Raw genomic sequence first — 922746 nt, 5'->3', positions numbered from 1 at the left:
GACCGGGGGCTGCCCTACGGCGAGACGCTGACCGGCTTCAAGTGGATCGTGCGGGCCGGGGACGACCTGGTGTACGGCTACGAGGAGGCCCTCGGCTACTGCGTCGCCCCCGGGATGGTGCGCGACAAGGACGGCATCACCGCCGCGCTGCTGGTCTGCGAGCTCGCCGCCGGGCTCAAGGCCGAGCTGCGCACGCTGGGCGACCGGCTCGACGAACTGGCGCTGCGCTACGGGGTGCACGCCACCGACCAGCTCTCGGTGCGCGTCGAGGACCTCAACGAGATCGCGGAGATGATGGCCACGATCCGCTCCCGCCCGCCGGCCGAGCTGCTCGACGAGGCGGTGACGGCGGTCGAGGACCGGCTGCCCGAGTCCGACGTGCTCATCCTGCGCGCCGGCACCACCCGCGTCGTGGTCCGGCCCTCGGGGACGGAGCCGAAGCTGAAGGCGTACCTCGAGGTCGTCGAGCCCGTCGCCGGCGGCGACATCGCCGGGGCCCGGGAGCGCGCGTCCGCCGCGCTCGCCGCCCTGCGCACCCAGACCGCGGAGGCGCTCGGCCTATAGCGTCAACGTAAGGCCGGCCCCGTTCACCCGTTCAAGGGCGAGGCCGCCGTAATCCCTCGTTACGGCGACCTTTCTTAAGCAAGGTTTTAAGTTCAGGCGTCGCCGAAGCGGGGCATGCCGCCGAACTGGCGGTCGCCCGCGTCGCCCAGGCCCGGGACGATGAACATGTGCTCGTTGAGCCGCTCGTCGATCGCCGCGGTGACCAGGCGCATCGGCAGGCCGCTGTTGGCCAGCCGCTCGATGCCGGCCGGGGCGGCCAGCACGCACAGCACCGTGATGTCGGTCGCACCTCGGTCGACCAGCAGGCGCACGCAGTGCTCCAGCGAGCCGCCGGTGGCCAGCATCGGGTCGAGGACCAGCACCGGGATGCCGGACAGGTCGCGCGGCAGCGACTCCATGTAGGCGCGCGGCTCGTAGGTGTGCTCGTCGCGCGCCAGGCCCACGAACCCCATGGACGACTCCGGCAGCAGCCCCAGAGCGGCGTCGGACATGCCCAGCCCGGCCCGCAGCACCGGCACGAGCAGCGGCGGACGGGCCAGCCGGGTGCCCTCGGCGGTCGCGACCGGCGTCTTCACCGGGAACTGCTCGGTGGCGAACGAGCGTGCCGCCTCGTACACGAGCATCGTCGTGAGCTCGTGCAACGCGGCGCGGAACGCCCCGTTGTCGGTGCGTTCGTCGCGCATCGCGGTCAGTCGCGACTTGGCCAGGGGGTGATCCACCACGAGTACGTCCACGATGCGAGAGCCTAGTATTTTCACCATGAGCCTCACCGCCGAGGTCACGCCGCGTTCACAAGGCGCGCTGCGGACCTTCTTGCACGGCCTGCCGGGAGTCGACCAGGTCGGCGCCGAACAGCGCGCCGCGATGCTGGGCACCCGGTCGATCAAGACCACGGCCAAGGCCCAGGCCATCGACCTGGCGATCCGCATGGTCGACCTGACCACGCTGGAGGGCTCGGACACGCCGGGCAAGGTGCGCGCCCTGTGCGCCAAGGCGGTGCGCCCCGACCCGGCCGACGCGAGCTGCCCGAGCGCGGCGGCCATCTGCGTGTACCCCGCGATGATCGCCGGGGCCGCGGCGGCCCTGCGCGGCTCGAAGGTCCACCTGGCCAGCGTGGCCACCGCCTTCCCCTCCGGCCAGGCCCCGCTCGCGGTGAAGCTGGCCGACACGCGCGCCGCGGTCGCCGACGGCGCCGACGAGATCGACATGGTGATCTCCCGCGGCGCGTTCCTGTCCGGCCGCTACGCCGAGGTGCACGACGAGATCGCGGCGGTCAAGGAGGCCTGCGGCCCGGCCCACCTCAAGGTCATCCTCGAGACCGGGGAGCTGGCCACCCTCGACAACGTGCGCCGCGCCTCCTGGCTGGCGATGCTGGCCGGCGCCGACTTCATCAAGACCTCCACCGGCAAGATCCAGCCCGCCGCCACCCTGCCGGTGACGCTGGTGATGCTGGAGGCGGTGCGCGACTTCCGGGCCGAGACCGGGCGGGTCATCGGCGTGAAGCCCGCCGGGGGCATCCGGACCGCCAAGGACGCCATCAAGTACCTCGTGCTGGTCAACGAGACCGCAGGGCCCGACTGGCTGGACCCCGACCGGTTCCGCTTCGGCGCGTCCACGCTGCTCAACGACCTGCTCATGCAGCGCACCAAGCTCGCCACCGGCCACTACAGCGGCCCCGACTACTTCACCCTGGACTAGCGATGGAATTCTCATACGCCCCCGCGCCCGAGTCGCGCGCCATCGTCGACATCGCCTCGTCCTACGGCCTGTTCATCGGCGGCGAGTTCGTCGACGGCAAGGGCGAGCCGTTCAAGTCGATCAACCCGGCCAGCGAGGAGACCCTCGCCGAGATCGCGTGCGCCGACGCGGCCGACGTCGACGCCGCCGTGAACGCCGCCCGGCACGCCTACGACAAGGTGTGGGGCCCGATGCCCGGGCGGGAGCGGGCGAAGTACCTCTTCCGCATCGCCCGGATCATCCAGGAGCGCGGCCGCGAGCTGGCGGTGCTGGAGTCGCTGGACAACGGCAAGCCGATCCGCGAGTCGCGCGACGTGGACATCCCGCTCGTCGCCGCGCACTTCTTCTACTACGCGGGGTGGGCCGACAAGCTGCCGTACGCGGGCTTCGGCCCCGACCCGCGCCCGCTGGGCGTCGCCGGCCAGGTCATCCCGTGGAACTTTCCGCTGCTCATGCTCGCGTGGAAGATCGCCCCGGCGCTGGCCGCGGGCAACACGGTCGTGCTCAAGCCGGCCGAGACCACGCCGCTGACCGCGCTGCTGTTCGCCGAGATCTGCCGCCAGGCCGAGCTGCCGCCGGGCGTGGTCAACATCATCACCGGGGCGGGCGACACCGGCCGGCTGCTGGTCGAGCACCCGGGCGTCGACAAGGTCGCCTTCACCGGCTCGACCGAGGTCGGGCGGGCGATCGCGCGGGCGGTGGCCGGCACTGAGAAGCGGCTCACGCTGGAGCTGGGCGGAAAGGCCGCGAACATCGTGTTCGACGACGCGGCGCTGGACCAGGCGGTCGAGGGTGTCGTCAACGGCATCTTCTTCAACCAGGGCCACGTGTGCTGCGCGGGCTCGCGGCTGCTGCTGCAGGAGTCGGTGGCCGAGGAGTTCCTCGCCTCCCTCAAGCGCCGCATGGCGCAGCTGCGCGTCGGCGACCCGCTGGACAAGAACACCGACGTCGGCGCGGTCAACTCGGCGGCCCAGCTGGCCCGCATCCGGGAGCTGTCGCAGGTCGGCGAGCAGGAGGGGGCCGAGCGCTGGTCGGCCCCGTGCGAGCTGCCCGACCGCGGCTTCTGGTTCGCCCCGACGATCTTCACCGGCGTCACCCAGGCGCACCGGATCGCCCGCGAGGAGATCTTCGGGCCGGTCCTGTCGGTGCTGACGTTCCGCACGCCGGACGAGGCGGTGGAGAAGGCCAACAACACGCCGTACGGGCTCTCGGCCGGCGTCTGGACCGAGAAGGGCTCGCGCATCCTGCAGATCGCGGACCGGCTCCGGGCCGGCGTCGTGTGGGCCAACACGTTCAACAAGTTCGACCCGACCTCACCCTTCGGCGGGTACAAGGAGTCGGGCTACGGCCGCGAGGGCGGCCGGCACGGGCTGGAGGCCTACCTTGAGCACTGAAGGCCGGCTGGCCGTCCGCAAGACGTACAAGCTGTACATCGGGGGCGCGTTCCCCCGCAGCGAGTCGGGGAGGTCCTACCAGGTGCAGTCGGCCTCGGGCGAGTTCCTCGCCAACGCCGCGCTCGGCTCCCGCAAGGACGTCCGCGACGCCGTGAAGGCGGCCCGGGCGGCCGTGGCGAAGTGGTCGGGGGCGACCGCGTACAACCGCGGGCAGATCCTCTACCGGGTCGCGGAGATGCTGGAGGGGCGCCGCTCGCAGTTCGTCGAGGAGGTCGCCGCGGCCGAGGGGGCCGGCGCCGGCGTCGTCGACGCGGCCATCGACCGCTGGGTCTGGTACGCCGGCTGGGCCGACAAGATCGCCCAGGTCCACGGCGGGGCCAACCCGGTCGCCGGTCCCTACTTCAACCTCTCCGCCCCGGAGCCGACCGGCGTCGTCGGGGTCGTCGCCCCCGCCGACTCCTCGCTGCTGGGGCTGGTCAGCGTGATCGCACCCGCGATCGTGACCGGCAACACGGTCGTCGTGCTCGCCGCGCCCGAGCGCCCGCTGCCGGCCGTCACCCTGGCCGAGGTACTCGCCACCTCCGACCTGCCCGGGGGCGTGGTCAACCTGCTCACCGGCTCGGTCGCCGAGATGGCGCCCTGGCTCGCCGCGCACATGGACGTCAACGCCATCGACCTGACCGGTGTGACAGACCCCACACTCGCGAAGGAGTTGGAAGCGGCCGCGGCGGAAAACCTGAAGCGGGTGATCCGACCGAGTACTCCGGACTGGGGCGCCGACCCCGGCGTTTCGCGCATGCTCTCGCTCCTGGAGATCAAGACGGTCTGGCACCCCAAGGGGGTCTGACCGCCGCAGACGGTGCACACTAGGGTGTTTTGTGCGCGAGGCCACACAGGCCCTGATGTGCCCGCACGCCGAGCCCGACTACGGAGGTCACAGTGGCCCGCCAGTCTCCCTCTTCCCGGCCCGCGGGGTCGCGCCCAGCGGCATCGCGCAACGCTCCGCGCAAGGCCGCGCCGGCCGCGGCGCCCGCCGCGCCCGCGGCCGAGCCGGTCGAGCCGGTCGAGGAGGAAGTGGACGCCGTCGAGGCGATCGACGACGAGGTCGACACCGTCGAGGACGTCGACGCCGCCGACGATGCCGAGAACGACGAGGACGCCGAGGACGCCGACGCCGACCTCGACGAGGACGACGTCGACGAGGAGGACGGCGCCGGCGAGCGCTCGGCCCTCGCCGACGCGATGTGGAACGACGTGCGCGTCGAGCCCGTCGAGATCGCGCTGCCCAAGGGGGTCGGCTACACGCTGCGGGCGTACCGGCTCAACACCGAGCTGACCCCGACCGAGGTCGACGAGGAGGAGGACGACTTCGCGATCCTCCACCGGCGCCCGGCGGAGGACGAGGACGACGACCGGGTCGTGATCCTCGAGAACGCGGAGCTGTTCGAGGACGAGCCGGAGCCGGCCGTCGTGGAAGCTTCATCGAAGACCGACAAGAAGAAGCCCGCGCGGAAGGACGCCGCGGACTCCGACGATTCGGACGACTCGGACCTCGACGAGGCCGCGGAGCTGGACGAGGACTCCGACAAGTCGGACGAGGACGACGCCGACGATGTCGACGACGAGGCCGACGCCGAGGACGAGGACGAAGAGGAAGAAGAGGAGGAGGAAGCCGAGCCCGAGGAGGTTCCGGCGTTCCTCTCCCACCGCGGCAAGCTGCTGCTCTTCCGCTCCGCCGAAGGCCTGGTCGAGTTCGTCCAGACCGACGCCGAGCACGACCTGACCCAGCTCGACACCTGGGAGAGCCTGAAGAAGCGGATCACCGTCGCGGCCGTCGTGCCCTCCGACGAGAACCGCTACGAGCTCGACCTCGTGGTCGAGAACCTCCGCGGCGGCCAGGACGCCTGGGACTCCGAGCTGCTGCTCGGCGCGGGCGAGGCGGCACGTGACCTTGCTTACGCTCTGCGCCTCGAAGCGGTCCGCACGGCGCTCTCCCCCGGCTCCCCCCTCGACGACCTCGACGAGGGCCTGCGAGCTGCGGCGTCGGGCGGCGTGGGCGGATTCTTCGCCAAGCGCCGGCTCAAGAAAATCGGGGCACAACAGGCAGCACTCGGCTGGCGGACGATTATCGGCAAAATTTCTGCCGCCGTGGACTGGCGTGATTGATTTGTGACCGACAGGATCTAAGCCGTGGGCATTTCGGCACGGCGACCCGGCCCCTAGCCGGACGGGTGTGGCGGTGGACGACGATCAGCCAACGGGGTATTCAGCCGTTTCGGCTGATCGCGTCACCGGCCGGCAACCTGTTCACTAGAGGTCGTTCAGTTTGACCTGCAGTAACACGACGGCGGGGCGCCGGGACAGTCTCCGTCGATGTGACGAAAGCTCAACTAATGTCCCGAGAGGAGGACGACGCGGTGGCGCTCGTTCGGGTGTACTGCGGTTTGGCGTCGGCTGACCCCGCCGAGCCGCAGTCGGGTTCCGACATCTGGTTGACCGTCGCGGTCGTCGACGACGCCGGCCGACTCATCGACATCTGCGAGGTGAGCGACGACGCCGGCGGCTACGCCGAGCTCAGCGCTCTGCTGGCGCAGCGCTCCGGCGGCACCTCCGCCGTGGCGGTCGCGGCCGAGAGCGACGACCACGTCGTCACCCAGCTGCTCACCGCGGCGGGCCGCAACCTCGCGTTCACCGACGACGACTCGGCCGACGACTACGCCGAGCGCTTCGCCGACGACGAGTCGCCGGAGGAGATCCAGTCCAACGCCGCCGAGCGCCGCGCCGTCGGCCTCGCCCGGGCCCTGCAGGCCGGCGTCCTCTCCGCGGTCGGCCAGAGCCCGCCGCGCGACATGCTGCCGCTCAAGCCGGTGCTCGCCGCGCACGCCGCGGTCGTCTCCGGCCGGCAGAGCGCCGCGGCCACGCTGCGCGAGGTGCTCCGCGAGCTCTACCCCGCGGCCCTGCGCGCCTACCCGGACCCGGCCGAGTCGATCCCGCTGGCCATCCTCGACGCGCTGCCCGAGCCGGGGATACTCGGCGGCGGCGCCACCGGCCGCAAGGGCGACCAGGCGGTCGTCGCCGAGCTCGCCAAGGCCGGGGTCGCCGACGCCGTCACGCTGGGCGAGGCGATCACCGCGCTGCGTGTCGCGATCGCCGAGACCCCCCGCCGCACCGGCGTCAACCGGGCCATGACCACCGCGGTCGCCGAGACCATCCGGCAGTCCGTCGCGGCCGTGCGGGCCGGCGACGCCGCGGCCAACGCGCTCGTCGCGGTGCTCGCCGACAAGATGAGCCCGGCCGGCCACCGCACGCTGCCCAACCGGCAGCGCCCGGCCACGCCGCTGAGCCCGGCCGCGCCGCTCAACCAGTCGGTCCCCGCGAGCGCGTCGCCGCTGACCCCGGCGACCCCGCTGCGCCCGGCCGCCGTCCAGGACAACGCGCCGTCCCGCTCGCGGGCCGCCGCCGTCGCCGCCAACGCCCGGCCGGCCGCCGTGGCGAGCGAGGCGACGCCCACCCGCTCCCGCGCCGCGACCCGGGCCGCCGAGGCCGCGAGCCGCGCCGCCGAGAGCGCCTCGCGCGCCGCCGAGGTGGCCCGCGCCGAGGAGTCGGCCACCGCCCGGTCCGTCGGCGGCCGCCGCCGCGCCCAGAACGCGCCGGTCATGCCGTCGCAGGCCCAGCCGCCCGTCGTGTCGGCGCCCCCGGCGACCATCGGGTCCGCCGCCGCCGTCGTCTCCGGACCGCCGGCCGGGCTCTCCACGCCGCCGGTCGTCTCCACGCCGCCCGGCTACGTGCCGTCGGCCCCGCCGGTGTACGGCTCGGTCCCGTCGGCGCCGCCGGTGTACGGCTCGGTCCCGTCGGGCCCGCCGGCCTACGGTTCGGTCCCGTCCGGGCCGCCGGCCTACGGTTCGATCTCGTCGGCCCCGCCGGCGTACGGGGTTCCCTCGGCGCCGCCGGTGACGTCGACCCCGCCCGGCTACGCGCCGGGCTCGCACGCCGCCCCGCCGCCGTACCAGCCGGCCGCCTACCAGGCACCGGCGCCGATGTACGCGCCCGCGCCGCCCGCGCCGCCGACCTACCAGGGCCAGACGCCGTCGTACCAGGGCCAGGCGCCGACCCCGGCCTCGATGCAGTCGATCCCGGTGCCGCTGCAGGCGGCCCCGCCGCAGCCCCGGCCCGTCGCGCCGCTGCCGGTGGCCCCGGCCCCGGTCGCGCCGCCGCCGGTCGCGCCGACCCCGGTGATCCCGCCGCAGCCGACGTCGTCGTCGAACGAGCCGCAGTTCACGTCGCTCATGCCGTCCCCGCCGCCGGGCATCGCCCCGCTGATCGGGGGGCACGAGCCGCCGCGCTTCGACTCCTTCGGCTACGACCCGCTCTCCGCCCCGTCGCCCGTCCCGCCGGCCGCGCCGGTGACCCCGGCCGCGCCCACCTCGGGCGGCGCGTTCGACAGCGGCGTGCGGCTGAGCGACCTCAGCGCGCTGGGCGAGCCCCCGACGCTTGACGCCGCGAGCGCCGCGAGCGCGCGCTGGCCGCTCGGCTCGGCGGACACGCCCACCACTGAGACCTCGGCCTACAAGTTCGGCGCGGACCCGCTCGCCTCCTCCTCGGAGCTGAGCAGCCTGCCGCGGCTGAGCGACATCCCGCAGCCGCCGGACTTCTCGGCGCTGGACGCGGCGCTCGAGTCCACCTCGGGCTCGCTGAGCGCGTCCGGCACCAGGTCCCGCGGCACGGACGCCGCCCCCATGCCGCGGCGCGGGTCGGAGACGGCCGACGCGCTGAGCGCGTTCGGCTCCGGCGAGTTCCCGCCGCTCAACGGCGAGCGCTCGACCCGGTCCCGGGCCGAGTCCACCGCCGACGGGCTGTCCCGGGCCGAGCGGCGCGCCGAGCGCGACCGGGCCGAGCAGGCGGCCGCCCAGACCCACGCCGGGTCGCGGCACGCCGAGCACGACCAGGACGCCGAGCCGGCCCGCAGCGAGCGGTCCCGCACGGAGATCCCGCGCTCGGAGCGCTCGCGCACCGAGATCCCGCGCTCCGAGCGGGCCCGGACCGAGATTCCCCGCTCCGAGCGGGCCCGCACCGAGATCCCGCGCAGCGAGCGGGCCCGGACGGCCGAGCGCCACGTCGAGCTGCCCCGCCAGCGCGAGGGCCGCGTGCCCCCGCCGTGGCAGACCGGCGAGCTGCCGGTCGAGGCCGGCGGCCTGCGCCTCGTCGAGCCGGCCCCCGTGGCCGACCCGGCGCTCACGAGCGGCTACCCGGTCGACGAGCTCAGCGGGGAGTACAGCGGCGAGTTCCGCTTCGAGCCCCCGGCCCTGCGCCTGGTCGACTCGGACCGCCCGGCGGAGCGCGCCACCGCGCGCAGCACCGGCACGGGCGCCGGCCGCAGCCGCCGCGCCCCGGCCGCCGAGCGCGACGCCGGCAAGCCCGCCGACGAGGGCGACGGCGACCTGCTGATCTTCGCGGCCGCCCGCTCGGCCTGGTTCACCGACTGGGACAGCGACGCCGAGTCCACCGGCGAGGCCGAGCGTCCGAACCCGAGCTGGGAGAACTCGAACGACACGGCGTGGCAGGCGGCCCAGCGGGCCAGCGCGCCGGAGATCGGCGACGAGACCCGCTCCGGCCTCCCGCGCCGCGTCCCGCAGCAGAACCTGGTGCCCGGGTCCCCGGTCAACGCCAACCCGGAGCGGCCGCTGCGCATCGTGCGCGACGCCGCCCAGATCGCCGCGCACACGACCGGCTACTTCCGCGGCTGGCGCCGCGGGCAGGAGGTCGGCGGCTTCTCGGTCGGCGGCCGCCCGGGCCGCGAGTCGGCGGGCGGCTGGGACTTCAGCCGCGAGGCGAGCCGGGACTACCAGGAGCGCGAGTACGAGTACCGCTCCGCCCGCCGCTAGCGAATCGAGCACGTCGAGGGCCGCCCCGGTCAGCCGGGGCGGCCCTCGCTGTCTGCCGGTACATTGACGGCCCTGTGCGGGCCGTGGGCGGCTCAGGCTCGCCCGGTGTGGTAGCGAGTACACCCAGGGGGTCTGAAGCGCTCAGCGGGGCCGGAAACGGAAACCGCCGCGTTCCGCACTCGGTGCGCAACGCAGCGTGATCCCCGCCAACGCAAACGCGCACCGGGCGTCCCTCACGGGGGCTCGGTGCGCGTCTGTGGCTGAGTGGGTGCGGCTGTTGTCGTGCCGGCGCTACGCCGGCGCGGTCGCACGGCTTCGGCGCATCGACAGCACGTACTCCACCAGGGAGATGAGCACGTTCTTGGTCGACTCCCGCGAGCGCGCGTCGCACGACACGACGGGCACGTCGCTCGAGACCGCGAGCGCCTCCCGCACGTCGTCGGCGTTGTGGTACTGCACGCCGTCGAAGCAGTTGATGGCCACCAGGTACGGCAGCCGCCGGTGCTCGAAGAAGTCGATCGCGGCGAAGCAGTCGGCCAGGCGCCGGGTGTCCACCATGACGACCGCCCCGATGGCGCCCCGCACGAGCTCGTCCCACATGAACCAGAAACGGGTCTGGCCCGGGGTGCCGAACAGGTACAGGATCAGGTCGCGGTCGATCGAGATACGACCGAAGTCCATCGCGACCGTGGTCGTCGTCTTGCCGGGCACGTTGCGGGTGTCATCGACACCGACACCGGCGGAGGTCATGATGGCCTCGGTGGTCAGCGGCGTGATCTCCGAGACCGAGCCGACCAGTGTGGTCTTGCCCACGCCGAAACCGCCGGCGATGACGATCTTCGCTGACGTGACCCGCCCTGGGCGGTGCGCCACGTCAGAGCCTCCGAAGTCCACTCAGCACCCTCTCAAGCAGTTCTGTGCCCACCGACTCGTTTTCGTCGAGCGAGGCCGGCTCGTACACCGCGACCAGTCCATCGGCAGCCATGTCCGCCACGATGACGCGGGCGACACCCAGCGGGAGCTGCATGCGCGCCGCGATCTCGGCCAGAGACTGCAGGCGACCGTCGCAAAGCGTTGAAATGTATTGCTGCTCCTGGCCGTGAGCACCACCCGGCCGGGTATTGGCCGCCCGGCCACGCACGGTGGTCTCGACCAGCGCCTCGATCGCGATTTCCAGCTTGGGCCGGGTGCGACCTCGGGTGACGGCGTACGGCCTTACCAACGCGCCCGTTGGCTCATCGCGTTCGGCCATGTTCGCCGTTCACCTCCTCACTCGTCGGGCCTCGTAAGCAGCCAATGAGTACGTCGTTGGTACAGCTAAGAGATATTGCTCTGTCACCTGGTTCAGCTTCAGCCGAGCATCGAGGCCGTCGGGCGAGGCGGCGGCGTGAGCGCGTCGCCGACCCGGTCGACCAGCAATGCCATTTCGTAGCCGACCTGACCGACGTCGCACGCGCGGGCCGCGAGGACCGCGAACGACGAACCGTCGGAGATCGACATGAGGAACAGGAAGCCGTTGTCCATTTCGACGACAGTCTGCAACACGGCCCCGCCCTCGAAGCAGCGGGACGCGCCCTGCGTCAAGCTCACCAGACCGGACGCGATCGCGGCCAGCTGATCACCGCGGTCGCGGGGCAGGTCGCGAGAAGCAGCCAGCAGCAGACCGTCCGCCGAGACGGCGACCGCGTGGGCGACCCCCGGCACTCGGTCCGCGAAGTTGGCGAGCAGCCAACCGAGATCCTGCGTAGATGTCATGCCTCGTGCTCCTTGCCAACCTGCGAGTTTTGAGGCCCGGCCGAAGTCGGCTCCGGGGTTTTCGAGTCGTCGGACCGCGTGCGGCCCCGCTGAACGCCTCGGTGATACGCCGACAACAGACCGCGCACGGACTCCGGCGTCCGCTTGTGCGCAACGGCGGTGTTCTTCTCAACGCCACCTGGAACCAGCTGCGACATCGGCACACGCTTGGGCAAACCCGTGTCGGTCGTCGTGAATTCCTGCGCCTCGGCGATTGCCGCTGCCGCTTGCCATCCTTCGTCTGCCGCAGTGTGCCAGTTTACTGTCGAACCGCTCGACGCCCGGTCGGCCGAACCTCGCGAAGGTTCACCCGGAGTGCGGGTTTCAAATCGCTGCGGCGGGACGTATGGGGACGGCGCCTCACTGTAGGTGACCTCGACCGGCCGGGGGCTGGCCGAGGGCGGCTGAGCTGCGGCCGGAGCCGGAGCCGGAGCGGCGGCCGGGGGCGTCAGGTCTTCCAGGGGCTGGCGCTTGGTCGTGAACCAGGCGGACTCCAGCTCCCGGAAGATCGGCAGCTCCATCGTCTCGTCGACGAAGCGCTGCCGGGAATCAGGGGCTTCGCTCTCGCTCGGCGCCGGGTCCCAGTCGAGCCGGACGCGCGGAATCTCCGCGGTCATGTCGACCGGCGCGTACGGCTCCGGCTGCGGCGCGGGCCGCTGCGGCGGCTGGGCGTCGGCCGGGGGCCACGGCGACGGCGGAGCGGCGGGCGCGGGCATGCCCGAGCCGGCCGGGGCGTCGTCGTAGGCGCCGGGGAAGCCGGGGCGCTGCCGCGGGATCGGGCCGCCCGCCTCTTCGGCGTCGCCCGTCTCGCCGTCGGCGGGCCAGGTGTCGTTGGACCGGCGCTGGGGCAGCGGGTTGAGCCCGCCCGGGCCGCCGGGCGCGTCGTCGCGGTCGCGCCGGTAGGCCTCTTCGCCGCCGGCGTCGCTGACGTCGCCGGCGCCGGTGAGGTCGGACCAGGCCGGCAGGTTGCGCCCGCCGCCACGCTCGGCCGGGCCGCGCTCCGCGCCGAGGCCGTTGCGGCCGCCGGCGTCGCGCTCGGGGTCACGGCCGAAGCCGCTCCCGTCGCGCCGGAAGCCGCCCGTGTCGCCGCGGCGGAAGCCACCGGTGTCCCCGGTGTCGCCCCGGCGGAAGCCGCCGGGGTCGCCCGTGTCGCCGCGCCGGAACCCGTCGGTGTCGCCGCGCCGGAAGCCACCGGTGTCCCCGGTGTCGCCGCGGCGGAACCCGTCGGTGTCCCCGCGCCGGAAGCCACCGGTGTCCTCGCCGCCGAAGCCGCCGCCACCGGGCGGGAGCGTCGGGCGGGCCGGTGGCGCGGGCGGGGCCGGGCGCGGCGGGGCGCCGTTGGCGAAGCCGTTGACGGTCGGGCGCTCGCCGGTGCCGCCGCCGTTGCTGCGGTCGGGGCGGTCGCCGCCGAAGAGGCCACTGCTGGTAAGGGTGCCGAAGCGCGGGCCGCCGCCGCTGCCGGGGCCGCCACCGGGGCCGGTGCCGGCGCCCGCGAAGCCGCCGCCCAGACCGCCGGGCGTCGGGCCGCTCTCCAGCGCCAGGGGCGAGGCGAGCGGGGAACGCGGCGCGGGGGTCGACGGGATCGGCCGGGCCTGCACGACGTCGTTGGGGCCGACGGCGGGCATGCCGGCGGTCGGCATCCCCGCGGCGGCGCGCCCGGAGAGCGCCCGCGGCACGAGCACGCCGGCCGGCAGCGTCATGTCGGCGATCGTGCCGCGCTCGCGCGCCGCCCGCAGCTCGACCTTGACGCCGTGGCGGGCCGCCAGCCGGGCGACCACGACCAGGCCCATCATCCGGGAGACGGCCACGTCGACCATCGGCGGGTTGGCGAGCCGGTCGTTGAGCTCGGCGAGCTGCTCGGGCGAGATGCCGATGCCGTGGTCCTCGACCAGCAGCACGGCGCGGTCGCCGACGCGGCGGGCCTCGACGATGACGGCCGAGTCCGGCGGTGAGAACGCCGTCGCGTTGTCCAGCAGCTCGGCGACCAGGTGGACCATGTCGTTGACCGAGTGCGCCGAGATCTCGATGTCCCGGTCGATCATGCCGAACTCGATGCGTGTGTAGTGCTCGACCTCGGACTGCGCCGCGCGCAGCACGTCCATCAGCGGAGCCGGCTCGCGCTGGATGCGCGTGGAGTCGGCGCCCGCGAGGACGAGGAGGTTCTCGTCGTTACGGCGCATCCGGGTGGCCAGGTGGTCGAGCTGGAAGAGCTCGGCCAGGTGGTCCGGGTCCTCCTCGCCGCGCTCCAGCCGGTCGAGGTGGCCGATGAGCCGGTCGACCAGGATCTGGGAGCGGCGGGCGAGGTTGACGAACATGGTCGCGACGCTGGCCCGCAGGGCGGCCTGCTCGGCGGCGGTGCGGACGGCCTCGAGGTGGACGGCGTTGAACGCCTCGGCCACCTGGCCGAACTCGTCGCGGCTGCGGATCGGCAGCGGCTCGGCGATCTGCAGCGCCAGTTGGTGCGGCGACATCTGGGTGGCCAGCGCCGGGTCACGCAGTCGCTGCACCGCCTGGGGCAGGCCGAACTGCGCGACCGTGAGCGCGCCGTGACGCAGCTCGCGCAGCGAGCGGGCCATCGACCGGGCCACGATCCAGGCGAAGAGGATCGCCAGCAGCAGCATGCCGAGCAGCGCGCCGGCGGTGACGAGCACCCGGCGCTGCAGGTCGTTGCGGGCCGTGGTGGCGCTGTCGATGTTGTGGTCGTCGAACTCGATCTCGATGCCCCGCAGCAGGTTCGCCTTGTTGATCATGGCGTTGTCCCACGCGGTGGCGGTGAAGATGTCGCCCGGCAGCTGCTCGATGGTCAGCGGGCCCAGCACACCCTCGAAGGTGGAGGCCTCTTTGAGGTCCGAGCCGGACCGCTTCTTGTCGAACAGGTCGCGGTGCCAGGGCTGGGAGTTGGTGCGGAACTGCTCCTCGGCCTGGTCCTGGCCGGTCAGCGCGGACTGGAACTCCTTGCGCAGCTGCGGCGTGAAGGCCTTCGTCGTGAGCGCCCGGATGCCGACGACCCGCTCCAGGGCCACCTGCTCCTTCATCTCCGAGATGGCGGCCGCGGCGCGCATGTCGGCGCCCAGCGACGGGTTGTTCGACAGCTCGGCCGCGCTGTCGCGGATGCTGAGCAGGTCGTCGATCAGCGACTTGTACCGGGCCACAACGGTGCTGGCCAGGATCTCCTTGCTGCCCTCGGTGATCTGCTTGCGCATGCCGGGCAGGTCCTGCAGCTGCGTGTCGATCGAGGCGAGCTGCTTGCGGAAGTCCTCGGGCGGGTCGGCCAGGCCGGACCGGGTGAGCCGGTAGTCCTTGCTGGCGTCGTCGCTCTTCTGGGTCTGCCGCTCGAAGATGCTGCGGGCCTCGACGGCCGCGTCGGTGTTGAGCTGGCCGAGCAGCATGGCCGCGTTGGCCCGCTCGTTCTGCAGCTCGTGCACGAGGGCGGAGGCCTGGGCGGAGAGCCCGGAGAGTGTGCGGGCCCGGTCGGCGTCGTTCGCCTCACCGATGTTGCCGACGAGACCGTTCGTGCCGACCACGATCGTCGCGATGATCGGGACGATCATGATGAGACCGAGCTTGGACCAGATCGGCAGGTCTCGGAGCCGGCCGATCGGGAAACGCAGACGCGACGAGACCGGCTCTTGCGTCGATGGCCGTTTGCTCACTTCACCGCCCTCCGAACCGGCGCCTTGTGAAACAGCAGGCACCCGCGACCGGCCGACCCTACTGGGCCAGACCTCCGAGATTCCACCATGTCCCGTGCCAAGAAGAAAGCCCAGGTCTGCCGCTGTGCTTTATGTGTAAGACTGAAGAGAATGTCCATTTTGAAGGCATTTATACCGAACCCTCACCAAGCTCCGGATCATGGCCGGTGACAAATCCGGACATCACGTGAGCTTGGCGTATGCCGGCTTGATGACGTCGTTGATCAGGGCGAGCCGCTCGTCGAACGGAATGAACGCGCTCTTCATCGCATTTACCGTGAACCACTGCAATTCCGCCCAGCCGTAGCCGAACGCCTCCACCAGCAGAGCCATCTCGCGCGACATGCTCGTGCCGCTCATGAGCCGGTTGTCGGTGTTGACGGTGACGCGGAAGCGCAGGTCACGCAGCAGGCCGATCGGGTGCTCACGGATCGAGGGGGCGGCGCCGGTCTGCACGTTGGAGGACGGGCACAGCTCCAGCGGGATGCGCTTGTCGCGAACATACGCGGCCAGGCGGCCCAGCGCGTTGCCGGTGCCCCCGGCGCCGATGTCGTCGACGATGCGCACGCCGTGCCCGAGCCGGTCCGCGCCGCACCACTGCAGCGCCTGCCAGATGGACGGCAGGCCGAACGCCTCACCGGCGTGGATGGTGAAATGTGAGTTCTCGCGCTGGAGGTACTCGAAGGCGTCCAGGTGGCGCGTGGGCGGGAACCCGGCCTCGGCCCCGGCGATGTCGAAGCCGACGACGCCGGCGTCGCGGTACCGGATGGAGAGCTCGGCGATCTCCATCGAGCGCGCCGCGTGGCGCATCGCCGTGAGCAGGGTCCCGACGCGGATCGGGGTGCCCTGCGCGGCCGCCTCGGCCGAGCCGGCCCGGAACCCGTCCAGCACCGCCTCGACGACCTCGGGCAGGGTCAGCCCCGCCTCCAGGTGCTGCTCGGGCGCGAAGCGGACCTCGGCGTACACCACCCCGTCCGCGGCCAGGTCGAGCGCGCACTCGCGGGCGACCCGGTGCAGCGCGTCCGCGGTCTGCATCACGGCGACGGTGTGGGCGAACGTGGTCAGGTACCGCTCCAGCGACCCCGAGTCCGCGGCCGCGACGAACCACTCGCCCAGGCCCTCGGGCGTGGCCGCCGGCAGCTCGTGGCCGATCCCGGCCGCGAGGTCGAGGATCGTGGCGGGGCGCAGACCCCCGTCGAGGTGGTCGTGGAGCAGGGCCTTGGGCGCGCGACGGATCTCGTCGAGGGTTGGGGCCGCCGAAGAAGGGATAGCCATGCAACGACACTAGTGGTGTGCAACCCACCGTCGTCACACATCTGCGCTGTCCCGTGTGCCGCGCCCCCCTCGCCCGCGCCGATACCGCGCTGCGGTGCCCGCAGGGGCACTCGTTCGACGTCGCCCGGCAGGGGTACGTCGACCTGACCGCCGGCCGGCCCGCCAAGGGCGACACCGCGGACATGGTCGCGGCCCGGGAGTCGCTGCTGGCCGCCGGGCACTTCGGCGCCCTGACCGCGGCCGTGGCCGAGCTTGTCGCGCACGAGCGGCCGGGCCTGGTCGTGGAGGTCGGCGCCGGTACCGCGCACTACCTGGCCGCCGCGATCCGAGCCGGCGGCGACGGGCTCGCGGTCGACACCTCCAAGCCGGCGCTGCGCCGGGCCGCCCGGGCCCACGAGCGCATCGGGGCCGTCCGCGCCGACATCTGGCAGGGCCTGCCCGTCGCCGACCACGCCGCCGCCGTCGTCCTCGACGTCTTCGCGCCCCGCTCCGGGGCCGAGTTCGCGCGCGTCCTGCGCCCGGGCGGCGCCCTGGTGGTGGCCACCCCGGCCGCCGGTCACCTGGCCGAGCTCGTCGACGCCCTCGGCCTGATCCGCGTCGACCCGGCCAAGCGCGAGCGGCTGCGGAAAAGCCTGGACCCGTGGTTCGTACCGGCCGGCGAGCACCGCGTCCGCGCCCCGCTCGCCCTCACGCGCGCCGACGCCCACGCCCTCGTCGGGATGGGCCCGAGCGCATGGCACACCGACCCGGACGCGATCCGGGCCGCGCTGGAGGGGATGCCGGAGCCGGTCGCCGCCACGCTCGACGTCGACCTCACCGTGTGGCGCGCTCGTACCTAGGTCGAGAGGTCCACCTGCCCCCAGCCCGGGGGCGCGCCGTGGTACGGCCCGGCGAACACCACCGCCCACTCCAGGGCCCACCGCCGCTGCCCCGCCGCGCTCGCGTCCAGCTGCCCCGGCAGCGGCAGCCCCCGCCGTTCGCACTCCCGCAGCGCCCAGTCCAGGCAGTAATACAGGTCCAGCTGCCGGGCCGCCTCGAGCGCCGAGCGCGGGGCGGCCAGGGTGCGCCGGCGCCAGGTGTCGAAGCTCTCGCCCTGGGCCAGGTCGGGCAGCCGCTCCATGAGCCCCTCGGCCGCGCCCCACAGCGGGTCGAGGTCCATCGCGATGCCCAGCAGCCAGGCCAGCGTGAAGAGGGCCTCGACGTGCCGGGCGAACGCGCGCTCGTCGCCGTCGGCCTCGGCGACGAACCGCCATTCCTCCGGCGTGAGCCACTCGACCAGGCGCGCCTCGGCCAGCCACTGCACGCCGAGCTCGGGCGGCAGGCCCCAGGCCCGGGCCAGCACGACGTTCAGGCAGGCGGCCCGGGCCTCGATCGAGGGGCCGGGGCGCAGGTCGACCTGGTCCCCCGGCTCCCAGATCAGCGGGAAGTCGGGCGGGGGGAGGGGGAGCCGCAGGCGGTGCAGCTCCTCGAGGCTCGCCTCCCGCACCCGCTGCGGGTCCGGCGCCGTCGTGCTCATCCGCGCACAATAACCAACCGTTCGGACAGTCTTTCCATCAGGAGATCCGGTCGAGGATCAGGGGCCGCTTGGGCGGGGGCGACGCGGCGAGCGTGACCGCCCCGCGGGCCACCTCCAGCGCCGCCGGCAGCTTCGCGGCATCCTCGGCCCGCAGCTCCATGAGCACGTCACCGGCGTGCACGGGGTCGCCCGGCCGGCGGTGCAGGATGATCCCGGCGGAGGCGCTGACCGGGTCCTCCTTGCGGGCGCGGCCGGCCCCGAGGCGCCAGGCGGCCACGCCGACCGCGTACGCGTCGAGGCCCGACACGAACCCGTCGGCCGCCGCGGTGATCGTCTCGACCTCGTTGGCCACCGGCAGCGGGGCGTCGGGGTCGCCGCCCTGCGCCCGCACCAGGGCCCGCCACGAGTCCATCGCGCGGCCGTCGGCGATCGCCTGCTGCGGGTCGGCGTCGCCCAGGCCGACCGCGTCGAGCATCTCCCGGGCCAGGGCCAGCGTGAGCGCGACGACGTCCTGCGGCCCGCCGCCGGCCAGCACCTCCAGCGACTCCTCGACCTCGACGGAGTGCCCGACGGCGCGGCCGAGCGGCGTGTGCATGTCGGTGAGCAGCGCGACCGTTGTCACGCCGTGTGCCTTGCCCAGCTCCACCATGGTCCGGGCCAGCTCCCGGGCGTCGGCGACCTCGCGCATGAACGCGCCCGAGCCGAACTTCACGTCGAGGATCAGCGCCGACGTGCCCTCGGCGATCTTCTTGCTCATGATCGAGCTCGCGATGAGCGGGATCGCCTCGACCGTGCCGGTGACGTCCCGCAGCGCGTAGAGCTTGCGGTCGGCCGGGGCCAGGCCCTCGCCGGCGGCGCAGATCGCCGCGCCGACCGTGCGCAGCTGCTCGGTGAACTCCTCGTTGGACAGCTTCGTGCCGAAGCCGCGGATCGACTCGAGCTTGTCCAGCGTGCCGCCGGTGTGGCCGAGCCCCCGGCCGGACAGCTGCGGTACCGCCGCGCCGCACGCGGCCACGAGCGGCGTCAGCGGCAGCGTGATCTTGTCGCCGACCCCGCCGGTGGAGTGCTTGTCGACGGTCGGGCGCCCGACCCCGGACAGGTCCAGCCGCTCCCCCGAGGCGATCATGGCCGCGGTCCAGCGGGCGATCTCCCCCGGCGTCATGCCGTTGAGCAGGATGGCCATCGCCAGCGCCGACATCTGCTCGTCGGCGACCTCACCGCGGGTGTAGGCGGCGACGACCCAGTCGATCTGCTCGTCGCTCAGCACGCCCTTGTCGCGCTTGGCGCGGATGACGTCCACGGCCGCGAAGCTCATCGGCTGCTCCAGTCCTGTTCGATGCCGGCCGGGCGCGGGGTGTCCCCGGCCCAGCTCGCGGTGCCCTGCGCGTCGACGACGATCACGCGGGGGGTTCGGATGCGGCCCCAGTCGACCGCCTCGGCCGCCGTGGCGAAGATCGGGCCCTCCTCCAGGATGCCCGCCGGCTCGTCCTCACCGGTGCCGGAAGAGCGTTCCCAGTACGACGTCCAGACCTGCCGCCCGTCGGCGATGTCCGGGTGCACGAAGACCGTGCCGCTGCCGACCTTGAGCGCGAGCGCGGCCGGGACCGTGGGGTTGAGGCCGACCTCGCGCTCCTGGGCCCGCACGAGACTCCCGATGCGCGAAAGATCGGTGTCGTCGAAGGCGTACGGCAGCAGCGCCGACATCGGCAGCGGCCCGCTCGCGTGGTCGATCAGCAGCGTGGCGCCGCCGTGCTCCCACAGCAGCTGCCGGCAGCGCCCGCACGGCATGAGCGGGCGGCCGTCGGCGTCCACGCAGGCCAGCGCGACCAGCCGGCCGCCGCCGCTCACCTGCAGGCTCGACACCAGACCGCACTCGGCGCACAGGCCGAGGCCGTAGGAGGCGTTCTCCACGTTGCACCCGACGACGACCCGGCCGTCGTCGACGAGCGCGGCGGCCCCGACCGGGAACTTCGAGTAGGGCGCGTACGCCCTTTCCATGGCCGAGACCGCCGCGCTGCGCAGCGCGTCCCAATCAACCGGTACAGAGTTCACAAGACCATCATCCGCCGCGGCGATAGGGCTTGCCGTCGGCCGCGGGCATCCGCAACCGCTGGGCGGCGAGGGCGAGCACCACGAGCACGGTGATGTACGGCGCGGCCTGCACGAGCGCCGTGGGGATCTTGTCGACGGTGAAGTACAGGACGTAGGACAGGATGCCGAGCACACCCGCGGCCACGCCGACCACGGTGTTGCGGCGCACGAACTCCCACACCGCCAGGGCCAGCAGCAGCGCGCCGACGAGGATCAGCAGCGCGTGCACCGACTCCGAGCCGCGGCGCAGCTGCAGCGCGTCGGTGTAGCCGAACAGCGAGGCGCCCAGCGCCAGCCCGCCCGGACGCCAGTTGCCGAAGATCATCGCGGCGAGGCCGATGTACCCGCGGCCGCCCGTCTGCCCCTCGCGGAAGATCACGGAGCTGACCGTCGACAGGTACACGCCGCCGAGGCCGGCCATCGCGCCCGAGATGACGACGCCGTAGTACTTGTACTTGTAGACGTTGATGCCGAGGCTCTCGGCCGCCCGCGGGTCCTCGCCGACCGAACGCACGCGCAGGCCGAACGGGCTGCGCCACAGCACCAGCCAGGTCCCGACGATCAGCAGCACCGCGAGCACCGTCACCAGCGACACGTCCACGAGCAGGCCGCGCAGCACGCCCGCGAGGTCGCTGACGAGGAACCAGTGGTGCTTCTCCAGGCCCGCCAGCCGGTCGACGAACGGCACCGAGACCCGCGGGACGGTCTGGTCGGGCTTGAGCGCGGGCGACTGGGTCGCGCCGGCGCTGCCCCACACGATGAAGGAGAGGTACCGCGTGATGCCCGGCGCCAGCAGCGTGATCGCCACACCGGAGATGATGTGGTCGACGCCGAAGGTCACCGTGGCCAGCGCGTGCAGCAGGCCGCCGAGCGCGCCGCCGGCGATGCCGATCAACAGCCCGACCCAGGGCCCGTAGTTCAGGCTCCCCCACGCGCCGAACCAGGTGCCGAGGATCATCTGCCCCTCAAGGCCGATGTTCACGACGCCGGCCCGCTCCGACCACAGCCCGCCGAGGCCGGCGAGCCCGATCGGCACCGCCGCCTGCAGCGCGGCCTGGATGGCGCCCTGCGAGGTGACGTCGTCGGCCCCGGTGAGCAGGTGGACCAGGGACAGGCCGATCAGCGTGCCCGCGACGATGAGCAGGATCCGGGCGGTACTCATGCGACGCCGCCTCGGTGCGGCCGGCTCCGCCGCGACGGCGGAGAGCATCGCGTCGGTGCTCACTTGGACTCCTCCGTTACGGGGGCCAGCGGGGCGGAGCCGGCCGGGGCCGCGGTGGCGGCGCCGACCCGCTGCTGCTGTGCGCGCCGGCCGATGCGGTTGGCCAGCTCGTAGGCGACGACCACGGACAGCACGGCGACGCCCTGCATGATCACCACGATCTCTTTCGGGATGCCGTCGAGGTCGAGGATGAGCTGGGAGCGGGCCAGGAAGCCCCACAGGATCGCGCCCAGGGCCATGCCGACCGGGTGGTTGCGGCCCAGCAGCGCGACCGCGATGCCGGTGAAGCCGATGCCGCCGAAGCCCTCGGTGTAGGTGTGCGTCTCGCCGAGCATGCGGGGCAGGTTGACCAGGCCGCCGATGGCGCCCGAGATGATCATCGCGGTGATGACCATCCGCTTGGCGCTCACGCCGCTGGCCGTGGCCGCGAACGGGTTGTAGCCGGTGGCCCGCAGGTCGAAGCCGAAGCGGGTGCGGTTGACGGTGAACCAGTACACGACACCCAGCGCCGCGGCGATGGCCAGGAAGCCCAGCACCTTCTGGTCGGTGCCGGAGACGATCGGCAGGCCGGGCATCCAGGAGTTCTCGGGGAGCACGCCGGTGGTCTTGATCTGCGCGCCGGGCTGCTGCACGCCCCAGTGCTCGTTGAGCAGCCAGGTCACCACCTGGCCGGCGATCGCGTTGAGCATCAGCGTGGAGATGACCTCGCTGACCCCGCGCTGGGTCTTGAGCAGCGCGGCGATCGAGGCCCAGATCGCGCCGACGATGGCGGCGACCACGATGATCAGCACGATCCGCAGCGTGCCGGGCAGCCAGCTCATGAAGGAGGCGCTGGCCAGGGCCCCGGCCATGAACGCGCCGATCTTCGACTGGCCCTCGACGCCGATGTTGAACAGGCCCATCTTGAAGCCGATGGCCACGGCCACCGCGGCGATGTAGTACTCGCTGGCCTTGTTCAGGATCTCCACGATCGAGTCCGGCTGCGTGCCGAAGTCGAGCATGTCGCTGAAGGCCTGGCCCGCGTCCTTGCCGGTCAGCTTCAGCGCGAGCCAGGAGATCGCCGCGGCCAGCAGCAGCGCCGCGACCGGCGCGATGAGCTGCGGCAGGAGCTTCGCCGGGTCGACGCGGCGCCAGAACGGCGGCGGGGAGGCGGCGGTGACGGTTCCCGCACTCACGCCGACACCTCCGCAAGCTCCGGTGTCGGCGCCGGATCACAGCACCCCCGGTGAGCGGCCACTCCACTTCGTTCCGTACCGCTCACGAGGCCTCCTCGGTCGTGGCGCCGGTCATGGCGACGCCCAGCTGTTCGGGGGTGACGGTCGCCGGGTCGGCGTCGGCCACCAGCCGCCCACCGTAGATGACCTTGAGCGAGTCGGACAGGCCGATGAGCTCGTCGAGGTCGGCCGAGATCAGCAGCACGCCCATGCCGGCGATGCGGGCGCTGCGGATGTGGTCCCAGATCGCGGCCTGGGCGCCGACGTCGACCCCGCGGGTCGGGTGGGCCGCGATGAGCACCTTCGGCTCGTGGCTCATCTCCCGGCCGACGATGAGCTTCTGCTGGTTGCCGCCGGAGAGGGCCAGGGCGGCCACGTCGATGCTGGGGGTGCGCACGTCGTACTGCTCGACGATCCGCTGCGTGTCGCGCCGGGCCCCGCCGACGTCGATCAGGAAGCCCCGCGCGTTGGGCCGCTCGGTCTGGTGGCCCAGGATGCGGTTCTCCCACAGCGGCGCGTCCAGCAGCAGGCCCTGGCGGTGCCGGTCCTCGGGCACGTAGCCGATGCCGGCCTCGCGGCGGCGCCGGGTGGACCAGGAGGAGACGTCGTCGCCGCCGAGGCGGATGGTGCCGGTCGCCGCGCGCATGCCGAGGATGGCCTCGGCGAGCTCGGCCTGGCCGTTGCCCTCGACGCCGGCGATGCCGACGACCTCGCCGCGGTGGATGGTGAAGGTCGCGTTGTTCACGACCGGGCGACCCTCGGCGCCGAGGACCGTGAGCCCCTCGACGACCAGGGCGGGCTCGTCGGTCACGGTGGACTCGCGCGCCTCCGGGCTGGGCAGCTCGCTGCCGACCATGAGGGTGGCCAGCTGGCGGGCGGACACGTCGGCCGGCTTGACCGAGGCGACGGTCGTGCCGCGGCGGATGACCGTGATGTCGTCGGCGACCGCACGCACCTCGTCGAGCTTGTGCGAGATGAACAGGACCGTGAGGCCCTCGCGGATGAGCTCGCGGAGGTTGCCGAAGAGCTCGTCGACCTCCTGCGGGACGAGTACCGCGGTCGGCTCGTCGAGGATCAGGATCCGGGCGCCGCGGTAGAGCACCTTGAGGATCTCCACGCGCTGCCGGTCGCCGACCCCGAGGTGCTCCACCAGCTCGTCCGGGCGTACGCCCAGGCCGTACCGCTGCGAAATCTCGTTGATCTTGGCTTTGGCCTTCGACCCGATGCCGTAGAGCTTCTCGGCCCCGAGCACCACGTTCTCGGTCACGGTGAAGTTGTCGGCGAGCATGAAGTGCTGGTGCACCATGCCGATGCCGGCCGCGATGGCGCCCTGCGGCGAGGAGAACCGGACCGGGCTCCCGTCGACGATGATCTCGCCCTCGTCGGGCGGCTGCATGCCGTACAGGATCTTCATCAGGGTCGACTTGCCGGCACCGTTCTCACCGACGATCGCGTGGATCGTGCCCTTGCGGACGGTGAGGTTGACGTCGGAGTTGGCCACAACGCCGGGGAACCGCTTCGTGATCCCCTTCAGCTCGACGGCGGATGGTTCCGCGGTCATCCAGGCTCCCTAAAGATGAGGCGGGGGACCGGATCACAGTCCCCCGCCGAGCACCCGATGTCTACTACGAGAACCTACTACTTGGTAGGAACGACGACCTTGCCGGACGCGATGTCGGCCTTGGCCGCCTCCAGCTTGTCCTTGATGTCGTCGATCTTGCCACCGGAGGTGGCGTAGCCCACGCCGTCGACCTTGAGGTCGAAGACGGTCGCGCCGGCCGTGAACTTGCCGTCGGCGTAGTCCTTGACGAAGTTGAACACCGCGTTGTCGACCCGCTTGAGCATCGAGGTCATGATGACCGGCTTGAGCGAGGCGTCACTGACGGTGTTGTACTGGTCCGAGTCGACGCCGATGGCCAGGGCCTTCTTGTCCTTGGCGGCCTCGAAGACGCCGGAGCCGGAGCCGCCGGCCGCCGCGTAGACGATGTCCGCGCCCTGGTCGTACATGCCGCTCGCGGCGGTCTTGCCGCCGGCCGGGTCGTTGAAGCCCTTGCAGGCGTCGGCCGGGGTCGACAGGTAGTTCGTCAGCACCTTGATGTCGGCCTTGGTGGCCTTGGCGCCGGCGGTGAAGCCCGCCTCGAACTTCTTGATCAGGTCGACCTGGCAGCCGCCGATGAAGCCGACGGTGCCCTTCGTGCTCTTCAGGGCCGCGGCGACGCCGACCAGGTAGGAGCCCTGCTCCTCGGCGAACGTCAGGTCGGCCACGTTGTCGGCCTTGGTCGCGCCGTCCACGATCGCGAACTTCGTGTTCGGGCAGTCCTTGGCCGCACGGGCGAGCGGGCCGTTCGCGGCGTCGGCACCGTCGTAGACGAAGCCCACGGCGATGACCGGGTTGTAGCCGCTGGTGCAGAGCAGCTTGAGCCGCGAGTACTTGTCGTTCTCGCTCTCGCCGGCGACCGCGGCCAGGTCCTTGACCTCGAGGTTGAGGTCGCTCTTGACCTTGTCCAGGCCCGCGGCGGCGGAGTCGTTGAACGACTTGTCGCCCCGGCCGCCGATGTCGAAGGCGAGGCCGACCTTGACGCTCTTCTTCGCGGGCGGTGCGCTGCTGCCATCTCCCGCGCTGTTCTTGTCATCACCGCAAGCGGTAATGGTGCCCAACGCGACAAACGCCACCGCGGCGGCCGCGAGAACCTTCATCCCACGCACTTGGCGCAAGACGGTCTCCCTTCCCAATGCACCGCCGGAACGCGGTGAACCCAACGGCGGGAGCGTACGCCCTCGCCGGTGCTGAACCACCGTTTGCTGCCGGGTTGGGAGGAGTGCGTTATAGGGCCGTGACGTGCCGACGGCGCTCCCGCCTCGTGGGATCGATCTTGTAACCTCCTAGTTACCGCCAAAACACGGCAACCGCGGCGTTAGCGATCGTTAACCCGACCAAAGCGAGGAAATGGCCGCGGTTGACCTCGTCGCGCTTGCGGGAGAAGAAGGCCATGACGAAGATCATGAGCCCGATCACGAGCTTCACCGCGAGCTTGGCCGTCGGCGGCTCGTGATCCCCGCCGCCGCGCAGCGGAGCGGCGAGCCCGAGGCCGGTCACCACCTGGACGATCGCGCCCCAGAGCATGGCCTGGTTGACGCGCAGCTTGCCCGTGAGGTACTGCGCGATCGATCCGCCCAGCAGCATCGCGAAGCCGATCAGGTGCAGAAACAGGAGGATGAGCCGCAAAGGTTCCACTCGCGCAAGGTAGCGGCCGGTTGACTCTCCCCCAACTGGAGGGTCGACGATTCCCTTTATGAAGTTGATCGGGTTCACCACTCGCCCAAGGCGTCGTCCGTGAACATTGGCGAGCTGTCGCGCCTGACGGGCCTGCCGGTCAAGACGATCCGGTACTACTCCGACGTCGGCCTGGTGCCGGAGGCCGAGCGGTCGCGGGCCGGGTACCGCCGCTACGACCACGGCTCGATCGTGCGCCTCGAGTTCGTCCGCACGCTGCGCGAGCTGGGCCTGGACCTGGCCACCATCCGCCAGGTGCTCGACCGCGGGGCGGACCTGCGCGAAGTGGCCGCGGCGCACGCCTCCGCCCTGGGCATCCAGATCCGGGTCCTGCGCCTGCGCCGGGCCGCCCTGCGCGCGGTGGCGGGCCGCGACTCCAGCCCGGCCGACCTGGAGCGCCTGGCCCGGATCGCGCAGGCGAGCGCGGACGAGCGCCGGCGGATCATCGACGAGTTCTTCGACAGCATCTTCGCGGGCGTGAACGAGACCGCGGAGTCGCAGGAGTTCGCCGCGGGCATGCGCAGCGTGTCGGCCGACCTGCCGGACGAGCCGACCGACGAGCAGGTGGACGCCTGGATCGAGCTGGCCGAGATGCTGCGCGCGCCGGACTTCCGCGCGCGCCTGCGGGAGATGGGGCGGCGCAGCTTCGCCCCCGGCGCCCGGCGGATCGTCCCGACCGGCCCGGCCGACCTCAAGTGGTTCATCGACCTGGTCGCCGAGGCGCAGGACCGGGGCTCGCCCGCGCCGGCGGCCGTGGTGGACGAGGTGATGCAGCGGTGGTCCGCGGCGGCCGGCGTGCCGGACGGCGCGGACCTGCGCCGCGAGGTGGCGGAGGCGATCGAGCTGTCGATCGAGCCGCGGGCGGAGCGGTACTGGCAGCTGATGGCCGTGATCAACGGCTGGCCCCCGATCCCGTCGACCATGCACCGCTGGGCGTGGTTCCTTTCGGCCCTGCGGGCCACGCCGCCCCGGTAGCGTTGATCAGGTGGAGTGGTGGCGGACCGCGGTCATCTATCAGATCTACCCGCGCAGCTTCGCCGACTCCGACGGCGACGGGGTCGGCGACCTGCCGGGCATCACGGCCCGCCTGCCACACCTGGCCGACCTGGGCGTGGACGCCCTGTGGCTGTCGCCCTTCTACCGCTCCCCCATGGTCGACGGCGGCTACGACGTGTCCGACTACCGCGACGTCGACCCGGTCTTCGGCACCCTGGCCGACTTCGACGCCCTGCTCGCCGAGGCCCACCGCCTGGGCCTGCGGGTGATCGTCGACATCGTCCCGAACCACACCTCCTCGGCCCATCCGTGGTTCACCGAGGGCCGGCGGGACCGCTATGTGTTCCGCTCCACCGAGGAGCGGCCCAACGCCTGGCGGTCCCTGTTCGGCGGCCCGGCGTGGACCCAGGTGGCCGACGGCTCCTGGTACCTGCATTGCTTCGACCCCGCCCAACCCGACCTGAACTGGGACAATCCGGAGGTCCGGGCCGAGTTCGACGACATCCTGCGGTTCTGGCTGGACCGCGGCGTCGACGGCTTCCGCGTGGACGTCGCCCACGGCCTGGTGAAACCGGACCTCGCGGCGGTGTCGATCTTCGACCAGGACCGGGTGCACGACATCTACCGCGGCTGGCGCAAGATCCTGGACTCGTACCCGGGCGAGCGCATGGCCGTCGCCGAGGTCTTCGACACCGAGCCGGCCCGGGTCGCGCGGTACGTCGCCGCGGACGAGCTGCACCAGGCGTTCAACTTCGACTTCCTCGACGCCCCCTGGGACCCCACCGAGCTGCGGCGGATCATCGAGGCCTCGCTGGCCGCGGCGGCCGAGGTGGGCGCGCCCCCGACGTGGGTGCTGTCCAACCACGACCGGCGCCGCCCCGTCACCCGCTTCGGTGGCGGCGTGGTCGGCCTGCGCCGGGCCCGCGCCGCCGCGCTGCTCATGCTCGGGCTGCCCGGCTCGGCGTACCTCTACCAGGGCGAGGAGCTCGGCCTGCCCGAGGTGCTCGACCTGCCCGACGAGGCCCGCGCCGACCCGCAGTGGATCCGCTCGGCCGGCGCCGAGATCGGCCGCGACGGCTGCCGCGTGCCGCTGCCGTGGGAGGGCGACGAGCCGCCGTTCGGCTTCGGGCCGGGCGGGCGCTCCTGGCTGCCGATGCCGGCGGACTGGGTCGCGCGCACGGTCGCCGTCCAGCGCGCCGACCCCGACTCCGTCCTCAGCCTCTACCGCGAGGCCCTGCGCCGGCGCCGCCCGGCCGCGACGCTGGCCTGGCGCCCGGCGCCCGACGGCGTGCTGTGCTTCGAGACCGAGGGCTTCCTGGTCGCGGCCAACCTCGGGGGGCCGGCGTTCGGCCTGCCGCGGGCGCCGGTGCTGGCCAGCTCGCCGGTGGGCGGCACGCTGCCGCCCGACACGACGGTCTGGATGGAACGGGACTGACGGTTCGTCAGCTGCTCAGCTTGGCCGCGATCCGGGAGAAGCCGGCGCGGATCTCGTCGACCGACGGCGGCTCGTGCGTGTGGTCGTCGCCGTGTTCGTGGTCGTGGTCGTGGTACTCCTCGCCGTAGCCGGCGAGCTCCGCGTCCAGCGCGGCCGTCTCCAGGTCCTCGTTCTCGGCCGCCATCCGGGAGGCGGCGATGTCGCCCTGGATCTGGTCCACCGTCACGTGCGGCTGGAGCGGCTCGACGACCGCCATCAGGTCCTCGTCGGCCACCACGGCCTCCGCGAGCGCCAGCGCGTGCGCGCGCTCGTAGGGGCCGCACACGACCGGCTCCCACTCCTCCTCGTCGTTCATCGGGCCGAAGGTGATGATCCACGGCAGGGTCAGCGCCGGCGCGTCGGCCGGCAGGTCCAAAGTCACGAGTGCACCCACGGCGCCCATCATGACGGTTCCTGACGCTCCGCACCCGCCGAACCGCCGGACACCATGCCGGTCGATCCGGGCGGCGGCACGACGTTCGCGGCCACCTGCGCCGCGTGCTCGGCCTGCTCGGCCGCCTGCTCCACCAGCTCCGCCGCGCGCCGCGCCGCCTGGACGTCGGCCCGGGGCGCCCCGCCGGCCAGGTCGTGCACCTGGCCGTGCGGGCTCGTGGCGGACAGCGCCGCGGCGAAGAGCAGGAGCTGGTGCAGCAGGTACATGTACAGCAGCAGCCCGATCGTGCCGGCCACGAGCTGGTAGGCGGGATTGTGCTCGGTGCGGGTGATGTACCACTTCCCGAGCGTCTTGAGCAGCCCGAGCCCGATCGCGAAGAGCAGCGCCGACGGCCACAGCCGCCGCAGCGACATCCGCAGCCGGGGCACCCCGACGAGCAGGGCCGCGCCCAGCGACACGTCGACCACCCCGGAGAGCACGGTCGAGAAGCCGCGCAGGGCGACGCGCACCGGGTCCTGGTCGAAGTCGCCGGCCAGCCAGTAGATCAGCTCCTGGACGCCGGCGAAGATGCCGATCGAGATCAGCAGGAGCAGGCCGAGGCCGACCAGCACGGCGAGGTCGAGCAGCCAGCGGACCACCGGGTTGCCGGGATGCTCCTGCAGCTGCCACAGCGCGCGCTGCGACGAGCGCAGGTTCTCCACCCAGCCGACGCCCGCGATGACCAGGCCGACGAGGGCGATGATGCCGATCTGCTGGCTGCCCGCGAAGATCTGGTCGCCCTGCAGCTGGGGCAGGTTGGCCTGCAGGTAGATCTGCACGCGCTCGACGACCAGCCGGTTGTTGTCCAGCACCTGGCCCAGGATGAAGAACAGCACGACCACCATCGCGAAGACGGCGAAGAAGCCGTAGTACGCGGTCGCGGCGGCCAGGCGGACGGCGTCCACGTCGAAGTACCGCTGCTGGGCCCGCCAGACGTGGTCGAACACCCGCGAACGACCGCGGGCCGCCGCGATCATGCGGTCGAACCCGGCCTCGAGCCGGTCCAGGACGCTCACGCCGCCACCTCCGCAAGCTCCGGCGTCGGCGCGAAAAAACTGTGCCTATGGTTCACGGCCCCTCCGCTCCGCTCCGGACCGCTCACGTCTAATGGTCCGCCGTGAGGCCGTACTCCGCACAGGGACGCCACCGCCCGCCGTGGTCGTGCTCGAACAGCGTGAACCCGCGGACCGCGAACGAGGCCTCGTAGCCGGCCAGATCCGCGAACGCCGCGTCGAGCTGCTCGGGCGCGACGTCGTGGGCGATGGTGACGTGCGGGTGGTAGGGGAAGCGGGCGGCCGGGGAGATCGCGCCGGTCCCGAGCACCGCGGTGTGCAGCTGCTCGCACTCGCCGATACCGGCCGCGACCGCCACGAACACCACCTGGGTGATCGGGCGGAACGTGCCGGTGCCGCGCAGCTGCACGGTGAACTCCCGGTGCGCCCGGGCCACCTCGCCGAGGTGCCGGTGGATCTCCGGCAGTCGTGCGGCGTCGATCTCGGTCGGGCCGAGGAGGGTGACGTGAGCCGGCACGTGCTCCGCGACCCGGTCACCGGCGGCCAGGCGGGCGGCGGTGAGCTCGCCGCCCCACGGCTCCGGAATGTCGATCGCGACGCCGATGGTGGTCCTGTCCACCTCAGTGCGCGGCAGCGCCGGGAGCGAGGAAGCCGATGCGGTCGTACACCGTCTTCAGCGTCGGCTCCGCAACCGCCCGCGCCTTCTCCGCGCCGATCGCGAGCAGCTTGTCGAGCTGCCCCGGGTCGTCGAGGTAGGCGTTCGTGCGCTGCTGGATCGGCCTGACGAACTCGGCCACGACCTCGGCGAGGTCCTTCTTCAGGTCGCCGTAGCCCTTGCCGTCGTACGCCGCGACGAGCTCCTCGACCGTTCGGCCCGACAGCGCCGAGTAGATCGTGAGCAGGTTGGACACGCCCGGCTTGTTCACCTGGTCGAAGAGGATCTCGCGGCCGGTGTCGGTGACCGCCGAACGGATCTTCTTGGCCGCGCGGGCCGGGTCCTCCAGCAGCTCGATGAGGCCGTTGGCGGTCGACGACGACTTGGACATCTTCGCCGTCGGCTCCTGCAGATCCGTGATCTTGGCGGTGTCCTTGATGATGAACGGCGCCGGCACCGTGAACGTCTGGCCGAACGTGGTGTTGAACCGCTGCGCCAGGTCGCGGGTCAGCTCCAGGTGCTGGCGCTGGTCCTCGCCGACCGGGACGGCGTCGGCGTGGTACAGCAGGATGTCGGCCGCCTGCAGGATCGGGTAGGTGAACAGCCCGACGCTGGTCCGGTCGGCGCCCTGCTTGGCCGACTTGTCCTTGTACTGGGTCATCCGGCCGGCCTCGCCCATGCCGGTCAGGCAGTTCATCACCCAGCCGAGCTGCGCGTGCTCGGGCACGTGGCTCTGCACGAACAGGGTGCACCGCTCCGGGTCGAGCCCGAGGGCCAGCAGCTGGGCGACGCCGACCCGGGTGCGCTTGCGCAGCAGCGCCGGGTCGTGACCCATGGTGATCGCGTGCAGATCGACCACGCAGTAGAAGGTGTCGTGGGTCTCCTGCATCGCCACCCAGTTGCGCAGGGCACCGAGATAGTTGCCCAGATGGAACGAGTCGGCGGTGGGCTGAATCCCGGAGAGCACCCGGGGCCGGGCGGGAGACGACATGCCCGCCATTCTGTCAGGCGCAACCAGATGCTTCACACAGGCGTCTGTCTGGATAGCGTGCTTGGCGAGGGAGGTGGCGCGTGGGCGACGAGCTGGAGGCCCGTGAGGCCGTACGCGACGCGTACCAGGCGCACTACCGCCGCCTGGTGGCCGCCCTGTACGCCCTGACGGGTGACCACGCCGAGGCGCAGGACCTCGTCCAGGAGGCGTACGCCCGCGCGCTGGCCCGGCCCCGGCAGTTCCTCGACGTCGCCGACCCGGAGGCCTGGCTGCGCACCGTCGCGATGAACCTGGCCCGCACCCGCTGGCGGCGGCGCCGCCTGTTCGACACACTGGTGCGCAGCGGCCGGGTCGCCCGGCCCGTGGAGAGCGTGCCGGGCGTCGACCCCAACCGGGTCGCCCTGGTCGCCGCCCTGCAGCAGCTGTCGCAGGCCACGCGGGAGACGATCGTGCTGCACCACCTGGCCGACATGTCGGTCCACGAGGTCGCCGACGCCCTGGGCGTGCCGGTGGGCACGGTCAAGGCGCGGCTTTCCCGTGGCCGCGCCATGCTGGCCACCCTGCTCAGCGACGTCGAGGCCGGCGAGGCGGCCCCGCGCCGGCGCCCCGCCCCGCCGCACGTGCCGGACCCGGACCAGCCCCAGGAGGTGCGAGATGCGCCCTGAGCTGGACTTCCGCACCCTGCGCGCGCAGATCGAGGCGGCCACCTGGGTGCCGGACTTCGCCACGCTGTACCGCCGCGCCGGCCGCGTCCGCCTGCGGGACCGCCTAGCCGTGCTCGGCGCGCTGGTCGGCACCCTCGGGGTGCTCGCCCCGGTCGCGCTGGCCGGGGTCTTCGGCCGCCCGGGCCCGGTGGCGCTCGGCCCCAACCCAGACCTCGGGGAGGCCTGGAGCCCCGTGGCGTCGGAGACGCCGCCGGCGGCCGGCAAGTACCCGTCCACGATCACTGTGATGGCCGCGGCCGGCGATCTGCCCAGCCTGGTGGCCGCGGTCGACGTGTGCGTGGAGGTGCCCCAGGCCCGCCGCTGCAGCCTGCAGGTCACCACGCTCGGCGGGCCCGAGCGGCGCAACCCGTACGTCGTGGACGCGCTGCGCACCAGCCCGCTGGAGCGGATCTCCAACGTCCAGCTGCTGCGGATCGCCGCGACCAGCTACATCCTCAGCGGCGAGGTCGGCGGCGGGTCGCGGGCCAGCGTGCGCTTCGAGCTCACCACCGACATCCAGACCCAGCTCAACCCCCAGGACACCTCCCCGGTCATGGGCCCCGCCGACCGCCTCGCGCTCGGGCCGGGCGACCGGGCCGTCCAGCTGGTGCAGTACGGCGACCTGTTCGGCGTCCGCGAGAGCGACGGCGCGCTGAGCATCATCGGCCAGCCGCCCATGGCCCGGCGCACGGTCGCGGCCGGACTGCCCGCCAAGGCCGGCTGGTGGGTGACCGGCGCCGACCTGCACACCGGCGCGCCGGCCGTGGGCGTCAGCCTCGACCAGGGCGGCGGCTGGCTCGCCCGCACCCTCGACGCGCCGGCCGGCAGCGACGTGCCGACGGTGGCCTCGGCGGACAGCCACAGCGCGTGGGCCTTCGTGCCGTACAGCCACGCGATCCGGCTTTTCCGCACCAGCGACGGCGGCCTGAACTGGCGCGAGGTCCGCGGCGCGGTCGAGCTGCCGGCGCAGCTCAAGACGCTGGACAACCGCACGCTGGGCGCCCTGGTGCGCGCGGACCGTTCGGTGCTGTTGTGGGTGCACTCCGACAGCGAGACGGTCTTCTTCGAGAGCAACGACGGCGAGCACTTCACGGTCGTCCCCGGGCCGGGCGGGGCGATCTCCGTCGTCGACAACGGCTACGCGGCGCTGGGCGACCCGGCGCGGGTCTCGCGCGACGCGAAGGCCTGGCAGGAGGCGGCCGTGACCGGCACCATGCAGCCGAGCTGAAAATCGCGGGAACCCGCGGGGCCCCCGGAGGATCGTGGTCAGCGTGGGCGACGTCGGCGAGGTGTACCACGCCTGCTACCGCAGGCTGGTGGTGCAGCTCTACGCGTTCACGACCGACCTCAACGAGGCCCACGACGCGGTACAGGAGGCGTTCGCGCGGGCCGTCGCCCGCCCGCGCGGCTTCGCCGGCATCGACAACCCCGAGGCCTGGCTGCGCACGGTGGCGCTCAATGTGGTGCGCCGCCGCTGGCGCCGCCGCCGGGTGCTCGACCTGCTGATGCTGCGGGAGCGGCCGCTGCAGGAGCACCCCGCGCAGCCCGACCTCGACACCCGCACCGACCTGACCGAGGCCCTCGACGCCATCCCCCGCGGCTACCGGGAGGTCATCGTGCTGCACTACTACGCCGACCTCAGCGTGGACGAGATCGCCGCCGCGCTGCACGTCCCGGCCGGCACCGTCAAGTCGCGCCTGTCCCGCGGCCGCGCCGCGCTGGCCGGGCGCCTGCGCGGATACGAGGTGGCCCGTGCCTGACCAGCTGGGGCCCCGGCTGCGGGCCGAACGCGACCGGCTCGACATCGAGCAGCCGCCGATGGAGGTCATCGCGGTCCGGGCCGCCGCCCTGCGCCGCCGCCGGCTCGCCGCCCGGACCGGCGCCGGCGCGCTCGCCGTCCTGGCCGCCGTGGCCGCGACGATCGCCGGGCTCGACCGCCGGGAGGGCCCGGCGCCGATCGTGGCCGCCTCGGACACGGCCGACCCGGCGGGCACCTGGAGCGCCGCCGGCATCGCCATCTCGGGCCTGCCGCACCTGCCCACCGACCTGCCGGGCACGGTCCGCGACGCCGAGTTCCTCGACGCCGACCGCGGCTTCCTGCTGACCTCCGACTGCTGCCAGGCGTGGGTCAGCAGCACCACGGACGGGGGCCGGTCGTGGCACACCGTCCGCTCGCCCGTCGCCGACCGGCCCCAGCTGGTACTGGTCCCGGGCGGAGTCGTCGTGCTCGGCGCCGGCCCCGGTCACCCGTGGGCGGCCAGCGCCGACGGCGAGCAGTGGAACACCGGCAACGGGCCGCCCGGCCCGGCGGCGCCGCTGACCGGCAACTCGCGGCTGCTCGCGCTGGCCGACGACGCGTGCGGCGCCCCGACGGGCGCGATCACCAAGACGGATCTGGCCCCGGTACCGCAGCAGCCGCCCCTGACCGTGTGCTGGCGCTCCCCCGTCCGCGCCGGCGACGGGTCGTGGTGGGTCGGCGGGCGCACCGGGGACGGGCGGCCGGCCGTGGCGGTCTCCCGCGACGGCGGCGCGAGCTGGGCGCTGACCGCGTTCCCGGGCTTCCCGGCGAAGTCCTCGGCCCGGGCGGCGCTGCTCGGCCGGGCCGTCTACGTCACGATCGTCGCGCCCCAGGAGGCCGCCGCGACCCCGGAGCGGCTGCTCGCCGTCGCCGTCTCGGTGGACGGCGGGGCGACGTTCGACGCGCCCCATCCGACCGCGGGCCAGGCCACCATCGGCGGCGACCTGGTCCCGTTGCTGGACGGCCGCCTGCTCATCGTCGACGGCTACGGCCACTGGCTGGTCTCGGAGGACGGGGGTGCGTCGTGGGTACGCCTGGAAGGCCTGCACCGCACCATGCGGCTGGCCCGCACCGAGGCCGGGTACGTCGCCTACCAGATGGCGGACATCTACACCGCGTTCTCGGTCGACGGCACCGCCTGGCAGAAGCTCGACGCGCAGTAGCTACCGGTTCATGAACGCCCAGGCGTCGGCCACCATCGTCGCCAGGTCGGCGTAGTGCGGCGTCCAGGCCAGGTCGTGCTTGGCCTTGTCCGATGACGCGACCAGCTGGGCCGGGTCGCCGGGGCGGCGCGGGGCCATCTCCACCGGGATCGGGTGCCCGGTCACGGCGCGCACGACCTCCACGACCTGCCGGTTGGAGAAGCCGGTGCCGTTGCCCAGGTTGAAGATCCGGTGCCCCGCCCCGTCCATGGTGCCCAGCGCGAGCAGGTGGGCCGCGCCCAGGTCGGCGACGTGGATGTAGTCGCGGATGTTTGTGCCGTCGGGGGTGTCGTAGTCGTCGCCGAAGATCTGCAGCTTCTCCCGCTTGCCCGCCGCGACCTGCAGCGCGATCGGGATCAGGTGGGTCTCCGGGTCGTGGCGCTCGCCGATCATGCTCCCGTCGGGGCGGCGCAGGGCGCCGGCGACGTTGAAGTACCGCAGGCTGACCGCGGAGAAGCCGTGCGCGACGGCGAACCCGGTCAGCGCATGGTCGGCGGCGAGCTTGGAGGTCGCGTACGGGTTCGGCGGGCGCACCGCCGCCGTCTCCGGGATCGGCACGGTGTCGGGGTCGCCGTAGACGTTCGCGGTGGAGGAGAACACCAGCCGCCGTACCCCCGCCGCCTTCATCGCGTCGAGCAGCCGCAGCGTGCCGACGGCGTTGTTCTCCCAGTACTTCTCCGGCTTCTGCACGCTCTCCCCGGCGGCGATGAAGGCCGCGAAGTGCAGGACCCCGTCGAAGTCGGGCGTCAGCAGGTCACCGACCGCGTCGTGCACCCGGCCGCGCACGAAGGTCGCGCCCGCCGGTACCGCCGCCTCGTGGCCGGTGGAGAGGTCGTCGAGCACCACCACCTCATGCCCGGCGTCGAGCAGCAGCGCGGTCACGATGCTGCCGATGTACCCGGCACCACCGGTGACGAGTAGCTTCACTACAACCTCCCAAAATTCGACAGATTAATCAAAGGATTCAAACAAAAGTACACGCCGCTACACTTTTGTCCATGCCGGAGCCTGGCCCCGGAACCCTGCGGCAGGCTGCGGCCGCCCTGCTGATCCGCTGGGCGCGGCGGCTTCACGCTACTCCCGACACCGCCCGCATCTCCGAGGCCCAGCTGCGGACCCTCATCACGGTGAACTCCGGCACCGGGCACGTGCGCGAGGTGATGGTGCCGCGCACCGAGGTGGTGTTCCTGGACGCGGCGCTGACCGTCGCCGACGCCGTGCTGGCCGTGCGCGGGGCCCGCCACTCCCGCTTCCCGGTGATCGACGGCGACCCGGACGACGTGCTCGGCTTCGTGCACCTGCGCGACCTGCTCCTGACGCCCGCGGTCGACCCGGCGGTGACGCTGCGCGGCCTGACCCGCGAGGTGAAGCGGCTGCCGGCGAGCAAGCGGGTGCTGGCCGCGCTGGCCGAGATGCGCGGCGAGGGCCACCACCTCGCCGTCGTCGTGGACGAGTACGGCGGCACGGCCGGGATCGTCACGCTCGAGGACCTGATCGAGGAGCTCGTCGGGGAGATCCACGACGAGTACGACGCCCCGCCGGCCCCGGCCCGGGTGGACGAGGTGGACGGGCGGCTCAACCTGGCCGACCTCGCCGAGCGGGTCGGGCTGCGGCTGCCCGCCGGGCCCTACGAGACCGTGGCCGGCTTCCTCATGGCCCGGCTGGGCCGGGTGCCCCGGGTCGGCGACCACGTGCGCCACGACGGCTGGCACCTCCAGGTGAGCACCGTGGAGGGCCGCCGCGTCGCCCGGATCTCGGTCAGCCGGCCTCGATGATCATGCCGGCGCCGACCGTCCGGTTGGTCGTCTCGTCGATGATGATGAACCCGCCGGTGGTGCGGTTGCGGCGGTACTCGTCGGCCAGCAGCGGCACCGTCGTGCGCAGCCGGACCCGGCCGATCTCGTTCAGCGCGAGCTGGGTGGCCGACTCGTCGCGGTGCAGCGTGTTGACGTCGAGGCGGTACTGCAGGCCCCGGACCACGGTGCGGGCCGAGCGGGTCGTGTGCTTGATCGCGTACTTCCCGCCGACCGTCAGCGGCCGGGTCTCGTCCATCCAGCAGACCATCGCCTCGATGTCCTGGGCGACCTGCGGGGCGTTGTTCGGCCGGCAGATGAGGTCGCCGCGGGCGATGTCGATCTCGTCGGCGAGGCGGATCGTGACCGACATCGGGGGGTACGCCTCGGCGAGCTCCCCGTCGGCGGTCTCGATGTGCGTGATCTTCGTGGTGAAGCCGGACGGCAGCACCATGACCTCGTCGCCGGGCTTCATCACGCCGGAGGCGATCTGGCCGGCGTACCCGCGGTAGTCCGACACGGTGGTGGACTGCGGGCGGATCACGTACTGCACCGGGAACCGCACGTCGACGAGGTTGCGGTCGGAGGCGATGTGCACGTGCTCGAGGTGGTGCAGCAGCGACGGGCCCTCGTACCACGGCATCTTGTCGCTGCGGGAGACCAGGTTGTCGCCGTGCAGGGCCGAGATCGGGATCACCGTCAGGTCGGGGGCCTCGAGCTTCGCCGCGAACGAGGTGAACTCGTCGGCGATGCGGTCGTAGACCTCCTGCGAGTAGTCCACCAGGTCCATCTTGTTCACGCACAGCACCAGGTGCGGCACCCGCAGCAGCGAGCACAGGAACGCGTGGCGGCGGGACTGCTCCACCAGGCCCTTGCGGGCGTCGACCAGGATCAGGGCCAGATCGGCGGTCGACGCGCCGGTGACCATGTTCCGGGTGTACTGGATGTGCCCGGGCGTGTCCGCGATGATGAACTTGCGCCGGGGAGTCGCGAAGTACCGGTACGCCACGTCGATCGTGATGCCCTGCTCCCGCTCGGCCCGCAGGCCGTCGGTGAGCAGCGCCAGGTTGGTGTACTCGTCCCCGCGCGAGCGCGAGGTCGCCTCGACCGCCTCCAGCTGGTCCTCGAAGATCGCCTTCGAGTCGTACAGCAGCCGCCCGATCAGCGTCGACTTGCCGTCGTCGACCGAACCCGCGGTCGCGAACCGCAGGAGGTCCATCTGGCGCTCCAGCACCGCGGTCATTTAGAAGTACCCTTCCCGCTTGCGATCTTCCATCGCGGCCTCGCTCACCTTGTCGTCCCCGCGGGTCGCCCCGCGCTCGGTGATCCGCGTCGCCGCCACCTCGTCGATGACCTTGTCGATCGTGTCCGCGTCGCTGCGGACGGCGGCGGTGCAGGAGGCGTCGCCGACCGTGCGGTAGCGGACCCGCTCCACGAACGGCGTCTCCCCGGCCTTCAGCGGCAGGAACTCGTTTATCGCGTACAGCATCCCGCCGCGGTCGACGACCTCGCGGTCGTGCGCGTAGTAGATGCTGGGCAGGTCGATGCCCTCGCGGGCGATGTAGTGCCAGACGTCCAGCTCGGTCCAGTTGGACAGCGGGAACACCCGGATCGACTCCCCCGGCGCGATCCGGGCGTTGTAGAGCGCCCACAGCTCCGGCCGCTGGTTGCGCGGGTCCCACTGCCCGAAGTCGTCGCGGAAGCTGAACACCCGTTCCTTCGCCCGCGCCTTCTCCTCGTCCCGGCGCGCCCCGCCGAAGAGGGAGTCGAAGCGGTACTTCTCCACCGCGTCGAGCAGCACCGGCGTCTGGATCCGGTTCCGCATCCCGTCGGCCGACTCTCGGACCATGCCCGCGTCGATCGCCTCCTGCACGCTGGCCACGATCAACTGCACGTTGAGTTCCGCGACCCGGCGGTCGCGGTACTTCAGCACCTCGGCGAAGTTGTGACCGGTGTCCACGTGCATGACGGGGAACGGGATGCGGGCGGGCGCGAACGCCTTCTCGGCGAGGCGCAGCATCACGATAGAGTCCTTGCCGCCGGAGAACAGCAGCACCGGCCGCTCGAACTCGGCGACCACCTCGCGCATGACGAACAGGCTCTCCGCCTCGAGAGCATCCAGGTGTGAGACCCGGTAGGGCGGCCGGCTCATGAGTTGCGGGAACCTCTCAGCTGTTGATTGCGGCCAGCAGTGACGGCGCCAGTGCCTTCCGACACACCACCAGGTCAGGCAGGCGGGGGTCGGGCTGGTTGTATTCCAACGTAGTCCCGTCGATACGGGAAGCGTGCAGGCCCGTGGCGAGAGCCACAGCGACCGGGGCGGCGGAGTCCCACTCGTACTGCCCACCGGCGTGGACGTAGGCGTCGACGGCCCCGTCGATGACCGCGGCGATCTTGGCGCCGGCCGAGCCCATCGGCACCAGCTCGATTGGAAGTTTCCCGGCGAGGGTCTCCAGCAGGGCCGGCGGGCGGGTGCGGCTCGCGGCCATCCGGATCGGCTCGCCCTGCACGCCGGGCATCGGCGGGAACGGCGGCGGGGCGTCGGTGCCGAGCACGCAGTGCTGGGCGGGCAGGGCCACGGCGCCGGCGGTCAGGCGGCCGCGGACCGCCCCGGTCCCGGACAACGAGGCCGGTGTCGCCCGGCAGTAGAGGGCCACGTGCACGGCCCAGTCGGCCCGCCCCTCCTCGCCGAACTCGCGGGTGCCGTCCAGCGGGTCGACGATCCAGACCCGCTCGGCCTGCAGCCGGGCCGCGCTGTCGGCGCCCTCCTCGGACAGGATCGCGTCCGCCGGGCGCCAGCGTGTGAGCTGCTCCACCAGCAGCTCGTGCGAGAGACGGTCGCCCGCCTTGCGCAGCGCGGCGGGGTCGGCGTACCCCATCTCCTCGCGCAGCTTCAGCAGCATGTCCCCGGCCCGCTGGGCCAGCCAGCGCGCGAAGCCCCCGTCGGTGGCGGGTGGTAGATCGGTCATCAGTAAGCTCCAGCCCCTCGGGTCACCGCACTCAGCGTCCGCAGCATGATGACCAGGTCGAGCGAGAGCGACCAGTTCTCCATGTACTGCAGGTCGAGGCGGACCGCTTCGTCCCACGATAGGTCCGACCGGCCGGACACCTGCCACAGGCCGGTCATCCCGGGCCGCACGGCCAGCCGGCGCCGGGCGTCGTCCGGATACACGGCGACCTCCTCCGGCAGCGGCGGGCGCGGCCCGACCAGCGACACGCTGCCGCCGATCACGTTGAGCAGCTGCGGCAGCTCGTCGAGCGAAAACTTTCGCAGAAGTCGCCCGACGCGGGTGACCCGCGGGTCGTTGCGCAGTTTGAACAGCGCGCCGTCGACTTCGTTGAGGTGCCGCAGCTCCGCCAGGCGGGCCTCGGCATCGATGTGCATCGTTCGGAGCTTGAAGATCACGAACTCGTGACCGTCCTTGCCCACTCTTACCTGACGGAACAGTACCGGTCCGGCGGAGTCCATGCGAACCGCCAGCGCCAGAATCGCCAGAAGGGGGCTGGCCAGCACCATCAGCAGCGCCGCGCCGGCCCGGTCGACGAACGCCTTGACCAGTCGGCGGGCCCCGTTCAGGGTCGGGTGTTCGACGTGCAGCATCGGCAGACCGTCCACCGGGCGGATGGTCGTCCGGCTGCCGGCCACGTCGATGAGCGTGCTGGCCACGATGAGGTCGATGTCGTCGCGCTCCAGGTGCCAGGCCAGCCGGCGCAGCGCGTGGCCGTCCAGCTCCGGGCAGGACAGGACAGCACGGTGTCGGCCCGGGCCGTGCGCACCGCGCCCGCGACCTCGTCGAAGCGGCCCAGGATCGGCACGTCGGCGACCTCGCCGGCCCCGGGCAGGCAGGCGCCGACCACCTTCAGGCCGTGGTACCGCTCGCGCCGCAGCTGCCGCGCCATGGCCTCGACCGCGAGCTCGTGGCCGACGACGACCCGGCGCATGCACGCCCCGCGCCGCTTGTGGGCCCGGTGCAGCAGCTGGCGCAGGAGGAACCGGGCGAGCAGGCAGCCGAAGGTGACCAGCGGCAGCGCGACGAAGAGCCACATGCGGGCGATGCGGGTCTCGGTGGCGTACGCGATGAAGACGGTCGCGGCGGTCAGGGCCAGGCCCGCCCGCAGGACGCGCTGGTACTCGTCGGTGCCGACGAACAGGTACCGCTTCTCGTAGCCGCGGTTGGCCGCGAGGCTGGCCGTGAACGCGATGGGCAGCAGCACCGACAGCAGGATGTAGCGGCTGTTGTACAGCGTCAGGCCGCCCGAGAACCGGGCCTCGAACGCCACCGCGCCGGCCAGGAGCCCGATCACGAAGTCGATCACGAGCAGGGTGCGCAGGTAGCGCCCCTCCCACGCCCAGCGGGCCCGGTGCCGCGAGGCGCGGCCGGCCCCCGCCGACATGTCCGGCGCGGCGATGCGCACCGGGGTGGTGCGGGTGAAGGGGGTGGTGCCGCGTACGGCCGCCTCGACCTCGGCGGCCAGGGCCGGGTCGACCTCGGCGGCCGGGGCGGCGCCGGGGGCCGGGGCGGGCGAGACGGGCACGTTCACGTCGGCCGGCTTCTTCGCCGAGACCTGGCGGATCTGGTTGCGCACGGGGCTCGGGCAGCGGCCGCGGGCCGGGGCGGCCGGGCGGCCGTACACCACGGGCGGGCGGTCGGCGGGGCGGATCTTCACGGCGGGCGCGCGGTCGGCCGGGCGGCTGTTCAGGGCGGGCGTGTGGTCGGCGAGGCGGGCCTTCGCGGCGGGCGGCGGGGCGGCGTCGGGCTCGCGGCGGACGTTTGGCGTGCGCTCCTCGCGGCGCAGGGCCCCGGGGTGGTCGTCGCGGCGCGCGGCCGCCGCGCTTTGCTCGCGGCGCGCGGCCCCCGGGCGGCCCTCGCGGCGCGGGGCACCGGGGCGATCCTCACGGCGGAGATGGGCCGGGCGGTGGAACCCGTCCCGCGTTCGTCCGCTGTCGATCGCCACGCTGCCTCCTTCAGAAGGACCGTTTCCATCAAACGGTGCAACTTCGGGTACAACGTGCAACTCGGACATTCGTCACGCCGACGGGTAATCGGGACGGTCGTTATTGCATAGATGAAAGTGTTGTCTACTCCGCGTGATATCGATTCTGGGCGGCCTCGAGCCCCTGGTCGATTATCATCTCCACCGCGTCCGCGGCGCGGTCCACGAAGTAGTCCAGCTCCTTGCGCTCGACCGCCGCGAAGTCGGACAGCACGAAGTCGGCGGGGTTCTGCCGGCCCGGCGGGCGGCCGATGCCGAAGCGGACCCGCAGGTAGTCCTTGCCGCCCAGCGAGCTCGACATCGAGCGCAGGCCGTTGTGGCCGCCCTCGCCGCCGCCCTGCTTGATCCGCAGCTGGGTCCACGGGATGTCCAGCTCGTCGTGCACGGCGATGATCTGCTCCCGCGGCACCTTGTAGAACTGCGCCAGGCCGGCCACGGGGCCGCCGGCGAGGTTCATGAAGGTCAGCGGCTTCACCAGCACCAGGCGCGGCCCGCCGACGCGCAGCCGGCCCTCGGCCACGTCGGCGACCGTCCGGCGGTGCTTGCCGAAGCGCAGCCCGGCCCGCCGGGCGAGGAGGTCGGCGACCATGAAGCCGACGTTGTGGCGGTGGCGCGCGTACTCCGGGCCGGGGTTGCCCAGCCCCACGACGAGCCAGGGTGCGGCGTCGGTCACCGGGGTCTCCTCCTCACACAGCAAAGTCGCGGCCGCCCGGGAGGCGGCCGCGACTCACTTCACGCGAGCGGTCCGAAGCGAAGCGGAGGGGCCGCTCGCCATAAGCACAGAGCTGACGCCGGCACCGGAGCTTGCGGAGGTGACGGTGCTGGGGCGATCAGGCCTCGGCGGCCGCGGGCTCCGGCTCGGCCGGCGCCTCCTCGGCGGTCTCGGACACGATCGACTGGTCCTGGGCGGCCGAGACGATCGCGATGACGAGGTCGGGGTCCGCCGCGAGCTCGACGCCCGCCGGGAGCTTGACGTCGGCCGCCTTGACCTGGCTGCCGGCCGGGAGGCCGTCGATCGAGGCCTCCAGGTGCTCGGGCAGCTTGGTCGCGTCGGCCAGCACCGCGAGCGTGTTGCTCTCGGTCATGACCAGCGTGTCGCGGGCCGCCTCGCCGATGAGCTGGACGGGGATCTCGACTGTCACCTTCTCGCCGCGGCGGACCACCAGCAGGTCCACGTGCTCGAAGGTGTCCTTGATCGGGTCGCGCTGGATCGCCTTGGGCAGGGCCAGGGCGGTGCTGCCGTCGGAGATCTCGATGTTGAAGATCTGGTTCTTGCCGCCGTGGCGAATGGCCGCGGCGAACTCACGGGCGGGGAGGGCGATGTGGCGGGGCGCTTCGCCGTGGCCGTACAGCACGGCTGGCACCTTGCCGGCCCGGCGCGTGCGGCGGGCACCACCCTTGCCGAACTCCGTGCGGGGCTCGGCGCTGATCTTTACCTCGGACACGACAGAACTCCTGATGCGGTTGTGCGGCGGGCACCGGCCTGCGCGACCGGTAACAGTTGTCTATGTGCGGCGCTCGGGCGAGAGGCGCTTGGGGCACGGGCCCTGAGCACCGCGTCGATCACGGAGCCCGCTTGGCCGTCGTGCCGGTCGCTGTGTGGCCGTCGGGGTTAGAACACCCGGCAGTCACACGGAGACCGCAACGCCTGGCCCGTAAGGAGCACCCTCGCCGTGGCAACCGGTCTAGCTTACCCGAGGCACGAACCGTCACTCACGGGGTGCCCCGTCTGATTGCGCAGATCACGCATGCGCGTGAGCCGAACGGCCGAAACTCAGGACAAACCACCGAAGAGGGTGGTGACGGAGCCGTCGTCGAACACCTCGCGGATCGCTCGGGCGAGCAGCGGGGCGATGGAGAGCTGGGTGATCTTTTCAACCTTACGGTCCGGAGGCAGGGGCAGGGTGTTTGTCACCACAACCTCGCTGATCTTGCTCGTGTCGAGCCGGGAACAGGCCGGGTCGGACAGCACCGGGTGGGTCGCGGCGACCACGACCTCGGCGGCGCCCTCGTCGAAGAGGATGTCCGCGGCGCTGACGATGGTGCCGCCGGTGTCGATCATGTCGTCGACGATCAGGCAGACCCGGCCCTCGACCTCGCCGACCACGCGGTTGGCCACGACCTGGTTGGGCTTGCTGGGGTCGCGGGTCTTGTGGATGAACGCGAGCGGGCACCCGCCGAGCCGGTCGGTCCACCGCTCGGCCACGCGCACCCGGCCGGAGTCGGGCGCGACGACCGTGATCGGGCGGCCGGCGTACTTGGCCTCGATGTGGTCGGCCAGCGTGTTCATCGCGAACAGATGATCGACCGGGCCGTCGAAGAAGCCCTGGATCTGCGCGGTGTGCAGGTCGACGGTGAGGATGCGGTTGGCGCCGGCGGTCTTGAGCAGGTCCGCGATCAGGCGGGCCGAGATCGGCTCGCGGCCGCGGTGCTTCTTGTCCTGCCGCGCGTACGGGTAGAACGGCAGCACGACCGTGGTGCGCTTGGCCGAGCCGCGCTTGAGCGCGTCGACCATGATCAGCGTCTCCATCAGCCAGTCGTTGATCGGCGAAACCATCGACTGCACCACGAACGCGTCGGAACCGCGGACGGATTCGCGGTACCGGATGAAAATCTCACCGCTGGCGAAGTCGTAGGCGTCCATCGGGGTCGGGTCGACCCCGAGCACGGCGCCGATCTCCTCGGCCAGCGCGGGGAAGCCCCGGCCGGAGAAGAGCATGAGGTTCTTGCGGTTCTCCGAACTGATGCTGGCCATTGGGGTCGCCCGCTCCCGATCTCGTGGTTGCGCTCATTGTTCGTCGGGAAGACCCGTTTCAGCCACCTGACCGGCCCCGGCGTGGTTTTCTTCACGTGCTCGGGCGGCGCTGGCCGCGTCGGCGGCCGCGGTGCCCGCCCGCTTGCGCTCGACCCAGCCCTCGATGTTGCGCTGCTGGGCCCGGGAGACCCCGAGTGCGCCCGGCGGGACGTCCTTGATGATCACGCTACCGGCGGCCGTGTAGGCGCCGTCGCCGACGGTCACGGGCGCGACGAACATGTTGTCGGCCCCGGTGCGGGCGTGGGCGCCGATGACCGAGCGCTGCTTGCGCACGCCGTCGTAGTTGACGAAGACCGAGGCGGCGCCGATGTTCGTGTGCTCGCCGATGGTGGCGTCGCCGACGTAGGTCAGGTGCGGCACCTTCGCGCCCTCCCCCAGCGTCGCGGCCTTGGTCTCCACGAACGTGCCGACCTTCGCCTTGCGCCCGAGCTCGGAGCCGGGGCGCAGGTAGGCGAACGGCCCGACGGAGGCCTGCGGCCCGATGTGCGAGGAGAGGGCGTGGGTGCGCACGACCGTGGCGCCGGGGCCGACGACCACGTCGATGAGCGACGAGTCCGGGCCGACGACCGCGCCCTCGCCGATGCTTGTCGCGCCGCGCAGGTGGGTGTTGGGCTCGACGACCGCGTCGCGCTCCAGCGTCACCGTGACGTCGATCCAGGTGGTGGCCGGGTCGACGATGGCCACCCCGGCCCGCATCCAGTCGCCGTTGATCCGGTCGCGCATCAGCGCGCGCAGGCCGGCCAGCTCCGCACGGTCGTTGGCGCCGAGGGTCTCGGTCGCGTCCGGGGCCCGGTGGGCGACGATCGGGGCGCCGTCGGCGGCTAGCAGGCCGATGACGTCGGTGAGGTACTCCTCACCCTGGTCGTTGTTCGTGGAGAGCTTGCCGAGCATCGCGCGCAGCGCGGCGGCGTCGAAGACGTAGGCCCCGGAGTTGATCTCCCGGATCGCACGCTGGGCCGGCGTCGCGTCGCGCTCCTCGACGATCGCCGCGAACTCCCCGCCCTTGTTGCGCACGATGCGCCCGAGCCCGGTGGGGTCGGGAACCTCGGCGGTGAGCACGGTGGCGGCGGCCTTGGTGCCCTCATGGGTGTGCACGAGGGCGGCGAGGGTGTCGGCGCGCAGCAGCGGGATGTCGCCGTTGAGCACGACCACGGTGCCGGTCAGGTCGGGGTCGGCGTCCAGGGCGATGCGGACGGCGTGCCCGGTGCCGCGGCGCTCCTCCTGGGTGACCGAGCGGGCCTGCGGCGCCACCTCGGCGAGGTGCTCGCGGACCTGGTCGCCCCCGTGGCCCACGACGACCGTCACGGTGCCGCTGTCCAGGAACGGCTCCGCCGCGGCCAGCACGTGCCCGAGCAGGGTGCGCCCGAGCAGGGGGTGCAGGACCTTGGGGATCGCCGACTTCATCCGCTTGCCCTCGCCGGCGGCCAGGATGATCACGTTTCTCACGGAGCGCTCCTCGACGGTGTCGGTGCGCCTCATCGTAGTCAGGTGGCTGGGGTGCCTGGATTCGAACCAGGACTGCAAGGCTCCAAAGGCCTGCGGGCTGCCGTTACCCCACACCCCATTCCGCCGCATAGGAAGCCTAACTTGCGCGTCGATCCCTTTTGCCCCGGGGCGCGCCGCGCCAAGTTCAGCCATTCGTGTCGGTACCGGGCCGGACGAAGATCACAATGGAGCCTCCGGTAATCGGCTTGACACGAGCTTCGTATGGCCAACCTACGCCCCCGTAAGTTACGGTGACGTAGGCGTAGCCCGCCCGCCCGCCGAGTCCCCTTGAGAGGTGCCATGTCCGTATCGGTGCTTGATTCCACGTCCACCGAAGGCCCCGATCGCGGGGCGAAGCCGCTGACCGAGGGCAAGCAGCCGACCAGCATCATCATCGCGCTGTGGGCCTTCGTGGTGCTGCCGTTCGTGGCGTTGGTCGCCGCCGTCCCGGTCGCCTGGGGCTGGGGCCTGAGCTGGCTCGACGTCGTGATCGGCGTCGTCTTCTACGTCATCGGGGGACTGGGCATCGGGACCGGTTTCCACCGGTACCTCACCCACGGATCATTCAAGGCCAACCGCGGGCTGCGCATCGCGCTGACGATCGCCGGCAGCACCGCGATCGAGGGCAACCCGACGCAGTGGGTGGCCGACCACCGCCGCCACCACGCGTTCTCCGACCGCGAGGGCGACCCGCACTCGCCCTGGCGCTTCGGCGAGAGCTTCGGCGGCCTGGTCAAGGGCCTGTTCTACGCCCACGTGGGCTGGCTGTTCTTCCGCGAGCTGGCCAATCGCGACCGCTTCGCCCCCGACCTGATGGCCGACAAGGACATCCAGCGCGTCGACAAGGCGTTCCCGCTGATCGTCACCCTCTCGGCGACCCTGCCCGCGATCATCGCCGGCCTGGTCACCTGGTCGTGGCAGGGCGCGCTGTCGGCGTTCTTCTGGGCCGGCCTGATCCGCATCGGCCTGCTGCACCACGTGACCTGGTCGATCAACTCGATCTGCCACGTCTACGGCGAGCGGCCGTTCGAGACCCGCGACGGCGACCGGGCCAGCAACTTCTGGCCGCTGGCGATCCTGTCCTTCGGCGAGAGCTGGCACAACCTGCACCACGCCGACCCGACCAGCGCCCGCCACGGCGTCGACCGGGGCCAGATCGACATCAACGCGCGGCTGATCTGGATCTTCGAGAAGCTCGGGTGGGCGACGAACGTCCGCTGGCCCAAGCCCGACCGGCTGGACGCCAAGCGCGTCGCGGCTGGCACGATGAACGGGTGACCGAGCGCCCGGATGACACCACGCAACCGCGGCCGCCGGTGCCGCCGCCCGTCGTATCGACCAAGTCACGGGTGCGGATGTCCTCCGCACAACGCCGTGAGCAGCTGATAGCGACCGGGCGGGCACTGTTCGCCGAGCGAGGCTTCGACGCCACCTCCATCGAGGAGGTGGCGTCGCGCGCAAAGGTCTCCAAGCCGGTGGTGTATGAGCACTTCGGCGGCAAGGAGGGCCTCTACGCGGTGGTCGTCGACCGCGAGGTGCGCTCGCTGCTGGACCGGATCACCAACGCGCTCACCGCCGGCCACCCGCACGAGCTGCTCGAGCAGGCGGCGCTGGCGCTGCTGGACTACATCGAGGCCGAGACCGACGGCTTCCGGGTGCTGGTGCGCGAGGCCCCGGTGATGTCCGGGAGCGGCAACTTCATGAGCGTGCTCAACGACGTGGCCCACCAGGCCGAGCACATCCTGGGCGCGGAGTTCAAGCGGCGCGGCTTCGACCCCAAGCTCGCTGAGCTGTACTCCCAGGCCCTGGTCGGCATGGTGGCGCTCACCGGCCGCTGGTGGCTGGAGGTGCGCAAGCCCAAGAAGGAAGTGGTGGCCGCGCACCTGGTCAACCTCGCCTGGAACGGGCTGTCCAACATGGAGGGCAGGCCGACCCTCGTCACCGGCGCGGGGAAGTGAAGAACGGGCTCAGGTAGGCCACGGCGAGCCCGGCCGAGCGGTAGCCCGGCAGCGGCTCGGCCCGCGGGTCCGCCGGGCGGCCCGGGTCGGTGATCCGCAGGACCACCCAGTCGCCCTCCTCGAGCGGCGTGCGCAGGCGCAGCGGGCCCGCCGAGACGCGGAAGTCGTGCTCCGAGACCACGGCCGGCACCGGCTCGCCCCGCTGCAGCACCTGCAGGCGCAGCGGGTGCCCGCGCCACTCGTCCGGCGCCGCGAAGTCCAGCTCGATCTCCCCGATCCGGCGGCGGTACCCCGAGAGCCCACCCATCGCCGTGCCGTCCAGCCGCGCGTCGACGCGCAGGCCGCGCTCCCGGGTGGCGAACATGCGCCGGCCCAGCATCGCCGCCCGCACCCCGTCGCGGCTGCGGCTCGGGGCCCACAGGCCGGTACGCCCGAGGCCCTCGTGGAAACCCCAGTCCTCGCGGTGCTCGTCGGTCACGCCGGCCAGCCCGACCCGCCAGCCCGCGTCCAGGCAGGCCACCAGCGGCGAGAGCTGCCCGCCGTCCACACCCTCGAAGAGGTAGTCCTCGTCCCGGTTGAACATCTCGAGCGCGACCAGGCGCCGGGCCAGGCGCGGGTCGTACCGGAACAGCCCGAAGCGACCGGGCTCGCGCCCCGGGTGGTTGAAGCCGATGAGCTCGTCCCCGGCCGCGAGCCACTCGTAGAAGGCCGGGATGGCGGCGGTGTCCGGCGGCACGGGCTGGACCCAGCGGTCGCCGCCCCAGACGTTCATGTGCCCCAGCGAGGTGCTCGACCACTCGAACCCGCGCACCGCCACGAACGCGCCGGGCTCGTCGGCGGCGTCGGCGAGCTTGCCGAGCCGGATCCAGCCTTCGTCATCGATGGTCTTGTCGGGCTCGCTGGGGCCGTACGCGTGGTCGGTGATCGCGGCGACGTCGAGGCCGGCGGCCCGCATGGAGGCGAACGCCTCCTCGGCCCGGCCGGCCCCGTCCGACAGTCGCGTGTGGTTGTGCAGGTCGGCGTGCAGCAGGAGCTCGCCCCCGGCGGGCGGCGCGTCACCCTCGGCGATCAGCAGCGCGTCCGTCATGCCTCCACCAGAGCACCGCGAGGGTACGGGGGCATGTGGGCGGTACGAACTCCGGGAAAACCCTGCTTCGAACGGGTCAGGCGGTGGCGCGGGCGTCGGCCCGGCGCTCCTCGTGGGCCGCGGCGACGGGGCCGACGCGGTCGTAGAGGCTCGCGGTGCCGGTGATGCCGGCCAGGATGAACGTGACGATCACGTTGACCATGGAGAAGGCGAACACGTTCGCCTCGGTCTGCAGGAGGGCCAGCGAGGCCATGCCGACCACGGTCAGGACCACGCCCGCCAGCTGGTTGACCTGGTGGGCGAGGTTGCGCCCGACGATGTTCCCGCCGAGCACGACCACGCCCGCGATGATCGAGAGCAGGGAGAAGGCCGCGTTGGTACGCAGGCCCAGCACCCACTCGGCCTCGTCACGCGTGAAGAAGTCCGAGCCGGACGTCTGGATGAAGCCGACCACGCCGAAGACCAGCATGTAGAGGCCCGCCACCGCGCACAGCAGCCGGTAGAGCGGCCGGAGGTGGTGGTTGACCGGGAAGTGTGAGGCCATGCGCCAATCCTAAGATGACCTCACCCGGCGATCTCGGCCAGGGCGAGCCATTGCTCCTCGAAATCGGCTTTCTCCTGCTGTACCGCACGCAGCTGGGCGTCCAGCTCGGTGATCTTCGAGTAGTCGGTGGCGTTCTCGGCGAGCTGGCTGTGCAGCTGCGCCTCCTTCTGGCTGAGGCGGTCGATGCTGCGCTCGATCTTGGAGAGCTCCTTCTTCGCCGCCCGCTGGTCCTTCTCGCTCGCCCGCAGGTCCGACGCCCGCTCGGTGCTCGGCGCGCGGGTGACCGGCCCGGACCCGAAGCCCTCGGAGTCGGTCACGTGGGTCAGGTACTCGTCCACCCCGCCCGGCAGGTGGCGCAGCCTTCCGTCGCCGTGCATGCCGAACACGACGTCGGCGACGCGCTCGACCAGGTACCGGTCGTGGCTGGCCACGATCAGCGTGCCGGGCCAGGTGTCGAGCAGGTCCTCGAGCGCGGCCAGGGTGTCGATGTCGAGGTCGTTGGTGGGCTCGTCGAGCAGGAGCACGTTGGGCTCGGTGGCCAGCAGCCGCAGCAGCTGCAGCCGGCGCCGCTCGCCGCCGGAGAGGTCGCCGACCGGGGTCCACACGCGGGCCCCGGTGAAGCCGAAGACCTCGGCCAGCTGCGACGCGGAGAGCTCGCGGTCGCCGAGCCTGACCCGCTTGGCGACCTCCTCGACCGCCTCCAGCAGCCGCAGTTCGTTGGGCAGCTCGCGCAGCTCCTGGGACAGGAACGCCGGGCGGACCGTGGTGCCGCGCACCACGCGGCCGCCGTCGGGCTCGCGGAGGCCCGCCAGCACGCGCAGCAGCGTGGTCTTGCCCGCGCCGTTGGCGCCGAGCACGGCGATCCGGTCGCCGGGGCCGACGATCCAGTCGGTGGGCCCGAGCAGGGTCCGCTCCCCCGCCTCGAGCCGCACGCCCTGCAGCTCGTACACCTGCTTGCCCAGCCGGGTCACGGCGAGGCGCTGCAGGGAGACGTTGTCGCGGGCCGGCGGGACGTCGGCGATGAGCGCGTTCGCGGCGTCGATGCGGAACTTGGGCTTGCTGGTGCGGGCCGGCGGGCCGCGGCGCAGCCAGGCGATCTCCTTGCGCAGCAGGTTCTGGCGGCGGGACTCGGTCTCGGCGGCGACCCGCACCCGCTCGGCCCGGGCCAGGGTCCAGGCCGCGTACCCGCCCTCGTAGACCCGCACGGTCGCGTCGGCGACCTCCCACGTGTTCGTGCACACCGCGTCGAGGAACCAGCGGTCGTGGGTGACGACCATGAGCGCGCCGCGGCGCTGGAGCAGGTGGCGGGCCAGCCAGGCGATGCCGGCCACGTCGAGGTGGTTGGTGGGCTCGTCGAGGATGAGCAGGTCGGCCGGGCGCACCAGCAGCGCGGCCAGCGCGACCCGGCGCCGCTCGCCGCCGGACATCGGCCCGACGGGCGCGTCGAGGCCCAGGTGCGGCATGCCCAGCCCGGCCAGCACCGTGCGCACGCCCGCGTCGCCGGCCCACTCGTGCTCGGCCGCGAACCCGGCCGGCAGCCAGGCCGTACCGAGGATGACGTCGCGCACGGTCGCCGCCGGCGGCAGGTCCAGGGCCTGCGGGAGCGCGGCCACGCGCAGGTCGCGGCGGTGGGTGACCCGGCCCTCGTCGGGCTCCTCGGCCTTGGTGAGCATCCGCAGCAGGGTCGTCTTGCCGGCGCCGTTGAGCCCGACGATGCCGATCCGGTCGCTGTCGTCGATGCCGAGGGAGACCTCGTCGAAGATGCGCCCGGCCGGGTACGTCTTGGAGACCTTGTCGAGACTGACGATGTTGGCCATCTTCACGCCCTCACAGAACTCGGGCGCCGGGAACGGGGCCGACGGCGGTCTTCACGGCCCGGCAGCACTTGCGCGACTCCAACTCGGCGGCGAGCATGGCCGCGTGCCGGGCGTCCTCGGCCAGGAACACGCAGGTCGGGCCGGATCCGGAGACCAGGCCGGCCAGGGCCCCCGCGTCCAGCCCGGCGTCGAGCACCGCGTGCAGCTCGGGGCGCAGGTGCAGGGCGGGGGCCTGCAGGTCGTTGGCGAGCCGGCCGGCGAGCACCTCGGGGTCGCGCTGGCGCAGGGCCGCGAGCAGGTCGTCGGGCGGCCCGGCGCTGGAGTGGCCGCCGAGCTCGTCGAAGGTGCGGTACACGACCGGCGTGGAGAGCCCCTCGTCGGCCACGGCGAGCACCCAGTGCCAGGCGTGGCCGCCGGTGAGCACGGGGCTGACGAGCTCGCCCCGCCCGGTGCCCAGCGCGGTGCCGCCCAGCACCAGGAACGGGATGTCGGAGCCGAGCGTGGCGGCGATCGCGGCCAGGTCGTCGCGGGCCATCCCGGTGCCCCACAGGTGGTCGCAGGCCACGAGCGCGGCGGCGGCGTCGGCGCTGCCGCCGGCGAGCCCGGCCGCGATCGGGATCTGCTTCTTCAGGTGCAGCCGCGCGTGCGCGTCGTGCCCGGTCTCGGCGGCCAGCGCCCGCACCGCGCGCAGGATCAGGTTGTCCTCGCCCAGCGACAGCTCGCCGGTCCCCTCGCCCTCCATGGTGAGCGTCAGGGTGTCGCCGCGGCGGGCGGTCAGCTCGTCGTAGAGGCCGATCGCGTGGTACACGGTGGTGAGCTCGTGGAAGCCGTCCGCACGCGCCGGCCCGACGCGCAGGTGGAGGTTGATCTTCGCGGGCACGCGGACCCGGACCGGTCCGTGCGCGGCCAGGCGCGGCCGGTCGAACTCCTCGTCCTCGGAGAAGAGCGGCTCGGTCACTGCTGCACCCTACCCGGGCGCGTCCGCGGTCCCGCGTTGGCTCGCGATCCGGGTGAAGTCCTCCACCGTGAGCTGCTCGCCCCGCAGGCGCGGGTCGACCCCGGCCGCGCGCAGGATGCGCTCGGCCTCGACCGGCCCGCCGGCCCAGCCCGCCAGCGCCGCCCGCAGCGTCTTGCGCCGCTGGGCGAACGCGGCGTCGATCACCGCGAACGTGCCGGCGCGGTCGGCCGCCCGGGGCTCCTCGTGCGCCGCGAAGCCCACCAGGCCCGACTCGACGTTCGGCACCGGCCAGAACACCGACGCGGGCACCTTGCCGGCCTGGCGCGCGGTCGCGTACCAGGCCAGCTTCACGCTCGGCACGCCGTAGGTCCGCGACCCCGGCCCGGCGGTGAGCCGGTCGGCGACCTCCTTCTGCACCATCACCAGCCCCCGCCGCAGCGACGGCACGGTCGCCAGCAGGTGCAGCACGACCGGAACGGCGACGTTGTACGGCAGGTTGGCCACCAGCGCCGTGGGCTTGACGGCGGACAGGTCGGTCCGCAGCGCGTCGCCGGCGATGACGGTGAGCCGCTCCGCCTGCTCCGGCAGGTGCCGCGCCACCGTCTCCGGCAGCGCCGCGGCCAGCGTCGGGTCGATCTCCACCGCGCAGACGGCGTTGCCGTGCTCCAGCAGCGCCAGGGTCAGCGAGCCCAGCCCCGGCCCGACCTCCAGCACCAGATCGTCCGGGGCGAGCTCGGCGGCGCGCACGATCCGGCGCACGGTGTTGGGGTCGTGCACGAAGTTCTGCCCGAGCTGCTTGGTGGGGCGGATGCCGAGCCGCTCCGCCAGCTGCCGCACGTCGGCCGGGCTCAGAAGGGTCACGCCGCCACCTCCGCAAGCTCAGGCTCCGGACCGCTCACGCCCAGCTCCCGAAGGCTCGCTCGCCGTTGGCGGAGATCGCGGCGCACAGGGTCTCGAGGTCGTGGCCCATGACCTCGGCCAGGGCGCGGACCGTCAGCGGGATGAGGTAGGAGGCGTTGGGGCGGCCGCGGAAGGGCGCCGGCGTCAGGAACGGCGCGTCGGTCTCGACCAGGATCGCGTCCAGCGGGGTGATCGCCGCGGCCCGGCGCAGGTGCTCGGCGTTGCCGAAGGTCACCGTGCCGGCGAAGCTCAGCAGGAAGCCGCGGTCGAGGCACTCCCGGGCGAACTCCTCGTCACCGGAGAAGCAGTGCATGACCACCTGGTCGGGCGCGCCCTCCTCGTCGATCACGGCGAGGATGTCGTCGTGCGCGTCGCGGTCGTGGATGACCAGCGCCTTGCCGTACCGCTTGGCGATGGCGATGTGCGCGCGGAAGCTCTCGTGCTGGGCCTTGCGCCCGGCCTCGCCGGTGCGGAAGTAGTCCAGCCCGGTCTCGCCGATCCCCCGCACCCGCGGGCGGCCGGCGAGGCCCTCGATCTCGCGCAGCGCGGCGTCGAGGTCGGCCTGCCGGGGCGCGTCGTTGGGGTGCAGCGCCACGGTGGCGAGCACCGCCGGGTGGCGCTCGGCCGCCTCGGCGCCCCAGCGCGACGACCCGACGTCGACGCCGACCTGCACGAGCCGGTCGACGCCGACCTCGGCAGAACGGGCGATCGCGTCCTCGACCGTTACCGGCCCGCCGGCGCCTTCACCCTCAAGGGTGATGTCGATGTGGGTATGACTGTCGAGCACCGCGACCGGCAACGGCTCGGGTACAGGCGGAAACGCGCCCTGGCGACTGTGTTTTCTGGCACTCATCGGGGTCAAGCATGCCATCCTCGATGCGTAGTTAACGTTCCGTTCACCTCGCCACAACCACCCCGCCCTAGCGTCGCGCAAGTGACGGTAATCGGACACGCGGAAGGGTCCGCGACCCACAGCGTGACGATCGACGGGGTCAGCTACCCGGCCGAGGAGATCGCTCAGGGCGCAGCCTACGAGGTCTACGCGACGCACGCGGCCCCTGGATTCCTGCCCAACCCGCGACCGGGCGCGAAGTGGCCGTACCGCCGCTTCATCCACGCCACGGAGGTGGCCTCCGCCCTGGACGGGCTGGAGGACGAGCCGCTGCTGATGCCCGTCACCCGGGCGCTGGACTGGACCGCGATCCACCGCCTGAGCCAGACCCCGGCCGCCGCGTCCGCGCTCGCCCCGATCCGCCGCACCGCCGCCGTCCGGCGCGGCACCCGGATGATCAAGTTCCTCTCCGGCCGCCAGCTTCAGGGCTACCTCAAGGGCTGGCCGATCAGCGGCTTCTGCTACCGCGCCTTCGACGTGGCCCACCTGCGCACGCCCGAGGACCTGGCCATCCTGTCCGGCGAGACCACCGGCGACGTGGTCTTCGCGGTGCGCTGGCGGGCCGTGGACGCCTACGACTACGACGTGCCGCTGGCGGGCAACTACGGCGGCCTGGTGACCATGCCCCCGCACGACCGCCTCGGCCCGCCCGTGATCGGCACCGGCTTCGCCCCCAGCGGCAAGCACATCGTGCCCGAGTTCGTCACCGCCGACCTGGCCGAGCTCCCCGTACCGGCGAACACCTCCCTGGTCGCCTACACCGGCGACGGCACCGAGGTCACGCTCTACACCTACCTGCCCGAGCAGCGCGCCTGGAGCCGCATGCACGGCCCGCAGTGGCGCCACCTGCTGCCCGGCGCCTCCGACCAGGAGTACTTCCCGGTCGACCCGCCGATGACCCGCTACCTGGGCACCTACCGCGACAACCTGTTCGAGGCGATCGTCGACCCGCCCGGCGAGTTCCGCGTGGCCGCGAAGACCCGGGCCGCGCGGTACCCGCTGGAGTCCCTGGCCCGCCGCGTACCCCGCGCCACGTGGCGCGACGCCCGCTGCACGGTGATCCGCCAGGAGGGCGACTGGCTGCGGCTGCGCCTGTCCCGCCCGGACGGCGACGAGGTCGCCCGCCTGGGCGCCCACTGCGTCGAGCGGGGCCTGTACGAGGCGTGGGCGCCGGCCAACGAGGTGGTCGACGCCCACGAGAGCGATCACTGGTACCAGCTCTGATTGCCTGTAACCTACCTAGATGATTTCTAGGTAGGTTACATTGACCCGGTGGAGAGTGGCGACGGCGTCGAGCTGCTGCTGGATGCCGGGCTGGACCGGCGGGTCACGGGCAGCGCCGAGGTCGAGATCGGCACCGGCGACGGCCGCTGGTCACGCCGGCAGGTGATGCTGCTGCGTCATTCGCCGAGCCCGCAGGAGATCGACCGCGCCGTCGCGGCGCTCCGGCCGCACGTGGACGGCCTGCTCTTCGTGGTCGCGCGAGCGGGGCGCGCCCTGCATCGCGCCGCCGAACGGGACCACCGCGTCGCCTATGCGGCGGTCGACGACGCCGTCGTCCACTTCCGGGGCGAGGCGCACCGGGCCGGCGAGCCGCGACCCGCCGCCACCGCCCACCCGGGCCGCACGAGCTGGACCCGGCCGGCGATGCTCCGGCTGTTCGCGCTGAGCCCGGTCGAGCCCCTGTCACAGTCGGAGATCGCGCGCCGGCTCGGGGTGTCGCACGTCGCGGTCGGCAAGCAGCTGCCGATGCCCGGCGAGCTGGTGGCGCGGACACCGGCCGGCTGGCAGGCCGTGGACCGGGCGGGGTGCTGGGACCGGTTCATGGCCGACTACCCGGGACCGCGCGGCCTGACCACGTACTGGGCCGCGACCGGCGACCTCCCGGACCAGCTCGAACGCATCGAACGGGTTGCCCACGACCGCGGCGAGGCCCGGCCGGCCGTGTCCGGCGACCTGGCCGCGGACCTGTACGCCCCGTGGCGACGCCCGAACCGCGCCGTGGCCTACGTCGTCGATCAGCCGCCCCTGGAGGAGCACGGCTTCGCGACCGTACGGCCCGCGGACGCCACGGTCGAGTTGTGCACCCCCCGGGATCCGACCATCCTGGCCATGTCCCGCGAACGGCCGGCCGCGAGGGACGGAGCGCCCCGCCGGTACACCGACCCGCTGATCGCGGCGTGGGACCTACGCCGTTCGCCCGGCGGTGACGTCGAACCAGCGCTGGAGCAACTCCGAGCGCACGCACTCCGGGAGCGACTGTGGACATAAGGCGCCGCGTCGAACTCGTCGCCACCGCGTACGCCGACGAGCTGTCGATCCGATCGCTCGCGGAGATCGGCACGATCACCGCCGACCAGAACGTGCGCATCATCGGCGGCCAGATGACCGCCCTGCTCCTGACCGCCTTTCCCGTCCCCGGGATCGCCGTGCGCCGCACCCGCGACATCGATGCCGGCATCACCGCCGAGCTCGCCGGCTCCGGCGTCATCCACCAGCGTCTCCTCGACCACGGGTACGCCGCCACGAGCGGCAACAGCTACACCCGGCCGCTACCCGACCTCGCCGTCGCCGGTGGGCCCGTTCCCGAGCTCGCGGTCGACCTGCTCATACCCTCCCTCGACGGGCGCTTTCGATCTCAGGAGCACGGCGGCCGCGCGTTCGACGCAGCGCCCGGGCTCGCCCCGGCCTTGGCCGCGGACCCCATCGTGATCGACGTCGGGGGGCGGATGCTCAACGGCGCCCGGCTGGAGTTCTCCGTGCCGGTGCCCACCGTCGAGCTCGCGCTCGTCATCAAGGCGCTCGCGTACGGCTCGCGCCTGCAGGCCCGGGATGCCGAGGACATCTACCGGCTCCTGGAGATCATCAACCTCTACCCGGCCGGCGAGATCGGTGGCCGGCGGCTTCACGAGACGCCCTTGCGGGCCTCGCGCCGCGATGCCGCCGTGCACCTGCACGAGCTGGCTCGACGCAGCCGGCGCCGCTCCGACCTCGATGTGCCGGCGGCCCGGCTCGCGACGCTCATCGCCGCCCTGGTCGGCCGGGTCGGCTGACCAGGGCGGCGCATCCGGCTACGACTGCAACCGGGCCAGCTCTTCCTCGACGATGGACTCGTCCAGCTTCTTGAACACCGGGGTCGGCGCGGCCAGCTTCGTGCCCGGCTCGATCGCCACGTGCTCCCACTTGGCGCCGACGGTGTAGTCGCCCGTCAGCACCGGGTAGGTGCGGCCGTTGTCCAGGTCCTCGACGTCGCGGATCTCGGGCATCGGGGCGTGTACGCCCGCGCCGCCGAGGAGCTCGTGGATGCGCTGGGCGGCGTGCGGCAGGAACGGCGTGAGCAGGGTGTTGCAGTCGCGCACGGCCTGAAGTGCCACGTGCAGGACCGTGCCCATGCGGGCCTTGTCCTCCTTGAGCTTCCACGGGGCCTGGTCGGAGAAGTACTTATTGACCTCGCCGACGATGCGCATGGCCTCGGTGATGGCGGCCTTCTGGCGGTGCTTGCCGATGAGCGCGCCGACCGAGTCGTAGCCGGCCCGGACGGCGGCCAGCAGTGCGCTGTCCTCCGCGGTGAGCTCGAGCGCCGGCGGGATCTCGCCGAAGTTCTTCGCGGCCATCGAGATCGAGCGGTTGACCAGGTTGCCCCAGCCGGCCACGAGCTCGTCGTTGTTGCGCCGGCGGAACTCCGACCAGGTGAAGTCGGTGTCGTTGGACTCGGGGCCGGCCACGGCGATGAAGTACCGCAGGGCGTCGGCGTCGTAGCGCTCCAGGAAGTCCCGCACGTAGATGACCACGCGGCGGGAGGACGAGAACTTCCTGCCCTCCATCGTGAGGTACTCCGAGGAGACCACCTCGGTCGGCAGGTTCAGCGCGCCCAGGGACTGCGGCTTCGGCCCGGAGTAGCCCAGCAGGATCGAGGGCCAGATCACCGAGTGGAAGACGATGTTGTCCTTGCCCATGAAGTAGTACGCCTGGGCCTCGGGGTCCTGCCACCACTGCCGCCACGCCTCGGGGTCGCCGGTGCGGCGGGCCCACTCGATCGAGGCCGACAGGTAGCCGATCACCGCGTCGAACCAGACGTAGATGCGCTTGTCGTCGCGGTTGCGCCACGCCTCCAGCGGGATCGGCACGCCCCACTCCAGGTCGCGGGTGATCGCCCGGGGCTGGAGGTCGCCGATCAGGTTGCGGGAGAACTTCAGCACGTTGGGCCGCCAGCCCTCGCGGGTGTCGAGCCAGGCGTTGAGCTGCTCGGCGAAGGCGGGCAGGTCGAGGAAGAAGTGCTCGGTCTCGACGAACTCCGGGGTCTCCCCGTTGATCTTCGAGCGCGGGTTGATCAGCTGGTCGGGGTCGAGCTGGTTGCCGCAGTTGTCACACTGGTCGCCGCGGGCGCTGTCGTACCCGCAGATGGGGCACGTCCCCTCGATGTACCGGTCGGGCAGGGTGCGCCCGGTCGACGGCGAGATCGCGCCGAGCGTGGTCTTGGCGACGATGTACCCGTTGTCGTACAGCCCGGCGAAGAGCTCCTGCACGACCTGGTAGTGGTTGCCGGTCGTCGTGCGCGTGAACAGGTCGTAGGAGAGCCCGAGCCCGTGCAGGTCCTCGACGATCACGCGGTTGTAGCGGTCGACCAGCTCGCGCGGGGTGACGCCCTCGGCGTCGGCCTGCACCTGGATCGGGGTGCCGTGCTCGTCGGTGCCCGAGACCATCAGCACGTCGTGGCCGGCCATCCGCATGTAGCGGCTGAAGACGTCGGAGGGCACCCCGAAGCCGGACACGTGACCGATGTGGCGCGGTCCGTTGGCGTAAGGCCAGGCAACCGCGGCGAGAACACGACTCATGACCTGCAAGCGTAGTGACCCGTCCCGGTGTTCCGCGAACAGGATAAGTTCGGCCGACACGCGCCCCACGTCCGAAACGTCGGCTATCGTCCGTTGTCCAATGAAAACGTGAGCGAAGACCAAGTTCGGCGGGGATGGCGGGGGCAGGCCGCGGGGATACCCCCGGCCCGGGTCCTGGTGCCGGCCGCCGCCCTGCCCAGCGCCCCGTCCCCGTCGCTGGCCGCGCCCGCGCCCGAGAACTTCCCGCTGTGGCCGACGACGACCACGGTGGCGCTGCACGAGGGCGCGCCGGCGGTCGAGCCGGACGTGGCCGATGAGGCCGCCGCGGCACACGAGGTCGGGCGCGCCGCGGTCGCCGACCACCTGGCCGGGCGGCCCGAGCAGTGGCCGACGACGACCACGGTGGCGCTGCACGAGGGCGCGCCGGCGGTCGAGCCGGACGTGGCCGATGAGGCCGCCGCGGCACACGAGGTCGGGCGCGCCGCGGTCGCCGACCACCTGGCCGGGCGGCCCGAGCAGTGGCCGCCGCCGGCCATGCGGGTCATGCGCCGGCCCCGCGACGACCGCCGCACCGCGCCCGAGCGCCGGCCCCGCCAGCGCCGCGTGCGCCCCGCCCGCGGCCCGGCCGCCGGGCTGAGCGCGATGCTCGTCATGGCGCTGCTGACCGGGTTCTTCGCCTGGACCAGCGCCGAGCCGTTCTGGCTGGACATGGGGCACCGGGTGCGGGGTACCGCGGAGATCACCTCCTGCAAGGGCTCGGGCGTGCTGCGCCGCTGCCTGGCCGAGTTCACCCGTCCGGGGGCCGAGAAGGTCGCCGGCACCCGGCTGATGGGGCTGGACGAGCCCGCCGGGTCCACGGTGGCCGCGGTGATGGTGCCGGGCGGGCGGATCGCGTACGCCGGCAACCCGTCCGGACTGCGGGTGCGCTGGGCCGCCGGGCTCGGGCTGATCGTGCTGTGCGGCATCGTGCTGGCCTGGCTGACGGGCGCCTGGCGCCTCGGCCGGCTGCGCGACCGGCTCGTCGTCTGGACCCTGACCGCCGCCGCCCCGCTGGTGCTCGGCGCCGCGATCGTCCTCGCGGCCTACTGAAAGGGTCCTATTTGTGAGCGATGACCGCCGCGTAGACCTCGCGCTTGGCCAGGGCGTGGCGCTTCGCCACCTCCAGGGTCGCCTGCTTGCGGTCGGTACCGCCGGCCACCAGCGCGGCCACCTCGGCCGCCAGGGCCTCGTCGGAGGGGCGCTCGGCCGTGGTCGCGGGCGCGCCCGCGACCACGAGCGTGATCTCGCCCCGGGCGGTCTCGGCGTCCGCGGCCAGGAAGGCCAGCGTCCCGCGGCGAATCTCCTCGTACGTCTTCGTGAGCTCCCGGCACAGCGCCGCCGGGCGGTCCTCGCCGAAGGCCAGCGCCATGTCGGCCAGGGTGTCGGCGATGCGGTGCGGGGACTCGAAGAACACCAGGGTGCGCGGCTCGGCGGCGAGCGTCGCGAAGAACGAGCGGCGCTCCCCGGACTTGCGCGGCGGGAATCCCTCGAAGCAGAAGCGGTCGCACGGCAGCCCGGAGACGGCCAGCGCGGTCACCACGGCGCTCGGGCCGGGCGCGGCGGTGACCGGCACCCCGAGCGCAACGGCGGCGCGCACGAGCCGGAAGCCGGGGTCGGAGACGCTGGGCATGCCGCCGTCGGTCACCACGGCGACCGTGCGCCCGGCCGCCAGGTCCTCGGCCAGGTCCGGGGTGCGCCGCTCCTCGTTGCCCTCGAAGTAGCTCACCAGCCGGCCGGTGATCTCGACCCCGAGGTGCTGCGCGAGCCGGCCCAGCCGGCGCGTGTCCTCGGCCGCGACGACATCGGCGGTCGCGAGTGTTTCACGCAGGCGGGGGGACGCATCCTCGGGATTTCCCAGCGGCGCTCCGAGCAGAATCAACGGCACATGTGCGATGGTGGCATCCCGACCCCTACGATCGCTCAATGACCTCGGGTGTGCTGACCCAAGCAAGCGAGCCGGAGAGCCCCGCCCCCGCCCCGGTGCCGTCCAGCGGGCCGCGCGCGGTTCCCGACATCGTCCGCCGCCGGCTGGCCCGCGCGCCGAAGGGCGGCCTCAACTTCTGGCTGGTCGCGGCGCTGATCACCGGCGTCGGGCTGGTACTGCGCCTGGTCAACCTCGCGCACCCGAAGGACGTCATCTTCGACGAGGTCTACTACGCCAACGAGGCGCAGGACCTGCTCCAGCGGGGCGTGGAGTGGAACCCCGAGGACAACACGCCGCAGTACGTCGTGCACCCGCCCCTGGGCAAGTGGATGATCGGGCTCGGCGAACAGCTCTTCGGGTACAACTCCTTCGGCTGGCGCATCTCGGCCGTGACCGTCGGCGCCATCTCGATCCTGCTGATCATCATCGCGGCCCACCGCCTGTTCCGCTCCACGATCCTCGCGGGCGCCGCCGGCCTGCTGATGTCGCTGGACGGCATGCACTTCGTGCTCTCCCGCGTGGCCCTGCTCGACATCTTCCTGATGTTCTGGATCGTTGTCGCGTTCTTCTTCCTGGTGCTCGACCGCGAACAGCGCCGGGCCCGCTGGCTGAAGGTGCTCGACGACGGGTTCGATCCGGACCGGCCGCGCGCGCGGGCCCGGCTGGGCTTCCCGTGGTACCGGCTGCTCTGCGCGATCTCGCTCGGCCTCGCCTGCGGCGTCAAGTGGAGCGGCATCTACTACGTGCTGATCTTCGCGGTGGCCATGGTGCTGTTCGACATGAGCGCCCGCCGCAGCGCCGGCTTCAAGCACTGGATCCGCGACACCGTCCTGGCCGAGGGCGTCATCTGGTTCGCGGCCACGATCGCCATCGCCGCGGTCGTCTACATCAACTGCTGGTGGGGCTGGTTCCTCTCCGACGGCGGGTACTTCCGCCACTGGTACGCCGAGACCAACGGCCTGCCGCACGACCGGTTCATCGACCCGCTGGTGAACCTGTGGCACTACCACAGCGAGGCGTACAAGTTCCACACCGGCCTGAGCACGAAACACCAGTACCAGTCGTGGCCGTGGCAGTGGCTGCTGCTGGGCCGCCCGGTGGCCTTCTACTGGGAGCAGTCCGGCCCCTGCGGCGCCCCCAGCTGCGCCTCGGAGATCCTGCTGCTCGGCACGCCGCTGCTGTGGTGGTCGTTCCTGCCGGCGCTGATCGCGCTGGGCTGGCTGGCCGTCGCCCGCCGCGACGGCCGCGCCTGGCTGATCATGGCGGGCGCCCTGACCGGCATCCTGCCCTGGTTCAACGAGATGCCCGAACACCGCACGATGTTCTACTTCTACTGCCTCCCGGCCGAGCCGTTCCTGGTGCTGGCCGTGGTCTACGTGCTCGGCGCGATCCTCGGCCCGGCCCGCCACCTGCGGCCGAACAGCGACCAGCGGCTCATCGGCGCGATCATCGTGGGCGCGTACATGCTCCTGGTCGCCGCGTGCTTTGCGTACTTTTATCCGATTTACGCGGGAATGAACATTTCATATACCGAATGGTTCTCACGTATGTGGCTCGGGTCGCGCTGGGTGTAGATCCCGGACGGGAGTGGGTACCAGTTAGCCGACAAGCCTGCCCTATATTGTTTGCCGCACGGCAAGCAAAGGCTGGCGAAAGGCTCGCATGTCCCGCGTTGGCTCCCTCGACAAGGCACTGCGCACGTCTCCACCGGATCGCCTGGTGGAGGCGCTCGACGCGTATCTGAGCGCGAACCACGGCACGAAGAGCAGCACGGTGTGGCTGGCCGACTATCGCACGACGGCACTCTCGCCGAGCGGCACCGAGCCCGACGAGTTCCTCGGCGAGCAGCTCGGCCCCGCGATGCGCGCGTTCGCGAGCCAGACCCCGGTGCTGGAGGCCCGCGACGGGCAGGCCATCGCCCGGCTGCACCTGCCGGTGACCGCCTGGGGCGAACGGGTCGGCGTGCTCAGCGTCGGGCTGGACGCCGACCGGGTGCCGGCCGAGCGGCCGGGGCTGGAGGAGCTCGCGGAGAGCTTCGCGGTGGCCCTGGCGGCCGCGTACCGGCGCACCGACCGCTACTACATGGACCGGCGGCGCAGCGGGCGGCTGACCATGGCCGCGGAGATGCAGTGGGACCTGCTGCCGGCGCGGGCGTACGAGCAGCCCGGCATGAAGTTCGCCGGCCAGCTCGAGCCGGCCTACGCCGTCGGCGGGGACCACTTCGACTGGTCGATAAACGGCGACTGGCTCACGGTGACCGCGCTCAACGGGATGGGCAGCGGCCTGGACGCGGCCCTGCTCACCACGCTCGCGGTCAACGCGATGCGCAACGCCCGCCGCTCGATCCCCTCGGGGCAGAGCCGCCCCGGCGACCTGACCGACCAGGCGGTGCTCGCGGCGGATGCGATCTTCTCGCAGTACGGCGGGGCCCGGCACGTGGCCACGCTCCTGCTCGCGCTCAACACCGTCACCGGCGAGCTGCACATGATCGACGCCGGCTCGCCGCGCATGATCATGGTCCGCAACGGGCAGGTGAGCGAGATGGTCCTCGACGCGCAGCTGCCGCTGGGCATGTTCGGCGACACCCGGTACGTGGAGGAGCACACCAGGTTGAACCCTGGCGATCGTCTCTTCGTAGTGAGTGATGGGGTGCATGCCGCCATGAGGCCGAACGAGGCGACGTTCGGTGAGCGGGAGTTGAGCCGTGCCATACGATCGACCCGGTTGCAACCACCGGCCGAGGCGATCAGCAGCGTCATGCGGAGCCTTCGTGACTATCACGCGGGCGCCGAGCTTGCCGACGACGCCCTGATCATCTGCCTGGACTGGTCGCCCCGAGCCGACCCGTGACCGCCGCGACACACGGAGGACAAAGTGCGGAGCCGACCCTCACCGCACCCGTCGAGCCACGATGAGCTGGCGCGCGCGGCGACCCTGGCGGACGCCGCGAGCCAGGCCCTCGTCCTCGCGACGAGCGCGGCCAACGACAACTCCGGCGTGTCCGCCGCCCAGCTGCGCGTGCTGGGCGTCGTCGACCAGGCCGGATCGGTCAACCTGACCCAGCTCGCCGTGGCCCTCCACACCGCGCCGTCCTCGGCCAGCCGGCTGTGCGACCGCCTGGAGGCCGCCGACCTCCTGCGCCGCACCGCCGACGAGCGTGACCGCCGCGAGGTGTGGCTGGTCCTCACCCCGACGGCGCGCCGGCTGCTCGACGGCCTGAGGCGCCAGCGGCAGGAGACGATCGCGACGGTGCTGCGGCGGATGGCGCCGGACGACCGCGCGGCGCTGTTGCAGGGGCTGTCGGCCTTCTCGCGGGCGTCGGGAGTCCCGGTCGCCGAGGACGACGCGGCCGCCCAGGCCAGCTGACGCGTTTGCCCAGTTCAGGCGCGAAGTGCAGGGTTCGCCGACCGAATTTTGCGGATTTATCCCCCGTCGGGGAATATACGGGATAGGCCGCTATCCGATCGACGTTCGTCACCGCCATACCCGACTGACCGAATTGGCCGGAATCGCCCGAAGTTCACGAGTGCAAATTGCAGATTGGCACCGGATTGAGCAATCGGATCTAAATCTCAGAGTAATTTCACTGATGACAAGCTTGTAATTATGAGAAAGATCGTCATTGCTCCGTCCTGCAGTTGAGTAAGATCTGAAATGAAACTCCGCGGTCGGGCGCGCGACACGCCGTCGCCCTCCGCAAGAGCCGGGCGCCGAGCCGCGTCAGGGGGTCGTTCACCCGTGGCGCCACCCCCGGCCAACACGCGGCTACCCAAGCGTAAACAGCGGTGGCTCACACTCCGTAATCGGTGCATGGCTTGTGCCAAGACACGCCGACAGCAAAATTGGGCAAAAGCCCCCATTCGCCCACGCAATTGCATACTCGCGGTTGGCTGTACCCCTGCAATAAATCGATGTGCGTCTATTGCAGTCGCGCTCAAAATGAGGAAACGGGGGACCCTCCACGCCTGTATGCATCGACGAAACTCAATGAGCCCCTCCACGAAACGGGCTCCGGGTTCTATGGTGTTCGACGTCGAACATGGCCAATCAGCACGGGAAAGGTGCCAATCCGGGCACGTCGTAGACCCGCGTCTTCGGGAGTGACGGTGCATAGCAGCCACCACGGCGAAACCACGCTTGACAGATTGGCGCACAACGACGCCGCCGAGCGGTTCCTGGGCTCGGCGGGGTGGGCCGGCACCGCGCGGTCCCTGGAGGTGCGGCCGGAACCCGCCGAAATCGTGCCCGATCGGGAAGTACCGGGCCTGCCCGCGGTACACCTGGAGCGCGAACGACTGCTCGACCAGCTCGACGCGGCGGTGCAGCAGCCGGTCACCCTGGTCTGCGCGCCGACGGGCTGGGGCAAGACCGTGCTCGCAGCGTCGTGGATCCGCGCCGGTCGGCCGCCCGGGCGCACCGCCTACGTGCGGTTCGAGCCGAACTGCGGGGCCGCGGCCTGGCGCCAGCTCACGTCCGCGCTGAACGCCGCGGGCATCGCGCTGGACCCCGCCACCTACGCGTGGAACAACGGCCGGCTGCCCGAGCGCCCGGTGGTGGTCCTCGACGACCTGCACAACGTCACCAACCGCACGGTGCTGCGCCGGGTCGAACGGCTGATGACCCGCCTGGGCGAGCGCATCGGCTTCCTGCTGCTGGCCCGCAGCGAGCCGCCGCTGTCGCTGTACCGCTGGCGGGTGCGCGGCCAGCTCACCGAGCTGCGCGCCGACCACCTCGCCTTCGCCCAGACCGAGGTCACCGGGCTCGCCCAGCGGCTCGGGGTGCGGCTGGCGCAGCACTTCCGGCACACGCTCTGGCACGTCACCGAGGGCTGGCCGGCCGCCGTGGCGGTGGCCCTCTCTGCGATGGTCGGCCGGCACGAGCCCGAGCGGGTGGTCACCGACCTGCTCGTGGGCGAGGCCGGGCTGAACGAGCAGGTGGGGCTGACCGAGTACGTGCAGCGGGAGATCCTGGCCCACCTCGACCCGGACGTGTACGAGGTCATGCTGCGCACCTCGATCGTGGAGACGGTCTGCCCGGGCCTGGTCGAGGCGCTGTCCGGCAGCCGCAACGGGGCCCGCCAGCTGGCCCAGGCGAGCCGCGCCAACGCCCTGGCCACGTTCTACGGCGGCTCCCACTCCTGGTACCGCTACCGCCGCCTGCTGCGCTCCGTGCTGCGCGCCGAGGTGCGCACGGTGCTCGCCGCCGAGGAGGGCGCCCTGCACCGCGCGGCGGCCGGCTGGTACGCCGCGAACGGGCTGCCCGGCGACGCCGTCGTGCACGCCGTGTTCGGCGCCGACTGGGTGAGCGCCGAACGATTATTTCTTCAGTACTGGCCGGAGCTCTGCGGGTCGGGGCCGCGCGCTATGGCGCCGCGGACCGGCCCGCAGCCTCCCCGGGACATCGCCGAGCGCCCGATGCTCGCCTTTGCGCTGGCCGTCTGCTGCCGCGACACCGGCGACACGGCCGGCATGTCCGCGTTCATCCGCCTCGGCGAGCGCGCGCTGGGCGAGGCGCCGACCCCGCTGGACGCCGAGATCCTGGCCGCGATGCGCCTGGCCGAGGCGATCACGGCCGAGGACCCGGGCCGCTCCGCGGACGCGGCCGCGCGCCTGCTGCAGCGCACCGACGAGGCGGCCGGCAAGCACCTCTACGCCGACGCGGCCGACGGCGCCCGCGCGGCCGCCCACCTCACGATCGCGGGGTCCTCGATCGCCGACGGCGCGATCGAGGACGCCGACGCCGCCCTGGAGCGCGGCGCCGCGCTGGCCCGCAAGTCCGGCTTCAACCTGCTCATCGTGCAGGCGAACCGGCAGCAGGCGCTGGTGCACCTGCATCGTGGACGGCTGTCGGCGGCCGTGGCGTGCGCGCGCCGCGTGCTCGACGGCAGCCGCGACGCGGGCATCGCGGAGTCGCGCAACATCAGCTACGCCCGGCTGGTGCTCGCCGCCGTGTGCCGGTTGCGCGGGCAGCTCGACGAGGCGCGGTACCACCTCGACGAGAGCATCACCGCCGAGATGCCGCCCGACCCGCACGGCTGGCTCAGCGGCATCCTCAGCCTGGCCCTGCTGCAGTTCGACTGCGGCGACCTGGCCGGCGCGGCGGAGGTCCTGGAGCCGCTGCTGGGCGGCCGGATCGGCGCCCTGCCGCCGACCGCCGAGATCGCCGCACGGGTCCTGCAGGCCGACCTGTACCTGGCCGAGGGGCAGCCGGACAAGGCCCTCGCGGTGCTCGAAGAGCTCGACCGGCACGTGCCCGGCTCCCCCGCCGTGGCGCTGGCCCGCGCCCGGACGGCGCTGGCCCGCGACCGCCCGGAGACGGCCGCCCGCGAGCTGGAGGAGCTGCTCGCCGCGCCGTCGCCGGCGCTGACGGTGGCGGTCGTGGCGGGGGTCCTGCTGGCCCAGGCGCTGCACCGCCTCGGCGACGCCGCGGGCGCGGCCGAGCAGATGGAGCTCGCGCTGCGGGTGGCCGCGCCCGAGGGCATCCGGGCCCCGTTCCTCGGCCAGAGCGCGTGGATCGCCGGGTTGCTGAAGGGGCCGGCGGAGACCGGGCGGGACGAGGAGCCCGAGCCCGAGCCGGCTGAGGACGTGTTCGACGTGGCCGCCGAGCACATGACGGACCCGCTGACCGAGCGCGAGACGCTGGTGCTGCAGTACCTGCGCAGCATGCTGTCCATCGCCGAGATCGCCACGGTGCTCAGTGTCTCGGCGAACACCGTCAAGACCCATGTCCGGCACGTGTACCGCAAGCTGGGTGTCAGCCGCCGACGTGACGCTGTGCGACGCGGCCGCGAGCTGAGCCTCATCTAGGCCCTCACCCGCCGCAGGCGAGTCGCCGGGGGCCGGGGCGGGGACACGATATGGCCCATGACTGGTTTACGGGAGCAGGTCAACGGTGTGCGGGTGGGCGTGCGGTACGCCGTCGCGGGGCACGCCGGCCCCGTCGGCGGGGACTGGTACCTCAGCACGCCCCTGCCCGGCGGGGATGTCATGCTCGCCGTCGGCGACGTGATGGGCCACGGCCGCCCCGCCGCCTCCACCATGCTGCACCTGCGGGCCGCGATGACCCGGCTGGCGCTGGCGGGGGACGAGCCGGGCGCGATCCTGGCCGCCCTCAACCGGATGCTCTGCCGGCGCCCGTCGACCGTGCTGGCCACCGCCGTGTGCGGCCGCTTCCGCCCGGCCGACCACTCGCTGACCTGGGCCCGGGCCGGGCACCTGCCGATCCTGCGGGCCACCGCGGCCGGGGTGAGCGCGCTGGCCCAGCCGTTCGGCATGGCGCTCGGTGTCGACCCGGCCGCGCGCTACGCCACCGCGTCCATCGTCGTCGACGCGGGTGACCTGCTGCTGATGTACACCGACGGCGTCGTCGAGCGCCGCGACCGCGCGATCGACCAGGGCGTGCAGGGCCTCGCCGACGAGGTGGGGGTGGCCGTGCGCGCCTCGGCGCCGGGCGAGCGGCTGCGCACGGCGCTGGACTGCGCCCACCGCGGCAACCCCGACGACGACGCCTGCCTGCTCGCCGCCGAGCCCGTGTAGCACCGGCCCTCCGGCGTGTGCCCGCGCGCCACCCGGCCGTTCACCCATCGAGGGTGATCCCCATTCACCCGGCTCGCTCGAATCATGTTCTCAGGCACGACACGTTGCCGACTTGGGCAGGCGCCGAAGTCCGGGAACGGGGAAGCCGGGAGACCCACCCACGTCCGCGGGAGGGGTCAGCCGGCGCCCCCGCGACCGGCGTGGAGGGGTCTGCGCCGGTGTCCGGTGCCGCGGGCGGCGGGACCGGACACCACGGGTCGGGCCTGTTCCGGGGGGAACAAAAGTGCGGGTCCGGTCCGAGAGGACCGGGTTCGCGTTTACGGGGGATATAAGGCCGTGCCGGTCCTTGGTTTCGACCGGGGACCGGCACGGCCTCACGTTTGTTTGCCGTCATTTTTAGAACGAGGAGAAGTCGGGCGGATGCGGGTCAAGGAATTTCGGACGTTCGGTACCACGATGCTCACGCTGGTGGGCACCCTGAACGTCTCGCAGGGACTGCTGGTGGCATTTGCCGGCAACAAGGTCGGATTCGACCGCAACGATGTGGCGTTCACCAGCGCCGGCACCTGGGCCGCGGCCACGGCGACGCTCGGTGCACTGCTGGCCGTGGCGGGCCTCGTGCTGCGCGCGGGCCGCCCGAACGCGAAGGCGGTGGCGGCGAGCGTCGTGGCGCTGCATGCGATCTCGCAGCTGGCCATGCTGCGCGCCTATCCGGCGTGGTCGCTGCTGATGGTCACGCTGGACGTGATCATCCTGTTCATCCTGACGGTGCCGCGCGGCAGCGTGGTGGCCGCCGAGGACGACGAGGCCATCCGGCCCGTCCGGCCCCTGCGCCCGGTCCCGGTGGCGAAGCTGACGCTGCGGCGCAACAGCCGCTCGGACGCGTACCACGGGCGCCACAAGGCCGGCCGCCCGCCCGTGCGCCACAGTGTCTCCCGCGACGACATCATCACCATCGACCTGCTGCCGCCGGACGTCATCGAGGACCCGACGACCCATGCGTTGTCGGAGCACCTGCGGACGGTCGGCGTCGGGTCGCAGGACGACACCGTGATCGTGACCGCGTCCGTCGGCGCGCCGGTGGCCTCGGCGCTCGTCGAGGAGACCATCGAGGCGGAGCTCGTCGGCGACACCCCGACGGTCTGGGTGCGCGCCGTGGGCCAGGCCACCGTGCCGCCGGCCGACGCGCACGTGCCGGTCCAGCGCGCCTCCCTCGACTCTCTCGACCCGCTGATCGACCCCCTGCCGCTGGTGCTGGCCGGCGAGGCGGCGATCGCGGCGGAGAGCGTGGACGGCGGCGAGCCCGAGGAGCTGGCCGCGATCGGCGCGCGGCCGTACGTCAACCGCTGACCCGTCTCACCCCGCCGGAAAAGCGGCGGCGGTCCTCCCCACCGGGAGGCCGCCGCCGCTTTTTCATGCCCGCACACCCCGCATGCCCGCACACCCCGCATGCCCGTACACCCCGCATGCCCGCACACCCCGCATGCCCGCACACCCCGCATGCCCGCACACCCCGCATGCCCGTACACCCCGCATGCCCGCACACCCCGCATGCCCGCACACCCCGACACCCCGCACGCCCGCGCCCGAGCACAAACACCAACCACCAAGCACAAAGGAGCGCGAACCCGGCTGTGGGTTCGCGCTCCTAAAGGCGGCTGGTGCTACAGGAGATTGAGTTCACGAGCGCGCTCGATCACCTCCCGCCGGCGGCCGACCCCCAGCTTGCGGTAGATGTTCTTCATGTGCGTCTTCACGGTGTTGACCGAGACGTACAGCATCGAGGCGATCTCCCCCGCCGACAGCGTCCCCTGCAGGTAACGCAGCACCGCCAGCTCCCGCTCGGTCAGCGGCTCGGCGAGCTCCCCCGCCGCGGCCGGCGGCCGGCCGAAGCCGTTGAGCTCCTGCGCGATGTCCTCGGCCAGGCCGCGGTAGCCGCTGCCGGCCGGCAGGTACGTCACGAGCAGCTCCCGCACCGGCTGGCCACCGGCGACGAAGGGCCAGCGGATCGACTCGTCGTCGGCGTGGCGCAGGGCCTGCTCCAGGGCCCGTCCGGCCTTGGAACGGTCGCCCAGGGCACGCAGGGCCCGGGCGCTGGTGAGGTTCGCGTCGACCGTCCACACGAGCGAGCCGACCGTGTGCTCCAGGTACGGCTGAACCGCCCCCAGCGCCGCGGCCGGCCGACGCTCGGCCAGGTGGGCCTTGGCGCGCACGACACCGAGCCAGGGCGCCAGCATCTCGACCGGCTCCAGGGTCAGCAGCCGCTTGGCCGCCTCGGTGTCGCCCGCCGCGAGCCGGAGCTCGGCCTCGGCCAGCGTGACGCAGTGCTGCATCCTCGGCGTGTACCGCCAGTCGGCCAGCTGCCGCCGGATCGCGGCCAGCTCCGTGCACGCCGCGCGCGCATCCCCGGCCGCGGCCCGGATGTGGGCGCGGGTCATGGTCGCCACCGCCACGAGCGCCGGGTCGGCCAGGCCGCCGCCGTCGAGGGCCCGGTCGAGGTAGTGCTCGGCCGCCCGGACGCGGGCCTGCAGGTAGCAGACCTCGGCCACGGTGAGCTGGGCCCACACCACGTCGTTGCCCTGGGTGCGGCCCTCGCGGTCGGCCAGCGCGAGCGTCTCCTTGCCGTAGCGCATCGCCGCGGTGAGCCGGCCCCGGGCCGCGTTGAGCTGCGCGAGCTGGCGCAGCGCGGCGAGCTGGGACTGCACGCCGCCGCAGCGGCGGGCCAGGATCAGCGACTCCTGCAGCGCCAGCTCGGCGGCGACGAGATCGCCCTGGATGAGCCGGGCGCCGCCGACCGCGACGAGGGCCAGCGCCCGCATCCGGGCCGTGTCCTGGTCGTCGAGGCCGGTGTCCTCGCGCAGCAGCAGCGGCGCGGTCGCCAGCACCTGTTCGGGCTTCTGGCTCTGGTGCGCCTCGGCCACGCGGAAGCTGTCGACGATCGGGCGCAGCTCGGCCCGCGCCGACTCCACAAGCGTGTGCTGCGAGCGGTCGACCAGGTGCAGGAACGTCTCCGTGCCCTGCGGGTCGCTCGCGTCGAGCCGCTCGGCCGCGAAGGCCAGGGCCAGCTTCGGATCGTTGCGCACCTCCTGCGGAGGCGGCGGCACCAGCTCCTTGATGGTGCGCACCCGGGCGCCCGGCACCAGCTCCTGCCAGCTCGCGGCGAGCAGGTCCGAGGCCTGGCTCCAGTTGCGCGCGGCCAGGGCATGGCGAAGAGCGTCCGCCGGCTGGTCGTGCGCGGAGAACCAGTCGGCGGCCCGCCGGTGCAGCTGGCGTACCTGCTCGGGCCGGCGGTGCCGCAGCTCGTCGTAGAGCATCAGGCCGAAGAGCGGGTGACAGCGGTACATCCCCGAATTGCCGCTGCCCTGCACCACGAAGAGGTTCGAGTGCTCGAGCTGGCCCAGGATGCGGGCCCCGTCCACGCGGCCGGTCAGCGCCTCCACGAGCTCGGCGCTGACCTGGTCGAGCACCGAGGTGCACAGCACGACCTCGCGGACGTCCTCCGGCAGCGTGTCGAACACCTCGCCCACGAGGTACTCCCCCAGCGCCCGGTCCTGCAGGGCGAACCGCGGTACCAGACTGTCCGGCTCCGGGTGACCCTGCACCGCGAGCGCGGCGAGGCGCAGGCCGGCGGCCCACCCCTTCATCACCGCGTGCAGCTCGACGAGGGCCGACTCGGCCAGCCGGACGCCGTGCGCGTTCAGCATCTGCGCGGTCTCGTCCAGGGTGAAGCCGAGCGGGCCGGTCCGCAGTTCGCTCAGGGCGCCGCGGATCCGGAAGCGGTACAGCGTGAGCGCCGGATCGGTCCGGCAGGAGATCACGAGACGCAGGCGGTCACCCGCCTGGGAAAGCAGCGTCTCGAGCTCACCCCACACCCGCGGGACCGACAGCTCCTGGAGGTCGTCCAGGACCAGCACCACCGGCGGTCCGGCCCGGCGCAGCAGGGTGACGAGCGCCTCCAGGGCCTCACCCGGCCCGTCCGCGCCGCTCTCGGCCGGCTCCTCGCCGGTCGTCTGGGTGACCGCGTCGAGCACGTGCTCCCAAAAGCGTGGGCCGTGGTGCGCCTCGACGGTCAGCCACGCCAGCGGCCAGGGTGCTCGCCCGGCCGCCACCCACTCGGCCAGCAGGGTGGTCTTGCCCCACCCCGCCGGAGCGGAAATCAATGTCAAAGGCCCCGCAACGGCGCGATCCAAAGCGTCCAGCAGACGCGGTCGCGGCACGTGATAGCGGGGCGGCTCAGGCACTGCGAAGTGCAGTGCGGGACGGGTGATGGTGTCAACGAGCGTTTTCTGCCCCAACGTATTTCGCCCCCTCCCACCCACCGCAGCACGGCGGATGACCACGGGATTGTGAGGCGACAAAAGGTGATGTCGCCTCACCCGTAGGGGGTGAACAAAATACAGTCCGTGGTCACCCGGCTATTGTCGCAGCTACGGGGGCCTGTCGCCGCACGCATCGGAAGCCGACATGGCAACTACCATTATCGATGGCTTCCGGCTGGCGCGCCGCGGGCCGGAAGCGGTGGTCGTACCCCGTCGAGCAGAGGTAGGAACCACCCTTCACCACTCGGCTGCTGAAGACGGTAGCCCCGGGTGGTGAGTCGACACGCGGGTTCTGCGGGATCTCACCCTCGACCTCGCCGAAGCGCGCGTTGCCCGAGCGATAGTAGTCCGAGGTCCATTCCCACACGTTGCCGACCACGTCGAACAGGCCGTAGGCGTTGGCCGCGAACGCGCCGACCGGGCTGGTGCCGTGCCCGTCGTCGGTGCGGTCCAGCCATGGGAAGATCCCCTGCCAGATGTTGGCGCGGCCCGGCTCCGGGTCGTCGCCCCACGGGTACGGCGCCCCGTCGAGCCCGCCGCGCGCCGCGAACTCCCACTCGGCCTCGGTCGGCAGGTCCTTGCCGGCCCAGCGTGCATAGGCGGCGGCGTCCTCGTAGGCGATGTGCACCACGGGGTGGGCCGAACGCTTGCGAATGTCGGTGCCCGGGCCGAAGGGCTGCCGCCAGGACGCACCCGGCCGCAGCTCCCACCACACGCGCCAGTCGCGCAGCGGCACGGGGCCGGGCGGCTGCACGAACACCATCGAGCCCGGCGGGCCTTGCTCGTCGATCCGTTCCGCAACCGTCTCGTACCCGGTTTCCTGCACGAACAGCGCATACTCCGCGTTCGTCACCGGGTGCGAGTCGATCCAGAAGCCATCGACGGCGACCTTGCGTACGGGCGCCTCTTCCGGATAGAAGCCCTCGGCACCCATGGCGAAGGTGCCACCGGGGATCCAGGCCATCTCCACGACCGCATTGTGCGGACGGCCGCGGGTGACTGGGCCTCACCCACTCCGGGTGAGGCCCGGCGGACGTCCCGGCGCCGGAGCCCTTCACACGCACCGGGTGATGCCCCCTCATCCGGGCAAGCCGAACGATCACAGGCAAAAGCACCGGTAACCGCATGTCCAAGGGAGGGAGGTCGCCACACGAGTTTCGCCGGATCCGGCCGCGGCGCCTCCTCTCTTGTCCGCCGCGGCCCATCCCGGGGCGACCTCATTCGAGAAGGAGAAGCAATGGCTGACACCAGTACCCGCCGAGCCGGCGTCTGGTCCGGCTGGATCACGTTCGCGGGCGTCCTGCTCGCGGTGCTCGGGGTCCTCAACATTCTCGAGGGGCTCGTAGCGCTGCTGGAGAACCAGGTCACGTTCATCGACGGCGACAGCCTGGTCGTGGTGGACCTCACCGGCGTGGGCGTGGTGATGATCGTCTTCGGCGCGCTCCTGACCCTGTGCGGCATCGGCCTGCTCCTGCGCAGCGTGGCGGCCCGCGTCGCCGCGATCGTGATCGTTTCCCTGCACGCGTTGTCGCAGATCGCCTGGCTGGGCGCGTACCCGGTCTGGTCGCTGCTCATGATCGCCCTGGACGTGATCGTGCTCTTCGCGCTGACGGTGCACTGGGCGCCCCGCGAGGAGCTCCCGCCGGCCGCGCCGGTGGGCGGCGTCCACCGTGCGGACCAGCAGCAGGCCCGCGACACGGGCTTCCCGATGAACCAGCCCCGGCCGGTCCCGGACGAGCAGCAGACCGGCGCGCCCCACCCGTACACGGGCGGCGCACCGCAGGCCGGCCCGGACCGCACGGCCCCGCCGCCGTACGCGGGCGAGACACCGCAAACGTCCGCGTCCCACCGCGCCGAGGACCCGTCGTCCACGGCGCCGACCTCGGGCCCGGGCATGCGCCCGCGCTGACACCATCGCTGCCCACCGAAAAGTCCGGCTTCCCGCGGGGTTGCCGGACTTTTCGCATGTCAGTGCCCACCGAAAAGTCCGGCTTTCCGCGGGGTTGCCGGACTTTTCGCATGTCAATGCCCACCGAAAAGTCCGGCTTCCCGCGGGGTTGCCGGACTTTTCGCATGTCAATGCCCACCGAAAAGTCCGGCTTCCCGCGGGGTTGCCGGACTTTTCGCATGTCAGTGTCTGTGTGAGTGTCCGTGCTCCGGCGCGCCCAGGTCCGGGTGGTCCGGGGCCGGCCCGGCCGACGGGTCCCGGTGGTGGTCCAGCGGGTCGTGGGCGTGGGCCGTCGCCGGGTCCGGGTGCACCGTCGCCGCGGTCAGGCGCGGGACCGCGTGCAGCAGCCGGTGCTCCGCGTCCACCGCGATCTCGTGGGCCCGCGTCAGGGACAGGTCCGAGCCGACCACCAGGTCCGTCTCCGCGTGCAGGCGGTGGCCGATCCAGCGCATGCGCAGCGCCGCCACGCGTACGACCCCCGGCGTCGCCGCCAGGGCCGCCTCCGCGTCCGCGATCAGGGCCGGGTCCACCGCGTCCATGAGGCGGCGGTACACCTCCCGCGCCGCGTCCTTGAGCACGAACAGGATCGCCAGCGTGATGAGCAGGCCGATCAGGGGGTCGGCCCAGGCCCGGCCGAGGGCGACGCCGCCGGCGCCGAGCAGGACGGCCAGGGACGTGTAGCCGTCGGTGCGGGCGTGCAGGCCGTCGGCGACCAGGGCGGCCGAGCCGATGCGGCGGCCGACGCGCATGCGGTACCGCGCGACGAGCTCGTTGCCCGCGAAGCCGACGAGGCCGGCGGCCGCGACGAAGGGCAGCCGGCTCACGGGCTGCGGGTGCAGGAGCCGCTCCCCCGCCGCGTAGGCGGCCAGCGCGGCCGACGCGGCGATGGTCAGCACGATGGCGATGCCGGCCAGGTCCTCGGCACGGCCGTAGCCGTAGGTGTACCGCCGGTTCGCCGGGCGGCGGCCGACGAGGAAGGCGATGCCCAGCGGCACCGCCGTCAGCGCGTCGGCCACGTTGTGCAGGGTGTCGCCGAGGAGGGCGACCGAGCCGGACCAGGCCGCGACCAGGCCCTGGAGCGCGGCGGTGGCCCCCAGGCCGACCAGCGAGACCCACAGCGCCCGGAGTCCCTCACGGGAGCCCTCCATCGCCGGGTCGACCTTGTCCGCCGCGTCATGGGAGTGCGGGGTGAGCATGTGCCGCAGCCGATGGATCAGCGAGGACGCCATGCCCTCACGATGGCAGAAAAAAGGACGGCGCGGGCCTGGGAGCGCGCCGCCCCGGTTCGTGGTGTGACTTGCGATGGGTGGGCGGCCTCCTCCGGATCAGCCGCCCACCCATCGGCTCCCGCCGCCCTCGCTGAAGGCCGGCCGGTGCTCAGGACGTGGGCCATCTTCACCACTGACTCCTGGGACCGTTGAGTACCCCCTGCTCAACGGTTTTCACCGAGCGACCCAGCTGGGTTCGTCGCGCCGGGGACCACCGACGACGCGACGCCCGCGGCTGGCGGGACCGGACAGACCACAGTGGACGATGCAGCAGTCATCGGCCCCGGTCCGTCCGTCGTTTGCCTTGTCACATAAGAGATCCTGCCCGGTACCGGAGTGATCCGTCCTCACCCGGGCGGGGTGAAGCACCTGCCCGATCGCCATCACGCGGACGAGAGGTTGGCCATCTCCTTCTCGGCGGTCTCCACATCGGCCAGCAGCTTGCTGTGCTCGGCGATGAGCGCGTCGAGCAGCCGCCGGGTCACCTGCACCGTGTCGTTGCCGACCGAGCGCGTGGTGGCCAGGAGGTTCTCGGCCGCCTCGCGCTGCCGCTGGCGGCGGGCGTCCCACTGGGCCCGCCGGTTCGCCTCGACGCGGGCCTCCTCGGCGCGGCGCTGGGAGAGGGCCGCCTGGAAGTCGCGCATGGCGTCCTCGGCGTGCTTGCGGGCGTCGGCGAGCAGCGCCTCGCCGGCCGCCCGGGCGCCATCGAGGTCCTCCCGGGCCTGGGTGCGCAGGGCGCCGGCCTCCTCCTCGGCCAGCTCGATGATCCGCTGGATGCGCCCGCCGACGGCCTTGGAGGACTCGTCGGCGCACCGGCACTCCTCCAGCTCGGCCCCGAGGCGCTCCACCCGGCCGCTGAGCTGCTGCTCGCGGTAGCGGGCCGCGGCCAGCTCCGTCTCGGCGGTGGTGAGCCGCATCTGCAAGGTGGCGATGTACCGGTCGACCTGCGGGCGGTGGTAGCCCCTCAGGCTCAGCTCGAATCCGTTTGCGGGGCTCAGCTCGATCTCGCCCACAACCGCGCTCATGCTCGCTGGTCCTCCTCCCCAAGCCCGTTGCGAATGACGGGCGGCAGCGGTCAACGCTGCCGACGACCGTGGTGAGCGCGCGTCATCCGAATCGGGTGAGCCTCCGGCACCCGGCGCGGCGGTGCAATGGTGTCAATGGAACCGTTGGCACGTAAGGGAAATCGCTGGGCTTGAGGCGGGTGGACCACCCGGGCCGGGTGAGGCGCCGCAGCGTGCGCCGATGCTTTGCTCGTGACGTTTGGCCCGGATGAAAGACGAGTGGAAAAACTGCGAGCCATCCGCGTCGAAACAGGGCCGGGAAAGCGATATCGGGGGGCACGGGTGTCACAAGCGTTGGTACAGCAGGATCGCCGAAATTTCGCGGCGTCGTCGTCGGTGGCGGTGCCGGATCTTCCGCCGGGGTACGTGCTGCGGGAGCGGGTGGTCGCGCAGTTGGACGCCGCGGTGCGCGCGCCGCTGACGCTGGTCACTGCGCCGGCCGGCTGGGGCAAGACGGCGGCGCTGGTCGCCTGGGCGCGCACGGTGCGCATCGGCGACGCCGGCGAGCTGCCGGTGGTGCGCTGGGTGACCTCGCACGTCGAGGGGGGCGCGGACGTGCCCGGGCAGCTGCTCGGCGCGCTGTCCGAGCCGACGGACACGCCCGGGGGCAAGAGCGACGGCGACAACCTGCTGCGGGTGGTCGACTCGCTGCAGCGGCCGCACGTGGTGGTCGTCGACGACGTGCGCGAGATCAGCGACCCGGACGCGCTGGCGGAGCTCGAGGCGCTGGTCCGCCACGGGATGGGCAAGCTGCGCCTGGTGCTGTCCTGCCGGCGGGACCCCTCCCTGCCGCTGTACCGCTGGCGGGTCGACGGCTCCCTGACCGAGATGCGCACGAGCGACCTGTCGCTCACCATCGCCGAGACCGCCCAGCTGCTCGCGGCCCACGACGTGGTGCTGCCGAGCGCGACGCTGTACTCGCTGCACTCGATCACCGAGGGCTGGCCGGCCGGCGTGCGCCTCGCCGCGATGGCGATGCGCGGGCACCCGGAGCCGGAGCGGGTGCTCGACGACGGCGGCGCGTTCAGTAGCGCGGTCGGCGACTTCCTCACCGGCGAGGTGATCGAACCGCTGCCGATCGAGACGCGGCGGCTGCTGCTGGAGACGGCGATCGCCCCGCGGCTCAACGCCGGGCTGGTCGAGGCGATCACCGGCCGCGACGACGGCGCGCGGGTGCTGGCCGAGCTCAAGGGCTCCAACGCGTTCCTGACCCGCAACGCCGGGCCGGGCGGCTGGTACCGCTTCCACCCCCTCTTCGCCCGCACCCTGCACGCCGAGCTGCTGCGCCGCAGCCCGGAACGGGTCGCCGACCTGCACCGGCGGGCGGCCGCCTGGCACGGCACCTACGGCATCCCGGCCGAGGCGCTGCGCCACGCGCTGCTGGCCGAGGACTGGACCGGGGCGGTCGAGACGCTCGAGCGCTCCTGGCCGGACATCGTGGGCGGGGTGCGGTACGACCGCCCGCACGAGGCCGCCCCGCACGCCCCGGCGGCCGAGGAGTCGACCGACCCCCGGCTCCCGCTGGCGTTCGCGGCCGAGCGGCTGCGCGTCGGCGACCTGGAGGGCACCCGCGACTTCCTGCGCCGCTGCGGCGAGGACCGCACCACGCCGATGTTCCGCGCGTTCGTCGCGGCCGAGGCGTGGCTGGGCGGCGACCCGCGCCGGATGCTCGCCGAGGTGTCCGAAATATCGGCAAATAACGATGAAACTCGGGCCTTGACGCTCCTCGATGAGGGCGAGGCCCGCCTGCGCCTCGGCGAGCTCGGCGCGGCCGGGGCCCCACTGCACGGCGCGCTCGTGCTGGCCCAGCGCGCCGGCCTGGCCCAGGCTCAGGTCTGCGCGGCCTCCCAGCTCGCGGTGCTCGAGTCGATGCGCGGCCGGCTGCGGGCCAGCGCCCGGCTGGGCCGGCAGGCACTGGTGACCGCTGACCGTTTCGGCATCACCGACGCCACCGACCTGGGCTGGGTGCGCATGGCCCTCGCCGGCGTCTACGGCGAGTGGGACCGCATCGCGGAGGCCGACCGCCTGCTGGACGAGGCGCTGGACCTGGCGGCCGGGGACCCCGACCTGCTGGTGTCGATCGCGACCGTACGCGCGAAGCTGCGCCACGGCTCCGGGCGGCTCGCCGCGGCGCTGGAGGTGCTGCACACGGCCCGCCGCGAGCTGGGCGGGGCGGCGCTGGCCCCGGCGGTCGAGCGCGGGCTCGCGCTGACCGAGGCGGAGCTGCGCATCGGCGGCGGCGACCTCGGCGCGGCCCGGCGGCTCGTGGCCACCGGCGGCGACCCGGAGGTGTTCCCCGGCTGGGCCGCGTGCGTGGACGCGTCCGCGGCGCTCATCGAGGGCAAGGCGGCGGCCGCGGCGACGACGGCCGCGCAGTACGCCACCCCGTCGGTCGACACCGCGCTGACCTGGACCGTGCAGGCGGCCATCCTGACCAGCCTGGCGGGGCGGACGCTGGGCGACCGCAACCGGGTGCTGCGCGGCCTGGAGGTGGCGCTGGACATCGCCGAGGAGGAGAGCTTCCGCCGCCCGTTCCTGGTCGGCGGGCACCCGGTGCGCGACCTGCTGGCCAACTTCGCGCCGCTGCTGCCGGTCTACCACCCGCTCGCGGCCGAGCTGGCGGCCGGCTCGTCGCCGCTGGCCGGGGGCTCGCGCAACGGCGGGGACGCCAACCTGGTCGAGCCGCTGACCGAGCGTGAGCTCACGGTGCTGCGCTACCTGCAGGGCACCATGTCGAACCTGGAGATCGCCTCCACGCTGTACGTCTCGGTCAACACCGTGAAGACGCACGTCAAGAACATCTACCGCAAGCTGCACGCCGGCCGCCGGCGGGAGGCCGTCGAGCGCGCGCGGGAACTCAGGCTTCTGTGAGCGGTCCGGAGCGGAGCGGAGGGGCCGTTCACCACAGGCACAGCTGTTTCGCGCCGCCGCCGGAGCTTGCGGAGGTGGCGGCGTGAGAGCGGGTCCGGTTGTCCGGGTCGTCGAGCCGATGCCGGAGCCGGTGCTGATACTGCGCTCGGGCTCGCGGCCGGCCCGGGTCGCCGGGACCGCCACCGCCGCCACCCATCGATGCCTGTGGGGCGCGCTGGCGGCGGCGGTGGCCTGGCCGGTCCTGTCCGCGTGCGGGGTCGGCCACCCGCAGGCCGCGGCGGTCGCCGTCGGCCTGCTGACCGTGCTGCCGTGGCTCGGTCCGCTGCTCGGGGTGCTGCTGACGGCCGTGCTCGCGGCCCTGGTCCCGCAGCCGTACGCCCCGCTGCTGGGCCTGGCCGCCGCCGCGCTCGTCACGCTCGCCGCCGCGCCCGCGCAGCACCTGCCCGGGCGGCTCGGCCCGCTGTCCATCCCGGCCGCGTCGGCCGCGGCCGTGCTCGGCGGGGTCGCCTGGGGGGTGCTCGGGGCCCTGATCGCGCTCGTGGTCGCCAGCCTGGCCGCCCGCACCCGGCAGCGGCGGGCCGCGCGGTGATCGACTACCTGCGCGGGTTCCGCGTCGGGGTGCTCCAGCGCGGCGGGAACGCGGTGGAGCGCAGCCTCGCCGCGATCGGGGACGAGACCGGGCCCCGGCCGGGCTCGACGGGTACACCCGCGGGCCCTTTCTGGCCGGTCGACAAGTGGGTCCACGCGCTCTATGCGACCGCGCTCACGGTGGCGGCCGCGGTGGCGCTGGCCATCCACTGGCTCGCCCCGCCCGCGGCCCTGCGCGGGGTGCTCGCGATCGTCGCGGCGACCGTGTTCCTGCTGGCCGGCTACGCGCTCGTGCGTGCGCCGACACGGCGCGGGGCGGCGTTGCGGCGGTACCTGACCGACCCGCGCGACCGCACCGAGTTCGAGGCGGCCGCGGCCAACGCCGACCGCATCCGGCTGACCTGGCCGGCCCTGGAGCGGCTGGCCGAGCCGGACGACCCGACCCGGACGCTGGAGCGGGCGCTGTGGGACCTCGCCCAGGCCCTCGCCGAGCGGGGCGAGCTGCGCGCGGCCGACCGCGACCTGCGCGCCTCGGTCGGCGAGCCGATCGGGGCCGGCAGCCTGTTCAGCACGGTAACCGACCGGCAGGCCGAGATCGGGCAGCGGCTCACCGACGTCGACGCCGAGGTGCGCCGCCGGGCCGGGCAGCTGCGCCGGCTGGCCGGGCTCTGCCAGGACTTTCTCGACCAGCGGGCCGCCCAGACCCGGGCGCGGCTGCGGGTGACGGCGGCCGAGGCGCTGCTGGGCTCGCTGCGCTCGCGGCCCGAGCCCGACCTGGTGTCGCGGACGGAGGTGGTGCTCGCCGCATACCGGGAGCTGGCCGACGAATACGAGTAATCGGATACCCTGCCCGGGTGCGTCAGAGGGTGTTGATCGGGGCCGGAAGCGTCGTCGTGGCCGTCGGGCTGGTCCTGGCGTACCTGCGGATGGCCCGCGCGTTCCCGATCAACGGCGACGGCGCCAGCAACGCGCTGCAGGCCTGGGACATGTTCCACGGCAACCCGCTGCTCAAGGGCTGGGCCCTCTCCGACGTGTCGTTCTACCCGACGGAGCTGGTGCAGTACGGCATCGTGCAGTGGTTCACCGGGGTCACGGCCGACCAGGTGCACGTGACGGCGGCCATCACCTACACGATGATCCTGTTCCTCGCCGCGGCGCTGGCCAAGGGCCGGGCCACGGGCCGCGAGGCGTGGCTGCGTGTGGGGGTCGCGGTCGCGGTCCTCCTCCTGCCCGTTCCCGGCACCGGGTACCAGACGCTGCTCTCCTCGCCCAACCACACGGGCTCGGGGGTGCCGCTGGTCCTGGCCTGGCTCGTGCTCGACCGGCTCCGGCACCGCGTGTGGACCCCGGTGCTGGTGGCGCTGGTGCTGGGCTGGGGCGCGATGGGCGACCCGCTCATCACGTTCGTGGGTGCGGTACCGCTGGCCGTCGTCTGCGCCTACCGAGCCCTGCGCGCGGGCTCCGGCGAACGCGTCTACGAGCTGTCCCTGGTCGCCGCGGCCGTGGTCTCGGTGGTCGTCTCCCGCGGCTTCCGCCACCTGCTCGACGCGCTCGGCGCCTTCCAGTCGCCGCACCCGCCGATCGAGCTGGCGCCGCTGGCGGACTGGCCGCACCGGGCCTGGATGACGGCCCGCATGGCCGGGGTGATCTTCGGCACCCACCGGCCCGGCTGGCACCCGGCCGCGTTCGAGATCCTTCTCTCGCTGCTGCACCTGATCGGCTTCGCGGTGGCGCTCGCCGCCTTCGCCGTCACCCTGGTGCGCGCGGTGCGCGGCACGGCCGACCGGGTGGACTCGGTGATGATCGCGGCGATCACCTGCAACCTGGGCGCCGAGATCGTCTCCACCATCTCCGTCGACCTGATGGCGGCCCGGGAGATCGCGCCGATCCTGCCGATGGCCGCGGCCCTGGCGGGGCGCTTCGCCGGTCCCTGGCTGGCGTCCTCCGCGCGCGGGGTCAGGCTCGGCCGCGGCGCCCTCGCCGCCGTGCTGGCGGTCTTCGCGCTCACCGTGGTCGTCTACTCGCCGCCCCGGGCCGAGCCGTCCGAGGCCCAGGAGGCCGCGGACTTCCTGCGGCAACGGGGCCTGTCCTACGGCCTGGGCGCCTACTGGGCCTCGAACAACATCACCGTGACCACCGAGAACCGGGTCGTCGTGGCGCCCGTCGTCGGCGGCGGGGACCGGCTCGTGCCCTTCTGCTGGCAGTCGAAGAACACGATGTACGACGCGGCCGCGCACGACGCCCGATTCGTCGTGTTCGAGAAGGACCGCCCGTTCTACGGGACCCCCGAGCAGGCCGAACACATGTGGGGCGCCCCGGCCGAGCGCCACGACGTCGGGAAGTACGCCATCCTGCTGTACAACGTCAATCTGTTGCAGGGTTTTCCGCCTCCCTGCGGGTAGCGCTTCGTCGTTACGATCGGCGCCGTGCGCAAGTTCGTCGTGTGGGGTGACAACGCGCTCGCCCGCCGGCTGGTCGGTGAGCTGATCAACACGTACTCGGCCCAGGTGACGGTCATCGTGCCCGACCTCGCGGCCGGCCAGGCCCGCGAGATCGCCGACATCCGGGCCGACGACGACCCGCTGAGCCGCCCGGTGCTCATCGCCGCCCGCAGGGTCACCCGGGCCGTGTTCGAGACGGCCGACCTGACCGACGCCGACGCCATCGCGTTCGTGGACACCGACGACGTGGCAAACGTCGACGCCGCGCTGATCGCCCGCGAGGTCGACCCGACCATCCGGGTCGTGCTGCGGATGTTCAACACCCGCCTCGGCGCCGGCGTCGTCGAGCGGCTGTCCAACTGCGCGGTGCTGTCGGCCTCGGAGATCGCCGCGCCGGCCTTCGTCGCCGCCGCGCTGGGCGACAGCAACCCCACGACCATCCGCCTCTCCGACGGCCAGCAGCTCATGGCCGTCGACCGGGCCCTGGCCAACCCCGGCGACATCCGCTGCGGCCTGGCGATCACCGCGCTCGGGGAGAGCCTGCCGGCCGACGAGGGGCTCGCCGACCTGGTGCTCACCAGCGTGTACGGCCGGCGCGACCTCGAACCGCGCCGCCGGCGCCACCGCCACCCGATGCGCCTGTCCCGGCTGCTCATCGGCGGCGGCCTGCGCCGGATCCTGGCGAGCATCGTCGCCGTGCTGGCCCTGGGCACGGTCGCGGTGGCCACCGTGCGTCACGTCGGGGTGTGGAAGGCGATGTACCTCGCGGTGCTCACCGCGCTCGGCGGCGCCAACCCCCAGGACGACGCCTCGGTCCCGTCGCAGGCGGTCGACCTGGTCCTGGTCGTCGTCGGCGTGGCCGTCATCCCCGCGATCACCGCCGCCGTCGTCGGCATCGTGATCAAGGCCCGCCTGGCGATCGCGGCCGGCGGCCTGACCGAGCCCGTCGCCGGTCACGTGGTCGTGGTCGGCCTCGGCAACGTCGGCACCCGGGTGCTCCAGGAGCTGCACGACCTCGGCATCGACGTGGTCGCCGTCGACCGCGACGAGCGCGCCCGCGGCGTGCAGGTCGGCCGCGACCTCGGCCTGCCGGTCATCATCGGCGACGTCACCAACCCCGACACGCTCACCTCCGCGTCCGTGGCCACCGCCCGCTGCCTGGTCGTGGTCACCACGGCGGACGTCACGAACCTCGAGGCCGCCCTGCTGGGCCGCGACCTGTGCCGCCGCGCCGACCCCGAGGCCAAGCTGCGGGTCGTGCTGCGGCTCTTCGAGGAGGAGTTCGCGCAGCGCATCAAGACCGCGTTCGACATCAATCTTTCACGCAGCGTGTCGTACCTGGCCGCGCCCGCCTTCGCCGCGTCGATGGTCGGCAGCGAGGTCATCGACACCATCCCGGTCGGCCGCCGCGTGCTGCTCGTGGCCGAGGTCCCCGTCGGGGCGGGCTCGCAGCTGGAGGGGCACTACTTCCGCGGGGTCAGCGAGCCGGGCCTGGTCCGCCTCGTGGCCGTGCAGACCGGCCGCGCGGGCCTGGGCGTGGGCGTCCAGACCTTCTGGGCGCCGGAGCAGAACACCTGGCGGACCCTGGACCGCACCCACACGATGGTCGTGGTCGCGACCCGGGCCGGCCTGGTCGCCCTCCTGGAGCGCGCCGCGGGCGTCGAGAACCCGCCGCCGTTCCATCCGCCGTCGGCGCCCCCGTTGCTCACCCCGCAGCCCCGCGGCTGACCGCCCGACTGCACAATGTGGACCGTCCCGCTCCTCTTCTTCACAAGCCGTACGCGCTGGCGGTGGCCCCGGACGGGCGGCGGCTGTTCGCCGCCGACGGCGGCGACCACGTCCTGGCCGCGGTAGACACCGCGACCCGCCAGGTCACCGCCCGGGTGACGCTCCCCGGCCCGGCGCGCGGCCTCGCCCTGAGCCCGGACGGCGCCCGGATCTACGCACCCATCGCCGACACCGACCAGCTCGCGGTCGTCGACGCGGGCGGCCTCGGGCTGCTCGGCCTCGTCGCGACCGGCGACGAGCCGGCCGCCGTCGCGGTGAGCCCGGACGGCCGCCGGGCCTACGTGCCGAACCGGCTCGACGCCACCCTCTCGGTCATCGACACCGCGACGAACACGGTCACCGCGACCGTGCCCGTCGGCGCGCGCCCGACCGGCGCGGCGGTCACGCCGGACGGCCGGACCGTCTACGTGACGAACAACGCGGCGAAGTCGGTGTCGGTCGTCGACACCGCGACCGCCGCGGTGACGCGCACGATCGCCGTCCCCGACAGCCCGGCGGAGATCTCGATCACGGCGGACGGCCGGCTCGCGCAGGTCGCCTCCGACCAGTCCCACCTCGCCTGGATCGACCTGCCGACCGGCACGGTCACCTCCCGGCCGGCGCCCTACCCGGTGACGGGCCTGGCCTACGCCACGGCCGCCCCCTACGCCCCGACCGCCGTCCTGGACGTCGGGGTCCAGGACATGACCGTCACGGCGGGCGGTGGCTGGTCGGCCCAGGGCTGGTTCTCGACGCGCTGTCCTACGTCTTCGACTTCGGCGACGGCACCGCCCCGGTGAGCGACCCCGACGGGTACCTCCAGCACATCTACGCCACCACCGGCACGTACACCGTCACGCTGACCGTCACCGACAAGTACGGCCTGAGCTCGACCGGCGTCCAGACCGCACCGTCAACCGGGTGCTGGACAGCGAGGTGCTGATGACGAACGGCAACAACAAGTTCGTCGTCCTGAACGGCCTCGACAACGTCCTGCAGGGCACCGGCACCACGAACGGCGACGTGGTCGACGTGGTGGAGGTCGACGGCACGACGATCGCGCTGCGCTACTACGGCCGGTACGTCGTCCCCGGCGCCGAGGCACGCTGCGGGCGAGCAGCATCCAGCTCACCCCGGCGGCGTACTTCCGCTCGTCGAACAACGCCGACGGCTCGTTCAGCCTGCTGTCGGTGGCCACCGGCAAGTACGTGTCGAGCAACTACGGCGTGCAGCCCATGGCCGCCGACCGGGCCACGATCGGCGCGTGGGAGAAGTTCCCCCTGACCGTAGGCCCGGGCGGCGGCGGCGTGACGCTGCGCGCCCTGGCCAACGCAACTACGTGACCGCGGAGAACGGCGGGAACGCGGCGCTCATCGCGAACCGCACGGCGGCCGGCATCTGGGAGACCTTCTACACCGCGCCCTACTGATCCGCGTGGCACGTTTCCGGGATTCGGTGTTCCGGCCCGGCTCCTAATGTTCTTGTCAACAGCGACTTTCCAGGGGGAAACGATATGAGCGACGTGGACTACGGGCATTTCGAGTCGGGCCAGGAGCACGATGGTCTGGACCAGTTGCACCAGGCGCATGGTTCGGAGCATGACGCGCACAGCCAGTTCGGGGTGTACGAGAACGATCACCACGCGGCCACGTCGACGGACTTCGCGCAGGGTCACCACGAGGAGTTCGACCAGCCGGGCGTCGTGCACGCGGAGTCCGACGACTACACGAACTACTCGCACGACGCGTCGGTGGACGACCACGTGTTCGCGGCCGAGGGTGCCCAGGACTCGCACCAGGCGGAGTTCGGTGAGCTCGACGCCCTGTCGCAGCGTTTCGACGCGTCCTTCGCGCAGGGCACGGAGTTCCACGGTGGCGAGGGCCAGTACGGCGTCGCCGCCAACTAACGTCGCGGCCGACTAGGCAGACAGCACGGCAACGGCCGGTCACCCCACCACGGGGCGACCGGCCGTTTCCAATCGGACGATGCCCGTTCGGAACGCATCAATGACCGGAATGGCGATCCAGTCCGTGTGACGACATGGGTACGGTCGGCCACCACATGACATCGAGGTCATCGTAGGGGGCGTGCGATGCAGGTCCGAGATCAGATTGTCGGCACCACCGCGAGTATCCGGGCCATCTTCAGCGGGCCGCGATTCGGGCTGGAGTCGTATCAGCGCGAGTACGCGTGGACCGAGAAGCAGGTCGAAGAACTGATCAATGACCTGACCGGACGGTTCGTCAAGGAATGGTCGCCGAAGCACGAGTTGAAGGATGTGGCGAACTACCGGCCGTACTTCCTCGGGCCGGTGATCACATCCAGCCGGGACGGTGTGTCCTACTTGATCGACGGCCAGCAGCGGTTGACCACGGTGATGCTGCTGCTCCTGTGGCTGCGCCGCATTCAGGACGGGCGCGACGACGCGCAGGACGGGCTCGATCAGCTCATCTACTCGAACCGGTTCGGCGAGAAGACCTTCGCAGTCGACGACGGTGACGAGGCTCGGCGCGGATGTCTGCTCGCGCTGCTGAACGGGACCGACTTCGATGTGGCGAACGAGTCGTCCGCCACCGTGCGCAACCTCTGGAACCGGTTCGCGGACATCGAACTGCTCTTCCCGGAGGATCTGCGCGACGAGGAGCTGCCGTACTTCATCTGCTGGCTGCTCGAGCGCGTCATGCTCGTCGAGATCTCGACCCAGGACGGCGGCCTGGCGCTGGAGATCTTCGAGACCATGAACGACCGCGGGCTGCGGCTGACCAGCATCGACATGCTCAAGAGCTTCCTGCTCTCGCAGGTCGCGGCCGAGGATCGCGAGGAGGTCAATCAGGTCTGGCGGCGCCGCCTCACCGACCTCGTGGACATCGATCCGAATGCTCATTCCGCGTTCGTGAAGACCTGGTTGCGCGCCAAGCACTCGACCGGCGCCGACGACGACGCCGGCATCGGCTCGGCGTTCGACAAATGGGTGCGAAAGGCCGCCGGTCAGATCGGGCTCGATCGGCCCGCCGGCGCTCGCGACTTCGTCCTCGCCGAAATGGACTTCCTGGCCAAGCGCTACCGCGAACTGCTCCTGGCCACGAAGACGCTGACCCCGGGCCTGGAGCCCGTGTACTACAACGCGTACAACTCGGTGACGCTGCAGATGCCACTGATCCTGGCGACGCTGTCGGCTGGCGACGACGACGAGACGTTCCGGCGCAAGGCGCTGCTCGTCGCCGGCTACCTGGACATCTTCGTCGCGCGCTGCATGGTCAACGCGCACGACTTCCGGTACACGGCGGTCGAGCACCGGCTGTTCGCGCTTGCGCGGGAGATCCGGGACATGGACGTAGCAAGCCTCGCGACGCGCCTCGGGGCCGAGGTCGCCGCGATCTCCGACAGCTTCGAGGCGGTGGGCAGCTTCGCGCTGCGTCCGCGCAACCGCACGTACGTGAAGTATCTGCTGTCCCGGATGGCGGCGTGGCTCGACGAGCGGTGCGGCACCGGTTACACGTTCGCCGACTACTCCCGGTCGGCCAAGGACCAGCAGCCCTTCGAGATCGAGCACATCTGGGCCGACAAGCATGCGTACCAGCCGGACGTGCCGCGGCGGAAGTTCGGCGAGTTGCGGAACCGCTTCGGTGCGCTGCTCCTGCTGCCCAAAGACTTCAACGCCAGCTTCGGCGACAAGCCATACGCGAAGAAGCTGCCGCTCTACATGGGCCAGCATCTGCTCGCCCGGTCGTTGCATCCCGACTGCTACGTCAACAATCCGAGCTTCCTGCGCATCATCGCGCAGCACGATCTGCCGTTCCGGGCGTTTCCCGACATCTTCGACCAGGTCGCGATCGAGCACCGGCAGGCGGCGTACCGGCGGCTGTGCGAACTCGTCTGGGAGCCGGCGCAGTACGGCCTGATCGTGCCCGCCTCGCCGCCGCCGACGGCGAAGGAGAACGGGCGGGCCCGGTTCAACCTCACGCTCCGGCAGCTGGTCGAGGGTGGCGTTCTGCCCGCGGGTTCCCAGCTGGTCGGGGCGCACCGGGGGGTCGACCACAAGGCCGAGGTGACGGCCGATGCACGCATCCGGCTCGAGTCCGGCGAGGAGTTCGAGGCGGTCTCCCCGGCCGCCATGGCGGTGCTGGACAAGCAGTCGTGGAACGGCTGGCGGTTCTGGCAGTACGCGAGTCCTGACGGGTCGCTCGTCGTGCTCGACGAGCTGCGCCGGACTGCTCTCAACCAGCAGGCGCCGCTCGACGCCTGATCCAACGGGGTGCGACCGGCCGTAGTACCCTTCCCGGCCGGTCGCGGCCCGTCAGCGGCTGTAGAACTCGACGATCAGCTGCTCGTCGCACAGGACCGGGATCTCCCGGCGCAAGGGCAGGCGGATCAGGCGCGTGGTCAGACCGGCCAGGTTCGTGTCCAGGTACGGGGCGGTGCGCTCGCCCGCGTGGGCGCCCGCCGCCGCCACCGCGAACGGGGTCTTCGTCCGGCTGCGCCCGGCCACCTCGATGACGTCGCCGGGGCGGAGGCGGTACGACGGGCGGTCCACCCGCCGGCCGTTGACGTTCACGTGCTGGTGCGCCACGACCTGCCGGGACTGGTAGATCGTGCGCGCGAAGCCCGCCCGCAGGACCAGGGCGTCCAGGCGCAGCTCCAGATCCACGAGCAGCTCCTCGCCGGTCTTGCCGGGGCGGCGCACCGCCCGGTCGAAGGCGGCCCGCAGCTGGCCCTCGCGGATGTTGTACTGCGCCTTCAGCCGCTGCTTCTCCAGCAGCCGCACCTTGTAGTCGCTGACCTTCGGCCGCGCCCGGCCGTGCTGGCCGGGCGGGAACGGCCGGCGCTCGAAGTATTTGACGTCCTTGGGGGTCAGCGCGATGCCCAGCGCGCGGGAGCGGCGGACCTTGGGGCGTGACTGGTTCACGGGGCTCCTTTCTAATAAGGTAAGCCTAACCTTAGGAGGTCGGAGATGTCCAAGCTCCCCACCCCGGCCGAGCGGCTGCGCTCGCTGCTGGCCGCCGCCGGCTCGCTCACGCTCCTCGTGCCCGGGCATCGCTGGGACCTGGTCGGCGCGCACCGGGTCGAGGGCGGGCGGATCCTGCTCGACGTACCCCCGCAACACATCGACACCGCGGCCGTCCTCGAGCTCACGGACGTCGCCCCCACGCCCGTGCGGTCCCGGGTGCGCGCGAAGGCCGTGCTCGGCGGCTGGCTCGCCGCGCACCCCGGGGGCGGCGTGGCGCTGGAGCTGGCCGAGGCCGCGCTGCAGGACCCGGCGTACGGCCGCGACGCCGAGGTCGCCGTCGACCCCGACGAGTTCGCCGCGGCCGCGACCGACCCGCTCGCCCACGTCGAGGCGGAGCTGCTGTGCCACCTGAGCGACGCCCACCCCGACGCCGTCGACCGCCTGGCCCGGCTCGTACCGCCGCATCACCTGCACGGCGTCGGGCGCATCGTGCCCGTGCGGCTCAACCGCTACGGCGTGGTCCTGCGCCTGGAGTTCGCGGGGCGGGCGCGCGACGTTCGGCTGCCGTTCCTGTCGCCCCTCGACCGCCCCGAGGAGGCCGGCGACCGCATGCAGGAGCCGTACGCCCGGGCGCGGTGCTGCCACGGCGGCCACTAGAGGCTGTATCGCCCCACCGGCGTCCACAGCTGCCCGGCCATGTCGTTCAGTGAGGACGCGGCGCGGCTGGAGGCGGTCGCGGCCTCCTGCACCGCCGGCGATGACCTGCGTGCCCGCCGCCGCCTCGGTCACCGGGCGGTTGATCTCCCCGGTGGTCGCGGTCTGCTCCTCGACCGCCGCGGCGATGGTGTTCCGGGTGCCCCGGCCGGGCAGGTGGGCAGAAACGGCGAAGGCCGCCGCCCGATGACCCTTCGGGCGGCGGCCTCGTTCCCGGTGGTGCCGGTCAGCAGGCTCCGTTGTCGGTCCACACGCCCTGGCCGTTGTTGCCGGGGATGTCGCCCTGGGTCCACCACTTCGCGGTCCACTTGTGACCGCCGTAGGAGACCGTCGCCCCGCCGTTGTAGGCGGTGCCGGAGTTCCAGGCGGGCGGGCAGGTCGGCGGCTGCGTGGTGCCGCCGGTGCCGCCGCAGGTGCCCTGGTCGACCCAGACGCTGCTGGTGCCGGGCGTCTCGCCCTGGGTCCACCATGCGGCCTTCCAGGTGTGGCCGTTGTACGACACCAGCGCGCCGCCCGTGTACGCGGTGCCCGAGTTCCAGGCCGCCGCGGTGCACGTGCCACCGCCCGGCGTGGTGGGCGGCGGGCCGCCCGTGGTCGGGTTTGTGGTGGGCGGGGTGGCCCCGGCGAAGCGGGCCGTGTACTTCGTGAACTCCCAGTCGGTCTGCGGCACGCTGCTGCAGGTGCCCGACGTGGTGGACTGGTTCGGGTCGGCGCACTGGCGGTCGCGGTTGACCGACCAGTACGTGTACCGCGCCAGGTGGTGCGAGGTCGCGTAGTCCAGCACCGTCTGGAAGTCGGCCTGCCGGAAGTACTCGCCGGCGTCGCTGCGGCCGTTCATCATCGACACGCCCTCATGGGCGTACGCGGTGGCGCTGTCCCAGCCGAACGTGCTCATCAGGATGCCGTGGAAGCCCTCCAGCGCGCTCGTCTGGGACGACCCGCCGTTGAACCCGCCGTCGAACGGCATGATCGAGTAGTTGTTCGGGGTGAACCCGAGGCTCTTCGCGTCCTTGAGCATCTCGGTGCCGAACCAGCCCGTGCCCGCCGCCGTGCCGGCCGTAGTGACCGAGACGTACAGGCCGGGGTTGTTCTGCTGCAGGATCTGCGCGGCGCCGAGCTCGTTGTGCACGGCCGCGGCGTTCTCGTACTCCGGCTCCTCGAGGTCGAAATCGATCGCCTTGAGGCCGTACTTGGTGACCACCTGCTGGTAGGCGGCGGCGGTCGCGGACGGGGAGCCGCAGGTCTGGCCGAGCTTGGTGCCGCCGTAGCCGCCGATGGAGACGCTGACGTCGCCGCCGTTGGCGCGGATGCGCGAGATGAGCGCGGCCGCCTCGGTGTCGGCGGAGACGGCGCGCGTGCCGTCCCAGGTCGGGGTACAGCCGCCACCGTTGGGGGCGAGGATGAAGGCCAGCTGGAAGGCCTTCTGGCCGCTCGCGTTCATGACCGCGACGGCGTCGGGCGGGCTGTTGTCGAACGGCATCAGGTACGGCGCGGAGGCGTACCAGTTGCTGGTCAACGCGGCACTGGCGGACTGCGCGTTGATCACGCCGAGGGTCGTCGCACCGATGGTGACGGCGGCGGTCAGCGCGAGGGGGATCAGGGTTCTGCGTTTCATGGACCCCTCCACGAGCATTACGGACGTGACGCTAACTGTTAACAAAGTTAAGCGTTGTGGAGGGAACGTACAACGTTGTCGATGCCTCCGCAAGTGCTCTTAAGGTCCTTAACAGTTTGGGCTGTCTCAATGGCCCCGGTGCTTGGCCCGGGCCTTCGCGCGCCGCCGGGCGTGGCGCTCGGCGGACTCGGCCGCCCGCCGCTGCCGGCGCGCGACCCGGGCCTCGGCCCGGCGGTGCTGCCGGTCCGCGCCGAGCGCCTCCGCGGCATCGTCGCCGGCGACTGGCGTGGCGGACTCGGCCCGCCGCAGCAGCTCGACGCCGTGGCGCAGCAGGAGGTGTTTTCGCGCCCGGCCGGCCTACGCACGGCCGCGTGCGAGCGCATCGACGCGGCGCAGTGCGTCCGGCATCCGGTACGGCCCGCTCATGCCGGTCACGTAGGCGGCCGCGGCGGCCAGGGGCAGGCCGGCGGCGGTGACGTACAGCGGCTTCGCCGCCCCGCCGCGCCGCACCGGCACCGCGTGGGTCGCGGTGTGGAAGGACGTCTTGGCCACGCCGATCACCGGGATGCCCAGCGCCGCGTGCACGTGGGCGCCCAGGCCCGGGCGGCCGCCGGGGTCGAGGTCCACGTACCCGTCGACGATGAGCAGCTCGACCGCCTCCACGCCGGCGAGGACGGCCCGGATCGCCGGGAGCTCGCGGCGGTAGAACTGCCCGGGAACGTACGGCTCGACCTCGTCCAGCCACGCCACCCGCTCGGACTCGACCGCGAACCCGGGCAGCGCGCCGACCACGAGGGCGGCCCGCCCACCGCCGGAGCCGGGGTAGTCCACGTCCACCGCGCCGCTGCGCACCATGGTGGTCAAACCAGCCCGAGCCGGCGCGCGGTCGCGGCGGCCTGGGTGCGCGAGGCCGCGGAGAGCTTGGCCAGGATCGCCGAGACGTGGTGCTGCACGGTCTTCTCCGACAGCGTCAGGGCCGCCGCGATCTCGGCGTTGGAGCACCCGTCGGCGAGCAGCCGCAGCACCTCGGCCTGCCGCCCGGTCAGCCCGGCGGCGTTCGCGGCGGTGGCCGGCCGGGGCCCCCGCGGCACCCCGCGCACCCCGCGCCGGCGCAGGTCCGCGCGCAGCCACCCGGCCGCCTGCCGGGCCCCGAGCGCGTCCAGCGCCGCGAGCGCCGCCCCGGCCGCGGCCGCGTCGCCGAGCGCCAGCGCGTGCACCCGCGCCAGGAGACGCCCGCCGCGCCCGAAGCCCTCGGCCGCCGCCCGCCAATCCACATCGGACGGTGCGCCGGTCGCCCGGGAAAGACGAAAGGCCAGTTCCCGGGTGTACCTTCTGTGCCCGACCGAGACCGCCAGCTCGAGCCCGCGCCGGGCCTCGGCCGCGGCGCGCCCGGGCTCGCCGAGGTACAGCCAGTGCTCGGCCCGCACGATCGCGACCGGCCCGATGCGCTGCAGCTCCTCGGTGGCCAGGGCCTCGCGCAGGGCCAGGTCCAGGGTCGCCTCGGCCTCCGGCTCGCCCCGCGCGGACTGGACCCGGCCCCGGGCCACGTACGCGGGCAGCGGCCCGACCCCGCCCCGGGCCGGGTACGCCAGCGACTCGTCGGCGTCGGCCAGCGCCCCGGCCCAGTCGCCCGCCTCGACCCGCACGGCCGCGCGGACGCCGAGCAGGTACTGCCGGTACCCGTCCAGGTCGTGCCGGTCGGCGTAGGCCAGCGCCGCGGCGATCGCGGCCAGGGTCGCGGCGAGGTCGTCGCCGATCCACAGCTCGGTGCAGGCCCGGTTGACCAGGGCCCGGGCCGCGTGGTCGACGAGCCCGGCGGCGGCCGCGCGCTCGTGCAGGCGCACCAGCTCGCCGGACGCGTCCGGGTCGCCGCGCACCAGCCGCGCGGTGGTCACGTTTATCGCGGCGTGCACGGCGGTCTCGCCGTCGCCGAGCCGCTCGGCGAGCTCGGCCGCGCGGGTGCCCCACTCGACCGCCGGCTCCACCTCGTGGGCGAGCATGTGCAGCTGGGCCCGGGTGCTCAGGGCCATCGCGAGCTCGCGCCCGGGCGGGCCCTGGCCCAGCGTCTCCACCGCGGCCGCGACCGCGCGCCGGGCCAGCGCGGTGTCGCCGCTCCACCAGGCCAGGCGCGAGAGCCAGCGCTCGTTCGCGCCCGCGCGCTCCCAGTCGCCGGCCGCCCGCCGCTGCTCGGCCGCGCGCCGGCGCGCGTCGACGGCCTCGGCGGACAGGCCCGCCAGGTACGCCTGGAACGCGTAGGCCTCCAGGACCTCGGCCCCGGCCCCGAGGTCCACCAGCGCCCGGTAGTGCGCGGCGGCCTCACGGTGGGCACCTTGGGCGGCGGCGGACTCGGCGGCGCTCAGGGAGTACCGCCGCAGCAGCTCTTCGTCCTGACTGAGGCGGGCGTGGTGGGCCAGCCGGGCCGGGTCGACCGCGGGGCGGGCCTCGAGCCGCCGGACCGCTCTCAGGTGCAGCGCGCGGCGGCGCCCGGGCGGCAGCGCGTCCTCGACGGCCCGGCGCAGCAGCTCGTGCCGGAACCCGGCCCCGTCCCCGGCCGCGACCAGCACGCCCGCGGCCACGCAGCGGTCCACGAGCGCCGGCTCCGGTCCGTCGCCGGCCACGTCGAGGCGCTGCATGACGGCCGCCAGCTCGGCGAGGTCGCGCGCGGGCGCTTGCAGCCGCTCGAGGCGGGTCAGGATCAGATGGTGTACCGCACCCGCCGGCTCCTCGTTCAGCGCCTCGGTGACCAGCAGCGGGTTGCCGCCGGTGAGGTCGTAGACGGCGGCCGGGTCGCGACCGGACCGCGCGGCCTGCTCGGCGACGCACTCGCGGGAGAGGGGCGGCAGGAGCACCCGGCGCACGGCGTCGCGCGGGAGGGCGGCCAGGGTCGCGTGCAACGGGTGGCCGGGGGCCTCGTCGTCGCGGTACGTGAGCACGAGCAGGGCCCGGAGCCGCTCGATGCGCCGGGCGAGCAGGATCAGCAGGTCGAGCGAGGCCGCGTCGGCCCAGTGCAGGTCCTCCAGGACGACGACGCGCGGCGGCCCCGGGCGCTCGAGGGCGTCCAGCAGCGCGTCCAGGGGCGGCTCGTGCGCGGCCAGGGCCTCGGCGAGCGCGCCGCCGGCCTGCCGCGCGATGTCGTGCCACGGGCCGAGGGGGCGCGGGGTGACCAGCGGGTCGCAGGCCCCCAGCCACAGGCCGCGCCGCGCGGCCGCGAAGGCGCGCACGAGGCTGGACTTGCCGATGCCGGCCTCGCCCGCGACGAGCGCGATCCGCCCGCCGTCCCGGGCCAGTCGCTCCAGCTCGGCCAGCGCCCCGGCGCGCTCCCACAGGGCCGTCGGCGGGCGCTACGCCACGCGGCTGGTCGCCGGGGGCGTCTCCTGCGCCAGGGCCTCACCCAGCGCGGTCAGGTCGAGCCCGAGCACGCGCGCGAGCGCGGCGACCGTGAAGAACGCGGGCGTCGCGATCGCCCCGCGCTCGATCTTGCGCAGCGTGTCGAGCGAGATCCCGGCCTCGAAGGCGACCGCCGCCGCGCTGCGCGCCCCGCGCGCCTGCTGCAGCATTCTCCCCAGCACCAGTCCCCGGTGCCGCTCGTCCTCGGTCAGCGGATTGCGCACCATGTGGACGATGATAATCCTGGTATTAGAATATCCGGCATGGTGGTGCTGAAGAGTGCGGCGGAGCTCGCGACGATGCGCGAGGCCGGCCGGGTGGTCGCCCAGATCCTGACGGCCGTGCGCGCCGCGGCGCAGCCCGGGGCGACCCTGCAGGAGCTGGACGACCTGGCCCGCGAGCTGCTGTCCGAGAAGGGCGCCAAGTCGTCGTTCCTGCACTACCATCCGTCGTTCGCGCCGATCCCGTACCCGGCGGTGCTGTGCCTGTCGGTGAACGACGCCATCGTGCACGGCATCCCGGACGCCCGCCGGCTCGACGACGGCGACCTGCTCTCCATCGACTTCGGCGCCCACATCGACGGCTACCACGGCGACTCGGCGATCACCGTCGGCATCGGCACCGTCGACGCGGCCGCCCAGCGCCTCTCCGACGTGGGCAAGCAGGCCCTGGACGCGGGCATCGCCGCCGCGGTGGCGGGCAACCGCCTGGGCGACATCTCGCACGCGGTGCAGACGGTCTGCCGCGCCGCCAAGTACGGCATGCCGACGGGCTACGGCGGCCACGGCGTGGGCACCGCCATGCACGAGGACCCGCACGTGCCGAACGAGGGCCGCCCGGGCCGCGGGCTGGCCCTGCGCCCGGGCCTGGTCCTGGCCATCGAGCCGATGGTGGTGGAGAGCGGCTCGGACCGCCACCGCCTGCTGCTGGACGGCTGGACGGTCTCGACGGTCGACGGCTCCCGGGCGGCCCACTGGGAGCACACGATCGCCGTCACCGAAGACGGCCCGGTCATTCTCACGGCCCTCTGACCTGCGGAACGCGAAACGGCCGGTCGTCCCCGTGTGCGGGGTGACCGGCCGTTTCGTCTGTCTGCCTAGTTGGCGGCGACGCCGTACTGGCCCTCGCCACCGTGGAACTCCGTGCCCTGCGCGAAGGACGCGTCGAAACGCTGCGACAGGGCGTCGAGCTCACCGAACTCCGCCTGGTGCGAGTCCTGGGCACCCTCGGCCGCGAACACGTGGTCGTCCACCGACGCGTCGTGCGAGTAGTTCGTGTAGTCGTCGGACTCCGCGTGCACGACGCCCGGCTGGTCGAACTCCTCGTGGTGACCCTGCGCGAAGTCCGTCGACGTGGCCGCGTGGTGATCGTTCTCGTACACCCCGAACTGGCTGTGCGCGTCATGCTCCGAACCATGCGCCTGGTGCAACTGGTCCAGACCATCGTGCTCCTGGCCCGACTCGAAATGCCCGTAGTCCACGTCGCTCATATCGTTTCCCCCTGGAAAGTCGCTGTTGACAAGAACATTAGGAGCCGGGCCGGAACACCGAATCCCGGAAACGTGCCACCACCAGAGGAGGGCCATCGTGGCCGTATCGGTGCTGTACATGTCGATGTCGCTCGACGGGTTCATCGCCGGGCCCGGGGACGGGCCGGACCATCCGGGCGGGGACGGCTTCATGCGGCTGCACGACTGGTTCGTCAGCCCGGACGGGGAGTTCGTGCGGCCCGCGGGGGCGGCCGGGGAGGTCGTCGACGAGATGAACGCGTGCGCGGCGATCCTCGTCGGGCGGCGCACGGTCGAGCAGGTCGACCACTGGGGCGGCGAGCACCACATCAAGGGGGTCCGCATCTTCGTGCCCAGTCACCGGCCGCCGGCCCCGGAGGTGGCGGGCTACCCGCTCGTCACGTACGTCCACGACGGGATCGCCGCCGCGATGGCGCAGGCGAAAGAGGCGGCCGGCGAGGGCCGTGTGCTCGTGCACGGCGCCTACACCGCGCGCACGGCGCTGGAGGCCGGCGTCCTCGACGAGCTGCAGATCCACCAGATCCCGGTGCTGTTCGGCGGCGGGCGACGGCTCTTCGAGGCGCTGGACCGGCGCCTCGAGCTGGAGGTCGTGCGGGTGGTCGACACGGCCGAGGCGACCCACATCCGGTACCGAGTCAAGTACTGAGTGTAGATACGGTTGCCGATATGTCTCGGTGACCGTAACGTCAGCGGGCATGGCTGCCATGCGGGAACCGACGTTCCTCATCCTGACCGCGCTGGCCGAGCGCTCCTTGCACGGCTACGGGCTGATTCACGAGGTCGGCGTGCTGTCCGGGGGCGAGGTCGTGCTCGGCGCCGGCACGCTCTACGGGGCGCTCGACCGGCTCGCCGAGCAGGACCTGATCGCGGTGGAGCGGGAGGAGGCGGTCGACGGCCGGCTGCGCCGCTACTACCGGCTCACCGACGGCGGGGCGGCCGCGCTGGCGACCGAGGCCGAGCGACTGCGACGGCGCGCGGCGGCCGCGGACGAGCGCCTGCGCCGCCGGGCGAACCCGGGCCCGGTGACCGCGTGAGCGCGGCGCTGCCCGGCCACCCCGAGGCCGGTGACGGTCTGGGCACGGCGCCGCCCGGCCGCCCCGAGGCCGGTGATGGTCTGGACGCGGCGTTGCCGGGCCGCCGCCCCGAGGCCGGCGACGGTCTGGACGCGGCGTTGCCGGGCCGCCGCCCCGAGGCCGGCGACGGTCTGGGCGCGACGCAGGCGGGCCGCCGCCCCGAGGCCGGCGAGAGCATGAACACGGCGCTGCCCCGACGGTACCGACGCCTGCTTCTGGCTTATCCGGCCGCCTATCGCCGCTCGCATGGCGTCGAGATCCTCACGACGCTCATGGACGGCGCCGGCCCCGGGCGGCAGCGGCCCACCGCGGGCGAGGCGCGCGACATCCTCGTGGGCGGGCTGCGGCAGCGGTTCCGGCTCCCGGCCGGCCGGGTCATGGTCCTCGCCGCCCTGGCGAGCGCGCTGATCGCGGGCGGGCTCGGGGCCGGGCTGGGCTCGCTCGCGGGCTGGGCGATCGCCGAGGACCCGGGCGACGCCGTCGTCGCCGAGCTGGTCACGCTGGCCGCCGGGGCCCCGGCGGAGCACGACGTCACCCGGCAGCCCGAGGCGTTCGGCCTGAACTCCCAGGCGATCACGTCCGCCCGGACCGCGGGGCCGCCCAGCCTCGCCGCGGCCCGCGCGCGGCTGGAGGCGGCGGGCTGGCGCGTGACGCCCACCGGCTACGACCAGACCGTGCTGGCGGCCCGCGGCGGCATCCAGGCGACGGTGTCGGTCGACGGCCACGGCTCCGTCTCGGTGATCGCGACGGGGGCCGCCCCGGCCGTGGCCGGCCCGCTCACGGCGGCCGGGGCGGTGCTCGGGCTGGTCGCGGGCTGGCTGCTCGCGGCCCGGGTCGGGCGCCGGCTGCGCCGGGCCGCGTTCTGGTGGCGCGTGGCCGTCGGCGAGCTCGCGCTGCTCGCGGCGCTGACGCTCGCCTGGCCCACGCTCGGCGCCTGGGCCTACGTGACCCTGCCGGAGTCCCGCGCGCACCTGTTCTACGCCTACGCGGCCTACGAGGTCGACCGGCCGCTGGGCCTGCTCACCGTCGCCGGGCTGGCCCTCGCGGCGCTCGCGGTCGCGCTGTCCGCCGTGATCCAAAAGCGAGCAAGGGTGGCTACGCTGCCCTGATGGCGCAGCAGTACGACGTGATCGTGGCCGGCCTCGGGGGCATGGGCAGCTCGGCCGCCTACCACCTGGCCGCCCGCGGGCAGCGGGTGCTCGGCCTGGAGCGGTTCGGCCCGGCCCACGACCAGGGCTCCAGCCACGGCGGCTCGCGGATCACGCGGCAGGCGTACTTCGAGGACCCCGCCTACGTCCCGCTCATCCTGCGCTCCTACGAGCTGTGGGAGCGCCTCGAGCGCGACTCCGGCCGCGACCTGCTCACGCTGACCGGCGGCCTTTTCATGGGCCCGCCGGACTCGCTCACCGTGGAGGGCAGCCGGCGTACCGCCGAGCAGTGGGGCCTGCCGCACGAGATGCTCGACGCGGCCGCGATCCGCCGCCGGTACCCGCAGTTCACCCCGCGCGACGGCGAGGTGGCGCTGTTCGAGCGCAACGCCGGCGTGCTGCGGCCCGAGGCCGCGGTCGAGGCCGGCCTGGCCCTCGCCACCGCCAGGGGCGCCGACCTGCGCTTCCACGAACCCGTCGAGACCTGGACGGAGGACGGCGGCGGGGTGACCGTCCGGACGGCCCGCGGCACCTACCGCGCGGACGCGCTCGTGCTCTGCCCGGGCGCGTGGGCGCCGGTGCTGCTGCCCGAGCTCGGGGTGCCGCTCGTGGTGGAGCGGCAGGTGCAGTTCTGGTTCGCCCCCGACGGCGACGTCGCACGGTTCGGCCCGGACCGGCATCCGATCTTCATCTGGGAGGACCCGCAGAAGCAGCAGCTGTACGGCTTTCCCGCGCTGGACGGCCCCGGCGGCGGGCTCAAGTTCGCGTTCTTCCGGCGGGGCGAGGCGACCACGCCGGAGACCATCGACCGCGCCATCCGCGACGAGGAGGTCGCGTTCGTCGCGCGGCACCTGGCCGAGCGGGTGCCGGCCGCGGCCGGGCGCTTCCTGCGCGGCAAGACCTGTATGTACACCAACACGCCCGACGAGCACTTCGTGATCGCGCGCCACCCGGACCGGCAGCGGGTCACCGTGGCCTGCGGTTTCTCCGGGCACGGGTTCAAGTTCACGCCCGTCGTCGGAGAGATCCTCGCCGATCTCACGCTGACCGGGGCGACCGCGCACCCGATCGCCCTGTTCGACCCACGGCGAGGGTGGTCACGCGGGGCCGAATAGCCCGCGGCGCCGGTAGCTTCCATCGAGACAGCGGAAAGTCTCGATGTGGAGGTACCGCATGATCCGATTCCGACAGGCGCTGCTCGCCGTGGCGCTGATGCTCGGGATGGTCGGCACCGTCGCCGTGGCCGCGCCCGCGTCGGCCGCGACGGCCACCGACATCAAGGACCGCCTGGCGGCCGTGCCCGGCCTGACCGTGGTCGCGGAGCAGCCGGTCGCCGCGCCGTACCGCTTCTTCATCCTGAGCATCACCCAGCCGGTCGACCACCTCAACCCGCGGGCCGGCACCTTCCAGCAGCGCTTCACGCTGCTGCACCGGGGCACCGACCGGCCGATGGTGCTGCAAACCACCGGCTACAACGTGCCCGAGTACGCGTTCCGCTCCGAGCCGACCCGGCTGGTCGACGGCAACCAGATCTCCGTCGAGCAGCGCTTCTTCACCCCGTCGCGCCCGGCGAACCCGAACTGGCCCCAGCAGATGACGATCTGGCAGGCGGCCACCGACCACCACCGCATCGTGACCGCGCTCAAGCCGGTCTACTCGCAGAAGTGGATCTCGACGGGGGCCAGCAAGGGCGGCATGACCTCGGTGTACCACCGGCGCTTCTACCCCGGCGACGTGGACGGCACCGTCGCGTACGTCGCGCCGCAGGACGTCGTCAACGACGAGGACTCGGCCTACGACAAGTTCTTCACCAAGGTCGGCACCGCGCAGTGCCGGGCCGCGCTGGACGGCGTGCAGATCGAGGCCTTCCACCGCCGGGCGGAGCTCGTCGCGCGGTACCAGGCCTGGGCGACGGGGAACCAGCGGACCTTCGACATCGTCGGGGGCGTCGACCGGGCCTTCGAGTTCATGGTCAACGGCACGACGTGGGCCTTCTGGCAGTACAGCCTGGAGAGCGACTGCGCCGACGTGCCCCCGGCCACGGCTTCCAGCGACGACATCTGGAACTGGATCGACCTGATCTACGGCCTGGACTCCAACACCGACCAGGGCATCACGCCCTACATCACGTACTACTTCCAGGCCTCGTACCAGCTGGGCTACCCGGACGTCTCCCAGCCGCACCTCAAGGGCCTGCAGCACTACCGCGGCCAGGACCGGGCCCAGTCCTACATCCCGCGGGAGCTGGTGCCGCGCTTCCAGCCCTTCACCATGCTCGACATCGACATCTGGGTGAAGTTCGCGGGCAGCCGCCTGCTGTTCGTGTACGGCGCCAACGACCCCTGGGGCGCGGAGCCGTTCCGCCTCGGGCCGTTCACCCGCGACTCGCAGTGGTACATGGCGACGGGCGCCAACCACGGCGCGAACATCGCGGCGCTCAAGCCCGACGAGACCGCCAAGGCCACGGCCGCCCTGCTGCGCTGGGCGAACGTGACCCCGCCGGCCGCGTCCTTCGGGGTGTCGGGGACCGCCGGGTACATCCCGGGCCTCGACGACCACAACCTCGCGCTCGACCGCCGGTTCAGCCTGTAGCGCGCCGATCCGGGACGGTGGCCGGGGCCCGCGGGCCCCGGCCACCGCCGTGTCACGGGATGGTGATGTTGACCGTCACCGTCTTGTTGTTCTTGACCGGGTAGGCCGTGGCCGAGGCGAAGTTCGCGCCCCCGACCCAGCCGTTGCGGCCGTCGTTGGTCGACCAGCGCAGCTTGACCGACTGCTGCGGCGCGAGCAGCGGGATCGAGTACGGCTGCCCGTTGTAGGCCGTCCCGCCGAGCGCGACGGCCTCGCCGGTCACCGCGTTGTACGGGGTCACGGCCCCGTCGACCGGGTGCCCGGCGGCGTCGCGGAGGGTGCCGGCGACGGTCCCGCCGCCGGTGCGCAGCTTGATGTTGGCCGCCACGCTCTTGCCAACGCGCACGGTCACCTTGGTGGCCTCGGGCCGGCTGGGGGCGTTGCCGGACCAGCGCCACTGGTACTCGGCCTTGGCGAACTCCACCGGCCACGCGTACGGGCCCAGCCCGGTGAGCACGTAGGTGCCGTCCGCGCCGGTCGAGTGCGGGCAGCCGTCCCCGCCGAACCCGGGCACGATCGGGGTGACCGAGACGCAGGCGTAGGGCACCGGGGCGCCGGTGGCCACGTCGGTCACGTTCCCCCGGATCGAGCCGGCCGCGTCGAGCCGGACCACCGGCACCGTGAGCTGGTCCCCGGCGGCCACCGTGAACCGGGAGGCGGCGTCGCGGTCGCCGGTGCCGCCGGCCGGGCCCACCCACTGCGCGCCGAGGGCGTCGCCGTTCGGGTCGGCGAACACCTGGTAGGCGCCGGGCTCCAGCGGCCCGAGCACGACCGTGCCGGGCACCGGCGGCTGCTGCCAGTCGGAGCAGGCGTAGGAGAGCCAGGTCGGGAACGAGTCGCCGACCTTGCCCAGCTGCACGCAGCCCTCGGCCGCGGCGCCGCCGGCGCTCGCGACCATCGGCACGGTGATGCTCGCGCCGAGGGCCATCGCCACGTCGAGGTCGGCGGTCTGGCCGCCGGTGACCGTCGCCGCGGCGTCGGTGACCTCGAAGTGCCGGCGGTCGCCGATGTTGACGTTGAAGTGCCACGTGCCCGCGAACACGTCGGTCAGCACCAGCTCGGCGCCGTCGGTGCAGCCGGAGATGTTGGTGTTGAGCAGTGCGTAGGCGCAGAAGCCGGACAGCGGCGCCCCGGAGCCGGCGTCGTGCGCGCGGATGCGCACGGAGCCGGTCGGCCGGAACCGCTCGTCCACCGTGGTCACCTGGCCCTCGGTCACCGCGAAGCGGTCGGCGGACTCGGGGGTGAGCTTGTCGTGCGCGTACTGCGGGACCCACCTCGGCCCGGAGAAGCTGACGAGCCAGTCGCCGCGGACCGGCACGTCGTCGATCCGGTAGCGGCCGTCCGCGCCCGTGGTCGCGTTGTGGGTGCCGCCGATGTACTCCAGGGTGCTCGCGCCGACCGAGACCCCGGCCGCCGGGGTGCCGTCGGCCGCGAGCAGCTGACCGGCGATCGAGCCGGTCGGGATCAACGTCTCCTGCAGCGGCGTCGTCTGCCCGGCCACGACCGCGATCGGGGCGGCCGAATCGTAGGTGAAGGAGGCGCCGTTCCACTGGTTGATCGACGGGTACCGGTAAAACTGGATCTTGTAGGTGCCCGGCAGCAGTTCGAGCGAGAACGTGCCGTCGGCCGCGGTGTCCGCGACGCCGGCCAGGACCTGCTCGTCACCGGCGTAGACGGTGAGGGACGCGGTGGCCGGGGAGCCGTCGCGCTGGTGCAGGGCCCCGGCGATCCGGCCGGACGGCAGCGCCTGGTCGTCGACGACGACCGTGGCCCCGGCGGCGACCGCGAAGTGCTCGGCGGCCTCCCACGCGCGCTGGCGGTGGGCGTACTGGCGGAACTGCGCGCCGGCCGGGACGAACGACACGGTGTAGTCGCCGGCGGCGAGGCCGGACGCCGTGTAGGCCCCGCTCGCGTCGGTGGTGGTGTCGACGGTCGTCGTGCCGCCGTCGGAGACCTGGACGGAGGCGTTGGCGAGGGGCTGGCCGGAGGAGTCGGTGAGGTGGCCGGTGACCGTGCTCGTCCCGGCCGCGAGGGCCGGGCCGGCGGGCACCGCGATGCCGGCGACGATGACGGCCGTGGCTGCGGCGGACAGCAGCGAACGGCGCAGGGCATGCTGACGCAAACTGCGCTCCCAGGGGTGGTTGGGGTGGCGCATCGATCATTCCCGAGGCGTGGCCGCCCGTGGGGCCGGGGGGAGGTTCTCGGACGGAGGCTCCAAAACCGGGCGGAGTTGGGCCGGCGGGGTCGCGCGCTTGCTCCACTCGCGCGGGTACCCGACCGAGACCTCCTCGTGCCGGATGCCGTCGTGCCAGATCGTCCGCGGGATGTGCAGGTGGCCGTAGACGACGACCTCGGCGCCGAAGCGGGTGGGCCAGTCGCGCGTGCGGGTCGTGCCGCACCAGAGGGCGAACTCGGGGTACCACAGCACGTCCGTCGGCTCGCGGACCACCGGGAAGTGGTTGACCAGCACCGTCGGCCCGCCGACGGCGGCCAGCCGGGCCTCGGTCAGCTCCAGCCGGGCCGCGCACCAGTCGGCGCGCCCCGCGTAGGGGTCGGGGTGCAGGAGGGCCTCGTCGGTGCCCACGATCCCGGCGGCGTGGGCCATCTCCAGGGCCTGCTCGGTCGAGGTCGCGCCCTTGGGCCAGAACGAGTAGTCGTACAGCACGAAGAGCGGGGCGATCGCGAGGCGGTCCTCCCACATTGCGTACGGGTCCTCGGGCGTCAGCACGCCGAGCTTCCGGCACGCGTCGACCAGCTTCTCGTACCGCGCCACCCCGCGCGCCTGCTCGGGATCGTTCTGCGGCGTCCACAGCTCGTGGTTGCCCGGCGCCCAGATGACCTTCGCGAACCGCTCGCTGAGCGTGCGCAGCGCCCACGTGACGTCGGCGAACCGCTCGGCCACGTCGCCGGCCACGATCAGCCAGTCGTCGGGGTGGGTGGGCCGCATCTGCTCGACGAGCGCGCGGTTCTCGGCGTATCCGACGTGGAGGTCGCTGATGGCCAGCAGTCGCCCGGTCACCGTGGCAGCCTACCGACCGGCTCGCGCTTTGCTCAGGGGGCCAGTTCGCGGCCGAGGCGTACGGCGACCGCGGCCGGGTCGACGCCGTGGCCGCGCAGCATCCGGGCGCCCGGGCCCTCGCCCTCCGAGGCGATCGCGAAGAGCAGGTGGGACGAGCCGACGTACCGGTGCCTGAGCTCGCCCGCCAGCCGCGACGCCTCGCCCGCGGCGTGGTAGAGGTCGGCGCCGAACGGCGGGTCGCCGCGCCCGGCCCGCCACGCCTTGTCCTCGCGCGGGATCGCGGCCGGGCCGGGCGAGAGGTCCATCGCGAAGTCCTTCACGGCCGGGTACGCCAGGCCGAGCTCGGCCAGCACCCGGGCGCCCTGGTTCGTGGCGGCGGCGTCGTCGGCGAGCCGGATGCTGGTGATCGCCATCAGGTACTCCAGCGCGCACATGGCCATCACCGCGTGCGCCTGCCCGACCAGCGCGCAGCCGCCCCGCACCGCCTGCTGCACCGCCTCGCCCCGCAGCACCGCCGGGGCGGCCAGCGCCGAGAGCACCGGGTCGCCCTTGCGGACGGGGCGCAGGAACGCGGTGGCCGAGCTGACCGGGGGCGTGCCGTCGAGCAGGAACTCCTCGTCGGGGCGCAGGTGGAAGCGGCGGATGAACTCGGACCACTCCCCCGGCGAGGCGCACTCCACCAGCAGCGCGCGCAGGAAGAGCCGGAAGCCGATGCAGCGGATCGCGGGCGCCTCGGCGGCCGCCGCGAAGGCCCGGCCGAGCCCGACCCGCACCCGCGGGTCCCACTCCGGCAGCGGGTCGTCGGCCGAGCGGCGCAGGTCGCGCCGGGCCCGCCACTGCGCGAGCCGCAGCGTCGCCTCGACCTCGTCCTCCTGCTCGGCCGGCACCTCCTCGCCGGAGGCACCCCAGCCGGGCAGCATCTGCCAGCGGACCTCGTCGGCGCCGAGCATGCGCAGCATCGCGTCGGCGGCGCGCTCCGCGCTGACACTCGCCTCGCGCGTCTCCCAGGCCCGGCGGACCGCCCAGGACAGCGCCACCTGTACCTCGAGCGACGCGACGGGTTGACCGAAGCTCACCGCGCCACGGTACGCCGTGCGAAACGAAGAACCCCCCGCCGGTCGGGTCGACCGGCGGGGGGAACCCTTGTGCGTTTACGGGGTCAGTTCGCCCACGTTGTAGAAGAAGAACAGCTCCCACGCGCCGACCGAGGTGCGGTTGGCGGTCAGCGGCAGGGCGCCGCCGTTCTCGGCGGTGACGTACCGGCTGTTCGCGTTGGCGAAGTAGCTGGTGATGCCGTCACCGTCGGCCACGACGGTGAACTTCTCCCACGCGCCGACGGCCGTCCGGCTGGCGATGAGCTTGCCGCCGTTGTTGAGGTCGGCGGTGACGAACTTGCCGTTCGCGTGCGAGACGAAGGCGGCGTACCCGCCCGCGTCGACGACGTCGAACTGCTCCCACTGCCCGATCGACGTACGGTTGGCGACCAGCGGCGAGTTGCCGCCGTTGTCCGCCGTGACGTACAGGCCGGCGACGAGGGAGTACAGGAAGACCGTCGTGGCCGGGCCGGCCCGGTCGAAGGACTCCCACAGTCCGATCGCGTCGCGGTTGGCGATGAGCTTGCCGCCGTTGTTGAGGTCGGCGGTGACGTACTTGCCGTTGACCGCGGCCTGGAAGCTGACGCTGCCGTCGGCGTTGCTGACGAGCGTGAACTTCTCCCACGCCCCGATGCTCGCCCGGTTGGCGATCAGCGGGGAGGCACCGCCGTTCTCGGCGGTGATGAACTGGTTGTTCGAGCTGGAGCGCAGCGCGACGTGCACGCCGTCGCCGGCGTCCACGACCGTGATGCCCTCCCAGGCGCCCTTGTTGTAGCGGTTGGCGATCATCGGCTGCGCGCCGGCGCCCTCGGCCGTGACGAACAGGCCGTTGGCGTGCGCCCGCAGACCGAACGAGGTCGGCGCGGCCGGCTCGCCGATGCGCAGCAGCTTGGTGGGCGATCCGGCGCCGGCCGCGTGGACCGTTCCGGCGACGCCCGCCTTGACGATCGCGTCCCGCACCTGGGCCGGGGTCCAGGTCGGGTGGGCCTGCAGCAGCAGGGCCGCGTCACCCGCGACGAGCGGCGTGGCCATCGAGGTGCCGTCGGCGAAGGTGGTCTGGCTTTCCTCGCTCGTGGGCGCGTAGTACGCCGACTCGATGCTCACGCCGGGCGCGAACAGGTCGACGCAGGAGCCGGTGTTCGAGAAGGACGCCCGGAAGTCGGTCTCGTCGGTGGCGCCGACGGTGATCGCCTCCGTGACCCGCGCCGGCGACCTGGTGCAGGCGTCGGTGCTCTCGTTGCCGGCGGCGACCGAGTAGGTGATGCCGCTGGCGATCGACGTCTTGATGACGTCGTCGAGCGCCTGGCTGCCCGGGATGCCGAGGCTCATGTTGACCACGGCCGGCCGGACGGCGTTCTGGGTGACGTAGTTGACGCCGTCGATGAGCTGGTCCGTGGTGGCGCTGCCGTCGCAGGCGACGACCTTCACGGACTCGATCGGCACGCCCTTCGCCACGCCGAAGGTCGCACCGGCGACCTCGGCGGCCACGAAGGTGCCGTGCCCGGCGTCGTCCGCCCCGGCCGCGGGCGTGCCACAGGCGTTGACCTGGGCTTGCGTCCAGGTGGTCGAGTAGGACTGCTTGAAGCCGGGGTTGCCGGCGAACTCACGGTGCGCCTGGTTGACGCCCGTGTCGATCACGTACACCGTGACGCCGCTGCCCGCGGCAGGGTAGTTGTACGTGTGGTCGAGCGGGTGGAACGCCTGGTCGATCCGGTCGAGGCCCCAGCGGTTCAGGTTGGCGTCCGCCGGATCGGTGTTCTGCGTGCCCTCCGTCACCGTGGCGAGCTTGTTCTGCTCGACGTAGGCGACGTCCGGGTCGGCGGCGAGCTTGCGGGCGTCCGCGTCCGACATGGTGGCACTGAAGCCGTGCACCGCCTTCGACCAGACCTTGCCGACCTTGCCGTTGTGGGCCTTGGTGAGCGCCCCGGCGCTGGCCGTGACCTGGTCCTGCGTCGCCTTGTTGTTCTTGAGCACGACGAGGTAGCTGTCGGTCAGCGCGCCGAGGCCGCCGGAACGGAACTTCTCCGTGGTGACCTGCGGCTTGGCCTGCGGGTCGGCGCCCTTCGTCTTGGTGAGGGGCTTGTGGGACGGTGGTTTGAGGTTGCTGGCGTCAGCGCCCGTGTTGCCTTGCTTCTCGGGCGCCGCGAACGCCGCCGGAATTCCGGCGGCGACGACGGCCGTGGCGACCGCACCGATGAGCGCGATGCGCGTCATCGAGGTGCGCCTGGGCAGGCGCGATTCAGTCACTTAGCGAACTCCCCGTTGAAGTGGACCCTGATCCGAATGGACAGGGAGCGGTCACAACGGGGCCATGATCCTCAGGGGTCAGGCACCCCGGCTCCATCGATCGGTCAGATTTTTCTGGCCGATCAGCGAGTCACCGGGTTGAATGCCGCGAATGCCGTCAGATGTTCGCCGGGGGTTTGCGGATGCGCTCCTTGGCGAGGATCCACAGCGCCTCGACCCCGTCCTTCCACGTGATCTTCTTGCCCTCCTCGCGGGAGCGGGCGGCGTAGCTGATCGGCACCTCGAACGGGCGCACCTTGCGGCGCAGCAGCTTGCCGGTGACCTCGGCCTCCATGCCGAAACCCTTCGACTTGACCGCCAGCGAGCGGTACAGCTCGAGCGGCATCAGCTTGAAGCAGGTCTCGAGGTCGGAGAGGTAGCAGTTGTACAGCATGTTCGCGGCGGTGGTGACGGCCTTGTTGCCCATCACGTACCAGAACGAGAAGGAGCTGTGCGAGCCGAAGGTCCGGTTGCCGTAGACGACCTCGGCGCGCCCGTCGAGCACCGGGTCGAGCAGCCGGGGGATGTCGTTCGGGTCGTACTCGAGGTCGGCGTCCAGGATCACCATGTAGTCGCCGCTCGCCTCGGCCACGGCGGTCTTGATCGCCGCGCCCTTGCCCTGGTTGCGCGGGTGGGTGATCGGGCGCAGCCGGCTGTCGTCCGCCGCGGCCAGGATCTGTGCGGTTCCGTCCTTGCTGCCGTCGTCGACGACCACGAGCTCGATCTCGCACGGGTAGTCAACGGCGAGGGCCTGCTTCAATGCGTCAGGCAGCCGCGCCTCTTCGTTGTACACCGGCATCAGGATGGAGAGCTTCACGGGGACTCCAGCGATCGGAAACGAGACTGGCTCACAGTACGCTGCCGGAGCCCCGCGGTCACCCGCCCTGGTCACCCGCCTCGCTCACCCCGGTAAGGGCCACCCGCCCGCGGGCCTGCGGGCGGGTGGCCATCGATGCCCGGTTACGGTACGACCACCGCCGACTCACACCCAGTGAACACATCGGGGTTCACCGGCTGCGACACCAGTGTCGACGTACAGTCATCGGTGCCCGCCCCGCCGTCGATGCTCCCGCCGCCCCGCGCCGTGAGGCTGTCGTTCCCGCCGAGCCCCTGGATCTGGTCGTGGCCGCCGTCGCCGTCGATCGAGTTGGCCCCGGCGTTGCCGATCAGCACGTCGTTCTGCAGCGTGCCGACGAGGTTCTCGACGTCCGCGGCGATCGTGTCGCGCGCCCCGGCCGGCCCGTCGTCCGCGCTGCCGTCGTCGCCGGTGGCACCGTCGAGGTCGGCCCGGACGGCGAGCCGGTTGGACTGGTCGGCGTAGGACGCGGTGTCGGAGCCGCCCCCGCCCTGCAGCACGTCGGCCCCGAAGCCCCCGGTGAGCCGGTCGTCCCCGGACCCGCCGGTGAGCCGGTCGTTGCCGTCGTTGCCGGACAGGTCGGCCGGGAACGCGGTGGCGTTGGTGATCACGTCGTCCCCGTCCAGCCCCCGGATGCGCATGCTCATCCAAGCCGTGGACGCGCACTGCACCTGGTGCGGGGTGACGAGGGTGCAGCCGGCCCCGGCCGTGAGGGTGGCGGTGGGGTCGGTGACGGTGATGACGCTGCTGTCGCCGGTGACGGTGATCCGGTCGTTGACGCCGATCGGCGCGTCGAAGCGCAGGTTGCCGGTGACGCGCACGATGCCGGGCTTGCAGTCGCCGTAGCACCCGGTGACGGACGCCGACGCCGGCGTGGCGACGGCGAGCGCCGCGACCAGCCCGATGCCGGCCGATCCGGCCCAGAGTCTCCTGCTCATGCCTGTTGCTCCTCCCCAGTACGTCCCGATGCCCGTCGGACATCTACCGGGAAGGCGTTCCACCGCGTTCCGCGACCGTTACATCACGGAGGGCAGGTCCTCCGGGTCGGCGCGGGGCAGCCACGTGAGCGCCTGGCCGAACAGCCGCCGCGTGTCCGCGTCCGGCCCGGCCTGGGCCCGCTCGACGAAGAGCGCCCGGATGGCCTCGTCGTCCCCGAACTGCCGCCCGAGCGCGTGCACGGCGACCCGGCGCACCGACCAGTCGTCGTCGTCGACCATCTCCACCAGCAGCTCGCGCAGCCAGAGGTCGTGCGGCGCGGCCTCGCCCAGCGCGGCCAGCGCGACCCGGCGGACCTGGAAGTCGGGGTCGGTGCGGGCGCGCTCGGCCAGCCGGGCCCGGGCCTCCTCGTCGTCGCCGAACCCGTCGCCCAGCACCTGGCACGCCTGGCGGCGGATGGCCGGGTCGGGGTCCGCGGCCCGGGCCAGCAGCGCGGTGCGCATCTCCCCCGCGCCGGCGAGCGGGCCGAGACTCTCGGCGGCGATGCGGAACACCTGCGGGTCGGGGTCCCGCCCGACCCGGTCGCGCAGCAGCTCCAGCAGCCGGGGCGGCGGGAAGCGGCCGATCAGCGTCTCCAGCGCGGCCAGCCGGACCCGCGCGTAGTCGTCGGTGCGGACCCGGTGCACCAGGTGGCGGAAGACCCGGTCGCGGTGACGGGACCACGAGGTGAGCGCCTCGGCGCCCTCCCGCACGATCTGCGGCTCGTCGTCGGCGCGGACACGCTCGAGCAGGCGGTCGTGGACCTCGGGCGAGGCGCCGAGCCGGATCAGGGCGCGCACGGCGGCCAGCCGCACGACGGCGTCGACCTCCTCGGCGGCCTGCCGGATGATCAGGTCGCGGCTGCGCGGGTCGCCGGCGAAGTGCTCGGCCAGCAGCCGGGTCGCGGCCAGGCGCGTCCCGGCCGAGCCGTCCTCGCGGGCGCGGCGCACGAGCAGGTCGGCGGTGTCGTCGTCGCGCCAGTGCTCGGCGATGCGGCCCAGCGCGAACGTGCGCACGCCGGCGTCGCCGTCCACGGCCGCGGCGCGCCCGAGCAGGGCGCGGTCGGGCTGGTACCGCTCGGTCAGCGTCCGCAGCGCGCTGAGCCGCAGCCCGGCGTCGGTGTCGTGCAGGGCGCTGTCCAGCAGCAGCTCCCGCAGCCCGGGCCCGGTCTTGTCCAGCCGGACCAGGCCGTCCAGGGCCACCGCGCGGCAGCCGGGGTCGGAGTCCTTGTGCCGCAGGGCGTCGGCCAGCAGCGCCCGCACGTCGTCGTCCGGGCACCACTCGGCCAGCAGCCGCAGCACGCACCGGCGCACCGGGTCGGTGGTCTCGGCCCCCACGCGCGCGAGCAGCAGGGCCCGCAGCTCCTCCACGCCGGCGCCGCCCTCGTCGAGCAGCGCGAGCGTGGCCGCCTCGACCACGCCGGCGTCGGGGTCGGCGCGGATGCGGTCCACGAGCAGCGGCGCGATGTCCGGCCGCCCGGCGACGTGCCCGCCGAGCGCCCGCACCGCGGCCCGGCGCACCGGCTCGTTCGGGTCCTCGGCGGCCCGGTCGGCCAGCAGCGCGCGGATCGCGTCGCCGAGCTCGGGCCGGGCGCCGAGGGTCTGCACCGCCATGAGGCGCAGGTCCGGGGACGGGTCGTCGGAGGCGTGCTCGACGAGCAGCTGGGTGGTCTGCGGGTCGTCGGCGAAGCCGGCGACGAGGGCCTGCACGGCCGCGAGGCGCACCTTGCCGTCCTGGTCGGACTGGGCCCGCGCGGTCAGCAGCGCCGCGCAACGGGCCCGGCGGCTGGCCCCGGCCGGCTGCTCGGCCAGCCCGGGCAGCGCCGCGACCTCGGCCAGGCCGGCGATCAGCGCATGCCGGGCGCGCCGGTCGCGGGTGCCCCCGAGCCGCTCGTCCAGCAGGTCCTCGATGCCCTCCTGCGGGGTGGCCAGCAGAGCCGCGATCCGCGTGGCGAACGCCGAGCCGGTGACCCAGCTGACCATGAGACCCCGGCGGCGGTACCAGAAGATGAACGCTTCGCGCCCCGGCCAGCGCTCACCCAGCACCCGGGCGGTGGGCAGGATCTCCGCCGCGACGAGTTCCGCGGTGGCCCGGTCCTCGATCGAGATGCCGTGCTCGATGAGCAGGATCAGCTGCCGCAGCACCGTACCCGCCGCGGTGGCCACGGTCCGCACGTCGGCCACCTCGGCCAGGCACTGCGCGGCAAGCGTCAGGTTCCACGGCGGCTGGGTGAACTCCCCCGCCGGCCACGGCCGGTTCACCTCGACCGCCAGCATCTCGATCAGCTCGCCCGCGGGCCGCTCCGGCAGCTGCCCGACGATCAGCCGGAGCACCTCGCGCCACGACGGGTCGGCCCAGTGCTCCGTGAACAGCTCCCGCAGCCGCTCCGGCGACCAGTCCGAATCGCCCTGCTCGAACCGCTCGACGATCGCCTGGGCGCAGAAGAACTCCAGGAACGTGCGGTGCACGAAGCCGTGCAGCCGCGCCCCGTAGCGGCCCAGGATGAAGTTGCGCTCCCGCAGCTGGTCGATCATCGTGTTGGCCATCGCGCTGGCCATGCCCCGGGTGTACGAGTACCGCTCGACCAGGTAGTCCTCGAAGACCCGCTGCAGCTCACGCTTGGCGATGTAGTTGCCCGACAGGCCGCCCTCGCGCGACTGCATCCGCAGTGCCAGCCGCTGCAGCAGCGCCTTGCAGGCGTTCTCGTCCAGCGGCTCGGCCCCGGCGTGGCGCTCGCGCAGCTGCCGGTTCACGTCCCAGTGCAGGATCAGCACGTCGGCCGCGTGGTCGTAGAGCTTCCAGCGCTCCTTGGGCAGCTCCTCGGTGCGGGCCATCACCGCCAGGATGGTCAGCAGCAGCGGGTTGCCGGCCAGCTCCCGGATCGCGGCCGAGCCGTCGATCGCGTCGTGGAGGCGCCCGCGCTGCAGCGCCGCGTCGGCCTGGGCCGCCCGGTCGTCCCGGGAGAGCGCGTGCCAGCTGGCCAGGTACCGCTCGATCTGCTCCTCGTCGAAGTCGTCGAGGGTGAAGTGGTCGAAGCCCGCCTCGGTGAGGGCGCGGCGGGCGTACCCCACGATCCGCGACGTCACCAGCACGCGCGCCTGCGGGAACTGCAGCGCGAACGCCGCGATCTGCCCGGCCGCGGTCTCCCGCCGGTGCGGGTCGAGGATCTCGTCGAGCCCGTCGAAGAGGAACAGTGCCCGGCCGCCGCCGCGCAGGTACTGGTTCAGCCCGTCGCGCGGCAGCCCGAGGCTGTCCATGCTCGCGCGATGGTCGAGGTAGTCCAGGAAGCCCTCGCAGCGCCCGTCGCCCATGTGCGCCAGGAACTCGCGGAGCTCGATCAGCACCGGCAGGTGGCCCCGCAGGCCGGCCAGGCGCGGGTCCGGCTCTCCGTCCGGGCGGGCCAGCGCATCGGCCAGGCTCAGCGCGAGGTACCTGGTCACGGCCGACTTGCCCGAGCCCGGGTCGCCGAGGATCACGATCAGCCGGTGGTCCGGGTCCGACACCACGCCGAAGAGCCGCTCGCGCGCCTTCATCTCGTAGGACTCGCGCAGCAGCACCGCCTGCTGCCGGTCGTCGGGCAGGGCCGGGTCGTCCTCGGCCCGCATCCCCTGCCACCACTCCCGGGGCACCTCGGGCGCGGCCTCCTCGCGCACCGACGGCTCGACGAAGACCGACTGCAGCCCGACACTGAGGTAGTCCACCGCCGGCTCCGGGCTGAGCACGTCGAGCTCGACGCCCTCGTAGGCCTGGCGCAGCCGCTCGAGATAGGCGTTGCGGGCCTCGTCGCTCAGCTCCAGGGCGGCCTCGGCGTCCGCGGCGGCCCGCTGCTCCTGGGCGCCCTTGTAGTTCGCCAGCGCCGCGGTCACCTGGGCGCCCAGGTCCTCGGCGGTGCCGAAGAAGCTGCAGATGTGGTTGGTGCGCAGCTCCTCACGCAGCGCGGTGATCGCGTCGGCGTCCTCGCCCCGGTCGACCAGGTTCGTCGGCCACAGTGCGTCCTCGGCGAGCAGGAAGATGTAGCACGCCTTCTTCAGCCGCAGCGCCTCGCGGTACTCCAGCTCCGTGATCGACTTGTCGTGGCCCGGCGGGCGGAACCCGTACCGCCAGGCGAACAGCCCCACGTAGATGTCGCACTGCGCCACATCGGCCAGGCACCGCTCCAGCGGCGCCCGCCGGTCGGCGACATACGCCTCCATCGCCACGTCGTCGATGTCGAGACGGCGCAGCGCGGCATGTACCACTTCCCGGCAATCCAGAAGGTCCTTCTGGGTGGCCGAGATATATGCCTTCGTCAACGGCTGCTCCGTGGAGGGTGGGTGGGGTTGGCCGCAGCCTCCACGGTAGCAACATCGATCGACGCGAGCGTCCGGGTCGATCGGCTATTCGAAACGTCCGGATCGCTGATAGATTCCGATCAGCAGGTCCCAGAGCACGTCGTTGTAGGTCGAACCCGCCCGGTCGGCGCTCGGCCGGTGCGCCGGGCAGCGCATCGCGGGCCCGTCCACCGCCTCATCAATACGGCCCACCTGATGCCGCACGAAACGAATTCGCAAACCGTCGGCGGTGCGGGCCGCGACGAATTTCTCGGCCGGAATACGCAACTCGCCGCCGATCACGTGCGAATAGTTGTACGCCGGATACTCGAGATATCCCGAGATGCCGGTGAGAAATGACAGTCGCTCGCGTTCCTGTTTGTCGTGCAGCACGGCGAGGCTGGCATACAGCTGGCGGCTGCCCTGCAGGGTGTCGCGCAGCGCGTCGCCGCGCAGCCCGAGATCGCGGCGCGCGAACTCGCACGCCGACTCGAGGCACAGCACCGCCTCCAGCACCCCGAGGCTGATGTTGCGCCGCAGCTTGGCCTCGAGCGACATCCGCAGCTGGGCCAGGGTGGGGTCGGGGCCCGGGGCCTCGTCACTGTGCCGCCAGTCGCCGTCCATCCAGAGGATGGCCTCGCGCCAGCCGTGCGCGGAGCGCACCATCTCCTCGGTGACGAGCTCGTCGACGAGGCTCCGGCAGAGCTCGTTGAACGCCTCGAGGGTTCGGCGCAGGCCATACTCGCCGGCGTTGGCCAGCAGTTCGTCCTTGACGGGGGAGGATTTGAGGGCGGCAAACCAACCCACGGTCACGGGGACGTATACCTTCTCGTACAGAAGGCTTTTCGGATGCGCAGCGAGTGCCACAGCGGTCAAGTGAACCACTCCCCGATTATTGATCAAAATTTGGGTCGCTCGGGTTGACTCAAGCATCACCACGCGGCAGATCTCATCCGCACAGTTGCCCCGAACGACTCCGTGCGATGAAATCAGGGGCAGAGCCTTCGGAGCGGAGTGGCGATGTTGATCGGCGAGGTGCACACCGGCCTGCTGCAGCACTCCACGTCGCTCAGGATCGCCGACGCTGTCCAGCTGCTGGGCCTGGTCGAGGGGGCCGAGGTCGTCTCGTCGCTGCGCCCGGCGTCCCACGCCGTGTCCCCCGAGGTCGCCGAGGGCGTCGACTGCATGCTGCCCAGCGCGAGCGGCCGGCGGACGCGGTGCGTGGGCGCGGCGCTGTCGCGGGCCCTCATCAGCGGCGGGCGGGTCGTGCAGGGCTCGGTCGCGGCCCGGCTGGAGCAGAGCGCCGCCGGCCGCCGGCTGTCGTGGTCGCACTACATCGCCCGGGCCGGCCGCCTGGAGGCGATCGGGCGGACGGACTGGGACGACGTCGTCACCGGCTTCCTGCGGCCGCGCCCGGGCGTCGAGCCCGCCGACACGCTGAGCCTCGGCGGCATCGCCGACCGGCTCCTCGATCGGGTGCAGCGCAACGACCTGCTCGACCGGCAGGCCCCGCTGCGCAGCCGCCGCACCCAGCTGCGCTGGACGGTCCGGGTCGACGAGCGCTTCGCCCAGTCCGGCCGCGCCACGTTCACGATGGGCGCCGAGGGCCTGCGCACCGTCGAGCTGGAGCTGGCCCCGCACGAGGCGCCCGCCGCCCAGGAGCTGTGCGAGGACCTGGCCCTGCACGACTGGCTGCTGACCACCGTCGCCCGGTTCATCGAGGACGTCACCAGCAGCCCCCGCCCGGTGCAGGACAAGGCCGGGCAGCTGCGCCCGGTGGTGGAGCAGCTGCTGCACCTGTGGATGCCGGGGGCGCGGGTGAACCCGGCGCTGCTGCCGGTGTGGGACGTCTTCGAGCGCCGCCCGGGCTTCACCCGGCAGTGGACGACGTCGGTGGAGTGGATCCGCGACCAGGTCGCGTCCGGAACCATCGCCCTGCTGCAGCGCGCGGCGGCGCGCTAGGGGCTGTATCGAAGTGGATGGCCGGGCTGCGGCGGGCTCAGACGCCGCCGGGAACCGTAGCGGTCACACCCCGATACAACCCCGGTATCGGGGCGCGCCCGGCGCGGCCCCAGCCGACGCCTGAGCCTCGCCTCGCTCCGACCCCCACTTCGACACAGCCCCTAGGCGTCAGGCGTCGTTGACGAACGCGTACGAGATCCGCTGCACCACCTGATCGGGCACGGCCACGCCCTCGTGCGTGCTGCGCTCGGTCAGCTCCTCGCGCACCGAGCCCTCCACCGAGACCTGGCTGAGGATCGTCCGCACGGCCAGCTCGACCGGCAGGAACTGGCTGCGCAGGACCGACATCGTGCGGTACGCGCTGAAGGGCGCGGCCTTGGGGTTGAGCTGCACCACGGTCGGCAGCCGGGACCAGTCCGGGGGCAGCGGGTCGTCGTCGTCGAGACGGTACGGCCGCACCGCCGCCTCGCCGTGGTGACGCAGCAGCCCCAGCCGGACAAGCTGCCACACCGAGGCGAGGTAGGCGCACGACCAGACCTGCTCACCCTTCTCGTGCGACCACAGCTCGACGTCGACGAAGATCGAGTGACCCTTCGGCCCGTTCTCGTGCGGCGGGCTCCACTGCGGCCCGGCGGCCATCGCCGGGGCGGTGCCCGGGGTGCGCTGGCCGTTGCAGAGCCAGCCCGACTCGGCGACCGGCGGGCGCCCGCCCGTGGTCTGCGGCGGCGGGTCGGAGACCAGGCGGTCGGCGACGAGCCGGGCCAGCGGAACGCCCTCGGCCTCGACGCAGCCGGACTCGCGGGCCACGTAGTCGATGGTCAGGTCGTACGCCTCGGCGGCCTTGCGCAGCTGCTCGATGACCTCGGCCGGGTTCGGGATCGTGTTGCGGTAGTCGTCGACGAGGAAGCACGTGCTGATCCGCGGCCGGACGTGTTTGGGCAGCTGGGCCGCGCACGCCGCGCGGGCCTGGTGCACCCACGGCGCGACGCGCTCGAAGTGCCGGTGGATGTTGACGTACCCCGGGCCGAAGTCCTCCGCGTAAAGGTGGCCGATCTCGATCGACAGGTGCGACAACGCTATCGACACCGTGCGCGGCTGCGCCGCGAGCTCCCGGAACTCGACCTCCGCCACCATTACACGACCTCCCAGGCGACGGGGTCGACGATGTCCTTGGCCAGCTTCTCGAACGCCTCCACGGTCTCCACGTTGGCGATCTTGCGCTCGTAGAGGTCGTTGTCGGAGATCAGCTGCTCCCGCCACTGCAGCAGCGGGTCGAGCGGGATCGAGGCGATGACCTGGGTGATGCCGACCTTGCGGCTGCTGGCCAAGTCGGTCAGCCGCGAGTTGCACTCGCGCAGGAAGGCGATCTGGGCCGGGCGCAGCGGGCTGAGCTCCTCCGCGTCGGGGTTGATGACGGCGGTGCGGACGAGGCGCAGCGCGTCGAGCAGCTCCTGGCGGTCGTGGCCGCGCTCCTCGCCGGTGGCCAGGATGCCGCCCTCGTCGTACACCAGGCCGGCCGCCGCGCCCACGTGCTGGTTCGTCCAGCGGTGGAAGATCAGCCAGCGGGTGAGGACCTTGCGCAGGCTCGGCATCGCGGTCGCGGCCAGCACCATGTCGGTCGCATACGACCGGCCGGCGCTGAGGTCCACGATGACGATGTCGAACTCCTCATCCAGGCGCAGGAAGAGGTCGGCGCAGCGCTTGTTCATCTCCGGGGTGTTCGGGAACTCGGAGCCGCCGTGGTCGCCGGGGAACAGCACCAGCTGGCCGGCGCCGGGCGGGCGCTGCCGCAGGCTCTGGCGGTCGGAGCTCGACCAGATGTCGATCCGCTCGGGCTGGCTGGTGCGGCCGTCGAGGTACGAGTGCAGTCCCCCGTTGCGGGTGCCGCTGGCGGCGCCCGCGACCTGGAAGATCGCTCCGGCCGTCGGCGAGCCGAAGTCGAAGTCCAGGTAGCACACCTCGCGGTTGTCCAGCGAGCTGCGGAAGGCAACGTTGCAGCTGGTGACGGAGCGGCCGGTGCCGCCCTTGTCCGAGGTCGCGAAGATCAGCAAGGTCAGTTCACCCCAGTCGACTTCTGCCGGCCGGCCGACAGATCGTTGAGCAGGCCGAGGACGGAGAGGGCGAGGTGGGCCGCGGTGCCGGGGCGGTCGCTGATGATCTCCCGGGCCCGGCGCAGGTTGGCGCGGATGCTCTTGATATCCGACTCCAGGGACTTGCCGGTGCCCCGCATGAGCTCGCGGTCGAAGAGCTGCTCGGCCTCGCTGAGCAGCGCGTCGGCGTGCTCGCCGAGCGCCGGGCTGGTCAGCGGGCGCCGATCGAGCACGGTGGCCGTGGCCACCAGCGCGGCCACCACGCGCTCGCTGATGAGCCACGAGGGCGCGTTCTGCGGCGGGACCCGCCCCTCCAGCTCGGTGAACGCCCCGCTCGGGTCGTCCCAGAGGTTGCGGCCCGGGCCGCGCTGGAGGCGCCGCTGCAACAGGTGCTCCCAGACCCGGTCGGCGGTCTCGAGCAGCGCGCCCCGGTCGGCGGCGTCGGAGAGCAGCCCGGCGATGTTGGCCGTGCGCTGCAGCAGCAGCGGGGCGAACTCGTTGACGATCCAGGTGATCTCGGAGTCGCCCGCCCGCTCGCTGCCGACCAGCGACAGCTGTACGCCGGGGTGGTGCAGGGTGAGCGCCGGGTCGTTGCGGTTGGGCCGCCGGGTCATCCGGGCCCGGTTGGCCAGCTCGGACAGGACGTTGCCGATCCGCACCAGCTCGTCGTTGGAGCTGCGGTCCTGCACGAGGCCCTTCACGGCCAGCGAGGTCACCTGCAGCGTGAAGTAGTCCGAGTCGAGACCGTCGGTGGTCCGCCAGGGGATGTCCTCCAGCGGCCAGCGCGTGCCCTCGCCGTAGGTGGCGACCGTGGCCCAGTAGGAGCGGGTGAGGTCGGAGCGCAGCTGCAGCGCCCGGGACAGCCGCTGCTGCTCCTCGTTGAGCAGGCCGAGCACGCGGGTGCGCTCGGAGAACAGGTCCTCGATCGCGTCCAGGGCGATGACGGTGAAGTACAGATACGGCGCCTGCTCGGCGATACCCTTGCGCTGCACGCCGATCGCCTCGGTCGGGGCGACCTCGATGTTCGGGGCGTCCTCGACGATCCCCCACGACCAGCCGCACTCGAAGAGCTGGTTCTGGCTGTCGAGGTCGGTCACCTGACCGGACCCGATGAGCACCTCGCGGAAGCTCGCCATCGTCTGGCGCAGCTCGAGGCGCAGGCCGTCGACCACCTCGCGCGACGGGAGGCCTTCCTGGTTGACCGTCCGCACCAGGTTCCGGCCGTACTCCGAGTCGGCGTCGAACACGTTGACGCTGAAGCTGCGCAGCAGCCCGACCATGGCGGCCGTCAGCCGCGCGCTCGCCCGCCGCTCCACGTCGTCGATCTGGTCCCGTATCGCCTGGCGGCGCGTCTTGCTGCGGAACACCCGCACGAAGCCGATGACGGCCAGCGAGAGGGTGATCGCCATGGCGTAGGAGTCGACGATGTCGAGCTGCCGCTGCTCCTCGGTCGGCTCGCTGCCGTCCAGGGCCTCGTTGAAGTAGCTGCCCCCGGCGAAGATCGGCGTGGCCGCCGTCTCCTCACCGGCCGTCGACTCGTCCGTGTAGCGCACGTAGTAGTCCTGCAGCACCGTGACGATCCGCCGCGGGATCTCCATCGTGCCGCCGAAGTCCTCGAGCGCATCCAGCGAGTCGATGCCGGTGCGGTCGGGATCGTCCAGGCCGAACACGTGGACCTTGGACGCGGGCAGCAGCAGGCACAGCAGCTGCTCGGCGTCCCCGATCGAGTTGGAGTCGAAGCGGCCACCCCAGACCCACTGGTCCTTCTGCCAGGACCATCGCACCAGGGCGCGCCAGATGTCGAGAATTTCCTGCCGGGGCTGCATTCTCATCGCAAACCACCATCGTACCTGGAGGGCGTTATTGATCGCGGTCGCAGCCCGTGGCCAATACCGCGACGCAGGCTACAACGAAAATCGTAACCATCGGAATCGACTATCCCTAGACCCCGGCACGGATCGTGATCCCCACCGGCGGTCGGGATCATTCGATCAAGTGACCCACCGTCTCGGCGCAGCCCCACGACAAACTCACCCCCACCGAGCCGTGCCCGTAGTTGTGGATCAATGGTGTGCCGTTGCGATCGGTGAGCTCCAGGCGCACTTCCTTGCGCGAGGGCCGCAGGCCGACCCGGTGCTCGATCACCGTGGCCCCGCTCAGCTTCGGGCGGATGCTCACGCAGCGCTCGAAGATGCGCCGGGCGGTGTCCTCGGCCGGCGCCCACGACTCGGCGTACTCGGTGGCGCATCCACCCAGCACTACGTGGCTGCCGTGCGGAAAGATGTAGGTCAGGTCCTCGCCGTACCCATTGTCCTGGAAGAACTCCTCCAGACCGGGGTTCTCGACCACCAGCAGCTGCCCGCGTACCGGGAACACGGAGTCGTCGGGCACGAGGTCCCGGGCCCCGACGCCGCTGCAGTTGATCAGGCATCCGGCCTCGCCGAGCAGGTCGTCGAAGGACGCGACGTGCCGGTCGAAGTCGGCCGTGCCGCCGGCGGCGCGGAAGCGCTGGGTCAGATAGTCCAGGTAGACGGGCATGTCGAGCAGCGGGATGGTGTACCGCCAGCCGGTCTGGTACCGCGGCCGGTAGGTGTCGAGCTCCTCCTCGGAGCACGGCTGGTAGTCACGGATCTTCTTCGCCCACTCGGGCGGCCCGCCGGCGTCGCCGGAGACCTCGAGCCCGGAGACGAGTCGCACCCCAGTGCGGGGGTCACCACAGAGGGATTCCAGCTCCTTGAGGGTGACGTCGGACCAATGGATCATTTCCGGATCGTTCACCAGATAGGGCCCCCAACTGGCCCCGGCGGCGGCCGACGTCGTCCGTGTCGGCAATCGGTCGGCCACGAGGTGCACGGAATGCTGCCGCTCGGCAAGATAGACGGCCGTCGTGAGTCCCGTTACGCCCGCACCCACCACCAAGAAGTCCGGGCGCCCCATGCACACAGGTTAACCCGATCGGCTGAACATCACGACGTGCATGAATATTTACGAGTTCACTGTCGGAGTACCGACAAAAGCCTTGCCGGTTCGCGACACGTCACTCGCGCCTTCCCCCGCGCGCGTGTCGTGGCTGTCGTAAGGTGGAGCCAGGGTGTAGAACCCGCCCACCCGCCCGGGGTGACACTGCCGGTTCGGTGGAGATTGCCGCGAAACGCCCTCCAGTAATGTCAGCGGTCGATCACCGGCGCCGCGCCGGGCGACCCCCAACTCCGCAATCGACGGCGATCCGAGGAGAGGCTCAATGGCGAGCTCCGCGACGGCCCTGAAGACCCGCCGGAGGGGCAGCGGCCCCACCGCCGACACCGTCGCGCCGCCACGCAACGACCAGGTCGACTGGAACCTCTTCAACCCCAGGATCTACCACGCGCACAACTACCGGACCCTGCGCGACGACGACCGCCAGCTCGTCACGCACGTCCGCGACTTCTTCGGCAGCGTGCGGATCGCCCCGACCGCGAAGGGCCTCGACATCGGCCCGGGCGCCAACCTGTACCCGTCACTGTCGATGCTGCCCTTCTGCGGCCAGGTCGAGCTGGTCGAGTACTCGGCCGCCAACATCGCCTGGCTGCGCCGCCAGCAGCTGTGGCTGCGCCGCTTCGATCGTTCCTGGGACAAGTTCTGGAGCCTGTACGGCGAGCACCCGGCCTACGCCCCCTTCGTGCGCGCGAACCGACCCCTGGACGCCTTCCGCGAGAAGGCCACGGTGAGCCCCGGCAGCATCTTCGAGCTCAAGCGAGCCCGCTGGGACGTAGGCACCATGTTCTTCGTAGCCTGCTCCCTGTCAGCCGACCGCGGCGAGTTCTTCCGGGGCGTGAGCCGCTTCCTGGAGGCCTTACGCCCAGGCGCCCCCTTCGCCGCCGCCTTCATGACCGGCTCCAGCGGCTACGAAATCAAAAACCAGACCTTCCCGGCCTTCCCAGTAAACGCCGACATCATCAAACACGCCCTGACCCGCCACGCCCCCGGCGCCGAGATCACCCCGATCAAGACCGACCTGCGCCCCGAGGTAGGCATGGTCCTGGCAACAGGCTTCCGCCGCCGCTAAAGCCCACCGGCGCAAGCAAACCAAGCGCGGAAACCATCTCAGCCCGAACCATCCCAGCCCGAACCCCGAACCATCTCAGCCCCGAACCCCCGCGGGGACCACTGGATGTACCCGAGGGCCCGACCTGCAATCGGGGGTGTGGGTGGCGAAGCCCCCACTGGGGAGCAAGCGAAGCGAGCGCGAGGAATCAACTCCACCACAAACGCGAACGGGCACAGCCCGTGAACAGGCTGTGCCCATTGGTGGAGTTGAGGGGACTCGAACCCCTGACCCCCTCGATGCGAACGAGGTGCGCTACCAGACTGCGCCACAACCCCAACCGGTCCCGGTGAAGCGGACCGGCGCTAAGACTAACAGGTCGGTTGCGGGGTTTGCGAACGGGTTCACTGACCCGACGCGCGCGTGTCGTAAGGGCGGCCACGCAGGGAGTTCATCCGCGCCGCCTCCCGCCGTGCGCGGTCGCGCTCGGCCAGCTGACGGGCCAGGGCCTCGCGCCGGGCGGCCGCGCGCCGCAGCTGCTCGCGGCGGACCTGGGCCTGCCGGCGGGCGATCCAGGCGGCGTACCGCGCCTCCTCGCGCCGGCGCCGGCGGTCGCGCAGCGCGCGCGTGCGCAGGTGGGCGAGGTAGTACACGAGCAGCGCGCCGGTCACCGCGAAGCTGACCCAGAAGCCGGGGCTGACCAGTGTGATCCCGCAGACCTCGGCGAGGTTGAGCAGGACGAGCGCGAGCAGCACGCGGCGGCGGCGGTACATCGCGCGCGGGGCGCGGTGCATGCGGCGGCGGGCGCGCTGGGCGGCCGGCGCCACCGGCGTCAGGGTGCGGCGGGGCGCGGGCAGCGGGCCGGAGGCCGAGGAGAGCCGCGGGACGAGCAGGCGCGGCGGGTTGACCGGGCGGCGGCCGGGCACGGTACGGCGGCGTCGATCGGCGCGGGTCAGCACCCGCGCGGTCGACAAAGCCCGCTCCGCCACCAGCCGCTCTGTTGCGTCGTAACGGCGCACCAGTGCGGGCGCCAGGGCGAGAAGCCCAGCAGCGGCGAGGACGGCGAGGAGCACCGAGGTCGGCACCCTCACCCCTCCTAATCGAGTCCCGTGCGCCGGTCCCCCCAGGCGCGCGAGTCATCCAAGTCTGTGGAAGTTACAGCACGGTAACTCCGACTTATGACCTTACGACGCGCCGGGGCTCGTACCACGTCAACACGCAGGAGGAAACGCCCGAAGGGGCAAATCCGACTTATCCGAAAAGTCGGAGAAGGGGGACTTAGGTGGACGCCAGGGTCTTGTGCCACCGTGCGAGCAGGCCGCCCTCGTCGGCGAGGTCCTCGGTGGTCATCGCGTAGCCGAGGTGGTCCCGCCAGTCGCCGTCGATGTGCAGGTACCGATGGTGGTAGGCCTCCTGCCGGAAGCCGAGCTTCTCCACGACCCGCCGGCTCGCCGCGTTGTCGGGGCGGATGTTGACCTCGATGCGGTGCAGCCCGCCCGCGGTGAACGCGTGGTCGACGACCAGGGCGAGCGCGGTGGGGATGATGCCCTTGCCGGCGTAGCGGGCATCGACCCAGTAGCCGGCGTACCCGGAGCAGAACGCCCGCCGCACGATGTTCCCGAGCGTCAGCTGCCCGACGAGCCGGTCATCGAAGCAGACCGCGAACGGCATCGCGGTGCCGTGGCGCGCGGCGCGGCGCAGGTCGGCGTGCACGGCCCGGAACGCGGGCACGGAGTTCAGGTCGTGCCAGGTGCCGTACGGCGTCGGCTCCCACCGGCCCAGCCACTGCTCGTTGGCCCGGCGAACCTCGGACCAGGGCCGCGCGTCGGAGCGCCGGTACGGGCGCAAGGTGACCGGACCGTCCCTGAGCACTACGGGCCAACCGGGCTGACTCATCGCCGCCTATCCAGAAGTATGACGTCCACCGTGGAGCCTGCGGCCGCGCTGATGACCTTCTCCCCCAGCACCATGAGGCCGTTGGCGTCGGCCAGACCGGAGAGGGTGTACGGGCCACCGGCGAGCGGAGCGACAGTGTACCCGCCGCCGCGGCGCTCGGTGATGTACGCCGGCCGGAACTCGCGCATCCCGGAGGGCGAGCTGACCGTCTCGAGCAGGTGGGCGCGCACGCTCGGGCGGAACACCGGATCGGCCCCGGCCAGCAGCTGGATGACCGGGCGGGCGAGCACCTCGAAGCCGATGAGGGCCGCGCCCGGGTCGCCGGGCAGGCAGACGATCGGCACGCCGTTCTGGCCGCCGACGGTGCCGTAGCCGAGCGAGCTGCACGGGTACACGGAAAGATCCGAGAAGACCACGGTGCGGGACAGGATCCGGCGCACCATGTCGCCGGGGCCGGTGCCCGTCCCGCCGGTGGTGATGATGAGGTCGGCGCGGAGCATCTGGTCGTCGAGCAGGCCGCGCAGGCCCTCGGGGTCGTCGTCGCAGATGCCGACGCGGTACGCGTGCGCGCCCGCCTCCGCCGCGGCCGCGGTGAGCGCGTGCGAGTTGGCGTCGACGACCTGACCCGGCTGGCTGGCCCGGCCCACGTCGACGAGCTCGTCGCCGGTCGCGATGACCACCACGCGCGGGCTGGGGCGCACCACCACGTGCCCGATCCCGCTCGCGGCCAGCACCGAGACCAGCGGCGGGGTCACGTAGGCGCCGGCCCGGGCCAGCGTCGCCCCGGCGGGCAGCTCGTCGCCGGCGCGGCGCACGCCGTGGCCGCGCTTCGTCGGGTGGTACACCTCGACGGCGGCCATCCCCTGGTCGGTCATCCCCGGCGGGATCACGACGTCGGCGGAGACCGGCATCAGCGCGCCGGACGCGACCGAGAAGCAGGTGCCGGGGGTGAGCCGGACCGGGCGCCAGCTCGAGGCGACCAGGTCACCGACGACGCTCAGCCGGACCGGGCGGCCCGGCTGGGCGTCGCTGACGTCGTCGAAGCGTGCGGCGTAGCCGTCGATGGCGGCGTGGTCGAACGCGGGCACGGGGCCCGGCCCGACCACGTCCTCGGCGAGCACGTTGCCGTGCGCCGCGGTGATCTCCAGGTCCAGCGGGGGCAACGGGCGCAGCCCACGGAGCACGCCGGCGAGGTAGTCGGCGAGGGGGACGCGCGCGTTCGACCCGACGCCGGCGTCGCGCGCCGCGTCGTGGTGGGATCCCTTCGCTGGAGCCGCTGTCACCCGCGCAGATCCTTCTCCACGAACTGGGTCAGCCACTGGCTGAACGCCGGACCGAGGTCGTCACGCTTCACCGCGAGCTGGACGACCGTCTGCAAGTACCCCAGCGGCATGCCGGTGTCGTACCGGATGCCCCGGTAGACGATCCCGTGCACCGGGGTGCCCTCCGCCAGCAGCAGCGCCATGGCGTCGGTGAGCTGGATCTCCCCGCCGGCCCCGGGGCCGATGCGGCGGATCGCGTCGAAGATCTCGGCGGGCAGCACGTAGCGCCCGACGATGGCGAGGTTGCTCGGGGCCTCTTCCGGCTTGGGCTTCTCGACGAGCGCCGTGACCTTCACCGTCTCCCCGGCGTCGACCTTGAGGTCGGAGGGCTCCACGGCCGCGATGCCGTAGCGGTTGGTCTCCTCCGGGTCGACCTCGATGAACGCGAGCACGATGCCGCCGGTCTGGGCCTGCAGGTCGAGCATGGCCGGCAGGAGGGGCTCCGTCTCGTCGCAGAACTCGTCGCCCAGCAGCACCGCGAAGGGCTCGGGGCCGACGTGGGACTCGCCGTACGACACCGCGTGCCCGAGCCCGAGGGGTTCGGCCTGGCGGCAGGTGTAGATCTCGGCGAGCTCGGCCGGGCGCTTGATCGCCTCCAGGCGCTTGGTGTCGCCCTTCTCGATGAGGCGGGCCTCCAGGTCGGGGCGGCGGTCGAAGTGGTCGACCATCGAGGTCTTGCCGCGGCCGGTCACCAGGAGGATGTCCCTGATACCGGCGGCGGCCGCCTCCTCGACGATGTACTGGAGCACGGGCCGGTCGACCACCGGCAGCAGCTCCTTGGGGACGGCCTTGGTTGCCGGGAGGAAGCGGGTCGCTAGCCCCGCCGCCGGGATCACGGCTTTGACAGCCCGCTGGCGCGTCGCGGACTGGTGAGGAGTCGTGTCAGGCATGTAAGCAGGCTAGCCGCCGCGGCTCTGTCGCGGTGGTTGCGCCGCCTTTGGCGCGCCGGGCGTCACCTCGGCGCTCGCCTTCGCGCCCGCCCGCCCCGACGCCAGCCGATACGTGTCGCGACCTCCGGCCTTGGCCGCGTAGAGGGCGTCGTCGGCCGCCTCCAGCACCGCCGCGCCGGTCGCGCCGTGGTGTGGAAAGACCGCGATGCCGATCGATACGGTGACGGGAATACGACGCGGTGCCGGGCTTCCGCCGGCCGAGACGACGAGCACGGGGCTGCGCCGCACGGCCGTGCCCAGCCGCTCGGCGAGCACCGACGCGCCGTCCGCGTCGGTCTCCGGCAGCAGCACCACGAACTCCTCGCCGCCCTGGCGGAAGGCGAAGTCGACCTCGCGGATCTCGGCGCGCAGCCGGCGGGCGAACTCGGCCAGCACCGCGTCACCCGCGGCGTGGCCGTAGCCGTCGTTCACCTCTTTGAAGTGGTCGAGGTCGAGAGCGAGCACGGCCAGGTCGCGGCCGAAGCGGCTGGCCCGCTCGACCTCGCGGCGCAGCGACTCGCGCAGGTACCGGTAGTTGGACAGGCCGGTCAGCGGGTCGGTGAGGGAGAGCCGCTGGGCCTCCTCGTGCACCCGGACGTTGTCGACGGCGACGGCCGCCTGGCCGGCGAACGTGCGCAAGGTCACCAGGTCGGCGTCGTCGAACTCGTCGAAGCCGTGGCGGTCGTAGAGGGCGAGCACGCCGCGGGCGGCCGGCGGGCGCTCGGTGTGCGGCTCCAGGCCGGTGGTCGGGCCGGCGGTGGGGGCGGCGACGGGCACCGCGACGTACGTGACGCAGCGCGGCTCGTTCGCCGAGAGCACGGGCCCGTCGCGGTCGACCCGCCCGCGCATCGGCTCGCCGGACGCGGCGACCGTGCCGAGCAGCCCCTCGCCCGGTGACAGCCGCAGCTCGGCCACGTCCAGCCCGGCGAGGCCCTCGCCGACCTGGCCGCGCAGCTGCGCGCCGGACTGGTCGAGCATGAGCACGACCCCGGCCTGCGCGCCGGTCGCGGCGGTCGCGGTCTGCAGGATCACCTGCAGGATGCGGTCGGGGTCGTGGGTGCCGGCGAGGGTGTCGCCGAGCACGCCGAGCTGGCCGCGCAGCTGGTCGCGGCTGGCGGTCAAGGCTTGGACGTACCCCTGCATCTCCCGCGTCATGCGGTTGAACGTCAACCCGAGCCGGCCCACCTCGTCCTGGCTGCGCACGGGCACCCGGGCCCCGAGGTCGCCGTCCGCGACCCGCTCGACGGCCTGGGCGAGCTCGGTGAGCGGCTGCGTGGTGGAGCGGGCCAGCCACCAGGCGACGCTGATCGCGACGAGCCCCGCGCAGACCACGACGGCGACGAGTACCGCGTAAAGGCCCTGCACGTCCGGGGCGGGCACGCTCACGGCCAGGGCGAGCGGCTGGCCGGACTGCGGGTCGAGCCGGCGCACGAGCCGGCCGCCGTCGGTCGTGCCGGTCGCGCCGGGCATCAGCCCCTTGGCCAGGGTCACGATGGCGGCGTCCTCGGCGGTGGGCGGCGGACCGTCGGCCAGCGAGCTGACCCGGACCCCGCTGGCCGAGGCGAGCCAGCCCAGCAGCGTCGAGTCGACCGGCTCGACCGCGTAGGCCCGGCCGGTCCGGCCCCCGGCCGCGTCGAGCACGTCGACGGAGGCGGAGATCGCGGCGAACCCGGACGGGGCCGGTTGGGACGCCGGCGCGCCGCAGTCGGCCCAGGGCCGGGGCGGGAGGTCGCCCGCGGTCGCGAGCACGGCGCCGCCGTCGGTCACCTCCACCGCGCGGGCCAGGCCGCGGCCGACGGCGGTCTGGGCCGCGTCCGGGCGGTCGCCGAGCAGGGCGGCGGTCTCGGCCGCCAGGCGCAGGCGCTGGCAGGTGACGGCGAGGGCGGCCCGCAGGTTGTCGGCGCCGGCGGCGAGCCGCTCCGAGGCACGCTGGTCGCTCACCGTGGCCACGGCGATGCCGACGAAGACGGCGCCGAGCAGCACGGGGCCCAGGACGACCGCGAGGAAGGCGGCGGTGAGCCGCGCCCGCAGGGTCACGTCGTCCTCCCATCGGTTTGATGCGATGCTGTCACAGATCAGGAGGAATCGAGTGGTACTGCCCGAGGTGTCCCCCAAATCCGAGCTCAGGGCGCACATCCGGTCCGTCCGCCGCGCCCTGCCCGCGACCGTGCGGGCCGGCGCCGACCGGGCCCTGGCCGTGGCGGCGGCGGATCTGGTACGCCGAGCCGGCGCCCGGAACGTGTCCGCCTACGTGCCGCTCGACCTGGAGCCGGGCGGCCCGGACCTCGTGCCCGCCCTCGCCGCCGTGGCCGAGCGCCTCCTGCTGCCCGTCCTGCTGGACGACAACGACCTGGACTGGGCGGTGTACGACGACACCTTCACCACCGGCCGCTTCGGCCTGCGGGAGCCGGCCGGCCCGCGGCTCGGCCCTGACGCGATCGGGTCGGCGGAGCTGGTGCTGCTGCCGGGGCTCGCGGTGGCCGAGGACGGCACCCGGCTCGGGCAGGGCGGCGGCTCGTACGACCGGGTCCTGCATCGGGTCCAGGCGCCCGCGATCGTCCTGCTCTACCCCGGGGAGCTGGTGCCGAAGATCCCGGCCGAACCGCATGACCAGCGCGTCTGCGGAGCGTTGCTGGGCTATGACACCGCGCACGTCCATTGGACGAAGGGGTGCCCGATACCGCATCATTGGCACTCGGAGTATCAGAGTGCCAATGATGGAGGCTGAGCGGTGCCTACCTACCAGTACGCCTGCACGGTGTGCGGCCACCAGCTCGAGGCTGTGCAGTCGTTCACCGACGAGCCGCTGACCGAGTGCCCGGAGTGCCAGGGCCGGCTGCGCAAGCAGTTCTCGGCGGTGGGCGTGGTGTTCAAGGGCTCGGGCTTCTACCGCACCGACTCCCGCTCCACCGGCAAGCCGGCGTCCTCGTCGTCCACCAAGACCGAGACGAAGAGCGAGTCGACGTCCACCAAGACGGAGACCAAGACCGACTCGAAGCCGGCCGCGAGCACCTCGACGTCTTCGTCGTCATCCTCGTCGTCGAGCGGCGGGTCGTCCGCCACTTCCTGACCTCGGCCCCACACGCCAACGCCCGGCCTGCGAAGACCGGGCGTTCTGGTGTACCGCCCCTAGTCCCAGTGCGGCGGGCGGTCGGAGAGCAGGCGGTCGTCGTTTGTCGACGCGCGCTCGCCCCAACCGGCGTCGGTGTCGTCGGTGGTGTGGTCCGGGAGCACGACCAGCTCCTCGGCGAAGTCCTCGAAGCTCACTTCTCGCTGCTCATCGGTGGGCGCCCACCCGCTGGTACCTGCCACGGCTGCGAGAGTACCCCCGGGAGTTTGCCGGAAAGTGGCCGAATGACGACAGTCGCCTGCGCGGTGCGCGGGTCACACTCGGCGGCATGACACAACCCACCCCCGAGCCCGCCGGCGACCCCTCCGCCGACGAGCAGGAGACGCTCCGTCTCGACCAGCAGGACCCCGACGCGACCCGGCCGATGTCCCTGGCCGAGCTGCGCGAACTCGAGAACGACTAGCCGATCCGGCGCCCACCGCCGGGTTTGCGCCCCGGCGGTGGGTAAGGTCGGTGACGTGAGCGACGACGCGTTCTGGCGACGGCCCGCGGAGGGCAGCGAGGCGGCTCCGCCGCCTCCCCCGGCCCCGCCGGCGAGCGTCCCGTACACCGGCGCGCCGCGCAGCAACCCGCCGCCGCACGGCTGGCGCCCGCCCGTGGTCGAGACCCCCGCCCCGCCGCGCACACTGCCGGCCCAGGACGGCGAGCGCATCGACCGCGAGGAGCAGGCGGCCACGATCCTGACGAAGGGCATGGGCATCTTCGCGGGCGCGGTAATGCTGGTCCTGCTCCTGATCCTCTGCGGCCGCGCCCTCTTCTGACCGCCCCGGCAGAGATCCACCCCCGCCTACACCGAAATGCGCCACCGCTTTGACGCTTGTTCATGTGCGGTGGCGTTTCGTCGCGCTACACTCTGTAGGCAAGCGGACCGCAACCAGGCTACTTGTCACATGACAAGATCAATTGCCTCGCTGGTCCCGAAGCGAGGTGTTCGCGATGACCCGGCGCGATCGACTGCAGCGACAGGTCCACTGGATCGACCTCACCGCGTCCGACGACGAGCGGGAGCGGGTGCCGGGCCCCCGGGCCGACGGCGAGGACATCACGGCCAGTTCCCACGTGCGCATCCTCGGCCTGTCGATCGAGATCTCGCTCCGGGGTCGCGGCGATCGCTCCGCCCGGGCCGTGATCCGGGCCGTGGTCATCGGCACGGCGATGGGTCCGCCGGTGGTCGGCGTCGTCGCCTGCCTCGCGGTCGGCGCCCACGCGCTCATCACGCTCTCGGTGTTTCTCGCCCTGAGCGCACTGACCCTGAGCGACGCCTGGCGCACACTGCACCGCCCGGCCCACGGGGGGCGCTCCGCCCCGGTTCGCGTCGACGGCGATCGCCGGCTTCACCCACCGGCCGGCGGGCGCCTCCTGCCGGCCAAGGCCCACCCGCCCCGCCCGCCGGCGCTGCGCCCGAGAAGGCGACGGCGCAATCGGCGCCGGCCGCGGCACTGAGGCGTCAGCGCGTCACGTACGCGACGAATCGCCGCCAGTCGCGCGGGTCGACCGCCAGCATCGGCCCGTCCGGGTTCTTCGAATCCCGGATCAGCACCGAATCGTCGCGCTCGGCGATTTCGACGCAGCCGTCCTGGCCGCTCGCCGAGCTGTGCCGCCAGACCGGCGCGCCCCGATCGTCGCCAACCACTGATCCTCCCCAACCCCGTCCGCCGTCGTCGGCACACGGAGCCCCGGGCGGTCGGGCTAGCCGAACATCCCAGAAGTATATTGGCGATCGGCAATCTCGACCAGCGGATGCGGCCCGTCGGCATCCGCTGGCATCACCAGTTCTGGGTATTTTTCGGCGGTCAGACGGCCTTTAGGCGCTGCGTCGCCGCATCGATGACCGAGCCGATGTCCTGCGGCCGGCTGGCGCGGTTTTCCATGTCCTGGAACCGGTCCACGTATCGGGCGATCACGTCGAAGTCGTCCCGGACGATCAGCTGGTCGTTGATGGATTCCATGTACAGCAGGCCGTTGTCCAGAGGGTCCTCGAATTCCAGGAGCACGAACGCCGACCGCAGCGCCGGATAGAAGCCGGCGCTGAACGGCATGACCTGGATCGTGATGTTCGGATACGCCGCCATCTCCCGCAGGTGCTCGGCCTGCTCGACCATGAGCGAGGGGTCGGCCCCGTTGCCCATCGGGCGGTGCAGGACCGCCTCGTCGATGATGAAGAACGCCTGCGGGCCGTCCTCGTCGATCAGCATCGCCTTGCGTTCGAGGCGGGCGTTGATGCGCTGCTCGCGAATCTCCTCGGGAAGCAGGTCCTCGGCCGTGAGGCGCATGATTTCGGTCGCGTATTCGCGCGTCTGCAGGGGGCCGGGGATCAGCGTCGGCTCGTGCTGGCGGATGACGCGGGCCGCCTCCTCGTTCTCGAGGAACTCGGCGAACCCCTTTGACAGAACGTTGCGGTAGCGGCCGCTGATGGTGTCGGCGCCACGGCTGGCGGCGCGAGCCAGATTGAGCATCGATTCCACCTCGGCTGGATCGGTGACGCCATAGCCGGTCAGTATGGCGCGCAAATCGGTGACATTAATGCTCACCTTGCCCATTTCGATACGCATCACCTTGGTGGATGACCATTCGAGCGCATCGGCTATCTCCTTCTGCGTCATGTCCCGATCCATGCGGATCTTGCGCAGCAACGATCGCAGGCGGCGGCGGCTGACGGCGGCGCCCTGGCTCCGCGGCATAAAGCTCTCCTCGAGGAAGATCGCGTCTGGTCGGCGGCAGCACCCCGCACCTCGGCGGCGCCCGCCCCCGAGGGACGCTCCGGCCGCGGACGGGGCGGCCGCTACGAGTGTCCGGCCGCGACGAGCGCCGGGGCCGTCCATGCGCAGACCGCTCCCAGCCGATGCGATCGCGTCATGAACCCCCCTCGGCCTGATCGCCTGACCTCCGGCCCTCGATCTTGTCAGGTGACAGATCGTGGCCCTCCGGAACGCCACCCTACCGTGAGCGATCCAGCGTCCGCAGGCGGGCCGCAGGAGTGTCGCATATGCATTTCATATGCATCCGCAGGTGCAGATGAGGGCGCAACCGGGGTACAGTCGAAGCCTCGCAAGCGCCATCGATGCAGCAGTTGTCCGCGAATCGTCATGATGACCACTGCATCGGGCCGACCTCGAGGAGGGTCCGTGGCAGCAGCGGAGCGCGTTATCGACGCAACTGGCGGAGTCACGCCGGGAACTCGGAAGCGCAGAGCCGGGACGGAGCCGGACACGCCCGCGGGCGACGGCGGCGGGCTCGTGCGCATCACCGTCAACCTCACGCCGAAGGCGTTCGGGGCGCTCACCCGCAGCTGCGAGGCGACCGGCGACTCCAAGACGGACACGATCAACCGCGCCCTGCTGGTCTACGACCTGGTGCGCGGGCTCGCCGACGAGGGCGGCGGCAGCATCACGATGGTCAACCCCCAGGGCGAGCGGGAACGCCTCCACCTGCTGTGAACCGCCAGGAGGCCGGCTGCAGCAGGTGGAGGCGCGCCGGCCCTAGGGGCTGTGTCGAAGTGGATGGCCGGGCTGCGGCGGACTCAGACGCCGCCGGGAACCACCCCGGTCACACCCCGATACAACCCCGGTATCGGGGCGCGCCCGGTGCGGCCCCAGCCGACGCCTGAGCCTCGCCTCGCTCCGGCCCCCACTTCGATACAGCCCCTAGAAGCCTTCCCACACCATGTGCGCGCCGCTGTCGCCGGTCTTGTACACGTAGAACGCCGCCGCGGCGGCCAGGATCACCGACAGGCCCGCGACGACGTAGTGCGCCACGGCCGGGGCCTTGATCCGCGCGGTACCTTCGCGGCTCGCGGGGATCATGAACGCCATCACCAGGGCCACCACCGCGAGGCCCAGGATCACCCAGAACAAATTGTCGGCGTAGCCCTCGTGCTCCGTGATCGCCGCCTTGAGCTGCGGCGACTGGAACGCCCGGTTGGCGCTGAACGACTCGCCGGACTCCTTGGCGAAGAACACGGAGATCGGCGCGGCGATCGCGAACGCCACGAGCGGCCAGCGGATGTGCCGACGGCTGGCCGGCCATACCCCGTAGAGGACGGCGACCAGCGCCAGCAGGGGCACCAGCACGACCGCCGCGTGGATGAACAGCGGATGGGCCGGGATACCAGTGACACGATCGAACACGAAGCCTCCTCGTTCCAGTTACGGATCCTCCCCCTCGGGGGGTACCCGTGCGGGAGATCCTAGGTTCAATGACGACGCCCTAGGCGACAACTGAGCACCGTTGGACCTTAGAAGCCCGGAAACATTTGAACGGTTCCAGGCTGCGTGGTCTCATGGAATGGTGTCGGGTGAAGATCTGCTGCGCGCCCGGGGTCTGCGAGTGACGCGACCCCGGCTGGCCGTGCTGGAGGTCCTCGAGCAGTCCCGCGGCCATCTCGACGTTGAGCAGATCGCGGTCCGAGTGCGCCAGCGCCTCGACACGGTCTCGACCCAGGCGGTGTACGACGTGCTCAGCGCGCTCTCCCGGGCCGGCCTGGCCCGCCGCATCGAGCCCGCCGGGAGCCCGGCGAGGTACGAGGCGCGGGTCGGCGACAACCACCACCACGTCGTGTGCCGCGGCTGCGGGGAGATCGCCGACGTGGACTGCGCGGTGGGCGAGGCGCCCTGCCTGACCCCGTCCCAGGCCCACGGCTTCGTCCTGGACGAGGCCGAGGTCACGTTCTGGGGCCTCTGCCCGGCGTGCCAACGTCGGCGGGCGGAAGAAACAGCCCAGTGAGCGATGATCAGGGCCTCTTCGGCCCGGACTCCGTCACGTGGCGCGTGCACCGCGAGCCGATGGTCACCGTCGGCGGGCTGCGCAGCCTCTACCTGCAGGCCCTGCACCCGCGCGCCGTCGCCGGGGTGGAGCAGAACAGCCGGTACCGCCAGGACCCCTGGGGCCGCCTCGCACGCACCTCGACCTACGTGACCACTGTGATCTATGGCACCACCGAGGAGGCCGAGCGCGCCGGCAAGCGGGTCCGCGCCCTGCACGCCCGGATGACCGCGGTCGACCGGCGCACCGGTGAGCGCTTCCGCGTCGACGAGCCCGAGCTGCTGCGGTGGGTACACGTCACCGAGGTCGAGTCGTTCCTGACCGCGGTCGTACGCGGCGGGCTGCGGCTCACCCCGCAGGAGGCCGACGAGTACTTCCGGGAGCAGACCCGCACCGCCGCGCTGGTCGGCCTCGACCCGGCGACGGTCCCCGACTCGGTGGCCGCCGTCGAGGCCTACTACGAGCGGATGCGCCCGAGCCTCGAGCTCACCGCGGACTCGGCCGCGACCGGGATCTTCCTGACCGTGCCGCCGCTGCCGTACGGGCTGGGCCTCACCCCCGTCCGGGGCGCTCAGTTCGGCGTCTCGGCGCTGGCGATCGGGCTGCTGCCGACCTGGGCCCGCCGGCTCTACGGGCTGCCCGGCCTGCCCGCCACCGACCTCGTGACCTCGATGAACGCCCGGGTCATGGGCCGCCTGCTGCGCTCGGTGCCGATCGAGTGGATCGAGTCGCCGGCCCGCAAACGCGCGATGCAGCGGCTGGGCCGCCGCAACTGAAGCCGCAGCCAAAGCCGCAACAGAAGCCGCAACGGAGGCCGCGACCAAAGGCGCAACAGAAGCCGCAGCTGAAGCCGCAACAGAAGCCGCAACGGAGGCCGCGACCAAAGGCGCAACAGAAGCCGCAACGGGGGCCGCGAGCAAAGGCGGAACGGAAGCCGCAACTGAGAGGCCCTCCACGGCGTTCAACCCGGAGTGACCCGCTGGCTCCCGGCGCTCACCGTAGCCGCCGCCCTGACCGCGGTACTGATAACCCTTAAAACCGACATTTCCGAAATCGCCGTGTATCACGGATATGTCGCTACAGCGATCACGCTCCCGGGCACGCTCATCTACCGCGCGCTGCGCAAGGCGCCCCACAGCCTGGTCGAGGATCTGGCGTTCGGCACCGCGATCGGCCTCATCGCCGAGACGGCCGCCCGCCCGGTCCTGTGGGCCTGGCCGATCCTGACGGTCATCCTGCTGCGCCGCCACCTGCGCACGCCCGAGTACCCGCACCGGCCCCCGCGAAGCTGGTCGTGGGCGGTGACCGCGGTGGCGCTGGGCTTCGTGGCCTACCTGACCTGGGCCTTCCTGCGCGTCGACCCGCCCGTGCCGACGACCCGCCCGGCCGAGTACATGATCGACCAGCTGAACCTGCTGGCCGTGACCGGCAACCTCGCCCACCACTTCCCGCTCGCCGTGCCCGAGCTCGGCGACCAGCCGCTGCCCTACCACTGGTTCGCCTATGCGCACCTGGCCGCGGCCGGCCGCCTGACCGGGATCGACCTGCCGGTGCTGTGGTTCCGGCTCGACCTGCCGGCGCTGGCCGTGCTCGCGGTCGTGCTGCTGGCCGTGGCGGCCTGGCGGGTCACCGGCCGGGCCTGGGCCGGGCCGGTCGCGGCGGCGCTGATGTACACCGTGGGCGAGGCGGTCCTGCCCGCCCGGGCGCCCGCGTTCTTCGGCACGATCACCGCGTACTACTCCTGGTCGAGCCGCTCCGTGCTGTTCGCCTCGGCCCTGTCGCACGTGCACCACTCCTGGGACGCGGTCCTCCCCGTCTACGTCTTCGCGGCGCTGGTGCTCGCCGTCGCGGCGGCCACCCGCAGCCGGGCCGCGGCGCTCACCGTCGTGCTGTTCGCGGGCGGCGCCGGGCTGCCCTACGACGCCGTGCACCACGCCAAACTCGGCACCGCCTACCACGTGCGCGTCACCCCCGACCAGGCCGCCGGCGCCCGCTGGCTGCGCGCGCACAGCTCCCCGGACGAGTACGTCGCCACCAACGTGCACCGCGTCGGCTCCGGTGAGCAGGCCCGGCAGAGCCTGGCCTACTGGATCTCGGCGTACTCCGAGCGCCGGGTGCTCCTCGGCAGCTGGGGCTACTCCCCCGAGTCGAACGCGATCCAGGCCGCCCGCCGCGGCGTGGGGCCGGCCCTGCAGTACTGGGACCCGGGCCGGCTCGCCGCCAACGACCTGGCGATCTACGAGCCGACCCCCGACCGGCTGCGCTGGCTGCGGGATCAGCGGGTGCGCTGGATCCTCGTCGACCGCGCGCAGGGCCGGGAGTCCCCGCGCCTGGCGGACCAGGCTACGTACGCCTGGTCCGCCGGCGACATCGTGATCTACCGGCTCAGCGTGCGGTGCACGTGAGCGTGGCCGGGGCCGCGTTCGTCCCCGAGTAGCTCGCCCCGAAGCCCGGCGCGACCGAGGCCGACGGGGCGAGGGTGCCGTTCCAGTCGGCGTTGGCCGCCGTCACCGCGGCGCCCGACTGGCTCCAGACCGCCGACCAGCCGTTGCTGATCTTCTGGTTGCCCGGGAACGTGAACGAGACGGTCCAGCCGGCCAGCGCCGTGGTGCCGGTGTTCGTCACCGTCACCTCGCCGTTGAAGCCGTCGCCCCACTGGTTGGTGACCTTGTACGTGGCCGAGCAGGTCTTGCCCGTCGAGCCGCCCGTCGTGGTCACCGACACCGGGTCGGAGGTCGTCGAGAGGTTCCCGGCCGCGTCCTTGGCCCGCACCGCGAACTGGTACGCGGTGTTCGCGGTGAGCCCGGTGACGCTCGCGGTGGTCCCCGTCGCCGTGGCCACCACCACCGGGCCGGCCGTGCCGCCGAGACGCAGCACGTCGTACCCGGTGACGCCGACCGCGTCCGTCGAGGCGGCCCAGGTGAGCGTCACCCCCGACGCGGTGATCCCGGAGGCCACCGGCGTGCCCGGCTTGCTCGGCGGGGTCACGTCTCCGGTCTGGGCCCCCGTCGTGACCGTCCCGGCCGGCGAGGCGGCCGAGGCGTTGCCGGCCGCGTCGAGCGCGACGACGGTGAACGAGTACGCGGTCGACGGGGTCAGCCCGGTGATCGCCAGCGACGTCGTCGCACTGGTCCCCACCAGAGTGCTGCCGTTGTACACGCGGTAGCTCGTCACCCCCACGTTGTCCGTGGACGCGGCCCAGGTCGCGGTGGCCCCGGTCGCGGTGACGCCCGTGAACGCCGGCTTGCCGGGCGCGCTCGGCGCCGTGGTGTCGGCCGGACCCGTGCCCGGCGCGTCGCCCCAGACCTTGGTGGCCCCGTCGAACAGCGTCATGTGGCTGTTCGCGGCCTGGGTGGCGCCCGCCGGCAGCGACCAGTCGTTGGACGGGTCCCAGGAGCCGGCCGAGGTGATGCGGAACTGCACCTCGCGCCGCCACGCGGACTGCCCGGCCGGGGCGATGTTCTGCCCGGCGCAGCTCACGGTCACGTAGTACGTGCTGCCGCTGACCAGCGTCGGGCCGGTCGGCGCGGAGCACTGGTTGTAGGCGCTCGAGAGCGAGATCTGGCTCGGCGTGGTCGCGCCGTCGAGGGTGAAGTAGTAGCGGAAGGAGCCCTGGGTCAGGGCCCGGGCCGGCCACGCCGACTTGTTGTAGACCAGGGCCTTGACCTCGGTGAAGGTCGTGCCGGGGGTGTTGATGGAGGACTCGATGTACATCTCGGGCCCGTCTGGGGTCTCCGCGACCGGGAAGTTCGTCAGCGCGGTGCCGCCGTACTCGCCGTACATGCGGGCCAGGGCGCTGGTGAACCCGGCGTTGTAGTCGGTGGCGACCTCGTTCATCGTGTAGTCGTTGCGGCTGTCGGTGTAGGCGTCGTTCGCCGACGTCGGGCCGCCGACCAGGGCGCCGTAGAGCGTGTGGCGCGACTGCGCGGGCTCGTTGATGTTGTCGGACCACGAGCCGTGCGCGGTGCGGTGGTGCGGGTTCTTCGGCGGGTTGGCCCCGAAACCGATCATGTAGCTCGAGTTCCGCGGGTTGTCGCCGAGGATGTAGTTGATCTGGCGGACGCCGAAGTCGTGGTACCGCGCCTTGCGGGTCGCGTCCGTGAGGTAGTCGCTGTAGACGAACGCGACGAAGGAGGTGTTCGCGGCATACCGCAGCGACCCCCAGCTGTCGAGGACCGCCTCCCCGCCGGGCGACGTCGGCACCTTCGCGCCGTTGACGCCCACGGTCCAGTAGTCCAGCCAGCGGTTGGCGTCGTCGACGTACTTCTGCTTGCCGGTCAGCTTGGCCAGCAGCACGTAGCAGCCGTACGACTTGTCGTCCCAGGCGATCGTCCAGCGGTACGACTTCGTGGTGGTCTGGTTCTCGTTGCTGAGGTTGTCGTAGCCGCTCTCGGCCTTGGCGAGGTAGCTGCTGTCGTTCGTGGCCCGGTACAGCCAGATCGCGCCCCACACGAGCTCGTCGTTGTAGCCGCTCCACGAGTTGTAGTAGCTCGCGGCGTCGGTGATGCAGTCCGAGTACTTCTTGCGGACCGTGTCGGCGAACGTGTACAGCTGCTTCGCGTGCGCGACCAGGGTGTCCGCGTAGGCGGGGTCGGTCGGGCGCAGCACGATCGAGGAGGCGGCCATCGCGGCGGCGGTCTCGCCGGCCAGGTCCGAGCCGCCGCAGGTGGCGTCGATCTTGTACGACGGGCGCGCCATCGGCATCACCTCGGCCGGGCCCCACCAGGCGTGGTCGGGGTTGCCGCTGCCGATCTGTCCATAGAGGACGTTGGCGCTCGGGTGCGCCTTGATGAAGTAGTCGTTGACGAACTTGAGGTTGTTGACCAGGTTGGTCAGCTGGCCGGAGCGGACGTAGGCGTCGCGGTACTCGACGGCGCCCCAGGCCAGCATCGTGGTCGAGAAGGCCATCGGGAAGCCGAACTTCACGTGGTCGCCGGCGTCGAACCAGCCGCCGGTGAGGTTGAGCCCGGCGTCGGAGCCGTCGTTCAGCGCGGAGTCGCCGCGCCAGTTCACGCGGTTCCACGCGGGTTTCGGCCCCGACTGCTGGGCCTCGTAGAACCAGATCGACTTCTGCAGCGCCTCGGCGTAGTTGTACGCGGACGCCGCGTGGGCCGACGGCTGTTGTATGGCGACCCCGAGCGCGGCGGCCGCGGCCATGCCCACGGCCGCCAGCGCGCTCATCAGTTTCCGGTTACGCATCGACTTCCCTCCCTGCGATGGCTGGTCGGATTGAACCCGCCCCCACCCGCCCTTCGGAAAGGAAGACTGCCAATTGCCGCTATCGGCGCAGGTCAGCACCTGAAAGTTGCACATCCGCGAGCTGCTCCGACAGGGTCCAGAGCCGGGCGGCGTCGGCCTCGTCGGTCGCCTTCGGATCGGGCGGCACGACAGAGGGCCACCCGCGGAGCTCCCGCAGCCCGTCGGGCCCGATGAACTGCCCGCTCCCGGCGCCGGGCTCGGTCGCGGCGTAGAGGATGTTCAGCGCGCCCTGTGCGGCCGGCATCGCGAGCATCGCGTTGCCCATGCGCATGAAGGTGCGCAGCGCCCCGGTCGGGCCGCTGAGCTGGAGGTTCGTCGCCGAGTAGCCCGGGTGCGCGAGCAGGCTGCGCCGCGGGTCCCCGGCCGCGCGCAGCCGCCGGTGCAGCTCGAGCCCGAAGAGCACGTTGGCGAACTTGGACTGGCTGTAAAAGGCCTGGCGGTTGTACTGCTTCGCGCCGTCGAGGTCCTCATAGTGGATGCGCCCGCCGCGGTGCAGGCCGGAGCTGACCGTCACCACGCGCTCGGTCACGAGGTCGAGCACGAGCAGCGTGAGCGCGAAGTGCCCGAGGTGGTTGGCCGCGAACTGCAGCTCGTGGCCCTGCGCGCTGAGCGCGCGCGGGGGCATCATCACGCCCGCGTTGTTGACGAGCACGTCGATCGTCCGGCCTTCGTCGTGCAGCGCCCTGGCGAGCGCCCGCACGCTGTCGAGGTCGGCGAGGTCGAGCTGCCGGATCTCGGTGCTGCCCTCGATCCGCGCCCGGGCCGCCTCCCCCTTGGCGAGGTTGCGCACCGCCATGATCACGTGGGCGCCCTTGCCCGCGAGCGCCCTGGTGGTCTCGAACCCGAGCCCGCTGTTGGCCCCGGTCACCAGAAACGTCTTACCGGTCAACGCCGGCACCTGCTCTTCAGTCCACCGCATGAGTCCCAGGATGCCGCGCCTGGCACTCAGTGTCAACTAGGGCCCCGCATGCCAAAATCGCCGTCCGGGACGTAAGATGACCGGGTGAGCCTCGTGGAACGCAAACGCCAGCTCGTCCGGGACGAGCTGGCCGAGGCCGCCTTGAAGCTCGTCGCCTTCCAGGGCTTCGACGAGACGACGATCGACCAGATGGCCGCGGCGGCGGGCGTGTCGCGGCGGACGTTCTTCCGGTACTTCCAGTCCAAGGAAGACGTCATCATCGAGTTCCTGAGCGACCTGGGCCGCCGGCTGAGCGCGGCCCTGCAGGCCCGCCCGCCGGCGGAGCCCCCGGCCGAGGCGGTCCGCCAGGCCCTGCGCGTCTTCACCGACAAGTTCTGGGAGCACCCGGAGAAGGCCGGCCGGCTGACCCGCGTGACCATGGAGACGCCGGCCCTGCTGGGGCGCTACCTGGAGCGCCAGACCGCCTGGAAGCAGACCCTGGCCGAGGAGCTGGCCCGGCGCATGCGCACCGACCCGGCGACCGACCTGGAGCCGGCGGTCCTGGTGGCGGTGGCGTTCGCGGCCTTCGACACGGCGCTGACGCGCTGGGCCGCCGACCCCCACGAGGACCTCAACGCCCTCGTCGAGGCGTGCTTCGCCCTCGCCTTCCCCCTGAGTCCTACAGCAGGGTGAGCTGCTCGGGCTCCGGCTTCTGCGCGGGCTTCGGATTCTGCGCGGGCTCCCGCTTCTGCGCGGGCTTCGGCTTCTGCGCGGGCTCCGGCTTCTGCTCGGCCGGGCCTTCCTCGGGCCCGCCCATCCGGGTCGTGCCCGTGCCGCCCGTGCGCATCCCGTGGCGGCGGGCCGCCAGCCGGACCCGGGCCGAGATCTCGCGCTGGTAGGACTGCGGCGCGTACGACCCGTTCCCGTACAGCTCCCGGTAGCGCGGCCCCAGCTCCGGGTGCTCGCGCAGCAGCCAGGCGCGGTACCACTCCCGGGCGCCCGGCCGCAGGTGCAGGGCCAGCGGCACGATGCTCGCCGCGCCCGCCGCCGACAGGGCCGCGACCGTCGCGTCGATCGACTCCGGGGTGTCGGTCAGCCCGGGCAGGATCGGGGCCATGAGCACGCCCACCTCGAAGCCGTTGTCGCTCAACCGGCGGATGGCGTCGAGGCGGCGGCGCGGGCTCGGGGTGCCCGGCTCGACCGCGCGCCAGTAGGTCTCGTCGATGAAGCCGACCGACATGGACAGGCTCACCGACGTGACCGAGGCGGCCTCCCGCAGCAGGTCGAGGTCGCGGGTGATCAGCGTGCCCTTGGTGAGGATCGAGAACGGGTTGGCGTGGTCGCGCAGGGCGGCGAGGATCTCCCGCATGAGGCGGTAGCGCCCCTCGGCCCGCTGGTAGCAGTCGACGTTGGTGCCCATGGCGAGGTGGCCGCCGGTCCAGGTGCGCGCGGACAGCTCGCGGCGCAGCACCTCGCCGGCGTTGACCTTCACCACGATCTGGGTGTCGAAGTCGTGGCCGGCGTCGAGGTCGAGGTATGTGTGGGTGTGCCGGGCGAAGCAGTTGTGGCTCACGACCCCGTTGGCGATGAAGTCGCCGGTGCCGGTCGTGATGTCGTACATCGGCAGGTCGACGCCCAGCGGCTCGACCGCCGCGACGCGCAGGGACTCGTCGCCGCGCACCTGCTCGCCGGCCGGGACGCCGGTGGCCCGGGCCGGGCCGAAGCGCAGGCCGAAGCGGACCCGCTCGCGGGGACCGCCGAGCACGCGGACGCCCTCGAACGGATCACCTGCGCAGACGGCGAATCCGCAGCGCTCCAGGCACTCGACCAGCCAGTCGGCCACGACCTTGTCGACCACGTCGAAGCGGGGCAGGCCCCCGGCGAGGGAGCCGGTCGCGTCGTAGAGCCCGGCCACGAAACCGAGCCGCCACGCGGGCCCGGGCGCCTCCGGCCAGTCGAGCACGGCACTCGCGTCGCGCACGCTGGCCCCGGCGAACTCGCGCGCGTCACGGGTGAGCGCGTGCAGGCCCCCGCAGGCCGCCGCGTAGTCGTCGGCGCGACGCCGCACCTCGGGCGGGACCGGGGAGGCGTGCCCGTCGCCGTTGACGAAGCCGCACAGGTAACCGCGCCGGTAGCCGGCGTCGTCGACCGGCGGGGCAGGCGGCAGCGCGCCGAACCCGGCGAGCCGGTTGGCGGTGGTGAGGTGGGGCCGCCGGCTGCGCCCGTGCCGGGCCCCGGTCACGTGCTTCCAGCCGCGGTCGGTGAGGAACCGGTGCTCGCCCGAGGCCACCAGCGCGGTGCCGTCGGCGAGGGTGACGCGGTGCGCGGGCTTGACGGTCTGCCAGTGCGCGAGCACGCGGGTCGTGGTGTAGCGCCGCAGCCGCCCGTCCCGCACGGTGCCGACGATCTCGTCGCCGACCTTCAGCCGCGCCAGGGGCCGGGTGGTGCCGTCGGCCATGAGGATCGCGGTGTCGCCGGTCAGGCAGTACACGCAGGCGTGCGAGCAGCCGCGATAGGGGTTGAGGGTCCACTGGAAGGGGACCCGCGATGCGCCCGGCACCTTGTTGATCAGCGACTTGGCCTGGACCTCGTAGAACGTGACGCCGCGGAACTCGGGCGTGTCGAAGGTCCGGACGACGGCCCCGGGCAGGGCGAGCGGTAGCGCTCGCGGCCGCCCGGGGTCACCGGTGCCAGGACCGCCGGTCGCCTTGAGGTTGTCCCATCGCACGGGTTCATTCGAACACGCGTTCTAAGGGGACGCAAGGAGGCGCGGCGGGGTACTACCGTGGGTCAGGCCTTGGTGACGGAGGGGTCCTCAACGGGCTCCTCGACGGCCTCGTCGACCGGCTCCTCGGCCGCCTTGGCCTCGGCGACCTTGGACTTGACCTCTTCCATGTCGAGCTCGCGGGCCTGCTGGATCAGCGACTCGAGGGCCTGCTGGGGCAGGGCGCCGGGCTCGGAGTAGAGCGCCACGCCGTCGCGCACGATCATCAGGGTCGGGATCGAGCGGATGTTGAACTCGGCGGCGAGCACCTGCTCGGCCTCGGTGTCGACCTTGCCGAAGGTGATGTCGGGGTTGAGCTCGGACACGCGCTCGTAGACCGGCGCGAACGTCCGGCACGGCCCGCACCAGGATGCCCAGAAGTCGACGAGGGTGATGCCCTCCCCACCGATCTTCTCGGCGAAGTTCTCCGCGGTCAGCTCTACGGTTGCCATGCTTGTCTGCTCCGATCCCTCAGGGCGTCCTCAAGGTATGCACCGTCATAACCAGCTACCCCTTACGGGCATTCCCAACCTGTCTGCGGGACGATGGTCACGTGGCGGCAATCGAACGTCCGGTCTTCGTCTTCGACGGTGACTGTGCCTTTTGTTCATCATGCGCCCGCTTCATCGAGCGGCGCATCAGGCCCGCCGCCGAGGTCGTCGCCTGGCAGTTCGCCGACCTCGGCGCGCTGGGGCTGACCGAGGACCAGGTGGGCTCGGCGGTCTGCTACGTGGCCCCCGGCCGGACGAGCGCCGGCCCGGCCGCCATCGCCGACCTGCTCAAGGGCGCGGGCCCGCTCTGGCGCGCGGCCGGTGCGGTCCTGGGCCTGCGCCCGGTCACCGCGCTGGCCTGGCCGGTGTACCGCTGGGTCGCCCGCAACCGCCACCGCATGCCCGGCGGCACCGCGGCCTGCGCCCTCCCGCCGGACCATCCCGCGCGGGCGCGGGCGTAGCGGTCACACCGCGCCCGCGGCGCAGCAGGTCACACCGCGCCCGCGGCGCAGCAGGTCACACCGCGCCCGCGGCGCAGCAGGTCACACCGCGCCCGCGGCGCAGCAGGTCACACCGCGCCCGCGGCGCAGCAGGTCACACCGCGCCCGCGGCGCAGCAGGTCACACCGCGCCCGCGGCGCAGCAGGTCACACCGCGCCCGCGGCGCAGCAGGTCACACCGCGCCCGCGGCGCAGCAGGTCACACCGCGCCCGCGCGGGCGCCGCGTAGCAGGTCACGCCGCGCCCACGCGGGCGCGGGCGCGGGCGCGGCGTAGCGGGTCACGCCGCGCCGACGGGCTCCGCCGGCTCGGAATCGGCGGCCCGGCCGCGCCACCTGCGGAACCATTCGATCGGGGTGACCTTCTCCAGCGGCAGGAAGCCCGCCATGGCGATCTGGTGCGGGATGAACGAGATCGTGATCAGGCTGAACGTCAGCAGGTGGAACAGGTAGAAGCCGGCCACGATCGCGTAGCGCCACCTGGGCCGGACGAAGAACACGACCGGGCTGAAGAGCTCGAAGCCGACGATGCCGAACTGCGAGACGGTCGTGAACCCGGGGATCTTCAGCAGCCACTGGGCCAGCACCGTGCCGCGGCGGATGAACGAGCGGGTCAGCGTCGCGCCCGTGAGCCACTCCAGCCCGCCGTAGCGCAGCTTCGCGACGGAGGCGAGGAAGTACGTCGCGATGACCGCGATCTGGGTGACCCGCAGCGCGAACCCGCCGGCCTCGGACGGGGTCCGGTCGCCGTGGCGGGCCTTGCCGGCGGTGGGCAGCGCGGCGAGGGCGACCAGGATCGCGTACCGGTCGTGGTCGATCTTGCCGTAGCTCATCGCGATGATCATCCACTCGAAGTACAGCGCGAACACCGCCCAGCCGAGCAGGCGGTGGGCGCGCCCGGTCGCCGCGAGCACCGACAGCGGGATGAGCGCCCAGTAGATCGCGTTGACGAGTAGGTGGGTCGGCGTCGGCAGGTGCAGCAGGTCGCCGACGACCAGCGGCTGGTACAGGTTGCCCGGCAGGTTGCCGTGGGACCGGATCCAGGCGCTGAAGAAGACCAGGTCGAGCGGGATGAACAGGTACACCAGGGTGCGGAAGGCGGCGACGCGCGCCTTGGGCACGGGTGCGAAGAGCCAGCGCGTCATGGGCGGTACCTCGCCAGAACCGCCTCGGTGGTCTCCCCCGTCGGCTGGGCGTTGTGCAGGTGGTGCTGCACCTCGACGATGTCCACCTCGACGAGCGGCGGCCGGCCCGGGTTGCGCGCGGCGAACGACTCCTGCACCGAGTGCAGCAGCGCCGGGTCGGCCTTGAAGCGATCGATCTGGGCCTCGATCTCGGCCCGCCGCACCCCGGCGTTGTCCTCGTTGAGCTCGAACTTCCGGCCGGTCGTGTCGATGCCGTCGGTCCGCAGCACGAGCACGGGCTCGTTGGGGTCGTCGGCGGTGGAGAACATCCGGAACGGCGCGAACGGGAACACCGTGTCGTCGCCCCAGAAGGTGCCGGCCAGGGTCAGGGCGCCGAAGACCAGCGCCGCCACGATCCGCAGCACGCGCCCGCGGGTGTTCAACCGTTCCATCGGCACCGGACTTTACCGCAAAGACAAACAGATAACTCTCCGTAGTGCGATCTCCGTCACCATGCGTAGCGAGCACGCTCTATATCGCGAGAATGTGACGCGCGTCTCTATACGGAGCGTTGCGAACGGGCCGGTTGCGGTACCAAGATATCCACCACGAAGCGTGGGCGGCGGGCGCCGATGAGCCCCGCCGCTTGCTGCGTTTTGTCACACTTGCCCGCGTCCCTCTTTCGAGTGCCCGATCCGGCCCGGCATGCTGCGCTGACACCTGAAAGAGGGGGCGACGATGCAGTTCGGCCGGTACTTCGAGGAGTTCGACGTCGGCGCGGTCTACCGGCACTGGCCGGGCAAGACGGTCACCGAGTCCGACGACCATCTGTTCTGCCTGCTGACCATGAACCACCACCCCCTGCACCTCGACGCCCACTACGCGCAGACGTCGACGCAGTTCCAGCGCAACGTGGTGGTCGGCAACTACATCTACTCGATCCTGCTGGGCATGTCGGTGGCCGACGTGTCCGGCAAGGCCATCGCCAACCTGGAGGTCGAGTCGCTGCGGCACACCGCGCCGACCTTCCACGGCGACACCATCTACGGCGAGACCGTCGTGCTGGACAAGCGCGAGTCGGCGTCCAAGGAAGACCGCGGCGTCGTGACGGTGGAGACCAAGGGGTACAAGCAGGACGGCACTCTCGTCTGCGTCTTCCGGCGCCGGGTGATGGTGCCGAAGAAGTCGCACGCGGGCCCGGAGGCACCGAGCTTCCCGGAGCCGAAGTCGTAGAACCAGGCAACGTCAAGGAGGACGGCGTGGGGTTGCTCCGCAAGCTGCTGGGGCGGGAACCGGCGTGGGAGGAGCGCTGGGCGGTCTACCCCGGCGAGGTGGGCGGCCGGCTCGCGATGTACAACATCGACCTCGGCGCGGTCGAGGCCGCTCCGGTCGCCCGGTTCCCGCAGCGCTTCGACGTCGAGTTCACCTATACCGGTGACGGCGCCAGCGGCATGCCGGCCGCCGAGGAGCTGGCGTCGATCCACGAGCTCGACGCGGCCGTGCGCCAGATCCTCCGCTCCGCCGGCGGCGCCCTCGTCGGCCGCGTGCTGTCGGACAACGCCGGGCGGATCACCGGGTACCTGCCCGCCGAGAGCACCCCGCCGCCGCTGCCCGCGATCGCCGGCATCGCCCCGAAGACCGGCGTCGCCTCCGACCCGGGCTGGACCCGGGTCCGCGACGAGCTGACGCCCGACGCCTGGCAGCGCAACATCATGGACGACAACCAGGTCGTGCAGGAGCTCGAGGCCCACGGCGACCGCCTGAGCGCGCCGCGGGCGGTGGAGTTCCTGGCGTACTTCCCCGACCCGGACCGCGCCGAGTCCTCGGCCGAGGCGCTGCGCGAGGACGGCTTCGCGGTCACTGTGGAGCGCGGCGACGAGGCCGACTTCGTCCTGCAGGCGATCCGTCGCGACGCGGTCGAGCCCCCGGCGCTGCACGAGATGACGTGGAAGGTCCGCGGCATCGTCGAGAACCACGACGGCATCTACGACGGCTGGGGCTGCATGGTGCAGACCTGAGCGACGACGAACTCCTGGTACCCGGCCGGCACCGGGACGCCCGCGCTCAGCATCCAGTGCACGCGGCTCGCGCCGGTCAGGGCCAGCGTCGTGGCGTAGCCGGTGCGGACCGCCGCCGGGGCGAACCGGCTCCCGGACAGGTAGTCCGGCACCGGGTCGCGCAGCGTGCTCAGCGCCAGCTGGGCCAGGTCGGCGCCGACCGGGCCGAGGCCCAGGGTCGCCCAGTCGAGCACCACCGTCGTGTCCCCGACGGCCCGGAGCTGGCCGAGGTGGAAGTCGCCGTGGCTGAGCACCCGCGGCACGGCCGCCCGGACGGCGAGCAGCTCCCCGCGGCGGGCCCAGAGCGCGGCCAGCCGCGGGTCCGCGCGGACCGCCCGCCAGTCGAGGTCGGTGACCGCCAGGCGCTGGACCAGCTGGTCGCCGGCCAGCCACGGCCGGTCCGGCACCGGCGCGGCCGACTGCCACCGCGCGAGCCGGCGGGCCGCGACCGCCGCGGACTCCGGGGCGGCCCCGGCGTCCTCGAGGTACACCACGTCGCCCGCGATGCCGTAGCAGCGCGGGGCCCGGAGCCCGGGGCCGGCCGGCAGCAGCCCGGACGCGTACGCGAGGGCCTCCCGCCGCCAGTACGCCCAGTGCCGCAGGTCCTGCGCCGCCGCCGCGTGGCGGCCGGTCGTCACCGGGCGGAACTCCTTGCGGATCAGGGCGACCGGACGCCCGCGGACCCGCCCGGTCAGGCGCGTCACCGCGCCGGTCGCCGCGCCCGCCCCACCCGCCAGCGGCTCCTCGGTCCAGATCTGCACGGCACGGTCCTCCCCTATCGGCGCGAGGGTCCAGTTTGGGCGCCGGACGGCGGCCGCGCGCAACCGTTTTGCCCGGGCAAAGCGGCGCTGCCGGCGGGTGTTTCGGCATACGCTCGGCGGTGGGAGGTTGCCATGCCGAGCAAGCCCGCATCCGGCCCGTCCGGCCGTCCGGCCGTGGGGGTCGACCTGCCGCTGCGGCGGCCGGAGTGGGACCTGCTCGTCCGGCTGCCCCGTGCCGTGCTCGTCGCGGCGTGCGCCGGGGACGAGCGCGTGGACGCCGTCGCCGGCGTCGAGGCCATCGCCGCGGGGCAGCGGTCCCGGGCGTTGCTCGTCCGCGGGGTGGTGGCCGCCATCTTCGCCGAGCAGCTCACCGACAACGACATCGACGACACCGCCGCCGAGCCGGTCGCGGTGCTCGCCGACTGCGGCTACGCCGTACGACTGCTGGCCGAGCGGATCGGGCCCGACGTCGCCCTCGCCTACGGGGAGTGGCTGATGGACATCGCCGCCAGCGTGGGGCGGACCGCCTGGCAGGGCGGGCGGATCCGGCTCGCCGGGGTGGAGATCCAGCTGGCGGAGCGCCGGTTCGTCAACGGCATCGCCCTTGAGCTGACGCGCGCTCTGCACCGCTGAGCGGCAGGACCACGGCGCGCGCCGCGAGCGCCGGTCGGGTGGGCTGGCCAACCCTTCTCACCCGACCGGCCTCCAATACAGTGCCCGGATGGAGATCGAGCCGACGCTCGAGGTAGGCGTGGGCCCGTGGGCGGGGCCCTGGCCGGACGCGGCCCACTACGACCCGCAGCTGCTGGCCGAGGGCGACCGCCGAAACGTCGTCGACCGGTACCGCTACTGGCGCCTCGAGGCCATCGTCGCCGACCTCGACACCCGCCGGCACCCGTTCCACGTCGCCGTCGAGAACTGGCAGCACGACCTGAACATCGGCACCGTCGTGCGCAACGCCAACGCGTTCCTGGCCGCCGCCGTGCACATCGTCGGGCGGCGGCGGTGGAACCGGCGCGGGGCCATGGTCACCGACCGCTACCAGCACGTCCGCCATCACCCGGACGTGGAGGAGTTCCTGGCCTGGACACAGGCCGAGGATCTGCCGCTGATCGGGATCGACAACCTGCCCGGCGCCCGGCCGCTGGAACGCGCGGAGCTGCCCGAGCGGTGCGTGCTGCTCTTCGGCCAGGAGGGTCCTGGCCTCTCGGAACCCGCCCGGAAGGCGTGCGGCGCGGTGTACTCCATCGCGCAGTACGGCTCCACGCGTTCCATCAACGCCGGGGTCGCCAGCGGCATCGCCATGCATACCTGGATCCGTCAGTACGGGGTCGGAAACCCCTGAACGGCCTTACGGTGGGTACATGGGCGTCGCAGTCAGCTGTCCCCGCTGTGGTGGTCCGGTGCGGCCGCCGGACCTGATGCACTCCGACTGGCGCTGCGACGCCGACGGTGCGGTACTGCCGTTGCATGTCGCGCACCACATCGGGCCCGAGATCGTCGACGCCGCCAAGGCTAAGCTGGTCGCCGCCGCGGCCCGTGTCGGGGACAAGCGGCCGACGCCGCTGTGGTGCCCGTGGCCGCTGCCGAGCGGCTGGACGGTCACCGGGGTCGGGTGGGTCGGCGACGAGCGCTCCGGGGTCCGGGCGACCGCCGTGGCGTGCAGCGGGCCGGGGCCGGTCGAGCACGGCCCGGCCGACTGCGTGATCATCGCCGAGGAGCCCGGCATCGGGCTCGGCACGCGGTTCGCCGGCATCCCGGGAACCGACCCCGGGCCCTTCTTCGACGGGGACCTCGCCAGCACCGTCGCGCACGCGCGGGTCCGGGCCGCCGGCTGGCCGACCCCGCTGTGGATGGCCAAGTCGCCCGAGGATCGATGCGCGTACGTCGGCGAGGCGGCCGGCATGTGGATCTACGTCGTCACCTGGCCCGCCGCGGCCGGATATCTCCTCGAGGAAGAGCTGGACCTGCACGATCTCTCGGATGACGTGCCGGCCCACCTCGTCTACGGCGCGCCGTCGCCATATCTTCACGGCAAGGCGTAGACAGCCGCGACTAGGATCGAGCTCCGAGCCGACGCTCGGCGCGGCGCAACTGCACCCTGTGCCGCGTAGCTGATACGCTGAGTTCGCCGGGGCGTTGATGCGCGACGCCGCGGGGAGGGGATTGACGGCGATGGTCAAGAAGGTCCTCACCTGGGGAAGCATTGCCTTCCTCATTTTCTTCGTGGCATATCGGCCACAGTCGGCCGCCGAGGTGTTCAAGTCCATCGGCGGCGGCATCATGGACATCGCCACGGGATTCGGCGACTTCTTCTCCAGCCTCGTCGCCTAAGGCCGGCCCATGTCGACCGGTGCCGAGCCCCCCGAGGACGACCCGAACGACCGGCGGAACCAGGACCGGGACACCGAGCCGATCCCCCGCGCGCGGCCGGGCTCACGCCCCGAGTCGCGGGCCGACTACACCTCGTCCGACGAGCCGCCGATCGAGTACTCGCCGACCTCCGACTACGAGGCCGCGCGCGACTACGAGGCGACGCACAGCGGCGGCGAGGCGGCCCACGCCGACTACACCACCGACGGCGACGAGTTCGTCTCCGACCCGTACGCGGACTCGATGACCGACGGCGCGCACGCCCGCGGCTCGGCCGCACCGCAGTACGGCGGCGCCCCGCCCTCCTTCTCCCAGGACGAGTTCGCCCGGCTCCAGGGCGGCGAGGCGGTGCCGTCGGTGCCGCCCGGCAGCCGGATGGCGCCCCTGGAGGACGAGGCCAGCCGGCATGCGGCCCGCTACCTGTTCCCCACCGAGAAGTTCCGGGGGGAGTGGAAACGGCACTGGATCCAGCTGGCCAAGGAGGGCCTGATCGCGATCTTCGCGACGATCGCGATGGGCTACATCGCGGGCTGGCTCACCAAGCACAACCAGGAACAACTGCGCACCGGAGTCGTGATCGTCTGGGCGCTGGTGGTGTTGTGGTGCGCGTGGAAGGTCACCGACTGGTGGTACGACCGATTCATCCTCACCAACAAGCGGGTGATGGTCGTATCGGGCATTTTCACGCGCAATGTGGCGATGATGCCGCTGCAGCGGGTCACGGACATGAAATACGTGCAGTCATTGACGGGCCGCATGTTCGGCTACGGCCATTTCGAGCTGGAGTCCGCCGGCCAGGATCAGGCGCTGCGCAATATCCGCAACCTGCCCAACCCGAATGAGCTCTACCTGCGCATTGTCGAGGAGATGTACGAGCCCGAGGCCGTCGAGGCCCGCCTGGGCCGCGCGGTCACCGGCGAGGACGACGGCACCTGAGGCTGAGAGTTACCTGAAAGTCTGTGCCGTGGTGCAACCTCGCGACCCCTCGGATGCGTCTTCGTACGTGGGCGCGGAGGGTGGAGGGGGCGGCCGGTGCCGGACGACGCAGGGTTCCGCGAGGAAGACTTTCGTGAGTTCGTCGGGCTTCGCTCCAAGGCGCTGTTGCGCACGGCCTATCTCCTGGCCGGCGACTGGGCCACGGCGGAGGACCTTCTCCAGATCGCGCTGACCAAGACCTTCCTCGCCTGGAAGCGGCTCGGGCACATCGAGGCCGTCGAGCCCTATGCGCGCCGCGTGCTCGTCAACACCGCGACCAGCTGGTGGCGGCGGCGCTGGCACGGCGAGCGCCCGACCGAGATCCTGCCCGAGAGCGCCGCGGCCGACCAGCTCGAGGCGAGCCTCGAGCGCGACGCCATGTGGCGGCACGTGCGCAACCTGCCCAACCGGCAGCGGGCCGTGCTCGTGCTGCGGTACTACGAGGACCAGTCCGAGGCCGAGACCGCCCGCCTGCTCGGCGTCTCCGTCGGCACCGTCAAGAGCCAGACCTCCCGCGCCCTGGCCACGCTGCGCGAGAAGCTCAGCGCGGAGGGTGTACGCCCCGCCACGAAAGCCCAGCCCGCACGCCCTCCCAGCGACCCCGTTGCGGCACCCGTCGTGCCGGAAGTTGACGAGGTCGAAGACCCGGAACAACCTTTTGCCGAGGCTGAGGCGCTTCTACCCACGGACACCGTGGTCGAGGCGCCGGTCGAAGAGCCGGTTGAAGTGTGACTGGGGACGTGACGAGCATGCTGGAAGACGAGCTCCGCGAGACGTTCGCGGCCAAGGCGGGCAGTCCCCCGCCCGGGTCGCTCACGTCGCTGGACGGATTCGCCGACGTCGCCATCCGCGGCGCCGCGCGCGTGCGCCGGCGACGGCGCGCCGCGGTGACCGGGCTGACCGGGTTCGTCGCGATCGCCGCCGCGTCCGTCGCGGTCCTGCACACGCTGACCGGCGGCGGGCCCGCCGGCGCGCCACAGCCGCCCGGCCCGGCCGCCCAGGAGAGCCCCGCGCAGCGCCCGTCGACGACCGACTCGCCCGCCGCCCCGACGTCCTCGTCGGACATGCGCGAGGTCACCGGCATCGGCCCCAGCGCCGAGGCGGCCACCCGGGTCCGGCTCCAGCTGCCGGCCAAGAGCACCGTCACCGCGGCCTACCAGGCCAAGGACGGCTACCTGGTGGTCAACACCCAGCCCGACGGCGACAAGCAGCTCGTCCTGCAGGACGACGACGATCAGCAGCAGGTGCTCGTCGACGACGCCACCAACATCACGGTGGCCAAGGACGGCAGCACCGTGGCCTGGGCGTCGAAGGGCAAGATGAACGTCGGCACCCGCAGCGACGAGAAGACCAAGAAGATCACCCAGGGCAACTCGGTCGACGTGCCGGTGAACACCCAGCCCATCGCCTTCGTCGGCACCAACCTCGTGATCAGCAACGACGACAAGGGCTTCGACGTCTGGCACACCGAGCGCGGGTACAGCCCCACCTGGGACAGCACCGTGCTGCGCGTGTTCGGCGGGACCCAGGACAACGGCGGCGTCTACGCCGAGCTCAAGGCGGTCGCGCCGGACACCTCGATGTGCCTGGCCCTGCTCCAGTTCGACCAGCCATTCAAGATCATCAAGAAGTTCTGCGGGCTGCCGGTCGCGGCCGAGGACGGCGCGCGGATCTCCCCCGACGGGCACTGGCTGGCCTACCCGGTCGTGGGGGCCAAGCAGGTCGCCATCCTGGACCTCACCACGGTGTTCACCGGCGGCAAGGTCAAGCTGTGGAACCTCGCCGTCACCGCCAAGACCGTCTGGCTCAACGCCAAGACGTTCGTGGTCGACAACGGCAAGAAGTTCCTGAAGCTCGACCCCACCGGCAAGGCCGACGACGTCGAGCCGCTGGACCAGGAGAGTCAGGACGCCGTGCTCATCGAACCGCTCGTGGAAAAGTAGCGGCTCCCTAGACTGGGGGCGTGCGGATCGATCTTCACGCCCACTCCACCGCCAGCGACGGCACCTCCACCCCGGCCGAGCTCGTCGGGGAGGCGGCCGCGGCCGGGCTCGACGTCCTGGCCGTCACCGACCACGACACCACCCGCGGCTGGGCCGAGGCCTTCGCGGCCCGCCCGGCCGGGCTGTCCATCGTGCCCGGGGCGGAGCTCTCGCTGCGCTGGCACGGCGGGGCCCGCCCCATCGGCCTGCACATGCTGGCCTACCTGTTCGACCCGGCCGAGCCGGAGCTGGCCGGGGCGCTCGCCCGGGTGCGGACGGCCCGCGAGACCCGCGCCGAGCGCATGGTCGACCTGCTCAGCGCCGACGGCATCGACATCACCTGGGACGAGGTGCTCGAGTACGCGGGCGGCGGCACCGTCGGCCGCCCGCACCTGGCCCAGGCCCTCATGCGGCGCGGCCTCGTCGACACCGTCACCGAGGCGTTCGCGCCCGAGTGGCTGGGCGCGAGGTACCGCATCCCGAAGGACGACATCGACGTCTTCGAGGGGCTGCGGCTCATCCTCGGCGCGGGTGGCGTGCCGATGTTCGCGCACCCGCGGGCCAGCGTCCGCGGCCCGATCGTGCCCGACTCGCTCATCGTCGAGCTGGCCGCGGCCGGGCTCTTCGGCCTGGAGGCCGACCACACCGACCACAGCCCCCAGGAGCAGGCGGAGATGCACGCGATGGCCGGGCGGCTGGGCCTGGTCACCACCGGCAGCAGCGACTACCACGGCACCAACAAGACGGTCCGGCTCGGCGCCCGTACCACCGCCCCCGAGGCGCTGGAGCGCATCGTCGCGGCCGGGCGCGGAAGCGGCGTGGTGGGGTGACGACCGAGTACAGCGGCTCCGGCGACCCCCGCCGCAGCATCGACCTGCTGTGGGGCCGCGGACCGGGGACGGAGGCCCGGCGGGGCCCGCGGCCCAAGTTCACCGTGCCGGGCATCGTCGCCGTCGCCGTCGCGCTGGCCGACGCCGAGGGGCTGGCCGCGGTGTCGATGCGCCGGGTGGCGCAGCGCCTCGGGGTGACCGCCATGTCGCTGTACACCTACGTGCCGAGCAAGGCCGAGCTGCTGGACGTGATGGTCGACGCGGTCGGCGCCGAGGCGGTCCCGGAGGCCCACGCGCCCGGCGGCTGGCGGGAGCGGCTCACCGCGGTGGCCCGCACCAACTGGGAGCTGTACCGCCGCCACCCCTGGCTGCTCCAGGTGGCCACGAGCCGGCCCGTGCTGGGGCCGAACAGCATCGCGAAGTACGACTTCGAACTGCGCGCCTTCGAGGGCACCGGCCTCGCCGACGTCGACACCGACCAGCTGCTGAGCCTGGTGCTCGACTACGTCACCGGCGCCGCCCGGGCCGCGGTGCTGGCCGAGCAGGCCGAACGGCGCACCGGGCGCAGCGACGCCGAGTGGTGGCAGGCCTGGGCCCCGCTGCTGGCCGAGGTCCTCGACCCGGCCCGGTTCCCCACCGCGGCCCGGGTCGGGCAGGCGGCCGGGGAGGAGTACGGCGCCGGGGACCCGGCCCGGGCGTTCGCCTTCGGCCTGCCGAGGGTGCTCGACGGCATCGCGAAGTTCATGCCGCCGAGCACCCCGTGATCAGCGCAGCGTGGTGTAGATCGCCTTGGTGAGCGTGCCGTTGGCGTCGTCACCGTCGAGCGACCAGATCATCGCGCCGCCGTAGCCGGCGATGCGGACGTACAGACCCTTCTGGGCCACGACGATCGGGTCGTCGAAGGTCCAGAACGTCGTGCCGTTGAACAGCCACGCGTGGCCGGACAACAGGTCGTGGTAGACCTTGTAGCCCTGCTGCGGCAGCGTCGCGAGGACCTTGTAGTCCTCGTTGCCGGCCGCCCACGTGCCCGGCGCCGGTCCGGTCGCCGTCTGGAACAGGCCGTTGTTGGCGTTGGTGACGCCGGTCCAGCCCTGGCCGTAGTACGGCACGCCGAGCACGAGCTGCTTCTTGGGCGCGCCGCGGTCGGTCCACGCCTTGAGCGACGTCGACCCGCTGAAGTCCGGCGTCGTGGGCGCATTGCGCGGCACGAACAGCGCGGACTGCTGGTTGGTGGTGGTCTCCCAGGTGCCGTGGTAGTCGTAGCCCTGGACGGAGCCGAAGTCGAGGTACTTGAAGATCTGGTTGGCCTCGAAGCCGGCGTCGATCTTGGCGGGGGCGGCCGGCAGGAACGCGGTAAGCGTCGCCTTCTTGCCCAGCTGCTTGCGGAACTCCGCGACGAGCTTGGTGAAGTTCTGCTTGTCCTCGGGTCGGATCACGTTGCCCGGGTTGCCGTCGGAGCCCGGCCACTCCCAGTCGAGGTCGAAGCCGTCGAACACGCCGGTCGACATGAACGTGTCGATGCAGGACTTCACCAGCGTCTTGCGCGACGCGTCGGTCAGCGCCGCGTCGGAGAAGTTCGCCGACAACGTCCAGCCGCCCAGCGACATGAGCACCTTCAGGCCGGGGTGCATGGCCTTGAGCTTGCGGAGCTGGTTGAAGTTGCCGGCCAGCGGCTGGCCCGCCTCGTCGGCGACGCCGTCGACGCTCTCGGTGGCGGGGACCGGGCGCTGGTAGTCGGCCCACGGGTCGACGGAGACGCACTGGCCGGTCTTGTCGACACCGCCGAAGGCGTAGTTGATGTGGGTCAGGCGCGCGGCCTGCCCGCTGGTCTCGAGGTTCTTGACGAAGTACTGGCGGCCGTAGATGCCCCACTGGACGAAGTACCCGACGCGCTTGAACTCGTCCTGATGCGTGCCGCCGTGCGCGCCGGCCGCCGTCGCGGGCGCGAGGGCCAGCGACGACACCGCCAGCGCGGCCGCGACCCCCGCCAGGAGCCTGCGGTTGCCCATAGACCCTCCATCTGTAAGGAAAGTTTGCTGTTCTCTGGCAACGTAGGGGCGGCGTTCGATGGCGTCAAGACCCAGGTATCCGCTCGATATGGGCCTGCTATGACAATCCGGTCGTGGATTTGAAGCTCTTCGGCGAGGTATTCGTGACACTGCTGGTGATCCTGGACCCCCCGGGCGCCGTGCCGATCTTCCTGGCCCTCACCGGGCAGATGGAGCGCCGGGCCCGCCATCGCGCGGCGCTGCAGGCGGTGCTGCTCGCGCTCGGCGTCATCGTCGCCTTCGCGCTGGTGGGCCGGCAGATCCTGGCCTACCTGAACATCGACCTGCCCGCGCTGCAGGGCGCCGGCGGCCTGCTCCTGCTGCTCGTCGCGCTGGAGCTGCTCACCGGCAAGACCGACGACCCCCGGCACGAGGTCACGTCGAACGTGGCCCTGGTGCCGCTGGGCACGCCGCTGCTGGCCGGGCCGGGCGCGATCGTCGCCACCATGCTGTTCGTGCGGCGGGCCGACACCTTCGCGGGCTACTCGGCGATCGCGGTGGGCATCGTCGCCGTCATGCTGGTGGTGTACCTCGTGCTGCGCTTCTCCGGCGTGCTCGTGCGCATCCTGCGGCCGAGCGGCATCGAGGTCGTCACCCGCATCGCCGGTCTGCTCGTGGCCGCGATCGCCGTGCAGCTGCTCGCCGACGCCATCGGCGCGTTCGTGACCACGTACCTGCACGCGCCGCACTGACATCGGGATTCGTCATTTTGTCGTACCCGGATGGCAGGATGCTGGGCGTGGAGCAGTTGGGACTATTCGCATCACCGCCGCGCCTCTTCACCTGCACGCCCAGCAAGCTCGGCAGCTACGAGGACTGTCCGCGCCGCTACCGGTTCTCCTACGTCGACCGTCCGGCCCCGCCCAAGGGGCCGCCGTGGGCGCACAACTCGCTCGGCGCCTCCGTGCACACGGCGCTCAAGAACTGGTATGCGCTGGAGCCCGCCCGCCGCGCGCCGGAGGCGCTGCCGGGCCTGCTGAAGGCGACGTGGGTGCGCGAGGGCTACCGCGACGACGCGCAGGAGCGGGAGGTCTACCGGCGGGCACTGGGCTGGCTCGAGTCCTATGTGGAGTCCCTCGACCCGGCCGAGGACCCCGTGGGGGTGGAGCGCACGGTCGCGGCGCGCACGGAGACGCTGGCGCTGTCGGGCCGGGTCGACCGCATCGACCAGCGCGGCGACGAGCTCGTGATCGTGGACTACAAGACCGGGCGGAGCGGGCTCTCGCCCGACGATGCCCGGGGGTCGCGGGCCCTGGCGCTCTACGCGATCGCGACGTCGAGGGTGTTCCGCAAGGCGTGCCGGCGGGTGGAGCTGCATCATCTGCCCACGGGCACCGTCGCGGCGTTCGAGCACACCGACGCGTCGCTGGAGCGGCATCTGCGCCGGGCCGAGGCGACCGCGGCCGACATCGTGGCCGACACGGAGTTCCGGCCGCTGGTCGGTCCGCATTGCTCCTGGTGCGACTACCGGAAGTCCTGCCCGGAAGGGTCCACCGCGCCGCCCAAAGACCCCTGGACCGCGGTCGAGGCCTGATGCGCATGCGCCACGGGATCTGCGTCTGCACCCTCGGCGACCTCGCCGAGCCATCCCTGGTCGTCGACATCGGCCGGGCCGCCGAGAAGGCCGGCTGGGAGTCGCTCTTCGTCTGGGATCATCTCGCCTTCGCCTGGGGCGTCCCCTCCGCCGACCCGTGGGTGACGCTGGCCGCCGTCGCCCAGGCGACCTCCGCACTGCGGCTCGGGACCGCCGTCACGCCGCTGCCCCGGCGGCGGCCCGCGGTCGTGGCCAGTGCCGTGGCCACGCTCGACCGGCTGAGCCGGGGCCGGGTCGTGCTCGGGGTCGGCCTCGGCGGGGTCGACGCCGAGTTCACCGCCTTCGGGGAGAGCGCCGAGCTCAAGTCCCGGGCCCGGCTGCTCGACGCCGGGCTCGAGACCGTGGGCGGGCTGCTCGGCGGGGCGAGCGTCGGCGGGGTCACGCTGGCGCCGCTGCCGGTGCAGCGGCCCCGGCCGCCGATCCTGGTCGGGGGCGCCAGCCGGGCGGCGCTGCGGCGGGCCGCCCGGTGGGACGGGTGGATCGCCGCCGGTGACGAGGAGAGCGGGCGGATGGCGGTCCGGCCCGAGTCCGTCGCGGCCGACATCGCCTACATCCGCGGGCATCGGGAGCCGGCGTTCGAGGTCGCGCTCACCGGGACCTCGCGCGGGCCGGACGATCCGATGCTCGCCGAATACGAGCAGGCCGGGGTTACGCTCTGGCTGGAGCACATCCATGGGCGGCGGGGGCCGCTGGAAGATCTCATGCGGCGGATCGACGACGGCCCGGCGGAAGTAGGCGGTCAGGCGAAGTAGATGACCGGCAGGCCGCAGACGATCAGCAGCACCACGTAGCCGGTGATCATCGCGGCCAGGGCCAGGCCCGCGCCCGGGCGCTGCTCGCGGCGGCACTGGCTCCACGCGATGTGGCCCATCAGGATGCCGAACGGAGGCACCAGGACCGCACAGATCAGGGCGGCTACCGCCAGGCCGTTGACTCGCACCTGAGAACCATTTCACAGGCTCCGGGCGGCGGGAAGCAGGATACCCACCGGTAACTTCTTGGGCAGGAGCCGACCAACGGAGGTCTCGCATGGCTCGTCTCGCTCGGACGCCCGGGCTCAGCGATGTGCAGCAGTCGATGCTCGAGACCGTGCGGGCGTTCGTCGACAAGGAGATCATCCCGCACGCGCAGCGGCTCGAGCACGACGACGTCTACCCGGCCGACATCGTGGCCGGGATGCAGGAGATGGGGCTGTTCGGGCTCACCATCGCCGAGGAGCACGGCGGGCTCGGCGAGTCGCTGCTCACCTACGCGCTGGTGGTGGAGGAGCTCTCGCGCGGGTGGATGTCCGTGTCGGGCATCGTGAACACGCACTTCATCGTGGCCTACCTGGTCTCCCAGCACGGCTCCGAGGAGCAGAAACGGCGGCTGCTGCCGCGCATGGCGACCGGCGAGGTGCGCGGGGCGTTCTCGATGTCCGAGCCCGGCACCGGCTCCGACGTCGCCGCGATCCGCTCCAAGGCCGTCGCCGACGGGGACGACTGGGTGCTCGACGGGCAGAAGATGTGGCTCACCAACGGGGCGTACTCCTCCGTCGTGGCCACGCTCGTCAAGACCGAGCTCGGGGCCGAGTCGGTGTACGGGAACATGACGACGTTCCTGCTGGAGAAGACGCCCGGGTTCGGGCTCAACGAGGCGCTGCCGGGGCTGAACATCCCCGGGAAGATCGAGAAGATGGGGTACAAGGGCGTCGAGACCACCGAGATGGTGCTCGACGGGGTGCGGGTGCCCGGCTCGGCGATCCTGGGCGGCGCCGATCGGGCCGGCCGCGGCTTCTACCAGATGATGGACGGCATCGAGGTCGGGCGGGTCAACGTGGCCGCGCGCGCCTGCGGCATCTCGATCCGGGCGTTCGAGCTCGCGATCGCCTACGCCCAGCAGCGCCACACGTTCGGCGTGCCGCTGGTCAAGCACCAGGCGATCGCGTTCAAGCTGGCCGAGATGGCCACGAAGATCGAGGCGGCGCACGCGCTCATGGTCGGGGCGGCGCGGCTGAAGGACGCCGGGCAGCGCAACGACGTCGAGGCGGGCATGGCGAAGCTGCTGGCCAGCGAGTACTGCGCGGAGGTCGTGCAGGAGGCGTTCCGGATCCACGGCGGCTACGGGTACTCCAAGGAGTACGAGATCGAACGCCTCATGCGCGAGGCGCCCTTCCTGCTCATCGGCGAGGGCACCTCGGAGATTCAGAAGACCATCATCAGCCGGGGTCTGCTGCGGGACTACGGGGTGCGCTGACCGCGTGCACCGCGCGGATCACGGCGATGCACGTGTCCTCGAGGTAGTCCACGCCCGCGGCCGCGGCCAGGGCGCGGCCCTCGGGGCTGTAGATGCCCTGCTGCAGCCAGATCGCGGGCGCGCCGATCGCGAGCGCGTCCCGGACCACCTGGGTCGCGTCGGCCGACGGGCGGAACACGTTCACCAGGTCGACCGGGAACGGAAGGTCGGCGAGCCGGCGGTAGGCACGCTCCCCGAAGATCTCGTCCGCGAACGGGTTGACGGGCACGATGCGCCAGCCGTGGCGCTGGATCTGCAGCGGTACCGCATGGGCCGTCTTCGATCGATCCCGGGAGGCGCCCACGACCGCGATCGTGCGGGCCTCGCGCAGGATCTGTTCAGCGCTGCGCATGCCCCCAACCTAGCTCGCCCGGCGGGCGATCAGGTGGTCTGGCGGGTGAGGGTGCCGCGCAGGCGCTCGAGCTCCTGCGGGGTGCCGATCGCCGCGCGATGGTGCGGTTGCTGCACATAGGCGTGGATGGCCCGGAACAGGAACCACAGCGACACGTCGAGCGGGACGTCCTGGCCCGGCTGGAAGCGCCTGATCCGCCGGCCCTCGATCAGCGAGGGGTGCGCGACGCTCCACAGCGCGTGCTCGTGCCCCGGCTCGAGCGCGGCCCACGGCACGAACGAGCGGCCCCCGTTGACCGCGATGCCGAGCTCGGTCAGCAGCAGCGGGCCGCTGCGCACCATGCGGAAGAGCAGCAGGAACAGCGTGCAGCCGTTGAGGATCATGATCACCGCGGCCATCGTCGGCACGATCCGGCCGGTGACCCGCAGGCCGTTGACCGCCATGAGCAGCAGCGCGGCGCTCAGCAGGCCGTTGAAGACGCACTGGCGGCGGAAGGCGGGCAGCGCGGCGAAGGCCGGCCGCCCGCGGTACACCGTCAGCTGGAACGTCGACGGCCCGCGGGTGCTGCGGGTGAGCTGGACGAGCCCCACCACGATGCCCAGGACGGTCAGCGGCTGCAGGACGAGCATCAGCGGCAGGAACACCTCGGGCTCACCGGAGAGCAGCACGGCGCCGCAGGCCGCCCCGACGACGGTCGGCGGCGCCAGCAGCACCGCGTAGTCCGCCGACCGTGCCCCCATGCGGCCAAAGATAGCCAGCGAACCTGGAGGTTCGCTGACCGTCGGACTCACCGGTACTGCGCCTCCCGGACGCTGTTGCCACCGTCGATGACCAGCATCTGGCCGGTGATGTAGGACGCGCCGGGCGAGCACAGGAACGCGATCGTGGCCGCGACCTCCTCCGGCGTGCCGGGCCGCCCCATCGGCGTGCCGAAGCCCTGCTTGAGCTCGACGAGCGTGGATGCCCCGGTGTGGATGATGCCGGGGGCGACCGCGTTGACGGTGATGCCGTCGGCGACGAGCTCCATGGCCAGGGCCCGGGTGAGGCCGACGACGCCGGCCTTGGCCGCGGCGTAGCCGGCCTCGGCGGGCAGCGCGTTGACCGGCCCGGCGGTCGCGGCCAGGTTCACGATGCGGCCCCAGCCGTGCTCGGCCATGCCGCCGACGAAGGCCCGGCTGACCAGGAACGCGGTGGTGAGGTTGCGGTCGATCTCGGCCCGCCACTCCTCGTAGGTCAGCTGGGCGACCGGGCGCAGCACCTCCGGGCTCGCCTTGCTGGCCAGCCCGGCGTTGTTGACCAGGATGTCGACCGCGCCGAGCTGGTCGAGGACGGCGTCGGCGAGCGCGCCGACCTCGGCCTCGACGGTCAGGTCGGCGACGAAGCCGATGACGCCCAGCTCGCTGGCGCGGTCGTGGATGCGCCGGGTCGTGGAGACGATCGCGACCGCGGCGCCCATCTGCTTGAGGCGGCGGGCGGTGGCGTAGCCGATGCCGTCCGGGCTGCCCGCGCCGGTGACCAGGGCGACCCGACCGTCGAGCCGGTCGGTCGCGGTCGGCGCCTCCTCCTCGACGGGCTCGTCGGCGAGATCGGGACCGCTGGACGGAACGGCCCGCAGGGTGCGCCGCGCGGACGAGGGCCGGCTCGCATCGCGCCGGCCGCTCTTGCCGGCGGGGCCGCTGGAACGTAGGTCGGGTGCCATAGGGCAAATCCTGCCTGTCGGATACACCACCGGGCAATGCGACGCGCGTTTTCTCAGTTCGGCGGGGTGAAGGCGGTGGTCCGTTTCATCCCTGCGGCACGCCCCTTGGCCGCGATGACCAGGGCCATCTTACGGGAGGCCTCGTCGATCATCTCGTCGCCGAGCATGACGGCGCCGAGCCGGCCGCCCTCCTCGGAGGTGTAGTAGTCGTACGCGTCGAGGATGAGCTCGGCGTGGTCGAAGTCGTCCTGGGCGGGCGAGTACACCTCGTTGGCCGCGTCGAGCTGGCCCGGGTGCAGCACCCACTTGCCGTCGAAGCCGAGCGCCGCGCTGCGCACGGCGACCTCGCGGAATGCGTCGACGTCGCGGATCTGCAGGAACGGCCCGTCGATGGCCTGCAGGTCGTGCATGCGGGCGGCCATCAGGATGCGCATCAGGATGTAGTGGTACGGGTCACCCGGGTAGCCCGGGATGAGCCCGCCGACGACCAGCGACCTCATGTTGATCGAGGCCATGAAGTCAGCCGGCCCGAAGATGATGGTCTCCACGCGCGGGCTGGCCGCGGCGATGGCGTCGACGTTCACCAGCCCGGCGGCGTTCTCGATCTGCGCCTCGATGCCGATGCCGCCGGGCTCCAGCCCGATGGTCTTCTCGATCTGGGTCAGCGTCAGGTCGAGCCACTGGATCTGGGCCGCGCTCTGCACCTTGGGCAGCATGATGCAGTCGAGGTTCTCGCCGGCGCCCTCGACGACCTCGATGACGTCGCGGTACGTCCACGGCGTGGTCAGGTCGTTGACGCGCACGACGCGCGTCTTGCCGGCCCAGTCGCCGTCGTTGAGGGCGGCCACGATGTTCTTGCGCGCCTCGGGCTTGGCCAGCGGCGCGACGGCGTCCTCGAGGTCGAGGAACACCTGGTCGGCCGGGAGCCCCTGGGCCTTGCCGAGCATCTTCACGCTCGAGCCGGGCACGGCGAGACACGAGCGGCGCGGTCGTCCGAGGGCGGCCATCGGCGGGCTCCTTTGGGGTTTCGGCGGCTTTGCCGGGATTCGGGAGGGGCCTTCCCGCGCAACTTAGCGAGGGTTCAGGCGGCTACCAAACGGTAACCTCGACGCGTGAGTACGCAGAATGCCCCTGTGGGAGATCTCACCGGTCGCACGGTGGTCATCACCGGAGCCAGCTCCGGCATCGGCCTGGCCGCCGCCGTCGACATGGCCCGCCGCGGCGCGAGCACGGTGCTCGTCGGCCGGAACCCCGCCCGCCTCGAGGCCGCGGCCGCGACCGTCTCGGCGGCGGCCGGGCGCACCGTCCCGGCGTACCGCAGCGACTTCGCCAAGCTCGACGACGTCCACGTGCTGGTCGACCACCTGCGCCAGCGCTACCAGCGCATCGACGTGCTGGCCAACAACGCGGGCGGCGTCGTGCGCGGCCACCGCATCACCCCCGACGGCTTCGAGGCGACCCTCCAGACCAACCACCTGGCGGCCTTCCTGTTGAGCAGTCTGCTCCGCGAACAGCTGCGCGGCGGCCGCATCATCAACACCGCCTCGGGCGCGCACGCGATGGGCGCGCTGGACCCGGCGGACCTGCGCGGCGCCCGGAAGCGGGGCCTGTGGCGGCAGTACGGCTCCGCGAAGCAGGCGAACATCCTCTTCGCCGCCGAGGCGTCCCGCCGCTGGCCGGACATCATGTCGGCGTCGTACCACCCGGGCTTCGTGCGCAGCCGCTTCGGCTCGTCGATCGGCGTGAACCTGGCCGCGCGGATCGCGCCGTTCGCACGCACCCCGGAGCGCGGCGCGGACACGCTGGTCTGGCTGGCCGCGACCCCGACGTCGCAGCTGACGTCGGGCGGCTACTACATGGACCGCAAGCTCGCGCGCCCGACCCGGGGCACGGACAGCCCGGCCCTGGCCGCACAGCTGTGGGACGAGAGCCTGCGCGCCGTTGGCCTGGGCTGACCGCCGGTCGGGTCAGCGCTTCCGGGTCGCGCCCCGGACCTTGTGGAGGCGGAACGGGCGGCGCGGGATGCGCGTGGCCGGCGTCGGCCGGGGCGGGGCGGCCTGGGCGTCGTCCGGCAGATCCGCGGAGGCGCCGGCCGGCGTGAGGCGGCTGACCACGCACCGCTCGGACCAGGCCCGGGCGAGGTCCTCGGCGCCGCCGCGGCCGTTGAGGCGCTTGCCGGCGAGCTGAGGTACCAGCTCGGCCCAGGCCTCGTCGGACGGGCTGAGGTTCGTGACGTCGGCGGGGAAGGTCACGATCCGGCCGCCGTGGTCGCCGCGCAGGCTCACCTCCGCGGACGCGGCCTCGGCCAGGCCGGGGATCGCCTGCTCGCCCTCGCCGGTCACGACCAGGAAGGAGCCGTCGAGCCAGGCGCACCAGGCCAGGGTCGGGGGGCGGCCGCCGACGGCGATCCAGGCGACCGCGGCCTTCTTCGCCGCCTCTTCGACCAGCGCATCCATGGTTGACATCCAACCACGGCGCGCCGGGGTCAGGCCGCGATCGGCAGGCGCGGGGCGGAGTCGCGGAACTCCGTCGAGGCGTAGCGGAAGGCCTCGATGTCCGAGGGCCAGCCCTCCGCCGGCCAGCCGCCCTTGCGCAGCAGCGCGGCCACGAACTCCTCCGGGTCGGGCAGCTTCGCCCACACGGTCGGCAGGAACGTCGACCGGTGGGCGTGGTCGTGGTCGTGCAGGATCAGGCCGTCGACGCCGGGGCGGAGCGCCGCGACCAGGGCCGCCCGCGACTCCGCCGGCAGCGGCTCCGGGCGCGTCAGGACCGACACCTTCACGTCCAGGGCCGGCCAGTCGGCGCTCGTCACCGGCGGGAGCCGCGGGTCGCGCATCGCCTGGACGGCGTTGCGCACCACGTCGCGGTGCAGGGGCTGAACCGGCTCCAGGGTCCCCACGCACCCGCGCAGCGCGCCCGACCGCTCCAGCGTGACGAAGGACGCGCCGTGCGCCTGCAGCGGGCTCCCGGGCGGGACCGAATCCTCCAGCGGCGCGCCCGTGAGCCGTGCGTGTACCGCGCCCGCCGCCAAGCGGGCGAGGTAGAGGCCATCCGTCAGCGACAGTGCCGCCGTCACGGTCACATCCTCAGGATAGGCGCTCAGGCCACGAGCACCGGCGCATCGATCAGGTCGGGAATCGCCGACAGGGTCGTCACCCAGGCCCCGGGCCAGTCCGGCTCGGCGTGGAAGGTCAGGTGGGCGCCGAGATCGGGCGCGCGCAGCTGGACCGCGGTCAGGCCGAAGCGCGCGGCGCCGGTGAGCTCGCGGCTGCCGCCGTCGCCGACGTACAGGCAGCGCGCCGGGTCCACGTCGAGCTGGGCGCAGGCGGTGGCGTACATCGCGGGGTGGGGCTTGGTGTGCCCGACCTGGCAGGAGTACACGGCGGCGTCGATCACGCCGGCCAGGGGCGTGCGCGGCAGCACCAGCGGCAGCTCGAACCAGCAGTCGCTCACGATCGCGATGCGCACCCCGGCCGAGCGCAGGGTGCGCAGGACGTCGATGGTCTCCGGCCGCAGCGGAGCGTCGGCCTGCACGGTGGCCAGCCGCAGCTCGGCGGCCTCGCGTAACTGGGCGGTGGTCGGCTCCACGCCGAGCTCCGTGCACAGGCGGCGCAGGCCGGCCAGGTGGGTCGGGTACGCGCCCCGGGCCCGCTCGTCGTAGGTTCGGTCCAGCAGCGCGAGCCACTCGCCCGGGTCGACGCCGAGCACCTCGGCGGTGCGGCGGTGCCCTCCACCCCGACAAACTGCGCGCGTACACGTGTTGAAATAGTCAAAACAGATGGCTTCAATCACCGTTCGGCCCCCCTCATATCCTCCGAACGGTCTACCTGGTCGCCGCGGCCTCCCGTGTCGGATCAACGACAATTCGCACCATGCGCAAGGTCGGTCTCCCCACCGTCGCCGCTCTCGTCGTCGCGATTCTGGCGGTGTCGGCCTCGGCGCCCATGATCGCATTCGCGGCCGCCCCGGCGCTCGCCATCGCGTTCTGGCGCAACGCCCTCGGCACCGCGGCGCTCGCCCCGGTGGCGCTCGTACGGCAGCGCACGCGGCCGCGCGAGCTCGGCGTGACGGTGCTGTCCGGGGTGTGCCTGGCCGTGCACTTCGGCACCTGGGTGCCCAGCGCCAAGCTGACCAGCGTGGCCATGTCGGTCGCGCTGGTCTCCACGACCCCGGTGTGGACCGCGCTGATCGCGGCCGCCCGGGGCGTGCGCGTGCCGGGCAGCACGTGGGCCGGGATCGGGGTCGCGGTCGCCGGGGTCGCGCTGGCCACCGGGGCCGACCCGGACCTGTCGGGCCGGGCGCTGCTCGGCGACGCCCTGGCGCTGGCCGGCGGCATCGCGGCCGCCGGGTACACGCTGCTCGGCGAGCGCGCCCGGGCCAGCCTCGCCACGACGACGTACGCCTCTGTGTGTTACGGGATCTGCGCGGCGCTGCTGCTCGTCGCGAGCCTGGCGAGCTCGGCGCGGCTCTGGGGGTACACCTGGGAAACCTGGATCGCCATCGTCGCCATGACGATCGGGCCCCAGCTGCTCGGCCACACGCTGATCAACTACGCGCTGCACCGGGTCAGCGCCACGACCGTCGCGGTGCTGCTCCTGCTGGAGGTGCCGGGCGCCCTGGTGATCGCCTGGATTCTGCTCGGCCAGCTTCCGGCGGCCCGCACGCTGCCGGGCATCGCCGTGCTGCTCGCCGGGGTCGCGGTGGTGGTGCTGGGGGCCCGGCGGCGTCAGCCCACGAACGGCGGCACGATCATCTCGCCGGAGGCGATCGGCACCACGTGACCCGAGACCGTGGCAGAGACGGCCGCACCGGCCTGGGCCGTCACCGTGCAGTGCAGGGCCGACGGGCGGTGCATCTCCAGACCCTGGGCGATCTCGTACCGCGTCAGCCCCTCCCCCGCCACCAGCCCGCTCGTCACCAGCCACACGCCGAGCCCCATCGCGGCCGAGCCGGTCGCCGGGTCCTCGGCGACGCCCACCTCCGGCACGAGCACCCGCACGTGCGCGAGGTGCCGCTCGGCGTCCCAGTGCACGACGCTGAGGTTGTCCACGGGCCGCTGCAGCCGCAGCCGGCCCACGGCCTCGTCGGTGACCGACAGGAACGTGAACTCGAGCCCGCACCCGGCCTTGCGGGGCGCCGGGCCGAGGTAGTCGGCCTCGGTCAGCCCGATCGAGTCGAGCAGCGGCAGCGGGTCGAGGGCCGGGCCGACGGTCGGCTTGCCGCCGGTGACGGTCGCGGCGCCGTGCACCTCGTCGACCTGGATCGGCAGGAGCCCGGCCCCGCACTCCTGGATCACGTCGGGGCCCTTGATCACCCCGTTGCGGACCAGGGTGACCGCGCAGCCCACCGTCGGGTGCCCAGCGAAGGGCAGCTCGGTGCCCGGAGTGAAGATCCGCGCACGGTACGTCGCGCCCGTGCCCTCGCTCGGAGGCAGCACGAAGATCGTCTCGGAGAGGTTGAACTCCCGCGCGATCGCCTGCATCTGCTCGGCGGCCAGGTCCTGGGCGTCGAAGACGATCGCCAGCGGGTTGCCGGTGAAGGGCCGGTCGGTGAAGACGTCGACGATCGAGTACCGCACCATGCTCATGAGGGCAGCCTAGGGGTCGCCGGACGCTGAGGTTCGGTCCACCGCCTGCTTCGTGGCCTGCTTCAGTAGGCTTGAGCCTCGTGAGTACTGCGCCGCGGGTCTACATAGCGCGCCTCGCTGGTCTGAGCGTCTTCGATCCGAACGGCGACCAGGTCGGGCGGGTGCGTGACGCCGTCGCGCGGCCGCGGACGGGCAACCAGCCGCCCCGCGTGGTCGGGCTGGTCGCCGAGATGCCGATGCGGCGACGCATCTTCCTGCCGATCGGCCGGATCACCGCCATCGAGCCCGACGCCGTGGTGCTCAACACCGGCACGCTCAACCTGCGCCGCTTCGAGAAGCGCCCGGGCGAGCTGCTGGTGCTGGAGGACTTCATGGACCGGCACGTGACAGTTGTCGCGACCGGGCGCGCCGGGGCCGTGGTCGACGTGGCCATGGACGCCGACCGCACCGGCGAGTGGTCGCTGTCGCGGGTGGCGGTGCGCGAGTTCACCGGCCGGCTCACCCGCCGCGGCCACCTCAACCAGCTGGAGTGGACCGAGGTGACCGGCCTGGCCGGGGAGCCGCAGACCCAGGGCACCGCCGGGCTGCTCGCGGTGCTGGACAACATGCGCGCCGCCGACCTCGCCAACGTGCTGCAGGACCTCTCCGAGGCCCGGCGCGTCGAGGTCGCCGCCGCGCTGGACGACGAGCGCCTCGCCGACGTGCTCGAGGAGCTGCCCGAGCACGACCAGCTGGAGATCATCACGGCGCTGGAGCCGCAGCGCGCCGCGGACGTGCTGGAGGAGATGGACCCCGACGACGCCGCCGACCTGCTCGCCGGGATGCCCAAGCCGGAGCAGGAGGTGCTGCTCGACCTCATGGAGCCGGACGAGGCCTCGCCGGTGCGGGCCCTGCTGGAGTACGAGCCCGGCACCGCCGGCGCGGTCATGACCTCGGAGCCGATCGTGATGGCCCCGGACAACACCGTCGCCGAGGCGCTGGCCCGCATCCGCGAGCCGCAGCTGTCGCCGGCGGTCGCGGCCGGCGTGTTCGTGACGCGCCCGCCGATGGCCACGCCGACCGGCCGGTACCTCGGCGTCGTGCACTTCCAGCGCCTCCTGCGCGAGCCTCCCTCGGCCCTGCTCGGCGGCGTCGTCGACAACGACATCGAACCGCTGTCCCCGCAGCTGACGCTGGCCGAGATCACCCGGCGGATGGCGACCTACAACCTGGTGGTGATGCCCGTGGTCGACGTCAACGACAAGCTGGTCGGCGCCGTCACCGTCGACGACGTCCTCGACCACCTGCTGCCCGAGGGCTGGCGCGACCGGGACCACGCCGAGCCCATCTCCCTCAACAGCGGTCCTCGTGGCTGAGCGCAAGCGGCTGGACCAGCCGCGCGACACGCGCATGAGCCTGCCGCGCTTCGACCCGGAGGCGTTCGGGCAGTGGTCGGAGGGCATCGCCCGGTTCATGGGCACGGCGAAGTTCCTCGTCTACATGACGATCGTGATCCTGGGCTGGATCGCGTGGAACACGCTCACCCCGAAGAGCTGGCAGTTCGACCCGTACACCTTCACGTTCCTGACGCTCATCCTGTCGCTGCAGGCCTCCTACGCCGCCCCGCTGATCCTGCTCGCGCAGAACCGGCAGACGGACCGGGACCGGGTCGCGGCGGACGAGGACCGGCGGCGCGCGGCCGCGCAGAAGGCGGACACGGAGTACCTGGCCCGGGAGATCGCGGCGCTGCGCATCGCCCTCGGCGAGGTGGCGACCCGCGACTTCCTGCGCTCGGAGCTGGCGCGGGTGGCCGAGGAGCTGGACGAGGCGGCCGACCGGCGGGCGAAGGCGGAGCGCAAGAAGGTGCGCAAGGCTCTCGGCTCGCTGGCCGATCCCCTGGTGGCCGACGAGCCGGACGACGTCGTGGACTCCGACGAGCCGCCGCGGCGCCGGTCCCGGTGAGCATTACGCCGCGCGCCTCAAGGGGCGAGGCGCGCGGCGTGTAAACGATGTTCCCACCGGATTCGGTACGCGGACAAGCCCCTTGTGGCCCGAGAAGGTGACATTGTTCGCCGATCGGGCGTGTGACGCGTTCCTCGTACCGGCTCGACGCGGCGGATCGGGCGGGCGGTCCGACGTACCATGGCACCCATGTCAGCCCCGGCCACCACCGTCGAAGACGCGATCACCGCCGCGCTCGCGACCGTCGACGACCCCGAAATCCGCCGGCCCATCACCGAGCTGGGCATGGTCCGCGACGTCACGCTCCGCCCGGACGGCGTCGCCGCCATCGGCATCCTGCTCACGGTGGCCGGCTGCCCGCTGAAGGACAAGCTGCGCTCCGACATCACCCGCGCGGTCGGCGCCGTCGGCGGCGTCACCGCGGTCGAGATCGAGTTCGGCGTGATGACGCCCGAGCAGCGCAAGGACCTGCAGACGAGCCTGCGCGGCGACGTGCAGGAGCCGGTGATCCCGTTCGCCCAGCCCGGCTCGCGGACCCGCGTCTACGCGGTCGCCAGCGGCAAGGGCGGCGTCGGCAAGTCCAGCGTGACGGTCAACCTCGCGGCCGCGCTGGCCGCCCGGGGCCTGTCCGTGGGCGTGGTCGACGCCGACATCTACGGCCACTCGGTGCCGCGCATGCTCGGCGCCGACGGGCGGCCGACCCAGGTCGAGTCCATGATCATGCCGCCGTCGGCGCACGGCGTGAAGGTCATCTCGATCGGCATGTTCACCCCGGGCAACGCCGCGGTCGTCTGGCGCGGCCCGATGCTGCACCGCGCGCTGCAGCAGTTCCTCGCCGACGTGTACTGGGGCGAGCTGGACGTCCTGCTCCTGGACCTGCCCCCGGGCACCGGCGACGTGGCGATCTCGCTCGCCCAGCTGCTGCCGTCGGCCGAGATCCTGGTCGTGACGACCCCGCAGGCCGCCGCGGCCGAGGTCGCCGAGCGGGCCGGGTCGATCGCGCTGCAGACGCACCAGCGCATCATCGGCGTCGTGGAGAACATGTCCTGGCTGGAGCTGCCGGACGGGCAGCGCATGGAGGTCTTCGGGGCCGGCGGCGGGCAGTCGGTCGCCGACTCGCTGTCGCGGGCGGTCGGGGCCCAGGTGCCGCTGCTGGGTCAGATCCCCCTCGACACGCGCCTGCGCGAGGCCGGCGACGTGGGCCTGCCCCTTGTGCTGGCGACCCCGGACGCGCCGGCGGCGCAGGCCCTGGCGGCCGTGGCCGACAAGCTGGCGCTGCGCCGGGAGAGCCTGGTGGGCAAGCCGCTGGGACTCAAGCCCGCCGGACGGTAGCTCAGGTCACGTCGTCCCAGGAGGCGCGCACCGCCGGCTGCGGGGTGGGCGCCGTCACCGGGGCGACCGCGTCCTTGCCCACGTTCTTGGCGGCCGCCGCGGCGTCCTGGGCGTCGCGCTTGACCTGGTCGGCGACCCCGCGCACGTCGTCGTAGATGCCCTGCAGCGGCTTGCGCAGCGCGGCCTCGTCCTCCTCGCTGAGGAGGTGCTTGCGCAGGAACGTCTTCGGGTGCAGGTCCTCGAGCTGGATGTCGGTGCCGAGCTCCTTGCTCAGGTCGCCGGTGGCGTTGCGCGCCATCTGGCGCACCTGGCGCAGCATCTTCACGCCGTCGCTGATCGCCTTGGGCAGGCGGTCCGGCCCGAAGATGAACACCCCGACCAGGATGATGACCAGAACTTCCCAGCCGCCGATGTCGAAGCCCATGTGCCGGCCCTCCCCTTGCTCTCGCCTGCCAGACTACGCACTCCCGGGCCGGTTCCGGGAGGGCCGCCGGTCAGATCACTTCGCGTCGGCGACCAGCGTGACCGAGGCCTTGGCCCGGGACGCGCCCCGCAGGTACTGGATCTCCACCGTGTCGCCCGGCGCGTACTTGCGGATCAGCGCGGTGAGGTCCCACGACTCGTCGATCGGCTTGCCGTTGACGGCCAGGACCACGTCGCCGGCCTTGAGCCCGCCGGAGCCGGCCGGCCCGGTGGGCTCGACCGTGGACAGGCGCGCCCCGCCGGCCGGGTTCGTGTAGGAGGTGTCGACCTGGACGCCCATCACCGTGCGGCGCGCCTTGCCGGTGTTGATGATGTCGGTGGCGATGCGCCGGGCGTGGTTGATCGGGATGGCGAAGGCCAGCCCGACGTTGCCGGCGCTGGCCTGGTCCTCGGAGAGGGTGCCGATGACGGAGTTGATGCCGATCACGCGCCCGGCCGCGTCGAACAGCGGGCCGCCCGAGTTGCCCTGGTTCACGGCGGCGTCGGTCTGGATCGCCGAGTAGTACCGCGCCGTGCCGCCCTCGCTGGTGCGGATGGGGCGGTCGAGGTAGCTGACCACGCCGTACGTCACCGTGCTGGTCAGCCCCAGCGGGGCGCCGACCGCGACGACCGGGTCGCCGACCTGCACCGAGTCGGAGTTGCCGAACTCGACCGGGGCCAGCTTGCCCTCGGGCAGGCCGTTGGTGTCGATCTTGAGCACGGCGATGTCGGACTCCGGGTCGGTGCCCACGACGGTCGCCCCGGCCACGGTCGAGTCGCTGAAGCGGACGGTCGCGGTGCCGGCGCTGCCCTCGACGACGTGGTTGTTGGTGATCACGTGGCCGTCGCCGCTGACGACGAAGCCCGAGCCCAGGGACGTGCCGTTGCCGACCCGGACGCTGATCGTGACGACGCTCGGGAGCACCTTCTTGACCAGCCCGGCGATCGACTCCGGGGCGCGGTTGTTCAGCGGGGCGTTGCCGAGCTGGCCGCCGCCGAGGGTGCTGCCACCCCCGCCGACCGCGAAGACGTAGCCGAGGGTGCCGCCGAGCGCACCGGCGAGCAGCGCGGTCACGATCGACACGACGAGGACCAGGCCGATGCCGACCCGCGGGCCGGCCGACGGCGGTGGCGGCTTCTCGAGCGCGGGCGCCTCGTCGGCGGGCGGCTTGACCACCACGACCGGGGCGTCCGGGTCGCGCCACGGGTCGGACAGGGCGTCGGACCACCAGGTGTTGGGCGCGGGCTGCGGCCCTGCGGCCTGGGGCGCGTTGGGCGTGGCCCACGCTGGGCGCGGCCCCCAGCCGGTGGGGCTGGCCGGTGCGCCGGGGCCCGGCTGACGCCAGGCCGAACCGTCTGTCACGATCGGCTCCTCCGTCCGTTTCGCATCCAGCATTACACGCCCCGGCCGCAAGCATGCGCGGGCGAGGTCTCCTAGGCTTGCGGTCAATCGACTTCTCTTAAGGGGTGCCCCATTACCACCTCCGCCCGGACGGCTGACTTCATCGACGGCTTCGTCGCCGAGGACCCGGTGCTCGCGGCCGCTCGCGAGCAGGCGTTCGAGCTCGGCATCAGCGCGGTGAGCCGGGGCTGCGGGGCGGCGCTGCGGGTGATCGCGGCGGTGAGCAACGCCAAGGCGGTCGTGGAGGTCGGCACCGGCACCGGGGTGAGCGGCGGCTGGCTGCTGCGCGGGATGCGCCGCGACGGGGTGCTCACCACGATCGACTTCGAGGCCGAGCACCAGCGCGTCGCCCGGCGGGTCTTCTCGGCCGCGGGCAACCCGCCGTCCCGGGCCCGGATCATCACCGGCCGCGCGCTCGACGTGCTGCCGCGGCTGGCCGACCGGGCCTATGACCTGGTCTTCGTCGACCACGACCCCAGCGAGTACGGTCCGGTGATCGCCGCGGCCGAGCGGCTCCTGCGCCCGGGCGGCACCCTGGCCCTGGCCGACGCCCTGGCCGGCGGCCGGGTCAGCGATCCCACGGTGCGGGACGCGGAGACGGTACTGCTGCGGGAGGCGGTCAAGTCGCTGCGCGAGAGCGAGGCGTGGATCCCCGCCCTCCTCCCCCTCGGTGACGGCCTGCTGATCGCCGCTCGCGCACAGTAGCGATCGGCGGGCGGCGGCCCGGAACTGTCGTACCTGTGTTCGAAGATGCCTCCATGACCGAACTCGGCATCATCACCCGCACGATCCTGTCCGCCACCGCCCCCTATGACCTCGACTGCTCCCTGCGCGCGCTCGCCGGCTTCCGGCCCGGGCGGCGCGACATCTCGCTCGACCCCGGCGGCACGGTGCGCCGCGCCTTCCCGCACCCGGCCGACCCGGACGCGGCGGTCGTGGTCGAGGTCGCCGAGCGCGACGACGGCGCGCCGGGCGCCGCCCTGACCGTGTTCAGCGCCGAGCCGCTCGACGGGCCCGCCCTCGACGCCGTGCGGGGCCGGGTCGGCGACTGGCTGGGGCTGGACGACGACCGCGCGGAGTTCCTGCGCCGCGCCGGGGCCGACGGGCCCGTCCGGCCCCTGTTCGAGGTCGCCCGGGGCCTGCACCAGGTGCGGTTCTCGAGTCTCGCCGAGGGAGTGGTGTACTTCACACTGCTGCAGAACTCCACCCAGTGGTACGCGACCCTGCGCAAGCGCCGCCTCACCCTCCACCTGGGCACGATGGTGCGGGCGGCCGGCGAGGAGTTCACCGCGCTGCCCGACCTCGCCCGGCTCGCGCGGCTCACCCCGGCCGAGGCGCTGCCCTACGCCGGGGCGCCGCACAAGGCCGAGCGGCTGGTGCAGGTGCTCGGCGGCGTCGCCGCGATCGACGAGGAGCTGCTGCGCACCGGCCCCTACGAGCGGGCCCGCGACGCGCTGCTGGCGGTGCGCGGCATCGGGGGCTACACGGCCCACGCGCTCCTGCTGCGGGCGCTCGGGCGGCCGGATGCGGTGCCGCTGGAGATGGATCAGTACGCGCACACGGCCCGCGCGGTCTACGGCGACGCCGTGCCCTCGCCGCAGGAGCTGCGGGAGCGCTACGGGCCCTACATCGGGTGGTGGGCGTACACCTGCCGGACCGCCCTGACATGGCTGGAGGAGGACCGCAAGGAGCGCGAGCGGGCCGAGCGGCGGCGGTCGCGCCCGCCCGCGGTGCGGCGGCCGCGCCCGGCGCCGGGGAGCACCCGGCCCCCGCTCACGGCGCGGGCGGCCCCGGCGGAGGCCGTCGTGGGCTGAGCCGAGCCGGCGACGGGCCGGGCCGATCACCGGCCCGCCCGTCGCGGGCGGGCACCCGCCGGGCCCGTCGCGGGTCAGAGGATGCCCTCGAGCCGGTCCTGGTAGCCCAGGATCTGCGCCGGGTCGGCGTCGAGCACGTCGTGCAGCAGGGTCGCGTAGACCTTGCGGAAGTCGGTCGTGAACTTCAGGTCGCCGTTGTCGAGGTCGGCGAGGCCGGGCTGCTCGCCGTAGAGGCCGCCGCGCACCGGGCTGCCGAGGATGAACATGTTCGAGGCGGTGCCGTGGTCGGTGCCGTCGGAGCCGTTGGCGGCCACGCGGCGGCCGAACTCGGAGTAGACGGCGATGACGACCTTGCGGCCGGCCTCGGTCTTGGCCATCCGGTCGGCGAACGTGGTGAGCGCGGAGTCCAGGAGCTTGAGCAGGATCTCCTGGGAGTTGCGCTCCTCCGCGTGCAGGTCGAAGCCGCCGAGGGAGACGGAGAAGACGCGGGTGGCCACGTTCGCCTCGACGCAGCGGGCCACGAGGTCGAGCTGGGTCTTGAGGTCGGAGCGGCCGCCGGTGGCGGTGCCGGAGGAGGTGGACGTGTCCTCGTCGCCGTCGTGGTCGTCGACGCTGTGGATCAGGGCGTCCACCTCGACCAGGTCGGCGAAGGCGCGGGCGGCCCGGGCCTGCAGCGGCGGCTCGCCGTCGGAGGACCGGCCGAACGCGGTGAGCACCTCGGGCTTGACGCCGTTGGGCAGCGTCAGGCCGGTGACCGGCACGGCGGCCCCGGCGGTCGTCGCGCCGGCCAGCAGCGGCGGGAGCACGGGCTCGAAGGAGACCGCGTGGCGCGGGTCGCCGCCGAACGCGTCCAGCCAGCGGCCCAGCCAGCCGGTGTTGCCGGGCCGGTCGGGCTGGGCGGTCTGCCAGATGTCCATGGACCGGAAGTGGCTGTGGTCGGGCTTGGGGTAGCCGACGCCGCGGACGATGGCGAGCTTCTTCGCGTCGAACATGCGCTTGAGTCCGGCGAGGCCGGGGTTGAGGCCCAGCGCGTCGTCGAGCTTCAGCACCTCCTCGGGCCGGTAGGCGAGCCCGTGGCGGGCGGGGGCGTAGGCCGGGTCGGCGTACGGGATGACGTTGGCCAGGCCGTCGTTGCCGCCGTAGAGGGTGACGAGCACGAGCGTCCGGGCGTCGCCGGGGCGGTCGTCCCAGGTGGCGGTGTCGAAGACGTCGCGCAGCGTCCAGGCGCCCCCGGCGGCCAGGGCCGCGCCGCCGGCCACGCCGCTGGCGATCAGGAACTTCCTACGGGTCAGGGCGTCCATGTCGCCTCCTCTCAGTTGATGGCGTACTCGGGGCTGGCCAGGCCCAGGGTCAGCAGGCGGCGGGCGTCGTTCGCGGCCGGGGTCAGCGCGGCCAGCGTGCGGTCGGTGAACTTGTCGACCACCAGGAGCCGGGCCAGGGCGGCCGGGCGCTGCGCCGCGGGCGCGGCGGTCAGGCGGTCCAGCACCGGCTGCGGGGCCCGCGCGGCCAGGCTCTGGGCCAGCTTGATGCGGGCCTGCGTCGCCGAGGTCGTGAGCCAGGCCGCGCCGGCGGGCCAGCCGCCCACGCTCGGCGGGCGCAGCGGGACCTGGCCCAGCTGGGTCAGGCCGCCGAGCAGCTGCTTGCGCTGGGCGTCGGTGAGCTCGCCGGGGCGCAGCTGGAGCTGCCGCAGCGCCCCGACCAGCCACTCCACCGGCTGCTTGACCAGCTCGGCGTGGCCGTCGGCGGCGAGCACCTCGCGCAGCATCGCGGCGGTCGTCGGCTGCGACCGGACGCGGGCGAGGACGTCGTCGGGAATGGCCGCGTCGCTGGCGTAGCGCAGCCAGAGCCGCCGCGCGATGAACTCGGGGCAGGCCGGCTCGGCCAGCAGGAGGTCCGCGAACCCGTCGGCGTCGTAGTTGCCGGTCCGGCCGAGGATCGTCTTGGACCCGCCGTCGTGGCGCTTGGCGTTGAGCGTCGCCGTGCCGGCCTTCTGGTCCACGACCCAGCCGGTCAGCGCCCGCGCGCCGGCCCGCACGTCCGGCTCGGTGTAGTGGCCCACGCCCAGCGTGAAGAGCTCCATGAGCTCGCGGGCGAGGTTCTCGTTCGGGGCCTTCTCGGTGTTCTTCTGCCCGTCCAGCCAGATGATGAGCGCGGGGTCGCGCAGCATCGCGTGCACCTGGGTGGCGAAGCCGCCCAGCGCCGTGCGGAACAGGGTCTGCTGCTGGCCGAGCATCAGCGGGCCGGACTTGACCTTGTCGGCGGACGTGGCCCAGTGCCCGTGCCAGAAGAAGGTCAGCTTCTCGTGCACCTGGTGCTCGGCCTGCACCATGCGGTCCAGCCACCAGGCGCCGACGGTGCGGATCTGCTCGGCGCGGTCGGACTTCTCGTTGATGACCGGGCCGAGCTTCGGCATCGGGGTCCGGGCCGCGCCCGCGTCGGGCTCGGCCGGGGCGAACAGGGCGTCCAGGGTCGCCGCCGGGCCCTTGGCCTCGGCGGCGTCGACCTCCTCCGCGGTCGGCCCGAACGTCGCCCGGCGCAGCAGATGTGCAACCTTTTCACGATCGGCCATGGACCCCAGGCTATGGCCTGTTTGTACGAGACACGTCAGGCGCGGTTCAGCCTTGCTTGAAGAAAGCCGCCTGAGGAAGGCCGCTTGATGAAGTTTCAGCGGCCCTCGTAGACCGGCTTCTGCTTGGCGACGAAGGCGGCCGTGGCGTTGCGGTGGTCCGCGGTGTGGCCGCAGGCGGTCTGGGCCTGCGCCTCCACGGCCAGGGCGTCGGCCAGCGAGCCCGCGCCGCCGGCGGCCAGTTCGCGCTTGATCTGGCCGTACGCGACGGTCGGGCCGGCGGCGAGGCGGTCGGCCAGTTCCACGGCCGTCGGCAGCACGTCCTCGTCGGACTCGGCCAGGCGGGTGAGCATCCCCAGGGCGGCGGCGGCCTCGGCCTTGACCGGCTCGGCCAGCAGCAGCAGCTCGGTCGCCTTCGCGTGGCCCACGATCCGCGGCAGGCTCCACGAGATGCCGGTGTCGCCGGCCAGGCCGACGTTCGCGAAGGCCATCAGGAACGCGGTCCGCGGGCCGCCCACCCGGAAGTCGGCGAGCAGGGCCAGCGACGCCCCGGCCCCGGCGGCCATCCCGTTGACCGCGGCCACGACCGGCTTCGGCATCCCGGCCAGCGTCGTGGCGATCGGGTTGTAGTGCTCGGTGACGGTCGACAGCGACGAGCCGGTGCCGGCGTCGAGGGAGCCGGCGTGCTCGCGCAGGTCCTGGCCGCCGCAGAAGGCGCGGCCGGCGCCGGTGAGGACCACGGCGCGCACCGACTCGTCCGCGGCCACGTCGGCGAGGGTGTCGCGCAGGGCCACCTTCAGCGCGTCGGTCAGCGAGTTGAGGGCGTCGGGGCGGTTGAGGGTCAGGATCGCCACACCGGTCTCGGTGCGTTCGACGAGCAGGTCCATTGCGGGCTCCAGGCGTCAGAGGGTCAGGCAGGCGTCCACGAACCGGTCCGCGGCGGGGCGCAGCCGGTGGGCGTGGTGGTCGAAGAAGGCCGCCGCCGCGGTGCCGGCCCAACGCGGGGGCAGCAGCTGCGGCGGCAGCTGGGGGTCGCGGAAGAGGAACGCGCGCCAGGCGTGGACCAGCGTGAACCGGACCGCGTACGCCTGCTCGTCGGGGGTGGCCGGCCCGACGGAGTGCACCAGCGGCGTGAGGCGCTCGACGAACTCGCCGTAGGCCGCGGCGATCGCGTCGAGGTCCCAGGCCCGGGCCACCAGGTTCACCGCCCCATCGGTACCGCCGGAATGCTCCGCCGTAAAGCGGTCGTAGCGCACACCGGCCTCCGTGAGCAACGCGTCGATGCCCTCGCCCGGGCGCGGCGCGATCCACGTGGCGCCGTCGATCGAGCCGTAGCCGAGGAATCCGAGGTTCGCCACCAGTCTCGCCCGCGCGCCGCGGTGCGCGGGCGCTTCCAGCGTGATGAGATCGAAGCGGCCGGACCATGCGCCCCCGGGGCCGCCGGGCCGCTGGGTGCGGTAGATGCGGGCGCCGGCGGCGTCGAGGCGGCGTGCCGCCTTGGGGGTGATGCCGTAGCCGGGGCCGGTCGGCAACCGTAGGGGGTGCAGCCAGCCCTGCCGGACCATCCGTGACACCGCGGTGCGCACGGCCGGCGCGGCGATGCCGAGGGGAGCGAGCAGGCGCACGAGAGCGGCGACGGCGGCCCGCCCACCGCGCGGGCGGAGATGGTCGCCATAGAGATCAAAGAGGGCGGACCGGGCCTGCATGGCCGCTTATTGTGACAGTTGACCGGCATTTTCCGCCAGGAGTTGTCACAAGGATCGCGCCCCGGTTTGGGTCTTGGGGCCATCATCAGGGAAAATCATCGGTTGGTGCGTGTCTCACGGAGTCCACGGGTCCGGTCGAGGCCCCGTGAGCAGGCGTGCCGGGCATGCGGGGACGGCTGTGCCACCTGATGTCTGGGTACATCAGGAAGCGAAGGGAGACAACATGGCGGCCATGAAGCCGCGGACAGGCGACGGTCCGCTGGAGGTCACCAAGGAGGGCCGCGGCATCGTCATGCGCGTCCCGCTCGAGGGTGGTGGGCGGCTCGTCGTCGAGATGACCAAGGATGAGGCCAACGAGCTCAGCGAGGCGCTGAAGACGGCCACCGGCTGAGTCTTCCTGCATACGGCTCCGCTTTCGGGTTGACTGGGTTGGGAGGAGCGGCCGGCGTGCGGTCGCTCCCGTCGTGGTGCGCAGGAACTGCGCCGAAAGATGGAGGGTCCCCTTGCTGGACATCAGGTTCGCCACGGGCCGCGGCTCCTCCGGCGCGGTCGCCGTCGTGGTGATGTCCGGCGACCCCGAATCCAGCCTCGACCTGTTGCAGTTCGGTGCGGCCGACCTGGCCGAGTGCGCGGCGTTCCTGCAGGACGTCGAGCACTCCGGGTCGGCCGGCACCGTGCACAAGCTGCCGCGGCCCGGGCGCAAGCCCTCGCCGCTGCTGTTCACCGGCGTCGGCGACGGCGACGAGGCCGGCTGGCGGGCCGCGGGCGCGGCGCTGGCCCGGTCGGCGCGCTCCGAGTCCGCGCTGCGGGTGCTGGTGCCGGCCGACACCGCACCCGCCGCGATCCGCGCCCTGGCCGAGGGGCTGTGGCTGGCGTCGTACCGCTTCCGCATCGCCGAGGCCGACCCCGACCCGCTGCGGCGCGTCACGGTGGCGCTCCCGGCGAGCGACGAGCGCACCGCCGCCCTGGAGCAGGCCCGGGCGGTCGTCACCGCCACGACCCTGGCCCGCGACCTGACCAACATGCCCAGCGACCGCAAGACGCCGGCCTGGTTCGCCAAGCAGGTGGTCAAGGCCGCCGCCGGCGTGCCGGGGCTGACGGTCGAGGTCCGCGAGCCCGGCTACCTGCGCGAGCACGGCTTCAACGCGATCCTCACGGTCGGGCAGGGCGCGGCCGCCGAGCGCGGCCCGCGCCTGGTCGAGCTGTCCTGGCGCCCGCGCAGCGCGCGGCGGCACGTGGTGCTGGTCGGCAAGGGCATCACGTTCGACACCGGCGGGGTGTGCATCAAGCCGCTGGCCGGGATGAAGCTCATGCGCAAGGACATGGGCGGCGCGGCCGCGGTCATCGGCGCGACCCTCGCCGCCGCCGCGATGCGCCTGCCGGTGCGGATCACCGCGCTGGCCCCGCTGGCCGAGAACGCGCTCGGCGCCGACAGCATGCGCCCCGGCGACGTCGTCACGCACTACGGCGGCATCACGTCGGAGATCCTCAACACCGACGCCGAGGGCCGGTTGGTGCTCGGCGACGCGATGGCCTACGCGGTGCGCCGGCTGCGCCCCGACGTGATGATCGACCTGGCCACGCTGACCGGCGCCCAGGGGGTCGCGCTGGGCAAGCGGACCGCCGCGATGTACAGCCACAGCGACACCCTCGCCGGCGACCTCGCGGCCGCGGCCGAGGCTAGCGGCGAGTCGGTGTGGCGGATGCCGCTGAACGAGGACTACGCCGAGGAGATCCGCGGCGACCTCACCGACATCATCAACTCGACCGACATCGGCGCGGGCTCGCTGCTGGCCGCGCTCTACCTGCGCGAGTTCACCGGCCCGCTGCGGGACCGCTGGGCGCACTTCGACATGTCCTCGCCCGCGTGGGCCGACTCCGGCGACGGCGAGCTCACCAAGGGCGCCACGGGCTGGGGCGTGCGCACGCTGACCCGCTGGCTGGAGACCACCGCCGCCTGAGTCGCCGGCGGCGATGGCTCCTTCGCGACAGGATCTTCGCTACAGGATCGTCCAGGTGTCGCCGCTGTTGAGGAGCGCGCCGAGCTCCTCGTCGGGCGTGCCCTTGGCCTTGGCCTGGGCCGTGACGAGCTGGTCGCGGACGACGTCGTCGTACGCGGGCCGATCCACGGAGCGGAACACGCCGATCGGGGTGTTGCGCAGGTCGAGGCCGGGCAGGCGGGACAGTGCGAACGCGTACGCCGGCTCGGCCACCGCCTGGTCGTGCACCACGATCTCGTCGGGCGCGACCTCGGCGGTCGGCACCACGGACAGGCCGAAGCCGCCGGGCGGGTGGGTCACCGCCCACTCGCCGTCCTTGCCGAACGTGATCGGCCGGCCGTGCTCGAGACGGATCAGCCAGTCGTCGCGGGTCGCCGGCTCCTTGAGGGCGTCGAACGCGCCGTCGTTGAAGATGTTGCAGTTCTGGTAGATCTCCACGAACGCCGATCCGCGGTGCTCGGCCGCGGCGCGCAGCACCGACTGCAGGTGCTTGCGGTCGGAGTCGATGGTCCGCGCGACGAAGCTCGCCTCGGCGCCCAGGGCCAGGGAGATCGGGTTGAACGGCGAGTCGGCCGAGCCGGCCGGGGTCGACTTGGTGACCTTGCCGACCTCGGAGGTGGGCGAGTACTGCCCCTTGGTCAGCCCGTAGATCTTGTTGTTGAACAGCAGGATCTTCAGGTTGACGTTGCGGCGCAGCGCGTGGATCAGGTGGTTGCCGCCAATGGACAGCGCGTCGCCGTCACCGGTGACGACCCAGACCGACAGGTCCGGGCGGGACACGGACAGGCCCGACGCGATCGCCGGCGCGCGGCCGTGGATCGAGTGCATGCCGTACGTGTTCATGTAGTACGGGAAGCGCGAGGAGCATCCGATGCCAGAGACGAACACGATCCGCTCGCGCGGGATGTTGAGCTCGGGCATGAACGACTGGACGGCCGCCAGGATCGCGTAGTCCCCGCAGCCGGGGCACCAGCGGACCTCCTGGTCGGACTTGAAGTCCTTGGTCGTCAGCTTCAAAGACGTAGACCTTGTCTGCGCCCCGGTGCCGTTGGACTCCATTGGCTCAGGCATTCTTGACCACTTCCTCGAGCACGCCCTCCAGCTCGGACGCGGTGAACGGCAGGCCGCGGACCTGGTTGTAGGCGATGGCGTCGACCAGGTAGCGCGAGCGGATGACCCCGGCGAGCTGGCCGAGGTTCATCTCCGGGATCACGACCTTGTCGTAGGACTTGAGCACCGCGCCGAGGTTCTTCGGCATGGGCGAGAGGTGGCGCAGGTGCGCCTGGGCCACGGCCAGGCCGCGCTGGCGCAGCGCACGGGCGGCGGCGCCGATCGGACCGTAGGTCGAGCCCCACCCCAGCACCAGCACGCGGGCGGTGCCGTCCGGGTCCTCGACCTCGACGTCGGGCACCTCGATGCCCTCGATGCGGGCCGCGCGGGTGCGCACCATGAAGTCGTGGTTGGCCGGGTCGTAGGAGATGTCGCCGGTCTTGTCGGCCTTCTCCAGACCGCCGATGCGGTGCTCGAGGCCGGGCGTGCCGGGGACGGCCCACGGGCGGGCGAGCGTCTTCGGGTCGCGCAGGTACGGCAGGAAGGTCTTGCCGTCCTCCCCGTTGGGCGCGGTCGCGAACTCGACCTGCAGGTCGGGCAGCTCGTCGACGTCCGGCAGGCGCCACGGCTCGGAGCCGTTGGCGATGTACCCGTCGGAGAGCAGGATCACCGGGGTGCGGTACGTCAGCGCGATGCGGGCCGCCTCGAGCGCGGTGTTGAAGCAATCCGCGGGCGAGCGGGGCGCGAGCACCGCGACCGGGGCCTCGCCGTGCCGCCCGTACAGGGCCATGTTGAGGTCGGCCTGCTCGGTCTTGGTCGGCAGGCCCGTCGACGGGCCGGCGCGCTGCACGTCGATGATCAGCAGCGGCAGCTCCAGCGCGACGGCCAGGGAGATCGTCTCGCCCTTGAGCGCGACGCCGGGACCGGAGGTGGTGGTCACGCCGAGCGCACCGCCGTAGGAGGCGCCCAGGGCCACGCCGATCGCCGCGATCTCGTCCTCGGCCTGCACGGTGGTCACGCCGAACTTCTTGTGCTTGCTCAGCTCGTGCAGGATGTCGGAGGCCGGCGTGATCGGGTAGGCGCCCAGGAACACGGGCAGCCGCGACCGTACCCCCGCCGCCACCACGCCCAGGGCGAGCGCCGCGTTGCCGGTGATGTTGCGGTAGTTGCCCGCCACCATGCGTGCGGGCTTGACCTCGTAGCGCACCGCGAAGTTCTCGGTGGTCTCGCCGAAGTTCCAGCCGGCCTTGAAGGCGGCGACGTTCGCGGCGACGAGCTCCGGGCGCGAGGCGAACTTGCGCTCCAGGAACGACAGCGTGGACTCGTGCGGGCGCGAGTACATCCACGACAGCAGGCCGAGCGCGAACATGTTCTTGGCCCGCTCGGCGTCCTTCTTGGAGATCGCGAACGACTCCAGGGCCTTCACCGTCATCGAGGTCAGGCCGACCGGGGCGACGTTCCAGCCCTCCAGCGAGCCGTCCTCGAGCGGGTTGGCCGCGTAGCCCACCTTGGCGAGGTTGCGGTTGGTGAACTCGTCGGTGTTGACGATGATCGACGCGCCCTTGGGCAGGTCGGCGATGTTCGCCTTCAGAGCCGCCGGGTTCATCGCCACGAGCACGTTCGGCGCGTCGCCGGGCGTGAGGATGTCGAAGTCGGCGAAGTGCACCTGGAAGCTCGACACGCCCGGCAGGGTCCCGGCGGGGGCCCGGATCTCGGCGGGGAAGTTGGGCAGCGTCGAGATGTCGTTGCCGAGCTGCGCGGTCTCGGACGTGAAGCGGTCACCGGTGAGCTGCATGCCGTCGCCGGAATCGCCAGCGAACCTGATGACCACTCGATCCAGTTGGCGGACCTGCTTGGTCACGTGAGCTGACCTCCTGTGGCGGCGGATGGGTTGTCTACACCCTGAGGGTACGTCGGCGGCAGCGCCATGCCTTCGTCGCATGTGCCCTCTCGGGCACCGATGCTGCGACTTTGGTCATTGCGCAGGTCGCCGAGGTGTGCGGGGTCCGCGAATACGCGCCAAACAGTCAGTTTCCGGTCAGCCGGGGGTCAGTCGTCGCCCTCGTCGGCGGGCTGCTCGCGGTCGCCGACTCAGTCTTCGTCCTCGCGGGCGGGCTGCCCGCCGTCACGCAAGTCGGGCTCAGCCCTCGTCCTCGTCGGCGGGCTGCTCGCGGTCCCGGAAGCCGGGCTCAGCCCTCGTCCTCGTCGGCGGGCTGCTCGCGGTCCCGGAAGCCGGGCTCAGCCCTCGTCCTCGTCGGCGGGCTGCTCGCGGTCCCGGAAGCCGGGCTCAGCCCTCGTCCTCGTCGGCGGGCTGCTCGCGGTCCCGGAAGCCGGGCTCAGCCCTCGTCCTCGTCGGCGGGCTGCTCGCGGTCCCGGAAGCCGGGCTCAGCCCTCGTCCTCGTCGGCGGGCTGCTCGCGGTCCCGGAAGCCGGGCTCAGCCCTCGTCCTCGTCGGCGGGCTGCTCGCGGTCCCGGAAGCCGGGCTCAGCCCTCGTCCTCGTCGGCGGGCTGCTCGCGGTCCCGGAAGCCGGGCTCAGCCCTCGTCCTCGTCGGCGGGCTGCTCGCGGTCCCGGAAGCCGGAGCCGGCGGTCGGGCCGTCGGGCAGGCGCGGCAGGGTCAGCGAGCGCGGGATCGGTGAGCGGGTCAGCGCCGCCGACGGGCCGGTCGGGCCGCCGCTCTGGGCCGGGACGAGCACCACGTCCTCGACCTCGTCGGCGCCGAGCTCGTCGCCGTCCTTGGCGTCGTCGCGCATGCGCCGTCGCACCGACAGCACGACCAGCCCGACGATGATCGCGACCAGCCCGACCAGGCCGCCGACGATCGGCAGGCTGGACAGCTGCCCGCCGTCGTCGTTCGACTGCCGGCTCAGGCTGAAGTCGGTCTCGAAGGTCCGCTGGGCGGCCGGGGACGGCGGCGCCGAGGTCGGCAGCGGGGCATCCGCGCCGGCCAGCGGGGGCGCGGTGATCTTGTAGTCGTACCGGGTCTCGAGGACGTTCAGCCCGGCCGGCGCGAGGTACCCGTGGACCGCCCCGGTCAGCGGCAGCTCAGCGCGCGCGGCGGCGCTGACCGCCATCCCGAAAGCGGCCGAGATCTCCTTGCCGGGCGCGATGTCGCCCAGCTCACAGCGGTCCCGGTCGGCGCCGATGCGCCGGTGTGAGCGGCAGGCGGAGGGGAACGTGACAAGGTCCACACCGGGCGGCGTGACGATCTCGACCGCACCCGGGGCCCGGGCCGCGCCGGTGTTGCGCAGGCGCACCGCGAGCTGGAACGACTCGTCCTGGGCCGTGGCGGCGGCCGGCAGCTCGGGGGCCGACGTGTTCAGCTCGATGCCCGGCGTGGGCGGCGTGGTGAACGCGAAGGAGATCGGGACGATCCGCTGGTACGGCCCGATCGCGGCGGTGACCTGGCCGAGCCCGATGGTCTTCCAGGCGCCCGCGTCGACGTCGACCTTCACCACGACCTGGCCCAGCCCCTGCTCGGGCAGCGAGCAGCTGAAGCTCAGCGCGGCGGGGGCCACGGCGCAGCCGCCGGTGCCGTACGCCCCGGTGGCCTGGGCCCCGCTCGGCAGCGCGTAGAAGCCGGTGACGGTGTCCTTGCCGACGTTCTCGCCGGTGTTCTTGATCGCAATGACGAGCTCGCCGGAGCCGTCGCCCTGCCAGTACGCGTCGCCGAGCGACACGGTGCTCACGGTCATCTTGAACCGGTGCACGGCCGTCGGTGGGGGCGGCGGGGCGGCGGTCGTCGGCGGGGGCGGCGGCGGGGCCTCGGTGGTGGCCGGGACCTCGGTGGGCGCATCGGTGGTCGGGTCCGGCGTCGGGGCGTCGGTGGTGGGCGTCTCGACGGGAGCGGTACTGGTCTCGCCCTCGCCCGGCTCCGCGTACGCCGGGGCGGCGAAGAGCAGCGAGCAGACGGTGGCCAGGAGCACGAAGGAGCCGGCCCGTAGCCGCCGTGTGGTTCGGCGGCCCGAGGGTGCTTCCATGAGGGGTGTCCTTCTGATCTCGTGTCTGGTGGGTCACCGGCCGGGCTCTTTTGCAGTCCGGCAAGAAACCTGAGGCACATTATCTAGACAGACTCGCGTTTTCGGCATGTCGGAGATCGTGATGATGCATGTACGGTGCGTGGCATGAGCGGATATCTGGGTGGATATGCGACGCTCGGCCTTCTGCTCCTGGTCGGAGCGTCGGTGTTCGTCGCCGCGTTTACGGCCAACCGGCTGCTGGGTCCGCGCCGTTCGGCCGACCGGGCGGCCGCGGCCGGCGCCAAGTACGACACGTACGAGTGCGGGCTGGACCCGGTCGGCGGCGACTGGGCGCAGGCCCAGATCCGCTACTACGTGTACGCCTACCTGTACGCACTGTTCGCCGTGGAGAGCGTGTTCCTCTTCCCGTGGGCGGTCGTGTACGACACGCCCGGCTACGGGGGCGCGGTCGTCGTCGAGATGGCGATCTTCGTGGCCGTGCTGTTCCTCGGCATCCTCTACGCGTGGCGGAAGAACATCCTGCGCTGGACGTAGCCGCCCGGTTGCCTCAGGCCAGGCCCCGCCGCGCCACCGCGGGCTGGCGGTCGCCCCGAATCGCCGCCACCGTGTCGAGCACCCGGCGGGTCTCGCGCACCTGGTGGGCGCGGAACACCCGGGCCCCCAGCCAGGCCGAGACCGCCGTCGCCGCGAGGGTGCCCTCCAGCCGCTCCCCCACGGGCACGTCGAGGGTCTCGCCGATGAAGTCCTTGTTCGACAGCGCCACGAGCACCGGCCAGCCCGTCGCGACCAGCTCGCCGAGCCGGTTGGTGATCGCCAGCGAGTGGCGGGTGCTCTTGCCGAAGTCGTGGGCCGGGTCGATGAGGATGCCGTCGCGGCGTACCCCGAGCGCGAGCGCCCGCTCCGCCAGAGCAGTCACCGTCAGTACCACATCAGCCACCGGATCCGCGAAGGCCGTGCGGTGCGGACGGGTCCGCGGGGTGAGGCCGCCGGCGTGGGAGCACACGAGGCCCGCCCCCGTCTCGGCGGCGACCTCGGCCAGGGCGGGGTCGGCACCGGCCCAGGTGTCGTTGATCAGGTCCGCGCCCGCCGCCACGACCTCCCGGGCCACCTCCGCCCGCCAGGTGTCGATCGAGATCACCACCTCGGGGAACATCGCGCGGATCTTCTCGACCGTGGGCAGCGTGCGGCGCAGCTCCTCGGCGGCGTCGACGGTCTCGCCCGGCCCGGCCTTCACCCCGCCGATGTCGACGATGTCCGCGCCCTCGCCGACCGCCACCTCCACGGCCCGCAGGGCGGCGTCCTCGGCGAAAGTTGCACCGCGGTCGAAGAAGGAGTCCGGAGTCCGGTTGATGATCGCCATCACCGCGTAGTCGCCGTCGGCAAAGCGCCGGGCGCCCAGACGAAACATCGCATGACCTCCGTCTTTCCTACAGATGGGTGTGCCGGGCTCGCCCAGGCGTACTCAGCGTGCCACGATTCCCCCTATGGCTGAGTTCCTCCTGGTGTTGATCGCCGCTGTGGTTGTCGGGGCCATCGGGTTCGGCGTGTCCTTGTTGATCACCGGTGACGACCCCGGAATCGAAGGACATGAACCCGACGGTCGCTCCGTACCGCTGCCGTCGTCACGCCCGCTGGTCGAGGGTGACGTCAACCAGCTCCGGTTCGACACGGTGGTCCGGGGATACCGGATGAACCAGGTCGACACCGCGCTGCGGCGCGCCGGGTACGACATCGGCTACAAGGAGGAGCTGATCCAGGTCCTCGAGGCCGAGATCAAGGCGCTCCGCGAGGGCCGCCCGGAGGACGCCGACGCGCTGCGCGACGCCCGCCAGGCCGCGGCCGCGGGGGCCGCCGCTGCGGGGGCGGCGCCGACCGTCGCCCCGGTCGAGGACGCCGACGTCATCGAGGGCGGCCCGGCCAAGCCGGCCGACGACGAGTCGTCCGCGTCCCTCAACGACGACTCGTGGGACCGCTCGTCGCCGGTGGTGCAATGATCTCGCCGGTGGTGCAGTGAGCGACGACTATGCCGAGGCCGCACGGCCCGGGCCCGGCGAGGTCACGGCCACGGTGATCGTGGCCGCCCCCGCCGATCGTGTCTTCGCCGCGCTCGCCGACTGGTCGCGGCAGGGCGAGTGGATCCCGTTCACGAGGGTCCGGGTGCTCTCCGGCGACGGCGGCGAGGGCAGCCAGGTCGAGGCCGTGACGCAGGTCGGACCCGCGACCGTGCGCGACCTCATGCGCGTCGTGAAGGTCGACCCGCCGTTCGAGATCCGGGTGGTACACCACGGCAAGGTGCTGCGCGGGCCCGGCGTGCTGCGCTGCACCCAGCTGGGCGCGAACCGCACCCAGGTGGTCTGGCACGAGTGGCTGCACCTGCCGGCCGGCAACGCCGGCAAGTTCGCGTGGCCGCTGCTGTGGCCCGGCTCGAAGGCGGGGCTGACCGGGGCGCTGCGCCGGTTCGCCCGGCTGGTGGAGTCCGGATTTTTTGTCACACCCCCGGAGTAGTTTGCTGGGCATGAGCGACGTGGTGGTGGGAGCGGACGGGCGGGCCCGGTGCGGCTGGGGCGCCTCGACCCCGGACTACCTGGACTATCACGACAACGAGTGGGGACGGGCGGTCCGCGACGACAACGGGCTCTTCGAGCGCATGTGCCTCGAGGCGTTCCAGTCCGGGCTGTCCTGGATCACCATCCTGCGCAAGCGCCCCTCGTTCCGCACGGCGTTCGCCGGGTTCGAGATCGAGAAGGTCGCCGCGTTCGGGGAGTCCGACGTCGACCGGCTCCTGGCCGACGCGGGGATCGTGCGCAACCGGGCGAAGATCGAGGCGTCGATCGCGAACGCCCGCGCGGCGGCCGAGTTACCCGGCGGGATCGCCGCGCTGCTGTGGTCGTTCGCGCCCGACCCGCGCCCGGCGCGCCCCTCGGACTTCTCTCAGGTGCCGGCCGTGACGGCGGAGTCGAAGGCGATGGCGAAGGAACTCAAGAAGCGCGGGTTCCGCTTCGTGGGGCCGACTACGGCGTATGCGCTGATGCAGGCGACCGGGATGGTGAACGATCACGTCGCCGGGTGTTTCGTGGAGGTGCCGTGATCGGTCCGGGGCGAAGCGGAGGCTGCGGCGTGGGCCTGTCCGAAGCGAGCGGAGGGCCGGCGGGCGGGCGTGATGGAATTGGGCCATGGCTAAGTGGGTCGTCGTGGTCTCCGGGGAGCAGTACGCGAACGAGCGGGTGTACGGCGCCGGTGGGCTGACCGCACCCGAGCTCGCTCCGGGCGACGAGGCGCTGCTGGTGGCCGGGGGCGATGAGCCCGTCGTGTTCGGGCTGGGACGGGTCGACCGGGACGGGCGGGTGCAGTACACGGTGCGGCTGCTCGACTCTCCGCTCCCCGCGGGCGCGTTCGGGGATCGCACGCGGCGGCTGGACGACGCCGAGTTCGTGGCCGTCGCCAGGCAGATCGAGCCCGCCCCGCCCGCGCCGCGGCGGACCTACCTCGTCAGCGTCGACCTGCCCATCGAGGCGGCCTCGCCGGGCGAGGCCGTGCGGGCGTTCTGGAGCTACGTGCGCGAGCTGGGGCCTGCCGAGCTGCCGGCGTTCGTGTGGCCGGCCGGGGACGAGCTTGCCATGCAGGCGTACGTGCTCGGGGCCGAGGCCAACCAGGACCCCGAAGAGGAGTGAGTGGTCCGCAGCGAAAGCGGAGGGCCGCTCACTCACCGGAGCTTGCGGAGGCGGTGGCCGCGAGTGCCCTACTCGACCGTTGAGAAGCGGATCGAGCCGGCCATGAGGTCCGGGTGCTCTATGGTCAGGGCCAGCGCCACCGACTCCTCCAGGCCCAGCGCACCGCCGGCCGCGTAGGCCCTGTCGAAGGCCGCGTCGCCCATCAACTGGCGCAGCTCCGCCTGCTGCTCGGTCCAGAACGCGCCGAACGCGCCGCTCGAGCAGCGCAGGCGGATCCGGGCCGACTGGGCCGCGCCGAAGAGCCGCGCCGAGGTCTCCAGGTCCTCGGCCAGGGCGCAACGGACCGCCATGGCGTTCAGCGTCTCGCAGACCCGCAGGTGGAAGCCGTGGGTCATGCGCGAGCGCAGGGCCACGATCAGGTGGTCGTGGGCGGCCACGAGGTCGCCGCGGGACAGGGCGACCATGCCCAGCACCATGTCGACCGTGCGGCGGCCGCGCTCCAGCGGGCGGCTGTTCTCCAGCGGGCGGGCGCTGGCCAGCAGGTCCGCGGCCTCGTCCAGGGCGCCGCGGCGCCAGAGGAGCTGGGCCAGGGCGTACACGGCGGACAGGGCCTCCCCGGCCACGCCCTGCTCGTCGGACCAGGTGATGACCTCGCGGGTCAGGCGCTCGGCCTCCTCGGTGCGCCCCATCTCCAGCAGCGGGGTACCGCGGGCCGAGAGGATGCGCGCGATCAGGCCCGGATCGCCGGCGCGGCGGGCCGCGGACTCGGCGCGCTGCGAGAAGCGCAGCTCCTCGACCGTCTCGCCGTCGGCGCCCGCGTGCAGGGAGTGCATGTGGTACGCCGCCGCCAGCTCGGCGTCGGGAACCGGCTCGCCGGTCGCGCTGATCCGCTCGTACAGCCGGAACAGCCACATCCGGCCCTCGCGCACCAGGCCGCGCTCGCGCCACCACTGGTCGAGGGCGCCCGCGACGGCCAGGCCCTGACGAGCGCTGCCGCGGGTCACCGTCCAGTGCAGGGCGGCCCGCAGCTCGTCGGCCAGGGGATCCAGGGTGTACAGCGAGAGCGTCACCGGACGCCCGTCGTGATCCAGGTACGCGTCGTGGGCCGCCTGCAGGCACCAGGCGACGTGCCGCTCGCGGGCCGACTCCTCCTCGCCCGCCTCGACCAGCAGCCGGGCGGCGTACGCGCGGATCGGGTCCAGCATCCGGTACGTCGCGCTGGTGGCGCCCGCCTCGGCCTGCAGCAGCGACTTGTCCACGAGCGTGGCCAGCGGGTCGAGCGGGTCGCCGTCGTGCAGCCACTCGATCGCGGGCAGGTCGACGGGGCTGGCGAAGACCGACAGCCAGCGCAGGAGCCGGGCCGAGCGCTGGTCGAGGGTGCGGTACGACCACTCCACCGCGGCCTGCATCGTGCGGTGCCGGTCCGAGGCCTCTCCGAGCGCGGCGGCCGAGCCGGCGTCCAGGGTGCCCAGGACGTCGCCGATGCGGTCGGCCAGCTGCGGTACCGACAGCAGCCGAAGCCGGGCCGCGGCGAGCTCCAGGGCCAGCGGCAGCCCCTCCAGGGACTTCGCGACCCGGGTGAGGTGCGCGATGTCGCCGGCCTCGACCGGGCGGCCGCCGCGGGCCGCGGAGGCGCGGTCGACGAGCAGGGCCACCGCGTCGCTGAAGCCGCCGCCGCTGGCCGCCTCGTCCGACAGCGGCGGGATGCGCCAGACGACCTCGCCGGCCAGGCCGAGCGGCTCGCGGGAGGTGGCCAGGACGTACACCTCGGGGCCCGCGGACAGCAGGCGGGCGACGAGCCGGCGGGCCGCGGGCAGCTGGGCGTCGGAGGTGTCGAGCAGCACGAGGAGCCGGCGGTCGCGGACGTGGTCGGCGATCGTCTGCACGACGGCGCGGCCGGGCTCGGGGCGCAGGCCGAGGGCGGCGGCGACGCTGACGTCGACGAGGTCGGCGGTGGCCACGGCGCTGACGTCGACGAACCAGACGCCGTCGCGGAAGCGCTCGACGATCTCGCCGGCCGCCTCGACCGCGACCCGGGTCTTGCCCGCGCCGCCGGCCCCGACGACGGTGACCAGGCGGTGGCGGTGGATGAGGTCGCGCACGGCGGCCCGCTCAGTGGCCCGGCCGATGAACCGGGTGGTCTGCACGGGCAGGTTGTGGGCGGGCGCGTCGATGGTGCGCGGGCGCGGGAACTGCCGGTCGAGACCGGGCGCGACGAGCTGGAAGATGCGCTCGAAGCCGTCGAAGCCGCGCAGGCGGTGCAGGCCGAGGTCGAGTAGCCACGCACGGTGGCCGAGCGGGCCGTTCTCGACGCAGGGGTCGGTCGGGTCGACCGGGGCGGCCGCGGACGACAGGCCGACGTGGGCGGCGGTCGCGGCCGAGCACAGGACCTGCCCGCCGTGGGCGGCGGCGGCGACGCGGGCGGCGCGGTGGACCTCCGGGGAGGTGTACTCCCCGCCGTAGGGCTCGGCGAAGCCGGTGTGCAGGCCCATCCGGACCTTCGGGCGGGCCTCGGGGCTCGGCCACTCGTGGGCGGCGAGCGCGCGCTGGGCCTCGGCGCAGGCGGCGAGGGCGGCGGCCGCGTCGGCGAAGGCGACGAAGAGCGAGTCACCCTCGGTGAAGAGCTCCACACCGTCCGCTTGGGACAATGCGCGGCGAATCACCTCCCGGTGCTCGTGGAGCACCGGACGGTATCCCGCACCGAGCATCTGGGCCAGACGAGTCGAGCCCTCGATGTCGGTGAAGAGGAAAGTCACCAGCCCGCTGGGCAGGTGCGTCCGCCCCGACACGTGAAACCTCCGCCTTCCTAATTCAGGCGTGCCCCATATTTCCCCAACCAAGTGGCCCGCGCATCGTAGAAACGGTCGATCCCGGATTGGTCATCCGGGGCGATCCGTGCTGGTCAGTAACGATGACAGGCAAAGCTTGAGTGGGTTTCGCGTGACGTAACGACAACACTCCGGCAGCGGATGTGGCACGACAGGACACAACATCAAAGCCGTTTTACCGGTGCAATCCGAAACCCATCCGTAACAATGTTTCAGCAACCACAGGCGCCGCCGCAGCAACCGCCGCCGGCCGGCGGGCCGGGCATCGCGCCGGACCCGCCGGAAGAGCCGCCCCCGACCGCGATCGTGGACAGCAGTTTCACGGTGTCGTCGTGGCCGGCCGGACAGCTGGCCTTCACATTCGCTTCACGCATCGGGCGTTGCACCTCGAAGGTGTCTCCGCAGGCCCGGCAGCGGTACTCGTAACGTGGCATTCCCACAGGCTATGCCACGGTGACACGCGCCCGGGAATTCGGAATACTCGAGAGCGTGGCAAGCGACGACGAGAAGCCGGAGGCCCAGCAACCGACCACAATGGACACTCCCGCGGCCCCCGTGATCCGTCCCCCGGCCCCCAGGGCCCCGGACGAGCACACGATGCCGGTGGAGATCCTTGCGCCGGACCTGAGCCAGGCCAGCGAGCCGAAGCCGCCCCACCAGCCCAAACACGCGGTGGGGGACGGGCCGCGGCGCAGCTGGCTGGAGTTGCGGCGCTCGCGGGACGAGCCCGGCGCTGCCGAGTCGCGGCGGGACGAGCCCGGGACGCCCGAGTCGCGGAGCCCGCGCGGCTTCGGCTTCGAGTTGCGGCGCTCGCGCGGCGACGCGGACGTGCTCGAGTCGCGGCCGGAGAAGTCGGCCCGGGCGGCGGCGCGGCGGGAGTGGCTGGAGCGGACGAAGGCCCGGCCCGGTTTCCGGTTCCTGCTGCCCGGCGTGCTCTTCGCGGTGCTGCTCGCCGCGGCCGGGGTCGCCGGCGCGGTCGTGGTGCCCGCGGCGTCCAAGCCGCGCGCGGAGGCTTCCGAGTCGGCGCCGGCTCCTGGGGGTACCAACGGCGTCCCCCCAATCACGGGAGCACCCGAGACGGGTGAGGCCCCGCGGCCGGAGGACCCGTCCGCCTCACCCACCTTCAGCCCGCCGCCGGGCACCCACCAGCGGCCGGCCGACGTCTACGGCGCGTGGGCGGGCACCCGCTCGGTGCGGCTGAGGATTCCGGTCGTGGCGCTGCAGGCGTACGGCTACGCGGAGGCCGCCGCCGCGCGCGCGACCCCGAAGTGTCACCTGACCTGGACCACCCTCGCAGGCATCGGCAAGATCGAGTCCGACCACGGCCAGACCGGCGGCTCCGTACTGCAGGACGACGGCCGCTCCGTCCCGCCGATCGTCGGCCCGCCCCTGGACGGGCAGAACGGCCGGCAGTCCATCGCCGACACCGACCAGGGCCAGCTGGACACCGACCGCAGCTGGGACCGCGCGGTCGGCCCGATGCAGTTCCTGCCGGCGACGTGGAAGCAGTACGGCGTCGACGCCGACGCCGACGGGGTGATCGACATCAACGACATCGACGACGCCGCCCTGACCGCCGCCGCGTTCCTGTGCGAGAACGGCCGCGACCTGTCCACATTGGAAGGCTGGAACGCGGCGATCCACGCTTACAACGTGCCGGAGGAGTACCGCGCCGCTGTCTTCAACGCAACCAACGACTACGGGCGCAAAGACCGGCAGGGATGACCGGGACCGGCCCGCAGGGTAGATCAATGCCACGCTCTGCGCTCTGGTACTTCCGCTCAGCCACAAACAAGGGCAGGCTTAGGGCGTGAAGGTGCGCGAGTGGGACCCAGGGACCGCACCCGCGGCCGAGCTCGACGCGATGCTGCGGGCACTGAACGACATCGTGGCACTCGATGTGCCCGAGGATCCGCCGTGGCGCGAGACCATGTTCCGGGAGTACCTCGGCGTCACCATGCCGGGTGAGCGGCGCACATCGTGGCTGGCCACGACCGACGGCGGCGAGCTTCTCGGCCACGCGAGCCTGCTCGCGCTCGAGGACATCGGCGTGCTGGAGCTCTCGGTGGTGCCGAGCGCCCGCCGCGGCCGCGTCGGCACCACGCTGCTGTCCGCCGTGGCTCGCCGCGCCGCCGAGGAGGGCTTCGAGTCGGTCGGCGTCGAGGTCATCGGCGGCACCCCGAGCATCAAGTTCTTCGAGGCCCACGGGTTCGAGTGCGCGTTCATCGAGATGCGCAACCTGCTCGACCTGTCCGGCGTGGACTGGCTGCGGCTGGGCGAGATGGCGGCGGGGATCGGCGCGGGGTACCGCATCGAGTACTACCCCGGCGGCCCGCCCCCGGAGCTCTACGCCGGCTACGCCACGGCGAAGGAGGTCGCACGCGCCTCTGTCGCGGACGACCTGGACCTACGCCCGAGCTCGTACGACTCCGAACGACTGGCCGCGAGCCTGCGCACGCTGCATGCGCGGGGGCTCAAGCCGTACATCGTGCTGGCCGTCCACGAGCAGTCGGAGACGATCGCGGGCCTGACCGAGGTGGTGGTACCGGCACAGCGCCCGACGCGCGCGGACCAGTACGACACCATCGAGGTCCCGACCCACCGCGGCTACGGAATCAGCCGCGCGATCAAGGCCCGAATGCTGTTCGAACTGCGCGCGGCCGAGCCCCACCTGCTGGACGTGCAGACGTGGAACGCCTTGGAGAACGAGCCGTTGCTGCAGGTCAACGCAGAGCTGGGCTTCAAACCGGACCGCGAGTGGCGCGAGTACGAGGCGGACGTCATCGATTTGCTGCGCCGCCTGAAATCCTGACGCGGCCCGTTCCATCAGGCCGCCGGCCCTTGACCGCCGGCGGCCCGCGCAAAGCTGAAGCCGGCAGACCCGCGGACCGGCCGCAAGCAGGCGAGCCGTTGAGCCGTCATGCCGACCGCAAGCCGTCAAGCCGGTAACCCGCGGCCGGAGTGGCGTGACCGCGCGGCCCGGGTGGCGTGACCGCGCGCCTGGGAGGAGCCCCGGCCGGACTGGCGTGACCGCGCCCCAGGCCGCGCCCCGGGTCGGACCCTGGCCGCCGGTGCGGCGCCAAGGGCCCGGGTCGGACCCCTGGCCGCCGGCGCGACGCCGACCTCAAGGGCTCCGCGACGTGCGTGGTTGGCCGGTTGGACGACCCGCTAGGAGTGAAATCCGGAAGGACGACGAACCGCGCCCCCTGGCGAACGAGCGCACATCCCAGCCGTCGGGCCCGCTGTCTTTTCAAAACTCATTTTAGCCGACGCCAAAAAATCGGCGGAGTCGATCATGACGCTCCGTAAAAAGTCGTCACGCGACGTTAGCTCGCGGCCCACGGGCCCGTTACGAAGGTGCCGTCCGTGGTAAAGGGGTACGCGTTCGGTTTGCAACCGTTCAAGGCTATTGTCTGAGTCTGCATCACCGGGGCCACCTGGCCCGAGCCCGGGCACTTCATGTGGTCGAAGCCCAGGAAATGGCCCATCTCGTGCAGGACCGTCATCGAGTGGAAGTCTATGCCCACCGGGAAGCCCTCGATGCCCTTGAGCCAGCGTCGCAGGTTGAGCAGGATCGTCTTGCCGTACCGGCACGAGTAGATGCCCTGCGTCGTCACGCCCACCGATTTGCACAGTTTGTCCACCGTGCCCGGGGTGGCCAGCTTCAGCGTCACGTCGTAGTCGGCGCCGCTCACGCGCTGGAACTTCCAGCTCGCGTTGCTCAGCTTGTTCGGAGCGTAGGTGACCGGGTGGTCGGCCGACTTGGTCCAGCCCTCCGGTGACGACACGGCCCGGTCCACCTCGGCGGCGACCGAGTCCGTCGTCCAGACTGGGTTATTGCCCCACTTTATCCCATTTTCCAGCTCGACGCGATACCTCACCAGCGTCGCCGCCCCCGCCGCGCCGATCACGTCGGTGCCGCCCGTCGAGACCGTGAACGTGCCGCTCGCGGTGTTGGGTACGCCGTCGTTGGTGTTGGCCTTGCCGCCGCCGGTGTCGCCGCCCGGGTTGACCTTCTTCACCGTGGCCGAGGGCTTGGGTGCCGCCTTCGAGGGGGTCGGGGCCGCGGCCAGCTCGCCCACGCCCTCGAGCTGGCCGACCGGGAACGGGTCGGAGCTCGACGGGGCGTCGGCGACGAGGTACGGCGGCGGGGACGACTCCGCATGCGTGCCACAGCCCGCCAGCACGGACAGTAGCGCCACTGCTAGCCCAATGTGTCTCGCCCGAGTCCCCAGCACTCGGCCGAGCCTAGGGGAAATCCGCAACCGATGGAGCCCCGCGATTGAATCCGTCACGGTAAGCAACGCAACGGCGGGAACTGTACGTCTACGTACAGTCCCCGCCGGAGAATGCGAAGAACGCGCGAAGAACGCGCGAAGAAACGTCAGGCCGGCAGCGTCCACTTCTGCGCGTTCGAGCCGTTGCACGTGTACAGCTGCACGACCGTGCTGTCCGTGGACACCCCGCCGGCCACGTCCAGGCACTTGCCCGACTGCGGGTTGCGCAGCGAGCCGTCGGCCTGGGCCGCCCAGTTCTGCGCGCCGGAGCCGTTGCACGTCCACAGCTGAACGCGCGTGCCGTCCGCGGAGCCGCCCCCGGAGATGTCGAGGCACTTGTTCAGGGCCCGCAGCGTCTGACCCGACACCGTCCAGCTCTGCGCGCCCGAGCCGTTGCAGGTGTACAGCTGGATCTGCGTCCCGTCCGCCGTGGCCGCCCCGCGCACGTCGAGGCACTTCCCCGCCAGCCCCTTCACGGGCCCGGTCGGCGACCCGCCGCGAACGAACGTGAAGTCGTCCAGGTCGAAGAGCCCGGTGCCGGTACCGGTGAACGTCAGGTACACGTTCGCGGAGCCCGCCGGTACGCCGGTCAACGGCGCGGTGACGTCGGCGTACGTGTCCCAGCTCCCGGTGTTCGGCACGTTCACGGTGCCCAGGATCGGGCCGGTGGTCGAGCCGGTGCGCACCTGGATCTGCCCGCCGGGGCCGCCGGAGACGACCCGGGCGCGCAACGACGTCGACCCGCCGATGTTGAGCCCGTTGTACGCCGCCCAGTCGCCCGGCTCGATGTACCCGAGCGTCTGGCCGTTGTGCGCGCCCGCCTTCGTGTACGGCTCGACCCCGGAGGCCGTTGTGAACAGTTCGGCCTGCTGGGCGGAGTCGCCGGAGGCGATCCGGACGTTCCGGAAGGACACCTGGTCGCCGGATCCGTGGTTCTGGATGCCGATGTACCCGTCGAGGTTGCGCGCCGGATCGGTGTTCGTGAAATCGTTGATGAGCGAGCCGTTGAGGTACACCCGGATCCGCTGCCCCTCGACCGCGATCTCGTAGGTGTTCCACGCGCCGGGCGGGTTGAGCGCGGCGTCGCGGGCGGCGATGTTCGCGGACTGGAAGTTGTAGATCGCGCCGGTCGTGTGATCGGGCGTGTCGGTGGCGTCGATCTGGATCTCGTACCCCTGGTTGATCGCGATGTTCGGGTCGTTGCCCGGGTTCGGGAACCCGACGTAGACGCCCGAGTTGCTGTCGCCGGTGATGCGGAAGTCGGCCTTGAGCGAGTACGACGTGCCGAACTGCTTGGCGGAGTACCAGTACAGCCCGAGGCCGCCGGTCGAGGACAGCGTGGCGTCGGCGTTGGTGAAGCTGCCCGGGCCGGCCTGGGACCAGCCGGTGGTGGAGCCGTTGTACAGCGGCGTGTACCCGTTCTCGGGCCGGCAGTCGGCCTGGGCCCGCTTGGCCGCGTACCGGATGCCGCCGAGCAGTTCGCCCCGGAAGTTGGCGTCGGCGTACGACTCCTGGGTGTGCCCGAACCCGGTGTAGAAGGAGCGCCCGGAGTCGATGGTCTTGCACCAGGTGATCGGGTGGTCGGCGCCCATGGTGCCGCCGGAGTACGACGACTCGTCCAGGGTGGCGAGCACCTTCGCGCTCGCCCGCGGGTTGGTCTGGTAGTTGTACAGCTCGTCGGTGCGCGTCCAGACCTGCGGCAGGTGCGATGTCGCCGGGTTCGCGCGGTCCTCGGTGCGCGAGTTGACCTGCTGGATCGCCGGGTGGCTGGCGAACCAGGCCCCGACCAGGGTTCCGTAGAAGGGCCAGCTGTACTCGGTGTCGGCGGCCGCGTGCACGCCGACGTACCCGCCGCCGCCGCGGATGTACGCCTCGAACGCCGTCTGTTGTGCGTCGTTGAGCACATCGCCGGTGGTGGACATGAACACGACGGCCTCGTACTGCGCGAGGTTGGCCGCGGTGAACACCGCGGCGTCCTCGGTGGCGGTCACGGTGAAGTTGTTCGCCGCGCCCAGGTCGCGCACGGCCTGGATGCCGGCCGGGATGGCGTCGTGGCGGAAGCCCGCGGTCTTGGAGAAGACCAGGACGTCGTAGGGCGCGTCGGCGGCCAGGCTGGGCGTCGCCGGAACACAGGCCGCCGCGGTCACGGCGACGATCAGGGCGAGAGCGCGGAGCTTCATGGCAGTGTCCACTTCTGTGCGGTCGTACCGTTACAGGTGTACAGCTGCACGACGGTGCTGTCGGCGGTGTTCGCGCCGGCCACGTCGAGGCACTTGCCCGACGCCGGGTTCTTCAGCGATCCGTCGGCCTGGGCCGCCCAGTTCTGGGCGCCGGTGCCGTTGCACGTCCACAGCTGCACCTTGGTGCCGTCGGCGGTCGCGCCGCCCGAGATGTCCAGGCACTTGCCGAGCACCTTGAGCTGCTGGCCGGCGACGACGACCACCTGGGCGCCGGTGCCGTTGCAGGTGTAGATCTGCATCTGGGTGCCGTCGGCGCTGCCGGCCCCGCGGGCGTCGAGGCACTTGCCCGCGAGCCCCTTCACCGGGCCGACGCCGTTGCCGGTCGCGGCGGTGGTGAACGTGAAGCTGTCGAGGTCGAAGAGCGCGGCGGTGGTACTGCCGGAGAAGGTCAGGTACAGCGACGTCGTCCCGGCGGGTGCGTTGGTGATCGGGCCCCCGACCGTCGTGAACGTCTCCCAGGAGCCGGTCACCGGCACCGTCGCCGAGCCGATCACCGTGCCGGTGGGCGAGCCGGTGCGCAGCTGCAGCGTGCCGCCCGCGCCGCCGGAGGAGACCCGTGCGGAGAACGCGGTGGCGTTGTTGAGCTTGTACGGGTCGAACCCGATCCAGTCGCCGTTGTTGATGTTGCCGACGGTCTTGCCGCCCTCGGCCGTCGGCTTGGTGATCTGGTCGACGCCGAGGAAGGACTTGAAGAACTCACCCTGGCGGTAGCGGGGCGCCATGATGCTCTGCGCGTGGACGGTGAGCCCGCCCTTGTCCGTGTACTGCGCGTCGAAGATCGGGAAGATGTTCGACGCCGAGTCGTGCTCCCCGTCGACCGGGATGGTGATCGTGCCCGCGCAGCCGGTCTGCGACGTGATCTGGTGCGCGTGCTGGTCATGGCCGAGCACGTAGGTCATCGTCACCTTGCTGCAGTCGATGGCCCCGTCCTCGGGGTCGGTGACCGTGACGCTCCACGGCACCGTGTCGCCGAAGGACACCAGCTGGCCGGGCTTCGGGCCGTTGATGCTGACCGTCGGCGCCGTGTTGCCGACGCTGATGAGGACGTTGGCGGTGCCGATCGCGCCCTGCGGGTCCTTGGCGGTCAGGGTCACCGAATAAGTGCCGTTGGTGGTGTACGTGTGCGACGGGTTCGCCGCCGTGGAGGTACCACCGTCGCCGAACGTCCACGAGTAGGTCAGCGCGCCGCCCTCGGGATCGGTGGAGCCCGCGGAGGAGAAGGTCACGGCGAGCGGGGCCGAGCCGGAGGTGACGTTCGAGCTCGCGACGGCGGTCGGGGCGCGGTTGCCGCCGGCGCCGACGTAGTCGTAGCGGTACAGGGCCGAGTTCTGGTCGCCGTTGAAGTACCCGGTGCCGTAGTCCAGGACGTACAGGGCGCCGTCGGGGCCGAACTGCATGTCCATGACCTGCTTGCCGTTCCACGGGAAGTTGTCGATCGCGCCGGGTGAGCCGTCGGCGTTGACCTTGATCGGCTTGATCCAGCCGCGGCCGAACTCTCCGGCGAAGAACAGCCCGTCGAGGGACTGCGGGAACTTCGTGGTCGAGGGGTTGGCGGCGTCGTAGTGGTACACCGGACCGCCCATCGGCGACTCCGAACCGCTGCCGAACTCGGGCGGGCTGCCCGCGTCACCGCCGTAGCGGATCCACGCCGATTTGGCGGCGGGCAGGGTGCCCAGGCCGGTGTTGCGGAAGGAGTTGTTTGTCGCGCCGGCCGCGCAGTTGAACTTGGGGCCGGTGGCGTTGGTGGCGAAGTTCCACTCGTTGTACGTCTCGGTGCTGGTGTTCGTGCCGGTGCAGTACGGCCAGCCGTAGTTGCCGGGCGCGGTGATCCGGTCGAACTCCACCTGCCCGGACGGGCCGCGGTTGGGGTCGGTGGCGCCGGCGTCGGGGCCGTAGTCGCCGACGTAGACGACGCCGGTGGCCTTGTCGACGGTCATGCGGTACGGGTTGCGGAAGCCCATCGCGTAGATCTCGGGCCGCGTGTTCGCGGTGCCGGCGGCGAAGAGGTTGCCGCTCGGGATCGAGTACGAACCGTTCGCGTTGACCTTGATGCGCAGGATCTTGCCGCGCAGGTCGTTGGTGTTGCCGGCCGAGCGCTGGGCGTCGTAGGCGGGGTTGCGGTCGGTGCGCTCATCCAGCGGGGCGTACCCGGCCGAGTCGAACGGGTTGGAGTCGTCGCCGGTGGACAGGTACAGGTTGCCCGCGGCGTCGAAGTCGATGTCGCCGCCGACGTGGCAGCAGATGCCCCGGTTGGCCGGAACGTCGAGGATGTTGACCTGGCTGGCCGTGTTGACGGTGTAGTCGGCGTTGAGCGTGAAGCGCGACAGCCGGTTGACGCCGGTCCAGGTCGCCCAGGTGGCGTCGGTACCGGTGGCGGGCGCGTCGCCGGTGGGCGTGGACAGCGGCGGGGCGTAGTACAGGTAGATGTAGCGGTTGCTCGCGAAGTTCGGGTCCGCGGCGACGCCCTGCAGCCCCTCCTCGTCGTGCGTGTACACCGGGATGTTCGCGATGACGGTGGTGTTGCCGCTCGCGTCGGTGCGCCGCAGCGTGCCGTTGCGCGCGGTGTGCAGTACGGACCGGTCGGGCAGCACGGAGATGGCCAGCGGCTCGCCGACCTCGGGCTCGCCCTTGGCGAGGGTCACCTGCTGGAAGTCGGCCGCGTTGATGGCCGCCTGCGCGGGCGTGGCGGGCCCGGCGGCGAGCGTGAAGGCGGTCGCGGTGAGGCTGGAAACGACGAGGATCAGCGCGGCTACTATCGGCCGCCATCGATGCCTGGAGGGTTGCTGGTTCACGGTGTCCCTTCCTGACGTGGTGATGTGCCAGGCAGGGCGCGCGCCGCCGCGCCGGATGCCGGAGTCGACCCCGCGGCGTTCGCCGCATCCGGTGCCGATCCGGATACATTGATGAAACGCGCTGGTGTCGTGGAGGACACACTAGGGTCTTTAGCTACGGCTGTCCATACTTTGCATCGTCGATGCGCTAACTTTTGCTGAACCGGTAAAAAGCTCCAGCCCATATGCTGTAGCCATGGGGGCTCAGGGGGCACTGCGCAGAGACGCCGAGCAGAACCGCCGGCAGCTGGTGGAGACCGCCAAGGTCGTGTTCGCCGAGCGCGGCCTGGAGGCGCCGCTCGACGAGATCGCCCGCCGGGCCAAGGTCGGCAACGCCACCCTCTACCGCCGCTTCCCCAGCCGCGGCCATCTCGTCGCCGCGGTGTTCGGCGACGCGCTGCAGGAGGTGGTCGACGCCACCGAGCGGGCGCTCGCGGTCGAGGACCCGTGGGCCGCGTTCGCCGAGCACCTGACGTTCCTGTGCGAGGTGCAGGCGGGCAGCCGCGCGTTCGCGGACCTGCTCATCGCGACCGTGTCGGGGGTGCCGGAGCTGGAGAGCCTGCGCGGGCGCGCCTTCCGCGGGCTGACCGCGCTGGTCGACCGGGCCCGGGCGGCGGGGGTGCTGCGGCCGGACTTCCAGCACGAGGACGTCGTGCCGATGCTCATGGCGAACGCGGGCCTGGTGGAGCGGACCGTGGAGAGCGCCCCGACCGCCTGGCGGCGCCAGCTGGGCTACACCCTGGCGGGCCTGCGCGCGACGGCGGAGGCGCTGGAGGTACCCCCGGACCGCCTCGGCATCCAGCGCGCGATGCACGTGCTCGCCGAGCGGAACGGCCTGGGCTGACCCACGGGCCGGCGGCAACGGACCAGTTGATGCTCCGTGAAGGCCTGGCGCCGAACGAAGCCGGCCCCTTCGCCCCCGGAAGGCGACCCACGTGTGGGAGGGGGCTTGGGTGGAGCGGAGCTCCCCCAATGGGGAGCGAAGCGCGAAACTCAGCAGGTTTCGCGCCAGGCGTCCAGGTCCAGCTTTTTCTTCATCGACGAGAAGTGCAGGGCCTTGGTCTTGCCGCAGAAGGAGCTCGTCGAGCCGTCGTACTCCACGTGGAACACGGGCTTGCCGGCGTCCGTGAAGACCTTCAGGGTGTCGCACTCGTTGTAGCGGGCGCACTCCTCGTTGACCGCGAAGTCGAACGCCGGCGCCAGTGCCGCGGCCTGTTCGACGTCGTTCTTGAGGCCCACCCCGAGCCCGGTGCGGTGGGCGAGGTCGGCCACGCGCCGGTTGAAGGTGAGCTGGTCCGCGGCGGTGAGCGGGAAGCCGCTGCTGTTGCTGAACCCGTCGACGTTGTCGGGCTCCACGGCGTCGAAGCCCTTGTCCCGGCACTGCTTGAACCGGGCCGTCAGCAGCGGCTAGAGCACGTCCCAGCGCCGGATGTCGAGCCACTTCTCCCCCGCCCAGCCGTCCAGGCCCTTGCCCTGCACCGCCTCCGGGAGGTTCTTGGCGTCGGCGCGGAAGTCCTCGCGCGCGCCCACGTTGACGTAGCAGATCACGTGCCGGCCGGCGGACTTGAGCGCGGCCACGTCGGCGGCCGCAGTGTTCGCGCCGTCGACGTCGTACACCTCCGCCGGCACCGACTTGTCGAGCGTCCCGGTCAGCTGCCACTGCCAGGTCAGGCCGGCGGCCGGCCTCCACCAGCCGCCGGCCGGCGGGGGCGGGACCGCCGGCCGGCGGGGGCGGGACCGCCGTGCCGGGCCCGGCGCACCAGCAGGGCGCTCGCCTCGCCCAGCCGGGCCGCCGGCACCCCGTAGACGAGGTGGGCGGCGTTGGGCCAGTCGCGCTCGGCCGACGGCAGCGCGGCGTACGTCTCCCACGACCCCTCGAACGTGCACACCACGTCCGCGAGGGCCGCGTAGCCGGGCAGGCAGCGGGTGCCGGGGTTGAGCACGACCGAGCCGCGGACCGCGCGCACGACCTGGGTCACGTACGCCAGGCCGGCCGCGTCGGCGGGCACCTGGTCGAAGAAGATGCCGCCGACCGGGTGCTGCGACCAGCCCACGATGTCGCACCAGACCTCGCCGTTGGCGCGCTCGCCGTAGCCGAGGTCGACGTAGCCGAGCATCTTCACGCCCGCCTCGTGCAGCCGCGCGGTCGCGCGCGCGTAGACCTCGTCGCGGGCCGAGCCTGGTCCATTGTGGACGTTCACGATGGTCCAGCAGGCGCCCTTGGGCAGGCAGTCCCACGCCTCGGGGTCGGCCAGCGGGTGGACGTACAACGGCAGCAGCATCATGCTCGGTAACTCTCCGGATCGCGCAGGACGAGCGCCGCGACCGCGAGCCCGGGCAGGCCGGCCCCGAGCAGGGTCGCGACGGTCAGGGTTTCGGCGAACGTGGGGGCCACGTGCACCAGGGCCGGCGCCCAGTGCCCGACGCCCGTGACGAGCAGCGCCGGCCACCACACGACGATCGCGGCGGTGCCGGCGCGGCCGTGCGAGGCGAGCACCAGGCACAGCGCGTAGACGGCCATGAGCAGCACGGCCGCGGCGAAGGACTGCCCGCGCGCGAGCAGCCCGGACCACACGGCCCCGGCGATCGCCGCGCCCGCCACGACAGGGACGGCGAGCACGGCGACGGTGCCGGCACTGATCCGGCCGAGCCGGCGGTCGAAGGCGAAGCGGTCGGCCAGGCCCGCCCGCGCGGACGCGATCCGCCGCTGGTGCCACACGAGGGTGAGTTCCATCAGCGGTACCCCGAGCAGCAACGGCACGGCCTCCAGCGGCACCCGGTGCGGGGCGATCCCGTCGAGCGCGACCGTGCGCAACAGCACGGCCTGGCCGGTGCCGACCATCCCGTACAGGGCCGCGTACCCGACATCGTGCCGCCACGAGCGCCACCGCCGCCGCGTCACCCGGCGCGGCTCGCGCTCGCGCAGCACCGGCCGGTACGCGACCGCGACGAGCAGCGCGACGCCGATCAGCAGCAGGTGCACGCTCAGGCCCCAGCGCAGCCCCGCGGACGCGATCCAGCAGGGCGCGACGGCCCCGATCACCGCCCGCTCGCGGTTGGTCACGAGGGCCACCGCGGCCACGGCGAACAGCGCGAGCTGGACGGCGGCCACGGCGTAGGCACGGACGCCCTCGCCGATGAGGGCCAGGGCCCACAGCGCGGCCAGGCCGAGGAAGCCGGCGCCGAGCAGCCGCGCGGCCGCGGCGCGCCCGCGCTCGGACAGCGCCCGGTAGCCCAGGTGCGACAGCGCCTGCCCGCCGCCCCAGCCGAGCACGAGGGTGCCGGTGGTGGCCAGCGTCACCACGAGCTCCTCGCGCCCGTCGTGCGCGTACACGCCCATCAGCGAGCCGGTGGCGCCGCCGCCGGGCTGGGCGCCGGTCACCAGCGGGGTGAACGTCGTGCCGGCCTGGGAGCCGTCAGCGGTAGCCGCCGCGGCGCCGAGGTAGCCGAAGGACTCCGACGTCGCCGGGTCGATGTCGTCGACCGGCACGGCGCCCTTGAGGTAGCCGAACCCGGCCCCCTTGCCGGCGTCGGTGACCTGCATGGTGGAGCCGTCGAGCACGCCGCTCCAGGTGTTGGTGAGCCCGACGCCCGCGCCGGCGAAGGTGTACGCGTCGATCTGGCGCACCTTGAAATCGCGCTCGAAGTCGGCCAGCGCGGTCGCCTCGGCCCCGGTCACCGAGTTCTCGTTCGGCACGATGACGCCCTGGTACTTGGCCCGGCGCACCCCGCTCACGGTGTCGGCGAGGTAGGCGGCGGTGATGACGGGGCGCCCGGCCGCGGCGAGACCGAGGGTGTCGTAGGGCACGCCCTCCCGGTCGAGCTGGGCGCGGAGGGTGTCGACGCCGGTGCTGTCGTCGTCGAGCACGAGCAGCGCAGGTCGATGCGCTGTCGGGTGGTGGCGGCCAGGGCGGGCTGGGCGAGGGCGATACCGGCCAGGCCCAGCAGGGCCAGGGCACCGGCGACGATCCGGGACTTCAAGGTGCTGTGCTCCTTCGGGGGGTTCGTCTCAGGCGGCTTTCACGACTTCGGCGATGGAGGAGGCGACGATGCTGTGCAGGTTGTGGCGGGCGCGCCAGCCGAGGCGGGCGCGGATTCGGGCGGGGCTGGCGACGACGGCGGGGTCGCCGAGGCGGCGGGGGCCTCGTCGTAGGGCAGCGGGCGGCCCAGGGCCCGGCCGACGGCGGCGATCATCTGCAGCACCGAGGCGCCCTCGCCGCGGCCGACGCTGAGCACCTCGTCGCGCAGCTCGTCCTCGTGCAGGGCGAGGGCGGCGCGCACATGGGCGTCGGCGATGTCGCGGTAGTACCGCAGCGGGTGGGCGGCCGACTCGGCGACGTCCTTGCGCGCGGCGAGGTGGATCACCCCGTCGGGCCGGTGCCCCAGGAAGATCTCGCGCACGGCCGCGGTGTCGCGCACGTCGGCGCGCAACAGCGGCACCCCGAACGGCACCCGCGCCGCCCGGCCGGTGGACAGATCATCGACGACAATGCATTCAATGTCGGCCCCTTGCAGGGCGCCGACGACATGCGCGCCGATGTAACCGGCGCCTCCGGTGACGAGCCATCTCACGTTGGGGGCAACGAGGGCCTGACCCACCCGATCGGGGACTGTCGTGTTCCTGACAGTTGGCCGGGGCCGGAAATCACCGACCCGGGGCCGTAACCATGCCCGCGACCTGCGCGAACAATTCTGCGGCCGGGCGAGCGGGGAAACCGCCGCGACACGCCCGATATGCCAGATTCCTCCGGGCTAGGGGGTGGGCGGCGCCGCCGAGGGCCGTGTCCCCGGATCGTTGCCGCCCGGTCCGGCGGCCGGCCTACCCGCGGCGAGCGGGGCCGCGACCGCCGCCCCGGCCGGCGCCGTCCCGGCCGCGGTGAGCACCCCGGCCGGCACCGCGGAACGCATCGAGCGGGCGGGCGGGGTCCGGCGCCGATCCATCAGGCCGCCGCGGCCACCCGGTCGCGGCCGTTGCGCTTGGCCGCGTACAGGTGCCGGTCGGCGAGGTCGTAGAGGTCGCGGCCGGTCATGCCGAGGGCCGGCTCGGCCGCGGTCAGCGCGTCGGAGTTGCGGCCCTGCACGGTCGGCTCGTGCACCTGCAGGGCCAGCTTGTGGAACGGCCCGTACACGCGGACGGGGGCGGGCAGCCCTGTCATCGCCATGTGGTGCCCCCGTCCGGTCCGGTCACGGCCGGAACGTCGGCAGGCGGCCGGACCGGATGAGGGATTCAGATGCGGCGCAGCAGGCGAGCCGCGTCACTCGCCCAATACGTCAGGATCAGCTGGGCACCCGCGCGGCGGATCGAGGTGAGCGTCTCGAGGATGACCCGCTCGCGGTCGAGCCAGCCGTTGGCGACCGCGGCCTCGACCATCGCGTACTCGCCGGAGACCTGGTAGGCCGCGACGGGCACGTCCACCATCTCGGCGACCCGGGTGAGCACGTCGAGGTACGGCAGCGCGGGCTTGACCATGACCATGTCCGCGCCCTCCTCGACGTCGAGGGCGACCTCGCGCAGGGCCTCGCGCAGGTTGGCGGGGTCCTGCTGGTAGCTCATGCGGTCGCCGACGAGGGCGGACTCGACCGCCTCGCGGAACGGGCCGAAGAAGGCGCTGGCGTACTTCACCGCGTAGGCCAGCAGCGACACGTCGATGTACCCGGCCCGGTCCAGGGCGCGGCGAACCACGCCGACCTGGCCGTCCATCATCCCGGACGGGCCCAGCACGTGCGCGCCGGCCTCGGCCTGGGCCAGGGCCATGAGCTCGTACTGCCGCAGCGTGGCGTCGTTGTCGACGGAGCCGTCGGCGGCCAGCACGCCGCAGTGCCCGTGCGAGGTGAACTCGTCCAGGCACAGGTCGGACATGACCACGGTGGCGTCGCCGACCTCGGAGATCACGTCGCGAATGGCGACGTTGAGGATCCCGTCGGGGTCGATGCCCCCGGAGCCGGTCTCGTCACGCGTCTGCGGTACCCCGAAGAGCATCAGGCCGCCGACGCCCTCGGCGACCGCCTTGGCCGCGGCCTTGCGCAGCGACTCGCGGGAGTGCTGCACCACGCCGGGCAGGGAGCTGATCGGCCGCGGCTCGGCCAGCCCCTCCTTGACGAACATCGGCAGGATCAGGTTGGACGGCTGCACGTGCGTCTCGGCGACGAGCCGGCGCATCGCTGGGGTGCGACGCAGCCGGCGCGGCCGGACCTCCGGGAAACCCACGGGACTGACCCCCTCTAGCGGAACCTCAGGGCGGTCGGGCCCTGGACCTTCGAGCCACGACGCTGCTTGGCGGGCATCGCGGCGAGCTTCTCCCGCAGTTCCACAGCGTAGCCCGCCAGCGCCTCGACGAGGTCGGGCACGGAGGCGTGCGGCGGCTGGACATCGACGCGCAGACCGAACTCGACGGCGGTATCCGCCGTCTTCGGGCCGATGACGGCCACCACGGTGCGGGCGTGCGGCTTGCCGGCGATGCCGACCAGATTGCGCACGGTGGAAGAAGAGGTGAAGAGCACCGCGTCGAAGCCACCGGACTTGATCGCGTCGCGGATGTCGGCCGGCGGCGGGGCGGCGCGGACCGTGCGGTACGCGGTGACGTCGTCGACCTCCCACCCGAGCTCGGTGAGCCCGGCGGCGAGCGTCTCGGTCGAGATGTCGGCCCGCGGCAGCAGTACCCGCCCGACCGGGTCGAGCACCTCGTCGTGCGGCGAGAACTCGGCCAGCAGGCCCTCGGAGGACTGCTCGCCGGTCGGCACCAGCTCGGGCACGATGCCGAAGCCGCGCACGGCCTCGGCGGTGGCCTCGCCGATGCAGGCGACCTTGACGCCGCCGAAGTGGCGGGCGTCCAGGCCGTGCTCGGCGAACTTCTCCCACACCGCGCGCACGGCGTTGACGGAGGTGAAGACGGTCCAGGCGTACCGGCCGTCGACCAGGCCCTTGATCGCCCGCTCCATCTGCGCCGGGGTGCGCGGCGGCTCGACGGCGATCGTCGGCACCTCGCACGGGATGGCGCCGTAGGCGCGCAGGCGCTCGCTCATCGCGCCCGCCTGCTCCTTGGTGCGCGGGACGAGGACCTTCCAGCCGTACAGCGGGCGGTTCTCCCACCAGCCGAGCTTCTCGCGCTGGGCGACCCCGGAGCCGAGGCACAGCACCACGCGGCCGGCGAAGCCGAGCGCGGCGGCGACCATGCTGTCGACGCTGGAGGCGGAGCTGTACTGCGTCTCGCCCGTGCCGTCGCCGGTGATCGAGACCGGCGTGGCCGGGTCGACCCCGGCGGCCAGCAGCCCGTCGCGCACGGCGGCGAGGTCGCCCGCGTCGACGGCGAGGGCGGAGGAGCCGCGGGCCACGGCGGTGGCGACGGACTCGAAGTCGACCGACTGCACGTCGTCGACGTCGGCGGTCACGCGTACCCCGGGCAACGGCACGCCCGCGTAGGTGGCGACGCCGGCGGCCTGGCCGATGCCGGGCACGACCTCGAACGGCACCGCGGTGCGGGCGACCGCCTGCACCTCCTTGAGCACGGTCTCGTGGGCCAGCGGGTCGCCGCCGACGAGGTGGATCGCACGCAGCCCGGAACGGGCCGCGGACAGCAGCACCTTGGCGACGTCGCCCGGGGCGCCCTCGGCCGGGCTGAACTGGCACTCCGGGTCGGCCTCGGCGCGAATCGCGGCGAGCAGCGGCTCCGGGACATTGCGGTCGTGGACGACGTGGTCGGCGGACACCAGCGCCTCATGGGCGCGGCGCGTCAGCAGGCCGGGATCGCCGGGGCCGGCCCCGACGAAGGCGATCCGGCCGGTGCTGCCCTTACGGGTGCGGGTCATGCTGCACTCCCAGTGCGTTGTCGGCGCCTTCCTCGCGCAGGTCGCGGGCCAAGGCTCGGCCCACCTCCGCGGCGTCGGCGAGCGTTCCGGTGCGAGAGAGCCGGAGGGCGAAGCCGCCGTCCGGGCTGAACACCGCACCGCGCAGATAAATCTCCGGCCCCTCGTCGCCCTCGGCGACCTCGGCCAGTGCCGCGATCGGGGCGGAGCAGCCCGCCTCGAGCTCGGCCAGCAGCGCCCGCTCGGCGGTGACCGCCGCGCGGGTGTACTCGTCGTCGAGCGCGGCGAGGACCTCGCGCAGCTCGGCATCGTCTTCACGGCACTCGACCGCCAGTGCGCCCTGCGCGGGGGCGGGCAGCATCAGCAGCGGGTCGAGCACCTCGGTGGCCTCACCGGCGCGACCGAGCCGGGCCAGCCCGGCGGTGGCCAGGACGATGGCGTCGAACTCGCCCTCGGCGAGCTTGCGCAGGCGCGTGTCGATGTTCCCCCGCAGCGGTACCGCATGCAGCCGCCGCCCCAGCACGTTGATCTGGGCGATCCGGCGCAGCGCCCCGGTGCCGATCTTGGCGTCGTCGGGCAGCTCGTTGAGCGTGAGCCCGCCGCGGGCGACCAGCGCGTCGCGCGGGTCCTGCCGCGCCGGGATCGCGGCCACGACCAGGCCCTCGGCCTTCGCGGTCGGCAGGTCCTTGTAGGAGTGGACGGCGAGGTCGATCTCCTTGTTCAGCAGCGCGTCACGCAGGGCGGAGACGAACACGCCCACGCCGAGCTGCTGGATGGGGGCGCTGGACCGGTCGCCGGGCGTGACGATCTCGACCAGTTCCACGTCACGGCCGGTGCGCTCGCGCACGGCGTCCGCCACGGTGTTCGACTGGGCCAGAGCCAGCGCGCTGCCCCGGGTGCCAAGCCTCAACGTCACGGGTGCACCTCGGAAGCCTCGGCCGGGTTGATCTCGGCGGTGGGAATCTGCAGATCGAACAGCTCGCGCAGCGCCTGAGCATAAGCCTCGCCGCCGGGCGCCGACGCCAGTTGCCGGACACGGACGGTCGGCTGGTGGAGCAGGCGCTGGACGATCCGGTGGATGCTGTGCGACACCTCGGCCCGCGCCGCGTCGCCGAGCTCGGGGCAGCGCTGGGCGAGCCGGCGCAGCTCGGCCTCGACGACCTCGTCGGCCCGGGCCCGCAGCGCGGCCACCGTCGGGGCCACGTCCGCGCCGCGCAGCCAGGTGAGGAACGCCTCGACCTCGGCCGCGACGATCTCCTCGCCGGCCCGCTCCTCCGCCTCGGAGGTGGTGGACAGCGACTCGGCGAGCAGCTCGATGTCGACGACGGTGATGCCGGGCAGGTCGTGCGCGGCCGGGGCGACGTCGCGCGGCAGCGCGAGGTCGAGCACCAGCAGCTCGTGGCCGGCTCCGGCGAGCAAGGGCGCGTCGAGGACCGGGCCTGGCGACGCGGTGGCGCTCACCACGACGTCGACCCGCTCGAGCAGCGACGGCAGCTCGGCGAAGGGAACCGCCTCGGCCCCGTGCAGCTCGGCGAGGCGCTCGGCGCGGGCGTGGCCGCGGTTGGTCACGTACAGCGGCGAGGCGCCGGCCCGGCGCAGGGTCGCCAGCGACAGCGCGCCCATGGACCCGGCCCCGATGACGAGCGCGGGGCGGCCCTCGACGGGCGCGGTGGCACCCTGGCCGTAGGCGAGCGCGGCGCTGACCACGCTCTGCCCGGCGCGGTCGATCTCGGTCTCGGCGTGCACCCGCTTGCCGACCCGCAGGGCCTGCTGGAGCAGTTCGTGCAGGAGGCGCCCGGCCGTGCCCTGCTCGCCGGCGGTGCCGTAGGCGTCGCGGAGCTGGCCGAGGATCTGGGCCTCGCCGACGACCATCGAGTCGAGGCCGGCGGCGATGCGGAACGCGTGCCGGACGGCGTCGGCCTCGTAGTGCACGTACAGCTGCGGCGCCAGCTCCCCCATGGGCAGGCCGGCGCGGGCGGCCAGGACCCCGCCGATGTCGGCGAGGCCGCCGTGGAACGCGGTGACGGCGGCGTAGATCTCGACCCGGTTGCACGTGGACAGGACGACGGCCTCGTCGACGTACGGCAGCCCGACCAGCTCGGCGAGCACGGCCGGCAGCTCGCCGGTGCCCAGCGTGAGCTTCTCCAGCAGCGGTACGCCCGCGGTGCGGTGCGACACCCCCACGACCAGCAGGTTCACGTTCCCGGTCACGACGCCACCTCCGCTTCGCTCCGGCGTCGTCGCGACAAGACCTGTCCTTCCTGGTGAGCGGCCTCTCCGCTCCGCTGCGAACCGCTCACGACGCCACCTCCGCTTCGCTCCGGCGTCGTCGCGACAAAAGCTGTGCTTCCTGGTGAGCGGCCTCTCCGCTCCGCTGCGAACCGCTCACGACGCCACCTCTGCCTCGCCCCGCCCGGCCTTCGGCACCGGCGCCGGCAGTGCGGTGAGGGCCGACTTGCGGTGCTCGTGGAAGGACAGGATCTGCAACTCGATTGCCAGATCGACCTTACGCACGTCGACGCCCTCGGGAACGTTCAAGACGCAGGGCGCGAAGTTCAGGACGCTCCTCACACCGGCCGCCACCAGGCGGTCGGCCACGTGCTGGGCGGCGTGGGCGGGCGTGGCGATGACCGCGATCGAGATCTGCTCCTGCAGCACGACCTCGGGCAGCTCGTCGATGTGGCGCACGACGAGGCCGTTGATCTGCTCGCCGACGCGGCCGTGGTCGGCGTCGAAGAGGGCGGCGATGCGGAATCCGCGGCTGCCGAAGCCCGCGTAGCCCGCGAGGGCGTGACCGAGATTACCCACGCCGACGAGCGCGACGCCGCGGCGATGGGTCAGCCCGAGCACCTGCTCGATCTGGTCGATGAGCAGGGTCACGTCGTAGCCGACCCCGCGCGTGCCGGTGCGGCCCAGATGGGACAGGTCCTTGCGGAGCTTGGCGGAGTTGACCCCCGCGGCCGCGGCCAGACCCTCCGAGGAAACCGTGTCGTGCCCTTCCTCCGAGAGGTGGTGCAGGGCGCGCAGGTACTCCGGAAGCCTGGCGACGGTCGCCTCCGGAAGGTCCGGAAAGTCCGGTCCGTCCGTGGGGCCGGTGCGCTGCTGGCTCATGAGTCTCCGAGACGACGACGACGGTGTACGAGGCCGCTCGCAAGGGCGGTTACCGCCTGTGCTAGCGGGATTCGTCGTTGCAACAGAGTAGGCGCTTGTGAAGCCGTGCACAAATCGCGATCTTGAAGAGGCGGCGCCCACCACGTAGAGGTCAGCGCCCGCCCGTGCGGATCGCGCACGCGAGAAAAGCCCCCGCGGCACGTGGTGCCCCCTTTCTCCGACGCGGTCGGCAGCGGGCGGGCGCTGTCGCAAGTATCCGCACAATTGGGACAGTTGCCGCACCCAACACGCCTTATGTAGCGAGACTACACGTTTTTTCAGTAGGGCTGCCCCTACCATCAAGTGGCTGGACGGCGGGATGGGAGGCGGCGGTCGCGATGCCTAGCGTCGATGACATGACGACGACCATCACCCCGCTCGGCCCGGGCCGCGTTTCCCGCATCTTCCGCCAGCTGGGCATCGACACGCAGTACGTGCTGCTCGGCTTCCCCCTGTCGATCATCACCATCGTGCTGTGCCTGACGGGGTTCTCCCTCGGGGTCGGGCTGATGGTCCTCACGGTCGGCTTCCCGATCCTGTTCGCCACCGCGTTCCAGGCGCGCGGCTTCGCCACCCTGGAGCGCGCCCGGATCGGCCCGGTGCTGCACACCCACCTGCCACACCCGTACTACAAGAAGGCCGCGCCGGGCGCCGGCTTCTGGCGGCGCACCTTCGTCCCGCTCACCGACGGCCAGTCGTGGCTCGACCTGCTGCACGGCGTCTTCCGCTTCATCCCCAGCACGTTCGCCTTCGTGTTCGTGGTGACCTGGTGGGCCGGCGCGCTGGGCGGCCTGACCACGGTGCTGTGGGACTGGTCGATCCCGCGCGGGCCGGACAACACCGACCTGCCGCAGCTGCTCGGCCTCGGCAGCGGCACCGGGCTGCGCGTGCTCTTCTACACCGGCCTCGGCCTGGTGTTCGCCCTCACCCTGGTGCCCGTCGTGCGCGGCGTGGCCCTGCTCGAGGCGCTGTTCGCCCGCGCCCTGCTCAGCGGCGTCAACGAGCTGCGCGAGCGGGTCTACCAGGCCGAGCTCGGCCGGGACCGGGCCCGCGCCCAGACCACCGCCGCGGTCTCGGCCGAGGCGACCGCCCTGCGCCGGCTCGAGCGCGACATCCACGACGGCCCCCAGCAGCGGCTGGTCCGCCTGGCCATGGACCTCGGCCGGGCCGACCTGCAGTTCGACAACGACCCGGCGGCCGCCCGCGCCACCGTGGCCGAGGCCCTCGCGCAGACCCGCGAGACCCTGGAGGAGCTGCGCGCGCTGTCCCGCGGGATCGCCCCGCCGATCCTGGTCGACCGCGGGCTGCACGCCGCGCTGACCGCCCTGGCCGCCCGGTCGATCATCCCGGTCGACCTGGAGCTGCCGGAGGTCGGGCGGCTGGCCACCCACGTGGAGACGACCGCCTACTTCGTCGTGGCCGAGGCCCTCACCAACGTGGCCAAGCACTCCCACGCCAACGAGGTGAAGGTCACGTTGCAGCGCTCGGCCTACGGGATGCTCGTCACGATCGAGGACGACGGCGTGGGCGGCGCGAGCCTGGCCAAGGGGCACGGGCTGAGCGGGCTGGCCGATCGCGTGCGGGCCGCGGGCGGGGAGCTGACCGTGACCAGCCAGCTGGACGCCGGCACGAAACTCGTGGCAATCCTCCCGGTGTAGCTGCCCCCGGCGCCGGCGCGCGCCCCGGCGCTCCCTTCGGGAGCGCACAGAGCGCCTAGGATCACCGCGTGCGAGTAGTCGTTGCGGATGATGCGGTACTGCTGCGCGAGGGCCTGGTGCGCCTGCTCACCGAGAGCGGCCACCAGGTCCTCGCCGCCGTCGGGGACGGCCCCAGCCTGGTCGAGGCGGTCGTCGAACACCGGCCCGACGTGGCGATCGTCGACGTGCGGATGCCGCCGTCACACACCGACGAGGGGCTGCGCGCCGCGGTCGAGGCCCGGGCCCGGGTACCGAAGACGCCGATCCTCGTCCTGTCGCAGTACGTCGAGGTCTCCTACGCCGACGACCTGCTCGCGGACCGGGCCGGCGCGGTCGGGTACCTGCTGAAGGACCGCGTCTCCGAGGTCGCCGAGTTCCTCGACGCCATGCGGCGCGTCGCGGCCGGCGCGACCGTCCTCGACCCCGAGGTCGTCGGCCAGCTGCTGGTCCGCCGCCGGCGCGACGACCCGCTGCGCAGCCTCACCCCGCGGGAGCGCGAGGTGCTGGGCCTGATGGCCGAGGGGCGCTCGAACACCGCGATCGCCCGCAAGCTCGTCGTCACCGACGGCGCGGTCGAGAAGCACGTCAAGAACATCTTCACCAAGCTGGACCTGCCCCCGGACGACGAGCAGCACCGCCGGGTGCTGGCCGTCCTGACCTACCTACAGGGCTAGGTCGACGGCCTCCAGCAGCGAGTACGCCACCGGCAGCCCGGTCGCTTCGAGCAGCGCGGCGTCGGTGAAGCCGCCCGCGTAGAGCACCGCCGAGGCGCCCACCGCGCGCGCCGCGTCGCCGTCGTCCACCGAGTCGCCGATCAGCACCACGTTCGCGGGGTCCAGCTCCAGCGCCTTGAGGTGCCGCTCCAGGAAGGTGGCCTTGCGGTGGCCGCCGACGGTCCCCGGCAGCCCGTCGACGCGCACCAGGCGCGCGCTCAGCCCGTGCCGCTCGACCTCGACCAGCAGCTCATCGTGGAAGAACATCGACAGCAGGGACTGGGTGCCGGGCCACTTGCCCATGGCCGCCAGCGCGTCGGGGGCGAGCTGCACCTCGTCGATCCGGTCCCGGTACGCGTCGTGGAACGCGTCGTCGAGCAGCTGGAACTCCACCTCGTCGACCGGGCGCGCGAGCACGTGCGCGTAGTAGTCCAGGATCGGCCGGCGGAAGTCGCGGCGGTGGTCCTCCGCGGTGATCACCGGGCCCCCGACGGTGGCCAGGCACACATTCGTGGCGTCGACGACGAGCTTGAGGTCGTCGAGGAGAGTTCCGTTCCAGTCCCAGACCAGGTGCTTCACCCGGGTGAGGATAGCGCCAGATCGCGGAGCAGCCGCTCCTCCTCGACCCGCCAGTAGCCGTGCTCCTTGCCGTCGAGGAGGAGGACGGGAATGCGGAAGCCGTACTCCTCCTCCAGCTCGTCCTCACCCTCGATGCTCACCTCGGTGAACCCCTCGCCGGTGGCGGCCTCGACCCGGGCCAGCGCCGCCTTGGCGTCCTCGCAGAGATGGCAGCCCGGCCGGGTGTACAGCGTCAGCCTGGTCATCGCAGCTCCCCCTTGCGCACCTTGCCGGTGGCCGAGTGCGGCAGCTCCGCGACGAACTCGACCGCGGTCGGGCACTTGAAGCGGGCCAGGTTGCGCTCGCAGTGGGCGATCAGCTCCTCGGCGGTGACCTGCGAGCCGGGGACGCGCACCACGAGGGCCTTGACGGTGCGGCCGGTGTACGGGTGCGGCACGCCCAGCACCGCGGCCTCAGCAACGGACTCGTGCGCGGCCAGGACGGACTCGACCTCGTGCGGGTACACGTTGAAGCCACTGACGAGGATCAGCTCCCCGAGCCGGTCCACGATGAACAGGTCGCCGTCCTCGTCCGCGTAGGCCACGTCGCCGGTCGCCCACCAGCCGTCCGCGCTGGGGCCGCCGGCGCCGTCGGGCCAGTACCCCCGGAACAGGTTGGACCCGCGCGCCACGATCTCGCCGGGGTCGCTGCTGCCGTCCTCGTCGTCGTCCAGCACGTCCTCGCCGGCCGCGTCGACCAGCCGCACCTCCACCCCCGGAATCGGCCGGCCGATGGCGCCCGGCTTGACCGAAGGGCTCGCGAGCGTGCTGGTGAGGACCGGCGCCGCCTCGGTGAGGCCATATCCCTGGTGTACCGGGCGCCCGGTCGCCTCCGCGAAGCGCCGCTCGGCCGCGGGGTCCAGCGGCGAGGCCCCGCACACCGCGAGCCGCACCCCGGACCAGGCCCGGGCGAGCCGCTCGCCCATGAGCGACCAGGCGATGAACATCGGCGGTACCCCGACCACCCCGGTCACGCCGTGGCGCTCGATCGCCTCCAGCGAGTCGGCCGGGTCGAAGCGCTCGACGAGCACGCCACAGGCGCCGTGGAAGGCGACCGCGCCGAGGCCGGAGTTGAGGCCGTACGCGTGGAACAGCGGCACGGCGAGCAGCAGCACGTCGTCGGGGGTCACCGGGGCCGGCTCCAGGCGCGCGAGCTGCTCGTGGTTGGCCAGCAGGGCGCGGTGCGGCAGCATGGCGCCCTTGGGCGCGCCGGCGGTGCCGGAGGTGTAGAGCAGCACGGCCAGGTCGTCGCCGCCGGCCGTGGGCGCCTGAGTGATCCCGGTGGGGGCACTGAGTAACCCGGCGAGGTTCTTGCCGAGCTGGTACCGCACCGCCGGCGCCGCCTCCCCGAGCGCCTCCAGCACCGGCCCGGTGGCGACCAGCACGGCCGCGCCGGAGTCGGACAGCACGTGGGTCAGCTCGCGCGCGGTGTAGGCGGGGTTGACGGGCACGGCGACCAGGCCGGCGCGCAGCACCCCGAAGAACACGGCGGCAAACTCGGGCACGTTGGGCAGCGCGATGGCGACGCGGGCGGGGCCGCGCTCGTCGGCCGGTATCCCCCGGGCCAGCAGGCCGGCGGCGACGGCGTCCACCTGGCGGTCGAGGTCGGCCCAGGTCAGCTCGGCATCGTGCGAGCGCAGGGCCGGGCGGTCGCCACCGGTCGCGGCGGCGCGCCGGACGACATCCGAGAAGTTGCCGACAGCTGAAATCGAAACTTCCTGCACGGTCGCCGAGTCTTGCACAGCGCCCCGCGCGGCATCGAGACCCACGGGTGATGACGGGGCATCTGGAAGATCACCCGTCACCAATCACCCTCTTCCATGCCATCGTGCCTGCGGCGCGACGAGCACTCGACGGCGTAACCGTGAGAGTCCCGACCCGCCGACTGAGTAAGAGACCACCCGAAAGTGTGCAACGGACGTGAGATGCCGGGGCGCACCGTGACCGTTTGCGTCCCGTTCCTCCGGTTTGGCGGCGTGCCGTACGGCGTGTCGCGACTAAGTGACGGACAGCATGTGCGCCGATCGCACACCGATCCGTGGAAAGAATGTGCCCTCACATGAAGAGCCGCCCACACGCGGGTGACGCCGGACCTATTGTCACCGAAGTCGACTCACCCCATTTGCTGCGAGTTGATACCCCTCACCCCGAGGAGGCCGAAGTGTTCGTGTTCGCGCCGAATAGCCCCAATGTCAGGGCTCGCGAAGCATGAGCGGTTACCTGCATGTGTTCGAGGCCGAGCACGAACTTACCGGTGGGCTGTCGATGCTGCGCGACTCGATGCGCGACATGTTCAGCACGGTGATCCGTGGTGAGGGAGGCAGCGTGCCGCGCACCCGTGGCCGCCCCCACACCAACGAGGCACCGGCGCGCTCTGGCCCGGCCCCGAACGCACGGCCCAACGCCGGGATGAACGGCAAGTCGTCCAACGCCGGCGCCGGAGTGCTGGGCGAGGAGACCGTGCCGATCCCGCAGGACGTGCTCGGCGGCGGCACGGACACGCTGACCGAGACCGGCCCGCGCGAGCTCGTACCGCCGCAGCCGAGGCGCCCCGAGCGCGGCGACCCGGCGTCGGAGGTCTGGGCGCTCATCGAGCGCGCCCAGGCCGGGGACGGTGCGGCATTCGGGCTCCTCTACGACCGGTACTTCGACACGGTCTTCCGGTTCGTGTACTTCCGCGTCGGCAACCGCCAGCTCGCCGAGGACCTGACCGCCGACACGTTCCTGCGTGCGCTCAAGCGCATCGGCAGCTTCACGTGGCAGGGTCGCGACCTCGGGGCCTGGCTGGTCACTATCGCGCGCAACCTCGTCGCCGACCACTTCAAGTCCGGCCGGTACCGGCTGGAGGTCACCACCGGTGACGTGCTCGACGCGGACCGGCCCGACCGGGGACCCGAGGGCAGCCCCGAGGCGGCCGTCATCGACCACATCACCAACGTGGACCTGCTCAAGGCGGTCAAGCAGCTCAACCCCGAGCAGCAGGAGTGCATCGTGCTGCGGTTCCTGCACGGGTTCTCCGTGGCCGAGACCGCACAGACCATGAACAAGAACGAGGGAGCCATCAAAGCGTTGCAGTACCGCGCGGTGCGTGCGCTCGCCCGGCTGCTCCCCGACGGATTCCAGCCGTGATCGCTGTCACCTCCGGTTGCAGTGCGCCCACAAGCGCCGTAACCAGCCTCCGCTCTGCACCGTTGGTCCTGATGCGACCGTCGGCATGGCGCACGGCGGACGCGGTGGCCCACCATCCCGCTGCCCTGCCGCGCCTGAGTGACGCGATCAGCGAAGGGGGGTGCCTCAGGTGATTGGCTCCGTCTTCCATCGTCGGCGGGCTGAGCGACTGGCTCAGCTTCTCGACGAGGCCAAAGGGGCCCGGCGACACCACACGAGGACCACGCTCGACGACTCCCTGACCGACCTTGTGTCGGTCGGACAGCGGCTCGGCGAGCTGCCGATCCGGGTGGAGGCGCAGCAGGAGTTCCGCGACGGTCTGCGGGCCATGCTCATGGCCACGATCGAGCGCGACGGCATCGGGGTGACCGCAAAGGTGACCGAGCCCGAGCCGACCCGCCGGACGGGCCTGCGCTCCCTGCGCCGGCCCGCAGGGAGCCGACCGGCCGTCAGCCGCCGGACGCGCACCCGGGGCGCCATCGTCGTCGGCCTGGCCGCCGGCACGCTGGCCCTGTCCGGCATGTCGGCCGCGAGCGGCGGCGCGATGCCCGGCGACGCGCTGTACTCCGTCAAGCGGTCGACCGAGAAGGCCCAGCTCGCGCTGGCCGGCTCGGACATCAGCCGCGGCCAGCTGTACCTCGAGTTCGCCCGTACGCGGCTCGACGAGGCCCAGGCGGTGAAGGACCCGACCGGGCTCTCCTCGGTGCTCGACGACATGGACAGCGAGACGCTCGAGGGCGTGCGACTGCTGACCGCGACCGCGGTCACCCGCAAGGACACCGCGGCGCTGGATGCGATCGACGGCTTCGTGACCAACCAGCGCGGCGCGGCCGAACGGCTCAAGACGGGCACGAGCGGCGACGCCCGCACCCGCGCAAGCAAGTCGGCCACCCTGCTCGACGAGATCGACCGCCGGTCCAAGGCCCTCCGGCCGCTGATCAAGTGCGGCTCGACGGCCGTGACGGCGCCGGACTCGCTCGGCCCGGTGCCGGTGAGCAGCGCGTGCCACCCGGCGAACAAGTCGGGCAACGTCACCAACGAGCAGCCCCCAAGCACCCCGGCGGCGAACAACTCCGGCAACGGTACCGGCGGGCCGTCCCCCGCCACCGTCCCGTCCGGCGCCGCCGTGGACACCACCGCGACCGAGTCGGCCCCGGCCGAACCACACGCGGACTCGGTGTCGGATCCGAGCCCGGCCCCGACGAAGTCGAAGAAGCGCGGCCGCGGCCCGCTCGACTGACTGCTGCACTGATTCAACGCGGCGACACTTGCACGACATGACAGGGTCCGGTGCACGTCATCGGGCCCTGTTGCTGTTCGGTGCTTGTACCGTTGGGTTCTTTCGAGGGGAGACACCGACGTGCCGATCCGTCCGTACGCGCTGCGCCGTCGCCGGCCGGCCGGCCGCATCGTGGTCTCCGCCGCCGGCTGGGCCGCGGCCGAGGTCGAGGCGGCCCTGGAGATCCCCGCCGACGCCGGCGCGGCCGCGTTCTTCGACGTGGACAACACCATGATGCAGGGCGCGTCGATCTACTACTTCGCCCGCGGCCTGGCCAAGCGCAAGTACTTCACGAGCCGCGACATCGCCCGGTTCGCCTACCACCAGGCCCGCTTCCGCCTCCTCGCCTCCGAGCACGCGGGCACCGTCTCCACCGCCAAGTCGACCGCGCTCGCCTTCATCGCCGGCTGGAAGGTCGAGGAGATGGAGCGCCTCTGCGAGGAGATCTTCGACGAGCTCATGGCCGACCGCATCTGGTCGGGCACCCTGGCCCTGGCCCAGCTCCACCTCGACGCCGGGCAGCGCGTGTGGCTCGTCACCGCCGCCCCCGTCGAGCTCGGCCGCATCATGGCCGCGCGGCTGGGCCTGACCGGCGCGATCGGCACCGTGGCGGAGGTCGAGGACGGCGTGTACACCGGCCGCCTGGTCGGCGACCTCATGCACGGCCCGGAGAAGGCCGCGGCGATCACGACCCTGGCCCGGGCCGAGCGCCTGGACCTGACCCGCTGCGCCGCCTACAGCGACTCGATCAACGACGCCCCGATGCTCTCGACCGTGGGCTACGCCGTGGCGGTGAACCCGGATTCGTCCCTGCGCCGCGAGGCACGCAAGCGCGGCTGGGAGATCCGCGACTTCCGCACCGGCCGCAAGGCCGCAAAGATCGCCATCCCCACGGCCTTGGCAACCGGCGTCGTAATCGGCGGCGTGGCGACCTTCACGGCGATGCGCAAGCGCCGGCGGCGGACTCCGGCTTCTTCGGACTGATCTGCGCTCGGGCTGGCCCCCGATAAGTCGGGCGCTCCGCCCGGCCCGGCCCCGATAAGTCGGGCGCTCCGCCCGGCCCGGCCCCGATAAGTCGGGCGCTCCGCCCGGCCCGGCCCCGATAAGTCGGGCGCTCCGCCCGGCCCGGCCCCGATAAGTCGGGCGCTCCGCCCGGCCCGGCCCCGATAAGTCGGGCGCTCCGCCCGGCCCGGCCCCGATAAGTCGGGCGCTCCGCCCGGCCCGGCCCCGATAAGTCGGGCGCTCCGCCCGGCCCGGCCCCGATAAGTCGGGCGCTCCGCGCCCGACTTATCGGATTTTTCGCCTGACGGGGTTTATGTCGGCTTACCTGGACTTTGGGGCTGCCAAACGACGCTCGGCCGATGGTGGCGGGAGCTTGCGCTCCCGCAACGTGTAAGCGTGGTCCCTGCTCGTTGTTGCGTACGGTTATTCCTCTTGGCCGTGGTTTGCCGGCGGGTTCGTGCGGGTCGTCATTCGGTGGTCCCGGATTTGTGCGCTATATGAAGTGGGGCAGCGGGTTTCTGCGTGGGTTGGGATAATTGTTTTGTGGTCGGGCAGATATCTTTGTTCAGTCGGGCGCAAGTGGCTGCTATGCGGGATCGGACTCGGGCGCGGAATTGGTCGCCTTCTCAGGATGCGTTTCGGCGGGAATGCAAGGAGCGTCGCTACTGGGGGCTGAAGCGGCGGTATGCGGAGAAGCTTCGGCGGGAATATGGCAGCGAGGCGGCTGGGTATGCGAGCTTCGCTCGGCGGGCGGCGGAGGCGAAGGCGAACTACGAGCAGCGGGCTGCGGCTGCCGTTGCGCCAGGCGGGTCGGTTCCGCCGGTTGAGCAGGCCGAATGCCCGGCTCCACCGGTTTCGTCAGTTGAGCAGGCCGTGGAGCAGCCAGTTGAGCAGGCCGTGGAGCAGCCCGTGGAGCGGCCAGTTGAGCAGGCCGTGGAGCAGCCAGTTGAGCAGGCCGTGGAGCAGCCCGTGGAGCGGCCAGTTGAGCAGGCCGTGGAGCAGCCCGTGGAGCGGCCAGTTGAGCAGGCCGTGGAGCAGCCAGTTGAGCAGGCCGTGGAGCAGCCCGTGGAGCGGCCAGTTGAGCAGGCCGTGGACCAGCCCGTGGAGCGGCCAGTTGAGGAGGCCGTGGACCAGCCCGTGGAGCGGCCAGTTGAGGAGGCCGTGGACCAGCCCGTGGAGCGGCCAGTTGAGCAGGCCGTGGACCAGCCCGTGGAGCAGCCAGTTCAGCAAGCCGTGGAGCAGGCCGACTCCGACACCGCGAGCGATCCCGCGCCGCAGCAGAGCGTGGACCGCGCCGAGCAGTCTGGCCCCAATCGGCCGCACCGTCGCGCACCGGCATCGCGATCGCGTCGGTCCGCCAATACCCGGAACAATCAACGACGGCCCGCACCGACCGATGAATTGTGCATTCCGTCAAGGCCACCCGCAAAATATGCGCGGGAGTCAGGCGGAAAAAGCGTCCGGGCGGCGGTCCAGGAGTTTGTACAGCGTCTGCTGAATCGTCTCGCGAACCTGGTCCGCGAGGTTGAAGACCACCATCGGGTCGTCGGCCGAGTCTACGTATTCCTCGGTCGGGATCGGCTCGCCGAACTCGATGAGCCATTTGCTCGGCAGCGGGACGAGGCCCAGCGGGCCCAGCCACGGGAAGGTCGGCGTGACCGGGAAGTACGGGGCGCCCAGGAGCCGGGCCAGCGGGCGGAGGTTCGCGATCATGGGGTAGATCTCCTCGGCCCCCACAATCGAGACTGGCACGATTGGGGTGCCTGTGCGCAGGGCCGCCGAGACGAAGCCGCCGCGGCCGAAGCGCTGTAATTTGTAGCGGTCCGCGAACGGCTTGCCGATGCCCTTGAAGCCCTCCGGGAAGACGCCCACGAGCTCGCCGTCGGCGAGTAGGCGCTCGGCGTCTGGGTTGCAGGCCAGCGTCGCGCCGGACTTGCGGGCCACCTCGGACAGGAACGGCATGCGGAAGACCAGGTCGGCGCCGAGCAGGCGTAGGTGACGGCGGGCCGCGGTCTCGTCGTGGACGGCTACCGAGAGCATCAGGGCGTCCAGCGCCACGGTGCCGGAGTGGTTCGCCACGACCAGCGCGGCGCCCTCCTTGGGCAGGTGTTCGGTGCCGGCGACCTCGGTGCGGAACCACTGGTTGTACAGCGGGCGCAGCAGCGGCAGGAAGACCCCGTCGGTGAGGTGGCGGTCGAAGCCGAAGCCGTCGATCTCGTACTCGCCGGTCAGCCGCTCACGCAGGAAGGCGAGCGCGCCGGCGACCCGATCGTCCCAGACGTCCGGGAGATTCGGGTCAGTCATTCGCCACGCTCCAATGCGGCCCGCGCCGCACGTGTCCTGCGGAAGCCGTCGAGCAGCGCCTGCTCGACGGAGCGAATCGTATCCGTGCGCAGCAGCTCGTTCGCGCGGCGGCTGCGTACGAACTCGTCGAACGCCTCCGCGGTCGTGCGCGGCGTGCAGCCGAACTCGCGGATCAGCTTCGTGGTGTCGACGACCCGGCCGTGTACGAACAGGTCGAGCTGGTCCAGGGACACCCCGGCGCGGCCGAGGCCGGCCAGGACGTTCAGGCCGGGCTCGAGCACCGGCATGGTGACGCGGCCCGCGCGGCGCACGGCCTGCGAGAGCGTCAGCGTTCCGGCGCCGGCCACGTTGTACGTGCCCGGATGGTCCTCGGTCACCGAGCGCACCAGCACGTCGAACGCGTCGTCGACGTGCAGGAACTGCAGGCGCGGGTCGCGGCCGAGCACCGTGGGCACGACCGGGCGGTCGAAGTACCGCGTCAGCCGCGTCTCCACCGCCGAGCCGATGAACGGCGCGAAGCGCAGCACCGTGGCCGCCACGTCGGGGCGGCGGCGACGGAAGCCGCGCACGTACCCCTCGATGTCGAGCACGTCCTTGGCGAACCCGCCGCGGGGCACCTCGCGCGGCTCGGTGTCCTCGGTGAAGATCGCCGGGTCACGGAACGAGGCCCCGTACGCCGCGGTCGACGAGCGCACGATCAGCTTCCGCAGCCGCGGCGCCTGCTGGCAGGCCGCGAGCAGCTGCATGGAGCCGATGACGTTGAGCTCCTTCATCGCCGCGCGGCCGCCGTGCTGGTCGGTCGCGGTGGCCACCGCGAGGTGGGCCACCGCCTCCACGCGGGCGTCGACCATCGCCCGCAGCACCCCGGGGGTGCGCAGGTCGAACTGCAGCACGTCGATCTTGGAACCGGCGCCGGACAGCACCTCGGCGAGGTCGCCGGTGGGTGCCGTGGTGTCGACGCCGACGACGCGTTCGATACGCGGGTCGGCGGCGAGCCGGGCGGCCAGATGCGCGCCGAGATGCCGGCTCACCCCGGTCACCAGTACGACGCTGGGTGACGCGGTCACGCGGCTCCGATCACAGCGAAGCGCACGCCCGTCACCCGGCTGGAGCCCGATCGGGCCGCCGGGTAACGAACGGAAGGGCTACTTGCCGAGACGACGACGCTGGACGCGGGTCTTGCGCAGCAGCTTGCGGTGCTTCTTCTTGGCCATACGCTTGCGGCGCTTCTTGACCACCGAGCCCATACGAGCATCTCCTCGATACAACGGAACGCGTGCCATCGCTGGCACGCCGAAGACATGGTTAGCCGTTCAAGGGTAGCCGCATCGCTGCTGGATCGGAAAACGGCCCCGGCAAGCGCCACTGCCGAAGGGTTATGCGGTCTCGCGGAATGCCTCGCGCAGGTACGCATCGACGGCGTGCTCGGGCACCCGGAACGACCGTCCGACGCGTACCGCGGTCAGGTCGCCGGCATGGACGAGCCGGTACACGGTCATCTTCGACACCCGCATCAAGGTGGCCACCTCGGCGACGGTCAGGAACCTGACCTCACCCAGCCGGCCTTCCGTGGTGTGTGGCGTGCTCGACATCGCGACCTCCGACCAGCGTGCTCGCCCAGCGCTCGGCCCGGCAGCCCCGGATCGAGCGTCACTCAATCAGCGTGTTACCAGTACGGTAACGGTACGCCTGTGACTTGCACCCCAGGTTCGTCGGAATCTTTCCCGGATACTTGATCACTCGGTGCGCAGGGCGACCACCGGGTCCAGGCGGCCCGCACGCTGGGCGGGAACCACACCGAAGATGATCCCGACCCCGGCCGAGACGCCGAAGGCGAGCGCCAGCGACCACCAGGTGATCGCGGCCGGCACCGGCGACAGCGCGGCCACGACGAGGGCCGCGCCGATGCCCAGCGCCATGCCGATCACGCCGCCGAGCGTGGTCAGCAGCACCGCCTCGAGCAGGAACTGCACCCCGATGTCGCGCGGCCGGGCCCCGACGGCCTTGCGCAGCCCGATCTCCTTGGTCCGCTCGCGCACCGACACCAGCATGATGTTGGAGACCCCGACCCCGCCGACCAGCAGCGAGATGCCGGCGATGGCGGCCAGCACGCCGGTGAGCACGCCCAGGATGTCGCCGAGTACACCCAGGATCTGCTCCTGCGTCACGGCGCTGAACTGCGTGCCGGGGTGGCGCCGGGTGAGCTCGGCGAGGATGCGCGCGGACAGGTCGCCGATCTCGTCGCGGTTGGGCGCCTTGACCGCGATCCCGTCGACCCGGTTGGTCGCGAGCAGTCGCTGTGCGGTCGTGACCGGCACGTGTACCTCGTTGTCGCGATCGATCCCGAGGCTCTGCCCGAGCTGCTCGAACACGCCGACCACCCGGAACCGCACGCCCGCGATGGTCAGCTGCTGGCCCACCGCGTCCCGGTCGCCGAAGAGCTTGTGGGCCACGGTCCAGCCGAGCACCGCGACGCGCCGCTGGGTGTCGACGTCGGAGCGGGTGAGGTACGTGCCGCGGGCGAGATGGCGCACGAACACGTTCGGCGTCGTCTCGATGACGCCGTTGATGCTGGCGAAGGTCTCCGTGTTGCCGGCCGCCACGGTCTCGCCGGAGGCGACGGTCACCGCCACCCGGCTGCGGTCGCCGACGATCTTCGAGACGGCGTCGACGTCGGCGAGGTCCATGCGCGAGACCGACGGCGCGGAGCCGATGTTGACCTCGCCGGGCACGACGATGAGCAGGTTGGAGCCCAGCCCCTCGACCTGCTGCTCGATCTCCTGCTTGGTGCCGGTGCCGATGGCGACCAGCACCACGACGGCGGCGACCCCGATGATCACCCCGAGCATGGTGAGCATGCTCCGGAGGCGGTTGGCCCGCAGCGCGTCGATCGCGACGCGCCAGGCCTCGGCCAGCCTCACGCCGTCACCTCCGCAAGCTCCGGTAACGGCACATAGCTGCGCTCATGGTGAACGGCCCCTCCGCTCCGCTCCGGACCGCTCACGACACGATCTCGCCGTCGCGCATGACGATCTGGCGGTCGGCGCGGGCCGCCACCTCGCGGTCGTGCGTGACGATCACGAGGGCCACCCCCTGCTCGCGGTTGAGCGTCTCCAGCAGCGCGAGGACCGCCTGGCCGTTCTTGGTGTCGAGGTTGCCCGTCGGCTCGTCGGCCAGCAGCACCTGCGGGTCGGTGACGAGGGCGCGGGCGATCGCGACCCGCTGCTGCTCGCCGCCGGAGAGCTGGTTCGGGCGATGGTCGAGGCGGTGGCCGAGCCCGACGCGCTCGAGCATGGCGACCGCCTGCCGGCGCCGGTCGGCGGCGCGCATCCCGCGGTACACCAGGGGCAGCGCCACATTGTCGACCGCGCTCGTGCGGGCCAGCAGGTGGAACGACTGGAAGACGAAGCCGATGGTCTCGTTGCGCAGCCGGGCCAGCTCGCGGGGGTCGAGGCCGCCGACGTCCCGGCCGCCGAGCAGCAGCCGCCCGGACGTTGGCCGGTCCAGCCCTCCGAGCAGGTGCATGAGGGTCGACTTGCCCGAGCCCGACGGCCCGATGATCGCCACGTAGTCGCCGGCGTCGACGGTGAAGCTCACGCCCCGCAGCGCCGGGACGGTCACCCCGTCCAGGGCGTACTCCCGCGTGACGTCCTCCGCGACCAGGGCCGCCGTCATTTCGGCAGGTCCATGCCCGGCTTGACCTTGTCGGTGCCGCGCACCACGATCTGGTCGCCGTCGGTGACGCCGCTGAGCACCTGGACGCGGTCCTGGCCGGAGACGCCGACGCTCACCGGCTGCTGGACCGCCTTGCCACCCCGGACCAGCCACACGACGTCCTTGCCGCCCACGTTGAAGACCGCCGCGGCCGGGACCGTCACCGCGTTCTGGATCGAGCGCACCTGCAGGTGAGCGACCGCGTTCATGCCCGGGCGGGGCGACGGGGCCGGGCGGCCGTCGTCGTACTTCCCGGGGCCCAGCCGCAGCCGCGAGCGGTACGCCACCCCGCCCCGCGCCGAGGTGCTCGGCAGCACGTCGGCCGAGGTCACCGCCGCCTCGTAGGTGGCCCCGGGGGCCGCGTCGAGCTCGACCCGCGCCGTGACGCCGGGCTGGACGAGCAGCACGTCGGTCTCGTCGACCTCCGCCATCAGGCCCAGCTCCGACACGTCGACCACGGTCAGGAGGGCGGTGCCGGCGGTCACCCGGCCTCCCACCGGTACCGCCGGATCCACTCCTGGTCCGTTCCCCGCACCGGCGGCCGGCGCCTGGCCACCGCCGGTGGCCGTGCCGATGAGGTCGGTGATCGACGGCGCGCTCGCCGCCGAGGTGCCGCCGAGCTGGACCACGCCGGCGACCGGCGCGCGCAGGGTCAGCTGGTCCACGGTGGACTGCGCGAGGTCGACCGCGGACTGGGCCTGGGCGCGCTGGGCCTGGGTGAGCGCCGCCATCGCCTGCGAGACGCTGGCCAGGCCGCGCTGCACGCTCTGGATCACGGCCCGCGCGGAGGCGGCCGCCTCCTGGTAGGTCCGCTCGGCGAGGTCGATCTGGGTGGTCAGCGAGGTCCGCACGGCCGCGTCGGCGATCTGCGCCGCGGCCGTGCGCGCGTCCGCGAACGCCTTGGCCGCCGCGTCGTCGGTCTTCTTCTGCTGCGCGGAGAGGTTCTTGACCCCGGCCCCGCCGCCGCCGGCGCCCTTGAGCGCGTCGAGGGCGCCGTTGGCCTCCTTGAGCCGCTGCTGGGCCGTGGGCGAGTCGACGACCGCGAGCACCTGGCCGGCGGTCACGGTGTCGCCCGGCTTGACGCTCAGCGAGATCAGGGTGCCGTCGGCGGCCGCGGTGAGCGTGGCGGCGGCGCGGGCGGTGACGGTGGCGGGCGCGTCGACGACCTCGACCACGTCGCTGCGCCCGGCGCTGCCCAGGCCGATGCCGGTGTCGTTACCGGTGCAGGAGGCGCCGGTGAGCGACACGAGGATCAGCAGCGCGACGGCGGTCGTTCGCGGGGGGACGCGATACACGCTCGCAAGTGTAGATACGCGAATGCGCTAGTTGCGGCCCCGCACGTACCGCACGCAGTCGGCCTGCACGTCCTCCCAGCTCATGCTGAAGGCCTGGCGCGCCGAGTCGTCGAGCGGGTGGCCCTGCCGGACCGTGGCGTCGAAGAAGTCGAGCAGCCGGTCCTCGCCGAAGCGGTCGGCCAGGTGCTGCAGCGACAGGTAGGCGACGCCGTAGCGGCCGCTCACGTCCGCGGTGCTCGCCCCCTCGGGCGGGTCGTCGAGCGCGATGTCGCCCTTCCAGTGCCCGCTGCGCAGGTAGGTGCGCACGTCGCCCATCTGGTCGAACGCCTTGCCGCTGCCCTTGACCCGCACGTACTCGGCGATGCCCTCGACCAGCCACCACGTGTGCTCGTAGGCCTTCTCGACCCCGGCCAGCGTCACCACGTGGGTGAACTCGTGGCGCAGCACGTCGAGGGTCTGCTTGGTGTCGACGCGCGCGGCGTTGAGCACGATCTCGGTCGCGCTCGCGGTCAGCGGCAGCGCGAAGCCGGCCACCCACGCCTCCTGGCGCATGCCGTACCACTTCGACCACTCGTCGGGCCCGGCCAGGTAGACGACGTACCGGGCCGGCGGCGGTCCCCAGCGCGCGAACGTGTCGGTGAGCGCGGCCGCCTGCTCGGCCGCGGCGAGCATCGAGGGCAGGCGGGACGCGTACTTCGCGGTCGTCGCCATCACCACCCGGTTGCCGACCTGGGCGCGCAGCTCGCTGACCTCCCACGGGCGCGGCCCGAGGTCCTTGGCGACGCTGAACTCCAGCAGCGTGACGCTCTGCCCCGCGACCTTCCACCGCGTGTCGGCCTCGAGGCTCATCGGGTCGCAGGTGGTCACCACGAAGCAGTACCGGACCAGCACCGTCGCGCTCGCGGTGCCGCCGGCCTCGGTCTTCGCCCGTGCCTCGACCGCCGGCTGCCAGATCTTGACCTGCAGCTGGCGCAGGGAGCCGAACCGCCGGGCGAGATCCTCGCGCAGCCCGCCCGCGGACGGGTCGACGGCGCGCAGGAAGCCGTCCTCGTCGCCGCCGAGCAGCGCGTCCGCCTGGTCGGCGAGGGCCCGGCGGATCCGGCCGTCGACACCGGTCGGCGGCGGGTTCGCGGTCGCGCCCGCGGTGCCCGGCCGCTCGGCCTGGGCGCCCGGCCGCCCGCCGGTGTCCCGGCCCCCGGCGCCGGCGAGGCCCTGGCCGGAGACGACCGTCGAGCGCTCCATCCGCACCGTGGCGAACGCGATCGCGCCGGCCGGGGCCAGCAGCAGTACGGCCAGGGTGACGACCAGGGCCGCCCGGAACACCGTGGAGCTCCCGGGTTTGGGGGGCTCTTCGGTGTACCGCCGCAGCCCGATCGGCGGCGTCGGCCCGTCCCAGTCCTGCGGGGCGCGCTGGTGGGGAAGGGCCGGGTAGCTCGCGGTGACGTCACCGCCCGCCCTCCGGCGTGCATCCCCAACCATCACTGCCGGACCGTACGCGAACGGGTCAACCCGCCGCGTCGCCCATACGGACGAGAGGCGACCTGATGTGGCGAAAGCCCGTTGTCAGCCTCGCGACCGCAGGGCCCTGGCCAGGAAACTCACGTTCGCCGGGCGCTCCGCGAGACGCCGCATCATGTACGCGTACCACTGCGTGCCGTACGGGAGGTAGACCCGCACGGTGTAGCCCAGCCGGGCGAGGCGCAGCTGCTCCTCGGGGCGCACGCCGTAGAGCATCTGGAACTCGAACTCGTCCGGGGTGCGCTCGTACCACTTCGCCCGGTCCTCGCCGATGCCGATCAGCCGCGGGTCGTGGGTGGCGAGCATGGGGTACCCGGCGCCGGCCATGAGCACGTTCAGGCAGCGCACGTAGGACTTGTCGACGTCGAGGCGGCTCTGGTACGCCACCGACTCCGGTTCCTTGTAGGCCCCCTTGCACAGCCGGACCCGCGAGCCCGCGACGGCGAGCTCCCGGCAGTCGGCCTCGGTGCGGCGCAGGTACGCCTGCAGGACCGCCCCGGCGGTCGGGAACTCCCCGCGCAGCCGGGCCAGCACCTCCAGCGTCGAGTCGGTCGTGGTGTGGTCCTCGGCGTCAAGCGTCACCGTGGTGCCGGTCTCGGTGGCCTTGGCGCAGATCGCGCGCGCGTGCTCGTAGGCGACCTTCTCGTCGAAGACCTGGCCGAGCGCGGAGAGCTTGAGGCTGACCTCGGCGGCCGGGGTCAGCTCGGCGGCGTGCAGGGCGTCGAGGAGCTTGAGGTACTCGTCCCGCGTCGCCTCGGCCTGGTGCGGGTTGGTGGTGTCCTCCCCGAGGTAGTCGATCGTGACGGAGAGGCCGTCCGCGACGAGCTCGCGGGTGCGCTGTAGCGCGTCGTCCGCGTGCTCCCCGGCGATGAATCGGCGCACGATACTGCGGCTGACCGGGGCGGTTTCGACGAGCCGCTCGACCCGGGTGGAGCGGGCGGCGGCGAGGATGACCGATCTGAGCATGTGCCGAGCGTAAACAGAACCGCGGGTGTCCGGTGACGCCTGGTCGCCAGTGTGGCATTTCTTGACTACCTTGGTCGGGTGGACTTCGACGCGTATGCGCGGACCGCCGTCGACATCGTCAACGCGCCGCTCGAGAGCATGCAAGATCTCGCGGCGCTCTTCGGCGAGGACAGCTGGCAGACCTCCGAGGCAACGGAGCGCGACCTCGTCGCCTTCCGCCGTGCCCGCAAGCGGCTGCGGGAGGTGTTCGAGCACGGGTCGTCCGGCCGGGACGTCGCCGCCGTGGCGGAGCTCAATGCCCTGCTCGAGGCGTACCCGATGCAGCCGCGCATCTCCGGGCACGACACCCACGACTGGCACATGCACGTGACCGGTCGCGGCTCGTCGGTGAGCTCGGAGCTCCTGGCCGGCGCGGCCTGGGGCCTGGCCGTGTGGCTGTGCGAGCACGGCAGCACCCGCTTCGGCGTGTGCGCCGACGAGCGCTGCGGCAACGTGTACCTGGACACCTCGTCCAACTGCTGCCGCCGCTTCTGCTCCGAGCGCTGCGCGACCCGCTCGCACGTCGCCGCCCATCGCGCGCGCAAGCGGGCCGCCGAGACGGGCGCGACCCCGGCCCCGCTGACGCCGGCGACGGCGCCCGAGGCCGAGCGGGCGGTCGTGACCGCCTAGGCGGTCCGCCCGAAGGCCGCCGCCCTGTGGCCGCGGCCGCAGCTCTTCGCGCCCTCCTGACGACGCTCCGTGGCGGCCAACTGTCGGAAACCGCCCCCAGGGTCGGTAACTTCGGCATATCTTGCGTCATGTGGTTCGCTTTGCCGCGGGTCCGACAAATTGGACACGTGGGCTTGAGCGATGCGGTGCCGGCGCTGACTTTGGGGCCGGCCCTACGAAGGAGAACGGCACCATGGCCCAGGGATCCGTGAAGTGGTTCAACGCCGAGAAGGGCTTCGGCTTCATCAGCGTCGACGGCGGCAGCGACGTCTTCGTCCACTTCTCAGCCATCGAGGCGGACGGCTATCGCAGCCTCGAGGAGAACCAGCGAGTCGAGTTCGAGATCAAGCAGGGTCCCAAGGGCCCCCAGGCCGAGTCCGTACGCAAGATCTGACACGCCGACTTCTCAACCGGCCCCGGCCCGCGCACCACTCCCGCGGCCGGGGCCGGTTCACCTTCCGCCCCGCGATATGTCGGGCGCTCCGCGCCGCGACATATCGGATTTATACCCCGACAGGCGATAAGTCGGTTCTGTCGGGATTAGCCGAAGCATAGAGCTACCGCGGCGTCCGTCGTTGGTCCGGACCGTTACTCCCGTGGCCTCACCGTCCGCCGTTGGTAACGGCGGACGCGCCAAAGGCGCAACGGCGCAGAGCGCCGGGGCACAGCGCGGCACAGCGCGGCGCAGAGCGCCGGGGCACAGCGCGGCGCAGAGCGCCGGGGCACAGCGCGGCGCAGAGCGCCGGGGCACAGCGCGGCGCAGAGCGCCGGGGCACAGCGCGGCGCAGAGCGCCGGGGCACAGCGCGGCGCAGAGCGCCGAGGCACAGCGCGGCGCAGAGCGCCGAGGCACAGCGCGGCGCGCAAAGCGCCTAAGGCGCAGCGCCGCGCAGGGCGGCCAAAGGCACGGAGCGGCGCAGAGCGCCAAAGGCGCAGCGCACCTTTGGGCCGCATCCGCGCCGGTCGACCACGCAGGAAACGCGCCGAGTCTGAGAGGCGCAATGCGTCGGCGGAACCAGCGCGGAAAGGCGCAGTGCGCCAACGGCACCAGGCCACCGGCGGCGCAACGCACCAAAGGCCCGGCGTGTCAGAGGCGCCAAACGCGCGTCAGGCGACCGGCGACGTGGTGGCCAGGTGCTGGCGGGCGAACCGCAGCGACTCCGCGAGATCCGCCTCCCGCTCCGCCCGGCTCCCCGCCTTCCGCGTGCCCACCTCCACCGCCACCGACCCGGTGAAGCCGCGCGAGTCCAGCGAGGCCAGCAACTGCGCGCACGGCATGCTGCCGCGCCCCGGCACCAGGTGCTCGTCGCGGCCCTTGCCCGTCCCGTCGCCCAGGTGGACGTGGGCGAGGTTGCCGGCCATGGTGTCGGCGAGCGTGATCACGTCGGTCCGCGAGGCGGCGCAGTGCGACAGGTCCAGGGTGTAGGCGTCGAAGCCGGTGAGCGTGGGGTCCCAGCCCGGCGCGTACGGCACGAACTCGCGGCCCACCCCGCGCAGCGGGAACATGTTCTCCACGGCGAAGCGGATGCCCGGGAACTGCCGGCCGAGGCGCAGCAGGCCCGAGGAGAACGTGCGCGCGTACTCGCGCTGCCACGCGAACGGCGGGTGCACCACGACGACGTCGGCGCCCAGCGTGTCGGCGAGCTCGGCGGCGCGGCGCAGGCGCTCCCACGGGTCGGGGCTCCACACACGCTGGGTGACCATCAGGCACGGCGCGTGCACGGAGCGCACCGGCACGTTGTAGTGCTTGGAGAGCCCCACCAGGGCGCGGGCGTCCTGGCTGACCGCGTCGGACCAGACCATGACCTCGACGCCGTCGTAACCGAGGGCGGCGGCCATCTCGAACCCGGCCGCGGTCGGCTCGGGGAACACCGAGGAGGTGGACAACAGGACCGGAACTTGGCGACTCACACCACCAGGCTAGCCCGACTCGGGTAGCGTCTCCTGTCGATCAACTCGACTCCAGTACTTCCAGGCGGCGAAGAATCACCCCTTCGCGCAGCGCCCAGGGGCAGATCTCGACCTCGTCGATGCCCAGCACCCGCATCGTGACCTCGGCCACCACCGCGCCGGCCAGGATCTGGTGGGCGCGGCCGGGGCTGACGCCGTCGATCTCGGCCAGGGCCGAGGACGACATGCGCCGTATGAACGAGAGCACCTGGTGCAGGCCGGTGCGGGAGAGGCGGCGCGGCACCCGCGGCCCGGCGCCGGACGGGGCGGCCCCGGCCAGGCGGGCCAGGGTGCGGAAGGTCTTCGAGGTCGCGACCGGCCGATCCCACCCGTTCGCGAGCAGCGTGGGAGCGACCTTGCCCACGACCGTTTCGGCGTACTCGCACAGCCCGTCGACCGACGCGGCCGACGGCGGGTCACCGTGCAGACGCTCCCGGGTCAGCCGCCCGGCGCCCAGCGGCACCGACAGCGCCACGTCCGGCTCCTCGTCGATGCCCGCGGCGAGCTCCAGCGACCCGCCGCCGATGTCCATCACCAGCAGCCGCCCGGCCGACCAGCCGAACCACCGGCGCACGGCCAGGAAGGTCATGATCGCCTCGGCCTCGCCGGAGAGCACCTGGAGGTCGACGCCGGTCTCCTCGCGTACGCGCTTGAGCACCCGGCTCGAGTTCTTCGCGTCCCGCACGGCCGAGGTCGCGAAGGCGAGCAGGTCGTCGCTCTCGAGCCGGGCGGCGGCGTCGCGGGCCTGCTCCACGGCGGCGATCAGGCTGTCGGCCCCGGCCTTGGTCAGCTCGCCGTTGCCCCCGATCCGCTCGGCCAGGCGCAGCTCGGCCTTCTGCGAGTGGGCCGGCCACGGATGCGCGCCATGGTGGGCATCGACAACGAGCAGGTGGACGGTGTTGGAGCCCACGTCGAGCACGCCGAGTCGCATGCTGAAACGGTATCGGTGCGCGGTAACGACCGCGCGCCGCGCCAGGAACAGCCGCGCGCGCAGAGCGCCCGCAAAAAGTGGCCGCGCAGCGGCCATGGGGGGTGCGGGGTGGGAACCCCCCGCCGCGTACCGGGCGAAGCCCGCGCCAAGCCAGAAACAGTTGCCGCCTGCGGCCATGGGGGGTGCGGGGTGGGAACCCCCCGCCGCGTACCGGCCGAAGCCCGCGCCAAGCCAGAAACAGTTGCCGCCTGCGGCCATGGGGGGTGCGGGGTGGGAACCCCCCGCCGCGTACCGGCCGAAGCCCGCGCCAAGCCAGAAACAGTTGCCATGAGGGGCGCGGGGTGGGCACCCCCCGCCGCGTACCGGGCGAAGCCCGCGCCAGGCCAGGAACAGCACGGCGTACGCTGTTTCGAATGGACAAGCAGGTCGAGGTCGACGTGGACGTCGAGTTTTACGAGGAGCCCCGCGACCTCGAGGTCGGTCTCGACTTCCCGCGCGAGTGGCTCGAGTTCTCCGACCCGGCCGACGCCGACCACCTCGTCCGCGCCGACCTGACCTGGCTGCTGTCCAACTGGACTTGTGTGTACGGCAACGGCTGCCACGGCATCATCGAGGGCCGCGCCGAGGAGGGCTGCTGCTCGCACGGCGCCTTCTTCACCGACGACGACGACCAGGAGCGGGTGCGCGCGGCGGCCAAGCGGCTCACGCCCGAGCACTGGCAGTACTTCCGCCGGGGTTTCAAGCGTTTCACCGAGAATGACACGATCGACGGCAAGAACAAGGCCCTGCGCACCGCGACGCGACCGGGCGGCGGCTGCGTCTTCCAGAACGACCCGGACTTCGCGGGCGGGGGCGGCTGTGCCCTGCACGGCCAGGCGCTGCGCGACGGCGTGCACCCGCTGGAGTACAAGCCGGACGTCTGCTGGCAGCTGCCGGTCCGCCGCGACCAGGACTGGCGCAAGCGCGCCGACGGGACCAAGGTGCTCGTCTCCACGCTCGGCGAGTTCGACCGCCGCGGCTGGGGCGAGGGCGGCCACGACCTGCACTGGTGGTGCACGTCGTCGCCGGAGGCGCACGTCGGGGCGAAGCGGCTCTACCAGGAGTACGAGCCGGAGCTGACCGCGCTCATCGGCAAGCCGGCCTACGTGCGGCTCGCGGAGCTGTGCGCGGCCCGCGCCGAGCAGGGGATGATCGCCGAGCACCCGGCGACCTCGAGCGCGCGCTCACTGAAGCTCATCCCGATCCGACCCGTCTGAGCCCCGGCCGGAGCGGGACCGGTTGCGCCGGGCCCGGGCCATCAGGGAGTAGCCCACCGCCATCAGCGACAGCCCGATCAGGATGCTCGGCAGCAGCCGCCAGTTCGCCCTGGCGAACGCGGTGTACGCGGAGCTGATCGCCAGCATGAGCCCGACGATCATCATGAGCATGCCGGCCGGGCCGGTGTTGAAGCTGCGCACCGGCGCAAACGCTACGGGAGCCCGCGGTGTCGTACGGCCGGACTCGTCAAGTCTCGCCCAGGTGAGCCGAAGGTGCGGGAGTGACCACCCTGCCCACGATCAACGCCCTGGTCGACGTGGTGCTGATGGACGGAGAGGCCTATCAGTCCCGTGTCGAGGACACGAGCGGCAAGCGCCTGACCGTGGCCGCGCCGTTCGGTGTGGCACCGGCGGATGTGCCGAAGGTGGGCGCGTCGATGGAGCTCGCCTGGGTCGCGGGTGACCGGCGCCAGGCCGTGGACGTGCGCCTCGTCGCGCTCGGCCGCGAGCAGCCGCCCCGCTGGTCGCTCGAGGCGGTGGGCTCGATCCGCCTGCAGGCCCGCCGCAACTACGTGCGCGGCGGCGGGGGCGAGTTCGTCGACGTGAGCCGGCGTGGCTCGACGTACCGCGGCCGGGTCATCGACCTGTCCGAGGGCGGCGTGCGGTGCCGGATGCTGGAGGACCGCTTCGAGCGCGACGACCGCGTCGACGTCACGGTCTCCCTCGAGACCGACTCGATCACCGTGACCGGGTCCGTCCTGTTCGTCCGGCGGGATCCCGAGAACGCCAGCTACGACGTGATCATCACGTACGAGACAAGCGAGCTCGTGGGCCGCGCGATCCGCGGTTACGTCCTGCTTCGCGAGATGGAGGAGCGCAGGCGCAACCGCGAATCGGTGGCAAATGCCGGTTAGGAACGGTTTACGGCTCGAACTTGTAGCCCAGCCCGCGGACGGTGACGATGTACCGCGGCGCCGAGGGCTCCGGCTCGATCTTGGAGCGCAGCCGCTTGACGTGCACGTCAAGCGTCTTGGTGTCGCCCACGTAGTCGGCGCCCCAGACGCGGTCGATCAGCTGGCCGCGGGTCAGCACCCGGCCGGCGTTGCGCAGCAGCAGCTCGAGCAGCTCGAACTCCTTGAGCGGCAGCTGTACCGCATCCCCGGCCACGGTCACGACGTGCCGGTCGACGTCCATGCGCACCGGACCGGCCGAGAGCGTCGGCGGGGCGAGCTCGCCGACCGTGTCGATCTGGCGGCGCAGCACCGCGCGGATGCGCGCGACCAGTTCGCGGGGCGAGTAGGGCTTGGTGACGTAGTCGTCGGCCCCGATCTCCAGGCCGACCACCTTGTCGATCTCGCTGTCCCGCGCCGTGATCATGATGATCGGGACGTTCGACTTCTGCCGCATCTGGCGGCAGACCTCGGTGCCGGACATCTCGGGCAGCATCAGGTCGAGCAGGACGATGTCCGCGCCGGTGCGGTCGAACTCGGTCATGGCCTCGGTACCGGTCGCCGCGATCGAGACCTCGAAGCCCTCGCGGCGGAGCATGTACGACAACGGGTCCGAGATCGACTCTTCGTCTTCGACCACGAGTACGCGCGCCAACGTGCTGTCCTTTCGTAGCTGCCGGGGAGCCACACTGCGCTGCGAACCGCGGGTGGAATGTTGCTGTTGCGTAACGATCATGGGGCCCCTCCGATCTCAACTGATGGCGGTAGCGTCAACGCGGCCTCCGTCGGACGCGAAGGCAGCCGCAACGTGAACGTCGAGCCAACTCCGACCGTACTGGTGACGGTCACTCGGCCGCCGTGGTTGGTAGAGATGTGCTTGACGATGGCTAGCCCCAGCCCGGTGCCGCCGGTGGCCCGGGAACGCGCCCGATCGGCGCGGTAGAACCGTTCGAAGATCCGGTCGATGTCGCGGGGCTCGATGCCGATGCCCTGGTCGGCGACGGCGATCTCGACGTACCCGTTGTCCTCGCTGGTGGTGATCGTGACCGCGGTGTGCTCGGGCGAGTACGCGATCGCGTTCTCGACCAGGTTGACCACGGCGGTGACGAGCTGGTTCTCGTTACCGTAGACGGTCAGCCCGCGCAGGCCCCGGAACTGCAGCTCGATCCCCTTGGCCGCGGCCGGGGTCTTGGCCCGGTCGAGCACCTCGACGGTGATCTTGTCGACGTCGACCGGCTCCGGCTCGGGCAGCGGCTCCGCGCCCTGCAGCCGGGAGAGCTCCAGCAGCTCCGAGACCAGCCGGCCCAGCCGCGACGACTCGTGCTTGATCCGCTCGGCGAAGCGGATGGCGGCCGCGGGGTCCTTGTCGGTCGCGTCCAGCAGCGCCTCGGCGAGCAGCTGCAGCGCGCCGACGGGGGTCTTGAGCTCGTGGCTGACGTTGGCGACGAAGTCCCGGCGCACACGGGCGACCCGGTGGGCCTCGGTGACGTCGGCCGCCTCGATCGCGACCCGGCCGCCCTCGAGCGCGACCGCCCGCACGTTGACGCCCAGCGGCTCGCCGTGGGTCAGGCGGGGCAGGTCGAGCTCCACGACACGCGTGATCCCGTTGCGGCGCACCTGCCCGGCCAGGGTGCGCACGATCGTGTGCGCCTCCTCGGTCGAGCCCGCGGAGCCGTTCTGCCGTTGCCGGACGAGCCCCATCTCCCGTGCCGCCGCATTCGCAAGCACGGGTCTGTCGTCCTCGTCCAGGACGAGCACCCCGACCTGCAGCGCGTCGAGGATGTCGGTCACCGCCGGTCCCTCGGACTTCGCCTGCCGGAACTTCCAATCCACGATCCGATGGTAGGAGACCGTCTAGCGCATCCAGCGCACACGGAGGCACGAATCGGGCTCATGTGGTCCAGTGTTCACCCTGCTGGCGGCCTTTGTTCATTGGAGGCTCCAGGTTCGGGCCCTAAGGTAGGTACACAACGATGGGAGCAATATGCGCGACGAATATCGTGCCGATCTTCTTCAGGTCAACAAGCTGCTGGTGTGGATGGCCGACGCGGTGCGCTCGGCCATGAGCCGGGCCACGAACGCCCTGCTCACCGCCGACCAGACCGACGCCGAGGAGGTCATCGCCCGCGACGCCGAGGTCAACGCGCTCTACCGGCTGGTCGAGGACAAGGTCTACGACCTCTGCGCCCGCCAGGCCCCGGTCGCCTCGGACCTGCGGCTGCTGCTGACCGCCCTGCACCTCGCGGCCGACCTCGAGCGGATGGGCGACCTCGCCGACCACGTCGCCAAGACCGCGCTGCGCCGCCACCCGGCCCGCGCCGTGCCGGAGCCGCTGGTGGCGACGTTCGAGCAGATGGGCCAGGTCGCCGACCGGATCGCCGGCAAGATCTCGAGCGCCATCTCCAAGCTCGACGTGGTCGCGGCCGGCCAGCTCGAGCGCGACGACGACGCGATGGACAAGCTGCACACCGACCTGTTCGCGATCATGTTCGCGCCGGACTGGTCCGAGGGCACCGAGGCCGCCGTGGACGGGGCGCTGCTCGGCCGCTTCTACGAGCGCTACGCCGACCACGCCGTCAACGCCGGCAACCACGTGGTGTTCCTCGTCACGGGTGAGACGCTCGACACTCGCGCCGAGTAAGAGACGCAAAAGCCGAGTAAGAGACGCAAAAGGGGGGTCGGGCGCGCGCCCGACCCCCCTTTTGCTGACGAACTAACGGCCCTGGTTGGCCACCGCGGCGGCCGCCTCCTTGGCCGCCTCCGGGTCCAGGTAGGTGCCGCCGGCCGTGACGGGCTTGAGCGCCGCGTCGAGGTCGTAGCGCAGCGGGATGCCCGTCGGGATGTTGAGCTTGGCGATCGCCTCGTCGGAGATCCCGTCGAGGTGCTTCACGAGCGCCCGCAGCGAGTTGCCGTGCGCCGCCACCAGCACCGTCTTGCCGTCCAGCAGCTGGGGCACGATCTGGTCGTACCAGTACGGCAGCATCCGGGCCACGACGTCCTTGAGGCACTCGGTCTTCGGCCGCAGCTCCGGCGGCAGCGCCGCGTACCGCGCGTCCTGCGCCTGCGACCACTCGTCGTCGTCGGCGATGGGCGGCGGGGGCGCGTCGTACGAGCGGCGCCAGAGCATGAACTGCTCCTCGCCGAACTCGTCCAGGGTCTGCTTCTTGTTCTTGCCCTGCAGGGCGCCGTAGTGGCGCTCGTTGAGCCGCCACGAGCGCTGGACGGGGATCCAGTGCCGGTCGGCGGTGTGCAGGGCGATCTCGCTGGTGCGGATGGCACGGCGCAGCACTGACGTGTGCACCACATCCGGCCGGAGACCGGAATCACGGATCAGCTCGCCGCCCCGCCGGGCCTCGGCCTCTCCCTGGGCGCTGAGGTCCACGTCGACCCAGCCGGTGAACAGGTTCTTGGCGTTCCACTCGCTCTCACCGTGCCGCAAGAGCACCAGTGTCCCGACTTCCGAGCTCATTCGTCCTCCGCTTCGCTCCGGCCGCCTGAGCTTTCAGGCTGCGCCGATGATGAGCGGCCCCTTCCGCTGCGCTGCGGACCGCTCATGCCGACCATCCTCCCGTACCGAATCACTTCGACATCACACGGTCCCGGGTGTAAGGATGCGAGACCGTGCCAGTCATTACGGGGAAACGACGGCTGCCGAGTCAGTTCTGGGTCCTGTGGACCGCCACGCTGGTCAACCGGGCCGGCGGCTTCGTCATCATCTTCCTGACCATCTACCTGACCACGCAGCGCCACTTCAGCGAGTCGGCGGCCGGCCTGGTGATCGGGCTCTACGGCGTCGGCGGCGCGGTCGGCGTGACCGCGGGCGGGCACCTCGCCGACCGCTGGGGCCGCCGCCCGGCCGCGCTGCTGTCGCTCTTCTCGACCTCGGTGCTGATGCTCCTGCTCGGCCTGGCCCGCAGCCCCGCCGAGATCATGGTGGCCGCCCTGCTGCTCGGCGCCGCCGCCGAGTCGGCCCGCCCGCCCCTGGGCGCGATGATCGCCGACATCGTTCCCACCGAGGACCGGATGCGCGCGTTCAGCACGTACTACTGGGCCATCAACCTCGGCTTCGCGGTCTCGGCCGTGGTCGCCGGGTTCGCCGCGTCGGCCGGGTACTTCACGCTGTTCGCCGGCGACGCGGCCACCACCGCGCTCGCCGCGGTGCTCGTCGCCTGGCGCATCCGGGAGACGAAGCCGGCCGTGGCCCCGCACGAGGAGCACGAGCGCGGCAGCCTCGCCACGGTCCTCCGCGACCGGGTCTTCCTCGGCTTCGTGGCCTGCAACCTGCTCATCGCGCTGGTGATGCTCCAGCACATGTCGATGCTGCCGCTGGCGATGATCGACGACGGCCTGTCCAGCCGGACCTTCGGCGTGGTGATCGCCCTCAACGGGGTCATGATCGTGGCCGGGCAGATGCTGGTGAGCCGGGTGCTGGCCAAGCGGCGGCCCGCGTTCGTGATGCCGGTGTCGGCCGTCATCATCGGCCTGGGGTTCGGGCTGACCGCGTTCGCGCACACGCCGCTGCTGTACGCCGGAACGGTCCTGGTCTGGACGGCCGGCGAGATGCTCAACGCCCCGTCCAACTCGGCCCTGCTGGCCGGGCTGTCCCCGGTCCACATGCGCGGCCGCTACCAGGGCGTGTTCGGCCTGTCCTGGCAGGGCGCGTCGTTCCTGGCGCCCACGCTCGGCGGCCTGGTGCGGGGCCACCTCGACAACACCACGCTCTGGCTGGGTTGCCTCGGCGCCACGCTCGTCGCCGCCGTCTGGAGCCTGGTCGCCGCACCGGCCCGGGAGCACCGGGTGAACGCATTGACGGCGCGCGAGGTGGATAAGATCGAAACTGTAAGGGGTCTTAACTAAAGGGGAAGCACGTGCGCAACTGGTACCGATCCACGATCGGCGGGCTCCCCGGGCTCTACTGGTACCTCTGGACCGGCATGCTCATCAACCGCGTCGGCGGCTTCGTGGCGCTGGTCCTGTCGCTGTACCTCACCTCCGCGCGCCACCTCGCGATCCCCGTCGCCGGCCTGGTGGTGGGCGTCTACGGCATCGGCGGGATCGCGGGCGTGCTGCTCGGCGGCGTGCTGGCCGACCGCTGGGGCCGCCGCCCGACCCTGCTGCTCGCCCACTTCGGGGCCGTCGCCGTGCTGTCCGGCCTGACCCTGGCCCGGCCCATCCCGGCGATCGCGGTGCTCGCGGCCTTGCTGGGCGTGATGCACTCGATGCCCGGCCCGGCGTTCGTGGCCGCCATCGTCGACGTGACCCCGGCCGACGACCGCAGCCGCGCGTTCAACCTGCAGTTCTGGGCGTTCAACCTGGGCATGGCGGTGGCGTCGGTACTCGCCGGGGCCCTCGCCGAGGTGAGCTTCACCCTGCTCTTCGCCGTCGACGCGAGCGGCACCCTGGTGACCGCGCTGCTCATCCTGTGGAAGGTCCGCGAGACCCGCCCGGCGCACCGGGTCGCGACGAAGGCCGCGGGCGGGCTGCACACGGCGCTCACCGACCGCGCGTACATGGGCTTCGTGGGGCTGTCGCTGCTGCTGGCGATCGTGAGCACGCAGACGTCGACGATCCTGCCGCTGGCGATCACCGGCGACGGGCTGCGGCCGTCGGCGTACGGCTCCGTGGTGGCGTACGCGGCCCTGCTCATCGTCGTCGGCCAGCTCTTCGTGCCGCGCCTGATCGGCCGCTGGCGCAAGGGCACCGCCCTGGCGGTCGCGAACGTCTTCCTGGGCCTGGGCTTCGCCGCCGTCGCGCTCGCCGACGGCCTGCCGGGGTACCTGGCCGCGGCGACCGTGTGGACCGTCGGCTCGATGATCGCCGCCCCGCCCAACGCCGCGGTCATCGCGGAGCTCTCCCCGGAGGCGCTGCGCGGGCGGTACCAGAGCGTGTTCTACCTGACCTTCCCGGCGGCGGGCTTCATCGCGCCCGCGGCCGGCGGGGTCAGCCTGCAGTACCTCGGCGACTGGCACTGGGTCGTGTGCGGCGCGCTGGGCGTGCTGGCGGCGGCCGGCCACCTGCTCATCCAGCCGGCGCGGGAACGCCGGGTGGCGAAGGAACTGGCGGCGGAGAAGGAGTTTGCGGTACCGGTCGCCGGGTAGTGGCGCTGATCACCTCAGATGGGAGACGGCCTTGGACGGCTTGTCCGCGACTCTCGAGCCCGCGCCGCCGGACACGGTCGTCATCCGGCTGGCGGGCGAGCTCGACCTGGCCACGCGGGAGCAGGTCACCGAGGCGGTCCGGGCGGTGCTGCCGACGTTCCGTCCCGACGCCCTCATCCTCGACCTCGACGCGGTGACGATCCTGGACTCGGCCGGGATCGGGGCGCTGGTCGGCTGCTGGAAGCTGGCCGCGGGCGCCGGGTGCGTGCTGCGGCTGCGCAACCCGCGCCCCCTGGCCTACGCACAGCTGGAGCTGACGGGCCTGCTCGACGTGTTCGCCCTGTCCTGAGAAGAGCCCTGTCCGAAAGAGCGCTGTCTTAGAGCGTTCCGTCGTACTTCGCGGCGCCGCTCACGGTGCCGTCGGAGCGCAGCCGGGAGCGGGCCGCCGCGTCGCCGTACAGGCCGTAGCGGAACAGGTCCAGCATGGAACGGCTCACCGCGTTCGCGGCCGGGGTCGTGCCGAACAGGGCCGCGCCGTGGTCGCCGCCGAGCAGCGTGAGCAGGCCCTTGGGCCACGTGCAGTTGTCGTAGAGCGACTTGCCGCTGCTGTACGGCACCGTGGCGTCGGCGTCGCCGTGGATGAACAGCACCGGCGTCGCGGTCCCGGAGAACTTGCCGCCCATCGAGCCGCCCGACACGATGACCGCGCCCTTGAGGCGGGCGTCGCGGGTGGAGCCGGAGAGCAGACCGGCGGTGGTGTACCCGCCGGCGGAGTGCCCGGCCGCGCCGACGTGGGCGGTGTCGATGCGCCCGGCGAGCGGGGAGCCGGCCTGGGCGTCGAGCTTGAGCACCTCGGTGATGACGGCGGAGGCGTCGGCGGGCTGGTTGGCCATGTCGTTCTGGTTGAACGGGTTCGCCTTGTCGTTGGTGCCGGGGTAGGCGGGCGCGGCGACGACGAAGCCGGCGGCCGCGATCTTCTGGGTCACGCCGCTGTACCCCTCCGGCGACCCGTGCAGCCCGTGACTCCACAGCACCAGCGGGTAGCGGCCGGCGGTCTTCGGATACCAGACGACCGTGCGCAGCGTCCGCCCCGCGCGCGTGAAGGTGAACTGACTGCTCGTGGTCGCGAACGTCTGCGTCGGCGCCTGGCCGGAGCTCGCGGCGGGCGCGGTGGTCGTCGCACCCTTGGCGGTCGCGCTGGCGCCGGCCCGGGCCGCGAGGGCACCGCTGCCGTCCTCGGTGAAACTTCCATCGGAGCCGGCCGGGGCCGCGCTCTCGACGCCGCCGGGGGCACCGTTGGCGGCCTGGGTGCCACAGCCGGCGAGCGAGGCCAGCAAAAGGGCGGCCATCAGCAGACGCCTGCGCATGTGAGGAAGTTACGGGCTTCAAAGCTCCGGCGTCTTTACGGCCGCCTTAAGTTTGCCAGCGGCAAGACACGGTCCGCGAGAGGCGAGGCGGTTTGGGTGGAGCGGAGCTCCCCCAATGGGGAGGGAGCGAAGCGACCGCGAAATCCAGCTCGTAACCGGCGGCAGCGGGTGCGGTGCACCCCCAGTCCACGGCACCCGCTATGTGCCGCCGGTTGCGACGACACGCCCCGCCCGGACATGTCATCGCGAGTGGGCCTTTCGGCCCGGAACACCCCCGCCGCTCCCCAACTTCAAGGAATCGCCGGATCCGTAAACGACGTTACGCGGCGTCGATTGGACCGCCAAGTAAACCCGATGTCGCCTCGCTCACACACCGGAAATAATTGAAATCAATCGAAATGCTGGAAGCGTGGCCACAGCTCAGCCCATGTTCCGGTCCGGTCGCGGCAGACGTACACGCGCGCTGTTTGCTCCTCGTTGTCCACGCCGTAACCATTGTCGAGGTGCGCCCGCTCCTCGCAGGAGCCGAACGCCTTCGAGCGGGCGGGGTCGCCCTGGGAGACGAGCACCACGACTGTCGCGGACTCCGGCGGCGGGCCGAGGTACCACAGCTCGTTCTGTCCACTGTAGACATCGGGCAGGCCGAGCGGCTTGCCGTAGCGGTCGAGCGAGCCCGCCTCGCCGTAGTTGCCGGTGAGCAGCACCGTGCGCGGCTTGTCCTCGGCCGGCAGCGCGTCGTACACCGCCTTGACCTGGGCGACGTAGCGGGGCCAGCCGATCTCGTCGGAGATGCCCTGGTTCATGGCGGGGACCGGCGTGTCGCCCACGACGCCGATCGGCAGCACGGGCAGCGACGAGACGATCGCCACGCCGCAGTTGACGACCACGGCCGCGCCGAGCAGCCAGCGCCGGGCGGTGCGGTCGCCGAGCCAGCGCACGGTCGGCACCGCGCCGATGGCGAAGAGCGCGGCCAGCAGGCCGAAGCTGTAGTACGGCTGGCCGGCGACGACGAACAGCAGGACCAGCATCAGCGGGTACGCCACGGCGAACGCGCGCACCGGCCGCAGCTCCGGGCGCCGCCACAGCGTCACGAGCCCGGCGACCCAGACGGGGACGAAGAACGGGCCGAGCCACAGCAGCTGCAGCGGGAGCAGCGTGATGCGAGCGTCGTCGCCCTTGTTCTCGGCGAGCGCGCCGGCCATGTGGATCTGGGGGAAGTCGTTGGCGATCTGGTACAGCAGGTTGGGCAGCCCGACGAGCACCGCGATCCCGGCCCCGGCCCAGAGCCACTTCGACACCAGCACACCGCGGGGCCCGACGGTCAGCAGCCCGGCCGCGAAGGTCAGCAGGAGCAGGATCACGAGGTGCTTGTTGTAGAGCGCGATCCCGGCGAACAGGCCGGCCCACAGGAAGTACCGTGGCGAATCCCGCAGCAGAGCGCGCATCAGGCTCAGGATGACCAGCAGCCACATCACCAGGTCGGGCGCGGCGGTGATGGTGATGTGCCCGGCCACGAGCGGAAACGTGGTGAGCACCCCGGCCGCGGCGAGGGTCTGGGCGAGCGCGCCGCCGCCGATCTCGCGCGCCACGAGCGCCAGCAGGAACGCCGCGCCCGCGATGAAGAACAGGCCCGGGATGCGGATGGCCCAGACGGTGTCGCCGAACAGCTCGATGCAGCCGCGCACCATGAGCGGCGTGAACGGCGGCTGGTCGACGTAGCCCCACTTCGGGTGCGCGCCGACCATGCGGAAGTAGAGCTCGTCGCGGTGGTAGTCGTAACGGCCGATGGTCAGTAGCAGCACGAGGACAGCAGCGCCGGCGACTGCGCCGACGGGCTTCCAGGCCAGAGGCGCCCGAGGGGTCACCTCCGAGATCGTAGCTAAGCCGGTCGATTCACGAAGTCCCTGAAGGCCCGGAGATTGTCCAGGGGCTCGCCGCGCTTGACCCGCCACTCCCACTCGCGGCGGATGGCCGAGCCGAAGCCGATCTCCAGCATCGGGTCGAAGCTCTCGTCGGCGTAGGTCAGCACGGCGCCCAGCAGGCGGTCGAGCTCGGCCTCGGTAACGGCGTGCAGCGGGAGCTTCCCCATGAGGTACACGTCGCCGACCGCGTCGATGCTGAAGGCCACGCCGTACATGCGGGAGTTGCGCTGCAGCAGCCACTCCCACAGCGCCTCGCGGTTCTCGTCCGGGTGGCGCATGACGAAGGCCTCGACCCGCAGCGCGTGCTCGCCGACGATGAGGTTGCAGTTCGTCTTCTGCTTGTGGGTGCCGGGCAGGGTCACGACGTACGCGTGCTCGCCGGTCTTCTCCCACGGGATCTCACGCTCGGCCGCGACCCGCTCGATCAGGGCACTCACGGAAGCCTTCATGCCGCCACAACCTCCCGATGGAACTCCAGGGCGTCCCGGTACGCGGCCAGCAGGCCGCTGGCCGTGTGCGCCCACGAGAACTCGCGCGCGTGCCGCACCGCGCCCAGCGACAGCGCCGCCCGCCGGGCCGGCTCGGCCAGCAGCGGCCCGAGCAGGGCGGCCCAGTCGGCCGGCTTGTGCGTGTCGACAAGTAAGCCGGAGACGCCGTCACGGACCGCGGTCACCAGGCCGCCCACCGCCGCCGCGACGACCGGCGTGCCGCAGGCCTGGGCCTCGATCGCGACAAGCCCGAACGACTCGTTGAAGCTGGGCACGGCGACGACGTCCACGGCGCGGAACAGCTCGGCGAGGGCGTCGCGCGGCTGGGGCGGCAGGAACCGCACGATGTCGGCGATGCCGAGGTCGCGGGCGAGGTCCATGAGTGCGGTGGGCCGGTCGAGGCCGGAGCCGCTGGGGCCGCCGCAGATGACCACGAGCAGCTTGGGGTCGGTGGCGCGCAGCTCGGCGGCGGCGCGCAGCAGGATGTCGGGGGCCTTGAGCGGCTGGATACGCCCGGCGAAGGCGACGATCCGGGCGTCGGCGGGCAGGCCGAAGCGCTCCCGCGCGGCGAGCTTGCGGTGCGGCCGCGGCGAGAACCGGTCGAGGTCCACGCCGGGCGGCACGACGCTGACCTTGCGCGGGTCGGCGTCGTAGAGGTCGATGAGGTCGGCGGCCTCGGCCGGGGTGTTGGCCACCAGGCCGTCGGCGGCGGCGACCACCTGCTCCTCGCCGATCACGCGGGCGATCGGCTCGGGCTTGTCGCCGTCGGCGAGCGCCTGGTTCTTGACCTTGGCCAGGGTGTGCGCGGTGTGCACCAGCGGGACGCCCCAGCGGTCCTTCGCGAGCCAGCCGACCTGGCCGGAGAGCCAGTAGTGGGAGTGGACGAGGTCGTACCAGCCCGACGGGCGGGACGCCTCCGCGCGCAGCACGCCGCCGGTGAACGCGCACAGCTGCGCCGGCAGGTCCTCCTTGGCCAGGCCCTCGAACGGCCCGGCGATGATGTGGCGCACGAGCACGCCGGGGGCCATCTCGACGGTCGGTGGCAGCTCGCTGTTGGTGGCCCGGGTGAAGATCTCCACCTCGACGCCGGCCCGCGCGAGGCGCTCAGCCACCTCCACGACGTACACGTTCATCCCGCCGGCGTCGCCGGTGCCCGGCTGGTCCAGCGGCGAGGTGTGCACCGACAGCGTCGCGACGCGCCTCGGGAGCGTACGGCGGGACTGCGGGGTATGGCCGTGCAGCGAATCGACCCGCGCCACGTCGTGCTCCTTCTGTTGCCGGGCTGTTACATCTTCCCAACCGTCCATGTTCCCTCGCCGAGGGCGGTCTACCCACCGTTGCGTTGGTCACTGCATCCCGGGCAACTTCGTGCAGGATGGCCACATGTCTACTCGAATCGCCGTCGTCACCGGCGCCTCCAGCGGCATCGGGGCCGCCACCGCCCGCCGTCTGGACGCCGAGGGCTTCCACGTCGTCGCCGTCGCCCGCCGCGCGGACCGCCTCGAAGAGCTGGTCGGATCGCTGCGCTCCGGCACCGCGATCGTGGCGGACGTCACGTCCGACGAGTCCGTGGCCGCCCTCGCGGCCGCGGTCGAGGCGCTCGGCGGCCCGGTCGAGCTGCTGGTCAACAACGCCGGCGGGGCGATCGGGGCCGAGTACGTCGAGCACGCCGACCTCGGCGACTGGCAGTGGATGTTCGACGTCAACGTGCTCGGCACCGTCCGGGTCACCAAGGCGCTCCTGCCGCTGCTGGAGCGCTCGGGCCGGGCCACCGTCGTGGTACTCAGCTCGACCGCCGGGCTGGTCGTCTACGAGGGCGGCGGCGGGTACACGGCCGCCAAGCACGCCCAGACCGCCGTCGCCGAGACCCTGCGCCTGGAGCTCAGCGGCCGCCCGATCCGGGTCGTGGAGATCGACCCCGGCATGGTGCGCACCGACGAGTTCGCCCTCAAGCGCTTCGAGGGCGACGCCGAGAAGGCGGCCGCGGTCTATGCGGGCGTCGCCGAGCCGCTCGTCGCCGACGACGTCGCCGACTGCATCGCCTGGACCGCGACCCGCCCGCACCACGTGAACATCGACCGGCTCGTGGTCCGCCCGCTCGCCCAGGCCGCCCAGCACAAGGTCCACCGGGTGCTGTGAAGCCCGTCGGGTCGATCACGCGGGGCACGACAAACCCCAACCGCCTGCGCCGCGTCGACAACTGGATCGCGGCGACGCTCGGCGGGGCGCTGCGCCGGGCGGCGGACCCGCTGGTGGTCGACCTCGGCTTCGGCGCCTCGCCGATCACCGCGATCGAGCTGCACGCCCGCCTCGGCGTGCCGGTCGTCGGCCTGGAGATCGCCCCGGACCGCGTGGCCGCCGCGCGCCCCTACGAGACCGCCGGCCTGCGCTTCCAGCTCGGCGGCTTCGAGCTGGCCGGCCTGCGCCCGACGCTGGTGCGGGCGTTCAACGTGCTGCGCCAGTACGACGAGGCCGACGTGCCCGGCGCCTGGGCCGCGATGACGGCGACGGGCGCGCTGCTCGTGGAGGGGACCTGCGACGAGCTCGGCCGGCTCGCGGCCTGGGCGCTGGTCTCCCCCACCGGCCCGCGCACGCTCACCCTGGCCGCCCGCCTGGCCGACCTCGACACGCCGGGCACCCTGGCCGAGCGGCTGCCGAAGGCCCTCATCCACCACAACGTGCCCGGCGCGCGCATCCACGCCCTGCTGGACGCCCTCGACACCGGCTGGCGGGCCGCGGCGCCGCTGTCGGTGTTCGGGCCCCGGCAGCGGTGGCGGGCCGCGGTGGAGGCGGCGCGGGGCGCGGGGTGGCCGGTGCTGGACCGCCCGGCGCGCTGGCGCCTGGGCGAGGTCACGGTGCCGTACGCCGCCGTCGCGCCCTAGGTCCTGTCCTGCCGATCATGCCGAGCCGAGACGAGGTCCAGATTTCGCCTGCGTGTGCCCCGCGGAGGCCTGGCTACCGGTGTTGTAACCCGGCCTTCGCGGGGTGCGCGCAGCGCCTTGGGCGGGCCGGCTTGGCGCAGCGCGCCGGGCCGGCCTGGGCGAGGGTCTGGGCCCGGCGCAGGCCGGCATGATCGGCAGGACAGGGCCTACAGCGAGCAGTTCACGAGGACCGGCTCCGGATGGAGCGTCACGCCGAAGCGGGCCTCGACGCCGGCCCGGATCTCGCGGGCCAGGTCCAGCAGGGCGCTCGTGCTACCGGTGCCGCGGTTGGTCAGGGCCAGGGTGTGCTTGCCGGACAGCGCCACCCCGCGCGCCCCGTCCCCGTGGCCCTTGGCGAAGCCCGCGCGCTCGATGAGCCAGGCCGCGCTCAGCTTCACCGAGTCGCCGGCCGGCCACGAGGGCGGGGGGCCGAGCTCGGCGGCGAGCTCGCGGACACGCTCGAAGTCGGCGGCCGGGACGACCGGGTTGGTGAAGAAGGAGCCCACGGAGTACGTGTCCGGGTCCTCCGGGTCGAGCACCATCCCCTTGCCGGCGCGCAGCTTCAGCACCGCCGCGCGGACCTCCTCCAGCGGGGCCGTCGCGCCCGGCTCGACCCCGAGGGTGCGGGCCAGCTCGGCGTAGGCGATCGGCGTCGACCGCCCCGACACCTTCAGGCGGAACACCACCGACAGCACCACAAAGCGGGCGTTGTGCTTGAAGATGCTCGTCCGGTACGCGAACCCGCACCCGGCCGCCGGGATGGTCACGACCTCGTCGCGCTCCCGGTCGTAGGCGCGCACCTCGGCGATGGTCTCGGCGACCTCCTGGCCGTACGCCCCGACGTTCTGGATCGGCGTCGCGCCGGCCGAGCCCGGGATGCCCGACAGCGACTCGATCCCGGACCACCCGCTGGACACGGCCGTGGCGACGACGTCGTCCCACGGGTGACCGGCGGCGACCGTGAGGGTGACCTCGCCGTCGCGGACGTCGCTGGTGAGGCCCCGCCGGCGCAGCAGCACAACGGTGCCCGGGAAGCCCTCGTCGGCCACCACGACGTTGCTGCCGCCGGCGAGGATCAGCTGGTCGCCGCCCGCGCGCAGGGCGGCGAGCGTCTCCGCCTCGGTGGTCGCCTCGATCAGGCGGCCGGCCGGGCCGCCGAGGCGCAGGGTCGTGAACGCGGCGAGCGTGCGTGGTTCGGGCACCGCACCAGAGTAAGCGGTGCCCTAATCTTGGTGGCTATGAGCAAGCCACAGCTCGCCAAGGACATCTGGCTGGCCGCCCTGCGCACCGAGGGCGACGCCTTCCGCACCGTTCTGAGCAGCGGCGTGCCGCTCGACGCGCCGGTGCCGAGCTGTCCGGACTGGAGCCTGGCCGATCTCGCGTGGCATGTGAGCCAGGTGTACGTGTACGTCACCGGGCACGTCGCCCGGGGCGTCCTCGACAAGCCGGCGCCGCGCTCGACCGACCCGCGGCCCGAGGGCGTCGACGCGGCGACGGCCTGGACCGACGCGTTCACCGAGCTCGTGGCGACCCTCGACGCCGTCGACCCGGAGCTGCCCGCCTGGAACTTCGCGCCCCAGGCGAAGAAGGCGTCGTTCTGGCACCGGCGCATGGCCCACGAGACGGTGATCCACCGCTGGGACGCGCAGATGGCCGGCGGCCTGGCCGAGCCGATCGAGGCGCGGCTGGCCAGCGACAATGTCACCGAGGTGCTCGACACCTGGATCCCGTCCGGGCGCCGCAGCGGGCCCACCGACCGGGCCGGCATGATCGCGCTGCACGCCACCGACTCCGACCAGGTCTGGTACGTCCGGCTGCGCGGCGCCGGCATCGCGCTGCTGGACACCGACACCCTGCTCGACTCCGACGAGCACCACGAGCGGGCGACGGCCAGCGGCAGCGCGAGCGACCTGGCGCTGGCCCTGTGGGGCCGGGTGCCGTTCGACACCCTGCTCGTCAGCGGGGACGCAACGCTGTTGCGGGGTCTGCTGGCCTGAGCGCCGGGCCGGGCCCGTCGTCGATGCGCAGGCCCAGGCTCCGCCGGGTCAGCAGCGTCGCCCCGCTCACCGCGGCCGGGATCACGATGATCGCCACGATCGGGACCAGCAGCACCAGGAACACCGGGATGCCGAAGCCGAGCGCCATCGCGCGGTTGGCCCGCAGGATCTTGCGGCGCTCGGCGAGGCGCAGCCCCCGGCGGTTGAACGGGATGCCGGTAAGCTCGACGGTGATCAGCCAGCCGCCGACGATCGCGTTCAGCACCGGCACCACGGTCTGCCCGACGACCGGGATGAACCCCATCAGGAACAGCGGGATGGCCAGGACCACGCCCAGCAGGATCAGGCGGAGGGAGTCGACGAGGTTCGGCCAGAGGGTGCGGTACCACGGAAGGTCCACCGCCCCGGGCGTGCCGCCGAGACCGTCCTCCACGCGCTCGGAGATGACCTCGTAGAACGGGTCGCCGATCAGCAGCGTCAGCGCGGTGAACGTGAGCGCCGAGAGCAGCGCGGCGGCGACGAGGACGGCGGCGCCCGCCCCGAACTCGATCAGCCCGCGCCAGAAGTCCGACCAGTCGTGGGCGAACCAGGTGGCGGCCGACGCGATGTCGTCGATGTAGATGATGAGGAATGTCCAGGCGACGCCGAACAGCGCGCACGTGATGACCGCCGGGATCGCCCCGAGCAGGAGCAGGCGCGGACTGCGCCCGTAGCGCGCGAACCCCTTGCCCAGCAGCCGCAGCCCCATCGCGAACTCGGACCCGGTCGTCTTCAGCTGACCCACGGCTTGGCAGCCTACTCGTCCGGACTGTTCCTAGCTTGGCGCCGGCTCCGCCGGATACGCGGCGGGAGGTTCCCACCCCGCACCCCCCCATGGCCGCTACGCGACCACTTTTGGCGGCGCTCCCGCGCGGCGCCGGGCGGGGCGGGCGCTCGAGGGCCGGTGCCCAGCGGGCGCGGCCTAGCCGCGCCGAGCTAGGAACAGTCCGGGTGCTCTGTAGGCGCGAGGCCGTTGCGGTACGCGTAGGACACCGCCTGCGCCCGGTCCCGGCAGCCGATCTTGGCCAGCAGGTGGTTGATGTGGCTCTTGACCGTCCCCTCGCTGATGAACAGCCGGGCCGCGATCTCGCCGTTGGTGAGCCCGGCCGCGATGAGCCGCAGTACCTCGACCTCCCGCGGCGTCAGGTCGTCCGCCTTCGGCGGCGGGGGCTGGGTCAGCGCGTTGAGCACGTGGTGCTGCACGGCCGGGTCGAGCGCGGCGCCGTCGGTGAGGACGCGCTGGAGGGCGGCCCGGATCTCCTCGCCGCCGGCCTCCTTGGTGAGGTACCCCTTGGCCCCGGCCCGCAGCGCCTCCAGCACCGAGCGGTCGTCGGAGTAGGTGGTGAGCACGACCACGCGCACCTCGGGCGCCCGCTCCCGCAGCCGCCGGGTCGCCTCGACGCCGTCGCAGCGGGGCATGCGCAGGTCCATCAGCACGATGTCCGGGCGCAGCCGCACCGCGAGGTCCACCGCCTCGGCCCCGTCGGCGGCCGCCCCGACCACCTCGATGTCCGGCAGCAGCCCGAGTACGAGCGCCAGCCCCTCCCGCACCACCCGCTGGTCGTCGGCGAGCAGCACGCGGATCGTCACGCCGGCACCTCGAGCCGGACGCGGAAGCCGGTCGCGGTGGGGGCGGCGGCGAGGGTACCGCCCAGCAGCTCGGCCCGTTCCCGCATGCCGGTCAGGCCGTAGCCGGCGCCGGCGCTCGGGGTCGCGGCGAGCGGGCCGACGTCGTCGACGGTCAGGCGGACGGCGCTCGGCAGGTACTCCAGGTGCACGGTCACCAGAGTGGGGGACGCGTGCCGGGCGGCGTTCGTCAGGGCCTCCTGCGCGACCCGGTACACCGCGATCCGCGCCGGCGACTCCAGCTCGCGCGCGGGCCCGTCGGTGGTGAAGTCGCACCGGATGCCGTGGTCGTGGGCGAAGGATCTGGTCAGCTCGGTCAGGGTCGGCAGCTCGTCGTCGCGCAGCAGCCCGATCGCGCGCCGGGCCTCGTCGAGCCCGGCCCGGCCGAGCTGCTGGGCCCGCTCGAGGGCGGCCGGCAGGCGCAGGTCGTCGGGCGTGCGCGTGGCCAGCAGGCGCGCCCCTTCCAGCTGCAGCATCAGCCCCGACAGCGAGTGGGCGAGCACGTCGTGCATCTCCCGGGCCAGGTGCTGGCGCTCCGACAGGCGCGCCGCCTCGGCCTGGGCCGCGCGGCCCCGCTCGAGCTCCTCGACCAGCTGCTCGGCCTGCTCGTTGGCCTCGCCGAGCCGGATGGCGAAGACCAGCATGCCGTAGAAGGCGCCGACCATCACCGCGTCGAGGAGCGCGTCGATGATCGAGCCGTGGTGCGCCGAGGCGACGCCGACCGCCAGCAGGATCAGCGCGACGGCGGTGATCGGGATCGAGATGTGCCCGCGCAGCAGCGGGGCCAGGAACGACACGCCGACGAAGATGCCGGCCACGGCCGCACCGTCGGGCTGCAGCCACGCCAGCGCGGCCGACGCGGCCAGCATGACCGCGGTGCACGCGATGTGCGTGCGCGGCGACCGGGCCAGCGTCAGCACCCCGCCCGCACCGGAGACGACGAACGCGGCCAGGGCCAGCAGCACCGCCAGCCCGGACCCGGACAGCGCCGGGCCCGGCCGCGCGGTGCAGGCGGACCACACGACCACGGCCATGATGAGCGGGGCCAGGGGCCGCAGCCAGCGGATGACGGCGGCGCGCTGGGCCCGGGCGCGGTCGAGCGTGGCGAGCGCGGAGGAGCTCATGACGCCCATTCAATCCGTTCCGGCGGTGATCCACATCCAACCGTGGTTATAGCCCGCGGCTCCAACCGTGCGCCGATGCGGTTGAGCGGGGCCGCCGGACAGGCTGTTGGCCATGACACGGACCCCACGGCTCCTCACGGCCCTGTACCTCATCCTCAGCCTGGCCACCCTCGGCGTCGCCTACCTGCTGCGCCACCACGCGAACCTGGTGACCGACGCGGTCTGGGTGCGCGGCACGATCGTCGTTGCCAGCGCGGCGGTGTGCAACATCCTGGCGGCGCGCGGCGACGTGCGCCGGCTGCGCATCATCGCCATCGTCATGACGGTGGCGATCACCGTGATCGTCGCGGTGCCCGGGCTGTTCCCGGTGTGGATGAAGCTCGAGCAGGTGGTGTGCGGCCTGCTGCTGATCGGCGTGATCCTCACCCTGCCGCGCAAGGCCAAACGGCCCGTCGGTTAGGAGCCGGCGAGTCGCTGCAGGGCGCCGCGGACGACTTCGGGCTTGGTGGTGTACCAGAACGGGGGCAGCGACTTGCGCAGGAACGGCCCGTAGCTCGGCGCGCGCTCCAGCCGGGAGTCCAGCACCGCCACCACGCCCTTGTCGGCGTTGGAGCGGATCAGCCGGCCCACACCCTGGGCCAGCCGGACGGCGGCGATCGGCACGCTCACCGCGGCGAAGCCGGAGCCGCCCGCCGACTGCACCGCGTCGGAGCGGGCGGCCGACAGCGGCTCGTCGGGGCGCGGGAACGGCAACCGGTCGATGATGACGAGCTGGCATGCGTCGCCCGGCACGTCGACGCCCTGCCACAGCGACATGACCCCGAGCAGGCAGCTGTTGCGGTCCTCGCGGAACTTGCGGACCAGGATCGGCAGCGACTCCTCGCCCTGCAGCAGGATCGTGATCCCGGGCGTGCGGGCGCGCAGCACCTCCGCGGCGCGCTCGGCCGCCTTGCGCGAGGAGAACAGGCCCAGGGCCCGGCCGCCGAGCGCCTGCACCAGCTCGACCATCTCGTTGGCGGCCGGCTCGGACAGCCCCGAGCTCTGCGGCTTGGGCAGGTGCGCCGCGACGTAGAGGATGCCCTGCTTCTGGTAGTCGAACGGCGATCCGACGTCGAGCGAGCTCCAGGCCAGCCCGGCCGTGTCCCGCGCCGCGTCGGCCCGCACGACGGCCTCGCGGGCCGCCTCGGCGGGGCCGGCCGCGGTGCTCGGGCGCTCGACGGCGATCGGCAGCCCGAGCGAGCGGGCGACGGTGTCGAACTGGCCGCCGAGGGCGAGCGTGGCCGAGGTGGCCACGACGGTCCGTTCGCTGAAGAGGTGGCTGCTCAGCGTGCCGGCGACCGACAGCGGCGCGATGACCACGGCCCGGCGCCCCCGCTCGTCGCGCTCGACCCAGGTGACGTCGTGCTCGACGTTGGCGATCATGCGCTGGGCGACCTTCACCAGGTCCCCGATCATGGTCTTGGCCTGCTGCTTGCGCACCGGGTCGGAGTCGTCGGCCCGCACCTCACCGATCGCGTCGAGCGCCTTGCGCCCGCCCGCGTCGAGCAGCGTGAGCGCCTCGCCGAGCACCGTCGGCAGCGCGCCCACGACCCGGCCCGCGGGCACCTCGGCGAGCGCGACCGTCAGCAGGTCGCCGGCCTCCATGAGCCGGTCGGCCACGTCGTCGTCGACATAGGCCCGGCACCGGCGAGCGGCCCGCTCCAGCGTCTCGGGCGTGAGCTCGGCCTGCGAGGCGGAGCTGACCCGGTCGGCGAGCTCGTGCGCCTCGTCGACGACCAGCAGCTCGTGCGGCGGGATGATCTGCCGCCCGGTGAGCATGTCCACGGCGAGCAGGCTGTGGTTGGTGACCACGATGTCGGCCTCGCGCGCCCGGCTGCGGCTGGCCTCGGCGAAGCACTCGGCGCCATACGGGCACCGCTGCGCCCCGACGCACTCGCGGGCCGGCATCGACACCATCTTCCAGGCCGAGTCCTCCACCCCGGGGTCGAGCTCGTCCCGGTCGCCGGTCTCGGTCTCCATCGCCCACCCGCGCAGCCGCTCGATGTGCTTGCCGATCCGGCCCGCCTCGCCGAGCCACTTCGTGGGCCGGGCCTCCCCGACGTCGAACAGCCCGTCGTCGGGCTCGTCGGCGGACGTGCCCTCCAGCCGCGCCAGGCAGAGGTAGTGGTGGCGCCCCTTGAGCACCGCATAGGTCGGGCGGCGCCCCAGCAGCGGCTGCACCGCGTCGGCGAGCCGGGGCAGGTCGTGGTCGACGAGCTGCGACTGCAGGGCGAGCGTGGCCGTCGAGATCACCACCGGCCCGTCGACCAGCAGCGACGGGACGAGGTAGGCCAGCGACTTGCCCGTGCCGGTGCCCGCCTGCACGAGCAGGTGCTCCTCCTTCTCCACCGCGGCCGAGATCGCCGTCGCCATGCTCTGCTGACCGGGCCGCTCGGCCCCGTCAGGCACCGCGCCGACGGCGGCGGCGAGCAGATCGATCACTTCCGGCTTGGGGCGGCGGAGCTGAGGGGTGGCTGTCACGGTGGGGACGCTACCCCTTGCGTACGACAGAATCGGCCGGGCGCACCCGGTCGGTACCGTGAGCGGCATGAAACGTATCCGGGTCGTGTACCGCAAGTACGACGGCTCGCTCCACTGGAACTACGAGACGGAGCTCCTGGGCGAGGACGAGTACGGCGTATGGGTCGGCGCCGGCCCGGCGACGCAGGTCTTCAAGGGCACCACCCTCAAGGGCGCGCCCGAGTCCCCGCACGTGCTGCTCTTCCCCCGCCAGGCCTGGTGGACGGCCTGCTTCAACGCCGAGCCCCACCGCACCGAGGTCTACTGCGACATCACGAGCGTGCCCCACTGGCCGAGCGCGACCGAGGTGACCGCGATCGACCTGGACCTGGACGTGCGCCGGCGGCGTACCGGCGACGTCGAGCTGCTGGACGAGGACGAGTTCGCGGTCCACCAGGTGCGCTACCAGTACCCCTCCGAGGTCGTGACCTCCGCCCTGACGAGCGCCGACTGGCTGATGGGCGCGGTGGGCGGGCACGTGGAGCCCTTCGGCACGGCCTACCGGCGGTGGCTCGACGAGGTTGTGTAGGGCCTGCTTCTGAAGAGCGCAAAGCGCGGCGTTTGGCGCCGTGCGAAATGTACGTTAAGTACCATTTTCCCATGGACAATGCCCTGGCGACCGTTGCCGTAGGACTTGCCGGGCTCGCCACCTGCGGAGCCGTCGGCGCGGTGGCCGCATCCAGCGTCCGGCGCGGCCGGCCGTACCTCGCGAACGGCCTCCTCGTCGCGCTCGACGGCCCGGTCGACCCGGCCGCCACCGCGGCCCGCGCCGGGTTCGCCGGCGTCGAGGTCGGCGTGCGTATCGACCCCGACACGACCCGGCCCACGCTGCGCCTGACCTGCGCGATGCCGCCCGGCGAGCCGGCCCCCACGTTCGACCAGGCGGTGCTGACCCCGCTGGCCACGCGCGCCGCCGGGAACCCGCTCGGGCGGGTGCACGCCCGGCGCGCCGAGCCGTTCCTGCTCATGGTGCGGGCGGAGCCCGAGCCCGACCCGGAGACCGGCGTGGTCCGGGCCACCGGGAGCGAGTACGACACCCTCGACCGGCTGCTGCGGCCGCACGCGCCGATCCTCACCCAGTTCCTCGGCGGCCGGGTCGTGCCGGGCGCGATCACCGTCGTGCTCACCGGGGCGCACTGGTCCCGGGCGGACCTGCTCGGGGCCTACGAGCGGTACGCCTTCCTGGAGGGCCGCTTCAGCGACCTCGCCGAGGGCGGCCTCCCGGTCGGCGTGGCGCCGTTCGTCTCGGAGTCCCTCGCGGCCCGGCTCGGGTTCGACGCGCACGAGGAGTGGCCCGGGTTCCCGGCCGAGGCCCGGCACATCCTGCGCTCGCTGGTCCGAGCCGCGTACACCGACGGGCGGCGGGTGCGCTTCGCCGACGTGCCCGAGGGCCCGCGGCGCGTGCGCAACGCGTTCTGGCGGGAGATGCGCGCGGCCGAGGTGGACGTGATCGCCAGCCGGCACCGGGGGGCGCTCGCGCGCTTCCTGCGCGAGCCGGTGCAGCGCACCTGCAAACACCGTGCGGCGTCGGTCCGGTACACCCCGGCACCAGAGGTAAACGGTAGGTGAACGCCAGGTGAACCAGCAGCGTGCGGTGCATCTCACTGCTACTGCGGTGGATCGTGAGCCTTAACATTCACGTTTCAGGTGTTTCGGCGCTTCTTCATCGAGGTATCGGGGTCGACTGTGCGGTTCAGGCTGCGTCCTAGCGACGATTCGTTCTACGAGTTCTTCAGCCGCGCGGCGCGCAACCTCGTCAAAGGCACCGACCTGCTCGCCGAGCTCGCCCTGCCCGACGCCGACGTGCAGTCCATCAGCGAGCGGCTCGTGGACGTCGAGCACGACAGCGACGCGATCACGCACGAGCTGTACAAGAAGATCAACTCCAGCTTCATCACCCCCTTCGACCGGGAGGACATCTACCGCCTCGGGTCGCTGCTGGACGACGTGATGGACCACCTGGAGGCGGTGGGCAGCCTGCTGTACCTCTACGGCCTCACCAAGCTCCCGTCGCTGCCCCGCGAGATCCACGAGATCGTGAAGGTGCTCGACCAGCAGTCCCGGCTCACCGCCGAGGCCATGCCCCGCCTGAAGTCCATGAAGGACCTCGAGTCGTACTGGGTGGAGTGCAACCGCCTGGAGAACGAGGGCGACAGCGCCTACCGCATGGCCCTGGTCCGCCTCTTCTCCGGCGAGTACGACGCGCTGACCGTGCTCAAGATGAAGGAGGTCGTCGACGAGCTCGAGGCCGCCTGCGACGCCTTCGAGCACGTGGCCAACACGGTCGAGACCATCGTGGTCAAGGAGTCGTAGCCATCAGCGCGCAGCTCGTCGCGGTCCTCGCCGTCATCACGGTGGCGCTGGTCTTCGACTACACCAACGGCTTCCACGACGCGGCCAACGCCATCGCCACGTCGGTGTCGACCCGCGCGCTGACCCCGCGCGCCGGCCTCATCATGGCCGCGCTCGGCAACTTCGTCGGCGCCCACCTGGGCGGCCACGTCGCGGCCACCGTCGGCGGCGGCATCATCGACCCGCCGACCGGCATGGGCGGGCTCGGCATCGTCTTCGCCGGCGTCGTCGGGGCCATCGCCTGGAATCTCTTCACGTGGTACTTCGGCCTGCCCTCCTCGTCCTCCCACGCGCTCTTCGGCGGGCTGGTGGGCGCGTCGCTCTGCGCCGTGTGGTTCGGCCTGGACGCGAAGGTGCTGTGGTCCGGCATCGTGGACAAGGTCCTGATCCCGATGGTCGCCTCGCCGGTGGTCGGCTTCGTCCTGGGCGGCCTGCTGATGATCGCCATCATGTGGACGTTCCGCCGGTCCAACCCGCGCGTGCTCGGCCGCCGGTTCCGCCGCGCGCAGACGGTCTCGGCCGCCGCCATGGCCGTGGGCCACGGCATGCAGGACGCCGCCAAGACGATGGGCATCATCGTGCTGGCCCTGTACACCGGCGGCTACCACGCCGACAAGACGGACATCCCGGAGTGGGTGTTCCTCGCCTGCTCGACGGTGCTGGCGCTGGGCACGTACTCCGGCGGCTGGCGCATCATCCGCACCCTGGGCCGCAAGATCATCGACCTCGACCCGCCGCAGGGCTTCGCGGCCGAGACGGTCGCCGCCGGCGTGCTGTTCACCACCTCGCAGCTGGGCCTGCCGATCTCGACCACGCACAGCATCACCTCGGCCATCATGGGCGTCGGCGCGACCAAGCGGCTCTCGGCGGTGCGCTGGCAGGTCGCCGGGAGCATCCTGATCGCCTGGGTCCTGACGTTCCCGGCCGCCGCAATCATCGCGATCGTGATGTACCTGCTCACGCACTGGCTCTTCTAGGACGACCCGTACCGCGGCCGGTCGGCCAGGCCCATCTCCCGGCGCAGCCCGTTCTCGGTGAGCGTCAGCGGGTGGCTCGGGTCGATGCGGTTGGGCGTGCCCGGGTCGCCGTCGTCGTCGATCGGCAGGCCCACCGCCTGGCGCTCGAAGTTCAGCACCGCCGGGCCGCCGCGGTACTGGTAGTCGGGCCCGCTCGCCTCGTTGTACGCGTGCCCGTCGTCGGTGCCGTGCTCGTAGTCGTAGACGTGCGCCATCTCGTGGAACAGCGTCGTCACCGGCGTCCGGGCGTCGTAGGCCGGGTTGTACTGGATCCGCGGCACCCCGTCGTCGTAGGTGGCGTGGCCGTTGGCCTCGTCGAGCGGCTCGATGTACAGCCGCTGCCCGGACGCCTGCAGGTCGGCGAGCATCGCGCGGCCCGCGGGCGAGGCGGCGAGCAGGTCGAGGTCGGCGTGCACCCGCGCCTTGTACTCGGCGTCGCCGCCGACCCGGATGAACCCGGTCATGTCGTCGTCCCCGGTCGCGGTCATCCGCTCGACCCCGGCGGCCGAGTCCTCGCCCTGCCCGTAGAGCGTGTCCGCGCCGGCGCCCCCGGTCACCGCATCGCGCCCGGCGCCGGAGTACACCACGTCGTCGCCGGCCCCGCCGTCGAGCGCATCGTCGCCGCGTCCGCCGGAGAGCACGTCCGCGCCGTCGTCCCCGGCGGCCCGGTCGGCGCCCTCCCCGCCGTCGAGGAAGTCGTCGCCCACGCCGCCGCGCAGCGTGTCGGCGCCGCCGGCGCCGTAGAGCGTGTCGTCGCCGCGGCCGCCTTCGAGCCGGTCGTCGCCGGCCCCGCCGTCGAGGTAGTCGCGGTGCTCGCCGCCGTCGAGAAGGTCGAAGCCGTCCCCGCCCAGCAGTTGGTCGCCGTCCGCGCCGCCGGCGAGGGTGTCGTCGCCGGCCCCGCCCCGCAACCGGTCGCCCCCTGAGCCGCCGAAGAGCAGGTCGGCGCCCGCGCCCCCGTCGGCGGTGTCGGCGCCCTGGCTGCCCCACAGCCGGTCGTCGCCGTCGCCGAGGTCGGCGCGCTCGGTGGCGTCCTTCGGCGGCGTCTGGGCCGCGGTCACCATGGCCCCGAGGCTGACCCGGTCGGCGCCGGCCCCGCCGGCCACCGTGTCCACGCCCAGGCCCGCGATGAGCACGTCGTCGCCGCGCCCGCCGGTCAGCCGGTCGTCGCCGTCGCCGCCGAGCACGGTGACGCCCGCGGCGCCGTCGACCCGGACGGTGTCGTCACCGGCGCCGGTGCGCAGCACGAGCCGGGCGCCGGGCGGGATGGTGAGGCGCTGCCCGTTCACCGTCACGTGGCCGTCGTCGACCACGACGACGTCCGAGGTGCCGCCGGTCTGTACCACGAAGAGGTCGCCGGCCAGGCGCGCGTCGACGCCGCCGGTCGCCGCCGGCGGGACCCAGGCCGGGAACGTCCGGCCGATGACCGGGGTCCAGACGGCGGCGAGCACTTCCCAGCGGGCCCCGGCCCCGGCCAGCGCCGCACGGTACCCGGCCAGCCCCTGCTCGAGGTCGGCGCGGATCCCGCCCGCCGTCGCGACCGCGGCGCGCACTGCCGCCTCCTGGGCGGCGTCGGCCGGCGTGAAGGTGACGCTCCCGCCGCCGCGCCGGTGCGGCACCCCGGCGGCGCCGGCGAAGGCGTCGGCGAGCTGGTCCTGCCCGCCGCGCAGCAGGGCGGCCGCGCCGTCCAGCGCCGTGGCGGTGTCCCCCACGACCGCGTCGAGGTCGTTCAGGCCGTCCGTGTACTGCCGGTAATGCCCCCGGAACCCGTCGGCGGCCTGGCCCTCCCAGTCGCCGCCGACGACCGGGGCCGCGGCGCGCGCGAGCGTGTCGTAGGCGGCGCGCACGTCGGCGCCGACCGCCCGCCAGGCCGCGGCGGCCCGCCCGAGCAGCTCCGGCCGCGCCTGCAGGTCCCAGATGTCGTCCACCGTGACGGTGGGCGCCTCAACCGTCTGCACCATGTGATCCCCCGTGTGTCGAGAGCGCTCAGAGCGGCGCTCGCCGTGCGTTGCCCACCGTCCGGGCGGCCTGCCGGTCGGCGGCCAGATACGCGAAGGCCGTCTGCAGCAGCGCGTCGGCGTCCTCCTCGAGGATTTCGACGTGCGCCGAGACGGCCTCCTGGGCGTCCGCGCCGATGTTGGCGGCCGCGCCGGCCAGCCCCGCCGACGCCCCGGTGTTGCCGAAGGCGTCGGCGGGCAGGGTCAGCTCGCCCAGCCCGGTGCGGTAGTGCTCGCCCAGCGTGTCGGCCGCGGCCAGGCAGGCGGCGGCCAGCGTGATCAATTCGTCCGGGTCGGCCCGGAGCTCCTGAGCCATACGCCGGACCGTAGTGGGGGCGGGACGCTACGTCCGCCCCGTTCAGCCCTCAGCTTGAATAGTCAAGTCCGATAATTCCGGAAATTTGCGACAGCAGGCGCAGGATGTCGAGCGTCTCGTCCAGCGGTACCAGGGGGCTCTCGGTCAGCCCCTCGCGCAGGCAGCGCTGCACCTCGGCCGCCTCGAACTGGTACCCGTGGCCCTCGTAGGGCAGCTCGAACTCCTCGGTCTCGCCGCCGCGCGACAGCGTGAAGCCGTGCGGGTGGAAGAAGTCCCGCCGCACGTCGATGCGCCCGAGCGTGCCCGTGACCGCGCCTGTGCGGGCGCTGTCCCCGAGCAGCGAGCAGCTCAGCGCGGCGAGGGCGCCGGATTCGTACCCCAGCAGCATCCCGGTGTTCTCGTCCACGCCCCCGGCGCTCATCCGGGCCCAGGCCTGCACCGAGGCCGGCGCGCCCAGGAACAGGTGGGCGAACGTGACCGGGTAGATGCCGACGTCGTACAGCGCCCCGCCGCCGAGCTTGCGGTCGCGCAGCCGCGAGGTCTCCGGGAACGGGCCCTGCATGCCGAAGTCGGCGTGGACCGAGACCGGGTCGCCGATCGCGCCGTCGCGCACGAGCTCGCCCATGCGCCGGATGGCCGGGATGCACCGCATCCACATGGCCTCCATGAGGAACACGCCGGACGCGCGGGCCGTGCGCACCATCTCCTCGGACTCGGCGACGGCGAGCGTGAACGGCTTCTCGCACAGCACCGCCTTGCCGGCCCGCAGCGCCAGCATCGAGGCCTCGTAGTGCGCGCTGTGCGGGGTCGCGACGTAGATCGCGTCGACCCCGGGGTCGTCGGCGAGGGCCTGCCACGAGCCGTGCGCCCGCGCGGCGCCGTGCCGGGCGGCGAAACGCTCCGCGGACTCCGGACTGCGGGACCCCACCGCGGCCAGCTCCGCGTCCGGCGTCAGCCGGAGGTCCTCGGCGAACGTGGCGGCGATGGAGCCGGTCGAAAGGATGCCCCAGCGGGTGCGATCACTCATGGCCGTAGCTTAGGTGGGTATGCAGGGGCTCATGAACGACGACCGGAACGCCGACGGCCCCGACGCCGCCCACACCCGCCCCGCCGGCCTCGACGACAAGACGGTGGAGGCGCTGGGCAAGCTCAGCGAGGCCCTGGAGACCGTCGAACGGGCCCGGGGCCGCCTCTTCGACCTGCACCAGCTGATCGGCCACGCCGACCTCATGCTCGACGACGCCGTGGCGCTGCTGCGCGCAGCCGGGCACGGCAAGACGGCCGACCGGGTGCGCGACGAGGTCCTCGGGCGCAACGTCATCGCCGGGCGGTGGACGTTCCAGATCGTGGAGGACTTCGAGGACGGGTACTACGCCACCTTCCGCAACGTCGAGCGCGAGGCCCGCGAGGAGCTCGCCGGGGGGCGCCGCCACCTGTACGAGGCGGAGATGAAGGAGCAACGCCGGACCCATGGACAAACAGGACACGAGGCTGTGCCGGACGAATTGGGCGCATAGCGTGGGCTGATGGTCGAGTACAAGCTCCCGCCGGAACTGGCCGAGATGGCCCGCCGCTTCGAGCGGGAGGGCGGGGTACCGGTGCCGGCGAGGCTGGCGAGCACGGTGGTGCTGCTGCGCGAGCCGTTCGAGGCCTACCTGCTGCGCCGGGTCGCGACGATGGCGTTCGCGGCCTCGATGTACGTCTTCCCGGGCGGTGGCGTCGACCCGCGCGACGCCGGCGTCCTGCCCGGCTGGGCCGGCCCGGCCCCGGCGGAGTGGGCGGCCCGCCTGCGGCTGGAGGAGTCCGTGGCCCGCTCGGTGGTCTGCGCGGCCGTGCGCGAGGTGTTCGAGGAGTCCGGCGTCCTGCTGGCCGGGCCCGACGCGGACAGCGTGGTCGGCGACGTGAGCGGGCCGGACTGGGAGGAGGCGCGGCTGGCGCTGATCGCCCGGGACCTCGGCTTCGCCGAGTTCCTCAGCCGCAACGGGCTCCTCCTGCGCAGCGACCTGCTGGTGCCGTGGTCACGCTGGATCACGCCGGAGTTCGAGCCGCGGCGCTTCGACACGTACTTCTTCCTCGCCCTGCTGCCCAAGGGCCAGCTGACCCGGGACGTGGGCGGCGAGGCCGACGCCACCGAGTGGTGCTCGCCGGCCGAGGCGGCCGACGGCCGTTACACGATGCTGCCGCCGACCCGCCACACGCTGCTGGAGCTGGCGGAGGCCGGCGGCATCGACGCCGCGCTGGCGGCGGCGCCGGACCGGGACCCGGCCGACGCCATCCGCCCTACTGCATAGCCGGCTCAGCCGAAGCGGCCGGTGATGTAGTCCTCGGTCTTCTTCACCGAGGGGTTGGTGAAGATCTTCGCCGTGTCGTCGTACTCGATGAGCCGGCCCGGCTCGCCGGTCTTGTCGATCGAGAAGAAGCCGGTGCGGTCCGACACGCGGGCCGCCTGCTGCATGTTGTGCGTGACGATGACGATCGTGAACTGGTTCTTCAGCTCGGTGATCAGGTCCTCGATCGCGAGCGTGGAGATCGGGTCGAGGGCCGAGCAGGGCTCGTCCATCAGCACGACCTGCGGCTCGACCGCGATCGTCCGGGCGATGCACAGCCGCTGCTGCTGACCGCCGGACAGGCCCGCGCCGGGGCGGCCAAGCCGGTCCTTGACCTCGTTCCAGAGGTTGGCGCTGCGCAGCGCCTTCTCCGCGACCTCCTCCAGCACCGACTTGCGGCGCACGCCGTTGAGGCGCAGGCCCGCCACGACGTTCTCGAAGATCGACATCGTCGGGAAGGGGTTCGGCCGCTGGAAGACCATGCCGATCATCCGGCGCACGGCCGTGACGTCGACGTCCCGGTCGTAGATGTTCTGCCCGTCGATCAGGAGCTGGCCCTCGATCCGGGCGTTGGGCAGCACCTCGTGCATGCGGTTGATCGACCGCAGGAACGTGGACTTGCCGCAACCCGACGGTCCGATCAGGGCGGTGACCGACTTGGGCTCGATCGTCATCGACACGGAGTCGATCGCCTTGAACGATCCGTAGTACGAGGTGACGCCGTGGGCTTCGATCCGCTTTGCCATGTTGGCGCTCCAGTGATTATCGGGCGATCTTGTTGCGGCGGGCGAGCATCTTCGCCGCAACGGTGAGGACCAGGACGAGGACGACCAGGGTCAGAGCGGCCGTCCAGGCCCGCCCAGGTGCGAACTCCGAGGCGACGCCGGCCTGCTGGTACACGAACAGCGACAGGGAACTCTGGTTGCCGTCGAACAGGTTGAAGTTGATGGCGGAGGCGCCGCCGGCCACGAGCAGGACCGGAGCGGTCTCGCCACAGGCCCGGGCCACGGCCAGCATGACACCGGTGACGATGCCGGGGCCGGCGGTGGGCAGCACGATGCTCGTGATCGTCTTCCACTTCGGCACGCCGAGGGCGTACGAGCCCTCGCGGAGCGCCGTCGGCACGAGCCGCAGCATCTCCTCGCTGGAGCGGACGACGGTCGGCAGCATCAGCACGCTGAGCGACAGGCCGGCGGCGAAGCCCGAGTAGTGGGCGAAGCCGTCGGAGCTGTACAGCGGCGTGATCGTGAAGACCCAGAACGACAGGATGAACAGACCCGCCACGATCGACGGGATACCGGTCATGACGTCGACGAAGAAGCGGATCAGGTTGGCGAAGAAGCCGCGGCCGTACTCGACGATGTAGATCGCGCCCAGAATGCCCAGCGGCACGGTGATCAGCGTGGCGATGCCCGCCTGCTCGACCGTGCCGATGATCGCGTGGTACGCGCCGCCCTGCTCGTCGAACGGGCCGATGTTGTTCATCGACGTGTTGAAGAAGTTGCCGTCGAGGCGGGTGCTGCCCTTGTCGAACAGGGTCCACACCACCGACAGCAGCGGCAGCAGGGCGAGGATGAACGCGCCGTAGATCATCACGGTCGCCATGCGGTTGCGTGCGGACCGGCCGCCCTCGACGACGGCCGCCACGACCCCCATGAGGATCACGAAGAGCACCGCCGCGACGACGCCGGTGAGGACCATGCCGCCGGCGCCGGTGAGGTTGATCAGCACGTACGACAGCACGATCGCCGCCGCGGCCACCGCGACCGGTGTCCACTTCGGCAGCTGCTTGGCCCGCAGCTGGGACGCGTCCTGCACGCCCAGGCTGCGGACGGGGGTCTCGACGGCCATTACGCTGAGCCTCCCACGAACTCACGACGCCGGTACACGATCGCGCGGGCGGCCATGTTGACCGCGAGCGTGATGGCGAACAGCACGAGACCGGAGGCGATCAGCGCGCTGCGGCCGAACTCGTTGGCCTCGCCGAACCGGCTGGCGATGTTGGAGGCGATGGTGACGCCGCCGGGGCCGAGCAGGTCGAAGTTCACGGCGAAGACGCTGCCGAGGGTCAGGGCCAGCGCGATCGTCTCGCCGAGCGCGCGGCCGAGGCCGAGCATGATCGAAGCGATGATGCCGGCGCGGCCGTAGGGGATGACCGCGGTGCGGATCATCTCCCACTTGGTCGAGCCGAGCGCGAGCGCCGCCTCCTGGTTCTCCGGGGGCGTCTGCAGGAACACCTCGCGGGACAGCGAGGTGACGATCGGCAGGATCATGATGCCCAGCACGACCGAGCCCAGCAGGACCGACTTGCCGTACGGGCCGTTGCTGCCGAAGATCGGCAGCCAGCCGGCCACGTCGTGCAGCCACTTCGAGAAGTTGGCGATCGGCTCGTAGAAGTAGTCACGACCCCACAGACCGAACACGACGCTCGGTACCGCCGCAAGCAGGTCGATGACGAAGCTGAGCGCGGTGGCGACCCGCCGGTGGGCGTAGTGCGACAGGCACAGCGCGATGCCCAGGGCCACCGGAACGGCCATGATCAGCGCGAGTACGGCCGTCAGCACGGTGCCGAAGGCGGTTGCCGCGACGCCGAACTTCGGCTGGTCGCCGTCGGTGAACCAGTCCTTGTAGGTCAGGAAGTTCTCGGTGTCCTTGTTGATGGCGGGGAGCGCCTTCACGACAAGGAAGATGGCGATGGCCGCGATGATGACGAGCACCATCGAGCCGGCGGCTGTCGCGGTTCCACGGAAGATCATGTCACCGCTGAACCGCTTGCGCGGCGGAAGACCGCCACCCCCGCCGGGCGTACCGGCGGAGGTGGCGGGCAGAGTCGTCTGGCTCAACGAGACTTCCTGTCAGGCCAGGTTCTTGACGGCGGTCTCGACCTTGGCGCGAACCGTCTCGGGCAGCGGGGCGTAGCCCAGCTTGTCGAGCAGCGCCTGGCCGTCCTTGCTGACCGTGTAGCCGAGGAAGCCCTTGAGGAGCGGGAGCTTGGCGGCGTCGGTGCCCTTGCTGCAGACGATCTCGTAGGTCACCAGGACGATCGGGTAGGCCCCGGCCTCCTTGGTGGCGTAGTCGATCGAGAGCTTCAGGTCGTCGCCGGTGCCGGCGATCTTGGCGCCCGCGATGGTCTTGCCGGCCGACTCACCGGTCAGCGCGGTGAACTCGCCGGCGCCGTTCTGGACCTTGGCCATCGACAGCGCGTTGGTCTTGGCGAACGACAGCTCGACGTAGCCGATGGCGCCGGCGGTCTTCTTGATGGCGCCGGCAACACCGTCGGACTTCTGCTCGGCCGAGCCGCCCGGGGCCTTCCACACCTTGTCGTGGCCGAAGGTCCACGCGGACGGGGCGACGGCGGTCAGGTAGTTGGTGAAGTTGTCCGTGGTGCCGGACGAGTCACCGCGGTGCACGGCGAGGATCGCGGTCGACGGCAGCGAGGCGCTCGGGTTGTCGGCCTTGATCGCGGCGTCGTCCCACGTCTTGATCGAACCCGAGAAGATCTTGGCGATGGTCTCCGGCTTGAGCTGCAGGTCCTTGACGCCATCGAGGTTGTAGGCGATCGCGACCGGGCCCGTCACCATCGGCAGGTTGAGCGCCGGGGCGCCGCCGCAGCGGGCGTCGGCCTTCGTCTGCTCGTCACCGCTCTTGAGCGCGGAGTCGGAGCCGGCGAAGTCGGCCGTGCCGCCCTGGAACGCCGTGATGCCCGCGCCGGACGCGGTCGCCTGGTAGTTGACCTGGGCGCCGGAGCACTTCTGCTGGTAGGCCTTCGCCCACTCGGCCATGGCGTTGCCCTGGGCGCTGGAGCCCTGCGAGGTAAGGGTGCCACTCGCGCAAGCGACGTCGCTGCCGGTACCACCGGAAGCACCGCCGGACGCCGAGCTCGAGGGTTCGTTGTTGTCCGAGCCACACGCGGCGAGCGCGAGCGTCGCGGTGAGCGCGATGCCGGCGATGAGGCCGTGCCGCTTGAAGTTCACTGCGGTCCCTTCGTCGGGGATGAACCGACTTCCGATGCCTGGGAGGATGCGGAAGGCCGACGCACGTCGTCGACTGAAAGGCACGCTAAAAGGACCAGGGAAACAGGCCCGTGGAGAAGGGTGAACGCAGGGTGAACAGGTCACTGGGCGCAGATGACGCCTGGTCGGAGGAGAGTTGTCCATTGGGTGAACTGCCCAGCGGTGTTGCCTGGTGTCCGCTTTTGTACCGTGATCGCCGTTACAGGGCGTGAATCACAGCGCGCGCTGGTACGAAACGTCGTTCGACCAGCGGACGAATCCGAGCCGCTGGTAGAGCGCGACGGCACGGGTGTTGCTCTCGTCGACGTACAGCATGACCTGGGCGAGCCCGCGGTTGCGCAGGTGCCAGAGCCCGGCCAGGGTCAGCGCCCGGCCGAGGCCGCCGCCGTGCGCGTCGGGGGCCACGCCGAGAACGTACACCTCGCCGATCGGCTCATGTGCATGCGGCTCCCCGGCCTCATGCGGATGTACATGTTCCTCGCCGTGGACCTTGGTCCAGTGGAACCCGAGCAGCCGGCCGTCGGTCTCGCGCTCGGCCAGGAGGAACCCGGCCGCCTCGAACCACGGCTCGCGCAGCCGCACGTGCAGGTCGTCGAGGGTCCACTTGCCCTGCTCGGGGTGCGTGGCGAAGGCGGCCGCGTTGAGCGCCACCCACTCCGCGTCGTCCCGACCGGGCTCGAAGGCGCGCAGGCGTACCCCTTCGGGCAGCGCCACCTCGTCCAGCGGCGCGAACAGCGAGCGCCGCAGCTGCAGCAGCACCCGGACCCGGTCGAAGCCCAGGCTGATGGCGAGCGCCGACGCCGACGGGTGGTCGCCGTGCGCCCACAGCCGCAGCCGGCCGGCGGCGCGCTCGTCGGCGACCTGCATGGCCGCGGTGACCAGCGCGCGCCCGAGCCCGTGCCGCCGGTGCAGCGGGTGCACCACGAGCTCCGCGGAGGCCCCCTCGACCGCGTCGGTCGTGTCCACGTGCGCATAGCCGACGACGGTTTCCCCGGAATACCCCAGCAGGTGTACCGCGGGAGCCTCACCCCCGTGCCGCAGGTGCAGCACGACGTGCTCGGAGAGCGGCACGACGCCGTCGGTGTCGCCGGCCGCCCGCATGAGGGCGAGCACCTGCTCGACCTGGTCGGGGGACAGACGGTCGGCGCGGCGCACCGGGGGCGAGGAGCTCATCCGATCAATCTAGTCGGAGGATCTTCAGACCCGGACCGGCTCCGAGTCGTGCAGCGGGCGCGACGGCGGGACGACGAACTTGTACCCCACCTGGCGCACGGTGCCGATCATCGACTCGTACTCGGAGCCGAGCTTGGCCCGCAGCCGCCGCACGTGGACGTCGACGGTGCGCGTGCCGCCGAAGTAGTCGTAGCCCCAGACCTCGCGCAGCAGCTGGTCGCGGGTGAACACCCGGCCCGGGTGCTGGGCCAGGAACTTCAGCAGCTCGAACTCCTTGTAGGTGAGGTCGAGCGGGCGGCCCTTGAGCTTGGCCGCGTACGTGTCCGGGTCGATCGTCAGCTCGCCGGCCTTGATCGTGCCGCCGCTGGCGGCCGCCGCGGAGTTGAGCCGCCCGACCGCCAGGCGCAGGCGCGCCTCGATCTCGGCGGGCCCGGCGGTGGCGAGGATGACGTCGTCGACGCCCCAGTCGGCGTGCAGCGCGACCAGGCCGGCCTCGGTGACCACGGCGAGCAGGGGCACCCCCAGCCCGGTGGCGTGCAGCATGCGGCAGGTGGCGCGGGCGTCGGCGAGCTCGGTGCGGGCGTCGACCACGACGGCGTCCGGGCTGGGGCCGTTCACCAGCGTGCGGACGTCACGGGGGGCGGTGCGCACCGCGTGGGGCAGCAGGTCGAGGCCCGGCAGGACCACCTGGCCCGCGGGCGCCGCGGTCAGCAGCAGAATCTCCACGAGTCACCTCCGTGGCCGCTGCGCTCCTCGCGAGAGGGGCGCTGTGGCGCCCCTGGAGGGGCGGCGGCTCGCTATCGTCCCGGCAGCACTGGCGGGAGGTTATGGGTGTATCCCCAACGAGAATATCGGAGTATTCACGTTTTGCGACCGGTCGAATCGCAGTTCGAGACAGTCGGCTGAGCCACACCCCACCGTTTCCGCCGACGTGCTATAGCGGTTCGCGGCTCCCCGCCGAGGCCGGATCCGGTGCTTTCTGGCACGATCGGTGCGTGCCGACAACCCCGCCGCCCGCCGAGGACTTCGGTGCCTGGCCCCAGGCCACCGAGCCGGCCGCCCGCCGCCACCGCGATGCGGGTCCAGACCACTCGGAGGGTGACCCCCAATCGGGTGACGACGGCGCTACCCAGGGCGAGGCCGACCTGCCGCCGGTACGCCGCTGGATCTCGCTCGGCACCGCGGGCTTCGCGGCCCTGGTCGCCATCGCGCTGATCGTGGGCGCGCAGACCCGCCACGAGTCGTACGCCGTGGTGATGTTCGGCGTCCAGGTCCTCTTCGTCGCCGTCTGGACAATCGCGAGCCGCCCGCCCGCCCCGCGGGTCGTCGGCGTGGTGGGCATCGCCGTGGCGGCGGGCACCGACGCGGCCGCCGTCTTCACCCGGCCGGCGTCGCTGGCCCCGCTCGCCTACCTCACCGCCGCCGGCTTCATCATCGGCGTCGTCGGCCAGCTGACACGGCCGGCCGGTCGCCAGCGGGTCACCGAGTCCCTGGGCTCCTCGCTGGTCGTGACCCTCGGCGTGGTCTCCTTCGCGAGCCTCGTCGTGCTGGGGCGCAGCCCGAAGGGCACCCAAGCCATCGTCGCCTGCCTCGTGGCCGCCGGGCTGGCGCTGTTCATCGCCCGGTTCGCCGACTCGATCGCCGCCCTGCCGCGCATCGCCCCGCAGGTGCCCCGCGGCGGCGCCGGTGTGGTACTGGGCACGATGGTCGGCACCGCGGCGGCCGGCGCGATCGGCAACTACCTCGACGGGCTGAGCCCGCTGCCCAGCGCCCTGGCCGGGCTCGCGACGGCGATCGTGGCGGTGATGGTGGACCTGTCGGTCGGCTACGCCGAGGCGAGCCGGATCATCGACGGCGACGAGCCGGCGCTGTGGCTGGCGCGGCACATCCAGGGCCCGATCGGCGCGATCGCCTTCGCGGCGCCCGCGGCATATGTCGCGAGTGTCCTGCTATTGCTGTAACTGAGCCGCCAATTCGCGCCAAGCTTGCCCGGGCATCCCGCTCGGACTTGTGCGGGTACGGAATCCTCGTGCTTGGGTACGAGCGAGACAACCACCGGTCGGAGGGAGTGTCAGTGGCGGCGAGGCGAGGGGCCAAGATCGGCATCGTGCTGGTCGTGCTGGCGATCATTCTGGTCGGGGTGTTCTTCGTGGTGGACCGGATCGCGGCCGGGGCGGCCGACGACCGCATCACGCAGGAGACCAAGACGCAGCTGGCGGCGAACAACGTCAAGTACGAGGGCGAGCCCGCGGTGGACATCACCGGGTGGCCGTTCCTGACGCAGGTGGTCGCCGGGGAGTACCGGAAGATCACGATCTCGCTGACGAAGCCGCAGCTCAACAACGTCAAGCTCGACACCCTGTACGTCGAGGCGCGCTCGGTGAAGGCCGACGCGCGGGACCTCATGAACGGCAAGGGCGACGTGGTGGCCGGGGTGGTGGCCGGTAACGCGTCGATGAGCTGGGACAACGTGCGGCCGCTGCTGGAAGTCGCCGGGCTGCCGTCCTCGATCGACCCCTCCAACGTCGACCTGAAGGTGGTCAACAACAAGATCGAGATGCGGGTGCCGCTGGCGTTCCAGGGGATCAAGGTCACCCTCATCGCCACGGGCTCGATGGTCGTCGAGACCGGCAAGATCCGGCTGAAGCTCGAATCGGTCGCGACCGACAAGGGCAACCTCCCGCCCCAGGTGAATACGCTGATCAAGCAGTACCAGAACAAGCTGCAGGTCACCGTCAAGCTGCCTGGACTGCCGTACAACCTCGTGGTCAACTCGGTGCAGACGACCGACGCGGGCCTGCAGGTCACCGCCTCGGCCGCGGACGTCAAGCTCACGGGACAGTGACGCGGCGGACCCTGGGCCTGCACGCTCGGCAATGCTAGGCTCCGGGACTATGAGCATGCTGCTCACGAAGCGCCGCGCGGTCGACCTTTGCCGCGTGACCACGTGCCTGTGTTGCCGCCCCTAGTGGTGCGGCCCTGCAGCGTGCTCTAGTAACGGCTCGAGGCAGCGGCGCCCCAGACCGATGGGTCTGGCCGGCGAGCCGATTTCGGCATATTTCCGCGGGCATTCCGACAGACTCATCGCCGAAACCGTGATCCGTCCCCCTCGGGTCGCGCGCGGCTGCATGCCCGTGTGACGACTCGAACCCACCACTCGTTCCTGGGAGAGAGAACACCCATGAGTCGCGAATCCGCCCTGGTCACGGCCGACTGGGCCGAGCAGAACATCGAGACCCCCGGCGTCGTGTTCGTCGAGGTCGACGAGGACACGACCGCGTACGACGGCGGCCACATCCCCGGCGCCGTGCGCATCAACTGGAAGACCGACCTGCAGGACCCGGTGCGCCGGGACTTCGTCAACAAGCAGCAGTTCGAGGCGCTCCTGTCCGCCAAGGGCATCGGCAACGACGACAAGGTCGTGCTCTACGGCGGCAACAACAACTGGTTCGCCGCCTACGCGTACTGGTACTTCAAGCTCTACGGCCACGGCGACGTGAAGCTGCTCGACGGCGGCCGCAAGAAGTGGGAGCTCGACGCCCGCCCGCTGAACAAGGACGAGGTCGACCGCCCCGCGACCAACTACGTCGCCGTGCACGACCAGGACCTGTCGATCCGCGCGTTCCGCGACGACGCCGTGAAGGCGATCGGCGTGCAGAACCTGGTCGACGTCCGCTCCCCCGACGAGTTCGCCGGCCGCCTCCTGGCCCCGGCGCACCTCCCGCAGGAGCAGGCGCAGCGCCCGGGCCACATCCCGACCGCGATCTCGGTGCCGTGGAGCAAGGCCGCGAACGAGGACGGCACCTTCAAGTCCGACGACGACCTGCGCTCGATCTACGGCGCCGCCGGGCTCGACGACAGCAAGGCGACGATCGCGTACTGCCGCATCGGCGAGCGCTCCTCGCACACCTGGTTCGTGCTCAAGGAGATCCTCGGCCACTCCGACGTGCGCAACTACGACGGTTCGTGGACCGAGTACGGCTCGCTGGTCGGCGTGCCGGTGGCGCTGGGCGACGAGCCCGGCAGTGCCAACTAATCCGGGCCAAGACAGAGAGGAATCCCGAATCATGAGCACTGACAGCTGCGCCGCGCCCGACCAGAGCGCCCCGCTGCCCGCGTCCGTCGACGTGGAGAAGGAGACCGTCATCACCGGCGTCGTGCGCTCCGGCGCCGACCCGGTCGGCGGCGCGTACGTGCGCCTGCTCGACTCCACCGGCGAGTTCACGGCCGAGGTCGTCACCTCGCCGGCCGGGCAGTTCCGCTTCTTCGCCGCCCCGGGCAACTGGACGCTGCGCGCCCTGTCCCGCCAGGGCAACGGCGACGCGACGCTCGCCGCGAACCGCGGCCTCAACGAGGTCGCCGTCACCGTCGGCTGACGCGCTCGGACGTGACGCCGCTCGCCGGGATCAACCCGGCGGGCGGCGTCTCACTATGTGGCTGCGAGGATGACCGCCGTGAAGCGTCGCTGGATCGTCACCGGGGTCGTCGCGTGGGCCGTGGTCGTCGCCGGGTTCGCGCTGTACTCGTACTCCAGCGACCCGCCCACCGCCCGCGAGCAGACCACGATCGCCGACGCCCTGCCGACCGTCGACACCGCGCTCGGGCGGATCTACGCCGCGCTCGACCCGGCCGCGTCGGTGGCCGCGCTCGGCGGGTACCGGCGCACCGAGGTGAGCTGCCGGGTGACCTCGGCACGTGAGGGCACCCGTTTCAACCGGGAGCTGATGGTGTACGTCAAGCAGGGCTCCGAAGCGGCCGCGCTCGACCGCGTGAAGTCGGCGCTCCCGGCCGCGTACGAGCCGAACGTGGCCCACAGCGGCACGACCGACCTGCTCACCGCCGACGCCGGCAACTTCGTGGCCGTGCGGGGCTCGGTGACCGAGCCCGGCGTGCTGCGCTTCAGCGCCGACACCGGGTGCCGGGTGCAGAAGGCGGCGGTCACGGAGGCCACGCCGCAGTCGCAGGACGCGAACCGGGCGCCGGTGCAGGCCGTGCTCGACACGCTGGGCAAGCCCGCCTCGCAGTGGCGCACGCACCGGCTCACCTCGCCGGCCTGCGGGGCGCTGTGGACCGTGGAGGCCGTGACCACCGGCGACGGCGCGGCGGCGCGGGGCACCGTCCCGGCCTCGGCGGTGGTGCTCGACACGGCGAAGGTCTTCGCCTACCGGGCCGGGTCCGCGGGGGTCGCGCTGCGCAAGGACGGCGACACGCTCGTGGTGAGCTCGTCCGCGGGCTGCTGACCGGGCCTTGTACCTGAGGCCTCAGTACACGAGGCCTCAGTACACGAGCGCCTGCGCGCCCTCCGCGAGCGCCTCCTCGACGAACGCCGCCGCCCCCGCGATGCGAATCCCCGGCAGGAGGTCCTCCGGGCCGATGCCGCGGCGCGCGGCGCACTGCGTGCACACCGTCACCGTGCCCCCGGCGAGGATCGCCTCCAGCAGGTCGGGCAGCGGCGCCGCGTGCGGCAGGTCGAACTCGGCCGCGCGGCCCGGCACGGCGAACCACGCCGACTCGCCGGTGAGCCACAGCGAGGTCGGCACGCCGCCGGCGACGGCGGTCGCGGCCACGGTGAAGGCCTGGGAGCAGCGCTCCGGGGCATCAGATCCGGCGGTTGCCTTGACGACGAGAGAACGGGCCATGCTTCGCAGCATAGAATTCCGGTGATGGTTACGGAGATCGGGTTCGTGAGCCTGCTGGTGGCCGGGATGGGCGCGCTGGCGGGCGGGCTCGTCTACCTTGCGGTTCGGGTGTCGAGGGGGCGTTGGTGACTGATGTGCAGCCGCCGTGGGCGGGGCTCGCCCAGGTCGGTGAGTATCCATACGAGGAGACGCACGACCTGCGATCGGGGCCGGACCTGCACCCGGCCCTGCTGGGGCTGCTGCCGCTCGTGGGCGTCTGGCGCGGGCGCGGCCAGGGCGACTACCCCACGATCGAAGGCTTCCACTACGGCCAGGAGGTCCGGTTCAGCCACGACGGGCGGCCGTTCCTGTTCTACGAGTCGCGCTCGTGGATCATCGACGCCGACGCGAACCCGGTGCGGCCGTCGCACCGCGAGGTGGGCTGGTGGCGGCCGGTGATCGTGGACGGCAAGGCCACCGACGAGCTCGAGGTGCTGGTGTCCGCGCCGACCGGGATCGTCGAGTTGTACACCGGGCAGTCCCGCTCCACCACCCAGTGGCAGATGGCCACGGACGGCGTCGGGCGCACCGGCACCGCCAAGGAGGTGCGCGGCGGGCAGCGCCTCTACGGGATCGTCGAGGGCGCGCTGTTGTACACCTTCGACATGGCCGCGGTCGGCCAGCCCCTCCAGGTACACCTGTCCGCGCGTCTGGAGCGGGTAGCGGGCTAGATTTAGTCCCGTGGACCTCGCGGAGATGCTCCGGTCGCGCGGGTTACGACTGACCGCGCCGCGGCAGCTCGTGCTCGAGGCGGTCTACCGGCTGCGCCACGCCACCCCGGACCAGATCCATGCCGAGGTGGCGGGTAAGGCCGCCGGGGTCAACATCACCACCGTGTACCGCACGCTCGAGCTCCTGGAGGAGCTGGAGCTGATCACGCACGCGCACCTGTCGCACGGCGCCCCCACCTACCACGCGGTCGACGAGCACCAGCACGCCCACCTGGTGTGCCGGGGCTGCGGCTCCGTGCGGGAGCTGCCGTCGCCGGTCCTCGACCAGCTCGCCGGCGAACTGCTGGAGAGCCGCGGGTTCCGCCTGGACATCGGGCACGTGGCGCTGTTCGGGCTGTGCACCGAATGCGGGACGAGTAAGGGAGCAACATGCTGAGCGCAGTACCGGTCGCCGCCCTCGATCCGAACGACCCCGACGCCGGCGCCGTGGCGCACTACGGCGACCCGGCGCGTGAGCAGCGTCTCCTCGACACCGCCGCGGGCCTGGTCGACCGCTCGCACACGGGCGTGCTGGGCGTGCCGGGCGCCGACCGGCTCGGCTGGCTGCACAGCCTCACCACCCAGCACCTCGCCGGGCTGGCCCCGTGGACCGGCTCGGAGCTGCTCGTGCTCTCGCCGCACGGGCACGTCGAGCACCACGCGGTGCTCACCGACGACGGCGAGACCACCTGGCTCGACACCGGCGACGCGCCCGGGCTGCTGGGGTTCCTGGAGCGGATGCGCTTCCTGATGCGGGTCGAGCCGGCCGAGGTGACCGCGGACTGGGCGCTGCTGTCGATCGTCGGGCCGCAGACCGACGAGGTGCTCATCTCCCTCGGCGTCGGGCCGCTGCTGCCGCCCGACCTGCTCTCGGTACCGGAGGCGAAGTTCGCCACCGGCTCCGTCCCGCCGCGCCCGACGGCCGTCTACGCCGCCGGTCGCCTCGCCCAGGGCGGCTGGGCGCGCCGGATGCCGTACGGCGCCGATCTGCTCGTCCCCCGCCCGGTCGTGCCGGAGATGGTCGAGGACCTCGGGCTGCCGATGGCCGGCATCTGGGCGTTCGAGGCCCTGCGGGTCGCGGCCCGCCGGCCCCGGGCCGGGTTCGAGACCGACCACAAGACGCTCCCGGCCGAGGTCGGCTGGACCGGGCCGGCCGTGCACCTGGAGAAGGGCTGCTACCGCGGCCAGGAGACGATCGCCCGCGTGCACCACCTGGGCCGGCCGCCGCGCAAGCTGGCGCTGCTGCACCTGGACGGGATCACCACCGACGAGCTCCCGGCCCGGCACACGCCGGTGCTGCTGGAGGGCGGCGAACGGCCCGTCGGCTTCGTGGGCACGGCGGTGCGCCACCACGAGCTGGGGATGATCGCCCTGGCCGTGGTGAAGCAGAACCTGACCCCCGACTCCGCCCTGCGTGTGGGGCCTTCCGCGGCCCGCATCGACCCGGAGCCGTAACCTCATCGTCGTGATGACGACGACGTTGATCACGGTGGCCCCGACCGGTGCGGAGACCCGCAAAACGGACGTGCCGGCGCTGCCCGTGACGCTGGACGAACTGGTGACGACGGCACGGGACTGCGAGGCGGTCGGGGCGAGCGTGATCCACGTCCACCTCCGCGACGACGACGCGGAGCCGACGCTGGACCTCGGCCGGCTCAAGGACGCCGTGGCCGCGCTGCGCGAGGCGACCGGCCTCGTCGTGCAGCTGTCCACCGGCGGCGCGGTGACCGACCCCGAGGCCGACCGCCTGCGGGTGCTCGACGCCCGGCCCGACATGGCCTCCTGCACCATGGGCACCGTCAACTTCGGCGACGACGTGTTCCTCAACCGCTGGGCGTTCGTCGTCGAGCTGCACACCCGGATGCAGGAGCGGGGCATCGTCCCCGAGTACGAGATCTTCGACCTCGGCCAGCTCGCCACCCTCGCGCGGCTGCTGGACAAGCACGGCCTGCCCGCCGGCGGCCATGTGCACGTCGACCTCGTGATGGGGGTACCCGGCGGAATGCCCGGCACCGTCGCCGCGCTCGCCGCCTGCGAGGCCGCGCTGCGGGACCTGCCCGCGGGCACCACGTTCTCGGCGACCGGCATCGGCCGCTCCTCCCTGCCGGTGCTGCTGGCCTCGCTCGCCGCGGGCGGGCACCTGCGCGTCGGGATGGAGGACACGGTCACCTACGCCAAGGGCCGGCCGGTGGAGAGCAACGCCCAGCTCGTGGCCCGGGCGAGCGGGTTCGCCCGGCTCGCCCAGCGGCCCCCGATGAGCGCCGCCGAGGCCCGCACCACGCTGGGGATCGACCGTGTCTGACCTTTACGCGGGCGGGGAGCTGCTCGCCGAGGTCGTGCGCAGCGAGTTCGTGGAGAGCCGCCACCACGGGTCCGTCGTCGTGCTCGACGCCCACAGGGAGGTCGCGGCCTGGGCCGGCGACGTGCTCGGCGCGGTGTTCCCGCGCTCCTCGGTGAAGCCGCTGCAGGCGGTCGGGATGCTGCGCGCGGGGCTCGACCTCGCCGGCCCGGATCTCGCGCTGGTCGCGGCGAGCCACCGCGGGCAGGACGCGCACATCTCCGGCGTACGGGAGATCCTCGACAAGTCGGGCATCACGGCGGACGACCTCCGGTGCCCGCCGGACTACCCCCTCGCCGAGGACGCCCGCGACGCCGTGGTCCGGGCCGGGCACCGCCGCGAGCGGGTCTTCATGAACTGCTCGGGCAAGCACGCCGGGATGCTGCGCACCGCCAAGGCCAACGACTGGCCCCTCGAGACCTACCTGGACCCGGCCCACCCGCTCCAGCAGCGCCTGGCCGCCACCGTCGAGGAGCTGGCCGGGGAGCCGATCCGGGCGACCGGGGTCGACGGCTGCGGCGCGCCGGTGTACGCGTTCTCGCTGCGCGGGCTGGCCGGGGCGTTCCTGCGGCTGGTGAGCGCGCCCGAGGGCAGCGGGGAGCGTGCGGTGGCCGATGCGATGCGGCGGTACCCGCTGCTGGTCTCCGGCGACGACCCGGGCGAGGACGATACGCGCCTGATGCGCGCGGTGCCGGGGCTGCTGCTCAAGGGCGGCGCCGAGGGGGTCGCGGCGGCCGCGCTGCCCGGCGTCGGCGCGGTCGCACTCAAGATCGACGACGGCGGGATGCGGGCGCGGCTGCCGGTGCTCGCGGCGGGGTTCGCGCGCCTCGGGGTGAACCTCCCGGGCCAGGTTCCGGTTTTCGGCGGCGGCCGCGAGGTGGGCGTGGTTCGCTCGGTGTGGTGAGCGGCGGTGACCGGGTTCACGCTAACGGGAGCTAGCGTTTTGCTTGCAACAGCTAGCACCCCGCGCTACCGTCGGTAAGCGTGACCGAAGAGCCGCGCGACCTGGGTGGGTTCATCCGTGACCTGCGCCGCAACGCGCGCATCTCGCTCCGGCAGCTCGCTGAGCAGGCCGGAGTGAGCAACCCGTACCTGAGCCAGATCGAACGCGGCCTGCGGAAACCCAGCGCCGAGGTCCTGGCTCAGCTCGCCGGGGCACTGCGGGTTTCGACCCCGCTGATGTACCTGCGGGCCGGGCTGCTCGAGCGCGAGGGGCACGACGTGCTGGCCGCGATCGCCGCGGACAGTGATCTCACCGTGGCCCAGAAGCAGTCGCTCACCCAGATCTACGAAACGTTCCGCCGGGAGAACGCGCGGAACAACCCGGCCCCGGCCGACGAAGCCGTCCGGGGTACCGATGGCGCCGAACAGCCTGGCGCGACGCACGAAGCGCCCGACGCCGAGCCGACACGTTCCCACGAGGAGTCGCAGTGACCACCGAAACCACCACGAAGAGCACCACGCGCAAGATCCCCACGCCGCTCTACGCCGCCGCGGGCGCCGGTGACCTCGCCTACCAGCAGCTGCGCAAGCTGCCGGAGCAGGTCGCCCAGCTGCGCGCCCGGGTCGAGGAGCTGCGTCCGGCCGTCGCCGACACCAACCTCGACCGGCTGCGGGGCGCCGCGCGCCGCAACGCCGCGAACCTGCTGGCCAACGCCCAGCAGGGCGCCCAGATCGCGCAGGACCGGGCCCTGGCCGTCTACACCGAGCTCGTCGCCCGCGGCGAGAAGGTCGTCAGCACCGCCCGCACCGCCGAGGCCCGGGTCGAGCTCGAGCCGGCCCACAAGGCCGTGACCGCCGAGGTCACCACGGTCGAGGAGCCCGCCGCGCCGGCCACTCCCGCCACTGCGGCCACGGCCGCGGCCAAGAAGACCGCGGCGAAGAAGGCCGCCCCGAAGAAGTAACACCGATTCTGCGAAGCCCTCCGGCACCGTCGTACACGGGCCGGAGGGCTTCGGCTTAAGCTCGTTGCATGGTGAGTGCCGTCCCGATCTTCTACGCCCAGGTCGAGAACTACATTTCCATCACGGTGTGGATCTTCTGCCTGGTGCTCGGGGCCGCCGCCTTCCTGCACTGCGTGGTGCAACGCACCGACGCCTTCCCGGCGATCGGCACCATGTCGAAGTCGATCTGGCTGGCCCTGATCGGCGGCGGCGAGCTGCTCACCGCGATCTCGCCCAACCTCCAGCTGGGCTACCTCGGCATCTTCTCGCTCATCGCGGCCGGGATCTTCGCGGTGTACCTGCTCGACATCCGCCCCGCTCTGCGCGACGCGGTCGACGGCCACGGCTCCTGGTGATGGACTTCCGCTGGCCGCCCCCGCCGGACGGGCGCCCCGACCGGTTCCGGCCGCCCGTGACCCGGGGCCCGCAGACCGGCCGCCCCACCCTCCCCGCCCCGCCCACCGAGCTGATCGCCACGCCGCACGGCGTCGAGCTGGAGCAGCTGGTGACCGGCGAGGGCGACCCGGTGACGGTGTTCGCGCACGGCCTCGGCAGCGGGATCGCCGAGACCCGCCCGCTGGGCAGCGCCGTGCGGGGCCGCAAGGTGTTCTTCCAGTTCCGCGGCCACGGGCAGTCGGCGGCGCCCGGGGGCACGTGGACCTACCTCGACCTGGCCCGCGACCTGCGCGCGATCGCCGACCTCGCCGGCGCCACCCGGGCCCTCGGCGTGAGCCTGGGCGCCGGGGCGCTGACCCGGCTCCTCGCGGACAACCCCGGCCGCTTCGAGCGGGTCGTGTTCTTCCTGCCCGCCGTGCTCGACACCCCCCGCCCGGCCGCCGCCCACGAGCGGCTGACCGCCCTGCTGAGCGCGATCGAGGTCGGCGACGCCGCCGCCGTGGCCGACGTGATCGCCCAGGAGGTCCCGGCCCAGCTGCGCAACTCCCCGCCGGTCTGGGCGTTCCTGCGCCAGCGGCTCGACCAGCTCATGCGCGACGGCCTCGCCGCTGGCCTGGCCGGCCTGCCCGAGCAGGCCGCCCTCGACGACCGCGCCGGCCTGGCCGCGGTGAGCGCCCGGTGCCTGGTGATCGGCTGCCGCGGCGACGACCTGCACCCGTCCGTCGTCGCCGAGCAGCTCGCCGCCGCCTTGCCAAAGGCCGACCTGCACATCTACGACCGCCCCGGCATCCTGTGGACCCAGCGCGCCGACCTGCGCAGCCGGATCTCGGACTTCCTGAACGCCTGACCCCTCGATCGGCCCACCAGGAGTGACCGAACGGCCGAGCCGGTGACGCGTATCAGAACGGCCCCCGACAGATTCTGTATTGCATGACTACTTCGTGGTGCTGGGCGGGGCCGACCCGCCGCATATAGTCGGTTTTCATGGGTGTCACACATCACGGCCGCACGTACCGGCTCGACCTCGCCGACCCGACGCTGCGCGAATGGACCGCCAAGGTCCTGCACGCGTCGGCCGAGGACGGGATCGTGCTGGACCGTTCGGCGTTCTACCCGGGCGGGGGCGGCCAGCCCCCGGACCACGGCGTCCTGCTCTGGCAGGGCGTCCAGACACGGATCGCCGGCACGCGCAAGGCCGACGACCTGTACCTCCTGCCCGTCGAGGGCGACCCGCTCCCCCCGGTGGACACCGAGGTGACCGGCGCGGTCGAGGACGACCGGCGCACCAAGCTCATGCGCACCCACTCGGGCCTGCACGTGCTGTGCGGGGTCGTGTTCCGCGACTTCGGCGCCCTGGTGACGGGCGGCTCGATGGAGCCGGCCGAGGCGCGCATGGACTTCAACCTGCCGGAGGTACCGCCGGACTTCAAGGCGCGCCTCGAGGAGCTGGTGAACGCCGAGGTGATCGCCGACCGCAAGGTGGTGACGAAGGTGCTCGGGCGCGAGGAGGCCCTGGCCCTGCCCGACATCATCCGCACCCAGTCGAACCTGATCCCGGCCGAGGAGCAGGAGATCCGCATCGTCGACATCATCGGCCTGGACACCCAGGCGGACGGGGGCACGCATGTCGCGTCGACGGCGCAGATCGGCCGCCTGCAGGTCGTGAAGGTGGAGAGCAAGGGCAAGGCCAACCGCCGAGTCCGCGTACGCCTCTCCGACTGACCCCGACCGCCGGGCGCTGTCGCACCCACTCCGAAGCCGACTCCGGGCGCAACGCCAGGCCGCGCCGTCGCACGCGCAACGCCGGACCGCGCCTTCGCCTGCGCAACGCCAGGCCGCGCCATCGCACACGCAACGCCAGGCCGCGCCGTCGCACACGCAACGCCGGACCGCGCCTTCGCCTGCGCAACGCCAGGCCGCACCTCGCACATACAACGCCAGGCCGCGCCTTCCCCTGCGCACGTCCGACCGCACTCCGCGCGCGGCCAAAGGTCTGACGCTTGCGCCCGGTCGCCGATAAGTCGGGCGCTTCGCGCCGCGACTTATCGGATATTTCGTATATGCCGGATTATCGGAGCGCGGCCAGCAGGCGGTCGATGTGCCCCTCGGTGGTGCCGATCCCGAAGCTGGCCCGGATCGCCTGGTCGGCGCCCGGCTCGCACCCGGCCGCCCCGGTTGTTTCGGGTGTACCCGTGAGCCGGGTCGTGGCCTCGGACAGCAGGCGGCGGGTCAGCGGGTGCGCGCAGAACAGGCCCGCGCGCACCCCGATGCCGTGGTCGCGGCCGAGGGTCGTGGCGAGCTCGCCCGGGTCGCGGCCGGGCACGGTGAAGGAGACGATGCCGACCCGCTCCGCGGCGGCCGGGAAGAGGCGCAGCTCCTCCACGTGCGGCAGCGCGGCCAGGCCGGTACGCAGCCGGTGCAGCAGCGCCTGCTCGGTCGCCGCGAGGTCGCGGTGGTGCAGGGTGCGCAGCGCGGTGGCGAGCGCGACCGCGCCGATGAGGTTCGGGGTGCCGGCCTCGTGGCGCGCCGGACCGGTGGCCCAGCGTGTCGTGCCGTCGTCGGCGACGTGGGCGCTGGCGCCGCCGCCGGCCAGGTACGGTTCGGCCGCGTCCAGCCAGTCCGCCCGCCCGGCGAGGACGCCCGCCCCGAACGGCGCGTAGAGCTTGTGCCCCGAGAACGCGATGTAGTCCGCGCCGAGGCCGGCGAGCCGCCCGGGCGCGTGCGGGGCCAGCTGGGCGGCGTCGACGGCGATGCGGGCACCGTGGCGGTGCGCGACCTCGGCCAGCCGCTCCACCGGCCACACCTCGCCGGTCACGTTGCTCGCCGCGGTGACGCTGACGAGGGCGTTGGGGTTCTGCCGGCGGTACAGACACGAGTCCAGCGCCTCGACGGCCTCCTCCGGCGACCGGGGCGCCGCCAGCCGGATCGTGTCGCGCCAGGGCAGGAGGTTGGCGTGGTGCTCGGCGTCGAACGTGACGACCGTGGTGTCCGCCGGGACCGCCCGCGCGAGCAGGTTGAACGCGTCCGTGGTGTTGCGCGTGAAGATCACCGTGTCGCCGGGCCCGTGGCCGAGGACATCGGCGACGGTCTCGCGCGCCTGCTCGTACTCGCGCGTGCACCGCTCGGACAGCGCGCCCGCGCCGCGGTGGACGCTGCCGTAGTAGGGCAGCAGTTCGGCGACTGTGTCCGCGACGACCCGAAGGCACGGCGCGGTCGCGGCGATGTCGAGGTTGGCGAAGTCGACGGACCGGCCGTCGGACAGCTTGACCTCGCCGGGCGTGAGAATTTCGGACACGGGTAGACCCCTCCGCTCGCGCTTGCCCGGACACACCGCGTGCCGGACCGTGTCATCACCCGGGGCACCCCGCCGCGAACGCGAGGGTTGCCGGCCAGCAAGCCGGGGCTGTGCGCTGGCACTCATGACCTGTCCCGACGGTACCGCGGATAAAGTTGCCCCATGAGCGAACTCCCGCCGAATGGGACGCCGTCCTCGCCCGAGCCCGCGTCGGGGCCGCCGGCCGCCCCGACCTCGGGCGCGGCCCCCTGGACCGCGCCGGGCGCTGCGTCGACGCCCTCCGACTGGGGTTCGCCCGCGTCGGCCCCGCCCGCCGCCCAGCCCGCCTCGGGACCACCCGCCGCCCAGCCCGCCTCGGGACCGCCGGCGTGGAACGAGCCGGGGCAGCCACCCGCGTCGGGGCCGCCGGCCGCATGGGGCCCGCCGGCCGCGTGGGGTCACCCGGGCCAGCCGCCCGCTTCGGGGCCGCCGCCGGCATGGGGCCAGCCGGGCCAACCGCCCGCGTCAGGGCCGCCACCCGCCTGGGGCCAGCCGGGCCAACCGCCCGCGTCAGGGCCGCCACCCGCCTGGGGCCCGCCGGGCCAGCCGCCCGCGTCAGGGCCGCCACCCGTGCAGCCGCCCGCCCCGGGCTCGCCGGCGTGGGGCCAACCGCCGCAGCCGCCTGCACAGGAGCCCGCCTCTGGCCCGCCCGCGTGGGGCCACCCTGGACAACCGCCCGCGTCCGCGCAACCGCCGGCTGCGCAACCGCCGGCTGCGCAACCACCTGCTGCACAACCGCAACCGCCCGCCGCTGCGCAACCGCCCGGGCAGGAGCCGGCCTCGGGACCGCCGCCGTGGGGCCACCCGGGTCAGCCGCCCGCGTCCGCGCAGCCGCCCGCCGCCTGGGGCCGCCCCGACCAGCAGCCCCAGTGGGGCCAGCCCGCGGCGGTGCAGCCGAGCGCGCCGCCCGGCTCCGAGTGGGGCCGCCCGATGACGCCCCAGGTCGCGGCCGGCCAGCCGTCCGGCCCGCCGATGATGCCCTCGTCCGCCGTGCCCAACGTGACCGAGGCGGCCGAGCCGCAGACCGGCCGCACGGAGTACCCGACCGCCGCGCTGGCCCTGGCCGCCGCCCCGCCCCCCAAGCGCTCCGACCGCCGCCGGCTCTGGACGCTGATCGGCGTCATGGGGTTCATCGCGGCCTGCGGCGTCGCCGTGCTCGCGTTCTTCGGCTTCAACGGCGGCTGGACAGCGCTGGTCGTCGGCGTGGGCTCCGCGGTGATCCCGGTGCCGGTGCTGGTCTCCTGCTTCCTTTGGCTGGATCGGTACGAGCCCGAGCCGGTCAAGTATCTCGTCTTCGTCTTCGGCTGGGGCGCCTGCGTGGCGACCGGCGTAGCGCTGGTCGTCAACACCGCGGGCTCCTACTTCGCCGACAAGGCGGGGCTGTCCGACGCGCTCGTCGCCGTGCTCGTCGCGCCGCTGATCGAGGAGAGCATGAAGGCGCTCGGGCCGGTGCTGCTGTTCTGGCGCCGCCCCCGCGCGTTCTCCGGCATCATCGACGGAATCGTCTACTGTGGGCTGTCGGCGACCGGGTTCGCGATGGTCGAGAACATCCTGTACCTGGGCTTCAAGGGCTACGGCGAGACCGCCGACAAGTCCGGGCCCGTGACCGGGGCCGCGGCGCTGGTCGGCATCTTCATCGTGCGGATCCTCATGACCGGGTTCGCCCACCCGCTGTTCACCTCGATGACCGGCATCGGCCTGGGCTTCGCCTCGCGCTCCTCGGCCCGGGCGGTGCGCTTCCTCGCCCCGCTCGCCGGCCTGCTGGTCGCGATGATGCTGCACGGCTCGTGGAACCTCATGTCGGTCACCGCGTCGACCAGCGCCTGGGTCCTGCTGTACGGCTACTTCGCCGTGATGATGCCGATCTTCCTGTGCATGGTCGGCTTCGCGCTCTGGCTGCGCGCCAACGAGGGCCGGCTGACCGAGCGGGTGCTGGGCGAGTACGCCCGGGCCGGGTGGTTCTCCCCGCCCGAGATCGCCGCGCTCGGCACGCTCGGGCGCCGGCTCTCCGCGCGCCGCTGGGCCAAGCGGGTGGCCGGCGACGCCGGGGCCAAGGCGATGCGGGCGTTCCAGTTCGACGCGACGCGGCTGGCGCTGCTGCGCGACGGGCTGCACCGGGGGCTGGACAAGGAGCCGAAGCGGCGCATGGAGGCCCTGGCCGAGGAGCGGCAGCTACTCACCGCGCTCGACGCGTACCGCCAGGTGTTCGTCGGCCGCGACCCGCAGTCGCCGCGGGCGGTGTGGGACGGTTCGCGGTACCACATCACCTTCCCCGACGGCATCGTGCGCGTCCTCGACGCCCCGGCGACTCCGGTGGTACCCGTGCCGATCTCACTGGCCCCGCCGCCCCCACCGGTCTTCGCGGCGCCCTATTACCGGTAACTAGAGGTAGGCGCCCTATTACCGGTAACTAGAGGTAGAGGCCCGTCGAGTCCGGCTCGACGCGCCGGGCCGCGACCGCGTGCACGTCGCGCTCGCGCAGCAGCACGTAGTCGCGGCCCTGCAGCTCGACTTCGGAGCGGTCCTCGCCGTCGAAGAGCACGCGGTCGCCGGAGACGATCGAGCGCACGTTCGGCCCGACCCCGACCGCGGTCGCCCACGACAGCCGCTTGCCGACCGAGGCCGTCGCCGGGATCACGATGCCGGAGATGTGCCGCCGCTCACCCTCGGCACCCTCCAGCCGGACGAGCACCCGGTCGTGCAGGAGCCGGATCGGCAGGGCATCCACGGACGTGGGTGGATCTTCGGTGGACCCCTGGTAACCAGCGGCGGGTTGTGCTGTCACGCTTGCGACGCTACCGCTTCGGTGCGTGCGAACGCCGCGCGACCCGGTCTACCGTGGGGAGTCGCCGTCGGGTACAGCAACGTCAGGGTGCAATCGGGGAGGTAGTCCGTGGGCCGGTTCGACAAGGTACGCGCCAATCTGCGGCGGGCCTATCTCCAGCGCCTGGCGGAGGTGCAGGCCGAGCGCGAACTGGCGGCGGTCGAGGAGCCCGAGCCGGAGCCGGCCCCGCCCGCCCGCCCGCTCGACCACGCGACGACGACGAGCCGGGACGACGCGGAGGTACCGCACGGCCTGCGCATCGCCACCGCCTGGTCCTGGCGCCTGTTGATCCTGATCGCGGCCGCGGCCGTGCTGCTCTGGCTCGTCGGCCGGCTCAAGACGGTGCTGATCCCGCTGAGCATCGCGCTGCTGCTCTCGGCCCTGCTCGCCCCGGTGATGGGCGTCCTGCGCCGCCGGGTCAAGCTGCCGCCGTCGCTTGCCGCGTTCCTCGTGCTGATCATGGGCCTGGGCGCGGTCGCGGGCGTCCTCACCCTGGTGGTGAGCGAGTTCGTGGCGGGCTTCCCGGCGCTGGCCGAGAAGGCGTCGGCCGGCGTGTCACAGATCCAGGAGTGGCTGACCACCGGCCCGCTGCACCTCAGCGGCCGCCAGCTCGACGCCACCTTCGACGCGGCCACCACCTGGCTCAACGACAACCGGGGCAGCCTCACCGACAGCGCCGTGAACACCGCCACGGCGACGGTCGAGTTCCTGGCCCTGATGCTGCTGATCCTCTTCGTCACCTTCTTCTTCATGCGCGACGGCAAGCGGATCTGGCACTTCGTGACCGGCATCCTCCCCACGCCGGCCCGCGACCCGGTCCGCCGCGCGGGCGAGGCGGCGTGGCGCACGCTAGTCGCGTACGTGCGGGCGACCGTGCTCGTCGCGTTCATCGACGCGCTCGGCATCGGCCTGCTGCTGTTCTTCCTCAACGTGGACTTCTGGTTCCCGCTGGGCACCCTCGTGTTCCTGGCCGCGTTCGTGCCGATCGTGGGCGCGACGGTCTCCGGCGCCGTGGCCGTGCTCGTCGCCCTCGTGGACGAGGGCCCGATCACCGCCCTGGTCGTGCTGATCGGCGTGATCGCGGTCCAGCAACTGGAGGGGCACGTCCTCCAGCCGCTGATCATGGGGCGCGCGGTCTCGGTACACCCGCTGGCCGTGATCGTGGCGATCGCGACGGGCGTCGTGCTCGCGGGGATCATCGGCGCCCTGGTGGCCGTGCCGCTGGTGGCGGTGCTGAACACGGGCATTCGCCACCTGGTCCAGCACCGCAGCGAGCCACCGCCCGACGCGGTGATCGTCTCCTCGGAGTGAATTCCCAGGGCACGTCGCGCCGAGTGCCGACTTATCCGTCGTCGGGGTATAAATCCGATAAGTCGCGGCGCGGAGCGCCCGACTTATCGGGTCACGACCCGCGCGGCGTGTAGCGGCGCCGAGCGCCCGAGTTGCCGGGCCACGACCCGCGCGGCGCGGCGCAGCGCGTCCGAGTTACCGGGCCACGACCCGCGCGGCGCGGCGCAGCGCGTCCGAGTTACCGGGCCACGACCCGCGCGGCGCGGCGCAGCGCGTCCGAGTTACCGGGCCACGACCCGCGCGGCGCGGCGCAGCGCGTCCGAGTTACCGGGCCACGACCCGCGCGGCGCGGCGCAGCGCGTCCGAGTTACCGGGCCACGACCCGCGCGGCGCGGCGCAGCGCGTCCGAGTTATGTCGGGTCACGACCCGCGCCGCAGCAGGTCGCCGCGCGTCGAGACGCGCTCCAGCACGGCCGCCGGGGTCAGGTCGGCCGCGGTCAGCTCGCCGGCCTCGACCTCGTCCCACGTCAGCGGGGCGCTCACCGTCGGGGACGGGCCGGCTCGCAGCGAGTACGGCGCGACCGTCGTCTTGAACGCGTTGTTCTGGCTCCAGTCGATGAAGACCTTGCCCGGCCGGAGCTGTTTCGCCATTTTCGCCACGATCAGCTTCGGGTGGGCGCGCGCCAGCTCCTCGGCTACCTCCTTCGCGTAGCCGCTGACCTCGTCGGCCGTCTCGGCGCCGGAGAGCGGGACGACCAGCTGCATGCCCTTCTTGCCGGACGTCTTCGCCGCGCCCTCGAGGCCGTCGGCGGCCAGGCGCTCACGCAGGATCAGGGCCACCTCGTAGCACTCCGGCAGCCCCGCCGGCGGGCCCGGGTCGAGGTCCACGACCAGCTGGTCGGGGTCGAGCGCGCGGCCCTCGGCGTCGACGCGCCACTGTGGAGTGTGCAGCTCCAGCGCCGCCAGGTTGGCCAGCCACACGACCGTGGCCAGCTCGTCCACCAGGATGAAGTCGATCTTCTCGCGGCCCTTGGAGGAGCCGGGGACCGGCAGCGGTACCGTCCGCACCCACTCCGGCGTCCCGGCCGGCGCGTTCTTCTCGAAGAAGCCGGCGCCCTCGACGCCGTTCGGGTAGCGGGTGCGGGTGAGGGGGCGGCCCCGCAGGTGCGGCAGCATCGTCGGCGCGATGCGGGTGTAGTAGTCGAGCACCTCGCCCTTGGTGAAGCCGGCGCGCGGGTACAACACCTTGTCGAGGTTGGAGATCTCCAGCCGGCGGCCGTCGACCTCCACCGGGATGCGGTCAGGCATCGGTCACCTCCTCGGCGGAGAGGTCCGGGCGGATGCGCAGGAAGCGCGGGAAGCGCAGGCGGCCGTCGCGCGTGCGGTGGCTGAACTTGACCTCCACCACCAGGTGCGGGTCGACCCAGACGGCGCCGCGGGCGTCTTCCCGCGGTACCGATGCGCCGAAGGGATTTTGGGCCGTCGACAACGGCTCGAGCGCCGACAGCAGCGACCGCTCGGCCGCGCCGGAGATGCCGCCGCCCACCCGGCCGCGATAGGCGAGCCCGCCCGGCACCGGCACGCCGACCAGCAGGGCGCCCAGGGCGCGCTTGCCCGGCCGCCAGCCGCCGACCACGAACTCGCTGCTCTCCTCCAGCTTGACCTTGATCCAGTCGGGGGTGCGCACGCCCGGGTGGTACAGCGACTCGGCCCGCTTCGCCACCACGCCCTCGAGGCGGTTCTCGCGGCTCGCGGCCACGGTCGCCGGGCCGTCGTCGAAGGACGGGGGCACCATCGCGCGGGGGCCGAGCGGCAGGCGCTCCAGGCGTTCGCGGCGGCCGCGGTACGGCAGCCCGACCAGCTCCTGCCCCTCCGCGCGCAGGGCGTCGAAGACGAGGTACGTCACCGGGACCGTCGCCGCCAGCCGCGCCGCGCGGTTGGGCTCGCGCACGTGCATGCGCTCGGCGAGCACCTGGAACGACGGCTGGCCGGCCTCGTCCATGGCCACCACCTCGCCGTCGAGCACCGAGTCGGACAGGTCCCGGCCGATGCCGGCGAGCTCGGGATAGGCGGCCGTCACCTCCGCCCCGCTGCGGGCGAAGAGCCTGGTCACGCCCGCCTGGACGACCGCGATGGCGCGGATGCCGTCCCACTTGAACTCGAACGCCCAGCCCGGCCCGGCCGGCAGCACGCCGGGCGAGGCGAGCATCGGAGCGGGCGGGCCGGCCATAGCCACACGATAGTTCGCCTAGGAGTTGCTCGCGCCCAGGTCAAAACGATGGGAAGCTGAAGTTTGCATGGTCCGCCGGGGAAAGGATCTTCATGCGCGCGATCTGGAAGGGCGCGGTCTCCTTCGGGTTGGTCTCGATCGCCGTCCGCCTCTACTCGGCGACCGAGGAGAAGGACATCCGCTTCCACCAGGTACATCGGGAGGACGGCGGGCGGATCAAGTACAAGCGGGTCTGCTCGGTCGACGGCGAGGAGGTCGCCTACGACGACATCGCCAAGGGCTACGACCTCGGCGGCGGCGAGATGGTGATCCTCACCGACGACGACTTCTCCGAGCTGCCGCTGACCAGCAGCCGCGCGATCGAGGTCCTGGAGTTCGTGCCGACCGAACAGGTCGACCCGATCCTGTACAACAAGGCCTACTACCTCGAGCCGGAGCAGACCGCGGCCAAGCCGTACGCCCTGCTGCGCGACGCGCTCACCAACGTCGACCGCGTCGCGATCGTGAAGGTGGCGCTGCGCCAGCGCGAGCAGCTCGCGACCCTGCGCGTGCGCGACAACGTGCTGGTGCTCAACACCATGCTGTGGCCGGACGAAATCCGCACGGCCAAGTTCGACATCCTCGACGACGACGTGACCGCCCGCCCGGCCGAGCTCGCGATGGCCGGCTCGCTCATCGAGTCGATGGCGGCCGACTTCGACCCGAACTCGTACACCGACAACTACCGCGAGGCGCTGCAGGAGGTCATCGACGCCAAGGTGGCCGGCCGCGAGGTCGTGCAGCCGGAGGAGGCCGAGGAGGCCCCGGCGGCGGCGGTCGACCTCATGGCCGCCCTGCGCGCGTCGGTCGAGCGCGCCCGGGCCGCCCGGGGCGAGGAGGCGCCGGACGAGGATGCCGGGCCCACGCCCATCAAGAAGAAGGCCGCCCCGGCGAAGAAGGCGACGCCGGCCAAGAAGGCCCCGGCGAAGAAGACGGCCGCGAAGAAATCCGCGTGAAGTAGACGGTCGACGAGGCCCGGTCGAGCAGCAGGCCGCCGCCGACGTCCACCCAGTGCGGCGCCGCCGGGGCGAACGGGCGCAGGTCCGCGGGCACCTCGGGGTCGGCCGCGGCCGGGCCGTCGGGCGCCGCGGCCGCGCGCTCGGGCGTGATGAGCACGAAGCCGTTCATCACGTAGTCCATCGGGCCGATCTCGGGGCAGCTGCGGGCCCGCGCCTCGCGCTCCTGCCAGTGCACGGAGCGGATCGGCCTCAGTTCGGGGTACTGCTGCTCGATCCTGGCCTTTTCCGTGAAGACGGACGTCTTGGCGGGCCGGGTGGGGTCGGGGCAGCCCGCGAGCCCCGGCACCCAGTCCCGCAGTGCCAGGGCCACGCCGCACAGCGCGATCACGCAGGCCGACAGGGCGGCGGTGATCACCAATGCAATCTTGGCCGGGCGCGTCACCCGTTGATCTGTACCACCTCGAGGGTGCCGCCCGCATAGTCGGACCGGACCCGCTTCTTGTCGAACTTGCCGACGCTCGTCTTCGGCACCGCCTCGATGAACGACCAGCGCTCCGGCAGCTGCCACCGGGCCACCTTCGCGGACAGGAACTCGCGCAGGGTCTCGGCGTCGGCGCTCTGGCCCTCCTTGAGCACGACCGTCGCGAGCGGCCGCTCGCCCCACTTGTCGTCGGGCACGCCGACCACGCAGGCCTCGAGCACCGCCGGGTGGGCCATCAGCGCGTTCTCCAGGTCGACCGAGCTGATCCACTCGCCGCCGGACTTGATGACGTCCTTGGCGCGGTCGGTCAGGGTGAGGTACCCGTTGGGCGTGAGGGTGCCGACGTCGCCCGTGCGCAGCCAGCCGTCCTCGAACTTCTCCGGGTCCGGGCCGTCCTCGCCGATGTACTGCGCGGTGATCCACGGCCCGCGCACCTGCAGCTCGCCGACCGCCTTGCCGTCGCTCGGCATCGCCTCGCCGCCGGGCCCGACGATCCGGCCCTGGACACCGGCCGGGATGCGGCCCTGGGTGTACCGGTAGGCCCACGCCTCCGGGCCCTCGACGCCGAACGGCGCCCGGGCGATGGAGCCGAGCGGGGACATCTCCGTCATGCCCCACGCGTGGATGACCTGGATGCCGTACCGCTCCGCGTACGCGTGCATGAGCGCCGGCGGGCAGGCCGAGCCGCCGATGACGACCTCCTTGAGCGAGGAGACGTCGGTCGGGTTCGCGTCGAGGTACGCCAGCAGATCGGTGAAGATCGTGGGCACCGCGCCGGCGAACGTGGGCTTCTCGACCTCGATCATCCGGGCCAGCGGGGCGGCCTGCAGGAAGCGGTCGGGCATGACGAGCTGGGCGCCGCTCATCAGCGCGGCGTAGGGCAGGCCCCAGGCCATCGCGTGGAACATCGGCACGATGCACAGGTCGCGCACCTGCGGGCCGAGGCCGAAGCTCTCGGCCATGCAGACCTCCATCGAGTGGAGGTAGATGGAGCGGTGGGAGTACGCGACGCCCTTGGGGTTGCCGGTGGTACCGCTGGTGTAGCACAGCGCCGCCGCGTCGTTCTCGTCCACGTCGGGCCACTCGAACGTCTCCGGCTTGCCCGCGAGGAGCTCGTCCCAGGCGTGCACCTCGACGCCGTCCTTGGCGAGCTTCGCGGTGTCGCCGCCGCCGACCACCACGATGTGCCGGATGGTGCTCAGGTGCGGCAGCACGCCGGCCAGCAGCGGGATCAGCGTCGAGTCGACGATGACCACGCGGTCCTCGGCGTGGTTGGCGATGTAGATCAGCTGTTCGGGAAACAGACGCAGGTTGAGCGTGTGCAGCACGGCGCCCATGCTCGGCACCGCGAGGTACGCGATCAGATGCTCGGCGTTGTTCCACATCAGGGTGCCGACGCGCTCGTCGCCGGTGACCCCGAGCCCGCGCAGCGCGTGGGCCAGTCGCGCGGCCTGGCGGCCGACCTCGGCGTAGCTGGTGCGCCGGGCGCCCTCCCCGGTCCAGGTCGCGACCTCGGAGTCGCCGTGGACGGAGCTGCCGTGCTGCAGAATGCGGGAGATCAGGAGGGGTGTCTTCATCATCGTGCTGCGCATGACGCCAAAGCTAATGTGTCCTGCACCACATTGAAACCCACGGGTAACAAAATGTCCGGACGCCGTTCGACGTCCGGACATTTCGCGATTTACCTAAAAGGCGGCGACTTTGGCCTCCATGTCGGCGGCCGCGTCCTCGCCCTCGGCGGCCTCCGTGGGCGCGCCGCCCTGGAGCGCCTTGTCGGGCAGGGCGACGGTGATCAGGGTGCCCACCAGCGCGACGATCGCGGCCGACAGGAACACCGGGTGCAGGGCGTTCACGAAGAGGTGCTCGACCATCTGCAGCTGGGCCGGGGGCAGCGCCCGCACCTGCGCCGGCGCGTTGATCGAGACGCCACCGCCGCCGCTGCTCAGCTTGCTGTTCAGGACCGCGCCGAGCGCCGCGACGCCGACCGAGCCGCCGAGCGAGCGGAAGAAGGTCGCGGCGGAGGTACCGGCGCCCATGTCACGCAGGTCCAGCGCGTTCTGCACGGCCAGGATCAGCGGCTGCATCGCCAGGCCCAGGCCCACGCCGATGACGGTCATGTAGATGAACGCCTGCCACAGCGGCGTGTCGACCTGGAGGGTCGTGAAGAGCAAAAGACCGGAGCCCATGACGACGGTACCGGCGACAGGGAACCACTTGTAGCGTCCGAGCTTCGAGATCACGCGGCCGGACACGATCGACGTCACGATGACGCCCGCCATCATCGGCAGCATGAGCAGGCCCGAGCGGGTCGGGGTGGCGCCCTTGACGATCTGCAGGTACAGCGGCACGTAGATGATCGAGCCGAACATCGCGAAGCCGAGGATGAACGTGGCCGTGTTGGCCAGCGAGAACGTGGCCCGCTTGAACAGCCGCAGCGGGAGGATCGGCTCCTGGGCCCGGCTCTCGGCGAACACGAACAGCGCGGCCAGCACCACGAACGCGGCGAGCAGGCCGAGGATCTTGGCCGAGTTCCACGCGTAGCCGTCGCTGCCGCCCAGCGACAGCGCCAGCAGTAGCGCGCTGGAGCCGGCGACCATCAGCACGGCGCCGAGGTAGTCGATGCGGTGCTCGCGGCGGGTGTGCGGGACGAGCCGCAGCACGCGGGCGCAGACGAACAGGGCGAAGATGCCCAGCGGCACGTTGATGTAGAAGATCCAGCGCCAGTCGTGCTCGGCGAAGTACCCGCCGACGAGCGGCCCGGCGACCGAGGAGATGCCGAACACGGCGCCGAAGAGGCCCTGGTAGCGGGCCCGCTCGCGGGGCGCGACGACGTCGGAGACGATCGTGAACGCGAGCGTCATGAGACCGCCGGCGCCGATGCCCTGCAGGGCGCGCGTCGCGATGAGCTGGGTCATGTTCTGCGACAGGCCGGCCAGCAGCGAGCCCGCCAGGAAGGTCGCGATCGCGAACAGCAGCACGGGGCGGCGGCCGAGAAGGTCGCTGATCTTGCCGTACAGCGGCGTCGACGCGGTGGAGGCCAGCAGGTAAGCGGTGACGACCCACGAGTAGTGGTCGAGGCCCCCGAGGTCGCCGACGATCGTCGGCAGCGCGGTGCCCACGATCGTCTGGTCGAGCGCGGCGAGCAGCATCCCGGTCATGAGGCCGCCCATCAGCAGCAGGATCTGCCGATGGGAGAGCGTGGGCCGGGTCTGTTGCTCAGGTGGCGCGGTGGTCATCGAGGGTCCTTTTCGGTAGATGGCGCTGCGTGCGGCAAGCGTTCCGCGATCGACTCGTTCAGCCGGGTGAAGAGCTCGGCGAACTCCGCACGCTGGTGCGGCGTCCAGTCCGAGAGCAGGTCCTCCCAGATGGCCAGCCAGCGGGCCCGGTTCTCGGCGAAGACCTCACGGCCGAGCTCGGTCACCTCGACCAGGCTCGCCCGCCGGTCGTGCGGGTCCTGGTACCGGCCGATCAGGCCGGCACTCTCCAGCGCCGCGACCTGCCGGCTGACGGTGGAGAGGTCGAGGGCGACGTCGGCGGCGAGGGCTGACAACCGGAAGGGTCCGTCGACCGCGATCCGGTTCAGCAGTACGTACGCGGGGCGCTCGAGGCCGCGACCGGCCTCGTTCCACTTGAGCGTGGCGAAGAGCCGCTCGGAGAGCCGGATGAACCGGCCGACCTGCCGCCCGATGGCGGCGTGCTCACTGTCCTCGTACACGCGCTCCGGCTCCCCCGTGTTGATACTTGCTTGCCACAAGCATCGGTATCATGGGCGGCCGACTACAACTTATTTACGCGTGATGCGCGGCACCTTTACTCGGCGGCACCTTACCCGGCGGCACCTTTATTCGGCGGGACCGAACTCGTAGCGGTCCGCGGGGTAGGCCTTGTCGCCGACGACGAGTACGGGCACGCCTTCCTGCATGCTGTACTCCTTCTTCTCCGCCGGCGTGGGCATGCGCGCGGTCACGAGCTCGCCGGCGTGCAGCCAGACGCGTTCGCGCGGCTGGACGGCGCGGACGCGGCTGCGGTACCCGCGCTTGCTCTCGACAAGACCCTCGCTGCGCAGGTGCGCCATCGCGTCGCGGATGGTGTCGCGACCGACATCGTGCTCCTCGGCGAGATATTTTTCCGAGGGCAGCAGACTTCCCGGCGGCAGTTCACCGCTGATGATCTGTTGCCGAATCGCGTCCGCGACCTGCCGATACAGCGACAGGCCGGAACTCCGGGAGATCATGCTCGCGACCATACGAAGGTCTATCGGCACAACTGATACTGGCCTTATGGCCCAACGGCCACTATTGTTTAGCGTAGCGCGGGGCCGGGCTGGGCGGTCAGGCCCCGCGCACTCCCGGAACCGGGGTGCGGCGGCCGTCCACATGCTGCGAGCCGCGCGGTCGCCGCACCCCCTGAGCAGGCCATTTGGAGGCCCGTCATGCTGGACGACGAGGAAGAGCTGAGCCCGGTCGTGTCCCTGGACCTGCGAGCCATCAACGCGGTGATAACAGAGGACGACGGCGACCTGATCCTCCTGATCGACGACGGCGACGTGCAGATCGAGTTCACGACGGGCATGAACGGCAGCTGGGAGCACGCCATAATCGGCGCCCAGCGGGTGGCCTCCGCGTCGCTCGAGTTCGCCGCGATCCTCCGCCGACGCCCGGTCCCCCAATAGCGCAGAACCGCCCGGCCCACCGCACCACCGCACCGTCTCTGGAGTTCCCAGAGGCGGATTTTTGCTTTTACGGTCCTCAGCCCCGCGTGCCCATGGCGTAGTGCATCGCCCACAGCTCGCGCACCGGCAGTCCGTCCGTCCCGACCCGCACCGACAACTGCGTCCCGTCGTAACGCCGAACCGTCGTGGGCGATCGCCGAGCCGAGGACGAATCAGGACCAGGCTCCGGCACCTCCGCCACCGAGCCGTCCTCCGTCAGCCCGGCCCACTCGATCCGGTCGGCCAGGCGGCGGTTCCCCTTGCGCCGCAGCACGTCGAGCAGCCGGGCCGCCGCCGTCTCGTCGCCCGCCCGCACCCGCGCGCGCAACCGGGGCTCGTCGCCCTCGCTCGCCAGCCGATCGGCCAGGCGGCGCGCGGAGTCCGCGTCGCCGGCGTCGGCCCTCCTGGTCAGCTCCTCGAGCGACGGACCGTCGAGGTGGGACCGCGCCTCCTTCTTGATCGCGGCGACCGACGTATGCAGCTCACCCGCCCGGTCCACGGCCGTTTGCGCCCGGCCCAGCCAGTTCTCGAACGCCACCACCGAATCGGGGAAGTCCTCGACCGTGAGTTTTTCAAGATCGCTCAGCTCGTCCTCGAGCAGCTTCCTGTGCTCGGCCGCGAGCTCGCGCACACCCCGTCACCCGCGCCCGGACCCGCTCGGTTTCCCGGAGTTTGGTCAGGAGCTCCAGCAGCACCGGCAGCCCGGCCTCCGCGGCCGGCCAACGCCGTCCGCTTTCCGGCGGCGTCCAGCCCCGCACCAGCGCGACGGCGGCCTCGATCTCGTCCCGTTCGACAAGCAACCAGGCCAGGTGCGCGACGGCCGCGGCATCTCCGGCCTCGGCCCGCGACCGGAGCGCATCGGCGTCCCCGCGTTCGGCGAGCCACGCGTGCCACAGCTCGTGGGCCATCTCGTCGCCCGCTTCGACCAGCTCGACGAGTTCGTCCTCGAGACCGGCGGCCCGTAGCAGGCGGGCCCGCTGGTGCATCACGTCGATCCCGTTCGGGTCGGCCTGCCGCACCAGGTCGAGCGCCTCGTCGAGGCGATCGCGCAGGGCCCAGTCGTCGGCGTCGTCCGGGTCGGGCCGGAACAGCGGCCAGCCGGGCAGCACCGCGAGCGCGGCCTCGTACGCGGTCCGGCGTCTTGCCGACCGACGATCCGCCGATGAGCACGACCATCCCGCCGCGCCGGGCGGCGGTCTCGATGCGCGACCGCACGCCGTCCGGGCCGTGGTCGACGTCCCGCTCGACGTAGGCGGGCAGCGGCCGGTCGGCGCCGGGCACCGCGACGGGCCGGTGCACGCCGAGCAGCCGCGGGTCCAGATCGCGCACCGCACCCCGCCGGGGCCAGCCGACCGGCGACCGCTCGCCCGCGTCCGGCGCACTCGCCGGCCGCGGCTGCATGACGGCGTCGTACAAAGTCCGCCACCGCTCCGGCTCGACGTCGCCCTCCCGGACGGTCAGCCGGCCCCAGGAAGACTGGACGATCCGCGCGCACGCCGCCACGAACACCCGCACGGTGTCCCACCGCGGGCGGCCCGGGCCCTTGAGCAGCGTGCCGATCGTCGACGTGGCCAGCCGGTCGCCGCCCAGCTTCGCCTGTCGCTCCAGCGCCGCGTACGGAGGGCGGTCCACCTGGGCGTACAGCTCGCCGAGATGCCGGCGCAGGGCGGTCAGGGGATCGTCGTCGCCCGCCACGGCCTCCACGCGGTCTCGCCTCCGAGTGCTCGATTGCGTCCGAACCTCGTCCAGTTTTCCTGTTCCGTCCAGTGCCCGGAAAGCGGACGACTGGACAGCCACGGTCGGGCCTACCGGTTCGATGAAGGGAGTCGAGATGATGACGGTGGCCAATGACCTGGTGCACCTGATCTGGCAGCACGTGCCCGACCTGACGGTGGCGCTGCGCTTCGGCGCGGCCCTCGTCGCGTTCGCGCTCGCCTGTGGCACGGCGATCCGGCGCTGGCGCCGGCGGCGGGGCGCCGGTGGCCGCCGGCTGAAGCGGTAGCGGTACACCCCCAAAAAACGCCGCCCGGGCAGCCTCTTGCGAGGCTGCACGGGCGGCGAAGGGGTTCGAGGGGTCAGTGCGCCGAGCGGCGGCGCGACAGAACCAGGAACATGCGGCCCGCCACCACCAGCAGGAGCCCGGCGCCCAGCACGATCGCGGCGCGCGAGCCCGTCACCGGCAGGGTGCCGCCTCCGCCGCCGGTGTCGCCGCTCACGCCGCCGTAGCCGCCGTGCGAGCGGCCGCCCGCGCCGTAGCCGCCACCCGCCGACGGGGACGCCGCGGCCGCCTCCAGGGCGCACACGCCCAGGTCCAGGATCGTGGTCCGGTCGGCCTGGTCGCCGTACCCGCCCGACTTCCACTTCGTGCGCACGATGAGCTTCACGCGGACCGAGTAGGCCTTCGCGTAGATGCCCGACGCGCTCGTCTGCTGCTCCACCGACCCGATCTCGACCCGCAGCACGACCGCGCGCGCCGGGTGGGCCGGGGGGCCCTCCGTGTCACGGACCGTGGACTGGCCGCCGCCGACCACCGGCAGGCCCGGCAGCAGGCCGGTCAGCAGCGACTCCGGGATCTTCGTCGCGCCCGCGATGGTGCCGGACAGGGCGCTCGTCGCGCCGCCGAGCTGGTCCAGCAGCGGCAGGCCGCCCGCTACCGGGAGGTTCTCGGCGCGGCCCAGGTCCTCGGCGTCCGCGCGGGAGTTGCCGTCGACCGGGACGACCACGTCGATGTGGGAGCCGGCCGAGTCGGCCCGCAGCACGTCGCGGCCCGGCACGCGGACCTCCAGCACCGGCGGCTTGTAGTCGACGGACTTCTTGGCCCCGGCCGCGACCGTCAGGCTCGGCGGGCTGACGACGCGCATGCCGATCGCGGACGGGCCGCCCGCCAGGAGCGTGAAGCCGGCGATGTCGCCGGTGGCGGTGGCCTTCGCGGCCGTCTTGCCGTCGAGCTTGTCCACGCCGGTCGCGGTCGCGCTCTGGATCGCGCCGAAGCGCAGCAGGGCCTTGCCGCCGCGGCCGGGCAGTACCGCCAGGCCGGACAGGCGGGCGTCGGCGGTGGCGCGCGGCCGGGCGCCGGGGTGCACTGGGTGGCGTCCTTCCAGGTGGCGTTCGCGCGCAGGCCACCGGAGCCGGCCTGGAGGGCGCCGATGTCGATGCCCTGCACCGGTACCGTCGCGGCCTCATCATGCGGCGGCGGAGCCTGCTGGTAGGCGCTCGGCCCGATCAGGCCGGACGGCAGCACGCCGCTGCTCTGGATGTAGCGCGCGTCGGCGGCCGCCCGGGCCGGGCCGCCCGCGAATCCGGAGTGCGCGGTGGCGGCGCGCAGCTCCGGCAGCGGCGGCGTGTCCAGGCCGATGCCCCGCAGGTCGAGCCCGCCGACGGCGAGCGTGTTGGCCGCGGCGGTCGCGACGAAGCCCTCGGGGCAGCCGGAGCTCTCCGGTGCGCCCGCCGAGGCGGGTGCCGCTGACGCGACCGGGCTCGCTGCTCCGAGGACCCCCGCGGCGGCGAGGGCGACGATGAGTCGGGCTGTTTTTGGGCGCGCGGAAGCTACTGGTGCCGTCATGGTGATGAGATCCTCCGAGACCGGGGAGTACGGGTGCAGGCCCGTCGGGGCGTGCCACTGCTGCGCCCAACGAGGCCTTCCCGGCCGGAGTTACGCCGATTTTTACGGGCTCATCCGCACTAGTAACGACGAAAGCTACGAAGTAGGTACGGGGTCGCCCAAAAGTTTCGAGTCGGACTTTTACCTACTTTTCCCGGCATCTCGTACCGAGCCGTAGGCGCTCCGCGTGACCCGCGTTACTGTGAGCGCCATGGGCATGCTGTGCGCGGTGAGCTTCAATCGCTACGGGCGGCTGTTCTACTTCGACCCCGGTGACCTGCGCCCCCAGGTGGGCGACCGCGTGCTGGTGCCCACCGACGACGGGCCCGAGGTGGCCGAGTGCGTCTGGGCCGCCCAGTGGGTCACCGAGGAGACCGAGGGCTTCCCGCGCCTGGTGGCGCTGGCCGGCGACGACGACCTGCGCCGCGACGAGCTGCTGCGCAAGCGCAAGGCCGAGGCCAAGGTCGCGGCGAAGCGGCTGATCCGCGACCACGAGCTGCCGATGAAGGTCGTCGCAGTAGATCACGTGCTCGACTCCACGGGCGGGCAAGGCGCGCGGACGACCATCTACTTCACCGCACCCCATCGGGTGGATTTCCGTTCCCTGGTGCGGGATCTGGGCGCCACGCTGCACTGCCGGGTCGAGCTGCGCCAGCTCTCGGCGCGCGACTCGGCCCGCGTCCAGGGCGGCATCGGCTCGTGCGGGCGCGACCTGTGCTGCGCCACATTCCTCAACGACTTCGAGCCCGTCACCATCCGCATGGCCAAGGACCAGGACCTGCCGCTCAACCCGCTGCGGATCTCCGGCGCCTGCGGGCGGCTCATGTGCTGCCTGAAGTACGAGCACCCGCTGTACGCCTCCTTCCAGGCGACGGCCCCGGCGGTCGGGGCGCGGGTGAGCACCCCGGACGGCGAGGGCCGCGTGGTCGGCCACAGCGTGCCCCGCGACTCCGTCATCGTCCGCATGGACGCCGACGGCTCCCGGTGCTCCTGCAGCCGCGCGTCGGTGTGCGGATCGCGCCAGGCCTACGAGGAGCGGCACGGCTAGACCGACCCGGAGCTCATAAGGTGCTCGTGCACTGGCTCAGCCACACGGCGACCCGTTGAGCGTGAAGGCCCCCGGGCTCGGGTTGCTGCCCTGCCACACGCCCTGCACGCCGAAGGTCAGCGACGCGCCGGCGGCCAGCGACGGCTGGTCCCCGGTCGGGCGCGCGGTGACCGCGGCGCCGTTCTGCGCGACGACCGCGTTCCAGTAGCTCGTGACCTTCTGCCCGGCCGTGTACTCGAAGCGCAGCGACCAGCCCGTCATCGGCGCGGCGGTGAGGTTGGTGACTGTCACGTCGGCGACGAAGCCCGGGCTCCACTCGCTGCGCTTGACGTACGTGACCCGGCAGGTGCGCTGCTCGGCCACGGTCGTCGCGGCGGTGGGCGGCGGCGCGGCGGCCCCGCTGGCGACCGGCCCGGACGGGCGGGCCGACGGGGTGCGCGACGGGCCCCCGGCCGGGCTGCCGGTGGCCGTCGCGCCGGAGCGCCCGGACGAGACCTCGGCCGCGGCCCGCGCGGTGGCCGGCCCGCCGGTCGCGTTCGGATCGAAGGGCAGGCGCCCGTCGTCGGCGACCAGCGGCGAGGTGAGGCCGCCGGGGGCGGTCAGAAGAGCAACCAGCGCCAGCGGTACCGCCGCAGCCGCCAAAGCCGCGCCCAGCCGGACGCGCCACGAGGGCTGAGCAGCCCCCACGGCCATCGAGGCCGGCACGGTGGCGGTGATCCGGGTGCCACCGCCCGGGCGCGACCAGACCGTCAGCTGCCCGCCGCACACGCGGGCCCGCTCCCGCATCCGGGCGATGCCGCGACCGCCCGGCGGCCCCTCGGCGAAGCCGGCGCCGTCGTCGCGCACCTCCAGCGTGATCCCGTCGCCGTCGCGCTCGAGCGTCACGGCCACCGTCTCGGCCTTGGCGTGGGTGGCGACGTTGCGCAGCGCCTCGCGCAGGATCCAGCACAGCTCGATGCCGGCCTCGGGCGCCGCGTCGCCCGCCGCGTCGAGGCCGGCGCTGTGCAGGATGACCCCGATGCCGGTCCGCGCCGACCACTCCTGGGTGATCGCGGCGACCAGGTCGGGCAGGGCGGCGGCGGCCGGGTCCGGATCGCGGATCGCGGCCATCTCCAGGGTCTGGGTCAGCGAGTCGTGCATCTCCCGCTGCAGCCGCTCCCGCTCGGCCGCGGCCGCCGCCGCGCGGACCCGCCGGCCGCGGGCCGACCAGCGCCGCCACGCCGCCATCGCGACCCACGGCAGGACCCCGGCGAGGCCGACCGCGACCTTGGCCGCGCCCCCGTCGGCGAAGACCAGCAGAGCGAGCCCGAACACCGCGCCGGGCCAGCCGAGCAGGGCGCCGGCGAGCGCGGCGGCGGCGATGAGCAGGATCGCGGCGGGCAGTGCGGCGAGCGCCGTCGCGGCGGTCGCGGCCACGACGGCCACGACGAGTGACACACCGAGGCGGAGGCGAAGATCGGCACGCATGGCCCGTGCAGTATCACACCTCCGGGCCCCAGACCTCCGCCTCGTAGCGTGACAGGTCGCCTGCGGGGAGCCATCGCTGCAGCTCGAGCGCGGTGACCGGGCGGGCGAAATGGAATCCCTGGGCCTTGTGGCAGCCCAGCAGCGTCAGCTCCCGGGCCTGGGCCTCGCTCTCCACGCCCTCGGCCACCGTGTCCAGGTGCAGGATCTGGCCGAGGCGCAGCACCGCCTGGGCGACCGCGCCGCCGCGGGAGGTGCCGTCGAGCTCGGCGACGAAGAGGCGGTCGAGCTTGAGCACGTCGACGGGGAGGCGGGCGAGGTACCGCAGCGACGAGTACCCCGTGCCGAAGTCGTCCAGCGCGATGCGGATCCCGGCGTTGCTGAGCACCGCGGGCTGCGCGACGCACGTCCGGTCGCCGATGACCGCGCCCTCGGTCACCTCGAGCACCAGGTTGCCGGGGAAGAAGCCGGTGCGCTCCAGGATGCGCAGCACCTGCGTGGCGAAGCCGTCGTCGTCGAGCTGCCGCGGCGAGACGTTGACGTTCAGCTGCAGCGCCGGCAGGCGCCGCTGCCAGCGCGTGGCCTGGGTCGAGGCCTCCCGAGCACCCAGCGGCCCAGATCGCCGATCGCCCCGGAGCGCTCGGCCAGCGGGACGAACGCGTCGGGCTCCAGCGGTCCCCGCTCCGGGTGGGCCCAGCGCACCAGCGCCTCCACGCCGGTCAGCTCTCCATCGGGCAGAGCCACGATCGGCTGGTACAACAGCCGCAGTTCGCCCTTGCCGACCGCCTCGTGCAGCTCCTCGGCGAGCGGGGTGCTCGCCGAAAGATCCGGCTCGTAGCAGGCCCACGGCGCCCCGTCCGACCGGCTGCGCGCCTCCTGCAGCGCGAGGGCGGCCCGGTGCAGCAGGTCGTCGGCGCCGTACTCGCCCGGCGCGGCCACCGCGATGCCGATGCGCGCCGGCCCGGCCACCGCGATGCGCCGCGCGACCGCCTCGGCGTTGTCGACGCTGCGGATGTCCTGCAGCACCGCCGCGAACTCGTCGCCGATGCGCCCGACCGGGTCGTCGCGCAGGACGCTGCGGCGCATGAGCTCGTCGAAGCCGTCGAGCGTCGCGCCGTCGGGCCGTTCGGGGCCGACGAGCAGCACCGCGGTGCTGCGGCCCTCGCGCGCACCCCGGCTGAGCGCCGCGGCCACGGCCTCACGCATCCCGGCGTCCCGACTCCACCCCGTCCCCATCGGCCGGGGCGCCGCGAACCTGACCGTTCGCGGGCCCGGAGACGTGGAAAGGGCCCGGGAGCTGCCTCCCGGGCCCTTTTCGGAGCCGCCTGACGGAATCGAACCGTCGACCTATTCATTACGAGTGAATCGCTCTGCCGACTGAGCTAAGGCGGCAACGGTTCCCTAGTGTACGGCACACCCCGGGCGCTTGCGCGAGGGGTTTCCCCGCCCCCGCGGCCCCGGTAACGTCCCGCGCGTGATGCCCGACGATATGCCGCCCGCACCGGGGGAACTGTCCGCCGACCCCGGCGAGCCGCTGCTGCCGATCCCCCAGGAGGACGGCGACGCCCCGCCGACCGCGCCCGGCGGCCGGCCGACCGCGCTGGACCCGGACCAGATGGGCTTCACGCCGCGGCGCGGGGTGCCCTGGCTGAGCCCGGTGCTGCTGAGCGGGACGGCGGTGCGGGTGCTGCTGGCCGACCTCTTCGGCGCGTACCTCGACAAGCGCGAGCTGCAGGACGCACTCTCCGCACGCATCCTGCGCGAGGGCGCGAACTACGCCGGCGAGGTCACCGACGAGACGGACTGGCCCGACACCGGCGAGCTGTGGCTGGACTACGCGGCCGACACCGGCGACGGCTTCAACGCGACCTACTCGGTGGCGTACCTGCTGGCCCAGCCGAGCCTGACGGTCGACGGCCACGAGCTGCCGCGGGGCGAGGTGCTGGTCCTCGGCGGGGATCAGGTCTACCCGACGGCGAGCGGGCAGCAGTACGAGGACCGCTTCAAGGGCCCGTTCCGCGCGGCGCTGCCGGAGCCGCCGGAGGAGGGCCCGCGGCCGAGGATGTACGCGGTGCCGGGCAACCACGACTGGTACGACGGGCTCACCGCTTTTCTCCGGCTCTTCGTCCGCGGCGACGAGGGCTCGGTCGGCGGCTGGCGGACCCGGCAGTCGCGCTCGTACTTCGCGATCGAGCTGCCGAACCGCTGGTGGCTGCTCGGGCTCGACGTGCAGGCGGGCGCCTACATCGACGACCCGCAGCTGCGGTACTTCCGCTCGGTCGCCGCACGCCTCGGCCCCGGCGACAAGGTCATCATCTGCCCGCCGTCGCCGAGCTGGGTGGAGGCGACCGACGACCGCAAGGCCTACGACAGCCTCGACTACTTCGTCCGCACCATCGTCGCCCCCACCGGCGCCGACGTCCGCGCGATGATCTCCGGCGACCTGCACCACTACGCGCGCTACTCGCGCCCGGGCCGCGAGCTCATCACCTCGGGCGGCGGCGGGGCGTACCTCTACCCGACCCACGAGCTGCCGGACAAGATCTCGGTCCCGCCGGTGCGCTCGCTGGTCCGCAACGCGACCCCCTCGAAGTCGTACGACCTGCGGCGCACGTTCCCCACCAAGTCCCAGTCGCGCGGCCTGGCCCTGGGCGTCTTCTGGCGCCTGCCCTGGCGCAACCCCATGTTCCTGGGCCTGCTCGGCATGCTCCAGCTGCTCACGATGCTCGCGTTCGTCAACGCCGCCGACCGCGTGGTGTCGGGCGTGGAGCAGCGCCTGGTCACCGTGCCGGCCGTGCTCATGGTGATCCTCGACCTCCTCGGCACCTGCCTGCTGGCGATGCCCCGCTCGGCCGGCCAGCGAAGGCCCCGGCACTGGGTGCTCGGCCTCGTGCACGGCCTGGCCTTCGTCGGACTGGCGACGCTCGGCACCTGGGGCTGGCTCAGCCTTCCGTTCGTGGACCTGGCCTGGCCGTTGCCCCTGCTCATCTCCATCGTGTTGTACCTCCCGCTGTCAGCCGTCGCCGCGGGCGAGCTCTTCGCGTTGTACCTGCTCGTCGCGGCCAAGTTCGACGTGAACGTCAACGAGCTCTTCGCCGGGCAGGGCATCACCGGGTACAAAGGCTTCCTGCGCCTGCATTTCCACGCCGACGGCGCACTCACCATCTACCCGATCGGCACGCGGCACACCGGCCGCCACTGGCACGCCAGCCCGGACGCCGCCCCGTCCGCGCCCTGGTTCGAGCCGGGCCGCCCGATGGAGCTGCACCTCATCGACGACCCGATCGAGATCCGATGAGCTCATACGCGCGTTCCTGGCGTCCGCCACGGTTCTCGTGCTCGTCCCCGGCGCCGACCCCACCGTCGTCGTCAAGAACACCCTGACGGGCGCGCGCGGGCGGCCCTGGGCGTCACCCTGTCCAACGTGGCCCGGGCGCGCCGCTTCTCCGCGCGCGGGCGGTCCTGGGCGTCACCCTGTCCAATGTGGCCCGGGCGCGCCGCTTCTCCGCGCGCGGGCGGTCCTGGGCGTCACCCTGTCCAATGTGGCCCGGGCGCGCCGCTTCTCCGCGCGCGGGCGGTCCTGGGCGTCACCCTGTCCAATGTGGCCCGGGCGCGCCGCTTCTCCGCGCGCGGGCGGCCCTGGGCGTCACCCTGTCCAACGTGGCCCGGGCGCGCCGCTTCTTCGCCGGCCGCCGCGTGCGCCGCGCCTCGGACGTCACGACCGGCGGCGTGCTGCTGGCCTTCGGCGCCCGCCTGGCCCTCAGTTCCTGGTCGCCGCCTCTACATCGTCACCCGCGTGACGCCGGCGATGGCCGCCGTCCCGCGGGGCACTTCGGGCGGCTGGTACTCGAGTTCGCCAAGCCGCCCCTCGTACTGCCGCCGCAGCTCGTCGGCGGCATCGAGCGCCTCACCGGCGGTACGCAGCACCCGCTCGGCAATCCGCCCCGCCGCCGCGACGGCCTCGACCCCGTCCTTCACCGTGACGACGACAACGGCCTCGGCGGACTGCACGACCCGGGCGACGGCCTCGGCGAGCTCGTGCCGAAACCCTTGGGCCCAGCCGGCGACGGCCCCGAGATAGTCGGCGGTGGCGTCGACCCGCCCGACGATGCTGCGCTCGTCGCCGCCTTCCCCGATGTACTGCGCCAACGCGGCCCAGGCGACCCCGAACGCCTCGGCGCCGCTGCCCTCCCAGGCACTCCCCCGGACTCCGACCGCGACCGTCCCGGGCAGCCCCCGGAACCGGTCCCCGACGCCCCGAAGCTCGTCCGAGGCGGCGAGCAGCCCGGCGACGTCGAGCCGCAGCGCGTACTCGAGCACGTCCGCGGGCAGCCCACCGACGCGCCGGAGCAGTTCGGCGGCCCGGCTCCCGGGCGCGACCCCGCCCCCGGCGAGCAGCACATCAACCCGCCGGAACAGGTCACTGCCAACAACGGCGAGCCGATCCAGCGCGTCAGTCACGGCCCACCCCCATCACACGCCACCGGGCGCGGGTCGGCCGCGACCCGTTCACGCCGGCCTTCGGTGCGCGCTTCACGGCCGCCCCTGGATGTCTGCTTCGGCCCCGCGGTACCCGTCGGCGGCCCGCCGCAGCGCATGCGCCGTCTCGGAGAGCCGCCCACCGTGCACAACGGCTTCGTGGGCCCGGGCACTCAACGCGATCGCGAGCAGCCGATGCAGCTCCCGCCCGGTCTGCCCCAGCGCGCCGTCGAAGTCACCGCCGAGCGCCCGGGCCCCGGGATCGATGACGTTGATGGTGGCGCCGGCCCCGGCGAGCTCGTCACCGGCCGCCTCGATCCGCTGCGCGAGGTCATCGAGTCGCATCTACACCCCCACCCGGACGGCGGCCAGGGCGGCGCCATCGCCGCGAATCTCTCCGAGGTTGCCGCGCGGCCCGAAACCCACCGGCCACTCGAACCGAACCGCCCGCTCAGCGCCGACGGCCCGGATTCCCAGCGCAGCGCCGACGGCCCGAATTACCCGCTTGTCGCCGACGACCCGAATTCCCCGCGCAGCGCCGACAGCCCGAGGTACCCGCTTGTCGCCGACGACCCGAATTCCCCGCTCATCGCCGACGACCCGGATTGCCCGCCTGTCGCCGACGACCCGAATTGCGCTCCTGGCCGCGGTCATCGGGGGTCGCGGTAGTCGCCGAAGGTCTCGGCCTGGAGCTTCCTGCGCGCCCAGGACGCCGCGTCCGCCGCCGCCGTCACCGCCTCGCGTACCGAGCGCGACAAGGCCTCGCTCGACCGGTTGTGCAGCGGCCCGTCGATGCGAACGTCGCGGATCGTCCCGTCGGCCGTGACCAGGACCTCGACCAGCCCGTCGGCCGATCGAACGGTCACCTCGACGGTCTTCACCGCCTTGTCGAACTTGGCCTGCAGGGCCTCGATCCGGCGGTAGCGCTCGACCGCCTCCTCGATCCAAGCCTCGTCGATCTCGCGCCCCATTCGACCTCCCCGGCCGACCGTACGACACCCCCACACCCGCACGGAAGACCAAATCCACCCCTGTGGATAACCCCGCCCACCGTCCACAACCGGCGAGTAACCCCACAGGGCGCGGAGCGGACGGCGCGAAGAAAGCGGCGCGAAGAAAGCGGCGCGAAGAAAGCGGCGCGAAGAAAGCGGCGCGAAGAAAGCGGCGCGAAGAAAGCGGCGCGAAGAAAGCGGCGCGAAGAAAGCGGCGCGGAAGACGGTCGTTCGACGGAACCGCGGCAAAGGCGAAACCCGCGAAGGCGGGATCAACCGCGCCAGAGGGAGAGCATCATGGCCTCCACCGCGATCCGCGGCTTCACGTTCGCCTCGATGGCGACGCGGCAGTCCAGGACCGCCTCCAGCCGCCGCAGCGCGCTCTCCGGCGTCCACTTCTCCGCCGCGGCCGTTGCCAGCTCGTCGACGTCGCCGTGGACCGGGGCCACGTCCGCGCCGAAGGAGTTGGCGATCACGTCGCGGTAGAAGCCGGCCAGGTCGACCAGGGCGCGGTCCATCGAGTCGCGCTGGGTCCGGGTCGCGCGGGACTTCTGGCGGCGCTCCAGCTCCTTCAGCTGGCCCGCCGAGCCGCGGACCGCCCCCGCCGCGCCCTTGCCGGTGCCGCCCGCGCCGAGAGCGGTCTCCAGGGCCGAGCGCTCCTTGGCGTCCGTCTCGGCCACGGACGCGGCCGCCTCGGCCTCGGCCGCCTCGATGAACGAGCTCGCGGCGTCGAAGGCCGCGCCGATGCCGGTCAGCCGCCGCGGTACCGCCAGCACGGCATCCCGCCGGCTGCGCGCCTGCGGGTCACGGGCCAGGCGGCGGGCGCGACCGACGTGCCCCTGCGACGCGGCGGCCGCCCACGCGGCGGTCTGCTCGTCAATGCCGTCGCGACGGTGCAGGACGGCGGCGATGGCATCGGCGGACGGCTGGCGCAGCGGTACGACCCGGCACCTCGAACGGATCGTGACCGAGATGTCGTCGGGGTGGGTGCTGGGCGTGCACAGCAGGAACACCGTGCGCGGGGGAGGCTCCTCGACCGCCTTCAGCAGCGCGTTGCCGGCCGCCTCGGTCAGGCGGTCGGCATCCTCGACTAGCAGCACCTGCCAGCGCCCCTGGGTGGGCGAGCTAGCGGCCCGCAGCACCAGCGCACGCATCTCGCCGACAGCGATCGACAGGCCCTCCGGCACCACGAACCGCACGTCGGCATGGGTCCCGGTGAGCGCCGTGTGGCAGGCCTGACAGGTGCCGCAGCCGCCGTTCGGACACTGCAGCGCGGCCGCGAACGTACGCGCGGCGACCGAACGACCAGAGCCCGGCGGCCCAGTGAACAGCCACGCATGGGTCATAGCCTGCTGCCCGGCAACGTCGGGCGCCTCGCCACGCACGATCGCGTCGGCCGCTTCGACCGCACGGGAGAGCGTGGCGACCGAATCGGGCTGCCCAACGAGCTCATCAAAGATCGGCGGCGTCATACGAGCAACCCCCCGCCCGGCACGAACGACAAGGCCAGCAGGGACGGCAAGGCCAGCAGGGACGGCAACACGCCCCGCGCAACGAAAAGCGACGCGACGACGGCACCGCGCTGCCGACGGCCGTGCGAAAGCGAACCGAAGAACGGCCGCACCGCGAAAGGCGAAGTGAGCCCGGCACCGCGCCACCCACGACCGCACACCGCCACGCGGCCGAAAGCGGTCACGAACCCAGCAACGCGCCGCGTGCAACCGCGCACGACCACGCTCGACCGCGCGACGAAAAGCGGCGCGACGGCGCGACGCCGAGTACCACCAAGCTCGGGGGCGGAAAGGAAAGCGGCAGCACGGCGCGGCGGCGAAGCGAAAGGCGGCCCCGTCATACGCGCGAGCCCTTCGGTAAGTCGGTCTCGTCGTCCGCGCCCGCGTCGCCCGTCAGCGTTGAGGCGACCTCGGCCGCGTCGCGCAGGACGGTCTCGATGGAGGACTCGTCCTCGGGGATGAGGTGGCGTACCCGCTGCAGGATCCCCTCCGCCAGCGCCTCCACCCCGTTGGACGCGTCGAGCACGAGGTAGCGGCTCGGGTCGGCCGACGCCAGGTCGAGGAACGCGTAGCGCACGCGCTCGTGGAAGGCCAGCGACTCGCTCTCCAGGCGGTCCGCGTCGCCCCGCTTGCCCGCGCGGGCCAGGCCGACCGCCGGGTCGAGGTCGAGCAGCACCACGAGGTCCGGCTTGAGGCCGCCCGTCGCCCACTTCGACAGCCACGACACCTCGTCGACGGGGAGGGTGCGCCCGGCGCCCTGGTAGGCCAGCGACGAGTCGACGTACCGGTCGCTGATGACCACCGCCCCCCGCGTCAGCGCCGGCCGGACCACCGATGCCACGTGGTGGGCCCGGTCGGCGGCGTAGAGCAGGGCCTCGGCGCGGGGCGTCATCACGTCGCCGCCCACGGACGGGCGGTCGAGCACGAGGCTGCGGATGCTCGAGCCGATCGGCGTGGCCCCCGGCTCGTGGGTCTCCACGACGTCGCGCCCGATCCCGCGCAGCGCCGCGGCGAGCCGGCCGACCTGGGTCGACTTGCCCGCGCCCTCGCCGCCCTCGAACACGATGAACAGCCCTTGCGCGGCCCGCGGGTCGGCCGCGCTGAGCGGGCGGCCGCGCACCGAGCCGATCAGGTCGGCGAGGATCGGCACGCCGCGCTTGTCGTCCATCTGGCGCAGGGCGAACAGGCCCGCGAAGACGCCCAGCACGCCGGCGATCGCGAGCAGCGGGCGGGTGCTGGAGACGTCGAACTCGTAGAAGCCCAGGTTGATGGTGCGGGTGCCGCCGAGGCCGACGATGACGCTGGAGAGCGAGATGGTGAGCATGAGCACCACGCGGGTGCCCATCTGCACGAAGGCGAAGGCGCGGCCGCGCATGTCGTCGGCGACCTCGCCGCCCAGCAGCGTGGTGCCGGACAGGAACGCCATGCCGGCGCCGACGCCGACCAGCAGCGCGCCGCCCACGGCGACGGCGAGGTGGGTGGCCAGGGCGAGGATGAGCACGGAGCCGGCGGCCAGGATGATCGACAGGCCGAACCAGCGGCGCCGCGACAGCGCCCCGACGAGCTTGGGGCCGGCCGCGATGCCCAGGCCGAGGCCGAGGAAGAGCACGGCGAAGAGCAGCGCGAACGCGGCGGTGCCGGCGCCGAGGGAGACCGCGTAGAACTTGGCGGTGCCCACGACCACGCCGCCGCCGGCGAAGGCGCCGAAGATGCCCAGCACCAGGCCGCGCACCAGCGGGGTCTTGCTGACGAAGGCCCAGCCCTGGGTGAACTCGTGGATCATGCCGGGCTTGCGCTCGACCCCGGCCGTGCGCCGGCCGCTGATCTCGCGGATGCCGAAGAACACGGTGGCCGCGGTGGCCAGGAACGTCAGCGCGTTGAACCACAGCGCCACGCTGCTCGGCTGCACGCCGGCCGGCGCGTCCCTGCCGAAGAACGCGGTCACCAGCTGCTGCAGGCCGATCAGCACGAGCGCGGCCGCGACCGGCGTGACGCCGTAGGTGGTGGCCAGCGTGAGCTGGTTGGCGGTCTCCAGCCGGGCGCGGGGCAGCAGGTTGGGGACCGACGCCTCCTTGGCCGGCGTCCAGATCATCGCGACGGTCTCGATCACGAACGTGGCGATCGCGGTCCAGGTGATGATCAGCGCGGCGTCGTCGGTGAGCAGCGCCGCCGCCGGGATGGAGGCGAAGAACAAGAAGCGCAGCAGGTCGCAGACGACCATCGTGTAGCGCCGGTCGAACCGGTCGGCGAACACGCCCGCCACGGGGCCGAGGATCAGCGCGGGCAGCAGGCGAACGGCGATGACCGAGCCGAACGCCACGCCCTGGGCGGCCTCGTTGGACACCTGCGCGGCGGCGAACGTCGAGGCGGCGAGCAGGCCGAGCCAGTCGCCGAGGGATGACAGCCCGAGCACCGCCCACAGCCGGCGGAAGGGCCGGATGCGCAGTACGGCTTGAAGCTCCCCGAATCCGGAGAGGTCGCTGCTGGCGATGACGACACCCCCTCAAATCTCCGGCCCTCACGCTACAGCCCACCCCTGACAATTTCTGAGCCGCGCCCGAGTATGCGAGGTTCTTTCATATTCGGGGCGCACAAGTTACCGTGACGGCGTGTCCAACGCCCGTGCCCGCTACGACCGGGCCACCGCCGAGCTCGACCCGCCGTTCGCGATCGTGGACCTGGATGCCTTCGACGCCAACAGCTCGGCCCTGATCGCCCGGGCGGCGGGCAAGCCCCTGCGGGTGCCAAGCAAGTCCGTGCGCGTCCGCGCCCTCATCGACCGCACCCTGGCCCGGCCCGGCTGGCGCGGCATCATGGCGTTCACCCTTCCGGAGGCCATCTGGCTGGCCGGGCACGGCACCGCGGACGACATCCTGGTCGCGTACCCCACCGCCGGCCGCGCCGCGCTGCGCCGCCTGGCCACCGACGAGAAGCTGGCCGCCACCATCACCGTCATGGTCGACAGCACCGACCAGCTCGACCTCATCGACGCCCTCGTCCCGCCCGCGCAGCGCAAGACGGTGCGGCTCTGCATCGACCTCGACGCCTCCTGGCGCCCGCTGTCCAAGGTGCACATCGGCGTGCGGCGCTCCCCCGTGCACAGCCCCGAGCAGGCCGGCGCGCTGGCCGCCGCGATCGCCGCGCGGCCGGGGTTCCGCCTGGTCGGCCTGATGTCGTACGAGGCCCAGATCGCCGGCCTCGGCGACGCCCCGCCCGGGCGCCCGGTGCGCGGCGCGATGATCCGGGCCATCCAGGCGCGCTCGATGCCGGAGCTGCTCGCCCGCCGGGCCGCGGTCGTCGCCGAGGTGCGCCGCCACGCCGAGCTGGAGTTCGTCAACGGCGGGGGCACCGGCAGCGTGGCCGCGACGGCCGCGGACCCGGCGGTGACCGAGGTCGCCGCCGGATCGGGGCTCTTCGGGCCGTGGCTCTTCGACGGGTACCGCCAATGGCGCCCGGAACCGGCCGCGTTCTTCGCGCTGTCGGTCGTGCGGCGCCCCAACGCGGACACGGCGACCGTCCTCGGCGGCGGCTGGATCGCCTCGGGCGAGACGGCGCCGAGCCGCCAGCCGCTGCCCTGGCTGCCGGAGGGCCTCAAGCTCATCGGCACCGAGGGCGCCGGCGAGGTGCAGACCCCGCTGATCGGCCCGGGCGCGGCCGGCCTCAGCCCCGGCGACCGGGTGTACTTCCGCCACTCCAAGGCCGGCGAGCTGTGCGAGCACGTCAACGAGGTCCACCTGGTGCAGGGCGACCGGATCGTCGACGTCGTCCCCACGTACCGCGGCGAGGGCCAAGCCTTCCTGTGACCCGCTGGCGGCAGGCGATGGACGCGGCCCTCTACGGGCCGGAGGGCTTCTTCCGCAGGCACCGACCGGCGGATCACTTCCGCACCAGCGTCCACGCCTCCCCGCTGTTCGCCGGCGCGATCGCCACGCTGCTGGGCCGCCTCGACGAGGCCCTGGAGCGCCCGGCCCGCCTCGACCTCGTCGACGTCGGGGCCGGCCGCGGCGAGCTGCTGACCGGCGTCCTGGGCGCCCTGCCGGACGACGTGCGCCGCCGCGTGCGCGCGACCGGGGTCGAGCGGGCGCCCCGACCGGGTGACCTGCCGTCCCCGATCGGGTGGACCGCGTCCCCGCCCGAGGGCACCAACGGGCTCCTGATCGCCACCGAGTGGCTCGACAACGTCCCGCTGGACATCGTCGAGCTCGATGTCAACGGCCGGATTCGGTACCTCCTGAGCGACCTCACGCCCGCCGACGAACCCATCGCCGAGTCGGACCGGGCCTGGCTGGACCGCTGGTGGCCGCTGGACGACGCCCCGCCGGGGGCCCGCGCCGAGATCGGCACGCCGCGCGACGAGGCCTGGTCGGCCGCGGTGGCCACCGTCGAGCGCGGCCTGGCCCTGGCCGTCGACTACGGGCACTTCGCGGCCGGGCGCCCGCTCTTCGGCACGCTCACCGCGTACCGCGACGGCCGCCAGGTCGAGCCGGTCGCGGACGGCGAGCGGGACCTGACCGCGCACGTCGCGCTCGACTCGCTGGGCGCGCCGGCCCTGCCCCAGCGCGAGGCGCTGCGCCTGCTCGGCGTGGACGGCGCCCGGCCGCCCCTCGCGCTCGCGAGCACCGACCCGGCCGGCTACGTGCGCGCCCTGGCCCGGGCCTCGGCCGCCGCCGAGCTCACAGACCCCGGCGGACTGGGCGGCCACCATTGGGTCATGCACTGGGTATGACCAACGGTCATACCGGCGGTACACTCGATGGCATGACGACCAAAGTGACGCTCTCGTTCTCCGACCAGACCATCGCCGACGCCCGGCACTGGGCCGAGCGCGACGGGGTGTCGCTCAGCGCGTGGATCGACCGCGCGACCCAGGAGCGCGCCCTGCGGGAGATCTTCTCGGCCCACGCCGAGGCGGTCCGCCGCGCCAAGATCGACCTCGACGCGTCCGCACTCGCCGACGAGGAGGAGATCGCGCTCGTCAACGCCGAGCTATACCGTGGACGCCGTGCGTCGCGGTGAAGTTTGGCTCATCAAGGGTGCCCGTGAGCGGCTGGGTCTGATCATCAGCTCGGACGTGTTCAACAGCACCGACGTCCCAGTCGTCATCGTGGCCGAGGTGACCGACGCCGAGGAGCTGCGCGACTCGCCGCTCTCGGTGGAGCTCGACGAGCTCGTGGTCATGCCCGACCGGCTCTCCTCGCCGCTGAAGCGGTGGTTCGTGGAGCGGGTGGCGGTGGCCGACACCAGCACCATGCACAACGTATCGAGAGCCCTGCGGATCCTGCAGGACCTCTAGAGTTACCCCATGACGTCCGAGGTCACCGTCGGCACGGGTGCCGGGCTCGACACCGCCGACATGGTGCTCAACATCGGCCCGCAGCACCCCTCGACCCACGGCGTGCTGCGCCTGCGGCTGGTGCTCGACGGCGAGCGTGTGATCAGCGCCGAGCCGATCATCGGGTACATGCACCGGGGCGCCGAAAAGCTGTTCGAGGTGCGCGACTACCGCCAGATCATCATGCTGGCCAACCGGCACGACTGGCTCTCGGCGTTCTGCAACGAGCTCGGCGTGGTGCTGGCCGTCGAGCGGCTCATGGGCATCGAGGTCCCCGAGCGGGCCATCTGGCTGCGCATGGCCCTCGCCGAGCTCAACCGGGTGCTGAACCACCTGATGTTCCTGGGCTCGTACCCGCTGGAGATCGGCGCCATCACCCCGGTCTTCTACGCCTTCCGCGAGCGCGAGACGATCCAGGCCGTGCTCGAGGAGGCCTCGGGCGGCCGGATGCACTACATGTACAACCGCGTCGGCGGGCTCAAGGAGGAGGTCCCGGCGGGCTGGACCGGCCGCGCCCGGACCGCGATCGACCAGGTCCGCCGGCGCATGCCCGACCTGGACAAGCTGATCCGCAAGAACGAGATCTTCCTGGCCCGCACGGTCGGCGTCGGGGTGCTCAGCGCCGCCGACGCGGCCGCGTTCGGCGCGTCGGGCCCGGTCGCGCGGGCCTCCGGGCTCGACCTGGACCTGCGCCGGGACGAGCCCTACCTGGCCTACAGCGAGCTGTCGGTGCCGGTGGTGACCCGCACGACGGGTGACTGCCACGCGCGCTTCGAGGTGTTGCTGGATCAGGTGTACGTCTCGCTCGACCTCGCCCAGCAGTGCCTCGACCGGGTCGACCAGCTGACCGGGCCGGTGAACGTCCGCCTGCCGAAGGTCGTCAAGGCCCCGGAGGGCCACACCTACGCCTGGACCGAGAACCCCCTCGGCATCAACGGTTACTACCTGGTCTCCCGCGGCGAGAAGACGCCCTGGCGCCTCAAGCTGCGCACCGCCTCCTACGCCAACGTGCAGGCGCTCTCCACCCTGCTGCCCGGCACCCTGGTACCGGACCTGATCGCCATCCTCGGCTCAATGTTCTTCGTAGTCGGCGACATAGACAAGTAGGGCAGAACAGAAGGGAAGTAGACCGAAGGTGCGGTCTGTGAAGGCCTGAAGCCACACGAACCCGGCCCCTTCCGCCCTCGAACGGTGACCCACGTGTGGGAGGGGGTTTGGGTGGAGCGGAGCTCCCCCAATGCGGAGCGCAGCGCGAAATACAGCGGGTTTGGGTGGAGCGGAGCTCCCCCAATGCGGAGCGCAGCGCGAAACACAGCGGGTTTGGGTGGAGCGAAGCTCCCCCAATGCGGAGCGCAGCGCGAAACACAGCGGGTTTGGGTGGAGCGGAGCTCCCATCGGGGAGCGCAGCGCGAAATACAGCCAGCCTCAGCGCCAGCGGTCGTCGTTGCCCTCGAAGTCCACGATCTGCCGGGCCGCCCGGCCGCCGCGGTGCTCGTCGCGGCCCCCGTTCCAGCCGTACTCCTCGTCGTCCTCCGGCCGCGCCCGCCGCGACACCCGCTCCTCGTCGCGCGCCCCGGCCCAGCGGTCCTCGTCGCGCGCCACGCCCCCGGTCCAGCGGGACGCCGGCTCGGCCGGCGCGGCGGGCAGCGCCGCCTGCGGGCCGCCGAGGGCCCGGTCGGAGCGGCGCACCTCGGACCAGCGGGTGGAGCCGGTGTCGTCGCGCCGGGCCTCCTCGTAGGACGTCTCCGCCCAGTGCTCGTCCGGCCGCCGTCCCACCTCGACCCGGGCCTGCTCGCCGGAGGCCCAGCTGCGCTCGCGCTCCCGCCGGGCCTCGGAGCGGCGGGGACTCTCGGTGCCCGAGTCGTAGCGGCCCTCGGTGTGGGGGTCGACCGTCTCGTCGTCGCGGTCGTCCGGCTCGGCCCGGCGCCGCCCGCCGCGGCGCTCGCTCCGCCGGTCGTCGTCGGGGGCGGCGCGGTGGCCGCCCTCGTCCGGGTAGTACTCCTCGTGCCGCACGCTCGCCCAGCGGTCCTCGATGCGCACGTGCGTACCGGTCTCGTCGGCGTGCACGGCCGAGCGGCGCTCGCCCATGCGCAGCTCGCGACCGCCGCGCTCGTCGCTGTGGACCGAGGCCCAGCGGTCGGTGGTGCGCATGCCGGTCACGTTGTCGTCGTCGTCATCCTCGACGGCCCGCCGCCGTCCGCCGCCCCGGCGCTCGAGGTCGGCCCCGCGGGACTGGGTCTGCTCCCACTCGCCGCTCCCGGACCGGGCCATCCGCTCGCGCAGCAGCTGCTCGGTCCAGGAGGTCTGCTCGCGGGCCTGCTCCCGTACCTGGTCCCGGCTGCGCTCCTCGCGGCGGCCGTAGTCCTCGCGGTCGTCGCGGCGGCCGTATTCGTCGCGGCGCTCATCCCGAGCGGCGGCGGCGAAGGCGTCGCGACGCTCCTGCGGACGCTCCTGCCGACGTTCGTCGCGCGCGGGGCGTTCGTCGCGCGCGGGGTAGTCGTCGCGGCGCTCGTCGCGCGCGGGGTAGTCGTCACGGCGCTCGTCGCGCGGCGGGTAGTCGTCGCGGCGTTCCGGGCGGCGGTCGTACTCCTCGCCCCGGGGTTCGGGCCGCGCCGGCATGCGCTCGGAGCGGTCCGGCCGGCGCTGCTGCGGGATGTCCGCGCGCGGCCCGGCTCCGTACACCGTGCCGGAGCGCGACTCGTTCGGATCGACGACCATCGTCTTGGTGGTGACCTGCACGGTCTCGGTGTGCCGCAGCACCCCCGGGGCGGCCGGCGCCGAGCCGGTGGGGTGCGCCTGGGGCGGCGGCTGGGCGGCCGCCCGCTCCAGCTGCCCGCGCAGCATCTCGACCTGGTTGCGCAGGGCGTCGACGGTCTCGTGCAGCCCGCCGATGCGCTCCATGAGCTGGCCGTGGGTCTGGCGGGCGGCGTGCGTGATGTCCGTGCGGACGTTCTCGCGAAGGGTGTCGATCTCCTCGTACACCATCTCCTCGACCTCGCCCTTGACCGTCTCCCCCTCGCGGCGCAGCGCGATCGACAGGCCGATGAGCACAACGGCGAGCAGGCCGAGCACGGCCGCGAACTGCAGCACGAAGCCGCTGCCGACGAGCAGGAGCAGGGCGGCCAGCGGGGCCAGCCCGACCCCACCCCAGAAGAGCAGCTGGAGCAGCTTGGTGCTCCGCATTGCCCCGGGGGGTCCGGTGGTCTCCGCGGCCGGCATGAGCAGAGAACTTACCCCGTCTTCAGTACAAACGAAACGTCCTCCCGCACCACCGGCGAAGCGGCGTACGGGAGGACGTCGTCGAGCCGACCGGCTAGCCGAGCGAGCCGTCGGAGGAGAACACCAGCGCGAGCGAGGCGGTGCCCTTCTTCAGGGCGTCCTTGCTCTGCGGGCCGCCGGCGTCGAGGCTGAGGACCTTGCCGAACTGGATGCCGTACGTCTTCTCCAGGCCCGGCTGGCAGAACGGGCGCTGCGGGCACTCGGCCGGACCGCCCAGGACGGTGGCCTGACCCGAGCACTTCGTCGCGAAGTCGCTGAGCGTCTTCACGCCGTACTTCGAAGCGAACTCCGACGTCACCGCGAACGCGTTGCCGTCCGTCGCCTTGGAGGCCTTGCCGAAGGAGAGGCCCTGCTTGCCGCCGAGGTCCTTCAGCGCGGTCACGGTCGCGTCGACGTCGCCGGAGGCCAGCGCCTTCGCGTCCTTGCCGTTGACCGACTGGTTGATGAACTCGGTCAGGGTCGCCGCGTACTCCGGCACGACCTGGATGTCGCCCTTGGTGAGCTGACCGTAGTACACCTCACGCTTGCCGATGGTCTGCACCGAGGCGTCGTAGCCCGCGGCGTCGAGAACCAGCTCGTAGAGCGCACCCAGGGTGGCGCTCTCGGAGAAGTCCGCGGCGCCGATCTTGATGGCCCCGCCCTTGCCCTTCTCGATGCCGGTGGTGAGGTTGGCGGTCTTGGCGAAGTCCTCCGCCGCGACCTTCGAGGTCTTGCGGTCGACGTCGACCGCCTTGTTGAGCGCGATCAGCTTCTCCGGCGTGAGAGCGTCGGAGACCTTGTCCAGCGCCGCGATGAGGGCCGGATCGGCGATCTTGGTGTTGACCGCCGGGATGATGTTGTCCGCCAGCTGGAGCTTCTTGTCGTCGTCGAGCACGACGAGCTTCTCTCCGGCCACCGGGGCACAACCCGCACCGCTGACGCTCGCCGGCGCCTCCGTGCCCGAGGACCCCGACTCGCCACAGGCGGCGAGGCCTGCTCCGGCGAAGGCGAGGACGACCCCGAGGGTGGCGCGTATGGCAGTTCGCAAAATGGCCCGCCTTCCGTGTCCCGGCGCGATCACTGTGACCGGCCGCGTGTCCGACGGACGGCGCTTGAATGGCAAGAAAGCCCGCCCGCTTCCAAATAGGCAACTCCGGCGATGGAAATTCGGCAACCGCAACCAGGCACGTTTTCGTAACGACCGGTCACCGGAGTGTTGCGCAGGTCACCCTTTCGCGCTCAGGAACGGCCCGCGGCCCGCCGCAATACCTTCGGTGTGAGCTTGCGCTCAATGAGCGCCATCACACCGTCGATGATCAATGCGAGCCCGGCGACGAGAACCGCACCGGCCAGAATCTGCCCGCCGTGGCCGGGGCCGAGGCCGAAGCCGGCCGAGATGATCATGCCGAGCCCGCCGCCGTTGACCGCGGTGGCCAGGGTCGCCGTGGCCACCACCGTGGTCGTGGCGATGCGCAGGCCGGTGGCCAGGAACGGTACCGCCAAAGGAAGCTCCACCCGCAGGAGCTGCTGGACCGTGGTCATGCCGACGCCCTTGGCCGCGTCGCGGACCTCGGGGTCGACCTCGCGCATGCCGGTGTAGGCGTTGGCCAGCAACGCCGGCAGCGAGAACACAGCGAGCGCGATGATCACCGCGGTCTTGCCGAGCCCGATCGGGGTCAGCGACAGGATGGTCAGCAGCGCGATCACGGGGACGGCCTGGGTCAGGTTGGACAGCAGCACGATGACGCCGGAGGCGGCCCCGCGCCGGCCCAGCAGGATGCCGACGGGCCAGGCGACGACGCAGCCCAGCAGTACCGCCGCCACGGAAATCTCCAGGTGCTCCGTCAGGCGCTCCTCGATCCCGCCCGGGTTGCTCCAGTTCAGGGGGTCGTTGAGCCACACCACCGCATCATTGATCACGCTCACGCCGTCCCCTCCGCTTCGCTCCGGGCCCGCCGCGCGGCGGCCACACTGCATTTCTGGTTCGCGGCCTCTCCGCTTCGCTCCGAACCGCTCATGCCGCACGCCTCCGGGTCCACGGGGTCAGCGCCCGGCTGACCAGGATCAGCACCACATCGAGCACCAGCGCGAGCACGACGCAGGCGATCGCGGCCGTGGCGATCTCGGCCTTGTAGTAGTTGTTGCGGAAGCCGGCCAGGATCAGCGAGCCCAGGCCGCCGTGCGAGCCGACGATCGCGCCGACAGTGACCAACGCCACTGTCGAGACCGTCGCGAGGCGCAGGCCGGTGAGGATGCCGGGCAGGGCCAGCGGCAGCTCGACGCGCCAGAGACGGGCGGAGCGGCTGTACCCCATCGCGGTGGCGGCCTCGCGCACGTCGTCGGGCACCTGCAGCAGGCCGGTGAGGGCGTTGCGGATGAGCACGATGAGGGCGTACGACGTCAGCGCGAGAATGACCGGGGACCGTCCCGTGCCCATGAACGGGGCCAGGAAGGCGAGCAGGGCGAGCGACGGAATCGTGTAAAGCACGCCCGCTGATGTCAGAATCGGCGTGGCGAGCGGGCGTACCCAGTACGCCAGCACCGCCAGCGGAATCGCGATGACCACCGCGATCGCCACCGACCACAACGTGATGACGACGTGGTCGAGCAGCGCATCCCGGATCGTGTCGGCGTTGTCCCGGACGTACGACCAGGAGAACCAGGGATTGCCCGCCTCACCGCGAGCCAGGAAGGACATGCGTGGACGTTACCGCGAAGCACGATGCCGCGCCGATCACCCTCGATCGGCTGCGCAAGGTGTATCCGGACGGAACGGTCGCGGTCGAGGAGCTCGGTCTCGAGATCGGCAGCGGCGAGGTCACGGTGCTTATCGGCCCGTCGGGCTGTGGCAAGTCGACGGTGCTGCGGATGGTGAACCGCCTCATCGAGCCCTCCGGCGGCCGCATCCTCATCGACGGCACCGACGTCACCAACGCCGACCCGACGCAGCTGCGCCGGACCATCGGCTACGTGATCCAGAACGTCGGGCTGTTCCCGCACCAGAACGTGCGCACGAACGTCGGCACCGTGCCGCGGATGCTCGGCTGGGACAAGAGCCGGACCACCGAGCGCACCGACGAGCTGCTCGAGCTCGTCGGGCTGCCGGCGGCGCAGTACGGCAAGCGGTACCCGCACGAGCTCTCCGGCGGTCAGCGCCAGCGGGTCGGCTTCGCCCGCGCGCTCGCCGCGGACCCGCGGGTGCTGCTCATGGACGAGCCGTTCTCGGCCGTCGACCCGATCAACCGGGGCCGGCTGCAGGACGAGTTCATGCGGCTGCGGCGCGCGGTGCGCAAGACCACGATCCTCGTCACGCACGACCTGCAGGAGGCGATCAAGCTCGGGGACCGCATCGCGGTGCTCTCCGACCACGCCCAGCTGCAGCAGTACGCGACCCCGGCCGAGCTGCTCGCGCGCCCCGGCAACGAGTTCGTGGAGCGCTTCGTCGGCGAGGACCGGGGCATCATGCGCCTGTCGGTGACGCCCATCCCCGCCGACGGGCTGCGGCCGGTCGCGGAGGCGGGCGACGGCGCGCCGGTCGTGTCGTCCGGCGCGACGCTGCGGGAGGCGTTCGGGGCGATGCTGGCGGCGGGGCGCGGCGCGGTGGTCGTGCGCGACGGCGACTCGCCCATCGGCGCGCTCACCGCCGCCGACGTCCAGGTCGCCCTGGCGTCCGCGGCGGTGGACACGCCCGCGTGATCATGGTTCCCGGCGGCGGCTACGGCCGCCGCCCGGCCATGGTCGCCAGGCCGATGATCCAGCCGACGATCAGGCCGTAGCCCGCGCCGCCGGCCGCGTTCGCGGTGGCCTGGCCGAACGACGGGTTCGCGAGCAGGAACGACGTGATGAAGGCGGCGAGCGCCGCGGCGAAGATGTACGCGGCCCACCCGGTGAAGATCGCCGAGATCGTGCCGCGCGCGGCGGCCAGCTGCGCACCCACGAGCAGCGTGATGAACAGCGCCGTGAAGACGATCAGCAGGATCGCCTTGAGGTCGGCCCCGAGCACGTCACGAACGGCGGCGTTGGTGTCGAGGTCCCACGCCGGCCAGGCCAGCGTCTCCAGGAAGATGCCCCGGTCGGCCTTCTGGGTCCAGTCGACGTACCAAGGACTGCCGAAGATCAGCACGAGGAGAAATGCGACGAGGGTACCGGCACTCGTCGCGGTGCGGTAACGGGATCGCGTGATTGCCATGCCGGGATAAGGCCCCCCGGCCGCGAAAACTAAACCGACGGCGATTTGTCGTTTTCAAGAAGATAATCGATGAACGCCGCCCGTACCAGGGGCTCGTTCTCGCCGTATTTGTGGCCGGTGGCCTCGCGCCACAGGGCGACGGCGTCGTCGATTGTCGCGTCGAGCGACCCGATCCAGCCGTCCTGGGTGTCGTTGTCGCTCTGCGTCACGTGCGTGAACAGGTCCCAGAAGAACTTGATGTCCCGCTTCTGGCGCGCGAGGGCGAACGCGCGGTCGCGCAGCTCTTCGGTGGTCAGCGCGTCGAGCTGTTCCAGGGTGACTTCGGCCATGGGTCCCAGGCTATCGGGTGGATCAGAGCTCCTACCGGGTGCCCCAGCGCTCTTCGAGCCCCCAGCCGCGGTCGGTTTCACCGGGGTCGTTGCCGTAGGCGCTGGTGGCGGGCCAGCTGCCGGTGCGCGTCGACGGCGGGGACCAGTTGTCCTCGGGCTCGGGCTGCGGCGCGGTGATCGACGGCGGGGTCCAGGCCTGCTCCTCGGCCGTCTCGGCGGCGGTGCGCGGCCGGCCGAAGGTCTCCACCAGGCGGGTCACGACCAGGCCGATGCCGATCGCGCCGGCGGCCAGGGCGACCGGCTGGAGCTTCCAGCCCTCCGCATCCGTGTACCGCAGCAGCAGCGTGACAACGGTGACCGCGAGCAGCGTGCCGAGGACGCCGCCGCGCCGGCCGAAGGCGGAGGTGCCGCCCGCCAGGGCCGCACCGAGCGCGACGGCGGTGACGGCGAACCCGCCCAGGGAGGTGTCCGCGCCGCCCGCGACCACGGTGCGCTCGTCGAGGGCGACCAGCACCCCGGCGACCGCCGCGAGCAGGCCCGACCCGGCGATCGCGAGGCCGGTGAAGGTGGCCGCGCCGCCGCCGCGGCGGTCGGCCGGGTCGCGCACCGAACGGAAACGGCCGAGCCCGCGCCGGACCGGCCGGACGAGCCCGAGCACGCCGCCGCCGACCGCGAGCGCGGCCACGCCGAGCGCCCACCACATCGCGTGCTTGTGCGGGTCGTAGGCGCCGGCGACGACCTTCTCGCCGGACTGGTTGGCGTTCCAGGCGATGAGGGCGAGGGCCGCGCCGAGGCTGGCCGCCCAGCCGGGCACGTGGAAGGCGACGACCAGCACCGCGATCACCACGCCGACGCCGACGGCGACCAGGCCGGTGATGGCGGCGGTCATGACCAGGCCGCGCTCGGAGTTGTTCGCGAAAAACAGGGCCGAGGCGAAGGCGATCGGGCCGACGGCCAGGTTGGGCGCGCCGGCCCGCAGGGTGAGGCCCATCGCCAGCGCGACCAGGCCGAGCTCGGCGCCGGAGAGCAGCAGCGAGCGCAGCTCGGTCCCGCGCAGCGCGGCGGGGCTGGCGTCGCGCAGCAGGTACAGCAGGGCGCCCGCGGCGAGCAGTAGGACCAGCTCCCAGAGGGCGTGCACGGCGAAGCGGTCGCGGCCGGGCTCGCCGTGCTCGGGGTCGTCGAAGACATCGCCGAGCTGCTGGGGGGTCGGGCTCCGGCGGCGGCCGGCGGCGCCCAGGCCGAGCGTGCTCTCGGCGGGCGGGGTGCCGTAGGCGGGCGAGACCGGGAAGGCGCCCGGGGTGTACACGGACTGGTTGGAGACCCCCAGGGTCGGCGCGTCCTCGGGGACGCCCCCCGACCGGAAGTCGGGCTCCTCCCGGAATCCGGGCTCGCCGCGGAACCGCGAGTCGTCGTACGCCATGGCGCTCGCCTCCTGCCAACCGACGGTTACGGGTCGCACAGTAACCGCGGAAGGTGACCAGCGACAGACCCTGCCTCCTGACGATCGTGCGCCGAACCGCCCGGTTTCGCCCGTCGAGGCGCCCGGCGCCGGGATCAGGCGATCTGGTCGTCCGGCGCCCGGTCGTTGCCGCCCTGACGGTTCTGCCGGGGCACGTCCTTGTCACGGTCGGTCGGGGGTACCCGGCACGAGCGCTCCAGCCACAGCGCGGCGGCGATGAGCACGATCGAGCCGGCCACGCCGAGCAGGGCCTGGGGCAGGTTCTCCGAGACCTTGGCCAGCACGCCGCGCTGGGTGAGCAGCCAGGTGGACATGCCCAGGTACATGCCGCCGAACAGGGCCGCGACCAGCGCGGAGGCCTTGCCGAGCACCGCGTACCGCGCGATCACGAGCGGCTGCAGCGGGCCGGCACCCTCCTTGCGCAGGATGCGGTTGCGGGTGGAGTACGCCTCGATGCCCTCGAAGATCGCCAGCCCGATCAACGTCAGCGGCGGCAGCCAGGGCAGGGTCGGCAGGCTGTTCCAGAAGTTGCTGATGGCGATCCAGGCCAGCGCGGTGGTGGCGAGCGCCGCGATCACCAGCGTGGCCGGGCGGGTCGGCTCCATCCGGCCCTTGGGACCGCTCGGTCCGTTCACGTTGGGGTCTTCGGGTGACGGCGTGGCCATCGGCTTTCCGCTCCAGATCACGTATCGAGGTGGACGTCAACTCTTGGACGGAGGTCGGCGAGGTCGTCGGCGACCACGTCGGCGCGGAGCAGGTCGTTGACCCATCCATGCCCCGGCAGCTGGGCGTACGGCTCGATGTCCAGCCACGGCCGGAGCACGAACGCCCGCAGGTGGGCGCGCGGATGCGGCAAGGTCAACTCGGGATCACCGGAGGTCACCGGCGCCCCGTCGTCGTTCCACACGGCAATCACATCAACGTCCAGGGTACGCGGGCCGAAGCGGCGCGCGGGATCGCGCACGCGTCCGGCCTCGTCCTCGAGCCGGTGGGCGGCCGCGAGCCAGTCGTGCGGCGTGGCGCCGGGATCCGCCGCGAGCAGGGCGGCATTGAGGTAGTGCGGCTGGTCGGGATCGCCCCACGGCGGCGTCTCGTACACCCCGGAAACCACGAGAACCCGGTCGTGCAGGCCCGCGACGGCGCCCCGCAGGTGACCCTCGCGGTCCCCCAGGTTGCTGCCGAGGGCGAGAAGAGCCCGGGTCACGACCTCTCCCGGCGGATGACGACGGCGACGTCGGCGAACTGGAGGGGGATGGGGGCGTGCGGCTTGTGGACCGTGACGGTCGCGGCCCGGACCCGGCCGTCGGCCAGGCAGACCGCGGCCAGCCGGTCGGCCAGGGTCTCTATGAGGTTCACCGGCTCGCCGGCGACGACGGCCGCCAGGCCCTCGGCCAGCTCGCCGTAGTGCACGGTGTCGGCGACGTCGTCCGAGGCCGCGGCCGGGCGCAGGTCGAGCTCCAGCTCCACGTCGATCACGAAGTCCTGGCCCTCGCGGCGCTCGAAGTCGAACACGCCGTGGAAGCCGCGGACGGTGAGCCCGCGCAGGGCGATACGGTCGTTTCGTCCGGAACTCACAACGCCGCCCTCGTCGCCTGCCACACCTTTATCGCATCCACGTTCCCACGGACGTCGTGCACGCGCACGCCCCACGCGCCGGCCGCGACGGAGAGCACGGTGGTGGCGATGGTCGCGGCCTCGCGCTCCTCGGTCGGGCGGTCGTGACCCTCGGCGTCGGCCAGCAGGCGGCCCAGGTGCGACTTGCGGCTGGACCCGACCAGCACCGGGTGGCCGAGCGCGATCAGGTCGGGCAGGTGCGCGGCCAGCTTCCAGGTGTGCTCGGGCCGCTTGGCGAAGCCGAGCCCGGGGTCGAGGACGATCCGCTCGGGCGCCACGCCGGCGGCGACCGCGGCCTCCACGCGCTCGAGCAGCTCGGCGGCGACCTCCTTGACCACGTCGTCGTACACCGCGAGGTCCGCCATCCGCCGGGAGTGCCCGCGCCAGTGCATGAGCACCCAGGGGCACCCGGCCTCGGCCACGACCCGGCCCATGTCCGGGTCGGCGAGGCCGCCGGAGACATCGTTGACCAGCGCCACGCCGGCCTCGAGCGCGGCGGCGGCGACCGCGGCGCGGGTGGTGTCGATGCTCATCGCGATGCCCTCGGCGTGCAGGGCGCGGATGACCGGCAGCACGCGCGCCGCCTCGGTCTGCGCGTCGACACGCCCGGCGCCCGGACGGGTACTTTCCCCGCCGACATCGACGATGTCGGCGCCCTCGGCCGTCATCTCCCGCGCGTGGGCCACGGCCGCGTCGAGGTCCCCGTAGCGGCCGCCGTCGGAGAAGCTGTCCGGGGTCACGTTGAGCACGCCCATCACGAGCGGCGTTGAACGTGGCAAGACCATCACTTGAATGAAGGTACTCAACTCAATGCCGCCGCCCGGTGGCGACCTGCGACAACCCTACGGGGGGCGCGCTCACGCGTCCCACGAGGCACACTGTGCACACTGACCACGGTTCGGTCAGCTTGTTGGAAAGAGGGCCGCAACGTACTCTCTGCAAGTGAACGTTATTCGGACCGTTAAACCCGACAATGGGCATTTAGCAGGGCAAACGCCCGGATAAGGTTCCGCTGGAGGACGACACAGCAGCCGGGGTTGTACCACCGGGTCGTCTTTTCGGCGAGGCTTAACGCGCGGCGCGCACCTCGCCCGTCGCGCCTCCGGGGAGGTCTGATGATGTTGATGGAGATCGGCCAGGCGATGTGGGGCTCGGCCGCACGCGCCGTGGATGCGATCGCCCTCGCGCCGACGCCAACACCCGAGCCGAAGACGATCAACACCGACGGCATCCTCACCTTCTTCACGACCAAGATCGTTCCGATTTTGCTCGCGGCGCTCGGAGTGATCTTCATTGGCCGGGCCAGCAAGGGTGAGGTCTCACGGGTCCTGACGAGTTCGGCGATCGCCATCATCGGCCTGGCCTTCGTCGCCGGTGCCGCGTCGCTGTTCTTCTTCGGCGACTCGCTGGTCAGCCTCATCTTCAAGTAGGCCTGGCCTCCCATGCGCCTGCGCACCGACGACGACATCTACCGGGCCCGCCTGGTCTACCTGGGGCCGCCCGGCTACACGCTGCCCATTCAGTTGCCGTACGCGCAGTACGGGGTGTTCGCACTGCTGGTGCCGCTGTTCATGTTCATCCGCTACCTGATCACGCTGCACGTCGACTACTTCCCCGCCTACGAGATCGCTCTCGCGATCGTGGCGACGTCGCTGATCTTCCGTTACGTCGACCCCGATCGACCCGCCCGCATGGTGGTCCGCACCGCCCTGACCGACTGGCGTCACACTCGCGAGCCCAGCTCCGAGCAGCGTGACGCCCGCCTGGTCGCCTCCAAGGTGCGTATCCGCCCGGACCTCACCGGTGATCTCGTATGACCACTCCGCCTCCCCGTAATACCGGGGGCTTTCAGGACCGCTCGGACATCGATGACGACGCTGCGCAGTCAACCGACTACGATGGCGGACTTCGCGCGGTGGCCGAGGGCGGTCGCGTCGCCATGTTCCGCGGCGCCGGCGGCACGCCGACCGGTCCGCGCGCCGGCACGCCGCCCGGCCCGCCCGAGAACGGCGCCAACGGCCGCTCCGGCGGCTCGCAGCGCCCGGTGAGCGGCCAGCCGGCGCCCGACGTCGACTCCCCGTTCATGGGGCTCTTCGACGACCCGCCCGGCGGCGCGCCGCGCGACCGGCTGCGGGCCCTGGAGCCGAGCCCGAGCCGCGCCGACCGGGTCCAGCCGGTCTCCGGCATCCCGATCTCGGCCGCGCCCGCTTCGGGTGCGCCGCGGGCCCCCGAGGACCTGCGGGCCCCCAAACGGGCGATTCCCCGCAACCCGGGCACCGACCCGGCTCGCGCCAACGGCGAGCGGCACCCCACGCGGCCGGCCCTGAGCGACCGGCCGGCGTTGTCCGACCGGCCCGCATTCGGCGACCGGCCCGCGCTCGGCGACCGGCCCGCGGCCGGTGACCGGTCCGCGTCCGGTGACCGGTCCGCGCTCGGCGACCGGTCCGCAGCCGGTGATCGGTCCGCACTTGGTGACCGGTCGGCGTCCGGTGACCGGTCCGCTGACCGGTCCGCGGCACGCGATCGTGCTGCGGCGCGCGATCGGTCCGCCGCCCGTGAGCGGCCGGCGATCGAGGAGCGGCCCGCGTACGACAACTGGACCGAGTCCGGCGGCCGGCCGGCACTGCGTGGGCGACCCGGCGACCCGTCCGGCGAGCACCCGCCCCTGCGTGACCCGAACGGGCATTCCGGGCATTCCGGGCGCAACGGGGAACGGCTCACCCCCACGGACGAGTGGGCCGCCGAACGCTACGGGGCGCCGGGGGGACGGAGCGGCTCAGCGGGTACAACTCGAAAGGCCGTAACCACGGCACCGCCGCCACCGGCGCGACGCAGTGCACCCGCCCGCGGCGTCCCCGCTCAGCAGCCGCCCCGGCCGCCGCGCGTCCAGCCGCCGCCGGCCCAGCGCGGCCGCAAGACGCCGCTGGACAAGACGCCCCGGCCGAAGCACAAGGACCGCACCGCGTCGATCGACCTGGCGATCACCGAGATCGCCGGACACCTCACGTTCACGCCGAACACGGTCACCGCGTGGTACTGGCTGCCAGAGGTCCGCTGGGCGTTCCGCCCGGACGCCGAGCGCGAGGCGCTGCTGTCGGCGATCTCCGAGCAGTACGCGGGCCTGGCCGGCTTCCGGCTGCACCTGCGGCGTACGACCCGGCCCTTCCCGGCCGACCAGTGGGCGCGCGTGGTCGACGGCAACACGCCGCACCCGCTGCCGACGGTCGGCGGCGGCCCCTCGTGGGCCGACCACCTGGTCTCGGCCCAGAAGCACCTGTTGTCGATCAACCACGCCGAGGGCCAGACGTACCTCGGAATCGCCTTCGCCCGCCGCACGCTCGGCGACACGCTGTCGGAGCGCCTCGGGGCCCTGTTCAAGCGCGGGGTCGCCGACGCCGAGCGCCGCCGCATGGCCCGCACCGTCGAGCAGTTCGACGAGGTCCTGGGCGCCTTCGGCATGCGCGGCCGGCGGGTCACCGCGTACGAGCTGGAGTGGCTGCTGTACCGCTCGGTCGCCCTCTGCATGTCGCCGCCCGGGAACATCACCTCGCTCGACGGCTCGTGGGGCTCGGGCGACCTGCTCGCGCTGACCGAGGCGGTGGAGCGGTACCGCACGCCGTACGGCTCGACGGTGAAGCTCGTCAACCGGCAGACCGGCGAGGAGCGCCACGTCGCCGTGCTGACCGTCGGGCGCATGGAGCCGCTGGAGATCCCCGAGCGGCACGAGCCCTGGCTGCACTTCCACGAGCGCCTGCCGTGGCCGATGGAGCTGTCGTCGCGGATCGACATCCTCGGCCCGGGCGACTCGTTCCGCAACCTCGAGCACCGGCTGCGGCTGATCCGCTCGCAGCAGGCCGACTACTCCGAGCACGGCATCGACGCCCCGCCCGAGCTCGAGCGCCTCGCCAAGCGCGCGCTCACCATCGGCGACGAGATCAGCACCGGCCTGCCCGTCGACTCGTCCCGCGCCCACGGCTGGCACCGCATCGCGGTCGGCGGGCGGACCCGCGAGGAGTGCCTCGAGCGGGCCCGGCGGATCACCCAGATGTACTCGCGGGAGATGCGCGTCGCCCTGCAGCACCCGAAGAACCAGGACTGGCTCGCGCGCGAGTTCATCCCGGGCGAGCCGCTGGCCAACACCGGGTACGTGCGCCGCATGCCGGTCAAGCTGTTCGCGGCCGCGCTGCCCCAGGCCGCCTCGACCGTGGGCGACCGCCGCGGCGACCTCATCGGGCGCACCGCGGGTACGTCGCGCCGCCCGGTCTTCCTCGACCTGCACTTCCCGATGGAGGTCCGGGAGCGCTCCGGCCTGGCGGTCTTCGTGGCCGAGCCGGGCGGCGGCAAGTCGACCCTCATGGGCGCCCTGGGCTACCTGGCCGCGCGGCGCGGGGTACAGGTGACGCTGCTCGACCCGTCCGGCCCGCTGGCCCGGCTCTGCAGCATGCCGGAGCTGAAGCCGTACGCCCGCGTCCTCAACCTGACCGGCTCGGAGCAGGGCACGCTCGCCCCCTACGCCCTGATCCCGACCCCGCAACGCGCCCACTACGCCCACGGCCCGGCCGGCGACCGCGAGTTCGAGATCGCCGTGTCGAACGCCCGCGCCGAGCGCCGCATGCTCGTGCAGGACATCTGCATGATGCTCGTGCCACCCCAGGTCGCCCGCGAGGCCTCGACCGCGACGATGCTGCGCCATGCCGTACGCCAGGTGCCGGCCGAGGAGTCCTCGACGCTCGAGGACGTCATCCGCTCGCTGCGCGACACGGGCGACCACGACGCCGCCGAGCTGGGCAACCTCCTGCTCGACACCGCCGAGATGCCGCTGGCCATGCTCTTCTTCGGCTCCCCGCCCCCGGGCCTGCTGGGCGCGGACGCGGCCCTGACCGTCATCACCATGGCCGGCCTGCGCCTGCCCGACCTCAAGATCGAGCGCGAGTACTGGTCGGCCGAGGAGTCCCTGGCCCTGCCGATGCTGCACACCGCCCACCGCCTGGCCGTACGGCGCTGCTACGGCGGCGACATGTCGATGCGCAAGCTCGTGGGCCTGGACGAGGCCCACTTCATGGAGGGCTGGCGCTCCGGCCGCTCGTTCCTAGTCCGCCTGGCCCGCGACTCCCGCAAGTGGAACCTCGCCGCGCTGGTGGCCTCGCAGAACCCGAAGGACATCCTGGGCCTTGACGTGCAGAACCTGGTCTCGACCGTCTTCGTGGGCCGGATCGCTGAGGACACCGAGATCGCGGCCGAGGCGCTGCGCCTGCTGCGAGTGCCGACGGACGTGGGCTACGAGCAGACGCTGGCCGCCCTGTCCCAGGTGGACACCAGCTCGTCCGCGCGCCTGGGCTTCCGCGAGTTCGTGATGCGAGACGTGGACGGGCGCGTCCAGAAGGTGCGTGTGGACGTTTCCTACGTTGCCGAGCTGCTGAGGTACCTCGACACGACCCCGGGGGGCGTACCGGCGGCAAACGCCGTGGGCGGCGAGGTCGTGGACGTCCATGATGACGAGGCGGAGGATGAGCGGTGAGACGCCTGCCCGTGTACGTGGCCGTGGTCCTCGTCGCGGCCATGGCCACACTGTTCGGCGGTCCGGCCGGTCCGGCAGCGGCTTCCCCTGCCGCCCGCGCCCCGGGGGATCCCCTCTGTACCGTCGAGGAATGGCGCTTTCCGGGTAACTTCGACAACTGCGCCGGCCGCCTCCAGGTCGACGTCCAAGGCAAACTGAGCTGTCTCGATGCCCCTGTTCCGAGTGCTCCCGATTCGGGTGTGGCTGGCTGGTTCTCACAGCAACCAGATGCCGATCGCGGTTCCCGGCTACTCTTCCGCTACAGCGAGTACGGTTACGCCGGCTACGACTTCAGTACATATGATCTCAAATGCGCCTCAGTTGTTACCAATCCGAGCGCAGAATTCGAAAACACTGTTGCCAATGGTGAATTTCTGTTCGCAACGGGAGTGATCGGCGCTTCGAATGCGCTTCGCGAACGCGCTTGGGACCCATCGTACATGTGGGGCTGGGCCGACCCACTGGTCGACACCGCAACCAAAGCAGTGTACGCGAAAGTGTTCACCGCTTTTGGGGCAGTCACGGTCGCAATCGTCGGCCTTTACCTCTTGTGGCGGTCGCGGCAGTCGGACCTCTCCAACGCGGTCACCACCGCCGGTTGGGCAATTTTCGTAATGGTCCTGATCACCGCCATTGCCCACTGGCCGACGCTATCAGCCAATCTGGCGGACAAGACGCTGATCACGAGTCTTGATATGATTCACAGCGCGGTCGGCCCGCCGGACGAATCGATTCCACCCGAAAAGTGCCGCAACAACGACCCCACCGCCTGCCAGGACAACCGACCACCGGCCGTGCGGGCAAGCGATACCGTCGTCGACGGACTGCTGTACCGCAACTGGCTTCGTGGAACCCTCGGATCCTCAGATAGCGAGACGGCCAACAAGTACGGCCCGGCTCTATACGACGCCAAGTCCTTTACCTGGGTCGACATTCAGAACATCCGGGCCGACGAGAAGCGCGCCACCGAGGATGAGGCGAAGCGCATCCGCAATCATGAACCCGGCCCGCCCAAAACGTCCACCATGCGGAAAACAATCACCGAAGAAAAGCAGCAACGGTGGATGAGAATTGCGGAACAGATCCGCACCGAAGACCCCGAGGCGTACGAACATCTACAGGGTAGTCGCGGCATGGATCGCGTCGGCGCTGGATTCCTGGCCATCCTTTCCGCGCTTTTCTTTGCCCTGTTTGACATCACGGCTTCCGTACTCGTGATTCTCGGCTTCCTGCTGTTCCGATGGGCGGTCATCGCGTCGCCGATTCTCGGCACGATTGGATTGCTGCGGCCGGCCAACGCCGGACTTCGACGGCTCGGCAATGCTGTCATCGCCGCCATGTTCAACATCGTCATCTTCGGCACAGGATCGGCTATTTACCTGTTCTCCGTCTCGTTGATCCTGAGCACGGCATCATTGGCACCCTGGCTTCAGGTGTTGCTCATCTGGCTTACCGGGGTCGTGGGGTGGTTGCTCCTGCGGCCGTATCGGCGCATTACGCAGCTCGGGGGGAAGGACTCCACGCGGGCGCTTACGTCTGCCGGGAGTTGGCATCGGTTGTTTATGCGCGATGTGCGGCAGGCCGCCGCGCTCAAGGTTGTTGATGCCGGTGGTACCCGGGAGCCTGGCTCGCAGCGGCGCGGTGGGGAGACTTTGCAGACGCAGCAGCGGCCTGAGTCTCGTAGTGAGGACACCGTTTCCGTCGGGGGCGGGGAAGTTGCGCCCGTTGAGCGGCCCGAGACCGGGAGCGGTGGTCGTGGGCGCGGCGCTGGGGCGGCGGGCGGTGCGGCTCGGCCCGCTCGGCGGCGGGAGCCCTCCTGGGATGCGCCCGACGTGCCCTCGGAGAATGCGCCGTCTTACTCGATCTATCGGCCCGGGTCGGAGCGGAGCGGGTCCGAGCGGGCGCCGGCTCGGCGGCCTGAGTCGGCGAGTCTTCCCGGGTAGGCGGGCATGCGTACGGTCCTGAGGCTGCTCGGAACGCGGTACGGCATCGCGGTGGTGCTCGTTGTCGTCGTTCTCGTCGCTGTCGGGCTCGGGCGGACCGTGCTCGATCGGGGGGACGGGTCGTCGGCCAATGATGCGCTCGGGCCCACCGTTGCGGCGGTACCTACTTCGGCGGACCCGTACGCCTCGCTCGGCGATGACGGGGTTGACGAGTCGGTCGAGCCCGGGCCCTCGCTGAGCAAGGGGGCCGCCGACGTCACGACGGTGGCCAAGCGGTTCGCCAAGGCGTGGCTGCGCAAGCCGGGGATCACCGGGGAGCAGTGGCGGGCCGGGCTGAAGCCGGATGCTTCGGCGGAGCTGATGGCCGACCTCGCCGAGACGGACCCATCGGACGTGCCGACCGACGCGGTCACCGGAGAGGTACAACTGCAGAACGTCGGGCCGGCGACCGTTGCGCGCATTCCGGCGCAGGGCGGGACGATCGTGCTCGAGCTGCAGGCGTCCGGCGGGCGGTGGCTGGTCACCTCGCTGGACTGGGAGACCGCATGACGACTTTCCGGGACAGGGTGCCGCTGGGGCTGGGGGCGTCGTGAGCGTTCTTGGTGATGACGACGACGATTTCGCGGTACCGGCGAAAAAGAAACGGCTCCGTTCGGCACTTCTGGCCGCTCTCGGCGTCGGTCTGGTTCTGCTTTGCTGCGGGGGCGGGGCGGTCGCGTTCTTCATGGATGCCGCGCGGAACACACAGGACTATGACGCCGCCGGGTGCGGGAATGGGCAGCTCGTCGATGCGGGGGCGAAGTCGCTGCCGAATCATCGGGAGCTCTCCGACGAGCAGGTGCGCAATGCGGCAATCATTGTCCGGGTCGGGCAGGAGCTGAAGGTGCCGCCGCGCGGGTGGGTGATCGCGGTCGCCACCGCGATGCAGGAGTCGAGCCTGCACAACCTGCCGAATCTCGGGGCCCGCAACGACCACGACTCGCTCGGGCTGTTCCAGCAGCGGCCCAGCACCGGGTGGGGTACGCCGGAGCAGATCATGGACCCGCAGTACGCCACGCGGAAGTTCTACGAGAAGCTCGTCCAGGTGCCCGGATGGCAGCAGCTGAGCCTCACGCGCGCGGCGCAGAAGGTGCAGCGCAGCGCGTACCCGAACGCGTACGCCAAGCACGAGGCGCTCGCGAGCACCGTCGTCAACTCGCTCACCGGCGGGGCGGCGCGCGCGGTCGGGGACTCCAACCAGCTCATGTGCGCCGCGGCCGGGCAGATCGCGGCGTCCGGGTGGACGGCGCCGGTCAACGGGGAGGTGGGTTCCGGATTCCGTACCGCCTCGCGCCCGACCCACCAGGGAGTCGACCTCATGGTGCCGCGCAACACGGTCATCCGCGCCGCGTCCGCCGGGCTCGTGGTGAAGGTCCGCTGCCAGGCCCACCTCGCGAACGGCACCGAATGGGGCTGCTGGCGCGACGGCTCGCCCTCCGTGCTCGGGTGCGGCTGGTACGTGGAGATCCAGCATGCGAACGGGCTGCTGACACGGTACTGCCACATGATCAAACAGCCCAGTGTGACAATCGGGCAGCACGTCGCGCCCGGCCAGGAGATCGGCTTCTCGGGCACCACCGGGCACTCGTCCGGGCCGCACCTGCACTTCGAGGTGCACATCAACAGCGATCCGAGCAACAATGGCGCCATCGATCCCGTGCCGTTCATGCAGCGCATGGGCGCGCCGCTGGGGGTCAAACCGTGAGCTCGGACTCGGACTTTCCCGACTGGGACTTACTGGCGGGAGACGCCGAACGTACGCCCGCGGGGATCGAACTCGTGCCCGCGGCGGGTGTGCGCAGCCTGCGCGGCCTGCGCGCGGTCGTGGGCCTGCCGGGCCTGGGCTGGCGCGGCGACCTGCGAGTCGACGACGCCATCGTGCAGGCGAGCCGGACCTTTGTGCCGGCGTTGCCGGAGCAGGAGTGGTACCGCGCCGAGTCCGAGCAGACCGAGGTGTTCGCGCCGCTCGTGCCGCTGGAACGCGTGTGGGTCGAGCGCGTGTCTCTCTCGGTGACGCCGCCGTCTGGGGCTGACCTGGCCCTCGTTTCGCTGGATGCGCCGCCGGCTCGGGTGCCTCGGCGGGTGCGGGAGGTTCCGCGCGTTACGGGGTTACGAATGGTTCGGGTGCCTGGGCCGGACGACAAGACCGGCGGGGATCAGCGGGATTTGCGGGCCGTGACCGAGGCGTACAACGGGGTTGAGGGCGACATCTGCGTTCGGGTCTGCCGGGAGGTGGACTGGTATCGGTGGGCGTGGAGTGGGCAGGCCCCGAAAACCATGGAAGTGCCGGTACACCTGCTCTGGGTGGAGTAGGTCATTTGGGTGGGGGCTGCTGCGATGCGGAGCAGACCCGCCAACCCTCTTCCAGTGTCATACCGAAATCCCAGTTGTACACCTCGCCGGAACTCCGGCCCCCCTCCTCCGGGATCTGGTAGGTGATGACCGTATGGACCGTCGCGGACTTCGCAGTTGACTCCGTCACGGCCATCTCCGAGGTGAACATCCGAATCCGGATCTGGTCCTTCTGCTCCCGCCGCTCGACATCGCTAATCGCTCGGTCCAGCTCCGAAAGCGTCGGCGACTTACACACAAAAACGCTGGCTCGGGCTGTGTCCCGCGTATTGATCCGAGCATCGAGGTATTGGCGCAAGGTTGCGGTCGGATTGCCGCGATCCGGCTCAGCCGCCTTGTTGTACAGCACCCACGCGGCCACACCCCCACCCAGGCACCCGAAGACAACGATGCCCAGTATCGTCCAAAGGATCGTGCGCCTGAGCTGACCCGGCCTGCGAGCCTTTCGCGGCGGCGCGTCCGGCGGCGGAGGCGGCCCAGTCCGCGGACGCCCAATCGGCGCCCCCTTCTCAATGATCTCGCCCTCGAGAACCTCATCCGACCCAGACCCGGACCGAGACCGCGGAATCGACCGCCCCCGCTCCACACCCGGGTCGTTAGGAATCGATGGCTCCACACCCGAGAGGCTAGCCGCCCAGCGCCCCCCAAGCACCCTCCCGCGCCGACCCACCCGGACAGCAGATCAACGGCGACCCGGCTACCTGCGACAACGTACGACTCCCATGGCGCCTGCTGACGGGAATGGCCGTCTGCGTTACCGTTCCCGCATCTGCTTGGATCGGAAGGGGCACGGTGGCACGCCTGCGGGCACGGATCGAGCGAGCGGCTGTGCAACATCGGCACACCGCTGCGCTGGTCGCCGCCGCCGGGCCGATCCTCGAGCAGTACTCCCCGAATGCCGCGCCCGCCGAGCAGTACGCTGAGCAGCACGACCTGGCCGCCGGGCTCCGTGCGAACGCGGCGATGCTCGCGCCCGGATGGCTCGGGGCGCAGCTCGATGCCCTGGCGCCCACGACCCCGCTCGGCGGTCCCCTCCCGCCCACGTTCGTACGAGTGGGGCAGGCTCACCCGCTGGATGACGCGCGGTTCCCCGTGATCGTTCCCCTGCTGCGGGCCGGCCACATCGCGATCGACGCCGATGCTCGGGATGCTCGGGTGGGCGGGCTGCTGCGGAGTCTGGTGCTGCGCCTGCTCTCCTCGTCCCCGCCCGGCTCGGTGCGGATCCGGGCGATCGACGCCGTGGTCGACGGTGGCACCTTCGACTGGTTCACCGGGATCGATGCGATCATGCCGCGGCCCGCGTCCGATGCCGAGGGCCTGCGCAAGGTGCTCGACGAGGGCGAACGCTGGATTGCCGCGCGTACCGACGGCCCGGCTCCGACGCTGCTCATCGTCATCGCCTCGCTGCCCGAGCTCACCGAGGGCCGCGACCTGGCTCGCATCGCCCAGCTCGCGCACGCCGGGCCGGCCGGGCGGCTGCACCTGATCGCCGCGGGCTGGCCGCCGCCGCCGTTGACGCAGGAGACGACCCAGGCGCCGCTGCCGCACGCGACCCAGATCGCGATCCGCAACCCGCACGCGTGGGTCGGCGACCCGCCCGGCACCACGTTCTCCGGCACCGGTACGGGTCCGAGCCGGCTCAACGCCCCCGTCTACCTCGACCCCGACCCGCCCGTCGATCTCGTCCGCCGGGTCTGCACCCAGCTGAGCGGTCCGTGGACGGCGCCGCCGGTGCCGGTGGGCGAGCCGAGCCGGACGGCCTGGCTCGAGTACGTGGCGGCCGGCCAGCGCCTCGACGCCGTCCGCCGCGAGGTGATCGCGGTGGTGGCCGAGCACAAGTCCGCGCTCAAGGCGGCCCAGCAGGACCTGACGAACATGCGGGCCAAGCTCGCGCACCACGAGGCCTACCTGTCCGAGGTCGCCGGCGAGGCGGGCGGGCGGCCCCTGGAGCTGCGCCCCGCGTGGCCGGAGATCCAGGCCGCGCAGGCCGCGCTGACCTCGGGCCCGCAGCCCGCCGACCCGCGCCGTGGCGCGCCCATGGCCCCGCCCCCGCCGCCGGCCGCGCTCACCGGAGGCACGTGGCCCCCGGGCCGGCGCATCCTCACGACCCCGGTCAGCGCGCCGCCGTGGCCGCCGGGCGGGGCGCCGCCCGTGTCCGGCGTGCCGACGTCGGCCATGCCCGGAACACCCGCCGTCGCAAGGGCCGGAGGGTCATCCACGGGCGGCTATCCGGTGGTTGTACCGCGCAGTGCCCCGCCGGTCCCGCCGAGCCTGCACAACACCGGGTCGATCCCGCGGGTCCCCGTCAGCGGCGTGCCGAACCGCGTCAGCGGCATCCCCGTGTCGGGCCCGGGCGGGTTCGTCGGAACGGGCGTCGTAAGCCCCCTGAGCCCGCCCGTGCCGGATTCGGTACCCGGGAGGGTGTCGCTGGCCCTCCGGATGGCCTCGGCGGGCCTGAAGCGCTCTGAGGCGGAGCTGGCGGCGCCGGGTCGCCAGGCGGCGTCCAACCGCCGCGTCTGGGTCAACGCCGGCGTCTACTTCCTCTTCGCGCTCCTGGCCGCGGTGGTCCAGATCCCCGCGCTGATGGCCAGCGAGGAGCTCACCGGGGCCGGCCTCCTGGCCCTTCCCTGCGCGTTGGTACTCCCGGCGCTGTCCTTCGGACTCGGCTGGCTCACCATCGGCGCCATGACCCGCAAGTCCACGTCCCGGACCCCGGTACTGGGCCTGGTCATAAGCCTGCTGGCCCTGGTACCGGTCCTGGTGTTCGGCGGCGTAATCCTGTTCTACTGACCCGAGCGGCGCATGATCGGCGTCGTGGCCCCGAAGCTACTGACCCGAGCTGTGCATGATCAACGCCATGGCCTCGGACCGCGACTTCGCGTCGTCACGGAGCAGGCCCCGCACCGCCGACGTGATCGTGCGCGAGCCGCCCTTCTGGATGCCGCGCATCGACATGCACATGTGCTCGCACTCGATGACCACGATGACGCCCCGCGGGTTGAGCTGGCCCATCAGCAGGTCGGCGATCTGCGACGTGAGCCGCTCCTGCACCTGCGGCCGGCGCGCGTACACCTCGACCAGCCGGGCCAGCTTCGACAGCCCGGTGATGCGGCCGTCGGCGCCGGGGATGTACCCGATGTGCGCGACCCCGTGGAACGGCAGCAGATGGTGCTCGCACATCGACTGGACCTCGATGTCGCGCACGAGCACGAGCTCCTCGTGGTCGGCCTCGAAGGTCGTGCTGAGCACCTGGGCCGGGTCGACGCGCAGCCCGGCGAAGAGCTCCGCATAGGCCCGCGCGACGCGGGCCGGGGTCTTGCGCAGCCCGTCGCGATCGGGGTTCTCACCGATCGCGACGAGGATCTCACGTACCGCATCCTCGATGCGCTTCAGGTCGACGGCGCGCTCGACCTGGACCCCGCCGAGCCTGCCGCTGACGAGGCGGGCCGCGACGTGATCCAGCTCCCGGTCGACAACGAGCCCGGCACCATTATCGGTGTCGGGCTCGGTGCCGCTGTACTCGCTCAGTGTGTGCCGTCCGGGATCTCGCCACCGCCGATGCGGACGTGGTCGTCGCCGCGCGGCTGGCTGACCTCGGAGCCGTTCGCACCGGCCTCGGCCGACGCCCGCCGGCGACGCCCGTTGCCGCTGAACGGCGCCATCGGCGGCCGCTTGACGACGCGGGCGCAGATGCGGGTCATGTCCGCCTGGGAGATGGTCTCCTTCTCCATGAGCTCCTCGACGATGCTGTCGAGGACATCGCGGTACTCGACCAGGATCTCCCAGGCCTCGTCGTGCGCGATCTCGATGAGGGAGCGCATCTCGCCGTCGATCTCGGCGGCGATCTTCTCGGAGTAGTCCCGCTCGTGGCCCATGGTGCGGCCCAGGAACGGCTCGCCTTCGCCGGTGCCGTACTTGACGGCGCCCAGCTTGGCGCTCATGCCGTACTCCGTGATCATCGACCGGGCGAGCGCGGTCGCCTTCTCGATGTCGTTGCCGGCGCCGGTGGTCGGCTCGTGGAAGACGAGCTCCTCGGCGGCGCGACCGCCCAGCGCGTACGCCAGTGTGTCGATCATCTCGGAGCGCGTCTGGGTGTACTTGTCCTCGGTCGGCAGGACCAGCGTGTGGCCCAGCGAGCGGCCGCGGGACAGGATTGTCACCTTGTGCACCGGCGCTGAGTGGGGCAGCGCCCAGGCGACGAGCGCGTGACCGCCCTCGTGGTAAGCGGTGACCTTCTTCTCGTGCTCGCTCATCACCCGCGTGCGCCGCTCCGGGCCGGCGATGACCCGGTCGATTGCCTCTTCGAGGAAGTCGTTGGTGATCGCCCGCTTGTCGTTACGGGCGGCCAGCAGCGCTGACTCGTTGACCACGTTGGCCAGGTCGGCACCGGTGAAGCCGGGCGTGCGCCGGGCGACCGAGTCGAGGTCGACGTCGGGCGTGAACGGCTTGCCCTTGGCGTGCACCCGCAGGATCGCCTTGCGGCCCTCCATGTCGGGCCGGTCGACCGCGATCTGCCGGTCGAAGCGGCCCGGGCGCAGCAGGGCCGGGTCGAGGATGTCGGGCCGGTTGGTCGCGGCGATCAGGATCACGCCGCCCTTGGTGTCGAAGCCGTCCATCTCGACGAGCAGCTGGTTGAGCGTCTGCTCGCGCTCGTCGTGACCGCCACCCATGCCGGCGCCGCGGTGACGGCCGACGGCGTCGATCTCGTCGACGAACACGATGGCCGGCGCGTTGGCCTTGGCCTGCTCGAACAGGTCGCGGACGCGGGAGGCACCGACACCGACGAACATCTCGACGAAGTCCGAGCCGGAGATCGAATAGAAGGGCACGCCGGCCTCGCCGGCAACCGCCCGCGCGAGCAGCGTCTTACCGGTGCCGGGCGGCCCGTAGAGCAGCACGCCCTTCGGGATCTTCGCGCCGAGCGCCTGGTACTTCGCCGGAGCCTGCAGGAAGTCCTTGATCTCGTGGAGCTCCTCGACGGCCTCGTCCGAGCCGGCGACGTCGGCGAACGTCGTCTTCGGGGTGTCCTTGGAGATGAGCTTGGCCTTGGACTTGCCGAAGTTGAGCACCCGGGAGCCGCCGCCCTGCATCTGCGACATGAACAGCAGCAGCAGGACCACCAGCACCGCGATCGGCAGCAGGTTGATCAGCAGGCTGATGAAGATGTTGTCCTGGGTGACGTTGACGTTGTACTCGTCGAGCTTCTTCTCGGACTTGAGCGTGCTCAGCTCGTTCTGCAGATCATCGGCGCTCTGCGAGGAGAACTGGCCCTGGATCTTGTTGGTATCCGTGCCCTTGACCTTGATCTTGTTGCGCAGATCGAGGTTGAGCGTCTGCTCCTTGTCCTGGATCACAGCCTTCTTCGCGTTGCCGCTGCGAAGCTGCTCGAGCACGACGGACGTGTCCGCCTTGGTGTAGCTCGGGCCGGAGGTGAAAAAGGAACTGAGCACGATGGCACCGATGATCACCAGAAGGATCCAGACCACCGGCCGGCGGAACAAACGGGTACGTTCCATGTTGTCGTCGGACGCACACGGCGCCCGGCCCCTCCATCCGTAAGGCCGTCTGCCGCGTCGGACCCACTTTCCGACGCGGTGCCGAAAACGCCGCCAAAGGTATGGGCTCAGTTGACGCTTGCGACCATTTGACGGTACACCGTGGCACCGACAGTCGCGGATCGGCGTAGGCCGGGGACGCGGTGCTCTCAGCAGACTCTCAGGAAAGTATGCTCAAAAGTGCTGGTCAGCCGCGTCCGTAGACCGACGGCTTCAGCACTCCGACGAACGGCAGGTCACGGTAGCGCTCGGCGTAGTCGAGGCCATAGCCGACGACGAACTCGCTCGGGATGTCGAATCCGACGTACCGCACCGGGATGTTGACCTTGAGCGCGTCGGGCTTGCGCAGCAGCGCGACGACGTCGACCCGGGCCGCGGAGCGGCTCTCGAGGTACTTGAGCAGCCAGGACAGCGTCAGCCCGGAGTCGACGATGTCCTCGACGACGATGACGTGCCGCCCGGCGATGTCCCGGTCGAGGTCCTTCAGAATCCGCACGACGCCCGAGGACGTGGTCCCCTGGCCGTACGACGAAACGGCCATGAACTCGAGCTCGACCGGCGGGCCGATCCGCCCGAGCGCCCGGGCGAAGTCCGCCATGAACATGACGGCGCCCTTGAGCACGCCCACCAGCAGGACCGACTCGGCGTCCGCGTGATCGGCCGCGACCTGCTTGGCCAGCTCCGCGGTCTTCTCGCGGATCTGCTCCTCAGTGACGATGACGTGGTCGATGTCGGACGAGTGCCAGGTGGTGCCGTCGGCCATGCGACAAGCGTGCACCATCGGCGCGGCCGGATCGAGGCGGGGTCACCCAATGAGAGACCTGTCTCCCTGCGGCTTTTTCCGTCAGTACCCCATCGCCGACCCGTCCGCGCGAGGCTCCGACCCGGCCACATACCCGGCCGGGGTACGCCAGATCGCCTGCCCCATCCCGAACGCGTCCGGCTCCGCCGCCACCGACACAGCGTGACCACGCCGCCGCAGTCCGTCCACCTCGCCGGCCAGCCCCGGCTCGACCAGCACGTCCAGCCCCCGGTGCCAGTACCACCGCGGCCGGTCCAGCGCCGCCTGCGGATCGAGCCGCCCGTCCACGGTGGAAAGGACCACCTGAACGTGCCCCTGCGGCTGCATGTGCCCGCCCATCACGCCGAACGGCCCCACCGGCTCGCCACCCCTGGTCAGAAAAGCCGGGATGATCGTGTGGAACGGCCGCTTCCCCGGCCCGACCACGTTCGGGTGCCCGTCGGCCAGCACGAACCCGGCCCCGCGGTCCTGCAGCCCGAACCCGGTCCCGGGCGGCACCACGTACGAGCCGAACCCCATGTAGTTCGACTGGATCAGGCTGACCATCCGCCCCGCCGGGTCGGCCGTGCACAGATACACGGTCCCGCCCCTCGCCGGCTCCCCGGCCCCGTATCGCCCGGCGGTCCCCCCGATCAGCGCCCGCCGCCCGGCCAGATAAGCCGGATCGAGCAGCTCCCGAACCGGCCCGCCCGCCGCCGGATCACCGACGAACGCGTGCGCGTCGGCGAACCCGAGCTTGATCGCCTCGATCCGCTCGTGCAGCGACGACTCCTCGTAGCCGTCCAGCACGCCGAGCGCGATGAGCGCCGCGATCCCCTGCCCGTTGGGCGGCAGTTCCCAGACCTCGTGCCCGCGGTACGACACGGAAATCGGCTCCACCCAGAGCGACTCGTGCGCGGCCAGGTCCGCCGCGCGCAGCAGCCCGCCGGTCCGCTCGGCGTGCGTGACGATCGCGTCCGCAATGGCGCCGCGATAAAAGTCGTCACCGTTGGTACCGGCGATGAGGCGCAACGTGTTGGCTGCGTCACGATTCCGCCACCGCTCCCCGGCGCGCGGCGCCCGCCCACCGACCGTGAACACCCGCCCCCACTCGGCGAACTCGGGACCGTCGAGCCCCCGAAAGACCCGCTCGGCCGCGACCCGCCACCCGGCGGCAACGCGGGGTGACACCGGGTAACCATGCTCGGCGTACGCGATGGCGTCCGCAAACAGCTCCGCGAACGGCAACGACCCGAACCGCGCATGCAGATCCCGCCATCCACCGGGCACCCCCGGCACCGTGACGGGCAACCATCCGCGCGCGGGCATGGCGACCCCGGCCTCACCCTGATCCCCGCCGAGCCCGTCGGACGCCGAGGCGCCCCGATCGAGCACAAGATCCCGGGTGAGCAGCGCCGGCGACCGCCCGGACGCGTTCAGCCCGTGCAGCCGCTCCCCGTCCCAGACCAGCGCGAAGAGATCACCGCCGATATCATTGGACCCGGGTTGCACCACGGTGAGCGCAACGGCCGTGGCAATTGCCGCGTCGATCGCGTTCCCCCCGCGCCGCAGCACGGCCAGCCCCGCCCCGGCGGCCAGCCCCTGGCTGGTGGCGACCACACCGCGAGGAGCAAAAACCGAAGAGCGCTGGATGTCGTACCCCATGAGCCCCGCTCCCCACCATCCGGTTCCGGCGACCCAAGCAGCAGATCACCTAACCGGCGCCGCCGACACCCCTCAGCGCCGCGCCCGCTCGCGACACGAACAGTCCACCGGGCAGCGCGACCGCCCCCTGCCCATGCCACCGCACGACCAGAGCGTCGAGCGCATCGACGTGCCGGTGCGAAAGATCCGTCCCCGGCGCCCCGAGTCGCAGCGCCCAGGCGTGCAACACCCGCGTACGGATCGGCCCGGGCATCCGCTCCACCTCGCCGACCGCCAGCCCACCCCGCTCGTCGAGCGCGCGCGCCAGCGCCTCGGCGGCCAGCCCGTCGAGATACGCGGAGTCCGCCCCCACGAGCCGCGCGGTCCGGGCAAGGTTGCCGACAACACCGTCACCGAGCGCGGCCACCAACGGCCGCAGCCGAGACCGCGCAAAGGCCGAATCGACGTTGTGCGGGTCCTCCCAAACCGGAAGCCCCTCGGCCTCACAGGCCGCCCGGGTCTCGGCCCGCCCGACATCGAGCAGCGGCCGAACGAAGAGCACCCCGTTGCGCACCCGCCGCTCGGGCATGCCCGCCAGCCCGCGCGGCCCGGACCCACGAGCCAATGCCAGCAGTACCGTCTCCGCCTGATCGTCCCGCGTATGCCCCAGCAGCACCATCGCCGCCCCGAGCTCGACGGCCGCCGCCGCGAGCGCCGAATACCGCGCCTCCCGGGCCGCGGCCTCGGGCCCCCCGCCGCCCCCGACCCGCACCGTACGCACCTGCACTGGCGCAAACCCGCGATCGAGCGCCCAGTCCGCCAGGTCCGCGGCCCGCTCCCCGGACCCGTCCTGCAGCCCGTGGTCGATGGTCACGAACCCGCAGCGAACCCCCATCCGCCGCGAAACGAACAACGCCGCCGCCGCCAGCGCCAACGAGTCCGCCCCACCGGAGCAGGCCACGAGCACCATGTCCCCAGCGGCAACCCCGGCACCGGCGAACTCCCCGCCGATCCGCAGCGCCCCGACCCCACCGGCGCCATCCTGCGCATCCGCCGGTCCGGAACCGCTCGCCGGCCCGCCGCCCTCGACCTCACCGCCGGAGCGCGATCCGCCGCCCTGCGCCTCACCGCCCGAGCGCGATCCGCCGCCCTCGACCTCACGGTCCGCCGGTCCGGAAACGATCGACGGCCCGCCGCCCTCGACCTCACGACCCGAGCGCGGTCCGCCGCCCAGCGCCCCGCCGCCCGAGCGCGCCTCACCGCCCGAGCGCGGTCCGCCGCCCTGCGCCCCGCCGCCCGAGCGCGCCTCACCGCCCGAGCGCGGTCCGCCGCCCTGCGCCCCGCCGCCCGGCTGCGACCTACCGCCCGGCAGCGCTCCGGCGGCGCGACGCGACAAAGCGCCGTCCTCGGCGTCGAAAACAGGCACCGAGTCGGCGGTAGCCGGGCTCCCGGCCGGCGGCGAGTGGTCCTGGGCGGCCATCGCCGTGGCCGAGGACAGGGCCCGCGGGGAACCCGCGGACGTCGCGGACCGGGAGCCCGGAGTCAACTCGCCGGGATCGGGGACGCCGGAGCCCGAAAGGCTGCGCCGCACCGCATTGCGTACGGCGGCAACCGCCGGTGCCAGCGCCCCCACCCGATCAGGCGCTGCCGGCGGGCCTGGTCGGCCCCTGGTCGTCTTCGTCGGCCGGGGCCGTGTCGGTGACCGGGGTCGGGCCGGTGTCGGTCAGGTGCTCCGCCACCTCCGGGTCCGAGGTCTCGGCGACGCCCATGGCCTCGCCCGGCTCGAAGGCGCCGATCGGCTCCGGTGCCTCCCCCGCATGCCCGGTAGTCGTCTCCGCCGCTGCACCCGGCTCGATCTCGGCCGGCTCGTCCCCGTCCGAATCGTCGCTGTCCGAAGACACCGCGGCCGACCCAGCATCAGAGGCCGAATCGTCGCTGTCCGAAGACACCGCGGCCGACCCAGCGTCAGAGGCCGAATCGTCGCTGTCCGAAGAGACCGCGTCCGAGGTCGCGGCGGGGGACGGCTCGGACTCGGAAGCCTCTTGCGGTACAACCAAGGGAGCCACCACAGCCGTGGACTCCTCCGGGGTCAGGCCCGCCACCTCGGTCGGCTCCGCGACGCCCGCCTCCGCCGGGGCCTCCTCCAGCGGCTCGGGCACCGTCGGCACCGGTGCCGGCGGCTCCTCGACGCTCGACGACGCGCCCGGCATCGGGGCCGCGAGCGAGGCCGACGGCGTCACGGCGACCGAGCGGCTCAGCGCGCTCGCCCCCAGGACGCGCACGATCCAGGCGTCGGGGTCGCCGAGCTCGTTGAGGCGCGGGATGGTCAGCGGCGACTGCCAGATGCGGTTGAAGCTCTGCATGCCCACGCGCTCGACGACGGCGTGGACGAACTTGCGGCCCTCCGCGTACTGCCGCATCTTCACGTCGACGCCCAGCAGCTTGCGCAGGACGCGGTCGAGCGGGTTGCCGGCCTCGCGGCGGCGGTTGAACTTGGAGCGGATCTCCTCGACCGTCGGCACCACGTCGGGGCCGACGCCGTCCATCACGAACTCGGCGTGGCCCTCGAGGACGGTCATGAGCGCGGTGAGGCGGTCGAGCACCGCCTTCTGGCCCGGCGTCTGGACGAGGTCCAGCACCGAGACGCGGCTGTCGGGGTCGCGGACCACGTCGGCGAGCGCGCTCACGCCGCGGCGTACGCGCTCCGCGAGCTGGTCCTGGTTGAGCTGGGACGCGTCGACGAAGGCGCCGACCTCTCCCAGGAAGTACCCCCGCATCCACGGCACAGCCGTGAACTGCACGCGGTGGGTGACCTCGTGCAGGCACACCCAGAGCCGGAAGTCGCGCGAGTCGGCGCCCAGCTTGCGCTCGGCCTCGACGATGTTCGGCGCGACGAGCAGCAGCTGGCCCGGGTCGGCGGAGAAGACCTCGTACTGCCCGAGAACCTTGCCGGACAGGTATGCCAGCACCGTTCCGGCCTGCACGCCCGTGAACCGCGAGCCGATGGCCCCGACGATGGCGCCCGGTGGCTTGCCGCCCGCGAGCCGCTCGGCCAGCGGCTGGATGACCTCGCGCAGCCCCACGATGTTGGTGGCGGCCCAGTCGCGGCGGTCGACGACGCGCACGGGCGGGCCCTGGATCATGGCCTTCAGGCCGGTGAACTCGGTGACGTGCCCGGAGGCCTCTTCAGCTAGGCCACGCAGGTCGGTGACGGCGTCCGCGGCTGCCTCGTACGAAACCGCGGGGCCGCTCTTGCCCAGCGCCGCGGCGGTTGCTGCGGCCAGATCCCAATCGACGAACTGCGCCATGGACCAACCGTACCCGCGCCGGGCCACCGCCGCGGGAGCTGCGAACCCTGAGTGCACCCTGATCGACGCAGCGTGACCGCGGCACTGCTCAGCGGCACCCGCATGCGGCAAGAGCTGCGGCAACTCTGTCAAGGGCGACGACCGCCTGGTCGGCGTTCGTGGTCTGGTCGGCCATGAACGCGAACGCGAGCGTCCGCCCGTCGGCGTCCACCACGACGCCGGCCAGCGAGTTGACCCCGGTCAGCGTGCCGGTCTTCGCGCGCACCAGCCCGGCGGCCGCCCCGCCCTGGTCGGGCTTGAGGAAGCGGAGGGTGAGCGTCCCGGAGTACGCGGCGACGGGCAGCCCGCTGAAGATCGAGTGCAGGTCGGCCCGGTCCGCCCGCGCGGCCATCGCCAGCACGGCCGTGAGCAGGGCCGGGGAGAGCCGGTCGTTGCGCGAGAAGCCGCTGCCGTCGGCCAGGCCGAAGCCGGTGACCGGCAGCCCGAGCTCCTCCAGCACGCTCTTCGTGGCCGCCGCCCCGCCCTCGAACGAGGCGGGCTGGTTCTTGGCCAGCGCCACCTGGCGCGCGAGCGCGTCGGCGAGCACGTTGTCGCTCTCCTGCAGCATGAACTCGACCATGCGCGACATGGGTGCGGACTCCACCTTGCCGAGCTCTTTCGCGCCCTGCGCGGCGTTGCCGGCCGTTACAGCATTCGCCGGTACCCCGAGCGCGCTCGCGAAGGCCTGGGCCGCCTGCAGGTCGGGCTTCGGGTACCGCTGCGCGTACTTCAGCTGCTTCTGCCGCCCGCCCTCGGTCATGATCGGCGTCATCACGGCGCCGGACCCGCCGGTGGTCGCGTCGGCGTCCCAGCCCGGCCCGATGCCGGAGCCGGTGTAGATGCTCACGTCGTAGATCACCTTCGTCGGCGCCTGACCGCCCAGCGCCTCCTTCACCTGCTTGGCGAGGTCGTCGATGCGGGCCGCGCCGGGGTAGTACGACGTCGGGAAGACCGCGAGCGTCGGGTCGCCGCCGGCCACGAGGACGACCTCGCCGGGCTGGGCGCCCGCGACGACCCTGGTCGCGATCCGGTACGCGGGCCCGCGCGCCGCCAGCGCCGCCGCCGCGGTCACGAGCTTGGTGGTCGAGGCGGGGGTCATCGCGGCGTCGGGCTCGGAGGAGTACACCGTCTGCCCGGTCGAGACATCCACGACCGACGCGGTGATGTGCGGCCCGAGCTGAGGCACGGTCAGCAGCGGCTTCAGCGCCGAGGTGACACCGCCTTCACTCGGCATCGGGGCCTGCGAGTCCATCGCGGCGAGCACCGGCGGCGGCGCGGCCGGCTCCGTCCCGCCGGTCCAGTGCGTCTTCTGCCCGCCGGCCAGGCCGAGCCCGTTGACGATCTCGGTACCCGCGAAAACCGAGCCCAGGGCCGCGCCGAGCGCCACGACCAGCGCGACGGCGGCGGCGATCAAGCCGGCCCGGCCGCCCCGCTGTGGTGTTTCCCTCGCCATCTGACCCTCCCCGTATCGCCCCGCCGTGCCGTACGCGAGACTAGTGGTCGGCGCAGCGGTGCGAGGGTGAGGAGTCGTCAGATGGACTTCGACGTCACGGTCGAAATCCCCAAGGGTCAGCGCAACAAGTACGAGGTTGACCACGCGACCGGCCGGATCCGGCTGGACCGGACGCTGTTCACGTCCACGCAGTACCCGGCGGACTACGGCTACATCGAGGGCACACTCGGCCAGGACGAGGACCCGCTGGACGCGCTCGTGCTCGTGCAGTCCCCGACGTTCCCGGGTTGCCTGATCCGCTCCCGGGCGATCGGCATGTTCCGCATGACCGACGAAAAGGGCGGCGACGACAAGGTCCTGTGCGTCCCGGCCGACGACCCCCGCCTGGAGCACCTGCGGGACATCCACCACCTGGGCGAGTTCGACCGCCTCGAGATCCAGCACTTCTTCGAGGTGTACAAGGACCTGGAGCCCGGCAAGAGCGTCGAGGGCGCCACCTGGGTCGGCCGCGTCGAGGCGGAGGCGGAGATCGAGGAGTCCCGCCGCCGCTACACCGAGGCGATCGCCGAGGGCACGTACCACGACCCGGGCGTAGCCCCGATCGCCCGCCCGCTCTACTGACCAACGAACCCCCCGCGAGCGCCCGGTTTGCAGTCCGCCGGGCGCTTTCGCATTGAAAAGCCGATTTATCGGTACCGCCAAAAGCCCACATTTCGCACCCAGCCAAATGGCCTCGCGGAGCCCCGTTCAGCGCGCTCGGTCAACCGAACAGGCCGTACAAGCCCAGCACCGCGCACGCGAGCGGCACAACGGCCACCACGCACAAGGTGTCGAGCAGATCCGCCGCCCGCCCCGTGTACGGCGACACCGGCCGAACCGCCGCACGCACCCCCGCCACCGCGACAACGAACGCGACCACGGGTACCACCGCCGCCACGATCCGCACGTCGAACCGGACGAACAGCGCGAGCAGGCCGAAACCCGCCACCCCGGCCACGATCAGCGGCAACCGTTGCCGCACGGTCAGGAACGTGCGGGCCCGCAGCAGCAGCGCGGCCGCGGCCACCGCGACGAGCACGGCCCCGGAGACGTCCCCGGACCGGGCGAGCACCAGCGACCCGCCCACCCCCGAGGCCGCGAACCCGAACAGCATCCCGGTGAGCATCTCGTCGGTACGCGCGACGGCCGCGAAGATCCGGGCCCGGTCCGCCGCCGATGCGCGCCCACCCGGCGACAGGTCGGCCGGCGTGGCCACGATCGGCATGGGCAGCTTGCCGAGCCGGATGGCCAGCAGCGGCAGCCCGGCCACGCCCGCCACGAGTAGGGCGAGCAGCACCGCCGCCGCGGCCGCCGGGCGGGTCGCGGTGGCGAGCAGCCCGGCGAGCGAGCCGAGCACGCCGGCGGTCGCGCCGGCCACGAACAGCCGCAGCAGGTGGGCGACGCCGGCGGCGGCAACGAGTGCGGCGAGCAGGAGCGCCACGGCCCCGAGCAGCGTGCGGGCCGCCGCGGTCGCGGGCTCGGGCGCCGCCAGCCAGCCGCCGGCGGCCGCGAACGGCAGGGCGTAGGCGGCCAGGATCGCGCCGACCAGCGCGTCACCGTACGCCCGCGACGCCGCGATCCCCGCCAGCACCAGCCCGACCGCGACCGCCGCGGCGACCGGCGGCAGGTCGGCCCGCATGATCGCGACGAGCGCGACGAGCAGGCCGGCGCCCGCGACCCCGATCGCGGTCGCCCGGGTCGCGGCCGGGCTCCACGGCACGCCCTGGCGCCGGGCGCCCACCGCGATCGCCTCGACCACGTCGTCGTACTCCAGCTCGGGCCAGCCGGTGCGGGCCGGCACCAGATGCAGCACGGCGCCGTCGCGCACGCCCTGCCCGGCGAGCCCGGCGGCGGCCGACAGCGTGGTGCCGTCGGGCCGCCGCAGGAGCCAGCCGCCGTGCCGCTCGCCGTCGTCGGCAAGCCCGGTGCCCGCGTGCCGCAGGAGCTCGGGAAGCAGTTCTGCCAGTGGTACCGCATCAGGCACCGCAACATCGACGCGCCGCTGGGGCGCGTTGATCGTGATGCGGGCCAGACCGGCCGCGGCAGCTGCCATGGCCATAGAACTATCACGATCCCTGGCGGCGCGGGGGGCCGGTGCGCGCGGCGACTCCACAGCGTGACGAAGTCGTTACGATCGATGGGACGGGGGCGAAAAGTGTCGTACCCCTCACTTAGAGTTCCCGGCGTGACCACGGTCGTCGTGAAGCAATCCCCGCGCCGACCCGCTCCGGACATCCCGAGCGGGGAGGTCGTCGTGCCGGCGCCGCCGGAGATCCCGCCGGCCCCGGCCTCGCGATGGCAGCAGGTGATCCAGGTGGTGCCGATGCTGACCGGCACCATCGCGACGGCCCTGCTGTTCGCCGGGCGCGACGGCGGGACCTACTCCTATGTCATAGGCGCCATCTTCGGCTTCTCCACGCTCGGCATGCTCTTCACGTCGACCGGTGCCGGCTCGCCGAAGAAGGCGGAGATGATCGCGGCCCGCCGGGAGTACCTGCGCCACCTCGCCGACCTGCGCCGCCAGGTCCGCGCGACGGCGACCCGGCAGCGCACCGGACTGCACTACCGCCACCCCGACCCGCACTCGCTCTGGTCGTCGGTGGACAGCTACCGCCTGTGGGAGCGACGGGTGAGCGACGGCGACTTCGCCATCGTGCGCGTCGCCACCGGGCCGCAGACGCTGGCCACCCCGCTGGTCCCGCCGGCGACCCGCCCACTGGACGACCTGGAGCCGATGACCGCGGCCGCGCTGCGGCGGTTCCTGGACACCTACTCGGTGGTCCCCGACCTGCCGGTGGCCGTCTCGCTGCGCAGCTTCGCCCGCATCCACCTGCGCGCCGGCTCCGGACCCGGGCTCATCGGCGAGCACGATCCGGCACGAGCGCTGACGCGGGCGATCCTGGCCCAGCTCACGGTGTTCCACGCCCCCGGCGACCTGCTCGTCGCGGTCTGCGCCGGGCCCGACCGGCGCGAGTGGTGGGAGTGGGCGAAGTGGCTGCCCCACGCCCTGCACCCCACGCGCACCGACGCGCTCGGGCCGGTGCGCCTCGTCGCCGGGACCGCCAAGGAGCTGGAGCAGCGCCTCGACGACCTGCTCCGCAGCCGCGGCCGGTTCGACGCCGAGCGGGACGGTCCGCCGGCCGCGCCCCACATCGTGGTGGTGCTCGACGGCGGCGACCTGTCCGGCAGTGCCCACCTGGGCACCGACGGCGGCATCGACGGCGTGACCCTGATCGACCTCGACCGGGAGCCGCCGCGGCTGCTCGACCGGTCCGCGATCGTCCTCGAGGCGGCCGGCGGCCGGCTCACCACGATCACCGCCGACAACGACATCGCCGAGCCGCAGCCGCCGATCGGGGTCCTCGACGCGCTCGACCTCGCCGAGGCCGAGGCGATCGCCCGGCTGCTGGCGCCGCTGCGGCCGGCGGTCGCGGCCGGCCCCGACCAGCAGGGCGGCGACGGCCGCGAGGCCCGCATCGACCTCGACTTCCCGGCCCTGCTGGGCATCGGCGACCCGGAGCGCCTGGACATCGCCGAGACGTGGGCGCCGCGGCCGCACCGCGACCGGCTGCGGATCTCGATCGGCGTCGGGCCGCAGGGCCAGCCGGTCGACCTCGACCTCAAGGAGTCGGCCGAGGACGGGATGGGCCCGCACGGGCTGCTCATCGGGGCGACCGGCTCCGGGAAGTCGGAGCTGCTGCGCACGCTGGTGCTCGGCCTCGCCGCGACGCACTCGTCCGAGACGCTCAACTTCGTGCTCATCGACTACAAGGGCGGCGCGACCTTCGCCCGGATGGACCGGCTGCCGCACGTGGCCGCGTTCATCTCCAACCTGCGCTCGGAGCTGCTGCTCGTCGACCGCATGACCGACGCGATCACCGGCGAGGTGATCCGCCGCCAGGAGGTGCTGCGCCGCTCGGGCGACTACGACTCGGTCCGCGACTACGAGCGGGCCCGGGCCGGGGGCGCCCCGCTGGCGCCGCTGCCGAGCCTGATGGTCGTCGTCGACGAGTTCAGCGAGCTGCTGGAGGCCAAGCCCGAGTTCATCGACCTGTTCGTGCAGATCGGGCGGGTCGGCCGGTCGCTGGGCATCCACCTGCTGCTCGCCTCACAGCGGCTGGAGGAGGGGCGGCTGCGAGGTCTGGACACGCACCTGTCGTACCGCATCGGCCTGCGCACCTTCACGTCGCTCGAGTCGCGCACGGTGCTGGGGGTGCCGGACGCGTACGAGCTGCCGGGCAAGCCCGGCGGGCACGGCATCCTCAAGTCCGGCACCGAGCCGCTGACCCGGTTCAAGGGCGCCTACGTCGGCGGGCGCTGGCGGCGGGCGGGCCGGATCGCGGCGGTGTCCCACGGCGAGGGGCCGGCGCGGGTGATGCGGTACGGCACGCAGTACGTGCCCGCGCCGACGGCCCCGAGGCCCGACCTGGAGCCGGCCGAGGCGCCCGAGGGCGAGAGCCTGCTCGACATCGTCGTCGACCGGCTCGCCGGGCGGGGCGTGCCCGCGCACCAGGTGTGGCTGCCGCCGCTGGCCGCCGCCGCGCCGCTGGACGACCTGCTCGGCCCGCTGGCCGCGGACCCGGCGCGCGGGCTGACCGTCGCCAACCCGCAGCTGCACGGGGCCCTGCACCTGCCGGTCGCGCTCGTCGACAACCCGCTCGAGCAGCGCCGCGACGTGCTGTGGTTCCGGCTCGACGGTGCCCAGGGCCACGTCGCCGTGGTCGGCGGCCCGCGCAGCGGCAAGTCGGTGGCCCTGCGCACGCTCGTCATGACCCTGGCCCTCACCCACACACCGGTCGAGATCCAGGTGTACTGCCTGGACTTCGGCGGCGGCCAGCTCGCCGGCCTGCGCGAGCTGCCCCACGTCGGCGGCGTCGCGGGGCGCCTGGACACCAACCGGGTCCGGCGCACGGTCGGCGAGGTCGCGGGCCTGCTCGCCGCGCGCGAGCAGCAGTTCACCGCGGCCGGGATCGACGGCATGCCCACCTACCGGCGACGGCGCGCGGCCGGCGGCGCCGGGAGCCCCGACGACGGCTGGGGTGACGTGTTCCTGGTCGTCGACGGCTGGGTGAGCCTGCGGAACGACTACGAGGAGCTCGCGACGGTGCTGTACGACATCGCGGCGCGCGGGCTGGCCTACGGCATCCACGTGATCGTCTCCGCCCCGCGCTGGATGGACCTGCGCTCCAACTTCCGCGACCTGCTCGGCGCGCGGATCGAGCTGCGCCTCGGCGACGGCGCGGACTCGATCGCCCCGCGCAAGGCGGCCGCGGGCGTGCCGGACGAGGCGCCGGGGCGCGGGATCACGCCGGAGGGTCTGCACCTGCTCGTGGCCCAGCCGCAGCTGAACGGGGGCGAGCCCGGCGAGCTGGTGACGGCGGTCGCCTCCGCCTGGACCGGCGCGCGGGCGCGGCCGGTGCGGATGCTGCCCGCGTCGGTACCGTTCGCGGCGATCGCGGACGACGCCGACCCGCAGAACCCGCTCGCGCTGCCGATCGGCATCGACGAGTCCAACCTCCTACCGGTGCGCATCGACTTCGCGGGCGAGCCGCACCTGCTGGCCTTCGGCGACGCCGAGTGCGGCAAGTCGACCCTGCTGCGCGGGCTCGCGACCTCGATCAGCACGCGGTTCACGCCGGAGCAGGCGCGGATCGTGCTGATCGACCACCGGCGGAGCCTGCTCGGGGCGGTGCGGACGGAGCATCTGATCGGGTACGGGACCGGGACGCAACAGACCGTGGACCTCATCGGCTCGGTCGCCGACTACATGCAGCGGCGCCTGCCCGGACCGGACGTGACCGAGGACCAGCTGCGCCGCCGCTCCTGGTGGACGGGGCCGCAGTGCTTCGTCCTGGTCGACGACTACGACCTGGTGCCGACCGCGGCGGGGAATCCTCTGGCGGCGCTCCTGCCGTACCTCGCCCAGGCCCGCGACATCGGCCTGCACCTGATCGTCGCCCGCCACAGCGGTGGGGTGGGCCGCGCCCTGTTCGAGCCGGTCCTCCAGCGCCTGCGCGAGCTGGCGTCGCCGGTCCTGCTCATGTCGGGCGACCGGGAGGAGAGCCTGGCCTTGGGCAAGGTGCGCTTCGCCACCCTGCCGCCGGGCCGCGCCCAGCTGGTCACGAGAAAGGAGAGCGGCACCCTGATCCAGATCGCCGACTGCCCCGCCACCTGACTCGCGCCACCCCGATCCACCCCGCCGCGCCGCCAGCTCACCTGCCGCGGAGTCCTGCGATTCGCCGCGGCAGCCCAACGCACCACGCACAAGTGCCGCTGCCGTGCACGCCGGCACTCCCGGCTGCGCTGCAACACAGTCACGCGCTCTGGAACGAGGGTCGCCCAGTGCTGTGTGGCCGGATGCCGAGCGGTCAGGCCCAGTCACCCTCGACCGGCCGGAGTCCACCGCCGTCAGCGCCTCAGCCCAACCGAGACCCGGCCGGAGGCTGCCGCCCGACAAACACCTCAGCCGAGGCGGGGCGGCCGGAGCCCGTCGCTCGCCGAGGTCTCCGTCGAACCGGAGCTCGGAGTGTGTGGCGCGATTCGAAGCGCTTCGGTGGCCGAGGTCAGAGGCGGTCGGGCGAATGGTCGCAACGGTCGGAAGGGACCGCCGTCGGGTGCGCGGGCGTGATTGGTGGGCTACGCGGGCGGGAACACCTTTCGGCTAGGTGTGGCGAGAGTCCTGACAGACCCGGGCGGCACAGTCCAGAATGGGCTCCATCGCGCACACCTCCATCGCCCGCGCCGCCGGCCGTGTCCTCGCTCTGGGGCTGTCGGCGGCGCTCGCCTGTGCGGTGGGGGTTGGCGTCGCGGTCGCGCCGGGGGCGGCGGCCTGGGCGGACGAGGCTCGCAGCGAGCAGTGGCAGCTCAGCGCGCTCGACGCCCGGGACGCCTGGAAGGTGTCCACCGGCAAGGGCGTGATCGTCGCAGTCATCGACAGTGGGGTGGACGCGTCGCATCCTGACCTCGTGGGGCAGGTGCTGCCCGGCATCGACCTCGTCGACCGGGCGGCCGGGGACGAGGGGAAGGTCGATCCGGTCGGGCACGGTACGACCGTGGCGGCGCTGATCGCGGGCAGTAACAAGGACAGTTCGGGGGCCGAGGGCATCGCGCCCGGGGCCAAGATCCTGCCGATCCGGGTGCTGGACAAGGCCAACAAGTACGACGATCCGAGCGTCGTGGCGCAGGCGGTGCGGTGGGCGGTGGACCACCGGGCGACGGTGATCAACCTGTCGCTGGGCGGGGCGCTGCGCAGTGAGGCGATCGCTGACGCGCTGCGGTACGCGGCGGCGCACGATGTCGTGGTCGTCGCCTGTACCGGCAATATCGCTACCGACCGGTCGATCCATCAGGTCTGGTATCCGGCGCGGGAGCCCGGGGTCATCGCGGTGGCCGGGCTCGGGGCCAAGGCGCCGACGTCGAAGGCGGAGGCGCTCTGGTCCGGGTCGCTCACCGGGCCCGAGACGGTGCTCACCGCGCCCGCGGTGGGGCTCACCGGGGCGAAGCCCGGCGGCGGGTACTGGCAGGTGCAGGGCACTAGCTTCGCCGCTCCGCTGGTTGCGGGGGCGGCCTCGCTCGTGCGGGCCAGGTTCCCGAAGATGAGCGCGGCGAACGTCATCAACCGGCTGATCGGCACGGCCAGGGACCTCGGGGCGAAGGGGCGTGACGACCAGTTCGGCTACGGCGAGGTCGACCCGGTCGCGGCGCTGCGGTCCAGCGTCGGCGAGGTGGCGACCAACCCGCTCGCGGACGGCGCGACGGAGCCCGGGCCGGTCGGGGACGCCGAGGCCGACCAGGGCGAGCCGCTGCGACCGGGCGGTGCGGCGCCGATGCCGAGTACGTCCGAGGAGCCGGAGCTGCGGCAGATGGCCGGCGACGCGCGCACCGAGCTCAGCGCGGTCGCCGGGCTCACGGCGACGCTGCTGATCCTCGTCGTCGGCGCGTCAGGGGTCCTGCTCCATCACCGTCGGCGAGCAAGACACTCCACCCGCCTATAGCGACGAACCGGGTGCGATCAAGCAAGCCGTACATGAAGCGAGCTAGGCGCACTTGCCCGTCTGAGTCGGGTCCGTGTGCTGCCGCCCCGCCTCGGCCACCGACGACGCCTCGTCCGCCGTCACCGCGAAGCCCGTCTGCGGATCGTCGGCCGCCGCGGCGAAGATGATGCCGAGCACCTCGCCGTTCGTGGAGAGCAGCGGCCCGCCCGAGTTGCCGGAGCGGACCAGCGCGCGAATCGTGTAGATCTCGCGCGAGACCTTGCCGTCCTCGTAGATGTTCGGGCCGGTGATGTTGCGGTGGTCGCGGATGCGGGCGGACTGCGCGTCGTACGGCCCGTCCAGCGGGTACCCGAGCACGATCGCGTCGTCGTTCGAGTCGGCCTTCTTCGCGGCGAAGGGCATGACCGGGGCGTTGAGGTTCTTGACGTACAGGACGGCGATGTCGCGGTCCGGGTCGTAGGCGACCACTGTCGCCGGCAGCGGTCGCGAGGAGCCGTCGACGAGCACGCTCACGGTCTTGGTGCCGGCCACGACGTGGGCGTTGGTCATGACGCGGTTCTGCGAGTACACGAAGCCGGAGCCCTCGATGCGCCGGGAGCAGGAGGGCGCCTGGCCGAGCACCTTGACCACGGACTTCTTGGAATTCTTGACCAGCTCCGAGCCGGCGAGCTTCGGGTCCGGCGGGGAGACCTCCTTGACGCGGGTCGGCGAGAGCCCGTCGAACACGTCCGGGAAGCCGCGGGTGTCAACGGTTTCACGCAGCGCCTCGGAGAGCGCGTCGGCCTGGGCCGGCATCGCCTTGTCGACCACGTTCAGGATTATCGAGTTGCTGACCGCGCGGGCGAGCCACGGCAGCGACGACGCGCTCAGCGGCGCGGCGACGAGCCAGACCACGAGCAGCACGGCGACGACCGAGACCACGGCGCCGCCCGCGTTGTCGACAGCCTGCGCGTTGCGGCTGACGATCGCGTTGCGTAGCCGGTTGCCCACGAAACTCGCGAGGGCCTGGCCGGCGACCGCGAGGCCGAAGACCGCCGAGAGCGACATGACCACACGGGCCTGGTCGGAGGTGAAGAAGTGCTCGGCGAGCAGCGGGCCGAGCTGCAGACCGAGCAGCGCGCCGCCGAAGAAGCCGACGAATGACAGCAGACCAACAAGGAACCCCTGGCGATATCCGTTGATTGCGAACATCACCATGAGGAGCAGAAGGACGATATCGATCACGCTGCCAGACACGCATTCAACGTACAGGTGCGGCACCAGGTGTCGGCAGTTCCTCAACCCGGCCAGTTGGCCACTCGACCGCCCAACCGCCGAGTTCCAGCAGCGTAGACAGCACGCCGGCGGTGAAGCCCCACACCAACATGTCGTGTATCCGAAACGCCGGGCCGATCCACCCGCTCGGGTGCCGCAGTCGTAGCCGGTGCGCGGGATCGACCAGTTCACGAATGGGCAGGCGCTCGACGCGGGCCACCTCGCGCGGATCGGCCGGGCCGACCGGGTGCGGCGAACGCCACCAGGCGACCACCGGCGTGACGAGGAAGTTGCTCACCGGGATCCACAGCGTCGGCAGGGTCGCGACGACCTCGACCGTGCTCGGGTCCAGGCCGACCTCCTCCTCGGCCTCGCGCAGCGCGCACGCGACCGTGTCGGCGTCGCCCGGGTCGACCGCGCCGCCGGGGAATGCGGGCTGCCCGGCGTGGTTGCGCATGGTCGCGGCGCGCTGGAGTACCAGGATGTCGGGCCCGGTGACCGGGTCCTCGCCGAAGAGCACGAGCACCGCGCTCTGCCGCTGCCCCTCCCCGTCGGGCGTGGGCAGCCGCGTGAAGTCGGAAGCGTCGGCCGAGCGGATGTTGCTCAGCAGCGGCTCGAACCAGGCCGGCAGGTCGTGCGCGGTCACGCCGCCACCCCCAGGTACCGCCGGCTCAGCAGCGGCTCGAACCAGGCCGGCAGGTCGTGCGCGGTCACCCCGCCACCCCCAGGTACCGAAGACTCAGCTCCTGCACTTTCGCCTCGGTCAGCGCCGGCCCCTGGTAGGCGTAGGCGATGCGGCCACCCGGCGTGACGAACAGCGTCGCCGGCAGTGTGGAGGCCAGCGACCGGTTCACGAGCGGGCTCGCCGCGAGCGCGAACTGCTGCTGCGGGTCCTCCAGCATCGGGAACGTCAGCTTCAGCTCGTCGATCACGGACCCGGCCTGGTCGTGGCGGTCCTTGGTGACGATGCCGACCACGCGCACCCGGCCCGCCGCCGCGACCTTCTCGAGCGCCGGCAGCTCCTCCCGGCACGGCCCGCACCACGAGGCCCACAGGTTCACAATCGTCGGCGCGCCGCCGAGGTCGGCCACGTCGATGAACCGCCCGCCCGCGAAGCAGGGCAGCGCCATGGCCGGAAGAGCAGGGCCGGATTCGGTACCCCCTGAGCCCGACGCCCCCGCCCGCTCGATGCAGCGCGGGCCACCTGTCGCGGTCGCGGGCTCGGCCGGCGGCCGGACGTCGGCGGTGCAGGCCGCGAGCGCCGCGACCACGGTGAACAGCGCGGCCAGCCCGAGGAGACGCCTCACAGGACCAGCTCCGCGAGCTCGGCGGCGCGGGGCCCCTTGAGCAGCTTGACGGCCACCTCGACCTCGGTCGGCCCCAGGCCGTACGACGGGCAGTCCCGCCGCAGCGTGCACGCCCCGCAGGCCGGCTTGCGCGCGTGGCAGACGCGGCGGCCGTGGAAGATCACGCGGTGCGAGAGCATCGTCCAGTCCCGCGGCGCGAACAGCACCGCGATGGCGAACTCGATCTTCACCGGGTCGGTCTCGTCGGTCCACTGCCAGCGGTGGACCAGGCGCTGGAAGTGGGTGTCGACCGTGATTCCGGGCACGTCGAAGGCGTTGCCGAGGACGACGTTGGCGGTCTTGCGCCCGATCCCGGGCAGCGCGACGAGCTCGTTCAGCGTCCCCGGTACCTCACCGTCGTGCCGCTCCACCAGCGCCTGCCCGAGCCCGATCAGCGAGTCGGTCTTGTTGCGGAAGAAGCCGGTCGGCTTGATGAGCTCCTGCATCTCGATCGGGTCGGCCCCGGCGTACGCGGCGGCGTCCGGGTACTGCGCGAACAGCTTCGGCGTCACCTGGTTGACCCGCTCGTCCGTGCACTGCGCGGACAGGATCGTGGCGACGGCGAGCTCGAGCGGGCTGGTGAAGTCGAGCTCGCAGTGCGCGTCGGGGTGGATCGTCGCCAGGGCGCGCCCCATCCGCCGCGCCCGCCGCTTCAACGCCAACGCGGTCTCGGTCTCGGTCACGCAACGACAATACGTCGCCCGCCGGACGGCACCGATCGAGCGACCCCGCCACCGGCCAAGTGGCGGAACCGAGAACCCGGCATATACGAAAAATCCGATAAGTCGCGGCGCGGAGCGCCCGACTTATCGCGCACAACCGACGGCCGCCGAAGGAGCCGAGCGGGCGGCCGCGGAGTAGAGCGCCCGGCGCAAAGCGCCGACCTAACCGAGCGCAACCGACGGCCGCCGAAGGAGCCGAGCGGGCGGCCGCGGAGTGGAGCACCCGGCGCAAAGCGCCGACCTAACCGAGCGCAACCGACGGCCGCCGAAAGAGCCGAGCGGGCGGCCAGCGCGGAGCGCCCGACTTATCGACCGCAGCCGGCGGCCGCGGAAAGAGCCGAGCGGGCGCGGCGCGCCCGACAACCGCGCTACGCCGCCGGCTGCGTGATCGCGCCGTCCTGGCCGATCACCGCGCCCGTCTTGGGGAAGTCCTGCTTGCTCAGGTTCGACACGAACGGGATGGCCTGCTTCTTCGGGTCCGGCTTGGGCAGGCCCGGCGCGACCATGTACGTAGCGCTGAGCGATCCGCCCTTCCACGTACCGTCGCCGCGCAGCGTCACCTTGAGCACGCCGCCGATGCCGACCGTCCCGTTGTAGGACAGCGCCTTGTAGCCCGCGAAGTTGCCGAGGCTGTACGCGATCAGCCGCCCCTTGTAGAACTCCATCGCGCGCATGACGTGCGGCCCGTGCCCCACCACCAGGTCGGCCCCGGCGTCGATGACGCGGTGGGTGAACGCGACCGGGTTGCAGCGGTTCTCGCCCAGGAACATCTCGGTCTCGTTCTTCGCGTGCGTCTTGTCGGACCCCTCGGCCCCCATGTGGACCTGCACGACCACGAGGTCGGCCTTGGTCGCGGCCTCCTTGACGATCTTCTCCGCCGCGTCGAGGTCGGAGCAGAGGTTCGACCAGGTGTAGGAGGCGAACCCGATCACCGCGATCTTCACGCCCTTGGCCTCGCCGATGGAGATGTCGCCGGGCCAGCCGGTGTACTTGATGCCCGCCCCGTCCAGCGTCTTCTGCGAGTTCTTGTAGCCGACCGGGCCGAAGTCGTAGGCGTGGTTGTTGGCCATGTTCATCATCTTGAAGCCGGCGTCGGTGAGGTTCTGCACGTACGCCGGCGGGGTGCGGAAGGCGAAGCACGTCTTGCCGGCGTTGTCGGCCGAGCACTTGCCCACGCCGGTGTCGTCGGTCAGCACCTGCTCGAGGTTGCCCATCTGGAAGTCGGCGGCGAGGTACTGCTTCACCGGGTCGAAGAAGCCCTTGCCGTTGTTCGGCGGCAGCCCGCCCGGGGCCATGCCCATGACGATGTCGCCGGTCGCGCTGAGCGTGATGCCCTCGGCCGGGCCCGGGACCGCGCCGGCGGGCGCGGAGGAGCCGCCGCCGCCCGCGTCGGAGGCGCCGCCGGCCTGGGGCTGCTGCTGGGTCGGGCCCTGGGTCGCGGCGGGCTTGTCGTCGCCGCCGCCGAGGAAGGTGGCCGCGCCCGCGGTGCCGGCGCCGATGACCACGGCCGCCACGGCGGCCAGGATGATCGCGGTGCGCCGGCCGCCACCGCCGGTCCCGCGCACGGGCGGGGGCTCGCCGGGCAGCGGGAGCTTGCGCCGGCCGGCGCGCTCCTCGGGCTCGTAGGCCTTGGCGGCGTACAGCTCCTCGGGGCGCCGCTGCGGTCCGGGGGCCGGCACGTGCAGCGGCGCGACGGGCGGGGAGCCGTAGACCCCGCCGGTGCGGTCGCCGCCCCAGACGTTGCCGGAGCCGGGCTCCGGGGCGGGGTCGGAATCCGGGCGCGGGTTGCGGCCTGCCGCAAATCCGTCGAAACGACCCGTCCCCGGGGCGTAACCTCCGGCCGGGCCGGTCGGTTGCTCAGGTTGAGGGGACGCAGGCCCACCCCGCTCCGGCTGCTCATCCGGCCAGCGGGACGGTCCGCCGTACAGCGTCATGCGATCCACTCCACCACTCGGCGACGCTCGCGCTCAGAGTGAGCACGAGCGGTCGTGTCCGACGCGAAGATATCGCACCCCCGCGAACCGCGGGCCGCCCTTGTGGATGACCGCCCCGCCGCAGGTCGCGCAGTACCCTCTCGACCTGCCCACCGTCGTTGAAGACGACACCGTATGCATAAACTGGCGTTCGCGCGATCGCTTCGCAGCGGAGAGGACGCGCCGACGGATAGAGGTGGACGCGATGGACGAGGTACTGGCGCGTAGCGGGATATTCCAGGGAGTCGAGGCCGACGCCGCGGAGTCACTCGCCAAGGAGATGGAGACGATCGACGTCCGCAAGGGCGAGGTCGTGTTCAGCGAGGGCGAGCCGGGCGACAGTCTCTACATCGTGCTGTCTGGCAAGATCAAGGTCGGGCGCCGCGCGGCCGACGGCCGGCAGAACCTCATCGCCGTCATGGGCCCGAGCGACATGGTCGGCGAGCTTTCCCTCTTCGACCCCGGCCCGCGCACCGCGACCGCCACCGCCGTGCTCGACACGCGGCTGGCCCGGCTGCGCAAGCAGGCGCTGCGCCCGTGGCTGACCAACCGGCCGGAGATCGCCGAGCAGCTGCTGCGCGTGCTGGCCCGCCGCCTGCGCCGCACCAACGACTCGCTGGCCGACCTCATCTTCACCGACGTGCCCGGCCGCGTGGCCAAGACGCTGCTGCAGATGGCCGGCCGCTTCGGTACCCGCGACGGCGGCGTGCTGCGGGTCAACCACGACCTCACGCAGGAGGAGATGGCCCAGCTCGTCGGCGCCTCGCGCGAGACGGTGAACAAGGCCCTGGCCGACTTCGCCTCCCGCGGCTGGCTGCGCCTCGACGGCAAGAGCGTGATCATCATGGACCCGGAGCGCCTCGCCCGCCGCGCGCGCGTCTGAGACAAAGACCCCCCAAAAGGACAAAGACACCCCAAAAGGCCGCCCGCGAGGCGGCTTTTTGCGATCCACAAAACAATCAGTCTTGACTGTTTGTTTCTGGAGCGGCACGCTGGCAGTCATGCAGGAGCGCAGCCGGGTCACTCAGCGGCGCCTGCTCGAGGCCACCGTCGAGTGCCTCTACGAGCACGGCTGGTCCGGCGCCACCACCACGGTCATCGCCGAGCGCGCCGGCGTCTCCCGCGGCGCCCAGCTGCACCACTACCCCACCCGCGCCGCCCTGGTGCTCGCCGCCGTCCAGCACCTGGCCGAGCGGCGCGCCGAGGAGATCCGCAACGAGGCCGCCGCCCTCACCGGCGACCGCGAGGAGCGCCTGGACCGGGTGGTCGAACTGCTCGCGGCGGCCTTCACCGGCCCGCTGTTCGTCGCCGCCCTCGAGGTCTGGGTCGCCGCGCGCACCGACGCCGAGCTGCGCGACGCGCTCGTACCGCTGGAGGCGCGGGTCGGCCGCGAGATGCACCGGCTCACCGTCGACGTGCTCGGCGCGGACGAGACGCGCCCGGGCGTGCGCGAGGCCGTCCAGGCGACGCTCGACCTGCTGCGCGGGCTGGGCGTGGCCAACCTGCTCACCGACGACACCGCCCGCCGCACCCAGCTCCTCGCGGCCTGGAAACTCCAGCTGGCCCAGCTGATCTGAAGGAGGCGCGATGCAGCTCGACGAGGTGCTGCCGGACCTGGCCGCGGAGTCGGAGGCGCTCGACCGGCTCGTCGCCGGCCTGGACGCGCAGCAGTGGAGCACGCCGACCCCCGCGCCCGGCTGGACCGTCGCGCACCAGATCGCACACCTGGTCTGGACCGACGAGGCGGCCACGCTGGCCAACGCCGACCCGGCCGCCTTCTTCGCGCGGCTGTCGGCGGTGGACGATCCGCTGACCTTCGTGGATCGGGCCGCGGCCGCGGGCGTTGCGCCGCCGGACGAGCTGCTGGCGCGCTGGCGCGCCGGGCGGGCGGCGCTGGCGACGGCGCTGCGGGCGGTACCCCCGGGAGAAAAACGGCCCTGGTTCGGCCCTTCGATGTCGCCCGTCTCGTGCGCCACGGCCCGGCTCATGGAGACCTGGGCGCACGGCCGCGACATCGCCGAGACGTTCCCGGACGACGAGCGGGCCCGGCAGCACCTCCGCCCGACCGACCGTCTGCGGCATGTCGCTTTTATTGGCTACAGAACGATAAATCACGGATTCGAGAGCCACGGGCAGGCCGGCCCGACGACCCCCTTCCGCGTGGAGCTGAGCCTGCCGGACGGGGGCGAGATGACCTTCGGGCCCGAGGCGTCCCCGGAGCGCGTGACCGGCCCGATCCTGGACTTCTGCCTGCTTGTCACCCAGCGCCGGCACCCGGCCGACCTCGCGCTGCAGGCGTCCGGGGACGACGCGGCGGAGTGGATGACGAAGGCCCAGGCGTTCGCGGGGCCTCCCGGAACGAAGCGCGAGCCGAGGGCCGGACGATGACGGCCCCGATCAGGATCGGCAACGCGTCCGGGTTCTACGGCGACCGGGCCACGGCCTGGCGGGAGATGCTCGACGGCGGCGAGCTCGACGTGCTCACCGGCGACTACCTGGCCGAGCTCACCATGCTCATCCTGGGCCGGGACCGGCTGAAGGACCCGGCGACCGGTTACGCCAAGACGTTCCTGCGGCAGCTGGAATCCGTCCTCGGTACCGCGAAGCAGCGCGGCGTACGCCTGGTGACAAACGCCGGCGGGCTCAACCCGGCCGGGCTCGCCGACGCCGTGCGGGCCCTGGCCGGGCGGCTCGGCCAGGACGTGGCCGTCGCGCACGTGGAGGGCGACGACGTCACGGCGCAGGTCCCCGGTCTCACGGCGAACGCGTACCTCGGCGCCTTCGGCATCGCCGAGTGCCTGACCGCGGGCGCGGACGTTGTGGTCACCGGCCGGGTCACCGACGCGTCCCTGGTCGTCGGCCCCGGCATCGCCCGCTTCGGCTGGACCCGCGCCGACCTCGACGCGCTCGCGGGCGCCACGGTCGCCGGGCACGTGCTGGAGTGCGGCGCCCAGGCGACCGGCGGCAACTACGCGTTCTTCACCGAGCTGCCCGACCGGGCCCGCCGCCCCGGCTTCCCGCTCGCCGAGCTGCACGCCGACGGCTCCGCGGTGATCACCAAGCACCCGGGCACCGGCGGGGCCGTGACGGCCGAGACGGTGACCGCGCAGCTGCTCTACGAGATCGGCGCGCCCGCCTACCCCGGCCCCGACGTGGTGGCCGACTTCGGCACGATCCGCCTGGCCGCCGACGGCCCGGACCGCGTCCGAATCTCGGGGGTGCGCGGCGCCCCGCCCCCGCCGGAGCTCAAGGTCGGCGTCAACGCCCTGGGCGGTTTCCGCAACGCGATGACGTTCGTCCTGTGCGGCCTGGAAATTCCTGCAAAAGCGGATTTGGTACGTACACAGCTCACCGACGCCCTGGGCCCCGACGGCCTCGAGTTCACCCTGGCCCGCACCGACCGCCCCGACGCGGACTCGGAGGCGGCGGCGAGCGCCCTGCTGACGGTGTCGATCAAGGACTCCGACCCGAAGCGGGCCGGCCGCACCTTCTCCCAGGCCGCCGTGGAGCTGGCGCTCGCGTCCTACCCCGGGCTGGCGCTGACCGCCCCGCCCGGCGACGCCACCCCGTTCGGCGTCTTCACCGGCCACCTGATCCCGCAGGCCGCGGTCGAGCACATCGCCGTCCGCCCCGACGGCACGCGGGTCAAGATCGAGCCGCCCGAGATCACACAATCCCTCAATAACACGAAAAGTCCGAAATGTCCGGACGCGGCAGCGGCCGGACATTTCGTCCGAGCGCCCCTCGGCACGCTGTTCGGCGCCCGGTCCGGCGACAAGGGCGGCGACGCCAACATCGGGGTCTGGGCGCGGGACGAGCCCGCCTACGCGTGGCTCCGGGCAAATCTCACCGCCGATCGGCTCCGGGAGCTGCTGCCCGAGGCGCGGGAGCTCGACGTCGAGCGGTACGAGCTGCCCAACCTGCTCGCGGTGAACTTCGTCGTGCGCGGCATCCTGGGCGCGGGGGTCGCGGCCAGCACCCGGTTCGACCCGCAGGGCAAGGCGCTCGGCGAGTGGTTGCGCTCCCGGGTCGTCGAGCTTCCCGCGGAGCTGGTCCCGTGACCGGCGACCCGTTCGAGACCGAGGAGCGGCGGCGGCTGCGGGAGCTGACCCGGCGCTTCGTCGAGCGCGAGGTGCGCCCGCACCTGGACGAGTGGGAGCGCGCCGGTGAGGTACCCCGCGCGCTGCACCGCCGGGCCGCCGAGATCGGGCTGCTCGGCATCGGCTTCGCCGAGGAGGTCGGCGGCTCCGGCGGCGACCTCGTCGACAGCGTCGTGGTCACCGAGGAGCTGATCCGGGCCGGCGGGTCCTCGGGGCTCGTGGCCGCGCTGTTCACGCACGGCATCGCGCTGCCGCACATCGTCGCGACCGGGCGGGCCGACCTGGTCGAGCGGTTCGTGCGCCCGACGCTCGCCGGGGAGCGGATCGGCTGCCTGGCCGTCACCGAGCCCGACGGCGGCTCCGACGTGGCCGGCATCCGCACGAAGGCGACCGAGGACGGCGACGACTACATCGTCAACGGCACGAAGACGTTCATCACCAGCGGGGCGCGGGCCGACTTCGCGACCGCGGCCGTCCAGACCGCCGACGGCCTGCGGCTCCTCGTGGTCGAGGGCTTCCGCGTCACCCGGCGGCTGGACAAGATGGGCTGGCACTGCTCGGACACCGCGGAGCTGGCCTTCGTCGACCTGCGGGTGCCCCGCAGCCGGGTCGTGGGTGGGTTCGCCGAGCTCATGACCCACTTCGCGGCCGAGCGGATCTCGCTGGCGGTGCAGGCGTACGCCACCGCCGAGCGCTGCCTCGACCTCACGCTGGCCTGGGTGCGCGACCGGCACACGTTCGGCCGCCCGCTGGCGAGCCGGCAACTGGTCCGGCACCGGCTCGCCGAGATGGCGCGCCAGGTGGAGGTGGCCCGGACCTACGTCCGCCACGTCGCCGTCCGTGTCGCAAGCGGCGAGCGGCTCGTTACGGAGGTGGCGATGGCGAAGAACACCGCGGTCGCGTCGTGCGACCACGTCGTGGACCAGGCCGTGCAGCTGCACGGCGGCCTGGGGTACATCCGGGACGCCGAGGTCGAGCGCCACTACCGCGACGCCCGGATCATGGGCATCGGCGGCGGGACCACGGAGATCATGAACGAGATCATCGCGAAGCAGTTGGGGGTCTGAGGCCATGCCGGTACTGACGAGCAACCTCGGCCCGCGCGGGTCGGGTCACCCGGGCGATGCGCGCGCCGGCGCGTACCAGGAGAACAGGGCGGCCATGCTCGAGCGGCTGACCGAGCTGGAGTCGGCGCTGCGCCAGGCGCGCGGGGGCGGGGGCGACAAGTACGTCACGCGCCACCACGCCCGGGGCAAGCTGCTGCCGCGCGAGCGCATCGAGCTGCTGGTGGACCGCGACTCGCCGTTCCTGGAGATCTGCCCGGTCGCGGCCTGGGGCACCGACTACCCGGTCGGCGCCAGCGTGGTCGCCGGCATCGGCATCGTCGAGGGCGTGCCTTGCGTGATCGTGGCGAACGACCCGACGGTGCGCGGCGGCGCGGTGAACCCGTTCTCGCTGAAGAAGACCCAGCGGGCCGGGCAGATCGCGCGCGAGAACCGCCTGCCGCTGGTCAACCTGGTCGAGTCGGGCGGGGCCGACCTGCCGCAGCAGGCCGAGATCTTCATCCCGGGCGGCGCGGCGTTCCGCGACCTGACCCGCCTCTCGGCAGCGGCGATCCCGACGGTCGCGGTGGTCTTCGGCAACGCGACGGCCGGCGGCGCGTACATCCCCGGCATGTCCGACTACACGATCTTCGTGCGCGACCGGGCCAAGGTGTTCCTGGCCGGGCCGCCGCTGGTGAAGATGGCCACCGGCGAGACGGTCGACGACGAGACGCTGGGCGGCGCCATGATGCACGGCGTGCGCTCGGGCCTGGCCGACTTCGTCGCCGAGGACGAGCGCGACGCGCTGCGCCTGGCCCGCTCGTGCGTCCGGAACTTCGACAACACCGCGAAGACCCGCATGTTCGGGGTCGAGCCCAAGTACGACGCCGACGACCTGCTCGGCATCCCGAGCGCCGACCTGCGCGTGCCGTTCGACCCGCGGGAGATCCTGGCCCGGGTGCTCGACGGCAGCGAGTTCGACGAGTTCAAGCCGGCCTACGGCCCGGCCCTGTGCACCGGGTGGGGCGCGATCCACGGCCACCGCGTCGGCGTGCTGGCCAACGTGCGCGGCGTGTTGTTCTCGGCCGAGGCGCAGAAGGCGGCCCAGTTCATCCAGCTGGCGAACGCGAGCGGCACCCCGCTGGTCTTCCTGCAGAACACCACCGGCTACATGGTCGGCAGCGAGTACGAGCAGGGCGGCATCATCAAGCACGGCGCGCTGATGATCAACGCGGTGGCCAACTCGCGGGTGCCCCACCTGACCGTCAACATCGGGGCCTCCTACGGCGCCGGCAACTACGGCATGTGCGGCCGCGCCTTCGAGCCGCGGTTCCTGTTCACCTGGCCCAACGCCAAGTCCGCCGTCATGGGCCCGCAGCAGCTGGCCGGCGTGCTGTCGATCGTGGCCCGCCAGGCGGCCGAGGCCAAGGGACACGCCTACGACGAGGAGCAGGACCGCACCATGCGGTTCATGGTCGAGCACAAGGTCGAGCAGGAGTCGGCGGCGCTGTTCCTCTCCGGCCGCCTGTACGACGACGGCGTGATCGACCCACGCGACACCCGGACGGTGCTGGGCCTGTGCCTGGCGCTGGTCGGCACGGGCGACCGTGGGCAGTTCGGCGTATTCCGGCATTAGGGGAGCGAACAAGTGATCAGAAGGCTGCTGGTAGCCAACCGCGGCGAGATCGCCCGCCGGGTGTTCGCGACCTGCCGGGCCATGGGGCTCGAGACGGTCGCCGTCTACTCCGACGCGGACGCCGACTCGCCGCACGTGGCCGAGGCCGACTACGCGGTGCACCTGCCGGGCAGCTCGCCGGCCGCCACGTACCTGCGCGGGGATCTGCTCATCGCGGCGGCGCGCAAGTGCGGCGCGGACGCGGTACACCCGGGATATGGCTTCCTTTCGGAGAACGCCGAGTTCGCCCGCGCGGTGATCGACGCCGGCCTGACCTGGGTCGGCCCGTCGCCCAAGGCGATCGCGATGATGGGCTCGAAGCTGGAGGCGAAGGCGCTGCTGGCCGAGGCCGGGGTGCCGATGCTGCCCACCGCCGTCGAGCCCGAGGACGTCGACGCCTTCCCGGTGCTGGTCAAGGCGTCCGCGGGCGGCGGCGGGCGGGGCATGCGCATCGTGCGCGACCGTGAGTCGCTGGCCGAGGCCGTGGCCGCGGCCCGGCACGAGGCGGCCTCGGCGTTCGGCGACGGGACGGTGTTCTGCGAGCGGTACGTCGAGCGCGCCCGCCACGTCGAGGTCCAGATCATGGCCGACTCGCACGGCAACGTGGTCCCCCTCGGCGAGCGCGAGTGCTCGATCCAGCGGCGGCACCAGAAGATCGTCGAGGAGACCCCCTCGCTGGCCGTCGACCCGTCGCTGCGCGACAAGCTCTGCCAGGCGGCGATCACGGCCGCCCGCGCCGTGTCCTACGTCGGCGCCGGCACCGTGGAGTTCCTGCTCGCGCCGAACGGCGAGTTCTTCTTCCTGGAGATGAACACGCGGCTGCAGGTCGAGCACCCGGTCACCGAGTGCGTGGTCGGGGTCGACATGGTGCGGCTGCAGCTCGTCGTGGCCGAGGGCGGCCCGCTGCCCTTCAACGGCCCGCCGCCGCTGCGCGGGCACGCGATCGAGGTCCGGCTCTACGCCGAGGACCCCGCCTACGCCTGGATGCCCTCGACCGGCACGCTGCACCGCTTCGACGTGCCCGGGGTGACGCACTCGTTCGGCCCGCTGCCCGGCCCCGGCCTGCGGCTGGACTCCGGCGTCGCGGACGGCTCGGTCGTCGGCGTGCACTACGACCCGATGCTGGCCAAGCTCATCGCCTGGGCGCCGACCCGCGCCGAGGCGGCCCGGATGCTCGGCGGGGCCCTGGCCCGGGCGCGCATCCACGGCGTGACCACCAACCGCGACCTGCTCGTGCGGGTGCTGCGGCACTCGGCGTTCCTCTCCGGCGGTACCGACACCGGCTTTTTGGATCGTCACCCCGAGGTCTTCGCGCCCCTGCTGTCCTCGGTCGACGCGGTGCGCCTGTCCTGCCTGGCGGCCGCGCTCGCCGGCGCCGCGCGGCGGGCCAGGACCGCCCTCCTGCCGGGGCTGCCCTCGGGCTGGCGCAACGTGCCCAGCGCCCTGCAGACGGTGGTGTACGAGGGGCCGACCGGCACGATCGAGGTCGGCTACCGGCTCGACCGCGCCAACGACCTCGCGGCGTGGGCGGTGCGCCGCATCGACCCCGAGGACATCGGCCTGCCCGGCGCCGCGCTCGACCCCGCGGGCGCGCCCGACCACCCGCCGGCGGCGATCCTCTCCGCCACCGGCGAGCGGGTCGTGCTCGACGTCGGCGGCGTGCGGCTGCAGTTCGCGGTGCACGAGGTCGACGGGGTGTCCTTCGTGGACAGTTCCGAGGGCTCGGCGACCCTGACCGAGTGGCCGCGGTACCCGCTGCCCGTGGCCGACCAGCCGGAGGGCTCGCTCGTCGCGCCGCTGCCGGGCGCGGTCGGCCGGGTACTCGTGGTGCCCGGCCAGCGGGTCGCGGCGGGCGACCTGCTGCTGACGGTGGAGGCGATGAAGCTCGAGCACCCCGTGCACGCCCCCACCGACGGCGTCATCAGCGACCTGCGGGTCGCGGCCGGCTCGCAGGTCGAGTCCGGCGCACTGCTGGCGGTGCTCTCCCCCTCATAGTTCGTTTGGAGCCTTGCGTGGACTTCGACTACACCCCTCAACAGCAGGACCTGCGCGACGCGGTGGCCAAGCTCGGCAAGCGCTTCGGCCACGAGTACTTCGTGCGCAAGGCCAAGGCCGGCGAGCACTCCGACGAGCTGTGGCAGGAGGCGGCCAAGCTCGGCTACCTCGGCGTCAGCGTGCCCGAGCGCTACGACGGCGGGGGCGGCGGCATCACCGAGCTGGCGATCGTCTGCGAGGAGCTGGCCGCGGCCGGTGCGCCGCTGCTGCTGCTCGTCGTCTCCCCGGCCATCGCCGCGACGATCATCGCCAAGCACGGCACCGAGGCCCAGCGGCAGGACCTGCTGCCCGGCTTCGCCGCCGGCACGCTCAAGGTCTGCTTCGCCATCACCGAGCCCGACGCCGGCTCCAACTTCCACAAGCTGACCACCGTGGCCCGCCCGTTCGAGGGCGGCTACTCGCTGACCGGCCGCAAGGTGTACATCTCCGGCGTCGACGAGTCCGACAAGATCATGCTGGTGGCGCGCCTGGAGGACGAGCGCACCGGCAAGCTCAAGCCGGCCCTCTTCGTCGTGCCGGCCAACGCGCCCGGCCTGACCGCCACCAAGATCGACATGGAGATCGTCAGCCCGGAGAACCAGTTCCAGCTGTACCTCGACGACGTGCGCGTCCCCGCCGGGGCACTCGTGGGCGAGGCCCCCGAGGCCGGCCTCCCGGCGCTGTTCTCCGGCCTCAACCCCGAGCGCATCACGGTGGCCGCGATGGCGTGCGGCACCGCCCGCTACGCCCTCGAGCGCGCCTCCACCTACACGGCCACGCGCGCGGTCTGGGGCCGGCCGATCGGCAGCCACCAGGGCGTCGCGCACCCGCTGGCCCACGCGCACATCCAGGTCGAGCTGGCCCGGCTGATGGTCGCCAAGGCCGCCTCCCTGTACGACGCGGGCCGCGACCTGGAGGCGGGCGTCGCCGCGAACATGGCCAAGTACGCCGCCGCCGAGGCCGCCGCGCTCGCGGTCGACACGGCGATCCAGTCGCTGGGCGGCAACGGCATGACCACCGAGTACGGCGTCTCCACCCTGCTGGGCGCGGTCCGGGCGGGCCGGATCGCCCCCGTCTCGCGCGAGATGATCCTGAACTTCGTCTCGCAGCACCTGCTGGGCCAGGAGAAGTCGTACTGACGACACCACCGGGAGTGACGGCCCCATCCACGGCCGTCGCTCCGCGGCCCGGTCGGTGACGGGCGGCACGACCCCGGACGACGCGGCCAGGCGCGCCTACTGCACCGACCGCCTGACCCTCGCCCCGAGGCCCGTCTTCGCCATCGACGGGCACCCGCCGGCGTACCGCATCCCGCCGGCGGCGGAGGTCACGATCGTCCTGCGCTCGGCGGTGACGCTGAGCCCGGAGACCGACAACCGCTGCCAGCGCATGCACTTCGAGACGCGCTGGACGGTGGCCGGGCAGAACGCCTAGGGGCTGTGTCGAAGTGGGGGTCGGAGCGAGGCGAGGCTCAGGCGTCGGCTGGGGCCGCGCCGGGCGCGCCCCGATACCGAGGTTGTATCGAGGTGTGACCGCTACGGTTCCCGGCGGCGTCTGAGTCCGCCGCAGCCCGGCCATCCACTTCGACACAGCCCCTAACGGGACTTGTGCAGCTGCTCGCCCGTCAGGGCGTTGTCGCCGCGGCCGGCCAGGCACCGGAACGTGGTCGGGCCCGCCTTCTGCTCGGCCGCGCTCGGCAGCAGCACCTGGATCTCCCAGTTGGCCGCGCCGATGTTGACCGACACCAGCGTGCCGATGCTGCACACCGCGGTCACCTCCGGGGCCTTGCGGCTCGTGACCTTGCTGCCGGCCGCGAGGTCGCCGTAGGCGAAGACCTCCCACGTGTGCACGCCGTCGCACGAGGCCGGGGCGAGCTTGGCGTCGAAGCACTCCGGGGTGCTGGAGCAGTGGGCGCGGTCGCCGGCGACCGGGCCGCAGGTGGTGGTCGCCGGGGCGGCGAGGGCCGAGGACGACGGGGTCGGGCCGGGGTCGCCGTCGCCGAAGCCGTACGCGACGGCGACGCTCACCAGGGCCGCGACCGCCACCAGGCCCGCGGCCAGGCCGATCCACAGTCCCCGCCGGCTCCCGGACGGGGGCTTGACCGGCGCGACGAACGGGTCGGACGGGGGCGCCTCCGGCGAGTTCGCGGCCGCGGCGGCACCAGCCAGGCCTCCGGACGACGGGCCACCGGACGACGGGCCTCCGGACGCCCCGGCGGCGCCGGACGACGGGCCTCCCGACGACGGGGCGCCGGCCGCGGCGGGCTGGAGGGGGTCGGTCGGGGGCTCCTCGGGGCCGGCCTCGTGCGGGACGGTCTGCTCCGGGTCGCGCGGGATGCCACCCAGGAACGGGGAGTCGAGCAGGCGGTCCGCCGGCGGCGGGGGCGGCAGCGGCGGCGACGTGTACACGGGCTCGAGCGGCGGCGAGCCCAGCGGCGGCACGAGCACCGGCGGGGTCGGCCCGAACTGCAGGGCGATCAGGGCGTCGCGCAGCTGCAGGGCGGTCGGGCGCCGGGTGTCGTCGTTGGCCATGCCGGCGCGCAGGATCGCCATGAGCTCGGGCGGGCAGCCGGGCAGGTCGGGGATCTGGTCGTTGAACATGTCGACAAGCGAGAGCAGGCTCGGCATCTGGTCCTCGCGCCAGCGCGGCGGGCGGCCGCGCATCAGCGCGTAGAGGGTCGCGCAGAGCGCGTAGACGTCGGCCGCCGGGCCCGGCGCGGCGTGGCGGAACGTCTCCGGCGGGGCGTAGGCGGGCGTGAGCACGTCGAGGGTGATCGACACGTCGCGCCACTCGGCCAGGATGGCCAGGCCGAAGTCGGCCAGGGCGGGCTCGCCGAAGCGGCTGAAGAGGATGTTCGCGGGCTTGACGTCGCGGTGCAGCACGCCCAGCGAGTGCGCGTCAGCGAGCGCGTCGGCGATCTTGAAGCCGACCTCGCGGACCTCGGCCGGGGTCAGCGGGGCGGTGCGCATGCGCTCGGCGTAGGAGCCGTCGCAGAGCTCCATGATCAGGTAGGGGTGCCCGTCGCCGGTGATGCCCGCGTCGAAGAGGTCGACGACGTGCGGGTGGCTGGACATGCGCCCGGCCGCGCGGGCCTCGCGCATGAAGCGGCGCCGGTCGCGCTCGGTCTCCAGGGTCCGGTTCTCGACCTTGACGGCGACGTCGCGCCCGACCGACTCCTGCTGGGCGCGGTAGACGGTGGCGTACCCGCCACGGGCCAGCACCGAGAACCCGGTCAGTCCGGGCACCGAGGGGAGCGGAGCCGATGCGGTCACGCTAAGACGGTACGGCAGGGGTGGGACAGTTCTCCGTCACGCATCGGCCACAGCGGGCCGCCCGGACTCGGCGACCGCCGCAACGGAGTCGATCGCGTACGCTCGGTTGGCCTCGATCGCCTCCTGGAGTACCGCCGCCGCATAATCGCGACCGCGGACGTCCTCGCCGGGGGCGTTCTGGGCCTGCCGGGCCCAGTCCAGCGCCTCGGTGGTGCGCCCGGCCGCCAGCAGGGCGGCGGCGTAGGCGGCCACGGCCTGGCGGCGCGAGAAGATCACCGAGGGGCCGAGCCGCTCGGCGGCGACGCAGCCCAGCGTCTCCAGGGCCGTGGGCAGGTCGCCCTGGGCCAGCCGGGCCAGCCCGAACAGCACCCGCGGGCCGACCTTGGCCGCCTCGAGCACGTCGTGGGTCTCGACGACCTGGAGCACGGCCCGGGCGTCGGCCTCGGCGGCGACGGGGTCGCCCCGGTCGAGGCTCACGAAGCCGCGCATGGTGCGCGACATGCCCAGCAGCAGCGGGTGCCCGGTCTTCTCGCCCCACTCGGTGGCGTCGCTGAGCAGGTCGTAGGCGTGGGCCGGGGCCGACAGCTCGCGCGCGACCACGCCCCGCACGACCAGCGCCAGGCCGCGGCCCCAGTCGTCGCCGGCCGCGGCGAACTCGCGGTAGGCCCGCCGCGCCTCCCGGTCGGCCTCGGCCAGGTCGCCGCTCTCGGCCGCGGCGAACGCCTCGACCGCGCGCAGCGTGCCGACCGCCCAGGCGTCGCCGACCCGCTCGCCGAAGGGCAGGAACGCCTTGGCCAGCCGCCGCGCCTCGCCGAGCCGGCCGGCGAGCAGCCGCACGAACGCCGTGGTGCCCCGCAGCCAGGCCCGCCCGACCGGGTCGCCGAGCTCGGCGAAGCGGCGGGCGGCCCGCCCGAGCGCCGCGTCGGCGCCGGCGAAGTCGCCGCGGGTGGTGGTGACCCAGGCCAGGTGCTGCAGCGACCACGCCTGGGCGCGCCGGTCGCCGGCGGTGACCGCGATCTGGAACGACTCGGCGAAGCGGCCCCCGGCCTCGGCCAGGCGCCCCTCGAGGAAGTCGGCCATGCCGAGCCGGCGCATGGCGTCGCCGCGCTCGTACGTCAGGTGCGCCGCCGTCGCCGCGTCCAGCGCCTCGGAGAGCGTGGTGTAGCTGCGCCGGTGATCGCCCGTGGCCCGGTAGGCCCGCCCGGCCACGAGCAGCGCGCCCACCTGCACGGCCGCCTCGTCCCCGGCGTTCGCCGTGATCTTCTCGGCGAGCGCGAGCGCCTCGGCCGTGCGCCCGAGCTGCAGCAGCGCGCGGGCGTGCACGAGCCGGTCGGCCGCGGGCAGCACGCCGCCGCCGAGGACCGCGGCCCGGTCGGCGGCCTGCGCGGCCTGGGCCGGCTCGCCGGAGGCCAGCGCGGCCCGGGCGGCGCGGGCCAGCGCCTGCACGCCCAGCGGCGCGGCCGAGCGGGCCAGCGAGTCCGGCCGCAGCCCGACCACGTCGGCGAGCCGGCCGGCCCGCTCGGCGTGCTCGGCGATGAACGCGTCGGCCGAACCCAGGGTCATGTTGAGCCCGGCCACGTTGCCGGTGCCGCCGGCCGCGAGGAAGGTCGTGACGGCCGCGGACGCCCAGCGCGAGAGCGCGGCGTGCCGCTCGGCCAGGTCGGCCTTGCCGATGCCCGCGTACGCCGCCTCGCGCAGCAGCGGGGTGGCGAAGGCGAACCCGCCCCGCCCGCGGCGCAGCATGCGGCGCTGCAGCAGCTCCTCCACGGCCCGCTCCAGCTCGACCGCGGCCACGACCGCGGGCCGGGCCGGCTGGCCGGGCGGGTTGAAGCGCAGCGCCTCGAGCGCCCGGGCGGGCACGGTGTCGCCGATGACGGCGGCGTCGCGCAGCACGGCCCGGGTGTCGGAGGGCAGCGCGTCGATGCGTGCCGCGAGCACGGCGGCGAGGTCGCGGGAGAGCAGCCGGCCGCCGAGCGAGCCGGGCGCGAGCCGCCAGCCGGGCGGGTCGGTGCCGGCCACGGTGGTCAGCGCGCCCCGCTCCTGCAGCAGGGTCACGAGCTCGGCGAGGTAGAACGGGTTGCCCTGGGCGGTCGCGAGGAGCCGGTCCTCGTCGGCCGGGGCGACCCGTCCGCCGCCGAGGTAGGAGGTCAGCAGCCGGGCCGCGTCCGCGCCGCGCAGGGGCGGGATGGGTACGACCTCGGCATCGGCGATCCGGGTCAGCACGCCGGCCGAACGCACCAGCTCGGGCCGGCCGAGCAGCACGATGAGCACCGGGCCCTCGAGCCGCTCGATGGTGGCGCCGAGCGCGTCGAGCGTCTCGGGGGTGGCGTCGTGCAGGTCGTCGACGGTCACCACGAGCGGCGTCTCGGCGGCCAGCCCCGACAGCAGCTCGGCCACGGCGGCGGGCACGGCGTCGAGGTCCAGCTCGTCGGCCTTGCCGCCGGGCGCGACCCAGGCGGTGTCGGCGGTGGCGTCGCTGTACCCGATCAGGCTCAGCAGCAGGTCGCTGGCGAACCGCGGCGGCTCCGGACGCCCCCGCGCGGCCCGGGCCAGGCGCTGGGCGAGCCGGCGCAGCCGCTCCTCGACCGCCTCGCGGGTCAGCACGGCGTCGGGGGGCAGGCCGATCGCGGCGCGCACGAGGTCGGCCAGCGGGGCCAGGCGCCGACGCTCGCCGAACGCGGCGCAGTGCACGGACAGCACGCGGGCGCCGCCGCCCGGGGCGAAGCCGGCGCTCGGGGTGTACCCGGCGCCGCCCAGGTAGCCGGCCGCGAAGCGCTCGATCTCGCCGGCCAGCCGCGTCTTGCCCAGGCCCGCCTCGCCGGTGAAGACCAGCACGCGCGGCTCCTGCCGGTCGGCGATCTCGGCGAGCCGGCCCGACACCCGGCCGAGCTCCGGCTCGCGGCCCACGAACGGCGCCTCGTCGCCGAGGCCGGAGCGGGTGCCGGGCGCGTCGAGCAGGCCGAGCAGCTCGTAGGCGTCGACCGGCTCCCGCTTGCCCTTCAGCCGCAGCGGGCGCAGCGCCCGCCAGGAGGCCAGGCGGCGGGTGGACGACGACGTGCGGTCGCCCGCGTACACCGCGCCGATAGCGGCCGCGTCGGCGAGCCGGGCGGCGGTGTTGACGGTGTCGCCGATGACCGTGTACTCGATGCCGGCCTGCACGCCCGCCACGACCGGCCCGGTGTTGAGGCCGATGCGCAGGCCGAGCGGGGCGCCGCCGCCGCGCTCGTCGTCGAGCACCCGCCGCACCGCGCGCTGCATCGACAGCGCGGCGCGCACGGCCCGCTCGGCGTCGTCCTCGTGCGCGACCGGCGCGCCGAACACGGCCATGATCCCGTCGCCGGTGAGCTTGTCGACGTGCCCGCCGAAGGTCTTGACCGCGCCCGCGAGCGCGGCGAGCACCCGGTCGGTGACCGCGCCGACCCGCTCCGGGTCCAGGTCCTCCGACCAGGCGGTGAAGTCCGAGAGGTCACCGAAGAGGACGGTGACGATCCGCCGCTCGGCCGCCGGCAGGGTGGCGGCCGCGGGCAGCGCGGAACCACAGTGGTGGCAGAACCGCGCACCGGGAACGGCCACAGTCCCGCACACCGAACACGTCACGCCGTCACCTCCGCAAGCTCCGGTGCCGCCGCGACGTACCGGACTGAGTCTCCCGGTGAGCCGCCCCTCCACTTCGCTCCGGACCGCTCACGGTCGGTCCAAACCATCAAGACCCGGGTGTGATTCCCGTCGCAGGAAATCAAGCTGCGCGCGCACGCTCATCTCGGCCGCGGGCCAGAGCGAGCGTTCGACGTCTGCGTAGACCCGGGCCACGACCTCGACGGCCTCGGTCGCGCCGGCCGCCACCGCCGCCCGCACCTGCTCCAGCCGCGCCTCGCGGTGCTGCCGGTAGTACCGGGCCGCGACGCCGGTGTCGGTGAGCGCCGGCCCGTGCCCGGGCAGCGCGGGGCGCCCGTCGAGCGCGGCCAGCCGGTCGAGGCTGCCGAGGTAGTCGCCGAGGTCGCCGTCGGGCCAGGCCACGACCGTGGTCCCGCGCCCGAGGACGGTGTCGCCGGTCAGCACGATCTCCTCGCCGCGGTACCGCACGAGGAAGCAGACGGAGTCCTTGGTGTGCCCGGGCGTGGCGAGCGGCTCGACCGTGAGGCCGTCCGCGTCGAGGCGGTCGAGCACCGGCGGGTGGTACACCCGCGCCCCGGTGAGCGTGGCCAGCCGCTCGACGCCCTCCGTGTGGTCGATGTGGCCGTGCGTGAGCACGATCGCGGCGACGGGGGCGTGCCCGGCGACCGCCCGCAGGTGCCCCTCGTCGAGGGGGCCCGGGTCGACGACGACGCTGCCGCCGCCGGGGGCGCGCAGCAGCCACGTGTTGGTGCCGTCCAGCGTCATCGGCCCGGGGTTGGGTGCGCGGACGAGCGTCACCCAGTCGGGCAACGCGGCGAGCACCTCGGCGGCGGGGATGGTGACGTGGCTTACCACGAACTGATCCTACGGCGGGGCTCTTCGCCCCACACGTCACCCGACCGGCCAGTGGACCGGCCCCTGGCTGGTCGCCCCGAGGCCGGTCCACAGCAGCCGTCAGGCGACCTCGACGATGGCCTCGACCTCGACCGGGGCGTTCAGCGGCAGCGCGGCGACCCCCACGGCGCTGCGCGCGTGCTTGCCGGCGTCGCCGAACACCTCGCCGAAGAGCTCGGAGGCGCCGTTGACCACGCCGGGCTGGCCGGTGAAGCCCGGCGCCGACGCAACGAAGCCGACGATCTTCACGACCCGCACGACGCTGTCGAGGCCGACGAGGGCCTCCACGGCGGCGAGCACGTTGATGCCACAGTTGCGCGCGAGGTCCTTGGCCTGTTCAGGGGTGACCTCCGCGCCGACGAGCCCGGTGGCGGGCAGCGCGCCGCCGACCATGGGCAGCTGGCCCGACACGTAGACGTGGTTGCCCGTGCGCACGGCGGGAACGTAGGCGGCCACCGGCGGTACCACCGGGGGAACGGTGATGCCGAGCTCGGCCAGGCGGGCGTGGACGTCACCCATGTCAGCCGGCCTTCGGGCGCTTGAAGTACGCGACCAGGTTCTCCGGGTTGGGGCCGGGCACGATGGCCACCAGCTCCCAGCCCTCCTCGCCGAAGTTGTCGAGGATCATCTTCGTGTTGTGGACCAGCAGCGGCGCGGTCAGGTACTCCCATTTCTGCATGTGGGGACAGTAACGCCGGGCCGTCCGGGTTTGTCGGGCACAGCCTGATATCGGGACCCCCCATCGGTGGCCGCGTGACGCTACTGTGAGGGCCGCCGTCGCGTGTGTCGCACAAAGGTGGGAGAAATGACGCAACCGCCCCCATACCCGGGTCAGCCCGAGTATCCGGGTCAACCCGGACAACCCGGTCAGCCGGGCTGGCCGCCGCCCCCGCCGGTGCAGGATCCGTTCGCCGTGCCGCCGCAGCCCGAGCAGTACACGGTGCAGCCGCCGCAGCCGGACCCGTACGCGCCGCAGCCGGACCCCTACGGTGCGCCGCCCACCTCGGCGCCGCCGATGTCCGGGCAGCCGTACGCCCAGCCCTACGGCCAGCCGACCGGGCAGATGCCCGCCACCGGCGCGTTCGGGCAGCCCACGGGGCAGTTCCCGCCGCCCACCGGCCAGTTCCCGACGGGACCCATGGGCGCGCCGACCAGCGGGATCCCGCAGCCGGGCATGGCGCCGCCGTTCTCCGGCCCGCCGGCGCCGGGCTACCCGGTCTACCCGCAGCAGGCCCCGGTCAAGAAGAAGCGCGGCCTGATGATCACGTTGATCATCCTGGGCGTCGTGATCGTGCTCTGCGGCGGTGGCGGCGCCGCGGCCTACTTCGTGGTGCAGAACAACCAGGGCACGGGCGCGCCGACGGCGGTCGAGGCGGTCAACAGCTTCCTCACCGCGGTGTACAAGAACAAGAACAGCGAGGAGGCGCTCAAGTACGTCTGCTCCTCGTCGCGCAACAAGGAGAAGCTGAACGCGCGGATCGACGACATCCGCAAGTACGACGCGAGCCTCAGCAGCCCGACGTACACCTGGCCGACCCCGACCGTCGAGAAGCAGACCGGCGACGAGGCCACGCTGGCCACCACGGTGAAGGTGACGACCAGCGACGAGAAGGTCGCGGAGACGAAGTACCACTACATCGCCTCCAAGGGCAAGGGCTGGTTCGTGTGCGAGATCACCGCCGGGTGACGGATGGCCTCGACCAGGTAGCGTCGAGGGCGTGACGGCGCGCGAGACTTCGGACGGGCGGGGCGGCTACGGCTGGCCCGCCCGTCTGCATGTGGTCACCGGCAAGGGCGGCACGGGCAAGACGACCGTGGCCGCCGCCCTCGCGCTGGCACTGGCGCGCGACGGGAAACGGACCCTCCTGATCGAGGTCGAGGCGCGGCAGGGCATCGCCCAGCTCTTCGACCGCGACCCGCTGCCCTACCAGGAGCTGCGCATCGCCTCGGCCCGCGGCGGCGGGGAGATGCGGGCGCTGGCGGTGGACGTCGAAGAGGCGCTGCTGGAGTACCTGGAGATGTTCTACCGCCTCGGCGTGGCGGGCCGGGCCCTGCGCAAGGTCGGCGCGGTCGACTTCGCCACCACGGTCGCCCCGGGCCTGCGCGACGTGCTGCTGACCGGCAAGATCAAGGAGGCGGTCACGCGGACCGTCGACGGCCGCCGGGTCTACGACGCCGTCGTGCTCGACGCGCCGCCGACCGGCCGGGTGGGCCGCTTCCTCAACGTGACGGCCGAGACGGCACGGCTGGCCAAGGTCGGCCCGATCAAGACCCAGAGCGAGGGTGTGGCGGCCATCCTGCGCTCGCCGATGACCGCCGTGCACGTGGTCACCCTCCTGGAGGAGATGCCGGTCCAGGAGACCTCGGACGCGATCGAGGAGCTGACCCGCCTGGGCATCCCGATCGGCACCGTGATCGTCAACGCCACCCGCCCGCCGGTGCTGGACGGGGTGAAGGTCACGCAGGCCGACCTGCGCCGCGGGCTGACCGCGGCCGGGTTGCCGGTCGACAAGGAGCTGCTGGGCGGGCTGGCCGGCGAGGCGCGCGCCTACCAGACCAAGGTCGCCGCCGAGTCCTCCCTGCGCGCGGAGCTGCAGAGCCTCGGCCGGCCGGTGGTCGAGCTGCCGGTCGTCCCCGAGGGTGTGACGGCGGCGACCCTCGAGTCGCTCGGTGATCTGCTCCTCACGACTGCTTGAGGATGCCCGCAGCGGATACGCTCGCAGGGTGCCTCCCACTGCCGAGACGCGGTCACCCGGCCTCGATCTTGATGCGATCCTCGCCGACCGCGCGATCCGGATCGTGGTCTGCTGCGGCTCGGGCGGCGTCGGCAAGACGACGACGGCCGCCGCGCTCGCGCTGCGTGCGGCCGAGGAGCACGGCCGGCGCACGGTCGTCCTGACCATCGACCCGGCCCGGCGGCTGGCCCAGGCCCTCGGCCTCACCGAGCTGGACAACACGCCCCGCCAGGTCAAGGGCCTCCAGCCGGACTCGGCCGAGCTGCAGGCCATGATGCTGGACATGAAGCGGACCTTCGACGAGGTCGTGCTCACGCACACCGACCCGAAGAAGGCCGAGGAGATCTTCGCCAACCCCTTCTACCAGGCCATGAGCTCGACGTTCTCGGGCACGCAGGAGTACATGGCGATGGAGAAGCTGGGCCAGCTGCGGGCGCGCGAGGAGTGGGACCTCATCGTGGTCGACACCCCGCCGTCGCGCTCGGCGCTGGACTTCCTCGACGCGCCGGCCCGGCTGTCGCGGTTCCTCGACGGCCGGATGCTGCGCCTGCTGCTCGCCCCGGCGCGGGCCGGCGGCCGCAGCGTGTTCAACCTGGTCTCGGCCTCGTTCGGGCTGTTCAGCCGGACCGTGACCAAGATCCTGGGCGCCCAGCTGCTGACCGACCTGTCGGGCTTCGTCGGCGCGCTGGACTCGATGTTCGGCGGCTTCCGCGAGCGCGCCGAGCAGACGTACCGCGTGCTGCAGGCCCCCGAGACGGCGTTCCTGGTCGTCGCGTCGCCCGAGCCCGACGCGGTGCGCGAGGCGGTCTACTTCGCCGGGCGGCTCGCGGCCGACCGCATGCCGCTGGCGGGCCTGGTGCTCAACCGGGTGGTGCCGGTCGCGGCGCCGGCGCTCGCGGCGGACGACGCCCGGGCGGCCGCGGAGCGTCTCGACGAGCTCGGCGACCACCGGGCGACGGCGGAAGTGCTGCGGGTGCACGCGGACCTGGCCGACCAGCACGATCGGCAGGCGGCGGTCTCCGGCCGGTTCCTGCGCGCCCACCCCGGCGTGCCGGTCGTCCGCATTCCGGCCCAGCCCGCCGACGTCCATGACCTCGACGGGCTGCGCGCGATCGGAGCGACTCTCGCATAGCGGCTGCGATCAGCCGGTCGGCACCAGCTCCTTGGTGTCCTTGCTGACGCCGTTGCGGTCCATGGCCGCTTCGAACATCTTGCGCCAGCTGGGCACCTGCGGATGACGGCGCAGCAACGCGCGGCGCTCGCGCTCGGTCATTCCGCCCCACACCCCGAACTCGATCCGGTTGTCGAGGGCGTCCGCCAGGCATTCGTACCGCACGGGGCAGCTCCGGCAGATCCGCTTCGCCACGTTCTGCTCGGCACCCTGGACGAACAAGGCGTCCGGGTCGCCATTGCGACACGCGGCGATGCTGGGCCAGTCGACGACCATGCTCATATTTCCTCTTCCCCCCTTGGACTCCCCCCGGGTCCATCCGCCGGTCTTGCCCCGGCGAAAAGCGCCCAAACCACGTCCCCCCATGGCATTCGGGTGCAGTTCGCCGGATTGCCCGGCCGCGACAGCGGGATCCCCGGCCATGGGAACCCCGAGAGGAGCTTTCCGGAACATCATGCTCTGTAGTCGTCCAGTTACGCAACGTTATTGCACCAGGTTAACCGGCCTTTCGCGATCCACCAAAAGGCCGGTTCGTGCTACCGCTGTGCCACTAGCGGGTGCGATTTGCCCAAAATGCCGACGGCCCCCGTGCGGCGTGCCGCAGAATCGGAACTGGGTCAACCTCACACTCGGTGTGACGCGTCTAGGACAACGAGGGCGCCTCCATCTGGACGCGGCCTCCTGACGTCGTCCCGTAGTCTGAGGCGGTGACCTGGATGCGCAAACGCGAGCACGGCCTGCTGCCCAACGCGGCTTCTCTGCTGCTGTGTGGGCTCTTGGCCGGACTTGTGGTGGCCGCGGCCGCATTCCCGGCGGTTGCGATGTCCGGTCTGGCCGCGAAGGCCGGATCCGACACGTTCGAGAACCTGCCGACCGACATCGACGTGCTGCCCTCGCCGCAGATCTCCTACGTCTACGCCTCCGACGGCAAGACGCTGCTGGCGATGATGTACGACGAGAACCGCCGCGACGTGAAGATCGACGACGTCGCCCCGGTCATGCAGCAGGCGATGGTCGCGGCCGAGGACAACCGGTTCTACGAGCACCGCGGGGTCGACGTGAAGGGTGTGGCCCGCGCGTTCGTGGCCAACCAGAACGCCGGCGGGCAGACCGAGCAGGGCGCCTCGACGCTCACGATGCAGTACGTGCGCCAGGCCATCGCCTACTCCGCGCGCACGCCGCAGGAGGTCGTGGACGCCACCGACAAGACGCCCACGCGCAAGCTGCGCGAGATGAAGTACGCGATCGACCTCGAGAAGAAGCTCTCCAAGAAGGAGATCCTCGAGCGGTACCTCAACATCGCGCCCTTCGGCCACGGCGCCTACGGCGTCTTCGCGGCCGCGCACGTCTACTTCGAGAAGGACCCCAAGGACCTCACGCTCCCCGAGGCCGCGCTCATCGCCGGCCTCGTCAAGGCGCCCGGCACGAACGACCCGGCCACGGCCGAGGGCCTGCCGCGGGCGCTGGAGCGGCAGAAGTACGTGCTGAACCAGATGGTCTCGATGGGCTACATCGACAAGACCGCGGCCGACGCCGCCAGCGGCGTGAAGCTCACCATCGTCGGCAAGCGGACCCCCGAGGGCTGCGAGTCGATCCAGCGCCCGGAGCTCGGTGCCGGCTTCTTCTGCGACTACATGCGCCGCTGGTGGACCGACCAGAAGGTGTTCGGCGAGGACCAGTACCAGCGCGCCAACCGGCTGCGGGCCGGCGGCTACACGGTCATCTCCTCGCTCGACATCCAGACGCAGACGGCGGCGTTCAGGTACGCCCAGGACCAGCCCCTCGTCTCCAAGGACCAGAAGGTCACCCTGGGCCAGTCCAACGCGATGATGCTCGCGGCGATCCAGCCCGGCACCGGCCGCGTGACCGCCCTGGCCACCAACCGCAACTTCAGCAACGACCAGACCCAGAACGGCAAGAACACCAACCCGGACAAGAAGAACCAGAAGGGCAACTGGCCCAACACCACGGTGCCGATCATCACCGGTGACACGGACATCCCCGGCTACCAGGCCGGCTCCGCGTTCAAGATCTTCACCGCGGTCGCGGCCCTCGAGTCCGGGCTGCCGCTGGCCACGACGATCCAGACGGAGAAGCAGTTCGTCTCCGACTTCATCATCAGCTCCGGCAGCCCCGCCGCCTGCAACGGCAACCACTACTGCCCGAAGAACTCCGGCGGCCAGTCCGGCCCGTACAACATGTGGACCGGCTTCGGCAGCTCCATCAACACGTTCTTCGTGCCGCTGGAGCAGCAGGTCGGCGTCGACCACGTGGTCGACGTGGCCAAGCGCATGGGCATCCAGTTCAACGCCCCCGAGGACGCCAAGCTCGCGGCCAACCCGAAGGGCTGGGGCGCGTTCACCCTGGGCGTCTCGGCGACGACCCCGCTGCAGCTGGCCAACGCCTACGGCACGCTCGCCGCGGACGGCGTGTACTGCGAGCCGACCCCGATCCTCGAGGTCAAGGACAACAACGGCAAGAAGGTCGACGGACTCGACCCCAAGTGCAAGCAGGCCATCGACCCCGAGGTCGCCCGCGCTGCGGTCGACATGGCCCGCTGCCCGGTCGGCGACCAGTCGGCGTCGGGCAAGTGCGCCGGCGCCACCGCCGGGTACGCCCGGGACTTCGTGAAGCGGCCGATCGCCGGCAAGACGGGCACGACGGACTCCGAGAAGAGCGCCACGTTCACCGTCATGACCAAGCAGCTCGCGGTGTCGGGCTTCCTGACCGACCCGGACTGGCCCGAGACCAACAAGGACATGAAGCACCCGCCGGTCAACTACGCCGCGCTGGGGGTGCTCCGCGACGGCCTGGCCGGCCAGCCGGTCGTGCAGTTCACCCCGCCGACGAAGGACCGCTCGCAGGGCAAGCTGGTCGACATCCCGTCGGTCAAGTGCCTCTCGGTCGACCAGGCCCGGGCCAAGATCAAGAACGCGGGCTTCTCGGTCTCGGTCGCGTCCGGCCAGGTCGCCTCGCAGTGCCCGCCGGGCACGGTGGACCGCACCAACCCGGCCGGCTCCACGGCCAAGGGCAGCTCGGTCCAGCTGGTCGTCAGCAAGGGCCCGGGCGCGCCGGCCGCGCCCTACGCCGGCAACAACAACGGTGACAACAACGGCGGCGGGAACGACGCGGTGCCCAACGGCGACGTTCCGAACGACAACGGCAACTGCCCGATCCCGTGGGTGTGCTGATCACCTGAAGGCATGAAAAACGGCGGGCACCCTCGAGGGGCGCCCGCCGTTTTCGCTGTCGGGTTTGCGTCAGCCCGCGGTCAGCTGCGCCTTGACGAGCGCGGCGACCCGGCCGCCCTCGGCGCGCCCGGCGACCGCGGCCTGCGCGGCCTTCATCGCCGGCCCCATCTGCTGGGGTCCGCTGAACCCGCCGGCGGCGAGGGCGTCGCGCACGATGCCGGCGAGCTCGTCCTCGGAGAGCTGCTTGGGCAGGTACCCCGCGATGACCTCCTCCTCGGCGCGCTCCTTCGCCGCCTGGGCCTCGCGGCCCGCGCCGGCGAACGCGTCGGCGGCCTCGCGCCGCTTCTTGGCCTCCTTGGTGAGCACCGAGAGGATCTCGTCGTCGGAGAGCTCACGGGCGGACTTGCCGGCGACCTCCGCGTTTCGCACCGCGGCGATCGCCATCCGCAGGGTCGACGTCACCAGCTCGTCACGAGCCTTCATGGCGTCGCGCAGGTCGGATTCCAGGCGTGCCTTCAACATGAGAAAAGTCTATCGGTCGGATCATGCTCATATTCCGTTGCAAAAGCGCCGGTAGGCTGAGCGGATGCGCTCGAAGACCGTTCTGCGACTCGCGGCCGGCACCGTCGCCGCCGGCGCCGCCACCTTTGCCTACGCCTCGCTCGTCGAGCGGAACATGTTCACCCTGCGCCGCTTCGACGTGCCGGTGCTCGCCCCCGACGCCGAGCCGCTGCGGGTGCTGCACATCAGCGACCTGCACATGATGCCGGGCCAGCACCGCAAGCAGCGCTGGGTGGCCGAGCTGGCCGGCACCGACCCCGACCTGGTCATCGTGACCGGCGACAACATGGCCCACGTCGACGCCGTCCCCGCCGTCGTCCGCGCGCTCACGCCGCTGCTGGACCGGCCCGGCGCGTTCGTCTTCGGCTCCAACGACTACCACGGCCCGGTGTTCAAGAACCCGCTCGGGTATTTCAACAAGCACAAGCCGTACGTGCAGGGTGCCGCGCTGCCCGCCGAGGAGCTGCGCGACGTGCTGGCCGGCTCCGGCTGGGCCGACCTGAACAACGCCCGCACCACGATCAAGGCGGGCGGCCGCACCGTCGAGCTCGTCGGCGTCGACGACCCGCACGTCGGCCGCGACGACTACGACGCCGTCGCCGGCCCGGCCGCGGCCGACGTCGACCTGCGCATCGGGCTGACCCACTCCCCCGAGCCGCGCATCCTCGACCGCATGGCCGACGACGGCTTCGACCTGCTGCTGGCCGGGCACACCCACGGCGGGCAGGTCGCCGTCCCGTTCTACGGCGCCCTGATCACCAACTGCGGCCTCGACCGGAGCATGGCCAAGGGCCTGCACCGCTGGCCCTTCTCGGAGGCGTACCTGCACGTCTCGGCCGGCCTGGGCACCCACCCGACCGCGCCGATCCGCTTCGCCTGCCCCCCGGAGGCAACGATCCTGACCCTCATCCCGCGATGACCGCCCAGGCCGAGTCGCTCCCGGCCCCGGTCGGGGCGATCCGCAAATGGCCGCGGCGGGCCGCCTACGCAGGCATCGCCGGGGCCGCCGGGCTCGCCGTGCTCCTGCCCACGGGCACCGCCGGGGCGGGCTGGTTCCTGGCCGGGCAGGTCCTCAACGTGAACGGCCAGCGGGTGTACCCCGTGCGCGTACGCGCCTACGCGGGCAACCGGATGACGCTGACCCGCACCCCCGACACGGCGCGCAACATCCCGCTGTCGTTCGTCTGGGCCACGGGCCACGCCATCCTCGGCGACGTCATCTCCGTCGACCGCGCCACCGTGACCCGCGAGGTGGCCGAGGTCACGCGGGGTGCGCTGACGACGGGCGTGCGCGGGTACACCTCGGGCTATGTCTTCGAGGGCGACCCGTCGAGCGCCCGCGGCCTGCCGTTCGACGAGGTGGTCGTCCCGGGCGAGCTCGGACCGCTCCCGGCGTGGCTCGTCCCGCCCACCGGCCCGGCCGACGACACCTGGATCATCGCTGTGCACGGCCGCGGCGCCCCGCGCGGCGAGGCCCTGCGCGCCCTGCCCACCCTCGCCGCCTCCGGCCACCGCACGCTCGTCGTCTCGTACCGCAACGACCCGGACGCCCCGCCGTCCTACGACCACCGCTTCCACCTCGGCTACACCGAGTGGCGCGACGTGAAGTCCGCGATCGACTACGCCCGCGCGGCCGGCGCCCGCGACGTGATCCTCATGGGCTGGTCGATGGGCGGCGCCGCGATCCTCAACCTGCTGCGCGAGTGGGATCACGACGGCTTCCTGCGCGCCCTGGTCCTGGACTGCCCGGTCGTCGACTGGAAGGAGACGCTGCGCATGAACGCCCGCCAGCTCAACGTCCCGCCGGTCTGGACCTGGACGGCGCTCAAGCTCATCCAGCACCGCCTGGGCGTCGCCGGCGCCGACCTCGACTACCGCCCGCTGGCGGCCCGCCTGGACGTGCCCACCCTGCTCTACGTGGACCACGACGACCGCACCGTGGCGCCGGCCCCGACCGTGGACTTCGCCCACGCCGCGGCCGAGCACGTGACCCTGGTCGAGACCCGTGAGGCGGGTCACTGCCGGGGCTGGAACCTGGATCCCTCCGTGTACGAGCAACACCTCGCGTCGTTCCTGAAGTCGATATAAGCCCAGCTCAGCCCGGCCCCGACCGACACGGGGGATACCGAGTTGGGGATGCGACGGGCGTGGGCTACGATTACTCGGCACGCTCGGGGTATAGCGCAGCTTGGTAGCGCGCTTCGTTCGGGACGAAGAGGCCGTCGGTTCAAATCCGGCTACCCCGACTTCGTGAAACACCAGGCCAGGGTCGGTTTCCTCATCGCGAGGGATCGGCCCTGAGTCGTCTCCCAGCCCCTCGCGGGAGAAAGCTCCTAGGTCACGGAAGACATCCCGTTGTGCGTGGGCAGGCACTGCAGCAGCGAAGAGCCGATCAGGAAGAGGCGCGCCGCGCAGCCAGCGCATCGGTCTCGAGGCGGATCGCGAACGGGGCGTCCGACGTCAGCGTCTCCCCCGGGCCGGCTACCAGGTGCTCGACGTAGTGCTCGCCCTCCAGGCGCAGCAGACGCAGCGTCACGGAGGACGGCGCCTCCGGCTCGATCAGCATGTACCAGTCAATCCGTGCGGCGGCATACAACTGAGTCTTCACCAACCGGTCCGTCGCCGCGTTGCTGGGTGAAACGATCTCGCCGACCAGGGAGACGTCATCGCGTCGATCGTCGACCCGTCCTCCACATCCGACACGACGAGGTCCGGGATGACGATTCGGCGGTACGCAGGCGGACGTTTACCGCTTCCAGGACGAGCAGCCCGGCATCCGAGGCGCCGGCGTCCAGAGCATTCGCGATGCGGCGGGACAAGATCTGGTGCCGAACCCCCGGCACCGGACTCACCAGCAGGCTCCCATCGATCAACTCGACCCGGTTCGGCGTCTCGCCAAGCGTGAAGTTCTCATCTTCACTCCACGGCCCCGCGTGCTCCAGCACGTTCACGCCCATCGGCGACTCACCCCCACGAACAGCGTCCCACGAGCGCATACCCGGCGGCGACAGGCGGGCACCCGCTCGGGAGAAATCGCGCCGACGACGCCGTGCAGGCGACCATCACGCGGCTGTACCAGCACTGGAAGCGGGTCTCCCGCAGCGACAACGTCGACGCCTACGTGCACCGGATGCTCGTGCACGCCGTCATCGACGAGCGGCGCACTCGTGGGCGCGGGTCCGGCTCGTCGAGCGGCCTCCTGGACGCTCCCGGTGGCGACCCGCACGCCGGGGTGGACGACCGGGACGGGCTCGTGGCCGCGTTGCGCCGGCTGCCCCCGCGCCAGCGGGCGGTGCTGGTCCTGCGGTTCCTGCTGGACCGATGCGGGCCGGGCCGCCGGCGGGCGTCGAGGGCCCGGCGACGAGCGCGCCGCCGTCCACGGCCGGGAACCCGGCGGCGGGCTGCGTGCCGACGCTGCTGGACACGCCGGGCGCGGCGAACGGCGTGGCCGTAGCGATCGACCCCGGTGGCACGACCGTGGGCGGCACGCTCGCGGTCGCCGGGGCGGTCATCGACGGCGAGCAGACCCGCCCGGCCGTCTGGCACTGTGCCTAGGGGCTGCGGCTTTACAAGATCGCGAAGGCTGGGTAGCACCGTTTACCCCTTTCGGCCGGAAGAGTCCATCACCCCGAAGGACGACCCGGACTCCGGCGGCGTGCTACCTTCGCCGTCGCGCGCGTGTGATGGCTCGGAGGTAGCAAGTGGCGAACCGTTCAACCCAGACGGCGGATCCGGAGCCCGAGGTGCGGCTGCGGTTCGGCGACCGGCAGCTGGCCTGGACGCTGATGGCGTTCTCGGCGGTGCTCTACGCGATCGCGGCGAAGATGCGACTCGGCATGCCGCCGCTCGGCGACGAGCCGCACTACCTGATCATGAGCATCGCGCTCGGCAAGTACCACACGTTCGACCTGACGCAGGCCTACGCCAACGGTGACTACCGGGTGTTCTACCCGGACAACATCGAGGCGCACGTGTACCCCAACGCCGACGGCATCATGGTGCCGCTGCACAACTTCGGCGGGCCGATCCTGTGGACCATCCCGTACGAGATCTGGGGCCGCTACGGCGCCCAGCTCGTCGTCGTGCTGGCCAGCGTCCTCACCGTCGGCGTCATGTACCGCATCATGCGCGAGCTCGGCATCGTCCGCTCCTACGCGGCGATCGTCACCGGGCTGTTCGTGGTCGCCACGCCGCTGTACATGTACGCCTCCATGCTGTTCATCGACCCGTTCGGCGCCCTGTTCGTCGCGTACGCCGTGCGCGTGCTCGTCGCCGCGCGGCCGGCCAAGTGGCAGGTCGCGCTCGCCTCGGCCGGGCTGGGCTGGATGCCCTGGGTGCACGGCCGGTTCACGCTGTTCACCGTGATCCTCGGGGTGCTGCTGCTCCTGCGGGTCGACCGCGGCGGCCTCAAGGGCGTGCGGGCGCTGACGGCGTACATCCCGGCCGCGGTGCCGATGGTCGTGCTCCTGCTCGCGCTGGAGATCTTCAACTACACGCACTACCGGTCGCTGAGCCCCGCCCCCGGCAACTCCGCGCTCGGCGACGGCCTGTTCCAGATCCCGCCGCAGACCGGCCTCGCGGGCATTCTCTTCGACCGGCAGTACGGCCTCATCAGCCACTTCCCGGTGCTCGCCCTGGCCGTGCCCGGAATGTTCCTGGTGGGCCGGCGCCACGGCCGCATGCAGTCGCACTGGATGCTGCTCGCGGTGATCCTGCCGTACATCCTGGCCGTCTCGACGTTCCGCACGTGGTGGGCCGGGTTCACGCCGCCCGGGCGGCTGCCGGTCGTGCTCGTGCCGCTGCTCGCGTTCTACGTGGCGGTGACCCTGCAGCGCCTGCACAACTGGTTGCCGCTGGCGCTGTCGATGCTCACCGGCCTGGTCGGCTTCGCGATCACGGTCACCGGCGACATCATGCTGCTCGGCCGCTTCACGTCCAGCGGCGGCGACGCCAACGACCCGGTCCTGACCTGGCTGGCCGCCCGCATCCGCGAGCCCCACGCCGCACGGATACTCCCGGCCGTGGAGACCAACCCGGGCACGGGGCAGAACTACTGGCCGTGGTACTTCGTCTTCGCCGCCTGTGTAGCGGTGGCCGTCATGTGGGGGCGGCTGGCCCCCGCCGACCGAATGCCGGACCGTCCGCTGTGGAGCGTCATCCCGACCCCGCGCGAGCTGCTGGCAACGGTCCGCCGCCGCCCGGCGCCGGTGCCCACGCCCGCCCGGGCCGCGCAGGCGCCGCGGCCCGTGCCCGCCGCCGCCGTACCCGAACCGGTGCCCGTGCCGGCCGGCGAGCCGCCGGAGGAGTCGGAGGCCGAGTCGGAGAATCCCCGGCTCGACTGGCCTTACCCGCCGTCGGATCGGACCCCATAGGCAAACAGATGTGGCCCGCGCCGAGGCGCGGGCCACATCTCAGTTACCGGTGCCGCTGAAGGCGGTGCCCTGGGCGAACGCGCTGCCGAAGCGCTCCTGCAGGGCGTCGAGCTCGGAGAACTCGGCCTGGTGCGAGGACTCGGAGCCCTCGGCCGCGAACACGTGGTCGTCGACCGACGCGTCGTGGCTGTAGTTCGTGTAGTCGTCCGACTCGTAACGCACGCCCCCCGGGACCTCGTACTCCTCGTGGCGCCCCTGCGCGAAGTCCGTCGACTCGGCCGCCGAGTGGTCCTGCTCGTACACCCCGAACTGGCTGCCGGCGTCCTGCTCGGAGCCCGAAGCCTGGTGCAGCTGGTCCAGCTCGCCGCTGTCCTGGCCGGCCTCGTACTGCCCGTAGTCGACGTCGCTCATGTCTCTATCTCCCTGTCATCAAAGGCAACTCGGTGATGACAAGAACGTTAGGGAACGCAAGATCGAGACGAATCCCGGAAACGTGCCAGCGGTCAGAAGATCTTGCCGGGGTTGAGGATGTTGTCCGGGTCCAGGGCGGCCTTGATGGAGCGGTGCGCCTTCAGGCCCGTCGGGCCGATCTCGCGCGCCAGCCAGTCGCGCTTGAGCAGGCCCACGCCGTGCTCGCCGGTCGAGGTGCCGCCCAGGGACAGGCCCAGCGACATGATGGCGTCGAACACCTTCTGGCCCTGCGCCAGGCTCAACGCGTCGGAGCGGTCGATCACGATTATCGGGTGCAGGTTGCCGTCGCCGGCGTGGCCGACGGTCGCGACCACCACGCCGTGCTCCTCGGCGATGCGCTCGATGCCCTCGATCAGCTCGACCAGCCGGGTCCGCGGTACCGCCACGTCGTCCACCATGATCCCGCCGCCCAGCGGGAACAGGTGCGCCGCGAAGTGCTCCAGGGCCGGGTGGGCCAGGCGGCGGGCGGCGAGCAGCGCGTCGGCCTCGGTGGCGTCGGCGGCCACGAAGACGTCCGCGGCGCGGGCCTGGTGGCACATGGCCGAGATCGCCGCGAGGTCGTCCGGCGCGCGGACGCCCGAGTCGACGGAGGCGATCAGCAGCGCCGCCGCGGTGGTGGGTAGACCCATCGGGCGGTACGCCTCGATCGCGCTCATCGCCACCCGGTCGATGACCTCGAGCATGCTCGGGGTCAGGCCCGAGCCCACGACGGCCGAGACCGCGGCGCCGGCGGCCGCGAACGTGTCGAAGACCGCGACCAGGGTCAGCGACGGCTCGGGCGCGGGGCGGAGTCGGACGGTGATCTCGGTGATCACGCCCAGGGTGCCCTCGGAGCCGACGAAGAGGCTGGTCAGGTCGTAGCCGGCAACCCCCTTGGCGGTGCGCCGGCCGCAGTTGAGCACCTCGCCGCTGGCCAGCACCACCTCGAGGCCGAGCACGTGGTCGCTGGTGACCCCGTACTTCACGCAGCACATGCCCCCGGCGTCGGTGGACACGTTGCCGCCGATGGTCGACTGCTCCCAGGACCCGGGGTCCGGCGGGTAGTACATGCCCTGCTCGGCCACCGCGCGGCGCAGCTGGGCGTTGACCACGCCGGGCTGGACGACCGCGATGCGGTTCTCGGCGTCGATGTCGATGATGTCGTTCATCGCGATCAGGGACAGCACGATCGCGCCGTCGATGGCGTTGGCCCCCCCGGCCAGGCCCGAGCGGGCGCCCTGGGGGATGACCGGCACGCGGTGGCGGCTCGCGGCGCGCAGGACGGCGGACACCTGACCGGTGGTGCGCGGGCGCACGACCACGGCGGGCGTGCCGTACGGCACCAGGTCCGCCTCGTCGTGCTCGTACGAGCGCAGCAGGTCCGGATCGGTCAGCACCCCGCCCTCGTGGGGCAGCGCCGCCCGCAACTCCTCGAGCAGATCCATACCTGGCACGCTAGTGGTTGTGCTCTACATCGACACGCCCCGGTGGCCCGCCCACGGGCGCCTCTTCGCCCATCTGATCAGCGATGTGTCGGCGGCCGAGCTGCACGCCTTCGCGGAGCTGGTCGGGGTGCCGCGGCGGGCGTTCGAGCGCGACCACTACGACGTCTCGGCCGAACGGGCGCAGATCGCCGTGTGGCTGGGGGCCACCCGGGTGAGCCAGCGGGTGATCGTCGAGCGCCTGGTTGCCGCCGGGCTGCGGCGACCGCGCCATTTGTCCGATTCTCGGGGCAAGAAAAAGGCTGGTCAGGGGTTGTTTCCGCGGCAAGATTAGGCAACCCTTGCTTAGGTAAGGCTAAGCGAGCCGGAGCGGGCCGACTACGTCACCGCCAAGGCCTGTGTCGCTTTAGGGAGCACCCCTTTGTATGTCTGCATCTGCCACCGCGTGCGCGAGTGCGAAATCCGCCGGGTCATCCAGTCCGGCGCGCGCAGCGAGGACTCCGTCGGCGACGAGTGCGGCGCCGGCACGGGCTGCGGCACCTGCCTGGACCGCATCGCCGACCTGATCGACGCCGAAAACGCGGCCGCGGTGCCCGTTTTCAACTAGAAACGGGCGTTCGGGGCGTAACCTGCCACCATGCAAGGGGACGCACGAGTCATCGAGTTTCTGAACGAGCAGCTGACCGCCGAGCTCACGGCGATCAACCAGTACTTCCTGCACGCCAAGATGCAGGAGAACTGGGGATACACGATCCTGGCCAAGCACACCAAGCACGAGTCGATCGACGAGATGAAGCACGCCGAGGTGCTCACCGATCGGATCCTGTTCCTGGAGGGCCTGCCGAACTACCAGCGCCTGTTCCCGCTGCGCATCGGCGAGTCGGTGCCGGAGCAGTTCAAGTGCGACATGCAGATCGAGATGGAGGCCGTCGACCGGCTGCGGCGCGGCATCGAGTACATGCGCTCCATCGGCGACATCACCTCGGCGAACATCTTCGAGGAGATCCTCGCCGACGAGGAGCACCACGTCGACTACCTCGAGACCCAGCTCGGGCTCATCGAGAAGCTCGGCGAGGCGCTGTACCTGCAGAACGTCACCGAGCACCCAGAAGCGTAGCGATCTCCGTCTCCAGGTTGGCGCGGGCACGGGCGGTCCACTCCGCCCGTGCCGGTACGACCCGGAAAAGCTCCGGCAGGTCCGCCAGTTTCCGCAGGATGGCCGCCCGCCCCGGCCGGAACACGTCGTCCGGCACCGCCGCGTACTCCTCGCGGACCGCCGCGGCGTAACGGTCGTAGTCCGGCCGTTCCGACGCCAGAATGGCCAGATCCGCGTCCGCCAGCAGGGCGCCGTTGCGATCGCCCGGCTCGACCGCGTGGCCGGCGGTCAGGCGCACCAGTCGCGCCACCTCCGCCGCGCGCTCCGCGGAAAAGCCAAGTGCGGCAAGGGTTGTACCCGCCAGGGCCGCACTCTGCTCCTCGTTGTCGGCGGCGAACACCTCGTAGACCGCGTCGTGGAACCACGCCGCCAGTCGCACCGCGTCGGCGTCGTCGGCCAGGTCGGCGTGTTCGTCGATGACGCGCAGCATCACGGCCAGGTGGGCCAGCGTGTGGTACCGCCGGTGCGGCTGCGACCAGCGGGCCAGCAGGTCCCGCCCCACCGTCCGCTCGCCCGGGAAGATCCGCTGCCAAGCCTCGATCACGACTACGAGCTTAGGTGCCCCACGCTCTCCACGATGTGGTCGAGGCTCACCGCGCGCCCGGCCGCCCGGTCGCGCTGGTGGGCGGCGATGCGCAGCAGGGTCTGCGAGCGCAGCGTCTGCGCGTCCGGCGGCTCCGGCAGCCGGTGCCGGGCCCGCAGCCCGTCCGCCGCCCCGGCCAGCCGCGCCGCGTGCGCCGGGTCGTCGGCCGCGAGCAGGGCCGCGACCACGTCCAGCGAGATCGCCAGGTCGAGCCGGTCGCCGACCTCGTGGCGGGTGACAAGCGCCGCCACGAGCAGCCGCAGCGCCTCCACGCGGTCGCCCTCGGCCAGCGCGGCCAGCCCGAGCTGGTGCTGGGCCATCGCCGCGCCGAACGCGTCGCCGACCTGCCGGCTCAGGGCCAGGCTCTCGTCCAGCGCGGCGCGGGCGCCCGCCACGTCGCCGCGGCCAGTACCGCCACAGCCCCAGGGAGATCCGCATGCGCGTGGGCCCGGCGCCGTGGCCGAACGCGGCCCGGACGTTCTCGTAGTCGGTCTCGATGCGGCCGGTCCACTCCGCCTGCTCCGGCCCCGTGAGCCCGACCGCGGAGGCCTCCGCGAACGCCGCGTAGAAGTCCGCGTGCCGGTCGGCCGGGCCGGGCTCGTCGCCGAGGCGGTTGCGGGCGTACGCGCGGATCGTGGACAGCAGGTGGTAGCGCCCGGCGTCGTCGTCGCGCACCACGAGGTGCTTGTCCACCAGCGCGGCGAGCCGCTTCTCCAGCGGGCCGTCGAGGCGGCGGCACAGCTGCGCGACCGGCAGGGCGGTGTCGATGGTGATCTCGAAGTCGGCGTCGACCGCGCGCGCCCGCTCCGGCTCACCCACGTCGGCCAGCCGGATCACCGGCTTGCCCGAGGCGTCCGCCGTACTGCCGGAGAGCTCTGTCGCGAAGCCCCGCAGCCGCGCGATCTGCGCGACCTCGCACAGGAACCGCGTGTGCCCGGCGCCCTTGGGCCCCGTGACGCGCAGCGACCCGCGCAGGCCCGCCGACACGCGGGTCATGAACTCCTGCGTGGCGCTCAGCGCGGCGTCGCGCTCCCACAGGCGCGACGAGCCGGCCGCCGGGTCCGCCTCGATGTCGTCGCCGACCGCCTGGCCCCGGCCCCGCCGCTTGGCCAGGTAGTTGCGGCGGTCCGCGGCGGCGACGAGGGTCTCGCCGTCGGTACCGTCGGCCGGGCTGGACGCCACCCCCATGCTGATCGACAGATGCAGCGGCGGGGTGCCCGCGAACTCCCGGGCGCGCACCTCGTCGGTGAGCCGGATCGCCAACCGCAGCGCCTCATCGGGCGCGGTGCCCGGCAGCAGCAGCACGAACTCGTCGCCGCCGTAGCGGAACAGCACGTCATCGGCGCGGATCAGCCCCTGGATGCGCTCGGCGAGCTGACGCAGCAGCAGGTCGCCGCGCAGGTGCCCGAAGGCGTCGTTGACGGTCTTGAAGTGGTCGACGTCGAAGAGCAGCAGGCTGGCCCCGCCGACCTCGTGCAGGGCGGCGTCCAGGGCGGCGCGCGTATGGGCGCCGGTGACGGGATCCTGCACGTTCATCGCCAGCTTGATCGGCTTTACCGGGGCCCCGCTGAGGTGTTCGGGGGCAATTGGCGCATCGGAGGACCGACTGCCGGCCGTCCGGTGTCCACCCTTCGTGCCATTTTCGCCGGACGACCGGACACAACACTTTCACCGATCCCACACGCATCAGGGGCAACACGAATTCACTTTGGTGCGTACATTTCCGGGCATGTCGCTACGGTTATCCGTACCCAAGCTCGCCGCCGCGGTTCTCGCCTGCGGCCTGCTCTCGATCGGTGTGGCCGGGCCCGCCTCGGCCCAGCCGTCGGGCGACGGAGGCGGACACGCCCAGGGCGGCCTTCCGCCCGGGGCACACTCGGCCACCGCCGCCGTCACCGCGGCGCCGGCGGGCTACTCGATCCTCGGCATCGACGTCTCCAGCCACGACCACTCGTCCTACCCGATCGACTGGCCCGGTGTCGCCGCGAGCGGCGGCCGCTTCGCCTACATCAAGGCGACCGAGGGCAACTTCTACGTCAACCCCTACTTCCACGCCGACAACGCCGCTTCCAAGGGCGCCGGCATCCTCACCGGGGCGTACCACTTCGCCCGCCCGGACCTCGGCGACCCCGTCGGCCAGGCGAACTACTTCATCGACCGCGCGGAGTGGGTCAACAACTCCCGGACCCTGATCCCGTTCCTGGACATGGAGTGGCCGTACTCCTCGCTCGGCCTTCCCGCCTGCTGGAACCTCACGCCGGCGGCGATGGTCGCGTGGATCCACGGCTTCGTCGACCAGGTCAAGGCCCGCACCGGCCGAGACATGATGATCTACACGAACGTGAACTGGTGGAACCCGTGCACGGGCAGCAACGCCGAGTTCTCGAACAACCCGCTCGACCTGGCCAGCTACACGGCCACCGCGCCGACCAACCTGCCCAGCGGCTGGACGAAGTTCACGCTGTGGCAGTACGGGGCCGGCAACAACTCGCAGGCCGGCAACTACGACAAGAACGCCTTCAACGGCGACTACGCGGCGCTGACCAAGCTCGCCGGTGACATCCCGGCCGACGGGCCGCCGGTCGAGCTGCGGGCCAACGCCAACAGCAAGTATGTGACCGCCGACCTCAACAACGGCTCCACGCTGACCGCGAGCCGCGACGCGATCGGGGTCTGGGAGCAGTACGACGTGCTCGACGCCGGCAACGGCGACATCGCGCTGCGCTCGCACGCCAACGGGCTCTACGTGACCGCGGACCTCACCAACGGCGGCAAGCTCGTCGCCGACCGGACCGCGATCGGCGCGTGGGAGAAGTTCACCGTCGGCGACAACTCCGACGGCAGCATCAGCCTGTTCGCGGCGGCCAACGGCATGTACGTCACCGCCGACCTCGACAACGGGGGCCGGCTCATCGCCAACCGCGCCGCGGTCGGGGCCTGGGAGAAGTTCGCCAAGGTGCCCGCACCGGCACTGGTCACCCTCAAGGCGAACGCCAACAGCAAGTTCGTGACCACGGACCTGAACAACACGGCCACGCTGACCGCCAACCGGGACGCGGCCGGGGCCTGGGAGCAGTACGACGTCATCGACCTCGGCAGCGGTGACGTGGCGCTGCGCGCGCACGCCAACTCGTCCTACGTGACCGCCGACCTCACCAACGGGGGCAAGCTGGTCGCGAACCGGGCCGCCGTCGGGCCGTGGGAACGGTTCCGGCTGCAGGACAACGGCGACGGCACGGTGAGCGTGCTCGCCGGGGCCAACGGGGCGTACGTCACCGCCGACCTCGACAACGGGGGCCGGCTCGTCGCCAACCGCACCGCGGTCGGCGCCTGGGAGAAGTTCACCAAGATCGGATAGACGGGCGCGACGGGAAAGGGGGGCTCCGGCCCCCCTTTTTCGTGGCCCCCGACTGCCGGCACTGCCGGCCGGTCGGTCGGCGGTCGTGCCGGTCCGCTGGAGCTGCGCGTAGCTACACCGCCGTGGCCCGGTCCGCCTGGAAACCCCGGACGTCGGGCGCGCCCAGGCGGGCCGCGTCGGCCGTCAGGTCGTCCGGCATCCGCTGCGACTCCTGCTCCGCCGCCACCCGGGCCAGGTAGTGGTCCACCTCGCGCGAGCGCGTCGCGGCGTCCCAGCCCAGCACGTCGCCCATCACCCGGGCCGCGTCCTGGGCCGTCGCCGTGCCGCGGTGCTCGGTCTCGAACGAGATGCGCGTGCGGCGGGTCAGCACGTCCTCCAGGTGCAGCGCCCCCTCGGCCCGGGCCGCGTACGCCACCTCCGCCGCCAGGTACTCCGGCGCGCCCGCGACCGGGCGGCGCAGGTCCGAGTCGAGCGCGAGGACCTCGAAGGCCAGCGAGCCGTACCGCTCGAGCAGGTGCTCGAGCACGCCGACCGGAATTGCGTGCCGGCGGGCCAGATCCGCCCGGTTCGTCCACAGTGGATAGTAACCGTCCGCGCCCAGCAGGGGCAGGTCCGCCGTCCGGGACGCGGGCACCAGGCCGCCGTGCCGGCGCAGGCCGCCCAGGCGGTGCGCGACGCGGTCGATGACGTCCGCGGCCATCACCCGGTAGGTCGTGTACTTCCCGCCGGCGATCAGCATCAGGCCCAGCATCGGCTCGACGACGGCGTGCGTGCGCGAGAGGGCCGAGGTCTGCTCGTCCCGGCTGTGCGGCTGGCGGTGCCGGGCCTCGCGGGACAGCAGCGGGCGCAGGCCCGCGTAGACGCCCTCGATGTCCCCGGTGCCGAGCGGGCGGTCGAGCACGGCGTTGACCTGGCCCAGCAGGTAGGAGATGTCCGTCGCCGACGCCGCCGGGTGGCCGCGGTCCAGGTTCCAGTCCGTGTCGGTCGTGCCGATGATCCAGTGCCCGCCCCACGGGATGACGAAGAGCACCGACGACGGGGTGCGCAGGATGAGGCCGGCTTCGCCCGTGATGGCGGAGCGGGGTACCACCAAATGGACGCCCTTGCTGGCCCGCACCTGCAGGCCGGCCGACTCCCGAGGCCCCTGCTCCGAAAGCATGCCGGCGATGTCGTCCATCCACACGCCGGTCGCGGCCACGACAGTGCGCGCGTGCACCTCGAACTCCTCGCGCGTCTCCTGATCGCGCACCCGCACGCCGGTGACCTCGCGGGCGTCGCGGAGCAGGCCGACCGCGCGGGCGCTGGGCACGATCGCGGCGCCGAGGCTGGCCGCGGTCCGGGCGAGGGTCGCGACCAGGCGGGCGTCGTCGACCTGGCCGTCGTAGTACTGGATCGCGCCGCTGATCGCGTCCTCGCGCAGCGACGGGAAGCGGCGGTGCGTCTCCGCGCGCGACAGGTGCCGGTGCAGCGGCATCCCCGGCGGCGACGAGCGGCGCAGGCGCGAGGTGGCGGCGAACGCGTCGTAGAGGCCGACGCCGGCGCCGTAGTACGCCCGCTGCCAGGCCCGCTGGCCGAGGCCGACGAACCCGCGGTGGGCGGGCAGCGGCACCAGGATCGGCACCGGGCGCACGAGGTGCGGCGCGAGCCGGGAGGCGAGCAGGCCGCGCTCCTGGAGGGCCTCGTTGACCAGGCCGAACTCGAGCTGCTCGAGGTAGCGCAGGCCGCCGTGGATAAGCTTGGAGGACCGGCTCGAGGTGCCGGCAGCCAGGTCGCGGGCCTCGACGAGGGCGACCGACAGGCCGCGGGAGGCGGCATCGAGGGCGGCCCCGGCGCCGGTGACGCCCCCGCCGATGATCAGGACGTCGAAACGCTCACGACGCAGCCGGGCCACGTCGCCGGCACGGCGCGCGGGCGACAGGCGGGACGCCTCGAAACGGGACGTGGAGGGTTCACGGCGCACTACTACACGGTAGCCGCGCCCGCCACGCCGTTGGTGTGAGATGCGCGGCTGAGGGAATGGGAGGAGTTGTGTCAATCACCGAACGCATCGTGCGGGCGCCCGCCGAAGCCGTGTACTCCGTGCTGTCCGACGGCTGGTCGTACTCCGACTGGGTGGTCGGCACCGCGCACATCCGCGACGTCGACGACGCGTGGCCCGCGCCCGGCACCCGGCTGCACCACAAGGCCGGCCCGTGGCCGGTCTCGATCCGCGACCGCAGCGAGTCGCTGGACTGGGAGCCGGGCCGGATGCTGCTGCTGAAGGTGCACCTGTGGCCGTTCGGCGCCGGGCACGTGAAGTTCACCCTCGACCGGCTCGACGACCGGGCGACGCGGGTCACCATGCAGGAGCAGTTCACCGAGGGCCCGCTGCTGGGCGTGCGCAACAAGGTCGGCGACCTCTTCCTGCACTTCCGCAACGCCGAGGCCCTCCAGCGCCTGGCCGACATCGCCGAGCGCCGGGTGGCCGCCGCTCAGCGCGGGTAGGTCCGTCACGCGCCATTGCGCCGTTGCGCCGCCGCTCAGCGCGGGTAGGTCCGTCACGCGCCATTGCGCCGTTGCGCCGCCGCTCAGCGCGGGGTAGGTCCGTCACGCGCCATTGCGCCGTTGCGCCGCCGCTCAGCGCGGGGTAGGTCCGTCACGCGCCGTCGCGCCGTTGCGCCGCCGCTCAGCGCGGGGTAGGTCCGTCACGCGCCATTGCGCCGTTGCGCCGCCGCTCAGCGCGGGGTAGGTCCGTCACGCGCCGTCGCGCCGTTGCGCCGCCGCTCAGCGCGGGGTAGGTCCGTCACGCGCCGTCGCGCCGTTGCGCCGCCGCTCAGCGCGGGGTAGGTCCGTCACGCGCCGTCGCGCCGTTGCGCCGCCGCTCAGCGCGGGTAGATGCGGCTCAGGGCTCCCTTGATCGCGGCCTCGTAGGCGTCGCCCAGGACCGGACGGTTTCGGGCCAGCGCCGCGCGGGCCGCGTTCGCGCCGGGGGCGCCGTGCACGCCGCCGCCCGGGTGGGCGCTGGAGCTGGCCAGGTACAACTTGTCGATCGGCGTGTCGGCCCGGCCCAGCCCGGGCGTCGGCCGCCAGATGAGCTGCTGGTAAGCCCCCGCCGTCCCGCCGTTGATCGCGCCCTCCACCAGCGAGGGGTTCTTGGCCTGCAGCTCCGCGGGGCCGGAGACGTAGCGGGCCAGCACCAGGTCGTCGAAGCCGGGGGCGTGCCGCCGCATGGTGTCGGTGACCCGCTCCACCTGGGCCGACACCTCCTCGGCGCCGCTCCCGTGGGGGATGTGGGTGTACGCCCACAGCGACTCGGTCCCGAGCGGCGAACGGGCCGCGTCGGCCGTGGTCATCTGGCCCACGAGCAGGAACGGGTCCTCGGGCAGCCGGCCCGCCGCGATGTCCGTCGCGTAGCGCACCGGGTCGGCGCCCAGGTGCACCGTGCCGGCCCCGGCGACCTCCGGCGCGATCCACGGCACCCGGCCCGACAGTGCCCAGTCGATCTTCAGCGTGGCGTTGTCCCAGCGGAAGCCGGCCAGGTCCGCGAGCAGCCGCCCGGGCAGATGCTCCGGCTTGATCATCGACTGGTACAGCGGGGGCGCCGGCACGTCCGCGACAACCGCCCGGCGGGCCCGGAAGAGCCGCCCGTCCGCGCAGCGCACGCCCAGCGCCCGGCCGCCGCCCACGATGACCTCCTCGACGGCCGCGTTGCGGTGCACGACGCCGGGGAAGCGGCGCAGGAGGGCCTCGACGATCTGCTGCGCGCCGCCCTCGGGCACCGGGAAGCCGTGCTGCTGCGCCAGCATCGCCAGCAGCCAGCCGAAGCCGCCGCCGGCCGCGTCGTCGGGGGCCAGGTCGGTGTGCAGGGCCAGCCCGGTGAGCAGCATCCGCGCGCCGTCGCCGGCGAACGTCTCCTCCCCCAGCACGCGCGCGGGCACCAGGAACCGGCGGCCGAGCCGCAGCGCGCCCCCGAGGCCGGCGGCGCGGGCGAGGCGGGCCCCGGAGCGGACCGGCGGGAACGGGGTGAGCAGGGCGGGAATGAGGTGCGGGGCGAGACGGCGCCACTCGGAGTACCACTGCCGCCAAGCCCTGCCGTCGCCGGGCGCGAACCGCTCGAGCGACTCGACCGTGAGGTCGAGCTCGCGGCTGATCACCGCGGCGCGCCCGTCGGGGAAGAGGTGGGCCACCACCTCGGGCGCGTGCGTCCAGCGCAGCCCGTGCGACTCCAGGTCGAGCGCGAGCAGCGGCGGGGACGCGGCCGACAGCGGGTAGAACGCGCTGCACAGGTCGCTGAGGAACCCGGGCGCGGTGATCTCGGCCGAGCGCACGGCCCCGCCGACGTGCCCGGTCGCCTCGAGGACGGCGACGTCCCAGCCCGCGTCGGCGAGCATGTTCGCGGCGACCAGGCCGTTGTGCCCGGCGCCGATGACGACCGCGTCGACCGTTTCCGTCATGCTCCCCAGTCTCCTTCTCTCGCCTTCCCGTTTCGTCATACCCGCGACGTAGCATCCCGACCATGGCAGCACCCTCGCGTCGAATCTGGGGTTGGTCACTCGCCCTCACGATCGTCCTCGGCCTGTGGGTGCCCCTCGTCGTCGTGGTGCCCAACGCGGGTCTCTGGCTCGTCGCCGACACGCTCACCATCGAGGGCAAGTCCGCGCCGCGGGTGCTGTGGCTCGTGGTCGCGGTGGCCACCCTGCTGCTCGTCGGGGTGCCGGCGCTGCTGCTGGGGCTGCTGTCGCCGGTGTCGTTCGCGCGGACAGCGGGGCGCCAGTGGGCCCTCGCCGCCGGCTTCGGGTCGCTGCTGGGGCTGGCCCGGCTCGTGCCGCCGACCTACCACGAGCTGTACTTGGCCGCCCTGGCCGCGCTCGCCGCCGCCGCGGCCCTGACACACCGCCTCATCAGCGGGGGGCTGGACCGGCGCGGGGAGCCGGACCGCTGGATGGTCTGGCTGTCGCTCGCCGCCGGCCTGCTGCTCCTGCTGCCCTGGCTGTGGGTGGGCGCCCTCGGCGGCGCGACCGAGACCGTCCTCGCACTGGTCGCCGCGCTCGCCATCGCCTGGCTCGCGACCCGCCCGCTGCTCGCCCTGACGGCGCGCACGGCCACCGGGGGCAACTCGTGGGGCCGCGCCGCGATCGGCGGGCTGCTCGCCGGGGTCGCGCTGGTGCCGCTGGCGGCCGGGGTGGGCGAGCCGGCGGCCCAGCTGCTGGCCCTGCTGTGCGTGCCGCCGGCCGCGTTCGCGCTGGCCGCGCTGCGCCGGGCCGGGGCGCCCTCGGTGATCGCGCTGCTCACCCCGGTGCTGTTCGGCCCCCTCGCGCTCGTCGACGCCGACGAGACCTCGCTCATCCTGGGCCTGCGCGACGGGCTCTTCTGGGGCGCGATCGGCGCGGCGGCGGCGGGTGTACTCGCTCTGCTCACCGCGATCGCGCTGCTGCTCGCGTTCCGGCGGGTGCGCTGGCACCCCTGGCTCGCCGCGGCGCTCGCCGTCGTGGTGGCCGCGGCCGGGGCGACGGTGTACATCGGGCTCGGCCGGCCCGGCCTGACCGGCGAACGGCTCTTCGTGGTCATGCGCGAGCAGGCCGACCTGAGCGGGCTGTCCGCGGTCACCGACCGGGCCGAGCGGGTGCGGCAGACCTACGAGCGCCTGGTGACGACGGCCGAGCGCACCCAGGCCGCGCTGCGGGCCGACCTGCGCTCCAAGCACGTGTCCTACACGCCGTTCTACCTTGTCAACGGCGTCGAGGTGGACGCCGGCCCGATCGCCCGGCAGTGGCTGGCGGGCCGCGCCGACGTCGCCCACGTGCTGCTCAACCCGCAGCTGCGCCCGCTGCCGGCCGCCGCCGAACCGATGCACGGCGCGCAGACCGCCCCGAGCGGGACGCCCTGGAACCTGGCGCTGATCGGGGCGGATCGGGTCTGGCCGAGGTACGGCACCGGCAAGGGCATCGTCGTGGGCAGCTCGGACTCGGGCGTCGACGGCACCCACCCGGCCCTGCACGCCAACTTCCGCGGCGGCCCCGACTCCTGGCTCGACCCCTACGGCGGCGCCACCACCCCGACGGACAACAACGGCCACGGCACCCACACCGTGGCGACCGCGGTCGGCGCGGGCGTCGGCGTGGCCCCCGGCGCCGAGTGGATCGCGTGCGAAAACCTGCCCCGCAACCTGGGCAGCATGGCCAACTACCTGACGTGCCTGCAGTTCATGCTCGCGCCGTACTCGCCGGGCACCGACCCCTGGCACGCCGGCCACCCCGACCGCGCCCCGCAGGTGCTGACGAACTCGTGGGGCTGCCCGACGGTCGAGGGCTGCGACCTGTACTCCATGCGCCCCGCGATCAACGCCTTCACGGCCGCGGGCATCTTCTTCGTGGCCGCCGCGGGCAACACGGGCCCGCGCTGCGGCTCCATCACGGACCCGCCGGCCAACTTCGCCTCGACCCTCACGGTGGGCGCCGTGGACCGCACCGCGCGCGTGGCCGAGTTCTCGAGCCGGGGCCCAACGGCGGACGGCCTGTCGAAGCCCGACGTCATGGCCCCGGGCGTGGACATCCTGTCGGCCTTGCCGGGCGGCGGCTACGACGTACTGAGCGGCACATCGATGGCCACACCACACGTGGCGGGCGTGGTGGCCTTGATGTGGTCGGCGAACCCGGCCCTGGCGGGCAACATAGCCCGAACGCGCGAAATCCTGAAAACAACAGCCAAGCCGGCCACCCCGCGGGGCACGTCGTGCGGCTCGGAGTCGAATACAGTGGGCGCGGGCCTGGTAGACGCATACGCAGCGGTCGAGGCCGCAGTGAAGTACAACGCTGCTTAACCCCCGACTACTGTGCGTATCGATCAATTACATCGGTTTTTGTCGATGCTGTATGGTGCTTTTGGAAAGCGGAGCGCGGCACCCTTCGAACACCCACGGCCTGCCGACGCCATCAACTTCCCCTTCGCCACGCCCACATTTCGGCCACTCCACGCGCTCAGCTCTTTCCGGCCGTTGGCGCACGCACGCCCCCGCCGCACGCACGCGGATAGCTTCTTCGCCCGTTCGGGAACGCACGACTCCTTCGCCCCCGCCGCACGCGCATGACCCCCTCGACCGTTCGGCTTCTTCAACCCCCTCACACGCAGAATGCTCCCTCGGCCATTCGCGTACGGCTCCTTCAAGGCCGTCGCACGTGCGTGGCGCCCTCGGCCGTTCGCGCGCTCTCGGCCCTTCCATCCCTTCGCACGCGGAAGGCTCCTTCGGCCACTCGCGCGCGGTTAGCGGAATCGCCTCTCGTGAACGTAAGCAGCGTTCGACGGCCCGCCGAGCGACACCCGCGGCCCGGAGAAAGCCAGCGGTGCCAGCGCCCGAATCTCCGCGGCGGCCGCACCTTTCGCCGGCCACGCTTCGAAGGCCAGCGCTCGCGGAATCGGTCCGGCCCCGCGTCCCCGGCCACGAGCTTTTGGCGGGACAAGGCGTCCGCGGACCGCGCTTCGCGGGCCGCGGCCGTTCGCAGGCCAAGCCGTTCACCGACGTCTCGAGATTTGCAGGCCCAAGCCCGTTCACCGACGTCGCGAGTTTCGCGGACCCGGCGGCTTTGCAGGCGCAAGCCTTTCACCGAAGTCTTGGGCTTCGCGGGCCCGGGCTTTTTGCACGAGCGCGCCCTTGGCGTTCAGAGCCTCCGTGGCCCCAACGCGTCAACCGGCCGCCTGGCTTGCGGGGATTCCAATCGAGGCAGACGGCGGCTGCGGTGATGGGCACGCCAACCTCAGTAAGTCCGGATTTATCCGGACCTCGGTGGAGTTCGTGGCCAGGGCCAGCGCCGACCCGTGGCGCGCGACCAGGCGACGGACCAGCTCCACCTGCTCGACCACCAGCACCGCGGCCTGGGGCTCGGGGCGGTCGTTCGGCACGTACACGCTCCAGAACTGCGCCCCCACGCCGCCCCGGCGCAGGCGTGGGAGGTCGGTGCTCAGGTCGAGTTCGGCGGCGGCGCGGATGCGCAGGCGCCACGGAAGGTCGTTGTGCCCGTCCATCACGTCCATGGGCCGACCCTAGGCCGCCGAAATGCTCGTTTTGCCGTCAACATACGAACGGTCCTCATATGGTGAGGTTGGGCCGACATGAGGGGGAACCCATGGGCAAGTCCAAGATCGAGCGCGGCATGCACCGCAGCGAAGACGATCTCGGGTACCTGGACCAGGACCTCACCGACGACATGATGTCCGGCGAGAACACGAACGCGAACACGGCGACGATGCGTGCCCGCACGAAGACGCAGCAGGAGCAGACGGCGCTGCAGAAGAAGCGCGGGAACCAGCCGGACATCTAGGCGACGTCGACGCCCGTGGCATGACGGGGGATCACGGGCGACGGCGGCACGTGTGCGGGGCAGGAGCGTGGCGGACCCACGGCCTGCCCCACATGCGCTCACAGCGCCTTGGTGTAGATCCAGAACACGCGCTCCACCCGGGCGCCCACGGCCTTGGAGTAGAACCCGATCGGGCCCGCCCAGCCGATCTGGGCCGCCCGCAGTCCGGCCGCGCGCTGGTCGGCAAGACAACGCCGCAGCAGTACCCGTCCCACGCCCAGCCCTTCCGCCGCCGGCGACGTGCCCATGGGACCGAACCAGCTCGGGCGGTTCGCGCCGTACGCCGCGAAGCCCAGGATCTCGCCGTCGCGCACGGCGACGTAGCAGCCGGCGCCGCCGCGGCCCAGCGACTGTTCGACCTCCCACGCCCAGCCGTCGCCCCAGATCGAGCGCACCCAGCGCGGCGTGTCGGGGCCGGCCGGCAGCACCTTCACGCCCTGCCCCTCGAGGCGCGACTCGTCCAGGGCGGCCTCGGCGCTGTGCAGCGTCAGATCGGCGGTCATGTTCCAGGCGGTGTCGGTCATCTTGTACCCGGCCCGGCGCGCCAGGCACACCGCCGGGGTGTACCGCACGTCGACGCCCGGCCACGCGTAGCACGGCGGGTTGCCGCCCAGGCGCACCCGCGTGGCGCCCAGGGCCGCGAGGCGCTCCTCGGCCGCCCGTAGCAGCGCCGAACCGACGCCGCGCCGGCGCGCCTCCGGCAGCACGGCCAGGAGCTCGACGTGTCCGAGCCCCGGGTCGGCATCACTGATCGAGGCAAACGCGGCGCCGGTACCGTCACCCGCCCCCAACCTCACCACCGCCCTCCCCCGCGGCGGCGCCGCGAGCCGAGCGGCAAGCGCTTCCGCCTCGGCGGCGTCCTCCGGTAAGTCGAGCGCGCGGCCGAGCAGCGCCCCGGCGCCGGCGACGTCGTCGAGATCCCCGATCATTTGGTAAACATACCTAACTGTTTTGCGCCCTGTCCGCCCAGGTCACAAGGATGTGAGCGAAATCCGAGGCGGCCGGGGAACTCGGCGAAAGCGGCATATCCCCTGGCAGGCGAAAAATCCGATAAGTCGCGGCGCGGAGCGCCCGACTTATCGACCAGCGAGGGCCGACCCGACCGCGCAGGAGCAGCTGCAGAGTCCCGGCGTAAGCGGCGAACCCGGCCGGGCGGCACAAGCGAATCACGACAGAAGGGCGAGCGCCCGCCTTGTCGAACAACCGACGCCGACAAACGCGAAACCGGGCGGCACAGCGAGTCGCGGCGGAAGGGGCGGGCGCGAAGTCGCGGAAAACAGCAAAGCGGGCCGGCCCCGAAAGGGCCGACCCGCGATGATTCAGCTGGGTGGACTCAGAAGTCCATGTCCCCGCCGCCCGGGGCGGCCGGGGCCTTCTCCTTCTCCGGCTTGTCCGCCACCACGGCCTCCGTGGTGAGGAACAGGGCCGCGATGGAGGCGGCGTTCTGCAGCGCCGAGCGCGTCACCTTGGCCGGGTCGATGATGCCCTCGGCCAGGAGGTTGACGTACTCGCCGGTCGCGGCGTTGAGGCCGTGGCCGGGCTCCAGGTTGCGCACGCGCTCGACGACGACGCCGCCCTCGAGGCCGGCGTTCACCGCGATCTGACGCAGCGGGGCGTCCAGCGCGACCTTGACGATGTTCGCGCCGGTGGCCTCGTCGCCGACGAGGTCCAGCTTGTCGAACGCGGTCTTGCCGGCCTGCACCAGGGCCACGCCACCGCCGGGCACGATGCCCTCCTCGACGGCCGCCTTCGCGTTGCGCACGGCGTCCTCGATGCGGTGCTTGCGCTCCTTGAGCTCGACCTCGGTGGCCGCGCCGACCTTGATGACCGCAACGCCGCCGGCCAGCTTGGCCAGGCGCTCCTGCAGCTTCTCGCGGTCGTAGTCCGAGTCGCTCTTCTCGATCTCGGCGCGGATCTCGGCGACCCGGCCGTTGATCGCCTCGGCGTCACCGGCACCATCGACGATGGTGGTCTCGTCCCGGCTCACGACGACCTTGCGGGCGCGGCCGAGCAGGCCCAGGTCGGCGTTCTCGATCTTGAGACCGAGGGTCTCGCTGATGACCTGGCCACCGGTGAGGATGGCGATGTCGGCGAGCATCGCCTTGCGGCGGTCACCGAAGCCGGGGGCCTTGACGGCGACCGACTTGAAGGTGCCGCGGATCTTGTTCACCACGAGGGTCGCCAGGGCCTCGGCCTCGACGTCCTCAGCGATGATCGCGAGCGGCTTGCCCGCCTGCATGACCTTCTCCAGCACGGGGAGGAGGTCCTTCACGGCGGAGATCTTCGACTCGACGATGAGGATGTAGGGGTCGTCGAGGACGGCCTCCATCCGGTCGCTGTCGGTGGCGAAGTACGGGGAAATGTATCCCTTGTCGAAGCGCATGCCCTCGGTGAGCTCGAGCTCAAGGCCGAAGGTGTTGCTCTCCTCGACGGTGATGACGCCTTCCTTGCCGACCTTGTCCATCGCCTCGGCGATGATCTCGCCGACGGTGTTGTCACCCGCGGAGATGGAGGCGGTGGAGGCGATCTGCTCCTTGGTCTCCACGTCCTTGGCGAGGTTGGCCAGCTCGTCGGCGACGGCGGCGACAGCCGCCTCGATGCCGCGCTTGAGGGCCATGGGGTTCGCGCCGGCCGCGACGTTGCGCAGGCCCTCGCGGACCAGCGCCTGCGCGAGCACGGTGGCCGTCGTCGTGCCGTCACCGGCAACGTCGTCGGTCTTCTTCGCGACCTCCTTGACCAGCTCGGCGCCGATCTTCTCGTAGGGGTCCTCGAGCTCGATCTCCTTGGCGATGCTCACACCATCGTTGGTGATGGTGGGCGCGCCCCACTTCTTCTCGAGCACGACATTGCGGCCCTTGGGCCCGAGGGTCACCTTGACGGCGTCGGCGAGCTGGTTCATGCCCCGCTCGAGACCGCGGCGGGCCTCTTCGTCGAACGCGATAATCTTGGCCATTCGGCGTTGTCCTCCTGGACACTCACGATTCGCCACGACCCACGCGGGGCCGGCGGCGCACCGCCTGCTTGCGCACCTTCGAGGACCCAGTCGGGATCCCCGGCGGTCGGGCCGGATAGCCCGCGACGACCAGCCTCTCGATGGTTGCCCACCGGAGGACTGCACCGTCCCGACCTTGGCACTCACCGGTTGCGAGTGCCAAGTCCTTGTTTAGCACTCTGGCCCGGCGAGTGCAAGCAATCAGGCAACCCCGGGAGGTGAATCCGGAGGCGACGCCCGCCGTGCGCTGCGCCGCACCTCATCGACCAGTTCGGCGGTGCGTAGCACGGCCGGATCGGGCTCGTGGCGGCCCTCGCGCACCTGCGCCGCAAAGGCCGCGAAGGCCTGCCGGAACTGGTCGTCGGCGGGCAGGCGCTCCTCGTGCTCGCCGAGGGCGTCGGTGATGCGCACCACGGGCTCCAGCGTGGCCGGGGCCGTGAACGCCCGGTCGAGCAGCAGCCGGCCGGTGGAGCCCCAGGCCGAGTACCACGACCCGTAGGCGTGCTCCATGCCGAACCGGACCGTCACCATCACCCCGCCGCCGGAGAGCAGCAGCGCGCTGCCGGCCACGTCGACGCCGGTCCGCGGGTCCTCCCGCAGGGTGGCCCCGACGAGGGTGAGCTCGCCGAAAAGGTCCTGGGCGGCCCGGATCAGGTACACCCCGAGGTCCAGCAGCGCCCCGCCGCCGAGCCGCGGCGAGTAGCGGATGTCGGTCGACGGCAGCGGCGGGATGCAGAACACGGCGTCGAACGAGCGCGGCGACCCGATCCGCCCGCCGGCCAGCAGTTCCCGGACCGCGCGGTGTTGGGCGTGGTACGGGAAGACGAAGTTCTCCCGCAGCACGAGCCCGCGCCGCTCGGCCAGCTCGAGCAGGTCGCGGGTGTCCGCGGCCGCGGCGGTCAGCGGCTTCTCCGCGAGCACGTGCTTGCCGGCCTCCAGCGCGGCCCGCGTCCACTCGTGGTGCAGGCCGGTCGGCAGGGCGAGGTAGATCGCGTCCACGCCCGGATGGGTGAGCAGATCCTCGTAGCCCACCGGTTCGCCGCCGAACTCGGAGGCGTACCGCGCCGCCTTGTCCTTGTCCCGGCTGGCGATCGCCGCCACGACCGTGTCGGGGCCGGCGACCAGGGCCGGCAGCGCCTTGCGTTGAGCGATGCTGCCGCAGCCCAGCACGCCGACCCGCAAGGGGGCGCTCACCAGGCCCCCCGCAGGCCGGTCACGAGCGTGCGGGCCTGCACGTTGACGTAGTGGCTGTGGCGCAGCAGGTCGGCGAGCTGGTCCAGGGTCATCCAGCGGTGGTCCGGGGTCTCCTCGACCTCGATGTCGTCGGCCGGCTCGACCACGACGTAGCGGCTCTCCGCGCGATGGAAGCGGCCGCCCTCCTCCGACAGGACGGTGTCGTACCGGATGCTGTCCGGCGGCGCGCCGAGCACCACGTCGAGGTAGGCCGGGCGCTCCTGCGCGGGGCGGTGCCCGTAGCTGTCCGGGGTGCACTGCACCGTCGGGGCGAGCTCGACCACGTCCAGGTAGCCGGGCTCGACGCGGGCGTTGACCAGCACGTGGAGCACGTCGTCGATCCGGCGCGCCAGGAACGCGGCCAGCCCGTGCCCGTGCGGCTCCAGCAGCGGCTGGCGCCACGCGGCGATCTCGCGGCCGCGGGCCTCGACGTCGACCGCGATGACGCTGAAGTACCGCCCCTCCTCGTGCGAGATCGCGTCGTCGGTGCGGTGCCAGTGCTCGACCTGGTTGAGCGGGACCAGCCGGGTGACGACCTCGTGCCGGCTCTGGCAGTCGGTGATCCAGCTCATGATCTCGCCGGTGGTGTGGCGGGCCCGCTCGCCGGTCAGCGAGTGCACGATGGCCGCGGCCCAGTCGTCGTCGGCGTGCGAGAACACGCCCTCCAGGCCGGGCCCGGAGAAGGGCAGGCAGGACAGTACCGTGCGGGAGTCCATGTTGATCATGTTGTCCACGGCGAGCAGCCGGTGCAGCTGGCCGATCGTGACCCAGCGGAAGTCGTCGCCGAGCGGCACGTCCTCGTCGACCTCGACGATCATGTTGCGGTTGCGCTTGCGGAAGAACCACGAGCCCTGCTCGGACTGCAGCACGTCGGCGACGACCTGCTCCGGGCGGGCCTCGCGGAAGTACTGCAGGTAGGGCACCGCCCGCCCGCCGTGGACCTGCATGTAGTTGCTCCGGGTGGCCTGCACCGTCGGCGAGAGCTGCAGGTCGTTGCAGTTGCCCGGCTCGGTCTTGGCCTGCATGAGGCAGTGCAGCACCCCGTCGAACTCGCGCACCAGGATGCCCAGGATGCCGATCTCGGGCTGGTGGATGATCGGCTGGCTCCACTGCCCGACCGGGCCGTAGTCGCTGCGCACGTGCAGGCCCTCGATGAGGAAGTACTTGCCGCTGGCGTGGCCGAGGTTGCCGGTGACCGGGTCGAAGGACCACTGCCCGAGCTCGGCGAAGGGAATCCGGCGTACCTCCTGGCGCAGGGCGGCCGAGCGGCCGGCCCACCAGGCGTGGAACTCGTCGTTCGGGGTGACGCGGCTGTCCAGGGCGATCGCCGAGCGGGCGATGCGCTCGGCGAGGGAGACCCGCAGGTCCCGGACGCCGGTTGCGGTGTTCATGGTTGGTCTCCGATCCGTTGACTGGTCAGCGCCTCGATGCGGCGCAGGACTTCGGTCGGGTCAGGGGCGGCCGCGGACTCGTCGCGCAGGACCGCGGCGCGGGCGGCGAAGCCGGGGCCGGCGAGCAGGTGCTCCACGGCGTCGCGCAGCTCCTGGTCGCCGGGGTCGGGGCCGCCGAGGTCGAGCCCGGCGCCGGCCTTCGCGAGCTGGACGGCGTTGAGCCGCTGGTCGGGTACACCCGGGCAGATCACCTGCGGCACGCCCAGCACCACCGCGGTCATGAAGGTGCCGCCGCCGCCCGGCGAGACGATCGCCGCGCACCCGGGCAGGAGCTGGGCCAGCGGCGCGTGCTCCAGCAGCACGACATTGTCGGGTACGGCACCGAAGCCGGCCCGGTCCCGCGCGGCCACCGTGACGACCACGTCGACGTCGAGCTTGGCGAGCGCGCCGACCACCCGGGCCGCGTCGCTGCCGCCGCCGCCGTAGCGGCCGAGGACCGAGCCCCACGTCACGCAGACCCGCGGCCGGTCCGCGGCGCGCGGCAGCGGTCCCGGCCAGATGGCGTCGCGGTTGTACGGCACGTGCCGCACCGCCTGCCGCGGGCCGTCCGGCTCCAGCTGCAGGCCGGGCGGGCAGGGGTCGACGGTGAACGCGCCGCGCGGGTCCGGCACCGCGACCCCGGCCTCCGCCGCCAGCGGGGCCAGGGCCTCGGCCTCCCAGCCGCGCAGGGTCTGCGGGAAGTCCACGCCCCACAGGTGGCGCACGTGCGGCAGGCCGAAGCGGGCGGCCACGATCGGGGCCGCGTACGTGGTCGGCTCGTGCACGATGACGTCCGGCCGCCACGCCCCGACCAGCTCGGTCAGGCCCGGCAGCATCGCCCCGGCCATCGCCGTGAAGATCGACAGCGGGTGCCCGGCCGGGCGCCCGGCGGCGCGCGCCCGCGCCGGCCCGCCGGGCATGTTCGGGATGAGGGCCGCGAGGTCCACGTCGGTGCCGATGCGCGCGGCCGGCAGCCCCGCCGCGCAGATCTCGGGCACGATGGCGGGCTGGCCGGCGACCAGGACGTCGTGCCCGGCGAGCCGGGCCGCCCAGGCCAGCGGGATCATCGGGTGCAGGTGGGACGGCCACGCCCAGCTGGTGAAGAGGATGCGCATCAGCGGGCGCCCGACCGGCCGAGGACCCGCCCGGGGTGCACGGGCAGCGCGAGCGGGGCCCGCACGATGGGGCTGTGCTGCCAGCGAACCTCCCGCGGCGGTACCGCCAGCGTCAGCCCCGGGCACCGGGCGGCCAGCGCGGCCAGGCCGGCGCTCGCCTCGACCCGGGCCAGCGGCGCGCCGAGGCAGTAGTGCGGCCCGTGCCCGAAGGCCAGGTGCCGCGCGTCGGAACGGCCCAGCAGCAGCCGGTCGGGCTCGGCGTTGGCGGCCGGGTCCCGGTTGGCGGCGGCGAAGGAGACCATCACCGGGTCGCCCGGGAGCAGCTCCACGCCGGCGATCCGCACCGGCTCGGTGGGGAATATCCAGAACGACGTCTTGACCGATCCGTCGTACCGCAGCAGCTCCTCGACGGCGTCCGCGCAGCGCCCGGGCTCGGCGTGCAGCGCGCGCCAGCGGCCCGGGTCGGCCAGCAGGTGCAGCACGCTGGTGGCCAGGAACCCCAGCGTGGTCTCGTAGCCGCCGATGAGCAGCACGAACAGCATCGAGCGCAGCTCCGGCTCGCTGAGCCGGTCGCCGTCGGCCGCCTCGGCCGCGAGGGTCGAGACGAGCCCCTCCCCCGGCGCCCGGCGGGCCTCGGCGATGAGCCGGTCGAAGTACGCGAACAGGTTGCCGACCGCGGCCTGGCGCCGCCGGGCCGACTCCTCGGGGCCGGCCTGGGTGTCGTCGGCGACGACGGCCCGGATCCAGCCACGGAACTGCCCGCGGTCGCCCTCGGGCACGCCCAGCAGCTCGCAGATCACCATCGCCGGCAGCGGCTCGGCGAACGCGGTCACCAGGTCGGTCTCGTCCCGCCCGGCGAGGGCGTCGACGAGGCCGTGGGCGAGCCGGTCGACGTGGGCCCGCATCGCCCGCACCGGCCCGGGCGCGAAGACGCCGGACACCAGCCGGCGCAGCCGCGCGTGGTCGGCGCCGTCGGTGATGCCGACGTGGGGCGCCATGACGCCCGGGTCCGTGGTCGGGTTGGCCCGGTTGGCGGCGAGCCAGTCGGCGCCGGCGTTGCGCGGGTCGCGGCTCATGCGCGGGTCGGCGAGCAGGGCCCGGGCCTCCGCGTAGCGGGTGACGAACCAGACCCACCGCCCGTCGGCGGTGCGGGCGCGGTGCACCGGCGCGGCTTCGCGCAGCCCGGCGAGGTAGGCGTACGGGTCGGCATCGTGCTCAGCCGCGAACGGATCGGGCAGCAGGTCGACGGCGGTCATGCCGGCACCCCCGCGAAAGCCGCGAACGGATCGGGCAGCAGGTCGACGGCGGTCATGCCGGCACCCCCGCGAAAGCCGCGAACGGGCCGGGCCACAGGTCGAGGGCGGTCATGCCGGCACCCCCGCGAAAGCCAGCGCCTCCAGCGCCGGCACCAGGGCCGGAGGCGCCGGGGCGGCGGCGTTGTCGGCCGCGAGGCGGGCCGCGGCCGGCCGCGCGGCGGGATCGTCGAGCAGCTCCCGCACCACGGCCCGCACCGCGGCCGGCTCGGCCTCGGCGCCGGGCAGGCAGCGCCCCGCGCCGGTCGCGGCCACCCGCTCGCCGTGGTCGAAGTTGTCGTTGACGAACGGCAGCGCCAGCTGCGGCACGCCGTGCGCGGCGCAGGTCATCGTGGTGCCGGCCCCGCCGTGGTGGACCGCCACCGCGGCGCGCGGCAGCACCTGGTCGAGCGAGAGCCAGCCGGCCGCGACGACGTGGGCCGGCAGCGGCCCCAGCTGCTCGCGCACGGCCGGGTCGACGGCGAGGGCGACCGCGAGGCCGAGGCCGCCGAGGTCCGCGACGATCCCGCGCAGCAGCTCCTGCACCGCGGGCGCGCGGCCGAGGAAGGACCCGGCGGTCACCACGGCGAGTGGGCGGCCCGGATCGGGGATGTCCGCGGTGACGTCGGCGGCGCCGTTGTAGGGCACGTAGCGCATCCGGACGCCGGCCGGCTGGTCGGGCAGCTGGAGCTGCGCGGGGCAGACGTCGAGGTACAGCGACTCGCGGGGCCGTCCGGCGAGGCCGAAGCGGGCGTACACCGGCGCCAGCTCCGCGTGCGCGGCCTCGTGCAGTTCGCGGCGGCTGGCGATGCCGTAGGTCTGGATCGCGTACGGCACCCCGTGCGCGGCCGCGGCGATCGGCCCGGCGTACTCCGTCGGCTCAGTCACCAGCAGATCCGGCCGCCAGCGTCCGACCAGCCCGGCGAGGCCGTCGACGGTCCGGGCGGCGAGCCGGCCGAAGCCGCGGCCGGTGCCGGTCAGCAGCTCCAGCCGGTCCGTCGCCGGCTCCGGGCGCATGACGGCCCGCGGGTCGAAGGGGTCGGTCGCGGCCACGACCGGCAGGCCGGCGGTGGCGGCGTAGGCGACGAACGGCTCCGGCGTGGCCACCAGCACGTCGTGGCCGGCCGCGCGCAGCGACCAGCACAGGGAGACGAGGGGCAGGAAGTGTCCGTGCGCCGGACACGTGGTCACGAGCACTCGCATGCGAAAACTCCAATGCGAACCGAGAGTGCGGGCCCGCGGCCCCGTCGGGGGACCGGCCGCGGGCCCGGAGCGGGGCGGGTCAGGCCCGCTCGGCGACCAGCACGTGGAACGGCAGCCCGGGCACCTGCCGCTGGACGATGTTCGTGAAGCCCGCGGCGGTGATCATGTCGTGATGGGCCTGCTGCGAGTGCACCTCGCCGGCGGCCGTCCACGACAGCATGAGGATCGAGAAGAGGTACGGCTCCGGGTCCTCGGCCGGCGAGCCGTCGCGCACGAAGCTCACCACGCCGAGCCGGCCGCCGGGCCGGAGCGCCTCTGCGGCCCGGGTCAGCAGCTGGGTGCAGCGCTCCTCGTCGAAGTGGTGCAGCACGTTGGTGACCAGCACCAGGTCGTGCGGGCCCTGATAGTCCACCTCGAACATGTCGCCGGCGATGAACCCGGCCCGGTCGTGCACCCCGAGCTCGACCGCGTGCTTCTCGGTGATCGGCAGGACGTTGTCCCAGTCCAGGCCGGTCACCCGGGCCTGCTGGAAGCGCCGGGCCAGGGTGAAGCCGTAGAGGCCGTGCCCGCAGGCCACGTCGAGGATCGACAGCGGGTCGCGCCCGGCCGCCCACGGCTCGAGCAGGTCGCCCATGACCGCCGCGGTCGGCAGGGTGACGGCGGAGGCGAACTCCGCGAACGTCTCCCAGTAGGCGAAGCCCGGCGTCTCGGCGTTCTGCTCCTCGACGGTGCCGCCGTTGCGCACGGCATCGGCGAGCCGGCCCAGCGAGTCCCACTCGAAGCGGCTGACCACCACCCGGGTCATGTCGCCGAGGTAACCGGGGGCGGAGCTGACCAGCACGTCGGCCGCGCCCTCGGCCAGGGCGTAGCGCTCCCCGTCCGCGGTGAGCAGCCCGACCGCGGCCAGCGCGTCGAGCAGGATGCGCATGCCGCGCGGGTCGGCCCCGGCCCGCTCGGCCACCGCCGCGGCGGTGCCGGCGCCCTCGTGCACGGCGTCGAAGACCCCGAGCTCGACGGCGGTACGCAGCAGGCTGGTCCTCTTGTAGGCGCGCATCATCTCGTTGACGCTCGCGCGAGTCACGGTCATGGCTACTCCGCCGACCATTCGTAGAACGGCTTCGCCTCGGCGTCGCGCATCGTCGGCCACTGCGGGTCGTACGGCGTTATGAGCGTCGACATCTGCCGGTTCACCTCCTGGAACAAGGGGTGTTCACGGTTCTCGTACAGCCGCTGCCGGAACTCGCCGTCGGCCTCGACCAGGTGCAGGTAGAGGCCGCGGAAGCCGTACAGGGTCCGGCGTTGCGCGCCGATCTGCCGGGGCAGGTCGGTGCCGTCGTGCGCCGCGAACACCTCGGCGATCTTGGGCTCGTTGCCCTCCGGCAGGCGGCCGATCATCAGAATCTTGTGCTTCACGCCGCCATCGTGGCAGCGGCGCATGGAGCATCGATTGACTCCGACCGGACCGGGCGGCTCAAGGACGGCTCCAGAGTCGTCAAGGAATACTCCAGGGCCGCCATTTACGTTCCGCACATGGCCATTACCGCTTTCGATCGGCCCGGTTCCGGCCGGGCCGGATCGCGTCCACCCGATGTCCCGGACGGCTGCGGAGCCCTGCGCGCGGCGGCCCGGGAGCCGGTGGCCGCCGTGCTCGCCGCCGCCCTGCTGGAGCCCGTCGCCGATTCGGCCCGGCGGCGCTGCGACGCGGCCCTGGACGGCATCGTCGCGGCCGGTCCCCCGGCCGACCTCCGGGACCGGCTGGCCCTGCCGCTGGCCGCCGGCACCGTCGCCGACCTGCTCGGCGCCCCGGCCCACCGGCAGGCCCCGCTGCTCGCCTGGGTCCGCGGCGACCTGCCGGGCGAGGAGCTGCTGGCCGCGCTGCGCCACCTCGTCGCCTCGCCCGACGTGCTCGACAACGGCGTGCTCATCCACTGCATCCGCGGCATCCGGGCCGGCGCGCTCGACGCCGAGGAGCTCGTACGGGCCGCGACGGCCCTGCTGGCCACCGCGCCCGCGCTGGCGGACCGGCTCACCGCCGCCCTGACCGAGGCCGCACCGACCGGGGCGGGCGGGCCCGAGGAGACCGGGGCGGGCGGCCCCGAGGAGCTGCTCGGTGAGGCGCCGGTGCGGCTGGTCACGGAGATCGCCGAGCGGGCCACCGCGCGGCGCCTGCCCGGGCTCGCGCCGGTCCCCGGCGACGGGCGGCTGGTGACGTGGACGGAGGCGCGGCGATGACCCCGGAGACCGACTGCTGCGTGGTCGGCGGCGGACCGGCGGGCCTGTTCCTCGGGCTGCTGCTGGCCCGCTGCGGCGTGCGGGTCACGGTGCTGGAGAAGCACGGCGACTTCCTGCGCGACTTCCGCGGCGACACCGTGCACGCCTCGACGCTGCGCCTGCTCGACGAGCTGGGCCTCGGCGAGCGGTTCCAGAAGATCCCGCACCAGCGGCTGGACCGGGTGCGGGTCCAGCTCGACGGGGGCACGTTCGTGATGCCCGACTTCACGCGCCTGCCGCCGCCGTACTCGTACCTGGCCATGGCCCCGCAGTGGGACCTGCTGAACCTGCTCGCCGAGGCGGGCGCGGCCGAGCCAACGTTCCGGCTCGTCATGCGGGCCTCGGTGACCGGGCTGTGGGAGGACGGCGGGCGGGTGGCCGGCGTCGAGTACACCGACGCGGACGGGCAGACGCACCGGCTCGCGGCCGCGCTGACCGTGGCCTGCGACGGGCGCTCGTCGACCGTGCGGCGCCTGGCGGGGCTCGACGGCTTCCGGCAGAACTTCGGCGCCCCCGAGGACACCCTGTGGTTCCGGCTGCCCCGCTTCCCGGACGACCCGACCGGGCTGGTGATCCGCTTCTCCAACGGCCGGGGCATGGTGCTCGTCGACCGGGGCGACTACTGGCAGGTCGCGTACCTGATCCAGAAGGGCTCCTACGAGCGGCTGCGCACCCAGGACGTCGACGTGGTGCGGCGCACGGCCGTCGCCCTGCTGCCGTGGCTGGCGGGCCGGATGGGCGAGCTGGCCTCGTGGGACGACGTGCGCGTGCTCGACGTGCGCATCGACCGCCTGCGCCGGTGGTACACCCCGGGCGTGCTCTGCATCGGCGACGCCGCGCACGCCATGTCGCCGATCGCCGGGGTCGGCATCAACCTCGCCGTGCAGGACGCGGTGGCCACGGCCCGCATGCTCAGCGGGCCGCTCGCCGCCGGCCGGGTCCCGACCGTGCGGCAGCTCGCCGCGGTCCAGCGCCGCCGCTGGTGGCCGACGGTCGTCGTGCAGGGCCTGCAGCGGGTGATCCAGCGCGACGTGTACCCGGCCGACACCCCCGACGCCGAGCAGAACATCGGGCGCACCAATGCCCGGCCCGCGCCACCGATGCGGCTCATGCAGCGCTTCCCGGCGCTGGGCGGCCCGCCGGCCCGGCTGGTCGGGCTCGGCCTGGTGCGCGAACGCCCGCCACAGTCCGCACTGCGGACGCCATGAACCAACCAGTAGCAGAAGGAGATCGCATGACGGAACAGGAGACGGTCGAGGCGTTGATCCTCGCCGTGGGCGGCCGCCCGGACGACGTGCGCGCCGCCGTCGACCGCCTCGGGGCCGGGCCGGTCGCCGAGGCGGTCGTGGCGGAGCTCCGCTTCCGCGCCGCGCCCCCGGCCGACCTGCCCGAGGTCAACGTCCAGCTCGACCTGGTGCACGGCGAGCGCACGCTCGGGTTCGTCGTCACCCTGTCCGGCAAGGGCGCCACCGCCGACGCCGGGCAGGACCCGGACGCGCCGATGTGGGTGTCGTACGAGCTGGCCGACCTCGTGCGCGCGGTCTACGGCCCGTCCGGCGGCCGGGCCGGGCACACGCGGCGGGTGGAGCTGCGGCTCGGGCGCGACGAGTCCGGGCCGCCGAACCCGAAGGCGTACCTCGTGAAGCTCGAGCCGGTCTCGCGGGCCGTGCACGCGCTCTTCGGCGCCGTCGACCCGGCCGAGCCCGACCTCGGCGACCTGGCGGTGCGTTACGCCACCGACAAGTGGGGCGGCCTGCACTGGTTCACCCCGCACTACCAGCGCCACTTCAGCGAGCTGCGGGACGAGCCGGTCCGGCTGCTGGAGATCGGCATCGGCGGCTACGAGCAGCCACACCTGGGCGGCGGCTCGCTGCGCACGTGGAAGCGGTACTTCCGCCGGGGCCTGATCTACGGGCTGGACATCTTCGACAAGTCCGCGCACGACGAGCCCCGCATCACCACGCTGCGCGGCGACCAGAGTGACCCGGCGTACCTGCGGGAGATGGCCGAGCGCTACGGGCCCTTCGACATCATCGTCGACGACGGCAGCCACATCTCCGGGCACGTCCTGGTGTCGCTGCGCACGCTGCTGCCGTACGTGCGCCCCGGCGGCTACTACGTGGTCGAGGACCTGATGTTCTCGTACTTCCAGGGCTTCGGCGGCAGCCCGACCGACCTGAACTCGCCGGACACGTCGGTCGGCTTCCTCAAGACGCTCGCCGACGGCCTGCACTACGAGGACCGGCCCGGCCTCGACCCGGCGCAGGCGCGGTACTTCGACCGCAACATCGGCGCCGTGCACTTCTACCGCGGCGTGGCGGTCATCGAGAAGTCGGCCAACGCCGAGGGCTCCCTGCCGCCGTGGATCCCGCGCTCGGGGATGCCGCCACGCCCCGCGCAGTAGCCCGGACGACACGAAGGGGGCCCGCCGCTCGGCGGGCCCCCTTCTGTGCGTTCAGCGTGCGGCGGCCGCCTCGACGAGCGACTTGATCCGGCCCAGCTGCACCGCGCTGTTCTTGTTGATCCGCGCGGTCATGCCGGCGTCGTCGACGGGCGCGGACGGCTTCATCGCGAAGTCCTGCACCCAGCGCATCCGGACCCCGCCGGGCACCTCGGCGTAGTCCCAGTGGATGCGCATGTACTCGAACGGGCCGGTCTCCACCCGGTGCGCGCTGACCGTGCGGGCCGCCGGGTCCGGGGTGCGCTCCGACACCCAGCTCCAGACCCGGCCCTCCTCGTCGGGGTGCATGGTGAGGCGGAAGCGGATCGTCTCGCCCTCCCGCGCCAGCACCTCGGCCTCGGCGTACTCGCTGAACAGCTCCGGCCAGCCCGGCACGTCGTTTGTCATCTTCCACACCAGGTCCATCGGCGCGTCGATGACGATCTCGTTCTCGGTGTGTCCGGCCACGGCTCAGGCCGCCAGTCGGCCGGAGTGCAGCAGGTCGACCGTGGCCTGCAGGCTGGTCTCCTTCTCGACCAGGCCCTCGGGGATCTCCCGGCCGGTGCGCTGGGTCAGCCGGGCGGTGATCTCCAGTACCGCCAGCGAGTCCAGGCCGATCTCCTCGTACGTTGCGCTCGGCGCGGCGCCCTCCACGTCGACGCCCGCATCGGCGCCGGCCACTTCCCGGACGACCTGGCGCAGGTCGTCGACGGTGAACTCGGACATGGTCCGTCTCCCTTCCTCGAAATCAGACTGCGAAATCCCGTGAGAGCACCAGCGCCGCGTTGAACCCGCCGAAGCCGCGGGCCACCACGAGGGCGTGGCGCAGCGGGGCCGGCCGGGCCGTGCCGAGGACGAGGTCGAGCTCGTAGTCCCCGGCCGGCGCGGAGGTGCCGGTCGTCGGCGGGATCACCCCGTCGCGCAGGGCCAGCAGGGCCGTGGCGGTGTCCAGGGCCGAGCCGCCCGCGTAGAGCCGCCCGGTCATGGACTTGGGCGCCGTCACCGGCACCCCGCGCGGGCCGAAGACCGCGCGCAGCGCCTCCGCCTCGCGCCGGTCGGGCTCGGGCGCGCCGTGCGCGTCGGCGAAGACCACGCCGATGTCGCCCGGGCCGAGGCCGGCGTCGGCCAGGGCCAGCTCGATCGCCCGCCGCAGGCCCGGAGGGCGGGCGGAGCCGGGCGCCGGGTCGAACGTGGCGCCGTAGCCGGCAAGCCGGCCGTAGACGCGCGCGCCCCTCTCGGCGGCGGCCGCGGCGGACTCGAGGACCAGGATCGCGCCGCCCTCGCCCGGCACGTACCCGGCCGCCGCGGGGTCGAAGGGCCGGTACCGGCCGTCGCCGCTGAGCAGCCCGCTCGCGCCCTGGCAGACCAGCGCGTAAGGCGACAGCGGGGCCTCCGTGCCGCCGGTGAGCACGAGCCGCGAGCCGGTGCGCAGGGCCCGGCGGGCGTCGGCGATCGCGTCGAGGCCGCCCGCCTGCTCGGTCACCCGCACCCCGCAGGGGCCGCGCAGCCCGTGCCGGATCGACAGCTGGCCGGTGGTGGCGGCGTAGAACCAGGCGATCGACTGGTACACGCCGACGAACTGCGGCCCCTGCCCCCACAGCTTCTGGATCTCCTGCTGGCCGAACTCGTTGCCGCCGGACGAGCTGGCGGTGATGACGGCCAGCTCGTAGTCGGGCAGCTCGGCGAGGTCGACCCCGGCGTCGCGCAGCGCCAGCTCGGCGCCGCCGAAGGCCAGGTGCGTCCAGCGGTCGGTCTGCACCGCCAGCCGCCCCGGCACCCCCTCCTCCGCGGTGAACGCGGCGACCTGCCCGGCGACGCCCACCGGGAAGCCGCCGGGGTCGAAGCGGGTGATGGGCGCGATCCCGTCGCGGCCCTCCAGCGTCGCCGCCCAGTACCGCTCGTGCCCGACCCCGGTCGGCGCGACGATCCCCAGCCCGGTGAAGACCGCGTCCGCGCTCATGCCGCCACCGCCCGGTCGGCGGTGAGCACCACGGCGCTCTGGAAGCCGCCGAAGCCGCTGCCGACGCTCAGCACCGCGTCGACCCGCCGCTCGCGCGCGGTGAGCGGCACGTAGTCCAGGTCGCACTCGGGGTCGGCGTGGTGCAGGTTCGCGGTCGGCGGCACGACGTTGCGGTCGATCGCCAGCGCGCACGCGGCCAGCTCGATGGAGCCGATCGCGCCGAGGGAGTGCCCGACCATCGACTTGATCGAGCTGACCGGGGTGCGGTACGCGTGCCCGCCCAGGCTGTCCTTGAAGGCCGCGGTCTCGTGGCGGTCGTTCTGCTTGGTGCCCGAGCCGTGCGCGTTGATGTAGTCCACCGCCTCCGGGGCGAGGCGCGCCTCGTCGAGGGCCCGCCGGATCGCCTCGGCCATCTCGCGGCCGTCGGGCTTGAGGCCGGTCATGTGGTAGGCGTTGCTGCGGCTGGCGAATCCCGCGATCCGCCCGTACACGTGCGCGCCCCGCCGCCGCGCCGCCGCGGCCTCCTCGAGCACCAGCACGGCCGCGCCCTCGCCGAGCACGAACCCGTTGCGGGTGCGGTCGAACGGGCGCGAGGCGTGGGCCGGGTCGCCGTTGTCCGGCGAGGTGGCGCGGATGGCGTCGAAGCAGGCCACGGTGATCGGGGAGATCGGCGCGTCGGTCGCGCCGGCCAGGACGATGTCGGCCGCGCCCTCCTGGACCAGCCGGAAGCCGTGCCCGACCGCGTCGAGGCCGGAGGTGCACCCGGTGGAGGTGAGCGAGACCGGGCCCTCGGCCCCGGCCAACCACGCCACCTCGCGCGCGAGCGAGCTCGGCACCAGGTAGTCGTAGAGCTGCTCGATCGCCCGCGCGGGGTCCACCAGCCAGTTCCGGCCGCCGCCGCTGACCTCGACGTAGTGGTCCTCGAGCTTGATCGTGCAGCCGACCGCGCTGCCGATGCTCACCCCGACGCGCTCGGGCCGCACCTGGTCGAACTCCACCCCGCTGTCGCCGAGCGCCTCCCGCGCGGCCACCAGGGCGAACTGGGCGGCCCGGTCGAGCGTGCGCGCCTGCTCCGCGCTCAGCCCGTGCGCCGCCGGGTCGAAGTCGACCTCGGCGGCGATGCGCGAGCGGAAGCCCGCCGCGTCGAACAGCGAGATCGCACGGGTCGCGGTGCGGCCGGCGGTGAGCAGGTCCCAGAAGGCCTTGCGGCCCACGCCGCCGGGGGCGACCACGCCGATGCCGGTGACGACCACCTCGCGCCCGCTCATTCGGCCGGCGCCAGCCGCAAGGGAGCCTCGCCGGGGTTGGGCTGGGGCTCGGTGTCGACGTGGCCCAGCTCGGGGCGCGGCGCCAGCGGGCCGAGGTGGAAGACCACGAAGGCCTCCGTGGTGCCGCGGTTCTCGACCCGGTGCCGCGCCTCCCGGGCCACGAAGACGGACTCCTCCGGCCCGAGCTCGACCGGCTCGCCGTTGAGCCGCACGGTCACCTCGCCCCGCACGACGAAGAGGAACTCCTCCGAGTACGGGTGGTAGTGCTCCGAGACGAACTCGCCGGGCTGGAGCGTCAGCGCGCCCATGAAGCCCGAGGTGGCCCCGACGGTGGCCGGGCCGAGCAGGACCCGCAGGTCGCCGCCGCGGCGGCGGTTCGGGGTCGCGTCGGACAGGCGGACGGCCGGTGATGTGTTGTTCACGATCGATCTCCCCTTGCCGGGTCTCAGCTCGCGGGCGGCCGGTGCCATGCCTGCACCGGCGCCCGGCCTCGAACACGAGCGATCGTTCCAGCGGCCTCTGGACCAGCCCTCGCGGCGAACTTGAACGCGGGCCGCGCGGCCCCGGCCGGCCGCGCCGGGCGAGGGGCGGCGGTGCTGCTGGACCGGCCTGTTCCGAGGCAGTTCCCAGCCTGGACGTGGCGTTCGTCACGCGTTCGTCATAAGTCCAGGAGGGCGTCGCGCCGCTCCAGTTCGGCTCCAGTGCGGTTCTGCATATTCACAGGGGCGAACATATCGGGGAGGTATCAATGCGAGTCCTTTTCACATTGGCGGCCGCGGAGGCCCATCTGTATCCGCTCGTGCCGCTGGGCTGGGCCCTGCGGGCCGCCGGGCACTCGGTGCTGATGGCGACGAGCGCGGACTTCGTGCCGGCCGTGACCGCGACCGGGCTGCCGGTCGCGGCGGTGGCGGAGGAGGTCGACCTCGTCGGCTGGCTCCGTCCGCCGGGGCCGCCCCCGGGCGCCGCCCCGGCCGGGCCGCCCTCGCCGCCCTCGCCGGGTGAGATGGCCGCGCGCACCGGGCGGCGCTTCGGCGAGCTGGCGGTGCGGGCGCTGCCGGGCACGCGGGAGCTGGTCGGGCGGTGGCGGCCGGACCTGGTCGTCGCCGAGCCGGCCGAGTTCGCCGGCCCGGCGGCCGCGACCGAGGCCGGGCTCCCCTGGGTCCGGCACCAGTGGGGGCTGCCGCTGCGCCCGGAGCTGGCCGCGAACGGGGCCGAGGCGGTGGTCGCCGGGGGCGGCTCGTGGGCCGGGCCCGCGCGGACGCTCGACGTGTGCCCCGACAGCGTGCAGTACCCGGGCGTGGACGGCGGCCTGCGGATGCGCTACGTGCCGTTCAACGGCACCGCGGTCCTCGAGCCGTGGCTGCTGGAGGCCCCGACCCGCCCCCGCGTGCTGCTCACCCTGGGCACGATCCTGCCGCGCGACGAGCGCGCGGAGCCGCTGTGGCGCCGGCTGCTCGACCGGCTGACCGGGCTCGGGGCCGAGGTGCTCATCGCGGTGCCGGACCGGCACCGCGAGTCGCTCGGCCCGCTGCCGGACGGGGTGCGGGCGGGGCGGGTGCCGCTGTTCCAGGCCCTCGCCGGGTGCTCGATGATCGTGCACCACGGCGGCTCGGGCACGGCGATGACGGCGATGGCGGCCGGGGTGCCGCAGGTCATCCTGCCCCACTTCGCCGACCAGTTCGGCAACGCCGAGCGCTTCGCGGCCGTGGGCGCGGCCCGGGCGCTGGCGCCGCACGAGGCCACCGACGCCGAGCTGCGGGAGGCGTGCGAGGCGGTGCTGACCGACCCGCGCCACCGGCAGGCGGCCCGGGCCGTGGCGGCCGAGAACGCGGCCGCGCCCGACCCGCACGAAATTGCCGGGCGACTGCCGGCGGAGTTTGCGGCGGTACCGAACTGAGGTTTCAAAGAATATACGCACGGCAATGTCTTGCAATGCAAATTCGTAGTACGCAACTTGGCGGAAGTACCCTGACCAGGCGATACATCCCCAGGGCCGCCGGACCCGCATAAAGACCCACGGAGGTGTAATCTCGGCCTACGATAGAGAAATGTCAATTTCGTGACATTGTTGAACGCGCACCAACCACGGGGAGTTTTCGTGCATTTTCGCGTCCTGGGCCCTCTGGAGGTCGAGCACAACGGGAAAGACCTGACACCACGGGCCGCTAAGCAACGCAAGGTCCTGGCGGCACTGTTGCTGCAGGGCAACCGCCCGGTCAAGATCTCCGAGCTCATCCGCGAGCTCTGGGACGACGAGCCGCCGGCGAGCGCGGTGAACACGCTGCAGACCTACGTCCTGCGCATCCGGCGCATGCTCGACGCCGCGGCGGCCGACGGCACCCGCCCTTCGGGCAAGAACGTCCTGCTCACCGCGCCGGTCGGATATCAGTTCCGGCTCGGGCACGGCCAGCTCGACCTGCACGACTTCGAGCGGCTCTCGGAGGCCGGCATCGAGGCCATGCAGCACGACCAGTTCCACATCGCGGCCATGCAGTTCCGGGCCGCGCTCGAGCGCTCACGCGGGCCGGCGCTCGCCGACGTGCAGACCGGGCCACTGCTCAGCGTCCACGTGGCCCGCCTGGCCGAGCAGGTGCTGCGGGTGCGCGAGCTGCGGATCGAGGCCAACCTGCGCCTCGGGCGTCACGCCATGCTGATCAGCGAGCTGACCGGCCTGGTGGCGGAGCACCCGACCCACGAACGGTTCCACGGCCAGCTCATGGTCGCCCTCTACACGGCAGGCCGGCGCGCGGAGGCGCTGGACCTCTTCCGCCGGCTGCGCGCCTCGATGGTGCGCGAGCTCGGCCTCGAACCGGCCGACTGGCTCACGCGGCTGCAGCACGCGATCCTCACCGGGGATTCGGGCCCCCTGAACCCGGTGGCGACGCCCGCCTATCAGGCCGCCTCGTCCTGGTGACCACGGATCATCGCAGATCCGTCGTAGTCCGCAATTCCCACCCGGGGTCGTGAAGCGCGCGATTGCCAATAAATCGGGCACCGGAGAAAGGACTCAGGGCACCGTTCCTCATCAATGAGGACGGTGCCCCGGCGGGTTTTACGGGAGTGGCGGGTCAGGCCATCAGCAGCTTGACCTGCTCGGCCTGCGGGCCCTTCTGACCCTGCGCGATCTCGAACTCGACCCGCTGTCCGTCCTCCAGCGACTTGTAGCCGTCCATCTGAATCGCGGAGAAGTGGACGAACACGTCCTGCCCCCCGTCGACCGCGATGAACCCGTAGCCCTTCTCGCTGTTGAACCACTTGACGGTGCCCTGTGCCACGGTGCACTTCCTCTACTTCGGTCCTACTGCCTTCCGGCTGGCTGTGGGGACCAGCCCGGGCCTGCCGACCCACAGCCGCCGGGTCCGGGGGTGGAACCGACGAAGGAACGACGACCGAACCGCACGGTACAGGAGTGAACCGACCGCCGACAGGCCCAAATCGGACAGCAAGGTCACGAATCAAACAGTACGAAAAGGTCGCCGAGCATGCCTTCTCGGCGACCTTTCCTTGCCGGGTCAAGCATCGCCCGGCGACTACGTGTTGGTAACTTTCGGCGCTACACGTGACGGCGTGACTGAACCACGCGGAAGCGGCTCGCGACGTAGGCCGCGTCGGTCAGCGCGGCATTGGCCGCCGGATTGGCGCCGCTGGCGTGGAAGTCGGAAAACGCCGCCGACTGGTTCACGAAGACGCCACCCGTAAGGTTGACTGACAGATGCACACCAGCAAGTAGAGCGGCCTCTTCCATGGAGTCGAGGACCTCCGGCGATGTCGAATACACCGAAGCGGTCAATGCGCCCTTCTTGCCGACGGTGTCGGCAAAGATCCGCAAACTGCCCGCCGTGGAATCGGTGGCGACAACGAAGGAAATGGGCCCGAACCACTCCGATCCATAGGTTTGCTCATCGCCCGCGCCGAGTTTCCGGATGAGCGGAGTGCGGACTGTCGCCGACTCATAAGCGGGGTGTGAAACGTCTGAGGATTCGAGTACTCCGTCGCCGATCGCCGCGGCTTTCTGGAGCCTTTCCAGAACGCCCTCGTTCACGATTGCGCCGGTGAGTTCCACGCCCTTGGCGGGGTCGGCGGTGAGCGCCGAGACGGCCCCGGCAATGCCCTGGGCGACGTCGTCGAGGCTCTTGTGCCCCTCGTTCGTGGCGATGCCCCCGGCGGGCACGAGAATGTTCTGCGGAGTGGTGCACATCTGCCCGGAGTACAACACCAACGAGAACCCGATGTTGCGGCACATTCCGGCGAAGTCGTCGGTCGAGTCGACCACCACGGTGTTGACGCCGGCCTTCTCGGTGTAGACCACGGCCTGGCGGGCGTTGTCCTCCAGCCAGTCGCCGAACTCGGTCGAGCCGGTGAAGTCGATGATGCGCACCTCGGGGCGCAGGGCCAGCGTCTTGGCCAGCCCCTCGCCGGGCGCCTCGGCGGCCAGCAGCACGAGGTTGGGGTCGAAGCCGGCGTCGGCGAGCGTCTCGCGGGCGATCTTCACGGTGATGGCCAGGGGCAGGACGGCCCGGGGGTGCGGCTTGACGATCACGGGGTTGCCCGTGACCAGCGACGCGAAGAAGCCCGGGTACGAGTTCCAGGTCGGGAACGTGTTGCAGCCGACGACCAGGGCGGCCCCGCGCGGTACGACATGGAAGGTCTTGGCCATGTGCAGCGTCTGCCCCTTGCCGGCGGGCTTCTGCCAGTCGGCGGTGGCCGGGGTGCGCGTCATCTCGCGGTAGGCGTAGGCGACCGCCTCGAGCGCCCGGTCGAACGCGTGCGGCGCGCCGGCCTGGAACGCCATGACGAAGGCCTGGCCGGTGGTGGCGTGCACGGCGTTGGCGAGCTCGAACGCGGCCTTGTGCAGCCGCGCCAGGATCTCCAGGGCGACGCCGGCACGGGCCCGGGGGCCGGCCGCGCGCCACGCGGGCATGCCCTCGGCGAGCGCGGCGAACGCGGTGTCGAGGTCGAGGTGGGGGTAGCGCACGTCGAGCGCGATGCCGAAGGGCGAGGTCTCGGTCGCGACCCAGTCGGTGATGCCGGGCTGGTCCTTGAGCGGGAAGTCGGTGCCGAGGTAGGCCCGGAACGCGGCCTCGCCGTCGGCGGCCGCGTGCTCGCCGTAGATGCGGGGGCTGGGCGACTCGGGGTAGTTGGACCAGTACGCACGCTCGGCGATCGCGGTCAGCGCCCGCTCCAGCGTGTCGGCGTGGCTGGCGAACATGGGGTGTGAGTTCTCCATGGCGCCATCCTGCCACCGCGGAGCGGGCCCGCCGACCATCTGACGAGTTCCCGCGGCCGGGCAACCCCGGGGTGATCTCAGGGTGCGATCGCACCCTGCCAGTTCGCCCAGTGATCGGCGAAGCGGAAGCCCATCGCCTCGTTGATGGCGATCATGTAGGAGTTGTCGGCCGCGTTGAAGGTGTCGATCGTGGTCACCGCCGGCTCGGCCGCGCGCATCGCCCGCAGGTTGGCGACCTTGGCCACGAGCCCGAGGCGGTGGCCGCGGTGCGCGGGGTGCACGAGGGTGATCAGCTGCCAGGCGTGCCAGCCGACGGTGCGGGTGACCCGGATCGCCGTCCACGCCACCAGCCGGCCGGTCGCCTCGTGCACCAGGCCGGCCTCGTAGCGCCGCGCCCCCCACGCGACGAACGCCGCCTGCTGGGTGCGGAGCCGCTCGGCGTCGACCCGCTCCGGCTGGTAGTCCAGCTCGCCCATCGGGGTCTCCTCCAGGAAGGAGCTGTCCAGCGCGGCGAGGTCCTCCACGTACTCCTCCGGCAGGGTGGCGCCCCAGTGCACGAGGGCGTACCCGGCGGACTTGGCGACGCCCTCGGCGTACAGCCGGTCGAGCGTGCCCTCGTCGACGTCGGCGAGCAGCAGCCGGCGCCGCGCGTCGAGCAGGCGGTTGGTCACCCCGGCGGCCTCGGCGAACCCGCTGGGGCCGGCCGCGACCGGGCTGAAGCCGAGCACGCCGGTGCGGCCGTCGGCGCGGGCGGCGGCGGTCGCGTGGGCGAAGAGGGCCCGGCCGATGCCCCGGCGGCGGTGGGCCGGGTGCACCCGGACGTCGACGTGGGCCTTGTCGAGGTTGTCGTGGCGGGGCAGGTCGAGCTCGGCGACGCCGACCGGCTCGTCGCCGTGCCGGGCGAGGAAGCGGCGGCGGACCGCGCGCGGCGGCGGTATCAGCCACTGCATGTCGTACTGGTAGCGGCAGTTCGGCGGCAGGTCCGGCAGGTCAGCCCGGACGGACTCGTTGACGATCTCGAACACCGCGTCGACGGCCGCCGGGTCGTCGGCGCGCACTTCGTCGATCTCGAGTGTTGATTGGGCCATGCCCGCCAGGGTGGCTCCGGGCGAGCGGCCACGGCAAACCATTTATGCCCGGAAATTGGTCGAGAGGACGCTCGCCAACACCTCCGGTGTTGTGGTCGCGGACCCAGGGGTCCGAGGCGACGCGTCCTCCCGCACCGAGCATCCTGAACCCCGGGCCCTGGGGCGTCAAGTCACCCATCCGACGATCCGCGCACCGCCGATCACGCTCAGTATCGACCGCCTCCCCCGCTCGGACGAGGTGGTCCTCGTCCGAGCGTGGAAGCGCTCTCCGCAGTTCAACGCTCGGTGATCGCCCCAGTTAAAAAATCATCCGAGGAGGCCGGCCTCACGGGCCGCCTTGAGCGACGGCTTGACCCGGTGCGTGGGGCCGACCAGGCCGGCGACCGCGTCGAGGGTCTTGAGGCCGTCGCCGGTGTTGAAGATGACCGTCTCCGCGTTCGGGTCGAGCCGGCCCGACTCGACGAGCTTCTTGAGCACCGCGGCGGTGACCCCGCCGGCCGTCTCGGCGAAGACGCCGGCGGTGCGGGCCAGCAGCTGGATGCCGGCGCGGATCTCGTCGTCGCCGGCGTACTCCATCCAGCCGCCGGTGCGCCGCACGGACTCCAGCGCATAGACCCCGGCCGCCGGGTCGCCGATGTTGAGCGACTTGGCGATGCCGGTCGGCTTGACCGGGATGATTTCGTCGGTACCGTCGTGCAGCGCCTTGGCGATCGGGTTGCACCCGGCCGACTGGGCGCCGAACACCTTCCACTCGGTCGCCGGGACGAGCCCGATCTCGACCAGCTCGGTGAACGCTTTGTCGATCTTGGTGAGCAGCTCGCCGCTGGCCATCGGGATGACCACCTGGGCCGGGATGCGCCAGCCGAGCTGCTCGGCCACCTCGTACCCGAGGGTCTTGGAGCCCTCGGCGTAGAACGGCCGCACGTTCACGTTGACGAACGCGGTGTCCTCGAACTCGTCGGTCTCGGTGAGCTCCGAGCACAGGCGGTTGACCTCGTCGTAGGAGCCCTCGATGGCGACCAGCTCGCCGCCGTACACCGCGGTCATGACGACCTTGCCGGGCTCCAGGTCGGCTGGGATGAACACGGTCGAGGGCACGCCGGCCCGCGCGGCATGCGCGGCGACGCTGTTGGCGAGGTTGCCGGTGGACGCGCAGGAGTACCGCGTGAAGCCCAGCGCCTTGGCCGCGGTCAGCGCCACGGAGACGACGCGGTCCTTGAACGAGTGGGTCGGGTTGGCCGAGTCGTCCTTGACGTACAGCGGCGCGGTGAACCCGAGCTCCTTGCCCAGCCCGTCGGCGCGCACCAGCGGGGTGAGGCCCGGGTCGAGGGTCACGCGGCTCTCCGGGTCGATCCCGACGGGCAGCAGCGGCGCGTAGCGCCAGATGTTCTGGGGGCCCGCCTCGATCTGCTCCCGGGTCACCTTGGCCAGCGCCTCGGCGTCGTAGCCGACCTCCAGCGGGCCGAAACACTCGTAACACGCGTGCTGCGCGGCGAGCGGGAAGGTGGCCCCACATCCGCGGCAGACGAGGTTGCGGGCGGGTGAGCCGGTGAAGACGCTGAGCGTCGAGGTCATGGCGGAGGCCTTCCTCTCATCTTTCCCAGGCCGCACGGGCGTGCGCCGGGACGGATTTGGCACCTACCGCGACGAGCCTCGTCTTCGAGCAGCGCGTCGCAGGGGTTGCCGGGGCTTCATCGGGCCGTATCCCTCTGCCCCTCTGGATGAGGTATTGAGTTGTGATGTGGTGCTCACACGAGTGTAAGGGGCACCACCGTCCGCCGGGTATGAGTCATCTCACGAGGTGGGCGCGGCTAGCGTTCACTCATGCACCCGATCGCGGCGGACTGGTTCGCGCGGCGCACCTCCCGCTGGTCCGACTGGCCGGCCGACGAGGTGCTCGCGGCGAAGGGCGACACCCGGGTCAGCGTGGTGATGCCCGCCCTCGACGAGGAGCCGACGGTCGGGGAGATCGTCACCGGGGTGCGCTCCCTGGGCCCCATCGTCGACGAGCTGATCGTGGTCGACTCCGGCTCGGTGGACCGCACCGCCGAGGTCGCCGCGGCCGCGGGCGCCACCGTGCACCACCGCGACGACATCCTCCCGGCGACCGGCTCCCGGCCGGGCAAGGGTGAGGTGCTGTGGAAGGCCCTCGCGGTCACCAAGGGCGACATCCTGGTGTACGTCGACGCCGACCTCACCGACTTCCGCCCGCACTTCGTGACGGGCCTGCTGGGCCCGCTGCTGGCCGACCCGGCCACGCTGATGGTGAAGGCGTTCTACGACCGGCCCCTGCTCGACGTCTCCGCGGCCGGCGGCGGCCGGGTGACCGAACTGGCCGCCCGCCCGCTGCTCAACGCGCACTTCCCGGAGCTCGCGGGCGTGGTCCAGCCGCTGGCCGGCGAGTACGCGGCCCGGCGGACCCTGCTCGAGTCGCTGCCGTTCGCGGCCGGCTACGGCGTGGAGACGGGCCTGCTCGTCGACGCCTGGCGCGCGCACGGCCTCGACGCGGTCGCCCAGGTCGACCTGGGCCAGCGCACCCACGGCCACCAGGACACGGCCGCCCTGGGCCGCATGGCCGCCACGATCCTGCAGACGATCAACGCCCGCATCTCCCCGAGCCACGCCCTCTGGCCGACGCTGACGCAGTTCGAGCGCCGGAACTCCGCGGTGGTACCCCACGAGACGCCGGTCGCCCATCCGGACCGCCCCCCGATGCGGACCGTCCCGGGCTACGCCGCCTCGGCCTGATCCGCGGGGACGAAGCGCCACAGCTGGGCCGTCGCGGTACCGGCGCCCAGGATCGCCAGGATCAGCGCGCCCCACTCGGCGCTCAGCAGCCACCACGGCGTGTCGATTATCGCGACCGGGGCCTCGCCGGTCAGGGAGCCCACCACGAGGACCACCGTGACGAGCAGCATGAGGACCAGCAGCAGGACCGACGTCAGCCGCAGGACCCAGGCGCCCGTGCGGCCGCCGAGCCGGGCCAGGGCCGCGCTGCCCGCCGCCACCGTCGCGCCGAACGCGCTCGCGATCGCGCCGATCAGGGTGAAGATCTTCGCGGTCTGCGCTTCCACCGGGCCCTTGGTGAGGTTCGAGCTCTCGGCGAAGTGCGTCCACTGGAAGATGTGGTCCTGGTCGTAGTACAGCCCGGCCGCGAGGGCGGCGAGCCCGGCGGCGAGGACGCACGCGCCGGCTAAGGCGGAGATCCGCATGGACGGGCACCCTACCCGCCGGTAGGGGCCCGTCCAACGCGGGTCAGCTGACGACGTCCTTGCGCAGGAAACGCCACCAGGCCAGGGAGAAGAAGACGGTGGCGTAGACCAGGGACGCGATCGCGCCCTTGACCAGGTCGTCGGTCTGCATCGGGCTGGACAGCAGGCCGAGCCAGGCATCGGCGTAGTGCGTCGGCAGGACCGTGCGCAAGTTTCCGAGCGCGGTGATCTGGTCGAGGATGTTCGACAGGATCTGCAGGAGCACGGCGCCGCCGACCGCGCCGAGCGGGGCGTCGGTCGACACCGACAGCAGGAACGCCAGCGAGGCCACGACCAGCAGCGTGATGCAGAGGTACGCCACGATCTCCAGCAGCCGCACCACGCTCGTCCCGGCCGCGATCTCCCCGCCGACCGGCGCGCTCAGCGGCGCCCAGCCGTAGCGCAGGGTCCCCGCGGCCAGCGCCGTCGCGACCAGGATCAGGATCGCGGCCAGGCTGTAGAGCAGCGACACGGCGAGCTTGATGCCCAGCAGGCGGGAGCGCGGGACCGGCATCGCCAGCAGGTACCGCAGGCTCCCCCAGCTCGCCTCCGACGCCACGGTGTCGCCGTGGAAGAGCGCGACCACGACGACGAGCAGGAAGCCGGCCGAGACCAGCAGGGTGAACAGCGTGAAGTTCGGGCCGCCGCTCGTGGCCAGGTCGGAGAGGCGGGAGAACTCGCCGTTGCCGCCGCCGTTGTCATCGCCGCCGCCGCTGTCGAGCTGGAACGCGGTCAGGATGATCAGCGGCAGCAGGACCATGAAGCCCAGCGCGAACTGGTTGCGCCGCCGGGCGCCCTGCCGCTTGATCTCCGTCCACAGCGAGAGGGTCGCGCCCGGCCGGTAGCCGACCGCACCGCCGATGACACTCATTCCCGCTCTCCGCTCGCCTTGGTGTCCCCGCCCACCAGGGACAGGAACGCATCCTCCAGCCGCCGCCGCGGCGTGACCCGGTCGATGCCGACCCCGGCGCGCACCAGCGCCGCGACCACCTCGGCCCGGGGCGTGCCGTCGATGTCGACGACCAGGCCCTGCCCGCCGGACCAGGCCACCGAGCGCACCCCGGCCAGCTCCTCGAGGACCTTCTCGGCCGCGTCCACGTCGGACACGTCCAGCTGCACCGTCGGCGAGTCGCCCACGATGTCGTCGACCGGGCCGGCCGCGACCACCTCGCCACGGTGCATGACCACCACGTCGGTACAGGTCTGCTCCACCTCGGCGAGCAGGTGGCTGGAGACGAGCACGGCCCGGCCGCCGGTGGCGTAGCGGCGCAGCACCTTGCGCATCTCGGCGATCTGCGGCGGGTCGAGCCCGTCCGTCGGCTCGTCGAGCACCAGCAGCTCCGGCAGGCCGAGCATCGCCTGGGCGATCGCGAGGCGCTGGCGCATGCCGTGGCTGTACGTCTTCACGCGCCGGTGCACCGCGTTGCCGAGCCCCGCGATGTCGTACGCCTCCTCGAGGTGCGCGTCCTCGGCCGGGCGCCCGGTGGCCTGCCAGTACAGCTCCAGGTTCTGCTTGCCGGTCAGGTGGGGCAGGAAGCCCGGCCCCTCGACCAGCGCGCCGACCCGCGACAGCACCGGCGAGCCGGGCAGCAGCCGGTGGCCGAAGACCAGGATCTCGCCGGCCGTCGGCCGGGTCAGCCCCATCAGGACCCGCAGCGAGGTCGTCTTGCCGGCCCCGTTCGGCCCCAGCAGCCCGACCACCTGCCCGCGCCGGACGGTGAAGTCCACCTTGGCCACCGCGACGAAGTTCTTGTACTCCTTGCGCAGCCCCCGCACCACCAGCGGCGTGTCCACGTGCTCGGCGGCGACGCTGCGGTCGATGCGCCGGGCCCGGCGGCGGGCCAGCAGCACGGCGGCGACGAGCGCCAGGGCGATCGCGGCTACGAGGGCAGCCAGGACGTAGCGCCAGATGACGTCCGGGTTCGCGATCGGCGTGCCGGCGACCGCGGGCAGGGTGATCCCCCCGGCGACCGCGACGGTGTACACGGCCGGCTCGGACGGCGACCAGTAGGCGCTGTCGGCGGTCGCCACGGTGACGCCGATCCGGCTGCCGGCCTCGAAGCGGTGCACGACGGCGGGCAGGATGACGGTCATCGGTACCGCATCCGCGATGTCCTTCGGCAGCCCCGTGAGCCTGATCGGGGCGATCAGCCCCTCCGGGATCGTCGGGGCCCCCTTGCCCGGGATGTCGTACAGCTTCACGAACAGCGTCGCCTCGCCGGTCGGCGACGCCACGCGGATCTGCACCCGCGGGGCGCCCGCGGTGTCGAGCGCGGCGCCCAGCGGGGCCGAGACGAAGTCGGCGTGCTGGCCGGGTATCTCCTGGGAGATGCCGTCGGCCAGGCCGCTGGAGCCCAGCAGGCTCGACAGCCCGGCGAACGGCAGCGACGAGATCGCGGCCGGGTTGCCGTCGGGCGGGTTGGCGATCGGCTGGGCGGCCCCGCTCAGGTCGACCGCGGTGCCGCCGCTGTTGATGCCCGGGTAGGTGTCCACCTTGGAGGCGGCGGTGACCAGGCCGCGGCCCTGGGCGTTGAGGCCGGAGACGCGGGAGTAGGTGAAGCTGTTCGCGGGCGCCGGGCCGTTGCCCTTGAGGTAGTGGTCCAGCCACTGGCCGCTCAGCAGGCGCAGCCGGTCGACCTCCGACTGGGGACCGGTGCCGCCGTCGTGGCCGCCGGTGAACCACGCGACCCGCACCGGGGTGCCGGTGGCGGCGATCCCGCGCGCGTTCGCGTCGCCCTCGCTGAGCGGGAACAGCGTGTCGACCTGCCCCTGGATCAGCAGCGTCGGCGCCTTTACCTTGTCGAGCACCGACGACGGCGAGGACTTGCGCAGCAGGGCCTCCGCGGCCGGCGTGGCCTTGCCGGTCGTGGCGATGTCGAGGTAGGCCCGGCACAGGTCCGCGGCGAAGCGCCCGCACTGCGGGTTCTTCGGGTCCTCGGTGGCGCCGAAGAACTGCCCGGCCCACTGCTTCTTGAACACCCCGCCCGGCAGGAACACGTTTACCAGGTCGTTCCAGGTGATCATCGGCACGATGGCGTCGACCCGGGCGTCCTGGGCGGCCAGCAGCAGCGACAGCGCCCCGCCGTAGGAGCCGCCGACCGCGGCCACCTTTGGATCGTTGGCCGACACTGGGTTGCCCGACTTGGCGATCTCCGGCTGCGCCGCGAGCCAGTCGATGAGCCGCTGGGCGTCCTTGACCTCCCAGTCGGGGCTGTCGAGGTGGATCTCGCCGGTCGAGCGGCCGAAGCCCTGGGCCGTCCACGCGAGCACGGCGTAGCCCTGCTCGGCGTACAGCTCGGCATCGCTCTTCACGCTCTGCTTCGTGCCGCCGAAGCCGTGCGCGAGCAGGATCGCCGGCGCCGGGTGGTCCGCGCTCGCGGACTTGGGCAGGTAGAGCGTCGTGTCGAGGGTCACCTCGGCGGCGTCGCCGGGGCCGGTGTGGACCGTGAGCATCCGGTCGCTCGTGCGGTAGCTCTTGGGCGCGGGGGTCGCGGCCCACGCCACCAGCCCCGCGACGAGCACGATCCCGACGGCGCCGGCGATGACCTGGCGCCGGCTGAGGCCCGGGAGACGAAGTCGCATTGGCCAAACGTACGCACCCGATGTTGCGGGCGGCCGAAAGACTCAGGCCCTTCTCAGCAACGGCTACGCTCGAACGCGTGTCGGCGACCTTGACGCTCACTGCCAGCCTGCGCCCAGCCGCGCTCGACGCCCGCCGCGGCGTCGTGCGCCTGCACCCGGAGGTGCTCACCGCGCTCGGCCTGCGCCCGGGCGATCCGATCTCGCTCACCGGGCGGCGTACCTCGGCCGGAATCGTCGCGGTGGCCGAGCCCGGGGCCAGCCGCGCCCTGCTCTACGCCGACGACCTGCTGCTGGGCAACCTCGGGCTGCGCGACGGCGGCCAGGTCACCGTCGCGGCCGCCCCGCTGCGCGCGGCCTCGACGGTCACGCTGTCGGGCCCGGCCGAGATCACGGCGGTCGTGTCGCCGGAGATGCTGCGCCTGGCGCTGCTGGGCAAGGTCGTCACGGTCGGCGACAACGTGTCGCTGCTGCCTCAGGACGTCTCGCTGGGCACGCTGTCGGTGTCGGCGCCGGCGGTACACATGGTGGACCGCGGTCTCGTGGAGGCGGCCCGGCGCAGCCTGTCCAACACCGTCGGCTACGCGTTCACCAGCGCGCTGCTCAACGTCTCGGCGGCCGAGCCCGACGCCGGCGCGCTGGTCACCATGGACACCGCGGTCGGCTGGCTGTACGGCCAGGCGACCCACGCGCCCGGCGGCGTGATGGCCACGCCCGCCTCCGCGCCGGCCCCGGCCACGCCGAGCGTGACCCCGACCGGCCCGGTGCCCACCCTGGACGACCTGCCCGGCCTGCGCGCCCAGGGCGAGCAGCTCATCGAGCTGCTGGACCTCGGCTTCCACCACGGCGAGGTGCTGGCCAAGCTCGGGACCACGGTCTCGCTGGGCGTGCTCGTCACCGGCCCGGCCGGCTCGGGCAAGTCGGCGCTCGTGCACGCGGTCGCGGCCCAGGTCGAGGCTCAGGTGGTGCCGCTGTGGGCGCCCGAGATCGCGGCCCTGACCAACAACGACGCCGCCGCGCGCCTGCGCAAGGCGGCCGACGAGATGCGCGCTCCGGGCCCGGCGATCCTGCTGATCTCCGACGTGGACGCCCTCGCCCCGCGCGACCAGCCCGGCCCGCTCTCCACCGTCTTCCGCCAGCTGCTCGGCGAGCTGATCCGCGAGGGCGAGGCGGTCGTGTGCACCACCAGCCGCCCCGAGTCGGTCGACCCGGCCCTGCACTCCCCCGGCCTGCTCGCCCACGAGATCTCGCTGCCGCTGCCCGACGCGGCGCTGCGCCGCGAGCAGCTCACGGTGCTCACCCGGGGCATGCCGCTGGCCGAGGACGTCAAGCTCGACGAGGTCGCCTCCCGCACGCCCGGCTTCGTGGCCGCGGACCTCGCCGCGCTGGCCCGGGAGGCGGGGGTCCGCGCCGCGCTGCGCCACCGCCGCGAGGCCGAGACGCCGCAGGTCGTGATGGCCGACTTCGAGGCCGCGCTGGAGGTGGTCCGGCCGACGTCGATGGCGGAGAGCTCGCTCGAGCTGGCCAAGGTGACCCTGGACGACGTCGGCGACATGGTCGACGTGAAGCAGACGCTGACCGAGTCGGTGCTGTGGCCGCTGTCCTACCCGGACGCCTTCTCCCGCCTCGGCGTCGAGCCCCCGCGCGGCGTGCTGCTCTACGGCCCGCCCGGCTGCGGCAAGACATTCCTGGTCAAGGCGATCGCGGGCACCGGCAAGGCCAACGTGCTCTCGGTCAAGGGCGCCGAGCTGCTGTCGAAGTGGGTCGGCGAGTCCGAGCGCGCGGTCCGCGAGCTGTTCCGCCGCGCCCGCGAGGCCGCCCCGACCCTCGTCTTCCTCGACGAGGTGGACGCCCTGGCCCCGACCCGCGGCCAGGCCACCGACGGCGGCACGACCGACCGCGTGGTGGCGGCCCTGCTGACCGAGCTCGACGGCGTGGAGTCGCTGCGCAACGTGGTGGTCATCGGCGCGACGAACCGGCCCGACCTCGTCGACCCGGCCCTGCTGCGCCCGGGCCGGCTGGAGCGGCTGGTCTTCGTACCGCCGCCGGACGCCGACGCCCGGGCCGAGATCCTGCGCGCGGCGGCGAAGTCGGTGCCCCTGGCCCCGGACGTCGACCTGGCGTCCCTGGCCGCGTCGCTGGACCGCTTCTCGGCCGCGGACTGCGCGGCCCTGGTGCGGGAGTCGGCGCTGGCCGCGATGCGCGAGTCCCTCGACGCGACGGAGGTGACCGCGGAGCACGTGGAGCTGGCGCGCTCGCGGGTGCGCCCGTCGCTGGACCCGACCCAGGTGGAGTGGCTGGCCAACTACGCCGAGCAGCAGAAGGTCCGCTGACACGCAAAGGGCCGGCCCGGAGGTCCGGACCGGCCCTGCGCGGAGGAAATCAGCCCACGATGCCGCTGAAGAACGGCAGCGCACCCTGGGCCAGGCCGCCCACCACCGGGAGACCGGTGATCACGGGCAGGGCCTCGGTCCGGGCGTGCTGCGGCGTGTACGAGGACTCCGCGTGCCGCGGCGAATACGCCGCGGACTCCGTGACCAGCGGCAGGTTGCTCGCCGCCGGCGGCAGGGCGCCCGTCGTCGGCACGAGGCGGTTCGCCACGGTGCGCGCGGCCGCCGCCCTGCGCGGACGTCGCCGCCTCGGTGTTCGTGTCGATACGGTCGCTATGCGCCTGGAGCCGCAGGGACTGGTTGTTCGGGCCGCCCGCGGGCGAGAACAGGTCGTCCAGCTGACCGGGCGCGAGCGCGGTGTCATCGGCGTGCGCGGCGCCGGCGCTGAGCAGCAGCATGCCGCCCGCGATTCCGACCGTCCCAACCGTCCGGCGAAGCCACGTGTTCATTCTCGAATACCCATCTGGTCGGCAATGCGATTCGCCGGCACCAACGAGATCGCAGGTCTTCGGAAACTGGTGATCTTCGCTAGGATCGGCCCGTGACGTCCGAGTCGTGGCTGATGAGGCGGCTGCGGGGCAACCTTCCACGCGTTCAGGCGATCACCCGTCCGTGGTCGATCGAGCCGGCCGGCGCCACCGTGCGCCACGTCGTGCACGCCCCGGCCAAGCGGGTCGTGGTGTGCGGCGACGACCCGCTGGCGCACCGGCTCGTGGCCGAGCTCGTCCAGCAGTACGGCGTGCACGTCACCGTCATCCTGCCCAGCGCCAAGCGCCGGCACGGCCCCGACATCGTCCGGCTGCTCGCCGAGCACGGGCCCGGCGGCCGCGTGATCGAGGCCGAGCGGCCCGACACCGAGGCGTTCGAGCGGGCCGACCTGGCCGGGGCCGACGCGCTCGCGCTGGTCAAGCAGGACGACATCGGCAACCTCGACGCGGCCCTGCAGGCGCAGGAGCTCAACCCGCGCATCCGCCTGGTGATCCGGATGTTCAACCTGCGCCTCGGCCACAGCGTGCGGCGCAACTTCGCCGACGTGCGCGTGCTCTCCGACGCCCAGATGGCCGCGCCCGCGTTCGTCTCCGAGGCGCTGGGCGAGGTCGCGCCGGTGCACGTGCGGGTCGCGCAGCGCACCCTCTTCGTGGCCCGCCGCGCCGAGGTGCGCCCGGAGGACGTCGTCTGCGGGCTGGCCCGCACCGATGCCGAGCTCCTGCCCAAAGACAACGCCGATCTTGTACTGGCCGTCGCCAACGGCGAGCGCGCGGCAACGGTCATCGAGCGGGGTGAGCGCCCGGACCGGCCGCCCGCGGTGCGCGAGAGCCGGCTGCGCCGCTGGTGGCGCCGTCAGCTGCACAGTCCCCTGCACACGCTGCGCGGCCTGGTCGGGCGCAAGCTGTGGCTGACCGCGCTGGTCCTGGTGGCCATGCTCGCGGCCGGCACCGCGATCATCGCCCACTACAAGCACATCAGCTGGTGGAACGCCGCCTACGTGACCCTGCTGGCCGAGCTGACCGGGGCGAGCCCCGACCTCGAGTCGCACTGGCCGGAGAAGCTGGTCACCACGCTGCTGGGCCTGGTGAACGTGGCGCTGATCCCGGTGATCACGGCCGCGGTGGTGGAGGCGGTGGTAAACGCGCGGCTCGCCCTCGCGCTCGGCCGGCTGCGCGAGCCGGTCTCCGGGCACGTGGTCGTGGTCGGGCTGGGCAACGTCGGCACCCGCGTCATGCACTCCTTCGTCGACCTCGGCGTGCCGGTCGTGGTGATCGACCGCAACGAGAACGCGCGCGGCGCGCAGGCGGCCCGCAGCCGCGGGGTGCCGTTCATCGTCGGCGACGCCAGCAACGTCGAGACGCTGCGCGCCGCGTCGGTGGACACCTGCCGGGCGCTGGTGGTCGTCTCCACCGACGACCAGGCCAACCTGGAGGCGGCGCTGGAGGGCCGGGCGCTCAAGCCCGACCTGCGGGTCATCCTGCGGCTCTTCGACGGCCGGTTCGCCGACCGCGTGCAGCGCGCCTTCGGCATCACCGCCTCGCGCAGCGTGTCGTACCTCGCCGCCCCCGCCTTCGCCGCCGCGCTGCTCGAGCGCGAGGTCATCGGCACCATCCCGGTCGGCCGCCGGGTGCTGCTGCTGGCCGAGGTGCCGATCGTCGCCGGCTCGCGGCTGGACGGGCGCCCGGTCGCCACGGCCCAGGACGTCGGCGAGGTGCGGGTGCTCGCGGTCGCCACCGACGGGCAGCGCCAGACGGTCTGGGCCCCGCCGGACTCCTACGTGCTGCGCGCCGACGACCTGCTCACCGTGGTAACGACGCGGCTGGGACTGGGCGGCCTCCTGGCTCATACCGGCGGAACGGTCGACTCTTCTTCCTGACCAGACGGGGCTGGCGAGCGGATCCCGCGATCCCTCTTGCGGAGATCGGTCGGTGAGTGGGCGGATTGCCCGAATTAAACCCCTCCCTCCGCCGACATGTCGTACTACTGCGACGCCGACGGCGGCTCGTCCGGCTCCCCGGTCATCTCCCGCCGCACGAACAAGGTCATCGCGCTGCACCACTTCGGCGGCTGCCCGAACTCGGGCGTGCGCATCGACCGGATCGCCGAGCAGCTGCGCAGCCTCTTGTAGTTGATGAAATGTAGAGGTGCTGTGCGCAAAGGGCCCGGGCGACCGGGCCCTTTCGTATGTTCGGGTACCGTTTGCGCTCGTGCGCCTCGAGCTTCGTCCTGTCCGCCCCGCCGGCTGGTGGTTCGACGCGCTCCTGGTCGCGGGCTTCGCCCTCGTCACGTTTCTGCTGGCCGCCAAGACGCCGCTGCTGAGCGCGGACCTGGCCGTGCGCGACTTCGCCGACGCGCACCGGCCCCACTGGTTCTACATCGCGCTGCGGATCGGCAACCTGCTCGGCCAGGGCGGCGCCGTGCTCACGCCGCTGGTCGCGATCGCCGCCTTCTTCCTGAGCCGGTCCCGGCACACGATCCGCCCGTTCCTGCCGTTCATCGGCGCGGAGCTGATCACCTACGTGACCATCGGCCCGCTGAAGCTGTGGACGGACCGCACCGCGCCGAGCAACCACGTGCTCAGCCACCCCGAGTGGCTCTTCCGGATCGACTCCGGCCTGTCCTACCCGTCGGGTCACGTCGTCAACACCGTCGTGTTCTACGGCGTGCTGGCCACGATGCTCACCGGCGTCGTGCGGCCCGGCGTCGTGGTCGCGCTCCGCTACACGGTCCCGCTGGTGGTGCTGTTCACCACGACCTTCCTGAGCTTCCACTGGCTCACCGACGGGATCGCCGGGATCATGGTCGGCCTGCTCCTCGACCGGGTGCTGGGGCGGGTGCCGTGGGATGCGATCCCGCTCGGCTCCCGCCTCACGCGCAGCGGCTGGGCGGGGCCCTTCTACGACACCCAGGAGCCGGCGCGCATCACGCGCTGAACGTTCAGGTCATCGTCGAGCAGCACCAGGTCGGCCCGCGCGCCCGCGCGCAGCTCCCCGGTGTCGCCGAGCCCGATCGCCCGGGCCGGCGTGCCGGAGGCCATCCGCGACGCGTTCACCAGCGACAGGCCCCCGCCCACGGCCCGGCGGAAGGCCCGGTCCATGGTGAGCGTGCTGCCGGCGATCGCGCCGTCGCGGGTCAGCCGGGCCACGCCCGCGGCGACGTCGACGCTCTGCCCGCCCAGGTCGTAGGTGCCGTCGGGCATGCCGGCGGCGGCCATGGCGTCGGTGATCAGGGCGGCGCGGGCCGGGCCGGTGACCGAGGCGGCGAAGGCCAGGGTGCCGTCGTGCAGGTGGATGCCGTCGGCGACGAACTCGCAGACCACGCCGGCCGCGCCGAGCAGGGCGAAGACCGGGCCCGGCTGGCGGTGGTGGGGCGGGCGCATGCCGTTGAACACGTGCGTGCCGACCGTCGCGCCGGCCTCGACGCCGGCGAGCGTCTCTTCGTAGGTGGCGTCGGTGTGCCCGATGGCGGCGACCACCCCGCGCTCGACCAGCAGCCGGATGGCGTCCAGGGCGCCGGGCAGCTCGGGGGCGACCGTCACCAGGCGTACCGCGCCCTCGCCCGCCTCGATGAGCGCGTTGAGCTCGTCGAGGGAGGGGTGGCGCAGGTGGGCCGGGTTCTGGGCGCCGCAGCGGGCCTGGGACAGGTACGGGCCCTCGAAGTGGATGCCGGCCAGCACACCTTCGGCCGCGAGCGGGGCGAACGCCTTGGTGGCGCTCATCATCAGCTCCGGCGGCGAGGTGACGAGGCTGGCCAGCATCGTGGTGGTGCCGTGGCCCAGGTGGTACGCGGCCGCCTTGCGCGCCTCCTCGGCGTCGCCGGTGGTGAAGGTCGCGCCGCCGCCGCCGTGCACGTGGATGTCGACGAACCCGGGCACGACCAGCGCGGCGGCCGGCGCACCGCCCGCCGAGGCGGCCGGCGCGGCGCCGACCTCGGCGATCCGCTCGCCCTCCACGCGGACGAAGCCGTTGTCGATGACGCGTTCGCCCGCGACGACACGTACCCCGGACACCAGCGTCATGCTTTGCTCTCCTTCGTGTGCATCAGGTTGTCGAGCGCGATCAGCGCCGCGCCCAGGCAGCCAGCCTCGTCGCCGAGGGCCGCCCGGGTGATCTCCGGCTCGCGGTGGAAGGTCACCCGCGCGTGTACGCCTTCCCGCAGCGGCGCGAGCAGGGCCTCGCCGGCCTCGGCCAGCCCGCCGCCGAGCACGATCACCGCGGGGTCGAACAGCGCGATGCCGGTCATGAGCCCGTCCGCGAGCGCGTCGATCGTCTCGCGCCACACCTCGACCGCGGTCGGCTCGCCCTCGGCGGCCAGACGCGCGACCTCCTCGGCGGTGGCGGGGCGGCCGGCCTGCTCGGAGTACCGCTTGCCGACGGCCGACGCCGAGGCGATCGCCTCCAGGCAGCCGCGCTGGCCGCAGCCGCACTCCCGGCCGCCCGGGCGCACCACGATGTGGCCGATCTCGCCGCCGGCGCCGTGCGCGCCCGTGTAGACGTGGCCGTGCACCACGTTGGCCGCCGCGATCCCGGTGCCGATCGGAATGACGAGCACATAGTCCTCGCCCCGCCCGGCGCCCAGCCGTGCCTCGGCCAGGCCGCCGGCGCGCACGTCGTGGCCGAGGGCCGCGGGCAGCCCGAGGCGGGCCTCCAGAAGAGCCTTCAGCGGTACGTCCCGGAAGCCGACGTTCGCCGCCCACACGGCGACGCCGTTCACCTCGTCGATGACCCCGGGCACGACCAGCCCGGCGCCGATCGGCTCCAGGTCCTTGGCCCGCGCGGTCGCGGCGAGGCCCTCGGCGATGTCCAGGATCGTCGCAATGACGGCGGCGCCGCCGCGCTCGGCCCCGGTGGGGTGGCGCTCGGCGTGCAGGACCGTGTGCCGCGCGTCGCCGTCGGCCCCCACCAGTGCGCACTTGATCCCGGTGCCGCCGACGTCGAGGGCGATCACGGTCTGCGTCATGTGCGGCTCTACCCTCGCCCGTTCGTTACTGGCAACAAACCTTCCGGTTTGCGCATCATCGCGCACCGTCGGCCGGGCTGGCAACCGTAACGCGTCCGTTCGTTCGCGCAGTTGCCTTTGCGTTTACCGGCCGTTTCGCGCATCATTGTGCACACATCTCGCACCGTACGCGCAGAGGAGGGGGCCGCGTGGACCGTTACGCGCGCTGGAACGCACTCCTCGAGGTCCTCACGGACAGCGGCCGGATCAGCGTGGAGGAGGCGGCCGAGCGCCTCGACGTGTCCCAGGCCACGATCCGCCGCGACTTCGACCAGCTCGCGCAGCAGCAGATGATCACGCGGACCCGCGGCGGGGCCGTCGCCAACGGGGTCTCCTACGACCTGCCCCTGCGGTACAAGACCGCCAAGCACGCCCCGGAGAAGCAGCGCATCGGCGCGGCCGCGGCCGCCCTGGTCTCGCCGGGCATGGTGGTCGCGCTCAACGGCGGCACCACCACGACCGAGGTCGCCCGCGCCCTCGCGGTGCGCCCCGAGCTGACCGGCGGCGTCGACGACGCCCAGCTGACCGTGGTCACAAACGCGCTGAACATCGCCAACGAGCTGCTCGTGCGCTCCCGGATGAAGATCGTCGTCACCGGCGGCGTGGTGCGCCCGCAGTCCTTCGAGCTCGTCGGCCCGCTCGGCGGCAACATCCTGCGCGACGTCACGCTCGACATCGCCCTGCTCGGCGTCGACGCGCTCGACGTGACGCTCGGCGCCGCCGCCCACCACGAGGGCGAGGCCGCGATGAACAGCCTCATGGTCGCCCGCGCCCGCCGGGTCGTGATCATCGCCGACAGCTCCAAGCTGGGCGGGCACGCGTTCGCCCGCATCTGCCCGATCGACCGCATCGACACGCTGGTCACCGACTCCAACGCGACCCCGCCGACCCTCGACGCGTTCCGCGAGGCCGGCGTGAAGATCGTCACCGCCTGACTGCACATTTCCGCCGCCGGCGAGCGTCTGCAGAGCGATGGAGTTCGAAGAGTTTCTCAGCGCGCGGCTGGCGGCCCTGCTGCGGTACGCCACCGTGCTCGCCTGCGACCCGCACCTCGCCGAGGACATCGTGCAGGAGGTGCTCGCCCGCGCGCAGACGCGGTGGGCGCGCATCTCCGCGGCGGACGTGCCGGAGGCGTACGTCAAACGCATGATCGTCAACGAGCTCGCCTCGTGGCGCCGCCGCCGGGCGGCCCGGGTCGTGCCCATGTCACTGATGGCGCTCGACGCGGTCGGCGCCCCGCTGGCCGACCCGGCGACCGCCGTCGACGAGCGCGACGCCATGATCCGCCGGCTCGCCGGGCTGCCGGTGCGCCAGCGGATTGTGATCGCGCTGCGGTACTACGAGGGCCTGTCCGACCCGGAGATCGCCGACCTGCTCGGCTGCCGCCCGGCGACGGTGCGCAGCCACGCCGCGCGCGGCCTCGCGACGCTGCGCCAACTTTCGAGGAGTTCCGCATGACCGACCCGCTCATCCGCGCGGCCTTCGAAGCCATCGCCGCGACCGCGCCGCCGCCCGAGGGGATCCGGGCCCGCATCGCGGCCCGGGCCCGCGTCCACCGCCAGCGCCGCCTGGTCCTGGCCGGCGTGGGCACCCTGGGCGGCGCGGCCGCCGCGACCGCGATCGGCGCGCCGCTGCTGGCCCGCTCCGGCTCCGGCGGCACCGCCGGAGTGGCCGCGCCGTCCGCCTCGGCAGCGCCCTCGGCCTCGCATGCACCGTCGCCCGCCCCCACGGTGTCCCGGCCGGACGGCATCCCGTTCCTGTTCGGGCCCGGCTGGCTGCCCGACGGGCTCACCGAGCAGTACCGCGAGGTCAGCTGCACCCCCGCGCCCGCCGGCTCCGGCGCCGAGCCGGCCGGCTTCGCCTCGCGGCGCAGCTGGCTGCCGGCCGGCGCCGCGTACCCCGAGGACCACTCGCCCCCGCCCGGCATCACCTGGGTCATCGGCGAGCACTTCAACAACGACGGCGAGGGCGATCCGGTGCCCGTCGGCGCGGAGCAGGGCCGCCTGCTGGTGACGGCGGACATGGCGATGGTCTCATGGCGGCACGACGAGCGGCCGATGCGCGTGACGGCGTACCAGCTGCCCAACCAGGCCGATCTCGTGCTGCGGGTGGCGCGCTCGATGGCGCCGACCCTGGCCGGCCTCCCGCTGACGATGCACCTGGCCGAGGTACCCCAGCGCTTCGCCGGCAACCTGGTGGCCGGTGTGCACCCGCGGCCCGGCGGCTGGCTGTACTCGCTCACCTCGATGACGACCGACCGCACCCACAGCTGCACGGTGATCGCCTCGACCGGGGCGGCCCCCGCGCACACCTTCGCCCGCGCCGCGCGGCCCGGCGGCGTGACCCTGTGGGTCCCGGACGAGCAGGAGGCGAGCGCCAACTTCACCCGCGACGAGGCGGACAAGGCCCTGCGCGACCTGTCCTGGTCCGCCCCCGACCTGAGCTGGGTGGGCAAGCGCGTTGCGTAGTGGGTGATCAAGGCCCTCACCCGATAGGGTGGGCGGCGTGGGTGAGGACCTGGCCGCGGCCCGCATCCCGGCCCAGCAGTCCACTGAGGACGATCTGCAGGACGACTTCCTCGACGGGGACGAGCCGGCGCCGCGCCCGGACATCGCGGTGGCCGAGGAGCCGGCCGAGCTCGACGAGCGCGGCAAGAAGATCCTGGCCTTCGAGAAGCAGTGGTGGCGCCAGGCGGGCGCGAAGGAACAGGCCGTCCGCGACACCTTCGGGCTGAGCACGACGCGCTACTACCAGCTGCTCAACGCCCTGCTGGACAATCCGCTGGCGCTGGCCCACGACCCGCTCGTGGTCCAGCGCCTGCGCCGCCTGCGCGCGTCGCGGGCCCGGCGCCGCTAGGGCTGTCCCGGGCCCGGCGCCGCTAGGGGCTGTATCGAAGTGGGGGTCGGAGCGAGGCGAGGCTCAGGCGTCGGCTGGGGCCGCGCCGGGCGCGCCCCGATACCGGGGTTGTATCGGGGTGTGACCGGGGTGGTTCCCGGCGGCGTCTGAGTCCGCCGCAGCCCGGCCATCCACTTCGACACAGCCCCTAGGGCTGCTGTTCGTAGGAGAGCTCGCCGGCGCGGATCGGGGCCGTCAGGCGGTTCTCGAAGGGCGCGAGCGGGCAGGCCCAGGCGTCGTCGTAGGCGCACGACGGGTTGTACGCGTAGTTGAAGTCCAGCCGCACCCGGCCGTCGGCCAGGGGTGTCACCCCGCGGCCGAACGTGCCCTTCACCGTGTCTGTGAGGTAGCGGCCCGCGCCGTAGGTCTCCCGGCCGCTCGTACCGTCGCGGAAGGGCAGGAACAGCCCGCCGCCGTACGCCGCCAGCCAGAACAGGGTCAGCGGCCCCCACGGCGTGTCGAGGATGCCGGCGCGCTCGTAGCGCAGCACGCCGTCCGGGCCGCCGGTCGCGATCTCGAGACTGCCCTCGGCGGGCGTCAGCGGGACGGTGGCGACGAACTCGTCGGACGGCGGGAAGTACCGCAGCGGCCCAGGCGCCGCCGACTGGGAGTGGGTGGCGAAGAGGTCGTCGCGACGGGCCCGGAACGCCGCCAGGTCCTCGTCGGCGAGGTACATGGCGGCGACCCGGGCCCGGTAGTCGGCAAGGGCGAGATGATCCACGCCCCCGACGCTACCGCCGCAGCGGCGCGCCGGCCTCGTGCAGGTGGCGCAGGGCCTGGGCGTAGGAGCCCACGAACGTCGCCGAGTGGTACGGCACGCCGATCTCCTCGCAGTACTCCTGCACGATCGGCTGGGCCTTGCGCAGGTTCGGCGTGGGCATGTTCGGGAACAGGTGGTGCTCGATCTGGTAGTTCAGGCCGCCGAGCACGACGTCCAGCCACACGCCGCCGCGCACGTTACGCGACGTGAGCACCTGCTTGCGCAGGAAGTCGAGCTCGTCCTCGGCGGTGAGCATCGGCATGCCCTTGTGGTTCGGGGCGAAGGTCATCCCGAGGTACAGGCCGAACAGCGCCTGGTGGATCAGGATGAACGCGATCGCCATGCCCGGGGAGAACAGCAGGAAGGCGACGGCGAGGTAGACGGCGAAGTGGCCGTACAGCAGGACGCTCTCCAGCCGGCGCCGCTTCACGGTGCCCAGGGCCCCCGCGCTGGCCACGTGCAGGCTGAAGCCCTCCAGGAGCAGCAGCGGGAAGAACAGCAGCGCCTGGTGCCCGCCGATGAACTTCGCGGGCCCGGTCGCACGCTCGGCCTGCCGCGTCGACCACACGAGGATGTCCGGCGCCACGTCCGGGTCCTCGTCCTCGTGGTTGGGGTTCGCGTGGTGGCGGGTGTGCTTGTTCATCCACCAGCCGTAGCTCATCCCGATACCGAAGTTGCCCACGGCGATGCCCAGCCCCTCCGACCAGCGCCGGCCGCGAAAGATCTGCTTGTGGGCGAGATCGTGGGCGACCAGGGCGAGCTGGGCGTACGCGACGGCGAGGACGACCGCGAACCACAGGCTGTGGCTGAGCGCGAGCCCGGCCCAGCCCCCGGCGTAGAGGGCGCCGACCAGCGAAAGCCGCAGGGCGTAGTAGCCGGGCCGCCGGTCGAGCAGTCCGGCCGTGCGGATCCGCTGGGACAGGGCGGTGAAGTCGCTCGTGCGTTCCGCAGAAGCCAGAACTGTCATGCACCTCAGCGTTGCGGGTCCGGGCGCCGTGATCGAACCAGGCAGCACCTGAATCAATGGTAGTGCTAGCCCCACCCCCGGAAGAGGGTCGGCGTCCGGGCGAACCGGGCCTCCTCGAGCGCGAAGATCTCGCTGGGCGCCACGCGCACGATCGCGCTGCCCGGCACTTCCATCCCCGAGCCGTACTTCTCGCGGTACGCGTCGAGCACGGCCGGAACCGCGTCGGCGACCTCCGCCCGGCCGTCGACGACCACCGGCTCGGCGCCGCTCTCGGTCGTGACGGTGCACGCCGGGTTGACCTGCAGATTTCGGATCTTCCGCGAGCGCCGCCCGCTGGAGAACCACACGGCTTCGTCGACCCAGACGGCCCAGACGGGCATCGCGTGGGGGCGTCCGTCCGGGCGTACCGTCGACACCCAGTAGTTGTGCGACTCCCGCAGCCGCCCGAGCACCGTCTCCCAGTCGAGCAGGCCGTCGTCGCTCTCCTCGATGCCATATCCGGGCATCAGGGGCCGTCCGCGCTGCACACCCATGGCACGGAGCCTAGGCTTGGTCGGGTGCCATTGCTCATCGGCTCCTACGCAGATCAGTACTCCACCTACGACGACGACTTCAAGCCGCTCGCCCCGCCGGTGCGGACGCCCGCGCCGAGCTACCTCGCCGTGGGCCCGGGCGGCGTGCGGTACGCCGTCGGCGAGCTCGACGGCGGCCAGGTGTCGGCCTTCACCCCGGGCGGCGAGCTGATCAACACGCTGCCGTCCGGCGGCGGCTCCCCGTGCCACGCCGCGGTCGCCGGCGGCCGGCTGTTCGTGGCCAACTACGGCACCGGCAGCGTCGCGGCGTTCGCGCTGCGGCCGGACGGCGGGCTCGACGGCCCGACCGACGTGGCCCAGCACGCGGGCGCGAGCGTCAACGCGAACCGGCAGGAGGGCCCGCACGCCCATCAGGTGACCATCCGCGGCACCACGCTGCACGCGGTCGACCTGGGCATGGACGCGATCGTGCACTACCGGGTGACACCCGACGGCCGCCTGGAGCACCTGCGCACCACGACGGTCCAGCCGCTGGGCAGCGGCCCGAGGCACCTCGTGTTCCACCCCGACGGCCGCGTGTTCGTCGCCAACGAGCTGTCGTCGACCGTCGCGACGTACACCTCCGGCTTCGAACTGCTGGACGTGAAGCCCTCCTGCCTCGTGCAGCCGGTCGGCGACAACCTGCCGAGCGAGATCGCACTCTCCCGCGACGGCCGGCACCTCTACGTGGCCAACCGCGGCAACGACACGATCACCACCTTCGCCGTCGAGGGCGGCGGCCTCCTGCCCGTGGACGAGGTGAGCACCGGCGGCACCTACCCGCGCCACTTCGCGGTGCTGGACGGCGCCCTGTGCGTGGCGAACCAGCACTCCAACACCGTGGCGCTGCTCGAGCTGGATCGCGATTCGGGTGTACCGCACCCCGCCCGCGTGGTCGTCGAGCACCCGTCGCCGAGCGCAGTGATACCGGTCGCTGACTGAGGGTCCGGGCGATCTCGTGGATGAGGCGGCACCGAACGCTTGCTGAACCGGCGTTAGGTGCCGCACCATCGATGCATGGGTGAGCTGGTGGCGCTGCCCAAATCGGGCGACGTATTCGAGGACCGACGCGGTGGCGACCGCACCATGCGCGTGACGTGCCATCCCGCGCGGGGCACGGTGGTCGTGTCACTGTGGGTGGACAAGATCTGCCGAGCGTCGTTCCAACTCGCCGACGACGACTTGCCGCGGTTGCAGGCCGCGCTGGCCGACATGCACTTCGACGAGCCCCTGGCCCCGCCGGACGCCTTGGCGGACACCGCCTGACCCGCTCCTTCCGCGCGCGGACATCAACCCGCCGCGGCGTTCATCCAGCACCGGCCGTCTCTTGGCCGCGCTTCGGCTTCTTCATCGCAGCTCGGCGTGCGGGTCTCACCCGCGGACGGCACCGAATCCGAGCATGCCCGCCGGGGCGGCGGCGCGCTCCGGACAGCGGATCTCCACCGCCGGCCGGCTCTTGGCCGCGCTTCGGCTTCTTCGTCGTATCTCGACCCCCGAGGCCGAATCGGAGCAGCCCAACCACTCGAAACCACGGCAACGAAGCTCGCCCCCGGGCGCCCGAATCGGACCATTTCGACCACTCGAAGCCCGCGCCTCCAACGGCCCCAAATCGCGTCAATGCCGGTGCCGTCAGGCGGCTTCGCCCGCCGAGAGCGTCGCCTTGTCCGCCGTGTCCGAGCGCGAGTTGCGGCCGCGCTGCCGGGGCACGCGCGGCCTCGGGAGCAGGGTCGACGCGGTGATGCCCGCCTGCCGCGCCGCGTCCAGGGTGTTGCGCAGCTCCGCGGCCTCCTCGGCCACCTCCGCCGCCTCCTGGGCCAGCGCCGCCGCGGCCACCACGGCCACGTCCGCCGCCTTCACCGCTGCGCGCTCGGTCGCCGCCGCGGCCTCGTACAGCCGGCGTGCGCGGCTCTCCGCGGTGCGCCGCAGCTCGACCTCGCGGGCCGCGAGCTCCTGCAGCGGGTCGGCGCCGGCGACGCCCTTGAACACCTGCTCCAGCGCGTCGACGGTGATGTCGCCGCGCTTGAAGGCGTCCAGGGCCGCGCGCGACACCTCGCGCTTGGTCTCGTCGTCCGCGTCGATCGGCGCCTGCTGCGTCTCGACGACCTGCCCGGCGGCCTGCAGCGCCTCCTGGTAGGCCTTCTGGGCCACGTCGAACGTGGTCCACGCGTGCTCGCGGGCGATCTGCGCGGACAGGCTGCGGGCCTGCGCCTCGACGACGGTGAGCTGGGCCCGCTTGGCGGCCGCGGCCGTCGCGGCGGCCTGCCGGATGAGCTCGCCGGCCTCGGTGCGCAGCCGCGCGCGCTCGGCCGGGCTCAGGCTCGCCTCGGCCTCCTCGACGGCGGCGCGGCGGTCGGCGCGGTTGAGCCGGTACAGGCTCCAGCGCGACAGGAACGCGGCCAGCAGGACGAATACAAAGATGAGCACCATCAGCCCGAGCCAGAGCACGATGGCCCCGGTCACTGGGTCGAGACCGAAAATGCCGCGCCCGCCCGTGAGGGTCCACGGCAGGTCACGAGGGGATTGTGCCAACGTGGCGGGGGTGTGAATGGCCACGGCGCGACCTCCGGCTGTGCGTGTCGCTACAGCGTAATCGCCACGCACCAACCCGGCGCCCGATCGAAAGGTGACTATTCGACGAAGTTCGGTACACGAATAGTTACGACCAGGCAAGAAACCCGCGCTCAGCGGCGTGTCAACCGGCGTGTCGCGATCGCGGTACGTGTCGATCAACGCGGGAGTGTCGGGGACTTGTCATCACATCGTGACCAGACGACAAATTCAGGTGTCGCGCCGCCGGGTGATCGCTAAGGTCCCGCGCATGTGCTTGCGCGTCGTGTGCCCGCCGCCCATCCGGTAGCGGGCAGGCCAAGAACCACAGCACCCGGCGGCCAGGGCCCCGGGCCGGTGGCGGCTGCCCGCGTTCGGAACGCGTCCAGCCCACCGACCACCCGGGAGCACACCCGAATGCGAAACTCCATCGGCCTCAACCTGTCCTTCATCGCCTTCGCCGCCGTGTCGTGGGGCGTCGGCGGCTTCGTGGCCGCCGTGCTGTACCACCACAGCGACCTCGGCCCGATCGCCGTCACGTTCTGGCGTTACGCCGGCGGCCTGGCCCTGCTCGCCGCGCTGCGCCCGTTCCTGCGCACCGCGACGCCCCGCAAGGCCGCCCGCTCCACGCGGATCCTCAACGGCCTGGGCATGGCGGTGTACCAGACCGCCTACTACGTCGCCATCGCGCTGGGCGGCGTCGGCATCGTCACCGTGGTCACCCTCGGCTCCGGCCCGATCCTGATCGCCATCGGCGCCCGCCTCTTCCTCGGCGAGCGCCTGGGCCGGGCCGGCCTGACCACGGTCGCGGCGTCGGTGCTGGGCCTGGTGCTGCTGGTCGCCCAGAACCCGGGCACCGGACGACACCCGCTCGCCGGCCTGGCGGTGGCCCTGGTCTCGGCCGCCGGCTACGCCGCCGTGACGCTGCTCAACCGCGCCCACTCGGACGACCCGTACGACTCGGCCCTGAGCGGCTTCGCGATCGGCGCCGCGGCCCTGCTGCCGGTGGCCGCCTTCGAGGGCCTGGCCCCGGGCGCGCACCACCTGGGCGAGACCGTGAGCCTGCTGGTCTTCCTCGGCGCCGTACCGACGGCCCTGGCGTACGCCCTCTTCTTCCGGGGCCTGACCGTGGTCCGGGCCACCACGGCTTCGGTCGTCGCCCTGAGCGAACCCCTGGCCGCCGTGGCCCTGGGCGCCATGGTCCTGCACGAGCCGCTGACCCCGTGGTCGGCGGTGGGCGGCGCGATCCTGCTCGCCTCGGTCGTCGCGCTGGGATTCCAGGAGCGCCGATCGCAGACATCGCATATCGCCAAGCCGTTCGCGTTGCGTCTCATTGACGCGGTCACCCGACAAGGTCACCGCATGCGATCCACACCGCGCGACCGGGGTTCGCACGAGGAAATGACCGGCCCGGACATCCCGGCGGCATGACGTCAGGTCTCCTCACCACCCGGTACACCGGCCTGGTAAGCCTCTTCGCACAGTGCGTCGAAGGCTCCCTCCGGTGTGCCGGGCGGACGGACCGCGTGGCGGAACTCTCGCACCTCCGCCCAGAAGCCGCGCATCAACGGATTCCGAAACTCGCCGGCCAGCACGACGCGAAAGTAGGCCTCGTCGCGGTAACCGATACAAAAGGCCAGGTTGTAGTGGCTAAGCACGAGGTTGGCGTAGAGGCGTCATCGACGGGGTGCGGAGATCATATTCCGGGACTCATGACTGAATGTAAGCGAATGAGGCGGCGTACCGTTTGCAATCGGTCGGATCCAAACGATCGGAAACGATTTACTGCATCGTCCAGATCTGGCTCGCGGCGCCCACGCAGTCCCAGATGACGATCGACGAGCCCGCGCCCGTGCCCGTCGCGGTCAGGCAGCGCTTCGCGTTCGGGTTCTGCCAGGTGTTGTCCGCGCGGCGGACCCAGACCTGCGCCGGCGTGCCGTTGCACTGGTACACCTGGATCGGCGTCCCGTTCGCGGTGTCCCGGTTCTGCACGTCCAGGCAGTAGTTGTTGTCCGCGAGCAGCACCGCCCCGGTCGCGGCGTTGCCCTGGACGCGGAACACCTGGGCCGAGCCGCCGCAGTCGTCGATGACCACGCGATAGGCCGAGCCGCTGCGGTACTCCAGGCACTTGCGCGACTGCGCCCCCACCACGCGGCCCTGCGTCGGCTGGACCACCGGCGGCGGGGGCGTCGTCGTGGCCGCCTTCGTCGGGGGCGTCGACACGGCCGCCGAGCCGCCCGGGTGGGAGACGGCCGAGCCGGTCGCCGTCGTGCGCGGGCGGGTCGTCGCCGGGTTCGCACCGTCGCCGGTCGCCTCGGGGCCGGTCGTCTCGCCGGAGGGGCTGCCCACGGCGCCCGCCGGGGCCGCGCCGCCCGGCATGTCGACGCCCGGGACCCGGCCCGGCAGGGCGCTGTCGCTCTTGCCCGGCGTCGAGTGGCCGCGGACGGCCTGGAACGCCACGGCGCCGGTGATGAGCAGGATGAGCACGGCGACGGCGACGGCGCCGACCGGGTACCGCCGCCAGGGCATCACCCGGTGTCGACGGCTGCCGCGGTAGTCCTCGGCGTCCTCGTGCGCGTAGTCGGTGACGATCGTCAGGGCCGGCACCTTGTAGTCGGCGACGGTCGGGGAGTCGTCGGCGGGGAACGCCGGGCCGTCGGGGACCAGCTCGCCGTCGACCGTTTCGATCGGGTCGGCCGAGGCCGGCGCCACGTCGTCGGGGTCGTTCGAGATGCCCGGCAGCGACACGATGAACTCGAGGTTGCGGGTGTCGCCCATATCGGCCGCGTCCGCGCGCGCCTCGCCCGCCAGCGTCGCCACCGGTAGCGGATCGGGCTCCTCGGCGGGCGGCACGGCCGCGCTCGCGACGGCGGTCGGGCCGTCGGGGCGGCGCTGGTGGGGCACCGCGGGGATCCTCGGCTTCGGCGGCGTGAACGGCTCCGGCAGCACGCGCGCCGCGGCCGCGGCCGTCGGGGGCACGCGATGGCGGGGGTTGGGACCGGCGGCGGGTGGCAGCGGCCCGGCGGCGGGCGGCTCCGCGCCCGAAACGCCCGCGTTGTCCCCGTCTCCAGCGACGGACATTCCGTGGATCCCCCTCCGGTGACCATAGACGCCGGGAGCACCGTAGCGGCTGGCGCAGGAAAAGGCGACCGGTCGTAAGTCCGAGTCACAAACATCCGGAACGCCAGCAGACGGTATTACGCGCAGTGCGTTGCGGTCGGCCGGTAAGTTTTCCCGCATGGCGCCAACGGGCTGGGAAACGATCGCGGGTCAGCATACGGTGTGGGGTCGCGTCGAGGACGCGTCAGCGCACCGTGAGCAAGCCGTCGCGCTGGCGGGATCGCTCGCCAGGGCGCGCGGGCGGGCCGCGGCCGCGCTGGGCGACGACCCGTGGCAGGACGACGACTTCGGCGACCGGATGTCGCAGCAGATCACCAAGCTGCTCGACCTGCTGCCGGCCGACGTGATCTTCACGGGGGCCGAGGCGCTGCTGCTCGTGACGGTACCGCTGCTGCATGACGCCCTCTGGTCGGGCCTCGCGGCCCAGGAGCGCGGGGTGCAGCCCGGCGATCTCGAGCCCTCCCAGGACGCGACGAGCGACCGGGCCGCGTTCGAGCGCTTCACGCAGACCTACGCCCAGCCGCACCGGCGGGCCCTGGCCGCGATCCGCGCCGGGCGCCGGGAGACCGCGGCCGAGCTCGGCTGGTGGCTGCTGCACCGGTGGATCGGCCGCCGCCCGCAGGCCTACCAGCCCGAGACGATCGCGGCGCTGACCGGCGCGGCCGAGGACGCGCGCACCGCCGAGCTGCTGCGCGCGATCCGGGCCGACCCGGCGTTCCTCAACCGGCACGACCGGCCCGAGTCGCTGCTGTCGCGCAACGGTGACGTACGCGAGCGGCTCGTCGGCTTCCTGCTGGCCATCGCGCGAGGCCTGGCCATCGAGGTCACGGTGCTGCCGGAGGTCGTCGGCGAGCACCTCGGCATCGGCGACCCGGTCACCCCGGGTCAGGTGCTGGCCACCGTCCGCGACTCGCACTGGGACCTGCGGGGCGCCACGCTGGTGCTCACCGCCGCCTGCGCGCACCCGTCGATCGAGGTGGCGCTGCGGGCGCACATCGACACGCTCAACCAGCTGCTGGCCGAGGCGCAGCGCGCCACCGCCCGCGACGACGAGCTGCTGCCGCTGCGGCACCTGCCCAACCGGGCCGCGACCGACGACGTCGGGCCGCTGGTGCGCGACGGCGCGCCGGCCTACCAGTCCGCCGGGGTGCGCTTCCGGCTCGCCGAGGACCGGGTCCGGGAGCTGCTCATGGGCGAGCAGCTCTACGGTGACCCGGCGCTGGCGATCCGGGAGCTGTACCAGAACGCGCTGGACGCCTGCCGCTACCGCGAGGCCCGCACCGAGTACCTCACCCGCGCCCACGACCGCCGGCTGCCGTGGGACGGCCGCATCCAGTTCACCCAGGGCGTCGACGAGCACGGCCGCGCCTACCTCGACTGCTCCGACAACGGCATCGGCATGGGCGTGCGCGAGCTCAGCGAGGTCTTCTCGCAGGCCGGCGTCCGCCTGGCCGACCTGCCCGAGTTCCTGGAGGAGCAGGCGGAGTGGGCCCGGCTCGACCCGCCGGTGCAGCTGTTCCCGAACAGCCGCTTCGGCATCGGCGTGCTGAGCTACTTCATGCTCGCCGACGAGCTGACCGTCCAGACGTGCCGGATGGGCCGCGACGGCCAGGCCGGCGAGCGGCTGCGGGTCTCGATCGCGGGCCCCGGCAGCCTGTTCCGCATCCAGGACCTGGGGCCGGGCACCGAGACGGGTACAACGGTCCGGCTGCACCTGCGCGAGGGCGTGACCGTCAGCGCCGTGGACGAGCTGCGCAAGCTCCTGTGGGTGGCCGAGTTCGGCACCGACGCGACCGACGGCGTGCAGAGCCAGGCCTGGGCGCCCGGCGAGCTGTCGAGCGTGGCCGAGGACCTCGGCGACGACGAGGACGAGGAGGAGCGCGTCGGGCCGGGCGTGGTCGCGGCCGACGGCTCGCGGGTCTGGTGGTGCCGCAGCAGCGGCGCGCTGCTCGCCGACGGCCTCTACGCCGGCAAGGAGATCTTCGGGGCGGTGGTCAACCTCAACCGGGACCTGGCGCCGCGCCTGTCCGTCGACCGCACGAAGATCCTGGCGTACCGCGAGGACGACGTCGACCGCCTGCTGTGGGAGGCCGTCCCCGCCCTCACCGCGCCCGGCACGACCCTGCTGGGCTACGAGTGGCTGTGCCGGCTCGCCCCGGTGCGCCCGCTCGTCGCCGACCTCATCTTCGAGCAGGCGATCGAGCGCGGCCACGGCAAGTGGGAGATGGACGGCGAGACCGTCGACGCGGCCGTGACCGGCTGCTTCGTGGCCAACGACGGCCCCGTCGGCGGCCCGGACGAGCTCGTCGAGTGGCGGCTGACCGCGCTGGCCGCGGGCGGGCGCTACCGCAAGGTGCTCAAGCCCGGCGCGGACTGGCGGCGGGCGCTGCGGTCCCGCCCGTCCGACGCGCTGCTGCTCAGCGTCGACGTGGACGGCACCGGCCCCTGGCTCGACCCGGTGGACATCGTGCCGCTGGTGCACCTGGTGCGGGCGGCGCGCAAGACCGGGCGCTCGGCCCCGGAGGTCGCCGCGCGGCTGGAGACGCTGGGCTTCGAGCCGTCGGTGGGCGCCACGACCGTGGGCGTGGACCCCGACGACCTGATCTTCACGAGCCGGGACGTCGACGGTACGCGCCCGTGGCTGCAGCCCGATCAGCCGGTACACCTGGTGCATCTCCTGCGTGCGGCCCATCGCAGCGGCCGGACCGTACACCAGGTGGTGGCCCGGCTGCGCCAGCTGGGCTTCGAGGTCGACGTGGACGTCGACGTGCTGCCGCTGGAGCAGTTCGACGCGCGCGACCTCACGATCGCCAGCCGTGACCTGGACGGCTCACACCCGTGGCTGGACCCGCGCGAGCCGGTGACGCTGCTGCACCTGCTGCGCGCCGCGCACAAGGTCGGGCTGCCGGCCGAGGAGATCGCGGCCCGCCTGGCGCTGCTGGGGTACCCGCTGGACAGCGGCTGGGAGACGCTCACCACCGAGCCCGACGACCTGGTGCTCATCTCCCGCGACCTGGACAGCACCTCGCCGTGGCTGGACCTGAGCGAGGAGGTGGCCCCGGTGCACGTGCTGCGCGCCGCCGAGCGCACCTCGCGGCCGGTGACCGAGGTCGCGGCGCGGCTGCGCTCGTTCGGCTTCCAGCTCGGCGGCAACCTCGACGCGATCGAGGTCGTGAAGCTGGAGCCGGAGGACCTCCAGCTGGCCAGCCGCGACCTGGACGGCTCGCAGCCGTGGCTGGACTCGTCCCGCCCGGTGCCGCTGATCCACCTGCTGCGCGCCGCCGAGTCGACCGGCCGCGAGGTGCGGGAGGTCGCGGCGCGGCTCTCCGCGTGCGGGTACCGCGTCGACGTCGACCCGGACGCCATCCTCATCGACCATCTCGAGCCCGACGACCTGACCATCACCAGCGAGGACCTCGACGGGTCCGACCCCTGGCTCGACCCGATGAAGCCGGTGCCCACGATCCGCATCCTGCGCGCCGCCCAGCGGACCCGCCGCAGCGTGCACGACATCGCCGCCCGGCTGACGTTCCTGGGCTACGCGGTGAGCCTGCACGGCGCCGGCCCCTCGCTGGACCAGGTGGAGCCCGACGACCTGCTCATCACCAGCCGCGACCTGGACGGTTCGCAGCCGTGGCTGGACCTCGAGGAGCAGGTGCCGCTGCCGCACCTGTTGCAGGCCGCCCGCCGGGTGCGCCGGCCGGTGCACGAGATCGCGGCCCGGCTGGAGACGCTCGGGTACACCGTGGATGTGGATCTTTCCAGCATCGCCGTGGACTCGGTGAAGCCGAACGACCTGCTGCTGGCCAGCACCGACCTGGACGGCTCGCGCCCGTGGCTGGACGCCTCCCAGCCGGTGCCGCTCAACCACCTGCTGGCCGCGGCGCAGAAGATCCGTAAGCCCATCGAGGAGGTCAGCGCGCGGCTGCGGGCGCTGGGCTACTCGGTGCCGGACGTCGACACGCGCCTGCCCCGCCTGCGCCCCGGCGGCGTGTAGCAAACTTCACGCCGCCGCCTCCGCAAGCTCCGGCGCCGGCGCGTCAACACTGCACTCAAGGTGGGCGGCCCCTCCGCTTCGCTCCGGACCGCCCACAGGCATCGACCCCCATGCCCGCATGGGCCAGAATCAATCGATGCCTCCCTATTGGCCGGTGGTGCGGAACCGGATCTTCGGCCGAGTACTGCCCGGCCTGGCCCTGTCCGCGCTCGGCGACGGGATGAGCGCGGTCGCGATCGGCTGGCTCGCCCTGCAGTGCGCGCCGCAGCACCAGCGCGGGCTGTGGGTCGGGCTCGCGATCGCGGCCTACACGCTGCCGGGCGCGGCCGGCGCGGTGCTGCTGGCGCCGCTGCTGCGCGGCCGGAGCGGGGCGCACCTGGCCGCGCTCGACGCGGCCCTGCGGGCGGTGCTGCTCGGCGCGGTGCCGGTGCTGGCCTGGCTGGGGGAGCTCACCATCGGCCGGTACACCGCGCTGCTGGCCGGCTCCGCGCTGCTCTCGGCGTGGGGGTCGGCGGGGCGGTACACCCTCGTCGCCCAGGTCCTCCCGGCCGAGCTGCACGTGCCCGCGAACGCGCTGCTCACCCTGATCACCGAGGCCGCCACGGTGGCCGGGCCGCTGCTCGCCGGGCTGCTCATCGGGTGGCTGGGCGCGCCTGCGGTGCTCGCGGCCGACGCGGTGACGTTCGCGGTGCTGGCCGTCTCCTTCGCGCTGGTACGCGCCCGGGGCCCCCTGCCGCGGCGGGAACACCGCTCGGCCGGGTTCGCGGCGATCCGGCGCGACCGGCGGCTCGTCGCGCTCATGACGCTGTCGTTCTGGTTCTTCCTGCTCTTCGGCCCGGTACCGGTGGCGATACCGCTCTTCGCGTCGTCGGCGCAGGACGTCGGGCTGCTGTACACCTCCTTCGGCGTCGGCGCCGTGATCGGCGCGATCGCCACGGGGCACCTGCCGCGCCTGCCGCTGTGGCCGGCCGCGATCGGCTCCGTGCTCGCGTTCGGCCTGCTGCTCCTGCCGCTCGGCCTCGGCCTGCCCCGCTGGGCCGACCTGCTCACGCTGGCGCTGGCCGGGCTCGCGTGGGCGCCGTACCCGACCGCGAGCATGTCGATCTTCCAGCGCGTGGTGCCGCCCGAGCGGCTGCCGCCGGTGCTGGCCGCCCGGCACGCGGTGCTCGTCGTGTCCACGCCGCTCGGCGCGCTGCTGGGCGCGCCGCTGGTGCAGGCGGCCGGCCCGGCCGCGACGCTGGTGGCCTGCGGCGCGGCCACGGCGGCGCTCGGCCTGGTCGCGGTGGTGGTGCGTGTGCTCAGGCCGCTTCCTCGAGAACATTCCGACGGGCGCAAAGCCGGCGGGTGTACTCCCGCAATGCGCTGATCGCCTCGTCGACGTCCTCGGTCAGCACGTCGGGCAGGTCGATGAGCATCCGGCGGCCGTCGATCGTGGCGTAGCCGCTCACCTCGAACGCCCCCTCGCGCACCCATACGTCCACGCCCAGGTCCACCGTGGTCCGCTCGTACCGCAGCACGACCCCGACGAGCGCGAAGGGCGACTCGCCCGGGCCGATCCGCCCGATGCGGCCGATGAGCTCCCAGTGCATGGAACCCGGCAACTGCCCGTACGCCGCGGCCACCTGCTGGCCGTAGCGCTGGAAGTCCTCACACGCCTCGTTGAGGGCGGCGAGCAGCGTGGCGGCCCCGCTCGATCTCGCGTCCATGATCATCCTCCTGCGGCTCGATAGGCGGCGCCAACCTGGGTCGGGGTGGTGCCGTTGCTGTAGAGGCCGGTGTCGCCGGACTTGCTGGTGTAGAGCAGGAACCAGCTGTACCGCTCGACGTAGGACAGGCCCTGGAGCATGGCCGTCGAGCTGTTGACGAACGCGACCTGCTGGTCGGTCGAGGGGTAGACGGTGCCGTTGTCGAAGCGCATCAGCGCGTACTCGGTCAGCCAGATGGGCAGGTGGTAGCGGTTGTAGACGTTCTGGATGTAGGTCTTGAGCTGGCTGGCCGCGTTGGGGCCGAAGTCGCCGCCGTACCAGTGCAAGGTGATGAAGTCGACGCGGTACCCGCGGTCCTTCACGCCCTGCATGAACTGGTCGAACCAGCCGCCGGGGGTGTCCGCGCCGAACGCGGGGGCCGGGCTGCCCAGCCGCATCCCGGTCGCCTGCAGCTGCGGCCACAGGTCGAGGACCTGCGCCGGGGTCATGTTCGACTGTTCCTTGAGGTCCGGCTCGTTGAACGCGAGCAGGGTCTTGCCGTTGGCCTTGGCCTTGGCGAGGTCGCCGCTCACGTTGCCGCCGCCCCAGACCATCGGCACGAACTCGGCGCCGGCGACGGTCGCGACCGGGCTCGGCGACCAGTCGTAGTACCAGGCGGCCTTGACGTCCTTGATCGCCGGGGCGTTGTTCGCGCCGAACTTGTCGTTGGTGCTGACGCCCTTCTTGGCGCTCTTGGTCGCCGGCGGCAGTGCGGCCACGGTGGTCTTGGACGGGGTGGCGGTCGGCGGCGCGCTGCTGGGCCCCTCGCTCGGGGCGGGGGCCTCGCTCGGCCTGTTCCCGGCCGGGGAGGTGGAAGGGGCCGCCGCCACCACGGCCGGCTTCTCGTCGCCCTGGGTGGCGATGTAGGCGGCGCCCGCGGTACCGGCGATGGCGGCCGTCGCCGCGAGGCCCACCAGCGCCGGCTTCGAGGCGGCGAACCAGCCGAACAGCATCGCCTTGATCCCGCCCGCCTTGCCGGTGGTGACCGCGGCCGTCGTCGTGGCCGCGGTGCCGGCGCCGCCCGCGGCCATGGCGCTGAAGACGAACGGGACCGGCACGAGCGCGATGCCGGCCAGGAGCCGCTCGGCCGCGACCATGTCCGACCACGCCCGGTCGCACTGCCGGCACTCGCGGGTGTGCCGGGCCAGCCGCTTGCGCCACAGAGCGCTCGGACGGCCATCCCAGCTGTGCAGCACGGCGGTGAGCTCGGGGCAGCGGGGCCGGGCGGCCAGCGCGCGCACGACCGCCCGGGCCGCGTCGAGCTGGGCCTTCATCCGCTGGATGCGCACAGCCGCGTGCTGGCGGGTCAGGTGCAGCGCGTCGACGACCTCCTCGCGGTCGAGCTGCCCGGCCGCCTCCAGCCACCACAGCGAGAGCAGCTCGCGGTCGTCGTGGTCGAGCCAGCGGGTGGCCTCGGCGACCTCCTGGCGCTGGCCGGACAGGCGCAGCCGGGTGATGGCCAGGTCGGCGAAGTCGGCGCCGGGGTCGGCGGTGTCGGTCGGGTCGGCCCAGTCCCCGACCAGCGGCGCCTGGGTCTGGCGGCGGTGCCGGTCGCGGACCTGCGACATGGCGATGGCGACGGCCCAGGAGCGGAAGCTCTCCGGCTCGCGCAGGCGGGGCAGCCCGTCGACGACGCGCAGCATCGTCTCCTGCACGACGTCGTCGACGTCCGCGTGCCCCTGCAGCGCGCGCCCGACGATGTTGTAGATCAGCGGCAGGTACTCGCCGACCAGGGCATCGAGTGCCCGCTGGTCACCGGCTCGTGCCGCGATCACCGTGGCCGTGCTCATCAGCGCCTCCTGTCGAACCTATTCAGGAGACGTGGCGGCCCAGGGTCAATAACGCTTCCCGGAAAACTACTTTGGGTCACCGACCCGTTCCGTTAATTGGCGTTGTGGCTGCTGGGTGCAGCCGGGCCCGGTGGGGCACAATGCATGGTCGTGACGGTCTCGATTCACCAGCGCATCGCGGAAGAGCTCGGCGTCAGGGAGCGGCAGGTGGCCGCGGCGGTCGACCTTCTCGACGGCGGCGCCACGGTGCCCTTCATCGCCCGGTACCGCAAAGAGGCGACCGAGATGCTCGACGACGCCCAGCTGCGCACGCTGGAGGAGCGGCTGCGGTACCTGCGCGAGATGGAGGAGCGCCGCACCGCGATCCTCGAGTCGATCCGCAGCCAGGGCAAGCTCGACGAGGCCCTCGAGGCGCAGATCATGGGGGCCGACTCCAAGGCCCGGCTCGAGGACATCTACCTGCCGTTCAAGCCCAAGCGGCGCACCAAGGCGATGATCGCCCGCGAGGCCGGCCTGGAGCCGCTCGCCGACGGGCTGCTCGCCGACCCGAACGTGGACCCGCAGGCGGCCGCGGCCGTGTTCGTCGACGCCGGGAAGGGCGTCGCCGACGTCGCGGCGGCGCTGGACGGCGCCCGGTCCATCCTGGTCGAGCGCTTCTCCGAGGATGCCGACCTCATCGGCGAGCTGCGCGAGAAGATGTGGGCCCAGGGCCGGGTCGTCTCCAAGGTCCGCGACGGCAAGGAGACCGACGGCGCCAAGTTCGCCGACTACTTCGACTTCAGCGAGCCGTTCACCAAGCTGCCCTCCCACCGCATCCTCGCCATGTTCCGCGGCGAGAAGGAGGAGATGCTCGACCTGGTGCTGGAGCCGACCCAGGACCCGGAGGCGCCGTCGCTGTACGAGCCGACCATCGCCTCGAAGTTCGGCATCCGCGACGAGGGCCGGCCGGGCGACAAGTGGCTCACCGACACGGTCCGCTGGGCGTGGCGTACGCGCATCCTTGTGCACCTCGGCATCGACCTGCGGATGCGGCTGTGGCAGGCGGCCGAGGAGGAGGCGGTGCGCGTCTTCGCCGCCAACCTGCGCGACCTGCTGCTCGCCGCCCCGGCCGGCAGCCGCGCCACGATGGGCCTCGACCCCGGCTTCCGCACCGGCGTGAAGGTCGCCGTCGTCGACGCCACCGGCAAGGTCGTCGACACGCACGTGATCTACCCGCACGTGCCGCAGAACAAGTGGAAAGAGTCGATCGCGGCGCTGGCCGCGCTGTGCCAGAAGCACAAGGTCGAGCTCATCGCGATCGGCAACGGCACCGCCTCCCGCGAGACCGACAAGCTGGCCGCCGACCTGGTCGCCCAGTTCCCGCAGCTGTCGGTGGTGAAGGTGATGGTGTCGGAGGCGGGCGCTTCGGTGTACTCCGCCTCCGCCTACGCCTCCCAGGAGCTGCCCGGCATGGACGTGTCGCTGCGCGGCGCGGTCTCGATCGCCCGGCGCCTGCAGGACCCGCTGGCCGAGCTGGTCAAGATCGACCCGAAGTCGATCGGGGTCGGGCAGTACCAGCACGACCTGTCCGAGGCGAAGCTGAGCCGCTCCCTCGACGCCGTCGTGGAGGACTGCGTGAACGGCGTCGGCGTCGACGTCAACACCGCGTCGGCCCCGCTGCTGACCCGCGTCTCCGGCATCGGCTCGACCCTGGCCGCCGCGATCGTCGCGCACCGCGACGCCAACGGCCCGTTCCGCACCCGCCGCGCCCTCAAGGACGTCGCCCGCCTCGGCCCGAAGGCGTTCGAGCAGTGCGCCGGCTTCCTGCGCATCCCGGACGGCGACGACCCGCTGGACTCGTCCTCGGTGCACCCCGAGGCCTACCCCGTCGTCCGGCGCATCCTGGCCACGACGGGCGGCGACGTCAAAGGACTGATCGGCAACGGTACGGCGCTGGCCCGGCTCAAGCCCGCGGAGTTCGTCGACGACACGTTCGGCCTGCCGACCGTCACCGACATCCTCAAGGAGCTCGAGAAGCCCGGCCGCGACCCGCGCCCGGCCTTCAAGACCGCCGAGTTCGCCGACGGCATCGAGAAGATCTCGGACCTGACGCCCGGCATGCTGCTGGAGGGCGTGGTCACGAACGTGGCCGCGTTCGGCGCCTTCGTCGACGTGGGCGTGCACCAGGACGGCCTCGTGCACGTCTCGGCCCTGTCGCGCACGTTCGTGAAGGACCCGCGCGAGGTGGTCAAGCCCGGCGACATCGTGCGGGTGAAGGTGCTCGACGTGGACATCCCGCGCAAGCGCATCTCGCTGACGCTGCGCCTCGAGGACGAGGCCGCGCCGGCGTCCGGTGGCGGCTCGGGCCCGGCCGAGCGCCGTCCCCGGGGCGACGGTCAGCGCGGCGGCGGCCCGCGCGGCGACGGCCCGCGCGGCGACGGTCAGCGCGGCGACTCCCGCGGCGGCGATGCCCGCGGCGGCGGACGTTCCGGCGGTGGCGGTACCGGCGGCGGGCGTTCCGGCGGCGGCCGCGACTCGTCGTTCAGCGGCGGCGGCGCGCTCGCCGACGCCCTGCGGCGGGCCGGCCTCGACAAGGGCCTCGACAAGCTCAAGGACCAGCAGCCGAAGCAGCGCGGGAAGTAGCGAGCCGCCACACCGTGGTACGCATGACGTCCCCGTCCTCCAGAGCCCGGCGGACGGGGACGTCGTAAACCGCGACCGCTTCGAAGAGCCGCTCGGGCAGGAAGCCGCGGCCGGGGTCGCCGACGTAGGCCTCGGTCCCGCGCAGGAGTTTCAGCACGGCGGGCGCGACGGCCGGGGAGTAGAACACATCCCCGGCCAGCACGACGTCGCCCGGCACCGGCTCCGCGCCCGTCTCGACCTCGACGCGGTTCAGCGCGGCATTGCGCACGGCCGCGGCGCGCGCCGCGGGATCGGTGTCGACGGCGACGACCTGGCGCGCCCCGGCCATTGCGGCGGCGATTGCCACAATGCCGGAGCCGCTGCCCAGATCAACGATTCGCTTTTGCCGCACTATGTGCGGAAAATCGAGGACGAATCGGGCGAGTGCCATTCCACCGGGCCACGCGAACCGCCAGAACGGCGGCGGCGTATCGCTGCGATATCCACCGGTGGCATCGAACAGCCCGACGCATTCTTCGGCGAGCTCGAGCTCGATCTCCGGCACCAGAGGGATCTGCACGCTCATACGATATGTCGGGCGCTCCGCTAGCCCGACATATCGGACTTATCATCATTTAGCGGATCAACGGCGGGCACCAGCGTCGGCTTCACGGCCGCACGGTCTAAGGTGGTTGGGCTCCCCTGCTCCGCCGCCATCGCAGATCCCCGCCCGGAGGTTCCCGTGGACTGGCCACCGTTCCTGCAGCTCAGCGTGCCCGTCACGCTTGCGGTGTGGGTGCTGCTGACGGTCGCCTCGCTCTGGCGCTCCCGGCCACGGCTGCCCGAGGCCGGCGAGGCGCTGACCACTCCTCCGGGTGAGGAGCCCCCGGCGGTGGTCAGCCTGATGGTCAACCGGTGGCGCTCCGACGAGGACGCGATCGACAGCACGCTGCTCGACCTGGCCGCCCGCGGCTTCCTGGAGCTGCGCCAGCCCGGCGACGATCCCGAGGAGACGACGGTCCGCCTCCGCAAGGGCGACGGGCGCAGCCTCACGCCGTACGAGCAGCAGGTCCTCGACCGGGTCAACCAGCTCTCGGTCAACGGCGAGGCGTCCCTCACCAGCCTGGCGTTCCGCAGCTGGACGGAGGCTCGCCGCTGGCGGGGCACCTTCTACCGCGCCGTGATCGAGGAGGCCCGCACGCGCGGCCTGTCCCAGGCTCGGCTCTCCCGCCCCACCCGCCGGATGCTGCTGGCCACGGCCGCCCTGCCGGCCGCGCTCATGTTCGCCACGTGGATGTGGACCTCGTTCAAGCTGCACGCGAACCTGGCCGACCAGATCACCGGCTCCCTCATGGCCGCGGGCGCCGTCTACCTGGCCATGTTCCTCGTGGTCGAGATGCGCTGGAGCGACCAGAACACGCCGGACGGCGCGGCGGCGGCGGCGCGCTGGCTGGCGTACCGCGCCCACCTGGTCGCCGTCGAGGGCATGGCCGACCTGGCCCCGGCGGACGTGGCGTCCTGGGGCCGCGAGATGGCGTTCGCCTCGGCTCTGGGCGTCCTGCCCACCGAAGAGGCGCTGATGCGCTCCCGCGTCGCGCTCTAGCGCGGCACTCCCGTATGGCTCGTCTGGCGCTCTAGCGCGGCATCAGGCCTGGCCGCGCAGCAGGAGCGTCAGGAACTCGGCGTTCGACTGCGTCTTGGCGAGACGGTCAAGCAGCTGCTCGGTCGCCGACGGCCCGGAGGCACTGAGGGCCTTGCGCAGGCGCTGGATGGCCATCAGCTCGTCGGGGTGCAGGATCACGTCGTCGCGACGGGTGCTCGACGAGTCGATGTCGATCGCGGGGTAGACGCGGCGGTCGGCGAGCTTGCGGTCCAGCTTCAGCTCGGCGTTGCCGGTGCCCTTGAACTCCTCGAAGACCACGGTGTCGCCCGTCGAGCCGGTCTCGACCAGCGCGGACGCGATGATGGTCAGCGAGCCGCCGTTCTCGATGTTGCGCGCGGCACCGAGGAGCCGCTTCGGCGGGTACAGCGCGTTGGCGTCGATGCCACCGCTGAGGATCCGCCCCGAGGCTGGGGCCGAGTTGTTGTACGCCCGGCCGAGCCGGGTAATCGAGTCGAGCAGGAAGACCACGTCATGGCCGAGCTCGACAAGGCGCTTCGCACGCTCGATGGCGAGCTCCGCGACGCCGGTGTGCTCGTTCGCCGGACGGTCGAACGTCGAGGCGATGACCTCACCCTGCACGGAGCGCTGCATCTCGGTGACCTCTTCGGGCCGCTCGTCGATCAGCAGCACCATGAGGTGGCACTCGGGGTTGTTGCGCGCCACGGCGTTGGCGATCGCCTGCAGGACCATCGTCTTGCCGGCCTTCGGCGGCGATACGATCAGCGCGCGCTGGCCCTTGCCGATCGGCATGACCAGATCGATCAGCCGGGCGGTGAGCTGGCGCGGGCCGGTCTCCAGGCGCAGGCGCTCCTGCGGGAACAGCGCGGTCAGCTTGCTGAACTCGGGACGGTTGCGGGCCCACTCGGGGTCGTTGCCGTGCACCGTGTCGAGCCGGGTGAGCGTGCCGCCGTTGGCGCTGCCGGTGAGGGCGTCACCCTGGCGCAGGCCGTACTTGCGGACCATCGCCGCGGGGATCGCGACATCTTCGGGGCTGGGCAGGTAGCTGTCGACCCGGAGAATCATCTTGTCGCGGTGGACGTCGGCGATGCCGGCGACCTCGCGGGCCTCGCCCGGAGTGGGCGGCTGCGGCTGGTTGGCCGGGCGGCTGTGATCGCGGTTGCGAGGCGAGGAGCGGGTCCGGCGGCGGCCCTGACCTGCGGGGTTCTGTTTCTGGGTGGTGCGTTCCAACACTTCGATTGGGGCCATATGCGTCCTCCTAGGACTGTTCGGCCGTGAGGAAAAGCGATCGTCGGGTACGCGTGTATCCGAGGAACGGGGTTGCGCTGCGTGTGCGGTGGCCGCCTGGCTTCCTACGCGAGAGCGTGACACGCGGTGGCGAAGAGCGTCCCCGGGCGGCAGATTGCCGACTTCCGCGGGACTGGATCGACCGTAACCCGAACACGATCGGTCGGCAAGCCCTGCGCCCGCGTGGCGGGCAACCGTCCGGCAACCGGGCGGGTCCCGGGGGCCGTAACCGCCCCCACGCTGGCCGGGAGGCCGCGCTACCGTCCGGCACCCGAAGGAGTCCCGGCGAGGCACCGGTCCACCTGTTCTCTGAATGGTGTCAGGAAGCACATCAACCGGGGGGTTGACATGGACACCACATTCGACACTGTACGCGCCGAGGCCCTGTTCGCCTCCGTCCTTTAGGCCTCGCAGGAGCCCACGCCGCTGCAGGTGCGCGGCGCGGTCACCAGCACGCTGCGCCGCTACGGCGTCAACGGCTGCGCCGGCCGGGTCGCCGGCGAGTTCGGCGAGCACCCCGAGACCGCCGCCCGCCGCATGTCCTGGGCGCTGCAGATGGTCCGCGAGGCCTACGAGGACCTGGCCGCCCACGATTTCGCCTACGCCGGCTGAGCGTCGCCCCGGCCACAGCTTGATCGTTTTGGGACCGTCCCGACGTTTCCTTGTTGAACAGCTGCGGTATGAGTTGTTTCGTGGACCTTCGCCTCACCGTCGACCTACCGCGCGACCTCGATCACATGAACACGCTCCGGCATGTTCTGGACGGGGCCCTGAGCGGGCTCGGCGTGACCGAACAGACCCGGACAGACATCGGCCTCATCGTCAACGAGACGTGGGCGAACGTGATCGCCCATGTGCGCGTCGGTGTTGCCTTTCAGGTCCGCGCGACGGTCGACGAGATCCAGTGTGTGATCGAAGTCACCAACCCCGGAGAGTCCGCGTCTGACACTCTCAACGCCCTGACCACCTCCGGTCATTCCCTCAAGGTCGTCCGGAGCCTCGCCGACGCCGTCGACGTGGACCGCGACGGCCTGCTCGTGAAGGTCACGAAGCTGCTATGACCCAGTTCGCCGCCCAGGCCACCCCCGCCCCGGACGGTACGGTCACCGTGACCGCCTCGGGCGAGCTCGACATGACCAGCGCCCCCGAGCTGATCAACGTGCTCCGGGAAGCCATCCACCGCCACGGCCCGTCGCGGGTCGACCTGGACCTGACCGGCGTGACCTTCATGGACTCGACCGGCCTGCAGGTGCTCGTGGCCGCAAACACCGACGTCGGCGGCGGCCTGCGCATCACCGGCACGAGCCCGGCGGTGCACCGGCTGCTGCAGCTGACCGGCGTACTTGAGGAATTCGGCCTGTCCGCCGAGCGTTCCCCTTAGAGGAACCGAACCATTTCGCAACCGAACAGTTCCCGCCCCGGCACCTGGACAGGAGTTAGCTGGACCACAGCAGGGAGAGAGAGTTCGGCAGGAGGTTGTGATGGAGTCCACGTTCGAAGCGGTCCGCGCCGAAGCGCTCTTCGCCTCCACGCTGCAGATGTCCCAGTTCCCGGCGGACCGGGACGTGCGCGCGGCGGTCACCAGCACCCTGCGGCACATCGGTGTTCAGGGCTGCGCGGCCAATGTCGCGACCGAGTTCGGCGACCATCCGGAGTGCGCGACCCACCGCATGGGGTGGGCGCTGCGAATGATCCGGCACGCATACGCCCACTCGTGCACGCCCGAGGTCTTCGCCCGCCCCAAGGCGGCCCTGGCGTAAAGGCCCGAACCAGCGCTCAGCGCGCAACGCGGGACAAGCACGCAAAGGCCCTGAGACAAGTCGGCGAAAGTGCCGGGATCTGTGAAAGTCTCACAAAACTGCAAAGCCCCCGCCGAGGGTTCTCGGACGGGGGCTTGCTACTCCTTCGGCCGTGAAGCGGGTCTCGGCCTACGACTTGGGGTGTGTGTCAGACCGCGCGGATGTTGTCGGCCTGCGGCCCCTTCTGGCCCTGCGTGATCTCAAACTCGACCTTCTGACCCTCGGTCAGCTCGCGGTAGCCGGTGGCCTGGATCGCCGAGTAGTGCGCGAACACATCGGGACCACCGTTGTCCTGCGAGATGAAGCCGTAGCCCTTCTCCGAGTTGAACCACTTCACCGTGCCTGATGCCACGTGTAACTCCTTAGCGACGGCACCCCGATCCGCACCTCACGGATCAATGTTGAAACAGGCGCGCGCCACGGTGGAGACGGTAGCTTGCGCGCTGCAAAAACGCAGCCCCGGTATCGGCATGCGGACCTGATCGATTACCAAACTGAAATGCACACTCGGGCATTGTGGATACTCAGCGTATTGACCCAATCAACAGTCAGTGATACAGCGACAGACTTCAACGCCCAGGCCTCGCGTTCGGCGTGGAGATCTAGTACAGTCGGGTCAGCTCGCCTCAGCCGAACGGACAGTTCGGCCGCGGGGTGCCGTCCAGCAGCGGCGGTGTGCCCCGGCGAGCGACGCAGGTCTTGCACCGGCGCTCAAGAAACGGGCGCCGAGTAGCGATTCCGACCGGCGTGGCGGCGCATGCCTTCCTTCCTTCCCGGGCGCAGCACGAGTCTGCGCGCAGGCTGCCGACCACCGAACCCGCCGGTCAAGCACCAGAAGGGCCACATTCCCATGACCATCTCCGTCGACCGTGCCATCGACCGCGCCCTCGCCGACGCCGCGCCCAGCACCCAGGCCGCGAGCGAGAGCACCAGCACCCGCGCCACCGACGCGCAGGCCCGCGCGCTGCTGTCGCTCATGGCCGACCTCCAGGCCGGCCCCGACCGCGACCGCGTACGCGCCCGGCTCATCGAGCTGTACATCCCGCTCGCCGAGTACCTGGCCCGCCGCTTCCGCAACCGCGGCGAGCAGTTCGACGACCTCGTCCAGGTCGCCAACCTCGGCCTGATCAAGTCCGTGGACGGCTACGACCCGTCCCGCGGGGCGGCGTTCACCAGCTACGCGATCCCGATGATCGTCGGCGAGCTCAAGCGGCACTTCCGCGACAAGGGCTGGGACGTCCGCGTTCCCCGCCGCCTCCAGGAGCTGCGCCTGGAGATCAGCAAGGTCTCGGGCGACCTGGCCCAGGACCTCGGCCGCTCCCCGACCGTCGCCGACCTCGCCAAGCGGCTCGAGGTCAGCGAGGAAGAGATCATCGAGGGCCTCGACTGCGGGCAGGCGTACCGCGCCCTGTCCCTCGACGCTCCCGCCGGCGAGGGGAGCGACCCGGGCGCGGCCGGCCTCGGCGACCTGCTCGGCGGCGAAGACCCGGACATGCAGAACGTCGAGAACCGCGAGGCCCTGCGCCCGCTGCTGGCCAAGCTGCCGGAGCGCGAGCAGAAGATCATCGCGATGCGGTTCCACGGCAACCTGACCCAGTCCCAGATCGCGGCCGAACTGGGCATCTCCCAGATGCACGTGTCGCGGCTGCTGGCCGGCGCGCTGCGGACCCTGCGCACCGAGCTCAGCGCCGTAGCCGAGTAACAAGGACCGGAAACCCCACAGCCAACTCTGCGTGGGGGGATGGAGCGGGCGCCCGTCGGGGGGAAATCGACGGGCGCCCGCTGAAAAATCTCGCCTACGAGGCGCCGACGATCGTCTGGTGGTTCTGCACGAACTCCGGCACCGTGCGCGCCCGGACCGCCGCGAGCAGGTCGAGCGTCGTCTGGTCGAGCGCCTCGGCCCCCGGGTTCTCCGTGGACTGGTGGAACCCGCCGTTGTTGGTCTTGAGCGTCAGCAGCCGGTCGCCGTCGATCCCCCGCATCGCGAAGATCCAGTCGTCGACGCCGAACGGCCCCGTGTCGATCGTCATCGCGCGGCCGATGACGTCGAGCACCTTGTTGAGCTTGGGCGGGTTGCCGATCACTTCCTTGCTCGCGATCTTCTTCAGCAGCGCCTTGATGAACTGCTGCTGGTGGCGCTGCCGGTCGTAGTCGCTGTTGGGCAGCGTCTCGCGCTGGCGCACGAAGTCCAGCGCCTGCCAGGCCTCGAGGTGCTGGTACCCGACCTCGTACACCACCGGCGTCACCCCCTTGATCGGGATCAGCTGGGTGCCGCCGTTGGGCGCGTCGCGCTGCTCGAACGGCGTCTTGGTGTTGCCCCGCGCGTCGTGGCCGATGTGCACCGAGGTCGTGCGCTGGTCGACGTACATGTCGACCCCGTCGAGCACCTTGACGACCTCCTGGAAACCGACGAAGTCGACGATCGCGGCCGCGTCGAAGGTGACGCCCCAGTTCTGCTTGATGGTCGCGGCGAGCAGCGTGGTGCCGTGCTTGCGCTGGTCCTTGCCGGTCAGCCCGATGCCGCCCTCGGCGAAGGCGCCGTTGATCTTGTCCTTGCCGCCCCGGTAGACCCGCTTGCCGTTGTCGTACTTCGGGATCGACACCCACGTGTCCCGCGGGATCGAGATCAGGAAGGCCATGTCGTGCGACGCCGGGATGTGCAGGATCAGGATCGAGTCGGAGCGGATCGCGTCGTTCGGGTTCTGGTTCGGCCGCGGGTCGATGCCGATGAGCAGGATGTTCTTCGACCCGCTGATCGACGCGTGCCGTCCCTGCTGCGCCTCCTGCGGCAGCAGGTCCTCCTTGTGCACACTGCGGGTCGCGAACCCGAGCACCGCGTCCTTCACCACGAACGCGCCGCCCGCGACGATCATCATGAGCGCACCGGCGATGACCAGCGCACGAGCCCACGCCGGATCCCGCCGGCCACGTCTTTTCCGGGTCTTGCCCTGAACCAAGGCCGGGCCCTCCATCACCATCAGTCACTGAGATGACGCCGGAACCGACCGTACCCGGGCGACGCGATATCGTCACCTCCCGGCGGCCGACGCGAACCGCCGGCCCGGGCCAGTGACGGAGAGTGCATGTGGTGACGGTGATGCGGCCCGAAACCGAGCCGTCCGAGGCCCGGACCAGCCCGAAAACGGCCGGGCTCGCGCTCGTGCTCGCCTGGGCCGTGCCGCTGGCCGCCCACCCGCTGCGCCTCGACGCCCTGCTGCCGCTGGTCGTGCTCGCCGGCACGATGGCCGTCCAGCGGGGCGCCACCGGGCTCATCGACCGGTTCGTCCTCTCCTGCGCCCAGCTCTTCGGGGCCGCCTGCGTCTTCGGGCTCGGCCTCACCCTCTGGCCCGGGCACCTGCACCCCACGCTGGTCGCGGGCGTCGCGCTCACCGTCCTCGTGGTCATCGCGGCCGCCACGGGCCGTCTCCAGAAACCCGGCAAGGCCAAGGTCGACCGGCTGCTCGCCGTGGCCGTGGCCGGCGTCAGCGCGGTGTCGCTGATCCCGTACGCCGCGCGCGACCTCGGCGGCCGCCTGGGCCTGCCGCTCGCGGGCGAGGACATCGCCCGGCACTACCTGCTCTACGACGTCATCGGGCGCACCGGCGGGTACCTCTTCCTGCGCCCCGAGGCGCTGCGCCCCTTCGTGCCCGACGACGAGCTGACCGGCATCGCGAACTACCCGCAGGGCCTGCACTTCGCCTACGCGGTGCTGTACCGGTTCATCTCCTCGACCACGGGCCGCACCTCGGCCGCGGCGAGCGCCGACGTCATGGTGTGGCTGCTGGTCGGCACGTTCCTGCTGCTCGCGCTGGCCGTGCTTTGGGCCGTGCGCCGCCTGGCCGGCCCCGCCACCACGACCGCCCGGCTGCTGCCGGTGCTGCTCATCGCGGCCGCCTGGCTGGTGCTGGGCGACCCGGTGACCGTGCTCTCGCGCGGGTACCCGAACGAGCTGGCCGGCCTGGCCTGCGCCGCGGTGCTCACCGCGATCGTGGTCCGGCCCCTGCACCGCCTCGGCGAACAGACCGTGACCGTGGCCCTGTTGCTGGTCGGCATCTCGTTCAGCTACCCGCTGTTCCTGCCCTTCGCCGGCCTGGCCGCGCTGTGGTGGATCAAGCGCGCGCGGCTGTGGCGGTTCTGGTGGGGCTGGCTCGCCGCGGCGCTTGTCGCGCTCGTGAGCGCGATCGGCCCGCTGACCGCCATGGCCGCCTCCAGCGGCGCCCAGCTGCTGCTCAACGGCACGGCCCGGGTCGTGGACCGACCGGCCACGGCGGCGCTGGTCGGGCTGGCGGTCTTCGCGGTGCTCCTGCGCCGCGGCCTGCGCTCGCCGAGCAACCGGGCCGCGCTCTTCACCGTCGCCGTGGCGTTCACGCTCGCGGCCGGGCTCGGGTTGTACCAGACCGCGACGATCGGCCGCCCGGTGTACTACTTCGACAAGCTCCTGCACCTGCTGATCGTCGTCAGCCTGTGCGCGCTGGGCGGGCTGGTGCGCTTCGCCCCCGCGCTCGGCGTGGCCGCGCGGGTGGCCGTGGCCCTGCCCGTGGTCGCCGCGCTGGCGTTCGCCGGCGGCGAGTGGCACGCCACGCCCGTCGCGCCCGGGGTGAAGCTCGCGCTCGGCAAGGACCGCGGCTCCCCCGAGGCCGCCCGCGACGCCCTGCTCATGGCCCGCATGTACCCCGACGGGGGCGGCGCGGTCAACGTCGACCTGATGGGCAGCCCGTGGCGCAACTGGTCGGCGACGCTGGGCGCGGCGGCGCTGCAGCACCAGTACCGCTACTTCCCGGCCTGGTCCGGACTGTTGTACCCGGGGTCCGCCGGAAAGGCGGCCACGATGGACGACCTGGACCGGCTGGTGCGCGAGAGCCCGGTGCCCGTCCGCTTCTTCGTGCACGACCCGGAGGCGAGCCTGCTCGTTGTCGATGGAGAGCACCCGTACCGGCCGAACGTCAAATCCGGGCAGCCGCTCCCGGTGGCGTTCGGCGACCCGGCGGCGCCGACGAACATCGCGGCAGCCCGGGCGCTGGCTGCGAAATATCCGACGAAAGTGCAGGTCGTGTACGCTACGCCAGCGAACCCATAGGACTCCGTGTGGTGGCGCAGCACCGCAACCGAGACGGATTGGTCATCGTGCAAAGACCCGAGGTCAGCGTCGTCATCCCCACGCGCAACCGGCCCGAGCTGGTGGTGCGTGCCGTTCGAAGTGCGCTGGCCCAGACCCTGGCCGACATCGAGATCGTGGTCGTGATCGACGGCCCCGACCCGGCGACCGTGGCGGCGCTCACCGCGATCGGTGACGAGCGCGTCCGGCCGGTCGAGCTGCCGGAGTCCGGCGGTGCGCCGAACGCCCGCAACCGCGGCGTGGACAACGCCCGCGCGGACTGGGTCGCGTTCCTCGACGACGACGACGAGTGGCTGCCGGAGAAGCTCGAGACGCAGCTGAAGCGGGCGCGGGCCTCGGCCGTGGCCCAGCCGATCGTGGGCAGCCGGCTCTACATGCGCACGCCCCGGGCCGAGCTGATCATGCCGCGCCGGGTGCCGGCGCCGGGCGAGCCGATCAGCGAGTACCTCGCGGTGCGCCACGGCCTGTTCCACGGCGACGGCTTCATCCAGACCTCGACGATCCTGGCCCCGACCGCGCTGCTGCGGAAGGTGCCGTTCACCGACGGCCTGCGGCGGCTGCAGGAGCTGGACTGGACGCTGCGCAGCCTCCAGGAGGACGGCGTCGACCTGATCTACGCCGAGGAGCCGCTCGTCATCTGGTACGCCGACGAGAACCGCCCCCGCATCAGCTTCGACGCGCCGTGGAAGCAGTCGCTGGAGTGGCTGCAACAGACCCGGCCCCGGGTGACGCCGCGCGCGTACGCGGCCCTGGCGATGAGCGTCGTGGGCTCGATGGCGGCCGCGAGCCGCAGCCCGCGGGTCTTCTTCGACCTTTTGCGCGAGGCGCGCACGCACGGCAAGCCGAGCTTCACCGACTACATCACCTTCCTGCAGGTCTGGCTGGTGCCGGCCGGGCCGCGCCGGGTGGTGCGCGACTTCTTCCTGAGCCGCCGCCGGACAAGGACAAACGTCGGATGATCACCGCCCGGGGGCGCAGTGCCTTCGTCATCGTCGCAGTCGTCGTCGCGCTCCTCGCGGGCGTGCTGGAGTACACCCGGACGGACTCCATCGGCCAGTCGGCGGCGGCGTTCGCGGCGGGCCTGATCGCGCTGGCCGTGGCCGGGCTCGCCCTGAGCCTGCCCGGGATCACCGTGCCCGGCCTGACGCTCGGCGGGCTGTTCGTGGTCGCCGGCATCCTCACCTGGACGGCGACGAAGCGCCCCGGCATCATCTGGGCGGTCCTCGCCGTCGAGGTGGTCGTGTTCGCGGTGTGGGCGTGGCCGTGGCTGCGCTCCCTGCGCTCCCTGCCGCGGCTCGGCACCGCGTGGCTCGGCCTGGCGTACTGGTTCCTCGGCATCGCCGGCGCGGTGCTCGTCGCGCACTGGAAGGTGGCCGGGCAGCGGGTCGCCTACGCGGGCGTGTTCACCCTGGCCGTCCTCGCGCTCATCGCGCTGAACAGCACCGCCGGGCGCCGCGGCCGCGACCTGTCCGTCGGCATGGCGAGCGGCATCCTGCTCGGCGTCGCGGCGCTGCTGCTCGCCGGCTCCGGCAGCCTCTTCGACGCGGTCCGCGCCATCCCCGACAACGCCTCGGCGCGGATGATGACCGACCGCTTCTGGGGCGGGCCGGGCCTGTTCTACCACCCGAACTCGCTGGCCGGGCTCATGGCCGTGGCCGGCATCCGGATCGGCTTCGACCGCGCGATGGCGTGGTGGCAGCGGCTCGGCGTGGCCGCGCTGGCCGCGCTCGTGCTGTCGATCTGCGAGTCCCGCACCGGCTTCGTCTTCGCCACCGCGGCCGCGGTCGTGCACCTCGGCCTCGTGCTGTGGAAGCGCAACGAGGACCTTGAGGGCATTGACCGGCGGTGGGTCTCGGTCGCCACCCCGTTCGTGGTGCTCGCGATCGTGATGACCCTCGGCGGCGGCTACGGGTGGGTGCTCAAGGACCGCTTCGCCGACAACCCGAACGACGTGACGAGTGGGCGTACCGACACCTGGCGGCAGGTCTGGGTGGACTGGAAGGACGCCGGGTGGGCCGAGAAGGCCTTCGGCGACGCCAAGACCTCCCGGGCCGTGGTCGAGCGCATCGACGACGGCAACCCGGTCGAGGGCCCGCGCCGCCAGCTCAACACCGACAACGCCGCGGTGGGCGCCTTCCGCCGCGGCGGCGTCCTGGGCGCGGCCGCCTTCCTGCTCGGCCTCGTCCTGCTGCTCTGGCACGCGGTGCGCCGCCGGCCGGACGGCACCTTGCCCGCCGCCTGGTTCACCATCGGCGCTCTCGCGGTGGTCCCGACCATCGCGACCGAGGACTGGCTCATCGGCGGCACGAACGGCGCGATCTGGCTCCTCCTGGCCGCGGGCGAGGCGCGCACCCTCCTGCACCGCGACGAGCCCGCCGAGCAGCCGCGGCAGCCCGAGCCGGCCTTACCCTAGGCCGGCGGCCCGAGAACGATCGGCGCGCCGCCGTCCGGGACGTCCACGGGGCGCTCGATCAGCTGCGGGCCGTCCTTGGTCAGGGTCACCACGTTGAGGCCGTTCGGGGCCAGCGGTCTTGAGCAGCGCGTGGGCACGCTCGGCCACGAACGCCGAGAACTCCGCCTCCTCCACGGGCACCTCCCTCGCGGACTACACGCGCGAGACCACCCGAAACTTTGCATCAATGAGGGCGTACGTCACCGCGCCCGACGCCGATCACCGTCTCCTCGGCGCCGCTCGAACGCGCCGGCGCAGACCTTGAGGGGGTGTGGGTGGAGCGAAGCTCCCCCACCGCGACCGAAGGAAGCAAGAAAACAGCATCAATGAGGGCGGATGGCGTACGTCACCGAGCCCTGCGTCTGCGGGTGCCACTCCTGCGGGATGTAGAACCAGCAGCCGATCGGCGGGTCCACGCACACCACGGCGTCGACCGAGGCGATCGGCGGCGCCGGGATGTCGGGCTGCAGCGACTGCAGCGACACCAGGTCGTCGCCCTTGAGCAGGATCCACCAGGGGTACTCCCAGCTGTTGTACCCCTGGATGATCCCGACCCGCTCGGCGCCGGACGCGTTCACCGCGTCGGCGGCCCAGCGGTAGTCCCGTCCCCACTCGGGCCGGCGGATGAAGCGCTGGTCCATCGTCGAGGTGGTGAACACGGAGCCGGAGCCGACCAGCCGGCGCGGCCACCCGGCGGCGACGGCCGCGGTGCCGGCCAGGGCGCCGATCGCGAGCACCGCGGCGGTTGCGCGGAAGACCCAGCGGCGGCGGTACACCAACAGCGGCTCGACCCAGAGCGCGGCCAGCGGCGTGCCCAGCAGGATCAGGAAGACGATGAGGCGGTTGCCCCAGGGCTGCCACTTGACCATGACGACGTACGCGAGGACGGCCACCCAGAACAGGGCCGCGTAGACGCGGGCCGGGCTGCGGCGCCAGGCCAGCACGACGGCGCCGGCCAGGATCAGGGCGCCCTGCACCGGGAAGGAGACGCGATCCTCGTCCGGCAGCCAGGACTTGTACGGGTAGGTGGCGCCCCAGTACGTGATGTCGCGCGCGTCCGGGTCGACGCCGACCGCGTGGGCCAGGGACCGGATCGCGCCCGCGCCGACCGGGCCGGCCGGCGTCTGCAGCGCGGTCTCGCCGATGCGCAGCGCGTTGATCAGCACCGAGGCGGGGTCGTGGCGCTGCATCGAGATCGAGTCGCGCAGGTGGTCGGGGCCGAGGGGGTTGCTGTACGTGGTCTCGACGCGCCAGAGGTACGGGCCGGCGATGAGGGCCACCGACGCCACCACGATGCCGGTGCCGGCGACGGCCCGGACCCACTCGCGCCGCCGGAGCCGGGTGGCGAACCACCACACCAGCAGGGGGCCCGCCGCCAGCAGGCCGGTCGCCTTGGTCAGCAGGGTCAGGCCCGCGGCCGCGCCGAGCAGGGCGATCGCGGGCCAGGGCGTGCGGCGCTCGCGCTCGTCGAGCACGAGGGTCGCGACCGCGCCGACCCACAGGGCCACGACCAGGTCGGTCTGGGTGCTGGTGGCCTCCAGCGCGACGATCGGGGTGGTACCGAAGATCAGGGCGGCCACGAGCTGGGCCCGCCGGGCGCCGCCGAGCTGGGCGGTGATCCGCGACGCGATCAGCGCGCCGAAGACGCCCGCCGCGAGCTGCACGAGGTTGTACAGCGAGTCGCCGCCGGTCAGCAGCCGCAGGTGCAGCAGGATGTACTCCGCGCCCGGGGCCATGGCCAGCTGGCGGTCGATGACGGTCGGGTAGAACCCGACGCCGCCCTGCGCCGCCCAGTGCTCGACCTTGGGCAGGTGGTAGGTCTGCGAGTCGAAGTTGTTCGGCGGGGCCACCAGCGCGATGACGAGGTCGGCGAGGAACAGCCCGCCGAGCACGAGGGCGATGACGCGCTCGAGACGGTCCGCGCTCGCCCAGAACTCGCGAAAGGCCCCCCAGAGCCCAGAAACGCGCTTATGTCCGAAAAATCCGACCAGCACCGCCGCGAGCGCCCACAGCACGATCACCGTGGGCCGGTTCAGCAGGTGAACCGCCGACAGGAGCTCCACCAGGAGCACCGCCGCGGTGCCGAAGACGACGCCGGCGCGAATCAGCAGGAGCCGGGTCGGCGCAACAAGCACCGCGGCAGGTTACCGAACTTTCCTGAGTGTTCTACAAACGCTCGACGACACGGCCCCGGCAGCGGTCGCGGGTGTCGAAGATGTACTGCGCATGCTCCTCGATGAGCTCGTAGTCGAAGTCGTCGTGGTCGGTGAGGGGCTCGTCGAAGTCGCGCAGGGTCTTGGCCGCGGTGCCCTGCTCCACGAGGCTCACCCGGCCGTGGTCGGCCTGCGCGACGGCGAACGCGCCGGGCATGCCGCCGGTGGCGCGGACCTCGGCGAGGTTCTGGAACAGCACGAGGTACGTGCGCGGTCGCCGGGCGGCACCATCCGGTCGGCGCCGAGCAGCTCGGGTACGCCGCCGACCCGGCTGGCCACGGCGGGCAGCCCGCGGGCCATCGCCTCGATCAGGGCCCGGGGCAGCCCCTCGGAGCGGGAGGTGGAGCACGAAGAGGTCGGCGTCGTCGAGGAAGAGCCGCACGGGCGCGCCGGGCGGCACGGCGCCGGCGAAGGAGACCCCGGCCGCCGAGGCGGCGCTCGCGCACCAGCCGCTCCAGGTCGGGCCGGCACCGGCCGTCGCCGACGTGCACCAGGCTTTTCCACCAGCTCCAGCCAGCGAGGTCCGCGTGCCGAACGCGAGGTTGACCGGCGTCGGGCTGGTGACCCGGCGCACGGCGGCGTCGGTGAGCAGCCGCGCGACCGAGCCGACGTACGTGAAGTCCCGCGTCTGCCGCCCGTCGCCGTGCACGTGGACGGGCTGCCCGCGCAGGGCCGCGTCGGCGAAGGTCGGAATGACGGCGGCGTACGTGTGCCCGACCGACTGCAGCGGCCCGTACACGTTGAAGAACCGCAGCGCGAGCACCGGCAGCCCGTAGGTGGCCCCGTAGGCGAGGAGCGCGGCCTCGGCGGCCAGCTTGCTCGCCGGCGTACGGGCTCTGCGGCCGCGTCGGCAGCTCCTCGTGCTTGGGCAGCGTGCGCGTCGGCCCGTACACCGACGACGAGGACGCCGCGATGATCGGCGTGCCGTCGAGCCGGCACGCCTCGAGCACGTGCATGGTCCCGTTGGCGTTGACCAGGTGGCTGCGCATGGGATCGGCGACCGAGCGCGGCACGCTGGGCCGCGCGGCGAGGTGGATGACGACGTCGGCCTCCCCGACGGCGGCGTCGATCGCGGGCCGGTCGAAGATGCTGCCCACGACCAGCCGCACGTCGACGCCGTCCAGGTTGCGCTCGCTGCCCGTACTGAGATCGTCGAACGCGACGACCTCCGAGACCCGTGGGTGGGCGGCGAGCTCCCGGCACAGGTTGCCGCCGATGAACCCCGCCCCGCCGGTGACCAGAACTCTCATCGTTCCAGTCCAACGCCCCCGAAGCCGGACAGATATCCCCTTCGGCTCAATTCGGACTAATCGGCCCGAAACATCAGCCAAAATCGGCGATCTGATTGACCCGGAAGACCGACACCAACCGTGCGGAGAACGGGCGCCGGCCCAGCCCCGACTCGGGGCCGGGCCGGGGCGCTGTCAGCGGCGGACGAGCGCGGCGGTGTCGAGCCGGAATGGGAACGGCTGGTCAGCGACCAGCGCATCGCCGCTCCGGGTGACGGCATGCTCGGCGTAGTGAGTGCCATCGAGCCGATACAAGCGAAGCCCAACGCCGCCTGGCTCCTGCTCGACCAGCAGATACCACTCGATCCGCGCGGCGGCGTAGAGCTGCATCTTGACGAGGCGGTCGGCCGCCGCGTTGCCGGGCGAGACAACCTCGGCGACCAAGCGCACATCGACCGACTCGACCAAGGCTCCCTCGTCGTCAGTGTCCGCGACGACGACATCCGGGATGACGATCCGGCCTGCGGCCAGACGGACGTTGACGGCCTCGTAGACCCACAGGCCCGCTTCGGCCGCGGACGGATCGAGGGCATTGGCAAGGCGGCGCGAGACATGCTGGTGGCGCTTGCTCGGCGCGGGGCTCACCAGGAGACTCCCATCGATCAGCTCGATCCGGTCGACCGTCTCGCCGAGAGCGAGGTAGTCGACTTCGCTCCACGGGCCGACGTGCTCAAGCACGGCGAGACTCATTCCGGATCACCTCCCAACCCCGACAGGTTCCTAGTTTCTCACGCGAGCCCCGGACCGGACTGCCCCGGTTAGATTGAGGCCAGGCGGGGCAGGATCTTCTCGGCCAGGCCGTTGGCGAACTCGAGCGGGTTGCGGTCGGGCATGGTCATGACCTCGGTGATGCCCAGCGCCGCGAAGGACTCGACCTCGGCCAGCCAGGCGTCCGGGTCGACCAGGGCCGGCCGGGTCACCAGCGCCGTCTTCACGATGGTGTCGTAGTCGCGGCCCTCGGCGGCGCAGTGCTCGCGCAGCACGTCGAGCTTGTGGGCCAGGTCCTCCTTCGAGGTGCCGAAGAGGTTGCAGGCGTCGGCGTACTTGGCCACGAGGCGCAGCGTCTTCTTCTCGCCGCCGCCACCGATCATGATCATCGGGTGCGGGGTGCTTATGGCGGCCGGGGAGTTGAGGACCTCGGTGAGCTGGTAGTGGGCGCCGTTGAACTCGCCGCCCTTGCCGCTCCACATCTGCAGGCAGACCTGCAGCGTCTCCTCCAGGCGCTCGAACCGCTCCGCGACGGGTACGACCGGCACGCCCAGGCCCCGCTGCTCGCGCTCGTACCAGGAGGCGCCGATGCCGAGCCGCGCGCGGCCGCCCGAGAGCACGTCCAGGGTGGTGACGATCTTCGCGAGGAGACCCGGGTGGCGGTACATCACGCCGGTCACCAGCAGCCCGAGCGTCATCTTCTGCGTCAGGGCGGCGACGTAGCCCAGCGTCGTGTACCCCTCGAGCATCGGCTCCTCGGCCGGCGCGTACTGATCCATCTGGAAGTAGTGGTCCATGACCGTGAACGAGGCGACCCCCGCCTGCTCGGCGACGAGCGCGGTCTCGCGGAGCGTGGGCGCGATGGCCACGGGCTCGGCGGGGTTGGAGAAGTTCCAGTAGTGCAGACCCAGCTTCATGAGCCCATTCTTACCGCGATCCCCCGCAACCGCGCGTGAACTCCGTCGTATGCCTCGGCGCCCCGCAGGTACCGCTTGGCCACCTTCGCGACCATGGTGTAGTTCGTGTCGCACACGTTGCCGACCGGGGCCTCGCCGGCCTGGCTGACCAGCTGCAGCGCGTCGAGCTCGTCGAGCCCGGTGAGGCCGCCGACCCAGGTCACCAGGTCGTGCTGGCTGATGCGGTAGGCGTCCTCGAGCGGCCGCGCCGAGCCGGTGCTCATGAGGAACTCGTCGGACTCGAGGCGGGGCCACGGCGTCGGTACCCCCTTGAGCAGCTCCACCACCAGCGTCGTGCGCATCGCGCACTCGACCGCGACCCCGCTCACCTCGCCGTGCCCCTGCCGCGCGTGCCCGTCCCCGAGCGCGAACAGCGCACCGTCCACATTGACTCCGAAGTAGACGGTCACGCCGGCCCGCAGCTCGGGCGTGTCCATGTTGCCGCCGTGCGCGTCCGGGGTGATCGTCATGCGCGCCTCGAAGGCGGCCGGGGCCACGCCCACCGTGCCGTGCATCGGGTCCAGCGGGAGGTCGACGACGAAGTCGCTGTTGCGGGCGCTGAAGCGGACGATGTTCTTCGAAAGCTCGTAGACCCAGACGCGCTCTTCCAGAGGCGGCTGCAGCGTCGCCGTGTGCGAGGTCGACGTGAGCGCGCCGAAGTGCGGGAACGTGCTCGACACGGCCCAGTCGCGGGCCGGCTCGAGGCTCACGAAGTGCAGCGCCAGCGTGTCGCCCGGCTCGGCCCCCTCGACGAAGAACGGACCGCTCACCGGGTTGAGGAACGGGAACTCGACCACGTCGGTGGGCAGCGTGTCGATGCCGGTGACGCGGCCGCCGAAGCAGTCCTCGGTGTACACCCGCAGCACGTCTCCGGGCCTTATCCGGCGCACCGGGGCCCTTCCGCCGAAGGTGTACGCGAGCTCGTCCGCCTTCGGTTCGTACTCGTGCAGCTCAGTCATTCGTCTGTCCCGACAGTCGGGGCCGGCGCCCGGTCGCGTAGAGCACCGCGAGGATGACCACGCCGATGCCCAGCCAGGTGAAGCCGAGCATCTGGGCCGCGACCTTGGCATTGATCACGACGTACAGCAGGATGAGGAACCCGATCAGCGGGAACACCAGGTGCCGCAGCCAGTCGCGGCTGCCCCCGCGCACCACATGGTGCCAGAACACCGACACGTGCAGCGCCAGGAACGCGGTCATCGCGCCGAAGTTGACGAGCGTCGACAGCAGCGTGATCCCGTCGTCGCGGGACCACATGTACAGCCCCAGCCCGAGCGAGACCACCGCGACGACGAATGTCGCGTTGACCGGTACCCGATGCTTCGCGGAGATCCGCGCGAGGAACGACGGCAGCTGCCGGTCGCGGGCCATCGCGTACAGCAGCCGCGAGGTGGCCACCTGCGCGACCAGCGCGTTGGCGAAGCCCCAGGCGACCGCGGTCGCGACGGCGGTGAGCGTGGCCAGCCAGGCCCCGCCGCCGACGCGGGCCGCGTCGTAGAACGCGGTGCCGCCCGGGTCGCCCTCGTCGAGCAGCTTCTGCGGGTCGGGCACGAGCAGCGCCGCGACCCAGGTCTGCACGATGAACAGCACCCCGGCCAGCGCGAGCGCGGCGACCATCGACCGGCCGATCTGGCGCGCCTCCCCGCGGTGCTCCTCGGCGAGCATCGAGATGCCGTCGAAGCCGAGGAAGGACAGCACCGCGATCGACACGGCGCCGAACACGAGCGGCCAGGAGAAGGTCCCGGAGTTGTACCAGGGCGACCAGTCGAAGCCGCGCCCCTTCCCCTGCGCCAGCGCGACGATCCCGATGACGATGAAGACCGCGAGCACGAGGAGCTCACCGAGCAGCATGTACCGGTTCACCAGCGCCGTGAGCTGGATGCCGAGCAGGTTCACGACGGTGTTGAGCGCGACGAACGCCACGAGCCAGGCCCACACGGGCACCGCGGTGACGACCGAGTTCATGGCGACGCTCGCGACCAGGTACAGCAGGCTGGGCACCAGCACGTAGTCGAGCAGGATCACCCAGCCCGCGAGGAACCCGACCGGCGCCGCGATGCCGCGCCCCGCGTAGGTGTACACGGAGCCGGCCATCGGGAAGGCCTTGACCATCTGTGCGTAGGACAGCGCGGTGAACACCATGGCCACCATGCCGATCGCGTAGGCGAGGGCGACCATCCCGCCGGAACCCTGGAACACGCCGCCGAAGATCCCGAAGGGCGCGATGGGCACCATGAAGATGAGGCCGTACACCAGCAGATCAGTGAAGCCGAGGGAGCGCTGCAGCTCCTGCGTGTATCCGAAACGCTCGATATCGGGAGCCTCCGCCATGCCAGCAAACGGTAGACCTAATACTTGAATCTGGAAAGATCTCGCCCTCAGAAGGCGTCGATGACGTCGAAGTCCAGGCCGTCGGCCCGCGCCAGGTACACCGGCGGGTTCACGTGCCGGTCCTTCACGGCCAGGGTGCCGCGGCCGCCGGTGATTGTCGTGCCGTCGGCGGTGGCGTCCATGGCCGCCGGGTGCAGGCTGCCCGCCCGCGCGGCCAGGCCCGCCAGCAGGCGCACGCCGTCGTAACAGGCCTCCGCGTGGCCGTTCAGGACCGGGGCCTGCCAGCCGTAACGGTGCGTGTACCGCTCCACGAACGCCAGCCCCGCGTCCGTGGCCACGTTGCCGAAGTAGCCCATCGTCGCGTACAGCTCCCCGGTCGCGTCGCCGCCCGTGGCCAGCAGGCCGTTCTCCTCCAGCGCCGCGCACAGGCGCGGGGCACGCAGGGCGGACTCGGCGAACGCGCGGTTGAACGCGGCCAGGTCGCTGCCGACCAGGGTCAGCAGCACGGCGTCGGCGCGGCGGCGGGCGATCAGGTCCAGCAGCGGGGCCGGGTCGAGCGCCCCCAGGGGCACGTAGCGGGCGGCCACCACCTGGGCGCTCGCCGCGCGCAGGTACGCGACCGCGGCGTCGTGCAGCATCCGCGGCCACACGTAGTCGTTGCCGACCAGGGCCCAGCGGCGGGCGCGGCGGTGGCGGACCAGCCAGTCCATCGCCGGGCGCAGCTGGCGGGCCGGGGTCTCGCCGAGCAGGTACACGCCCGGCGCTCGCTCGCCGCCCTCGTACGGGGGCGTGAAGACGTACGGGACCCGGCCGCGCAGGGCCGCGACGGCGGCCACGCGCACGTCGCTGGCATGGGTGCCGACGACCGCCGCGATCGCGCCCGAGCGGGCCAGGTCGGCCAGGTCCCCGGCGACGGCGGACGGGGCTCGACCGGCATCGAGGAGTACCAACTCGATCGGACGGCCCAGAAGACCGCCGGCGGCGTTGAGCTCGGCGACGGCCAGGCGGGCGCAGTTGAGCACCGCCGGAGCCATCATGCCCAGCGGGCCCGACGTCGGCACGGCCAGCGCCACGCGCACCGGGCCGCCCGGCTCGGGCGCGAGCAGCCGCGCCTCGAGCGGGTCGGAGAGCACCCGGACCTCTTCCACGCGCCGAGTATCTTTCCTAGGGCGGGCGGGTGGAAGGGGCGACTCTGGTGGATGCGGTCGGGCTGCGGTCCCACCTCGGATACGTGCTGAGCGAGGCCGAGCGCGCGGTCAACCGCGGCCTCGCGGCGGCGCTGCTGGAGGAGGGCGTCTCCGTCGAGCAGTGGCGCATCCTGCAGGCGCTCTCCGACGGGCGCGGGCACTCGATGGGCGACCTCGCCGAGGCCGCGCTCATGCCCCACCCGACGCTGACCAAGGCCGTCGACCGGCTCGTGGACGGCGCGCTGGTCTACCGCCGGCAGGACGCGAACGACCGCCGGCGGGTCGCGGTGTACCTCTCCGAGGCCGGCACCACGCTGCTCGGCCGCCTGGACGGCACGGCCACGGCCCACCACCGCGCGGTCGAGGCCGCGTTCGGCAGTGCCCGCGCCGAGCGCCTCATGCGCGAGCTGACCCAGCTGATCGAGACGGTCCGATGAGGCAGCCCGACGGGCACCCGTTCTGCCTGTACGTTCCGTAGGTCCTGTCATCCGGTTGGCGCGCGACTGCATCCCGCGCTGACGACAACGCTCCTGCACCCGGGCCGCTACCTTGAGTGGACCAGCCCGGCGACGGGCTGACGGGAAGGCAGTGATCCGCCGGGCGCACCATTCTTGGTCGCCGAATCGGCCCGGCGGGGAGCCAGTGGCGAAACCGGCCCCGGACAACTGTGTTCCATGGGGATCCGGTGCGAACTCGCGCTCGAATCTCCGACGCATCCGCTCACTGCGCTCGCCGCGAGCTCCGCGGTCGGGGCTCAGGGGCCGGCCGGCGCCGGGGGCCGCGGCGCAGCTCAACACCGCGGTCAAGGACGGGGTGGCGAGCTTCTTCTTCCACCCGTACGTCGACGTCAGCTACCTGAAGACCACCGTCGAAGGGGTGCAGGGCGCGGGATACACCTTCGTCCCGGCCTCGTCGATGTAGCTCCTCGTGCCACTGTGGGGGCGGTTCCCGAAGTTTTCGGCGAAAGCTGAAACGGGGGCCGCCCCTTCGCCCGTCTAGCCCTCGCGACGATTGGAGCAGTGACTGGTGAACCGCGACGACGAGGCGGCGTACCGGGAGTTCGTCTCCGTGCAGATGGATCAGCTGCGCGGGCTGGCGTACCTCACGTGCGGTGACTGGCAGCTCGCCGAGGATGCCGTGTGCACGTCCCTGGCGAAGCTGTACGCCCGCTGGCGCAAGGTCGAGCGGCCGGAGAGCTACGCCCGCACGATGGTGGTGCGGGCGGCGGTCGACGAGGTCCGGCGCCCCTGGTGGCGCCGCGAGCAGGCGGTGGGCGACGCGATGCCGGAGCCGGCCGTGCGTGACGGCACGCCGGACGTCATCGACCGGGTCACGGTCCTCGGGGCGCTGCGCACCCTCCCGGTGCAGCAGCGCGCGGCGCTGGTGCTGCGCTACCTCGAAGGCCGGACCGTCCAGGAGACCGCGGAGACGCTGCGGTGCCCCGAGGGGACCGTCAAGACCAACACGGCGCGCGGCCTGGCCAAGCTGCGCGAACGGCTCGACGTCGCCGAACCCCAAGGCAGCATCGCGGGACCCGGACAAATCGAGAGGGCGTCATGACCCAGAGCAACATGCAGGACCTGTTGGCGCAGGCGCGCACCGACGCCTTGGCCGAGGCGCCGCCCATGCGCCGCGACGTCGACGACTTCGTGACCGCGGGCCAGCGGCGCCGCTCGCGGCACCGCCTGCTGCAGGGCGGCGGGGCGGCCGTGGCCACCGCCGCGGCCGTGTTCGCCGCGCTCATGGTGCCCTCCCTCTCCTCCGCGCCCCCCGCGCCCCCCGCGACCCCGGCTCCCGTCGCCGCGGCCGGGGCCAGGGCCGTCGCGTACCCGGATGCCCAGTGGACGTACGGCTTCAAGGGCTTCACGGCCGGCGAGTTCACCGTCACGGCGCCGGAGCACATCACGCCGGGCTACCAGGAGCTGTACGTGCGGCGCGGCAACGAGGTCTCCAACCTCTACGGCGACAACAACAGCGTGGTCGCTTCCTCGCCGCTGTACAGCGCCAACATCACGGTGTACCGCCCCGGCGTCTTCCAGCCCACGAAGTTCGCCAACGCCGCGCCGGTGAAGGTCAACGGGCGCCCCGGGCTCTTCGCGGCAAGCGTCATGTACATCGACTCGACCGACCTCGCGCCGGGCGTGGCGCTCGCGTGGCAGTACGCCGACAACGCGTGGGCCGTCGCGAGCTCGGTGGTGCAGGGCGAGTACAACAAGGACGAGCTGGTCAAGATCGCCTCGGCCTTCGCCCCGGCCCAGGTCGCCCCGGCCACGGTGGCCATCAAGGCCACGTACGCGCCGGCCGGGTACACGCTGGTCTCCGCCGGCCGCACCGACGACTTCCCGTCGGGCGCGTCGTACATGTCGGCGAGCCTGCGCCTGAGCAAGACCGTGCCGTCGTACACCGCGCTGACCGAGCCGATCGACGCGTCCACCGGCCACGGGCCGACGGTGCGGATCGCGCTGTACCCGGTCGAGTTCACCGACAGCACGCACCAGAAGCCGGGCGGCGCGGCGTTCTGCAACTCCGGCAACGCCAACCTGTGCTTCCGGATGACGGCCGACGGCAAGTACCTCGCCGAGATCTACGCCGACGGCGGCGCGGCCATCCCCCAGCCCGAGCTGCTCAAGACGCTCAACGGCCTGCAGTTCGCCGACCCGAAGCAGCCCTCGACCTGGTTCCCGGTCACGTCGGCGGTCCCGTCCGCCTGACCTGTGCGCGAGCGCCCGGCACCCGCAACGGGTGCCGGGTTCTTCGCGCTCAACGGCGGCGCATCGGGGGACAGATCTGCACCCTTTTCGCACCTAGCCTGGTTTTGTACCGATAACCGGCGGAGCAGAAGCGGGGTTGCCCAGTGGCCACGATCGTCGACAAGCCCTCTGCACCCGACCTGGTCGGGCGCCTCGTACGCCTCGGGCGACGGCTGGAACGTGGCGGACACGCGCAACCTGACCCCGGAGACCGCGACGGAGGTCGTGACCCGCCTCGGCCTCGGCGCGACGCACGTCATCCCATCGGGCGCCTCGGCCTGAGGCCTACTCGGCGGCCTTCAGCGGGCGGACGGCGCCGGCGGCCAGGGACGCGACGGCCATCAGGACCGCCACCGCGGCCAAGGCGCGCACCACCGTGATGTGGTCGCCCAGGAAGCCGATCAGCGGCGGGCCGCCCAGGAAGGCGCAGTACCCGATCGACGCCACCACGCTCACCCGCGGCGCCGCGTACGCCGGGTCGTCCGAGGCCGCGCTCATCCCCACCGGGAAGCCCAGCGACGTGCCGACGCCCCAGAGCAGGGCGCCCAGGAAGGCGATCGGCGTGTTCGGGCCGAAGACGAAGAGCAGCAGGCCCGCGACGGTGAGCACGGCCAGGGCGCGCACGACCGGGACGCGGCCGTAGCGGTCCAGCAGGTTCGGGCCGAACCAGCGGCCCACGGTCATCGCGGCCAGGAAGACGGCGAACGCCAGGGTGCCCACGGCCGCGGGGGCCTTGTACCCGTCGATGACCGCGATGCCGATCCAGTCGATGCCGGTACCCTCGGCGAACGCGAAGGCGAGCACGAAGACGCCCACGAGCAGGGTGCGGGGCTCGCGCCAGAAGCGCAGGGTGTGCTTCAGGCCGCCGTCGGCCGGGGCGGTCTCGGAGGCGCCGTCGGGCATGAAGTTGCGCACCGAGTACGCGGTGCTCGCGCCGACCACGAGAGCCGTCAGGGTCAGGTGCAGTGTCACCGGTACGTGCAGGGCGACCATCGCCGCGCCGAGCAGGGCACCCGCGACGGTACCGACGCTGAAGCCCGCATGGAAGCGAGCCATGATCGAACGGCCGACCGCGCGTTCGACCACCGCGCCCTGGACGTTCATGGCCACGTCCCAGGCGCCGTTGGCGAACCCGAACAGCAGCAGGCTCGCGACCACCGGCGCGACGCCGAGGTGGTAGCCCGAGGCGGCGCCGGCGAGGGCGACCATGAGCAGGGCGGCCATCACCGCGACGGTCTTGCGCGACCCGAAGCGGGCGACGATGTGGCCCGAGGCGAGCAGCGACACGATCGAGCCGGCCGCGATGGACAGCAGGACCAGGCCGAGCTTGGACGGCTCGAGGTGCAGGGCGTCGCGGATCTGCGGGATGCGCGAGGCCCAGCTGGCCATGGCCACGCCCGACCAGATGAAGGCGGCGTAGGTGGCTCGGGTCGCGGGGCGGTGGTCGACGGGGGCGGTGACGGTCAGGCTCATGAAGTTCCGATCGTTCGCTCGACGATCGTCCGGATGTCCTCGCGGGACACCGGTCCGGTCGACAGGGTCTTGTGCATGACCAGGCCCTCGATCAGGGCGTCGACGCCCCGGGCCGTGATCGGGTCGACGAACCGCTCGAGCACGGCCCGGCTGGCGCGCATCCAGGTCTCGGTGACCTCGCGCAGGGCGGGCTCGCGCAGGGCGGCGAGGTACAGCTCGTACGCGATCGCCCAGTCCGCCGCGTCCGCGCCGGCGTCGCCGTCGATGAGATCGGTGACCGCCTCGACGAGCTCTTCCCGCGTCCGTACCCCGCGGAAGTGCGCCTCGTAGGTGACCGACATGCGCTCGGCGTGGCGCCGGAACGCCTGGCACCGGAGGTCCTCGAGGCTCGTGAAGTGGTACGTCAGCGACCCCAGCGGCACGTCGGCCGCCGCGGCGATGAGCCGGTGGGTCGTGCCGGCGACCCCGCGCTCGGCGATGACCGCGATGGCCGCGTCGATGATGCGGTCCTTGCGGTCGGGGTCGTGGCGCCGGACGGGCATCTCAGATCTCGCGGACGATCCGCGCCGGGTTGCCCACGGCGACGACGTTGGCGGGCAGGTCCTTGTTCACGACCGAGCCCGCGCCGACGACGGTGTTGGCGCCGATCGTGACCCCCGGGCAGACGATGACGCCGCCGCCGAGCCAGACGTTGTCGCCGATCGTGATCGGGGAGCCGGCCTCCCACTTGTCGCGCCGCGCCTGGGGATCGACCGGGTGCCAGGCGGTGAGCAGCTGCACGTTCGTGGCAATCTGCACGTCGTCGCCGATCGTCACCCGCGCCACGTCGAGACAGACGAAGCCGAAGTTGACGAAGCTGCGGGCGCCGAAATAGGTCTGGTACCCGTAGTCGAACTGCACGGGCGTGCGGATCTCGGTCTCCTCGCCGAGCGCCCCGAGGAGCTCGGTGAGCAGCTTGCGCCTGGTCTCACCGTCGGCGGCGGGCAGAGCGTTGATGCGGCGCGTGAGGTCCTGCGCGCGCAGGTAGTCGCGACCGATCTCCTCGTCCGCGATGTACAGCTCCCCGTCGAGCATCCGCTGCCGCATGGACTTCCCCGTCATGTGTACAAACGTACATTGGATGCGTACGTCCGTACACAGTCATTTTTTGCAGCTCACCGCGGCCCGGCTGCCGGAGACATCATGACTCCTTGCAGGCCGTTGTCCAATGCCCAGCAATCCGACATGTCGTTCGTGGCTCGTCGTCGGCGAAATGTCGGGCGCTGCCGCGCCGCGACATATCCGATTTATCGCCTGCCGGGGTATAAATCCGAAAAGTCGCGGCGCGCAGCGCCCGACTTTTCGGGGCCGGGCAGCGCCCGCGGCCCGCCGGCCCCGCCTCGTCGGCGTTTCAGGCCTGCGCGAACTCCTCGGTACCGAGCACCCGCAGCAGTTCCAAACGCTCCCGCGCCTCAGCGTTCGCCGGCGTCAGCACCAGCAACTGCTGCCCCTGGTCCGGGGTCACCAGCGTCTCGCAGTCCACCAGGATCGGCCCGACCCGCGGGTTGACAAGCGTCTTCTGATCGGCCCTCCGCACCGCGACCTCGTGCTCCTCCCACAACCGCCGGAACTCCGCGCTCTCCTCCCGCAGGCGCGACACCAGCTCCGTCACGACCGGGTCGCCCGCGCGGCGGCCCGCGGTGGCGCGCAGGTCGGCCACATGTACGCGAGCGTGGCGCTCCTCGTCGTCGGGCGGGTGGACGGCGCGGGCCGCGGGATCGGTGAACCAGCGGTACACCGTGAAGCGCCGCAGGCCCGTGAAGCGGGTCAGGTCCCCCGAGAGCAGGAGCGAGGCGCGGTTCTGGGCCAGGATCTCCCCCAGGTCGGACATGACCATCGCGGGGGTGTCGGGGAGCAGGTCGAGCAGGCGCACCAGGCCCGCCCGGGCCAGTCGGGCCACCCCCTCGGCCGGCGGCGGGCGGTGGCCGGCCAGGTGGAAGAGGTGGGTGCGCTCGTCGTCGGAGAGGCGCAGGGCCCGGGCCAGGGCGGCCAGCAACTGGGTCGACGGCTGGCTGCTGCGGCCCTGCTCCAGGCGCACCACGTAGTCGACCGACATGCCGGCGAGCAGCGCCACCTCCTCCCGGCGCAGGCCCGCGGTGCGCCGGCGCGGGCCGTCGGTGAGGCCGACCTCGCCCGGGCGGATCGCCTCGCGGCGCCGGCGCAGGAAGTCGGCGAGCTGCTCACGTTCCATGCCCTCCATGGTGCCCTTCCCAAGAGCACTAACCAGGGAGCGGTACTCCCACGATGCACGCTCCGCTCCCGAAGCCCGCGATTCCGGCGCAGGGTGGAGATCATGATGCAGACACGACAGTTGGGAAGCACCGGGCCGGTCGTCTCGGCGCTCGGGCTCGGGGCGATGGGCATGTCCGGCGGCGCGTACGGGCCCGCCGATCGCGCCGAGAGCATCGCCACGGTGCACGCCGCGCTCGACGCCGGGGTCACGCTCATCGACACGGGCGACTTCTACGCGATGGGGCACAACGAGCTGCTGCTCGCCGAGGCGCTGCGCGGTCGCGACCGCGACGGCTACGTGCTGAGCGTGAAGTTCGGGCACCTGCGCGGGCCGGGAGCGGTGATGGGGCCGCCGGACAACCGGCCGGCGGCGGTGAAGAACTTCCTGGCGTACTCGCTGACGCGCCTCGGCGTCGACCACATCGACATCTACCGTCCGGCCCGGCTCGACCCGCAGGTGCCGATCGAGGACACCGTGGGCGCGATCAAGGAGATGATCGACGCCGGGTACGTGCGGCACCTCGGGCTCTCCGAGGTCGGCGCCGACACCGTCCGGCGGGCCCACGCGGTGCACCCGGTCGCCGACCTGCAGATCGAGTACTCGCTGGTGTCGCGCGCGGTCGAGGCCGAGGTGCTGCCGGTCCTGCGCGAGCTGGGGATCGGGATGACCGCGTACGGCGTGCTGTCCCGCGGTCTCATCTCCGGGCACTGGAGCGCGGAGCGGACCGCGGCGCCCGGCGACTTCCGCGCGCGCACCCCGCGGTTCTCGCCCGGCAACGTGGAGCACAACCTGGCCCTGGTCGAGGCGCTGCGCCGGATCGCGGCGGCCAAGGGGTGCACGGTCGCCCAGCTTGCCATCGCGTGGGTGGCCGCGCAGGGGCCGGACATCGTCCCGCTGGTCGGGGCCCGCACCCGCGAGCGGCTGTCCGAGGCGCTGGTCGAGGTGGCCCTGACCGCGCAGGACCGCGCCGAGATCGAGCGGGCGGTGCCGGCCGGCTCCGCGCGCGGCGACCGCTACCCCTCCGCGTTCATGGCCGGCTTGGGCGTCGGCAACTGAGCCGTCTCATGTGGACGGTTCTTCAGCGCCCAGTCGACCGTCGGCGGCATCGCCGCGCCCGCCAGGGCGAAGGCCGCGCCCAGCAGGAGCCAGCCCGGGTCGCCCCAGCCGAGGGCGAGCGTCGTCACGACGAGCGGGGCGAGCATCTGGCCCAGCTGCATGCCTATCGCGTACGCGCCCTGGTACTGCCCGTGCTTGTCCGACGGTGACAGGCCGAACGAGATGCCCCAGCCGGACGCGGAGTGCCAGAGCTCGCCGACCACGTGGGTCAGGGCCCCCGCCACGAGGAGCGCGATCGTGACCGTGGCGTGCGCATGGCCGGACAGGGCGTAGAGGCCGCACGCGACGAGGAGGGTCAGGCCGGCGCGGCGGGCGGCCCGCGCGGCGCCGCGGGGTTCGTCGGTGCCGCGGGCCGCCCGCACCTGGAAGAGCACGACCGCCGTGGTGTTGGTCAGGTACACCACCGCGATCAGCCAGGTCGGGGCGTCCGTGCGGTGCGCGATCCACAGCGGCAGGCCGACCTCGAACAGGCCGAAGTGGGTCGAGAGCAGGCCGTCGAGCAGGACGAAGGCGAGGAACGGGCGATCGCGCAGGGCGACCAGCCGCGGGGCGCCGGGCTCGTGGGCGTGGCGCGGGATGCGCTCCAGGCGGCTCGCCAGGGCGGCGGCGATGCAGTACGTCAGCGCGTCGCCGAGGATCAGGGCGACGTAGGCCCAGCGGGTGTCGACCGCCAGGGCCACGCCGGCGAGCGCGGAGCCGACGGCGATGCCCACGTTGGTGACCGAGCGCAGGTACGCGCGGGTGCGCACGCGGTCCTCCGGCGGCACCGCACCGCCGATGACCGCGCCCTTGGCGGCGCGCTGGGCCGCGTCGGCGACGGCGAGCGGGACGCCGATCAGCAGGTACACCCAGACGTTGTGCACCAAGGCGAACGCCGCGGTGCCGAGCGCCTGCGCGACCAGGCCGGCGACGAAGACCTCGCGCGCGCCCAGGCGGTCCGCGACATAGCCCATCGGGGCGCTCGCCACCATGCACACGAGGCCGGTCGCGGTCAGGGCCAGGCCGGTCGCGGCGATCGACAGGCCCGCGTACCGCGTCAGGTACAGCGGGCTCGACACCATCCACAGGCCGGTACCGGTGGTGTTGATGAGCGAGATGAGCGCGAGCAGCCGCAGTGGTGGCATGCCGTCACCCTAACAAGACGTACGTACGGTTTGCTAGACCCGTCAATCTCAACATGCCCTTAACAGATCGTTGGGTCTAGTTGGTGTCCGTTGACACATGTTCGCGCAGTCCCGGAATCTGAGAGCGCTCTCACGTTCAGATTCGACAGGAGTTCCCCGTGCGATTGAGGACGAAGCTGCTCGGCGCCGCGGCCGTGGTCGCCGCCGCGATACCCGTGGCCATCGCCGCCCTGCCATCCGCGGAGGCGGCCGGCCCCTCGGTACTGCCGTTCACCGTCACCAACTCGACCGGGCGCGGGGACGCGGTCTACCTGTACGTGCTCGGCACCAACCTCAGCACCGGCAAGCTCGGGTACGTCTCCGCCAACGGGACGTTCACCCAGTGGTCGGCCGGCACCAACCCGCCGATGCCCGCCCCGGACGTCTCCATCCCCGGCCCGGCCAACGGCTCCAGCAAGACCATCCAGCTGCCCAAGAACCTCTCCGGCCGCGTGTACATGTCGCTCGGCGAGCGGCTCAAGTTCTTCCTGACCCCCGACGGGCTGGTCCAGCCGGCGCCGTGGGCCTCGGGCGACCCGAACCACGACATCCTGTTCGACTGGAGCGAGTTCACCTACAACGACGCCGGCCTGTGGCTCAACAGCTCGCAGGTCGACATGTTCGCGGTGCCGCACGCGGTGAGCGTCACCGGCGCGAGCGGAGCCACGTCGACAACGGGCGCGCTGAAGGCCAACGGCCGCCAGAACGTCATCGACCAGGTCAAGGCCCAGGCCGGCTGGGGCAACACGGTCGTGACCCGCGCCGACGGTACCGTCCTGCGCGTGCTCGCCCCCGGCAAGGCGGCCGACGCCGGGCTGTTCAGCGCGACGTACCTCGACCCGTACATCGCCAACGCCTGGAGTGCGTACACCACCAAGACGCTCACCGTGCAGCCGTTCACCGACCAGCCGAACGTGAAGTACTTCGGCCGCACCAACGGCACCGTGATGACGTTCACGAACGCCTCCGGCCAGCAGGTCGCCTCGTTCAACCGGCCCACCACCGCCAACGTGTGGGGCTGCGACGGCGCCCTCGGCGCGCCCAACGACCAGGTCGTGGGCCCGATCGCCCGCACGCTCTGCGCGGCCCTGCACCGCAGCACCCTCGGCACCATCGACACGCAGCCGGGCGGTACCGCGGCCGACTTCTACAAGAGCGCGCTGACCAACCACTACTCGCGGATCGTGCACGCGAACATGGCCGACGGCAAGGCGTACGGCTTCGCCTTCGACGACGTGCAGAACCAGGAGTCGCTCGTGCACGACGGCGACCCGCGCTCGGCCGCGATCACGCTGAGCCCGTTCACCGGCGGCTCGAACCCGCCGCCCACCACGCAGCCGCCGGCCCAGCCGACGACGCAGCCGCCGGCCCAGCCGACGACGCAGCCGACGACCGCGCAGCCGACGACGGCGCCGCCGGCCGGCACCGGCAAGTCGATCGCCAGCAACTGGAACGGCAAATGCATCGACGTGCCGAACTGGAAGTTCAACGACGGCCAGGCGCTGCTGATGTGGAGCTGCACCGGCGGTACCAACCAGAAGTGGACGTTCGCCAACGGCACGCTGCGCACGGAGAACAACAAGTGCATGGACGTGGCCTGGGGCTCCACCGCCAACGGCGCGGTCATCCAGATCGCCAACTGCTCGGGCAACGCCGCGCAGCAGTTCGTGCTCAGCGCCGCCGGCGACCTGGTCAACCCGCAGGCGAACAAGTGCGTCGACATCAAGGACTGGAACCCGAACAACGACGCGGCCCTGCAGCTGTGGGACTGTGCCGGCACGGCGAACCAGAAGTGGCACACGGTCTAATACCTGTGTGACCCACGTCGAGATCTACACGGACGGCGCCTGCAGCGGAAACCCGGGACCGGGGGGCTGGGGCGCCGTCCTGCGCTACGGCAACGTCGAGAAGGAGCTGTGCGGCGGGGAGGCGACGGCGACCACGAACAACCGGATGGAGCTCACCGCGCCGATTCGGGCGTTGGAGAGCCTGACCCGGCCCGTGGTCGTGCACCTGTACACGGACAGCTCGTACGTGCGCAACGGCATCACGGCCTGGGTGCCCCGCTGGAAGCGCAACGGCTGGCAGACCACCGACCGCAAGCCGGTCAAGAACGTCGACCTCTGGCAGGAGCTCGACGCGCTCGCGGCCAGATACGAGATCGAGTGGCACTGGGTCAAGGGCCACGCCGGACACCCGGAGAACGAGCGGGCCGACCGCCTGGCCGCGAAGGGCCTGCGATTGGCCACGGGACGGACCTGACCGGCAGCCTGTAAGAATCGCGGCCCGGGACGCATTACCCCTTGTGAGGACCGTGGACCAACCCGACGACGGCCGGCGGTTCACCGCGATGTACGAGGCGAACTATCGCCAGGTGTACGCGTACGCGGTGAGCCGAGCCGGCCGTGACCTGGCCGACGACGTTGTCGGCGACACCTTCCTCGTGGCGTGGCGCCGCTGGACCGCCGTGCCGCGCGACCCCCTCCCATGGCTGCTGGGCGTGGCCCGCAACGTGCTGCGCGAGCGGTACCGCGCCGAAGAGCGCCAGGCCGGCCTGGCCGCGGAGATGCGCGCCTGGGTCGACGAGGCCCGCGCCGACGTGGCCGACGGCGTGGTGGAGAAGGCGGCCATGCTGGCGGCCCTGTCCCGGCTGGCCGAGGACGACCGCGAGCTGCTGACCCTGATCGCCTGGCACGGCCTGTCGCCGCGCGAGGCGTCCACGGTGGTCGGCTGCTCGACGGCCACCTACTTCGTCCGTCTCCACCGCGCACGCAAACGCCTGGAATCGGCCTTCGCGTACACGTCCCCGTCTCCCCAGCCCGCCCCGACCAAGGAGTACAGCCAGTGAACGACACCATGCGCGCCCTGTCGGAGGCCCGCCCCTCGCGCCTGGACGCCCCGGCCGTCCCGCCGCTGGGGCCCGCATACTCCCGGCCGAACCCGAACAGGTCGCCGCGCCGGCGCTGGATCCTGACCGGCACGGCGGTGGCGGCGGCCATGGCGATCACGGGGGTGGCGATCGCCTACGCAACGCCGGAGAAGCCCCCGGCCACGGCCTCACCCCGGACCGCAGACGCCCCGTCGGCGGCCGTCGAGACCAACATTCTGCTGGTGGCCGCGACCCAGAACGAAGGCGCCACGATCCGCGAGGGCCGCTACTGGGTGCTGCGCCGCACGAACGGCGACGGCCGCCAGGCGATGACGGACGAGCAGTGGCTGGCGACCAGGCCCGGCGACGCGACCACCGCGTTCATGCACCCCGGGAACGGCCCCTGGTCGGCCCGCCCGATGGAGGGCCACACCGCGGCGAACAACTTCCTGCTCGCGGGCCGGACGCACTCGGTCGCCGAGCTCAACGCCCTGCCCACGGACCCCGACGCGCTCAAGGCCAAGCTGCTCACGTGGCACGAGCAGGAGAACGAGCAGGCCTTCCTGTTCTACGGCGGCGCGGCGCTCGTGCTGGACCTGCCGGTCCCGGCGGCCGTGCGCGCCGCGGCGTACCGGATGCTCGCCGCGCTCCCCGGCATCACCACGCTCGGCCCGGCCACCGATGCACTCGGGCGGCCGGGGGTCGCGGTCGCGTACGCGCGCCGCGGCGACTCCGGCGCCGTGGGCGAGCAGCGCCTGATCATCGATCCGGCGACCGGCCGCGCCCTCGCGCAGGAGTCGTGGACCGGCGGAAAGCGGCTGAGCTACACCGCGGTCGTCAAGGCCGAGTTCTCCGACGGGCCGATTCCCGACGCCGGCTCCATCAACTAGGGGCTGTATCGAAGTGGGGGTCGGAGCGAGGCGAGGCTCAGGCGTCGGCTGGGGCCGCGCCGGGCGCGCCCCGATACCGGGGTTGTATCGGGGTGTGACCGGGGTGGTTCCAGCCGACGCCTGAGTCCGCCGCAGCCCGGCCATCCACTTCGATACAGCCCTAGGAGCTGAGGCCCGTCCGGGGTCGGCTACAGGGAGCGCACGAAGCGGTCCATGCGCTTGACGGCCTCCTCCAGCAGCGGCAGCGCCGTGGCGTAGCTGCAGCGCACGTGGCCCTCCCCGGACGGGCCGAAGACACTTCCCGGTACCACCGCCACGCGCTCCGCCTCCAGCAGGCGCGACGCGAACGTCTCGGAGTCCAGGCCGGTCGAGCGGATCGACGGGAAGGCGTAGAACGCGCCCCGCGGCTCCTCGCACGTCAGGCCGATCGAGTTCAGCCCCTTCACGAACAGGCGGCGGCGCCGGTCGTAGTCGGCCACCATCTCCGCCACCTGGGCGTCGCCCGAGCGCAGGCCCTCCAGGGCGGCGGCCTGCGACACGTGCGGGGCGCACAGCATCGTGTACTGGTGGATGCGCCCCGCGAGCTCCAGGACGAACGCCGGCGCGCACACGAAGCCGACCCGCCAGCCCGTCATCGCGTGGGCCTTGGAGAAGCCGCCCAGGACGACGGTGCGATCGCGCGCCCCGGGTAGCGACGCCAGGCAGGTGTGCGCGGTGCCGTAGCTCAGGCGCTCGTAGATCTCGTCCGAGACCAGGTACAGGTCGTGGCGCACGGCCACTTCGACCAGGGCGGCCAGCAGCGCGGCGGGCTGGACGGCGCCCGTCGGGTTGGACGGCGACGAGACCAGGATCGCCTTCGTGCGCGGGGTGACGGCCCGCTCGATCTCGTCGATCAGGATCTCGAAGGTCGGGGACGACGGGACGTAGACGGGGGTGCCGCCGGCGAAGGTCACGCACGGGCCGTACGCCACGTAGCACGGCTCGGGGATGATCACCTCGTCGCCGGTGTCGAGCAGCGTGCGCATCACGAGATCGAGGCCCTGGGACACGCCGGATGTGATCAGGCACTCCGAGTCGGCGTCGAAGCTGACCGAGTACCGACGCGACAGATCGGAAACGATCGCCTGGCGCAGCTCCAGGAGCCCGGCGTTCGAGGTGTACGTCGTATAGCCCTGCTCCAGCGCGTAGATCCCGGCCTCGCGCACGTGCCAGGGGGTCACGTAGTCGGGCTCGCCGACGCCCAGCGAGATGACGTTGTCCATGGTCGCCGCGATGTCGAAGAAGCGGCGGATGCCCGAGGGCGGGCACGCGGCAACGATCGGGTTGAGCGGCTTCACGGCGTGACCGGGAGGCGCCGGTCGGCCTCGGGGGACGCGTACAGCTCGTCGTCGTCCTTGTACGTCTTCATCACGAAGTGCGTCGCCGTGGCCGTCACGCGCTCGATCGTGGAGAGCTTCTGGGCCACGAAGTCGGCGATGTCGTGCATGCTGCGCCCCGTGACCACGCACCGCAGGTCCTGGGCGCCGGACACGAGGTACACCGAACGCACCTCCGGGAAGCGGGAGATCCGCAGCGCGACGTCGTCGAAGCCCAGGCCGCGGGCCGGCATCACCGCGACGTCGATGAACGCGGTGATCACCTGCTCGCCGCTGATCTCGCGCAGCCGGTCGGCGTCGACGACGGCCTTGTACCGCCGGATGACCCCCTGCTGTTCCCAGGCGGCGATCTGCGCCCGGACCCGGTCGACGTCGATCCCGGTCAGGTCCGAGATGCGCTCCGGCGTCGCGTGGGCGTCCTTCCGGAGGATCTCCATGATCTCCAACACCCGGCAATCTTACTGTCCGTGCAGCAGCGCACTCCAGCTACCATTCGGCGAATGGACCCAGTCTCGGTCGCCGAGGTGGCGTCGATCGTCGGCGGAACGGTGCGCTTCCCTGAGGGAGAGCGCGAGGTCGGCAGCGTCGCCATCCACTCGGACCGGTTGCAGGCCGACAGTCTCTTCTTCGCTCTCCAGGGTGTCACGGATGGTCACCGATTCGTGGCGCGGGCCCTCGCGAACGGGGCCATCGCCGCGGTCGTGGACCAGGCGAGGCTCGGCGACCTGGACGGCCAGGGACCCCTCATCGCCGTCGCGGACCCGCTCGCCGCGCTCCAGGCGATGGCGGTGTGGTGGCGGCGGAAGCTGACCTCGACGACGTTCGTGGCGGTCGTCGGCAGCAACGGCAAGACCCTCACCAAGGACGCGCTCGTCGGGCTGCTCTCGGCGCACCGGATGACGTACGGGAGCCCGGGCAGCTACAACAGCCAGCTCGGCGTGGCCCTGTCGGTGCTGCAGTGCCCGGCCGACGTGCCGGTCGCCGTGATCGAGGCGGCCGCGACCGAGCCCGGCGAGATGGCCCGCCTGGCGCGCATGGTCGACCCGCGCGCGGTCGTGTTCACGAACCTGGGCTCGCGCAGCGGGCAGAGCTTCGGCAGTCGCGACGAGCACGCCCGCGAGCTGCTGAGCATGGCGGCCGGGTTGCCCGAGGACGGGTGGCTGCTGATGGGCGAGGAGGATCCGGCGGTACACGAAATGGCCCGTCAAATCTCGAAGGCGCGCCTGCTGCCGGCCGGGGACGCCGCGCTGCCCCGGCTTACCCGGCTGCGGCACGTCGAGCGCTCGTCGCTGGTGCGGGCGACGCTGCCCGGCGGGGCCGAGGAGGACCTGCTGATCGCGACCCCGTCGCCGGAGGTCCTCAGCGACCTCGAGCTCGCGATGGGTGCCGCGACCCTGCTCGGCGCGGGGCCGGCCGAGCTGCTGGCGGCCGTCGCCGACTACACCCCGCCCTCGACGCGGATGCAGATGTGGCGCCGGCCCGACGGCGCGACGGTCGTCGGCGAGCTGGCCAACACCGACCCGCTGGCGCTGAGCAGCGCCCTGCGCACGGCGCGCTCGCTCATGGGCGCGCAGGGCCGCACCCTCATGATCATCGGTGACCCGCTGGCCGGGCTGACCGCCGAGGGCGCCGAGGCGATGGCGCGCTGCCTGCGGGCGGAGAACGTACGGCTGGTCTGCGGCCTGGCCGACGAGGCCCACGGCCTGATCGAGGCGGCGCTCGCCGGCGGCGACGTGCCCGTGCACCGCTTCGCGGACGAGGACCGCATGCGCGCGTTCGTCGCCACCGAGCTGCGGCCGGACGACGTGGCGCTGGTGCACGTACCGCGGGACACCATGGTCACCGACTCCTGGATGCACCTGGTGGAGACCGCGGCCGCGACCCGGCTCTACGTGGACCTCGCCGCCGTGAAGGACAACGTCGCCGCCTTCCGCAAGCTCGTCGGCCCGCACACGAAGCTGATGGGGGTCGTGAAGGCGGAGGCGTACGGCACCAACCCCCTCACCGTCGCGCACACGCTGCGCGAGGCCGGCGTCGACTGGCTCGGTGTGGCCACCGCCGACGAGGGCATCGCCCTGCGCCGCGCGGGCGTACAGATGCCGATCCTCGTCTTCCTCGCCGTGCCCGGCGATCTCGAGCGGCTCGTCCGGCACCGGCTGACGCCGTCGCTGTACTCGGTGGAGATGTACGACGCCGCCGGTCGCGCCGCCGCCGTGAGCGGGCGCCGGCTGGACGTGCACGTCGAGGTGGACTCGGGGATGCATCGCAGCGGGCTGTACCCGGAGGCCGCGATCGAGCTGCTGGGCAAGCTCAGGCGCAGCGAGCACCTGCGGCTGGCCGGCCTGATGAGCCACCTCGGCTGCCCCGACGACCCGGACGAGGACGACCTGACCCGCGAGCAGCTCAAGCGGTTCGGCTCGGTGTGCGCAGCGGCGGCCGAGATGGGCTTCGAGGATGTCGTACGCCACACCAGCGCCACGGCCGCCACGATCCGCTTCCCGGAGGCGCGTTACGACATGGTGCGCATCGGCATCGGCCTCTACGGCCTGCAGCCCTCGACGGCGACCAGCAGCCTGATCAACCTCACCCCGGGCGTCGGCCTGGTGTCGCGGATCGTGGAGATCCACGACATGGCCCCGGGCGAGCGGGTCGGGTACGGCGGCCTGTTCCGCGCCCAGACCCCGGACACGCGGATCGCCCTGATCGCCGCCGGCTACTACGACGCGGTGCCGAGGGCCTTCCGCAAGGTCGGCTACGTGCTCGTGAACGGCCGCCGCTGCGAGATCGCCGGCACCATCTCGATGGACTCGATGGCGATCGACATCACCGGCCACCCGGACGCCGAGGTGGGCTCCGACGTGCTGATCTTCGGCCAGTACGCCGGCTTCTCGGTCCCGATCGAGCAGGCCGCCGCGGCCATGGAGACGGTGTCACACGAGCTGCTGACCCAGGTCGGCCCCCGCGTCCAGCGCATCTTCACCCAGCACTAGCGGCGGGGATCAACCGGCCGGAATGCTGAACGCGTGCAGGTAGTGCTGCTCGCCTCGATCCCACGCGTCGAGGGCGCGATCGGCGAAGGTCTGCATCGTTTCGCACACCTCCTCGACCGGGTCGAGCAAAGCGAGTGCCTCGTGTGCCTCCAGGCCGGCCCGCACCCGGGCCTGCAGGCCGGCCCGGGCCAGGCGTAACAGCTCGCGAGCGACGTCCTGGACCGGATACGGGCCGACCGTCGCGCTCAGCCCCTTGACGGCCACGTCCGAGCAGGCGCGATCGAGTTCGGCCGCCGAGAGGCCGGCCAGCAGGTCGTTGGCCGCATGGCGGGCCTGGGGGTCGTACGCGAGCCCGGCCCACAGCGCGGCACCGGCCCCGAAGAACGGCCACGGCGGTGCGTCGGCCAGGCGCAGCTCGAGCGTGTGCCGGACGCGAACATGCGGCCAGACCTGGCTGAGGTGCAGCTCCCAGTCGGCGGTCGTCGGGTAGGTGCCGTCACCGAAGCCGCACTCCGTCGCGTGGCGGAACGAGACGGGCGGTGCCGCGACATGGGTACCCGCCACGAGCCGGTAGATCATCGGCAGTCCCGCCGCCCAGTCGATCAGGTCCTCGATGCCGGCGCCCGGTTCGAGCGCGAATCCGAGGACCCCGCAGCGGCGTGGGTCAAACCGGCGCCAATACTGCATGCGCCGGGACAGTGCGCCGGTGCGCTCCCGGGCGGCGACGGGAGAGTTCACGAACAGCGCCGCGACGACCGGCGACGCCCGCACGAGCAGCCGCAGCTTGCTCATCAGGTCGTCGCCGCTGGTGTAGTCGAGGGACGTCTGTGCGGAGAGAATCAGCCCCATGACCTCGTCGGCATGCGCACCGTCGCCGCCGATCGCCCGGAAATAGTCGCGCATGATTTGAACGCGCGCCTTGGGGTTCCAGACGATGTCGCCGGGCGAGGCGAACGGCGTAATACCTCCGGTCAGCAGCGCAAGGCCGTGGGCCGCGGCGATGCCGGCGGCGGCTCCCAGCCGGTCGCGGACATCCGTGACCGCGGCGGCGACCGTCGGAAAAGGCGGCGAGGAGTACTCGACGGCCCCACCGGTTTCGAGGGTGAATGCGGCACCACCGGCCAGGCCGACCCCGACGAGGTTGGGACCGTCCATCAAAGGATTTCCGTCAAAATGCCGGACGATATCGAGCAGGAATGCGAAGCTCTGCGGGTAGGTGGCGTTCTTCCCGGCGTCGCGCCGCACGAGGCCGACCTCCACCTCGAGCCCGACCGCCTCGCTGCGGCCAGGAGGCACCTCGAAGGGTTGTCGCAGGTCGAGGCGGCGTAACCCGGCCGTCTCGCTCACCCGTGGCCCCCTTCGCCGATCAGCCCGCACGACCTGGCTCACTCACGCAACAAGATCGCAGCGCTTGACGTATGTTGCCGACAATGCTACGCCCGGGACCCGGCGGTCCGGCGATCGACCGGAAGTACCGACCGAGGGAAAAATGTCCGGAAAGGCAGCGGCCGGACGCTCGGAATCTGCTTCGGGCGCACGTTCAAAGGGAATCCGGGCGCAGTTCGCCGAAGGGAACGCCCGCCCGCCGAAGCTCGGAGAGCAACTGCGTCATGTCGTTCTCGATCGCCCCTTCCTTGACCAGGTCGATCCAACTGCCGCTCCGGAGCACGGCGCTTCCCTTCGGTGACGGCAGCGGCACGAATGTGAAGGCATCGACCGGCACCCCCGCGATTTCGATCGTCACGTCCCTCCGGGCGTAGGCTCGGCTCTCCAGGCGCGTCAGCCGCTCCTTCTCCCACCAGGACATCTCGTAGGCCACGCCGTCGAACCAGTCATCGCTGTCCTTGCTCTCGCTCTCGACGATCGTGGCCCGGTCGGCGGGCCGGTCAATCATGGCGTTGATGTTCCGGCGCCAGTGCCGGAGAACCGCGACGCCTTTGCACTCGGCGCCGGGGGCGTCCTGCGTCATCTTGCGCGCGGCCATGTGCACGCCCCAACCGAAGTAGACGTACGTGCGCGCGAGGTCACGGACGGCCTGGGCGGTCAGCACCTGTGAACGGTTCGCCTGCTCCAGCAGGAGGGCGTAGAGATCACCGGCGGCCTGGGTCTCACGAACGATGAAGCCCATCTTGGCGCGCCCCACCGTCCCGAGCCGCTCCTGCTCCCGGCTCTCGAACAGCAGGCTCACGAAAGGGTTGCGGCCATGCGGGTCGACGACGGCGATGTCGCTGTGCCCGGTGTAGTCGAAGTCCGCAACCATCTCGAAGTTCGGATAATCTGCGAGCATTCGCGCGTAGCCCGCGGCCCAGCTCTGCGCGACCATGCTGCCGACCTGAATCCGCACGACTTTGATTTTCCTCTGCAATGCCGCCTCTTCGGCCTGCTGAAGGGCTTGGTAGATCGACAGGCTCTGTTCGCGATGAAATCCCCGGCCGACTCGGTAGACCTTCTCCTTGGCGTTGCGCATGCCCTCCGCGAGGGCCTCGTAGTATTCGCGCTCGCCCACCTCGTCCGACAGGTCGAAGTACTGCGCCTGCTGTCCGGTTACGCGCCTCGCCTGTTCCGGCCGCACCGGAGGCGCTTCCACCACCGACGGCGGCTCCACCGCCGTCGGTGGCGTCTTGCCCATTTCCGGCACGCCTGGCCGTGACCCATTCCGCCAGCTGAATCGGATGGCCGCCGCGACCATGCCGATCAATGCGATGATCCCCGCAATGCCTTGCCATGCCGCGTCACCTAGGACATGCCTGATCCACGACATGTACCTGCACCCTGCCTGTCAGTGGCCAGCCCGACGCGATCGAAGATGATCGCTCCCTCGAATGACGCCATGGTAGTCGACCGATCCAAGAAACCGGCCAATCATTCGTCAGACGGTAGTGCAGGCCGCGGTGCTGCGAATCGTCCGATCAGCCCGAGCCGCCGGAACCGATCATCGTCCGATTCCGGCTCGGCCCTGGCTTGTTGAACCCTCGCGCCGACCGGGTTACGAGTGCGTGGCCAGGTCCAGGATGCGCTCGAGGATCTGGCGCGGCGGCACCGGTGGCTCCTCGGCCAGGCCCTGGTGGTAGAAGACGGTCGCCGGCGTCAGGCCCGGCAGCGAGTTGGCCTCGATGATGATGACCTCGCCGGTCTTGCGGTGCATGAAGGCATCGATCCGGCCGTACCCCTCCATGCCCAGCACATTCGCGGTGCGCGCGACGCGGGCCCGCACGGCGTCGACCGCCCCGGGCTCGACGCGGCCGAGCGGCGGGCCGGGCGGCGGCGTGATGTTGATGCCGGTGCCGCCCATGAACTTCTCCTCGAGGCTGAGGATGCCCGCGCTCGCGACGGTGATCGACGGGTTCATCGCGACCATGGCGCCGTGCGGGCCGATCACGCCCACGGTCACCTCGATCCAGCCGGTGTCGCGCTCGCGGCCCCAGAGGAGCTCGGCCTGGCCGGAGTGGTCCTCGACCCGCACGTCGTCGGTGTCGATGTAGTCCTCGAAGAGCAGGTGCTGGGGGCGGCTCGTCGGCATCTCGACGAGCTGGTCGGGGCTGAGCAGGGAGAAGCCGGCGCCCTTGATGCGCCGCGCGTCGGCGTTGATCAGCTCGAGGTACCGCTGCAGGTCGGCCGCGTTGCCCAGCGGGACGATGCCGGCCGAGCAGCCGTCGTCCAACGGCTTGACGACCACGCGGCTGTCGGTGCACTCGGTGATGATGTCGTGCCAGAGCTCCGCGATGGCGGCCTCGTCGAACGACTCCGGGACGTCGACGCGCACGCGCCGGGCGGTGTGGATGCCCTCGCCCTCGAGCGTCGCGACGACCTTGCCGGTCTCGTACTTGTCGGCGCAGAGGCGGGACGCGGCCGGGCCCGAGCCGTTGTACCGGATGTTGTGCCGGTCCAGCAGCTCCTGCAGGGTTCCGTTCTCCCCCGCGCCGCCGTGCAGGGCGATGAAGACGAGCTCGTGACGGTCGAGGAACTCCTCCATCGTCAGCTGCACCGGGGGCGCCACGGAGGTGCTGTAGGCCTCGGCGGGCAGCCCGAGGCGCTCGATGATCCGGTCGGCGAGCCGGCGGCGGCGCTCCTCGAGGCGCAGGCCGTCGCGGCAGGCGTACACGATCTCCTCGACGGAGTGGCGCAGGGCGGAGGAGTACGACACCTGCCAGACGGTGCCGTCGGGGGCCAGGAGGTACGGAATCGGCGCGTACTTCTCGGACCGGGCCAGCTTCAGCCACACGTTGGTGCCGCTCAGGACCGACACCTGCCGCTCGGCCGTCGCGCCGCCGAAGAGCACCGCGACCGGTTCGCCGGTCTGCGTGGTGGTGTCGTAGGCGACCGGGAAGTCGAGGTCGTTGCGGCGCGACGCGGCCCGCAGGACCTCGCGCAGCACGTCGGCGTGGGTCATGCCGAGCTGGGCGGCCTGCACGAACAGGAAGCTGTTCTGCTCCATGCCGCTGATCACGTTGACGTCGGAGACGAGCACCGAGCCGTCTTCCTCGAGCCACGCGTCGATGCGGGCGAAGTCGCGCAGGCCGAGGTGCTTGAAGACGGACTCGGCGATGGCCTGGATGCGGCCGATCGTCTCGTCGTCGCGCGGCGGCGGGCAGTGGTAGTGCGAGTCGTTGCTGGCCAGGTACTTGCGGCGGTAGTCGAAGATCTCGTCCTCGGTCGCCCGGTTCTGCAGCTCGATCTCGACCGGGATCAGCGCGACCGGCCCGTCGGCGTTCTCGAGCACGATGGTGGTGACCTCGACGCCGTGCATGCGCGGCTGGATCACGATGCGGTCGTGGCGCTGGCGCAGGGTGCGCAGGATGCCGACGACCGCGGCCCGGTCGCGGGCGACGAAGACGTCGATGCTGGAGCCGCCGGTCGCCGGCTTCAGCACCAGCTTCGCCACGTCGGGGAAGGCCTCGGCCACGACCCGCTCGGCCTCGGCGTCGGACATGGAGGCGTCGACGAGCACCGAGGGCACCACGCCGATGCCGTGGCCGTCGAGGGCCTGCTTGGCCTTGTACTTGTCGAAGGCGGTCGCGCACGCCTCGGCGCCGGCGCCGACGAAGGGCACCCCGGCCTTCTCCAGCAGCGCCTGGACCTGCCCGTCCTCGCCGAACTCGCCGTGCATGACGGGGAAGACCAGCCCGGCCGTGCGCAGGCGGGCGATCAGCTCGTCCTCGGTCAGCGGCCGGCCCTCGTGGGCGAGCTTGAAGTCGAAGTCGGAGGGCGTGTTGCAGTACAGCAGGCCCCGGGGGATCGAGTAGGGCCGCTTCTGCCGGTCGAAGAAGATGATTTCGGTCAGGTTGACGATCGCGCCCTCTAGGTGATCCGCTACGGAGCGTGCGGAGTTGAGCGAGATCCCGCGCTCCTCGGACGGGCCGCCCAGCAGCAGCGCAACGTCGACCATCGTTTCCTCTTCATATGGGCCACTTCGACGGGGCTACCTTACACCGGGTGCTGATCACGCAGTGTCGGCAAAGCGAACCCGCATCTCAACATGGTCAAGCTCATCCGGCGCGGGGCAGCGAAACGTGAGCCCTGTCGATACGGTCCGCGACATGATCGCCCGGCGGCGCCGGGTCCACCCCGAGAGTCGAGGACGATTACGCTCATGCGCGGCAGGCCGTAGTGCAGAGGTCGTCACGCCACCTTGCGAAGTTGGAGGACGCCGGTTCGAATCCGGTCGGCCTGCCCATCGACCCGCGTGAGCTGCCCTTGTGGCGCAACATCCGCGCCGAGATGCCACCGCCCGAGCTCGTGGCGGCGGCGGCCTCGGCCCGCGCCCGGGGCGACTGGCGCGCCGCCGCCACCCTGATGCCGGTCACGGTCGACGTCGACCTGGCCGTCGTCCGCGCCCGCTTCGGCGCCGGCCCGGCCGACCGGCTCGAGGACGACCTGCGCCACCTGGCCCTCGACCTGCTGTGGTGGCACCTCCCGCGGCACCGCGGCGGACGGTCCACCCTGCAGGCCCAGGTCGCGGCGGTACTCGCCCCCCGCGCCCGCGCCTCGGGGGAACCGCTGCTGCACCTGCGCCTGCCGCAGTCGCCGACGGGGCCACAGCGGGCCCACCTGAGCGTCGTGACGCTGGCGGACCTGCGGGACCAGCGGTGGTACTACGCGCCGCGGTACACCTGGGACGTCCGCGAGACCGGCGGGCTGGCGGAGCAGTGGGCCGCGCCGGAGGTCTTCGCCCTGCTGGCCGCGGGCGACTACCACCAGGCCTGGCGCCACTGCGGGATCACGCTGGACTTCGACGACCTCTCCTGCCTGCAGCGCCCGGCGACCTCGCCGACCAGCCCGGTCGGGGTGGCGACGCTGGCCCGGGAGGCGGCGGAGGCGTTCGGCGTGGATCGGGTGGCGACGATGCTGGGTGCGTACCCTGACCCTGCACGTGTCCTCACTGCGGGCGGAGCCGTCCGACCCCAGCGAGTACCTGGAGATCCCGGTGCGCATTCCGACGTCGTCGGTGCCGCCGGATCTCGCCCTCCTCACCGCCGGTCTTCTGTCGCCGGCGGAACTGCACCCGCTCATTCGGGACGTTGCCACGAAAAGTCCGACACTTCGTGATCGGACTTTTCGGACTTATACCCCGTCGCGAGATATATCTGATTCCTCGGCATTCTGTCGCTCGCGCTGCGGTGGGGTCTGGCACCGGCTCACGATCACGGGCGGCGCCCTCACGCTGCTGGACCACGACGAGCCGGAGCAGCGGCGCGAGGCGGCCCTGCGCGCACTGGGCGGCGAGAGCCACGGCTGCTACGCCGTCGAGCAGGCCTGGCAGCAGGGCGGCGCGCGGCTGCCCAAGGCCCTGCACGAACACCGCCGCGCGGTCATGCACCGGCTGCAGTTCGGCGACACGGAGTACCTGCTGCGCGGCCTCGCCGACGGCACCATCGACCCCCGGATGCGCGCGAACAACGGCTGGTCGCTGCTGCACATGGCGATCTGGCTCGACCACGAGCGGGCCCTGCCGGCGCTGCTGGCCGCGGGCGTGCCGGTCGACGGGGCGGACCGGATCGGCCGGACGCCGCTGTACGAGGCGGTGATGCAGGGCGGCTCCCCCGAGCTGATCCGCGGGCTGCTGGCGGCGGGCGCGGACCCGATGGCCGAGACCGCGCACGGGGCAACCCCGCGGTACGCCGCGCGCAACTACAGCAACGGGCGCGACCTCAGCTTCCTGGCGAGTTCCTGACACGGCAACGCCCCAGAAATCGGGGGTCACGCCGGGCGATGCGCCGCACGCTGGGGGCATGAACCCGAACGAGTTCGCGTGGCGCGTGCACGCCGCCCTCGAGTCCTGGACCACCCGCGCCGATGTGAAGGCGTCGATCCTGCTCGCGGTCGAGGGCGGCGCGGCCGTCTTCGTCGTCGGCACCCCGGACGGCCACCGCGACTGGCCGGTCGCGGTGATCCTGTTGCTCCTGCTGGCCGCGATGGCGACCACGGCCGCGGTGGTCCTGCCGATCCTGGGCCCGCGCCGGATGCACCGGGTCGAGTTCGCGCGGCATTCGGTGTACTTCGGGCACCTGCGCCACTGGCAGCCGGTCGAACTGACGGGCCACCTGAACACCCTGACGCCCGACGACGAGCTGGCGATGATGTCCAGCCAGCTGGTACGGATGAGCCGGCTCAACTGGCGCAAACACCGTCTGCTGCAGGCCTCGGTCACGCTGCTGGCCGCGGCCGTCGCCGCGATGGGAATCCTCACCGTCGCCGGCGCGTACTAACCGGAATCGCCCGGCCGTCCGGCGGTGCCGCGGCGGTCGCGACCGAACCTAGGCTGCAGTGATGTCGATTGACGGATTCGTACGGCGCCTGCTGATCGGCGTCGACGCCAGCGGGTACGGCGGGCGCGTCGACATCGACCAGGACGACCTCCAGCACGCACTGCCCGCGGTGCTCGACGAGGCGGCCCGCCGGGCGGGGCTGGACCGGTCCGGGTGGGATCGCCAGCCGGCCGGGGACGGCGAGCTCGCCGTGCTGCCCGAGCCGGAGTCCGAGGTACGCGTCGTCGACGACTTCGTGCGCGAGCTCAACACGGCGCTCGGGCGGCGCAACCGGTTCGCGCGGCCCGAGCACCGCCTCCGGCTGCGGCTCGGCATCCACCACGGCGTCGTGAAGCCGGCCCCGATGGGCTTCGCCGGCAAGGGCGTCGTGCAGGTGAGCCGGCTCGTGGACGCGCCGGTGACCCGCGCGGCGCTCGCCGACGGGCGCGCCGACCTCGCCGTGATCGTCTCCCGCGTGATCTTCGAGGACGTGATCGAGCAGGCGCACACCGGCCACGACCCGGCACGGTTCGCCCGGGTCGCGGTCGAGAACAAGGAACTGCGTGAGGACGCCTGGCTGCACGTGCCCGACCGCTTCGCGCCCCCGTCCGGGGCCTTGACGGCCGCCACGGCTTCACCGGCTTCACCGGCTTCATCGCCTGAGTCGAGTGCTCCGCGCGGCGACACGGTCATCACGAACATCACCGCCGACAGCATCTCGATGGAGCGGCCGGTCTTCGGGTTCACCAACCGCTAGAGCGGCGGGCGGCCCGAGCCGCCCGCCGCCCGCGGCCACTACTTGTAGGTGATGTCGGACGACTTGAAGTTGCAGTGGCCGTCGCCCATGCCGTCGCCGAGATACTTCGGCTCGCTGCCCTTCGCCACGCCCGTGTACTCCGCGCAGATGTGGATGCCGGACGAGCTCTGCACGACCACCCGGGACAACGTGGCGGTGTCGCCCCAGTTGGTGTTGATGCCGACCACGTACTTGGTCTTGTTCAGCAGCACGTTGTCGACGGTCACGTGGCGCTCGTAGTGGTTGGTGCAGTTGCCGCAGCCGCGGTACAGCTTGCCGATGTCGCTGGCGTAGAAGTTGCTGATGTGCACGGTGCCGTTGCCGTTGTGCTGGAACACCTTGTCGGAGGCCGACTTGGCGCCGCCGCCGATGACGTACGAGTCGCCACCGCTGGTGCCCAGGAAGGTCGCGGCGTCCTCGCCCACGTCCTCCCACCACACGTTCTGGATGGTGCAGCGGCCGAGGCAGTGCACGCCGTCGCCGGCCGGGGAGCCGATGATGACGTTCTTGAGCGTCGCGCCGTCGGCGAGCTCGAACATCGGGTCCTGGCTCTCGCTCTGGCCACCGTCACCGATGCAGCAGTACCGCTTCATGCCGCCGTCGAGGGTCCCGCTGACCTTGATCGTGCCGCTCACGGACGCGGAGCCGCTCGCGGACGGCCACGCGCCGGTCGGGGTGCTGCCGCCGCCGGTGGTCGGGGTGCTGCCCCCGCCGCCGGAGCCCAGCTTGACCAGCTGCCACTGCTGGTTCGCGCCGTCGAGGTTCGTGTACCCGTCGAGCATGGCCCCGTCGGCGGTGGACCACTGCCAGGTCTCGATGACCTTGTTGCTGTGGCGGTTGACGAAACGGACGTACCCGCCCGACGAGTCCTGCAGCCGGAAGTGCTGCGTGGTCGAGCCGTTGTCGGCGTTCTGCACGAGCTGCAGGCCGTCGGTGGCGTTGGGCAGGTCGAGCACCTTGCCGCTCATCACCGACTTGATCTTGTAGTACCCCGAGCCGGCGTCGACGAACTTCCACTGCTGGACGGCGAGGTCGTTGCGCGACCACTGGTTGACCGGCGCGCCGTCGTTCGTCGCCCAGTTGTAGACGTCGATGACCTTGCCGCTGTTGTGGTTGACGAACACGTACGTCGCGTTGGTGTCGACGGTGGCCGCGGACGCCGAGTTCGTGGCGACCAGCGTCACCCCCGCCACCGCGACGACACCGGACGCGGCGGCGAGCGCGAGCCGCACCCGCCGCCGCGTGGAACTGGATTGCATCTGCTCCTCCATTCAGGGGAAAGCGCTTTCCTGAACGGGAACCTAGGGCGTTTTCGAAACGCGCGTCAACCGCCTGCAACAACCCTGCAACCGGGCCACGGGATGTTACGTCACATCGGCGATGGTCGCTGTAAATTACACCGTGCGCTGGACAACGCCGGCTCTAGCTCAGGTCGAGGCGGCCGAGCTGGGTGCGGCTCGTGACGTTGAGTTTCGGGAACGCGCGGTACAGGTGGTAGCTGACCGTCTTCGGGCTGATGAACAGCGTCGCGGCGATCTCGCGGTTGGTCCGGCCCGCCGCGGCCAGGCGCACGATCTGCAGCTCCTGGGGTGACAGCGCGGCCAGGGAATCGCCCGTGCGGGCCGGGATCGCCTCGCCCGCCGCGCGCAGCTCCGCCCGTGCGCGCTCGGACCACGGGTCGGCGCCCAGCCGGTCGAAAAGATCGGCGGCGGTACGCAGGTGCGTGCGCGCCTCGGTCTTGCGGCGCTCGCGGCGCAGGCGCTCGCCCAGGATCAGATGGGTGCGGGCGGCCTCCCACGGGAAGTCGGCGGGGACGGTGTCGACCGGGGACAGCAGCGCGCGGCAGCGGGTCAGGGCGGCCGTGGCCCAGGGCGACGGGCACGCCGCGGCCCAGGTCTCGAAGCGGGCGCAGGCGGCCTCGGCGCGGGCGCGGTGGCCGGCCCGGAGCGCGGCCTCGGCCCGGTCGGGGGTCAGGTACACGGCCTGGATGCGGCGGCCGGCCGGACCCGCGAGGGCGGACTCCAGGCGGTCCGAGGCCTCCGCGAAGCGACCCCGGCCCAGATCCAGCAGGGCCAGGGCCCACACCGACCAGGCCTGATCGGCACCCCCGGCAATGCGTTCCTCGCCCCGGGCCGCGGCGATCCAGGCCAGGACGCCCTCGAGCTGGGCCCGCACCGTCGGGTCGGCGGCCAGCTGGAGGCCCTCGGCCGCCGTGGCCACCGCGTCGCGGAAGCGTCCCAGGTGCAGCTCGGCCGCGGCCAGGGTCGCGTGCGCGCGCGGCAGGCGGCCGACCGCGCCCTCGGCCCTCGCCCGGGCGGCCACCGAGGCGGCGATGTCGCGGCTCGCCTCGAAGGCGCCGATCAGGCCGGCGACGAAGGCGGCGTCGAGCCCGTCGGCCTCGGCGACCAGCTCGGCCATCGCGGCCACCCCCTCGGGCGGCGGCGCAGTGCCGTTCACGGCGGCCAGGGCGGCGTCGAGGCCGGCGGCGGAGCGCAGGCCGCGCGCGTGCAGGAGGCGGGACACCTCGGCCAGGCGCGCCGCGTCGCCGAGCAGCCACGCGTTGCGGGCCGCGTCGAAGAGCATCGGGCCGGCGACGGAGCGGGGCGCGCCGGCGGCGGCGCTCAGCAGCAGGTCGTGCGCGGTCGCGGCGTCGCCGTCGTCGAAGGCCAGCTTGGCCCGCAACGCCAGAGCATGATCCAGAGGCAGGCGCTCCAGCAGCGAGCGGACCTGGTCGGGCTGGCCCGCCGCGTCGGCCGCCTCGGCGGCGGACACCAACCGGGGAACCCGATGCGCGCCCGGGCTCAGGTCCGCGGCGCGGCGGAGGGCGGCCGCCGTGGCCGCGTACCCCTTGCGGCCCCGCGCCCGCTCGGCCGCCTCCTCCAGGGCCGCCGCCGCGTCCTCATCGGGCCCGGTCGCGGCGGCCGCCAGGTGCCAGGCACGGCGATCCGGGTCGTCGACGACGCCAGCGAGGGCGCGGTGCGCGGCGAGGCGGCGGTCGAAGGTGGCGTGCCGGTACGCGGCGGCGCGCAGCAACGGATGCATGAAGATGACGCGGCCGTCGACGACTTCGATGAGATGTGCGCGTTCCGCCTGCGCGAGGGTGTCCATCTCTGCACCGGCGCGCACGAGGGTGGCGAGGTCGGCCTCGTCGTCGGTGGCCGCCAGGAGCAGGGCCTCGGCCGGCAACGTGTCCAAACGTGCAGCGAAGGCCTGTTGAATGCGTTCGGGTAGTGGCAGCGGGCGGTCATCGGCGACGGACCGTGGCAGTTCGAGCAGCGCGAGGGGGTTGCCCGCGGCCTCGGCGACGATGCGGTCCCGGACGGCGGCGGGCACCGGCCCGACCAGGTGCGCGGCCGCGTCGGGCGACAGCGGCCGCAGCATGTGGTGGGGCAGATCCCCGAAGGCATCGCGGGTGGCCACCAGCAGGGCCACCGCCTCGGCCTCCAGCCGCCGCGCCGCGAAGAGCAGCGCCTGGGCGGAGGCGCGGTCGAGCCAGTGCGCGTCGTCGACGAAGCACGCGACCGGGCCCACCTCGGCCAGCAGCGACAGCACCGCCACGCCGATGAGCAGCTCGTCGCCGCCGGCCGCGGGGCCGAGCCCGAGCGCGGCCCGCAGCGCGTCGGCCTGCAGGGGAGGCAGGGCGTCGACGCGGCCGAGCACGGGGTGCAGCAGCTGGTGGAGGGCGGCGAACGGTACCTCCGCCTCGGTCTCGACCCCCGCGCACCGCAGCACCGTCATCCCGGCGGCGGCGTCGCGGGCCTGCCGCAGCAGCGCGGTCTTGCCGATGCCGGGGTCGCCGCGCAGCACCAGCACGGCGCTGGACCCGGCGCGGGCCCGGCTCAGCACGCGTGCGACAAGCGCCTGATCGGCCTCCCGCCCCCAGAGCACGATCACCGACCCTACCGCCCGTAGGGGCCCGACCGGTCATGTGTCCGGTACCGGCTCGGGTCCCGCGATTCCTAGCTTTTCGGTATGGGAGTGCAGTTGCAAGAGGTCATCCGGCGGTACCCGAACGGCGTCACCGCCCTCGACAACGTCTCCGTGGACTTCGGGCCCGGAACCTTCACGGCGGTCATGGGCCCCTCCGGCTCGGGCAAGTCGACGCTGCTGCAGTGCGCGGCGGGGCTGGACCGGCCGACGAGCGGGCGCGTGGTGCTCGACGGGCAGGACCTCACGGGGCTGAGCGAGCGGCGGCTGACCCTGCTGCGCAGGCGGCGGATCGGGTTCGTGTTCCAGGGGTTCAACCTGCTGCCGGCGCTCACCGCGCGGCAGAACGTGGGCCTGCCCATGCGGCTGGCCGGACAACGTACGGACACGAGCGAGCTCGAACGAGCGCTCCAAAGTGTCGGTTTGGGCGACCGGGGCGGACACCGGCCGCACGAGCTGTCCGGCGGGCAGCAGCAGCGGGTCGCGATCGCCCGGGCGCTCGTCACGAAACCCGCGGTGCTGTTCGCGGACGAGCCGACCGGGGCCCTGGACACCGCGAGCGGCGGCGACGTGCTGCGGCTGCTGCGCGGGCTCGTAGACGAGCACGGCCAGACGATCGTGATGGTGACGCACGACCCCGTCGCCGCCTCGTTCGCGGACCGTATCGTCACCCTCACCGACGGTCGCGTCGTGCGTGAGTCGGTGCCGGCGTGATCCGCATCGCCGCGGCCACCATCAGGCTGCGCCGCCTGTCGTTCGTGGGCACCTTCATCGCGCTCGCGCTCGGCTCGGCGTTGATGGCCGCGCTCGGGCTGGTCCTGGACACGACGGTGACCGCGCCGCCGAGACCCCCGCAGCGGTACTCCGCCGCGCCCGTCGTCGTGGCCGCGTCCCAGACGCTCACCGTGCCGACCGGGCGGGGCGGGGCGAGCGCGCCGCTGGCCGAGCCGCGGGGCGTGCCGGCCGATGTCGTCGCCGCGCTCCCGGACGCGGTCGTGGACCGGGTCTTCCGCGCGTACTACGGCCGCGACGGGGTCGGGCGCCCCTGGTCCGCGCTCGGCCTCGACGGGCAGGCGCTGCGCCAGGGCCGGGCGCCGGCCGCGGACGACGAGATCGCGGTCGCCGACGGGCGGCTCGGCGACCGGGTGCCGGTCGTGACGGACGGCGGGCTCATGCGGTACACGATCGTCGGCATCGTCACCGACGGACCGCAGCCGGCCGTCTTCTTCACCGACGCCCGCGCCGCCGCCCTCCACCCCCGTGTCGACGCGCTCGCGCTGACCCGCCCCGCGGACGATGTGCGTTCCGTCATCGGCGACCGCGCGATCGTGCTCACCGGACAGGATCGCGCACGCCTCGACGCAAACCGCGAGCCGGACGCGCGCGATCGCAACAACGCCGCGACGATCGTGGGCATCGCGCTCGGGTTCGCCGCGTTCGTGGCGATCTTCGTCGTCGCGTCCACGTTCGCCTTCGCCGTGGCCCAGCGCCGGGCCGAGTTCGCGCTCCTGCGGGCGACGGGGGCGACCCCGGGACAGATCAGGCGGATGGTGTACGCCGAGGCGCTGCTCGTCGCCGTCACCGCCGCGGCCGCGGGCACCGCCGCGGGGCCTTGGCTCGCTGCACGAATCTCGTCGCATTTTGTCCCCGCGTGGGTCTCCACGCTCAGCAACGCGCACTGGCCACTGTGGACTTCGTTCGGTACCGGCGTCGCCGTCGCTCTGCTCGGTGCGCTCGCCGCGGCCTGGCGGGCCGGCCGGGTGCGGCCCGGAGAGGCGCTGCGGGAGACGGCGGTCGAGCCGCGGGTCATGCCGCTGACACGGTGGGTGCTCGGCCTCGGGGTGCTGGGCACGGCGCTGGTCACGATGGCGGTCACGGCCATCGGCGACCCGGGCTCGGCGACGAACCGCAAGACGTACATGCCGGTCGTGATGCTGCTCGTCGCCGCGGCCGGGCTCCTCGCGCCGGCCCTGGTCCGGCCGGTGGCCCGGGCGCTGGCCGCGGCGCTGGACCGGCCGCGCGGGGCGACCGGCCTGGTCGCGTCGGCATCGGCGCGGGCATCGGCGCGCCGGACGGCGGCGATCGCGGCGCCGGTGCTCGTGACCGTGGGGCTCGCGGCCGCCCTGCTCACCGCGTCGGCGCTTACCGACACCGCGAAGACCGCGCTGGACAAGCCGCCGATCCCGGCCGCGGCGACGGTGGTGGCGACCGGCGGGGCGGGTCTGGATCAAGAGCTCGTTCGCGCACTGCCGGATGCACAGTTCTCGACGCCGACGAGCGTTTACACGCTGGAGGGTGACACCGTGCTCATCCGCCGCGAAGCCCTGGCGGTCACGTGGGTGCCCGACGACGCGGTAATGGTGACGCCGGACCTCGCGCTGCCGGTCGGCTCGACGGCGCACGTGTGGCTCGCGGACGGCTCACCGGCCGCGCTGCGCGTGATCGGCGAGCTGCCGCTGGGCGGCCCGGCGGACCTGCTGGTCGGGGCGGGCAACGCCTTCTCGGCGCGGCCGACCGTGGCGTACCTGTCCGCGCGCGTCCCGCTCCCGCCCGGACACAATGCGACGTATTCGAACGCCCGGACGGCCGGCCCGAGCGCGAGCCGCACCGGGCTGTTCGTGGTGCTCGCGATCGTGCTCGGCTACACCGCGCTCAGCCTCGTGAACACGCTGCTCATGGCCGCGCCGGACCGCGCCGGCGAGCACCGCACGCTGCGGCTGCTCGGCGCCCTGCGGTCGCAGATCCTGCGCGTTTCGCTGCTCGAAGTGCTCATTTCGGTGGCGATCGGTGTCGTACTCGCGTCCGCCTGCGCATTCATAGCCGTCGGCGGCCTGTGGCTCACGCTGCTACGCGTGACGGGCCCGCTGACGATCACGGTGCCGTGGCTGACGCTCGGCGCGATCACCGCCGGGACGATCGCGCTGGCCCTGCTGACCGCGCTGGTCAGTGGTGCTCGTCCGGTTGCTCGCGCTTCCGGTGACGGCGCACGTGGGTGAGCACCTCGACGATCGCCTCGACGGGCTGTTCCAGATAGTTGAAGTCCGGCACGGCGACCGCCTCGGCGCGCTCGTGCAGGTTGGCCGGAGTGACAGTGTCGTCGATCCGCGCCACGTGGTGGTGCCCGTTGCGATCCATGACGCCCTCCTCAGCGGAGCCGGTGCACACCACCATCATTGCACTGTGCAAGCATCTGGTCCAGCGGATGTCACCCCTCGTCAGGCCCGGGGTACTCGCGGCGGCGATGGCGCCGCACGGGCACTTCGGCGTCGAGCTCCAGCCGCTTCAGGACGTCGTCGTCCCGATCCTGCTGCCGGGGGCTGATCTCGTCGGTCCGCGTCGCGTCACGATCCATGACGCCCTCCTAGAACGGATCCGGGGGTTGCATAATGTACATAGATAATCGCACTATGCAACCCTCGGCGCCATCGAAGTTGACCTCTCAGCTCATGGTCTTCTGCCCGTCGATCGACTCGCGCAGGAGGTCCGCGAAGACCGCCGTGGTGTCGTCCGGCTTACCGGCCGCGACGCTGAGCCGCAACCACGCCTCGAAGTACGGGTCGGACTGCCACACGTCGGTGAAGAACTGCGCGCTCTCCAACTGCTCCAGGTACACGACATCGAGCAGCTTCTCGCTGCGCAGCCGCAGGATCGAGAACGAGGTGCCGGTGCCCGCGTGGCCGCCGGCGCTGTTCGGCAGCACCTGAATCCTGATGTACCGCCGCTCGTTGGCCTGCACGAGCGCCTTCAGCTGCTCGCGCATGACGTGCGGCCCGCCGATCTGCAGGCGGAGCGCGGCCTCCTCGACCACCGCCCACACGCGCGTCGAGCGCTGCTCGTGCAGGATGCGCTGGCGCTCCATCCGCACGTCAACCCGGCGCCGCACCTCGGCCTCGTCGGTGTACCGCAGCCGCATGACCGCCTCGGCGTACGCCCGGGTCTGCAGCAGGCCGGGGATGAATTGCGCCTCGTACGTCCTGATCAGGTGCGCCGCCGACTCGAGCAGCAGATAGGAGCAGAACCAGTCGGCCAGCAGGTCGCGGTGCTGGTACCACCACTGGCGGTTGGTGGCTCGCTGCGTGAGGTCCAGGATCGCGCGCCGCTCGGCGACGCTGGTGACCCGATACAGGTCGAGGAGCCGCACCAGGTCCTCTTCCTTCACCTTGACCCGGCCGAGCTCGAGCCGACTGATCTTCGTTTCGTCACTGCCGATGTGCCGCCCAGCCTCCGCGCGGCTGATGTCGCGCGCGTTGCGAAAGTCCCGGAGCTGCCGGCCGATCATCTCCCAGACCACCTGCGGGCGGGCGGTGGCCGGCTCGGCCCGCGGCGCCGGCCCGGGCGCCTTCACCGCGACAACGGGCCCCGCCCGGCGATCGGCCCGCACGGCCGCCGGCTCAGCCCCCGACGCCGGCCCGGGCGCCTTCACCGCGACAACGGGCCCCGCCCGGCGATCGGCACGCACGGCCGCCGCCTCGGCTCCCGAAGCCGGCCCGGGCGCCGCCCGGCGATCGGCACGCGCGGCCGCCGGCTCAGCCCCCGACGCCGGTCCCGGCGCCCTCACCGCGACACCGAGCCTCGCTCGGCGAGCCGACCGGCGATCCGGTCGGCGAGGCTGACGCAGCCGACCCCGGCCACCACGGCCAGCTCCGGCTGCGCCAGCACGGCCCCGAGCACGGCGAGGCCCGTCAGCAGCGCTTCCAACGCGAACAAGCTCAGCAGCTCTCGTCTCGAGCCGTGCCCACACTGGCACCCCTCTAAGTTCACGCGCTGTATAGTGCCGACTTACCCTTGAGTAATACAAGTACATCTGCACGTGTGCATGCACGTGCAGACGCCTGGCGATCAACCCATGGTCTTCTGTCCGTCGATCGACTCGCGCAGGATGTCGGCGTGGCCGGAGTGCTGCGCGGTCTCGGCGAGGATGTGCGCGAACGTGCGGCGGGCCGAGCGGCGCGCGCCCGGCTTGAACCAGGGGGCCGGCGGGAGCTCATGGGAGGCGTCGAGGTCGCACGTCTGCAGGAGTTTGTCGGTTTCGGCGGCGATTGCGTCGTACCGCTGCAGGATTTCGGCCAAAGTCTCGTCCTCCAGCAGTTTGAAGCCGTTGGCCCACTCCTGGAAGCCGCGCTCGTCCTCGGGCATGGCCACGGCGACCGCGCCCTCGGTGATGAACCGCGCCCACTGCCGCTCGACCTCGCTCACGTGCTTGATCAGACCGCCGAGGGTCAGCTCGCTCACCGTGGGGCGCTGCCGCGCCTGCTCGTCGGTCAGGCCCTGCACGGCGTACTTGAGGAAGTGGCGAGCGACGCCCAGGGACTCCAGCAGATCGGCGCGCTCGGCGGTATCAGTCGTCGTCATACCGGGAACTTTAGGCGGGGATGCGGTCAGCTTCTGGCCGCTTCCGCACGACCCACAGCGCGCTTCCGTACAGCCCGAGGCCGAGCAGGATGAACCCGATCGCCACCGCGTAGTTCCACGGCGACGGCAGGTACGTGGCCAGGAACCACGACATGTCCGCCTTGCCGTTGGCCACGAAGACCAGCGCGACGATGCCCTGCGGGAACAGCGGGATGGCGCCGAGGCCGAAGCCCAGGCCGGCGATGTTCTTCTGGGTCTTGGACAGCTCGTCATAGCCCTTCATGGCCGACGACGCCGGCTTGCGCCCCGTGCGCATGGTGTCGAGCAGTTCGGGGCCATGGGTGCGCAGCCGGCGCTCGGCGAGCCGGCCGAAGAGCCAGTAGCACAGCGCGCCCGTGACAACACCGACCGCAACCCCCGCCCAGCCGAGCCACAGCGCGGCCAGGCCCGCGGGCACGCCGGTCAGCAGGACGAGGAACAGCATGAGGTACGCCAGGCCGGTCAGCCCGCCGTCGTCCTCGCTGGTGCGCAGCGGGTTGCCGGTGCGGCGGTGCGGGTCGGTGGCCGGCACGAGCGCGTAGACCGAGACCAGCGGCACGAGCCCGGCCGCGCCGCCGAGCAGTGCGGCCAGGAGCGCCAGGATCAGCGGCCACGGACCACCGACGATCGCGGTGCACACAACGGACAGTGCGATTGCGATCGTTCCCTGCGTGGTGATCCAGGCGAGCTGGCGGCCGCGGACGTCGGAAGCACCCGGGGTCATCATCGTGAGCCACAGCGCGGTGCCGTCGGTGCCGTACAGGTTCGAGGCCATGCCGGCGGCCATCACGACGAAGATCGGCCCGGCGTACGGCAGCATCCCGTTCCAGCCGATCACCAGCGGGCTGGCGGCGAACCAGAAGCCGTAGGCGAGTGCGAACGCGAGCTGGTGGTTACGGACAAGGTCGCGCGTCCAAGTGCGCATTTCCTTGGCGACGACGGCCCCGGCCGCGGTGGACGCGGTGATCGGGCGCTGTGCCCGTCCGGACACTCGCGGACGACCGGCCCGGCGACCGAGCAGCGCGGCCCAGAGACCGAGCAGCAGCAGTACCAGTGCAGCCAGTGCGCCCAGCGCCCACCACTGGCCCCGGACGGCCAGCAGGCCCCAGGACGAGGGCAGGTACCACACCGCGGCCGGCGTACCCGCCACCCCGAACGCGACCATGAACACCCAGATCTGGCCGAGCGACGACAACACGACGCCGTTGATGACGCCCGCCACGATCGCGCCGACCCGCGACCGCAGGGCCTGCCCGACGACGGCCACCGAGATCTTCGACAGCAGCACGAAAACTGCCAACTGCAGAAGCATCGCCGGTACCGCCACCAGCGCATTGACCACGCCCAGTCGCGCGCCGGCCACGATCAGTCCCGCGAGCGCCCCGAGCGTCACCAGCGGCGCGACGCCGACGAACGACGCGGTGAGCAGCTCGGCCGCGAGGCGCCGCGGCGAGATGCCGAGCATCGAGAAGTACTCCGGGCGCAGGGTCTCGTCCCCGCCGCCCATGAACACCGGGCCGAGCATCCAGCCGAGCAGCCACACGGCGAGCCCGGCGGCGAGATAGTCCGGGCTCAGGTACCCGAGGAACGCGGTCCCGGCCGCCAGCAGGACCCCGATGGCCGCACCGGTGCCGGCCATCTGGGCGCGCTGCCCGCGGTACGAGTGCCGCATCACCGCGACCTTCATCTGCGCCATGGTCACTTCGACAGCCACGACAGCTCCTTCGACATCCCGGCCCGCTCCCCGCCGACCAGCTCCACGAACGTCTCCTCCATTGACCGCGCGCCGCGCACGGACCCGAGCGGACCCGCGGCGACGACCTTGCCGCCGTCGACCACCCCGACGTGGTCGCACAGCTGCTCGACCAGCGCCATGACGTGACTGGACAACACGATCGACCCGCCCGCGGCGACGAACCCGCGCAGAATCGTCTTGATGGTCGCCGCGGACACCGGATCGACAGCCTCGAACGGCTCATCGAGCACCAACAGCCGCGGCGCGTGCAACAACGCGGTGGCGAGCCCGATCTTCTTGCGCATACCGGTGCTGTACTCGATCACGAGCGTGCGTTCCGCGTCATCGAGCTCGAGCACGGCGAGCAGCTCACTTGCACGCTGCGCAACGACGCTCTTGTCCATCCCGCGCAGCAGCCCGAGGTACGTCAGCACTTCGCGCCCGGTGAGCCGCTCGGGCATCGCGAGCCCGTCGGGCAGCACCCCGACGAGCGCCTTGGCCTTGGCCGGCGCCGTCCAAACGTCCTGTCCGAAGATGCGCGCCACGCCGCCATCCGGACGCAAAAGCCCAACCGCCATCGACAACGTGGTCGTCTTCCCGGCGCCGTTCTGCCCGACGAGCCCGAAGAACGACCCTTGCGGCACAACGAGATCGATGGCGTCAACGGCGACCTTGTCCCCGAAGCGCTTGGTAAGCCCGGCAATCTCGAGCGCCGGCCCCGTTTCCTGTGACATGCCTTTGAAGATAGAGAGTCTTGAAAACGAGCGGACTGACCCTGATCCCCGGATCGGGGGTGCAGATATCTACACCTGCGACCCACGCCCCATAAGGCCATCTGCGTTCAGGACCGGTCGCTGTGGTGACGTGACCCCGGTGACGAACGAGTGGCCCGCTCAGGTCCAGCAGCAACTACGCCGGTTCGCGGAGGAACGCGACTGGCCGCAGTACCACACCCCGCGCAACCTGCTGCTGGCCCTGGTCGGCGAGGTCGGAGAGCTGACCGAGCTGTACCAGTGGGACCCGGCGGAGCCACCCCCGTACCCCCGGGTGGCCGAGGAGATCGCCGACGTCATGATCTACCTCCTCCGCTTCGCCGACGTGACGGGCATCGACGTAGCGAAGGCGGTCGCGGACAAGATCGCCTACAACGAGACCCGTTTCCCGAAGGCCGCACGTTGAGCCGCCAGGCCGGGGAGGGCCACCTCGAACGCGCGCCGAGACCCGTCACTCCGAAGGGCTGAACGCCGCCAGCTCGGCCCGCGAGCCCAGGTCGAGCTTCTTGAAGATCCGGCGCAGGTGGTAGTTCACCGTGTGCGCGCTGATGCCCAGCCTGGTCGCGATGTGGCGGTTGATCAGGCCCCGCCGCACGAGCCGGGCCACCTCCCGCTCCCGTTCACTCAGCGTGGCCCAACCGTTCGCCGTCGTCGTCGGCCCCTGCGGCATGACGGCCACGACCACGATCTCCCGGTCTCCTGGCACGTCGGCCAGAACCCCGCGTAGTACCGCCTCCAGCGCGGCGATGTCGTACATGTCGACCCCCTGAACCGAACGCTCGGCGTTTAGTGGAACTTACTGGAAAATAGCGGAGCCACGCAACAATGTTTCTGGATGGAAGTGGGGATTGCTGGAAATTACTGGGAGGCGTACGGTCGGGGGCATGGCCGGTGACGCGGAGGAGATCGAGCGCGAGCTCGCCGCCCTCCGGGCCCAGGTCCGGCAGGCCCGGGCGGCCGGCGATCGGCCGCGCGAGCGGGCGCTCCGAGCCCAGCAGCGCGCGCTCGAGACGGCCTGGGAGGAGTCGCTCGCGCCGGAGACGGCCGCGGTCGCCGCGCCGCGCGAGGGCGGGTCGCTGCTGCCCCTGCGCGAGCAGGTCCACGGGGCGCTCACCCTGCTCGCCGTGCCGGCCGCGCCCAAGCTGATCGCGCAGGTCTACAACGCGTGCTTCAGCGGCGACATCGACAGCGCCAAGCTCACCAGCCTGCGCCGGGACGAGGAGCGATCGTTCCGGATGAACGCGTTCGCGCGGCCGTACTACCTGTGCGCGGCCCTCGCCGCCGACCGCTTCTCGCCGGTGCGCGGGCTGCTCGCGATCTCCACGTGGCCGCTCGAACAGCGGGTCATCGGCGCGCTCAGTCCGCGCGTCGACTTTCTCCGGGCGGCGGTCAGGATCGCGGAACACGTCGATCGTCTGCCTGATACCGACCGCGCCGCCGCGCGCCTATTGTGGCTGTTCGCCGAGAACATCCCGGGTGCGGCGGACGGCGTCGGCTCAGCAAAACCGCAGGTCGTCATCCGCGCCGCCGAGAATGAACTGGCGACGCACGAACCGGTCGACCGGTCGCACCGCGAAGCGGCCGCCGCCCGGGCCCGGGCCCAGCTCGACGACGCCGGCCAGCTGTTCGGCGTCAGCCTGAAGGCGGTGCCCAGGACCGGCACCTGAAGCCGGCACCGGTGCCGAACCGGCACGTGAACCACCGCGAAGGAAGTGCACCGTGAACAGCACCGAGGAGCGGCTCGCCGAACTGCGCGGGCCGGTACCGCCACTTCCCCACAACGCCCGCACGATCGCCGCGCTCACCACGAACCCCGGCTGCGCGCGCCGCGCAGTCATGGACGCCGCGGGTGTCGACAAACGCGCAATCGCCGCGCGCGTCGGTTACGCCCCGCCCTACGGCCAGTCCCCGTTCGCCATCACGCGCACGCGAGCGTTCACCGCGCAGGTGAAGGCGAACGGCTGCGCGGAACTGCTGCGCCTGCTGCGCCAAACGCTGCAACTGGACATCAAGGAAGTGGCGTATCAGGACCTCGAGGACGCGGCCGGCAACGAGAGCCAGGAGGTGCGGCACAAGCTCGCCCGCCAGGTGCTCGGCGCCGCGGCGGAGCAGGTGAACGAGGCCGGCACGCTGTTCGACCATCCGCTGCTGCGCCTGCCGGTCGGCGGCCGGCAGGTGTTTCTCGAGCCCGATCTCATCGCGTTTCAGTACCAGGGGATCTTCCACGTCATCGAGATCAAGTCTTTCGCGGTGATCGACGGCCAGGCCGACGGCGGGAAGGTGGCTTCGGCGGCGGTGCAGTCCGCGGTGTACGTCGTGGCGCTCCGACGGCTCCTGGACGAACTCGGACACGATCCGGCGATCGTTTCCGATCGAGTCGTGCTCGTCTGCCCCGAGAACTTCTCCAATCACGCGGTCGCCACGCGGCTGGACGTACGGCGGCAGCTCACGGTGCTCAGGCGGCAACTGCAGCACATGACGCGCATCGACGAGCGGTTGACGCACATCGACGACGACGTGACGTTCGACCTGGCTCCCGACCGTGACGGACGTCCGACGCGCGCGGTCGGCGAGCTGTGCGACGCAATCGAACACATTCCCGCGCGGTACTCCCCCGAGTGCCTGTCGACCTGCGAGATGTCGTACTTCTGCCGCAACGAGGCCCGCGGCAGCACCCACGCGCTGGGCAAGTCGGTGGCCGAGGAGCTGGGCAGCGTGGCGACGGTCGAGACCGCGCTGCTGCTCGCCGCGGGTGCGCTCGAGCCTTCCCCCGAACAGCAGGAGGCGGCGACGGTACTGCGAGCCGCCCTGCGCCTGCGCGAAGAGTGCCTCGCGTGAGCTCACTGACCGCTCTGGCACGAGCGTTGGCCGTTCGCGACCGGACCGCGCAGCCCATCACCACGGTGCGCCACGTCCACCTGGCCGAACGACCATTGGTCCTGATACCGCTGGCCCTGGCCGGCGAGGCGAACGCGCCCCTGGCCGCGATGCTCGGCGACGACCCCGACCACCCGCGCCTGCTGCTCGTGCCGCAACCGCGCAACCGCGACCAGCGCTTCCAGTTCGCGGCGGAGCTCGGACGCGCGTTCGTGTCGTATGTGGACAGCTTCGCACGCCACCAGGAGGACGTGCGCGGCCGGCGCCGCTTCACCGACGCCCCGCAGATCCTCGTCCCCAACCCCGGCGGCGTCGAGTTCGTGCGGCTGTTCGGCCGCTCCACGAGGCTCCGCCGCACGTACGGCGAGTACGCCGTCGCGCGCGTCGTGCCCCTGCTCGGACGCTGGCTGACGTACTTCGCCGAGCGCGCCGAACACCCCGGCTCGTCGCTGATGCTCGCGATGACCTCGGCGCTGAGCGCGCACTGGGCCACGGGTCAGAGCGCGATGGAGGACGCCAACCTGGCCGCGCTGCTCGCCTGGTTCGACGACGACCCGTTCGAGGCCGCGCGGGACGCCGAGGATCCGGAGATCTGGCCGCCGGCCGGCCCCGCGACCGACCCGACGTTCGACGCGGCCACGCTGATGCCGGCCATCGAGCGGTACGCGCGCACCGACGCCGACACCGCGGCCCGCCAGGCGGCGCTCACCCGCCTGTCGGACGCCCTGCGCAGCCAGCTGGAGCCGACGTGGCGACTGATGTGGCGCGGCGTCGAGCTGCTGCGTTCGCTGCGGCCGGGCGAGAGCGTCCTGGACCGCTGGGCCGAGGACCGCGACTCGTACACGAACTACGTCGACTACTTGCGCAGCGACGGCTCCCTGCCGCAGGCCCGCCGCGACAACGCCGTGGCCGCCGCCCGCCGCCTGAACCGTCTGGAGCGCGCGCAGGCCTCGTTCGACGCCCAACGAGCCCTGGACGACCCGCTGGTGATGGCCGAGTTCCGCCTTTCGGGTGAGGCTTTCGCAGGCTCGGTCGTCGCGGCCGACCCGACCCGCCTGGACGCCACGGGCCCGCGCCGCAAGCTCCGTCCACATGTGACGGTTCGCACCTCGGATCCGTTGCGCCTTGCCGTCGGTACCGACGTCCAAAGCCCTTCCCGCCGCGCGCAGACGGCCCGGATCGTCGAAATCGACGGCTCCGATGTCGTTCTGGAGCTGACGGGCGGCATGGGCCGCGCCCTCACCCCGGCGCCCGGCAGCGTCCCTGAGGTGGGCGAACAGGTCACGTACAGCACCGTGTCGACGGGTTTCCAGCCCGGGGGCAACTTCCCGCCGGTCGAGGACACGCCCTGGACCCACGGCGGCCCGCCCCCTCCGCCGGAGCCGACGGAGGAAGACGCCGTGGAGGCCTGGTCATGACCGACGTGCTGCCCGCGGTGATGGAACACCTGCAGTTCGCGGACGCTCCCGGAGTGGTCGTCGACTCGCCCCCGGGCGCGGGAAAATCCACCCTGGTCGTACGCGCTGCACGCCACATCGCCGAAAGCGGCGACCCGCTGGCCATCGTGGCACAAACGAACGAGCAGGTGGACGATCTGATCGCCAACCTGGCCCGCTCGGCCCCGACGTTGCCGATCGGCCGCCTCTCAGCGCAGGGTTATGTCCCCGTGCCGCGAATTGCGACACACAACAACGTCACGGTGGACAACGCGATCGCCGGCCTGGCCGGCTCCGCCGTGGTGATCGGCACCGCGGCCAAGTGGTCGACCCTGACCCAGGGCGCCTGGCCGTGGGCGATCGTCGACGAGGCGTACCAGATGCGCTCGGACGGCCTGCTGCAGATCGCGGGCCGCTTCGACCGCACCCTGTTCGTGGGCGACCCCGGCCAGCTGGACCCCTTCTCCACGGTGGAGACGGAGCGCTGGGCCGGCCTGTCGTGGGATCCGCAGTTGAGCGCCGTGGCGGTACTGCTGCGCCACAATCCCGGGATCCCGGTCCACCGCCTGCCGGTCTCCTGGCGCCTCCCGGCCACGGCCGCACCGGTGATCTCCGAGGCCTTCTACCCCTTCACGGGCTTCACGTCCGGCACCGCGCACTCCGACCGTTCGTTGTCGTTCGCGACGCACGCCTTCGGTTCGTCCCCAGTGGACAGGACCCTGGAGACCGCCGCGGCAACCGGCTGGGCGTTGCACGAACTGCCGGCCCGGCACACCATGCGCACGGACGACGAGGTGGCCCGGGCCTGCGCCGCGGTCGCCCTGCGCCTGCTGGAACGCGGCCCGGTGGCGGTCTCGGAGAAGTCCCGGGCGGGCGCGCGGGTAACGGCGGACCGAATCGCCATCGGCACGGCGCACCGCGACCAGGCCGCGGCGGTACGCCAACACCTACCGCCGAATTCCGGCATCACGGTGGACACGGCGAACCGTCTCCAGGGCCGCGAGTACGACGTAACCGTGGTTTGGCACCCACTGTCGGGCCGCCGCGACGCCACCGCTTTCCACCTGGAGGCGGGCCGCCTGTGCGTGCTGACATCGCGCCATCGACACGCCTGTATCGCGGTCGCGCGGGCGGGAATCTCGGAACTGCTGGACGCCCACCCGTCAACGGGCCGCGTGTACCTGAACGAAGTCGTGAAGTTCCCGGACGGCTGGGAGGCGAACCAGGCCGTCATGTCCCACCTCGAACAACACCGCGTACCGGCCTGAGGGCTGAACGAACCGGCTACGAATGCGGGCGTACCCGGCCTCGCGGCGCTCATCGGGCTGCCCGGGTGGAGCGCGTACGCGGTCGTGCCCACCGCGCAGGCTGCGCAACCCGAACTCGGTCAAGTGCCTCGACGCCGACGGCTGGGGCACGGCCACTGGAACGCAGCTCATTCATCTGGGACTGCGGCAACGCCCAGTCGAACCAGACCTGGCGCTTCCAGCCGTGATCCCGCACACGGCCCGGACTCCCCCAGAGTTCGGGCCGTGTGTCTTCGTCATCGGTCGCCGAGCCCACCCAGCGCGAGGGCGGCGAACACGGCGAGGAAGAACCCGAGGATGATCAGTTCCCCGGTCGTCTGCCACGCCGCGCGGTTCGCCTCGCCGGCGAGGGCGTTGGCGCCCCTGAGGCTACGCCAGGCACGGCGGGCCATGGCGTACAGAAATCCGAGCCCGAAGCCGACCACGCCGCCGGCCAGGAATCCCCCCAACGTGACATGAGTTGAATGGTCCATCAGGCGAAAGTGACAGAGCCATAGCTCGACGTGAATCGGCGGAAAGGCCGATGGATTCGGCTAAACGTGCAGTTTCCGCCACTCGGCGCCCGTTAGGGCGTACTGCACCTCGGGCGCCCCGTCCAGCGAAAACGTGGCGACGTGACGCAGACCGGATTTCTCCATCACACGGCGTGATCCCGCGTTGGCGGCCATTGTCTCGGCGAACACGCGCGTAACGCCGACAACGTCAAAACCGCGCACAATGAGTGCACGACAGGCCTCGGTTGCGTAACCATTCCCCCACGCTTCGCGCCGGAGGCGGTACCCGATCTCGATACCCGAGCGATCGACGTCGACGGGCGGACCGTCGCCGCGGTGCGGGCGGAAGAACACCCAGCCGAGGAACTTTCCGCCGGCCTCGACGACCCAGTAGCCGAGGTCGTCCCCGCGCTCGTAGTAGGCCAGCAGGTGCGGCATCATGTCGCGGATCCGCTCGCGGGGCCTGGGGTGGCCGCCGTTGAGGTACCGCATGACCTCGGGATCGCTGTCCAGCTCGACGAGATCGTCGACGTCGTCCACGGTGAGCCGGCGCAGTCGCAGCCGCCCGGTCTCCAGGTGCATCACAACAGGGTGCCCTGGACCGGGAACGTCAGGCGAGCGGTGGTGATGCTCTCCAGGATCTGGTCCTCGTTCAGTTCACGATCCATGACGCGCGCGTAGTTGCGGCCGCGGTTGTGCGTATTGCGCATTCGCACGACGTTCGGGAAGCGGCCCACCGCGCGCATGTCGCCCAGGCCCGACAGGAAGATGAGCTGGATGCCGTTCGCGGCGGCCACCCGGCGCTGGAGGTCCAGGAAGGCCACGTAGTTGGCGGTGCCGAGCGGGTTGTCCATCGGCAGTACGCCCAGGCCCGGCACGTCGCCGCCGCGGTTGGCGGCGCGCAGCCGGGCCAGCATGCAGAAGAGCAGCAGGCCGATTGTCACCTTCTCGCCGCCGCTCCACTTACTCATCAGCTCGACCGGCTGGCGGTCGTCCGTCAGCTCGGTCGACGGCTTCAGCACCCGCGCCACGAAGTTGCCGCGGCCCACGACCGCGGCGATCGCCTCCCAGGCCAGGGTCAGGCCATCCGGGATCGGGTCCTTGCCGGCGACGAGCTTGTCGACCAAACGCTCAACGCGGCTGCGCAACGTTGCGTCGCTGGTGTCCACACTTGAGCGCGGGCCGACGTCGAGGAAGCGCCGGTTGCGCAAATGGTCGGCCAGACCTGGCGGAAGCTGCGCGTGGTGCTGCGCCCGCTGCAAGGTTTTGAGGCCCTCGCGCACTTCCGCGCACAACGCCGTCACCACGAGGTGTTTGTCTTTGTCCACGGCGTCCAGCTCGCCGGCCAGGCCGTGACGGTAGGTGGACAGTTGCTGACCCAACAGTTCCGTACCGTCGAAGTCGAGGCGGCCGTCGCGGAAGCGGTCGCGCACCTCGGGGCTCACGGTGGCGAAGCGCTCCTCGGACGCCCAGCGGTCGGCCCGGTGCGCCTCGGCGTTGAGCCGGTTGCGGGCCGCGGTCACGGCACGGTCGGCGGACTGCAACGCCCGGCGCGCGCCGCGGGCCATCTCGCGCGCGGCGTCGACGTCGCCGGCGAACGCGGCCGCCTCCGCGGGCTCGGTGTCCTCGGTCAGGTCGGTGACGAGCTGCTGCAGGTCATCGGCGCGGCGGCGGGCCGCACTCGCCTCACCCTCGGCGGCGGCTGCCGCGTCGCGGGCGGACTGCTCCGCGGCGCGCGACGCTTCGAGGCGGTGCTGAGCCGCATCGGCTAGCGCGGTGGCCTCCTCCGAAGACGACAACTCCGCGCCATCACCGCGCACATCAGCGCCGTGGCCGCGCACATCAGCGCCATCGCCATGCACGAACGCGCGACCGTCGTGCACGAAGGCGCGACCGTCGTGCACGAACGCGCGACCGTCGACGACACCATGAGCACTCGAAAGCGTCGCGTCGGCGGTGGCCTCCTCCAAAGACCACGGATTCGCACCGTCGTGCTGCACGAACGTGCAGCCGTCGAGGATTCGGCGCGCGTTGGCCAAGGCCGCGCCGGCCAGGGTCGCGTCACGCTGGGCGTCCAGGAAAGCGCGCTCCGCCTGGTCGATCTCCCGGCGCACCGTAGCCGGGTCCGCGGTGTCCAGAAAACCCTGCGCAGTCGCGCGTTCGCTCGGTGCGAACTGCTCGATCTCGTCGTCGAGCGCGGAGAGCTGGCTCGCAATCTCAGCGATCGTCGCCTCCAGCGCCGACCCGGACGTCTGACGGACGTAGGCGTCGTGCGCGGCCTGGTAGGCGTTTGTCGCTTCGACAAGGCTCGGCAACGGACCGGCGGCAGAACTGTTCGCGGAACCATCCGGCGACGAACTGCCGGCACAGTCGTCCGGCAACGAACCACCGGCAGAAGCGTCCGGCAACGAACCGCCGGTCGAACCGTCCAGCAACGAACCGCCGGTCGAACCGTCCAGCAACGAACCGCCGGTCGAACCGTCCAGCAACGAACCGCCGGTCGAACCGTCCAGCAACGAACCGCCGGTCGAACCGTCCAGCAACGAACCGCCGGTCGAACCGTCCAGCAACGAACCGCCGGTCGAACCGTCCGACGGCAAGCCGTCGACGGGAACGTTCGCAATGCGCTGCAGATCCTCGCACCGCACGCGGTAATCGTGCACGGTCGCGGCGTCGCGCCCAGCGTCCGCGGACAACTGTGACGCCGCGCTCGCGGCGGAAAGCTCCGCCTCCGAAGCCGACGCCAGCTCGGCAAGCAGTCCGGCCCGCAAGGCCGGCAGCTCGGACAGTTCGGTGCGCATTCGTGCAGCATCCGGCGCCCGGCGCGCAAGGTCGGACAGAGCCGCAATGCGAATGGTCAACCGCCGGCGGCGCTCGGCCAGGTCGCCCCGCGCGCGCTCCAGCGACGCCGCACGCTCGTCCAGCAACAAGCGCGTCTCCTGCAACGACGCAAGACGCTCCTCCGCAACCCGCAGCGCCGTCGTCAACCGCGCCGACGAGGCCTCCAGGTATTCCCGATGCCCGGCGGGGCAGCGTGCGGCCAGGTCGAGCAGGCGGCCCCGCAGGCGCAGATCCCGATCCCGCGACTCGAGCAGATCGTGGACACGCTGGTTGCGCTCGTCCCGCCCCCGATTGCGGCGGTCGACCTCCGACGCCGCGGCGGTCCGGTCGTACATCGCGGACGCCGGCGGCAGCACGAACCCGACCGGCTTGGCGGACTCCGAGTCGACGATGGACTGCAGATCGCCGGTCGCGGCCACCTGCACGGCCGAGGTGGGATAGAGCTCCGCGGACGCCAGCACCGAACGCGCCCGCTCCAGATCGGCGGCGTCGTGCACGAGCAGGCCGCCCACCAGATGCGGCGCGTCGGCGATGACGGCCGGCCAGGCTGCGGGCGGTACCGAATCCGCCAGATGATGCCAGCCCGTCGTCGCCGGAATCCGCTCCGCGGCCAGGACGTCCGCGGCCCGGGCGAGGTCCAGCGCGGCCGGGAGCAGCCCCCGCGCCGAGGCGAGCGCCTGCACCGCCCGGTCGTCCTCCGCGTCGGCGACGGCGAGCTGGATGCGGTGCCGGTCGGCGGTGATGACCGCCTCGGTGAGCAGGTCCACAAGGGACCGTTGCGACTCGATCGGGTCGACGCGGTCCCGCTCGGCGAGCGCGGCCAGCCGCGGATCCCCGCCCAGCGCCTCGATCTCGGCCAGCAACGGGCCCAGCGAGGCGTCGAGGACGGCCTTGTCGCGCGACAGCTCCGCAAGGGCGGTCTGGGCGAGCGCGCGCTCGCGTTCGTAGGCGGCCCGCTCGGAGTCCAATGTGGACAACGCCAGCGGGATCTCGTGCTCGATCCGCTGCGCGGCGTCGGCTTCGGCCGCGGAGGCGTTCGTCAGCGCGCGATCGAGATCGAAGCCGTCGAGGTGCTCGGCCGCCGCCGAGAGGTCCCGGTCGTAGGCGGACACCTGGGCCGTGATGGTGCGCTGCTGGGCGTCGAGGCTGCCGAGCCGGCCCCGCAGCGAGTCGGCGAGGGTACGCGCCGCGGCCTGACGTTCGCGCGCGGACGCGGCCTGGGCCAGCACGGACTCGACGCGGACCTCGAGCTCGCCCAGGGCCTGGAGCAACACCGCGAGGAGCACCGCCGCGGCCGAGGCCCGGTCGCGCCGCAGCGGAGCCACGCCCGCCTCGGCCTGCTCCTGCTGGCGGCGGGCGACCTCCAGGCGCTGGGCCTGCTCGACGTGGCGGATGAGCGCCGGCACCAGCTGCCAGGACCGGTGCGCGTGGCGGCGCTCGCCGACGAGCGCGTCGGCCGAGCGCGCGGCCGCCTCGGCGCGCGCGTGGGCCAGGCCGGCGGCGCGCCATCGATAGAACCGTACGTGCTCGTCCGAAGTCGCGGACTCGGCCGTTGCTCGCAGTACCGCCGAATGCGCCTCCGCGGCGCGGGAGTCGTGGCCCTCGGCGGCGGTCGCGGCCGACCGGACGGCGGCGCTCAGCGCGCCCGCGAGCCCGGCCGCGTCGAGGCGGGCGGCGCGCGCGGCGAGCTCGGCGGCGACCAGCGCGTCCCGGGTCGTGGCCAGGCCGGTGAGCAGCGCGGTGGCCTCGTCGCAGAAGGCGACCTCGGCGCGCAGCCGCGGCTGGCGGGCGAGGCGGTCGCGGGTGGTGCGCAGGATGCCGGCGACCTTGCCGGCCGAGGTGGGCTCGGTGACCAGGGTCAGCAGGTACTGCACGAACTCGTCGGCGGTCCGGAACCTGAAGTGGTGCTCGATGCCGCCCTCGGTCGCGTTGATCTTCAGGATGGCGGTGAACAGGCCGGGGTCGAGCCCGCGGTCCTGCAGCGCCTGCGACCAGCGCTCCTGCTTCGTGGTGACGACCGGCTCGGCCTCGAACGGCAGGCCCTCGACCGCCTTCGCGAAGTCCTTGAGCTCGGCGGAGAAGGGGAGCTGTTCGAGCTCGACGCCGGCTGTGGGCGTGAACGCGTACCAGGTCTGGCGCAGCCGCTCGTGGGAAGCGTTCGGGTCCGAAGGTTGTGCGCGGTCGGCCCACTCGTAGACGCCGCCGGTGACCAGCCGCTGCCCGGTGGGGTCGATCCACTCGACGACGACGTGCGCGGTGTCGGAGCCGAGGACGCAGTCCTCGAGGTGCCGCCCGGTCGTCGCGGTGGCGAGGAAGTCGCGCCGGTCCGGGCGGATCAGCGCGCACAGCAACGCGATGAGCGTGGACTTGCCGCCGCCGTTGCGCATCCAGAAGATGGTGTCCAGCGGTGTGCCGTCGCGGCTCGTCAAATCCAGCCACACCTCGCGAAATCGCGCGGCCGGTGACCCGATCCGGTCAAGGTGGACGCGCCGGATCTTCCAAAGTCTCGCGGGCGCCGCCATCAGTGCTTTACCGACCTCATGGCCTCGAGCGCCTCGCCACCCGCCACGTCAGCCACCAGCAAACGGAAGCGGTCCGTGAGCTGGTACGTGCTCGGCCCGAGCTGCGCCAGGGGCCGCGCGGCCCCCCGCTCCACGAGCCACCCGAGCACCTCGGCGACCGCGAACTGCGTGCACCCCTTGGCCGGCCCGGGCTGGCGGTCCTTGGGCCGGAACGCGGCCGTGCGCCGGTACACCTCGGCGGCCTGGCGCGCCTGACCGTCCACTGTGTCCTCGTCGCCCGGGATCGTGAGGATCCGATCGATCGTGTCCCGGATGAACTTGTCGAGCGCGGCGACCTCGACCGTCCTCACCTCGGCGCTGTCGAGGTCCGCCTCCTGCGGGAAGGCGTACGCGGCGATGCCCAGCACGATCAGCCCGGCGATGAGCTTCTCGTCGGCGGACATGCCGGTGCTGCGCAGATCCCCCATCCGCACCGCGAAGACGCTGCCCGGGTAGGTGCTGAGCACGAGCCCGGTCCGCACCGGCGCGCCGAGCACGACGAGCCCGAGCCCGCTCGCGAGGGTGTCCACCGTGTCGCGGAACAGCGTCTGGGTGCGGTACCGCTCGAGCAGCTTCCCGTACGGGTTGCCGTCGGTCGGACGCGCACTCGTGCGCAGCCCCAGCGCAACCAGCTCCGCCGCGGCCCGGACGTCCTCGATGGGTACCGTCACGCTTCCTGCTCCTCCTCGGTGTACATCACGCGCAGGTCATCGCCCCACACCAACGGGTGATCGAGTTGTCCGCCCGTTCGTTCGGTGTGTATCGCGGCGAGACCGGCACCACGCTGCCCTCCCGGTTCGACGGCGTCGGGCGCGTAGGCCCACAGCGCGGAGAGCAGAACCAGCTCAGCGGTCTGATCATGATCTAGGTCCTGGAGCAACGCAGAGAGCAGCACCGGCTGCCGCGCAGCACGCTTGAGGATGCGCGTGACCTCGGCGACGACGGCCGGCGGGTAGGCCTGCAGCTCGGCGCCCTCGCTCTCCCCCGGCTCCTCGTCCTCGTCGTCCTCGGCCCCGGCGAGCCGCGGCGGCGCCAGCAGCACGTCGACGAGATTGTCGAGCTGCAGCAGCCGCGGGATCTGCAGCCCGACGACGCGGTCCCCGAACGCCTCGACGACCGCCGTCGCCGGCTCACTGGGCAGCTTCAGGACGGGATGGAGCAGTTCCCGCTCGACATTCAACAGCCGCAGGTGTACGCGTCGAGCAAACACCTGCTGCAGCTGCGCCTCGAGGAAGATCGTCCGGGCGTCGCTGACGCGTTCGGCCAGGTCCAGATGCACCTGCCGGATGCGCCTGAGCGTGTCGACGAGGTCACCGGATGCGCGCCGGACCGCGGAGTCCGTCTCGGTGTCGATGCCGGCCGCGACGTGATTGAGCACCTCGGCGTCGGCCGCGATGCGCGCTTCGACATGTTCGCGTGCGCGTTGCAGGCGCGGCGGCACATCGTTCACCCAGTCGACGGAACGAACGTCCCTTTGTGTCGCATCGAGGATGTCCGCGAGCGAGGCCGACATCGCGACGGACACCCGCTCGGCCTGCATGGCGGTGCGGCCGGCCGCCTCGAACCGCCGGTCCCGCAGCTGCCGCTGGAGCACCACGGAGAACGCGGCCTCGGCGTCGTCGACGTCGAGGTCGAGCCCGGACAGGTACAACATGACGGCCTGCGGCGAAGCGAGCACCACGGCGCCGTCGGGCCCGTCCTGCAGCTGCAACAGCCGGAACGCGTACTCCTCGGAATTGCCGAAGGTGTACACGAACGCGCGCTGGTTGTCGGCGTCGTTGAGCAGCCCCTTGACCACCCACCGCGCCGCGTCCTCGTGCTGGTGCGACGGGCCGGGCCGCATCCGCCCGGCCAGCTCGGCGATCGACTCGATCAGCTCGGCGAGCGTGAGCGCCCGGGCGAACCCGAGCGAGGCCACGGCCAGGTCGACCGCCGCGAGCGCGAGTTGCCGCAGGTCATAGGCCTCATGGACGTCGGCGTAGGCGGCATTGCGCACGAGCCGCGCGACCGGGTCGGTGAGGATGAGCGCCCGCCACCGCGCGCGCATCGAGGCATGCCCGACCGGCGAGGCAACGAAGGGCTCGGTCACCCACTGCCCTCCCCTGCCTCGCCGGAATGTCTCGGTCTTACCGTAGCAACCACTTTCGCCAGATCTGGAACAGCGAAATCGGGTGTGACGTGCGACCGAACCGCGTCGACCACTGGTGCTGCACACATGTGCGGTCCGCACCGAACACCAGACTGTCCACTCGCGCAGCCGCACCGGCCGTGCCCTTGCCCAGGTCGGTGCCGTACGCGAGCACGGTGGCGTCCGGGTAGGCCGCGACGATCGCCGACCACGCGGTCGGGTAGCTCTGCGTGGCCCCGTTGGGCAGCTGCGCGAGCGAGCGGGTGCTCCACCACTTGGCGTTGCCTTGCGCGCCTCACCGTTGGAGGTGGTGAGGATGCCCTCGGTGTTGCCGTGCCGGACCGTGGCGCAGGGCGCGATCCGCGGCAGCGCGGAAAGACCCTCGGCGGGCTCGTGGGCCGCCTGGGCCGCGGTGCCGAGCGCCACCAGCACTCCGACCGCGACCGCCGTGACGGCCCCGATCGTTCGACGAAGATCGCACTACCTCCATGACCGTTTGGGGAAACCGGGTCATAAAGGAAAAACGATTCGAATCGCCGCAAGGCACGTCCGGACGGACGAGAGGCTGGCGTTCGGCGCCAGCCCTCGTGACCATCGGTGCGGTTGCACCCCCGTAACCAGGGTGTGCACCGCCGCACCGGCCGGGCAGGGGTTGCCCGTTGGCAATGCCTGTCAATACCCCGCGACCGCGGCGGCGAGCTCCGGCAGCAGTTCCCGCACGTGCGGCCGGGACGACCAGCGGTTCAGCTCCCGGCTCAGCCGGCGCAGGTCGGCGGCGATCGTGGCCGACCCGGTCGCGGCGCACCACTGCAGGACCCGCCGTGCCTCGGCGCAGCCCCGCTCGACGTCCCCGACCCCGACGAGGGCCAGCGCGTACCGCGCGCCGATGCGTGCGCGCATGCGGTACGCGTAGGGCGGCGTGCGCTCGAGCTGGTCGCGCAGCAGCCCGGCGGCGCGCGCCGCATCGCCGAGGTCGACAAGCGAGAAGCCGGCCGCCATGTCGTTGAGGTCGGTGACGTTTGTCGTGCCCAGCGCGGGCAGCGGGCCGCGGGTCTCCGGCTCGGACAGCCAGCGCTCGGCGCGCTCGAGCGCCCGGTGGCACTGCGAAACCGAGCCTCCGATGGCGTACCCCTGCGCCTCCCGCTGCGCCGCGAGCCCCCGGACCCGGCTGCCGCAGTCGAGCCGCTGGGCCTGTTGCGCCAGCGCGACGGTCTCTTCGTGGCGGAGTTGGTACATGGCCAGCTCGGCCCGGCGCACCAGCGCGTACCCGCGCAGGCTCCGGTCGCCGCCCTCGTCCGCGAGCTCGACCGCACGGTCCGTCCAGTACCGCGCGTGCTCGTCGTTGCCGCTCTCCTGCGCCATCCAGCCGGTGTACTCGGCGTAGCGGGCGGCGAGCTGCCACAGCGGCCGGCCCGCGGTACCGGTGGCGGCGCCGGCGGCCGCTTCGAGCTCACGGGTGTGCAGGATGAGGTGCGGCAGCAGCGACGACGGCGCGGTGGCCTGGCCCCGGCCACGCAGCATGTCGAACATCAGCCGGTACCACTCGTAGTGGTCGTGGCCCGCGTCGGGCCCGCCGGCCGCCGGCCAGGCGAACCGGTCGGCGAAGCCCCCAGCGCCGTCGCGGGCGACGTACACGACCTCGACGCCGTCGCCGGGCCGCCGCGGGGCGCGACCGGCGCGGCGGCCCCGGGCGGGCGCCGGCGCCTCGGCCAGCCCCGCGAGGCGGCCCTTCGCCTTGAACGCGTTGTCGACCGCCCGGGCGAACTCCGGGCTCGGCAGCTGTACGCCATTCTCGATCTTACTGAGATGGCTCTTGTGGTAATGGACCTCATCGGCCAGGCGGCTCAGGGACCATCCCGCCGCCAGTCGCATGCGCCGCATTTCGGGGCCGAATTGCTCTGCCACGGTGCCTCCGAGTAATGCTTCCGACGCGTATAGTCGCGCCCGCTGGTCGGGGGTTTCCATCAAGCATCGGATCTGCGCGCAAGTGCCGCCAGACACTATTCTGCCACGCTCGCCAATACCCGGAATGGTGCGGAATTCGGCCAGTTCCCGATGGCCCTTCCGGTCACCCGGACACGGTCTGAGCGGGACGATCGGGCCGCCCGGCCGACCCGTCCGGGCACAATCGGCAACCTCCACCGATTGAGCTACACGCAACACCTTGCCGACACCGGAATCAGCGGCGAAGCTTTGCATTCGCAATCGAGAGAAAGGGGCCGACGCACCGATGATCGACATTATGATCAGCTATCGAACCGCGGACGAGCCACTCGCCGCGGTGCTGATCGATCAAGCTCTGACCCAGCGGATCGGGGCGCGGGTCTTTCGTGATCACCGATCGATTCCACCCGGCGCCGCCTATCCGGCCGAGATCTGGACCGCCGTCGGGCAGTGCCGCGTCCTCGCGGTCGTGATCGGCTCGCGCTGGCTGGAGCGGGGCGAGGACGGTCGCCGGCGCATCGACGACCCCAAGGACTACGTCCGCCGCGAGGTCGCGGAGGCCCTGCGCCGCGAGGCCGTCGTGGTCCCGATCCTCGTCGGCGACTCGGAGCTGCCCCCGGCGGGCGAGCTGCCGCTGGAACTGCGGGGGCTGGCGCTGTGCCAGTACCGCACGCTGCGCTTCCGCGACGCCGTCCAGGACGCCGACCGGCTGGCCGACGAGCTTGTCGCGATGCTGGACGAGCCGGCAACCGACCCGGACCCGGACCCGGCGCCGGCGGCGGTCGCGCCGAGCGTGGTGAACAACTTCCACGGACGGGTGGACGTCAGCAACGGCGTCTTCGGCATCGTCAAGCACTACCAGGGGTAGCGCGTGACCACGGAGACAGCGTCGGAAGAGGCCGCAGACGAGGCCGCGGAAGAAGCCGCACCGGCCGAACCCGAGCCGGCCGAACCAACCGAGCCGGCCGAACCGCCGGCGGACGAGCCCAAGGAGACGCCCGACCTCGACCTGGGCCGGGTGGTCGAGGACCGAGCCCGGGCCACGCACGCCGAGAGCGAGAAGATCCGCGAGCAGGTCAGCAACGTCAACATGCACTTCTACTCCGAGGTCAACGCCACCGGCGCCCAGTTCGGCGTGCTCGACGACGGCGAGCGCCGCGCCGGCGGGCAGCGGAAGGTGACCGGCAAGCTCAGCGCCGCGGAGATCGACGCCATCACCTCGACCTACGCGGAGCCGGAGTGCTTCCCCGACACGGTGGCGAAGCTGCAGCAGGACCGCGTTGTCGTCATCGAGGGGCGCCCGGGCCTCGGCCGGCGCGCGGGGGCGATAAGCCTGCTGCGCCGGGTCACCCGCGGCGAGATCGTCGTGCTGTCGCCGCTCAACACGCCCCAGCAGCTGGCCGAGCGCGTGTACGAGGCGGCCAAGGGCTACCTGGTGCTCGACCAGGTCCGCGAGCGCGGCCGGGCGGACGTCGAGTTCAGCTGGTCGAGCCTTCGCCAGCACGTCGATGCGGCCAAGGCGTTCCTGGTCATCACCAACGACTACGTGGGCGTCGCGGCCGGCTCGATCGCCCGCGTGCCGTGGAGCTGCCCGCCCGTGGCGGAGGTACTGCGCGCGCATCTGGCCGGCCACCCGGACCTCGAACAGATCGTCGCCGCCGTGCTCGCCTCGCTGCCCGAGGACGCCTCGCCGGCCAAGGTGGCGGCCCTCGCCGCGAGAATCCGCGACGAGGGGCTGACGGTCGACGAGGCGCTGCGCAAGCAGGACGAGAGCGCGCAGCGGCAGGTGCGCGAGTGGTTCGCCGGCGGCCCCAGCCAGCGCGAGCTGCACGCCGTGACGGCCGCGTGCTTCCTGGCCGGCACCGACGTGCGCACCTACGAGACGCTGCTGGAGCTGCTGCACGAGATCATGGCGCAGCGGGTCGAGGGCCGCACGGCACGGGCCGAGCTCCGCCGCCGCGACGCCTCGATCTTCGGCGAGCGCGAGGCGCGGCTGCACGACACGAGCCTTATCGTCATGTCCGACGTGCCGTGGCGCGGCGGCACCATCCAGCGGATCGAGTTCAAGGAGCCCGCCTACCGCCGGTACGTGCTGGCCGTGCTGTGGCGCTCGCAGACGATCCACTTCTGGAACGCCGTGCGCGAATGGCTCGACGCCGCGGTGGCGACCGACGCCGGCGACGTGACCGCGATCAGCAGCGGCCTGGCTTGGCTGGCTTGCTGCAGCGTCGACGAGGTGCAGCGCTCCTACCTGGACCGCTGGTCGACGGGCGCGATCGGGCTGCCGGGCCAGATCATGACCGCGTACGTCCTGTGGCTGCTGTGCCACCGCGACGGGCTCGAGCCCGTCGCCCTCGAGACGGCGGTCCGCTGGGCCCAGGACAAGGTCGCGGCCCGGCGCTGGACCGCGGCCGTCGCCCTCGGCGGCGAGCTCGGCATGTACTTCCCGTCCGACGCGGTGAACCGGCTCTGGCAGCTCGGCTCCCAGACCCGCGACGACGTGCTGTTCACGGTCAGCTGTATCGCGATGGCCAACCTGTTCACCACGCTGCGCGACGACGAGCACGGCGACCCGAGCATCGTGCTGGGCCTGCTGGAGAAGAAGATGGCCAGCTTCGGCACCGGCGACGGGCGCCGCCCGGGCAAGGGGCCGATGCCGTGGACGCAGCTCGTGCACCTGCGCGACCTCACGATGCTGATGACGCTCTCGGTCGTGCGCACCCGCAGCTTCCGCACCGCGCGGCCGGCCATCGCCGAGTACCTCTACACCGACCAGGACCGGATGGAGCAGATCGCCCGGATCTGGGCCGGCGTCCTCGTCTACCGCCCGCTGCGCTGGGAGGCGTTCGCCGCACTCCGGGCCGCCCTGCACGCGCTGCCGGACATCAGCAAAGAGCCGTCGGAGACCGCCCGCGCGTTCGGCCGGGCCCTGGCCGCGGCGCTGCCGACCAGCGAGCGGGAGGCCTTCCAGGACACGTTCATCCGCGTCGACGAACGCATTCGCAAGGGACGACGGGAGCCGCTGGCCGAGGTCCTCGTCGCCTGTCTCGAAGCCATCGCCGTGAAGATCCGGCCGGAAGGAAGACGATGACTACCGATCCTTACCCCATCATCGAGTCGCGCGTACTGACCAAGGCGGAGAAGACCCGCTGGTTCAGCCGGCGCAGCCGCCGGCCCGACGAGATCCCGCGGCCGTCGGCCCACGAGTCGCTCGTCTACCGCGTCGGCAACGACTTCGTGCTCGACGAGGACCGCATGTCGCCGGTCGACGAGCGGGTCGTCAACGCGACGAACGTCAGCGTGGTCGACATGCGCCGCGACGCGCTGGTCACCGTGTCGTTCACGATCCCCTCGGCCGACGCGTCGTTCTTCGACGTCTACGTGACCTTCACCTGTACCGTGAACGACCCCACGATGGTCGTGCAGGGCGGCGTGAACGCGGTGTCGTCGCTGACCGGGCACCTCAAGGCGCACCATCGCATCTTCGAGCTCGGGCTGGAGTACAAGCTCACCGACGTCAACGACGTCCGCCGGGTGGTCAGCGCGCAGATCCGGGCCTACCTGACCCACGTGCCGGCGCGGGTGCCGGGCCTGCAGGTCCGCTTCGCGAACGTCGAGGTCTCCAGCCCCAAGGCGGTGGTCGAGTTCGAGAGCAAGCTGCGCGACTCCGACTTCGCCCACCAGCTCGACATCTACGAGATGGAGCACCTGCAGCTCAAGGAGTCCCACACCGCCCGGCACGGCGCACAGATCCAGCGCGGCAGGCACTCGCTCGACCTCGAGCTCGACGGGGACTCGCACGCCCACGGCCAGCGCAAGACCCGCCTCGACATCGAGCTGGACGAGGATCAGCACGCCTCGACACTGCGCAAGACCCGCGCCGACACGGCCCAGGAGATCTTCCTGGTCCGCCAGCGCAACGAGGCCGCCCGCGCCGAGTTCGAGGCGAACGCGGAAATGATCAACGGCGACCCGAAGCGGGCGCTGCTGGCCGCCTACGCCGCCGGGCAGCTCGACGCCCAGGGCCTCTCCACCGGGCTGAAGGCCCTTGACGACAGCGCCCGCGACTCGATGCTGCAGCAGGCGCTGGCCAAGCGCGAGGAGACCCTCGCCCTGCAGGAGGGCAACCTGAAGGCCGAGGGGGCGCGGCACTCGTGGTCGGCCGCGGAGCGGCAGCAGAGCCGGGAGTTCGAGCAGCGCCGCCACGACCAGGAGCGCGAGGAGCGGATCGAGGACCGGCGGGAGGCCCGCGAGGATGCCCGGCTGCTGCAGGAGCGGCAGTTCGACATGGCCAAGCACCTGGCCGCGCAGGGGCACTTCAACACGTCGGACCTCGGCGCCGACCGGCTCTTCGCCAAGGTGATGGACATGCCGGAGCCGGCGCTGGCCGGCCGGGACACACGCGGCGGCCGCGCGGTCGGCGCCGGCACCGAGGCCGAGCTCGACGGAGACCCCGGCGGAGTGGACGAGACCGGATGACTGAGACCGTACTGATTCGCCCGCAGACCGACGACGACACCGTCGAGATCAAGCGGGAGCCGTACCGCCCGTCGCGCCCCGCCCGCATGGGCCCGGGACGGGTGCTGCGCCACATCGCCGGCATCGACGAGACGATCCTGGACTGGGCGCCGGAGGAGCGGCACCGGTACACCCGGCTCGGCGCGATCGTGCTCAACACCGGGCTCATGGCCGCGCTGTCGATGTACGTCCTGCTCGGCTCGCATCAGATCTCGCCGCTGATCCTCGTGCCCGCCGCGCTGACGTGGGGGTACATCGTCCTGAGCTTCGACCGCTGGCTCGTGTCCAACACGCACGGCACCGGCGGGATGGGCACCGGCACGTTCATCGCCCGCACCGCGATCTCCGTGCTCATGGGCCTGGTCGTCGCCGAGCCGCTGCTGCTGTGGATGTTCGGCACCGACATCCACACGCAGATCAACCAGACCCGCGCCGAGAGCATCGAGACGTACGAGAGCACGCTCAAACGCTGCAACCCCCTCGACGGCGAGGCGCCGAAGGACGCGGCCGGCTGCTCGAAGGAGTTCACCCTCAACGTGCCCGGGGCGCCGCGGCCGCTGCTGGACGCGAAGGCCGCCGCCGAGCGCGAGCGGGACAAGGCCAAGACGGACATCGCCGCGATCGACACCGAGATCAACCGGCGCGAGGACCTGGCGCGGCAGGAGTGCAACGGCACGAAGGGCAACGGGCTCAGCGGCCGGGTCGGCGAGGGGCCGAACTGCCGGCAGCTGCGCGGCGAGACCCAGCAGTACAAGGCGAGCAGCGGCCGGGCCGATCGCCAGGACGAGCTCGACGCGGCCAACACCAAGATCTCCGGCATCGACGTCCAGCTGGCCGCGGCGAGCCAGACGTACTCCCAGAACGTCACCGCCGCCATCAAGCAGCGCGTCGAGCAGAAGAAGGCCGACATGGACCGGCCCGGCCTGCTCGATCAGGAGAAGGCGCTGACCGAGCTGGGCGGTCAGAACTTCTTCGTGCTCTTCCAGAGCAACCTCGTGCGGCTGCTGCTCATGGTGCTCGACTGCCTGCCCGTCCTGGTGAAGAAGATGACCCGGCCGACGACCTACGACGGTTTGTTGTCCAGGCAGCTCACCGTCGACAACCGGCTGCACGAAAAGACGCTGAAGAACCGCTCCGAGCGGGAGGTCGGCGACCTGGAGGTGCAGATCCAGCAGAACGAGCACAACGTGCGGGTGCGCAAGGAGCGGATCGAGGAGCAGGGCCGCGACGCCGAGGCGGACCGCCAGACCAACATCGACGCCCAGATCGAGGAGCTGGCCCGCCGCCTGCGCGGCGACGCCTGACCGCGGAGCGCCGCCCTCCCGTCGTGAGGGCGGCGCTCCGGTCGTCAGAACAACTTCTTCGCCGAGCCGCAGGTGGACCATCGGGTCATGCGTCAGACCTCAGCGCGGCCGTTCCTCGCCGTCGGCGCGGGCGCCGCCGCGGTGCTGGTGTTCTGGGGTGCCGCGGCGGCCGAGCTATTCGCCCTGTGGGCCCGGTCCTGGTCGACCGGGCCGCCGTCATCGACCCGCGCCGAGTTCAGCTGCGCCCAGCCCGGAGACTTCCGCGAGCTGGCGACGACGCGGCCTCACGAACCCGCCGCCTCCTGAAAGCGGCGGCCGCTGCGTCACGAACCGGCTGCGCGGTTGATTGCGGCCTCCACCGCGCCGACGCGGTCCGCCAGCAGCCCGACCGCGCCGACCGCGCGACTCATCGGGTCGTCCCCGTCCCCGCCGAGCGCCCGCGCCCGCAGGTACGCCGCCTTCACCTCGGCCCAGCGCGCAGCCTGCGCGGGCGTGAGACGGCCGCGCAGCTCGGCCAGCTTGAGCAGGTTCGCCTCGGCGCCCGCGGTCAGCGTCTGCGCCTCGCCGATGTAGTGGTCGTCGATCGCGGCCTCCAGCTCGGCCTCGTTCATGACCGGCACGACGCGCTCCGCGAGCTTGTTCATGTTGCGGTACGAGCCCTGCAGCAGGAACGGCGGCTCGGTACGCGACGCGTCGGCCTGGGCCGCGGACGCGATGTACGCGCGGTTGTTCGCCAGCACCACCTCCTGCACGCGCAGTAGCTTGCGCAGCACGGACAGCATCTGGTCGACCTCGACCGCGGAGTACGGGTGGGCGAGCTGGTCCGGCCGCACGGTGTCGTCGCCGCGGGCCAGGCGCACCAGGAGCTCGACGTCGCCGCGGTCGCGAGTGGACAGTGGGGCGAGCACGGTGTTGGACGTCAGCGCGTTCTCGATGTAACTCAGCGCGAACAGCTCCTCACGGCCGGACAGGACGTCGCCGAGGTTCCACACGTCGGCCCGGTTCGCGAGCATGTCCGGGATGCGGAAACGCGCACCCGACTCGGTGTACGGATTGCCCGCCATGCACACCGCGAACCGCTTGCCGCGCAGGTCGTACGTGCGCGTTCGGCCATTCCAGACGCCCTCCATGCGGCGCTGGGCGTCGCAAAGAGAGATGAACTTCTGCAGCAGCTCCGGCGACATGTGCTGGATGTCGTCGAGGTACAGCAGGACGTTGTTGCCCATCTCCAGCGCGAAGTTGATTTTCTCGACCTCCTGGCGGGCGGTCGCGTTGGGCGCCTCCGCCGGGTCGACCGAGGTCACCAGGTGGCCCAGCGACGGGCCGTTCACCTTGACGAACACCAGCCCCAGGCGGCTGGCGACGTACTCCATCAGCGTCGTCTTGCCGTAGCCGGGCGGCGAGATGAGCAGGAGCAGGCCCATCTGGTCGACCCGTTTCGCGTCGCCGGCCGCGCCCAGCTGACGCGCGAGGTTGTCGCCGATGAGCGGCAAATAGACCTCATCGAGCAGCCGGTTGCGCACGAATGCGCTCATCACCTTCGGTTTGTACTCCTCCAGCCGCAGCCGCTGCCGTTCCTGCGCGGCGAGCTCGTTGCGGCGCCGCTGGTACTCGCGGAACGCCGGAACGCGCTCGAGCCGGAACCGGCGGGTGCGCGCGAGCACCTCGTCGAGGCGCACCTCCGTCCGGCGCCCGACGATCCGCGGATGGGCGCCGAGCAGGCCCTCGACGGTCGCGGTCAGGGCGGCGGAGGAGTCGTACCGCGGCAGGTCGGTCCCGCCCAGCACGATCGCCACCGCCTCGTCCAGATCGACCGAACCCTTGTCGAAGGACGAAAGCCACGCGTGCACGAGCTGGCGGCGGGCGTCGAGATCCGCGCCGAGGGCGCGCAGGTCCTCGTGGAGCTCCCGGATGAAACCCGCCCGCGCGAATCGGTCGACAAGCGTCCGCGCCGCGGCGCTCGTGACGAACCCGGCGGGTGCGGTGCTCAGCTCCTCGAAAAGGTAGTCCCCCGAGGATCCGATCGCCTCTTGCAGTTCCGCGCACAATTGCGCAATCGCCTCTGACGGACCGAACACGGACCGGGCCCGCGCGAGTGACTGCGCGCGCCGCGTCCAGGCCGCCTTGGCCGCGTCGTCCGCACGGAACGCCCAGAACAGCTGCGCCGCTGCGCGTTCGGACGCCGGATAGCGCAGGAGTCCGGCGCCGGCGTGCAACCGCAGCAGCGTTTCGAGGAGCAGGGCGGCGTCGTGGTCGTGGACGCCGCGCTCGTACCCCTCGTCGTAACGGCTGTCGGCCGCGCGCCGGACGATGTCGCGCAGGCCGCCGTCGGTGACCGCGGCCTGGTGCAGCGCGTCGAGTGTCCAAACGGGACCGTCCGAGATGGACACTCCGGCCGCCGCGGCGTCGAGCACCAGGCAGGCGAGGTGCTCGGCGCGGTACACCTCGGGCGTCTCGGAAACGAGCAGCTGTCCCCAGAACGGGCGCGCCGCGACGATGACCGGGTCGTCGACCGGTGCGCGGAAGTCGGTCGCGGTGACGGTGAACGCCAGCTCGTCGCCGTGCGGGACGAGCGTGAGGTCGATCGCCTGGGTGTTGACGGCGAACTGGCGGCGGCCGAGGCGGATGACGTCGGTCGAGCCGCCGAACAGGTCGAGCCGGTCGCGCAGCATCCGGCCGGCCTCGAGCCGGGCCGTCTTGACCCGGCCCTCCAGCTCCTCGGCGCGGACCTGGTCGCCCAGCTCGCGCAGCTCGCCGGCGACGCCGCGCAGCTTCGCGACCATCGGGTCGGCGGCGAAGTACGTGTTGACGTCGTCGGGCGAGGTCATCGCGGCGACCCGGCGCTCGATGCTGCCGAGGATGCGCTCCGCGGACTCGACCAGCCGGTCGGCCCTGCGCGAACGCTCATCGAGGAGTGCTTGTTTGCGCGAGGAGAAGGCCTCGTACACATCCGTGCGCTTGTCGCCCAGCTGCGAGAGGAAGTCGTCGAACTCGCCGAAGCGCGACTCGAGGTTCTCCAGCTGGAGCATGAGCCGGCCCAGCTGCCCGTCGCACCGTCCGGGCGTGTCGGCGACCGCGAGCGCGCCGACGATCGCCTGGCCCAGCAGAGCGAACTCGGCCGCGAACTCGGCCCGGCCCTCGACCGCGAGCAGCTCGCGGCGGCGGGCGTCGAGGGTCGCGCGGGCGCGGTTGACGGAGCCGAGGACCTCGCCGATCCGGGTGAGAATGCCGACACGCACGGTGGCGTCGGCGATCTCGAGGGAGCCGACCACGTCCGTGACGATCTGCAAACCCTCGGCCTGGGTGGCCAGCCGCTCGGCGACCGGGGCGGCGTCGGCCACGGTACCGATCGCGTCGGCGTCGGCCACGAGGCGCTCGACGTCGGCGTGGTAGCCGGCGAAGGCGTCATCGCGCTGCAGGAATGTGACCGCCCGCTTGGCCGCCGCGACAAGTTCGTCCTTCAGGCGCTGTTCGTATTGAGCGATCCGGTCGGTATCGGCGTAGCGCAGCTCGCGCAGCGGTGCCAGCGCGCCCTGGGCCTGGCGGAGCTCGGCGAGGCGGCGCACCCAGGCGTCGGTGTCGACCGGCGACTCGCCCTGCGAGCGGCGGATGAGCGAATCGACACGCACGGCCGCCTCGCCGAGCGCGGCGGCCGCCTGCTCGGTGAGCGCCTGCACCCGCTCGAACTCGGCGAGCACCTGCTCGGCGGTGTTGCGCAGCTCGGCGAGCGGGCTGCGCAGGTCGCCGAGCTCCGGCTCGCCGAGCCAGTGGTAGTGGTCGAACGTGCGCAGGCACGCGGCGATGATGGCCTCGAAGACCGCCGCGGACGGGCCCATCTCGCCGACCATGCGGGCCACCGACAGGCAGTCCGAGATGCCGCGGACCAGGTCGGCGTTGCCCACCCGGTCCAGCGGCCCGGCCCCGGTCGGCTGGGCCGCGGCGTACGTGTCGGACAGGTACGGCGTCTGCCACACCTGCATGGTGTGCACGCGCGTCGGCTCCTCGGACAGCGCCCGGAAGACCACGAGCGTCCCGTCGTCGAACAGCGAGTAGCCGTGGCACACGATCGGGTTAGCGACCGCTTTGCGGATGACGTTGTACGGCAGCAGCAGCGACCGGCCGTCGACGCGCGCATGGAAGACGTACAGCACGTCCTCGCCGTTGGTGGACCGGATGACGCGCTCGAACTCGAGGTCGGCGACGTCGGTGTCGAACGTCCGCGCGACGCCGGTGGCCAGGTAGTAGCCGCCCGGGAAGATCAGGCCCTGGTCCTCCGGCAGCCGCTGGCAGCCCTGGCCGATCCCGTCGAGCCGCACGACCGACCGGGTGCGCGTGTTGAACACCAAAAAGCGAAAGGCTGTTTCCTTGTACGGCCGGATGCGCAACAAAACGAGCGGTCCGATGCGCGCGTAACTGACATCGGCGTCGGCGAGGCTCTGCAGCGGTTCGTCGACCGGCTCGCGGTACACCCCCTCGCCCGTCTCGGTGTTGTTCTCGACCTTGACGGTGAGGTCGCCGCCGACGGTCTCGACGAAGACGACGTCCTCGATGGAGATGTGCGGGTGCCGCCCGAGCACGTGGTGCTCCCGGCCGACGGGGGTCCACTCGAAGTCGTGCGACGGCGGGAAAACATGGTCGCGCTCGCCGCGTCCGTCCACATAGGACACGCTGCCGTCGGTGCCGACCGCCCACCGCAGGACCTTGATGTCGTCGGTGCGGGGCCCGGTCTGGAAGACGGCGAGGAGCTTGCCGTCGAGCCGGCGCAACTGCAAAAGACGAGTGTCGCGATAGTACTTGTACAGCTCGCCGAAGTCGCGCAGCAACTGTGGGTCACGCAGCAGCTCCTGGGACTCCGGCTCGTCGAACCGGAACGCGTCACCGGCGCGGCTGAACCGGTGCAACGAGAACACGTCGGCGACGGTCGTTTCCGGCTTCAGCCCGATGAAAACGTTGTATCCGAACAGCATCCGATCACCGATGGACACGATGTCGCGCGGAACGCAGTTGTTTTCCGTCCGAATGCGCTCGGTACCGAGCAGCCGCAGCTCGGTGCCGCCGAACACCTCGGTCCGCTGCGCGTTGAGGGTCTCGGCCCGGCGGGTCAGCTCGGCCGCCTGCGCGGCGAGCCGGTCGCGCAGCACCTCGTAGGTGCCGGCGTCCAGGCTCGCCGCGGCGGGCGCCGCGGTGTCGACGGTCATCGCTGGGCCTCGCTCATCGTCACGCGAACAGCCACCACTGCACGTTCGCTCACCGCAGCGCCCGCCGCCAAACGACCAGCCGACGCCGCGCGTTCGCCCACCGCCAAACGACCAGCCGACGCCGCGCGTTCGCCCACCGCCAAACGACCAGCCGACGCCGCGCGTTCGCTCAACGCCGTATGAACGCCCGCCAATGCACGTTCGCTCATCGCAGCGCCCACCGCCACGTGAGCAGCCGTCACTGCGCGTTCGCTCACCGCGACACGAACGCCCACTGCGCGTTCGCTCATCGCAGCACCCACCGCCACATGAGCAGCCACCACCGCGCGTTCGCTCACCGCCGCACGACCAACCACCACTGCGCGTTCGCTCACCGCGGCCCCCGCCGCCACGCCGACGGTCACTGCTGGGCCGCCGCCAGCGCCGCGACCGGCTTGTCGGCGATGCCGAGCTGCCGCGCCGTGTCCAGCAGGTCACGCAGCTTGTCCCGGTCGGGCCCGCCCCGCTGAATCTGCTGGACGAGGAACGCGGACAGCGTCAGGTTCGACACATCGGCGGTGCTCAGCGAGCCGAGCATCCGCCCGAGGTCCCCGACCAGGTCGCCGCCGCCGTTGAGGTACGAGGCGCCGACCGTCTGCACGACGTCGGAGTGCTGCACGAAGCCGTCGATGCTCTTGCCCAGGCTGATCGACCCGAGCAGCTTGTCGAAGAAGACGCTGTCGCCGCCGACGATGTCGATGTTCGCCTTCTCCAGGCCGGCGGCCAGGACGAGCGCCTGCTGCTCGGCGACCTGCCGGTGCACGTCGATGCCGGCGAGGCGGACCTCCTTCTCCGTCTCGAGGCGCAGGCGGTACTCCTCGTGGCTGCGGGTCGCCTCGTCCATCGCGGCGAGCGCGGCGGCCTTGTCGTTGAGGCCCTCGGCCTCGCCCTTGAGCTTGTCGCGCAGCGCGGAGGCCTGGGCGGCGCCCCGCTCCCGCTCGACGACGGCCTCGGCGAGGCCGGCCTTCTCGATCGCCTCGGCGGTCGCGACGGCCTTCTCCCGCTCGACGGCCGCCTCGGCCCGGCCGATCTTCTCGATCGCCTCGGCGTTGCGCTCGCGCACCTGCACGTCGGCGAGGCCGGCCGCGGCCGCCTCCGCCTGCGTGCCCTCGGCCAGCCGGATCTTGGCGCGCGCCTCCAGCTCGGCGGTCTGCTGCCGGGCCTCGGCGAGCACCAGCTCCTCGCGGGCCCGGAACTTCGCGGCCGCCTCGGCCGCCTCGGCCGCCTTGATGTCCTTGACCAGGCTCTCCTGCGCCTCGGCCTCGGCCTGGATGACGACGGCCTGGCGGGTGCGCTCGGCCTCCTCGACCACCCGGAGCCGCTTGATCTGCTCCTCCTGCTCGGCGACCGTGCGCTCGACCGCGATCCGCTCCCGTACGACCTCGGCGATGGCCCGCTTCTCGGCCTCCACCTCCTTGTCCTTGGCGATCGTGGTCAGCTCGGTCTCCCGCTCCCGGGAGATGACCTCGAGCATGCGGTCCTTCTCGATCCGCTCCGACTCGATCGCGAGGACCCGCTCGCGGTTCTTCTCCGCCACGGCAATCTCCCGCTGCTTGTTCTCGTGCTGCACGCCGAGCTGCTCGTCGGTGCGGATCTCGGCGGTCTGCGACTTGAGCCGCTCCTCGGCCCGCACGCGAAGGGTCTCGGCCTCCTCGCGCGCCCGCATCGTGGCGACCTCGCGCTCCTGCTTGATCTCCGCCTCGGCCTGCCGGCGCTCCAGCTCGAGCACCGCCTCCCGCGCATCGACGTCCTGCCGTTTGATTTCCTTCTCTTCATTTCGCCGGTACTCGTTCGTGCGCACGTGCTCGATCGCGGTCAACTCGGTGATTTTCCGAATGCCCTGCGCGTCGAGAATGTTCGCGCTGTCGAGGCTGGCCAGCGGCGTCTGCTCGAGAAAGTCGATGGCGGCGTCTTCGAGGCTGTACCCGTTGAGGTCGGTACCGATCACCCGGACGATCTGGTCCCGGAACTCATCGCGCTTCGTGTAGAGGTCGACGAAGTCCAGCTGCTTGCCGACGGTCTTGAGCGCCTCGGAGAACTTGGCGTTGAACAGTTCCTGCAACGTCTCCTGGTCGCTGGCGCGAACGGTTCCGATCGCCTGGGCGACCTTGATGACGTCCTCGGTGGTCTTGTTGACCCGCACGAAGAACGTGATCCGGATGTCGGCCCGGATGTTGTCGCGGCAGATCAGCCCTTCCCGCCCGGTCCGCTCGATCTCGATCGTCTTGACCGAGATGTCCATGACCTCGGCCTTGTGGAGTACTGGAAGGACCACGGCCCCGGTGAAGGTGACATCGACCTTGCGCACCTTGGAGATGATGAGCGCCTTGCCCTGTTCAATCTTGCGGAACAGCCGGCTGACGGCGAGCAGCACACCGACCACGACGAGCACGGCCACGCCGAGCGCAATGAGAAAGCCGGTGGTGATGACGGTCATGAAGTCTCCCTCTGTCCGGGGTGGGGAATGACCCAGAAGAACTCGCCGTTCTGGTCGTACTCATAAATCACCGCGGGGCTGCCCGCGGTAAAGCTGTCGGCGCCGGTCTGGCGCACCTGGACGATCGCGCTGGACCCGTCGGCGGCGGTGACCTCGGCCTGGCCGAACGTTTCGGTGACGGTGCCGGTGCGGATGACGCAGGTACGCCCGACAAATGCAGTTCGGGAGTCGCCGTTCGCGGCCGGAAAAAGCCGTCGCAGCGGAAGGACGGCCAGCAGGCCCACGAGGAGGGCGGCCAGCAGCACGACCGCGCCCAGCAGCGGACCGCCGAGGACGGTCATGGCGGCCAGGCTGACGAACCAGCCCACCGTCACGACGACCGATACCGCCACGGTGACCGGCATTCCGCCGAGTCCGATGTCGATGACTTCGAACGCCTCGACGTCGGCTCCACCGAAAAGAACGGCGACCCAGTACAAAACGACTAAAGCGAGGAGAAAGGTGAACAGGAAGGTCGGGAACTCGAATACCGCGTCGAGAAACATCGGCCCGCCTCATCCCCCTTCACCCGTTCGACGGAATGGTGACAGGCGCCGTCAAGACCCACGACTCGCCACAGTCGGCGCTCATAACGGTTTTCCGGAGTTTCCGATTTTCCTTCCGATGTGACAGTAACCGGCCTTGACATGCCGATTCATCCCCTCCTAGCGTCAAGGCAATCGATTTCCTAGTTTCCTTCCCGGGACGGACATCGAACGGAAGGACAGCAAGCATGCCGCAGACCGTCCGAACCCCCCGCCCCCTGGCACTCACGGTGGCCGCCGCCATCGCCGTGGTGTCCGCCGGCTTCGTGCTCAGCCCGGCGTCGGCCGCCACCGCCGCCAACACCCTCGTCGTCGACGCGAGCCAGACCCTGCGCCCCGTGACCCACGTCGCGACCGGAAGCCTCTACGGGCTCGCGAACGCGACCCAGCCCACGGTGTCGCTGGCCCAGGCGATCAAGCCGAACACGTTCGTCCAGATGCCCGCGGGCGGCCGCCAGCAGCCCACCGGTGACATCTCTGTCGTGGCCCCGACGGCCGTCAGCGTCGGCGCCAAGCTCGTCAACCGCCTCTCGGACTACTACGCCGGCTGGCCGTACCAGTTCAGCTGGAGCACCTGGACACCCTTCATCAACTCGCAGATCAACACGATGAAGGCTTCGTCGTACTACAACAGCATCTCCGCGTACGAGCTGTGGAACGAGTCCGACAACACCTGGAACTCGGCGAACGGCACCTACGAGAGCTTCTGGACCACGACATTCCGCCAGGTCCGCTCGCTCGACCCGAACAAGCCGATCCAGGGCCCCAGCTTCTCGGACAACATCGGCGACATGCGGAACTTCCTGCAGAACGCCGTGGCCACGAACACCGTGCCGGACGTCATCGCCTGGCACGAGCTCACCCGGTCCTCCAAGATCGCCGGGGACGTGGCCACCGTCCAGGGCATCGAGGACCAGCTCGGCATCAGCCGGCGCCCGATCGCCATCGAGGAGTACGCCGCACCGGGCGAGGTCGGTCTGCCCGGCCCGCTGGTCGGCTACGTCGCGAAGTTCGAGCGCCTCGGCGTGCGCGACGCGGAGCTCGCCTTCTGGAACCAGTCCGGCACCCTCGGCGACCTGCTGACCGCCCGCGGCGGCAGCCCGAACGCCGCCTACTGGCTCTACACCTGGTACGCCGCGATGAACGGCAACATGGTCGTCACCACCCCGCCGGCCCAGACCGGCATCGACGGCTTCGCCGCCGTACCCTCGAGCCGCAACCAGGTCAGCATCGTCGCCGGCGGCTGCAACGGCTCGTGCGCCGTGACGGTCAACGGACTCAACGCCCTCAGCCTCGGCAGCACGGTCAGCGTGAAGGTCGAGCAGACGGTGTCGCTGGGCCGCACGGTAGCGTCCTCAGGCCCGAGCACCGTGTCAACGACGACCTACACGCCGTCCAACGGCTCGATCTCGGTCCCGATCAACATGGCGACCAACAACGCCTACCGCATCACGATTACTGCCGGATCCGGCGGTACCCCGACCGACCTGGCCGGCACGTACCGGATCACGAACGGCAACAGCAACCTGCGCCTGGACACCCTGAACGCCGGGACCGCCTGGGGCACCTCCGTCGTCCAGTCCACCGCCGGCGGCAGCACGTCACAGATCTGGACGCTCGTGTCCGTCGGCAACGGGCAGTACAAAATCGTCAACCAACTGAGCAGCCTGGTCCTGGGCATCCAGAACGCCTCCACCAGCCAAGGCGCGACCGCCCTCGTCTGGGGCGACACGGGCACCACGGACCACCTCTGGTCGGTGGACTCCGACGGCGCCGGCCACTACAAGATCCGCAGCGTGAACAGCGGCCTGGTCCTCGGTGTAACAAACATGAGCACCAGCTCCGGCGCCCAGGTCCTGCAGTGGGGCGACAACGGCACGGCCGACCACCTCTGGACCCTGGCCAGAGTCTGACGCCGGCCAACTGATTCGGCCTCGTGGCGTCGCCCAAGCGGGCGGCGCCACCGAGGGCGCCGGTAGGGCAAACTGTTGCGGTGGTTGATCAGCTGCCGAGCGGACTGTACGAGGTCGTCGTCACCAAGGCCCTCGAAGGAGAGCTCGCCAACGTCGACACCGAGCTGATCCGCCGCCAAAGCCTGCGCTCGGCGGAAGCCGCCGACCGGATCGCGCAGTTGCTCGCCCGGCAGGTCGAGCGGGCCCTCGAGGCGGTTCCCGAGGAGGACCGCGTCGCCATCGGCGTCGAGGTTGCCCAGCATCTGCTCGCGTCGCTCGGCGCTCGGCTGCCGAAGACCGAGCCGACCGCGGAGGCGCCGCTCCCGCCGGGCCACATCCTCCACGCGATCGGCGAACGCCGTCCCGACGGCTCGGTCCACACGGCCGGCCGGCCGCTCATTCCGCTGCTGGACACCACGCTGCTGACGAACGCACCTGGTGAGCCTCGAGTCGGCAGCCAGATCCACACCGAGATCGCCTCGGCGGACGGCGTCGACGTGGTGATGGCGTTCATCCGCACGAGCGGCATCCGGCCGCTACTCGAGGCCCTGCGGGAGCATTGCGCGCAAGGCAAGCGGCTCCGCGTGCTGACCACGACGTACACCGGATCCACCGAGGCGAAGGCCCTGGACCTGCTGGCAGAGCTCGGCGCCGATGTCCGGGTCTCCTACGACTCCTCCACGACGCGGCTACACGCCAAGGCCTGGCTGTTCCACCGGCACTCCGCTTTCAGCACCGCCTACGTCGGCTCGTCGAACCTCACGCACTCCGCCCAGGTGGCGGGCCTGGAGTGGAACGTGCGTGTCTCCGCCGCCCGAAACCTCGACGTCGTCAAGAAGATCGAGGCGGTCTTCGACAGCTACTGGCAGGGCGGGGACTTCCTTCCCTACGTCCGCGACGACTTCCTGGCCGCCCTCGACCGCGAGCGTCAGCCGCCGGGTCGCGTCCTCACCGTTCTCAGCCCGCTCGAGGTCCGCCTCGAGCCGTTCCAGGAGCGGATGCTCGAGCTCATCGAGCTGTCCCGCTCTCGCGGCCAGCACCGCAACCTGCTGGTGTCGGCGACGGGCACCGGCAAGACGGTCATGGCGGCCGTCGATTACGCCCGGCTGCGGACCACGCTGCCGCGGGCCCGTCTCCTTTTCGTCGCCCACCGCGAGGAGATCCTCGAGCAGAGTCTGGCGACGTTCCGGCAGGTGATGCGCGATTTCACCTTCGGCGAGCTCTGGGTCGGCGGCGCCCGGCCGACCGCTTTCGAGCACGTATTCGCCTCGATTCAGAGCCTCGCTGCCGCCGGTCGCGAGCACCTCCAGCCGGACCACTTCGACGTCATCATCGTCGACGAGTTCCACCACGCCGCGGCCGCATCGTACGGCTTCATCATGGAGGAGCTCGAACCCCGCCAACTGCTCGGCCTGACCGCAACCCCGGAACGCGCCGACGGCCTGCCGATCCTGCACTGGTTCGACGATCGCATCGCCGCCGAGCTCCGCCTCTGGGATGCCATCGAACAGCACCGCCTGGTTCCGTTCATGTACTACGGCATCCACGACGGCGTCGACCTGCGCGACGTTCCCTGGCGCCGCGGTCACGGCTACGACGACACCGCGCTCACCAACGTCTACACCAGCAACGACGCCTGGGTCCGCTTCGTCTACCAGCAGCTCGCCGCGCACGTCGACGACGTCGCCACCGTGCGCTGCCTCGGCTTCTGCGTCAGCATCGCCCACGCGAAGTACATGGCCGCGCAGTTCCAGAAGCTCGGCGTCGCCGCCATAGCCGTCGTCGGAACAACAGCGGATGCCGACCGCCGCGCGGCCCTGCGGCAGCTCGAGGACGGTACCGTCCAGGTGGTCTTCTCCGTCGACCTCTTCAACGAGGGCGTCGACGTCCCCACCGTCGACACGCTGCTCATGCTGCGCCCAACCCAAAGCGCCACCCTGTTTCTGCAGCAGCTGGGCCGCGGCCTGCGCACCGCCGAGCGCAAGACCATGTGCACGGTCCTCGACTTCGTCGGCACGCACCGGCGCGAATTCCGATTCGATCGGCGGTACCGGGCGTTGCTCGGCGGCAGCCGCCGAGACCTCGAACGATCAATCACCGACGGCTTCCCGTTCCTGCCTGCCGGCTGCCACATGGAGCTCGACCGGATCGCCCGGGAGATTGTGCTGCGCAGCATCCGCGACGCCATCCCGTCCCGCTGGCCGCTCAAGGTCGACGAGCTCCGCGCCCTCGCCCAAGGCCGCCCGGCCGTCATGCTGGCCGACTACCTCACCGAAACCGGCCTCGAGGTCAGCGACGTCTACGCCGGCAACCACAGCTGGTCGGAGATGCGCCAAGCCGCCGGCCTCGCCGTCGCCGACCCCGGGCCCCACGAGCAGGCGCTGCGCCGCGGCATCGCCCGCATGCAGCACATCGACGACCCCCAGCGGCTGCACGGGTACCGGGCGCTGCTCGGCCGGCCGCAGGCCCCCGACGTCGACGCGCTGCCGGCCGGTGAACAGCGCCTCTTGCGGATGCTCCTGGCCAACCTCGCCGACACCGTGGTGACCAAGCACGACTCGCTGCCGTCCGCGGTTGATCTGCTCTGGTCGCATCCTCAGGTGATCGCCGAGCTGGACGAGCTGCTCCACGTCCTTGGCGACGCCCCGAGTCACCTGCAGCAGCAGGCCCTGCCGAACATTCCGCTGCAGGTGCACAGCCAGTACACCCGCCTCGAAATCCTGGCCGCGGTCGGCGAGGGCGCCGGCGTGAAAACGCCGCAATGGCGCGAGGGCGTCTACGACGCCAAGGCCGCCGGCGCCGACCTGCTGGCCTTCACGCTGGACAAGACCAGCGGCGACTTCTCGCCCACGACGCGGTACCGCGACTACGCCATCAGCCGCGACCTGATCCACTGGGAGAGCCAGTCGACAACGGGCGCCGACAGCCCGACCGGACGCCGGTACCGAAATCATGTGTCGATGGGGCGGTCGATCCTGCTCTTCGCCCGCACGCGCGCCGACGATCGCGCGTTCTGGTTCCTCGGCCCCGCCACGTACGTCGACCACCAGGGCGAACGCCCGATGGCGGTGACGTGGCGACTGCAGACCCCGCTGTCCGGCGACCTGTTCGCCGCCTTCGCCGCCGCCGTCGCGTGAGGCCCGTCTACGCAGTCAGGCAACGGCCGTCGGGCAGCTTGCGCTGTAGGCCGTAACCGCCACCACCGCGCGGTGCCGGATCGTCGGCCCGCGCGGCCCGAACCGTGCCCGCCGTTTGGTCAGCTCTAACTATTCGCTATCGACTAGTCGGAGTCAATTAACTTCTCGGCACGCGTGGCATGCTCGGCCCACCTCGTACGCTGAGCGTGCGCCGTCGATGTTGCGACGGCGCGCCGACGAAGGGACGGGTCATGGCGACAACGGCGGGGCCGTCCCGTCGGCGGCCCACCCTCGCCGAGGTCGCCGCGCGTGCCGGCGTGTCGATGACCGTGGCGTCCCGCGTGATCAACGATGCGCCGTACGTCAGCCACGACAAGCGCAAGGCCGTGGAGAAGGCCATCCGCGACCTCGGATACGCCCCCAGCCGCAGCGCCCGCGCGCTGGCCACCCGCAAGAGTGGCGTGGTCGCCCTGGCCGTGTCCGGTGACGATCCCGCCCTCTTCGCCGATCCGTTCTTCGCCCATGTGATCGTCGGCATCTCGGCGGCCCTGGAAGACACCGACCTGCACCTGTTGCTGTGTCTGGCGGCGTCGGGGCGGTCCCAGGCCCGGTTCCAGGGCCTGCTCGGCACACGCGGGGTCGACGGCGTCATGCTCCTGGCACTGCGCGGCGACGATCCGCTCGTACCCATTGTGGAGCGATCCGGCCTGCCCGCCGTCTACGGCGGCCGACCGCTGCGCGGCGAACCCAGGTGGTTCGTCGACGCGGACAACCGCGGCGGGGCCAGGAACGCCACCGAACACCTGATCGGGCTCGGACGCACCCGCATCGCCGCCATCACCGGCCTGTCCGACACCGACGTCAGCGAGGCCCGTGACCGGGGGTACCGCGATGCCATGGCCACCGCCGGCCTGGCCCCGACCGCCGTGGCCGCCGGCGACTTCACCGTCACCGGCGGCGCCGCGGCGATGACGGCGCTGCTGAACACCGGCGCCGACCCCGACGGGGTGTTCGTCGCCAACGACAACATGGCCGCGGGAGCGGTCCGGGTACTCCGCGAGCACGGTCGCCGGGTGCCCGACGACGTGGCCGTCGTCGGGTTCGACGACCTCGAGATCGCGACCCGCACGGATCCGCCGCTGACCACCGTGCACCAGCCGGTCCGCGCGCTGGGCCAGGAGATGGCCCGCATGCTCACGGCGCTGCTGTCCGGCCGGGAGCCCAGCCCGCTGATCCTGCCGACGCGCCTGGTGATACGCGACTCGGCCTGAAAGTTTCGCCTCCGGCGCAGGTGCCACCGCCTCCTGGCGCCTGGTCGTTCCTCCTCCCGACTGGAAGCGCTTCCATATTCATGACCTAACGGTCCATTATCTCGGCTGGCCATATTTCTGGAAGTGGTTCCACGCCTGGAGGATCACATGAGACGACCGTCCATCGTCGCCGCCGCGGCGCTCCTCGCGGTCGGTGGCGCCGTCGCCATCGCCCTCGCGGCGCCGCCCGCCGGCGCCGACACCCAGATCTGCAGCAAGTACGGGTCGACGTCCATCCAGGGCGGGCGGTACATCGTGCAGAACAACGTCTGGGGCGACGACACCACCCAGTGCATCAACGTCACGAGCACCGGCTTCGCGGTCACCTCGGCCGTGCACAACCTGCCGCAGAACGGCGCCCCGGCCGCCTACCCCTCGGTGTACGCCGGATGCCACTACGGCGCCTGCACCTCCGGCAGCGGCCTGCCGCTGGCGGTCAGCGACAGCCGGTTCGGCACGATCTCGACAAGCGTCGGGATGTCGTACCCCAACAACGGCAGCGTGTACGACGCCTCCTACGACGTCTGGTTCGACCCGACCCCGCGCACCGACGGCCAGAACACCGGCGCCGAGCTGATGGTCTGGCTCAACAAGACCGGTTCCGTGCACGCCGCCGGCTCACAGGTCGGCACCGTCAACATCGCGGGCGCGAACTGGGACGTCTGGTACGGCAACTACGGCTGGAACGTCGTCTCCTACGTCCGGCAGAGCCCGACCTCCTCGATCAACTTCAACGTCTCGTCCTTCTACCGCGACATGGTCAACCGCGGCTACGCCCAGAACTCCTGGTACATCACCAGCGTGCAGGCCGGCTTCGAACCCTGGGTCAACGGCACCGGCCTCGCCGTCAACAACTTCTCCTACAGCATCGGCGGCGGCACCACCGGCTCCCCGACCCCGACGCCGACCTCCACCGGCGGCGGCACGGGCAACGCGGGCTGCCGGGTCTCCTACACCAAGTCGGAGTGGCCGGGCGGTTTCACCGGCAACGTCACCGTGACCAACACGGGGACGGCCGCGCTCAACGGCTGGTCCCTGGGCTTCTCCTTCCCCGGCGACCAGCACGTCACAAACGCGTGGAGCGCCACCGTGAGCCAGAGCGGCGCCGCCGTGACGGCCACCAACGTCGGATACAACGCCCAGATCCCGCCCGGCGGCAACACGTCGTTCGGCTTCCAGGGAACGTGGGGCTCGAACGACAGCAACCCCACGTCGTTCCGGCTCAACGGAGCCACCTGCACCAACGGCTGACCGACGGGCGCCTCTACGCGCTCAGGCAACGGCCGTCGGGCAGCTTGCCCTGCAGGCCGTAGCCGCCGCCACCGCTCGGCACGGCTTCGTAGCCGACGAAGCAAGCCTCGGCGATCGGCACCCCGAACATGATCGTGCCGCGCGGTGCCGGATCGTCGGCCCGCGCGGCCCGAACCGTGCCCCCCGGGTACCCGGCCCGCTCCAGGGACACCCTGATCGCCTCGACGAACGACGGCAGGTCGGCGGCGGGATCGCCGGTCGAGAGCGCCCGGTTGCGCACCCCCCGATCCGACCGGACGGGCACCGGCAGCCCCTCGCACTCGGCGAATCGCCCGGACGGCGCCTGGCCGAGCACATCGGCGCAGGACAACGGCGTCTGCACCGCCCGCTCCGCCTTGCGCATGTCGGCGTCGAGCCGGTCGCGCTGCTCCTGTGTCAGGTCGCCGCGCCGGGCGACGTCCGCGACGTAGCGGTCGCAGTACCCCTGGTCGCCGGCTTGGCCCGCGTACATGCAGGAGATGTACTTCGGCGAGCGGGGCGGCGCCGCCGGGGAATCCCCGAGGCGGCCGATGACCAGCGCGCTCACCCCGCCCAGGATCGTCAGCACCGCTAAGGCCGCGAGCGCGATGATCCCCCAGCGCGGCTTCCCGGTCGTACCGCCATCGTCAAGCGTCGCTGACTCGGCCATGCGGGCAGTCTGCCAAAACCCGGCCGCTGGCGAGGCCCCGTCCCGGGTCTCGACCGGCGGATCGCCAGCCGGCCCAGGACGACGAACCAGGCGAGCGCCTCGACGACCAGGATGCGTTCGGTCAGGCCGGCCACCCCGGTCCTGGCGCCTTCGGCGGTGGGTTCGAAGGTACTGAAGTACAGCAGCGTCAATGCCAGCGTGAGCGGACTGCCGACGAGCAACCAGTTGGCGAACGCTCGCCACTGCGCGATCGGGCGCAGGAGCAGTCCGGTCACCACGAAGCTGACGATGGGCGACCCGAAGCCCAGCGCGGCGCCGACGAAGTGCGGCAGGAACGATTCCAGGGTGAAGAATCCGTCGATGATGGCGCCGAGGGGCGAGAGGCCGAGCATCACGATGCAGGTCCACCGCGCTCGGCCACTCAGCTCCGGGATCAGGTGCAGCGCGCCGACCACGCCGGCGAGCATGAGGACGCCGGTGAGCACGAACGCGGTATTCATGTACGGAGCGGTCGGCCCGAGGCCGAGCCCGCTGATGCCCGCACTGATCGACGAGTAGGGCGCGATCTCGGTACCGAAGATCGTGAAGCCCGGGCTCACAAAGCCGAGGACGAGCCAGGCCGCGGTGAACAGCACCGGGCCCGCGACCGCACCGCCCGCCATCCAGCGCGCGATCACGACGTGTGCGCGGGATCGGCCACCGTCGGGGTCCGGCCCAGCTTGTAGGCCTGACGCGCGTCGACCAGGAACTCACGCGAGAACATGGCCGACAGCACGGCGATACCGCCCCGGTGCACGCGGACCTCACTCTGGCGCAGCTGCCCGGTGAGCACGATCCGCCGGCCACCGGCGCCCTTCGGGGCCTCGCCGTCCTTGACCCGGCCGCGACCGGTGCGCTGCAGGTCCCAGTCCTCGACGACCGCGTCGTCGTCGAGCAGCAACTTCGTCATGGCGTGGTCGAGGTCGAGCTCGATGGTGATGTCGCCGGCGGGGATGTGCGGCGATCGCAGGTCGATGACCGCAACGCCACGGTGCGCCCGCACCTGGAAGTGCCGCTCGGTGGTCCAGTTGCCGAGCCGCTTGGTCACCGTGTGGTTCGCGGCGATCCGGACCGGGCTGATGGTCTGCACGTCGTTCATGGCTGGGGTCCCTTCGAGCGTTGCCTGCCGTCTTGGTTGGCTCTAACTATTCACTATCAACTAGTCAGAGTCAACTATTCGGCGACGACGAACTGCTCCAGTAGACCTGGGACCGCGGCCCGCGCCAGCCGCAGCGCCTCGTCGGCGGGCACGTCGAGCACCGGGTACCGCTGATTGCCACCGGCGGTCGTCGCCACCAGCGTGGCCAGGCCGGCCCGGCGCTGGAAGAACGTCTCGCGGATGTTCCAGCCGATGACGGCGTCGGTGCGCAGGACCACGCGCCGGCGCACCACACTGCCGTACCGGCTGATCAGGGCCCCGTCCGCGATCGCATGACCGAGGCTCGCGGAGCGGTCGGCGGCCAGCAGCACGGCGATCGGCAACAGGGCCAGCGACGCCACCACCGCCCACCACGGCAGCCGGCCGGACCACCCGAGCAGCGCACCGGCGACAACGACCAAAGAAGCGAAGAGCAAGGCTCGGGTGTACCGTCGGCGCCGCGCCCGCGGGCCGTGCGGCGTGAGCGGCGCGGTGATCGCCGCCGAGTCCCCGAGCACCAGTGCGGCCACCCGGTCCGCCTCCGCGCGCGGGGCGGGCGGCAGCAGCAGCGAACCGCCGCGCTCGGCCCCGCGCCCGACCCGCAGCCCGGTCGCGATCCCCAGCACCCGCGCGCCGCGCACGGTACGCAGCAACAGCGGCTCGCTGACCTCCACGCCGCGCAGCCGGCGCTCCTCGATCGTGGTGGACCGGGTGGTGATCAGGCCGCGCCGGACGTGCAGGGTCCCGCTGGGGTGGCGGGTGAGCCGGAAGCCCCAGAACGCGAGCACATAACCGACCGTGGACGCGACCGCCACGAACACCACGGTGGCGGCAAAAACCTCCAAAATCGCAAGCGGCAGCGGTACCGACGACAGCTGATCGATGCCGCGCCGCACAACCCCGATCTGGGTCACGTTGACGTGGCCCTCGTTCACGAAACGCTGCCCGAAGGCCACCAGCACGCCGATCGCGACCAGCCCCGACAGTGTGAACGGCCCGTAGCGCACCCACGCCGGGTCGAGCCGGGCCAGCTCGATCTCCGGGTCGGCCTTCTCCGGGCCGGCCTCGGCGGTCGCCGCCGTCGCGGGCGCGGGCACGGCAGTGTGGTGCAGCAGCTCGCGGTGGAGGTTCTCGGCCGCGGCGGCGCCGACCCCGTCGAGCTTGACGCCTTCATTGCGCTTGTCGGTCTGACCGGTGCCGACGGTCACCCGGGCCAGCCCGAGCAGCCGGTGCAGCAGGTGGGCGCTGACGTCGACGGTGCGCACCCGGTCGCGCGGCACGGTGAGCACCCGGCGGCGGAAGAAGCCGCGGCGCACCTGCACGTGGGTCGCGGTGATCCGGTACGAGGTGGTGAAGTACCGCAGAATCCCCAGCCCCATGGCCACGGCCCCGGCGAGCAGGCCCCAGTAGCCGTGCCGGCCGCCCTGCAGGCTGGCGAAGATCAGCCCGGCGATCGCCGGCAGCAGGCGGATGGCCTCCTGCACCGGATGGACCAGGAGCATCCGCGGGCTCAGCCGGCGCCAGCCCTCCTTGCCGTCGAGGCTGGTCTGCTCGGTGGTGGCGATCGTGTCGACGGAGGTCACGTGGCATCCCCGGTGCTCTCGGCGACGCGGGTCGTCAGGTCGGACACGAGGCGGTCGGTATCGGCGGTGGCCAGCCCATGGATCTTGATCGGCCCGGCGGCGGACGCGGTGGTGACTGTGACGTTGGCGAGCCGGAAGATCCGCTCGATGGGCCCGCGTTCGCTGTCGACCGTCTGCACCCGGGAGATCGGCGCGATCCGCCGCTCCACACTGATCCACCCGGTCTGGGTGTAGACGGCGGTGTCGGTCGCCTCCCACCGGTGCACCCGATAGCGCCAGCGCGGCATGATCGCCAGGTGCGCGGCCGCGAGCACCAGCCAGGCCCCGGCCACGGCGACGTGCGGCGCGACCGGCCCGTCGTCGTTCAGGTACCAGATCACCTGGGGCGCGACGAGCACCACCCACAGCACCGCGGCTTTCGTGGCCCAGTACCAAACCGCCCGCGGGCTCACCCGATGCGCCGGCGGCCGCAGCCGGACCTGTTGTTCTTCGACATCCACGGTCTCACAATCCCATGGACGCGCCGTTCCTCACGCCGTCGTTTGTCGCCAGTACCGCATGACAGATGTCATCGGTCTCAATACTGCATGACGCAGTAGACGACCGTCGGGTGCGTGAACGAGTACCACCGGTTCCATTTGTAGTCCCGCGTGCAGTTGTTGCCGTTGGTCCCGCCGGGCACGATGTCGACGATGTGGACCGTGCCCTTCGCCTTGCACGCCGAGGCGGCGACGACCCAGCCGGACCCGCTCGGGAACTGGTAGCAGTAGTTGCGCACCAGGTACAGCTCCAGGCAGAGCCGGTAGCCGTCGACCGTGATGTAGGGCGACTGCGGATCCGAGCAGGTGTTGCCCGAGTAGTCGACGGAGAGAACCCGGTAGGTGCCGCTGGAGCCGTTGCAGTTGCCTTTTCCCTCGTAGTCCCCGGTCGACTCGACGGCGATGCAGTCCCCGACGCTGACCGGCGCCGGGGGCGGCGCGGCACGCGTCGTGGGCACGACGGCCGGCGCCGTGTAGGTGTCGGTCGCGTACGGCCCCCCGGTCGCCGCGGTCGCCGCCGCCACTGGCGACTGACCCTCCGCCTGCGAGTTGCTCTTGTCCTTGTAGAAGAGGAAGGCCACGCCGGCCACGCAAACGCCGACCAGGCACAACGCGAGCACTCCACCGATCACGCCGATGATGAGCCCCGTGTTGCTCTTCGGCGGCATCGGCATCGGCGGCGGCGGTGGGGGGCCGGGGTAGCCGAAGGGAGGCGGCGGAGGAGGCAGCGTCACCCCCGGAGTGTTACATAGATCGTGAATATCATTTGCCCGCCCCGGGCGCCCGGCGCCAGGGCAGCAGGGCGGCCAGATTGCCGGCCAGCAGCAGTGCGAGCAGCACGAGCGTCAGCCAGAAGCCGGCGCCCGTCCCCACGAAGTCGCGCGCATCCTTCCCGGCGGGCACCGCGCTCTGCTCCCGAACCCGGTCCGCGAGCCGGCTCACCACCAGCGCCTGCCCGGCGACCAGCGCCAGCCCGGCCAGCGCCCCCAGCCCCGCCACGACCGCCCGCCGGCGCCGCGGCCGGGCCGGCATCAGCGCCGCGACCAGCGCAACGCCGAGCACGACCAGCGCGGCCACGTACAACGGCTGCGCCCCGAGCCGGTCCTCCCGCCACTCGCCGGCCGGCCGCAGCTGATCGGCCGCCACGTCGGGCCGGCCGCCGAGCGCGAGGTCGAGCCCGTTGTACTCGGTTGTCCCGCCCGGCTGGGCGTGCCCGTAGCCGTCCGGCAGCCCGCAGGAGACGGTGGCGAACGGCAGCACGAAGCACAGCAGCATCAGCACCAGCGTGGCCGGGCTGCGCCACCGCCGCCGCGAGGTCGTCGCGCCGGACGCCGTCGTCACCCGCTCGCCGGACGCGGCCGCCGCCGGCACGTGGATCGCCCCCTCGGCGGCCACCGTCTCGGGCCGCTCGGCCACGGTGGGCGCCACCCCGAGGCGGGCGTGCAACAGCCGCCCGAGCAGCGGCATCCGGCTGCCGCCCCCGACCAGGAAGACGCCGGCCAGCTCGTGCGGGCCCAGCCCCGCCTCCGCCACCAGCTCGGCGGCGACGTCGACGACCGGGCCGAGCAGCGGCGTCGCCACGGCCTCGAGCTCGTCGCGGGTCAGGTGCAGATCGGCCGCGTACCCGGGCACGTGCACCGGCGCGACGCTGAGCCGGGAGAGACTCTCCTTGGCGGCGCGCACCTCCTGCCACAGCATGAGACGGTCGCGCCGATCCGCATTCGTCACCGGCACCGCGAGCCGCTGCCACGCCTCGGGCGCCGCGCCGGACACGAGCCGGCCGAGGATGCCGACCAGCGCCGCATCGACGTCCAGGCCACCGACGTCGAGCCCGCGCTGCGCGATCACGGAGCGCGCCGCAACCTCGACCAGCGCAACGTCCGCAGTACCCGCGCCGACGTCGACGACGAGCAGCGCGCCGCGCGGCGGGAGCTCCTGGTGCAGTACCGACGCGTAGTAGACGGCGGCCGCGATCGGCTCACTGACCAGCGTCACCGCGCCGAGCCCGGCCCGCTCGGCGGCCGCGGTGAGCACCGCGCGCCGCGACGCCGCCCACGTACTCGGCACGGTCAGCACCGCCGGCCCGGCCGGCCCGATCCGCTCGACGACCGCCAGCAGTACCGCGGCCAACAAGTCGGGCACGGCAACCGTGTGCGAGCCGAGCAGCACCGTCCCGTCGTCGACCCGCCGCTTCGGATTCGGCTCGAACGCCGCCGGATCGGCACGCGCGAGCCGCTCCGCGTCGTTGCCCGCGACCAACGCCCCGTCCGCGCCGGCGTACACGGCCGAGGGCAACTGTTCCCGGCCGTCGAACAGCAGGGGACGAACCTGCCCATCGGCCCCGCGGAGCACGGCGACGGTGTTGGAGGTACCGAGATCGATGGCGAACGGGTACACGAACGCAACGTACGCCGACGCCCCGGACGATGGCGCCCGGGGCGTTTCGTTTACATCGAGCCTTACGCGATCGGCGCTTCCGGGACGATCGGCGTGACCGGCGTCGCCACGGTCTCGGCCGGCATGAGAATCCAGAGCACCGGGTAGATCAGAATCTGCGTGCCGGGAATGGCGAGCAGGATCAGCGCGAACAGCAGCCGCGCCGGCCACGGGTCGATCCCGAACCGTCGTCCGAGCCCGGCGACAACACCGCCGAGCACCCGGCCGTGCGTCGGACGAACCAGGCCGTACTGCCGCATCGAGCCGTAGACGGTTTCCATTTTTCCGCGCTCCCTTGTCGAGGTACCACATCTGATGCATTAATCATGGGCGCCGAGCGGTCCGCGGGCATCGGGGACAGACCCCGGCCCGCCCCTGGCATCGCACCCGGAGCCCGCCTACGGGTCGCCCGAAATTGTGCGGCGAGCATCGACGCGGGCGGTTAGGTTTGCGGACGTGAGCAGGATTGTCTCGGTAAACCTGGCGGTCCCGGAGCCCAACCCGGCCAAGAGCGTAGGCATCACCGGCATCAACAAACAGCCGGTCGACCGCCTGGTCGAGGTGCGCGCCCCGGGCCCGAAGACCACCGGCCTGCACAGCGGCCTGATCGGCGACCAGATCTTCGACGTACAGAACCACGGCGGCGACGACCAGGCCGTCTACGCGTACGCGCGCGAGGACTACGACTGGTGGCAGGCTCGCCTGAGCCGCCGCCTGCCGAACGGCCTCTTCGGCGAAAACCTGACCACCGAGGACCTGGACGTAAACGGCGCGGTGATCGGCGAACGCTGGCGCATCGGCCCGACCCTGATCCTGCAGCCGACCTTCGGCCGCATCCCGTGCGCAACGTTTCAGCACAAAATGGCCGAGCCCCGCTGGGTAAAAACCTTCACACGAGCCAACCGCCCGGGCGCGTACCTGCGGGTCCTGGAACCGGGCGCGGTCTGGGCCGGCGATCCGGTGACGGTGGAGGACCGCCCGGCGCACGGCGTGACAATCGCGCAGGCCTTCCGGGCGTACACGACCGCCCCGGAACTACTGCCCGGACTGGTCGAAACCGAAGGACTCCCCGACGACCTGCGCGAGTCCCTCAGAAAGCGCCTACCCCGGTGAAGATTGTTTACCTGACGGATTTCTGTCGTACGGCACCAATCCGCACTCCGTGACATCCGCGCGCCCACCCTCGACGACGCCTGTTAATCCTCGGGGGGTTGCATATGTCGCGTCGTCGATGGACAGCGTTCGTTCTCGTGTTATCGACCGCGATGGCGACCCTCCTGGGCCCCGCGTCGCCCGCGGCGGCGGCGAGCTACGCCCCGATCGCCGGCGGCGGCTCGACGATGACGTACAACGCGTTCCACACCTGGATCAGCAACGTCTTCCAGTACGGCCTGCGCGTCGACTACGAGCGCTCGGGCAACACCACCGGCCGGACCAGGTTCCGGGAGGGCACCCTGGACTGGGCTTCCACGGACCTCCCGTACGGCCTCGGCGGCACCGACCTCCCACCGGAGCGCGGATACGCGTACATGCCCGACATCGCGGTCGCCACCGGCTTCATGTACAACCTGACGATCGGCGGTGAGCGGGTCGACAACCTCCGCCTGTCCGGCGACAACATCGCGAAGATCTTCACCGGCACACTGACCATGTGGAACGACCCGGCGCTGCTGGCCGACAACCCGGGCCTGGCCCTGCCGGCGATCCCGATCGTGCCGGTGGTGCGCACCGACGGGTCCGGCTCGACCTGGCAGTTCACCCAGTGGCTGGCCGCCCGGCACGCGCCGCAGTGGACGGCCTACTGCGCCGCGACGGGCGTGAACCCGTGCGGCACGCCCACGGCGTACCCGGTGCTGGCCGGCTCCGCGATGGTCGGACAGCCCGGCGATCTGGGCGTGCCCGGCTACGTCACCCAGGCCGGCGCGAACGGCGCGATCGGCTACGTCGAGTCGCCGCAGGTGACGGCATCCAACTTCCCGGTCGCGAAGGTGCTCAACTCCGCCGGCTACTACACGTCGCCCACTCCCGGCCACATCGGCCTGTCCCTGCTCAAGGCCAAGGTGAGCACGACCAACGGCCTCGGCGACCTGTCCGACGTCTACACCAACCCGGACCCGCGCACGTACGAGCTGTCGTCCTTCTCGTACATGGTCCTGCCGACCGACAACGCGTTCACCTTCAACGCGAGCAAGGGCTACACGCTGGGCGACTTCGGCCGCTACCTCCTGTGCGCGGGGCAGAGCCAGGTGACGGGGCAGGGCTACGCCCCGCTCCCGCTGAACCTGCTCCGGGCGAGCTACGGCCAGCTGCAGAAGGTACCGGGCGCGCAGCTGCCCGCGACGGCCGACTTCTCGCTCTGCCATAACCCGGCCGTCGCCGCCGACGGCACCGACGCGCTGTCGGCGACCGACCCGATGCCGAGGCCCTGCGATCGCCTGGGCGCGGCGCTGTGCCCGGCGGTGGTCGCGACCGCGACGACCCTGACCGGCCCGGCCGAGGCGCGGGAGGACACCCCGGTGACCCTGACCGCCACCGTCACGCCCGCCGACGCCGTGGGCACGGTCGAGTTCATAACCGCCATGGGCTCGCTCGGACCTCCCGTCCCCCTGGTCAACGGCGTCGCGCAGCTCACCCGGTACCCCATCGACAACCTCTACATCTACGCCAAGTTCACGCCGACGGACGAGATCGCCTACGCACCATCGATGTCGAGCGGCATCATCATGACGGTCACGGTCCAGCAACAGGACGAGAAGATCCAGGTCGACGTACCCCTCACCGAAGGCGTCTTCACCATGACCGTGGACAACACCCCGGTGCAGATGTCCGAAGCCACGCTCCGGCCCGACCACACCTTCGAGTCCTCCGGCGACCTACGCGCGGTGACAGTCAGCGACGAGCGCGACCAGACCCACCCCGGCTGGACGGTCACCGGCCAGGTAAGCGACTTCACGGACGGCGTACACACCTTCAGCGGCGGGTACCTCGGCTGGACGCCGATCATCCTCGCGCAGAACGCGAACCACGACGTCACGACTGCCGCCCCGGTGTCGCCGGGGGCCGGTCCGGGCCTGAAGGACGGCGCGGGCCTGGCTTCGGCGGCTTCGCCGGGCGGCCTGGGCACGACCATGCTGGGCGCCGAGCTGCACCTGAAGATCCCGTCGACCACGCAGCCGGGCCTGTACTCCGCCACGCTCACCATCACCGGAATGGCCCACGGCTAGAGCATTTCGGTCGCGTACTGCGGCGCCAGTGTCTGCGCCCGCTGCCGCCGTTCGTTGAGCTCGTCCGCGCTCAGCGGCGGCAGTGGCGCGGTGCGGCCGTCGACGGGGTCGCCGCAGCGGCGGAAGAACTCGTCCTGGCCGGCCGGGGTACACATGCAGAGCATCCGGGCCGCCCGCCCCGAACGGTTGCGGAAGTGATGCGGCGCGTTGGCCGGGATGTTGACCGTGGTCCCGGCCCGGGCGATCGCGGTGGTACCGCGGAAGATGAACTCGATCTCGCCCTCGAGAATCGTGAACATCTCCTCGAAGTCGTGCCGATGCAGCGGCGGGCCGCCACCGTCCGGGACGTGCATGTCGATGAGGCAGTAAGCGCCGCCGGTCTGGGCCCCGGTGACCAGCATCGTGTACGTGTCGCCGGCCAGCGCGATGTGCACCGCCCCGTCCGCCTCGGCATCGGTAACCACGAGTTCGCGGCCCAGGTCGTCTGGTGGGATCGGCATCGCTCTTCTCCCTCACACTGGAAATGGACGCTCCGTCCACTGAAGCACGTTGTGTACGGTGCGTCCACTCGGGCAGCATGGTCGGTGTGAACGACTCGACGGACGCCGCACCCCGCCGCGGACGGGGACGAAGGCCGAGCCAGCAGGTACGAACCGAAATCCTCGCGGCGGCCGGACACCTGCTGCTGACCGAGGGCATGGCGTCGTTCACGATCGAACGGGTCGCGGCACTGGCCGGCGCGAGCAAAATGACGATCTACAAGTGGTGGCCGTCGCGGGGCGCACTTGCACTGGAGGGCTACGCCGCGTCGGTGGATAGAGCGCTGTCCGTACCCGACACCGGCGACATCGAGCATGACCTGACGACGCAGCTGCTCACGTACGTCGCGTTACTGCGCGACACGCCCGCCGGCCGAGTCATCGGGCAGCTGGTGGGCGCGGCCCAGACCGACGCCGAACTGGCGGCCGTACTGCACCGCTCATACTCGACCCCCCGCCGCGCCGCGGGCCTGGCCGCACTGCACACCGCCCAGGAGCGCGGGCAGATCCGGCCCGACGCCGACCCGGAGGTCCTGATCGACCAGCTGTGGGGCGCGTGTTTGTACCGCCGCATGATGCCCGACCAGCCCTTGACCGACGACTTCGCCCGCGCCCTGGTACACAACCTCCTGCGCGGCGTCCGCGCTTAGCTACCTTGCCTCAGGCGTTAGATCCCGCCGGACCGGCGACGGCTCGACAACTACCGCCGGACCCCAGCCTGCGTCGGCTGCCCGATAGCGAGAGCGTGCCCGCAGGATATTGAACGCGCGAAACGAATCTGATCTCGGCTGCTGCCGGCAGTACAGCCGGCGCTGGGGCCGAGGGAAGCCCCCGGCCCCAGCGTCCGCGGGCGTCAGTACTGCACGAGCAGGTACTGCGACGTCTGGTCGGTCGTGCTGCCGTCGGCGCGGCGGCCGGTGACGACCAGGTTGTGCGAGCCCGCCTCCGACGGCGTCCACGCCACCGTGGCGTGGCCGTTCACCGCCGCGACGTTCTTCGTGTCGCCGTAGTCGAACTGGTAGTCGAAGGACACGACGCCGTCGGTGCCGGCCGTGAACTCGAACGTGCCCTCGACCCCGGCGCCGCCGCCCCACACGTAGGGCGCGTACTGCGCCGAGACCACCTTCGTCGCGGTGCCGACGAGGAAGCGGTACTCGGTGACCGGCGAGAGCTCGCCGCCGGGGAGCACCTGCTGGACGTACAGCGTGTTCAGCCCGTTGTGCGTCGGCGTGATCTCGGTGTACGTCGTGGTGCTGTCCGGCGTCGGCGGCACGGCGATGACCGGGCCGTCCTCGAGGTGGTACCGGTACTCCACGATGTTCGGGACCAGCTGCGAGTAGAAGCCCACGTTGCCCGGGATGCCGGCGCCGCCCGTCGGGTTGTACTCGTTCCACGCGCCGTAGACGGTGACCTTGTCGTCCTTGGCGATGATGTACTGCCGGCGCTGCTCCGACTCCGTGCCGTCGGCGCCGACGCTGCGGACCAGGATGGTGTCCAGCCCCGGCGAGAGCGGCGTGTACGTCACCGTCGCCGTGCCGTCCGCGCCCACCGGCACGGTGAGGTCCTCGGCGCCGTTCGGCAGCGTGTAGCGGAACTGCGTCGCGCCCGGCAGCGCGGCCTTGAACGTGACCGTCACCGGGTGGTTGATGACGACGTCCCCGGCCGGCGCCCAGGTGACGATCGGACCGGAGAAGACCTGGAAGGTGTACCGCGTCTCCGGCGATCGGCTCCCGTCGGCCCGCACCGCCCGCGCGACGACCGTGGTGTCCCCGGCGTGCGCCGGCGTCACGTCGATGTAGGCGTAGGTGTTGCCGTTGCTGGAGATCGAGGTCTCCGGGCCGCCGTCGAAGCTGTAGACGAACCCGGTCAGGTCCGGCAGCTGGCTGTCGAACTCGATCCGCTGCGAGATCCCGACGCCGTCGCGCCGCGGCGAGTCCGACTGGCCCCACGCGTAGACGTGCGGCCGCACCGGGATGATCGAGAAGTAGTACTGCGCCTGCTGCGAGACGGTCCCGTCGGCCGACACGGAGCTCACCAGCATGTTGAAGAACCCGGGAGTGTCCGCGGTGTACGGCAGCACGGCACTGCCGTCCGCACCGGCGTCGACCCGCCCGCTGCCGTCGCCGATGACGTACTGGTAGGCCACCACCCCGGACCGGCGCGGCTTGAACGTGAACGAGCCGGTCTTGCCCTCGACCTGGTCGGTGAACACGTCGAACTCGGCCGACTGCACCGCCGGCTCGTCGCTGACCGAGACCGAGAGCTTGCTCTGCCCGATCATCTTCGTGCCCTTGTAGGCCCGTAGCGCGATGTCGACGTACCCGACCTGGGTGAACGTGATCGGCCCGCTCGCCTTGCCGCCGGTCACCGGCAGCTTGACCTCGGCCGCCCCGGGCAGCTGGTACGACATCACGGTCGTCTCGCTCGCCGGCGCGGTCAGGTCGATCGTGCTCGGCAGCCCGACCCCGGCCACGTCGACGGCCCCGTACGGCGAGGTGTTGCGCACGAAGAACCGGTAGTTCTTCTCCGGCCCGCGGTTCCCGGCCGCGTCGACGGCGGTCACGTACAGCGACGCGAGCCCCGACGTGTCCGGCGTGTACTCGAGCACGCCCCCGCCGGACCGGTTCGCCTTCACGACCCCGGTGTGCCCGACGATGTCCCGCCAGTAGAACGCGGCCACGTCGGGGTCCCCGCCGGCGTCGAACCGGAACCGTCCGGCCACCCCGGGCCCGCCCGACGGCACATTGCCGGCCGGGTACTGCTTCGAGGCAACCCCCGGCTCATGCGCGGGCGCGGTCTTGTCCACGGTGAGGTAGCAGGTCTTCGCCCACGGCCCGTAGTCGGTGTAGTCGTAGCCCCGAGCGCTCCAGGCGACCAGGGTCCCGTCGGCGTACCCGCTGAGGTCCGTCGACGCCTGGAAGACGCCCCCGCCGTAGGTCCCCCCGCTGAACTCCCGCCGCTGCTCCGGATGGTCGGCATCCCAGACGGCGAAGATCGCGTTGGTGGGATCGCCGGCGTCGGCGTCGGTAACCTTGGCGGCAAAGGTCGAATACGACCCCGCGGTCGGGTGCTTGGCCGCGGTACCACAGGCGCCGTCCGGGTATTGCAGTTTGAGCTCGGACGCGACCGCCAAATGATTGCCGCTGACCCCGATCCGCGGCGGCTGCACCGACCGCCCGAGCCGCTGATCGCCCTCGGAGGCGGCCGCGATGCGCAGCTCAACGGTGAGCGCCTTGTCCCCGCGCGCGACGGCGACCCCGATCGCCTCGGTGAGATCGAACCCGAAGCCACTCGGGCAGGACCAGCTCCCAGCCCCGAGCGCCGCCTGCCCGAGCCGCTCAATCTCCTGTGGAGCCCGATTCCACGCCGCGTTGTCCTTGATCGTGGACGTCCGCCAGAGCTCAACGCTCGCGGCGGCGCTGCAGTCGGTGACGTTGGTCTCACTGGAGTTCAGGGTCGCCAGGTGGACGGCCTGACCCTTGAGCCCGGTGAGGTCCAAGGTGACGTACGACCGCCGCGTGTGCGCCTTACCGGCGCCATCGAGCGACGTGCCGACCGGCAGGTCCCCGGCCTGGTTGACGAAGCTGGCCGACGGATTGCGCGAGTCGGTCCAGGCCCACTTGGTGGGGCTGAGGCTGACCGGCTCGGCCAGAGCGTGCACGGGCTGTGCGGTGGTTGCCACGACTACGAGCGCGACGCCAGCGGACAGCAAAATCCTGCCTACGCGTGCCATATGGGTGTTTCCTCCCCGAATCCCGGAGCGGCGCATACCGCCAGGGCACCGGGGATCGTAGACCCACCATCGATCACGGTGTTACCGAGTATCCATTATGGACAATCGCCGCCAGAACCCCGTTTCGGGAGCAAATGCAGCCTCCGGCGAATGGCAGACCGCCGGAGCTCAGCTCGCCGGAGGAGGGTTCTCCACGGCATAGATGCCCTTGCCGTGCACGGTGAACACAAGCCCACGGTCGCGCAAGATCTCGACCGCCTTGCGCGTGGTGCCACGAGCCACGCCGCACTGCTGCTGCAGCGTTGTCTCCGACGGAATCGGCCGGTTCGGCGGGATCGAGCCGTCGCGGATCATCTTCTCGATCAGGTCTGCGAGCTGCACATAGAGGGCGTGGGGCCGTCGGGATCGACCATGCGCACGACGTTAAGTCTCGCCACCTGTCCGTAATCGACGCAGGGCGAGTATGGACGAGTGTGGACGAGTATGAACGAGTTGCGAACGGTCAGTCATCGGTTGCGGCAATACGGTCGCCGCTCCCGTCCGATGGCAGTGGAGGCACGATGACCGAACAGATCCAACATCCGGACTGGTGTTCACCGACGGCGTGCACAGCGATGGACGAGGCGATGGAACCGCTGCACCGTTCTGAACCGTTCGTGATCGACAGCGGCGAACCGGGAACGGTCCTGTACCTTCATCGAGCTGCCGACCCGGACGGCTCCGGCGAATACGTCACCTTGGCGAAGCTGGACTGCCCGGTGCCAGAAGCATGGTTCCTCGCCGAGCCCGTCGGCGGCCACGAAATCATTCTCCCGCGCACTTCGGCGGAGTCGGCGCAGCACGCCTTGGCCGAGATGGTCTGAGCACGGCATTCGGCGAGGCCGCGATGCGACCACGCTTGGCGGTGCGAACTCCGGGGAGTGGGGCGAAGCGCCTGCGGGTGGCGAAGACCGACCGGCCAGGAGGCGGGTGGGCGGCTACGACCACGGTCGCGGGTAAGAGATGGCCCGGTGCGCTGCTTAAGAGTGCTCTGAAATGAGACCTCAACCTTAACCGAGCCACCCAACACGGCAGCCGGCTCGGCGCTGCAGACGAACAGGAGCTTCAAGGACCTCAGCGAGCTCGTCGACCGTCTGAACCACGGATCCCGCACCCTTCCCCCGTACGGAGTTCCCCATCTGGAACGAGTCGGGATTTGTACTGAACCGGTGATACGGCATCCAGCTGGGCTGTTGTGCCGAAGCGCACCGGCCAGACCCCGGCCGCACGGCGCCTAGGGGCCGGCCGGACCGATGACCGGCCTCGGGACCGAGGTTTCGGCCGCGGCTCGACCTGATTCGACTCGTCCTCTCCGTGGGCGGTCGTCTCCCAGCCGCGCCGTAGAGCCGATCCCGCCGAAGGTGTTGCCACTGCCGCGGCCGGACACTCGACTGACGATCGCCGGCCGCTACGCCGCCGTCTCGCAAGCAGCGGCTCGGCTGACGTTCGATTCGGTGTCTCATCAACGAATACCTGGCGTTGGCTGGCCAACACGTATTGCTCCGGCCAACAGCGTCCCAACAGGTCCGCAGTTGGCCCTTGTGGCTGGAGCGCCGTTGGGTATAGCGGCAACGCACCCAACGTCCCGTTGGCCGACGGTGAGCGGTGTTGGGTCAACGAACAACACGACGAGCATCAACGCTCAACAGCGAACCGGCACTTCGGCAACGGTCGACGCGGACCTGTTGACCGCGAGCCGGCTGCTGGCGTCGCTGTTGGTTCAACAGCGACTGTCGCGTTGCCCGGCTCGGCCAACAGCGTTGGGCACGGACTGCCACATCGATAAGGAGGCAGGGCGGTGTTGGCCCAACCGTTGACTGTGTTGGGTGGACTGCGCATTCGCCCTTGGTGAGGGGCGGGTTTTCGAAGCCATTAGTGGGTGACACAAGAAACACCGCGCCCACAGCCCGGAGGCAGAGATGACCCGCACCAACGCCGACCGCGTCCTCGCGGCACTGGCATTCTGCACAGAACGCGATCTCCAGGTATTCGAGTGGCTCTACGACCACCAGGTTCTGACCATCGGCCAGATCGCCGCCATGGTGTTCAACTCGCGCTCCGCCGCGCAGGAACGCCTGTTGCGGCTGTACCGCCTCGGCATGCTGGAGCGATTTCGACTCCTTCAGTCGCCCCAGGTCGGATGGCACTACGTGCTCGATCGGCTCGGCACCGAGGTGATCGCCGCCCGACGCGGTGACCCAACGCCACGCCCGTCGACGGTCGCCGAGCAGCGGCGGCGGATCGCGACCAATCGGCAGCTGCAGCACACGCTCGGCGTCAACCAGTTCTTCGCCGACCTCATCGTCTACGCACGTCATCACGACAACGCTGCTCTGCTGCGTTGGTGGTCCGAGGTGCAGTGCTGCGAACCGCTGCGATTCGGCGCCGTGAGCATGCACCGCGTGCGTGCCGACGGCCACGGTGTCTTCGTGGAGGGCAAACGTCGGGTGGCGTTCTTCCTCGAATACGATCGCGGCACCGAGTCGTTGTCGGTCCTGGCTGACAAGGCCGACCGATACGGCGAGTTGGTGGCGCAGGGCGGTCCCGCCTGGCCGGTGCTGTTCTTCCTGCCCGACCGGACGCGTGAAGACGGCCTGCACCATCTCCTCCGGCGCCGCCCGCCGACAACGCCGGTGGCCACTGCCGTACGGAACGAACTAGCCGCCCAACAAACCGTGGCCGATTCAGTCTGGCGGCCCGTCGGGAACGCCGAACACCGGCATCGCCTCGTGGCGCTCGGCGCGTTGGGTGATCGTCCAGACGAACGCGCGCTCAGTCGGCTTGACCGCCGCCCAACGTGGTAGCGCCGAAGGGCGCGGGTATGGGCTGTCTTTTGCCCATGTCATCAACGGTTACAACAACGAGACGGATTGCACCGGCCACATCGGAATGACCCTTACATGATCGATGCGACCGGTCGCGCCGACGCAGCCGAGATCCAGCCCGAACTGACTGATCACAGGTGGCGCGCACGCGTTCCTGCGAGCTCCAGATCTCCGGGGAACCTCGCGCGTCTCCCTCAGGGTTTCCTTGCCACCGCGCCGAAGATCGAGGCATTGACCGGCAACGGCTTCTCTTCGGCGTCCGGGTCCGGCCGCCACTCTCCCACCGCGACGATGCCCGGCTCGACGAGGTCAAGGCCGGCGAAGAACTCGCCGAAGGCGGCCCGGTCGCGCGGATGAACATCGGACTTGCCGGTGCGCAACGTCTCGTCCCAGTTGGCGGCCAGCTCCGGCGTGAGGAAGTCCTTGGTGGCGCATGACATCGCAAGATAGCTACCCGACGGCAGCGCACCCATCAGCGTCTGTACGACATTGCGCGCGGTCGCCTGGTCGGACAGGAAATGTACGACCGCGACGAGCATCAACGCGACTGGCCGATCGAGATCGAGCGCTTCGACCAGGTCGGCGTGGGCGAGAATTCGCTCGGGTTCGCGCAGGTCCTCCTCGATGTACCGGGTGAGCCCCTCAGGCGTGCTGGTCAACAAGGCCCGAGCATGCGCCATCACCATCGGATCGTTGTCGGCGTACACGATCCGAGCATCCGGGGCGATGCGCTGCGCGACCTCGTGCGTGTTGTCGGCGCTCGGCAGTCCGGTGCCGATGTCCAGGAACTGGCGGATGCCGGCTTCGACGGCGAGGTACCGCACCGCCCGTTGCAGGAACGCGCGGTTGGCCCGGGCGGCGATCCGGGCCGCTGGGTAGGACTTCGCCAGCAGATCGCCAGACTCCCGATCGACGGCGAAGTTGTCCTTGCCGCCCAGCCAGTAGTTGTAACGCCGGGCCGGATGCACGGTCCCGGTGTCGAGCTTTTCCAGCATCATGGCCCCCAGATCGGAAAGCATCATATTAGTCAGAGCTCGGGCTCGATCGAGGAAGCCGCGAATGAGTCGAGGCCCCAACCTTCCGATTACAAGGCGAGTTATGTCCGTTTTTACGAGTATTTTCGGTACAATTTAGTGCGGTCTTGTCCGTATTCCGATCCAGCCTGGCGGGCCGCGTCCGAGACGGCGAGGCGGCGTCCAGAAACGGCGGAGCACGCGTCGAGCGCGGTCAGATCCATAGTGGACGGTGCCCTCTTCCGCTCCCGCGCGTCTTACCCTCCGGTTGCTCTCGGTCAGCTTGTTACGCCACTCCGCAAACCGAGCGCGCAGGCCGTCCAGCACTCGGCCGGTCACTCCGTACTCCGCGAAGTCGGTGGTCGACAGTTGCTCGATCGCCCCGAGCGCGCTGGGCGTGACGGCCGCTCGTCCGGTGCGTCTACGGCCCCTGATACCGCGATCCGGTGGCCGTGTACGGCGCGGTCCCGATGATCAGCCGTAGTAGCCTCAGGCCCCATGGAACTCGTCACGTTGATCACCGGCGGTTCGAGCGGCATCGGTGCAGCAACGGCCAGGGCGCTGCTCGAGCAGGGTGACCTGGTGGCGGTCACCGGTCGCGACGCCGGCCGCCTGGCTGCCTTCGCCACCTCCGTCGACGCCGGGGAGCAGCTGCTGACGATCGCCGGTGACGCCGCCGACGAGAACGACGTCGCGTCGGCCGTGCGTCAGGTCGTCGACCGGTGGGGCCGGCTGGACACGGTGATCGCCAACGCCGGCTACTCGCTGCCCGGCACCCTGGAGGACCACGACCCCCAGGCGATGCGTGCCATGGTCCTGACGAACGTCCTCGGCCCGGCGCTGCTGGTGCGCGAGGCGCTGCCGCACCTGCGCGAGTCCAAGGGCCGGATCGTGGTCGTCGGTTCGGTCGCGGGGATCAGGAACACGCCCGGGAACCTGTACTCCGTCACCAAGTGGGCCGCGCACGCGTTGGTCGAGAACGTCCGGCAACTGGTGGCCAAGGACCGCGTCGGCGTCACGCTGGTCGCGCCGGGCGTGGTGGACACCCCGTTCTGGACCGAGCGCGGCGGCACGCCTCAGGCCGCGCCGACGCTGACCGCCGAGCAGATCGCCACCGTGATCGTGTTCGCCGTCAACCAGCCCGAGGGCGTGGACGTGAACCAGCTCGTCGTGCGACCCTCCGGCCAGTTCGGCTGACAAGGCCTGAAATTGCTGAATCGGTGACCATCCGCGTTTCGCGCTTTTCACAGCGCCGAGCGCGGCGAGCGTCATGAGAGCAATCTGACGGATAGCACAAATCGGCGCAACGAAGGCGACGTTGTATCGGCGAGTGGCTGAATTCTGCTCCGTTTGCGGGGGAGGGTCCATTGCCGGTGCATGGATGCCGAGAACCGCCTCGCGGCAAGCGTCCAGCGCTGATGCTGGGATATCCATACCGGCTCGCATCAGCGGGCCGTTGTTCCGGGCAAGGCTCCGAAGTCCGGACGTAGCGTTCACGCAGTCGTCAGCCTGCCGAAAGCTGGTGAGTACACACGGCAAACATGCTCCGAGTTGGATGAAAGTGTATGCCCGGCCGCGCCGGGCGTAACAATTCAACGACGTTGAGTCACCAGGAGCCGGCATGAAAAGACTGAACCTCGCCAGAGTCGGAGCCCTGGCCGTCGCCGGGATGCTGTCCGTCGCCGCACTCAGCACCCCCGCGGCGGCTTCACAGGACGACGGCTACACGTTCGCCGTCATCGGCGACATCCCGTACGGCGACGCCGCGCTCGCTCGATTCCCGGCCAACATCGCGCAGATCAACGCCGATCGGGACGTGCAATGGGTCAACCACCTCGGCGACATCAAGAGCGGGTCAACCGTCTGCAGTGACGATTACTTTCAGCTGATCAAGCAGGATTTCGACCAGTTCAAGGATCCGCTGGTCTACACAATCGGCGACAACGAGTGGACCGACTGCCACCGGCCGAACAACGGGCCCTACAACCCTCTGGACCGGCTCGCGAAACTGCGGCAGCTGTTCTTCGCGCAGCCCGGCCGCACCCTCGGCCAGCGCAGCGCACACGTCGACTCGCAGGCCGACTGGGGCATTCCGGAGAACGTCCGCTGGAGCGCCGCCGGTGTCGAGTTCGCCGCGGTACACATCGTCGGCAGCAACAACAGCCTCGCGCCCTGGACCGGCAACACGTCGGCGACCCCGGAACAGACCGCCGAGGTGCTCAACCGTACCGCCGCCGCCATTCAGCACATCCACGACGCGTTCGCCGAGGCCCAGCGCAGGCACCAACGCTCCGTCGTACTGCTGACCCAGGCCGACATGTTCGACCCGACCGTGCCCAACCCGTCGTGGGCCAACTACTACGGCTTCCAGCCGATCGTCGCGGCGATCGTGCGTGAGTCCGCCGCGTTCGACGGGCAGGTGTACCTGTTCAACGGCGACAGCCACGTGTTCAACGCCGACCACCCGCTCGCCACCGGCTCGTCCTGGCTCGCGTTCTACGGCGTCACCCAGCCGCTGACCAACCTGACCCGGATCACCGTCGACGGGTCGAACAACGCCAACGACTACCTGCGCGTGACCGTCAACCACCATGGCCAGCAGCTCAGCTGGACCAAGGTGCCCTTCACCGCCGCGTAGCGCGTGCGATGCGGCCCGGCGTGCGCCGCCGGGCCGCATCCGCTCTACGTCTCTGCGAGTCTACGAAAGGCTTCGCGAGGCACTGGTTCTGCCGGCGGCGTGGCCGTCACCTGCAGGTGAGTCCTCGACGTAACCGCCCGTCGCCACGCGTGAAACCCGCCCACGGACAACCCGGCGTCAGTACTATCCACAGTGGACTTTCTGCTCGCTCGATCAATCTTGCCGCGCGGAGCGATGACGACCAGCGGTCGCCGGTGCAAGTCTGCCCAGGTCGAGGGGCGCCGGACGACGCCGGGCGAGAAAATACCGTCCCATTCTCGACGTTGCCCAGTCCGACCTTGCCCAGCCCGACGGGGCCTCCCCGTGTTGGCCCGCACCGCCAGGATCACCGGTGTCGCCGGCCTGTGTCTCGATGGCAGCGCCGGCAACAATAACAACAACGGCAGAGTCCGGCTGTGGGACTGCAACGGTGTCGAGGGACAGGTGGACCGTGGCGGACGACGTTGACTGCTCCTGCCGCTCCTGACCCGACGGATCAACGCTTGGCGCAATCCGCAACGGTCTTGGGGAAGTGATCAGGAGCCGATGGCCGGGTCGGCGCCCTCGCCGGCGGCGGGAGCATCGGCGAGGATGCGGTAGGCCGACTGCACGTACCGGCACGGGAACGAGGTCAGCCGTGCCCACGAGGTCAGGCAACCCTCGCAAAACCCGTCCCGCTCGATGTGCTGCTCAATGAGTACGAGGGCCTCGTTCCGGGTTGCGGGTGTGGGGTAGTCCTTCATGGCAGTCCCCTTGTGAGGATGCTGACGGATCCCCGTCACAGGGCAGGATCGCAGCGCACCCAGCCGCCTGCTGAGAACGCCACCAGATGGGCCACCATGTCCACCACCGCCTGGACGCCGTGTCTGCTGGAAAGGGCGTACGCCAGCTCGCTTGGGTTACTTCGATTCCGCGGAGTGTCGTGAAAGTGACAGATTTCTGCGTCAGCCTGCGGCGGAGGCCCGACGTTTGCGAGGTGACGAACTGTCGGCCCCATCGGCACCGCCGTTGACCGGCGCTGCCGCCGCCCAGCGTGCGTATGTCGGTCCGCAACGTTTGGACCACATGCGCCGCACTACGACTGCTTGGCCAGGCGGGCCGGGGTGCGCTCGATGCCGCCGCACCAGACGCGGCTGATCGACCGCACGGCGCGGATGTCGTGCAGCGGGTCGCCGTCGACGAGCACCAGGTCGGCCCGGCGGCCCGGCGCGACGATGCCACGGTCGGTGAGGCCGAAGTGTTCGGCGGGCAGCACCGTCGCGGCGCGCAGCGCGTCGATGGTGCTGAGGCCGGCGTCGACGAGCAGCTCCAGCTCGTGGTGCAGGCTGTCGCCGAACGTGAAGTCCCCCGGCGCCTCGGCATCCGTGTTGGTGTCAGTGCCGGCCAGGACCGGTACGCCGGCGCGGTACGCGGCGGCGACGCTCGCCCGCGCGCTGTCGAAGGTTGCGCCGGGCATCGCCCACTCGGCCAGCATCTCCGAGGACGTCGACGGCGCCGTCAACGCCTCCATCATGACCAGCGTGGGGATCAGGAACCGGCCCGCGGCCGCCATCCGGTCCGCCGCAGTGCGGTCCAATGGCCGGTCCAGCGGCGTGTGGGTGAGCGCGTCGACCCCGGCCGCCTGCGCCACCTCCGCGGCCTCGTACGAGAGGGCGTGCGCCACGACGAGCCGCCCGAGCCTATGCGCGGTGGTGACGAGCGCGGCGACGGTGGCCCGGTCGGGGCTGGGCCCGGGCAGATCGATCAGGATCTTCAGGAAGTTGGAGCCCTCGGCGAACCGTTCGGTCACGAACCGCTCCGCTTCGCCAGCGGTACGGATCAGGCCGCGCTCGCCGATCTCCGGGATGTGCGAGTGGACGCTGCCCGGGGCGAGCGCGGCCGTGCCAGCGCTGCGAATGTCGGTAAGCCCGCGACTCCCGCGCATCGAGTCGATGAACTCCGGCGGGGCGTTGGCCATGTCCAGGGCGGTGGTCACCCCGAAGCGCACCAGCCGCTCGAGCGCGGACCGCCCGTCGAGGTGCAGGTGGGCGTCGGTCAGCCCGGGCAGAAGCACCGCCCCCGCGCCGTCGACGACCATCTTGGCGCCCGAGGCGTCCGAACCGATGCGGTCGCCGTCGAGCACCACCGTTCCGGGCGAAAGAAGTTGCCTGCCGTCGAACACGCGGACGTTGCGCAGTGCAGTCTTCATGGGTCCGCAGGTGCCCGCTTTCCGCGCCGATGAACACCCGGGGTCGACGACCGTGCGCTAGTACCGCGATGCGTGCAGCACAACTTGCCGCCGTCGGGATCACCTCAATGATGCGGTTCCGCCGTAGCGTGCGGCGGTCGGCTGGCTCCGCCAGCTCCGTCCGGCCACGAACGGCTGGCCCGCGTCGGACTCGCCGCCGCCGACCGCGCCGGCGCGTTCGATTCGTGCGGTAAGAGCGGCGGCGAGTGCTGCTGCGCAAGGCGGCCGCGCGGGGCTGACTGATGTGTTCCGTGACGACACCGGGCGCTCGGCCACCGTGACGTACTGTGACGTACCGGCGGGTTGAGCCGGGCGGTTGTGTCATGGTTGAGCGCGATGGTAGGGCGTCTGCTGAACGGCCGGTACGAGCTGCGATCGGTCATCGGCCGGGGCGGCATGGCCGAGGTGTGGCTGGCCGTCGACGGGCGGCTGGGCCGAGGTGTGGCCGTGAAGATGCTGCACCACGACGGCGGCGCCGATCCGTCGCTGCCGGAGCGGTTCGAGCGTGAGGCGCACACCGCTGCGCGGCTGTCGCACCCGAACATCGTGGCCGTGTACGACGTGGGGGTCGACGACCGTACGCCGTACCTTGTGATGGAGCTGGTCCAGGGGCACAGCCTCGCCGACGAGCTGGCCGCGGGCCCACTGGATCCGCAGCGTGCGGTGCGCATCGCCGAGCAGGTGTGCGACGCCTTGGCGGCCGCGCACGACGCCGGGGTGGTCCACCGGGACGTGAAGCCGGCCAACATCCTCATCGGCGACGAGGGACGGGTGAAGGTCTGCGACTTCGGCATCGCCCGCATCACCGACCGGGCGCAGACCTCGCTGACCGCCCCCGCCACCGTGCTCGGCACCAGCTCGTACATGGCGCCGGAACAGGTCCTCGGCGAGCCCGTGGACGCCCGGACCGACCTGTACGCGCTGGGCTGCGTGCTGTACGCGATGCTCACCGGCCGCCCGCCGTTCATCGCCGACTCGCCGGTGCAGATCGCCTTGCAGCAGGTGCACCAGGCGGCGGTACCGGTGGCGGTCCTGCGGCCCGGCCTGCCGCCACAACTCGCCGGGCTGGTCGGCGCGCTGCTGGCCAAACGCGCGACGGACCGGCCGGCGAGCGCGGCGCAGGTCCGCACGGCTTTGGCCGGCGGGACCGGTGGGGCCGCAACGGCTGTGCTCGCGCACGACGCCGGACCGGCCGCTTTCGCGCGTGGCGAAGGACCGGCCGCAGTTGGGGGCGAGGCGCCGATCCGCGGCCGCGCCGCGGTGCGGCCGGCAACGCGCAGCCTGCCCGTGCTCGGCGAGCCGCCCGCACCAGCCGCCCGGCGACGGGGCCGCTCGGCCGGGATCGCACTGGCGGCGCTCGGCGCGGTCGCCGCCGTCGTGCTCGCGCTCGCGCTCGGGACACTCCCGAGCCGGTCCGACCACCCGGCCGCGGCGCCCACCCCCGCGGACACGACGCAGTCGCTGCCGACCGCGGACACCTCGAGCGCGGCGCCGAGTGACACACCGCCCGACCCGTCGAGCACAGCGCCGACCGACACACCGAGCGATACGACGAGTGATACGACAGGGGCGACGCTGGCCGCGGCCCGTGCCGCTGTGAAGGCGCAGGCCGCTGACGGCGGTCTGGACAGCGGTACCGCGCGTGAGCTGAACCGCCGGCTCGACAACCTCGCCCGCGACCTCAAGCGCGGCAACGCCGACAGCGCCGCAGCGGAGGTGGCGAGCCTGGTCGACCGGCTCCACCAACTGCACCAGGACGGCACACTCACCGGCACCGGGTACACGGCGGTGCTCACCCCGGTCGACCAGCTCGCGGCGAACCTGCCGACCCCCGACGACAATAGCGAGCGGGACTGACCCGACGCCTCGCGCGGGTCGTCGGCCAGCAGGCCGCCGGCCCATGGGTTGCGAGGCACACGCCGGGCCGCGCGGCGGCTGCCGATCCGGTCGATGCGGGTTCAGTGTCGCTGATAGCGGCCGATGAGACGGCCCGAGGCCAACACCTTGCCCGCCGTCGCCCGCCGCAGGTCGACAGCCGACGCTCCCTCGGCAAGGCGGAGCGGTTCGGACAGGGCGAGTACCTCGAAGATGTACCGATGTGACCGGCCACGGGGCGGGCACGGCCCGCCGTACGCCCGCCTGCCGAAGCCGTTCGTGCCCTGCGCGGCGCTCGTCGGCACCTCGCCCTCACCCAGGCCTGACTGGCCAGGATCGATACCCCACATGACCCAGTGCGTGAAGGTACCGCTGGGGGCGTCGGGGTCCTCGACGAGCACGGCCAGCGCAGCGGTCTGCTCCGGCAGTCCGGTGAAGCTGAGCGGCGGTGACACGTCGACGCCATCGCACGTGAACCGCCGAGGAATCTGGTCGTCCTCGTTGAAAACCGGGCTGGACACAGCAATCGTCACCAGTGCCTCCGGATACTCCGGCCGGCCCCCGCCCTGCCACGGCCGACAGATGTCACGTCCGCGGCAGCCGCGGGTGGGTTCAACGGGTTCAAGGGGTCAGGACGTCGCGTAGACCTTCCCCACGAACTCGCTGAGCCGGTGTTCGTCGAGCTTGCGAGCCAGGTCGGCCTCGCTGATCATGCCGACCAGGCGGTGGTTCTCGATGACCGGGAGCCGCTTGACCCGGTGGCCCTCCATCTGACGCAGCACCTCGTTGACGTCGGCGCCGGCGTCGACCCAGACCAACTCACCACGGGTCAGGTCACGCACCTTGACCTGGCCGGCCTCCTGGCCCTCGGCGACGCACTTCACGACGATGTCGCGATCGGTGATGATGCCGTGCAGCCGGTCGTCCGCGCCGCAGATCGGCAGGGAACCGACGCCGAGATCGCGCATCATCCGCGCGGCGGACGCAGCGGTCTCGTTCTCGTCGACGCACTCGGCTCCCGGGTGCATGATGTCTCTCGCCTGCCACTCCTGCTTCTCGCGAAGCTTCTGCTCAAAGTCATCCAGAACGCGGAGCTTGCTGGCCACGGCCTCGTGTGTCGCATGGCCGGTGTATTCGGCGTAGCTGGACTCGCCGAGCTCGTGCAGCAGCTTGTCGCGCTGCCGCTGGGCCCGCGTCTCATCCATTCGCGCCCGGCTCGTCGCCAGGCCACGCTTGGCGGACTCCTTCATCTTCTCGAAGGCCATAGTGCCCTCCTCTTTCGTGTACCTCAGCGCAAGGAAGCCAGCAATGGTCATACCCACCCGCAACGCTACGTCGCAGCCGCTAACGAACGGCGCCACCTCGTCAGCATGGCCAGGCGGTGACCCCGCGCTGCGCGCCGCTGACTTCCGGACATGAGCGGCCGGCGGGACCTGTTCGGGAACTGACGGGCCCGCCGCCGGCTAAGTGCCCTGGATCGACGCGGGGATGCACTCAGGAACGAGAAAATGGTGATTCCGCTGGCAGCCGACCTGGCCTGGTCGCGGTCGCCGCGGTAGCCGAGCGCCTCGGTGCGACCAGGCGACAGGTGCAGCACCTGGTCGCGGCCAGAGAGCTGCACTCTCTCGCCCGCGGAGTCATCGAGGGCGCGGCGGCGGGCGGCGACTGCGTCCCGCCGCCGCAGCGCGGCAGCGCGTACATGCCGGACACCGCCGGTGGTACGGCCTTCATGTACAACCTCAGCGTCGGCGGTCACCAGGTGACCAACCTGCGGCTGTCCGGGAAGAACATCGCCAAGATATTCACCGGCGTCCTGACCGGTGGGACGACCCGGCTTTCCGGTCGCCAAGATGCTCAACGCCGCCGGCTACTACACCGAACCCACCGCGGGCCACGTCGCCGTGTCGCTGCTCCGGGCGAAGATCAACATGGACCCCAGCATTCGGGCCACCTATCTCACCCAGGATCTCTCCGACGTCTACACGAACCCGGACCCGCGCACGTACGAGCTGTCCTCCTACTCGTACATGATTCTGCCGACCACCACGGAGTTCGGCTTCACCACCGCCAAGGGCTTCACTCTCGGCGATTTCGGCAAGCGCGCGCTGTGCCAAGGGCAGACCCAGGTCAACGCGCTGGGCTACTCGGCGCTGCCGATCAACCTGGTGCTGGCCGGCTTCGAGCAGCTGCGCAAGGTCCCCGGGGCGCAGGTGCCCACCACGACCGTGGACACCGTCCGAACCTGCAACAACCCGACGTTCTCGACGGACGGCAGCAACACGCTGGCCACCAACGATCCGCAGCCGCAGGCATAACCCAGCCCGGCCTGTACTCCGCCACGCTGACCGTCACCGCGATCACCACGGCCTGATCCGGGGCCGCTTCCGCTGAACTGATCGGCAGCAGGTGGAACGGAGGCGCGGCGGCGTCGTACCTCGACGCCGCCGCACTCAGTGCGCCACAGGCTTACTGGCAGCGCCAGACGACGGCTTTCGTCAGGCCGTTCGCGTCGGCGGCCCGGCCGGCGAGCGTACGGGCGTCGTCGCTGATGTAGACGACCGTCGGCACCAGGTTGGGAGCGGTGGGCGCGTCGGTGGGCACGCCGGTGGGCGCGCCGGTCTGCGTAGCTAGCTGGTCCAGCCTCACGTGCCGCCGGCCGTCGGACAGCACCGCCCCGCCGTCGCCCTGGCCCGCCCGGATTCCGCGGCCGTTACCCACCGACTCCACGAGGTCCTCCGGGAAGGCGGTGAACGTGCCGGTCGTCAAGTCGAACATCACCGGCTCCATAGCTCGCCGTTTCGGTTGATCGAAGGCGACGTCCGCGGTGCCGTCGATGACGGTGCCGTGGATGCTGGTCGGCCAGTAAGCCGCGGCCTGGCGACCTGCGACCACAGGCGGCGGCAGCTGCCGGTGTTCGCCGTTGGGCAGCCAGACGTAACCTTGGTTCGCGCCGCCCGGGAGGTGCACCACGCCGACGATGGTGCCGTCATCGGCGACGTCGACGGCCCTGCCGCCGAGGGCGCCGTCGGGCAGCGGTAGCTGCTCCGCCGGCCGGTCGAGCGCTCGCCAGACGACGGGCTGCTCCAGACCGGGGCCCGACACCCGGAGGCCGACCACGAGGTTGCCGCTGTTGATCGCCTTCGCGCTGACGCTGTCACCGGCCAGCCGCTGGACGGCGCCGTTACGGTACAGCCAGGCAGTCGGCGAGTCGTTGACGAAGCTGGAACCGACCGCGGTCCCGGCAGTGTTGACGTCATACAACGTGGCATCCTCGCCGGTCATCGCCACCACGCGCGACGAGTCACCGGTCCAGATTCTGATCTGCTTCGCCGCACCTTGGCTGCTGCGAGTCAGCAGGTACCGACCGGACGGATCGCCGCCGGTCACGGAGCTGAACTGGCCGTCCGCCGGGGTCGCCAGCACGTGCAGGAGGCATTTGTCCGGCAGAGTGCCACGCGGCGTGGGCGAGGTCTTCGCAACGACCGCCGCGGTCGTCGGCCCGTCGTCCGACCCGGGCCGCATCGCCACGGCGGTCACGGCCATGGTCACGGCGATGATACCGAGCCCGGCCCCGAGCGCGCGGTGGCGGCGGGTACGGCGCACCGCACCGGTCCGGACGGTGTCCGTGAGCCGCTCGGGCAGACGCAGGTGATCGGTCGTCTCACGCAGCATCACACGCAGGTGCTCATCGTCTCGCTCGCTGAGCTCAGACATGGGAGTCTCCGTTCAACGCGGCGGAAAGGCTTGGGAGGAGCTCGCGCAACTTCGCAAGGCCGCGACCGGCATGGCTCTGCACTGCCCCCTCGGAACAGCGCAGCATGGCCGCCACCTCGGCCACCGGTAGGTCCTCGAGGTAGCGCAGCACGATGACGGCGCGCTGCCGCGCGGTCAGGACGGACAGCGCGTCGAGGACGGTTCGCCGACCGATCATCGCGGCCGTGTCGTCGGCCGCCACCACCGTGAGTCCGTCGGGCATCGAGGCTTCGCGGCGCCGACTACGCCGGCGCCAGTGATCGGTTGTCCGGTTGATCAGGGCCGCTCGCGCGTACCGGTCGGGTTCCTGCTGGACGCGCGGCCACCGCTGGTACATCCGCATGAGCACGTCCTGGAGGTGATCCTGCGCAAGTTGCTCGTCGCCGACAAGGAGGTAGGCCACCCGTAGCAGGGCATGGGCGCGGGACTGGACGAACGCCTCGAAATCCCGGTCGATGTTCTTCACGACGCCGCGATCCGGTAGGCGGGCAGCACGGTCCGGCGGACGATGGAGCCGCCGGAGTCGGTGGCGTGTGCCCGGAGGGACACGAACCGCGCACCGGCCGCGGGGTCGCTCACGACGGCCTGGCCGCCGGCCGCGCGCGGCACCGTCCGCCGGGTGGCACCTTCGTCGAAGGCGAATTCCACCGGCAGTTGCTTCACGGCGCACCGGTCGGCGAGGTGAAGGTGACCGGAACCGCACGACGGCTGCCGGCCGCGGCAGCATTGTGCAGGTCGACGGGCGGGGTGAACCGAACAGGCGCCACCGGAAGCATCTGACACGCTCCCCGCCCGTGGGTCGGGCGGAGTGTCCAGTCGATTGTCATGACCTGTACGACGCCGGGACAGTCGGTCGCCGGTTACCGGCGACGCGAGAAATCGTGAAGTCGTGGATCACGGTCGACAGCCACGGCCGTCAGGCACCGGTCGCCACGACGAAGCCGCGTCGGCGATCTCGCCGGAGTGATCCTTCATCCGGACGGGGCACACCTCAGCCGAGCTCGCCCGGGCCTGCGTCCGATGGAAGGTGCGCCAGTCGATGGGCAGGGTCGGCTCGTGCTTCGAGAACGCCGCCGCCGAGGCCACCTTCTCCACCACCAAGGTCGAGTACGTCCACCGCCGCCAGTTCCGCACCCGGGTCAACGACACGGACCTTCCGAGGGCGCACGATACCGGGCACGTGGGCGCCTGAGCACGAATGAGCTTGGGCCGTGTCCCGGAGACCCGCCTCGCCCTTGGGCCTGCGGTCGCAGGAATCGGACGGCGGATCGGCCGGTTACGGTTGCCGGTGTGCGGACGGAGGCGGACGAGACGATCAGCTTCTCGGTACTCGGCTCGGTCAGAGTGGTCCGCGCCGGCGCCGAACTGCATCTTGGCGCCCGTCAGCAGCGCCTGGTGCTCGCGTTGCTGCTGGCTCGGGCTGGTTCACCAGTTTCCTCGGCCGAGCTGGTCGACCTGCTCTGGGACGAGGATCCTCCGGCCAGCGCCGCGAACGTCGTGCACCGGCACGTCGGGATGCTCCGGCGGCTGCTTGAGCCCGGCCTGCCCACCCGATCGGCGGGCCGGCACATCCTCCGGGAGCTCTCGGGCTATCGCCTGCACACCGACGAGGAATCCCTTGACCTGTTGAAGTTCCGGTCACTGAGCCGGCTGGCGGATCGGCATCTGCAGGACGGCGACCCGGAGTCGGCGCTGCGGCATTTCCTCGACGGGCTGCGGCTGTGGCGCGGCCGGTGCGCCTCGGGCCTGGAACCGGCCTCCCGCCAGCATCCCGCGTTTCTCGCCGTGGAGGCCGAACGCGCCCGCGCCGTGCGCGAGGCCGCCGACGCGGCCGAACAATGCGGCCGGCTGAGCGCGGTACTGGCGCCGTTGCGGCAGGCAGCCGAGCAGCACCCGCTCGACGAGTCGCTGCAGAGCCGGTTGCTGCTGGCGCTCGCCGCCGACGGCCGCCAGGCAGAGGCCGTCGAGCTGTACCAGGCGGTGCGCCGCCGGCTCGCCGACGACCTGGGCATCGATCCAGGCGAGGAGCTGCGGGAGGCGTACGACCGGCTGCTGCACCAGCGCACCGGGTCGGCGCCCACCAAGTCGCCGCCGCCACTCCCCCGGCCCGCGCAGCTGCCCCCTGACCTGCCCTTCTTCAGCGGCCGGGACGACCTGATCGCCGAGGCCCGCGCGGCGACCGCGCGCCCGGGCGGGCCGACTGTGCTCGCGATCGACGGCATGCCCGGGATCGGCAAGACCGCCCTTGCCGTCCACCTCGCCCACGAGTTCGCCGCCGGGTACCCGGATGGGCAGCTGTATGTCGACCTGCGCGGATACGACGGGCGGGAGCCGAGGATGAGCCCGTCCGAGGCGCTGCGCGGCTTCCTCGGCTCGCTCGGGGTGCCCCAGGAGGGCATCCCCGCCGAGCTGCACGCCCAGGCGGGCATCTACCGCAGCCGCCTTGCCGGCCGGCGCCTGCTGATCGTGCTCGACAACTGTCGGGACGCCGAGCAGATCCGGCACCTGCTGCCGGGCAGTCCCGGCTGTCTGGTGATCGTCACCAGCCGCAGCCGGCTCAGCACTCTGCTGACCACGGCCGGCGCCCACCCGTTGCCGATCGGCCTGCCGAGCGTCGACGAGGCCCGCGCGGCGCTCCTGGGGCCGCTCGGCGCCGGCCGCCTCGCGGCGGACCCGGCCGCGATCGACGCCATCATCGCCGGCTGTGGGCGGCTGCCGCTCGCGCTGGCCGTGGTGGCCGCTCGCGCGGCGAGCCTGCCGCGGACGCCAACGGCACAGATCGCCGCCGAGCTGGCCCAAGCGCCTGGGAGCCTGGACGGCTTCGACGGCAATGACCCGCAGACCGGCTTGCGTGCCGCCTTCTCCTGGTCCTACCAGGCACTCTCCGCGCCGGCCGCCCGGCTCTTCCGCCTGCTGCCGCTCCATCCGGGCCCCGACATCCCGATCGCCGGGGCGGCGGGCCTGGCCGGCGTCCCGCTGCGGAGCGCGCGGGCACAGCTCGGCGAGCTGAGCCGCGCGCACCTGATCAACGAGGACCTGCCCGGCCGCTACCGCACCCACGACCTGCTGTTGGCCTATGCCATGGAGCTCGGCGAGGAGAACGACAGCCCGGCCGAGCGCGCCGCCGCGGAGCTGCGGTGCCTGCAGTTCTACCGAGCCACCGGCTATCAGGCGCATCGAAGGCTGTTGACCTCCGAGGACCACCCGATGATCGATCCGGGGCCGGGCGAGACCCCGCTACGCTTCGCCGATCACGGCGACGCCATGCGTTGGTTCACCGCCGAGCGGCAGGTCCTGATCGCGCTCGTGGGCCGGGCCGCTCGGCAGGGCCGGCACACCGAGGCCTGGCAGCTTGCCCTGGGCATGCAGCACTTTTTCGAACGCAGCGGCCGGTGGGCCGACTGGACGGCAACCGGCGAGGTGGCCCTCGAGGCCGCCCGGGTCGCCGGCGACCTCGTCGGGCAGGCCCGGGTGCACCGCAGCCTGGCCGGGGCGGCCTACTTCCGGCACGAGCACGAGACCGCGGTCGGGCATCTCGATCAGGCGGTCGAGCTGCTCGCCCGGCTCGGCTTGCACGGCGAGATGACTCGGGCAGGGATCAACCGGGCGATGATTCTGCGTGCCCAGGGGCGACACGAGGAGGTCGTCCGGACGCTGTCCACGGCGTCCGGGCCATGGGTGGCCGGACACGACAAACTGCTCGCGGACGTCCTGGTGATCATGGCCGCGAGCTACGCCGAGTTGGGCCGGCAGGAAGATGCCGTGCGCCGCGCGGAGCAGGCGATGGCGCTGTCGCGCGGAGCGCAGTACAAGCTGGGCGTCGCCGAGGCGTGGGAGGTGCTCGGCCAGGTGCATTTCGCCCGCCAGGAGCTGGGCCAGGCGGTTGACTGCTGGCGCGAGGCGGCCGTCGCCTATCAGGAGGCCTCGGCGCCGGCGGCGGCCGCTGAGGTGCTGGCGCTGCTCGGCGAAGCCCTCGCCGCCGCCGGCGACCAGGACACCGCGGTGCGGGTGTGGCAGGAGGCGCTGGCGCTGATCCCGCACGCGCAGACCCGGATGCGCCAGCGGCTGACCGACCTGCTCGCGGCGGTCACGTCGCGTCCGTGACCGATATCCATCGGTGACGGCACTCGATCCGCACTTCAGCGTCAGTCCATTCGCATCCGTCGTCCCTAGGCTCGTGCCGCATTTACCGTTGCTGCTGCGTACGGGGGACATCGTGCTGCGTGTACCCGATGGATCATCGGTCGGCAGGTCTGAGCGCATGACTGCACTGCATGCGGACCACGCCCACGCCGTGCTGCGTCTGCTGCTCGTACTGACCCGCGGCCAGGGGGAGACCGCCGAGGACCTGCTCCAGGAAACGATGCTGCGGGCCTGGCGGCACATCGACGCGGTGCCGACCGAGCCCGATGCCGCCCGCCGGTGGCTCTGCACCGTCGCGCGGCGGCTCGTCATCGACGGCCTCCGGCTGCGACGGGGGCGCCCGGCCGAGGTCCATCTGGTCGACATGACCTGGATTCCCGCTGCTGACGACACCACCGGCACCGCGCTGGCGTCGTACGCCATCCGGCGCGCGCTCGGTCGGCTGAGCCCGGCGCAGCGCATTCTGCTCTCCGAGGTCTACCTGGTCGGGCGGTCAAAGAAAGAGGTCGCGGGCCGGTTGGGAGTGCCGATCGGCACGGTGAAGTCCCGGACCCACCATGCGCTACGCGCCCTGCGCACCGGCCTCCAGGCGGCCTGAGCAGGTACGACTCCGCCGGAAGGCGATCCGGCCACCACGTCGAAGCGCACATTGGCATCGGTGCGCACGTTTCGCGGTGCGGGCCTTGCCATGTGGTGGCGACCGCGGCAACCAGCCCTGCATAAGATCGCATCAAGATGACCGACCCGCTCTCATTCGCCCTTCTCGGCCCGGTACGGGCCTGGCGCGGCCAGTCCGAAATCGACCTGGGTACCCGGCAGCAGCGGCTGATCCTGGCGTTGCTGCTCGCCCGGGCCGGCGGCGCGGCCAGCGTCGCCGAGCTCGTCGACCTGCTTTGGGCGTCCGACCCCCCACCCAGCGCGGTCAATGTGGTGCACCGGCACGTCGGGATGCTCCGACGGCGGTTCGAGCCGGGCCTGCCGACGCGGGCAACAGGCTCGGTGCTGATCCGCGACGGCGCTGAATATCAGCTACGGATCGACAGCGAGTCGCTCGACCTCGTGCGTTTCCGGCGCCTGGTCGCCGAGGCCGATGGCAGCTCCGGCGAGCCTGCCGTCGAGCTCTATCGGGAGGCGCTCGCGTTGTGGCACGACCGGTGCGCCGCCGGCCTGCAGGCCGGCGGCCGGGCGCATCCGGACTTCGTCGCTGTCGACAGGGAGCGGTTCGCGGCCGTCCGAGCGGCGGCCGACGCCGCCTTGCGGGCCGGGTGCATCGACGCGGTGCTGCCCGCGATCCGGCTGGCCGCCGAATGCGAACCGCTGGACGAGGCACTGCAGGCGCGGCTGCTGCTCGCGCTCGCCGCGCACGGCCGCCGGGCCGAAGCCCTCGCGGCGTTTACCGACATCGAGCGCCGGCTCGCCGATGAACTCGGCATCCGTCCGGGCGACGACCTGCGCGCGGCCCGGGACAGCCTGCTCGACCACGACACCTCGGCGACGATCCGAGCCGAGCCGCCAAGGCAGTTGCCGGCCGACCACCCCTACTTCACCGGCCGCCGCGACGTCCTGGGCGGCGTGGAGGAGCTGCTGGCCGGAGACCGGCCGACCAACACGCTGGTCATCAATGGAATGCCCGGCGTCGGGAAGACCACCCTCGCGGTGCGCCTGGCTCACCAGCTGGCCGGCCGTTACCCCGATGGGCAGCTGCACGCGGACCTGCGCGGTTTCGACTCCGGCGACTCGGCGATGACACCGGCGGAGGCGCTGCGCGGCTTCCTGTCGTCCCTTGGGGTCGCGCCTGCTGCCATCCCCGCCGACCTGGACGCCCAGGCCGGCCTCTACCGCAGCATCCTGGCCGAGCGGCGGATGCTGATCCTGCTCGACAACTGCGTCGACTGGGACCAGATCCGGTACCTGCTGCCCGGCATCGGCGGCAGTCTCGTCATCACCACCAGCCGCCGCCGGATCACTGACGTGGCCGGTCCGGTGGGCACCCACACGCTGCACCTGCACCCGCTGGCCGACGCCGAGGCCCGCGAGCTGCTCGCCCGCTGGCTCGGCGACGCGGCGGCCGCCGACCCGGGCACCGTTGACGAGATCATCGCGCGGTGCGGCCGGCTGCCGCTGGCCCTGGCACTGGTCGCCACCCGCAGCGTCGGGCGGCCCGGGCTCGGCCTGCCCGCAATCGCCGGTGAGCTGGCTAAGGCCGATGGCCGTCTGGCCGGCTTCGGGGACGCAAAGGCCGATCTGGAGGCGAGCTTCTCCTGGTCCTACCGGGCGCTGACTCCCGAGGCAGCCCGGCTCTTCCGGCTGCTGCCCCGGCACCCGGCCGGGCCGCTGAGCACGGAAGCGGCGGCCGCGCTGGGCGGCTTGTCCCTGCGCGCTGCCCGCGGCCTGCTCGCCGAGCTCGGGGCGCAGCTGCTGATCCAGCCGGACGACGGCCGGTGGCGGATGCATGATCTGCTGCGCGCATATGCCGCGGAGCTCGGGGATGAGTACGACGACGCGGCCGACTCGATGGGACGGCCTCGCACTCGTGACCCGGACGCGGCGCCGGTGGGCGCCGCGTCCGGGGCTCAGCCTCAGTACCGGTAGGCGCGGATGATGGTCTGCTTGACCGTGTTACCGCTGGTGTCCGTCGCGGCGGCCCGCAGCGAGACGAAGCCCGTGCCGGCCGGGTTGTGCACCCAGGCGACCGCCTTCTCGCCGGAGCGTTGCACGGTCAGCTGGTGCCAGGTCTGGCCGTCGTCGAAGGACGCCTCGACGCTCAGGGCCGTGGTCCGGCCCCGCTCCGCCCCGACCTGACGGTCGAGCGAGACCGGGATCTCGAACAGCCGGTTTGCCGGTGCCCGGTTGTCGATGTCGAGATCCGGGGTGAACCGGATCGCCGTCATCGGCAGCTTCACCAGTGCACCGTCGCTCACGTGCGCGGACTTGAAGGTCCACTCCGCGTCGACCACCGTCGAGAGGGTGAACGCGGGGTCGCTGCGGAAGGTCGCGGCCAACCGGTAGTCACCCGCCTCCGCCGGCACGTCCCACGACCAGGGCGCCTGGTTCGCGTCGCCGATCTTGACCCCGTTGCGGTAGAGGTTCACCTGCACGCTGCCGCCGCGAACAAACCGGAAGCCCATGTGCCCGGTACCGTCGCCGTGCAGCGGCCCCGGTCCGCCCATCGTGTCGCCCCAGTAGCGGGTGGCGAACTGCTGGCCGAAGTTCGGCTCCGGGAAGACCGGCCCGGCCACCGCGTTGGCCCACATCACCGTGTATGTGCGCCCGGGCTCGAAGCTGGTCCACGCCGACTCGTAGTACGTGTACCCCCGCTGTGCCGACGTCGACTGCCACACCGCCTGCTTGTCCTTGGTGTAGTACTCGGTGATGGTGCTCGGCACGTCGTAGGTGAAGATCGGCGGCACGTTGCGCTCGTCGCGGTAGACCGGCGAGTTGCCGGGCGCGTGTGCGACCGCGGACCGCGACACCGGCACGCCGGGCACGTCCGCGCTGACCTGGGAGCGGACCGTGGCGAAGTCGTCCGGGCGCAGTTTGCGGGTCAGCCCGGTCATCATCCTGTCCGGTTCGTAGAGATAGACCCGGTACACGTACGGGCTGTTGTGCAGGCCTCCGTCCTGGTCAACCTGGCCCCACATCCCGTGGACGTAGGAGACGAAGCCGGGCGTCTTGCCGGACCCGATCTGTGCGGTCCGCACGTGATCGAAGGGGACGTTCATGAGCACGCCGTACGGGTCGTTGCTGCCCCAGATCTGCGGCTGCTCGGTCCGGATCGTCCAGCCGGACTCCTGCCAGACGGCGGTCGCGTCCGGGTTCGGCACCGACACCGCGATCGGCTTCGCCAGGCGGGCGTCCATGGTGAGCGCCTGGTCGGTGCTCAGGTCGAGGCTCGGGCGCACCAGCGACGTGACGTCCGGGGAGAACGGATCGCCGGTCAGCAGGTAGGTCTGGACCAGGTAGCGGCCCGCGCGGAGCCGGTACGTGGTGGTCGTCGGGTCGCCGAGCACCAGGTTGGTCTGCCGGTCCAGGTCGGTCAGGATGGTCACCCAGCCCTGGTCGGCCGTCGGCGCTCCGCCGTCCGGCCCGACGAGCTTGAGGGTCAGCTGGTGGCGGGCGACGTCGAGCGCGACCGGGGTCTGCACCTGCGCGCCGCCGCCGGTGGCGGTCACCTCACCGCCGAAGTAGCGGTCGGGCAGGCCGGCGCCGGCCTGCACGTTGACGGTCACGGTGGCCGTGCCGCCGGCCGGGACCGTCACCGAGGAGGCGCTGAGGCTGAACAGGCCGGCCGGTGCCGGGGCGCCGTCGGCGTCCTTGGCGTCGAGGGAGACGGCCAGGGTCAACGCGGAGGCGCCGCTGTTGGAGTACGTGACCGTGCTGTGCTGCGCAGTGGTGGTCCGGTCGAACGCGACGCTGACCGGGCTTGCCGTGACGGTCTGCTGGATCGCCCGGGCGGCATTGAGGAAGCCCGCGCCCTGCTCGTAGACACCGATGGCAGCGTTCGGCTGAGCGGCTGCCATCAGCGTGGACTTGATCCGCTCAGGCGCCCAGTCCGGGTGCTGCTGGGCCAGGATCGCCGCCGCGCCGGCCACGTGCGGAGTCGCCATCGAGGTGCCGTTGAGGCGGGTGTACTGCGGGTTCTCCTCCGGCCACAGGTCGGAGGTCGAGCTGCGGGCAGCGACGATACCGACGCCGGGTGCGGTGATGTCCGGCTTGATGCCGGCGTCGCTCGCGCGCGGACCCCGGCTCGAGAACTCGGCCAGCTCGCCCGTCTTGGTCACGGCGCCCACGGTCAGCGCCTCGGCCACGTCGCCGGGCGAGTTCACCGTGGACTCGCCGGCCAGGCCGTCGTTGCCCGCGGCGACGACGAAGAGCACGCCGTAGCGCTGGGTGAGGTCGGCCAGGGCCGCCTCGATCGGATCGGTGTCCGGGCTGTCCGGGCCGCCGAGGCTCATGTTGGCCACCTTGACGCCCTGCTGCGCCGCCCAGGTCATGCCGGCCACGATCGCCGACTCCGGGCAGCCCACTTCGGTGCAGACCTTGGCGCTGTAGAGGGTCGCGCCGGGCGCCATGCCCTTGTAACGGCCCTGCGACGCGGCCCCGCTGCCGACGATGGTGGAGGCGACGTGGGTGCCGTGACCGACCCGGTCGAGGCTGTCCGGATCGGAGGTGAAGTTCTCCGCGGCGGTTACGTGGCCAGCCAGATCGGGGTGGGTCTGATCGATGCCGGTGTCGATCACACCGACCTTCACCCCTGCTCCCGTCCAGCCGGCCTGCCACGCCTGCGGCGCGCCAGTCATCGGAACACTGACGTCGAGGGTGGGGCGGCGCAGCCCGTCGAGCCAGATCTTGTCGAAGCCGACCCGTAGTTGCCGCTCGGTACCACTGGCGGAGGAAGTGATGTTGTTCCAGAAGGACACCGCGTCCGCGCGGCTCTCCGCGACAGCGCTCGCTCCGGAGAGCTCCCGGGTGGTCCTGGCGCCGGCAAGGCCGGCGGGGGCGGTGCTGCTGTGCTGGACGATGAGCGGCAGGGTGGCCCGGGTGTCGTCGTAGCCGAAGTCGACGAGCATCGAGATGTCGAAGAGCCTCGCGTCGAGCTTGCCCCGGTTGAGCAGGCCGACGGCGTCGGCCGGGATGACCTGCACGTCCTCGCCGGCGCTGTGTTTGATAAACGGGATCCGCTCCCGTCCCTTCCCCGGCACGACGTCAACCGCCGTCTCGCCGTCCTTGGTGCTGACGTGGACGGTGTCGCCGGTGAGCAGAGTGACCGTCCGGGGCTTGGAGGCCACCGCGGGTACGGTCGACGGCTTCTGTGTCTGGGCCTGCGCCACCGCCGGCGAACCGCCCGGAGCCACCGCCGAGACGCCCAGCACCAGCATCGCCAGCGCCGATATCCTGCGAACTGATCTCATCGTTCTCCCTGGATGCACGCGATAGGTATCCAGGCGCTCCGGACGTGACCGGCGAGTGAAAGTTCATCCCGAGTGACGCAGATCACTGCGGAACCAGCTGGGCCCGGACCCGCGCGCCCGCCATCACATATCTGCACACCTCGCGAATCTGTCCGAGGACGCGGCGTGGGCGCTGCTCATGCGGGGGTGCCACCGTGGTGGGCAAGAGCGCCGTTCTGCACCAGCTGCGCGTCGATTTCGCGCTGCGGGAGGAGCGCCACTCACCAGCGCGGATGAGACTTTTCGGCAGGAGCACCCCGCGCACCTGCTGACAAATCAGTCACTGGTTTGCATTTACGACTGTTGTGTATCGCTCCGTGGCCTGGTTGTCTCTAAGAGTGTTGGCCGGCCGGACGGGCCGCGAGTCGGCGTAGCGCATCACGTGCCGACTCCGTCCGGGCCGAGGGAGGGGAGCACGGCGATGAATTCTGGCCCGTCGGTCCTGAGCACTGGTGCCGCGCCCTTCGGCAATCCGGACGGTGCGCGGGAGAATCTCGACTCGCTGCTCGAACGTTTCGTTGATTTCGCTGGCAACGAGGCATTCGGTGCGCTGGCCACGCGCGCCGACGACATGCGTGCCCGCGTGATCGTCGGGCGGATGGGCGCCGGCAAGACGGTCTACCTGCGCAGGTTACAGGCGTCCGCCGACCACGAGGCCAGCGTGTACGCCGACACGTCCCAGGGCGACCTGCCCTCGACCGAGTCGATCGTGCGGACCTGCCAGTTCTTCGAACGCCGGGACCTCGTCGAAATGTGGCAGCGGCTCTGGTCGTGCTCGATCACCCGGACCGTGGCCGCGCACATCCTGCGCCAGCGGGAACTGCGCGAACGGGTGAACGGTGAGCTGCGCGAGGAGTTGCAGAGCTACGCGCACCTCATCGGGCAGGGGCGCGCGCCCGGCACCGTCTACAGCCATCTCGCGGACATCCTGTACGAGTACGACGCCAAGCACAAACTCATGACGTACCTGCAACGACGTGACTGGAACGATCTCACGCACTTTCTGCGCGAGGCCATCGTCGACCTGCCACCCATCGCCTTCTACATCGACGGGGTCGACGAGTCCTTCGCGTACGCCCCGATGTACTGGCTGCCCTGCCAGGAGGGCCTCTTCCACGCGGTCATGCAGTGGCTGAAGGACCACCGCATCGGCGGGCGGCTGCATGTCGTGGTGGCCCTTCGGGACGTCGTGTTCTCCAGCGTGCTGCGCAGCGAGATGGCCAGCAAGTACCGCGGGGAGCCGCACGTGCGGGTGCTGGACTGGGACGCCGCGTCGCTGAAGTACCTGCTGTACAACAAGATCGAACGGCTAGACAAGCGGTACCTGACCGAGCCCGCCGCCGGGGAGCCGATGACCGCCTGGCTCGGGCTCACCGAGATCGAGAACCTGGCCCGGGGAAGCCGGGAGACCGCCATCGATTACGTGCTGCGGCACACCCGCCTGATACCGCGGGATCTGGTGGAGGTCGGCAACTCGCTGAGCAACGTCGTGCTGCGGGCGAAACGCGCGGGTAACGGGCCGCCGTCGCAGCAGTCCATCCGAGATACCGTGGCGGCGGTGGCCGGAGCGTTCGGCAACGATCAGATTCAGCAGTGCGCCAACCAGATCTCCGCCGATCTGGCCCCGGCGAAGTCGGGGCAGCACGGGTACGCGGATTTCTACGTCGGGCGGCACGCATACATCCGCGACGACATCGTCGAGGCACTGCGCGAGTCCCTGCTCCTGCTCGGCGCCGACCGGTTCGACGCGCCGAGCCTGCAGTGTGCACGGGATCTACTCCGGCAGCATTTCGACGGCCAGACCGACCTCGCGACCGTGTTGTGGCAGAACGGCCTGCTCGGCTTCGTCGGCAAACGCAACGGCGCGGACGGCACCTTCTTCTATTCGATGGGCGGCATGAGCGAGCTCCAGCCGCCGCTGTCCGAGCGCGAATACGTCCTCCACCCGTGCCTGATCGACGCCGTCGGTATCCGGTCGGTCGGGTCGCGGCCAGTGCGACCGTTCGCGTGAGGTCACCGTGGCGCAGATTCGCGAGATTCGCCTGGACTCGTGGTGGGAGTTCAAGCGTGACCTGGTGTCAGAGTTCATCGACGCCGACTCGTACCGTCACGACGCGTACCTCTTCCGCGGCATGCGATCCCCCCGCTGGCAGCTCGAATCCTCCTTCGACCGGACATTCCGGCACGTGGAGCCCGACCGCCGTACACAGGTGTTCGACGACCTGGTGGCTACGTTCCGCGAGGCCTGCCGTGACTACGGGCTTCCGGCCGAACTGTGCGACGACGACCGCCGGCTCATCGCGCTCGGGCAGCACCACGGACTGCCCACCAGGCTGCTCGACTGGACCAGCAGCCCGTACATCGCGGCATTCTTCGCGTACCAGGAGGCATTCGCAGAGGCCGACGCGGCGGACAGCCACGTCGTGCTGTGGGTGCTGCACCGGCGGTCCCCGATGTGGTCGGGCGTGTACGACGTGGAGATCGTGGCGGCGCCGTCGCACGAGAACGCGAGGGCCCGCAACCAGGCCGGCTACTACACCCTGTCCCGCAGCCCGTTCAACTGTCTGGAAGAGGTCGTCATCCGGTGCACGGACGTGACCGGCGTGGCGCTGACCCGGGTCCTGCTACCCCTGGATGATGTCCGGACTGCGCTGGCCGACCTCGATCTGATGGGCATCAGCGCTTTGCGGCTCTTTCCGGACCTCACCGGGGCGGCGACCGCCTGCAAGATCCGCATGCTGCTGGAACAGGGGTGACGAACCTTGCAGGATCGTGATGCGGTGGCCACCCCGGGCAGTTCCACGGACGCGGCGAGCGACAGCCGTCTGCTGACGCCGCTGCGACGGCAGTGGCGGGCCATCAAGCGCCGCACCGGGACCGTTGATCGCGAGGCCATCCAGTGGCTCTTCGCGACCTGCGGCGTTATCGCCTCGGGGCTCGGCGTCGCCCAGTTCGTGTGGCCGGACGGGTCGGCCGCCGTCGGCGGTTGGTGGCTGCTGGGCACGCTGGCCTTCGGTGTCATCGGCGGGCTGGTGCTGCGCGTGATGAAACGATCGATCCGCGCGACGAGCAACACGCGTGCCTGGACGATCCAGGTCGTGCCGGGCAACGTCCTGGATCATCGCCCCTGCGTCATCACGACCGATCGCCGGCGGACGCTCTCGCCGGAGAAGGTCGCGCCGAGCAGCTTGATCGTGCAGTACCTGGAGTCGCTGGACGGTGCCGGCCGGACCGAGGCCGAGCTGGCGATCGAACAGATGCAGTCGGGCCCGCTGAGCCGGCCGGGCGATGTGCAGTTCATCGAGTCGTCCGGCGCGCCCGGACCGATCCTGCTGCTCGCCTGCGGGCGCCCAACCCGCAACGGGACGGTGACCACGTGGTCGCATCTCACCCAAACGTACGACGGGCTGTGGGCCGCCGTCCGGTCGCGGCACTTCGACGAGGTCTCCGTGCCGGTCATCGGCGCCGGCTACTCCCGCGTGAGCCTCTCCCATTCCGCGGTCCTGCTCGCCCTCCTGCTCTCCTTCCACGCCGCCAGCACGGAACGGCCGGTCTGCCGCCTGCTGCGCGTCGTCTTGCCGCCCACCGATGCGGACCAGGAGGAGCTGGTACTGGCCCGGCGCTTCCTCAGCGCCCTCGGCTACTCGCTGGCGTAGGCTGCCCGATCGCCGGCGATTCTTGCCCAGCTCACTACGCGGCCGGCGAACCGAACAGCTCCACCAGCCATCAGGCCACAGCGGGCTTCAGCCAATCCGGCTATGGGCGTGTGAAGTGCCTCATCGCGGCCGAGGCCGACGTCCCCGCGTTAGCGCAGGAGATCAGCTCTTTCCAGAACGCGGTTAACCTCAGAAACCACGACGCGTAGGAGGGTCTCCAGAAGGTCCGGCACGCACCCGTCGTGGGCTTGGGGCACGGCTGACTGTGGCGCGTGCCGACAGACACGGTCAGTGGGTGCCTCCTCACCGGCGACGCCGGCGACGGTGTGCAGCAGGTCGGCGATCTTGGTCAGCTCATGGAGCGGAACGTTGGCCTCCATGCCGGACTCACCGACGTCCTCGGCTAGTCAGCGGAAACTGGCGCCGACCGCTTCATGCTGACTAGGGAGCTAGGCCGTGGCGGCGGGCGTAGCTGATGGCCGCTGCACGGTCGGAGGCTCCGGTCTTGCTGAAGATCCGGTTGATGTGGGACTTCACCGTGCTGGACTCGATCCGCAGGCGGGTCGCGATAGCGTGGTTGGTGAGTCCGGCTGCTATCAGCGCGAGGACTTCGACCTCACGAACGGTGAGCCCGTCGGGCAACTCGGCCGGTACGCGCCCGATCCGGGCGGCCGTGACCAGGCGAGCCTGTACGGCGGGGTCGAGCGGCGCCAGGCCGGCAGCGGCCGCCATGATCGCCTGCCGGATCTCCGCCCGTCCGGCGCTCTTGGTGAGGTAACCGCGGGCGCCTGCGGCGAGCGCGTCGAGGACCGAGGCGTCGTCGGTGTAACCGGTGAGGATCACGACCGCTGTGGCGGGGTGATCGGCGGCGAGCCGGGCGGTGGTGGCGATGCCGTCCATGCCGGGCATACGCAGGTCGAGCAGGACGACGTCGGGATGGTGGCGAGCCACGGCCGCCAGCGCGGCGGGTCCGTCGGCGGCCTCGCCCACCACGTCGATATCCGGGACAAGCCCGAGGAGCGCGGCAAGTCCCTCCCGTACGACGGTCTGGTCGTCGGCCACCACAACCCGTATCGTCACGCCGGCACCTGGGCTTCGATTCGCCAGAGGCCGCCCGTGGCGCCGGTGACCAGGGTTCCGCCGACCTGCGTAATGCGCTCCCGCATGACGTGCAGCCCTTGCCCACCGCTGACTGCGTCCGAACCGGCGGAGGTGGCGTTGGCGACGGTGACGATCACGGTTTCCGGCTCGTAGGACAGGGTCACTGTGGCTTTGGTCCCAGGTGCGTGCTTACCCGCGTTGGTCAACGCCTCCTGGAGGAGGCGGTAGACCGCCATCCCGGTGATGGCCGACAGCGGTCGCGGCTTGCCGTGCACGGTGAGGTCCGCGGCCAGGCCGGAGGTGTCGATGAGCTGCTTGACCAGGTCGTGGACGCCGACGGCTCCGTAGCGCAGCGTACGCACCGCGGCAACGGTCTCCTCCTGCCCGCTGCGGGTCAGCCGGGCGGCCTTCGCCAGATGAGCGAGTGCCAGGTCGGTGTCGCCGATCGTCTCAAGCGCCGCCGAGGCGGCCTCGACCTGGAGGGAGAGGGCGGTCAACGAGTGGCCGAGAATGTCGTGGAGTTCGGTCGCGATGCGGCTTCGTTCCGTGAGCATCGCGGCGCGGGCCGTCGAGCGCCGGTTGCTGCCCACGACGTATGCGACAAAAGCGACCGCCGCGAACGTGGCCAGCGCGTCCCCCCGGCCTACGACGTACCCGGCGACCAGGATGGCGCAACACGCGCCTGCCAGCGGCACGCCGACCGCTGCGGACAGCGCGGCACCCGCATCGACGCAGGCGAACACGGTGAACCAGCACACCGCTGGAGCCGGGTGCACGAACAGCAGGACACTGCCGGCCAGCCCGGTCCAACAGACGAACACGGTCAGCGGCCGAGAGGTCCCGCGTGGGCCGGTGACGGCCCAGCCGACCCAGCCCACAGCCGCCACTGCGAGCGTGATCGAGGTTGCCAGCCGGGCGCCGTGCAAGCCGACGATGCCCGGATGCGCCGTCTCGCCCCAGATCATGAACGCCAGTCCGGCTGCCATCGCGGCCCGTAGCGGTCCCGCTCTGCCCGACATAGTGAGCATTCCCGACATGGCGAACTTTACGTACGAGCGCGACACCATATCCCTTGCCATGACTACACCCAAGGTTCCAACCAGCGGATGGATGATCTACACCCGACGCACAGCCTACGGTCGGCCTCATGTCGACCGCGCTTACCCTGCTCAACCTGGCTATCGTCGCCGTCCTGCTGGCCCGGGACTGGGGCCACCGCCGAGTGACCCTGCTCGGCTTGCTGCGGCCGCTGCTGTTCGCCGCGGTGATCGTGCCGTTCGTGTCACCCGGCTGGGACCTGACCGGCAACGGCCTGCTGCTCGAGATCTCGGCTGCCGTGGTCGGCGCTTCGCTTGGTGTCCTCTCATGCCTGTTCATGCGTGTCACGGTGGATACCGGCGGCCAGATGTGGACCGAAGCGGGAGTCGCGTACGCGGTGGTGTGGATCGTGATCGCCGCCGCCCGGCAGGTGTTCATCTACGGTTGCCAGCACTGGTTCACCCGCGACCTCGGCATGTTTCTGATCGACAATCGCATCAGCGTCAACGCGTTCGCCGATTCGATCATGCTGCTCACGCTGGCCACGATGATCGCGAACCGCATCACGATCCTGGTGCGTACCCGCCTGGCGGCGGCGAGGGCCCCGCGGCAGGCGGCCGTCCCCGCATGACGTCGGCTGCCCAGCCTACGCGTCACATCAAGGACGGGCGCCGTTGCATTCCGGATCGACGGAAGCATTGCCCGGATGACGGGTCAGAGGTTCGGAGTGCCCGGGCGAGTTCGGATGGACCCGGTCCCTCCCCTGCGCTGGATCCGTTCCGGCCGGCTTCGAGCTCGCCAACTGGCCGCGCAGGATGCCCGCGTCCGCCGCCAGCAGCGTGGACGGTAGGCCGACAGCATGGTGTGCAGCCGGTCAGACCTCCAAGAACTGGTCGAGCAGCCCCGGACCGCGGCGCGGGCCAGCCGCAGCGCCTCCTGGGCGGGCACGTCGGGTACCGGGTAGTGCTGGTTGCCGCCGGCGGTGGTCGCGACCAGCGTGGCGAGGCCGGCCCGGCGCTGGAAGAACGTCTCGCGGATGTTCCAGCCGAGTTCGGATACCGTGCCTGCGCGTGCGATTGAGGAGTTGATGTCAGGTGGCCGATGCTTCGGTGATCTCGCGGCGCAGCCGGAGCGTTGTCGCGGAGAGCCAGAGCCAGCCCGCCGCGATGGCTACGGTGAAGGTGATGTTGATCAGTGCGATGCCGGCTCCGGATGCGATGCCGACGAAGGCGGCGAGAAAGAAGATGCCGGTGACCCGGCTGTAGACGGCCCAGCCGGAACGTCCGGCCCTGGTGAAGCGCCGCGCCATCACCAGACATGCGCCGATCAGGCCGACGAAGCCGATGCTCCCGCTGACCAGGTGCAGCATGCCGTGCCAGGTGACTGCGCCCTGGCCGTCGGGGGTGCCGGGCGGGAACCCGAACGACGGGTCGGCGCGGAACACGCCGGCGGCGATCAAGCCCGCACCGTAGAGGGCGATCATGCGTGGTGCCCAGGTGCCGCCGGGCGCGCCACGCAGTGCGCGTCGGACACCTGTGGCGGCGGTGATGGTCAGGACACCGGTGAGCAAGAAGTTCGTGATCTGGATCCAGCCAAGTCCGCCGTTGCTCAACAGGCTCAGGGCGTGCCGGCGGATGTCGAATCCGTCGCGGAAGACTGCCTGCGCCGTGCCGAGCACGACATACAGCGGCCCGGCGACCGCGCCGTACCACAACAGGGTTCTGGTCGTTTGTTCTGGTCCTTCGCTCGGCGCGACCGGCGTCGGCGTCGCGGGTGCCGGCTGGTTCTGGGTCATCGTGTGCGTCCTCTCAGCGACTGGTGCGATAGGTGTGCTGCACGATTCCGGACTCGTACGTAGTGGTGTGGATGTGTTCCAGGTCGAGCGGGTGATCACGGAAGAGCGGTTTTCCACGGCCCAGTACGGTGGGGTGGATGGCCAGGTGAAACTCGTCGACGAGGCCCAAGCGGGTGATGGCCTGCACCAGCGTCGGTCCGCCGGACAGGTAGATGTCCTTGCCGGACCGGTGTTTCAGATCGGCGATCTCCGCCGCCATGTCTGCGGCCGCGAGCCGGGAGTTGTTCCAGGCGAGCGCGTTCAGCGTGGTGGAGAAGACAACCTTGGTGTGACCGTTCATAAGCTCGGCCATCTCGGTGCGCTGCTGCGGCCAGACGGCCGCCTGCTCCAGATAGGTGGTGCGGCCGAGGAGGACGGTGTCCACGGTGTGCAGATACTCCGTGGTCCATTTCTCCAGGGCCGGGTCCATGCGTCGGAACAACCAGTCGAGCTGCCCGTTGGGTCCCGCTACGTAGCCGTCGAGGGTGACCTGCATTGTCAGGCTTACCTTGCGCATGACGCTCCCGTCTGCGCGGTGACTCACGCCGCGCCGTGGTTGAAGAACTCGGCCAGTGCCGGTGCGATGGCGGCGGGATCGACGTTGTGCGGCTGGCCGGGCAGCGTGCGGTGCCGCGCATCGGGCAGTGTGTCGGTCACCGCTCGTGCGGCATTGCTCAGCCACAGGGTCGTCCCGCCGTCGAGCACGAGTGTGGGGATGGCGACGGCGGCGATCCGCTGGGTCGGCAACGAGAAGTCCCCGGTGAGCATCGCGTCGTAGACGAGGGTCGGCGCGAGTTCCTTCATCGCGGGCCAGAACGGCGACTGCCGCATCGGGCTGACGAACTCCGCGGGGAGGTTGGCGGCCTTGGTGAAGAACAGCTGGAGCATGTCGCCTCGGCGTCCGGCGGCCAGCAGGTCTACGAGTTGCTGGTGGTAGTCCGCCGGTACGGGTGGGCGGGTGTCGTCGACGATGTAGGGCGGCTCCCAGACCACCAGTCTGGTGATGGCCAGGCCGCGGGCGGCCGCCTCGAGAGCGATCATCCCACCGCCGGAGGTGCCGTAGACGTGCGCGGACCCGCCGGCCACTGCGATGAGCGCTTCGAGGTCCTCGTACTCGCGATCCACCGTGTAGGGCGGGGTGTCGCCGCTGTCGCCGTGCCCGCGACGGTCGTAGTTGAACACACTGAATGACGGCGCCAGCAGCTCAGCGACCGCGGTGTTGACCGCCCGCGTGGTCGGGCCGCCGCCGACAATGATGACCGCCGGCCCCTCCCCCACCTGGTCGAATGCGATCGCCGTACCGTCCTTCGAAGTTGCCTTGTTCATGATCGTTTGTCTCCTTTCGATGGTCGTACGATTGGTATGTCAGTAATATTTCGGCAGTACATCGGGCTGCGATTCGCTGCAGAGGCATCGAAGAAAAGACCGAGAACGATGACTGGGACACGCGGAACGCGACCGCGGTCCGGCCCATCGCGCGGTGCCAACGGGGGCACTGGGAGGTGCGCAGCCACGTCTGGACGCGCGGCGATCTCGGCGGGGAAGCGGGATCACCAATGGCGAAGATGCCGCGGCGAGCAGGCTGTGCTGGTCGCCCCGTGATGGCCGCTCCCTGACCGAGGAATGCCGATCTCCGGACAGCCCGTTTCCGCTCGATGCGTCAGAGCGCGGCTAGCCGTCGTGGGCTTTCGGACGTGTCTCGCCGTGGAGCGCTCACAGGCGACGAACTGGTGTGGTCGCGAAGGAGGCGCAGCGCGAGCGCGCCGAGCCAGCCGAAGCCGATGGTCAGGCTGATCCGTTGGAAGAGGCCGTGATAGTGGCCGGTCTGGGTGGCGAAGTCATACAGGGCCGCGCTGGTCACGAAGGCTGCCGGCACGAGGATTCCGGCGGCGATGCTGCACCACATCCAAGGACGCGGTGCCGGTTCGGTGGCGAATCGACGGGCCAGGACGAAGGTGAGCGCGGCGAGGGACAGAAAGACGGCCATGGGGGCGTAGCCGTGGACCTGACCGTGCAGGGTCGGGTGCGCGGGCACGGTGCTGCCGACGGGGAAGCCGGGAGAAGGATCCATGCTGAAGGTCCCGGCCACCAGCAGCCCGACGCCGCAGACGCCGGCGAGGATCGGGGCCATCGGGGATCCCCGACCACTGGGCCGACGGTGGGCGTCCAGGTCCTCGGCGTGCATTGCCCGGCGCAGGCCGAACGCGAAGCCGCACAGCGCCACTCCGGTGACGATGAAGTTGGCGATCTGGATCCACCCGAACTCGCCCAGGCTGAGCTCACTGGCGTATCGGTGCATGGACTGATAGCCGGGTCGGACGGCACCGTCAACGAGCGTCACCAGGACGAACAGCGGCGCGGCCAGACCGCCGGCCAGCAGGTACCGCGTCGTACGTGATGAGCGGGATGAGGCAGTAACAGTCGGCATGACATCTCCTTAGCGTTGCTAAGTGGTGACATCACCGAGCATGCCTTAGCAGTGCTAAGCTGTCAACCGTCGAAGTCAAGGGGGATCCCGCGTGGATCGCGAAGTGATCGTCACCGCGGCGTTGGAGCTGCTGGACGAGGCGGGACTGGACGGCGTGACCGTCCGGCGGCTCGCCGCGCGCCTGGGCGTGCAAAATCCCGCGCTGTACTGGCATTTCCGCAGCAAGCGGGCCTTGTTGGACGAGATGGCCCAGGCGTTGCAATCGCGGCAGGACTTCGGGCCGCCGCACGAGGGCGAGAACTGGCGGCAGTGGTTCACCCGCCGGGGCCGCGAGCGCCGCGAGATCCTGTTGTCCCATCGGGACGGAGCCCGCCTCGTGGCGGGCACCCGGCCTGGGCCCGAGCTCATCGTCCGATTCGAGGCGGAACTCGGATCACTTGTTGAGCAAGGGTTCACCCCGACGCAGGCGTTGCTGGCGATCGGTACCCTCACCCGGTTCGTCAACGGATTCGTGCTGGAGGAGCAAGCCCTTCACCAGCGTCAGATCGATACCGACGGGCCGGGTGCGGAGGCGCCGCCCGGCGCATCCCCCATCGACGCGTTCAAAGCCACCCCGATTCTGGCGGCCGCCATCCGCGGCAGCGGCGACACTGACGCCTCCTTCGAGCACGGGCTGCGCATCGTCGTCGACGGCATAGCCGGCAGCCTTGACGAGGTGAAGCCATGAACGGCCGGCTCCGCAGCTGGACAAGCGGGCGATGAGCAGTCGACGCATCGAGGCGTTCAGCGACGGGGTGTTCGCCATCGCGATCACCCTGCTGGTACTGGAGCTGGCGGTGCCGTCGCGAGAGGAGGCAGCCGAAGGCGGTCTGGGGCGCGCACTCGCACACGAGTGGCCGGCGTACTTCGCCTACCTGGTCAGCTTCATGGTGATCGGCATCATCTGGGTCAACCACCACGCGATGTTCGACAAGGTACGGCTGGTGGACCGGCCGGTGCTCTTCGCGAACCTGGCATTGCTGCTCACCGTGTCCTTGATCCCGTTTCCCACGCGGCTACTGTCGGAATACCTGACGGCCGGCGCCGACTCGCACGTCGCCGCGGCCGTCTACAGCGCAACGATGCTGGCGATGGGCCTGGCCTACGCGGCCCTGTGGCTGACCCTCACCCGCGACGTGCGCCTCCTGCAGGACGACATCGATCCGCGGTCCAGCCGGAGCGCGCTGCGCCGCTTCGGCATCGGGAACGTCTTCTACCTCGCCACGATCGGCCTTAGCTTCCTGAACGCGTCGGTGACACTCGCGGTGCACGCTGCGCTGGCGCTCTATTACTGCTTCGACCAGTTGCCGACGATCGGTCTGCGCCCCGAATCCCGTACCCCGCCGAAATCCGCCGCCGACCGGCCGGCCTGAGAACCGGTGGTCAAGGTCGAGGCCGACCTCTGAGCCGCTGCGTGTGGACGAACCTTCCGATTTCAAGGCGAATTATGTCCGTTTTTACGAGTATTGCCGGTGCCATTTAGTGCGGCCTTGTCCGGATTCCAGTCCAGCCCGGTGCGCCAAGTCCAAGACGACAGGGCGGGATCCAGAAACAACGGAGCACGCGTCGAGCCCGGGCAGGTCCAGTGTGGACACCGGCCCACGGGCTCACGGACCCGACGAAGGAGTAGTCAGCGCCTGCGGTGCCGCCGCATGGCGTCGACCCGACCGACGAACTCACGGGCGCGCAACACCGGCACGCCCCTCCACGGCGACATGCCGGTCAGGCCGGCGTCTTCAGACACGATCAACAAAGCCCCGACCTCGGCGGCCAGGTCGAGCACGAGATTGTCCTCGTGATCGCGGCAGTCGTGGACCGTTCTCGGTGGAGTGAGGATGCCCCCGGCGGACGCCTCCGCCATCTCGATCAAGATTTCCCGGTAGTCGTCCGCCTCCTCCTTCGGGGTACCGACGACGGCCATGAGCACCCGAACGGTGTTGTCGAGGATGTGCGGCGACAGCCACAGCGCGAACTCCGCAGCGTCGTTGGCGATCCCGAGACAGTAAGGACCTCGCCCTCGCGGGTGCGGCCCTGATGCTGTTCGCGTTCTTCGCCTACACCGGCGACAGTCTCGGCCTGACCATCACCGGCCCGCTGTTCCATATGAGCTGACCTCTCCGCGGGCGGACCAGAGGGGGCGGATCCGCGTGCTTACTGCGCGGATGCTGGCCGGAGCCGTCACGGGCCTGCCGGGCCTCCGACCGGATCGGCTCAGTTGACCGGGAAGAAGGATTCCGCTGAGGTACCGCCGTCCCACGCTGCCGTATCGACCGCGTCGCCGTTGAGGTGTGGATAGCCGTTGCTGTGCGGGTTACGCAGCCAGGAAGTGCTGTCGCCGCCGAAGTCGCCGGAGGGCTGCCACAGCTGCCCTTCGCCGCCGTCACAGGCTGCTGCACGACCGGCTGTCCGATGCCGTTGCTGGTCAGGCAGTCGCTGGTCGCGGCATTGACGATCGTGTCGAGGCCGCTGGTCGGGGGTGAAGGTCCACGCTGTTCGGTGCTGCCGGTGGCCGCCACCCTGACCAAGGCCGCACCCGGGGCGTCGCCGACGGGAGCGATAGCGAGCGAGCCGTCGTCGGTGGGCGCCAGGCTCGCGGTGAAGGCATCCGCCGTCTGCGTGACGATGATCAGCATCGGTACCGTCGTGGAGATGGGCTGCGGGGTGGCGCTGTCGGTGACCCGCGGCGTCAGGTAGGTGTTGCCGACCGCGGTGGGTGTGCCGGCGATCGCGCCGTTGGGCTGGAGGGTCAGGCCGGGCGGCAGCGCGTCGCCGGGTTCGACGCTCCGCCGCCACCGATCGGAATCTATCGGCTACACAGGCCCGTGATTGCGGCCCCACATCGCCACGCCGCCGGCGTATTTCGGCCGACTCCGCCCGAGCCCCGAACCACCCCGCCCCTCACCTACTGAGGCCGCGTGACGAGAAGGGGGGTCCGGGGAACGGACCCCCCTTCTGCGGTTCAGGAACGTTATCGACGGGGCTGGAAGTAGTGCGTGACCGCGTACGCCGTCGTCTTCAGGCCGATCTGTGCGCCCTCGATGTCGGCGGTGCGGGTGTGGATGCCGCCCCAGATGCGCGCCTCGATGACCTCGGCGATCGCGCTGGAGAAGTTGTTGAACGTGCGCGTGGTGCCCGACGCCGAGCTGTACGCGCTGAAGGGAATGTCGTTGCGGCCGAAGAAGAAGGCCAGCGCGGACATGCTCGCCGCGGTGAAGCAGGTGTGTCCCGATGTGTAGTCCGGGTGCGGCGGGGTGACCAGCAGCGGCATCCAGGTCGGGTCGGCCGTGGTGTTCGGGTTGCCGTCGGTGTCGGCGAGCTGGATCGCGGTGACCGGGCGCCAGAACATCCAGGCGCCCTTCTCGTTGTAGCAGGCCGACGTCGCGTCGGCCTCCGACAAGTCGACCATGGCGAACATGCGCGCGGTCTGCACCGTGCTGAGGTGCTGGTTGACGGCGAGCTGCCGCTTGATCTCCCACTCGCCCAGGTGCCGGTCGTGCCACCAGATGGCCGCTTGCGTCTGGTCGAGGGTGCGGGTGGTGCTGTTCACGGCGCCGATCGTCTTGACCTCGTTGAAGTCGCGGGTGTACTGCGCGCTGGTGAGCGCCGGCGGGCCGGAGGAACGGAACATCGACACGCTGGGGATGAGGAACGGCTTGAGGTGGCCCACCCACGCCGTCGCGTTGGCGTTGGTCGGCGGCGTCGGGCGCCACTGCCCGGGCTGGGTGCCGACCGGCCAGGCCTCCGCGCCGAACGCCCCGTCGTTCTGCCGGGCGGAGATCATCGCGGCCGCGGTCTGGGCGCCCACCGCGGTGCCGCGGGTTTTCGCCGGCCCGGTCTGGACGCCGGCCATGTAGTCGTCGTACTGCTGCTGCAGCCGGGCCTGCTGGTCCGGGAAGAGCGAGGAAAGGATCTTGAACGCCGCGGTACCGACGGCGGCGTCCGTGGACTCGCGCCCGTTCGCGGCAGGCGCGGAGAGGTACGGCTGGTAGGGCTTTCCGGCGATGGCATTCACGGCGTCGTAGACGGCCCCGTGCACCATGGCGAAGCTGCGGGCCTGCACTTGCGGTTGCTGCTGGGCGTAGTCCCAGATCGCGGTCTGCGCGTTCTGGTCCCACACGATGACGGCGTTGACGGATCTAGCCGGATCGGATGCGTAGGCGCTCGTCATTCCGGATAGCACCGGCGCGCCGGCGGCGATGACGCCGGCGACGACGGCAGCGACGAGTCTGCGGCGGGTAGAGACCTGACCTGTCATTGACTGACCCCCATGCCGGCTTCGCGGCCAGCTCGATGGCACATTGACATGTGGCAAGCAAGGTACCGGCCCGAACCCGACGATCACACCGGCCGAAGAGCCGAGATCACTTGTGGCGATGGTGCAGAGGTGCTGGGAGGGTAGTGCGCACGTGCTCGCCGCGGCCCGCCACCGGTCGTACCGCCGCGGAATGTGAAGACCGCGGACGTTCTACCTCGCCCTGTTCGGCGTGGTAGCCGGCCGCGCGCGGGCCTTTGTCGTGCAGCAGCGAGCAGAGAACCGGCAGGCGGCGTCGCCGAACCATGACGCCGCCCCCGGAGGGCGAGGCGGGGTGGGCTGGGCATGGCAGCCAGCAGGTATCCGCGGGTGCGGAAACCGGCAACCACACAGTGCAGGTGGCGTCGAGGTCATCGCGCACCGGTACGAGAGACGGTGGACATACCAAACCACACCCCAGCTGTGAACAGGTGATCCGCCATGACGACCCGCCCAGTTGACCAGGTGCTGAGCATGGCACTGTTCGTCTCCGACACCTCTCAGACAGCCGACCTTGACGACACGGCAGTCCGCGAAACCGTCGAACTCACCCTCGAACGACTCGGCCCGGACGAGTGCTACGCCCGCGCCGCCGAAGTCTTCGGCGACCGCCCTGACGTCGCCCTCACCCGCATCACCTGGGCCCGCGAACTGTGCACCCGCGCAATGACACCGGCGTTCGCCGGCGTCTGACCCGTCATCAATGTCAGCCGGCAGCGCGAACGGCATTTCAGCGCTGCGCCGATGACCACGCCATCGATACGCTGATTCGTACCAGTGGAATCGGTCGCCGCCAGCGGCATTGCAGAACCACAGCGCGTGACTCCTACCGGTGTGCGGCGAGTTTGGGTCCTGCCATTCGAGCGCGATCCGGGCATGCGCGACGACCTTGAACGGAAGACCGGGTCCATCGCCGGCGATGGCCCTCGTCCGGCTGGGCACGCCAAGACTGAGCGCGGCGCCACCCAGCCGCATCCGCCACCCGACAGCGTAACTGCGATCCTCGGCGGCGGTCGCCACCCGGCCGAGTTCGAAGCGAAGCATCTGCGACAGGCGCCGGAATGACGTGAGGGCGTCGTCAAAGCGCTCGTCGTCCTCCTCCCGGTCCGAGCGCCGCCGTTCGTCGCGCCGGTCCTCGGCGCCCCGCGGTCCCTCCAGGCCGCCCGGTTGGCGTCCTGCAGGTCACCCAGGCCCCGCGGATCGACCACCGACCGCTGTCGCCCGATTGAGCGATCTGGCGGAGGTCGTTGCCATAGTCGAAGATGATCCGCATTCGCGCGCCGAGCGCCTGTGCATATCGGCTCAAGGTGGCGACCTCGTTGACGTCGAGATCGCCGTTCTCGATCTGACTGACCCGGCCGGGCGTCACACCCATGAGGTCAGCGACTTCGCGCTGCGTGAGTCCCAGCCGCTTACGCTCCTCGGCAAGGTGGAAGGCGCTAACCCACGCCTCAGTGCGTGCACGCTCCTCAGCGAGCGAGTCGGCGTCACCGTCGTCCAGCTCGGCGCGGATGTCTTGCCAGTCGTGAACTCGGTCATGAGTCCTCCCTCCGCTTCCGCTCGAACGCCAGCCAGGCTTCGTACGCGACTTCCGCCACCGGGATGGCGGTCCTGTACCACCTGACCACTCGCCGGCCTTGTTCCCGGCCACCAGCAACACCGCTTGTGGGTCTGCCGGGCACCCCCGTCGTAACAATGACAGTCACGGGCATGCAACCTCGTCGCTGCGCAGACTCGCCGGCTATGAAGCTCACTCGACTGATCGTCGTCGCGCTCACCGCGGCGGCGGCGATCGTGGCCGCGCCCCAAGCCGCGTTCGCAATTCCCTCCGGCACCGGCTGGTCCGGCTCCTGGAAGTACACCGGCGGCACCAACATCCAGGTCACCCTGGACGTGCCGGGCGCGAAGCTGGTCGCGAACGGCTGGGACGCGCTCGGTACGCGCGCCTTCGTCCTGAACGTCACCGACACCGTGGCCGACGGCAAGTGCGCCTATGTCAAGTGGACCGCGGCCGCCACCACCGAACACTGGGCCTGCGGCAGCGGTACCACGGTGCAGGTCTCCGGGCTGCCGACCTCGACCAACGCCGTGAAGGCCGTGCTGTGCCGCGACTCCACCGCCCACAACAACAAGACCAACTGCAATTTCATCGATGTGCCCTCGTCATACACCGACGAGTTCATCCGCACCGAGGGCAACGGCGCGCACTGGAAGTACTACGACGGCTCCGAGGGCGAGGACTGGGGCGGGTGGATCACCATCGGCGACGTCGACTTCGACTACTTCGGGTGGGACGACACGCCCTCCGGGCAGCGCTGGATCCAGTCCTGGCTGACGCTCCTCGAGCCCACGTGCGGTTCGGGCACCATCCTCAACGCCAACCCGGCGTCGACATTGTCCGCCTGTTCCCAGTACGACCTCATCGACGACCTGCCGGACACGCACGTCACCGGTACGGCGTCGGGCACCGGTTGCACCTGGTCCATGCGGGGCATCGACCCGATCAAGCACTGCATCAAGCTCAGCGTTCCTGAACCCAGCTGACCCCACGCGCCTATCCGGCATCCAGGGCTCAGGCCGCGAGCTGATCTTCATCCGCAGCCTTGAGCCCTGGATGCGTCCCACGCCCCTGGCGCTTTCAGCATCGGTGTCGGCGATCCTGTCGGCCCGCAAGGTGTCGGAACCGGCATCCGCTCGATGCTGAGCTACGCGTACGCGATCCACCGCCTGGGCAGCAGCATCCCCGCTGTAACCGGCGCGGTTAGCCCGTGCTCACCACGCTGGTGGCCGTGCCACTGTTCGGTGAGCCGATCACCGTCGGCATCACCATCGCGCCAGCGCTCATCGTCGTCGGCGTGATCGCCTTCAACCTCGCGCCGTCCCCAAGCCGTAATCAGACAGCCGGGCAACGCGCGCCGCAGATCTCAGCCGGCCCGGCTGCCAAGCCGACGACCGGGTCGCCGATCACAGCTGCCCCAGGATCTTCGCCTTCGCCGCGTCGTACTCGGCGGGCGTCAGCGCGTTGGCGTCGCGCAGCGCCCGCAGCCGTTCGAGCCGGGCCAGCGGGTCCTGATCAGCCGTCGGGGTGCCTGGCGTCTGTGACGCCTCCAGCCCGCCCCAGACCCCCGACCCGTCGTTCGGCAGCTTCACGACGGTGGCGTGCTGCCAGTTGCCCCCCGCAGGTGGCCACGGAAGCGACGACGGCCAGGCGGCCGGGCGGTCGCCGCCGGCCGTGAACATCTGCGCGTTGAGCGTCGGCGCCCCTCGGGGGGTGATCATCGCCGGTGCCGGCTCCGCTCGACCGAACTTGATGTAGCCCACGCCCAGGAACAGCAGGCCACCGACGATGCCGACCGGGAGCTCGAAGGCCCACCAGCCGGTACCGGGCGGGCACTGGCGGGTTGAGACGTAGTTACCACCGGACGCGCAGCTCCCGCCCTGCACCAACCGGAACAAGGCGTACAGGGCCAGACCGAAACAGGCAATCGCGAGCAGGGTGCCAAGCACCTTGCGGACCAGGTGCACTATGCGCATCGTGTGATCACGAGCGGACGGTACCTGCCGCCGGCCACCGCCCTCCGCCACCGTCAGCTATCCGCCAGTAGCAGCACGCCGACAAACCCGCAGTGTCCGGCTGCTACAGCACGACGTGCTCGTCGTGGCCCGCTGGGACGCTGCCGGAACCGGCGGCGACGGGATCGCCGGCGAGGCGGATCTCGCCATCCCGCGGCCGACCACCCGGGTCATTAGATGGGGTGCCGGTGGGTGGTCCGTCGCCGGTCCACACGAAGATCTCCGAGTCTGGGCCGCACGGGCCGGTCAGCCCGTTCGACCACCAGTTGTCCTCGCCGAGCGTTTCCACCGGTACCCCTAGCTGCTGCCAGGTCTCCAGGGAGCTTGGGTCGCCGTCGAACACCGTGACGTGCAGCCGGTCGGGCGGGATGCCGAACCCATCGCGCAGCAGCTCGTACCCCCATTTCAGGCTCGTGCTGCCAGGGTAGTCACCCAGCGACCACGAGCCGAGCATCTGGAAAGCGGTCAGATGGCTGTCGTCGCCGACCTCGTCGACGTCGGTGGTGCGCAGACAACGCTGCATCCCGACCAGCCGGCGGCCGAGCGGATGGGGCACCCCTTCGATGTAAGGCGTGAGCGGGTGCATGCCGGCGCTCGTGAACAAACAGCACCGGATCGCCCTGCGGGCGGATCAGCGTGGTGTCGCGGACGAGCTGGTGGCCACGCTCGCGGAAGAACTCGAGCAATGTGGAGACGATCTGGCTGGTACTCATGGTGGTCGACATCGATGTGTACGCCCGCGGCGGCGTCGTCGGCGCGGTCTGCCACGGCCCGGCCGGCTTGCCCGCGGCCGTACTGGCCGGGCGCGAAGTCGCCGGCTTCACCGACGAGGAGGAGGCCGCCGTCGGTCTCACCGGAGTCGTGCCGTTCTCCCTGCAGCAGCGCCTGACGGAGCGCGGCGCCCTCGTCCGCACCGCGCCCGCGTTCCAGGCGCAGGTGGTCCGCGACGGCCGTCTAGTCACCGGCCAGCGCCGCGGGCGTCCTCGAGGCCCTCGCCGAGCGCGGCCCGGTCGCGCTGACGGTGTCGTACTGCGCAAGGACGTCGGGTGTAATCGCCAGAACGGCGATGACGGATGAAGCCAAGTCAGGGCTTGATCAGGGCGTGCCTTCGTGCTCCGGGGCGACGGTGGTGAATCCGCCGATCGCGGACCTCAGTCTTGCCGCCCAAGGATCTTCGCGGCGCGGCGCCGCAGCATCTTCGCAGCGCGGCGCCGCAGCAGTTCGGCGGCCTGGCCCGGGTCCCGCAGGCTGGCCGCGAGGTTGTTCAGGCGGGTCGCCACGGGTGGGGTGGTCCGGACCGGGCGCGGCCTCGGTGATTGCGAGGGCGCGACGCAGCAGCGGTTCGGCCGTGGCGCGGTTGTGGTCGAAGCGACACTGTGCCGAGCCGTTGCGGTTCGGGGTGGTGGACCGGTTCCGAGCGCGCCCGCCGCGAGCGGTACATCCGGGCCAGCGCGTTTTGGTCGGCGCCGGCGCGGGAAGTTGCCGGCCATGTGGGACAAGCGTGATGACATGGTCGTGTACCAGATGGAGCCGTTCAACGCAGAGCCTCCGCCGGCCGCGTTGGCCGGCCAGGCGCTGACCCCGATCGACACCTTCTACAGTCGCAACCACGGCCCCATCCCCGACATCGACCCGGCGGAGTGGCGGCTGGACGTCGGCGGCCTGGTCGACCGGAGCCTGCGGCTGTCGCTGGCAGATCTGCAGCAGCTGCCGCACCGCACGGACGTGGCCACCCTCGAGTGTGCCGGCAACCGGCGCGCCGAGCTGATGGCCGTGCGGCCGATACTGGGCCAGGAGCCGTGGGGACCGGCCACCATCGGCACCGCCGAATGGACCGGGGTCAGCCTCGTCGACGTCCTCACCGCGGCCGGACCTCGCGGCGACGGCGCGCACATCGCCTTCGCCGCCCCGGACATCAGCGACCACGCCGATCCGCCGCAGCCGTACGGCGGCTCGATTCCCTTGTCGAAAGCCCTCTCGGGCGAGGTCCTGCTCGCCTGGGCGATGAACGGCCGGCCACTGCCGCAGGTCCACGGTGGCCCGGTCCGGGTCATCGTCCCCGGCTACATCGGCGCCCGCAGTGTCAAATGGGTCCACCGCATCACCGTGCAGACGCAACCGTCGGACAATTACTTCCAGGCGGTCGCCTACCGCCTCCGCCCACCCGACGCGGCGCCCGGACCGGGCCATGGCATCTCACTCGGCCCGGCGCTGCTGAACGCCGCGATCCTGACCCCGGGTGACGGGTCCAGCCTGACCACCGGCCGCGCGGTGGTCGCCGGCTACGCGTTCGCCGGCGAACGGACCGTCGCCCGCGTCGACGTCTCGCCCGACGGGGGACGAACCTGGGTCCACGCCACCGTCGAGGACCCGGCCGGCCGGTCGGCGTGGCAGCTGTGGCGCACCACCCTGAACCTGACGGCCGGCGCGGCCGACCTGGTCGCCCGCGCCTGGGACGACACGGGCGCGACCCAGCCCGAATCACCGTCGAGCGTGTGGAACCCGGACGGCTATGCCAACACCGCCTGGCCCCGCGTCCACGTCGACGTCATTCCTGCCCGTACGAGGTGACCTTCGTGCTCGGTCGGGCGGCCGGCGCCTCGTCCCACGTGTCGGCCGGTGGCAGTCAGATCGTATCCGTGACGCCGAACGCCGCGAGGTACGCGGGTGACCAGCCTTATCCGCTAGCGCGCCGGGCACGGATCCCGCAGCTACCCCGGGTCGGCCACTCCTACCCGCACCGCCGGGTGAACCGGACCACCCCGTCACTCCGGTAGTCAACCGGCTCACTCCGCCACTTGGATGGCAGCGGCCGGCGCCCTTCGCGCAACGCTGCCAGACCCCGGCGTCCGTGAACTGGATGGCCGAGCTGGCTCCCGGCCGGACCGGGCATCGACGCCGACCGGCCGTGGAGTGTCGCCGGCAGCGTCGCGATCCTCCAGGAGACAGCGGGGGCAGCGGCAATCCCGGTGACGCCGCGTTACAACCAGCGCGAAACGTCAGCTCTTGGTGACGGTGAGACGAACGGTACCGTGGTTGTTGCCGTAGAAGCCCCACGCGTCGTTGGCGAACGCGTAGAAGTAACCGCCCTTGGTCACGTAGTGGGTTCTGTCGCTGTCGATGGCGATGCGTTCGTGGGCCTTAGCCCGGAGGTCGACCCGGGCTCGATACCCCGCTTCGACGCCATCGGCAGATCGATGCGACCCCTCCGCCGGGGTATCTGGTACCGGTCTACGAGGATGGTCGCCGTGGAGGAGTTTGCCGATCTTCGCCGGGAGGTTGAGCGGTTGCGGGCGGAGAACGCCCGCCTGTCACGTCTGCTGGAGCTGCGCGGTCAGGACACGGCGCCGACGCCGCAGCAGCTGGCGGCTCCGGTCGTCGCGCCGGGGCCGGTCACGATGGCGTCACCGGTGCGGGACAAGCTGGCGCTGTTCACCAACCTCTTTCAGGCCCGCACCGACGTGTACGCGACGCGGTGGGAGAACCGTCGAATCGGCGCGGCCGGGTGGGCGCCCGTGGTCGCCGGCGGCTGGCGCAAGGGCATGGACCGGCGTAACGCCGCCTATCTCCCCCGTACGGCGGAGGTCGTCGCCGCGCATCTCGTCGGTGACGTGTTCATGGGGCTGTACCCGCTGATGCCCGGCAACACCTGCCACTTCGTGGCCGCCGACTTCGACGGCCCGACAGCGATGCTCGACGCCCTCGCCTACATCAAGGCGGCACGGGCCAGCAGCGTGCCGTCTGGGCTGGAGATCTCCCAGTCGGGCCGCGGCGCCCACGTGTGGATCTTCTTCGCCGGCCCGGTGCAGGCGGCGGTCGCCAGGGCGGTCGGCACGGTCCTGCTGCACGAGGCCATGGTGCTGCGCGGGTCGATGGACCTGCGCTCGTACGACCGGCTCTTTCCCAACCAGGACGTCCTACCTGAGGGTGGCTTCGGCAATCTGATCGCCGCGCCGCTGCAGGGCCGGCGACGCAACGACCACGGGCTGACCACCTTCCTCGACCTCGCCACGCTGGAGCCGTACGAGGATCAGTGGGCCTTCCTGTCGACGCTGGACCGGCTCACCCCCGGCGACGCCGAACGCCTCGCCCGGCAGGCGAAACGCGCCACCACCGGCACCGACGTCGCCACGATGAGCCGCTCCGCCGCGACTCGGGTCCATCCCGCACTGCCGCCGGTGGTACACGTGGAAGCCGGCGCCGGGCTGAGCATCGACGCGGCGCAGCTGACCCCGGCCGCCCTGGCGACGTTCAAGCACGCCGCCGCGATGGCGAACCCGAAGTTCTACGAACTGCAGCGCCTGCGCAAGTCCACCTGGGACACCCCACGGTTCATCCGCGGCTACGACTTCACCCCCGACGACCGCCTCATCCTGCCGCGCGGCCTGCGCCGTACCATCACCACGATTGTCGAGCAGGCCGGATCACGGCTGGCCGTCACCGACGCCCGCAACTCGGGCCGGGAGATCGACGTCGCGTTCACCGCCACGCTCACCACTAGACAGAGCACCGCGGTAGGTGCGGTGCTGGCCCATGACGACGGGCTGCTCGTCGCCCCGCCCGGCTCGGGGAAGACGGTCATGGCCTGCGCCGTGATCGCCGAGCGCGGCACCTCGACGCTGGTCCTCGTCGACCGCAAGGCCCTGGCCGATCAGTGGCGGGAGCGCATCGAACAGTTCCTCGGCGTTCGCGCCGGCCAGCTCGGCGGCGGGCGGCGCAAACTCACCGGCACGGTGGACATCGCCCTGCTGCCCTCCCTCGCCCGGCGCGACGACATCGCCGCCCTGACCGAGGGGTATGGGCACGTCATCGTCGACGAGTGCCACCATCTCGGCGCCGCCGCGTACGAGCACTCTGTCAAGCGCATCGCCGCGCAGTTCTGGCTCGGCCTCACCGCCACACCCACCCGACGGGACGGGCTCGGCCAAGTCGTCAGTTGGCAACTCGGGCCCGTCCGGCACACCATGACCGAGGAGGAACACGGGACCATCGCCGCCGCCCTGGAGTTCGATGCCGGTCCACAAAGGCTGCTGCGCGTCCACGAGACCGCGTTCGAGATCGCCGACCTGGACCTGGACGCGCCGGGCGCCCTCGCCGAGGTACACCGGCTCCTCGCAGTCGACGAGGCGCGGAACACCCAGATCGCCGACGACATCGCCGCAGCGCTCGCACGGGGACGCAACTGTCTCGTCCTCACCCGCCGTGTCGCCCACGTCGAAGCCCTCACCGCGATGCTCGCAGCGCGTGGGCATCAGGCGCTCGTCCTACAAGGATCAATGACCACCACCGACCGGCGGGCCGCCGTCGCCCGGCTTGCCGACGCCAAGGCCGGTGCCGGCCTGCTCGTCATCGGCACCACACCGTTCATCGGCGAAGGGTTCGACGCCCCAGCGCTCGACACCCTCTTCCTCGCCGGTCCGATCTCCTTCGACGGCCTGCTCGTCCAATGTGCCGGACGCGTGATCCGCACGGCGCCCGGCAAGGAGACCGCCGAGGTCCACGACTACCATGACGCGGCAACACCGATCCTCGCCGCCTCGCTCCAACGCCGAATGCCCGGCTACCGCACACTCGGCTTCACCAAGACCGCCGGGCGAACGCCGGCCTGAGCATCGCCGGTCGAGCGGCACCGTCCCCCGTTCCTCGTCCCACGTCGAACGCTGGTTGGTGTACCTGACGGAGGAGTAGTCAGCGCCTGCGGTGCCGCCGCATGGCGTCGACCCGACCGACGAACTCACGGGCGCGCAACACCGGCACGCCCCTCCACGGCGACATGCCGGTCAGGCCGGCGTCTTCAGACACGATCAACAAAGCCCCGACCTCGGCGGCCAGGTCGAGCACGAGATTGTCCTCGTGATCGCGGCAGTCGTGGACCGTTCTCGGTGGAGTGAGGACGCCCCCGGCGGACGCCTCCGCCATCTCGATCAAGATTTCCCGGTAGTCGTCCGCCTCCTCCTTCGGGGTACCGACGACGGCCATGAGCACCCGAACGATGTTGTCGAGGATGTGCGGCGACAGCCACAGCGCAAACTCTGCAGCATCGTTGACGATCCCGAGGCAATCGGCAAACGGGTTGCCCGACGTCGGTGGCGGCGAAGGCCACGACAGGTACGGGCTGTTGCCGGTCGCGATGGCTTGGACCAGCACGTTGACGTCAAAGACGACCGGCGTGGCCACCGGACCCGGAAGGCTCACCCGTGCGCGCCCTTGTACGCCTTGCTGATCAAATCTGGCAGGTCCTCGGCCGAGACGCCCTGCTCGGCGAGGCGCCGGTGGTTGGCCGCCTGCAGCTCACGCAACCGCTCCGCACGCCGCAACGACTCCATCACCTTCAACGTCGCCCGCAGGTACGCCGAACGATTGCCACCGCCGAAGTGCTCAACCAGTCGATCGAGACGCTCGCGATCCTCGTCGGAAACCGCAAACCCAACTGTCTGTGAAGCCATCGCGACCACCCCCTCGAAATCAGGCTACATCCGATCGCATCTCATATGCAATGAGTTGCACACACGTCTCCACCAGGCATTCGGGCATGTACAGCCTCGATCGCGTTCGCTTCGCGACGAGCCTACGGCGCTTCAACGAGAGGCGCTCATGTCGACGTCTCGCCGGACGCGTTCGCGATGAGGCCGGCGCGTTCGAGGCGGTCCAGCAGGCTCGGCTTGCGGGCGTGTTCCAGACGCAGCTGGTGCATCCGCCCGCGGAACGCCTCGCGCCGGCCGCTGCGTTCGCCGAGCGCCTTCAGATCGGCCAGCAGTGCGACCGCCGCGTCGTACTCCTTGGGCTTCTTCGTCGCGATCAGCTCCGCCACCCGCCGCCACGAACGTTCAGGGTCGACGGCCAGCACGTCGAGGCGTTGATCGCGGGCGGCGGCGGCCGCCGCCTCCCGGCGCGCCTGCTCGGCCGCCTTACGCTCCTCGGCCTCCCGCCGCCGGCCCGCCCAGCGCGTCTCGGCACCGGCCAGCAACTCGCCCACCGTCCGACCGCCACCGATGGCCTCCGGCGCCGCCCCTCCGCCGTACCGGCGCAGCAACTCGGCGCGAAGGTGCGCGCCGTCGCCCCGCAGCAACCGCACGATGACCTCGTCCTTGTCCGCCACCGGCAGCCGCCGCACCCACCTGGCCAAGGCTGCTGCCGAAGGCGCCTGCGGGGTCAGCGGCGCGCTGGCCTGGGCCGCCGTGTCGAGCAGATCCTCGTCCAGGCACAGGAAGCCGGCGAGGCTCCGCAACGGCCCCGACAGGTCCCCCAGGCCGGGCGGGACCGGCGGCTCCAACGCATCCTCGTGCAGCTCCCGCTCCTGCACACACAACAGCCACGCCAGGTACAACAGCCGCGTGTCGCCCGCGGCCAACTCCGCCCGGACGGGAACGATCGACGCGAGCGCGGTTTCGTCCTCCCACCACTCTTCGTCGCCGTCCTCGTCCCTGCTGTACAGGTCCAGGATCACATGCTCACCCGTGGCCCAGGACGAAGCGGAATGACCCACGCAGTACGCCGCCGCCAGATCCGGAGCCAGCAGCGGCACCGGCAGCCGCAGCGCTATCCGGCGGGTGCCCCAGTTCGCCAGGTAGAGGTGAGCGTCGAAGTACCGTTCCATCCACTTCCGCGGATCGGCCTTGAGGTCACCCCACTGGTAGTCGTTGACGAAGCTCGATGCACTGATCCGTCCGCGCGTCGACACCGCCCGCAACTCGCCCTGCTCAGCGGCCGTCAACGGCCGATCGATCGCCACAAACTCGTAGTACTGGTACTCGCTCACGCGTCACCCGCTCCAGCGCCGGTACGCCTCGATCCACTGCGCGCCGTCGGGTGGCGGATCCGGCAACTTCAGGTCCAGGATCGAGATCGCTTGCCGCTCGCGACCCCGATGGCAGATCGCCACGATCCGGTCGCCGCGCAGATCCACTCGGCGCACCGTGACCTCGACGCCGAGGACCAGCGTCGTGAACGGCAGCGCGAGATTGTCCTCCATCATGGTGAAGAGGCCCGTCAACTGCTCGTCCTCGTTGTAGCAGTCAACGGTCGCCTCGTCGACCAGGGCGTCGAGGTCTTGCCGGCTCAGCGAACTCACCGCGGCAGAGTATCCGCAACATCGACCGACCCGCGCGAGAGGACCGATCGCACCGCCGACGGCGCACTGGGCTGCTGGACAGCGCTTCGCGCGGTGCCCCCCGACGCCCGCGAACAGCGCGACTGGGGGCACAAGACCGCCAATGCGCCCGCGGCGTTGCCGATGCCGTCGCACCCGACGCAACGGCCGCCCTGACGGAGATCTGGGGCGCCGAACACAAACGGCTGTCGGCGCTCACGTAATTCCCCAGCTGTAGCGGCGTGCCGCTCACGTAATTCGGTTCTGTCACACGAAGCGTGGTCGGGTGAGCGGCCGACGGTCAGTTGGGTTGGAGGATGCGGCGCCTGAGTAGGTCGAACCTGGCTCGACCGTACATTTGTCTCTTGAGCATCTTCACGCGGTTGACCTGGCCTTCGACCGCGCCGGAGCTCCACGGCAGGGTCAAGCCGGCGGTGGCGGCGGCGAGATCGCGCTGTAGGCCCTTGGCGAAGGAGTGCAGTTCGGTGACGTCGCCGGCGAGCACCGTGGCGATCCACTGCGGGAGCCGGTCGCCGCGCAGTTTATGCATCATGTCGGCGAAGTCGTGGACGTGGCCTGCGAGCGTGTCGAGGGCGGGGCTGCGCCGCCGGATCGCGTCGAGTTTGTGCCGGTCTTCGAGCCTGATCGTGGCTGGATCACTCATGATCCATTTAGCGACGCGGCGGGGTTTCGGCGTCGGCGGCGTGCTTGGCGCGCGCAGGTGACGGCGGGTGCCGTCCTCGATCGGGCGGAGCGGTCGCAGGTAGCGGCGCAGGGTCTGGACGCTGCCGCGGAAGCCCTGCTCGCGGATCTCGGCGTGCAGCACGGCGGTGTCGGTGCAGCCGTCGTTCCACCGTTGATGTAGGTAAGCCTTGTAGGGATCGATCAGGCCCTCTCGGTGGGTATTGGCGAGGAGCTGTTCGATGCTGGTGGCGTCGGCGAACCGCCGGACCGTCTGGATGTCCAGTCCAAGCCGGCGGCCAATCTCGGCCCGCGATGCTCCGTCGGCCAGCAGCTGTTGGACCTCGTAGTAGCGTTCCTTGGTGCGGGTCACCAGGCGGATCTCCTTGCCGGGCAGCACCGCCTGCGCGTCGGGCAGCTGTGGTCGGGAAGAGGGTTCTGCCGGCAGCGCGGGTTCGCCAGGCTCGGCAAGAGGCTCGGACAGGCTGGAACGGTAGGCGACAACGGCGGCCTCGACGGCTTCGCCGAGGTTGTGAAAGATGTGCCAGCGATCGGCGACTTGCATCGCGTCCGGTGCGCCGGTGCGGGCGCCGTCGGCATAGGCACCGGCCCGGTCTCGGCAGATGATCTCAGCACCAGGGTGAGCGCGCAGCCAGGATGCCAGGGTCTCGGCCTCCCGGTCGGGCAGCACGTCGATGGGACGGCGGGTTTCCATATCGAGCAGAATCGTGGCGTAGACCTGCCCCCGCCGCAGCGCGAAATCATCGACCCCGAGCACCCGCGGCGATACCGTCAGCACCGGCTCCGGCGTGGCGCGCAGCAGCCGCAACAGGGTGCTGCGGGACACCCGCATCGCCAGCCTCCCGGCCAGCCGCACTCCGGCCCGGCCCGCCAACGCAGCGCCGACGCCATGCAGCAACTCCTGCAGCGGCTGGCTGCGCCGCCGGCGCCTGGCGGTCAGCCCGGGTACCTGCTCGACGAACGTGCGCACCGTGCAGCTGCTCGCCGCGCAATTGAACCGCCGGACCGACAGGACCAGCCACACCGGCCGCCCACCGATCGGCGTGTCGTTCAGGCATCGCTGGTAGCGGCCGCGTACAGACATCGACACCGTCGCGCAACCCGGACACGAGGCGCTCTCCGCCCGGACCCGGGCATACAGCCAGGTCGCCTCAGCACTGGACTCGAGCCGCTCGACCACCACGCCAGCCAGGTGCGGCAGGAGAATCCCGCCGACTGATGTCTCCTGCACCGCAACATGATCATAGAAACGGGATCATGCATAAAGCGTTGCTGGTCAACGCGTTTCGCGCGGCGAGTTCACCGCGACCATCCACTGTCGACCTCCACCAGCGACCCTCACGCCACGCTTCGTGTGACAGAACCGAATTTCATGAGCGACGACAACGGCACGCCCAAGCGGCGGCGCCGAGCACGAATGAGCACGTACGCCGGCCCGACGGACCGGCGTGTAGCGGACTGCCGGATCCAGACCCGAACCTTCCGATTTACCAGCGAGTTGTGTTCGGTTTTGCGGTTATTTTTGGTTCGGTTTAATGCCATCTTGTCCGGTTTGCCGTCCCACTCCGTCAAGTGCGTCCAGGACGGCATGGCAGGTTCAGAAACGCCGGAGCACGCATAGAACACAACCGAATCCACTGTGGACGTTCCGTATGGTGGGCGGCATGGGCGGTCAAGAAGCATCGCACCCGGTCGCCGAGCTCCGCTTTGCCGACACTACCGGGGAATGCCACATGCCCGAGATCGCCACCCAACGGCGTATGGGTCATCTTTCGAGACCTGGCCGCCTTCCTCAAGCGGCCGGAGCCCGGCGGCTACCCCGTCCGTCCGGAGGTGGTGGGCGTAGCCGGGTCGGGTATGTCAGGAGGCTTCCCTCGACGTAGCGGCCGTCCGTGCTGCGGGAACATTCATTTGCCGGCCCAGTACTGGTTCAGCCGTCCGATGGCTTCGTCCTTGGTCATGCGCGCCACGTCCGGTTCGGCGAGGCCGACGCGGGCGATGAGGAGATGCACCACCTCCGCCGGGATCGGCTCGGCCGTTGGCAATTCAGGCCTGCCTCGAGCGGGCTTGACGCCGTCGCGCACACACGTCCAGAAGACGCCCTCGGTGACGTCGAGCTGATCACGCAGGATGTGACTGCAGATGCCGGGACCATAGGTACTGCGGTCCGGTGGGTGGGAGATCCGGGTTCGCAGAATCCGGCCGTCCGGCAACGCCAGCTCGTACGTCAGGTGGTGGGTGCCGGTCCGGCCGCGCGCGGTCCGGACCGGCTCCCACCCTTCGGTCTCGCAGAACATCTGGTGATCCTGGCGGGCCGGCGTCGGCCAGCTCATTGAGCCGAACCCGCCAGCCACTCACGCAGCTGCGCGTCATCACTGAGCTCGACCACCTGAACCAGCGCCCAGTTGTTTCGGTGGTTCGGTGCATCCAGCAGCCGCTCCTGCCAATCGTCGGCGTACTCACGAAGGGCGAGGACCATCTCATCGATCGCGTCGTCGAACGTCGACGCGTCTGCGGCCACCGGCACCCCAGGAAGAAGAACGGACCATCCGCCGTCCTCGGCCACCACTTGTGGGGATGGCAGAACGCCGACGAGGCTCACCCTCAGGCGGTCAGCGTCCACGACTGCCGCCCGGCCTGACTCCCGCTGGACAGTCGCGACCCGGCCGCGTCGAGCAGCGTCGAGTAGTTCCTTGAAGTGCGCTCGAGCAGCCGAGTAGCTGTCGAAATGCGCGGCAACGGACATGCGACCTCCAACGGTTGCCCCCTCCAGCATGCGACTCCACGGGCACGTACGTCAAGTACGTGACGTACGTCCCGGCCATTGCCTTCAGCGAGGCGCGCTCATATCGACATCTCGCCGGCGGCGCTCGCGACGAGGCCGGCGCGTTCGAGGCGGTCCAGCAGGCTCGACTTGCGGGCATGTTCGAAGCGCAGCTGGTGGATGCGCCCACGGAAGGCCTTGCGCCGGCCGGCGCGTTCGCTGAGCGACTGCAAGTCGGTCAGCAGTTCGACCGCCACGTCGTATTCCGTGGGCCGCTTGGTCGCGATGAGCTCCGCAACTTGCTGCCACGCCCGCCCCGGGTCGGCAGCGAGGGCGTCGAGGCGCTGTTCGCGGGCGGCGGCGGCCGCTGCTTCCCGGCGCGTCCGTTCGGCCGCCTTACGCTCCTCGGCCTGCCGCTGCCGGCCCTCCCAGCGCGTCTCGGCATCGGCCAGCAGCTCACCCACCGTCCGACCGCCACTGAGGGCCTCCGGCACCGCCGCGCCGCCGTACCGACGCAGCAACTCGGCGCGAAGGTGCGCGCCGTCGCCCTGCAGCAACCGCACGATGACCTCGTCCTTGTCCGACACCGGCAGGCGCCGGACCCACTTGGCCAACACTGCCGCCGAAGGCGCCCGCGCCGTCAGGGGCGCGCTGGCCCGAGCCGCCGTGGCGAGCAGATCCTGGTCCAGGCGCAGGAAGCCGGCGAGGCTCCGCAGCGGCCCCGACTCGCTGCCCAGGCCAGGAGGGACCGGCGGTTCCAACGCATCCTCGTCCAGCTCCCGCTCCTGCACGCACAACAGCCACGCAAGGTACAGCAGCCGGGTGTCACCGGCGGCCAGCTCCGCCCGGACGGGAACGATCGACGCGAGCGCGGCTTCGTCGTCCCACCACTCTTCGTCGCCGTCCTCGTCGCTGCCGTGCAGGTCGAGGATCACATGAGAGGCCCGATCGCACCGCCGACGGCACGCTGGCGTCTGGACAGTGCTTCGCGAGGTATCCCCCGACGCCCAGCGATCCCGTCCATCGGCTTCGGGGTAGGCGTGTCGACGGTCGCCCGGCGAGCGCATAGATCCTCGGCCGAATCCATCGACGATCTTACGGCGCTCGAACAAAAGTAAACACTCTTTACAGTTAGCCGAGGTTGCGATAGAAAGGCGCCCTGAAGCCGGGTATCTGCCTGGCCAACCTCCCCTCCCAGGAGCGTCCCCAATGGACAGATCGAGATCGGCGCGCTTGCGTCGGGTGCTCGTCGCGGCAGCCGCTCTCGCGCTCGGCGCCGTCTTCGTCATCCCGTTCAGCCCCGGCACCGCGTTGGCCGCTGGCACGGGTGCGATCTCCGGATACGGCGGTAAGTGCGTCGACGTCGCCGGCGCCAACACCGCAAACGGCACCCAGATCCAGCTGTGGACCTGCAACGGCACCAACGCCCAGAACTGGACCGTGGGCACCGACGGCACGATCCACGCCCTCGGCAAATGCCTCGACGTCTCCGGCGGCTCCACCGCCGACGGGGCCAAGGTCCAACTGTGGGACTGCAACGGCACCGGCGCCCAGCAGTGGGCCGTCAGCGCCGCCAACGACATCGTCAACCCCCAGGCCAACAAGTGCCTCGACGCGTCCGGCTGGGGTACGGCCGACGGCACCCCGCTGCTGACCTGGTCCTGCCACGGCGGCGCCAACCAGAAGTGGACGGTCCCGGGCGGCGGCACAGGTTCGTGCAACTACCCGAACTGGGTCGCCGGACAGTCCTACGCCACCGGTGCCATCGTGCGGTACACCAACGGACAGCTCTACCAGGCCACCCACGACAACCCCGGCTACGACCCGACCATCAGCACCTGGTTCTGGTCGCCCTACTCCTGCGGCGGTACCAGCACGAGCGGCTTCGTCGTCAGCGAGGCGCAGTTCAACCAGATGTTCCCGAGCCGCAACGGCTTCTACACCTACGCCGGGCTGACCGACGCGATGCAGAAGTACCCGGCCTTCGCCACCACCGGCAGCGACACGGTGAAGAAGCAGGAGGCCGCCGCGTTCCTGGCCAACGTCGGCCACGAGACCGGCGGGCTGGTCTACATCGACGAGATCAACACCGCCAACTGGCCGCACTACTGCGACACCAGCCAGCCCTACGGCTGCCCGGCCGGCCAGTCCGCCTACCACGGCCGCGGCCCGATCCAGCTGAGCTGGAACTTCAACTACAAGGCGGCCGGCGACGCCCTCGGCGTCGACCTGCTCAACAACCCCAACCTGGTCGCCACCAACTCGTCGATCTCGTGGCAGACCGGCCTGTGGTACTGGATGACCGGCACCGGCAACGCCGGCACCACGTCGCACAACGCGATGGTCAACGGCCAAGGGTTCGGTACCACGATCCGCGCCATCAACAGCATCGAGTGCAACGGCGGCAACCCCGCCCAGGTGCAGAGCCGCGTGAACCTCTACAACCAGTTCGTCGGCATCCTCGGCGTCCCCGCGGGCGATAACCTCTCCTGCTGAACCACCGTCGCCATCTACGACGCGCTCACCCGAGGGCACCTGACCTCGGAATGTAACCTACCTAGAAATTTTCTAGGTAGGTTACATTGGCAGCGTGGAGACCAATGACGGCATCGAGTTGCTGCTCGACGTCGGGTTGGATCGGCGGATCGTGGACAGCACCGCGGTCGACATCACGAGTGACGGCGGCCAATGGTCACGCCGCCGAGCCATGCTGTTGCGTCACTCGCCAAGCCCACACGAGATCGATCGCGCCCTAGCGACGCTCAGAGCCCAGGAAGACAGGCTGCTCTTTGTGGTCGCGCGGGCGGGACGGGCATTGCAGCAGGCCGCCCGCGCAGGATCATCGCGTCGCCCACGCGGCGGTCGATGATGCGGTCGTCTCCTTCCGAGGCGAGACGTACCGTGCTGACGCCCAACGTCCGGCCGGCCGGACTCATTCGGGTCGCACTAGTTGGGTCCGGCTGGCCACGCTCCGCATGTTTGCGCTCAGCCCGTCCGAACCGCTGTTACAGCTGCAGATCGCGAGCCGACTAGGGGTGTCGCACGTCGCGGTCGGCAAGCAACTACCGCAGCTCCATGAACTCGTGACACGCACGCCCGGCGGCTGGCAAGCCGTCGATCGGGCGGGCTGCTGGGACCGATTCATGGCGGACTATCCAGGCACGCGAGGGATGTCCACGTACTGGTCGGCGACCGGAGACCTCCCGCCGCAACTCGAACGCATCGAGCAGGTCGCCGACGACGAAGGCGACGCACCGCCTGCCGTGTCGGGCGACCTCGCCGCCAATCTGTACGCCACCTGGCACCGCCCGAGCCGCATCGTCGCCTACGTCACCAAGCAGCCCGCCTTGGAACAGCATGGTTTTGCGACGGTACGGTCAACAGACGCGATCGTCCATAGCGGATTCGAGCGCGCTCGATTCGCGTTCCTAGCCGCGTAGCCACGCGCACGGCATATACGGTGTGCCGTACTGGACGTGACTGTCCACAGGAGACAGCGGACGCGGCGTGCTCCGGCGGCGCGTGGGCGAACCGCCGGGACGGGTCAGGCCGACAGGGACGCGCGCACGCGCTGGCGGGCGGCGTGGATGCGGGACTTCAGCGTGCCGTTCGGGATGCCGAGGTGGTCGGCGATCTCCTCGTAGTCCAGTTGGCAGACGTCGCGCAGGACCAGCGGGGTCACCAGCTCCGGCCGCTCGGCGCTCAGCTGTTCCAGCGCGTCCAGGAAGTCCAGCCGGGAGCCCGCGATGACACTCGTGGTGCGGGGATCGGTGACATCGAGATGCAGGACGTCGCTCGGCTGCTCGGCCGAGCGGCGCTTCAACGATCGGTAGGTCTGCCGGGCACAGTTGGTGACGACCACGTACAGCCATGTCGTGAACTTCGACCGGCCGCCAAAGGTGTGGATCTGCCTGGCGACCTGCAGCAGCGCGTCCTGGCAGGCCTCCTCGGCGTCCTGCGGGCACGGCAGGAACCGGATACAGCGGTGCAGCACCTGCGGACGGATGCGACGCAGGAGTCCGTCCAGGGCGGCTTGGTCGCCGGCCGCGGCGCGGTGCGCGAGCTCCTCCGTCTCCAGTTCCTCGGCCCTCAGCTCGCCTGGCACAACGTCACCCGTACTCTCCCGGACCCGCGGACTGTTCCGTAGCGATGATAATGAGGACGTGCCAATTCCCGAGAAGATCGGCCGGTACCGAATCCTACAGCGGGTTGGCTCCGGCGCCTTCGCGACTGTGTGGCTCGGCGCCGACGACACGCTCGACGCGCTGGTGGCCATCAAGGTCCTCGCCGACAACTGGGCCCACCATCCCGACATCCGGGCGCGATTCCTGCAGGAGGCCCGCATGATGCGCCGGGCCGACTCGCCGCGGATCGTGCGGATGCTCGACATCGACGAGCTGCCCGACGGGCGGCCGTACCTGGTCATGGCGTACGCCGCCGGCGGCACGCTCGCCGACCGGCTCGATGAGGGGCCGCTGACCGTGGAGCAGGCGCTGGCGGTGGGGGCCCAGATCGCCGAGGCGGTCGCCGAGCTGCACCACATCGGCGTGCTGCACCGCGACCTCAAACCCTCGAACGTGCTCTTCGACGAGGCCGGCGGCGAGGAGCGGGTGCTCGTCACCGACCTGGGGCTGGCCAAGGCGCTGGCCCACGCGTCCGGGTTCACCGTCGTCGCCGGGACGCCGGGCTACATGTCACCGGAGCAGGCCCGGCTGGGCAGCGCCCTGGACGTGCGCTCCGATGTGTACGCGATCGGCGCGGTGCTGTACCACATGCTGACCGGGCAGGTGCCGCCCCCGCGCGACGGCAAGGAGCAGCCGCTGCGGCCGTCACGGATCCGGCCCGGCATTCCGTCCGCCGTGGACGACCTGGTGACCCGGGCAACCCAGGCCGACCCGGCCCGGCGCTGGCCGTCCGCGACAGCCGTCGCCGAGGCCCTGCACAGGCTCGCGGATCCGGAGGCGCCGTCGACGCGCCGCCGCTCGCGCCGGGCCCGCGTGGCGGCCGTCGCCGCCGTGGCCGTCCTCGCGGGGGCCGCCACGGGGGGCGTGCTGCTGGTGCGCGCCCACACCGGGACGGTGCGGGTGACCGACAAGTCGGGCGGCGTGTCCGTCGCGGTGCCGGCGGCGTGGGCGAGCCAACTGCGCGACGGCGGGTGGGATCCGGCCACCCTTGGCCTGCCGGCCGGCCACGCACCGGGCCTGGTGGTCTCCAGCGACCTGTCGGCCTGGGCCGACCCGCACCGCGCGGTCCCGGGAGTCTTCGTCGGCGTCAGCCGGGCGCTGGCCGCCGACACGGCGGCGCCCGCCCTGCCGGAGCACACGAGCTGCTCCCGGGTGGCCGACCGGACCGTGACGGTGGATGGCGCCACGGCGCAAGTGCACCGCTGGGTCCGCTGTGACGGGTCGGCCACCGCCTTCGACGAGATCGTGTTCGTGCCGGCGCAACGCGGGTTCGGCGTGTACGTGCAGATCCGCCAGACCAACGACCAGGACCGCACCGACACGATCCTGGACGGCCTGCGGATCGGCAGCGCCCTGACGGTGCAGGCCGCCGGGGCGACCCGGCAGCCGGCGCGAGTCATGACCTCGCCGCGGTGATCCCGGCGTTGTCGATGTGGAAGCCCTTGCCGTTCGCCGTGCAGGTGACGCCGGTGGTGGCCGACTCGCAGCGGAACGGCCCGACGCCGGTCGCCTGTCCATAGGCGAGGGTTGGCGTGCCCTCGCCGGGGTTGCCGATGCACCCGCCTTCCGTGCAGGTCTTGTACGCGCCGGTGGCGTCAAGCCGCACCGAACGGGCCGGCGTGCCCGTCTGACAGTAAGCCTCCGTGAGCCCCGCGTCCTGGTAGTGGATCTCGCAGCTGATGTTCCCGGACGGCGAGAGGAACGCGCCGCCGGTCGAGCGCTGCATCGGTACGAGCGTCGCGCCGCTCGTCGTCTTCGTGGCGGCCGCGGTAGTGGTGGATGTGGCCGGTGCGGCGGATCCGGCCGCGGCGCCCGCGCTCGGTGCAGCGGCGCTCGGGACACCGGCCGTCGCGCCGGGGGAGGTCCGCCCGCCGGCCGGAGCCGCGTCGCCGGGCTGGGTGACCGGGCCGCAGGCGGCTAGCAGCAACAGCAGGCCGACGGTCGCACCGGCCAGGGTGATGTGACGCATGGGTCTCTCCTCAGGGGCTCGTTCTTGGTTGGTCGGCATGTGTGATGCCGCCTTGACCGGCCTGGTTCGCGGACTCAGGTCACGAAATGGTAACGAGCAGGCCGGGCGACCGCCGGTACGGCCGCGCCAGGCCCCAGGCGCCGGTGCATACACAAAGAGCTCGATGAACATCACAGAGGGCCGGGGCATCCTCTGTCCGGCGACCCTGTCGCTCCAACTACGGGCCGCAGCCCGCGCGGAGCGTCGGATTGGAAAGCCGCGGCAACGAGATTGGCCGAGCCGCCCGATGGCTGTCGTTCGCCGGCGAGAGGAGACCGCACCGGCGTGGCTACACGCGGCCGGTAGCAACCTCGCTCAGCTCATGCCGATGCTGTACCGCTTCGGCAACAACACCGCCGAAGCGAGCCGAACGGCGCTGGAGACCTGGAGTTCCTCTGTCGGGTCCTTCGCTGCCCGCCGTCGAGTCGCAGCGGATGAGGCCCCGGCATTCCGCGCGTTCTGGCGGGCGCATCTTGCCGGACCTTGAGAGACGCTTCGGGCGCTCGGGCCGGTACGCGCCGCGGACGTACCGTTCCGCGGCGGGCGCCGGATGGGCGACCTGATCGCCGGCACGAGCGTGGTCGAGATCAAGACCGGACGCATGGAGGACCAACAGCTGGCCGAGGCAGGTCCAGGCCTTCGAGTACGCCTTGCTCGCCGAGGCCGAGGGAGAGGTCGCGGCCGCGACTGTCGAGCGGAGCCGCTGGCGGCGAGGCAGCGCCGAGTGCCACTGCGACAGCACAGGACTAGACGATACGCCGCACCTTCCCGCTCGAAGCCATTCATGCCAAACTATACAACGCTGGGTAGTTGATTAGACACAATTAGCCATGAGGGGTGTCGGTGACGCAACTGTCGCTCTTCGGGCCCGGTGACGGCGAGCCTGAACGTAAGCCGAGCTCCGATGACCTGGTGCGGCTTCGGGTGCTGATCACGGTGAAGGCCGCCCCGAACCCGTCCGAGAAGTACGGCGAGACAGTCTGCATCGCCGGCCTCAGTGTCGACCTGAGCCAACGACGGTGGATCAGGCTGTACCCAATCAACTTCCGGGATCTCAGCTTCAACGACCGGTTCTGCAAGTACGACATCATCAGCGTCGACGCGCGGCCCGCACGCCAGGACCAGCGCCGCGAAAGCTGGAAACCGTACCCGGAGACCATCTCCAACGAGGGGCATCTTCGAGCGTGGGAACCACGTCGGCCGCATCTGGACCGGCATATCGAGGGTTCGATGTGCAGCCTGTTCCGCAATACTCGCGACCATGCCGCCGCTCAGTCGCTCGCGCTTGTGCGGCCCAAGGACGTCAGCGGTTTCAAGGTGGAGCCGCACCCCGGGTTGGACCCCTGAAGAACAGAAGAAGATCGACGCGTACGTCAACCAGCTCGACCTCTTCGACAGCAAAAATCGCACACCGCCGGAGGCGCCCCGCTTCCGGGGCCACTACCGGTACCGGTGCCACGACCCGCGTTGCAACGGCCACAATCAAGGCCTGTTGGACTGGGAGTTCGTCGCCTTCCAGCGCAACCTCGGCGACGTGACCGACGAGGAAGCCTGCCGGGCGATCGAGGCCAAGTTCTTCGGCGAGATGTGTGCCGCCGACCGTGAGGTCGCGTTCTACGTCGGCAACCAGGCCAAGCGAGTGAACGTCTTCAGCGTGCTGGGCGTGTACTGGCCGAAGCGGTAGACCGGCGGCGCTCCACCTCGCGGAGCACCACGTCGCGGTGGCATCGGCTCTGGTCGGCTTCGAAGCACAGCACGGCGACCCGCTCCCGCCGGCTCGCCTCCGCCAACGCGTCGAGCGCATCGGCGGCATCCCCGACCTCCAGCAGGCCCGCGAAGACCGCCTTCGCATCCTGGCGCTCCTCGGGCGAGCCGCCGAAACCCGCCCGGTTCGACTTCGGGTTGCCCAGCTCGCGTCGATGCTCGTACCGAATGCCGGCCTCTGCCAAAGCGGCTCCGAGCGCGGTCTTGCTCAGCCCGCGCTTCCGGGAGATCGGCGTCATCCGGACGTCCACGAGCCGCGAAACACCCGCGGTTACGAGCCGCTCGACGAGTTCTTCGAGCGTTTGCCCTTCATAGCCGACGCCCACGATGCCAGGCGACACGATCCGCACCTCCGATTCCTTTACCTTGCCGAGGCTACCCAGCTCAGCATGCGCTGACGCAGGACCGTGGAGATGTCCATCGCCTTGATGCGATCGGCGAGGGTGTCGGCGTCGATCAGGCGCGCCTCGAGCAGTGCGGAGACGAAGACGAGGTCCTTCTCGCGGCCTGCGGCGAGCTTGGATGCCGCGCAGTCGTGCGGTTCCAGGCAGCGGGCCTTTGCGGTACCGGTGTTGGCGTTGGTGACCACGACGAGCCTGTCCCGCCAGCCGTCGGGCAGGATTGCTGTGGAGGTGTCGACGCCCTGGGCGTAGTAGCCGTAGGTGCTGTCGAACGGCGACATCTCGCCGATGCCGCCGTCGACGAGGTCGGCCTTGCGCCCGTCCGGATCGTCGAAGAACGCGATGTCGACTTCCGTTGAGCGGGTGACGACTGGCGGGAGGAGATGTTCCGGTATCGCGCCGAGGATTGACTGGCTGCCGATGACCAGCACGTTGGGGTCACCCACGATCGCGGACACGGCCCGAAGTACGTGTTCGAGTTGCTCGCGTCTCATGCGGACAACGCCACCCGGGGATGGGTTGCGTCGAACGCGGCTAGCACCTTCAGCCGCTCCCGCTCGGTCAGCAGCCCAGCGAACGGCGTGTTCTGCCGGAACTCCGCCGCCACCCCGGTCCGCGCCGTGATCATGTCCACGACCGCATCCACACCCTCGTCGAGCAGCCGCTGCCAGGCGTCGAACCACGCGTCGGCGCTACCGTCCGAGTGAACCTCGCGGCGGTGCGCCAGATTGCGGTACGCCAGCGCCATTCCGCGCACTGGGTCGGCGACGAGCTTGCCGGCCACAGCTCGATGCAGCCACAGCGACTTCTCGACCTCGCGCCGAAATGGCGGCCGCAGGAGCCGCTCGACGTCGTCGCGCCGAATCCGCCGATGGGTGCCGGCCCGGACGAACGGCAGTGTTCCGTTGACACACAGGTCGACGACATGCTGCCGCGAGCAGTGCAGCAACGCGGCGGCCTCGGTGGTTGTCAGCAGGGCAGCCGATGTCGAGCTCACGTACCCATGGTAGTGCTAAACGCTAAAAACGCTACCAAGGCTGCCGCTGCCGCACAGCAACGCCGCCGCCACCACCAGCAGCTGTAACCTACCTAGAAATTCTCTAGGTAGGTTACATTGGCTCCGTGGAGACCGTTGACGGTGTCGAGCTGCTGCTCGACGTCGGGTTGGACCGACGGGTCGTGGACAGCGCCGAGATCGACGTCGGCACCGGCGACGGCCGATGGTAACGTCGCCAAGTCATGCTGCTGCGCCATTCGCCGAGCCCGCGCGAGATCGATCGTGCCGTGACGGCGCTGCGGCCGCACGTGGACGGGCTGCTCTTCGTGGTCCCGCGAGCGGGGCGCGCCTTGAAACAGGCAGCCGAACGCGATCATCGCATCGCCTATTCGGCAGTCGATGAGGCGGTTGTCTGCTTCCAGGGCGAGACGTACCGGGCCGGTGAGCAACGGCCGGTCGGCCCCGCACATCCGGGACGCACGAGTTCGACCCGGCTCGCCATGCTCCGGTTGTTCGCACTGAGCCCGGCCGAGCCGTTGTCGCAGTCGGAGATCGCGCGTCAGTTGGGCGTGTCGCACGTTGCGGTCGGCAAGCAACTGCCGCTGCCCGACGAGTTGGTGGCGCGCAGGCCGACCGGCTGGCAGGTCGTGGACCGGGCGGGGTGCTGGGACCGCTTCATGGTGGACTATCCCGGACCGCGCGGGTTGACCACCTACTGGGCGGCGGCCGGAGACCTCGCCGCCCGGCTCGAACGCATCGAACACGTTGCCCGGGACCGAGGCGACGCCCCGCCGGCCGTGTCCGGCGACCTCGCCGCCGACCTGTACGCCCCGTGGCGACGCCCGAACCGCGTCGTCGCCTACGTCATCAGTCAGCCCTCATTAGAGCAGCACGGCTTCGCGACGGTGCGGCCGGCGGATGCGACGGTCGAGTTGCGTACCCCCCGGGATCCGACCGTGCTGACCATGTCCCGCGAGTTGCCAGCACTACGAGATGGAAGCCCACGTCGGTACACCGACCCGCTGATCGTGGCATGGGATCTCAGCCGGTCATCGGGCGGGGATGTTGACGCTGCGGTCGAGCAACTGCGAACGCGGGCACTCCGGGAGCGACTGTGGAGATAGCGCGTCACGTCGAACTCGTCGCCACCGCGTACGCCGACGAAGGTCTCGAACGGGCTGTCGTCATCGGACTTGGCGGCGCCGGCTGCTGGCGCATCGGGCTTGGGGACGATGACTGCCCCGACAGGCAGGATCGGCGATCGTCGCCGACGAGCAATGGTTGCGTTATGTAGCTGTTCCCCATCGGGATATCCCCCTCTAGGGATATTTCGGGTCTGGTCAGGAGCCGGGTTTCGGCCGCTGAGCTGCGTGGTTAATGCCTCGACCTCGCGCACAGCGGGCCTGGGGGTCCACCTAGCCAACCGCCCGGGCCAATGCCCGGGTCAGGACCCGCGTGCAGTCGCAGGCGTAGCGCAACCGGCAGGCGCGGACGGCGCTTGGGCCGTTCCGACGTAGCGGCCACCCGGTGCCCGTCGCAGCAGCAATCGCACGGCGTGTCGCCAGCCCTCCGCTGGCACGCAGTAATGGTCAAGACGGCGGCGCGGTTGATGACCATCATGCGTCCCACCTGACAAGAGCCGGCCGATCGTCAGCGCAGGACACCGCCGAGCCGGCTAGCGGTGGCTGGTGAAGATCTCCGATGCCCGCGGTCGATCGAGACGTTGATGACGCCGGACTGGACCACCCTGCCAACGTCTCACCCACACATGGCCCGAGTTGGGTTCCCGCGGCAGCGTCCCGCATCCAACCGGCAGCCAACTCGGGCCAACCCGCGGCGTGTAGCCAGCGGCCAGCAGAACCGCCCGGGCGGCGACGGCGACCGGTCTCGCCACTGTCCTTACCGTGGTACCGGTCCCGAAGCGGTGACCGCCGGAACCGCCCGAGCAACCCAGCGCCGGGACTGATATCCCCGAGGCGGTACAGCTGCCGGGACCGTTGCGGTAGGAACTCGAGCCGAGCCTACGACCGGTTAACCGGTCCCGGGCGGTCAGCGACGAACCGACCGGGCGCCGGCGCGGGCGGCGCCAATCCTCGATACCGGTACGGGGCCAAGGACGATCGTCGCGGTCGGGGCCGGGGACGCGGTACCGGTCCGGGGTAGCCCTCGGTACCGGGACCGGTCTGCGAGGGCCAGATGACCGGTGGGCATCTCAGCGCGGGGAGGACCCACGCAATCGTTGCACCGCAGGTCAACGCCGGGTTACCGCAATCTTGGACCACGGATTGCGCAACGTCGTCATGGCGGTTGCGCGGCCGACGGACCGGTGCCGTCACCGACGTGAGCGTGGCTGGTACCGGTACCAACGTGGGCGTCGGCGGACAGTGACCGGTGCGACCGCGCTGGCGGTACGGTCCCGGTCCGGTGCCCGGTCGGACGCACCGTCGTGTTGTGGGCGTACCGGTCAACCGGTCCGACCGTACCGGTGACCGGTAGCCGGTACCGGTCACCGGTCACTCGCCGGGTGGTCGGTACCGGTACCGCCCTTCGCTGCCACGGCCCGGGCATCGTCCCGGGAACCGGATTCGTGCCGGTACGGTTCCTCTGCGTCGGCGTCGTCGCGAACCGCAGCGGCCACGCATGTCGGCACGGCAGCGTGGTCATCACATCCCGCCGCACTCGGCGCACCAAGCGGACGTTCCGGTCCGTCAACATCGACCGGTTTGCATCACCAGCTGGCGGATTGAACGACCAACCAGCCCAACCGACCCAACTCATCCAACTGGTTCGAAGGGACCGCTAGCAGCGAGTTGGGTAGCCAACCCAACCCGTTGGCCGGTTGCGTACCCAACCGGCCAACGGGTTGGTCGGTTCGTCCGCGGCGCGCGATGAGTTGGGCGGCGGTTGGGTTACCCAACCCAGGCGCACGCAACATCCGCACCCAACTGGAGGCCATGGGTGGATGCAAGGCCGCCAATCGACGGCCGACTTTCCTCAGGAGCATCGATGACTGCTACGAACTCAGACCGAGTGCTCTACGCCCGAGCATTCATCACCGACCGCGACCTGTGCCTGCTCGAGTGGCTGCACGACCACCAGACCCTGACCCTCGAGCAGGTCACCGCGGCGCTGTACGACTCCCGCCGGGCGGCGTCGGAGCGACTGCTGCGGCTGCACCGGCTCGGGATTCTCGACCGGTTCCGGTACACCACGTCGGGCCGCAAGACCATGTACTCCCTGCTCGGCCGGCTGGGCGCCGAGGTCGTCGCCGCCCAACGCGGGGACCCGACGCCACGTGCCGCCGAGGTGATCGCGAGGCAGCGGCGGATCGCGATGAGCCCCTATCTGGCCCACTTGCACGGCGTCAACCAGTTCTTCATCGACTTGATCGCCCATGCGCGCCACACGCCAGACGCCGGCATGATGCGGTGGTGGTCAGAGCGGCAGTGTGCTGAGCCGTTGCGGTTCGGCTCGGTGAGCATGCACCGGGTACGCGCCGACGGCCACGGCATCTACGCCGAGGGCCAGCGGCGGATCGCGTTCTTCCTCGAGTACGACCGGGACACTGAGTCGGTGCCGCAGCTGCTGGACAAGGTGAAGCGGTACGAGCAGTTGACCGCTCAGGGAGGACCGGCATGGCCGGTGCTGTTCTTCCTGCCGAACCGTGCCCGTGAACGCCAGCTCCACCAGCAGCTGGGTCGTCGGCTTATCGCCACACCGGTTGCGACTGCCACCCGTGAAGCGCTGCGCACCGACCTCTGTGTCGCCGACGGCATCTGGCTGCCTGTCGGCATGCAGGAACGGCCGTACCGACTGATCGAACTCGACACGTTCAGTGATCCAGCTGACGACGCGGCACTCGCTCGGCTCGACCGTCGTCCGTTCACACAACGCTGAGAAGCTCAGCCGATTGTGCCGTGCACATTACGGTGTTGATCGGATATCCGAACGGGTCGCCGATGCTCTCTGGCGGCTGGTCGGCACGTCGACGTACCGCCAGCGCCTGGTGCCGCTCGGCGCGTTGGTGATCGTCCGGACGAACGGGCGCTGGATCGGCTGGACTGGCGCCCGGCACCGTAGCGAACGTCGATGGAACCAGCAGGAGCCCCGCTGCGTCAGCCCCGCCACCCGCCAACACCCCGGGCGGACTCCCAGGCCACAGGGCGCCACCACGCAAAGACCCCGGATGCCGAAGGGCACCCGGGGGTCGGCGTATCGCCTGAACGGCGCTACCGCAGTGTGAAGGCGTCTTCAAGCTCCTGGCGGGACGGCGGCAGCACCACGTCCAGCGCGAGCACCGGCCGTTGCTGCCGGTCGAAGATGGCCAGCAGCGCCGTGAGCATGCACTCACGACGGCCGACCTCCAACAGCCGGGACTCCTCCGCCGTCGCCGCGCGAGCCGAGATCCGCTGCGTGGCGTGGTCCAGTTCCACACCCCGACGCGTCGCGAGGTGCTGTGCCAGGCCCGCCCGCAACGGTCGCAGCACCGCAACATCGGTACCCGCGGCCACGTCCAGCGGCACAAACGCGGTACCCAGTTCCACTGGGCCGACCCCATCGACCTGCACCAGCCACCGCCGCGCCACCACCGGCGTGCCCTCATCCACACCCAGCGCCCACGCCGCCCGAGACGGGGCCGGTTCCTCCCCGGCGTCGAGCACCCGCACCCGCCCGTCGACCTCGCCGGACAGCAGTGCCATCACGTGCTGCGGCACCTCACGCGGCGCCGGCGGCTTGCCCAGCGAGAACCGGCCCTTACCCTGCCGGGCGTAGATCCAGCCACCCTCACGCAGCAGCTCGAACGCCCGCACCGCGATCGGCCGGGAGATCCCGAACTCCTCCATCAGTTCGGTCTCGCTCGGCAGCTTCGCGCCCGGCGGATACGTGCCGTCTTCAATCCGCGCCTGCACCGTGTTCACGATCGTCACGTACATCGGCGGGGCGTACTCGATCGGCACCCGAACCACCATCCGAAGGTCATCAACATGTCTTGTCAAGCGCTTATGTACACACTCGGTTATGCGTCTAGCCGGCTGACACCTACGTCTCACGGCTCACTTGACGTCGAACCCCCCGACACCCGCACGCCCCGCGGTCATGGTCACCCCCACCACTACACGCTTCGGGGCGGCGGTCTCGTACGTCCAGTAGCGCTGACCGTCCGTCCGCTGGCTCCGGTAGCCGACGGCACTGCTGCCGTCGCTGTCGCGGCTGCGGGCGGCCCGGGCGAGGACCACGTCGACGATCCGGGCGAGTTTGGTGTTGGCGTCGGCGAAGTCGAGGCCGATGATCCCGCCGTGGTCCGCGACCTGGTCGTACATGGCCGTGATGAGCTGCACGAAGGTGCCTTGCGGGGCGCGGGGCGCGGTCACGACGAACCCGCAGCACCAGATACACTGCTCGGCGTAGGCGTGCGGCCAGCGGGTTTCGAAGTACGTGCGTGAGATGTACGGCCAGGCGTCGAGGTGATTGGTGAACACGGCCAGCCCGACACACCGGCCGCCGTTGTCCGGGTCGAGGATGCGCCACTTTTCGATGCTGATGTTCATGCAGATGTCGGCGAATTCGGCGTAGAACAGCAGGTGCGCCTGGACGGCGCCGCTGGCCATTCCGCCCATCGAGCGCTCGTAGACCTGCCACGCCTCAGCGTGGGCATCGCCGTTGAGCTGCAACGTCACGTCGGTCTTCAACATCAGGGGGTACTCCCGTTCCGGCTCATACGAGGGGTAGGTGTTGCCGTGAGCTAGTTCGACGGCCAGGACTCGTCACCGCCCCGCAGCGCGTCGAGCAGCGCCAGTCGCCCGCGCTGCGCTGCACCGTTGGACCGTCCCGCAGGCCCCTCGCCGTCGACCTGGCCGCCGGACAGCAGGACGCCGGTGCCGTTCGCGGCTAGGTGTTTGCCCCGGCGGACCGTGGCGGCCGACACCCGCCAATGCCGGGCCAACGCGCCGTCGGACGGCAGCACCTCGCCGGGTCGTAGCCGCCCGGCGTCCACCGCTTCCCGGACGCGCCGCGCCACCTGATCCTTGAGCGGGGTCCCGTCCTCAGGCAGTGGTGCCAGCACCCGCCACACCGGCTCCGGACCCGCAAGCGCAGACACCGTCCCGGCCGGCGGGCGGGCATCCGCAGCCGACCGTCTGACGGACAGCTCCGCCAGCCACCAGGTCATCCCGTGCACAGCCAGCATCACCGGCACCCACACCAGGATCCCGGCGTCCATCACGGCCAGCAGGATCAGCACGTCCGGTGCCGCGTCGTCGTCCATCACCAGCAGGCCCACCACAAACAGGTGGGCCGCCACCAGGCACACGACCACACACCCGAACCATGCCGACGCCCGCCGCACTACCGGCCCCGCCCAGCAGTCCGCCTCGGTCAGCGCCGCCACCGCACGCACCCGCGCCACGCCGACCTTCACCGCCGCGTTGAACATCGGCACCCGCACCGACCACATCACCGATCGCCTCTCCCATCCCGACCATGCAGCGGGCGTGCCGCCGCACGGACCACCCAGCCGTACGACGACACGCCCAACACAGCGGCACGGACAGTGCTATCCGCCGCCGCTGCGCCACATGGGAAAGAGCGGGTCGCCGTCGTAGGGCAGATCGAACACCGGCGCACAGTCGGCGTAGCCCTTACGCAGGTACAGTTCGCGGCTGCGGCCGTTGCTGGCTTCCAGATAGGACGGCAGCCGGTACTGGTCCAGGGTGCGGTGCCGCTCATCGAGCAGTGTGCTGCCGAGGCCCTGGTTCTGCCACCGTTTATCGGTCGCCAGGAACGCCAGATAGGCGTGCGGGCCGCCGTGCCGGGGATGGGCACGGTCCATCTCGTCTTCCAGGCGTCGGAACCGTGGTCTCCACGCTCCGCACACCGTGGCCATCCGGGCCTCGTAGCCTGCGACATCCGGGTGCGGCACCGCGAACCAGACACTGGCCGCGACGAGCATCCGGGAAGCCCCGTCAACCATCTCGATGACGTCGACCTGGCCGTGCCGCAACGCGTGCTCGACATGGACCGTGAAGTAGCCGGTCAGCACCGCGACGCGTGCCTCGGCCGGCGGGACCAGCCAGCGACTCACGTCCAGCGGTGCAAAGGATGCCGCGATGAGCCGCGCCACGGCCGGGGTGTCGTGCCCGGTGGCGACGCGGACCTGGTGCTGTGTGTCCGGGGTCGTCACCGCGAACCGCCCGGCGCGCTGCTGTGCGCGGGACGGTGGACCGGCCGGGTCACCGTGCCGCCATGTGCGGTTGCCGGTGTGGCACCCAACCCGATCGCCCGGAAGATCTCCGGAGCCCCGCGGCGCAGGACCAGCGCCCACAAGGCACCCGCGAACGCGAGCGCCACGTACCCGACTGGGAACGCCGATCGCATCAGGGAGTCCGGTCCGACGTTGAGCAGTCCGGCGAAATTCTCGACGATCAGCCAGGCGATCCAGCCCAACGCGACCGCCGCCGCGACCGGCGCGACGTAGCCCTGCCACACCGACACCCGACCGAAACCCGGCGTGCGGCGATGCCGCAGGAAGTAACACGGCACCGAGATGGACGTGGCCACGATCAGCAGCAGGATGCCGAACCCGCCGCCGGTGCCCAGCCAGTAGAACAGCTGCACCATCGGGTCCGCCCCGACCGCCGCGTACGCCAGGATCACGGCAAGGCCGATCCCGCTCTGCACGAGCGAGGCGTTGCGCGGGGCGAACGTCCGCGGCGTGGTCCGGCCCAGGAACCCGAACACGACACGCTCCCGACCCAGCGCGAACAGGTACCGGGTGACGTTGTTGTGATACGACAACGCCGCCGCGACCAACGACGACAGAAACAGGACACGGCCCACGTCGATCAGCAGATGCCCGCCGACATGCGCGGCGGCGACGGCGAACGGCAGATCGCTGGGGTGCTCGGCGGCCGCCTGTTGCAGCTGCTGCGGGCCGATAGCCACCGACAGCGCCCACGTCGACCCGGCGTACACCACCGTCATGATGGCCAGACCGCGGTAGATCGCCCGGCCGACCGTCTTCTGGGCGTCTTTGGACTCCTCGCTGAAGATCGGCGGGGCCTCGAACCCGACGAACGACGACATGACGATCGCGAACGCGACGCCCAGCGCCGCGAGGCCACCGAGGCTCGACGGGCGCAGCGTCTCCGCACTCACCGCGCCGCCGGCCGGGTGGACCAGGTCGATCACGTCACAGACCACGACCAGGACCACCTCAGCGACCAACGCCACCGCCAGGACCTTGCCGTTGACGTCCACCCGCAGCACACCCATCACCGCCACGAACGCCCACACGAGCAACGCCATCGCCCACCACGGCACCGACCCCGCGACCGACGCCGGCAGCAGCGCCACGGCGGTCGGGCCGATCGCCCCGAACAACGCGATCGCCAGCATCCCGTACGCCGGTACGGCCACGAACGCTGCCGCGACCCCGAACGGCTTGCCCGCCCCCTGGGCGATGTAGCTGTAGAACGCCCCGGCGTTGCGGATGCGTTTGGCCACCGCGATGTAGCCGACCGAGAACACCGCCAGGACCGCCCCGAGGATGACGAACGCGAGGGGCAGCCCGGTCACGCCGGTCACCTGCCACGCGACCGGAACCAGACCCACCAGGATTGTCAGCGGTGCCGCCGCCGCAACGGCGAAGAAGATCAACGACAGGGCGCCGAGTTTGTTCGCGGCAAGGGCCGACTCGACCCGCCCCGGCGATGCTGCAACAGCCATGGTGCTCCTCCAAACGAGGGGTTGAAACACACAAACGTGTGCAGGGGGTTCAGGGGTGGCTGGACAGCACCGCATCGCCGACCAGGGTTTGCACAGCCGTACACAGCCGTCGCAGGTCCGGGGGTGCCTCCCCGGCGATGTACTGGCGCAGCCACAGATCACCGACCGTGTGCTGCTCCCACAGCACCACCGGCAGCAGCCCGACCGCCTGCACCAGCCCAGCCACGGTGATGTCCGCCCACGTCCGGGACAGGTGCGGCAGGTCCCCGAGGATCACATGCTGCAGCCGCGTCGGTCGCCAGCCCGCCGCCGTCCGATCGGTCGGCAACAACACCCGAGACGCATGCCGCCGCAACCGAGACACCTCGACTGCCTCGACCAGACCGGCCAGCTGCAGCCGCTCGACAACCAGGCCGCCGGCCCTGCCCTCGGCGAAGAACTTCAACCAGGTCCGCACATCCAGCGCCCGCTCCGACCGCAGGTAGGCCAGCACCACATGCGCGAACGCATCGTGCGGCGGCCCGACATCCAGCACCCGCACCACATCGTCCTCACCGATTACGACACGGCCGCCCAGCACCAGCTCCCCCAGCAGCCCGCCCGCCAGGCCGAGACCCAACGCCCGGGGATGCAGCCGGCACCGCCAATCCCGCTCCTCATGCGCGATCAACCACAGGTCATCAGCCGGCCGCAGCGGCTCCCGCCACACCGCCGCCCCCGCCCTCACCGGACGCTCCGAATCCGCGGGTCCTGCAGGACCTCGACCGGGATGTCCACCTGACGTTCGGTGCCGGGCTTGCCGTTCCACAGGATCTCCATCCCCGTGACCGTCATCCATCCCGGTTCCGGTGACTCGGCAGGCGCCGCCGTGACCCGCAGCCGCAGGTTCCCCGCCCCGAAGCGGTAGTCCGCCTCCCGGAGGCGCAGCACGTCACCAGCTCTGATCGGCGGTGCCCCGCCGGTCCGCTCAGCCACCGGACACACCCCCGCGCCGTGGAGGGAGCCAGCCGACCAACTGCGCCCGTCGCGCCTCGACATCGTCCGTGGCGTCGCTGAACGCGTCGGCCAGATAGGTCGACATCAGCAGCCGCAGCCCATGCAGGTCGCCGCTGTACTCGTCCAGCAGCTGCTCCCGGCGTGACCGGCACGGCCACGGCGCGCCGCACGAACACCGCCACGACGGGCGCTGCAACACGTGTGTCACCGCCCACCACCATCCCCCCGCCACACCTGACCGGCCGTCAACGCATACGTGACCAACGATGTCGACGCGTTCCAGCCCGACACCCCGGCACCGCATCCAGCGCCGACCGTGGCATTGGGCCCGGGTATGACCGTGGTCCGGCCGCAAGGCTCGCCCCGGCCGTCCAACAGGTCACCGCCAGCCTCAGGCACTCCGCGCACAGTCGCAGCACCGCGACCACGCGGCACACCGATCCGCATCACTGCCTCCCCAGGCCAGTCCGGCACTCAGCCACGTCCCGCCACGCGCACGACAGCGCCGGCCAACAGCAATCGACGACGTTCCGAACAGGACGCGCCGCACGACGTGAGCCAGCCGGCCCACAACCGTGCCCACATCGCGCGGCACGCCCCTCTGCACCTGCCACCACGGGCGTCGTGGGCCACGTAGCAACAGGGCGCCTCTGCCCGGCGCATCAGCAGCGGACCTACGCCGCTCGCGCCCCGGACCGGCCGAAGCAGTCCGGGCACACCCGCCGGGCCAACCGGCTCACGTCCTCTACCGGCACCTGCCGAGCCGATGCCGCCAGCCGCCAGCCCCGACCATCACAGCCGCGACAGCGCTCCACCCGCCGGAATTCGACAACCGTCAACGCGAGTCGCGTCCCTTCGACCACGACCGACCGAGCCGGCAACAGCCACGCCGCCGCCACCGACCAGGCCTGACATCAGCCCGTGCAGCCATGCCACGACATTGACACGAGCCAACCCCGACACCACATGCCACCAGGCACTATGCGTCCGCTACATACCGGCCAAGCACCAATCGGCCCCCGGAGACCAGGCCCTGTGTGAACAACCGACGAGCACTGCTCCGACATCGATCGCCGTCACCAGCGAACCCGTGCGACCTTTGGCCACTCTCAATGTCATGGACCGCGTTCTCACGGGGACGTCCTTCGCGGCCCGGACGTCGTGCTGCCCAAACCCCGCAAACACCGCCGCCGCTGGCCATGGACCATCGCCATCGTGGCCACCGGCCTCACGTGCTGCCTGGGCGTACCAGCGGCCGTCATCGCCGTACCGATCATCCGCGACACCATCAACGCCGGCCGCGGCAGCACCACACCACAAGAGGCCATGGTCACGTTCATGTTCACCGTGCAGCCACCCGCCGACGCCAAACGCCTCACCGCCGAGCCGCTCATCGCCCGGTCCCACCGCAAAGACCTACTCCAGCAGCGCGCCGACTACATCAACGCCATCGACGCCACCAACCGGGCCCACCCCGACCAGGCCGCCAAACTCGCCATCGGCCACGACCCCGGCCAACACGACACCATCGACATCCACGGCGACAACGCCACCGTCACCCAATATTGGCGCGCCGAATTCGACCTCGCCCGACCAGAAATCGGCGGACCTCTCGGCTACACCAGCAACGCCCAACCCTGGACCGCCACCGCCCACCACGACCGCGACGGCTGGCGCCTGGTCGCCGTCACCATGCCGCCCCGGTGCGGCACCTCCACGACGACGGCACCATCACCGGCTACGCCACATGCGACTAGTATCCTGAGTCGTTGATTCGTTGATAGATTGCCGGTATGGGTGACGGTCGTGGTCCGAAGCTGGCAGTGCTGGAGCTGACCGCTGAGGAGCGGGACGTTTTGCAGGGCTTGGCTCGTCGGGCCAAGACGGCGCAGGCATTGGCGTTGCGGGCGCGGATCGTGTTGGCGTGCGCGGATGGCTTGTCCAACAGCGAGGTGTCGCGGAAGCTCGGGGCCTCGCTTCCGACGGTCGGTAAGTGGCGCCAGCGGTTCATCGCCCAGCGGCTGGCAGGGTTGCAGGACGAGCCTCGCCCCGGCGCGCCGCGGAAGATCACCGACGCGCAGGTCGAGGCGGTCATCGTCAGAACACTCGAATCGGCTCCGTCCAATCAGGACAGTCACTGGTCGACCCGGTCGATGGCGCAGGCGGCCGGGCTCAACCAGACCGCCGTGTCACGAATCTGGCGGGCATTCGGACTCAAGCCACACCTCGTCGACACCTGGAAGCTGTCCACCGATCCGCTGTTCATCGACAAAGTCCGTGACGTGGTCGGGTTGTACCTCGACCCGCCGGACAAGGCGATGGTCCTCGCCGTCGACGAAAAGTCCCAGATGCAGGCCCTCGACCGCACCGCGCCGATGCTGCCGATGATGCCCGGCACCCCCGAACGCCGCACCCACGACTACGTACGACACGGCACCACCAGCCTGTTCGCCGCATTGGACATCGCCACCGGCAAGGTCATCGGCCAGCACCAGCGCCGGCACCGCCATCAAGAGTTCTTGCGATTCCTGCGCACCATCGACGCCAACACCCCACCGGAACTGGACCTGCACCTGGTCTGCGACAACTACGCCACCCACAAGACCCCGGCGATCCGCACCTGGCTGGCCGCGCACCCACGCTTCCACCTGCACTTCACCCCGACCTCCGGCAGCTGGCTCAACCTGGTCGAACGCTGGTTCGCCGAACTGACCAACCGCAAGCTGCGCCGCTCCACCCACCGCAGCGCCAAGGCCCTCGAAGACGACGTCGACGCCTGGATCGCGGCATGGAACGACAACCCGAAACCCTTTGTCTGGACCAAAAACGCCGACCAGATCCTCGAAAGCCTCGCCAACTACTGCACCGGCATCAATAAAACTTTTAACGACTCAGGACACTAGCGCGTGTTTTAGAACTGACGGGGCCGGGTGAGGTCACAGCGTGGCGATGATCGATAACTGAAGAGGTCTCCGGTAGATGGTTCAGCGACCAAGCAGAACTTCATACCGGAGACCTCGTGGCCACCTTAGCGGTGACGAGGCGGCACGACCTGACCGACGCGCAGTGGGCGGCGCTGGCGCCGCTGCTGCCTGCGCAGCCGTCGTTGGGTCGTCCGCCGAAGTGGGACAGACGGCAACTGATCGACGGGATCCGCTGGCGTATCCGGGTCGGCTCGCCGTGGCGTGACGTCCCAGCCGAGTACGCGCCCTGGCAGACCATCTACGGGCTGTTCCGCCGCTGGCAGCGTGACGGCACCTGGGACACCATCCTCGCCGCCGTGCAGGCCCGCGCGGACGCCACCGGCCGGATCGACTGGGACGTCAGCGTCGACTCCACGACCAGCCGCGCGCACCAGCACGCCGCCGGCGCCCGCCGCGACGGACACCTGCAGAAGGAACCCCCCGGCGGCGTGCATGACGAGCCCGCCGACCACGCGCTCGGCCGATCCCGTGGTGGATTGACCACCAAGACGCATCTGGCCTGCGAGCAGGGCCAGAAACCCCTCGCACTGCTCATCACGGCCGGGCAGCGCGGTGACAGCCCCCAGTTCATCCCGGTCCTGCGCAGGATCCGCGTCGCCCGGATCGGGGGCGGGCATCCGCGCACCCGGCCGAACCTGGTCCTGGCCGACAAGGCCTACACCTCGAAGGCCAACCGGACCCACCTGCGCTCCCGCGGTATCACCGCGTGCATCCCCAGCAAAGCCGACCAAGACGCCCACCGCAAAGCCAAAGGCTCCAAAGGCGGGCGCCCACCCGCGTTCGACCCGGTCCGCTACCGGCAACGCCACGCCGTCGAGTGCGGCATCAACCGACTCAAACGCCACCGCGGCGTCGCCAGCCGCTACGACAAACTCGCCACCCGATACCAAGCCGTCCTGACCATCGCCGTCATCGGCGAGTGGCTCTGACCCCAGCCTTATGAAACGGACCCTAACCCACACATTGACGCAGCCCGCCATCCACGAGCGTTCACTCCAACGACTTGTCACTTGCCTGGATATGCGACCAAGCGGGTAGGCTGCATACAGCCACCCGCGCCCACAGTCACGGGAATGCAGCCATGCCGACCGATGCACCAGTCCCCATCCGGCTCCCCGCCGGATTCTGGGACCGCACCGACGTCACCGACGCCCTCGCCGCACGCGACATCGGCGCCCTCTTCCGGCTCCTCCGCCAGTACGCCCAAGCCACCCAGCTCCAGATCGAACGCGCGACCGGCATCCCACAACCCGAAGTCAGCCGCATCATGCGCAGCCAACGCCAAGTCACCACACACGAGCTGCTGACGCGCATCGCAGACGGCTTCAACATGCCCAACCGCGCCCGAGCTCGACTCGGACTGGCCTACCACAACCAACCTCGCGCACAGCAGACATCCACAGTGGACTGGAGAGCGTCCACAGTAGATGTGTCGGATGCAGCTGAGTACACACTCTCCAGCGACTTTCGTGCAGGACGAACCGTCGGTCCTGACGAGCACAACACCGACCGTGCCGACGACAGTTCGCGCACCTCCCGTGAACCGCGAAGATCTCCAAGCGCGACAACCTTCAACCGAGACCTTCAACCGGTAGACGTTCGCGACTCGCCGCGCGACACTGACGATGTGTTACGTCGTACGGTTTTGTCGGCTTTCGTTGCGTTGGGAACTTATGCACCCCTTCGCTCGTCGGCCGAGCACGCCTCATCCGTCCTCGGCACCGCCGAGGACTGGCGCGAGGCAGCTTGGGAGTACGGGTTTACATATCTCTCGCAGTCGCGCTCAGCTTTCTTGAGGGAACTAGCCCCCGACCTCGTCGCTATTCAGCGGCAGATGACCGCTATCGAAGACGAGCGGGAGGCAAAACAGCTCGCCAGTGTTGGTGCGCAGCTTGCCGCACTTATGGCAATGGCATGCACGCATCTCAGGTACTTTCGCGAAGCCCGCCACGCGTGGCGCCTTGCCCGGCGGCTCGGAGTCCGATCCGGTTCGACAGAGGCCCAAGCCTGGGTCCAAGGCCACGAAATCACCTCGGCTATATACCTCCAGCGCCCGGTGTCCGTTGTCCTTCAACTTGTCAATCAGGCTACAGTCCTCGAAGGTCGTACGTTCGCTGGAAGCGCCGAACTGCTCGCCGGCAAGGCTCAGATTTTCGCTGCTCTCGGGCGGAAAGAAGACGCATTGGCTGCAATCTCGCAAGCCAACGCCACGTTCGATCGATTGCCTGATGCGATCGTCCAACAGTCGGACTCAATTTTCGGATGGCCGGAGGACCGAATCCGACACGCGGAGGCCTATGTCCATGCCCGTATCGGCGGGAATCAAGTCGCTAACGCATCCATCGATCGCGCACTTCGTCTGTATGATTCGTCACGAACAATTAGTAAGGCACAGCTAGAACTACATCGAGCACTAGCACTGATCCGTAGCGGAGAAGTCGGCGAGGGCACCCGACATGCCACTTGGGCGCTAAACACGGTGCCCTCAAACCACCTCGGCCAACTCGTGCTTCTTGTCGCCGATGACGTGCTCAGGGCCGTGCCCGAATCAGACCGAGGTCGACCCAATGTGGTGAGCTACCGTGACCGCCTGATCGCTGCACGCAACTCCTCCCTGAAGGGCGAACCGATATGAATGAAGACTTTACCTTTATCAGTCATGTCGGGACCGCTGCAATCGGCCAACTCGACGATCTAGCACCGCTATACGAACAGGTTTACGCCGAGTCGCCATATGAATCCGGACCCATCTGGCAAATAGACGAATTCGTCGGGCGGACGCAGCGGCAGGCCACACGCGACGGCTTCTCGCTCGTTACGGTGCACGAATCCAATGGCGCACTCGTCGGCTTCTCGTTCGGCCTGCCGTTCGCGAAAGGTCACTGGTGGTCTGGTAGCACAGATCCCGTACCCGACGACATTTCATCTTCGCGCAAGTTCGCCATCATTGAGCTTGTCGTCAGCAAACCAAACCGTGGTCAGGGAGTCGGCCGGCGCTTACTCGACACCTTGTTGAGTGATCGCCCCGAGCCGTACGCTACATTAACCGCCGTCACCAATGCAGACGCTCGCAGCATTTATGAACACTGGGGCTGGCGTCAAATTGGCTCGCTCGTGAATCCGCTACAGCCCGAGTTGCGGTTCGACATATTAGTTCATGCAATTTCGTAAGACCATGGTGCCGTCCGATCGCGGCCATCACCCGCTAGTGTTGCCGAATTGGCCTGTTCTTAGATCAAGCCGCTACGCGGTCGCCTACGGCGAACCTGGCTGGCCGGCGCCGCCCTGCTCCGCAGACGATGGCCGACGACATACGTGAGATTCAGCCCGTGTAGCAGCGCAAGCCCTTTCGGCCGCGGGAAGCCGCTTCGCCCGCACGCGGCGTCCCCGGCGCTGACGCGCCGGGGCCGTAAACGAACCGAGCGGCACGCCGCCGCAGCACACTGCGAGAGGCGCAGTAAGACGGACGCGACGAACAAACCTCGGTCGATCAGGTATTTATGTTTCGGATCCGCCCGGGAGCTTGAATCACACGAAATGCGCCTAGGCTGATCTTTGAATGACACGCTGATCCCATTTTCGCAGCTCGGGTGTAATCCGTCGAATGCGCCTTTCGATTTCCCAAGGCGGCGCGGTATTTCTGTGACGCGTAGCAGACGGCGTCCAGACTGTGATGCTTATCGTTTGCCCGGCTGGGCCAACCTGAATTGGGGGACTGATTCGGGGCTGCACCGGGCGGCCGTGAGCGATATCACCGCGATCGCCGCCGAATGAATCCATGTCGCCCATCCAGACTTCGTCAAAGTCGGGTTCTCGGAATCCCAGTGGAAGGAGGAGGGCCATAAGGTTTGATCGACGTATACCGTTGTTAGTATCGACCCGTCCTATGTACCATTTGACCGCCCGGGCAACCTCCTCGTGCCCTGACGCAAAGGCAAAGACGCCCCTCGGTAGATCGACCGCCTGTCGCCAATAGTGTCCATCGATCAACGACTTTAAGGCGGCCGTATGAAGGCCTTGCCGGGCAAACCGATGCACACTCTGGTTTACGCTACGCCGACACAAGTCTTCCACGTAATGCTCAATCGCCGCGTGAGCGGCTATAAGGTAGGCATCGCCACGCGTTAGATCGTTGTCACTCGGTTGCAGACGAATCGGATGAGAGTTGTAAAATGCTCTTAACCTGATCAAAGCGTTGTGCAGATCCGAATATGCGAAGAGACGACGTGTCATGGTTACGGCATCATGGAAGAAATGGAAGGCGAGAACGACTGGAGCGTTCCACCCCATATTCTGAGCCTTCCGTGAACAGCGCTTACAGACTTGGTAGTCGAGGTCAGATAGTCGGAGAAATCCTTTAACTCAACGCATAACCTTCTAAACTCTTCCTTAATCTCGTTTCCACGACCTGCGCAATCAACTCGCACCCGCTCGTGTTGGAAGTAGAATGCCATGATGTCGAGTACTGCACGATTCTTCCGGTTTTCGTAACCGCGACCTGTGGCCCGCTTGAAAGCGTCATTTCCGAAGATCTCAAAGGTGAACGAGATGGCACTGTCTAGACCGTCCGCGGCGGCGCGAACCTCGTCTGCCACAGCAGGCCATGAATCATTTCCGTGCTTGCAAAACTCGTCGAGAAATGCTTTGAGGTTGCCGCGATACGTGTCGAGCGCCAGTGACAAGGCGATGTGGCGGATGAGAATCTCGGCATCCCGCATCCGGAAGTCTGGCGCCTTGATCCCCATGAAATGACGGATTTCCGCACTGTCGCTTGATTTTTGGACAACATAGTCCATAAATGGCCCCGGATGGATCGCCCGACGCAACTCCTGGGGAGATAGTCCGACCACGTTCGAGTTCAAGCGCATGAAGGTCAAGTACAAGAGCGACTCATTCCGCCAACCACGAAGCACTACTGCTCGAATAGCTTGATTCTCTAGAACGGCAAGGTATGAATCGAGGTCCGGATCGTTCTTAAGATCGTCGTATGTTACGCCGTTGAGGTTCGTTAGAACGTTGAGCCCGGTTAGCTTAAGAGGCTGCGTATTGATGCCTGCAAAATGCTGCAATGCTCTCAGCCGTTGCTTCCCGTCAAGCACGATGAAGCGCCCGCGGGTACCCTGTCGCTCGGCTAACGTTATTTGCGGAATCGGGACGCCAAGGAGGAAGGATTCAATCAGTTGAGACTTTCGTGCTGCCGTCCATACATCGCGTCTCTGGAAGGCCGGCTCTAGATCGAAACGCTCGCGAGAAAGTTGATCAATGATTGTTGCGACCGTCCAGTCGGTTCCCCAGGTGACGGTTGAGTCAGGTCCGATGTCGATCGCAAGGTCGTCTTCGGACACGTCGGAGTAGAGGGGATCGGACTCCTGGGCTGCGGTCATAGCCGTTAACCTACGTGATCGAGCTGGCCGGATGGAACGCGTCGGCGCGGAGCTTGGCATCGACCGGAGGGTCATGCAGGATGAGTCGGGTTCGAGCCTCGTACCGCTCGTCCTCCGTGAACAGACTCTCGAACCAGGGCAGCAGCACAGCGAACTCGACGCTGCTTTCCAGACATCCAGGTTCGTACAGCCTCTGGAGGCCGTACGACGTATGCCTCGGATCAGCAAGCAGCCGTTTCGTGGCTCCGACGGCACCATGCGTCCGCACCATTGCTTGGAACTCGTTCGGCCGGTAGCCGAGCCGAGCGAGTCGTGGAATCCCACCCAATACATACTCAGCGACCCGCTGAGCCAGCCCTGCCAGCCTGGCCTCGTCGTCCATGCCCTGCCTCCGTTACCACCAGTCATCTTGGTGGTAACGACGTAGCTCGTCGCCGTGCTTGATGGTCTTGTGGGTCACAGGAACTGTCTGTCGAGAACCTCGCCAGTTGTCGATGACCGCCACAGAAACCCTTGCTGGCGCAAACGCGCCTCGGGTTGGCCTGGAGCAAAGGCAACCAGGCGGCCAGGCCGCACGATACCTCCGTGCAGAGCGGCCAGCTCTCGCCGGGCCGGCCCGGCGCCGATGGGCGGGTCAGTACTCGTCACCGACGTCCGGCTGCGGAAACCAGCTGTCGATCGGGACACGGCCAAGATAGGTGAAGCTGACGACATCGGTGCCGATCGGCGTGAAGAGCTCGCGAGCCTCGTTGATGTAGATGCCCCCGCCTGCCCTCTTGTACTTCGACCACCTGCGCACGACCTCGCCAGCGGACGCCAAGTAGTCCGACAGGTACTCGTCGCGCGTCCGCCCCGGTCGAATCTGCCGACGGCAATAGACGTCGTCACCGGAGGCCTTCAGGACATACTTGACGCCGACGCGAGGGCCCGCCCAGACGTCGCCCGGTGAAAGTTGATCGGGGGCGACGGAGGAGATCCTCGTCCCGTCAAAATCGAAATCGAGGAGCTAGTCGTAGCGCCCTGCGTACCAAGTGCCTCCTCCCGCCTTGACAAGCACGTGCCGCCACTCGTTGATGTAGAAGACGCCGGAGGGCGGCTCACCGTGTTCCCGTTTGACTTCGGTGACCATCTCGACGAGTCGCGGGTGCTGATCCGTCGTCAGAAGTGCTCGTTCCCGTCTGTCCACGATGTAGACCAGCCGGATCTGTCCGTCGGCGGTCACCCGGTACTTGGCGTCGGTCTTCGTAGAACTCGGTTCAATCCAGGGGTACGCCTGTCGCTGTTTTGCTACCACTGCCACCCTCAGTTCTGGTTCGGACAAGGAGGTTAGGGCTGACTCGGCCACGCGAAGCCGCCGGGCACGCGGGCAAGAAAACAGAGCTGTCCCCTGCTCGCGTAGTAAGCGTCGCCGGCTTGGTTCACGTGGAATTGCAGGCCGCTCTCACCTGTGCGGCGCCACGCGCTCAGCAGGCGCACGGCGTTGTCAACAAGATCGGCCGAGCCGTCTGATGGTTCGACTGCTGCCCACTCCCGGCTGCCGGCGACCCGTCGCTCGATGACGCCGCCCGATTTTTGTCTGACGTGATAACTGCCCCCTTGACGGTCGTTCGGACCGTGATAGGGAGCTCCGGCCTCGGGCTCGTCGGCGGGTGCAACAGGCGGAGTCTTGACTTCCGCCTCCGTCATGGGCTTGAACGGCTCGTCCAGTTTTCCGACCAGCCAGGCCCGCAAGTTGCCGCCGCCGACGTCAGGAACCACGACGAGTCGGTGGCGACTCGAGACGCGGAAGCGTCCGCCGCCGTCCTTGATCAGGCCAACCCGTTGAGCGATGTCCTGCGGGTTGGTTACGAGCTCGCCCGTGACCGTCGTGACAGAACCTCGGGAATCAAGGCGCCACTCCGACGGTGGCAGATCAGGTGTCCACGGCACGGGTTCCGGGGGCACGCTGCGGCCGAGGCTATCCCAGAATTGGTCCTCGGTAGGCCTCGGCGTCCTCGGTGGTCCTTCGCGGTCTTCAGGCTCCGTGGCGCCGGCCCGCCACAGGCGATACCGGTTGACGGCCTCGCCGGTCAGGTCGGACCAGTTCTCCTTGGCGTAGATGGCCTCGTCGACGGTGGCATGGACGTAGACGATGTGCATCTCGGCGTTCTTGGTACCCCCGTCGAACCGCCGTCGTAGGACCCGGCCAAGGGCCTGCACCCGCTGTCTGACGCTGGACGAGGAGGCCACGGAGATGCCCACGTCGGCGTCGGGCACGTCGATGCCCTCGATCAGCGACTTGACGCTGACAAGGACCGGTGTTGCACCGTGGGCGAAGCGTGCGAGTGCCTCCCGGCGGTTGGCCTCGGGCATACCCGAGTGCTCGAGACCGACAGGGAATCCCAGACCGGCTTCGGTCAACCGGCGATGCAGCTCGACTGCCTCGTCGATGCGTTCGTGGAACAACAAGGCGCGAGGTGGCTCCGCCCGCTGGGCAAGACCGCTCAATACCTTCGTCACCACTTGTGCGCGCTCGGTCGCGCGATACAACAGGTCCTTCCGCTGTGCCACCATGCCCACGTAGGTACGGGCCAGCGCACCCACGTCGCCGTGCCGTCCGGTCGCCTGACGTGTCAGGGAGCTGGGCACGCCCAGGTCGTCCAGACGGTCCGCGAGGTCGTCGATGCGTCTCGTCAGTTGTTCATAGCGGCGCCGCTCCTCTGGTGTCAGCTCTACCGCGTGGTGATGCACCGTGTAGTCCGGGAGCCAGCCGACCTCTCGAGCGGCCCGGAGGTCGAAGCGATACACCAAGGGGCCGAGCTTCTCCCCGAGAACGTGGTCGTCGTACTGGATCGGGAGTCCGTCCTCGTCGACGTCGTCACGCTCAGCCGTCGCGCTGAGACCCAGCCGGAAGCGCCCCGTCGTGTCCAGCACACGGCGGAAGCGAGGCGCTCCTGCCCGGTGGCACTCGTCGACGATGAGCATCACCGGCGCCCCGGCAGCGGTCGCGAGCTCGGGGAGCCGTTCCGCGCCTGTGTTGAGAACGCTGATCAAGAACGTTTTGGATCGCAGGTCGTCCTTGTGATCGCCGTCGAGGCGTCCCACGTCCTGCGGGTCCAGCCCGGTGTGGCGCAGCACCACGTCGCGCCATTGGCGGGCGAGTGCAAGCGTCGGCACCACGATGGCGACACGAAGGTTCGGGTCGACCAGGGCTGCCCGACGGATGCACTCGAGCGCAATGAGCGACTTTCCTCCGCCTGTGAAGATCTCCAGCGTGCCGCGGTAAGAGGATTCATGCCGGTGCGCTCCGACCCACGTGTTGACAGCCTCGATCTGCCACGATGCCAGCTCTACGTGCCGAGGATCAGCCAGGCGGTCGGCCAACCCGTCGGCCCTTCCGTCTCGGCGATCGCCGGGCGGATGTTCGTCCGGCACGGTCATATCTGCTCCGCCGAAGCAGTTCGGAGAGCATTGACGATATCGCCGAAGAAGCCGGGGGTCGTACCGTCACCGACCACCAGGACACGGTCGAGCAGTACGTTCGAACGTTCGCAGGAGGTCTCAGCGACCAGGCAGCAGCCGTGGCAGGCGGCGAGGTTCAAGCTGCCCAGTCCCTGCCCCGGGCTTTCTCGACACACCGGGTCGGCTGAGCACCATGCTGCCTCTTCGAGTGCTGACAGCAGCGTCTGGGCAAGCCGGGGTGGTTCGCCCTGCCGCACAAGCCCGCCGAGGGTCCCTTCCGCATCGCCGGCTGCGGTGTAGATCAGGAAGCCGGCTTGTGTGCTCGGACCGGCAGAGGAGTAGACGCGCTCACGGAGAGATGCGGCCGAATAGCCGCAGGCGAAGGCCAATCGCCGGATCAGCAGGTGTGCGAGGGTGTGCAACAGGACGGACCTGGGCGACACCTCGGCGAATCGTGATCCGATGTGGCTGTCGCGCCGGCGTCGCTCCAGGATCTTGGCGCGGGCCATGACGGCGTCGTTCCGTTCCCAGGAGGACAGCCGCTGTTCGTCGAGGGAAAGGAAGATCCCTTCCCCGAACGACTCGATCGCCGGGAGCCAGCGCTCGCGACCGCGACGACCGAGGTCAACAGGAACCAAGTCCGCGGCGAGGTCGTACCGGCGGTACCCGTGCAGGACGCGGACCTCCCGTAAGCGGTGGACCAGCACGACGTCCCGCACCTTCTCGGCAAGCAATCTATGCACGTCGCTGCCGTCATCGGTGACGAGCTCGGTGGAGGACACGACGAAGTTCGGGGTCCCGGTCGCCTCTCCCGAAACGGCTGTGGCCTGCATGAAGGCCTGCCATTCATCGTTCAGCAATCCTGGACCGACCTGGCGAGCTTCCGCCGTGGAGTCCGCACCACCGCTGTCGCCGGCGCCCCCGCGAGCAACCCGCAGCACGAGGTCCTCGGTGACGCCCAGATCCTCTGCGATCAGGCCGATCAGCACCGAGGCACGCGGCCCGTCGGGGCCGGTACGGACATCGTCGAAGTTGCGGTGCTGCCGGATTTCGGCCTCGACGTTGCGGGCTGGAACGGATGGTTCGGGAATGTCCAGCGCGGTGGTCGTCTCCGGGAGCGTGACGTTGGTAGCTCCGCGCTGCAGGACCTCGAGCCGTTCGTCGCACGAGAAGCTGCCCCGTTGCCATGGTTGCGTGCCGGAGCAGCGGACGTCGATTCGCTTCAGAGAGTCCCTGCTCGGCAGGTCACCGAGGTGCCGCGACGCCCAGCAGGTCATACAGTGCACGACAAGGCTGGACAGCCCTTCGGATCCGCCGCTCCTCGTGTCGAAACGCAGCTCATGCTTGCGGCAGCGCCGCTGGTCGTCGGTTTCCGCCTGCGAGTGCGCCCACCGGCCCCACGGAACATCCATGACGTGTCCACGTTGCGCGCACACCGCGATGAACCGCATCGGCACCATGTGCCCGCCGCAATGTGCGCATTTCGGCGCCTCACCGTTCTCCTCGTGGCCCACGGCGAAGCGCATGCGCCGGCACTCCTGACAGAAGATCCAACGCGGGAATCGCTGATAGGGAATTCCGGGCGTGTGCTTGGAAGGGTAGGAAGGAACGCTCGGCGGCGAGCGCAGCTCCTTCACGCCCAGGGCCTGCTCGAGCCGCTGCGACTCGACCCTCCTGGTCTTGTCGAAGGGCCATTCGCTGATGTCGACGCCCATGAGAGATTCTCCCAGGACGTCGAAGACCGCGCCCACTCCGAACGGGGAGACCACTTGGCTGAGTCTGACGGTCCTCAGGTTGGACCTGCCCCGCTTCCTCACAACGCCTCCCCTACGGCCACCACGCGGACCTGCCGGTCGACCGAACGCATCGAGTGCATCAGTTCCCACCCGTCCCGCTGCTCTCCGAAATCCTTGAGCAGTGCCGGGCCGTCCTTCGAGTCGTACTTGAGCCGCTCGCCGTGCGACTCGGCCAGCCGGCTGCGGTGCTCCCAGTCGTCGACAAGTCGTCGCAACTCCGCCTCGACCTGCTTCGCTTCGTCGGGGTCGGCCTTGTGTGCGACCGCGCAGAGCTTCGCCACGGCCGCCTTCACGAGCGGATCGTCAGCGTGGAAGTCGCCGGCCTCGTCGTTGCCGCGTAGGGCTACACCGTGCCTGACGAGAAGCACCAGCGCAGCAGGAAGCGACCTGTTGCGCGATGCGAGCGACCAGGGAGTGACGCTCGTCGGTTCGACGTGACGGTAGAGCGCCTGGTGAAATGCACGGAACGCTTCGTAGTGGGAACGGTCGCGAGGCTTACTCGCCCGCAGCAGCGTCACCACCAGTCCGGGCACGTTCTTTCGCCCGACTCGACTGGTCGCCTGAATGTACTCGGACGTTGTCTTGGGCTGCCCGTTCATCAGCATCAGCCCGAGCCGGCTGATGTCGATGCCGACGGACAGCATGTTGGTCGTCGCGACGAGGTCGACGGCGTCAGCGTGTTGAACCGGCCGTTCGAGCCGCTCGATGAGCTTGGGCAGCTGATTGGCCGGCACGTTGCTCGTGAGTTCGACGACTCCGCCGCGACGGAGGCTCCGCGACGGACGGTCCCCGCTGTCCCTGGCGCGAAGCATGCTCTCGACGTCGTCCCGGGCGATCGTGACGGTGCGACCGAGTTCTCGCAGGCTGTTGTGGTACGCCACAACGGTCCAGTAGGCGTCCAGTGCGCCATCCTCCAGACCCAGATACCGCGGCCCTTGAAGGAGGGCGACGCAAGTCAGGACGGTGGCGAAGGCTTGTGTGTGTGCTTGGGGCATGAGACCGACGTAGAGCCTGCCCGGGGCGTCCTCATCAGTCTCGGCGAAGAAACTGTTGTCGGCGGCAAGACCGCTCGGCGGGAAGAGCGCCACCTCTGAGCCGAAGAGGCCACGCACCTGATCATCGGCCGCCCGGATCGTGGCGGTGGACGCCACGATCTTGGGACGGGGGCCGTGCCATCCGATCAAGCTCTGTACGGCCGACTCGTACAGCGCCACAGTGGTGCCCAATGGACCGGAAAGCAAGTGCAGTTCGTCCTGGATCACCAGACTGGGCGGGTCGTAGGGCACACCGCCGAGGCCGAACAGCGATCCAGCGTCCTTCACCCACGGAAGCCGCGCCAGTTTGTCCACCGTCGCGACGAGCAGCGTCGGGGGATCCTGGAACATCTGCTCGTCGACGACGCTCACGGGCAGCAGGGCGTGGAAAGGGCACTCGTCGTGCGGGCAGAACAGCTCGAAAGTGTGCTTGGTCGCCCGCACCCCGTATGCACCGGCGTCGTGCTGCTTGGTGCGCGGCAGGAGTGGCGTGCCGCACCAAGGACATGCCTGGATCTGGAACGGGCTCTCCGGGTCCTGAGCCTTCCTGAGCTCCGTCGTGAGCTCGTGGGCGTCCTGGAAGTTGTTGGGCGTGGTCTCGCCCCCGACCCACAGGCCGATACTGAACGCCGGGGTGTCCCGAAGTTCCGTCCTCTTCTCACGCAACTGCTCCAAGGCACAGATCAACGTCGCGGCCCGCTGGAACTGCTGGGCGGTGAGCAGCCGCAGGGTGTACCGCGTGAGGACCGCGGTGCCGCCGCCTCGGGTTCCGCGGTACAAGCGGCGTCGGATCATCTCGAAAGCGGCGAGGCCGAGATACGCCTCGGTCTTGCCCCCACCGGTGGGGAACCAGATCAAGTCGACCGTTTCCCGGTCGTGATGCGTGTCCAAGGCCGTGGACGCGAGGGACAACAGCTGGAACCCGAGCTGGAACGGGTGCCAGGCAGGTTCGTCGACCGCATGCGGTCGTGTCGTCAGCGGAGTGCCCCGGATGCCCGGCGACTTCCGCACGTGGCTGCTCTGCAGCATCTGCTCGCGCATGGCGGCGTTGGCGAGCCTGAAGGCGAGCAACGGACGTGCGTCCTTCGGGTCGCCGAGCAGTTCGATGCCCTCCCTCATTCGGTCGGCCGCGCACCGCATCCGTTTCAGCAAGCGCTCGGCGGCGGCTTGGAGTCGCTCCTCGAAGCCCTTGGCCTCCGTCTCGCGTTTGCCGATCCACTCCTCGTAGGCGAGGACGAACTTGCCGAGTTCGGCGCAGAGCCGTTCGGCCGGCAAGGTCTCATCGGCCAGACGCGCCAGTCTGAGAATCGGGAGGTCCAGACCCTTGGCCCTGACGCCGGGGACAACGGTCGTGGGGAGCATGTCCGTCGACACGGCGACGACTGCACCGTCGGGCCCGGATTCCCAACTCACGGAGCACCCGTGCCCGACGCCGTACGCACGCCGATCGCGATAGAGCAGGCGGAGTTCCTCGTCCTCTTCGTGGGCACTGAGCTCCTCGCTCGTGGGATACGGCAGCACACTCCCCCCGACGGCCTCACACCGGACGCCGACCTGGAACAAGCAGCGATCAGTGGCCGGTGGAGCGTCCGCCTCGTCCTGTTCCGCGAGATTCTCCAGCGCCACGGTCACAAGCCATCGGTCACCAACTGGTCGCCACACCGACACGAGTCGGGCACGATCGCCCAGGACGCTCTGTCGCTTCACCTGCTGCAGACCTTCGCCGGCTGAGAACGTGACCGGAGCCTGCACCAGCTGTCGGCGTCGCCAGCGGTCCGTGCGGGACTTGCCGCCTGGGGTTCCTTCCGGTTCGTAGACCGCTGCTGTGACCGTGCATTCCAAGGCGACGGCGTCGTGCAGGAACGACACGCCTGCGGAGGCAGGGTGCCAAGCGTTGGCGAGCTCGACGGGCTCATCCAGGTCGTCGTCGTGCGCGTCGTCGCCCAGAACGCTGCCGTCGAGCCGCTCTGCGGAACGACCGCGGGGATAGAGGGTGCCGACGAGGTAGACGCGGTCGGGCCGGCCTTGGACGATCTCGTCAGTGCCGCCCACGGGCCCGAGGTACTGCTCCCGGAGGTACTGCACGAGGTCTTTTCGGGTGGCAACCAGGTCGTGGTCCTGCATCAGTTCGCTCCTCCTGGGGTCGGCCCCTCTGCGATCTGTCGCCAAGCGCGGTCCGAGACCGCCAGCCAGAGGCTGATCCGTGGCCGGGTCATCGCCACGTACAGCCGTGCCCTGGCCACGGGCTCGTGAACGTCGTCCACGTCCACTACGCAGACGTGAGCGGCTTCCAGTCCCTTGATCTCGGCGGCGGTGACCAGACGAGCGGCATTCGTGACAGGTTCGACGCTTCCCCTCGAGGCCACGAGTCGCCCGTCCCGATAAGTCTTGGTGGCCGTCGCGGTGCTCTCGGAAACGTTGTCGCGCATGGTCACGACGACGACGTCGGCCAGGTCGACCTCATCTCTCCGCAGCCGCTTCAGCTGCGCGTCGAGCAGAAGGGCGGCTGCGCTCCTGTCCGGGTAACGCTTGTACTCCACCGGCGGCCCCTCGCCCGCGCGGGCGACCCCGAGGTCCGCGGCGGTCACCATCTGCGTCTGGTGGACGACGGTCGCGGTGTTCCGGCAGTTGAACGGCAGTTCGATCACCGACGAGAGTGCCGCCAACTCGTCGAAGCATCCGCGGTCGAAAACCCCGTCGACGTTCGCCTGGTTGTTGGGATCGCAGAAGACACGCCATCGTCCTTCGGACCAGCCGCCGACCACCAGTTCGTCCAGTTGCAACAGGGACTCGACGTTGAGCACGTCCTGCGCCTCGTCGACGACGAGCACGTCCACCGGCTTGCTGCCGAGTGCCGCGTCGAACGGCACGCATCTGACGTCCGTGCCGCCGAGCCGGCCCCTCAGCATCCGTGCGAGCGGCTCGGAGCGACAGGTGAGCATGACACGATGCCCCTGCCGCGCGGCCCGACGGGCTGTTTCAGCCGCCAACATGGTCTTGCCCGAACCCGCTCCGCCGATGCACAGGATCCTCGGGTTGCGCTCGGCGCCCAACAACAGGTCGTACTGGCGATCGGCCAACCTGACGTACTCGTCCTCAAGGCCGACGACGCTGCCTCGGAACGTCGGGACGTGGTCGAAATCAGGCCGGAGCACCCGCAGCAGGTCTCGGTACGCTCCTCCTCGGACAGTTCGACCGAGCCTGTTCCTCCAGAATCGGTGCGCGCTCTCGAGCGCCTTTTCCATGCCTGTCACGCTCATCGAGCGGACGCCGGCGTGCTGCTGGGGCTCCCACTCGAGATCGTCCCCGAGCTCCTGATCGGGCGTCACGACGAGGTACCCGAAGGCGACGTCCAGTCCGGGCAGTCGGTCCTCGGTCACGGTCCACATCCCGCCGTGGCGTCCCAACCGGCCTCCCTTGACCTCGACGACCAAGACCGCGTCGTCCCACACGATCAGGAAGTCGATCTCGGACATCCGCTTGTACTCATGCTCAGGCAGATGCACCGAGTAGAGGCACGTGACCGGCTTCGACAACTCGGCCTCGGCGAGCAGCTTGGCGACGCGAAGCTCGGCGGTGCTGGCGATGCCGCCGAGCCGGGCGAGCTCAGGAATCAGTCTCACCTGAGACGGCTCCCTTGCCGCTCCCAGAGGTAGTCGAACTTCTGGTAGGCCAGCTGTTCACCGAACTGGCCGAACGTGTCCTCGACATTGACGATCAAGCACTCTTCCTTGCCACCGTTCTTCGGACCTCGCAAACCTCGACCGACCATCTGCAAGTAGGAATTCGGGCTGAAGGTCGGCCGGGCGATGTACAGGGCCCGTACGCTCGGCGCGTCAAAGCCTTGCGTGAGCACGTTGCAGTTGGTCAGGACTCTGATGTCTCGTGCGCGGAACGCCTCGATGCTGCGACGTCGCTCGTGGATTCGCGTCGCTCCGCTTACGGCTGCCGCCGTGATACCGCCCACCCGGAGCAGTGCGGCGAGCAGCTGCGCTGACAGCACGGACGAAGTAAAGACGAGGACGGGCCAGTCGTCGGGCAACGAGGCAATGTCCTCCAGCAATCGCAATGTCCGGTCTTCGTCCCTGCCGAGCCGGTCCAATGCGCCCTGCGGCAGCAGGCCCGTCTTGCGTGCGTACTCCTGCTCGTGTCCATCGAGTTCCACGTTCGCGCCGTCCAGGACACGGTGCTCCACTCGCGAGAGGACACCTTGGGCTTGAAGGACGCCGTACGGATCGTCTCCCAGTTCGTCCAAAAGGTTGCGGTCGAAGCGCACTGCCAGTCGTTCGTTCGCCTCCTTACCGGTGCCCTTGAACGGCGTGGCCGTCAGGCCGAGCAGCGGACGAGAGGTCTTGCGCGAGTCCAGCCCGAGCCATCGCAGGATGGCCGTGTACTCCTTGCCTGTCGCCTCGTGGGCCTCGTCGATGACCACCACGGACGGGTCGCTCAACCAGTCGTAATCGTCGCTCTTCCGGCAGACGTCGAGCTTGGCGTCCGTGGCGACCACCACCATGACCTCGTCGTCGCTGGAGGCGACCTCGTTGCGGCTCCAGAGCCGGCACAGCCTGAGCGGTCTGCGGTCGCCGAATTGTCTCCAGATCGCGCTCCACGTCTGGACCGCTTGCTCGCAGAGTTCCTCACGCTGCGCGATCCACAACAATGGACCCGTCAAGCCGTCCTCCACGAAAGCCTGGACCAACGCCTGTACGGTGACGCGGGTCTTCCCAGCTCCCGTCGGCAGGAAAAGCAGCGCACGGTCCGGGTGTCTGATGAGATCCCGGATGTCTTCGGCCAGTTTCTCCTGGTAGTCGTGCAACGGCTTCAGGTCGGGAGGTCCGGGAACGGTGAGGTCTGCTTCGAGCTGCTGCCCTCGCTCCCCGGCGTATTCGGTGGGAAAGCCCAGTTGCCTGACGAATCCGACTGCGGGAGGCGAGCCTGCCCACTGCGTGGGCACGGGCAACCCGACCTGCTCAAGTTCGCGGCGAAGCTCACGCAGGACCTCGTATCCGTGCACGTGGAGCATGAGCTCCGCCAATTGGTAGTCGCCTCCGTCCTGCCCGACGCGTCGAACGGCCTGGAGCAGGCCGGCGGGCAGCTTCGATTCCAGCGTGCGGCCGTCGGCGAGTGTCAGGAGCTTCTTGGCCAGGTTGCGCTCGACTCGGCACGCCGCCATGCGTGACTTGACCTGCTCGTCCTGCGCATCGCTGAGGATGCGTGAGACAGTGGGGGTGGAGAGCTGCAGCTCGAATTCCTTCGCGAGCCGCACCAGCAGCTCTTCGTCCTCGAGACTCGCCAGGTAATAGACGGCGTTCCCGTCTTGCGCGAGATCGACGGGCTCACGATCGATGCCGCCCGCCGCGGTTACCTCCCTCGCCAAGCCTTGGCACTCGACGAGTTCGAGCCCGTCCAGTCGCCCACCGGCGAGAGGGCGCAGACCGCGGAACCGGTCGAGCAGGATCACCGGCTCCCCCGGCGTCTCCGGAACGATCTCTACCCTGAGCTGTGTGGAAGCGTCGCGACAATCCCAGTTGTCGATGAGCAGTTGCGCGGCCACGTGGTCGGCCACGGCGACGTACGGCAATCGCCGTCCCGACAACGCGCGGAGTTGCTCCTCCGTACTTACGAGGAGCACCTCTTCCGGCGGTGCCAACACCTCTGACGTTCCGGACATTGCAGGTACCCGCGCGGGTGTCTCATCGGGAAGGCAACGTGCGGCTGCCACCAGGAGTCGTCCGAGCCGCCACGCGTCAGCGTTCGCAGGTTCGCGAGTCATGAACTCACGCCAGACGCTGGCCGGCACCTCATCAAGGCTCTTCGGCAGCGGAAGCTTCTCGGTCGAGGGCCACTGCGCGACGGGAAGCAGTGAAGAGTACTCCGCGAGTGCTCTACCCACCGTCTCCTGCGCCGGACGTGGCCCCCAATCCGTGGCGAACAGGCCGTACGTGCTCGCGGCCCACAGGTGAGGCGCCTGTACCTCTCGGACGGCCGGGAACATGCGACGGTTGCGATGTCCGAGTGAAATGCGCTCCGGTGCCGCTACCTCGAGAAGTTCACGCGTCCATGCCTGCTGCGACGCCTGATCGTGGACGTCCGCGAAGCGCCGGAGCAGATGCAGGGGCCCGACGGCGTCCGTTCCGTCGAATTCGACCAGTCCAGGGTCGGGACGGGCCAGCGACTGCACGCCACGCATGTACAGGTCTCGCTGGATGCGCAGGTACTCCAGGTACGTGGAGTCGTGCAGCGCTGCGCGGGTAACGATCGGCCGTGCATCCACGCCGACGGCGCGAAGCAGGGCGGTGTGCAGGTCGTGAAATTCGGTGTCCACCGTACGCGAGGCGCTACGAGGCTCGACGACGCCCGCGATGACGACCTCTCCCACCGTCTGCCAGGACTTGTCCAGGCAACGGACACAGAGGCGCCCACCAAGGGCGACATGCTCCTCCAACAAGTTCTGCGCCTGGCCCGCAGGCACCTCCTCCACGAGCTCCCAGAACGCGGTCCATTCGTGGTCGCCCCACTTTCGTTCCGCCTTCTGCAGAAGCTTTTTCAGCTCCAACACCGGGTCGACGTCCTGAAACCCGAGGTTGCGCAGGGCGTCCTCGATGCCTGGCATAGTCAGGAACGACGAGCGGACCAGGCTGAGGCCGGCGGTGGAGCTCAAGACGTCGCCGCGCAGGAACACGTCACCGGTCTGGTCGAGTCGGTGGAGCTGACCCGATCTGTCCGGCAGGGCCCGGGCGGCTCGCATGTCACGCCGGGTCAGATCGTCGCGAACGGTTGCCAGGATCTGCAGTGCTGCTCTGCATTGCTCGTCCGTACCGGCGGGCACGACCATTTCGAGCCACCCCGCGGCGCCGACTTCGGACTCGGAAGCCTTGAGGTTGTCCTCGACCCTCACGAGCGAACGTAGGCGTGCTCGACGCGTGGGAGTGCTGTAGCAGGACCGATGCGGTGCGCCGACCGGCCGGCCGGGGGCCTCCTGCCATGCACGATACGTGTCCGGCTCGAGACGCAGGTCGAAGTGCGGCACACGCAGACTTCTCGGCGACTGCAGCTGCCCGTCGACGTCCGGGACGCACCGTGTCTTGGCAGCAAGGCGCGGTACTCGATCCGTCAGGTACTTATCGGCGTCGTTGTGGGCTTCCCGTCCTCGCGCGGGAAGGTAGTCGAAGTGCCTGGCCGGGTCCTCGGGCGTCGCCAGGGTGGTCACCCCAGCAACGATCAACTCTGCGGCAACCTCGCAGAGTTCGTCGTTGAAGACGCCGGTGAGCAGATTCGTGCGGTCGTCGTTGATCCTCCACGGCGCGTTCAGGATGCCTCGGGCGGAAGTCTCATCCGCCAGCGGGAAGTAGGCCCAGAAGCGTCCGAGCTGTTGGGAGTCGGCCAACGGAACGGCGTACGAAACGCGGATCTCCTCGCGTCGGATCGCCTCGCCGACCTCGGCCAGCGCCTCTTGCGAGGGACGGTGGGTCCGGTGCCACACGCGCCAGTCGGCGTGCTGATCGGTCTCGCCCTCCAAACGCAGGTCGCCTGACGGCAACTGCACGCATTTGTGCTCGATCTGGAACCGCACGTCGACATCTCCGTCGATCGTCAGACGAAGGGCCGACACGTTCGGGACGAACAGCAGCAACTCACGTGGGAATTCGCGCATCTCCCGCTTGAGCCGCAAGTGGTCGTTCGACAGCGGGAGACGGACTACGGTCTGTGCCCAGGACGCAAGGTCCCGCAGGACGCCATCCGCCTCCATCTCACGGTCGACGTCGACGAGCGACGGAAGGCGTAGCACGGGAAACCGCCGCGTGTGTGGCGCGATGGCAAGGAGGTCACGCCGCTGTCGGTCGCTGTCGAAGTCGAAGCAAACCGAACGACTGAAGACTGCCGGGTGCTGGCTGACCCCGAGGACCGATTTGAATCCCAAACCGAACCGGCCGATCTCCTCGCCGCGCTTCGCGCTCAGGAAGGCGTGACACACAGCCTCCAGGCCGGCCTGCGTGAATGGCTCACCTTCGTTGGCGCAGTACAGCGTGTCGTCGGTAAGTCGCAGCTCAACGCGTCCTTGGACACCACTACGATGCAGGGCGTCGGCGGCGTTCTGGACCAGCTCCAGCAGCTGACGCTCGGCGTACCCGCCGGTTCGATAGCTGTCCTCCTGGTTCGCGTGTTCCGCGATCAACAGGGGATTGGCCCGGTACGCCTCAAGCGCCCGACGACGATGGTCGTCGAGCCACTGCAGCAATGCCGGATCGAACTGTCCCCACTTCGGGTCACTGGTCATCGCCGCCCCCTTTGAAGCTGGGCAGCTCGTGTCCGATCCACGGTCCCACGCGACTCCTCAGCGAGTCGCCCCTGCGTCTCTGCGCCGTCCACAGCCATGATGGTAGGTCTTCCAGTATTTTCCAGCAATCCCCAGTTTTGGTCATCGATTGGGGACATAAGCCTATCTATCGCCGGGTTGGGAAGCAGGTGGCCCAAAGGATCGCGAGTTCGTCTCCCGGCTCGACATCGACGGCGAACGGCCGAGGCCGCCTCGTCCGGAAGTGGCCGGATTCCGGGATTGGGCGTCTGCCTGTCCGCGACGTTCATCGCATCGTGAGCCGACAAGGTACTGCGCTCGGAACGCGCACCTGAAGTAGGCAGTGGGAACCGAGTCGCGCCCTGCTGGATCCCCTGCTGTGGCGGCTCGCCGACCCGCGAGCGCCGACCACCGCGTAATGCAGTCAATGGTGAAACATCGAGGGAGTGGCCGCGTCACCGCTTACGACGACAGCGAACGGCTCCGCGCCGAGCTACTCCGGCCGAAAGTGATTGTCGGGCCCGGAACCGGTCGGCCCGACACACGAGTACGAAATGAGACATTCGGATGAGTTTCACCGGGTCGGATATCCGCGGCCACGAACGAGAGGCCGTTGACGACCGAGTCCACCCAACAGCTCGGCATCATCTGTGCGGCGCTGGAGCGCGTCGCCGACGAGCTCGGCATGCGGTTATCGTTCGGGGCCGGTTTGCCGAGCCGCCGTTGCGCCATGACGGCTCTCTATCGCCCGAGCGCCTCGACCGATTCGGTGATCACGAAGGCCAGCTCGGCCTCAAGCTGATCATCCTGCAGGGCGTCGAACGCGATGAACGGCGCCAACCGGAGAAGCCGTTTGAGGAAGTCCCTCAACAGCTCACGGTCCGTCGTATCGTCGGCGGTCGACTTCTTCCACGCACGCACGATCGCCTTGACAAGCGTCGGGCTCGCGCCGAGCGCCGCTCGCCGAGCCAGGATCTGGTCGAATGCCGCCTCGCCGACACTGTCGAACAGGCCATACGGATCGGCACCGGGGACATCCTCGTACAACAGGTACGCCCGCCACCACAGCCGCGCGAACACATGCCGGGTCAGGTCAGTCCGGAGCACGCGGTCGCTGTCGAACGTCGCATCCGGCCGACGAAATCGCCAATACGCGACGTCCGGTGCGAGGACCAGCGAAGTGAACGCCCAGATATCGCCGACAGCCGCCTCGACCGGCAGAATTCCCATGAGCCGGTGCAGCATGGGTCCAATCTGGGCATCGAACGCCATGCGGTCGGCGGCAGAGGGCGGCTCCGGGAATCCCGCAGCCCGCGCGGCCGCCGTCAGCTCCTCACGCAGGCCCGACAGGACCTGGCGTTCGACGCGATCACCGCCGGTCGCGGCATACACGGTCGCGACGTGATCCAGCGCGTGGTGACCGGTCAGCTCGTTCGTGGGCACGTTGACCAGCTCGCTGTGCAGCCTCTGCGCCTTCGCCGGAAGCAGGCGTGGATAGAGATAGCCCATCACGGCTCCCGGAAGATGCCGACCGCGGCCTGGATCTGCGTCGTCAGGAGGTGCGGTGAGTGGTCACGGAGGTGACGAAGGTCGGCCGTCGACCGGCCCGGAAACAGGCGTCGCAGGAGATTCTGCAGCGTCTGACCGAGCGTGTCATCGTCGAAGCCCGCGTCGTCGACCAGGTCGTCGTTGTGCAACGCGGCCTCGACCATCGTCCGGGCTACGTCGGCGTAGACGGCGGACAGGATGAGGCGGTCGGCCGGGCGCGGCGCCGCCGCGTTCTGGAACGCGCAGACGACTGCCGTGCTGCGCTCGTTGACGTAGAGCAGCACGGCACCCATCGTCGCCGCCTCCAACTGCGAGCTGACGTCGAGATGCCAGGCCGCCGCGTCGGGCAGCGGCGTTTGCGTGAAGTCGATGACGGCGATCGGGAACTGCGGCGCGTCGCCCTGCAAACGCACGCGGCACTCGTCCGACCAGAGCATCGAGCCCGGCCGGCTGGGAGCGAGGGGCTGCCGCGCGGTTCCGGGGTCGACCAGCGTCAGCACCGTGCGCAACACCAGGGTCCCGCCCAGCCGCTCGCCAGGCAGCAGCAGGTCAAGGTCGCCCCGGTAACGGCCCCCGGAGGGCAGCGGCACCCGAACGGCGGGCTCTCGAAGGCTTGACCCGGACGACGCCCAGATCACCGCGAGCGATAGCTGAGCGTCCGCCGAGAGCATTGTCGCTCGTAGGATCGCCTCGAGGTCGATGTCGACCGTGCGCCGCAACGCAAGAGCCGTTCGGTAGTCCCAATACGGGAGTGCGGAGGGCAGATCCTGCGAGACATTGTTGTCGATCAGCTGCCAGCCTCCGGCGTCGACCGTGGACGGCGCCGGCCGAAGGTACGGCCAGATTCTCCGCCTCATCGGGAGATCACCGTCCCGACCGTCACCGCGACTTCGGTGATGGTGTTCGGCGCGGGCCGTAGGATCGCCTGCCACACGATGCCGTCGCCGCCTTCGACCTCTGCCTGGTCGCCCTGGACGAAGCGGCCGTCGCTACCGCGCCAGCCCAGTACGGTCGGCATGTCCGCCGCGGCGGGCGGCTGGCTTTCCCGTCCGCTGCCACTGCCGGCGATGACGACGTTCACCACAGCGGAGACCACCTGAGCACCGTCAACAGGCAGCATGAACTCCTGGACGACGACGGGCCGGCCGTCGAGCTGGTCGAGCCGCGGTTCGCCGTCGTATCGGACCACGGGCCGAACGGCGGGTCTCGGGCCCGGCGGCCGAGTCTCGGACGCGGGCGCTCGGAGGGACTCGGTCGGCCCGCCCGTGAGCCGCTCATCCTGGGGTTCCGTCCATCCGTTCCCGTCCGAGCTGCCGAAGCCGGTCGCGCGCGACTCCGCAGTTTGCCCATCGAACTCTTGCCATCCGCCTGGCGCGGACCCCGTGGTCAGCGGCTTATCGGACCGGTCTTCCGCCAGGTCGACACGTTGCGCAACGGACGACGGCGGGTTGGATGCCTGCGTGCCGCCGCCGTAGTCCGTGGCCCCGCCAATGCCCCAGCCTCCCGCGACGAGACCCGAGAACATGCTGCTCGCCGCGCCGAGCGCGACCGCCGCCGAGCCGGACCGCGCGACCGCGCCCGCATTGTTGAACTGCTCCAGTTCCTCGCCGATCCGCGTGAACGTCATCCGGACAAAGGTGCGCTCACTACCCTCGAGCTGATCTGCGATCCAGTTGTCGTGCGTCGGCGGCTCCGCCTTCGCGTACACGTCATCGAGCGACTCGTCCGCCCGGAAGACCCCGGCGTAGCCGATGTGCTCCGACAGCGGCTTCGGACCGGCGTAGTACTTCACGACCAGCTCGGCCGGGCGCATGAGGCAGACGTGATGCACACCGCGGTTCAGGCCCGCGGTTTCCGACGCCCGCCCGCCCTCGGCCGGCAGCATGAGGCGCCGGGCCAGGCCGAGCGAGCCGAGCTCGCGCTTGGGCCGGTAGCAGCTGAGGCGATGGGCGTGGTCGGAGCGGCTCTTGCGGTAGGCCTCGACGAAGAGATTGAGCGGAGCCGTCGAGGCCGGATCGGGAATCTCCACGCTCACGTTCTCGTGCCGTACGGCGAAGCGCATCGGGGCATCGCCGTTGGCCAGCGGAAGGATCTTCGGCCAGAGCTGCCAGGCGATCGTGTCCGCCAGGTAGCGGGCGACGTCCTCCGGCTCGTCGTCGCCGAACACCGGGTCGACGATCACGATCGTCGTCCCCGTCTCGTCGGCGCCGAACTGGCGCAGGCCGAGCAGCCGCGCGGTGCGGTCGGCGTCCTCGCCGACGAGGGGCTCGACGACGTCGTCCGCGCTCCGGTCGCCCCACCAATGCCGGCCCGTGTGCCGAACCGGTCCCTCGCGGCGGTCTGCGGTGTAGCTGCGCCACAGCGCACACCCGATCAGCCGGGTCTCCAACCCGTGGTCGCCCTGGCAGCGCGTGTGGATGAGGATCGTGCCGGACCGCGAGAGCAGGTAGAAGATGCCCTTGCCGAAGCCGTACGTGCCGCCGCCGAGGTGTTTGTCGCGAGGCTCGCCCGCATTGCGGACGAAGGTGACGAAGTCGCGTACCTCGCCGACGGCCTGATCCGCGCGGGTCGGACCCCCGAGCCCGGTCGTACCGCGGTCGGAGATGCGCAGCGTCCGGATGACCGGGGCGGCGAGGGCATTGCGCAACGGCAGGTGGTCGTTCAGCGGCACGTCCCTCAGGAGCAGGTCGCGCCATTGGCCGGCATGGGCAGGGCTCACCGTCAGCATGTCGATCTCGAAGTCCACGACCTGGTGTCCCTGCCGCGCGTCCCAACTGTTCTGGGCCGCCTCACGGACCAGGACCGTCCACAGGTCCAGTTCCGGCCGGCCGAGCTGGTTGCGGATGCCCTCGGCCGCGGACGCTCCCTCGGGCGGGTAGACCTGTGACTGCCAGCCGATCCCGGTCACTGACCAACCCCCGTAGCCGCCGCGACATGCGCCTCGATGTCCGCGTCGCCGAGCGCCGGCACGGGATCCGCGAGCAGGTCGATCGTGTAGTGGACGTCAATCACCGGGGGCGCCGGTGGCACGAGCGACGCGATGGTGACCCGCGGGAATCCGGCGCCGACCTCGTACCAGCGCTCCTCGGTCACGCGGAAGAGGACGTCGACGTAGTGACCGCGATCGGCCGACCGGTAACCGACCTCGGCGAGCCGGGACAGCAGGTCGTGCTCGTCGTCGGCCAACTGCAGCAGATCGTCGACGAGCGCCGGAACGCAGCGGCCTCCCGTGCTCTGCTCCACCCGGATCCACACCAGGTCCAGGCATCCGCCCGCGGGCTCCTCCAGCTGGTCAAGGCCGTGAATGCGGACGCGACGGCCTTCGGTCGCCGTCGAGGTCTTGACCTCGATGGAGCGCGCCGCGCCGGTGAAGTCGTGACGATGCCCCGACGGCCCGGTCCACAGGTGTGAGGCGCCCCCGTGGCTGCGCAGCAGCCGCTCCAGGACGACGAGCTCGCCGAAGAGTCCGGCCAGGCGATCGGCGCCGAGCGGCACGGCGCCCGGGGCGAACAGCGCCCGCCAACGAGCGACCACCGTCCGGGCCGCCTTCAGCGGTCGGCTCGGCGCCGCCTCGACTGCAACCAGAATGTCGGCGCACAGTCCGTTGAACACATCGGCCAGGTCCGGCCGATCGCAGCTGAGATCGGCGTACCGGACGAAGACCTTCGCGTCCTCCAGCCCACGCTCGCGCCAGTGCAGCGCGGAGTCGGCGGCGGAGGCGACCGACTCGTTCGGGGCGAGCGGGATCAGCAGGCGCCGGACGCCGGACGCGTCCACGGCGGCCGAGATCGGCCCTGTGCTGCCCTTGACGGGCAGGGCGGCGACCCGCATCTTCTTCGCCGAGCCGATCGGCTCGGCGGCCAGCGCCTCCCAGTGGTCGCGAAGCAGGTCGCGGAGCGATCCACTCACTCGGTCTCCTCGACCTCGAGGCCGGTGAGGTCCTCCTCCTCGAGCTGCAGCTTCGACAGATCCGCGCTGACGTACTCCCACTCGACGGACGAGTCCGACCCGGGCGGCAGCGGAAATACGAGGCCGACGCCGATCACGTGGTCCTTGGCGTTCAACGGAACACGCAGCTTCTTGCTGCGCTCGGGCGGTGTCGACGTCTTGTCGATGGCGTAGAGGGTGAGCAGGCCCGTCTTCGGCATCTGGGCGCGTCGCAGGTCCTTGATCTCCTTCTCCGAGAGCTCCTTCTTCGAGCCTCCGGGGACCGACAGATCGGCCGCGGCGTCGGGGCGGCTCATCAGGGTCTTGATGTCGGGCACCTGCGCGTTCACGAGCTTCGCACGGTTGACGCGGCGCACCGACAGGCCCGGCGCATACTCGAACGTCGACTCGGCGGGGCCGTCCGGGTTGCCGATCAACGCCAGGTTCCACCGGCGCAGCGCTCGGTCGCCCGAGTCCGCGCGCTTCCCGATGTAGTTGGCCAACAGCGTCGCGTCGCACTCCTGCGACCGCTCGTGGAAGGCGTATTCCTTCAGGAAGTCGAGAACGAGGTCGTAGTCGACGTCGAACAGCACGATCCGGTCCTCGGCCACCCTGATCTCGGTGCGTGCCCCGGCCTCCACGGCGCGCCGAACCAGCCTTCGCGCGGCCTGCTGGTTTCCGCGCAGCCAGTCGAGGTCGTCGCTGCGGAAGAACCGGGTCTGCACGCGCTGACCGCCGTAGGCGGCCGCCGCCTTCACGGCCGACTTCATCTTGGCCGCCGCCGTGACCAGCAGGGCGGGGTGAGTGCGGATGCGTACGGCGAAATCGCGGGGCGTCTTGTCCTCGGTCATGTACACGTCGATGTCCCGCCGCATCTCGGCCTCGACCGAGGCGAGATGACGGAACCAGTCCCGCAGCTCGTCCGTCATCCAGATCCTCGGCAGGTCGGCGTAGCCGTTGCGGAAGCCGAACCAGCGACCCATCTGCAGCAGCGTGTCGTAGGCCGAGACGGAGCGAACGAAGTAGCTGACGCAGAGGCCCTCAAGGGTAAGCCCCCGGGACAGCGTGTTGCCGCCGACCGCGATGGCCACGACCCGGCCCTTCTCGTAGTCGAGGCGGTCGGTGCTCGTCGAGTTGTCGATGACGACCCGGCACTCCTTCAGAACGGCGGGAAGGTGCGCCAACAGCGCCTCGAACTCGACCGGCTCCTCGTCGAGCTCCTGGGCGGGGACTCGCATCGTCTCGGACTTCCACAGCGCGCGCAGCTCCTCGACCGCGGTCGGGTCGTCGAGAGCGGCGACAACGTCCGACACGACCGCCCGCAGCGGCGCCTTGAACGCCTGGTGGACGCCCGTGCTCACGCTCGTGTGAATCAGCATGGTGCTGTGCGGGTTGCCGCTGCCCCGGGCCTGGCGCGCGGCCGTGGCGAGGCAGAAGTACCGCACAGCGGTACGGAGGCTGTCGGGGATGTCCGGTACGAAAGTGTCCTTCTCGCCCTTCGCCGGGCGCACGAGATCGACGTCGTCGGGCGACACGTCACGGATCATGTCGTGGCCGTCGGGCACCTCGCTGGGGTCCTCGTACTCCTGCACGTCGCGGCCGAAGATGACCTCGGGGCCGAAGTAGCCGACGGGACGCGGCAGGTTCACGACGAAATGCTCGGGGTACAGGTCCTTCGCCGACGGGTCGATCAGCAGGTTGGCGAACGGGGTCGCGGTGTAGCCGACATAGCACGCCTTCGGCAGTCGGGTCAGTACGTCACGGATGAGCGGGTTGATCGTCCTGGTGGCGACCGTCGCCTGGTCGGCCTCGTCATCCACGATGATGGCGGGGCAGTCCGCGAGGTAGCTGCGCGCGGAGTCGAGCCATCTGTTGAACTTCCGCAGCACCGCCGGGTTCTTCTTGACCACACACAGGACGTACTGCCGGTTGGACGAGCTGAAGTACGACGCGGCGTTGGCCGGCGGCGTGAAGTCACGGTCGGGGTCGGTGAGCTGGTGCCACAGGCCCGGGTTCGGTTTGACGAGCTGCTCCTCGAGGCGGAGCTGCGTCTGCCGGCGCAGGCCGTTGTGAATGCCCGCCAGGACGATGAACAGCTTGTAGCCGCGGTCGGCCGCTTTCGCCAGCACCGAGGTGAAGTTGGTCGTCTTGCCCGACTGCACGTACCCCACAACCAGGCCGCGGACGGAGAACACGGCCTCGCGAGGATGGCTGAGCAGCGCCACGACCTTGGTCGAGGCGTCGTCAAGGACCTTCAACGGGTCGTCCTTCCACCCGTCTCGGCGGAGCAGGTTCTCCAGCGCCGGCCAGCACCGGTCGTCCTTGCGTGGACCGGTGTACCAGGTGAACCGGTTGTTCAGGACCACCGACCGCGGCTCGTCAAGCTCCTTGATCCTGATGGTCTCCCGCTCGTACCGCTCGAGGATGCGCTGAATGATGTCCTGATTGACGTTCATCACTTCAAGCATCGAGCGCGCCGCGGCGGGCGTGTTCTGCTGGGCCATCTGCTGGAAGACGGTGTATTGGCCCTCGAACTCATCGAGCGACGACACCTGCTGCTCCTCCCACTCCGGCGGCCGTTTGACCCGCTCAGCCTAGTCGTTGCGACCCACGCATCCGACCCCGCCGATCTGCGCAACCGGGCCGCAACGACACCCGCGCAACGCGCCCGACGGGCCGCCCAACGCGCGAAACGGCGAGCTCCGCGCGCTAAAGGTCATCAAGATCATGCCGTACTCCGGCCTGGAACGGTTCGGCCGATCGGCTGACAAAGCGGTCCCGGCGGTAGTCTCGTTCGCGTGGTCGAACGGCTGAGTGGGGGATGGGCGTCGAGCGACGGCGTCCGCCGATGCATGCAGGCGAACAAGGGTCGCGACACACGGCCCGAAATGCGACTGCGCTCGGCCGTCCATGCCCTGGGTCTGCGGTACCGCACGTCGACCCGCCCCCTCGCCGCGATCCGCCGCACGGCCGACCTGGTGTTCAGCGGCGCGAAGGTGGCGGTCTTCGTCGACGGCTGCTTCTGGCACGGCTGCCCCGACCATCACACCAAAGCGAAGGCGAACGCTCAGTTCTGGTCGGAGAAGGTCGACCGAACCCGCGCCCGCGACCTGGAGACCAATCGATTGCTCACCGAGGCCGGCTGGCAGGTCATTCGAATCTGGGAGCACGAACAGACAGAAGTGGCAGCTGCTCTTGTTGCGGCTGCCGTGCGCGAGCGGAGCCTTCGGCGGCGTCGATGAGGCTGGCCCCGATGTGCTCGGCCAGGGCTTTGGCCAGCTCCACCGGAACCGCATTGCCGATCTGCCGGGCAATCTGGATCTTGGTGCCACACCACTTGAAGTTGTCCGGAAAGCCCTGCAGCAGCGCGGCCTCGTAATGCGTGAGCGCCCGGTGCTCCTCGGGGTGCAGGTATCTGCCCTTCTCCGGCTTGAAGAACTCCGTCCTGATGGTGACGGACGGTTTGTCCCAGCGCAGCCGCCCCATGACGTCGGCCGATCCGGTCAGGTGGTTCTTCCAGCACGGCGCCTTGAGGTCATCGGGCAGGTCGAACCGGTTGCCACCCGGCGGAATCTTCTTGAACCGAGCGATCGACACCTTGGGGTCGTAGTAACGCGTGACATGCAGCTCCGACGACAGGAACGGCCCCGGCATGCCGTTTTCCAGACGATTCGGCGGCAGGTCGATGTGGTCAACGGGAATCGACGCGGTCACGCCGTGGAGGGCATCCTTGACGGTCCGCCACGCCTCGCGGCGCACCGTCGGATCGGGGATCATGATCTGCTGCCGCACGCTCTTGTGCGTGCCAATGACGATAAAACGCTTTCGTACCTGCGCCGAGCCGTAGTCGGCAGCGGTGACCATCCTGGGGTCGAGCTGGTAATCCTCGAGCCGTCCGCCCGGGGCCGTTTCACGTCGAAGCGCGGCAAACTCTTCGGATTTGGCGAACCGGTCAACGTTCTCGATCAGGAACGCCTTGGGCTTGATCTTTACCAGCGCGTTGACATACTCCCGCCACAACTGGTTTCGCTCGTCGTCCGCACGCTTTTTGCCCAGGTTGGAGAAGCCCTGGCACGGCGGGCCGCCGATCACCACGTCCGCGGCCGGAAGGTCCGACTTGACCCATTCCCCGATGTCACCGCAGAAGATGTGGTCGCCGCCGAAGTTGGCGGCGTAAGTCGCGGCGGCGAACTCGTTCAGCTCGACCGCGCCGACCGGGGTGAAGTAGCCCGACAGCTGGAAGCCCTTGGTCAGGCCACCGCAGCCGGCAAACAAATCCACCACACGAAGTCGGGTCGATGGATTGTCGATCGGCTCCGTGTCCGGGTCGGCCGCCATTGGTCTCCCCTCATCACGCCACCAGTACCAACATCCGCCGCATCGTACGAGAGATCAATTTGACCACCTTATCGGGCCAACCGATACCACTCAAGCTCCGCCATACGTGCTCCCCGCGATGGTCAACCAAACGTGATCACATGCACACGGAAAGCCGAAGCATCGTCAACGGGAGGCGATAGCAGCGCCGTCCCAGGCGGCGACCCGTTGTCGCGTCGACGATCGCCGTGACGAGGGACGGCTTCGCGGCCTTGCTCGGCAGCGTTGCGTCTCCGGCGGGCCGGCCTAACGCCGGACCTCACCGATGGTGGCGACGGCGACCTCTGCAGTGCCGAGCCATCCCTCGCCATCGTCTTAGGCCGGGCCGCGTTGATCGGCACGCCGTCGACCTGGATCATGCCGTTGTCGTAGGCCACGACCTCGACGGTCAGCCGTAGGCCCTTGTCTCGGGCCGTGGGCTGCACGGTCATCGACTCGCGGATGCGGTCCAGTGCTGCGGGCGTCGATTCCTCCAATCTGTGCGGCAGGCCGCTGCGCCGGGGGCCGCGCCCGTCTCGGTCCATGCCGGCCTGCATCCAGCCCCCCGGCATACGCCGACTTGTCTATATAGGCAGAGCCGAGAGGCCCGGTCGAGGTGGCAGTGGACCGGGTGGTCGGGTCGTCACGACGCTTCGCCTAGTGGCGGAGCGCCGGCAGCGCGGGCGACGGTCACCGAGTCGGATAGTCCGGACTGAACGGTTTCGTCTCCTGCTGTTCGACGTCACGACCGCCATTCACGCCCGGGCGGCCGTGATCATCAAGTCGTCACGAGCGGCGCCGGTCGAGGTCCATGTCGGCGCCCAACGGGATCACCAATCGGGCGGCATCGTCGGTTCGGTCAGTGGTTCGGTGTCCTCGGATGAGCGTGCGGGCCTCGTTCGCGCGGTCGTCCGTCGTCGTGCGGAGGGCGTCGGTGAGCCGATCGAGATCCCAGCGCTGCAGGAGCACCGCGAGGGAGTCGATCCTGACCAGGCTCAAGCGGAGCGTCCCAGGTGGGGCCGCGGCGTTCGCAGCCCCGGTCGATCATGTCCGGCGCCGGCATCAGCGATCGACGTGCCCCCGCCGGAACGTCAGCAATCACGCTCTTACGCCCACCCCCGTTCGGGAAATGTATCCCCCAAGGGGATGTGTCGGGTTTGGGTTCGTGCCCAACACCAGCCGCTGACCTGCAGTGATACGCCATCTCAAGGTCAAATCGGCATACAGGGGTTCGCCTGGGGTCTGCCCACGGGTTCGACTAGGGGTTCGACCACGGGCACCGGGCACCGGGCACCGGGCACCGGGCACCGTTACCGAACCGCCCGAGCCCCTGTCCAGCAACGCGGCGTGCCATCTCTCCGCGGACTCGACCAGCGACGTTCTGACGGCCTCGTCCGGTATTGCCGGCGTCGTCGTGCCGCACCTGGCAGTGCCCGTCAGAGCAGTTGCCGAGTCGGTGTTGGGCGCCAACCGGCCCGTTGGATCGACCCAACACGAGCCCGTTGAGTACCTGCGGTGTCCAATCCTGCAGCTGGCTACGGCCCGGACCCGACACGGCCCAACTGACGGGCTGGGTCGACCCAACCGAGGACAGGTCATTCACCAACCGACGCCCGACCGGTAGCCAACGTGCCCAAGCGCGTTGTTGGCTCTGTGAGTGCCGGTTGGGTGTCACCGCATGCCGCGGAGACTTCGGTGCCCAACCGACGCGCCATCGCAGCGTCGCTCGTTGGGTCGGCCGGCGAGCCGGGTTGGGTGCGTTGGGTTGTGTTGGGTCATCAATCGCCAGCCGGCGCCGGTTACCGGCCAACGGTGGGGCCTTTGTGGATGAGAGCCGTCGCCAGACGGCTGACCGTCCAGGAGGCACCAATGACCGCCACCCGTCCAGATCGCGTGCTCGCCGCGCGTGCTTTCATCACCGACCGCGACGTGTGCCTGCTCGAATAGCTGCACGACCACCAGGCACTCACCATCGAACAAATCACGTCGGCGCTGTACACGCGCGCCGGACGGCGACCGACCGACTGCTGCGCCTGCACAGGCTTGGCATCCTCGACCGGTTCCAGCACACCACGCCCGGCCACCGCACCGTCTACTACGTGCTCGGGCCCCTCGGCGCGGAAATCGTCGCGGCGCTGCGCGGAAACCCGGCGCCCCGGGCCACGGATGTCGTTGCACGCCAGCGGCGGGTCGCCATGAGCCCGACCTTGGCGCACCTGCGGGGTGTCAACCAGTTCTTCATCGACTTGATCAGTCATGCCCGCCGTACGCCGGACGCTGCGGTGTTGCGGTGGTGGTCGGAACGGCAGTGCGCCGAGCCGCTGCGATTCGGGGTGGTGGGCATGTATCGGGTTCGTGCCGACGCCCACGGCATCTACGCGGAGGGCGGGCGGCGGGTCGCATTCTTCCTCGAGTACGACCGTGGCACCGAGTCGGTGCCGGTGCTCGTGGACAAGGTGCGACGGTACGAGCAGCTGACGGCGCAGGGTGGGCAGCGTGGCCGGTGTTGTTCTTCGTGCCGGACGAGGCCAGGAAGCGGAACCTGCTCCAGCATCTCGGGCGGGGCCCGCTGGCTACGCCGGCGGCAACCGCAGCCGCAGCCCGGATCAGCGGCCAGGGTGGTGTGGCTGACGCGGTGTGGCGTCCGGTCACTGCGCCGGACGTGCCACTCCGGCTGATCGACCTTGGATCGCTCGGGGACCCGGCCGATGATGCGACGCTGTACCGGCTGGACCGGCGGCCCTAAACGCCCGAGACCATTGAACTTGCAGGTTTGACAACGACTGCGAGCCGGCACTACCGAGGCGGGGCGGTTGCGTCGTCAGTCAGCGGAGCCGAATCAGGGAGTCCGTGGAGTTCGTCACCTCGGTAGAGGCGGAAGAGGCGGGTGAGATCGTATCGGTGATGATGGAGTTCTCTACGCTTCACAACACTGTGGAAGACCTCGCCCGCCGATGGCATCATCCTCATCCGGTACTGGGATCCCGACGTCGGCGGGGGCCGCTACGGCAAGTGAGCCACGACCTCAGCCAGGCCCCGGTACGTCCCGTCAGCGCCGTCGGGTTTGCCGAGCCGATAGCGTTCCAAGCGAATCGCCCCCGAGATGCCGCGCCTCGTACACCAGGCGCCGGAACCGAGCGGACTCCGACTCGTCCGGCGCGCCGTAGGTCTCCCAGAACGCGTCGCGCTCCGTTCCAGGCTTCGCCGACACCATCCGAATCGACCAGTCAGCCGCCGGATCGCCCCACAGGGTCCGGTCAAGTCCAGCAGGCCAGTAATCGTCGGCGCCGCGTCCGGGTCGAGCATGACGTTCACCGTCCACAGATCACCCGTCAGCTGCAGCCCAGCAGTGCGGGCCGGCTCCACCAGCTGGGCGACGAGCTGCTCGTCGACACCGTGTACCTCCAGCCGGGCCGGCTTCCGCTTCGCCACCGAGCCAGTATCAGCCTCGGCGATCACCACATCGGACATCAGGTGCTGCTCCTTGATCAGGAGTTACACCGTTCGTTTTACAGTCCCGATCTCGGATGTCCGTCAAAACGGGGCAGGCCCAGGATCCACGGGCGTCCGTGGCAGTTCAGCGGCGCACTCGCCGGTTGTCTCTCAGTTCGTCACTCAACCGTGGCGCCTACGTGGCGAGCCGTGCACACCGGCAGTGCAGTTCCAGGGCGGCAGGTCTGTTGCCCATCCGGTCCATAGCCGAAGATCTGTGGGACATTCGTCGCTCGGCTGATGAGGGGACCACCGGGGTGCAGGACCTGATCGAGGAAGTACTGCGGCTCCAGGACGAGTACGACGCCAAGAACACGCCAGCTATGCAGCGGAGGGGCGTCGTCGTCCGGCAGGAGATGCGCGCGTGGCTCAGCCAGTTCGCGGGCGACCTGATCAACGAGGTAGCCGACGTCTTCGAAGACTTGCGCATACAGGGCAGGGACGGCACAGGTCAGAAGACTGAGGTGCCCTGGATCCGGCTCTATTCAGCGGCGCGCAGCCCGAGCGCCACTGAGGGCTGGTATGTGGTGTACCTGTTCAGTGCACTCGGCCATCGCTGCTATCTGACGTTGCTGCACAGCAGTACGGAATGGGACGGCGTCGAGTTTCGCCTTCGGCCACCATCGCAGCTTCATGCGCTCGTCCAATGGGCAAGAAGCCACCTCATGACGTTCGCGCAGCAGCGCGCCGATCTGGTGACCAGCCTCCAGCTGGACTCGCGGAGGAGCGGCCTCGGTGCGGCGTACGCTGCGAGCACTGTATATGCGATCGAGTATCAGGCCGGCGCGGTACCTGGACCTGACCAGCTGCTCGCCGACCTCAAGTTCATGCTGAACATGCTCAAGGAGCTCTATCGGCTCAAGGAGAGCGACCCGCGCATCCCGGGGACCGACCCGCCGGAGGTAAGCCAGCTCAAAGCCGACGTGGCCGTAGCGGCCGGCCGACGTGGTTCGCCTTCAGGGCAGGGTTTCCGCCTTACGAAGAAGGAGCAGCTGGCAGTCGAACGTCGAGCCGTTGATGTTGCCATGCAGTACTACCGAGACAGGGGCTGGGCCGACGTCACGGACGTGGGGGCGACTGAGTCGTTCGACGTCCGAGTGCGTAACGGCGTGGACGAGCTGAGCATCGAGGTCAAGGGAACGACCTCGCTCGGCGAGTCCGTGATCCTGACCAGGAACGAAGTCGAGTTGCACCGCAAGCGGTTCCCGCACAATGCGCTGTTCATCGTCCATAGCATCGCGTTGGACCGTTCCGGCCCGGACCCCATCGCGTCGGGCGGCCTGGCCGTCGAGCACCGACCTTGGGCGATCTCCGATGCCGATCTACGCGTGCTGGCCTTCCAATATCGAGTACCAGTCATGTAGTGCACGCCCGCGTTGACGGAGGCGCCGAGCTTCCGTGCCACCCGTTGCGGCGAAGGTACCGCCTCCGGATGGGGTAAACGCCTTGGGCTGGGAAGGCGTCTTGACCTGCCGGTTCTCCGTCGAAATCAAGATCAATAAGAAACTCTGGCCGTACATTTGCCGTGGCCGTTCCAACCCATCGCTCGGCGGCTGCGCTGCGACTACGCGTCGATCGACGCAGCAGAGTGTCTTGCGTCGAGCGGAACTACCGTCCGTGGAGTTGGTGAACGAAGATCAGTAGGACTTCAGCCTTTTGATCCGAGAGGGCTCTCACGATGCAGAACCTGATCGAGGAAGTCCTGCGACTCCAGGACCAGTACGAGGCCAAAAACACGCCTGCCATGCAGCGTCGCGGAGTCGTCGTTCGACAGGAGATGCGTGCCTGGCTGAACGAGCACGCTGTCGACCTGCATGCGGGGGTGGCCGACGTCTTCGACGACCTTCGGATCCAGGGCAGAGACGGCACTGGCCAGAAGACTGAGGTGCCCTGGATTCGGCTGTACTCGGCGGCGAGAAGTCCGAGCGCGACCGAGGGCTGGTATGTGGTGTACCTGTTCAATGCTCTCGGCCACCGGTGCTATTTAACGCTGTTGCACAGCAGCACGGAGTGGGACGGCGTCGAGTTCCGCCTCCGGCGGCCCGCGCAGCTGAACGCACTCGTCCAGTGGGCAAGAGGGCACCTCACGAGCTTTGCGCCACTGCGCCCAGACCTCACGAGCTTTGCGCCACTGCGCCCAGACCTTGTTACCGACCTTCAACTGGACTCACGGAAGAAGCAGCCTTGGTGCCGCAGGCGCGGCCAGCACGGCCTACGCGATCGAATACGATGCGGACGCGGTTCCCGCAACCGATCGACTACTTGCCGACCTCAAATTCATGCTGAGCATGCTCAAGGAGCTCTACCACCTGGAAGGCAGCGACCCGCGCATCCCGGGCGTCGAACCGCCTGAGGTGAGCCAGCTGAAAGCCGACGTTGCGATGGCCGCCGGCCGGCGTGGCTGGCCGTCTGGTCAGGGCTTTCGGCTAACGAAGAGGGAACAGCAAGCAGTCGAACGCAGAGCCGTTGACGTTGCCATGGAGTACCACCGCAGCCAGGGTTGGGCCGACGTCAGGGACGTGGGTGCGACAGAGTCTTTCGACATCAAAGTGGGCAAAGGTCCGGAGGAGTTGAGCGTCGAGGTGAAAGGAACAACTTCATTCGGCGAGTCGATCATTCTCACTAGGAACGAGGTCAACCTTCACCGCGAGCGGTTCCCGCACAACGCGTTGTTCATTGTGCATAGCATCCGGCTGGACCGTTCCAAGTCGGAGCCCGTAGCCTCGGGGGGCGTAGCTGTGGAGCGCCGGCCATGGTCGATTGCGGATTCCGACCTGCGCGTGCTCGCTTTTCAATACCGAGTGCCGACTTCGTGACTGGCGGTATCCAAGAGGCTGGGGAGCGTCCGCGACTCCGCTGTGCAGGAGTTGACCCTCGTCCTTGACTTTTTCACCTCGACCGAGTAACGTATGCGTGTTTTCGCTTCCGAGACTCCATTGGCCTCAGAGTAAGCGCACGAGACAGTGAGGTGGAGCGCTTGGGTCCGTCATTGAACATCACCGCTGATCTTTTCTCTGGCGGTGGTGGCATGAGTTTCGGATTCCATGCCCATGAAAACTTCTCTGTCGTCGGCGCCGCCGATGTAGAGGTTGGGAAGCCGAGTACCGGACACGGTGCTATTGGCTGCAACGCAACTTATCAGGCCAATATGGGAATTTCCCCTCTCCATGCGGATCTCTCCGTCTTGAAGCCTGAGGAACTGGCCGCGCAGATCCTTCCTGCTGGCCGCTCGGAACTTGACGTCTTGCTGGCTTGTCCGCCGTGTACCGGCTTCTCGCGGGCTGTGTCCAAGAATTATGTGCAAGAAGATCCCCGGAACTCGCTAGTCGCTCGAGTTGCCGATTTCGCGGCAGTACTTAAGCCACGAGTGATCGTAATGGAGAACGTTCCGCAGCTGCTAAACGGCAACTTTCGCCATCATTTTACAGCGTTGAACCGTCGGCTGACGAAGCAGGGCTTCCGCCTACATGCGGCCTCGTACGTTTTGACCCGATTCGGCCTTGCTCAGCAGCGTGAGCGGGCTCTGTTGATAGCCGTTAAAGGCGATCTCAAGGCGCGAACGCTTGACGATCTGTGGGAGGGCTATGGTGTTGACCCCTCAGCGACTACGGTCCACAGGGCAATCAAGTCCCTTCCGGTCATCGCCACCGGCGAGACTGACAGTGCGGATGTCAATCACACAAGTCCTCTATTGAGCGGCGAGTCGCTTGAGCGCATCCGGAGAATGCCGCATGACGGCGGTAGCTGGCCTGATCTCTTGGGAGATCCTGAGACGGAGCGTTACCTGATCCCGTCAATGCGGAAGGCTGTCGAGGGTGGACGTCCGAACGCCTATCGCGACGTTTATGGCCGGATGGCGTGGAATAGGCCAGCGCCTACAATCAAGCGTGAGTGCACGCATGTGGGTAATGGTCGCTACTCTCATCCTGAGCAGGATCGGCAATGCACGTTACGGGAGTTGGCAATTCTTCAGGGCTTTCCACGGAGTTACCGCTTCGTCGGACCCAGTCGCAAGAATCTTTATCGCCAGGTCGGGGACGCGGTGCCGCCTCTGATCTCGTTCCAACTTGCCCATGTGGTTAATTGGATTCTCGGCGGTGATCGACCGGATATCGAAAGTGTCATCCTCCCGGAAACGCACCTCAAGGCGTCTGATCTAACAAGACATGATGACTTCAGCCGGCAACTGTCGCTGGTTTAGCTTTTGCCGATCTTCGGACTTATTGAGGACTCCGCAACGAGGCGGAATCCGGGCGACGTTCGCATAGTGTTGCGGTGCCTTGATGCGGAGCGCTCTGCGGTCTTGACACGGGGCGGGGATCCCGATACAGAAGGTCAGGACAAAGTGAGACCGTGCGATCGCCCCGTGCTCCGGAGGACTCTGTGGACCCTACGCATGACGATTTGGCAGGCATGCTGGCAGCCAACGCCTTCGAGCCGTACATTCGCCACATTAGATTTCCGCACTTCAGGGCGCTTCGGGACGGTACCCGTGTCGACTTCACCCATCCGGTGACAGCACTTGTCGGTCCGAATGGTACAAATAAGACCGCTATCCTGAGGGCGCTGCAAGGCGCTCCAGGGAACAACAACGTCGGGCAATACTGGTTCTCGACTAATCTAGATCCGATCAAGCCGGAGGACCGACACCGCTTCATTTACGGTTATCTGGCCAGGTCTGTCGGCGAGATTGTCGAGGTTGTTAAATCGCGCATCGTGCGCGAGAACGACCCAGACTACTTCGAGCCTGCGCGGCCAATCCTCGCGGACGGCATGGCGAGAATGACTCCTATCGAAGATGGCCAAGAGATGCCAGAGGACCGGGTGGCCACTCGGTGGAAGACCATTCGCAAAAACGTCGTGTATCTTGATTTCCGGTCGGAGCTCTCTGCCTACGACAAGTTTTTCTACCATGCTGCGTACCAAAGAGGCGGTACGCCGGCGATCAAGAAGGCCCACGTTAGGCGTCGTGCCGGTTACGTGTCTAAGGCGTTCAACGTTAAGACCGAGAGCCATAATTTCTATTCCAAAGAACGCATCATCACCCCCGCCGTGAGCCTCGACAAAGATCAAGTTAGAGCCATCTCTCTGATTCTCGGCAGGAATTACGAATCGATTGAGGTCCTAACGCACAAATATTTCGATGTGTCAGGCGCCACGATCATCCTTCGGTCTCTCGATATTCAGTACTCCGAAGCCTTCGCGGGTAGCGGCGAATTCGCTGTCGTAATGCTAGTTAAGGCGATTACGGAAGCGCCGCCGAGCTCCCTTATCTTGCTTGATGAGCCCGAAGTGTCCCTTCACCCAGGAGCGCAGCGGCAGCTGATGGCTTTCATGGCGCGCCAGGCGAAGACTCGACGCCATCAGGTAGTGGTATCGACCCATGCGCCAGCGATTGTCGCCGACCTGCCGTCGCAGGCAATCAAGGTCTTTCTGCGTAGCGAGACGGACGGGAAGATCGATCTCGTTAGCCAGAACACAGATCCGGTCGACGCGTTCTTCCGCTTGGGCATCGAAGCTAAAGAGCGATGGACCGTTTACGTTGAAGATCGGCTGGCAGCCGCTATTGTGAGGACTGCGACCCGACCCCTCGGTGAGAGTTTGAACTCGAGGCTGGATATCGAGGTTCTCCCCGGCGGGTCTGGAACCATCAAGGGTCGATTCATTCCCAATCTGGCGCTGACGGGTCAACGGCGATGTCTTGTTCTTCTTGATGGGGATCAGCGACCGGCGGTTCCCCATCCCGATCCCGAAACGCTGGTGGATAAAAAACTTGAGTCGACCCTGACGGAAACATTGGCTGTGTCTGTAACGCTGCCGCTCGATGGGCCATCAACCGGGTCAGGCGCGCAAAAAAGCCAGCAGCTGCGTCGCATTATGGAGTGGACCTACAGGAACCTGGATTATCTCCCCGGTGAGAATCCCGAATCACTTCTGCTGATGCTGGAAGATGATGACGACGTGCCCAAGAATGGCAAGAGTGTTTGGGTCGATCGCACCACTGGTGCTCTCAATCTCGGGAATTGGGAGCGCGTCACTGCTAACGATATCCTGCAAGAGCAGTACCGTGCGCTTGGGAAGATCGGTCCGGGAAATCCGCAGCTTGCTGAGATTCGTGCGCGGGTCGAACGCTTTCTTCACGAGGACTAGCCATGCTTAACCCGGCCATGTCCCTTGTTCGTAAGCGGCTCGGCGGTGCGTCTCGAAGCAAGGTGTCAACCGGATGGCACCTTGTCTAGCGTGTCGCGCCAGCCAGTGCGCAAGCGATTTCACGCATACTGGTTAGTACGACGTCGGCGGATGCTTCGGTAATCTTTGTATTTTTATAGGCTTATTCGCGTAAGCGATTACCGGCACGCCGGCCGCCTGTGCTCCTTCGATGTCGAACAGCGAATCTCCAACCAGCACGCACGCAGCTGGCTCGACCCCGAGTGCGCTTGCCGCTCGCCATACCGGTTCTGGATTCGGCTTCATCCGGTCAAGCTGCGCGTAGGCGCGTCCAGCGACGTAGGCGATGTGGCCAGCGAGCTGATGCGCTTGCAGGTACGCCTCGATCGCGGCGGCCGAGTTGTTGTTTACGATCGCCACGGGCCGCGCCGACTCGCGGGCCGCCTCGATGGCGGCCTGGCCGTGCGGCTCGGGAATTGCGGACTCTGCGGCGAGCCGTTCGGCGCGGCACAGCCCGTCCTCGACCTCGCGGAGCAGCTCGGGGCTGCCGAGCGTGGCCGACCAGCGGAGCACCTCCATTGGGTCCGTCTCGGTGCGGATGTCGCCGGCGACGTCGACGCCGCGGGCTTCGAGCAGCTGGAGCAGTTCGGCCGCGACCGTCGGCGCAGGGTAGCCGCCGAAGATCGAGCACACGGGACCGTCGAAGTCGAGCAGGATGGCTTGGCTGCGGGTCCAGTAACGCGCGCAGGTCGTCGGTCATCCCTGGTACTCCCTGGCGACGCTGTTCCACACCGAGTCGAACCACTGCTTCGACGCCGCCACGAACTGTGTGCCGTGCGAGGCGTCCTCCTCGCTGACCTGGTAGTTGAACAGGGGAACGTTGAACCACAACGATCGACGACGGCATCGGAGGATGGCATGAGTGACGACGAGGCCCGGCTCGCCCGCCTGGCCCAGCGGTTCACCCAGTACGTGCTTGATGGGATTCCGCAGCTTGTTCGGCTCGGCTATCGCCCGAACGAGTTTCAAACGATGGTGCACGCCTACGGCGCGGTCGGGGCCACCAAGCGCTTGCTCGCTGACCCACGGCACACGTCGTATGGCTTCCAGAAGCTGTACGAACTGGGACGCCTTGACAGCAGCGTTGAATTTGCCGTGCTCCTGCCCTGGTTTGAGGACCTCTTCACGGAAGACGAGCGGTACGAGGCTCGCACTCGACTCGTCTTACATGACTTCCCTGTAGACGCCAAGCTACGTTCAGCCACCGCGACACCCCCGCCCTGGACGAACGACGAAGATGGGACGAATGCGATGTAGCTGGCGGACAGGGTAGGCCACACAAGTGACCGCAGCATGCGCGTGCCGGACGTAGACCTCGGCGGGTCGCAACAAAGGTCATGGTCTGAGCCTGAAAACCGACCGAGCCATACAGACGAAGCCATATGAGCACGGAATGAGCACGAAACGGCCGTCCGCAGAGGGGTCAAGATCAGCAACGAGGCCTGGATGCGCAGGTCAGGGGCTTGATCGGGAGAGCCGACGGGGGGACTTGAACCCCCAACCTTCCGATTACAAGTCGGGTGCGCTGCCAGTTGCGCCACGTCGGCCTAGCCACACGATCGTACTTGGTCCTGTCCCGCCCCCGCGCCCCAGATACCGCCGTCGAACCCAGCCCAACCCGGACAAACCCCGACCATGACCTTGGCATACGGTCCGTAAGCGCTTAAGGTAAGCAGCACTCCGTGTTCGGCACCGAAGCCGGGCGCGGTGAACTTCTACTCGGATCGTCCGGCACGTTCCTGCCGGTGGAAGGTGGCTACCCCATGGCTACGGTCACGTACGCGAAGGCGTCCCGGATCTACCCGGGCACCCCGCGTCCCGCAGTTGACCAGCTCGACCTCCAGATCGGTGACGGCGAGTTCCTCGTACTCGTCGGGCCCTCCGGCTGTGGCAAGTCGACGTCGCTGCGTATGCTCGCCGGTCTCGAAGACGTGGACGCGGGCGACATCCTGATCAACGAGCGCAACGTCACGCACCTGCCGCCCAAGGCTCGCGACATCGCGATGGTGTTCCAGAACTACGCGCTGTACCCGCACATGTCGGTGTACGAGAACATGGCGTTCGCGCTCAAGCTGCGTAAGACGCCGAAGCACGAGATCGACCGGCGCGTGAAGGAAGCGGCCGCGATGCTGCAGCTCGAGGACTACCTCGGCCGTAAGCCCAAGGCGCTCTCCGGTGGTCAGCGCCAGCGTGTCGCGATGGGTCGCGCCATCGTGCGTGAGCCGCAGGTCTTCCTCATGGATGAGCCGCTGTCGAACCTCGACGCGAAGCTCCGTGTGCAGACCCGTTCGCAGATTGCCACGCTGCAGGCCAAGCTCGGCATCACCACCGTGTACGTCACGCACGACCAGGTCGAGGCCATGACCATGGGTCACCGGGTGGCCGTTCTGCTGGATGGCGTTCTGCAGCAGGTCGACAGCCCGCGTGCGCTGTACGACCGGCCGGCCAACGTCTTCGTCGCGGGCTTCATGGGCTCGCCGGCGATGAACATCAAGACGGTGCCGCTGACCGAGCAGGGTGGCCGCTTCGGCGACGTCATCCTCCCGCTGTCCCGCGAGCAGATCGCCGCCGCGCAGTCGGACGGGGCCAGCGGCCGCGTCACGGTCGGGTTCCGGCCCGAGGACACGGACCTGGTCGGGCCGAACGACGGTGGCATCCCGATCACGGTCGACCTGGTCGAGGAGCTCGGCTCCGACGCCTACGTGCACGGCACGGTCGCGCTCGAGGGCCAGGACGAGCGTTTCGTCGTACGCGCCGACCCGCGCCGCACGCCGCGGCTGACCGAGATCGTGCACGTTCGCCCCCACGCGAACACCCACCACGCGTTCAACGCCGCGACCGGCCGCCGCATCTGATAGCCGAACACGAAGGGCGGTCCCGCGAGGGGCCGCCCTTCGTCGTATCAAGAAGTCATACCAAGAAGTCGTATCAGGACGTCGTACCAAGAAGTCGTATCAGGAACTAGGCGAACGACCAGACCTGCAGCTTGCCCCCGCCCACGCACGCGATCTTCGACGTGTTCCACGAGCAGCTCGCGCCCTCGACCTTCGGCAGGGTGCCCAGCGCCACGCGATCCCCCGAGGCCGCTGTCACGCCCGTCAGCGTCACGTCCTCCTCGATCGCGCTCGGGACCTTGGCGAAGAAGAGCAGGCTGCCGTTGGTGACGCGTGCGCCGTGCGCCCCCTGGTCCTCGGGTTTCAACAGCTGCCCGCCGTCGGCATTGAACAGCCGGCTCGACCCGGTGCTGCCGCCCGGGGCCGTGGCGAGGATCGTCTGACCCACCGGGACCAGCCGGGTCGTGCCCCGCGCGTCGCCCTGCCACAGTTGCTTCTTGTCCGGAATGGAGATGTAGCGCAGCACGGTGTCTGCGGACGACGCCGAGTCGAGCACGCACAGGTGGTCGGTGCCACACGCGGCCATGGCCTGGATCTCGCGCTTGTCGTCCGGCGCGGTGTAGATCTGCACCGGCTCGCCGGACTTGCTCAAATCATAGGCTTTGATGGTGTACTTCGTGCTGGTCCCGAACACGAAGAGGCGCTGATCGAACATGGCGTACCCGGCGTAGCTCCCCGCCGTGTCGTTCCACGAGCGCACGATCTCGTGGTTGGCGGCCTTGCGCAGGTTGATTTTGTCGCCGTCGACGGTGACGAACTGCGTGGCGGACTTCAGATCACGGTTCGCCGGGCCGCCGCCGATGTCCGTCGGGCCGCGCCCGTCAGAACCGAGCAGCGGGCCGTACACACTCGTGCCCTTCTCGTCGTCGTCGAGTGTCCACTTGTTGGCGCCGTCCCAGCCGTACGCGTTCGTCTTCTTGAGCTTCGTGGAGTGCCAGATCCACACGGAGTCGAGGAAGTTCACGCTGTCGCTCGTCGCCCACTGCTGCTTGGTGCGCTCCTTGCCGGACGTGTTCAGCATGATCAGCGCGCCGTCGCCGCCGGTGCCGATCAGGATGATGCCGTTCGGGTTCGGGTACACGCCCCAGCGGTAATCGTTGTCGGCGGCGTCGTACTGCCACAGCTTCTTGCGATCGTCGAGGTCGTACGCCACCACGTGTACGTTCTTGTCCGAAGTTGTGTACAACGCGTACGTCCTCGAGCCCAGCGTCGCCGTCACCGGGTAGTCGAGCTTCTCGTCCAGGGGGAGCTCGCCGGCGCTCGCGACGGTCTTGAACTCGATCGAGTTGATCTTGTCGCGGAGGAAGAACCACCAGACGCCCGCGCCGACCAGGGCGAGTACGACCACGGCCGCCACCGCCCCGACGAGCAGGCGTGACAGGCCGCGGCGCGAACCCGGCGCAGGAGGCGCGGACGGTGGCGCCGCCGGCGGGGCCGAGAACGGCGCCGTGGGCTGACCGACCTGCCCCGGCGGGGCCGAGAACGGCGCCGTGGGCGGGCTGACCGGCCCGGGCGGGATCACCTGCGCGGCCCGCATCGGGTACCCGGCACCGACCGGCGGCGCTGACACCGGCGTGACACCGAAGCCCCCGGATACTGGGGAAACCGGAGACGCAGGAGGTGCGGAATGCGGCGAAGACGAGGCAACCGGAACGCTTTCGGTGTGGTAGGCCCCGATAGGTACCAACTCCGCCAATGCGCCTTCCGCGACCGGCAGTTCGGGCTGTTCGAGCACAGTCGGCGCAATGCCGAGTTCGGCGTGCAGAAGCCGCGCCGCCAGCGGCAGTCGCGACGAGCCGCCCACCAGGAACAGGCCGGCGAGCTGGTCCGGGCGCAGGCCGGCGCTGTGGATGACCTTCCCGGTCTCCCAGACGGCGCGGCGGATGAGCGGCTCGGTGACCCGCTCGAGCTCCTCGCGCGTGAGGTGCAGCGCCTGGTCCTGGCCCGGGATCGTGATCGGCGCGACCGTCGCGCGCGACAGCATCTCCTTCGCGCCGCGGATGTCGTCCCAGAACAGGCGGCGGTCGCGGCGCTGGGTCGTCGAGGCCGGGTTGCGCAGCGCGGTCCAGGCCTGCGGCGCCGTCTGGTTGATCACGGCGCCGAGGTGCTCGACGATCGCCGCGTCGACGTCGAGGCCGCCGAGGTCCTCGATGCCGCCGGAGCCGATGACCGAGAACCGGCCGTTGTCGTTGCGCACGACCGCGATGTCGAGCGTGCCGCCGCCGAAGTCGAACACGGCGAGCGACGATCCGACCGCGACGGGCCGGCGCAGGACGTCGGCGAAGTACCGGGCCGCGGCGACCGGCTCGGGCACGAGACGGACCGGCGGCCAGCCCGCCCGCCGCGCGGCATCGGCGAGCGTGTCACGCCGGCGGGTGCCCCAGGCCGCGGGGTAGGTCAGCACCGCCGCCGGCAGAAACCCGACAGCCTCGACGGCGGCGCGGGCGACCGCGGCCAGGATCGCCGCCAGCAGGTCGACGGTCGCGATCTCGCGGTCGCCGAGCAGCACGGTGGGCTCGTCGATGCGCCGCTTCGGGTTGGGCTCGAAGCGCGACGGGTCGAGCCCGGCCATCCGGTAGGCGTCCCGCCCCACGTGGATGCGGCCGTGCTCGTCGACGTACACGCCGGAGGGCATGATCGGCGCGCCGTCGACGAGCAGGGGGCGCGTCCGGCCGTCGGGGTGGCGAACCACCGCGACGGTGTTGGACGTGCCGAGGTCGACCCCGATGGCGAAGCCCTGCTGAGGCTGAGTCACCGGCCCATACTAGGTGCGGGGGTAAAGATCTACAGTCGGCGACGACGGCTGACTTCGGCCAGCGTTACGGCGGCCGCGACCGATGCGTTCAGCGACTCCACATCGGTCACCATGGGGATGCCGACGCGCAGGTCGCAGGTCTGCCCCACGAGCCGCGACAGGCCGCGGCCCTCGGAGCCGACGACCACGACCAGGGGGCCGACCGCGGCCTCCAGCGAGTACAGCTCCGTCTCCCCGTCCGCGTCGAGCCCGGCGACGACGAAGCCCTCCTCCTGGCACTGCTTCAGGGCCCGCGTCAGGTTCGTGACCTGGGAGACCTTGACCCGCGCGGCCGCGCCGGCGCTGGTGCGCCAGGCGGTCGCGGTGATCGCGGCCGAGCGCCGCTCGGTGAGGAAGACGCCGTCCGCGCCGAACGCGGCCGCGGAGCGGATGATCGCGCCGAGGTTGCGCGGGTCGGTGATGCCGTCGAGCGCGATGAGCAGCGGCGGCGTCGACTCGAGCGAGGCGGCCAGGAGGTCGTGGAACGGCTCGTACGCGTACGGCGGGACCTGCAGGCCGAGGCCCTGGTGCAGTACCCCTCCGGTCATGCGGTCGAGCTCGTTGCGCGTGACCTCGAGGATCGCGACGCCCCGCTCGGCCGCGCTGCGCACGGCCTCCTTGACGCGCTCGTCCATGTCGATGCCGAGCGCGACGTACAGCGCCGTGGCCGGCACGTGGGTGCGCAGCGCCTCGACCACGGGGTTGCGCCCGACGAGCAGCTCCGGGCCGTCCTTGGGCGCGACCGACTTCCGCCCGGGCGACACCCTCGTCTTGGCGATCGCCGAGCCTTTGACGCCGAACGGGCCCTTGCCGGCCGTCCGCTTCGTCCCCGGCTGGCCGATCTTGGGCGCGCGGCCCTCGGTCGCGGCCGCCCGGCGCTCCTTGTCCTGCTTCCACGCGGTCTTCGAGGGCAGCGGCTCGTCGCCGGAGTACCCCTTGTGCCACGGACGTTCGTCCGCGGGCAGGGTGCGGCCACGCCCGGCGAGGGACTGCCGGTTCTTGCCGCCGGAGCCCTTCGCGGCGCCCTTTTTCGAGACGACCCGCTTGCCGCGGCGTTCGGAGTTTCCTGGCATGTGTTCAGTGCTCCAACGTCCATCGTGGACCGGCCGCGGTGTCTTCCACCACGACGCCGGCGGTCTTGAGCTGGTCGCGCACCGCGTCCGCGGCGGCCCAGTCCTTACGCGTGCGGGCCGCGGCGCGCTGCTCCAGCGCGAGCGCGACCAGGGAGTCCACGACCTTGGTCAGGTCGCCGGCATCGGTGGAGCGCCACTGCGGGTGCAGTGGGTCAACCCCAAGGACATCAAGCATCGCTCGTACTTCCTGAAGCGCCTCGGCGATCTGCGGCCCATCGCCCGCGGTGAGCGCCGCGTTGGCGTCGCGCACGGCATCGTGCACGACCGCGAGCGCCCGCGAGGTGTTGAGATCGTCGTCCATCGCCTCGGCGAACCCGCTCGGCACGGTGCCGAGCTCGCCCGGCCCGACCTGCTCGGCGGCGCGCAGCACGAAGTTCTCGAGCCGCCGGTAGGCCACCGCCGACTCCGCCAGCGCCTCCGGCGTGAAGTCGATGACCGAGCGGTAGTGCGGGGCGAGCAGGTAGTACCGCACCTCGACCGGGCGCAGACCCGACTCCATCAGGGAGTCGAGGGACACGACGTTGCCGAGCGACTTGGCCATCTTGGTCCCGCCGAGGTTCAGCAGCGCGTGGTGCACCCAGTAGCGGGCGAACCCGTGCCCGGCCGCCTTCGACTGCGCGATCTCGTTCTCGTGATGCGGGAACTGCAGGTCGAGCCCGCCGCCGTGGATGTCGAACTCGGTGCCGAGGTAGCGCCAGCACATGGCCGAGCACTCGATGTGCCACCCGGGCCGGCCGGGCCCCCAGGGCGAGGGCCAGTTGGCGTCCGCGGGCTCCTCGGCCTTCTGCCCCTTCCACAGCGCGAAGTCGAGCGGGTCGCGCTTGGCCCGCGCGGGCCCGTCCTGCGCCGCCTCCATGGCGTCGGGCCGCTGCCCCGAGAGCGCACCGTAGTCCTTGTAGGAGCGCACGTCGAAGTAGACGTCGCCGGACCCGTCGACCGCCTCGTACGCGTGCCCGTCCGCGATCAGCTGCTTGATCAGCTCGTGCATCTCCGGCACGTGCCCGGTCGCCCGCGGCTCGTACGTCGGCGGCAGCACCCCGAGCCGCTCGTAGGTCGCGGCGAGGATGCGCTCGTTGGCATACGCGATGGACCAGAAGGGCCGCCCGGCCTCGACCGCCTTGACCAGGATCTTGTCGTCGATGTCGGTGATGTTGCGGATGAACGTGACGTCATAGCCGGACACGAGGAACCATCGACGCAGAACGTCATAGTTGACCCCGGAGCGCAGGTGTCCGATATGCGGGCCGGCCTGCACCGTGAGCCCACACAGGTAGATGCCGACCTGCCCGGGCGTCAACGGGACGAAGTCCCGGACCGATCGGGTGGCAGTGTCGTACAAGCGTAGGGTCACACGTCCAAGGGTAACCGCCGGGCGTGATCATCCTTGCGCCCGCCGTCGGCCTTATACCCTGAGCCCCGTGGCTACCGAGACGGCGCAGACCCTGGACCGCGGCCTGCGCCTGCTCCACCTCGTCGCCGACACCCCCGCCGGCCTGACCATGACGGAGGCCGCGACGGCCCTGGGCGTGGGCCGCGCGGTCGTGTACCGCCTGGCCGCGACCCTGACCGAGCACGGCATGGTCCGCCGCGACCGAGCCGGCCGCCTCCGCCTCGGCGCCGGCCTGCTCCACCTGGCCCGCCGCGCCCAGCCCCTGGTCGCCGACGCCGCCCTCCCCGCCCTGCGCCGCCTGGCCGAAACGGTCGGCGCGACCGCCCACCTGACGATCGCCGACGGCGGCGAGGCCTACGCCCTGGCCGTGGTCGAGCCCAGCTGGACCCAGTTCCACGTGGCATACCGCACGGGGTCACGCCACGCCCTGGACCAGGGCGCCGCGGGCAAGGCCATCCTGGCCGGCCGCCGCGGCGACTACGCGGTCGTGACGACAACGGGCGAACTGCAACAGGGCGCCCACGGCGTGGCCGCGGCCATCCCGGACGTGGAGGGCCTGGAGGCGAGCGTGGGCGTGGTCGCCCTGACCAACCTGGACCCGGCCACAGTCCCGACGGAAGTAATCACCGCCGCAACGGCGATCGCGCGAGCCCTGTCCTAGCTTTCGAGCTGCTTGAGGTGCGCCGCGAGCCGCCGCTTCAGCGGTCCCGGGTACCCGGAGACCGGTGCGCGCAGTTGCGTGCCGCGCATCTTCCAGTACGGCGTCGCGGACAGCTGCTTCGACACTTCCAGCCGGCCGGCCGAGTCGAAGCCGACAAGGTGCAGGTCGAACAAACTGTGGAGATCGGCGCGAAGCAAGAGCCCGTTGCGCAGGTCGTTGCTGTGCGGGCCACGGTAAGGCTCGATATGAGCGGCCTCCAGGACGGCACGGGGATGGGAACCCGTGACAACGCAGTTGTCGCCGTATGCCTGGAACAGCCGCGCGCGGAAGTCACCCTGACCCTGCCTGCGCACGATCGCGGCCACGACTCGCAGCCGCGCGTCCTCCAATGACAGGTCATCGCCGGCATCGGGATCGCCGAGGCCGATGCCCCGCCCCTTCAGCCATTGTTCGAGCACCGTCGTGGTATCGGCGTCGGCTCGAACCGCCGCGATCTGAGGGAACTGCGTAAACGACTGCCGCCGGAACAGTGGGTGAGGACCCGTCAGCGCCCGCGTCGCTTGCCGGTCCCACAGCAGCCCGACCTGCCAAACCTCGTCTTCATCCGGATAGACCTCCACCACGCGGGCCAGTGCAACCAGCGCCTGCCGCTGACCACCCGCGTAGACCCAGACCGCGTCGTTCTCGCGCATCTTCCGGTAGCCCGTTCGAAGCACCCATTGGTCGACCCGCTCCGGGTGCTCCTCAATACCTTGGAGCAGATTCTCCGGGGAGGCGACGGTTTCGTCCTCGGACTCCGGGTCGATCAGTACATATTCACTTTCGGCGTTGATCGGGTAGAGCCAGTGCGTTACTTCCGCCGCCACATCGCCTCCAAGCGCCACGACCGGACCGGCCCGATCCTCACGCCGTTGGACTCACGTGACAACCAGCCGACCGGCCGAGGCGTTCCGTTCCCGGGGCGCATCGGCCATCGCGGTGAGGCCGGCGTTGATCAGCCCGAGTTGGTCATCCCCAGCAGGTCGAGGGCCTCGTCGAGTTGCTGCTCCGTCAAGGTGCCGCGCTCGACGTGGCCGCGGTCCAGGACCACCTCGCGGATCGTCTTGCCCGAGGCCAGGGCCTGCTTCGCGATCGCCGCGGCCTCCTCGTAGCCGAGGTGGCGGTTCAGGGGCGTCACGATCGACGGGGAGCCCGCCGCGTACGCCTCCAGGACGGAAGGGTTCGCCTTCAGGTCCGCGATGCAGCGCTCCTCGAACAACCGTGCCACGTTCGTCAGCAGGCGGATCGACTCCAGCAGGTTGCGCGCGATCACCGGCAGCATCACGTTGAGCTCGAAGTCGCCCTGGGTGCCCGCGAACGCCACCGCGGCGTCGTTGCCGATCACCTGGGCCACGACCTGGCGGATCGCCTCGGGGATGACCGGGTTCACCTTGCCGGGCATGATCGACGAGCCCGGCTGCAGGTCGGGGATCGCCAGTTCGCGCAGGCCCGCGCGCGGGCCCGAGCCCATCCAGCGGATGTCGTTCGCGATCTTGTACAGGCCCACGGCGATGGTGCGGATCACGCCCGACGCCTCCACGAGGGAGTCGCGGGCGCCCTGGGCCTCGAAGTGGTTGCGCGCCTCGGTGAGGGGCAGGGACGTCGTCTCCGCGAGGAGGGCCACGGCCCGGGCGGCGAAGCCCGGCGGCGTGTTCAGGCCCGTGCCGACCGCCGTCCCGCCCAGCGGCAGCTCGGACACGCGCGGGAGTACCGCGGCGATGCGGTCCACGCCGTAGGAGATCTGCGCCGCGTACCCCGAGAACTCCTGGCCCAGCGTGACCGGCGTCGCGTCCATGAGGTGAGTGCGGCCCGCCTTCACCAGCAGGGCGAACTCGGCGGCCTTGCGCGAGAGCGCGGCGGCCAGTGACGTCAGCGCGGGCGAGAGCGTGTGCGCCAGCTCGCCGGCCACGGCGATGTGCATCGCCGACGGGAAGACGTCGTTCGACGACTGCGACGCGTTGACGTGGTCGTTCGGGTGGACCGCCTTGTCGAGCGCGCGCGAGGCCAGGGTGGCGATGACCTCGTTCACGTTCATGTTCGAGGAGGTGCCGGAGCCGGTCTGGAAGACGTCGATCGGGAACTGGTCGGCGTGCTCGCCGTCCGCGATCGTGCGGGCCGCATCGGCGACGGCGTCGGCGACATCGGGGTCGATCACGCCCAGGGAGCCGTTCACCGCCGCGGCCGCCGCCTTGATCGCGGCGAGCGCGCGGATCAGGGGCGGCTCGAGACGTACACCGGAAATCGGGAAATTCTCGACCGCTCGCTGGGTCTGAGCGCGCCAGAGGGCCGACGCGGGGACGCGGACCTCGCCCATGGTGTCGTGCTCGATGCGGTACTCCATGGATCCATCTTTCAGCGGGAGAGCGCGAAAAGGTCCTGTGCGCCGAGTGATGTGAACAGCGCAACAGCCTCGTCGGCGCGGTCCAGGCCGTGCAGCGCCCGCGCCTGCTCGTAGCGGTCGCCGATGCGCGAGGCCTTCGCGAAGGCCTCCTTGTTGAGCCAGTCGGCCTCCTGGGCCAGGCCGCGGGCGCGCAGGGTCAGGGCGAGGTCGTTCGCGGCCAGGCACTGGCCGGACACGTCCGCGACCCGCTCCATCTGGTCCCGCGCCGCGCGCTGGCACGTCTCGGCGTCGGCCAGGCGGCCCGCGAGACGGTACGCGGTGCCCAGCTTGCTCAGCGTCTCCGCCGCCCCGTACTGGTTCACCGAGTCCTTCTTCAGCGCCAGCGCCCGCTGCAGCAGGGCGGTGGCGACGGTCAGGTGGCCGAGGTGCAGGTGCACCAGCCCGAGCTCGCCGAGGCTTATCGCGAACGGCCGGATGCCCCCGATGCGGCGCGCGACGGCGAGGGCGCGCCGGTTCGCGGCCAGGGCCTGCGGGTAGTTGCCGGCCTGGGTGTGCACGAGCGCGACCGTGCTGTGCAGCTTGAACTCGAGGCTCGGCGGCATCTCCGGCAGGCGGACCTGGGCGGCCGCCTCGGCGGACGCGATCGCCTCCGGATACTGCCCGAGCCGGCTGTGCAGCATCGCGAGGTTGGTGAGCGCGGTGCCGACCAGTCGGGGCAGGTCCTCGCGCTCGGCGATGCGGATGACGGCCTGCAGGGTGGTGAGGGCGTCGGTGAGGCGGCCCATCCGGAAGTACACGGCGGCGAGGTAGTTGCGCGACTCGGCCTCCAGCTCGCCGTCGGGCAGCGCCACCGCGGCCTCGATCGCGCGCTCGTAGAGGTCGAGCTGGTGCTCGCCGAAGCCGAAGCCGAACAGGAACGGCGACACCGCACGGGTCAGCATGCACGTGTGCCGGTGGTGCCCGGACTCGGCGGCGAGGCGGCTCACGCTGAGCACGTTGGGCAGCTCGCGCTCCAGCCAGCGGCGCGCCTCGGGCGGGGTCGCGAAGTCGAGCGCGGTCGGCGGCGGCGTCTCGAGGCGCAGCAGCGACCGGGCGTCGGAGAGCTCCATGAACTTCGTCGCGCTGACCACGCTGTACAGATAGTGGTCGAGCAGCCGCGCCACCGCCCCGGTGTTGTCGCACGCGAGCTCGGCCGCGAAGTCGCGCAGCAGGTCGTGGAGCCGGTAGCGGCCGGCCGCCGGCGCCTCCACGAGATGCACGTCGACCAGGTCTTCGAGCAGATCCTCGGCCTCCCGCACGGGCAGGCCGGCCAGCGCGGCGGCCGCGGCGGGCTCGAAGTCGCCCGAGGGGTGCAGACCCAGAACCCCGAAAAGCCGCTGCAACGGTACCGCCAGATGCTGGTACGACAGCGTGAAGGCGGCCGCGACAGTCCTTCCGTCGACCGCGAGCTCCGGCAGCCGCCGATTCGCGGTGCGCAGCCGCAGGGCCAGGTCGGCCACGCTCCAGCCGGGCCGGTGCTGCAGCCGCGCCCCGGCCAGCCGGACCGCCAGCGGCAACCGCCCGCACAGCTCGGCGACCTCGACGGTGCTCGCGGGGTCGGCGTACGCCCGCTCGCCCGCGGTCCGCCGCAGCAGCTCGACGGCGTCCTCGATCGGCAGCACGTCCAGCGACACCGTCAGCGCCCCGTCGAGCCCGGCCAGGCGGCGCCGGCTCGTGATGACGACGCCGGTGTGCGCGGTGCCGGGGAGCATCGGCAGCACCTGGGCCGTGTCCAGCGCGTTGTCGAGCAGCACCAGGACCTGGCGGTCGGCGAGCTCGGTGCGCCACAGCACCGCGCGGTCGTCCAGCCCCGGCGGTACCCGCTCGGCGTGCACCCCCAGCTGCCGCAGCAGGGCCCCGAGCGCCTCGCCGGGGTCGAGCGGCTCGCGGTCGCTGTGGCCGCGCAGGTCGAGGTACAGCTGCCCGTCCGGGTAGCGCTCGCTCGCCGCGTGCGCGACCCGCACCGCGAGCGACGTCTTGCCCATGCCGGCCATGCCGTCGATCGCGATCACCTCGGGCCGCTCGGCGCGCAGCGCCCCGACGAGCCGCTGCACCAGCTCGGCCCGGCCGGCGAAATCGGCCACGTCGCGGGGCAGGCAGCGGGCGGCCCGGCGGCCGAGCGTGCGCGGCGCCTGCGGCAGCAACAGGGTGGCGTCGCCGTTGAGGATGCGCCGGTGCAGGTCGGACAGCTCGGCGCCCGGCTCGATGCCGAGCTCCTCGGCCAGCAGCGCCCGCCCGCGCCGGAACACGGCGAGCGCGTCGGCGCGCCGACCGGAGCGGGCCAGCGCGGTCATGAGGTGGCCGCGGAACTGCTCGTGGTGCGGGTACCGCTCAACCAGGTCGGCGACCTCGGCCAGCACCTCCTCGGGCAGGTCCAGCTGCAGCTCCAGGTCGAGGCAGAGCGCCATGGCGGCGGTCCACTGCTCCTCGAGGTGCGCGGCCGCGGCCCGCACTACGTCCGAGTCGACGTCGGTGAGCGGCCGGCCCCGCCACAGCGCGAGCGCGGCCCGCAGGTCGTCGCGGCCGGCGGCGAGGTCCCCGTCCGCGGCCGCGGCCCGGCCCCGCTCGACCAGCGAGGCGAACAGCGCGGCGTCGAGGTCCTCCGGGCCGACCTTGATCCGGTACCCGGACGGCTCCGTCACCACCAGGTCCTCGGGCAGCCCGGCCTTGCGCAGCAGCTGCCGCAGCCGGGACACGCAGCTGTGCACCTGGGCCCGGGCGGTCAGCGGCGGGCTGGTGTCCCAGAGCGCGGAGATGACCTGTTGTACCGGTACGAGCTGCCCCTCCCGCAGGAGCAGCAGCGCCAGCAGCACCCGCTCCCGCGGCGCCGCGACCGTGATCTCGGCGGCCGGGGTGCGGATCTGCACCGGGCCGAGAATCGAAAATCGGGTCGAATCGCGCATCATCACCCGCTGTGCGGCCGCCGCCTCCCCTCGAAGCTGCACTGGAAACTTGATGGTAGTCAGATGAGAGCGTCGAAAGAGCAGGGGCGGCGACCCTTTTCATTGGAGCGCTTGTGCGTGCCGAAATGCGCCCGGTGCGGATGCCTTACTCAGTCAAGGCACCCGCGTTACTCTGGGCGAACGGGGATATTTCGGTCCGAGCTGGCGAAACATTTGATACGGGGCCGCGCCCAACGCCGTGTGTGGCCCCCAAATCTCTTTCGATCACGGCGTATTGGGCGACGACTGTACGGACTTATCGCCTGACGGGGTATTACACCGAATATGGGCGTTTTCCCGACGGGCGCCGGTTCCGCTTCGGCAGGTAATGCCGCGGCGGGCGTTGGGCGTCGGCAACGTCTGCGCGGCGAGGGACGCCGGGCGTTGGCGGCGTTCTGCCCCCGGTTGGGCCGGGCATCTGCGGCGTCGAGGGGGTGCCGCAGGTGCCGCACGTTTCAGGGCGTGCGCGGGAGCCGGACGGTGACGAGCAGACCGCCGGCGCGGCCGGGTACGAGGTCGAGGGTCCCGTTGTGGGCCCGGACGATGCTGTGCACGATGGCCAGCCCGAGGCCGACCCCGGCGTGCTCGTCGGTGCGCGTGCGCTCCGTACCCCGCTGGAAGGGCTCGATCAGCGCCGGTATGAGCTCCGGTGCGAGCCGGCGACCCGTGTTCTCGACCCGCAGCACACTCGCGTCCCCCTGCTCCTCGGTGTGGACCAGCACCGTGCCGCCCACGGGCAGGTTGTGGACGACGGCGTTCTGAACGAGGTTCGTCACCACCCGCAGCAGCAACTCCGCGGAGCCGCTGGTCCGGGCCGCCCCGCCGGTGACGTCAAGGGAGATCCGGCGCTGCTCGGCGAGCGGGAGCAGCGTCTCGGCCGCCTCCTCGGCGACGAGGGAGAGGTCGACGCTCTCCCGTGTGAAGTTGCCGCGCTCGCCCCGGCTCAGCAGCAGGAGGGCCTCGGTCAGGTCGATCGCCCGGCGGTTGACCACGTCCAGGCGCTCGATGAGCTCGCCCCGGTCCCGCGTGGGGTCCTGGCGCGCGACGTCCAGGAGCGTCCGCGAGATCGCCAGCGGGGTACGCAGCTCGTGCGAGGCGTTCGCGGCGAACCGCTGCTGCTCGGCGACGTTCGCCTCGAGCCGTGCCAGCATCGCGTCGAACGCGTCGGAGAGCTCGCGGAACTCGTCCTGGCGCCCCTCCATGCGAATCCGGTGGGACAGCGATCCGTCCGCGGCCACGCGGGTGGCGTTGGTGATGCGGGTCAGCGGCGCGAGCATCCGGCCGGCCAGAACCCACCCGCCCAGCAGGCCGAAGTTCAGCAGGAAAATCAGCACCGCGGCCGCTCGCGGGCCGAACGCGCGCAGCAGGTCGGAGCGGTTCGGCACGAACATCGCCGGGACGGAAAACGGCCCGGTCACCTCGGCGTTGGTGGTCGACTCGGGCACGTACCGCAGCAGGAACACCCACACGGTGACCAGCAGCAGGCCCCCGGCCAGCATGACGAACCCGGCATAGCTGAGGGTCAGCTTGAGGCGGACGCTCAAGCCGGGCGGCCTAGCCACGGTCCTCGCCCTCGCGGCCGGTGTCTATGCGGTAGCCGACGCCGGGCACGGTGGCGATGAGCCACGGCTCGCCGAGCCGTTTGCGCAGGGCCGAGACGGTGATGCGCACCGCGCTGGTGAGCGGGTCGGCGTTCTCGTCCCAGGCCCGTTCCAGCAGCTCCTCGGCGCTGACGACCCCGCCCTCGGCGGCGACGAGGACCTCCAGCACGGCGAACTGCTTGCGGGTGAGCCCGACGTAACGGCCGTCGCGGAAGACCTCCCGGCGGAACGGGTCGAGCCGCAGGCCCGCGATCTCCCGGACCGGGGGCCGGGCGTAGGTGCGGCGGCGGTCGAGCGCCCGCAGCCGCAGGACGAGCTCCCGCAGCTCGAACGGCTTGGTGAGGTAGTCGTCGGCGCCGAGCTCGAAGCCGGAGGCCTTGTCGTCGATCCGGTCGGCCGCGGTGAGCATGAGGATCGGGATGCCGCTGCCGGAGGCGACGATGCGCCGGGCGACCTCGTCGCCGGAGGGGCCGGGGATGTCCCGGTCGAGGACCGCGAGGTCGTACGAGTTGACGCTGAGCAGCTCCAGGGCGGTGTCGCCGTCGCCGGCGATGTCGGCCGCGATCGCCTCCAGCCGCAGGCCGTCCCGGACGGCTTCGGCCAGGTACGGCTCGTCCTCAACGATCAGTACCCGCATGCCGGAACCCTATAGCCGGACCCGCGCGGCATCCGGCCGTTGCGGCGCAAGGGGAGGCCGGTCCGCCGGCGCCTCCGCCCGGCGGCGCCACCAGGGCCGCGACGCCAGCCCGGCCAGCGCGGCCCCGGCCGCGTTGACCAGGACGTCATCCACCGAGGACACCCGGTCCAGCCGTAGGACGTACTGGGCGATCTCGATCAGGGCCGAGCCGCCCACCCCGAGCGCCAGAATCCGCGGCAGGGACGCCAGCGCCGCGAACCGCATCGGGGCGAAGAACCCCAGCGCCGCGAGGATCAGCAGGTTGCCGCCGATGCCGATCGGGCCCATCGTCTCGAGATCCCGCAGCGGTACCAGGCTCACCCGGCCCGGCACGATGCCGGCCCCCGCGCCCGGCATGGTGGTGATCCAGACGAACGGCACCGTCCCGTAGACCATGCCCACCTCGGCCAGCGACGCCCGCCCGGCGTCCGGGGCGCCGGCGGCCCGCCGGTGGACGGCCAGGGCCCACGCCGCCAGCGCGGCGAACGGCAGCCCGGCCAGCGTCATGAGCATCACGCCGTTCTCCGTGTCGAAGCAGCCGTGCCACCGCCCGGCCAGGCACGCCGGGGCGGCCATCGTGAGCGGCCGCCGCACCACGTACACGACGGCCGCCAGACCGATGATCGCCAGGCTCAGGAGCACGCCTCTTCGCAAACGGTTCATGCTCTGATTCAAGCCGGAGGACCGTTGCCAGGGCGTATGCGGTTTTGCATACGCCCGCGATACACCCTCAGCCGCCACCCCCGTCGCCGGGCGCGGCCCCGGTGACGGCCTGTGTCTCCCGCCCGATCATCTCCGCCAGCGGCACGCCCTCGCGGTTGCTGAGGATGACGCCGACCCAGCCGGTGTCCGGGTAGACGCTCCAGTTGGCCCCGACCCCGGGGTTGCCGCCGGCGCGCTGGAACGTCCACTGGCCGCCGGCGATCTCGACCGCCACCCCGTACGCCCCGAACGAGGCCGGCCCGAGGGGCAGCTTGGGCGCGGTGAGCACGTCGGCCCAGGGCCGGTCCAGCAGCGTGCCGTCGCCGAGCGCCTGCGCGAACCGGACCAGGTCCGGCGCGGTGGCGAAGCCGCCGTCCCCCGGGGCGTCGATGAAGGCGCGGCCCGGGTTCTTGCCGAGGATCCACGGGTCCGGACTGCCCTGGTCCAGGTTGCGCACGGCGTCCACCTCGCGGCCGTCGGCCACCGTCATGTACGGGTGCGCGAGGTGCGCGTCGGTGAGCCACTGCGTCCGCGTGTAGAACGCCGAGCGGGTCATGCCGCAACGCCGGAAGATGTGCTCCTGGACGTAGTCCCAGTACGTCCGGCCGGCCACGGCCTCCACGATCAGTGCGGGAATCGTGATCTCGGCCTCCTGGTGGGTGGTGGTGGGCACGCCCGGCACGCCGACCGGTTTCGCCATCCGGGCCCGCTGCTCGTAGTACCGGTGCACCTCGTCCCGGCTCCGGAAGATGCGCTGCACGTCCTCGGGCGGGCTGTCGAGCCCGGACGTACCGGAGAGCAGGTGGTGGATGCTCACCCGGTCGGCGATGTCCGGCGCGAAGCCGGCCAGGTGCTGCCCGACCGTGTCGGTCAGCCGCAGCCGGCCCTGCTGCGCCAGCTGCAGGACGGCCACCGCGAGGAACGGCTTGCCCGCCGAGCTGAGGCTGAACGCGATGCCCTCGCCGTTGGGGACGCCCTGCTCCTCATCGGCTTGCCCGTAGCTGCGGGACAGGACCGTCCGGCCCCGGTGCGACAACAGCACCACGCCGGAGAACTTGCCCGCGGCCGCCAGCTGCGCCACGTACCGGTCGTAGGCCCCGCCGGGCCGGGTGTCGGGCGGGATCCGGTCGCTGTGGTCCGAGTCGGCGTGGCCGATCCCGGCGTTCACCAGCGGCACCCCGGCCGCCACCACGCCGGCGGTGGCCAGCCCGCCCCATCTGAACAGCCGCCGCCGGTCGATGCCATGTGCCGAACCCGAGCCCATGATCACGGTCCTCCCGCTGGAGACGAACCCGGCGCTGACATACGCCGCGGTTGATGCCTCCACTGAAGCCGCGAAACCGTTGCGGCGGCGTATGCGAATTTCGATACGCCGCCGATACAACAGGCGCGGTCAGCCCCTGCGCGACCGCCGGGCGTGGGCGAGGTAGCCGTTGGAGCCGGCCGCGTGCAGGAGCAGCTGAAGCCGGCGCGGCTGGCGGGTCGGTAAGGGCATGACCTCGGACGGCAGCGCGGGCAGGGCGTTGGCGAACAGGCGCGCGAACGTCGCCCCCGCGCCGGTCGGGCAGTCGGGCGCCAGCCACCGCAGCGTGCGCAGCGGCTCCCGGGTGCGGCGCTCGGTGGCGTCGACCAGGAGCAGGCACCGCTCGCCGGCCGGGACCAGGTCGCCGTCGAGCATGACCGCCTGGCTCGTCTCGCGCAGCCAACCGACCACGCCGGGCCCGCTGGACAGCACCAGCTCGACGAGCCGGGCCCGGTCGGCGCCCGGGTAGGAGAGGGCCGCGTCCAGCAGGCCGGGCAGCACCATCGTGGCCGCGTCCCACAGCGCGGCGGTCAGCGCCGTCACCAGCTCCGCGACCTCGTCCAACGCGATCCGCTCCGGCCCCAGCCCGCGCCAGAACAGCAGCTCGTCGAGCACCGTCTCGGGCCGGCCCACGCCCCGGTCGCGCACCACCCCGGCGATCGCGTCGTCGAGCAGGCGCATCGGGGCCAGGGGGTCGACCAGGTCGCGGCACTGCGCCTCGATCGAGCGCAGGACCGGCGCCGGCACGCCCATCAGGTCTGCGACGGCCTCCGGGAGGAGCTCGTCGACCGGGTGTTGCCGCGCCCGGGCCGCGATCCGCGCGCCCCACATCAGGCGGGCCTGGGTCGCGGTCGAGGGCCACACCAGCCGCAGCAGCTCACGCGCCGGGGTGGCGAAGCGCGGGCCGCCGAAGGTCAGCGGGTCGCAGAAGGCCTGCCCCACCGCGGCGTCGCCGGCGATGATGCGCAGGTCATGGGCGCCGCTGATATTCGCGACCGGGTTGAAGAGCACTGGCGAAAACCTCCCGCGGCGGTACCGAACCGACGACCCAACCCTACCCCTCTTCGAACACATGTACGAACACAAAATCGGCACGGATTCATGTATTCACGCATCTGTTCAGGCCTATGGACTCGGGTAACAGGCGTGTGACGCTGAGTGTTCGTGAGTAGAGGTCGGTGATGCAGCGTGGCAACCGGTCGTCACAATGACAATTGCTCGAACGGGCGCAGACATGCCTGCCACTGCGGCAGCTGCGGCGGATCCTTGCACGGCTGGCGGGCCTGGCTCGATCTGGCCATCGGGCCGAACGCCGAACGCACCCACCGGTGGAACCGCCGGAACCGGGTGCTCCAACCCGCGTCGCAGGGCCTGCGACGCAACCAACGCAACCGCGAGATCGTGGGCGATCTCGCGCGCATCGACATCAGCGGCTGGCTCTCGGTCGAGGGGCGGCGGACCCGGCTCGCGAACGTCGCCGGGCCCGAGGTCGCCCGGCCGACGGTGACCGAGCAGGTGGAGGCGCTCGCCGAGGGGCTGGCGCTGAGCACCTGGGACCGCATCGCGGCCGAGCTCGCCGACCCCGTCGCGATCGGGCGGGAGTTCGCCGACCACGGATGGTGCGACCTGCTCGTCGGGCTCGTACGCGGCCTGGAGAAGGGGCCGGACGCCCGGGAATGGATGCGGCGCGCGGTGACGGAGTCCTCGAAGGCGCAGTACCGGCCGCGGGTCGACAAGCGCGTCGCCGACATCGTGGTCGGGCACGTCGGGAACGCGTTCGAGCACGGCCGGTACACCTGGCTGGAAGACGATCTTCGCCCGCTCCGGGTGCTGGCCGTGTTCATGTGCCCGGCCCCGGAGGCGCACGCCGAGGTCCGCGAGCACGCGCTCGGCCCCGCGGTCGGCATGCTCACCGAGCAGACCAGGGAACGCCTGAACCAGGTGCTCGGGCTACCGTGATCGAGGAGTCCCCGGCGTCCTGTCCCTCCGACTCACGAGCGACGGCGACGCCCTGACCATCGAGGGCTGACGTCAGCGGCGCGGCGTAGTGGCGGTTCGTGCCCGGCGGTGCGTCGGCGTTGGTCGCCGATCGCACCGCCGAGCCCCGCCCTCGACCTACGCGGGAACCAGGCCCGCGAACTCTTCCCACGGCCCGATCGCGGTGCGGTTGGCGATCAGCGGCTGGTTGCCGCCCGCCTCCGCCGTCACGTACTTGCTGTTCGCGCCGGCCAGCAGCGAAGCGCTGCCGTCCGAGTTGCGGACCAGGGTGAACCGCTCCCAGGCGCCGATCGCCGTGCGGTTGGCGATCAGTGACTGGTTGCCGCCCGCCTCCGCGGTGACGAACCTGCCGTCGGCCTGGGCGTACAGGGCGACGGTGCCGTTGCCGGTGTCGATCAGGTCGAACTTCTCCCACGGGCCCACCGCGCCCCGGTTGGCGATCAGGGGCTTGGCGCCGGCCGCCTCGGCGGTGACGATCTTGTGGTTGGCGTTCGCGGTGATCGCCAGCCCGGTGGCGATGTTGTAGGTGCTGTAGAACTGCTCCCACGGGCCGAGCACGTCACGGTCCGCGGTAAGCGGGCCCGTGCCGTTGTTGCCGCTGACGTACTTCCCGGTTGCCCGCGAGCGCAGGCCGAACGTGCCGTCGGCGCCCGGGACGAGCTGGAAACGGATCTGCGGCGAGTCGATGAGCCCGCCGTCCACCGTGAGCCGGCCCGCCGCGTCCACCGAGACCGTCGTGCCCTTGACGATCGATAGGAGCGCGACATCGCCGCCGCCGACGTCGAGGAAGTGGAACTGCTCCCAGCTTCCGACGGCCGTCCGGTTGGCGACCAGCGGCTGGGCCCCGGCGGCCTCCGCGCTGACGTACCGCGCGTTGCTCGCCGCCATCAGGCCCAGGGCCTTCACCGAGTGCCAGATGTCGACCCGTCGGTTGACGGTGATCGTCGCGCCGGCGGCGTCCGTCGCCGTGAGCGTGATGATCTTGCCGCCACCGCTCGCGTACGTGTGGTGCACCGTCGCCTCCGCGCCGGTGACGACCGTGCCGTCGCCGAAGTCGAAGGAGTACGACACGACCCGCGCGGTGGACAGCGCCGGCAATGCCGTCGCCTTCACCGTGTCGCCGTACCAGCCGTTCTCGAGCTCGGTGGTCAGCTGGACCTTCGTCGGCGCCGGGTCGATCAGGCCGACCGCGAGGTTCGTCACCCCGTGGCCGAGGACGATCGGGGCGGCCGCCGTGTTCGTGGCGGTATCGATCGGCGTCACGTTGCCGGCGGTCGCGCCCCCGGTGGCGTACACGCGCTTGCCGTCCGGCGTGATGTCGAGGCCGTACGGGTGGCCCCCGGCGACGGCGACACCGACGGTGACCGTGTTCGTGGTGGTGTCGAGCACCGAGACCGTGCCGGTGCCCCAGTTGCTGACGTACGCGTGCCGCCCGTCGGGCGCGACGACGACGTCGTACGGCCGGTTGCCCACCGCCACGGTGGCGGTGACGGTGTTCGTGGCCGTGTCGAGCACCGAGACGGTGTCGGCGGTCCAGTTGGTCACGTACACCCGCGAGCCGTCCGGAGTGATCGCGACGCCGTAGGAGCGCGGGACGGGGATCCGCTTGACGACCGCGTTGGTGGCGGTGTCGACCACGACCACGGCGTCGGCGGTGGTGACGTACACCAGCCGCTCGTCCGGAGTCACGGCGACCCCGTGCGGCGCGTCCCCGACCGCCACGTTGACGATGCCGTTGGTCCCGGTGGTGATGACCGACAGCGTCCCGTCCCCGAAGTTGGCGACGTAGAAGTTCCCGAGGCCGGCGGCCGCGGCCACCCCGTGCGGCTCCGCCCCGACGGTCAGCGTGAGGAACTCCAGGCCGACCCGGGGGTCGAACGCGGTGACCCGGTTGTTGACGGAGTCGGTGGCGAGCACCGCGTCCCAGGCCGGGACGAACGCGACGTCGCCCGAGCCGCCGCCGGCCTTGGTGGTGTTGACCTCCTTGCCGCTCGCGGTGTCGACGATCGACACGGTTCCCGGCGCGGTCGCGGAAACGTAGAGGAAGGGCCGGACCTCCGCCGCGCCGGCCGGGCTTGCCCCGGCCACCAGCCCCACCGCGGCCCCGGCGACTGTCGCCGCGAGGCCGCTCAAGATTCGCTTGTGCACGGCGGGATTATTGCGGAGCATCGACGATTCCGCCGCCCCGAAAAAGTCCACAACCATCCGGCCCGTCAGGCCACTCATACTCTTGCGGGAGGCCGGATTGCGGGATGAGCAGGAGTTCGTGGAGTACGTCCGGGCGCGTACGCCGGTGCTGCGGCGGCTCGCGTACCGGCTGTGCGGCCAGTGGGCGGCCGCCGACGACCTGGTGCAGGAGTGCCTCGTCGCGCTGTACCGGCACTGGCCCAAGGCGGTCGCGGCCGAGTCGGTCGACGCGTACGTGCGCACGATCCTCGTGAACGCGTACCTCGCCGAGCGCAGGCGGCCCTGGGCTCGGCGCGTGCAGCCGGCCGCCGAGGTGCGCCTGCCCGCGGTGGTGCCGGCCGGCATCGAGGAGCGGATCGACGTGCGGGCGGCGCTGGCCCGGCTCACGCGCGGGCAGCGCGCGGTGCTCGTGCTGCGCTACTGGGAGGACCTCGACGTCGCCCAGACCGCGGCCGCGCTCGGCTGCTCGCCCGGCACGGTGAAGAGCCAGACCTCCTACGCCATGGCCGCGCTGCGCCGCCACCTGGGAGGGGACGGATCATGAGGGACTTGTTCGCCGCCCTGCCGGACGATCCCGCGCCGCCGCTCGCGGACGGCTACCTGGGCGAGGTGCTCCGGCGCGGCCGCCGCTCGGTTCGACGCCGCCGCATCGGTACCGCCGCCGCCTGGACGGCCGTCGTGCTGGCCCTCGTCGCCGTGTTGCTGCCGGGTGTACCGCGACCAGCCGGCCCGGCCGCGCCCGCGCACCGGCCCTCACTCCCGGACCGGTTCGCCGGCTACTCGACGCTGACCAGCACCGTGGAGCGCTCCGCGCCCGGCCGCGCGATCGCGTTGTACACCTTCGGCAACGGCGAGGCGTTCAACATGTTCCAGTCGCTGGTCGTGGGCGCGGACGCGGACACGTACCGCCGCGTGGACGACATGGAGCGGCACGACCTGTCGATGGGCCTGTTGTCGCCCGACGGCACCCGCGTGCTCGTCGGCGACGACCGCGGCGCGACCTCCGAGCTGACCCTCGTCGACCTGACCACCGGCCGGCGGCGCTCGATCGGCCTCGGCACACCGCTCGGGGTGCGGCCGCTGGCCTGGTCCCCCGACGGGCGGTACGCGGCCTACAGCGCCACGGCCCTCGAGCAGCCCGACACGTCGGCCGTCGACTACGTCGAGACGTCGGTGCTCGACCACGGCACACTGCGCCTGCTCGACGTCGAAACCGGGCGAAGCACCGAGATCCCGTCCATCAAGGGACCGTGGACCGCCGCCTTCGCTCCGGGCGGGGCACGGCTCGCGGTGCAGGTGGCTCAGGACGTACACCTGCTGGATCTGAACGGTCACGAGGAGGGCGTGGTGCCGATCGGCTCCGGGCGGGGGCTCGTGGCCGGGGTGGGCTGGTCGCCGGACGGGCGGTTCCTGACCACCGTGCCGTGGGTGTCCGGCTCCTCCGACCACGACGTCTTCATCACCGACAACGTGGACGCGACATTCGTCCCGCTCGACCCGGCCACCCCGACACCGTCCCCGCTGCACGACGTCGCCCGCTTCCTGGGCTGGCGCGACCCGGACCACGCGATCGCCGCCGCGGTGAACGCGAGCGGCCGCCTGTCGCTGATCGAGATCACCCTGCCGACGAACGAGCGCCGCGTGCTGTCCCGCTTCGACGCCGGCTCCTCGTGCGAGCTCGGCACGCAGCACTGCGAGGTCATCGACCTGCAGCTCGCGGCGGGCCTGCTGCCGGACCTGGACGTGCGCACCGCGAGGTCCCCGGACCGCGGCCCGTGGCCCTGGTTCGTGCGCCTGCCGGTGGCCGCGCTCCTCACGACGGCCGCGGCACTGACCTGGTTCCTCAGACGCCGCCGCGCCCGGCGAGCGCGGTGAAGGCCGCCCCGGGGGCGGGGCGGCCTTCGGGGTCGGGGCCGGTCAGGCGGAACGGTTCGCCGTCCAGCGCTGGGACGCGTCCGAGGTCGAGCAGGTGCCCACGATCCAGCGGACGTCGATACACCCCCGGTTGCCTCGGGCATCGTCACCCGCGCGGGTGAGTTCGAGGGTGAATTCTCAGGTTCACCCTCCGCAATCTCATCAGCACACGCTGATGGCCGTTACGTTCGGCGTCATGCGACCCCGGACGCTGCTCGTGATGTTGATCGAGGATCGCGATGACAACCGCGAGCCGCGACTGCACCGACGGCACAGGGTGGAGCGGTCGGCCGGCAAATGACCTATCCCAATGTGACGGACGCGGGCACGGTCGGGCCGGAGATCGACGACGAGCCGCTCCTGATTCGTCCCTACGTCCGCCTCGTTGAGCACCAGCACGCAGCGCACGTGGCCGAAGAGCCCTTGGGCGGTGCATCGACGTCCGACGGCCAACCCGAGTACGCGAGAACGCCCGCCGATATCCGCCTGACCCGCGCCGGCGCAGGGGCTGGCGCGGCCCCGCGACGGCCGCCCTCCGGGTCAATCGTTTCCGACGGCGTTTCGTTGCTGTCGGCTCGGGCGTGCTGACGGTCACGCTGGGCGCCACCGTGCTTGCGCTGAGCGTCGGCGATGGGCCCGCGGCTCCCGCTCCGGGTGCGGCCGGGTCTACAGCGCCGGCGGGTCGTCTCTTCGGGACAGCTGCTGTGCCGGCCCCACCGTCGTCGCCGGTGTCGAACGCGGCGGCAACGGCAGGAGTGCCGTCCGTCTCCGGGGAGCCGTCCCTGCCCGGGGTGTCACCCAACCCATCGGGTGCCGCCCCGCCGATAGGTAGCCCCGTAACCAGCGGCCAGCCCACCCTGCCGCCTCCGCGTGGAGGCGAGGTCAGCACAGGACGGATCACCAGCGTCTCCGGACTGTGCCTCGATGGCAACGCCGGCCCGAACGGCGAAGGGATCCGGAGGTGGGACTGCAACGGCACCTCCGGTCAGGCATGGACCGTCGCTGACGGTGGCACCATTCAGGCCCTTGGTCGATGCCTGCAAGCATCAGGTGACCAGGTCCGTCTGCGCAACTGCGATGGTGGACCGGCCCAGCAGTGGCGGTCAGGACTCGCGGGCTCGCTGGTCAATCCGGCATCGGGGCTGTGTCTCGGGGGTCCGGGCGACGCGGACAGCAGGGCCCTGCAGCGGATGGTGGCCTGCAACCAGTCCGATGCACAACGATGGATCTTGCCCTAGTCGGAGGGCGATGCCCGCGTCGGCCGACGTACCACGTGCTGCGGCGGCCCTCACCAGGCGACGCGTGAAGGCATTCGACCAACTGATCGGCGACTCCGACTCGCACGCACTGAATTTTCAGCTGTCGTCGTTGCCCGGCGTCGGCACACATACCGCCGCCGGCGGGAACACTGCCCAGCAACACGGTGGTTGGCCGCTGGTGGAAGGACGAGACTGTCAAGATCGACGTACTAGGCCTAACTGGTGATCAACCAGTCCTCGTCGGCGAATGCCGATGGCAGGCCAAACCGCTCACGCAGCGGGATCTCGGTGACCTGCGGCGCCGGGCCACTTTCCTGCCACCGCCAGGTGCGGCCGGGCTCACGTTAGCCTTCTGGTCCCGCGGCGGCGTGGACGAAACACTGGCCGGCCATCCCGAAGTCCGGACTTTCACCCCTGCCGACATCGTTGGCACGGACTGAGGTCGCGACACGGGCGACACAGCGGCGCGGCGAGCGTGAGGAAATTCGGTCGAGCTGACAGCTGACGACGCGTATGCCGACTCGCCGCTTGACGGCCGCGGTGAGGTAGCCACCGCAGAAGCCTCGATGACGGCGCATCGCGGGCCCATTCGCCTCCGTCGGCGCCTCAACGGATCGTCATCCACGCGCGCAGATTGCCAACGAGCAGAACGCATGATGCAAGCATCAGCACGGCAGCCGCTCCGGCCCGCCAGTTACGGACGACGACCTCGACGGCGCCCAAGACGGCGAACACGGCGGCGCCGGCCGCGGCCATGGTTGCCGCGAACCGCACCAGCCGGCCGCGGGCGGCCGCCTCGATCGCGAGCATGAGAGCCATCAGACCGGCGAACGACCAGAGCACTCCGATGGGTGGGCTTATCACCACGAGCGCAACCCCGGCCAGCATGACCGACACCGATGCTGCCGACCATATCGCCAGGAACCGCTGGCGTGGAGCATCGGCGGTGAGCGGAAGAGCACGGCGGCGCAGATGGGCGTGCGGAGCCTCGATGGGCGGCTGGGTTCTCGCGCGGACGATCGCATCGAGTTCCTCGCGGCGCGCGGTCTGCTCGGTGTGCAGCCGCGCGATGGTCTCCCTGCCGTCCCGGCCGTAGCCGGTCTTGTCACGGCGGGTCTTGTCTGCACCAGCGCGGCTCGCATAGGCGGCCCTGGCCCGGTCGCTGGCGCGCAACTCCCGCGACGTCTGCCGGTGGACGTCGATCTCGACGGCGAGCTCGGCAAGGCGTCGTTCCAGCCAGCTCGCACGGCTCTCCCGCAACACGGCACCGTGCTCGACGGTCGGGTACTCCTCGTCGAGGCCGGCCCACGCCACTGGGTTCGCCCAGCCCGGCCGGACCGCCCCATCTCGCTCATACCGGGGCCCGGCCGGTGCCCGCTCGCCGCCGAAGTGGTCCCGCGTGTCCAACCCCCACAACCCTCGATAGTCGCGGATCCACGGAGTGTTGTCGTCAACCAGCACCGGATGCCAAACCCGGCGCTCGCCGACACCGATGCCCAGGCCATCGCCGCGGTGGTAGTCGATGAACGGGATGCCGGCGGTCGTCGCCGGCATGTCCCTGGTCCAGGGCAGCAGAGTCCGGGCCACCCGCCGCAATGCGGCCGCGACGCGGTTCAGCCACGCCAGGGCGACGGTCGTCACGTACTCACCCGGTAGGTAGGCACCGGCGTGCGATCCGGCCCCCGCGTACACCACCGGATGCGTGCCGACGAACTCCATGTCCGGGTCGTCCCAGCGTCTACGCAGGTCGTCGCCGACCTCGTCGTGGGCCGAGAACGCCACCCAGGCCGGGCGCAGGGAGCCGCTGAGTGTCACGCCGAGGAAGATCGTCACCTGTTCCCAGTCGGCCTCGTGGTCGTTGACCCCGATGAACGTCGAGCGCCAATCATTCATCGGGTAGAAGTACCAGTACTGCAGGGCGACGTAGCCGCCGTCCCGGGACACTCTCGCGTAGTAGGGATGATCGTTCGCCTGCATGTGCGTGACGTACAGGCGATGCGCCGCCGCCCGGGTGCCGCCGGGTACCGTCCCCCGCAGGAGAATGGACAAGCGGAGCCCGGCATCGACGAGCCGCGCGAACAGCCCGACGGCAGCGAAGCGGCTACTCGGCCGGAACGACGGCTGCGTCCCCTCGCGACGCCACCGCCGGTACTCGGCACCACGCATCGGACGGTCGACGAGGCGCAGGTACAGGCCGTCCCCGGCGAACCGCTCCCCCACCGCGGCCAGACGCTCCAGCGTCAGCTCACCGGCCTGGACCAGACATTCGTCGCGTCGTTCACCCGGGCGCCGACGCCACAGGCTGGCCTGGCCGACGTAGGCGCTTACGGCTGTCGGCAGGAACAGCTCACCGGCCGTGTACCGGATCACCGGCTCATACGCGCGCAGCAGGGCAAGGTCACCCTCACGGGTGCCGGGCCCGGCGGGGGTCTCCGCCATGCCGATCCCCTCCTCACGGTGTCCCAGTAGCCTCGCTACCGGCGTCCGCCTCGCTACCCACGGCCGGCAGGTTCATCCGCCCGGCAATCCACACCACGGATGCAAGAAAACAGATCCGGTCCGGTCAGCGGCTAAACGCATATTGCCAACGCGCCCCGTGCGCGGTGAGCAGCACGCTGCCGCCTGCCGATATGTCGGCCGACTCGGCCTCAAGATCGCGGATCGCAACGGATCGAAGACGAACCGAAATTCGGTGAACGGTGGACGTGCCGCGCGTTACGTGGTTGGTCGCTTGACGGCCGCGGTGAGGTAAGCACCGCAGCGGACGTCCCACGCGCCGGGGTGTGCGACCCCGGATACGCGAGCGAGCCGACCGAACCTCCAACAGGATCACCGTGCCCGCACTCGAAACCGAGCTCGCCGACGAGCGAGCGCACCTCGACGCATCACGGCAGGCGCTGCGGCGCATGCCGAGGAGCTCTTCTCCACCGGAGACCAGGTCGCCGGCGACGCGTACGCCACGGAAACGCTGGGCCGGCACCTCGCCCGACGCATCGCCGACCTCGCCGACAACCCCGACACGCCGCTCTTCTTCGGACGGCTCGACCTTGACGACCACGACTACCACATCGGGCGCCGCCACGTGACCGACACGGCCGGCGAGCCTATGGTGCTCGACTGGCGCGCGCCGCTGTCGCGCAACTTCTACCAGGCCAGCGCCCGCGACCCGCAGGGCGTCGACGTGCGCCGCCGCTTCGGGTCCGGCAAGGGCGAGCTGACCAGCTTCGAGGACAAGCACCTCAGCCGCGGCGAACAGAATGCCGTCAGCCAGATCCTGCTGGAGGAGATCGAGCGTCCGCGCGTCGGGCCGATGCGAGACATGGTCGCCACCATCCAGCCCGAGCAGGATGCGCTCGTGCGCGCCGAGCTCGACGAGTCGATCTGCGTGCAGGGGGCGCCGGGGACCGGGAACCCCAACCCCGGATTGTGACCCATTACCGCCGGGGTCAGGGTCAGGCGACCTTCAGCTGCTCGTCGCCGAAGTCGGCGATCAGCTTCAGCGTGCCGCCGAGTGCCTCGATGTACCGTGCGAGCACCTCCTGCGTAGAGACACTGCCGGCCTCGATCTGCGACACCCGCGCCACCGAGACACCCATCCGGGACGCGACCTGCTCCTGCGTCATCTCACGTCGCTTGCGCAGCTCAGCCAGCCGCCAGCCCCGAGCCTCGTCCAGCATCGCGCCGACCGCGACGTCGAACGCCTCGCGGCCGCCTGCGGTTTCGACCGCGCGCTCCAGGTGATCGGTATCCCGCCACCGCTTAACGCCGCTCATCCCCGACCTCCCTCTCTCGCTCCTTCAAGTATGTGGCGTAGAACTGCTCCGCTTCCGGTATGGCCTGCCGGTACCACCGGTTCCACTGACCGGACTTGTCGCCGGCGATGAGCAGGATCGCGGATCGCCATGGATCAAAGACGAACAGAATCCGGATCTCGCTCCGCCGGCCGAGGAAATCGAACAACCCCGCGTCGGACCCATGCGCGACATCGTCGCCACCATCCAACCCGAACAGGTCGAACTCGTCCGCGCCGAGCTCGACGAGTCGATATGCGTGCAGGGGGCGCCGGGGACGGGGACGGGGAAGACCAGCCTGGCCGTGCGCTGGGCGCACCGCAGCGCCCAGCGCTTCGACGGCGGCCAGTTCTTCGTCGACCTCCGCGAGGGCGCCGCGGACCCGCTCGCGGCGGTCCTGCCGCTGGCGCTGAGCATCGCCGCCGCCCGCGCGGCCGTGACCCCGTCGCTGCCCCTGTCCGCCCTCGTCTGAGGATCACCGGTCATCCATCATCTTCGACCTGAACGGCCCATCCACTCCGGCCGGAGCAGGCCTTGCACGCTGCGAGAATGCTCGATGTGGACGCCGTCGGCCCGATCTGTGCAGCGCTCGCCGCGGGGCGCGGGCGGGCTCCGGCGGCCGGGGCGCTGCGCCGGGCGCTCGTCGCGCGGCTGGCCGAGTTCCCCGAGGCGCAGGGGGCGCTGGCGCGGGAGCTGACCAGCGCGGCGCACTGGCGGGAGCTGCTCGGCGACGCGCTCGTCGCCTCCGGCGCGACCCGCGACCGCGAGGTGCTCGCCGCGGCGCGGGCGGTGCTGGACGCCGGCGGCTCGCGGTACACCATGGACATCCGCGGCGCCGGGAACGTCCAGGCGGGCGACGGCAACATCCAGATCGGCAAGAACCTCGGCGCCGCGGCGCAGCAGATCCACGGGCCGGTGACCATCAACCAGGCCGCCTCCTCGCACTCCGAGTCCGGGCTGGGCGACAACTACGGCGCCGTCGGCACCTTCTACGGCCCGGTGTCGATCCGCGTGCGGCACAGCGCGCTCGGGGCGGCGACCGGGCTGCTGCTCACCGCGGTGCTGCTCGTCCTCGCCGCCCTGGTGTGGCGCGCCGCCGACGACGGCCCGATCGGCTGGGGCTCGCTGCCCGACTTCGGCCTCGCGATGCGCCCGACCTGGTGGGCCTGTCTCGTGCCGTTCGCGATCGGCGTCACCCAGAGCGCGAAGGTGGGCACGGCGACGCCCGCACTGCGGATGATCTCGACCGTGACCGAGCACGTGCTGGGCTGGCCGGCGGTGTTCGCGCTGCTGGTGGTGAACAGCCCGCATCGGTACCGCGACCACTGGTACACCAGCGCCGACGCCGTCGCGTTCAGCAACGGCGTCAACGACTTCCTTCAGCGGCACTTCTTCGCCGACGCGCCGCTGTTCACGAGCGCCTACGTCTGCCTGTTCGCGATCGGCGCGGTGTCGGGTCTGGTCGCCGGGGCCATCGAGCGGCTCAAGGCCGAGGCCCGGCCGGTCCGCTGACCGAGATCGTCGGGGTGGCCGAGACCGTCGGGTCGGCGAACGCGAGACCGGGCACGGCGGCGGCCAGGGCCAGACCGACCAGGATTCGAGCACGCAACGCGACTGCCTTCGTGAGAAAAGCCGCATACACGGCATTACGGGCGACCGTACCAAACCACCCGTTCGGATGAGCCGAGTCGCGAAAACCCAGCCGGCGTGGCCTACCGTGTGCTGGTGACGGCGTCGGTTCAGGGTGTGCGGGACGAGGATCTCGCCGCGCCGCTCGCCGCCGCCATCGAGGGGGATGCCTCCGCGTTCGCGGTGCTCTGGCGGTCGCTGCACCCGCCGGTGCTGCGCTACCTGCGCGTCGTGTGCGGGGACGCCGCCGAGGACGTCGCCTCCGAGACGTGGCTGCAGGTGTCGCGGGATCTTTCGAGATTTGACGGTACCGCCACCGCTTTCCGGGTCTGGCTCTTCCGCATCGCCAGGCATCGCGGGATCGACGAGAACCGCCGGGCGTGGCGCCGGCACGAGGAGCCGCACGAGGCCGTCGAGCAGCTGAGGGTCGCCGCGACCGCGCGCGACGTGGCCGCGGAGGTGGTCGAGCTCGACGAGACGGACCGCGCGCTGCGCATGATCGCGAGCCTGCCGCGGGACCAGGCCGAGGCGGTCATGCTCCGCGTGGTCGCCGGCCTCGACGTGGCGGGGACGGCCCGGGTGCTGGGGAAGCGCTCGGGCGCGGTGCGGATCGCGGCGATGCGCGGGCTGCGGCGGCTGGCGGAACATCCGGAGCTGCGGGCCGCCGACCGCGCGGACGGGCCCGGCCGGGCGCGGTCCGGCGAGGTCGACCCGGCGCGGCCCGGCGAAATCAACCGGGCGCGGTCCGGCGATGATGACCGGACGCGGCCCGGCGACGACGGCCGGGCGCGGCCCGGCGACGACGGCCGGGCGCGGCCCGGCGACGATGGCCGGGCGCGGTCCGGCGACGATGACCGGACGCGGTCCGACGACGACGGCCGGGCGCGGTCCGGCAACGAGGGGCGGGCGTGATGAAACGCGATGAGCTCCCCGAGGGCCGGCTGGGCGAGCTGCTGTCGGCCGCGGCCGCGCCCGGGCGCAGGCACGAGCTGCGCGGCGAGCCGGACGCGGTCGCGACGTTCCGCCAGGAGTACCGCCCGCGCATCGCCCGCCCCCGCAAGCGCCGCATCTTCGCCGTGGCCGTGGCGGCCGTACTCGCGGCCGGCGTCGGCGGGACGGCGTTCGCGGCGAACACCGGCCGGCTGCCCGACCCGGTGCAGACCTGGTTCGACAAGCACACCGACCTGAAGCCCGACCACCACGACCAAGAGCCGGTCTCGACCATGTCCGCGCCGCAGACCCCCCGGCCACCCCGCGCGTCGGCGGCGACCTCGGCGGCGGCCGGCCCGACGCCCCCGGAGGCGTGCCGGGCCTGGGTGGCGCGCCGCACCGACTCCCACGCCCGGCCCGTGACCGGCGACGAGCGCAAGGCGCTGTCGCTGCTGGCCGGCGGCGAGCGGGCGATCGACGCGTACTGCGACCGCCTCCTCGGCCTCGCCCCGTCCTCCTCCGCGGCCGCCCCGCCGAGCGGCAAGAACGGCAACTCCGGCGGCAACGGCAAGAGCCCGGGCGGCAAGAACGACAATCAGGGCAACAACGGCTGAGGTGTAACACCGCACGCCCGGGCGACGCTGTTTACCTTCGTGCTCACCGCAGGTGTCGATCTCGCCCCCACCGACGAGCGGACCGCCCTCGTGACCGTCGCGTGGTCGCGCGGCCGCGCCGCGCTGCGCGAGGTCACCATCGGGGTATCCGACGCGCGCATCGTCGCGACCGTGCGCCAGTCCGACAAGACCGGCTTCAACTGCGCGCTCGGCTGGCCCGAGCCGTTCGCCGCGCTCGTCAACGCGCACCGCGTCGGGCACACCGCGAGCCTGCCGAGCAGGGAGAACGGGGCGAACTGGCGGCGCGTGATGATGTACCGCACGACCGACGAGGCCGTGCGCGCCACCGTCCCGGGCGTCGTCCCGGCCAGCGTCGCCGCCGACCGCCAGGGCCACGCCGCCCTGCGCTGCGCCGCGCTGCAGGCCATGCTCGCCCGCTCCGGCCATGACGTCGACCGCAGCGGCACCGGCACGATCGTGGAGACCCACCCGGCGGCGTCACTGCACCGCTGGGGCGTGACCCGCCGGTACAAGGGCCGCCACGCGGGCCTGGCCGCCGCCCTGCACGACGCCACCGCGCGCTGGCTCGACCTCGGCTCCTTCGCCCCGCTCGTGATCACGAACCGCGACGCCTTCGACGCCCTGGTCGCGGCCCTGACCGCGCGGGCGACGGCCCTGGGCCTGACCCTGCGCCCGGACCCCGATCAACTCCCCCTGGCCAAGATCGAGGGCTGGATCGCCGTCCCGTCGACGGGCCTCGACGCGCTGCCTTAGATCGACTCGTCCAGGTGTGCGCTCCACACCGCGTTGCCCTGCTCGTGGGCGTCGACGCCGGCGAAGAAGGCGTCCGCGAGGTTGCCCGTCTCCGAGTCCGGGTACCCCTCGATCTCCAGGAACTTCGGCCGGTGCACCGCGAACGGCTCCGGCCGGTACGGCACGGCGATGACCAGCTTCTTCGGCGCCGGCCCGTACTCGACGGCCTCGGCGATGAGGGCGTCCACCTTGCCCGACTCGAGGTGGATGTACGCGTCGAGCACGAGCACCGCCCGCAGCCGGCCCGCCGGGTTGGTCTCCAGCTCCTCGCGGCCCTTGCGCGCGCCCTCCGCGATGTCCTCGGCGACGAAGCGGGTCATCCCCCGCTGGCCGTTGACCTCGTCGTACCCGAGCAGCGGCGTCAACGGGCCGCCGTCGGACACGCTCCACACCCCGTGCGCGGCGAAAAATCCGGCAAGTCTGGCGAAGTCATACATGCGCCTCAGCATTACACGGGCGCCCCGCCCCGCGCCGCCCCGCCGATCTAGACTCGCCCGCGGCGGGGCCGTAGCGCAGAGGTAGACGCATCGGACTGCGGATCCGAAGGACGCCGGTTCGACTCCGGCCGGCCCCGCCCTCGAGCACCCGATGAAGAACGCCTGACGTAGAACGCCTGACGTAGAACGCCCGACGTAGAACGCCCGACGAAGACCACGCGACGAAGGAGGACGGTTGCGAGCGCTGCATCCGTCCGCGGTGCCGGCCAGGATGATCGAGAAGGCGACCGAGCGCCGCCTGGCGGGCGACTGGCCCGGCGCCTGCGCGGCCGCGGGCGTCGTCGTGCACGTCGACCTGGCCACGCTGCGGCGACACTTCGGCGCCGAGGTGGCCGGGCCGCTCGAGGCCGACCTGCGCCACCTCGTACCCGACCTCCTACGCTGGCATTTCCCCCGCGACCGCAACGGCTTCCCGCGCACCGACGCGTTCTACCCGCTGGCACTCCTGCCCGACGACCACGGGCTGTTCGCACGCGCAAGGCCCGGCGAGCACCGCATCGACCTGCGCATCGACCGCCTGGTCGAGCAGCCGGGCCGGCGGGACGACACCTTCGTGCTCCTGCGGGATCGTTGGGATTCCCGGTGTACCGCGGAAATCCTGGCCCGATCCGGAGGAGTCACCCGGCTGCCGTTCTTCACCGCGGCGGGCGCGCGCCACGCAACGGAGGACGGCTCCCCCGAGGGCCGCGTTGAGTCCGCCCTGGGGCTCGACGCGCGCGGCCGGCACGCCGCGGCGTGGGCCGTCGCCGGGTACGACCTCCAGGTCCTCCTCTTCGACCGCCGCTTCGGCCGCGACCGCCTCGACCCCGCCGCGTTCGCCATCGACCCGGCCGAGCGCAACCGCGCCCGCGGCGCCGCGGTCGAGCGCTCGCTGGCCTGGCCGCGCCCGGTCCACGCGACGTTGCGGGAGGCCGCGCGCCGCACCCTCGCCTACGTGCGGGAACTCCGCGCCGCCGCCCCCTGGCCCCGCCCGGGCGTCGTGGGGCCGTCGCCGCACCCGATGACCGAGGTCAACGACCACCTGGGCCTGGTACGCATCGACGTACGCGGCCGCACGATCGTGCTCGACGGCGCCCGGGCGCGACTGCTGACCCGCGGGCCCTACCACGAGACCGACGCGTCCCGCCGCGACGCCGAGCTCGACGAGTTCGGCACGACGATCGAGCGCATCCCGGTCGTCCCGCCGGTGCTGGTCCACCGCCCCGAGGAGCTCGACGCCCTGCTCCGGGGCCCGGCGCGGCTGCACCCGCTGGTCCATCGGGCGCTGTTTCCAGAAGCGCCGGCAGCGGTACCGCCGGAGCCGACCCGGCTCCGCACGACCCTCCGCGTGCAGTGCGACCACGCGACCCACGAGATCACCATGCGCGCCGGCGAGATCGTCGTGCCGCACACCTCCGCCGAGATCGACCGCGAGCTCGCCCTGTCCGCCCTCGGCGGCGCCCTCCAGGGCTGCGTCGCCGCGCGCGAGGGCTGGCGCGCCGCGGACATCCGCCCGCCGCGCCCGGTGCGCCACCTGCAGCTGGAGCTGCTGCACGTCATCCGGCACGGCGACACCGCCGTGGTACTCGACGCCCTGGCGCGGGGCCTGGACCCGCACGTGCGCCTGCCCGCACACGGCGAGACCCTCCTGCACCGCCTCCCCCTGCTCCCGAACGGCGAGGCCCTGCTGCCGGGCCTGCTGGCGGCCGGCCTGGACCCGAACGCGCGCGACCGCCGGGCCCGCACCCCGCTGCACGAGGCCGTAGCGCGGGGCTCCGAACACCTGGTCCGCGCCTTACTGAAGGCCGGCGCCGACCCGAAGGCGCGCTCGCACCCGAGCGGCTACGTGAACATGGCGGGCTTCACGGGCCGCAAGGACCTGGCCTTCCTGCGCCCCTTGCTCCAATGACACCGGACCCCGGCGCCGTAGACTCCGGCGCGGCAGGGCCGTAGCGCAGAGGTAGTCGCACCGCCTTCGCAGGGCGGGGAACGCCGGTTCGACTCCGGCCGGCTCTGCCCCTCATCACCCGGAAGGCAACCCCCGAACGGCAGGCGTTGTCCAGCCACGTGGCGGGTACCGTACGAATCCCCGGACTCGGCAGGATCGAAGACGTGTCGAAGCCGCACGGAGCGCCCGGCATCGTCGTCGCCCTCAACCTGCTCGCCGCGCTATGGGTCATCGGGGGCCTGGCCAGCGTGTCCACGCTCTGGCCGAACGACGGCCCCTATGACCGCCCGACCGAGGCCGAGATCGCCCCGGCCTTGACCGTGGCCTTCATCGCCGGCCTGGCCGCGACGGTCGCCGTGAGCGCCGCCGCCATCGTGAAACACCTGTCCAGGCGCGGCGAGGCCCCCGAGCTGGAGTCCTGAACCCGACCGGCGTCGGCCGGCCCTATTTGCCCGTTACCTGCCGCCGGTCGTGGCGTCCGAGCGTTCGGCCCACACACGCGGGACGTCGGGCCGACAGAGGGGTAGCGACCGCGCCGGCGATCGGCGCTGAGGCGCCGACGTGGCGACGCCGCCGAGGAGCGGTGACGCTCTAGACTGCCGCGCGGCAGAGCCGTAGCGCAGAGGTCGACGCACCGCCTTGCTCAGGCGAAGGACGCCGGTTCGATTCCGGCCGGCTCTGCCCCTGGACCGGAGTGTCACGTTCGGGTGAATCGGCGCGACACGGGCAAAAGGCGTCATCCGGCGGATTATCATGCCGCGGCGCTACGCTCGCGGCCGTGGCTAGGGGAGCGGTCCGCAACTTCGAGACGGCGCTCGGTGCGATCGGGGTGCTGGCGCTCATCATCACCGCCATCATCATCACCGGCTGGAACCCGCTGCCCAAGGTCGGTGACTGGTGGGAGAAGGTTGCCGACAGCACCGGGAAACTGTCCACCCCCGACACGACGTGGACCGAGCGCGTGGGCGGGCAGCCCTCGTCGGCCGTTGTCGCCGGTACCGCCGCCATCGTCAGCATGCGCGGCACCGTTGAAGGCCGGTCGCTGACCTCCGGGCAGGTGCTGTGGACCAAGGAGGCCGACTGGGCCGGGGTCGCGGGCGACGGCGGGAACGTGGTCGCGATCGTCGGGCGGCGCGGGACCGGGCTCGAGGCGCTCGACCCCGGCACCGGGACGGCGCGGTGGAAGGACGGCGAGGCGGTCGGGGCGTGGACGTTCCGGGACTCCGTGCTGACGCTCGCGTGCGGCAAGCTCAGCGACTGCACGCTCACCGCGCGGGCGCCGCGCGACGGGGCGCAGATCTGGAAGCTCACGCTGCCGGGCATCGGGCGGGTGCTCAACGGCATCAACAGCGACCTGCTCGGCACCGAGGTCAAGGCCGACGCGTACCGCGACGCGATCGGGGCCATGCCGCGCACGATCCCGGCGATGCTCGGGTTCCCGATCGACCAGAAGGTGAAGGTCGTCGACACCGGGCGCGGCAAGCTGCTGCCGGAGGAGAGCGTCTCGAACACCACGCGGGTCGTGGTCGCGGGCGGGCGCGTGCTGGTGTCGACGGCGGCGCCGAAGGACGGTAACTGCCGGTACAGCCTCGAGGCCCGCGACGCGAGCACCGGCAAGGCGGTGTGGAAGAAGGACGGGTACGACCTGCACACCGCCTCCGGCGCCGGGTGCGAGCAGCGGCACGACCCGTCCGGGGCCGACACCGTGCTGATCGCGACCCGCGGCGACAACCGCGAGGTGTTCCTGTCGCCGCGCGATGGGCGCGAGATGTGGGCCGGGGCCGACGGCGACGAGATCGTGGCGGCCGACAGCCAGTACGGGCTGGTCCGGTCCAACGGCGGCAAGACGCTCGCGGTCGTCGGGTTCGACAAGGGCGGGCGGCTGTGGCAGAAGGACGTGCCGGCGAAGGCGGACATCGCCGTGTCGCGGTACGCGGTGCTCGTGCGCGACTCCGCCGGCGGGCACCTGATCGCCTATGCGCCCGCCGACGGACGAACGCTCATCGACGCGAAGACCACCGCGGACGTCCTCGGCATCGGCGAGCACGGGCTGATGGTCGGGCGGGGCCGGACCATCGGGTACCTGCCCTTCGGTTAGAGGATCTTGTAGGTCGAGGTCAGCCGCCCGCCGGTGTACTGGTGGAACACGAGGGCCGGGCGGTCGTCGTAGTCCATCCCGTCCGTCTCGCGCTCCCAGGGCATGATCAGTGTCGACTTGATGCCGGGCGCGATGACGAGCGGCACGCCCGCGAACGTGGTCACCGTCGGCGTGTGGAAGTGCCCGCACAGCACCGCGACGACGTTCGTGTGGCGGCGGATCACGGCCTCGAGGCGCTCCTCGCCGAACTGCCGCAGCCGGTCGGCGTACGGGTGCTCGAGCGCGATCGGCGGGTGGTGGAAGCACACGAACGCGGGGCCGTCGATCGACAGGGCCTCGTCGAGCCACTCGATGTTCTCGATGAACCCCTCGTCCTTGCCGGGGATGGTCGAGTCGACCAGGGCGAAGAGCACATCCCCGACGCGTTCGACGCGGTTGAGCGGGCCCAGGCCGGCGGCGACGAACTCTTCCCGCCGATCGTGATTGCCCGGCAGATGGAGCAGTGGTACATCGAGCCGCTTGAACAACATCTTGAGCTGCTCGTACTCGTCGGGCTGCCCGTGGTCGGCGAGGTCTCCGGTGAGCAGGACCGCGTCCACCTGGCGGTGCAGGCCGAGCAGGTAGTCGACGACCCTCGTGGTCCGCTCGACGATGCGCCGGCCGCCGTCCACGTGGGTGTCGCTGACGTGCGCGATGAGCGTCATGTGGTGACGCTAAGGAGCGGGCTCAGGCGGTACAACGTCCAATTGCGGATCCGCGGTCAGCGATGCTCCATGACCAGCGCGAACGACGTATGAGGGGCCAAGGCCTCATAGCCGTGCGCGACGTCGCCGGCGAAGGAGGCGTAGTCGTGGACGTCCAGGTCGACCGGTGAGTCCTCGGGGCCGACCCGGAGCCGTCCGCTGATCATCACGACGTGCTCGATCGTGCCGGGCAGGTGGGCGTCGGCCTTGCGGGCGCCGATCGGCTCGACACGCATCAGGTAGATGTCCCGGCGTACCCCGGGCGGGCAGGTCGCGAGCAAGGTACCGATGAAATCCGCCTGTTCGGACTTCACCGTCGGACCCTCACCGGCCCGGATCACGCGGGGCGCGGTCGGCGGCGGCTCGACCAGCCGGCTGAACGGCACGTTGAGCGCCACGGCCAGGGCCCACAGCGTCTCGATGTTGGGGTTGCCGGCCCCCGACTCGAGCTGGCTGAGCGTCGACTTGGCGATGCCCGCGCGCTTGGCGACCTCGCTGAGCGACAGCTTCTCGCGCTCCCGCTCGCGGCGCAGCGCCGCGGCGATCAGGTCGATCGGGGGCTTGTTGGGGTTCAAGGCACTTCCGTTCGGTACGTCGAACGATTTATTCGGCTTGACGAACACTGGCGATGGGTCCAGCATACCGAACTATGCGTTCGATTCTCCGAACAGATCCGATCGCCCGCGACGTGGCGGCGCTGTGCGCGGCGGCCATGGTCGTCGGGCTGTCGTTCGGCGCGATCGCCTCGGCCGCCGGGGTGCCACTGTCGAAGATCATCGCCATGAACGCGCTGGTGTACGCGGGCGGCGCCCAGTTCCTCGCCGTCGGGCTGGTCGGCGCCGGGGCCACCGCCGCCGCGATCGTGCTCGCCGGGCTGCTGCTCAACGCGCGGCACCTGCCGTTCGGCCTGGCGATCGGCAACGAGGTGCTCGGCCGGCGCCGCATTCTGGGCAGTCACCTGATGACCGACGAGTCGGTCGCGTTCGCGCTGGCCCAGGACGATCCGGCCCGCCGCCGCCGGGCCTACTGGCTCACCGGCATCAGCCTGTACCTGACCTGGAACGTCTCGGCCGCGGTGGGGGCGATCGCCGGGTCCGCGCTCGGCGATCCGGACGTGTTCGGCATCGACGCGGCGTTCCCGGCCGCGCTGCTGGCCCTGACGCTGCCTTCGCTGAAAGAGCGTGCGGCTGTACGTGTGGCAGTCGCCGGCGCCGCCCTGGCCCTCGCCGCCACGCCGCTCCTGCCCGCGGGTCTACCCGTACTCGTCGCCCTGCTCGCACTGCCCCTGGCGAGCACGAAACTCGCGAGGAACAAATGAGCTGGATCGCCATTCTCGTCCTCGCGGCGGGCACCTACGCCTTCCGGTTCGCGGGGCCCGTCCTGCGCGAGCGGGTCTCGGTGTCGGAGAACGTCAAGCGGTACCTCGCGCTCGCCGCCATCGCACTGCTCGCCGCGCTGATCGCCACCGCCGCCCTGCTGGAGGGCACGCACTTCGTCGGAATCGCCCGCCCCGCCGGGGTACTGGTGGGGGCGGTGCTCGCGTGGCGGAAGGCGCCGTTCGTCGTCGTCGTGGTGGCCGCGGCACTGACGGCGGCCCTGCTCAGGGTCGCCGGGGTCGAGTAATACAGTCGTGGGCATGCCCGAATTCGCGTTCTCGCCGCTGCTGCCGCTCGGACCCGACATCACCGAATACCGCCTGGTCACCAGCGACGGGGTCGGCCGCGACGGGCGGTTCCTGACGATCGAGCCGGAGGCGCTGACCCGCCTCACCGACGAGGCCATGCACGACATCGCGCACTACCTGCGCCCGGCCCATCTGACCCAGCTGCGCTCGATCATCGACGACCCCCAGGCCTCGCCGAACGACCGGTTCGTCGCCCTCGACCTGCTGCGCAACGCCAACATCGCCGCGGGCGGGATCCTGCCCATGTGCCAGGACACCGGCACCGCGATCGTGATGGGCAAGCGCGGCCGCTTCGTGCTCACCGACGGCAACGACGAGGCCGCGATCGCCCGCGGCGTGTTCGACGCCTACACGCGCCTCAACCTGCGCTACTCGCAGCTCGCGCCGCTGACCATGTGGGAGGAGAAGAACACCGGCTCCAACCTGCCGGCGCAGATCGAGTTGTACGCCGAGGGCGACGACGCGTACAAATTCCTCTTCATGGCCAAGGGCGGCGGCTCGGCCAACAAGAGCTACCTGTACCAGGAGACCAAGGCCCTGCTCAACCCGACCCGCATGATGCAGTTCCTCGAGGAGAAGCTGCGCCTCATCGGTACCGCGGCCTGCCCGCCCTACCACCTGGCGGTCGTGATCGGCGGCACCTCGGGCGAGCACGCGCTCAAGACGGCGAAGCTGGCCTCGGCGAAGTACCTCGACACCCTGCCGGTCTCGGGCTCGCCGGTCGGCCACGGCTTCCGCGACCTGGAGCTGGAGGCCGAGGTCCTCCAGCTCACGCGCGAGTTCGGGATCGGGGCCCAGTTCGGCGGCCGGTACTTCTGCCACGACGTCCGCGTCGTGCGCCTCCCCCGCCACGGCGCCTCCTGCCCCGTCGCGATCGCCGTCTCCTGCTCCGCCGACCGCCAGGCCGTCGGCAAGATCAATGAGCAGGGCGTCTGGCTGGAGCAGCTCGAGCGCGACCCGGCCCGCTTCCTGCCCGACGTCACCGACGAGCACCTCGACGACGACGTGGTGTCCGTGGACCTCAACCGCCCGATGCCGGAGATCCGCGCCCAGCTGTCGCAGCTGCCGGTCAAGACCCGCCTGTCGCTGACCGGCCCGCTCGTCGTGGCCCGCGACATCGCCCACGCCAAGATCGCCGAGCGCCTCGACGCGGGCGAGCCGATGCCGCAGTACATGCGCGACCACGCCGTCTACTACGCCGGCCCGGCCAAGACCCCGGAGGGCTACGCCTCGGGCTCGTTCGGCCCCACGACGGCGGGCCGCATGGACTCGTACGTGGAAAAGTTCCAGGCCGCGGGCGGCTCGATGATCATGCTGGCCAAGGGGAACCGCTCCAAGCAGGTGACGAACGCCTGCCACCAGTACGGCGGCTTCTACCTCGGCTCGATCGGCGGCCCGGCGGCCCGGCTGGCCCAGGACTGCATCAAGCACGTGGAGGTGCTGGAGTACCCGGAGCTGGGCATGGAGGCCGTCTGGAAGATCGACGTCGTCGACTTCCCGGCCTTCATCGTGGTCGACGACAAGGGCAACGACTTCTTCGCCGAGGTCACGAAGCCCGTCCTGACCCTCGGCCGCCGGTAGCACTCACGACGCCGCTCGCCATCGGGGCTGGTTCTCGCCGGCGTTCCGGGTGCAGCGCATCCTCGTGCCCGCCGACGTGTAACCGATGGCGCCCTCCGGCGAGCAGAACGCGCCGGGGTGGACGTTGCCGACCGGCCCGCCCGCCGGTGCCGTGGTCTTCGGCGCCGGCGGCTTCGTCGTCGTCTTCGTCTTCGCCGGCGTCGGGTTCTTGGTCGTCACCACGGGCACCGGCACCGCCGGCGCCGTCGTCGGCACGATCACCGGCGCGACCGACGGCGACGGGCTCACCGACTCGCTCGACACCGCCGACGGGGCGACGCCGACGAGGTTGTTCGGCTTGGCCGGCGTGTCCGGATCGCAGGCGGCAAGCGCAGCGACGGTCAGGACGACGGCGATCCAGCGACGAGTGGCCACGACCCGATCGTCGTCGGAAGCGAGCCGGAATGGATCGGATTCGCGACCATTCGCGATCGGCTGATGCGCTCAGCGGTCGTCGGCAGCCGCCGCGGCGACCAGGGGCAGCACGCGGTACGGGATCTGCGAGGCCAGGGCGATGATCGTCGAGGAGCGCAGAATCCCCTCGAAGCTCATCACCCGGTCGATCACCCGCTGCAGGTCCGCGTTCGAGCGCGCCACCATCCGGCACAGCAGGTCGCCCGACCCGGTGATCGTGTGGACCTCCAGCACCTCCGGGATGTCCGACAGGTGGGCCGAGACCGGGTCGTGGCCGAAGCGCTGGCGGATCTCCAGCGTCACGAACGCGGTCACCGCGTAGCCCAGGGCCGCCGGGTCGACGTCCGGCCCGTGGCCGCGGATCACGCCGCGGGCGGCCAGGCGGTCGAGGCGCGCCTGCACGGTGCCCCGCGCGACGCCGAGGCGGCGGGAGCACTCCAGGACGCCGATGCGCGGCTCGGCGTACAGCAGGCTTATGAGGCGTGCATCGAGAACATCGATTTCATTGGACAATATGCTCACCAGTACCCGCCGAAAATGCCGCCAATTGTGCAACTTGACCACGCAGAATAGCGTTCCTTGCCCAACATCGGAAAATCGGGCGACGCTACACGTATGACCCGCGCCATCGAAGACCTGACCGAGCTCATCGGGGCCGTCGAGCACGACGTCTCCCACGATCCCTTCCCGCTCACCGGGCTCGATCACGTCCGGTTCTACGTCGGCAACGCCAAGCAGTCGGCGCACTTCTACTCGACCGCGTTCGGCATGACGCTGCTGGCGTACCGCGGGCCGGAGCAGGGTCACCGCGACCACGCCGAGTACGTGCTGAAGTCCGGCTCGGCCATCTTCGTCTTCGCCGGCGGCGTGCACCGCCAGGCCGAGGCCACCCAGCACTACGAGCGCCACGGCGACGGCATCGCCGACATCGCGCTCGAGGTGCCCGACGTCGACACCGCGTTCGCCTTCGCCGTGCGCCAGGGCGCCACGCCGCTGGAGGAGCCGCACGACGAGCAGGACGAGCACGGCATCGTGCGCCGGGCCGCGATCGCGACGTACGGCGAAACCCGCCACACGCTCGTCGACCGCTCGCGCTACTCCGGCCCGTTCCTGCCCGGTTTCGTCGCGCGCGGGCCGATCGTCGCGCCGCCAGCCAAGCGGTACTTCCAGGCCGTCGACCACGTCGTCGGCAACGTGGAGCTCGGCCGGATGGACGAGTGGGTCGGCTTCTACCGCCGGGTCATGGGCTTCACAAACATGGCCGAGTTCGTCGGCGACGACATCGCCACCGAGTACTCCGCGCTCATGAGCAAGGTCGTCGCGAGCGGCACCCGCAAGGTCAAGTTCCCGCTCAACGAGCCCGCGGTGTCGCGCAAGAAGTCGCAGATCGACGAGTACCTGGAGTTCTACGGCGGCCCCGGGGCGCAACACATCGCGCTGGCGACAAACGACATCCTGCGCACCGTCGACGAGATGCGGGCGGCCGGCGTCGAGTTCCTCACGACCCCCGACTCGTACTACGAGGACCCCGAGCTGCGCGCCCGCATCGGCCAGGTGCGCGCGCCGATCGAGGAGCTGAAGGCGCGCGGCATCCTCGTGGACCGCGACGAGGACGGGTACCTCCTGCAGATCTTCACCAAGCCCGTCCAGGACCGCCCGACGGTGTTCTTCGAGCTGATCGAGCGGCACGGGTCGCTCGGCTTCGGCAAGGGCAACTTCAAGGCGCTTTTCGAGGCGATCGAGCGGGAGCAGGAACTTCGCGGGAACCTGTAACACTGTTCGGGTGACATATCCGGGCCAGCCGCAGCCGGGTGGTGCCCCGAACCCCGGGACACCACCCGGTCATCCGCAGGGTTATCAACAAGGTTATCCACAACGTGGGTACCCGCCCGGCGGTTATCCACAGGTCAGCGGCGCTCCGGCGAGTTATCCACAGCCCGGTTATCCACAGGGTGCCTATGCGGTACCGCCGCCGGTGCCGCGGGTCCCGAACGGCATGCCCCGGGCGAACTTCGGCGACCGGTTGCTGGCGACCCCGACCGTCCTCGGCATGGTCGCGGCCATCGCCGGCGCGGGCGCCACCACCTCCTCGTCCAAAGAGGCCCCGAGCGCGGGCCTGCTGTTCGGCCGCACCGGCGTCACCTGGGGCAAGCGGGCGATGAAGCTGCAGCTGATCCGCCTCGACGACCTGGCCGCGCCGGTCGACCGCGGCGTGCTCGCCAAGCGCTGGGCGACGCAGAGCCTCGTCGGCGCCGTCGTACCGTTCTTCTCCTGGGTCGACGGTCTGTGGCAACTGTGGGACAAGCCGTACCAGCAGTGCCTGCGCGACAAGGCGGCGGGGACAATTGTGGTGAAGGTCGGATGAGCGGTACGGAGGGTTTGTGACAGCGCCCGGTTGGTACAAGGATCCTGCGGACCAGGACGTCCAGCGGTACTGGGACGGCGAGGGCTGGATCGGCGAGCCGGTCCCGGCCTCGGAGCCCGCCCCGGCGGCGCCGCCGGTGATCGCCGAGAAGCCGGTCACCCCGGCCGCGCCGGCAGCGCCGACGCCGCCGTCCCCGGTGGTCACCATGCCCGGTGCACCGTTGCCGCAGGGTGCGGTGGTACTCCCGCCGGGCACTCCGATCCCGCCGGGCGGATTCCCGCCCGGGCAGCTGCCGCCGGGCGCGATCGTGCTCCCGCCGGGCACGCCCCTGCCGCCCGGACTCCTGCCGCAGGGCCAGCTGCCGGCCGGCGCGGTGCAGGTGCTGCTGCCGCCGCAGGCCGGTTTCGCGGTGCCGGCGCAGATCCGCCCGCACGGCTACGCCCTCGCCCCGCTCGGCAAGCGGCTCCTCGCCCGCCTCGTCGACATCCTCGTGGTCGCCGTGATCATCGGGATCGCGACGGGCTTCCTGATTTATCAGTACGTCAAGGAGGTCGGCCCGGTCATGGCGGAGATCTACCGCCGCCAGGCCGCCGGCCAGTCGTTCAGCGACGTGACGACCTCGGACCGCGCGCAGTACCTGCAGATCATCATCCTGATCCTGATCGCCGCGATCTGGTTCGCCTACGAGGTCCCGTCCAACGCCGGCAGCGGCCAGACCCTCGGCAAGCGCCTCCTGAAGATCAAGGTCGTGGGGCTCGACGCCGACCAGCCGCTGGGCTTCGGCCGCGCGATCCGCCGCTGGAACCCGCTGGGCCTGTGGGTCCTGCTGTGGACCTGCGGGATCGGTTTCGTGCTGCAGTTCATCGACGCCCTGTCCCCGGTGATCGACTGGCCCCTGCACCGAGCCATCCACGACCGCGCGGCCGGCACCGTCGTGGTGATGGCCGACCGCGACCCCGATTCCGCCCCGACTCCCGGAGATCTGCCATGAGCCTCACCCGCCCGGACCTGGATGCCCTGCCCGCCTACGTCCCCGGCCGCAGCGTGCCCGGCGCCATCAAGCTGGCCAGCAACGAGGTCCCCTACGGCCCCCTCCCCGGCGTGGTCGAGGCGGTGACCGCGGCCGTCGCGGGCGTGCACCGCTACCCCGACATGGGCGTGACCGAGCTGCGGGCGCGCCTGGCCGACCGCCTGGGCGTCGACTCCGAGCGGGTGGCGACCGGCTGCGGCTCCGTGGCGCTGTTCGAGCACCTGTTCCGCGTCGCCTGCCTGCCCGGCGACGAGGTCGTCTACGCCTGGCGTTCCTTCGAGGCGTACCCCATCATCGGCGCCACCACCGCCGCGAAGAGCGTGCGCGTGCCGAACACCGGGGCCCACGCCCACGACCTGAACGCGATGGCCGACGCCATCACGGATCGCACGCGGATCGTCATCGTGTGCAACCCGAACAACCCGACGGGCACCGCGGTCCGCAAGGCCGAGCTGGACGCCTTCATCGACCGGGTGCCCGCGAACGTGATCGTGGCCCTGGACGAGGCCTACCGCGAGTTCGTCACGGACCCCGACGTGCCCGACGGCCTGCGGGAGTACGGTGACCGCCCCAACGTGGTGGTCCTGCGCACGCTGTCGAAGGCCTGGGGCCTGGCCGGCCTGCGCATCGGCTACCTGATCGGCTCGCCGGAGGTGGCCGCGGCGGTGCGCAAGGTCGTCACCCCGTTCTCGACGTCGCTGGCGGCCCAGGCCGCGGCCCTCGCCGCGCTCGACGCCGAGGCCGAGATGCGCCGCCGGGTCGACCTGGTCGTGGCCGAGCGGACGCGCGTGGTCGAGGCGGTGCGCAAGGTGTACCCGGACGTACCGGAGACCCAGTCCAACTTCTTCTGGCTGCCCCTGGGCGACCAGTCCGCCGAGTTCGCCGCGGCCCAGGAGCGCGCGGGCGTGATCGTGCGCTCCTTCCAGGGCGACGGCGTCCGCGTCACCATCGGCACCCCGGAGGAGAACGACGCCTTCCTCGGCGCGCTGTAGTCACGCGCGTGGGTCCTGGCCGGGGTCAGCCGATGCCGACCAGGACCACGGTGTCCTGGCTGAAGTAGTACTTGTCGTCGATCTCGGATTCCTTCGTGGTCTGCAGGCGCTCGATCACCAGGTACCCGGCGTGCAGGTAGTACATGCTGTACACGAACCGGTCCGCCGGCCGGATGCGCAGCTCGGTGCTCGAGGTGACCGCGCCGGTCTCCAGGTTCAGCACCAGCAGCTGGTACTCGGTGTTGATCACGTAGAAGTTGCGCTGGTCCCCGCCGATCAGGCGGCCCGAAACCTCGGACATCCACAGGCGCTTGCCCGTCGAGCGCGAGTACGCCCAGATGTACCCGCCGGTCATCTGCTGCGCGACCACGTCCCCGACCGCGATCACCGTGTCCTTGTCGGCGACGGGCTCCGGCTTCACGGTGCGGTCGGCGGCGAGCGACCAGTACGAGGCCGTGATCGTGCCCAGCCCCGCGGCGGCGTCGGTGTACGACACGACGCCCTCCCCGGTCGGCGCGGCCTTGAACATCGTGCAGCCGGACCGGCCGAGCTGGCACGACGACGGCTCGATGAACCAGTTGGAGACGTTGTCGGTACCGAGTGAGGCCCCCGGCGGCCGCCAGGTACTCAGCAGCACGCCGCTCGCCGCGTCGTACATCTCCAGGGTGGCCGGCTTGGCGCAGGTGTTCTTCACGAAGTACGTGTCCGGGCCCGTCCAGTCGTTGGACCGGCACCCCGGCTCGGTCGTGAACGAGCGCGTCCACTTGATCGTGCCGTTGACCGGGTCGATCCCCTCGACGACGTCCTTGCCGGTGGCGATGACGACCGGCTGCCGATCGACCGTGGACGCGCTGACGAACAGATCCTCGGGCAGCCACATGGTCTTGGCCCCGGTACGCCGCCCCGCGAACGACTCACCATCCGCCGGGTCGATCTTCGCCTGCCAGACGATGTCGCCCTTCTCCGCGTCGAGCGCGACGATCTCGCCGTCCGACCACTTCGTGATGACGACCGACATGCCGACCCCGCTGGCGGGCTTCTCCACCTCGACGATCGACACCACCTCGGCCGGCCACCGCCGGTACGACCAGTGCGGCGTGTTCATCCGCTGCGCCGTGACCGGAGTGTCGGCAAAGACCCGCCGCTGCTCCGTGTACACCCGCAGCCGCCCTTCGACGATCAACGGCGCCGCCGGCAGCTCCGAGTACTGGATCGCCTTGATCGGCTCGGCCGAGGGCACCGGCTTGTCGGCGCGGCTGACGGTCTCGGCGGGCTTCAACGTGCGGTAGGCGGTGATACCCATGGCGAAGAGCACCACGAGGACGAGCAGCCCGGTGAGCACGAACCGCACCGGCCGCGACCAGCTACGCGGCGACACCAGCCGCCGGAGCCCGTCCGCTCTCGTCCCCATAACCACCTCCGCCGCGCACGATACCTGCCTGATGCGAAACAACGCGCACGGCGACCGTCGATCCGCAGAAGACTCACACCGCGTTCCCACCGCCCCGTGACATTCTTCGCGCTCCATCCGAGCGAGCCAGATCACCCAATCGTGTCGGCCAAGCCGATTGGCGCCGGTGCCCTACGTTCGGCGAAACCCGGCCATGCATTTCAGAGCCGCAGCGCCCGTCCACATTTCGGCGCTCGACCCGAAGCACAAAGCCACCCGCCCGCGGCCGCACAACGCCCGCCCCCGCCCGCGCATGCAGGCCGGCCTGCAGCCGCACGCCGCTCGCCCCGCCCTGGGGGCATGGGCCACTCGCCCACCCGCGCACGCTTGCCAGCTCGCAGCCACGCACTGCTCGCCCCGCCCGCGGGCATGGGGCCGCTTGCCCGCCCCGCGGGCATGGGCCGCCGCCCGTGGCCGTGAGCCGGCGACTGGCGGCCACGGCTGAGCGCGTGGCGGGAGGCACGACCGGTGACGGCCGTCGCCGCCATGCGTCCACAAGCACGACGGGCAGCGAGCCCGCAGTCGGCCCGCCCGAGCGCACGCGACGGAGCTCGCCACGCGCGGTGGGATGCCGCACGTGAGGCCCAATCGCCTCCCGGATCGACGCCTTGCCGCCCGGAGCGATGCCGCAGACCGACGGCTCGCCCATCGTCACAAGGTTTCCGCTCACTCCGGCTTGGTGATCGTGCCCGTCACCTCCCCGAAGCCGATCCGCGCCCCGCCCGCCCCCGGCGCCGTCGCGGTGATCGTCACCGTGTCGCCGTCGAGCAGGAACGACCGCGCGGTGCCGTCGGCGAGCTGGATCGGCCGCGCCCCGTTCCAGGTCCGCTCGATGAACGACCCGGTCTGCTCGGCCTCCGCCCCGCTCACCGTCCCCGAGGCGTAAAGGTCCCCGGTCCGCGCCCAAGCCCCGTTGACCGTCATGTGCGCCAGCTGCTGCGCCGGCGTCCAATACATCCCCGCGAACGGCGGCCGGGAGACCAGCGTGCCGTTCCAGAAAATCTCAATCCCGATGTCGTACCCGTAGTGCTCCCCCGCCCGCAGATAAGGCAGCACGGGAGGCACCTGCGGCGGCCCGGGCACCCGCGCCGCGTCGAGCGCGTCGAGCGGCACCACCCACGGCGACACCGACGTCCGGAACGACTTGCCCAGGAACGGCCCCAGCGGCTGGTACTCCCACGCCTGCAGATCCCGCGCCGACCAGTCGTTGACGAGCACCGCCCCGAACACGTGCTCGCGGAAGTCGTCGATCGCGACCGCCTCCTCCGACGGCACCCCGACCACGAACCCGACCTCGGCCTCGATGTCGAGCCGCAGCGAGGCCCCGAACGCGGGCGCGTCGTCGTCGGGCGACTTGCGCTGCCCATACGGCCGCGGCACCTCGGTCCCGGACACGACCACGGTGCCGGCGCGCCCGTGGTACCCGACGGGCAGGTGCTTCCAGTTCGGCAGCAGCGCCGCCCCGCCGGGCCGGAACAGCCGGCCCAGGTTCGTCGCATGCTCCTCGGACGAGTAGAAGTCGACGTAGTCGGCCACCTCGAACGGCAGCTCGAGCCGCACATCGGCGACCGACAGCAGCAGTGGCTCGATCGACTCCTGATACCGCCCGGCGCTCAGCAGCTCGACCAGCCGCTCCCGCACCCGGGCCCAGACCGGCCGCCCGGCCGCCATGAACCGGTTGAGCGTCCCCTGCCCGAGAAAGGCCCCGCCCGCATCGACGAGCCCGCGCCCCTCGGCCGCCGCGAGGTTGAGGATCCGGTCCCCGATCCGCACCCCGGTCCAGCGGAACCGGTCCTGCCCGAATGCGCAGTACGGCAGGTTCTCCACCCCGAACGGCTCACCCTCGGCCAGCTCCAGCCACGCCGCACCGCTCACCGCACACCTCCCGGGACCGAAACCCGCTCGACTCCCTCGTCAGCCTCACGAACCACGAACGCGACACCGGCAACATGCCCAACGGCGACGTCGGATCGCGCACCCCGGACAGAAGGCCGGCCCGCCGGCAGGATCAGGCGCTCCGGGAGCCCGGGTGACGACGGCCGCAACAACGCCGGCGACCGCGGCGCCGAGGGAGACAGGACCAGCGCCCGCGGAAGCACCGGCCGCCCCGGTGGCCCCGATGGCAGCGAACGCGACGGCGACGGCGACAGCGCGTGCGGAAGAGCCAGCCAGCGCAAGGTGCGCAGCATGGTCCTCATCGCGGACCCCCCGGCCGCGGCTGGTCGAGCAGCCCCAGGGTCACCAGGTCGCCCACCGGGTCCTGGACGCTGCAGCTGCCGAACCCCACCCACAGCGGCCGCTCGCGGTCGAGGTCCGGGCGGATGCGATCGGCCAGGGACTGGGTCTCGGTCGAGGACAGGAGCAGGGCGAGGTCGGCCGGGTCGGCGCCGTCGGCGGCGGCCACGACCGCGGCCAGGATGTTCAGGAAGCCGTGGTGGACCAGGCCCGTCTCGGCGTCGGTGTGGCGGACCGCGTGGTGCAGGCCCGCGGTGAGCTTGAACGGCACGTCGCGGTCGCGGCAGGCGGCGATGACGGCGGCGAGCTCGGTCGGGCTCGGGAAGAGCTCCGCGGCCAGCCCGCCGGTGCGGAACTTCGCGGCGACGGGCAGCCCCTCGGCGCGCAGGGCGGCGATGGCGTCGAGGCCCGACATGAGGCCCCAGGCGAGCGGCACCTCCAGGTACCACTGCAAAGGCCCCTCGCACTTCCTCATGAGCGCCGCGAGCCGCTCGATGCCGGGCAGCGGGTCCTCGCCCCGCTTCGCGACCGGGCTCTCCAGCTGCCGGGTGCCGTCCGGAAGATCACCCAGAGCGGACTCGATGGCGGAGGGCTCGCCGATCAGGCCGAGCCCGAGGTCTGGAGAGGCACCGGGCGAGAACGAGGGGTGATTTGCGGCGACGGCGACGAAGTCGGAGCGGTCGCCGATGGGCAGCAGGAGGGGGCCGATGAGCTGGGCATACCAGCTCCGGCAATGGCCGGCATGGGCGGGCACGGCGTCGGTCAGCGGTGCGCTGCCGGGCGGAAACACGGCAGCATCGTCGACCAGTGCGGTCAGCAGGGGTGGCACTGCGTTTGACACGGCTTCCGAATCTAGTGGACGCTTTACAGGGCGGACAACTTCGTCCGTTATCCGGACACTCCAATCCACCGCCGGCCGACTTCGTCTCGGGCGACGAGGCCTGTGTCGCATGACAGCTGGAGGACCGTGATGCCGTACTACCGCCGCGTCGGTGAGGTGCCACCGAAGCGCCACACCCAGTTTCGCCAGCCGGACGGCTCGCTGTTCGCGGAAGAGCTGATGGGGCAGGAGGGTTTTTCGAGCGACTCGTCGCTGCTCTATCACCGGCATCGACCGACCGCGATCAACTCGGCGGTGCCGTTCGAGCCGCCGGCCTGGTCGCGGGTGCCGAACCTGCCGCTCAAGCCGCGCCACCTGCAGACCGGCAAGCTCGGCGGCGGCACGGCGGACGCGGTGCTCGGGCGGCAGCACCTGCTCGCCAATGACGACGTGCGCATCTCGTACGTCGAGGCGACCGAGCCCTCGCCCCTCTACCGCAACGCGGTCGGCGACGAGTGCCTGTATGTGTCGGCCGGCGCGATGACGCTCGAGTCGACCTTCGGCCGGCTGGAGCTGACCGAGGGCGACTACGCGATCATCCCGACCTCGATCATCCACCGGCTCGTGCCGGGCGATGGTGGGGTGAAGCTGCTGACGATCGAAGCGACCGGACACATCGGACCCCCGCGGCGCTATCTCTCCGTGCGTGGACAGTTCCTGGAGCACGCCCCCTACTGCGAACGGGATCTACGCGCCCCAGCGGAGCCCATCATCGCGGAGGGGTACGACATTTCCGTGTTGGTGCAGCACCGCCGGGGCTGGACCGAGCACATTTACGCAAATCACCCGTTCGACGTGGTCGGGTGGGACGGCTGCCTGTACCCGTGGGCCTTCTCCATCCACGACTTCGAGCCGATCACCGGGCGCGTGCACCAGCCGCCGCCGGTGCACCAGACGTTCGAGGGGCCCAACTTCGTCATCTGCTCGTTCGTGCCGCGCAAGGTCGACTACCACCCGCTGGCGATCCCGGTGCCGTACAACCACCACAACGTCGACTCCGACGAGGTGCTGTTCTACACGGGCGGCAACTACGAGGCCCGGCGCGGCTCCGGCATCGACCAGGGCTCCATCTCGCTGCACCCGAGCGGCTTCACCCACGGTCCGCAGCCGGGGGCGGTCGAGCGCGCGATCGGCGCGGAGGCGTTCGACGAGCTCGCGGTCATGGTCGACACCTTCCGGCCGCTCGACCTGTGCGAGCCGGCCCTCGCCATCGAGGACACCGGGTACGCCTGGTCGTGGGCGAGAAACGCCTAGGCCCTGTCCTGCCGATCATGTCGAGCCGAGACGAGGTCCAGATTTCGCCTGCGTGTGCCCCGCGGAGGCCTGGCTACCGGTGTTGTAACCCGGCCTTCGCGGGGTGCGCGCAGGCGGAATCTGGGCCCGGCGCAGGCCGGCATGATCGGCAGGGCAGGGCCTAGTGCTGTTTGACCACCGGGTAGATCAACGCGACGGCCGTGGCGGCCAGACCCTCGCCGCGGCCGGTGAAGCCGAGGCCGTCGGTGGTGGTCCCGGACAGCCGCACGATGGCCCCGAGCGCGTTGTGCATGACGCGCTCGGCCTCCGCGCGCCGCTTGCTGATCTTCGGCTTGACCCCGATCACCTGCACGGCCACGTTGCCGATCTCGAAGCCGGCGTCGCGGATCAGCCGGGCCGTCTCGTGCAGGAGGGTGATGCCCGAGGCGCCCGCCCACTCGGGCCGCGACGTGCCGAAGTTCGCCCCGAGATCACCCAGGCCGGCCGCGGAGAGCAGTGCGTCGCAGATCGCGTGCGCGGCGACGTCGCCGTCGGAGTGCCCGGCGAGCCCGTCGACGCCCTCCCATTTGAGCCCGGCGACCCAGCAGTCACGACCGGAGGCGAAGGCATGGACGTCGGTACCGTTCCCGATCAGCATCACTTCGGGAGGGTACGACGTTCGGTGCGCGACCGTGAACCTTCGGTTGCCGAACCCCCGCACGGGTCGGCAGGCTGGCGGATGAGGCCTACGCTGGGTCGGGTGCGCAGCGATCAGACGACCCCGACGACCCACGGTCCGTGGTGGCGCACCGGAGCCGCAGTTCGCTTCGGTCTGCTCGCCGTGATCGTGGTGACCCTGTCCGTAGTCATCATCATCGCTCACCCGACCCGCGCGTCCCTCGCCGACGCGGTCGGCCACAACCCGATGGCCCCGTTGATCGCCATCGGCGGCTCGGCCGTGCTGACCACCGCGCTCGCGCCCCGCACGCTGCTGGCCGGCGTCGGCGGGCTGGTGTTCGGCTTCACGAGTGGCGTGCTGTACATCATGCTCGGCATCACCCTGGGCGCGCTGATCGCGCACACGGTGGGCCGCTTCCTGGGCCGCGACTTCATGGCCCGCCACCTCAGCGGCCGCCTGCTCGCCATGGAGCAGGCCGTCGCCAAGCGCGGCGTGCTCGCGATCGTGATCTCCCGGATGATCCCGCTGGTGCCCTTCGGCGTCGCGAACTACATCTTCGGGACCACGAGCGTGCGCATCGGCGCGTTCCTCGCCGGCACCGTGGTCGGAGCGCTGCCGGCCACGCTGGCGTACTCGGCGCTCGGCTCGGCCACGGCCCGCGGCGACGCGGTGGGCATCACGATCGCCGGCGTGGTCATCGCCACGCTCGGCATCGGCGGCTCGGTGGGCAGCCTGCTGATCTGGCGCCGCCGCCCGCGCAAGACGCCCACGCCCGCCGCCGCATAAGCGGACGGCGAAGCACCAAGAGGCCTACAGAAACAGCGCGGCGACTTCCAGGTCGAACGGCCGGGTGATCTTCAGCGCCGCCTCGGCCCCGGGCACCGTGAAGACGGTGATCCCGATGCGTTCCGCCATGCCGGCATCGTCGGTGTGCTCGTCGAGGGCGGACTCGTGCGCCTTCACGAGCACATCGCGCCGAAAGCCCTGCGGCGTCTGTACCGCACGCAGGGAGGACCGGTCCACGGTCGCCACGACCTCGCCGGAATCCGAGACCTGCTTGATGGTGTCGACCACCGGAAGAACGGGTATGACCGCGCCGTGCCCCCCACGAACGGCTGCCGCCACGGACTCCACCAGCTCCGGTGGGGTCAGAGCGCGCGCCGCGTCATGGACGAGCACGATGTCGAAGCGTTCGGGAACCGCGGCGAGCGCCGCGGCGACCGAGGCCTGCCGAGTCGCCCCGCCGGGCACGACCGTCACCGGGGCGACGGGCGCGAGCAGCTCCGCCACCGACTCCACGGAGTCGGCCGGCGCCGCGATCACGATGCAGCCGACACTGGGCGCGAGCGCGAGGCGCCGCACGGCGTGCACGAGAAGGGGCTCGCCGCCCAGCAGTCGAAGTGCCTTGGGGCCACCGGGTCCGAGTCGGACCCCCATACCGGCCGCAGGCACGAGGACCGCGACGTCACCACGCACAGACAAGTGCGCCGTCACGTCGCGGTCCTCGGTATCGAAGGGATAGCCAGGCTGGATCGTCAGGCCTCGGTCAACACCTTGTCGAGCAGCGACTCCGCCTCGTCCTTGGTGCTCTTCTCGGCGAGCGCCACCTCGCCGACCAGAATGTCCCGCGCCTTGGCGAGCATGCGCTTCTCGCCGGCCGACAGACCGCGCTCACGGTCACGACGCCACAGGTCGCGGACGACCTCAGCGACCTTGAGCGGATTGCCGGAGGCCAGCTTCTCCAGATTCGCCTTGTACCGCCGCGACCAGTTGGTCGGCTCCTCGGTGTGCGGAGCACGGAGGACGTCGAAGACCTTCGTCAGGCCTTCTTCACCAACCACCTCGCGCACGCCGACGATCTCGGCGTTCTCGGCGGGCACCCGCACCGTCAGGTCACCCTGAGCGACCCTGAGGACGAGGTACAGCTTTTCCTCGCCCTTGATGACGCGAGTCTCGATTGCCTCGATGAGTGCGGCCCCGTGGTGGGGGTAGACAACGGTCTCGCCGACACTGAAAACCATAGGTTCGAAACCCCTTTCGCTGTGTCTAGGGTAACACGGTCACGCGCTGACAGCCCACCCCAGAGAGCAGCATTCGCGCAGGTCAGAACACATGTGAGTCCCCTTTCTCCCGCTTGACAGAAATCGTGGGACCTGCTGTGTAGCGGATCAACAACGCGGAGCACGCGCAAATAGCCTGGCAGTCGGACATATCCGATTGATTACGGCAAGTGTCCACCCTCGCACGCGCTGGGTCCAGAACCGACACTCTCAGTGACGTGACCAGCGGCGGAGCGTAGATGATACGCACAGATCTCGATGCAGTCACCACTGGCGTACTGCCGGAAGGTGAGGGAAAGTTGAGGCAGGTGCGAGGAGAACAGCGATGGGCGCGCTGAGGGATGACAACGGCGGTGGTGAGCGACCACAAGAGGGTGGTGGCCTCCCCGATCTCCCGCCTGAGTGGGGAACGATCATCATTCCCGACGATCCCGGCGCACTCGACGACGAAGGCGCCCCGATCCGCCGGCAATTCCACCGCACCGCTATCCGCCGCCGCTGGCGCCGCCGGCTGCACCTGAGGCCGGAGCCGGCCCGGCGGACCACGGATGATTCGCCGGGTCTCGCGGTACCACTGCTGATCATGACGATTGCGATCATCGCGACCCTCGTGAGCCTCTTCGCCGTCGCGTGGCCCGGGCACGCCCCCAAGACCGCGCCCAAGGTCGGCTCGCCCACCACCGCGCCCGCCGCGGTATCGCTGACCGGTGTCAGCCTGCAGGATGCCGACGGCAAACCGGTCGGGCTCGTCGAGCTGACCCCGGCCGTGGTGCTGCTCGTGGACGGTTGCTCATGCGAGCAGCTCATCCGCAGTACCGTCGACGCCGCCGCCGCCGCGAAGGACACCATCAAGGTCGTGGTGGTCGCGACCCGCCCGCCGACCCTGCCCGGCCAGCTCAACCCGAAGGTGACGGTGCGCTCCCTCGGCGACCCCAACGGCTCGCTGCGCGCGTCGGTGCCCGCCCTGGCCGGCGACCGCACCACCGCCGCGGTGCTCGTCGACTACCACGGCAAGCTGGTCAGGGCGGTCCGCTCGGTGACCACGCCGGACCCGTTCGTGTCCGAACTGTCAGGTCTGTAGGAGCGCCCCGTAGAGGGTGAGGCCGGGGCCGAACGCGAGCGCGACCGTCGTGCGCGGCGGCCCCGCGGCGCGGCGGCGCAGGGCGTCGATGATCAGCAGTACCGTCGGCGAGGAGCAGTTCCCGTGCTCGGCCAGGGTGCCGCGGGACTCCGCCAGGGCGGCCTCGGGCAGCGCGAGCTCGTCCCGGACGACGTCGAGAATCCGAGGGCCCCCCGGGTGTACCGCCCAGGCGTCCACATCCCGAGCCGTCATCCCCCGCGGACCCAGCAGCCGGTCGACGAGATCGGCGACGTAGATCGACAGCACGTCGGGCACCCGCGGCGACAGCCCCATCCGGAAGCCCAGATCGGTGACGTCCCACGTCATGTGGTCGGCGGTGGCCGTGTCGGTGACCGCGGCGATGTCGGCCACGAGCGCGCCGGCGCCGTCCGGCACCAGCACCACGGCGGCCGCGGCGTCGGAGAACAGCGCATGCGCCACGATCTGCTGCGGGTCGTCGCTCGGCGGCTGCACGTGCAGGCTGGTCAGCTCCAGGCAGAGCAGCACCGCCGGCCGGCCCCGCGCGGCCACGTAGTCCGACGCGGCGCCGAGCCCGGGCAGCGCCGCGTAGCAGCCCATGTGCCCGATGAAGAGCCGCTGCGTGTCGGCCGCCATGCCCAGGTCGCGGGCGAGCAGGATGTCGAGCCCGGGCGTGGCGTAGCCGGTGCACGAGCACACCACGAACAGCCCGATCTCGTCCGGGCGCAGTCCCGCGGCGTCCAGGGCCCCGCTGACCGCGTCCTTGCCGAGGGGGAGAGCTTCGGTGAGGTACCGACTCATGCGTTTGGCCGTCGACCACGACGACGCGTCCTCCAGCAACGGGTTGACCGCCCCGTGGCGTGTGACGACGCCCGAGTTGGCGAAGATCCGCTTGGCCAGCCCGCGCCGGGGTCCATCGTAATGCCGCCTGAAATAGCCGTCCCACACCTCGTCCTGGCGCATCTGCCCGGGAAACGTCACGTACATCCCGGCTATGGCGGCACCTGTCACTGGCGCTCCTTCCTGCCGCGCCCCTGGTAGAGGATCGCGGTCGAGAACGTGGGCACGATCGGCACACGGCCACGGCGGGTGACCAGCCAGCGGGCGAGCGCGGGCAGCGCCGGGCGCACGCCGCGCACGTCCAGCGGCACACCGTGGCGCGCGCACTCGGCGCGGAGGCGGCGCGGGTCGACGAACAGGGCGGGGTCGTGGATGCCGCGCACCGCGGGCACGACCGCCTCGGCGAGGCGCACGGCCACGAGCCGCGACAGCGCCGTGTCGTTCAGGGTGTCGAGCACCAGCCAGCCGCCCGGGCGCAGGATCCGGCACGCCTCGGCGACCGTGCCCGGCATGTCGGGCACGTGCTCGAGCAGCTCGCCGGCGCTGACGACGTCGACGCTGCCGTCGGCGAAGGGCAGGTGCGCGACGTCGGCGAGCACCGGGGCGACGCCGTGCGCGGCGGCCTGCTCCAGGCCGGAGACGATGAGATCGACACCGATATGGGTGTACCCCTTTCCGGCGACGTGCGGCGCGAGCAGCCCGCCGCCACAGCCGAGATCCACCAGTACGGCCCCGGCGCGCTCGGCGGGCGGGATCAGCCGCGCCCGGGCCCGCGCGAGCCAGTACAGCATCGAGAACGGGCTGCCCGGGCGCCACCATTCGCCGGCCAGGTCGTCGTACTGACCAGGGTCGTTGCGCGCGCGCCTCGGCGAGGGCATGAGACGAGCCTGACATGGGACCCCTCCAGCCGCCACACTTGCCGGATGTCGGTTGCGATCTCGCTGCTGCGGGCTAGTCACCCGGAGCCCGCCGCGGGTGTCACGGCGGTGGCCGTGCTGTTGTCGATCGGGCTCGACCGGCCGGTCGGAGGGGTGGTGGCGGCCGGCGCGACGGTACTGACGAGTCAGCTCGCGATCGGATGGGTCAACGACGCCCTGGACGCCGGAAGGGATGCCGCGGCCGGGCGCTCGGACAAGCCCGTGGCGGCCGGGAAGGTCTCGCGGCGGCTCGTGGCCGTGCTCGGCGCCGTGGCGGCCGCGGTGTGCCTGCCGCTCGGGTTCCTCTCCGGCGTGCCGGCGGGCCTGGTGTCGGCGCTGGCGCTCGCCTCGGCGCTGCTCTACGACTGGCCCCTGAAGGCGACGGTGGCCTCCGTCGTCCCCTACGCCGTGTCGTTCGCCTGCCTGCCCGCCTTCGTGGTACTCGGCGCGGGCAAGACGCCGCCGCCGTGGCTGCTGGCCGCCGGCGGGCTGCTGGGCGCGGGCGCGCACTTCGTCAACACGCTGCCCGACCTCGACGCCGACGCGCGCACCGGGATTCGCGGCCTGCCGCAGCGCTTCGGGCGCCGCGGGTCGCTTGTCGCGGCCGCGGTGCTGCTGCTGGCGGCCACCGCCGCGCTGGCGTTCGGGCCGCCCGGACCTCCGCCGGTGCTGTTCTGGCCGGCGCTGGGGGCCGCGATTCTCGCGTTGTCCTGGGGGTGGTACCGCATGAGCCGCGACACAACTTCACGCGCGCCTTTCCTCGCCGTCATCGCCGTGGCGCTTATCGATGTCGTATTTCTCCTGGTCAGCGGCCTGAATCTGGATTGAGTCACCACTGCCAGGGTGGGCGTAATCGACCGATCAAGGGCATCTAGGCTGTACTGCGGCTGCCCCTTGACTTGGAGGACCCAAGGTGACGCGTTCGACTCAGGCCAAGCCGCTGGCTCGCCGCCGTACGGTGCTGGGCGCCGCGCTCATGGCAACGGCCGCGCTCGGCGTCGGCCTGCTCTCCGCCTGCGGATCGGGTCAGATCACCCAGACCGAAAACCAGAAGCCCGCGGTGCCCGGCATCAACGCCGACAGCGCCGACGGCAAGATCGCCCTGCGCGACGGTGGCATCCCCTACGCCGACCAGTACAAGGCCGGCTCGACCGTCCCGCTCAACGTGCGGCTGTTCAACAACGCCCAGCAGAGCGTGAAGCTGACCGGGGCGACAAGCGACAACGGCAAGATCGTCCTCGTCGGCGGGGGCCGGCCCTCCGCGGCGCCCTCCTCCCCGTCGCCCACCCCGACCACCGCGTCGGCGACGCCGTCGGGCACCAAGAAGCCCTCCGGCTCCCCGTCGGCGGAGTCGCCCTCGCCCACGCGGCCCGCGGAGCCCTCGCCCACCTCGGCGGGCGCGTCGGCGATCGCGGTCTCGATCCCGGTCAACGGCGTGGCGGCGCTCAGCCGCGACAACGGCGGCACCACCTACCTGGCGATCGACAAGCTGACCGGCGAGCCGCTGCTGCCCGGGGGCGCGCTGACCAACGTGGTCTTCACGTTCACCTACACCGACGGCAGCACCACGACCATCAAGCTGCCGAACCTGCCGATGACGCCGCCCAGCACGCCGCTGCCGAAGCCGAGCTCGGTCGTGAAGAACGAAGAGGTCCCGGGCGAGTAGCCCCCGATTTTTGTCATACCCCTTCGCTAGTTTTGGGGCGTGACGAAGACCAGGGGCGCGATCTATCAGTGCGACGTCTGCGGGCACCGGCCACCCAAGTGGATCGGCCGATGCCCGGAGTGCGGTGAGTGGGGCGCCATCCTCGAGGTCGCGGGCGGCGCCGCCGGCACCGGCCCGGCCGCGCTGCGGGCCGTTCCGTCGCGGGCCCCGCTCGAGCCCGCCCGCCCGATCGCCGAGATCAGCGCGGCCCCGGCCAAGGCCCGCCCGACCGGCGTCGGCGAGTTCGACCGCGTCCTGGGCGGCGGCATCGTCCCCGGCGGCGTGGTGCTCCTGGCCGGCGAGCCCGGCGTCGGCAAGTCCACCCTCCTGCTCGACGTCGCCCAGCAGTGGGCCGTCCAGGGCGAGAGCCCGTCCCTGGTGATCAGCGGCGAGGAGTCCACGAGCCAGGTCCGGCTGCGGGCCGAGCGCATCAACGCCCTGCACGAGCGGCTCTACCTCGCCTCGGAGACCGACCTCTCCGCCGTCCTGGGCCACCTCGACGCGGTGAAGCCCGGCCTGCTCATCCTCGACTCCGTCCAGACCATCTCGGCCCCGGGCGTCGACGGCGTCGCGGGCGGCGTCACCCAGGTCCGCGCCGTCACCGCGGCCCTGGTGGCGATCGCCAAGGAGCGCGGCCTGGCCACGGTCCTGGTCGGCCACGTCACGAAGGACGGCAACGTCGCCGGCCCGCGCGTCCTGGAGCACCTGGTCGACGTGGTCCTCAACTTCGAGGGCGACAAGCACTCGTCCCTGCGCATGGTGCGCGGCCTGAAGAACCGCTTCGGCGCCGCGGACGAGGTCGGCTGCTTCGAGATGCACGAGGGCGGCATCACGAGCCTGCCCGACCCGAGCGGCCTCTTCCTCACCCGCTACGCGGACGCCGTGTCGGGCACGTGCGTCTGCGTGGCCATGGAGGGCCGGCGCGCCCTCGTCACCGAGGTCCAGACCCTGATCGGCGCCCAGATGCCGGGATCGCCCCGCCGCACCGTCTCCGGCCTCGACTCGGCCCGCCTTGCCATGGTCCTGGCCGTCCTCCAGCGCCGCGCGGGCATCCAGCTGCACGACCGCGAGGTCTACGCGGCCACCGTCGGCGGCCTGCGCGTCACCGAGCCGGCGGCCGACCTCGCCCTCGCCCTCGCCGCGGCCTCGGCGGCGCACGAGCTGCCCATGCCGCCGGACCTGGTCGCGCTGGGCGAGGTGGGCCTGACAGGTGAGGTACGACGGGTGGGCGCCGTCCCGCGCCGCCTCGCGGAGGCGGCCCGGCTGGGGTTCCGCTTCGCCCTGGTCCCGCCGGGCTGCGGCCCGGCCGCCACGGGCGTGACGCCCCCCGGGATGCGGGTCCTGGAGGTCAACGACGTGCGGACCGCACTGCACTACGCAGTCAAGGCGACGGCAGAGGAGGTCTAGCCGCACCGCGGCGGAACTTTGCGTGCGCCGGGGGCTTACGCGTGCGGGCCCAGCGTGCGCATGCCCGAGCGGATGTGCGTCTCCACCGTCTCGCGGGAGACTGCGTCGCGGCTCGACGCGCGTGCGGCCCGGTGCCGGACGGGCGCCATGCCGGCGCCGCTCGAACGCGCGTGCGGCCCGGTGCCGGAGGGGCGCCATGCCGGGCAGGGCCTGGCCATGCCGGCGCCGCTCGACGCGCGTGCGGCTCGGTGCCGGACGGGCGCCGTGCCGGGCAGGGCCTGGCCATGCCGGGCGGCAGCGGCGGGCGCTCGACCACGCGGCCGGGTCACCCGCGGCCGGGTCACCGCAGACGAGCACGCCGCGGACCCGGCATGCCGTCCTGATCGACGCAATGGCAACCGCAGACGTCCGGAACCGCTGCACCGGACGAGCGGTCAGACGTAGCGCTCCAGGATCGAGGCCTCCGCCAGCCTCGACAAGCCCTCGCGCACCCCCCGGGCGCGCGCATCCCCCACGCCCTCCACCGCCTGCAGGTCCTCCACCGTCGCGCCCAGCAGGCGCTGCAGGCTGCCGAAGTGCTCCACCAACCGGTCCACCACCAGGGTCGGCAGCCGCGGAACCTTCGCCAGCAGGCGGAAACCGCGCGGCGAAACGGCGGCGTCCAAGGCGTCGGACGCCCCCGGGTAGCCCAGCGACTTCGCCACGCCCACGAGGTCGATCAGCTCCGTCGCGGTCAGCGCGTCCAGCTCCTCGAGCGCGTCCTCCGACGAGCGGGCGCGGCGCCCGGTCGGGAGGTAGTCGCGGATGACCAGGGTGCGGTCCGCCTCCACGCCGGCCATGAGCTCCTCGAGCTGCAGGGCGAGCAGGCGACCGTCGGTGCCGAGCTCGACGACGTAGCCCGCGATCTCGTCCGCGATCCGCCGTACCATCTCCAGGCGTTGCACCACGGCCACCGCGTCGCGCACGGTGACCAGGTCCTCGATCTCCAGGGCCGAAAGCGTGCCCGAGACCTCGTCGAGGCGCAGCTTGTACCGCTCCAGCGTCGCCAGCGCCTGGTTGGCCTTTGACAGGATGGCGGCCGAGTCGTCGATGACGTGGCGCTGGCCGTTGACGTACAGGCCGATGATGCGCATGGACTGGCTCACCGAGATCACCGGGTACCCGGCCTGCTTGGCGACCCGCTCGGCGGTGCGGTGGCGGGTGCCGGACTCTTCGGAGGGGATGGTCGGGTCGGGCATGAGGTGCACGGCGGCGCGGACGATCCTGGTGCCGTCATTCGACAGGACGACGGCGCCGTCCATCTTGCACAGCTCGCGCAGGCGGGTGGCGGAGAACTCGACGTCCAGCGAGAAGCCGCCGGTGCAGATCTGCTCGACCACGCGGTCGTACCCGAGCACGATCAGCGCACCCGTCCGGCCCCGCAGGATGCGCTCCAGGCCGTCGCGCAGCGCGGTGCCCGGGGCCATCAGCGCCAGGGTCGCGCGCAGGGGGTCGGCGCCGGGCAGCGCGGCGGCCCAGCCCCCGATGAGGCCGGTGTTGGCGGCGCCCCTGCCGGGCTCGCGGTCAATCGGCACCCGCACAGTCTACGGATGGTCGGACACCAGGTGCTGGTGCGGTATCGACCCAGCCCGTAGAGTGGTCGGATGCCATCCGTCAATGGACGGAGGTGGATTTCACAGCGAGGGGTTTGTGGCCGGTCCGGAACGGATCGAGTGGCGACGGAGTTTTCCGTCCCGGTCTCTGGGAACCCTGGCGTGGTATGCCGTGTCGGCGACGCTCGCGGTCCTGCTGATCCGCGCGCTCTTCGGCGACGAGCCCGAGACGCTGGACTCCGGCGGGCACAACCCGCTCGCCGATCTTCCGATGTGGACGGCCGGGCTGGCCGCGGTCGGGGCGGTACCGATCGCGCTGGCGGTCATCCGGCGGCCGCGGGTCGGGGCCAATCACTTCGCGCTCACCGTGCGCCCGGGCTGGGTGCGCACGCTCGTGCTGCCCTGGTCACGGGTCGGCGAGGTGGCGGCCGTCGACGTGGGCGGCGAGCGGTTCCTGGTGGTACGCCTGCTGGAGGGTCTCGACCGCACGGGGACCAATCCGGCCTGGATCGACCAGAACGTGCTGCGCGAGCTGAACAAGATCAGCGACGGGCAGGGCCGGCGCGACGGGCGCGACGTCGATGTGGCTGTGCGCCTGCGTGACTTCAACGGCACGCCCGACGGCCATCTGGCCGCCCTCGCCGCCTTCGCGCCGGATCAGGTGCAGATAGCCAACCGGCTCTGAGCGAGCCGAAGGGCGAAGGCAAAGAGCCGGCCGAAGGCAAAGAGCCGGCCGAAGGCAAAAGCCGGGGGCGCCGAGGCAGCCGAAGGCAAGAGCCGGGCGCTGAGCCGGCCGAAGGCGAGGAGCCGGCCGAACGCAAAGAGCCGGGGCGCTGAGGCAGCCGAAGGCAAAGAGCCGGGGCGCTGAGCCGGCCGAGGCCGACCTAGGTGAGCTGCACCTGCACCGGCTCGCTGAGCTTGGTGCCGAGGCGCCCGACCAGCTCGTACTTCCCCGCCGGCGGCGTCTCCCGGTTGGCGCAGCCGTTGTTCGTGGCCTTCCCGGTCCAGACGGTGTTGAACGAGACCTCGATGCCGGGCTTCAGCACCGTCATCTGGCTGCCGTGCGGCGCGTCGCACGCGTCCGAGGACCAGATCTTGCTGGCCGCGACCTGGAGGTACAACTCCTGGTAGTCCGCGCCGAGATCCCGCGCGCACTCGTGCCCCGCGACGTTCTTGATCTTGATGGTGAACTTCAGGTAGGCGCCCCGGAACTGCACCGCCTGCTCGGGCGCGGCCACCACGGACAGGTCGGCGTCGGCGCACGGCGGCACCGTCGCGACCGGCGGCGCGGCGGCCGACGACACGACCGGCGCGGGCGCCGAGGACGCGGGCGGCCCGCCGGTCGTCGGCACCTGGATGGTCACCGTCGGTGCCGGGTCGCCGGACGCCGGGCCGGCCGAGGCCGCCGCCGGGGTGCGTTTCTGGTCGCCGGTGTCGCTGCCACCGCAGGACGCCCACAGCATCAGGGACGCGACGACGAGCACCCCACCGACGATCGCTCGGCGCCGCCAGTAGATGCCGGCGGACAATGGGCCAACCGTCAGCTTCATGATGCGCTCACCGTATCGGGGGAACCGTCCGTGGTCGGGACGGCACGCCGTGAGCAGCGCTCAGAGATAAACCTTGCGGGCGTACACCGCGTGCGCCCCCGCGACCCGGTCGAGAAACAGCAGCCCGGCGCAGTGGTCGATCTCGTGCTGCAGTGCCCGGGCCTCGAAGGCGTCCGTCTCCATCTGGATTTCTTCGGTACCCCCGGGCGCGTACCCGGCCACCACGAGCCGGTTGGCCCGCTTGACGTCGCCGGTGAGGTCCGGTACGGACATGCAGCCCTCGCGCCCCTTCTGCCACTGCGACGCCTCGACGATCCGGGCGTTGCACAGCACGAAGGCGCCGTGGACGGTGCGCGCCTTCGGGTGCCCGGTGACGTCGACCGCGAACACCTGCGCACCCACGCCGACCTGGGGCGCGGCCAGCCCGACACAGCCGGGCGAGACGCGCATGGTCGCCAGGAGGTCCTCGGCGAGCTGGAGGATCTCGGGGGCGGTCGGGTCGACGGGCTCGGCGGCGGTGCCGAGAACTGAAGCGGGCGCACAGACAACGGGCAGTACGGCCCCGCTCACGCCGCCGCCTCCGCAAACTCCGGCGCCGACGCGAGAATGCTGAGCCCCCGGCGAGCGGCCCCTCCGCTTCGCTCCGGACCGCTCACAACAGATCCGCGTCGGCCGGGCGCATGGAGACCTCGACGTCGAGCCGCTGCGCCGCGGTGCGCAGGGCCGTGTCGAGCCGCTCGGGGTTGGTGGCGTCGACCTCGGCCACGATGACGTACAGGCTGCCGGAGAGCCGCGTGGTCAGGTCGGTGATGTTGCCCCCGGACTCGGCGACGGCGCGGGCCAGCGTCGCGACGATGCCGAGGCGGTCGGCCCCGTGCAGGGTGATCACGTGGGGGCTGCCGGCCGGCTCGTGGACGGGCTCCTCCACGACGCTGCGCACGGTCACCAGCAGCGTCCGCTCGGCGGTGAGCGGCTCCAGCGCCGCCTCGATCGCCGCGCCGGTCGTCGGGCCCGCGCACACCAGCGTCATCGCGAAGTGGCCGCGCAGGCGGGTCATTGTCGAGTCGGTGAGGTTGAGGCCGAGGCGGGCCAGAATTTCGGCGACATCGGCGATGATGCCGGGCCGGTCGTGGCCGATCACCGTGACGGCGTACTCGTTCACGGCTATATCCTTGCGTATCGCCAGCCACCGGAGTGCACCGACCGCCATCGCGACCACCCTCACGCGGTGGTACAACGCGAACGCCCGCGACCTCGCCTGGCGCCGCCCCGGCGCGTCCCCGTGGGGCGTGCTCGTCTCCGAGGTCATGCTCCAGCAGACGCAGGTGTCGCGGGTGGAGCCGGCCTGGGAGCGCTGGATGGAGCGCTGGCCGACGCCGGCTCACCTGGCCGCCGACCCGCCCGGCGAGGCCATCCGCGCCTGGGACCGCCTCGGCTACCCGCGCCGCGCGCTGCGGCTGCACGCGTGCGCGACCGCGATCGTGGAGCGGCACGGCGGCGTGGTCCCCGACGACGTGGAGGCGCTCCTCGCGCTGCCCGGCATCGGCGTCTACACGGCCCGGGCGGTGGCCGCGTTCGCGTTCCGGCAGCGCCACCCGGTGGTCGACACCAACGTGCGCCGCGTCGTGGCCCGCGCCGTCGCCGGGACCGCCGACGGCGGCGTGAACACCACGCCCGCCGACCTGCGCGCGGTCGAGGCGCTGCTGCCGGAGGGGCACGAGGCGGCGGCCCGCGCGTCGATCGCGTTCATGGAGCTCGGCGCGCTGATCTGCACGTCGCGCGCCCCGCGCTGCGCCGAGTGCCCCCTGACCGCCATGTGCGCGTGGCGACTGGCCGGTTCCCCGCCGGCCGACAGCAAAAAGCCTTCGCAGCGGTACCACGGAACCGATCGCTATGTCCGCGGACTGCTCATGGCCGTGCTGCGGGCCAGCGACGACCCGGTGCCCGCCGAGCGCCTCGACGCCGTGTGGCCCGACGCGGAGCAGCGCCGCCGCGCGCTGGAGGGTCTGCTGCTCGACGGACTGGTGAATCGTCGGGAAGAGACGTACACCCTGCCGGGTTAGGTTGCAGGCTGTCCGGGTGGCGTTATTCACCGAAGCGGACACCCCTCTCGGGTACTTCTTTGAGGGAATTCCATCGCTACTCTCAGGTTTGTGCTTGTACTCGGCAGAATGAGCCGCATCGGGGCGTTGCTCGGTGTGATCACCGCGCTGACGCTCGCGGTCGCCGCCTGCGACGACAAGGCCGCCCCCGGCCACTCCCAGGTCAACGGCGCCCCGGCGTCCGCCGCGGCCTCACCCGCGCCCGGCGTCTCGACCTCGCCCGGCGACGACGACAGCGACGAGGGCGACCCGCAGTCCTCGGCCACCCAGACCGGCAAGCCGAGCGCCTCGAAGACCACGCAGGCGCCGGCCGGCAGCACCTACGCGGGCCGCCTGCCCAAGTTCGGCACGCCCCCGGCGCCGGCGCGCATCGGCCTGCCCGAGGGCGCGGGCGCGCCCTACTTCTCCCGCATCCCGACCGACCAGCCGGTGGCGTTCCTGACCATCGACGACGGCTGGGTGAAGCGTCCGGAGGCCCTGGAGCTGCTGCGCGAGTCCGGCGCCAAGGTCACTCTGTTCCTGACGATCAACGCGATCAAGGACAATCCGGGGTACTTCAAGCAGCTCCGCGACGCCGGCGCCGACATCGAGGCGCACACGCTGACCCACCCGAACCTCAAGGGCAAGTCGTACGACTTCCAGAAGCGCGAGATCTGCGGCTCGGCCGACCAGCTCGCCGGGCTGTACGGCCAGCGCCCGAAGCTGTTCCGCCCGCCGTTCGGCGACAAGGACGCGACGACGCTGAAGGTGGCCCACGACTGCGGCCTGCAGGCCGGGTTCTTCTGGAAGGAGACGGTCGACAAGGGGATCGTCCGCTACCAGGAGGGCCACAGCGTGCAGAAGGGCGACATCGTCCTGATGCACTTCCGGGACCGCTTCGTGGACGACTTCATCGCCGCGCTGCAGGCCATCTCGGCCGCGGGCCTGACCCCGGCCCTGCTGACCGACTACCTGCCGGCGACCTGACCGTCAGGCGCCGCCCGGAGCACCGCCGACCGGCCGGCACCTGACACCAAGGCACCTGACCTACACAAAGGCACGTGACCTACACGGCACCGGTCATACGGCCAGTTCGGCGGCGGCCATCCGTTCGACCTCGGCGGCGCTCAGTGGCAGCTCGGCCCGGAGCGCCGCCTTCCACCCCGCCGGCACCGCGAACCATCCGGGCCGCCGCAACAGGCCCTGCGCGAACGGCGCCACCGGAACGAGGTCCCCGGCGACGCCGAGCGGCCCCGGCAGGTACGCCAGCCGCCGCACCAGCTCCCGATCGGCCTCGGCCAGCCCCGCGAGCACCGCGGGAATGAGGAACTCGGCGAGCCCGGCCTCGGCCCGGGCCAGCGCGAGCAGCCGCTTCCGCCGCAGCGGGGCCGGGTGCTGCGCGAGCCAGGCCGCCGCCAGCCCCACCAGCGCCGGCCACCCGTTGGTGAGCAGATGCAGGTCGGGCGCGAGCACGTCCGCGGCCTCGGCGTCGCCGAACGCGGCGGCCAGCACCTGGTACGTCTCGTCCTCGGCGAACCCCAGCTCGCACGACGACAGCCGCACCGCGCCGGGCAGCCCGAGCTCCTCCTGCGCGGCCACGACGACGCCCGGCCGCCCGGCGAGCGTCCGGAGGGCCGGCACATGGCGATCGGTCACCCCGTCGATCGCGAGCACCCCGTCGGCGGGTACGGCCTCGAGCCCCTCGTGAGCGAGGTCGACGAGCGCTCCCCCGCGGGCCGCGACCCACGCGTCCAGGAGCGTGCTCTTCCCGGCCCCGGTGCCCGCGACCAGCACCACCATCCCGTCGGCGGCGTCCAGCCGGGCCATCAGCCCGGGCCGGGCAATGGGCCGCCCCGCACGCCGGACGAACCGTCCGGACTCAAACGGGAACAGCCCCTTACTCACGCCGCGCAACATACCCGCCCGGCCCGGCGGAACTGCCTTCCGAGTCCTTTGTACGACTCATGAACCCGACAAACCGCCAGAAGCGACAACCCGACAGCCACGCCTCAGAAAGGCGACAGGCACAAAAAGGACCGCGCGGCGAAGAATCGCCGCGCGGCCCCCTTGGTGCCTTGGTGCTTCGTCAGGCCGAGGCCTCGTCCGAGCTGCCGCCACCGGCGAGCTCGGCCGGGACGGCGTCGGGCACGTCCGCCGGCTGCTCGGCCCCGCTGAAGACCAGCTTGGACTTCTCGAACTGGGCCGGGTCGCCCTCGCAGTCGATGACGACGATCTGGCCGGGGCGCAGCTCGTTGAAGAGGATGCGCTCGGACAGGGCGTCCTCGATCTCGCGCTGGATCGTGCGGCGCAGCGGCCGCGCGCCCAGCACCGGGTCGTAGCCCTTGTTCGCCAGGAACTTCTTGGCGTTGTCGGTCAGCTCCAGACCCATGTCCTTGTTGCGCAGCTGGCTCTCGATCCGGGCGATCATCAGGTCGACGATGCCGAGGATCTGGTCCTGCATGAGCTGGTGGAAGACGATCGTGTCGTCGATGCGGTTGAGGAACTCCGGGCGGAAGTGCTGCTTCAGCTCGTCGTTGACCTTCTGCTTCATCCGCTCGTAGTTCGACTCGTTGTCCTCCGACGCCTGGAAGCCCAGGGACACGGCCTTGGCCACGTCACGGGTGCCCAGGTTGGTGGTCAGGATGATCACCGTGTTCTTGAAGTCCACGATGCGGCCCTGACCGTCGGTGAGACGGCCGTCCTCCAGGATCTGCAGGAGGGTGTTGAACACGTCCGGGTGGGCCTTCTCGATCTCGTCGAAGAGGACCACCGAGAACGGACGCCGGCGGACCTTCTCGGTCAGCTGGCCGCCCTCGTCGTAGCCCACGTATCCGGGGGGTGCACCGACGAGGCGGGACACCGTGTACCGGTCGTGGAACTCGGACATGTCGAGCTGGATGAGCGCGTCCTCGGAGCCGAAGAGGAACTCGGCGAGCGCCTTGGAGAGCTCGGTCTTACCCACGCCGGACGGGCCGGCGAAGATGAACGAGCCCGAGGGGCGCTTCGGGTCCTTCAGGCCGGCCCGGGTACGCCGGATCGCCTTCGAGACCGCGCGGACCGCGTCCTCCTGGCCGACGAGGCGCTTGTGCAGCTCGTCCTCCATGCGGAGCAGCCGGGCCGTCTCCTCCTCGGTCAGCTTGTAGACCGGGATCCCGGTCCAGTTCGCCAGGACCTCGGCGATCTGCTCGTCGTCGACCTCGGACACAACGTCGAGGTCGCCGGCCTTCCACTCCTTCTCCCGCTGCGCCTTCTGGCCCAGCAGCTGCTTCTCCTTGTCGCGCAGCTGCGCGGCGCGCTCGAAGTCCTGCGCGTCGATCGCGGACTCCTTGTCGCGGCGGACCTGGGCGATCCGCTCGTCGAAGTCGCGCAGGTCTGGCGGAGCAGTCATCCGGCGGATACGCATCCGGGCCCCGGCCTCGTCGATCAGGTCGATCGCCTTGTCCGGCAGGAAGCGGTCGGAGATGTAGCGGTCGGCGAGGGTCGCCGCGGCCACCAGGGCGGCGTCGGTGATCGTCACCCGGTGGTGCGCCTCGTAGCGGTCCCGCAGGCCCTTGAGGATCTCGATGGTGTGCGCCAGTGACGGCTCGCCCACCTGGATCGGCTGGAAGCGCCGCTCGAGGGCGGCGTCCTTCTCGAGGTGCTTGCGGTACTCGTCCAGCGTGGTCGCGCCGATGGTCTGCAGCTCGCCACGGGCCAGCATCGGCTTGAGGATGCTCGCCGCGTCGATCGCGCCCTCGGCCGCACCCGCGCCGACGAGGGTGTGGATCTCGTCGATGAACAGGATGATGTCGCCGCGCGTGCGGATCTCCTTGAGCACCTTCTTGAGGCGCTCCTCGAAGTCACCGCGGTAGCGGGAGCCGGCGACCAGTGCGCCCAGGTCGAGCGTGTAGAGCTGCTTGTCCTTGAGGGTCTCGGGCACCTCGCCCTTGACGATCCGCTGGGACAGCCCCTCGACCACGGCGGTCTTGCCGACGCCGGGCTCGCCGATGAGAACGGGGTTGTTCTTGGTGCGGCGGGACAGCACCTGCATGACCCGCTCGATTTCCTTCTCCCGGCCGATGACGGGGTCGAGCTTGCCCTCGCGCGCGGCCTGGGTGAGGTTGCGACCGAACTGGTCGAGCACCAGGCTCGTGGACGGGGCCGCCTCGCCCGGGGCGCCGGTGCCGGCCGCGGCCGGCTCCTTGCCCTGGTAGCCGGAGAGCAGCTGGATGACCTGCTGGCGGACCCGGTTGAGGTCGGCGCCCAGCTTGACCAGCACCTGGGCCGCGACGCCCTCACCCTCTCGGATGAGGCCGAGGAGGATGTGCTCGGTGCCGATGTAGTTGTGCCCGAGCTGCAGCGCCTCCCGCAACGACAGCTCCAGCACCTTCTTGGCGCGTGGCGTGAACGGGATGTGCCCGCTCGGCGCCTGCTGGCCCTGGCCGATGATCTCCTCGACCTGCTGGCGGACACCCTCCAGCGAGATGCCGAGGCTCTCGAGCGCCTTGGCCGCCACGCCCTCACCCTCGTGGATGAGGCCGAGCAGGATGTGCTCGGTGCCGATGTAGTTGTGGTTGAGCATCCGGGCCTCTTCCTGCGCCAGGACGACAACCCTTCGTGCTCGGTCGGTGAACCGCTCGAACATCCCTGCTCCTCACGTGCCGTGTCCGTCGCCGCCGCTCCTGCGCGGAACCCCTGTCGTGTCGGGGTCGCCACGCCAAAGCTCTGTCGGACGCCAACGTGACCGTGCCATCACTCTATCGCCGCGGGCCGACACATTGCGGGGTGTGCGGCGTTGCCGCACCCCACGATCGGTCGCCGGAACCCCCGGTCCGTCCTTGCCTACCCTCCGGGAACCACGTGTACCCGGCGCTTTCGCCCAACGTTGACACCCGGGCGTCTGTTCCTGCACCCCGGCTCGTACGCCAAGAGCGAAATCGGGTACTTGAACACACAACACCCACCGTAACTGAACCGCTACGGTGGGTGTCTGGAGTGCCTAGAATCGTACAGGGCGCAACAAAGCGCGCTATCGGCCCGCTTCAGCATTAAACCGGTCGACGATTTCCTGCTTGATACGGCCCCGGTCGGACACCTTGATGCCCTTGTTCTGGGCCCATTCCCGAATCGCCTTGTTCTGCTCGCGATCCGCCGCGGCACCGCCCCGGCCGCGGGCACTGGCCGCACGCCCCCCGACCACCACGCCACCCCGGCCGACCTTGGTCGCGACCGACAGGAAGGGGCCGAACGCATCGCGCAGCTTCGTTGCGTTCTTCTTGGACAGGTCGATCTCGTACTGCACGCCGTCGAGCGCGAACTTCACCGTCTCATCGGCTTCTCCGCCGTCGAGGTCGTCGACCAGCACGTGGATGGTCCGCTTGGCCACTGTCGTATTCCCTTCGAGGAAGCCCGCCCCGCGTTGTGCGAATGCAAAGATAACGTAGTAAGGCCGCGTTGCGTCAACGGTACGCCGAAACTCATCGCCCGTGCCAAGGCCAAAGGGATCGTTTCGCTGACGCAAAGGGCGGCGGATTCGCTGGGGGCGATGTCCGAGGTCGGACCGGAGATGAGCGGGCCCGCGACGGGTTCAGGAATAGCTCACGAGCAATGTGCGACGTACAGATCCGTGTTGAGCGCATTGCTATGTGTGACGAGCCCCAGAATGACCGGCGGCGTACGGTTGGCGGCGTGGACTTGAGCAAACACGCGTCATCGTTCGGGGCGGCCGCCGACCTCTACGACCGAATCCGGCCGCGCTATCCCCTCGAGGCCCTGCGCTGGGCCCTCGGCGACGCCCCCCGCGAGATTGTCGATCTGGGGGCGGGCACCGGCATTCTGACCCGTCAGCTGCGCGAACTCGGGCACCGCGTCATCGCCGTGGAACCGGACGACGAAATGCGCCGCCAGATCGACGGCGACGCCCGCGCCGGCCGCGCGACCGCCATTCCCGTCGAGGCGGAAAGCCAGGACGCGGTCACCGCCGGGCAGGCCTATCACTGGTTCGCCGGCGAGCCCGCGCACACCGAGATCGCGCGGGTGCTCAAGCCGGGCGGCTGGTTCATCCCCGTCTGGAACGTCCGCGACGAGTCCGTGCCGTGGGTGGCCGAGCTGTCCGAGGCCTTCGACGGCCACCGGGCCCGCTCGGCGGTCGACGAGCGCGAGCTGACCCCCGACGAGTTCGGACCCCTGTTCGGCACCGCCGAGCTCGAGCTCTTCCACTGGAGCACGACGCACACGCCCGCGTCGCTTGTCGACCTGATCCGGTCCCGCTCGTACTACCTCGTCTCCGACGCCGACACCCGCGCGGCCCTGGAGGAGCGCGTGCGCACGCTGGCGGAGCGCACGGCCGGCGGCGGGCCCTTCGAGCTGCCGTACGTCACGTACACGTACCGTGCGAAAAAGCTCTAGGTGTTCCGCTCGAAGATCAGGCGGAGGCCGATCAGCGTGAGCATCGGCTCGTGATGGGTGACGCTCTGGCACTCCCCGATCACGATAGGGGCGAGGCCACCGGTCGCGACCACGGCCTTGATCTCCCCGCCGAGCTCCGCGGTCACCCCGCGCACGACCCCGTCGACCTGCCCGGCGAACCCGTAGACCACGCCCGACTGCAGGCACTCGACGGTGTTCTTGCCGATCACCCGCGGCGGCTTGACGAGCTCGACCTTGCGCAGCTGGGCCGCGCGGTCGGCGAGCGCGTCGACCGAGATCTCGATCCCCGGGGCGAGCACTCCGCCCAGGAACTCGCCCCGGGCCGACACCACGTCGAAGTTGGTCGAGGTGCCGAAGTCCACCACGATCGAGGGGCCGCCGAAGAGCGTGTACGCCGCCAGAGTGTTCGCCACCCGGTCGGTGCCGACCTCTTTCGGGTTGTCGATGGCCAGCTGGACGCCGGTCCGGACCCCGGGCTCCACGATCACGGTGGGCACATTGCCGTAGTACCGCTGCAGCATCGTGCGCAGCGAGCGCAGGGCCGCGGGCACGGTCGAGCACGCCGCGATGCCGGTCAGGGACACCGCGTCGGTGGCCAGCAGGCCCCGGTAGAGCAGGCCGAGCTCGTCCGCGGTGGCGCGGGCGTCGGTCTTGATCCGCCACGAGTGGACGATCTTCTCGCCCTCGAAGGTGGCAAGCACCGTGTTGGTGTTCCCGATGTCGATGCACAGCAGCACCCCGGAAGCCTAACCAACGGCCCTTCAATTACGATCGCGTGCCAATGATCCTCAACGCCCGCGTGCTGCTCGCGCTCCTGCCGGCGCTCACGCTGGCGTTCGCGGCCGTCGCGCTGCGCCCCCGTGCCGAGGCCGACCGGAGCCTGGCGGTCATCCGCGCGGCGATCGCCGTAGCGGCCGGCGCGGTGCTCTGCGCCGAGCTGTTCTCGCTGCTGCACTGGATTTCGCCGGTACCTTTCCTGCTCGCCTGGCTCGCCGCCACCCTCGGCACCGGGTGGCTGGCCTGGCGCTCGGTGGAGCACAGGCCCGGCCGGCCGAGGTTGCGGAACCCGGGCCCCGTCGTGCTGAGCATCCAGGTCGTCGTCGGGCTGCTCGTCGCCAGCGAGCTGGTGCTGGCCGTCGCGAGCTCGCCGAACAACTTCGACTCGAACAGCTACCACCTGGCCAAGATCGAGCACTGGGTCGCCGACGGCAGCATCGGCAACTTCGCCACCACGCAGACCCAGCAGATCATCCTGGTCCCCGGGGCCGAGCTGCTCCTGCTCCACCTGCGCCTGCTCACCGGCGGCGACGCGCCGTTCAACCTGCTGCAGTGGGCCGCCGGGCTGCTGGGCGCCCTGGCCGTGGCCCGCTGCGCCGGTCAACTCGGGGCCGGGCGGGCCGGGCAGTGGCTGGCCGCGGCCGTGTTCCTCACCGCCCCCGCGGTCGCCCTGGAGTCCACCAGCACCCAGAACGACCTCGTGGTCACCGCCTGGGTCGCCTGCGCCGCGACGCTCGCCCTGGAGGCCCGCCGCGCGCCCGCCACCTGGCCGCAGATCCTCGCGCTGGCCGGCGCCGCGGGGCTGGTCACGGTGACGAAGTCGACCGGCCTCATGGCCCTGCTGCCGGTCCTCGTCTACTGGGGCGTCGCCCAACTGCGGCAGAAAAGCTTCAAGCCGGTGTTGTACGCGCTGTGCTCCGTCGGCCTCGCCGTCGCCGCCCTGGCCGGCCCGTCGCTGCTGCGGGTCCAGGAGGCGTTCGGCTCCCCGTTCGGCCCGCCCGGGTACCGCGAGGCGCTCTCCACCACCCGCCACGACCCGCCCGCGATCCTCGTCAACGGCCTGCGGCTGGGCGCCTCGACGCTGCTGAGCCCGGTGGAGGCGGCCAACGAGGCGATCGGCGCCTCGGTCGTCCGCGTCGCCGGCGCGGTCGGCGTGGACCCGAACGACCCGGGCATCACGCAGTGGCGCAGCGTCTTCCCCGGCGACCGGTGGAAGCCCGACGAGGACCGCTCCCCGTACCCCGTGCAATCCGCGCTCGTGCTGCTCGGCACCGTCGTCGGCCTGTGCGTGCGGCGCACCCGCGGCTACACGCTGGTCGTCCTGGGCGCGCTGCTCACCACGGCGGCGATCGTGAAGTGGCAGTACTGGGGCAACCGCCTGATCCTGCCCGCCTTCGCGGTGGCGGCCCCGCTGGCCGGCTTCGCCCTGGAGCGGGCCCTGCGGGTCGAGCGGAACGCGGTCCGGTGGGCCCTCAGCGCCCTGGTGGCGGTCGTCCTGCTGGCCGGGGCGGCGCACGGGTACGTCGCGGTGTACTACGGCCAGCCCCGCCGGCTCGTGGGCCAGGGCTCGGTGTTCACGCAGGACGACTGGCAGGAGCGCTTCGTGCGGATGCCGGACCAGGCGGCGAGCTACCGCACGGCGATCGACCAGGTGCGCGCCAGCGGGGCCCGTCGCGTGGGACTCGTGCTGGACGGGGACCTGTGGGAGTACCCCCTCCAGATCGAACTGCGGGACCGTCAGCTGGTCGAGCTCGAGTCCCAGGTCCCCGGGCACCCGCCCGCGAGTGTCACGTCGGTCGATGCGGTCGTGTGCATCGGCGATCCCGACCACTGCCGCCGGATCGTCCCGGCGAACTGGCGGTACAACCGCATCGACCCCTTGGTGACGACGGCCTTCCCGCCCGCCTAGGCCCTGTCCTAGTGCAGGCGCAGGTCCATGGCGATGTCCAGGATCGGCGAGGAGTGCGTCAGGCCGCCGACGGAGAGGTAGTCGACGCCCGTGGCCGCGTACTCGGCCGCCGTGTCCAGGGTCAGGTTTCCGGTCGCCTCGAGCTCGGCGCGGCCGCCGACCGCGCTGACGACCTCCCGCAGCGTCTCCGGCCGCATGTTGTCCAGCAGCAGGAACGTCGCGCCGGCGGTGACCGCCTCGACGGCCTCGCCGACGGTGGTCACCTCGACCTGCACCGGCACGTCGGGGAACGCGGCGCGCACCCGCTCGTACGCGGCCGTGATCCCGCCCGCGGCCAGCTTGTGGTTGTCCTTGATCATGGCGACGTCGTAGAGACCCATGCGCTTGTTGGTGCCGCCGCCCGCCCGGACCGCGTACTTCTCGAGGATGCGCAGGCCCGGAGTGGTCTTGCGGGTGTCGAGCACGAGCGCCTCGGTGCCCTCCAGCAGGTCCGCCCAGCGGCGGGTGTGGGTGGCGACGCCCGACATCCGGCAGAGCAGGTTCAGCGCGGAACGCTCGGCGGTGAGCAGGCCCCGGGTCGGCCCGTGGATGGTGGCCAGCACGTCGCCGCGCACGACCCGCTCGCCGTCGCGCTTCTTCACCTCCGCGGTGACGCTGCCGGAGGCGGCCTCGAACACCGCGACGGCGACCCAGACGCCGGCGACGACCCCGTCCGCGCGGGCCACGATGTCCGCGTCGTCGGTCTGGTCCGCGGGGATGGTCGCCACGCTGGTGACGTCGAGCCGGTCCGGCCCGAGGTCCTCGGTCAGGGTGCGCTGGACGATCTCCTCGACCACCGCGGGGTCGAGTCCGACCTTGCGCAGCTCGGCCTCGGTTTGAAGCCTCACAGGACACTCCTCAGCGCCTCGGTGCGGTTGCAGTCGATGTTCACGCGTCCTCCCAGGTTTCCGTGAGGGCGCCGGCGTCGTCGAGGGCGGCGAGGAAGTGCCCCCGGTACACGTCGCTGGCGTCGGGAAAGTCCTCGCGCCAGTGGCAGCCGCGGGTCTCCTGCCGCTGCGTTGCGGCCGCGACCAGGGCACTGGCGACGGTCAGCAGGTTGCTCGCCTCCCAGGCGGCCACGTTCGCGGCGGCCCGGTCGAGCGAGAGCTTCGTGAGCGCCTGCGCGGCCTGCTCCAGCGAGTCGCCGCTGCGCAGCACCGAGGCGTGCGCGGACATCGCGGCCTGCAGGTGCGGGCGGATGGCGGGGTCGGCGGACCAGGCGGGGCGGTCCACCACGACCGGGTCGGCCTGCTCGGGCAGGTCGCGCGCGATGTCCTCGGCGATGCGGCGGGAGAAGACCAGCCCCTCCAGCAGCGAGTTGGACGCCAGGCGGTTGGCGCCGTGCACGCCGGTGCAGGCGACCTCGCCGCACGCGTACAGGCCGGGGATCGAGGTGCGGCCGCGCAGGTCCGTGCGCACCCCGCCGGAGGCGTAGTGGGCCGCGGGCGAGACCGGGATCAGGTCGGCGGCGGGGTCGACGCCGGCGGCGCGGCAGGAGGCGACGATGGTGGGGAAGCGCGCCTCGAGGAACTCGCGGCCCAGGTGGCGGGCGTCGAGCCAGACGTTGTTCGTGCCCTCGGCCCGCATGACCCGGTAGATGCCCTTGGCGACCACGTCGCGCGGGGCCAGCTCGGCGAGGTCGTGCCGGCCGACCATGAAGCGGTTGCCGTCGCCGTCACGCAGGTAGGCGCCCTCGCCCCGCAGCGCCTCGCTGACCAGCGGCTGCTGCGAGTCACGGTTGCCCAGCGCCAGCGCGGTCGGGTGGAACTGCACGAACTCCAGGTCGGTGACCCGCGCCCCGGCCCGCAGCGCGAGCGCGACGCCGTCGCCGGTGGAGACGATCGGGTTGGTGGTGGCGGCGAAGATCTGGCCCATGCCGCCGGTGGCGAGCACGACCGCGCGCGCGTGGACCGCGCCGACGCCGTCCTCCGCGCCCTCGCCGAGCACGTGCAGGGTCACGCCGGCGGCCCGCCCGCTCGCGTCGGTGAGCAGGTCGAGCACGAGCGCGTGCTCGATGAGCCGGATCCAGGGGTCCCGGTGTACCGCCGCGTGCAGCGCCCGCTGCACCTCGGCCCCGGTGGCGTCCCCGCCGGCGTGGATGATCCGGTTGGCGTGGTGCCCGCCCTCGCGGGTCAGCATGAGCGAGCCGTCGTTGTTACGGTCGAACTCGGCGCCCCAGCGGATCAGCTCGCGGACCCGGGTCGGCCCCTCCCGCACCAGCACGTCCACGGCCTCCGGGTCGCACAGCCCGACCCCGGCCACGAGCGTGTCCTGCGCGTGCGCCTCGGGCGTGTCGAGCGGATCGAGCACCGCCGCGATCCCGCCCTGCGCCCACCGGGTCGACCCGTCATCGATGTTGACCTTGGTGACGACGGTGACGTGGAGCCCCGCCTCGCGCAGGTGCAGCGCGGCGGTCAGCCCCGCGACCCCGGACCCGATGACGACAACGTCGGTCGGCTCCGCCCAGCCGGGCGGTGGCCCCGCGAGGCGGCGCGGGACGGTCGGCCCGTTCATGCCTGCTGTCATCACTACAGTCAACATCACGCACCCGTTCGGCGGGTGGTGATGTCCGTCGCCCTCCCGTAACGCCCCGTTCAGGCCAGCGGGAGCGGTGCGGAGCCGAGATTGTGCACCGACGACTTCAGGGGCTTGGCGCTCATCAGGTAGCAGGTGAACGCCTGGTCGCTGCCGAGCCACTCGTTCGCCGTCTTCGGCCCGACGGAGCCGGCGCTGAGGTCGGCACGGCCCCCGTCGGCCGGGAGACCGAGGTAGCCCAGGCCCACCGACGTGCACCCCTTGGCCGTGGCCGACTGGACGGCCGCCTCGTCGAACGGGGCCTCGGGCGGCGTGATGGTGTAGACGCCCGAGTACTCGCCGTCGTGCGGGTCGGAGCACTGGACGTACGACAACTGGTTCTGGTCCTTTTTGATGCAGGCGATGGCGAGCGCCGAATCCTGGGCGAGGGCCCCCTTGAGCGAGCCGGAGCGCGGCGCGAACTCGTCCCCGGTCGGCCCGGTCACCTCGGCCAGCCCACACCCGAAGAACCCGTCGGTCGCGGGCTTGATCCACGCCGCCACGATCTGCAGGCGCGCCTCGTGCCAGCCGCCGGAGAGGAACAGCGGCCCCTCGACGAGACAGGCGCGCCGCGCCTGGGCGTACAGCAGCGCCTGGGTGACCTTGACGTCGTCGCCCTTGGCATCATCGAGGCGGTGGAGCAGGTCCTTGCCAACCTGCCCGACGTGGAACAGTTCGACGGTGTGCATGCCGGCGCAGTCGACGGGCGCCCCGTCCCAGGGCAGCGCGGCCTTGGCCCCGTTGGCGTCAACCTTGTAGCAGGTCCCGGCCTTGGGCGCCGCGGCCGGCGGCGAGCCGGGGATGTCCCGCCCTTGCCCGCGCTCGTACATCCAGTAGAGCCCGCCACCGATGAGCGCCACAACCACGACAATGAGGGCGACCCGCTTCATGAGGAAGCAGTCTGCGTTACCCACCGGTAACTGTCCAGCTCGCACGGGCGAAAAGCGACGCCCCGGGCGGCGGAGCCGGCCCGGGGCGTCGAAAGCGGTGTCGCCGCAGCGTCAGAGCGTGCCGCTACCGAGGTTCTTGATGGACTTCGTGACCGTCTTCTTGTCGAAGAGCATCGCGTAGCAGCGGGCCGAGCGGTTGCCCCGGTTCCAGCTCTCCTCGTCGACCATCCAGAAGCCGATGCCGACCTGCTGGTGGTTGGTCAGCTGCGACGCCGACATGCCGAGGTACTTCGCGCCCAGGGCCTCGCAGCCCGGGCGCATCGCGGTCTTGCGCTCGTCCGAGTTCGACGGGAAGGGGCGGTCGGTCGAGGTGTACGTGCCGACGTACTCCATGTTGTGCGTCGCCGTGCACGAGGCCGGCGTGTAGTCCAGCCACGTCTTGCCGTCGGTGTCGTACACCTCCATGGCGCACGTCAGCGCCAGCGGCTTGTCCCCGCTCAGGGTGCCCTTGAGGCTGCCCGAGCGCGAGACCGGCTTGTCGCCGTCGCTCACCACCTCGGCCAGGTCGCAGCGCAGGTAGCGCGCGCCCGCGGACCACTGGGTCGAGGACGGGACCAGCACGATGAGCTCGAGGCGGCCGTCGTGGAAGTCGCCGCCGAGGAACTTCTCGGCCTCGGTGTTGCACTTGGCCCAGCCGTCCTTGAGCGCCTCGCCCTTCGGCGGGGTCGTGCCGCTCGCGGCGGTGCCGGTGAGGTCGCCGACGTAGAAGGTCTCGCTCGCGTGCGAGGACGAGCACGAGTCCACCGGCTTGAAGGAGAACTGCGTCGTCGTGTCGGTGGCGAAGAAGTCGACGGACGTCGAGTAGCACGCCCCGGACGGCGGCGGCGGGATCTTGGGCGCAGCCAGCATCGCCCAGTCGTCGGTAAGGTCCTTGTCGGTGCCGGCCGGCGTGCCGCAGCCCGCCAACACGGCCAGGGCCATCACCGGCACCAGCGCCGCGATCAGCTTGCGCGCCATCCTCGTCTGTCCCTCCCCCGGGCTTCGGCAGATGCCACGGCAGTCTGCCCAACCTTAGACGGGGTTGGCAACAGGTCGATAAACGCTGTCAAGAGCGGACGAGATCCCCCCGGACGGGAGAACCCGCCATTCCGGGCACGGCGTCGGCCGGGTCCTGGCCGAGCTCGAGCACGCGGTTGTCGGCATCGACGTGGACGATCCGCGGCCGGTAGGTGCGGGCCGTCGCGTCGTCGAGTTGGGCGTACGAGATCAGGATGACCAGATCACCCGGGTGCACGAGGTGCGCCGCGGCGCCGTTGATGCCGATGACGCCCGAGCCGCGCGGGCCCGCGATGACGTACGTCTCCAGCCGCGCCCCGTTCGTGACGTCCACGATCGCGACCTGCTCGCCCGCGAGCAGATCCGCCGCGTCCATCAGATCCTCGTCCACTGTCACGGATCCGACATAGTGCAGATCGGCCTGCGTGACGGTGGCCCGGTGAATCTTGGACTTCAGCATCGTGCGGATCACAGCTCGGCTCCCAGGTTGTCGATCAGTCGGGTGCCGCCCACCCAGGCGGCGGTCAGGGCGCGGGCCGGCCCGTGCGCCGGGGCGGGCCCGAGCATCGGGTCGGTGAGCACCAGGTAGTCGAGCTTGACCTCGGGCACCGCGGCGAACTCGGCCAGCCCGGCCTCCACCGAGCCCGCGGCCGCCGTCGCGGCCAGCGCGCGGTGCAGCACCAGCGCGGCCTCCCGCTCGGCCGGCGCCAGGTACCGGTTGCGGCTGGACAGCGCCAGCCCGTCGGCCTCGCGCACGGTCGGCACCCCGCGGACCTCGATCGGCAGGTCGAAGTCGCGGGCCATCGCCCGGATCAGCGTGAGCTGCTGGTAGTCCTTCTCGCCGAAGTACGCCCGGTCGGGCCGGGTGAGCTGGAACAGCTTGTTGACCACGGTGAGCACCCCGTGGAAGAAGCCCGGCCGGCTCGCGCCCTCCAGGACGTTGCCGAGCGGGCCGGGGTCGACGCGGACCGCGGGCTCGCCCTGCGGGTACATCACCTCGCGGGTCGGGGCGTAGACCAGGTCCACGCCCTCGGCGCGGGCCACCTCGAGGTCCGCCTCCATGGTCCGCGGGTACCGGTCGAAGTCCTCGTTCGGCCCGAACTGCAGCGGGTTCACGAAGATGGTCAGCAGCACCGACCTCGCCTCGGCGCGCGCCTGCCGGATGAGCGTGGCGTGCCCCTCGTGCAGGGCGCCCATCGTCATCACGACGGCGACGTCGCCCGGCAGCGAGGCGTCACGCAGCGACGCCCGATCGGAGACGACCCTCATGCGATCCGCTCCTTCGAAGAGGCGTCGGCGAGCACGTCGAGCAGTGGCACGGCGTCCTGCGGGCGCAGGCGACCCGCGGCGATGACCCGGTCGGCGGTCCGGCGGGCCAGCGCGAGATAGGGCGGTACCGAACCCGGAGCGACGGCATCGAGGGCCCGCAGGTGCTTGCGGACGGTGCCGGCGTCCCCTCGCGAGACCGGACCGGTGATCGCGGCGTCGCCGAGCCGGAGCGTGTTGTCCAGAGCGGCCCCCAGCAGCGGGGCCAGCACGCGCTCGGGCTGGTGCACGCCCGCGTCGCGCAGCCGGTCCATCGCCTCGGCCACGAGGGTGGCGAGGTGGTTCGCGCCGTGGGCGAGCGCGGCGTGGTACAGCGGCCGCCGCTCCTCCGCGATCCACTCGATGACGCCGTGCAGGTCACGGACCAGCCCCTCGGCGAACGCGCGCAGCTCCTCGGGGGCGGTGACGCCGAAGGAGATGCCGGCCGCGAGCCGGTCGAGGTCGGCCTCGGTGCCGGTGAAGGTCATGGCCGGGTGCAGCGCGAGCGGGAACGCGCCGGCCGCCGCTCCAGGTGCGAGCACGGCCAGGCCGTGGGCGCCGGAGGTGTGGGCGACGATCTGGCCCGGGCGCAGGGCGCCGGTCTCGGCGAGGCCGGTGACCAGGGCGGCGAGGGCGTCGTCGGGGACCGCCAGGATGACGAGGTCGGCGGCGGCGGTCACCTCGTCGGCGGGAAGCAGGCGCGCGTGCGGCAGCAGGGCCTGGGCGCGGGACTTGGAGGCGGCCGAGACGGCCACGGCGGCGACCACGGTGTGTCCGGCGCGCTCGAGCGCGGCGCCGAGCACCGCCCCGACCCGTCCGGCGCCGATGACGCCGATGTTTCTGCTGGTGAAAGCGTTGTGCATGCGATCGATCCAGTCCTCGTGGTGCGGTACCGGTCGATCAGAAGTATGCGTCGCAGTGGGCAAAGCGGACAGTTGTTGTGGGATTCTCAACAGCCCGCCTTGCCCGCGTGGAACATCAGAGCCGGTGGTGCAGATACTCCTTGATCAGTGCCTTCGCCTCGCCCAGCACGACCGGGTCGCCGTCGGTGGACCGGCGGAACGCGAGCTTGATGAGCGCGTCCGCGGCCTCGACCGCGATCGCCAGCACGAACTGCAGCCGCTTGGCGTCGAGGATGCCGAAGCGCTCGATGAGCAGGCCCGACAGCTGCGAGACGATGACGTCGTTGTTGTCCCGCTCGTCGTCGAGCAGGTGAATGTCCACGACGTCACCGAAGTGCAGCGTGCGGAAGCCCGGCACGGTGCGGTGCATGTCGATGTACTCGTCGATGGCCGCGTCCACCGCGTCCCACCAGTGCGCAATGCCCTCGTCGGCCAGCCGGGCGCCGAGGCGCTCCAGGTAACCCTCGAGGCTGCGCAGTGTCAGGGCCTGCACGATGGCCCGCTTGTCCGGGAAGAACTGGTAGACCGAGCCGATTGCCACCCCCGCCCGTTCCGCCAGGAGCGTCGTGGTGAGTCCGTCGTACCCCACCTCGTCGACCAGCTCGGCGCAGGCGTCGAGCATCCGCCCGACCCGCGCCACGCTGCGCCCCTGCACCGGAACCCGGCGCAACGGCTTCGTCCCGGCGCCGGCCACTGTCTGCGTCGCCACCCGGTCTGCCCCCTCTACCTCGTCGGGCCTGGCCGATAGCCAAGTTGCCCGCCTTTGAAACCTACTCACGTCAACGACCGGGCACGATCGACGGATAGGGCATTTCACCCTTGTGATTGACGGGGGGCATACATGAAGGGTACTCAGGTTTCGTGACTTCTCCGTGGTCCAACTGGGCCGGCAACCACACCGCGACCCCCGCCCGGGTCGCCCACCCGGCCAGCGCCTCTGAGCTGGGCGAATGCCTCCGCGCGGCGGCTTCGGAGGGGCTTGCAGTCAAGGCCGTCGGCAGCGGCCACAGCTTCACGCCGGCGGCGCTGACCGACGGCGTCCGGGTCGAACTGGACCGGATGGCGTCCCTCGTCCGGGTGGACGGAAATCTCGTCACGGTCCAGGCGGGCATGAAGCTTTCCTCGCTCAACGCCACCCTGGCCGCCACCGGGCTGGCGATGCCCAACCTCGGCGACATCGACGCGCAGACGATCTCGGGCGCGCTGTCGACGGGCACGCACGGCACCGGGGCCGGGTACGGCTGCCTGTCCACGTTCATCGAGGCGCTCACCGTGGTCACCGCCGACGGCGCGGAGCTGTCGTGCTCGGCGACGCAGAACCCGGACCTCTTCGCCGCGGCGCGGGTCAACATCGGCGCGCTGGGCGTGCTCAGCACCGTGACCCTGCGCTGCGTGCCGGCGTTCACGCTGCGGGCCGACGAGCGCCCGGCGAGCCTGAACGACGTCTGGTCGGGCCTCGACGAGCACGTCGGCACCAACGAGCACTTCGAGTTCTACTGGTTCCCGTACACCGACCGCGTGCAGATGAAGCGCAACAACACCGTGCCGGCCGCGGACGCGCCGCTGCCGGGCTGGCGCCGGTGGCTCGACGACGACTTCCTCTCCAACACGGTCTTCGGCGCCGCGTGCCGTCTCGGTCGCGCCATTCCGGCGACGGTACCGACGGTCAGCCGCGTCTCCGCGCGAGCGCTCTCGGCGCGCACGTACACCGCAAGCTCCCACGAGGTCTTCTGCACACCGCGCCGGGTCCGGTTCGTCGAGATGGAGTACGGGCTGCCCCGCGCCGCCCTGCGGGAGGCGTTCGACGGGCTGCGGAAGATCGTCGACGGGCTGCCGTACAAGATCCAGTTCCCGGTGGAGGTGCGCTTCACGGCGGCCGACGACATCTGGCTGTCGCACGGCTACGGGCGCGACAACGCCTACGTCGCCATCCACCAGTACGTGGGCGCGCCCTACGAGGAGTACTTCCGCCGCTTCGAGGAGGTCACCACGCCCCTGGGCGGCCGGCCGCACTGGGGCAAGATGAACTTCCGCACGGCGGAGTCGCTGGCGCAGGCCTACCCGCGCTTCGCCGACTTCACCGCGCTGCGCGACAAGCTGGACCCGAACCGCGTATTCGCGAACGTCTACACGGAACGGGTCCTGGGCGCTTAGGCCCTAGTCTTCCGCCTTCTTGCGCGAGGAGGTGGCCTTCTTCGGGGCCGCCTTCTTCGCCGGTGCCGCCTTCTTCGCGGCCGTGGTCTTCTTCGCCGCGGTCGTGGTCTTCTTGGCCGCGGTCGCCTTCTTCTCCGGGGCCGCCTTCTTCGCCGCCGGGCGGGCCTTCTTCGGGGCCGGCCCGTTCGCACGCTTCTCGGCGAGCATCTCGCTCGCCTCGTCGAGGGTCAGCGTGTCGACCGCCTGGCCGCGGCGGAGGGAGGCGTTGAACTCGCCGTCGGTGACGTACGGCCCGAAGCGCCCGTCCTTGATGACCAGCGGCTTCTTGGTCGCCGGGTCCTCGCCCATCTCGCGCAGGGGCGGCTTGGCCGCGGCCCGCCCGCGGGTCTTCGGCGCGGCCAGCAGGGTCAGCGCCTCCTCCAGCGTGAGCGTGAAGAGCTGGTCCTCGTTCTCCAGCGACCGGGTGTCGGTGCCGCGCTTGATGTAGGGCCCGTAGCGCCCCGGCGACGCGGTGATCTCGTTGCCCTCGGCGTCCTTGCCGACCACCCGCGGGAGCGTGAGCAGCTGCAGGGCCTGCTCCAGGGTCAGCTCCTCCGGGCTCTGGCTGGACAGCAGCGACGAGGTCTTCTCGCCGCTGACCACGTAAGGCCCGTAGCGGCCGGCCTTGACCACGATCAGGTCGCCCGTGTCGGGATGCTCGCCGAGCTTGCGCTCGCCCCCCTGGCCGCCGACGAAGAGCTCGGCGACCTTCTCGGGCGTCAGCTCGTCCGGCGCGATGCCGTCGGGAACCGGCGCGCGGTCGCCCTCCTCGCCCTCGGGCGGGTTCGGGAGCGTGCGCTGCAGGTAGGGGCCGTAGCGGCCGACCCGGACCACGATGTCGCGCCCGGCTTCGTCGCGGAACAGCGGGATCGAGTTGATGCCGCGCGCGTCGATCTCGCCGAGCCGCTCGGTGACCATCCGCTGCAGGCCGCCCTGGCGCGCCACCGAGCCCTCGTCGCCGGTGTCGCCGCCGAAGTAGAACGGGTGCAGGAAGTTCACCGCGCTGCCGTCGCCGTTGGCGATCTCGTCGAGCACGTTCTCCATCGACGCGGTGAAGTCGTAGTCGACCAGCCGCGGGAAGTGCTGCTCGAGCAGGCCGATCACGGCAAAGGCGAGGAACGACGGGATGAGCGCCTGGCCGCGCTTGAAGACGTACCCGCGGTTGTTGATCGTCTCCATGATCGACGCGTAGGTCGACGGGCGCCCGATGCCGAGCTCCTCCATCGCCTTGACCAGCGAGGCCTCGGTGTACCGCGGCGGCGGCTGGGTGGTGTGGCCGGTCGGGGTCAGCCCCTGTTCGGTCAGCCGCTGCCCCTTGGCCAGCACGGGCAGGCGGCGCTCGGCGTCGTCGGCCTCGGCATTCTCGTCGTCGGAGGACTCGACGTACGCCCGCAGGAAGCCCGGGTCCGTGATCGTCTTGCCGGTGGCGCCGAAGTCGACGGACTCCTGGGCCGGGGTCACCGCGTTGATCCGCACCGAGGTCGAGTTGCCGACCGCGTCGTTCATCTGCGAGGCGATGGTGCGCTGCCAGATGAGCTCGTACAGCTTCAGCTCGTCGGCGCTGAGCTCGCGGGCCACGTCGCCGGGCGTGCGGAAGCTGTCGCCCGCGGGGCGGATCGCCTCGTGCGCCTCCTGGGCGTTCTTGACCTTGCCGGTGTACCGGCGGGGCTGCGGCGGCACCGCGGCCGCCCCGTAGAGGTCGTGAATCTGCTGGCGCGCGGCCGTGATCGCCGACTCGGACAGGTTCACCGAGTCGGTACGCATGTAGGTGATGTAGCCGTTCTCGTACAGCCGCTGCGCGATGCGCATGGTCTGCGCCGAGGAGATCCGCAGCTTGCGGGCCGACTCCTGCTGCAGCGTCGAGGTGATGAACGGCGGGTAGGGCTTGCGGCGGTACGGCTTCTCCTCGACCCGGGTGACCGTGAACGGCCGCCCCTCGAGCCGCGCGGCCAGGCCGCGCGCGCCGGTCTCGTCGAGGTGGATGACCCCGGCACCGGGCTTGACCTGCCCCGTCTCGGGGTCGAAGTCGCGGCCGGTGGCCACGCGGTCGCCGTCGAGCGCGATGAGCGTCGCGTTGAACGTGCGCGTGTCGTTCTCGGGCAGCAGCTTGGCGATGATGTCCCAGTACTCGGCCGAGCGGAACTTCATCCGCTGCCGCTCCCGCTCGACCACGATCCGGGTCGCGACCGACTGCACACGCCCCGCGGACAGGCCCCGCTGGACCTTCTTCCACAGCACCGTGGACACGTCGTAGCCGTAGAGGCGGTCCAGGATGCGCCGCGCCTCCTGGGCGTCGACCAGGGAGCGGTTGATCTCGCGCGGGTTCGCGACGGCGGCCTGGATGGCGGGGCGGGTGATCTCGTGGAAGACCATCCGCTTGACCGGCACCTTGGGCTTGAGCGTCTCGAGCAGGTGCCAGGCGATGGCCTCGCCCTCGCGGTCCTCATCTGTGGCGAGGTAGACCTCGCTCGCCTGCTTCAGCAGGTCCTTCAGCCGTGAGATCTGCTTCCGGCGGTCGGCCGAGATGATATAGACCGGGGTGAAATCGTTGTCGATGTCCACGCCGAGGTACGCCCAGGGCTTGCTCTTGAGCGCGTCGGGCATGTCCTTCTTGCCCACGGGCAGGTCACGGACATGGCCGAAGCTCGCCTCGACGAGGTAGTTCGGACCCAGATAGCCCGAGATCGTCTTGGCTTTTGCCGGCGACTCCACGATCACCAGCCGCTTTGTGTTGGCGGAGTTCGGCACAGTTCTCCCCGGTGCGGACGGACAGACGTCAAACGTAACGCTCACTCACGCGCCGAGTTGCGCAATGGGGCGGCCCGGCGCTCGGCTTGCGACACGCCGATCGGCGCCACGGTACACCCATGCACAACCGCGACCTGCCCGATCTTGCCGACGTGTCGCGTTCACTGCCTGGTTTGTGGGGGTTTGTCGGGGCCCGTCGGACAAATTCACATCTACGGAACGACTCGATCACCCTACTGCGGGTGATTCGCGTTTACACCGGCCAGACGCCCGCCGGGGCCTCGGCCGGGGCCTCGCCGACCAGCTCGGCGAGGCGGTTGATGCGCCTGGGTCCCACGATGCGGTACGCCGGGTCGCCGGAGTCGGCCCCGACGAGCACCGCGGGCAGCCCGACGGCCACCAGCGCGTCACCCACGGCGATCCAGTTGTCGGCGACCTGGCGGTCGATGACCTCGCGCTCCGGCTCGGCCGCGGGTGCGGGCGCGGCCTCGGGGGTCACCGGATCCAGCTCGACGCTGGGCAGGTCGTCGACCCACTCGCCGGCGTCGAAGGCCTCCTCGACGTCCGCGTACTCGTCCGGGCCGGGATCGAAGGCTGTGATTTTGCTCTCGCTCTTGCGCCTGCGGACGTTCGGACGGTCGTCCTTCGAGCGGACGACGGGCGGCGGAGCAGGCGTTTCGTCCAGTTCGAGGGCTTCGAAGACGATCTCGTCGATCTCCAGGACCTCCGGCGGCGTCACCGGGCGCGGGGCCAGCCGCAGGAGATAGGAGCGCGGGCCCTCGTAGCCGCCCGCCGCGGCCACCCACAGGCGCAGCCGGCGGCCGTCCAGCCCCAGCGTGCGGGGGTGCACCTTCACCCCCCACTCGTCCAGCCAGGCGGCGGCCAGCGGGGCGAGCAGCGCGGAGTACGAGGTGCGCAGCTGCCACCGGTCCCCCTCGCCGGTCGGCTCGCAGGTCACCGCCAGCCCGCGCAGCTCCAGCTCGGCCCGCAGCACCGCGCAGCGCCAGGCCTCGTCGACCACGATCGAGACCCGGCCGGTGCCGCCCATCCGGCCCACCTGCCCGGCCCCGGCCAGCAGCCCCTCGAGGTCGAGCGGCGCCGGTGGGCGCGCCTCCACCCCGAAGAGCGACAGCTGCCGGCCGCGGGCCGGCGTCATTTGCACTCGGGCACCTCGTCGAAGGCCTTCTGCAGGTCGGCCGGGCCGACGTGGGCCGGGTCGATGGCGCTGCGCTCGTAGTCGTCCTTGAGCGTCACGAACGCCTTGCCGACCTCGCCGTAGAAGGTCTTCGCACTGTCGGTGGGCAGGCCGGAGACGGTCCGCTTGGCGTTGCCGTAGGCGTCGCGGGCCTTGGCCAGGGAGGCGGTGAACTGCTCGGCGACCTTCTGCCCGCCGTCGACCCGGGGCACCCCCGCGCCGTTGACCCCGGCCCGGGCCCGCTCGCTGGAGGCCTCGGCGCCGGAGAGCAGGTCGACGATGTTGGTCTTGGTCTGGGACGGCGTCGTGGCCGCCTGGAGCTGCTGCTGGGCCTTGGCCGTCAGGTCGGCGATCTCGGCCCGCCACGGAGACAGCGCGACGCAGACCTGCTTCGCCCACCGCTTCGGCTCCACCCCGTCCTGACCGCAGGCACCGATCGCCAGGACGACGAGGGTGGCGGCAAGGAGGCGGACGACGCGCATGAATGCCAGCGTAGATCCGATCGTCTGTTCGAGAAAACACAACGCCCCGGCCGTGTGTCGGCCGGGGCGTCGTCGTGCGGGTTCGGTTACGCGGTGACCTTCTCGGGCTCGGCCTCGGTCGAGGCGGCACCGTTGTCGTCGCCGGCGTCGACCGTCGACGACTTGCGCTTGCTCATCACCACCGCACCGGCGATGACCAGCACCGCGCCGAGCGCGATGGCGTACCGGGCGACCTGGTTGCCGTTGCCGATGGTCATGGTGACCACGGCGGGGGCGATCAGCAGGGCGACCAGGTTCATCACCTTGAGCAGCGGGTTGATGGCCGGGCCGGCGGTGTCCTTGAACGGGTCGCCGACGGTGTCGCCGATGACCGTCGCGGCATGGGCCGGAGAGCCCTTGCCGCCGTGGACCCCGTCCTCGACCAGCTTCTTCGCGTTGTCCCACGCGCCGCCGGAGTTGGACAGGAAGACCGCCATGAGCGTGCCCGTGCCGATCGCGCCGGCGAGGTAGGCCGCCAGCGGGCCGACGCCGAGGCCGAAGCCGACGGCGATGGGCGCCAGGACCGCGAGCAGACCCGGCGTGATGAGCTCACGCTGGGCGTCGCGGGTGCAGATGTCGACGACCTTGCCGTACTCCGGCCGCTGCGTGCCGTCCATGATGCCCGGGAACTCGCGGAACTGCCGCCGGACCTCGAACACCACCGCACCCGCGGAGCGGGCCACGGCGTTGATGGCGAGGCCGGAGAACAGGAACACGACCGCGGCCCCGATCAGCAGGCCGACCAGGTTGCCCGGGTTGGCCACGTTGAGCAGGATCGCGGTGGCCGCGTCGTCGGCCTTCTCGCCGGCGTCGGCGAGCGCGGTCTTCATGGTGTCGGTGTACGAGCCGAACAGCGCGGTCGCGGCCAGCACGGCCGTCGCGATCGCGATGCCCTTGGTGATCGCCTTGGTGGTGTTGCCCACCGCGTCGAGCTCGGTCAGGGTGCGGGCCCCGGCCTCGTCGATGTCGCCGGACATCTCGGCGATGCCCTGCGCGTTGTCGCTGATCGGGCCGAAGGTGTCCATGGCGACGATGACACCGACGGTGGTGAGCAGGCCGGTGCCGGCCATGGCGACCGCGAACAGCGAGAGGGTGATCGAGCCGCCGCCGAGCAGGAAGGCGCCGAAGACGCCCGCGCCGATGACGATGGCCGAGTAGACCGCCGACTCGAGTCCGACGCTGACGCCCGCGAGTACGACCGTGGCGGCGCCGGTGAGCGCGCTCTTGCCGATGTCCCGGACCGGGCGACGCTCGGTCTCGGTGAAGTACCCGGTCAGGGCCTGGATGATCGCCGCCAGCGCGATGCCGATGACGACGGCGATGATGGCCGTGACGTGCGGGCCGAACGGCGGCGCGTCGTCGCCCGAGGCGGTCTTGAGGGCGTCGAGCGCGGTGGTGCTGCCCGTCAGGCCGGTCCACTTGCTCGGCAGGTAGAACAGCGCGGCCGCGCTGACCAGGACCGCCGAGAGGATGGCGGAGAGGTAGAACGCCCGGTTGATCGCGACGAGACCGTTGCGGTCGGACTTGCGCAGGCGGGTGAGCGCCACGCCCGCGATCGCGATGATCACGCCGATGGTCGACACGATGAGCGGGAACACCAGGCCCTGCTCGCCGTAGGCGGCCCGGCCCAGGATCAGCGCCGCGACCAGGGTGACGGCGTAGGACTCGAACAGGTCCGCGGCCATGCCGGCGCAGTCGCCGACGTTGTCGCCCACGTTGTCGGCGATGGTCGCCGCGTTGCGCGGGTCGTCCTCGGGGATGCCCTGCTCGACCTTGCCGACCAGGTCGGCGCCGACGTCCGCGGCCTTGGTGAAGATGCCGCCGCCGACCCGCATGAACATCGCGAGCAGCGCCGCGCCGAAGCCGAAGCCCTCGAGCACGATCGGCGCGCGGTCCTTGAAGATCAGCACCACCAGGGCCGCGCCGAACAGGCCCAGGCCGACGGTGAGGAAGCCGACCACGCCACCGGTGCGGAACGCGATCTGCATCGCCTTCTCCCGGCCGCCGTCCTCTCGGGCCGCCGCCGCGACGCGCAGGTTGGCGCGGGTGGCCAGCGCCATGCCGGCGCCACCGATGAAGGCCGAGAAGACCGCACCGACGACGAAGAACGCCGACCGGCCGATCTTGATGAGAAGCTCGTGGTCACCGGCATCGTTGACCGGGAGCAGGAACAGCAGCACGACCGCGATGACGACGAAGATGCCGAGGGTCTTGAACTGGCGCACGAGGTACGCGCTAGCGCCCTCCTGCACCGCCGCGGCGATCTCCTGCATCTTCGGCGTGCCCCGACCCGTCGCCAGCACGGCCTTGACCAGCGCGGCCGCAAAGCCGAGCGCCACCAGGGCAATGACGAGCGCGACGACGATGTAGGTCAGATTGCTCCCGGAAAGGGAAATCTCGCCGGCTGCGGCGAGTGATACGGACATTCGTTGTCCTCCTGTACGACACATGACAGCGCCGCGAGCGGTCAGGCCGGCGGCGAATCTCCCCAAAGGGAGCCGTGCTGAACGACCGAGGTACCCAATGACCAGCGACGTCATACACGATCGCCGTACTCTAGCCGGACAGCGTGTCAGTGGTCACACCGACTTGCACCTTTACACAAATCGCATTCCGTCGATTTGCTCACGATGTCAGTCGGTGGAGCGCTCCAACGGCCAGGACATGCGCACCTCGGTGCCGACACCCTCGGCTAATTCGGACACGTTCAGGTCGTCCACGAGCCCCGCCAGCAGGGCCAGGCCCATCCGGGCGGCGACCGCCTCCTCCGCCAGGAGGTCCGGCGGGGTGGTCAGCGGCAGGGCCGGGTCGGAGAGCAGCACGACGGTCTCGTCCTGCGGGGCGCGGTGCACCATGGCGCCATTGGCGGCCCGGTCCACGACGCGCACGGTGAAGCGGTCGCCGTCGGCCATCGCCACGTCGACCAGGTCGTCGAGGCCGTGCGAGCGGTGCAGCGCGACGGCCCGCGAGCACGCCTCGCCGATCGCCAGCCGGACCTCCTCGAGCAGCTCCTCGGCCACGCCGGCACGCCGCGCGACGGCCACGCCGACCAGGCGGGCCGTCCGGACATGCGCCGGTGCGGGAGAGAAGGAGAGTCGGACTGTCGGCATGGACCTACGCCGGGGAGTCGGTGCCCGCGCCGGTCGCGGCGACCGCGGCCTCCACGGTGTCGAAAAGCTGGAAGACCCGGTCGAGCGCGGTGATCCGGAAGATCTTCAACAGCCGCTCATGGGAACAGACCAGCCCGAACGTCCCGTTGACCGCGCGGAGCCGCTTGAGCGCGCCGACGAGCACGCCGAGCCCCGTCGAGTCGAGGAACTCCACCCGGCTGAGGTCGACCACCACGTGCCGGGCGCCCTGCTCCACAAGCTCGACAAGCTTCTCGCGCAGGCGAGGGGCGGTGTAGACGTCCACCTCACCGCCGACTTCGAGCACCTTGTGGTCGCCGGAGTCGTACGTCGACAACGACAGCTCCATGCGGACCTCCTCCTCTGGCGGCCGGATTTTGCAAGCCCTCCACGGGCATCTAACCATCGACGTCGCCGCCGGGCGACGCTCCACCCCCTTTCCCACATCCGCCCGGTGTGTACCGTCACTCGCGGTTCGAACAGGTGTTTTAGAGTGCAGACGTGCTGCTCCACACCGAAACGCTGCCGCGCCGCGCGGGCACCGTCGTCCCCTGGCCGGCCTGGGTGCCGCCCGCACTGCGGACGGCCTTCGGCTTCGAACCCTGGCGCCACCAGGCGGAAGCGGCCACCGCGGCCTGGGAAGGCGCCCACACGGTGGTCGCCACGGGCACCGGATCCGGCAAGTCGCTGGCCTACCAGCTGCCCGCGCTCGCCCGGCTGCTCGCCGACCCGCGGGCCACGGTGCTGTACGTCGCCCCGACCAAGGCCCTGGCCGCCGACCAGCTCCGCTCGCTCAAAGAGCTGGGGCTGCCCGGCCTGTACCCGGCCACCTACGACGGCGACACCTCCCGCGAGGAGCGCGACTGGGTCCGCCAGCACGCCCGGGTGGTGCTGACCAACCCCGACATGCTCCACCATGGCATCCTGCCCGCCCACGGGGCCTGGTCGCGGTTCCTGCGCGGGCTCACTTTCGTGGTGGTCGACGAGTGCCACGCGTACCGCGGCGTCTTCGGCTCCCACGTCGCCCACGTCCTGCGCCGCCTGCGCCGGGTCGCGGCCCGCTACCGCAGCGCCCCGGTCTTCGTCCTGGCCTCGGCGACCTCGGGCGACCCGGGCGCGTCGGCCGCCCGCCTGACCGGCCTGCCCTTCTCTGTCTTCGCGACCGACACCTCCCCGCGCGGCGAGATCACCTTCCGCCTCTGGGAGCCGCCGCTGCTGACCGAGGACGGCCCGCGCCGCTCGTCCCTGAGCGAGACGGCGGCCCTGCTGGCCGACTCCGTCGCGCGCGGCACGCCCACCCTGGCGTTCGTCCGCTCCCGCAAGGGCGCCGAGCTCGTCGCCACCATGGCCCGCCACAACCTCGACCTCGCCGTGCCCGGCCTGGGCTCGCGGGTCGCCGCCTACCGCGCCGGCTATCTGCGCGAGGACCGCCGCGCGCTCGAACGCGACCTCATGGACGGCCGCCTCCTGGGCCTGGCCTCCACCAACGCCCTGGAGCTCGGCGTCGACCTGACCGGCCTCGACGCGGTGCTCATGTGCGGCTACCCCGGCACCCTCGCCTCGCTGTGGCAGCAGGCGGGCCGCGCCGGAAGGGCGGGAAGAGCCGCCGGCTGTACCCTCATCGCCCGCGACGACCCCCTGGACACCTACCTCGTGCACCACCCCGAGGCCCTCTTCGGCCGCCCGGTCGAGGCCACCGTCTTCGACCCGGCCAACCCGCACGTCCTAGCCCCTCAGCTCTGCTGCGCCGCCGCCGACCTGCCCCTCACCGAGGCCGACGTCGACCTCTTCGGCCCGACCACCCGCGACCTCCTAGACGCGCTCGTCGCGGCCGGCATGCTCCGCAAGCGCCCCGCCGGCTGGTACTGGACCGAGCGCGACCGCCCCGACGTCGACCTCCGCGGCGCGGGCGGCGGCCCGATCGCCGTGGTCGAGTCGTCGACCGGCCGCCTGCTGGGCACCGTCGACACCGGCTCGGCGCACCAGCAGGTGCACGACGGCGCCGTGTACCTCCATCGGGGCGCCACGTACGTGGTCGACAAGCTGGACCTGGCCGACAACTGCGCGCTCGTGCACGCGGAGGACCCGGACTGGAGCACCCACCCGCGCGACGTCACCTCGATGGTCATCCTGTCGGTGCGGTCGTCGCGCACCGCGGGCCCGATCACCCTCGCGCTGGGCGAGGTCGAGGTGACCAACCAGGTCGTGAGCTACCAGCGCCGCAAGCTCATGTCGGGCGAGGTGATCGACACCGTGCCGCTGGACCTCCCGGAGCGCATCCTGCGCACGGTGGCCGTCTGGTGGACCATCGACCCCGACGCCCTGGACGCCGCCGGCATCCCCGACCTGGAGTGGCCGGGCGCCCTGCACGCGGCCGAGCACGCGGCGATCGGTCTGCTACCGCTCATCGCGACCTGCGACCGCTGGGACATCGGCGGCCTCTCGACCGCCGCCCACGCGGACACCGGCCTGCCCACGATCTTCGTGTACGACGGCCACCCCGGCGGCGCCGGCTTCGCGGAACGCGCCTACGAAACGGCGGCAACCTGGCTGCGGGCCACGAACGACGCCATCCGGGCCTGCCGCTGCGAACACGGCTGCCCGTCGTGCGTGCAGTCGCCGAAGTGCGGCAACGGCAACAACCCCCTGAACAAGCCCGAGGCGGCGCGCCTCCTGTCCCTGGTCCTGAGCCACATCTGACGCCCGGCGGGGCCCGGACTCGCCAAAATCCGGACCCCTGGCACGTGTCAGCGTTCGTCCAAACCGCCCTCCACTTCTCCGGTAAACGGAACCTCCCCGGGGACCCGCTCGGACCGCGCACCCGGCGGAACCTCCCACGGGCCCTGGCGGCCGGGCGCGCCCTCCCCAACTGCGCCACCCGGCTCCGCGTCATAACCCACAGCCTCGACGCCCGACTCAGCGCCGCCCCACGCCAGTGACGGCCCGGCGCCCGACTCAGCGCCGCCCCGCCCCACTGACGGCCCGGCGCCCGACTCAGCGCCGCCCCGCCCCACTGACGGCCCGGCGCCCGACTCAGCGCCGCCCCACCCCACCGGCCCGGCGCGCGCCCGAGCCCGAGCCACCAGCCCGGCCGACGTCGGCACCTCGACCGTCACCGTGACGACCGCCCCGACGACCTCACAGGCCGCCAGCCGCCCCCGGTTCTCCCCCGCCAGCCGCCCCGCCGCCGCACAAGCCGCCTCGGACCCCCGGGCCACCGTCAACGCCCCGGCGAGCGCCGCCGAGTCGGCGGCATTGCGGGCCCGATGCGCCGCCACGAGCACCCCGCCACCGGTCGAGATGCCGAGCGCCAGCGCCGCGAGGGCCAGCCCGACCGCGAGGCAGATGAGCGAGGCCGACCCCCGATCGCGCGGCCCCCGGTTCACGACCCCGGCTCGACCATCGCCACCGCTGTCTCCTCGACGTAGAAGCCCGCGAGGAGGGGGTTGGACACCTTCCGCCGTACGGTCACCCGCACGAGATCCCCGTCGTGCTCCACCGAGATCACCTCCGTGCCCGAGTGCAGCTTCGGCACCTGCTCGCCCCGCGCCACCGCCCGCACCGCCGCCCCCGCACTGTCGGTGACGGAGAGCTTGTTGGTCATGACGCTGAGCATGATCACGCCGGCCATCAGGAACAGCAGGATCACCGGGATCGCCATGGCCACCTCGAGCGCCGTCGACCCGCGCTCCCGGTCGCCACGGTGGCTGGGCGCGCCCGGCGGTCTTCGCCGATGCCGCGCGCTCCTGCTCGGACCGCTGGGAACGGCGGCCCTCCCCCGGGCGCTCACGCCGGGTCCTTCATCATCAGGCCGGTCAGGTAGGCCTTCATCACATCGGAGTGCACGATGCTGATCAGCACCCCGACGAGGATGATGCCGATGACCACCAGGGCCGCGTACTCGATCGAAATCGCCCCGTCGTCCCGGCGCACAACGGCCAGGAGGCGGGCTCTCGTCACTTGCATCTCTGCTCCTTGTCGCTTTCGGTATTCGGCTTTCACAGGGCGGCGAGAACGTCGCGGAACAGCGCCGCGAGCACCGGGACCACGCCGACGAGGACGAAGGCCGGCAGGAAGCACACGGCGACCGGCAGGACGGCCAGCACCCCCACGCGGCGCACCGCCGCCGACGCGGCCGCCGCCCGGGCCACGCGCAGGTCGGAGGCCTGGCGGTCGAGCGTCCGGGTGAGCGCCAGGCCGTGCTCGGCACTGCGCGTCGCCGCCCGCGCGAACCGCGCCCCGCCCGGCAGGTCGGCCAGGTGCCCCCAGGCGGACTCGGGCGCGGCCCCGAGCCGCAGCGCCCGCCCGGTCCGCACGAGCCGCTCCCCCACGGGCCCGCCGAGCACCTCCCCGACCGCCAGCGCGGCCCGATCGGGCGGCGCCCCGGCCCGCAGCGCCGCCGCGAGCAGGTCGGCCGCGAACGGCAGGTCGGACCGGGCCGTGGCCCGCTCCCGCCGCACGTGGGCCGGCTCGGCCCGCCCGAGGAGCACGAAGCCTCCGCCGGCCACGACGACACCCAGAGCGGCCCCGGTCCAGTCGCCGACGGCGAGCGCAACCCCGCCCCCGGCCGCCAACGCGGCCAGCCAACGCCTCCAGCCCTTCACGAGCCACCCCCGGCCCTGGAAGCCACCTCCGCCGACGCGGCGCAGACCACCCGGCCCCCGACGAGCACGCCGACCCCGAACCCCAGGCCGGACGAGCCACCGACCCACCAGCCGACGGACACCGCCACCCGCGGCCCGAGCGGCCGCGGAAGCCGCCACATCCAGGCGCCCATCACCGGGCCTCCGCCGTCACCGAGCGCACCATCCGGCCCGTCCACAGCAGCCCCAGCCCCTGCAGTGCGACCGCCGACGCGGCGCACCCCGCCCCCAGCGGCGTGTGCAGGAGCTGCTGGACCGGGTCGATGCCGATGGCCGCGCCCACCCACAGCCCGAGCAGCGGCAGTGGCAGCAGCACCGCGGTCGAGGTCTGCGCCCCCGAGAGCTGCGCCGCCATCTCCGCGCGCAGCGCCTGCCCGGACCGCAGATCCGCGTCGACCCGCTCCAGCAGCCCGACGAGCGGCACGCCGAGGGACTCGCTGAGCCGGTACGCCGCCGCGAGCCGAGCCCGGGCCACCCCCACCACGGAGCCGTCGGAGGGCGCCCCGGCGAGCAGGTCGTTCAGCGTCGAGCCGTCCGGCAGGGCCCCCGCCCGCAGACCCTCCGCCGTCGCGTCCACGGCGTCGAGCAGCCCCGCCACGAGCCGCTCGCCGTCGCGCCGCAGCAGGTGCCGGCGCACCGCGAGCGTCGCCATGAGGCAGTACACCCCGATGAGCACCGCCGCCACCGGCCCCGCGAGCGCGAGCGCCCCGCCCGAGCCGAACGCCACCGCCGCCATGCCGGCGAGCACCGGCCGCCGCACCAGCCACGCGGACCACAGCGGCCGGGCCCGGGACCGCCGGTACGCCGCACGGCTGACGCGGGCCAGCCGCGCGGAAGCCCGCCGCGTGTGCCGCCAGTACGCGACCCAGCCCAGCACCAGCGCCAGCCCCGCCAGCAGCGCGAGGTCGAGGGCGCTCACGACCAGCCGTCCTCGGGTGAGTACTTCCAGCGCCCGCCCGGCTTCGGCGGGTCGACGCCCCGTGCGGCCAGCATCTCGTCGAGGTCCGGCGCGGCCGGACCGGGGCCGCTGCCCCGCCGCCACGCGGTGACCACGACCGCGGTCTGGCGGTCGGGGTGCGGGGAGAGCACGCAGATCTCGGTGAGCTCGCGGAGCCCGGTGCCGGACCGGTGCAGGTGCACGACCACCCGCAGGGCGGAGACGACCATCGCGTGCAGGGCCGGCCGCGGGACATCCCCGAGCAGCCCCAGCGCCTCCAGCCGCGCCGGCACGTCGGCCGGCGAGTTGGCGTGCAGCGTGGCCGCACCGCCCTCGTGCCCGGTGTTCAGGGCGCCGAGCAGGTCGACGATCTCCGCGCCGCGGCACTCGCCGACGACGAGCCGGTCGGGGCGCATCCGCAGGGCCTGGCGTACCAGCTCGCGGAGGGTCACCTGCCCGGCGCCCTCGACGTTGGCGACCCGGGCCTGCAACGCCACGACGTGCGGGTGGGCCGGGCGCAGCTCGGCGGCGTCCTCGACGATCACGACCCGCTCCGTAACCGGGACGACCGACAGCAGCGAGGCGAGCACCGTCGTCTTGCCGCTGCCGGTGCCGCCGGTCACGAGGTACGGCAGGCGCGCCTCCACCACCGCGCGCAGCAGCCGCGCCGCGCCCGGGTCGAGCGTGCCGCAGCGGACGAGCTCGTCGATGGTGAAGGCGCGCCGCCGGAAGGTGCGCAGCGACAGGTACGGCCCGCGCAGCGCCACCGGCGGCAGCGCCGCGTGCATGCGGGTGCCGTCGGGCAGGCGGATGTCGACGAACGGGCTCGCGTCGTCCAGGCGCCGGCCGGCGTTGGAGGCGAGGCGCTGGGCGAGCTTGCGGACATACATCTCGTCGCCGATCGATCCGGGCACGCGCCGCAGCCCGCCGTCGCCGCGGTCGACCCAGACCTCGCCGCCGTTGACGAGCACGTCGGTGACGGTCGGGTCGGCCAGCAGCAGGCTGAGCGGGCCGGTGCCGGTCATCTCGCCGGCCAGCCGCCCCGCCATGCGGCGCACGGACTCGTCGCTGAGCAGCCGGCCGCCCGGCTCCGCGCGCACAGCGGCCGCGACCGTGCCAGGCGTCGCCTCGGTGCCCTGTGCGGTGAGCCGGGCGCGGACCCGGTCCGTCATGTCCTGGCCGGCCGGGGCCGCGAGCCGCGGCGGTGTGTCGGCCTTCACGCCGCCGCTCCCGCCTCGGGGCTGACCGGGCCGAGGCCGACGCCGCCGAGGATGTGCCGGCAGAGCGCGACGAGCGAGCCGCGCCGGCCGGGCGGGCCGGCGCCGCGGTCGACGCGCCCGGGCAGCCCGCCCTCGGAGTGCAGCTCGCCCGCCACGGGCAGCCGCAGCACGGCCTCGATCTGGCGGCGCCGCACCTCGCCGGGGTCGCGCACGACGACCTGGACGGCGTCGGTGTGCGGGGCGATGGTGGCGGCGACGCGCGCGGCCGCCATACAGGCCCGCATCTCGGCCGGGACGACCAGCAGCACCAGGTCGGCGGCGCGCAGGGCCAGGGTCGCGGCGTCGTCGAGGCGGCGCGGCAGGTCGGCCACGACGAGGTCGCGGGCGCGGCCGCCGGCGTCGAGGGCGCTGGCCATCGCCGCGGGCGGCAGGCCGACGGCGGCGTCCGGGTCGCGGCCGCACGAGAGCAGGGCCACGCCGTCGCGGGCGGGCAGGGCGGCGAACAGCGCGCCCGGGTCGACCGGGCCGTCGGTGTGCTCGAGCGCGGGCCACCGCAGGCCCTTGACCTTCTCCCAGCCGAGGGCGAGGTCGGCGCCGCCGCCGAGCGGGTCGGCGTCGACGAGCAGGGTGCGCAGCCCGGCGCGGCCGGCGGTGAGCGCGAGGCCCGCGGCGAGGACTGTCGCGCCGGCGCCGCCGCGGCCGCCGATGCAGGCGAGGATGCGGCCGCGCACGGCGGTGGTGACCGCGGGCCCGGCGGAGGCACGGCGCAGCTCGCGCAGGAGATATCGCTCACCGTCGGGAATCCGCACGATCCACTCGGCGCCGACCTCCTCGGCCAGGCTCGCGACCCGGGCCGTCCCATGACCGCGGGTCAGCAGCATCACCCCGGCCCGCTCGGGCAGCCCGGCGCGCAGCCAGGCGTGCGCGGCTTCGTCGCCGATGAGCACGAGCGGCGCGGTGCTGTATCGGCGGCGGGCGTCGGCCGGGCCGGGCGCCACGTCGAGTTCGAGAGCGTGCCGGGCGGCGAGGTCGACGACCCGGTCGAGCAGCGCGGGATCGTCGGAGACGAGCAATGGTCGGTGCACGGAGGGCTCCACGGGTCGTGAGCGGTTCGACTAACGGCGCTCACCGTCGCCCTATCGGGCCCTCGCCCGCTCGCGGCCGGAGCCGGATCTGTGGACAACCGGCCGCTTGTGGACGACCTGCCCAGAACGAACTCGATCTGCTAAGGAAACCCCGACAAATCCGGTCAGTACGGGCACATTGGGGCCGGGGCATCGAAAGAAATAGCGAAACCGTGAACGCTCAACAAAGCATCCGGCGTCAATGCTGGCTAACCACCGCGCATACCGACGAAAGTCGGCAGCCACCATACAAAAGGCCATGTGGCTGAAATCCGGCAACCAGCACGGAAGCGACTCACGGCAAAAGTGCCGGAGAAGGGGACGACCCCCGCCGGGGGGTGACGGGGGTCGCCGGGGGTTCGGCTCCGGGGGGGTCGAGCCGAACCCGCTCAGCGGTTACGGGGGGTGCAACCGCCGAGGGTCAATAACGGGTCTCCGCCATGCATGCTGACGTGAAACCTCGTCGCAAACATAAGCATGCCTGAGACGACCGCCATACGTCGAGTAGGACCGGCCCGCAACACGCCCAGGACACCAATCAATATTTCACTCTGAGGTAACTCAGGCGTGATCACCCGCGAGCCCAGCGTGATCCAGTCGGCCTTTGGACCGGCTTTGGACAAGTCCGGACACCGCGGGCCGCCGCGCAACGCTACACTTGCCCGCCGTGGGGCGTAGCGCCGCGTTTTTCGATCTGGACAAAACGGTGATCGCCAAGTCAAGTGCCTTGGCCTTCGGTCGACCGTTCTATCGCGACGGGCTGATCAGCCGCCGCGATGTCATCAAAGGCGCCTACGCACAACTGATTTTCCGCGTCGGCGGCGGCTCCGACGAGCAGACCATGGCTCGCACCAGGGACTATCTCGCGGCGCTGGTCAAAGGCTGGCGCGCCGAGCAAGTGCGCCAGATCGTGCGGGAAACGCTCGAGGAGCTGATCAACCCGTATATCTATGCCGAGGCCGCGCTGCTGATCGAGGAGCACCGCGCCGCGGGCCGCGATGTGGTCCTGGTCTCGACCTCCGGTGACGAGATGGTCAGGCCTATCGGCGAGCAGCTGGGCATCACCGACATCATCGCCACGCGCATGAACGTGGGCGACGACGGCTGCTACACGGGCGAGATCGACTTCTATGCGGCCGGCCCGAACAAGGTCGTCGCGGTCAAGGAGCTCGCCACCGAGCGCGACTACGATCTTTCGGCCTGTTACGCATACTCCGACTCCGTCACCGACGCCGGGCTGCTCAGCCTGGTCGGGCACCCCACCGCCGTCAACCCCGACCGCGCACTGCGCCGGATCGCGGTCGAGCGCGGCTGGCCGATGCTCGAGTTCCGCCACCCGATCCCGCTGGGCCGCCGCCTGCGGGAGCGGCCGGCGGTGCCGGTGGCGGCGGCCGCGCTCGGGCTGGGGGCGGCGGTCGCGATCGGCCTGGCACTGTACAGCAGGCACCGCAAGGCGCGCGCGGCCCAGCTGGCCGCCACCTGAGCCCCATCAGTCACAGATTGCCGGGCGGGGGTTCCGATCGTGGTGAGGGCGGCGTAGAAAGAAATAGCGAGGTCAGAGACCTCGTGCACGGCCGCCGGGCACCCACGAGCGACCAGCCGCGGTAAGGCGCGTTGCAGCGGATCCGCGAGGACTGTTGCGAACGGACTTGAGGTGCACGCCTGGTAACCCGGTCGGACGTGTGTGACGGCGCCTCGCAATCGAGGCGCCGTTCACTGTGTCCGGGCTGTAATAACAGCCGGCCAAAACGGGGCACACGGATTTGGGGACGCGTTCTAGGCTGGCGCAGCCCTACCCCATTCCATCCCCGGAGGCAACACCTATGAACGCTGCTCTTGGCGAGATCAGCGAGGGCCAGGAGCTGGCCTACATCGGCCTGCTCTGCGTCAGCGGTCTCATCGCCGTCGTGATCGGCGCGATCGGCTTCGGCCTGAGGTCGGTCGGTCAGCGAGTGCTCAACGTCGTGATCGGCGTGGCCTTCATCGGCTACGGGCTGTACCTGCTCATCGGGAACCCGGAGTCGGTCTACATCATCTGGTACGTCTTCATCATCCCGATCGTGCTGATCATCAACGTGGTCAAGGCCGCTCGGGCCCGCAGCAGCAGCTGAACCGGGACAGGCCGCGGAGACCCCCTACTCCGCGGCCTTCTCGCACACCTCGAGCAGCTCCTCCGCGGCGCGCTCGGCCGCCGCCGCGTAATGGCGCAACCACGATCGAATGCCGTCGGGTGTACCGGTGGCAAAGGCATTGGCGGACCCGACGTACTCGGGCTCGCGGCTGCGGTGCCCGACATCCATCGCGAGCAGTCCCCGCGGGTCCAGCCCGCCCGCCACCAGCGTCAGCCGCGCCGCGGCCCGGGCAACGACCCCGTTGGGCCCGGCGAAGGCCTTGAGCGCCAGCAGTTCCCCGTGTACCACCGCCGCCTGCAACAGCACCGGCGCGCTCGTGCCCCCGGCCACCAGCGCGGCCAGCGCGTCCAGGCGTGGCGCGGCCGCCGGGTCGAGCGGCCGGCCCAGCTCACCGGCGGTCACCACGTCACGCGCGACAAGCGTGTGCAGCTTGGCCAGCACCTGCCGCGGCGCCTTCGTCCACGTGCCCGTCAGGCCGTCCAGCGCCGCCGTGGCGCGCAGCGCGCCCTGCACGACGGGGTCGGTGACCACGCCGGCCCGCACGCCCTCCAGGTCGAAGCCGTGGGTGTCCAGCGCGGCGCTGGCGACGGAGGTGCGCAGCGCGATCTCCGCGGCGACCGGCCCGCCCGAGCGGCGCAGGGCCCGATGGCGCATGGCGGCGTCGACCGCCGCGCGGGCCTGGTCGAGCGCGGGGCGGACGTCGGCGAGATCCAGCAGCGGTGCGAGCGGGTCGGACGGCACCCGTTGACGGTATCGTGCCGCTACTGTGAACAAAGTTTAGAGAAGAGGCGCCTTCTTTTCTGTCACACCCCCCAACTAGCCTCAGTGCGAGAGCTGGGACCACATCGAGGAGCCATCTGCGATGAGCGAGACCTTGGAAAACCTTCTCAACGAAACACGGCAGTTCCCGCCACCTGCCGAGTTCGCCGCCGCCGCCAACCTCACGGAAGGCGCCTATGCGGAGGCCCGGGCGGACCGCCTCGCCTTCTGGGAGCAGCAGGCGCACCGGCTGAGCTGGGCCAAGGAGTGGGACCAGGTGCTGGACTGGTCCGACCCGCCCTTCGCCAAGTGGTTCGTCGGCGGGCAGCTCAACGTGGCGTACAACTGCCTCGACCGCCACATCGAGGCCGGCCGCGGCGACAAGGTCGCCATCCACTTCGAGGGCGAGCCGGGCGACACCCGCACGATCACCTACGCCGACCTGCACCGCTCGGTCTGCCAGGCCGCCAACACGCTCACCGACCTCGGCATCGTCGCGGGCGACCGGGTCGCCATCTACCTGCCGATGATCCCCGAGGCCGCGGTCGCGATGCTCGCCTGCGCCCGCATCGGCGCCACGCACTCGGTCGTCTTCGGCGGCTTCTCGGCCGACGCGCTCAGCGGCCGTATCGACGACGCCAGCGCCAAGCTGGTCATCACCGCCGACGGCGGCTTCCGCCGCGGCAAGCCCAGCGGCCTCAAGTCCATCGTCGACGAGGCGGTCGCCCGCACGCCGAGCATCGAGAAGGTGCTCGTGGTCCGGCGCACCGGCCAGGAGGTCGACTGGGACGGCGAGCGCGACCTGTGGTGGCACGAGACGGTCGAGACCGCCTCCACCGAGCACACCGCGCAGCCGTTCGACGCCGAGCACCCGCTGTTCATCCTCTACACGTCGGGGACGACGGCCAAGCCCAAGGGCATCCTGCACACCTCGGGCGGCTACCTCACCCAGACGAGCTTCACCCACCACGCGGTGTTCGACCTCAAGCCCGACAGCGACGTCTACTGGTGCACCGCCGACATCGGCTGGGTCACCGGGCACAGCTACATCGTCTACGGGCCGCTGTCCAACGGCGCCACCCAGGTCATGTACGAGGGCACGCCCGACACCCCGCACCGCGGGCGGTTCTGGGAGATCGTGCAGAAGTACAAGGTGACGATCCTCTACACCGCGCCGACCGCGATCCGCACCTTCATGAAGTGGGGCGACGACATCCCCGCGGAGTTCGACCTGTCGTCGCTGCGCCTGCTGGGCTCAGTCGGCGAGCCGATCAACCCCGAGGCCTGGATGTGGTACCGCGAGCACATCGGCGGCGACCGCTGCCCCGTCGTGGACACGTGGTGGCAGACGGAGACCGGCGCGATCATGATCTCCCCGCTGCCCGGCGTCACGGCGGCCAAGCCCGGCTCGGCCATGCGGCCGCTGCCCGGCATCACTGCCGACGTGGTCGACGACCAGGGCCAGTCGGTGCCCAACGGCGGCGGCGGTTACCTCGTGCTCCGCGAGCCGTGGCCCTCGATGCTCCGCACGATCTGGGGCGACCCCGAGCGGTTCAAGGAGACCTACTGGTCGCGCTTCCAGGGGATGTACTTCGCCGGCGACGGCGCCAAGAAGGACAGCGACGGCGACCTGTGGCTGCTGGGCCGGGTCGACGACGTCATGCTCGTCTCGGGCCACAACATCTCCACCACCGAAGTCGAGTCGGCGCTGGTCAGCCACCCGAAGGTGGCCGAGGCGGCGGTCGTGGGCGCGACCGACCCGACCACCGGCCAGGCGATCGTCGCGTTCACCATCCCGCGCGGCGACGTCGAGACCGAGGGCGAGGCGGGCGAGGCCCTGATCCAGGAGCTGCGCAACCACGTCGCGAAGACCCTGGGCCCGATCGCCAAGCCGCGCCAGATCATGCTCGTGCCGGAGCTGCCGAAGACCCGCTCGGGCAAGATCATGCGGCGCCTGCTGCGTGACGTCGCCGAGAACCGCAGCCTGGGCGACGTGACCACGCTGCAGGACTCGACGGTCATGGACCTGATCTCGTCGGGCCTGCAGTCGGGCAAGTCCGAGGACTGACCTGATCGGGCCCCGGGCCGATTCGATCTGCGCGAAGCGTCATCGAATCGGACTGGGTGAAATGAAAAGGGGCGGCCCCCGGGACCGGGGCCGCCCCTCGGAACGCGTAGGTGGAGCTACGCGTAGATCTTCACTGGAGTGTAGGTCTGGCGCGGGAAGATCTGCCCGACCTCCGCGTCCGTCAGGCCGAAGCGGCCCTGCGCGACCGAGCCGAACACCGAGAACATGTTGTTGTACTCGGGCACATCGCCGTTGACCAGGTTGTCGAGGCCGTTCCACGTGCCCAGGAGCTTGCCCGCCAGCTTCTTGCCGGACAGCACGATCACGCCGCCGCCGTGGCCGTGGTCGGTGCCGCCCACGTTCTCGGCGACGCGCCGGCCGAACTCGCTGGAGACCATCACGGTCACGTTCGCCGCGAGATCGGTGCCGAGGTCGTCGAAGAACGCGGCCATGCCGGTCGCGAGCTCGCCGAAGTGCTGGGCGAGGTACCCGCCGCGGGTGCCCTGGTTGTCGTGGGTGTCCCAGCCGCCCATGCCGATCGTCGCGATGCGCACGTTGGCGCCGCCCTTGATCAGCTGCGCGAGCTCCTTGAAGGCGTTGCCGACGCCGGTGTACTTCACGCCCTTGTCCGGCGTGTAGCCCTCCTGGGCCAGCTTGCTGGCGAGCGTGAGCGCGTCGATCCCGGCCCGGACCGGGGTCGCGATCGGGTGGTCGACGCCGGTGAAGAGCGTCTTGATCGCATCGACGGTCGGCTGCTTGTACTTGCCCTCGCCGTTGACGTTCAGCGAGGCGACGCTGTTCAGCGCGAGGGCCCCGCCGCCGCCGACGAGCGACCGGGGCAGGGTCGAGCCGATGCCGACGGCACGGAACGCGGTACCGGGGCCGAGCTTGTCGGCCAGGTTGGTGAGCCAGCCCATGCCGCCCGTCTCAGCCGGCAGCCCGCCGAGCTGGCAGGTGTCCTGCGCGGCGAAGTGGCTGCGGTCGAGCCGGCGGTCGGTCACGCCCGGGAGGAACGCGAGCTGCCCGGCATCGAGGTACGTCTTCAGCGGCGCGAACGACTCGTTCAGCCCGAACCCGCGCTCCAGCGGGATGGAGGTGCTGTCCGGCAGCGTGAAGCTGGGCCGGACACGGTTCAGGGTCGCGTCGTTCATCGGCGCGAAGAGCGAGAGCGCGTCGGCCCCGCCGTAGAGGAACACGTGGATCAGCGTGCCCGTCGGGGTGGCCGCGAACGAGGCCTGCGTGGTGATGAACTGGCTCGTCGCCAGGGCCGTGGCCGTGGCCGCCGCGCCGACGAAGAAGCGGCGGCGCGTGACGCCCCGGCCGTCCTCCTGCTCATCCTCCTGGCGCGACAGCTCGAGGTACCGATCCCGGACGCTCTTCTGCTCTTCCTTCACGACCTCCGCCTCGGCCCGCAGGGCGGCCTCGAAGCGATTGGGACCGAGCCGAAGCAGGTCCGGGACCTCCGGGTGGAGCGAGTTGTGGTTCCGCACTGGCTTCTCCATGGTGTGCCGCCTACCGGAGGTGGTGGTGGGGAGTGGCGAAGATCGCGCGCACGACCGCCGCGATGCCGCCGTTGAACGTGGCGTCCACCGGGGTGGAGGCGGTCATCGTCAGGCTGACGATGTGCAGGATCGCGGTCTTGCGGTCGTTGTCGAGCGTGACGTTGATCAGCTTCTTGGTGAGCGCGTCGAGGTAGGCGCCCGCGGTGGCCGGCGGGTTCGGGATCAGCGCCTCGGGCTTGGTCCACGTGAACTGGCGCCGGCCGCCGGTGATCGCGGTGTACGCGTCGTTCCACTGGTTGACCATGGTGCCGGCCGAGGTCCAGGCGACGTACACGTCGGCGTACCCGTTCGGCGTCGGCAGCTCCATCGGCGCGTGGCCGAACTCCTCGAGCTTGCGCATGATGTCGCCGAGGCCCTGGACCATCGGGCTCATGTTCGTGTTGGTGGAGGTGAACGTCGCCGGGGCGTCGGCGCCGATCTCCAGCGCGCGGTAGGTGGCGGTGAGGTACTCGCCCGGCCGGCGCACCTTCTGCCCGACGGACTCCCAGAACTCCGTGCGCGACAGCATGGTCATCACCACCGCCGACATGTTGCTCTTCTTGTCGAGGTAGGTCTTGGCCATCGCGTCGACGAGGCTCTTCGGCGGGACGTCGGACACGAACCGCGTCGCGAGGTTCTGCGCCATGTACTGCGCGGTGTTCGGGTGCAGCGCGATGTACCGGAAGTACGCCTCCTGCACCGCCTCGCCGCCGGCCGCGTCGCCGTTCGGGTGGCTGAAGCCCATGATCTTCACGGGGCCGACGTAGTGCTGCTCCGGCCGGTACACGTACTGGTTGTCCCGAATGCTGCGCCCGGTCTGCAGCATGGCGGCCTGGCGCACGTCGGTCTCGTTGTACCCGTTGAAGGCCCCGACCGTGTAGAGCTCGAGGTTCTCGCGGGCGAGGTTCTCGTTGATCCGGTCCTTCGTGGAGTCCTGCTGGTCGAGGTAGCGCAGCAGCGCGGGGTGCTTGTTGGCGGCGACGAACATGTCGACGTAGTTGCCCAGCGCGTACTTGCGGATGACGTCGCGGTCGAAGGCCGCGCGGGTCAGCTCGTTGCCGTCGTGGAAGGCCGCGACGTGCAGGAAGTCCTGGAAGAAGTCGACCATCATCTCGAAGAGCTGGCGGTCGGAGAAGATCTGCTTGGCGATCGCGTACCGGACGTTCTGGTCGTCCGCGTGGATGCCCTTCTTGTCCAGGTCGTCGCGCTGGGCCTTGAGCTGGTCGTACGACATGGCGTAGGTGACGAGCTCGGCGTCGGCCTTCTGCTCGCCGCGGGTCAGCGCGATCGTCTCCGGCTTGAGCTGCTTGTCGATCCAGGCGTTGATGCCCAGCTTGTTGATGTCGCTGATGACCTTGGCGTTCGGCCCGAACGTGAGCCGGCTGGCCAGGTGGCGGACCGGGTCCTTCGTCGGCAGCACGGTGTTGGCCTTGACCACGGCGGCCTTGGCGGCGTCGGCCGGCGAGCCCTTCGAGGAGCCGGACGTGGGCGTGTTCTTGCGGATGCCCAGGCCCGCCTCGCCGTTCATGAGGCTCTGGTTCTGGTCGACGTACGCCGGGATCGTGTTGTCCACCGGCGCGTCGGCGGCGGCCGGGTCGGCGCCCGGGTGCGAGCCCTTGCCGAAGAACTGCGTCACCGCGTACGCGCCGCCGCCGATCAGCGCGGCCGCGCCGCCGCCGATCGCGATCATGGCGCTCCGGCGGCGCCAGCTGGACGGCGCCTCGTCGTCGTAGTCCTCGGACTCGTCCAGGTCAGGCAGGGCGCCGCGGCCGCGGGGCATGGCGTTCGGGTCGTAGAAGTGCGGGCCGGAACCGCCGCGATCGGCGGGCATCGAACCGTTGCCGCGCGGACCGGCGGAGCGGGGGTCGCCGTTGCCCGGCCGGCCGTAGCGACCGGTCTGGTCCTCGTAGCCGGACTCGTAGTACGAGTCGTCGGCATACGGGTCATAACGCTCGTTCATCTACAGGTCCCGATCAGAAGAATGGGGCGCGCGGTTGTCGTAGCGGAAGGTAGTGGCTGCTCAGGAGCCGTTCAACCGATGCTTGAAGCGCGCTGATCAGGACTTAAGACAATCCCGGTGACCCAAGGTCACCGGGTTTGTGACAACGACCTTGAATGCCGGTCTGAGCTGCTGAAACACTTGTAACAACAGGGCACTTAAGGAACGGTTTACACAGATACATTTAAGGTGCCGCTGAACTCTTGCGGTGTCCGATTCAGCCGGATTTGTCCATTCGAATGTGGCGGTACTCCACCCCGCGGCACGCCGGCCCGGGGGCGATCGATATACGGCGTTCATCCAGGTCGAGGACGAGCGTGAACAGCGACTCGGTTCGATCGGCGTCGTCGACCTCCTCGCCCTGATCGTGGCGGCAGATCGAGGCCGGGAACCCGCCGTGGTCGCACAGCACCGCCTTGATCCGCTCCTCGCCGATCGGCCCGGTCCCCAGCAGCCGGCGCGCCCGGGCCGCACGGAAGAACGACGAGCTCCCGATCGACTTCAGCGTGTCGACCGCGGAGAGCGCGCTCTCGAAGTGGTTCGCATGGGTGATCACGCCGTCGACCGGGTGCACGAATCCGACGTCGCCGGGGGCGACCTCGAGGTCGATCGCCTCGCCCGGGGTACCGCCGGGAAATGCCTGCCCCATCAGGAGATTGATGCTCGCGCCGCGCGGGACGGAGCACACGGCCCGGATGGCGGCCCCGAGGTGCGGCTGCTCGAGCGCGGCGCGGAGCAGCACGTGGTACGGCACGCCACCGTCCCGCCGGTCCCGGGTGGTACCGAGCATGTTGACGCACACGCCCAGCCCGGCGTCGTTGAGCCCGGCCTTGGCGAGCATGCCGGCCTCGGTGAGCGCGACCACCCGCCGCCCGTGCTCGTCGGTCGTGTCGAGCAGCAGCGCGTACGGCCGCTGGTCCGGGTGCCAGTCCCAGTTCTGCGCGAGCAGCGTGTGCCCGCTGGTGCTGCGCTCGCCGAGCACGGCCACCGCGGTGCACTCACCGGCCCCGGCGCGCCGGTCGCTCCCGGCGTCGTCCGGGTCGACGCTGTAGATCAGTTCCGTGCGCCCGTTGAGCGCGTATATCTCGTCGACATTCACGCGGGCGCCTTCGGCTACGCCGTCGAGCATTTCGGCCACCCGCGGGGCGTGGCGGTGAGACGCCACCCGGAACAACGCTCCGTAATCGCGAGCCCGCTGGACGTCAATACCGACCGCGGCGAATCGGGCCATATAGTTCGCGGTGTTCGCGGCAATTGCGAGGGCGGCAACCGAACCGTAGGTAGTCCCACACTTACGTGGAGTACCAATGGCGGAAATCAACGGCAGCGGCGGGAACATGGGCTGAACGCTAGCCGGTCGCCTGGCGTGATTTCGAGAGCGTTAGCCCTACGCTGAGCGGCATGAACCCAGCGGTAGACGACACGTGCGTCATGATCGACGGGCCGTGGTCGCACCGATTCGTCAGCGCCAACGGCAACCGATTCCACGTGGTGGAGGCCGGCACCGGACCGCTGGTGCTGTTCCTGCACGGGTTCCCCGAGTTCTGGTACGCCTGGCACAACCAGCTCCCCGCCCTGGCCGACGCCGGCTTCCGCGCCGTCGCCGTCGACCTGCGCGGCTACGGCGCGAGCGACAAGCCACCGCGCGGTTACGACGGGTACACCATGGCCGGCGACGTGGCCGGTCTCATCCGCGCTCTGGGCGAGCGCAGCGCCATCCTGGTCGGCGCGGGCTACGGCGGCATGATCGGCTGGGCGACCGCCGCCTTCCATCCGAAGATGGTCCGCCGCCTGGTGGTCCTGGGCGCGGCCCACCCCCTGCGCCTGCGCGCCGGCCTGGCCAGCGATCCGCGCGGGCAGCTGGCCGCGGCCAAGCCGGTGCTGCGCTTCCAGGTCCCCCGCTTCGAGCACGTTCTGACCCGCAACGACGCCGCCCTGGTCGGCGACTACCTGCGCCGCTGGGGCTCCCCCGAGTGGACCGCCCGGGAGTCGTACCAGGAATACGAGGCGTGTCTGCGCTCCGCAATGCAGATTCCGCAGGCGGCCTTCTGCGCGCTGGAGACCTATCGCTGGGCCGTCCGCTCGGCGCTGCGCCTGCAGGGGTACCGATTCGTGAAGCTCCTGCAGCAACCGATCACGGCCCCGACTCTTCAGCTGCACGGCGCCCTGGACCCGGCCGTCCTGCCGCGCACGGCGCAGGGCTCCGGCCGTTATGTGCTGGCCGAGTACGAATGGCGCCTGTTGCCGAATGCGGCCCACTTCCCGCACGTCGAGCAGCCGGATCTGGTGACGGGCGAAATCGTTCGCTGGGCCAAGGCCGGCTGACTCTTTCTATACGCGGTATTCGCGCACCTCACTGACTTCCGCGCGCGGGGCCCAGCCCTGGTACACGCCGTAGTCGAACTCTTCGAGGCCGAGCTCGGCGGCGGCGGGGGCGCGGCCGCCGGTGTACTCCACGCGGAACCAGCCCTCGTGCTCGCCCAGCACGATGAAGGGCTGATCGCGCCAGAGGCAGGTGGTACGCACGTAGACGAGGTCGTCGATCTCGCCGCGGGGCACGATGCGCCGGTACCGGCCCGGGCGGACCTCGTCGAAGCCGTCGCTCGCGTCGGGGCGGTACAGGCGCACGTCATCGCCGTCGGGGCTGGCCTCGTACTCGGCGCCGAGCCAGCGGGCCGCGTAGCCGTCGCGGATCACGGGATGGCCTTTCGCCAGGCGGGACCGTCGGCGTCGAGGCGCGCGATCAGGTCCTGCCGGCCGTCGCGGCGGAGGCGCCACAGCTCGGCGTTGTGCGGCAGGCGGGCGCTGTCGACCTTGAACTCGGCGATCACGTCGTTCGTCTCGCTCGGGGCAAAGCCGTTGCCGCGGAACGGCGGGCGCTCGATGACCCAGCCCTCCATGGCGCGCATGGCCTCCTGGGACGAGCCGCCGTACGGGATGCGGTACAGGTCGCCGCGGTACGCGATCCAGCGCAGGACGTAGGCCTCGTCGGCGTCCGGCTTGAACGAGGACCCGGCGTAGCCGAGGCCGAGCGCGTTGTAGATCTGCTCCGGCGTCTCGAGATGAGCGACCTCGCCGGCCCGGTGGACGAAGCCCGACACGCGGTCGTAGTTGCGCTCGAGGTAGTACGAGAGCTGCTCGGGCGAGATCGGCTTCTGCATGACCTGCTCGAGGGCGGTGCCCGGCGGCTCGTACGCGGGGCGCTTCTCCGGCGGCGGCTCGGGCGCGGCCGCCGGGGCGACGGGCTGCTCGTCCGGGTCGTCGGCGCCCAGGCCCATCTCGGCGGCCCAGCTCGCGAGCTGGATGACCTCGGCGCCGGGCAGCACCGCGCCGGACGGCGACTCCGGGTTGATCGCGAACGCCAGCTGGTCGCCGGGCGGCCACTGGCGGATCAGGCGCGCAAACTTGATCCAGCTACCGCGCGCGTCCTCGCCGAGACGCTCCGACATGCGCTCCTGCGACGTGAACACGACGAGGTGCGGCAGGCCGTTCATGTGCTCGGTACGCCAGTTCGCCGGCTCCACCGGCCCGTCGCCGGTCCAGAACGGGATCAGGACCTTGGCCAGCAGCAACGTCGACAGGAACCGGTCGGTGCTGTTGGCCTGGACGGCCTCGAACAGGTCCTTCTCGACCGTGTTCGCCGGGTGGAACTCGGCCTCGGGCACGCTCGCCTCGGGCGCCGGCGGCGTCACGACCTCGGCGTCGACGATCTCGTCGTGGAGCCGCACCGGCACGTCGTCGACGATCTCCGGCTCGTAGACCGGCTCGCTCTGGTACGCCCACGAGAACCCGGCGTCCTGGCTCTCCTCGGCGACGGCCTGGTACCCCGGCCCGGTGCTCGGCAGAGAGTCCTCGATCACGGGCCGGAAGCCCGGGCCGCCGGCCGCCTCGGTTTCGAGCTCCGCATCCGGCTTGGGCAGGTCCTGGACCACGGCCTGCTGGAAGTCGGGGCGCTCGGCCTCGCCGTCCTCGAAGAACGAGCGCAGGGAGGGGGACGGCTCGGGGGTGGGGCTCGGCTCGGCGTCGCGGGCCGAGCCGGACAGGAAGAACGAGCCGGTGTTCTCCTTCTCGTCCTCGTTCGTGGTGGACTCGAAGGTGCCGCCGCCCGAACGCGTGTCGATCCACGACGACTCCTGCCAGTCGCCGTTCTCGGCCGGGCGTGGCGTGGGTTCGGACCAGGTCGCGGCGGGCTCGGCCGGGGCGTCGACCGGCGGGTGCTCGGCCAGTGCGTCCACGCCCGAGGCGAACGAGGGCTGGGCCGCGTCGGGCTCGGAGCGGAGGTCGGCGAGCGCGGCGTACGGGTCGCGGATCGGCGGGTCGTCCGACCGGGACTCGGTGAACGCGTTGAACGGCGGCGCCGGCGGCTCGTCGTCGAAGAAGGGCCGCTGCGGGTCGCCGGGAGCCTCATCGCCATCGCCGAAGAACGACCGTGGCGGCTCCGCGGGCGGCTGGAAGAACGGCGACGGTACCTCGGCCCGCCCGGTGAAGAACGCCCCTTCACCGGCGGCATTCTCCGGCGGTAGCTCCGTCGACGGCCGCGCGTCCCAGGCGGAGAACGCCGGCTCGGACTGCTGCTGGTCGCTCGATGCGGTGGGCGCGCTGTTCTCCCAGGCGCTGCCCATCCACGAGCCGGGCGCGGGCTCCGATGCCTCGGCCTCGGCCTCGGCCTCGGCCTCGGGCTCGGGCTCGGGCTCGTCGGCGAAGAACGGGTGCTCATCGAGGTCGGAGCGCCCGAACCCGGCACTGCGCGCCCCGGCGGCGAGGTCGCCGAAGGGCTTGGCGGGGGTCTCGTCGGCCTCCGGGCTCTCGATGTCGAGCCGGCTGAAGCCGGGCCGATCGAACACGGGCCGATCGAACGGCAACGGCTCGTCGGTCTCCTCGGCGACCGGCGCACCGGACCCAGGCGCACCGGCACCGTAAGGCGCTCCGGAACCCCGCCCGCTGGCACCGTAAGGCGCTCCGGAACCCGGCCCGCTGGCACCGTAAGGCGCTCCGGAACCCGGCCCGCTGGCACCGTAAGGCGCTCCCGAACCGGGCGCGCCAGCACCGTAGGGAGCCCCGGAGCCGGGCGCACTGGCACCGAACAGTCCTGATCCCGGTACACCGGACGATCCGGAAGGCGCCGAAGAGGCGGGCGGCACCGACGGAAGATGCGGCGCGGCCAGAACGTCGGAAGCCGGCGGCGCGGGAGGCATCGCGGCCGCGGCGGGCTGCGACCAGGACTGGCCGCCGTTCTGCTCGCCGGACTGGAATGCCTCGCCACCACTGCGGGCCACGAGCCCGGGCCGCCCCGGACGCACGTCGGCCGACCCGGTCCACCTGGAACGAATCGGCTGCGTCGACTCACCGTGCGGCGTCGGCTCGCCCGGCTCCCCGGACACCGGCCGCGAAGAAAACGACTCACCGGAACGGAACGCCGCCGGCTCACCGGAACCCGGACGCGAGGGCAGCGGGTCACCCGAACGATAAGCGCCGGGCTCGGGCCGCGAAGGCAGCGGCTCGCCGGACCTGAACGCCGCCGGCTCGCCCGATCCGGGACGCGACGGCAGCGGGTCACCCGAACGATAAGCACCGGGCTCGGGCCGCGATGGCAGAGGATCACCAGGACGGTACGGAGCCGGGTCGCCCCCGGCCCGCGACGCCGCCCCACCCGGACCGGGCCACGGCGGAAGAACCTCGCCCGAGAGCGGAGGCGCGGGCAGCGGCTCACCGAACCCGGGCCGCGACGGCAGCGACTCACCCGGCCCGGGGCGCGTAGGAAGTGGCTCCCCCAGCCCGGGGCGCTCCCCCAGCCCAGGGCGCGGCGGCAGCGGCTCCCCCAGCCCGGGACGCGACAGCGACTCACCCGAACCGGGGCGCGAGGGCAGCGGCTCGCCACCGCCCGGTACGGGCCGGGACGGCAAGCCATCTCCACGGCCCGGACGCTGCGGCAACGTCCCGCCGGGGCGGAAGGCCGGCGGCGCATCGGCCTCGGGCCGCGAGGTCTGCGGCTGGCGCGTCGGCAACGGCGGCCCCGACGCGACCGGAAGGTCCGGCGGCGGCTGCCAGGCGGCCGGAATGACCGGCTCCGCGTGCTCGGTGTAGATCTCGCCGAGGCTGCGTGCGGGCTCGCGGCGCGGCCAGTACCGACGCGGATCCCCGTCGTCTTCCCCACCACCGGGCCGAGAGGGCAGCCCGGACTCGCCGCCACCGGGCCGCGAGGAAAGCCCGGAATCACCGCTACCAGGCCGCGAAGGAAGCCCGGAATCCCCGAACGGACGCGAAGGCAGGCCGGAATCGCGGACCGGACGCGGAGGCAGCCCCGGATCGCCAAGGGGCCGCGGCGCAAGACCGGACTCGCCCAGCGGACGGGAAGGAAGCCCGGAGTCGCCCACAGGACGTGCGGGAAGCCCGGAGTCGCCCACGGGACGCGAGGGAAGCCCGGAGTCGCCCACGGGCCGCGACGGCAGGCCGGAGTCACCGACAGGACGTGAAGGAAGCCCAGGATCGCCCAGCGGACGCGGGGGCAGGCCGGACTCGCCCAGCGGACGCGAAGGCAGCCCAGGGTCGCTGAGAGGCCGCGGCGCGAGACCGGGGTCGCCGCTGGCCGCACGCGATGGGCGGCCGGGAAGGCCGGACGACGGCAGCGTACCGTTGCGCCCCCGGTCCAGGTCCGTGAACAGCTCCCGCTCGCCCGGCACGTCCAGCGACTTGCGGTCCGAGTCGTCGAAGAGCCCGCGCGCGCCGGGGAACGACGCGCGGCCGCGGATCGCGCCGGCGCCCGGGGCCGGTGCGGGCGAGGTCGGGCCGTTCTCGGCCGGCAAGACCGGAGCAGGCGGCGGAACCGGAGCAGGTGGCGGAACCGGAGCAGGTGGCGGAACCGAAGCGGGCGGCGGAACCGGCGCGGGCCGGGCCGCGGCGAGCGGCGGAACCGGCGCCGGCCGAGCCGCGGCGGGCGGCGGAACCGCCGACGGGGGCGTGAAGGGCCGTCCCGCGGAGCGCTCGAAGTTGATCGGACGATCCGCCCGGGTGGGCAGGAAAGCCCCCGGAGGCGCAACATCCGGCGGCGGTACCTCACGCCGCGGCGGCACCGTCGACGCCGGCGGGGCCGAGGGGCCCGACTCGGCCGCCTTCAGGCGCTGGCGCTCGATCGGCGTGGGCGCGGGCTGGTTCGGCACGCCGCGCACCGGCACCTGGGCCGTCGCCCGGGTCCGCGAGGACGCCTGCTCCATGCGCGCCCGCGCCCCCAGGGTGCGGCCGGGCAGGCGAACGTCGCCGCGGCTGATCTGGGTCACGAACCACGACGGCAGGTAGCCCTCGACGGGCAGGCCGGGGTTGACGGCCAGCCACCACTCGACGTTGGGCCAGATCCCGGCGAGGTCGCGGAACGGCACACGGCGGTGCGTGCCCGGGTGCCCCGCGAGGCACTCCTGCAGCGCGGACGTCGATGTGAAAGCCAGCACATGTGTGCGGCCCTCGGTGGTCCATGTGCCCCACCCGCCGTCGTTGCCCGAGGACTTGTCGGGTGCGATCGGCAGCAGGACGTCTGTGCGCGCCAGGATGCGGAAGTACTGCTCCTGGTCGTTCGCGCGCAGCGCATCACGCATGGCGACCTCGGCCTCGGTGGCCGGTTCCCACTCGCTCAACGGCCACCCCCTCTTCGGGCTCGAAACCGCCGCGTCGCCGAAACCTAACCTATATGGCCACGGCAATTCGAGGGGTGCGACGCGGGCAAGCGCTCCGGCCAGCATAGCGATCGAACGCGGGGGGCTCACAGGCCTGTCTCATTCGCGGCACCCCATACGGGCCGTTCGACGTCTGAACCGGCCGAGACGGACTACAGGAGCACCGCGACGGGGCAGCCCATCGATGCCTCAGCGCCTAGCATGACGCACATGGCTCGCCGGCGCGCGCTATCCGCTTTGGCGGCTTTGTCGGTTTTTGCGGCAATGTTCGGCATGAGCCCGATCGCGCACGCCTGGGCGCCCGGCACCTGCCCGAGCCGACCGCACCTGCCCGCGCCCGCGCCGTCGGGGGTGCCGTGGCCCCTGCAGCGGTACGACCAAGCAAGGCTCAACCCCCTCGCCGACGGCCACGGCATCGTGGTCGCGGTGATCGACTCCGGCGTCGACCCGCGCAACCCGCAGCTGCGGGGCGCCGTCCAGCCCGGCCCCGACCAGCTCGACGGGGGCGAATCCGTCCTCGACTGCGTCGGGCACGGCACCGGCGTGGCGGGCATCATCGCGGCCCGCCCGTCCCCGGCCACGCCGTTTCGCGGCCTGGCGCCGGCCGCCACGATCCTCGCCCTGCGCGTGAGCGAGCAGGTCGAGGCCGACAACGGCACCCTGACCGGCCGCCGCGGCACCCCGGCCGGCCTCGCCGCCGCGATCCGCGACGCCGTCGGCCGCCACGCGCGGGTCATCAACTTGTCGCTGGTGTCGTACTCCGACGATGCCGCCGTCCGCGACGCCATCGCGTTCGCGCGGGACAGCGACGTCGTGGTCGTGGCCGCGGTGGGCAACGGCGCCGAGCAGGGCAACCAGACCCCGTACCCGGCGGCGTACGACGGCGTCATCGGCGTCGGCTCGGTCGCGGCCGACGGGCAGCGCGCCCCGACCTCGCAGACCGGCCCGTACGTCGATCTCGTCGCCCCCGGCGCCCAGATTGTGACGACGGCAACACCGGACGGCTGGGCGACCATGGACGGCACCAGCTTCGCCGCGCCCTTCGTGTCGGCGGCGGCCGCGCTCCTTCGCCAGTACCGCCCGGAGCTCTCCGCCCCCGAGGTCGCCGCCCAGCTCATCGCCACCGCGGACGGCGGCCACGCGGGCCCGGGCTACGGCGCCGGCCTGCTGAACCCGTACCGCGCGCTCACCGAGCGCACCGGCGCCTCCCCGAACCCGCCCGCCCGGTCCCTGGCCCGGCCGGCCCGCGACGACACGGCGGCCGAGCGCGCCACGGCCACCCGTACGTCGCTGACCTGGGCCCTGAGCGGCCTGTCGGCGATCCTGCTGGCGGTGACCCTGGCCGCGATCCTGCCTCGGGGCCGTCGCCGGAGTTGGCGCCCCGGCCTGCGCGACTGACGAGGACGACGCCTGTCCAGGAGAGCGCAGCCAGGGACGAAAGACGGCACCTTCGAAGAAGCACCACCAGACGAAGCGACGCCCTCGAAGAAGCACCACCAAACGAAGCGACGCCCTCGAAGAGGCAAGGCCGACGAAGCCGACGTCCTCCAGGAGGGCGCGGCACACGAGGACGGCGCCTCTCCGGGAGAAGCGCCGCCCTCGAGCGGCGGTCAGCCGCGGCCCGGGAAGAGGTGCGTGTTGCGCGCCTCCGTCTCCTGGTACCGCTGCATCGCCCCCTCGACGCCCACCTTGATGTCTCGCAGCATCTGGGCCAGGTCGCCGCCGGCGCGCTCCCAGTTCGCCTGGCGCAACGCGTACGCGTCCTTGGCGTCGCCCTGCCAGCTCGCCGTAAGGCGCTTGCCGAGCTGCGACGCCTCGTCGAGGCGCGAGTGCAGCGTGTTGAGCGCGCTCTGGATGGACTGGCTCGCGTGCTCCAGCGCGCCGAAATCGACTACCAGCGTGTCGTCCATGAAGGCCTCCGGGTTCAGCCGCCGAGCGCGGACAGGTCGGTGTTGCCGGCGCGGCGCATGGTGCCCGCGGCCTCGATGTCGGTCGCGTTGTAGTTCCGGCCCGCGGTGCGCAGGCCCTCGGACGTCTCCAGGAGGTTGCGGTTGAGCACGTCCTGGTCGGTCTTGAACGCGAGCTTCACCTGCTCGAAGGTGCGCCCGCCGGCGCCCTGCCAGCCCGTGCGGGTCACCTCCAGCTCCCGCATCAGCGTGTCGAGCATGCTCTGCAGTTCGCCATTGACCTGCTCGAACCGCTGCGCGGCCGCGTTGAGCTCGGCCTGCTGCGCCTGTGTCGTCTGCGCCACCGGTAATTCACCCCGTTCTCGTCCTGGACATAGACACCGGGCAATGCGACCCGGGATTTGATCCGACCGTATCGGCGCCCGCCGATCCGCCACCAGACCCAAACCTGCGCTGTGGATAACTTCCGGCATTTCGCCCCTCTAAGATGTCCGGCATGGCGGAGGGCCGGTCGTTCATCAAGTGGGCCGGCGGCAAGACGCGGTACGCGGCCCAGCTGGTCGCCGCCGCCCCGCCCTTCACCGGCCGGTACTGGGAGCCCTTCATGGGCAGCGCGGCCGTCTTCTTCGAGCTGCGCCCGGCCAAGGCGGTGCTCTCCGACGCCAACCCCGAGCTCGTGGCCTGCTTCCAGGCCGTCGCGGCGCAGCCGGAGGCGGTGATGGAGCGCCTGGACGCGATGGCGAACACGCCGGAGCAGTTCGCCCTCGTCCGGCGCCAGGACCCGGCGAGCCTGGACCCGGTCGAGCGGGCCGCCCGGGTCATCTACCTCAACAAGACGGCGTTCCGGGGCCTGTGGCGGGTCAACCGCCGCGGCGGGTTCAACACTCCCTATGGAGCCTATGACCGGCCGTACTATCGCCGCGAAACGCTCCTCGAAGCCTCCCAGGCACTCGCCGGGGCCGATGTGCGCCTGTGCGACTTCGCCGAAGCGTTGCGCGAGGCGGCCGCGGGCGACTGGGTGTTCCTGGACCCTCCGTATCTGCCGGAGGGTGGGTTCGCGGATTTCAAGAGGTACACCCCCGGGCAGTTCCGGGACGGTGACCACGACCGGCTGGCGGCCGAAATGCACGACGCGTCGCGGCGCGGGGTGCTGCTGACGATGACGAACAGCGACACCGACGCGACCCGGCGGATCTACGAGGGCTTCCGCGCGACGCGCATGGCGACGCGCCGCGACATCAACCTGCGCGCGTCCGCGCGGGCGAGCTTCGACCTGGTGCTGACGAACTACTGATCGGCCTGTTGATCGGCTTCATCCCGCGACCGCGCGGGCCGCGCTGGGGTCGAGCGCCCGACCGGCGTCATCCCGCGACCGCGCGGGCCGCGCTGGGGTCGAGCGCCCGACCGGCGTCATCCCGCGACCGCGCCGGCCGCGCCGGGGTCGAGCGCCCGACCGGCGTCACCCCGCGACCGCGCCGGCCGCGCCGGGGTCGAGCGCCGGCCCCGCGGGCAGGAGCGCGACCATCTCGCTCGGCACGGCGACGGGCTGCTCGGCGCCGTACCCGAGCGCGCCCAGCGCATCGGGCACCGGCACCGTGTGGCGCCGTCCGAGGTCGGTGACCAGGGTGAGCACCCCCGAGTCGGTCCGCACCAGCGCGCCGGAGCCGGGCGGCACCAGCACGCGGTCGGCGAGCACCGTGCCCTCCGTCGTGGCCGCGGCCGTGCGCACGGTGTGCGTGAGGTCCGGAAGCTTGGGGTCGATTGTGAGAGCATCGGCGGTACACACGGCATGCGGAAGGCCATCGACCAGCTCCGGCGGCGCGGAGGGCAGTGCACCGTCTCCGCCCGGGTCCGGTGCGAACGCCCTCACCGGCCGGCCCTGCACCAGCGCGGCGAACTCCGCGGGGCTGAGCGGCAGGAACTTTCCGCCGGGCTGCACGCTGCGCGTCTCGGGCGCGGCGAGCAGCAGCTGGGCCTGCAGCGGCGTGAGCGACGCGAGCCCGTCCGCGGTGAGGATGAACGCGTCCGTGCGCTGACCGGCCGTGACGCCGTACAGCTGCCCGATCTTGCCGGTGGGCACCGGCGCGCCGCGATCCGCGACGTCCGGGGTGGCGAGATCGGTACCGCTCGGTACCGCGTGCACCAGCGCCTGCGCCACCTCCACCGGCGGCCGCGCCGACCAGACGAGCGCGGGCAGCGCCGCCGCGGGCTGCCGGATGAGGTGCTTGAACCCGTGCCACAGCAGATAGGTCTGCCGGTCCGCGGCGCTTACGAGCAGGCCTTTTTCCCCCGCAGCGGTACCGCCGGAAGGTCCCCCACCCACGAAGAGCACCGAGCCCACAGGTGTCGAGCACACCGCCCAGCGCCCCTTGAGCAGCGCGGACGCGGGCGGCAGCGAACTCGGCGCGCCCGGGATCCCGAGCGTCTCACCGCGCGGCGCGCCCGACAGCGCCGAACGGGGTACGACAACCGTCGGCGCACCGGCCGCGTCGAGGATGAGCAGCGCGGACGCCTGGTTAAGCACGGGGTGGAGGACCTCGTCGCGGTACACGAACAGGGCTCCTGACTCCTGCTCGACGATTACCGCACGGTCGTTGCGCCATTTGCCAGAACTCCCGGGGTGCAGCGCCGCCACGGCCGCCGCGCCGCCGGCGCCGAGCGCGGCGAGCAGGACACCTACGAGCGTGGCGCCCGCGACCCGGCGAAATGGCGGCTGGGCTGGGTCGGTGTCGCGTACGACGAGGGCGGAGACCACCCGCTGCACCATGAACTGGTACGACTGCAGCTGGTCCTGCCGCGACGCCATCGGCCCCCCAAAACTGTCATACCGGCGCCATACGATAAGCCCGTCCACTTCATTGGCGGGGGGCGATATGTCGGCGCGAACGCGAATAGTGCTCGCTCAGGGTGCGGCCGCCCTTCTGGTCGCGGCCTGGGCGCTCGGCCGCACGTGGGCGCTGGTGGCCCTGCCCTTGGCCGTGGTGCTCGCGGCGACGGCCGTCCTGCGGCTCCGGCCGCGCTGGATCGGCGAAGGCCCGCGGTGGACGGTCGGCCGGCGCGGCCCGTCGCCTGGGGCCGGGCCGCGGTGGGCAGTTCGCCCGCGGTGGGCGCTCCGCCGGCGCGGCCTGTCGCCCGGGGCCGGGCCGCCGGGCCTGCTCGCCCTGGTCCGCCCGGGCGCGGCGACGTCGACGCTCGACGTGGACGGCGCGGACGTGGGCGTCCTCGAAGACACCGACGGCCTGGCCGCGATCGTGCGCGTCGGCGCCGTGTCCGACCTGCTCGGCACCGCCTTACCCCCGCTGCCGCCGCTGAGCGCGCTGCTGCCGACACCGGCGCGGGACGTGCCGGAGGTGCGTGTCCAACTGCTCGTCAGCGCGGTAACGGCCCCGGCCCCGTCGGCGACGCCGTCCGCCACGTCGTACCGGCAGCTCACCGAGGGCCGGGTGCTCGCGCACCAGCGGGTGCTCATCGCCGTCCGGGTGCGCCGCGCGGGCGGTTACCGGCGCGCGGACCTGGAGCGGTCACTCCTGGCGGCGCTGCGCCGCGTGCAGCGCCTGCTCACGAAGGCGGGGCTGCCGACCCGCCCGCTGTCCGCCCCGTCGGCCCTGGCGGCGATCGCGGAGGCGGCCCAGCACGACCCGGCCCATCCCGTGCGCGAGACGTGGTCGGGCGTGCAGATCGGCGACCTGCACCAGGCCGCGTTCCGCGTACGGCGCTGGCCCGATGAGGGCTCCCTGACGAGCCGCCTGCTGGTGCTGCCGACTTCGGTGACGACCCTGTCGCTCACGGCTTCCGCGGCCGGGGAGGCTGGCGGGACGGCAACGACCCCGGATGCCGGCGGGCCACCGGTGCGGGCCGAGCTCGTGGTGCGGCTGGCGGCGCCGAGTGCGGCCACGCTGGCGCACGCGGTCGCGGCGCTGCGGCGGCTGGCCGAGGGCATGGGGGCCCAGGTCACCCGGCTCGACGGGGCGCAGCTGGACGGGCTGGCGGCGACGCTGCCGCTCGGCGGAGGCCCGCCCGGCGACGATGCACTGCTCGCCGGCCTCCTGTCCGGGCACGACGGGCTGGCGCCCGGCGGCGGGGACCCGGTCACCGTGAGCGTCCCACGGCTGGCGGCGGCCGCGCCGATCGTGGGCGGCGAGGGGGTGATGATCGGCATCAACCGCCGCGGCGAGCCCATGGTCGTGCGGCTGTTCCGGCCCGAGCCGACGCGGGCGACGCTGATCGGCGGGCCGAGGTGCGCTCAGCTCGTCGTCCTGCGGGCGCTGGCGACCGGGGCGCGGGTAGTGGTGCAGTCGTCCCGGCCGCGCGCGTGGGAGCCGTTCCAGCGGGGGCTGGGCCCGTCGGAGGCCCTGGCCGTGGTGCCGCCGGGTCGCCTGCCCGAGCCGCCGCCGGCCACCGCGACGCGACCCCAGCTACTGGTCGTGGACGTCGGCCCGGTCCCGGCCCGGGCGGCCCTCGTGCCGGAAAGCGCCTGGCGCACCGTCCTGTTCCTGCGCGACGAGCTGACCACGGCGGACGTCGACCTGCTGATCCGCTCCGACCTGGCCCTGCTGCAGCCCCTGAGCCCGCACGAGGCCGCCCTGGCCGGCGACGCCCTGGGCCTGGGCGCCTCGGAAGCCTGGCTGACCAAGATCGACCCCGAGATGCTGGGCGTGGTCGTGAACCGGCAAACGGTGCGCTGGACCCGGCTGTCGACAACCCCGATCGAACTCCAGCTGACGGGCGGCCCGGCCCGCTGACCGCCGCGTGCACGTCGGCGGCCGGCACGCCGACGGGCCGCACGCGGATCGGCGGCCGACCCCCTGACCGCCCAGCGCAGACCGACGGCCCGGCCCGCTGACCGCCGCACGCACGTCGGCGGCCTCGCCCGCTGACCGCCGGACGCGGTTCGGTGGCCCGGCGCGCTGACCGCCGCATGCACGTCGGCGGCATCGCCCGTCGACCGCCGCGCGCAGACCGGCGGCCCGGCCCGTCGACCGCGGCGCGCAGACCATCGGCCCCGCGCGCTGACCGCGGCGCACAGACCGGCGGGGTGACCGCTGACCGCCACTCAGATCGGGCGGCCTGGTTCGCCGCCTGCCGCACGCACATCAGCGGCCCGGACCACTGCTGCAGATCGACCCGCGGACGCCTAGCCGTGCCGATCAGCGGCCGATCGACCACGCGCCCGCAGTGACGGTCGGCCGCCTGTCGAGCCTGCACCTAGCCGTACGGCTCGGCGGCGCCGATGGGCTCCGAATCGGCTCGTCAGACTCGTCAGCGCGCCCGTGCAGACCGGCCTCCGCCCGCGTCCGACCGTGGGGATCGGGTTGCTGGCTGGTGGTCACTGCGCGGGACGTATCCGAGCAGGGGCATCGGACGGCGGCGTCGGGCTGGGCGTCGTCCGAATCCATGGGCGGTTCGGCGGAGAACTCTGGCGCAAGAAGGGGCGTAGCGGGGTGTTCCGGACTGGCGGGTACGTGGCACGATCACCCGCATGGGAATCCTCATCCGGCTCGCTGTGAGTGCGTTCACGGTCTGGCTGGCGACGCTGGTGATCTCGGGGATCACTGTTGAGGGCGACACCGGCCGCAAGGTGCTCACGCTCGTCGTGGTGGCGGTGATCTTCGGGGTCGTCAACGCGGTGCTGCGGCCGATCATCAAGACGATCGGGTGCTTCGCGTACATCCTCACGCTCGGGCTCGTCTCGCTCGTCGTGAACGGGGCGCTGCTGCTGCTCACGAGCAAGATCGCCGAGGCGCTCGACCTGCCGTTCCACGTCGACAAGTTCTGGCCGACCGCCGTGCTCGGGGCGCTGTTCATCGGCGTGGTCAGCTGGCTGCTCAACTTCTTCGTTCCGGACGGCAAGGACAAGAAGCGCAAGCGGGACGACCGCGACTACGACCGCCGCCTGCCCCCGCCGCAGCAGCAGCAGTACGGCGGTGGGTACCAGCAGGGCCAGGGCCGCGGCAACCAGGGCTACGGCAACGGTAACCAGGGGTACCGCGACTACCGCTGAGGCCGGACCCGGTGACGAAGGACATTGCGTGAGGGGTGGGTTCCGGACCCGCCCCTTACCGTTGAAGGCATACGGTGTAGCGCGTGGACCCTCTGCGCCGTGGATATCTCTCCGCGTTCACCGCCAACGTGCTGTGGGGCGTCTTCCCGCTGTACTTCCATGCGCTCCGCCCCGCCGGCGCGGTCGAGGTGCTCGCGCACCGCATCGTCTGGTCGCTGGTGACGATGACGCTCGTGATCGTCGCCATCCGCCACTGGCGGCGGATCGGGGAGCTGCTGCGGCAGCGCAAGCGCATGGCCGGGCTCGCGGCCGCGGCGGTCCTCATCGCCGTCAACTGGGGCGTGTACATCTTCGCGGTGAACACGGACCGGGTGGTGGAGGCCTCCCTGGGGTACTTCATCAATCCGCTCTTCGTCATCCTGCTCGGCGTGCTCGTCCTGCGTGAGCGCCTCCGCCCGCTGCAGTGGACCGCGCTCGGCATCGGCGCGGTCGCGGTGGTCGTGCTCAGCGTCGACTACGGGCACCTGCCGTGGATCGCGCTCACGCTGGCCGCGTCCTTCGGCTGCTACGGGCTGGTCAAGAAGCGGCTCGGGCTCCCCGCGGCCGAGGGCCTGTTCCTGGAGTCGGGCGTTCTGATGCTGCCTGCGCTGGTGTACCTCACCTGGCTCACCACCCAGCACCAGTCGACGTTCGGCACCGTCTCCGCGTGGCACTCGGTGATGCTGGCGGGCAGCGGCGTGCTGACCGCGGTACCGCTGCTGCTGTTCGCGGAGGCCGCCAACCGCGTGCCGCTCTCGGGGCTGGGTATTTTGCAGTACCTCACCCCGACCCTGCAGCTGATCATCGGTGTCGCGGTCTTCAGCGAGCCCCTCCCGCCCGCGCGGCTGGCCGGGTTCGTGATCGTCTGGGGCGCGCTCGCCGTGTTCAGCTTCGACGCCATCCGCGTCGCGCGCCGCAACCGAGCGGAACGCCACGCGACGGCCGCAGTGCGTGAACCCGCGGTGAGCGTGCGCGAATAGCCGAAGAAAACGCGCAAAAGCCGCGCGGACCCAGCGGGCCGAGCCGGAACAAGGCGGCCACCGCGCCGGACAGGCGGGCGCACCGTGGGCCAAGGAAGCGGCGCCCGCAGGGGAGGAAGCGACCGCCCACGGGGCGAGGAAGCGACCGCCCACGGGGCGAGGAAGCGACCGCCCACGGGGCGAGGAAGCGACCGCCCACGGGGCGAGGAAGTGGCCGCCCACGGGGCGAGGAAGTGGCCATCGCCGGACAGGCCCGAACGCGACGCGGCGGCCGCCTCGAAGGAAGCGGCCGCCGTGGCGGTGTGAGTGAGACGGGCCTTCGCGTCAGGTACGCAGGGACAGCAGCGGCGTCCCGTCGCCCTTGCGGATCTCGATGTGGTCGATGTTCGACTCCTTGATGCCGCTGTGCGCCGACAGCTCCATCTCGTCCCCCGGCCGCGCCGTCCAGGTGCTGACCTCCTCGGCCGGCCCGGACTTCGGTACCACGACGAGCGTGTACGACCACTTCGCGTACTCGTCGCCCTCGCCGTTCTTGTACGAGCACCGCATCCGCACGGTCGCCCCGGCCGAGTCGGAGGAGACGGCCAGCGACGCGCTGATGGGCACGGTCGCGGCCACCTCGCGCATCGACTCGTAGTCCGGCTGCCCGACCCCTGCGGCGCGGACCCCGATCACCGCGAGCACGCCCAGGAACGCGGCCACGAGCGCCGTGCCGGCCGTCTGCCAGCGACGGCGGCGGCGGGCGGTACGGCGGGCGTTCTGGGCGCGGTCGAGCACGCGCGGCAGCAGCGGGTCGGCGGCGCTGCCGTTGACGGGCGTGGGCGCGGGCACGGCGGTGGGGCCGGCCCAGCGCGAGTCGGCGGGGCTGAGGGCCGGGCCGTCATCGGGCGTGACGGTAGGACCGGCCCAGCGCTGGCCCGGGACGGTCAGGTCGCGCTCGGAGTGAGCGCCGCCCGCCCGGGCGAGCCCCGCATCGGCCAAAAAAGGCGGCCCGTCCGCGTCCGGAGAGTCGTCGTCTGACGCCAGGGCGATCTGTGCGGCGATCTCCGGATCGAGCCGGCCGAGCAGGCCCGGCAGGTCGGAGAACTCCGCCACCTCCGCACGGCACTGCGCACAGTCGGCGAGATGCCGCTCGTATGCCTCGCGCTCGGGCGGCGACAACGCCCCCAGCACGTAGACGGCCGAGTCATGGAGGTGCTCACACCTCATTGCGTCACCCCCAACTCCTCTAGGACGACTTTCAGCGAACGCAGTGCGTAGTATGTGCGCGACTTGACCGTGCCCGCGGGCACGCCCAGCCGCTCCGCCGCCTCGGCCACGGAGCGCCCCTGGTAGAAACACTCCACCAGGACCTCGCGGTGCGGGCGGGAGAGCCGGGTCAACGCATCCGCGATCACCCAGGATTCCACCGCTCGCTCGGTCTCGTCGACCACCACCGGAGTCTCCGGCATCTGGTCGGTGTACACCTCCCCCACCCGCGCCGATCGTCTTCGCCACGCGTCGATGGCGAGGTTGCGGGCAGTGGTGAAGAGCCAGGCTCGGACCGAGCCACGGGCCGGGTCGAGCGCCTCCGGGTGTTGCCAGGCCCGCAGCAGGGTTTCCTGTACGAGGTCCTCGGCCCGTTGGCGGTCGCCGCCGGTCAGTCGCAGGGTGTGCGCGAACAGCGCGTCGCCGTGCTCGGTGTGGAGCGCCTTCAGCAGGTCAGCATCGTCTCTACTCACGCTTCGTTATGTTTCCGAACCCTTCCACCAGCTTCTACGCACTAATACGCAGAGAGGTTCAGGTGGAGTAGACATGTCGCGGATGCGACAGCGCCACGGGCGGCGCGGGATTCCGGCATAACCGAAAAATCCGATGAGCCGCGGCGCGAAGCGCTCGACTTATCGGACCAAAGCGGTCACTCGGCGAGAACGGTCGCCAGGTGATGAGCCGTCGCCAGCAGGCGCGTACGCACCACCTTGGCCGACGACATCAGCTCCGCCGGCGGCAGCGCGCACGCCAGCACCACCCGCCGGTCCTGGTCGCGGTCGTTGATCACCATCACGGCGGCGCACGCGAGGCCCGGGCGGAACTGCCCGATCTCGATCTGCATTCCCCGGCGGTCGCCCGCGGCCAGGTCCGAGTCCAGCGCCTCCGGCGAGGTAAGCGTCGCCGAGGTGTAGGCGCGCATCCCGTACTCCTTGAGGAACCGCCACCGCTGGTCCGCGCTCATGGTGGCGAGCAGCGCCTTGCCGAGCGCGGTCGCGTGCGCGGCCTCGTCGTAGCCCGGCACGAGGTCGTCCGCCGGCGGGGTACGCGGCCCCTCGGCCATCGCGGTCACCGCCACCCGGCCGCCCACGAAGCGGCCGAGATAGTGCGAGTACCCGGTCTCGGCCGCCGCACGGCGCAGGCGGTCGACGACGGCGCTCGGCCCGCGGAAGGCGAGCACGAGCTCGCGGTAGCGGTCGGCGATCTCCAGGCCGACGACGTAGGTGCCGTTCTCCCTGCGGATCACGTAACCCTCGTACGCCAGAGTTCGCACCAAGTGATAGGTGGTGGCGACGGTGAAGTCGCATCGGCGCGCGATCTGCTTCACTGTCAGACCACGGGGCGACTGGCCAACCGCCTCCAGCACTCGTAGGGCCCTCGAAACGCTTCGGATGAGATCCGAGGGTTCGGCTTGTGGATCTCGCACCGCCGCCCTCCCCAGCCGCAGCAGTAACTGGAGTCACACCATATGAAATCGGAGAGGGTCGAGGGAACAATCTGATCATTTATGGCGCGAGGTCAGGGGATGTACGAGGGCTGCGCATAGCGATGAATGCACCATATTGGACATGGGTCATGTGCCACTCATGGCCCGACACGCCGATGTATCTCAGTAATGGCCCTAAGTGATGGTCGTACGCCTGAGTAAGTAATGGCCTAGTACGTAGGTACTTGGCGCAGAAGTGCGCACGCCACACTTCGGGGCGTCATCACGCCGTTGCGACTTGTTGCCGGGCCGGGTATCGCGCCAGGTGGCGTTGAGCAACGTGCAGACTGCGAGCGTGGCGCGGTCCCGCCCGGTACCAGCGCAGCGACCGGCCGGCGCCCGGTGAAAGTCACATTGACGGGCGTCGGTCGATGCCGGGAAACGTCAGTTGGTGCGGTCCGCGATGAAGTCGCAGAGGGACTCCAGGGCCACGCGGGCGGGCACCTCGGGGAGCACCGCCAGCGCCCCGCGAGCGGCGTCTGCGTAGCCCCGGACGGTCTCGCGGGCCTGCTTGAGGGCGGTCGAGTCGCGGAGCAGGCCGAGCGCCTCGGCGTGCAGGTCGTCGTCGGTCACCGGCCCCGCCGCGAGGATGTCGCGCAGGCGCACCGAGGCCACGTCGTCGTCGGAGGACGCCAGCGCGTACAGCACCGGGAGCGTCGGCACCCCCTCGCGCAGATCGGTGCCGGGCGTCTTGCCGGACTCCGTGGCGTCGCTCGCGATGTCGATCAGGTCGTCGGAGAGCTGGAAGGCGATCCCGAACGTCTCGGCGAACGTCGCCAGCGCCTCGACCTGCTCGGGCGGGCACCCGCCGAACATCGCGCCGAAGCGGGCGCTGGTCGAGATGAGCGAGCCGGTCTTGTGCTCCAGGACGCGCAGGTAGTGCTGGATCGCGTCCTCGCCGTCCAGCGGACCGGCGGTCTCGTCGATCTGGCCGTGCACCAGGCGCGAGAACGTGCTCGCCTGGATCTTGACGGCGTCCACGCCCAGCTCGGCGGCGAGGTCCGCGGCGCGCGAGAACAGGTAGTCGCCGACGAGGATGGCCAGCGCGTTGCCCCAGCGGGAGTTGGCGCTGGGCGCGCCGCGGCGCACCTGGGCCTCGTCCATGACGTCGTCGTGGTACAGCGTGGCGAGGTGGGTCAGCTCGACGACCGCGCCGGCGATGACGACCTCACGGGAGGTCGCGTCGCCGAACTGGGCGGCCAGGCCCACGAGCAGCGGGCGCACCCGCTTGCCGCCCGCGTCGACGAGGTGGCGGGCCGCCTCGGTGACCATCGGGTTGGCGCTGTGCACGGAGTCGATCAGCACCGCCTCGACGTCCCGGAGGATCGCCGTCACGTTGCGCTCAAGCTCCGGATCGGCCAGCGTCAGGCCGACCGAAGCAACCGACTGCACGGTTCCCGTACTCACCACAGCTCCAACGATGCCATACGAACTTCCAACTCCCGATACAGGGACGTCCCCACGTGGCAGGCCACGGGGGACGTCACCGTCGGGTTTTGCCGACAGGTTAGCCGAGGAACTTCCCCGCGTGCTCCGTGACCTCGAGCAGTGCACCGGGCGCGATGCCCAGGACCAGCGTCGCGACCGTCCCGATGACCAGCGCGGCCGCCGTCATGGCGCCCGGGATGGACACCGCCGGCGTGGTCTCGCCCGGCTCGGACAGCCACATCATGACGACCACCCGCAGGTAAGGGAAGGCGAGGATGGCGGAGCTCACCACGCCGGCGATCACGAGCCAGGTCTGGTGGCCTTCGACACCCGCCGCGAACACGCCCACCTTGGCGGTGAAGCCGCTGGTGAGCGGCAGGCCGGCGAAGGCCAGCAGGATGAACGTGAAGAGTGAGGCGTACAGCGGAGAGCGCCGCCCGAGCCCGGCCCAGCGCGACAGGTGCGTGGCCTCGCCGTCCGCGTCGCGCACCAGGGTGACGACACCGAACGCGGCGAGCACGGTGAAGCCGTACGCCACGAGGTAGAACAGCGAGCTGGAAAGGCCCTTCTCGTTGAGCGAGATCACGCCGATGAGCAGGTAGCCGGCGTTGGCGATCGACGAGTAGGCCAGCAGGCGCTTGATGTCGGTCTGGGTGACCGCCAGGATCGCGCCGAGAATCATCGTGAGCACCGCGATGGTGCCCAGCACCGGCTGGATCGTCCACTCGGTGCGGTGGAAGCCCACGTAGACCAGGCGCAGCAGCCCGCCGAAGGCGGCGACCTTGGTGCAGGCCGCCATGAGCGCGGTGACCGGCGTCGGGGCGCCCTGGTACACGTCCGGCGTCCACACGTGGAACGGCACCGCGGCCGCCTTGAACAGCAGGCCGATGGCGAGCATGGCCAGCCCGACGTACAGCAGGATGTCGTCCTTGCCCCCGGCCTGGATCGCCGAGTCGATCGCCTTGAAGTCCACCTGGCCCGCGTAGCCGTAGACCAGCGCGATGCCGAACAGGAAGAACGCCGAGGCGAACGAGCCGAGCAGGAAGTACTTCATCGCGGCCTCCTGCGACAGCAGCCGCCGGCGGCGAGCCAGCGCGCAGAGCAGGTACAGCGGCAGCGAGAAGACCTCGAGCGCGACGAACATGGTCAGCAGGTCGTTCGCGGTGGTGAACAGCAGCATGCCGCCCAGGGCGAACATCGTCAGCGGGAAGACCTCGGTCGCCCCGCCGGTGTGCTGGGCCTGCTCACGGTCGCGGTCGGTGTTGGCCGTGACCGCCGCCTGCGCGACGAACGCGCCGCCCGGCTCCAGCGTGCGCTCGCCGATCAGCAGCAGCGCGACGATGCCCAGCACGATTATCGCGCCGGAGAGGAACAGGCCCGGCTTGTCCACGGCGACCGCGGTCGAGGCGGTGATGACCGGGTTGTCGCCCTGGCGGATCACCATGACCAGCGCGGCCACGAGGCCGGCCAGCGCCAGGGTGAGCTGGACGGTGTGCCGCACGCGCCGGGGCACGAAGCCCTCGACGAGGACCCCGACGCAGGCGATGCCGAAGAGAATCAGCATCGGCGCGAGCGCCGCGTAGTCCAGGTGCGGCAGTTGGAGTTTGTCGTTCACTTGCCGGCCTCCACGGTACCCACGGTGGCTTTCGGGTCGGTCTTGCCGACGTCCTGCATGGTCGCCTTCACCGCCGGATTGATCACATCGGTCAGCGGCTTGGGGTAGAAGCCCAGCAGCAGGATCAGGGCGATGAGCGGGGCGACCACGACCGCCTCGCGCACCGACAGGTCGCGCCCCATGGCCTTGATCTCGGCCAGCTTCGGGTTCAGGGTGCCCTGCGTGGTGCGCTGGATCATCCAGAGCACGTAGCCGGCCGCCAGGATGATGCCGGCGGTGGCGATGATCGCGACCGTCTTGTTCACCGTGAACGTGCCGATGAGCACCAGGAACTCGGAGACGAAGGGCGAGGTGCCGGGCAGTGCCAGCGAGGCGAGGCCGGCGATGAAGAACACGCCCGCCAGCACCGGCAGGAGCTTGCCGGCGCCGCCGAAGTCCGTCACCAGCGCGCTGCCCCGGCGGGCCACCAGCATGCCGACGACCAGGAACAGCAGGCCGGTCGCGAGGCCGTGGTTGACCATGTACAGCACCGCGCCCGTGCCGGCCTGCGAGGTGAAGGCGAACACGCCGATGCCGATGAAGCCGAAGTGCGCGATGGACGTGTACGACACCAGGCGCTTGAGGTCCTGCTGGCCGATCGCCACGAGCGCGCCGTAGATGATGCCGACGAGCGCGAGCGTGAGCCCGAGCCACGCGAAGTCCTTCGACGCGTTCGGGAAGAGCGGGAGGCAGTACCGCAGGATGCCGAACGTCCCGACCTTGTCCAGCACGCCGACCAGCAGCGCGGCCGCCCCGGCCGGCGCGGCGCCACCGGCGTCGGGCAGCCAGGTGTGGAACGGGAAGAACGGCGCCTTGATCGCGAAGGCGAGGAAGAACCCGAGGAACAGCCAGCGCTCGGTGTTGGTGGAGAAGTCGGCGTTGACCAGCGTCTGCCAGTCGAACGTCTCCCCGCCCAGCACCCACAGCCCGACCAGCGCGGCGAGCATGAACAGGCCGCCGAGCAGGGAGTACAGGAAGAACTTCACCGCCGCGTACTGCTTGTTCCGCCCGCCGTACGAGCCGATCAGGAAGTACATCGGCACGAGCATGACCTCGAAGAACACGTAGAACAGGAACACGTCCTGGGCGGCGAAGACGCCGATCATCGTGCACTCGAGGGCGAGCAGCAGGGCGAAGTACGCCGGCACCGACCGCTTGCTGGTCTCCGCGTCGTGCCACGAGGCCAGGATGACCAGCGGCACCAGCAGGGCGATCAGCGCGATCATGACGAGCGCGATGCCGTCGACGGCGAAGGTGAACTTGGCTCCCCACTGGGGGATCCAGGTCCAGGAGTCCTTGAGCTGGAAGCGGTCGCCGTTCGGCTTGAACTGCGCCCACAGGCCGACGCCCAGCCCCAGGACCACGACCGACCAGGCCAGCGCGACGCGCTTGGCGAGCTCGGGCTTGTCCTTGGGCAGCAGCGCGACCGTCGCCGCGCCGACGAGCGGCGCGGCCGTGAGGACGGTCAGGTAGGGGAAGTGGCTCATCCGAACCTCACCGCAAGCGTGGCGGCCACCACGAGCACCGCACCTCCAAGAATGGAAAGGGCGTAGGAGCGCACGAACCCGGTCTGGGCCCGGCGCAGTCGGCCCGATCCGCCGCCGACGCCCGCCGCCAGGCCGTTGACCAGCCCGTCGATGCCGCGGTTGTCGAGGTAGACCAGGGCGCGGGTCAGGTAGCGGCCGGGCGCCTCGAACACGATCTCGTTGAACGCGTCGGTGTAGAGGTTCTGGCGGGCCGCGGTGACCAGAGGCCCGGCCGGCTCCTCCTCCAGGGCCGTGCCCCGGTTGTACATCGCGATGGCGAGCCCGGCGCCGATCAGCGTGACCAGGATGCCGGCACCCTTCATGAGCCATTCGTTCATGTGGCGGGCGGGCTCCGCGTGCTCCGAGCCGTAAACCGGCGTCAGCCACTCGGGCACCGAGGTGGAGAGCAGCCATCCGGCCCCGACCGAGCCGATCGCCAGCAGGATCAGCGGGACGGTCATGATCTTCGGCGACTCGTGCGGGTGCTTGATGTCGTCGGTCCAGCGCTCCGGGCCGTGGAACGTCAACCAGAAGAGCCGGGTCATGTAGAACGCGGTGAGCCCGGCGCCCAGCAGGGCCGCGCCGCCGAAGAGCCAGCCCTGCCAGCCCTCGCGCTCGAACGCCGCGGTGATGATCGGCTCCTTGGAGAAGAAGCCGGACAGCGGCGGGATGCCGATGATCGCCAGCCAGCCCAGACCGAACGTGATCCAGGTGATCGGCATGTACTTGCGCAGGTTGCCGAAGCGGCGGATGTCGGTCTGGTCGTGCATGCCGTGCATGACCGAGCCCGCGCCGAGGAACATGCCGGCCTTGAAGAAGCCGTGCGCGAGCAGGTGGATCAGGGCCAGCGCGTACGCCGCCCCGCCGAGCCCGACGCCCAGGAACATGTACCCGATCTGGCTCACCGTCGACCAGGCCAGCACCCGCTTGATGTCGTCCTTGGCGCAGCCGATGATGCAGCCCATCAGCAGCGTCAGCGCGCCGACGGCGACCACCACGGTCTGCGCGTCGGGCGAGGCGTCGAAGATCGGGTGGGAGCGGGCGATGAGGTACACGCCCGCGGTCACCATCGTGGCCGCGTGGATCAGGGCCGAGACCGGGGTCGGGCCCTCCATCGCGTCGGGGAGCCAGGCCTGCAGCGGGAACTGGCCGGACTTGCCGGCCGCGCCGAGCAGGAGCAGCAGCGCGATCGCGAGGACCGGGCCCTTGCCCAGGCCGCCGACGCTGTTGAACACCTCGGCGTAGTCCACGGTGCCGAGGTAGGCGAACATCATGAAGATCGCGATCGCGAAGCCCGCGTCACCGACGCGGTTCATCAGGAACGCCTTCTTCCCGGCGGTCGCCGCGCTCGGGCGCAGGTACCAGAAGGAGATCAGCAGGTAGGAGGCGAGACCCACGCCCTCCCAGCCGAAGTAGAGCATCACGTAGTTGTTGCCGAGGACCAGCAACAGCATCGCCGCGATGAACAGGTTGAAGTAGCCGAAGAACTTCCGGCGCCCCGGGTCGTGCTCCATGTACCCCACCGCGTAGAGGTGGATCAGGGAGCCGACGCCGGTGATGAGCAGGACGAACATCGCCGACAACGGGTCGAACAGCAGGCCCAGGTCGACGTGGAAGCTGCCGACGCCGATGTAGTCCCACAGCTTGATCTCGACGCCCGAGCGGTTCTCCAGCCCGCGGAGGGTGAAGAAGTACGTCAGCCCCAGCACGAATGAGGCGGCGACGCTGAGCACGCCGAGCCAGTGACCCCAGCGGTCGGCCCGCTTGCCGAGCAGCAGCAGCACTGCCGCGCTCGCCAGCGGGATCGCCGGGAGAAGCCAGAACGTGCCCAGCCACCCGGTCGCCGCCGAGAAGGCGATTTGTTCCACCACCCGCTCCTTAGTACTTCAGCAGGTTCGCGTCGTCGACGCTGGCCGAGCGCCGAGTCCGGAAGATCGACATGATGATCGCCAGGCCGACGACGACCTCGGCCGCCGCCACGACCATGACGAAGAACGCCATGATCTGCCCGTCGAGCGTGCCGTTGATCCGGCTGAACGTGACCAGCGCGAGGTTGGCCGCGTTCAGCATCAACTCGATGCACATGAACAGCACGATCGCGTTCCGGCGGATGAGCACGCCCACCGCGCCGATCGTGAACAGGATCGCCGCGAGGACGATGTAGTACGTCGGAGTCACTTCTCGGTCCCCTTCGGTGCGACGTCCGCGGACGTCAACTCCCGGGTCGGCAGAATCTTGGAGATGCTGCGGTCGGCCGGCGTGCCGTCGGGCAGTCGCGCCGGGGTAGCCACCGAGTCGGAGCCGGCGAAGACGCCGGGTCCGGGCTTCGGCGCCGGGTAGTTGCCCGGGCGGAAGCGCGCCACCATGCGCTCCGGCTGGCTGACCTTGTCTTCCTTGCGCTTCTCGGCGTGGGCCAGGATCATCGCGCCGACCGCCGCCGTGATCAGCAGGGCGGACGTGACCTCGAAGACCCAGACGTACTTGGTGAACAGCAGGCGCGAGATCCCGATCACGTTGCCGGCCGAGTTCGCGTCGACCAGGCCCTTCGGGTCGGAGTCGCCGAGCGCCCGGTAGAGCCCGATGCCCAGCAGCAGCGCCAGGCCGAGGCCCAGGAGGCTGGCCGCCATCCGCTGCCCGCGCAACGTCTCGATCAGCGAGTCCGAGGAGTCACGGCCGACGAGCATGAGCACGAACAGGAACAGCATCATGATGGCGCCGGTGTAGACGATGATCTGCACCATGCCGATGAACGGACCCGCCTGCAGGATGTAGAACACGCCCAGGCTGAGCATCGTGATGATGAGCGACAGGGCGGAGTGCACCGCGTTGCGGGCCCACACCATGCCGAGCGCGCCGAGCACCGCGAGCGGGCCGAGGATCCAGAAGGTGACGGCCTCGCCGCCCTTCACGTCGCCCGCGCCCGCAAGCGTCTGCAGCGCCAGGGTGCTGGTCACGCGTCCTCCTCGCTGCGCTCGTCGGCCGCCTGACCAAGAGCCTGAGCCAGCCGGTGAACGGCCCCTCCGCTCCGCTTCGGACCGTTCACGAGTGGACCCCCTTGGACCGCTCGGCACCGGCGGAGGTGCCCGGGTTCTCCAGCGCGCCGACGTAGTAGTCCTTCTCGGTGTCGCCCAGGCGCATGTCGTGCGGCGGGCGCTCCATCCCCGGCAGCAGCGGCGCGAGCAGCTGCTCCTTGGTGAAGATCAGATCGCGGCGGTTGTCGCGGGCCAGCTCGTACTCGTTGCTCATGGTGAGCGAGCGGGTCGGGCAGGCCTCGATGCACAGCCCGCAGAAGATGCAGCGGGCGTAGTTGATCTGGTACGTCTCGGCGTAGCGCTCACCGGGCGAGAAGCGCTCGTCCTCGGTGTTGTCCGCGCCCTCGACGTAGATCGCGTCCGCCGGGCAGGCCCACGCGCACAGCTCGCAGCCGATGCACTTCTCGAGCCCGTCCGGCCAGCGGTTGAGAATGTGCCGGCCGTGGTACCGCGGAGCAACGACCTTGCGCTCCTCCGGGTACTCCTCGGTGACCACCTTCTTGAACATGTGCGAGAAGGTGACCCCGAATCCCTTGAGGGTTCCACCAAAGCTCATGCCACCGCTCCGCTTCGCTCCGCGCCGGCATGAGTCAGCGGCTGCAACATGATTCGCTCGCTTCGCTCACTCATAAGTCAGCTCTCCTTGCCGGTCGGGACGGTTTCCCGCTCGACGATCACGCGCTTGGCCCGCGGGCTGGGCGGCACCTCGAGGTTCATGGGCGGCAGCGGGAAGCCGCTCGCCCCACCGACGCGGCCGTCCGGATGGACCGGCGGCAGCTCGACGCCGGCGCCCCGGCGGGAGCGCTGGAGCGCGACCATCGCCAGGACCAGCACCACGAGCACGACGATCCCGATGATCACGCCGGTGCGGGCGCCGGTGCTGATGCCGCCGTTCTGCAGCACCCGGATGCCGGACAGCGCCAGGATCCAGACCAGGTTGGCCGGGATGAGCACCTTCCAGCCGAAGCGCATGAACTGGTCGTAGCGCAGGCGGGGCAGCGTGCCGCGGAGCCAGACGAAGACGAACAGCAGCAGCAGTACCTTGATCGTGAACCACAGCACCGGCCACCACCCGTGGTTCGCGCCGTCCCACAGCGAGAGCGGCCACGGGGCGCGCCAGCCGCCGAGGAACAACGTCGTGCACAGGCCCGAGACGGTGACCATGTTGACGTACTCGGCGAGGAAGAACAGCGCGAACTTCAGCGACGAGTACTCGGTGTGGAAGCCGCCGACCAGCTCCGACTCGGCCTCGGGGAGGTCGAACGGGGCCCGGTTGGTCTCACCGACCGCGGAGGTGAAGTAGATCAGGAAGCTCGGGATGAGCAGGATGCCGTACCAGGCCGGCAGGTGCCAGGTCATGCCGAAGACGTCCGCGGTGCCGTTACCGGCCTGGGCCGCGACGATCTGCGAGGTCGACATCGTGCCCGAGACCAGGAAGACCGAGACGATCGACAGGCCCATCGCGACCTCGTAGGAGATCATCTGGGCAGTCGAGCGCAGGCCGCCGAGCAGCGGGTACGTCGAGCCGGAGGCCCAGCCGCCGAGCACGACGCCGTAGATGCCCATCGAGGAGCAGGCCAGCACCAGCAGCACGGCCACCGGGATGTCGGTCAGCTGCAGCGGCGTGTGGTTGCCGAAGACCGACACCACCGGGCCGAACGGGATGACCGAGAACGCGGTGAACGCGGTGATCGTCGAGATCACCGGCGCGAAGAAGAAGACCACCTTGTCCGCCAGGCGCGGCATGATGTCTTCCTTGAACGCCAGCTTGAGGCCGTCGGCCAGCGACTGCAGCAGGCCGAAGGGGCCGTTGCGGTTCGGGCCGGGCCGCACCTGCATGCGGGCCACGACGCGGCGCTCGTACCAGATGGCGAACAGCGTCATGACGACGAGGAACGCGAAGATCACGACGACCTTGGCGAGGACCAGCCACCAAACGTCCTGGCCGAACTCGTCGAGGTTGCCGGCGGCGGATGTCATCTCGTGCTACCCCCAGTGCTGATCTCGACCAGCGCGCCCTCGGTCACGCCGAGCGTGCGGCGCAGGGTCGAGCCCGGTGAGTTCGTCGGGATCCACACGACCCCGTCGACCATGTCGGTGACGAGCGCCGGCAGGGTGATCGCGCCCCGCTCGGTGCCGACGGTCACCGCGTCCCCGTCCACCACGCCGAGGTCGGCCGCGGTGCTCTTGGAGATCCGGACCACGGCCGGGCGGGCGGTCCCGGCCAGGTGGCCGTCCCCGTCCTGCAGCGAGCCGCCATCGATCAGGTGGTGCCAGGAGGCGAGGACCGCCTGGCCATCGGCCGGCTTCGCGGGCGCGCCCGGCGCCACGTCCGGTGCGGTGCCGCGGACCAGGCTCGGGTTGCCCGCGCCGACCGTGCCGACCGCGACCGTGCCCGGCAGCGGCAGCTGGGCCAGGGCGGCCAGCTGGGCCCGGACCGCCTCGACGTCGCCGACGCCGAGCTGCACGCCGAGCTCGCGGGCCAGCGTGTCGAGGACGCGGGCGTCGCTCATGGCCTGGGTCTTGAGCACGGTGCCGAACGGACGGACCCGGCCCTCCCAGTTGACGTAGGAGCCGGACTTCTCGACCGCCGGGGCGATCGGCAGGACGACGTCGGCGCGCTTGGCGACGGCGCTCATCCGCAGCTCCAGGCTGACCACGAAGCCGACGTTGGCCAGGGCCTCCTCGGCCGCGAGCGGGTCGGCCAGGTCGGCCGGGTCCACGCCGCCGACGACGAGCGCGCCGAGCCGGCCCTCGCGGGCGGCGGCGACGATCCCGTCGGTGTCGCGGCCGGAGGCGCTGGGCAGCACGCCCGCGTCCAGGCCCCACGCGGTGGCGACCTCGCTGCGCGCGGCCGGGTCGAAGACCTGGCGGCCGCCCGGCAGCAGGGTCGGCAGCACGCCGGCCTCGACCGCGCCCCGGTCGCCCGCGCGGCGCGGGACCCAGGCGAGGCGGGCGCCGGTGGACTCGGCCAGGCGGGCCGCGGCGGACAGGCCGCCGGGGACGGTCGCCAGGCGCTCGCCGACGAAGATGATCGCGCCCTCGGCCGACAGCGCGTCGCGCAGCTGCTCGGACGCGCCGAGCACCTCGGCCTCGCCGCCGGGGGCGGTGAGGAGGACCGTCGTGCCGAGCTTGCTGTACCCGCGGCTGACGAACGGGGCGACCGCGTAGCTGGGCAGGCCGCGCTTGAGGTACACCTTGCGCGCCCGCAGGAAGATGATCGGGCACTCCTCCTCGGGCTCCAGCCCGACGAAGACGACCGCGGGGGCCCGCTCGATGTCCGCGTAGGTCACGTCGGCCCGCCCGACGACGTGGGAGCCGAGGAACTCGGTCTCCTCCGCCGACAGCGGCCGCGCGCGGAAGTCGAGGTCGTTGGTGCCGAGGGCGACGCGGGCGAACTTGGCGTACGCGTACGCGTCCTCGACGGTCAGCCGGCCGCCGGCCAGCACCCCGACGCCGCCGTTGTCCTTCGCGGCGGCCAGGCCGGCCGCGGCGAAGCTGAGCGCCTCGGGCCAGCTCGCCGTGCGCAGCTCGCCGGTCTTCGAGTCGCGCACCAGCGGCGTGGTCAGGCGGTCGGTGGCGGTGACGTACTGGAACGCGAAGCGCCCCTTGTCACAGTTCCACTCCTCGTTCACCGCCGGGTCGTCGCCGGCCAGGCGGCGCATGACCTTGCCGCGGCGGTGGTCGGCCCGCTGGTCGCAGCCCGCCGCGCAGTGCTCGCACGCGTTGGGCGTCGACACCAGGTCGAAGGGCCGGGCGCGGAAGCGGTACTGCGAGCTGGTAAGCGCCCCCACCGGGCAGATCTGGATCGTGTTGCCCGAGAAGTAGCTGTTGAACGGGGCGTCGCTCTCGGGCGAGTCCGGGTCGCCCCGGAACACGCCGATCTGCTCGTTGCTCGAGCGCTCCATCAGGTCGATGAACTTGTCGCCGGCGATCTCGTCGGAGAAGCGGGTGCAGCGCTGGCAGAGCACGCACCGCTCGCGGTCGAGCAGCACCTGCGTGCTGATCGGCAGCGGCTTGGGGAACTCCCGCTTGTGCTCGACGAACCGCGACTCGGACTGGCCGTTGCTCATCGCCTGGTTCTGCAGCGGGCACTCGCCGCCCTTGTCGCAGACCGGGCAGTCGAGCGGGTGGTTGATGAGGAGGAACTCCATGATGCCCTCTTGGGCCTTCTTGGCCACCTCGGAGGTCATCTGGGTCTTCACGACCATGCCCTCGGCCACCGGCTGGGTGCACGAGGCGACCGGCTTGCGCTGGCCCTCGATGTCGACCAGGCACTGGCGGCAGGCGCCGGCCGGCGCGAGCAGCGGGTGGTCGCAGAACCGCGGGATCGAGATGCCCACCTGCTCGGCGGCCCGGATGACGAGCGCACCCTTGGGCGCCTCGACCTCGACGCCGTCGATGGTGAGCTTCACGGTCTCGGTCGCGGGAACCACGTCGGTCATCTCAGTGGGCTCCTACCAGCTCGCCGTGGAACATCGGCGCCTTGCGGCCCTCGATGTAGTCCAGGTAGTCCTGCTTGAAGTACTTGATCGAGGACATCACCGGGCTGGTCGCGCCGTCGCCGAGCGCGCAGAACGAGCGGCCCAGCAGGTTGTCGCAGGCGTCCAGGAGCGTGTCGAGGTCCTGGAGCGTGCCCTGGCCGGCCAGGATGCGGTGCAGGATGCGCACCATCCAGTAGTTGCCCTCGCGGCACGGCGTGCACTTGCCGCACGACTCGTGGTGGTAGAAGGCGATCCACCGGTAGGTCGCGTAGACGATGTCGTCCTGGTCGGAGAAGACCTGCACCGCGGTGGTGCCGAGCATCGTGCCGACGCTCATCATGCCCTCGAAGTCCATCGGGGTGTCGAGGTGCTCGTCGGTCAGCATCGGCGTGGAGGAGCCGCCCGGCGTCCAGAACTTGAGCTGGTGGCCGTCCTGCATGCCGCCGGCCAGGTCGATGAGCTGCCGCAGGGTGACGCCGAGGCCGCACTCGAACTGGCCGGGGTTGTTGACCCGCCCGGAGATCGAGTAGATCTTCGGGCCCGGCGACTTCTCCGTGCCCATGCTGCGGAACCACGCCGAGCCGCCGAGCACGATGTACGGCACGCTGGCGATCGTCTCGACGTTGTTCACGACGGTCGGGGAGGCGTAGAGGCCGTGGGTCGCCGGGAACGGCGGGCGCAGCCGGGGCTGGCCGCGGTAGCCCTCCAGCGAGTCCAGCAGCGCGGTCTCCTCGCCACAGATGTAGGCGCCGGCGCCGCTGTGCACGATCAGGTCCAGGTCGAAGCCGCTGCCGAGGATGTTGGCGCCGAGGTAGCCCTTGGCGTAGGCCTGCTCCACCGCCGCCCGCAGCCGCCGGGCCGCGTGCACCGCCTCGCCCCGGATGTAGATCGCGGCGTAGTTCGCGCGGATCGCGTAGGAGGCGATGATGACGCCCTCGACCAGCGCGTGCGGGTCGGCCATCATCAGCGGCAGGTCCTTGCAGGTGCCCGGCTCGCCCTCGTCGGCGTTGACCACGAGGTAGTGCGGCTTGCCGTCGTTCTGCGGGATGAAGCCCCACTTCATGCCCGTCGGGAAGCCGGCGCCGCCGCGGCCACGCAGACCGGAGTCCTTCACCAGCTGGATCAGGTCATCCGGGTGGGCCTTGAGCGCCTTGCGCAGGGCCGAGTAACCGTCGAGGCGCTCGTAAACGTCGAGCTTCCACGCGTCGGGCGAGAGCCAGCGCTTGGTGAGCACCGGCGTGAGCCTCGACAGCGAGTCCTGCGAGGGCTGGTAGTCCACGGCCATCAGGCCTTCGCCTCCTTCTGCGGCAGCGGTCCGTCGCCCGCCGGCTTGCCGTCCGATGCCGGCTTGGGCGTCGATGCCGGGGCCGCGGGCGGCGCCTGCTTGGCGGCCGCGTCTTCCTTCTTGGCGATCGGTGTCTCCGGGTCGAAGCCCGGCACCGAGATGCCGAAGCGCTCGGCGAGCCGGTTGCCCGCGAGGGTGGGGGCGCCGGCCGGCCCGTCGGCGATGACCTCGTCGCCGCGGTCGTCGGCGAAGCCGGCCAGCTGGACCGCCATCTCCTTGAGCGTGCACAGGCGGGTGCCGCGGCTGGGCTGCGGACGCTCGCCGTCCTGCAGCTGCTTGACCAGCTTCAGCGCGGTGTCGTCGTTGACCTGGTCGAAGAATTCGTAGTTGACCGTCATGACCGGCGCGTAGTCGCAGGCCGCGAGGCACTCGGCGTGCTCCAGCGTGATCTTGCCGTCGGCCGTCGTCTCGTCGTGCCCGACGCCGAGGTACTCGCTCAGGGCCTCGTACGCCTTGTCGCCGCCGAGCACGCCGCACATCGTGTTGGTGCAGACGCTCACCAGCCAGTCGCCGGTCGGCTTGCGCTTGTACATGGTGTAGAACGTCGCGACCGCGCCGACCTGGGCCTTGGTGATGCCCAGGATGTCGGCGCAGAAGGCGATGCCGTCCGGCGAGACGAACCCCTCCTCGGACTGCACCAGGTGCAGGAGGGGCAGCAGCGCCGAGCGCGAGCGGCCCTCGGGGTAGCGCGCGATGATCTGACGCGCGCGGTCACGCGTGAGGTCACTGAACACCATTAACGATCACACCCACCCATGACGGGGTCGAGCGAGGCGCCGCCCACGATGACGTCGGCGAGCAGGCCGCCCTCCGCCATCGCCGGGATCGCCTGCAGGTTGATGAAGCTGGGCTCGCGGTAGTGCACCCGGAACGGGCGCGTGCCGCCGTCGGAGATCGCGTGCACGCCGAGCTCGCCGCGGGGCGCCTCGATCGGCACGTACACCTGGCCGGGCGGCACCCGGAAACCCTCGGTCACCAGCTTGAAGTGGTGGATCAGGGCCTCCATCGACTGGCCCATGATCTTGGCGACGTGCTCGAGCGAGTTGCCCAGGCCGTCGCCGCCGACCGCCAGCTGCGCCGGCCACGCGATCTTCTTGTCGGCGATCATGATCGGGCCGGGCTCGAGCCGGTCCAGCGCCTGCTCGACGATCCGCAGCGACTGGCGCATCTCGTTGAGCCGCACCTGGTACCGGCCCCACGCGTCGGCCGTCGTCGCGGTCGGGACCTCGAAGTCGTAGGTCTCGTACCCGCAGTACGGCTGGTGCTTGCGGATGTCCCAGCCCAGGCCGGCCGAGCGCAGCACCGGCCCGGTGATGCCCAGGGCCACGCAGCCGGTCACGTCGAGCACGGCGACACCCTGGGTGCGCTCGCGCCAGATCGTGTTGCCCGAGAGCAGGTCCTCGTACATGTTGATGCGGTCCGGCATCCAGCCGAGCAGCTCGCGGATCTTCCCGATCGCCTCGTCCGTGACGTCCTGGGCGAGGCCGCCGGGGCGGATGTACGCGTGGTTCATCCGCAGGCCGGAGATCATCTCGAAGATGTCGAGGATGTACTCGCGCTCGCGGAAGCCGTAGATCATCATCGACAGGGCGCCGAGCTCCATACCGGTCGTGGCGAGCCAGACCAGGTGGGAGGAGATCCGGTTGAGCTCCATCATGAGCACGCGGACCGTGCGGGCCCGCGCGGTGATCTGGTCCTCGATGCCGAGCAGCTTCTCGACCGCCAGGCAGTAGCCGGTCTCGTTGAACATCGGCGCGAGGTAGTCCATGCGGGTCACGAACGTGGTGCCCTGGGTCCAGTTGCGGAACTCCAGGTTCTTCTCGATGCCCGTGTGGAGGTACCCGACGACGGTCCTCGCCTCGGTGACCGTCTCGCCCTCGAGCTCCAGCACCAGGCGCAGCACCCCGTGGGTGGACGGGTGCTGGGGGCCCATGTTGACGACGATGCGCTCTTCGGAGCCGGCCTCGTTGACGATCGTGTCCCAGTCCCCGCCGGTGACGGTGAAGACCTTGCCCTCGGTGGTTTCGCGGGCGGCGGCGTAATCGGTGGTCACAGGTAACTCCTCCGCTGGTCCGGCGGCGGGATCTCCGCACCCTTGTACTCGACCGGCACGCCGCCGAGCGGGTAGTCCTTCCGCTGCGGGAAGCCCTCCCAGTCGTCCGGCATGAGGATCCGGGTCAGGTTCGGGTGGCCGTCGAAGACGATGCCGAACATGTCGTAGGTCTCCCGCTCCTGCCAGTCGGCGGTCGGGTAGACCTGGGTGACGCTCGGCAGGTGCGGGTCCTCGGCCGTCACGGCGGCCTCGAGGCGGATCCGGCGGCGGAACGTCATCGACGTCAGGTGGTACACCGCGTGCAGCCGCCGGCCGTCGCTGCCGAGGTAGTCGACCCCGGACACCGAGGAGCACAGCTCGTAGCGCAGCGCGTGGTCGTCCCGCAGCGCCTGGCAGACCTCGGCGATGCGCTCCGGCACGATGTGCAGCGTCAGCTCGCCCCGGTCGACGACGATCCGCTCGATCGCGTCGTCGAAGCCCGGGAAGGCCTCCTCGAGGGCGTCCACGACCTCGTCGAAGTCGCCGCCGAAGGGCCGCGGCGAGTCGAGCTCGACCGCGCGCCGGCGGCGCAGGCCGCCGAAGCCCGACGTGTCGCCGCTGCCCTGCACGCCGAACATGCCGCGCCCGGCGGCCGTCGACGGCGGGGTCTGGGCGGGGGCGCCCAGCTCGGCGCCGACCGGCTCTACGTTCGTCACTTCGACCCTCCGGACAGGTTCGCCCGCTCTTCCATCCACTTCTCGATGCGCAGCTGCTCCTCGCGGCCCGCGGCGACGGCCTTGGTCCACTCGGCGCGCCGCGCCTTGTCGAAGCGGTAGCTGGACGGCATCGCGCCGGGCGCGACCACCGGGGCGCCGTCGCGCTCGACCCGCGCCTCGATCATGCGGCGGCGCCGGTCACCCAGCGGCTCGGCCATGACCTTGTCGTGCAGGCGCAGGATGGCGTCGATGAGCATCTCCGGCCGTGGCGGGCAGCCCGGCAGGTACATGTCCACGGGCACGATGTGGTCCACGCCCTGGACGATCGCGTAGTTGTTGAACATGCCGCCGCTGGAGGCGCAGACGCCCATCGAGAGCACCCAGCGGGGCTCCGGCATCTGGTCGTAGATCTGGCGCAGGACGGGGGCCATCTTCTGGCTCACCCGGCCGGCCACGATCATCAGGTCGGCCTGGCGCGGGCTGGCCCGGAAGACCTCCATGCCGAAGCGCGCCAGGTCGTAGCGCGCGGCGCCGGTCGCCATCATCTCGATGGCGCAGCAGGCCAGGCCGAAGGTGGCCGGCCAGAAGCTCGCCTTGCGAGACCAGTTGACCAGCTTCTCGACCGACGTCAGCAGAATGCCGGTCGGTACCTTTTCCTCGATGCCCATGGCTCAGTCCCAATCCAGCCCGCCGCGGCGCCAGACGTAGGCGAACGCGACGAACACGGTGACGATGAACAGCACCATTTCCACGAACCCGAACAGGCCGAGCGCGTCGAAGTTCACGGCCCACGGGTACAGGAAGATGATCTCGATGTCGAAAACGATGAACAGCATCGCGGTCAGGTAGAACTTGACCGGGAAGCGGCCACCGCCGACAGGCTGCGGGGTCGGCTCGATGCCGCACTCATAGGCGTCGAGCTTCGCGCGGTTGTATCGGCGCGGCCCGACGAACGGTGCGGCCGCCACCGAGAACAAGGCGAATGCGGCGGCCAGGGCGAAGAGCCCGAGAATCGGTACGTACGGCGCCAGCGACATCGTGCTGCTCCGTCCTTTCGGCGAGCCCACGGGGCGGTCGGCTCCGGGGACCACTCAAGCTGTATGCGGTTTAACACTATTCGGTGAGACCTGGACGGCTTCGTCCGGGGCACCCCAAATGCGGCCTTGGCCAGTACGTTTGGGGATCAGGCGGCTGGCGCCAGGCGGGTCATGGCGTTGATCACGCGGTCCATCGCGTCGCCCCCTCGCGGGTCCGTGAGGTTGGCGAGGAGCTTCAGCACGAACCGCATGAGGGTCGGGTGGGGCATGCCGTGCTTGGTGGCGATCCGCATCACCTGCGGATTGCCGATGAGCTTCACGAACACGTTCCCGAGCCGGTAGTACCCGCCGTAGCGGGCCTTGAGCTCGGTCGGGTAGTTGGCGAGCACCCGCTCGCGCGCCGTGCCCTGCGGACGGGCCAGCGCCTGGATGGCGATCTCCGCCGCCAGCTCGCCGGACTCCATCGCGTAGGCGATCCCCTCGCCGTTGAAGGGGTTGACCATGCCGCCGGTGTCGCCGACGAGGAGCACGCCCCGGGAGTAGTGCGGCACCCGGTTGAAGCCCATCGGCAGCGCCGCGCCCTGGGCCTTGCCGTCGGCGTTGGCCGGGTCGGACAGGCCCCAGTCGGCCGGGGTGTTGTCCAGCCAGTCGGCGAGCAGCGTCTTGTAGTTGGTCTTGCCGTAGGCGACGCTGCTGTTGAGCACGCCCAGGCCGACGTTGACCCGGCCGTCGCCGAGGCCGAAGATCCAGCCGTAGCCCGGCAGGAGCTTGTCGCCCGACTCGCGGCTGCGCAGCTCGAGCCAGGACTCCAGGTAGTCGTCGTCGTGGCGGGTCTCGCTGCGGAAGTACTGCCGCACGGCCACGCCCATCGGCCGGTCGTCGCGCTTGGCGATGCCCAGCCCCAGCGCGAGCCGCCCGGAGACGCCGTCGGCGGCGATGACCAGCGGGGCGCGGTACTCCAGCGGCTCCCGATCCCGCCCGGTGGCCGCGACGCCGACCACACGCCCGGTGCGGTCGAGGATCGGCCCGGTCACGTTGGTACCGCTGCGCAGCACGGCGCCGGCGTCGGTCGCGGCGGTCGCCAGCATCTGGTCGAAGTCCATGCGGGTGCGGGTCAGCCCGTAGTCCGGGAAGCTCGCGAGCTCCGGCCAGTCGAGCTCGAGGCGCACCCCGCCACCGATGACGCGCAGGCCGCGGTTGCGCAGCCAGCCCTTCTCCTCGGTGGTGTCGATGCCCATCTTCACGAGCTGCTTCACCGCGCGGGGCGTGAGCCCGTCGCCGCAGACCTTCTCGCGCGGGAACTCGGTCTTCTCCAGCAGCAGGACCTGAAGCCCGTGCCGGGCGAGGTGAAACGCCGCGGACGAGCCGCCCGGCCCGGCGCCGACGACGATGACATCCGCGTCTTTCCCGGTGTCGGTCACAGCCGTCACACCCCCTACCGTTCTACTTCCGCTCGGCTCGTGAAAGTCTTCACAAAGTCGCCCGAGGAGCAGTCTAGAACCGTGAAGTGCGCCGCTGCCGGTAAGGCGACCCTAATTTTTCACCCGACCGGGGACACCTTTGATCTGTACACCCGGCGCGCGTTTCGTGATCCACTGACCCAGCTTGTCGTGGGCAGAGCGTCACCGCACGGTTATCGTGAGTAACCGCGCGGCGCATTGTGAAAGGTGTCAGATGCGGAAGCCGCGGTGCAGCGCCACCACGCCGCCGGTCAGGTTGCGCCACGCGACCTTGCGCCAGCCGTTCTCGGCGATCTTGGCGGACAGCCCCTGCTGGTCCGGCCAGGCCTTGATGGACTCGGCGAGGTAGACGTAGGCGTCCGGGTTGCTCGACACCCGCTTCGCGATCGGCGGGATCGCGCCCACCAGGTAGCCCTGGTAGGCGGCGCGGAACGGCCGCCAGGTCGGGGTCGAGAACTCGCAGATCACCAGGCGGCCGCCCGGCTTGGTCACGCGGGCCATCTCGGCCAGGGCCCCGGCGGTGTCGGCGATGTTGCGCAGCGCGAAGGAGATCGTGACCGCGTCGAACGTCCGGTCGGCGAAGGGCAGGTGCAGCGCGTCGGCGGCCAGCAGCGGCACCTCGGGGCGCTTCGCACGGCCCGCCTGCAGCATGCCGACCGAGATGTCGGCGCCGACCGCGTAGGCGCCCGAGCGGGCCAGCTCCAGCGTCGACACGCCGGTGCCGGCGCCGAGGTCGAGCACGTTCTCGCCGTCCTTGAGGCCCAGCGCCAGGCGCGTCTCGCGGCGCCACATGCGGTCGCGGCCGCCCGACAGGACCGTGTTGGTCAGGTCGTAACGGCGGGCGACGCCGTCGAACATCGCCGCGACCTCGTGCGGCTGCTTGTCCAGGGAGGCGCGGCTCATGAGTTCACCGGAGTAAGAGGAAGGCTGCGGCCCGTGCCGCCGCCGGGGATGGCGATGGAGGAGAAGTGCGACTGGACCCGCTCGTCGGTCGGATCGTCCGCCTCGGTCCAGTGCACCTCGAGGTGGCGGTACTGCGTGTCCCGCTGGGCCGGGATGCGGTCCGCGCCCCGGATCATCTGCACCAGCTCGGTCAGGCGCGAGCGGTGCCGGGCGCCGGCGGAGGAGATCACGTTCTCCTCCAGCATGATCGAGCCGAGGTCGTCGACGCCGAGGTGCAGCGACACCTGGCCGACGTCCTTGCCCGTGGTCAGCCACGAGGACTGCAGGTGCGGGATGTTGTCGAAGAACAGCCGGGCGACCGCGACCAGCCGCAGGTACTCCAGGCTGGTGGCCTGCGTGCGCCCCTTGAGGTGGTTGTTCTCCGGCTGGTAGGTCCACGGGATGAAGGAGCGGAACCCGCCGACGGTGCCGGCCAGGTCGGCCTCGACCGAGTAGCCGTTGGCGACCGCCTGGTCCTGCACCTCGCGGATCAGCCGCAGGTGCTCGATGCGCTCGGCGTTGGTCTCGCCGGTGCCCATCATCATCGTCGCGGTCGAGGAGACGCCCAGCTTGTGCGCGACGGCCATGACCTCGAGCCAGCGCGCGCCGGACTCCTTCAGCGGCGCGATCGCCTTGCGGGGCCGGTCGGGCAGCATCTCCGCGCCGGCGCCGGCGATGGAGGCCAGGCCCGCCGCCTTGATCCGGGTGATCGCCTCCTCGATCGAGGTGCCCGAGACCTTGGCCATGTGCAGCACCTCGGACGGGCCGATCGAGTGGATGACCAGGCCCGGGAACGCCTCGTGGACCGCGGAGAAGAGCTCCTCGTAGTACTCCACCCCGTAGTCGGGGTGGTGCCCGCCCTGCAGCATCACCTGGGTCGCGCCGAGGTCGACCGCCTCCGCGCAGCGGCGCAGGATCTCCTCGGTGCCGTGCGTCCAGCCCTCGTCGTGCTTCGGCGCCCGGTAGAAGGCGCAGAACTTGCAGGCCGTGACGCAGACGTTGGTGTAGTTGATGTTGCGGTCGATGATGTAGGTGACGATGTTGTCCGGGTAGCGACGCCGGCGCACCGTGTCGGCGGCCTCGCCCAGCGCGTGGAAGGGCGCCTCCGTGTAGAGCAGGAGCGCCTCGTCCGCGCCGATCCGCCCGCCGTCGGCGGCACGCTGCAGAATCTCGCTGATCACCGGAGCAGTCACACCCAAGAGCGTACCCAGGTCACCAACGCCGTCGAGCAGGCGTGCCTAGTATCACGGGAGTGATTGATATGCGTTACCGGCGCCTCGGGCGCTCGGGCCTCACCGTCTCCGTGGTCGGCATCGGCTGCAACCAGTTCGGCCGGATCGACGCCGCGAGCAGCGCGGAGGTCGTCGCCGCGGCCCTCGACCACGGCGTGACCCTCTTTGATACCGCCGACATCTACGGCGCCACGCCCGGCTCGTCCGAGGAGGCGCTCGGCGCGGCCCTCGGCAAGCACCGCGACGACGTGGTCGTGGCCACCAAGTTCGGCATGGACGCCCGCGGCTTGCACGGCCCGGACTGGGGCGCCCGCGGGAGCCGGCGCTACGTCGTGCGCGCCGCCGAGGCCTCGCTGCGCCGCCTCGGCACCGACTACATCGACCTGTACCAGCTGCACCGGCCCGACCCGGCCACCCCGATCGAGGAGACCCTGGCCGCGCTGGACGACCTGGTCCGCTCGGGCAAGGTGCGGTACATCGGCCACTCCAACTTCTCCGGCTGGCAGACCGCCGACGCGGCCTGGGTCGCCGAGACCCGGCACCTGACCCCGTTCGTCAGCGCCCAGAACCGGTACTCCCTGCTCGACCGGAGCGTCGAGGCCGAGCTCGTGCCGGCGCTGGAGCGCTTCGGCCTCGGCCTGCTGCCGTTCTTCCCGCTCGAGATGGGCCTGCTCACCGGCAAGTACCGCCGCGGCGACGCCCCGCCCGCCGGCACCCGGCTGGCCCGCGAGGGCATGGAGCGCGTGCTCGCCGGCGCGCCGTGGGACCGCATCGAGCGCCTCGCCGCGTTCGGCGCCGAGCGCGGCCTCGACCTGCTGACCGTCGCCATCGGCGGGCTGGCCGCGAAGCCGGCGGTCGCCAGCGTGATCGCCGGCGCGACGAAGGCCGAGCAGGTCGCGGCCAACGTCGCCGCGGCGGGCTGGGAGCCCACCGCGGACGACCTGGCCGAGCTAGCGGAGATTTAGCTTTCCGACGATCTCGGTCGGGGTGCCGGTCGTGGACCCGCCTTTCGGCTCCTTGCTCAGGCCGAAGGCCGGCTCCAGGCCCTCGATGTAGAACCGGCCGCTGCCCGCCTCGGTCAGGCCCACCGGACGGTAGGCGGAAGCGGCGGGGTCGACCATCCACAGCTGGTAGGCCCCGTCGGGCTTGCGGAGGCCGCTGAGCAGGGCCACTCCGGCGTTGTGCGACGGGGAGACGACCATGGTGATCCGGCCGCCCTCGACCTCCTGGCTGACCAGGTGGGCGTCGGCGGCCGCGAGCACGGCGTCGATCGACGCGCTCGAGGCGTAGTGCTGCCGGGTGAGCGCCCACGTGCCGGTGCTCACCCCGCCGGCGAAGAGGACGGCCGCCGCGGCCGAGGCGACCCAGGTCCGCCACCGGCCGGGCTCCCGGCGCTGGGCCGGTGCGGGGCGGATGCGCTCCTGCGGGGTGCTCGCGATCTGGGCCAGCACGGCGCCGCGCAGCCGGGGCGGCGGCGCCTCGGCGACCGGGCCGGCCAGCCGGGTCGCGGTCTCGCGCAGCTCGGCGACCTCGGCCGAGCAGGCGGGGCAGTCGCGCAGGTGCCGCTCGAACGCGACCCGCTCGAGGTCGTCGACGGCGTCGAGGGCGTACGCGCCGACGAGCGCATGAATGTCCACGGCTCCCGTCATGACAACGCCACCCCCAGGCAGTCGCGCATGCGGATCAGGCCGTCGCGCATCCGGGTCTTGATCGTCGGCAGCGCGGTACCGAGGAGATCCGCGACCTCCCGGTAACTGTTGCCACCGTAGTAGGCCAGCGTGATCGCCTCGCGCTGGAGCTCGGTCAGGCCGTCGAGGCACCGGCGCACCTGCTGCCGCTCGATGCGGGCGGTCGCGGCCTCGACCACCTCGTCGTAGGGCGTCTCGGCGCTGACCGCGGCGGCCCGGCGGACCCGCTCGACGCCGGCCTGCTCCGAACGCACCCGGTCGACGGCCCGGCGGTGGGCGATGGTGAAGACCCAGGCGGTGGCCGAGCCCCGGGCCGGGTCGAAGCGGCCGGCGGTACGCCAGACCTCGACCATGATCTCCTGGGTGACCTCCTCGGACTGGGCGGGGTCGCGCAGGACCCGGCGGACCAGCCCGTACACGCGGGCGGACACCAGGTCGTAGAGCTCGGTGAAGGCCCGCTCGTCGCCGCGGCCCACCCGGGCCAGCAGCTCATCCGCGTCGGGCGGGCGCGACTGCGGCGGTGGTACCGCGACGAGCCGCTGTGTGGGCCGCTCCTGATCCGGTCTCATGTCGCTCCTTCGGACCGGCCGCCGATCCGGATGGGTGTGACACGGGTCATGCGTCGAAGTCGACCACGACACGGTCCGAGATCGGCATCGCCTGACAGGTCAGGACATAACCGGCGGCGAGCTCGTCGGGCTCCAGCGCGAAGTTGCGCGCCATCTCGACCCGGCCCTCGACCACCTTGGCGCGGCAGGTCGAGCAGACGCCGCCCTTGCACGCGTACGGCAGCTCGGGCCGCGCCCGCAGCGCCGCGTCGAGCACCCGCTCGTCGTGGGCCATCGTGAACGTCGTCGCGCGCCCGTCGAGCACGATGCCGACCTCCGCCCGTTCGCCGGCGTCCTCGGGCGCCGCGGCCGGGCGTGCCGCCGGCGGGGCGTCGTCGACGTGGAAGAGCTCAGTGTGTACCGCCGAATCCTCGACGCCCCGCGCGGACAGCGCCACCTTCGCGTCCAGCACCAGGCCGTAGGGGCCGCAGAGGAACCACTCGTCGACCGTCCCGGCCGGCAGCAGCGCGTCGAGGACCGCGCCGATGCGCGCCTCGTCGAGCCGGCCGGACAGCAGCGGCGACTCCTGCGCCTCCCGCGACAGCACGTGTACGACGTGCAGCCGCTCCCGGTGCCGGTCCTTGAGGTCGGCCAGCTCCTCGGCGAACATCACCGAGGCGGCCGCCCGGTTGCCGTAGACCACCGTGACCCGGCTTTCGGGCTCGGTCTCCAGCGCCGTGGCGGTCAGCGAGAGCACCGGCGTGATGCCGGAGCCGGCCGCGACGGCCGCGTAGTGCCGGGCCCGGCCCGGGTCGAACGCCGTGGTGAAGTGCCCGAGCGGCGGCAGCACGTCGACCTCGTCGCCCGGCGCGAGCCCGGACAGCGCGTAGGTCGAGAACGCCCCGCCGACGACCCGCTTGATGCCGACCCGCAGCTCCCCCTCGTCGCGCAGGCGCGACGGGGTCGAGCAGATGGAGTACGACCTGCGGATCTCTTCCCCGCTCTCGCCGTGCCGCCGCACGGTGAGGTGCTGGCCGGCCCGGAACGCGAAGAGCTCCCGCAGCTCGGCCGGCACGTCGAAGGTCACGGCCACGGCGTCGTCGGTCAGCCGCTCGACGTCGACGACGGCGAGGCGGTGGAACATGGGCCGCCGCTTCACCGGCCGGCGGATCTCCGAAACGGTCATGGCCTCAGATCGCCTTCACGCGCTCGAACGGTTCGCGGCACGCCCGGCAGCGCCAGAGCGCCTTGCAGGCCGTGGCGCCGAACCGGGACAGCTCCTCGGTCTCGGGCGAGCCGCACCGGGGGCAGCGCACGCTCAGCGTCAGCCTGGTCCTGGTCGAGGACGGCGGCGCGATCCCGGCCGCGGCCAGCTTCTCGAGGCCGGCGGCGGTGATCCAGTCGGTGGTCCACGGCTCGGCGAGCGTGGTGTCGACGGCCACGTCGGCGTACCCGTCGGCGTGCAGGGCCGCGGTGATGTCGGCGCGGATCGCGTCCATGGCGGGGCAGCCGGAGTACGTCGGCGTGATCGTGACCGTCACGCGCCCGTCCCGCTCGGCCACGTCGCGCAGGATGCCCAGCTCCTCGATGGTGACGACGGGCAGTTCCGGGTCGCGGACCGCGGCCACCGTCGCGCGCGCGCTCACCACGTCGCCCCGGGGTGTGCGCGGTGCAGCACCTGCATCTCGGCGAGGAGTTTGGAAAGCTCCTCGGTGTGTACCCCGTGCCGCCCGCCCGAGGGCGCCCAGCCGTCGGCGGGCCGGTTCAGCGTCGCCTTCCGCAGCACCTCGGTGATCTCCGCCAGCCAGGGCTCCTTCAGGCTCGCGGCCTCGCCCTCGAAGAGCTCGTGCGTGTAGGGCCAGAGCGCGTCGACGGCGGACTGCATGCGCCGGTGCGACTCCTCGGTGCCGTCGCCGAGGCGCACGGTCCACAGGGCGGCGTGCTCGGCGTGGTACGTGGACTCCTTGCGCGCCTTGGCCCCGATCCCGGCCAGCCGCACGTCGTCGCCGGCGGCCAGGCGCTCGTACCGCAGCCGCTGGTACACGGCCAGGAACAGCAGCTTGCCGATGGTCACCGCGAAGTCGCCGTTGTCCAGCTCGACCAGCAGCGCGTTGCGGAACTCGCGGTCCCCGCGCAGGAAGGCCAGGTCGTCCTCGGTCTTCTGCACGGCCTCGCCGGCGTAGGTGAGCAGGAGCCGGGCCGCGCCGAGCTGGTCGAGGGCGATGTTGGTCAGCGCGATGTCCTCTTCCATCTCCGGCGCGCGCGAGCACCACTCGGCGAGGCGCTGCGCCGCGATGAGCGCGTCGTCGCCGAGCTCGAGAGCCGTGTCGCTCATATGTGCTCCGCGCCTTCGGGGACGGTGTAGAAGGTCGGGTGGCGGTACACCTTGTCGGCCGCCGGCTCGAAGAAGGCGTCCTTCTCGTCGGGGCTGCTCGCGGTGATCGCGCTCGCCGGGACGACCCAGATCGAGACGCCCTCCTGGCGGCGGGTGTAGACGTCGCGGGCGTTGCGCAGGGCCATCTCGGCGTCGGGCGCGTGCAGGGAGCCGACGTGCGCGTGCGAGAGCCCGCGGCGCGGCCGGACGAACACCTCCCAGAGCGGCTCAGACATGCTGCTTCTCCGCATACGCCTTGGCGGCTTCCCGCACCCAGGCGCCGTCCTCGTGGGCACGGCGGCGGTGCGCCATACGCTGGCGGTTGCAGGGACCCTCGCCCTTGATCACGCGCATCAGCTCGTCGTAGTCGGGCTGGGTGTAGTCGTGCGCCTTCCGCTCCTCGTTCCACCTGAGGTCCGGGTCGGGCAGCTTTATCCCGAGGACCCCGGCCTGCTGGACGCACATGTCCACGAACCGCTGCCGGAGCTCGTCGTTGGAGAAGCGCTTGATCTTCCAGGCCATCGAGCGCTCGGAGTGCGTGGAGTCGCCGTCGGGCGGGCCGAACATGGCCAGCGACGGGTACCACCAGCGGTCGACGGCGTCCTGGGCCATCGCCTTCTGCGCCTCGGTGCCGTGCGAGAGCGTGTGCAGGATCTCGTACCCCTGCCGCTGGTGGAACGACTCCTCCTTGCAGATGCGGATCATGGCGCGCGCGTAGGGCCCGTAGGAGCACCGGCACAGCGGCACCTGGTTCACGATCGCGGCACCGTCCACGAGCCAGCCGATGGCGCCGATGTCGGCCCAGGTCAGCGTCGGGTAGTTGAAGATCGAGCTGTACTTCTGGCGGCCCTCGACAAGCATCTCGACCAGCTCCTCGCGGGACACGCCGAGGGTCTCGGCGGCCGCGTAGAGATACAGCCCGTGCCCGGCCTCGTCCTGCACCTTGGCCAGCAGGATCGCCTTGCGCTGCAGCGAGGGCGCGCGCGAGATCCAGTTGCCCTCGGGCTGCATGCCGATGATCTCGGAGTGGGCGTGCTGGGCGATCTGACGGATCAGCGTCTTGCGGTACGCCTCGGGCATCCAGTCCCGCGGCTCGACCTTCTGGTCGGCCGCCACGAGCGCGTCGAAGTACTCCTGCAGGTCTCCCCGGTCTTCCACGACCGAGCTTTTTCGGGAAAGCGCCTGCTCCGCGCTGTCCACCTGCTCGAGGAGGGGGGCGAAGTCGTTGCCGTACACACCTCCAGTGTTACAGCTTCCGACACGAGCGGCAAGAAGGTGTCACATCACGTCGAGGCAACTACCAGGGACTTTTGAGCATGTCCGGGCTGCGGGTGATTCGGTTGAACGAAAGACTGGTCGGGCAATACCTCACGCGGGGTGAACTGCCGGTTCTCTTACGTCGTGTTAACACCGGCAACACCTGCTCATGACCGACGGTCGATGGAATCGTCGTGACGGCCGCCAGGGAGGGACCACCGACTGATGCGCAAGCGTGTCGGACTGACCGCGTTCGTACTGCTCGTGGCGGCGCTGCTCGTCGGCGTACCTTTCGTCTGGGGCAGCGATCTGCTCGGGGCCAGCTCCGACGCCGCCGCGCCCGCCGCCCCCGCGCCGAGCGAGAGCCCCGCGGCCAGCGAGGCCCCGACGCGCAAGGCGGCCCCGGCCGCGCCGACCGCCCCGACCCTGCCGCCCGCCCTGCTGCACCCGGCGACGGTCGCGGTCGACGCCACCGGCTTCTGGTCGTGGACCGTCCTGGACCGCCGCACGGGCGCGATGGCCGGCTCGGACAACGCCAACAGCGCCCAGCGCACCGCCTCCATGATCAAGGCGTGGCTCGCGTCCGACTACCTGCGCCGCAACCCCAATCCGAGCAAGTCGAACCTTTCCCAGCTCAGCCTCATGATCCGCAACAGCGACAACAACGCGGCCGCGTACTTCTGGGGCCTCGACGGCAGGTCCGCCAGCATCACGCGCCTCGTGCAGACCTGCGGGCTGACCGACTCGAAGGCGTACATCGACTGGGCCTCGACCCTGGTCTCCGCCCGCGACGCGGCCCGGATGGGCGCGTGCATCGGCGACGGGCGGGCGGCCGGCCCGAAGTGGACGGACTGGCTGCTCAACGAGATGCGCAACGTGGCGAACGACCAGAAGTTCGGCATCACACCGGCGCTGCCCGCGGCGGAGCAGGCGGGGACGGCGGTGAAGAACGGGTGGATCGCCCGGAGCGACGGAAAATGGCACGTGAACTGCATGGCGATCGGGACGGACTGGGTGCTGAGCGTGCTGACGGTGTACCCGGCCGCGAAGGGGCAGGGGTACGGCGAGAACATCTGCTCGAGCGTGACCAGGCAGTTGCAGGCCTGACCGGCGTGACTGGCCCGACCGACGCGACCGACCCGACCCGCGTGGCCGGCCCCACCGGCGCGACCGAGCCGACCGGCGCGACTGGTCCCACCTGGGCGACTGATCCGGCCCGCGCGGCCGGTCGCTGGCGTTCTCGGGCCACACGACGAGGTCGGGCCGCGGAGTTGTCGAGCACGACGAGCATCCGGCGTCCGACCGGCACGACTGACCCCACCTGCACGACTGGACCGACCGGCGTGACTGGTCCGACCAGCGCGACTGGACCGACCGACGCGACTGGTCCCACGTGTGTGGCTGGTCCCACCTGCGTGACTGGTTCGACCGGCGTAACTGGCTCGACCGGCGTAACGAAAAGTCCGACACTTCGTGATCGGACTTTTCGCATTTATACCCCGTCCGGAGATAAGTCCGAAAAGTCGCGGCGCGGAGCGCCCGACTTTTCGCAAAGCAGACTTTCCGCCCACCGTCCGCCGGCCGGCTCCACGTCCCGCCGGATCGCGACTTCCCTCCAAGCGGACTTTTCGGACGAAACGAACCTGCGCGCCGTCCGAGCGCCGACAGGCGGCTCAGCCCTCGAAGAACGCCGGCCCGCCGGGCGGCAGCGGAGGCACGGCGCCCCGCTCGGCCGCGCGCCGGGCGAACTCGCGCACGCCCTCCACCTGCCGCTCGCCCAGGGAGAAGTCCAGCGTGCGGAAGTACGTCGCCAGCGTCTCGGCCGAGAGCGTCTCCCAGCGCGCCGCCGCATCCGCGACCTCGTCCAGCTCGGTCAGGCACAGCTCGCGCGAACGGAGGAACGCCTCGTGCACGTCCTTGACCAGGCCCGGATGGGCCTCGGCGAAGTCGCGGCGCACGGCCCAGGCCGCGAAGACCATCGGCAGGCCGGTCCAGGTGCGCCAGGCCTGGCCGAGGTCGGTGACCTGCCAGCCGTGCTGCGGCGCGTCGTGCATCGCGCGCAGGGCCACGTCGCCGATGATCACCGCCGCCTCGGCCTCGTCGAGCATGCGGGCGAGGTCGGGCGGGCTCTGGAAGTACGTCGGGCGGACGCCGACATGGGACTCGAGGTACATCTGCGCCAGCATCACGCCGGTGCGCGAGGTGGCGCCGAGCGCGACCGGGCGGCCGTCCAGCGACTCCAGCGGTACCGCGGAAACAAGGTTCACGGAGAGGACCGGGCCGTCGCTGCCCACGGCGAGATCGGGCAGGAGGAGGAGGTCCTCGGCGTTGCGGAGGTACTCCACCAGCGAGATCGGCCCGATGTCCAGGTCGCCCGCGACGAGCGCCGCATTGAGCCGCTCCGGGGAGTCCTTGAACAGGTCCACGTCGATCAGGGCGCCGGACCGCATCAGGCCCCAGTAGATGGGCAGGCAGTTCAGGAACTGGATGTGGCCGACGCGGGGCCGCTGCAGTGCAGGCACAACGCCCATGGTGCCCCAACGGCCGGGCTCCACACGGACGGGGCGGCCTTTCTCACAGCCGCTACCCTCGTGTGATGCGACGCCCCCTCGCTGTGCTCACGCTGCTCGCGGCGCTCGCGACCGCCGGCTGCTCGGGCGGCGCCACGCCGAAGGCCGCGACCAGGCAGGTGCCCGCGGCCGCCGACACGTTCGAGTCGCCGGACGCCGCGCCGAGCGAGATCCCGAGCGCCGCGCCGAGCGGGCCGCTGTTCACGCCGACGCAGACGGTCACGATGAACGTCAAGGGGTTCTGGTCGTGGGCGTACTACGACCACAAGACGGATCAGATGTACGGCTCCACGCCGTACACCACCAGCGACACGGCCTCGATGGCCAAGGCCTGGGTCGCCGCGGACTGGCTGCGCCGCCAGGCCGAGTCCGGCAAGCAGCCCAGCAGCACCGCGATGGCCGAGCTCAGCCGCATGATCCGCGACTCCGAGACCATCAACACGTTCAAGTACCACGTGCAGAACGGCAATCTCACCTCGATCAAGCGCATGATCACCGTCTGCGGCCTGACCGAGACCAAGGGCACCCAGAACTCGTGGAGCCTGACCCAGATGTCGGCCCGCGACGTGGCGCGCCTGGCCAAGTGCATCGGCGACGGCCGCGCGGCCGGCCCGAAGTGGACCGGCTGGCTGCTCAACGAGATGCGCAGCGTGCGCGGCCCGGGGCGCTTCGGCCCGATCGAGGCGCTACCGGCCGACGTGCAGAAGACCACGGCGATCAAGAACGGCTGGCTGGCCCGCGACGACGGGCAGTGGCACATCGCCTGCATGGCGGTCGGCGACGGGTGGAGCCTGGGGATCATGGCGCACTACCCGAGCTCGCTGGGCAAGGACTACGGGGCGAAGACGTGCCGCGAGGTGACGAAGCAACTGCTGACGCAGCACTGAGCAGCGGTACCGCGAACACGACCGCGACCGCCACGCCCGCCGCGCCGCAGCCGAGCACGATCGCGCGCGGGCCGAAGTGCTCGACGAGCACACCGCCGGCCGCGTAGCCGACGAGGTTCGCGCCGTTGACGATCGCGCCGAAGCGGGCGTAGTACGCGCCCCGCACGGGCGCGGGGACGCGGCGCGCGGCGAGGACCCCGAGCAGGGTGTTGTCGATCCCGTTCAGGACGCCGCCGAGCAGCCACAGTGGGTACAACTGCCAAACCGTCGTCAAGAGGCCCGACCCCAGCACCACGAGGGCGGTGCCCAGGAACACCGCCGCGAGCAGCCGGGCCAGGCGCCCGTCGGGCCCGCGGATGGAGGCGCCGAGCCAGGCCCCCGCGAGCATGCCGGCCATCCAGGCCGCGTCGACCAGGCCGTACTGCGCCGCGCTGCCGCCCAGCGGGCCCCGGATGTAGAACACGCCGACGACCAGGTTGACGTTGAGCGCCAGCACCAGGGCCGCAAGCAGCCCGGCGGTGGCGGCGAGGAGCCGGTCCTGGCGCAGCCGCCAGCCGGTCGTCCCGCCCGCGGCCGCGCGCCGGCGCCGGGTCCGGAACAGCAGCCCGGCCGCCGCGACCGCGAGGTAGGTGGCGGCGTCGATCAGCAGCGGTACCCGCAGCCCGAACGCCCCCACAAGCACGCCCCCGAGCGCGGGCCCGGCCAGGGCGCCCAGCGCGTTCGCGGTCTGCCCGAGCGCCATCGCGCGCCCGAGCCCCTCGGGCCCGGCCATCTCCGGCAGCAGCGCGCTGAACGTCGGGGCGGTGACCGCGAGCCCGGCGCCGAGCAGCGCGACGAGGCCGATCAGGGCCCAGGTGCAGGTCGTGAAGGCCATCGCCGCGCAGCAGGCCGCCTGGGCCACGCCGGTGACCGTGAGCAGGAGCCGGCTGTCGACGCGGTCCACGACCCGGGCCGCGAGCGGTACGAACAGCACCTCGGGCAGGACGGCGGCGACGAACACCGCGGCGATGACGGCCCCGCCGGCGCCCCGCTCCTGCAGCGCCAGCACGAGCGCCGTCGTCGCGAGGAAGTCCCCGAGCAGGGAGACGCCGCGGACGGTGGCGAGCGCGTACACATCCCGGCGAGATGTGAAAGACATACTTCGAAAATAATGCTTCACATGTGCCGCGAGCAAGCCCGTCGATTCACGTGAAACGGACTAAACTCGGGGAAATGCCCGGTATGTCACGTCTACCGCGCGCGCTTCGGCGGGCGGGTTCGGACGCGCGCGCCGCGAGTACGGCTCGAGGAGGTCCAGCACCCGCTCGTTGAGCTCACGCAGCTCGTCCGCGGTGACCACGAGGTTCACGCCGGCCGAGACGGAGGCGAGGTACCACTCGTACGGCTCCTCGTCGCGCCGAGCGAGCCAGGTCCGCGCCCGCGCGTCCTCGACGTCGAGGAACATGCCCGCCAGCTCACGGTCCGCGGCCTGCTCGGCGGCGCCCCGCTCGGGCCCGGTGGCGACCTCAAGCCCGCGGTGCTGACTGCGCCAGAGCCGCTCCCGCCCGTCGCCGCGGCTGGGCGCCTCCTCGATCAGCCCCGCCTTGGCCAGGGCCCGCAGGTGGTAGCTGGTCGCGCTGGGCGAGAGCCCGCACACCAGGGCGAGCTCGGTGGCGGTCGCCGGCTCCCCGGAGAACAGCCGGTCGAGCACGGCGATGCGCGCCGGATGCGCGAGCGCCCGCATCGTGGCCGCGTCGCGAACCCGAGCCTGCCGCCGACCGTCGTCACCCAATGTGTACCCCTTCAGACGATCTGGAACGTCTGACCATTTGCCTACTCTGGCGCGGTGCGAGTACGAGGGTATGCCCCCGCGACGCCCTGCTGGTCGGTGCTGACCAGCCCCGACCCGACCGCGGCGGCCGCGTTCTACACCGGCCTGTTCGGCTGGACGACGGCCGAGACCGAGGACGGCGCCACAGTGTTCCTGCTGCGCGACCTGGTCGTGGCCGGCCTGGCCCCGTCGTCCGCCGAGCGCGCGGCCTGGCTGACATACGTGGCCACGGACGACGCCGACGCGACGACCGCCCAGGTCACGACGGCCGGCGGCACGGTCCTGCAGCCCCCGGCCGAAGTACCGGGCCGCGGCCGCGCCGCCCTGTTCGCCGACCCGGCGGGCGCGGTCTTCGGCGCCTGGCAGAAGTCCCGCTTCGCAGGCGCCCAGGTCCAGGACGAGCCGGGCGCGATCTGCTGGAGCGAGACGGTGACCTGGGACGTGGCGACGACGTCGACCTTCTACGGCAAGGTCTTCGGCTGGACCGACCGCGAGGGTTCCGTGGCGGGCTCGAACTTCGAGTACCACGAGTGGGTCTCCGACAACCGCGTGGTCGGCGGCATGAGCGTCATGGACGCCAAGTACCCGCCGGGCACCCCGCACCACTGGCGCACGATCTTCTCGATCGACGACTGCGCGGGCTTCATGACCCGCGCAACGGACCTGGGCGGCCGCGTCCTGGCCGGCCCGATCGACGCGGGCATAGGCCTGGCCTGCCAACTCCTGGACCCGACGGGCGGCCAGGTCCTGGCCATCGACGTCATCCCGGAGCTCCGCCCCTGACGGCGCCGAGCAGCTCGCCGGCCGCCGCCTCGCGATCGCGGCCGGAGTTCCAGGCAGCCGGAGACCGGCCCGACCGGTGTCACTGAACCCTGCCCCGCCGAAAATCGGTGGACAGGGCTGGCGAATCGCGTAGCGTGGATGGCCGCTTGACGGCCGCGGTTATGTAGCACCGCAGCGGACGTCCCACGCGCCGGGTTTACCACTCCCGGATACGCGAGCGAGCCGAACGCGACCTCCAAGAGGATCATCGTGCCCGCACTCGAAACCGAGCTCGCCCAGGAACAAGCGCACCTCGACTCGTCGCGCGCGGCGCTCAAGCGCATGCGCGAGCGGGCCGAGGACCTGTTCGCCACCGGGGATCAGGTCGCCGGCGACCCGTTCGCGGCCGAGACGCTCGGGCGTACGCTCGCCCGGCGGATCGCCGACCTCGCCGACAACCCCGACACGCCGCTGTTCTTCGGGCGGCTCGACATCGACGAGCACCGGTACCACGTCGGCCGCCGTCACGTCACCGACGCCGTCGGCGAGCCCATGGTGCTCGACTGGCGCGCGCCCCTGAGCCGCAAGTTCTACCAGGCCAGCGCCGTCGACCCGCAGGACGTGGACGTGCGGCGGCGGTTCGGGTTCGTCAAGGGGCAGCTCACCAGCTTCGAGGACGAGCACCTGAGCCGGGGCGAGGAGCAGGGCACCAGCCAGATCCTGCTCGACGAGATCGAGCGGCCCCGCGTCGGGCCGATGCGCGACATCGTCGCCACGATCCAGCCCGAGCAGGACGCGCTGGTGCGCGCCGAGCTCGACGAGTCCATCTGCGTCCAGGGTGCGCCCGGCACCGGGAAGACCGCGGTCGGGCTGCACCGGGCCGCGTACCTGCTCTACCTGCACCGCGAGCGCCTACGCCGCGCCGGCGTGCTCATCGTCGGGCCCAACTCGGCGTTCCTGCAGTACATCGCGAGCGTCCTGCCCACCCTCGGCGAGCTCGAGGTGCGGCAGTCCACGATCGACGGGCTGCTGACCACGCCCGTGCGCGGGGCCGACAGCGAGGCCGCCGCCGAGGTCAAGAACCAGGAAAAGATGGCGGCGGTACTGCAACGCCGCCTGCTGGCCAAGATCGGGCGGCCCGAGGAGCCGCTCACGGTGTCGGACGGCTCGTACCGCTGGCGGCTCTCGGCCGACGCGCTCCGCCGGATCGTCGACGACGTGCGGCGGGAGGCACCGCCGTACGGCATCGGCCGCGAGCGCGTCCGCGCCCGGATCGTGGGCCTGCTCATGCGCCAGTCCGAGGCCCGCCGCGGTGACTCGCCCAGCGAGGGCTGGCAGCGGCGGATGGGCAAGGCGGTCCCGGTGACCGAGGTCCTGGACAAGGTCTGGCCCGCGGTCACGCCGGAGCAGCTGGTGTTCGAGATCCTCAGCGACCCGGCCGACGAACAGCTCGACGAGGCCGAGCGCGGCGCCCTCGCCTGGGCCAAGCCGCCCAAGTCGGCGAAGTCGGCGCGGTGGAGCACGGCCGACGCGGTGCTCATCGACGAGGCCGCCGGGCTGATCGACCGGGTGCCGTCGTTCGGGCACGTGGTCGTCGACGAGGCCCAGGACCTCTCCCCGATGCAGGCCCGCGTCATCGCGCGGCGCAGCGAGCACGGCTCGATCACGCTGCTCGGCGACCTCGCGCAGGGCACGGCGCCGTGGGCCGCGCGGGACTGGCGGGTGCTGCTGTCGCACCTGGGCAAGCCCGAGGCCCGGGTGGTACCGCTGACCACCGGCTTCCGGGTTCCCGCGGCCGTCGTCGAGCTCGCCAACCGGCTGCTGCCCTCGCTCGGGGTGGACGTTCCTGAGGCCCGCTCGCTGCGCACGGACGGCGCGCTGACCATCGGTACCGTCGCGGATGTCGAGGGATCGGTCGTGGACGCCGCCCGGGCCGCGCTCGACCACCCCGGCTCGGTCGGGATCATCGCCGCCGACGCGGCCGTCGCGGGGCTCACCGACGCCCTGCGCGAGGCCGGCCTCGACGCCGAGGAGCGGGTGACGGTACTGCCGGCGAGCCTGGCCAAGGGCCTGGAGTACGACCACGTCATCGTGGTCGAGCCGGCCGACATCGTGACCGCCGAGCCCCGCGGCCTCAACCGGCTCTTCGTCGTGCTGACGCGCGCCGTTTCGCGGCTCGATGTGCTCCATTCGCGACCTTTGCCGGCCGCCCTGGAAGGATTCGCCCACTGATGGCAGCATCTCGGTCTGTCGAGGACCGGAGCCGGAGGGAACGTCATGCGAGTGCGGGGTTATGCACCGGGCACGCCGTGCTGGGCGGAGCTGGTCACCCCTGACCCGGCCGCGGCCGAGCGCTTCTACGGGGAGCTGTTCGGCTGGGGCCGCAACGACGACGGGCACTTCACGCTGGGCGGGCGCGCCGCGGCCGGCCTGCGTCAGGGGCGCCCGGGCGGCACGGCGGCCTGGCTGATCTCGATCTCCACGGACGACCCGGCCGGCGCCGCGGCGGCCGTCGAGCGTTCCGGCGGGGCCGTGCGCGTCCCGCCCGCCAGCGTGCGTGACCTCGGTACCGCCGCCGTCTTCGCCGATCCCGGCCACGCGCTCTTCGGCACCTGGCTGCGCAGCCGGTTCGTCGGCGCCCAGGTCACCTTCGAGCCCGGCGCCATCTGCTGGTTCGAGCTGGCCGCGCGCGACGTCGACCGCTCCGGCGCCTTCTACAAGGAGGTGTTCGGCTGGCACACCGTCGAGGCCGACAGCGAGGGCCAGCCGTACTTCGAGCTGCACCACCACAACGACACCGTCGGCGGCCTCGTGCCGATCGACGACCGCTTCCCGCCAGGCGTCCCCGACCACTGGACGGTCTGCTTCATGGTCGAGGACGCGGCCGCCGCATGCGAACGGGCCACCGAGCTCGGCGGCTCGGTGGCCCGTGGTGCCGAACCGGCCTCGGCCGGCTTCTACGCGCGCCTGGCGGACCCGTCGGGCGGGCACTTCGCCGTCATCGAGTTCACCGAGGACTGGATGCTGTAGCGCACAGCTGCTGCTTGCCGATCACCCGGTACGCACAGTCGCCGTACTCGGCCAGGGTCAGGCTGGCGTCCTTGTTGCAGGCGGTCTGCGCGTCGATCACGCTCGAGGACGGGTAGAAGCCGCCCTTGGACGCCGAGTTCGGGTACATCTCGAAGGTGAACGCCCAGACGCCCTGGGTGGCCCAGAGCCAGTCGATGACCGAGCCGTCGGTGATGTACAGGCTGCTGGACTGCTCGGGCGGTACTGTCCCGACTTCTGCGGATAAATCGGACTGGTCGGGCTCGCCCCGGCCGGGTTGACCGCGAAGAGCGTCACCACCCCGACCACCGCGAGCGCCACCATCGGCACGAACCTGCGACCCATCAAGCCCCTTGAATGACCACGCGCCATCCAAGGCTTAATTGGCTTTAGTCCGATTTGGTGGCGCTTTCACCCCCATCATCATCCCCGTTGAGGGCGGCACGCAGCCGTTCCTTGTTATCCGCGCGCCGCTGGGCCATCCCGACGGCCTGCACGGAAGCCTCCTCGCGCAGCCCGCGGAGCAGGAAGAACGCGAGGATCGCGGAGACGAACACGGCGATCATGAGCTTGAGGAGCACGTCGATGTCGAGCGGGAGCACGAGCATCACGAGCGCGGCGAGCCCGAAGAGCCCGAACCGCGCGAGCGTGTACTTGATAAACGGTGACATGGTGAGCCCAGCGTAACGTCAGGCCCAGACCTGCTGGGGCTCGGAGCGTCGCTCCGCCAGCGGGGTCGGCCGGTCGTACTCGCGGACGATCTCGTACTTCGTGTTGCGCTCGACCGGCTGGAAGCCCGCATCCCAGATGAGGTGCAGCAGGTCCTCGCGGTGCATGGTGTTCGGCGTGCCGTAGCTGTCGGCGTCGTGCGTGATCTTGTACTCGACCACCGAGCCGTCCAGGTCGTCCACGCCGAAGTTCAGCGACAGCTGCGCGACCGAGAGGCCGTGCATGACCCAGAAGCACTTCACGTGCGGGACGTTGTCGAACATCAGGCGCGACACGGCGAAGGTCTTCAGGCTCTCGGCCGGCGAGGCCATCTTGGTGCGGGCCTGGAGCTTGTTGCGGACCTTGCCGTCGGCGGAGTCGACGAAGTCGTGCTGGTAGCGCAGGGGGATGAAGACGGTGAACCCGCCGGTCTCGTCCTGCAGCTCGCGCAGGCGCATGACATGGTCGACGCGGTGGCGGGGCTCCTCGATGTGGCCGTACAGCATCGTCGAGGGGGTCCGCAGGCCCTTGCTGTGCGCGAGCCGGTGGATGCGCGACCAGTCCTCCCAGTGGGTGGCGTGGTCGACGATGTGCTGGCGGACCTCCCAGTCGAAGATCTCCGCGCCGCCGCCGGTCAGCGACTCCAGGCCGGCGTCCATGAGCTCGTCGAGGATCTCGTCGGCGGGCAGGCCGGAGATCTTCTCGAACCACTGGATCTCGGTCGCGGTGAACGCCTTGAGCTTGACTCCGGGCAGCGCCGCGCGCAGCTCGCGCAGGACCTTCGGGTAGTACTTCCACGGGAGGGTCGGGTGCAGACCGTTGACGATGTGCAGCTCCGTGAGCTGCTCGTCCTCCATCTCCTTGGCCTTGGCGACGGCCTCGTGGATGCGCATGGTGTACGCGTCCTTCTCGCCCGGCTTGCGCTGGAACGAGCAGTACGCGCAGCTGGCCGAGCACACGTTCGTCAGGTTGAGATGCCGGTTGACGTTGAACATCACCCGGTCGCCGTTCTTCTCGGTGCGCACCTGGTGGGCCAGGCCGCCGAGCCAGACGAGGTCGTCGCACTCGTACAGAGCGACGCCGTCCTCCCGGCTCAGCCGCTCCCCGGCGGTGACCTTGGCCTCGAGTTCGCGCTTCAAACCTGCATCCACGGCAGCCAGCGTACGTCGGACCTGTCGTTCGATCTGCATTCACCTCGGTACGACGAAGCTGACATTGATCGCCCCCTCGACGTGTGTCGCCTCGTGCGGTAAGAAAAAGTGGGCAGAAACACGGTCGGGCGGCAGACCGACTGATCGATCGACAACGATCGACCATGTTGCATGGCTAACCGACTGGGGACGGTGGCAATGAGCGGGCTGGTACTGAGGGCGGCGTTTCCGGGTGAGACGCCGGCGCCTTCGGTGGTACATGAGCGCTCTCCGGCGCTCGTGAAGGAGCGTCGTCCGCTGCTCAGGCGGGGTCCGGTGAAGACCGCGGTCGTGGTGTGCAGCATGCTCTGCGCCCTGATCGCGCGCCCGGCCTACGCCGACCCCGGGGGCGACATTCCGGACACCGGCTCGCGGCCGATCGCCTCCGGCGAGCTCGTGCTGCCTGGGGCCACCGGCGCGACGACCGCCCCGCCGGCCACGACCACCACCCAGCGCGGGCCCAAGGCGGCCGAGCTCACCCAGCTCGAGCTGACCGTCGCCCAGCTCGGTGAGAAACGCAACAGGGCCTCGACCGACCTCGACACCGCGCGCAACGCGCTGGCGGACGCGCAGATCAAGCTCGCCGAGGCGAGCCAGCGGGTCGAGGAGCAGCGGCAGCGGGCCGACGACGCCGCGGCCGAGGCGTACAAGCGCGCCCAGCAGCTGGGGCCGCTGGACGGGTACGCCAGCGACCTGCACCAGTTCGGGCTGCTCGCCCCGGGCCTCGGCGGTCAGCCGGGCGGCCAGGAGGCGGCCCGCGACCTGCTGCGCGCCCAGGAGGCCGAGTCGGCCGCGCGCCAGGAGCTGCAGGCGGCCCAGCAGGCGATGCAGGCGGCGCAGAACACCTACACGCCGATCGACACCGAGTTCCAGGCCAAGAACACCGAATACGTCACCCTGCGTGCGCAGAACGACCAGCTCGCGCTGCAGATGGAGGCCGAGCAGGACGCCGCCGAGCAGGCGCTGAGCCCTAACCTGGCCGACAACCCGAACATCGACGGCATGACGGCCAACCCCAAGGCCGTCCAGGCGATGAACTACGCGCTGAGCAAGGTCAACATCTCCTGGTACGTCTGGGGCGACGAGGGCCCCGACACGTTCGACTGCTCCGGGCTGGCCTACTGGGCGTACGGCAAGGTGGGCGTGCACGTCCCGCGCGTCGCCGCCGACATGTACCACGGCACCCACGCCATCCAGGTCACCAAGAACAGCCTGGGCGACCAGCTGCTGCCGGGCGACCTCGTGTACTTCGCGACCGACAAGAGCGACTGGCGCTCGATCTACCACATGGGCATCTACATCGGCGGCGGCAAGATGGTCAACGCCCCGACGAGCGGCCAGAAGGTCAAGATCGCCGCGGTCCGCTGGTCGAATCTGTTCGGCGCGACCCGGATCTTCGATGCGGTACCGGGCCCGAACGCGACCCAGACGACCACCGCACCGCCCGGGACCGGCAGCAACCCGACCACGCCGCCGGCGAGCACCGGCTCGCCGACCCCGTCGCACTCCACCTCCCCGTCGCCGACGCTGAGCACCTCGCCGTCGCCGACGACCCAGGAGCCGACGTCGGCACCGCCGTCGCCCACCGTCGAGCCGTCGACCAGCCAGCCCGCGCCGACGAAGACCCCGCCGAAGCCCTCGACGGCCGCGTCGTCCGCCCCGCCGGTTGTCGAGAAGTCGACGTCCGCCGGCGCGAGCACACAGGCCACGACGTCGGCCGCCGCCTCGGGTAACTGACCGCGTCCGTCGGGCGGTGATCGAAAACCCGACGGACACCGATCGGGCGCTGCGTGACTCGATGTGGCACCGTGGACCCGTTGACTGACGGACGGGGAGCCCGTCGGGCACGCAATGATGCCCGTCGAGGGCACCGGTTCATGGAGGCAGCAATGGACGATCGGGAGACGCGGGACGGCACACGCGGCGAGGCGGCGCGCAGCGGCCCCTCGTTCGGCGACCCGGCCCCGGCGAGCGGCATCCCCCAGGATGGCCGCCCGACCCCGGAGGACGGCGCCGACCTGCCGCCGCTGCCACCACCGCCCCCGGTCGGCGCGGAGCTGCCACCGGAGCCGGCCGACGAGGAGCTGCCCGACCGGGCGTACGAGCCTCCTCCGACCCCGACGGACGGCGCCCTGTGGCCGGGCGCGAACCCGTTCGACGCCGGCGGCCAGGACGACGACGACCCGGAGCTGGCCGCGATGATGGCGGCGTTCGGCGACACGTCGGACGCGGCGCCGGCGCCTTCACCGGTGGCCTCGGTCTCGGCCCCTACTTCGGCTCCTCCGGCCTCGGCCCCTCCCGCCTCGGCCCCTCCCGCCTCGGCCCCTCCCGCCTCGGCCCCTCCCGCCTCGGCCCCTCCGGCTTCGGCCCCTCCGGCTTCGGCCCCTCCGGCTTCGTCTTCGTCGCCGTCCTGGGAGGCCTTCGCCCCCGCGCCGGAGTCGGCGTACGAGCTGCCGAACCTGAACCCGTCCCCCGACGTCTACGGCCCCCCGCCGACCGATCCGCCCCCGCCCCCGCCGGCCCCTCCGGCGCCCCGCGCGGCGGACGAGCCCTCGGACGGCCTGGCACCCCCGTTCGCCCCGACTCCCCTGGAGGGCTTCGCCCCGGCCGCGGACGAGCCCGAGCCGGAGTCGTCGATGACCCCGGTGGTGGGCCGCGCGACGGTAGCGGGGATCACGGCCCCGGCGGAGTTCGAAGAGGTACGCCACGAGGCCGGCACCTACCGGGCCACGACGTACTCGACCTCGGGCACCGACCTGCCCGCCCCGGAGTCCCCGTCGCTCGACGACCAGGCACCGCCGGCCTCCTACGAGCCCGCCCCGCCTTCGAGTGACCTCGGCTCCTACCAGCCGCCGGCCTACGAGCCGCCGCCGTCCTATTCGAGCGATCCCGGGTCGTACCAGCCCCCGTCGTTCGGCCAGCCGGCCGACGCGGATCAGCCGTCCTACGACTCCGCCCCGTCCGCGGGCAACTACCAGCCCCCGTCGTTCGGCGCCTACGGCGCGTCGTCGGACGCACCCCCGGCCCCCGCGGAACCGGCAGTCCCGTCATCTCCGGCCGCCGGCGACGAGCCCCCACCGCTCCCGAACCGCCTGCGCACCCCCCGGTCCCAGGTGGAGTCCTCCTGGGACGCCTTCGCCCGGCCGTGGAAGGCCCCGGAGCCGACTTCGACACCGCCGGCCGACCCCGAGCTCCCGGCCCCGGCCGCGTACCCGCTGCCGACCAACGAGGCCCCGGCACAGTACGGAAGCGCCCCGGCGTACGACCCGCTGAGCGAGCCGGCCCCGTCCTACAACCCGCCGGCCGAGCCCGCCCACGGTTACAGCCGGCCGGGCGACCCGGCCCCGTCCTACGACCCGCCCGGCGAGCCCGCACCGGCCTACGGCCAGGCAACGTCGTACGCCCCGGCCAGCTCCAACGACAAGGCCGACGAGCCCGCCCCGTCGTACGACCCGCTCAGCGACCCGGCGCCGTACAGCCCGTCGAGCGACCCCGCCCCGTCGTACAGCCCGTCGAGCGACCCCGCGCCGTCGTACAGCCCGCCCAGCGAGCCCGCGCCCGCATACGGTCAGGCGGCCGACCCCGCACCGTCGTACGACCCGCTCAGCGACCCGGCGCCGTACAGCCCGTCGAGCGACCCCGCCCCGTCGTACAGCCCGTCGAGCGACCCCGCACCGTCCTACGGCCCGCCCAGCGACCCCGCACCGTCCTACGGCCCGCCCAGCGACCCCGCCCCCGCGTACGGTCAAGCCGGCGGATACGCGCCCTCCCACGGTGCTGCCGACCAGGCGTTCGGCCAGGTGAGCGAGCCGCCGGCGCCCGCCGTCCACCCGTTCGCGGTGCAGCGGCCCCAGATCCCCGTGGTGCCCGAGCCGGCCGCCGCGTCGGCCGAGGTCCCGGCGGTCGTCGACGTGCCCTTCCCGGGTGCCGCCGACGTGCCGGCCCCAGTGGGCGACGCGGAGTCCCCGTTCGCCGGAGTGGCCGGGGCGCGGGCCAGCGCCTCCGTGCCGGGCCTGCACACGGTCAGCGCCGAAGAGGCGGCCCAGGCGGCCCGGGGGGCGACACCCACCGTGTACCGCGGCGGCGCCGTCAACACCCACGCAGCAAGCGACGCACCCTCGGAAGACGAGCCCCACGAGCCGCACGAGCCGATCCCGGGCCCGACGCCGTCGCCGTTCCCGAGCCCGGAGCCGGTGCCGCAGCCCGAGCCCACGCCGTTCCCGCCCGCGCCGACGCCGGAGCCGATCCCGACGCCGTACCCGCCGGCGCCCGAGCCCGGCCCGATCCCGCAGCCCGAGCCCACGCCGCAGCCGGGCCCCACGCCGGGCCCGTTCCCGCAGCCGCCGTTCCCCGGCCCGTCGCCGTTCCAGCCCGGCCGGTTCCAGTCGCCGGACGCGCCCGCCGCCCCCGGTGGCTTCGGCACGCCCGGCGGCTTCGGCACGCCCGGCCTTCCGACGCCCCCGGAGCCACCGGGACCGCCGACCTTCAGCCCGCCCCCGCTCCCCGAGCAGCCCGGACCGTCCAGCTTCAGCCCGCCGCCGCTCCCGGAACCGCCGAGCCCGCCGCCGCTCCCGGAGGCCCCGTCCTACGGCGTCCCCGACTCCCAGCCCGGCCCGTCATTCGGCCCGGGCGGAGCCGGCGCACCCTCGTACGGCGTCCCCGACTCGCAACCCGGCCAGTCATTCGGCCCCGGCGCACCGTCCTACGGCGTCCCGGACTCCCAGCCCGGCCCCTCGTTCGGCCCCGGCGCGCCGTCCTCCGGCGGCCCCGCCTACGGGGTCCCGGACGCGCAGCCGGCCTCGTCGTTCGGCCCGGGCTCGAGCGGCGGCTCCCCGTACGGCCTTCCGGACAACAACCCCGCCCCGCCCTTCGGTGCCGACCGCACCCCGCCCCCGGTCTCCAGCTCGCCGTTCCTCGCCGCGGAGGAGCCACCTCCGCTCCCGACGGAGGACGACAACCGGCCGGCCGACGGACCGAGGCCGCCCGCGTACACGACGCCGTCCGCGGAGCACCCGTGGGGCCACAACCCGTCGGGTGAGCAGCAGCCGCCGCCGGAGCAGCAGCAGCCTTGGAACCGGCCCGGGTACGTCGCGCCGCTGCCCGGCCAGCAGAGCTGGGGCCCGCCGCCCAACACGCCGCCGCAAGGACACCCGCAGCAAGGACACCCGCAGCAAGGACACCCGCAGCAACAGCAGCCGTGGCAGGGACAACAGCCGCCGCCGCAGCCGGGCCAGCCGGGCTGGCAGCCGCCCCACCCGCAGCAGCAGGGCTGGCAGGGACAGCAGCCGCCGCCCGTCCAGGGCTGGCAGCAGCAGGGCTGGCAGGGACAGCAACCGCCGCCGCAGCCGGGGCAGCCCGGCTGGCGACCGCCGCAGCCCCAGCCGCCCCAGCCGCCGCAGTGGCAGGGACAGCAGCCGCCGCAGCCGGGATGGAACGCGCCCCAGTCGGCCCCGCCCGCGCAGCAGCAAGGGTGGAACGCGCCCCAGTCGGCGCCGCCCGCCCAGCAGCCCGGATGGAACGCGCCCCAGTCCGGGCCGCCCGCCCAGCAGCCCGGATGGAACGCGCCCCAGTCCGCGCCGCCCGCCCAGCAGCCCGGATGGAACCCGCCCCAGTCCGGGCCGCCCGCCCAGCAGCCCGGATGGAACCCGCCCCAGTCCGGGCCGCCCGCGCAGGGATGGAACCCGCCGCCGGCGCAGCCGGGATGGCAGCCGCCCCCGGGGCAGCCGCAGCAGTACGGCCAGCCCCAGTACGGGCAGCAGCCGCCCCAGTATGGGCAGCAACCGCAGTACGGGCAGCAGCCGCCCGCGTGGGGGGCCCCGCCCCCGGTGCCGGGCGCTCCTGGAACGGAGAGCGACGAGCATGAGGTACAGCAGCAGAACTGGCCCGTCAGCGGGGGCTACCCGCCGCCGGCCAACCGCGGCCCCGGCAACGTGTACCCGTCCGGCGGCGCGCCGTCGCAGCACGGCCCGGAGCACGGCCAGCCCCCAGCCATCCCCCCGCCCGACGAGGAGGGCGAATTAGCCGAGGAAGCCGAGGCCGAGAAGGCCGACGCGGCCGACAGCTACGGGAAGTGGGCCCGCACCGAGCGAGCCCCCGCCGGCACTGTGTACGGCGGGAAGGGCGGCGCCACGCCGACGCCCCTCCCGGCCGACGGCGGGGACAGTCCGCTCGAGAACTCCGGGTCACTCACCGGGCACATCCTGAGCCAGGGCACCGAAGAGTCGGATGACGAAGAGGCGCCCCGCAAGTCCGGCAACCGCCGGGTGTTCGTCATCATCGCGGTGATGGTGGTGGTACTGCTGGTAGGCGGCTACCTCGCCGTCACACTGGCGCACAATTTCATCGACGAGATTTTCGGCGGCGTCAAAGCGCCCAAGTGAGGCGCGACACGGCGGCTGGGACCCTCCAGTGGGGATCGGATACTCTTAACCGTTCTCCAACGGAAGGTCCCAGCTCCTTGCTGCTCGCTGACCCCAGCTCGTATCCATCCCTCTTCGAACGGCCCACCGAGCAAGCACCCGGATTTGCGGGCCTCGGGCTTCCCACCAAACTGGTGCGGGCGCTGGCCACTGAGGGCATCACCGAACCGTTCCCGATCCAGTCGGCGACCGTCCCTGACGTGCTCGCCGGCCGCGACGTGCTCGGCCGCGGCCGTACCGGCTCCGGCAAGACGCTCGCGTTCGGCCTGCCGATGCTCGTCCGGCTCGCCGCCTCCGGCCGTTCCCGGCCCCATGCACCCAAGGCTCTCGTCCTGGTGCCCACCCGCGAGCTCGCGATGCAGGTCAACGACGCGCTGACCCCGCTGGGCAAGGTGCTCGGGCTCTTCTGCAAGACCGCCGTCGGCGGAGTGCCGTACGACCGCCAGATCTGGTCCTTGGAGCGCGGCGTCGACGTGCTGGTGGCGACGCCGGGCCGGCTCGGCGACCTGATCAAGCGGGGCGCCTGCCGCCTGGACTCGGTCGAGATCACCGTGCTCGACGAGGCCGACCAGATGGCCGACATGGGCTTCCTGCCCGAGGTCACCGAGATCCTCAGCCAGACGCCGGCGGGTGGGCAGCGGCTGCTGTTCTCCGCGACGCTGGACAAGGACGTCGACGCGCTGGTGGCGCAGTTCCTGACCGACCCGGTCACGCACTCGATCGAGCCCGCGGTGGCCTCGGTGGGGTCGATGGACCACCACGTGCTGCTGGTACCGCCGAACGACAAGATGGCCATCGCCGCGTCCATCGCCGCGCGCAAGGGCCGCACGATCCTGTTCGTGAAGACCCAGCTGGCCGTGGACGAGCTGGTGGACCAGTTCGCACGCGTCGGCGTGCGGGCCGGGGCGCTGCACGGCGGCAAGACCCAGCGGGTGCGCACCCGCACGCTCGCCGAGTTCCGTGAGGGCTCGGTCGACGTGCTGGTCGCGACCGACGTGGCCGCGCGCGGGATCCACATCGACGATGTTTCGTTGGTGGTACACGTGGATCTTCCGCGGGACCAGAAGGACTATCTGCACCGGGCGGGCCGCACGGCTCGGGCCGGGGCCGCGGGCACGGTCGTGTCGCTGGTACTGCCGCGGCAGCGGCGGCGGGCGGCGGCGCTGCTGGCCAAGGCCGGCGTCACCCCCAACGAGCTGCGCGTCCGCGCGGGCGACCCGGCGCTGGCCGAGGTCACCGGCGCGCGTCAGCCCAGCGGGGTGCCGGTGCGCATCGCCAAGAGCTCGAACCAGGGCGCTCCCGGGCGCCGTCCGACGAATGACCGGCGCCCTCCCCGCTTCCGGTAACGCTCGGTAACGTGGTCCACACAAACGCTCGCGGTCGAGTACGGTCCGGGGATGACCGTGCTACCGCGAGCGTTCGCCTGGCAGCGGACCGACACCGTCGGCGGCGAGTTCGTCACCCTGGACGACCGGCGTGGCCTGCACGCCAAGGGGGTTGCGTTCGCGGCCGACCTCGCGCTGTACACCAGCCGCTATGAGCTGCACACGGACGAGTCGTGGGCGAGCACCCGGCTCGAGGTCACCGTCGAGGGCGCCGGCTGGCTGCGCACCCTGCGCATGGAGCGGGCCGCCGGGCGCTGGCGGGTCACCACCAGCGAACAGGGCAACCTGGAGCGGCTCCTGCCGGCGACGCCGTTCTCGGGCATCGAGGACCCGGACCGGCTGCACGCGGTGCTCGACGTCGACCTGCACAAGTCGCCGCTGACCAGGTCGCTGCCCCTGCGCCGCCTCGGGCTGCACCGGGCCGAGCCGGGCACCACGGTCGACATCGAGGCGGCGTGGGTCCTGCTGCCGAGCCTGGCCGTGCTGCCCTATGCGGAGAGCTACGAGGTGCTGGCGCGGGGCCGGATACGGTACCGCTCGGAGAACTTCACCGCCGAGCTCGACCTCACCGACGACGGTTACGTCGCGGAATATGCGGGGCTGGCGACCCTGGCATGAAGCGCTCAGGCGACCGGCCGGATCCGCCCCTCCCATTTCGTGGAAAGGGCGATCGTGGTGCGTGTGCGGGCCACGCCCTTGACGCGGTTCAGATCCACGATGAGCCGTTCCAGGTCGCCGATCGTTTTCACCCGCGCCTTACACAGAAACGATTCCTCACCCGCCATGAAGTAGCACGACTCGATCTCCTGATGGTCGCGCAGCGCATCGAGGACGGCATCGGTGTCACCGCTGCTGTCCTGCACGATGCCGATCACGGCGGTCAGCGGCAGGCCCAGCGTCTCGGGCTCGACCTCGGCCCGGTAAGCGCGGATGACGCCGGAGGATTCGAGCTTGCCGACGCGTTCGTGCACGGCCGGGGCGGAGAGGCCGACCTTCCGGGCGAGCTCCGCATATGGAAGGCGGGCGTTGTCGCGGAGGAGGTCGAGGAGTTGGCGGTCGATCGCATCCATCGCGACAAGCCTAACGGTCCGGGTTTTAACACAGCTAATTACCCAGAAGTGCGTTTTCCTCGTTTCCCGGACACGGCACGTGAGCGGTGCTGTAATGGGCGTACATCCCAGGATGACTCGCGCTTTCAGCTTCGCAGCATGGGGGTGCGCGAGCATGGCGAGCCACCCAGGGTAAAGGAGGGGCCGTGGAGACGGGAGATCGTCTGCTGACGCCCGGTGAGGTCGCTGCCTTGTTTCGCGTCGATCCGAAGACGGTGACGCGTTGGGCCGCGGCCGGCCGGATCAGCAGCATCCGAACCCCGGGTGGACACCGGCGGTTCCGGGAATCCGAGGTGAGGGCGTTGCTCGAAGGGGACGACGCTCTGGATGACACCTCTAACGGGAATGGCCGAGCTCACCCGACCAACGAGTGAACAGGCTGTGCGATACGGCGGCGGCGTCGAGAACCTTGCCGGCGACGAAATCGACCAGTTGAGCGGCCGTGGCCGCGGCGCCGGCGGCATAGAAGCCGGGGCTCGCGGGCAGGACCACCGCACCCGCGTCGTGTAGTGCGATGAGGTGCTCCAGGTGGCTACGGGTCACCGGGGTCTCGCGTGGCACGACCACGACCGGGCGGCGCTCCTTGAGGTTCACCTCAGCGGAGCGCTGAAGGAGGTCCTTGGAAAGTCCGATGGCGATCCCGGCGCAGGCGGCCGTGCTCGCCGGCACCACCAGCATGCCCTTCGCGGGGTACGACCCACTGCTCGGCCCGGCGGCCAGGTCGCCGGCCGGCCAGTAGGCGACGTCGGCGCCCTCGAGCGTCCGGCCGAGCCAGGCGGCGAGATCGTCCTTCCAGTGCGCGTCCCGGAAGGACACACCGGTCTCGTCGAGGATCGTGAGCCGCGCGGCGCGTGACACCACGAGGTCGACGGCCTCGCCGGCGTCGAACAACGCCCGGATCACGGCCGCCGCGTAGGGCGTGCCCGATGCCCCGGACACTCCGACGACCCATGGCCTGCGCTGATCCACGCGACAACTCTGCCACGGCGGGCGCAAACGGCCGTGGCGGGAGGGGTGCCGACGAAAATGTCGTACCCGGTTGCGAGGATGCAGGCATGGCTCGCGGATTTCCCTATGCAGACCTCAACGAGTTTCTGGCCGCCCTACAGAAGGCGGGAGAGCTGCACCGGGTCGCGGCGCCGGTCGACCCCCACCTGGAGATCAGCGAGATCGTCACCCGCACCGTGCGGGCCGGCGGCCCCGCGCTGCTCTTCGACAAGCCGACCCGCGGCGACATGCCGGTCGCCATCAACCTGTTCGGCACCGAGCGGCGGATGGCCATGGCGCTCGGGGTCGAGCACCTCGACGAGGTCGGCGCGCGCATCGGCGAGCTGGTCAAGCCCGAGCTGCCGGTCGGCTGGGCCGGCATCCGCGACGGCATCGGCAAGCTCATGCAGCTCAAGTCGGTGCCGCCCCGGCACGTGAAGTCCGCCCCCTGCCAGGAGGTCGTCTACAAGGACGACCAGGTCGACCTCAACAAGCTGCCCGGCCTGCAGGTGTGGCCCGACGACGGCGGGATCTACCACAACTTCGGCCTGACCCACACGCGCCACCCGGAGACGGGCAAGCGCAACCTGGGTCTGTACCGGCTTCAGCAGCACAGCCACAACACGATCGGCATGCACTGGCAGATCCACAAGGACTCCACGGCCCATCACGCGGTCGCGGAGCGGCTCGGGCAGCGGCTGCCGGTGGCGGTCGCGATCGGGGCCGACCCCGTGGTCGCCTACACGGCGAGCGCGCCGCTGCCGTCCGACATCGACGAATACCTGTTCGCGGGCTTCCTGCGCGGCGAGCGGGTCGAGATGGTCGACTGCCTCACGGTGCCCCTGCAGGTGCCGGCCAACGCCCAGATCGTGCTGGAGGGCTATCTCGAGCCCGGCGAGCGGCTGCCCGAGGGCCCGTTCGGCGACCACACCGGCTTCTACACCCCGGTCGAGGACTTCCCGGTCCTGCACGTGCAGTGCATGACGACCCGCAAGCAGCCGATCTACCACTCGATCATCACGTCGAAGCCGCCGCAGGAGGACCACGGCCTGGGCAAGGCGACCGAGCGCATCTTCCTGCCGCTGCTCAAGCTGCTGATCCCGGACATCGTGGACTACGACCTGCCCGCGGCCGGGGTGTTCCACAACTGCGTGATCGTCTCCATCCGCAAGCGGTACCCCAAGCACGCGCAGAAGGTGATGAGCGCCGTCTGGGGCGCCCACCTCCTGTCGCTGGCCAAGCTCATCGTGGTCGTCGACGACGACTGCGACGTGCACGACTACGCCGAGGTGGCCTTCCGCGCGTTCGGCAACGTCGACTACACCCACGACCTGCTGCTCACCCAGGGCCCCGTCGACCACCTCGACCACGCGTCCTACCAGCAGTTCTGGGGCGGCAAGGCGGGGCTGGACGCCACGCGGAAGACGCCGGCCGAGGGCTACCATCGCGGCTGGCCGGAAGAGATGGTCATGTCGCCCGAGGTCGTGGCGCGGGTGGACAAGCGCTGGAGAGAGTATGGATTCAAGTGACGCTCGCTGAGGCACCCCCGAGCCGGGTCAAGGCGTTCCTGCGGCTGGTCGCGATCGAGCACTCGGTGTTCGCGCTGCCGTTCGCCTACCTGGCCGCCCTGACCGTGATGACCACGACCGGCGGCGAGCGCCCGCGGGTCGGCTGGCTCGACCTGCTGCTGGTGACGATCGCCATGGTCGGCGCGCGCACGTTCGCGATGGCCGCCAACCGGATCATCGACCGGCACATCGACGCGCGGAACCCCCGCACGTCCAAGCGCGAGCTGGTGACCGGCGCGGTGAGCGTGCGCACGGCGTGGACCGGCGCGATCGTCGCCATCGTCGTGTTCCTGGGGGCCGCGGCCCTGCTCAACCCACTCTGCCTCGCGCTGGCGCCGCTGGCCGTGGTGCCCCTGGTCGTGTACCCGTACGGCAAGCGCTTCACCAACTGGCCCCACGCCATCCTGGGCATCGCGCAGCTGGTCGGCCCGGTCGGCGCCTGGCTCGCGGTCACCGGCGACCTGCGCGGATCGGGCCCGGCCTGGGTGCTCGGCCTCGCGGTCGGGCTCTGGATCGGCGGCTTCGACCTGATCTACGCCTGCCAGGACACCGAGATCGACCGCGAGATCGGCGTGCACTCGGTGCCGGCCCGCTTCGGCGTGCCGTTCGCGCTGCGCCTGTCGACCATCGCCCACATCGTCACGTTCGCCCTGTTCGTCTGGTTCGGCCAGCTGGTCGGGCTCGGGTGGCCGTGGTGGATCGGGCTCGCGGTGACCGCGGTGGCCTTCACGTACGAGCACGCGATCGTGCGACCGGGCGACCTGTCCCGCGTCAACCGCGCCTTCTTCACGGCCAATGGGTTCGTGGGGATCGCGCTGTTCGTGTTCGCCCTGCTCGACCTCGTGATCCGCGGCGGGCTTCGGCCCTGACCATGAGCGCCTCTACGATGCCGCAGATGGACGCCGACAGCCCCGGAGACCGCCCCGGCCCGGCAACGGCCGCCGCGGCCTCACCGGCGGCCACCGACCCGACGGCAACGCCGAACCGCCCCGACGCGGGCGAGGCCATCGCGCCGCAGGCCACCGCAGACCAGGCCACGGCAGACCAGGCCACGGCAGACCAGGCCACGGCAGACCAGGCCACGGCGCCGCAGACCACCGCGGACCCGACCGCGAAGGGCCAGACCGTGAGGAGCCAGACCGCGCGAAGCCGCTCCGCCAGGAGCCGGAGCGCGACGAACCAGACCGCGACGGGCCAGACCTCGGCGGACCAGCCGCCCGCACGCGAGCGGTCGACGGCCGCGGTAGCCACGGCGGACCGGCCAGCGGCGGCCGAAGCCGACGTCGCGGCGGGCGGCGGCGGGCCGGAGGAGCCCGGCGGTGGCGTGGCGACCGGGCGCGATCGGCCGTGGCGGCGGGCGCTGCTCGTCGGGTTCGGGATCTTCGCGGCCAGCAAGATCGCGCTCGCCGTTGTCACGGCGTTCTCCTGGATCGGGGAGAAGCGGCCCAACGTCACCGCGGCCTACATCGCCGCGCAGTGGGCCTCGCAGTGGGACTCGAAGTGGTTCATCGACATCGCGCAGCGCGGGTACTATCCGGAGCCGGACAAGGCGCCCGCCGCGTTCTTCCCGATGTACCCGATGCTGATCCGCGTTCTCACCCCGCTCTGCCTCGGCAAGCCGTGGGTGGCCGCGCTGCTCGTCGCCAACGTCGCGTCGCTCGGCGCCCTGGTGGTGCTCTACCGGCTCGCCGAGCGCGAGTTCGACCGGGTCGTGGCCGGCCGCACGGTGTTCTACCTGGTCGCGTTCCCGACCGCGTTCTTCCTGACCGCCGGCTACAACGAGGGCCTGTTCATCGGGCTCATGCTGGCCTCGCTGTACTGCCTGCGCCAGCAGCGCTGGTGGTGGGCCGGCGCGTTCGGCGGGCTCGCGGTGTTCACGCGGTCCGCCGGGATTCTGCTGGCTGCGGCGTTCGTGTGGGAGTACGTGCGGGTCAATCGGTTCAAGCTGCGCAGCAGTGCGCTGGCGGTGCTGCTCATCCCCGTCGGGGTGGGGGGCGTGGCGGTGTTCTCGCTGAACGCGTACGGGGAGCCGTTCGCGTTCCTGAAGGCGCAGCGGTACTGGGGCCGGCACCTGGACTGGCCGTGGATGCCGGTCCTGCGCGGGGCCAGGTCGCTGGTGACCCCGCACGGCCTGCGGTACGGCTTCAGCGACGTCTGGGTGCACAACCTGCTGGAGCTGGCGACCGCGCTGATGTGCATCGCGCTGCTCGCGCTCTGCTTCGTCGGGCCGTGGAAGATGCGCCGCGACCAGTGGGTGCTGCCGCTGGTCGGCGTCGGGCTGACGCTGCTCATGATCAGCTTCCCGTCGTCGCACATGCCCTACCCGCTGTACTCGGCGTCGCGCTTCGGCCTCGAGGTGTTCCCGGCGTTCATGATCCTGGCGCGCATCGGGGCGCGGCCGTGGCTCGATCGGATCGTGGTCGCCCTCTTCTTCATGCTGCAGGCGATTCTGGCCGCTTACTTCGTGCGGGGCGGCTGGGTCGCGTAATCGTAGGGGTGTGCAGATGCGCAGCGGTGCCTTCTCCGACCAGCCCGCCGCCGACGAGCCGAGCGGCCCCGAGCCGACGACCATGCGGTGGCGGGTCTCGCCCGGCTTCACCGCCCTCAAGTGCGCGGTCACCGTGGCCCTCGCCCTCGGCGCCGTGTTCCTCGCCGAGGACCGCCCGGCCCGGACCGCGGCCATCGTCGCGGCCGTCGTCGCCGGGGCGTACGCGCTGCGCGACCTCATCGCCCCGGTACGCCTCGCCGCCGATCCGGACGGCCTGACGGTCGTGTCCGGCTACGCGGGCCACCGGCGCCTGGACTGGCCCGAGATCGAGCGCGTCCGCCTGGAGGCCCGCACGCGCGCGGGCCTGCGCACCGAGTACCTCGAGATCGACACGGGCGACAACCTGCACCTGCTCAGCACGTACGACCTCAACGCCCGCCCGGCCGACGTCGCCGACGCCCTGGCCCGCATCCGAGCCGCCAGTGGAACCCGCGACTGAGCAGCTCCCGGTCGTCCGGCCGGCTCCAGCAGAGGCACCAGGACCGGCACCGGCGGCCGAGCGGATTCCTCGCACACCACGGCCGTGGCGGCGGGCGGTCCTGGCCGGATGCGCGATCTTCGCCGCCAGTCGCGCCGGCATCGCGGCCGTCTCCGTGCTCGCCTGGATCGGCGACCCTGCGCCGGGCAAGTCGCCCACCCACGTCGCTTGGCTGTGGGCGTCCCAGTGGGACTCGAAGTGGTTCATCGCCATCGCCGAGCACGGCTACCAGCGCACCTCCGACGCCTCCCCCGCCGCCTTCTTCCCGCTGTACCCCCTGCTCATCCGGGTCCTCACGCCGCTGTGCGGGCACCGGGAGTGGGTCGCGGCGCTCCTGGTCGCCAACGCCGCGCTGCTGGCCGCGCTCATCCTGCTGTACCGCCTGACCGACCTCGAGCTCGGCCGCGCCGCCGCCGGCCGGGCCACGTTCTACCTGGTGGCGTTCCCGACGGGCTTCTTCCTGAGCGCCGCCTACAACGAGGGCCTGTTCATCGCGCTCGTGCTCGCCACCGTGTACTGCCTGCGCCGCCGCCTCTGGTGGTCCGCCGGCGCGCTGGGCGCCCTGGCCGCGGCCACCCGGTCCGCGGGCATCCTGCTCGCCGCGGCGTTCGTGTTCGAGTACGCCCGCACGCGCCCCAAGCGCTGGTCCGAAATATGCGCATTAATCGTCATCCCGTGCGGCCTCGGCGCGGTGATGCTCGTGAACAAGATCGCGTACGGCGACCCGCTCGCCTTCTCGCACACGCAGGCCGCGCACTGGGGCCGCCACCTGGCCTGGCCCTGGCAGGCGCCGCTCGACGCCGCACGCAAACCCGGCCCGCCGTTCACGGAGATCTGGACCCACAACGTCCTCGAGCTCGCGACGGTCGCGGCCCTCGCCGCGCTCCTGCTCCCGTGGCTGCGCCGGCCCCGGGACCAGGCGATCTTCCCGCTGCTCGGCCTGGCCCTGCTGACGTTCATGGTGAGCTTTCCCAGCCGGTACACCAGCGATATCCCGTATCCGCTCTACTCCGCGTCCCGGATCGGGCTCGAGATCTTCCCCGCGTTCATGGCGCTGGGCGCGCTGGGGCGAAGGCCCTGGCTCGACCGCGGGGTCCTCGCGCTGTTCCTGACCACCCAGGGCGTGCTGGCCGCGCACTTCCTGCACGCCGGCTGGGTGGCATGAGCCAGGCGTGAAGCTCAGGCGTCGTTGCGCACCGCGAAGATCGCGATGTCGTCCCGCGGCGCCTCCGGCGAGTAGGCGAGCGTGCGCGCCCGCAGCCGGGCCACGACGACGTCGGCGGGGAAGCCGGCGAGCTTCGCGGCCTCGTCGCGGAGCCGGTCGACGCCGTACAGGTCGATGCCGCGGCGCCGCTCGGTGACCCCGTCGGTGAAGAAGATCAGCGTGTCGCCGGGGTCGAGCAGCACCTGGGTGCGCGGGGTGTTGATGTTGTCGAGCAGGCCCAGGGCGGTGCCGCAGGTGCCGACGAGCTCCGTGCGCCCGTCCGCGCGCAGCAGCACCGGCTGGTCGTGCCCGGCGAGGTGGAGCGTCACGTCGAGCCGGTTGTCCTGGCGGCGCAGGATCTGGGCCAGGCAGAGCGTGCAGAAGCGGCCGCCGCCGCGCTCCAGCAGGGTCTCGTTGAGCCGCAGCAGTACCTCGGGCAGCGGCCGCCCGTCGCGGACGAGCACCCGGGTCACGTCGCGGACCAGCCCGGTCACGGTCGCGGCCTGCACGCCCTTGCCGGAGACGTCGCCGACCACGACGAGCCAGCGGCGCCCGGACAGCGGCACGACGTCGTAGAAGTCGCCGCCGACCTCCACGCCCTCGCCCGTGGGCACGTACTCGGCGCCGAACTCGACCCCCTCGGCCCGGGGCAGCTGGGGCGGGAGCAGCGAGCGCTGCAGGGTCTGGGCGACGCGGCGGCGCTCGGCGTGGATGTTGGCGTTGTCGATGGCGAGCGCGGCGCGGCGGGCCACGTCCTCGACGACTGCCACCTCCTCGGCGCGCTGCCACGTGTCGCGGTTCCCGCCGACCGCCAACGTGCCCAGGTGCTGGTTGCGGGCGATGAGCGCGACGATGTAGCCCTCCAGCGGGGCCCCCAGGGGTACCACCGCGTCGGTGCCCATCGCCTCCTTCAGCTGCGGCGTGGCCTGCGCGAGGGCGTCGAGGAGGTCGGCGACCTGCGACTCGTCGGCGTGCGTGGCCGCGGCCAGGCGCAGCTCGCCCCCGGCGTCGGCGGCGTGGATGGCGCACCACTGCCCGAGCCGCGGTACGACCAGCCGCGGGATCAGCGCCAGCGTGAGCTCGACGTCGAGGGACTGGGCCAGCAGCTCGCTCGCGTCGGCGAGGAACGTCAGCCAGGTCCGCCGCTCGGCGTCGGCGCGGCGCAGCCGGTGGTTCTCGACCAGCAGCGTGAGCCGGTCGGCGGCCAGGGCGGTGAGCGGCCGCGCGTAGGGGCTGCTCCCGCCCCCGGCCACGACCAGCTCGGCGCGCCACGGGCGGGCCACGCGCAGCGGCACCCGGCGGCCAAAGCCGCCGCCGGCCGACTGGGTCTCGACCGACGTGGCCTGTGTCGCCTGACTGCCGACGGTGCCGCCGAGGCGCCCGTACGCACTCACGGTGTGCGGCCCGTTGCCCTCGTCGACGGTGAGCGCCGCGCCGTGGGCCCCGATCGCCCGGCACAGCCGCTGCAGCAGCTCCTCGGCGAGCTCGTCCAGCGCGGCGCCCTGCCCCGACCAGATCAGCGAATCGACCGCCGAGGGCAGGTCGAAGGCCGGCACGTCGGGCCGCTGCTCGGGGGTGACGTCGAGGCGGAACCAGACGCCCTTGCCGCCGCTGAAGTGCACGGTGCCCCAGGCCGTGGCCATCTGCTCGACCAGCAGCAGCCCGCGCCCGCGCTCGGGCAGCTCGCCGCCGGTGGTCTCGGGGAAGCTCGGCGCGATGGCGCCGGGCTGGAAGTCGAGCACGGCGACCGTGAGCGACGCGTCACCGGCGGTGATCTCCAGGTCGACCTCGGTGCCGGCGTGCACGACGCTGTTGGTCGTGAGCTCGGTGACGAGCAGGAGGGCCTCGTCGAGCACCGGGACGAGGTCCCGTTCGTGCGCGATCGTCCGGATCGCGTCACGGGCCAGACCAGGAGAGCTATGGTCGGCCGGGAGCCTGATCCGCCGGACGGTCGGGGTTGTCACATATCGCAGTCTCCACTGAACGGTGGTAACAATCCAACCTGAAGGACGACGATGGGTGGACACCGCCTGCCCCCGAGACCGGTGGAGACGTCATGACCACAGTCGAAGAAGTCACCCAGAAGAGTCCGGAAACCCTCCTCCTCGAGGAGCTCTCCGGGGCGCTGGACCGATTGCTCTCCGGTGACCTGAAGATCAGGTTGAGCCGGCGCGACGGGCTGCCCGGCGAGGTGGTCGAACGCTTCAACCGGCTCGCCGAGATGAAGCTGCGCCACACCCGGGAACTGCTGCGCATCAGCCGGGTCGTCGGCCGCGAGGGCCGGATGACGGAGCGGCTCGACGAGGAGGGCTTCGAGGGGGCCTGGCTCGACCGCATCCACGCGGTGAACTCGCTCATCGACGACCTGGGCCGCCCGACCACCGAGATCGCCCGAGTGATCGTGGCGGTGGCCGAGGGCGACCTCTCGCAGCAGCTGGCGCTCGAGATCGACGGGCGGCCGCTGCGGGGCGAGTTCCTCACCATCGGCCGCACCGTGAACACGATGGTCGACCAGCTCTCGTCCTTCGCCGACGAGGTCACGCGCGTGGCCCGCGAGGTCGGCACCGAGGGCAAGCTCGGCGGCCAGGCCCAGGTCACCGGCGTCGCCGGCACCTGGCGCGACCTCACGGACTCGGTGAACTCCATGGCCGCCAACCTGACGGGGCAGGTGCGGTCGATCTCCACGGCGGCGACGGCGGTGGCCCGCGGCGACCTGTCGCAGAAGATCACGGTGAGCGCGAAGGGCGAGATCGCCGAGCTGTCCGAGACGATCAACTCGCTCGTCGACACGCTGCGGATCTTCGCCGAGCAGGTGACCCGGGTGGCCCGGGAGGTCGGCACCGAGGGCAAGCTGGGCGGCCAGGCCGACGTGCCGGGCGTGGCCGGCACCTGGAAGGACCTCACGGACAACGTCAACTCGATGGCGTCCAACCTCACCAGCCAGGTCCGCAACATCGCCCAGGTCGCCACCGCGGTGGCCCGGGGCGACCTCTCGCAGAAGATCACGGTGGCCGCCCAGGGCGAGATCCTGGAGCTCAAGGACACCGTGAACACCATGGTCGACCAGCTCTCGTCGTTCGCCGACGAGGTGACCCGCGTGGCCCGAGAAGTCGGCACCGAAGGCAAGCTCGGCGGCCAGGCCCAGGTCACCGGCGTCGCCGGCACCTGGCGCGACCTCACCGACAACGTCAACTTCATGGCCTCGAACCTCACCAGCCAGGTCCGCAACATCGCCCAGGTGTCGACGGCCGTGGCGAAGGGCGACCTGTCGCAGAAGATCACGGTCGACGCCCGCGGCGAGATCCTCGAACTGAAGTCGACCGTGAACACGATGGTCGACCAGCTCTCGTCGTTCGCCGACGAGGTGACCCGCGTGGCCCGAGAGGTCGGCACCGAAGGCAAGCTCGGCGGCCAGGCCCAGGTCACCGGCGTCGCCGGCACCTGGCGCGACCTCACCGACAACGTCAACTTCATGGCCTCGAACCTCACCAGCCAGGTCCGCAACATCGCCCAGGTCGCCACCGCGGTGGCCCGGGGCGACCTCTCGCAGAAGATCACCGTCGACGCCCGCGGCGAGATCCTCGAGCTCAAGTCGACCGTCAACACGATGGTCGACCAGCTCTCGTCCTTCGCCGACGAGGTCACCCGCGTGGCCCGCGAAGTCGGCACCGAGGGCAAACTCGGCGGCCAGGCCCAGGTGCGCGGGGTCGCCGGCACGTGGCGCGACCTCACCGACAACGTCAACTTCATGGCCTCGAACCTCACGGCCCAGGTCCGCAACATCTCGCAGGTCGCGACGGCGGTGGCCCGCGGTGACCTATCGCAGAAGATCACCGTCGACGCCCAGGGCGAGATCCTGGCCCTGAAGTCCACGGTCAACACGATGGTCGACCAGCTCTCGTCCTTCGCCGACGAGGTCACCCGCGTGGCCCGCGAGGTCGGCACCGAGGGCAAACTGGGCGGCCAGGCCCAGGTGAAGGGCATCTCCGGCACCTGGCGCGACCTGACCGACAACGTGAACTCGATGGCGTCCAACCTGACCAGCCAGGTCCGCAACATCGCCCAGGTCACCACGGCCGTGGCGAAGGGCGACCTGTCGCAGAAGATCACGGTCGACGCGCACGGCGAGATCCTGGAGCTGAAGTCGACCGTCAACACGATGGTCGACCAGCTCTCGTCCTTCGCCGACGAGGTCACCCGAGTGGCCCGCGAGGTCGGCTCGGAGGGCAAGCTCGGCGGGCAGGCCCAGGTGAAGGGCGTCTCCGGCACCTGGCGCGACCTCACCGAGAACGTCAACCAGCTGGCCTCGACGCTTACCACCCAGCTGCGGGCCATCTCGCAGGTGTCCACGGCCGTGACCCGCGGCGACCTGACCCAGCGGATCGCGGTCGAGGCGCTCGGCGAGGTGGCCGAGCTCAAGGACAACATCAACCAGATGATCGTCACGCTCCGCGAGACCACGAAGAAGAACGCGGAGCAGGGCTGGCTCGACTCCAACCTGGCCCGCGTCGGCGGCCTGCTGCAGGGCCAGCGCGACCTCGGCGAGGTCTGCCGCATGATCATGGCCGAGGTGACGCCGCTGGTCGACGCCCAGATCGGCGCGTTCTTCCTCTCCGGCGCCGACCCGGAGATCGGGCTGCGGCTGCGCCTGGAGGCCTCGTACGGCTACGTGGCCCCCGGCGTCGACATCAGCTTCGCGCCCGGCGAGGGCCTGATCGGCCAGGCGTCGCTGTCTCGCCGGGCGATCCGCGTGCAGGCCGCGCCCGAGACCCGGCTCCAGGTGCGCTCCGGGGTCACCGAGACCCCGCCGGTCGACCTGGTCGTGCTGCCGGTGCTCTTCGAGGGCGAGCCGCTCGGCGTGATCGAGTTCGGCAGCGTCTCCCCGTTCAGCGAGCTGCACCTGTCCTTCCTCGACCGGCTCGTCGTCACCATCGGCGTGGCGCTCAAGACGATCCTGGCCAACCGGCGCACGGAGGAGCTGCTGTCCCAGTCGCAGCGGCTCACCGAGGAGCTGCAGGACCAGTCGGCGGAGCTGCAGCGCACCAACGCCGAGCTGGAGGAGAAGGCGACGCTGCTGTCGGAGCAGAAGGGCAACATCGAGAAGCAGAACCGCGAGATCGAGATGGCGCGGCTCGGCCTGGAGGAGAAGGCGCTGCAGCTCGCGCAGGCGTCGCAGTACAAGTCGGAGTTCCTGGCCAACATGAGCCACGAGCTGCGGACCCCGCTCAACTCGATGCTGCTGCTGTCCCGCCTGCTGGCCGACAACCCGGACACGAACCTGACCGCGCGGCAGATCGAGTTCGCGGCGACGATCCACAACGCCGGCTCCGACCTGCTCGCGCTCATCGACGACATCCTCGACCTGTCCAAGATCGAGGCGGGCCGGATGGACGTCGAGCCGGGCGAGGTCTCGTTCGAGGAGATCCGGGCGTACGTCGAGCAGGCCTTCGCCCCCCAGGCCGAGGACAAGGGCCTGGAGTTCACCGTGGTGACCGACTTCTCGCTGCCGCCGGCGATCGTCACCGACCCGCAGCGGCTCCAGCAGATCCTGCGGAACCTGGTCTCCAACGCGGTCAAGTTCACCGACCACGGCGGGGTGACGCTGACCATCGGGGTGGCCCCGGCCGACCTGGAGTTCCAGTCGCCGACGCTCGCCGGGGCGCGGCGCGTGATCCAGTTCGCGGTCTCCGACACCGGCATCGGCATCTCGGACGACAAGGTGGCGCTCATCTTCGAGGCGTTCCAGCAGGCGGACGGGACCACCAGCCGGAAGTACGGCGGCACCGGCCTCGGCCTGTCGATCTCCCGCGAGCTGGCCCGCCTGCTCGGCGGCGCGATCGGGGTGACCTCGCAGGTCGGGCACGGGGCGACGTTCACGCTGTACCTCCCCGACGTCATCGCCACCGAGGTGACGCCGACCCTGCACCAGCAGCTGCACCTGGCGCTGCCGAGCCAGCCGGCCGCGCTGCCGCCGGCGAGCCGCCCGATCGCCGCGGCCCCGCCGATGCTGCGCTCGCTGCCCTCCGCCGAGCGTCACCCGACGGCGGCGGCCCACCAGCTCGACGGCGCCACCGTGCTGATCGTGGACGACGACGTGCGCAACGTCTTCGCCCTCACCAGCGCGCTGGAGCTGCACGGGATGACGGTGCTGTACGCGGACAACGGCGCCGACGGCGTCCGGATCCTCTCCGAGCACCCGGACGTCGACATCGTGCTGATGGACGCGATGATGCCCGACCAGGACGGCAACGAGACGACCCGCGCGATCCGGCGCAACCGCCGCTTCGCCGAGCTGCCGGTGGTGTTCCTGACCGCCAAGGCGATGCCCGGCGACCGCGAGTCGTCCCTCGCCGCCGGGGCCAGCGACTACATCACCAAGCCGGTGGACCTCGACGAGCTGCTTGACGTGATGGCCGCCTGGGTAAACGGGGAGGGCCGCGCGGTGTAGGTTGCGTTGGGGAAACCGTGGAAGGAGCGCCACCTTTGACTGGACCGGATCGGCCCGCGAAGGTGCTGCTCGTCGACGACCGGCGGGACAACCTGCTGGCCCTCGAGGCGACCCTGCAGGGCCTGGCGGTCCAGACGGTCGGCGCGGACAGCGGCGAGGACGCCCTCAAGCGGCTCCTCGTCGACGACTTCGCGCTGATCCTCCTCGACGCCCAGATGCCCACGATGGACGGTTTCGAGACCGCCCGGCACATCAAGCGCCGGGAGAAGACCCGCCACGTGCCGATCATCTTCCTCACGGCCGCGCCGGACCGGGACTCCCACCTGGCGCTGCGCGGCTACGCGGCGGGCGCGGTCGACTACATCACGAAGCCGTTCGACCCGTGGGTGCTGCGCGCGAAGGTGTCGGTCTTCGTCGAGCTCTGGACGATGACGCAGCAGCTCGCCGCCCAGTCGGACCTCGTGCGGGAGCGCGACGCCGAGCTGCGCGCGGCGGGCGTGGCCGTGGACGAGGCGACGGCGCTGCTGAAGGGGGCCCTGGCCGCGGACGGCGAGCTGGGCCGCGAGCAGGTCGAGAAGGCGATGAGCGCGCTGGCCAGGGCCCGCGCGAAGCTCTAGGCCTAGGCCTCCTGGATCATCAGCGCGTCGCGCAGCCCCGTGATGTCCAGCACCCGGATCAGGAACGCGCCCACGTTGACGAGCACCAGGTAGCTCTGCGCCAGCGTGGCCTTCCGGCTCAGCACGACAAGCGTCCCGAGCCCCTGGGAGTCGCAGAACGTGACCCCCGCCATGTCCAGCACCACCCGCGCGGGCGGCTCGTTCAGCACCTCGTCGACGGCGGCGGCCAGGCGCGGCACGGTCGACATGTCGATCTCACCGGTCAACGCCACGACGGTCTCGCTGGGCGCTCGGCGCACGGACACGGAGAGATCGGGGCGATCCACGACACCAGCCTATATTGGATCAGCGCCCGCAGTGGTGTCGGGCACACGGCGCTGAGGCCCGCGCGTCGGGGCGCCGGGGCGACTGTCAGAATGGGCAGGCTGTGACCGATATTGACGCCGCCGGTCTGGGCCCGTACGCGGGCGATGCACCGGCCTCGCAGGCCCTGTTCGACCGTGCCCAGGCCATCGTGCCGGGTGGGGTGAATTCACCTGTCCGGGCCTTCCGGGCGGTCGGGGGCACCCCGCGCTTCATGGTCGGCGGCTCCGGCTGCTGGCTCACCGACGCCGACGGCCGGCGCTACCTGGACCTTGTCTGCTCGTGGGGGCCGCTGATCCTCGGCCACGCCCACCCGGAGGTCATCGCCGCGATCACCGAGGCCGCCGCGCGCGGCACCAGCTTTGGCACGCCGACGCCCGGCGAGGTCGCCCTCGCCGAGGAGATCGTCGCCCGGACCCCGGTCGACCAGGTGCGCCTGGTCAACTCCGGCACCGAGGCGACGATGAGCGCCCTGCGCCTGGCGCGCGGCTTCACCGGGCGGTCGAAGGTGGTCAAGTTCTCCGGCTGCTACCACGGGCACGTCGACGCGCTGCTCGTCGCGGCCGGGTCCGGGGTGGCCACGCTGGCCCTGCCCGACTCGCCCGGCGTCACGGGCGCGGCCGCCGGCGACACGCTCGTGCTGCCGTACAACGACTTCGACGCGCTCGACGCCGTCTTCGCGGCGCACGGGGACCAGATCGCCGCGGTGATCACCGAGGCGGCGGCCGGCAACATGGGCGTGGTCGCGCCCCGCGACGGGTTCAACGCCCGGATCGCCGAGCTCGCGCACCGCCACGGCGCCCTGCTGATCCTCGACGAGGTCATGACCGGGTTCCGGGTCAGCCGCGGCGGCTGGGCCGGGCTCGAGCCCGTCGACGCCGACCTCTACACGTTCGGCAAGGTCATGGGCGGCGGCATGCCGGCCGCGGCGTTCGGCGGACGGACCGAGATCATGTCGCGGCTCGCCCCGGCCGGCCCGGTGTACCAGGCCGGAACGCTCTCCGGCAATCCGCTGGCGTGCGCGGCGGGCCTGGCGACCCTGCGACTGGCGACCGCGGACGTCTACGCGCGCCTCGACGCCACCGCCGCGACGGTCTCGAAGCTGACCTCCGGTGCCTTGTCCGCCGCGGGTGTACCCCACGTGCTGTCCACGGCGGGCAGCATGTTCTCGATCTTCTTCACCGACCGGCCGGTGCACTCGTTCGCCGACGCGCAGACTCAGGACGTGGCCGCGTTCCGGGCCTTCTTCCACGAGATGCTCGCGCGCGGCGTCTACCTGCCGCCCAGCGCGTACGAGTCGTGGTTCGTCTCCACGGCGATCGACGAGGAGGCGCTCGGCGTGCTGGAGGCGGCCCTGCCGCACGCCGCCCGGGCCGCGGCTCAGGTGGCGGCGTGAAGACGATCGTGCACGTGCTGCGCCACGGCGAGGTGTACAACCCGGACAAGATCCTCTACGGGCGCCTGCCCGGCTTCCGCCTCTCCGAGCTCGGCGTGCAGATGGCCAAGGCCGCGTCCGAGTCGCTGGCCGGCCGGGACATCACGCACCTGGTCGCGAGCCCGCTGGAGCGCGCGCAGCAGACCGCCGAGCCGTTCGCCGCGCAGCTCGGCCTGCCGGTCACGATCGACGAGCGGCTGATCGAGAGCGCGAACTTCTTCGAGGGCAAGCAGGTCGGCGTGGGCGACGGCTCGCTCAAGGACCCGCGCAACTGGTGGGTGCTGCGCGACCCGATGACCCCGTCGTGGGGCGAGCCGTACAACGTGATCGCGGCCCGGATGTTCCAGGCCCTGCTGGCCGCCCGCGAGGCGGCCGAGGGGCACGAGGCGGTGTGCGTCTCGCACCAGCTGCCGATCTGGACCCTGCGCCGGCACGTCGAGAAGAAGCGGCTGTGGCACGACCCGCGGCGCCGCGAATGCGCGCTGGCCAGTCTCACCAGCTTCCACTTCGAGGACACCAAGATCGTCGGGATCGCGTACTCCGAGCCCGCCGCCCACCTCATCGCGCTCTCGGCCTCGGCGCGCAACGCCAAGGGCGCCTGAGATGCGCCGGGTTCTGATCCTGGTGGCCCTCGCCGCGGTCCTGGGCATGGGGGCCTGCGGCAGCGCCACGCCCCAGAACGCGCTCGGCAGCCGCAAGATCGCGGTGGACCAGCGGGCCAAGGCGCCCGCGATGGGCGGCGACCTCATGGACGGCGGGGGCCGCTTCGAGCTCGCCCAGCACCGGGGCGAGGTCGTGGTCGTGAACTTCTGGGCCTCGTACTGCCCGCCCTGCCGCTCCGAGGCCCCCGAGCTGGAGAAGGTGCTCGCCGCCACCAAGGCCCAGGGCGTGACCTTCATCGGCGTCAACGTGCGGGACCAGCGCGGGCCGGCGGAGGCGTACCTGGCCGACATCAAGCCCACGTACGGCAGCATCTTCGACCCGTCGGCGTCGCTCGCCCTGAACTTCGACGTGCCGCCGAACTCGATCCCGGCCACGCTGGTGATCGACAAGGCCGGGCGCATCGCCGCGGTCATGCGCTCCGAGGTCGATCGGGCCCTGCTCGAACCGATCGTGCGCGACCTGCTGGCCGAGCAGGCCTGATGGATGCCGGGACGGTGGCCGCCAGCGGCCCGCTCCTGCTGGCCATCGGGGTGGCCGCCCTCGCCGGGCTGGTCAGCTTCCTGTCGCCGTGCATCCTGCCGCTGGTACCGGGCTATCTCTCCTACGTCACCGGCCTCGCCGGCGCCGACCTCGACTCGGGGCGTCGCCGCGGCCGGGTGCTCGCCGGCGTGGGCCTGTTCGTGGCCGGCTTCAGCGCGGTGTTCATCGGCCTGATCATCCTCGCCACGCGCGCCGCGATGTCGCTTGTCGTGCACCGCCGGCTGATCGAGGTCGTCGTCGGCGTCGCCGTCATCGTGCTCGGCCTGGCGTTCATCGGCCTGGTCCCGGGCCTGGAGCGGCAGTGGCGCATCCAGCGCCTGCCCTCCGCGGGCCTGGTCGGCGCGCCCGTCCTCGGCGTGGTCTTCGCACTGTCCTGGGCGCCGTGCACCGGCCCGACCCTCGGCGCGATGATCGCGCTCGGCTCGACCAGCGGCTCGCAGACCCGGGCGGTCACGCTCGCGGTGGCGTACTCGCTGGGCATCGGCATCCCGTTCGTCGCCCTGGGGCTGGGCTTCCAGCGGCTCATCGGGGTCGTGAAGTTCATCCGCCGCAACAGCCGCTGGGTCACCCGCATCGGCGGCGCCCTGCTCGTGCTGATCGGGCTCGCCCTGGTCACCGGCGTCTGGAGCTACCTCATGACCGCCCTGCAGGCGAACATCGGCCCGGCCGGAACGGTGCCGATCTGATGCGCTGGCTCTACCACACCACCGTCTCCGTGAGCCGGCGCGCCTGGCGCCAGCTGACCAGCATGCGCACCGCTCTGGTGCTGCTGTTCCTGCTGGCCGTGGCCGCGATCCCGGGCTCGGTGCTGCCGCAGCGCAACGTGTCGCCGGAGAAGGTCGACACCTACCTCGGCACGCACCGGCAGTGGGGGCCGACGCTCGACCGGCTGTCGTTCTTTGACGTGTACGGCTCGCCCTGGTTCTCGGCGATCTATCTGCTGCTGTTCGTCTCGCTGGTCGGCTGCCTGGTGCCACGGTTCCGGGGGCACATCGCGGCGCTGGTGAAGGTACCGCCGAAAGCTCCTGCTCGTTTCGAACGGCTGCCGCAGCACGCCGTGCTGGCCCCGTCGGGGACCGCCGAGGATGCCGAACGCATCCGGCTCGTGCTGCGCAAACGCCGCTTCCGCACCACGGTGCGCCAGGACGGCGACGTGCTGGAGATCTCGGCCGAGAAGGGCTACCTGAAGGAGACCGGCAACCTGGTCTTCCACTTCGCCCTGCTGTCGCTGATCTTCGGCGTCGCGTTCGGCTCGTGGTTCGGCTGGCACGGCAACCGCGTGCTGGTGGAGGGCGACGACTTCGCCTTCTGCAACACGCTGCTCAACTACGACGAGCACGCACTGGGCGCCCAGGTCGGCGAGAACGACCTGCCCCGGTTCTGCCTGCGGCTGGACAAGTTCACCGCCACCTACCTCGACAACGGGCAGCCGGTGACGTACAAGGCCGACGTCAACGTGACCCAGGACGGCCGGTCCTCCCAGCGCCTGCTGCAGGTCAACGACCCGCTGCGCCTCGACGGGGCGAACGTGTCGCTGCTCGGCCACGGGTACGCGCCGATCCTGCGCTACACCGACAAGTACGGCAAGACCTCGGAGAACGTCGCGACCTTCCTGCCCGCCGACGGTCAGCTCACCAGCCAGGGCGTGGCCACGTTCCCCGACGTGAACATCAACCCGCAGACCAACACCCGCGACGACAAGGCGCAGATCGGGTTCTCGGGCATCTACCTGCCCACGGTCCCCTCCGACCCGTCGGTCAACTCCTCGGCGTTCCCGGCGGAGAACGACCCTCGGCTCATGTTGCAGCCGTACCGCGGGGTGCTGGGCTTCGACGCGGGCGCGCCCCTGTCCGTCTACACCCTCGACACCCGCCAGATCGAGGCCGGCCGGCTGGCCAAGTTCGGCGACCCGCTCATGCTCAAGCCCGGCCAGAGCGCCACCCTGCCCGACGGGACCACCGTCCAGTTCGTCGGCACCCGCCAGTGGATCAGCATCTCCGTCCGGCACGACCCGGGCCAGCCGATCATGCTGGGCGGCGCCGTCGCGCTGATCGTCGGCCTGCTCGGCTCGCTCTGGGGCAAGCGCCGCCGGATCTTCTTCCGGATCACGCCGACCGGCATCGCGGCCGGCGGCCTGCCGCGCAGCGACCACCCCGGCTTCGCCGAGGAGTTCGCCGACATCGTGAGCGCGGCCGCCCCCGCCGCGACGGTGCCCGAGCAGATGGCGCAGACTGACAACGTCGAGGAGGTTGTGTGATGGGCGGGTTGTCCAACCAACTGTTGGTCGTCACGATCTTCAGCTACGTGCTGGCGATGATGGCCTACGCGATCGAGTACGCCTTCGGCGGCCACGGCGCGGTGGCGCGCGTGGCCGTGCGTGAGCCCGCTCTGGTGGGCGGCGGGCCTGCCGTGTCTTCTTCGGATATTTCCGATATTCCGGTCTCCGCGGCCCCCTCCCTGGGTGCTCGCCGCGCCGGCATCACCGCGATCGTCCTCATGATCCTGGGCTACCTCACCCACGTGGGTGCCCTGGTCACGCGCGGAATCGCCGCGGAGCGCGCCCCCTGGGGCAACATGTACGAGTTCGTCATGATGGCCACCGCGGTCGGCATGACGGCGTGGCTGTTCACCGTCGTGCGCCGGCCGAACCTGCGCCACCTGGGCCTCTTCGTGACCCTCGTGGCCGCGATCCTGCTGTCGATCGCGGGCATGAGCCTCTACGTCCCGGTCGGCCCCCTGGTCCCGGCCCTGCACTCGTACTGGCTGGTCATCCACGTCGGCGCCGCCTCGACCGCCTCGGGCATCTTCCTGGTCGGCTTCGTCGCGGCCGCGATGCACCTGATCCGCATGGGCTACGACGCGGGCAAGACGCGCTTCCCGTACTCCCTGGGCGAGCGCCTGCCGGAGCCCGAGGTCCTGGAGCGCGTGACGTTCCGGGTGCACGCCTTCGCCTTCCCGATCTGGACCTTCGGCGTGATCTCGGGCGCCATCTGGGCGGAGGCGGCGTGGGGCCGCTACTGGAACTGGGACCCGAAGGAGATCTGGTCCTTCATCGCGTGGGTCGTGTACGCCTGCTACTTGCACGCACGCTCAACCCCGAGCGTGAGCCGGCGCGTGACTTCGTGGATCGCCGTGATCGGCTGGGCAACAATGCTGGTAAACCTCTTCGGCGTCAACCTGGTGGCGAACGGCCTGCACTCCTACGCCGGCGTCTGACGCACCACGCCGAGCTCGGCGCTCAGCGACCTTCATGCGGCGCGTGCGGGGAGTGGTCGGCACGCGGCGCGGTGGTGGGAAGCGCAACACGCGGCGGCGGATCTGCAGCACCGCACGAACCGACGTGCCGACCAGGCGCGGCGGGTCCGGCAGGCCGACGGCGGCGCGTACCTCCGGCAGCAGCAGGCTCGCGACCACCGGCCGCACCAGCGCGCGCAACCACGGCCGCACGCGCGCGCGAGCCATGGCCAAGGTGCGCTCGCTGCACACCCGGCCCGCGTCCGTGAACGCGAAGGAGGCCTCGCACGAGGCCAGGTACGCGAACGGGTCCGCCGGGAAGTCGCTCAGGCCCATGCGCCGGCCCAGCGCGGCGTAGAAGTCGATCAGGGCGGCGCGCTCGCCCGGCGCGAGGGGCCGCCAGCCGTAGGCGTCCAGCCAGCGGACCAGCGTCACCGCCAGGGCCGCCAAGGCGAAGCGGTTGTGCGCGGCCGTCACCGGAGTGCCGCGATGGCTGCGGTTCACGAAGCGCAGGATCTCCCGGCCGCGCGGGGAGTCCAGGCCGTGCTCGACCAGGTCGCCGAAGGTCAGGGACGTTATCTCGGCGCGGGTGAAGGGGGCGTCCGTCGCGCCCACCACCTCCGCGGTCGGGGGCCACGCGTACAGGTGCCAGATCATGAGGCGGCCCGCCATCCGCACGTCCCACGGGAACTCGTGGAACATGAGGCGGCGCACGGTCTCGGAGTAGTCGTCGCGGCGCACGCCGCCAAGGTAGAGCTACTTGGTCTTGGTGATCGACGTTGCTGTCACGGAACCGTCAGCCTGCTGGCCCTGGATCGTCACCGTCGAGCCGGCGGTCAGGTCCTTCAAGGCGCCCGGCGTCGAGACCGTGGTCTTGTCGCTCGTCTTCACGATCACGGTCTGGCCGTCGGCGGTCTGCACGTACACCGTCGTGCCGTCCACCAGCTTGACCGTGCCTGTCACGCCGCCGCGGGCGCCGGTGCCGCCACCGCCGCCGTTGCCCTGGGCGCCGCCGCCCGGGAACTGGCCGCCGTTGCGGGCGAAGGCGCTCGCCAGGGCGGCCGGGTTCGCGCCGCCGGCGCCCGACGCGGCGGGTGCGGTGCCGTAGCTCTTCTGGACCTGGGCGCCGCCCACGAAGCCGGCGACCAGCAGGGCCAGGCCGGCCAGGACGAAGGTGGCGCGGTTGGCCAGGCGGCGGGGCGCGGCCTTGGCGATGCGCTCGTTGAGGTCGTCGTCCAGCGGCGGCTCGGCGAGCAGATCCGGCTCGTCGTCGACGGAGGCCGCTGCCGGCAGTACCGAGAAATCGGAAATATCGGAAACATCAGAATCGCCCGGGTCGTCCGTCACGACCGGCAGCACCTCGGTGTCGTCGGACGAAGGGCGAACGTACGGCGACGCATCCGGACGGCGGAACGGCGAAGCGGCGTGGCTCACGGAACACTCCTCAAAGACGAAGCCGTGCGAGTGGGACCTGGTTGCGATGCCCGCGGGGGGTTTGGCACCGCAACCGGGACCCTCCCGCGCGGAAAGTGCGGAAAGAACGGATTTATTCGTACCGAAGCGCCTCGATCGGCCGCAGACCCGCCGCCCGCGAGGCCGGGTAGCTGCCGAAGAAGAGACCGATCGCCACGGAGAAGCCCAGGGCCAGCGCGACCGAGCTGGGCACGATGACCGGCTTGATGCTCACGATCGTGAACTGGCTGCCGATGATGGCCGCGGCCACCCCGAGCAGGCCGCCGATGAGCGACAGCACCGTCGCCTCGACCAGGAACTGGGTGAGGATGGTGCGCTTCGGGGCGCCGAGCGCCTTGCGGATGCCGATCTCGCGGGTCCGCTCGGTGACGGTCACCATCATGATGTTGGTGATGCCGATCCCGCCGACCAGGAGGCTGATGCCGGCGACGGCGCCCAGCAGCAGCGTGAACGTCTCGGCGGTGTTGGCCCGGGTCTCCAGCAGCTGGGACTGGTTGAGGATGCGGTACGCCGATGTCGTCGACGACCCGCTGATGTTGAGCTTCGCGTTGAGGATCGCGGTGATCTCCGACTGCGCCGCGCTGACCTCGTCCGGCGAGGTGGCCTGCACGAGGAGCTGGCTGAGCGAGCCGTACCCGGTAAGCGACTCCTGCACCGCGCTCACCGGCGCCATGGCCACGTCGTTGGGGTCGTTGAAGCCGCTGCCGCCCTTCGCCGCGAGCACCCCGACGACCGTGAAGAGCTTGCCGGAGACGGTGATCTGCTTCGACAGCGGGTCGACGTTGCCGAAGAGCTCCTCGGCGACGGTCGAGCCGAGCACCACGACCTTGCGCGAGTCCTTGACGTCGTCGTCGGTGAAGAGCGCGCCCTTGGCAATCTTGAAGTTCGACGCCCCGACGTAGCCCGGATAGGTACCGACGAACTGCGGGATGGTGTGGTCCGTGCCCTCGTAGGTCGCCGCCTGCGAGCCGGTCACCACCGGCGAGACGCTCTTGACGTGCGGGGCGTCGTCCTTGTTCTCCAGCGCCGGCACGAGATCCATGTTCAGCGCGGTGTTCTGGGTCGAGGCCGCCCCGCGCGCCCCGCCGCCGGCCCCGGCCGTCACGGTGAGCGTGTTGGTGCCCAGCGCCTCGATCTGTTTCTGCACCGCCTGGGCCGAGCCGTTGCCGACCGCCACGAGCAGGATGACCGCCGCGACGCCGATCAGGATGCCCAGCACCGTCAGGCCGGAGCGCAGCTTGTTCGCGGTGATCGCGCGCAGCGCGAAGCGGATGGTCTCGAAGATGTTCACTTCAGCCGCTCATCCTGGACGATGCGTCCGTCGACCAGCCGGATCAGCCGCTTCGCGTGCGCGGCGACGTCCGGCTCGTGAGTGATCAGCACGATGGTGCGGCCCGACCGGCTGAGCCGGTCGAACACGGCGAGCACGTCGTTGGTGGACTGGGTGTCGAGGTTGCCGGTGGGCTCGTCGGCCAGCACCAGGGCCGGCGCGGTGACCAGGGCCCGGGCGACCGCGACGCGCTGCTGCTGGCCACCGGAGAGCTGGTTGGGCTCGTGGCCCTCGCGGTCGGCCAGGCCGACCATGGCCAGCGCGGCGCGGGCCCGGCGGCGGCGCTCGGCCGACTTGACCCCGGCGTACGCGAGCGGCAGCTCGACGTTGGCCAGCGCGGTGGTCCGGGCGATGAGGTTGAACGACTGGAACACGAAGCCGATCCGGCGGTTGCGCACCAGCGCGAGCTGGCGGTCGTTGAGCCGGCTCACGTCGACGCCGTCGAGCAGGTACTGCCCGTACGTCGGAATGTCGAGACAGCCCAGGATGTTCATGAGCGTCGACTTGCCCGAGCCCGACGAGCCCATGATCGCGACGTAGTCGCCGCGTTCGACGGTGACCGTCACGCCCCGCAGGGCGTGCACCTCGGTCTCGCCCTGCCCGTAGATCTTCCTCACGTTCTGGATGTCGAGGACCGGCTTGACGGCCGGGCCCGTCCCGGTCGCGAGGTCGTCGATCGTCTGCGCGGTCATCTCAGTTGCCCCCACGGAAGCCACCGGCCCCGGCACCGGGGAAGTTGCCACCGCCGCCGCCGAAGTTGCCGTTGCCGGGGAACTGCTGCTGGTTGTTCGTGCCGGTGGTCGAGTTGGTCGTCGTCGTGGTGATCACGACCTGCTCGCCGGCCTGGAGCCCGGACTTGACCTCGACGAAGCCGCCGCCGGTGATGCCGACCTCGACCTGCCGGTCCTCGTTCTGCCCGTTGACCTGCACCTGCACCGTGCGCTGGCCGCCGGCGGTACGCAGGGCGGTGCTCGGGATGCGCAGCACGTTCTGCGCCTCGGCGACCGTCACCACCGCGGTGGTGCTCTGCCCCAGCCGTACCCCTTCCGGAAGCGAGTCCAGCGAGATCGTCACGGCGTAGGAGTTCACGTTGTTCGCGGTCGTGGCCGTCGGCGAGATGGTGGCCACCTTGCCGGTCGCCCGCGTGCCGGACAGCGCGCTCCACGTGATGTTGGCGGTCTGGGCGGCCTTGAGCTTTGTCGCGTCCGCCTCGGCGAAGCTCGCGTTGATCTGCAGCTTCGACAGGTCCGCGATCTGCACGAAGCCGCTGCCGGAGCTCGAGGAGGTCGAGCTCGTCGAGCCGGTGGTGCTGCTGCCGCCGCCCCCGCTGGAGGAGGACGAGCCGCCCGAGGAGGAGCCGACCGCGCCGCTGACCGCGGTGACCGTGCCGGCGATCGGGGCGGTGAGCACCGTACCGTTGACCGTGGTCTGGGCCGAGGTCACGTTGGCCTGCGCGGTGGCGACCTGCGCCTCGGCCGAGGCGATCGTGGCGTCGTCGGCGCTGTTGTTCTCGTCGCGGGTCAGCGCCGCCTTGGCCGCGGTGAGGTTGGCCTTCGCGGTGTCCAGCGAGGCCTGCGCGGCGGTCGGGTCGACCTTGGCCAGCGTCTGGCCCTTGGTCACCACGTCGCCGACCTTCACGTCGACCTCGGTGACCGTGCCCGAGGTGGCGAAGTTCGCGTTCGCGGTGGCGGCGCTGGCGACCGAGCCGGTCGCGGACACCGTCTGGGAGACCGTGCCCTGGGAGACGGCCACGAGCCGGGTGCGCGTGGTACTCGTCCCCGTGCCGGCGTTCGCGGCCGGCCCGTTGACGATCTGGTACGCCCAGAAGGCCCCGCCGACCGCGGCCAGCACGAGCACGGTGTTCACGAGGGTCACGGAGTTGATCCGTGGCTTGATCCGTGGCTTCCCAAGGGATGACGGCAGCGACAAACGCATGAGGGGAATCGTGGTGGAGGTCGCTCGGAGCTAACCTCAGCGAACCTCGGAGTTGCCTCGGAATCCGCTTGCCCGGATTTTCGCCGATTCGTCCGTGTGTTCGTGCGCCGGTTCGGCGTCCTCATCGAGATCGATGTCCGCGAGGTCGTCGGGAAGGTCGAGCGCCGGCAGCAGTACCCGGAACGTCGCGCCCTGCCCCGGCGCCGTCCACAGCTCGACGCGCCCGCCGTGCGCCTGCACGATCGAGGCGACGATGGACAGGCCGAGGCCGGCGCCGCCGTAGCGGCGGGAGCGGGAGCCCTCCGCGCGGTACAGGCGCTCGAACACCCGCACCGCGTCGTCCGGCTTCATGCCCGGGCCGGTGTCGCTGACCTCGATGCAGCCCAGCGGAACACCCACGGGCAGTTCCGGGCCGACGGTGGCGATCGGGAGCATCTTCGGCGGCTCGGCGCGCCCGACCCGGACCACGATCCGGGTGTCTTCCGGCGTGTGCTGCAGGGCGTTGCTGACCAGGTTGCCGATCACCTGCCGCAGCCGGGCCTCGTCCCCCTCGACGGTCACCGGCTCGAAGGTCGCCGAGCGCTCGTCCAGCGCCGCGAGCTGCACGAAGCGCGTCGGTACCCGCACGTGCGCGTCGCGGACCGTGTCGGCGGCGACGGCGAGCAGGTCGACCGGGTGCTGCTGCAGCGGGCGCTCCTCGTCGAGGCGGGCGAGGGTGAGCAGGTCGTTGACGAGCAGGCGCATCCGGCTGACCTCGGCGTCGATGCACTCCATCGCCTCGTCGAGGGCCGGGCCGGGCGGAGCGCCGCCGCGGCGGTACAGCTCGGCGAAGCCCTGCACGCTGGTCAGCGGGGTGCGCAGCTCGTGCGCGGCGTCGGCCAGGAACTGCCGCAGCCGCCGCTCCGAGGCCGCGCTCTCGTCGACCGCGCCCTCGATGCGGGTCATCATCGTGTTGAGCGCGATGCCGAGGCGGCCCGACTCGGTGTGCGAGTCGGCGTCGTCGATGCGCCGCGACAGGTTGCCGGCGGCGATGTCGGCCGCGGCCTCCTCCATGCGCGTCAGCGGCGCGAGGCCCACCCGCACCAGCGCGGCCGTCGCCACGCCGACCAGCACGAGCAGGAAGAGACTGACCCCCGAGGTGTACTGCACCATCTGGTCGCGTGTCGCCTCGACGTCCTTCAGGGAGATCGCGAAGGCGCCGTAGGCGTAGCCGTTGCCGGTCGGCCACTCCTGCACCCGGACGCGCCACTGCGTGTCGGCCGCGTCGACGGTGAACGGCACGCCGGCGGCCGCCCGCTGCTTGATGTCGCCGAAGAGCTTGGGGTCGACCAGCGGCGTCTCGGCGGAACTGTCGGGCCGGCCTTCGGCGTCGAAGCGGAACACCTGGAAGTCCGGGCCCGGCGAGAACTGGCCCTCCGGGCGCTTGTTCTGCGTCGCGGACGAGTTCGGCAGACGACCCCGGAAGGGGCCCGCGAGCTGCTGGTCGACGCGCTCCATGAGGTACCAGTTGAGAAACAGCACCCCGATGACGTTGGCGGTGATCAAGGCGACCGCGGCGATCGACACGACCGAGACGACGATCCGGGTCCGGACCGTCCAGCGCCGCCAGAGCCGCAGGTTCACCCCTCGGTTCTCGGCAGTCTCAGCGCGTAGCCGACGCCGCGAACGGTGTGGATCAGCGGCGGGTCCCACTTGTCGATCTTGCGGCGGAGGTAGTACACGTAGCTCTCCACGATCCGGCCGTCGCCGCCGAAGTCGTAGTTCCACACCCGGTCGAGGATCTGCGCCTTGCTCACCACGCGGCCGGCGTTCGTCAGCAGGTACCGCAGCAGGTTGAACTCGGTCGGCGACAGGTCGACGCGGTTGCCGCCGCGGCGCACCTCGTGGGCGTCCTCGTCCATCTCGAGGTCGGCGTAGCGCAGCACCCCGCCGTCGACGAGCTGCTGCTGGTCGCCCAGGCTGCGGCGCAGGATCGCGCGGATCCGCAGCACGACCTCCTCGAGGCTGAACGGCTTGGCCACGTAGTCGTCGGCGCCGACGGTCAGCCCGGAGATGCGGTCCTCGACGGAGTCGCGGGCGGTCAGGAACAGCACCGGCACCGGCCGGCCGCTCGTGCGCAGCCGCTGGGCGACCTCGAAGCCGTCCAGGTCGGGCATCATGACGTCGAGCACGACCAGGTCGGGCGCGTACTCCGCGGCCGCCGCCAGGGCCTCGTTGCCCCCGGTGGCGACGCGCACCTCGAACCCGGTCAGGCGCAGCGTGGCCGACAGCAGGGCGCGGATGCTCGCCTCGTCGTCGACGACGAGTACCTTCGGCTGGCGTTCGGTCGCCTGGGTCGCGATCGGCATCGGCTCCATCGTCACTGACCTGCCGTCAGGATCTCGTCGCCTTGGGCAAGTCCGCTCTTGATCTCGGTGTTGACGTCACCGCGGAGCCCGATCTCGACGGCCCGCCGCTCGTCCTTGCCGTTGGCGTGGACGGTGACGAACCCGTCGTGCACGGCGGTCGAGGGGACGAACAGGACGTCGTCGGCGGATGCGGTGACTACTGCGACAGTAGCGCTCTGACCGTAGAGCAGCGCGTCGGGCACCTTGTCGAAGGAGATGAGGGCCGCGTACCGCACCAGGCGGTTCGACACCGTGCCGGCCGGGTCGATCTGCAGGACCTTGCCGTCGTACTTCTCCGCGGCGTTGTCCGGCAGGGTGATCTTCGCCGTCTGGCCGACCTTGAGCGCGGCCACCTCGGCCTCGGTGAACTGGGCCTTGACGACCGCGTCGCCGGTGCCGGCCAGGGTGATCACGTTGGAGCCGGCCTGGCTGCCGACCGAGCCGCTGGCCGCGAGGATCTTGCCGCCGACCGGGGCGGTGATGACGGTGCCGGCGAGCTTGGCGTTGGCCTGGGTGAGGCTCAGCTTGGCGTTGTTGAGCCGCTGCTGGGCGTTCATGAGGTTGTCGCTGGTCTGCTGCACCTGGTTGGCGCGGACCTGGGCGGCGTTCTGGGTGTTCTGCCCGGTGTTGGTGCCGCCGGTTCCCCCGGTGCCGCCCGTTCCTCCCGTGCCGCCAGTTCCACCGGTTCCTCCCGTGCCGCCGGTTCCTCCCGTGCCGCCGGTTCCACCCGTGCCGCCCGTTCCACCCGTGCCGCCGGTGGTTCCGGTGCCGGTCGACCTTGCGGGGGTCGCGGCCGCGGTCGTCGGGTTGCTCGTGGGCAGGGCCAGCGCGGTGTCGTGCGCGGTCACGGCCTTGTCCAGGGCGTCCTGGGCGTTGGAGACGTTCTCCGAGGCCTGGTCCACCGCGTCCTGGGCGGCCGAGTCGTCGACCTTCGCCAGGACCGCGCCCGCGGCCACGACGTCGCCGGCCTTGACGTTGAGCTCGGTGAGCGTGCCGCTGGTGGTGAACCCGAGGCTGCGCGTCGCCTGGGCCTGCACCGTGCCCGATGCCGACACCGTGCTGCTGACCGCGCCCCGGCTCACCTTCGCGGTGCTGACCTGCACCGGAGCCTTCTCGTCACGACTCGTGAGCACGACCGTCGTCACGGCTGCCGCCGCGAGCACGGCGACCCCTCCGGCCAGCCACCAGACCTTCATGGGAAGGTAGTTCAGCGGGTTCTCCTCCCGGCCAGCTAGGCCCGACCTCAAAGTTGGCTGGGAGCCGTTTCGCCGTATTTGCGGGCGTTGGGTTGTGAGGCAATTTTGAGGTTCGGCCCACCTCCCGTCGAGCTTGGCGACGTTGCATCACACGGGTGATGAACAAGCGGATCGGCGGCGCGGCCTTGGCGCTCGCCGCGGTGGCATTCTTCGCCGCCGCCTGCGGCTCCTCCGATGACAACGCACCGGCCGCCGCGGGCGCGTCGGGCGGCACGGACTACGCGTCCTGCCTGCGCAACAACGGGGTCAACCTCCCGCAGTTCAACGCGTCCGGCCGGCCCACCGCGCGCCCCTCGGGCTTCCCGGGCGGCCGCGGGTCCGGCCAGCCCCGGCCCTCGGGCGAGCCGCGCCCGTCCGGCAGCGGGGGCTTCCGCGGCGGCAACCCGGGCGGCGGCGGGGGCTTCTTCGGCTCCACGGCCCCGGACGGCGTCGACCAGCAGACGTGGGAGAAGGCCCAGAAGGCCTGCGCGTCGCTGCGCCCGACCGCCTTCCCGAGCGGCGGCGGCGGTTTCGGCAACCGCGGCAACGGCCAGGACGCGGCGTACCGCAACTGCCTCGCCGAGCACAACGTGACCGTCCAGGGCAACCTCGACCAGCTGAACACCGCCGACCCGAAGGTCGCGGCGGCGGTGCAGGCGTGCGCGCCGCTGAAGCCCGCCCCGGCCGCGTCCTGACCCCCTGACCACCCGCCCGGCCGGTCGCCGGACTCGACGGTTCCGGCCGCCGGGTCACTGCGCCCGGTGACCAGCCGGGCGGGGTCGACCCCCGGTGCCTGATTCAGGGTGCGTCGGCGTCGCACCCGCTGTGCGCCGGTCTCGCGGCCGCAATCGACCAATCCGGACATCGTGGGAGTGTCCGGATGGCCGGGCCGCGAGATCGGCGCTCAACACGCGTGTCGGTGCGCGAGGCGGGTCGTTGCGCACGGTATGGAAGCGCTGGACACCTTCTCACGGACGTTCCTGCCGGCCACGGCGCTGGCGAAGCTGCCGGGCGGCACCGTCGCCCGCCATGTCCAGGTGCTGCGCCGCTGCGCCGGAGACCGCGACGTGGTAGCGGTGGTAGCGCGCTGCACCACGAGCCGCGGCCGCCGCAACGTGCTGATGCTGACGCGCAACCGCCTGGTGGTGACGAGCGAGACCCCGCTGCTGCGCCGGGTCGCCCTCCACCTCAACGCCGACCTCCACCAGCTCGCCGACGTGACTTGGACCCCGGAGCCGGATCGAACGGGCATCCAGCTGGGCGTGACCGCCATCGACGGCGTACGCGAGAACTTCTGGATCCGCCTCGACTCCAAGGCCGAGATGTGGCGCCTCGACGAGGCCCTGAAGCAGGCCTTCCGCACCCCGTGGGGCGTAATCGAACCGGCCCGAGCCGCGACGGCCAAGGTGCGCGCCACCGCCCCGATGAAGTCCCGCACGGAGCTCCGCCTGGCCTGAGGCCACCGTCGAACCGGCGCGACCAGCAGCGCCACGATGGAGCCCGCGCCGCAATCCGCCAGGTCATCCACTCGCGATCGCCCCCGCACCGCAGCGGCCGGCAACCAAGTCACGCCGCAGATCGCCACCACCGGCGCGTCGACCACGGGCCGCGAACGCCATCCCGAGCTCAGCCGCCCCAAAGGGCGTCCGCGATCCGATTCCCGCGGAATCGGATTTAAGCCCCGTCAGGCGATAAATCCGATAAGTCGCGGCGCGGAGCGCCCGACTTATCGTGGGGCCGCACGTGTGATCGGCCCACCTCGCCGCGGGCGCTGGCTTCCGCTGCAAGTGGGCCGATCGCCCAGCTGATTACCGGCACGCGGCCCGCCCAAACATCTCCCGTACATGCTCCGAGCACTCCAACCCGCAGAATGGGACGGTGGATCAGGGCAAGGGCCTCGTAGTCGTCGTCGAGGACGAGAAGCCGATCGCCGACCTGCTGCGGATGTACCTCACGCGCGAAGGCTTCGGTGTGCACGTCGAGCACGACGGGCCCGGCGGGCTCGCGGCCACGCGCAAGCTCCGGCCCGTCGCCTGTGTTCTCGACATCGCGCTGCCGGGGCTCGACGGTACCGAGATCTGCCGGCGGCTGCGGGAAGCGGGCGACTGGACGCCGGTGCTGTTCCTGACCGCGCGCGACGACGAGGTCGATCGTATTCTCGGGCTCGAGCTCGGGGGCGACGACTACATCACCAAGCCGTTCAGCCCCCGCGAGCTCGTGTCGCGCGTGAAGGCGGTGCTGCGCCGCACCCAGGGGCCACCCGACGTCGAGCAGGTGCGCACGGTCGGGCCGATCTCGATCGACCCCGCGCGCCGGGAGTGCCGCGTCGACGGCACGCCGGTCAGCCTGACGTCCACCGAGTTCTCCCTACTGGCGCACCTCATGGGGCGGCCCGGACGGGTGTTCACGCGGGAGGAGCTGCTGGGGTCGGTCTGGGGGTACGCCGCGCACAGCGGCACCCGCACGGTCGACGTGCACGTGGCCCAGGTGCGCGGCAAGCTCGGCGGGGCCGCCTCGGTGATCCGGACCGTGCGCGGGGTCGGGTACACCGCCGATGCGTAGGAGCCTGGCCGCCCGCACCGCGCTCGTCACCTGCGTCGTGGCGGTGGTCTCGGTGCTCGTCACCGCGGCCGTCGGCATCCCGCTCACCGCGACCCAGGCCAACAAGGCCGCGCGCCAGCGGCTCGCGGACGACACCAAGCTCACCGCCGAGCTGATGCGCCCGCGCTTCAACAACACGCCCCGCAACCCGGTCGACGAGGAGAACGTCGCCAAGCGTCTGGCGGATCAGGGCATCGAGGTGTACCTCATCCGCGCCGGCAAGGCCGATCACGACGGACTTCCCGCCGGGGTGGTCAAGTCGATCGGGGCCGGCCAGAACGTCGAGGTGCGCCTGGCCAAGGTCGGCGGGCAGGTCCGGCTCGTGGCCGGGCGCGCGATCGGCAAGGACGGCAACGGGGTGGTGCTCTCCGAGGCGCCGCCGGGCGGGGCCCTCGCGCGCTTCGCCGGCCAGCTCTGGATCGCGCTGCTGGCCGGGCTCGCCGCCGGGCTCATCGCCGGGCCGTTGCTGGCCCGGCGCATCTCGCGGCCGATCCGCAACGTGGCCGCGGCGGCGAAGCGGCTCAGCGCCGGAGACCGCACGGTGACGCTCTCACCCGACGGACCGGCCGAGGTCGCCGAGCTCGCGCAGGCGGTAAACGGGCTCACCGCCGCCCTGGCCACCAGCGAGGGGCGGGAGCGGGACTTCCTGCTGTCCGTCTCGCACGAGCTGCGCACGCCGCTGACGACGATCCGCGGGTACGCCGAGGCGCTCGCCGACGGAGTCGTCGGCGCGGAGGGTGCGCAGCGGGCCGGGCAGACGGTGCTCGACGAGGCCGAGCGCCTCGACCGGCTCATCGCCGACCTGCTCGTGCTGGCCCGCCTCGAGGCCGCGGACCTGCCCATCGAGGTGGTGGAGGTCGACCTCACGCAGCTGCTCGCCACCGCCGCCGAAGCGTGGGGCGGGCGGATCGCCGCGGCTGGCCTGGTGCTGCGCACGGAGCTGCCGCCGTTCGCCGTCCCGGTGTTGACCGACCCGGGGCGCATCCGGCAGATCATCGACGGGCTGCTGGAGAACGCGCTGCGCGTGGTACCGGCGCAGGCTCCTGTGGTTCTGGCTCTTCACACGGGCCCGGGCGCGGCCCGGCTCGAGGTCCGCGACGGCGGGCCGGGGTTCACCGACGAGGACCTGGCGGTGGCGTTCGAGCGGGGCGCGCTGTCGCGGCGGTACCAGGGCGTGCGCAAGGTCGGCAGCGGCCTGGGCCTCGCCCTGGCGGCCCGGCTGGCGCGGCGGCTCGGGGCGTACATCGAGGCCGGGCACGCGCCCGAGGGCGGGGCCAAATTCACTGTCACCTTCCCGTTGCGGACCGTGTCATGATGTCGGTCTATGCATGCCTGGTGGGTGGTCCTGGGGCTCGGCGGCGCGGGTGCGGCGCTGGGGATTCTGCTCGTCCAGGTGCTCTTCTGGCAGCGGCTGCGCCGCGTGGGCGGCGACCCGGTCGGGATCTTCACGCAGGGCGTCGCGCTGCGCTGGGTCGGCGTGCCGCTCGCGGCGCTGCACGTGGTCCTGTTCCTGCTGCTGACCCGGCTGGACCAGCCCGGCTGGTGGATCGGCGGCGTGGCCACGGTCCTGTCGGTGCCGGTGCGCCGCCTGCTCAACCTGAAGGCGATCGCCGTGATCGTGCGCGGGATCGGATACGAGCGCGGTCCCGTCGCCGACCGTGACGGCGACCAGGTCGACCGGCAGTCCTACTGGCGGCTCGTCCGCAGCTGGTACCGCCACGAGTACACCGGCCACAACGTCAGCGACGTGATCGCCATCAAGATCCTGGGCCTGCTCGTCCACCTGCTCTTCTGGCCGCTGGCCGCGCTCGGCGCGCAGGCCTCGCACGTGCTCATGTGCCAGGACCCGGCCGACGCGCTCGGGCACTCCACCGACGGCCACGAGCGCCCGGGCGACGCCTTCCGCGCGCTGGGAACCCCCTACGTCAGGTTTGCGGGACGGGATCCGAGGTAGACGGGCAGTTCGCCCTCTCTCCGAGGAGGTACCCCCATGAAACGCTCGCGGATAGGCCTGCTCTGCAGCGCGGTGGCCCTCACCTTCGTCGGCGCCCTGCCGCCCGCCGCCGCGGTCGCGCAGCCCACGCCCGAACCCTCCGCTCCGTCCGCTCCCTCTCACCAGTCGCACGGCGACATGCTCAAGGGCGTGCTGCACGGCGAGGGGATCGTGGAGACGAAGAACGGCCCGGTCCGCGTGGCCCTGCAGAACGGCGAGGCGACGAAGGTGACCGCGACGGCGGTGACGGTCCAGTCGTCGGACGGCTTCACGCGCACCTGGCAGATACCGAAGGACCTGAAGGTGTACGACAAGCGGCACACCGTGCAGCCCAACGGCGTGCAGAGCGGCACGCAGCTGACGATCGCGGGCACGGCGGCGGCCGCGAACGCGACCCCGGCCACGACCGCGTGGACCGCGAAGTGGGTGATCATGCAGTCGAACGGTGAGACCCCGAGCTCGTCCTGACCCAAAGGCCCGGCCCCCGTACCGGGGAAGCCGGGCCTTTCCGTTTCTTTCCTTTGCTTACGCGCGCAGCTCGGCGACGCAGCACTTCACGCTGCCGCCGCCCTTCTTGAGCTCGCTCAGCTCGACCGGCACCGGCACGTAGCCCGCCGTGCGCAGCCGGGCCGCCAGCGCGGTCGCCTCGCTGCTCAGCACCACGTTGCGGCCGTCGGAGACGAGGTTGAGGCCGAACGCGAGCGCGTCCTCCTCGGTCGCGAGCACCGCGTCCGGGAAGAGCTGGGCGAGCACCTGCCGCGACGACTCGGAGAACGCCTCCGGGTAGTACGCGACGTTCGCGTCGTCCAGCGGCGCCAGGGCCACGTCGAGGTGGTAGAAGCGCGGGTCGACCAGGCGCAGCGAGACCACCGGCCGGCCGAGTGTCTCCTGCGCCTCCGCGTGCGCGCTCACCTCGGTCCGGAAGCCGTGCCCGGCCAGCACCAGGCCGCCCAGGGCCGCGGGCAGGTAGGCGAAGTCGCCCTCGCCCTCGTTGGTCTCCGACGCGGCCACGTACCGCCAGCCGAGCGTGTCGTAGAACCGCCGGTGCGCGGCCGCCTCGGCGGTGCGCTGCGGGTATTTGAACTTCGCGCCGTAGACGACGCCGTCGACCGAGAAGGCGCCGTTGGCCGCGTAGACCATGTCCGGCAGGCCGATCTCCGGCGTCAGCACGTGGACCTCGTGGCCGAGGCGGGCCAGCGTCTCGCGCAGGCCCTCCCACTGCTTCACGGCCAGCTCGGTGTCCACCGGTGCGGTGGTGTCCATCCAGGGATTGATCGCATATTCCACCACGAAGTGCTCGGGTGGCGACATGAGGTACGACCGCGTCACGAGATCAAACGGTAGATTTCCTGTGTTTCACAAAACAGCGAGAAAAGTTGCTTTCGAGGAGGGATTCGTTGCGGCTCGACCCGATTGATCAGCGAATCATTGCGTTCCTGCAGGAGGACGCCCGCTCATCGTATGCAGAGATCGGCGAGAAGGTGGCGCTGTCGGCCCCGGCCGTGAAGCGCCGCGTCGACCGGCTCCGATCCAGTGGAGTGATCCGCGGCTATACGGCCCTGATCGACCCGGGCGCGGTCGGCTGGACCACCGAGGCGTTCGTCGAGCTCTTCTGCACCGGGCGTACCTCGCCGGCGCAGCTGAAGGCGGCGGCCAAGCGGCACCCGGCGGTCGTCGGGGCGTACACCATCTCCGGCGAGGCCGACGCGCTCGTGCACCTGCGGGCGATGGACATGGCCGGACTGGAGGAGGCCCTCGAGCGGCTGCGCGCCGAGCCGTTCGTGACCTCGACCCGCAGCATGATCGTGCTGTCGCGGCTGGTGGAGACGCTCGCGCCGCGAATCGCGGAGGCGCCGGGAACCGCCGGGGGCCCGCCACCGTCCTAGAGCCATGAAACGCGCCGCCGTCACGCTGAGCGCCATCTGCCTGGTTCTTTCCGGGTGTACCGCTAAATCGGACTTGTCAGACATAGCGGCCGGCAGTGCCGCGGCCCCGCCGCTGCGCCTCGTCGCCTACGACGACTGCGCGGAGCTGGCGAAGGGCCTGCGGACCGCCACCGCGGAGGCCGTCGGGCCCTGGGGTTTCAACAACCTGCCCGGCGGCATGCGGACCATGCTCAACGGGGCGGTCCCGGAGGCGGCCCAGGACACCGCGGCCGCCAAGGGCGCGGACGACCAGGCGTTCTCGGGCACCAACAACCACGAGGCCGGCGTCGACGAGCCGGACGTGGTCAAGACCGACGGCAAGCGCATCGTCACCCTCGCCCGCGGCCGCCTGGTCGTGGTCGACGCCGCCTCGCGGAAGGTCACCGGCACGCTGGCGATGGACGGGGCGAGCAACGACGGCAAGATGGCCGTCGGCGCCGACCAGCTCCTGCTCGCCGGCGACCGCGCGCTGGTGCTCGGCTTCGACTACTCCGACCCGCGCGACGGCGGGCCGCTGCTCACGCTGGTCGACCTGGCCGGCGCGCCCAAGGTCCTGAGCACGTACCGCATCGACGGCGCCCTCGTCGACGCCCGCCAGGTCGGCAACGTCGCGCGGGTCGTGATCCGCTCGGCGCCGCGGATGGCGTTCCCGCAGTACGAGCAGTCCACGGACGAGGAGGCCCGGCTGGCCGCCAACCGCGCCGCCGTCGCCGCCGCGCCCGTGGAGGACTGGCTGCCGCGGTGGAGCTCGGTGGACGCCGCGGGCAAGCGGACCGATGGGCATGTCGACTGCGGTGCGGTACAGCTGCCGGCGACCTATTCGGGGACGTCGCTGCTCACCGTGGCCACCTTCGACCTCGGCGCAGCCGGCCTCGGCTCCGGCGAGCCCGTCTCGGTCGCGGCGGACGGCGGGATCGTCTACGCCAACGGCCCGAGCCTCTACGTCGCCAACGACCAGCGCTGGCGGGTCGTGGGGCCGATGGTCAAGCGGGGCGGCCCGGCGCCGGACCCGAAGACGCAGCTGTTCAAGTTCTCCATCGCCGGGCCCGGCCGGCCGAAGTACGTGGCGGCCGGCGAGGTGCCCGGGTGGCTGCTCAACCAGTACTCCATGTCGGAGTGGGACGGCCGCCTGCGGGTGGCGACGACCGCGAACGACGCCTCGACCGTCTACGTGCTCGAGCAGAGCGCCGGCACGCTCGCCGTCACGGGCCAGGTCGGCGGCCTGGGCAAGGGCGAGAAGATCTACTCGGTGCGGTTCATCGGCACCACCGGTTACGTGGTCACGTTCAAACAGACGGATCCGCTGTACACGCTGGACCTGAGCAACCCGGCGGCGCCCCGCACCCTCGGCGAACTCAAGATCACGGGGTACTCCGCCTACCTGCACCCGGCCGGCGACGGGCGCCTCATCGGCATCGGGCAGGAGGCGAGCCGGCAGGGCCGCCCGCAGGGGCTGCAGGTGTCGCTGTTCGACGTGCACGACCTGACCCAGCCGGCGCGACTGGCCCAGTTCCAGCTGCCCGGGTCCGGCTCGGCCGCCGAGTTCGACCCGCACGCGTTCCTGTTCTGGCCCACGACGGGCGCCCTGGTCGTGCCGGTCTGGGGCGACCAGCCCAGCGCCCTGGTGCTCTCGGTGCACGGCGACCAGCTCACCAAGGCCGGGACCATCCAGCACCCCGGCCGGTACTCGGCGATGCAGCGCTCGCTGGTGATCGGCGGGACGCTGTGGACGCTGTCGGACCAGGGCCTGCAGGCGAACGACCTCACGACGCTCGCCCAGCAGGCCTGGGTGCCTATCGTTTAGGGCCTGTTTCACACCTGGGTGGGAGCGAGGCGGAGTCCAGATTTCGGCTGCGCACCTCCCGCGAAGGCCCGGTTACAACACCGGTAGCCAGGCCTCCGCGGGAGGCACGCAGCCGAAATCTGGGCCCGCCGCAGCCCCGCCGCAGGTGTGAAACAGGCCCTATAGGTACATGCCCGTTCGCTCGCTCTCGCCGGCGATCGCAGGCTTCGGCTTGTCGCCCTCGCCGAAGAAGCGCTTGCCGCCGAACTCGCCGTGCAGGCGGTCGTCGAGCTCGTCCGCGAGCCCGGTCATCACCTGCACGGCGAGCATGAGGTGAGTGGCCTGGAAGTCGCGGCCGAACACCGGGACGCTGGCCCACACGGTGTCGTTGGTGCAGTACAGCCGGCCGATCGGCATCCGGTTGGTGAGCTCGGACAGCTTGACGTACAGGCGCTCGGTCGGCTCGATCTCGGTGAGGATCGGCGAGAACACGTCGACCAGCGGCGGGTTGTCGCGCACCCGCACGAACACCATCGCCGAGCCGGAGCGGATGCCGATGTCCCCGTCGGGGTCGATCGGCAGCTCCTCGGGCGTGGTCTTCATGAGCTTCGCGACGACCGTGGTCACCTTGTCGTACAGCGGCAGGTCCTCGGTCTGCTCGGCCAGGTCGGCGAGGGTGCCCGAGCCCGCCCGGACCACGTCGCCGATGCCGTCCACCAGTGACGAGAGCGAACGCGCCACGCCGAGCGCCGGCACCGGAGCGATGCGCCCCTCGGCGTCGTGCGCCAGATACGTCAGGAAGGCCGGGTGCGGGGTGCCGTAGATGTCCCGCAGCGTGCGCGTGATCAGCCGGCTCAGCCGCGGCGCCTCGCTCTTGCCGACCCGCAGGCCGAACGACTCGCCGGAGCCGGCCACGACCCCGGGCGGCGCCCAGCCGAGCGCGACGATCTCCGCGATGACGGTGCGGTCGAGCCGGTACGCGACGGGCAGGTCGGCATTGCTCACCGCCGTGGCCGCGAGCTGGTCTTCCTCCTCGCCGGTGACCTGGATCGAGTACACCGCGTCCCCGGTCCCGGAGGCCGTAGGATCGAGCGTCAGGTCGAGCGTGGTCCCGGGCGCGAGATCGCGCAGCGCGTCCACGAGCTGCCGCGCAAAGTCCCGCCAGGCCTCGGCCACCTTCTCCTTGAGGTTGCCGCCCACCGGGTCTTCGTCGTCGAACAACGCACTCTCGAACGCCGCGCCACTGTCGCCAGGCTCACCAGCCATGATCGCCTCCCTTTCCCCGCGCCCTCACCCTATCCAGAGTCGATCGCTCACTCGGCGCGGGTGGCCAGGCGGCTCAACTCGGCGCTCGTGGCCTGCGCATCCGCCCCGCGCCCGACCGCCAGCCCCAGCAGAAACGCGGTGAGCGGCGCCCCGGGCCGAGCCACGTTGTGCGCCACGTCCCGAGCGAGATCGAGCACCGCCTTCCGCACGGCGTCATCGGGCGCATCCACCCCAACCGCCGCGGCGGCCGTCTCCAACCACTGCCCGAGCACGTCCTCGCTCACAGCTCCACCCTCCGGAGATCTTCCTCGGTATCGCAGTCAAAGTACGGCGCCCGCTCCCCGTCCCACCGCACCTCACCGACGCTGAGCCCTTCGACGAGCCGCCGGAGCGACCCACCCTGCGTCTCCCCGAACCGCGCGATCGCCTGCCGCAGTGAGCCGGCCCGCCAAACCCCGCACAGCAGCTGCCGCCGCCCGCCTTCGTCCACAAAAAGGGCCCCGTCGTGCTCGTCGAGGTGGTCGAGAAGTACACGGATCGCCATGTCCGACAAATAGGGCATATCCGCCGCAAAGACCCCGATGTAGGCCGCGTTTTCCCCGACGTCCGCCACTCCGGCCGCCGCGGCGGCGACGGGCCCTCCGCCGGCGGGCTCTTCGCGCACGACCCGGACGCCGGCGGGCAACCCTTCCCGGGGCGGCCCGACCACGACAACGGGCTCGGCCCCGGCTTCGAGGACGGCCCGGACAACCCGGGCGAGCATGGAGACTCCCCCGACGGCAACCATGGGCTTGTCCCGCCCGTCGAGCCGCGAACCCCGCCCCCCGGCGAGAATGACCGCGGCGAGCTCGCTCCTCAGGTGGCCGTCAAGCACAACGAGAACTTACCGTCGGACGGGAACGCCCGTAACGCTGAAGGACGCCACCACCAGAAGGGCCGCACATGGGCCGCGTCACGCAACGCCGCACCATAGTCCGCGTCCACGTGTCATCCCCCGCCCCGCCGACACCGCCCCCCACGCCCCCGCTGCCTGAACCGCCGACTACAGCACCCACCAACGCCGCGTCACCGACACCCACTACGCCGCCGGCCATCATCGCCGCGCCGGCCGCCACCACGGGACCGCCGACATCCGCCACAGCACCGGCCATGATCGCCACCGTCCAACGCGAAACCGCCGGCGCACCGGAATCCTCCGACCCGGGGATCGCCACGGCACTCGGGACCGCCACGCCACTTCGGACCATCACAGCCGCCGGGACCATCACGGCGGCCGGGACCGCCACGGCCGCCGGGACCATCACGGCCGCCGGAACCGCCACGACCGGCGGAACCGCCACGACCGGCGGAACCGCCACGACCGGCGGAACCGCCACGACCGGCGGAACCGCCACGACCGCCGGGACCGCCACGACCGCCGGGACCGCCACGGCCGCGGGAACAGCCACGGCCGGCGGAACCGGGCGCGCGGAAGCCCTCAGCGCGCCCCAAGCCAGACGCACGGAACCCCTCAGCGCGCCCCAGACCCGGGTCGAAGCGCAAATCGGCCCGGACACGCTCGCCGCCGAGGAGCCACTCGAGATCCGAGTCGGCGGCGCCGCACTGGCCGTCACCATGCGCACCCCCGGCGACGACCTCGACCTGGCCATCGGCTTCCTGCTGACCGAGGGCGTGATCCGCCAGGCCGCCGACGTGGTCACGGCCAAACTGTGCGCGGGCGACGAGGAACCGAACTCGTACAACGTCGTGGACATCCGGCTGAGCGCCGACATCCCCGCGCCGGTCACTCAGCAGGCCGCCCGCAACTTCTACACCACCTCCTCGTGCGGGATCTGCGGCAAGGCGAGCATCGACGCGGTCCGGACCAGGTCGGCCTTCGACGTCAGCCGCGACCCCCTCACCGTCGCGCCCGAGATCCTGGCCGGCCTCCCCGACGCCCTCCGCCGCCGCCAGCGCGCGTTCGACACGACGGGCGGCCTGCACGCGGCGGGCCTGTTCACCCCCGGCGGCGAGCTCGTCTGCCTCCGTGAGGACGTGGGCCGGCACAACGCGGTCGACAAGGTCGTCGGCTGGGCCGTGCGCCAGGAGCGCCTCCCGCTCGAAGGCCACGTGCTCATGGTCAGCGGCCGGGCCAGCTTCGAGCTGTGCCAGAAGGCCTGGATGGCCGGCATCCCACTGCTCGCCGCGGTGTCCGCGCCGAGCACCCTCGCCGTCGACCTGGCGGCCGAGGCCGGCCTGACACTCGTCGGCTTCCTGCGGGGGGCCACGTTCAACGTCTACGCCTCCCCCCAACGCATCCAGGGCCTACCGCCCCTACCGGGCCGATGACACCGCTCACCGCGCCGGCCTCCCGCCGTCGTGGCCGGCCTCCCCGGCGACGCCGAGCCCCGAGCACAGCCGAGCCCGCGGCCCCGACCCGTCCGGAGCCGGAGTGTGCGGCGAGAACGTCAGCGCCCGGGCGCCGACCCTCCGCGTGACCCGCCGGCGCCGGAGCCGCCCGATGGGCGGCACCTGCCGCGGCGACAGCCCGCGCCCGAGGATCTCCGCCATGAGCCCGGCCGCCGAGTACCCGGGGTCGGCGTCCAGCGCCCGATCCAGCGCCAGCGAGGCGTGCAGGCCGTTGCCGGTGCGCCAGGACAGGTACGCCAGCAGCGTCGCCGCCGGAGCGCACGCCGACGGCTCGCAGCGGCGCACCAGGTCGGTCCACAGCCGCTGGTGCGCCTCGCCCGGCCCGTCGGTGCGGCGCACGTCGCGGTCCAGGCGCTCCCACGCGCGGTCGCGGAAGTCGACGACGAGGAGCAGGACCTGCAGCCAGGCGACCTCGTCGTCGGTCAGGCGCCGCCCGGCCGCGTAGCACTCGAGGGCCGCGTCCAGGGCGACCCGGCCCGCGGCCACGACCGCCGCCCGGACGCCGGCCCGGTCGCGGTCCGCGACGAGCCGCAGCACCCGCAGGTGGGCCCGGTTGCCGGCCTCCTCCATCGCCTCGAGCGCCGGCCCCACCGGGCCCGCGAACGCGGCGGCGACGGCGGCCCGGTCCGGCAGCGCGACCAGCCCGGCCAGCGTGGCCTCCGCGGCCGCGATCGACGTCGCCGGGTCGAACTCGCGACCCTCCGGCGGGCAGCAGCCGGGCACCTCGCACAGCAGCGACCAGAACCGCCCCTCGTACGTGCGCAGCATGTCCAGCACCGCGATGCCCCGGGTGCTCATCGCCGCGCTCACCGTGCGCAGGAAGGGCTCGGCCCGCTCGGGTGGCCCGTACCCGATCAGGAGCGCCCCGTCGATCGCGTTGCGCCGGAACAGGCGGCCGTAGTGCTCGGCCAGCACCGCGGCGGCGTCATGGTCGTCGGGCAGGTCGCCGCGCAGCTGGAGGTGCAGCCCGGAGCCGCGCAGGCCGAGCGCGACAAGGCTGTCGACGGGGTGGAACCCCATGAGGTAGGGCATGGCCGAGAGGAGCTCGGCGGGTCCGCGCAGTCGCAGTCGGGAAGCCATGCGGACGAGCCTTCTCCGGCCGCAACGCCGCCGGAAGCCCGAGTTCCCGCCTGTGGACAACGCGCCCGTCGCCGTCCACAGGGCCTTGCGCAGCACCGCGCCATGCCGTTACCGCACGACGCAAAATGGTCACGCACCGCAATAATACGAAATATCCGATAAGTCGTGGCGCGAAGCGCCCGACTTATCGCAAAAACCCCTCAGTACCGAAACCGCAGATCGTGAAGATCGATCCCATCCCGAAACCCGGAAGACCGAGCCGGCTGCAGATCAATCGTCAGCGTCACCCGAGCCAACGCGTCATAACCGGCCGCATGCAGGCACCGGATCGCGTCGAGGTTCCGCGCCGAGGGCGAGATGCTCAGCTCCCCGAGCCCCCGCCGCCGCGCCTGGTCGGCAACGTGCGACAGCAGCGTCCGGCCGATGCCCTCACCCCGCCGGGAGGAGGCGACGACCAGCGGCTCGACCTCCCCGCCCCGGCCGTCGAGCAGCAGCCCGACCATGCCGGCCACCCCGCCGCCCACGTCGGCGGCCACCCACATCCCGGACAGGTCCAGCCGGGTGAGGTACTCCTCGAAGGCCGCCCCCGAGTCGTCATCCGACACCGCTCCGTAAAGCCCCGCGTCGGCCGCGGTCATCTCGGCCCACAACTGACGGCACTCGCGATGATCGGTCGGACGGTACGACCGAACCGTGAGCGCGGACACCTGCGTAGCCGGCGACACCTGAGTGCTCATAACTCATAGTTACTCCGTTCAGCCCGCTCGCGACACCCACATCGCAGGATTGCTACCCGGCCCGATTCGCCACTTTTCGCGGCATCGCGCTACTGAAGACCTTGAAGTAGGCCCGGCCCGTAAATGCGGGATAACATCGGAAACGGCTCGCAGCTACGACGAAGGGACGACCCGGTCGGGGGCCGTCCCTTCGCTGTTCACAGAGCCGTTCACACCGCCCCGACAGAAGGGCGGGAGATCACGTTACGGAAGGCGGAATTCGCCGTCCACGTCGACCGCGGCGATGAAGGTGTCCCATTCCGCGCGGGTGAAACGCACCAGGCCCGCGTCGGGGGAGTTGGAGTTGCGGACCTCGACGACGCCGTCGACGAACCGCGCTTCGACGCACTGTCCGTTGTTACCGCTTCGCGTGGCCTTGTGCCACTGCTCGTTCAGCGCAGCCATCTGCGCACTCCTTTGGGTTGGGCCGGACTCAGTTCGCAGAATCCTCGATCATTTTGATCGACTCCAACGGGCTGAGTGCGGCAGCTCGCAGATTCTCGAACACGTCGGCATACCGCTGCACATCATCGGCGGCCGGATAGATGTCACCGGTCATGGCCTCGGCGTACACGACGCTTGGTGCATCTTGGAACTTGAGAATCGCGAACGATCCGGCCATGCCGGCATATGCCCCTCCGGAGAAGGGCAGGACCTGGACCGTCACGTTTCTCGCCCGGCCCATGTCGGCCAGGTGCTTGAGCTGCGACCGCATGACGTCCGGCCCCCCGATGCTGCGCCGGATGACGCTCTCGTCGAGGACCGTGATGAGCTGCAGCGGCTGGTCCGCGCGGCTGAGCAGGTTCTGCCGCTCGCGGCGCGCCTTGACGTGCGCCTCGACGGCATCCTCGGACTCGGTGGTCGAGGCGGCGAGCAGGGCGCGGGTGTACTCCTCCGTCTGGAGCATCCCGGGCACCACGAGCGCCTCGTAGTCGCGCATCTCGATCGCGCTGGACTCCAGCCCGATGTAGCGGGAGTAGCTCGCGGGCAGATCTCCGTAGCGGGCGAACCAGCCCCGGGTCTTGCCCTGCCGCGCGAGCACGATCAATGTGTCGATCTGTCCTTGATCAGTGACTTCGTAGATCTGCAGCAGGCGTTCCAGCGTGCTGCGCCGGATTCCGACCTTGCCGCCTTCCATCCGGCTGATGGTGCTGGGTGAGCAGTCCAGCTGCAGGCCGACGTCCTCCGTGGTGAGCCGGGCCTTCTCGCGCAACTCGCGCAGTTGCTTGCCCAACTGGAAACGGGGGAACGTGGGGCTGTGGGCGCTGGACACCGCTCACCTCCATTACTCAAGACGAGTGTGTCCGCTACCGGTGTGCTGCGCAAGCGCGGGTTGGGCAAGCCGTTGCCTTGCTCTACTCAAGTTCGCAACTGCGTATTGCCGCGCGAAACCTGCACGTGCATTCTGGTGGCGTGAGATCGCACCTCGGCCGGAGGGAGATCAGAGGTGTTCGAGGACGACACGCTCCTGCTCGAAGGGGCACCCCGGCTCTTCGGCATTGTCGCTGATCCACTCGACGACGACCATCCCGAAGTCGTGGCCTGGGGACACGAGCTGCCCGATCAGGCGGTGCTCACCTGGCGTCTCGGCAACGGCCAGACCGAGGTCGCGGTGTTCCGCTCGGCCGAGGCCGCGCTGGCCACGGCCCAGCAGCTCTATAACGCGCGCCTGCTGTGGACCGCGCCCGCGGCCCAGGGTGTCTGAGGAGTGTCAGTGGCGGTCATCTACGACCACGCGGTCACGGACGCCCGGCGCCGTGTGGAGCAGCACCAGCCCGTCACCGGCCGGGCCACCACGGGCTGCACGGCGGGGTGCCCGCAGTGGCCCTGCAAGCCCTTCGTCACCGCATGGGCCGTCGTGACGCGCAACTCGAACACGCGGGCCGGACGGTAGACCCCCGAACGCCGGATCGGCCGACCGGAAATGCCCGATCGACCGACCCTGATGGATACCCGATTCTTTGATCTTGTCGTCCCATCCGGGCCAGGCCCGGTCCTGAATCGGTGGCTCCTCCGTCGGCGCCGGCGGCGGGGAGACCTCGGCCGAGGAATGGCGGGGCGTTCTGCCCGGGGTACCGACGCCACCTCCCGATCCTCCGGAACCCTGTGTGGACCTTGGCGTCGCGCGGGGTCGCAGTGGCTGCTGGGGCGCGGTCGGCACGGCGCCGAGCGAGTGGCGGCCCGCCGGCCCCGAGGCGTGCAGGCCGGACGTCGGGCCCGAACCGACCACGACCGGACCCGGCTGCGGGTCGGCGACGACGGGCGCGCGGGTCGGCGGGGCACTCTCCAGCGTCGCGCTCCCGGCCACCACGACGATCATGGTCGGGACCGAGGTGAGCAGGACCAGCAGCGCGGAGATCAGCAGCGGCCGCCGGTTGGGCGAGAACAGCCGATGGTTGCGCACGTCCGAAGACAACGGAACTCCAAACCTAGCGGGGTCATTCGGACTAACGCGACGTAACGCGGAGAGGATCTGCCCGGCCTTGGGGGATTTTTCGGGATTAGCCCGCCGGTGGGGCACGACTCCATGGTGTCGACCGACACGCCTTCTGCGATGCTGGACACACACCGGCAACGGGGCCGTAGCCTCCGCATACCCTGCGAGGCAGAGCCCGGGGCCGGTCCCTGTGGGCACGATGCGAGTCGTGTCCACATGCGACGTGCCGACCCCACCGGGTCGCCGCGTGGCAGACACCCCCGCCGCGCGGCAGGGCAACCCCCGCTGCCGACGCGAAAGACGACAGGGAGATACGGATGGCGAAGGGCGAAGTCAAGGCCCGGGCGTCAGGAACACGGGCCGCGCCGGAACCCGCGTTCGTGCAGCTGCTCACCCCCGAGGGCGACCGGGTCGAACACCCCGACTACGCGGTCGACTTCACCGACGACGAGTACCGCGCGCTGTACCACGACCTCGTCGTGGTCCGGAAGCTCGACGCCGAGGCCACCGCCCTGCAGCGCCAGGGCGAGCTGGGCATCTGGGCGAGCCTGCTGGGCCAGGAGGCGGCCCAGGTCGGCTCCGGCCGGGCCCTGCGCGCGCAGGACATGGCGTTCCCCACGTACCGCGAGCACGGCGTGCTGTACACCCGCGGCATCGACCCGATCATGCCGTTGAGCCTGTTCCGGGGGGTCGACCAGGGCGCCTGGGACCCGAACGAGTGCAAGTTCAACATGTACACGATCGTCATCGGCGCACAGACGCTGCACGCGACCGGCTACGCCATGGGCATCACCAAGGACGGCAAGGTCGGCTCGGACGACGGCGAGGCGGTCATCGCGTACTTCGGCGACGGCGCCACCAGCCAGGGCGACGTGAACGAGGCCTTCATCTGGGCGTCGGTCTTCAACGCGCCGCTGGTGTTCTTCTGCCAGAACAACCAGTACGCCATCTCGGAGCCGCTCGAGCGCCAGACCCGCGTCCCGCTGTACCACCGGGCCAGCGGTTTCGGCTTCCCCGGCCTCCGGGTGGACGGCAACGACGTGCTCGCCTGCTACGCGGTCACCCGCAAGGCGCTGGACGACGCGCGGCACGGCCAGGGCCCGTCCCTGATCGAGGCGTACACGTACCGCATGGGGGCGCACACGACCTCCGACGACCCGACCCGCTACCGCATCGCGAGCGAGGTCGAGGCCTGGCAGGCGAAGGACCCCATCAAGCGGCTCCGGGCGTTCCTGACCAAGCAGGGCATGGCGAAGGACGACTACTTCGACGCCATCGACGAGGAGGCCCGCGTGGCCGCCGTCAACCTGCGGGAACGCGTGCTCTCGATGCCGGACCCCGACCCGATGACGCTGTTCGATCACGTGTACCCGCACGGCTCCCCCGAGCTCGCGCAGCAGAAGGAACAGTTCGCCAAGTACCTCGCGTCCTTCGAGGGGAGTGGGCACTGATGGCCGCCGCGGAGAACCTCACGATCGGCAAGGCGCTCAACACCGGCCTGCGCCGCGCCATGGAGCGCGACGACAAGGTGCTGATCATGGGCGAGGACGTCGGCAAGCTCGGCGGCGTCTTCCGCATCACCGACGGGCTGCAGAAGGACTTCGGCGACGAGCGGGTCATCGACACCCCGCTGGCCGAGTCGGGCATCATCGGCACGGCGGTGGGCCTCGCGATCCGCGGGTACCGCCCGGTCTGCGAGATCCAGTTCGACGGGTTCGTCTACCCGGCGTACGACCAGATCGTCTCCCAGGTCGCCAAGATGCACTACCGCTCCGGCGGCAAGCTCAGCCTGCCGATCGTCATCCGCATCCCGTTCGGCGGCGGCATCGGCGCGGTCGAGCACCACTCGGAGTCCCCGGAGGCGTACTTCGCGCACACCGCCGGCCTCAAGGTCGTCTCGCCCTCGAACCCCGACGACGCGTACTGGATGATCCAGCAGTCGATCGAGTCCGACGACCCGATCGTCTTCATGGAGCCCAAGCGCCGGTACTGGGAGAAGGGCGAGGTCAACGTCGACGCGGCCACGCTGCCGCTGCACACCTCGCGCATCGCCCGGGCCGGCACCGACGTCACCGTGATCGCCTACGGCCCGATGGTCCGCACCGCCCTGGACGCGGCCACCGCCGCGGCCGATGACGGTCGCTCCATCGAGGTCATCGACCTGCGGACGCTCTCGCCCCTGGACATGGCGCCGGTGTACGCCTCCGTGCGCCGCACCGGCCGCGCGGTCGTCGTGCACGAGGCGCCGGGCAACCTGGGCCTCGGCTCGGAGATCGCGGCCCGGATCACCGAGGAGTGCTTCTACTCCCTCGAGGCCCCGGTCCTGCGCGTCACCGGCTTCGACACCCCGTACCCGGCCGCGCGCCTGGAGGAGGAGTACCTTCCGGACCTCGACCGGGTGCTCGACGCCGTCGACCGCTCGTTCGGGTTCTAGGGGGCCACGCGCAGATGACCAGGGTCAAAGAGTTCAACCTGCCCGACCTGGGCGAGGGTCTCACCGAGGGCGAGATCCTCAAGTGGCTGGTGGCCGAGGGCGACACGATCACCCTCAACCAGCCGATCGTCGAGGTCGAGACGGCCAAGGCCGCGGTCGAGATCCCGGCGAAGTGGGCCGGCAAGGTCACCCGGATCTTCCACGCCGAGGGCACCATGGTCGAGGTCGGCCAGCCGATCATCGCGATCGACACCGACCCGGGCGCGGGCGACCTGCCCGCCGACCTGCCCACCCCCTCGGCCGCGTCGCTGGCGGCCGTCGAGGTGGCCGGCGACGGCCCGGTCGAGCCCGGCCTGATCGGCGGCCCCGCGCCGGGCGGCCGCACCGCGGTGCTGGTGGGCTACGGCCCGAGAACGACCGCGGCCAAGCGCCGGCCCCGCGTGGGCTCTCCAGAAAAACCCGCAGCGGTACCAACTGAGCCCACACCACCCGCCCCGGCCCCCGCGCCCGCAGTCCCGGCCGCGGCCCCGACGGCCCCGGTTCCGGCAGGCCTCGCGTACCCGCCGGCCCGCAACGGCGCCGTGCTCGCCAAGCCCCCGGTGCGCAAGCTGGCCCGGGACCTCGGCGTGGACCTGGCCGCGATCGCGGGCACGGGCCCGTCGGGCTCGATCACCCGCGACGACGTGCTCGGCGCCCAGGCCGGCGCCCAGCCCGCCGCCGCCGCGCCGACCCGGGCCCCGGGCGAGCGCGAGGAGCGCATCCCGGTCAAGGGCGTGCGCAAGCTGACCGCCGAGAACATGGTGGCCAGCGCGTTCACGGCCCCGCACGTGACCGAGTTCCTGACGGTCGACGTGACCCGGTCGATGAAGGCCCTGGAGCGGCTCAAGGCGCACCGCGACTGGCGGGACGCGCGGGTCTCGCCCCTGCTCATCGTGGCGAAGGCGTGCCTGCTGGCGCTGCGCCGGTACCCGATGGTCAACTCCACCTGGGCCGGCGACGAGATCGTGGTCAAGCACTACGTCAACCTGGGCATCGCGGCCGCCACCCAGCGCGGCCTCATCGTGCCGAACATCAAGGACGCCCAGGACCTGACGACCCGCGAGCTCGCCGAGGCGATGACCGCCCTGGTCGGCACCGCGCGGGAGGGCAAGACCCCGCCGTCCGACATGGCGGGCGGCACCTTCACGATCACGAGCGTCGGCGTCTTCGGCATCGACTCGGGCACCCCGATCCTGCCCCCGGGCGAGTCGGCGATCCTGGTCTTCGGCGCGGTACGCGAGCAGCCCTGGGTCCACAAGGGCAAAATCAAGATCCGCCAGGTGACGACCCTGGGCCTGTCGTTCGACCACCGCATCATCGACGGCGAGCTGGGCTCCAAGTTCCTCCGTGACGTGGGAGCGTTCCTGGAGGACCCGGAGGGCTCGCTACTCGCCTGGAGCTGACCGACTGCTGGTTCTGTACCCCGTGGCCTCGCGCACCCGCGCGGGGCCACAGGCACGTCCGGGTGCGCTCAGCGATAAGTCGGGCGCTCCGCGCCGCGACTTATCGGATTTATACCCCGACGGGTCTTAAATCCGGTTCGGGGAGTTCGTGGGCATTCTTGGAGCCGCCGGCTGGTCAGCACCGGGCCGCCGCCAGGCCCGGCGCCGCCGCGGCCGCCACTGACCCGGCCCTGCGCCGGCCCCGCCTCCCGTAATCGGTGGGACATCGCTGCGGCCCTCGACGCCGAGCGGACGGTTCCACGACCCCGGGCCGCAGGCCAATCCGCGCGCAGTGGACTGCCCCGGGGAGCGCTCCCGGTGTCACATGGCCGACGAACTGGGCGTTTACGCTGGACAGGAGCCTACGAATCAACGGCGGGTGGGCGGCGTCACCTTGTATTCGCTGGCTATGGATCACCGATCGGGCGTGTAATGGATGAGAGGCAAGGACATCCCTTACACGCCCCCTGAGGAGCCACAATGAGCACCCTGTTCGAGCGGATCAAGGCCCGTCGCAACGCCGCGCGTCGCATGGACGCCATCGAGCGCGCCATCGCCAAGAACCCGTCCAGCGCCCTGCGCGATGAGCTCTACGCCATGATCAACCGCAATTAGGCCGGCCAAGTCGTTGCGCCGCCGCCCGCACCGCCCCGGTCCGAACCTCCTCGGACCGGGGCGGTTGTGCATCTGTTGTCCGGTCCTGGTTTGCTGAGCATCCGAACCGACGAACCTCGGTACCGGCTCTGGGATGTCACACTCCGGTCGACTACGGTCGGGGTCTGACCAACAGGAGGCATGCATGACGTCCGACCAGCAGCACCCGTCCGAGCAGCCGGACGAGGCTGCGGCCAGCACGCCCCCGCCCGGCCGCCCCCCGGCCGTGCGCGCGAAGGCGTCGGTCCCCGTCCCGTCGTCGCCCGCCCCGAACCAGCCCGGCCCGAACCCCGCCGACGCGGACCCCGCCGCCCGCCCCGGCCCGTTCCCGCCTTCGGGCCCCACGCCACCGCCGGCATACCCCCCGGCGCCCCCCTACCCACCGGCCGCCGGCGCCGCCGCGGTGCAGCCCGCATCCGCCCCGCCCTACCCGCCGTCCCCGTCATCCGCACCGCCGTACCAGCCGGCGCCTTCCTCGGCCCCGCCGTACCAGTCGGCCCCGTCGTACCAGCCGGCCCCGTCGTACCCGCAGGCTCCGTCGTCGGCCCCGCCATACCCGCCGGCCGCCGCATCGGTGCCGCCCCCCGCGTCCGCGCCGCCTTTCGCCCCGCCCGTGACGTCCGCGCCGCCCTTCCCGCCGCCGGTGACCTCCGCCCCGCCGTATCCGCAGGCCGCCGCGGCACCCCCGCCGGTGCCCGCATCGCCGGCCCCGCAGTTCCCGATGCCGGCCCAGGCCCTCCCGAACATCCCGAACCCGACCGGCGTCCCCGGCACCATCGGCTCGGCCGACACCCCGAGCGCCTCGGGCTCGGCGCGGGTCCCCGGCGCGAGCGGCTCGGCGAGCGTCCCGCCCGCCAGCGGCTCCGCGAGCGTCCCGCCGGCCAGCGGCTCGGCAAGCGTCCCCGGCGCGAGCGGATCCGCCAGCGTCCCGGGCGCAAGTGGTTCCGCCGGCGTCCCCGGTGCAAGCGGCTCGGCCAGCATCCCCACCTCGGGAGCCGCCACCTACGGCTCGGCTGCCGGCCCCACCTCGGGCGCGGCAACCTACGGCTCAGCCGCCGGCCCCACCTCGGGATCCGGCACCACGTACGGCTCGGCGAGCGTCCCGACCACCTACGGCCAGCCCACGACGTACGGCCAGAGCCCAGCCCCAGCCCCCGGCGGCAGCTTCCCCGGATTCACCCCAGCCGCCCCGGACCAGCCCGAACCCGCCGCCGACCCGAACCCGTGGGCCCCGGCATCAGGCGCATCAGGCGCCGGCGCGGCCGGATCCGCCAAGGTCCCCGCCCCCGAGGTCCCCGCCCCGGTCAACCTGGGCCAGATCCCACAGGAGGCGGGCCCGCGCACGTACGGCGCGAGAGCCCAGGTCAGCCCCACCTCCGCCCCGCCGTTCCCGAGCCAGCCGATGGGCGCGGGCCCGGTGAGCGGCGCCGGCACGTACCAGACGTCGGCCCCGCCCGCGACCGGCCAGTTCCCCACGTCCGGCGCCCCCCGGTTCGGCGACCTGGTCACCATGCCCGGCGAGAACCCGCCCGACGCCCCGCCCATCGACGGCGCCCCGCTCCCGACCCCGGAGCCGCCGGTCAAGAGCCGCCGCGGCCTGCTCATCGGCCTGCTCATCGTGGGCGCGGTGTTCCTGCTCGCGGTCGCCGGCACGGCCATCGTGGTGAAGATCAGCAACGCCGGCGGTACCAGTTTCGCGGTCAACTCGTGCGTCAAGCAGGACGGCGACTCGGCGACCGGCGTCGACTGCGGCAACAAGGACGCGTTCAAGATCGTGTCGAAGGTCGACAAGCCCGAGAGCTGCTCCGACGCCAGCCAGCCGTACATCGTGCTCCAGCACAAGGGCGAGAAGGACCAGGTCCTCTGCCTCCGCCCGGCCAACCAGAAATAACGGAAATAACAGAAATGTCGGAAAAGCAGGTAAGAGTCCGCGCACCCGAACTCAAGGGCCGGGGCTGGCTCAACGTCGAGAGCCTCAGCCTCAAAGACCTGCGCGGCAAGATCGTGCTGCTCGACTTCTGGACCTTCTGCTGCATCAACTGCCTCCACGTGCTCGACGAGCTGCGCCCGCTCGAGGAGCGCTTCGGCGACGTCCTGGTCACGATCGGCGTGCACAGCCCGAAGTTCGAGCACGAGAAGGACCCGGACGCGCTCGCGGCCGCCGTCGAGCGCTACGGCGTCGACCACCCGGTGCTGGACGACCCCGAGCTGAACATGTGGCAGCAGTACGCCGCGAAGGCCTGGCCCACCCTCACGGTCATCGACCCCGAGGGCTACGTCGTGGCCAACATGGCCGGCGAGGGCCACGCCCAGGGGCTCACCAAGCTGATCGAAGAGCTGATCGAGACCCACGACGCCAAGGGCACGTTGAACCGGACGAATGCCCCTCATGCGGTACAAACCAGTGATTTGACGCTGTTGCGGTTCCCCGGCAAGGCGCTCGCGCTGCCCGACGGGCATTTCCTGGTCTCCGACTCCACGCACCAGTCGCTCGCCGAGCTCGACACCGACAACGAGACGCTCGTCCGGCGGATCGGCACCGGCAAGCGCGGCCGCCGCGACGGCCTCGAGCCCGAGTTCTCCGAGCCCGGCGGGCTGTGCCTGCTGCCGCCGCACGCGGCCGAGATCGCCGGGTACGACGTCGTCGTCGCCGACACCGTCAACCACCTCCTGCGCGGGCTCAACCTCCGGACCGGCGAGGTCAGCACCGTCGCCGGCAGCGGCCGCCAGTGGCGCGGGACGGTGGACTTCGACGCCCACGACTCCCTGGCCGTGGACCTGTCCTCGCCGTGGGACGTGGCCTGGTACGACGACCGGGTCGTGGTCGCCATGGCCGGCATCCACCAGCTGTGGTGGTTCGACCCGGTGAAGCGCACGGCCGGCATGTACGCCGGGACGACGGTCGAGGCGCTCAAGGACGGCCCGCTGCACGAGGTCTGGATGGCCCAGCCGTCGGGCCTGTCGGCGTCGCCCGACGGCGGCCGGCTGTGGATCGCCGACAGCGAGTCCTCGGCCGTGCGCTGGATCGAGAACGGCGAGATGCACACCGCGGCCGGCCAGGGCCTGTTCGACTTCGGCCACGTCGACGGCCCGGCCGACCAGGCGCTGCTCCAGCACCCGCTCGGCGTGCTGGCTCTGCCCGACGGCAGCGTGCTCGTCGCCGACACGTACAACGGCGCCGTCCGCCGCATCACGAGCGAGCACGGCGGGCGCGTCTCGACCGTGCTCGACGGGCTGTCCGAGCCGAGCGACCTGGTGCTGACCGCGGACGGGGACGTCGTCGTGGTCGAGTCGGGCGCCCACCGCCTGGTGCGGCTGGGCCCGGGCACGCTCGCGGCGGCCGGCATCGACGTGACAGGCGTGCGGCACCGCACCGAGCGCCCGCCGACCATGCTGGCCCCCGGCGCGGTCGAGCTCGACCTGATCTTCGAGCCGGCGCCCGGGCAGAAGCTCGACGAGTCGTTCGGCCCGTCGACCCGGCTGGAGGTCTCGGCCTCGCCGCCGGAGCTGCTGGTGGAGGGCGCGGGCGTGAGCACGGACCTGCGCCGCCGGCTGGTGCTGGCCGCCGATGTCGCTTCGGGTGTACTGCAAGTAGTGGCTCAGGCCGCGACCTGCGACATCGACGCCGAGTTCCCGGCCTGCCACCTCACCCGCCAGGACTGGGGCGTGCCGGTCCGCGTGGTGCCGGACGGCGCCGCCCGGCTCCCGCTGATCCTCCGGGGCATGGACAGCTAGGGGCTGTATCGAAGTGGATGGCCGGGCTGCGGCGGACTCAGACGCCGTCTGGAACCACGCCGGTCACACCCCGATACAACCCCCGGTATCGGGGCGCGCCCGGCGCGGCCCCAGCCGACGCCTGAGCCTCGCCTCGCTCCGACCCCCACTTCGATACAGCCCCTAGACGAACGCCCCCACGGCCACCCCGGCCGCGGCCAGCGCGGAACGAACCGCCCGGGCCATGTCCACCGCGCCCGGGGTGTCGCCGTGCACGCACAGTGACTCGATCGGCATCGGGATCACCGTGCCGTCGACCGCCTCGACCACGCCGTCGACCGCCATGCGCACGGCCCGGGCGGTCACCGCGGCCACGTCGGTGACGAGCGCGCCGGCCTGGGAGCGCGGGACGAGGCGGCCGTCGGGGAGGTACCCGCGGTCGGCGAACCCCTCCGCGACCACCCGCAGCCCCCGCTCGGCCGCGAGACCGGCGAGCACCGAGCCCGGCTGGCCCAGCACCGGCAGCTCCCCGGCCGCCGCGGCCGCGGCCACGACCGCCCCGGCGTGCCCGGCGTCGACGGCCGCGGTGTTGTAGAGCGCACCGTGCGGCTTGACGTACGCGACCGGCCCGAACGCGGCCAGCGCCCCGATCTGGTACCGCAGCTCGTCCGCGAGCTCATCCGGCGGCACGTCGATCCGGCGCCGGCCGAAGCCCGCCAGGTCGTGGTAGCTCACCTGCGCGCCGACCCGCACCCCGAGCGCGCCCGCGCGGTCGCTGACCCGCCGCATGGTCGCCGGGTCGCCCGCGTGGAACCCGCAGGCCACGTTGGCGCTGGTCACGATGGTCAGGAGGGCGTCGTCATCGCCGAGGCGCCAGACGCCGAAGCCCTCGCCGAGGTCACTGTTGAGGTCCACGAAAACGAACGCTATCCCCCGGCCGGGCCTGCGCGAGCAGCGGCAGATCGGCGGCGTGCACGACCGCGACCACCGGGTACCCGCCGGTCGTCGGGTGGTCGGCGAGGAACACCAGCGGCTGCCCGTCGGCCGGGACCTGCACCGCGCCGAGGACGATCCCCTCGCTGGGCAGCTCGCCGGCGTCCGCGCGGGTGAGGGCCGGCCCGTCGAGCCGGGCCCCGACGCGGTTGCTCTCACTGCGGATTCGGTACTCCACGCAGCCCAGCCGCCCCGCATCCGTGAACCGGTCGGCCCGGGGCCCCCACGCGATCCGGAGCACGACGGGCCCGCCGAGCGCGGCCCGGGGCGCCAGGTCCACGGCCGCCGGGGCGCCGGCCGTCCGGCCGAGCGGCAGCCGGTCGCCCGCGCGCACCACCGGCGGGCCGAGCAGCGACAACGTGTCGGTCGAGCGGCTCTCCAGCACCGGGTCGCTGGCGAGGCCGCCGGCGGCGGTGAGGTACACCCGCAGCCCCAGCACCGCCCGTCCGACCTCGATCTTCTCGCCGGCCCGCACCGGCACGGGCGCGTTGAGGGGGGCCGGGCGGCCGCCGACCCGCAGCGGCGCCGCGGCCCCGGTGAGCGCGACGGTGCCGGCCCGGCTCGCGACCGCCGCGAACGGCCCGAGCGTGATCTCCAGCCCGGCCGCGCCCGGCGGGTTGCCGACGAGCCGGTTGCCGAGCTCGAGCGCCGGGCGGTCGAGGGCGCCGGAGCGCGGCACGCCGAGGTGCGCGTAGCCGGGCCGGCCGAGGTCCTGGACGGTCGTGAGCGGGCCCGCGACTTCGACCCGCAGTTCGGCCCCACCGCTCATGAGGCCCGGAACCGCACGGTGCGACCCGGCGTCATGAGGGCCGGCGGCGTCCGGTTCACGTCGAAGAGCAGGGCCTCGCTGTGCCCGACGATCCGCCAGCCGCCCGGGGAGGCGGTCGGGTAGATGCCGGCGAACTCGGCGGCGAGCGCGACCGAGCCGGCCGGGACGCGGGTGCGGGGGGTGCCGAGGCGGGGGACGTTCCAGGGCAGGCCGGAGAGGTACGCGAAGCCGGGCGCGAAGCCGCAGAACGCGACCCGCAGGTCCGTGCCCGTGAGCACGTCGACGACCTCGTCCTCGCTCACCCCGGCGAGCTCGGCGACGAACGGCAGGTCCACCCCGTCGAAGCGGACGTCCACGGTGACGGGCGGCTCCGGGGGTACCGAGGCCGGATCGAAGGCCCAGCCGGACAGCTCGGCGGCCAGTCCCGCCGGGTCGGTCACACCGTCTAGCAGAACCGTGCGTGCGCCGGGCACGATGTCCACGACCGGCAGCCGGCCGGCGGCGCGCTCGGCGTCGAGCGCGGCGAACCATTCCAGCGGAGAGTCGACCTCGATGAGGAGCGCGTCGGCGCCGACCGGGCGAAGTTGCACCTAGTCACGATAGACGTCACACCGCTGCTACTTGCGAGTAACCTACGGTACCGTAACCTGGAGAACGTGAGCGTGAAGACCGAACCCCGCCTCCGCCCGGTCGACCTCGGCAAGCCGCGTATGCGCGGCTGGCTCCACGCCTACGCGGCGGGCGCGGCCGTGATCTGCGGCATCGTGCTGTGCTCGCTCGCGGCCACGCGCCCGGGCTGGGGCCCCTTCGTGAGCTGCGTCGTGTACAGCCTGACGGTCGTCGCGCTGTTCGGCACCAGCGCGCTGTACCACCGTCGCGTCTGGTCCGAGCGCGGCTACAAGATCATGCGGCGGCTCGACCACTCCATGATCTTCGTGTTCATCGCCGGCACCTACACGCCCTTCAGCGTGCTGCTGCTCAGCGGCAACACCCGCGTGGCGATCCTGGCCACGGTGTGGGCCGGCGCCCTGCTCGGCGTGGCGATGAAGATGGCGGCCGCGATGAGCAAACGGCGGTGGCTGTCGGCGCCGCTGTACATCGCCCTGGGCTGGGTCGCCGTGGCGGTCCTCCCGGATATCCTGCGTGCGGGCGGCGTGACCGCTCTGGTGCTGACCCTGGCCGGCGGCGCCTTCTACACGGTCGGCGCGGTGTTCTACGCCCTGCGCCGCCCCAACCCGTGGCCGACGGTCTTCGGCCACCACGAGTTCTTCCA

Annotated in this window: 838 protein-coding genes, 9 tRNA genes, 19 pseudogenes and 2 riboswitches (2 of these 868 only partly in view); of the genes and pseudogenes, 378 read left to right on the top strand and 488 right to left on the bottom strand. The window is 71.6% G+C overall.

Features of this window, described 5'->3' with window-relative positions:
• Positions 1-564 carry the 3' portion of a phospho-sugar mutase gene (locus ACPPVO_RS04840; RefSeq protein WP_426510066.1) on the top strand. It extends 1068 nt beyond the left edge of the window, so only the last 564 of its 1632 coding nucleotides appear in the window; the start codon falls outside the window, past its left edge; it ends in the stop codon at positions 562-564.
• Positions 565-656: 92 nt separating this feature from the next.
• Here the strand turns inward: ACPPVO_RS04840 and upp are convergent, their stop codons facing one another.
• A complete protein-coding gene (gene upp / locus ACPPVO_RS04835) occupies positions 657-1298 on the bottom strand; it encodes a uracil phosphoribosyltransferase (RefSeq protein WP_360380058.1) in 642 nt (213 codons plus the stop codon).
• A gap of 25 nt (positions 1299-1323) precedes the next feature.
• On the opposite strand from upp, the gene deoC reads away from it, so the two are divergent.
• The 5 genes and pseudogenes from deoC to ACPPVO_RS04810 all read left to right on the top strand — a co-directional run.
• Entirely contained in the window at positions 1324-2262 is a 939-nt protein-coding gene (deoC, locus tag ACPPVO_RS04830; protein WP_360380061.1) for a deoxyribose-phosphate aldolase, read from the top strand.
• A 2-nt stretch (positions 2263-2264) separates the two neighbouring features.
• Positions 2265-3695, top strand: a complete 1431-nt coding sequence (locus ACPPVO_RS04825) for an aldehyde dehydrogenase family protein (RefSeq protein WP_426510065.1) — start codon at positions 2265-2267, stop codon at positions 3693-3695.
• On the top strand, positions 3685-4542 hold the full coding sequence (locus ACPPVO_RS04820) for an aldehyde dehydrogenase family protein (RefSeq protein WP_426510064.1): 858 nt from the start codon (positions 3685-3687) through the stop codon (positions 4540-4542). Before ACPPVO_RS04825 ends, ACPPVO_RS04820 begins: the two co-directional genes overlap by 11 nt.
• Before the next feature lie 92 nt (positions 4543-4634).
• Positions 4635-5861 carry a DNA primase gene (locus ACPPVO_RS04815; protein ID WP_426510063.1) on the top strand — a complete coding sequence of 409 codons (1227 nt, stop codon included), beginning with the start codon at positions 4635-4637 and terminating at the stop codon, positions 5859-5861.
• Positions 5862-9238: 3377 nt separating this feature from the next.
• A pseudogene (locus ACPPVO_RS04810) lies at positions 9239-9577 on the top strand (transposase); the annotation flags it as partial.
• A gap of 291 nt (positions 9578-9868) precedes the next feature.
• Here the strand turns inward: ACPPVO_RS04810 and ACPPVO_RS04805 are convergent.
• From ACPPVO_RS04805 to ACPPVO_RS04785, 5 genes are all read right to left on the bottom strand, one after another.
• A complete protein-coding gene (locus tag ACPPVO_RS04805; RefSeq protein WP_360380073.1) occupies positions 9869-10471 on the bottom strand; it encodes a GTP-binding protein in 603 nt (200 codons plus the stop codon).
• Positions 10452-10829: a DUF742 domain-containing protein gene (locus ACPPVO_RS04800; RefSeq protein WP_360380076.1), complete on the bottom strand. Its 378-nt coding sequence runs from the start codon at positions 10827-10829 to the stop codon at positions 10452-10454. The genes ACPPVO_RS04805 and ACPPVO_RS04800 overlap by 20 nt, the downstream gene beginning before the upstream one ends.
• Before the next feature lie 98 nt (positions 10830-10927).
• On the bottom strand, positions 10928-11332 hold the full coding sequence (locus ACPPVO_RS04795) for a roadblock/LC7 domain-containing protein (protein ID WP_033358336.1): 405 nt from the start codon (positions 11330-11332) through the stop codon (positions 10928-10930).
• Positions 11329-14922, bottom strand: coding sequence for a nitrate- and nitrite sensing domain-containing protein (locus ACPPVO_RS04790; RefSeq protein ID WP_426510062.1), 3594 nt, complete (start codon positions 14920-14922; stop codon positions 11329-11331). The genes ACPPVO_RS04795 and ACPPVO_RS04790 overlap by 4 nt, the downstream gene beginning before the upstream one ends.
• A 324-nt stretch (positions 14923-15246) precedes the next feature.
• Positions 15247-16338 carry an adenosine deaminase gene (locus tag ACPPVO_RS04785; RefSeq protein ID WP_426510061.1) on the bottom strand — a complete coding sequence of 364 codons (1092 nt, stop codon included), beginning with the start codon at positions 16336-16338 and terminating at the stop codon, positions 15247-15249.
• A 17-nt stretch (positions 16339-16355) separates the two neighbouring features.
• Here ACPPVO_RS04785 and ACPPVO_RS04780 point away from each other — a divergent pair, with 17 nt between their 5' ends.
• On the top strand, positions 16356-17177 hold the full coding sequence (locus tag ACPPVO_RS04780; protein WP_426510060.1) for a putative RNA methyltransferase: 822 nt from the start codon (positions 16356-16358) through the stop codon (positions 17175-17177).
• Here the strand turns inward: ACPPVO_RS04780 and ACPPVO_RS04775 are convergent.
• The 8 genes from ACPPVO_RS04775 to ACPPVO_RS04740 all read right to left on the bottom strand — a co-directional run bounded on the left by ACPPVO_RS04775 (position 17174) and on the right by ACPPVO_RS04740 (position 25616).
• Positions 17174-17854, bottom strand: a complete 681-nt coding sequence (locus ACPPVO_RS04775) for a DUF4272 domain-containing protein (RefSeq protein WP_426510059.1) — start codon at positions 17852-17854, stop codon at positions 17174-17176. The two genes, ACPPVO_RS04780 and ACPPVO_RS04775, sit on opposite strands and share 4 nt — an antisense overlap.
• A 37-nt stretch (positions 17855-17891) precedes the next feature.
• Positions 17892-19169 (bottom strand): thymidine phosphorylase, encoded by a 1278-nt coding sequence (locus ACPPVO_RS04770; RefSeq protein ID WP_426510058.1) that lies wholly within the window; start codon positions 19167-19169, stop codon positions 17892-17894.
• Positions 19166-19906 (bottom strand): cytidine deaminase, encoded by a 741-nt coding sequence (locus tag ACPPVO_RS04765; RefSeq protein WP_426510057.1) that lies wholly within the window; start codon positions 19904-19906, stop codon positions 19166-19168. Before ACPPVO_RS04765 ends, ACPPVO_RS04770 begins: the two co-directional genes overlap by 4 nt.
• A 7-nt stretch (positions 19907-19913) precedes the next feature.
• Positions 19914-21170, bottom strand: a complete 1257-nt coding sequence (locus ACPPVO_RS04760; protein ID WP_426510056.1) for an ABC transporter permease — start codon at positions 21168-21170, stop codon at positions 19914-19916.
• On the bottom strand, positions 21167-22342 hold the full coding sequence (locus ACPPVO_RS04755; protein WP_426510055.1) for an ABC transporter permease: 1176 nt from the start codon (positions 22340-22342) through the stop codon (positions 21167-21169). The genes ACPPVO_RS04760 and ACPPVO_RS04755 overlap by 4 nt, the downstream gene beginning before the upstream one ends.
• Positions 22343-22424: 82 nt before the next feature.
• Positions 22425-23942, bottom strand: coding sequence for an ABC transporter ATP-binding protein (locus ACPPVO_RS04750; protein ID WP_360380103.1), 1518 nt, complete (start codon positions 23940-23942; stop codon positions 22425-22427).
• 77 nt (positions 23943-24019) lie between these two features.
• Complete coding sequence (locus tag ACPPVO_RS04745; RefSeq protein ID WP_426510054.1) at positions 24020-25078, bottom strand: BMP family lipoprotein; 1059 nt, start codon at positions 25076-25078, stop codon at positions 24020-24022.
• A gap of 190 nt (positions 25079-25268) precedes the next feature.
• Positions 25269-25616 (bottom strand): hypothetical protein, encoded by a 348-nt coding sequence (locus ACPPVO_RS04740; RefSeq protein WP_360380109.1) that lies wholly within the window; start codon positions 25614-25616, stop codon positions 25269-25271.
• A 99-nt stretch (positions 25617-25715) separates the two neighbouring features.
• Between ACPPVO_RS04740 and ACPPVO_RS04735 the strand changes: the two genes are divergently transcribed.
• Complete coding sequence (locus ACPPVO_RS04735; protein ID WP_426510053.1) at positions 25716-26630, top strand: MerR family transcriptional regulator; 915 nt, start codon at positions 25716-25718, stop codon at positions 26628-26630.
• Between the two features lie 10 nt (positions 26631-26640).
• On the top strand, positions 26641-28086 hold the full coding sequence (locus ACPPVO_RS04730; protein WP_426510052.1) for a glycoside hydrolase family 13 protein: 1446 nt from the start codon (positions 26641-26643) through the stop codon (positions 28084-28086).
• A 7-nt stretch (positions 28087-28093) separates the two neighbouring features.
• Here ACPPVO_RS04730 and ACPPVO_RS04725 read toward each other — a convergent pair whose 3' ends face one another.
• The 4 genes from ACPPVO_RS04725 to trpS form a co-directional block, all read right to left on the bottom strand.
• Positions 28094-28519, bottom strand: coding sequence for a hypothetical protein (locus ACPPVO_RS04725; RefSeq protein WP_426510051.1), 426 nt, complete (start codon positions 28517-28519; stop codon positions 28094-28096).
• A gap of 8 nt (positions 28520-28527) precedes the next feature.
• The gene (locus ACPPVO_RS04720) at positions 28528-29574 is read right to left on the bottom strand and encodes a YihY/virulence factor BrkB family protein (protein WP_426510050.1); all 1047 of its coding nucleotides are present in this window, start codon (positions 29572-29574) and stop codon (positions 28528-28530) included.
• 88 nt (positions 29575-29662) lie between these two features.
• The gene (locus ACPPVO_RS04715) at positions 29663-30190 is read right to left on the bottom strand and encodes a 2'-5' RNA ligase family protein (protein WP_426510049.1); all 528 of its coding nucleotides are present in this window, start codon (positions 30188-30190) and stop codon (positions 29663-29665) included.
• A 1-nt stretch (position 30191) separates the two neighbouring features.
• A complete protein-coding gene (gene trpS, locus ACPPVO_RS04710; RefSeq protein WP_426514538.1) occupies positions 30192-31226 on the bottom strand; it encodes a tryptophan--tRNA ligase in 1035 nt (344 codons plus the stop codon).
• A gap of 71 nt (positions 31227-31297) precedes the next feature.
• On the opposite strand from trpS, the gene ACPPVO_RS04705 reads away from it, so the two are divergent.
• From ACPPVO_RS04705 to ACPPVO_RS04690, 4 genes are read left to right on the top strand one after another with little or no spacing between them, the layout of a single operon-like run.
• The gene (locus tag ACPPVO_RS04705; protein ID WP_426510048.1) at positions 31298-31882 is read left to right on the top strand and encodes an RNA polymerase sigma factor; all 585 of its coding nucleotides are present in this window, start codon (positions 31298-31300) and stop codon (positions 31880-31882) included.
• Positions 31872-33149: a hypothetical protein gene (locus ACPPVO_RS04700; protein ID WP_426510047.1), complete on the top strand. Its 1278-nt coding sequence runs from the start codon at positions 31872-31874 to the stop codon at positions 33147-33149. The genes ACPPVO_RS04705 and ACPPVO_RS04700 overlap by 11 nt, the downstream gene beginning before the upstream one ends.
• 43 nt (positions 33150-33192) lie before the next feature.
• Positions 33193-33681 carry an RNA polymerase sigma factor gene (locus ACPPVO_RS04695; RefSeq protein WP_426510046.1) on the top strand — a complete coding sequence of 163 codons (489 nt, stop codon included), beginning with the start codon at positions 33193-33195 and terminating at the stop codon, positions 33679-33681.
• Positions 33674-34882: a hypothetical protein gene (locus tag ACPPVO_RS04690; RefSeq protein ID WP_426510045.1), complete on the top strand. Its 1209-nt coding sequence runs from the start codon at positions 33674-33676 to the stop codon at positions 34880-34882. The genes ACPPVO_RS04695 and ACPPVO_RS04690 overlap by 8 nt, the downstream gene beginning before the upstream one ends.
• Here the strand turns inward: ACPPVO_RS04690 and galE are convergent, their stop codons facing one another.
• On the bottom strand, positions 34883-35848 hold the full coding sequence (gene galE / locus ACPPVO_RS04685; protein ID WP_426510044.1) for a UDP-glucose 4-epimerase GalE: 966 nt from the start codon (positions 35846-35848) through the stop codon (positions 34883-34885).
• 71 nt (positions 35849-35919) lie between these two features.
• Between galE and ACPPVO_RS04680 the strand changes: the two genes are divergently transcribed.
• A complete protein-coding gene (locus tag ACPPVO_RS04680) occupies positions 35920-36696 on the top strand; it encodes a hemolysin family protein (RefSeq protein ID WP_426510043.1) in 777 nt (258 codons plus the stop codon).
• Here the strand turns inward: ACPPVO_RS04680 and cysN are convergent.
• The 10 genes and pseudogenes from cysN to ACPPVO_RS04630 all read right to left on the bottom strand — a co-directional run bounded on the left by cysN (position 36680) and on the right by ACPPVO_RS04630 (position 46088).
• Entirely contained in the window at positions 36680-37957 is a 1278-nt protein-coding gene (gene cysN / locus ACPPVO_RS04675) for a sulfate adenylyltransferase subunit CysN (RefSeq protein WP_426510042.1), read from the bottom strand. The genes ACPPVO_RS04680 and cysN overlap by 17 nt on opposite strands.
• Positions 37958-38866 (bottom strand): sulfate adenylyltransferase subunit CysD, encoded by a 909-nt coding sequence (gene cysD / locus ACPPVO_RS04670; protein ID WP_360395098.1) that lies wholly within the window; start codon positions 38864-38866, stop codon positions 37958-37960. It lies immediately after the preceding gene.
• Positions 38867-38882: 16 nt separating this feature from the next.
• Complete coding sequence (locus ACPPVO_RS04665; RefSeq protein WP_426510041.1) at positions 38883-39683, bottom strand: 3'(2'),5'-bisphosphate nucleotidase CysQ; 801 nt, start codon at positions 39681-39683, stop codon at positions 38883-38885.
• Positions 39683-40408 carry a sugar transferase gene (locus ACPPVO_RS04660; protein ID WP_426514537.1) on the bottom strand — a complete coding sequence of 242 codons (726 nt, stop codon included), beginning with the start codon at positions 40406-40408 and terminating at the stop codon, positions 39683-39685. The genes ACPPVO_RS04665 and ACPPVO_RS04660 overlap by 1 nt, the downstream gene beginning before the upstream one ends.
• A 110-nt stretch (positions 40409-40518) precedes the next feature.
• Positions 40519-41109 (bottom strand): annotated as a pseudogene (locus tag ACPPVO_RS04655) (nucleoside-diphosphate sugar epimerase/dehydratase); the annotation flags it as partial.
• Positions 41110-41794: 685 nt separating this feature from the next.
• Positions 41795-42382 (bottom strand): aminoacyl-tRNA hydrolase, encoded by a 588-nt coding sequence (gene pth / locus ACPPVO_RS04650; RefSeq protein WP_426510040.1) that lies wholly within the window; start codon positions 42380-42382, stop codon positions 41795-41797.
• Between the two features lie 157 nt (positions 42383-42539).
• On the bottom strand, positions 42540-43154 hold the full coding sequence (locus ACPPVO_RS04645; RefSeq protein WP_426510039.1) for a 50S ribosomal protein L25/general stress protein Ctc: 615 nt from the start codon (positions 43152-43154) through the stop codon (positions 42540-42542).
• A 329-nt stretch (positions 43155-43483) separates the two neighbouring features.
• Positions 43484-44464: a ribose-phosphate diphosphokinase gene (locus ACPPVO_RS04640; RefSeq protein WP_360392441.1), complete on the bottom strand. Its 981-nt coding sequence runs from the start codon at positions 44462-44464 to the stop codon at positions 43484-43486.
• Positions 44465-44497: 33 nt separating this feature from the next.
• On the bottom strand, positions 44498-46003 hold the full coding sequence (gene glmU / locus ACPPVO_RS04635) for a bifunctional UDP-N-acetylglucosamine diphosphorylase/glucosamine-1-phosphate N-acetyltransferase GlmU (protein WP_360392444.1): 1506 nt from the start codon (positions 46001-46003) through the stop codon (positions 44498-44500).
• Between the two features lie 10 nt (positions 46004-46013).
• Positions 46014-46088, bottom strand: a tRNA-Gln gene (locus ACPPVO_RS04630).
• Positions 46089-46309: 221 nt separating this feature from the next.
• Between ACPPVO_RS04630 and ACPPVO_RS04625 the strand changes: the two genes are divergently transcribed.
• Both ACPPVO_RS04625 and ACPPVO_RS04620 read left to right on the top strand, forming a co-directional pair.
• Positions 46310-47287 carry an acyl-CoA desaturase gene (locus ACPPVO_RS04625; RefSeq protein ID WP_360392446.1) on the top strand — a complete coding sequence of 326 codons (978 nt, stop codon included), beginning with the start codon at positions 46310-46312 and terminating at the stop codon, positions 47285-47287.
• A 77-nt stretch (positions 47288-47364) separates the two neighbouring features.
• On the top strand, positions 47365-47967 hold the full coding sequence (locus ACPPVO_RS04620; RefSeq protein WP_426514536.1) for a TetR family transcriptional regulator: 603 nt from the start codon (positions 47365-47367) through the stop codon (positions 47965-47967).
• On the opposite strand, the gene ACPPVO_RS04615 is transcribed toward ACPPVO_RS04620, so the two are convergent.
• From ACPPVO_RS04615 to ACPPVO_RS04590, 6 genes are all read right to left on the bottom strand, one after another.
• Positions 47948-49054, bottom strand: a complete 1107-nt coding sequence (locus tag ACPPVO_RS04615) for a CehA/McbA family metallohydrolase (protein ID WP_426510038.1) — start codon at positions 49052-49054, stop codon at positions 47948-47950. The genes ACPPVO_RS04620 and ACPPVO_RS04615 overlap by 20 nt on opposite strands.
• A gap of 76 nt (positions 49055-49130) precedes the next feature.
• Entirely contained in the window at positions 49131-49598 is a 468-nt protein-coding gene (locus ACPPVO_RS04610) for a DUF4383 domain-containing protein (RefSeq protein ID WP_426510037.1), read from the bottom strand.
• Between the two features lie 20 nt (positions 49599-49618).
• Positions 49619-51415: an ABC-F family ATP-binding cassette domain-containing protein gene (locus ACPPVO_RS04605; RefSeq protein WP_426510036.1), complete on the bottom strand. Its 1797-nt coding sequence runs from the start codon at positions 51413-51415 to the stop codon at positions 49619-49621.
• A gap of 10 nt (positions 51416-51425) precedes the next feature.
• Positions 51426-52373: a 4-(cytidine 5'-diphospho)-2-C-methyl-D-erythritol kinase gene (locus ACPPVO_RS04600; protein ID WP_426510035.1), complete on the bottom strand. Its 948-nt coding sequence runs from the start codon at positions 52371-52373 to the stop codon at positions 51426-51428.
• Positions 52374-52382: 9 nt separating this feature from the next.
• Positions 52383-53234 carry a 16S rRNA (adenine(1518)-N(6)/adenine(1519)-N(6))-dimethyltransferase RsmA gene (gene rsmA, locus ACPPVO_RS04595; protein ID WP_426510034.1) on the bottom strand — a complete coding sequence of 284 codons (852 nt, stop codon included), beginning with the start codon at positions 53232-53234 and terminating at the stop codon, positions 52383-52385.
• Between the two features lie 34 nt (positions 53235-53268).
• On the bottom strand, positions 53269-54126 hold the full coding sequence (locus tag ACPPVO_RS04590; RefSeq protein WP_426510033.1) for a TatD family hydrolase: 858 nt from the start codon (positions 54124-54126) through the stop codon (positions 53269-53271).
• An 81-nt stretch (positions 54127-54207) separates the two neighbouring features.
• On the opposite strand from ACPPVO_RS04590, the gene ACPPVO_RS04585 reads away from it, so the two are divergent.
• From ACPPVO_RS04585 to ACPPVO_RS04575, 3 genes are read left to right on the top strand one after another with little or no spacing between them, the layout of a single operon-like run.
• Entirely contained in the window at positions 54208-55389 is a 1182-nt protein-coding gene (locus tag ACPPVO_RS04585) for a hypothetical protein (RefSeq protein WP_426510032.1), read from the top strand.
• A 48-nt stretch (positions 55390-55437) separates the two neighbouring features.
• Positions 55438-56436: a hypothetical protein gene (locus ACPPVO_RS04580; RefSeq protein ID WP_426510031.1), complete on the top strand. Its 999-nt coding sequence runs from the start codon at positions 55438-55440 to the stop codon at positions 56434-56436.
• Positions 56427-57218, top strand: coding sequence for a hypothetical protein (locus ACPPVO_RS04575; RefSeq protein WP_426510030.1), 792 nt, complete (start codon positions 56427-56429; stop codon positions 57216-57218). Before ACPPVO_RS04580 ends, ACPPVO_RS04575 begins: the two co-directional genes overlap by 10 nt.
• Positions 57219-57236: 18 nt before the next feature.
• Here the strand turns inward: ACPPVO_RS04575 and metG are convergent, their stop codons facing one another.
• A complete protein-coding gene (gene metG / locus ACPPVO_RS04570) occupies positions 57237-59000 on the bottom strand; it encodes a methionine--tRNA ligase (protein WP_426510029.1) in 1764 nt (587 codons plus the stop codon).
• A gap of 108 nt (positions 59001-59108) precedes the next feature.
• Here metG and ACPPVO_RS04565 point away from each other — a divergent pair, with 108 nt between their 5' ends.
• Positions 59109-60089, top strand: a complete 981-nt coding sequence (locus ACPPVO_RS04565; RefSeq protein ID WP_426510028.1) for a hypothetical protein — start codon at positions 59109-59111, stop codon at positions 60087-60089.
• Between the two features lie 7 nt (positions 60090-60096).
• Here ACPPVO_RS04565 and rsmI read toward each other — a convergent pair whose 3' ends face one another.
• On the bottom strand, positions 60097-60924 hold the full coding sequence (gene rsmI / locus ACPPVO_RS04560) for a 16S rRNA (cytidine(1402)-2'-O)-methyltransferase (RefSeq protein WP_426510027.1): 828 nt from the start codon (positions 60922-60924) through the stop codon (positions 60097-60099).
• A 38-nt stretch (positions 60925-60962) separates the two neighbouring features.
• Between rsmI and ACPPVO_RS04555 the strand changes: the two genes are divergently transcribed.
• From ACPPVO_RS04555 to ACPPVO_RS04530, 6 genes are all read left to right on the top strand, one after another.
• The gene (locus ACPPVO_RS04555; protein WP_426510026.1) at positions 60963-62537 is read left to right on the top strand and encodes a dolichyl-phosphate-mannose--protein mannosyltransferase; all 1575 of its coding nucleotides are present in this window, start codon (positions 60963-60965) and stop codon (positions 62535-62537) included.
• Between the two features lie 88 nt (positions 62538-62625).
• The gene (locus tag ACPPVO_RS04550; RefSeq protein ID WP_426510025.1) at positions 62626-63813 is read left to right on the top strand and encodes a PP2C family protein-serine/threonine phosphatase; all 1188 of its coding nucleotides are present in this window, start codon (positions 62626-62628) and stop codon (positions 63811-63813) included.
• Between the two features lie 24 nt (positions 63814-63837).
• Positions 63838-64329: a MarR family winged helix-turn-helix transcriptional regulator gene (locus tag ACPPVO_RS04545; protein WP_426510024.1), complete on the top strand. Its 492-nt coding sequence runs from the start codon at positions 63838-63840 to the stop codon at positions 64327-64329.
• A 779-nt stretch (positions 64330-65108) separates the two neighbouring features.
• Complete coding sequence (locus ACPPVO_RS04540) at positions 65109-67769, top strand: LuxR C-terminal-related transcriptional regulator (protein WP_426510023.1); 2661 nt, start codon at positions 65109-65111, stop codon at positions 67767-67769.
• A 57-nt stretch (positions 67770-67826) separates the two neighbouring features.
• A complete protein-coding gene (locus ACPPVO_RS04535) occupies positions 67827-68498 on the top strand; it encodes a PP2C family protein-serine/threonine phosphatase (protein WP_426510022.1) in 672 nt (223 codons plus the stop codon).
• Between the two features lie 420 nt (positions 68499-68918).
• Positions 68919-69848 carry a DUF7144 family membrane protein gene (locus ACPPVO_RS04530; protein ID WP_426510021.1) on the top strand — a complete coding sequence of 310 codons (930 nt, stop codon included), beginning with the start codon at positions 68919-68921 and terminating at the stop codon, positions 69846-69848.
• 314 nt (positions 69849-70162) lie between these two features.
• On the opposite strand, the gene ACPPVO_RS04525 is transcribed toward ACPPVO_RS04530, so the two are convergent.
• Positions 70163-72715 (bottom strand): LuxR C-terminal-related transcriptional regulator, encoded by a 2553-nt coding sequence (locus tag ACPPVO_RS04525; RefSeq protein ID WP_426510020.1) that lies wholly within the window; start codon positions 72713-72715, stop codon positions 70163-70165.
• 190 nt (positions 72716-72905) lie between these two features.
• Positions 72906-73781 carry a formylglycine-generating enzyme family protein gene (locus tag ACPPVO_RS04520; RefSeq protein WP_426514535.1) on the bottom strand — a complete coding sequence of 292 codons (876 nt, stop codon included), beginning with the start codon at positions 73779-73781 and terminating at the stop codon, positions 72906-72908.
• A 273-nt stretch (positions 73782-74054) separates the two neighbouring features.
• Here ACPPVO_RS04520 and ACPPVO_RS04515 point away from each other — a divergent pair, with 273 nt between their 5' ends.
• Positions 74055-74726, top strand: coding sequence for a DUF7144 family membrane protein (locus tag ACPPVO_RS04515; protein ID WP_426510019.1), 672 nt, complete (start codon positions 74055-74057; stop codon positions 74724-74726).
• A gap of 221 nt (positions 74727-74947) precedes the next feature.
• Here ACPPVO_RS04515 and ACPPVO_RS04510 read toward each other — a convergent pair whose 3' ends face one another.
• Together ACPPVO_RS04510 and ACPPVO_RS04505 are read right to left on the bottom strand one after the other, a co-directional pair.
• Positions 74948-75994, bottom strand: coding sequence for a cation diffusion facilitator family transporter (locus ACPPVO_RS04510; RefSeq protein ID WP_426510018.1), 1047 nt, complete (start codon positions 75992-75994; stop codon positions 74948-74950).
• A gap of 422 nt (positions 75995-76416) precedes the next feature.
• A complete protein-coding gene (locus ACPPVO_RS04505) occupies positions 76417-77058 on the bottom strand; it encodes a hypothetical protein (protein ID WP_426510017.1) in 642 nt (213 codons plus the stop codon).
• A gap of 321 nt (positions 77059-77379) precedes the next feature.
• Between ACPPVO_RS04505 and ACPPVO_RS04500 the strand changes: the two genes are divergently transcribed.
• The 10 genes from ACPPVO_RS04500 to ACPPVO_RS04455 all read left to right on the top strand — a co-directional run bounded on the left by ACPPVO_RS04500 (position 77380) and on the right by ACPPVO_RS04455 (position 89010).
• The gene (locus ACPPVO_RS04500; protein WP_426510016.1) at positions 77380-79968 is read left to right on the top strand and encodes a LuxR C-terminal-related transcriptional regulator; all 2589 of its coding nucleotides are present in this window, start codon (positions 77380-77382) and stop codon (positions 79966-79968) included.
• Positions 79969-80050: 82 nt separating this feature from the next.
• Positions 80051-80557 carry a hypothetical protein gene (locus tag ACPPVO_RS04495; RefSeq protein WP_426510015.1) on the top strand — a complete coding sequence of 169 codons (507 nt, stop codon included), beginning with the start codon at positions 80051-80053 and terminating at the stop codon, positions 80555-80557.
• On the top strand, positions 80554-81393 hold the full coding sequence (locus ACPPVO_RS04490; protein WP_426510014.1) for a hypothetical protein: 840 nt from the start codon (positions 80554-80556) through the stop codon (positions 81391-81393). Before ACPPVO_RS04495 ends, ACPPVO_RS04490 begins: the two co-directional genes overlap by 4 nt.
• Positions 81394-81410: 17 nt before the next feature.
• Positions 81411-82958 carry a hypothetical protein gene (locus ACPPVO_RS04485; RefSeq protein ID WP_426510013.1) on the top strand — a complete coding sequence of 516 codons (1548 nt, stop codon included), beginning with the start codon at positions 81411-81413 and terminating at the stop codon, positions 82956-82958.
• 24 nt (positions 82959-82982) lie between these two features.
• A complete protein-coding gene (locus ACPPVO_RS04480) occupies positions 82983-84725 on the top strand; it encodes an NAD-binding protein (RefSeq protein ID WP_426510012.1) in 1743 nt (580 codons plus the stop codon).
• Between the two features lie 17 nt (positions 84726-84742).
• Positions 84743-85564, top strand: a complete 822-nt coding sequence (locus tag ACPPVO_RS04475) for a cytochrome D1 domain-containing protein (protein ID WP_426510011.1) — start codon at positions 84743-84745, stop codon at positions 85562-85564.
• A complete protein-coding gene (locus ACPPVO_RS04470; protein WP_426510010.1) occupies positions 85561-85707 on the top strand; it encodes a PKD domain-containing protein in 147 nt (48 codons plus the stop codon). Before ACPPVO_RS04475 ends, ACPPVO_RS04470 begins: the two co-directional genes overlap by 4 nt.
• A 247-nt stretch (positions 85708-85954) precedes the next feature.
• The gene (locus ACPPVO_RS04465; RefSeq protein WP_426510009.1) at positions 85955-86107 is read left to right on the top strand and encodes a hypothetical protein; all 153 of its coding nucleotides are present in this window, start codon (positions 85955-85957) and stop codon (positions 86105-86107) included.
• Between the two features lie 170 nt (positions 86108-86277).
• Positions 86278-86670, top strand: a complete 393-nt coding sequence (locus ACPPVO_RS04460; RefSeq protein WP_426510001.1) for a hypothetical protein — start codon at positions 86278-86280, stop codon at positions 86668-86670.
• A 186-nt stretch (positions 86671-86856) separates the two neighbouring features.
• Positions 86857-89010 (top strand): GmrSD restriction endonuclease domain-containing protein, encoded by a 2154-nt coding sequence (locus ACPPVO_RS04455; protein WP_426510008.1) that lies wholly within the window; start codon positions 86857-86859, stop codon positions 89008-89010.
• Between the two features lie 51 nt (positions 89011-89061).
• On the opposite strand, the gene rpsD is transcribed toward ACPPVO_RS04455, so the two are convergent.
• Positions 89062-89670, bottom strand: a complete 609-nt coding sequence (rpsD, locus tag ACPPVO_RS04450; RefSeq protein ID WP_426510007.1) for a 30S ribosomal protein S4 — start codon at positions 89668-89670, stop codon at positions 89062-89064.
• Positions 89671-89715: 45 nt separating this feature from the next.
• Between rpsD and ACPPVO_RS04445 the strand changes: the two genes are divergently transcribed.
• Entirely contained in the window at positions 89716-90369 is a 654-nt protein-coding gene (locus tag ACPPVO_RS04445; protein WP_426510006.1) for a DUF2470 domain-containing protein, read from the top strand.
• A 283-nt stretch (positions 90370-90652) separates the two neighbouring features.
• Here the strand turns inward: ACPPVO_RS04445 and ACPPVO_RS04440 are convergent, their stop codons facing one another.
• The 5 genes from ACPPVO_RS04440 to ACPPVO_RS04420 form a co-directional block, all read right to left on the bottom strand.
• Positions 90653-92041, bottom strand: coding sequence for a chitinase (locus ACPPVO_RS04440; protein ID WP_426510005.1), 1389 nt, complete (start codon positions 92039-92041; stop codon positions 90653-90655).
• 126 nt (positions 92042-92167) lie between these two features.
• Entirely contained in the window at positions 92168-92350 is a 183-nt protein-coding gene (locus ACPPVO_RS04435; RefSeq protein ID WP_426514534.1) for a DUF2992 family protein, read from the bottom strand.
• A 48-nt stretch (positions 92351-92398) separates the two neighbouring features.
• Positions 92399-92896 (bottom strand): endonuclease V, encoded by a 498-nt coding sequence (locus ACPPVO_RS04430; RefSeq protein WP_426510004.1) that lies wholly within the window; start codon positions 92894-92896, stop codon positions 92399-92401.
• A 5-nt stretch (positions 92897-92901) separates the two neighbouring features.
• Complete coding sequence (locus ACPPVO_RS04425; RefSeq protein ID WP_426514533.1) at positions 92902-95307, bottom strand: ATP-binding protein; 2406 nt, start codon at positions 95305-95307, stop codon at positions 92902-92904.
• 75 nt (positions 95308-95382) lie between these two features.
• The gene (locus ACPPVO_RS04420) at positions 95383-95655 is read right to left on the bottom strand and encodes a helix-turn-helix domain-containing protein (protein WP_426510003.1); all 273 of its coding nucleotides are present in this window, start codon (positions 95653-95655) and stop codon (positions 95383-95385) included.
• Positions 95656-95691: 36 nt separating this feature from the next.
• Between ACPPVO_RS04420 and map the strand changes: the two genes are divergently transcribed.
• Complete coding sequence (gene map / locus ACPPVO_RS04415) at positions 95692-96459, top strand: type I methionyl aminopeptidase (protein WP_426510002.1); 768 nt, start codon at positions 95692-95694, stop codon at positions 96457-96459.
• A gap of 65 nt (positions 96460-96524) precedes the next feature.
• Here map and ACPPVO_RS04410 read toward each other — a convergent pair whose 3' ends face one another.
• Positions 96525-96917 carry a hypothetical protein gene (locus ACPPVO_RS04410; RefSeq protein ID WP_426510001.1) on the bottom strand — a complete coding sequence of 131 codons (393 nt, stop codon included), beginning with the start codon at positions 96915-96917 and terminating at the stop codon, positions 96525-96527.
• Between the two features lie 97 nt (positions 96918-97014).
• Between ACPPVO_RS04410 and ACPPVO_RS04405 the strand changes: the two genes are divergently transcribed.
• From ACPPVO_RS04405 to ACPPVO_RS04385, 5 genes are read left to right on the top strand one after another with little or no spacing between them, the layout of a single operon-like run.
• Complete coding sequence (locus tag ACPPVO_RS04405; RefSeq protein ID WP_426510000.1) at positions 97015-97602, top strand: dihydrofolate reductase family protein; 588 nt, start codon at positions 97015-97017, stop codon at positions 97600-97602.
• Between the two features lie 58 nt (positions 97603-97660).
• Complete coding sequence (locus ACPPVO_RS04400; protein ID WP_426514532.1) at positions 97661-97990, top strand: PadR family transcriptional regulator; 330 nt, start codon at positions 97661-97663, stop codon at positions 97988-97990.
• Positions 97987-99138, top strand: coding sequence for a hypothetical protein (locus ACPPVO_RS04395; protein WP_426509999.1), 1152 nt, complete (start codon positions 97987-97989; stop codon positions 99136-99138). Before ACPPVO_RS04400 ends, ACPPVO_RS04395 begins: the two co-directional genes overlap by 4 nt.
• Positions 99138-100292 carry an N-methyl-L-tryptophan oxidase gene (gene solA / locus ACPPVO_RS04390; protein WP_426509998.1) on the top strand — a complete coding sequence of 385 codons (1155 nt, stop codon included), beginning with the start codon at positions 99138-99140 and terminating at the stop codon, positions 100290-100292. The genes ACPPVO_RS04395 and solA overlap by 1 nt, the downstream gene beginning before the upstream one ends.
• A gap of 58 nt (positions 100293-100350) precedes the next feature.
• Positions 100351-101769 carry a S28 family serine protease gene (locus ACPPVO_RS04385; protein ID WP_426509997.1) on the top strand — a complete coding sequence of 473 codons (1419 nt, stop codon included), beginning with the start codon at positions 100351-100353 and terminating at the stop codon, positions 101767-101769.
• A 52-nt stretch (positions 101770-101821) separates the two neighbouring features.
• On the opposite strand, the gene ACPPVO_RS04380 is transcribed toward ACPPVO_RS04385, so the two are convergent.
• The 8 genes from ACPPVO_RS04380 to ACPPVO_RS04345 form a co-directional block, all read right to left on the bottom strand.
• Positions 101822-103930, bottom strand: a complete 2109-nt coding sequence (locus tag ACPPVO_RS04380) for a carboxypeptidase regulatory-like domain-containing protein (protein WP_426509996.1) — start codon at positions 103928-103930, stop codon at positions 101822-101824.
• 36 nt (positions 103931-103966) lie between these two features.
• Complete coding sequence (locus ACPPVO_RS04375) at positions 103967-104827, bottom strand: metallophosphoesterase family protein (RefSeq protein ID WP_426509995.1); 861 nt, start codon at positions 104825-104827, stop codon at positions 103967-103969.
• Between the two features lie 32 nt (positions 104828-104859).
• Entirely contained in the window at positions 104860-105903 is a 1044-nt protein-coding gene (locus ACPPVO_RS04370; RefSeq protein WP_426509994.1) for a Clp protease N-terminal domain-containing protein, read from the bottom strand.
• 75 nt (positions 105904-105978) lie between these two features.
• Positions 105979-108168, bottom strand: coding sequence for a S8 family serine peptidase (locus ACPPVO_RS04365; RefSeq protein WP_426509993.1), 2190 nt, complete (start codon positions 108166-108168; stop codon positions 105979-105981).
• A gap of 157 nt (positions 108169-108325) precedes the next feature.
• Positions 108326-109024, bottom strand: a complete 699-nt coding sequence (locus ACPPVO_RS04360) for a glycosyltransferase family 2 protein (protein WP_360394579.1) — start codon at positions 109022-109024, stop codon at positions 108326-108328.
• Positions 109025-109167: 143 nt separating this feature from the next.
• On the bottom strand, positions 109168-110001 hold the full coding sequence (locus ACPPVO_RS04355; RefSeq protein ID WP_426509992.1) for a calcium-binding protein: 834 nt from the start codon (positions 109999-110001) through the stop codon (positions 109168-109170).
• Positions 110002-110079: 78 nt separating this feature from the next.
• Positions 110080-114330 (bottom strand): HEAT repeat domain-containing protein, encoded by a 4251-nt coding sequence (locus ACPPVO_RS04350; RefSeq protein ID WP_426509991.1) that lies wholly within the window; start codon positions 114328-114330, stop codon positions 110080-110082.
• An 84-nt stretch (positions 114331-114414) separates the two neighbouring features.
• Positions 114415-115224, bottom strand: coding sequence for a hypothetical protein (locus tag ACPPVO_RS04345; RefSeq protein WP_426509990.1), 810 nt, complete (start codon positions 115222-115224; stop codon positions 114415-114417).
• A 144-nt stretch (positions 115225-115368) separates the two neighbouring features.
• On the opposite strand from ACPPVO_RS04345, the gene ACPPVO_RS04340 reads away from it, so the two are divergent.
• The gene (locus ACPPVO_RS04340; protein ID WP_426509989.1) at positions 115369-116310 is read left to right on the top strand and encodes an SCO2521 family protein; all 942 of its coding nucleotides are present in this window, start codon (positions 115369-115371) and stop codon (positions 116308-116310) included.
• A gap of 168 nt (positions 116311-116478) precedes the next feature.
• Here the strand turns inward: ACPPVO_RS04340 and ACPPVO_RS04335 are convergent, their stop codons facing one another.
• The 4 genes from ACPPVO_RS04335 to ACPPVO_RS04320 form a co-directional block, all read right to left on the bottom strand.
• Positions 116479-117444 (bottom strand): SCO2522 family protein, encoded by a 966-nt coding sequence (locus ACPPVO_RS04335; protein ID WP_426509988.1) that lies wholly within the window; start codon positions 117442-117444, stop codon positions 116479-116481.
• Complete coding sequence (locus ACPPVO_RS04330; RefSeq protein WP_426509987.1) at positions 117444-118361, bottom strand: SCO2523 family variant P-loop protein; 918 nt, start codon at positions 118359-118361, stop codon at positions 117444-117446. The genes ACPPVO_RS04335 and ACPPVO_RS04330 overlap by 1 nt, the downstream gene beginning before the upstream one ends.
• A gap of 2 nt (positions 118362-118363) precedes the next feature.
• A complete protein-coding gene (locus tag ACPPVO_RS04325) occupies positions 118364-120232 on the bottom strand; it encodes an SCO2524 family protein (RefSeq protein ID WP_426509986.1) in 1869 nt (622 codons plus the stop codon).
• Between the two features lie 151 nt (positions 120233-120383).
• Positions 120384-121337, bottom strand: a complete 954-nt coding sequence (locus tag ACPPVO_RS04320; protein WP_426509985.1) for an FAD-dependent oxidoreductase — start codon at positions 121335-121337, stop codon at positions 120384-120386.
• 304 nt (positions 121338-121641) lie between these two features.
• Here ACPPVO_RS04320 and ACPPVO_RS04315 point away from each other — a divergent pair, with 304 nt between their 5' ends.
• Entirely contained in the window at positions 121642-122445 is an 804-nt protein-coding gene (locus ACPPVO_RS04315; RefSeq protein WP_426509984.1) for an SCO2525 family SAM-dependent methyltransferase, read from the top strand.
• Between the two features lie 240 nt (positions 122446-122685).
• Here the strand turns inward: ACPPVO_RS04315 and ACPPVO_RS04310 are convergent.
• From ACPPVO_RS04310 to ACPPVO_RS04285, 6 genes are all read right to left on the bottom strand, one after another.
• A tRNA-Ala gene (locus ACPPVO_RS04310) sits at positions 122686-122762 on the bottom strand.
• 66 nt (positions 122763-122828) lie between these two features.
• On the bottom strand, positions 122829-123515 hold the full coding sequence (locus ACPPVO_RS04305) for a hypothetical protein (protein WP_426509983.1): 687 nt from the start codon (positions 123513-123515) through the stop codon (positions 122829-122831).
• A gap of 187 nt (positions 123516-123702) precedes the next feature.
• Positions 123703-124320 carry a GNAT family N-acetyltransferase gene (locus ACPPVO_RS04300; protein WP_426509982.1) on the bottom strand — a complete coding sequence of 206 codons (618 nt, stop codon included), beginning with the start codon at positions 124318-124320 and terminating at the stop codon, positions 123703-123705.
• Positions 124317-125603 carry a gephyrin-like molybdotransferase Glp gene (gene glp / locus ACPPVO_RS04295; RefSeq protein ID WP_426509981.1) on the bottom strand — a complete coding sequence of 429 codons (1287 nt, stop codon included), beginning with the start codon at positions 125601-125603 and terminating at the stop codon, positions 124317-124319. The genes ACPPVO_RS04300 and glp overlap by 4 nt, the downstream gene beginning before the upstream one ends.
• Complete coding sequence (locus ACPPVO_RS04290) at positions 125600-126532, bottom strand: UTP--glucose-1-phosphate uridylyltransferase (RefSeq protein WP_426509980.1); 933 nt, start codon at positions 126530-126532, stop codon at positions 125600-125602. The genes glp and ACPPVO_RS04290 overlap by 4 nt, the downstream gene beginning before the upstream one ends.
• 9 nt (positions 126533-126541) lie before the next feature.
• The gene (locus ACPPVO_RS04285; protein WP_426509979.1) at positions 126542-128707 is read right to left on the bottom strand and encodes a diguanylate cyclase; all 2166 of its coding nucleotides are present in this window, start codon (positions 128705-128707) and stop codon (positions 126542-126544) included.
• On the opposite strand from ACPPVO_RS04285, the gene ACPPVO_RS04280 reads away from it, so the two are divergent.
• Positions 128661-129299, top strand: coding sequence for a 5-formyltetrahydrofolate cyclo-ligase (locus tag ACPPVO_RS04280; protein WP_426509978.1), 639 nt, complete (start codon positions 128661-128663; stop codon positions 129297-129299). The genes ACPPVO_RS04285 and ACPPVO_RS04280 overlap by 47 nt on opposite strands.
• 3 nt (positions 129300-129302) lie before the next feature.
• On the top strand, positions 129303-129641 hold the full coding sequence (locus ACPPVO_RS04275) for an FmdB family zinc ribbon protein (protein ID WP_426509977.1): 339 nt from the start codon (positions 129303-129305) through the stop codon (positions 129639-129641).
• 59 nt (positions 129642-129700) lie between these two features.
• Here ACPPVO_RS04275 and ACPPVO_RS04270 read toward each other — a convergent pair whose 3' ends face one another.
• Positions 129701-129883 carry a hypothetical protein gene (locus ACPPVO_RS04270; protein WP_426509976.1) on the bottom strand — a complete coding sequence of 61 codons (183 nt, stop codon included), beginning with the start codon at positions 129881-129883 and terminating at the stop codon, positions 129701-129703.
• Positions 129884-129969: 86 nt separating this feature from the next.
• On the opposite strand from ACPPVO_RS04270, the gene ACPPVO_RS04265 reads away from it, so the two are divergent.
• The 3 genes from ACPPVO_RS04265 (at position 129970) to ACPPVO_RS04255 (ending at position 131144) form a co-directional block, all read left to right on the top strand.
• On the top strand, positions 129970-130104 hold the full coding sequence (locus ACPPVO_RS04265; RefSeq protein WP_426509975.1) for a hypothetical protein: 135 nt from the start codon (positions 129970-129972) through the stop codon (positions 130102-130104).
• A gap of 55 nt (positions 130105-130159) precedes the next feature.
• Positions 130160-130462: a translation initiation factor 2 gene (locus ACPPVO_RS04260; RefSeq protein WP_426509974.1), complete on the top strand. Its 303-nt coding sequence runs from the start codon at positions 130160-130162 to the stop codon at positions 130460-130462.
• A gap of 175 nt (positions 130463-130637) precedes the next feature.
• Positions 130638-131144 (top strand): hypothetical protein, encoded by a 507-nt coding sequence (locus tag ACPPVO_RS04255; RefSeq protein WP_426509973.1) that lies wholly within the window; start codon positions 130638-130640, stop codon positions 131142-131144.
• A 4-nt stretch (positions 131145-131148) separates the two neighbouring features.
• Here the strand turns inward: ACPPVO_RS04255 and ACPPVO_RS04250 are convergent, their stop codons facing one another.
• Entirely contained in the window at positions 131149-131334 is a 186-nt protein-coding gene (locus ACPPVO_RS04250; protein ID WP_360386213.1) for a DUF397 domain-containing protein, read from the bottom strand.
• A gap of 160 nt (positions 131335-131494) precedes the next feature.
• Positions 131495-132382 (bottom strand): helix-turn-helix domain-containing protein, encoded by an 888-nt coding sequence (locus ACPPVO_RS04245; RefSeq protein ID WP_426509972.1) that lies wholly within the window; start codon positions 132380-132382, stop codon positions 131495-131497.
• 555 nt (positions 132383-132937) lie between these two features.
• Between ACPPVO_RS04245 and ACPPVO_RS04240 the strand changes: the two genes are divergently transcribed.
• Positions 132938-133138: a hypothetical protein gene (locus ACPPVO_RS04240; protein ID WP_426509971.1), complete on the top strand. Its 201-nt coding sequence runs from the start codon at positions 132938-132940 to the stop codon at positions 133136-133138.
• 207 nt (positions 133139-133345) lie between these two features.
• Here the strand turns inward: ACPPVO_RS04240 and ACPPVO_RS04235 are convergent, their stop codons facing one another.
• The gene (locus tag ACPPVO_RS04235) at positions 133346-133828 is read right to left on the bottom strand and encodes a DUF2231 domain-containing protein (RefSeq protein WP_426509970.1); all 483 of its coding nucleotides are present in this window, start codon (positions 133826-133828) and stop codon (positions 133346-133348) included.
• Positions 133829-133985: 157 nt separating this feature from the next.
• Here ACPPVO_RS04235 and ACPPVO_RS04230 point away from each other — a divergent pair, with 157 nt between their 5' ends.
• The 3 genes from ACPPVO_RS04230 to ACPPVO_RS04220 all read left to right on the top strand — a co-directional run bounded on the left by ACPPVO_RS04230 (position 133986) and on the right by ACPPVO_RS04220 (position 136867).
• Positions 133986-134423 carry a Fur family transcriptional regulator gene (locus ACPPVO_RS04230; protein ID WP_426509969.1) on the top strand — a complete coding sequence of 146 codons (438 nt, stop codon included), beginning with the start codon at positions 133986-133988 and terminating at the stop codon, positions 134421-134423.
• Positions 134420-135238 (top strand): oxygenase MpaB family protein, encoded by an 819-nt coding sequence (locus ACPPVO_RS04225; protein ID WP_426509968.1) that lies wholly within the window; start codon positions 134420-134422, stop codon positions 135236-135238. The genes ACPPVO_RS04230 and ACPPVO_RS04225 overlap by 4 nt, the downstream gene beginning before the upstream one ends.
• Before the next feature lie 282 nt (positions 135239-135520).
• Positions 135521-136867, top strand: coding sequence for a hypothetical protein (locus ACPPVO_RS04220; protein WP_426509967.1), 1347 nt, complete (start codon positions 135521-135523; stop codon positions 136865-136867).
• On the opposite strand, the gene ACPPVO_RS04215 is transcribed toward ACPPVO_RS04220, so the two are convergent.
• Both ACPPVO_RS04215 and ACPPVO_RS04210 read right to left on the bottom strand, forming a co-directional pair.
• Positions 136848-139661 (bottom strand): glycoside hydrolase family 9 protein, encoded by a 2814-nt coding sequence (locus tag ACPPVO_RS04215; protein WP_426509966.1) that lies wholly within the window; start codon positions 139659-139661, stop codon positions 136848-136850. The genes ACPPVO_RS04220 and ACPPVO_RS04215 overlap by 20 nt on opposite strands.
• A gap of 79 nt (positions 139662-139740) precedes the next feature.
• Entirely contained in the window at positions 139741-140640 is a 900-nt protein-coding gene (locus tag ACPPVO_RS04210; RefSeq protein ID WP_426509965.1) for an oxidoreductase, read from the bottom strand.
• Positions 140641-140724: 84 nt separating this feature from the next.
• On the opposite strand from ACPPVO_RS04210, the gene ACPPVO_RS04205 reads away from it, so the two are divergent.
• Positions 140725-141312: a TetR family transcriptional regulator gene (locus ACPPVO_RS04205; protein ID WP_426509964.1), complete on the top strand. Its 588-nt coding sequence runs from the start codon at positions 140725-140727 to the stop codon at positions 141310-141312.
• Here the strand turns inward: ACPPVO_RS04205 and ACPPVO_RS04200 are convergent.
• Complete coding sequence (locus ACPPVO_RS04200; protein WP_426509963.1) at positions 141299-143347, bottom strand: intein-containing Rv2578c family radical SAM protein; 2049 nt, start codon at positions 143345-143347, stop codon at positions 141299-141301. The two genes, ACPPVO_RS04205 and ACPPVO_RS04200, sit on opposite strands and share 14 nt — an antisense overlap.
• 62 nt (positions 143348-143409) lie before the next feature.
• The gene (trxA, locus tag ACPPVO_RS04195; protein ID WP_426509962.1) at positions 143410-143835 is read right to left on the bottom strand and encodes a thioredoxin; all 426 of its coding nucleotides are present in this window, start codon (positions 143833-143835) and stop codon (positions 143410-143412) included.
• A gap of 101 nt (positions 143836-143936) precedes the next feature.
• On the opposite strand from trxA, the gene ACPPVO_RS04190 reads away from it, so the two are divergent.
• Positions 143937-144335, top strand: coding sequence for a thiol-disulfide oxidoreductase DCC family protein (locus tag ACPPVO_RS04190; RefSeq protein ID WP_426509961.1), 399 nt, complete (start codon positions 143937-143939; stop codon positions 144333-144335).
• A 317-nt stretch (positions 144336-144652) separates the two neighbouring features.
• Here ACPPVO_RS04190 and ACPPVO_RS04185 read toward each other — a convergent pair whose 3' ends face one another.
• Together ACPPVO_RS04185 and ACPPVO_RS04180 are read right to left on the bottom strand one after the other, a co-directional pair.
• Positions 144653-145516, bottom strand: coding sequence for an MFS transporter permease (locus ACPPVO_RS04185; RefSeq protein ID WP_426509960.1), 864 nt, complete (start codon positions 145514-145516; stop codon positions 144653-144655).
• The gene (locus ACPPVO_RS04180; protein ID WP_426509959.1) at positions 145513-145947 is read right to left on the bottom strand and encodes a hypothetical protein; all 435 of its coding nucleotides are present in this window, start codon (positions 145945-145947) and stop codon (positions 145513-145515) included. The genes ACPPVO_RS04185 and ACPPVO_RS04180 overlap by 4 nt, the downstream gene beginning before the upstream one ends.
• Before the next feature lie 286 nt (positions 145948-146233).
• Between ACPPVO_RS04180 and ACPPVO_RS04175 the strand changes: the two genes are divergently transcribed.
• Both ACPPVO_RS04175 and ACPPVO_RS04170 read left to right on the top strand, forming a co-directional pair.
• Complete coding sequence (locus ACPPVO_RS04175; protein WP_360386172.1) at positions 146234-146728, top strand: MaoC family dehydratase; 495 nt, start codon at positions 146234-146236, stop codon at positions 146726-146728.
• A gap of 26 nt (positions 146729-146754) precedes the next feature.
• A complete protein-coding gene (locus ACPPVO_RS04170; RefSeq protein ID WP_426509958.1) occupies positions 146755-147513 on the top strand; it encodes a DUF695 domain-containing protein in 759 nt (252 codons plus the stop codon).
• Here ACPPVO_RS04170 and ACPPVO_RS04165 read toward each other — a convergent pair.
• The gene (locus ACPPVO_RS04165; protein ID WP_426509957.1) at positions 147480-148313 is read right to left on the bottom strand and encodes a phosphotransferase; all 834 of its coding nucleotides are present in this window, start codon (positions 148311-148313) and stop codon (positions 147480-147482) included. The genes ACPPVO_RS04170 and ACPPVO_RS04165 overlap by 34 nt on opposite strands.
• 132 nt (positions 148314-148445) lie before the next feature.
• Here ACPPVO_RS04165 and ACPPVO_RS04160 point away from each other — a divergent pair, with 132 nt between their 5' ends.
• The 9 genes from ACPPVO_RS04160 (at position 148446) to ACPPVO_RS04120 (ending at position 155237) form a co-directional block, all read left to right on the top strand.
• Positions 148446-148946 (top strand): hypothetical protein, encoded by a 501-nt coding sequence (locus tag ACPPVO_RS04160; protein ID WP_426509956.1) that lies wholly within the window; start codon positions 148446-148448, stop codon positions 148944-148946.
• A gap of 88 nt (positions 148947-149034) precedes the next feature.
• Positions 149035-149658, top strand: coding sequence for a TrmH family RNA methyltransferase (locus ACPPVO_RS04155; protein WP_426509955.1), 624 nt, complete (start codon positions 149035-149037; stop codon positions 149656-149658).
• Positions 149659-149716: 58 nt separating this feature from the next.
• On the top strand, positions 149717-150358 hold the full coding sequence (locus ACPPVO_RS04150; protein WP_426509954.1) for a DUF6758 family protein: 642 nt from the start codon (positions 149717-149719) through the stop codon (positions 150356-150358).
• Between the two features lie 97 nt (positions 150359-150455).
• Positions 150456-150647, top strand: a complete 192-nt coding sequence (locus ACPPVO_RS04145) for a hypothetical protein (RefSeq protein ID WP_426514959.1) — start codon at positions 150456-150458, stop codon at positions 150645-150647.
• Positions 150648-150656: 9 nt separating this feature from the next.
• Positions 150657-151622, top strand: coding sequence for a PH domain-containing protein (locus tag ACPPVO_RS04140; protein WP_426509953.1), 966 nt, complete (start codon positions 150657-150659; stop codon positions 151620-151622).
• Between the two features lie 96 nt (positions 151623-151718).
• Entirely contained in the window at positions 151719-152393 is a 675-nt protein-coding gene (locus ACPPVO_RS04135; protein ID WP_426509952.1) for a SigE family RNA polymerase sigma factor, read from the top strand.
• A gap of 17 nt (positions 152394-152410) precedes the next feature.
• Complete coding sequence (locus ACPPVO_RS04130) at positions 152411-153604, top strand: hypothetical protein (protein ID WP_426509951.1); 1194 nt, start codon at positions 152411-152413, stop codon at positions 153602-153604.
• Between the two features lie 20 nt (positions 153605-153624).
• Positions 153625-154473, top strand: a complete 849-nt coding sequence (locus ACPPVO_RS04125) for a PHP domain-containing protein (protein ID WP_426509950.1) — start codon at positions 153625-153627, stop codon at positions 154471-154473.
• A complete protein-coding gene (locus ACPPVO_RS04120; protein ID WP_426509949.1) occupies positions 154470-155237 on the top strand; it encodes a TetR/AcrR family transcriptional regulator in 768 nt (255 codons plus the stop codon). Before ACPPVO_RS04125 ends, ACPPVO_RS04120 begins: the two co-directional genes overlap by 4 nt.
• Here the strand turns inward: ACPPVO_RS04120 and ACPPVO_RS04115 are convergent, their stop codons facing one another.
• Positions 155238-156482 carry a glycoside hydrolase family 18 protein gene (locus ACPPVO_RS04115; protein WP_360386141.1) on the bottom strand — a complete coding sequence of 415 codons (1245 nt, stop codon included), beginning with the start codon at positions 156480-156482 and terminating at the stop codon, positions 155238-155240. It abuts the gene before it with no gap.
• A gap of 113 nt (positions 156483-156595) precedes the next feature.
• Between ACPPVO_RS04115 and ACPPVO_RS04110 the strand changes: the two genes are divergently transcribed.
• From ACPPVO_RS04110 to ACPPVO_RS04100, 3 genes are read left to right on the top strand one after another with little or no spacing between them, the layout of a single operon-like run.
• Entirely contained in the window at positions 156596-157213 is a 618-nt protein-coding gene (locus tag ACPPVO_RS04110; RefSeq protein WP_360386138.1) for a MarC family protein, read from the top strand.
• A gap of 38 nt (positions 157214-157251) precedes the next feature.
• On the top strand, positions 157252-158055 hold the full coding sequence (locus tag ACPPVO_RS04105; protein WP_426509948.1) for a RecB family exonuclease: 804 nt from the start codon (positions 157252-157254) through the stop codon (positions 158053-158055).
• Entirely contained in the window at positions 158055-158867 is an 813-nt protein-coding gene (locus ACPPVO_RS04100; protein ID WP_426509947.1) for an LLM class flavin-dependent oxidoreductase, read from the top strand. Before ACPPVO_RS04105 ends, ACPPVO_RS04100 begins: the two co-directional genes overlap by 1 nt.
• On the opposite strand, the gene ACPPVO_RS04095 is transcribed toward ACPPVO_RS04100, so the two are convergent.
• Positions 158855-159055 (bottom strand): DUF4190 domain-containing protein, encoded by a 201-nt coding sequence (locus ACPPVO_RS04095; protein WP_426509946.1) that lies wholly within the window; start codon positions 159053-159055, stop codon positions 158855-158857. The two genes, ACPPVO_RS04100 and ACPPVO_RS04095, sit on opposite strands and share 13 nt — an antisense overlap.
• An 89-nt stretch (positions 159056-159144) precedes the next feature.
• Here ACPPVO_RS04095 and ACPPVO_RS04090 point away from each other — a divergent pair, with 89 nt between their 5' ends.
• Complete coding sequence (locus ACPPVO_RS04090) at positions 159145-160350, top strand: acyl-CoA dehydrogenase family protein (RefSeq protein ID WP_426509945.1); 1206 nt, start codon at positions 159145-159147, stop codon at positions 160348-160350.
• On the opposite strand, the gene ACPPVO_RS04085 is transcribed toward ACPPVO_RS04090, so the two are convergent.
• The 4 genes from ACPPVO_RS04085 to ACPPVO_RS04070 are packed head-to-tail and all read right to left on the bottom strand — an operon-like array spanning position 160313 to position 163447.
• Complete coding sequence (locus tag ACPPVO_RS04085; protein ID WP_426509944.1) at positions 160313-160741, bottom strand: CoA-binding protein; 429 nt, start codon at positions 160739-160741, stop codon at positions 160313-160315. The two genes, ACPPVO_RS04090 and ACPPVO_RS04085, sit on opposite strands and share 38 nt — an antisense overlap.
• Before the next feature lie 29 nt (positions 160742-160770).
• A complete protein-coding gene (locus ACPPVO_RS04080) occupies positions 160771-161481 on the bottom strand; it encodes a hypothetical protein (protein WP_426509943.1) in 711 nt (236 codons plus the stop codon).
• Between the two features lie 47 nt (positions 161482-161528).
• Positions 161529-162440: an SDR family NAD(P)-dependent oxidoreductase gene (locus tag ACPPVO_RS04075; protein WP_426509942.1), complete on the bottom strand. Its 912-nt coding sequence runs from the start codon at positions 162438-162440 to the stop codon at positions 161529-161531.
• Positions 162441-162493: 53 nt separating this feature from the next.
• Positions 162494-163447, bottom strand: a complete 954-nt coding sequence (locus ACPPVO_RS04070) for an HpcH/HpaI aldolase/citrate lyase family protein (RefSeq protein ID WP_426509941.1) — start codon at positions 163445-163447, stop codon at positions 162494-162496.
• A 126-nt stretch (positions 163448-163573) separates the two neighbouring features.
• Here ACPPVO_RS04070 and ACPPVO_RS04065 point away from each other — a divergent pair, with 126 nt between their 5' ends.
• Positions 163574-164395 (top strand): SDR family NAD(P)-dependent oxidoreductase, encoded by an 822-nt coding sequence (locus tag ACPPVO_RS04065; protein WP_426509940.1) that lies wholly within the window; start codon positions 163574-163576, stop codon positions 164393-164395.
• Between the two features lie 12 nt (positions 164396-164407).
• Here ACPPVO_RS04065 and ACPPVO_RS04060 read toward each other — a convergent pair whose 3' ends face one another.
• The 3 genes from ACPPVO_RS04060 to ACPPVO_RS04050 are packed head-to-tail and all read right to left on the bottom strand — an operon-like array spanning position 164408 to position 166232.
• Positions 164408-164896, bottom strand: a complete 489-nt coding sequence (locus tag ACPPVO_RS04060; RefSeq protein WP_426509939.1) for a hypothetical protein — start codon at positions 164894-164896, stop codon at positions 164408-164410.
• 29 nt (positions 164897-164925) lie between these two features.
• The gene (amrA, locus tag ACPPVO_RS04055; RefSeq protein WP_426509938.1) at positions 164926-165522 is read right to left on the bottom strand and encodes an AmmeMemoRadiSam system protein A; all 597 of its coding nucleotides are present in this window, start codon (positions 165520-165522) and stop codon (positions 164926-164928) included.
• Between the two features lie 17 nt (positions 165523-165539).
• The gene (locus tag ACPPVO_RS04050) at positions 165540-166232 is read right to left on the bottom strand and encodes an HAD family hydrolase (protein ID WP_426509937.1); all 693 of its coding nucleotides are present in this window, start codon (positions 166230-166232) and stop codon (positions 165540-165542) included.
• Positions 166233-166312: 80 nt separating this feature from the next.
• Here ACPPVO_RS04050 and ACPPVO_RS04045 point away from each other — a divergent pair, with 80 nt between their 5' ends.
• Positions 166313-167221 carry a DMT family transporter gene (locus ACPPVO_RS04045; protein ID WP_426509936.1) on the top strand — a complete coding sequence of 303 codons (909 nt, stop codon included), beginning with the start codon at positions 166313-166315 and terminating at the stop codon, positions 167219-167221.
• Here the strand turns inward: ACPPVO_RS04045 and ACPPVO_RS04040 are convergent.
• Entirely contained in the window at positions 167167-168027 is an 861-nt protein-coding gene (locus tag ACPPVO_RS04040) for a PhzF family phenazine biosynthesis protein (RefSeq protein ID WP_426509935.1), read from the bottom strand. The two genes, ACPPVO_RS04045 and ACPPVO_RS04040, sit on opposite strands and share 55 nt — an antisense overlap.
• Before the next feature lie 80 nt (positions 168028-168107).
• On the opposite strand from ACPPVO_RS04040, the gene ACPPVO_RS04035 reads away from it, so the two are divergent.
• The 3 genes from ACPPVO_RS04035 (at position 168108) to ACPPVO_RS04025 (ending at position 171300) form a co-directional block, all read left to right on the top strand.
• Positions 168108-169382, top strand: a complete 1275-nt coding sequence (locus ACPPVO_RS04035) for a magnesium transporter MgtE N-terminal domain-containing protein (RefSeq protein WP_426509934.1) — start codon at positions 168108-168110, stop codon at positions 169380-169382.
• A gap of 34 nt (positions 169383-169416) precedes the next feature.
• On the top strand, positions 169417-169968 hold the full coding sequence (locus ACPPVO_RS04030) for a DUF1003 domain-containing protein (protein WP_426514531.1): 552 nt from the start codon (positions 169417-169419) through the stop codon (positions 169966-169968).
• A 189-nt stretch (positions 169969-170157) separates the two neighbouring features.
• The gene (locus ACPPVO_RS04025) at positions 170158-171300 is read left to right on the top strand and encodes a P-loop NTPase (RefSeq protein ID WP_426509933.1); all 1143 of its coding nucleotides are present in this window, start codon (positions 170158-170160) and stop codon (positions 171298-171300) included.
• 1 nt (position 171301) lies between these two features.
• On the opposite strand, the gene tatB is transcribed toward ACPPVO_RS04025, so the two are convergent.
• Together tatB and ACPPVO_RS04015 are read right to left on the bottom strand one after the other, a co-directional pair.
• Positions 171302-171724: a Sec-independent protein translocase protein TatB gene (tatB, locus tag ACPPVO_RS04020; protein WP_426509932.1), complete on the bottom strand. Its 423-nt coding sequence runs from the start codon at positions 171722-171724 to the stop codon at positions 171302-171304.
• Positions 171725-171799: 75 nt separating this feature from the next.
• Positions 171800-173125 carry a trypsin-like peptidase domain-containing protein gene (locus ACPPVO_RS04015; RefSeq protein ID WP_426509931.1) on the bottom strand — a complete coding sequence of 442 codons (1326 nt, stop codon included), beginning with the start codon at positions 173123-173125 and terminating at the stop codon, positions 171800-171802.
• A 141-nt stretch (positions 173126-173266) separates the two neighbouring features.
• Here ACPPVO_RS04015 and ACPPVO_RS04010 point away from each other — a divergent pair, with 141 nt between their 5' ends.
• Together ACPPVO_RS04010 and ACPPVO_RS04005 are read left to right on the top strand one after the other, a co-directional pair.
• Complete coding sequence (locus tag ACPPVO_RS04010) at positions 173267-173869, top strand: O-methyltransferase (RefSeq protein WP_426514530.1); 603 nt, start codon at positions 173267-173269, stop codon at positions 173867-173869.
• 53 nt (positions 173870-173922) lie between these two features.
• On the top strand, positions 173923-174978 hold the full coding sequence (locus ACPPVO_RS04005) for a hypothetical protein (RefSeq protein WP_426509930.1): 1056 nt from the start codon (positions 173923-173925) through the stop codon (positions 174976-174978).
• 74 nt (positions 174979-175052) lie between these two features.
• On the opposite strand, the gene ACPPVO_RS04000 is transcribed toward ACPPVO_RS04005, so the two are convergent.
• The 4 genes from ACPPVO_RS04000 to ACPPVO_RS03985 form a co-directional block, all read right to left on the bottom strand.
• On the bottom strand, positions 175053-176279 hold the full coding sequence (locus tag ACPPVO_RS04000; protein ID WP_426509929.1) for a DUF1501 domain-containing protein: 1227 nt from the start codon (positions 176277-176279) through the stop codon (positions 175053-175055).
• A gap of 11 nt (positions 176280-176290) precedes the next feature.
• Positions 176291-177547 carry a DUF1800 domain-containing protein gene (locus ACPPVO_RS03995; protein ID WP_426509928.1) on the bottom strand — a complete coding sequence of 419 codons (1257 nt, stop codon included), beginning with the start codon at positions 177545-177547 and terminating at the stop codon, positions 176291-176293.
• 95 nt (positions 177548-177642) lie between these two features.
• A complete protein-coding gene (locus tag ACPPVO_RS03990; RefSeq protein ID WP_426509927.1) occupies positions 177643-178431 on the bottom strand; it encodes an enoyl-CoA hydratase-related protein in 789 nt (262 codons plus the stop codon).
• A gap of 15 nt (positions 178432-178446) precedes the next feature.
• Positions 178447-179250: a PaaX family transcriptional regulator gene (locus ACPPVO_RS03985; protein ID WP_426509926.1), complete on the bottom strand. Its 804-nt coding sequence runs from the start codon at positions 179248-179250 to the stop codon at positions 178447-178449.
• Between the two features lie 223 nt (positions 179251-179473).
• On the opposite strand from ACPPVO_RS03985, the gene ACPPVO_RS03980 reads away from it, so the two are divergent.
• Together ACPPVO_RS03980 and ACPPVO_RS03975 are read left to right on the top strand one after the other, a co-directional pair.
• A complete protein-coding gene (locus ACPPVO_RS03980) occupies positions 179474-179641 on the top strand; it encodes a DUF3117 domain-containing protein (protein ID WP_081971220.1) in 168 nt (55 codons plus the stop codon).
• A 172-nt stretch (positions 179642-179813) separates the two neighbouring features.
• Positions 179814-181211, top strand: a complete 1398-nt coding sequence (locus ACPPVO_RS03975; protein ID WP_426514529.1) for a leucyl aminopeptidase family protein — start codon at positions 179814-179816, stop codon at positions 181209-181211.
• Positions 181212-181250: 39 nt separating this feature from the next.
• Here the strand turns inward: ACPPVO_RS03975 and ACPPVO_RS03970 are convergent, their stop codons facing one another.
• The 3 genes from ACPPVO_RS03970 to ACPPVO_RS03960 form a co-directional block, all read right to left on the bottom strand.
• The gene (locus ACPPVO_RS03970) at positions 181251-182309 is read right to left on the bottom strand and encodes a 2-oxoacid:ferredoxin oxidoreductase subunit beta (protein ID WP_426514528.1); all 1059 of its coding nucleotides are present in this window, start codon (positions 182307-182309) and stop codon (positions 181251-181253) included.
• Between the two features lie 4 nt (positions 182310-182313).
• Positions 182314-184161 carry a 2-oxoacid:acceptor oxidoreductase subunit alpha gene (locus ACPPVO_RS03965; protein WP_426509925.1) on the bottom strand — a complete coding sequence of 616 codons (1848 nt, stop codon included), beginning with the start codon at positions 184159-184161 and terminating at the stop codon, positions 182314-182316.
• A gap of 671 nt (positions 184162-184832) precedes the next feature.
• A complete protein-coding gene (locus ACPPVO_RS03960) occupies positions 184833-186278 on the bottom strand; it encodes a hypothetical protein (protein ID WP_426509924.1) in 1446 nt (481 codons plus the stop codon).
• A 144-nt stretch (positions 186279-186422) separates the two neighbouring features.
• On the opposite strand from ACPPVO_RS03960, the gene ACPPVO_RS03955 reads away from it, so the two are divergent.
• A complete protein-coding gene (locus tag ACPPVO_RS03955) occupies positions 186423-186812 on the top strand; it encodes an NADH-quinone oxidoreductase subunit A (RefSeq protein ID WP_426509923.1) in 390 nt (129 codons plus the stop codon).
• A gap of 13 nt (positions 186813-186825) precedes the next feature.
• Here ACPPVO_RS03955 and folP (ACPPVO_RS03950) read toward each other — a convergent pair whose 3' ends face one another.
• The gene (folP, locus tag ACPPVO_RS03950; protein ID WP_426509922.1) at positions 186826-187686 is read right to left on the bottom strand and encodes a dihydropteroate synthase; all 861 of its coding nucleotides are present in this window, start codon (positions 187684-187686) and stop codon (positions 186826-186828) included.
• Between the two features lie 76 nt (positions 187687-187762).
• Between folP (ACPPVO_RS03950) and ACPPVO_RS03945 the strand changes: the two genes are divergently transcribed.
• The 4 genes from ACPPVO_RS03945 to ACPPVO_RS03930 all read left to right on the top strand — a co-directional run bounded on the left by ACPPVO_RS03945 (position 187763) and on the right by ACPPVO_RS03930 (position 189949).
• On the top strand, positions 187763-188272 hold the full coding sequence (locus ACPPVO_RS03945) for a DivIVA domain-containing protein (RefSeq protein WP_426509921.1): 510 nt from the start codon (positions 187763-187765) through the stop codon (positions 188270-188272).
• A gap of 16 nt (positions 188273-188288) precedes the next feature.
• A complete protein-coding gene (locus ACPPVO_RS03940) occupies positions 188289-188783 on the top strand; it encodes an SRPBCC family protein (protein WP_360386058.1) in 495 nt (164 codons plus the stop codon).
• 10 nt (positions 188784-188793) lie between these two features.
• Entirely contained in the window at positions 188794-189366 is a 573-nt protein-coding gene (locus ACPPVO_RS03935) for a DNA-3-methyladenine glycosylase I (RefSeq protein ID WP_426509920.1), read from the top strand.
• 85 nt (positions 189367-189451) lie between these two features.
• A complete protein-coding gene (locus ACPPVO_RS03930) occupies positions 189452-189949 on the top strand; it encodes a hypothetical protein (RefSeq protein ID WP_426509919.1) in 498 nt (165 codons plus the stop codon).
• A 68-nt stretch (positions 189950-190017) separates the two neighbouring features.
• Here the strand turns inward: ACPPVO_RS03930 and ACPPVO_RS03925 are convergent, their stop codons facing one another.
• Together ACPPVO_RS03925 and ACPPVO_RS03920 are read right to left on the bottom strand one after the other, a co-directional pair.
• A complete protein-coding gene (locus ACPPVO_RS03925) occupies positions 190018-192738 on the bottom strand; it encodes an adenylate/guanylate cyclase domain-containing protein (protein WP_426509918.1) in 2721 nt (906 codons plus the stop codon).
• Positions 192739-192989: 251 nt separating this feature from the next.
• The gene (locus ACPPVO_RS03920; RefSeq protein WP_426509917.1) at positions 192990-193211 is read right to left on the bottom strand and encodes an FmdB family zinc ribbon protein; all 222 of its coding nucleotides are present in this window, start codon (positions 193209-193211) and stop codon (positions 192990-192992) included.
• Positions 193212-193266: 55 nt separating this feature from the next.
• Here ACPPVO_RS03920 and ACPPVO_RS03915 point away from each other — a divergent pair, with 55 nt between their 5' ends.
• Complete coding sequence (locus ACPPVO_RS03915; protein ID WP_426509916.1) at positions 193267-194502, top strand: lytic murein transglycosylase; 1236 nt, start codon at positions 193267-193269, stop codon at positions 194500-194502.
• Between the two features lie 139 nt (positions 194503-194641).
• Positions 194642-195589 carry a GNAT family N-acetyltransferase gene (locus ACPPVO_RS03910; RefSeq protein WP_426514527.1) on the top strand — a complete coding sequence of 316 codons (948 nt, stop codon included), beginning with the start codon at positions 194642-194644 and terminating at the stop codon, positions 195587-195589.
• A gap of 514 nt (positions 195590-196103) precedes the next feature.
• Here ACPPVO_RS03910 and ACPPVO_RS03905 read toward each other — a convergent pair.
• The 3 genes from ACPPVO_RS03905 to ACPPVO_RS03895 all read right to left on the bottom strand — a co-directional run bounded on the left by ACPPVO_RS03905 (position 196104) and on the right by ACPPVO_RS03895 (position 202050).
• On the bottom strand, positions 196104-196859 hold the full coding sequence (locus tag ACPPVO_RS03905) for a DUF3152 domain-containing protein (RefSeq protein ID WP_426509915.1): 756 nt from the start codon (positions 196857-196859) through the stop codon (positions 196104-196106).
• Between the two features lie 302 nt (positions 196860-197161).
• Positions 197162-199234 (bottom strand): ThuA domain-containing protein, encoded by a 2073-nt coding sequence (locus ACPPVO_RS03900; protein WP_426509914.1) that lies wholly within the window; start codon positions 199232-199234, stop codon positions 197162-197164.
• Positions 199231-202050 carry a PQQ-dependent sugar dehydrogenase gene (locus tag ACPPVO_RS03895; protein ID WP_426514526.1) on the bottom strand — a complete coding sequence of 940 codons (2820 nt, stop codon included), beginning with the start codon at positions 202048-202050 and terminating at the stop codon, positions 199231-199233. The genes ACPPVO_RS03900 and ACPPVO_RS03895 overlap by 4 nt, the downstream gene beginning before the upstream one ends.
• A 271-nt stretch (positions 202051-202321) precedes the next feature.
• Between ACPPVO_RS03895 and ACPPVO_RS03890 the strand changes: the two genes are divergently transcribed.
• Complete coding sequence (locus tag ACPPVO_RS03890; protein ID WP_426509913.1) at positions 202322-202969, top strand: TetR/AcrR family transcriptional regulator; 648 nt, start codon at positions 202322-202324, stop codon at positions 202967-202969.
• A 149-nt stretch (positions 202970-203118) separates the two neighbouring features.
• Here ACPPVO_RS03890 and ACPPVO_RS03885 read toward each other — a convergent pair.
• The 11 genes and pseudogenes from ACPPVO_RS03885 to ACPPVO_RS03835 form a co-directional block, all read right to left on the bottom strand.
• A pseudogene (locus tag ACPPVO_RS03885) lies at positions 203119-203742 on the bottom strand (endo alpha-1,4 polygalactosaminidase).
• Positions 203743-203792: 50 nt separating this feature from the next.
• The gene (locus ACPPVO_RS03880; protein ID WP_426509912.1) at positions 203793-204410 is read right to left on the bottom strand and encodes a spherulation-specific family 4 protein; all 618 of its coding nucleotides are present in this window, start codon (positions 204408-204410) and stop codon (positions 203793-203795) included.
• A complete protein-coding gene (locus tag ACPPVO_RS03875; RefSeq protein WP_426509911.1) occupies positions 204407-205993 on the bottom strand; it encodes a hypothetical protein in 1587 nt (528 codons plus the stop codon). The genes ACPPVO_RS03880 and ACPPVO_RS03875 overlap by 4 nt, the downstream gene beginning before the upstream one ends.
• A 152-nt stretch (positions 205994-206145) precedes the next feature.
• A complete protein-coding gene (locus ACPPVO_RS03870) occupies positions 206146-206697 on the bottom strand; it encodes an NAD-dependent epimerase/dehydratase family protein (protein WP_426509910.1) in 552 nt (183 codons plus the stop codon).
• Positions 206698-206877: 180 nt separating this feature from the next.
• Positions 206878-207066: a hypothetical protein gene (locus ACPPVO_RS03865; RefSeq protein WP_426509909.1), complete on the bottom strand. Its 189-nt coding sequence runs from the start codon at positions 207064-207066 to the stop codon at positions 206878-206880.
• A complete protein-coding gene (locus ACPPVO_RS03860) occupies positions 207066-207281 on the bottom strand; it encodes a hypothetical protein (protein WP_426509908.1) in 216 nt (71 codons plus the stop codon). Before ACPPVO_RS03860 ends, ACPPVO_RS03865 begins: the two co-directional genes overlap by 1 nt.
• Positions 207282-207352: 71 nt before the next feature.
• The gene (gene hemB, locus ACPPVO_RS03855; protein ID WP_426509907.1) at positions 207353-208333 is read right to left on the bottom strand and encodes a porphobilinogen synthase; all 981 of its coding nucleotides are present in this window, start codon (positions 208331-208333) and stop codon (positions 207353-207355) included.
• A 14-nt stretch (positions 208334-208347) separates the two neighbouring features.
• Entirely contained in the window at positions 208348-209931 is a 1584-nt protein-coding gene (locus ACPPVO_RS03850; RefSeq protein WP_360386038.1) for a uroporphyrinogen-III synthase, read from the bottom strand.
• Positions 209915-210844, bottom strand: a complete 930-nt coding sequence (gene hemC / locus ACPPVO_RS03845) for a hydroxymethylbilane synthase (RefSeq protein ID WP_426509906.1) — start codon at positions 210842-210844, stop codon at positions 209915-209917. Before hemC ends, ACPPVO_RS03850 begins: the two co-directional genes overlap by 17 nt.
• Positions 210841-212127, bottom strand: a complete 1287-nt coding sequence (locus ACPPVO_RS03840) for a glutamyl-tRNA reductase (protein ID WP_426514525.1) — start codon at positions 212125-212127, stop codon at positions 210841-210843. Before ACPPVO_RS03840 ends, hemC begins: the two co-directional genes overlap by 4 nt.
• A 186-nt stretch (positions 212128-212313) precedes the next feature.
• Entirely contained in the window at positions 212314-213039 is a 726-nt protein-coding gene (locus ACPPVO_RS03835) for a redox-sensing transcriptional repressor Rex (RefSeq protein WP_426509905.1), read from the bottom strand.
• A 395-nt stretch (positions 213040-213434) separates the two neighbouring features.
• Here ACPPVO_RS03835 and ACPPVO_RS03830 point away from each other — a divergent pair, with 395 nt between their 5' ends.
• Positions 213435-214736, top strand: a complete 1302-nt coding sequence (locus tag ACPPVO_RS03830) for a sensor histidine kinase (protein WP_426509904.1) — start codon at positions 213435-213437, stop codon at positions 214734-214736.
• A gap of 68 nt (positions 214737-214804) precedes the next feature.
• Entirely contained in the window at positions 214805-215449 is a 645-nt protein-coding gene (locus ACPPVO_RS03825; RefSeq protein WP_426509903.1) for a response regulator, read from the top strand.
• Here ACPPVO_RS03825 and ACPPVO_RS03820 read toward each other — a convergent pair.
• The 3 genes from ACPPVO_RS03820 to ACPPVO_RS03810 are packed head-to-tail and all read right to left on the bottom strand — an operon-like array spanning position 215438 to position 217829.
• Positions 215438-216067, bottom strand: a complete 630-nt coding sequence (locus ACPPVO_RS03820) for an HAD family hydrolase (RefSeq protein ID WP_426509902.1) — start codon at positions 216065-216067, stop codon at positions 215438-215440. The two genes, ACPPVO_RS03825 and ACPPVO_RS03820, sit on opposite strands and share 12 nt — an antisense overlap.
• A complete protein-coding gene (locus tag ACPPVO_RS03815) occupies positions 216064-216312 on the bottom strand; it encodes a glutaredoxin family protein (protein WP_426509901.1) in 249 nt (82 codons plus the stop codon). The genes ACPPVO_RS03820 and ACPPVO_RS03815 overlap by 4 nt, the downstream gene beginning before the upstream one ends.
• A complete protein-coding gene (locus ACPPVO_RS03810) occupies positions 216309-217829 on the bottom strand; it encodes an AMP-binding protein (RefSeq protein ID WP_426509900.1) in 1521 nt (506 codons plus the stop codon). Before ACPPVO_RS03810 ends, ACPPVO_RS03815 begins: the two co-directional genes overlap by 4 nt.
• A 484-nt stretch (positions 217830-218313) precedes the next feature.
• Between ACPPVO_RS03810 and ACPPVO_RS03805 the strand changes: the two genes are divergently transcribed.
• The 3 genes and pseudogenes from ACPPVO_RS03805 to ACPPVO_RS03795 all read left to right on the top strand — a co-directional run bounded on the left by ACPPVO_RS03805 (position 218314) and on the right by ACPPVO_RS03795 (position 221536).
• Positions 218314-219234: a sigma-70 family RNA polymerase sigma factor gene (locus tag ACPPVO_RS03805; RefSeq protein WP_426509899.1), complete on the top strand. Its 921-nt coding sequence runs from the start codon at positions 218314-218316 to the stop codon at positions 219232-219234.
• A gap of 160 nt (positions 219235-219394) precedes the next feature.
• A pseudogene (locus ACPPVO_RS03800) lies at positions 219395-220270 on the top strand (DUF5667 domain-containing protein); the annotation flags it as partial.
• A gap of 363 nt (positions 220271-220633) precedes the next feature.
• The gene (locus tag ACPPVO_RS03795; protein ID WP_426509898.1) at positions 220634-221536 is read left to right on the top strand and encodes an HAD family hydrolase; all 903 of its coding nucleotides are present in this window, start codon (positions 220634-220636) and stop codon (positions 221534-221536) included.
• Positions 221537-222412: 876 nt separating this feature from the next.
• Here ACPPVO_RS03795 and ACPPVO_RS03790 read toward each other — a convergent pair.
• The 10 genes and pseudogenes from ACPPVO_RS03790 to ACPPVO_RS03745 form a co-directional block, all read right to left on the bottom strand.
• Positions 222413-222784, bottom strand: a complete 372-nt coding sequence (locus tag ACPPVO_RS03790; RefSeq protein ID WP_426509897.1) for a hypothetical protein — start codon at positions 222782-222784, stop codon at positions 222413-222415.
• 213 nt (positions 222785-222997) lie between these two features.
• Positions 222998-223858: a lysophospholipid acyltransferase family protein gene (locus tag ACPPVO_RS03785; protein WP_426509896.1), complete on the bottom strand. Its 861-nt coding sequence runs from the start codon at positions 223856-223858 to the stop codon at positions 222998-223000.
• Positions 223855-224925, bottom strand: a complete 1071-nt coding sequence (locus ACPPVO_RS03780) for an NAD-dependent epimerase/dehydratase family protein (protein ID WP_426509895.1) — start codon at positions 224923-224925, stop codon at positions 223855-223857. The genes ACPPVO_RS03785 and ACPPVO_RS03780 overlap by 4 nt, the downstream gene beginning before the upstream one ends.
• Before the next feature lie 78 nt (positions 224926-225003).
• Positions 225004-225105: a 30S ribosomal protein bS22 gene (locus ACPPVO_RS03775; protein ID WP_007465623.1), complete on the bottom strand. Its 102-nt coding sequence runs from the start codon at positions 225103-225105 to the stop codon at positions 225004-225006.
• 129 nt (positions 225106-225234) lie between these two features.
• A complete protein-coding gene (locus ACPPVO_RS03770; protein ID WP_033363444.1) occupies positions 225235-225450 on the bottom strand; it encodes a helix-turn-helix domain-containing protein in 216 nt (71 codons plus the stop codon).
• A 144-nt stretch (positions 225451-225594) separates the two neighbouring features.
• Positions 225595-226779, bottom strand: coding sequence for an ABC transporter permease (locus tag ACPPVO_RS03765; protein WP_360386018.1), 1185 nt, complete (start codon positions 226777-226779; stop codon positions 225595-225597).
• 82 nt (positions 226780-226861) lie between these two features.
• A pseudogene (locus ACPPVO_RS03760) lies at positions 226862-227533 on the bottom strand (ABC transporter ATP-binding protein); the annotation flags it as partial.
• The gene (locus tag ACPPVO_RS03755) at positions 227530-228867 is read right to left on the bottom strand and encodes an efflux RND transporter periplasmic adaptor subunit (protein ID WP_426509894.1); all 1338 of its coding nucleotides are present in this window, start codon (positions 228865-228867) and stop codon (positions 227530-227532) included. The pseudogene ACPPVO_RS03760 and the gene ACPPVO_RS03755, both read right to left, overlap by 4 nt.
• A 27-nt stretch (positions 228868-228894) precedes the next feature.
• On the bottom strand, positions 228895-230346 hold the full coding sequence (locus ACPPVO_RS03750) for a basic secretory protein-like protein (protein ID WP_426514524.1): 1452 nt from the start codon (positions 230344-230346) through the stop codon (positions 228895-228897).
• A gap of 84 nt (positions 230347-230430) precedes the next feature.
• A complete protein-coding gene (locus ACPPVO_RS03745; protein WP_426509893.1) occupies positions 230431-231351 on the bottom strand; it encodes a proline dehydrogenase family protein in 921 nt (306 codons plus the stop codon).
• Between the two features lie 78 nt (positions 231352-231429).
• On the opposite strand from ACPPVO_RS03745, the gene ACPPVO_RS03740 reads away from it, so the two are divergent.
• Both ACPPVO_RS03740 and ACPPVO_RS03735 read left to right on the top strand, forming a co-directional pair.
• Positions 231430-232020, top strand: a complete 591-nt coding sequence (locus tag ACPPVO_RS03740) for a CGNR zinc finger domain-containing protein (RefSeq protein ID WP_426509892.1) — start codon at positions 231430-231432, stop codon at positions 232018-232020.
• 232 nt (positions 232021-232252) lie between these two features.
• Positions 232253-232453, top strand: a complete 201-nt coding sequence (locus ACPPVO_RS03735; protein WP_426509891.1) for a cold-shock protein — start codon at positions 232253-232255, stop codon at positions 232451-232453.
• Between the two features lie 711 nt (positions 232454-233164).
• Here the strand turns inward: ACPPVO_RS03735 and ACPPVO_RS03730 are convergent.
• Entirely contained in the window at positions 233165-233968 is an 804-nt protein-coding gene (locus tag ACPPVO_RS03730) for a sugar phosphate isomerase/epimerase family protein (protein ID WP_360386010.1), read from the bottom strand.
• A gap of 40 nt (positions 233969-234008) precedes the next feature.
• A complete protein-coding gene (locus tag ACPPVO_RS03725) occupies positions 234009-234938 on the bottom strand; it encodes a Ppx/GppA phosphatase family protein (RefSeq protein ID WP_426509890.1) in 930 nt (309 codons plus the stop codon).
• A gap of 413 nt (positions 234939-235351) precedes the next feature.
• Here ACPPVO_RS03725 and ACPPVO_RS03720 point away from each other — a divergent pair, with 413 nt between their 5' ends.
• Complete coding sequence (locus tag ACPPVO_RS03720) at positions 235352-236194, top strand: hypothetical protein (protein ID WP_360386006.1); 843 nt, start codon at positions 235352-235354, stop codon at positions 236192-236194.
• Here the strand turns inward: ACPPVO_RS03720 and ACPPVO_RS03715 are convergent.
• Positions 236162-236395, bottom strand: a complete 234-nt coding sequence (locus ACPPVO_RS03715) for a hypothetical protein (protein WP_426509889.1) — start codon at positions 236393-236395, stop codon at positions 236162-236164. The genes ACPPVO_RS03720 and ACPPVO_RS03715 overlap by 33 nt on opposite strands.
• A gap of 80 nt (positions 236396-236475) precedes the next feature.
• Between ACPPVO_RS03715 and ACPPVO_RS03710 the strand changes: the two genes are divergently transcribed.
• On the top strand, positions 236476-237108 hold the full coding sequence (locus ACPPVO_RS03710; RefSeq protein ID WP_426509888.1) for a PilZ domain-containing protein: 633 nt from the start codon (positions 236476-236478) through the stop codon (positions 237106-237108).
• Positions 237109-237115: 7 nt separating this feature from the next.
• Here the strand turns inward: ACPPVO_RS03710 and ACPPVO_RS03705 are convergent, their stop codons facing one another.
• Positions 237116-237799 carry a response regulator transcription factor gene (locus tag ACPPVO_RS03705; protein ID WP_360386000.1) on the bottom strand — a complete coding sequence of 228 codons (684 nt, stop codon included), beginning with the start codon at positions 237797-237799 and terminating at the stop codon, positions 237116-237118.
• A 77-nt stretch (positions 237800-237876) separates the two neighbouring features.
• Positions 237877-238977: a sensor histidine kinase gene (locus ACPPVO_RS03700; RefSeq protein ID WP_426509887.1), complete on the bottom strand. Its 1101-nt coding sequence runs from the start codon at positions 238975-238977 to the stop codon at positions 237877-237879.
• 151 nt (positions 238978-239128) lie between these two features.
• Here ACPPVO_RS03700 and phoU point away from each other — a divergent pair, with 151 nt between their 5' ends.
• Entirely contained in the window at positions 239129-239785 is a 657-nt protein-coding gene (gene phoU / locus ACPPVO_RS03695) for a phosphate signaling complex protein PhoU (RefSeq protein ID WP_360385996.1), read from the top strand.
• Between the two features lie 72 nt (positions 239786-239857).
• On the opposite strand, the gene ACPPVO_RS03690 is transcribed toward phoU, so the two are convergent.
• The gene (locus tag ACPPVO_RS03690; RefSeq protein WP_426509886.1) at positions 239858-240613 is read right to left on the bottom strand and encodes a phosphoglyceromutase; all 756 of its coding nucleotides are present in this window, start codon (positions 240611-240613) and stop codon (positions 239858-239860) included.
• Between the two features lie 152 nt (positions 240614-240765).
• On the opposite strand from ACPPVO_RS03690, the gene ACPPVO_RS03685 reads away from it, so the two are divergent.
• The 3 genes from ACPPVO_RS03685 to ACPPVO_RS03675 are packed head-to-tail and all read left to right on the top strand — an operon-like array spanning position 240766 to position 243591.
• Positions 240766-242001 carry an MDR family MFS transporter gene (locus ACPPVO_RS03685; RefSeq protein ID WP_360381962.1) on the top strand — a complete coding sequence of 412 codons (1236 nt, stop codon included), beginning with the start codon at positions 240766-240768 and terminating at the stop codon, positions 241999-242001.
• An 11-nt stretch (positions 242002-242012) separates the two neighbouring features.
• A complete protein-coding gene (locus ACPPVO_RS03680; protein WP_426509885.1) occupies positions 242013-243242 on the top strand; it encodes an MDR family MFS transporter in 1230 nt (409 codons plus the stop codon).
• 31 nt (positions 243243-243273) lie between these two features.
• Positions 243274-243591: an STAS domain-containing protein gene (locus ACPPVO_RS03675; protein ID WP_360381966.1), complete on the top strand. Its 318-nt coding sequence runs from the start codon at positions 243274-243276 to the stop codon at positions 243589-243591.
• Between the two features lie 28 nt (positions 243592-243619).
• On the opposite strand, the gene ACPPVO_RS03670 is transcribed toward ACPPVO_RS03675, so the two are convergent.
• The 4 genes from ACPPVO_RS03670 to mshA form a co-directional block, all read right to left on the bottom strand.
• Complete coding sequence (locus ACPPVO_RS03670; protein WP_426509884.1) at positions 243620-244609, bottom strand: alpha/beta hydrolase family protein; 990 nt, start codon at positions 244607-244609, stop codon at positions 243620-243622.
• 389 nt (positions 244610-244998) lie between these two features.
• Complete coding sequence (locus ACPPVO_RS03665; protein WP_426509883.1) at positions 244999-246474, bottom strand: ArnT family glycosyltransferase; 1476 nt, start codon at positions 246472-246474, stop codon at positions 244999-245001.
• Positions 246475-246488: 14 nt separating this feature from the next.
• Positions 246489-246980 (bottom strand): YbjN domain-containing protein, encoded by a 492-nt coding sequence (locus ACPPVO_RS03660; RefSeq protein WP_426509882.1) that lies wholly within the window; start codon positions 246978-246980, stop codon positions 246489-246491.
• Positions 246977-248278: a D-inositol-3-phosphate glycosyltransferase gene (gene mshA, locus ACPPVO_RS03655; protein ID WP_426509881.1), complete on the bottom strand. Its 1302-nt coding sequence runs from the start codon at positions 248276-248278 to the stop codon at positions 246977-246979. The genes ACPPVO_RS03660 and mshA overlap by 4 nt, the downstream gene beginning before the upstream one ends.
• Before the next feature lie 124 nt (positions 248279-248402).
• Here mshA and ACPPVO_RS03650 point away from each other — a divergent pair, with 124 nt between their 5' ends.
• Both ACPPVO_RS03650 and ACPPVO_RS03645 read left to right on the top strand, forming a co-directional pair.
• Positions 248403-249158: an SDR family oxidoreductase gene (locus ACPPVO_RS03650; protein ID WP_360381975.1), complete on the top strand. Its 756-nt coding sequence runs from the start codon at positions 248403-248405 to the stop codon at positions 249156-249158.
• Complete coding sequence (locus ACPPVO_RS03645) at positions 249155-249901, top strand: class I SAM-dependent methyltransferase (RefSeq protein ID WP_426509880.1); 747 nt, start codon at positions 249155-249157, stop codon at positions 249899-249901. Before ACPPVO_RS03650 ends, ACPPVO_RS03645 begins: the two co-directional genes overlap by 4 nt.
• Positions 249902-250107: 206 nt before the next feature.
• Here ACPPVO_RS03645 and ACPPVO_RS03640 read toward each other — a convergent pair whose 3' ends face one another.
• Positions 250108-251142, bottom strand: coding sequence for a UDP-N-acetylmuramate dehydrogenase (locus ACPPVO_RS03640; protein WP_426509879.1), 1035 nt, complete (start codon positions 251140-251142; stop codon positions 250108-250110).
• A gap of 36 nt (positions 251143-251178) precedes the next feature.
• Between ACPPVO_RS03640 and ACPPVO_RS03635 the strand changes: the two genes are divergently transcribed.
• Positions 251179-251937 carry a maleylpyruvate isomerase family mycothiol-dependent enzyme gene (locus ACPPVO_RS03635; protein WP_426509878.1) on the top strand — a complete coding sequence of 253 codons (759 nt, stop codon included), beginning with the start codon at positions 251179-251181 and terminating at the stop codon, positions 251935-251937.
• On the opposite strand, the gene ACPPVO_RS03630 is transcribed toward ACPPVO_RS03635, so the two are convergent.
• The 3 genes from ACPPVO_RS03630 to ACPPVO_RS03620 form a co-directional block, all read right to left on the bottom strand.
• On the bottom strand, positions 251897-252685 hold the full coding sequence (locus tag ACPPVO_RS03630) for an EI24 domain-containing protein (RefSeq protein WP_426514523.1): 789 nt from the start codon (positions 252683-252685) through the stop codon (positions 251897-251899). The genes ACPPVO_RS03635 and ACPPVO_RS03630 overlap by 41 nt on opposite strands.
• Before the next feature lie 227 nt (positions 252686-252912).
• Complete coding sequence (locus ACPPVO_RS03625) at positions 252913-253566, bottom strand: response regulator (RefSeq protein WP_426509877.1); 654 nt, start codon at positions 253564-253566, stop codon at positions 252913-252915.
• Positions 253563-254726, bottom strand: a complete 1164-nt coding sequence (locus ACPPVO_RS03620; protein WP_426509876.1) for a sensor histidine kinase — start codon at positions 254724-254726, stop codon at positions 253563-253565. The genes ACPPVO_RS03625 and ACPPVO_RS03620 overlap by 4 nt, the downstream gene beginning before the upstream one ends.
• A gap of 112 nt (positions 254727-254838) precedes the next feature.
• Here ACPPVO_RS03620 and ACPPVO_RS03615 point away from each other — a divergent pair, with 112 nt between their 5' ends.
• Entirely contained in the window at positions 254839-255186 is a 348-nt protein-coding gene (locus ACPPVO_RS03615; RefSeq protein WP_426509875.1) for a hypothetical protein, read from the top strand.
• On the opposite strand, the gene ACPPVO_RS03610 is transcribed toward ACPPVO_RS03615, so the two are convergent.
• Positions 255183-257315 carry an ATP-dependent DNA helicase gene (locus tag ACPPVO_RS03610; RefSeq protein WP_426509874.1) on the bottom strand — a complete coding sequence of 711 codons (2133 nt, stop codon included), beginning with the start codon at positions 257313-257315 and terminating at the stop codon, positions 255183-255185. The two genes, ACPPVO_RS03615 and ACPPVO_RS03610, sit on opposite strands and share 4 nt — an antisense overlap.
• Here ACPPVO_RS03610 and ACPPVO_RS03605 point away from each other — a divergent pair.
• The 4 genes from ACPPVO_RS03605 to ACPPVO_RS03590 all read left to right on the top strand — a co-directional run bounded on the left by ACPPVO_RS03605 (position 257314) and on the right by ACPPVO_RS03590 (position 260614).
• Positions 257314-257814, top strand: a complete 501-nt coding sequence (locus tag ACPPVO_RS03605; protein ID WP_360381990.1) for a DUF402 domain-containing protein — start codon at positions 257314-257316, stop codon at positions 257812-257814. The genes ACPPVO_RS03610 and ACPPVO_RS03605 overlap by 2 nt on opposite strands.
• 71 nt (positions 257815-257885) lie before the next feature.
• Positions 257886-258854: a hypothetical protein gene (locus ACPPVO_RS03600; RefSeq protein ID WP_426509873.1), complete on the top strand. Its 969-nt coding sequence runs from the start codon at positions 257886-257888 to the stop codon at positions 258852-258854.
• Between the two features lie 117 nt (positions 258855-258971).
• On the top strand, positions 258972-259598 hold the full coding sequence (locus ACPPVO_RS03595) for a DUF47 domain-containing protein (protein ID WP_360381993.1): 627 nt from the start codon (positions 258972-258974) through the stop codon (positions 259596-259598).
• 2 nt (positions 259599-259600) lie between these two features.
• On the top strand, positions 259601-260614 hold the full coding sequence (locus ACPPVO_RS03590; protein ID WP_426514522.1) for an anion permease: 1014 nt from the start codon (positions 259601-259603) through the stop codon (positions 260612-260614).
• On the opposite strand, the gene ACPPVO_RS03585 is transcribed toward ACPPVO_RS03590, so the two are convergent.
• Genes ACPPVO_RS03585 through ACPPVO_RS03575 form a run of 3 tightly spaced genes read right to left on the bottom strand, consistent with a single transcriptional unit; the run spans position 260611 to position 263990 of the window.
• Positions 260611-262611, bottom strand: a complete 2001-nt coding sequence (locus tag ACPPVO_RS03585) for a M91 family zinc metallopeptidase (protein ID WP_426509872.1) — start codon at positions 262609-262611, stop codon at positions 260611-260613. The two genes, ACPPVO_RS03590 and ACPPVO_RS03585, sit on opposite strands and share 4 nt — an antisense overlap.
• A gap of 25 nt (positions 262612-262636) precedes the next feature.
• Positions 262637-262963 carry a hypothetical protein gene (locus ACPPVO_RS03580; protein ID WP_426509871.1) on the bottom strand — a complete coding sequence of 109 codons (327 nt, stop codon included), beginning with the start codon at positions 262961-262963 and terminating at the stop codon, positions 262637-262639.
• A gap of 49 nt (positions 262964-263012) precedes the next feature.
• Positions 263013-263990, bottom strand: a complete 978-nt coding sequence (locus ACPPVO_RS03575) for a Gfo/Idh/MocA family protein (protein ID WP_426509870.1) — start codon at positions 263988-263990, stop codon at positions 263013-263015.
• Between the two features lie 31 nt (positions 263991-264021).
• On the opposite strand from ACPPVO_RS03575, the gene ACPPVO_RS03570 reads away from it, so the two are divergent.
• Together ACPPVO_RS03570 and ACPPVO_RS03565 are read left to right on the top strand one after the other, a co-directional pair.
• Entirely contained in the window at positions 264022-264480 is a 459-nt protein-coding gene (locus tag ACPPVO_RS03570) for a hypothetical protein (RefSeq protein ID WP_426509869.1), read from the top strand.
• Between the two features lie 9 nt (positions 264481-264489).
• The gene (locus ACPPVO_RS03565; RefSeq protein WP_426509868.1) at positions 264490-265254 is read left to right on the top strand and encodes an NUDIX hydrolase; all 765 of its coding nucleotides are present in this window, start codon (positions 264490-264492) and stop codon (positions 265252-265254) included.
• A gap of 5 nt (positions 265255-265259) precedes the next feature.
• On the opposite strand, the gene pstB is transcribed toward ACPPVO_RS03565, so the two are convergent.
• The 6 genes from pstB to ACPPVO_RS03535 all read right to left on the bottom strand — a co-directional run bounded on the left by pstB (position 265260) and on the right by ACPPVO_RS03535 (position 271202).
• Positions 265260-266036 (bottom strand): phosphate ABC transporter ATP-binding protein PstB, encoded by a 777-nt coding sequence (gene pstB, locus ACPPVO_RS03560; protein ID WP_360382002.1) that lies wholly within the window; start codon positions 266034-266036, stop codon positions 265260-265262.
• A gap of 16 nt (positions 266037-266052) precedes the next feature.
• Positions 266053-267141: a phosphate ABC transporter permease PstA gene (pstA, locus tag ACPPVO_RS03555; RefSeq protein WP_426509867.1), complete on the bottom strand. Its 1089-nt coding sequence runs from the start codon at positions 267139-267141 to the stop codon at positions 266053-266055.
• Positions 267141-268046 (bottom strand): phosphate ABC transporter permease subunit PstC, encoded by a 906-nt coding sequence (gene pstC / locus ACPPVO_RS03550; protein ID WP_426514521.1) that lies wholly within the window; start codon positions 268044-268046, stop codon positions 267141-267143. The genes pstA and pstC overlap by 1 nt, the downstream gene beginning before the upstream one ends.
• 99 nt (positions 268047-268145) lie before the next feature.
• Positions 268146-269264 carry a phosphate ABC transporter substrate-binding protein PstS gene (pstS, locus tag ACPPVO_RS03545; RefSeq protein WP_426509866.1) on the bottom strand — a complete coding sequence of 373 codons (1119 nt, stop codon included), beginning with the start codon at positions 269262-269264 and terminating at the stop codon, positions 268146-268148.
• A 252-nt stretch (positions 269265-269516) separates the two neighbouring features.
• The gene (gene mshD, locus ACPPVO_RS03540; protein WP_426509865.1) at positions 269517-270476 is read right to left on the bottom strand and encodes a mycothiol synthase; all 960 of its coding nucleotides are present in this window, start codon (positions 270474-270476) and stop codon (positions 269517-269519) included.
• A 24-nt stretch (positions 270477-270500) separates the two neighbouring features.
• Complete coding sequence (locus ACPPVO_RS03535) at positions 270501-271202, bottom strand: winged helix-turn-helix transcriptional regulator (RefSeq protein WP_426509864.1); 702 nt, start codon at positions 271200-271202, stop codon at positions 270501-270503.
• Between the two features lie 269 nt (positions 271203-271471).
• On the opposite strand from ACPPVO_RS03535, the gene ACPPVO_RS03530 reads away from it, so the two are divergent.
• The 6 genes from ACPPVO_RS03530 to ACPPVO_RS03505 all read left to right on the top strand — a co-directional run bounded on the left by ACPPVO_RS03530 (position 271472) and on the right by ACPPVO_RS03505 (position 275716).
• A complete protein-coding gene (locus tag ACPPVO_RS03530) occupies positions 271472-272437 on the top strand; it encodes a hypothetical protein (RefSeq protein WP_426509863.1) in 966 nt (321 codons plus the stop codon).
• A 113-nt stretch (positions 272438-272550) separates the two neighbouring features.
• A complete protein-coding gene (locus ACPPVO_RS03525) occupies positions 272551-273321 on the top strand; it encodes a DUF2993 domain-containing protein (protein WP_426509862.1) in 771 nt (256 codons plus the stop codon).
• Between the two features lie 31 nt (positions 273322-273352).
• Positions 273353-273445 carry an Ms5788A family Cys-rich leader peptide gene (locus tag ACPPVO_RS03520; RefSeq protein ID WP_426509861.1) on the top strand — a complete coding sequence of 31 codons (93 nt, stop codon included), beginning with the start codon at positions 273353-273355 and terminating at the stop codon, positions 273443-273445.
• 212 nt (positions 273446-273657) lie between these two features.
• The gene (locus ACPPVO_RS03515; protein WP_426509860.1) at positions 273658-274512 is read left to right on the top strand and encodes a sulfurtransferase; all 855 of its coding nucleotides are present in this window, start codon (positions 273658-273660) and stop codon (positions 274510-274512) included.
• Positions 274513-274543: 31 nt separating this feature from the next.
• The gene (locus tag ACPPVO_RS03510; RefSeq protein ID WP_426509859.1) at positions 274544-274852 is read left to right on the top strand and encodes a DUF1416 domain-containing protein; all 309 of its coding nucleotides are present in this window, start codon (positions 274544-274546) and stop codon (positions 274850-274852) included.
• A 78-nt stretch (positions 274853-274930) separates the two neighbouring features.
• The gene (locus tag ACPPVO_RS03505; protein WP_426509858.1) at positions 274931-275716 is read left to right on the top strand and encodes a hypothetical protein; all 786 of its coding nucleotides are present in this window, start codon (positions 274931-274933) and stop codon (positions 275714-275716) included.
• A 36-nt stretch (positions 275717-275752) separates the two neighbouring features.
• Here the strand turns inward: ACPPVO_RS03505 and ACPPVO_RS03500 are convergent, their stop codons facing one another.
• On the bottom strand, positions 275753-276127 hold the full coding sequence (locus ACPPVO_RS03500) for a DsrE family protein (protein ID WP_426509857.1): 375 nt from the start codon (positions 276125-276127) through the stop codon (positions 275753-275755).
• Between the two features lie 12 nt (positions 276128-276139).
• Between ACPPVO_RS03500 and mtfM the strand changes: the two genes are divergently transcribed.
• The 11 genes and pseudogenes from mtfM (at position 276140) to ACPPVO_RS03445 (ending at position 283263) form a co-directional block, all read left to right on the top strand.
• Complete coding sequence (gene mtfM / locus ACPPVO_RS03495; protein WP_350612303.1) at positions 276140-276244, top strand: small membrane protein MtfM; 105 nt, start codon at positions 276140-276142, stop codon at positions 276242-276244.
• Positions 276241-276825 carry an FABP family protein gene (locus ACPPVO_RS03490; protein WP_426509856.1) on the top strand — a complete coding sequence of 195 codons (585 nt, stop codon included), beginning with the start codon at positions 276241-276243 and terminating at the stop codon, positions 276823-276825. Before mtfM ends, ACPPVO_RS03490 begins: the two co-directional genes overlap by 4 nt.
• Positions 276826-276850: 25 nt before the next feature.
• Entirely contained in the window at positions 276851-277261 is a 411-nt protein-coding gene (locus ACPPVO_RS03485) for a Fur family transcriptional regulator (RefSeq protein ID WP_426514520.1), read from the top strand.
• Positions 277255-278319 (top strand): YgfZ/GcvT domain-containing protein, encoded by a 1065-nt coding sequence (locus tag ACPPVO_RS03480; RefSeq protein ID WP_426509855.1) that lies wholly within the window; start codon positions 277255-277257, stop codon positions 278317-278319. The genes ACPPVO_RS03485 and ACPPVO_RS03480 overlap by 7 nt, the downstream gene beginning before the upstream one ends.
• Positions 278320-278332: 13 nt before the next feature.
• A complete protein-coding gene (locus tag ACPPVO_RS03475) occupies positions 278333-279166 on the top strand; it encodes a 3-keto-5-aminohexanoate cleavage protein (protein ID WP_426509854.1) in 834 nt (277 codons plus the stop codon).
• Positions 279159-280106 (top strand): asparaginase, encoded by a 948-nt coding sequence (locus ACPPVO_RS03470; RefSeq protein WP_426509853.1) that lies wholly within the window; start codon positions 279159-279161, stop codon positions 280104-280106. Before ACPPVO_RS03475 ends, ACPPVO_RS03470 begins: the two co-directional genes overlap by 8 nt.
• A gap of 80 nt (positions 280107-280186) precedes the next feature.
• A pseudogene (locus ACPPVO_RS03465) lies at positions 280187-280532 on the top strand (helix-turn-helix domain-containing protein); the annotation flags it as partial.
• Positions 280533-280632: 100 nt separating this feature from the next.
• Positions 280633-281106, top strand: coding sequence for a hypothetical protein (locus tag ACPPVO_RS03460; protein ID WP_426509852.1), 474 nt, complete (start codon positions 280633-280635; stop codon positions 281104-281106).
• A 68-nt stretch (positions 281107-281174) separates the two neighbouring features.
• Complete coding sequence (locus ACPPVO_RS03455; RefSeq protein ID WP_360382028.1) at positions 281175-281501, top strand: DUF2516 family protein; 327 nt, start codon at positions 281175-281177, stop codon at positions 281499-281501.
• The gene (locus ACPPVO_RS03450; protein ID WP_426509851.1) at positions 281498-282388 is read left to right on the top strand and encodes an alpha/beta fold hydrolase; all 891 of its coding nucleotides are present in this window, start codon (positions 281498-281500) and stop codon (positions 282386-282388) included. The genes ACPPVO_RS03455 and ACPPVO_RS03450 overlap by 4 nt, the downstream gene beginning before the upstream one ends.
• Before the next feature lie 137 nt (positions 282389-282525).
• The gene (locus ACPPVO_RS03445) at positions 282526-283263 is read left to right on the top strand and encodes an alanyl-tRNA editing protein (protein WP_426509850.1); all 738 of its coding nucleotides are present in this window, start codon (positions 282526-282528) and stop codon (positions 283261-283263) included.
• Between the two features lie 346 nt (positions 283264-283609).
• Here ACPPVO_RS03445 and ACPPVO_RS03440 read toward each other — a convergent pair whose 3' ends face one another.
• Positions 283610-284827 (bottom strand): aminotransferase class V-fold PLP-dependent enzyme, encoded by a 1218-nt coding sequence (locus ACPPVO_RS03440; RefSeq protein ID WP_426514519.1) that lies wholly within the window; start codon positions 284825-284827, stop codon positions 283610-283612.
• 22 nt (positions 284828-284849) lie between these two features.
• Positions 284850-284966, bottom strand: a riboswitch (SAM riboswitch).
• Positions 284967-285763: 797 nt separating this feature from the next.
• Here ACPPVO_RS03440 and ACPPVO_RS03435 point away from each other — a divergent pair.
• Positions 285764-287257 carry a PrsW family intramembrane metalloprotease gene (locus ACPPVO_RS03435; RefSeq protein WP_426509849.1) on the top strand — a complete coding sequence of 498 codons (1494 nt, stop codon included), beginning with the start codon at positions 285764-285766 and terminating at the stop codon, positions 287255-287257.
• A 28-nt stretch (positions 287258-287285) separates the two neighbouring features.
• On the opposite strand, the gene ACPPVO_RS03430 is transcribed toward ACPPVO_RS03435, so the two are convergent.
• The gene (locus tag ACPPVO_RS03430; RefSeq protein ID WP_360382033.1) at positions 287286-287603 is read right to left on the bottom strand and encodes a GroES family chaperonin; all 318 of its coding nucleotides are present in this window, start codon (positions 287601-287603) and stop codon (positions 287286-287288) included.
• A 165-nt stretch (positions 287604-287768) separates the two neighbouring features.
• Here ACPPVO_RS03430 and ACPPVO_RS03425 point away from each other — a divergent pair, with 165 nt between their 5' ends.
• Positions 287769-289010 (top strand): AI-2E family transporter, encoded by a 1242-nt coding sequence (locus ACPPVO_RS03425; protein WP_426509848.1) that lies wholly within the window; start codon positions 287769-287771, stop codon positions 289008-289010.
• 399 nt (positions 289011-289409) lie between these two features.
• On the opposite strand, the gene ligD (ACPPVO_RS03420) is transcribed toward ACPPVO_RS03425, so the two are convergent.
• Positions 289410-290297 carry a non-homologous end-joining DNA ligase gene (ligD, locus tag ACPPVO_RS03420; protein WP_426509847.1) on the bottom strand — a complete coding sequence of 296 codons (888 nt, stop codon included), beginning with the start codon at positions 290295-290297 and terminating at the stop codon, positions 289410-289412.
• Positions 290290-291219 carry a non-homologous end-joining DNA ligase gene (gene ligD, locus ACPPVO_RS03415; protein ID WP_426509846.1) on the bottom strand — a complete coding sequence of 310 codons (930 nt, stop codon included), beginning with the start codon at positions 291217-291219 and terminating at the stop codon, positions 290290-290292. Before ligD (ACPPVO_RS03415) ends, ligD (ACPPVO_RS03420) begins: the two co-directional genes overlap by 8 nt.
• Before the next feature lie 92 nt (positions 291220-291311).
• Here ligD (ACPPVO_RS03415) and ACPPVO_RS03410 point away from each other — a divergent pair, with 92 nt between their 5' ends.
• On the top strand, positions 291312-292214 hold the full coding sequence (locus ACPPVO_RS03410) for a Ku protein (protein ID WP_426509845.1): 903 nt from the start codon (positions 291312-291314) through the stop codon (positions 292212-292214).
• Here ACPPVO_RS03410 and ACPPVO_RS03405 read toward each other — a convergent pair.
• From ACPPVO_RS03405 to ACPPVO_RS03385, 5 genes are all read right to left on the bottom strand, one after another.
• Entirely contained in the window at positions 292129-292632 is a 504-nt protein-coding gene (locus tag ACPPVO_RS03405) for a hypothetical protein (protein ID WP_426509844.1), read from the bottom strand. The two genes, ACPPVO_RS03410 and ACPPVO_RS03405, sit on opposite strands and share 86 nt — an antisense overlap.
• 23 nt (positions 292633-292655) lie before the next feature.
• Positions 292656-294290, bottom strand: a complete 1635-nt coding sequence (locus ACPPVO_RS03400) for a long-chain fatty acid--CoA ligase (RefSeq protein WP_426509843.1) — start codon at positions 294288-294290, stop codon at positions 292656-292658.
• A gap of 93 nt (positions 294291-294383) precedes the next feature.
• Positions 294384-295934 carry an MDR family MFS transporter gene (locus ACPPVO_RS03395; protein ID WP_426509842.1) on the bottom strand — a complete coding sequence of 517 codons (1551 nt, stop codon included), beginning with the start codon at positions 295932-295934 and terminating at the stop codon, positions 294384-294386.
• A complete protein-coding gene (locus tag ACPPVO_RS03390) occupies positions 295931-296413 on the bottom strand; it encodes a MarR family winged helix-turn-helix transcriptional regulator (RefSeq protein ID WP_426509841.1) in 483 nt (160 codons plus the stop codon). The genes ACPPVO_RS03395 and ACPPVO_RS03390 overlap by 4 nt, the downstream gene beginning before the upstream one ends.
• A gap of 126 nt (positions 296414-296539) precedes the next feature.
• Complete coding sequence (locus tag ACPPVO_RS03385) at positions 296540-296932, bottom strand: winged helix-turn-helix domain-containing protein (RefSeq protein WP_426509840.1); 393 nt, start codon at positions 296930-296932, stop codon at positions 296540-296542.
• 198 nt (positions 296933-297130) lie between these two features.
• Between ACPPVO_RS03385 and ACPPVO_RS03380 the strand changes: the two genes are divergently transcribed.
• Positions 297131-297370: a hypothetical protein gene (locus tag ACPPVO_RS03380; RefSeq protein WP_426509839.1), complete on the top strand. Its 240-nt coding sequence runs from the start codon at positions 297131-297133 to the stop codon at positions 297368-297370.
• A 76-nt stretch (positions 297371-297446) separates the two neighbouring features.
• On the opposite strand, the gene ACPPVO_RS03375 is transcribed toward ACPPVO_RS03380, so the two are convergent.
• Together ACPPVO_RS03375 and ACPPVO_RS03370 are read right to left on the bottom strand one after the other, a co-directional pair.
• Positions 297447-298040 carry a hypothetical protein gene (locus tag ACPPVO_RS03375; protein WP_426509838.1) on the bottom strand — a complete coding sequence of 198 codons (594 nt, stop codon included), beginning with the start codon at positions 298038-298040 and terminating at the stop codon, positions 297447-297449.
• Positions 297982-298518 (bottom strand): hypothetical protein, encoded by a 537-nt coding sequence (locus tag ACPPVO_RS03370; RefSeq protein WP_426509837.1) that lies wholly within the window; start codon positions 298516-298518, stop codon positions 297982-297984. The genes ACPPVO_RS03375 and ACPPVO_RS03370 overlap by 59 nt, the downstream gene beginning before the upstream one ends.
• A 722-nt stretch (positions 298519-299240) precedes the next feature.
• Here ACPPVO_RS03370 and ACPPVO_RS03365 point away from each other — a divergent pair.
• Positions 299241-299411, top strand: a complete 171-nt coding sequence (locus ACPPVO_RS03365) for a hypothetical protein (RefSeq protein ID WP_426509836.1) — start codon at positions 299241-299243, stop codon at positions 299409-299411.
• A 73-nt stretch (positions 299412-299484) separates the two neighbouring features.
• On the opposite strand, the gene ACPPVO_RS03360 is transcribed toward ACPPVO_RS03365, so the two are convergent.
• Positions 299485-300492, bottom strand: a complete 1008-nt coding sequence (locus ACPPVO_RS03360) for a hypothetical protein (RefSeq protein WP_426509835.1) — start codon at positions 300490-300492, stop codon at positions 299485-299487.
• A gap of 729 nt (positions 300493-301221) precedes the next feature.
• On the opposite strand from ACPPVO_RS03360, the gene ACPPVO_RS03355 reads away from it, so the two are divergent.
• Positions 301222-302058, top strand: coding sequence for a PSP1 domain-containing protein (locus ACPPVO_RS03355; protein WP_426509834.1), 837 nt, complete (start codon positions 301222-301224; stop codon positions 302056-302058).
• Between the two features lie 36 nt (positions 302059-302094).
• Here ACPPVO_RS03355 and ACPPVO_RS03350 read toward each other — a convergent pair whose 3' ends face one another.
• From ACPPVO_RS03350 to ACPPVO_RS03335, 4 genes are all read right to left on the bottom strand, one after another.
• Positions 302095-303525 carry a cellulose binding domain-containing protein gene (locus tag ACPPVO_RS03350; RefSeq protein WP_426509833.1) on the bottom strand — a complete coding sequence of 477 codons (1431 nt, stop codon included), beginning with the start codon at positions 303523-303525 and terminating at the stop codon, positions 302095-302097.
• A 13-nt stretch (positions 303526-303538) separates the two neighbouring features.
• Positions 303539-304069: an EAL domain-containing protein gene (locus ACPPVO_RS03345; RefSeq protein ID WP_426514518.1), complete on the bottom strand. Its 531-nt coding sequence runs from the start codon at positions 304067-304069 to the stop codon at positions 303539-303541.
• Complete coding sequence (locus ACPPVO_RS03340; RefSeq protein WP_426509832.1) at positions 304066-304728, bottom strand: EAL domain-containing protein; 663 nt, start codon at positions 304726-304728, stop codon at positions 304066-304068. The genes ACPPVO_RS03345 and ACPPVO_RS03340 overlap by 4 nt, the downstream gene beginning before the upstream one ends.
• Before the next feature lie 113 nt (positions 304729-304841).
• Positions 304842-304914: transfer RNA gene (locus tag ACPPVO_RS03335), tRNA-Thr, on the bottom strand.
• Between the two features lie 85 nt (positions 304915-304999).
• Between ACPPVO_RS03335 and ACPPVO_RS03330 the strand changes: the two genes are divergently transcribed.
• Positions 305000-306820 (top strand): metallophosphoesterase family protein, encoded by a 1821-nt coding sequence (locus ACPPVO_RS03330; protein ID WP_426514517.1) that lies wholly within the window; start codon positions 305000-305002, stop codon positions 306818-306820.
• A 482-nt stretch (positions 306821-307302) separates the two neighbouring features.
• On the opposite strand, the gene ACPPVO_RS03325 is transcribed toward ACPPVO_RS03330, so the two are convergent.
• From ACPPVO_RS03325 to tmk, 6 genes are all read right to left on the bottom strand, one after another.
• Positions 307303-307983, bottom strand: coding sequence for a hypothetical protein (locus tag ACPPVO_RS03325; protein WP_426509831.1), 681 nt, complete (start codon positions 307981-307983; stop codon positions 307303-307305).
• 72 nt (positions 307984-308055) lie between these two features.
• Positions 308056-308346, bottom strand: a complete 291-nt coding sequence (locus tag ACPPVO_RS03320) for a hypothetical protein (protein ID WP_360382054.1) — start codon at positions 308344-308346, stop codon at positions 308056-308058.
• Positions 308347-308651: 305 nt separating this feature from the next.
• Positions 308652-308972, bottom strand: coding sequence for a YbaB/EbfC family nucleoid-associated protein (locus ACPPVO_RS03315; protein WP_426509830.1), 321 nt, complete (start codon positions 308970-308972; stop codon positions 308652-308654).
• A gap of 293 nt (positions 308973-309265) precedes the next feature.
• Positions 309266-310465, bottom strand: a complete 1200-nt coding sequence (locus tag ACPPVO_RS03310; protein WP_426509829.1) for a DNA polymerase III subunit delta' — start codon at positions 310463-310465, stop codon at positions 309266-309268.
• Positions 310462-310689: a hypothetical protein gene (locus tag ACPPVO_RS03305; protein ID WP_426509828.1), complete on the bottom strand. Its 228-nt coding sequence runs from the start codon at positions 310687-310689 to the stop codon at positions 310462-310464. The genes ACPPVO_RS03310 and ACPPVO_RS03305 overlap by 4 nt, the downstream gene beginning before the upstream one ends.
• 152 nt (positions 310690-310841) lie before the next feature.
• A complete protein-coding gene (gene tmk, locus ACPPVO_RS03300; protein ID WP_426514516.1) occupies positions 310842-312995 on the bottom strand; it encodes a dTMP kinase in 2154 nt (717 codons plus the stop codon).
• 118 nt (positions 312996-313113) lie between these two features.
• Between tmk and ACPPVO_RS03295 the strand changes: the two genes are divergently transcribed.
• From ACPPVO_RS03295 to ACPPVO_RS03275, 5 genes are read left to right on the top strand one after another with little or no spacing between them, the layout of a single operon-like run.
• Positions 313114-314307: an amino acid deaminase/aldolase gene (locus ACPPVO_RS03295; protein ID WP_426509827.1), complete on the top strand. Its 1194-nt coding sequence runs from the start codon at positions 313114-313116 to the stop codon at positions 314305-314307.
• Positions 314308-314324: 17 nt separating this feature from the next.
• Positions 314325-315230, top strand: coding sequence for an SAM-dependent methyltransferase (locus tag ACPPVO_RS03290; RefSeq protein ID WP_426514515.1), 906 nt, complete (start codon positions 314325-314327; stop codon positions 315228-315230).
• A gap of 32 nt (positions 315231-315262) precedes the next feature.
• The gene (locus ACPPVO_RS03285) at positions 315263-315520 is read left to right on the top strand and encodes a DUF6364 family protein (protein WP_360382060.1); all 258 of its coding nucleotides are present in this window, start codon (positions 315263-315265) and stop codon (positions 315518-315520) included.
• Positions 315498-315797 carry a type II toxin-antitoxin system PemK/MazF family toxin gene (locus ACPPVO_RS03280; protein WP_426509826.1) on the top strand — a complete coding sequence of 100 codons (300 nt, stop codon included), beginning with the start codon at positions 315498-315500 and terminating at the stop codon, positions 315795-315797. The genes ACPPVO_RS03285 and ACPPVO_RS03280 overlap by 23 nt, the downstream gene beginning before the upstream one ends.
• Before the next feature lie 9 nt (positions 315798-315806).
• Positions 315807-316943 carry an NADH-quinone oxidoreductase subunit D gene (locus ACPPVO_RS03275; RefSeq protein WP_426509825.1) on the top strand — a complete coding sequence of 379 codons (1137 nt, stop codon included), beginning with the start codon at positions 315807-315809 and terminating at the stop codon, positions 316941-316943.
• Positions 316944-317261: 318 nt separating this feature from the next.
• Here the strand turns inward: ACPPVO_RS03275 and ACPPVO_RS03270 are convergent, their stop codons facing one another.
• The 4 genes from ACPPVO_RS03270 to ACPPVO_RS03255 form a co-directional block, all read right to left on the bottom strand.
• The gene (locus ACPPVO_RS03270; protein ID WP_426509824.1) at positions 317262-319019 is read right to left on the bottom strand and encodes a hypothetical protein; all 1758 of its coding nucleotides are present in this window, start codon (positions 319017-319019) and stop codon (positions 317262-317264) included.
• 130 nt (positions 319020-319149) lie between these two features.
• A complete protein-coding gene (locus tag ACPPVO_RS03265; RefSeq protein ID WP_426509823.1) occupies positions 319150-320217 on the bottom strand; it encodes a glycine betaine ABC transporter substrate-binding protein in 1068 nt (355 codons plus the stop codon).
• A 116-nt stretch (positions 320218-320333) separates the two neighbouring features.
• Positions 320334-321071, bottom strand: a complete 738-nt coding sequence (locus ACPPVO_RS03260; protein WP_426509822.1) for an ABC transporter permease — start codon at positions 321069-321071, stop codon at positions 320334-320336.
• Between the two features lie 37 nt (positions 321072-321108).
• On the bottom strand, positions 321109-321792 hold the full coding sequence (locus tag ACPPVO_RS03255) for an ABC transporter permease (RefSeq protein ID WP_426509821.1): 684 nt from the start codon (positions 321790-321792) through the stop codon (positions 321109-321111).
• A 2-nt stretch (positions 321793-321794) separates the two neighbouring features.
• On the opposite strand from ACPPVO_RS03255, the gene ACPPVO_RS03250 reads away from it, so the two are divergent.
• Positions 321795-322790 (top strand): ABC transporter ATP-binding protein, encoded by a 996-nt coding sequence (locus ACPPVO_RS03250; protein ID WP_426509820.1) that lies wholly within the window; start codon positions 321795-321797, stop codon positions 322788-322790.
• Positions 322791-322809: 19 nt separating this feature from the next.
• On the opposite strand, the gene ACPPVO_RS03245 is transcribed toward ACPPVO_RS03250, so the two are convergent.
• From ACPPVO_RS03245 to folP (ACPPVO_RS03215), 7 genes are all read right to left on the bottom strand, one after another.
• Positions 322810-323283, bottom strand: coding sequence for a hypothetical protein (locus tag ACPPVO_RS03245; RefSeq protein ID WP_360382070.1), 474 nt, complete (start codon positions 323281-323283; stop codon positions 322810-322812).
• Between the two features lie 29 nt (positions 323284-323312).
• Complete coding sequence (locus ACPPVO_RS03240) at positions 323313-323612, bottom strand: hypothetical protein (RefSeq protein WP_426509819.1); 300 nt, start codon at positions 323610-323612, stop codon at positions 323313-323315.
• Between the two features lie 31 nt (positions 323613-323643).
• Positions 323644-325032: an ABC transporter permease gene (locus ACPPVO_RS03235; protein WP_426509818.1), complete on the bottom strand. Its 1389-nt coding sequence runs from the start codon at positions 325030-325032 to the stop codon at positions 323644-323646.
• Positions 325033-325166: 134 nt separating this feature from the next.
• On the bottom strand, positions 325167-325706 hold the full coding sequence (locus ACPPVO_RS03230) for a DUF3180 domain-containing protein (protein WP_426509817.1): 540 nt from the start codon (positions 325704-325706) through the stop codon (positions 325167-325169).
• A gap of 47 nt (positions 325707-325753) precedes the next feature.
• Positions 325754-326275: a 2-amino-4-hydroxy-6-hydroxymethyldihydropteridine diphosphokinase gene (gene folK / locus ACPPVO_RS03225; RefSeq protein WP_426509816.1), complete on the bottom strand. Its 522-nt coding sequence runs from the start codon at positions 326273-326275 to the stop codon at positions 325754-325756.
• Positions 326272-326646 carry a dihydroneopterin aldolase gene (folB, locus tag ACPPVO_RS03220; protein WP_426509815.1) on the bottom strand — a complete coding sequence of 125 codons (375 nt, stop codon included), beginning with the start codon at positions 326644-326646 and terminating at the stop codon, positions 326272-326274. The genes folK and folB overlap by 4 nt, the downstream gene beginning before the upstream one ends.
• Positions 326643-327470 carry a dihydropteroate synthase gene (folP, locus tag ACPPVO_RS03215; RefSeq protein WP_426514514.1) on the bottom strand — a complete coding sequence of 276 codons (828 nt, stop codon included), beginning with the start codon at positions 327468-327470 and terminating at the stop codon, positions 326643-326645. The genes folB and folP (ACPPVO_RS03215) overlap by 4 nt, the downstream gene beginning before the upstream one ends.
• 330 nt (positions 327471-327800) lie before the next feature.
• Between folP (ACPPVO_RS03215) and ACPPVO_RS03210 the strand changes: the two genes are divergently transcribed.
• The 7 genes from ACPPVO_RS03210 to ACPPVO_RS03180 all read left to right on the top strand — a co-directional run bounded on the left by ACPPVO_RS03210 (position 327801) and on the right by ACPPVO_RS03180 (position 336537).
• Entirely contained in the window at positions 327801-328115 is a 315-nt protein-coding gene (locus ACPPVO_RS03210; protein ID WP_350612348.1) for a hypothetical protein, read from the top strand.
• 12 nt (positions 328116-328127) lie between these two features.
• The gene (locus ACPPVO_RS03205) at positions 328128-328502 is read left to right on the top strand and encodes a hypothetical protein (protein ID WP_426509814.1); all 375 of its coding nucleotides are present in this window, start codon (positions 328128-328130) and stop codon (positions 328500-328502) included.
• 98 nt (positions 328503-328600) lie between these two features.
• Positions 328601-332203, top strand: coding sequence for an ATP-binding protein (locus tag ACPPVO_RS03200; RefSeq protein ID WP_426509813.1), 3603 nt, complete (start codon positions 328601-328603; stop codon positions 332201-332203).
• A 41-nt stretch (positions 332204-332244) separates the two neighbouring features.
• Complete coding sequence (locus ACPPVO_RS03195; protein WP_426514513.1) at positions 332245-334185, top strand: MFS transporter; 1941 nt, start codon at positions 332245-332247, stop codon at positions 334183-334185.
• A gap of 6 nt (positions 334186-334191) precedes the next feature.
• A complete protein-coding gene (locus ACPPVO_RS03190) occupies positions 334192-334734 on the top strand; it encodes a hypothetical protein (protein ID WP_426509812.1) in 543 nt (180 codons plus the stop codon).
• A 40-nt stretch (positions 334735-334774) separates the two neighbouring features.
• A complete protein-coding gene (locus ACPPVO_RS03185) occupies positions 334775-335929 on the top strand; it encodes a M23 family metallopeptidase (protein ID WP_426509811.1) in 1155 nt (384 codons plus the stop codon).
• A complete protein-coding gene (locus ACPPVO_RS03180; RefSeq protein WP_426509810.1) occupies positions 335926-336537 on the top strand; it encodes a hypothetical protein in 612 nt (203 codons plus the stop codon). Before ACPPVO_RS03185 ends, ACPPVO_RS03180 begins: the two co-directional genes overlap by 4 nt.
• A 1-nt stretch (position 336538) precedes the next feature.
• Here the strand turns inward: ACPPVO_RS03180 and ACPPVO_RS03175 are convergent, their stop codons facing one another.
• Complete coding sequence (locus tag ACPPVO_RS03175; protein WP_426509809.1) at positions 336539-336937, bottom strand: hypothetical protein; 399 nt, start codon at positions 336935-336937, stop codon at positions 336539-336541.
• A 467-nt stretch (positions 336938-337404) separates the two neighbouring features.
• Here ACPPVO_RS03175 and ACPPVO_RS03170 point away from each other — a divergent pair, with 467 nt between their 5' ends.
• On the top strand, positions 337405-339366 hold the full coding sequence (locus ACPPVO_RS03170) for a hypothetical protein (RefSeq protein WP_426509808.1): 1962 nt from the start codon (positions 337405-337407) through the stop codon (positions 339364-339366).
• A gap of 36 nt (positions 339367-339402) precedes the next feature.
• Here the strand turns inward: ACPPVO_RS03170 and folE are convergent, their stop codons facing one another.
• The 7 genes and pseudogenes from folE to dacB all read right to left on the bottom strand — a co-directional run bounded on the left by folE (position 339403) and on the right by dacB (position 349356).
• Positions 339403-340038 carry a GTP cyclohydrolase I FolE gene (folE, locus tag ACPPVO_RS03165; protein WP_426514512.1) on the bottom strand — a complete coding sequence of 212 codons (636 nt, stop codon included), beginning with the start codon at positions 340036-340038 and terminating at the stop codon, positions 339403-339405.
• A 62-nt stretch (positions 340039-340100) separates the two neighbouring features.
• The gene (ftsH, locus tag ACPPVO_RS03160) at positions 340101-342092 is read right to left on the bottom strand and encodes an ATP-dependent zinc metalloprotease FtsH (protein WP_426509807.1); all 1992 of its coding nucleotides are present in this window, start codon (positions 342090-342092) and stop codon (positions 340101-340103) included.
• Positions 342093-342318: 226 nt separating this feature from the next.
• Positions 342319-342894 (bottom strand): hypoxanthine phosphoribosyltransferase, encoded by a 576-nt coding sequence (gene hpt, locus ACPPVO_RS03155; protein WP_426509806.1) that lies wholly within the window; start codon positions 342892-342894, stop codon positions 342319-342321.
• 81 nt (positions 342895-342975) lie between these two features.
• Positions 342976-344577 (bottom strand): gamma-glutamyltransferase family protein, encoded by a 1602-nt coding sequence (locus ACPPVO_RS03150; RefSeq protein WP_426509805.1) that lies wholly within the window; start codon positions 344575-344577, stop codon positions 342976-342978.
• Positions 344578-344626: 49 nt separating this feature from the next.
• Positions 344627-345526 carry a tRNA lysidine(34) synthetase TilS gene (gene tilS / locus ACPPVO_RS03145; protein WP_426514511.1) on the bottom strand — a complete coding sequence of 300 codons (900 nt, stop codon included), beginning with the start codon at positions 345524-345526 and terminating at the stop codon, positions 344627-344629.
• A 1297-nt stretch (positions 345527-346823) separates the two neighbouring features.
• Positions 346824-347864 (bottom strand): annotated as a pseudogene (locus ACPPVO_RS03140) (zinc-dependent metalloprotease); the annotation flags it as partial.
• Positions 347865-347952: 88 nt separating this feature from the next.
• A complete protein-coding gene (gene dacB / locus ACPPVO_RS03135; protein ID WP_426509804.1) occupies positions 347953-349356 on the bottom strand; it encodes a D-alanyl-D-alanine carboxypeptidase/D-alanyl-D-alanine endopeptidase in 1404 nt (467 codons plus the stop codon).
• Between the two features lie 81 nt (positions 349357-349437).
• Here dacB and ACPPVO_RS03130 point away from each other — a divergent pair, with 81 nt between their 5' ends.
• Positions 349438-349977 carry an inorganic diphosphatase gene (locus ACPPVO_RS03130; RefSeq protein ID WP_426509803.1) on the top strand — a complete coding sequence of 180 codons (540 nt, stop codon included), beginning with the start codon at positions 349438-349440 and terminating at the stop codon, positions 349975-349977.
• A 139-nt stretch (positions 349978-350116) separates the two neighbouring features.
• Here the strand turns inward: ACPPVO_RS03130 and eccD are convergent, their stop codons facing one another.
• Positions 350117-351454, bottom strand: a complete 1338-nt coding sequence (gene eccD / locus ACPPVO_RS03125) for a type VII secretion integral membrane protein EccD (RefSeq protein ID WP_426509802.1) — start codon at positions 351452-351454, stop codon at positions 350117-350119.
• Positions 351455-351580: 126 nt separating this feature from the next.
• Between eccD and eccCa the strand changes: the two genes are divergently transcribed.
• Both eccCa and mycP (ACPPVO_RS03115) read left to right on the top strand, forming a co-directional pair.
• A complete protein-coding gene (gene eccCa / locus ACPPVO_RS03120; protein WP_426509801.1) occupies positions 351581-355570 on the top strand; it encodes a type VII secretion protein EccCa in 3990 nt (1329 codons plus the stop codon).
• A gap of 532 nt (positions 355571-356102) precedes the next feature.
• Positions 356103-357389, top strand: coding sequence for a type VII secretion-associated serine protease mycosin (mycP, locus tag ACPPVO_RS03115; protein WP_426509800.1), 1287 nt, complete (start codon positions 356103-356105; stop codon positions 357387-357389).
• Between the two features lie 42 nt (positions 357390-357431).
• On the opposite strand, the gene ACPPVO_RS03110 is transcribed toward mycP (ACPPVO_RS03115), so the two are convergent.
• The 5 genes from ACPPVO_RS03110 to ACPPVO_RS03090 form a co-directional block, all read right to left on the bottom strand.
• Positions 357432-358586 (bottom strand): MarP family serine protease, encoded by a 1155-nt coding sequence (locus ACPPVO_RS03110; RefSeq protein ID WP_426514510.1) that lies wholly within the window; start codon positions 358584-358586, stop codon positions 357432-357434.
• A 43-nt stretch (positions 358587-358629) separates the two neighbouring features.
• The gene (locus ACPPVO_RS03105) at positions 358630-359289 is read right to left on the bottom strand and encodes an NUDIX hydrolase (protein WP_426509799.1); all 660 of its coding nucleotides are present in this window, start codon (positions 359287-359289) and stop codon (positions 358630-358632) included.
• 64 nt (positions 359290-359353) lie between these two features.
• A complete protein-coding gene (locus tag ACPPVO_RS03100; RefSeq protein WP_426509798.1) occupies positions 359354-359950 on the bottom strand; it encodes a TlpA family protein disulfide reductase in 597 nt (198 codons plus the stop codon).
• Entirely contained in the window at positions 359947-360624 is a 678-nt protein-coding gene (gene nth / locus ACPPVO_RS03095) for an endonuclease III (protein ID WP_426514509.1), read from the bottom strand. The genes ACPPVO_RS03100 and nth overlap by 4 nt, the downstream gene beginning before the upstream one ends.
• A gap of 455 nt (positions 360625-361079) precedes the next feature.
• On the bottom strand, positions 361080-362297 hold the full coding sequence (locus ACPPVO_RS03090; protein ID WP_426514508.1) for a CapA family protein: 1218 nt from the start codon (positions 362295-362297) through the stop codon (positions 361080-361082).
• Between the two features lie 592 nt (positions 362298-362889).
• Between ACPPVO_RS03090 and ACPPVO_RS03085 the strand changes: the two genes are divergently transcribed.
• The 9 genes from ACPPVO_RS03085 (at position 362890) to ACPPVO_RS03045 (ending at position 372970) form a co-directional block, all read left to right on the top strand.
• Entirely contained in the window at positions 362890-363567 is a 678-nt protein-coding gene (locus ACPPVO_RS03085) for a Crp/Fnr family transcriptional regulator (protein ID WP_426509797.1), read from the top strand.
• Positions 363568-363685: 118 nt separating this feature from the next.
• Positions 363686-364261 carry a TetR/AcrR family transcriptional regulator gene (locus tag ACPPVO_RS03080; protein WP_426509796.1) on the top strand — a complete coding sequence of 192 codons (576 nt, stop codon included), beginning with the start codon at positions 363686-363688 and terminating at the stop codon, positions 364259-364261.
• Positions 364262-364271: 10 nt separating this feature from the next.
• Positions 364272-365072: a TIGR03084 family metal-binding protein gene (locus tag ACPPVO_RS03075; RefSeq protein ID WP_426509795.1), complete on the top strand. Its 801-nt coding sequence runs from the start codon at positions 364272-364274 to the stop codon at positions 365070-365072.
• Positions 365069-366745, top strand: coding sequence for an acyclic terpene utilization AtuA family protein (locus ACPPVO_RS03070; protein ID WP_426509794.1), 1677 nt, complete (start codon positions 365069-365071; stop codon positions 366743-366745). Before ACPPVO_RS03075 ends, ACPPVO_RS03070 begins: the two co-directional genes overlap by 4 nt.
• On the top strand, positions 366742-367851 hold the full coding sequence (locus ACPPVO_RS03065; RefSeq protein WP_426509793.1) for an acyl-CoA dehydrogenase family protein: 1110 nt from the start codon (positions 366742-366744) through the stop codon (positions 367849-367851). Before ACPPVO_RS03070 ends, ACPPVO_RS03065 begins: the two co-directional genes overlap by 4 nt.
• Positions 367852-367855: 4 nt before the next feature.
• The gene (locus tag ACPPVO_RS03060; RefSeq protein ID WP_426509792.1) at positions 367856-369463 is read left to right on the top strand and encodes an acyl-CoA carboxylase subunit beta; all 1608 of its coding nucleotides are present in this window, start codon (positions 367856-367858) and stop codon (positions 369461-369463) included.
• A gap of 12 nt (positions 369464-369475) precedes the next feature.
• Positions 369476-371497 carry a biotin carboxylase N-terminal domain-containing protein gene (locus ACPPVO_RS03055; RefSeq protein WP_426509791.1) on the top strand — a complete coding sequence of 674 codons (2022 nt, stop codon included), beginning with the start codon at positions 369476-369478 and terminating at the stop codon, positions 371495-371497.
• A gap of 17 nt (positions 371498-371514) precedes the next feature.
• Positions 371515-372675 carry an acyl-CoA dehydrogenase family protein gene (locus tag ACPPVO_RS03050; RefSeq protein ID WP_426509790.1) on the top strand — a complete coding sequence of 387 codons (1161 nt, stop codon included), beginning with the start codon at positions 371515-371517 and terminating at the stop codon, positions 372673-372675.
• Positions 372676-372730: 55 nt separating this feature from the next.
• The gene (locus tag ACPPVO_RS03045) at positions 372731-372970 is read left to right on the top strand and encodes a hypothetical protein (RefSeq protein ID WP_426509789.1); all 240 of its coding nucleotides are present in this window, start codon (positions 372731-372733) and stop codon (positions 372968-372970) included.
• Positions 372971-373131: 161 nt separating this feature from the next.
• Here the strand turns inward: ACPPVO_RS03045 and ACPPVO_RS03040 are convergent, their stop codons facing one another.
• From ACPPVO_RS03040 to ACPPVO_RS03020, 5 genes are all read right to left on the bottom strand, one after another.
• On the bottom strand, positions 373132-374808 hold the full coding sequence (locus tag ACPPVO_RS03040; protein WP_426509788.1) for a serine/threonine-protein kinase: 1677 nt from the start codon (positions 374806-374808) through the stop codon (positions 373132-373134).
• A gap of 36 nt (positions 374809-374844) precedes the next feature.
• The gene (locus ACPPVO_RS03035) at positions 374845-378405 is read right to left on the bottom strand and encodes an adenylate/guanylate cyclase domain-containing protein (RefSeq protein ID WP_426509787.1); all 3561 of its coding nucleotides are present in this window, start codon (positions 378403-378405) and stop codon (positions 374845-374847) included.
• Between the two features lie 87 nt (positions 378406-378492).
• Positions 378493-379278 (bottom strand): MBL fold metallo-hydrolase, encoded by a 786-nt coding sequence (locus tag ACPPVO_RS03030; protein ID WP_426509786.1) that lies wholly within the window; start codon positions 379276-379278, stop codon positions 378493-378495.
• 99 nt (positions 379279-379377) lie between these two features.
• Positions 379378-379836, bottom strand: a complete 459-nt coding sequence (locus ACPPVO_RS03025) for a RidA family protein (RefSeq protein WP_426509785.1) — start codon at positions 379834-379836, stop codon at positions 379378-379380.
• A 1-nt stretch (position 379837) separates the two neighbouring features.
• Positions 379838-379996 carry a hypothetical protein gene (locus ACPPVO_RS03020; RefSeq protein WP_190251269.1) on the bottom strand — a complete coding sequence of 53 codons (159 nt, stop codon included), beginning with the start codon at positions 379994-379996 and terminating at the stop codon, positions 379838-379840.
• A gap of 126 nt (positions 379997-380122) precedes the next feature.
• Between ACPPVO_RS03020 and ACPPVO_RS03015 the strand changes: the two genes are divergently transcribed.
• From ACPPVO_RS03015 to ACPPVO_RS03005, 3 genes are read left to right on the top strand one after another with little or no spacing between them, the layout of a single operon-like run.
• Positions 380123-381004: a hypothetical protein gene (locus ACPPVO_RS03015; protein ID WP_426509784.1), complete on the top strand. Its 882-nt coding sequence runs from the start codon at positions 380123-380125 to the stop codon at positions 381002-381004.
• A gap of 31 nt (positions 381005-381035) precedes the next feature.
• Positions 381036-382013, top strand: a complete 978-nt coding sequence (locus ACPPVO_RS03010; protein ID WP_426509783.1) for an ArsA-related P-loop ATPase — start codon at positions 381036-381038, stop codon at positions 382011-382013.
• A gap of 28 nt (positions 382014-382041) precedes the next feature.
• The gene (locus ACPPVO_RS03005; protein ID WP_426509782.1) at positions 382042-383184 is read left to right on the top strand and encodes an ArsA family ATPase; all 1143 of its coding nucleotides are present in this window, start codon (positions 382042-382044) and stop codon (positions 383182-383184) included.
• A gap of 9 nt (positions 383185-383193) precedes the next feature.
• On the opposite strand, the gene ACPPVO_RS03000 is transcribed toward ACPPVO_RS03005, so the two are convergent.
• On the bottom strand, positions 383194-383505 hold the full coding sequence (locus tag ACPPVO_RS03000) for a WhiB family transcriptional regulator (RefSeq protein ID WP_426509781.1): 312 nt from the start codon (positions 383503-383505) through the stop codon (positions 383194-383196).
• Between the two features lie 434 nt (positions 383506-383939).
• On the opposite strand from ACPPVO_RS03000, the gene ACPPVO_RS02995 reads away from it, so the two are divergent.
• Complete coding sequence (locus ACPPVO_RS02995; protein ID WP_426509780.1) at positions 383940-386414, top strand: transglycosylase domain-containing protein; 2475 nt, start codon at positions 383940-383942, stop codon at positions 386412-386414.
• Between the two features lie 69 nt (positions 386415-386483).
• On the opposite strand, the gene ACPPVO_RS02990 is transcribed toward ACPPVO_RS02995, so the two are convergent.
• On the bottom strand, positions 386484-386936 hold the full coding sequence (locus ACPPVO_RS02990) for a GatB/YqeY domain-containing protein (RefSeq protein ID WP_426509779.1): 453 nt from the start codon (positions 386934-386936) through the stop codon (positions 386484-386486).
• A gap of 64 nt (positions 386937-387000) precedes the next feature.
• Between ACPPVO_RS02990 and ACPPVO_RS02985 the strand changes: the two genes are divergently transcribed.
• The 3 genes from ACPPVO_RS02985 (at position 387001) to ACPPVO_RS02975 (ending at position 389221) form a co-directional block, all read left to right on the top strand.
• Positions 387001-387894 carry a metallophosphoesterase gene (locus ACPPVO_RS02985; protein ID WP_426509778.1) on the top strand — a complete coding sequence of 298 codons (894 nt, stop codon included), beginning with the start codon at positions 387001-387003 and terminating at the stop codon, positions 387892-387894.
• Positions 387891-389063 (top strand): alpha/beta hydrolase family protein, encoded by a 1173-nt coding sequence (locus ACPPVO_RS02980; protein WP_426509777.1) that lies wholly within the window; start codon positions 387891-387893, stop codon positions 389061-389063. The genes ACPPVO_RS02985 and ACPPVO_RS02980 overlap by 4 nt, the downstream gene beginning before the upstream one ends.
• 84 nt (positions 389064-389147) lie before the next feature.
• Positions 389148-389221 (top strand) — tRNA-Pro (locus ACPPVO_RS02975).
• A 146-nt stretch (positions 389222-389367) separates the two neighbouring features.
• On the opposite strand, the gene ACPPVO_RS02970 is transcribed toward ACPPVO_RS02975, so the two are convergent.
• Positions 389368-389619 (bottom strand): Uma2 family endonuclease, encoded by a 252-nt coding sequence (locus ACPPVO_RS02970; RefSeq protein WP_426514507.1) that lies wholly within the window; start codon positions 389617-389619, stop codon positions 389368-389370.
• A gap of 19 nt (positions 389620-389638) precedes the next feature.
• Complete coding sequence (locus tag ACPPVO_RS02965) at positions 389639-389932, bottom strand: hypothetical protein (protein ID WP_426509776.1); 294 nt, start codon at positions 389930-389932, stop codon at positions 389639-389641.
• Between the two features lie 92 nt (positions 389933-390024).
• Between ACPPVO_RS02965 and ACPPVO_RS02960 the strand changes: the two are divergent.
• From ACPPVO_RS02960 to ACPPVO_RS02950, 3 genes and pseudogenes are all read left to right on the top strand, one after another.
• Positions 390025-390090: pseudogene (locus ACPPVO_RS02960) on the top strand (SigE family RNA polymerase sigma factor); the annotation flags it as partial.
• Positions 390091-390296: 206 nt separating this feature from the next.
• Positions 390297-390530 carry a hypothetical protein gene (locus ACPPVO_RS02955; protein ID WP_426514958.1) on the top strand — a complete coding sequence of 78 codons (234 nt, stop codon included), beginning with the start codon at positions 390297-390299 and terminating at the stop codon, positions 390528-390530.
• 146 nt (positions 390531-390676) lie between these two features.
• Positions 390677-392347, top strand: coding sequence for a hypothetical protein (locus ACPPVO_RS02950; RefSeq protein WP_426509775.1), 1671 nt, complete (start codon positions 390677-390679; stop codon positions 392345-392347).
• A gap of 39 nt (positions 392348-392386) precedes the next feature.
• Here ACPPVO_RS02950 and ACPPVO_RS02945 read toward each other — a convergent pair whose 3' ends face one another.
• On the bottom strand, positions 392387-392758 hold the full coding sequence (locus tag ACPPVO_RS02945) for a hypothetical protein (RefSeq protein WP_426509774.1): 372 nt from the start codon (positions 392756-392758) through the stop codon (positions 392387-392389).
• Positions 392759-392850: 92 nt separating this feature from the next.
• Entirely contained in the window at positions 392851-394242 is a 1392-nt protein-coding gene (locus ACPPVO_RS02940; protein ID WP_426509773.1) for an FAD-binding oxidoreductase, read from the bottom strand.
• Between the two features lie 19 nt (positions 394243-394261).
• Here ACPPVO_RS02940 and ACPPVO_RS02935 point away from each other — a divergent pair, with 19 nt between their 5' ends.
• The 3 genes from ACPPVO_RS02935 (at position 394262) to bfr (ending at position 395356) form a co-directional block, all read left to right on the top strand.
• Positions 394262-394573 carry a DUF4031 domain-containing protein gene (locus ACPPVO_RS02935; RefSeq protein WP_360382166.1) on the top strand — a complete coding sequence of 104 codons (312 nt, stop codon included), beginning with the start codon at positions 394262-394264 and terminating at the stop codon, positions 394571-394573.
• 111 nt (positions 394574-394684) lie between these two features.
• Entirely contained in the window at positions 394685-394846 is a 162-nt protein-coding gene (locus tag ACPPVO_RS02930) for a (2Fe-2S)-binding protein (protein ID WP_426509772.1), read from the top strand.
• A gap of 30 nt (positions 394847-394876) precedes the next feature.
• Positions 394877-395356, top strand: a complete 480-nt coding sequence (gene bfr, locus ACPPVO_RS02925; RefSeq protein WP_426509771.1) for a bacterioferritin — start codon at positions 394877-394879, stop codon at positions 395354-395356.
• Here bfr and ACPPVO_RS02920 read toward each other — a convergent pair.
• Positions 395334-397514 carry a diguanylate cyclase gene (locus ACPPVO_RS02920; protein ID WP_426509770.1) on the bottom strand — a complete coding sequence of 727 codons (2181 nt, stop codon included), beginning with the start codon at positions 397512-397514 and terminating at the stop codon, positions 395334-395336. The genes bfr and ACPPVO_RS02920 overlap by 23 nt on opposite strands.
• Positions 397515-397707: 193 nt before the next feature.
• On the opposite strand from ACPPVO_RS02920, the gene ACPPVO_RS02915 reads away from it, so the two are divergent.
• Positions 397708-399336: a GH25 family lysozyme gene (locus tag ACPPVO_RS02915; protein WP_426509769.1), complete on the top strand. Its 1629-nt coding sequence runs from the start codon at positions 397708-397710 to the stop codon at positions 399334-399336.
• A 112-nt stretch (positions 399337-399448) separates the two neighbouring features.
• Here the strand turns inward: ACPPVO_RS02915 and ACPPVO_RS02910 are convergent, their stop codons facing one another.
• Positions 399449-401296, bottom strand: a complete 1848-nt coding sequence (locus ACPPVO_RS02910; protein ID WP_426509768.1) for a glycerol-3-phosphate dehydrogenase/oxidase — start codon at positions 401294-401296, stop codon at positions 399449-399451.
• 68 nt (positions 401297-401364) lie between these two features.
• Here ACPPVO_RS02910 and ACPPVO_RS02905 point away from each other — a divergent pair, with 68 nt between their 5' ends.
• Positions 401365-401820 carry an SRPBCC family protein gene (locus ACPPVO_RS02905; protein WP_426509767.1) on the top strand — a complete coding sequence of 152 codons (456 nt, stop codon included), beginning with the start codon at positions 401365-401367 and terminating at the stop codon, positions 401818-401820.
• Between the two features lie 377 nt (positions 401821-402197).
• Here the strand turns inward: ACPPVO_RS02905 and ACPPVO_RS02900 are convergent, their stop codons facing one another.
• Positions 402198-403769 carry a phytoene desaturase family protein gene (locus ACPPVO_RS02900; RefSeq protein ID WP_426509766.1) on the bottom strand — a complete coding sequence of 524 codons (1572 nt, stop codon included), beginning with the start codon at positions 403767-403769 and terminating at the stop codon, positions 402198-402200.
• Between the two features lie 62 nt (positions 403770-403831).
• Here ACPPVO_RS02900 and ACPPVO_RS02895 point away from each other — a divergent pair, with 62 nt between their 5' ends.
• Entirely contained in the window at positions 403832-406135 is a 2304-nt protein-coding gene (locus ACPPVO_RS02895) for a S8 family serine peptidase (RefSeq protein WP_426509765.1), read from the top strand.
• A gap of 860 nt (positions 406136-406995) precedes the next feature.
• Here the strand turns inward: ACPPVO_RS02895 and ACPPVO_RS02890 are convergent.
• Positions 406996-407343 (bottom strand): membrane dipeptidase, encoded by a 348-nt coding sequence (locus ACPPVO_RS02890; RefSeq protein WP_426509764.1) that lies wholly within the window; start codon positions 407341-407343, stop codon positions 406996-406998.
• Positions 407344-407435: 92 nt separating this feature from the next.
• Here ACPPVO_RS02890 and ACPPVO_RS02885 point away from each other — a divergent pair, with 92 nt between their 5' ends.
• Entirely contained in the window at positions 407436-407630 is a 195-nt protein-coding gene (locus tag ACPPVO_RS02885; RefSeq protein ID WP_426509763.1) for a hypothetical protein, read from the top strand.
• Between the two features lie 98 nt (positions 407631-407728).
• Here ACPPVO_RS02885 and ACPPVO_RS02880 read toward each other — a convergent pair whose 3' ends face one another.
• The 9 genes from ACPPVO_RS02880 to ACPPVO_RS02840 all read right to left on the bottom strand — a co-directional run bounded on the left by ACPPVO_RS02880 (position 407729) and on the right by ACPPVO_RS02840 (position 418347).
• Positions 407729-408598, bottom strand: coding sequence for a GNAT family N-acetyltransferase (locus ACPPVO_RS02880; RefSeq protein WP_426509762.1), 870 nt, complete (start codon positions 408596-408598; stop codon positions 407729-407731).
• A 404-nt stretch (positions 408599-409002) separates the two neighbouring features.
• Positions 409003-410622 carry a chaperonin GroEL gene (groL, locus tag ACPPVO_RS02875; protein WP_426509761.1) on the bottom strand — a complete coding sequence of 540 codons (1620 nt, stop codon included), beginning with the start codon at positions 410620-410622 and terminating at the stop codon, positions 409003-409005.
• Positions 410623-410862: 240 nt separating this feature from the next.
• A complete protein-coding gene (locus tag ACPPVO_RS02870) occupies positions 410863-411855 on the bottom strand; it encodes a Gfo/Idh/MocA family protein (protein ID WP_426509760.1) in 993 nt (330 codons plus the stop codon).
• The gene (locus tag ACPPVO_RS02865; RefSeq protein ID WP_426509759.1) at positions 411852-413285 is read right to left on the bottom strand and encodes an NDP-hexose 2,3-dehydratase family protein; all 1434 of its coding nucleotides are present in this window, start codon (positions 413283-413285) and stop codon (positions 411852-411854) included. The genes ACPPVO_RS02870 and ACPPVO_RS02865 overlap by 4 nt, the downstream gene beginning before the upstream one ends.
• On the bottom strand, positions 413282-414439 hold the full coding sequence (locus tag ACPPVO_RS02860) for a nucleotide disphospho-sugar-binding domain-containing protein (protein ID WP_426509758.1): 1158 nt from the start codon (positions 414437-414439) through the stop codon (positions 413282-413284). Before ACPPVO_RS02860 ends, ACPPVO_RS02865 begins: the two co-directional genes overlap by 4 nt.
• Positions 414439-415695 carry a cytochrome P450 family protein gene (locus tag ACPPVO_RS02855; protein ID WP_426509757.1) on the bottom strand — a complete coding sequence of 419 codons (1257 nt, stop codon included), beginning with the start codon at positions 415693-415695 and terminating at the stop codon, positions 414439-414441. Before ACPPVO_RS02855 ends, ACPPVO_RS02860 begins: the two co-directional genes overlap by 1 nt.
• Before the next feature lie 108 nt (positions 415696-415803).
• Positions 415804-416934 carry a nucleotide disphospho-sugar-binding domain-containing protein gene (locus tag ACPPVO_RS02850; protein WP_426509756.1) on the bottom strand — a complete coding sequence of 377 codons (1131 nt, stop codon included), beginning with the start codon at positions 416932-416934 and terminating at the stop codon, positions 415804-415806.
• A 79-nt stretch (positions 416935-417013) separates the two neighbouring features.
• Positions 417014-418021: a methyltransferase gene (locus ACPPVO_RS02845; RefSeq protein WP_426509755.1), complete on the bottom strand. Its 1008-nt coding sequence runs from the start codon at positions 418019-418021 to the stop codon at positions 417014-417016.
• 2 nt (positions 418022-418023) lie between these two features.
• Positions 418024-418347 carry a TcmI family type II polyketide cyclase gene (locus tag ACPPVO_RS02840; protein ID WP_426509754.1) on the bottom strand — a complete coding sequence of 108 codons (324 nt, stop codon included), beginning with the start codon at positions 418345-418347 and terminating at the stop codon, positions 418024-418026.
• Positions 418348-418464: 117 nt separating this feature from the next.
• Here ACPPVO_RS02840 and ACPPVO_RS02835 point away from each other — a divergent pair, with 117 nt between their 5' ends.
• The 3 genes from ACPPVO_RS02835 to ACPPVO_RS02825 are packed head-to-tail and all read left to right on the top strand — an operon-like array spanning position 418465 to position 421609.
• Positions 418465-419166, top strand: coding sequence for a hypothetical protein (locus tag ACPPVO_RS02835; RefSeq protein ID WP_426509753.1), 702 nt, complete (start codon positions 418465-418467; stop codon positions 419164-419166).
• Positions 419163-420413 carry an FAD-dependent oxidoreductase gene (locus ACPPVO_RS02830; RefSeq protein WP_426509752.1) on the top strand — a complete coding sequence of 417 codons (1251 nt, stop codon included), beginning with the start codon at positions 419163-419165 and terminating at the stop codon, positions 420411-420413. Before ACPPVO_RS02835 ends, ACPPVO_RS02830 begins: the two co-directional genes overlap by 4 nt.
• A 26-nt stretch (positions 420414-420439) precedes the next feature.
• Positions 420440-421609 (top strand): class I SAM-dependent methyltransferase, encoded by a 1170-nt coding sequence (locus ACPPVO_RS02825; protein WP_426509751.1) that lies wholly within the window; start codon positions 420440-420442, stop codon positions 421607-421609.
• Positions 421610-421660: 51 nt separating this feature from the next.
• Here the strand turns inward: ACPPVO_RS02825 and ACPPVO_RS02820 are convergent.
• The 4 genes and pseudogenes from ACPPVO_RS02820 to ACPPVO_RS02805 form a co-directional block, all read right to left on the bottom strand.
• A pseudogene (locus ACPPVO_RS02820) lies at positions 421661-422371 on the bottom strand (SRPBCC family protein).
• 22 nt (positions 422372-422393) lie between these two features.
• Positions 422394-423605 carry a ketosynthase chain-length factor gene (locus tag ACPPVO_RS02815; protein WP_426509750.1) on the bottom strand — a complete coding sequence of 404 codons (1212 nt, stop codon included), beginning with the start codon at positions 423603-423605 and terminating at the stop codon, positions 422394-422396.
• On the bottom strand, positions 423602-424873 hold the full coding sequence (locus ACPPVO_RS02810) for a beta-ketoacyl-[acyl-carrier-protein] synthase family protein (protein WP_426509749.1): 1272 nt from the start codon (positions 424871-424873) through the stop codon (positions 423602-423604). The genes ACPPVO_RS02815 and ACPPVO_RS02810 overlap by 4 nt, the downstream gene beginning before the upstream one ends.
• Entirely contained in the window at positions 424870-425298 is a 429-nt protein-coding gene (locus tag ACPPVO_RS02805) for a cupin domain-containing protein (protein WP_426514506.1), read from the bottom strand. The genes ACPPVO_RS02810 and ACPPVO_RS02805 overlap by 4 nt, the downstream gene beginning before the upstream one ends.
• A gap of 323 nt (positions 425299-425621) precedes the next feature.
• Between ACPPVO_RS02805 and ACPPVO_RS02800 the strand changes: the two genes are divergently transcribed.
• Positions 425622-426770 carry a nucleotide disphospho-sugar-binding domain-containing protein gene (locus ACPPVO_RS02800; protein ID WP_426509748.1) on the top strand — a complete coding sequence of 383 codons (1149 nt, stop codon included), beginning with the start codon at positions 425622-425624 and terminating at the stop codon, positions 426768-426770.
• 201 nt (positions 426771-426971) lie between these two features.
• Positions 426972-427787, top strand: a complete 816-nt coding sequence (locus tag ACPPVO_RS02795) for an AfsR/SARP family transcriptional regulator (protein WP_426509747.1) — start codon at positions 426972-426974, stop codon at positions 427785-427787.
• A gap of 154 nt (positions 427788-427941) precedes the next feature.
• On the opposite strand, the gene ACPPVO_RS02790 is transcribed toward ACPPVO_RS02795, so the two are convergent.
• From ACPPVO_RS02790 to thrC, 4 genes are all read right to left on the bottom strand, one after another.
• Positions 427942-428148 (bottom strand): cold-shock protein, encoded by a 207-nt coding sequence (locus tag ACPPVO_RS02790; RefSeq protein WP_360366748.1) that lies wholly within the window; start codon positions 428146-428148, stop codon positions 427942-427944.
• A 278-nt stretch (positions 428149-428426) separates the two neighbouring features.
• Complete coding sequence (gene paaN, locus ACPPVO_RS02785; RefSeq protein WP_426509746.1) at positions 428427-430100, bottom strand: phenylacetic acid degradation protein PaaN; 1674 nt, start codon at positions 430098-430100, stop codon at positions 428427-428429.
• Between the two features lie 77 nt (positions 430101-430177).
• Positions 430178-431188 (bottom strand): GNAT family N-acetyltransferase, encoded by a 1011-nt coding sequence (locus ACPPVO_RS02780; protein WP_426509745.1) that lies wholly within the window; start codon positions 431186-431188, stop codon positions 430178-430180.
• Between the two features lie 306 nt (positions 431189-431494).
• Complete coding sequence (thrC, locus tag ACPPVO_RS02775) at positions 431495-432763, bottom strand: threonine synthase (RefSeq protein ID WP_426509744.1); 1269 nt, start codon at positions 432761-432763, stop codon at positions 431495-431497.
• A 13-nt stretch (positions 432764-432776) separates the two neighbouring features.
• Positions 432777-432916: riboswitch (SAM riboswitch) on the bottom strand.
• Positions 432917-433012: 96 nt separating this feature from the next.
• Between thrC and ACPPVO_RS02770 the strand changes: the two genes are divergently transcribed.
• Positions 433013-433936, top strand: coding sequence for a glucosyl-3-phosphoglycerate synthase (locus ACPPVO_RS02770; RefSeq protein WP_426509743.1), 924 nt, complete (start codon positions 433013-433015; stop codon positions 433934-433936).
• Here ACPPVO_RS02770 and ACPPVO_RS02765 read toward each other — a convergent pair.
• Genes ACPPVO_RS02765 through ACPPVO_RS02755 form a run of 3 tightly spaced genes read right to left on the bottom strand, consistent with a single transcriptional unit; the run spans position 433918 to position 438021 of the window.
• Positions 433918-434400, bottom strand: a complete 483-nt coding sequence (locus ACPPVO_RS02765) for a hypothetical protein (RefSeq protein WP_426509742.1) — start codon at positions 434398-434400, stop codon at positions 433918-433920. The two genes, ACPPVO_RS02770 and ACPPVO_RS02765, sit on opposite strands and share 19 nt — an antisense overlap.
• Positions 434401-434443: 43 nt before the next feature.
• Complete coding sequence (locus ACPPVO_RS02760; RefSeq protein ID WP_360366766.1) at positions 434444-435310, bottom strand: ABC transporter permease; 867 nt, start codon at positions 435308-435310, stop codon at positions 434444-434446.
• The gene (locus ACPPVO_RS02755) at positions 435307-438021 is read right to left on the bottom strand and encodes an alpha/beta fold hydrolase (RefSeq protein ID WP_426509741.1); all 2715 of its coding nucleotides are present in this window, start codon (positions 438019-438021) and stop codon (positions 435307-435309) included. The genes ACPPVO_RS02760 and ACPPVO_RS02755 overlap by 4 nt, the downstream gene beginning before the upstream one ends.
• A gap of 77 nt (positions 438022-438098) precedes the next feature.
• Here ACPPVO_RS02755 and ACPPVO_RS02750 point away from each other — a divergent pair, with 77 nt between their 5' ends.
• Complete coding sequence (locus ACPPVO_RS02750) at positions 438099-440351, top strand: AAA family ATPase (protein ID WP_426509740.1); 2253 nt, start codon at positions 438099-438101, stop codon at positions 440349-440351.
• Positions 440352-440400: 49 nt separating this feature from the next.
• Here the strand turns inward: ACPPVO_RS02750 and ACPPVO_RS02745 are convergent, their stop codons facing one another.
• Entirely contained in the window at positions 440401-440619 is a 219-nt protein-coding gene (locus ACPPVO_RS02745; protein WP_426509739.1) for a hypothetical protein, read from the bottom strand.
• A 64-nt stretch (positions 440620-440683) separates the two neighbouring features.
• Here ACPPVO_RS02745 and ACPPVO_RS02740 point away from each other — a divergent pair, with 64 nt between their 5' ends.
• The 4 genes from ACPPVO_RS02740 to ACPPVO_RS02725 all read left to right on the top strand — a co-directional run bounded on the left by ACPPVO_RS02740 (position 440684) and on the right by ACPPVO_RS02725 (position 443830).
• Positions 440684-440953, top strand: a complete 270-nt coding sequence (locus ACPPVO_RS02740; protein ID WP_426509738.1) for a hypothetical protein — start codon at positions 440684-440686, stop codon at positions 440951-440953.
• Complete coding sequence (locus ACPPVO_RS02735; RefSeq protein WP_426509737.1) at positions 440950-442773, top strand: potassium channel family protein; 1824 nt, start codon at positions 440950-440952, stop codon at positions 442771-442773. The genes ACPPVO_RS02740 and ACPPVO_RS02735 overlap by 4 nt, the downstream gene beginning before the upstream one ends.
• A 96-nt stretch (positions 442774-442869) precedes the next feature.
• Entirely contained in the window at positions 442870-443025 is a 156-nt protein-coding gene (locus ACPPVO_RS02730) for a trypsin-like serine peptidase (protein WP_426509736.1), read from the top strand.
• A gap of 79 nt (positions 443026-443104) precedes the next feature.
• On the top strand, positions 443105-443830 hold the full coding sequence (locus tag ACPPVO_RS02725) for a phosphatase PAP2 family protein (RefSeq protein ID WP_426509735.1): 726 nt from the start codon (positions 443105-443107) through the stop codon (positions 443828-443830).
• Here the strand turns inward: ACPPVO_RS02725 and nagA are convergent.
• Positions 443794-444915: an N-acetylglucosamine-6-phosphate deacetylase gene (nagA, locus tag ACPPVO_RS02720; RefSeq protein ID WP_426509734.1), complete on the bottom strand. Its 1122-nt coding sequence runs from the start codon at positions 444913-444915 to the stop codon at positions 443794-443796. The genes ACPPVO_RS02725 and nagA overlap by 37 nt on opposite strands.
• On the bottom strand, positions 444912-445856 hold the full coding sequence (locus ACPPVO_RS02715) for an ROK family protein (protein ID WP_426509733.1): 945 nt from the start codon (positions 445854-445856) through the stop codon (positions 444912-444914). Before ACPPVO_RS02715 ends, nagA begins: the two co-directional genes overlap by 4 nt.
• Before the next feature lie 188 nt (positions 445857-446044).
• Between ACPPVO_RS02715 and ACPPVO_RS02710 the strand changes: the two genes are divergently transcribed.
• The 4 genes from ACPPVO_RS02710 to ACPPVO_RS02695 are packed head-to-tail and all read left to right on the top strand — an operon-like array spanning position 446045 to position 448751.
• Positions 446045-446830, top strand: a complete 786-nt coding sequence (locus tag ACPPVO_RS02710) for a DeoR/GlpR family DNA-binding transcription regulator (RefSeq protein WP_426509732.1) — start codon at positions 446045-446047, stop codon at positions 446828-446830.
• 37 nt (positions 446831-446867) lie between these two features.
• Positions 446868-447353: a SigE family RNA polymerase sigma factor gene (locus tag ACPPVO_RS02705; protein WP_360366793.1), complete on the top strand. Its 486-nt coding sequence runs from the start codon at positions 446868-446870 to the stop codon at positions 447351-447353.
• On the top strand, positions 447350-448363 hold the full coding sequence (locus tag ACPPVO_RS02700) for a hypothetical protein (protein WP_426509731.1): 1014 nt from the start codon (positions 447350-447352) through the stop codon (positions 448361-448363). Before ACPPVO_RS02705 ends, ACPPVO_RS02700 begins: the two co-directional genes overlap by 4 nt.
• Positions 448364-448391: 28 nt before the next feature.
• Positions 448392-448751, top strand: coding sequence for a DUF3263 domain-containing protein (locus ACPPVO_RS02695; protein ID WP_426509730.1), 360 nt, complete (start codon positions 448392-448394; stop codon positions 448749-448751).
• A gap of 187 nt (positions 448752-448938) precedes the next feature.
• Here the strand turns inward: ACPPVO_RS02695 and ACPPVO_RS02690 are convergent, their stop codons facing one another.
• The 3 genes from ACPPVO_RS02690 to ACPPVO_RS02680 all read right to left on the bottom strand — a co-directional run bounded on the left by ACPPVO_RS02690 (position 448939) and on the right by ACPPVO_RS02680 (position 451050).
• Positions 448939-449511, bottom strand: a complete 573-nt coding sequence (locus tag ACPPVO_RS02690) for a DUF1684 domain-containing protein (RefSeq protein WP_426509729.1) — start codon at positions 449509-449511, stop codon at positions 448939-448941.
• A 10-nt stretch (positions 449512-449521) separates the two neighbouring features.
• A complete protein-coding gene (locus ACPPVO_RS02685; protein WP_426509728.1) occupies positions 449522-450517 on the bottom strand; it encodes a fatty acid desaturase family protein in 996 nt (331 codons plus the stop codon).
• 65 nt (positions 450518-450582) lie between these two features.
• A complete protein-coding gene (locus tag ACPPVO_RS02680; RefSeq protein WP_426509727.1) occupies positions 450583-451050 on the bottom strand; it encodes a pyridoxamine 5'-phosphate oxidase family protein in 468 nt (155 codons plus the stop codon).
• A 24-nt stretch (positions 451051-451074) separates the two neighbouring features.
• Here ACPPVO_RS02680 and ACPPVO_RS02675 point away from each other — a divergent pair, with 24 nt between their 5' ends.
• Positions 451075-452031 (top strand): lactonase family protein, encoded by a 957-nt coding sequence (locus ACPPVO_RS02675; RefSeq protein ID WP_426509726.1) that lies wholly within the window; start codon positions 451075-451077, stop codon positions 452029-452031.
• Between the two features lie 75 nt (positions 452032-452106).
• The gene (locus ACPPVO_RS02670) at positions 452107-452355 is read left to right on the top strand and encodes a hypothetical protein (RefSeq protein ID WP_426509725.1); all 249 of its coding nucleotides are present in this window, start codon (positions 452107-452109) and stop codon (positions 452353-452355) included.
• A gap of 363 nt (positions 452356-452718) precedes the next feature.
• On the opposite strand, the gene ACPPVO_RS02665 is transcribed toward ACPPVO_RS02670, so the two are convergent.
• On the bottom strand, positions 452719-453549 hold the full coding sequence (locus tag ACPPVO_RS02665) for a hypothetical protein (protein WP_426509724.1): 831 nt from the start codon (positions 453547-453549) through the stop codon (positions 452719-452721).
• Between the two features lie 504 nt (positions 453550-454053).
• Between ACPPVO_RS02665 and ACPPVO_RS02660 the strand changes: the two genes are divergently transcribed.
• The gene (locus ACPPVO_RS02660; protein ID WP_426509723.1) at positions 454054-455067 is read left to right on the top strand and encodes a DMT family transporter; all 1014 of its coding nucleotides are present in this window, start codon (positions 454054-454056) and stop codon (positions 455065-455067) included.
• A 2-nt stretch (positions 455068-455069) separates the two neighbouring features.
• Here ACPPVO_RS02660 and ACPPVO_RS02655 read toward each other — a convergent pair whose 3' ends face one another.
• Together ACPPVO_RS02655 and ACPPVO_RS02650 are read right to left on the bottom strand one after the other, a co-directional pair.
• On the bottom strand, positions 455070-455294 hold the full coding sequence (locus tag ACPPVO_RS02655) for a DUF6082 family protein (RefSeq protein WP_426509722.1): 225 nt from the start codon (positions 455292-455294) through the stop codon (positions 455070-455072).
• Positions 455295-455418: 124 nt separating this feature from the next.
• Positions 455419-456717, bottom strand: coding sequence for an RICIN domain-containing protein (locus tag ACPPVO_RS02650; protein WP_426509721.1), 1299 nt, complete (start codon positions 456715-456717; stop codon positions 455419-455421).
• Positions 456718-456874: 157 nt separating this feature from the next.
• On the opposite strand from ACPPVO_RS02650, the gene ACPPVO_RS02645 reads away from it, so the two are divergent.
• Together ACPPVO_RS02645 and ACPPVO_RS02640 are read left to right on the top strand one after the other, a co-directional pair.
• Positions 456875-460753 carry an HD domain-containing protein gene (locus ACPPVO_RS02645; protein ID WP_426509720.1) on the top strand — a complete coding sequence of 1293 codons (3879 nt, stop codon included), beginning with the start codon at positions 456875-456877 and terminating at the stop codon, positions 460751-460753.
• A gap of 136 nt (positions 460754-460889) precedes the next feature.
• The gene (locus ACPPVO_RS02640) at positions 460890-462119 is read left to right on the top strand and encodes an MFS transporter (protein WP_426509719.1); all 1230 of its coding nucleotides are present in this window, start codon (positions 460890-460892) and stop codon (positions 462117-462119) included.
• Here ACPPVO_RS02640 and ACPPVO_RS02635 read toward each other — a convergent pair.
• Positions 462052-462459, bottom strand: coding sequence for a hypothetical protein (locus ACPPVO_RS02635; protein ID WP_426509718.1), 408 nt, complete (start codon positions 462457-462459; stop codon positions 462052-462054). The two genes, ACPPVO_RS02640 and ACPPVO_RS02635, sit on opposite strands and share 68 nt — an antisense overlap.
• A gap of 2 nt (positions 462460-462461) precedes the next feature.
• On the bottom strand, positions 462462-464288 hold the full coding sequence (locus tag ACPPVO_RS02630; RefSeq protein WP_426509717.1) for a sigma-70 family RNA polymerase sigma factor: 1827 nt from the start codon (positions 464286-464288) through the stop codon (positions 462462-462464).
• Between the two features lie 150 nt (positions 464289-464438).
• On the opposite strand from ACPPVO_RS02630, the gene ACPPVO_RS02625 reads away from it, so the two are divergent.
• Positions 464439-466910, top strand: coding sequence for a Tex family protein (locus ACPPVO_RS02625; protein ID WP_426509716.1), 2472 nt, complete (start codon positions 464439-464441; stop codon positions 466908-466910).
• Here the strand turns inward: ACPPVO_RS02625 and ACPPVO_RS02620 are convergent.
• Positions 466876-467475: a class I SAM-dependent methyltransferase gene (locus ACPPVO_RS02620; RefSeq protein WP_426509715.1), complete on the bottom strand. Its 600-nt coding sequence runs from the start codon at positions 467473-467475 to the stop codon at positions 466876-466878. The two genes, ACPPVO_RS02625 and ACPPVO_RS02620, sit on opposite strands and share 35 nt — an antisense overlap.
• Before the next feature lie 156 nt (positions 467476-467631).
• Between ACPPVO_RS02620 and ACPPVO_RS02615 the strand changes: the two genes are divergently transcribed.
• Positions 467632-468492 carry a DUF2207 family protein gene (locus ACPPVO_RS02615; protein ID WP_426509714.1) on the top strand — a complete coding sequence of 287 codons (861 nt, stop codon included), beginning with the start codon at positions 467632-467634 and terminating at the stop codon, positions 468490-468492.
• A 42-nt stretch (positions 468493-468534) separates the two neighbouring features.
• Here ACPPVO_RS02615 and rho read toward each other — a convergent pair.
• Positions 468535-469707 (bottom strand): annotated as a pseudogene (gene rho / locus ACPPVO_RS02610) (transcription termination factor Rho); the annotation flags it as partial.
• Between the two features lie 522 nt (positions 469708-470229).
• Here rho and ACPPVO_RS02605 point away from each other — a divergent pair.
• The 4 genes from ACPPVO_RS02605 (at position 470230) to ACPPVO_RS02590 (ending at position 471557) form a co-directional block, all read left to right on the top strand.
• Positions 470230-470409 carry a hypothetical protein gene (locus ACPPVO_RS02605; RefSeq protein WP_426509713.1) on the top strand — a complete coding sequence of 60 codons (180 nt, stop codon included), beginning with the start codon at positions 470230-470232 and terminating at the stop codon, positions 470407-470409.
• Between the two features lie 80 nt (positions 470410-470489).
• Entirely contained in the window at positions 470490-470858 is a 369-nt protein-coding gene (locus ACPPVO_RS02600) for an ATP-binding protein (protein ID WP_426509712.1), read from the top strand.
• A complete protein-coding gene (locus ACPPVO_RS02595; protein ID WP_426509711.1) occupies positions 470855-471178 on the top strand; it encodes an STAS domain-containing protein in 324 nt (107 codons plus the stop codon). Before ACPPVO_RS02600 ends, ACPPVO_RS02595 begins: the two co-directional genes overlap by 4 nt.
• 100 nt (positions 471179-471278) lie before the next feature.
• Complete coding sequence (locus ACPPVO_RS02590; RefSeq protein WP_426509710.1) at positions 471279-471557, top strand: hypothetical protein; 279 nt, start codon at positions 471279-471281, stop codon at positions 471555-471557.
• A gap of 187 nt (positions 471558-471744) precedes the next feature.
• Here ACPPVO_RS02590 and ACPPVO_RS02585 read toward each other — a convergent pair whose 3' ends face one another.
• Entirely contained in the window at positions 471745-471948 is a 204-nt protein-coding gene (locus ACPPVO_RS02585; protein WP_190251213.1) for a cold-shock protein, read from the bottom strand.
• Positions 471949-472446: 498 nt separating this feature from the next.
• Between ACPPVO_RS02585 and ACPPVO_RS02580 the strand changes: the two genes are divergently transcribed.
• Positions 472447-473298 (top strand): RNA polymerase sigma factor SigF, encoded by an 852-nt coding sequence (locus ACPPVO_RS02580; protein ID WP_426509709.1) that lies wholly within the window; start codon positions 472447-472449, stop codon positions 473296-473298.
• Positions 473299-473392: 94 nt separating this feature from the next.
• Here ACPPVO_RS02580 and ACPPVO_RS02575 read toward each other — a convergent pair whose 3' ends face one another.
• Positions 473393-474472 (bottom strand): LCP family protein, encoded by a 1080-nt coding sequence (locus tag ACPPVO_RS02575; RefSeq protein ID WP_426509708.1) that lies wholly within the window; start codon positions 474470-474472, stop codon positions 473393-473395.
• Between the two features lie 221 nt (positions 474473-474693).
• On the opposite strand from ACPPVO_RS02575, the gene ACPPVO_RS02570 reads away from it, so the two are divergent.
• From ACPPVO_RS02570 to ACPPVO_RS02560, 3 genes are read left to right on the top strand one after another with little or no spacing between them, the layout of a single operon-like run.
• Entirely contained in the window at positions 474694-476673 is a 1980-nt protein-coding gene (locus tag ACPPVO_RS02570) for a hypothetical protein (protein ID WP_426509707.1), read from the top strand.
• Positions 476674-476720: 47 nt separating this feature from the next.
• On the top strand, positions 476721-477671 hold the full coding sequence (locus tag ACPPVO_RS02565; protein WP_426509706.1) for a glycosyltransferase family 2 protein: 951 nt from the start codon (positions 476721-476723) through the stop codon (positions 477669-477671).
• Complete coding sequence (locus ACPPVO_RS02560) at positions 477668-479125, top strand: hypothetical protein (RefSeq protein WP_426509705.1); 1458 nt, start codon at positions 477668-477670, stop codon at positions 479123-479125. Before ACPPVO_RS02565 ends, ACPPVO_RS02560 begins: the two co-directional genes overlap by 4 nt.
• Here ACPPVO_RS02560 and ACPPVO_RS02555 read toward each other — a convergent pair.
• The 11 genes and pseudogenes from ACPPVO_RS02555 to ACPPVO_RS02505 form a co-directional block, all read right to left on the bottom strand.
• Complete coding sequence (locus ACPPVO_RS02555) at positions 479122-479262, bottom strand: hypothetical protein (RefSeq protein WP_426509704.1); 141 nt, start codon at positions 479260-479262, stop codon at positions 479122-479124. The genes ACPPVO_RS02560 and ACPPVO_RS02555 overlap by 4 nt on opposite strands.
• Before the next feature lie 225 nt (positions 479263-479487).
• On the bottom strand, positions 479488-481056 hold the full coding sequence (locus ACPPVO_RS02550; RefSeq protein WP_426509703.1) for a glycosyltransferase family 39 protein: 1569 nt from the start codon (positions 481054-481056) through the stop codon (positions 479488-479490).
• 274 nt (positions 481057-481330) lie between these two features.
• Positions 481331-481534, bottom strand: a complete 204-nt coding sequence (locus ACPPVO_RS02545; RefSeq protein ID WP_426514505.1) for a hypothetical protein — start codon at positions 481532-481534, stop codon at positions 481331-481333.
• Positions 481489-481677 (bottom strand): hypothetical protein, encoded by a 189-nt coding sequence (locus tag ACPPVO_RS02540; RefSeq protein ID WP_426514504.1) that lies wholly within the window; start codon positions 481675-481677, stop codon positions 481489-481491. Before ACPPVO_RS02540 ends, ACPPVO_RS02545 begins: the two co-directional genes overlap by 46 nt.
• Positions 481678-482005: 328 nt before the next feature.
• A pseudogene (locus ACPPVO_RS02535) lies at positions 482006-482140 on the bottom strand (NAD-dependent epimerase/dehydratase family protein); the annotation flags it as partial.
• 121 nt (positions 482141-482261) lie between these two features.
• Positions 482262-482627 (bottom strand): annotated as a pseudogene (locus ACPPVO_RS02530) (NAD-dependent epimerase/dehydratase family protein); the annotation flags it as partial.
• Positions 482628-482801: 174 nt separating this feature from the next.
• The gene (locus ACPPVO_RS02525; protein ID WP_426509702.1) at positions 482802-483356 is read right to left on the bottom strand and encodes a Uma2 family endonuclease; all 555 of its coding nucleotides are present in this window, start codon (positions 483354-483356) and stop codon (positions 482802-482804) included.
• Positions 483357-483424: 68 nt separating this feature from the next.
• Positions 483425-484291 carry an LLM class F420-dependent oxidoreductase gene (locus tag ACPPVO_RS02520; protein WP_426509701.1) on the bottom strand — a complete coding sequence of 289 codons (867 nt, stop codon included), beginning with the start codon at positions 484289-484291 and terminating at the stop codon, positions 483425-483427.
• Positions 484288-485289: an acetamidase/formamidase family protein gene (locus tag ACPPVO_RS02515; RefSeq protein WP_426509700.1), complete on the bottom strand. Its 1002-nt coding sequence runs from the start codon at positions 485287-485289 to the stop codon at positions 484288-484290. The genes ACPPVO_RS02520 and ACPPVO_RS02515 overlap by 4 nt, the downstream gene beginning before the upstream one ends.
• Positions 485282-486661, bottom strand: a complete 1380-nt coding sequence (locus ACPPVO_RS02510) for an APC family permease (protein ID WP_426509699.1) — start codon at positions 486659-486661, stop codon at positions 485282-485284. Before ACPPVO_RS02510 ends, ACPPVO_RS02515 begins: the two co-directional genes overlap by 8 nt.
• 47 nt (positions 486662-486708) lie before the next feature.
• A complete protein-coding gene (locus ACPPVO_RS02505; protein ID WP_426509698.1) occupies positions 486709-487809 on the bottom strand; it encodes a substrate-binding domain-containing protein in 1101 nt (366 codons plus the stop codon).
• 29 nt (positions 487810-487838) lie between these two features.
• On the opposite strand from ACPPVO_RS02505, the gene ACPPVO_RS02500 reads away from it, so the two are divergent.
• The 3 genes from ACPPVO_RS02500 (at position 487839) to ACPPVO_RS02490 (ending at position 490559) form a co-directional block, all read left to right on the top strand.
• Positions 487839-488285: a MarR family winged helix-turn-helix transcriptional regulator gene (locus ACPPVO_RS02500; RefSeq protein WP_426509697.1), complete on the top strand. Its 447-nt coding sequence runs from the start codon at positions 487839-487841 to the stop codon at positions 488283-488285.
• Between the two features lie 589 nt (positions 488286-488874).
• The gene (locus ACPPVO_RS02495) at positions 488875-489408 is read left to right on the top strand and encodes a SigE family RNA polymerase sigma factor (RefSeq protein ID WP_426509696.1); all 534 of its coding nucleotides are present in this window, start codon (positions 488875-488877) and stop codon (positions 489406-489408) included.
• The gene (locus ACPPVO_RS02490) at positions 489405-490559 is read left to right on the top strand and encodes a hypothetical protein (protein ID WP_426509695.1); all 1155 of its coding nucleotides are present in this window, start codon (positions 489405-489407) and stop codon (positions 490557-490559) included. Before ACPPVO_RS02495 ends, ACPPVO_RS02490 begins: the two co-directional genes overlap by 4 nt.
• Before the next feature lie 324 nt (positions 490560-490883).
• Here the strand turns inward: ACPPVO_RS02490 and ACPPVO_RS02485 are convergent, their stop codons facing one another.
• The 4 genes from ACPPVO_RS02485 to ACPPVO_RS02470 form a co-directional block, all read right to left on the bottom strand.
• Complete coding sequence (locus ACPPVO_RS02485) at positions 490884-492071, bottom strand: MFS transporter (RefSeq protein ID WP_426509694.1); 1188 nt, start codon at positions 492069-492071, stop codon at positions 490884-490886.
• Entirely contained in the window at positions 492068-492613 is a 546-nt protein-coding gene (locus ACPPVO_RS02480; protein ID WP_426509693.1) for a TetR/AcrR family transcriptional regulator, read from the bottom strand. Before ACPPVO_RS02480 ends, ACPPVO_RS02485 begins: the two co-directional genes overlap by 4 nt.
• Position 492614: 1 nt before the next feature.
• Complete coding sequence (locus ACPPVO_RS02475; RefSeq protein WP_426509692.1) at positions 492615-493172, bottom strand: sugar O-acetyltransferase; 558 nt, start codon at positions 493170-493172, stop codon at positions 492615-492617.
• Positions 493173-493461: 289 nt separating this feature from the next.
• A complete protein-coding gene (locus ACPPVO_RS02470; RefSeq protein WP_426509691.1) occupies positions 493462-494301 on the bottom strand; it encodes a helix-turn-helix domain-containing protein in 840 nt (279 codons plus the stop codon).
• Positions 494302-494403: 102 nt separating this feature from the next.
• Between ACPPVO_RS02470 and ACPPVO_RS02465 the strand changes: the two genes are divergently transcribed.
• Positions 494404-495399 (top strand): aldo/keto reductase, encoded by a 996-nt coding sequence (locus ACPPVO_RS02465; RefSeq protein WP_360366908.1) that lies wholly within the window; start codon positions 494404-494406, stop codon positions 495397-495399.
• Here ACPPVO_RS02465 and ACPPVO_RS02460 read toward each other — a convergent pair.
• Entirely contained in the window at positions 495357-496583 is a 1227-nt protein-coding gene (locus tag ACPPVO_RS02460) for an MFS transporter (protein ID WP_426509690.1), read from the bottom strand. The genes ACPPVO_RS02465 and ACPPVO_RS02460 overlap by 43 nt on opposite strands.
• A gap of 158 nt (positions 496584-496741) precedes the next feature.
• Between ACPPVO_RS02460 and ACPPVO_RS02455 the strand changes: the two genes are divergently transcribed.
• The 4 genes from ACPPVO_RS02455 to ACPPVO_RS02440 are packed head-to-tail and all read left to right on the top strand — an operon-like array spanning position 496742 to position 500381.
• On the top strand, positions 496742-498430 hold the full coding sequence (locus tag ACPPVO_RS02455; protein WP_426509689.1) for a glycoside hydrolase family 64 protein: 1689 nt from the start codon (positions 496742-496744) through the stop codon (positions 498428-498430).
• Between the two features lie 7 nt (positions 498431-498437).
• A complete protein-coding gene (gene rnhA / locus ACPPVO_RS02450; RefSeq protein ID WP_426509688.1) occupies positions 498438-498884 on the top strand; it encodes a ribonuclease HI in 447 nt (148 codons plus the stop codon).
• Positions 498885-498936: 52 nt separating this feature from the next.
• Positions 498937-499470 (top strand): RNA polymerase sigma factor, encoded by a 534-nt coding sequence (locus ACPPVO_RS02445; protein ID WP_426509687.1) that lies wholly within the window; start codon positions 498937-498939, stop codon positions 499468-499470.
• Positions 499467-500381 (top strand): CU044_5270 family protein, encoded by a 915-nt coding sequence (locus tag ACPPVO_RS02440; RefSeq protein ID WP_426509686.1) that lies wholly within the window; start codon positions 499467-499469, stop codon positions 500379-500381. The genes ACPPVO_RS02445 and ACPPVO_RS02440 overlap by 4 nt, the downstream gene beginning before the upstream one ends.
• A gap of 188 nt (positions 500382-500569) precedes the next feature.
• Here the strand turns inward: ACPPVO_RS02440 and ACPPVO_RS02435 are convergent, their stop codons facing one another.
• Positions 500570-501718, bottom strand: a complete 1149-nt coding sequence (locus tag ACPPVO_RS02435) for an aminotransferase class I/II-fold pyridoxal phosphate-dependent enzyme (protein WP_426509685.1) — start codon at positions 501716-501718, stop codon at positions 500570-500572.
• On the bottom strand, positions 501715-502206 hold the full coding sequence (locus ACPPVO_RS02430; protein ID WP_360366929.1) for an Lrp/AsnC family transcriptional regulator: 492 nt from the start codon (positions 502204-502206) through the stop codon (positions 501715-501717). The genes ACPPVO_RS02435 and ACPPVO_RS02430 overlap by 4 nt, the downstream gene beginning before the upstream one ends.
• Before the next feature lie 51 nt (positions 502207-502257).
• On the opposite strand from ACPPVO_RS02430, the gene alr reads away from it, so the two are divergent.
• Complete coding sequence (alr, locus tag ACPPVO_RS02425; protein WP_426509684.1) at positions 502258-504747, top strand: alanine racemase; 2490 nt, start codon at positions 502258-502260, stop codon at positions 504745-504747.
• A 9-nt stretch (positions 504748-504756) separates the two neighbouring features.
• On the opposite strand, the gene ACPPVO_RS02420 is transcribed toward alr, so the two are convergent.
• The 3 genes from ACPPVO_RS02420 to ACPPVO_RS02410 all read right to left on the bottom strand — a co-directional run bounded on the left by ACPPVO_RS02420 (position 504757) and on the right by ACPPVO_RS02410 (position 510133).
• Positions 504757-506094: a glutamate-cysteine ligase family protein gene (locus ACPPVO_RS02420; protein WP_426509683.1), complete on the bottom strand. Its 1338-nt coding sequence runs from the start codon at positions 506092-506094 to the stop codon at positions 504757-504759.
• A 193-nt stretch (positions 506095-506287) separates the two neighbouring features.
• Entirely contained in the window at positions 506288-507508 is a 1221-nt protein-coding gene (locus tag ACPPVO_RS02415) for a gamma-glutamylcyclotransferase family protein (protein WP_426509682.1), read from the bottom strand.
• 225 nt (positions 507509-507733) lie between these two features.
• Positions 507734-510133 (bottom strand): hypothetical protein, encoded by a 2400-nt coding sequence (locus tag ACPPVO_RS02410; protein WP_426509681.1) that lies wholly within the window; start codon positions 510131-510133, stop codon positions 507734-507736.
• A 212-nt stretch (positions 510134-510345) separates the two neighbouring features.
• Here ACPPVO_RS02410 and ACPPVO_RS02405 point away from each other — a divergent pair.
• The 5 genes from ACPPVO_RS02405 to ACPPVO_RS02385 all read left to right on the top strand — a co-directional run bounded on the left by ACPPVO_RS02405 (position 510346) and on the right by ACPPVO_RS02385 (position 513249).
• Positions 510346-510421 (top strand) — tRNA-Arg (locus tag ACPPVO_RS02405).
• Positions 510385-511293, top strand: a complete 909-nt coding sequence (locus ACPPVO_RS02400; RefSeq protein WP_426509680.1) for a hypothetical protein — start codon at positions 510385-510387, stop codon at positions 511291-511293. Before ACPPVO_RS02405 ends, ACPPVO_RS02400 begins: the two co-directional genes overlap by 37 nt.
• A 265-nt stretch (positions 511294-511558) precedes the next feature.
• Entirely contained in the window at positions 511559-511918 is a 360-nt protein-coding gene (locus ACPPVO_RS02395; RefSeq protein ID WP_426509679.1) for an ankyrin repeat domain-containing protein, read from the top strand.
• A 58-nt stretch (positions 511919-511976) separates the two neighbouring features.
• On the top strand, positions 511977-512453 hold the full coding sequence (locus ACPPVO_RS02390; protein ID WP_426509678.1) for a Pycsar system effector family protein: 477 nt from the start codon (positions 511977-511979) through the stop codon (positions 512451-512453).
• A 61-nt stretch (positions 512454-512514) separates the two neighbouring features.
• Entirely contained in the window at positions 512515-513249 is a 735-nt protein-coding gene (locus ACPPVO_RS02385) for a hypothetical protein (protein ID WP_426509677.1), read from the top strand.
• Between the two features lie 38 nt (positions 513250-513287).
• Here ACPPVO_RS02385 and ACPPVO_RS02380 read toward each other — a convergent pair whose 3' ends face one another.
• Positions 513288-514547 (bottom strand): pectate lyase, encoded by a 1260-nt coding sequence (locus tag ACPPVO_RS02380; protein WP_426509676.1) that lies wholly within the window; start codon positions 514545-514547, stop codon positions 513288-513290.
• Between the two features lie 163 nt (positions 514548-514710).
• On the bottom strand, positions 514711-517182 hold the full coding sequence (locus ACPPVO_RS02375; RefSeq protein ID WP_426509675.1) for a LuxR C-terminal-related transcriptional regulator: 2472 nt from the start codon (positions 517180-517182) through the stop codon (positions 514711-514713).
• 78 nt (positions 517183-517260) lie between these two features.
• Between ACPPVO_RS02375 and ACPPVO_RS02370 the strand changes: the two genes are divergently transcribed.
• Positions 517261-517929, top strand: coding sequence for an ABC transporter ATP-binding protein (locus ACPPVO_RS02370; RefSeq protein WP_426509674.1), 669 nt, complete (start codon positions 517261-517263; stop codon positions 517927-517929).
• Entirely contained in the window at positions 517926-520211 is a 2286-nt protein-coding gene (locus tag ACPPVO_RS02365; RefSeq protein ID WP_426509673.1) for an FtsX-like permease family protein, read from the top strand. The genes ACPPVO_RS02370 and ACPPVO_RS02365 overlap by 4 nt, the downstream gene beginning before the upstream one ends.
• On the opposite strand, the gene ACPPVO_RS02360 is transcribed toward ACPPVO_RS02365, so the two are convergent.
• From ACPPVO_RS02360 to ACPPVO_RS02330, 7 genes are all read right to left on the bottom strand, one after another.
• Positions 520159-520350, bottom strand: coding sequence for a hypothetical protein (locus ACPPVO_RS02360; RefSeq protein ID WP_426509672.1), 192 nt, complete (start codon positions 520348-520350; stop codon positions 520159-520161). The genes ACPPVO_RS02365 and ACPPVO_RS02360 overlap by 53 nt on opposite strands.
• Positions 520351-520420: 70 nt before the next feature.
• On the bottom strand, positions 520421-520567 hold the full coding sequence (locus ACPPVO_RS02355) for a hypothetical protein (RefSeq protein ID WP_426509671.1): 147 nt from the start codon (positions 520565-520567) through the stop codon (positions 520421-520423).
• A gap of 87 nt (positions 520568-520654) precedes the next feature.
• Positions 520655-521674, bottom strand: a complete 1020-nt coding sequence (locus ACPPVO_RS02350; protein ID WP_426509670.1) for a helix-turn-helix domain-containing protein — start codon at positions 521672-521674, stop codon at positions 520655-520657.
• A 95-nt stretch (positions 521675-521769) separates the two neighbouring features.
• Complete coding sequence (locus ACPPVO_RS02345) at positions 521770-521922, bottom strand: hypothetical protein (protein WP_426509669.1); 153 nt, start codon at positions 521920-521922, stop codon at positions 521770-521772.
• Between the two features lie 132 nt (positions 521923-522054).
• Positions 522055-522567 (bottom strand): DinB family protein, encoded by a 513-nt coding sequence (locus ACPPVO_RS02340; protein ID WP_426509668.1) that lies wholly within the window; start codon positions 522565-522567, stop codon positions 522055-522057.
• A 10-nt stretch (positions 522568-522577) separates the two neighbouring features.
• Positions 522578-524320, bottom strand: a complete 1743-nt coding sequence (locus tag ACPPVO_RS02335) for a hypothetical protein (RefSeq protein ID WP_426509666.1) — start codon at positions 524318-524320, stop codon at positions 522578-522580.
• Positions 524305-525075, bottom strand: coding sequence for an ABC transporter ATP-binding protein (locus ACPPVO_RS02330; RefSeq protein WP_426509664.1), 771 nt, complete (start codon positions 525073-525075; stop codon positions 524305-524307). The genes ACPPVO_RS02335 and ACPPVO_RS02330 overlap by 16 nt, the downstream gene beginning before the upstream one ends.
• Positions 525076-525214: 139 nt before the next feature.
• Here ACPPVO_RS02330 and ACPPVO_RS02325 point away from each other — a divergent pair, with 139 nt between their 5' ends.
• On the top strand, positions 525215-525520 hold the full coding sequence (locus tag ACPPVO_RS02325; RefSeq protein ID WP_360366986.1) for a nucleotide pyrophosphohydrolase: 306 nt from the start codon (positions 525215-525217) through the stop codon (positions 525518-525520).
• Positions 525521-525565: 45 nt separating this feature from the next.
• Here ACPPVO_RS02325 and ACPPVO_RS02320 read toward each other — a convergent pair whose 3' ends face one another.
• Entirely contained in the window at positions 525566-525871 is a 306-nt protein-coding gene (locus ACPPVO_RS02320; RefSeq protein WP_426509662.1) for a helix-turn-helix domain-containing protein, read from the bottom strand.
• A gap of 127 nt (positions 525872-525998) precedes the next feature.
• Here ACPPVO_RS02320 and ACPPVO_RS02315 point away from each other — a divergent pair, with 127 nt between their 5' ends.
• From ACPPVO_RS02315 to ACPPVO_RS02300, 4 genes are read left to right on the top strand one after another with little or no spacing between them, the layout of a single operon-like run.
• Positions 525999-526781, top strand: a complete 783-nt coding sequence (locus tag ACPPVO_RS02315; protein WP_426509661.1) for a hypothetical protein — start codon at positions 525999-526001, stop codon at positions 526779-526781.
• Positions 526782-526833: 52 nt separating this feature from the next.
• On the top strand, positions 526834-527952 hold the full coding sequence (locus tag ACPPVO_RS02310) for a hypothetical protein (protein WP_426509660.1): 1119 nt from the start codon (positions 526834-526836) through the stop codon (positions 527950-527952).
• Positions 527949-529409: a hypothetical protein gene (locus ACPPVO_RS02305; protein ID WP_426509658.1), complete on the top strand. Its 1461-nt coding sequence runs from the start codon at positions 527949-527951 to the stop codon at positions 529407-529409. Before ACPPVO_RS02310 ends, ACPPVO_RS02305 begins: the two co-directional genes overlap by 4 nt.
• Positions 529406-530695, top strand: coding sequence for an AAA family ATPase (locus ACPPVO_RS02300; protein WP_426509657.1), 1290 nt, complete (start codon positions 529406-529408; stop codon positions 530693-530695). The genes ACPPVO_RS02305 and ACPPVO_RS02300 overlap by 4 nt, the downstream gene beginning before the upstream one ends.
• A 275-nt stretch (positions 530696-530970) precedes the next feature.
• Here the strand turns inward: ACPPVO_RS02300 and ACPPVO_RS02295 are convergent, their stop codons facing one another.
• From ACPPVO_RS02295 to ACPPVO_RS02270, 6 genes are all read right to left on the bottom strand, one after another.
• Positions 530971-531207 (bottom strand): hypothetical protein, encoded by a 237-nt coding sequence (locus ACPPVO_RS02295; RefSeq protein WP_360367004.1) that lies wholly within the window; start codon positions 531205-531207, stop codon positions 530971-530973.
• 60 nt (positions 531208-531267) lie between these two features.
• Positions 531268-531810, bottom strand: coding sequence for a GNAT family N-acetyltransferase (locus tag ACPPVO_RS02290; protein WP_426509654.1), 543 nt, complete (start codon positions 531808-531810; stop codon positions 531268-531270).
• Positions 531810-536498 (bottom strand): hypothetical protein, encoded by a 4689-nt coding sequence (locus tag ACPPVO_RS02285; RefSeq protein ID WP_426509653.1) that lies wholly within the window; start codon positions 536496-536498, stop codon positions 531810-531812. The genes ACPPVO_RS02290 and ACPPVO_RS02285 overlap by 1 nt, the downstream gene beginning before the upstream one ends.
• 92 nt (positions 536499-536590) lie before the next feature.
• Entirely contained in the window at positions 536591-537301 is a 711-nt protein-coding gene (locus tag ACPPVO_RS02280; RefSeq protein ID WP_426509651.1) for a hypothetical protein, read from the bottom strand.
• Complete coding sequence (locus tag ACPPVO_RS02275; protein ID WP_426509649.1) at positions 537298-538893, bottom strand: hypothetical protein; 1596 nt, start codon at positions 538891-538893, stop codon at positions 537298-537300. Before ACPPVO_RS02275 ends, ACPPVO_RS02280 begins: the two co-directional genes overlap by 4 nt.
• A 537-nt stretch (positions 538894-539430) precedes the next feature.
• Positions 539431-540630, bottom strand: a complete 1200-nt coding sequence (locus ACPPVO_RS02270) for a helix-turn-helix domain-containing protein (RefSeq protein ID WP_426509648.1) — start codon at positions 540628-540630, stop codon at positions 539431-539433.
• A gap of 370 nt (positions 540631-541000) precedes the next feature.
• Between ACPPVO_RS02270 and ACPPVO_RS02265 the strand changes: the two genes are divergently transcribed.
• The 5 genes from ACPPVO_RS02265 (at position 541001) to ACPPVO_RS02245 (ending at position 546830) form a co-directional block, all read left to right on the top strand.
• On the top strand, positions 541001-541570 hold the full coding sequence (locus ACPPVO_RS02265; protein ID WP_426509646.1) for a toll/interleukin-1 receptor domain-containing protein: 570 nt from the start codon (positions 541001-541003) through the stop codon (positions 541568-541570).
• Positions 541571-541573: 3 nt separating this feature from the next.
• Positions 541574-543793 (top strand): hypothetical protein, encoded by a 2220-nt coding sequence (locus ACPPVO_RS02260; RefSeq protein WP_426509644.1) that lies wholly within the window; start codon positions 541574-541576, stop codon positions 543791-543793.
• Positions 543790-545181 (top strand): hypothetical protein, encoded by a 1392-nt coding sequence (locus ACPPVO_RS02255; RefSeq protein ID WP_426509642.1) that lies wholly within the window; start codon positions 543790-543792, stop codon positions 545179-545181. The genes ACPPVO_RS02260 and ACPPVO_RS02255 overlap by 4 nt, the downstream gene beginning before the upstream one ends.
• Entirely contained in the window at positions 545178-546524 is a 1347-nt protein-coding gene (locus ACPPVO_RS02250) for a DUF4407 domain-containing protein (RefSeq protein WP_426509641.1), read from the top strand. Before ACPPVO_RS02255 ends, ACPPVO_RS02250 begins: the two co-directional genes overlap by 4 nt.
• Before the next feature lie 87 nt (positions 546525-546611).
• A complete protein-coding gene (locus ACPPVO_RS02245; RefSeq protein ID WP_426509640.1) occupies positions 546612-546830 on the top strand; it encodes a hypothetical protein in 219 nt (72 codons plus the stop codon).
• 17 nt (positions 546831-546847) lie between these two features.
• Here ACPPVO_RS02245 and ACPPVO_RS02240 read toward each other — a convergent pair whose 3' ends face one another.
• Genes ACPPVO_RS02240 through ACPPVO_RS02225 form a run of 4 tightly spaced genes read right to left on the bottom strand, consistent with a single transcriptional unit; the run spans position 546848 to position 554743 of the window.
• Positions 546848-551722, bottom strand: a complete 4875-nt coding sequence (locus tag ACPPVO_RS02240) for a DNA repair ATPase (RefSeq protein WP_426509639.1) — start codon at positions 551720-551722, stop codon at positions 546848-546850.
• Positions 551719-552126, bottom strand: a complete 408-nt coding sequence (locus ACPPVO_RS02235; RefSeq protein ID WP_426509637.1) for a hypothetical protein — start codon at positions 552124-552126, stop codon at positions 551719-551721. The genes ACPPVO_RS02240 and ACPPVO_RS02235 overlap by 4 nt, the downstream gene beginning before the upstream one ends.
• Entirely contained in the window at positions 552123-554198 is a 2076-nt protein-coding gene (locus tag ACPPVO_RS02230; RefSeq protein WP_426509635.1) for a flotillin family protein, read from the bottom strand. The genes ACPPVO_RS02235 and ACPPVO_RS02230 overlap by 4 nt, the downstream gene beginning before the upstream one ends.
• A complete protein-coding gene (locus tag ACPPVO_RS02225; RefSeq protein ID WP_426509633.1) occupies positions 554195-554743 on the bottom strand; it encodes a hypothetical protein in 549 nt (182 codons plus the stop codon). Before ACPPVO_RS02225 ends, ACPPVO_RS02230 begins: the two co-directional genes overlap by 4 nt.
• Before the next feature lie 227 nt (positions 554744-554970).
• On the opposite strand from ACPPVO_RS02225, the gene ACPPVO_RS02220 reads away from it, so the two are divergent.
• From ACPPVO_RS02220 to ACPPVO_RS02205, 4 genes are all read left to right on the top strand, one after another.
• Positions 554971-556695: an RICIN domain-containing protein gene (locus tag ACPPVO_RS02220; RefSeq protein WP_426509632.1), complete on the top strand. Its 1725-nt coding sequence runs from the start codon at positions 554971-554973 to the stop codon at positions 556693-556695.
• 80 nt (positions 556696-556775) lie between these two features.
• The gene (locus ACPPVO_RS02215; RefSeq protein ID WP_426509630.1) at positions 556776-559871 is read left to right on the top strand and encodes a DUF3427 domain-containing protein; all 3096 of its coding nucleotides are present in this window, start codon (positions 556776-556778) and stop codon (positions 559869-559871) included.
• A 251-nt stretch (positions 559872-560122) separates the two neighbouring features.
• Complete coding sequence (locus ACPPVO_RS02210) at positions 560123-561142, top strand: LacI family DNA-binding transcriptional regulator (protein WP_426509628.1); 1020 nt, start codon at positions 560123-560125, stop codon at positions 561140-561142.
• A 147-nt stretch (positions 561143-561289) separates the two neighbouring features.
• Positions 561290-562432, top strand: a complete 1143-nt coding sequence (locus tag ACPPVO_RS02205; RefSeq protein WP_426509626.1) for a GH12 family glycosyl hydrolase domain-containing protein — start codon at positions 561290-561292, stop codon at positions 562430-562432.
• Between the two features lie 13 nt (positions 562433-562445).
• Here ACPPVO_RS02205 and ACPPVO_RS02200 read toward each other — a convergent pair whose 3' ends face one another.
• From ACPPVO_RS02200 to ACPPVO_RS02165, 8 genes are all read right to left on the bottom strand, one after another.
• Positions 562446-563039, bottom strand: coding sequence for a hypothetical protein (locus tag ACPPVO_RS02200; RefSeq protein ID WP_426509624.1), 594 nt, complete (start codon positions 563037-563039; stop codon positions 562446-562448).
• 2 nt (positions 563040-563041) lie between these two features.
• Positions 563042-563797 carry a DUF998 domain-containing protein gene (locus ACPPVO_RS02195; protein ID WP_426509622.1) on the bottom strand — a complete coding sequence of 252 codons (756 nt, stop codon included), beginning with the start codon at positions 563795-563797 and terminating at the stop codon, positions 563042-563044.
• On the bottom strand, positions 563794-564258 hold the full coding sequence (locus ACPPVO_RS02190) for a hypothetical protein (protein WP_426509620.1): 465 nt from the start codon (positions 564256-564258) through the stop codon (positions 563794-563796). The genes ACPPVO_RS02195 and ACPPVO_RS02190 overlap by 4 nt, the downstream gene beginning before the upstream one ends.
• A gap of 74 nt (positions 564259-564332) precedes the next feature.
• Entirely contained in the window at positions 564333-565880 is a 1548-nt protein-coding gene (locus tag ACPPVO_RS02185) for a PH domain-containing protein (protein ID WP_426509618.1), read from the bottom strand.
• The gene (locus ACPPVO_RS02180) at positions 565877-566380 is read right to left on the bottom strand and encodes a PH domain-containing protein (protein WP_426509617.1); all 504 of its coding nucleotides are present in this window, start codon (positions 566378-566380) and stop codon (positions 565877-565879) included. The genes ACPPVO_RS02185 and ACPPVO_RS02180 overlap by 4 nt, the downstream gene beginning before the upstream one ends.
• Positions 566381-566457: 77 nt before the next feature.
• Positions 566458-567153 (bottom strand): hypothetical protein, encoded by a 696-nt coding sequence (locus tag ACPPVO_RS02175; protein WP_426509615.1) that lies wholly within the window; start codon positions 567151-567153, stop codon positions 566458-566460.
• A gap of 28 nt (positions 567154-567181) precedes the next feature.
• Positions 567182-568816 (bottom strand): Hsp70 family protein, encoded by a 1635-nt coding sequence (locus ACPPVO_RS02170; protein ID WP_426509613.1) that lies wholly within the window; start codon positions 568814-568816, stop codon positions 567182-567184.
• A 62-nt stretch (positions 568817-568878) separates the two neighbouring features.
• Complete coding sequence (locus ACPPVO_RS02165; RefSeq protein WP_426509611.1) at positions 568879-569136, bottom strand: PspC domain-containing protein; 258 nt, start codon at positions 569134-569136, stop codon at positions 568879-568881.
• A 175-nt stretch (positions 569137-569311) separates the two neighbouring features.
• Here ACPPVO_RS02165 and ACPPVO_RS02160 point away from each other — a divergent pair, with 175 nt between their 5' ends.
• Both ACPPVO_RS02160 and ACPPVO_RS02155 read left to right on the top strand, forming a co-directional pair.
• A complete protein-coding gene (locus ACPPVO_RS02160; protein WP_426509610.1) occupies positions 569312-569968 on the top strand; it encodes an MOSC domain-containing protein in 657 nt (218 codons plus the stop codon).
• Positions 569969-570120: 152 nt separating this feature from the next.
• A complete protein-coding gene (locus ACPPVO_RS02155) occupies positions 570121-572079 on the top strand; it encodes a substrate-binding domain-containing protein (protein WP_426509608.1) in 1959 nt (652 codons plus the stop codon).
• Here ACPPVO_RS02155 and ACPPVO_RS02150 read toward each other — a convergent pair.
• Positions 572076-572579: a cupin domain-containing protein gene (locus tag ACPPVO_RS02150; RefSeq protein WP_426509606.1), complete on the bottom strand. Its 504-nt coding sequence runs from the start codon at positions 572577-572579 to the stop codon at positions 572076-572078. The genes ACPPVO_RS02155 and ACPPVO_RS02150 overlap by 4 nt on opposite strands.
• Before the next feature lie 86 nt (positions 572580-572665).
• Between ACPPVO_RS02150 and ACPPVO_RS02145 the strand changes: the two genes are divergently transcribed.
• On the top strand, positions 572666-573268 hold the full coding sequence (locus ACPPVO_RS02145) for a TetR/AcrR family transcriptional regulator (protein ID WP_426509604.1): 603 nt from the start codon (positions 572666-572668) through the stop codon (positions 573266-573268).
• A 203-nt stretch (positions 573269-573471) separates the two neighbouring features.
• On the opposite strand, the gene ACPPVO_RS02140 is transcribed toward ACPPVO_RS02145, so the two are convergent.
• Both ACPPVO_RS02140 and ACPPVO_RS02135 read right to left on the bottom strand, forming a co-directional pair.
• On the bottom strand, positions 573472-576300 hold the full coding sequence (locus tag ACPPVO_RS02140; RefSeq protein ID WP_426509602.1) for a hypothetical protein: 2829 nt from the start codon (positions 576298-576300) through the stop codon (positions 573472-573474).
• A gap of 219 nt (positions 576301-576519) precedes the next feature.
• Positions 576520-576732 carry a GntR family transcriptional regulator gene (locus ACPPVO_RS02135; RefSeq protein ID WP_426509600.1) on the bottom strand — a complete coding sequence of 71 codons (213 nt, stop codon included), beginning with the start codon at positions 576730-576732 and terminating at the stop codon, positions 576520-576522.
• Between the two features lie 179 nt (positions 576733-576911).
• Here ACPPVO_RS02135 and ACPPVO_RS02130 point away from each other — a divergent pair, with 179 nt between their 5' ends.
• Together ACPPVO_RS02130 and ACPPVO_RS02125 are read left to right on the top strand one after the other, a co-directional pair.
• Positions 576912-577214, top strand: coding sequence for a hypothetical protein (locus ACPPVO_RS02130; protein WP_426509599.1), 303 nt, complete (start codon positions 576912-576914; stop codon positions 577212-577214).
• Positions 577215-578309: 1095 nt separating this feature from the next.
• Positions 578310-579194, top strand: coding sequence for a replication-relaxation family protein (locus tag ACPPVO_RS02125; RefSeq protein ID WP_426509597.1), 885 nt, complete (start codon positions 578310-578312; stop codon positions 579192-579194).
• 215 nt (positions 579195-579409) lie between these two features.
• On the opposite strand, the gene ACPPVO_RS02120 is transcribed toward ACPPVO_RS02125, so the two are convergent.
• Positions 579410-580237: an SAM-dependent methyltransferase gene (locus tag ACPPVO_RS02120; protein WP_426509596.1), complete on the bottom strand. Its 828-nt coding sequence runs from the start codon at positions 580235-580237 to the stop codon at positions 579410-579412.
• A 489-nt stretch (positions 580238-580726) separates the two neighbouring features.
• Here ACPPVO_RS02120 and ACPPVO_RS02115 point away from each other — a divergent pair, with 489 nt between their 5' ends.
• Positions 580727-581425 carry an SDR family oxidoreductase gene (locus ACPPVO_RS02115; RefSeq protein WP_426509595.1) on the top strand — a complete coding sequence of 233 codons (699 nt, stop codon included), beginning with the start codon at positions 580727-580729 and terminating at the stop codon, positions 581423-581425.
• Between the two features lie 424 nt (positions 581426-581849).
• On the top strand, positions 581850-582866 hold the full coding sequence (locus ACPPVO_RS02110; protein ID WP_426509593.1) for a hypothetical protein: 1017 nt from the start codon (positions 581850-581852) through the stop codon (positions 582864-582866).
• Positions 582867-583441: 575 nt separating this feature from the next.
• Here the strand turns inward: ACPPVO_RS02110 and ACPPVO_RS02105 are convergent.
• Together ACPPVO_RS02105 and ACPPVO_RS02100 are read right to left on the bottom strand one after the other, a co-directional pair.
• A complete protein-coding gene (locus tag ACPPVO_RS02105) occupies positions 583442-583648 on the bottom strand; it encodes a hypothetical protein (protein ID WP_426509592.1) in 207 nt (68 codons plus the stop codon).
• 332 nt (positions 583649-583980) lie between these two features.
• Positions 583981-585093 (bottom strand): amidohydrolase family protein, encoded by a 1113-nt coding sequence (locus ACPPVO_RS02100; protein WP_426509590.1) that lies wholly within the window; start codon positions 585091-585093, stop codon positions 583981-583983.
• 375 nt (positions 585094-585468) lie between these two features.
• Here ACPPVO_RS02100 and ACPPVO_RS02095 point away from each other — a divergent pair, with 375 nt between their 5' ends.
• On the top strand, positions 585469-586989 hold the full coding sequence (locus tag ACPPVO_RS02095; RefSeq protein WP_426509588.1) for a protein kinase domain-containing protein: 1521 nt from the start codon (positions 585469-585471) through the stop codon (positions 586987-586989).
• Between the two features lie 101 nt (positions 586990-587090).
• Here the strand turns inward: ACPPVO_RS02095 and ACPPVO_RS02090 are convergent, their stop codons facing one another.
• Positions 587091-587540 carry a YbhB/YbcL family Raf kinase inhibitor-like protein gene (locus ACPPVO_RS02090; protein WP_426509586.1) on the bottom strand — a complete coding sequence of 150 codons (450 nt, stop codon included), beginning with the start codon at positions 587538-587540 and terminating at the stop codon, positions 587091-587093.
• Positions 587541-587636: 96 nt separating this feature from the next.
• Positions 587637-588272, bottom strand: coding sequence for a CBS domain-containing protein (locus tag ACPPVO_RS02085; protein ID WP_426509584.1), 636 nt, complete (start codon positions 588270-588272; stop codon positions 587637-587639).
• Between the two features lie 585 nt (positions 588273-588857).
• On the opposite strand from ACPPVO_RS02085, the gene ACPPVO_RS02080 reads away from it, so the two are divergent.
• Complete coding sequence (locus ACPPVO_RS02080; protein ID WP_426509583.1) at positions 588858-589322, top strand: hypothetical protein; 465 nt, start codon at positions 588858-588860, stop codon at positions 589320-589322.
• A 151-nt stretch (positions 589323-589473) separates the two neighbouring features.
• Here ACPPVO_RS02080 and ACPPVO_RS02075 read toward each other — a convergent pair whose 3' ends face one another.
• The 3 genes from ACPPVO_RS02075 to ACPPVO_RS02065 are packed head-to-tail and all read right to left on the bottom strand — an operon-like array spanning position 589474 to position 591408.
• Positions 589474-590721 carry a hypothetical protein gene (locus ACPPVO_RS02075; RefSeq protein ID WP_426509581.1) on the bottom strand — a complete coding sequence of 416 codons (1248 nt, stop codon included), beginning with the start codon at positions 590719-590721 and terminating at the stop codon, positions 589474-589476.
• Positions 590714-591226, bottom strand: coding sequence for a SigE family RNA polymerase sigma factor (locus ACPPVO_RS02070; protein WP_426509580.1), 513 nt, complete (start codon positions 591224-591226; stop codon positions 590714-590716). The genes ACPPVO_RS02075 and ACPPVO_RS02070 overlap by 8 nt, the downstream gene beginning before the upstream one ends.
• Positions 591223-591408: a hypothetical protein gene (locus ACPPVO_RS02065; RefSeq protein WP_426509578.1), complete on the bottom strand. Its 186-nt coding sequence runs from the start codon at positions 591406-591408 to the stop codon at positions 591223-591225. The genes ACPPVO_RS02070 and ACPPVO_RS02065 overlap by 4 nt, the downstream gene beginning before the upstream one ends.
• A gap of 391 nt (positions 591409-591799) precedes the next feature.
• Between ACPPVO_RS02065 and ACPPVO_RS02060 the strand changes: the two genes are divergently transcribed.
• The 4 genes from ACPPVO_RS02060 to ACPPVO_RS02045 all read left to right on the top strand — a co-directional run bounded on the left by ACPPVO_RS02060 (position 591800) and on the right by ACPPVO_RS02045 (position 597495).
• Positions 591800-591952 carry a hypothetical protein gene (locus tag ACPPVO_RS02060; protein WP_426509577.1) on the top strand — a complete coding sequence of 51 codons (153 nt, stop codon included), beginning with the start codon at positions 591800-591802 and terminating at the stop codon, positions 591950-591952.
• A gap of 98 nt (positions 591953-592050) precedes the next feature.
• On the top strand, positions 592051-594864 hold the full coding sequence (locus tag ACPPVO_RS02055; RefSeq protein WP_426509575.1) for an AfsR/SARP family transcriptional regulator: 2814 nt from the start codon (positions 592051-592053) through the stop codon (positions 594862-594864).
• Between the two features lie 157 nt (positions 594865-595021).
• Complete coding sequence (locus ACPPVO_RS02050; protein WP_426509574.1) at positions 595022-595501, top strand: sigma-70 family RNA polymerase sigma factor; 480 nt, start codon at positions 595022-595024, stop codon at positions 595499-595501.
• Between the two features lie 137 nt (positions 595502-595638).
• Positions 595639-597495: a BTAD domain-containing putative transcriptional regulator gene (locus ACPPVO_RS02045; protein ID WP_426509572.1), complete on the top strand. Its 1857-nt coding sequence runs from the start codon at positions 595639-595641 to the stop codon at positions 597493-597495.
• Here the strand turns inward: ACPPVO_RS02045 and ACPPVO_RS02040 are convergent.
• The gene (locus tag ACPPVO_RS02040) at positions 597483-600815 is read right to left on the bottom strand and encodes a S8 family peptidase (protein WP_426509571.1); all 3333 of its coding nucleotides are present in this window, start codon (positions 600813-600815) and stop codon (positions 597483-597485) included. The two genes, ACPPVO_RS02045 and ACPPVO_RS02040, sit on opposite strands and share 13 nt — an antisense overlap.
• A 460-nt stretch (positions 600816-601275) precedes the next feature.
• Here ACPPVO_RS02040 and ACPPVO_RS02035 point away from each other — a divergent pair, with 460 nt between their 5' ends.
• Genes ACPPVO_RS02035 through ACPPVO_RS02025 form a run of 3 tightly spaced genes read left to right on the top strand, consistent with a single transcriptional unit; the run spans position 601276 to position 604510 of the window.
• A complete protein-coding gene (locus ACPPVO_RS02035) occupies positions 601276-602865 on the top strand; it encodes a P-loop ATPase, Sll1717 family (protein ID WP_426509570.1) in 1590 nt (529 codons plus the stop codon).
• A gap of 7 nt (positions 602866-602872) precedes the next feature.
• Positions 602873-603610: an FRG domain-containing protein gene (locus ACPPVO_RS02030; RefSeq protein WP_426509568.1), complete on the top strand. Its 738-nt coding sequence runs from the start codon at positions 602873-602875 to the stop codon at positions 603608-603610.
• Between the two features lie 6 nt (positions 603611-603616).
• Positions 603617-604510 carry a macro domain-containing protein gene (locus tag ACPPVO_RS02025; RefSeq protein ID WP_426509566.1) on the top strand — a complete coding sequence of 298 codons (894 nt, stop codon included), beginning with the start codon at positions 603617-603619 and terminating at the stop codon, positions 604508-604510.
• A 441-nt stretch (positions 604511-604951) separates the two neighbouring features.
• Here the strand turns inward: ACPPVO_RS02025 and ACPPVO_RS02020 are convergent, their stop codons facing one another.
• Both ACPPVO_RS02020 and ACPPVO_RS02015 read right to left on the bottom strand, forming a co-directional pair.
• On the bottom strand, positions 604952-605575 hold the full coding sequence (locus tag ACPPVO_RS02020) for a response regulator (RefSeq protein ID WP_426509564.1): 624 nt from the start codon (positions 605573-605575) through the stop codon (positions 604952-604954).
• An 11-nt stretch (positions 605576-605586) separates the two neighbouring features.
• Positions 605587-606597, bottom strand: a complete 1011-nt coding sequence (locus ACPPVO_RS02015; RefSeq protein ID WP_426509563.1) for a sensor histidine kinase — start codon at positions 606595-606597, stop codon at positions 605587-605589.
• Positions 606598-606758: 161 nt separating this feature from the next.
• Here ACPPVO_RS02015 and ACPPVO_RS02010 point away from each other — a divergent pair, with 161 nt between their 5' ends.
• Positions 606759-607280 carry a hypothetical protein gene (locus ACPPVO_RS02010; protein WP_426509561.1) on the top strand — a complete coding sequence of 174 codons (522 nt, stop codon included), beginning with the start codon at positions 606759-606761 and terminating at the stop codon, positions 607278-607280.
• Between the two features lie 83 nt (positions 607281-607363).
• On the opposite strand, the gene ACPPVO_RS02005 is transcribed toward ACPPVO_RS02010, so the two are convergent.
• The 5 genes from ACPPVO_RS02005 to ACPPVO_RS01985 form a co-directional block, all read right to left on the bottom strand.
• Positions 607364-607645: a hypothetical protein gene (locus tag ACPPVO_RS02005; RefSeq protein WP_426514503.1), complete on the bottom strand. Its 282-nt coding sequence runs from the start codon at positions 607643-607645 to the stop codon at positions 607364-607366.
• A 94-nt stretch (positions 607646-607739) separates the two neighbouring features.
• A complete protein-coding gene (locus ACPPVO_RS02000; protein WP_426509559.1) occupies positions 607740-608444 on the bottom strand; it encodes a DUF998 domain-containing protein in 705 nt (234 codons plus the stop codon).
• A 13-nt stretch (positions 608445-608457) separates the two neighbouring features.
• The gene (locus ACPPVO_RS01995) at positions 608458-609000 is read right to left on the bottom strand and encodes a dihydrofolate reductase family protein (protein WP_426509558.1); all 543 of its coding nucleotides are present in this window, start codon (positions 608998-609000) and stop codon (positions 608458-608460) included.
• A 23-nt stretch (positions 609001-609023) separates the two neighbouring features.
• A complete protein-coding gene (locus tag ACPPVO_RS01990) occupies positions 609024-609809 on the bottom strand; it encodes an alpha/beta fold hydrolase (RefSeq protein ID WP_426509556.1) in 786 nt (261 codons plus the stop codon).
• Positions 609810-610143: 334 nt separating this feature from the next.
• Complete coding sequence (locus ACPPVO_RS01985; protein WP_426509554.1) at positions 610144-610824, bottom strand: DUF998 domain-containing protein; 681 nt, start codon at positions 610822-610824, stop codon at positions 610144-610146.
• A 178-nt stretch (positions 610825-611002) separates the two neighbouring features.
• Between ACPPVO_RS01985 and ACPPVO_RS01980 the strand changes: the two genes are divergently transcribed.
• Both ACPPVO_RS01980 and ACPPVO_RS01975 read left to right on the top strand, forming a co-directional pair.
• A complete protein-coding gene (locus ACPPVO_RS01980; RefSeq protein WP_426509552.1) occupies positions 611003-611638 on the top strand; it encodes a TetR/AcrR family transcriptional regulator C-terminal domain-containing protein in 636 nt (211 codons plus the stop codon).
• Positions 611639-611669: 31 nt separating this feature from the next.
• Positions 611670-612323: a TMEM175 family protein gene (locus tag ACPPVO_RS01975; protein ID WP_426509551.1), complete on the top strand. Its 654-nt coding sequence runs from the start codon at positions 611670-611672 to the stop codon at positions 612321-612323.
• A 257-nt stretch (positions 612324-612580) separates the two neighbouring features.
• Here the strand turns inward: ACPPVO_RS01975 and ACPPVO_RS01970 are convergent, their stop codons facing one another.
• Positions 612581-612943 carry a PIN domain-containing protein gene (locus tag ACPPVO_RS01970; RefSeq protein ID WP_426514502.1) on the bottom strand — a complete coding sequence of 121 codons (363 nt, stop codon included), beginning with the start codon at positions 612941-612943 and terminating at the stop codon, positions 612581-612583.
• A 416-nt stretch (positions 612944-613359) separates the two neighbouring features.
• Between ACPPVO_RS01970 and ACPPVO_RS01965 the strand changes: the two genes are divergently transcribed.
• On the top strand, positions 613360-613644 hold the full coding sequence (locus ACPPVO_RS01965; protein WP_426509549.1) for a hypothetical protein: 285 nt from the start codon (positions 613360-613362) through the stop codon (positions 613642-613644).
• A gap of 274 nt (positions 613645-613918) precedes the next feature.
• On the opposite strand, the gene ACPPVO_RS01960 is transcribed toward ACPPVO_RS01965, so the two are convergent.
• A complete protein-coding gene (locus tag ACPPVO_RS01960) occupies positions 613919-615067 on the bottom strand; it encodes a phosphatase PAP2 family protein (RefSeq protein ID WP_426509548.1) in 1149 nt (382 codons plus the stop codon).
• A gap of 648 nt (positions 615068-615715) precedes the next feature.
• Here ACPPVO_RS01960 and ACPPVO_RS01955 point away from each other — a divergent pair.
• Both ACPPVO_RS01955 and ACPPVO_RS01950 read left to right on the top strand, forming a co-directional pair.
• Positions 615716-615934: a hypothetical protein gene (locus ACPPVO_RS01955; protein ID WP_426509547.1), complete on the top strand. Its 219-nt coding sequence runs from the start codon at positions 615716-615718 to the stop codon at positions 615932-615934.
• 84 nt (positions 615935-616018) lie between these two features.
• On the top strand, positions 616019-616306 hold the full coding sequence (locus ACPPVO_RS01950; protein WP_426509545.1) for a hypothetical protein: 288 nt from the start codon (positions 616019-616021) through the stop codon (positions 616304-616306).
• Positions 616307-616319: 13 nt separating this feature from the next.
• On the opposite strand, the gene ACPPVO_RS01945 is transcribed toward ACPPVO_RS01950, so the two are convergent.
• Complete coding sequence (locus tag ACPPVO_RS01945) at positions 616320-616892, bottom strand: helix-turn-helix domain-containing protein (protein ID WP_426514501.1); 573 nt, start codon at positions 616890-616892, stop codon at positions 616320-616322.
• Between the two features lie 92 nt (positions 616893-616984).
• On the opposite strand from ACPPVO_RS01945, the gene ACPPVO_RS01940 reads away from it, so the two are divergent.
• Positions 616985-617785 (top strand): hypothetical protein, encoded by an 801-nt coding sequence (locus ACPPVO_RS01940; protein WP_426509543.1) that lies wholly within the window; start codon positions 616985-616987, stop codon positions 617783-617785.
• Between the two features lie 420 nt (positions 617786-618205).
• On the opposite strand, the gene ACPPVO_RS01935 is transcribed toward ACPPVO_RS01940, so the two are convergent.
• Together ACPPVO_RS01935 and ACPPVO_RS01930 are read right to left on the bottom strand one after the other, a co-directional pair.
• The gene (locus tag ACPPVO_RS01935) at positions 618206-618766 is read right to left on the bottom strand and encodes an SHOCT domain-containing protein (protein ID WP_426509541.1); all 561 of its coding nucleotides are present in this window, start codon (positions 618764-618766) and stop codon (positions 618206-618208) included.
• A gap of 112 nt (positions 618767-618878) precedes the next feature.
• Entirely contained in the window at positions 618879-619400 is a 522-nt protein-coding gene (locus ACPPVO_RS01930; protein WP_426509540.1) for an alanine--tRNA ligase-related protein, read from the bottom strand.
• A gap of 101 nt (positions 619401-619501) precedes the next feature.
• On the opposite strand from ACPPVO_RS01930, the gene ACPPVO_RS01925 reads away from it, so the two are divergent.
• On the top strand, positions 619502-619891 hold the full coding sequence (locus ACPPVO_RS01925) for a hypothetical protein (protein WP_426509538.1): 390 nt from the start codon (positions 619502-619504) through the stop codon (positions 619889-619891).
• A 74-nt stretch (positions 619892-619965) separates the two neighbouring features.
• Here the strand turns inward: ACPPVO_RS01925 and ACPPVO_RS01920 are convergent, their stop codons facing one another.
• Positions 619966-620094: a hypothetical protein gene (locus ACPPVO_RS01920; protein WP_426509537.1), complete on the bottom strand. Its 129-nt coding sequence runs from the start codon at positions 620092-620094 to the stop codon at positions 619966-619968.
• A 208-nt stretch (positions 620095-620302) separates the two neighbouring features.
• On the opposite strand from ACPPVO_RS01920, the gene ACPPVO_RS01915 reads away from it, so the two are divergent.
• Together ACPPVO_RS01915 and ACPPVO_RS01910 are read left to right on the top strand one after the other, a co-directional pair.
• Positions 620303-621385 (top strand): sulfite oxidase, encoded by a 1083-nt coding sequence (locus tag ACPPVO_RS01915; RefSeq protein ID WP_426509536.1) that lies wholly within the window; start codon positions 620303-620305, stop codon positions 621383-621385.
• 668 nt (positions 621386-622053) lie between these two features.
• Positions 622054-624423, top strand: a complete 2370-nt coding sequence (locus ACPPVO_RS01910; RefSeq protein WP_426509534.1) for a TOTE conflict system archaeo-eukaryotic primase domain-containing protein — start codon at positions 622054-622056, stop codon at positions 624421-624423.
• Between the two features lie 79 nt (positions 624424-624502).
• Here the strand turns inward: ACPPVO_RS01910 and ACPPVO_RS01905 are convergent, their stop codons facing one another.
• The 8 genes from ACPPVO_RS01905 to ACPPVO_RS01870 form a co-directional block, all read right to left on the bottom strand.
• Positions 624503-624991: a PIN domain-containing protein gene (locus ACPPVO_RS01905; RefSeq protein ID WP_426509532.1), complete on the bottom strand. Its 489-nt coding sequence runs from the start codon at positions 624989-624991 to the stop codon at positions 624503-624505.
• Between the two features lie 14 nt (positions 624992-625005).
• The gene (locus ACPPVO_RS01900) at positions 625006-625260 is read right to left on the bottom strand and encodes a hypothetical protein (protein ID WP_426509531.1); all 255 of its coding nucleotides are present in this window, start codon (positions 625258-625260) and stop codon (positions 625006-625008) included.
• Positions 625261-625406: 146 nt separating this feature from the next.
• Complete coding sequence (locus ACPPVO_RS01895; protein WP_426509529.1) at positions 625407-626573, bottom strand: hypothetical protein; 1167 nt, start codon at positions 626571-626573, stop codon at positions 625407-625409.
• Positions 626574-626576: 3 nt separating this feature from the next.
• Positions 626577-626885 carry a hypothetical protein gene (locus ACPPVO_RS01890; protein ID WP_426509527.1) on the bottom strand — a complete coding sequence of 103 codons (309 nt, stop codon included), beginning with the start codon at positions 626883-626885 and terminating at the stop codon, positions 626577-626579.
• Positions 626886-627204: 319 nt separating this feature from the next.
• A complete protein-coding gene (locus ACPPVO_RS01885; protein WP_426514500.1) occupies positions 627205-628689 on the bottom strand; it encodes an ISL3 family transposase in 1485 nt (494 codons plus the stop codon).
• 823 nt (positions 628690-629512) lie between these two features.
• Positions 629513-629938: a hypothetical protein gene (locus tag ACPPVO_RS01880; RefSeq protein ID WP_426509525.1), complete on the bottom strand. Its 426-nt coding sequence runs from the start codon at positions 629936-629938 to the stop codon at positions 629513-629515.
• Entirely contained in the window at positions 629935-630351 is a 417-nt protein-coding gene (locus ACPPVO_RS01875; RefSeq protein ID WP_426509523.1) for a hypothetical protein, read from the bottom strand. Before ACPPVO_RS01875 ends, ACPPVO_RS01880 begins: the two co-directional genes overlap by 4 nt.
• A 98-nt stretch (positions 630352-630449) precedes the next feature.
• Complete coding sequence (locus tag ACPPVO_RS01870; RefSeq protein WP_426509522.1) at positions 630450-631304, bottom strand: hypothetical protein; 855 nt, start codon at positions 631302-631304, stop codon at positions 630450-630452.
• A gap of 274 nt (positions 631305-631578) precedes the next feature.
• Here ACPPVO_RS01870 and ACPPVO_RS01865 point away from each other — a divergent pair, with 274 nt between their 5' ends.
• The 3 genes from ACPPVO_RS01865 (at position 631579) to ACPPVO_RS01855 (ending at position 633809) form a co-directional block, all read left to right on the top strand.
• Positions 631579-632865 carry a glycoside hydrolase family 19 protein gene (locus ACPPVO_RS01865; protein ID WP_426509520.1) on the top strand — a complete coding sequence of 429 codons (1287 nt, stop codon included), beginning with the start codon at positions 631579-631581 and terminating at the stop codon, positions 632863-632865.
• Between the two features lie 94 nt (positions 632866-632959).
• The gene (locus ACPPVO_RS01860; protein ID WP_426509518.1) at positions 632960-633238 is read left to right on the top strand and encodes a hypothetical protein; all 279 of its coding nucleotides are present in this window, start codon (positions 632960-632962) and stop codon (positions 633236-633238) included.
• A gap of 106 nt (positions 633239-633344) precedes the next feature.
• The gene (locus ACPPVO_RS01855; protein ID WP_426509516.1) at positions 633345-633809 is read left to right on the top strand and encodes a hypothetical protein; all 465 of its coding nucleotides are present in this window, start codon (positions 633345-633347) and stop codon (positions 633807-633809) included.
• Between the two features lie 104 nt (positions 633810-633913).
• Here ACPPVO_RS01855 and ACPPVO_RS01850 read toward each other — a convergent pair whose 3' ends face one another.
• A complete protein-coding gene (locus ACPPVO_RS01850) occupies positions 633914-634474 on the bottom strand; it encodes an RNA polymerase sigma factor (RefSeq protein WP_426509514.1) in 561 nt (186 codons plus the stop codon).
• Positions 634475-634532: 58 nt separating this feature from the next.
• Between ACPPVO_RS01850 and ACPPVO_RS01845 the strand changes: the two genes are divergently transcribed.
• Positions 634533-635969: a serine/threonine-protein kinase gene (locus ACPPVO_RS01845; protein WP_426509512.1), complete on the top strand. Its 1437-nt coding sequence runs from the start codon at positions 634533-634535 to the stop codon at positions 635967-635969.
• On the opposite strand, the gene ACPPVO_RS01840 is transcribed toward ACPPVO_RS01845, so the two are convergent.
• Positions 635950-636522, bottom strand: coding sequence for a hypothetical protein (locus ACPPVO_RS01840; protein ID WP_426509511.1), 573 nt, complete (start codon positions 636520-636522; stop codon positions 635950-635952). The genes ACPPVO_RS01845 and ACPPVO_RS01840 overlap by 20 nt on opposite strands.
• An 882-nt stretch (positions 636523-637404) precedes the next feature.
• Between ACPPVO_RS01840 and ACPPVO_RS01835 the strand changes: the two genes are divergently transcribed.
• Together ACPPVO_RS01835 and ACPPVO_RS01830 are read left to right on the top strand one after the other, a co-directional pair.
• Entirely contained in the window at positions 637405-637908 is a 504-nt protein-coding gene (locus ACPPVO_RS01835) for a hypothetical protein (protein WP_426509510.1), read from the top strand.
• A gap of 145 nt (positions 637909-638053) precedes the next feature.
• Positions 638054-638245 (top strand): hypothetical protein, encoded by a 192-nt coding sequence (locus ACPPVO_RS01830; protein WP_426509509.1) that lies wholly within the window; start codon positions 638054-638056, stop codon positions 638243-638245.
• On the opposite strand, the gene ACPPVO_RS01825 is transcribed toward ACPPVO_RS01830, so the two are convergent.
• The 3 genes from ACPPVO_RS01825 to ACPPVO_RS01815 are packed head-to-tail and all read right to left on the bottom strand — an operon-like array spanning position 638211 to position 639723.
• Entirely contained in the window at positions 638211-638675 is a 465-nt protein-coding gene (locus ACPPVO_RS01825; protein WP_426509507.1) for a DUF488 family protein, read from the bottom strand. The genes ACPPVO_RS01830 and ACPPVO_RS01825 overlap by 35 nt on opposite strands.
• 11 nt (positions 638676-638686) lie before the next feature.
• Entirely contained in the window at positions 638687-639184 is a 498-nt protein-coding gene (locus ACPPVO_RS01820) for a DUF6036 family nucleotidyltransferase (RefSeq protein WP_426509505.1), read from the bottom strand.
• 32 nt (positions 639185-639216) lie between these two features.
• Positions 639217-639723 (bottom strand): helix-turn-helix domain-containing protein, encoded by a 507-nt coding sequence (locus ACPPVO_RS01815; RefSeq protein ID WP_426509503.1) that lies wholly within the window; start codon positions 639721-639723, stop codon positions 639217-639219.
• A 242-nt stretch (positions 639724-639965) separates the two neighbouring features.
• On the opposite strand from ACPPVO_RS01815, the gene ACPPVO_RS01810 reads away from it, so the two are divergent.
• Entirely contained in the window at positions 639966-640847 is an 882-nt protein-coding gene (locus ACPPVO_RS01810; RefSeq protein ID WP_426509502.1) for a hypothetical protein, read from the top strand.
• Between the two features lie 1834 nt (positions 640848-642681).
• Positions 642682-643620 carry a replication-relaxation family protein gene (locus ACPPVO_RS01805; RefSeq protein ID WP_426509500.1) on the top strand — a complete coding sequence of 313 codons (939 nt, stop codon included), beginning with the start codon at positions 642682-642684 and terminating at the stop codon, positions 643618-643620.
• A gap of 332 nt (positions 643621-643952) precedes the next feature.
• Here ACPPVO_RS01805 and ACPPVO_RS01800 read toward each other — a convergent pair whose 3' ends face one another.
• The 8 genes from ACPPVO_RS01800 to ACPPVO_RS01765 form a co-directional block, all read right to left on the bottom strand.
• Complete coding sequence (locus ACPPVO_RS01800; RefSeq protein WP_426509498.1) at positions 643953-644657, bottom strand: GntR family transcriptional regulator; 705 nt, start codon at positions 644655-644657, stop codon at positions 643953-643955.
• Between the two features lie 120 nt (positions 644658-644777).
• A complete protein-coding gene (locus tag ACPPVO_RS01795; RefSeq protein ID WP_426509497.1) occupies positions 644778-645416 on the bottom strand; it encodes a hypothetical protein in 639 nt (212 codons plus the stop codon).
• A gap of 50 nt (positions 645417-645466) precedes the next feature.
• Positions 645467-646168: a GntR family transcriptional regulator gene (locus tag ACPPVO_RS01790; protein WP_426509495.1), complete on the bottom strand. Its 702-nt coding sequence runs from the start codon at positions 646166-646168 to the stop codon at positions 645467-645469.
• Between the two features lie 108 nt (positions 646169-646276).
• The gene (locus ACPPVO_RS01785; protein WP_426509493.1) at positions 646277-646903 is read right to left on the bottom strand and encodes a GNAT family N-acetyltransferase; all 627 of its coding nucleotides are present in this window, start codon (positions 646901-646903) and stop codon (positions 646277-646279) included.
• Positions 646900-648447 carry an APC family permease gene (locus ACPPVO_RS01780; RefSeq protein WP_426509492.1) on the bottom strand — a complete coding sequence of 516 codons (1548 nt, stop codon included), beginning with the start codon at positions 648445-648447 and terminating at the stop codon, positions 646900-646902. Before ACPPVO_RS01780 ends, ACPPVO_RS01785 begins: the two co-directional genes overlap by 4 nt.
• A 49-nt stretch (positions 648448-648496) precedes the next feature.
• Positions 648497-649174 carry a GPP34 family phosphoprotein gene (locus tag ACPPVO_RS01775; protein WP_426509490.1) on the bottom strand — a complete coding sequence of 226 codons (678 nt, stop codon included), beginning with the start codon at positions 649172-649174 and terminating at the stop codon, positions 648497-648499.
• On the bottom strand, positions 649171-649422 hold the full coding sequence (locus ACPPVO_RS01770; protein WP_426509488.1) for a hypothetical protein: 252 nt from the start codon (positions 649420-649422) through the stop codon (positions 649171-649173). Before ACPPVO_RS01770 ends, ACPPVO_RS01775 begins: the two co-directional genes overlap by 4 nt.
• Positions 649415-649651, bottom strand: a complete 237-nt coding sequence (locus tag ACPPVO_RS01765; RefSeq protein WP_426509486.1) for a hypothetical protein — start codon at positions 649649-649651, stop codon at positions 649415-649417. The genes ACPPVO_RS01770 and ACPPVO_RS01765 overlap by 8 nt, the downstream gene beginning before the upstream one ends.
• A 1007-nt stretch (positions 649652-650658) precedes the next feature.
• Between ACPPVO_RS01765 and ACPPVO_RS01760 the strand changes: the two genes are divergently transcribed.
• From ACPPVO_RS01760 to ACPPVO_RS01740, 5 genes are all read left to right on the top strand, one after another.
• Positions 650659-651216 (top strand): hypothetical protein, encoded by a 558-nt coding sequence (locus ACPPVO_RS01760; RefSeq protein WP_426509484.1) that lies wholly within the window; start codon positions 650659-650661, stop codon positions 651214-651216.
• 20 nt (positions 651217-651236) lie between these two features.
• Complete coding sequence (locus tag ACPPVO_RS01755; protein ID WP_426509483.1) at positions 651237-652346, top strand: IS630 family transposase; 1110 nt, start codon at positions 651237-651239, stop codon at positions 652344-652346.
• A 116-nt stretch (positions 652347-652462) separates the two neighbouring features.
• A complete protein-coding gene (locus ACPPVO_RS01750; protein ID WP_426509481.1) occupies positions 652463-653356 on the top strand; it encodes an IS5 family transposase in 894 nt (297 codons plus the stop codon).
• Between the two features lie 152 nt (positions 653357-653508).
• The gene (locus tag ACPPVO_RS01745; RefSeq protein ID WP_426509479.1) at positions 653509-655062 is read left to right on the top strand and encodes a helix-turn-helix domain-containing protein; all 1554 of its coding nucleotides are present in this window, start codon (positions 653509-653511) and stop codon (positions 655060-655062) included.
• Entirely contained in the window at positions 655059-655598 is a 540-nt protein-coding gene (locus ACPPVO_RS01740; protein WP_426509477.1) for a GNAT family N-acetyltransferase, read from the top strand. The genes ACPPVO_RS01745 and ACPPVO_RS01740 overlap by 4 nt, the downstream gene beginning before the upstream one ends.
• 372 nt (positions 655599-655970) lie before the next feature.
• On the opposite strand, the gene ACPPVO_RS01735 is transcribed toward ACPPVO_RS01740, so the two are convergent.
• The 15 genes from ACPPVO_RS01735 to ACPPVO_RS01665 all read right to left on the bottom strand — a co-directional run bounded on the left by ACPPVO_RS01735 (position 655971) and on the right by ACPPVO_RS01665 (position 680405).
• A complete protein-coding gene (locus tag ACPPVO_RS01735; RefSeq protein WP_426509475.1) occupies positions 655971-656660 on the bottom strand; it encodes a HEPN domain-containing protein in 690 nt (229 codons plus the stop codon).
• A gap of 2 nt (positions 656661-656662) precedes the next feature.
• On the bottom strand, positions 656663-657811 hold the full coding sequence (locus ACPPVO_RS01730; protein ID WP_426509473.1) for a DUF262 domain-containing protein: 1149 nt from the start codon (positions 657809-657811) through the stop codon (positions 656663-656665).
• Between the two features lie 10 nt (positions 657812-657821).
• On the bottom strand, positions 657822-658193 hold the full coding sequence (locus tag ACPPVO_RS01725; protein ID WP_426509472.1) for a hypothetical protein: 372 nt from the start codon (positions 658191-658193) through the stop codon (positions 657822-657824).
• A 252-nt stretch (positions 658194-658445) separates the two neighbouring features.
• Positions 658446-658610 (bottom strand): hypothetical protein, encoded by a 165-nt coding sequence (locus ACPPVO_RS01720; protein WP_426509470.1) that lies wholly within the window; start codon positions 658608-658610, stop codon positions 658446-658448.
• Between the two features lie 207 nt (positions 658611-658817).
• Complete coding sequence (locus ACPPVO_RS01715) at positions 658818-659111, bottom strand: hypothetical protein (protein ID WP_426509469.1); 294 nt, start codon at positions 659109-659111, stop codon at positions 658818-658820.
• Between the two features lie 26 nt (positions 659112-659137).
• Entirely contained in the window at positions 659138-661231 is a 2094-nt protein-coding gene (locus ACPPVO_RS01710; RefSeq protein WP_426509467.1) for a DEAD/DEAH box helicase, read from the bottom strand.
• Positions 661228-663003: a DrmB family protein gene (drmB, locus tag ACPPVO_RS01705; protein WP_426514499.1), complete on the bottom strand. Its 1776-nt coding sequence runs from the start codon at positions 663001-663003 to the stop codon at positions 661228-661230. Before drmB ends, ACPPVO_RS01710 begins: the two co-directional genes overlap by 4 nt.
• A 62-nt stretch (positions 663004-663065) precedes the next feature.
• Positions 663066-666206, bottom strand: coding sequence for a helicase-related protein (locus tag ACPPVO_RS01700; protein WP_426509466.1), 3141 nt, complete (start codon positions 666204-666206; stop codon positions 663066-663068).
• Entirely contained in the window at positions 666206-667705 is a 1500-nt protein-coding gene (locus tag ACPPVO_RS01695) for an NERD domain-containing protein (RefSeq protein ID WP_426509464.1), read from the bottom strand. The genes ACPPVO_RS01700 and ACPPVO_RS01695 overlap by 1 nt, the downstream gene beginning before the upstream one ends.
• Positions 667702-672360, bottom strand: coding sequence for a DEAD/DEAH box helicase (locus ACPPVO_RS01690; protein WP_426509462.1), 4659 nt, complete (start codon positions 672358-672360; stop codon positions 667702-667704). The genes ACPPVO_RS01695 and ACPPVO_RS01690 overlap by 4 nt, the downstream gene beginning before the upstream one ends.
• Positions 672361-673119: 759 nt before the next feature.
• Positions 673120-673887, bottom strand: coding sequence for a DUF6339 family protein (locus ACPPVO_RS01685; protein WP_426509461.1), 768 nt, complete (start codon positions 673885-673887; stop codon positions 673120-673122).
• On the bottom strand, positions 673887-674597 hold the full coding sequence (locus ACPPVO_RS01680) for a hypothetical protein (protein WP_426509460.1): 711 nt from the start codon (positions 674595-674597) through the stop codon (positions 673887-673889). The genes ACPPVO_RS01685 and ACPPVO_RS01680 overlap by 1 nt, the downstream gene beginning before the upstream one ends.
• 182 nt (positions 674598-674779) lie before the next feature.
• On the bottom strand, positions 674780-676834 hold the full coding sequence (locus tag ACPPVO_RS01675) for a hypothetical protein (RefSeq protein WP_426509458.1): 2055 nt from the start codon (positions 676832-676834) through the stop codon (positions 674780-674782).
• Positions 676831-677835 (bottom strand): PD-(D/E)XK motif protein, encoded by a 1005-nt coding sequence (locus ACPPVO_RS01670; RefSeq protein WP_426509457.1) that lies wholly within the window; start codon positions 677833-677835, stop codon positions 676831-676833. Before ACPPVO_RS01670 ends, ACPPVO_RS01675 begins: the two co-directional genes overlap by 4 nt.
• Positions 677832-680405, bottom strand: coding sequence for a Z1 domain-containing protein (locus ACPPVO_RS01665; protein WP_426509455.1), 2574 nt, complete (start codon positions 680403-680405; stop codon positions 677832-677834). The genes ACPPVO_RS01670 and ACPPVO_RS01665 overlap by 4 nt, the downstream gene beginning before the upstream one ends.
• A 246-nt stretch (positions 680406-680651) precedes the next feature.
• On the opposite strand from ACPPVO_RS01665, the gene ACPPVO_RS01660 reads away from it, so the two are divergent.
• Positions 680652-681095 (top strand): very short patch repair endonuclease, encoded by a 444-nt coding sequence (locus ACPPVO_RS01660; protein ID WP_426509454.1) that lies wholly within the window; start codon positions 680652-680654, stop codon positions 681093-681095.
• Here the strand turns inward: ACPPVO_RS01660 and ACPPVO_RS01655 are convergent.
• Positions 681004-682191, bottom strand: coding sequence for a DNA cytosine methyltransferase (locus ACPPVO_RS01655; protein WP_426509452.1), 1188 nt, complete (start codon positions 682189-682191; stop codon positions 681004-681006). The two genes, ACPPVO_RS01660 and ACPPVO_RS01655, sit on opposite strands and share 92 nt — an antisense overlap.
• Before the next feature lie 804 nt (positions 682192-682995).
• Positions 682996-683208, bottom strand: coding sequence for a hypothetical protein (locus tag ACPPVO_RS01650; RefSeq protein WP_426509450.1), 213 nt, complete (start codon positions 683206-683208; stop codon positions 682996-682998).
• An 824-nt stretch (positions 683209-684032) separates the two neighbouring features.
• Here ACPPVO_RS01650 and ACPPVO_RS01645 point away from each other — a divergent pair.
• Positions 684033-684638: pseudogene (locus tag ACPPVO_RS01645) on the top strand (replication-relaxation family protein); the annotation flags it as partial.
• Positions 684639-684712: 74 nt separating this feature from the next.
• Complete coding sequence (locus tag ACPPVO_RS01640; protein ID WP_426514957.1) at positions 684713-684955, top strand: hypothetical protein; 243 nt, start codon at positions 684713-684715, stop codon at positions 684953-684955.
• 257 nt (positions 684956-685212) lie between these two features.
• Here ACPPVO_RS01640 and ACPPVO_RS01635 read toward each other — a convergent pair whose 3' ends face one another.
• Positions 685213-685680, bottom strand: coding sequence for a hypothetical protein (locus ACPPVO_RS01635; protein WP_426509448.1), 468 nt, complete (start codon positions 685678-685680; stop codon positions 685213-685215).
• 278 nt (positions 685681-685958) lie between these two features.
• On the opposite strand from ACPPVO_RS01635, the gene ACPPVO_RS01630 reads away from it, so the two are divergent.
• The 5 genes and pseudogenes from ACPPVO_RS01630 (at position 685959) to ACPPVO_RS01610 (ending at position 691851) form a co-directional block, all read left to right on the top strand.
• The gene (locus tag ACPPVO_RS01630) at positions 685959-687065 is read left to right on the top strand and encodes an MrcB family domain-containing protein (RefSeq protein WP_426509446.1); all 1107 of its coding nucleotides are present in this window, start codon (positions 685959-685961) and stop codon (positions 687063-687065) included.
• Positions 687066-687379: 314 nt separating this feature from the next.
• Positions 687380-687718: pseudogene (locus tag ACPPVO_RS01625) on the top strand (MrcB family domain-containing protein); the annotation flags it as partial.
• A 127-nt stretch (positions 687719-687845) separates the two neighbouring features.
• Positions 687846-688517: a protein NO VEIN domain-containing protein gene (locus ACPPVO_RS01620; protein WP_426514498.1), complete on the top strand. Its 672-nt coding sequence runs from the start codon at positions 687846-687848 to the stop codon at positions 688515-688517.
• A 173-nt stretch (positions 688518-688690) separates the two neighbouring features.
• Complete coding sequence (locus ACPPVO_RS01615) at positions 688691-689902, top strand: DNA cytosine methyltransferase (RefSeq protein WP_426509445.1); 1212 nt, start codon at positions 688691-688693, stop codon at positions 689900-689902.
• A gap of 212 nt (positions 689903-690114) precedes the next feature.
• Positions 690115-691851: an ATP-dependent nuclease gene (locus tag ACPPVO_RS01610; protein WP_426509443.1), complete on the top strand. Its 1737-nt coding sequence runs from the start codon at positions 690115-690117 to the stop codon at positions 691849-691851.
• Between the two features lie 132 nt (positions 691852-691983).
• On the opposite strand, the gene ACPPVO_RS01605 is transcribed toward ACPPVO_RS01610, so the two are convergent.
• Both ACPPVO_RS01605 and ACPPVO_RS01600 read right to left on the bottom strand, forming a co-directional pair.
• Positions 691984-692562, bottom strand: a complete 579-nt coding sequence (locus ACPPVO_RS01605; RefSeq protein WP_426509441.1) for an HAD family hydrolase — start codon at positions 692560-692562, stop codon at positions 691984-691986.
• A 63-nt stretch (positions 692563-692625) separates the two neighbouring features.
• Positions 692626-692751 (bottom strand): annotated as a pseudogene (locus tag ACPPVO_RS01600) (GntR family transcriptional regulator); the annotation flags it as partial.
• A gap of 36 nt (positions 692752-692787) precedes the next feature.
• Here ACPPVO_RS01600 and ACPPVO_RS01595 point away from each other — a divergent pair.
• Positions 692788-693186, top strand: a complete 399-nt coding sequence (locus ACPPVO_RS01595) for a hypothetical protein (protein WP_426509439.1) — start codon at positions 692788-692790, stop codon at positions 693184-693186.
• Between the two features lie 217 nt (positions 693187-693403).
• Here ACPPVO_RS01595 and ACPPVO_RS01590 read toward each other — a convergent pair.
• A tRNA-Thr gene (locus tag ACPPVO_RS01590) sits at positions 693404-693476 on the bottom strand.
• 216 nt (positions 693477-693692) lie between these two features.
• Here ACPPVO_RS01590 and ACPPVO_RS01585 point away from each other — a divergent pair.
• A complete protein-coding gene (locus ACPPVO_RS01585) occupies positions 693693-694784 on the top strand; it encodes an ABC transporter ATP-binding protein (protein ID WP_426509437.1) in 1092 nt (363 codons plus the stop codon).
• Positions 694785-694890: 106 nt separating this feature from the next.
• On the opposite strand, the gene ACPPVO_RS01580 is transcribed toward ACPPVO_RS01585, so the two are convergent.
• The 3 genes from ACPPVO_RS01580 to cysS are packed head-to-tail and all read right to left on the bottom strand — an operon-like array spanning position 694891 to position 700101.
• Positions 694891-697578 (bottom strand): Hsp70 family protein, encoded by a 2688-nt coding sequence (locus tag ACPPVO_RS01580; protein WP_426509435.1) that lies wholly within the window; start codon positions 697576-697578, stop codon positions 694891-694893.
• 29 nt (positions 697579-697607) lie between these two features.
• Positions 697608-698690 carry a 23S rRNA (guanosine(2251)-2'-O)-methyltransferase RlmB gene (gene rlmB, locus ACPPVO_RS01575; RefSeq protein ID WP_426509434.1) on the bottom strand — a complete coding sequence of 361 codons (1083 nt, stop codon included), beginning with the start codon at positions 698688-698690 and terminating at the stop codon, positions 697608-697610.
• 4 nt (positions 698691-698694) lie between these two features.
• Positions 698695-700101 (bottom strand): cysteine--tRNA ligase, encoded by a 1407-nt coding sequence (gene cysS, locus ACPPVO_RS01570; RefSeq protein WP_426509432.1) that lies wholly within the window; start codon positions 700099-700101, stop codon positions 698695-698697.
• A 67-nt stretch (positions 700102-700168) separates the two neighbouring features.
• On the opposite strand from cysS, the gene ACPPVO_RS01565 reads away from it, so the two are divergent.
• A complete protein-coding gene (locus ACPPVO_RS01565) occupies positions 700169-700801 on the top strand; it encodes an IclR family transcriptional regulator (protein WP_426509430.1) in 633 nt (210 codons plus the stop codon).
• Here ACPPVO_RS01565 and ACPPVO_RS01560 read toward each other — a convergent pair.
• The 8 genes from ACPPVO_RS01560 to ACPPVO_RS01525 all read right to left on the bottom strand — a co-directional run bounded on the left by ACPPVO_RS01560 (position 700798) and on the right by ACPPVO_RS01525 (position 711455).
• Complete coding sequence (locus tag ACPPVO_RS01560) at positions 700798-701667, bottom strand: HNH endonuclease (RefSeq protein WP_426509428.1); 870 nt, start codon at positions 701665-701667, stop codon at positions 700798-700800. The genes ACPPVO_RS01565 and ACPPVO_RS01560 overlap by 4 nt on opposite strands.
• Before the next feature lie 128 nt (positions 701668-701795).
• Complete coding sequence (locus ACPPVO_RS01555; RefSeq protein WP_426509426.1) at positions 701796-703181, bottom strand: class II fumarate hydratase; 1386 nt, start codon at positions 703179-703181, stop codon at positions 701796-701798.
• An 11-nt stretch (positions 703182-703192) separates the two neighbouring features.
• On the bottom strand, positions 703193-706165 hold the full coding sequence (locus tag ACPPVO_RS01550; protein ID WP_426509424.1) for a BTAD domain-containing putative transcriptional regulator: 2973 nt from the start codon (positions 706163-706165) through the stop codon (positions 703193-703195).
• A 452-nt stretch (positions 706166-706617) separates the two neighbouring features.
• Positions 706618-707706, bottom strand: a complete 1089-nt coding sequence (locus ACPPVO_RS01545) for a sensor histidine kinase (RefSeq protein ID WP_426509422.1) — start codon at positions 707704-707706, stop codon at positions 706618-706620.
• Between the two features lie 10 nt (positions 707707-707716).
• Entirely contained in the window at positions 707717-708400 is a 684-nt protein-coding gene (locus ACPPVO_RS01540) for a response regulator transcription factor (RefSeq protein WP_426509420.1), read from the bottom strand.
• Between the two features lie 9 nt (positions 708401-708409).
• A complete protein-coding gene (locus tag ACPPVO_RS01535) occupies positions 708410-709102 on the bottom strand; it encodes a VanZ family protein (protein ID WP_426509418.1) in 693 nt (230 codons plus the stop codon).
• Between the two features lie 67 nt (positions 709103-709169).
• Positions 709170-710468 carry a serine hydrolase domain-containing protein gene (locus ACPPVO_RS01530; RefSeq protein ID WP_426509417.1) on the bottom strand — a complete coding sequence of 433 codons (1299 nt, stop codon included), beginning with the start codon at positions 710466-710468 and terminating at the stop codon, positions 709170-709172.
• A 66-nt stretch (positions 710469-710534) separates the two neighbouring features.
• Positions 710535-711455, bottom strand: coding sequence for a hypothetical protein (locus ACPPVO_RS01525; RefSeq protein WP_426509415.1), 921 nt, complete (start codon positions 711453-711455; stop codon positions 710535-710537).
• A gap of 390 nt (positions 711456-711845) precedes the next feature.
• Here ACPPVO_RS01525 and ACPPVO_RS01520 point away from each other — a divergent pair, with 390 nt between their 5' ends.
• Positions 711846-712403: a hypothetical protein gene (locus ACPPVO_RS01520; RefSeq protein WP_426509413.1), complete on the top strand. Its 558-nt coding sequence runs from the start codon at positions 711846-711848 to the stop codon at positions 712401-712403.
• Between the two features lie 156 nt (positions 712404-712559).
• On the opposite strand, the gene ACPPVO_RS01515 is transcribed toward ACPPVO_RS01520, so the two are convergent.
• Complete coding sequence (locus ACPPVO_RS01515) at positions 712560-714590, bottom strand: PKD domain-containing protein (RefSeq protein ID WP_426509410.1); 2031 nt, start codon at positions 714588-714590, stop codon at positions 712560-712562.
• A 97-nt stretch (positions 714591-714687) separates the two neighbouring features.
• On the opposite strand from ACPPVO_RS01515, the gene ACPPVO_RS01510 reads away from it, so the two are divergent.
• Both ACPPVO_RS01510 and ACPPVO_RS01505 read left to right on the top strand, forming a co-directional pair.
• Complete coding sequence (locus ACPPVO_RS01510) at positions 714688-715173, top strand: SigE family RNA polymerase sigma factor (protein ID WP_426509408.1); 486 nt, start codon at positions 714688-714690, stop codon at positions 715171-715173.
• Positions 715170-716504, top strand: coding sequence for a WD40 repeat domain-containing protein (locus ACPPVO_RS01505; RefSeq protein WP_426509406.1), 1335 nt, complete (start codon positions 715170-715172; stop codon positions 716502-716504). Before ACPPVO_RS01510 ends, ACPPVO_RS01505 begins: the two co-directional genes overlap by 4 nt.
• On the opposite strand, the gene ACPPVO_RS01500 is transcribed toward ACPPVO_RS01505, so the two are convergent.
• Positions 716473-716628, bottom strand: a complete 156-nt coding sequence (locus tag ACPPVO_RS01500; protein WP_426509405.1) for a hypothetical protein — start codon at positions 716626-716628, stop codon at positions 716473-716475. The genes ACPPVO_RS01505 and ACPPVO_RS01500 overlap by 32 nt on opposite strands.
• A gap of 496 nt (positions 716629-717124) precedes the next feature.
• Between ACPPVO_RS01500 and ACPPVO_RS01495 the strand changes: the two genes are divergently transcribed.
• On the top strand, positions 717125-717781 hold the full coding sequence (locus ACPPVO_RS01495) for a ricin-type beta-trefoil lectin domain protein (RefSeq protein WP_426509403.1): 657 nt from the start codon (positions 717125-717127) through the stop codon (positions 717779-717781).
• 185 nt (positions 717782-717966) lie between these two features.
• On the top strand, positions 717967-718242 hold the full coding sequence (locus ACPPVO_RS01490; RefSeq protein ID WP_426509401.1) for a DUF234 domain-containing protein: 276 nt from the start codon (positions 717967-717969) through the stop codon (positions 718240-718242).
• Between the two features lie 166 nt (positions 718243-718408).
• Here the strand turns inward: ACPPVO_RS01490 and ACPPVO_RS01485 are convergent, their stop codons facing one another.
• Entirely contained in the window at positions 718409-720241 is a 1833-nt protein-coding gene (locus ACPPVO_RS01485; RefSeq protein ID WP_426509399.1) for a hypothetical protein, read from the bottom strand.
• Positions 720242-720597: 356 nt separating this feature from the next.
• Here ACPPVO_RS01485 and ACPPVO_RS01480 point away from each other — a divergent pair.
• Positions 720598-721229: pseudogene (locus ACPPVO_RS01480) on the top strand (AAA family ATPase); the annotation flags it as partial.
• Positions 721230-721254: 25 nt separating this feature from the next.
• Here ACPPVO_RS01480 and ACPPVO_RS01475 read toward each other — a convergent pair.
• Both ACPPVO_RS01475 and ACPPVO_RS01470 read right to left on the bottom strand, forming a co-directional pair.
• On the bottom strand, positions 721255-721575 hold the full coding sequence (locus ACPPVO_RS01475) for a helix-turn-helix domain-containing protein (protein ID WP_426509397.1): 321 nt from the start codon (positions 721573-721575) through the stop codon (positions 721255-721257).
• Positions 721562-721762 (bottom strand): type II toxin-antitoxin system RelE/ParE family toxin, encoded by a 201-nt coding sequence (locus tag ACPPVO_RS01470; protein WP_426509395.1) that lies wholly within the window; start codon positions 721760-721762, stop codon positions 721562-721564. The genes ACPPVO_RS01475 and ACPPVO_RS01470 overlap by 14 nt, the downstream gene beginning before the upstream one ends.
• A 15-nt stretch (positions 721763-721777) precedes the next feature.
• On the opposite strand from ACPPVO_RS01470, the gene ACPPVO_RS01465 reads away from it, so the two are divergent.
• From ACPPVO_RS01465 to ACPPVO_RS01445, 5 genes are all read left to right on the top strand, one after another.
• Entirely contained in the window at positions 721778-722065 is a 288-nt protein-coding gene (locus ACPPVO_RS01465; protein ID WP_426509394.1) for a hypothetical protein, read from the top strand.
• A gap of 77 nt (positions 722066-722142) precedes the next feature.
• A complete protein-coding gene (locus ACPPVO_RS01460) occupies positions 722143-723105 on the top strand; it encodes a hypothetical protein (protein WP_426509393.1) in 963 nt (320 codons plus the stop codon).
• A 213-nt stretch (positions 723106-723318) separates the two neighbouring features.
• The gene (locus tag ACPPVO_RS01455) at positions 723319-724134 is read left to right on the top strand and encodes an RNA polymerase sigma factor (protein WP_426509391.1); all 816 of its coding nucleotides are present in this window, start codon (positions 723319-723321) and stop codon (positions 724132-724134) included.
• Positions 724131-724766: a hypothetical protein gene (locus ACPPVO_RS01450; protein WP_426509389.1), complete on the top strand. Its 636-nt coding sequence runs from the start codon at positions 724131-724133 to the stop codon at positions 724764-724766. Before ACPPVO_RS01455 ends, ACPPVO_RS01450 begins: the two co-directional genes overlap by 4 nt.
• A gap of 39 nt (positions 724767-724805) precedes the next feature.
• Entirely contained in the window at positions 724806-725540 is a 735-nt protein-coding gene (locus ACPPVO_RS01445) for a DUF429 domain-containing protein (RefSeq protein WP_426509387.1), read from the top strand.
• Here ACPPVO_RS01445 and ACPPVO_RS01440 read toward each other — a convergent pair.
• Complete coding sequence (locus tag ACPPVO_RS01440) at positions 725537-726016, bottom strand: hypothetical protein (protein WP_426509385.1); 480 nt, start codon at positions 726014-726016, stop codon at positions 725537-725539. The genes ACPPVO_RS01445 and ACPPVO_RS01440 overlap by 4 nt on opposite strands.
• A 64-nt stretch (positions 726017-726080) precedes the next feature.
• On the opposite strand from ACPPVO_RS01440, the gene ACPPVO_RS01435 reads away from it, so the two are divergent.
• The 6 genes from ACPPVO_RS01435 (at position 726081) to ACPPVO_RS01410 (ending at position 730101) form a co-directional block, all read left to right on the top strand.
• A tRNA-Arg gene (locus ACPPVO_RS01435) sits at positions 726081-726153 on the top strand.
• Positions 726154-726251: 98 nt separating this feature from the next.
• Positions 726252-727964 (top strand): hypothetical protein, encoded by a 1713-nt coding sequence (locus ACPPVO_RS01430; RefSeq protein WP_426509383.1) that lies wholly within the window; start codon positions 726252-726254, stop codon positions 727962-727964.
• Between the two features lie 34 nt (positions 727965-727998).
• Positions 727999-728071 (top strand) — tRNA-Ala (locus tag ACPPVO_RS01425).
• Between the two features lie 96 nt (positions 728072-728167).
• The gene (locus ACPPVO_RS01420) at positions 728168-728425 is read left to right on the top strand and encodes a hypothetical protein (RefSeq protein ID WP_426509382.1); all 258 of its coding nucleotides are present in this window, start codon (positions 728168-728170) and stop codon (positions 728423-728425) included.
• A gap of 186 nt (positions 728426-728611) precedes the next feature.
• Positions 728612-728684, top strand: a tRNA-Ser gene (locus ACPPVO_RS01415).
• A 97-nt stretch (positions 728685-728781) separates the two neighbouring features.
• Entirely contained in the window at positions 728782-730101 is a 1320-nt protein-coding gene (locus ACPPVO_RS01410; protein WP_426509380.1) for a PQQ-binding-like beta-propeller repeat protein, read from the top strand.
• On the opposite strand, the gene ACPPVO_RS01405 is transcribed toward ACPPVO_RS01410, so the two are convergent.
• Together ACPPVO_RS01405 and ACPPVO_RS01400 are read right to left on the bottom strand one after the other, a co-directional pair.
• Positions 730098-730805, bottom strand: a complete 708-nt coding sequence (locus tag ACPPVO_RS01405) for a metallophosphoesterase (protein WP_426509378.1) — start codon at positions 730803-730805, stop codon at positions 730098-730100. The two genes, ACPPVO_RS01410 and ACPPVO_RS01405, sit on opposite strands and share 4 nt — an antisense overlap.
• Before the next feature lie 56 nt (positions 730806-730861).
• Complete coding sequence (locus ACPPVO_RS01400) at positions 730862-731419, bottom strand: helix-turn-helix domain-containing protein (protein WP_426509376.1); 558 nt, start codon at positions 731417-731419, stop codon at positions 730862-730864.
• Positions 731420-731493: 74 nt separating this feature from the next.
• On the opposite strand from ACPPVO_RS01400, the gene ACPPVO_RS01395 reads away from it, so the two are divergent.
• From ACPPVO_RS01395 to ACPPVO_RS01385, 3 genes are read left to right on the top strand one after another with little or no spacing between them, the layout of a single operon-like run.
• The gene (locus ACPPVO_RS01395; protein ID WP_426509374.1) at positions 731494-732162 is read left to right on the top strand and encodes an AzlC family ABC transporter permease; all 669 of its coding nucleotides are present in this window, start codon (positions 731494-731496) and stop codon (positions 732160-732162) included.
• Complete coding sequence (locus ACPPVO_RS01390; RefSeq protein WP_360367313.1) at positions 732159-732467, top strand: AzlD domain-containing protein; 309 nt, start codon at positions 732159-732161, stop codon at positions 732465-732467. The genes ACPPVO_RS01395 and ACPPVO_RS01390 overlap by 4 nt, the downstream gene beginning before the upstream one ends.
• A 13-nt stretch (positions 732468-732480) precedes the next feature.
• On the top strand, positions 732481-734109 hold the full coding sequence (locus tag ACPPVO_RS01385; protein WP_426509372.1) for a fumarate hydratase: 1629 nt from the start codon (positions 732481-732483) through the stop codon (positions 734107-734109).
• A 3-nt stretch (positions 734110-734112) separates the two neighbouring features.
• On the opposite strand, the gene ACPPVO_RS01380 is transcribed toward ACPPVO_RS01385, so the two are convergent.
• Positions 734113-734523: a hypothetical protein gene (locus tag ACPPVO_RS01380; RefSeq protein WP_426509370.1), complete on the bottom strand. Its 411-nt coding sequence runs from the start codon at positions 734521-734523 to the stop codon at positions 734113-734115.
• Positions 734524-734592: 69 nt separating this feature from the next.
• The gene (locus ACPPVO_RS01375; protein WP_426509369.1) at positions 734593-735075 is read right to left on the bottom strand and encodes an Lrp/AsnC family transcriptional regulator; all 483 of its coding nucleotides are present in this window, start codon (positions 735073-735075) and stop codon (positions 734593-734595) included.
• A gap of 102 nt (positions 735076-735177) precedes the next feature.
• Between ACPPVO_RS01375 and hppD the strand changes: the two genes are divergently transcribed.
• The 4 genes from hppD to hisC all read left to right on the top strand — a co-directional run bounded on the left by hppD (position 735178) and on the right by hisC (position 738949).
• Positions 735178-736335, top strand: coding sequence for a 4-hydroxyphenylpyruvate dioxygenase (gene hppD, locus ACPPVO_RS01370; protein WP_426509367.1), 1158 nt, complete (start codon positions 735178-735180; stop codon positions 736333-736335).
• A gap of 202 nt (positions 736336-736537) precedes the next feature.
• Positions 736538-736927, top strand: a complete 390-nt coding sequence (locus tag ACPPVO_RS01365) for an RDD family protein (RefSeq protein WP_426509365.1) — start codon at positions 736538-736540, stop codon at positions 736925-736927.
• A gap of 16 nt (positions 736928-736943) precedes the next feature.
• Complete coding sequence (locus tag ACPPVO_RS01360; protein WP_426509363.1) at positions 736944-737918, top strand: RDD family protein; 975 nt, start codon at positions 736944-736946, stop codon at positions 737916-737918.
• A complete protein-coding gene (hisC, locus tag ACPPVO_RS01355; RefSeq protein ID WP_426509361.1) occupies positions 737915-738949 on the top strand; it encodes a histidinol-phosphate transaminase in 1035 nt (344 codons plus the stop codon). Before ACPPVO_RS01360 ends, hisC begins: the two co-directional genes overlap by 4 nt.
• Before the next feature lie 25 nt (positions 738950-738974).
• Here the strand turns inward: hisC and ACPPVO_RS01350 are convergent, their stop codons facing one another.
• From ACPPVO_RS01350 to ACPPVO_RS01340, 3 genes are all read right to left on the bottom strand, one after another.
• On the bottom strand, positions 738975-740360 hold the full coding sequence (locus ACPPVO_RS01350) for a PQQ-binding-like beta-propeller repeat protein (protein ID WP_426509359.1): 1386 nt from the start codon (positions 740358-740360) through the stop codon (positions 738975-738977).
• Between the two features lie 705 nt (positions 740361-741065).
• Positions 741066-742274 (bottom strand): fumarylacetoacetase, encoded by a 1209-nt coding sequence (fahA, locus tag ACPPVO_RS01345; protein ID WP_426509357.1) that lies wholly within the window; start codon positions 742272-742274, stop codon positions 741066-741068.
• Between the two features lie 319 nt (positions 742275-742593).
• On the bottom strand, positions 742594-743475 hold the full coding sequence (locus tag ACPPVO_RS01340; RefSeq protein WP_426509355.1) for a hypothetical protein: 882 nt from the start codon (positions 743473-743475) through the stop codon (positions 742594-742596).
• Positions 743476-743604: 129 nt separating this feature from the next.
• On the opposite strand from ACPPVO_RS01340, the gene ACPPVO_RS01335 reads away from it, so the two are divergent.
• Positions 743605-744768, top strand: coding sequence for a homogentisate 1,2-dioxygenase (locus ACPPVO_RS01335; RefSeq protein ID WP_426509353.1), 1164 nt, complete (start codon positions 743605-743607; stop codon positions 744766-744768).
• 160 nt (positions 744769-744928) lie between these two features.
• Here ACPPVO_RS01335 and ispF read toward each other — a convergent pair whose 3' ends face one another.
• A complete protein-coding gene (gene ispF, locus ACPPVO_RS01330) occupies positions 744929-745405 on the bottom strand; it encodes a 2-C-methyl-D-erythritol 2,4-cyclodiphosphate synthase (RefSeq protein ID WP_426514497.1) in 477 nt (158 codons plus the stop codon).
• Positions 745406-745507: 102 nt separating this feature from the next.
• Between ispF and ACPPVO_RS01325 the strand changes: the two genes are divergently transcribed.
• Positions 745508-746212: a TVP38/TMEM64 family protein gene (locus ACPPVO_RS01325; RefSeq protein WP_426509351.1), complete on the top strand. Its 705-nt coding sequence runs from the start codon at positions 745508-745510 to the stop codon at positions 746210-746212.
• A 24-nt stretch (positions 746213-746236) separates the two neighbouring features.
• Here the strand turns inward: ACPPVO_RS01325 and ispD are convergent, their stop codons facing one another.
• Both ispD and ACPPVO_RS01315 read right to left on the bottom strand, forming a co-directional pair.
• Entirely contained in the window at positions 746237-746920 is a 684-nt protein-coding gene (ispD, locus tag ACPPVO_RS01320) for a 2-C-methyl-D-erythritol 4-phosphate cytidylyltransferase (protein WP_426509349.1), read from the bottom strand.
• A gap of 41 nt (positions 746921-746961) precedes the next feature.
• On the bottom strand, positions 746962-747447 hold the full coding sequence (locus tag ACPPVO_RS01315; RefSeq protein ID WP_360367351.1) for a CarD family transcriptional regulator: 486 nt from the start codon (positions 747445-747447) through the stop codon (positions 746962-746964).
• A 622-nt stretch (positions 747448-748069) separates the two neighbouring features.
• On the opposite strand from ACPPVO_RS01315, the gene ACPPVO_RS01310 reads away from it, so the two are divergent.
• On the top strand, positions 748070-748567 hold the full coding sequence (locus ACPPVO_RS01310; protein ID WP_426509347.1) for a hypothetical protein: 498 nt from the start codon (positions 748070-748072) through the stop codon (positions 748565-748567).
• On the opposite strand, the gene ACPPVO_RS01305 is transcribed toward ACPPVO_RS01310, so the two are convergent.
• Together ACPPVO_RS01305 and ACPPVO_RS01300 are read right to left on the bottom strand one after the other, a co-directional pair.
• The gene (locus ACPPVO_RS01305) at positions 748556-749572 is read right to left on the bottom strand and encodes a type III polyketide synthase (protein ID WP_426514496.1); all 1017 of its coding nucleotides are present in this window, start codon (positions 749570-749572) and stop codon (positions 748556-748558) included. The two genes, ACPPVO_RS01310 and ACPPVO_RS01305, sit on opposite strands and share 12 nt — an antisense overlap.
• Before the next feature lie 20 nt (positions 749573-749592).
• Positions 749593-750303 (bottom strand): methyltransferase domain-containing protein, encoded by a 711-nt coding sequence (locus ACPPVO_RS01300; protein WP_426509345.1) that lies wholly within the window; start codon positions 750301-750303, stop codon positions 749593-749595.
• A gap of 45 nt (positions 750304-750348) precedes the next feature.
• Here ACPPVO_RS01300 and ACPPVO_RS01295 point away from each other — a divergent pair, with 45 nt between their 5' ends.
• The 3 genes from ACPPVO_RS01295 (at position 750349) to radA (ending at position 753454) form a co-directional block, all read left to right on the top strand.
• On the top strand, positions 750349-751170 hold the full coding sequence (locus ACPPVO_RS01295) for a UbiA family prenyltransferase (RefSeq protein WP_426509343.1): 822 nt from the start codon (positions 750349-750351) through the stop codon (positions 751168-751170).
• Positions 751171-751255: 85 nt separating this feature from the next.
• Positions 751256-752008, top strand: a complete 753-nt coding sequence (locus tag ACPPVO_RS01290; protein WP_426509341.1) for a hypothetical protein — start codon at positions 751256-751258, stop codon at positions 752006-752008.
• Between the two features lie 39 nt (positions 752009-752047).
• A complete protein-coding gene (gene radA, locus ACPPVO_RS01285; RefSeq protein WP_426509339.1) occupies positions 752048-753454 on the top strand; it encodes a DNA repair protein RadA in 1407 nt (468 codons plus the stop codon).
• A 434-nt stretch (positions 753455-753888) separates the two neighbouring features.
• Here radA and disA read toward each other — a convergent pair whose 3' ends face one another.
• Positions 753889-755028, bottom strand: a complete 1140-nt coding sequence (gene disA / locus ACPPVO_RS01280; protein WP_426509337.1) for a DNA integrity scanning diadenylate cyclase DisA — start codon at positions 755026-755028, stop codon at positions 753889-753891.
• 190 nt (positions 755029-755218) lie between these two features.
• Here disA and ACPPVO_RS01275 point away from each other — a divergent pair, with 190 nt between their 5' ends.
• Complete coding sequence (locus ACPPVO_RS01275; RefSeq protein ID WP_426509336.1) at positions 755219-755731, top strand: hypothetical protein; 513 nt, start codon at positions 755219-755221, stop codon at positions 755729-755731.
• 199 nt (positions 755732-755930) lie between these two features.
• Here ACPPVO_RS01275 and ACPPVO_RS01270 read toward each other — a convergent pair whose 3' ends face one another.
• The 3 genes from ACPPVO_RS01270 to ACPPVO_RS01260 all read right to left on the bottom strand — a co-directional run bounded on the left by ACPPVO_RS01270 (position 755931) and on the right by ACPPVO_RS01260 (position 757758).
• Positions 755931-756596 carry a hypothetical protein gene (locus tag ACPPVO_RS01270; protein ID WP_426509335.1) on the bottom strand — a complete coding sequence of 222 codons (666 nt, stop codon included), beginning with the start codon at positions 756594-756596 and terminating at the stop codon, positions 755931-755933.
• Positions 756597-756656: 60 nt separating this feature from the next.
• Positions 756657-757166, bottom strand: coding sequence for a peptide deformylase (gene def / locus ACPPVO_RS01265; RefSeq protein ID WP_426509333.1), 510 nt, complete (start codon positions 757164-757166; stop codon positions 756657-756659).
• An 82-nt stretch (positions 757167-757248) separates the two neighbouring features.
• On the bottom strand, positions 757249-757758 hold the full coding sequence (locus tag ACPPVO_RS01260) for a glycine cleavage system protein R (protein ID WP_426509331.1): 510 nt from the start codon (positions 757756-757758) through the stop codon (positions 757249-757251).
• Between the two features lie 16 nt (positions 757759-757774).
• Between ACPPVO_RS01260 and ACPPVO_RS01255 the strand changes: the two genes are divergently transcribed.
• Together ACPPVO_RS01255 and ACPPVO_RS01250 are read left to right on the top strand one after the other, a co-directional pair.
• Positions 757775-758659 (top strand): A/G-specific adenine glycosylase, encoded by an 885-nt coding sequence (locus tag ACPPVO_RS01255; protein ID WP_426514495.1) that lies wholly within the window; start codon positions 757775-757777, stop codon positions 758657-758659.
• A gap of 108 nt (positions 758660-758767) precedes the next feature.
• Positions 758768-759664: a polysaccharide deacetylase family protein gene (locus ACPPVO_RS01250; RefSeq protein WP_426509330.1), complete on the top strand. Its 897-nt coding sequence runs from the start codon at positions 758768-758770 to the stop codon at positions 759662-759664.
• Between the two features lie 93 nt (positions 759665-759757).
• On the opposite strand, the gene ACPPVO_RS01245 is transcribed toward ACPPVO_RS01250, so the two are convergent.
• The 3 genes from ACPPVO_RS01245 to ACPPVO_RS01235 form a co-directional block, all read right to left on the bottom strand.
• Positions 759758-760582 (bottom strand): hypothetical protein, encoded by an 825-nt coding sequence (locus ACPPVO_RS01245; protein ID WP_426509328.1) that lies wholly within the window; start codon positions 760580-760582, stop codon positions 759758-759760.
• Positions 760583-760763: 181 nt separating this feature from the next.
• Positions 760764-763301 (bottom strand): ATP-dependent Clp protease ATP-binding subunit, encoded by a 2538-nt coding sequence (locus ACPPVO_RS01240; RefSeq protein ID WP_426509326.1) that lies wholly within the window; start codon positions 763299-763301, stop codon positions 760764-760766.
• 384 nt (positions 763302-763685) lie between these two features.
• On the bottom strand, positions 763686-764042 hold the full coding sequence (locus ACPPVO_RS01235) for a histone-like nucleoid-structuring protein Lsr2 (RefSeq protein WP_426509324.1): 357 nt from the start codon (positions 764040-764042) through the stop codon (positions 763686-763688).
• Positions 764043-764344: 302 nt separating this feature from the next.
• On the opposite strand from ACPPVO_RS01235, the gene ACPPVO_RS01230 reads away from it, so the two are divergent.
• Complete coding sequence (locus tag ACPPVO_RS01230) at positions 764345-765064, top strand: class I SAM-dependent methyltransferase (RefSeq protein WP_426509323.1); 720 nt, start codon at positions 764345-764347, stop codon at positions 765062-765064.
• Here the strand turns inward: ACPPVO_RS01230 and ACPPVO_RS01225 are convergent.
• Positions 765061-765822: a type III pantothenate kinase gene (locus tag ACPPVO_RS01225; RefSeq protein ID WP_360367396.1), complete on the bottom strand. Its 762-nt coding sequence runs from the start codon at positions 765820-765822 to the stop codon at positions 765061-765063. The genes ACPPVO_RS01230 and ACPPVO_RS01225 overlap by 4 nt on opposite strands.
• Positions 765823-765866: 44 nt before the next feature.
• On the opposite strand from ACPPVO_RS01225, the gene ACPPVO_RS01220 reads away from it, so the two are divergent.
• Positions 765867-767771: a hypothetical protein gene (locus tag ACPPVO_RS01220; protein WP_426509321.1), complete on the top strand. Its 1905-nt coding sequence runs from the start codon at positions 765867-765869 to the stop codon at positions 767769-767771.
• Positions 767772-767779: 8 nt separating this feature from the next.
• Here ACPPVO_RS01220 and nadC read toward each other — a convergent pair whose 3' ends face one another.
• From nadC to ACPPVO_RS01180, 8 genes are all read right to left on the bottom strand, one after another.
• Positions 767780-768658 (bottom strand): carboxylating nicotinate-nucleotide diphosphorylase, encoded by an 879-nt coding sequence (gene nadC, locus ACPPVO_RS01215; protein ID WP_426509319.1) that lies wholly within the window; start codon positions 768656-768658, stop codon positions 767780-767782.
• A gap of 40 nt (positions 768659-768698) precedes the next feature.
• Positions 768699-770324, bottom strand: coding sequence for an L-aspartate oxidase (locus ACPPVO_RS01210; RefSeq protein WP_426509317.1), 1626 nt, complete (start codon positions 770322-770324; stop codon positions 768699-768701).
• Between the two features lie 80 nt (positions 770325-770404).
• Positions 770405-771274 carry a septum formation family protein gene (locus ACPPVO_RS01205; RefSeq protein WP_426509316.1) on the bottom strand — a complete coding sequence of 290 codons (870 nt, stop codon included), beginning with the start codon at positions 771272-771274 and terminating at the stop codon, positions 770405-770407.
• Positions 771275-771385: 111 nt separating this feature from the next.
• Positions 771386-772291, bottom strand: a complete 906-nt coding sequence (locus tag ACPPVO_RS01200; RefSeq protein WP_426509314.1) for a septum formation family protein — start codon at positions 772289-772291, stop codon at positions 771386-771388.
• Between the two features lie 88 nt (positions 772292-772379).
• Positions 772380-772802 (bottom strand): aspartate 1-decarboxylase, encoded by a 423-nt coding sequence (gene panD, locus ACPPVO_RS01195; protein ID WP_426509312.1) that lies wholly within the window; start codon positions 772800-772802, stop codon positions 772380-772382.
• A complete protein-coding gene (panC, locus tag ACPPVO_RS01190; protein WP_426509310.1) occupies positions 772799-773599 on the bottom strand; it encodes a pantoate--beta-alanine ligase in 801 nt (266 codons plus the stop codon). The genes panD and panC overlap by 4 nt, the downstream gene beginning before the upstream one ends.
• Complete coding sequence (locus ACPPVO_RS01185; RefSeq protein WP_426509308.1) at positions 773596-774498, bottom strand: Rossmann-like and DUF2520 domain-containing protein; 903 nt, start codon at positions 774496-774498, stop codon at positions 773596-773598. Before ACPPVO_RS01185 ends, panC begins: the two co-directional genes overlap by 4 nt.
• Positions 774499-774613: 115 nt before the next feature.
• Positions 774614-775159 (bottom strand): TetR/AcrR family transcriptional regulator, encoded by a 546-nt coding sequence (locus ACPPVO_RS01180; RefSeq protein ID WP_426514494.1) that lies wholly within the window; start codon positions 775157-775159, stop codon positions 774614-774616.
• Between the two features lie 239 nt (positions 775160-775398).
• Here ACPPVO_RS01180 and ACPPVO_RS01175 point away from each other — a divergent pair, with 239 nt between their 5' ends.
• On the top strand, positions 775399-776691 hold the full coding sequence (locus ACPPVO_RS01175) for a D-arabinono-1,4-lactone oxidase (RefSeq protein ID WP_426509307.1): 1293 nt from the start codon (positions 775399-775401) through the stop codon (positions 776689-776691).
• Between the two features lie 3 nt (positions 776692-776694).
• Here ACPPVO_RS01175 and topA read toward each other — a convergent pair whose 3' ends face one another.
• From topA to ACPPVO_RS01145, 6 genes are all read right to left on the bottom strand, one after another.
• Complete coding sequence (gene topA / locus ACPPVO_RS01170) at positions 776695-779478, bottom strand: type I DNA topoisomerase (RefSeq protein WP_426509306.1); 2784 nt, start codon at positions 779476-779478, stop codon at positions 776695-776697.
• A gap of 253 nt (positions 779479-779731) precedes the next feature.
• Complete coding sequence (locus ACPPVO_RS01165) at positions 779732-780634, bottom strand: hypothetical protein (RefSeq protein ID WP_426509304.1); 903 nt, start codon at positions 780632-780634, stop codon at positions 779732-779734.
• A complete protein-coding gene (locus ACPPVO_RS01160; RefSeq protein WP_426509302.1) occupies positions 780631-781155 on the bottom strand; it encodes a hypothetical protein in 525 nt (174 codons plus the stop codon). The genes ACPPVO_RS01165 and ACPPVO_RS01160 overlap by 4 nt, the downstream gene beginning before the upstream one ends.
• Before the next feature lie 86 nt (positions 781156-781241).
• Positions 781242-783620 carry a sodium-translocating pyrophosphatase gene (locus ACPPVO_RS01155; protein ID WP_426509300.1) on the bottom strand — a complete coding sequence of 793 codons (2379 nt, stop codon included), beginning with the start codon at positions 783618-783620 and terminating at the stop codon, positions 781242-781244.
• Positions 783621-783827: 207 nt separating this feature from the next.
• Positions 783828-784304: an ATP-binding protein gene (locus ACPPVO_RS01150; protein ID WP_426509298.1), complete on the bottom strand. Its 477-nt coding sequence runs from the start codon at positions 784302-784304 to the stop codon at positions 783828-783830.
• A 4-nt stretch (positions 784305-784308) separates the two neighbouring features.
• On the bottom strand, positions 784309-784671 hold the full coding sequence (locus tag ACPPVO_RS01145) for an STAS domain-containing protein (protein WP_426509296.1): 363 nt from the start codon (positions 784669-784671) through the stop codon (positions 784309-784311).
• A 152-nt stretch (positions 784672-784823) separates the two neighbouring features.
• Here ACPPVO_RS01145 and ACPPVO_RS01140 point away from each other — a divergent pair, with 152 nt between their 5' ends.
• Positions 784824-787022 (top strand): DEAD/DEAH box helicase, encoded by a 2199-nt coding sequence (locus ACPPVO_RS01140; RefSeq protein ID WP_426509295.1) that lies wholly within the window; start codon positions 784824-784826, stop codon positions 787020-787022.
• Positions 787023-787069: 47 nt separating this feature from the next.
• Here the strand turns inward: ACPPVO_RS01140 and ACPPVO_RS01135 are convergent, their stop codons facing one another.
• The 7 genes from ACPPVO_RS01135 to ssd form a co-directional block, all read right to left on the bottom strand.
• Positions 787070-787708, bottom strand: coding sequence for an Rv3654c family TadE-like protein (locus ACPPVO_RS01135; protein ID WP_426509294.1), 639 nt, complete (start codon positions 787706-787708; stop codon positions 787070-787072).
• A complete protein-coding gene (locus ACPPVO_RS01130) occupies positions 787705-787983 on the bottom strand; it encodes a TadE family type IV pilus minor pilin (RefSeq protein WP_426509292.1) in 279 nt (92 codons plus the stop codon). The genes ACPPVO_RS01135 and ACPPVO_RS01130 overlap by 4 nt, the downstream gene beginning before the upstream one ends.
• 125 nt (positions 787984-788108) lie before the next feature.
• Positions 788109-788288, bottom strand: a complete 180-nt coding sequence (locus ACPPVO_RS01125; protein WP_360367453.1) for a DUF4244 domain-containing protein — start codon at positions 788286-788288, stop codon at positions 788109-788111.
• Between the two features lie 32 nt (positions 788289-788320).
• Positions 788321-788926, bottom strand: coding sequence for a type II secretion system F family protein (locus ACPPVO_RS01120; RefSeq protein WP_360367456.1), 606 nt, complete (start codon positions 788924-788926; stop codon positions 788321-788323).
• 172 nt (positions 788927-789098) lie between these two features.
• Entirely contained in the window at positions 789099-789884 is a 786-nt protein-coding gene (locus ACPPVO_RS01115) for a hypothetical protein (RefSeq protein WP_426509290.1), read from the bottom strand.
• Positions 789881-791074, bottom strand: coding sequence for a TadA family conjugal transfer-associated ATPase (locus ACPPVO_RS01110; protein WP_426514493.1), 1194 nt, complete (start codon positions 791072-791074; stop codon positions 789881-789883). Before ACPPVO_RS01110 ends, ACPPVO_RS01115 begins: the two co-directional genes overlap by 4 nt.
• 44 nt (positions 791075-791118) lie before the next feature.
• Positions 791119-792207, bottom strand: coding sequence for a septum site-determining protein Ssd (gene ssd / locus ACPPVO_RS01105; protein ID WP_426509289.1), 1089 nt, complete (start codon positions 792205-792207; stop codon positions 791119-791121).
• 697 nt (positions 792208-792904) lie between these two features.
• On the opposite strand from ssd, the gene ACPPVO_RS01100 reads away from it, so the two are divergent.
• Together ACPPVO_RS01100 and ACPPVO_RS01095 are read left to right on the top strand one after the other, a co-directional pair.
• A complete protein-coding gene (locus ACPPVO_RS01100; RefSeq protein WP_360367465.1) occupies positions 792905-793729 on the top strand; it encodes an HAD family hydrolase in 825 nt (274 codons plus the stop codon).
• Between the two features lie 340 nt (positions 793730-794069).
• Positions 794070-794357, top strand: a complete 288-nt coding sequence (locus tag ACPPVO_RS01095) for a hypothetical protein (RefSeq protein ID WP_426509287.1) — start codon at positions 794070-794072, stop codon at positions 794355-794357.
• A 24-nt stretch (positions 794358-794381) separates the two neighbouring features.
• On the opposite strand, the gene ACPPVO_RS01090 is transcribed toward ACPPVO_RS01095, so the two are convergent.
• Positions 794382-795119, bottom strand: a complete 738-nt coding sequence (locus ACPPVO_RS01090) for an oxidoreductase (protein WP_426509285.1) — start codon at positions 795117-795119, stop codon at positions 794382-794384.
• 121 nt (positions 795120-795240) lie between these two features.
• On the opposite strand from ACPPVO_RS01090, the gene acs reads away from it, so the two are divergent.
• Positions 795241-797205 carry an acetate--CoA ligase gene (gene acs / locus ACPPVO_RS01085; protein WP_426509283.1) on the top strand — a complete coding sequence of 655 codons (1965 nt, stop codon included), beginning with the start codon at positions 795241-795243 and terminating at the stop codon, positions 797203-797205.
• A 116-nt stretch (positions 797206-797321) separates the two neighbouring features.
• Here acs and ACPPVO_RS01080 read toward each other — a convergent pair whose 3' ends face one another.
• The 3 genes from ACPPVO_RS01080 to ACPPVO_RS01070 all read right to left on the bottom strand — a co-directional run bounded on the left by ACPPVO_RS01080 (position 797322) and on the right by ACPPVO_RS01070 (position 802084).
• Complete coding sequence (locus ACPPVO_RS01080; protein ID WP_426509281.1) at positions 797322-798695, bottom strand: DUF1501 domain-containing protein; 1374 nt, start codon at positions 798693-798695, stop codon at positions 797322-797324.
• 22 nt (positions 798696-798717) lie between these two features.
• Positions 798718-800706 carry a DUF1800 domain-containing protein gene (locus tag ACPPVO_RS01075; protein WP_426509279.1) on the bottom strand — a complete coding sequence of 663 codons (1989 nt, stop codon included), beginning with the start codon at positions 800704-800706 and terminating at the stop codon, positions 798718-798720.
• 256 nt (positions 800707-800962) lie between these two features.
• The gene (locus ACPPVO_RS01070; RefSeq protein ID WP_426509278.1) at positions 800963-802084 is read right to left on the bottom strand and encodes a C45 family autoproteolytic acyltransferase/hydolase; all 1122 of its coding nucleotides are present in this window, start codon (positions 802082-802084) and stop codon (positions 800963-800965) included.
• Between the two features lie 62 nt (positions 802085-802146).
• On the opposite strand from ACPPVO_RS01070, the gene ACPPVO_RS01065 reads away from it, so the two are divergent.
• Entirely contained in the window at positions 802147-803070 is a 924-nt protein-coding gene (locus ACPPVO_RS01065; RefSeq protein WP_426509276.1) for an alpha/beta fold hydrolase, read from the top strand.
• 6 nt (positions 803071-803076) lie between these two features.
• On the opposite strand, the gene ACPPVO_RS01060 is transcribed toward ACPPVO_RS01065, so the two are convergent.
• Positions 803077-803442 (bottom strand): hypothetical protein, encoded by a 366-nt coding sequence (locus ACPPVO_RS01060; protein WP_426509274.1) that lies wholly within the window; start codon positions 803440-803442, stop codon positions 803077-803079.
• Positions 803439-805589, bottom strand: a complete 2151-nt coding sequence (locus tag ACPPVO_RS01055) for an SseB family protein (RefSeq protein ID WP_426514492.1) — start codon at positions 805587-805589, stop codon at positions 803439-803441. Before ACPPVO_RS01055 ends, ACPPVO_RS01060 begins: the two co-directional genes overlap by 4 nt.
• Before the next feature lie 2164 nt (positions 805590-807753).
• On the opposite strand from ACPPVO_RS01055, the gene ACPPVO_RS01050 reads away from it, so the two are divergent.
• The gene (locus ACPPVO_RS01050; RefSeq protein ID WP_426514956.1) at positions 807754-808038 is read left to right on the top strand and encodes a hypothetical protein; all 285 of its coding nucleotides are present in this window, start codon (positions 807754-807756) and stop codon (positions 808036-808038) included.
• 32 nt (positions 808039-808070) lie between these two features.
• On the opposite strand, the pseudogene ACPPVO_RS01045 reads toward ACPPVO_RS01050, so the two are convergent.
• Positions 808071-808370: pseudogene (locus ACPPVO_RS01045) on the bottom strand (SseB family protein); the annotation flags it as partial.
• 249 nt (positions 808371-808619) lie between these two features.
• Here ACPPVO_RS01045 and mycP (ACPPVO_RS01040) point away from each other — a divergent pair.
• Positions 808620-809807: a type VII secretion-associated serine protease mycosin gene (gene mycP, locus ACPPVO_RS01040; RefSeq protein ID WP_426509272.1), complete on the top strand. Its 1188-nt coding sequence runs from the start codon at positions 808620-808622 to the stop codon at positions 809805-809807.
• Between the two features lie 212 nt (positions 809808-810019).
• Here the strand turns inward: mycP (ACPPVO_RS01040) and ACPPVO_RS01035 are convergent, their stop codons facing one another.
• Entirely contained in the window at positions 810020-810319 is a 300-nt protein-coding gene (locus ACPPVO_RS01035; protein WP_426509270.1) for a WXG100 family type VII secretion target, read from the bottom strand.
• Between the two features lie 14 nt (positions 810320-810333).
• Positions 810334-810660, bottom strand: coding sequence for a WXG100 family type VII secretion target (locus ACPPVO_RS01030; RefSeq protein ID WP_426509268.1), 327 nt, complete (start codon positions 810658-810660; stop codon positions 810334-810336).
• Positions 810661-810812: 152 nt separating this feature from the next.
• Between ACPPVO_RS01030 and ACPPVO_RS01025 the strand changes: the two genes are divergently transcribed.
• Positions 810813-811610: a DNA adenine methylase gene (locus ACPPVO_RS01025; protein ID WP_426509266.1), complete on the top strand. Its 798-nt coding sequence runs from the start codon at positions 810813-810815 to the stop codon at positions 811608-811610.
• 165 nt (positions 811611-811775) lie between these two features.
• Here ACPPVO_RS01025 and eccB read toward each other — a convergent pair whose 3' ends face one another.
• Entirely contained in the window at positions 811776-813122 is a 1347-nt protein-coding gene (gene eccB / locus ACPPVO_RS01020) for a type VII secretion protein EccB (protein WP_426509264.1), read from the bottom strand.
• An 88-nt stretch (positions 813123-813210) separates the two neighbouring features.
• On the opposite strand from eccB, the gene ACPPVO_RS01015 reads away from it, so the two are divergent.
• The 3 genes and pseudogenes from ACPPVO_RS01015 to rarD all read left to right on the top strand — a co-directional run bounded on the left by ACPPVO_RS01015 (position 813211) and on the right by rarD (position 817336).
• Positions 813211-815058 carry a type VII secretion protein EccE gene (locus ACPPVO_RS01015; protein ID WP_426509263.1) on the top strand — a complete coding sequence of 616 codons (1848 nt, stop codon included), beginning with the start codon at positions 813211-813213 and terminating at the stop codon, positions 815056-815058.
• A 737-nt stretch (positions 815059-815795) separates the two neighbouring features.
• Positions 815796-816143 (top strand): annotated as a pseudogene (locus ACPPVO_RS01010) (phage holin family protein); the annotation flags it as partial.
• Between the two features lie 257 nt (positions 816144-816400).
• The gene (gene rarD / locus ACPPVO_RS01005; protein ID WP_426509261.1) at positions 816401-817336 is read left to right on the top strand and encodes an EamA family transporter RarD; all 936 of its coding nucleotides are present in this window, start codon (positions 816401-816403) and stop codon (positions 817334-817336) included.
• A gap of 324 nt (positions 817337-817660) precedes the next feature.
• On the opposite strand, the gene ACPPVO_RS01000 is transcribed toward rarD, so the two are convergent.
• From ACPPVO_RS01000 to mqnC, 21 genes are all read right to left on the bottom strand, one after another.
• Complete coding sequence (locus ACPPVO_RS01000) at positions 817661-818545, bottom strand: anti-sigma factor family protein (protein ID WP_426509260.1); 885 nt, start codon at positions 818543-818545, stop codon at positions 817661-817663.
• Entirely contained in the window at positions 818542-819036 is a 495-nt protein-coding gene (locus ACPPVO_RS00995) for a sigma-70 family RNA polymerase sigma factor (RefSeq protein WP_360368678.1), read from the bottom strand. The genes ACPPVO_RS01000 and ACPPVO_RS00995 overlap by 4 nt, the downstream gene beginning before the upstream one ends.
• 197 nt (positions 819037-819233) lie before the next feature.
• Positions 819234-820010, bottom strand: a complete 777-nt coding sequence (locus ACPPVO_RS00990) for an IclR family transcriptional regulator (protein ID WP_426509258.1) — start codon at positions 820008-820010, stop codon at positions 819234-819236.
• A gap of 444 nt (positions 820011-820454) precedes the next feature.
• Positions 820455-821477, bottom strand: coding sequence for a polyprenyl synthetase family protein (locus ACPPVO_RS00985; RefSeq protein ID WP_426509256.1), 1023 nt, complete (start codon positions 821475-821477; stop codon positions 820455-820457).
• Between the two features lie 100 nt (positions 821478-821577).
• A complete protein-coding gene (gene nuoN / locus ACPPVO_RS00980) occupies positions 821578-823062 on the bottom strand; it encodes an NADH-quinone oxidoreductase subunit NuoN (RefSeq protein WP_426514491.1) in 1485 nt (494 codons plus the stop codon).
• A gap of 47 nt (positions 823063-823109) precedes the next feature.
• Entirely contained in the window at positions 823110-824639 is a 1530-nt protein-coding gene (locus ACPPVO_RS00975) for an NADH-quinone oxidoreductase subunit M (protein ID WP_426509254.1), read from the bottom strand.
• A complete protein-coding gene (gene nuoL / locus ACPPVO_RS00970; protein ID WP_426509252.1) occupies positions 824636-826546 on the bottom strand; it encodes an NADH-quinone oxidoreductase subunit L in 1911 nt (636 codons plus the stop codon). Before nuoL ends, ACPPVO_RS00975 begins: the two co-directional genes overlap by 4 nt.
• 10 nt (positions 826547-826556) lie before the next feature.
• Positions 826557-826856 (bottom strand): NADH-quinone oxidoreductase subunit NuoK, encoded by a 300-nt coding sequence (gene nuoK, locus ACPPVO_RS00965; RefSeq protein ID WP_190254991.1) that lies wholly within the window; start codon positions 826854-826856, stop codon positions 826557-826559.
• Positions 826853-827620, bottom strand: a complete 768-nt coding sequence (locus ACPPVO_RS00960; protein WP_426514490.1) for an NADH-quinone oxidoreductase subunit J — start codon at positions 827618-827620, stop codon at positions 826853-826855. Before ACPPVO_RS00960 ends, nuoK begins: the two co-directional genes overlap by 4 nt.
• 97 nt (positions 827621-827717) lie before the next feature.
• Positions 827718-828266: an NADH-quinone oxidoreductase subunit NuoI gene (gene nuoI, locus ACPPVO_RS00955; protein WP_426509250.1), complete on the bottom strand. Its 549-nt coding sequence runs from the start codon at positions 828264-828266 to the stop codon at positions 827718-827720.
• Positions 828267-828343: 77 nt separating this feature from the next.
• On the bottom strand, positions 828344-829690 hold the full coding sequence (gene nuoH / locus ACPPVO_RS00950; protein ID WP_426509248.1) for an NADH-quinone oxidoreductase subunit NuoH: 1347 nt from the start codon (positions 829688-829690) through the stop codon (positions 828344-828346).
• Positions 829687-832155 carry an NADH-quinone oxidoreductase subunit G gene (locus ACPPVO_RS00945; protein WP_426509246.1) on the bottom strand — a complete coding sequence of 823 codons (2469 nt, stop codon included), beginning with the start codon at positions 832153-832155 and terminating at the stop codon, positions 829687-829689. Before ACPPVO_RS00945 ends, nuoH begins: the two co-directional genes overlap by 4 nt.
• Before the next feature lies 1 nt (position 832156).
• Entirely contained in the window at positions 832157-833479 is a 1323-nt protein-coding gene (nuoF, locus tag ACPPVO_RS00940) for an NADH-quinone oxidoreductase subunit NuoF (RefSeq protein WP_426509244.1), read from the bottom strand.
• Positions 833479-834276, bottom strand: a complete 798-nt coding sequence (gene nuoE / locus ACPPVO_RS00935) for an NADH-quinone oxidoreductase subunit NuoE (RefSeq protein ID WP_426509242.1) — start codon at positions 834274-834276, stop codon at positions 833479-833481. Before nuoE ends, nuoF begins: the two co-directional genes overlap by 1 nt.
• Complete coding sequence (locus ACPPVO_RS00930; protein WP_426509240.1) at positions 834276-835592, bottom strand: NADH-quinone oxidoreductase subunit D; 1317 nt, start codon at positions 835590-835592, stop codon at positions 834276-834278. Before ACPPVO_RS00930 ends, nuoE begins: the two co-directional genes overlap by 1 nt.
• Positions 835589-836287, bottom strand: a complete 699-nt coding sequence (locus tag ACPPVO_RS00925; RefSeq protein ID WP_426509238.1) for an NADH-quinone oxidoreductase subunit C — start codon at positions 836285-836287, stop codon at positions 835589-835591. The genes ACPPVO_RS00930 and ACPPVO_RS00925 overlap by 4 nt, the downstream gene beginning before the upstream one ends.
• Complete coding sequence (locus ACPPVO_RS00920) at positions 836284-836955, bottom strand: NuoB/complex I 20 kDa subunit family protein (RefSeq protein ID WP_426509236.1); 672 nt, start codon at positions 836953-836955, stop codon at positions 836284-836286. The genes ACPPVO_RS00925 and ACPPVO_RS00920 overlap by 4 nt, the downstream gene beginning before the upstream one ends.
• 3 nt (positions 836956-836958) lie before the next feature.
• Positions 836959-837324, bottom strand: coding sequence for an NADH-quinone oxidoreductase subunit A (locus ACPPVO_RS00915; RefSeq protein WP_360367551.1), 366 nt, complete (start codon positions 837322-837324; stop codon positions 836959-836961).
• Between the two features lie 146 nt (positions 837325-837470).
• Complete coding sequence (locus ACPPVO_RS00910) at positions 837471-838745, bottom strand: geranylgeranyl reductase family protein (protein WP_426514489.1); 1275 nt, start codon at positions 838743-838745, stop codon at positions 837471-837473.
• Positions 838746-838994: 249 nt separating this feature from the next.
• The gene (locus ACPPVO_RS00905) at positions 838995-839687 is read right to left on the bottom strand and encodes a demethylmenaquinone methyltransferase (RefSeq protein WP_360367554.1); all 693 of its coding nucleotides are present in this window, start codon (positions 839685-839687) and stop codon (positions 838995-838997) included.
• Positions 839684-840919 carry a cyclic dehypoxanthinyl futalosine synthase gene (gene mqnC, locus ACPPVO_RS00900; protein WP_426509234.1) on the bottom strand — a complete coding sequence of 412 codons (1236 nt, stop codon included), beginning with the start codon at positions 840917-840919 and terminating at the stop codon, positions 839684-839686. The genes ACPPVO_RS00905 and mqnC overlap by 4 nt, the downstream gene beginning before the upstream one ends.
• Before the next feature lie 68 nt (positions 840920-840987).
• Here mqnC and ACPPVO_RS00895 point away from each other — a divergent pair, with 68 nt between their 5' ends.
• Positions 840988-841923: an aldo/keto reductase gene (locus tag ACPPVO_RS00895; RefSeq protein ID WP_426514488.1), complete on the top strand. Its 936-nt coding sequence runs from the start codon at positions 840988-840990 to the stop codon at positions 841921-841923.
• On the opposite strand, the gene ACPPVO_RS00890 is transcribed toward ACPPVO_RS00895, so the two are convergent.
• Genes ACPPVO_RS00890 through paaA form a run of 7 tightly spaced genes read right to left on the bottom strand, consistent with a single transcriptional unit; the run spans position 841909 to position 846804 of the window.
• A complete protein-coding gene (locus tag ACPPVO_RS00890; RefSeq protein ID WP_426509232.1) occupies positions 841909-842607 on the bottom strand; it encodes an anti-sigma factor in 699 nt (232 codons plus the stop codon). The two genes, ACPPVO_RS00895 and ACPPVO_RS00890, sit on opposite strands and share 15 nt — an antisense overlap.
• A complete protein-coding gene (locus ACPPVO_RS00885; protein WP_426509230.1) occupies positions 842604-843215 on the bottom strand; it encodes a sigma-70 family RNA polymerase sigma factor in 612 nt (203 codons plus the stop codon). Before ACPPVO_RS00885 ends, ACPPVO_RS00890 begins: the two co-directional genes overlap by 4 nt.
• A gap of 46 nt (positions 843216-843261) precedes the next feature.
• Entirely contained in the window at positions 843262-844380 is a 1119-nt protein-coding gene (gene paaE, locus ACPPVO_RS00880) for a 1,2-phenylacetyl-CoA epoxidase subunit PaaE (RefSeq protein ID WP_426509228.1), read from the bottom strand.
• Positions 844381-844384: 4 nt separating this feature from the next.
• Positions 844385-844843: a 1,2-phenylacetyl-CoA epoxidase subunit PaaD gene (gene paaD / locus ACPPVO_RS00875; RefSeq protein ID WP_360367567.1), complete on the bottom strand. Its 459-nt coding sequence runs from the start codon at positions 844841-844843 to the stop codon at positions 844385-844387.
• Positions 844837-845529 (bottom strand): 1,2-phenylacetyl-CoA epoxidase subunit PaaC, encoded by a 693-nt coding sequence (paaC, locus tag ACPPVO_RS00870; protein ID WP_426509226.1) that lies wholly within the window; start codon positions 845527-845529, stop codon positions 844837-844839. The genes paaD and paaC overlap by 7 nt, the downstream gene beginning before the upstream one ends.
• On the bottom strand, positions 845526-845804 hold the full coding sequence (gene paaB / locus ACPPVO_RS00865; protein ID WP_360367573.1) for a 1,2-phenylacetyl-CoA epoxidase subunit PaaB: 279 nt from the start codon (positions 845802-845804) through the stop codon (positions 845526-845528). The genes paaC and paaB overlap by 4 nt, the downstream gene beginning before the upstream one ends.
• The gene (gene paaA, locus ACPPVO_RS00860; RefSeq protein ID WP_426509224.1) at positions 845797-846804 is read right to left on the bottom strand and encodes a 1,2-phenylacetyl-CoA epoxidase subunit PaaA; all 1008 of its coding nucleotides are present in this window, start codon (positions 846802-846804) and stop codon (positions 845797-845799) included. Before paaA ends, paaB begins: the two co-directional genes overlap by 8 nt.
• Before the next feature lie 246 nt (positions 846805-847050).
• On the opposite strand from paaA, the gene ACPPVO_RS00855 reads away from it, so the two are divergent.
• Entirely contained in the window at positions 847051-847932 is an 882-nt protein-coding gene (locus tag ACPPVO_RS00855) for a hypothetical protein (RefSeq protein WP_426509222.1), read from the top strand.
• Between the two features lie 566 nt (positions 847933-848498).
• Here ACPPVO_RS00855 and ACPPVO_RS00850 read toward each other — a convergent pair.
• Positions 848499-849347, bottom strand: coding sequence for a menaquinone biosynthetic enzyme MqnA/MqnD family protein (locus tag ACPPVO_RS00850; RefSeq protein WP_426509220.1), 849 nt, complete (start codon positions 849345-849347; stop codon positions 848499-848501).
• Positions 849348-849421: 74 nt separating this feature from the next.
• Between ACPPVO_RS00850 and ACPPVO_RS00845 the strand changes: the two genes are divergently transcribed.
• Positions 849422-850282 carry a hypothetical protein gene (locus ACPPVO_RS00845; protein WP_426509218.1) on the top strand — a complete coding sequence of 287 codons (861 nt, stop codon included), beginning with the start codon at positions 849422-849424 and terminating at the stop codon, positions 850280-850282.
• On the opposite strand, the gene ACPPVO_RS00840 is transcribed toward ACPPVO_RS00845, so the two are convergent.
• Together ACPPVO_RS00840 and ACPPVO_RS00835 are read right to left on the bottom strand one after the other, a co-directional pair.
• Positions 850194-851420, bottom strand: a complete 1227-nt coding sequence (locus ACPPVO_RS00840) for an MFS transporter (protein ID WP_426509216.1) — start codon at positions 851418-851420, stop codon at positions 850194-850196. The two genes, ACPPVO_RS00845 and ACPPVO_RS00840, sit on opposite strands and share 89 nt — an antisense overlap.
• A gap of 60 nt (positions 851421-851480) precedes the next feature.
• Positions 851481-852053 carry an ArsR/SmtB family transcription factor gene (locus tag ACPPVO_RS00835; RefSeq protein WP_426509215.1) on the bottom strand — a complete coding sequence of 191 codons (573 nt, stop codon included), beginning with the start codon at positions 852051-852053 and terminating at the stop codon, positions 851481-851483.
• Between the two features lie 54 nt (positions 852054-852107).
• On the opposite strand from ACPPVO_RS00835, the gene ACPPVO_RS00830 reads away from it, so the two are divergent.
• The 3 genes from ACPPVO_RS00830 to ACPPVO_RS00820 all read left to right on the top strand — a co-directional run bounded on the left by ACPPVO_RS00830 (position 852108) and on the right by ACPPVO_RS00820 (position 855884).
• The gene (locus ACPPVO_RS00830) at positions 852108-852875 is read left to right on the top strand and encodes a VOC family protein (protein ID WP_426509213.1); all 768 of its coding nucleotides are present in this window, start codon (positions 852108-852110) and stop codon (positions 852873-852875) included.
• A gap of 243 nt (positions 852876-853118) precedes the next feature.
• Complete coding sequence (locus tag ACPPVO_RS00825) at positions 853119-855086, top strand: HelD family protein (protein WP_426514487.1); 1968 nt, start codon at positions 853119-853121, stop codon at positions 855084-855086.
• A 45-nt stretch (positions 855087-855131) separates the two neighbouring features.
• Entirely contained in the window at positions 855132-855884 is a 753-nt protein-coding gene (locus tag ACPPVO_RS00820; protein ID WP_426509211.1) for a VOC family protein, read from the top strand.
• On the opposite strand, the pseudogene ACPPVO_RS00815 reads toward ACPPVO_RS00820, so the two are convergent.
• The 3 genes and pseudogenes from ACPPVO_RS00815 to mqnE all read right to left on the bottom strand — a co-directional run.
• A pseudogene (locus ACPPVO_RS00815) lies at positions 855862-856122 on the bottom strand (zinc carboxypeptidase); the annotation flags it as partial. The gene ACPPVO_RS00820 and the pseudogene ACPPVO_RS00815 sit on opposite strands and share 23 nt — an antisense overlap.
• 169 nt (positions 856123-856291) lie before the next feature.
• Positions 856292-856573 (bottom strand): DUF4229 domain-containing protein, encoded by a 282-nt coding sequence (locus tag ACPPVO_RS00810; protein ID WP_360367612.1) that lies wholly within the window; start codon positions 856571-856573, stop codon positions 856292-856294.
• 18 nt (positions 856574-856591) lie between these two features.
• Positions 856592-857761 (bottom strand): aminofutalosine synthase MqnE, encoded by a 1170-nt coding sequence (gene mqnE / locus ACPPVO_RS00805; RefSeq protein WP_426509209.1) that lies wholly within the window; start codon positions 857759-857761, stop codon positions 856592-856594.
• Positions 857762-858076: 315 nt separating this feature from the next.
• Between mqnE and ACPPVO_RS00800 the strand changes: the two genes are divergently transcribed.
• The 4 genes from ACPPVO_RS00800 to ACPPVO_RS00785 all read left to right on the top strand — a co-directional run bounded on the left by ACPPVO_RS00800 (position 858077) and on the right by ACPPVO_RS00785 (position 866222).
• On the top strand, positions 858077-859537 hold the full coding sequence (locus ACPPVO_RS00800; RefSeq protein ID WP_426509207.1) for an NlpC/P60 family protein: 1461 nt from the start codon (positions 858077-858079) through the stop codon (positions 859535-859537).
• A gap of 152 nt (positions 859538-859689) precedes the next feature.
• Positions 859690-864180 (top strand): hypothetical protein, encoded by a 4491-nt coding sequence (locus ACPPVO_RS00795; RefSeq protein WP_426509206.1) that lies wholly within the window; start codon positions 859690-859692, stop codon positions 864178-864180.
• Between the two features lie 170 nt (positions 864181-864350).
• Positions 864351-865565, top strand: coding sequence for a DEAD/DEAH box helicase (locus tag ACPPVO_RS00790; protein ID WP_426514486.1), 1215 nt, complete (start codon positions 864351-864353; stop codon positions 865563-865565).
• A 51-nt stretch (positions 865566-865616) separates the two neighbouring features.
• Positions 865617-866222: a putative glycolipid-binding domain-containing protein gene (locus tag ACPPVO_RS00785; RefSeq protein ID WP_426509205.1), complete on the top strand. Its 606-nt coding sequence runs from the start codon at positions 865617-865619 to the stop codon at positions 866220-866222.
• A 5-nt stretch (positions 866223-866227) separates the two neighbouring features.
• Here ACPPVO_RS00785 and ACPPVO_RS00780 read toward each other — a convergent pair whose 3' ends face one another.
• The gene (locus ACPPVO_RS00780) at positions 866228-866674 is read right to left on the bottom strand and encodes an Lrp/AsnC family transcriptional regulator (RefSeq protein WP_360367628.1); all 447 of its coding nucleotides are present in this window, start codon (positions 866672-866674) and stop codon (positions 866228-866230) included.
• A 185-nt stretch (positions 866675-866859) separates the two neighbouring features.
• Here ACPPVO_RS00780 and ACPPVO_RS00775 point away from each other — a divergent pair, with 185 nt between their 5' ends.
• Positions 866860-867087 carry a BldC family transcriptional regulator gene (locus ACPPVO_RS00775; protein ID WP_350610253.1) on the top strand — a complete coding sequence of 76 codons (228 nt, stop codon included), beginning with the start codon at positions 866860-866862 and terminating at the stop codon, positions 867085-867087.
• On the opposite strand, the gene ACPPVO_RS00770 is transcribed toward ACPPVO_RS00775, so the two are convergent.
• Positions 867050-867682 (bottom strand): UbiX family flavin prenyltransferase, encoded by a 633-nt coding sequence (locus tag ACPPVO_RS00770; RefSeq protein ID WP_426509203.1) that lies wholly within the window; start codon positions 867680-867682, stop codon positions 867050-867052. The genes ACPPVO_RS00775 and ACPPVO_RS00770 overlap by 38 nt on opposite strands.
• An 86-nt stretch (positions 867683-867768) precedes the next feature.
• On the opposite strand from ACPPVO_RS00770, the gene ACPPVO_RS00765 reads away from it, so the two are divergent.
• The 5 genes from ACPPVO_RS00765 (at position 867769) to ACPPVO_RS00745 (ending at position 873459) form a co-directional block, all read left to right on the top strand.
• A complete protein-coding gene (locus ACPPVO_RS00765; RefSeq protein WP_426509201.1) occupies positions 867769-869229 on the top strand; it encodes a menaquinone biosynthesis decarboxylase in 1461 nt (486 codons plus the stop codon).
• On the top strand, positions 869226-870137 hold the full coding sequence (mqnP, locus tag ACPPVO_RS00760) for a menaquinone biosynthesis prenyltransferase MqnP (protein WP_360367640.1): 912 nt from the start codon (positions 869226-869228) through the stop codon (positions 870135-870137). The genes ACPPVO_RS00765 and mqnP overlap by 4 nt, the downstream gene beginning before the upstream one ends.
• Before the next feature lie 26 nt (positions 870138-870163).
• Positions 870164-871756 carry a mannosyltransferase family protein gene (locus ACPPVO_RS00755; protein ID WP_426509199.1) on the top strand — a complete coding sequence of 531 codons (1593 nt, stop codon included), beginning with the start codon at positions 870164-870166 and terminating at the stop codon, positions 871754-871756.
• A gap of 16 nt (positions 871757-871772) precedes the next feature.
• Positions 871773-872255, top strand: coding sequence for a PH domain-containing protein (locus ACPPVO_RS00750; RefSeq protein ID WP_426509198.1), 483 nt, complete (start codon positions 871773-871775; stop codon positions 872253-872255).
• A 154-nt stretch (positions 872256-872409) separates the two neighbouring features.
• Entirely contained in the window at positions 872410-873459 is a 1050-nt protein-coding gene (locus tag ACPPVO_RS00745) for a mannosyltransferase family protein (RefSeq protein ID WP_426509197.1), read from the top strand.
• A 14-nt stretch (positions 873460-873473) separates the two neighbouring features.
• Here the strand turns inward: ACPPVO_RS00745 and ACPPVO_RS00740 are convergent, their stop codons facing one another.
• Positions 873474-875462 (bottom strand): SpoIIE family protein phosphatase, encoded by a 1989-nt coding sequence (locus tag ACPPVO_RS00740; protein ID WP_426509195.1) that lies wholly within the window; start codon positions 875460-875462, stop codon positions 873474-873476.
• 92 nt (positions 875463-875554) lie between these two features.
• Between ACPPVO_RS00740 and ACPPVO_RS00735 the strand changes: the two genes are divergently transcribed.
• Entirely contained in the window at positions 875555-879946 is a 4392-nt protein-coding gene (locus ACPPVO_RS00735; RefSeq protein WP_426509194.1) for a HAMP domain-containing protein, read from the top strand.
• 35 nt (positions 879947-879981) lie between these two features.
• Positions 879982-880563, top strand: a complete 582-nt coding sequence (locus tag ACPPVO_RS00730) for a response regulator (protein ID WP_426509192.1) — start codon at positions 879982-879984, stop codon at positions 880561-880563.
• 2 nt (positions 880564-880565) lie between these two features.
• Here the strand turns inward: ACPPVO_RS00730 and ACPPVO_RS00725 are convergent, their stop codons facing one another.
• The gene (locus tag ACPPVO_RS00725; protein WP_360367661.1) at positions 880566-880889 is read right to left on the bottom strand and encodes an STAS domain-containing protein; all 324 of its coding nucleotides are present in this window, start codon (positions 880887-880889) and stop codon (positions 880566-880568) included.
• 101 nt (positions 880890-880990) lie between these two features.
• Here ACPPVO_RS00725 and hemL point away from each other — a divergent pair, with 101 nt between their 5' ends.
• The 6 genes from hemL to ccsB are packed head-to-tail and all read left to right on the top strand — an operon-like array spanning position 880991 to position 886780.
• A complete protein-coding gene (gene hemL, locus ACPPVO_RS00720) occupies positions 880991-882322 on the top strand; it encodes a glutamate-1-semialdehyde 2,1-aminomutase (RefSeq protein WP_426509190.1) in 1332 nt (443 codons plus the stop codon).
• A gap of 5 nt (positions 882323-882327) precedes the next feature.
• The gene (locus ACPPVO_RS00715; protein ID WP_426514485.1) at positions 882328-882963 is read left to right on the top strand and encodes a histidine phosphatase family protein; all 636 of its coding nucleotides are present in this window, start codon (positions 882328-882330) and stop codon (positions 882961-882963) included.
• Between the two features lies 1 nt (position 882964).
• A complete protein-coding gene (locus ACPPVO_RS00710; protein ID WP_426509188.1) occupies positions 882965-883504 on the top strand; it encodes a redoxin domain-containing protein in 540 nt (179 codons plus the stop codon).
• Positions 883504-884250, top strand: coding sequence for a cytochrome c biogenesis CcdA family protein (locus ACPPVO_RS00705; RefSeq protein ID WP_426509186.1), 747 nt, complete (start codon positions 883504-883506; stop codon positions 884248-884250). The genes ACPPVO_RS00710 and ACPPVO_RS00705 overlap by 1 nt, the downstream gene beginning before the upstream one ends.
• Positions 884187-885821: a cytochrome c biogenesis protein ResB gene (resB, locus tag ACPPVO_RS00700; protein ID WP_426514484.1), complete on the top strand. Its 1635-nt coding sequence runs from the start codon at positions 884187-884189 to the stop codon at positions 885819-885821. Before ACPPVO_RS00705 ends, resB begins: the two co-directional genes overlap by 64 nt.
• A complete protein-coding gene (gene ccsB, locus ACPPVO_RS00695) occupies positions 885821-886780 on the top strand; it encodes a c-type cytochrome biogenesis protein CcsB (RefSeq protein WP_426509185.1) in 960 nt (319 codons plus the stop codon). Before resB ends, ccsB begins: the two co-directional genes overlap by 1 nt.
• 774 nt (positions 886781-887554) lie before the next feature.
• On the opposite strand, the gene ACPPVO_RS00690 is transcribed toward ccsB, so the two are convergent.
• From ACPPVO_RS00690 to ACPPVO_RS00660, 7 genes are all read right to left on the bottom strand, one after another.
• Positions 887555-888232 (bottom strand): hypothetical protein, encoded by a 678-nt coding sequence (locus ACPPVO_RS00690; RefSeq protein ID WP_426509183.1) that lies wholly within the window; start codon positions 888230-888232, stop codon positions 887555-887557.
• A gap of 112 nt (positions 888233-888344) precedes the next feature.
• On the bottom strand, positions 888345-889562 hold the full coding sequence (locus ACPPVO_RS00685; RefSeq protein WP_426509182.1) for an ABC transporter permease: 1218 nt from the start codon (positions 889560-889562) through the stop codon (positions 888345-888347).
• Positions 889559-890293, bottom strand: coding sequence for an ABC transporter ATP-binding protein (locus ACPPVO_RS00680; RefSeq protein WP_426514483.1), 735 nt, complete (start codon positions 890291-890293; stop codon positions 889559-889561). The genes ACPPVO_RS00685 and ACPPVO_RS00680 overlap by 4 nt, the downstream gene beginning before the upstream one ends.
• Position 890294: 1 nt before the next feature.
• On the bottom strand, positions 890295-891476 hold the full coding sequence (locus ACPPVO_RS00675) for an efflux RND transporter periplasmic adaptor subunit (protein WP_426509181.1): 1182 nt from the start codon (positions 891474-891476) through the stop codon (positions 890295-890297).
• A 96-nt stretch (positions 891477-891572) separates the two neighbouring features.
• Positions 891573-893159: a sensor histidine kinase gene (locus ACPPVO_RS00670; protein ID WP_426509179.1), complete on the bottom strand. Its 1587-nt coding sequence runs from the start codon at positions 893157-893159 to the stop codon at positions 891573-891575.
• Complete coding sequence (locus ACPPVO_RS00665; protein ID WP_426509177.1) at positions 893156-893884, bottom strand: response regulator transcription factor; 729 nt, start codon at positions 893882-893884, stop codon at positions 893156-893158. Before ACPPVO_RS00665 ends, ACPPVO_RS00670 begins: the two co-directional genes overlap by 4 nt.
• A gap of 11 nt (positions 893885-893895) precedes the next feature.
• Positions 893896-895119 (bottom strand): efflux RND transporter periplasmic adaptor subunit, encoded by a 1224-nt coding sequence (locus ACPPVO_RS00660; RefSeq protein ID WP_426509175.1) that lies wholly within the window; start codon positions 895117-895119, stop codon positions 893896-893898.
• A gap of 158 nt (positions 895120-895277) precedes the next feature.
• Between ACPPVO_RS00660 and ACPPVO_RS00655 the strand changes: the two genes are divergently transcribed.
• The 6 genes from ACPPVO_RS00655 to ACPPVO_RS00630 all read left to right on the top strand — a co-directional run bounded on the left by ACPPVO_RS00655 (position 895278) and on the right by ACPPVO_RS00630 (position 900220).
• Positions 895278-895853: a hypothetical protein gene (locus tag ACPPVO_RS00655; RefSeq protein ID WP_426509174.1), complete on the top strand. Its 576-nt coding sequence runs from the start codon at positions 895278-895280 to the stop codon at positions 895851-895853.
• 252 nt (positions 895854-896105) lie between these two features.
• Positions 896106-896615 (top strand): hypothetical protein, encoded by a 510-nt coding sequence (locus ACPPVO_RS00650; protein WP_426509173.1) that lies wholly within the window; start codon positions 896106-896108, stop codon positions 896613-896615.
• A 487-nt stretch (positions 896616-897102) separates the two neighbouring features.
• Positions 897103-897720: a response regulator transcription factor gene (locus ACPPVO_RS00645; protein WP_426514482.1), complete on the top strand. Its 618-nt coding sequence runs from the start codon at positions 897103-897105 to the stop codon at positions 897718-897720.
• Positions 897713-899074 (top strand): HAMP domain-containing sensor histidine kinase, encoded by a 1362-nt coding sequence (locus ACPPVO_RS00640; RefSeq protein WP_426509171.1) that lies wholly within the window; start codon positions 897713-897715, stop codon positions 899072-899074. Before ACPPVO_RS00645 ends, ACPPVO_RS00640 begins: the two co-directional genes overlap by 8 nt.
• 9 nt (positions 899075-899083) lie before the next feature.
• Positions 899084-899713 carry a hypothetical protein gene (locus ACPPVO_RS00635; RefSeq protein WP_426509169.1) on the top strand — a complete coding sequence of 210 codons (630 nt, stop codon included), beginning with the start codon at positions 899084-899086 and terminating at the stop codon, positions 899711-899713.
• 36 nt (positions 899714-899749) lie between these two features.
• On the top strand, positions 899750-900220 hold the full coding sequence (locus ACPPVO_RS00630; RefSeq protein WP_426509167.1) for a hypothetical protein: 471 nt from the start codon (positions 899750-899752) through the stop codon (positions 900218-900220).
• A gap of 57 nt (positions 900221-900277) precedes the next feature.
• Here ACPPVO_RS00630 and ddaH read toward each other — a convergent pair whose 3' ends face one another.
• Positions 900278-901081, bottom strand: a complete 804-nt coding sequence (ddaH, locus tag ACPPVO_RS00625) for a dimethylargininase (protein WP_426509166.1) — start codon at positions 901079-901081, stop codon at positions 900278-900280.
• Positions 901082-901149: 68 nt separating this feature from the next.
• On the opposite strand from ddaH, the gene ACPPVO_RS00620 reads away from it, so the two are divergent.
• Both ACPPVO_RS00620 and ACPPVO_RS00615 read left to right on the top strand, forming a co-directional pair.
• Complete coding sequence (locus ACPPVO_RS00620; RefSeq protein ID WP_426509164.1) at positions 901150-901638, top strand: Lrp/AsnC family transcriptional regulator; 489 nt, start codon at positions 901150-901152, stop codon at positions 901636-901638.
• 73 nt (positions 901639-901711) lie between these two features.
• On the top strand, positions 901712-903481 hold the full coding sequence (locus ACPPVO_RS00615) for a beta-propeller domain-containing protein (protein WP_426509162.1): 1770 nt from the start codon (positions 901712-901714) through the stop codon (positions 903479-903481).
• A gap of 159 nt (positions 903482-903640) precedes the next feature.
• On the opposite strand, the gene ACPPVO_RS00610 is transcribed toward ACPPVO_RS00615, so the two are convergent.
• Genes ACPPVO_RS00610 through mobA form a run of 3 tightly spaced genes read right to left on the bottom strand, consistent with a single transcriptional unit; the run spans position 903641 to position 905513 of the window.
• On the bottom strand, positions 903641-904726 hold the full coding sequence (locus tag ACPPVO_RS00610) for a T3SS (YopN, CesT) and YbjN peptide-binding chaperone 1 (protein WP_426509161.1): 1086 nt from the start codon (positions 904724-904726) through the stop codon (positions 903641-903643).
• Between the two features lie 47 nt (positions 904727-904773).
• The gene (locus ACPPVO_RS00605) at positions 904774-905010 is read right to left on the bottom strand and encodes a DUF6457 domain-containing protein (RefSeq protein WP_360367732.1); all 237 of its coding nucleotides are present in this window, start codon (positions 905008-905010) and stop codon (positions 904774-904776) included.
• Positions 905007-905513, bottom strand: coding sequence for a molybdenum cofactor guanylyltransferase (gene mobA / locus ACPPVO_RS00600; protein ID WP_426514481.1), 507 nt, complete (start codon positions 905511-905513; stop codon positions 905007-905009). Before mobA ends, ACPPVO_RS00605 begins: the two co-directional genes overlap by 4 nt.
• Before the next feature lie 362 nt (positions 905514-905875).
• Here mobA and fdhD point away from each other — a divergent pair, with 362 nt between their 5' ends.
• Positions 905876-907054 (top strand): formate dehydrogenase accessory sulfurtransferase FdhD, encoded by a 1179-nt coding sequence (gene fdhD / locus ACPPVO_RS00595; RefSeq protein WP_426509160.1) that lies wholly within the window; start codon positions 905876-905878, stop codon positions 907052-907054.
• 6 nt (positions 907055-907060) lie between these two features.
• On the opposite strand, the gene ACPPVO_RS00590 is transcribed toward fdhD, so the two are convergent.
• From ACPPVO_RS00590 to ACPPVO_RS00575, 4 genes are all read right to left on the bottom strand, one after another.
• Entirely contained in the window at positions 907061-908215 is a 1155-nt protein-coding gene (locus tag ACPPVO_RS00590) for a DUF4192 domain-containing protein (RefSeq protein ID WP_426509159.1), read from the bottom strand.
• Positions 908216-908415: 200 nt separating this feature from the next.
• Positions 908416-908922, bottom strand: a complete 507-nt coding sequence (locus ACPPVO_RS00585; protein ID WP_426509158.1) for a GNAT family N-acetyltransferase — start codon at positions 908920-908922, stop codon at positions 908416-908418.
• A 273-nt stretch (positions 908923-909195) separates the two neighbouring features.
• Positions 909196-909396 carry a DUF397 domain-containing protein gene (locus ACPPVO_RS00580; RefSeq protein ID WP_360367743.1) on the bottom strand — a complete coding sequence of 67 codons (201 nt, stop codon included), beginning with the start codon at positions 909394-909396 and terminating at the stop codon, positions 909196-909198.
• Positions 909397-909424: 28 nt separating this feature from the next.
• Positions 909425-910225 carry a helix-turn-helix domain-containing protein gene (locus tag ACPPVO_RS00575; protein ID WP_426509157.1) on the bottom strand — a complete coding sequence of 267 codons (801 nt, stop codon included), beginning with the start codon at positions 910223-910225 and terminating at the stop codon, positions 909425-909427.
• A gap of 213 nt (positions 910226-910438) precedes the next feature.
• On the opposite strand from ACPPVO_RS00575, the gene ACPPVO_RS00570 reads away from it, so the two are divergent.
• From ACPPVO_RS00570 to ACPPVO_RS00535, 8 genes are all read left to right on the top strand, one after another.
• Positions 910439-910696: a hypothetical protein gene (locus ACPPVO_RS00570; RefSeq protein WP_360367749.1), complete on the top strand. Its 258-nt coding sequence runs from the start codon at positions 910439-910441 to the stop codon at positions 910694-910696.
• Between the two features lie 9 nt (positions 910697-910705).
• On the top strand, positions 910706-910885 hold the full coding sequence (locus ACPPVO_RS00565) for a hypothetical protein (protein ID WP_426509156.1): 180 nt from the start codon (positions 910706-910708) through the stop codon (positions 910883-910885).
• Positions 910886-911745: 860 nt separating this feature from the next.
• Positions 911746-912879, top strand: a complete 1134-nt coding sequence (pdhA, locus tag ACPPVO_RS00560) for a pyruvate dehydrogenase (acetyl-transferring) E1 component subunit alpha (protein WP_360367752.1) — start codon at positions 911746-911748, stop codon at positions 912877-912879.
• Positions 912879-913862, top strand: a complete 984-nt coding sequence (locus ACPPVO_RS00555; protein WP_426509155.1) for an alpha-ketoacid dehydrogenase subunit beta — start codon at positions 912879-912881, stop codon at positions 913860-913862. The genes pdhA and ACPPVO_RS00555 overlap by 1 nt, the downstream gene beginning before the upstream one ends.
• 14 nt (positions 913863-913876) lie before the next feature.
• Positions 913877-915304, top strand: a complete 1428-nt coding sequence (locus ACPPVO_RS00550; RefSeq protein WP_426509154.1) for a dihydrolipoamide acetyltransferase family protein — start codon at positions 913877-913879, stop codon at positions 915302-915304.
• 519 nt (positions 915305-915823) lie between these two features.
• Positions 915824-915958: a hypothetical protein gene (locus tag ACPPVO_RS00545; RefSeq protein ID WP_360367761.1), complete on the top strand. Its 135-nt coding sequence runs from the start codon at positions 915824-915826 to the stop codon at positions 915956-915958.
• Positions 915959-916142: 184 nt separating this feature from the next.
• Positions 916143-917888 carry an LppU/SCO3897 family protein gene (locus ACPPVO_RS00540; protein ID WP_426509152.1) on the top strand — a complete coding sequence of 582 codons (1746 nt, stop codon included), beginning with the start codon at positions 916143-916145 and terminating at the stop codon, positions 917886-917888.
• A gap of 14 nt (positions 917889-917902) precedes the next feature.
• On the top strand, positions 917903-919732 hold the full coding sequence (locus ACPPVO_RS00535) for an NHL domain-containing thioredoxin family protein (RefSeq protein ID WP_426509151.1): 1830 nt from the start codon (positions 917903-917905) through the stop codon (positions 919730-919732).
• A 162-nt stretch (positions 919733-919894) separates the two neighbouring features.
• Here ACPPVO_RS00535 and ACPPVO_RS00530 read toward each other — a convergent pair whose 3' ends face one another.
• From ACPPVO_RS00530 to ACPPVO_RS00520, 3 genes are read right to left on the bottom strand one after another with little or no spacing between them, the layout of a single operon-like run.
• The gene (locus ACPPVO_RS00530) at positions 919895-920626 is read right to left on the bottom strand and encodes a LamB/YcsF family protein (RefSeq protein ID WP_426509149.1); all 732 of its coding nucleotides are present in this window, start codon (positions 920624-920626) and stop codon (positions 919895-919897) included.
• Positions 920610-921473, bottom strand: coding sequence for a biotin-dependent carboxyltransferase family protein (locus ACPPVO_RS00525; protein WP_426509147.1), 864 nt, complete (start codon positions 921471-921473; stop codon positions 920610-920612). The genes ACPPVO_RS00530 and ACPPVO_RS00525 overlap by 17 nt, the downstream gene beginning before the upstream one ends.
• Positions 921470-922063 carry a 5-oxoprolinase subunit B family protein gene (locus ACPPVO_RS00520; protein ID WP_426509146.1) on the bottom strand — a complete coding sequence of 198 codons (594 nt, stop codon included), beginning with the start codon at positions 922061-922063 and terminating at the stop codon, positions 921470-921472. The genes ACPPVO_RS00525 and ACPPVO_RS00520 overlap by 4 nt, the downstream gene beginning before the upstream one ends.
• Before the next feature lie 120 nt (positions 922064-922183).
• Here ACPPVO_RS00520 and trhA point away from each other — a divergent pair, with 120 nt between their 5' ends.
• Positions 922184-922746, top strand: partial view of a PAQR family membrane homeostasis protein TrhA gene (trhA, locus tag ACPPVO_RS00515; RefSeq protein ID WP_426514480.1) — the 5' portion only. It continues 67 nt past the right edge of the window; the window shows 563 of its 630 coding nt (coding positions 1-563); its start codon is at positions 922184-922186; its stop codon lies beyond the right edge, outside the window.

It is taken from the genome of Dactylosporangium sp. McL0621, from assembly GCF_049995355.1.
Taxonomy (GTDB): Bacteria; Actinomycetota; Actinomycetes; order Mycobacteriales; family Micromonosporaceae; genus Dactylosporangium.
The sequence above is the reverse complement of the archived record's forward strand: the minus strand, read 5'-3'. Positions and strand labels throughout refer to the sequence as shown.

Excerpts from the sequence above, each read along its gene's own strand:
- deoC (WP_360380061.1), top strand. The coding sequence starts at position 1,324 with ATGAGCCTCACCGCCGAGGTCACGCCGCGTTCACAAGGCGCGCTGCGG.
- ACPPVO_RS04825 (WP_426510065.1), top strand. The coding sequence starts at position 2,265 with ATGGAATTCTCATACGCCCCCGCGCCCGAGTCGCGCGCCATCGTCGAC.
- ACPPVO_RS04800 (WP_360380076.1), bottom strand. The coding sequence starts at position 10,829 with ATGGCCGAACGCGATGAGCCAACGGGCGCGTTGGTAAGGCCGTACGCC.
- ACPPVO_RS04795 (WP_033358336.1), bottom strand. The coding sequence starts at position 11,332 with ATGACATCTACGCAGGATCTCGGTTGGCTGCTCGCCAACTTCGCGGAC.
- ACPPVO_RS04790 (WP_426510062.1), bottom strand. The coding sequence starts at position 14,922 with ATGATCGTCCCGATCATCGCGACGATCGTGGTCGGCACGAACGGTCTC.
- ACPPVO_RS04785 (WP_426510061.1), bottom strand. The coding sequence starts at position 16,338 with ATGGCTATCCCTTCTTCGGCGGCCCCAACCCTCGACGAGATCCGTCGC.
- ACPPVO_RS04775 (WP_426510059.1), bottom strand. The coding sequence starts at position 17,854 with ATGAGCACGACGGCGCCGGACCCGCAGCGGGTGCGGGAGGCGAGCCTC.
- ACPPVO_RS04770 (WP_426510058.1), bottom strand. The coding sequence starts at position 19,169 with ATGAGCTTCGCGGCCGTGGACGTCATCCGCGCCAAGCGCGACAAGGGC.
- ACPPVO_RS04750 (WP_360380103.1), bottom strand. The coding sequence starts at position 23,942 with ATGACCGCGGAACCATCCGCCGTCGAGCTGAAGGGGATCACGAAGCGG.
- ACPPVO_RS04745 (WP_426510054.1), bottom strand. The coding sequence starts at position 25,078 with ATGAAGGTTCTCGCGGCCGCCGCGGTGGCGTTTGTCGCGTTGGGCACC.
- trpS (WP_426514538.1), bottom strand. The coding sequence starts at position 31,226 with ATGGCGGGCATGTCGTCTCCCGCCCGGCCCCGGGTGCTCTCCGGGATT.
- ACPPVO_RS04700 (WP_426510047.1), top strand. The coding sequence starts at position 31,872 with ATGCGCCCTGAGCTGGACTTCCGCACCCTGCGCGCGCAGATCGAGGCG.
- ACPPVO_RS04680 (WP_426510043.1), top strand. The coding sequence starts at position 35,920 with ATGCCGGAGCCTGGCCCCGGAACCCTGCGGCAGGCTGCGGCCGCCCTG.
- cysN (WP_426510042.1), bottom strand. The coding sequence starts at position 37,957 with ATGACCGCGGTGCTGGAGCGCCAGATGGACCTCCTGCGGTTCGCGACC.
- cysD (WP_360395098.1), bottom strand. The coding sequence starts at position 38,866 with ATGAGCCGGCCGCCCTACCGGGTCTCACACCTGGATGCTCTCGAGGCG.
- ACPPVO_RS04665 (WP_426510041.1), bottom strand. The coding sequence starts at position 39,683 with ATGACCGATCTACCACCCGCCACCGACGGGGGCTTCGCGCGCTGGCTG.
- ACPPVO_RS04640 (WP_360392441.1), bottom strand. The coding sequence starts at position 44,464 with ATGGCCAGCATCAGTTCGGAGAACCGCAAGAACCTCATGCTCTTCTCC.
- glmU (WP_360392444.1), bottom strand. The coding sequence starts at position 46,003 with ATGAGGCGCACCGACACCGTCGAGGAGCGCTCCGTGAGAAACGTGATC.
- ACPPVO_RS04625 (WP_360392446.1), top strand. The coding sequence starts at position 46,310 with ATGTCCGTATCGGTGCTTGATTCCACGTCCACCGAAGGCCCCGATCGC.
- ACPPVO_RS04620 (WP_426514536.1), top strand. The coding sequence starts at position 47,365 with ATGTCCTCCGCACAACGCCGTGAGCAGCTGATAGCGACCGGGCGGGCA.
- ACPPVO_RS04615 (WP_426510038.1), bottom strand. The coding sequence starts at position 49,054 with ATGACGGACGCGCTGCTGATCGCCGAGGGTGACGCGCCGCCCGCCGGG.
- ACPPVO_RS04610 (WP_426510037.1), bottom strand. The coding sequence starts at position 49,598 with ATGGCCTCACACTTCCCGGTCAACCACCACCTCCGGCCGCTCTACCGG.
- ACPPVO_RS04605 (WP_426510036.1), bottom strand. The coding sequence starts at position 51,415 with ATGGCCAACATCGTCAGTCTCGACAAGGTCTCCAAGACGTACCCGGCC.
- ACPPVO_RS04590 (WP_426510033.1), bottom strand. The coding sequence starts at position 54,126 with ATGAGTGCCAGAAAACACAGTCGCCAGGGCGCGTTTCCGCCTGTACCC.
- metG (WP_426510029.1), bottom strand. The coding sequence starts at position 59,000 with ATGAGTCGTGTTCTCGCCGCGGTTGCCTGGCCTTACGCCAACGGACCG.
- ACPPVO_RS04555 (WP_426510026.1), top strand. The coding sequence starts at position 60,963 with ATGACCTCGGGTGTGCTGACCCAAGCAAGCGAGCCGGAGAGCCCCGCC.
- ACPPVO_RS04550 (WP_426510025.1), top strand. The coding sequence starts at position 62,626 with ATGTCCCGCGTTGGCTCCCTCGACAAGGCACTGCGCACGTCTCCACCG.
- ACPPVO_RS04535 (WP_426510022.1), top strand. The coding sequence starts at position 67,827 with ATGACTGGTTTACGGGAGCAGGTCAACGGTGTGCGGGTGGGCGTGCGG.
- ACPPVO_RS04530 (WP_426510021.1), top strand. The coding sequence starts at position 68,919 with ATGCGGGTCAAGGAATTTCGGACGTTCGGTACCACGATGCTCACGCTG.
- ACPPVO_RS04520 (WP_426514535.1), bottom strand. The coding sequence starts at position 73,781 with ATGGCCTGGATCCCCGGTGGCACCTTCGCCATGGGTGCCGAGGGCTTC.
- ACPPVO_RS04515 (WP_426510019.1), top strand. The coding sequence starts at position 74,055 with ATGGCTGACACCAGTACCCGCCGAGCCGGCGTCTGGTCCGGCTGGATC.
- ACPPVO_RS04510 (WP_426510018.1), bottom strand. The coding sequence starts at position 75,994 with ATGGCGTCCTCGCTGATCCATCGGCTGCGGCACATGCTCACCCCGCAC.
- ACPPVO_RS04505 (WP_426510017.1), bottom strand. The coding sequence starts at position 77,058 with ATGAGCGCGGTTGTGGGCGAGATCGAGCTGAGCCCCGCAAACGGATTC.
- ACPPVO_RS04460 (WP_426510001.1), top strand. The coding sequence starts at position 86,278 with ATGAGCGACGTGGACTACGGGCATTTCGAGTCGGGCCAGGAGCACGAT.
- ACPPVO_RS04455 (WP_426510008.1), top strand. The coding sequence starts at position 86,857 with ATGCAGGTCCGAGATCAGATTGTCGGCACCACCGCGAGTATCCGGGCC.
- ACPPVO_RS04445 (WP_426510006.1), top strand. The coding sequence starts at position 89,716 with ATGTCCAAGCTCCCCACCCCGGCCGAGCGGCTGCGCTCGCTGCTGGCC.
- ACPPVO_RS04440 (WP_426510005.1), bottom strand. The coding sequence starts at position 92,041 with ATGAAACGCAGAACCCTGATCCCCCTCGCGCTGACCGCCGCCGTCACC.
- ACPPVO_RS04430 (WP_426510004.1), bottom strand. The coding sequence starts at position 92,896 with ATGGTGCGCAGCGGCGCGGTGGACGTGGACTACCCCGGCTCCGGCGGT.
- ACPPVO_RS04420 (WP_426510003.1), bottom strand. The coding sequence starts at position 95,655 with ATGGTGCGCAATCCGCTGACCGAGGACGAGCGGCACCGGGGACTGGTG.
- map (WP_426510002.1), top strand. The coding sequence starts at position 95,692 with ATGGTGGTGCTGAAGAGTGCGGCGGAGCTCGCGACGATGCGCGAGGCC.
- ACPPVO_RS04410 (WP_426510001.1), bottom strand. The coding sequence starts at position 96,917 with ATGAGCGACGTGGACTACGGGCATTTCGAGTCGGGCCAGGAGCACGAT.
- ACPPVO_RS04400 (WP_426514532.1), top strand. The coding sequence starts at position 97,661 with ATGCGGGAACCGACGTTCCTCATCCTGACCGCGCTGGCCGAGCGCTCC.
- solA (WP_426509998.1), top strand. The coding sequence starts at position 99,138 with ATGGCGCAGCAGTACGACGTGATCGTGGCCGGCCTCGGGGGCATGGGC.
- ACPPVO_RS04385 (WP_426509997.1), top strand. The coding sequence starts at position 100,351 with ATGATCCGATTCCGACAGGCGCTGCTCGCCGTGGCGCTGATGCTCGGG.
- ACPPVO_RS04355 (WP_426509992.1), bottom strand. The coding sequence starts at position 110,001 with ATGAGCAGGAGACTCTGGGCCGGATCGGCCGGCATCGGGCTGGTCGCG.
- ACPPVO_RS04340 (WP_426509989.1), top strand. The coding sequence starts at position 115,369 with ATGTTGATCGGCGAGGTGCACACCGGCCTGCTGCAGCACTCCACGTCG.
- ACPPVO_RS04335 (WP_426509988.1), bottom strand. The coding sequence starts at position 117,444 with ATGGTGGCGGAGGTCGAGTTCCGGGAGCTCGCGGCGCAGCCGCGCACG.
- ACPPVO_RS04325 (WP_426509986.1), bottom strand. The coding sequence starts at position 120,232 with ATGAGAATGCAGCCCCGGCAGGAAATTCTCGACATCTGGCGCGCCCTG.
- ACPPVO_RS04320 (WP_426509985.1), bottom strand. The coding sequence starts at position 121,337 with ATGGGGCGCCCGGACTTCTTGGTGGTGGGTGCGGGCGTAACGGGACTC.
- ACPPVO_RS04315 (WP_426509984.1), top strand. The coding sequence starts at position 121,642 with ATGGCGAGCTCCGCGACGGCCCTGAAGACCCGCCGGAGGGGCAGCGGC.
- ACPPVO_RS04300 (WP_426509982.1), bottom strand. The coding sequence starts at position 124,320 with ATGAGTCAGCCCGGTTGGCCCGTAGTGCTCAGGGACGGTCCGGTCACC.
- ACPPVO_RS04290 (WP_426509980.1), bottom strand. The coding sequence starts at position 126,532 with ATGCCTGACACGACTCCTCACCAGTCCGCGACGCGCCAGCGGGCTGTC.
- ACPPVO_RS04285 (WP_426509979.1), bottom strand. The coding sequence starts at position 128,707 with ATGTGCGCCCTGAGCTCGGATTTGGGGGACACCTCGGGCAGTACCACT.
- ACPPVO_RS04265 (WP_426509975.1), top strand. The coding sequence starts at position 129,970 with ATGACACAACCCACCCCCGAGCCCGCCGGCGACCCCTCCGCCGACGAG.
- ACPPVO_RS04255 (WP_426509973.1), top strand. The coding sequence starts at position 130,638 with ATGACCCGGCGCGATCGACTGCAGCGACAGGTCCACTGGATCGACCTC.
- ACPPVO_RS04245 (WP_426509972.1), bottom strand. The coding sequence starts at position 132,382 with ATGCCGCGGAGCCAGGGCGCCGCCGTCAGCCGCCGCCGCCTGCGATCG.
- ACPPVO_RS04230 (WP_426509969.1), top strand. The coding sequence starts at position 133,986 with ATGGTGTCGGGTGAAGATCTGCTGCGCGCCCGGGGTCTGCGAGTGACG.
- ACPPVO_RS04215 (WP_426509966.1), bottom strand. The coding sequence starts at position 139,661 with ATGCGTAACCGGAAACTGATGAGCGCGCTGGCGGCCGTGGGCATGGCC.
- ACPPVO_RS04210 (WP_426509965.1), bottom strand. The coding sequence starts at position 140,640 with ATGCGGTGGACTGAAGAGCAGGTGCCGGCGTTGACCGGTAAGACGTTT.
- trxA (WP_426509962.1), bottom strand. The coding sequence starts at position 143,835 with ATGGCAACCGTAGAGCTGACCGCGGAGAACTTCGCCGAGAAGATCGGT.
- ACPPVO_RS04185 (WP_426509960.1), bottom strand. The coding sequence starts at position 145,516 with ATGACGCGCTGGCTCTTCGCACCCGTGCCCAAGGCGCGCGTCGCCGCC.
- ACPPVO_RS04180 (WP_426509959.1), bottom strand. The coding sequence starts at position 145,947 with ATGGAACGGTTGAACACCCGCGGGCGCGTGCTGCGGATCGTGGCGGCG.
- ACPPVO_RS04175 (WP_360386172.1), top strand. The coding sequence starts at position 146,234 with ATGCAGTTCGGCCGGTACTTCGAGGAGTTCGACGTCGGCGCGGTCTAC.
- ACPPVO_RS04160 (WP_426509956.1), top strand. The coding sequence starts at position 148,446 with ATGCCGAGCAAGCCCGCATCCGGCCCGTCCGGCCGTCCGGCCGTGGGG.
- ACPPVO_RS04155 (WP_426509955.1), top strand. The coding sequence starts at position 149,035 with ATGGAGATCGAGCCGACGCTCGAGGTAGGCGTGGGCCCGTGGGCGGGG.
- ACPPVO_RS04145 (WP_426514959.1), top strand. The coding sequence starts at position 150,456 with ATGCGCGACGCCGCGGGGAGGGGATTGACGGCGATGGTCAAGAAGGTC.
- ACPPVO_RS04140 (WP_426509953.1), top strand. The coding sequence starts at position 150,657 with ATGTCGACCGGTGCCGAGCCCCCCGAGGACGACCCGAACGACCGGCGG.
- ACPPVO_RS04130 (WP_426509951.1), top strand. The coding sequence starts at position 152,411 with ATGCTGGAAGACGAGCTCCGCGAGACGTTCGCGGCCAAGGCGGGCAGT.
- ACPPVO_RS04115 (WP_360386141.1), bottom strand. The coding sequence starts at position 156,482 with ATGGGCAACCGCAGGCTCCTGGCGGGGGTCGCGGCCGCGCTGGCGGTG.
- ACPPVO_RS04105 (WP_426509948.1), top strand. The coding sequence starts at position 157,252 with ATGCTGGGCGTGGAGCAGTTGGGACTATTCGCATCACCGCCGCGCCTC.
- ACPPVO_RS04100 (WP_426509947.1), top strand. The coding sequence starts at position 158,055 with ATGCGCATGCGCCACGGGATCTGCGTCTGCACCCTCGGCGACCTCGCC.
- ACPPVO_RS04090 (WP_426509945.1), top strand. The coding sequence starts at position 159,145 with ATGGCTCGTCTCGCTCGGACGCCCGGGCTCAGCGATGTGCAGCAGTCG.
- ACPPVO_RS04085 (WP_426509944.1), bottom strand. The coding sequence starts at position 160,741 with ATGCGCAGCGCTGAACAGATCCTGCGCGAGGCCCGCACGATCGCGGTC.
- ACPPVO_RS04080 (WP_426509943.1), bottom strand. The coding sequence starts at position 161,481 with ATGGGGGCACGGTCGGCGGACTACGCGGTGCTGCTGGCGCCGCCGACC.
- ACPPVO_RS04075 (WP_426509942.1), bottom strand. The coding sequence starts at position 162,440 with ATGGCACCCGACCTACGTTCCAGCGGCCCCGCCGGCAAGAGCGGCCGG.
- ACPPVO_RS04070 (WP_426509941.1), bottom strand. The coding sequence starts at position 163,447 with ATGGCCGCCCTCGGACGACCGCGCCGCTCGTGTCTCGCCGTGCCCGGC.
- ACPPVO_RS04060 (WP_426509939.1), bottom strand. The coding sequence starts at position 164,896 with ATGGATGCGCTGGTCGAAGAGGCGGCGAAGAAGGCCGCGGTCGCCTGG.
- ACPPVO_RS04045 (WP_426509936.1), top strand. The coding sequence starts at position 166,313 with ATGCGCAAGGTCGGTCTCCCCACCGTCGCCGCTCTCGTCGTCGCGATT.
- ACPPVO_RS04040 (WP_426509935.1), bottom strand. The coding sequence starts at position 168,027 with ATGAGCATGGTGCGGTACTCGATCGTCGACGTCTTCACCGACCGGCCC.
- ACPPVO_RS04030 (WP_426514531.1), top strand. The coding sequence starts at position 169,417 with ATGAGCCTGCCGCGCTTCGACCCGGAGGCGTTCGGGCAGTGGTCGGAG.
- ACPPVO_RS04025 (WP_426509933.1), top strand. The coding sequence starts at position 170,158 with ATGTCAGCCCCGGCCACCACCGTCGAAGACGCGATCACCGCCGCGCTC.
- tatB (WP_426509932.1), bottom strand. The coding sequence starts at position 171,724 with ATGGGCTTCGACATCGGCGGCTGGGAAGTTCTGGTCATCATCCTGGTC.
- ACPPVO_RS04005 (WP_426509930.1), top strand. The coding sequence starts at position 173,923 with ATGACCGAACTCGGCATCATCACCCGCACGATCCTGTCCGCCACCGCC.
- ACPPVO_RS04000 (WP_426509929.1), bottom strand. The coding sequence starts at position 176,279 with ATGGACGCCCTGACCCGTAGGAAGTTCCTGATCGCCAGCGGCGTGGCC.
- ACPPVO_RS03995 (WP_426509928.1), bottom strand. The coding sequence starts at position 177,547 with ATGGCCGATCGTGAAAAGGTTGCACATCTGCTGCGCCGGGCGACGTTC.
- ACPPVO_RS03990 (WP_426509927.1), bottom strand. The coding sequence starts at position 178,431 with ATGGACCTGCTCGTCGAACGCACCGAGACCGGTGTGGCGATCCTGACC.
- ACPPVO_RS03985 (WP_426509926.1), bottom strand. The coding sequence starts at position 179,250 with ATGCAGGCCCGGTCCGCCCTCTTTGATCTCTATGGCGACCATCTCCGC.
- ACPPVO_RS03980 (WP_081971220.1), top strand. The coding sequence starts at position 179,474 with ATGGCGGCCATGAAGCCGCGGACAGGCGACGGTCCGCTGGAGGTCACC.
- ACPPVO_RS03975 (WP_426514529.1), top strand. The coding sequence starts at position 179,814 with ATGTCCGGCGACCCCGAATCCAGCCTCGACCTGTTGCAGTTCGGTGCG.
- ACPPVO_RS03970 (WP_426514528.1), bottom strand. The coding sequence starts at position 182,309 with ATGGAGTCCAACGGCACCGGGGCGCAGACAAGGTCTACGTCTTTGAAG.
- ACPPVO_RS03960 (WP_426509924.1), bottom strand. The coding sequence starts at position 186,278 with ATGGAAGCACCCTCGGGCCGCCGAACCACACGGCGGCTACGGGCCGGC.
- ACPPVO_RS03955 (WP_426509923.1), top strand. The coding sequence starts at position 186,423 with ATGAGCGGATATCTGGGTGGATATGCGACGCTCGGCCTTCTGCTCCTG.
- folP (WP_426509922.1), bottom strand. The coding sequence starts at position 187,686 with ATGTTTCGTCTGGGCGCCCGGCGCTTTGCCGACGGCGACTACGCGGTG.
- ACPPVO_RS03945 (WP_426509921.1), top strand. The coding sequence starts at position 187,763 with ATGGCTGAGTTCCTCCTGGTGTTGATCGCCGCTGTGGTTGTCGGGGCC.
- ACPPVO_RS03935 (WP_426509920.1), top strand. The coding sequence starts at position 188,794 with ATGAGCGACGTGGTGGTGGGAGCGGACGGGCGGGCCCGGTGCGGCTGG.
- ACPPVO_RS03930 (WP_426509919.1), top strand. The coding sequence starts at position 189,452 with ATGGCTAAGTGGGTCGTCGTGGTCTCCGGGGAGCAGTACGCGAACGAG.
- ACPPVO_RS03920 (WP_426509917.1), bottom strand. The coding sequence starts at position 193,211 with ATGCCACGTTACGAGTACCGCTGCCGGGCCTGCGGAGACACCTTCGAG.
- ACPPVO_RS03910 (WP_426514527.1), top strand. The coding sequence starts at position 194,642 with ATGCTGCGGGCACTGAACGACATCGTGGCACTCGATGTGCCCGAGGAT.
- ACPPVO_RS03900 (WP_426509914.1), bottom strand. The coding sequence starts at position 199,234 with ATGAAGCTCCGCGCTCTCGCCCTGATCGTCGCCGTGACCGCGGCGGCC.
- ACPPVO_RS03890 (WP_426509913.1), top strand. The coding sequence starts at position 202,322 with ATGGGGGCTCAGGGGGCACTGCGCAGAGACGCCGAGCAGAACCGCCGG.
- ACPPVO_RS03880 (WP_426509912.1), bottom strand. The coding sequence starts at position 204,410 with ATGATGCTGCTGCCGTTGTACGTCCACCCGCTGGCCGACCCCGAGGCG.
- ACPPVO_RS03865 (WP_426509909.1), bottom strand. The coding sequence starts at position 207,066 with ATGGATCGGCGCCGGACCCCGCCCGCCCGCTCGATGCGTTCCGCGGTG.
- ACPPVO_RS03860 (WP_426509908.1), bottom strand. The coding sequence starts at position 207,281 with ATGACAGGGCTGCCCGCCCCCGTCCGCGTGTACGGGCCGTTCCACAAG.
- ACPPVO_RS03850 (WP_360386038.1), bottom strand. The coding sequence starts at position 209,931 with ATGACCCGCACCCGTAAGGGCAGCACCGGCCGGATCGCCTTCGTCGGG.
- ACPPVO_RS03835 (WP_426509905.1), bottom strand. The coding sequence starts at position 213,039 with ATGAGCCAGCAGCGCACCGGCCCCACGGACGGACCGGACTTTCCGGAC.
- ACPPVO_RS03830 (WP_426509904.1), top strand. The coding sequence starts at position 213,435 with ATGACGACGACCATCACCCCGCTCGGCCCGGGCCGCGTTTCCCGCATC.
- ACPPVO_RS03815 (WP_426509901.1), bottom strand. The coding sequence starts at position 216,312 with ATGACCAGGCTGACGCTGTACACCCGGCCGGGCTGCCATCTCTGCGAG.
- ACPPVO_RS03805 (WP_426509899.1), top strand. The coding sequence starts at position 218,314 with ATGAGCGGTTACCTGCATGTGTTCGAGGCCGAGCACGAACTTACCGGT.
- ACPPVO_RS03785 (WP_426509896.1), bottom strand. The coding sequence starts at position 223,858 with ATGACTGACCCGAATCTCCCGGACGTCTGGGACGATCGGGTCGCCGGC.
- ACPPVO_RS03775 (WP_007465623.1), bottom strand. The coding sequence starts at position 225,105 with ATGGGCTCGGTGGTCAAGAAGCGCCGCAAGCGTATGGCCAAGAAGAAG.
- ACPPVO_RS03770 (WP_033363444.1), bottom strand. The coding sequence starts at position 225,450 with ATGTCGAGCACGCCACACACCACGGAAGGCCGGCTGGGTGAGGTCAGG.
- ACPPVO_RS03750 (WP_426514524.1), bottom strand. The coding sequence starts at position 230,346 with ATGGTTGGGGATGCACGCCGGAGGGCGGGCGGTGACGTCACCGCGAGC.
- ACPPVO_RS03745 (WP_426509893.1), bottom strand. The coding sequence starts at position 231,351 with ATGCTCAGATCGGTCATCCTCGCCGCCGCCCGCTCCACCCGGGTCGAG.
- ACPPVO_RS03735 (WP_426509891.1), top strand. The coding sequence starts at position 232,253 with ATGGCCCAGGGATCCGTGAAGTGGTTCAACGCCGAGAAGGGCTTCGGC.
- ACPPVO_RS03725 (WP_426509890.1), bottom strand. The coding sequence starts at position 234,938 with ATGCGACTCGGCGTGCTCGACGTGGGCTCCAACACCGTCCACCTGCTC.
- ACPPVO_RS03720 (WP_360386006.1), top strand. The coding sequence starts at position 235,352 with ATGGACAAGCAGGTCGAGGTCGACGTGGACGTCGAGTTTTACGAGGAG.
- phoU (WP_360385996.1), top strand. The coding sequence starts at position 239,129 with ATGCGCGACGAATATCGTGCCGATCTTCTTCAGGTCAACAAGCTGCTG.
- ACPPVO_RS03690 (WP_426509886.1), bottom strand. The coding sequence starts at position 240,613 with ATGAGCTCGGAAGTCGGGACACTGGTGCTCTTGCGGCACGGTGAGAGC.
- ACPPVO_RS03670 (WP_426509884.1), bottom strand. The coding sequence starts at position 244,609 with ATGCGCAGGCGTCTGCTGATGGCCGCCCTTTTGCTGGCCTCGCTCGCC.
- ACPPVO_RS03660 (WP_426509882.1), bottom strand. The coding sequence starts at position 246,980 with ATGAAGGCTTCCGTGAGTGCCCTGATCGAGCGGGTCGCGGCCGAGCGT.
- ACPPVO_RS03650 (WP_360381975.1), top strand. The coding sequence starts at position 248,403 with ATGTCTACTCGAATCGCCGTCGTCACCGGCGCCTCCAGCGGCATCGGG.
- ACPPVO_RS03635 (WP_426509878.1), top strand. The coding sequence starts at position 251,179 with ATGAGCAAGCCACAGCTCGCCAAGGACATCTGGCTGGCCGCCCTGCGC.
- ACPPVO_RS03630 (WP_426514523.1), bottom strand. The coding sequence starts at position 252,685 with ATGGGGCTGCGGCTGCTGGGCAAGGGGTTCGCGCGCTACGGGCGCAGT.
- ACPPVO_RS03620 (WP_426509876.1), bottom strand. The coding sequence starts at position 254,726 with ATGAGCTCCTCCGCGCTCGCCACGCTCGACCGCGCCCGGGCCCAGCGC.
- ACPPVO_RS03615 (WP_426509875.1), top strand. The coding sequence starts at position 254,839 with ATGACACGGACCCCACGGCTCCTCACGGCCCTGTACCTCATCCTCAGC.
- ACPPVO_RS03605 (WP_360381990.1), top strand. The coding sequence starts at position 257,314 with ATGAAACGTATCCGGGTCGTGTACCGCAAGTACGACGGCTCGCTCCAC.
- ACPPVO_RS03610 (WP_426509874.1), bottom strand. The coding sequence starts at position 257,315 with ATGCCGCTCACGGTACCGACCGGGTGCGCCCGGCCGATTCTGTCGTAC.
- ACPPVO_RS03600 (WP_426509873.1), top strand. The coding sequence starts at position 257,886 with ATGGACAATGCCCTGGCGACCGTTGCCGTAGGACTTGCCGGGCTCGCC.
- ACPPVO_RS03585 (WP_426509872.1), bottom strand. The coding sequence starts at position 262,611 with ATGGTGCAGACGGTTGAGGCGCCCACCGTCACGGTGGACGACATCTGG.
- ACPPVO_RS03580 (WP_426509871.1), bottom strand. The coding sequence starts at position 262,963 with ATGGCTCAGGAGCTCCGGGCCGACCCGGACGAATTGATCACGCTGGCC.
- ACPPVO_RS03575 (WP_426509870.1), bottom strand. The coding sequence starts at position 263,990 with ATGAGTGATCGCACCCGCTGGGGCATCCTTTCGACCGGCTCCATCGCC.
- ACPPVO_RS03570 (WP_426509869.1), top strand. The coding sequence starts at position 264,022 with ATGAACGACGACCGGAACGCCGACGGCCCCGACGCCGCCCACACCCGC.
- ACPPVO_RS03565 (WP_426509868.1), top strand. The coding sequence starts at position 264,490 with ATGGTCGAGTACAAGCTCCCGCCGGAACTGGCCGAGATGGCCCGCCGC.
- pstB (WP_360382002.1), bottom strand. The coding sequence starts at position 266,036 with ATGGCAAAGCGGATCGAAGCCCACGGCGTCACCTCGTACTACGGATCG.
- pstA (WP_426509867.1), bottom strand. The coding sequence starts at position 267,141 with ATGGCCGTCGAGACCCCCGTCCGCAGCCTGGGCGTGCAGGACGCGTCC.
- pstC (WP_426514521.1), bottom strand. The coding sequence starts at position 268,046 with ATGATCTTCCGTGGAACCGCGACAGCCGCCGGCTCGATGGTGCTCGTC.
- mshD (WP_426509865.1), bottom strand. The coding sequence starts at position 270,476 with ATGAGCTCCTCGCCCCCGGTGCGCCGCGCCGACCGTCTGTCCCCCGAC.
- ACPPVO_RS03520 (WP_426509861.1), top strand. The coding sequence starts at position 273,353 with ATGCTAGGCTCCGGGACTATGAGCATGCTGCTCACGAAGCGCCGCGCG.
- ACPPVO_RS03515 (WP_426509860.1), top strand. The coding sequence starts at position 273,658 with ATGAGTCGCGAATCCGCCCTGGTCACGGCCGACTGGGCCGAGCAGAAC.
- ACPPVO_RS03510 (WP_426509859.1), top strand. The coding sequence starts at position 274,544 with ATGAGCACTGACAGCTGCGCCGCGCCCGACCAGAGCGCCCCGCTGCCC.
- ACPPVO_RS03500 (WP_426509857.1), bottom strand. The coding sequence starts at position 276,127 with ATGCTGCGAAGCATGGCCCGTTCTCTCGTCGTCAAGGCAACCGCCGGA.
- mtfM (WP_350612303.1), top strand. The coding sequence starts at position 276,140 with ATGGTTACGGAGATCGGGTTCGTGAGCCTGCTGGTGGCCGGGATGGGC.
- ACPPVO_RS03485 (WP_426514520.1), top strand. The coding sequence starts at position 276,851 with ATGCTCCGGTCGCGCGGGTTACGACTGACCGCGCCGCGGCAGCTCGTG.
- ACPPVO_RS03480 (WP_426509855.1), top strand. The coding sequence starts at position 277,255 with ATGCTGAGCGCAGTACCGGTCGCCGCCCTCGATCCGAACGACCCCGAC.
- ACPPVO_RS03475 (WP_426509854.1), top strand. The coding sequence starts at position 278,333 with ATGACGACGACGTTGATCACGGTGGCCCCGACCGGTGCGGAGACCCGC.
- ACPPVO_RS03455 (WP_360382028.1), top strand. The coding sequence starts at position 281,175 with ATGGTGAGTGCCGTCCCGATCTTCTACGCCCAGGTCGAGAACTACATT.
- ACPPVO_RS03445 (WP_426509850.1), top strand. The coding sequence starts at position 282,526 with ATGGGTGTCACACATCACGGCCGCACGTACCGGCTCGACCTCGCCGAC.
- ligD (WP_426509847.1), bottom strand. The coding sequence starts at position 290,297 with ATGCCTGACCGCATCCCGGTGGAGGTCGACGGCCGCCGGCTGGAGATC.
- ligD (WP_426509846.1), bottom strand. The coding sequence starts at position 291,219 with ATGGCCGGCCCGCCCGCTCCGATGCTCGCCTCGCCCGGCGTGCTGCCG.
- ACPPVO_RS03410 (WP_426509845.1), top strand. The coding sequence starts at position 291,312 with ATGCGCGCGATCTGGAAGGGCGCGGTCTCCTTCGGGTTGGTCTCGATC.
- ACPPVO_RS03400 (WP_426509843.1), bottom strand. The coding sequence starts at position 294,290 with ATGCGCAGCACGATGATGAAGACACCCCTCCTGATCTCCCGCATTCTG.
- ACPPVO_RS03395 (WP_426509842.1), bottom strand. The coding sequence starts at position 295,934 with ATGACCACCGCGCCACCTGAGCAACAGACCCGGCCCACGCTCTCCCAT.
- ACPPVO_RS03385 (WP_426509840.1), bottom strand. The coding sequence starts at position 296,932 with ATGATCTCCCGGAGTTCCGGCCTGTCGCTGTATCGGCAGGTCGCGGAC.
- ACPPVO_RS03380 (WP_426509839.1), top strand. The coding sequence starts at position 297,131 with ATGCTGGACGACGAGGAAGAGCTGAGCCCGGTCGTGTCCCTGGACCTG.
- ACPPVO_RS03365 (WP_426509836.1), top strand. The coding sequence starts at position 299,241 with ATGATGACGGTGGCCAATGACCTGGTGCACCTGATCTGGCAGCACGTG.
- ACPPVO_RS03355 (WP_426509834.1), top strand. The coding sequence starts at position 301,222 with ATGGGCATGCTGTGCGCGGTGAGCTTCAATCGCTACGGGCGGCTGTTC.
- ACPPVO_RS03350 (WP_426509833.1), bottom strand. The coding sequence starts at position 303,525 with ATGCGTGCCGATCTTCGCCTCCGCCTCGGTGTGTCACTCGTCGTGGCC.
- ACPPVO_RS03340 (WP_426509832.1), bottom strand. The coding sequence starts at position 304,728 with ATGCGTGAGGCCGTGGCCGCGGCGCTCAGCCGGGGTGCGCGCGAGGGC.
- ACPPVO_RS03330 (WP_426514517.1), top strand. The coding sequence starts at position 305,000 with ATGCCCGACGATATGCCGCCCGCACCGGGGGAACTGTCCGCCGACCCC.
- ACPPVO_RS03320 (WP_360382054.1), bottom strand. The coding sequence starts at position 308,346 with ATGCGACTCGATGACCTCGCGCAGCGGATCGAGGCGGCCGGTGACGAG.
- ACPPVO_RS03315 (WP_426509830.1), bottom strand. The coding sequence starts at position 308,972 with ATGGGGCGCGAGATCGACGAGGCTTGGATCGAGGAGGCGGTCGAGCGC.
- ACPPVO_RS03310 (WP_426509829.1), bottom strand. The coding sequence starts at position 310,465 with ATGACGCCGCCGATCTTTGATGAGCTCGTTGGGCAGCCCGATTCGGTC.
- ACPPVO_RS03290 (WP_426514515.1), top strand. The coding sequence starts at position 314,325 with ATGGACGCGGCCCTCTACGGGCCGGAGGGCTTCTTCCGCAGGCACCGA.
- ACPPVO_RS03285 (WP_360382060.1), top strand. The coding sequence starts at position 315,263 with ATGACGACCAAAGTGACGCTCTCGTTCTCCGACCAGACCATCGCCGAC.
- ACPPVO_RS03275 (WP_426509825.1), top strand. The coding sequence starts at position 315,807 with ATGACGTCCGAGGTCACCGTCGGCACGGGTGCCGGGCTCGACACCGCC.
- ACPPVO_RS03270 (WP_426509824.1), bottom strand. The coding sequence starts at position 319,019 with ATGCGGAGCACCAAGCTGCTCCAGCTGCTCTTCTGGGGTGGGGTCGGG.
- ACPPVO_RS03260 (WP_426509822.1), bottom strand. The coding sequence starts at position 321,071 with ATGCAGTGTGGCCGCCGCGCGGCGGGCCCGGAGCGAAGCGGAGGGGAC.
- ACPPVO_RS03255 (WP_426509821.1), bottom strand. The coding sequence starts at position 321,792 with ATGTCCTTCCTGGCTCGCGGTGAGGCGGGCAATCCCTGGTTCTCCTGG.
- ACPPVO_RS03245 (WP_360382070.1), bottom strand. The coding sequence starts at position 323,283 with ATGGCAATCACGCGATCCCGTTACCGCACCGCGACGAGTGCCGGTACC.
- ACPPVO_RS03240 (WP_426509819.1), bottom strand. The coding sequence starts at position 323,612 with ATGGCCGAAGTCACCCTGGAACAGCTCGACGCGCTGACCACCGAAGAG.
- ACPPVO_RS03235 (WP_426509818.1), bottom strand. The coding sequence starts at position 325,032 with ATGGCGTACGACGACTCGCGGTTCCGCGGCGAGCCCGGATTCCGGGAG.
- folP (WP_426514514.1), bottom strand. The coding sequence starts at position 327,470 with ATGGTCTTGCCACGTTCAACGCCGCTCGTGATGGGCGTGCTCAACGTG.
- ACPPVO_RS03210 (WP_350612348.1), top strand. The coding sequence starts at position 327,801 with ATGATGTTGATGGAGATCGGCCAGGCGATGTGGGGCTCGGCCGCACGC.
- ACPPVO_RS03205 (WP_426509814.1), top strand. The coding sequence starts at position 328,128 with ATGCGCCTGCGCACCGACGACGACATCTACCGGGCCCGCCTGGTCTAC.
- ACPPVO_RS03195 (WP_426514513.1), top strand. The coding sequence starts at position 332,245 with ATGGCCACACTGTTCGGCGGTCCGGCCGGTCCGGCAGCGGCTTCCCCT.
- ACPPVO_RS03190 (WP_426509812.1), top strand. The coding sequence starts at position 334,192 with ATGCGTACGGTCCTGAGGCTGCTCGGAACGCGGTACGGCATCGCGGTG.
- ftsH (WP_426509807.1), bottom strand. The coding sequence starts at position 342,092 with ATGGAACGTACCCGTTTGTTCCGCCGGCCGGTGGTCTGGATCCTTCTG.
- hpt (WP_426509806.1), bottom strand. The coding sequence starts at position 342,894 with ATGGCCGACGGCACCACCTGGCACTCGTCCGACATCGACCACGTCATC.
- ACPPVO_RS03150 (WP_426509805.1), bottom strand. The coding sequence starts at position 344,577 with ATGGGGTACGACATCCAGCGCTCTTCGGTTTTTGCTCCTCGCGGTGTG.
- tilS (WP_426514511.1), bottom strand. The coding sequence starts at position 345,526 with ATGGTGCTCGTGGCCTGCTCCGGTGGGGCGGACTCGTTGGCGCTGGCG.
- dacB (WP_426509804.1), bottom strand. The coding sequence starts at position 349,356 with ATGGCGAGGGAAACACCACAGCGGGGCGGCCGGGCCGGCTTGATCGCC.
- ACPPVO_RS03130 (WP_426509803.1), top strand. The coding sequence starts at position 349,438 with ATGGACTTCGACGTCACGGTCGAAATCCCCAAGGGTCAGCGCAACAAG.
- eccD (WP_426509802.1), bottom strand. The coding sequence starts at position 351,454 with ATGGCCATGGCAGCTGCCGCGGCCGGTCTGGCCCGCATCACGATCAAC.
- mycP (WP_426509800.1), top strand. The coding sequence starts at position 356,103 with ATGGGCTCCATCGCGCACACCTCCATCGCCCGCGCCGCCGGCCGTGTC.
- ACPPVO_RS03110 (WP_426514510.1), bottom strand. The coding sequence starts at position 358,586 with ATGGTGATGTTCGCAATCAACGGATATCGCCAGGGGTTCCTTGTTGGT.
- nth (WP_426514509.1), bottom strand. The coding sequence starts at position 360,624 with ATGGGGCGCGCCCTGGCGACGATCCACCCCGACGCGCACTGCGAGCTC.
- ACPPVO_RS03085 (WP_426509797.1), top strand. The coding sequence starts at position 362,890 with ATGGACGAGGTACTGGCGCGTAGCGGGATATTCCAGGGAGTCGAGGCC.
- ACPPVO_RS03080 (WP_426509796.1), top strand. The coding sequence starts at position 363,686 with ATGCAGGAGCGCAGCCGGGTCACTCAGCGGCGCCTGCTCGAGGCCACC.
- ACPPVO_RS03075 (WP_426509795.1), top strand. The coding sequence starts at position 364,272 with ATGCAGCTCGACGAGGTGCTGCCGGACCTGGCCGCGGAGTCGGAGGCG.
- ACPPVO_RS03070 (WP_426509794.1), top strand. The coding sequence starts at position 365,069 with ATGACGGCCCCGATCAGGATCGGCAACGCGTCCGGGTTCTACGGCGAC.
- ACPPVO_RS03060 (WP_426509792.1), top strand. The coding sequence starts at position 367,856 with ATGCCGGTACTGACGAGCAACCTCGGCCCGCGCGGGTCGGGTCACCCG.
- ACPPVO_RS03025 (WP_426509785.1), bottom strand. The coding sequence starts at position 379,836 with ATGGGTGACGTCCACGCCCGCCTGGCCGAGCTCGGCATCACCGTTCCC.
- ACPPVO_RS03020 (WP_190251269.1), bottom strand. The coding sequence starts at position 379,996 with ATGCAGAAATGGGAGTACCTGACCGCGCCGCTGCTGGTCCACAACACG.
- ACPPVO_RS03015 (WP_426509784.1), top strand. The coding sequence starts at position 380,123 with ATGACGCAACCGCCCCCATACCCGGGTCAGCCCGAGTATCCGGGTCAA.
- ACPPVO_RS03000 (WP_426509781.1), bottom strand. The coding sequence starts at position 383,505 with ATGAGCATGGTCGTCGACTGGCCCAGCATCGCCGCGTGTCGCAATGGC.
- ACPPVO_RS02995 (WP_426509780.1), top strand. The coding sequence starts at position 383,940 with ATGCGCAAACGCGAGCACGGCCTGCTGCCCAACGCGGCTTCTCTGCTG.
- ACPPVO_RS02990 (WP_426509779.1), bottom strand. The coding sequence starts at position 386,936 with ATGTTGAAGGCACGCCTGGAATCCGACCTGCGCGACGCCATGAAGGCT.
- ACPPVO_RS02985 (WP_426509778.1), top strand. The coding sequence starts at position 387,001 with ATGCGCTCGAAGACCGTTCTGCGACTCGCGGCCGGCACCGTCGCCGCC.
- ACPPVO_RS02980 (WP_426509777.1), top strand. The coding sequence starts at position 387,891 with ATGACCGCCCAGGCCGAGTCGCTCCCGGCCCCGGTCGGGGCGATCCGC.
- ACPPVO_RS02965 (WP_426509776.1), bottom strand. The coding sequence starts at position 389,932 with ATGGGCGTGAACGTGCTGGAGCACGCGGGGCCGTGGAGTGAAGATGAG.
- ACPPVO_RS02955 (WP_426514958.1), top strand. The coding sequence starts at position 390,297 with ATGCGGGCCGGGCCGCCGGCGGGCGTCGAGGGCCCGGCGACGAGCGCG.
- ACPPVO_RS02945 (WP_426509774.1), bottom strand. The coding sequence starts at position 392,758 with ATGAGCGACGTCGACTACGGGCAGTACGAGGCCGGCCAGGACAGCGGC.
- ACPPVO_RS02940 (WP_426509773.1), bottom strand. The coding sequence starts at position 394,242 with ATGGATCTGCTCGAGGAGTTGCGGGCGGCGCTGCCCCACGAGGGCGGG.
- bfr (WP_426509771.1), top strand. The coding sequence starts at position 394,877 with ATGCAAGGGGACGCACGAGTCATCGAGTTTCTGAACGAGCAGCTGACC.
- ACPPVO_RS02920 (WP_426509770.1), bottom strand. The coding sequence starts at position 397,514 with ATGAACGTGCAGGATCCCGTCACCGGCGCCCATACGCGCGCCGCCCTG.
- ACPPVO_RS02915 (WP_426509769.1), top strand. The coding sequence starts at position 397,708 with ATGTCGCTACGGTTATCCGTACCCAAGCTCGCCGCCGCGGTTCTCGCC.
- ACPPVO_RS02900 (WP_426509766.1), bottom strand. The coding sequence starts at position 403,769 with ATGACGGAAACGGTCGACGCGGTCGTCATCGGCGCCGGGCACAACGGC.
- ACPPVO_RS02895 (WP_426509765.1), top strand. The coding sequence starts at position 403,832 with ATGGCAGCACCCTCGCGTCGAATCTGGGGTTGGTCACTCGCCCTCACG.
- ACPPVO_RS02890 (WP_426509764.1), bottom strand. The coding sequence starts at position 407,343 with ATGGACGTGATGGACGGGCACAACGACCTTCCGTGGCGCCTGCGCATC.
- ACPPVO_RS02885 (WP_426509763.1), top strand. The coding sequence starts at position 407,436 with ATGGGCAAGTCCAAGATCGAGCGCGGCATGCACCGCAGCGAAGACGAT.
- ACPPVO_RS02880 (WP_426509762.1), bottom strand. The coding sequence starts at position 408,598 with ATGATCGGGGATCTCGACGACGTCGCCGGCGCCGGGGCGCTGCTCGGC.
- groL (WP_426509761.1), bottom strand. The coding sequence starts at position 410,622 with ATGGCCAAGATTATCGCGTTCGACGAAGAGGCCCGCCGCGGTCTCGAG.
- ACPPVO_RS02865 (WP_426509759.1), bottom strand. The coding sequence starts at position 413,285 with ATGAACACCGCAACCGGCGTCCGGGACCTGCGGGTCTCCCTCGCCGAG.
- ACPPVO_RS02860 (WP_426509758.1), bottom strand. The coding sequence starts at position 414,439 with ATGCGCATCCTCTTCACCAGCTGGGCGTGGCCGTCCCACCTGCACCCG.
- ACPPVO_RS02855 (WP_426509757.1), bottom strand. The coding sequence starts at position 415,695 with ATGACCGCCGTCGACCTGCTGCCCGATCCGTTCGCGGCTGAGCACGAT.
- ACPPVO_RS02850 (WP_426509756.1), bottom strand. The coding sequence starts at position 416,934 with ATGCGAGTGCTCGTGACCACGTGTCCGGCGCACGGACACTTCCTGCCC.
- ACPPVO_RS02845 (WP_426509755.1), bottom strand. The coding sequence starts at position 418,021 with ATGACCGTGACTCGCGCGAGCGTCAACGAGATGATGCGCGCCTACAAG.
- ACPPVO_RS02835 (WP_426509753.1), top strand. The coding sequence starts at position 418,465 with ATGGCCATTACCGCTTTCGATCGGCCCGGTTCCGGCCGGGCCGGATCG.
- ACPPVO_RS02830 (WP_426509752.1), top strand. The coding sequence starts at position 419,163 with ATGACCCCGGAGACCGACTGCTGCGTGGTCGGCGGCGGACCGGCGGGC.
- ACPPVO_RS02825 (WP_426509751.1), top strand. The coding sequence starts at position 420,440 with ATGACGGAACAGGAGACGGTCGAGGCGTTGATCCTCGCCGTGGGCGGC.
- ACPPVO_RS02815 (WP_426509750.1), bottom strand. The coding sequence starts at position 423,605 with ATGAGCGCGGACGCGGTCTTCACCGGGCTGGGGATCGTCGCGCCGACC.
- ACPPVO_RS02810 (WP_426509749.1), bottom strand. The coding sequence starts at position 424,873 with ATGAGCGGGCGCGAGGTGGTCGTCACCGGCATCGGCGTGGTCGCCCCC.
- ACPPVO_RS02800 (WP_426509748.1), top strand. The coding sequence starts at position 425,622 with ATGCGAGTCCTTTTCACATTGGCGGCCGCGGAGGCCCATCTGTATCCG.
- paaN (WP_426509746.1), bottom strand. The coding sequence starts at position 430,100 with ATGGAGAACTCACACCCCATGTTCGCCAGCCACGCCGACACGCTGGAG.
- ACPPVO_RS02780 (WP_426509745.1), bottom strand. The coding sequence starts at position 431,188 with ATGGCCCAATCAACACTCGAGATCGACGAAGTGCGCGCCGACGACCCG.
- thrC (WP_426509744.1), bottom strand. The coding sequence starts at position 432,763 with ATGACCTCGACGCTCAGCGTCTTCACCGGCTCACCCGCCCGCAACCTC.
- ACPPVO_RS02770 (WP_426509743.1), top strand. The coding sequence starts at position 433,013 with ATGCACCCGATCGCGGCGGACTGGTTCGCGCGGCGCACCTCCCGCTGG.
- ACPPVO_RS02765 (WP_426509742.1), bottom strand. The coding sequence starts at position 434,400 with ATGCGGATCTCCGCCTTAGCCGGCGCGTGCGTCCTCGCCGCCGGGCTC.
- ACPPVO_RS02760 (WP_360366766.1), bottom strand. The coding sequence starts at position 435,310 with ATGAGTGTCATCGGCGGTGCGGTCGGCTACCGGCCGGGCGCGACCCTC.
- ACPPVO_RS02755 (WP_426509741.1), bottom strand. The coding sequence starts at position 438,021 with ATGCGACTTCGTCTCCCGGGCCTCAGCCGGCGCCAGGTCATCGCCGGC.
- ACPPVO_RS02740 (WP_426509738.1), top strand. The coding sequence starts at position 440,684 with ATGCGCCTGGAGCCGCAGGGACTGGTTGTTCGGGCCGCCCGCGGGCGA.
- ACPPVO_RS02730 (WP_426509736.1), top strand. The coding sequence starts at position 442,870 with ATGTCGTACTACTGCGACGCCGACGGCGGCTCGTCCGGCTCCCCGGTC.
- nagA (WP_426509734.1), bottom strand. The coding sequence starts at position 444,915 with ATGACGCTGGTGTCCGGGGTACGTGTCGTCGCGGGCGAACGCGTCATC.
- ACPPVO_RS02715 (WP_426509733.1), bottom strand. The coding sequence starts at position 445,856 with ATGACGCAGACCGTGATCGCCCTCGACGTCGGCGGCACCGGGATCAAG.
- ACPPVO_RS02705 (WP_360366793.1), top strand. The coding sequence starts at position 446,868 with ATGGAGTTCGAAGAGTTTCTCAGCGCGCGGCTGGCGGCCCTGCTGCGG.
- ACPPVO_RS02700 (WP_426509731.1), top strand. The coding sequence starts at position 447,350 with ATGACCGACCCGCTCATCCGCGCGGCCTTCGAAGCCATCGCCGCGACC.
- ACPPVO_RS02685 (WP_426509728.1), bottom strand. The coding sequence starts at position 450,517 with ATGACAGTTCTGGCTTCTGCGGAACGCACGAGCGACTTCACCGCCCTG.
- ACPPVO_RS02680 (WP_426509727.1), bottom strand. The coding sequence starts at position 451,050 with ATGGGTGTGCAGCGCGGACGGCCCCTGATGCCCGGATATGGCATCGAG.
- ACPPVO_RS02670 (WP_426509725.1), top strand. The coding sequence starts at position 452,107 with ATGGGTGAGCTGGTGGCGCTGCCCAAATCGGGCGACGTATTCGAGGAC.
- ACPPVO_RS02660 (WP_426509723.1), top strand. The coding sequence starts at position 454,054 with ATGCGAAACTCCATCGGCCTCAACCTGTCCTTCATCGCCTTCGCCGCC.
- ACPPVO_RS02650 (WP_426509721.1), bottom strand. The coding sequence starts at position 456,717 with ATGTCCGTCGCTGGAGACGGGGACAACGCGGGCGTTTCGGGCGCGGAG.
- ACPPVO_RS02645 (WP_426509720.1), top strand. The coding sequence starts at position 456,875 with ATGGCGCCAACGGGCTGGGAAACGATCGCGGGTCAGCATACGGTGTGG.
- ACPPVO_RS02640 (WP_426509719.1), top strand. The coding sequence starts at position 460,890 with ATGCCTCCCTATTGGCCGGTGGTGCGGAACCGGATCTTCGGCCGAGTA.
- ACPPVO_RS02635 (WP_426509718.1), bottom strand. The coding sequence starts at position 462,459 with ATGGACGCGAGATCGAGCGGGGCCGCCACGCTGCTCGCCGCCCTCAAC.
- ACPPVO_RS02630 (WP_426509717.1), bottom strand. The coding sequence starts at position 464,288 with ATGAGCACGGCCACGGTGATCGCGGCACGAGCCGGTGACCAGCGGGCA.
- ACPPVO_RS02620 (WP_426509715.1), bottom strand. The coding sequence starts at position 467,475 with ATGAGCGTGCAGATCCCTCTGGTGCCGGAGATCGAGCTCGAGCTCGCC.
- ACPPVO_RS02595 (WP_426509711.1), top strand. The coding sequence starts at position 470,855 with ATGACCCAGTTCGCCGCCCAGGCCACCCCCGCCCCGGACGGTACGGTC.
- ACPPVO_RS02590 (WP_426509710.1), top strand. The coding sequence starts at position 471,279 with ATGGAGTCCACGTTCGAAGCGGTCCGCGCCGAAGCGCTCTTCGCCTCC.
- ACPPVO_RS02580 (WP_426509709.1), top strand. The coding sequence starts at position 472,447 with ATGACCATCTCCGTCGACCGTGCCATCGACCGCGCCCTCGCCGACGCC.
- ACPPVO_RS02575 (WP_426509708.1), bottom strand. The coding sequence starts at position 474,472 with ATGATGATCGTCGCGGGCGGCGCGTTCGTGGTGAAGGACGCGGTGCTC.
- ACPPVO_RS02570 (WP_426509707.1), top strand. The coding sequence starts at position 474,694 with ATGCGGCCCGAAACCGAGCCGTCCGAGGCCCGGACCAGCCCGAAAACG.
- ACPPVO_RS02560 (WP_426509705.1), top strand. The coding sequence starts at position 477,668 with ATGATCACCGCCCGGGGGCGCAGTGCCTTCGTCATCGTCGCAGTCGTC.
- ACPPVO_RS02545 (WP_426514505.1), bottom strand. The coding sequence starts at position 481,534 with ATGCCCGGCGCGTTCGCCGTCGCGCAGGCCGACCACGGCCGGGTGAGC.
- ACPPVO_RS02540 (WP_426514504.1), bottom strand. The coding sequence starts at position 481,677 with ATGGCCCGCGGGCTGCCCGCCGTGGCCAGCCGGGTCGGCGGCGTACCC.
- ACPPVO_RS02525 (WP_426509702.1), bottom strand. The coding sequence starts at position 483,356 with ATGAGTCTCGCCGTGCTTGAGCACGTCGGCCCGTGGAGCGAAGTCGAC.
- ACPPVO_RS02520 (WP_426509701.1), bottom strand. The coding sequence starts at position 484,291 with ATGAAGCTGGGTCTGCACTACTGGAACTTCTCCAACCCCGCCGAGCCC.
- ACPPVO_RS02515 (WP_426509700.1), bottom strand. The coding sequence starts at position 485,289 with ATGACTGAGCTGCACGAGTACGAACCGAAGGCGGACGAGCTCGCGTAC.
- ACPPVO_RS02510 (WP_426509699.1), bottom strand. The coding sequence starts at position 486,661 with ATGGCGGAGGCTCCCGATATCGAGCGTTTCGGATACACGCAGGAGCTG.
- ACPPVO_RS02490 (WP_426509695.1), top strand. The coding sequence starts at position 489,405 with ATGACCCAGAGCAACATGCAGGACCTGTTGGCGCAGGCGCGCACCGAC.
- ACPPVO_RS02485 (WP_426509694.1), bottom strand. The coding sequence starts at position 492,071 with ATGAGCCTGACCGTCACCGCCCCCGTCGACCACCGCCCCGCGACCCGA.
- ACPPVO_RS02480 (WP_426509693.1), bottom strand. The coding sequence starts at position 492,613 with ATGCCCGTCCGGCGCCACGACCCCGACCGCAAGGACCGCATCATCGAC.
- ACPPVO_RS02475 (WP_426509692.1), bottom strand. The coding sequence starts at position 493,172 with ATGACGGGGAAGTCCATGCGGCAGCGGATGCTCGACGGGGAGCTGTAC.
- ACPPVO_RS02470 (WP_426509691.1), bottom strand. The coding sequence starts at position 494,301 with ATGGAACGTGAGCAGCTCGCCGACTTCCTGCGCCGGCGCCGCGAGGCG.
- ACPPVO_RS02465 (WP_360366908.1), top strand. The coding sequence starts at position 494,404 with ATGATGCAGACACGACAGTTGGGAAGCACCGGGCCGGTCGTCTCGGCG.
- ACPPVO_RS02460 (WP_426509690.1), bottom strand. The coding sequence starts at position 496,583 with ATGCCACCACTGCGGCTGCTCGCGCTCATCTCGCTCATCAACACCACC.
- alr (WP_426509684.1), top strand. The coding sequence starts at position 502,258 with ATGGACCCAGTCTCGGTCGCCGAGGTGGCGTCGATCGTCGGCGGAACG.
- ACPPVO_RS02415 (WP_426509682.1), bottom strand. The coding sequence starts at position 507,508 with ATGTCGTGGATCAGGCATGTCCTAGGTGACGCGGCATGGCAAGGCATT.
- ACPPVO_RS02410 (WP_426509681.1), bottom strand. The coding sequence starts at position 510,133 with ATGGTCGACGTTGCGCTGCTGCTGGGCGGCCCGTCCGAGGAGCGCGGG.
- ACPPVO_RS02395 (WP_426509679.1), top strand. The coding sequence starts at position 511,559 with ATGCACCGGCTGCAGTTCGGCGACACGGAGTACCTGCTGCGCGGCCTC.
- ACPPVO_RS02390 (WP_426509678.1), top strand. The coding sequence starts at position 511,977 with ATGAACCCGAACGAGTTCGCGTGGCGCGTGCACGCCGCCCTCGAGTCC.
- ACPPVO_RS02385 (WP_426509677.1), top strand. The coding sequence starts at position 512,515 with ATGTCGATTGACGGATTCGTACGGCGCCTGCTGATCGGCGTCGACGCC.
- ACPPVO_RS02380 (WP_426509676.1), bottom strand. The coding sequence starts at position 514,547 with ATGCAATCCAGTTCCACGCGGCGGCGGGTGCGGCTCGCGCTCGCCGCC.
- ACPPVO_RS02370 (WP_426509674.1), top strand. The coding sequence starts at position 517,261 with ATGGGAGTGCAGTTGCAAGAGGTCATCCGGCGGTACCCGAACGGCGTC.
- ACPPVO_RS02360 (WP_426509672.1), bottom strand. The coding sequence starts at position 520,350 with ATGGATCGCAACGGGCACCACCACGTGGCGCGGATCGACGACACTGTC.
- ACPPVO_RS02355 (WP_426509671.1), bottom strand. The coding sequence starts at position 520,567 with ATGGATCGTGACGCGACGCGGACCGACGAGATCAGCCCCCGGCAGCAG.
- ACPPVO_RS02340 (WP_426509668.1), bottom strand. The coding sequence starts at position 522,567 with ATGACGACGACTGATACCGCCGAGCGCGCCGATCTGCTGGAGTCCCTG.
- ACPPVO_RS02330 (WP_426509664.1), bottom strand. The coding sequence starts at position 525,075 with ATGTCACAGGAAACGGGGCCGGCGCTCGAGATTGCCGGGCTTACCAAG.
- ACPPVO_RS02320 (WP_426509662.1), bottom strand. The coding sequence starts at position 525,871 with ATGTACGACATCGCCGCGCTGGAGGCGGTACTACGCGGGGTTCTGGCC.
- ACPPVO_RS02315 (WP_426509661.1), top strand. The coding sequence starts at position 525,999 with ATGGCCGGTGACGCGGAGGAGATCGAGCGCGAGCTCGCCGCCCTCCGG.
- ACPPVO_RS02300 (WP_426509657.1), top strand. The coding sequence starts at position 529,406 with ATGACCGACGTGCTGCCCGCGGTGATGGAACACCTGCAGTTCGCGGAC.
- ACPPVO_RS02295 (WP_360367004.1), bottom strand. The coding sequence starts at position 531,207 with ATGGACCATTCAACTCATGTCACGTTGGGGGGATTCCTGGCCGGCGGC.
- ACPPVO_RS02290 (WP_426509654.1), bottom strand. The coding sequence starts at position 531,810 with ATGCACCTGGAGACCGGGCGGCTGCGACTGCGCCGGCTCACCGTGGAC.
- ACPPVO_RS02270 (WP_426509648.1), bottom strand. The coding sequence starts at position 540,630 with ATGCGACTGGCGGCGGGATGGTCCCTGAGCCGCCTGGCCGATGAGGTC.
- ACPPVO_RS02265 (WP_426509646.1), top strand. The coding sequence starts at position 541,001 with ATGATCAGCTATCGAACCGCGGACGAGCCACTCGCCGCGGTGCTGATC.
- ACPPVO_RS02255 (WP_426509642.1), top strand. The coding sequence starts at position 543,790 with ATGACTACCGATCCTTACCCCATCATCGAGTCGCGCGTACTGACCAAG.
- ACPPVO_RS02250 (WP_426509641.1), top strand. The coding sequence starts at position 545,178 with ATGACTGAGACCGTACTGATTCGCCCGCAGACCGACGACGACACCGTC.
- ACPPVO_RS02245 (WP_426509640.1), top strand. The coding sequence starts at position 546,612 with ATGCGTCAGACCTCAGCGCGGCCGTTCCTCGCCGTCGGCGCGGGCGCC.
- ACPPVO_RS02240 (WP_426509639.1), bottom strand. The coding sequence starts at position 551,722 with ATGACCGTCGACACCGCGGCGCCCGCCGCGGCGAGCCTGGACGCCGGC.
- ACPPVO_RS02230 (WP_426509635.1), bottom strand. The coding sequence starts at position 554,198 with ATGACCGTCATCACCACCGGCTTTCTCATTGCGCTCGGCGTGGCCGTG.
- ACPPVO_RS02225 (WP_426509633.1), bottom strand. The coding sequence starts at position 554,743 with ATGTTTCTCGACGCGGTATTCGAGTTCCCGACCTTCCTGTTCACCTTT.
- ACPPVO_RS02220 (WP_426509632.1), top strand. The coding sequence starts at position 554,971 with ATGCCGCAGACCGTCCGAACCCCCCGCCCCCTGGCACTCACGGTGGCC.
- ACPPVO_RS02210 (WP_426509628.1), top strand. The coding sequence starts at position 560,123 with ATGGCGACAACGGCGGGGCCGTCCCGTCGGCGGCCCACCCTCGCCGAG.
- ACPPVO_RS02205 (WP_426509626.1), top strand. The coding sequence starts at position 561,290 with ATGAGACGACCGTCCATCGTCGCCGCCGCGGCGCTCCTCGCGGTCGGT.
- ACPPVO_RS02190 (WP_426509620.1), bottom strand. The coding sequence starts at position 564,258 with ATGAACGACGTGCAGACCATCAGCCCGGTCCGGATCGCCGCGAACCAC.
- ACPPVO_RS02165 (WP_426509611.1), bottom strand. The coding sequence starts at position 569,136 with ATGGAAACCGTCTACGGCTCGATGCGGCAGTACGGCCTGGTTCGTCCG.
- ACPPVO_RS02155 (WP_426509608.1), top strand. The coding sequence starts at position 570,121 with ATGGCGACCCTCCTGGGCCCCGCGTCGCCCGCGGCGGCGGCGAGCTAC.
- ACPPVO_RS02150 (WP_426509606.1), bottom strand. The coding sequence starts at position 572,579 with ATGCCGATCCCACCAGACGACCTGGGCCGCGAACTCGTGGTTACCGAT.
- ACPPVO_RS02130 (WP_426509599.1), top strand. The coding sequence starts at position 576,912 with ATGACCGAACAGATCCAACATCCGGACTGGTGTTCACCGACGGCGTGC.
- ACPPVO_RS02125 (WP_426509597.1), top strand. The coding sequence starts at position 578,310 with ATGACCCGCACCAACGCCGACCGCGTCCTCGCGGCACTGGCATTCTGC.
- ACPPVO_RS02120 (WP_426509596.1), bottom strand. The coding sequence starts at position 580,237 with ATGATGCTTTCCGATCTGGGGGCCATGATGCTGGAAAAGCTCGACACC.
- ACPPVO_RS02115 (WP_426509595.1), top strand. The coding sequence starts at position 580,727 with ATGGAACTCGTCACGTTGATCACCGGCGGTTCGAGCGGCATCGGTGCA.
- ACPPVO_RS02110 (WP_426509593.1), top strand. The coding sequence starts at position 581,850 with ATGAAAAGACTGAACCTCGCCAGAGTCGGAGCCCTGGCCGTCGCCGGG.
- ACPPVO_RS02105 (WP_426509592.1), bottom strand. The coding sequence starts at position 583,648 with ATGAAGGACTACCCCACACCCGCAACCCGGAACGAGGCCCTCGTACTC.
- ACPPVO_RS02100 (WP_426509590.1), bottom strand. The coding sequence starts at position 585,093 with ATGAAGACTGCACTGCGCAACGTCCGCGTGTTCGACGGCAGGCAACTT.
- ACPPVO_RS02095 (WP_426509588.1), top strand. The coding sequence starts at position 585,469 with ATGGTAGGGCGTCTGCTGAACGGCCGGTACGAGCTGCGATCGGTCATC.
- ACPPVO_RS02085 (WP_426509584.1), bottom strand. The coding sequence starts at position 588,272 with ATGGCCTTCGAGAAGATGAAGGAGTCCGCCAAGCGTGGCCTGGCGACG.
- ACPPVO_RS02080 (WP_426509583.1), top strand. The coding sequence starts at position 588,858 with ATGCTCAACGCCGCCGGCTACTACACCGAACCCACCGCGGGCCACGTC.
- ACPPVO_RS02075 (WP_426509581.1), bottom strand. The coding sequence starts at position 590,721 with ATGTCTGAGCTCAGCGAGCGAGACGATGAGCACCTGCGTGTGATGCTG.
- ACPPVO_RS02060 (WP_426509577.1), top strand. The coding sequence starts at position 591,800 with ATGGGCAGGGTCGGCTCGTGCTTCGAGAACGCCGCCGCCGAGGCCACC.
- ACPPVO_RS02050 (WP_426509574.1), top strand. The coding sequence starts at position 595,022 with ATGACTGCACTGCATGCGGACCACGCCCACGCCGTGCTGCGTCTGCTG.
- ACPPVO_RS02045 (WP_426509572.1), top strand. The coding sequence starts at position 595,639 with ATGACCGACCCGCTCTCATTCGCCCTTCTCGGCCCGGTACGGGCCTGG.
- ACPPVO_RS02040 (WP_426509571.1), bottom strand. The coding sequence starts at position 600,815 with ATGAGATCAGTTCGCAGGATATCGGCGCTGGCGATGCTGGTGCTGGGC.
- ACPPVO_RS02035 (WP_426509570.1), top strand. The coding sequence starts at position 601,276 with ATGAATTCTGGCCCGTCGGTCCTGAGCACTGGTGCCGCGCCCTTCGGC.
- ACPPVO_RS02015 (WP_426509563.1), bottom strand. The coding sequence starts at position 606,597 with ATGGCAGCCGGACTGGCGTTCATGATCTGGGGCGAGACGGCGCATCCG.
- ACPPVO_RS02010 (WP_426509561.1), top strand. The coding sequence starts at position 606,759 with ATGTCGACCGCGCTTACCCTGCTCAACCTGGCTATCGTCGCCGTCCTG.
- ACPPVO_RS02000 (WP_426509559.1), bottom strand. The coding sequence starts at position 608,444 with ATGACCCAGAACCAGCCGGCACCCGCGACGCCGACGCCGGTCGCGCCG.
- ACPPVO_RS01995 (WP_426509558.1), bottom strand. The coding sequence starts at position 609,000 with ATGCGCAAGGTAAGCCTGACAATGCAGGTCACCCTCGACGGCTACGTA.
- ACPPVO_RS01990 (WP_426509556.1), bottom strand. The coding sequence starts at position 609,809 with ATGAACAAGGCAACTTCGAAGGACGGTACGGCGATCGCATTCGACCAG.
- ACPPVO_RS01975 (WP_426509551.1), top strand. The coding sequence starts at position 611,670 with ATGAGCAGTCGACGCATCGAGGCGTTCAGCGACGGGGTGTTCGCCATC.
- ACPPVO_RS01965 (WP_426509549.1), top strand. The coding sequence starts at position 613,360 with ATGCCGTTGCTGGTCAGGCAGTCGCTGGTCGCGGCATTGACGATCGTG.
- ACPPVO_RS01955 (WP_426509547.1), top strand. The coding sequence starts at position 615,716 with ATGGCACTGTTCGTCTCCGACACCTCTCAGACAGCCGACCTTGACGAC.
- ACPPVO_RS01940 (WP_426509543.1), top strand. The coding sequence starts at position 616,985 with ATGAAGCTCACTCGACTGATCGTCGTCGCGCTCACCGCGGCGGCGGCG.
- ACPPVO_RS01930 (WP_426509540.1), bottom strand. The coding sequence starts at position 619,400 with ATGCACCCGCTCACGCCTTACATCGAAGGGGTGCCCCATCCGCTCGGC.
- ACPPVO_RS01915 (WP_426509536.1), top strand. The coding sequence starts at position 620,303 with ATGTGGGACAAGCGTGATGACATGGTCGTGTACCAGATGGAGCCGTTC.
- ACPPVO_RS01910 (WP_426509534.1), top strand. The coding sequence starts at position 622,054 with ATGGTCGCCGTGGAGGAGTTTGCCGATCTTCGCCGGGAGGTTGAGCGG.
- ACPPVO_RS01900 (WP_426509531.1), bottom strand. The coding sequence starts at position 625,260 with ATGGCTTCACAGACAGTTGGGTTTGCGGTTTCCGACGAGGATCGCGAG.
- ACPPVO_RS01885 (WP_426514500.1), bottom strand. The coding sequence starts at position 628,689 with ATGTCTGTACGCGGCCGCTACCAGCGATGCCTGAACGACACGCCGATC.
- ACPPVO_RS01880 (WP_426509525.1), bottom strand. The coding sequence starts at position 629,938 with ATGAGCTGGCCGACGCCGGCCCGCCAGGATCACCAGATGTTCTGCGAG.
- ACPPVO_RS01875 (WP_426509523.1), bottom strand. The coding sequence starts at position 630,351 with ATGTCCGTTGCCGCGCATTTCGACAGCTACTCGGCTGCTCGAGCGCAC.
- ACPPVO_RS01865 (WP_426509520.1), top strand. The coding sequence starts at position 631,579 with ATGGACAGATCGAGATCGGCGCGCTTGCGTCGGGTGCTCGTCGCGGCA.
- ACPPVO_RS01855 (WP_426509516.1), top strand. The coding sequence starts at position 633,345 with ATGTTTGCGCTCAGCCCGTCCGAACCGCTGTTACAGCTGCAGATCGCG.
- ACPPVO_RS01840 (WP_426509511.1), bottom strand. The coding sequence starts at position 636,522 with ATGCGTCACATCACCCTGGCCGGTGCGACCGTCGGCCTGCTGTTGCTG.
- ACPPVO_RS01810 (WP_426509502.1), top strand. The coding sequence starts at position 639,966 with ATGCTGCTGCGCCATTCGCCGAGCCCGCGCGAGATCGATCGTGCCGTG.
- ACPPVO_RS01800 (WP_426509498.1), bottom strand. The coding sequence starts at position 644,657 with ATGTACGTGACGATCGTGAACACGGTGCAGGCGCGGATTGAAGACGGC.
- ACPPVO_RS01795 (WP_426509497.1), bottom strand. The coding sequence starts at position 645,416 with ATGTTGAAGACCGACGTGACGTTGCAGCTCAACGGCGATGCCCACGCT.
- ACPPVO_RS01780 (WP_426509492.1), bottom strand. The coding sequence starts at position 648,447 with ATGGCTGTTGCAGCATCGCCGGGGCGGGTCGAGTCGGCCCTTGCCGCG.
- ACPPVO_RS01755 (WP_426509483.1), top strand. The coding sequence starts at position 651,237 with ATGGGTGACGGTCGTGGTCCGAAGCTGGCAGTGCTGGAGCTGACCGCT.
- ACPPVO_RS01745 (WP_426509479.1), top strand. The coding sequence starts at position 653,509 with ATGCCGACCGATGCACCAGTCCCCATCCGGCTCCCCGCCGGATTCTGG.
- ACPPVO_RS01740 (WP_426509477.1), top strand. The coding sequence starts at position 655,059 with ATGAATGAAGACTTTACCTTTATCAGTCATGTCGGGACCGCTGCAATC.
- ACPPVO_RS01735 (WP_426509475.1), bottom strand. The coding sequence starts at position 656,660 with ATGACACGTCGTCTCTTCGCATATTCGGATCTGCACAACGCTTTGATC.
- ACPPVO_RS01730 (WP_426509473.1), bottom strand. The coding sequence starts at position 657,811 with ATGACCGCAGCCCAGGAGTCCGATCCCCTCTACTCCGACGTGTCCGAA.
- ACPPVO_RS01725 (WP_426509472.1), bottom strand. The coding sequence starts at position 658,193 with ATGGACGACGAGGCCAGGCTGGCAGGGCTGGCTCAGCGGGTCGCTGAG.
- ACPPVO_RS01710 (WP_426509467.1), bottom strand. The coding sequence starts at position 661,231 with ATGACCGTGCCGGACGAACATCCGCCCGGCGATCGCCGAGACGGAAGG.
- ACPPVO_RS01700 (WP_426509466.1), bottom strand. The coding sequence starts at position 666,206 with ATGCAGGACCACGACCTGGTTGCCACCCGAAAAGACCTCGTGCAGTAC.
- ACPPVO_RS01690 (WP_426509462.1), bottom strand. The coding sequence starts at position 672,360 with ATGACCAGTGACCCGAAGTGGGGACAGTTCGATCCGGCATTGCTGCAG.
- ACPPVO_RS01685 (WP_426509461.1), bottom strand. The coding sequence starts at position 673,887 with ATGGGCTATCTCTATCCACGCCTGCTTCCGGCGAAGGCGCAGAGGCTG.
- ACPPVO_RS01680 (WP_426509460.1), bottom strand. The coding sequence starts at position 674,597 with ATGCTCTCGGCGGACGCTCAGCTATCGCTCGCGGTGATCTGGGCGTCG.
- ACPPVO_RS01655 (WP_426509452.1), bottom strand. The coding sequence starts at position 682,191 with ATGGCGGCCGACCCGGACACGGAGCCGATCGACAATCCATCGACCCGA.
- ACPPVO_RS01635 (WP_426509448.1), bottom strand. The coding sequence starts at position 685,680 with ATGTCCGATGTGGTGATCGCCGAGGCTGATACTGGCTCGGTGGCGAAG.
- ACPPVO_RS01610 (WP_426509443.1), top strand. The coding sequence starts at position 690,115 with ATGCTGGCAGCCAACGCCTTCGAGCCGTACATTCGCCACATTAGATTT.
- ACPPVO_RS01595 (WP_426509439.1), top strand. The coding sequence starts at position 692,788 with ATGAGTGACGACGAGGCCCGGCTCGCCCGCCTGGCCCAGCGGTTCACC.
- ACPPVO_RS01585 (WP_426509437.1), top strand. The coding sequence starts at position 693,693 with ATGGCTACGGTCACGTACGCGAAGGCGTCCCGGATCTACCCGGGCACC.
- rlmB (WP_426509434.1), bottom strand. The coding sequence starts at position 698,690 with ATGCCAGGAAACTCCGAACGCCGCGGCAAGCGGGTCGTCTCGAAAAAG.
- ACPPVO_RS01555 (WP_426509426.1), bottom strand. The coding sequence starts at position 703,181 with ATGGAGTACCGCATCGAGCACGACACCATGGGCGAGGTCCGCGTCCCC.
- ACPPVO_RS01540 (WP_426509420.1), bottom strand. The coding sequence starts at position 708,400 with ATGCGGGTACTGATCGTTGAGGACGAGCCGTACCTGGCCGAAGCCGTC.
- ACPPVO_RS01535 (WP_426509418.1), bottom strand. The coding sequence starts at position 709,102 with ATGAACCGTTTGCGAAGAGGCGTGCTCCTGAGCCTGGCGATCATCGGT.
- ACPPVO_RS01505 (WP_426509406.1), top strand. The coding sequence starts at position 715,170 with ATGAGGGACTTGTTCGCCGCCCTGCCGGACGATCCCGCGCCGCCGCTC.
- ACPPVO_RS01485 (WP_426509399.1), bottom strand. The coding sequence starts at position 720,241 with ATGGCGGAGACCCCCGCCGGGCCCGGCACCCGTGAGGGTGACCTTGCC.
- ACPPVO_RS01475 (WP_426509397.1), bottom strand. The coding sequence starts at position 721,575 with ATGAGCGGCGTTAAGCGGTGGCGGGATACCGATCACCTGGAGCGCGCG.
- ACPPVO_RS01465 (WP_426509394.1), top strand. The coding sequence starts at position 721,778 with ATGCGCGACATCGTCGCCACCATCCAACCCGAACAGGTCGAACTCGTC.
- ACPPVO_RS01460 (WP_426509393.1), top strand. The coding sequence starts at position 722,143 with ATGCTCGATGTGGACGCCGTCGGCCCGATCTGTGCAGCGCTCGCCGCG.
- ACPPVO_RS01440 (WP_426509385.1), bottom strand. The coding sequence starts at position 726,016 with ATGTATGACTTCGCCAGACTTGCCGGATTTTTCGCCGCGCACGGGGTG.
- ACPPVO_RS01405 (WP_426509378.1), bottom strand. The coding sequence starts at position 730,805 with ATGACGCTCATCGCGCACGTCAGCGACACCCACGTGGACGGCGGCCGG.
- ACPPVO_RS01395 (WP_426509374.1), top strand. The coding sequence starts at position 731,494 with ATGCGTTCGATTCTCCGAACAGATCCGATCGCCCGCGACGTGGCGGCG.
- ACPPVO_RS01390 (WP_360367313.1), top strand. The coding sequence starts at position 732,159 with ATGAGCTGGATCGCCATTCTCGTCCTCGCGGCGGGCACCTACGCCTTC.
- ACPPVO_RS01385 (WP_426509372.1), top strand. The coding sequence starts at position 732,481 with ATGCCCGAATTCGCGTTCTCGCCGCTGCTGCCGCTCGGACCCGACATC.
- hppD (WP_426509367.1), top strand. The coding sequence starts at position 735,178 with ATGACCCGCGCCATCGAAGACCTGACCGAGCTCATCGGGGCCGTCGAG.
- hisC (WP_426509361.1), top strand. The coding sequence starts at position 737,915 with ATGAGCCTCACCCGCCCGGACCTGGATGCCCTGCCCGCCTACGTCCCC.
- ACPPVO_RS01350 (WP_426509359.1), bottom strand. The coding sequence starts at position 740,360 with ATGGGGACGAGAGCGGACGGGCTCCGGCGGCTGGTGTCGCCGCGTAGC.
- ACPPVO_RS01335 (WP_426509353.1), top strand. The coding sequence starts at position 743,605 with ATGCCGTACTACCGCCGCGTCGGTGAGGTGCCACCGAAGCGCCACACC.
- ispF (WP_426514497.1), bottom strand. The coding sequence starts at position 745,405 with ATGCTGATCGGGAACGGTACCGACGTCCATGCCTTCGCCTCCGGTCGT.
- ACPPVO_RS01315 (WP_360367351.1), bottom strand. The coding sequence starts at position 747,447 with ATGGTTTTCAGTGTCGGCGAGACCGTTGTCTACCCCCACCACGGGGCC.
- ACPPVO_RS01310 (WP_426509347.1), top strand. The coding sequence starts at position 748,070 with ATGACGATTGCGATCATCGCGACCCTCGTGAGCCTCTTCGCCGTCGCG.
- ACPPVO_RS01305 (WP_426514496.1), bottom strand. The coding sequence starts at position 749,572 with ATGTACGTGACGTTTCCCGGGCAGATGCGCCAGGACGAGGTGTGGGAC.
- ACPPVO_RS01300 (WP_426509345.1), bottom strand. The coding sequence starts at position 750,303 with ATGCCCTCGCCGAGGCGCGCGCGCAACGACCCTGGTCAGTACGACGAC.
- ACPPVO_RS01295 (WP_426509343.1), top strand. The coding sequence starts at position 750,349 with ATGTCGGTTGCGATCTCGCTGCTGCGGGCTAGTCACCCGGAGCCCGCC.
- ACPPVO_RS01270 (WP_426509335.1), bottom strand. The coding sequence starts at position 756,596 with ATGAAGCTGACGGTTGGCCCATTGTCCGCCGGCATCTACTGGCGGCGC.
- ACPPVO_RS01250 (WP_426509330.1), top strand. The coding sequence starts at position 758,768 with ATGAGCCGCATCGGGGCGTTGCTCGGTGTGATCACCGCGCTGACGCTC.
- ACPPVO_RS01240 (WP_426509326.1), bottom strand. The coding sequence starts at position 763,301 with ATGTTCGAGCGGTTCACCGACCGAGCACGAAGGGTTGTCGTCCTGGCG.
- ACPPVO_RS01220 (WP_426509321.1), top strand. The coding sequence starts at position 765,867 with ATGATCCTCAACGCCCGCGTGCTGCTCGCGCTCCTGCCGGCGCTCACG.
- ACPPVO_RS01210 (WP_426509317.1), bottom strand. The coding sequence starts at position 770,324 with ATGAACGGGCCGACCGTCCCGCGCCGCCTCGCGGGGCCACCGCCCGGC.
- ACPPVO_RS01205 (WP_426509316.1), bottom strand. The coding sequence starts at position 771,274 with ATGAAGCGGGTCGCCCTCATTGTCGTGGTTGTGGCGCTCATCGGTGGC.
- ACPPVO_RS01200 (WP_426509314.1), bottom strand. The coding sequence starts at position 772,291 with ATGGCGCGCAAGCTGATCGCGGCGCTGGTGCCGGTGATGGCCCTGGCC.
- panC (WP_426509310.1), bottom strand. The coding sequence starts at position 773,599 with ATGAGGGTCGTCTCCGATCGGGCGTCGCTGCGTGACGCCTCGCTGCCG.
- ACPPVO_RS01185 (WP_426509308.1), bottom strand. The coding sequence starts at position 774,498 with ATGCACAACGCTTTCACCAGCAGAAACATCGGCGTCATCGGCGCCGGA.
- ACPPVO_RS01180 (WP_426514494.1), bottom strand. The coding sequence starts at position 775,159 with ATGCTCGACGCCTGCGCCGAGCTGGTCGACGAGGTGGGGTACGACGGA.
- ACPPVO_RS01165 (WP_426509304.1), bottom strand. The coding sequence starts at position 780,634 with ATGACGCCGGCCCGCGGCCGGCAGCTGTCGCTCTTCGGGGTGGAGGCG.
- ACPPVO_RS01160 (WP_426509302.1), bottom strand. The coding sequence starts at position 781,155 with ATGCGCGTCGTCCGCCTCCTTGCCGCCACCCTCGTCGTCCTGGCGATC.
- ACPPVO_RS01155 (WP_426509300.1), bottom strand. The coding sequence starts at position 783,620 with ATGTCCGTATCACTCGCCGCAGCCGGCGAGATTTCCCTTTCCGGGAGC.
- ACPPVO_RS01150 (WP_426509298.1), bottom strand. The coding sequence starts at position 784,304 with ATGCCGACAGTCCGACTCTCCTTCTCTCCCGCACCGGCGCATGTCCGG.
- ACPPVO_RS01145 (WP_426509296.1), bottom strand. The coding sequence starts at position 784,671 with ATGGAGCTGTCGTTGTCGACGTACGACTCCGGCGACCACAAGGTGCTC.
- ACPPVO_RS01130 (WP_426509292.1), bottom strand. The coding sequence starts at position 787,983 with ATGGCGATCCCGGTGATCCTGCTGTTCCTGATGGCCGGCGTGATCATG.
- ACPPVO_RS01125 (WP_360367453.1), bottom strand. The coding sequence starts at position 788,288 with ATGCAAGTGACGAGAGCCCGCCTCCTGGCCGTTGTGCGCCGGGACGAC.
- ACPPVO_RS01110 (WP_426514493.1), bottom strand. The coding sequence starts at position 791,074 with ATGACGGACCGGGTCCGCGCCCGGCTCACCGCACAGGGCACCGAGGCG.
- ACPPVO_RS01095 (WP_426509287.1), top strand. The coding sequence starts at position 794,070 with ATGAACGCTGCTCTTGGCGAGATCAGCGAGGGCCAGGAGCTGGCCTAC.
- acs (WP_426509283.1), top strand. The coding sequence starts at position 795,241 with ATGAGCGAGACCTTGGAAAACCTTCTCAACGAAACACGGCAGTTCCCG.
- ACPPVO_RS01075 (WP_426509279.1), bottom strand. The coding sequence starts at position 800,706 with ATGAACGAGCGTTATGACCCGTATGCCGACGACTCGTACTACGAGTCC.
- ACPPVO_RS01070 (WP_426509278.1), bottom strand. The coding sequence starts at position 802,084 with ATGTTCCCGCCGCTGCCGTTGATTTCCGCCATTGGTACTCCACGTAAG.
- ACPPVO_RS01065 (WP_426509276.1), top strand. The coding sequence starts at position 802,147 with ATGAACCCAGCGGTAGACGACACGTGCGTCATGATCGACGGGCCGTGG.
- mycP (WP_426509272.1), top strand. The coding sequence starts at position 808,620 with ATGGCTCGCCGGCGCGCGCTATCCGCTTTGGCGGCTTTGTCGGTTTTT.
- ACPPVO_RS01035 (WP_426509270.1), bottom strand. The coding sequence starts at position 810,319 with ATGGACGACACGCTGGTAGTCGATTTCGGCGCGCTGGAGCACGCGAGC.
- ACPPVO_RS01025 (WP_426509266.1), top strand. The coding sequence starts at position 810,813 with ATGGCGGAGGGCCGGTCGTTCATCAAGTGGGCCGGCGGCAAGACGCGG.
- eccB (WP_426509264.1), bottom strand. The coding sequence starts at position 813,122 with ATGGCGTCGCGGCAGGACCAGCTGCAGTCGTACCAGTTCATGGTGCAG.
- ACPPVO_RS01000 (WP_426509260.1), bottom strand. The coding sequence starts at position 818,545 with ATGAGGTGTGAGCACCTCCATGACTCGGCCGTCTACGTGCTGGGGGCG.
- nuoN (WP_426514491.1), bottom strand. The coding sequence starts at position 823,062 with ATGCTGATTCTCTTCGGCATCGCCTGCGTCGGGGTCCTCGTCGAGGGC.
- ACPPVO_RS00975 (WP_426509254.1), bottom strand. The coding sequence starts at position 824,639 with ATGAGCCACTTCCCCTACCTGACCGTCCTCACGGCCGCGCCGCTCGTC.
- nuoI (WP_426509250.1), bottom strand. The coding sequence starts at position 828,266 with ATGAGCTTTGGTGGAACCCTCAAGGGATTCGGGGTCACCTTCTCGCAC.
- nuoH (WP_426509248.1), bottom strand. The coding sequence starts at position 829,690 with ATGACATCCGCCGCCGGCAACCTCGACGAGTTCGGCCAGGACGTTTGG.
- ACPPVO_RS00945 (WP_426509246.1), bottom strand. The coding sequence starts at position 832,155 with ATGACCGACGTGGTTCCCGCGACCGAGACCGTGAAGCTCACCATCGAC.
- nuoF (WP_426509244.1), bottom strand. The coding sequence starts at position 833,479 with ATGGCCGTGGACTACCAGCCCTCGCAGGACTCGCTGTCGAGGCTCACG.
- nuoE (WP_426509242.1), bottom strand. The coding sequence starts at position 834,276 with ATGGTGTTCAGTGACCTCACGCGTGACCGCGCGCGTCAGATCATCGCG.
- ACPPVO_RS00920 (WP_426509236.1), bottom strand. The coding sequence starts at position 836,955 with ATGGGCATCGAGGAAAAGGTACCGACCGGCATTCTGCTGACGTCGGTC.
- ACPPVO_RS00915 (WP_360367551.1), bottom strand. The coding sequence starts at position 837,324 with ATGTCGCTGGCGCCGTACGTACCGATTCTCGGGCTCTTCGCCCTGGCC.
- ACPPVO_RS00905 (WP_360367554.1), bottom strand. The coding sequence starts at position 839,687 with ATGAGCCGCGCCTCCCTGGACAAGCAGCCGCACGAGGTCGCGGCGATG.
- ACPPVO_RS00895 (WP_426514488.1), top strand. The coding sequence starts at position 840,988 with ATGCGTTACCGGCGCCTCGGGCGCTCGGGCCTCACCGTCTCCGTGGTC.
- ACPPVO_RS00890 (WP_426509232.1), bottom strand. The coding sequence starts at position 842,607 with ATGACGGGAGCCGTGGACATTCATGCGCTCGTCGGCGCGTACGCCCTC.
- ACPPVO_RS00885 (WP_426509230.1), bottom strand. The coding sequence starts at position 843,215 with ATGAGACCGGATCAGGAGCGGCCCACACAGCGGCTCGTCGCGGTACCA.
- paaE (WP_426509228.1), bottom strand. The coding sequence starts at position 844,380 with ATGACCGTTTCGGAGATCCGCCGGCCGGTGAAGCGGCGGCCCATGTTC.
- paaC (WP_426509226.1), bottom strand. The coding sequence starts at position 845,529 with ATGAGCGACACGGCTCTCGAGCTCGGCGACGACGCGCTCATCGCGGCG.
- paaB (WP_360367573.1), bottom strand. The coding sequence starts at position 845,804 with ATGTCTGAGCCGCTCTGGGAGGTGTTCGTCCGGCCGCGCCGCGGGCTC.
- ACPPVO_RS00855 (WP_426509222.1), top strand. The coding sequence starts at position 847,051 with ATGCGCAAGCGTGTCGGACTGACCGCGTTCGTACTGCTCGTGGCGGCG.
- ACPPVO_RS00845 (WP_426509218.1), top strand. The coding sequence starts at position 849,422 with ATGCGACGCCCCCTCGCTGTGCTCACGCTGCTCGCGGCGCTCGCGACC.
- ACPPVO_RS00840 (WP_426509216.1), bottom strand. The coding sequence starts at position 851,420 with ATGTCTTTCACATCTCGCCGGGATGTGTACGCGCTCGCCACCGTCCGC.
- ACPPVO_RS00820 (WP_426509211.1), top strand. The coding sequence starts at position 855,132 with ATGCGAGTGCGGGGTTATGCACCGGGCACGCCGTGCTGGGCGGAGCTG.
- ACPPVO_RS00810 (WP_360367612.1), bottom strand. The coding sequence starts at position 856,573 with ATGTCACCGTTTATCAAGTACACGCTCGCGCGGTTCGGGCTCTTCGGG.
- ACPPVO_RS00795 (WP_426509206.1), top strand. The coding sequence starts at position 859,690 with ATGGACGATCGGGAGACGCGGGACGGCACACGCGGCGAGGCGGCGCGC.
- ACPPVO_RS00785 (WP_426509205.1), top strand. The coding sequence starts at position 865,617 with ATGACCGTGCTACCGCGAGCGTTCGCCTGGCAGCGGACCGACACCGTC.
- ACPPVO_RS00780 (WP_360367628.1), bottom strand. The coding sequence starts at position 866,674 with ATGGATGCGATCGACCGCCAACTCCTCGACCTCCTCCGCGACAACGCC.
- ACPPVO_RS00765 (WP_426509201.1), top strand. The coding sequence starts at position 867,769 with ATGGCTCGCGGATTTCCCTATGCAGACCTCAACGAGTTTCTGGCCGCC.
- ACPPVO_RS00755 (WP_426509199.1), top strand. The coding sequence starts at position 870,164 with ATGGACGCCGACAGCCCCGGAGACCGCCCCGGCCCGGCAACGGCCGCC.
- ACPPVO_RS00750 (WP_426509198.1), top strand. The coding sequence starts at position 871,773 with ATGCGCAGCGGTGCCTTCTCCGACCAGCCCGCCGCCGACGAGCCGAGC.
- ACPPVO_RS00735 (WP_426509194.1), top strand. The coding sequence starts at position 875,555 with ATGACCACAGTCGAAGAAGTCACCCAGAAGAGTCCGGAAACCCTCCTC.
- ACPPVO_RS00710 (WP_426509188.1), top strand. The coding sequence starts at position 882,965 with ATGCGCCGGGTTCTGATCCTGGTGGCCCTCGCCGCGGTCCTGGGCATG.
- ACPPVO_RS00705 (WP_426509186.1), top strand. The coding sequence starts at position 883,504 with ATGGATGCCGGGACGGTGGCCGCCAGCGGCCCGCTCCTGCTGGCCATC.
- ccsB (WP_426509185.1), top strand. The coding sequence starts at position 885,821 with ATGGGCGGGTTGTCCAACCAACTGTTGGTCGTCACGATCTTCAGCTAC.
- ACPPVO_RS00680 (WP_426514483.1), bottom strand. The coding sequence starts at position 890,293 with ATGACCGCGCAGACGATCGACGACCTCGCGACCGGGACGGGCCCGGCC.
- ACPPVO_RS00665 (WP_426509177.1), bottom strand. The coding sequence starts at position 893,884 with ATGCCGATCGCGACCCAGGCGACCGAACGCCAGCCGAAGGTACTCGTC.
- ACPPVO_RS00660 (WP_426509175.1), bottom strand. The coding sequence starts at position 895,119 with ATGAAGGTCTGGTGGCTGGCCGGAGGGGTCGCCGTGCTCGCGGCGGCA.
- ACPPVO_RS00655 (WP_426509174.1), top strand. The coding sequence starts at position 895,278 with ATGAACAAGCGGATCGGCGGCGCGGCCTTGGCGCTCGCCGCGGTGGCA.
- ACPPVO_RS00650 (WP_426509173.1), top strand. The coding sequence starts at position 896,106 with ATGGAAGCGCTGGACACCTTCTCACGGACGTTCCTGCCGGCCACGGCG.
- ACPPVO_RS00645 (WP_426514482.1), top strand. The coding sequence starts at position 897,103 with ATGTACCTCACGCGCGAAGGCTTCGGTGTGCACGTCGAGCACGACGGG.
- ACPPVO_RS00640 (WP_426509171.1), top strand. The coding sequence starts at position 897,713 with ATGCGTAGGAGCCTGGCCGCCCGCACCGCGCTCGTCACCTGCGTCGTG.
- ACPPVO_RS00635 (WP_426509169.1), top strand. The coding sequence starts at position 899,084 with ATGCATGCCTGGTGGGTGGTCCTGGGGCTCGGCGGCGCGGGTGCGGCG.
- ACPPVO_RS00630 (WP_426509167.1), top strand. The coding sequence starts at position 899,750 with ATGAAACGCTCGCGGATAGGCCTGCTCTGCAGCGCGGTGGCCCTCACC.
- ACPPVO_RS00610 (WP_426509161.1), bottom strand. The coding sequence starts at position 904,726 with ATGGCTGGTGAGCCTGGCGACAGTGGCGCGGCGTTCGAGAGTGCGTTG.
- mobA (WP_426514481.1), bottom strand. The coding sequence starts at position 905,513 with ATGGTTGCCGTCGGGGGAGTCTCCATGCTCGCCCGGGTTGTCCGGGCC.
- fdhD (WP_426509160.1), top strand. The coding sequence starts at position 905,876 with ATGATCGCCACCGTCCAACGCGAAACCGCCGGCGCACCGGAATCCTCC.
- ACPPVO_RS00590 (WP_426509159.1), bottom strand. The coding sequence starts at position 908,215 with ATGGCTTCCCGACTGCGACTGCGCGGACCCGCCGAGCTCCTCTCGGCC.
- ACPPVO_RS00580 (WP_360367743.1), bottom strand. The coding sequence starts at position 909,396 with ATGGCTGCGCTGAACGAGCAGTGGCACAAGGCCACGCGAAGCGGTAAC.
- pdhA (WP_360367752.1), top strand. The coding sequence starts at position 911,746 with ATGGCGAAGGGCGAAGTCAAGGCCCGGGCGTCAGGAACACGGGCCGCG.
- ACPPVO_RS00555 (WP_426509155.1), top strand. The coding sequence starts at position 912,879 with ATGGCCGCCGCGGAGAACCTCACGATCGGCAAGGCGCTCAACACCGGC.
- ACPPVO_RS00550 (WP_426509154.1), top strand. The coding sequence starts at position 913,877 with ATGACCAGGGTCAAAGAGTTCAACCTGCCCGACCTGGGCGAGGGTCTC.
- ACPPVO_RS00545 (WP_360367761.1), top strand. The coding sequence starts at position 915,824 with ATGAGCACCCTGTTCGAGCGGATCAAGGCCCGTCGCAACGCCGCGCGT.
- ACPPVO_RS00540 (WP_426509152.1), top strand. The coding sequence starts at position 916,143 with ATGACGTCCGACCAGCAGCACCCGTCCGAGCAGCCGGACGAGGCTGCG.
- ACPPVO_RS00535 (WP_426509151.1), top strand. The coding sequence starts at position 917,903 with ATGTCGGAAAAGCAGGTAAGAGTCCGCGCACCCGAACTCAAGGGCCGG.
- ACPPVO_RS00525 (WP_426509147.1), bottom strand. The coding sequence starts at position 921,473 with ATGAGCGGTGGGGCCGAACTGCGGGTCGAAGTCGCGGGCCCGCTCACG.